At 38.9% G+C, this 922,746-nt stretch carries 843 protein-coding genes, 15 tRNA genes, 1 other RNA gene and 6 pseudogenes (2 of these 865 only partly in view); 466 read left to right on the forward strand and 399 right to left on the reverse strand.

Annotated features, from left to right (window positions below; translation table 11 throughout):
* The 7 genes from FOC45_RS02710 to lysS form a co-directional block, all read left to right on the forward strand.
* A protein-coding gene (locus FOC45_RS02710; protein ID WP_009733880.1) for a GH3 auxin-responsive promoter family protein crosses the window boundary here: on the forward strand, positions 1–734 show its final stretch. Its footprint begins 754 nt before the window's first position; 734 of the gene's 1,488 nt are visible here — the last part of the coding sequence; its start codon lies off the left edge, out of view; it ends in the stop codon at positions 732–734.
* A gap of 71 nt (positions 735–805) precedes the next feature.
* Positions 806–1,186, forward strand: coding sequence for a glycine cleavage system protein GcvH (gcvH, locus tag FOC45_RS02715; protein WP_009733879.1), 381 nt, complete (start codon positions 806–808; stop codon positions 1,184–1,186).
* Positions 1,179–1,556: a VanZ family protein gene (locus FOC45_RS02720; RefSeq protein ID WP_009733878.1), complete on the forward strand. Its 378-nt coding sequence runs from the start codon at positions 1,179–1,181 to the stop codon at positions 1,554–1,556. The genes gcvH and FOC45_RS02720 overlap by 8 nt, the downstream gene beginning before the upstream one ends.
* Positions 1,557–1,598: 42 nt before the next feature.
* Positions 1,599–2,333: an energy transducer TonB gene (locus FOC45_RS02725; protein WP_009733877.1), complete on the forward strand. Its 735-nt coding sequence runs from the start codon at positions 1,599–1,601 to the stop codon at positions 2,331–2,333.
* Between the two features lie 86 nt (positions 2,334–2,419).
* Positions 2,420–2,980, forward strand: coding sequence for a hypothetical protein (locus tag FOC45_RS02730; protein ID WP_009733876.1), 561 nt, complete (start codon positions 2,420–2,422; stop codon positions 2,978–2,980).
* A 72-nt stretch (positions 2,981–3,052) separates the two neighbouring features.
* Entirely contained in the window at positions 3,053–4,006 is a 954-nt protein-coding gene (locus FOC45_RS02735) for an acetyl-CoA carboxylase carboxyltransferase subunit alpha (protein WP_009733875.1), read from the forward strand.
* A gap of 24 nt (positions 4,007–4,030) precedes the next feature.
* Positions 4,031–5,719: a lysine--tRNA ligase gene (gene lysS, locus FOC45_RS02740; RefSeq protein WP_009733874.1), complete on the forward strand. Its 1,689-nt coding sequence runs from the start codon at positions 4,031–4,033 to the stop codon at positions 5,717–5,719.
* Positions 5,720–5,825: 106 nt separating this feature from the next.
* Here lysS and gluP read toward each other — a convergent pair whose 3' ends face one another.
* The gene (gene gluP / locus FOC45_RS02745) at positions 5,826–7,145 is read right to left on the reverse strand and encodes a glucose/galactose MFS transporter (RefSeq protein ID WP_009733873.1); all 1,320 of its coding nucleotides are present in this window, start codon (positions 7,143–7,145) and stop codon (positions 5,826–5,828) included.
* Positions 7,146–7,632: 487 nt separating this feature from the next.
* On the opposite strand from gluP, the gene FOC45_RS02750 reads away from it, so the two are divergent.
* Positions 7,633–10,476 (forward strand): carboxypeptidase-like regulatory domain-containing protein, encoded by a 2,844-nt coding sequence (locus tag FOC45_RS02750; protein ID WP_009733871.1) that lies wholly within the window; start codon positions 7,633–7,635, stop codon positions 10,474–10,476.
* 116 nt (positions 10,477–10,592) lie between these two features.
* The gene (locus FOC45_RS02755; protein WP_009733870.1) at positions 10,593–12,614 is read left to right on the forward strand and encodes a recombinase; all 2,022 of its coding nucleotides are present in this window, start codon (positions 10,593–10,595) and stop codon (positions 12,612–12,614) included.
* Positions 12,615–12,669: 55 nt separating this feature from the next.
* On the opposite strand, the gene FOC45_RS02760 is transcribed toward FOC45_RS02755, so the two are convergent.
* The 9 genes from FOC45_RS02760 to FOC45_RS02800 all read right to left on the reverse strand — a co-directional run bounded on the left by FOC45_RS02760 (position 12,670) and on the right by FOC45_RS02800 (position 20,224).
* Positions 12,670–13,440, reverse strand: a complete 771-nt coding sequence (locus tag FOC45_RS02760; RefSeq protein WP_009733869.1) for an ABC transporter ATP-binding protein — start codon at positions 13,438–13,440, stop codon at positions 12,670–12,672.
* Positions 13,437–14,318: an ACP S-malonyltransferase gene (gene fabD / locus FOC45_RS02765; RefSeq protein WP_009733868.1), complete on the reverse strand. Its 882-nt coding sequence runs from the start codon at positions 14,316–14,318 to the stop codon at positions 13,437–13,439. Before fabD ends, FOC45_RS02760 begins: the two co-directional genes overlap by 4 nt.
* Positions 14,319–14,330: 12 nt before the next feature.
* Positions 14,331–15,503, reverse strand: a complete 1,173-nt coding sequence (gene coaBC, locus FOC45_RS02770) for a bifunctional phosphopantothenoylcysteine decarboxylase/phosphopantothenate--cysteine ligase CoaBC (protein ID WP_009733867.1) — start codon at positions 15,501–15,503, stop codon at positions 14,331–14,333.
* A 105-nt stretch (positions 15,504–15,608) separates the two neighbouring features.
* Positions 15,609–15,923 (reverse strand): DNA-directed RNA polymerase subunit omega, encoded by a 315-nt coding sequence (locus FOC45_RS02775; RefSeq protein WP_009733866.1) that lies wholly within the window; start codon positions 15,921–15,923, stop codon positions 15,609–15,611.
* Positions 15,924–15,932: 9 nt separating this feature from the next.
* Positions 15,933–16,739 (reverse strand): outer membrane protein assembly factor BamD, encoded by an 807-nt coding sequence (locus tag FOC45_RS02780; RefSeq protein WP_034539750.1) that lies wholly within the window; start codon positions 16,737–16,739, stop codon positions 15,933–15,935.
* 37 nt (positions 16,740–16,776) lie between these two features.
* Positions 16,777–17,523, reverse strand: coding sequence for a 3-oxoacyl-[acyl-carrier-protein] reductase (fabG, locus tag FOC45_RS02785; RefSeq protein WP_009733864.1), 747 nt, complete (start codon positions 17,521–17,523; stop codon positions 16,777–16,779).
* 31 nt (positions 17,524–17,554) lie between these two features.
* Positions 17,555–17,878: a translation initiation factor gene (locus FOC45_RS02790; RefSeq protein ID WP_009733863.1), complete on the reverse strand. Its 324-nt coding sequence runs from the start codon at positions 17,876–17,878 to the stop codon at positions 17,555–17,557.
* An 11-nt stretch (positions 17,879–17,889) separates the two neighbouring features.
* Positions 17,890–19,398: a DUF4270 domain-containing protein gene (locus FOC45_RS02795; protein ID WP_009733862.1), complete on the reverse strand. Its 1,509-nt coding sequence runs from the start codon at positions 19,396–19,398 to the stop codon at positions 17,890–17,892.
* A gap of 10 nt (positions 19,399–19,408) precedes the next feature.
* Positions 19,409–20,224, reverse strand: coding sequence for a glycogen/starch synthase (locus FOC45_RS02800; protein WP_009733861.1), 816 nt, complete (start codon positions 20,222–20,224; stop codon positions 19,409–19,411).
* 111 nt (positions 20,225–20,335) lie between these two features.
* On the opposite strand from FOC45_RS02800, the gene panC reads away from it, so the two are divergent.
* Positions 20,336–21,181, forward strand: coding sequence for a pantoate--beta-alanine ligase (panC, locus tag FOC45_RS02805; protein ID WP_009733860.1), 846 nt, complete (start codon positions 20,336–20,338; stop codon positions 21,179–21,181).
* A 131-nt stretch (positions 21,182–21,312) separates the two neighbouring features.
* Here panC and FOC45_RS02810 read toward each other — a convergent pair whose 3' ends face one another.
* The 6 genes from FOC45_RS02810 to FOC45_RS02835 form a co-directional block, all read right to left on the reverse strand.
* On the reverse strand, positions 21,313–21,942 hold the full coding sequence (locus FOC45_RS02810; protein WP_034539752.1) for a rhodanese-like domain-containing protein: 630 nt from the start codon (positions 21,940–21,942) through the stop codon (positions 21,313–21,315).
* Positions 21,943–21,952: 10 nt separating this feature from the next.
* Complete coding sequence (locus tag FOC45_RS02815) at positions 21,953–22,285, reverse strand: HigA family addiction module antitoxin (RefSeq protein ID WP_009733858.1); 333 nt, start codon at positions 22,283–22,285, stop codon at positions 21,953–21,955.
* 13 nt (positions 22,286–22,298) lie between these two features.
* On the reverse strand, positions 22,299–22,622 hold the full coding sequence (locus tag FOC45_RS02820; RefSeq protein WP_009733857.1) for a type II toxin-antitoxin system RelE/ParE family toxin: 324 nt from the start codon (positions 22,620–22,622) through the stop codon (positions 22,299–22,301).
* A 167-nt stretch (positions 22,623–22,789) separates the two neighbouring features.
* Positions 22,790–24,178 carry a phosphoglucosamine mutase gene (glmM, locus tag FOC45_RS02825; protein WP_009733856.1) on the reverse strand — a complete coding sequence of 463 codons (1,389 nt, stop codon included), beginning with the start codon at positions 24,176–24,178 and terminating at the stop codon, positions 22,790–22,792.
* 82 nt (positions 24,179–24,260) lie between these two features.
* On the reverse strand, positions 24,261–24,923 hold the full coding sequence (locus tag FOC45_RS02830; RefSeq protein WP_009733855.1) for a nucleotidyl transferase AbiEii/AbiGii toxin family protein: 663 nt from the start codon (positions 24,921–24,923) through the stop codon (positions 24,261–24,263).
* Positions 24,904–25,176, reverse strand: a complete 273-nt coding sequence (locus FOC45_RS02835) for a hypothetical protein (protein ID WP_009733854.1) — start codon at positions 25,174–25,176, stop codon at positions 24,904–24,906. The genes FOC45_RS02830 and FOC45_RS02835 overlap by 20 nt, the downstream gene beginning before the upstream one ends.
* Positions 25,177–25,459: 283 nt before the next feature.
* Here FOC45_RS02835 and FOC45_RS02840 point away from each other — a divergent pair, with 283 nt between their 5' ends.
* The 9 genes from FOC45_RS02840 (at position 25,460) to FOC45_RS02880 (ending at position 39,723) form a co-directional block, all read left to right on the forward strand.
* A complete protein-coding gene (locus tag FOC45_RS02840; protein ID WP_009733852.1) occupies positions 25,460–26,251 on the forward strand; it encodes an HAD family hydrolase in 792 nt (263 codons plus the stop codon).
* Between the two features lie 9 nt (positions 26,252–26,260).
* The gene (locus FOC45_RS02845) at positions 26,261–27,022 is read left to right on the forward strand and encodes an acyl-[acyl-carrier-protein] thioesterase (RefSeq protein WP_009733851.1); all 762 of its coding nucleotides are present in this window, start codon (positions 26,261–26,263) and stop codon (positions 27,020–27,022) included.
* 144 nt (positions 27,023–27,166) lie between these two features.
* Complete coding sequence (locus FOC45_RS02850) at positions 27,167–30,262, forward strand: TonB-dependent receptor (RefSeq protein WP_009733850.1); 3,096 nt, start codon at positions 27,167–27,169, stop codon at positions 30,260–30,262.
* A 25-nt stretch (positions 30,263–30,287) separates the two neighbouring features.
* Positions 30,288–32,075 carry a RagB/SusD family nutrient uptake outer membrane protein gene (locus FOC45_RS02855; RefSeq protein ID WP_009733849.1) on the forward strand — a complete coding sequence of 596 codons (1,788 nt, stop codon included), beginning with the start codon at positions 30,288–30,290 and terminating at the stop codon, positions 32,073–32,075.
* 84 nt (positions 32,076–32,159) lie between these two features.
* On the forward strand, positions 32,160–33,602 hold the full coding sequence (locus FOC45_RS02860; RefSeq protein ID WP_009733848.1) for a beta-N-acetylhexosaminidase: 1,443 nt from the start codon (positions 32,160–32,162) through the stop codon (positions 33,600–33,602).
* Positions 33,603–33,669: 67 nt separating this feature from the next.
* The gene (locus tag FOC45_RS02865) at positions 33,670–35,343 is read left to right on the forward strand and encodes an OstA-like protein (RefSeq protein WP_009733847.1); all 1,674 of its coding nucleotides are present in this window, start codon (positions 33,670–33,672) and stop codon (positions 35,341–35,343) included.
* A gap of 63 nt (positions 35,344–35,406) precedes the next feature.
* Positions 35,407–36,279 carry an OmpA family protein gene (locus tag FOC45_RS02870; RefSeq protein WP_009733846.1) on the forward strand — a complete coding sequence of 291 codons (873 nt, stop codon included), beginning with the start codon at positions 35,407–35,409 and terminating at the stop codon, positions 36,277–36,279.
* Positions 36,280–36,454: 175 nt separating this feature from the next.
* Positions 36,455–38,827 carry a TonB-dependent receptor gene (locus tag FOC45_RS02875; protein WP_009733845.1) on the forward strand — a complete coding sequence of 791 codons (2,373 nt, stop codon included), beginning with the start codon at positions 36,455–36,457 and terminating at the stop codon, positions 38,825–38,827.
* 23 nt (positions 38,828–38,850) lie between these two features.
* Positions 38,851–39,723: a DUF4249 family protein gene (locus FOC45_RS02880; protein WP_009733844.1), complete on the forward strand. Its 873-nt coding sequence runs from the start codon at positions 38,851–38,853 to the stop codon at positions 39,721–39,723.
* A 43-nt stretch (positions 39,724–39,766) separates the two neighbouring features.
* Here FOC45_RS02880 and FOC45_RS02885 read toward each other — a convergent pair whose 3' ends face one another.
* The 4 genes from FOC45_RS02885 to FOC45_RS02900 all read right to left on the reverse strand — a co-directional run bounded on the left by FOC45_RS02885 (position 39,767) and on the right by FOC45_RS02900 (position 44,971).
* Positions 39,767–40,699, reverse strand: a complete 933-nt coding sequence (locus tag FOC45_RS02885) for a PorP/SprF family type IX secretion system membrane protein (RefSeq protein WP_009392794.1) — start codon at positions 40,697–40,699, stop codon at positions 39,767–39,769.
* Between the two features lie 19 nt (positions 40,700–40,718).
* Positions 40,719–43,100: a reprolysin-like metallopeptidase gene (locus FOC45_RS02890; protein WP_009392792.1), complete on the reverse strand. Its 2,382-nt coding sequence runs from the start codon at positions 43,098–43,100 to the stop codon at positions 40,719–40,721.
* A 14-nt stretch (positions 43,101–43,114) separates the two neighbouring features.
* Positions 43,115–44,188 carry a 3-dehydroquinate synthase gene (gene aroB / locus FOC45_RS02895; RefSeq protein ID WP_009392788.1) on the reverse strand — a complete coding sequence of 358 codons (1,074 nt, stop codon included), beginning with the start codon at positions 44,186–44,188 and terminating at the stop codon, positions 43,115–43,117.
* Positions 44,189–44,374: 186 nt separating this feature from the next.
* Positions 44,375–44,971, reverse strand: a complete 597-nt coding sequence (locus FOC45_RS02900; protein WP_155846589.1) for a hypothetical protein — start codon at positions 44,969–44,971, stop codon at positions 44,375–44,377.
* Between the two features lie 180 nt (positions 44,972–45,151).
* On the opposite strand from FOC45_RS02900, the gene FOC45_RS12080 reads away from it, so the two are divergent.
* From FOC45_RS12080 to FOC45_RS02925, 6 genes and pseudogenes are all read left to right on the forward strand, one after another.
* The gene (locus FOC45_RS12080) at positions 45,152–45,367 is read left to right on the forward strand and encodes a hypothetical protein (RefSeq protein ID WP_034539761.1); all 216 of its coding nucleotides are present in this window, start codon (positions 45,152–45,154) and stop codon (positions 45,365–45,367) included.
* An 86-nt stretch (positions 45,368–45,453) separates the two neighbouring features.
* Entirely contained in the window at positions 45,454–45,723 is a 270-nt protein-coding gene (locus FOC45_RS12085) for a hypothetical protein (RefSeq protein ID WP_009392783.1), read from the forward strand.
* Positions 45,724–45,772: 49 nt separating this feature from the next.
* Complete coding sequence (locus FOC45_RS02910) at positions 45,773–46,201, forward strand: hypothetical protein (protein ID WP_009392781.1); 429 nt, start codon at positions 45,773–45,775, stop codon at positions 46,199–46,201.
* Between the two features lie 27 nt (positions 46,202–46,228).
* A pseudogene (locus tag FOC45_RS02915) lies at positions 46,229–46,933 on the forward strand (Abi family protein); the annotation flags it as partial.
* 154 nt (positions 46,934–47,087) lie between these two features.
* A complete protein-coding gene (gene tsaE, locus FOC45_RS02920) occupies positions 47,088–47,498 on the forward strand; it encodes a tRNA (adenosine(37)-N6)-threonylcarbamoyltransferase complex ATPase subunit type 1 TsaE (protein WP_009392777.1) in 411 nt (136 codons plus the stop codon).
* A gap of 38 nt (positions 47,499–47,536) precedes the next feature.
* A complete protein-coding gene (locus FOC45_RS02925) occupies positions 47,537–48,562 on the forward strand; it encodes an o-succinylbenzoate synthase (RefSeq protein WP_009392770.1) in 1,026 nt (341 codons plus the stop codon).
* Here the strand turns inward: FOC45_RS02925 and mnmD are convergent.
* On the reverse strand, positions 48,525–49,187 hold the full coding sequence (gene mnmD / locus FOC45_RS02930; RefSeq protein ID WP_009392769.1) for a tRNA (5-methylaminomethyl-2-thiouridine)(34)-methyltransferase MnmD: 663 nt from the start codon (positions 49,185–49,187) through the stop codon (positions 48,525–48,527). The two genes, FOC45_RS02925 and mnmD, sit on opposite strands and share 38 nt — an antisense overlap.
* Positions 49,188–49,316: 129 nt before the next feature.
* Between mnmD and FOC45_RS02935 the strand changes: the two genes are divergently transcribed.
* The 5 genes from FOC45_RS02935 (at position 49,317) to FOC45_RS12095 (ending at position 52,134) form a co-directional block, all read left to right on the forward strand.
* Positions 49,317–49,523 carry a hypothetical protein gene (locus FOC45_RS02935; RefSeq protein WP_009392768.1) on the forward strand — a complete coding sequence of 69 codons (207 nt, stop codon included), beginning with the start codon at positions 49,317–49,319 and terminating at the stop codon, positions 49,521–49,523.
* A gap of 196 nt (positions 49,524–49,719) precedes the next feature.
* Entirely contained in the window at positions 49,720–50,772 is a 1,053-nt protein-coding gene (locus tag FOC45_RS02940) for a branched-chain amino acid aminotransferase (protein WP_009392766.1), read from the forward strand.
* An 87-nt stretch (positions 50,773–50,859) separates the two neighbouring features.
* Positions 50,860–50,933: transfer RNA gene (locus FOC45_RS02945), tRNA-Arg, on the forward strand.
* Positions 50,934–51,046: 113 nt separating this feature from the next.
* Entirely contained in the window at positions 51,047–51,418 is a 372-nt protein-coding gene (locus FOC45_RS12090) for a hypothetical protein (protein WP_009392764.1), read from the forward strand.
* 29 nt (positions 51,419–51,447) lie between these two features.
* Positions 51,448–52,134 (forward strand): tyrosine-type recombinase/integrase, encoded by a 687-nt coding sequence (locus FOC45_RS12095; protein ID WP_009392763.1) that lies wholly within the window; start codon positions 51,448–51,450, stop codon positions 52,132–52,134.
* Positions 52,135–52,159: 25 nt separating this feature from the next.
* Here the strand turns inward: FOC45_RS12095 and FOC45_RS02955 are convergent, their stop codons facing one another.
* Complete coding sequence (locus tag FOC45_RS02955; protein ID WP_009392760.1) at positions 52,160–53,218, reverse strand: ImmA/IrrE family metallo-endopeptidase; 1,059 nt, start codon at positions 53,216–53,218, stop codon at positions 52,160–52,162.
* Positions 53,219–53,290: 72 nt separating this feature from the next.
* Positions 53,291–53,929 (reverse strand): hypothetical protein, encoded by a 639-nt coding sequence (locus FOC45_RS02960; RefSeq protein ID WP_009392756.1) that lies wholly within the window; start codon positions 53,927–53,929, stop codon positions 53,291–53,293.
* Between the two features lie 256 nt (positions 53,930–54,185).
* On the opposite strand from FOC45_RS02960, the gene FOC45_RS02965 reads away from it, so the two are divergent.
* The 22 genes from FOC45_RS02965 to FOC45_RS03070 all read left to right on the forward strand — a co-directional run bounded on the left by FOC45_RS02965 (position 54,186) and on the right by FOC45_RS03070 (position 81,698).
* Positions 54,186–54,557 carry a hypothetical protein gene (locus FOC45_RS02965; RefSeq protein WP_155846590.1) on the forward strand — a complete coding sequence of 124 codons (372 nt, stop codon included), beginning with the start codon at positions 54,186–54,188 and terminating at the stop codon, positions 54,555–54,557.
* Between the two features lie 279 nt (positions 54,558–54,836).
* Positions 54,837–55,751 (forward strand): 16S rRNA (cytosine(1402)-N(4))-methyltransferase RsmH, encoded by a 915-nt coding sequence (rsmH, locus tag FOC45_RS02970; RefSeq protein ID WP_009392753.1) that lies wholly within the window; start codon positions 54,837–54,839, stop codon positions 55,749–55,751.
* Positions 55,752–55,761: 10 nt separating this feature from the next.
* Positions 55,762–56,091 (forward strand): FtsL-like putative cell division protein, encoded by a 330-nt coding sequence (locus FOC45_RS02975; protein WP_009392752.1) that lies wholly within the window; start codon positions 55,762–55,764, stop codon positions 56,089–56,091.
* Positions 56,092–56,108: 17 nt separating this feature from the next.
* A complete protein-coding gene (locus FOC45_RS02980; protein ID WP_009392751.1) occupies positions 56,109–58,124 on the forward strand; it encodes a penicillin-binding protein in 2,016 nt (671 codons plus the stop codon).
* A 25-nt stretch (positions 58,125–58,149) separates the two neighbouring features.
* On the forward strand, positions 58,150–59,613 hold the full coding sequence (locus FOC45_RS02985) for a UDP-N-acetylmuramoyl-L-alanyl-D-glutamate--2,6-diaminopimelate ligase (RefSeq protein ID WP_009392750.1): 1,464 nt from the start codon (positions 58,150–58,152) through the stop codon (positions 59,611–59,613).
* A gap of 248 nt (positions 59,614–59,861) precedes the next feature.
* Positions 59,862–61,577, forward strand: a complete 1,716-nt coding sequence (locus FOC45_RS02990) for an FtsK/SpoIIIE domain-containing protein (protein ID WP_009392748.1) — start codon at positions 59,862–59,864, stop codon at positions 61,575–61,577.
* Between the two features lie 102 nt (positions 61,578–61,679).
* Entirely contained in the window at positions 61,680–62,561 is an 882-nt protein-coding gene (locus tag FOC45_RS02995) for a hypothetical protein (protein WP_009392746.1), read from the forward strand.
* 476 nt (positions 62,562–63,037) lie between these two features.
* Positions 63,038–66,163 (forward strand): TonB-dependent receptor, encoded by a 3,126-nt coding sequence (locus tag FOC45_RS03000; RefSeq protein ID WP_009392744.1) that lies wholly within the window; start codon positions 63,038–63,040, stop codon positions 66,161–66,163.
* A gap of 13 nt (positions 66,164–66,176) precedes the next feature.
* The gene (locus FOC45_RS03005; protein WP_009392742.1) at positions 66,177–67,643 is read left to right on the forward strand and encodes a RagB/SusD family nutrient uptake outer membrane protein; all 1,467 of its coding nucleotides are present in this window, start codon (positions 66,177–66,179) and stop codon (positions 67,641–67,643) included.
* A gap of 140 nt (positions 67,644–67,783) precedes the next feature.
* Complete coding sequence (locus FOC45_RS03010; RefSeq protein ID WP_009392741.1) at positions 67,784–68,938, forward strand: ATP-binding cassette domain-containing protein; 1,155 nt, start codon at positions 67,784–67,786, stop codon at positions 68,936–68,938.
* Between the two features lie 14 nt (positions 68,939–68,952).
* The gene (locus FOC45_RS03015) at positions 68,953–70,044 is read left to right on the forward strand and encodes a hypothetical protein (RefSeq protein ID WP_052141387.1); all 1,092 of its coding nucleotides are present in this window, start codon (positions 68,953–68,955) and stop codon (positions 70,042–70,044) included.
* Between the two features lie 15 nt (positions 70,045–70,059).
* Positions 70,060–71,028 (forward strand): hypothetical protein, encoded by a 969-nt coding sequence (locus FOC45_RS03020; protein WP_009392739.1) that lies wholly within the window; start codon positions 70,060–70,062, stop codon positions 71,026–71,028.
* Between the two features lie 113 nt (positions 71,029–71,141).
* A complete protein-coding gene (locus FOC45_RS03025) occupies positions 71,142–71,672 on the forward strand; it encodes a ferritin (RefSeq protein ID WP_009392737.1) in 531 nt (176 codons plus the stop codon).
* Positions 71,672–72,628: an NAD-dependent epimerase/dehydratase family protein gene (locus FOC45_RS03030; protein WP_009392735.1), complete on the forward strand. Its 957-nt coding sequence runs from the start codon at positions 71,672–71,674 to the stop codon at positions 72,626–72,628. Before FOC45_RS03025 ends, FOC45_RS03030 begins: the two co-directional genes overlap by 1 nt.
* A gap of 2 nt (positions 72,629–72,630) precedes the next feature.
* Complete coding sequence (gene lpxK / locus FOC45_RS03035; protein WP_009392733.1) at positions 72,631–73,644, forward strand: tetraacyldisaccharide 4'-kinase; 1,014 nt, start codon at positions 72,631–72,633, stop codon at positions 73,642–73,644.
* 22 nt (positions 73,645–73,666) lie between these two features.
* Positions 73,667–74,221 carry a thioredoxin fold domain-containing protein gene (locus FOC45_RS03040; RefSeq protein ID WP_009392732.1) on the forward strand — a complete coding sequence of 185 codons (555 nt, stop codon included), beginning with the start codon at positions 73,667–73,669 and terminating at the stop codon, positions 74,219–74,221.
* Positions 74,222–74,366: 145 nt separating this feature from the next.
* Positions 74,367–75,530, forward strand: coding sequence for a sigma-54 dependent transcriptional regulator (locus FOC45_RS03045; RefSeq protein ID WP_009392731.1), 1,164 nt, complete (start codon positions 74,367–74,369; stop codon positions 75,528–75,530).
* A gap of 41 nt (positions 75,531–75,571) precedes the next feature.
* Positions 75,572–76,210 carry a vancomycin high temperature exclusion protein gene (locus FOC45_RS03050; protein ID WP_009392730.1) on the forward strand — a complete coding sequence of 213 codons (639 nt, stop codon included), beginning with the start codon at positions 75,572–75,574 and terminating at the stop codon, positions 76,208–76,210.
* Between the two features lie 24 nt (positions 76,211–76,234).
* On the forward strand, positions 76,235–76,588 hold the full coding sequence (locus FOC45_RS03055) for a 4Fe-4S binding protein (protein WP_009392729.1): 354 nt from the start codon (positions 76,235–76,237) through the stop codon (positions 76,586–76,588).
* A gap of 73 nt (positions 76,589–76,661) precedes the next feature.
* The gene (locus tag FOC45_RS03060) at positions 76,662–78,305 is read left to right on the forward strand and encodes a von Willebrand factor type A domain-containing protein (protein ID WP_009392728.1); all 1,644 of its coding nucleotides are present in this window, start codon (positions 76,662–76,664) and stop codon (positions 78,303–78,305) included.
* A 77-nt stretch (positions 78,306–78,382) separates the two neighbouring features.
* Positions 78,383–80,386, forward strand: coding sequence for a DUF3857 domain-containing protein (locus FOC45_RS03065; RefSeq protein ID WP_009392727.1), 2,004 nt, complete (start codon positions 78,383–78,385; stop codon positions 80,384–80,386).
* A gap of 7 nt (positions 80,387–80,393) precedes the next feature.
* Positions 80,394–81,698: a phenylacetate--CoA ligase family protein gene (locus tag FOC45_RS03070; RefSeq protein ID WP_009392726.1), complete on the forward strand. Its 1,305-nt coding sequence runs from the start codon at positions 80,394–80,396 to the stop codon at positions 81,696–81,698.
* Between the two features lies 1 nt (position 81,699).
* On the opposite strand, the gene FOC45_RS03075 is transcribed toward FOC45_RS03070, so the two are convergent.
* Positions 81,700–82,143, reverse strand: coding sequence for a thioesterase family protein (locus FOC45_RS03075; RefSeq protein ID WP_009392724.1), 444 nt, complete (start codon positions 82,141–82,143; stop codon positions 81,700–81,702).
* A gap of 119 nt (positions 82,144–82,262) precedes the next feature.
* On the opposite strand from FOC45_RS03075, the gene mraY reads away from it, so the two are divergent.
* Entirely contained in the window at positions 82,263–83,516 is a 1,254-nt protein-coding gene (gene mraY, locus FOC45_RS03080; protein ID WP_009392723.1) for a phospho-N-acetylmuramoyl-pentapeptide-transferase, read from the forward strand.
* Here mraY and FOC45_RS03085 read toward each other — a convergent pair whose 3' ends face one another.
* Positions 83,517–84,179: an alpha/beta fold hydrolase gene (locus FOC45_RS03085; protein ID WP_009392722.1), complete on the reverse strand. Its 663-nt coding sequence runs from the start codon at positions 84,177–84,179 to the stop codon at positions 83,517–83,519.
* A 209-nt stretch (positions 84,180–84,388) separates the two neighbouring features.
* Here FOC45_RS03085 and FOC45_RS03090 point away from each other — a divergent pair, with 209 nt between their 5' ends.
* The 6 genes from FOC45_RS03090 to FOC45_RS03115 are packed head-to-tail and all read left to right on the forward strand — an operon-like array spanning position 84,389 to position 90,431.
* Positions 84,389–84,670, forward strand: a complete 282-nt coding sequence (locus FOC45_RS03090; protein ID WP_009392721.1) for a GNAT family N-acetyltransferase — start codon at positions 84,389–84,391, stop codon at positions 84,668–84,670.
* A 21-nt stretch (positions 84,671–84,691) separates the two neighbouring features.
* Complete coding sequence (locus tag FOC45_RS03095; protein ID WP_009392720.1) at positions 84,692–85,645, forward strand: D-2-hydroxyacid dehydrogenase; 954 nt, start codon at positions 84,692–84,694, stop codon at positions 85,643–85,645.
* Complete coding sequence (gene serC, locus FOC45_RS03100; RefSeq protein WP_009392719.1) at positions 85,645–86,706, forward strand: 3-phosphoserine/phosphohydroxythreonine transaminase; 1,062 nt, start codon at positions 85,645–85,647, stop codon at positions 86,704–86,706. Before FOC45_RS03095 ends, serC begins: the two co-directional genes overlap by 1 nt.
* Before the next feature lie 8 nt (positions 86,707–86,714).
* A complete protein-coding gene (locus FOC45_RS03105) occupies positions 86,715–89,177 on the forward strand; it encodes an ATP-binding protein (protein WP_009392718.1) in 2,463 nt (820 codons plus the stop codon).
* A 13-nt stretch (positions 89,178–89,190) separates the two neighbouring features.
* A complete protein-coding gene (locus FOC45_RS03110) occupies positions 89,191–90,063 on the forward strand; it encodes a nucleoside phosphorylase (protein WP_009392717.1) in 873 nt (290 codons plus the stop codon).
* Positions 90,060–90,431: a hypothetical protein gene (locus FOC45_RS03115; RefSeq protein ID WP_009392716.1), complete on the forward strand. Its 372-nt coding sequence runs from the start codon at positions 90,060–90,062 to the stop codon at positions 90,429–90,431. The genes FOC45_RS03110 and FOC45_RS03115 overlap by 4 nt, the downstream gene beginning before the upstream one ends.
* A 92-nt stretch (positions 90,432–90,523) precedes the next feature.
* Here the strand turns inward: FOC45_RS03115 and FOC45_RS03120 are convergent, their stop codons facing one another.
* The 9 genes from FOC45_RS03120 to FOC45_RS03160 all read right to left on the reverse strand — a co-directional run bounded on the left by FOC45_RS03120 (position 90,524) and on the right by FOC45_RS03160 (position 97,435).
* Positions 90,524–91,684 (reverse strand): MalY/PatB family protein, encoded by a 1,161-nt coding sequence (locus tag FOC45_RS03120; RefSeq protein ID WP_009392715.1) that lies wholly within the window; start codon positions 91,682–91,684, stop codon positions 90,524–90,526.
* A 19-nt stretch (positions 91,685–91,703) separates the two neighbouring features.
* On the reverse strand, positions 91,704–93,014 hold the full coding sequence (gene murA, locus FOC45_RS03125; protein ID WP_009392714.1) for a UDP-N-acetylglucosamine 1-carboxyvinyltransferase: 1,311 nt from the start codon (positions 93,012–93,014) through the stop codon (positions 91,704–91,706).
* Positions 92,995–93,675 (reverse strand): DUF4290 domain-containing protein, encoded by a 681-nt coding sequence (locus FOC45_RS03130; protein ID WP_009392713.1) that lies wholly within the window; start codon positions 93,673–93,675, stop codon positions 92,995–92,997. Before FOC45_RS03130 ends, murA begins: the two co-directional genes overlap by 20 nt.
* Positions 93,672–93,962, reverse strand: a complete 291-nt coding sequence (locus tag FOC45_RS03135) for a DUF493 family protein (protein ID WP_009392712.1) — start codon at positions 93,960–93,962, stop codon at positions 93,672–93,674. The genes FOC45_RS03130 and FOC45_RS03135 overlap by 4 nt, the downstream gene beginning before the upstream one ends.
* 101 nt (positions 93,963–94,063) lie before the next feature.
* Positions 94,064–94,387 carry a hypothetical protein gene (locus FOC45_RS12100; RefSeq protein WP_009392711.1) on the reverse strand — a complete coding sequence of 108 codons (324 nt, stop codon included), beginning with the start codon at positions 94,385–94,387 and terminating at the stop codon, positions 94,064–94,066.
* A 328-nt stretch (positions 94,388–94,715) separates the two neighbouring features.
* Positions 94,716–95,675 carry a transporter gene (locus FOC45_RS03145; RefSeq protein ID WP_009392709.1) on the reverse strand — a complete coding sequence of 320 codons (960 nt, stop codon included), beginning with the start codon at positions 95,673–95,675 and terminating at the stop codon, positions 94,716–94,718.
* A 266-nt stretch (positions 95,676–95,941) separates the two neighbouring features.
* A complete protein-coding gene (locus FOC45_RS03150) occupies positions 95,942–96,391 on the reverse strand; it encodes a MarR family winged helix-turn-helix transcriptional regulator (protein WP_034540029.1) in 450 nt (149 codons plus the stop codon).
* Positions 96,366–96,818: an EVE domain-containing protein gene (locus tag FOC45_RS03155; protein ID WP_009392707.1), complete on the reverse strand. Its 453-nt coding sequence runs from the start codon at positions 96,816–96,818 to the stop codon at positions 96,366–96,368. The genes FOC45_RS03150 and FOC45_RS03155 overlap by 26 nt, the downstream gene beginning before the upstream one ends.
* A 62-nt stretch (positions 96,819–96,880) precedes the next feature.
* Positions 96,881–97,435, reverse strand: coding sequence for an NAD(P)H-dependent oxidoreductase (locus FOC45_RS03160; protein ID WP_034540035.1), 555 nt, complete (start codon positions 97,433–97,435; stop codon positions 96,881–96,883).
* Positions 97,436–97,618: 183 nt separating this feature from the next.
* Here FOC45_RS03160 and FOC45_RS03165 point away from each other — a divergent pair, with 183 nt between their 5' ends.
* Positions 97,619–97,849: a phosphohydrolase gene (locus FOC45_RS03165; protein WP_009392705.1), complete on the forward strand. Its 231-nt coding sequence runs from the start codon at positions 97,619–97,621 to the stop codon at positions 97,847–97,849.
* A 9-nt stretch (positions 97,850–97,858) separates the two neighbouring features.
* Here the strand turns inward: FOC45_RS03165 and FOC45_RS03170 are convergent, their stop codons facing one another.
* The 16 genes from FOC45_RS03170 to FOC45_RS03245 form a co-directional block, all read right to left on the reverse strand.
* On the reverse strand, positions 97,859–98,014 hold the full coding sequence (locus FOC45_RS03170) for a hypothetical protein (RefSeq protein ID WP_231121893.1): 156 nt from the start codon (positions 98,012–98,014) through the stop codon (positions 97,859–97,861).
* Between the two features lie 72 nt (positions 98,015–98,086).
* Complete coding sequence (locus FOC45_RS12150) at positions 98,087–98,326, reverse strand: zinc-binding dehydrogenase (protein WP_315144522.1); 240 nt, start codon at positions 98,324–98,326, stop codon at positions 98,087–98,089.
* Positions 98,314–99,024: an ABC transporter ATP-binding protein gene (locus FOC45_RS03180; RefSeq protein WP_009392697.1), complete on the reverse strand. Its 711-nt coding sequence runs from the start codon at positions 99,022–99,024 to the stop codon at positions 98,314–98,316. Before FOC45_RS03180 ends, FOC45_RS12150 begins: the two co-directional genes overlap by 13 nt.
* Positions 99,021–100,571 (reverse strand): glycine betaine ABC transporter substrate-binding protein, encoded by a 1,551-nt coding sequence (locus tag FOC45_RS03185; protein ID WP_369700496.1) that lies wholly within the window; start codon positions 100,569–100,571, stop codon positions 99,021–99,023. Before FOC45_RS03185 ends, FOC45_RS03180 begins: the two co-directional genes overlap by 4 nt.
* Before the next feature lie 4 nt (positions 100,572–100,575).
* Positions 100,576–101,760 (reverse strand): efflux RND transporter periplasmic adaptor subunit, encoded by a 1,185-nt coding sequence (locus FOC45_RS03190; RefSeq protein WP_009392693.1) that lies wholly within the window; start codon positions 101,758–101,760, stop codon positions 100,576–100,578.
* A 5-nt stretch (positions 101,761–101,765) separates the two neighbouring features.
* Entirely contained in the window at positions 101,766–106,097 is a 4,332-nt protein-coding gene (locus tag FOC45_RS03195) for a CusA/CzcA family heavy metal efflux RND transporter (RefSeq protein WP_009392691.1), read from the reverse strand.
* Positions 106,098–106,182: 85 nt separating this feature from the next.
* Positions 106,183–106,503: a DUF6660 family protein gene (locus tag FOC45_RS12220; protein ID WP_084063424.1), complete on the reverse strand. Its 321-nt coding sequence runs from the start codon at positions 106,501–106,503 to the stop codon at positions 106,183–106,185.
* Positions 106,504–106,563: 60 nt separating this feature from the next.
* A complete protein-coding gene (locus FOC45_RS03205; protein ID WP_009392687.1) occupies positions 106,564–107,256 on the reverse strand; it encodes a LytTR family DNA-binding domain-containing protein in 693 nt (230 codons plus the stop codon).
* Positions 107,253–108,335, reverse strand: coding sequence for a sensor histidine kinase (locus FOC45_RS03210; RefSeq protein WP_009392684.1), 1,083 nt, complete (start codon positions 108,333–108,335; stop codon positions 107,253–107,255). Before FOC45_RS03210 ends, FOC45_RS03205 begins: the two co-directional genes overlap by 4 nt.
* A gap of 6 nt (positions 108,336–108,341) precedes the next feature.
* Positions 108,342–109,277, reverse strand: coding sequence for a DUF6268 family outer membrane beta-barrel protein (locus tag FOC45_RS03215; RefSeq protein ID WP_009392683.1), 936 nt, complete (start codon positions 109,275–109,277; stop codon positions 108,342–108,344).
* A gap of 144 nt (positions 109,278–109,421) precedes the next feature.
* Positions 109,422–109,748 carry a hypothetical protein gene (locus FOC45_RS03220; protein ID WP_009392677.1) on the reverse strand — a complete coding sequence of 109 codons (327 nt, stop codon included), beginning with the start codon at positions 109,746–109,748 and terminating at the stop codon, positions 109,422–109,424.
* A gap of 121 nt (positions 109,749–109,869) precedes the next feature.
* Positions 109,870–110,742, reverse strand: coding sequence for a DMT family transporter (locus FOC45_RS03225; RefSeq protein WP_009392676.1), 873 nt, complete (start codon positions 110,740–110,742; stop codon positions 109,870–109,872).
* A 4-nt stretch (positions 110,743–110,746) separates the two neighbouring features.
* Entirely contained in the window at positions 110,747–111,115 is a 369-nt protein-coding gene (locus FOC45_RS03230) for a diacylglycerol kinase family protein (protein WP_009392675.1), read from the reverse strand.
* A gap of 4 nt (positions 111,116–111,119) precedes the next feature.
* Positions 111,120–111,818, reverse strand: coding sequence for a polyprenol monophosphomannose synthase (locus FOC45_RS03235; protein WP_009392670.1), 699 nt, complete (start codon positions 111,816–111,818; stop codon positions 111,120–111,122).
* A gap of 126 nt (positions 111,819–111,944) precedes the next feature.
* Positions 111,945–113,207, reverse strand: coding sequence for an aminotransferase class I/II-fold pyridoxal phosphate-dependent enzyme (locus tag FOC45_RS03240; RefSeq protein ID WP_009392668.1), 1,263 nt, complete (start codon positions 113,205–113,207; stop codon positions 111,945–111,947).
* 17 nt (positions 113,208–113,224) lie between these two features.
* Positions 113,225–114,226 (reverse strand): PLP-dependent cysteine synthase family protein, encoded by a 1,002-nt coding sequence (locus tag FOC45_RS03245; RefSeq protein ID WP_009392665.1) that lies wholly within the window; start codon positions 114,224–114,226, stop codon positions 113,225–113,227.
* A gap of 668 nt (positions 114,227–114,894) precedes the next feature.
* Here FOC45_RS03245 and FOC45_RS03250 point away from each other — a divergent pair.
* The gene (locus tag FOC45_RS03250; RefSeq protein WP_231121894.1) at positions 114,895–115,782 is read left to right on the forward strand and encodes a restriction endonuclease; all 888 of its coding nucleotides are present in this window, start codon (positions 114,895–114,897) and stop codon (positions 115,780–115,782) included.
* A gap of 7 nt (positions 115,783–115,789) precedes the next feature.
* On the opposite strand, the gene FOC45_RS03255 is transcribed toward FOC45_RS03250, so the two are convergent.
* The 15 genes and pseudogenes from FOC45_RS03255 to lepA form a co-directional block, all read right to left on the reverse strand.
* A complete protein-coding gene (locus FOC45_RS03255) occupies positions 115,790–118,213 on the reverse strand; it encodes a YfhO family protein (RefSeq protein WP_009392662.1) in 2,424 nt (807 codons plus the stop codon).
* 15 nt (positions 118,214–118,228) lie between these two features.
* The gene (locus FOC45_RS03260) at positions 118,229–118,534 is read right to left on the reverse strand and encodes a DUF4834 family protein (protein ID WP_009392661.1); all 306 of its coding nucleotides are present in this window, start codon (positions 118,532–118,534) and stop codon (positions 118,229–118,231) included.
* 100 nt (positions 118,535–118,634) lie between these two features.
* Entirely contained in the window at positions 118,635–119,834 is a 1,200-nt protein-coding gene (locus FOC45_RS03265) for an OmpA family protein (protein WP_009392660.1), read from the reverse strand.
* 83 nt (positions 119,835–119,917) lie between these two features.
* Complete coding sequence (hpf, locus tag FOC45_RS03270; protein WP_009392658.1) at positions 119,918–120,208, reverse strand: ribosome hibernation-promoting factor, HPF/YfiA family; 291 nt, start codon at positions 120,206–120,208, stop codon at positions 119,918–119,920.
* A gap of 32 nt (positions 120,209–120,240) precedes the next feature.
* Positions 120,241–121,173: a tyrosine-type recombinase/integrase gene (locus FOC45_RS03275; protein WP_034540492.1), complete on the reverse strand. Its 933-nt coding sequence runs from the start codon at positions 121,171–121,173 to the stop codon at positions 120,241–120,243.
* A gap of 174 nt (positions 121,174–121,347) precedes the next feature.
* Complete coding sequence (metG, locus tag FOC45_RS03280; protein ID WP_009392656.1) at positions 121,348–123,414, reverse strand: methionine--tRNA ligase; 2,067 nt, start codon at positions 123,412–123,414, stop codon at positions 121,348–121,350.
* Between the two features lie 62 nt (positions 123,415–123,476).
* A complete protein-coding gene (locus tag FOC45_RS03285; RefSeq protein ID WP_009392655.1) occupies positions 123,477–126,242 on the reverse strand; it encodes a PD-(D/E)XK nuclease family protein in 2,766 nt (921 codons plus the stop codon).
* A 29-nt stretch (positions 126,243–126,271) separates the two neighbouring features.
* Positions 126,272–127,063, reverse strand: a complete 792-nt coding sequence (locus tag FOC45_RS03290) for a hypothetical protein (RefSeq protein WP_009392654.1) — start codon at positions 127,061–127,063, stop codon at positions 126,272–126,274.
* Between the two features lie 265 nt (positions 127,064–127,328).
* Positions 127,329–127,529 (reverse strand): annotated as a pseudogene (locus tag FOC45_RS03295) (YfcC family protein); the annotation flags it as partial.
* Between the two features lie 55 nt (positions 127,530–127,584).
* Positions 127,585–128,211, reverse strand: coding sequence for a rhomboid family intramembrane serine protease (locus tag FOC45_RS03300; RefSeq protein ID WP_009392651.1), 627 nt, complete (start codon positions 128,209–128,211; stop codon positions 127,585–127,587).
* Positions 128,212–128,234: 23 nt separating this feature from the next.
* Positions 128,235–129,722 carry a YfcC family protein gene (locus FOC45_RS03305; protein WP_009392646.1) on the reverse strand — a complete coding sequence of 496 codons (1,488 nt, stop codon included), beginning with the start codon at positions 129,720–129,722 and terminating at the stop codon, positions 128,235–128,237.
* An 8-nt stretch (positions 129,723–129,730) separates the two neighbouring features.
* Positions 129,731–130,393 carry a porin family protein gene (locus FOC45_RS03310; protein WP_009392645.1) on the reverse strand — a complete coding sequence of 221 codons (663 nt, stop codon included), beginning with the start codon at positions 130,391–130,393 and terminating at the stop codon, positions 129,731–129,733.
* A 118-nt stretch (positions 130,394–130,511) separates the two neighbouring features.
* The gene (locus tag FOC45_RS12155) at positions 130,512–130,643 is read right to left on the reverse strand and encodes a hypothetical protein (protein WP_009392641.1); all 132 of its coding nucleotides are present in this window, start codon (positions 130,641–130,643) and stop codon (positions 130,512–130,514) included.
* Between the two features lie 80 nt (positions 130,644–130,723).
* Positions 130,724–132,163 (reverse strand): hypothetical protein, encoded by a 1,440-nt coding sequence (locus FOC45_RS03315; RefSeq protein WP_196774066.1) that lies wholly within the window; start codon positions 132,161–132,163, stop codon positions 130,724–130,726.
* Between the two features lie 25 nt (positions 132,164–132,188).
* Complete coding sequence (gene lepA / locus FOC45_RS03320; RefSeq protein ID WP_009392639.1) at positions 132,189–133,985, reverse strand: translation elongation factor 4; 1,797 nt, start codon at positions 133,983–133,985, stop codon at positions 132,189–132,191.
* 225 nt (positions 133,986–134,210) lie between these two features.
* Between lepA and FOC45_RS03325 the strand changes: the two genes are divergently transcribed.
* The 12 genes from FOC45_RS03325 to FOC45_RS03380 all read left to right on the forward strand — a co-directional run bounded on the left by FOC45_RS03325 (position 134,211) and on the right by FOC45_RS03380 (position 154,176).
* Positions 134,211–135,158, forward strand: a complete 948-nt coding sequence (locus FOC45_RS03325; RefSeq protein WP_009392638.1) for an aminodeoxychorismate synthase component I — start codon at positions 134,211–134,213, stop codon at positions 135,156–135,158.
* Positions 135,158–135,754 (forward strand): aminotransferase class IV, encoded by a 597-nt coding sequence (locus FOC45_RS03330; protein WP_009392637.1) that lies wholly within the window; start codon positions 135,158–135,160, stop codon positions 135,752–135,754. Before FOC45_RS03325 ends, FOC45_RS03330 begins: the two co-directional genes overlap by 1 nt.
* A gap of 365 nt (positions 135,755–136,119) precedes the next feature.
* Entirely contained in the window at positions 136,120–139,137 is a 3,018-nt protein-coding gene (locus FOC45_RS03335) for a TonB-dependent receptor (RefSeq protein ID WP_231121896.1), read from the forward strand.
* 12 nt (positions 139,138–139,149) lie between these two features.
* Entirely contained in the window at positions 139,150–140,802 is a 1,653-nt protein-coding gene (locus FOC45_RS03340) for a RagB/SusD family nutrient uptake outer membrane protein (RefSeq protein ID WP_009392634.1), read from the forward strand.
* 16 nt (positions 140,803–140,818) lie between these two features.
* Positions 140,819–142,498, forward strand: coding sequence for a hypothetical protein (locus tag FOC45_RS03345; RefSeq protein WP_034540325.1), 1,680 nt, complete (start codon positions 140,819–140,821; stop codon positions 142,496–142,498).
* Between the two features lie 18 nt (positions 142,499–142,516).
* The gene (locus FOC45_RS03350) at positions 142,517–144,208 is read left to right on the forward strand and encodes a hypothetical protein (RefSeq protein ID WP_009392630.1); all 1,692 of its coding nucleotides are present in this window, start codon (positions 142,517–142,519) and stop codon (positions 144,206–144,208) included.
* A 393-nt stretch (positions 144,209–144,601) separates the two neighbouring features.
* Complete coding sequence (locus FOC45_RS03355) at positions 144,602–145,771, forward strand: AGE family epimerase/isomerase (RefSeq protein ID WP_009392628.1); 1,170 nt, start codon at positions 144,602–144,604, stop codon at positions 145,769–145,771.
* The gene (locus tag FOC45_RS03360) at positions 145,771–147,069 is read left to right on the forward strand and encodes a cyclically-permuted mutarotase family protein (RefSeq protein ID WP_009392627.1); all 1,299 of its coding nucleotides are present in this window, start codon (positions 145,771–145,773) and stop codon (positions 147,067–147,069) included. Before FOC45_RS03355 ends, FOC45_RS03360 begins: the two co-directional genes overlap by 1 nt.
* Before the next feature lie 36 nt (positions 147,070–147,105).
* A complete protein-coding gene (locus FOC45_RS03365) occupies positions 147,106–148,338 on the forward strand; it encodes an MFS transporter (protein WP_034540329.1) in 1,233 nt (410 codons plus the stop codon).
* Between the two features lie 50 nt (positions 148,339–148,388).
* Positions 148,389–149,309: a dihydrodipicolinate synthase family protein gene (locus FOC45_RS03370; RefSeq protein ID WP_009392623.1), complete on the forward strand. Its 921-nt coding sequence runs from the start codon at positions 148,389–148,391 to the stop codon at positions 149,307–149,309.
* A 94-nt stretch (positions 149,310–149,403) separates the two neighbouring features.
* Entirely contained in the window at positions 149,404–152,670 is a 3,267-nt protein-coding gene (locus FOC45_RS03375) for a TonB-dependent receptor (protein WP_009392622.1), read from the forward strand.
* 24 nt (positions 152,671–152,694) lie between these two features.
* The gene (locus FOC45_RS03380; RefSeq protein ID WP_009392621.1) at positions 152,695–154,176 is read left to right on the forward strand and encodes a RagB/SusD family nutrient uptake outer membrane protein; all 1,482 of its coding nucleotides are present in this window, start codon (positions 152,695–152,697) and stop codon (positions 154,174–154,176) included.
* 139 nt (positions 154,177–154,315) lie between these two features.
* On the opposite strand, the gene FOC45_RS03385 is transcribed toward FOC45_RS03380, so the two are convergent.
* The 6 genes from FOC45_RS03385 to mutL all read right to left on the reverse strand — a co-directional run bounded on the left by FOC45_RS03385 (position 154,316) and on the right by mutL (position 160,057).
* The gene (locus tag FOC45_RS03385; protein WP_009392620.1) at positions 154,316–156,022 is read right to left on the reverse strand and encodes a phospho-sugar mutase; all 1,707 of its coding nucleotides are present in this window, start codon (positions 156,020–156,022) and stop codon (positions 154,316–154,318) included.
* Between the two features lie 65 nt (positions 156,023–156,087).
* Positions 156,088–156,408 carry a hypothetical protein gene (locus FOC45_RS03390; protein ID WP_009392618.1) on the reverse strand — a complete coding sequence of 107 codons (321 nt, stop codon included), beginning with the start codon at positions 156,406–156,408 and terminating at the stop codon, positions 156,088–156,090.
* Complete coding sequence (locus FOC45_RS03395) at positions 156,398–156,622, reverse strand: hypothetical protein (RefSeq protein WP_034540657.1); 225 nt, start codon at positions 156,620–156,622, stop codon at positions 156,398–156,400. Before FOC45_RS03395 ends, FOC45_RS03390 begins: the two co-directional genes overlap by 11 nt.
* Positions 156,623–156,696: 74 nt before the next feature.
* A complete protein-coding gene (locus FOC45_RS03400) occupies positions 156,697–157,434 on the reverse strand; it encodes a carboxypeptidase-like regulatory domain-containing protein (protein WP_009392614.1) in 738 nt (245 codons plus the stop codon).
* A 19-nt stretch (positions 157,435–157,453) separates the two neighbouring features.
* Positions 157,454–158,203 (reverse strand): rhomboid family intramembrane serine protease, encoded by a 750-nt coding sequence (locus tag FOC45_RS03405; RefSeq protein ID WP_009392612.1) that lies wholly within the window; start codon positions 158,201–158,203, stop codon positions 157,454–157,456.
* Positions 158,204–158,218: 15 nt separating this feature from the next.
* Positions 158,219–160,057: a DNA mismatch repair endonuclease MutL gene (gene mutL / locus FOC45_RS03410; protein WP_009392610.1), complete on the reverse strand. Its 1,839-nt coding sequence runs from the start codon at positions 160,055–160,057 to the stop codon at positions 158,219–158,221.
* A 214-nt stretch (positions 160,058–160,271) separates the two neighbouring features.
* Here mutL and FOC45_RS03415 point away from each other — a divergent pair, with 214 nt between their 5' ends.
* The 5 genes from FOC45_RS03415 (at position 160,272) to FOC45_RS03435 (ending at position 181,498) form a co-directional block, all read left to right on the forward strand.
* Positions 160,272–161,735, forward strand: coding sequence for a S41 family peptidase (locus FOC45_RS03415; RefSeq protein ID WP_009392608.1), 1,464 nt, complete (start codon positions 160,272–160,274; stop codon positions 161,733–161,735).
* Positions 161,736–161,756: 21 nt separating this feature from the next.
* Positions 161,757–162,797: a ferredoxin--NADP reductase gene (locus FOC45_RS03420; RefSeq protein ID WP_009392606.1), complete on the forward strand. Its 1,041-nt coding sequence runs from the start codon at positions 161,757–161,759 to the stop codon at positions 162,795–162,797.
* A 216-nt stretch (positions 162,798–163,013) separates the two neighbouring features.
* A complete protein-coding gene (locus FOC45_RS03425) occupies positions 163,014–173,597 on the forward strand; it encodes a gliding motility-associated C-terminal domain-containing protein (RefSeq protein ID WP_155846592.1) in 10,584 nt (3,527 codons plus the stop codon).
* Between the two features lie 188 nt (positions 173,598–173,785).
* Positions 173,786–175,441 carry a hypothetical protein gene (locus FOC45_RS03430; RefSeq protein ID WP_009392316.1) on the forward strand — a complete coding sequence of 552 codons (1,656 nt, stop codon included), beginning with the start codon at positions 173,786–173,788 and terminating at the stop codon, positions 175,439–175,441.
* A complete protein-coding gene (locus tag FOC45_RS03435; RefSeq protein ID WP_231121903.1) occupies positions 175,442–181,498 on the forward strand; it encodes a gliding motility-associated C-terminal domain-containing protein in 6,057 nt (2,018 codons plus the stop codon).
* A 69-nt stretch (positions 181,499–181,567) separates the two neighbouring features.
* Here FOC45_RS03435 and rnpB read toward each other — a convergent pair.
* Positions 181,568–181,873: RNase P RNA component class A (gene rnpB / locus FOC45_RS03440), an RNA gene on the reverse strand.
* Between the two features lie 105 nt (positions 181,874–181,978).
* Positions 181,979–182,821, reverse strand: coding sequence for a transketolase (locus FOC45_RS03445; RefSeq protein WP_009391058.1), 843 nt, complete (start codon positions 182,819–182,821; stop codon positions 181,979–181,981).
* A gap of 268 nt (positions 182,822–183,089) precedes the next feature.
* On the opposite strand from FOC45_RS03445, the gene FOC45_RS03450 reads away from it, so the two are divergent.
* A complete protein-coding gene (locus FOC45_RS03450) occupies positions 183,090–184,937 on the forward strand; it encodes a DNA topoisomerase IV subunit B (protein WP_009391060.1) in 1,848 nt (615 codons plus the stop codon).
* A gap of 54 nt (positions 184,938–184,991) precedes the next feature.
* Here FOC45_RS03450 and FOC45_RS03455 read toward each other — a convergent pair whose 3' ends face one another.
* From FOC45_RS03455 to FOC45_RS03485, 7 genes are all read right to left on the reverse strand, one after another.
* Positions 184,992–187,256, reverse strand: coding sequence for an aconitate hydratase (locus FOC45_RS03455; RefSeq protein WP_009391061.1), 2,265 nt, complete (start codon positions 187,254–187,256; stop codon positions 184,992–184,994).
* A 43-nt stretch (positions 187,257–187,299) separates the two neighbouring features.
* The gene (locus FOC45_RS03460; RefSeq protein WP_009391069.1) at positions 187,300–189,513 is read right to left on the reverse strand and encodes an NADP-dependent isocitrate dehydrogenase; all 2,214 of its coding nucleotides are present in this window, start codon (positions 189,511–189,513) and stop codon (positions 187,300–187,302) included.
* 18 nt (positions 189,514–189,531) lie between these two features.
* A complete protein-coding gene (locus tag FOC45_RS03465; protein WP_009391070.1) occupies positions 189,532–190,815 on the reverse strand; it encodes a citrate synthase in 1,284 nt (427 codons plus the stop codon).
* 231 nt (positions 190,816–191,046) lie between these two features.
* Positions 191,047–191,130: transfer RNA gene (locus FOC45_RS03470), tRNA-Leu, on the reverse strand.
* 18 nt (positions 191,131–191,148) lie between these two features.
* A tRNA-Lys gene (locus tag FOC45_RS03475) sits at positions 191,149–191,221 on the reverse strand.
* A 31-nt stretch (positions 191,222–191,252) separates the two neighbouring features.
* Positions 191,253–191,325, reverse strand: a tRNA-Lys gene (locus FOC45_RS03480).
* Between the two features lie 37 nt (positions 191,326–191,362).
* Positions 191,363–191,435 (reverse strand) — tRNA-Lys (locus FOC45_RS03485).
* 137 nt (positions 191,436–191,572) lie between these two features.
* Here FOC45_RS03485 and FOC45_RS03490 point away from each other — a divergent pair.
* Positions 191,573–192,085, forward strand: a complete 513-nt coding sequence (locus FOC45_RS03490; protein ID WP_009391072.1) for a shikimate kinase — start codon at positions 191,573–191,575, stop codon at positions 192,083–192,085.
* Here FOC45_RS03490 and FOC45_RS03495 read toward each other — a convergent pair.
* From FOC45_RS03495 to FOC45_RS03525, 7 genes are all read right to left on the reverse strand, one after another.
* Positions 192,072–192,821 (reverse strand): tetratricopeptide repeat protein, encoded by a 750-nt coding sequence (locus FOC45_RS03495; RefSeq protein WP_009391074.1) that lies wholly within the window; start codon positions 192,819–192,821, stop codon positions 192,072–192,074. The genes FOC45_RS03490 and FOC45_RS03495 overlap by 14 nt on opposite strands.
* Before the next feature lie 8 nt (positions 192,822–192,829).
* Positions 192,830–194,584, reverse strand: coding sequence for a BatD family protein (locus FOC45_RS03500; protein WP_009391076.1), 1,755 nt, complete (start codon positions 194,582–194,584; stop codon positions 192,830–192,832).
* Positions 194,585–194,626: 42 nt separating this feature from the next.
* A complete protein-coding gene (locus FOC45_RS03505; RefSeq protein ID WP_009391077.1) occupies positions 194,627–195,550 on the reverse strand; it encodes a tetratricopeptide repeat protein in 924 nt (307 codons plus the stop codon).
* 8 nt (positions 195,551–195,558) lie between these two features.
* A complete protein-coding gene (locus tag FOC45_RS03510) occupies positions 195,559–196,596 on the reverse strand; it encodes a VWA domain-containing protein (RefSeq protein WP_009391078.1) in 1,038 nt (345 codons plus the stop codon).
* Between the two features lie 144 nt (positions 196,597–196,740).
* Positions 196,741–196,992, reverse strand: coding sequence for a type B 50S ribosomal protein L31 (locus FOC45_RS03515; RefSeq protein WP_009391080.1), 252 nt, complete (start codon positions 196,990–196,992; stop codon positions 196,741–196,743).
* A 70-nt stretch (positions 196,993–197,062) separates the two neighbouring features.
* Positions 197,063–198,211 carry a VWA domain-containing protein gene (locus FOC45_RS03520; protein ID WP_009391081.1) on the reverse strand — a complete coding sequence of 383 codons (1,149 nt, stop codon included), beginning with the start codon at positions 198,209–198,211 and terminating at the stop codon, positions 197,063–197,065.
* Positions 198,212–198,214: 3 nt separating this feature from the next.
* Entirely contained in the window at positions 198,215–198,769 is a 555-nt protein-coding gene (locus tag FOC45_RS03525; protein ID WP_009391085.1) for a hypothetical protein, read from the reverse strand.
* Positions 198,770–199,026: 257 nt separating this feature from the next.
* Here FOC45_RS03525 and FOC45_RS03530 point away from each other — a divergent pair, with 257 nt between their 5' ends.
* Positions 199,027–199,494: a DUF192 domain-containing protein gene (locus tag FOC45_RS03530; RefSeq protein ID WP_009391086.1), complete on the forward strand. Its 468-nt coding sequence runs from the start codon at positions 199,027–199,029 to the stop codon at positions 199,492–199,494.
* A 204-nt stretch (positions 199,495–199,698) separates the two neighbouring features.
* Here FOC45_RS03530 and FOC45_RS03535 read toward each other — a convergent pair whose 3' ends face one another.
* Positions 199,699–200,121, reverse strand: coding sequence for an organic hydroperoxide resistance protein (locus FOC45_RS03535; protein WP_009391087.1), 423 nt, complete (start codon positions 200,119–200,121; stop codon positions 199,699–199,701).
* 376 nt (positions 200,122–200,497) lie between these two features.
* On the opposite strand from FOC45_RS03535, the gene FOC45_RS03540 reads away from it, so the two are divergent.
* Positions 200,498–200,917, forward strand: coding sequence for a hypothetical protein (locus FOC45_RS03540; protein ID WP_009391089.1), 420 nt, complete (start codon positions 200,498–200,500; stop codon positions 200,915–200,917).
* Positions 200,918–200,999: 82 nt separating this feature from the next.
* Here the strand turns inward: FOC45_RS03540 and FOC45_RS03545 are convergent, their stop codons facing one another.
* From FOC45_RS03545 to FOC45_RS03565, 5 genes are all read right to left on the reverse strand, one after another.
* A complete protein-coding gene (locus FOC45_RS03545) occupies positions 201,000–201,842 on the reverse strand; it encodes an aldo/keto reductase (protein WP_009391091.1) in 843 nt (280 codons plus the stop codon).
* Between the two features lie 178 nt (positions 201,843–202,020).
* Positions 202,021–202,167 carry a hypothetical protein gene (locus FOC45_RS03550; protein ID WP_009391096.1) on the reverse strand — a complete coding sequence of 49 codons (147 nt, stop codon included), beginning with the start codon at positions 202,165–202,167 and terminating at the stop codon, positions 202,021–202,023.
* Positions 202,168–202,584: 417 nt separating this feature from the next.
* Positions 202,585–203,067, reverse strand: coding sequence for a hypothetical protein (locus FOC45_RS03555; RefSeq protein WP_009391101.1), 483 nt, complete (start codon positions 203,065–203,067; stop codon positions 202,585–202,587).
* Between the two features lie 34 nt (positions 203,068–203,101).
* A complete protein-coding gene (locus FOC45_RS03560; RefSeq protein ID WP_009391102.1) occupies positions 203,102–203,953 on the reverse strand; it encodes a GyrI-like domain-containing protein in 852 nt (283 codons plus the stop codon).
* Positions 203,954–204,116: 163 nt separating this feature from the next.
* Positions 204,117–204,773: a helix-turn-helix transcriptional regulator gene (locus FOC45_RS03565; protein WP_009391106.1), complete on the reverse strand. Its 657-nt coding sequence runs from the start codon at positions 204,771–204,773 to the stop codon at positions 204,117–204,119.
* Between the two features lie 84 nt (positions 204,774–204,857).
* Between FOC45_RS03565 and FOC45_RS03570 the strand changes: the two genes are divergently transcribed.
* On the forward strand, positions 204,858–205,709 hold the full coding sequence (locus FOC45_RS03570) for a CPBP family intramembrane glutamic endopeptidase (RefSeq protein ID WP_009391107.1): 852 nt from the start codon (positions 204,858–204,860) through the stop codon (positions 205,707–205,709).
* 83 nt (positions 205,710–205,792) lie between these two features.
* Here the strand turns inward: FOC45_RS03570 and FOC45_RS03575 are convergent, their stop codons facing one another.
* The 15 genes from FOC45_RS03575 to FOC45_RS03640 form a co-directional block, all read right to left on the reverse strand.
* Entirely contained in the window at positions 205,793–207,898 is a 2,106-nt protein-coding gene (locus tag FOC45_RS03575) for a subtype B tannase (protein WP_009391134.1), read from the reverse strand.
* 241 nt (positions 207,899–208,139) lie between these two features.
* The gene (locus tag FOC45_RS03580; protein WP_009391136.1) at positions 208,140–208,604 is read right to left on the reverse strand and encodes a DUF302 domain-containing protein; all 465 of its coding nucleotides are present in this window, start codon (positions 208,602–208,604) and stop codon (positions 208,140–208,142) included.
* Positions 208,605–208,895: 291 nt separating this feature from the next.
* The gene (locus tag FOC45_RS03585) at positions 208,896–210,116 is read right to left on the reverse strand and encodes an RNA polymerase sigma factor (protein ID WP_009733813.1); all 1,221 of its coding nucleotides are present in this window, start codon (positions 210,114–210,116) and stop codon (positions 208,896–208,898) included.
* A gap of 1 nt (position 210,117) precedes the next feature.
* Positions 210,118–210,462, reverse strand: a complete 345-nt coding sequence (locus FOC45_RS03590; protein WP_002666814.1) for a YciI family protein — start codon at positions 210,460–210,462, stop codon at positions 210,118–210,120.
* Positions 210,463–210,685: 223 nt separating this feature from the next.
* The gene (locus tag FOC45_RS03595) at positions 210,686–211,345 is read right to left on the reverse strand and encodes a DUF2461 domain-containing protein (RefSeq protein WP_009733814.1); all 660 of its coding nucleotides are present in this window, start codon (positions 211,343–211,345) and stop codon (positions 210,686–210,688) included.
* 13 nt (positions 211,346–211,358) lie between these two features.
* Positions 211,359–211,715 carry a TfoX/Sxy family protein gene (locus FOC45_RS03600; protein WP_009733815.1) on the reverse strand — a complete coding sequence of 119 codons (357 nt, stop codon included), beginning with the start codon at positions 211,713–211,715 and terminating at the stop codon, positions 211,359–211,361.
* Positions 211,716–211,721: 6 nt separating this feature from the next.
* Positions 211,722–212,192, reverse strand: a complete 471-nt coding sequence (locus FOC45_RS03605; protein ID WP_009733816.1) for a DinB family protein — start codon at positions 212,190–212,192, stop codon at positions 211,722–211,724.
* Positions 212,193–212,359: 167 nt separating this feature from the next.
* Positions 212,360–212,713, reverse strand: a complete 354-nt coding sequence (locus tag FOC45_RS03610; protein WP_002679424.1) for an MmcQ/YjbR family DNA-binding protein — start codon at positions 212,711–212,713, stop codon at positions 212,360–212,362.
* Positions 212,713–213,138 (reverse strand): VOC family protein, encoded by a 426-nt coding sequence (locus tag FOC45_RS03615; protein ID WP_002666885.1) that lies wholly within the window; start codon positions 213,136–213,138, stop codon positions 212,713–212,715. The genes FOC45_RS03610 and FOC45_RS03615 overlap by 1 nt, the downstream gene beginning before the upstream one ends.
* A gap of 29 nt (positions 213,139–213,167) precedes the next feature.
* Positions 213,168–213,911, reverse strand: coding sequence for an AraC family transcriptional regulator (locus FOC45_RS03620; protein WP_009733817.1), 744 nt, complete (start codon positions 213,909–213,911; stop codon positions 213,168–213,170).
* Between the two features lie 73 nt (positions 213,912–213,984).
* Complete coding sequence (locus FOC45_RS03625) at positions 213,985–214,557, reverse strand: Crp/Fnr family transcriptional regulator (RefSeq protein ID WP_009733818.1); 573 nt, start codon at positions 214,555–214,557, stop codon at positions 213,985–213,987.
* A 125-nt stretch (positions 214,558–214,682) separates the two neighbouring features.
* Positions 214,683–215,999 (reverse strand): DUF389 domain-containing protein, encoded by a 1,317-nt coding sequence (locus tag FOC45_RS03630; RefSeq protein ID WP_009733819.1) that lies wholly within the window; start codon positions 215,997–215,999, stop codon positions 214,683–214,685.
* 109 nt (positions 216,000–216,108) lie between these two features.
* Entirely contained in the window at positions 216,109–216,891 is a 783-nt protein-coding gene (locus FOC45_RS03635; protein ID WP_009733820.1) for a DUF481 domain-containing protein, read from the reverse strand.
* A 49-nt stretch (positions 216,892–216,940) separates the two neighbouring features.
* Positions 216,941–217,078 (reverse strand): hypothetical protein, encoded by a 138-nt coding sequence (locus FOC45_RS11950; RefSeq protein ID WP_009733821.1) that lies wholly within the window; start codon positions 217,076–217,078, stop codon positions 216,941–216,943.
* A gap of 68 nt (positions 217,079–217,146) precedes the next feature.
* Entirely contained in the window at positions 217,147–217,284 is a 138-nt protein-coding gene (locus FOC45_RS03640; protein ID WP_155846593.1) for a hypothetical protein, read from the reverse strand.
* 48 nt (positions 217,285–217,332) lie between these two features.
* On the opposite strand from FOC45_RS03640, the gene FOC45_RS03645 reads away from it, so the two are divergent.
* The gene (locus FOC45_RS03645; RefSeq protein WP_009733822.1) at positions 217,333–220,866 is read left to right on the forward strand and encodes an AAA family ATPase; all 3,534 of its coding nucleotides are present in this window, start codon (positions 217,333–217,335) and stop codon (positions 220,864–220,866) included.
* Positions 220,867–220,869: 3 nt separating this feature from the next.
* On the opposite strand, the gene FOC45_RS03650 is transcribed toward FOC45_RS03645, so the two are convergent.
* The 8 genes from FOC45_RS03650 to FOC45_RS03685 form a co-directional block, all read right to left on the reverse strand.
* Positions 220,870–221,928: a glutaminyl-peptide cyclotransferase gene (locus tag FOC45_RS03650; RefSeq protein WP_034539715.1), complete on the reverse strand. Its 1,059-nt coding sequence runs from the start codon at positions 221,926–221,928 to the stop codon at positions 220,870–220,872.
* Between the two features lie 5 nt (positions 221,929–221,933).
* Entirely contained in the window at positions 221,934–223,520 is a 1,587-nt protein-coding gene (gene truB, locus FOC45_RS03655; protein WP_009733824.1) for a tRNA pseudouridine(55) synthase TruB, read from the reverse strand.
* 13 nt (positions 223,521–223,533) lie between these two features.
* Positions 223,534–224,178, reverse strand: a complete 645-nt coding sequence (locus FOC45_RS03660; RefSeq protein ID WP_009733825.1) for an epoxyqueuosine reductase QueH — start codon at positions 224,176–224,178, stop codon at positions 223,534–223,536.
* A 55-nt stretch (positions 224,179–224,233) separates the two neighbouring features.
* Positions 224,234–224,680 carry a GNAT family N-acetyltransferase gene (locus FOC45_RS03665; protein WP_009733826.1) on the reverse strand — a complete coding sequence of 149 codons (447 nt, stop codon included), beginning with the start codon at positions 224,678–224,680 and terminating at the stop codon, positions 224,234–224,236.
* Between the two features lie 21 nt (positions 224,681–224,701).
* Positions 224,702–225,517, reverse strand: coding sequence for an orotidine-5'-phosphate decarboxylase (gene pyrF / locus FOC45_RS03670; protein WP_009733827.1), 816 nt, complete (start codon positions 225,515–225,517; stop codon positions 224,702–224,704).
* 3 nt (positions 225,518–225,520) lie between these two features.
* On the reverse strand, positions 225,521–225,760 hold the full coding sequence (locus FOC45_RS03675; RefSeq protein WP_009733828.1) for a hypothetical protein: 240 nt from the start codon (positions 225,758–225,760) through the stop codon (positions 225,521–225,523).
* Positions 225,753–226,451, reverse strand: a complete 699-nt coding sequence (locus FOC45_RS03680) for an NAD-dependent deacylase (RefSeq protein ID WP_009733829.1) — start codon at positions 226,449–226,451, stop codon at positions 225,753–225,755. Before FOC45_RS03680 ends, FOC45_RS03675 begins: the two co-directional genes overlap by 8 nt.
* A gap of 86 nt (positions 226,452–226,537) precedes the next feature.
* Positions 226,538–226,813: an HU family DNA-binding protein gene (locus FOC45_RS03685; protein WP_009733830.1), complete on the reverse strand. Its 276-nt coding sequence runs from the start codon at positions 226,811–226,813 to the stop codon at positions 226,538–226,540.
* 199 nt (positions 226,814–227,012) lie between these two features.
* Here FOC45_RS03685 and FOC45_RS03690 point away from each other — a divergent pair, with 199 nt between their 5' ends.
* Positions 227,013–227,954 (forward strand): transcription antitermination protein NusB, encoded by a 942-nt coding sequence (locus tag FOC45_RS03690; protein ID WP_009733832.1) that lies wholly within the window; start codon positions 227,013–227,015, stop codon positions 227,952–227,954.
* Between the two features lie 56 nt (positions 227,955–228,010).
* On the forward strand, positions 228,011–228,307 hold the full coding sequence (yajC, locus tag FOC45_RS03695) for a preprotein translocase subunit YajC (RefSeq protein WP_009733833.1): 297 nt from the start codon (positions 228,011–228,013) through the stop codon (positions 228,305–228,307).
* Positions 228,308–228,379: 72 nt separating this feature from the next.
* On the opposite strand, the gene FOC45_RS03700 is transcribed toward yajC, so the two are convergent.
* The gene (locus FOC45_RS03700; protein ID WP_009733834.1) at positions 228,380–229,069 is read right to left on the reverse strand and encodes a PAS domain-containing protein; all 690 of its coding nucleotides are present in this window, start codon (positions 229,067–229,069) and stop codon (positions 228,380–228,382) included.
* 258 nt (positions 229,070–229,327) lie between these two features.
* On the opposite strand from FOC45_RS03700, the gene FOC45_RS03705 reads away from it, so the two are divergent.
* Together FOC45_RS03705 and FOC45_RS03710 are read left to right on the forward strand one after the other, a co-directional pair.
* Positions 229,328–229,927 carry a hypothetical protein gene (locus FOC45_RS03705; RefSeq protein WP_009733835.1) on the forward strand — a complete coding sequence of 200 codons (600 nt, stop codon included), beginning with the start codon at positions 229,328–229,330 and terminating at the stop codon, positions 229,925–229,927.
* Positions 229,917–230,201, forward strand: a complete 285-nt coding sequence (locus FOC45_RS03710; protein ID WP_009733836.1) for a transcriptional regulator — start codon at positions 229,917–229,919, stop codon at positions 230,199–230,201. The genes FOC45_RS03705 and FOC45_RS03710 overlap by 11 nt, the downstream gene beginning before the upstream one ends.
* A gap of 85 nt (positions 230,202–230,286) precedes the next feature.
* On the opposite strand, the gene FOC45_RS03715 is transcribed toward FOC45_RS03710, so the two are convergent.
* From FOC45_RS03715 to FOC45_RS03725, 3 genes are all read right to left on the reverse strand, one after another.
* Positions 230,287–230,913, reverse strand: coding sequence for an L-threonylcarbamoyladenylate synthase (locus FOC45_RS03715; RefSeq protein ID WP_009733837.1), 627 nt, complete (start codon positions 230,911–230,913; stop codon positions 230,287–230,289).
* A 129-nt stretch (positions 230,914–231,042) separates the two neighbouring features.
* The gene (locus FOC45_RS03720; protein WP_009733838.1) at positions 231,043–231,453 is read right to left on the reverse strand and encodes a PaaI family thioesterase; all 411 of its coding nucleotides are present in this window, start codon (positions 231,451–231,453) and stop codon (positions 231,043–231,045) included.
* Between the two features lie 604 nt (positions 231,454–232,057).
* Positions 232,058–233,098: an IS30 family transposase gene (locus FOC45_RS03725; RefSeq protein ID WP_147715965.1), complete on the reverse strand. Its 1,041-nt coding sequence runs from the start codon at positions 233,096–233,098 to the stop codon at positions 232,058–232,060.
* A gap of 264 nt (positions 233,099–233,362) precedes the next feature.
* Between FOC45_RS03725 and mfd the strand changes: the two genes are divergently transcribed.
* The 7 genes from mfd (at position 233,363) to FOC45_RS03765 (ending at position 245,318) form a co-directional block, all read left to right on the forward strand.
* Complete coding sequence (mfd, locus tag FOC45_RS03730; protein ID WP_009389422.1) at positions 233,363–236,677, forward strand: transcription-repair coupling factor; 3,315 nt, start codon at positions 233,363–233,365, stop codon at positions 236,675–236,677.
* A gap of 298 nt (positions 236,678–236,975) precedes the next feature.
* Positions 236,976–237,608, forward strand: a complete 633-nt coding sequence (locus FOC45_RS03740) for a hypothetical protein (RefSeq protein WP_009389425.1) — start codon at positions 236,976–236,978, stop codon at positions 237,606–237,608.
* A gap of 131 nt (positions 237,609–237,739) precedes the next feature.
* Positions 237,740–237,985 carry a hypothetical protein gene (locus tag FOC45_RS03745; RefSeq protein WP_009389429.1) on the forward strand — a complete coding sequence of 82 codons (246 nt, stop codon included), beginning with the start codon at positions 237,740–237,742 and terminating at the stop codon, positions 237,983–237,985.
* Between the two features lie 47 nt (positions 237,986–238,032).
* The gene (locus tag FOC45_RS03750; RefSeq protein WP_009389431.1) at positions 238,033–238,998 is read left to right on the forward strand and encodes a hypothetical protein; all 966 of its coding nucleotides are present in this window, start codon (positions 238,033–238,035) and stop codon (positions 238,996–238,998) included.
* Between the two features lie 109 nt (positions 238,999–239,107).
* The gene (gene uvrA, locus FOC45_RS03755; RefSeq protein ID WP_009389432.1) at positions 239,108–241,945 is read left to right on the forward strand and encodes an excinuclease ABC subunit UvrA; all 2,838 of its coding nucleotides are present in this window, start codon (positions 239,108–239,110) and stop codon (positions 241,943–241,945) included.
* A gap of 35 nt (positions 241,946–241,980) precedes the next feature.
* Positions 241,981–243,426, forward strand: a complete 1,446-nt coding sequence (locus tag FOC45_RS03760; RefSeq protein ID WP_009389434.1) for an SWIM zinc finger family protein — start codon at positions 241,981–241,983, stop codon at positions 243,424–243,426.
* A 53-nt stretch (positions 243,427–243,479) separates the two neighbouring features.
* Positions 243,480–245,318 carry a HEAT repeat domain-containing protein gene (locus FOC45_RS03765; RefSeq protein WP_009389436.1) on the forward strand — a complete coding sequence of 613 codons (1,839 nt, stop codon included), beginning with the start codon at positions 243,480–243,482 and terminating at the stop codon, positions 245,316–245,318.
* Between the two features lie 68 nt (positions 245,319–245,386).
* Here the strand turns inward: FOC45_RS03765 and rimM are convergent, their stop codons facing one another.
* Both rimM and FOC45_RS03775 read right to left on the reverse strand, forming a co-directional pair.
* Positions 245,387–245,911, reverse strand: a complete 525-nt coding sequence (gene rimM, locus FOC45_RS03770; RefSeq protein ID WP_009389438.1) for a ribosome maturation factor RimM — start codon at positions 245,909–245,911, stop codon at positions 245,387–245,389.
* Between the two features lie 2 nt (positions 245,912–245,913).
* The gene (locus FOC45_RS03775) at positions 245,914–246,447 is read right to left on the reverse strand and encodes a 30S ribosomal protein S16 (protein ID WP_009389440.1); all 534 of its coding nucleotides are present in this window, start codon (positions 246,445–246,447) and stop codon (positions 245,914–245,916) included.
* Between the two features lie 334 nt (positions 246,448–246,781).
* Here FOC45_RS03775 and FOC45_RS03780 point away from each other — a divergent pair, with 334 nt between their 5' ends.
* From FOC45_RS03780 to mgtE, 17 genes are all read left to right on the forward strand, one after another.
* Positions 246,782–248,023, forward strand: coding sequence for an ABC transporter permease (locus FOC45_RS03780; protein WP_009389442.1), 1,242 nt, complete (start codon positions 246,782–246,784; stop codon positions 248,021–248,023).
* Positions 248,024–248,117: 94 nt separating this feature from the next.
* Positions 248,118–249,044, forward strand: coding sequence for a 1-aminocyclopropane-1-carboxylate deaminase/D-cysteine desulfhydrase (locus FOC45_RS03785; RefSeq protein WP_009389444.1), 927 nt, complete (start codon positions 248,118–248,120; stop codon positions 249,042–249,044).
* Positions 249,028–250,176: a glucosaminidase domain-containing protein gene (locus FOC45_RS03790; protein WP_009389446.1), complete on the forward strand. Its 1,149-nt coding sequence runs from the start codon at positions 249,028–249,030 to the stop codon at positions 250,174–250,176. Before FOC45_RS03785 ends, FOC45_RS03790 begins: the two co-directional genes overlap by 17 nt.
* Complete coding sequence (gene prmC, locus FOC45_RS03795) at positions 250,176–251,021, forward strand: peptide chain release factor N(5)-glutamine methyltransferase (protein WP_009389448.1); 846 nt, start codon at positions 250,176–250,178, stop codon at positions 251,019–251,021. The genes FOC45_RS03790 and prmC overlap by 1 nt, the downstream gene beginning before the upstream one ends.
* 286 nt (positions 251,022–251,307) lie before the next feature.
* A complete protein-coding gene (rpsA, locus tag FOC45_RS03800) occupies positions 251,308–253,068 on the forward strand; it encodes a 30S ribosomal protein S1 (protein WP_009389449.1) in 1,761 nt (586 codons plus the stop codon).
* Between the two features lie 154 nt (positions 253,069–253,222).
* The gene (locus tag FOC45_RS03805; protein WP_009389451.1) at positions 253,223–253,417 is read left to right on the forward strand and encodes a type II toxin-antitoxin system HicA family toxin; all 195 of its coding nucleotides are present in this window, start codon (positions 253,223–253,225) and stop codon (positions 253,415–253,417) included.
* 21 nt (positions 253,418–253,438) lie between these two features.
* On the forward strand, positions 253,439–253,843 hold the full coding sequence (locus tag FOC45_RS03810; RefSeq protein ID WP_034540181.1) for a hypothetical protein: 405 nt from the start codon (positions 253,439–253,441) through the stop codon (positions 253,841–253,843).
* 128 nt (positions 253,844–253,971) lie between these two features.
* Positions 253,972–254,901, forward strand: coding sequence for an ABC transporter ATP-binding protein (locus FOC45_RS03815; protein ID WP_009389454.1), 930 nt, complete (start codon positions 253,972–253,974; stop codon positions 254,899–254,901).
* A 14-nt stretch (positions 254,902–254,915) separates the two neighbouring features.
* Positions 254,916–256,196 (forward strand): ABC transporter permease, encoded by a 1,281-nt coding sequence (locus tag FOC45_RS03820; protein WP_009389464.1) that lies wholly within the window; start codon positions 254,916–254,918, stop codon positions 256,194–256,196.
* Position 256,197: 1 nt separating this feature from the next.
* Positions 256,198–258,300 (forward strand): polyphosphate kinase 1, encoded by a 2,103-nt coding sequence (gene ppk1 / locus FOC45_RS03825; protein WP_009389465.1) that lies wholly within the window; start codon positions 256,198–256,200, stop codon positions 258,298–258,300.
* A gap of 1 nt (position 258,301) precedes the next feature.
* Positions 258,302–259,975 (forward strand): 2-succinyl-5-enolpyruvyl-6-hydroxy-3-cyclohexene-1-carboxylic-acid synthase, encoded by a 1,674-nt coding sequence (gene menD / locus FOC45_RS03830; RefSeq protein ID WP_009389466.1) that lies wholly within the window; start codon positions 258,302–258,304, stop codon positions 259,973–259,975.
* Between the two features lie 37 nt (positions 259,976–260,012).
* Positions 260,013–260,360 carry a DUF2853 family protein gene (locus FOC45_RS03835; protein WP_009389467.1) on the forward strand — a complete coding sequence of 116 codons (348 nt, stop codon included), beginning with the start codon at positions 260,013–260,015 and terminating at the stop codon, positions 260,358–260,360.
* A gap of 55 nt (positions 260,361–260,415) precedes the next feature.
* A complete protein-coding gene (locus FOC45_RS03840; protein ID WP_009389468.1) occupies positions 260,416–261,447 on the forward strand; it encodes a DUF445 domain-containing protein in 1,032 nt (343 codons plus the stop codon).
* 71 nt (positions 261,448–261,518) lie between these two features.
* Positions 261,519–262,649 carry a tRNA guanosine(34) transglycosylase Tgt gene (gene tgt, locus FOC45_RS03845; protein WP_009389469.1) on the forward strand — a complete coding sequence of 377 codons (1,131 nt, stop codon included), beginning with the start codon at positions 261,519–261,521 and terminating at the stop codon, positions 262,647–262,649.
* 14 nt (positions 262,650–262,663) lie between these two features.
* Positions 262,664–263,740: an LptF/LptG family permease gene (locus FOC45_RS03850; RefSeq protein ID WP_034540179.1), complete on the forward strand. Its 1,077-nt coding sequence runs from the start codon at positions 262,664–262,666 to the stop codon at positions 263,738–263,740.
* 3 nt (positions 263,741–263,743) lie between these two features.
* On the forward strand, positions 263,744–264,520 hold the full coding sequence (gene rsmA, locus FOC45_RS03855; RefSeq protein WP_009388894.1) for a 16S rRNA (adenine(1518)-N(6)/adenine(1519)-N(6))-dimethyltransferase RsmA: 777 nt from the start codon (positions 263,744–263,746) through the stop codon (positions 264,518–264,520).
* Between the two features lie 20 nt (positions 264,521–264,540).
* Positions 264,541–265,896, forward strand: coding sequence for a magnesium transporter (gene mgtE, locus FOC45_RS03860; protein ID WP_009388895.1), 1,356 nt, complete (start codon positions 264,541–264,543; stop codon positions 265,894–265,896).
* A gap of 61 nt (positions 265,897–265,957) precedes the next feature.
* On the opposite strand, the gene prfB is transcribed toward mgtE, so the two are convergent.
* The 7 genes from prfB to FOC45_RS03895 all read right to left on the reverse strand — a co-directional run bounded on the left by prfB (position 265,958) and on the right by FOC45_RS03895 (position 270,280).
* Positions 265,958–267,062 (reverse strand): peptide chain release factor 2 gene (gene prfB / locus FOC45_RS03865; protein WP_155846594.1). Its coding sequence is split into 2 segments (ribosomal slippage): positions 265,958–266,998 and positions 267,000–267,062, totalling 1,104 coding nucleotides; the frame shifts between segments, so codons are not numbered across the junction.
* Positions 267,059–267,613, reverse strand: a complete 555-nt coding sequence (frr, locus tag FOC45_RS03870; protein WP_009388897.1) for a ribosome recycling factor — start codon at positions 267,611–267,613, stop codon at positions 267,059–267,061. Before frr ends, prfB begins: the two co-directional genes overlap by 4 nt.
* Positions 267,614–267,624: 11 nt before the next feature.
* On the reverse strand, positions 267,625–267,858 hold the full coding sequence (locus tag FOC45_RS03875) for a hypothetical protein (protein ID WP_002678670.1): 234 nt from the start codon (positions 267,856–267,858) through the stop codon (positions 267,625–267,627).
* On the reverse strand, positions 267,858–268,061 hold the full coding sequence (locus FOC45_RS03880; RefSeq protein WP_009388898.1) for a hypothetical protein: 204 nt from the start codon (positions 268,059–268,061) through the stop codon (positions 267,858–267,860). The genes FOC45_RS03875 and FOC45_RS03880 overlap by 1 nt, the downstream gene beginning before the upstream one ends.
* Before the next feature lie 56 nt (positions 268,062–268,117).
* Positions 268,118–268,837, reverse strand: a complete 720-nt coding sequence (locus FOC45_RS03885) for a nitroreductase family protein (RefSeq protein ID WP_009388899.1) — start codon at positions 268,835–268,837, stop codon at positions 268,118–268,120.
* A gap of 242 nt (positions 268,838–269,079) precedes the next feature.
* On the reverse strand, positions 269,080–269,787 hold the full coding sequence (gene pyrH / locus FOC45_RS03890; protein ID WP_009388900.1) for a UMP kinase: 708 nt from the start codon (positions 269,785–269,787) through the stop codon (positions 269,080–269,082).
* Positions 269,788–269,845: 58 nt separating this feature from the next.
* The gene (locus FOC45_RS03895) at positions 269,846–270,280 is read right to left on the reverse strand and encodes a hypothetical protein (RefSeq protein WP_196774067.1); all 435 of its coding nucleotides are present in this window, start codon (positions 270,278–270,280) and stop codon (positions 269,846–269,848) included.
* Between the two features lie 477 nt (positions 270,281–270,757).
* Here FOC45_RS03895 and FOC45_RS03900 point away from each other — a divergent pair.
* The 9 genes from FOC45_RS03900 (at position 270,758) to FOC45_RS03940 (ending at position 276,559) form a co-directional block, all read left to right on the forward strand.
* A tRNA-Ser gene (locus FOC45_RS03900) sits at positions 270,758–270,841 on the forward strand.
* A 26-nt stretch (positions 270,842–270,867) separates the two neighbouring features.
* Positions 270,868–270,942: transfer RNA gene (locus FOC45_RS03905), tRNA-Pro, on the forward strand.
* Between the two features lie 67 nt (positions 270,943–271,009).
* Positions 271,010–271,083: transfer RNA gene (locus FOC45_RS03910), tRNA-Arg, on the forward strand.
* Between the two features lie 194 nt (positions 271,084–271,277).
* Positions 271,278–272,279 carry a MoxR family ATPase gene (locus FOC45_RS03915; RefSeq protein ID WP_009388903.1) on the forward strand — a complete coding sequence of 334 codons (1,002 nt, stop codon included), beginning with the start codon at positions 271,278–271,280 and terminating at the stop codon, positions 272,277–272,279.
* Between the two features lie 59 nt (positions 272,280–272,338).
* The gene (locus tag FOC45_RS03920) at positions 272,339–272,566 is read left to right on the forward strand and encodes a hypothetical protein (protein ID WP_009388904.1); all 228 of its coding nucleotides are present in this window, start codon (positions 272,339–272,341) and stop codon (positions 272,564–272,566) included.
* Positions 272,547–273,002 carry a putative toxin-antitoxin system toxin component, PIN family gene (locus FOC45_RS03925; RefSeq protein WP_009388905.1) on the forward strand — a complete coding sequence of 152 codons (456 nt, stop codon included), beginning with the start codon at positions 272,547–272,549 and terminating at the stop codon, positions 273,000–273,002. The genes FOC45_RS03920 and FOC45_RS03925 overlap by 20 nt, the downstream gene beginning before the upstream one ends.
* A gap of 11 nt (positions 273,003–273,013) precedes the next feature.
* The gene (locus tag FOC45_RS03930; RefSeq protein WP_009388906.1) at positions 273,014–273,877 is read left to right on the forward strand and encodes a DUF58 domain-containing protein; all 864 of its coding nucleotides are present in this window, start codon (positions 273,014–273,016) and stop codon (positions 273,875–273,877) included.
* Between the two features lie 25 nt (positions 273,878–273,902).
* Positions 273,903–275,537, forward strand: coding sequence for a BatD family protein (locus FOC45_RS03935; protein ID WP_009388907.1), 1,635 nt, complete (start codon positions 273,903–273,905; stop codon positions 275,535–275,537).
* Positions 275,538–275,557: 20 nt separating this feature from the next.
* Positions 275,558–276,559, forward strand: coding sequence for a VWA domain-containing protein (locus FOC45_RS03940; protein ID WP_009388908.1), 1,002 nt, complete (start codon positions 275,558–275,560; stop codon positions 276,557–276,559).
* Positions 276,560–276,621: 62 nt separating this feature from the next.
* Here the strand turns inward: FOC45_RS03940 and lipA are convergent, their stop codons facing one another.
* Positions 276,622–277,512, reverse strand: coding sequence for a lipoyl synthase (gene lipA, locus FOC45_RS03945; RefSeq protein ID WP_009388909.1), 891 nt, complete (start codon positions 277,510–277,512; stop codon positions 276,622–276,624).
* 289 nt (positions 277,513–277,801) lie between these two features.
* Here lipA and FOC45_RS03950 point away from each other — a divergent pair, with 289 nt between their 5' ends.
* The 10 genes from FOC45_RS03950 (at position 277,802) to FOC45_RS03995 (ending at position 289,553) form a co-directional block, all read left to right on the forward strand.
* On the forward strand, positions 277,802–278,827 hold the full coding sequence (locus FOC45_RS03950; protein ID WP_009388910.1) for a virulence RhuM family protein: 1,026 nt from the start codon (positions 277,802–277,804) through the stop codon (positions 278,825–278,827).
* A gap of 43 nt (positions 278,828–278,870) precedes the next feature.
* Positions 278,871–279,077, forward strand: a complete 207-nt coding sequence (locus FOC45_RS03955) for a hypothetical protein (protein WP_009388911.1) — start codon at positions 278,871–278,873, stop codon at positions 279,075–279,077.
* A 339-nt stretch (positions 279,078–279,416) separates the two neighbouring features.
* Positions 279,417–281,063 carry a leucine-rich repeat protein gene (locus tag FOC45_RS03960; RefSeq protein WP_009388912.1) on the forward strand — a complete coding sequence of 549 codons (1,647 nt, stop codon included), beginning with the start codon at positions 279,417–279,419 and terminating at the stop codon, positions 281,061–281,063.
* Positions 281,064–281,201: 138 nt separating this feature from the next.
* Positions 281,202–282,623: an L-serine ammonia-lyase gene (locus FOC45_RS03965; protein ID WP_009388913.1), complete on the forward strand. Its 1,422-nt coding sequence runs from the start codon at positions 281,202–281,204 to the stop codon at positions 282,621–282,623.
* Positions 282,624–282,666: 43 nt separating this feature from the next.
* Entirely contained in the window at positions 282,667–283,485 is an 819-nt protein-coding gene (folP, locus tag FOC45_RS03970; RefSeq protein WP_009388914.1) for a dihydropteroate synthase, read from the forward strand.
* A complete protein-coding gene (gene cdaA / locus FOC45_RS03975; RefSeq protein ID WP_009388915.1) occupies positions 283,482–284,258 on the forward strand; it encodes a diadenylate cyclase CdaA in 777 nt (258 codons plus the stop codon). The genes folP and cdaA overlap by 4 nt, the downstream gene beginning before the upstream one ends.
* 18 nt (positions 284,259–284,276) lie before the next feature.
* Positions 284,277–285,416: an AAA family ATPase gene (locus FOC45_RS03980; protein ID WP_009388916.1), complete on the forward strand. Its 1,140-nt coding sequence runs from the start codon at positions 284,277–284,279 to the stop codon at positions 285,414–285,416.
* Positions 285,413–286,501: a CapA family protein gene (locus FOC45_RS03985; protein ID WP_009388917.1), complete on the forward strand. Its 1,089-nt coding sequence runs from the start codon at positions 285,413–285,415 to the stop codon at positions 286,499–286,501. The genes FOC45_RS03980 and FOC45_RS03985 overlap by 4 nt, the downstream gene beginning before the upstream one ends.
* 86 nt (positions 286,502–286,587) lie before the next feature.
* Positions 286,588–288,672 (forward strand): alpha-L-fucosidase, encoded by a 2,085-nt coding sequence (locus FOC45_RS03990; protein ID WP_009388918.1) that lies wholly within the window; start codon positions 286,588–286,590, stop codon positions 288,670–288,672.
* 2 nt (positions 288,673–288,674) lie between these two features.
* Positions 288,675–289,553: a CPBP family intramembrane glutamic endopeptidase gene (locus FOC45_RS03995; RefSeq protein WP_009388919.1), complete on the forward strand. Its 879-nt coding sequence runs from the start codon at positions 288,675–288,677 to the stop codon at positions 289,551–289,553.
* Positions 289,554–289,612: 59 nt separating this feature from the next.
* Here the strand turns inward: FOC45_RS03995 and FOC45_RS04000 are convergent, their stop codons facing one another.
* From FOC45_RS04000 to ffh, 6 genes are all read right to left on the reverse strand, one after another.
* Positions 289,613–290,206: a lipoprotein signal peptidase gene (locus FOC45_RS04000; protein WP_009388920.1), complete on the reverse strand. Its 594-nt coding sequence runs from the start codon at positions 290,204–290,206 to the stop codon at positions 289,613–289,615.
* Between the two features lie 9 nt (positions 290,207–290,215).
* Positions 290,216–291,238 (reverse strand): uroporphyrinogen decarboxylase, encoded by a 1,023-nt coding sequence (gene hemE, locus FOC45_RS04005; RefSeq protein ID WP_009388921.1) that lies wholly within the window; start codon positions 291,236–291,238, stop codon positions 290,216–290,218.
* A gap of 71 nt (positions 291,239–291,309) precedes the next feature.
* Positions 291,310–292,059: a triose-phosphate isomerase gene (gene tpiA, locus FOC45_RS04010; protein ID WP_009388922.1), complete on the reverse strand. Its 750-nt coding sequence runs from the start codon at positions 292,057–292,059 to the stop codon at positions 291,310–291,312.
* A gap of 96 nt (positions 292,060–292,155) precedes the next feature.
* The gene (gene folD, locus FOC45_RS04015) at positions 292,156–293,037 is read right to left on the reverse strand and encodes a bifunctional methylenetetrahydrofolate dehydrogenase/methenyltetrahydrofolate cyclohydrolase FolD (RefSeq protein ID WP_009388923.1); all 882 of its coding nucleotides are present in this window, start codon (positions 293,035–293,037) and stop codon (positions 292,156–292,158) included.
* A 27-nt stretch (positions 293,038–293,064) separates the two neighbouring features.
* Positions 293,065–293,496 (reverse strand): DUF2750 domain-containing protein, encoded by a 432-nt coding sequence (locus FOC45_RS04020; protein ID WP_009388924.1) that lies wholly within the window; start codon positions 293,494–293,496, stop codon positions 293,065–293,067.
* Positions 293,497–293,521: 25 nt separating this feature from the next.
* Positions 293,522–294,850: a signal recognition particle protein gene (gene ffh, locus FOC45_RS04025; RefSeq protein ID WP_009388925.1), complete on the reverse strand. Its 1,329-nt coding sequence runs from the start codon at positions 294,848–294,850 to the stop codon at positions 293,522–293,524.
* A 224-nt stretch (positions 294,851–295,074) separates the two neighbouring features.
* Between ffh and FOC45_RS04030 the strand changes: the two genes are divergently transcribed.
* From FOC45_RS04030 to FOC45_RS04045, 4 genes are read left to right on the forward strand one after another with little or no spacing between them, the layout of a single operon-like run.
* A complete protein-coding gene (locus tag FOC45_RS04030; RefSeq protein WP_009388926.1) occupies positions 295,075–297,891 on the forward strand; it encodes a TonB-dependent receptor plug domain-containing protein in 2,817 nt (938 codons plus the stop codon).
* 5 nt (positions 297,892–297,896) lie between these two features.
* Positions 297,897–299,024 (forward strand): BT_3987 domain-containing protein, encoded by a 1,128-nt coding sequence (locus FOC45_RS04035; RefSeq protein ID WP_009388927.1) that lies wholly within the window; start codon positions 297,897–297,899, stop codon positions 299,022–299,024.
* A gap of 8 nt (positions 299,025–299,032) precedes the next feature.
* Positions 299,033–299,401 (forward strand): DUF2809 domain-containing protein, encoded by a 369-nt coding sequence (locus tag FOC45_RS04040; RefSeq protein WP_009388928.1) that lies wholly within the window; start codon positions 299,033–299,035, stop codon positions 299,399–299,401.
* Positions 299,402–299,407: 6 nt separating this feature from the next.
* Positions 299,408–300,199, forward strand: coding sequence for a TatD family hydrolase (locus FOC45_RS04045; RefSeq protein WP_009388929.1), 792 nt, complete (start codon positions 299,408–299,410; stop codon positions 300,197–300,199).
* Between the two features lie 54 nt (positions 300,200–300,253).
* Here the strand turns inward: FOC45_RS04045 and FOC45_RS04050 are convergent, their stop codons facing one another.
* The 13 genes from FOC45_RS04050 to purE form a co-directional block, all read right to left on the reverse strand.
* On the reverse strand, positions 300,254–300,499 hold the full coding sequence (locus FOC45_RS04050) for a chaperone modulator CbpM (protein WP_009388930.1): 246 nt from the start codon (positions 300,497–300,499) through the stop codon (positions 300,254–300,256).
* Between the two features lie 2 nt (positions 300,500–300,501).
* Entirely contained in the window at positions 300,502–301,386 is an 885-nt protein-coding gene (locus FOC45_RS04055; protein WP_009388931.1) for a DnaJ C-terminal domain-containing protein, read from the reverse strand.
* 393 nt (positions 301,387–301,779) lie between these two features.
* Complete coding sequence (locus tag FOC45_RS04060) at positions 301,780–302,418, reverse strand: WbqC family protein (RefSeq protein WP_009388932.1); 639 nt, start codon at positions 302,416–302,418, stop codon at positions 301,780–301,782.
* Positions 302,418–303,956: a signal peptidase I gene (lepB, locus tag FOC45_RS04065; protein WP_009388933.1), complete on the reverse strand. Its 1,539-nt coding sequence runs from the start codon at positions 303,954–303,956 to the stop codon at positions 302,418–302,420. The genes FOC45_RS04060 and lepB overlap by 1 nt, the downstream gene beginning before the upstream one ends.
* A 31-nt stretch (positions 303,957–303,987) precedes the next feature.
* Entirely contained in the window at positions 303,988–304,794 is an 807-nt protein-coding gene (locus FOC45_RS04070; RefSeq protein ID WP_009388934.1) for a Cof-type HAD-IIB family hydrolase, read from the reverse strand.
* Between the two features lie 74 nt (positions 304,795–304,868).
* Complete coding sequence (gene dapB / locus FOC45_RS04075) at positions 304,869–305,573, reverse strand: 4-hydroxy-tetrahydrodipicolinate reductase (protein WP_009388935.1); 705 nt, start codon at positions 305,571–305,573, stop codon at positions 304,869–304,871.
* A 25-nt stretch (positions 305,574–305,598) separates the two neighbouring features.
* Complete coding sequence (locus tag FOC45_RS04080) at positions 305,599–306,387, reverse strand: C40 family peptidase (protein ID WP_009388936.1); 789 nt, start codon at positions 306,385–306,387, stop codon at positions 305,599–305,601.
* A 64-nt stretch (positions 306,388–306,451) separates the two neighbouring features.
* Positions 306,452–308,899: a primosomal protein N' gene (priA, locus tag FOC45_RS04085; RefSeq protein ID WP_009388937.1), complete on the reverse strand. Its 2,448-nt coding sequence runs from the start codon at positions 308,897–308,899 to the stop codon at positions 306,452–306,454.
* Between the two features lie 14 nt (positions 308,900–308,913).
* On the reverse strand, positions 308,914–309,813 hold the full coding sequence (locus FOC45_RS04090) for a YihY/virulence factor BrkB family protein (protein WP_009388938.1): 900 nt from the start codon (positions 309,811–309,813) through the stop codon (positions 308,914–308,916).
* Between the two features lie 190 nt (positions 309,814–310,003).
* Positions 310,004–310,669 (reverse strand): uracil-DNA glycosylase, encoded by a 666-nt coding sequence (gene ung / locus FOC45_RS04095; protein WP_009388940.1) that lies wholly within the window; start codon positions 310,667–310,669, stop codon positions 310,004–310,006.
* Positions 310,666–312,591 carry a LysM peptidoglycan-binding domain-containing protein gene (locus FOC45_RS04100; protein WP_034540581.1) on the reverse strand — a complete coding sequence of 642 codons (1,926 nt, stop codon included), beginning with the start codon at positions 312,589–312,591 and terminating at the stop codon, positions 310,666–310,668. Before FOC45_RS04100 ends, ung begins: the two co-directional genes overlap by 4 nt.
* A 47-nt stretch (positions 312,592–312,638) precedes the next feature.
* Positions 312,639–314,189: a glutamine-hydrolyzing GMP synthase gene (gene guaA / locus FOC45_RS04105; protein ID WP_009388942.1), complete on the reverse strand. Its 1,551-nt coding sequence runs from the start codon at positions 314,187–314,189 to the stop codon at positions 312,639–312,641.
* Positions 314,182–314,667 (reverse strand): 5-(carboxyamino)imidazole ribonucleotide mutase, encoded by a 486-nt coding sequence (gene purE / locus FOC45_RS04110; RefSeq protein ID WP_009388943.1) that lies wholly within the window; start codon positions 314,665–314,667, stop codon positions 314,182–314,184. Before purE ends, guaA begins: the two co-directional genes overlap by 8 nt.
* Before the next feature lie 241 nt (positions 314,668–314,908).
* Here purE and FOC45_RS04115 point away from each other — a divergent pair, with 241 nt between their 5' ends.
* The 17 genes from FOC45_RS04115 to FOC45_RS04195 all read left to right on the forward strand — a co-directional run bounded on the left by FOC45_RS04115 (position 314,909) and on the right by FOC45_RS04195 (position 334,375).
* Positions 314,909–315,049, forward strand: coding sequence for a hypothetical protein (locus FOC45_RS04115; protein ID WP_155846596.1), 141 nt, complete (start codon positions 314,909–314,911; stop codon positions 315,047–315,049).
* Between the two features lie 224 nt (positions 315,050–315,273).
* The gene (locus FOC45_RS04120) at positions 315,274–316,890 is read left to right on the forward strand and encodes a CTP synthase (protein WP_009388945.1); all 1,617 of its coding nucleotides are present in this window, start codon (positions 315,274–315,276) and stop codon (positions 316,888–316,890) included.
* A gap of 23 nt (positions 316,891–316,913) precedes the next feature.
* Positions 316,914–318,734 carry a membrane protein insertase YidC gene (gene yidC, locus FOC45_RS04125; protein ID WP_009388946.1) on the forward strand — a complete coding sequence of 607 codons (1,821 nt, stop codon included), beginning with the start codon at positions 316,914–316,916 and terminating at the stop codon, positions 318,732–318,734.
* A 167-nt stretch (positions 318,735–318,901) separates the two neighbouring features.
* On the forward strand, positions 318,902–320,845 hold the full coding sequence (gene nagB, locus FOC45_RS04130; RefSeq protein ID WP_009388947.1) for a glucosamine-6-phosphate deaminase: 1,944 nt from the start codon (positions 318,902–318,904) through the stop codon (positions 320,843–320,845).
* 197 nt (positions 320,846–321,042) lie between these two features.
* Positions 321,043–322,800, forward strand: a complete 1,758-nt coding sequence (locus FOC45_RS04135; RefSeq protein WP_009388948.1) for an outer membrane beta-barrel protein — start codon at positions 321,043–321,045, stop codon at positions 322,798–322,800.
* 2 nt (positions 322,801–322,802) lie between these two features.
* Positions 322,803–323,897, forward strand: a complete 1,095-nt coding sequence (locus FOC45_RS04140) for an OmpA family protein (protein ID WP_009388949.1) — start codon at positions 322,803–322,805, stop codon at positions 323,895–323,897.
* A gap of 148 nt (positions 323,898–324,045) precedes the next feature.
* Complete coding sequence (locus tag FOC45_RS04145; protein WP_009388950.1) at positions 324,046–324,696, forward strand: phosphatidylserine decarboxylase family protein; 651 nt, start codon at positions 324,046–324,048, stop codon at positions 324,694–324,696.
* 8 nt (positions 324,697–324,704) lie between these two features.
* On the forward strand, positions 324,705–325,772 hold the full coding sequence (locus FOC45_RS04150; RefSeq protein WP_034540359.1) for a CapA family protein: 1,068 nt from the start codon (positions 324,705–324,707) through the stop codon (positions 325,770–325,772).
* Positions 325,773–325,868: 96 nt separating this feature from the next.
* Positions 325,869–326,588 (forward strand): YebC/PmpR family DNA-binding transcriptional regulator, encoded by a 720-nt coding sequence (locus FOC45_RS04155; protein ID WP_009388952.1) that lies wholly within the window; start codon positions 325,869–325,871, stop codon positions 326,586–326,588.
* A gap of 159 nt (positions 326,589–326,747) precedes the next feature.
* Entirely contained in the window at positions 326,748–328,217 is a 1,470-nt protein-coding gene (guaB, locus tag FOC45_RS04160; RefSeq protein ID WP_009388953.1) for an IMP dehydrogenase, read from the forward strand.
* An 11-nt stretch (positions 328,218–328,228) separates the two neighbouring features.
* The gene (locus tag FOC45_RS04165) at positions 328,229–329,557 is read left to right on the forward strand and encodes a TrkH family potassium uptake protein (protein ID WP_009388954.1); all 1,329 of its coding nucleotides are present in this window, start codon (positions 328,229–328,231) and stop codon (positions 329,555–329,557) included.
* Between the two features lie 59 nt (positions 329,558–329,616).
* Positions 329,617–330,273 carry a TrkA family potassium uptake protein gene (locus tag FOC45_RS04170; RefSeq protein WP_009388955.1) on the forward strand — a complete coding sequence of 219 codons (657 nt, stop codon included), beginning with the start codon at positions 329,617–329,619 and terminating at the stop codon, positions 330,271–330,273.
* A gap of 14 nt (positions 330,274–330,287) precedes the next feature.
* Complete coding sequence (locus tag FOC45_RS04175; RefSeq protein WP_009388956.1) at positions 330,288–330,575, forward strand: ATP-dependent Clp protease adaptor ClpS; 288 nt, start codon at positions 330,288–330,290, stop codon at positions 330,573–330,575.
* Between the two features lie 28 nt (positions 330,576–330,603).
* Positions 330,604–331,380 carry a 3'-5' exonuclease gene (locus tag FOC45_RS04180; protein WP_009388957.1) on the forward strand — a complete coding sequence of 259 codons (777 nt, stop codon included), beginning with the start codon at positions 330,604–330,606 and terminating at the stop codon, positions 331,378–331,380.
* Positions 331,381–331,404: 24 nt separating this feature from the next.
* Positions 331,405–333,606 carry a bifunctional (p)ppGpp synthetase/guanosine-3',5'-bis(diphosphate) 3'-pyrophosphohydrolase gene (locus tag FOC45_RS04185; protein ID WP_009388958.1) on the forward strand — a complete coding sequence of 734 codons (2,202 nt, stop codon included), beginning with the start codon at positions 331,405–331,407 and terminating at the stop codon, positions 333,604–333,606.
* Positions 333,607–333,608: 2 nt separating this feature from the next.
* Positions 333,609–334,154 (forward strand): RNA methyltransferase, encoded by a 546-nt coding sequence (locus tag FOC45_RS04190; protein WP_009388959.1) that lies wholly within the window; start codon positions 333,609–333,611, stop codon positions 334,152–334,154.
* 148 nt (positions 334,155–334,302) lie between these two features.
* Positions 334,303–334,375 (forward strand) — tRNA-Gly (locus tag FOC45_RS04195).
* Between the two features lie 69 nt (positions 334,376–334,444).
* Here FOC45_RS04195 and FOC45_RS04200 read toward each other — a convergent pair.
* The 13 genes from FOC45_RS04200 to alaS form a co-directional block, all read right to left on the reverse strand.
* Positions 334,445–335,491, reverse strand: a complete 1,047-nt coding sequence (locus FOC45_RS04200) for a heparan-alpha-glucosaminide N-acetyltransferase domain-containing protein (protein WP_009388960.1) — start codon at positions 335,489–335,491, stop codon at positions 334,445–334,447.
* A 6-nt stretch (positions 335,492–335,497) separates the two neighbouring features.
* Positions 335,498–337,114 (reverse strand): mechanosensitive ion channel family protein, encoded by a 1,617-nt coding sequence (locus FOC45_RS12110; protein ID WP_231121906.1) that lies wholly within the window; start codon positions 337,112–337,114, stop codon positions 335,498–335,500.
* A 278-nt stretch (positions 337,115–337,392) separates the two neighbouring features.
* Positions 337,393–339,486 (reverse strand): carboxy terminal-processing peptidase, encoded by a 2,094-nt coding sequence (locus tag FOC45_RS04210; RefSeq protein ID WP_009388963.1) that lies wholly within the window; start codon positions 339,484–339,486, stop codon positions 337,393–337,395.
* A 57-nt stretch (positions 339,487–339,543) separates the two neighbouring features.
* Entirely contained in the window at positions 339,544–340,494 is a 951-nt protein-coding gene (locus FOC45_RS04215; protein WP_009388964.1) for a hydrogen peroxide-inducible genes activator, read from the reverse strand.
* Between the two features lie 9 nt (positions 340,495–340,503).
* Positions 340,504–341,418 (reverse strand): LLM class oxidoreductase, encoded by a 915-nt coding sequence (locus FOC45_RS04220; RefSeq protein ID WP_009388965.1) that lies wholly within the window; start codon positions 341,416–341,418, stop codon positions 340,504–340,506.
* A 74-nt stretch (positions 341,419–341,492) separates the two neighbouring features.
* The gene (locus tag FOC45_RS04225; protein WP_009388966.1) at positions 341,493–341,711 is read right to left on the reverse strand and encodes a hypothetical protein; all 219 of its coding nucleotides are present in this window, start codon (positions 341,709–341,711) and stop codon (positions 341,493–341,495) included.
* 34 nt (positions 341,712–341,745) lie between these two features.
* Entirely contained in the window at positions 341,746–343,059 is a 1,314-nt protein-coding gene (locus tag FOC45_RS04230) for an MFS transporter (RefSeq protein WP_009388967.1), read from the reverse strand.
* Positions 343,060–343,063: 4 nt separating this feature from the next.
* Entirely contained in the window at positions 343,064–343,996 is a 933-nt protein-coding gene (locus FOC45_RS04235; RefSeq protein ID WP_009388968.1) for a DUF368 domain-containing protein, read from the reverse strand.
* A gap of 168 nt (positions 343,997–344,164) precedes the next feature.
* Positions 344,165–347,092, reverse strand: coding sequence for a pitrilysin family protein (locus FOC45_RS04240; protein WP_034539820.1), 2,928 nt, complete (start codon positions 347,090–347,092; stop codon positions 344,165–344,167).
* Positions 347,093–347,169: 77 nt separating this feature from the next.
* A complete protein-coding gene (locus FOC45_RS04245; protein WP_009388971.1) occupies positions 347,170–347,505 on the reverse strand; it encodes a 2Fe-2S iron-sulfur cluster-binding protein in 336 nt (111 codons plus the stop codon).
* Complete coding sequence (locus FOC45_RS04250; protein WP_034539818.1) at positions 347,505–348,605, reverse strand: hypothetical protein; 1,101 nt, start codon at positions 348,603–348,605, stop codon at positions 347,505–347,507. The genes FOC45_RS04245 and FOC45_RS04250 overlap by 1 nt, the downstream gene beginning before the upstream one ends.
* Before the next feature lie 40 nt (positions 348,606–348,645).
* The gene (locus FOC45_RS04255) at positions 348,646–349,707 is read right to left on the reverse strand and encodes an NAD(P)/FAD-dependent oxidoreductase (protein ID WP_009388979.1); all 1,062 of its coding nucleotides are present in this window, start codon (positions 349,705–349,707) and stop codon (positions 348,646–348,648) included.
* A 77-nt stretch (positions 349,708–349,784) separates the two neighbouring features.
* The gene (alaS, locus tag FOC45_RS04260) at positions 349,785–352,421 is read right to left on the reverse strand and encodes an alanine--tRNA ligase (RefSeq protein WP_009388981.1); all 2,637 of its coding nucleotides are present in this window, start codon (positions 352,419–352,421) and stop codon (positions 349,785–349,787) included.
* 249 nt (positions 352,422–352,670) lie between these two features.
* Between alaS and FOC45_RS04265 the strand changes: the two genes are divergently transcribed.
* Together FOC45_RS04265 and FOC45_RS04270 are read left to right on the forward strand one after the other, a co-directional pair.
* Entirely contained in the window at positions 352,671–354,029 is a 1,359-nt protein-coding gene (locus tag FOC45_RS04265) for an ankyrin repeat domain-containing protein (protein ID WP_009388983.1), read from the forward strand.
* Positions 354,030–354,037: 8 nt separating this feature from the next.
* Positions 354,038–354,526: a DUF2271 domain-containing protein gene (locus tag FOC45_RS04270; protein ID WP_009388984.1), complete on the forward strand. Its 489-nt coding sequence runs from the start codon at positions 354,038–354,040 to the stop codon at positions 354,524–354,526.
* Here FOC45_RS04270 and FOC45_RS04275 read toward each other — a convergent pair.
* From FOC45_RS04275 to ccsA, 4 genes and pseudogenes are all read right to left on the reverse strand, one after another.
* Complete coding sequence (locus FOC45_RS04275; RefSeq protein ID WP_009388985.1) at positions 354,523–355,944, reverse strand: CCA tRNA nucleotidyltransferase; 1,422 nt, start codon at positions 355,942–355,944, stop codon at positions 354,523–354,525. The genes FOC45_RS04270 and FOC45_RS04275 overlap by 4 nt on opposite strands.
* Positions 355,944–356,735, reverse strand: coding sequence for a 3-deoxy-8-phosphooctulonate synthase (gene kdsA / locus FOC45_RS04280; RefSeq protein ID WP_009388988.1), 792 nt, complete (start codon positions 356,733–356,735; stop codon positions 355,944–355,946). The genes FOC45_RS04275 and kdsA overlap by 1 nt, the downstream gene beginning before the upstream one ends.
* Before the next feature lie 114 nt (positions 356,736–356,849).
* Positions 356,850–357,428, reverse strand: a pseudogene (locus FOC45_RS04285) (MarC family protein); the annotation flags it as partial.
* A 43-nt stretch (positions 357,429–357,471) separates the two neighbouring features.
* On the reverse strand, positions 357,472–360,144 hold the full coding sequence (gene ccsA / locus FOC45_RS04290; protein ID WP_084063419.1) for a cytochrome c biogenesis protein: 2,673 nt from the start codon (positions 360,142–360,144) through the stop codon (positions 357,472–357,474).
* 195 nt (positions 360,145–360,339) lie between these two features.
* Here ccsA and FOC45_RS04295 point away from each other — a divergent pair, with 195 nt between their 5' ends.
* A complete protein-coding gene (locus FOC45_RS04295; protein ID WP_009388993.1) occupies positions 360,340–360,636 on the forward strand; it encodes a co-chaperone YbbN in 297 nt (98 codons plus the stop codon).
* Positions 360,637–360,640: 4 nt separating this feature from the next.
* On the opposite strand, the gene FOC45_RS04300 is transcribed toward FOC45_RS04295, so the two are convergent.
* The 4 genes from FOC45_RS04300 to ubiE are packed head-to-tail and all read right to left on the reverse strand — an operon-like array spanning position 360,641 to position 363,784.
* Positions 360,641–361,690 (reverse strand): DUF3810 domain-containing protein, encoded by a 1,050-nt coding sequence (locus tag FOC45_RS04300; protein ID WP_009388995.1) that lies wholly within the window; start codon positions 361,688–361,690, stop codon positions 360,641–360,643.
* Between the two features lie 15 nt (positions 361,691–361,705).
* Complete coding sequence (locus tag FOC45_RS04305; protein WP_009388997.1) at positions 361,706–362,314, reverse strand: DUF2911 domain-containing protein; 609 nt, start codon at positions 362,312–362,314, stop codon at positions 361,706–361,708.
* Position 362,315: 1 nt separating this feature from the next.
* Positions 362,316–363,035 (reverse strand): porin family protein, encoded by a 720-nt coding sequence (locus tag FOC45_RS04310; protein WP_009388999.1) that lies wholly within the window; start codon positions 363,033–363,035, stop codon positions 362,316–362,318.
* Between the two features lie 14 nt (positions 363,036–363,049).
* On the reverse strand, positions 363,050–363,784 hold the full coding sequence (ubiE, locus tag FOC45_RS04315; RefSeq protein WP_009389001.1) for a bifunctional demethylmenaquinone methyltransferase/2-methoxy-6-polyprenyl-1,4-benzoquinol methylase UbiE: 735 nt from the start codon (positions 363,782–363,784) through the stop codon (positions 363,050–363,052).
* Positions 363,785–364,155: 371 nt separating this feature from the next.
* On the opposite strand from ubiE, the gene FOC45_RS12160 reads away from it, so the two are divergent.
* The 41 genes from FOC45_RS12160 to FOC45_RS04520 all read left to right on the forward strand — a co-directional run bounded on the left by FOC45_RS12160 (position 364,156) and on the right by FOC45_RS04520 (position 413,808).
* Entirely contained in the window at positions 364,156–364,692 is a 537-nt protein-coding gene (locus tag FOC45_RS12160; protein ID WP_009389002.1) for an RteC domain-containing protein, read from the forward strand.
* Entirely contained in the window at positions 364,673–364,981 is a 309-nt protein-coding gene (locus tag FOC45_RS12165; RefSeq protein ID WP_052141367.1) for an RteC domain-containing protein, read from the forward strand. The genes FOC45_RS12160 and FOC45_RS12165 overlap by 20 nt, the downstream gene beginning before the upstream one ends.
* 324 nt (positions 364,982–365,305) lie before the next feature.
* The gene (locus FOC45_RS04330) at positions 365,306–365,716 is read left to right on the forward strand and encodes a helix-turn-helix domain-containing protein (protein WP_009389004.1); all 411 of its coding nucleotides are present in this window, start codon (positions 365,306–365,308) and stop codon (positions 365,714–365,716) included.
* The gene (locus FOC45_RS04335) at positions 365,688–367,766 is read left to right on the forward strand and encodes a bifunctional DNA primase/helicase (RefSeq protein WP_009389006.1); all 2,079 of its coding nucleotides are present in this window, start codon (positions 365,688–365,690) and stop codon (positions 367,764–367,766) included. Before FOC45_RS04330 ends, FOC45_RS04335 begins: the two co-directional genes overlap by 29 nt.
* 69 nt (positions 367,767–367,835) lie before the next feature.
* Positions 367,836–368,177: a helix-turn-helix domain-containing protein gene (locus FOC45_RS04340; RefSeq protein WP_009389008.1), complete on the forward strand. Its 342-nt coding sequence runs from the start codon at positions 367,836–367,838 to the stop codon at positions 368,175–368,177.
* Between the two features lie 53 nt (positions 368,178–368,230).
* Complete coding sequence (locus FOC45_RS04345) at positions 368,231–369,790, forward strand: DUF3945 domain-containing protein (RefSeq protein WP_034539814.1); 1,560 nt, start codon at positions 368,231–368,233, stop codon at positions 369,788–369,790.
* A 32-nt stretch (positions 369,791–369,822) separates the two neighbouring features.
* On the forward strand, positions 369,823–371,940 hold the full coding sequence (locus FOC45_RS04350; RefSeq protein ID WP_009389013.1) for a type IA DNA topoisomerase: 2,118 nt from the start codon (positions 369,823–369,825) through the stop codon (positions 371,938–371,940).
* A 174-nt stretch (positions 371,941–372,114) separates the two neighbouring features.
* Positions 372,115–372,978 (forward strand): type IV toxin-antitoxin system AbiEi family antitoxin, encoded by an 864-nt coding sequence (locus FOC45_RS04355; protein ID WP_009389015.1) that lies wholly within the window; start codon positions 372,115–372,117, stop codon positions 372,976–372,978.
* A gap of 40 nt (positions 372,979–373,018) precedes the next feature.
* Positions 373,019–373,492 carry a DUF1896 family protein gene (locus tag FOC45_RS04360; protein WP_009389017.1) on the forward strand — a complete coding sequence of 158 codons (474 nt, stop codon included), beginning with the start codon at positions 373,019–373,021 and terminating at the stop codon, positions 373,490–373,492.
* The gene (locus FOC45_RS04365) at positions 373,479–379,022 is read left to right on the forward strand and encodes a helicase-related protein (RefSeq protein WP_009389018.1); all 5,544 of its coding nucleotides are present in this window, start codon (positions 373,479–373,481) and stop codon (positions 379,020–379,022) included. The genes FOC45_RS04360 and FOC45_RS04365 overlap by 14 nt, the downstream gene beginning before the upstream one ends.
* A gap of 241 nt (positions 379,023–379,263) precedes the next feature.
* Positions 379,264–380,331, forward strand: coding sequence for a PKD domain-containing protein (locus tag FOC45_RS04370; RefSeq protein WP_009389019.1), 1,068 nt, complete (start codon positions 379,264–379,266; stop codon positions 380,329–380,331).
* A 25-nt stretch (positions 380,332–380,356) separates the two neighbouring features.
* A complete protein-coding gene (locus tag FOC45_RS04375) occupies positions 380,357–381,439 on the forward strand; it encodes a hypothetical protein (RefSeq protein ID WP_009389020.1) in 1,083 nt (360 codons plus the stop codon).
* Positions 381,418–382,008 (forward strand): hypothetical protein, encoded by a 591-nt coding sequence (locus tag FOC45_RS04380; RefSeq protein WP_009389022.1) that lies wholly within the window; start codon positions 381,418–381,420, stop codon positions 382,006–382,008. Before FOC45_RS04375 ends, FOC45_RS04380 begins: the two co-directional genes overlap by 22 nt.
* 39 nt (positions 382,009–382,047) lie before the next feature.
* Positions 382,048–384,516 carry an AAA family ATPase gene (locus FOC45_RS04385; protein WP_009389024.1) on the forward strand — a complete coding sequence of 823 codons (2,469 nt, stop codon included), beginning with the start codon at positions 382,048–382,050 and terminating at the stop codon, positions 384,514–384,516.
* A 13-nt stretch (positions 384,517–384,529) separates the two neighbouring features.
* Positions 384,530–385,168, forward strand: coding sequence for a C40 family peptidase (locus tag FOC45_RS04390; protein WP_009389026.1), 639 nt, complete (start codon positions 384,530–384,532; stop codon positions 385,166–385,168).
* Between the two features lie 78 nt (positions 385,169–385,246).
* Positions 385,247–388,510: a type VI secretion system Vgr family protein gene (locus tag FOC45_RS04395; protein WP_155846597.1), complete on the forward strand. Its 3,264-nt coding sequence runs from the start codon at positions 385,247–385,249 to the stop codon at positions 388,508–388,510.
* Positions 388,511–388,587: 77 nt separating this feature from the next.
* The gene (locus FOC45_RS04400; RefSeq protein WP_196774068.1) at positions 388,588–389,259 is read left to right on the forward strand and encodes a hypothetical protein; all 672 of its coding nucleotides are present in this window, start codon (positions 388,588–388,590) and stop codon (positions 389,257–389,259) included.
* 23 nt (positions 389,260–389,282) lie between these two features.
* Complete coding sequence (locus tag FOC45_RS04405) at positions 389,283–389,633, forward strand: DUF4280 domain-containing protein (RefSeq protein WP_155846598.1); 351 nt, start codon at positions 389,283–389,285, stop codon at positions 389,631–389,633.
* 55 nt (positions 389,634–389,688) lie between these two features.
* Complete coding sequence (locus FOC45_RS04410; RefSeq protein WP_009391466.1) at positions 389,689–390,627, forward strand: type VI secretion system baseplate subunit TssG; 939 nt, start codon at positions 389,689–389,691, stop codon at positions 390,625–390,627.
* Positions 390,624–391,592 (forward strand): TssN family type VI secretion system protein, encoded by a 969-nt coding sequence (locus FOC45_RS04415; RefSeq protein ID WP_009391465.1) that lies wholly within the window; start codon positions 390,624–390,626, stop codon positions 391,590–391,592. Before FOC45_RS04410 ends, FOC45_RS04415 begins: the two co-directional genes overlap by 4 nt.
* A gap of 55 nt (positions 391,593–391,647) precedes the next feature.
* The gene (locus FOC45_RS04420) at positions 391,648–392,799 is read left to right on the forward strand and encodes a hypothetical protein (protein WP_009391464.1); all 1,152 of its coding nucleotides are present in this window, start codon (positions 391,648–391,650) and stop codon (positions 392,797–392,799) included.
* 36 nt (positions 392,800–392,835) lie between these two features.
* Positions 392,836–393,354: a type VI secretion system TssO gene (tssO, locus tag FOC45_RS04425; RefSeq protein WP_009391463.1), complete on the forward strand. Its 519-nt coding sequence runs from the start codon at positions 392,836–392,838 to the stop codon at positions 393,352–393,354.
* 30 nt (positions 393,355–393,384) lie between these two features.
* Complete coding sequence (locus tag FOC45_RS04430) at positions 393,385–393,942, forward strand: hypothetical protein (RefSeq protein WP_009391462.1); 558 nt, start codon at positions 393,385–393,387, stop codon at positions 393,940–393,942.
* Between the two features lie 33 nt (positions 393,943–393,975).
* Positions 393,976–394,674, forward strand: a complete 699-nt coding sequence (locus FOC45_RS04435; protein ID WP_009391461.1) for a hypothetical protein — start codon at positions 393,976–393,978, stop codon at positions 394,672–394,674.
* A 103-nt stretch (positions 394,675–394,777) separates the two neighbouring features.
* Positions 394,778–398,098, forward strand: a complete 3,321-nt coding sequence (locus tag FOC45_RS04440; RefSeq protein WP_155846599.1) for a type VI secretion system Vgr family protein — start codon at positions 394,778–394,780, stop codon at positions 398,096–398,098.
* Between the two features lie 52 nt (positions 398,099–398,150).
* Entirely contained in the window at positions 398,151–398,900 is a 750-nt protein-coding gene (locus FOC45_RS04445; protein ID WP_231121907.1) for a hypothetical protein, read from the forward strand.
* A 10-nt stretch (positions 398,901–398,910) separates the two neighbouring features.
* Positions 398,911–399,264, forward strand: coding sequence for a DUF4280 domain-containing protein (locus tag FOC45_RS04450; protein WP_155846600.1), 354 nt, complete (start codon positions 398,911–398,913; stop codon positions 399,262–399,264).
* Between the two features lie 22 nt (positions 399,265–399,286).
* Positions 399,287–399,715 (forward strand): GPW/gp25 family protein, encoded by a 429-nt coding sequence (locus FOC45_RS04455; RefSeq protein WP_009389030.1) that lies wholly within the window; start codon positions 399,287–399,289, stop codon positions 399,713–399,715.
* 19 nt (positions 399,716–399,734) lie between these two features.
* A complete protein-coding gene (locus tag FOC45_RS04460) occupies positions 399,735–401,558 on the forward strand; it encodes a type VI secretion system baseplate subunit TssF (protein ID WP_009389035.1) in 1,824 nt (607 codons plus the stop codon).
* A gap of 275 nt (positions 401,559–401,833) precedes the next feature.
* Positions 401,834–402,274, forward strand: a complete 441-nt coding sequence (locus FOC45_RS04465) for a hypothetical protein (RefSeq protein ID WP_009389042.1) — start codon at positions 401,834–401,836, stop codon at positions 402,272–402,274.
* 27 nt (positions 402,275–402,301) lie between these two features.
* Positions 402,302–403,681 carry a DUF5458 family protein gene (locus FOC45_RS04470; protein ID WP_009389043.1) on the forward strand — a complete coding sequence of 460 codons (1,380 nt, stop codon included), beginning with the start codon at positions 402,302–402,304 and terminating at the stop codon, positions 403,679–403,681.
* Positions 403,682–403,830: 149 nt separating this feature from the next.
* Entirely contained in the window at positions 403,831–404,217 is a 387-nt protein-coding gene (gene tssD / locus FOC45_RS04475) for a type VI secretion system tube protein TssD (RefSeq protein WP_009389044.1), read from the forward strand.
* A 48-nt stretch (positions 404,218–404,265) separates the two neighbouring features.
* The gene (gene tssD / locus FOC45_RS04480) at positions 404,266–404,652 is read left to right on the forward strand and encodes a type VI secretion system tube protein TssD (RefSeq protein ID WP_009389045.1); all 387 of its coding nucleotides are present in this window, start codon (positions 404,266–404,268) and stop codon (positions 404,650–404,652) included.
* 96 nt (positions 404,653–404,748) lie between these two features.
* Positions 404,749–405,144 (forward strand): type VI secretion system tube protein TssD, encoded by a 396-nt coding sequence (tssD, locus tag FOC45_RS04485; protein ID WP_009389046.1) that lies wholly within the window; start codon positions 404,749–404,751, stop codon positions 405,142–405,144.
* Positions 405,145–405,184: 40 nt separating this feature from the next.
* Entirely contained in the window at positions 405,185–407,086 is a 1,902-nt protein-coding gene (locus tag FOC45_RS04490) for a type VI secretion system Vgr family protein (protein ID WP_009389047.1), read from the forward strand.
* Between the two features lie 2 nt (positions 407,087–407,088).
* Positions 407,089–408,213 (forward strand): DUF2931 family protein, encoded by a 1,125-nt coding sequence (locus FOC45_RS04495; protein ID WP_034540439.1) that lies wholly within the window; start codon positions 407,089–407,091, stop codon positions 408,211–408,213.
* Positions 408,214–408,227: 14 nt separating this feature from the next.
* Positions 408,228–410,234 (forward strand): phospholipase effector Tle1 domain-containing protein, encoded by a 2,007-nt coding sequence (locus FOC45_RS04500; protein WP_009389050.1) that lies wholly within the window; start codon positions 408,228–408,230, stop codon positions 410,232–410,234.
* A 2-nt stretch (positions 410,235–410,236) separates the two neighbouring features.
* Positions 410,237–410,836 carry a hypothetical protein gene (locus tag FOC45_RS04505; RefSeq protein WP_009389051.1) on the forward strand — a complete coding sequence of 200 codons (600 nt, stop codon included), beginning with the start codon at positions 410,237–410,239 and terminating at the stop codon, positions 410,834–410,836.
* Positions 410,797–411,645: a hypothetical protein gene (locus FOC45_RS04510; protein WP_009389052.1), complete on the forward strand. Its 849-nt coding sequence runs from the start codon at positions 410,797–410,799 to the stop codon at positions 411,643–411,645. Before FOC45_RS04505 ends, FOC45_RS04510 begins: the two co-directional genes overlap by 40 nt.
* A 5-nt stretch (positions 411,646–411,650) precedes the next feature.
* A complete protein-coding gene (locus FOC45_RS04515; RefSeq protein WP_155846601.1) occupies positions 411,651–412,712 on the forward strand; it encodes a hypothetical protein in 1,062 nt (353 codons plus the stop codon).
* Complete coding sequence (locus FOC45_RS04520) at positions 412,699–413,808, forward strand: hypothetical protein (protein ID WP_009389055.1); 1,110 nt, start codon at positions 412,699–412,701, stop codon at positions 413,806–413,808. Before FOC45_RS04515 ends, FOC45_RS04520 begins: the two co-directional genes overlap by 14 nt.
* 50 nt (positions 413,809–413,858) lie before the next feature.
* Here the strand turns inward: FOC45_RS04520 and mobC are convergent, their stop codons facing one another.
* The 3 genes from mobC to mobA all read right to left on the reverse strand — a co-directional run bounded on the left by mobC (position 413,859) and on the right by mobA (position 417,722).
* Positions 413,859–415,868, reverse strand: a complete 2,010-nt coding sequence (gene mobC / locus FOC45_RS04525; protein WP_009389056.1) for a conjugal transfer protein MobC — start codon at positions 415,866–415,868, stop codon at positions 413,859–413,861.
* 65 nt (positions 415,869–415,933) lie between these two features.
* On the reverse strand, positions 415,934–417,271 hold the full coding sequence (mobB, locus tag FOC45_RS04530; RefSeq protein WP_009389058.1) for a conjugal transfer protein MobB: 1,338 nt from the start codon (positions 417,269–417,271) through the stop codon (positions 415,934–415,936).
* A gap of 25 nt (positions 417,272–417,296) precedes the next feature.
* Positions 417,297–417,722 (reverse strand): conjugal transfer protein MobA, encoded by a 426-nt coding sequence (gene mobA, locus FOC45_RS04535; protein ID WP_009389060.1) that lies wholly within the window; start codon positions 417,720–417,722, stop codon positions 417,297–417,299.
* A gap of 573 nt (positions 417,723–418,295) precedes the next feature.
* On the opposite strand from mobA, the gene FOC45_RS04540 reads away from it, so the two are divergent.
* The 3 genes from FOC45_RS04540 to FOC45_RS04550 are packed head-to-tail and all read left to right on the forward strand — an operon-like array spanning position 418,296 to position 420,003.
* Positions 418,296–419,054: a ParA family protein gene (locus FOC45_RS04540; protein ID WP_034540070.1), complete on the forward strand. Its 759-nt coding sequence runs from the start codon at positions 418,296–418,298 to the stop codon at positions 419,052–419,054.
* Between the two features lie 11 nt (positions 419,055–419,065).
* Positions 419,066–419,449: a DUF3408 domain-containing protein gene (locus tag FOC45_RS04545; RefSeq protein ID WP_009389064.1), complete on the forward strand. Its 384-nt coding sequence runs from the start codon at positions 419,066–419,068 to the stop codon at positions 419,447–419,449.
* A gap of 2 nt (positions 419,450–419,451) precedes the next feature.
* A complete protein-coding gene (locus tag FOC45_RS04550; protein WP_009389066.1) occupies positions 419,452–420,003 on the forward strand; it encodes a hypothetical protein in 552 nt (183 codons plus the stop codon).
* Positions 420,004–420,007: 4 nt separating this feature from the next.
* Here FOC45_RS04550 and FOC45_RS04555 read toward each other — a convergent pair whose 3' ends face one another.
* From FOC45_RS04555 to FOC45_RS04575, 5 genes are all read right to left on the reverse strand, one after another.
* Complete coding sequence (locus FOC45_RS04555; protein ID WP_155846602.1) at positions 420,008–420,484, reverse strand: hypothetical protein; 477 nt, start codon at positions 420,482–420,484, stop codon at positions 420,008–420,010.
* Positions 420,485–420,534: 50 nt separating this feature from the next.
* The gene (locus FOC45_RS04560; protein ID WP_009389070.1) at positions 420,535–420,876 is read right to left on the reverse strand and encodes an STAS-like domain-containing protein; all 342 of its coding nucleotides are present in this window, start codon (positions 420,874–420,876) and stop codon (positions 420,535–420,537) included.
* A gap of 6 nt (positions 420,877–420,882) precedes the next feature.
* The gene (locus FOC45_RS04565) at positions 420,883–422,232 is read right to left on the reverse strand and encodes a hypothetical protein (protein ID WP_009389072.1); all 1,350 of its coding nucleotides are present in this window, start codon (positions 422,230–422,232) and stop codon (positions 420,883–420,885) included.
* Between the two features lie 67 nt (positions 422,233–422,299).
* Positions 422,300–422,971 (reverse strand): hypothetical protein, encoded by a 672-nt coding sequence (locus FOC45_RS04570; RefSeq protein WP_009389074.1) that lies wholly within the window; start codon positions 422,969–422,971, stop codon positions 422,300–422,302.
* 27 nt (positions 422,972–422,998) lie between these two features.
* Positions 422,999–425,749 (reverse strand): TrlF family AAA-like ATPase, encoded by a 2,751-nt coding sequence (locus tag FOC45_RS04575; protein ID WP_009389076.1) that lies wholly within the window; start codon positions 425,747–425,749, stop codon positions 422,999–423,001.
* A 197-nt stretch (positions 425,750–425,946) separates the two neighbouring features.
* Between FOC45_RS04575 and FOC45_RS04580 the strand changes: the two genes are divergently transcribed.
* The 14 genes from FOC45_RS04580 to FOC45_RS04645 all read left to right on the forward strand — a co-directional run bounded on the left by FOC45_RS04580 (position 425,947) and on the right by FOC45_RS04645 (position 438,141).
* On the forward strand, positions 425,947–426,213 hold the full coding sequence (locus tag FOC45_RS04580; RefSeq protein ID WP_074698907.1) for a DUF4134 domain-containing protein: 267 nt from the start codon (positions 425,947–425,949) through the stop codon (positions 426,211–426,213).
* Positions 426,214–426,216: 3 nt separating this feature from the next.
* Positions 426,217–426,567, forward strand: a complete 351-nt coding sequence (locus FOC45_RS04585; protein ID WP_009389079.1) for a DUF4133 domain-containing protein — start codon at positions 426,217–426,219, stop codon at positions 426,565–426,567.
* Positions 426,557–429,046 (forward strand): TraG family conjugative transposon ATPase, encoded by a 2,490-nt coding sequence (locus FOC45_RS04590; RefSeq protein ID WP_009389081.1) that lies wholly within the window; start codon positions 426,557–426,559, stop codon positions 429,044–429,046. Before FOC45_RS04585 ends, FOC45_RS04590 begins: the two co-directional genes overlap by 11 nt.
* Positions 429,047–429,086: 40 nt before the next feature.
* On the forward strand, positions 429,087–429,716 hold the full coding sequence (locus tag FOC45_RS04595) for a DUF4141 domain-containing protein (RefSeq protein ID WP_009389083.1): 630 nt from the start codon (positions 429,087–429,089) through the stop codon (positions 429,714–429,716).
* Positions 429,717–429,727: 11 nt separating this feature from the next.
* A complete protein-coding gene (gene traJ / locus FOC45_RS04600) occupies positions 429,728–430,714 on the forward strand; it encodes a conjugative transposon protein TraJ (RefSeq protein ID WP_009389084.1) in 987 nt (328 codons plus the stop codon).
* A 29-nt stretch (positions 430,715–430,743) separates the two neighbouring features.
* Positions 430,744–431,367, forward strand: a complete 624-nt coding sequence (traK, locus tag FOC45_RS04605; protein WP_009389087.1) for a conjugative transposon protein TraK — start codon at positions 430,744–430,746, stop codon at positions 431,365–431,367.
* On the forward strand, positions 431,364–431,669 hold the full coding sequence (locus FOC45_RS04610) for a hypothetical protein (protein ID WP_009389096.1): 306 nt from the start codon (positions 431,364–431,366) through the stop codon (positions 431,667–431,669). Before traK ends, FOC45_RS04610 begins: the two co-directional genes overlap by 4 nt.
* Complete coding sequence (gene traM / locus FOC45_RS04615; protein WP_009389097.1) at positions 431,632–433,038, forward strand: conjugative transposon protein TraM; 1,407 nt, start codon at positions 431,632–431,634, stop codon at positions 433,036–433,038. Before FOC45_RS04610 ends, traM begins: the two co-directional genes overlap by 38 nt.
* Before the next feature lie 101 nt (positions 433,039–433,139).
* Positions 433,140–434,051, forward strand: a complete 912-nt coding sequence (gene traN / locus FOC45_RS04620) for a conjugative transposon protein TraN (protein WP_084063425.1) — start codon at positions 433,140–433,142, stop codon at positions 434,049–434,051.
* Between the two features lie 5 nt (positions 434,052–434,056).
* Positions 434,057–434,626 (forward strand): conjugal transfer protein TraO, encoded by a 570-nt coding sequence (locus tag FOC45_RS04625; protein ID WP_231121908.1) that lies wholly within the window; start codon positions 434,057–434,059, stop codon positions 434,624–434,626.
* 19 nt (positions 434,627–434,645) lie between these two features.
* Positions 434,646–435,077: a TraQ conjugal transfer family protein gene (locus FOC45_RS04630; RefSeq protein WP_009389100.1), complete on the forward strand. Its 432-nt coding sequence runs from the start codon at positions 434,646–434,648 to the stop codon at positions 435,075–435,077.
* Between the two features lie 66 nt (positions 435,078–435,143).
* Positions 435,144–437,492, forward strand: coding sequence for a hypothetical protein (locus FOC45_RS04635; RefSeq protein WP_009389101.1), 2,349 nt, complete (start codon positions 435,144–435,146; stop codon positions 437,490–437,492).
* A gap of 86 nt (positions 437,493–437,578) precedes the next feature.
* Entirely contained in the window at positions 437,579–437,863 is a 285-nt protein-coding gene (locus tag FOC45_RS04640) for a helix-turn-helix domain-containing protein (protein ID WP_016419923.1), read from the forward strand.
* A complete protein-coding gene (locus FOC45_RS04645; RefSeq protein WP_009389104.1) occupies positions 437,860–438,141 on the forward strand; it encodes a helix-turn-helix domain-containing protein in 282 nt (93 codons plus the stop codon). Before FOC45_RS04640 ends, FOC45_RS04645 begins: the two co-directional genes overlap by 4 nt.
* Positions 438,142–438,365: 224 nt before the next feature.
* Here FOC45_RS04645 and FOC45_RS04650 read toward each other — a convergent pair whose 3' ends face one another.
* From FOC45_RS04650 to FOC45_RS04740, 18 genes are all read right to left on the reverse strand, one after another.
* The gene (locus tag FOC45_RS04650) at positions 438,366–439,220 is read right to left on the reverse strand and encodes a PRTRC system ThiF family protein (protein WP_009389109.1); all 855 of its coding nucleotides are present in this window, start codon (positions 439,218–439,220) and stop codon (positions 438,366–438,368) included.
* 2 nt (positions 439,221–439,222) lie between these two features.
* Entirely contained in the window at positions 439,223–439,945 is a 723-nt protein-coding gene (locus tag FOC45_RS04655) for a PRTRC system protein B (RefSeq protein ID WP_009389110.1), read from the reverse strand.
* Position 439,946: 1 nt separating this feature from the next.
* Positions 439,947–441,110 (reverse strand): hypothetical protein, encoded by a 1,164-nt coding sequence (locus tag FOC45_RS04660; RefSeq protein WP_009389112.1) that lies wholly within the window; start codon positions 441,108–441,110, stop codon positions 439,947–439,949.
* A gap of 100 nt (positions 441,111–441,210) precedes the next feature.
* Positions 441,211–441,429: a PRTRC system protein C gene (locus FOC45_RS04665; protein ID WP_009389114.1), complete on the reverse strand. Its 219-nt coding sequence runs from the start codon at positions 441,427–441,429 to the stop codon at positions 441,211–441,213.
* Positions 441,430–441,455: 26 nt separating this feature from the next.
* Positions 441,456–441,953, reverse strand: coding sequence for a PRTRC system protein E (locus FOC45_RS04670; protein ID WP_009389116.1), 498 nt, complete (start codon positions 441,951–441,953; stop codon positions 441,456–441,458).
* A 49-nt stretch (positions 441,954–442,002) separates the two neighbouring features.
* Positions 442,003–442,218 (reverse strand): hypothetical protein, encoded by a 216-nt coding sequence (locus tag FOC45_RS04675; protein ID WP_009389117.1) that lies wholly within the window; start codon positions 442,216–442,218, stop codon positions 442,003–442,005.
* Between the two features lie 17 nt (positions 442,219–442,235).
* Positions 442,236–442,469 (reverse strand): hypothetical protein, encoded by a 234-nt coding sequence (locus tag FOC45_RS04680; protein ID WP_009389118.1) that lies wholly within the window; start codon positions 442,467–442,469, stop codon positions 442,236–442,238.
* 6 nt (positions 442,470–442,475) lie between these two features.
* The gene (locus FOC45_RS04685) at positions 442,476–442,682 is read right to left on the reverse strand and encodes a hypothetical protein (protein ID WP_009389119.1); all 207 of its coding nucleotides are present in this window, start codon (positions 442,680–442,682) and stop codon (positions 442,476–442,478) included.
* Complete coding sequence (locus FOC45_RS04690; protein ID WP_009389120.1) at positions 442,679–443,125, reverse strand: hypothetical protein; 447 nt, start codon at positions 443,123–443,125, stop codon at positions 442,679–442,681. Before FOC45_RS04690 ends, FOC45_RS04685 begins: the two co-directional genes overlap by 4 nt.
* A gap of 29 nt (positions 443,126–443,154) precedes the next feature.
* Entirely contained in the window at positions 443,155–443,589 is a 435-nt protein-coding gene (locus FOC45_RS04695) for a single-stranded DNA-binding protein (RefSeq protein WP_009389121.1), read from the reverse strand.
* 25 nt (positions 443,590–443,614) lie between these two features.
* Positions 443,615–443,950, reverse strand: a complete 336-nt coding sequence (locus tag FOC45_RS04700) for a hypothetical protein (RefSeq protein WP_009389122.1) — start codon at positions 443,948–443,950, stop codon at positions 443,615–443,617.
* A 589-nt stretch (positions 443,951–444,539) separates the two neighbouring features.
* Positions 444,540–445,775, reverse strand: a complete 1,236-nt coding sequence (locus tag FOC45_RS04710) for a site-specific integrase (protein ID WP_009389124.1) — start codon at positions 445,773–445,775, stop codon at positions 444,540–444,542.
* Positions 445,776–446,087: 312 nt separating this feature from the next.
* A complete protein-coding gene (locus FOC45_RS04715) occupies positions 446,088–446,996 on the reverse strand; it encodes a YafY family protein (protein ID WP_009389126.1) in 909 nt (302 codons plus the stop codon).
* Positions 446,997–447,007: 11 nt separating this feature from the next.
* On the reverse strand, positions 447,008–447,298 hold the full coding sequence (locus FOC45_RS04720; protein ID WP_009389127.1) for a cyclic-phosphate processing receiver domain-containing protein: 291 nt from the start codon (positions 447,296–447,298) through the stop codon (positions 447,008–447,010).
* Between the two features lie 116 nt (positions 447,299–447,414).
* Positions 447,415–448,158: a hypothetical protein gene (locus tag FOC45_RS04725; RefSeq protein WP_009389128.1), complete on the reverse strand. Its 744-nt coding sequence runs from the start codon at positions 448,156–448,158 to the stop codon at positions 447,415–447,417.
* 375 nt (positions 448,159–448,533) lie between these two features.
* Positions 448,534–449,346 (reverse strand): metallophosphoesterase, encoded by an 813-nt coding sequence (locus FOC45_RS04730; RefSeq protein ID WP_034540202.1) that lies wholly within the window; start codon positions 449,344–449,346, stop codon positions 448,534–448,536.
* Positions 449,347–449,480: 134 nt separating this feature from the next.
* Positions 449,481–450,299, reverse strand: a complete 819-nt coding sequence (locus FOC45_RS04735; RefSeq protein WP_009389132.1) for a 5'-nucleotidase, lipoprotein e(P4) family — start codon at positions 450,297–450,299, stop codon at positions 449,481–449,483.
* 62 nt (positions 450,300–450,361) lie between these two features.
* Entirely contained in the window at positions 450,362–451,300 is a 939-nt protein-coding gene (locus FOC45_RS04740; protein ID WP_009389133.1) for a 2-hydroxyacid dehydrogenase, read from the reverse strand.
* Between the two features lie 104 nt (positions 451,301–451,404).
* Between FOC45_RS04740 and FOC45_RS04745 the strand changes: the two genes are divergently transcribed.
* Positions 451,405–452,523: a formimidoylglutamase gene (locus FOC45_RS04745; protein ID WP_009389134.1), complete on the forward strand. Its 1,119-nt coding sequence runs from the start codon at positions 451,405–451,407 to the stop codon at positions 452,521–452,523.
* A 134-nt stretch (positions 452,524–452,657) separates the two neighbouring features.
* Here FOC45_RS04745 and FOC45_RS04750 read toward each other — a convergent pair whose 3' ends face one another.
* On the reverse strand, positions 452,658–454,520 hold the full coding sequence (locus FOC45_RS04750) for an ABC-F family ATP-binding cassette domain-containing protein (RefSeq protein WP_009389136.1): 1,863 nt from the start codon (positions 454,518–454,520) through the stop codon (positions 452,658–452,660).
* Positions 454,521–454,750: 230 nt separating this feature from the next.
* Here FOC45_RS04750 and FOC45_RS04755 point away from each other — a divergent pair, with 230 nt between their 5' ends.
* The 4 genes from FOC45_RS04755 (at position 454,751) to FOC45_RS04770 (ending at position 460,990) form a co-directional block, all read left to right on the forward strand.
* Positions 454,751–455,683: a beta-ketoacyl synthase chain length factor gene (locus FOC45_RS04755; protein WP_009389139.1), complete on the forward strand. Its 933-nt coding sequence runs from the start codon at positions 454,751–454,753 to the stop codon at positions 455,681–455,683.
* A 281-nt stretch (positions 455,684–455,964) separates the two neighbouring features.
* Positions 455,965–456,879 carry a type IX secretion system membrane protein PorP/SprF gene (locus tag FOC45_RS04760; protein WP_009389140.1) on the forward strand — a complete coding sequence of 305 codons (915 nt, stop codon included), beginning with the start codon at positions 455,965–455,967 and terminating at the stop codon, positions 456,877–456,879.
* Between the two features lie 67 nt (positions 456,880–456,946).
* Complete coding sequence (locus tag FOC45_RS04765; RefSeq protein WP_009389142.1) at positions 456,947–458,893, forward strand: OmpA family protein; 1,947 nt, start codon at positions 456,947–456,949, stop codon at positions 458,891–458,893.
* A gap of 114 nt (positions 458,894–459,007) precedes the next feature.
* Positions 459,008–460,990: an OmpA family protein gene (locus FOC45_RS04770; RefSeq protein WP_009389144.1), complete on the forward strand. Its 1,983-nt coding sequence runs from the start codon at positions 459,008–459,010 to the stop codon at positions 460,988–460,990.
* A gap of 80 nt (positions 460,991–461,070) precedes the next feature.
* Here the strand turns inward: FOC45_RS04770 and murC are convergent, their stop codons facing one another.
* The 7 genes from murC to cdd all read right to left on the reverse strand — a co-directional run bounded on the left by murC (position 461,071) and on the right by cdd (position 467,855).
* The gene (murC, locus tag FOC45_RS04775; RefSeq protein WP_009389146.1) at positions 461,071–462,420 is read right to left on the reverse strand and encodes a UDP-N-acetylmuramate--L-alanine ligase; all 1,350 of its coding nucleotides are present in this window, start codon (positions 462,418–462,420) and stop codon (positions 461,071–461,073) included.
* Complete coding sequence (locus FOC45_RS04780) at positions 462,417–463,262, reverse strand: hypothetical protein (protein ID WP_009389148.1); 846 nt, start codon at positions 463,260–463,262, stop codon at positions 462,417–462,419. The genes murC and FOC45_RS04780 overlap by 4 nt, the downstream gene beginning before the upstream one ends.
* Positions 463,263–463,274: 12 nt before the next feature.
* Positions 463,275–464,351 carry an undecaprenyldiphospho-muramoylpentapeptide beta-N-acetylglucosaminyltransferase gene (gene murG, locus FOC45_RS04785; protein WP_009389149.1) on the reverse strand — a complete coding sequence of 359 codons (1,077 nt, stop codon included), beginning with the start codon at positions 464,349–464,351 and terminating at the stop codon, positions 463,275–463,277.
* Positions 464,352–464,357: 6 nt separating this feature from the next.
* Positions 464,358–465,605 carry a metallophosphoesterase gene (locus tag FOC45_RS04790; protein ID WP_009389150.1) on the reverse strand — a complete coding sequence of 416 codons (1,248 nt, stop codon included), beginning with the start codon at positions 465,603–465,605 and terminating at the stop codon, positions 464,358–464,360.
* Positions 465,606–465,609: 4 nt separating this feature from the next.
* A complete protein-coding gene (locus tag FOC45_RS04795; protein ID WP_034540283.1) occupies positions 465,610–466,359 on the reverse strand; it encodes a copper homeostasis protein CutC in 750 nt (249 codons plus the stop codon).
* A gap of 171 nt (positions 466,360–466,530) precedes the next feature.
* Positions 466,531–467,136 (reverse strand): hypothetical protein, encoded by a 606-nt coding sequence (locus FOC45_RS04800; RefSeq protein ID WP_009389152.1) that lies wholly within the window; start codon positions 467,134–467,136, stop codon positions 466,531–466,533.
* Positions 467,137–467,372: 236 nt separating this feature from the next.
* Positions 467,373–467,855, reverse strand: a complete 483-nt coding sequence (gene cdd, locus FOC45_RS04805) for a cytidine deaminase (protein ID WP_009389155.1) — start codon at positions 467,853–467,855, stop codon at positions 467,373–467,375.
* Positions 467,856–468,003: 148 nt separating this feature from the next.
* Here cdd and prfA point away from each other — a divergent pair, with 148 nt between their 5' ends.
* Positions 468,004–469,077, forward strand: coding sequence for a peptide chain release factor 1 (gene prfA / locus FOC45_RS04810; RefSeq protein WP_009389156.1), 1,074 nt, complete (start codon positions 468,004–468,006; stop codon positions 469,075–469,077).
* A 79-nt stretch (positions 469,078–469,156) separates the two neighbouring features.
* Here the strand turns inward: prfA and FOC45_RS04815 are convergent, their stop codons facing one another.
* The 13 genes from FOC45_RS04815 to FOC45_RS04875 all read right to left on the reverse strand — a co-directional run bounded on the left by FOC45_RS04815 (position 469,157) and on the right by FOC45_RS04875 (position 483,594).
* On the reverse strand, positions 469,157–471,070 hold the full coding sequence (locus FOC45_RS04815) for a S9 family peptidase (protein WP_009389157.1): 1,914 nt from the start codon (positions 471,068–471,070) through the stop codon (positions 469,157–469,159).
* A 1-nt stretch (position 471,071) separates the two neighbouring features.
* Positions 471,072–472,202, reverse strand: coding sequence for a heparan-alpha-glucosaminide N-acetyltransferase domain-containing protein (locus FOC45_RS04820; protein WP_009389158.1), 1,131 nt, complete (start codon positions 472,200–472,202; stop codon positions 471,072–471,074).
* A gap of 126 nt (positions 472,203–472,328) precedes the next feature.
* Entirely contained in the window at positions 472,329–472,862 is a 534-nt protein-coding gene (locus FOC45_RS04825) for a DUF4199 domain-containing protein (protein WP_009389159.1), read from the reverse strand.
* A gap of 156 nt (positions 472,863–473,018) precedes the next feature.
* On the reverse strand, positions 473,019–473,396 hold the full coding sequence (gene mscL, locus FOC45_RS04830) for a large conductance mechanosensitive channel protein MscL (protein ID WP_009389160.1): 378 nt from the start codon (positions 473,394–473,396) through the stop codon (positions 473,019–473,021).
* 159 nt (positions 473,397–473,555) lie between these two features.
* On the reverse strand, positions 473,556–474,920 hold the full coding sequence (gene hemN / locus FOC45_RS04835) for an oxygen-independent coproporphyrinogen III oxidase (protein ID WP_009389161.1): 1,365 nt from the start codon (positions 474,918–474,920) through the stop codon (positions 473,556–473,558).
* 60 nt (positions 474,921–474,980) lie between these two features.
* Entirely contained in the window at positions 474,981–475,877 is an 897-nt protein-coding gene (locus tag FOC45_RS04840) for a NifU family protein (RefSeq protein ID WP_009389162.1), read from the reverse strand.
* A 2-nt stretch (positions 475,878–475,879) separates the two neighbouring features.
* On the reverse strand, positions 475,880–476,521 hold the full coding sequence (locus FOC45_RS04845; protein ID WP_009389163.1) for a viroplasmin family protein: 642 nt from the start codon (positions 476,519–476,521) through the stop codon (positions 475,880–475,882).
* Between the two features lie 18 nt (positions 476,522–476,539).
* On the reverse strand, positions 476,540–477,238 hold the full coding sequence (locus tag FOC45_RS04850) for a hypothetical protein (protein WP_009389164.1): 699 nt from the start codon (positions 477,236–477,238) through the stop codon (positions 476,540–476,542).
* A 19-nt stretch (positions 477,239–477,257) separates the two neighbouring features.
* The gene (locus FOC45_RS04855; protein ID WP_155846603.1) at positions 477,258–480,059 is read right to left on the reverse strand and encodes an Ig-like domain-containing protein; all 2,802 of its coding nucleotides are present in this window, start codon (positions 480,057–480,059) and stop codon (positions 477,258–477,260) included.
* A gap of 28 nt (positions 480,060–480,087) precedes the next feature.
* A complete protein-coding gene (ettA, locus tag FOC45_RS04860; protein WP_009393069.1) occupies positions 480,088–481,779 on the reverse strand; it encodes an energy-dependent translational throttle protein EttA in 1,692 nt (563 codons plus the stop codon).
* A gap of 84 nt (positions 481,780–481,863) precedes the next feature.
* Positions 481,864–482,808 (reverse strand): nitronate monooxygenase family protein, encoded by a 945-nt coding sequence (locus FOC45_RS04865; protein WP_009393067.1) that lies wholly within the window; start codon positions 482,806–482,808, stop codon positions 481,864–481,866.
* A gap of 3 nt (positions 482,809–482,811) precedes the next feature.
* Complete coding sequence (locus tag FOC45_RS04870) at positions 482,812–483,231, reverse strand: VOC family protein (RefSeq protein ID WP_009393065.1); 420 nt, start codon at positions 483,229–483,231, stop codon at positions 482,812–482,814.
* A 12-nt stretch (positions 483,232–483,243) separates the two neighbouring features.
* Positions 483,244–483,594: an immunity 51 family protein gene (locus FOC45_RS04875; RefSeq protein ID WP_034539999.1), complete on the reverse strand. Its 351-nt coding sequence runs from the start codon at positions 483,592–483,594 to the stop codon at positions 483,244–483,246.
* 240 nt (positions 483,595–483,834) lie between these two features.
* Between FOC45_RS04875 and FOC45_RS04880 the strand changes: the two genes are divergently transcribed.
* The 4 genes from FOC45_RS04880 to FOC45_RS04895 all read left to right on the forward strand — a co-directional run bounded on the left by FOC45_RS04880 (position 483,835) and on the right by FOC45_RS04895 (position 487,939).
* On the forward strand, positions 483,835–484,464 hold the full coding sequence (locus tag FOC45_RS04880) for a TetR/AcrR family transcriptional regulator (protein WP_009393061.1): 630 nt from the start codon (positions 483,835–483,837) through the stop codon (positions 484,462–484,464).
* Between the two features lie 74 nt (positions 484,465–484,538).
* Entirely contained in the window at positions 484,539–485,852 is a 1,314-nt protein-coding gene (locus FOC45_RS04885) for a TolC family protein (RefSeq protein ID WP_009393059.1), read from the forward strand.
* A 154-nt stretch (positions 485,853–486,006) separates the two neighbouring features.
* Positions 486,007–486,936, forward strand: coding sequence for an HlyD family secretion protein (locus FOC45_RS04890; protein WP_009393057.1), 930 nt, complete (start codon positions 486,007–486,009; stop codon positions 486,934–486,936).
* Between the two features lie 223 nt (positions 486,937–487,159).
* Positions 487,160–487,939, forward strand: coding sequence for a PDDEXK nuclease domain-containing protein (locus FOC45_RS04895; RefSeq protein WP_009393053.1), 780 nt, complete (start codon positions 487,160–487,162; stop codon positions 487,937–487,939).
* Positions 487,940–488,074: 135 nt separating this feature from the next.
* Here FOC45_RS04895 and FOC45_RS04900 read toward each other — a convergent pair whose 3' ends face one another.
* A complete protein-coding gene (locus FOC45_RS04900) occupies positions 488,075–488,404 on the reverse strand; it encodes a multidrug efflux SMR transporter (RefSeq protein ID WP_009393050.1) in 330 nt (109 codons plus the stop codon).
* A gap of 50 nt (positions 488,405–488,454) precedes the next feature.
* Here FOC45_RS04900 and FOC45_RS04905 point away from each other — a divergent pair, with 50 nt between their 5' ends.
* The 21 genes from FOC45_RS04905 to FOC45_RS05005 all read left to right on the forward strand — a co-directional run bounded on the left by FOC45_RS04905 (position 488,455) and on the right by FOC45_RS05005 (position 506,673).
* Positions 488,455–488,988: a hypothetical protein gene (locus FOC45_RS04905; protein ID WP_009393048.1), complete on the forward strand. Its 534-nt coding sequence runs from the start codon at positions 488,455–488,457 to the stop codon at positions 488,986–488,988.
* Between the two features lie 17 nt (positions 488,989–489,005).
* Complete coding sequence (locus FOC45_RS04910; protein WP_009393047.1) at positions 489,006–489,431, forward strand: hypothetical protein; 426 nt, start codon at positions 489,006–489,008, stop codon at positions 489,429–489,431.
* Positions 489,432–489,466: 35 nt separating this feature from the next.
* A complete protein-coding gene (locus tag FOC45_RS04915) occupies positions 489,467–490,381 on the forward strand; it encodes an ABC transporter ATP-binding protein (protein WP_009393045.1) in 915 nt (304 codons plus the stop codon).
* Between the two features lie 47 nt (positions 490,382–490,428).
* Positions 490,429–490,743 (forward strand): hypothetical protein, encoded by a 315-nt coding sequence (locus tag FOC45_RS04920; protein ID WP_009393043.1) that lies wholly within the window; start codon positions 490,429–490,431, stop codon positions 490,741–490,743.
* A gap of 128 nt (positions 490,744–490,871) precedes the next feature.
* Positions 490,872–491,609, forward strand: coding sequence for an ABC transporter ATP-binding protein (locus FOC45_RS04925; RefSeq protein WP_084063423.1), 738 nt, complete (start codon positions 490,872–490,874; stop codon positions 491,607–491,609).
* Between the two features lie 3 nt (positions 491,610–491,612).
* On the forward strand, positions 491,613–492,719 hold the full coding sequence (locus FOC45_RS04930; protein WP_009393038.1) for an ABC transporter permease: 1,107 nt from the start codon (positions 491,613–491,615) through the stop codon (positions 492,717–492,719).
* A 6-nt stretch (positions 492,720–492,725) separates the two neighbouring features.
* A complete protein-coding gene (locus FOC45_RS04935; protein WP_009393036.1) occupies positions 492,726–493,844 on the forward strand; it encodes an ABC transporter permease in 1,119 nt (372 codons plus the stop codon).
* Positions 493,845–493,939: 95 nt separating this feature from the next.
* Entirely contained in the window at positions 493,940–494,293 is a 354-nt protein-coding gene (locus tag FOC45_RS04940) for a hypothetical protein (RefSeq protein WP_009393034.1), read from the forward strand.
* Positions 494,294–495,601: a tRNA (N(6)-L-threonylcarbamoyladenosine(37)-C(2))-methylthiotransferase MtaB gene (gene mtaB / locus FOC45_RS04945; RefSeq protein ID WP_009393032.1), complete on the forward strand. Its 1,308-nt coding sequence runs from the start codon at positions 494,294–494,296 to the stop codon at positions 495,599–495,601. It abuts the gene before it with no gap.
* 37 nt (positions 495,602–495,638) lie between these two features.
* The gene (locus tag FOC45_RS04950; RefSeq protein ID WP_009393030.1) at positions 495,639–496,553 is read left to right on the forward strand and encodes a DUF5655 domain-containing protein; all 915 of its coding nucleotides are present in this window, start codon (positions 495,639–495,641) and stop codon (positions 496,551–496,553) included.
* Between the two features lie 84 nt (positions 496,554–496,637).
* A complete protein-coding gene (locus FOC45_RS04955; RefSeq protein WP_009393028.1) occupies positions 496,638–497,300 on the forward strand; it encodes a hypothetical protein in 663 nt (220 codons plus the stop codon).
* A 20-nt stretch (positions 497,301–497,320) separates the two neighbouring features.
* Entirely contained in the window at positions 497,321–497,950 is a 630-nt protein-coding gene (locus tag FOC45_RS04960; RefSeq protein WP_009393024.1) for a trimeric intracellular cation channel family protein, read from the forward strand.
* Between the two features lie 97 nt (positions 497,951–498,047).
* Positions 498,048–499,373: a trigger factor gene (gene tig / locus FOC45_RS04965; RefSeq protein ID WP_009393022.1), complete on the forward strand. Its 1,326-nt coding sequence runs from the start codon at positions 498,048–498,050 to the stop codon at positions 499,371–499,373.
* Positions 499,374–499,482: 109 nt separating this feature from the next.
* Positions 499,483–500,142, forward strand: a complete 660-nt coding sequence (gene clpP, locus FOC45_RS04970; RefSeq protein WP_009393020.1) for an ATP-dependent Clp endopeptidase proteolytic subunit ClpP — start codon at positions 499,483–499,485, stop codon at positions 500,140–500,142.
* Positions 500,142–501,380, forward strand: a complete 1,239-nt coding sequence (gene clpX, locus FOC45_RS04975) for an ATP-dependent Clp protease ATP-binding subunit ClpX (protein ID WP_009393019.1) — start codon at positions 500,142–500,144, stop codon at positions 501,378–501,380. Before clpP ends, clpX begins: the two co-directional genes overlap by 1 nt.
* A gap of 11 nt (positions 501,381–501,391) precedes the next feature.
* Positions 501,392–502,006: a thioredoxin family protein gene (locus tag FOC45_RS04980; protein WP_009393017.1), complete on the forward strand. Its 615-nt coding sequence runs from the start codon at positions 501,392–501,394 to the stop codon at positions 502,004–502,006.
* A gap of 7 nt (positions 502,007–502,013) precedes the next feature.
* Positions 502,014–502,673: a hypothetical protein gene (locus tag FOC45_RS04985; RefSeq protein ID WP_009393015.1), complete on the forward strand. Its 660-nt coding sequence runs from the start codon at positions 502,014–502,016 to the stop codon at positions 502,671–502,673.
* A gap of 3 nt (positions 502,674–502,676) precedes the next feature.
* A complete protein-coding gene (gene trmD / locus FOC45_RS04990) occupies positions 502,677–503,351 on the forward strand; it encodes a tRNA (guanosine(37)-N1)-methyltransferase TrmD (RefSeq protein WP_009393013.1) in 675 nt (224 codons plus the stop codon).
* A 31-nt stretch (positions 503,352–503,382) separates the two neighbouring features.
* The gene (locus FOC45_RS04995) at positions 503,383–505,008 is read left to right on the forward strand and encodes an AMP-binding protein (protein WP_155846604.1); all 1,626 of its coding nucleotides are present in this window, start codon (positions 503,383–503,385) and stop codon (positions 505,006–505,008) included.
* 59 nt (positions 505,009–505,067) lie between these two features.
* Entirely contained in the window at positions 505,068–505,580 is a 513-nt protein-coding gene (locus FOC45_RS05000; RefSeq protein ID WP_009393006.1) for a hypothetical protein, read from the forward strand.
* Between the two features lie 28 nt (positions 505,581–505,608).
* The gene (locus tag FOC45_RS05005; RefSeq protein ID WP_009393004.1) at positions 505,609–506,673 is read left to right on the forward strand and encodes a nucleoid-associated protein; all 1,065 of its coding nucleotides are present in this window, start codon (positions 505,609–505,611) and stop codon (positions 506,671–506,673) included.
* A gap of 69 nt (positions 506,674–506,742) precedes the next feature.
* Here FOC45_RS05005 and FOC45_RS05010 read toward each other — a convergent pair whose 3' ends face one another.
* Entirely contained in the window at positions 506,743–507,693 is a 951-nt protein-coding gene (locus FOC45_RS05010) for a transketolase family protein (RefSeq protein ID WP_009393002.1), read from the reverse strand.
* Positions 507,694–507,995: 302 nt separating this feature from the next.
* Here FOC45_RS05010 and rho point away from each other — a divergent pair, with 302 nt between their 5' ends.
* The 21 genes from rho to FOC45_RS05115 all read left to right on the forward strand — a co-directional run bounded on the left by rho (position 507,996) and on the right by FOC45_RS05115 (position 533,564).
* A complete protein-coding gene (gene rho / locus FOC45_RS05015) occupies positions 507,996–509,708 on the forward strand; it encodes a transcription termination factor Rho (RefSeq protein WP_009393000.1) in 1,713 nt (570 codons plus the stop codon).
* Positions 509,709–509,843: 135 nt separating this feature from the next.
* Positions 509,844–509,928: transfer RNA gene (locus tag FOC45_RS05020), tRNA-Ser, on the forward strand.
* Positions 509,929–510,195: 267 nt separating this feature from the next.
* Positions 510,196–510,963 (forward strand): alpha/beta fold hydrolase, encoded by a 768-nt coding sequence (locus FOC45_RS05025; protein WP_009392998.1) that lies wholly within the window; start codon positions 510,196–510,198, stop codon positions 510,961–510,963.
* A gap of 2 nt (positions 510,964–510,965) precedes the next feature.
* Positions 510,966–511,673 (forward strand): peptidylprolyl isomerase, encoded by a 708-nt coding sequence (locus FOC45_RS05030; protein WP_009392996.1) that lies wholly within the window; start codon positions 510,966–510,968, stop codon positions 511,671–511,673.
* A gap of 8 nt (positions 511,674–511,681) precedes the next feature.
* A complete protein-coding gene (gene lpxB / locus FOC45_RS05035) occupies positions 511,682–512,788 on the forward strand; it encodes a lipid-A-disaccharide synthase (RefSeq protein WP_009392994.1) in 1,107 nt (368 codons plus the stop codon).
* Positions 512,785–513,570, forward strand: coding sequence for a rhomboid family intramembrane serine protease (locus FOC45_RS05040; RefSeq protein WP_009392992.1), 786 nt, complete (start codon positions 512,785–512,787; stop codon positions 513,568–513,570). The genes lpxB and FOC45_RS05040 overlap by 4 nt, the downstream gene beginning before the upstream one ends.
* 134 nt (positions 513,571–513,704) lie before the next feature.
* Positions 513,705–515,087, forward strand: coding sequence for a thioredoxin (locus FOC45_RS05045; protein ID WP_009392989.1), 1,383 nt, complete (start codon positions 513,705–513,707; stop codon positions 515,085–515,087).
* Positions 515,088–515,089: 2 nt separating this feature from the next.
* A complete protein-coding gene (locus tag FOC45_RS05050) occupies positions 515,090–515,611 on the forward strand; it encodes a type I restriction-modification enzyme R subunit C-terminal domain-containing protein (protein ID WP_009392988.1) in 522 nt (173 codons plus the stop codon).
* Positions 515,612–515,737: 126 nt separating this feature from the next.
* Positions 515,738–516,988 carry a dihydroorotase family protein gene (locus FOC45_RS05055; RefSeq protein WP_009392967.1) on the forward strand — a complete coding sequence of 417 codons (1,251 nt, stop codon included), beginning with the start codon at positions 515,738–515,740 and terminating at the stop codon, positions 516,986–516,988.
* A 14-nt stretch (positions 516,989–517,002) separates the two neighbouring features.
* The gene (locus tag FOC45_RS05060; protein ID WP_009392966.1) at positions 517,003–517,662 is read left to right on the forward strand and encodes an alpha/beta hydrolase; all 660 of its coding nucleotides are present in this window, start codon (positions 517,003–517,005) and stop codon (positions 517,660–517,662) included.
* 3 nt (positions 517,663–517,665) lie between these two features.
* Positions 517,666–518,589: an ion transporter gene (locus FOC45_RS05065; protein ID WP_009392965.1), complete on the forward strand. Its 924-nt coding sequence runs from the start codon at positions 517,666–517,668 to the stop codon at positions 518,587–518,589.
* On the forward strand, positions 518,562–519,482 hold the full coding sequence (gene miaA / locus FOC45_RS05070) for a tRNA (adenosine(37)-N6)-dimethylallyltransferase MiaA (protein WP_009392964.1): 921 nt from the start codon (positions 518,562–518,564) through the stop codon (positions 519,480–519,482). Before FOC45_RS05065 ends, miaA begins: the two co-directional genes overlap by 28 nt.
* The gene (locus tag FOC45_RS05075) at positions 519,466–519,987 is read left to right on the forward strand and encodes an NUDIX domain-containing protein (protein ID WP_009392963.1); all 522 of its coding nucleotides are present in this window, start codon (positions 519,466–519,468) and stop codon (positions 519,985–519,987) included. The genes miaA and FOC45_RS05075 overlap by 17 nt, the downstream gene beginning before the upstream one ends.
* Positions 519,988–519,999: 12 nt before the next feature.
* Positions 520,000–520,968 (forward strand): polyprenyl synthetase family protein, encoded by a 969-nt coding sequence (locus tag FOC45_RS05080; RefSeq protein ID WP_009392962.1) that lies wholly within the window; start codon positions 520,000–520,002, stop codon positions 520,966–520,968.
* A 77-nt stretch (positions 520,969–521,045) separates the two neighbouring features.
* On the forward strand, positions 521,046–523,430 hold the full coding sequence (locus tag FOC45_RS05085) for an RND family transporter (RefSeq protein WP_009392961.1): 2,385 nt from the start codon (positions 521,046–521,048) through the stop codon (positions 523,428–523,430).
* Positions 523,431–523,477: 47 nt separating this feature from the next.
* Entirely contained in the window at positions 523,478–524,752 is a 1,275-nt protein-coding gene (locus FOC45_RS05090) for an NAD(P)/FAD-dependent oxidoreductase (RefSeq protein WP_155846605.1), read from the forward strand.
* The gene (locus tag FOC45_RS05095) at positions 524,749–525,834 is read left to right on the forward strand and encodes a methylmalonyl-CoA mutase family protein (RefSeq protein ID WP_009392959.1); all 1,086 of its coding nucleotides are present in this window, start codon (positions 524,749–524,751) and stop codon (positions 525,832–525,834) included. Before FOC45_RS05090 ends, FOC45_RS05095 begins: the two co-directional genes overlap by 4 nt.
* Positions 525,828–526,421, forward strand: coding sequence for a hypothetical protein (locus tag FOC45_RS05100; protein WP_009392958.1), 594 nt, complete (start codon positions 525,828–525,830; stop codon positions 526,419–526,421). Before FOC45_RS05095 ends, FOC45_RS05100 begins: the two co-directional genes overlap by 7 nt.
* 109 nt (positions 526,422–526,530) lie before the next feature.
* Positions 526,531–528,720: a patatin-like phospholipase family protein gene (locus FOC45_RS05105; RefSeq protein WP_231121909.1), complete on the forward strand. Its 2,190-nt coding sequence runs from the start codon at positions 526,531–526,533 to the stop codon at positions 528,718–528,720.
* Between the two features lie 62 nt (positions 528,721–528,782).
* Positions 528,783–530,237, forward strand: a complete 1,455-nt coding sequence (locus tag FOC45_RS05110) for an aminoacyl-histidine dipeptidase (protein ID WP_009392953.1) — start codon at positions 528,783–528,785, stop codon at positions 530,235–530,237.
* 150 nt (positions 530,238–530,387) lie between these two features.
* Entirely contained in the window at positions 530,388–533,564 is a 3,177-nt protein-coding gene (locus tag FOC45_RS05115) for an efflux RND transporter permease subunit (RefSeq protein ID WP_009392952.1), read from the forward strand.
* Between the two features lie 89 nt (positions 533,565–533,653).
* Here FOC45_RS05115 and FOC45_RS05120 read toward each other — a convergent pair whose 3' ends face one another.
* The 5 genes from FOC45_RS05120 to FOC45_RS05140 form a co-directional block, all read right to left on the reverse strand.
* Positions 533,654–534,268 carry a DUF4230 domain-containing protein gene (locus FOC45_RS05120; protein ID WP_009392951.1) on the reverse strand — a complete coding sequence of 205 codons (615 nt, stop codon included), beginning with the start codon at positions 534,266–534,268 and terminating at the stop codon, positions 533,654–533,656.
* A gap of 264 nt (positions 534,269–534,532) precedes the next feature.
* Complete coding sequence (locus FOC45_RS05125) at positions 534,533–535,780, reverse strand: OmpA family protein (RefSeq protein ID WP_009392950.1); 1,248 nt, start codon at positions 535,778–535,780, stop codon at positions 534,533–534,535.
* Between the two features lie 374 nt (positions 535,781–536,154).
* Positions 536,155–536,532: a fluoride efflux transporter CrcB gene (gene crcB, locus FOC45_RS05130; protein WP_009392949.1), complete on the reverse strand. Its 378-nt coding sequence runs from the start codon at positions 536,530–536,532 to the stop codon at positions 536,155–536,157.
* A 21-nt stretch (positions 536,533–536,553) separates the two neighbouring features.
* A complete protein-coding gene (locus FOC45_RS05135; protein WP_009392948.1) occupies positions 536,554–538,956 on the reverse strand; it encodes a TonB-dependent receptor domain-containing protein in 2,403 nt (800 codons plus the stop codon).
* Between the two features lie 91 nt (positions 538,957–539,047).
* Positions 539,048–539,635 (reverse strand): NUDIX hydrolase, encoded by a 588-nt coding sequence (locus tag FOC45_RS05140; protein ID WP_009392947.1) that lies wholly within the window; start codon positions 539,633–539,635, stop codon positions 539,048–539,050.
* 6 nt (positions 539,636–539,641) lie between these two features.
* On the opposite strand from FOC45_RS05140, the gene pyrE reads away from it, so the two are divergent.
* The 11 genes from pyrE to lpdA all read left to right on the forward strand — a co-directional run bounded on the left by pyrE (position 539,642) and on the right by lpdA (position 548,885).
* Positions 539,642–540,283 (forward strand): orotate phosphoribosyltransferase, encoded by a 642-nt coding sequence (gene pyrE / locus FOC45_RS05145; RefSeq protein ID WP_009392946.1) that lies wholly within the window; start codon positions 539,642–539,644, stop codon positions 540,281–540,283.
* A 289-nt stretch (positions 540,284–540,572) separates the two neighbouring features.
* Positions 540,573–541,343, forward strand: a complete 771-nt coding sequence (locus tag FOC45_RS05150; protein ID WP_009392945.1) for a DUF695 domain-containing protein — start codon at positions 540,573–540,575, stop codon at positions 541,341–541,343.
* A 42-nt stretch (positions 541,344–541,385) separates the two neighbouring features.
* Positions 541,386–541,778 (forward strand): hypothetical protein, encoded by a 393-nt coding sequence (locus FOC45_RS05155; RefSeq protein WP_009392944.1) that lies wholly within the window; start codon positions 541,386–541,388, stop codon positions 541,776–541,778.
* Positions 541,779–542,846 carry a chorismate synthase gene (aroC, locus tag FOC45_RS05160; RefSeq protein ID WP_009392943.1) on the forward strand — a complete coding sequence of 356 codons (1,068 nt, stop codon included), beginning with the start codon at positions 541,779–541,781 and terminating at the stop codon, positions 542,844–542,846.
* A 12-nt stretch (positions 542,847–542,858) separates the two neighbouring features.
* Positions 542,859–543,140: a hypothetical protein gene (locus FOC45_RS05165; RefSeq protein ID WP_009392942.1), complete on the forward strand. Its 282-nt coding sequence runs from the start codon at positions 542,859–542,861 to the stop codon at positions 543,138–543,140.
* Positions 543,141–543,142: 2 nt separating this feature from the next.
* A complete protein-coding gene (locus FOC45_RS05170) occupies positions 543,143–543,499 on the forward strand; it encodes a hypothetical protein (protein WP_009392941.1) in 357 nt (118 codons plus the stop codon).
* Positions 543,500–543,508: 9 nt separating this feature from the next.
* A complete protein-coding gene (locus FOC45_RS05175) occupies positions 543,509–544,288 on the forward strand; it encodes a DpnI domain-containing protein (RefSeq protein WP_009392940.1) in 780 nt (259 codons plus the stop codon).
* Entirely contained in the window at positions 544,275–544,580 is a 306-nt protein-coding gene (locus FOC45_RS05180; protein WP_009392939.1) for a DpnD/PcfM family protein, read from the forward strand. The genes FOC45_RS05175 and FOC45_RS05180 overlap by 14 nt, the downstream gene beginning before the upstream one ends.
* A gap of 20 nt (positions 544,581–544,600) precedes the next feature.
* The gene (locus FOC45_RS05185; RefSeq protein WP_009392938.1) at positions 544,601–545,677 is read left to right on the forward strand and encodes an AI-2E family transporter; all 1,077 of its coding nucleotides are present in this window, start codon (positions 544,601–544,603) and stop codon (positions 545,675–545,677) included.
* Between the two features lie 2 nt (positions 545,678–545,679).
* A complete protein-coding gene (locus tag FOC45_RS05190) occupies positions 545,680–547,332 on the forward strand; it encodes a DKNYY domain-containing protein (RefSeq protein ID WP_009392937.1) in 1,653 nt (550 codons plus the stop codon).
* 155 nt (positions 547,333–547,487) lie between these two features.
* A complete protein-coding gene (gene lpdA, locus FOC45_RS05195) occupies positions 547,488–548,885 on the forward strand; it encodes a dihydrolipoyl dehydrogenase (protein WP_009392936.1) in 1,398 nt (465 codons plus the stop codon).
* A 79-nt stretch (positions 548,886–548,964) separates the two neighbouring features.
* Here lpdA and bioA read toward each other — a convergent pair whose 3' ends face one another.
* The 5 genes from bioA to FOC45_RS05215 all read right to left on the reverse strand — a co-directional run bounded on the left by bioA (position 548,965) and on the right by FOC45_RS05215 (position 553,152).
* Positions 548,965–550,242 carry an adenosylmethionine--8-amino-7-oxononanoate transaminase gene (gene bioA, locus FOC45_RS05200; RefSeq protein ID WP_009392935.1) on the reverse strand — a complete coding sequence of 426 codons (1,278 nt, stop codon included), beginning with the start codon at positions 550,240–550,242 and terminating at the stop codon, positions 548,965–548,967.
* Positions 550,239–550,868: an endonuclease III gene (gene nth, locus FOC45_RS05205; protein ID WP_009392934.1), complete on the reverse strand. Its 630-nt coding sequence runs from the start codon at positions 550,866–550,868 to the stop codon at positions 550,239–550,241. The genes bioA and nth overlap by 4 nt, the downstream gene beginning before the upstream one ends.
* A gap of 28 nt (positions 550,869–550,896) precedes the next feature.
* Positions 550,897–551,025: a hypothetical protein gene (locus FOC45_RS12170; RefSeq protein WP_009392933.1), complete on the reverse strand. Its 129-nt coding sequence runs from the start codon at positions 551,023–551,025 to the stop codon at positions 550,897–550,899.
* A gap of 131 nt (positions 551,026–551,156) precedes the next feature.
* On the reverse strand, positions 551,157–552,236 hold the full coding sequence (locus tag FOC45_RS05210; RefSeq protein ID WP_009392932.1) for an efflux RND transporter periplasmic adaptor subunit: 1,080 nt from the start codon (positions 552,234–552,236) through the stop codon (positions 551,157–551,159).
* A gap of 85 nt (positions 552,237–552,321) precedes the next feature.
* Positions 552,322–553,152, reverse strand: a complete 831-nt coding sequence (locus FOC45_RS05215; RefSeq protein WP_009392931.1) for an S-adenosyl-l-methionine hydroxide adenosyltransferase family protein — start codon at positions 553,150–553,152, stop codon at positions 552,322–552,324.
* Positions 553,153–553,314: 162 nt separating this feature from the next.
* Here FOC45_RS05215 and FOC45_RS05220 point away from each other — a divergent pair, with 162 nt between their 5' ends.
* The gene (locus FOC45_RS05220; protein WP_255359602.1) at positions 553,315–554,973 is read left to right on the forward strand and encodes a ribonucleoside-diphosphate reductase subunit alpha; all 1,659 of its coding nucleotides are present in this window, start codon (positions 553,315–553,317) and stop codon (positions 554,971–554,973) included.
* 69 nt (positions 554,974–555,042) lie between these two features.
* Here FOC45_RS05220 and FOC45_RS05225 read toward each other — a convergent pair whose 3' ends face one another.
* Positions 555,043–557,460 carry a glycoside hydrolase N-terminal domain-containing protein gene (locus tag FOC45_RS05225; protein ID WP_009392928.1) on the reverse strand — a complete coding sequence of 806 codons (2,418 nt, stop codon included), beginning with the start codon at positions 557,458–557,460 and terminating at the stop codon, positions 555,043–555,045.
* 24 nt (positions 557,461–557,484) lie between these two features.
* The gene (locus tag FOC45_RS05230) at positions 557,485–558,459 is read right to left on the reverse strand and encodes a hypothetical protein (protein ID WP_009392927.1); all 975 of its coding nucleotides are present in this window, start codon (positions 558,457–558,459) and stop codon (positions 557,485–557,487) included.
* 128 nt (positions 558,460–558,587) lie between these two features.
* Here FOC45_RS05230 and FOC45_RS05235 point away from each other — a divergent pair, with 128 nt between their 5' ends.
* A complete protein-coding gene (locus FOC45_RS05235; protein ID WP_009392926.1) occupies positions 558,588–558,932 on the forward strand; it encodes a CidA/LrgA family protein in 345 nt (114 codons plus the stop codon).
* Complete coding sequence (locus FOC45_RS05240) at positions 558,932–559,627, forward strand: LrgB family protein (protein ID WP_009392925.1); 696 nt, start codon at positions 558,932–558,934, stop codon at positions 559,625–559,627. Before FOC45_RS05235 ends, FOC45_RS05240 begins: the two co-directional genes overlap by 1 nt.
* Before the next feature lie 72 nt (positions 559,628–559,699).
* Here the strand turns inward: FOC45_RS05240 and FOC45_RS05245 are convergent, their stop codons facing one another.
* The 9 genes from FOC45_RS05245 to pncA form a co-directional block, all read right to left on the reverse strand.
* Positions 559,700–560,227 (reverse strand): DUF4136 domain-containing protein, encoded by a 528-nt coding sequence (locus tag FOC45_RS05245; RefSeq protein ID WP_009392924.1) that lies wholly within the window; start codon positions 560,225–560,227, stop codon positions 559,700–559,702.
* A gap of 63 nt (positions 560,228–560,290) precedes the next feature.
* Complete coding sequence (locus FOC45_RS05250) at positions 560,291–560,641, reverse strand: heavy-metal-associated domain-containing protein (protein WP_009392923.1); 351 nt, start codon at positions 560,639–560,641, stop codon at positions 560,291–560,293.
* A gap of 99 nt (positions 560,642–560,740) precedes the next feature.
* Positions 560,741–562,990 (reverse strand): TonB-dependent receptor domain-containing protein, encoded by a 2,250-nt coding sequence (locus tag FOC45_RS05255; RefSeq protein WP_009392921.1) that lies wholly within the window; start codon positions 562,988–562,990, stop codon positions 560,741–560,743.
* A gap of 82 nt (positions 562,991–563,072) precedes the next feature.
* Positions 563,073–563,519 carry a hypothetical protein gene (locus FOC45_RS05260; RefSeq protein ID WP_009392920.1) on the reverse strand — a complete coding sequence of 149 codons (447 nt, stop codon included), beginning with the start codon at positions 563,517–563,519 and terminating at the stop codon, positions 563,073–563,075.
* A gap of 154 nt (positions 563,520–563,673) precedes the next feature.
* Positions 563,674–564,042, reverse strand: a complete 369-nt coding sequence (locus FOC45_RS05265) for a DUF4293 domain-containing protein (RefSeq protein WP_009392919.1) — start codon at positions 564,040–564,042, stop codon at positions 563,674–563,676.
* Positions 564,043–564,101: 59 nt separating this feature from the next.
* Positions 564,102–565,007 carry a YitT family protein gene (locus FOC45_RS05270; RefSeq protein WP_009392918.1) on the reverse strand — a complete coding sequence of 302 codons (906 nt, stop codon included), beginning with the start codon at positions 565,005–565,007 and terminating at the stop codon, positions 564,102–564,104.
* 92 nt (positions 565,008–565,099) lie between these two features.
* Positions 565,100–566,290: a pyridoxal phosphate-dependent aminotransferase gene (locus FOC45_RS05275; protein ID WP_009392912.1), complete on the reverse strand. Its 1,191-nt coding sequence runs from the start codon at positions 566,288–566,290 to the stop codon at positions 565,100–565,102.
* A gap of 1 nt (position 566,291) precedes the next feature.
* Positions 566,292–567,650: a M14 family zinc carboxypeptidase gene (locus FOC45_RS05280; RefSeq protein WP_009392911.1), complete on the reverse strand. Its 1,359-nt coding sequence runs from the start codon at positions 567,648–567,650 to the stop codon at positions 566,292–566,294.
* Positions 567,651–567,687: 37 nt separating this feature from the next.
* On the reverse strand, positions 567,688–568,227 hold the full coding sequence (gene pncA / locus FOC45_RS05285; RefSeq protein WP_009392910.1) for a bifunctional nicotinamidase/pyrazinamidase: 540 nt from the start codon (positions 568,225–568,227) through the stop codon (positions 567,688–567,690).
* A gap of 152 nt (positions 568,228–568,379) precedes the next feature.
* On the opposite strand from pncA, the gene FOC45_RS05290 reads away from it, so the two are divergent.
* Positions 568,380–569,021: an O-methyltransferase gene (locus FOC45_RS05290; RefSeq protein ID WP_009392909.1), complete on the forward strand. Its 642-nt coding sequence runs from the start codon at positions 568,380–568,382 to the stop codon at positions 569,019–569,021.
* Between the two features lie 7 nt (positions 569,022–569,028).
* On the opposite strand, the gene FOC45_RS05295 is transcribed toward FOC45_RS05290, so the two are convergent.
* Positions 569,029–569,778, reverse strand: a complete 750-nt coding sequence (locus FOC45_RS05295) for a hypothetical protein (RefSeq protein ID WP_009392908.1) — start codon at positions 569,776–569,778, stop codon at positions 569,029–569,031.
* Between the two features lie 3 nt (positions 569,779–569,781).
* Complete coding sequence (locus FOC45_RS05300; protein ID WP_009392907.1) at positions 569,782–570,996, reverse strand: MFS transporter; 1,215 nt, start codon at positions 570,994–570,996, stop codon at positions 569,782–569,784.
* A 116-nt stretch (positions 570,997–571,112) separates the two neighbouring features.
* Here FOC45_RS05300 and speB point away from each other — a divergent pair, with 116 nt between their 5' ends.
* Entirely contained in the window at positions 571,113–571,976 is an 864-nt protein-coding gene (speB, locus tag FOC45_RS05305) for an agmatinase (protein WP_009392906.1), read from the forward strand.
* A 64-nt stretch (positions 571,977–572,040) separates the two neighbouring features.
* On the opposite strand, the gene idi is transcribed toward speB, so the two are convergent.
* Genes idi through lgt form a run of 5 tightly spaced genes read right to left on the reverse strand, consistent with a single transcriptional unit; the run spans position 572,041 to position 575,726 of the window.
* Positions 572,041–572,556, reverse strand: a complete 516-nt coding sequence (idi, locus tag FOC45_RS05310; protein WP_009392903.1) for an isopentenyl-diphosphate Delta-isomerase — start codon at positions 572,554–572,556, stop codon at positions 572,041–572,043.
* Positions 572,557–572,572: 16 nt separating this feature from the next.
* A complete protein-coding gene (locus FOC45_RS05315) occupies positions 572,573–573,103 on the reverse strand; it encodes a DUF192 domain-containing protein (RefSeq protein ID WP_009392902.1) in 531 nt (176 codons plus the stop codon).
* A 58-nt stretch (positions 573,104–573,161) separates the two neighbouring features.
* The gene (locus tag FOC45_RS05320) at positions 573,162–573,875 is read right to left on the reverse strand and encodes a GNAT family N-acetyltransferase (protein ID WP_009392901.1); all 714 of its coding nucleotides are present in this window, start codon (positions 573,873–573,875) and stop codon (positions 573,162–573,164) included.
* A 38-nt stretch (positions 573,876–573,913) separates the two neighbouring features.
* The gene (locus tag FOC45_RS05325) at positions 573,914–574,735 is read right to left on the reverse strand and encodes a DNA alkylation repair protein (protein WP_009392900.1); all 822 of its coding nucleotides are present in this window, start codon (positions 574,733–574,735) and stop codon (positions 573,914–573,916) included.
* Between the two features lie 37 nt (positions 574,736–574,772).
* Positions 574,773–575,726: a prolipoprotein diacylglyceryl transferase gene (gene lgt, locus FOC45_RS05330; RefSeq protein ID WP_009392899.1), complete on the reverse strand. Its 954-nt coding sequence runs from the start codon at positions 575,724–575,726 to the stop codon at positions 574,773–574,775.
* 99 nt (positions 575,727–575,825) lie between these two features.
* On the opposite strand from lgt, the gene FOC45_RS05335 reads away from it, so the two are divergent.
* Positions 575,826–576,362 carry an RsmD family RNA methyltransferase gene (locus FOC45_RS05335; protein ID WP_009392898.1) on the forward strand — a complete coding sequence of 179 codons (537 nt, stop codon included), beginning with the start codon at positions 575,826–575,828 and terminating at the stop codon, positions 576,360–576,362.
* On the opposite strand, the gene FOC45_RS05340 is transcribed toward FOC45_RS05335, so the two are convergent.
* Together FOC45_RS05340 and FOC45_RS05345 are read right to left on the reverse strand one after the other, a co-directional pair.
* Complete coding sequence (locus FOC45_RS05340; protein WP_009392897.1) at positions 576,343–577,029, reverse strand: DNA alkylation repair protein; 687 nt, start codon at positions 577,027–577,029, stop codon at positions 576,343–576,345. The genes FOC45_RS05335 and FOC45_RS05340 overlap by 20 nt on opposite strands.
* A gap of 56 nt (positions 577,030–577,085) precedes the next feature.
* Entirely contained in the window at positions 577,086–577,826 is a 741-nt protein-coding gene (locus tag FOC45_RS05345; protein WP_009392896.1) for a class I SAM-dependent methyltransferase, read from the reverse strand.
* 236 nt (positions 577,827–578,062) lie between these two features.
* Here FOC45_RS05345 and FOC45_RS11955 point away from each other — a divergent pair, with 236 nt between their 5' ends.
* The 20 genes from FOC45_RS11955 (at position 578,063) to FOC45_RS05445 (ending at position 596,407) form a co-directional block, all read left to right on the forward strand.
* The gene (locus tag FOC45_RS11955; protein WP_196774069.1) at positions 578,063–578,236 is read left to right on the forward strand and encodes a hypothetical protein; all 174 of its coding nucleotides are present in this window, start codon (positions 578,063–578,065) and stop codon (positions 578,234–578,236) included.
* 465 nt (positions 578,237–578,701) lie between these two features.
* Entirely contained in the window at positions 578,702–579,130 is a 429-nt protein-coding gene (locus FOC45_RS05355; RefSeq protein WP_009392894.1) for a hypothetical protein, read from the forward strand.
* Between the two features lie 3 nt (positions 579,131–579,133).
* The gene (locus FOC45_RS12120; protein ID WP_009392893.1) at positions 579,134–580,303 is read left to right on the forward strand and encodes a hypothetical protein; all 1,170 of its coding nucleotides are present in this window, start codon (positions 579,134–579,136) and stop codon (positions 580,301–580,303) included.
* A gap of 69 nt (positions 580,304–580,372) precedes the next feature.
* Entirely contained in the window at positions 580,373–580,603 is a 231-nt protein-coding gene (locus FOC45_RS05365; protein WP_008623432.1) for a hypothetical protein, read from the forward strand.
* A gap of 93 nt (positions 580,604–580,696) precedes the next feature.
* Complete coding sequence (locus FOC45_RS05370) at positions 580,697–581,869, forward strand: AIR synthase related protein (RefSeq protein ID WP_009392892.1); 1,173 nt, start codon at positions 580,697–580,699, stop codon at positions 581,867–581,869.
* A 58-nt stretch (positions 581,870–581,927) separates the two neighbouring features.
* Positions 581,928–583,076 carry a hypothetical protein gene (locus tag FOC45_RS05375; protein ID WP_155846683.1) on the forward strand — a complete coding sequence of 383 codons (1,149 nt, stop codon included), beginning with the start codon at positions 581,928–581,930 and terminating at the stop codon, positions 583,074–583,076.
* A gap of 121 nt (positions 583,077–583,197) precedes the next feature.
* Positions 583,198–584,550 carry a peptidylprolyl isomerase gene (locus FOC45_RS05380; RefSeq protein WP_034540320.1) on the forward strand — a complete coding sequence of 451 codons (1,353 nt, stop codon included), beginning with the start codon at positions 583,198–583,200 and terminating at the stop codon, positions 584,548–584,550.
* Positions 584,551–584,669: 119 nt separating this feature from the next.
* A tRNA-Pro gene (locus FOC45_RS05385) sits at positions 584,670–584,742 on the forward strand.
* Between the two features lie 61 nt (positions 584,743–584,803).
* Entirely contained in the window at positions 584,804–585,853 is a 1,050-nt protein-coding gene (queA, locus tag FOC45_RS05390) for a tRNA preQ1(34) S-adenosylmethionine ribosyltransferase-isomerase QueA (RefSeq protein ID WP_009392883.1), read from the forward strand.
* Positions 585,854–585,979: 126 nt separating this feature from the next.
* Positions 585,980–586,480 (forward strand): phosphoribosyltransferase family protein, encoded by a 501-nt coding sequence (locus tag FOC45_RS05395; protein ID WP_009392882.1) that lies wholly within the window; start codon positions 585,980–585,982, stop codon positions 586,478–586,480.
* A gap of 31 nt (positions 586,481–586,511) precedes the next feature.
* The gene (locus FOC45_RS05400; protein WP_009392880.1) at positions 586,512–588,374 is read left to right on the forward strand and encodes an SLC13 family permease; all 1,863 of its coding nucleotides are present in this window, start codon (positions 586,512–586,514) and stop codon (positions 588,372–588,374) included.
* Between the two features lie 56 nt (positions 588,375–588,430).
* Positions 588,431–588,706: a DUF6722 family protein gene (locus FOC45_RS05405; RefSeq protein ID WP_009392879.1), complete on the forward strand. Its 276-nt coding sequence runs from the start codon at positions 588,431–588,433 to the stop codon at positions 588,704–588,706.
* Between the two features lie 15 nt (positions 588,707–588,721).
* The gene (locus tag FOC45_RS05410; RefSeq protein WP_009392877.1) at positions 588,722–589,873 is read left to right on the forward strand and encodes a cysteine desulfurase family protein; all 1,152 of its coding nucleotides are present in this window, start codon (positions 588,722–588,724) and stop codon (positions 589,871–589,873) included.
* Positions 589,874–590,026: 153 nt separating this feature from the next.
* Positions 590,027–591,844, forward strand: a complete 1,818-nt coding sequence (locus tag FOC45_RS05415; protein WP_009392874.1) for a DUF349 domain-containing protein — start codon at positions 590,027–590,029, stop codon at positions 591,842–591,844.
* Between the two features lie 67 nt (positions 591,845–591,911).
* Positions 591,912–592,496, forward strand: coding sequence for a non-canonical purine NTP diphosphatase (locus FOC45_RS05420; protein WP_009392872.1), 585 nt, complete (start codon positions 591,912–591,914; stop codon positions 592,494–592,496).
* Positions 592,497–592,521: 25 nt separating this feature from the next.
* Complete coding sequence (locus FOC45_RS05425) at positions 592,522–593,205, forward strand: ABC transporter ATP-binding protein (RefSeq protein WP_009392870.1); 684 nt, start codon at positions 592,522–592,524, stop codon at positions 593,203–593,205.
* Positions 593,205–594,059 carry a glycosyltransferase family 2 protein gene (locus FOC45_RS05430; RefSeq protein WP_009392868.1) on the forward strand — a complete coding sequence of 285 codons (855 nt, stop codon included), beginning with the start codon at positions 593,205–593,207 and terminating at the stop codon, positions 594,057–594,059. The genes FOC45_RS05425 and FOC45_RS05430 overlap by 1 nt, the downstream gene beginning before the upstream one ends.
* Positions 594,060–594,189: 130 nt before the next feature.
* Positions 594,190–594,537 (forward strand): 50S ribosomal protein L19, encoded by a 348-nt coding sequence (rplS, locus tag FOC45_RS05435; protein WP_009392866.1) that lies wholly within the window; start codon positions 594,190–594,192, stop codon positions 594,535–594,537.
* A 75-nt stretch (positions 594,538–594,612) separates the two neighbouring features.
* Complete coding sequence (locus tag FOC45_RS05440; RefSeq protein ID WP_009392865.1) at positions 594,613–595,941, forward strand: exonuclease domain-containing protein; 1,329 nt, start codon at positions 594,613–594,615, stop codon at positions 595,939–595,941.
* Complete coding sequence (locus FOC45_RS05445) at positions 595,934–596,407, forward strand: hypothetical protein (RefSeq protein ID WP_009392863.1); 474 nt, start codon at positions 595,934–595,936, stop codon at positions 596,405–596,407. Before FOC45_RS05440 ends, FOC45_RS05445 begins: the two co-directional genes overlap by 8 nt.
* Here the strand turns inward: FOC45_RS05445 and hemW are convergent.
* The 6 genes from hemW to pdxA form a co-directional block, all read right to left on the reverse strand.
* The gene (gene hemW / locus FOC45_RS05450) at positions 596,381–597,532 is read right to left on the reverse strand and encodes a radical SAM family heme chaperone HemW (RefSeq protein ID WP_084063434.1); all 1,152 of its coding nucleotides are present in this window, start codon (positions 597,530–597,532) and stop codon (positions 596,381–596,383) included. The genes FOC45_RS05445 and hemW overlap by 27 nt on opposite strands.
* Positions 597,533–598,078: a crossover junction endodeoxyribonuclease RuvC gene (gene ruvC, locus FOC45_RS05455; protein ID WP_034540318.1), complete on the reverse strand. Its 546-nt coding sequence runs from the start codon at positions 598,076–598,078 to the stop codon at positions 597,533–597,535.
* A gap of 3 nt (positions 598,079–598,081) precedes the next feature.
* Entirely contained in the window at positions 598,082–598,615 is a 534-nt protein-coding gene (locus tag FOC45_RS05460) for a hypothetical protein (RefSeq protein WP_009392857.1), read from the reverse strand.
* Between the two features lie 144 nt (positions 598,616–598,759).
* Positions 598,760–599,722, reverse strand: a complete 963-nt coding sequence (locus FOC45_RS05465) for an SIS domain-containing protein (RefSeq protein ID WP_009392855.1) — start codon at positions 599,720–599,722, stop codon at positions 598,760–598,762.
* On the reverse strand, positions 599,719–600,609 hold the full coding sequence (locus FOC45_RS05470; protein ID WP_009392853.1) for a Ppx/GppA phosphatase family protein: 891 nt from the start codon (positions 600,607–600,609) through the stop codon (positions 599,719–599,721). Before FOC45_RS05470 ends, FOC45_RS05465 begins: the two co-directional genes overlap by 4 nt.
* Positions 600,610–600,617: 8 nt before the next feature.
* Positions 600,618–601,676 (reverse strand): 4-hydroxythreonine-4-phosphate dehydrogenase PdxA, encoded by a 1,059-nt coding sequence (gene pdxA / locus FOC45_RS05475; RefSeq protein WP_009392851.1) that lies wholly within the window; start codon positions 601,674–601,676, stop codon positions 600,618–600,620.
* A 69-nt stretch (positions 601,677–601,745) separates the two neighbouring features.
* On the opposite strand from pdxA, the gene FOC45_RS05480 reads away from it, so the two are divergent.
* The gene (locus FOC45_RS05480) at positions 601,746–602,648 is read left to right on the forward strand and encodes a GYDIA family GHMP kinase (protein WP_009392850.1); all 903 of its coding nucleotides are present in this window, start codon (positions 601,746–601,748) and stop codon (positions 602,646–602,648) included.
* Between the two features lie 128 nt (positions 602,649–602,776).
* On the opposite strand, the gene FOC45_RS05485 is transcribed toward FOC45_RS05480, so the two are convergent.
* On the reverse strand, positions 602,777–603,196 hold the full coding sequence (locus FOC45_RS05485; protein ID WP_009392848.1) for a thioesterase family protein: 420 nt from the start codon (positions 603,194–603,196) through the stop codon (positions 602,777–602,779).
* 213 nt (positions 603,197–603,409) lie between these two features.
* On the opposite strand from FOC45_RS05485, the gene dnaA reads away from it, so the two are divergent.
* Entirely contained in the window at positions 603,410–604,831 is a 1,422-nt protein-coding gene (dnaA, locus tag FOC45_RS05490; protein WP_009392847.1) for a chromosomal replication initiator protein DnaA, read from the forward strand.
* Positions 604,831–606,006 carry an alanine dehydrogenase gene (locus FOC45_RS05495; protein WP_009392832.1) on the forward strand — a complete coding sequence of 392 codons (1,176 nt, stop codon included), beginning with the start codon at positions 604,831–604,833 and terminating at the stop codon, positions 606,004–606,006. The genes dnaA and FOC45_RS05495 overlap by 1 nt, the downstream gene beginning before the upstream one ends.
* A gap of 66 nt (positions 606,007–606,072) precedes the next feature.
* On the opposite strand, the gene recQ is transcribed toward FOC45_RS05495, so the two are convergent.
* The 14 genes from recQ to FOC45_RS05565 all read right to left on the reverse strand — a co-directional run bounded on the left by recQ (position 606,073) and on the right by FOC45_RS05565 (position 617,303).
* Complete coding sequence (gene recQ / locus FOC45_RS05500) at positions 606,073–608,262, reverse strand: DNA helicase RecQ (RefSeq protein ID WP_009392831.1); 2,190 nt, start codon at positions 608,260–608,262, stop codon at positions 606,073–606,075.
* A 101-nt stretch (positions 608,263–608,363) separates the two neighbouring features.
* Complete coding sequence (locus FOC45_RS05505; RefSeq protein WP_009392819.1) at positions 608,364–608,942, reverse strand: DUF3109 family protein; 579 nt, start codon at positions 608,940–608,942, stop codon at positions 608,364–608,366.
* Positions 608,943–608,957: 15 nt separating this feature from the next.
* The gene (gene recR / locus FOC45_RS05510) at positions 608,958–609,578 is read right to left on the reverse strand and encodes a recombination mediator RecR (protein WP_009392818.1); all 621 of its coding nucleotides are present in this window, start codon (positions 609,576–609,578) and stop codon (positions 608,958–608,960) included.
* Position 609,579: 1 nt separating this feature from the next.
* On the reverse strand, positions 609,580–610,047 hold the full coding sequence (locus tag FOC45_RS05515; RefSeq protein WP_009392817.1) for a low molecular weight protein-tyrosine-phosphatase: 468 nt from the start codon (positions 610,045–610,047) through the stop codon (positions 609,580–609,582).
* A 23-nt stretch (positions 610,048–610,070) separates the two neighbouring features.
* Positions 610,071–610,658: a nicotinate (nicotinamide) nucleotide adenylyltransferase gene (gene nadD, locus FOC45_RS05520; RefSeq protein ID WP_009392812.1), complete on the reverse strand. Its 588-nt coding sequence runs from the start codon at positions 610,656–610,658 to the stop codon at positions 610,071–610,073.
* Positions 610,655–611,221 carry a guanylate kinase gene (gene gmk, locus FOC45_RS05525; RefSeq protein WP_009392810.1) on the reverse strand — a complete coding sequence of 189 codons (567 nt, stop codon included), beginning with the start codon at positions 611,219–611,221 and terminating at the stop codon, positions 610,655–610,657. The genes nadD and gmk overlap by 4 nt, the downstream gene beginning before the upstream one ends.
* Complete coding sequence (locus FOC45_RS05530) at positions 611,221–612,075, reverse strand: YicC/YloC family endoribonuclease (protein WP_009392808.1); 855 nt, start codon at positions 612,073–612,075, stop codon at positions 611,221–611,223. The genes gmk and FOC45_RS05530 overlap by 1 nt, the downstream gene beginning before the upstream one ends.
* A gap of 83 nt (positions 612,076–612,158) precedes the next feature.
* Positions 612,159–612,608, reverse strand: a complete 450-nt coding sequence (locus FOC45_RS05535; RefSeq protein WP_009392806.1) for a hypothetical protein — start codon at positions 612,606–612,608, stop codon at positions 612,159–612,161.
* A gap of 120 nt (positions 612,609–612,728) precedes the next feature.
* The gene (locus FOC45_RS05540; RefSeq protein ID WP_196774070.1) at positions 612,729–613,238 is read right to left on the reverse strand and encodes a hypothetical protein; all 510 of its coding nucleotides are present in this window, start codon (positions 613,236–613,238) and stop codon (positions 612,729–612,731) included.
* A 707-nt stretch (positions 613,239–613,945) separates the two neighbouring features.
* Positions 613,946–614,722, reverse strand: coding sequence for a hypothetical protein (locus tag FOC45_RS05545; protein ID WP_009392802.1), 777 nt, complete (start codon positions 614,720–614,722; stop codon positions 613,946–613,948).
* A gap of 3 nt (positions 614,723–614,725) precedes the next feature.
* Positions 614,726–615,148 (reverse strand): hypothetical protein, encoded by a 423-nt coding sequence (locus FOC45_RS05550; protein ID WP_009392799.1) that lies wholly within the window; start codon positions 615,146–615,148, stop codon positions 614,726–614,728.
* A gap of 135 nt (positions 615,149–615,283) precedes the next feature.
* A tRNA-Met gene (locus FOC45_RS05555) sits at positions 615,284–615,356 on the reverse strand.
* A 70-nt stretch (positions 615,357–615,426) separates the two neighbouring features.
* Positions 615,427–616,536, reverse strand: a complete 1,110-nt coding sequence (alr, locus tag FOC45_RS05560) for an alanine racemase (RefSeq protein WP_009392797.1) — start codon at positions 616,534–616,536, stop codon at positions 615,427–615,429.
* Complete coding sequence (locus FOC45_RS05565; protein WP_009392796.1) at positions 616,533–617,303, reverse strand: enoyl-CoA hydratase/isomerase family protein; 771 nt, start codon at positions 617,301–617,303, stop codon at positions 616,533–616,535. The genes alr and FOC45_RS05565 overlap by 4 nt, the downstream gene beginning before the upstream one ends.
* A gap of 86 nt (positions 617,304–617,389) precedes the next feature.
* Here FOC45_RS05565 and FOC45_RS05570 point away from each other — a divergent pair.
* Positions 617,390–617,463 (forward strand) — tRNA-Ala (locus tag FOC45_RS05570).
* A gap of 951 nt (positions 617,464–618,414) precedes the next feature.
* Here FOC45_RS05570 and FOC45_RS12225 read toward each other — a convergent pair.
* Together FOC45_RS12225 and FOC45_RS12230 are read right to left on the reverse strand one after the other, a co-directional pair.
* Complete coding sequence (locus FOC45_RS12225; protein WP_155846684.1) at positions 618,415–618,696, reverse strand: RteC domain-containing protein; 282 nt, start codon at positions 618,694–618,696, stop codon at positions 618,415–618,417.
* 587 nt (positions 618,697–619,283) lie between these two features.
* On the reverse strand, positions 619,284–619,508 hold the full coding sequence (locus FOC45_RS12230; protein WP_370513663.1) for a helix-turn-helix domain-containing protein: 225 nt from the start codon (positions 619,506–619,508) through the stop codon (positions 619,284–619,286).
* On the opposite strand from FOC45_RS12230, the pseudogene FOC45_RS12235 reads away from it, so the two are divergent.
* From FOC45_RS12235 to FOC45_RS05625, 9 genes and pseudogenes are all read left to right on the forward strand, one after another.
* Positions 619,483–619,734 (forward strand): annotated as a pseudogene (locus FOC45_RS12235) (hypothetical protein); the annotation flags it as partial. The gene FOC45_RS12230 and the pseudogene FOC45_RS12235 sit on opposite strands and share 26 nt — an antisense overlap.
* 231 nt (positions 619,735–619,965) lie before the next feature.
* Entirely contained in the window at positions 619,966–620,571 is a 606-nt protein-coding gene (locus tag FOC45_RS05590; RefSeq protein ID WP_009388524.1) for a superoxide dismutase, read from the forward strand.
* Positions 620,564–621,049, forward strand: coding sequence for a hypothetical protein (locus FOC45_RS05595; RefSeq protein ID WP_009388525.1), 486 nt, complete (start codon positions 620,564–620,566; stop codon positions 621,047–621,049). Before FOC45_RS05590 ends, FOC45_RS05595 begins: the two co-directional genes overlap by 8 nt.
* A 4-nt stretch (positions 621,050–621,053) precedes the next feature.
* Entirely contained in the window at positions 621,054–621,647 is a 594-nt protein-coding gene (locus FOC45_RS05600) for a peroxiredoxin (RefSeq protein ID WP_231121913.1), read from the forward strand.
* Between the two features lie 5 nt (positions 621,648–621,652).
* The gene (locus FOC45_RS05605; RefSeq protein ID WP_009388527.1) at positions 621,653–623,095 is read left to right on the forward strand and encodes a M17 family metallopeptidase; all 1,443 of its coding nucleotides are present in this window, start codon (positions 621,653–621,655) and stop codon (positions 623,093–623,095) included.
* On the forward strand, positions 623,095–623,694 hold the full coding sequence (locus tag FOC45_RS05610) for a YceI family protein (protein ID WP_155846606.1): 600 nt from the start codon (positions 623,095–623,097) through the stop codon (positions 623,692–623,694). The genes FOC45_RS05605 and FOC45_RS05610 overlap by 1 nt, the downstream gene beginning before the upstream one ends.
* Positions 623,691–624,665, forward strand: a complete 975-nt coding sequence (locus tag FOC45_RS05615; protein WP_009388529.1) for a ribonucleoside-diphosphate reductase small subunit — start codon at positions 623,691–623,693, stop codon at positions 624,663–624,665. The genes FOC45_RS05610 and FOC45_RS05615 overlap by 4 nt, the downstream gene beginning before the upstream one ends.
* A 54-nt stretch (positions 624,666–624,719) precedes the next feature.
* A complete protein-coding gene (gene def / locus FOC45_RS05620; RefSeq protein ID WP_009388530.1) occupies positions 624,720–625,301 on the forward strand; it encodes a peptide deformylase in 582 nt (193 codons plus the stop codon).
* A gap of 6 nt (positions 625,302–625,307) precedes the next feature.
* Complete coding sequence (locus FOC45_RS05625) at positions 625,308–627,641, forward strand: ribonucleoside-diphosphate reductase subunit alpha (RefSeq protein ID WP_009388531.1); 2,334 nt, start codon at positions 625,308–625,310, stop codon at positions 627,639–627,641.
* 367 nt (positions 627,642–628,008) lie between these two features.
* Here the strand turns inward: FOC45_RS05625 and FOC45_RS05630 are convergent, their stop codons facing one another.
* Positions 628,009–628,176 carry a hypothetical protein gene (locus tag FOC45_RS05630; protein ID WP_009388533.1) on the reverse strand — a complete coding sequence of 56 codons (168 nt, stop codon included), beginning with the start codon at positions 628,174–628,176 and terminating at the stop codon, positions 628,009–628,011.
* Positions 628,177–628,284: 108 nt separating this feature from the next.
* On the opposite strand from FOC45_RS05630, the gene FOC45_RS05635 reads away from it, so the two are divergent.
* From FOC45_RS05635 to arsB, 9 genes and pseudogenes are all read left to right on the forward strand, one after another.
* Entirely contained in the window at positions 628,285–628,611 is a 327-nt protein-coding gene (locus FOC45_RS05635) for a helix-turn-helix transcriptional regulator (protein ID WP_155846685.1), read from the forward strand.
* Positions 628,612–628,756: 145 nt separating this feature from the next.
* Positions 628,757–628,921 carry a thioredoxin family protein gene (locus FOC45_RS12240; RefSeq protein WP_370513664.1) on the forward strand — a complete coding sequence of 55 codons (165 nt, stop codon included), beginning with the start codon at positions 628,757–628,759 and terminating at the stop codon, positions 628,919–628,921.
* A 9-nt stretch (positions 628,922–628,930) separates the two neighbouring features.
* A complete protein-coding gene (locus FOC45_RS05645; RefSeq protein ID WP_009388535.1) occupies positions 628,931–629,374 on the forward strand; it encodes a nitrophenyl compound nitroreductase subunit ArsF family protein in 444 nt (147 codons plus the stop codon).
* Position 629,375: 1 nt separating this feature from the next.
* Complete coding sequence (locus FOC45_RS05650; RefSeq protein WP_009388536.1) at positions 629,376–630,083, forward strand: aromatic aminobenezylarsenical efflux permease ArsG family transporter; 708 nt, start codon at positions 629,376–629,378, stop codon at positions 630,081–630,083.
* A 30-nt stretch (positions 630,084–630,113) separates the two neighbouring features.
* On the forward strand, positions 630,114–630,440 hold the full coding sequence (gene arsD, locus FOC45_RS05655) for an arsenite efflux transporter metallochaperone ArsD (protein ID WP_009388537.1): 327 nt from the start codon (positions 630,114–630,116) through the stop codon (positions 630,438–630,440).
* Between the two features lie 25 nt (positions 630,441–630,465).
* Positions 630,466–632,178 (forward strand): annotated as a pseudogene (gene arsA / locus FOC45_RS05660) (arsenical pump-driving ATPase).
* A gap of 4 nt (positions 632,179–632,182) precedes the next feature.
* Positions 632,183–632,611: an arsenate reductase ArsC gene (locus FOC45_RS05665; protein ID WP_155846607.1), complete on the forward strand. Its 429-nt coding sequence runs from the start codon at positions 632,183–632,185 to the stop codon at positions 632,609–632,611.
* Positions 632,611–633,411, forward strand: coding sequence for a cation transporter (locus FOC45_RS05670; RefSeq protein WP_009388541.1), 801 nt, complete (start codon positions 632,611–632,613; stop codon positions 633,409–633,411). Before FOC45_RS05665 ends, FOC45_RS05670 begins: the two co-directional genes overlap by 1 nt.
* Before the next feature lie 11 nt (positions 633,412–633,422).
* On the forward strand, positions 633,423–634,469 hold the full coding sequence (gene arsB / locus FOC45_RS05675) for an ACR3 family arsenite efflux transporter (protein WP_009388542.1): 1,047 nt from the start codon (positions 633,423–633,425) through the stop codon (positions 634,467–634,469).
* Between the two features lie 1,086 nt (positions 634,470–635,555).
* Here arsB and FOC45_RS05685 read toward each other — a convergent pair.
* Positions 635,556–636,791: a site-specific integrase gene (locus FOC45_RS05685; protein ID WP_155846608.1), complete on the reverse strand. Its 1,236-nt coding sequence runs from the start codon at positions 636,789–636,791 to the stop codon at positions 635,556–635,558.
* Between the two features lie 357 nt (positions 636,792–637,148).
* Between FOC45_RS05685 and FOC45_RS05690 the strand changes: the two genes are divergently transcribed.
* Entirely contained in the window at positions 637,149–639,761 is a 2,613-nt protein-coding gene (locus FOC45_RS05690) for a hypothetical protein (RefSeq protein ID WP_231121914.1), read from the forward strand.
* 80 nt (positions 639,762–639,841) lie between these two features.
* On the opposite strand, the gene porV is transcribed toward FOC45_RS05690, so the two are convergent.
* Positions 639,842–640,942: a type IX secretion system outer membrane channel protein PorV gene (gene porV, locus FOC45_RS05695; protein WP_009392303.1), complete on the reverse strand. Its 1,101-nt coding sequence runs from the start codon at positions 640,940–640,942 to the stop codon at positions 639,842–639,844.
* 440 nt (positions 640,943–641,382) lie between these two features.
* Between porV and FOC45_RS05700 the strand changes: the two genes are divergently transcribed.
* Complete coding sequence (locus FOC45_RS05700) at positions 641,383–642,645, forward strand: site-specific integrase (protein WP_009392298.1); 1,263 nt, start codon at positions 641,383–641,385, stop codon at positions 642,643–642,645.
* Between the two features lie 221 nt (positions 642,646–642,866).
* On the opposite strand, the gene FOC45_RS05705 is transcribed toward FOC45_RS05700, so the two are convergent.
* The 4 genes from FOC45_RS05705 to FOC45_RS05720 all read right to left on the reverse strand — a co-directional run bounded on the left by FOC45_RS05705 (position 642,867) and on the right by FOC45_RS05720 (position 647,928).
* On the reverse strand, positions 642,867–644,150 hold the full coding sequence (locus FOC45_RS05705; protein WP_009392297.1) for a glycosyltransferase: 1,284 nt from the start codon (positions 644,148–644,150) through the stop codon (positions 642,867–642,869).
* A 117-nt stretch (positions 644,151–644,267) separates the two neighbouring features.
* Positions 644,268–645,461 carry a tRNA 2-thiouridine(34) synthase MnmA gene (gene mnmA / locus FOC45_RS05710; protein ID WP_009392295.1) on the reverse strand — a complete coding sequence of 398 codons (1,194 nt, stop codon included), beginning with the start codon at positions 645,459–645,461 and terminating at the stop codon, positions 644,268–644,270.
* Positions 645,462–645,532: 71 nt separating this feature from the next.
* Positions 645,533–647,215 carry a gliding motility-associated ABC transporter substrate-binding protein GldG gene (gldG, locus tag FOC45_RS05715; RefSeq protein ID WP_009392293.1) on the reverse strand — a complete coding sequence of 561 codons (1,683 nt, stop codon included), beginning with the start codon at positions 647,213–647,215 and terminating at the stop codon, positions 645,533–645,535.
* Positions 647,212–647,928, reverse strand: a complete 717-nt coding sequence (locus tag FOC45_RS05720; RefSeq protein ID WP_009392291.1) for an ABC transporter permease subunit — start codon at positions 647,926–647,928, stop codon at positions 647,212–647,214. The genes gldG and FOC45_RS05720 overlap by 4 nt, the downstream gene beginning before the upstream one ends.
* 446 nt (positions 647,929–648,374) lie before the next feature.
* Between FOC45_RS05720 and FOC45_RS05725 the strand changes: the two genes are divergently transcribed.
* From FOC45_RS05725 to FOC45_RS05735, 3 genes are all read left to right on the forward strand, one after another.
* Complete coding sequence (locus FOC45_RS05725; protein ID WP_009392289.1) at positions 648,375–649,634, forward strand: lipopolysaccharide assembly protein LapB; 1,260 nt, start codon at positions 648,375–648,377, stop codon at positions 649,632–649,634.
* 91 nt (positions 649,635–649,725) lie between these two features.
* Positions 649,726–650,478 carry a tRNA pseudouridine(38-40) synthase TruA gene (truA, locus tag FOC45_RS05730; RefSeq protein ID WP_009392288.1) on the forward strand — a complete coding sequence of 251 codons (753 nt, stop codon included), beginning with the start codon at positions 649,726–649,728 and terminating at the stop codon, positions 650,476–650,478.
* Between the two features lie 61 nt (positions 650,479–650,539).
* Positions 650,540–651,064, forward strand: coding sequence for a hypothetical protein (locus FOC45_RS05735; protein WP_009392285.1), 525 nt, complete (start codon positions 650,540–650,542; stop codon positions 651,062–651,064).
* Between the two features lie 81 nt (positions 651,065–651,145).
* On the opposite strand, the gene rsmG is transcribed toward FOC45_RS05735, so the two are convergent.
* From rsmG to FOC45_RS05840, 21 genes are all read right to left on the reverse strand, one after another.
* On the reverse strand, positions 651,146–651,766 hold the full coding sequence (gene rsmG / locus FOC45_RS05740; protein WP_009392284.1) for a 16S rRNA (guanine(527)-N(7))-methyltransferase RsmG: 621 nt from the start codon (positions 651,764–651,766) through the stop codon (positions 651,146–651,148).
* 13 nt (positions 651,767–651,779) lie between these two features.
* The gene (locus FOC45_RS05745) at positions 651,780–652,943 is read right to left on the reverse strand and encodes a class I SAM-dependent methyltransferase (protein WP_009392283.1); all 1,164 of its coding nucleotides are present in this window, start codon (positions 652,941–652,943) and stop codon (positions 651,780–651,782) included.
* Positions 652,944–652,975: 32 nt separating this feature from the next.
* Positions 652,976–654,064 carry a magnesium/cobalt transporter CorA gene (gene corA / locus FOC45_RS05750; protein WP_009392282.1) on the reverse strand — a complete coding sequence of 363 codons (1,089 nt, stop codon included), beginning with the start codon at positions 654,062–654,064 and terminating at the stop codon, positions 652,976–652,978.
* 281 nt (positions 654,065–654,345) lie between these two features.
* Positions 654,346–654,633, reverse strand: a complete 288-nt coding sequence (locus tag FOC45_RS05755) for a YciI family protein (RefSeq protein ID WP_009392281.1) — start codon at positions 654,631–654,633, stop codon at positions 654,346–654,348.
* A 22-nt stretch (positions 654,634–654,655) separates the two neighbouring features.
* Entirely contained in the window at positions 654,656–655,336 is a 681-nt protein-coding gene (locus FOC45_RS05760; RefSeq protein WP_009392279.1) for an SDR family oxidoreductase, read from the reverse strand.
* Positions 655,337–655,389: 53 nt separating this feature from the next.
* Positions 655,390–655,743, reverse strand: coding sequence for a VOC family protein (locus FOC45_RS05765; protein ID WP_009392278.1), 354 nt, complete (start codon positions 655,741–655,743; stop codon positions 655,390–655,392).
* Positions 655,744–655,808: 65 nt separating this feature from the next.
* Entirely contained in the window at positions 655,809–657,284 is a 1,476-nt protein-coding gene (locus FOC45_RS05770; RefSeq protein ID WP_009392277.1) for a DASS family sodium-coupled anion symporter, read from the reverse strand.
* A 130-nt stretch (positions 657,285–657,414) separates the two neighbouring features.
* On the reverse strand, positions 657,415–658,578 hold the full coding sequence (locus FOC45_RS05775; protein WP_155846609.1) for a hypothetical protein: 1,164 nt from the start codon (positions 658,576–658,578) through the stop codon (positions 657,415–657,417).
* 11 nt (positions 658,579–658,589) lie between these two features.
* Positions 658,590–659,111, reverse strand: a complete 522-nt coding sequence (locus tag FOC45_RS05780; protein WP_034539190.1) for a hypothetical protein — start codon at positions 659,109–659,111, stop codon at positions 658,590–658,592.
* Between the two features lie 215 nt (positions 659,112–659,326).
* On the reverse strand, positions 659,327–660,787 hold the full coding sequence (locus tag FOC45_RS05785; protein WP_009392274.1) for a lipopolysaccharide biosynthesis protein: 1,461 nt from the start codon (positions 660,785–660,787) through the stop codon (positions 659,327–659,329).
* A 5-nt stretch (positions 660,788–660,792) separates the two neighbouring features.
* Positions 660,793–662,142 carry a lipopolysaccharide assembly protein LapB gene (locus FOC45_RS05790; protein ID WP_009392272.1) on the reverse strand — a complete coding sequence of 450 codons (1,350 nt, stop codon included), beginning with the start codon at positions 662,140–662,142 and terminating at the stop codon, positions 660,793–660,795.
* Positions 662,143–662,154: 12 nt separating this feature from the next.
* Positions 662,155–662,739, reverse strand: a complete 585-nt coding sequence (locus tag FOC45_RS05795) for a hypothetical protein (protein WP_034539228.1) — start codon at positions 662,737–662,739, stop codon at positions 662,155–662,157.
* Positions 662,740–662,759: 20 nt separating this feature from the next.
* Positions 662,760–663,200 (reverse strand): GyrI-like domain-containing protein, encoded by a 441-nt coding sequence (locus tag FOC45_RS05800; RefSeq protein ID WP_009392269.1) that lies wholly within the window; start codon positions 663,198–663,200, stop codon positions 662,760–662,762.
* A gap of 82 nt (positions 663,201–663,282) precedes the next feature.
* On the reverse strand, positions 663,283–663,978 hold the full coding sequence (locus tag FOC45_RS05805) for a hypothetical protein (protein WP_155846610.1): 696 nt from the start codon (positions 663,976–663,978) through the stop codon (positions 663,283–663,285).
* A 160-nt stretch (positions 663,979–664,138) separates the two neighbouring features.
* The gene (locus tag FOC45_RS05810; RefSeq protein ID WP_009392266.1) at positions 664,139–664,591 is read right to left on the reverse strand and encodes a hypothetical protein; all 453 of its coding nucleotides are present in this window, start codon (positions 664,589–664,591) and stop codon (positions 664,139–664,141) included.
* Between the two features lie 169 nt (positions 664,592–664,760).
* Positions 664,761–666,380, reverse strand: a complete 1,620-nt coding sequence (locus tag FOC45_RS05815; RefSeq protein WP_009392262.1) for an ABC-F family ATP-binding cassette domain-containing protein — start codon at positions 666,378–666,380, stop codon at positions 664,761–664,763.
* Positions 666,381–666,457: 77 nt separating this feature from the next.
* Positions 666,458–667,153 (reverse strand): bifunctional 2-polyprenyl-6-hydroxyphenol methylase/3-demethylubiquinol 3-O-methyltransferase UbiG, encoded by a 696-nt coding sequence (locus FOC45_RS05820; protein ID WP_009392257.1) that lies wholly within the window; start codon positions 667,151–667,153, stop codon positions 666,458–666,460.
* 12 nt (positions 667,154–667,165) lie between these two features.
* Positions 667,166–668,476 (reverse strand): restriction endonuclease, encoded by a 1,311-nt coding sequence (locus FOC45_RS05825; RefSeq protein WP_009392255.1) that lies wholly within the window; start codon positions 668,474–668,476, stop codon positions 667,166–667,168.
* Positions 668,457–670,130 carry an McrB family protein gene (locus tag FOC45_RS05830; protein ID WP_009392253.1) on the reverse strand — a complete coding sequence of 558 codons (1,674 nt, stop codon included), beginning with the start codon at positions 670,128–670,130 and terminating at the stop codon, positions 668,457–668,459. Before FOC45_RS05830 ends, FOC45_RS05825 begins: the two co-directional genes overlap by 20 nt.
* Before the next feature lie 269 nt (positions 670,131–670,399).
* Positions 670,400–670,879, reverse strand: a complete 480-nt coding sequence (locus tag FOC45_RS05835; protein ID WP_009392251.1) for an Lrp/AsnC family transcriptional regulator — start codon at positions 670,877–670,879, stop codon at positions 670,400–670,402.
* Positions 670,880–670,972: 93 nt separating this feature from the next.
* Complete coding sequence (locus FOC45_RS05840) at positions 670,973–672,028, reverse strand: M14 family zinc carboxypeptidase (protein ID WP_009392249.1); 1,056 nt, start codon at positions 672,026–672,028, stop codon at positions 670,973–670,975.
* 380 nt (positions 672,029–672,408) lie between these two features.
* Here FOC45_RS05840 and FOC45_RS05845 point away from each other — a divergent pair, with 380 nt between their 5' ends.
* Together FOC45_RS05845 and FOC45_RS05850 are read left to right on the forward strand one after the other, a co-directional pair.
* Positions 672,409–672,879: a helix-turn-helix transcriptional regulator gene (locus FOC45_RS05845; RefSeq protein ID WP_009392248.1), complete on the forward strand. Its 471-nt coding sequence runs from the start codon at positions 672,409–672,411 to the stop codon at positions 672,877–672,879.
* A 57-nt stretch (positions 672,880–672,936) separates the two neighbouring features.
* The gene (locus FOC45_RS05850; RefSeq protein ID WP_009392247.1) at positions 672,937–675,282 is read left to right on the forward strand and encodes an ATP-dependent helicase; all 2,346 of its coding nucleotides are present in this window, start codon (positions 672,937–672,939) and stop codon (positions 675,280–675,282) included.
* Positions 675,283–675,399: 117 nt separating this feature from the next.
* Here FOC45_RS05850 and recN read toward each other — a convergent pair whose 3' ends face one another.
* From recN to FOC45_RS05880, 6 genes are all read right to left on the reverse strand, one after another.
* Entirely contained in the window at positions 675,400–677,058 is a 1,659-nt protein-coding gene (recN, locus tag FOC45_RS05855) for a DNA repair protein RecN (RefSeq protein ID WP_009392246.1), read from the reverse strand.
* Positions 677,059–677,063: 5 nt separating this feature from the next.
* The gene (locus FOC45_RS05860) at positions 677,064–677,945 is read right to left on the reverse strand and encodes a DUF4835 family protein (RefSeq protein WP_009392245.1); all 882 of its coding nucleotides are present in this window, start codon (positions 677,943–677,945) and stop codon (positions 677,064–677,066) included.
* A 3-nt stretch (positions 677,946–677,948) separates the two neighbouring features.
* Positions 677,949–679,073, reverse strand: coding sequence for a 3,4-dihydroxy-2-butanone-4-phosphate synthase (gene ribB, locus FOC45_RS05865; protein WP_009392242.1), 1,125 nt, complete (start codon positions 679,071–679,073; stop codon positions 677,949–677,951).
* A 17-nt stretch (positions 679,074–679,090) separates the two neighbouring features.
* Positions 679,091–679,639 (reverse strand): hypothetical protein, encoded by a 549-nt coding sequence (locus tag FOC45_RS05870; RefSeq protein ID WP_009392240.1) that lies wholly within the window; start codon positions 679,637–679,639, stop codon positions 679,091–679,093.
* Positions 679,639–681,165, reverse strand: a complete 1,527-nt coding sequence (locus tag FOC45_RS05875; protein ID WP_009392238.1) for a helicase HerA-like domain-containing protein — start codon at positions 681,163–681,165, stop codon at positions 679,639–679,641. The genes FOC45_RS05870 and FOC45_RS05875 overlap by 1 nt, the downstream gene beginning before the upstream one ends.
* A 92-nt stretch (positions 681,166–681,257) precedes the next feature.
* Positions 681,258–681,857: a master DNA invertase Mpi family serine-type recombinase gene (locus FOC45_RS05880; protein ID WP_009392235.1), complete on the reverse strand. Its 600-nt coding sequence runs from the start codon at positions 681,855–681,857 to the stop codon at positions 681,258–681,260.
* 149 nt (positions 681,858–682,006) lie between these two features.
* Here FOC45_RS05880 and FOC45_RS05885 point away from each other — a divergent pair, with 149 nt between their 5' ends.
* Entirely contained in the window at positions 682,007–682,729 is a 723-nt protein-coding gene (locus FOC45_RS05885; protein ID WP_034539204.1) for a TaqI-like C-terminal specificity domain-containing protein, read from the forward strand.
* Here FOC45_RS05885 and FOC45_RS05890 read toward each other — a convergent pair.
* From FOC45_RS05890 to recO, 3 genes are all read right to left on the reverse strand, one after another.
* Positions 682,704–686,480: an Eco57I restriction-modification methylase domain-containing protein gene (locus tag FOC45_RS05890; protein WP_155846612.1), complete on the reverse strand. Its 3,777-nt coding sequence runs from the start codon at positions 686,478–686,480 to the stop codon at positions 682,704–682,706. The genes FOC45_RS05885 and FOC45_RS05890 overlap by 26 nt on opposite strands.
* Positions 686,481–686,486: 6 nt before the next feature.
* Positions 686,487–686,747, reverse strand: a complete 261-nt coding sequence (locus FOC45_RS11960; RefSeq protein WP_196774071.1) for a hypothetical protein — start codon at positions 686,745–686,747, stop codon at positions 686,487–686,489.
* A gap of 199 nt (positions 686,748–686,946) precedes the next feature.
* Complete coding sequence (recO, locus tag FOC45_RS05895; protein ID WP_009392228.1) at positions 686,947–687,666, reverse strand: DNA repair protein RecO; 720 nt, start codon at positions 687,664–687,666, stop codon at positions 686,947–686,949.
* 160 nt (positions 687,667–687,826) lie between these two features.
* On the opposite strand from recO, the gene rlmD reads away from it, so the two are divergent.
* Positions 687,827–689,230 (forward strand): 23S rRNA (uracil(1939)-C(5))-methyltransferase RlmD, encoded by a 1,404-nt coding sequence (gene rlmD / locus FOC45_RS05900; protein ID WP_009392227.1) that lies wholly within the window; start codon positions 687,827–687,829, stop codon positions 689,228–689,230.
* A gap of 6 nt (positions 689,231–689,236) precedes the next feature.
* Here rlmD and FOC45_RS05905 read toward each other — a convergent pair whose 3' ends face one another.
* Positions 689,237–689,794, reverse strand: coding sequence for an L-threonylcarbamoyladenylate synthase (locus tag FOC45_RS05905; RefSeq protein ID WP_009392226.1), 558 nt, complete (start codon positions 689,792–689,794; stop codon positions 689,237–689,239).
* Positions 689,795–689,830: 36 nt separating this feature from the next.
* Between FOC45_RS05905 and FOC45_RS05910 the strand changes: the two genes are divergently transcribed.
* Positions 689,831–692,023, forward strand: a complete 2,193-nt coding sequence (locus FOC45_RS05910) for an FUSC family membrane protein (protein ID WP_009392225.1) — start codon at positions 689,831–689,833, stop codon at positions 692,021–692,023.
* 49 nt (positions 692,024–692,072) lie between these two features.
* Here the strand turns inward: FOC45_RS05910 and FOC45_RS05915 are convergent, their stop codons facing one another.
* The 10 genes from FOC45_RS05915 to FOC45_RS05960 all read right to left on the reverse strand — a co-directional run bounded on the left by FOC45_RS05915 (position 692,073) and on the right by FOC45_RS05960 (position 702,261).
* The gene (locus FOC45_RS05915) at positions 692,073–692,636 is read right to left on the reverse strand and encodes an NfeD family protein (RefSeq protein WP_009392224.1); all 564 of its coding nucleotides are present in this window, start codon (positions 692,634–692,636) and stop codon (positions 692,073–692,075) included.
* Positions 692,637–692,662: 26 nt separating this feature from the next.
* The gene (locus FOC45_RS05920) at positions 692,663–695,449 is read right to left on the reverse strand and encodes a hypothetical protein (protein WP_009392223.1); all 2,787 of its coding nucleotides are present in this window, start codon (positions 695,447–695,449) and stop codon (positions 692,663–692,665) included.
* Positions 695,450–695,663: 214 nt separating this feature from the next.
* Positions 695,664–696,194: a 50S ribosomal protein L9 gene (gene rplI / locus FOC45_RS05925; protein WP_009392222.1), complete on the reverse strand. Its 531-nt coding sequence runs from the start codon at positions 696,192–696,194 to the stop codon at positions 695,664–695,666.
* 18 nt (positions 696,195–696,212) lie between these two features.
* Positions 696,213–696,491, reverse strand: coding sequence for a 30S ribosomal protein S18 (gene rpsR, locus FOC45_RS05930; RefSeq protein WP_009392221.1), 279 nt, complete (start codon positions 696,489–696,491; stop codon positions 696,213–696,215).
* Between the two features lie 4 nt (positions 696,492–696,495).
* Positions 696,496–696,837, reverse strand: a complete 342-nt coding sequence (rpsF, locus tag FOC45_RS05935; protein ID WP_009392220.1) for a 30S ribosomal protein S6 — start codon at positions 696,835–696,837, stop codon at positions 696,496–696,498.
* A gap of 89 nt (positions 696,838–696,926) precedes the next feature.
* Positions 696,927–698,288, reverse strand: coding sequence for a pitrilysin family protein (locus FOC45_RS05940; RefSeq protein WP_052141350.1), 1,362 nt, complete (start codon positions 698,286–698,288; stop codon positions 696,927–696,929).
* Between the two features lie 7 nt (positions 698,289–698,295).
* Positions 698,296–699,561: a pitrilysin family protein gene (locus tag FOC45_RS05945; protein WP_009392218.1), complete on the reverse strand. Its 1,266-nt coding sequence runs from the start codon at positions 699,559–699,561 to the stop codon at positions 698,296–698,298.
* 85 nt (positions 699,562–699,646) lie between these two features.
* On the reverse strand, positions 699,647–701,005 hold the full coding sequence (locus tag FOC45_RS05950) for a TlpA disulfide reductase family protein (RefSeq protein WP_009392217.1): 1,359 nt from the start codon (positions 701,003–701,005) through the stop codon (positions 699,647–699,649).
* A 57-nt stretch (positions 701,006–701,062) separates the two neighbouring features.
* A complete protein-coding gene (locus tag FOC45_RS05955) occupies positions 701,063–702,088 on the reverse strand; it encodes a quinone-dependent dihydroorotate dehydrogenase (protein ID WP_009392216.1) in 1,026 nt (341 codons plus the stop codon).
* Positions 702,089–702,179: 91 nt separating this feature from the next.
* Positions 702,180–702,261 (reverse strand) — tRNA-Tyr (locus FOC45_RS05960).
* Between the two features lie 247 nt (positions 702,262–702,508).
* Between FOC45_RS05960 and tsaA the strand changes: the two genes are divergently transcribed.
* The 8 genes from tsaA (at position 702,509) to FOC45_RS06000 (ending at position 709,774) form a co-directional block, all read left to right on the forward strand.
* Entirely contained in the window at positions 702,509–702,994 is a 486-nt protein-coding gene (gene tsaA, locus FOC45_RS05965; protein WP_009392215.1) for a tRNA (N6-threonylcarbamoyladenosine(37)-N6)-methyltransferase TrmO, read from the forward strand.
* Positions 702,991–704,010, forward strand: coding sequence for an iron ABC transporter permease (locus FOC45_RS05970; RefSeq protein WP_009392214.1), 1,020 nt, complete (start codon positions 702,991–702,993; stop codon positions 704,008–704,010). Before tsaA ends, FOC45_RS05970 begins: the two co-directional genes overlap by 4 nt.
* Positions 704,001–704,759: an ABC transporter ATP-binding protein gene (locus tag FOC45_RS05975; protein WP_009392213.1), complete on the forward strand. Its 759-nt coding sequence runs from the start codon at positions 704,001–704,003 to the stop codon at positions 704,757–704,759. The genes FOC45_RS05970 and FOC45_RS05975 overlap by 10 nt, the downstream gene beginning before the upstream one ends.
* Positions 704,744–705,493 carry an SAM-dependent methyltransferase gene (locus tag FOC45_RS05980; RefSeq protein ID WP_009392212.1) on the forward strand — a complete coding sequence of 250 codons (750 nt, stop codon included), beginning with the start codon at positions 704,744–704,746 and terminating at the stop codon, positions 705,491–705,493. The genes FOC45_RS05975 and FOC45_RS05980 overlap by 16 nt, the downstream gene beginning before the upstream one ends.
* A gap of 154 nt (positions 705,494–705,647) precedes the next feature.
* Positions 705,648–707,726 carry a TonB-dependent siderophore receptor gene (locus FOC45_RS05985; protein ID WP_009392211.1) on the forward strand — a complete coding sequence of 693 codons (2,079 nt, stop codon included), beginning with the start codon at positions 705,648–705,650 and terminating at the stop codon, positions 707,724–707,726.
* 92 nt (positions 707,727–707,818) lie between these two features.
* On the forward strand, positions 707,819–708,322 hold the full coding sequence (locus tag FOC45_RS05990) for a pilus assembly protein N-terminal domain-containing protein (RefSeq protein WP_155846613.1): 504 nt from the start codon (positions 707,819–707,821) through the stop codon (positions 708,320–708,322).
* A 130-nt stretch (positions 708,323–708,452) separates the two neighbouring features.
* Positions 708,453–709,538, forward strand: coding sequence for an ABC transporter substrate-binding protein (locus FOC45_RS05995; RefSeq protein ID WP_009392209.1), 1,086 nt, complete (start codon positions 708,453–708,455; stop codon positions 709,536–709,538).
* Positions 709,539–709,540: 2 nt separating this feature from the next.
* Entirely contained in the window at positions 709,541–709,774 is a 234-nt protein-coding gene (locus FOC45_RS06000; RefSeq protein ID WP_009392207.1) for a MoaD/ThiS family protein, read from the forward strand.
* Positions 709,775–709,819: 45 nt separating this feature from the next.
* Here FOC45_RS06000 and FOC45_RS06005 read toward each other — a convergent pair whose 3' ends face one another.
* The 4 genes from FOC45_RS06005 to FOC45_RS06020 are packed head-to-tail and all read right to left on the reverse strand — an operon-like array spanning position 709,820 to position 712,452.
* The gene (locus FOC45_RS06005) at positions 709,820–709,984 is read right to left on the reverse strand and encodes a hypothetical protein (protein WP_155846614.1); all 165 of its coding nucleotides are present in this window, start codon (positions 709,982–709,984) and stop codon (positions 709,820–709,822) included.
* 29 nt (positions 709,985–710,013) lie between these two features.
* Positions 710,014–710,919, reverse strand: a complete 906-nt coding sequence (gene moaCB / locus FOC45_RS06010) for a bifunctional molybdenum cofactor biosynthesis protein MoaC/MoaB (RefSeq protein ID WP_009392204.1) — start codon at positions 710,917–710,919, stop codon at positions 710,014–710,016.
* Between the two features lie 11 nt (positions 710,920–710,930).
* A complete protein-coding gene (locus FOC45_RS06015) occupies positions 710,931–711,359 on the reverse strand; it encodes a molybdenum cofactor biosynthesis protein MoaE (protein WP_034539232.1) in 429 nt (142 codons plus the stop codon).
* 19 nt (positions 711,360–711,378) lie between these two features.
* Positions 711,379–712,452: a HesA/MoeB/ThiF family protein gene (locus tag FOC45_RS06020; protein ID WP_009392202.1), complete on the reverse strand. Its 1,074-nt coding sequence runs from the start codon at positions 712,450–712,452 to the stop codon at positions 711,379–711,381.
* 364 nt (positions 712,453–712,816) lie between these two features.
* On the opposite strand from FOC45_RS06020, the gene FOC45_RS06025 reads away from it, so the two are divergent.
* Entirely contained in the window at positions 712,817–714,988 is a 2,172-nt protein-coding gene (locus tag FOC45_RS06025) for a DNA mismatch repair protein MutS (RefSeq protein WP_009392196.1), read from the forward strand.
* A 4-nt stretch (positions 714,989–714,992) separates the two neighbouring features.
* Here the strand turns inward: FOC45_RS06025 and FOC45_RS06030 are convergent, their stop codons facing one another.
* Positions 714,993–715,652, reverse strand: a complete 660-nt coding sequence (locus FOC45_RS06030; RefSeq protein ID WP_009392194.1) for a class I SAM-dependent methyltransferase — start codon at positions 715,650–715,652, stop codon at positions 714,993–714,995.
* 128 nt (positions 715,653–715,780) lie between these two features.
* Between FOC45_RS06030 and FOC45_RS06035 the strand changes: the two genes are divergently transcribed.
* Genes FOC45_RS06035 through FOC45_RS06055 form a run of 5 tightly spaced genes read left to right on the forward strand, consistent with a single transcriptional unit; the run spans position 715,781 to position 720,272 of the window.
* Positions 715,781–716,527: an electron transfer flavoprotein subunit beta/FixA family protein gene (locus FOC45_RS06035; protein WP_009392193.1), complete on the forward strand. Its 747-nt coding sequence runs from the start codon at positions 715,781–715,783 to the stop codon at positions 716,525–716,527.
* A gap of 26 nt (positions 716,528–716,553) precedes the next feature.
* Positions 716,554–717,510: an electron transfer flavoprotein subunit alpha/FixB family protein gene (locus tag FOC45_RS06040; RefSeq protein WP_009392191.1), complete on the forward strand. Its 957-nt coding sequence runs from the start codon at positions 716,554–716,556 to the stop codon at positions 717,508–717,510.
* Between the two features lies 1 nt (position 717,511).
* A complete protein-coding gene (locus FOC45_RS06045) occupies positions 717,512–718,522 on the forward strand; it encodes a bifunctional oligoribonuclease/PAP phosphatase NrnA (protein ID WP_009392189.1) in 1,011 nt (336 codons plus the stop codon).
* A 7-nt stretch (positions 718,523–718,529) separates the two neighbouring features.
* The gene (gene gldI / locus FOC45_RS06050; RefSeq protein ID WP_009392188.1) at positions 718,530–719,102 is read left to right on the forward strand and encodes a gliding motility-associated peptidyl-prolyl isomerase GldI; all 573 of its coding nucleotides are present in this window, start codon (positions 718,530–718,532) and stop codon (positions 719,100–719,102) included.
* Between the two features lie 24 nt (positions 719,103–719,126).
* Positions 719,127–720,272 carry a peptidylprolyl isomerase gene (locus FOC45_RS06055; protein ID WP_009392187.1) on the forward strand — a complete coding sequence of 382 codons (1,146 nt, stop codon included), beginning with the start codon at positions 719,127–719,129 and terminating at the stop codon, positions 720,270–720,272.
* A 58-nt stretch (positions 720,273–720,330) separates the two neighbouring features.
* Here the strand turns inward: FOC45_RS06055 and pepE are convergent, their stop codons facing one another.
* On the reverse strand, positions 720,331–721,032 hold the full coding sequence (gene pepE / locus FOC45_RS06060; protein ID WP_009392186.1) for a dipeptidase PepE: 702 nt from the start codon (positions 721,030–721,032) through the stop codon (positions 720,331–720,333).
* A 94-nt stretch (positions 721,033–721,126) separates the two neighbouring features.
* Between pepE and FOC45_RS06065 the strand changes: the two genes are divergently transcribed.
* The 6 genes from FOC45_RS06065 (at position 721,127) to FOC45_RS06090 (ending at position 730,277) form a co-directional block, all read left to right on the forward strand.
* Positions 721,127–722,131 (forward strand): aldose epimerase family protein, encoded by a 1,005-nt coding sequence (locus FOC45_RS06065; RefSeq protein ID WP_009392185.1) that lies wholly within the window; start codon positions 721,127–721,129, stop codon positions 722,129–722,131.
* A gap of 36 nt (positions 722,132–722,167) precedes the next feature.
* Positions 722,168–722,911, forward strand: a complete 744-nt coding sequence (locus tag FOC45_RS06070) for an endonuclease I family protein (protein WP_009392178.1) — start codon at positions 722,168–722,170, stop codon at positions 722,909–722,911.
* Position 722,912: 1 nt separating this feature from the next.
* The gene (locus tag FOC45_RS06075; protein WP_009392176.1) at positions 722,913–724,814 is read left to right on the forward strand and encodes an ATP-dependent DNA helicase RecQ; all 1,902 of its coding nucleotides are present in this window, start codon (positions 722,913–722,915) and stop codon (positions 724,812–724,814) included.
* Between the two features lie 136 nt (positions 724,815–724,950).
* Positions 724,951–727,515 (forward strand): ATP-dependent Clp protease ATP-binding subunit, encoded by a 2,565-nt coding sequence (locus tag FOC45_RS06080; RefSeq protein WP_009392174.1) that lies wholly within the window; start codon positions 724,951–724,953, stop codon positions 727,513–727,515.
* Positions 727,516–727,527: 12 nt separating this feature from the next.
* Positions 727,528–728,355: a C40 family peptidase gene (locus tag FOC45_RS06085; protein ID WP_009392173.1), complete on the forward strand. Its 828-nt coding sequence runs from the start codon at positions 727,528–727,530 to the stop codon at positions 728,353–728,355.
* Entirely contained in the window at positions 728,352–730,277 is a 1,926-nt protein-coding gene (locus tag FOC45_RS06090; RefSeq protein WP_034539221.1) for a ComEC/Rec2 family competence protein, read from the forward strand. The genes FOC45_RS06085 and FOC45_RS06090 overlap by 4 nt, the downstream gene beginning before the upstream one ends.
* Here the strand turns inward: FOC45_RS06090 and FOC45_RS06095 are convergent.
* Both FOC45_RS06095 and FOC45_RS06100 read right to left on the reverse strand, forming a co-directional pair.
* A complete protein-coding gene (locus FOC45_RS06095) occupies positions 730,260–730,949 on the reverse strand; it encodes a phosphatidylcholine/phosphatidylserine synthase (RefSeq protein WP_009392168.1) in 690 nt (229 codons plus the stop codon). The two genes, FOC45_RS06090 and FOC45_RS06095, sit on opposite strands and share 18 nt — an antisense overlap.
* A gap of 3 nt (positions 730,950–730,952) precedes the next feature.
* Entirely contained in the window at positions 730,953–731,789 is an 837-nt protein-coding gene (locus FOC45_RS06100; protein WP_009392166.1) for an FKBP-type peptidyl-prolyl cis-trans isomerase, read from the reverse strand.
* 87 nt (positions 731,790–731,876) lie between these two features.
* Here FOC45_RS06100 and FOC45_RS06105 point away from each other — a divergent pair, with 87 nt between their 5' ends.
* Positions 731,877–732,272 carry an RNA-binding S4 domain-containing protein gene (locus tag FOC45_RS06105; RefSeq protein WP_009392164.1) on the forward strand — a complete coding sequence of 132 codons (396 nt, stop codon included), beginning with the start codon at positions 731,877–731,879 and terminating at the stop codon, positions 732,270–732,272.
* A 10-nt stretch (positions 732,273–732,282) separates the two neighbouring features.
* Here the strand turns inward: FOC45_RS06105 and FOC45_RS06110 are convergent, their stop codons facing one another.
* Positions 732,283–734,628 (reverse strand): thiamine pyrophosphate-dependent enzyme, encoded by a 2,346-nt coding sequence (locus FOC45_RS06110; protein ID WP_009392162.1) that lies wholly within the window; start codon positions 734,626–734,628, stop codon positions 732,283–732,285.
* A gap of 161 nt (positions 734,629–734,789) precedes the next feature.
* Between FOC45_RS06110 and FOC45_RS06115 the strand changes: the two genes are divergently transcribed.
* The gene (locus FOC45_RS06115; protein WP_009392159.1) at positions 734,790–735,401 is read left to right on the forward strand and encodes a fumarylacetoacetate hydrolase family protein; all 612 of its coding nucleotides are present in this window, start codon (positions 734,790–734,792) and stop codon (positions 735,399–735,401) included.
* Between the two features lie 49 nt (positions 735,402–735,450).
* Here FOC45_RS06115 and FOC45_RS06120 read toward each other — a convergent pair whose 3' ends face one another.
* The 3 genes from FOC45_RS06120 to fbaA all read right to left on the reverse strand — a co-directional run bounded on the left by FOC45_RS06120 (position 735,451) and on the right by fbaA (position 738,832).
* Positions 735,451–736,716: a carboxypeptidase-like regulatory domain-containing protein gene (locus FOC45_RS06120; protein WP_009392158.1), complete on the reverse strand. Its 1,266-nt coding sequence runs from the start codon at positions 736,714–736,716 to the stop codon at positions 735,451–735,453.
* Between the two features lie 184 nt (positions 736,717–736,900).
* A complete protein-coding gene (locus FOC45_RS06125; RefSeq protein WP_009392157.1) occupies positions 736,901–737,617 on the reverse strand; it encodes a Bax inhibitor-1 family protein in 717 nt (238 codons plus the stop codon).
* A 147-nt stretch (positions 737,618–737,764) separates the two neighbouring features.
* Positions 737,765–738,832 carry a class II fructose-bisphosphate aldolase gene (fbaA, locus tag FOC45_RS06130; protein WP_009392156.1) on the reverse strand — a complete coding sequence of 356 codons (1,068 nt, stop codon included), beginning with the start codon at positions 738,830–738,832 and terminating at the stop codon, positions 737,765–737,767.
* 365 nt (positions 738,833–739,197) lie between these two features.
* On the opposite strand from fbaA, the gene pta reads away from it, so the two are divergent.
* From pta to FOC45_RS06150, 4 genes are all read left to right on the forward strand, one after another.
* On the forward strand, positions 739,198–741,273 hold the full coding sequence (pta, locus tag FOC45_RS06135) for a phosphate acetyltransferase (protein ID WP_009392154.1): 2,076 nt from the start codon (positions 739,198–739,200) through the stop codon (positions 741,271–741,273).
* A 93-nt stretch (positions 741,274–741,366) separates the two neighbouring features.
* Positions 741,367–742,572 (forward strand): acetate/propionate family kinase, encoded by a 1,206-nt coding sequence (locus FOC45_RS06140; RefSeq protein ID WP_009392153.1) that lies wholly within the window; start codon positions 741,367–741,369, stop codon positions 742,570–742,572.
* Positions 742,573–742,909: 337 nt separating this feature from the next.
* The gene (locus FOC45_RS06145; protein ID WP_009392152.1) at positions 742,910–744,301 is read left to right on the forward strand and encodes a decarboxylase; all 1,392 of its coding nucleotides are present in this window, start codon (positions 742,910–742,912) and stop codon (positions 744,299–744,301) included.
* Positions 744,301–745,248 carry a DUF4421 family protein gene (locus FOC45_RS06150; RefSeq protein ID WP_009392151.1) on the forward strand — a complete coding sequence of 316 codons (948 nt, stop codon included), beginning with the start codon at positions 744,301–744,303 and terminating at the stop codon, positions 745,246–745,248. Before FOC45_RS06145 ends, FOC45_RS06150 begins: the two co-directional genes overlap by 1 nt.
* 94 nt (positions 745,249–745,342) lie before the next feature.
* Here the strand turns inward: FOC45_RS06150 and FOC45_RS06155 are convergent, their stop codons facing one another.
* The 14 genes from FOC45_RS06155 to FOC45_RS06220 all read right to left on the reverse strand — a co-directional run bounded on the left by FOC45_RS06155 (position 745,343) and on the right by FOC45_RS06220 (position 762,242).
* Positions 745,343–745,933: a hypothetical protein gene (locus FOC45_RS06155; RefSeq protein WP_155846615.1), complete on the reverse strand. Its 591-nt coding sequence runs from the start codon at positions 745,931–745,933 to the stop codon at positions 745,343–745,345.
* A gap of 4 nt (positions 745,934–745,937) precedes the next feature.
* The gene (locus tag FOC45_RS06160) at positions 745,938–746,624 is read right to left on the reverse strand and encodes a hypothetical protein (protein ID WP_009392149.1); all 687 of its coding nucleotides are present in this window, start codon (positions 746,622–746,624) and stop codon (positions 745,938–745,940) included.
* 7 nt (positions 746,625–746,631) lie between these two features.
* Positions 746,632–746,910, reverse strand: a complete 279-nt coding sequence (locus FOC45_RS06165; RefSeq protein WP_009392148.1) for a hypothetical protein — start codon at positions 746,908–746,910, stop codon at positions 746,632–746,634.
* Positions 746,911–746,917: 7 nt separating this feature from the next.
* Positions 746,918–748,261, reverse strand: coding sequence for a hypothetical protein (locus FOC45_RS06170; protein WP_009392146.1), 1,344 nt, complete (start codon positions 748,259–748,261; stop codon positions 746,918–746,920).
* Positions 748,262–748,282: 21 nt separating this feature from the next.
* Positions 748,283–749,689: a hypothetical protein gene (locus FOC45_RS06175; RefSeq protein WP_009392145.1), complete on the reverse strand. Its 1,407-nt coding sequence runs from the start codon at positions 749,687–749,689 to the stop codon at positions 748,283–748,285.
* A 14-nt stretch (positions 749,690–749,703) separates the two neighbouring features.
* Entirely contained in the window at positions 749,704–750,669 is a 966-nt protein-coding gene (locus FOC45_RS06180) for a hypothetical protein (RefSeq protein ID WP_009392144.1), read from the reverse strand.
* Positions 750,670–750,673: 4 nt separating this feature from the next.
* Entirely contained in the window at positions 750,674–752,005 is a 1,332-nt protein-coding gene (locus FOC45_RS06185; protein WP_009392143.1) for a S8/S53 family peptidase, read from the reverse strand.
* A gap of 20 nt (positions 752,006–752,025) precedes the next feature.
* Complete coding sequence (locus tag FOC45_RS06190; RefSeq protein WP_009392142.1) at positions 752,026–752,517, reverse strand: hypothetical protein; 492 nt, start codon at positions 752,515–752,517, stop codon at positions 752,026–752,028.
* A gap of 6 nt (positions 752,518–752,523) precedes the next feature.
* Positions 752,524–753,231: a hypothetical protein gene (locus FOC45_RS06195; RefSeq protein ID WP_009392141.1), complete on the reverse strand. Its 708-nt coding sequence runs from the start codon at positions 753,229–753,231 to the stop codon at positions 752,524–752,526.
* Between the two features lie 12 nt (positions 753,232–753,243).
* A complete protein-coding gene (locus FOC45_RS06200) occupies positions 753,244–756,018 on the reverse strand; it encodes a virulence factor SrfC family protein (RefSeq protein ID WP_009392140.1) in 2,775 nt (924 codons plus the stop codon).
* A gap of 2 nt (positions 756,019–756,020) precedes the next feature.
* Positions 756,021–759,053: a virulence factor SrfB gene (locus FOC45_RS06205; protein ID WP_009392139.1), complete on the reverse strand. Its 3,033-nt coding sequence runs from the start codon at positions 759,051–759,053 to the stop codon at positions 756,021–756,023.
* 24 nt (positions 759,054–759,077) lie between these two features.
* Positions 759,078–759,953, reverse strand: a complete 876-nt coding sequence (locus FOC45_RS06210) for a DUF805 domain-containing protein (protein WP_009392138.1) — start codon at positions 759,951–759,953, stop codon at positions 759,078–759,080.
* A gap of 49 nt (positions 759,954–760,002) precedes the next feature.
* Complete coding sequence (locus FOC45_RS06215; RefSeq protein ID WP_009392137.1) at positions 760,003–760,791, reverse strand: tetratricopeptide repeat protein; 789 nt, start codon at positions 760,789–760,791, stop codon at positions 760,003–760,005.
* A 410-nt stretch (positions 760,792–761,201) separates the two neighbouring features.
* Positions 761,202–762,242: an IS30 family transposase gene (locus FOC45_RS06220; protein ID WP_147715965.1), complete on the reverse strand. Its 1,041-nt coding sequence runs from the start codon at positions 762,240–762,242 to the stop codon at positions 761,202–761,204.
* Between the two features lie 301 nt (positions 762,243–762,543).
* On the opposite strand from FOC45_RS06220, the gene FOC45_RS06225 reads away from it, so the two are divergent.
* The 4 genes from FOC45_RS06225 to FOC45_RS06240 all read left to right on the forward strand — a co-directional run bounded on the left by FOC45_RS06225 (position 762,544) and on the right by FOC45_RS06240 (position 768,413).
* The gene (locus FOC45_RS06225; protein WP_009389880.1) at positions 762,544–764,676 is read left to right on the forward strand and encodes a S46 family peptidase; all 2,133 of its coding nucleotides are present in this window, start codon (positions 762,544–762,546) and stop codon (positions 764,674–764,676) included.
* A gap of 71 nt (positions 764,677–764,747) precedes the next feature.
* Positions 764,748–766,136 carry an MATE family efflux transporter gene (locus tag FOC45_RS06230; protein WP_009389878.1) on the forward strand — a complete coding sequence of 463 codons (1,389 nt, stop codon included), beginning with the start codon at positions 764,748–764,750 and terminating at the stop codon, positions 766,134–766,136.
* A gap of 8 nt (positions 766,137–766,144) precedes the next feature.
* The gene (gene ychF / locus FOC45_RS06235) at positions 766,145–767,236 is read left to right on the forward strand and encodes a redox-regulated ATPase YchF (protein ID WP_009389876.1); all 1,092 of its coding nucleotides are present in this window, start codon (positions 766,145–766,147) and stop codon (positions 767,234–767,236) included.
* Positions 767,237–767,444: 208 nt separating this feature from the next.
* Positions 767,445–768,413 (forward strand): acyltransferase family protein, encoded by a 969-nt coding sequence (locus tag FOC45_RS06240; RefSeq protein ID WP_009389873.1) that lies wholly within the window; start codon positions 767,445–767,447, stop codon positions 768,411–768,413.
* 47 nt (positions 768,414–768,460) lie between these two features.
* Here the strand turns inward: FOC45_RS06240 and FOC45_RS06245 are convergent, their stop codons facing one another.
* The 5 genes from FOC45_RS06245 to FOC45_RS06265 form a co-directional block, all read right to left on the reverse strand.
* Positions 768,461–769,231 (reverse strand): DUF4369 domain-containing protein, encoded by a 771-nt coding sequence (locus tag FOC45_RS06245; RefSeq protein ID WP_009389872.1) that lies wholly within the window; start codon positions 769,229–769,231, stop codon positions 768,461–768,463.
* A gap of 178 nt (positions 769,232–769,409) precedes the next feature.
* A complete protein-coding gene (locus FOC45_RS06250; protein ID WP_009389871.1) occupies positions 769,410–770,465 on the reverse strand; it encodes an isochorismate synthase in 1,056 nt (351 codons plus the stop codon).
* Positions 770,462–772,204 carry an ABC transporter ATP-binding protein gene (locus FOC45_RS06255; protein ID WP_009389870.1) on the reverse strand — a complete coding sequence of 581 codons (1,743 nt, stop codon included), beginning with the start codon at positions 772,202–772,204 and terminating at the stop codon, positions 770,462–770,464. Before FOC45_RS06255 ends, FOC45_RS06250 begins: the two co-directional genes overlap by 4 nt.
* A 70-nt stretch (positions 772,205–772,274) precedes the next feature.
* Positions 772,275–773,102 carry a purine-nucleoside phosphorylase gene (locus tag FOC45_RS06260; protein ID WP_034540564.1) on the reverse strand — a complete coding sequence of 276 codons (828 nt, stop codon included), beginning with the start codon at positions 773,100–773,102 and terminating at the stop codon, positions 772,275–772,277.
* Positions 773,103–773,148: 46 nt separating this feature from the next.
* The gene (locus FOC45_RS06265; protein ID WP_034540567.1) at positions 773,149–773,964 is read right to left on the reverse strand and encodes a M48 family metallopeptidase; all 816 of its coding nucleotides are present in this window, start codon (positions 773,962–773,964) and stop codon (positions 773,149–773,151) included.
* A gap of 367 nt (positions 773,965–774,331) precedes the next feature.
* Here FOC45_RS06265 and FOC45_RS06270 point away from each other — a divergent pair, with 367 nt between their 5' ends.
* Entirely contained in the window at positions 774,332–775,921 is a 1,590-nt protein-coding gene (locus FOC45_RS06270; protein ID WP_009389866.1) for a peptide chain release factor 3, read from the forward strand.
* Positions 775,922–775,999: 78 nt separating this feature from the next.
* Here FOC45_RS06270 and gldA read toward each other — a convergent pair whose 3' ends face one another.
* Positions 776,000–776,893 carry a gliding motility-associated ABC transporter ATP-binding subunit GldA gene (gene gldA, locus FOC45_RS06275; protein WP_009389865.1) on the reverse strand — a complete coding sequence of 298 codons (894 nt, stop codon included), beginning with the start codon at positions 776,891–776,893 and terminating at the stop codon, positions 776,000–776,002.
* A gap of 132 nt (positions 776,894–777,025) precedes the next feature.
* On the opposite strand from gldA, the gene FOC45_RS06280 reads away from it, so the two are divergent.
* The 26 genes from FOC45_RS06280 to FOC45_RS06405 all read left to right on the forward strand — a co-directional run bounded on the left by FOC45_RS06280 (position 777,026) and on the right by FOC45_RS06405 (position 805,794).
* Positions 777,026–779,713, forward strand: coding sequence for an AsmA-like C-terminal region-containing protein (locus FOC45_RS06280; protein ID WP_009389864.1), 2,688 nt, complete (start codon positions 777,026–777,028; stop codon positions 779,711–779,713).
* Between the two features lie 22 nt (positions 779,714–779,735).
* Positions 779,736–780,482 carry a 2,3-diphosphoglycerate-dependent phosphoglycerate mutase gene (gene gpmA / locus FOC45_RS06285; protein ID WP_009389863.1) on the forward strand — a complete coding sequence of 249 codons (747 nt, stop codon included), beginning with the start codon at positions 779,736–779,738 and terminating at the stop codon, positions 780,480–780,482.
* 65 nt (positions 780,483–780,547) lie between these two features.
* The gene (bshA, locus tag FOC45_RS06290) at positions 780,548–781,663 is read left to right on the forward strand and encodes an N-acetyl-alpha-D-glucosaminyl L-malate synthase BshA (protein ID WP_009389862.1); all 1,116 of its coding nucleotides are present in this window, start codon (positions 780,548–780,550) and stop codon (positions 781,661–781,663) included.
* 93 nt (positions 781,664–781,756) lie between these two features.
* On the forward strand, positions 781,757–783,229 hold the full coding sequence (locus FOC45_RS06295; RefSeq protein WP_034540105.1) for an MFS transporter: 1,473 nt from the start codon (positions 781,757–781,759) through the stop codon (positions 783,227–783,229).
* A gap of 34 nt (positions 783,230–783,263) precedes the next feature.
* Entirely contained in the window at positions 783,264–784,589 is a 1,326-nt protein-coding gene (locus tag FOC45_RS06300; RefSeq protein ID WP_009389860.1) for an MFS transporter, read from the forward strand.
* A 146-nt stretch (positions 784,590–784,735) separates the two neighbouring features.
* The gene (locus tag FOC45_RS06305; protein WP_009389859.1) at positions 784,736–785,791 is read left to right on the forward strand and encodes a hypothetical protein; all 1,056 of its coding nucleotides are present in this window, start codon (positions 784,736–784,738) and stop codon (positions 785,789–785,791) included.
* Between the two features lie 33 nt (positions 785,792–785,824).
* Positions 785,825–788,092: a molybdopterin oxidoreductase family protein gene (locus FOC45_RS06310; RefSeq protein WP_009389858.1), complete on the forward strand. Its 2,268-nt coding sequence runs from the start codon at positions 785,825–785,827 to the stop codon at positions 788,090–788,092.
* 39 nt (positions 788,093–788,131) lie between these two features.
* Entirely contained in the window at positions 788,132–788,707 is a 576-nt protein-coding gene (locus FOC45_RS06315) for a 4Fe-4S dicluster domain-containing protein (protein WP_009389857.1), read from the forward strand.
* 20 nt (positions 788,708–788,727) lie between these two features.
* Complete coding sequence (locus tag FOC45_RS06320) at positions 788,728–789,258, forward strand: ubiquinol-cytochrome c reductase iron-sulfur subunit (RefSeq protein WP_009389856.1); 531 nt, start codon at positions 788,728–788,730, stop codon at positions 789,256–789,258.
* A 23-nt stretch (positions 789,259–789,281) separates the two neighbouring features.
* Positions 789,282–789,581 carry a hypothetical protein gene (locus FOC45_RS06325; protein WP_009389855.1) on the forward strand — a complete coding sequence of 100 codons (300 nt, stop codon included), beginning with the start codon at positions 789,282–789,284 and terminating at the stop codon, positions 789,579–789,581.
* Positions 789,571–790,563: a GTP 3',8-cyclase MoaA gene (moaA, locus tag FOC45_RS06330; RefSeq protein WP_034540110.1), complete on the forward strand. Its 993-nt coding sequence runs from the start codon at positions 789,571–789,573 to the stop codon at positions 790,561–790,563. The genes FOC45_RS06325 and moaA overlap by 11 nt, the downstream gene beginning before the upstream one ends.
* A gap of 154 nt (positions 790,564–790,717) precedes the next feature.
* Entirely contained in the window at positions 790,718–791,881 is a 1,164-nt protein-coding gene (locus FOC45_RS06335) for a phosphate porin (protein WP_009389853.1), read from the forward strand.
* Between the two features lie 12 nt (positions 791,882–791,893).
* Positions 791,894–792,655: a molybdate ABC transporter substrate-binding protein gene (gene modA / locus FOC45_RS06340; RefSeq protein ID WP_009389852.1), complete on the forward strand. Its 762-nt coding sequence runs from the start codon at positions 791,894–791,896 to the stop codon at positions 792,653–792,655.
* Positions 792,655–793,329 carry a molybdate ABC transporter permease subunit gene (modB, locus tag FOC45_RS06345; protein WP_009389851.1) on the forward strand — a complete coding sequence of 225 codons (675 nt, stop codon included), beginning with the start codon at positions 792,655–792,657 and terminating at the stop codon, positions 793,327–793,329. The genes modA and modB overlap by 1 nt, the downstream gene beginning before the upstream one ends.
* Positions 793,326–793,976, forward strand: a complete 651-nt coding sequence (locus FOC45_RS06350; protein WP_009389850.1) for an ATP-binding cassette domain-containing protein — start codon at positions 793,326–793,328, stop codon at positions 793,974–793,976. Before modB ends, FOC45_RS06350 begins: the two co-directional genes overlap by 4 nt.
* A 71-nt stretch (positions 793,977–794,047) precedes the next feature.
* Entirely contained in the window at positions 794,048–795,475 is a 1,428-nt protein-coding gene (gene nirK / locus FOC45_RS06355; protein ID WP_009389849.1) for a copper-containing nitrite reductase, read from the forward strand.
* A 9-nt stretch (positions 795,476–795,484) separates the two neighbouring features.
* Positions 795,485–796,264 (forward strand): formylglycine-generating enzyme family protein, encoded by a 780-nt coding sequence (locus FOC45_RS06360; RefSeq protein WP_034540111.1) that lies wholly within the window; start codon positions 795,485–795,487, stop codon positions 796,262–796,264.
* A 3-nt stretch (positions 796,265–796,267) separates the two neighbouring features.
* On the forward strand, positions 796,268–796,933 hold the full coding sequence (locus FOC45_RS06365) for a hypothetical protein (protein WP_009389847.1): 666 nt from the start codon (positions 796,268–796,270) through the stop codon (positions 796,931–796,933).
* Positions 796,908–797,357, forward strand: a complete 450-nt coding sequence (locus FOC45_RS06370) for a hypothetical protein (RefSeq protein ID WP_009389846.1) — start codon at positions 796,908–796,910, stop codon at positions 797,355–797,357. Before FOC45_RS06365 ends, FOC45_RS06370 begins: the two co-directional genes overlap by 26 nt.
* Entirely contained in the window at positions 797,357–797,989 is a 633-nt protein-coding gene (locus FOC45_RS06375) for an SCO family protein (RefSeq protein ID WP_009389845.1), read from the forward strand. The genes FOC45_RS06370 and FOC45_RS06375 overlap by 1 nt, the downstream gene beginning before the upstream one ends.
* 1 nt (position 797,990) lies before the next feature.
* The gene (gene glp / locus FOC45_RS06380; protein WP_009389844.1) at positions 797,991–799,175 is read left to right on the forward strand and encodes a gephyrin-like molybdotransferase Glp; all 1,185 of its coding nucleotides are present in this window, start codon (positions 797,991–797,993) and stop codon (positions 799,173–799,175) included.
* Positions 799,163–799,510 (forward strand): winged helix-turn-helix domain-containing protein, encoded by a 348-nt coding sequence (locus FOC45_RS06385; protein ID WP_009389843.1) that lies wholly within the window; start codon positions 799,163–799,165, stop codon positions 799,508–799,510. Before glp ends, FOC45_RS06385 begins: the two co-directional genes overlap by 13 nt.
* Entirely contained in the window at positions 799,476–800,033 is a 558-nt protein-coding gene (locus FOC45_RS06390; protein ID WP_034540113.1) for a molybdenum cofactor guanylyltransferase, read from the forward strand. Before FOC45_RS06385 ends, FOC45_RS06390 begins: the two co-directional genes overlap by 35 nt.
* A 174-nt stretch (positions 800,034–800,207) precedes the next feature.
* Positions 800,208–802,658 carry an endopeptidase La gene (lon, locus tag FOC45_RS06395; RefSeq protein ID WP_052141374.1) on the forward strand — a complete coding sequence of 817 codons (2,451 nt, stop codon included), beginning with the start codon at positions 800,208–800,210 and terminating at the stop codon, positions 802,656–802,658.
* A 12-nt stretch (positions 802,659–802,670) separates the two neighbouring features.
* On the forward strand, positions 802,671–803,342 hold the full coding sequence (gene folE / locus FOC45_RS06400) for a GTP cyclohydrolase I FolE (RefSeq protein ID WP_009389840.1): 672 nt from the start codon (positions 802,671–802,673) through the stop codon (positions 803,340–803,342).
* Positions 803,343–803,445: 103 nt separating this feature from the next.
* Positions 803,446–805,794: a beta-N-acetylhexosaminidase gene (locus FOC45_RS06405; RefSeq protein ID WP_009389839.1), complete on the forward strand. Its 2,349-nt coding sequence runs from the start codon at positions 803,446–803,448 to the stop codon at positions 805,792–805,794.
* A 78-nt stretch (positions 805,795–805,872) separates the two neighbouring features.
* Here FOC45_RS06405 and FOC45_RS06410 read toward each other — a convergent pair whose 3' ends face one another.
* Positions 805,873–807,048: an alpha-hydroxy acid oxidase gene (locus tag FOC45_RS06410; protein ID WP_009389838.1), complete on the reverse strand. Its 1,176-nt coding sequence runs from the start codon at positions 807,046–807,048 to the stop codon at positions 805,873–805,875.
* A 353-nt stretch (positions 807,049–807,401) separates the two neighbouring features.
* Between FOC45_RS06410 and FOC45_RS06415 the strand changes: the two genes are divergently transcribed.
* From FOC45_RS06415 to FOC45_RS06430, 4 genes are all read left to right on the forward strand, one after another.
* Positions 807,402–809,525, forward strand: a complete 2,124-nt coding sequence (locus FOC45_RS06415) for a Tex family protein (protein WP_009389837.1) — start codon at positions 807,402–807,404, stop codon at positions 809,523–809,525.
* A gap of 168 nt (positions 809,526–809,693) precedes the next feature.
* On the forward strand, positions 809,694–810,692 hold the full coding sequence (gene pdhA, locus FOC45_RS06420; protein ID WP_009389836.1) for a pyruvate dehydrogenase (acetyl-transferring) E1 component subunit alpha: 999 nt from the start codon (positions 809,694–809,696) through the stop codon (positions 810,690–810,692).
* 35 nt (positions 810,693–810,727) lie between these two features.
* Positions 810,728–812,320, forward strand: coding sequence for a dihydrolipoamide acetyltransferase family protein (locus FOC45_RS06425; protein WP_009389835.1), 1,593 nt, complete (start codon positions 810,728–810,730; stop codon positions 812,318–812,320).
* 124 nt (positions 812,321–812,444) lie between these two features.
* Positions 812,445–814,151 carry a murein L,D-transpeptidase gene (locus FOC45_RS06430; protein ID WP_009389834.1) on the forward strand — a complete coding sequence of 569 codons (1,707 nt, stop codon included), beginning with the start codon at positions 812,445–812,447 and terminating at the stop codon, positions 814,149–814,151.
* A 41-nt stretch (positions 814,152–814,192) separates the two neighbouring features.
* Here the strand turns inward: FOC45_RS06430 and dapA are convergent, their stop codons facing one another.
* A complete protein-coding gene (gene dapA, locus FOC45_RS06435; RefSeq protein WP_009389833.1) occupies positions 814,193–815,065 on the reverse strand; it encodes a 4-hydroxy-tetrahydrodipicolinate synthase in 873 nt (290 codons plus the stop codon).
* A gap of 7 nt (positions 815,066–815,072) precedes the next feature.
* Positions 815,073–815,591: a hypothetical protein gene (locus FOC45_RS06440; protein ID WP_009389832.1), complete on the reverse strand. Its 519-nt coding sequence runs from the start codon at positions 815,589–815,591 to the stop codon at positions 815,073–815,075.
* A gap of 64 nt (positions 815,592–815,655) precedes the next feature.
* On the opposite strand from FOC45_RS06440, the gene FOC45_RS06445 reads away from it, so the two are divergent.
* The 3 genes from FOC45_RS06445 (at position 815,656) to FOC45_RS06455 (ending at position 817,537) form a co-directional block, all read left to right on the forward strand.
* On the forward strand, positions 815,656–816,447 hold the full coding sequence (locus FOC45_RS06445) for a 5'-nucleotidase C-terminal domain-containing protein (RefSeq protein WP_034540395.1): 792 nt from the start codon (positions 815,656–815,658) through the stop codon (positions 816,445–816,447).
* Between the two features lie 7 nt (positions 816,448–816,454).
* Positions 816,455–817,369 carry a bifunctional UDP-sugar hydrolase/5'-nucleotidase gene (locus FOC45_RS06450; protein ID WP_009389830.1) on the forward strand — a complete coding sequence of 305 codons (915 nt, stop codon included), beginning with the start codon at positions 816,455–816,457 and terminating at the stop codon, positions 817,367–817,369.
* Positions 817,370–817,457: 88 nt separating this feature from the next.
* Positions 817,458–817,537: transfer RNA gene (locus FOC45_RS06455), tRNA-Leu, on the forward strand.
* Positions 817,538–817,591: 54 nt separating this feature from the next.
* On the opposite strand, the gene FOC45_RS06460 is transcribed toward FOC45_RS06455, so the two are convergent.
* The 5 genes from FOC45_RS06460 to mnmE form a co-directional block, all read right to left on the reverse strand.
* Positions 817,592–818,926: a TolC family protein gene (locus FOC45_RS06460; protein ID WP_009389829.1), complete on the reverse strand. Its 1,335-nt coding sequence runs from the start codon at positions 818,924–818,926 to the stop codon at positions 817,592–817,594.
* A gap of 46 nt (positions 818,927–818,972) precedes the next feature.
* Positions 818,973–819,587 (reverse strand): TetR/AcrR family transcriptional regulator, encoded by a 615-nt coding sequence (locus tag FOC45_RS06465; protein WP_009389828.1) that lies wholly within the window; start codon positions 819,585–819,587, stop codon positions 818,973–818,975.
* 142 nt (positions 819,588–819,729) lie between these two features.
* Positions 819,730–820,662 carry a phospholipase A gene (locus tag FOC45_RS06470; RefSeq protein ID WP_009389827.1) on the reverse strand — a complete coding sequence of 311 codons (933 nt, stop codon included), beginning with the start codon at positions 820,660–820,662 and terminating at the stop codon, positions 819,730–819,732.
* A gap of 37 nt (positions 820,663–820,699) precedes the next feature.
* Positions 820,700–821,899: a DUF998 domain-containing protein gene (locus tag FOC45_RS06475; RefSeq protein WP_009389826.1), complete on the reverse strand. Its 1,200-nt coding sequence runs from the start codon at positions 821,897–821,899 to the stop codon at positions 820,700–820,702.
* A 24-nt stretch (positions 821,900–821,923) separates the two neighbouring features.
* Positions 821,924–823,333 (reverse strand): tRNA uridine-5-carboxymethylaminomethyl(34) synthesis GTPase MnmE, encoded by a 1,410-nt coding sequence (gene mnmE / locus FOC45_RS06480; protein WP_009389825.1) that lies wholly within the window; start codon positions 823,331–823,333, stop codon positions 821,924–821,926.
* Between the two features lie 97 nt (positions 823,334–823,430).
* Between mnmE and FOC45_RS06485 the strand changes: the two genes are divergently transcribed.
* The 9 genes from FOC45_RS06485 (at position 823,431) to FOC45_RS06525 (ending at position 836,486) form a co-directional block, all read left to right on the forward strand.
* On the forward strand, positions 823,431–824,126 hold the full coding sequence (locus FOC45_RS06485) for an SAM-dependent methyltransferase (RefSeq protein WP_009389824.1): 696 nt from the start codon (positions 823,431–823,433) through the stop codon (positions 824,124–824,126).
* Between the two features lie 268 nt (positions 824,127–824,394).
* Entirely contained in the window at positions 824,395–827,352 is a 2,958-nt protein-coding gene (locus FOC45_RS06490) for a SusC/RagA family TonB-linked outer membrane protein (protein WP_009389822.1), read from the forward strand.
* Positions 827,353–827,371: 19 nt separating this feature from the next.
* Positions 827,372–828,985, forward strand: coding sequence for a RagB/SusD family nutrient uptake outer membrane protein (locus FOC45_RS06495; RefSeq protein WP_009389821.1), 1,614 nt, complete (start codon positions 827,372–827,374; stop codon positions 828,983–828,985).
* Between the two features lie 15 nt (positions 828,986–829,000).
* Positions 829,001–830,098, forward strand: a complete 1,098-nt coding sequence (locus FOC45_RS06500; protein ID WP_009389820.1) for a substrate import-associated zinc metallohydrolase lipoprotein — start codon at positions 829,001–829,003, stop codon at positions 830,096–830,098.
* 7 nt (positions 830,099–830,105) lie between these two features.
* Positions 830,106–831,455, forward strand: a complete 1,350-nt coding sequence (locus FOC45_RS06505) for a DUF4302 domain-containing protein (RefSeq protein WP_009389819.1) — start codon at positions 830,106–830,108, stop codon at positions 831,453–831,455.
* Between the two features lie 133 nt (positions 831,456–831,588).
* Positions 831,589–833,172 carry a phosphoenolpyruvate carboxykinase (ATP) gene (gene pckA / locus FOC45_RS06510; protein WP_009389818.1) on the forward strand — a complete coding sequence of 528 codons (1,584 nt, stop codon included), beginning with the start codon at positions 831,589–831,591 and terminating at the stop codon, positions 833,170–833,172.
* Positions 833,173–833,323: 151 nt separating this feature from the next.
* The gene (locus tag FOC45_RS06515; protein ID WP_009389817.1) at positions 833,324–834,739 is read left to right on the forward strand and encodes a trypsin-like peptidase domain-containing protein; all 1,416 of its coding nucleotides are present in this window, start codon (positions 833,324–833,326) and stop codon (positions 834,737–834,739) included.
* 91 nt (positions 834,740–834,830) lie between these two features.
* On the forward strand, positions 834,831–835,304 hold the full coding sequence (gene rlmH, locus FOC45_RS06520; protein ID WP_009389816.1) for a 23S rRNA (pseudouridine(1915)-N(3))-methyltransferase RlmH: 474 nt from the start codon (positions 834,831–834,833) through the stop codon (positions 835,302–835,304).
* A 57-nt stretch (positions 835,305–835,361) separates the two neighbouring features.
* Positions 835,362–836,486 carry an MFS transporter gene (locus FOC45_RS06525; RefSeq protein WP_034539620.1) on the forward strand — a complete coding sequence of 375 codons (1,125 nt, stop codon included), beginning with the start codon at positions 835,362–835,364 and terminating at the stop codon, positions 836,484–836,486.
* On the opposite strand, the gene FOC45_RS06530 is transcribed toward FOC45_RS06525, so the two are convergent.
* From FOC45_RS06530 to FOC45_RS06565, 8 genes are all read right to left on the reverse strand, one after another.
* Entirely contained in the window at positions 836,445–837,233 is a 789-nt protein-coding gene (locus FOC45_RS06530) for a 1-acyl-sn-glycerol-3-phosphate acyltransferase (RefSeq protein WP_009389814.1), read from the reverse strand. The two genes, FOC45_RS06525 and FOC45_RS06530, sit on opposite strands and share 42 nt — an antisense overlap.
* Before the next feature lie 86 nt (positions 837,234–837,319).
* Positions 837,320–837,838 carry an inorganic diphosphatase gene (locus FOC45_RS06535; protein WP_009389813.1) on the reverse strand — a complete coding sequence of 173 codons (519 nt, stop codon included), beginning with the start codon at positions 837,836–837,838 and terminating at the stop codon, positions 837,320–837,322.
* Between the two features lie 70 nt (positions 837,839–837,908).
* Positions 837,909–839,288: a cell envelope integrity protein CreD gene (creD, locus tag FOC45_RS06540; protein WP_052141361.1), complete on the reverse strand. Its 1,380-nt coding sequence runs from the start codon at positions 839,286–839,288 to the stop codon at positions 837,909–837,911.
* A gap of 108 nt (positions 839,289–839,396) precedes the next feature.
* Complete coding sequence (locus FOC45_RS06545) at positions 839,397–839,702, reverse strand: transcriptional regulator (protein ID WP_009389811.1); 306 nt, start codon at positions 839,700–839,702, stop codon at positions 839,397–839,399.
* A 23-nt stretch (positions 839,703–839,725) separates the two neighbouring features.
* Positions 839,726–840,199 (reverse strand): hypothetical protein, encoded by a 474-nt coding sequence (locus FOC45_RS06550; RefSeq protein WP_009389810.1) that lies wholly within the window; start codon positions 840,197–840,199, stop codon positions 839,726–839,728.
* A 14-nt stretch (positions 840,200–840,213) separates the two neighbouring features.
* Entirely contained in the window at positions 840,214–840,828 is a 615-nt protein-coding gene (locus tag FOC45_RS06555) for a hypothetical protein (protein WP_009389809.1), read from the reverse strand.
* A gap of 85 nt (positions 840,829–840,913) precedes the next feature.
* Positions 840,914–841,645, reverse strand: coding sequence for a 1-acyl-sn-glycerol-3-phosphate acyltransferase (locus FOC45_RS06560; protein WP_009389808.1), 732 nt, complete (start codon positions 841,643–841,645; stop codon positions 840,914–840,916).
* A gap of 70 nt (positions 841,646–841,715) precedes the next feature.
* Positions 841,716–842,126: a BrxA/BrxB family bacilliredoxin gene (locus FOC45_RS06565; RefSeq protein ID WP_009389807.1), complete on the reverse strand. Its 411-nt coding sequence runs from the start codon at positions 842,124–842,126 to the stop codon at positions 841,716–841,718.
* Between the two features lie 117 nt (positions 842,127–842,243).
* On the opposite strand from FOC45_RS06565, the gene FOC45_RS06570 reads away from it, so the two are divergent.
* The gene (locus FOC45_RS06570; RefSeq protein ID WP_009389806.1) at positions 842,244–843,518 is read left to right on the forward strand and encodes an acetyl-CoA hydrolase/transferase family protein; all 1,275 of its coding nucleotides are present in this window, start codon (positions 842,244–842,246) and stop codon (positions 843,516–843,518) included.
* 81 nt (positions 843,519–843,599) lie between these two features.
* On the opposite strand, the gene FOC45_RS06575 is transcribed toward FOC45_RS06570, so the two are convergent.
* Both FOC45_RS06575 and FOC45_RS06580 read right to left on the reverse strand, forming a co-directional pair.
* Entirely contained in the window at positions 843,600–844,196 is a 597-nt protein-coding gene (locus FOC45_RS06575; protein ID WP_009389805.1) for a 50S ribosomal protein L25/general stress protein Ctc, read from the reverse strand.
* Between the two features lie 18 nt (positions 844,197–844,214).
* Positions 844,215–845,162: a ribose-phosphate pyrophosphokinase gene (locus FOC45_RS06580; RefSeq protein WP_009389804.1), complete on the reverse strand. Its 948-nt coding sequence runs from the start codon at positions 845,160–845,162 to the stop codon at positions 844,215–844,217.
* A gap of 350 nt (positions 845,163–845,512) precedes the next feature.
* On the opposite strand from FOC45_RS06580, the gene FOC45_RS06585 reads away from it, so the two are divergent.
* Positions 845,513–846,646 (forward strand): PLP-dependent aspartate aminotransferase family protein, encoded by a 1,134-nt coding sequence (locus FOC45_RS06585; protein ID WP_009389802.1) that lies wholly within the window; start codon positions 845,513–845,515, stop codon positions 846,644–846,646.
* Between the two features lie 38 nt (positions 846,647–846,684).
* Positions 846,685–847,674: an aspartate-semialdehyde dehydrogenase gene (locus FOC45_RS06590; protein ID WP_009389801.1), complete on the forward strand. Its 990-nt coding sequence runs from the start codon at positions 846,685–846,687 to the stop codon at positions 847,672–847,674.
* 78 nt (positions 847,675–847,752) lie between these two features.
* Here the strand turns inward: FOC45_RS06590 and FOC45_RS06595 are convergent, their stop codons facing one another.
* From FOC45_RS06595 to FOC45_RS06620, 6 genes are all read right to left on the reverse strand, one after another.
* Positions 847,753–848,625: an outer membrane beta-barrel protein gene (locus FOC45_RS06595; RefSeq protein ID WP_009389799.1), complete on the reverse strand. Its 873-nt coding sequence runs from the start codon at positions 848,623–848,625 to the stop codon at positions 847,753–847,755.
* 38 nt (positions 848,626–848,663) lie between these two features.
* A complete protein-coding gene (gene arsC, locus FOC45_RS06600) occupies positions 848,664–848,978 on the reverse strand; it encodes an arsenate reductase (glutaredoxin) (RefSeq protein WP_009389797.1) in 315 nt (104 codons plus the stop codon).
* A gap of 30 nt (positions 848,979–849,008) precedes the next feature.
* Positions 849,009–849,773 (reverse strand): DeoR/GlpR family DNA-binding transcription regulator, encoded by a 765-nt coding sequence (locus FOC45_RS06605; protein ID WP_009389795.1) that lies wholly within the window; start codon positions 849,771–849,773, stop codon positions 849,009–849,011.
* Positions 849,774–849,823: 50 nt separating this feature from the next.
* A complete protein-coding gene (locus FOC45_RS06610) occupies positions 849,824–850,249 on the reverse strand; it encodes a hypothetical protein (RefSeq protein WP_034539617.1) in 426 nt (141 codons plus the stop codon).
* A 152-nt stretch (positions 850,250–850,401) separates the two neighbouring features.
* On the reverse strand, positions 850,402–851,490 hold the full coding sequence (dnaX, locus tag FOC45_RS06615) for a DNA polymerase III subunit gamma/tau (RefSeq protein ID WP_009389791.1): 1,089 nt from the start codon (positions 851,488–851,490) through the stop codon (positions 850,402–850,404).
* A gap of 34 nt (positions 851,491–851,524) precedes the next feature.
* Complete coding sequence (locus FOC45_RS06620) at positions 851,525–852,040, reverse strand: hypothetical protein (protein WP_009389788.1); 516 nt, start codon at positions 852,038–852,040, stop codon at positions 851,525–851,527.
* 258 nt (positions 852,041–852,298) lie between these two features.
* On the opposite strand from FOC45_RS06620, the gene FOC45_RS06625 reads away from it, so the two are divergent.
* Positions 852,299–854,794 carry a TonB-dependent receptor gene (locus FOC45_RS06625; protein WP_009389786.1) on the forward strand — a complete coding sequence of 832 codons (2,496 nt, stop codon included), beginning with the start codon at positions 852,299–852,301 and terminating at the stop codon, positions 854,792–854,794.
* Here FOC45_RS06625 and FOC45_RS06630 read toward each other — a convergent pair.
* Together FOC45_RS06630 and gyrA are read right to left on the reverse strand one after the other, a co-directional pair.
* The gene (locus tag FOC45_RS06630; RefSeq protein WP_009389785.1) at positions 854,791–857,145 is read right to left on the reverse strand and encodes a hypothetical protein; all 2,355 of its coding nucleotides are present in this window, start codon (positions 857,143–857,145) and stop codon (positions 854,791–854,793) included. The two genes, FOC45_RS06625 and FOC45_RS06630, sit on opposite strands and share 4 nt — an antisense overlap.
* Positions 857,146–857,249: 104 nt before the next feature.
* A complete protein-coding gene (gene gyrA, locus FOC45_RS06635; RefSeq protein ID WP_009389784.1) occupies positions 857,250–859,763 on the reverse strand; it encodes a DNA gyrase subunit A in 2,514 nt (837 codons plus the stop codon).
* A gap of 391 nt (positions 859,764–860,154) precedes the next feature.
* Here gyrA and FOC45_RS06640 point away from each other — a divergent pair, with 391 nt between their 5' ends.
* The 5 genes from FOC45_RS06640 to FOC45_RS06660 all read left to right on the forward strand — a co-directional run bounded on the left by FOC45_RS06640 (position 860,155) and on the right by FOC45_RS06660 (position 867,148).
* The gene (locus FOC45_RS06640) at positions 860,155–861,639 is read left to right on the forward strand and encodes a cellulose synthase family protein (protein WP_009389783.1); all 1,485 of its coding nucleotides are present in this window, start codon (positions 860,155–860,157) and stop codon (positions 861,637–861,639) included.
* Positions 861,640–861,870: 231 nt separating this feature from the next.
* Positions 861,871–863,181, forward strand: a complete 1,311-nt coding sequence (locus FOC45_RS06645; RefSeq protein ID WP_009389782.1) for a GDSL-type esterase/lipase family protein — start codon at positions 861,871–861,873, stop codon at positions 863,179–863,181.
* Between the two features lie 34 nt (positions 863,182–863,215).
* Positions 863,216–864,709: a LysM peptidoglycan-binding domain-containing protein gene (locus FOC45_RS06650; protein ID WP_009389781.1), complete on the forward strand. Its 1,494-nt coding sequence runs from the start codon at positions 863,216–863,218 to the stop codon at positions 864,707–864,709.
* A 6-nt stretch (positions 864,710–864,715) separates the two neighbouring features.
* On the forward strand, positions 864,716–866,401 hold the full coding sequence (locus tag FOC45_RS06655) for an MBOAT family protein (RefSeq protein WP_009389780.1): 1,686 nt from the start codon (positions 864,716–864,718) through the stop codon (positions 866,399–866,401).
* Between the two features lie 9 nt (positions 866,402–866,410).
* The gene (locus tag FOC45_RS06660) at positions 866,411–867,148 is read left to right on the forward strand and encodes a biotin--[acetyl-CoA-carboxylase] ligase (RefSeq protein WP_009389778.1); all 738 of its coding nucleotides are present in this window, start codon (positions 866,411–866,413) and stop codon (positions 867,146–867,148) included.
* Between the two features lie 4 nt (positions 867,149–867,152).
* Here the strand turns inward: FOC45_RS06660 and FOC45_RS06665 are convergent, their stop codons facing one another.
* On the reverse strand, positions 867,153–867,461 hold the full coding sequence (locus FOC45_RS06665; protein ID WP_009389777.1) for a hypothetical protein: 309 nt from the start codon (positions 867,459–867,461) through the stop codon (positions 867,153–867,155).
* Between the two features lie 2 nt (positions 867,462–867,463).
* Positions 867,464–868,075 (reverse strand): uridine kinase, encoded by a 612-nt coding sequence (gene udk / locus FOC45_RS06670; RefSeq protein WP_034539628.1) that lies wholly within the window; start codon positions 868,073–868,075, stop codon positions 867,464–867,466.
* 127 nt (positions 868,076–868,202) lie between these two features.
* On the opposite strand from udk, the gene FOC45_RS06675 reads away from it, so the two are divergent.
* The 4 genes from FOC45_RS06675 to FOC45_RS06690 are packed head-to-tail and all read left to right on the forward strand — an operon-like array spanning position 868,203 to position 871,373.
* A complete protein-coding gene (locus FOC45_RS06675) occupies positions 868,203–869,015 on the forward strand; it encodes a M48 family metallopeptidase (RefSeq protein WP_009389774.1) in 813 nt (270 codons plus the stop codon).
* A gap of 31 nt (positions 869,016–869,046) precedes the next feature.
* Positions 869,047–869,904 carry a glycoside hydrolase family 25 protein gene (locus FOC45_RS06680; protein ID WP_009389767.1) on the forward strand — a complete coding sequence of 286 codons (858 nt, stop codon included), beginning with the start codon at positions 869,047–869,049 and terminating at the stop codon, positions 869,902–869,904.
* A 2-nt stretch (positions 869,905–869,906) separates the two neighbouring features.
* A complete protein-coding gene (locus tag FOC45_RS06685; protein ID WP_009389765.1) occupies positions 869,907–870,488 on the forward strand; it encodes a 5-formyltetrahydrofolate cyclo-ligase in 582 nt (193 codons plus the stop codon).
* 48 nt (positions 870,489–870,536) lie between these two features.
* Entirely contained in the window at positions 870,537–871,373 is an 837-nt protein-coding gene (locus FOC45_RS06690; RefSeq protein WP_009389764.1) for a hypothetical protein, read from the forward strand.
* Positions 871,374–871,451: 78 nt separating this feature from the next.
* Here FOC45_RS06690 and FOC45_RS06695 read toward each other — a convergent pair whose 3' ends face one another.
* From FOC45_RS06695 to FOC45_RS06710, 4 genes are all read right to left on the reverse strand, one after another.
* The gene (locus FOC45_RS06695; RefSeq protein WP_009389763.1) at positions 871,452–872,189 is read right to left on the reverse strand and encodes an ABC transporter permease; all 738 of its coding nucleotides are present in this window, start codon (positions 872,187–872,189) and stop codon (positions 871,452–871,454) included.
* 22 nt (positions 872,190–872,211) lie between these two features.
* Complete coding sequence (gene purH, locus FOC45_RS06700; protein WP_009389762.1) at positions 872,212–873,744, reverse strand: bifunctional phosphoribosylaminoimidazolecarboxamide formyltransferase/IMP cyclohydrolase; 1,533 nt, start codon at positions 873,742–873,744, stop codon at positions 872,212–872,214.
* A gap of 199 nt (positions 873,745–873,943) precedes the next feature.
* Entirely contained in the window at positions 873,944–874,366 is a 423-nt protein-coding gene (locus tag FOC45_RS06705) for a hypothetical protein (protein ID WP_009389761.1), read from the reverse strand.
* A 33-nt stretch (positions 874,367–874,399) separates the two neighbouring features.
* Positions 874,400–875,998 (reverse strand): lipocalin family protein, encoded by a 1,599-nt coding sequence (locus FOC45_RS06710; protein WP_009389760.1) that lies wholly within the window; start codon positions 875,996–875,998, stop codon positions 874,400–874,402.
* A gap of 290 nt (positions 875,999–876,288) precedes the next feature.
* Here FOC45_RS06710 and FOC45_RS06715 point away from each other — a divergent pair, with 290 nt between their 5' ends.
* The 6 genes from FOC45_RS06715 to FOC45_RS06740 all read left to right on the forward strand — a co-directional run bounded on the left by FOC45_RS06715 (position 876,289) and on the right by FOC45_RS06740 (position 882,627).
* The gene (locus FOC45_RS06715; RefSeq protein ID WP_009389759.1) at positions 876,289–876,648 is read left to right on the forward strand and encodes a helix-turn-helix domain-containing protein; all 360 of its coding nucleotides are present in this window, start codon (positions 876,289–876,291) and stop codon (positions 876,646–876,648) included.
* A gap of 18 nt (positions 876,649–876,666) precedes the next feature.
* The gene (locus FOC45_RS06720; protein ID WP_009389758.1) at positions 876,667–877,917 is read left to right on the forward strand and encodes an ABC transporter permease; all 1,251 of its coding nucleotides are present in this window, start codon (positions 876,667–876,669) and stop codon (positions 877,915–877,917) included.
* A gap of 25 nt (positions 877,918–877,942) precedes the next feature.
* The gene (locus FOC45_RS06725) at positions 877,943–878,686 is read left to right on the forward strand and encodes a shikimate dehydrogenase (protein WP_009389757.1); all 744 of its coding nucleotides are present in this window, start codon (positions 877,943–877,945) and stop codon (positions 878,684–878,686) included.
* Positions 878,687–878,711: 25 nt separating this feature from the next.
* Positions 878,712–879,314 carry a hypothetical protein gene (locus FOC45_RS06730; RefSeq protein ID WP_009389754.1) on the forward strand — a complete coding sequence of 201 codons (603 nt, stop codon included), beginning with the start codon at positions 878,712–878,714 and terminating at the stop codon, positions 879,312–879,314.
* 76 nt (positions 879,315–879,390) lie between these two features.
* Positions 879,391–880,962, forward strand: coding sequence for a flotillin family protein (locus tag FOC45_RS06735; protein WP_009389753.1), 1,572 nt, complete (start codon positions 879,391–879,393; stop codon positions 880,960–880,962).
* A 69-nt stretch (positions 880,963–881,031) separates the two neighbouring features.
* Positions 881,032–882,627, forward strand: coding sequence for a DUF4139 domain-containing protein (locus FOC45_RS06740; RefSeq protein WP_009389751.1), 1,596 nt, complete (start codon positions 881,032–881,034; stop codon positions 882,625–882,627).
* A gap of 87 nt (positions 882,628–882,714) precedes the next feature.
* Here FOC45_RS06740 and cysK read toward each other — a convergent pair whose 3' ends face one another.
* The 7 genes and pseudogenes from cysK to FOC45_RS06775 all read right to left on the reverse strand — a co-directional run bounded on the left by cysK (position 882,715) and on the right by FOC45_RS06775 (position 889,286).
* A complete protein-coding gene (gene cysK, locus FOC45_RS06745) occupies positions 882,715–883,623 on the reverse strand; it encodes a cysteine synthase A (protein WP_009389750.1) in 909 nt (302 codons plus the stop codon).
* A gap of 20 nt (positions 883,624–883,643) precedes the next feature.
* The gene (locus FOC45_RS06750; RefSeq protein ID WP_034539614.1) at positions 883,644–884,486 is read right to left on the reverse strand and encodes a serine O-acetyltransferase; all 843 of its coding nucleotides are present in this window, start codon (positions 884,484–884,486) and stop codon (positions 883,644–883,646) included.
* Between the two features lie 234 nt (positions 884,487–884,720).
* Positions 884,721–886,223, reverse strand: a complete 1,503-nt coding sequence (gene gltX, locus FOC45_RS06755; protein WP_009389748.1) for a glutamate--tRNA ligase — start codon at positions 886,221–886,223, stop codon at positions 884,721–884,723.
* Between the two features lie 6 nt (positions 886,224–886,229).
* On the reverse strand, positions 886,230–886,889 hold the full coding sequence (locus tag FOC45_RS06760) for a hypothetical protein (protein ID WP_009389746.1): 660 nt from the start codon (positions 886,887–886,889) through the stop codon (positions 886,230–886,232).
* 90 nt (positions 886,890–886,979) lie between these two features.
* Positions 886,980–887,339 carry a YraN family protein gene (locus FOC45_RS06765; RefSeq protein ID WP_009389745.1) on the reverse strand — a complete coding sequence of 120 codons (360 nt, stop codon included), beginning with the start codon at positions 887,337–887,339 and terminating at the stop codon, positions 886,980–886,982.
* A gap of 21 nt (positions 887,340–887,360) precedes the next feature.
* A pseudogene (gene bshC / locus FOC45_RS06770) lies at positions 887,361–888,965 on the reverse strand (bacillithiol biosynthesis cysteine-adding enzyme BshC).
* A gap of 18 nt (positions 888,966–888,983) precedes the next feature.
* Positions 888,984–889,286 carry a hypothetical protein gene (locus tag FOC45_RS06775; RefSeq protein ID WP_009389741.1) on the reverse strand — a complete coding sequence of 101 codons (303 nt, stop codon included), beginning with the start codon at positions 889,284–889,286 and terminating at the stop codon, positions 888,984–888,986.
* A 135-nt stretch (positions 889,287–889,421) separates the two neighbouring features.
* Here FOC45_RS06775 and FOC45_RS06780 point away from each other — a divergent pair, with 135 nt between their 5' ends.
* Entirely contained in the window at positions 889,422–890,150 is a 729-nt protein-coding gene (locus FOC45_RS06780) for a 16S rRNA (uracil(1498)-N(3))-methyltransferase (RefSeq protein WP_009389739.1), read from the forward strand.
* Between the two features lie 17 nt (positions 890,151–890,167).
* On the opposite strand, the gene FOC45_RS06785 is transcribed toward FOC45_RS06780, so the two are convergent.
* The 5 genes from FOC45_RS06785 to FOC45_RS06805 form a co-directional block, all read right to left on the reverse strand.
* Positions 890,168–890,617: a retropepsin-like aspartic protease gene (locus tag FOC45_RS06785; protein ID WP_009389737.1), complete on the reverse strand. Its 450-nt coding sequence runs from the start codon at positions 890,615–890,617 to the stop codon at positions 890,168–890,170.
* Positions 890,602–891,675, reverse strand: a complete 1,074-nt coding sequence (locus FOC45_RS06790; protein WP_034539625.1) for a mannose-1-phosphate guanylyltransferase — start codon at positions 891,673–891,675, stop codon at positions 890,602–890,604. The genes FOC45_RS06785 and FOC45_RS06790 overlap by 16 nt, the downstream gene beginning before the upstream one ends.
* Positions 891,676–891,708: 33 nt before the next feature.
* Positions 891,709–892,308 (reverse strand): SprT-like domain-containing protein, encoded by a 600-nt coding sequence (locus FOC45_RS06795; protein ID WP_034539624.1) that lies wholly within the window; start codon positions 892,306–892,308, stop codon positions 891,709–891,711.
* Positions 892,309–892,817: 509 nt separating this feature from the next.
* Entirely contained in the window at positions 892,818–893,258 is a 441-nt protein-coding gene (locus FOC45_RS06800) for a hypothetical protein (RefSeq protein WP_009389733.1), read from the reverse strand.
* Between the two features lie 22 nt (positions 893,259–893,280).
* Positions 893,281–893,625, reverse strand: a complete 345-nt coding sequence (locus tag FOC45_RS06805; protein ID WP_009389732.1) for a helix-turn-helix domain-containing protein — start codon at positions 893,623–893,625, stop codon at positions 893,281–893,283.
* Positions 893,626–893,844: 219 nt separating this feature from the next.
* Between FOC45_RS06805 and FOC45_RS06810 the strand changes: the two genes are divergently transcribed.
* From FOC45_RS06810 to FOC45_RS12180, 38 genes are all read left to right on the forward strand, one after another.
* On the forward strand, positions 893,845–894,213 hold the full coding sequence (locus FOC45_RS06810; protein WP_009389731.1) for a hypothetical protein: 369 nt from the start codon (positions 893,845–893,847) through the stop codon (positions 894,211–894,213).
* Between the two features lie 21 nt (positions 894,214–894,234).
* Positions 894,235–894,480 (forward strand): hypothetical protein, encoded by a 246-nt coding sequence (locus FOC45_RS06815; RefSeq protein ID WP_009389730.1) that lies wholly within the window; start codon positions 894,235–894,237, stop codon positions 894,478–894,480.
* Complete coding sequence (locus FOC45_RS06820; RefSeq protein ID WP_009389729.1) at positions 894,480–894,707, forward strand: hypothetical protein; 228 nt, start codon at positions 894,480–894,482, stop codon at positions 894,705–894,707. The genes FOC45_RS06815 and FOC45_RS06820 overlap by 1 nt, the downstream gene beginning before the upstream one ends.
* 47 nt (positions 894,708–894,754) lie before the next feature.
* Positions 894,755–894,979, forward strand: a complete 225-nt coding sequence (locus FOC45_RS06825) for a hypothetical protein (RefSeq protein WP_034539607.1) — start codon at positions 894,755–894,757, stop codon at positions 894,977–894,979.
* Positions 894,976–895,239 (forward strand): hypothetical protein, encoded by a 264-nt coding sequence (locus FOC45_RS06830; protein ID WP_034539605.1) that lies wholly within the window; start codon positions 894,976–894,978, stop codon positions 895,237–895,239. Before FOC45_RS06825 ends, FOC45_RS06830 begins: the two co-directional genes overlap by 4 nt.
* A 105-nt stretch (positions 895,240–895,344) precedes the next feature.
* Positions 895,345–898,176 carry a hypothetical protein gene (locus FOC45_RS06835; protein ID WP_009391878.1) on the forward strand — a complete coding sequence of 944 codons (2,832 nt, stop codon included), beginning with the start codon at positions 895,345–895,347 and terminating at the stop codon, positions 898,174–898,176.
* Positions 898,177–898,178: 2 nt separating this feature from the next.
* Positions 898,179–898,424, forward strand: coding sequence for a hypothetical protein (locus FOC45_RS06840; protein ID WP_009391879.1), 246 nt, complete (start codon positions 898,179–898,181; stop codon positions 898,422–898,424).
* A 5-nt stretch (positions 898,425–898,429) separates the two neighbouring features.
* Entirely contained in the window at positions 898,430–899,533 is a 1,104-nt protein-coding gene (locus tag FOC45_RS06845; RefSeq protein ID WP_009391880.1) for a DNA cytosine methyltransferase, read from the forward strand.
* Positions 899,530–899,826, forward strand: coding sequence for an ASCH domain-containing protein (locus FOC45_RS06850; RefSeq protein ID WP_009391881.1), 297 nt, complete (start codon positions 899,530–899,532; stop codon positions 899,824–899,826). The genes FOC45_RS06845 and FOC45_RS06850 overlap by 4 nt, the downstream gene beginning before the upstream one ends.
* Positions 899,823–900,062 (forward strand): hypothetical protein, encoded by a 240-nt coding sequence (locus FOC45_RS06855; protein WP_009390739.1) that lies wholly within the window; start codon positions 899,823–899,825, stop codon positions 900,060–900,062. Before FOC45_RS06850 ends, FOC45_RS06855 begins: the two co-directional genes overlap by 4 nt.
* A 1-nt stretch (position 900,063) precedes the next feature.
* Positions 900,064–900,489: a hypothetical protein gene (locus FOC45_RS06860; RefSeq protein ID WP_009391882.1), complete on the forward strand. Its 426-nt coding sequence runs from the start codon at positions 900,064–900,066 to the stop codon at positions 900,487–900,489.
* A gap of 14 nt (positions 900,490–900,503) precedes the next feature.
* Complete coding sequence (locus tag FOC45_RS06865; protein WP_009391883.1) at positions 900,504–900,752, forward strand: hypothetical protein; 249 nt, start codon at positions 900,504–900,506, stop codon at positions 900,750–900,752.
* 99 nt (positions 900,753–900,851) lie between these two features.
* Positions 900,852–902,642, forward strand: a complete 1,791-nt coding sequence (locus tag FOC45_RS06870; protein ID WP_155846616.1) for a hypothetical protein — start codon at positions 900,852–900,854, stop codon at positions 902,640–902,642.
* 20 nt (positions 902,643–902,662) lie between these two features.
* Positions 902,663–903,505 carry a hypothetical protein gene (locus tag FOC45_RS06875; RefSeq protein ID WP_155846617.1) on the forward strand — a complete coding sequence of 281 codons (843 nt, stop codon included), beginning with the start codon at positions 902,663–902,665 and terminating at the stop codon, positions 903,503–903,505.
* A 5-nt stretch (positions 903,506–903,510) separates the two neighbouring features.
* Entirely contained in the window at positions 903,511–903,669 is a 159-nt protein-coding gene (locus FOC45_RS06880) for a hypothetical protein (RefSeq protein WP_155846618.1), read from the forward strand.
* A gap of 29 nt (positions 903,670–903,698) precedes the next feature.
* On the forward strand, positions 903,699–904,175 hold the full coding sequence (locus FOC45_RS06885) for a hypothetical protein (RefSeq protein ID WP_155846619.1): 477 nt from the start codon (positions 903,699–903,701) through the stop codon (positions 904,173–904,175).
* Positions 904,176–904,198: 23 nt separating this feature from the next.
* Complete coding sequence (locus FOC45_RS06890) at positions 904,199–905,005, forward strand: hypothetical protein (RefSeq protein ID WP_155846620.1); 807 nt, start codon at positions 904,199–904,201, stop codon at positions 905,003–905,005.
* A gap of 128 nt (positions 905,006–905,133) precedes the next feature.
* Entirely contained in the window at positions 905,134–905,583 is a 450-nt protein-coding gene (locus tag FOC45_RS06895; RefSeq protein WP_009389224.1) for a hypothetical protein, read from the forward strand.
* A gap of 19 nt (positions 905,584–905,602) precedes the next feature.
* The gene (locus FOC45_RS06900; protein ID WP_009389222.1) at positions 905,603–906,196 is read left to right on the forward strand and encodes a hypothetical protein; all 594 of its coding nucleotides are present in this window, start codon (positions 905,603–905,605) and stop codon (positions 906,194–906,196) included.
* Between the two features lie 87 nt (positions 906,197–906,283).
* Positions 906,284–906,664 carry a hypothetical protein gene (locus FOC45_RS06905; protein ID WP_009389221.1) on the forward strand — a complete coding sequence of 127 codons (381 nt, stop codon included), beginning with the start codon at positions 906,284–906,286 and terminating at the stop codon, positions 906,662–906,664.
* Positions 906,665–906,666: 2 nt separating this feature from the next.
* Positions 906,667–906,951 carry a hypothetical protein gene (locus FOC45_RS06910; protein ID WP_009389219.1) on the forward strand — a complete coding sequence of 95 codons (285 nt, stop codon included), beginning with the start codon at positions 906,667–906,669 and terminating at the stop codon, positions 906,949–906,951.
* Between the two features lie 8 nt (positions 906,952–906,959).
* The gene (locus FOC45_RS06915; protein ID WP_155846621.1) at positions 906,960–907,913 is read left to right on the forward strand and encodes a hypothetical protein; all 954 of its coding nucleotides are present in this window, start codon (positions 906,960–906,962) and stop codon (positions 907,911–907,913) included.
* Positions 907,864–908,019: a hypothetical protein gene (locus FOC45_RS06920; protein WP_155846622.1), complete on the forward strand. Its 156-nt coding sequence runs from the start codon at positions 907,864–907,866 to the stop codon at positions 908,017–908,019. The genes FOC45_RS06915 and FOC45_RS06920 overlap by 50 nt, the downstream gene beginning before the upstream one ends.
* Positions 908,020–908,026: 7 nt before the next feature.
* A complete protein-coding gene (locus FOC45_RS06925) occupies positions 908,027–908,533 on the forward strand; it encodes a hypothetical protein (RefSeq protein WP_155846623.1) in 507 nt (168 codons plus the stop codon).
* Positions 908,514–909,020, forward strand: coding sequence for a hypothetical protein (locus FOC45_RS06930; RefSeq protein ID WP_155846624.1), 507 nt, complete (start codon positions 908,514–908,516; stop codon positions 909,018–909,020). The genes FOC45_RS06925 and FOC45_RS06930 overlap by 20 nt, the downstream gene beginning before the upstream one ends.
* A gap of 12 nt (positions 909,021–909,032) precedes the next feature.
* On the forward strand, positions 909,033–909,332 hold the full coding sequence (locus tag FOC45_RS06935; RefSeq protein ID WP_009390387.1) for a hypothetical protein: 300 nt from the start codon (positions 909,033–909,035) through the stop codon (positions 909,330–909,332).
* Positions 909,329–909,871, forward strand: coding sequence for a hypothetical protein (locus FOC45_RS06940; RefSeq protein WP_009390386.1), 543 nt, complete (start codon positions 909,329–909,331; stop codon positions 909,869–909,871). Before FOC45_RS06935 ends, FOC45_RS06940 begins: the two co-directional genes overlap by 4 nt.
* A 35-nt stretch (positions 909,872–909,906) precedes the next feature.
* Entirely contained in the window at positions 909,907–910,533 is a 627-nt protein-coding gene (locus tag FOC45_RS06945) for a hypothetical protein (RefSeq protein WP_155846625.1), read from the forward strand.
* A 33-nt stretch (positions 910,534–910,566) separates the two neighbouring features.
* Positions 910,567–910,860 carry a hypothetical protein gene (locus tag FOC45_RS06950; RefSeq protein WP_095913017.1) on the forward strand — a complete coding sequence of 98 codons (294 nt, stop codon included), beginning with the start codon at positions 910,567–910,569 and terminating at the stop codon, positions 910,858–910,860.
* 3 nt (positions 910,861–910,863) lie between these two features.
* The gene (locus FOC45_RS06955) at positions 910,864–911,346 is read left to right on the forward strand and encodes a hypothetical protein (protein ID WP_155846626.1); all 483 of its coding nucleotides are present in this window, start codon (positions 910,864–910,866) and stop codon (positions 911,344–911,346) included.
* Positions 911,343–911,927, forward strand: coding sequence for a hypothetical protein (locus tag FOC45_RS06960; RefSeq protein WP_155846627.1), 585 nt, complete (start codon positions 911,343–911,345; stop codon positions 911,925–911,927). The genes FOC45_RS06955 and FOC45_RS06960 overlap by 4 nt, the downstream gene beginning before the upstream one ends.
* Position 911,928: 1 nt before the next feature.
* Positions 911,929–912,396 (forward strand): hypothetical protein, encoded by a 468-nt coding sequence (locus FOC45_RS06965; protein WP_155846628.1) that lies wholly within the window; start codon positions 911,929–911,931, stop codon positions 912,394–912,396.
* A 77-nt stretch (positions 912,397–912,473) separates the two neighbouring features.
* The gene (locus tag FOC45_RS06970) at positions 912,474–913,070 is read left to right on the forward strand and encodes a D-Ala-D-Ala carboxypeptidase family metallohydrolase (protein ID WP_155846629.1); all 597 of its coding nucleotides are present in this window, start codon (positions 912,474–912,476) and stop codon (positions 913,068–913,070) included.
* A gap of 3 nt (positions 913,071–913,073) precedes the next feature.
* Positions 913,074–913,196 carry a hypothetical protein gene (locus FOC45_RS12175; protein ID WP_255359617.1) on the forward strand — a complete coding sequence of 41 codons (123 nt, stop codon included), beginning with the start codon at positions 913,074–913,076 and terminating at the stop codon, positions 913,194–913,196.
* Positions 913,193–913,405 (forward strand): hypothetical protein, encoded by a 213-nt coding sequence (locus tag FOC45_RS11965; protein WP_196774050.1) that lies wholly within the window; start codon positions 913,193–913,195, stop codon positions 913,403–913,405. Before FOC45_RS12175 ends, FOC45_RS11965 begins: the two co-directional genes overlap by 4 nt.
* Positions 913,390–918,591 carry a zincin-like metallopeptidase domain-containing protein gene (locus FOC45_RS06975; protein ID WP_196774051.1) on the forward strand — a complete coding sequence of 1,734 codons (5,202 nt, stop codon included), beginning with the start codon at positions 913,390–913,392 and terminating at the stop codon, positions 918,589–918,591. Before FOC45_RS11965 ends, FOC45_RS06975 begins: the two co-directional genes overlap by 16 nt.
* A gap of 3 nt (positions 918,592–918,594) precedes the next feature.
* Positions 918,595–918,798 (forward strand): hypothetical protein, encoded by a 204-nt coding sequence (locus tag FOC45_RS06980; RefSeq protein ID WP_008623472.1) that lies wholly within the window; start codon positions 918,595–918,597, stop codon positions 918,796–918,798.
* A 20-nt stretch (positions 918,799–918,818) separates the two neighbouring features.
* The gene (locus tag FOC45_RS12180; RefSeq protein WP_255488562.1) at positions 918,819–918,941 is read left to right on the forward strand and encodes a hypothetical protein; all 123 of its coding nucleotides are present in this window, start codon (positions 918,819–918,821) and stop codon (positions 918,939–918,941) included.
* Positions 918,942–919,166: 225 nt separating this feature from the next.
* Here the strand turns inward: FOC45_RS12180 and FOC45_RS06985 are convergent, their stop codons facing one another.
* Complete coding sequence (locus FOC45_RS06985; protein WP_009390705.1) at positions 919,167–920,270, reverse strand: site-specific integrase; 1,104 nt, start codon at positions 920,268–920,270, stop codon at positions 919,167–919,169.
* Positions 920,271–920,559: 289 nt separating this feature from the next.
* Between FOC45_RS06985 and FOC45_RS06990 the strand changes: the two genes are divergently transcribed.
* Entirely contained in the window at positions 920,560–921,090 is a 531-nt protein-coding gene (locus FOC45_RS06990) for a hypothetical protein (RefSeq protein WP_009390707.1), read from the forward strand.
* Between the two features lie 60 nt (positions 921,091–921,150).
* Here FOC45_RS06990 and FOC45_RS06995 read toward each other — a convergent pair whose 3' ends face one another.
* Both FOC45_RS06995 and cysS read right to left on the reverse strand, forming a co-directional pair.
* Positions 921,151–922,125 (reverse strand): deoxyhypusine synthase family protein, encoded by a 975-nt coding sequence (locus FOC45_RS06995; protein WP_009390708.1) that lies wholly within the window; start codon positions 922,123–922,125, stop codon positions 921,151–921,153.
* Positions 922,126–922,207: 82 nt separating this feature from the next.
* A protein-coding gene (gene cysS / locus FOC45_RS07000; RefSeq protein WP_034540840.1) for a cysteine--tRNA ligase crosses the window boundary here: on the reverse strand, positions 922,208–922,746 show its 3' end. The gene runs 940 nt beyond the window's last position; only the last 539 of its 1,479 coding nucleotides appear in the window; the start codon falls outside the window, past its right edge; it ends in the stop codon at positions 922,208–922,210.

A 922,746-nucleotide genomic window follows, 5' to 3' on the forward strand; every position in this document is an offset into this window, starting at 1 on the left:
ATCGACAAAAGTTTGAGCACCTTATAGGGCGGAAGGTAGATAGTATAGAGCTTTACCCTGCCAGCGAAGGTTTTTTTGCTTACCAAGATAGTCAGACCGAAAAAGGAATGCTTTTATTGCTGAATGCTGGTATTTTCTACGAATTTGTAGAAGCAGATACCTTCTTTAGCCAGCAGCCTAAGCGGATACCCCTACAAGAGGTACAGTTAGGGGTGAATTACGCTCTTATTATCTCTACCAATGCAGGTTTATGGGGCTATAATATAGGTGATACGGTACAGTTTACCTCTCTTGCTCCTTATCGTATAGTAGTAACAGGGCGTATTAAGCATTTTATTTCGGCTTTTGGCGAACACGTGATAGCCAAAGAGGTAGAAGAAGCTATGCAGCAAGCACTCGAAGCTACAGGGGCAGGGATTACTGAGTTTACCGTAGCTCCGCAAGTCAATCCTACAGATGGGCAATTGCCTTACCACGAGTGGTTTGTAGAATTTGAACAAAAACCTGCTGATATGCAACGCTTTGCCCAAGTGATAGACGAGGCATTGCAAAAGCAAAATATGTATTATTACGACCTAATACAGGGTAAGGTGCTACAGCCGCTAAAAATTACTGAAGTACCTGCCGGAGGGTTTGCTAGCTATATGAAGTCGCTAGGCAAACTCGGTGGTCAGAACAAAATACAGCGATTGGCAAATGACCGTAGTGTAGCAGATAAATTAAAACTTTTTTAAGAAAAATTTGGCAGTCTCAAAATAATGTACTACTTTTGGCACGCTTTTATAAATAAACAAACTTTTCCGATATGAACTTTCCGTCTGATTTGAAATATACTAAAGACCACGCTTGGGTGCGCCGCGAGGGCAATACGGCTACTGTAGGTATTACCGACTTTGCACAACGAGAGTTGAGTGACATCGTATATGTAGAAGTAGAAACAGTAGGCGATACCCTGCCTCAGGATACTATTTTTGGCACAGTAGAAGCTATAAAAACAGTTTCAGACCTTTTTATGCCTGTGAGTGGCGAAGTGATAGCTTTTAACGAGCCACTGATTCGCAAGCCAGAGGTGGTGAATACCGACCCTTATGGCGAAGGTTGGATGATACAGATAGCAATGAGTGCCCCTGAAGAGTGGGACACCCTACTAACTGCAGAAGAATACAGACAGCTCATAGATGCTTAAGTATAAATACATTATAGCGTGGGGGGTATGGGTGCTAATAATATTCATTTTGTGCCTTATGTCGGGCAAGGAAATGCCTGATGCTCCGCGAATTCCTTACTTAGACAAGGTAGTGCACTTTGGTTTTTACTTTGGGTATACTGTATTGTTTATAGTAAGTTTTGGTAAAGAAACACAAGCGTTCAAAAGCGCTAAAAAACTCAATTTGTGGGCTTTTGTAAGTGCTTTTATCTTAGGAGGCACTATAGAATTGCTGCAAGGGTGGTTAACCACCACACGGTCGGCAGACCCTATGGATATGGTGTTTAACACGTTTGGCATAATTGTTGCTTTACTTTTTATGACAAGATATAAAGAGCTTTTTAGATAATTGTTAAAATATAATTTAATAACCTTTTAAAAGAAAATCATTATGCAACCTAAAAAAAATCCGAAAGCCGACTTGGCAAAAAGTAGTGGATTGTTCTTTGCTATTGGTTTTGCTATCGTTTCAGGTCTCTCATTATGGGGCTTTGAAGCTAAAATGTATGACAAAGCTAAGAAAGACGATCGACAGTCAGAGCTAAATAAGCCACTTGATGAGGATCAAGAAAACTTCGTGGTAGAAGCTCCTGATACCCCACCGCCACCACCGCCACCACCAGCTCCTGCTGAAGTACAAGACGTGGAAGTGGTAGACAACAAGGCTAATATCCAAGAGCAAGCAATTGCCAGCAACGAAACTACTAAAGAAGAAAAAGTAGCTGAAGTAAAGGATATCAAACCTTCTGAACCAGTAGATGATATTCCTATTGATGTGCCTTTCACTATCATTGAAGATAAACCGATGTTTGATGCTTGCAAAAACGAGCCTAAAGACAGACAGTTTCAGTGCTTCAAAGAAAACTTGGATAAACACGTAAGCAAAAACTTCGTCTATCCACCTGCTGCTCTAGAGATGGGTATACAAGGAAAAGTGAATGTGAGTTTCCGTATTAATGTTGATGGTACTATCACTGTATTAGGTGTTCGTGGTACTGATAAACTATTGGAAGCTGAAGCAAAACGTATCATCGAAAAATTGCCTAAGCTTATCCCAGGTAAACAACGTGGTAAACCTACCCCAGTAACATTTGCTTACCCTATCAACTTTAAACTACAATCTTAATTTGCTTTAAAAATATAATACAATAAGCGCGCTTAAAAGAGTGCGCTTATTGTCGTTTTGTAAAATTAGTAGATTAGCAAATTTGTATGGAATCATCTAATAAAATAGGGGCAGGTTGTGCTTTGCTAGTGTCGTTTATCTCGGTATCGATTAGTTTATTCAATATTTTTCACAAAGAAACGTATACTGCCGAGCTAACTGATAGTAGTAAAATGTTTGCCTATCAGCCTCCAAAAGAAACACTACAGACCCTAACCTCGCTACAAGACAGTATACAAGACCCTGAAGTACAAAAAGCTATACCCTACCTATTAGTGACCGAAGCGCCTGCTTTCAGTGGTAAATGTACGCAGGTGGCTACCAAATACCAATGGACGTGCTTCAAAGAGAGTATGGACGATTTTATGAGGGAACATCTTAATATTTCAGGCGATATATGTGCAAAAGGGTTTATTCAGCTAACGCTTTGTATTGGTACTGATGGGGTGGTGAGAGTGCTAAAAATGCAGCTACCTACTGAGTATTTAACCGCTGAGGTACAGCGAGTTATTGCACAACTACCTGTGCTACAACCTGCGCGCAAAGACGGGAAAATAGTCTCGGTGCTATACCACTATAAATATGAAATAGGGAAATTGGAAAATTAGCCAATTTACAAATTTGCTAATTTGCTAATTAGTTTGTATCTTTGCCCTCTGAAAATCAAATAACGAATTGTTATGGAATATTTAGATTTTGAACAACCTATAAAAGAGTTAGAAGAACAAATGCAAAAGTGTATGCTCATTGGTGATGAAAGTGAAGTGGATATGAGTGATGCTTGCAAGAAAATAGAAAAAAAACTAAACCAAGTAAAGAAAGATATCTATGGTAATCTGACAGCGTGGCAGCGCGTGCAAATATCGCGTCACCTCGACCGTCCTTATACCCTTGACTACATCAAAGCCTTAGCAGGGGATACTTTCCTTGAGCTACACGGCGATCGTACCGTAAAAGACGATAAGGCGATGATAGGTGGTTTTGGTAAGATTGATGACCAGAGCTTTTTGTTTATAGGGCAACAAAAAGGGGTAAACACTAAGATGCGCCAGTATCGCAATTTTGGTATGGCAAACCCTGAAGGCTACCGCAAGGCTCTCCGCCTAATGAAGCAAGCTGAGAAGTTTAATATTCCGATAGTTTGTTTTGTAGATACTCCAGGTGCTTTCCCTGGTATAGAGGCTGAAGAGCGCGGACAAGGAGAAGCTATTGCTCGTAACCTTTTAGAGATGTCACGATTAAAAGTGCCTACTATTGTATTCATCATAGGCGAAGGAGCTTCAGGAGGAGCTTTGGGTATAGGCATAGGCGATAGGGTATATATGCTAGAAAATACTTGGTATTCAGTGATTTCGCCAGAATCTTGTTCGTCTATTTTATGGCGTAGCTGGGAGTATAAAAAAGAAGCTGCTGAAGCTTTGAAACTCACCGCTCCTGATATGAAAAAACTGAAACTCATTGATGAAATCATCAAAGAACCTATGGGAGGGGCGCATCACGACCGCGAGGCAATGTTTGTAACAGTGCGCAAAGTGATTTTAGCAGCTTATAAAGAACTTAAAAAACTACCAGCAGACCGTCTTATAGAGAAACGTATGGATAAATACCTCAGTATGGGTGTTTATAAGGAGTAGTATTAAACATTAATTATTAAAAAAATGTTATCAGAACAAGAAATCATTCGTAGAGAAAAACTAACCAAATTAAAAGAATTAGGGATAAATCCTTATCCTGCTCCGCTATATCCTGTAAATACTACCTCTAAGGACATACTAACACATTATGAGGAAGGCAAGGAAGTTATCGTTGCTGGACGATTAATGTCGCTACGTGTGCAAGGAAAAGCATCATTTGCTACCCTACAAGATAGTGAAGGTAGTGTACAGCTTTACTTCAACCGTGATGAAATGTGTCCGGATGAGGATAAAACCCTTTATAATGAGGTATTCAAAAAACTTCTTGACTTAGGTGACTTTATAGGAGTAGAGGGGTATTTGTTTATCACTAAGATGGGTGAAAAGACAGTGATGGTTAAGAACTTTACTCTTCTTTCTAAAGTATTGCGCCCGCTGCCTATGCCTAAAGTAGATGCTGATGGCAAAGTGCACGATGCCTTTACTGATCCTGAGCAGCGCTATCGTATGCGTTATGTGGATTTGGTAGTAAACCCTCAAGTAAAAGAAGTGTTTATCAAGCGTACCAAGTTATTCAATGCTATGCGTCAGTTTTTTAATGAGGCAGGCTATTTGGAAGTAGAAACCCCCGTACTACAAGCTATCCCAGGGGGAGCTAGTGCGCGTCCGTTTATCACTCACCACAATGCATTGGATATTCCACTCTATATGCGTATTGCTAATGAGCTCTATTTAAAACGCCTTATTGTAGGAGGTTTTGATGGGGTGTATGAGTTTTCTAAGAACTTCCGCAATGAGGGAATGGATAGAACTCATAACCCAGAGTTTACTGCGATGGAAATCTATGTGGCTTATAAAGATTACAACTGGATGATGGATTTCACAGAGCGTTTGCTTGAGCATTGTGCTATAGCAGTAAATGGTACCACTAAAGCAACTTTCGGAGCTCACACAGTTGATTTTAAAGCACCTTACCCTCGTGTAACGATGACCGATGCGATTAAGCAGTTCACTGGTTTTGACATTACAGGGAAAACAGAAGAAGAATTGAGAGCTTTTGCACACTCTATCGGTATAGCGGTAGACGAGACAATGGGCAAAGGTAAACTGATAGATGAAATATTTGGAGAGAAGTGCGAAGGCAACTTTATCCAGCCTACTTTCATCACCGACTATCCTAAAGAAATGTCGCCACTTACTAAAGAACACCGCGATAATCCTGAACTTACTGAGCGTTTTGAGTTAATGGTATGTGGTAAGGAGATTGCTAATGCCTACTCTGAGCTTAATGACCCTATAGATCAGCGTGAACGCTTTGAAGAGCAATTACGTCTTTCAGAAAAAGGTGATGACGAGGCAATGTTTATAGACCAAGATTTCTTGCGCGCTCTTGAATATGGTATGCCTCCTACCTCTGGTTTGGGAATTGGTATGGATAGATTGATTATGTTCCTAACCAATAATGAGAGCATACAAGAAGTCCTTTTCTTCCCGCAAATGCGCCCCGAAAAGAAAGGCGTAGAGCTATCAGAAGATGAAAAGGTAATCTTTGAACTACTAAAAACCTCAGAGAAATTGTTACTTGATGCGCTTAAAGAACAAGCAGCTCTTTCTAATAAGAAATGGGATAAGGCTATCAAAGGACTTACCAGCAAGAAAGTAGCAAAAGTAGCAAAAGAAGGAGAAGAGCTATTTGTAGAATTAGCTAAATAAGAATTTCAGTTATATAGTTATATAAAAAACTTTGCCAAAGGTTGTAGAAGACCTTTGGCAAAGTTTTTTTTGTTAATTGTAAATTTATTAATTGTTAATAGAAAGGTTATCTATTTGTTTTATAGAAACCAAAGAAAAGAATATAGCCATAACAAAGTATGAGTATAAAGAAAGCCATTCTGAACCCTACATAATCGGTGAAGAAGCCATAAAGGAGTGGTATGAAACCGCCGCCAACAATCATAGTGCAGAGAATAGCAGACACTTGTGTTTTCATCTCTCCAAGTCCTTCACTACTCAATGCAAAAATAGTGGGGAACATAATAGAATTGAACAGTCCGATGAATAATAAACTCCACATAGATAATAGTCCATCGGCATTAATAGAGATGAGAATGAGTAGAATGACTATTAATGAGGAAAGCATTAGTACTTTGGCAGGCGCAAATACCTTAGTAAGGTATGCCCCTATAAAACGCCCTATCATAGCATTCCCCCAATAGAAAGTTAAGAAGATAGCCACAATAGCCTTAGGGTCAGCTGAGGTAAGGTCAGAGCCTAGTACTTTGCCTAAGCCGATGAGTAAAGTACTCATAGTAGGACTCTCTAAAATTTCTTTTGCTATATTAATTTCTACAAAATAATTGACTGCAAAACTGCCTATCACTACTTCAGCCCCTACATATACAAAAATTCCTATTGCTCCTAATAGTAGAGAACTCTTCTTTAATAAATAGAGGCAGCTTTCTTTGTTTATCTCTTCTTCAGCAGTTAAATTGACACAAGGCAGTTTGGTAACTGAGAAAATAAGGGCTAATATGATAGCCCCTAAGGCAATATAAAGAGAGGGAATCTGTATAGCTAATGCTTCCGCTTGCAAATAAATACTTCTGTCTATATAATCGAGGTGATTGATTTCAGCAGCGTTTTTTACTTCATCTTTTAGTAGATATACTGCGGCAGCTATAGGAGCAAAAGTTGTTCCTAAAGCGTTGAATGCCTGAGAAAAAGTAAGTCGGCTGGGGGTAGTGGTTTCGCTGCCCAATACTGCTACATACGGATTGATTGCTACTTGCAAAAAAGTAATTCCGCTACCCAATACGAAAATAGCTGCCATAAAAAGAGAGAAAGAGCGTTCGTCGGCAGCAGGATGAAAAAGCAATGCCCCTAAAGCAATAAGGGCTAAGCCTAAGATAATACCACGTTGATAGCCCGTTCTGGTAAGGATATATCCTGCAGGGATAGAAAATAATAGGTAAGGCAAGAAAAAGAAGAATACTATCAGACCCGTATGGGTATAGTTGAGTCCGAATACATCGCGTAGGTGAGGTAATAGTAATTGGACGAGTACTGTTAGTCCGCCGAAGAGGAAAAACAGTATCGCTACAAATATAAAGGCTTTAGTACAGAGTTTCTTTTTACTCATTACAATATTAAGTATTAATGTTTTGGTTATCGTTCGTTACATACTCGGCGCTAACTTACCGACTTTTGTTCGTCACATACTCGGCTACGCCAGCTCGCCGACTTTCCTTCGCTCATTGTTCGCTCATCGTTCGTCATAAACTCTGTCAATTTTCCTTCAGTTAAAGAATTAAAAAAATGAGATAAGAGAAAAAATATGCTTTTTGTAAAGAACGATATAATTTTTTAAGCGTGCAAAGGTAAGGTTATATTTAAAAAATAGTTAAATTTTAACGTTTCATTTTTGTTGTATTTGTAACATTTTATTGTATATATCTGATATTCAGAAGTTATAAAATGTTATATTTTTTCGTTTTAACATTTCTGTTCAAAAGCAGAGAGGTGTTGAAAAAAAGTTTTTATAAAAAGTTTACGAAAAGTGTAGGTTATATAAAAAAAAGCAGTACCTTTGCACTGACAAATAACGGATAACTAATTTGACTAAAACAATGAAAAACTGGTTTTTAAACGTAGCGATTTTCTTACTGACAACTGTGTTATATGCACAAAGTGGTGTAGTAACGGGCGAAATTATTGATGGTGACGAGAAAGTGCCATTGATGGGAGCGGGCGTGCTGGTAAAAGGTACCGCGCACGGGGTTTCGACAGATATGGACGGTAAGTTCAGCCTAACGGTAAGTGCCAATACAGGTACTATAGAGGTGTCGTACTTGGGGTATGTAACTAAGTCCGTGCCTTATAAACTGACTAATGGGAAGGCTCACTTAAGAGTGGTGCTTGAAAGCGATCAGCAATCGCTTGGGGAAGTGGTAGTAACTGCTAAGAGTACCCTTATAGATATTGCTAAGGAACGCAAGACTCCTGTGGCGGTATCGACTATTCAGGCGGCTGAGATAGTAGATAAACTCGGCACTCGTGAACTACCTGAGATACTAAACCGTACGCCTTCGGTATATGCTTCAAGAAGTGGAGGGGGCTTTGGAGACTCGAATATTAATGTGAGAGGTTTTGATAGTAAAAACGTAGCTGTAATGGTAAATGGTATGCCTGTGAATGATATGGAGGGTGGTACTGTTTATTTTAGTAACTGGTCTGGGCTATCGGATGTAACTTCGGCTATGCAAATACAGCGCGGACTTGGGGCTTCGAAAATAGCGATTGCTTCAGTAGGAGGTACGATTAACTTTATTACGCGTGCTTCGGATATGAGCGAAGGAGGTACTGCTTATGCTAGCTATGGTAGCAGTGGTGAATATAAGGGTTCGGTATCGTATAACACAGGAAAGACTACAACAGGCTGGTCAGCTTCAGTATTGTTTGGTAAGAGCGGAGGTAGTAAGTATGCTGATGGTACTAATTTTGATGCTTATAATTATTATTTTGCTTTAGGATTTGAACCTTCTAAGAAACATAGTTTTCAGTTGATGTTTACAGGCGCGCCTCAGTGGCATCATCAACGTTACTCTACTTCTATACAAAATTATCAACGCTATGGAGGTACAGCTGACAAACCTAACAGACGTTATAACTCGGATTGGGGTTACCTAAATGGGGAAGAGTTTTCAACCAGAAGAAATGTGTATCACAAACCTGTAGCGATGCTGAATTGGGATTGGAATATTACAGAAAGTACATCTTTGAGTACAGTACTTTACGCTTCAGTAGGTAGAGGTATGGGTTCAAGCAATGAGGGACAAGGTTCTGCTATTACTCCTAATGGTACTACTTATTCTTTGAAGAATGTAAATATTTCGTCAGTACGTACTGAAGATGGTCTTATAGACTTTGATAAAGTGGTACGCTATAACAAAGGGGAAGCAGTAGAGGGATTAGCCCCAATGCAGCACCCAGGGGAAATAAATAGAGAGGGAGAAGTAACAGCTCCTAATGGACAGAAGTTTAGAGGAAGACAAGGTTTTGCGCGTGGTGGCTCAGTGAACTCGCACGACTGGTATGGAATTTTGACTAATCTTCAGCACCAAATTGACAAAAACTTCACATTTAATATGGGGTTAGATGCAAGATATTATTACGGATATCACCATAAGGTAATTACAGATTTGTTAGGTGGTAATTCGTACTACGATACTTCAAATAAAAATGTAACTGCCCCTCGTAATCAGAATATTATAAATGCTGTAAAGCCTGCAGATATATCTTTTAATCCGTTTGCTAAAGTATCACCGGTAGAAGAACAAATAGGCTATAGTAATGATGGAGAGGTAAAATGGTTTGGATTATTCTCTCAATTTGAGTATTCAGATGATCATTTTTCAGCATTCGTACAGGGTTCTACTTCAATACAATCTTACCAACGTGTGGATAACTTTATGAAGCCAGGTACTTTGGCAGTAAGAGGTAATTCGGCTACTGCTATGAATACAAAAACAGGCTTTAAAAATATTGTGGGCTACAATATCAAAGGTGGGGTAAACTATAATATCAATGAACATCATAATGTATTTGCTAATATAGGTTATTACTCTAAACAACCTTTCTTTGACTCAGTTTATCCTAATTATAAAAACTTCTTGAACCCGTTGGTTACTAATGAAAAGATATTGGGAATGGAATTAGGGTATGGTTTTAAATCAGAGTTTTTGAATGCTAACTTGAACCTATATCGCACTTCTTGGAAAGACCGCTTTTTGCGCAAACCTAATAACTTGACGATAGGAGGAAACGAAATTCGTGCTTTTGCCAATATTTTAGGGATTGAGGAAGTACACCAAGGTGTAGAATTAGAAGCTAATGCTAAGATCAATAAATATCTGAAAGTAAATGCGATGCTTTCGTTAGGAGATTGGTTTTACAAAGGAGATGCTACAGGTACACTTATCAACGAAAACAGTAATCCGATAGACTTGCAAGGTAATGAAGTGCCTGCAGGAAGCGCTGCTCAAACAAAACTTTTCTTAGAAGATGTGAAAGTAGGAACAACAGCTCAGACGACTGCTGCCCTAGGATTAATAGTATCGCCTATTGATAATCTGAAAATAGATATAGATTGGAGATATGTAGATAACTTATATGCAAACTTAAACGTTTCGTCATTTACTTCTAAACAAGCGGCTGAAAAAGGAGCATTGAGATTACCTGCTTTTCATTTGTTCGACTTAGGGGCTTCTTATAAATGGCAACTTACTGAAAAACAGCGTATTTCATTTTTTGCACACGTATATAACTTGTTAGATACTTATTATATAAATGAGTCGTATGATAATATACACGCTACAGATAGAAGTATAACCTATAAGGGTATAGATGTAAATAACAGAGTATACTTTGGTGATGGTCGTACCTTTAGCTTTGGCGTACGCTATAACTTTTAATTAAATAAAACAATAAAAAACATAAAAGGCTGCCGGGAAGGTGGCCTTTTTTTATTTGTCAATTATTTGCTATTTTTTTGTATCTTTGCACCTCATAATTCTAAAACATACTTTTTATGCTTATTAACTGTAAAAGACATTCTATATACGAAATCTTTGAAGCCTATATACATACTTCTGAAAATTATGAGCCTATAGACTTTGTTTTTGAACTTATCAACTATTTTAGACGGAAGAATAAAAATAAATCTATTCATATACAGGAACTTATAGATGAACTTAAGCACAACCCTGAACGTATTGCCTTCTTGAGGGAAAAACTGTATATGGTATTTGCTAACAAAAAGAAGGTGATTCTTTTTACTGATGCGGGGTTGCTGAATAGTGTGTCGTTTTTTAAAGAATTGCGGCGGCGTATAGGTCACCAATTGATACCTGACCAGCCTTCGCAAGATAGTATACAGTATGTGCTAAATCAGCTTTTTTATAAGCCTTCTGATGCTAAGTGGCTCTTGCGTATACCGATGGAAAATTGGAAGGAGCTATTGGATATATTGGGTGTAGAGACTTTTTATCAGAATGAAGGAAAAACGACCTCGCAACAAATACTTTTGGCTATAATGATACTCTCGCAACGTATGGGAGGGCTGGCTTTGCAAACAGATGTACTGCGTATGGTGCCTGAATATGCGCACTTGAATAGTCCGTTTATAGCTCTTGATGATGAGTTGAACAATTTAGCACGAACATTAGCGAAAGAGGATAGACCTTATTTGTATATACAGGATCAGGAGTTAGACTATAAGCAACTGAATATATTGGTAGGACAGTGTGAGGATTTTGTTAATAAAGCAGATGCTAATGCAGGAAAATACGGGGTTAATTTTAGTGTAAACCAGACACTTTTGCTTATACGGCAGCAGCTGAAACGTATAAAAAGGCTTTATAATTATCTTTTTATACAAAAAGATAGTGATATGCGCGAAAAAGCTATTGATTTTTATTTAGATATGGTGAAAACTAATTCTAAAAAGAACAATGTGCGCAAACTTATAGACGATAGTGTGTATAATATCACTTATGAAATCACTAATTATACGGGTAAGACAGGAGAACACTATATTACTTCTACTAAAGGAGAGTATTTTAAGATGCTTAAGACTGCTCTATGGGGTGGGGTGATAGTGGCTTTTATGTGTTTGATAAAGCTCTCCCTTTCTATGATTCCTGACCAGAGCGCTTTTTTGCGTGCCTTTAATTACAGTTTGAATTATGCCATAGGTTTTGTGATGATTTACCTTACAGGCTCTACCTTGGCTACTAAACAGCCTGCAATGACGGCATCGACTATTGCTAAGACGTTGGAAAACCTCAATGTAAATGATACCAAAGAAAAGTATAAGCAATATTCGGCATTTACAGCACTTTTTACGCGCTTGTTTCGCTCGCAGTTTATTGCTTTTGTGGGGAATGTATTTGGGGCGTTTCCGGTATCGATGTTGCTGATAGTGGGGGTAAGCTCGTGGTTGGGCTATAATTTTGCAGCTAAGAAGAGTTATCACTTATTGGAAGATTTGAATATTTGGCATACACCTGTGTTTTTACACGCTTGTATTGCGGGGATATTTTTATTTTTATCGGGGATTATAGCGGGTAATGTAGCGAGTGTAAATAACTTTAATAATTTTTACTATCGGCTTTCAGAACACCCATTTTTAAAAGGCTTTTTTGGCAAGAAGCGTATGCAACGGGTGGCTAACTGGATGCAGCAGAAGTGGCCTTCAGTGGTTTCTAATATATGGTTTGGGGTATTTATGGGGAGTGCTTGGGTTGTTGGTGATTTTTTTAAGCTACCGATTGACATTCGGCATATTACCTTTGCCAGTGGTAACTTAGCCTATGGACTTTATGGGGTAGATTTTATTATTAGCCTTGAGAATATTATTTGGTGTATATTGGGGATTGGTATTATAGGCTTTGGCAATTTTATAGTGAGCTTTCTGCTCTCGCTTTGGATAGCCTTGCGTTCGCGCGAAGTACCTCTTTCAGAATTGAAGCACTTAGCAGGCTGTGTGTGGCGTGCTTTTAGAGCCCAACCTCGTGCTTTCTTTTTACCAGTGAAAGAGAAAAGTGAATAATAAAAAAGAGAGACGCTACAATATAGCGTCTCTCTCTTTTTGTTTTTTTGATATCTTATTTGTTATGCTCTTGTAAGTAGGCTTTTCGTACTTTTTTGAAGAGCTCAGAAGAATACACAAAATCAGTTACAGCTTCGTTATCTGTTTGGAAGATATTATCCTTAGAGCCTTCCCATTCTTTGTATCCATTTTTAAGAAATACTATTTTAGCCCCTATTTCCATTACAGAGTTCATATCGTGGGTGTTGATGACAGTAGTGATGTTAAACTCTTCAGTAATCTCTTGTATGAGGTTATCTATCACGATAGAGGTTTTGGGGTCAAGACCAGAGTTAGGCTCATCGCAGAATAGGTAGTTAGGCTGATTGACAATAGCGCGTGCAATGGCTACCCGTTTTTGCATACCACCAGAGATTTCTGATGGTAACTTATTCTCTGCATTTACTAAGTTCACACGGCTAAGCACTGTATTGGCACGCTCGCGTATTTCTTCTGGGGTATGCTTAGAGAACATTTTTAGAGGGAACATCACGTTTTCGAGTACAGTCATCGAGTCGAAGAGGGCACTGCCTTGGAATACCATTCCCATTTTTTGGCGTAGGGCTACTTGCTCTTTGCGCTTCATATCGGCGTACTTCACACCATCGTAGATAATGTCACCACTATCAGGGGTAAAAAGTCCTAATAGTGATTTGAGAAATACGGTTTTACCCGAACCACTCTGCCCAATGATGAGGTTTGTTTTACCTTTCTCGAATGTAGTAGAAATACCTTTGAGCACCTCTACACCATTAAAAGATTTACGTAAATTTTCTACTTGTATCATACTTCAGCTGAAGAAACGACTGCTTCTTTGTTAATTTTCTTTACTAACCCTTGTAGTACTTTACCTGGACCTACTTCTATAAATGCTGAGGCACCATCTGCTATCATTTGCTGCACACTTTGTGTCCATTTTACAGGTGCAGTAAGCTGATTGATAAGGTTCTTTTTGATGTCGGCTTCGCAGGTAACTGCGGTAGTGGTAACGTTTTGATATACAGGGCAAAGAGGCTTGCTAAAGTGTGTTTGTTCAATAGCGGCTGCTAATTTTTCTTCAGCAGGCTTCATCAGTATAGAGTGGAAAGCACCACCTACAGGTAGAATGAATGCGCGCTTAGCTCCTGCTTCTTTCATTTTCTCGCAAGCCGCTTCTACAGCTTTTAGTTCGCCTGAAATTACTAACTGACCTGGGCAGTTATAGTTAGCAGGGGTTACGATACCTTCTACTGAGGCGCATAACTCTTCTACTTTACTATCTTCTAACCCCAATACAGCTGCCATAGTGCCAGGCTGTAGTTCGCAAGCTTTTTGCATAGCAGCAGCGCGTTTGGCTACTAATTGTAGTCCATCTTCAAAAGTTAGCGTGCCATTAGCTACTAAGGCCGAGAATTCACCTAATGAGTGCCCAGCAACCATCTGTGGAGCAAAGTCTTTGCCTAATACTTTGCTTAGAATAACTGAGTGCAAGAAGATAGCAGGTTGGGTTACTTTTGTTTGTTTTAGTCCTTCATCAGTACCAGCAAACATTTCTTCGGTAATAGCAAATCCTAATATACCGTTAGCGGCTTCAAAAAGAGCTTTTGCTTCTGCTGATTTTTCGTATAAGTCGAGCCCCATTCCTACGAATTGTGCTCCTTGACCAGGAAAGATATATGCTTTCATTGCTTTATTTTTTTATAAGTTTATACATTCTGTTAAAATATCTTTAGCTACAGCTTCTTTACTTTTTAAAGGGAACTCTTGTAGCTTTTCAGGGGTAATAAAAGTTATTTTGTTAGTGTCTGTACCAAAACCAGCCCCTTTATCGCGCAAAGAGTTAAGCACTATACCATCTAAGTGCTTCTTTTGTAGCTTAGTACGTGCGTTTTCTATCTCATTTTCTGTTTCTAAAGCAAAGCCAATTAGCTTTTGCGTAGTTTTTAGCTTTCCTAATGAAGCTAATATATCAACCGTAGGGATTAAGTTTAGATTAAAGTTATCGCCTTTTTTCTTTATTTTTTCAGGGGCTACTACCTCTGGAGTATAGTCAGCTACAGCGGCAGCAAGTATAACGATATCACAACTGCTAAACCTCTCTACAGCAGCCTCATACATCTGTTTAGCACTTACCACTCTACAAAGATGTATATGGCTGTTGATATTCTTTTCAGCTGAAGGGCCGAGTACTAAATGCACTTCTGCTCCTTGCTTAGTGGCTTCATTGGCTAAAGCGATACCCATTTTGCCTGTTGAAAAGTTGCCTACGAAGCGCACAGGGTCTATTGCCTCATAAGTAGGGCCAGCTGTTATCAGTACTTTTTTGCCTTTCAGAGGTTGTGTTGTGCTGAAATTATCTTCTATCTCTCTAACAATATCCTCAGGCTCTGCCATTCGCCCTTGTCCTACTAATCCACTTGCCAGCTCGCCGTAAGCAGCTGCAATAATATGGCAACCAAAGGATTGCAGTTGGGCTAAGTTATGTGTTACTATAGGGTGGGCATACATATCTAAGTCCATAGCAGGAGCAACCCATACAGGTACTTTTGCCGAAAGGTAAGTAGCCAAAAGCAGATTGTCGCATTGCCCATAAGCCATTTTAGCAATAGTATTAGCTGTGGCAGGGGCTATCAGCATAAGGTCAGCCCATTCAGCTAAAGCTACGTGGCTGTTCCAATCGCTTTCAGTAGTCACAAATGTGCTAAGTACAGAGTTTTTAGATAGAGTACTGAGTGTCAGTGGGGTGACGAACTCTTTTGCTTTTTCAGAAAGTATGACCCTCACGGTATGTCCTTTTTTTACGAATAGCCGTACTAGTTGAGGAGCTTTATAAGCAGCGATACCGCCCGTGATACCTAAGAGTATGTTCATCAGCTAAAAAGTTTTAGGTAAAAAAGGCTTCGAACAGCAAGCCCCAAAAGCTCACAGCCCAAAGCCCTATATTAAACAAACTGTAATATAAAAGTATTTTTAGAATTATTCTGTTTCACGAAAATATACTTTCCCTTCTAACCATTCTTTTACTGCTATAGCTTGTGGTTTAGGTAGGCGTTCGTAGAAGCGAGATACTTCTATTTGTTCTTTGTTTTCAAAGATTTCTTCAAGATTGTCATTATTAGTAGCAAAAGCCTCTAACTTCTCTACCAATTCCTTCTTTATTTCGGCATTTATTTGGGTAGCACGTTTAGCAATAATAGAAATAGCCTCATAAATATTGTTAGTAGGGGCTTCTATTGCTGCTTTGTTATACGTTACAGTGGTTGTTGGCGCGTCTATTCTTTTAAAATCCATAATGAATAATTATTTTTGAGATGTAAAACTTTTCAATGATGTATTGATTTTTTTCAGCATATTATCAGCTTCTTTTTTGTATTTCGTTTCTGGGAAAGCCCGAAGAAGCGTGTCGTAGGCTTCTTTAGCAGTGTCTAAACGTTCTTTTTGCTTGCTTTCTACACTGTTGATAGCCCATTCGTATGCTGAATGCAACCGTGTGTAGAGCGCATCCTCTCTAAACACACTACCGGGGTTATTAGCCAAGAAGTTGTCTAACGACTTCATAGCTGCCTGATAATCACGGATAAGGTCATACTGCTTAGCTATTTCAAATTCTTTTTTCTGTAGCTGAGTCAGTAGGTTTAAAATCAACTCATTAGCCTCTTTAGCATAGTCAGAATCGCTGTACCTATCCATAAAGTACTGTAGTTTTTCTAATGCCTGATAGGTGTAGGTCTGATCTACGCTATAGGTAGGCACTTGCATATATAGCGATTTAGCCTCTAAGAAAGCTGCTTCTACTGCCTTAGCGCTGCGAGGGTATATCTTCTGCAATCGCTCAAAAGGGTAAGTCGCTAAGCTGTATTGCTTCATTTGATAGTAGGCATCGCCCTGCAGAAAATAAAGACGCTCTCCTTGGGGTTTCCCAGAGTATTCTGAGGCTATTTGCTCAAAAAGTTTTACAGCTTTTCGGTATTTCTTAGCCTTGTATTGCTTCTCAGCTTCTGCGTATTTCACACTCGAATCGGTTGATTTTAAGGCTTTTTGGTATTCCCCACAAGAGGTAAGACCCAAGCCTAACAGCCCGATGATGATATATTTTCTTATTAACATTCGGCAAAAGTAAATAGTTTTTTTGAGATAACCAAAATTATGTGAGCATTCCTCCATCTACATTTAGCACTTGACCTGTAATGTAAGCCGACATATCAGAGGCTAAAAACACACAAGCATTAGCTACATCTTCAGGTTGTCCACCGCGTTTTAGAGGAATACTATCGCGCCAGCTTTGCACCACTTTCTCGTCTAATACAGCAGTCATTTCAGTTTCTATAAATCCTGGTGCTATGGCATTGCAGCGGATGTTGCGAGACCCTAATTCAAGGGCGATAGACTTAGTAAAGCCTATGATACCAGCCTTAGAGGCAGCATAGTTGCTTTGGCCTGCATTTCCTTTTATACCTACCACGCTACTCATATTGATAATTGAGCCTTTGCGTTGTTTAAGCATAAAGCGTTGTACGGCTTTGGTCATATTAAACACCGATTTAAGGTTTACTTCTATCACTTTGTCAAAGTCCTCTTCGCTGATGCGCATCAATAGGTTGTCTTTGGTGATACCAGCATTGTTTACCAATATATCTACCCCACCAAATTCGGCTACTACAGCATCAACAAATTCTTGCGATTGCGTAAAGTTAGAGGCATCACTCTGATAACCTTTTACTTTTACTCCTTGTGCGCTTAGTTTTTCTTCTAATTCTTTAGCAGCTTTAGCTGATGAACTGTATGAAAAAGCTATATTAGCTCCGTGTGCCGCAAATACTTCAGCTATACCACGCCCGATACCTCTGCTGGCACCTGTGATGATAGCTGTTTTTCCTTCTAATAATTTCATATAAGTATAAATTCTAAATTCTTAATCGTTTTTATCCTCCTACTCGCTTCACTTTAAATCCTTTTTCTTTCAGCAAAACCATTATCTTATCGCGGTAGTCACCTTGTATAAGTATAGTGTCATTTTTCACGGCTCCTCCTACACCTAATTGGGTTTTAAGTTCTTTGGCGAGTATCTTAAAATCGCTGTCAGCGCCTGTGTAGCCTTCTATCACCGTTATTGGCTTGCCATTGCGCTTTTCGTACTTACATAGCAACGGCTCGTCTTGCATCCATATGTTAGGGCGTACTTCTTCAGGCACTTCTTCTTCCTGATGGTCAGGGAAGAGCATTTTCAGCTGACTTCTTAAATCCATTTCAAAAAATCTTAATTGCGAACCTTACTGTAGTTTACTTCTATTTTCACCTCTTTTATTACGGTGCTCAGAGGGGTTACCACAGCACTTTCAGTAGTTTTTCCTTTTTCACTACCTGTTAGGTAATTCTTTACAGTTGTATTTTTTACGTTTGAAATTACAGCAATACCCAGCGGTACATTAGTAGTATTGCCATTCACTATATTCAATAGGTGATTAGTGATGCGCAGGCGATAGTATACCCCTTTGCCATTCACTTTATGTAGAGGTACTAAATGTACTAAGTGCGAGTAAGCAGCGGTCTGTGCGTTAGCAGTAGGGTCGTACCCATAGTCAGCTAATGGAGCCCCTGTGTTGGCATTGTATATATACAAACGTTCAGGTTCTTTTTGGTAGGTAACCGATTGGTCTACATATAGTAGTATGCTCGCATCGGTTATCATCAGCTTTTGGTTTTTGATAGTATTAATGTCAGCATCAGCTATTTTTAGAGTAGCTCCGTGTCCTAAAGCCCCACTGAGGTAAATCTTGCTACTATCGGTGGTAGTCCCCCCATTTTGACCGAAAAGGTTCATCGTGATGCCACTTATAGGCAATTCAAAACGCTTCTTAAGTGTCTTATCATTAGAGGTATAGCTATAATTTATTTCTATTTTAGCAGCCGAGGTGTTGAGCATCATCATCAAGTCGTTGCTGAAGTCTGAAGCACTGATAACTAACCCTTTGAAGTGCTGCTTAAAGTCATTGAGGTTAGAGAGCACAGCAGCACCTTCTTGGCTGATAATTTTGCTCTGAAAGAAGCTTGTACTCAACGGAATGCGCAACCCTGGTGCCAATACATCTTGTACTTTCTTTGATTCGTCTTCAGTAGTTTTAGGGTCGTCAAACTGATAGCGCACCACTGCCTTATTCGTTAGGGTGTAAGTAGTACCAGTAGCCGAAGCAACAGAAGCTCCTATATGAGCATTTATAGCGCTGTCGTTGCTGTAGTACTCTTTAGCGTTAAGGTTAGTCCCTATGTCGCTTAAGTAATAGTTAAGCTCTTTTACATCTATTTTGAATTGTGCTGCTTTATTGCCGTAGATAGAGTCCAGAGTGTATTCAGCATTCTGGGTGTAGGTAGGCTTTTGCAAGCTGCTAAGAGGGTTAAAGAATGGAATATAGAGGTATGCCTCAGTTACTGTTTCATTCTCTTGCTTATTGTTTTTGTTTTCATTGGCTTGCGATTGCTCTCCAAATACAGGATTTACAGACGAAAGCCCTATTTGGGCTACTATGGTAGCCGATAAGGTGCCAAAAGGAGCTTGGGTATACTGCCCTAAAAGGTAGCCACCAAGTCCGTTAGTTTGCACAGCCTCTGCAGTAGTTTGCGATACTGTAAAGGTAGGGGTAAGCACTGAAGTAGAGAAATTAGGGTTTTTCAGTAAAGCTCCGTCTATTTCGTTAAACGAATTGTCTGAACAAGCCGTAAAAAGAGGGAGCAATGAGGCAAAAAATACTATTTTAAGAGGGTTCTTCATTCTATATAGCTTATTTCTTTAATATTTTTTCATAAAATTGGTGATAAGATTCTTGGAAAGTCTCTTTATCACTGTTGTAGAGTACCGGTTTTCTGAGGTTTTTCAGATAAGTGCGAAACTCTTCAGGCATTTTATCTTCTTCACTTACCACTATCACCCCGTCAGAGTATTTTACTGCTATTCGCATTAGGTTGTGATAAGTAGGATTTTTAAGCGGGTCTACTGTCTTTTTGCTTATGCCGTCAAAAGCTACTTTATTGATAAGGCCATTGTTTATAGTCCCCTCAAAATCAGGGTCAGTTACCGAGGTGATAATTTTGCTTTCAGAGAAAATAGGCTCATCTTTGTAATAGCTTCGCAAGTATAGCGGTAGGAGGGTAGATACCCAGCCGTGTATGTGGATAATGTCGGGTAGCCAATTGAGTTTCTTTACAGTTTCTACAATACCTTTAGCAAAGAAAATACAGCGTTCGTCATTATCAGGATACATATTGTTTTGTTCGTCAAATAGCGTGCCAGAGCGATGAAAATACTCATCATTATCTATAAAATATACCTGAATACGCTCTTTAGGAATAGAGGCTACTTTGATAATGAGGGGCACATCTATATCATTGATAACGATATTGATACCCGAAAGCCGAATCACTTCGTGCAATTGGTGTCGTCTCTCATTGATGTTGCCAAATTTAGGCATAAAAATCCGTATCTGTCCGCCATTGGCATTTACCATCCTCGGTGCTTCAAACGACATATTAGCTAACTCACTATAAGGCGAATAAGGCAATACCTCTGATGATACGTACAGTACTTTTTTATCTCTCATAAAAAGGATATTGAAAAATTGATATAACGCTTAGAAAGCACAAAAGTACAAAAAAATATGGACATATCCATAAAAAATATATAAGTTTGCACCCAAAAAAGATTTATAACGATGATTTACAACGAACAAAAGGCGCTTCATAACGCCTTGCAAAGTCTTAAAAATCAGGGGAAAACCATAGGGTTAGTACCCACAATGGGTGCCTTGCACGCAGGGCATTTATCATTGGTGAAAAAAGCAAAAGAAGAGAACGATATAGTGGTGGTAAGTATCTTCGTAAACCCCACTCAGTTCAACAATCCCACCGACTTAGAAAAATATCCGCGCACTTTGCAAGCCGATGCGCAATTGCTATATGATTTCAGTCCCGAGATACTCATTTATGCCCCTTCAGTAGCCGATGTATATGGTGATGAGGCAGCCGCACAGCATTTTGATTTCGGAACACTCGATAAAGTGATGGAAGGCCCCTCACGTCCTGGCCATTTCGACGGCGTGGGGACTATAGTAAAGAAGCTATTTGAGATAGTAACCCCTGATAGAGCGTATTTTGGCGAAAAGGACTACCAGCAGCTGCTTATTATCGAGCGAATGGTAGCACAAACAGGCTTACCAGTTACGGTAGTACCTTGTCCTATAGTGCGCAATGCAGAGGGCTTGGCACTGAGTTCGCGCAATGCACTACTTTCTGAGGCTATGCGTCAGCGGGCTACTTTCATCTATCGAACCCTACAGCAAGCTAAAGAGCGTTTTGCTACCCATAGCCCTGCAGAAGTAACCGATTGGGTAACGCAAGTATTTGCCAACGAACCCGATTTTGAGTTAGAGTATTTCACTATTACCGATGCGCATACCCTTCAGCCCATCACTGATAAAGAAGCCGGTAAAGATTACCGTGCTTTTATAGTAGTACACGCCGAAGGAGTTAGGCTGATTGATAATATCTCAATGAACTAATTAACAAAAAATATTGCCAAAGTTCTAAACTTTGGCAATATTTTTTTATTACAAATCGTCAAATTGACAAATCGTCAAATTGGCAAATCGGCAAATTAGCTAATCGCCAAATCGGCAAATTGACAAATTAGCTAATCAGCCAATAGCTTCGTTATGATAAACACATTTTCTTTCTCCACACCTATTACTTCGTGTTCAACGGCAGCAGGTATTTGGTAGGTATCAAGGTCTTTAAGTACAACTTCTTGTCCGTAGATCATAAAGCGTACCGTTCCTTTTACCATTATGAGGGTAGCAGGTACATCAGTAGTATGTTTTTTCAGTACAGCGCCTTCACCTAAAGCTACCGCTACTTGGCGTACGCTTTTACCGTCTTTTACAAAATAGGTAGTCTGTTTATCGTTGCGAAACTGCAATTTATCAGCTAAATTCACTTTTTGTAGCGCAATAACTTGCGTTACACCGCCCCCATTAACGGCTGTGATGCCGTGTTTTTTTAGTATAGTTTCCGCTTTGCCAGAGCGTCTTCCTGAGCGACAAAACAGCACTATATTCTCCTTGTCTTTAAGGTTAGTCCACTGCTGTTCAAGTAGCTCAAGAGGGATATTAATAGCTCCTTCAGCCGAGCCTTTCCCAAATTCTTCAGCAGTACGAACATCTACGAGTACTACATTTTTAGCATTAATACGCTCGCTAAGCGTTTGGGCATTTGCTGATACTATCAAAAGCAAAAATGCCCATAAAGTAATGGAATATTTCATAGTTAATTTATTAACAAATTGCACAAGCATACTCTTCAACAGGTTGTTCTGTTATAGTATATTGTTTTTTAGAGTGCTTTATTTCAATATTTCTACAGTCTAAATTGTATTGAGATTGTAGATGTAGCCAAAACGAAGCAGGTATACACAATTCTCTTTCTAAGAGAGAGGCTGTATCTACCGTTATACTTCTTTTGCCACTAATGAGTTCATCTAAGTAAGATGATTCCACTCCCAAAAGAGAGGCAAATGTTTGTAGAGAGATATTGCGAGCTTCTATTTCGTCTTTTATTACCTCCCCAGGGTGAGTAGCTATAAAGGGAATTAATTTATTTGTGGTCATATCATTGCTTCTTTTATTGATAATGATTATTAAGTTCGATTATAGAGCAAATGGTAATAGTATTAGGAGGATTTTCTACTATAGAACTTATAAATTCTATTCGGTATTTGTCATTTACCCTTACTGATTCTATTCCTTTCTTATCTCCTTTAAGTTTTTCGTAATTTAAGCTGTTAAAAAGGAATAGTGTCTCTATTTTTTCAGCAGCCTTTAGTATATCTATTGTTTTAATAAATCGTTTTACTATATCTTTCTGAAGCGTTTTATATTTCTTATGTTTAGTTTTTCCTTCTTCGTATAATTCTTTCAGACAGTCTTCTCGAAAAATAATTTCCATAAGTTGATTGATTTTGTTTTATCGGGTTGATTTATTAGGTTTTAGATTCTAACGACTAATGACTAACAACTAACGGCTATTGTTTTAGTCCTTAGTCGTTAGCAAGAGTAATCGCCAAATTGACAAATCGCCAAATTGACAAATTGCCAAATTGACAAATCGTCCAATCAATTCGCTAATTCCTTCATTTCTTCTAAAAATCGTTGCGCGAGGGCATCAGCTTCTTCCTGACTTTTAGCCTCAGTATAGATGCGGATAATAGGCTCAGTGTTTGATTTTCTCAAATGTACCCAACTGTTAGGAAAGTCAATCTTTACCCCATCTATGGTAGTGATAGGTTCGTGTGCGTAACGCTCTTTTACAGCAGCCAATACCTTATCAGGATTCAAACCTGCTGATAGTTCTATTTTGTTCTTACTCATATAGTAAGCCGGATAGCTTTTGCGTAGCGCACTCACTGTTATATTCTTATCAGTTAGCAGCGATAAGAAGAGCGCCACCCCTACCAGCGCATCACGTCCGTAGTGCAATTCAGGGAAGATAATCCCCCCATTGCCTTCGCCCCCTATGATGGCGTTCACTTCCTTCATTTTAGCTACCACATTCACCTCACCTACGGCAGAGGCAGCGTACTGCACCCCGTGTTTTTTGGCGATGTCGCGCAAAGCTCGCGATGAGGATAAGTTCGATACTACATTACCTTTATTTTTACTCAAAATATAGTCAGCGCAAGCCACTAAAGTATATTCTTCGCCAAACATCTCACCTTTTTCAGTGATGAAAGCCAAGCGGTCTACATCAGGGTCAACTACTATACCAAAGTCAGCTTCTTTGGCTACTACTTCAGCACAGATGTCGCCCAAATGCTCTTTTAGCGGTTCAGGGTTGTGAGGGAAGTGTCCATTAGGTTCGCAGTACAGCGGCAACACCTCTGCGCCCAAACGTTCTAAGAGCTGAGGGATAGCAATACCCCCTGTAGAATTGACAGCATCTACTACCACCCTAAAGTGGCGTTGGCGTATCGCCTCGATAGTAGCCAAAGGCAACAGCGATAGAGCGGCGTCTATATGTCGTTGTATATAAGTATCGTTGTGCGAGAGAGTGCCCAGCGCATCTACTTCAGCAAAAACAACGTTGTTATCAGCGGCTATGCGTAAGATTTCCTCGCCCTCTTGAGCGTTAAGAAATTCACCTTGGTTATTAAGAAGTTTAAGAGCGTTCCATTGTTTAGGATTGTGACTTGCAGTCAAGATGATACCCCCGTCAGCTTGTTCCATTGTTACAGCCACCTCTACGGTAGGTGTAGTGCTAAGTCCCAAATCAACTACATCTATACCCAGTCCGATGAGGGTATATTGCACGAGGTTTTGCACCATTTCACCTGATAGACGGGCGTCGCGCCCCACTACCACTTTTATGCGAGTTTTATGTACGTGGTTTTTAAGCCAGAAGCCATAGGCAGCCGCAAATTTCACGGCGTCGATGGGGGTTAGATTTTCATCGGGTACTCCCCCGATAGTACCGCGAATACCTGAAATAGATTTTATTAAAGCCATAGTTTAATTAACGATTGTTATTAATATATTGCAAAGGTAAGAATTATTACTGAATTGACAAGTTAAAAAATAAGCAGATTTGCTATCGTTTTCTATATGAATTATAGAATAACTCATTATATTTTTCTTCTATTACATCTTTTACTTCTTCCCAATCTTCATTACAAAGACTGATTATTTTGTTATTTCGTTCTTTATTGTCTTCAGCATCAGAAAAATAGATAAGGGAGCGTAGCGCCATCTCTACATTATCAATCTTATATTTTTGTTTATAACTATCAATAATTTCCTTTAAACTAAATTCTTTTAAAAGTTCATATAAATCGTAAAAATCTTTACGTGTGCCTCTGTTGGTTATGGCATTTATTTTCATTGCAGCTATATCCAACTTTGATGCCAAACGAATGCCTTCTAAAGTTTCTATATTGAAAAAAGGAATAGGATACTCTATAATGTCTACTTTTATATTATTTATATACAAAAAAGCTCCCAATCTTGAAACGTTTAATATCTCAGTTGTTGGGAACAATCTCTTAATTTCATTTGAAAGTATTCTGTTTTCTTCTATATTAGCAATAGGATTATATCTAAAAATGTCTAAATCTACTGATATTCTATGTTCATATCTCAAAGCCAAATTAGTTCCTCCTACTAGGCAATATGTCGAGAGGATATCCAAAGACATTATTTCTCTGAGTAATTTTCTTTGGGGTTCTTCTATAGCCTTATTTCCTTCTACTCTCATACAGATATAACTTTCTATAATAATTTACACATATATCATCTACTTCTGTTGATTTTTCAACAGCTTCTTTTATTTCTTTCAGTGAAAAATTATCTTCTATAAAGTGTATTTCTTTGTCAGTTCCTCTCATTAGAACTCTACCAATGATAAAAACTTTATCTTTTTTTATATCCAATTCCTCGAAATTACAATCCCAAAAAACTCTAGGATGTATACAATCTCTAAATTTTTTATCTAAAAATGCACTTTTCATTTTAAAAGTTATGTTTTATTGTTGCAAATATACGAATTATTACCGAATTGACAAGTTTTAAAAATTAGAAAAAATTTCTCTTACTATTTACTTTATACAAATGATATAGGAAGAGCGAACGATAACCGAACGATGAGCGAAGGATAAGCGAAGGATAAGACAATATATCCTAATCCCCAGCCCTCCCATTCTTCCCAGCCTTCTCTGCCCTCCCAAATTATCTCATCGCCAAATCGCGAAATTGGCAAATTATTTTGTATCTTTGCCGCAAAATCTTATTCGTATGATAAAACTAATAGTCTCGGACATTGACGGTACCCTCGTCAATAATCAAAAAGAAATACCACACCTTTTTTGGAAAGTGTTTGAACGAGTACATCAAAAAGGAATCCTCTTTTGTGTAGCCAGTGGGCGACAAATTCAGAGCTTGTATGAGTTGTTCGCACCTATTAAGCACCTTATCGCTTTTGCTCCCGATAATGGGGCTTCGCTCATTTATCAAGGGCGTACCCTCTTCGAGCGCACAATGGACTTCGCTTCTTACTTGCCTATATTGCGCACTTGTGCCCAAATAGACCGCATAGGGGTAGCCCTCTGTGGCAAAAAAAGTGCTTATATAAAAACTGATAGTGAGTGGATTTTTAACGAGATAGCACGTCATTACCCAGCTCATACGCAAGTAACTGATTTTGCTAATATAGACGATGAGATTTTTAAAATCACTATCTGCGATGAGGGTATCTCTCGCCTTAATTCTTATCCGTATTTGCAGCAATACAGCAAAGATTTCAACGTAGTGGTGTCGGGCGAAATATGGTTAGACATCACCCGTAAAGATGTGAATAAGGGCGATGCTATCAGTCATCTGCAGGCACATTTGGGTATCACTCCAGATGAAACAATGGTTTTTGGCGACCATCTAAATGATGTAGAGATGATACAATGTGCCACTCACAGCTATGCGATGAAAAATGCTCAAGACGAGCTTAAAGCTCTTGCCGCCCACGTTACCGAATACGACAATAATGAAGCCGGCGTAGTGCGAACCATTCAAAAAGTAATTCAAAATTTATAATTTATTAAAATGGATAATAAAACAATCTTTACAGAAACCTATAAAGTGCGTAGCACACAGGTAAACCTCAATAATCAATTAGGACTTTATGGTGTACTTGGTATGCTACAAGATATAGCTGCCGAACACGCTTCATACCTCGGTTTTGGTTACCGTCAGCTCATACAGAAAGGCTTTTTCTGGGCATTGGTGCAACAAAAACTCAAAATGACCCGTTGGCCTGAGTGGAATGAGCAAATTACAGTACATACGTGGTCGTTGCCCATACAAGGGGTATATGCTTTTCGCGAATTTGAACTTTACTGCAAAGGCGAGAAAATAGGAGAGAGTGCCAGCACTTGGATAACAATGGACATACAGTCTCGCCGTCCTATTGAGCTAACCGACCAGCAAGAAATATTCTTTCCTCGCACAGACGGCGGACTCTCGTTTCGCACGGAGCGCATTACCTTACCCAGCGAAATGAACTTAGTAAAAGAGTTTCCTGTGCGTGTCAGCGATTTAGATATGAACTCGCACGTAAATAATGTGAAATACACCCAGTGGGCACTCGATATGATGACAGAGCGCAATCACCGTGAGTTTGTTATCAAAGAGTACAGTATCAATTTTCTATCAGAAACCTTTATGGGCGATGTGATGCAAGGCTTTAAGAGCAAAGGGCGATATTTAGATGAAGCTCATAATGTAGTAGAAACTTACCACTATGCCCAAAAGATAGGAGGAGCCAAACCTGCCTTTATATCACACTGGATAGCAGAGAGAATATAATTTTGTTTCTTGTTTTTTACTTATATTATAAGGAGTGTTAAATTTTTAACAAAATAAATCACAAAAAACTTCTAAAATATTTGTTTGTTTTTCTTTTTTATCGCATCTTTGCTCCGTGAAAAACCAATAGAAAGTTTTAGAAGTATGGAAAGAAAAATCTTCTTACTGCTAATGTTAGTATGGGGTTTTAGCCCTGTGCTCTTAGCGCAAAACAAACAAATTTCCGGTATAGTAACCGATGAAACAGGCTCGCCTCTACCAGGGGTGAGTGTACAAGTGAAAGCCACTACACATGGTATTGCTACCGATATGGACGGTAAATACGCCATAGAGGCAGCACAAGGCAGTGTATTGGTGTTTAGTTCAGTAGGCTATGCTACCCAAGAGAGAACTGTAGGGGCAGCAAAGGTGCAAAAGTTTAACATAACGTTAAAAGAAGACACCCAACAGCTTACCGAAGTAGTAGTAGTAGGGTATGGTACTCAGAAGAAAACAAATCTTACAGGAGCAGTAGCTTCAGTAGATAGTAAAAAACTTGAGAGTCGCCCTTCGTCAAACATTGTAAAAACACTGCAAGGTTCAGTGCCTGGTGTTACTATTATTTCTCGTCCAGGAGGTACGTCTCTTAACATTCGTGGTAGAGGTAACTTAGGTAGTTCAAGCCCTCTATACATAGTAGATGGTATGGAGGTAAGTAGTGGTTTCTTCGAGTCTCTTGATCCTAATAGCATTGAAAATATTTCTTTTCTCAAAGATGCTTCATCAGCAGCTATTTATGGTGCAAAAGCTGCCTATGGGGTAGTGCTTGTTACTACTAAATCGGGTAAGAAAGGTGTAATGCAAATTAGTTATGATGGCTCTACCACTATACAGATGCCTACTTATTTGCCTAAAGTGGTAAGTTCAGCCCAATATGCTGAAATGTATAGAGAAGCCGAGCGCAATACAGGGGTAACTGAGGCTAACCTTACTTTCAATGATGAAATGATACGTAAATATCGCGATGGTTCAGATCCAGACCGCTATCCTAATACTAATTGGTTTGATCTTATCTTGCGAAAACAAAGTTTTTTAAACAAACATAATATTCAGTTTTCAGGAGGTTCAGATAAATTTACCTATGTAGTAGGTGTTGGTTTCCTTAAAGACGAGAGTATGACTCGCGGGCAAGATACCAAACGTTATAACATCAATTCTAAAACATCTTCTGAAGTAAAAAAATGGCTTACTATTACTTCTAATATAAATGTAGTATACGAGAAGTTTAATAGAGATAACGGAGGTGCAAATTTTGTTGAATCGTTGCGAGTACCTCCTACCCAAGTAGCTAAACACTCTAACGGAGAGTGGGGCTCTGTGCGAAATGGCAGGCAAACTACGGGTGAAGAAACTTCTGCTAACCCATTGCGTCAATGGGCAGAAAACGGGCGTGCTAACTCTACTACTCGCCGTTTGTTAGGTTCTTTATCTGCAGAAATACGCCCTATAAAAGATGTTAAAATTACCAATCAATTTGGGTATAACTATTTAGATTATCGTGGATTTTCATTTATCAATAAACGCAAAGGGGTACCCAGTTTTTTAAATCCTGCTGTTACTAATATTGCTGGGTCTGGTTCTAAAGTAAACCAAATGGATATGGATTGGTTATACTCAGATAAGTTTTCTTATGATGGTTGGCTAAATTATGACCCCGTTTTTAATGAAAAACATTCACTAACAGTAATGCTTGGAGCAGCCGCTAATGTGTACAAATACAGACGTATCACTATAGGACGTAAAAACTTTGCAAGTAATAGTATGAATGATTTTACCGGAGGTTCAGTAAAAGAAGGTGACCAAATTACTACTAATAGTAAGGATGAGGATTATTACTTAGATGAAAGTATAGGTTCCTTTTTTGGTAGGTTAGGCTATACGTATGCTCAAAAATATCTTCTTGAAGCCAATTTCCGTGCCGATGCTTCTTCACGTTTTGCTAAACAAGGGCGCTGGGGCTATTTCCCTTCTTTTTCAGCTGGTTGGCGTGTAGAACAAGAAGATTTTATGAAAAATCTTACTTGGATTGATGCTCTCAAACTACGTGCTTCTTGGGGTAAGAATGGTAATATCAATAACATAGGTTTGTACGATACATATTCTACCTATAATAATACAGGGACAGCTCTAATAGGAGGGCAAAGCCAATCAGTCCTTACAGAAGGAAGAATTGGTAATAAAGACCTTACTTGGGAAAGTACTACTACTACCGACTTTGGTATAGACTTGAGTATAGCTAAAGGTCTTTTTGGACTTACTTTTGACTATTATAACCGTCTTACTGATGGTATCCTAATTCGTGCAAATGATATAATGGGAGAGACAGGACTTTCATCAAGTCAGATACCTGCACGCAATGTAGGAAAGGTACGTAATAAAGGAGTAGAATTTGTAGTTTCTCACCATAAAGAGTTTAATGACTTTTCATATAATATCTCTTTCAATGCTACTTATAACAAGAATATCATTGAAGATTTGGGGGATAAAGTAGATGAACTTCCTCCAAGTAGTTACTGGATCTATAAAAAAGGAGGATCTATAGGCGACTTCTATATGTATGAAGCAGATGGACTTTATTCAAAAGACGATATTGCTAATAATAGAATTATACCGTTAGAAGATCAAGCTCCTGAAGAAGGTATGATACGCTATGTAGATCAAGATGGAAATAAGGTTATAAATTCTAAAGACCGTACAGTAGTAGGTAATGATGTACCTAATTTTACTTATGGTTTCAACTTAGATATCAATTATAAGAAGTTTACTCTTTCAGTTCTAGGGCAAGGAGTAGCCAATGTAAAGGTATATTTAGAAAATGAAGCCTCACAAGCATTTTTTGATAACTCAGTACCCCGTGATTGGCAATTAGATTATTGGACAGCTAACAATCAGGGAGCAAGCTATCCTAAACTATTTGTCCCTTCAGACCCTCGATTCAAATACAATAGCCATAATTCTTCTTTCTGGTTATTTAACGCTGCTTATTTCAGAATTAAGAATATTACTCTTAGTTACTCTTTGCCAAATAATGTGCAAAAAATGTTAGGAGTTACTAATGCACGTGTATATATTTCAGGCGATAACCTCTTTACTTTCAGAGCTGATAAACGTATGAAAGACTTTGACCCCGAAGTAGCTAGTGGTCGTGGCTATTCATTAGGTATTAAAAATTATACTGCTGGTCTTTCTTTTTCATTCTAACTTTAATTTAAATACAGAATAAATAATGAAAACAATCATACAAAAAATGCTTGCTGCTGTTGCTTTGATGGCAATAGTGAGTTGTAGTGATGATTTCTTTGAGAAAACACCACAAGGAAGCTTAGACCCTTCAAAAATAGATGCTGAATTAGCGGTTGGTCTTAGAAATAATATCTATAACCAAATACCAGAAGGATATGGAAGTATCTTTACAGATGGTTTTGCCGATAACGGATATTCCCGAAATGCTTGGGATAGCAATGGGGCAGCCGTACAAAATAACTCGCTTACGGCAAGTTTAGATTTTGGTTACGAAGGCTATTATTCATCTGTACGCGTTTGTAATCAATTACTCGAAAAAATAGATGATTTTACTGAAGTACCTGCTAATGATAGAGAAAAGTATAAGTACGAAGCACGAACAATGCGTGCTTGGGTTTATGGCTGTTTGACCCTTTACTTTGGTGATGTTCCTCTTGTGACTAAAATTGCTAATGATTACCCTGATGGATTACCGAAAACTTCTGCTACTGAAATTAGAACTTGGGTGCTTAAAGAGTTAGACGAAGCTATAGCAGGGCTCCCTTCTGTTAATGATAGAGGTACTTTTAACAAGGTAAAAGCATATGCTATCAAAGCTCGTCTTGCTTATTACTTTGGTAAATATGACCAAGCTGAAACTGCTGCTCGTTATGTGATAGATAACGGAGGTTATCAGTTACACCAAATAACAGCACTTACCCCTCAAATGATGAAAGATGCTGAATATTTTAAAAAGTTTGTTGATTTTTCAGCTTATGGGCTTAGTGAAACAGATTTTATAAAAGGTATTTTTAACTATCAGGATATTTGGCAAGCTGATAATAGCAAAGAAACTATCATTGCTAAAGAGTATGCACCTAACGAACGCGAATGCGATTGGGTACGAGTTACTTGTCTAATGACACCTAACTTAGTCGAAAAACAAGCATGGGCTACAATTGTGCCTATACAAGAATTAGTAGATGCTTATTGGGCAGCAGATGGTAAAACACGTCCAACCCTTGCTACAATGCAGCAACGTATCGATGCTTATAAAGCATTGGCAGCAGAAGTGAGTGCTATAGAAACAAATAATCATCTTACTTATAGCCAAGCAGTCAATAGCATAGTCAACTCATTGCCAAATAAAGCCTACTTAAGTCAGTTTAAAAACAGAGATAGCCGTTTGTACGCTTCAATTCTTTTCCCTTTCTCAGCTATTAATAAATATCGTGCTGATGAATACCAGCAATATATACCCGATGTGGTAAATTATGGGCGTAGTGGTTATGCTTTTAGAAAGATGAGTGGAGCAGATGATGTGACTACTATATGGGGAGGAGGTTATTATGGTACTGGAGTAGATTTCCCCGTAATTCGATTGGCTGAAATGTTGCTCATTTATGCTGAAGCTCATACTCAAAATACAGGCTATGATGGTTCTGCAGTGGCTGAACTTAACAAACTACGAGTACGGGCAGGTATGCCTAATGTGCCTACAGCTCTTTCGAAAAACGATGCTCTTGACTTTATCCGCAAAGAACGCCGTATAGAACTTGCCGGTGAAGGATTGCGTTTCTTTGATATTAGGCTGTATGAAGATAACCAGCGAAATGGTGGTTATAAAGGCAGTGAAGCTGCAAGTGCAGTAATGACAGGTAAAATTTATGATGTAGTAGGAAATCCAGGAGTGGATAAGGTTTGGAACCAACGTTTAATGTATATGCCACTGCCTACTACAGCTTTAGATAAAAACAAAAATTCAGGAATGAACCAAAATCCAGGATATTAATTTGAACTTTGTAGATAATAAGAGCAACTGTCTGAGAGAAAATGATTTTTCTTTTAGGCAGTGCTCTTTTGAATTCTAACACTTATGAAACTATATTATTTTTTACTTCTGTTTAGTTGGGGGCTTTCGGCACAGATAAATGTAGTGCCTCAGCCTAATGAAGTGCGTTATCACAAAGGCACTTGTGCTATTGATACGCCTATTACTTATTTAAAAGATGCGCAAATAGCTCATCCTGAAGGCTATCAGCTGCTTATTCAACCTAAGAAAATAGTGGCTAAATACGCTACTGAAGCAGGTAAATACTATGCTGAGCAAACACTTAAGCAGTTGGTATTTCAGGCAAAAAAAGAACGCAAACAGTCGTTGCCTTGCCTTACCATTACTGATGCGCCTCGTTTTGCCTACCGCGCCTTAATGGTCGATCCTGCTCGTCATTATTGGAAGATAGACGACCTGAAGAAGTATATAGATGTGATGTCTCAGTACAAATTCAATTACCTGCATTTGCATCTTAATGACGATCAAGGATGGCGTATAGAGATAAAAAAATATCCTAAACTGACAGAGATAGGCTCAAAACGCAAAAACTTCGAGGGTAGTAAGCGCAATAACGAAGGCTTTTATACCCAAGAGCAGATGAAAGAGTTGGTGCGTTACGCTTTAGAGCGCAATGTACAGCTAATACCAGAGTTTGATATCCCTGGTCATAATGATGCGGCAGTAGCAGCTTATCCTTTCCTTAGTTGCAATGATACAATCATAGAGGTACGCACTACAGCGGGGGTATCTAAAAACCTCTTGTGTGTAAGCAAAGAGTCTGTTTATACATTTGTAGATGATGTTATCAGCGAGCTGTCAGAGGTGTTTCCTTGCAAGTATTTCCATATTGGGGGTGATGAAGCGCCCTTAGATAAATGGATTGAAAATGCTGAAGTACAACAGCTTAAGAAAAAACTGCAGACTACTGACGACCAGCAGTTGATGAGTTACTTTTTCAAAAGAGTAAATGAGTCCTTAGTGAAAAATGGCAAACAACCGCTCATATGGATGGAGCTAGAAGTGCCTACTTATCCACAGAATAGTGTAATGTTTTTGTGGCGGATGCGTACTACCCCTAAAGTGTTAGAACGCGCGTTAAAAGACAATTTCAAAGTGATATGTTCGCCCGGGGAGTATGCCTATTTCGACTATCCACAAGCAAAAGACGACCTTCCTAATGTAGGTTGGATGCCTACCCTTAGCCTGCAGCGTGTGTATGAGTTCAACCCTGCTTTTACGCTTACAACCGAACAAGAAAAGCAACATATTTTGGGGGTAGAAGCAACTATTTGGGGTGAAAGCGTAAAAGACCTTTTTAGGGCTTTTTATATGACCTATCCACGGGCACTTGCCCTTTCAGAAGTAGGTTGGACACAAATGCCACAACGTTCTTGGCAGACATTTGTAGACCGCTTAGAGGGGCAGCTTAACTATCTATGGCATCAAGGGGTGAACTATAGAGTACCAGTAGAGTTAGCAAATTAATTGTCGATAGTCAATTGTCAATTGTCAATTATTTTCTATCTTTGCATTCTCAATGAGTTACTTCTGAATGAAAAATAGTTTTTTTTACATATTATTATCCGTTTTTGCTTTCTGGTTACAAGAGGCGATAGCACAAACGGAACCCCCAAAAACTAAGCGGATAGAAATTATCTATGGGGGCGAATTCACTATTGACAATGTTAAATACCCTGGAGCCACTATATTTAAAACAGATGGGCAGCGGGTTCAGTTTCGGCATCAAGGGTTAGAGGTTTGGTGTGACTTGGCGGTCTTGTACGAAGAGCGTAATGAGGTGATAGCTCACGGCGATGTGGTGCTACAACAGGGCGATACCTTGCAGATGAATAGTCAGTATGTAGCCTATAAAGGAAATACTAAAACAGCTGTAGCTAAGCAAAATGTAGTATTGCGCAACGGCAATATGACCCTTGAAACCCAAGAGCTTTTCTTTGACCGCAATACGCAAGAGGCTTATTATAACAATTTTGGAAAGATAACCGACCCTGATAATGAGCTGACCAGTAAAACAGGTAAGTACTATGCCACTACCAAGAAAAATCAGTTTACTAATTCGGTAAAGATAGTAAACAAAGATTTTACCGTACACTCACAGGTATTAGATTATTACCACAATTCTGGCAATGCTTATTTTTATGGCAAAACCACTATCGCAGGGGCTGACTATAAGGTTTATTGCGAGAGAGGTTATTATGATACGCGGCGTGAGCAGGGCTATTTTATGAAAAATGCCAAAATAGAGTACGACCAGAAAACGTTGGTAGGCGACAGTTTGTATTTTGATAAACGCCGTCAGTTTGCCTCAGGTTCTAATAATATATTTATTTCAGACACCATAAATAAAACCTTTGTTAAAGGGCATTACGGAGAGATACACAAGGCGAAAGACTCGATGTTTATTACAAAAAAAGCCTTGATAATCAGTTTAGTAGAGAAAGATTCTTTGTATATGCACGGCAAACGCATATTAGTTACGGGCAAGAATAAACATCGTATTATTCGTGCTTATCCCGATGCGCGTATATTCAAATCGGATATGCAAGCCAAATGCGACTCAATACACTCCAACGAGGCAAACGGACTTACTCAATTAGTAGGTAAACCAGTCGCTTGGACGGGTGAAAGCCAGATGACAGGCGATAATATACACCTGATAGCCAATCTGAAAACAGAGCAGTTAGACTCGCTAAAAGTCTTCCAGAATGCTTTGGTAATAGAGAAAGATACCCTAGGTACTGGTTATAACCAAGTGAAAGGCAAGTTTTTATATGGAAAATTCAAAAACAATGCCTTGCGCCAGATTGATTTCCTACAGAATACTGAGTCTATCTATTACGTGTATAACGACACCAAAGAGCTCATCGGAATCAACAAACTGAGTTGCAGCCATATTAAGTTGTATTTAGATAAAGACCAACAGATACTGCAAACCGTGTTCATTACACAGCCTTCGGGCAATTTGTATCCAGAAGACAAGTTGCATATCAATGATCGTAAGTTCAAAGAGTTTGTATGGCGTGGAGACGAACGTATTGCTTCTAAAGAGGCTATTTTTAGTGAAGAGGAAAAACAGCTAAAACCTAAAGAAATAAAGGGAATGAAGACGCCAGAGGAGATAGATGAGGTAGAAAATGCACTGAGCAAAAGTACTCAGAAGACTGAGTCACTACCAATGCAAAACTCTCCTAAAAAAGAGAAATAGACAAGGTTGGCATTTTTATTGCACACTTAAATTAACGAGAATATATAAAAAAAACAGAACAATATGAAGAAATTATTTATTGCCATTGCAGGATTGGCGCTACTGACCACAGGATGTGTGTCTAAGAAAAAATATGCTGAATTAGAGGCGAGACACAAACAAACAGAAGATTTGCTAAACAGCGCAACTGTGAAGTTGAATATGTGTTTAGATGAAAAGAATAAATTGACCTATAAGGCAGAAAGTCTAAAAAATCAAAATGAGCTACTAAAGGAGAACAATCAGCAGCTCATACACAATATGGGCAATCTTACTACTCTTACCCAAAAAGGAGCTGAAAACCTTGAAAAATCATTAGAAAGCCTACGCGAGAAAGACCTTACTATCAAAAACCTACGCGATGCTGTTACCCGTCGCGACTCTGTAAACCTAGCTTTAGTACAAAGTCTAAAAGGGGTATTAGGCAATCTTGACGACCAAGATGTAGATATAAAAGTAGAAAAAGGGGTAGTATTTATCAATATATCAGACAAGATGTTGTTTAGCAGTGGTAGCTATACAATCTCTAAAAATGCTAAAAATGTACTCGAAAAAGTGGCTAAGGTAGTGAAAAACAAGCCAGACTTCGAGTTTATGGTAGAAGGACACACTGATGATGTGAGAATTAAGAAAGACTGTATACGTGATAACTGGGATTTAAGCGTAATGCGTGCTACCGAAATAGTACGAGTGCTACAAAACGATTTTGGTATTGCACCTGAGCGTATGACCGCTGCTGGGCGCAGCTACTACGTGCCTGTAGCTTCTAACACTACTGCCGAAGGCCGTGCTCAAAATCGCCGTACCCGCATAGTGGTATTGCCTAAGCTCGACCAGTTCTACACTATGATAGAAGAGGGTATGAAAGACCCTGCTATCGGAGGAAAAGGAAAATAATTAGCAAAATTGAAAAAATTGGTAAATCAGATAAAAGTCAGCTATTAGCCTACACTAATAGCTGACTTTTTGTATAGGAAATATTTTATTTTGTATAGAAATGCAAAAACTTTTTTTGTATCAAAAGTTTATTTATACCTTTGCACCCAAAATAAGACAAGATAATAGATAACCTATGAAAAAAAAGTGCTTACTACTATTTTTTTTAGTAACAACAACAGCTATTTTTGCTCAACATAAATATACGCTTAGTGGTTCAATATCCGATGCTTCTAATGGTGAAAAACTATTAGGGGTAAACTTCGTTATCAAAGAACTGCACACCGGCACTTCTACTAACGAGTATGGCTTTTATTCTATTACCCTTCCAGAGGGGAAATACACCCTATCAATAGAATATATAGGCTATGGCACTCGCGAAGAAACAATAGTACTTAATAAAAATATTCGCAAAGACTACAAACTAATACCTGAAGAAATTGCGCTGACAGGGGTAGAGATTACCGCTCATAATACTGTACAAAAAACAGAGGTGCGCAAACCCGAAATGAGTGTAGCGACTATTCCTATTACTACAGTGAAAAAGCTTCCAGTATTAGTAGGCGAAGTAGATATTATTAAAACCCTAATGCAGATGCCTGGTGTTAGCAATGCAGGCGAGGCATCATCAGGCTTCAATGTGCGTGGAGGGGCTGCTGACCAAAACTTAGTGCTTCTCGATGAAGCAACTATCTTCAATGCCTCTCACCTTTTTGGCTTTCTAAGTGTCTTCAATGCTGATGCCGTACGCGATATGAAGCTCTACAAAGGGGGAATACCAGCGCGTTATGGTGGGCGTATTGCTTCTGTTTTAGATATTTATCAAAAAGAAGGTAATAAGAATAAGTTTGCTGCTACGGGCGGTATAGGTGTCCTCTCGTCTCGCTTACTTGCTGAAGGACCTATTCTAAAAGACAAAGCCTCTTTTCTTATTGGGGGGCGTGCTTCGTATGCGCATCTTTTCTTGAAGTTGAGTGATAATAAAAACTCAGCCTATTTCTATGACCTCAATACTAAACTCTCTTATCAGCTGAATCCTAATAACGCTTTATATCTTTCTGGCTATTTTGGTCGCGATAGTTTTATACTTAGCGAAAACCTTACCAATACTTACGGCAATGCCTTGATAAATTTGCGTTGGAATCATCTTTTTACTGATAAACTCTTCTCTAACCTTTCAGCCATTTACAGCAATTACGACTATAAGTTCGATTTTAGTTTTATTGATATGAAATGGACTTCAGGAATTGAGAATTTCAACCTGAAATACGACTTCAAAAACTATATTTCCGAAAAATTCAAACTCACTTATGGATTTCAAGGCTTATACTATGTGTTTAAACCTGGTAAAATAGTACCTAAAACCTCTGCTTCTACTATACAAGAGCGCATACTTGAGCACAGATATGCTGCCGAAATGGGCTTTTATGCCGATGCCGAGCAGAAGTTAGGAGATGCTCTTACACTGTCGTACGGATTGCGTTTCAGTAATTTTTATAGTTTAGGGAAACGTACTGTAAATGTATATGCTAACAATAATCCAGTAGGGTATAATGCCAACCGACAAGTGTATTACCAAGGTTCTGCTATAGGCACTAAATACTATGGTAGCAATCGTATTATCGACTTGTATTCTAATTTTGAACCTCGCTTTACGATGAGTTATGCTTTTAGCGATACCAAGTCGGTAAAAGCGAGCTATGCACGTACAGCTCAGTATGTACATCTGATTTCTAACACAGCCTCACCTTCTCCTTTGAATGTCTGGGCGCCAAGTGATGAGTTTATCAAGCCACAAATTGCAGACCAAGTAGCATTAGGTTATGCTTCTAATATTTTTGAAGATAAATATAGCGTAGAGGTAGAGACTTATTATAAAAAAGTACAAAACCGCTTAGATTATATCGATGGGGCAAATCTTGTTGCTAATGAGGCTATTGAGCGTGTGCTACTTTCAGGAGAAAATAGAGCTTACGGTTTAGAAGTGCTATTACGCAAAAATACAGGCAAACTAACAGGCTGGATAGCCTATACGCTTTCTAAATCAGAAATGCAAACCAAAGGGCGTACTCCTGACGAAATAGGTATTAACTACGGCGATTGGTATAGTGCAGCTTACGATAAACCTCACGACCTCTCTATCACGGCTACTTACGAAGCCTCTCCTAAATGGACGTTTGGGGCAGTATTCAACCTACAGTCGGGGTTACCAACTAATTATCCTGTAGGGCGTTATAGCTACTTAGGCAAAACTCTTCCTGTTTATAGCAAGCGCAACGAATACCGCCTGCCTACTTATCACCGTTTAGACCTTTCGGCTACCTATACTCCCGAGCGCACTAATAAGCGTTGGAAAGGCGAATGGGTATTTGGGGTGTACAACGTGTATAACCGCAAGAATGCTGTCAGCGTCTCTTTCCGCGAAAACGAAGATACCAAGCGCAATGAGGCCGTAAAACTTTCTATTTTTGGTATTATACCTAGTGTAACGTATAACTTTAGTTTCTAATCCTATAAATAATTACAAACAGAATGAAAAATCTTTATATTATACTCCTCAGTGCCTTAGCTCTGACTTCTTGCGAAGAGGTCATCGACTTAAAGTTAGACACGGCCCCTCAGAAATTAGTAATTGATGCTGCTCTCGACTGGAAGAAAGGGGAAGCAAAAGCCTACCCTATAGTTGATATTAGCTATACCGAACCTTATTTTGCTGAAACACACTCCCCTGCAGTAAATAATGCTGTGGTGAAGATTATTTCAGATAGCCAAACCTATAACCTTACTCTTTGGGACGGCACTTCTACTATAACCTCTGATAATCTAACTCCGTTAAAAGGCGGTAGTCGTTATGTGTTCCCTGCGGGTATTGCGCCTCAGTTAGGCAAAAATTACGAGCTGATAATAGAGCTCAACGGACAAACTTATACAGCTAAGGATAAAATGCTCGAAGCCCCCGTAATGGCTTCTAATAGAATTGTACAAAAAGAAAATGGAGGCTTTTTGGGCGACCGCAAAGAGTTGCGTTTTTATTTTGAAGGTATTAATGATGGGGTAGCCAATGCTTATCTGGTCAAGTTGTCTCAGAATAATACCACAAAAACTACCTATGGCGTTTTAGATGATAACTATATTGCCAATAACCGCTTCTTCTTCGTAATGACGGGGGTTGATAATGATGAAAAGCTCAAGAAAGACGATGTAGTGAATGTTCTTCTCTACCGCATTCAACCTGAATATAAAAACTTCCTACAGACGATTATCCAACAGTCAGGAAGACAAAGCCCATTTGCTATTCCAACCCGTCCTATAGGCAATATTGTCAATACCACTAACAAACGCGAAAACCCTCTCGGAGCTTTCCGCGTATCACAATATACCACACTCCAATACACAGTTAAGTAGCAAATCAGCCAATCGACAAATCGATAAATCGGCAAATTGATAATCACCACTTAAACTGCACCAAAAACTCGTGAGAGTTACGCGACTGTAGGTTAAGGTGGCTTTGGAAGTAACTCTCAAAACCATAACCTATAGCTACGTAGTAGTTGGGTATATCGAAAAGCACGTAGGCACTTGCCGCTTTTTCAGTGCGATAGGTAATGCCCAATTCAGCACGGTGGGCAAAGTTCCCCGCTATCGTAAGGTCAGCAGAGGGGGTATTCCCTTTAGCCAAACGCCATTGCAGGCGGGGCTTGATAGTCACATCACTATCTATGCGCCAATGGTAGCCCGCTAATATATAGTAATACATATTCTCAGCTATCGAGGTCATTACGTCATTATCGAGGCGTACCCTATCAGAAACCAGCATATTAGGCATCGAAAAACCTATATAAAAATCAGGGTGGTCATAGTATAAGCCTGTGCCGAAGTTCGTCTGAAACTTACCCGAAATACTGTTTAGATACGAATCGTAATAATAAGTAGGGTGCATACGGCTACCATTAGGGTAAAAATTGTTGTATAGGTAGTTATAGTTGCGTATTTCTCCTCCGTCAATATTAAAAAAATCCCCACCAAACTTCACTCCCGCTATCAGATTAGAGTTATAGCTAATAGGAATACTGTAAGATAAATCAAGGTACAGAGCCGCTTGTTTTTGTATAAAAACCTTGTTATTAGCTATCGAAAAGCCCATTCCTACCCGCTCAGAAAGGCGATGTGTAGTAAAAAAAGTCTGCGTAAGAGGGGCTTCTATCATATCGCGAAATTGGTTGCGAATATCTACCGACACAGTATGCCCCACCTCTAAGCCTACAGCCGCAGGATTTACTAAGTTCTGATGCTGGTGATAGAAAATGTAAGACGGGTCTATAGATTGGGCTTTAGCAAGGCCAAGAGCGAGCAACGTAAGGCTCAATAAGAGTTTCTTCATTATATATTAATCTTTTTATTTAATAATTGAGGTACAGCCATCCGCGCTTTTCTTGCTGCTTACTGCCGTCTGTACTAAAAAGGTACTGATATGCCCCTTGCGGCAAGCGTTTGCCGTTAGTGTGGTAACCATTCCATTGGTTTTTATAACCTTTGGCACGATACACTTCATTTCCTAATGTATCGTAGATGTATAGCGTGTTATGCGGGTAGCGTTCAGCACGGATAATAGTGTAAAAGTCGTTAATGCCATCGCCATTAGGGGTAAAAGCATTAGGGATAAGCACTTGGTCTATTTCGTTGTCTTGCTCGTTAGGAATCCCATCGCCGTCTATATCGTCATCGCAAGCATCGCCTATGCCATCACCATCAGTATCAGTCTGGTCTGGGTTATAGGTGTGCGGACAGTTGTCGTGCAACGAGTATACCCCATCGCCATCGTCATCGGTATCTTCTTTTATGGTGATAGTAGCTGCATTTACCGCTAAAAATATATTATCTTCAGCTTTTAGCATCAGTCTACCCTTAGTAGTCTTAGTTCCTGCAGGGACTTCTATCACAGCTTTTCCAGTATTAGACAAACCCGTTGCGAGCGTTACCGAAAAGGTTTCTCCACCATCGGTAGATAAGAGCAGCTTCATTTTTTTAGCGCTTATAGGGGCTTGGTCAGTGCCAGCAACATTCCAGTTTATAGTTACTTTCTCCCCCATTATCCACGTAGTAGGCTGGCTTTGCGAAGTGATAACAAAAGGGCCTGCATCGTCATTTACTACTACTTCTATGGTCTTGTAGGCAGTATTGCCCATCTGGTTAGCAGCATTAGGGCGGTCTATCACCACAAACGACCAGTGTAAGGTACGCCCTTTGTTCAATACCGTTTCCCACGCATCATTCCTTTTAGGGTTTTCTTGGGTGAGAGTCCCCGCCACTATGCGCGACAAGCGGGGTATATAACGATAGGGTAGAGTAGAGGGAGGTAGCGAGCGTGCCGTAGCGCCATTATTGAGCAACGGCGAAAAGTAATAACCACTTCCATTAGTCCGATTATCAGCCTGTTCCCACGTGTACAGCAGCGAATCGCCATCAGCATCTGTAGCCGTACCCTCTAACAGATAGGCGGTACTTTTGGGTATGGTATAGCTCGGCAGGTCTGGTATGTCAGGCGGAGTGTTATGGGTGGGTTGCTCGGTAGCACAAGAGGTAATATCTATAAAGGTACTGATGTCGTACACACTGCGGTGGTGAAAATAGGGGTCGTTATGCGCTTGTAGGTCGTAGCTACCACTCACCCCTGCATAGCTCATAATCGTACTGCCACTACCGGGCTCCATTTGCGAATCAGAACCGTATTCACGTCTGTAAGAAAACGTATGGGTTGCGCCCATCTGATGACCGATTTCGTGGGCTACAACATCTATATCAAAAGCACTGCGGAAGCGCCCCATTCTCGCAAAAGGATAAGAAGAAAAGCCTTGTCCTTTGCGGTCGGGACTACAAACGCACCCTATACAGCCCGCATTGCCCCCGTTGTTGCCGTTGTGGAATAGGTGCCCTATATCATAATTAGCATTCCCTACTTTATCGTCTAATAATTGTTGTAGCACACCAGAGCTATAATCCCAATCGTTGTAGTTGATACTCGAAAAAGGGTCATTAGTTTTATCATCAAAGATTATATTTTTGTCAGAAACTAACTGAAAAGCTACCGATAACTGCTGCCCATACACAGCGTTCACTCGGTTTAAAGTATTGACTATCTGTGCAAAAGCCTCGTCTTTTCCCCAGAAGTATTCAGTGTACTGAGGGGTACAAGCTATAGCGATGCGAAAAGTACGCTGTACAGCTTTTGTCTGATAGGTAGGGCGTTGGGTAGGCGAGGGTTGTGGCAGTTGGGCGGCAAGTGTTGCGCACTCCAATGGTATCTTTCCAGCATCACTGTAGTAGTAAACGCGGTAGAGGTTGCCTCCGTGCTCTTCAGCTTCTACAAAAGCGTAATGTAGGTTTTGCTGCATAATAGCATCTAAACCAAAGTCGCTGAAAGTGAAGCGTATGCGTTGCGAATCATCATCTACGCCTACCCCTTCAAAAGTGAGTATGGACGGATATTTTTGCGCCAATTCGTCAGAGAGTACCTGCGTAGGAGTAATGCGGTAACTGATAAGCTGCCCTTTAGCATTGGGTATCTCTACTATTGTACCCCCACGAGCCGTAGTAGCCCCGCGCAGCACCCTGCCAAAAGCGTCTTTGTCTAAGGTAAAGTACTGTGCCACAGCCGATAGATTGGTGTCACTGCGTTGTTGCTTAAGTTCAGCTTTGCGCCAATAATGCTGCTGCCCCTCAGCCGAGAGGCTCGCTAATAACAGCAACCATAGCAAACTGATATTTTTATAAAAATACTTCATTAGGCGTCCTTCTTCTAATTCAAATAATATTCAAATGCCTTATAAATCTCTTCGTAAGGCACTATACAGTCTATTTTGGGCTTTCCTATAGCCTCCAAGAGTACGAAATGTACATTTCCACTTACATTTTTCTTGTCAAAACGCATCAACTGACAAATATCGGTGATTTCTTCATACGTAAACTCTTGTTTTCTGAAGTATTCACCCAAAACAGCCTTCACTTCGTCACATTTTTCCATCGAAAAGCCTAATTCTTTCACCGAAAGGTAAGTTGCCAGTACCATACCTATAGCGATAGCCTCGCCGTGTAGCAGTCGTTCGCGGTTAGGGTTTTGTAGGCAATACGACTCTATAGCGTGCCCCAGCGTATGCCCGTAGTTCAGGGTCTTGCGCAGTCCTTTTTCGGTAGGGTCTTGGGTTACCACTTCGTTTTTGATAACTACCGACTCATAGATAAGGCTACCGAGGTGAGCCTCAGTCAGTTCGCTTAGGTTACACATCTTATGCCAATAGCCCTCATCGCTTATCAGTCCGTGTTTAAACATCTCAGCCATACCGCTGCACAGTTCTTCAGTGGGCAGAGTAGCGAGAAAATCAGGGTAGATAAGCACCCCCTTCGGATTGTTAATCACCCCCACAAGGTTCTTAAGAGCGCCCAAATCAACACCTGTTTTACCGCCTACTGAAGCATCGACCATCGCTAGCAAGCTCGTAGGTACATTGATGAAAGGGATACCCCGCATATAAGTAGAGGCGACAAAACCACCTAAGTCAGTAACGACCCCGCCCCCTATATTGATAAGCAGACTTTTGCGGTCAGCTCCCAGTTCAGAGAGGGCGTACCACACTTGGGTACAAGTATCGATGTGTTTATGGGTTTCTCCAGCTTCTATCTCTATGATTTCCAAGGGAATATCAGTAGCCAATAGCGATAGCACTATAGGGGTACAACATTCGTTAGTATGCTTATCGGCTAAAAGGAATATTTTAGAGGGGCGTTGTTCAGCCACAAAACGATTGAGGAAATTAAAGCCCTCATCGTTAAAATATACTTGGTAGTGTTGTGCTTCAATACTATCTGGGTACATATCTTAATCAAATTTAATGCTGCAAAAATAATAAACAATCAGCAGATGAGCAAACAGAAAAAATTTCTAAAGCCACCTACCCTATACAAACGATATACAAACCATATAGGAAGAGCGAAGGATAAGCGAACAATGAGCGAAGAGTAAGTGTCTAATAATTGTCTAAAAAATAGAAAGAAATACTATTTAAAAACGATAAGATACCGCAACTCTTAGCAAATCATTATTTTGTAGGCGGTAGTTTTTATAGCTTTTGGTTACCACTTGGGTTGAGAGGTAAAAGCCTAAAGTATAATTATCGGATAACTTACTTTCTACCCCTATACTTATAGGTACTCCTAAAAATACACTCCCGCTGCTTGTACTTTTGCTAAAATCCTTTGTTTCCAGCTGGTAGTTTATAGCCTTGTTAGCTTGTACCCCTATACCGAGTACTATAGCCGCTTTTTTAGGAGCAATTTCGGTTATCGAAAAGACTATTTTAGCAGGAATACCTATAAAGGTAGCATTGGTATTGTAGTAGTTATCAGCGGTAAGGCTTCCGTTGCTAAAAAACGACATACTTATACCTGTTTGAAAGCGCACCCTTTCGGTGGCGTAATAGCTCACTAACCAATTCCCATTAGAGGTCATTCCGTTTAGTGCCAACTCATTACCTGTAAGCTGAGCGCGCCCCACGCTTGCACCAAATTCTATTCCCCATTTAGATAGGAAAGTATTGTCTTCTTGTGCCGATAACCCCAAACTGCAAACACACAAGAGGGTACAAATAAAATACTTCATCAGTTTCATATGCTTATTTTTTATTAATTACTCCGCAAATGTATATATTATTACTTAAAGTAACAAATATTCTCATAGATTACTAACCTAATGTTAGTACTGTGTAGAGATAAACTTTTATTATTACACTTGTTAATCCGAAAAAATAACATATTTTTGCATTTATTTAAAAGATTTTTTATGGGAAATATAGCTACAGATTTTGCTCAACAGATAGAGAAATTAGCATCAAGGGGAATGAAATTTGATTTAAAAGAAGATAAGATAAAAGAACATCTTTTAGATATAGGATATTATAGATTAGGTTTTTATTGGTGTCCGTTTACTGATAAAAATCATAATTTTATGCAGAAAATCAAAATTGTTGTTTATGGGCAATCGCAAAGGGAGATTTAGGCGAAGAAAACCCTAAGGTATATGTTAGCTATAACCAAAAAGAATGGCAGGTGGAATGCGATACATTATCTGAATTTTTGTTGGCTATGGCTCACTTGCAGGCGGTATTTGCTTTGCCTTATACTTATGAAGGATTTAAATTCATTACTTCCGAAGATTTGGATGCTATAAAAGCCCATTTTCCCAAAAAGCCTTTCGCTATACGCCATTGGTTACAAGGAGCGGAATTCTATGGCGGGGCTACTGACAGCATAGTGGTTTTAGATGGAGGTGAGCAGCTGGTGTATGCATCTTCATCAGAAAGTTCCTTTGAGGCGATGGATGATTTTTTAAAAGAAATAGGAGAGGAAATGTAAGATTTGAGCAAGCAGCCATAAAATTAAAAATATTTTAATAGAATAAAAAATGAACAGCACAAAATCTATATTATTTTTAGATACTGAAAATGGAGATTTTTTTCTTATAAACGGTGTAGTGATTTCTTCTAAAACTACTTTTTCCTCGCTCAGAGAGCTGTTTCCTGATAATGATATCTGGGATGTGGGGACAGGGTTTTATTGGATTTATTTTGAAAAATGTCCTTTTGAGGGAAAAGAGTTTGATATTTCTATTTGTTTTGAAGGAGAAAAACTCGAAACGATATTTTTTTCTATGAAAGAAAGATATACACCTTGGGAAAGCTGGACAGAGGAATATGAACTACAAACCGAAAAACTATATAAAAAATGGCTTGCAGCACACATAGGGGAAGAGTGGGAGTTTGTCTGGGGAAAGGTGGGAGCCGCTTTTGATAGGAAAGGAGGAAGGACAAATATGTGGGTCGGTTATATTTGATTTGCATAAAATACAAAAAAATGTAATTTTAGGTTAGAAACAAAATTTTCAGATGTCGTAGCATTATATTATTTAGATGTAGATTTGCGAAATATTCTGATGAGATATATTAATAGAATTGAGATAAATTTTAGGACTAAGCTCATCTATTATGTTTCAAACAAGTATAAGTCTTTTCCTGCTTGGTTTGCAGATTCAGCGGTAATTTCGCAAAATTTCATAAACAATATAAATAAGTTCTACAATCAAGATTTTATAAGAAATAATGCTCCTATAAAGAGGCATCACGCTAAATATCCCAATGATATATACGCTCCTGCTTGGAAGACATTAGAGTTTTTCTCTTTTGGAATGATATTGAAGATTTATAAAAATCTTATTCAAGATGATATAAAAGAAGAGATTTCTAATCTTTATGGTATAAAGAAGCCTAAAAAGTTTATCAGTTTTATGGAAACTATTGTATTAGTGAGGAATACTTGTGCTCATTCTGCTGTTTTGTTTGATTTTAATACTCCCAAAGGCATTTTATCTATTCCAGAAGTTTCTTTTGAAAGAGATAACCATTCTTTATTGGCTTGTATAAAAGTAATTGCTTATATACTCAGAAAAATATCACCTTCAAGAGAGAAAGATATGTTAGATAGTATTCGCAGTACATTGCATAAACATAATGAAAATCAGGTGATTAATAGTGTTATAAAAAATAAAATGAAAGTTTTTAACCTGTAATTTTTGCTGATTAAGAAAAATATTGTACTTTTGCGGTAGAAAAATAGTGCCTCACCTCTCTCAGCATTGGTTATGCACTCTAAAATAACAATAATTCAATGCTCAGGCTTGCCCTGAGCATTTTTTTTATAACTTTGCCCAAAATAATAAGATTATGACGCAAATCACTTATACATTAGCCGATATTGAGGCAGTAGCCGAAAAGGTCTTACCGCTGCTCAAGCACAAAGTAGTTATTTTTAAAGGGGCTATGGGTTTTGGCAAGACCACCCTTATCAAGGCATTAGTCAAAGCCTTGGGCAGTACTGATAATGTGTCGAGTCCTACTTTTAGCTTAGTAAATCCTTATGAAGGTACAGACAGCAGAATTTATCACTTCGATTTCTACCGACTAAAAAGTCCCGAAGAAGCCTTTGATATAGGTTTTGAAGAATACCTATTTTCAGGTGATTGGTGCTTTATAGAGTGGGCTGAACGAGTAGAAAAATACCTACCAGAGCAGTACAGCGTAATAGAGCTGATACAAATCGATAAAAACCATAGAAAACTAACAATTAATAATTGACAAATCGACAAATCGACAAATCAGCAAATTGACAAATTATGTACAAATATACGCTTCATTTTAAACGTCCAGCGGGTACTTCACGCGGAGTGCTGACCTCTAAAGACACGTATTTCTTAGTGATAGAACGCGATGGTAAGAGGGGCATAGGCGAGTGCAATCTCTTTCGGGGCTTAAGTGCTGATGATGTACCCGACTACGAGGCTACCTTGCAGTGGGTGCAGGCGCATATCCATTTAGGCGAGGGGGCGTTGCTCGCTCAGCTTATGGCTTTTCCGTCTATACAGTTTGGGGTAGAACAAGCCTTCAGGTCAGTGGCAGCCGCTCAGTGGTATGAGCTTTTCCCGTCCGATTTTACAGCGGGCAAAGACGCTATCGCCATCAACGGACTTATCTGGATGGGTACCCCCGATTATATGAAGACGCAGATAAGAGAGAAACTCGTGCAGGGTTTTAGGTGTATTAAGATGAAGATAGGGGCGATAGCTTTTGAAGAAGAGTATCGTATTCTCAAGGCGTTGCGCAAAGAGTTTTCAGCAGAAGATATAGAGATAAGGGTCGATGCTAATGGGGCTTTCACACCAGCTGAAGCGCCTGAGGTGCTCGCGCGTTTAGCCGAACTGCAATTGCATTCTATCGAACAACCTATCAAGGCTGGACAGTGGGAGGCTATGGCGCAACTCTGCCGCACCTCACCGCTACCCATTGCCCTAGACGAGGAGCTGATAGGTATTTTCGATTCCGCACAAAAAAAGCGACTTATCACTGAGATAAAGCCGCAATATATTATCTTAAAACCTTCGCTTATAGGTGGATACAGAGGTAGTGAAGAGTGGATAGCCCTTGCCGAAGCACACCAAATAGGCTGGTGGGTAACGTCAGCTTTAGAGAGTAACATAGGGCTAAACGCTATTGCTCAGTGGACGTACACGCTGCATAGCACTATGCCACAAGGCTTAGGCACAGGGGCTTTGTACACTAATAACCTGCCTTTCCCTTTGTCAGTAGAGGGCGGACAGCTAAGGTTTAACCCTTCCGAGCCCGTAGCATTTCCCTTTTCATAGGTGGGCCTGGCAATCGTTCTACGCCGAAGCCACAAGCCTGCATAGCGCGCCGTACACTGCCCTTAGCAGCATAGGTCACTAAATAACCATTGGGTTTTAGGGCGTTATACATTTTTTGAAAGATAGAAACCTCCCAGAGTTCGGGTTGTACTTGTGCGCCAAAAGCATCGAAGTAAATAAGGTCGAAAGAAGCGGGGTCGTCAATCTCTTCAAAGCGCTGCAAACGTTTTTTGAAGCTGAAAGTAGGAGAGAGTGCAATAGGTTCGTCCCACGCGCAAGTGTGCATCTGCTCAAAGATAGGCGATAGGGCAGGGGCGTTGAGTACAGAAGGGAAATTCATTAGCGAAGCCTCTTCCCACGATAGGGGATAGGCTTCTACAGTTTCGTAGCGTATGCTGAGGTTCAAATCAGTGTGTTTTAGGTAGGTAACAAGGGCGTTGAGCCCTGTGCCAAACCCTATTTCCAGTATGCTGACTGCTTGTTGCCGAAATAGTTGCAATCCATTTTGTATAAACACGTGCAGGGTTTCTTGTAGGGCTCCGTGTTTAGAATGGTATGTTTCTTGCAGGTCTGCTATGTACAGACTTGTAGAGCCATCAGAAGTTTGTATAAGTTCGTGTTTCATAGGTATTAGGTGTAATTGTTTAATAGTTAATAGATTGTGAAATAAATATAAAGTTTTTTGAGTTTTAGGGCACAAAGTTAAAAAATAATTTGTACCTTTGACGAAATTTTGAAGTATAATAAAAACGAAATGAAGACAACACTTACTAATAAATATGAGCCAGAGGTACTATCAGCCACAGGCTATGTACAGGAGGGAGAGCTTTCTGAAGCGTTGTTGCAATCTATTGATAGAGGGCTAAGAGACCTTGATGTAGGACGTAAAAAGAGTAATGAAGAGGTACAAACAGGGGCGAGAATGCTTATTGAAAGATGGAAGAAACAATTAGAGAATTAAAAGTATCTTGGTCTTCAGAAGCTGAAATTCAATACTATGATATATTATTATTTTGTAGTAATTATATTATCTCATTTCTCTGTTTTTTATAGAATTCTTGAAGAGGAAAATGAAATAGAAATTGTAGCTTTTTGGGATAATAGAAATGACCCTAAAAAACTAAATTTGTAAAAAGAAATAAAAAAACTAAAACAATATGGATTTAAAAATTGAAAAAGTAAAAGAAAGTCGTATTAAAGAAGTAGACTTTTCTAAATTGAGTTTTGGGCGTACCTTTGCCGACCATATGTTTATTTGCGAATATAAGGACGGTAAGTGGCAAAACCCTACCATTAAACCTTACGGAGCCCTTTCTTTAGAGCCTTCAGCTAGCGTCTTCCATTATGGACAAGCAGTTTTTGAAGGTATGAAAGCGTATAAAGATGATAACGGACACGTATTTTTGTTCCGTCCGCAAGAAAACTACAAACGTATCAACAAATCTTGCGAGCGTTTAGCAATGCCTGCTTTCCCTGAAGAATGGTTTGACAAAGCCCTTCGTACCCTTGTCGATATAGACAGCGAGTGGATAAAACCAGGCTTTGGTAATGCGCTTTACTTGCGTCCGTTTGTAATTGCTACCACTCCAGGGGTACAAGCCTCACCTGCCAAAGACTACTTATTTATTATTATTACAGCTCCAGTACAATCATACTACTCAGGCGATGTACGCGTAAAAATAGCCGACTATTACAGCCGTGCGGCTAATGGTGGTTTTGGTTTTGCTAAGGCAGCGGGCAACTATGCAGGTCAGTTCTATCCTACCCAACAAGCGGCTGCTGAGGGCTACCAACAAGTGATGTGGACAGACGATGCTACTCACCAATATTTAGAGGAAGCAGGTACTATGAACCTATGGTTTAGATTAGGCGACACCTTAGTAACTTGTCCTACTAGCGAGCGTATCCTCGATGGGGTAACGCGTAAGAGTATCATAGCAGTTGCCGAAAAATTAGGTATTAAAACTGAGATACGTCCTGTTAAAGTAACAGAGTTAATAGAGGCGGCAGAAAATGGTACTCTCAAAGAAGCGTTTGGTTGTGGTACAGCTGCGGTGATTAGTCCTATATCAGCTTTTGGCTACAAAGGCAAGGATTATGAGATAAACAGACCAGCAGAATTATATACTGATAAAATAAAAGAAACGATACTTAACATACAGTATAACAGGTCAGAAGACCCATTTGGCTGGAGAGTTCAAGTGAAGTAAGAAAAAATATTTTGAAAAAAAGTTGCCAAAAAATTTGGTAGTTAAAAAAAAGGTTGTACCTTTGCACCCGTAAAACAAAACAACATTGGCCTCGTGGCGCAACTGAATAGCGCATCTGATTACGGCTCAGAAGGTTACAGGTTTGAATCCTGTCGAGGTCACTAAAAGGTAACGCACTTCCACTCAAAGCGTTACCTTTTATTTTTTAGTACGGAAATCCATTTGTAATTATCTTAAAACGACAAGGTAAACGACAATCTAAAATAATTACATTATGGTAGTAAAAACACTCGACGGGTGTAGCTATTCCCAACTATGGGTATCCCCTGCCAATTGGCAAAAAGCTACTAAAAAAGACTTGGATAAAGACTGGTACGTGCAATGCGTATTCTTCGACCCTCGTTTTGATAAGAAATATCCTAAGGGCTTCCCTTATAGAAAAAAGGCTAACAAACCGACTACAGTAGAAGAACGCAAAGCAATGGTATCATTCTTGCTCAAAAACATTCCTAAACAACTTGATGCTGGCTATAATCCCATACTCAAAAAGTACGTGCAAGTACATAAAGAGGGGTTATATCCTGAATTGCACTTTATCGAGGCTTTTAGGCGTGCGAAACCCTCGATTTGCAGACGGTCAAAATAAAGGATTTGCGTAGGGTAGATTTGAAGCGAATGCTTGACTGGTTGCGACTATCCGACAAGTATTACAATAGGTTCGTGATATACTTTTCCAGCCTATTCCGTGAGCTTATAGAGTACGAATGCTGCGAGGCTAATATAACAAGAGATATATACCCTAAAAAGGTGATAAAAGAAGCCCGTACCATACTTACCGAAGAGGAACTAACAAGGGTAAAAAACCACGTGCGATTTATAAACCCTGACTTCTATAGGTATATGATGATCTTCCTATATTCAGGGGCACGTAATACCGAACTTTTCAGATTACAACGCAAAGATGTAGATTTAGATAAGCAGGAGTTTGTAATATTGCTTGAAAAAGGCGGTCAGTATAAACGCTGTACAAAGGTGATACTTGGCCCTGCATTAGAACTTTGGAAAGAGATATGCAGCAAATGCAAAAGTGCTAACGACTATCTTTTTGCACTTGATTTCGTTCCTAACAAGAAAATGGGACATACCGAGATTGTTACCCGCTTTTGGAAGCGACACGTAAAAGATAAATTAGGTATTGAAGCTGATTTTTACGCCCTTAAGCACTATATGCTTGATAACTTAGATAGCGACACGGCAATGCTCTTAGCTTCGCACACTAACCAAAGCACAACGGCTATCTACCAAGTGAATAAGGCTAAAAAAGATAGGGAGCGGTTAAAACAATTAGAAATACAGATATAGAAAAAGCCCCAATATTGGGGCTTTTTTAGTTTATAGTTATTTTGGGTTTTAAGAATAGATTTTGCTTTAATACATACCTCTGAATAACATCTTCAGGAAGAGCGAAAGCGTTTGCTAAATCATCATAAGTGTACTCAAGTTCTTTTAAGTGTAATTTTACAGCCATATCAAACGTTATAGCCTCGTCTATGCTTACACTGCCTTTTTCATTTTTTTTCTCTCCTATTCTACTCAGTTCAATATTGAAATATTTATATTTATTTTGATTAATAACCCCTAATGAGTATGCGCGCCTGATAATTGAAGCCTTTGAGGTTAGCCAATAGCTTTTTAATGCGCTTAGGCTTGAAAGTTTGAGCCCCTCTAATGAATTTCTTATCGCTCTTTCAGGCATTAGAAATTCGGAAGCAAAATCGTTAGCTTCTTGCTCTTTGTCTCTAACATTTGGTACTGGAAAAGCTGTGTGCATTATCAAATGCCCTAATTCGTGGGCTAATGTGAAACGTTTCCTATCATTAGGAAGTCTTTTATTTAATACTACTACAGGAAATCCTTTTTTAGTAAATAACGATATACCATCAAACTTTTCATTCGCATTTAGTTCATAAATGATAATTCCTTTATCCTCTATAATTCTAAAAATATCCTCAATAGGTTCATTATCGAATATTCTAAAATCCTTGCGTGTGAATTGGGCAATATATTCAGGAGTATATCCGTCTTCAATATCTAAGGTTTTAAGTGAGAAATCAGGATAATCAATAGAATTTGACATTTCGTCAATAATATAACCGATAAATATACAAGATGTTTCAAATTCTTGAATAATTGATTTTGGAATGGTGTTTTTTTTGCGATAGTTAGATGTCTCTAAGTCTACTGATATTTTGCGCTCAAAAAACTCTTTTGGAAATTTCAGCACATTAAATATCTTTTCCAAAATCTCATCGGATAACCCACCAAGTCCTTTTTCAAACTTGGATAAATTAGATTGTGAAAGCCCTTGCACCGCTTTTGACAATTTTGTTTGCGTCCACCCTCTGTATTCCCTTGCAAGGGTAAGTTGATTGTGATTAACTTTCATAGGTGTTTTGTTGTAATTAGCCGTTAGTGTTTTTTTGTAAAAAAGGTAGTAGGACTTGTCGGTTAATAAATGTTACATTGCCTTTTTACGTTTAGATTGCTCTTTAACTTTAGGTAGCAATCTTCCAGTTTTATTAGGCGTTAATATAGTAGGAGCATTTAATGATGTTAGTTCATCTTTACGAAGTCTCCATTTTATTTTTCCCTCGTCTATATAAACAAAATGAGGATTTATCAAATCACCTGATTTGCTTTTTTCCCAACCGAAAAATACGATAGGATTTTCGTAGTCAGTAGGGTCAAAAAGTTGCGTCTGCATTTGGTTTATAATGGACTGATTGGCATTTGTTTTTATATTCATAGGCATACCTTTTTTGTTTAACTTTTTAAACAGTAAAGAGTGTCCGCAGAATGTTATTACAAATCGTTTGTATTTCCAAAACTTCCATTTCTCAGGAAAAACTTTTTGGAGTTCACCTAATAGACAAGTTTGAAAAACGCTTGCTTCAAGGCCTCTACTTCTTGATTGTGGAGGGAAAGGTTTCATAGTTGAACCGAACTTTTCTTTAGCGTTTTCAAAAGCATAAAAGAACTTAATAAGCCCTTTTTCAGTACATTCAGTAATGAATGCATCTTTTTTTGCGAGCTTTCGCTTGCAGGATTGGACAAAAGTTTGTATCTTTGCCCCGTCAAAATTATTATATATCATCATAACTAAAAAAATTAAGACAAATCCCACTACCTAAAATATATCTGTTTCCGCAGATATATTTTTTACGGTGCAAATATATAAAAGATAAATGAAATTGTATATATTTTTTTGATTTTTTTGTATTTTATTTTTGGAAACACTTTTAATTTATTGATAATAAAAATATTAGGCTATTCCTATCACTATCGTTTTTTCTTCAATGATTATTGATTTTAAATATATTTCTACTTTTGCCCAAAACAAAACTAATATACCAATGAAAAGAATTGTATTATTACTAATAGCAGTGCTCGCTATGGGGTGCTCGAAAAGCGATGATAAGGTAGATTATAGCGATATAAATGGAATGTGGAACTTCAAAGAGGAAACAAACTACAGTGAAACGACTTGTTCATTGTTAGTTATTGATTGGAAAAAAGAGTTTTTTTTGACTGCTACTGAAAAAATACGTAATGAGGAAAAGAAAGTATCAAAAAAAGGAACTTTTAAATATGAATATCCTTACTTAACTCTTATTAGTGATGATGGGAGTTATCCTATAAAGTTTAAAATTAGTGATGATAAAAAAAGTTTGGTGTTAGATGGTTATATTCAAGGAATATTATCAAAGATAGTACTTAAAAGATAATACTAAAAAGCTCTCACAATGAGGGCTTTTTTTATGACCTTTTCTATACCCTTTGTGGTAAGTTCGTTAATACCTGCTTTCATATTAGCTATATCCTTTTTCATTTCGTGCAAATGAAAAAAAATCTTCCATAGCAAATTGTTTTAGTTTTAGAGGGGCATTAAAAATCTCATTTTTTTGTTTTTAAACCTCTCATAATAAAAAATCTCCAAATAAAAAACCTTGTTAGTAATTATTTATTTCGTACTTTTGCCTCACGATTTTTAACCCTCTTTTTTAATGAGCGATTCTATATCATATCACATTCCCGTATTGCTAAAGCAGAGCATTGACGGTCTGGCTATTAAGCCTGGCGGCACCTATGTCGATGTCACTTTTGGTGGCGGCGGTCACTCCCGCGAAATACTCAATAGGTTAGGCGAAAACGGTAGGCTCTACGCTTTCGACCAAGATGCTGATGCGCTAAATAATACTATCGACGACCCGCGTTTTACCCTTATTCATCAAAATTTTAAGTACCTAAAGCAGTACTTGCGCTTCTATGGTGTTTCTGAGGTAGATGGTGTATTAGGCGATTTCGGAGTCTCTTCACACCAGTTTGATGTAGCCGAACGCGGATTTTCAACTCGCTTTGAGGGGGCATTAGATATGCGTATGAATCAGCAGTCAGAGCTTACCGCTCAGCAGGTGGTTAATGAGTATGACGAGGCAGCTCTTACTCGCATTTTCTCTCTTTATGGCGAACTAAAGAATGCCCGCGCTATAGCCCGCGCTATTATTGCCTTTAGGCAGCATACGCCCATTCGTTTAGGCAGCACACTGCAAGAGGCAGTCCGTGCTTTTTTACCAAAATTCAAAGAGAATAAGGTTTTAGCTCAGATTTACCAATCTATACGCATAGAGGTAAATGCCGAAATGGAAGTTTTGGAATCCTTTTTGCTGCAGCTGCCTGCCGTAGTGAAAGTAGGGGGGCGCATTAGCCTCATTAGCTATCATTCGTTAGAAGATCGTTGTGTAAAACGCTTCATCCGCGATGGACAAATGGAGGGTGCTCCAGAAAAAGATTGGTATGGCAACGTATCAGTACCTTTCAAAAAAGTAGGCGGACTTATCCTCCCCGACGAAGCCGAGATAACCATTAATAACAGGGCGAGAAGTGCTAAACTCCGCATAGCTGAACGTATAAACGATTAATTTTGATAAAATGGGAACAGCTACTAATGAAATAAAGAATATTCTCAGAGGTAAATTCTTGGTAGAAGGCAAAGAAGCCAATCGCAATTGGCTTTTTATCTGTTTTCTTTTTGCCTTAGCCCTAATAGTGATTGCCAGTTCGCACATAGTAGACAAGAAAGTACACCAGATAGCTAAACTTAATGAAGAGGTGAACGAGCTAAAAAGTGAGTTTGTCGATGTGCGTTCGCGTTTGCAGCGGGTTCGCTTAGAATCCTCATTATTAGAACAGTTAGAATCAAAAGGACTAAAACAGCCTGAGAAACCTCCTCAAAAAATAAAAGTAATTATAGAAGAATAAATATTCCCCCTCATCAGATGGAAAAAAATGATAAAAAAATAACGTATCGCACCTATTTCATAGCGTTGGCTATGATACTAATGCTGATTGTTATTGCCGTTAAGTTAGTCACCATACAAATAGAAGGGGATACATACCGTGCTAAAGTAGACGAGAAAACCTTGCGCGAAGCAGAAATTACCCCTACACAAGGCAACTTGTACTCTGACGATGGCAGCCTTTTGGCTACCTCGGTAACACGCTATGACATCAGGTGGGACTCAAAAGCTCCAAGCAAAAAGCTCTTCAAAGAAAATATAAAACCGCTGAGCGATTCGCTTTCTAAAATGTTTGGGCGCTCAAGCAGCTACTACCAGAATATATTCACTAAAGAACGCGCTAATAATAATCGCTATATGTTGGTAGTCAGCAATATAGGCTATAGCGAATACACGCGTATTAGAAAGTTCCCAATGTTTTCAAAAGGAGCTAATTCAGGGGGCTTCATAGTAGAGAAAAAGGTCAAACGCGAGTATCCTTTAGGAGGGATTGCTCACCGAAGTATAGGCTATGCGCGTACCGATGAAACGGGTTTTACCACCCGTGTCGGGCTCGAAGGGGCTTATTCGGGCTACCTACTTGGCACTAAAGGGCGACGTATGGAGCAGAAAATAGCCAATAACCAATGGCGATTGGCGAGTGGTTTTAACATCATAGAGCCTAAAGACGGCTATGATGTAGTTTCTACTATCAATATTAATATTCAGGATATAGCCCACCACGCCCTATTAACGCAGCTGAAGAAATACAAGGCACAGCACGGTTGTGTAATAGTAATGGAGGTCAATACAGGCGAGATAAAAGCTATCTCAAACCTTGAGCTCAACCCTAAAAACAATACTTATGCTGAGCGCTATAACTTTGCGATAGGCGAGGCACACGAGCCTGGTTCTATCTTTAAACTGATGACCGTAGTGGCTGCTATGGAAACTCGTAATATCGATACTACTTATGTAGTAGACATCAAAGACCGCAAGATGCAGTACTACGACAAGACTTTTGAAGACTCACAACACAAGTTCTCAGGGCGTATTAGTATCAACAAAGCTTTTTCGGTATCATCTAACGTAGGGATGACCGAGTTGGTAGATCATCTTTATACCAAAAGCGAATCCGATTTTACTAATAAATTGCTGGATATGAACCTCAATCAGAAGTTAGATTTGCCTATAGCGGGCGAGGGACAGCCTTTTATACCTACCCCACGCGATAAGATATGGAGCGGGATAACGCTGAAATCAATGTCCATAGGCTATGCCGTGAAAATTACCCCTTTACAGAGTTTAACCTTCTACAACGCCATTGCTAATGGGGGCGTAATGGTAAAACCTCGATTGATAAAAGAGGTAAAAGAGTGGAATAAAACTATTGAGAAATTCAATGTAGAGATTATTAATGCAAAGGTGTGCAGCAAGCAAACAGCCGACCGCGCTAAAGGAATGTTAGCCGATGTGGTAAGGCGTTCGTATGGTAGTGCGCACAGACTCTATTCACCCGATTTTTCAATGGCAGGCAAGACCGGTACCGCTCGTAAAGATTACGCCCGAACCGATACCAAGCTGAGCTATATATCGTCTTTTGCAGGCTTCTTTCCGGTAGAAAATCCTAAATATTCTTGTATAGTAGTCATACACGAACCAGACCGCAGTTTGGGTATTTATGGGGCAGATGTATCAGGCCCTGTATTTAAGAGTATCGCTCATAAGATATACACCAACTCTTTGCTGATAGATACAGTTGAAGATGTGGATAGAGTATCAGAAACCACCACTCATAACTACGAAGATTATTACGCCAAAGCCGCTAAGTATAAGACGGTTATGCCTGACCTCAAAGGGGTAAATGCTATGGATGCTATAGCCTTATTAGAGAATATGGGCTTGCGCGTCAGAGTGTTAGGGCAAGGCAAAGTAGCAGAGCAATCAGTACTGAAAGGCACGCGTATAGCACGAAATACTCTAGTAGTATTGCAGTGTGGTGAATTAGCTAATTGAACTAACGACTAACAACTAATAACGAATGACTAATTTAACCTCTTTATTAAACAACCTCACTATAAAAGCTTCTCTTTATGTAGAAGATAAACCTATTACTTCCGTTTGTTTTGACTCTCGCAAGGTAGAAAAAGGAAGTATGTTTGTTGCCATAGCAGGTACGCAATCCAACGGACACGAATATATAGACCAAGCTACACGCAGTGGAGCTACTGCAATAGTATGCGAGCAATTACCGCAACTGCTCTTTCCCGATGTTAGCTATATAGTAGTACCCAACAGTCATAGTGCTTTAGCCCTTATTGCGGCTAATTTCTATGGCAATCCATCTGAAAAGCTTACCCTAGTAGGGGTAACGGGCACTAATGGTAAGACTACTATTGCAACCTTGCTATACCAACTATTTAGAAAGGCGGGACAAAAGGCAGGCTTGCTCTCTACGGTGGCAGTATATGTAGACGACCAGCGTTTTGAGGCTACCCACACCACTCCCGACCCTCTTCAGTTACATTATTATTTGCATTTAATGGTACAACAAGGGGTAAAATACTGCTTTATGGAGGTGAGTTCGCACGGCATCGACCAGCACCGTACTGAAGGATTACACTTTGCAGGGGGTATTTTCACTAACCTCACCCGCGACCACCTCGACTATCACAAAACTTTTGCAGCCTACCGCGATGTAAAGAAGCGCTTCTTTGATGCGCTACCTTCTACCGCTTTTGCTTTGGTGAATATCGACGATAAGAATGGTGCTTTTATGCTGCAGAATACTAAGGCTCAAAAGAAAACATACGCCCTCAAAACACACGCCGACTATAAAGCGCATATTATAGAGAGTAGGTTTGACGGATTGCTATTGCGTATCAATCAGCACGAGGTATGGACGAAGCTCATAGGCGAGTTCAATGCTTATAACCTTTTGGCAGTCTTTGGGGCAGCTACTCTTTTAGGGGTAGACGAGCTTGAGGCGCTTACCCTTATCAGTGCGATAGAACCTGTAGCAGGGCGTTTTCAGTATGCCGTTTCAGCTACAGGCGTCATTACCATAGTAGATTATGCCCATACCCCCGATGCACTCGAAAATGTACTCAAAACGATTAACGATATACGCACGCACAACGAGACCCTCACTACTGTAGTGGGGTGTGGGGGCAATCGCGATAAAGGCAAGCGCCCTATAATGGCCGATATAGCCACAACCCTCAGCGATAATGTAATCCTTACGTCCGACAACCCCCGCAATGAAGAGCCTGAGGCTATCTTATCAGAGATGGAACAAGGGGTACAAGCACAGCACTTTCATAAAGTACAAACTATCACCGACCGTCGTCAAGCGATACAATCTGTTTGCAAGAACGCCCAAAAAGGAGACATTGTCCTTATCGCAGGTAAGGGACACGAAACTTACCAAGAAATCAAAGGGGTGAGACACCATTTTGACGACTTTGAAATCGTCCGCGAGTATTTAGAATTATACAAGAAATAGAAGCGTAGAAATATAATTTAGATAATAAACTTTGCTAAGAGCCCTAAAACTCTTAGCAAAGTTTTTTTGTGCTTATTTGTGCTAAAAAACTCTGGTGTGTATTGTTGTAAGTTAGACAAGAAAAAGTATAAAAAAATATAGCATTGATAATCAGTAATATAAGAAAATTGTTAATAACTTTTTTGTTTTTTACTTATATCTGAGAGAAAAAACGATATATATAGATAATATTATTAATTTTATTTTATATGCAAAACCAGAATTTATCAATGCAGTTGCCCATAGCACTGCTCGGTCAGTCAGAAATGACTATGCGTGTGCTTTTAGAACGCGAAATTGTTGAACAAGAGCGTTATATTAAGGAAACGCTCCAATTGCTTGATTTGCCTTTCAAAGGTACTTTTCACCCTACTGTTGAGCGAAAACAGAACGTTTTCTCGGTGAAAATGAAATCGCTGTTTCGGCAAGATGATTTTGAGAGAGTGCAAAAAGCCTTCCCGAAAGGTTATGTACTATCAACCAACAGTTTTATTGCCAATAGCATAGAAAAGCAATTCCTGCGCATCGCAATTCCTAACCAAAGCACTCGTTGGGTACATTTAAGCGAATTGTTCTGTGCTTCACAATTCCGAAATGCGGCTATGACCTTGCCTATTGCTTTAGGAGTTAATAACCACGATATTCACATCGTTGATTTAGTTACCCAAACGCATTGGGCTATTAAAAATGATACTCCTGCCACTACCTGCAAGGGGTTACAACTCGTATTGCTGTCGCTGTTATTCAGGCAAACACCCGAAGAGGTTCAATTGGTATGGATAGATAGTGCAAACGCATCCGATAGCTTCTTAAAGGAAGTCATTGCGCCTTACAGTTTTACTACTGCTACCAACCCTCAAGAGGTATTACAAGCACTGATTGCCGAAAACGAAAAACGCTTGCAAGCGCAGACCTATTCACCGCGTATCGTAGTCTGCATTAGCGATGCTTATGCCCTGTACCAGCAATATCCTGAGCAGTGGAACGCTTTAGAAGAGAGTTTTAAACAAGGCATTCACCTCATCGGTAGTTTTACTGACTATGTGCAACAGCAGGCAACAGTAAAAAAGGTAGTCGATTTTCACAAGGTATTCGACACGATGCTTGAGTATAAGCGCGATAGCACTCTGTGGTATGAGCGAACCGAGATTTTAGCACCTTTTTTTGAAGAAACTATTTTTGAGAAGATAGTAGCCTTTAGAAAAGGAGAAATCTCGCAAAAACGTATTCTTATAAAAGAGTCGTATAGGGTACGAGAATTAGAGAAACACATAGACAAACTTTTGAAACGGAGAAAACGCGACCGTAAACACAGCGCGAATGAAAAGCTCAGCGTTAAAACGTTTAAAGAGGCTTTGGCTAAAAGCTTGGTGTACGCTCAATTGTGTGGTAGCGATGAGAAAGTAGCACTACCTTTGTTTGCGATAACGCGTTTTTTTAATAGTTCAGAGCGTAGTCTTTTTGAAGAAATGCTTCTTCGCATCATTAACGAAGCCACCTATCTTACAGATGATACCCCTAAGAAAATCAGCAATGTAGCCTATGTAGATTTCTTAGAGAAAAGCGGACATTTGCTTATCAATCAAGAAGCTGTCTATAGTCGAGCTCTTAATGGCAAAATAGCCCCTTTTGTAATCGACCGCAGTGAGTTTTTACCTGCTACTTTTTCGATAGGTATCAGTCCGACAAAAATAGTTTGTCCTATATTCGATACGCTGCCTAACACGGACTATCCACAACTGAGCAAGATAGTTGTAGCCCTTAGAGAACGCATTACAAACCTTGTAGAACCTTATAACATTAAGGAAATAGCAGGAGAAGTACTACGTAAGCCAAGTTTAGCCAAGGAACTCACCCCTATAGCACTCATTGCCGAAATAGAAAAAGTGCTATCACAACAAACATTTCAATTAATAAATAAATAATAAAAACAACAACCCTAACGCCCTAAAATTTAACATTTTATATTTGGCAGTAATAAAAATAGTCACTAATTTTGGGGCGTTAAATAATTTAATTTTTTATATATGGGAAATAATAAAAAATACCTTTATAATGGCTCTTATGAAGGAATGACTGGTATTATTTTAGAGTCAAGAGGTGGAACTAAGGGAACTAAAAATGAAAGAAATTCTGATTACAAAAGTCTCTTAAAGTTAGTTCTCGATACGCTTGTTAAAGGGCAACAAGGAAATGTAAAAATTTTTGTTGCATCAAATAATAAGAAATATGAAAAAATAGAAGATCGGTTAATCAATATTGATGGAGAGTTTATATTTGACTTTTCAAATATTGATACTGCCTCTTTTCTACCTAAATTAAATAAAGCTATTAAAAAGTTAGGGCAAGATGAAGGAGTTGAAGGAGGCAATAGTACAAAAAGATTATTTTTTACAACAGAGGATTTTGGAATTCCTTTTATTTTAGAAGAAAGTGAAGAGACAAACTTTCCTACAAAAAAGGATATTGCTACTATATTACAAAAGTTCAAATTCCCCTTTGATCGTAATAAGAAATTAAGAGAAGAAGTTAAAGAACTTGTTTTAGAACTACAGAAGTCACTAAAGTCATATTTAGAAACTGTTTTAAAGGAATATAAATGGGAAACAGAGTACACTCCTTCTGATAATCAAAGAGATAGTTTTGATATTTTTGGGCGAAATGAAAAAACGGATCATTGTATTATTATTGAGTTAGATCCTCATAGAGCTGACTCTGTAGCTAAAAAATTTGTATCAAGAATGGCTATAATGATTGATAAAAATATTACTTACATAGCTTTCATTTACCCAGGTACAGATAAAATGTCTATTCCTGAGACTAACAAATATATTGTCTATTGTCAGGATTTAACAAAAGTGCTCAATAATAATAATTGTAAGAAAGAATTTATGGGCTATTATTTGTAAGACTTACATAAGTTACTATACAAAGAGTGATAGAACGATTTCTATCACTCTTTTTTATTTACCAATCATCTCCATTCCTCCCATTCTTCTCAGCCCTCACAGCCTTCTCATTTCTTCCACCTGTCTCACTTGTCCCACCTGTCTCACTTGTCCCATTCTTCCCAGCCTTCTCACCCTTCCCATACACAAACCTTCAGCGAACCTTCAGCGAACGATGAGCGAAGGGTGAGCGAACAACAACCAACTTTTGTCTCTTCTTCCTCTTTGTTAAAATTTTGCATTTTTTGCAGCAGAAAGCCTCTAAAACTGATAATCTTTCAATAAAAGACCTTTTGGCTGCTTCTCTTTTGCGTTTCTTGCAAAATAGTAAATATCACAAAACAACGCTAAATTGTTAATGTTTGTTAAATTTTTACTTTTTTCTTGGTAGTTACGAAAGATAATGATACTTTTGGCGCATTAAAACGTATAAATGTATGGATAACACACACAAAATCGCTTTGTTTATTTTCTGTTGGCTTTTCCCTTTTTGGCTAATAGCTCAGGAAGTAACTATCAAAGGTACCGTAAAAGATGAAGACGGACTTGAGCTGCCAGGGGCGGCTATCGTCATCAAAGGTACTGCTAAGGGTATGGCTACCGATTGGAATGGTAACTTCGAGATGAAAGCTCATCAGGGCGATATCTTGGTCTTTTCGACTATCGGCTATGCTCCTAAAGAGGTAAAGGTAGGCAAGGAGCGCACGCTGCATATCGTCCTCTCTGCTGATGTGCAACAGCTCGAAGGTACTGAGGTAGTAGCAGTAGCCTATGGTACTACCGACAAAAAATCGTTTACAGGCTCTATGGCTACTATCAAGGCCGACGCTATTCAGGCCAAACAGACTACCGATGTGGCCAAAACCTTAGAAGGGGCTGTCGCAGGGGTGCAAATCTCTACCTCGTCAGGGCAACCTGGTAGTAGTTCTGCTATCCGCATTAGGGGTATTGGCTCTATCAACGCTTCAAGTGCTCCCCTTATCATCTTAGACGGGATGCCTTTTGAAGGGACGCTCAACGCCATCAATAACAGCGATATAGAGAGTGTGAACGTGCTAAAAGACGCTTCCTCTTCGGCTCTCTACGGAGCTCGTGGTGCTAATGGGGTGGTGCTTATCACTACCAAAAGTGGTTCTAAAGGGCGCCTATCTATCTCGGTAGATAGTAAGTTGGGCTTCAACTACCGCGGTATCCCTGAGTATGATATTATCAGCAGCCCTGGCGAATACTACGAAACGCTTTGGGCGGCGCTTTACAACCAGAATTTGTACGCTCAAAGACAAGCTGATGCCTTGGCGCGCAGCAATGCCAGCCAATCGCTTATCAATAATGTGGGGGCAGGCTATAATATCTATAACGTAGCTGATGATAAGGTGGTACTGCCTACCGGTAAACTTAATCCTGCCGCTACTATCAAATATTCTGATGCGGCTACTTTCAACCAATGGGAAAAGGCTCTCTTCAATAGTCGTGTGCGCAAAGAGCACAACCTGAGTATGACCAAAGGTACTGAACACAATAGTTTTTACTTCTCTTTTGGCTATTTGGGCGATGAGGGCTATAATATGAATAGTTATTTTAACCGCTATTCTACTCGTTTTGCTTACAAGGGCGACATTACTTCTTGGCTAAAAGCCAATGCTTCTTCAATGATTACTTACACCGAAAAACAAGGCAGTACAGAGAGCAGCAGCTATGATAACCCTTTTGCGTGGACGCGAACGATAGCGCCTATTTATCCTATCTACGAGCACGATGCCAATGGCAATCGATTAAATACTTACGACTATGGGGCTACCCGAAAGTTTAATGATAATACCAACCCTGTAGCTACACAGCGCGAGAATCTAAACTACAGTCGCGATTATTATTTCAATCAGGCGCTTTCGTTAGAGGCACAACTGCATAAAAATCTCACTTTTTCAGTAAATGGCAATTTTTATGCTAATTTCTATGATGTGAACTACTTCACTACTCCATTAGGTGGTGCAGGTAAGAACTATGGAGGGGAATCAACTAAGTACAAATCTGACAATATAGTAATGACCTTTAACCAATTATTGCGCTATAGCAAAAATTGGGATAATTATGGTATAGAAGCCCTTTTTGGTCACGAAAGCTATCAGAAGCGTTTCGGTACTATAGAGGGTAGCAAGAAGAACTTCGTAGACCCCCGCAATAGCGAGTTCAATAATGCTGCGGTGCTCAGTTCACTCACCTCATATACTCGGCGTTACTTTGTAGAAGGCTACTTCGGTCAGCTAAATGCTAACTATCAGCAAAAGTATTACCTTTCAGCTAGTTTGCGCCGTGATGGCTCATCAGTATTTGCACCCGAAAATCGTTGGGGTACTTTCTGGTCAGTAGGAGCCTCTTGGTTGCTTAGCGAAGAGAAGTTTTTAGAGAAAGTAGATTTCGTAGATTTGGTAAAACTGAAGTTGAGCTATGGGGTACAGGGTAATGACGAGCTTTATTTACCTGGCGGAGGGCGCTCATACGTGCCTTATATGACGCTCTACAGCGTAAGTACTAATGGCAATACCCCAGGGCTTGTAGCCAGCTATAAAGGCAATCGCAATATCACTTGGGAAGAGAGTGGCAACCTCAATGCAGGGATAGAATTAGGTTTCTTTAGAAACAGACTCACCTTGGAGGCTGACTACTTTGTAAAGAAAACCAACGACCTGCTGTTTAATATGCCGTTACCTGCTTCTACGGGCTTTAGTTCAGAACCGCGCAACGTAGCTGATATGGTAAACAAAGGGGTAGAGTTTTCATTAGCGGTAACCCCTGTGCGTACTGATAAAGTACAGTGGACTGTTTCAGTAAATGGCTTGCACTACAAGAACGAAATAACTCGCCTACCTGAAGAATTACGTGAAAAAGGACTAACACGTGGCTATCAAACACTGAAAGAGGGAGGCAGTATATACGATTTTTATTTGGTGAAATGGGGAGGCGTAAATCCTACCAATGGCGATGCCCAGTTCTATGTAAAAAATGCTACTACGGGCGAATATGAGCTGAAAGGCAGTGCAGATTACGATAGTTCGAGCAAGCAATATGCAGGCACTTCTATTCCTGACTTACAAGGGGGCTTTGGTACCACTCTTAGTGCTTATAATTTTGACCTTGCAGTACAGTTTTCTTACCAGTTAGGGGGTAAATTCTATGACTATCAGTACGCTGGACTGATGCATTCAGGCGACTTGGGTAGAACTTGGCATACTGACATTCGCAATCGTTGGACGCCTGATAATACCACCTCAGACATTCCGCGTCTTGAATTTGCTAATCAGAAGATGCTTAATCTTTCTGACCGCTTTATGGTATCGTCAGACTATCTATCGCTGCGCAATATAAGTTTGGGGTATACTTTCACGCGCCAGATGGTAGAGAAATTAGGGCTTACTAAGCTGCGCTACTACCTTACGGCTGATAATGTGTATTTGTGGAGCCACCGCAAGGGCTTAGACCCTCGTACTAGCTTGTCGGGCAGTAATACAGCTGCCGTATACAGCCCTATTCGTACCGTTTCAATGGGATTAACACTCACTTTTTAAAATTGCAAAAGCTATGAAAAAATATATACTTTCCACCGCTTTTTTATCACTACTTATTACCGCTTGTTCTAAGAGTGATTTCGACCCTAAGGTAGATGAATACCTCACCGACCAGCGCAAAGAGGAGCTCAAAGCCGATGTAGATACTAAAGCCAGCTTACTACAAGTAGAGCTCAATGGTATTTATAATAATAATGTAGCACTACAGAATAGCTATCACGATTCGTTTGGGCTGAAGTCTATCCATCTATCCTTAGACCTTACAGGGCAGGATATGGTGCAAGCTTCGTATCATTGGTTCAGTTATGACTATTATTTCGATATGCGAAACGCTACCTATTCGCGCACTAGCTTTATGTGGAATTTTCTCTACCGACAAATTAGTGCTATCAACACCATTTTAGCCGATTATTTTGCTGAAGTCCCTACCGAGCAAGTGCTTTATCAGAAATATGCTGAACTGAAGTCGTTAAGGGCTCTTTATTACTACTATTTGGTGAATTTGTATCAGCATTCTTATAAGGGCAACGAAACAAAATTAGGGGTGCCGCTAATGCTGAAGCCTACTGATGCCAAGTTAGCACGCGCTACAGTGGCAGAGGTGTATGCCCAAATGATAGAAGATTTATCGGTAGTAGATGATGCTCGCTTTACCATTACCGAAAGCAAAGAAGATGTTGATAAAGCCGTAGCAGCTGCTTATTTGGCTAAAGTATATGCGCATAAAGAAGAGTGGGCAAAGGTAGCCCAATACGCCCAAATAGTGCTTAATGCTTCTGATTTCAATTATACATCAATGGCTGAAGTGCAAGGGGCTAAGTGGGATATTAGTAACACTTCTTGGCTCTGGGGCTACGACATCACCCAGCAAACTACCACCTCTTGGGGTTCTTTCTACTCGCATATCGACAATACCATAACACAAGGGTATGCAGGGGGAGCAGGGGCTTATAAGAATATGTACAGCAACCTCTACGCTAAAATAGCTGATACTGATGTGCGCAAGAAAATATACATCAATAGTACGCTTTTCCCTGCGATAGCAGACCGCTATAGTTTGCCCAATTATGCTAATGTAAAGTACGCTACCGACCAGCGTTTCTTGAGCGATTACTGTTTCATACGCATAGAAGATCCTTTCTTTTTGTATGTAGAGGCTTTAGTAGAGCAAAACGATTTGACTACTGCCAAGACTACCCTCGAAGATTTTATGCAGAACTATCGCGACCCTTCTTATACACTCACCGCAACTACCCAAGCGGCTATGCGCGAAGAAGTGCGCACGCAACGCCGTATAGAGCTTTGGGGCGAAGGTACCTCTTTCTTCGATTTTAAGCGTTGGCACTTAGGGGTAGACCGCAAAGAGGCAGGCAGTAATCATACTTTTAAGGTGACCGTACCTGCAGGAGATAAACGTTGGGTATACCAAATACCACAAGATGAGATAGAATCAAACGCTAAAATGGTACAAAACGAGTAAAAGACAACCTACAACAGACTAAACAAGAACCTAAATAGACGGAGTTGCCCGAAGGAGTATTTTCTTCGGGTAACTTTTTTGTGTTTACTCTTTCACATTTCGTCTTTATTTAGTATCTTTGTCGCCATAAATGTTTTGTTATGAATAAACACCAGCTACGTGTGCAAGAAACACTGCAATATTTTACACAGAAAGATATAGGTTTAGCTTTCAGAAAATTGTTAGATTGTGCTGCTGATACGCAGCAGATGTCTATTTATGAGAAAGCCATCGCACTAACTGATTGGAAAGAAAAACACCCTGCTGAGGTAGAAACTCTTATCGAAAAAGCTACAGTGCTACTCAGAGAGATAGCCGATTGCAAGGTAACGGAACTCCCTACAGAAACGGCTGTATTAGTAGCTGAAGAGGTGCGCAAGCACTATGCTTTAGGGCGCTTTCAGTTAGGCCCTATCTCGCTTTCTATCAAAAAAGGACAAGTATATGGGTTGGTAGGCGAGAACGGCAATGGTAAAACTACCCTATTGCGCATTTTAGCACGCGACCTGTCATACGATTCGGGAGTAGTGAAATACTACTTTACCGAGCGACCTAAGAACGACTATGACCTGCGTACTAAACTTATCTACATACCCCAGCGCACCGAAAAGTGGTATGGTAGCCTGAAAGACAATCTGAAATTTACCCTTTCAAGCTATGGTATTCCGGCTGAAGAAAACGAGCTGCGCACCCTGCTTATGATTGCCCGTTTAGGGCTTTGGCAGTACCAACACTTAGATTGGAATGCCCTTTCGTCAGGTTATAAAATGCGCTTTGAGTTAGCGCGTACCCTTTTGCGCCAGCCGGAAATTCTCCTACTCGATGAGCCTTTGGGTAATTTGGATGTATTGGCACAACAGGTTATCTTAGAAGACCTGAAGATGATAGCCAACTCGGTAAATCACCCTATTGCCCTTATCCTCAGTTCGCAGCAGCTTTTTGAGGTAGAGAAAATATCAGATAAGGTAATATTCTTGCGCAACGGTCAGTATACAGATAATGCCGAGGCAACTGCCACAGAAGAGGCTATGCCGCTGATAGTAGAGATAGATACTACTAACACCCGCGAAGAATTGATGGCAGTATTCAAAGCATTTGCGCTTGAGAAACTCAACTACAACGGAGGGGTATATGTAGCGTATTTCCGCCCTAATACCGAGTATTCGGCTGTATTAGAGGCTTTGGGTAAGGCAAAGATAGACCTTACTTATATTCGCAATATATCGGCTTCTACACGTAGGTTTTTTGTAAGTTAAATATGAGGGGAGTTATGAATAAGTATTTGTTAGAGCGTTATCCTACTATTTGGAATACGCACATCGTTTGGGTACTGCCCTTAGCACTCTTGGCGCAGATATTGTTTTTTATAGGTGGTTTTTGTCTTATAAATGACGATATGCTCAAAGATAGCTACTACAGTATCTACAGCAGCTACGAGGGGATACCCTTAATACTAAATCTAATTGTCAGTGTGCTGCTGTTAGTAGGCTGGCTTATCTATCTGTTCCGCAATAATGCCTTGCAGCATTTTTATCCGTTAAAGGCACGACAAATCTTTGGGCAGTTCGTATGTTTCTTTCTGACGATACTGCTATCAATTTCGTTGGCGGTACCGTTTTTTGCAGGCCAGAAAGCAAAGGCACACTGGCGGTATACTGATAGCTATATAGACGAAGTGCTACATTACTATCCCGAGGATTACCAGATGTATGACTATACCGACTATTATCCGCAAGAGCAGGTAGAAGAGTATTACATAGCCCAAAATGCCCAACGGCTTAAAGAAAGAGATTTTAAATATTGTGTATATGAGCCATTACAAGTGTTTGTAATATTGTCGTTTTTTATGGCGATGGTGCTTTTCTGCATACGTGCTACGGGGCTCCGCACTTTTTTGTTTTCGGTAGTCTTTTCGGGGGTACTGAGTCTGTTAGTCACGATGCTGGCAATACTCTTTATTCCGCTAACCGAGTTTACCTCTTATTACGATGAAGAATGCGCAATGGGGCTCTTTCTGCTTACCTATGTAGTTGTGTTAGTGCTTTCACTCAAGCTACAGGGCAAGATACGCAAGCTCTTCAGTGGGGTGCTGCTGAATGTATCAATAACATTTTTTGGATTAGCGTTTTTCTTTTTAGGGTATCTATTGATAAAACTTATCTATCATTGTCTCTATTTAGCTAATACATCGGAAAACTACTACGATTATGAGGCACTCAATGCATTATCAGATTGCATGGATTTTTTTGCAGGCTCTTATTTTGGGTACTACCTGATGCAAGGGATATTTGTACTGGTGGTAATGGCTTTTACCGCCCTATACACAAAAGCAGTGCTGCGTTGGAAGGCATTGCCCGAATAACAAATTATTAAGCAAATGAAGAAAATAGAACAATATTTATTAGAGCGTTATCCGTCTCTGTGGAATACCAAAATAGTGTGGCTATTGGGCATTGCCCTTTGTGCGCACTTGTTTTTCTTTCTTTTTGGCTTCTTTTCGGTGAATGAAGAAGACTTTAGTACAAAATATTTTGGTACAATAGAAAAATTCTTTCCAATAGCCTTTTTGCTCAATTTTGTCATTTCTACTTTGCTGTTGGTAGGCTGGTTAGTGCAGATGAGCAAAAACAACGCCTTTAAGCATTTTTACCCCAGTAATGCGCTCAAACTCTTCGGGCAGTTTGTACAGTATTTTCTGATAGTTTTTGCCTCTATTTCGTTTTTTATATCGTTTGTGATGGGCGAAGATGTACGTTTTAGGTGTCATTACTCGTCTTCGTATGTAGCGTCACTTAAACTGCAATACCCTACAATAGAAAACAAAATGGACTATGATGACCCTCAGCTACAAGAGGCGTATTACGTTATTACAAATGCTGAAAATAAAATAGGAGTAGTAAAGATATTAGGCTATCTTGATATTTTTATGATGATAGCCCTCTTCTTTTCGCTGATAGTATTTTGTGTGAGGGTCACTAATGTGCGTTCATTTCTTTTTGGTATTGTTTTTTCGCACGTGCTGGCACTGCTTTTGGCTATCCTATCAATAATAACAGTCTTTGCTTTGGGTGGCGATTCGGTGGCGTGGTTGTACATACTAACCGCTTATCTGATGATATTTGCCTCAGTATACCTATTAGGACATATCAGCAAGCTGCATTCGGCTATCCTCATCAACTTTTCGCTTATTGTATTTGTTCCCGCTTCCTACAGCACCCTATTGCTTATAGAGGGGCGACTGTTGCCAAGTAGTTTGCCTAATAACTATGTAATATTAGCAGCTACTTTTGTGTTTATATATTTCTATTCGAGGGTACTGCACCAGTGGAAGGCAGGAGCGGAATAATGATAAAAAATAGATTTAATTAAAATTTGGTATATAAATATCTTTTTTAGTTGCTAATTGGTGAAAAATTAGTACCTTTGCCGCACTAAAAAACTTAATAATAATTATAACATATGTCAAAAACAAAGTACACCAGAACGCAAACTAGTTTGCACCCCGAAATTATCGACCTTCTTAACGAACAAGTAAGTAAAGAAGCAGAAGCAAGTTCGCTTTATTTAGCTATGGCTTCTTGGACAGAATACAATGGTTACTCACGCAGTGCTGAGTTTTTCTATAACCACGCTGTAGAAGAGAGAGACCATATGATGAAAATCTTCCGTTTCCTTAATGAAAACGGTGCTCGTGCTTTCGCTCCTAAAGTAGGAGAAGTACAACAAGAATTCGGTTCACTAAAAGAAGTATACGAAAAAACTTTAGAGCACGAAATAAAAGTAACTCAGTCTATTTTTGCTATTTTCAAGAAAGCGCGTCAGTCAGACGACTATGCTTCAGAAAACTTCTTGCAATGGTTTGTACAAGAGCAATTAGAAGAAGAACGCTTAGTACACTCTATCTTAGACCTATTTGAGTTTTACAATGATAACGACTCGCCTATCGCGCTCAAACTTATTGACGAACGTATACCATTAGAACAAGAATAATGATTTTAGTAACTGGCGGAACGGGGCAAATAGGCAGCCGCTTGCTTTTGAATCTTACGAAAAATAAGGCGTATAAAGTGAGGGCTATCTACCGCAATACCCAATCGCTTGAGAAAATCAGACAATTATTTGTAAAACACAGCGATAGTGGCGCCGCTCAGTTTGACACTATCGAATGGATACAAGCAGACTTAAGTAACATCCCCGCACTTGAAAAAGCGTTCGAGGGTGTTACTTTCGTTTTTCATTGTGCTGGTTTAATCTCATTTCAGCCCCAAGATTTTGATAAACTTATAGAGGTGAACGTACAGGGCACTGCCAATATAGTGAACCTCAGTATCGACTTTGGGGTAAAAAAACTCTGTTATGTAAGTTCGGTAGCTACTCTTTCAACCCTACCTCATACCCCTATAGACGAGGAAAACGATTGGAATAACGAAGATAATAATACCGATTACGCTATCAGTAAACACGGAGCAGAGATGGAGGTATGGCGCGGTTCGCAAGAAGGCTTGCCGGTAGTAATAGTAAACCCTTCAGTAGTGTTGGGGGGCGATTTTGCTGATAGAGGCTCAGGCTTGTTGTACAAGAAAGTAGCCGACGGGTTGCGCTATTATCCGGCTGGTGCTACAGGTTTTGTAGGGGTAGATGATGTAGTGCGCGCTATGGTGCAGCTACAATTCTCTGAGGTAGAGGGCGAACGCTTTGTACTAAATGCTGAAAACCTAACTTATAAAGCTGTTTTAGAGCGTATTGCTAAACAATTAGGGGTGAAAGCCCCTACTAAACGAGTGTCGCATCAGATGTTGCGCTTCTTGGCGCGCCTCGATGGGGTATTGAGCTTTTTGCACCTTAAGAAGCGAACCCTTACTCTTGCCTCTGCCGATGCGCTGGGCACGGTAACCACTTATAACGGCGAGAAGATAAAGAAGTATATCGATTTTAATTACGAATAACAATGCGATACTTATCGTTTTTACTTTTCCCTTTTGCGCTTCTTTATGGGGCGATAGTGCGCTTGCGGCATTGGTGCTATAATACGGGGATTTTTAAAGAACATACTTTTGCAGTGCCAACTATCTGCGTAGGTAATGTAGCGGTAGGGGGTACTGGCAAGAGTCCGATGGTGGAATACTTGGTCAGGCAGTTGCACCCTAAGTGCCGTGTGGCAGTACTCAGTAGGGGGTATAAGCGCAAGACGAAAGGCTTTGTGTTAGCTGATGCACAGTCCACAGTAGCTGATTTAGGCGATGAGCCTTTCCAATTCTGGCGAAAATTTCATAAAGATATTATTTTAGCTGTTTGTGGAGATAGGGTAGAGGGGATGCGGCAGCTGTTGCAATTGCCAACCCCGCCTACAGTGGTTATCTTAGATGATGCTTTTCAGCATCGCCCTATAAAAGCAACTAAAAATATAGTCCTAACGGCTTATGGGCAGCTATTTACTGACGATTGGCTACTACCTATGGGGCGACTCCGCGATGTGGTGAGCCGTGTGCAGCAAGCTGATATAGTGGTAGTGACTAAATGTCCGCCCGACCTATCTGCTGCTGAACGCGAACGTATTGTGGCACAGTTGCAGAAAAAGACCCGCCCACAAACTCCTATTGTTTTTGCTACTATAGCCTATAGTGAGCAAGTGTATTCGGCAGCAGGCGAAAGTCCCTTAGAATCGTTTATACAACAACCTTTTACCTTAGTAACAGGCATAGCCAATCCGCAGCCGTTATTAGATTTTCTAAAGAGTAAAGGAGTTGACTTTCAGCATATAGCCTTTCCTGACCATCATCATTTTACTGATAAAGAATTGCAACAACTGCAAGGCTTGCGTGTACTAACTACCGAGAAAGATTATGTGCGGTTTGAGCAAAGCTGGGAGGGGTTATACTACCTGCCCATCGACATGCAGTTCTGTACTAATGAAGACGCAGTAAAATTTGGCACAGTTTTTGGTGCACTTACGCAAGAATAAATGTTATTAATACAAGTACCTTATGACAAAAAAACTTATCGCTATGGTGGTGCTTTTGTTTGCAGCCACTATTACTCTTGAAGCTCAAGAAATTAAATGGATGACTTTTGACCAAGCTATTGCAGCACAAAAGAAGAAACCTAAGAAAATATTTATAGATGTATACACCAGCTGGTGTGGCCCTTGTAAGATGTTGTCTAACAACACTTTTGCTAACAAAGATTTAGCAAAATACGTAAACGACAATTACTATGCGGTGAAATTTAACGGTGAAGGTAATGAAGTGGTAAACTACAAAGGACAACGTTTTGAAAACAAAGGTTATGACCCAGCTTTGGCAGACCGTAGAAACTCAATTCATCCTTTTACTAACTACTTACAGGTGCAGGCTTACCCTACTATGCTATTCTTAGATGAAAATGCTGACCTAATAACCAGCATAGCTAGCTATATGACACCTTCGCAGTTAGAAGTGTATTTGAAACTATTTGCTACTAACGACTATAAGAAAATCACTACCCAGCAAGAGTTTCAAAACTATCAAAACAACTTTAAAAGTACTTTTAAAGCTAACTAATAGCGTCCATTTTAAAATCACTTTTTCATAATTAAAAAGAAAAACTCTTGACATAATGTCAGGAGTTTTTTATTTTTTTATTATTTTTGCAAACTGATTAGCCAATTGGCAAATTGATAAATCAACGAACTGACACATTAACAATATGACAAAAATACTTATTATAGAAGATGAATCGGCTATACGGCGGGTACTTTCTAAGATATTGCAAGAAGAAAGTAAAGAATACGAGGTCTTTGAGGCTTCAGATGGTATAGAAGGTTTAGAAAAACTGAAAAAAGACGATTACGACTTGGTGTTGTGCGATATCAAAATGCCTAAAATGGACGGATTGGAGGTGCTCACCGAGGCTAAAAAGATAAAACCAGAAGTTCCTTTTGTGATGATTTCGGGTCACGGCGACTTAGAAACGGCTGTAAATGCTATGCGTCTGGGGGCTTATGATTATATTTCTAAACCGCCCGATCTAAATCGTCTGCTCAACACAGTGCGCAATGCCCTCGACAAACAAAAGTTGGTGGTAGAGAACAAACATCTGAAGAAAAAAGTGAGCAAGCGCTATGAGATGATAGGCGAGAGTGCCCCACTACAACAGATACGACAGATGATTGAAAAAGTAGCTCCCACTGAGGCTCGTGTGCTTATCACAGGTTCTAATGGTACGGGCAAGGAGTTGGTAGCGCACGCTATCCACTGCCAGAGTGAGCGGGCTGAAGCTCCGATGATAGAAGTGAACTGTGCCGCTATTCCTTCAGAATTGATAGAAAGTGAGTTGTTCGGGCATATAAAAGGGGCTTTTACCTCGGCTGTAAAAGACCGCGCAGGTAAGTTCGAGGCGGCTAATAATGGCACTATTTTCTTAGATGAGATAGGTGATATGAGTTTGTCAGCCCAAGCGAAAGTACTGCGTGCTTTGCAAGAAAATAAGATTACCCGTGTGGGTAGCGATAAGGACATCAGTGTAGATGTACGTGTGATAGCGGCTACTAATAAAGATTTGAAAAAAGAGATAGCTGAAGGGCGTTTTCGCGAGGATTTATATCATCGTTTAGCGGTAATACTTATCAAAGTCCCCTCTCTTAACGAACGCCGCGATGATATTCCGTTACTTATCTCTCATTTTTCTGATAAAATAGCTGAAGAACAAGGCATAAGTCCGAAGAAATTTAGCAAAAAAGCTATAGAACTATTGCAAAAGCAGGATTGGACAGGAAACATCAGAGAACTTCGCAATGTGGTAGAGCGTCTTTTTATCTTAGGAGGTAAAGAGATTTCAGAAGACGATGTAAAGGCCTTTGCAGGCAAATAATTTGCTGATGAAGTGATACCTTGAAAAACAAATAATAAAAAATGAAATCTTTTTTTAAACCTTTAAGGAATAAATATTTCTGGAGGGGAACTATTTTGCTATCGCTGTGGTTGCTCTTGGTGATTATCGCTTGCAATGTGCAGGTAGATAGAAAAACAGCCAATGCCTTATACAGCGATGTAAATGCCGTGCCTACTTGCGAGGTAGGTTTGTTATTGGGTACTAATCCTTATCTGAAAAATGGGCAGCCTAATAAGTATTTTCTTTATAGAATAGAGGCGGCTGTGCAGCTGTACGAGGCAAAGAAAATACAATACATATTGGTGAGTGGCGACAATCATCGAAACGATTATAACGAACCTGAAGAAATGAAAAAAGCCTTGATGCAGAGAGGGGTACCTGAAGCAAACATCATATTAGACTATGCAGGTTTTAGAACATTAGATTCGGTAGTGCGTGCTAAAAAGGTGTTTGGTAAGGAGCGTTTTCTTATTATATCGCAGCGATTTCATAATCAACGGGCATTATATTTAGCCCAACACCACCATATAGAAGCAGTAGGCTTTAATGCCCAAGATGTAACGGCTTACTACGGACTGAAAACACGCGTGCGCGAATATCTGGCACGATTTAAACTTTTTATAGATCTGTGGTTTGAAGTAACGCCCAGATTTACTTAACAAAAAATAATTGACAATAAAAAAATGGCTATAATAATAACGGATAATTGTATTAATTGTGGGGCTTGTGAACCAGAGTGCCCCAATAATGCTATTTATGAGGGCGGACAAGAATGGAGCTATGCCGAAGGGACAACACTAAAAGGAAAAGTTGTGTTGCCAAGTGGTGCTGAGGTAGATGCCGATGAGATGATACAGGCTGTTAGTGATGACTATTACTTTATAGTAGCTGATAAATGCACTGAGTGCATAGGCTTTCACGATACGCCTCAATGTGCGGCAGTATGTCCGGTAGATTGCTGCGTACCTGATGGTAATCACCAAGAAACGGAAGAGGAACTTTACGCTAAAAAGCGCTTCATTCATAATGAAGAGTAAAGTTTAATTTATTGATGAGTTTGGCACATCATTTGTTTTTATAAGGGTGAAAAACTCTAATAAAAATATCCTTATGAAAACAAATGTATCCTTATGTATAGCAGCTGCCCTAATGGTAGCGGCTTGTGGCGACCCCTCTCACCGGCATAACAGCGGTGAAAAGGTAAGTGTAATCAATTCTACACCAGATGAGGTAATAGAAGAAGATGTAGAGATAACGTCGAATGAAGCTGCCCTAATGGAGCCTTCGGCAAATGCTACATCTAAGATGATTCTCTCGTCTCCACCCCCACCCCAACAGCGCAATGCTGAAACCTACAAAGAGATAAAAGAAAATTCATTTGTGGCGGTAGCACAACAACCTGTAACTACTTTTTCAGCAGATGTAGATAGAGCTGCTTATGCCAATGTACGCCGCATAATAGGCTACGGACAGATACCCCCAAAAGATGCGGTACGCATAGAGGAGATGGTAAATTATTTTGATTACGACTATCCCGCCCCTGAAGAAGGAAGTGCCAGTCCGCTACGGGTATCACCCGAATTGGCACCTGCTCCTTGGAATCCTAACCACTTATTACTTCGTATTGGGTTACAAGCTAAGAAGATAGACCTTGCAAAAGCACCCCCTTCTAATATTGTATTCCTTATAGACGTATCAGGCTCTATGGACGAAGAAAATAAATTGCCCTTATTACAATCTTCTTTCAAAATGTTATTAGGGCAACTCAGACCCGATGACAAAGTAGCGATAGTAACCTATGCTAATGGAACTAAAGTAGCGCTTCCGTCTACTAGTGTGAAAGACAAAGAAAAAATAATAAAGGTGCTTGACAATCTCTATGCCAGCGGAGGTACTTCAGGTGGCAAAGGTATACAGTTAGCCTATGAACAAGCTCAAAAATCGTTTATAAAGAACGGTAATAACCGTATTATTTTAGCTACTGATGGCGACTTCAATATAGGAATAAACAATACGACAGATTTAGAGAAATTCATCGAAAAACAACGAGAAAGTGGTATCTATATGTCAGTTTTGGGCTTCGGAATGGGTAATTACCGCGATGATATGGCAGAAACCATAGCCGATAAAGGCAATGGTAACTACGCCTATATAGACAACATTACCGAAGCTAAAAAAGTGTTAGTAAATGAGTTGAGCGGCACCCTTTTCGCTGTAGCTAAAGATGTAAAACTACAGTTAGAATTTAACCCTAAATACGTAAAAGAATACAAGCTAATAGGTTATGAAAACAGAATGCTCGCCAATGAAGATTTTACTAACGATAAAAAAGATGCTGGCGAGATAGGGGCAGGGCATACGGTTACTGCACTTTATGAGTTAGTACCTTCAGACGGGAAAGTAGCACAAAGTCTTCGCTATCAGTCACAAGAGTTAAACGAAAAAGGCAAAGGCAATGAGTTAGGATTCCTCAAAATACGCTACAAAGACCCTAAAGTGAAAGATGCTAAGAGTGTAGAAATAACCGAACCTTTGATATTCAACAAAAAAGCCTTAAAAGAGACTAGTGCTGACTATAGATTTGCCGCCAGTGTAGCCGAATTTGGCATTTTGCTAAGAGACAATAGCAACAAAGCTAACGCTACTTACGACCAAGTAATAGAATTGGCCGAAGGGGCGATAGGCAAAGACCCAGAGGGCTACCGAAAAGAGTTTGTCAGATTAGTTAAAAGTGTAAAAATGTTGCCGAAATAAAATAAAAAGTATTACCTTTGCAGCCACTTGTAGTTTGTAACTATAAGTGGCTATTTTTGTAAAAATATAATAAGAACGTGCAAACAGAAGAAAAAGAACTTTACCGCTTTATACAAGCACCTGATTGGGCAAACACCCTATCAGATACTGAAATAATAGCTTTATTAGTAGATACCGACTTCTCGCGAGAGCAAACCGATGAGGGGCGCGACTACTGCTATTTCTTGCATAAATACAGTAAAATAGACATTGATAGTACCTCCGATTATACCTTTATGGCTTATACGCTTACGCAACCAGAGAACTTAGAGCGTGCCTCGATGTATGATATGATATTAGAAGAGAATGAATTTTTTAATATCCACCGTATCAGTGTGTACCGCAATGGTGAACTTATAGATAAAACTCCTGATACTACCATAAAAGTGCTCGATAACGAAAATCAGAGTAACAGAGGTGTTATCAGCAGTTCTAAAAAGCTCAATTTTTCTATAAAAGACCTTCATTTAGATGATATTCTCATTTTGGAAGACACTAAAGAAAAAGTGTTTACCGAAAAAGAGTTTTTGCGTCGCGACTTTATGAAATATATCTATGTAACCCCAGATACTTATTGGGCTTATGGTAGATACCACTTTAAACTTATCAATAACAGAGATAAACGAGTAGCTTATAAAAATGTATTTTTCCGCGATGAAGAAAGAAATGTGCTGCCTAGTGAGGTGAAGTACTTAGCACAAGGAGAAACTTTTGAAATCGTTGAAAATGATTATATCAATCCTGTAGACCCTAATCGCGAGATATTCCCTTTTATAGATTTTGCTACCGATAGCAATTGGAAAGACCTCTCTAACTATATTTATCCTTTGTATGAAGGGGTATTCAATGCTCAACTTACTGATTTTGCTCCAGATTTGGTAGCTAAATTAGATGCTATGCCTACCCTTGATGAAAAACTGCAGTACGCTATAGAATTTGTACAAAATAACATCTACTATGTGTACAATGCCGATGAGATGAATGGGCATAAACCACAAGAACCTGCTGTTACTTACCAAAATAAGCAAGGAGACTGCAAGGCAAAATGCGTATTGCTGAAGTGCGTACTCAACTACTTGGGGGTAGATTCATCAGTAGTATTAGTGAATTACAATGTAGATTTCTACCTAAAATACTATTTACCTTCGCTGCTCTCGTTTAATCACGTAGTGGTGAAAATCAACCATCAAGGGCAAGAGTATTTTATAGATGCTACCGCTCGTAATGAGTTTGGCCGATTAGAGAAACGCGCTGTTATCTCTTTCTGTTTCTATATGGAAATTTTGCCTGACCAAGAATTACAAGTACGCAAGCCTATTCGTTTTGCTGATTATTGCATAGATGAGAAGATTAGCTTGATAGTGAAAGAAAATAAAGGTAAAATAGAGCTACTGACTACCTATCGATACAACCGTGCTAATACAATGCGAGGCTATTTCAAATCAAGTAATAAAAACGAGCGTTTAGATAGTTGGAACAACTCATTATTTTATGCTCTTAATTACGCAAATGACCGTAAAGGCAAGGATTTTCGCGATATATTCAAAGATGCTACCCTACAAATAGTGAAAGACGATAAGGTAGAAAACGAATTGACGGTGAAATATGAGGCTACTATAGAAAATCCTTATTTTGTAGACCCGCAAGGGAAACGTTTCCTTATGTATTTTGACGGTAGTGTGCTGAAAAATAGTATAAGAGAGCACCAACACAGCGATGTGAGCTTCTGGCATAATTTCGATAGCGAACGCTATGAAATCTACCTACAAACCGATGAAAATATTGATACTAAAGAGAAGTACACTATACAAGAGTGCGACATACAGAACAAGTATTTTACTCATAAGACCCAAAAGTTTATTACTAAAAACTCGGGCAAAGTGATAGTAGAGTACAATCCGCTGATGAATATAGAGATTCCGTTAGACAAATTAGAGCCAGTACGCGAAGACTACCATACAATGGCTGATAGCAACTTTGGTATTGGGATAGATGTAGTAGAGAAAGGATTTTTAAACTCGCTTAAAAGACTTTTTAAATAAAGTTTAAATGAAAGATTGGGTACCAGAAATAGAGAAGCAATCGCAGGCTGATATAGTAGCTTTGCAAGAGAAAAAGTTGCAAGAAGTGTTAGCGTATGTAAATGAGCATTCGGCATTCTATAAACGACTTTTCAAGGAGCATAATATCAATGTGTCGGCTATTAAAACACTTTCTGACCTGACTAAGCTCCCTACTACCTGCAAAGATGATTTGCAACGTGATAACGATGCTTTCAGATGTGTGCCTAAATCAGCTATTGTAGATTACGCTTCTACTTCGGGTACACTTGGTACGCCTGTTACTTTTGGCCTGACGGATAATGATTTGAATCGTCTTGCCTATAATGAGGCTATTTCATTGGCTTGTGCAGGTATAAAAAAGGGAGATGTAGTGCAGTTGATGACTACTATTGATAGGCGTTTTATGGCAGGACTAGCTTACTTTTTAGGGGTACGCCAATTAGGAGCAAGCATCGTAAGGGTAGGGGCAGGGATACCAGAGTTACAGTGGGATAGTATTAGACTATACGAACCTACCTATTTGATAGCTGTGCCATCATTTTTGCTGAAAATGATAGCTTATGCCGAAAAAAATAGGATAGACTATGAAGCCTCATCAGTAAAAGGAGTAGTATGTATAGGAGAGTCTCTTAGAAATCAGGATTTTAGTAATACTCTTCTCGCTGAAAAAATAGCCGAGAAATGGAAAGGGATAAAACTTTATTCTACTTATGCCTCTACAGAGATGAGCACTACTTTTACAGAATGCGAATACCAGCAAGGGGGGCATCATCATCCTGAGCTCATCATCACTGAAGTATTAGATGATGCAGGTAATAGAGTAGGAGAGAACGAAAGTGGAGAGTTGACTATCACCACATTGGGGGTAGAAGCAATGCCCTTGGTACGTTTTAGAACTGGCGATATAGTGACGATGCATACAGGTACTTGTGCTTGTGGGCGCAATACAGCTCGGGTAAGTCCGGTATTAGGGCGCAAACAGCAGATGATAAAGTATAAAGGAACGACTTTATACCCACCAGTATTGATGGATTTGCTCACTAATTTTGAAGAAATAGAGAATTACATCATAGAAATAAGTACAAATAGCATACTCACTGATGAAATACTTATCAGGATAGGTACACACACCCCAACAGAAGCTCTAAAAGAGCGTATTAGTAATCATTTTAGAGCTAAAATAAGAGTCGTGCCTAAAATAGAGTATTGCGATATCGCTATGTTAGAGCGAGAATTGTACCCATTGGGCAGTAGAAAACCAATGAAATTTGTAGATAAACGAAAAGGTTAGTTTAAAAAAGTTCTTTCATTTTGTTTTTCCACTTCTCGTAGAAAGGAGGTGGGTAAAGAGCGAGGGAATTATCAGCCAGCGAGGTAAATACTTGTACTGTTTCGCCTATACATACTAATTCGTCAGCTTCGTTATAAAGGAAGTATTGGAAGACCAATTTGGCTACAGAAGTAAGCATATAGTGTGTTTCTACGCGTAGTTGCTCTCCGTATTGCACCATTTTTTTGTGTTCGCAAAGAGATTTTACGATAGGGGTAGCGTAGCCTTCACGTTGTACATCAAGGTATGAAAGTCCGTATTTTCGACCGAAAGCCTCTCTTCCTTCTTCAAAATATTTAATATAATTGCCGTGCCAGACGATACCCAAGGGATCAGTTTCGCTAAAACGCACCCTAATAATGACAGAGGCAGTAAGGGTTGTAGGTGTATAAGAATCTTTTCGCATATTAGATAACTAAATACTAATTAAGCAGCAAAGGTAATAAATAAAGTAGAACTACCTATTAAATTAATAATAGTTTTGTATCTTTGCGGCCATTAAAATAAAAATAAAAGACATAAATAATGCTATATCATCTATTAGAAAACTTAGAAAATTACGATTTCCCAGGGTCGGGATTATATAAATACCTTTCGTTTAGGGCGGGAATGGCTCTGCTGCTTTCGCTCTTGATTTCTACTATTTACGGTAAGCGTATTATTAGCTTTTTACAACGTAAACAGATAGGTGAAACTGTCCGTGATTTAGGGCTTAGTGGACAAAATGAAAAAGCAGGTACGCCTACTATGGGGGGGATTATTATTATTCTCGCTACACTTATACCTGTGCTTTTGTTGGCTAAACTAAACAATGTCTATACTATTTTGTTACTTATCACTACTGTATGGATGGGTACTATTGGTTTTATAGATGATTATATCAAGACATTTAGAAAAAATAAAGAGGGACTCAAAGGGCGTTTCAAAGTATTAGGACAAGTGGGACTTGGTATAATAGTGGGGGCAACTCTCTATTTTAGCGATGCCGTAACTATAAAAAGTGAAAAAACAGGAATAGGGCGCACGCGTACCGAAGTGGTAACAACTGCTAACAGTGAGATAGCAGATACTACTAATGAGGTAGTAGTGCCAGAAATAAAATCGACTAAGACAACTATTCCTTTTGTGAAAAATAATGAGTTTGACTATGCAGACCTAATAGCTTGGACAGGCAAAAATTATCATCACTATGTGTGGTTAGTATTTATTCCGTTGGTTATTCTGATAGTAACAGCAGTCTCAAATGGAGCAAACTTAACTGATGGTATTGATGGATTAGCAGCGGGTAGCTCGGCTATTATAGTGCTCACCTTAGGGATTTTTGCTTGGGTGTCGGGGAATATCATTTTTTCGGAATATCTGAATATAATGTATATCCCCAGAGTGGGTGAGATGACTGTATTTATAGCAGCTTTTGCTGGTGCTTTAGTTGGTTTTCTGTGGTATAATACCTATCCTGCTCAAGTATTTATGGGTGATACGGGTAGTTTGACTATAGGCGGTATCATAGCAGTTATTGCTATTGCGGTGCGAAAAGAGCTATTGATACCAGTTCTTTGTGGTATTTTCTTGGTCGAGAACTTGTCAGTAATACTGCAAGTCGCTTATTTTAAATACACTAAAAAGAAATATGGGGAAGGAAGAAGAATATTCTTAATGTCGCCTTTGCACCACCACTATCAGAAACGAGGCTATCACGAAAGCAAAATAGTAATGCGCTTTCTAATAGTAGGGATTTTCTTGGCGGTAATATCAATAGTTACACTGAAGATTAGGTAATTAGTCGTTAATCATATTGATAAGGTGTTCGTTGAACCATTTATAGCGATTGATAATCATAATATGTGTGCCACCGTGGATAACGGTGGCATTTTTTATATACTGAATAGGAAAAACAGGGTCTTTATCGCCGTGAATATGAATTGTACGGGGTAAAGGCTCTTTTTGTTGCCAATTGACAATACGGTCAATAGACCAATCGAGGTAGGAGGGAGAACGTAAACCGATATATTTTTCGTATAAAGTTAAACGTTTGTTCATCGCTTCAGAAAAAGAAAAACGTTTCCAGAACTCTAAATGGCTAATAGCTCTCACAGGTAATAACTTGTGTAAGTAAGTATAACGAGCCAATAGCATCTTCTTAGGGAGTTCGTATTGCGTTTTCACACTCGATATAATCACTACTTTTTTATAATTTATTTGCTTAGCTACTTCTTGCATTATAATTCCACCAAAAGATACGCCTAAAAGAATAGGATTAGGAGCCGTAATTGTACTTGCTAAACGACTGGCATAATGCGCTAAGGACTCATCTTCTTCAGGCATAATCCAGTCGAGGAGGTGAATGTCGTAGGCATTTGGGAAATGCAACCGCTCGAAAATCTTAGGGCTTGCCGCCATTCCCGGCATTAAATAAATTGTAGGCTTATCTTTTATATTCATTTCTTATTGCTTTTTTACGAAAAATTAGTAACTTTGCACCGGATTAAGTATTAGTATCCTTCGATGATTGTTCGCTCATCGTTCGCTCATCCTTCGGTGATCGTTCGCTCATCGTTCGCTCATCGTTCGGTGAAAACTAATGCTTGGCAAAGTTACGATATTTTTTGAATAATACATATTACTAATTAAAAAACTAAAAACATATTGCTATGGAAGTAACAGATAGTGAATTTTCGCGTCAATATCAGGCTAAGCAAAATGGGGAACTCGCCTTTGTAGAGTACTCAATTCAAGAGCGTAAAATATTTTTTACAAAGACCTTACTTCCCGAATCGGCTGATGAAGCCTTTGTAGATGAATTTTTCAAAGGGGTTCTGGCTCTTGTATCGCAGAAAAAGTATAAGGTGGTACCGGTATGTCCGGCAGCTATTGCTTTTTTTAAACGCAACAAAGAGTACAAAGAGGTGCTATCGGCTGGCATCAGAATTTGATAATATATAAAATAAATTTATATGAAAGCAGTATTTTTAGACCGTAACACGCTCTCAGAGCGTATAGATGTTGATATTCCTAAGGGAGTAAACCAATGGGTGGCTTTTCAGAAGACTGCCCCTGATGAAATAGTACAGCGCCTGAAGCCGGCAGACATTGCTATTGTAAACAAGGTGAAAATAGATGAGGCTATCCTTAGACAATTGCCTAATTTGAAACTTATTCACCTAACTGCCACAGGTATGGATAATATCGATAGAGAGGCTGCGAAAGCCTTAGGAATTGAGGTGAAGAACGTAGCGGGCTACTCGACAGAGAGTGTGACAGAGCACTTCTTTATGTTGCTGTTATCGGCTATGCGTGCCTTGAAGACTTACCACGAGAGTGTAGCTGATGGTACTTGGCAAAAAGATGGTCGTTTCTGTTTGACAGAGCCTGCTGTATTGGAATTGCACGGTAAAACCTTGGGTATCATAGGAGTAGGCAACATAGGCAAATCGATAACAAAAGTAGCAAGAGCCTTTGGTATGCGTGTGTTATGGGCAGAGAGACAAGGGGTTGCCCCTCGTAATGAAGAATATACAGACTTTGGCAAAGTGTTGTCGCAGAGTGATATAATAGCGATAACCTGCCCTCTAACCCCAGAAACAAAGCACTTAGTGAATGAAGAGTTTATCTCTAAATTGCGAAAGAAACCGTTGTTAATAAACATATCGCGTGGGGCAGTAGTAGACCCGCAAGCGGTTTATGAAGCTATAGAAAGCAATAGAATAATGGGCTTTGCGGCTGATGTATTTGAGAAAGAACCTCCAGCAGCTGACGACCCTCTGCTAAAAATAGCTAATCACCCTCGTGTGATTTATACCCCTCACATCGCTTGGGCAAGTGAGCACGCACAGGATAAGCTATGGCGCATACTCAAACAACAAGTAGAAGAATTTATAGTAAAATACAAAGCAGAACACAAAGAATAATGAAAAAACACAACTTTAGCGCGGGGCCTTCAATATTAGCTCCTGAAGTATTTGAGAAAGCTTCGAGAGCTCTGTTAGACTTCGAAGGGACTGACTTATCGGTAGCTGAAATATCGCATCGCAGTGCAGAATTTGTACGCGTAATAGAGCGCGCTCGCTCTTTGGTTTTAGAAATAGCCGGTTTAGACGATACATATACAGCACTTTTCTTACAAGGAGGAGCGAGTATGCAGTTTCTGATGGTGCCTTATAACCTATTGGAACGCAGGGCTGCCTATGTAGATACGGGTACTTGGGCAAATAAGGCTCACAAAGAGGCGACTCTTTTTGGCGAGGCTATCGTAGTGGCAAGCTCGAAGGCAGAAGGATATAAATATATTCCGAAAGAAATAAATGTACCTACAGAGGTAGATTATCTACATATCACCACTAATAACACTATCTATGGTACGGAGTATCATTCTATTCCGGATACGAAAGTGCCTTTGGTAGCTGATATGAGTTCGGATATTTTTTCACGCCCGATGGATTATAGCAAGTTTGACCTTATATATGCGGGTTCGCAGAAGAATTTAGGCGCTTCGGGTTCGACTTTAGTACTAATAAAAAAAGATATATTAGGCAAAGTGAGCCGAAAACTCCCTTCGATGATGGACTATCAGTTGCATATCAAAAACGATAGTATGTATAATACGCCTTCTACTTTTGCCGTATATGTAAATCTATTGGTATTGGAATGGCTACAGGCTCAAGGAGGGCTTAAGGCTATGGAAGTTAGCAACCGAGCTAAAGCTGACCTACTATATGCTGAGATAGACCGCAATCCGTTGCTAAAGGGCTATGCTGAGAAGGAAGACCGCTCTCTGATGAATGTGGTATTTAACCTGACAGATGAGAGTACTCAGGTGCGCCTTGATAGCCTTTGCAAAGAGGCTAACATCAGTGGTGTGAAAGGACATCGGAGTGTGGGTGGGTATCGTGCTTCTATTTATAATGCGATGCCAATAGAGAGTGTGCAGGTATTAGTAGAGGTGCTAAAAGAGTTTGAACGAACTGCTTAGAATAGATAATGAAGCTCAGTAAGATAACGATAAAAGTAATAGTAAGCTATATACTGCTCATCTGTGTATCGGTATTGGCAGGATATATAGTATTTAAGGAAATAAAAAAGCTATCGAACCAAGAGAAGATAAACCAAGAAGATAGGAATAAAATAGTGCAAATAAGCAAAATTCTATCAATGGTAAATGAGACTGAAAATGCTGGACGTATAGCTATCAGAAGTGATGAAAAGGAAGCATTGCAAACATTTTTAGAGAAAAATGTCTACCTACAAAACGAAGTGCTAAAATTTAGGAGAGATATTACTTCTGAAAAACAATTATTGACCTTAGATACTATCAGTTCGTTATTGAATCTGAAAAGCAACAACCTGCAAGAGCTAAAAGCGTTTCAGGAGAGTGATAGTACCTCTATCATTATTAGGAGTGCTATTAGGAAACTATCGTCTTTAGAGCCTTATTTGGGCTATGAGTTTTTTGATAAGAAGAAGAATGCAGTATCCGATGCCTCTACATCGGATATTGCTTCTATATTAAAAAAATACAAAGGTGTAAAGGTGCCTGCTACCTTTGAGAAAATAAAGAAAAGCAATAAGATAGATAAGGTTGTGATGGAAACGCTGTCGCTTCTGAATAAAGTAAATGAAGAAGCACAGCAATCGAAGAGCCTTATAAATGAGAAAATGCATAAACTCTGGCAAAATGATGTGCAAGTATCGAAAAAATTAGATGATTTGCTGCATAATTTTGAAGAAGAGGTGTTGATAAACTCGCAAAAACTCAGTCAGGAGCGAAAAACTATCTTTGAGAATAGCAAAAATCTATTAATATTGTCGTTTCTCATTGCTTTAGGCATCATTGCTATTTCGAGTATTATTATTATTAATGATTTTGTGACCTCGCAACGCTACAGACGTAGGTTAGAGGCTGCTAATCGCAAATCGAACAACCTACTGAAAAACAGAGAACAGCTTATCTCTATGGTGAGTCACGACCTGCGTACGCCATTGAGTTCGATAGTAGGCTACTCGGAATTATTAGGTAAGTTGGACATCACTGAAAAAGGTAAAAACTATCTTTCGCATATAAAATTCTCTTCAGAATATATTTCTAAATTAGTAGATGAACTATTGGATTACACTCGTATAGAATCTGGAAAAGTAGTGATTGAGAAGATACCTTTTAACCTTCCGGAGGTGATAGATGAGGTAGCAAGTAACGTGAAATCGGCTTATAAAAACAAGGAGGTAGCCCTTTCATTTGCTTTCTCGGATATAGTGAATAACTTAAACTTTTCGACCGATGCTTATAGGGTGAAGCAGATACTTTACAACCTGATTTCTAATGCTTTTAAATTTACAGAACAAGGTACTGTACACATAGAAGCTGACGCTCGTCTTTATAAAGATGATATATATGAGATAGGCGTGGCGGTGACCGATACAGGTATAGGTATTAAGGAAGAGCAGCAGGAGCATATTTTTAATGAGTTTACGCAAGCTAATGACGAAATTTCAAAATTCTATGGAGGTTTTGGTTTAGGATTGCATATTTCACAAAAATTGGCACGTCTGCTGAATGGTAAGATATACTTAGAGAGTGAAGAGGGCAAGGGAAGTACTTTTACCCTGCGCTTTTTGGCAGAAAAAGTGGTGGAGCGCACGCGAACTACCCCTATTATCACTTCGGATAAAAGGGCAGAAGATATTAATATAGTGGTAATCGATGATGACCAAAGTATTTTGTCGCTGATAACAGAGCTGCTGAAACAAAAGAAGATAGGCGCTATAACTTTTACCAATGGCAGGGAAGCGCTTTCAGCATTAGAAAAGCTGCAATTTGATTTGGTTATTACTGATATACAGCTGCCAGAGATGAATGGGTTTCACTTTGTTACCCTTTTCAACGAAAAGTACGCTGTAGCACCATTGCCTGTATTGGCTATAACCGGTAGGCGTGATGTGCCTGAAAGTTTTTATACTAAAAGTGGTTTCTCGGGTATTTTGCCAAAGCCTTTTACCCCAGAGAAATTTTATGAGAAACTTAAAGTTTTCTTCCCTAACCTTAATACAGAAGTAGAACATAAACCTATAATGGTAATGCCTTATAATAATACAAATGGGTATACTCCTGAGGTATTAGAGAGTTTTATGGGCGATGACATAGAGGGTATTGTTGGTATTTATAAGCATTTTTTGAGTGAAACAGAGGAAAATTTGCAGAAACTCGAAGCCTCAGCTAAGATGCAAGACTACACAACAATTAAGTCGATAGCTCATAAGATGACTAGTATGTTTGCTCAGATAAACGCTCAGCGAGAATCGGAAATACTGATAGTGCTAAACAAAGTAGATAAAGAAGTACCTGAAGACTTAGAAGAGAAAATAAAGAATTTGACCCACTTCTTTAAAGAAGATTGTAGACCTATTATTGAGAATTATTTGAGTTCCTTTTCAGGAGGGAACTTATAACGAAGATTGAATTATGATAAAAGAATCAGAACTTATTTTGAATCCGGATGGTAGTATTTACCACCTGAATTTACGACCCGAACAAGTAGCCGATACTATTATATTGGTGGGAGACCCTAACCGTGTACCCCGTGTGAGTGCTTATTTTGATACGATAGAATTTAGCACTCAGAAGCGTGAGTTTTGTACCCATACAGGTACTTACAAAGGTAAGCGCTTAACTGCGCTTTCTACAGGGATAGGGCCTGATAATATAGATATTGTTATCAATGAGCTTGATGCCCTCTTTAATATTGATTTGCATACTCGTAAGCCTAAAGAGCAGCTTACTTCGCTCAATATTGTGCGTTTTGGTACTTCGGGGTCGCTACAAGCTGATATACCGGTAGATAGCTTTGTACTATCGTCTCACGGTTTGGGAATGGACAATATGCTGCACGCTTATAAAGATGCTCCTAACGTACGAGAAATAGCTATGGAAGAGGCTTTTATGGCTCATACCCAGTGGAATACTGACAAAGGGAGACCTTATATCGTTGGTTGTGGAGAGACTTTGAAGCAACGACTCTTAACAGATAAAGTATTTGAAGGTATTACGGGTACAGCACCGGGGTTTTATGGTCCTCAAGGACGTATGTTGCGCTTGCCAGTGCAAGACCCTACCCTGAATGATAAATTGCATAGTTTTAACTATAAAGGGTACCGAATGACGAACCTTGAAATGGAGACTTCAGCCATTTATGGACTTTCTAAACTTTTAGGACATCAAGCTGTTTCGCTTAATGCTATTATTGCTAATCGCGCAGCAGGTACTTTTACTAAAGATACTAAAAAAGTAGTAGAAAATCTGATAGTGTATGGTTTGGAACAATTGGCGAAGAAATGAAAAAAGCACCCTTAACAGGACAAGAACTCCATAATTTAGCAATGAACATTGTAGGTAATGCTTTGCGCGATGAACTACAATGGGAATTTCTGTTGGTAAACAGTGAGTTGAAGCGCGACCCTCAGTTTGTGTGTGTGGATAAAAACAATCAGAAGTATTTTGTGATAGTACGAGCCGTACCTTACGGAGAAGACCCTCAGCAATACGATGTGGTGTTTATGGAAATAGTGCGTAAGCACGCTGAAAAACATAATGCTCGCACACTATATGCTGGTGTGGGACTAACTAATACTCAGGATGAGAGCTTCCCGATTTATAAAGACGAACCTTATCGGCTGAACTTTAAGGGAGTAATAGAGATAGAGTAAGGAGTTTTAGTACTGATATTAATAAAAAAGGCAGCCCAAAAAGTTTAAACTAAACTTTTTGGGCTGCCTTTATTTTGTAAGATATTCTTTTTTTATCCTATAGCTTCTTTTAGCTGAGCTAAGGCTTGTGCTACTATACTGCGCGGGCAAGCTAAGTTGATACGCATATAGCCTGTGCCTTCTTTACCGTAAATAGCTCCGTCATTAAGAGCTAAGTGTGCTTGGTTAGTACAGAGGGCTACCAATTCTTTCTGGCTAAGCCTTAAAGCTTTAAAATCAATAAATACTAAGTAAGAGGCTTGTGGTACTATTACTTTTAGTTGTGGTAAGTGTTCTTGCAGATAATCTACTAAATAATCAATATTGCCTTGTACATAGCTGAGCATCTGCTGTAGCCATTCTTCTCCTTTTGTATAGGTAGCTACTACCGTATTGAAAGCAAATACATTACCTGCTGCCAACTCATTTCCTTCTACATAGCTCTCAAAACGTCTTCTTAAAGTAGGATTAGCAATCACAGCATATGAGGTAGCTAAGCCTGCCATATTAAAAGCTTTGCTGGGAGAGGCAAATACTACCGAAATATCACGAGCTTGCTCGTTAATACTTGCAAAAGGTATATGCTTATATGGTGCCAAAGTCAGGTCGGCGTGTATTTCATCAGCTACCACTACTACCTTATGGGCAGCGCAGATAGCTGCTACTTTTTCGAGTTCTTCGCGCGTCCAAACACGTCCACCAGGGTTGTGGGGGTGGCAGAATAAGAACAACTTACAACCTTTAATTTTCTCTTCAAAAACATCAAAATCAATATGGTACTGTCCATCTCTGAGTATTAAAGGACAGTTTACTAACTCGCGATGATTGTTGCGTATTACCTGAGCAAAAGGGTTGTATACAGGCTGCTGAATCATCACCTTTTCGCCCCGCTCTGTGAAGGCTTCCACAGCCATTGCTAAGGCGGGTACTACCCCTGGTACAAAGGAAATCATTTCTTTGCTAATCGTCCACTGGTGGCGATGTGCTTGCCAATTCATAATAGCCTCATACCAGCTATCAGGTTTTGAGGTATAACCGAAAATTTCGCACTCCATACGTTTGCGCATTGCCTCTACTATAAAGTCAGGGGTTTTGAAATCCATATCGGCTACCCACATAGGTAGGAGGTCGGTTCTGCCCCATCGTGGTGCCAATGCCTCTAACTTTAGAGCATCGGTGTCTTTCCTACAAATAAGTTCGTCAAAATTATACATAGTTATTAATTGTCAATAGTTAATTCACCCTTACTATATTAGCCCCAAGAGCTCTTAGTCTTTCGTCTATATTTTCGTAGCCTCGGTCTATTTGTTCGATATTGTAAATGGTAGAAGTTCCTTTAGCCGAAAGGGCAGCTATTAGTAGTGCAATACCAGCTCTGATGTCGGGTGAGGTCATCAGTGTAGCACGTAGAGGCGACCTGAAATCGTTACCTATCACGGTAGCACGATGGGGGTCACAGAGTATAATTTTAGCCCCCATATCTATCAGTTTATCGATGAAAAACAAGCGGCTTTCAAACATTTTCTGATGTATAAGTACCTGACCTCTTGCTTGGGTAGCCACCACTAATATAATACTAAGTAAGTCGGGGGTAAAGCCAGGCCAAGGAGCATCAGCTACAGTGAGTATCGAACCATCAATATAGTTTTGTATCTCATAACCATTCGTGTGTGCAGGTATGTGTATATCATCATTTACTTTTTCAAAGGAAATACCCAATTTGCGAAATATTGTGGGTATAATGCCCAGATGCTCCCAACCTACATTTTTGATAGTAATTTCGCTGCGAGTCATTGCCGCTAAGCCTATCCAGCTACCTATTTCTATCATATCGGGTAAGATAGTATGGCTACAGCCCCCCAATTGGGTTACGCCATTTATGGTGATTAGGTTAGAGCCAATACCTTGAATATCAGCCCCCATAGCATTCAGCATACGGCATAGCTGTTGCACGTAGGGTTCGCAAGCAGCATTGTAGATTGTGGTTTTCCCTTCTGCCAAAACAGCTGCCATAATAACGTTAGAGGTACCAGTTACTGATGCTTCTTCCAATAGCATATAAGTACCTTTTAGCCGTTCAGCTACCACGCTATAAGTGAAGTTACTTTCGTCATACTCAAAGTGTGCTCCGAGTTTTATAAAGCCATCAAAATGGGTGTCAAGGCGGCGTCTACCTATCTTATCGCCCCCTGGTTTAGGCATATAGCCTACCCCAAAGCGCGTAAGGAGAGGACCTACTATTAGTATCGACCCTCTTAAGGCTTGTCCTTCGTGATAAAAAGCCTCCGATTTCAGATAGTCGAGGTTTATCTCGTCTGCCTGAAATGAATAAGAGCCCTTACCGAGCTTTTGAATTTTTACTCCTAAGTTCTCGAGTAGCGAAATGAGCTTGTTTACATCTAAAATATCAGGAATATTGTGAATAGTAACCTTCTGGTCGGTCAGCAGTACAGCACAAAGCACCTGCAAAGCCTCATTTTTAGCTCCTTGTGGAGTGATTTCACCCTTAAGAGTATGCCCTCCTTCAATTTTGAAAACGCCCATTGTTATTCTTTTTATAATTAGTAAATCCTTTCTTTTGTTGTCCTTGTCCGTAGTGGGGGGGAGTAGTAGGAATACGCTTAGTCAGATTCATCTTTGTACGTATAAGCGACTGGCTATCAGTCAAGTCTTCTTTGCGGCGTCGCAAATCTATCTCACCCCCACTGAGTTCGTATAAATGTTCAAATACTACGCTATCATCTACCGATTCTTTGTTCCACGTTAAGAAGCTCTTTTTCATATGGTTAGCTATAGAGTACTCTAGCGCCTCTCGCAGTTCGCCTTTTTCCCACTTGCAGCAGGTTTCAATCATACGGATAATCACATTGCCATAAAAGCGGTATTTAGGGTGTGCCTGCGGATATTGCAACCGGTCAGGACGCTTGTACAAGGTCGAGCGGGTAGGCTTTTCGTATGGCGAATCTACATCTAACTTAAAATCAGACATTATAAACAGCTGATCCCATAGTTTGTGCTGAAAGTCAGGCACATCGCGTAGGTGCGGAAATAGGTTCCCCATCACCGCTACGATACTACGGGCAGTGCGGTTGCGCACGTTGCGGTCTTCTAAGAGCACTGCTTTCTCTATCATTTTCTGTATATGCCTGCCGTATTCAGGTATGAGTAGCGCAGGGCGCTCTGTATTGTATTCTAATGTCGTCATAATGATAAAATACCTTCTACTTTGCCAGCTTCTTTGTAGTATTTAATTACTTCATCAGGATTTTTAACGGTTAGGCTTACCGAAACACCTATATATTTGCCATTTGATGACGGACGCGTACTAATTTCAGCATTTGTTTCTTTAAAAACGTCTTTTAGTTGCACTAATTTAGCTTCATCATCAGGAATTATGAATTTGTATAGGTATTTAGTAGGGAAAAGAGAGGTCTCTACTAATTCTTTTTTAAGTCGTTCGTAAAATTCAGCAAGTTCTTGTTCTGATTTCATCGTGTTTTCTTTGTTATTAAGTGAGACGGCAAAGGTAAGAAATAATTTTGAATTTTGAATGATGAGTTTTGAATTATTTTGAAAAGCTTAGTAGGTACGGACTATAAACTCGCACCAGCGAGAGAACCAATCGCTTCTGTTAGGGCGGCTACTTGCGCGGGGGTGGTAGCCCACGAGGTTATCAGCCGTATAGCAGTGTGTTCCTCATCAATGGTCTTCCATCGGTAAAACTTAAACTTTTCTGCTAATATATCAATGCTTTTGTTAGGCAGAATAGGGAATGACTGATTGGTAGTAGTGTCTGCCAAAAAAGGGTATCCTGCTGCTGCAGATGCCTCTTTGATAGTCTGCAAACGTTCATTGGCGTAGCGTGCGAGCGTGTTGTATAGGTCGTTTTGAAAGAGCGTCAGAAACTGTATGCCCAATAGTCTTCCTTTGGCTAAAAGGGTGCCTTTTTGCTTCAGATGATATTCAAATCCTTCTTGTAGGGTAGGCTTGTTGATAACGATTGCCTCGCCTAATAAGCCGCCATTTTTGGTCGCCCCAATGTAGAAAACATCGGTGTATTGGGCAAGGTCTTCCCATTGTCTTGTGCATTCAGGGCTGATCCCAGCCGCGCGTCATCCATAAAGAGCAAAAGCTGATGGGCTTGGCAACAGGCATAGATAGCTTTGGTAGAAAAGTATGTTTGTTTTGGCTGCAAAAGTACAAAACAATTAACAATTGACAATCTTATGTTAATTATTAATTGTTTTACGCTTCATACTTTCCTCGTTTCCAGATTTCTATAGAATTGATAATATTCTGCCATAAAATATAGCAACCAGGCCCTACTGTAGAAAGAGGGTGCAGGTAGGTAGCGGCTATCCAGATAGCAAAGGCGGTGTTCTTTTGCCCTAAAGCTTGTCCCGCTTCTATCGAAGAGCAAAAAAAGCGTCCTATACGTCGCCCTATGGCGTACTGCAATAGGCATACTACTAAGCCCGAAATACCGATGAGTAGCAAAAAGCTGATAGAGGTTTGCGCGTGAAAAATGTTTTTCAGAGTAGTGCCTGTTACAATCATTAGCGAGCAACCCCATAGGTAAAAAGAAAGGTCGGGTATATGTATGAGCCATTGGTGAAAACGATGGAGTAGGGGTAGGCTCTTGGTGAGGAGCGCTAATAGCATTGGTACAACCAACACTAAGCATACTTTCTGCATTATTAGCACAAAAGCACTCCAGAAAGTCATTTGCGAGGCGGGTTCTATCAACGGAAAGCATAGCGGAATAAGCAAGGCACAGAGCAGATTAGAAACAAAGGTATAAGTAGTCATTTGCTCTAAATTACCACCGAGTTTTAGGGTTACTACGGCAGCCGCTGCAGCACACGGACTTATAATGCAAGCCAATATACTTTCCAAAAGAATCAGCTCCTTACCTACGATACCAAAGAGGAGAATAGCCCCCACGCCTATGCCTACTAATAGGCATTGCACTGCTACCATCCACCAGTGCCAAGGTACGATGGCTATCTTCCTAAAATCTACCTTGCAAAAAGTTACGTAGAGAATGAGAAACATAAACAGCGGCAATATACTGTTGAATATAGGGGCAAACCATTGCGATGCCTCCTCTAACGCGGGTACGTAATAAAACACCAAATAAGCTAACGCTCCTATACCCATAGAGAAGGGGAGCGTCCAGCTTTTTATAAATTGAAGAAGTTTCATAGCCTGCTAATTTAACTGTACATCATTTGTAATATTCCTCTGATTTACGGGGGCAAAAGTACGGCGTTTTTTTAATATAGTGTTATACAAATCACAGAATTTTGTATACAAATTCAAGAAATGAATAAAAAACCTCTCCATTGATAGAAAAAGCTACCAGTGGGGAGGGATTTTTGTGCCCTTATTACATCTTCTTCAAAGCATTCACTTCATTAATACCTATATGAAAACCATACATAAGGATAGCAAGGAGCAAAACGATTCTGCTAATTCATCAAAAGTTTGTGCAGTTGAGCGTTGAACGAGGGCTGTTCGGTTGCCAAAATACTGAAAAATTCATCGTCGAAAGCCTCGACCTTAGCGACGGCTTGCGCGATGAGTTCGGCACCTTTATCGGTGATAGCAACTACTTTGGCGCGGGTGTCGGTCTTGTGTTCTTCCCTTGTAATGAGGTCTTTGCTCTGCAAAGTGCGCACCACTTGCGAGGTAGTCATTGGGTCTATCTTGGTGAAATTTGCCAAAGATACCTGTGTGATTTCCTTTCCTTGTTGGGCTAACCACTGTGCGCTCGCCAAGAGTACAAACTGGGGGTGTGTGAGGTCGAAAGGTTGCAACACTTTTTTGATTCCTCGTTGCCATAACATACTTACCTGCCAAAGTAAAAGCCCTGAGCTTTCTTCGGCTCTTAAACTAAAAATTGAATGCTGAGAGGTCATTGTGTAACATTTTAGAAGCTATAAGTTTAAAATCGTTCTCGGATATTTCCAAAATACCAAAGCGAAAAGGATATCCCCACGCCTTTTTGTTGGGGATAAAGTCCAATAGCTCGATAAGGTCGGCTATGGGCGTTTCTTCGCAGTCTACAAAAGTAATATTTCTCCTAAACGGACAGAAATTTTCACTCATCTGAAAGGCATAAACTTCCTCGTCTTTCACTCTGCCAATAGCCGTGAAGGCTTGGCATTTGTCTTCTTTTCCGAAATAGCGTTTGGAAGAGTAATAGAGAATGCCGTCTCCCTCCTGCATACGTTTCAAAGGCTGTGCCTTTCCGTGGCAGGCTTGGGCAAAGCCTCCCGCAACGCCCATTTGTACGTGGTCTTTGCTTGCCACTACAATCCAATATTTGATAGGTCTGTTTTTCATTTATAAATAGAATAAAAACCGTGTGACACACTGCCACACGGCGATTTTTATCAATTGCAAACTTAGTTTAATTCTTTGATTTTTGCAACCAATTGAGCGGCGTGCTCTTTGGCTCTTTGTTGCAAGGTTGTAAATGCTTCTTTGGGCATTACCTCTGGAATATATTTCATTCCGTAAGAGATGACAGGCTCTTGGAATAGCAATTTGCAATGATTGGCAGTTTGGCGGTGAATGTTGAGAAAATCGGTAAACGGATAGTTCTGTGCGCCACCGTGTTGGTAAGCCTCTTCAGGTGCTCCGGTGGTGAAAGAAAGGATGAGTTTCTTACCCATCAGCTTATTGTCACCATAAGCAAAGCCGTGTGAAAATACGTTGTCTAACCATTTTTTTAGTAAAGCAGGAAGCGAATACCAATTCACAGGGAATTGCCATACTATTACATCTGCTTTTACAAGTTTAGCTTGTTCGGCAGTTACATCAATTTGATAGTTAGGGTAGAGAGCTTGCAAGTTACTTACTTCAGCCTCAGGGAGCAAGCGTTTTACTTCTTCTAAAATAGCCTTATTGGCGTTAGACGTCTCCATAGTAGGATGTCCATTGATAATTAAAACTTTCATATATTTTGTAATTTGGGCGCAAAGGTAATATATATTTATATAATAAGCAAACTTATTATAAGTTATTTTATAAATATTTTTAAAGGTATTGATATAGAAAATCCCCCTACTGATAGCTTTTTTTACTAATAGGTAAGTTAGCAAGTTGAATTAATTATTATCTTTGTCCTTAAAAAACATATTATGGAACTGCAAGTAGGAAAGAGCTATCGAGTGAAAAATGATATTTTCAACTTTAAAAAGGGTGAGGTTTGGCTGTTAGCAGATGAGGGCTACCAAGCTTACTATGGCGAACAAAATTTTGTATTCGTTAATGCGGAGAAATCTTATAGATATATAGTTTTACGAAATTCTTCAGATGAAGATATGGAAATAGGATGCCATTTAGATAGGTATTTTGAGGAAATTGAATAAGTTACTATATCAATAACTATCATCATCTATCTTAAAAAGTTCTAAAGCAATATGTGCACAAGCCTCGGCATCGGCTAAGGCGTGGTGATGTTGCTTTAAATCAAAATACAGTAAAAACAAGTCCGATACTGCATACACTGCTGCGGTATTGGTTGGCGGTTTCAAAGTCTAAGGCTGCGAAAGTATTCATTTTATCAAAGTAGTTTATTGATTGCAAAGATATAAATAATTAGCAAATTAGCTAATGCGTACCACCACCTTACCATAACCTGCACTGCTTTCAACATACTGGTGAGCAGTAACTATTTCTTCTAAGGCAAATACTTTTTCGGGAGCAACGGGTACATCGTGTTCGTCAATATAAGCAAATAACTGAGTAATCTTTTCGGCATTTACACTTCTATTTGTAACTGCTGGGCATCGCCCGCTTGATGGATAACGATAGCTTTCATTTTTATAAATTATTAATGAACCAATTGTCTTACAAAATCATTAGCAGGATTGCTTTTAATCATTTCGGGGGTGTCGTATTGCTGAATAACACCCTTGTCCAACACCAATACTTTGGTACCCAGTGTTAAGGCTTCGGCTATGTCGTGAGTAACAAATACGATAGTAGCCCCTGAAAGCTGATGCAATGCTTTTAGCTCGCGCTGTAGCTGCTTGCGGGTGATGCTGTCTAACGCTCCAAATGGCTCGTCCATTAGTATGATGTTAGGATTAGCAGCTAAGGCTCTTGCAATCCCCACCCGTTGTTGTTGTCCTCCTGATAGCTCGTGCGGAAAACGCTTAGCCAGTTCAGGAGCGAGGTTTACTAACCGTAGTTTTTCAGCAACAATACGGCTGATGTCGCTTTTATGATAATTCTTTAGAACAAGCACATAGGCTATGTTCTCTGCCACGCTCAGGTGCGGAAAGAGAATATTACCTTGGATTACATAACCTATGTTGCGGCGTAAGGCAATGAGGTTTTCGTTGGCAATATTTTTGCCGTCAATACGTATCTCCCCTTTGTCAGGCAATACCAGCCCGTTAATCATCTTCAGCACAGTAGTTTTACCAGAGCCCGAAGTGCCTATGATGGTGAGGAAAGTACCGCTTTCAATAGTGAGGTTGAAATCGGAGATGATTTCCTTACCGTTATAGCTTTTGTATATGTGGGTGAATGTTATCATTGTTGTGGGTGTAAAAGTCCTTTTTGTAGCAGGTAGTTTTTAGCTACTTCTTCAGGTCGTTTTCTCTCGGTTTCTACTAAGAAGTTGAGGTGTGCCATCGTGCTATCGTCTATTAGCTGGTTCAGCTTTGTCAAAGTAGTGCGCAGGGTGGGGTAGGTGGTCAGTAGCTCGGTGCGTACCACCGTGCCTGCCTTGTAGGAGGGGTACATATTACGGTCGTCTTGCAGTACCACCACCTCACTTACCGATAGCTGTCCATCGGTAGTGAAAACCACCATAGCGTCAATCTTTTTATCACGCATCGCTTGGTATTTCAGTCCGATATCCATATCGAGTACCTTTCTAAAGTGCATCCCATATACCTCTTGTAGTGCTTTGTAACCGTCTTCTCGCTCAAAGAAGTCGTATTCAGCCCCAAAGATAAGTCGCTCGCTCACCTTAGCCAAGTCAGTAAAAGTTTTAAGCTGGTATTTTTGAGCCATTTCCTTGCTAACTGCCAAGCTATAAGTATTGTTGAAGCCATATAGGTTAGCCCATTCCAATCCGTATTGCTTTTTATAGGCAGTTTCTAAGTCGGCGAACTTGTTCTCGTTGTAAGGGTCTTTGCGTTTGAGTACTGCTTCCCACGCAGTACCGGTGTACTCGGGGTACATATCAAAGTCTCCACGCGCTATGGCAGGGTGAATGTTAGAGGTGCCACCCCCTACACCATTGGTCAGTCGCACCGAAAGCCCCGTGTCTTGTTCAATAAGCAAAGAAAGCATCTGCCCCAGCAAATAGCTCTCAGTCATCGGTTTGGTAGCGATATGTATATCTTTTGTTTTCTTAGGTGAAAGCACAAAGAAGAGAGTGATGAGCAGTGCCAAAATGCCTATCCCTACCAGCTTTAGTGGATTGCGCTTATAGGCAACTTCACGGTGCACCAATCGTTGCTCTACTTTTGCCAAAAGAAAATCAAAACCTAAAGCCAAGAGCGCAATCAGCACACTGCCTATGAGGGTCATCGCACTGTTATTGGTAGTGATACCTCTGTAGATAGCCACCCCCAAGCCCCCAGCACCTACAAACGAGGCGATACCAGCGAGCGCAATGGTCATCGTTACCATATTCCGAATGCCCGACATCAGTACAGGCAGGGCTAAAGAAAGTTTGATTTTCCAAAGCAGTTGCCTGCGGGTGCTACCCATTGCCTCTGCAGCTTCTACAATCAGCGGATTGATTTGGGTAATACCCGTATAAGTACTGCGGATAATAGGCAGTAAAGCATAGAGTATTAGAGCAATAAGAGCCGTGAGGTTCCCTACCCCCGTAATAGTGATAAAGAAACCCAATAAAGCGATAGAGGGGATAGTATAGAGCACATTCACAGCCCCTAAGAGCCAAACGGCATACTTGCGGTACTCGCTGATAAAGATTCCCAATAGCACCCCTATAAACGTTGCGATAACAATTGCCAAGAGCGAGATAAGCAAATGCTCAGCAGTGAGGTGCAGGAAGAACGGCGCTTCCTCACGAAGAAGAGAAATAAGATCTGTCAAGATGTTCATTAGTTTAGTCTTCGTGTTCGCCGCTATTGACCAAGGTAGCATTGATAAAAAAGGCGCCTTTGGTAGCGATTGTTTGCTCGGGGGCGATCGGTTTTACTGGGGCGATAGCGGTATAGCCACTTTCGGAAGCTCCTTTTACTACCTCCACTTTCTCAAAAGAGGTTTCTTTATCCGAAGTTTGGGTTACCAGAAAAATGTAGGATTTACCAGCATCCTCTACGATAGCCTCGTTAGGTACAGCAGGGGTCGTTTGTTTGTCAAGACTGATAACCCCTGTTACATTCATTCCATTGATGAGCCCTTGTTTGTCACCCTCTACGTGGCAATGTACAATGATGCTTTTGCTTTCGTTTTCAAACGAAGCCGCAATGTTATACACTTGGGCATCATATTCGCGAGAGGTGTTATTGGTAGGGTTGAAGTGCACTTGTTGTCCTACCTTAATGTAAGGCAAGTCACGCTCATACACTTGCAAGTGCAGGTGTAGCGAACTGTTGTCGATGATTTCCACAATAGGGGTGGAGGCATCTATATAAGCCCCTTTGTTAGTATATACCGCACTGATATTCCCACTAATAGGAGCCACTATCGCCAAAGTAGATTGCATTCCCTTATCGGTGAGTGTTTGAGGGTTTAAGCCCATTAGGCGTATTTGCTCTTCGAGGGCTGCTTTTTCAGTGCGTAAGGTACGTAGTTGGGTAGTGGCCGCTTGTAAGTTCTTACCCGTACCGGCATTGCCTTCGTAGAGGATCTGCTGGCGGTCAAGCTCTTGCTGGGCAAGTTCGATTTGGCTATTTACGGTGAGCAAGCGCTGTTGCTGTTGTAGAAAATCGGGATTGGATATGGTGGCAATTACCTGCCCTTTTTGCACATAACTGCCTATTTCTACCTTTACGCTCTTGATAATCCCCGCATATACAGTCGATACCTTCGCCTGATGGTCGGCAGGCATGCTCAGTATTCCATTGGCTTTGAGGGTAGCGGCAAGAGCTTTTTCTTCTATATGTCCCAAACGAATATCTACAGTTTGGATTTGAACTTGGGTAAGGGTGGTCAGGTTGCCTCCTTCTTCGTGGTGTTCTTCGCGCTCTTCGAGCTTTTGATTATTGGTAGTTGTAGGAGTGCCATTGCAGGCTGATAGACTAATTCCTATAAGGATAAAAGCGATTTTTATACCATATTTTTTCATTTGTTTTACTGGTTTAAAAGGGATTGTATTTCTATTACTTTTTGATTAAGCGCCTCGATACTCTCAAGGTATGCCAAGCGGGTATCTACGGCTGTCTGTAGGGTGTAAAGGTACTCCACATAGCTTATTTCACCTGCGCTATACCCTAACTGATTGGCTCGGATAATGCGCTCGGCTTCAGGTAGCGCTTCTTGTTTGTAAAACTGATATTTTTGCAAATTCAGTTGGTATTCCTCTTGCAGATTTATCCATTGAGTTTTAAGCTGTTTTTCTGTTTGTTGAGCTGCTTCTATAGCTGCTTCTTTCTGATATTTATAAGCTTTCACCTTGGCACGGGTAGCGGTAAAAATAGGAACTGAAAGCCCTATGGTGGCAAAGTGAAAACGTTTACTTCTATCAGTATAGGTCTCTACCCCTCCAATGGTTTGCATTCCTATAAGAGACTGATTGGTATAGCCCAATGTAAGGTCGGGCAGGGCTTGGGCACACTCTAGACGTTTGTTGTGCTCAGCTATGTTTGCTTCTTGATAGCTGAGTTGTACCAAAGGGTGCTGAGAGAGTTGTACATCCGAAGGCTCACTGAGTAACAAAGGCTCATACACGGGCGACTTGGTAATGGTAAATGCTTCTTCTGTTTGCATTAACGTACGCAAGTTGCGATAGGTAGCTTGTTGTATAGTTTTGTTCTGTTGAAGTAACAAACTTATTTCTCCTTTCTTCACTTGGGCAGTGTTAATATCTATCTTCTTGGTATCCCCTGCTTTATAGCGTACTTCAGCAATGCGAATAAAATTATTGTAGAGACTATCAAGCTGCAAGAGCTGTTCCTCTTTAAAAGTCAAATATTGCAATTGCTGATATGCGTTGCGCACTTGCCGCTTCAGTTCATTCTGCTGAAGGGCTAATTGCCCTTGTTGTAATTGTGTCTCTGCTTGATAGAGCTTTTTGCGAGCAGCAAATACTGTAGGCAAAGGAATAGATTGTGATACACCTACTGAAAGGTCTTTTTCAGCACTGCTGTACTGCCCGTATTGCCCTGTAAAGTCTGTTTTAGCCAATTCAAAAGAGGTTCGCTCTTTAGCACTTGCTCCTTGTAGCTTGAGTTGTGCTGCCTTAATCACTCCATTGTTCTTAAGGGCTATTTGCTCTATTTCTTGTAGCGAGTAAGACTGCTGAGCGTGTAGCGCTATAGGACTGATAAGCAATAGGGCTATCGTGAGTACTTTAGCTGAAGGACGGCGCCAAGAAAAGGTACTATTGAAAGCGATGTAAAGCAACGGAAGCACAAAGAGGGTGAGGAAGGTAGCCGATACTAACCCCCCAATAACCACTGTAGCTAAGGGGCGTTGTACTTCTGCTCCTGCTCCTTGACTGAGTGCCATAGGTAGGAAACCTAAGCTCGCCACCATAGCCGTCATTAGCACAGGGCGTAAACGCATTTCGGTACCCGTAATCACGCGATGCAAAAGGTTGGTCATTCCTTCTTTTTTCAGCTGGTTGAAAGTGCCAATAAGCACTATACCGTTGAGCACTGCTACCCCAAAGAGCGCGATAAAACCAATACCCGCACTAATACTAAAAGGCATTCCCCGAAGAAGCAAGGCAAATACGCCCCCAATGGCACTCATCGGGATAGCGCTAAAGATGAGCAATGATTGTTTTATAGAGTGGAAAGTAAGGTATAACAAGAAAAATATTAAAAGTAGGGCTACAGGCACGGCTATGAGCAGTCGGTCGGTGGCTTGTTGTAGGTTCTCAAACTGACCGCCATAGGTAAAGTAATAGCCCGTAGGGAGCTTTACGCCCTTTAATTTTTGTTCTATATCACTCACCACACTCTGCACATCGCGCCCTTGCACGTTGAAGCCAATGACGATACGGCGCTTGCCTGCTTCACGGCTTACTTGTGCGGGGCCTAATTCATATTTGATAGTGGCCAATTGGCTCATCGGCACCTGCCCATTTTCGGTAGCTACCATCATATGCTGTACATCGTCAATTCCGGTACGATGGAGGCTATCGAGGCGTACCACAAGGTCGAACCTTCGTTCGTTCTCGAAGACAACCCCAGCCTTCTTACCAGCAAAGGCGGTACTGAGTACCTCATTGACCTCTTGCACCGAAAGTCCGTAGTTGGCCAAACGCACACGGTCGTAAGTAACATTGATTTGCAGAAGTCCGCTTACTTTTTCGACCTGTGGGGCGGTAGCACCTTCTGTTTTCTGGATAAGTTGGCTTACTCTTTGGGCGTAGTGGGCGAGGGTATCCATGTTTTCTCCAAAGATTTTTATCGTTACATCCTGTCTGACACCTGTCATCAATTCGTTGAAACGCATTTGTATAGGCTGGCTTTTCTCAAAAAAGACCCCAGGAATATCCTTGAGCCGCTCAATGATGGCATCTCCTAATTCCTCATAGGAGCGACCACTTTTCCATTGGTCTTGGCTCTTGAGTACGATCACAATATCGGAGGCTTCCAGCGGCATAGGGTCGGTAGGTATTTCGGCAGAACCTGTTTTGCCTATCACCATTTTCACCTCGTCGAACTCACGAATCAGGCGAGAGGCCTGCATGGAAGTCTCCAAGCTCTGCTTCAGGGAAGTGCCCGGTGGCAGAATACATTCAAAAACAAAATCGCCTTCTTGTAGTTGTGGAATAAACTCACCTCCCATACGGCTGAAAATGCCTACCGCAAGAACGAACAGTACCACGGTACTGCCTATTATCCATCCCCTAAGGCGGATAGAACGGACAAAGAGCGGTTGGTAGTGACGGTAGAGCCACGCTATCATTCTCTCGGCAAAACTACGCTTGTCACTCACCTTTTTAGGCAAGAGCAAAGCACTCATGGCAGGGATATAGGTAAGAGAAAGAATCAACGCCCCTGAGATAGCGAAGACTACAGTCTGTGCCATAGGGCGGAACATCTTGCCCTCTACCCCTACCAAGGTGAGGATTGGGATATATACCATCAAGATAATAATCTCGCCAAAGGCAGCACTACTGCGTATCTTGGACGCAGAATGATACACTTCATCGTCCATTTGCGCTTGGGTAAGTGGTTGTCGGTTTTTACGGATAGCTAAATGGTGCATCACTGCTTCTACCACAATAACCGACCCATCAACGATAATTCCGAAGTCTATTGCCCCCAAGCTCATCAGGTTCGCACTTACCCCAAAGAGGTTCATCATTCCTAAGGCAAAGAGCAAAGAAAGTGGAATGGCAGTAGCTACAATCAGTCCTGCTCTCAAGTTGCCTAAGAAGAGTACCAAAACGAAGATGACAATCAGTGCCCCCTCTAAGAGGTTTTTCTCTACCGTGTGAATAGCGCGTTGCACTAGGTCGGTGCGGTCTAAGAAAGGTTCTATTACTACATCGTCAGGCAAGGATTGTTGTATAGTGGGTAGTTTTTCTTTAATACGGCTAACTACCTCGTGGCTGTTTTCACCTTTGAGCATCATCACCACGCCCCCAACGGCATCTACTTCGCCATTGTAGGTAAGAGCTCCATAACGAATGGCACTCCCTAAGCGTACCTCGGCTACATGCTTGATAAAGAGGGGAGGGGTGTGCTTGCCTACGGCTATATTGCCTATGTCTTCAAGGGAGCGAGCCATGCCTATTCCTCGGATAAAGTAGGCATTGGGGCGCTTGTCGATATAGGCACCTCCTGTATTTTGGTTGTTCTGCTCCAAAGCAGTGAAAATATCACTGACACTCACCCCCATGGCACGGAGGCGATCGGGGTCTATAACCACCTCATACTGCTTGAGTTCGCCTCCAAAGCTGTTGATTTCGGCTATTCCTTTGGTACCATAGAGTTGGCGAGCCACGATCCAGTCCTGCATGGTGCGGAGGTCTTTGGCGGAATATTTGTTTTTGCTCTGTTCCGTAGGGCGAATGATATACTGATATACCTCCCCCAGTCCGGTACTCACGGGTGAGAGTTCGGGCGAGCCTATGCCTTGAGGGATTTGTTCCTGTGCCTCCTTGAGCTTTTCATTGACTAGCTGGCGGGCAAAGTAGATGTCCATATCCTCGCTAAAGACGGCTGTGATGACCGAGAGGCCAAAGCGAGAAATACTGCGTGTTTCCTCCAGCCCAGGAATATTGGCGATGGCTTGCTCAATAGGAAAAGTAACCAGTTGCTCTACCTCTTGTGAGGCCAAAGTAGGGGTAGAGGTGATGATTTGTACTTGGTTGTTAGTAATATCTGGAACGGCATCAATGGGGAGCCTTGTAGCACTCCATACGCCCCAAAAAATAAGCATAAGGGTCATGAATCCTACAAATAGCTTATTTTTGATGCTAAATAGTATGATTTTGTCTAACATTTCTAATAAGAATTAATGATTAGTTAATGACTAATGATGGGTGAGATGACTAATGAACAATCACTTGAGATGAAGAAAGAAAAGACTATATCTTGGGAGGAGTCCAGATATTCCCATAGTAGTTCGAAGACCATACGGTCAGGGGATAGCTATAGGAGGGAATGGTTGCGGTGGCTTGAGCAATGGTTAAGGCCTCATAAGTAGTGGGCGTGCTGATTACCATTTGGCAGCAAGTGCAAATGCAGAAAGGTGAACAGATATCCAAATGAAAATGAGAGTGTTCCCCAGTTGGGGCTGTTACAAATTCATAAGAAGCTGAAGACTCCTCACCTTCAAGCATATCCGTACAGGGCAGCCCAGTGAGTGCCAACAGATATAAGCTAAGTATGAAGGTGAAAAATCTCATATTGGGGGCAAAAATAGTAAAATAATGACATATAGCAATCAATCAATGATAATTTTTTTGCTAATTCCCAAATTTGCTAATTACCTCATACGCCCTACCAATAGGAATTTCGGTCTCACCAATGCAAACAAATTGGTGGGTGTACGAACTGATGTGCTGTACATTCACCACGCAACTCTTATTAACGCGTACAAATAACGCAGAAGGTAGTTGGCTGTGTATATTCTTAAGGTTAATCCACGTAATGTATTTATCGGTAAAAGTGTGGATAATTACGTAGTCTTTCAGTGCCTCTATATAGAGGATATCACTGTGAGCGATGCGGTAATTCCGCCTGTTAGCACGAATGTTAATATATTGTGTGTCAGTAGACTCAAAATCTGTTTTCTGCTGAGTGAGCAATTGGTGGTAACTCTCAGCTTTGGCAACAGCTTTCTTAAAACGTTCAGGGGTGATAGGCTTTACCAAATAGTCCAGTGCATCTACCTCGTAGCTATCTAAAGCATACTGGCTGTAGGCGGTGGTAAATATCACCAAAGTCTGTTCGGGCAAGGTTCTAGCGAACTCCAAGCCGTTTACCCCTGGCATCTCTATATCTAAAAAAAGTAAATGTACTTCGTTTTTCTTCAGAAAGTCCGCTATGCCCGCTGTATTTTTAAACGAACCCAAGAGCTTTAACTGGCTATACTGCCTAATAAGGCGCTCCATACCAATACGTGCCAAAGGTTCATCATCTACTATCAAACAATTCATAGTTGCAAAGCTAAAGTTACTATATATTCTTGGGCTAAAGCTTCTTGCGAAAGCTCAAAATGGTCTCCATAGAGCAGTTCCAATCGCCGATTTAGGTTGGGTAAGCCTATTCCACTACACTTGTGTTTGCGATGAGGCTCTGAAGGTACCGAATTGCGCACCGAAAAGTGCAACCAACCCTCTTTATTTTCACATTTCATATAGATATACGTAGGGGCAAGGCTATCAGTACTGTGTTTTACAGCATTTTCTGCTAATATCAGCAATATGTTAGGAGGAAGTTGTATCCCTTGTAGATTCTTTTCATTGTATGTAAGCTCATAAGTAAAATCATCACGACGCATTGCTTCCAAAGAGAGATAATCGTTTAAAAAACGCAGTTCCGACAAAAGGAAAACCCGCTCCTCGTGCGACTGATAGAGCAAATGCCGTAGGAAATCAGATAGTTTTACAAGGGTATACGAGGCTTTTTCAGGGTCTATATGCACCAATATATTAATGCTGTTGAGCATATTGAACAAAAAGTGTGGTTGTATTTGGCTTTTTAGGGCTTGTAGTTCACTCTCGGCGGCTTGTCGCTCTAATTCCTGCATCTTTTCGTTGTTTTTTATCCACGATTGAAATATTTTTAAGAAAGTAGAGGTCATTATAAAGGGCAACAAGCTCAACAGTGAAAAGATAAATAGGGTAGGGATAGGCAAAGCCATCGCCTTTTTAAGGTCTTCACTAATGATGTACTCTCTCCATATTACGCTGTTTAGGTAGTAGGTAAGCACCTGAAAAACAAAGAGTACGCCCACAAGACTGATAGCATAGTTAATGAGCTTGCCTCTAAATAAAAACTGCGGAATGAGTACATACAGGTTTAGGTAAAAAGCGATGGTGATAACTAACCATCTTTCTATCCAGTCCAGATGGTCAAAAATCCCCTTATAGGCGCCCCATTCTTTGGTCGTCAGAAAGAACAGAAGCAATAAGCAACAAGCAGTTATATGCCGATAAATGCGGTATCTATCAGCTATAAAAAACTGCAAAAAGAAGTTGTTCTTCAAAAATATGTTAGGATTCTCAGTACTCATTGTCAATTACTTAATCGTGATTCCCGCTGCAAAGTACAACGCAGGCAAAAATACACTCGAGCGCGCACTACCGTCTTCATTTTTAGCTTCAGAAGCAAACATCGCACTGAGGGTACGTTCTCTATAACGTCCCGAACGGATAAAACTACCGCCAAAAGTCACCGGAATGCTTATATGCTTACCCAGTTTAAACTCAGGTTCTAATCCTACAAAAAAAGTTTGCGAAGAGAACATTTCTTTTTGTCCGTTGCGTCTTAGGTATGCCGAATAACCTCCTATATTAGCTACTAATTTCAAGCTGAGGTTTTCGCTATAATCATAACCAAAAGCTACTTTCGTACCGTCAAGTAGATTGATATCTATAGTGAATTTATCAGAAAAACCTCCTTTGTATTTCAAATAAAGGGCAGGAAACACCATAGGATAACCAAAACTGTTGTTAAGAGCCACGCCACCTCCTATTTCAAGGTTAGGTCTCCAATGCCATATAAACACCAAAGCCCCATTAGCCAAAACATTTTCGTCTATGCGGATAGCCGACAGTCTATTTTCAGGGGTATAGCTTCCTATACCCAGAGCCATCAACATAGACCAACGCTCTTTCAACGGACGTAAGTGAAGCACGGTTGCTCCCAAGTTCATCACTTGCGAAGGCAGTTCTTTCCCTATAGGAAAATTATGATTGTCCATCTTTACGAAAGTACCGCTAAGAGCCACGCCCCAAATGGTAGCACGCTTATAAGGGTCATCTTCAGCGGACGCTTGCATCGATAGAGGCACCATCGCACCTGCCGAATAAATCATAGCTGAACCATTGCCCGTATTAGTATCAGCTACTGCATCGTAGAATTCAGAGTTGCCGATGTATTCCGTTTTTACGCTAATTTGCGCAAAAGAATTCACTCCCAAAAGCAAGATTATAAAAGTAAATATTTCTTTCACTATAATAAAGATTTAAGTATTACAGTGGCAAAAGTACAGAAAAACGAATTGTCAGAAGAAAAAGAGTTGTTTTTCTATACCAAAAGCAGAATTTACTATACTAATTGTTTTATAAAAAAGGCTGCTTTGTAGCAGCCCTTTATCTTATTGGTCTAATGCAACAGCTGCTGCAAACAGACCGAGTACTACTATTAGCAGTATTAATCCTATAAGCGAAATTACAAGTCCTGCAATAGCTAAACCTTTTGGTTTTCTCGTTACCCCTATTCCCGAGAAGATAAGTCCTAGTAACCAGAGTATCCATCCTAATACAGGTATCCAAAATAAGAAAATGGTAACTAAGGCTATGATAAACCCTGCGGTACCCATAGCGTTAGAAGCAGCAGGAGCTTGCTGAATAACAAAGGTAGGTTGTACTTCTTTTTGTGCAGGTTGCTGTACAGGTTCTTGTACGTTTTCTGTATTTTCCATAAAAACTAAATAAATATTAATTACTCCCTACTCTATTACAGGCTTTTCGGGCACTGCCTTTTATATTTTTAAAGAGTCGCAAAAATATAAATATTTTTTTAAACAACCAAAAAAATAACAATTATCGTTTCTTCAGCACTTCTATTAGCACCGCTATAATGATGAGCACCACTCCTACCAATAGATTTACCGTTAGCTCTTCCTGCCTAAATACCCAAATGCTGATAGCCACTGCCACTATGGGCTCTACCACTCCTACTATGGCAGTAGGGGTCGAACCAATCATCTGTATAGCGTAGATGAGCGTGATGAGCGATAGTAGCGTCGTTACTATCCCAAAACCTACCAATAAGGCTCCCATTTTTATTTCGGGTATGGGCAGGGTATTGCCAGTAATTGGTATTTTTATCAAGAAGTAAAGAGCCGAAAATAGGGTAGAGTAGAGCGATACTTTTATCCCCGAAGCCGATATTTTCGATTTGTTTACAATAATCATATACAGGGCGTACGATAGGGCTCCTAAAAGCGAAATAAACGCACCCATATAGTTGATAGTAAGGTTATTAATATCTTTAACGCTTAGCAAGAAAATACCTACTAACACTATCAGAAGCGCTATAATAGTAGGCAGAGTTAGCTTTTCTTTATAGAAGAAAGCCAATGCCAGAGCTACGATAAGCGGATACATAAAAAAGATGGTCGAAGCAATCGCAGGCGAAAGAAGATCGTAGGCTAAGAAAAGAAACTCAGCTGAGAGTGCGTACAACAGTCCTAATACAGCAAAGATAGCTATTTCCCGCGGCGCAATGCGCAAAGGCTCTCGTTTATAAAACAGATAGCCCACTATAAAAACAGCCGTGATGATAAACCGGTAAAAGAGAGCGGCATCTACTGAAAATCCCTCCTGCTTGATAGGTATCATAAAGAGCGGAATCATTCCGTAGGTCACAGCCGATATAAGCGCTGCCAAATAACCTTTTACTGTATCTCTCATATTTTTAAAAGAAAAGAGTTAGCACGTAGGGGTAGTAGATGATGCAGAGTACTATGGTAGCAGGTATTACGGCAAAAGCCACGCTTCCTGCCGCTATATCTTTGATAATTCCTATGGTTTTATGGTGTTCAGGGTGTACAAAGTCGCATATTTTCTCTATTGCAGTGTTCAAACCCTCTACCGAGAGCACTATTCCTATGCATAATAGCTGAATAATCCATTCATTAGTAGTGATTTGAAAATAAAACCCTAAAATCACCCAAGCCAAAGAGGTTAGTATGTGTACTATTACAGGAGGTTCGTTTTTCACTAAGTAGTATACGCCTTGAAATACATATTGTAGGCTTTTGAGTCGGTTTTTTATAAATTCCATCTTTTTATTGCTTTAGTCGCATTCCAATAACGCCAAATATAGCCTCACGGATAATGCTTTTATTCATTTTAGATTTTCCTCTAATTCGGTCTGTGAATATAATAGGTACTTCAGTTATCTTAAATTTCTTCAGATAGGCACGGTATTTCATCTCTATCTGAAACGCATACCCTACAAATCGTACGCTGCTAAGGTTAATGGCCTCTAGTACTTGCCGTTTATAGCATACGAAACCCGCAGTAGGGTCTTTTATCTTCATTCCAGTAATAATTCGTACATAGATAGAGGCACCGTAAGAGAGCAGTATGCGTGGCAGAGGCCAATTCACTACATTTACGCCTTTCACATACCGCGACCCGATAGCTACATCACTGCCGTTGCAGCAAGCCTCGTATAGGCGCAGTAGGTCATCAGGATTGTGCGAGAAGTCAGCATCCATTTCAAAAATATAGTCATAGCCGTGTGCCAATGCCCATTCAAAGCCGTGTATATAAGCCGTTCCTAAGCCTTTTTTCTCGGTGCGAACCTCCAAAAACAGTCGTGTAGGAAACTCCGTTTGTAGGGCTTTCACCTTAGCTGCCGTCCCGTCAGGCGAGTTGTCATCTACAATGAGGATATGAAACCTCTCATCGCGACTAAACACCGCTCTAATGATGGTTTCTATATTCTCTATTTCATTATATGTAGGAATTATTATTAACAAAATTCAATTTAAAGTTTTTACCACTCCGCACATACAAAAACTTTGCCAAAAGTTTAAATAGCGTTATTGTGCTACGACCTTTGGCAAAGTTTTCAGAATTCATAATTCATCATTCAAAATTCTTAATTACATATCACCCATTTCTTTGCTTAGCTCAGCATTCATAGCGCGATATACACCCGTTTCAAGTTTCTCACGTATAGCCGAGAAAGCATCTAAAGTGCGCAATATATCTTCTTTGCTGTGCGAAGCCGTAGGGATAATGCGAAGCAGTATCATTCCTTTTGGTATCACTGGGTACACTACTATCGATAAGAAAATACCATAGTGCTCGCGTAGGTCATTTACCATAGCCATCGCTTCTGGTATGCTACCGTGTAAGAATACAGGCGTTACACAAGTGTTAGTATTACCGATGTTGAAGCCGCGTTCTTTTAGTCCGTTTTGTAGCATATTCACGTTGTCCCATAGTTTTTGCTGTAGTTCAGGCATAGTTTCCATCATCTCCAAGCGTTTTAGGGCACCTTTTACGTAAATCATCGGTAGCGACTTAGCAAACATTTGCGAACGTAGGTTGTATTTTAGATAATCTACCACTTTAGCATTTCCTGCTACGAAAGCACCTATTCCAGCCATCGATTTAGCAAAAGTAGAGAAATAAACATCTATTTCGTCTTGTATGCCTTGGTGTACACCTGTACCTTCACCTCTAGGACCTAAAGTACCAAAACCGTGAGCGTCATCTACCAATAAGCGGAACGGATATTTCTTCTTAAGGGCTACTATTTCTTTTAGCTTGCCTTGCTCGCCTCGCATACCGAAAACACCTTCTGAAATAACCAAGATACCGCCGCCAGTAGTCTCTGCCAATTTAGCCGCGCGCTCAAGGTTCTTCTCAAAGCTCTCCATATCGTTGTGCTGATAGGTGTAGCGCTTGCCGAAGTGTAGGCGTACCCCGTCAATAATACAAGCGTGTGCATCTACGTCATACACTATCACATCGTTTTTAGTCACTAAAGCATCGATGATAGACACCATTCCTTGGTAACCGAAGTTTAGCAAATAAGCAGCTTCTTTGTGTACGAACTTAGCCAAGCGTTTTTCAAGTTCTTCGTGCATAGTCGTATGTCCGCTCATCATACGTGCCCCCATAGGGTAAGCAGCTCCGTATTCAGCAGCCGCTTCGGCATCTACTTTGCGCACTTCAGGGTGATTAGCAAGCCCTAAATAATCGTTGATACTCCAGTTGAGTATCTCCTTTCCTTGAAATTTCATATGAGGGCCTAATTCTCCTTCCAATTTAGGAAATACGTAATACCCTTCTGCGTGCTCTGACCAGCGTCCTATACTACCTTTATTTGCATAAATATGCTCAAATAAGTCTTTCATTCTTCTTTATTTATATGTTAAATATTAAACGTTTTCTTCATCCACTCATCGCTGTATATCTTGTTCATATAGCGCGAACCGTGGTCGGCAAAAAGCACTACTACTATACTGTTTTCGTCGAATCGTCCCATTTCGGCATATTGCCTTACAGCTTGCATCGCAGCCCCACTGGTGTATCCCATAAATAGTCCTTCAGTGCGTGCTAATTCTCTGGCAGTCAGAGCAGCATCTTTGTCGGTTACTTTTATAAACTCGTCTATTACATCAAAGTTAGTAGCCGTAGGGATAAGATTTTTGCCCATACCCTCTATTTTGTACGGATAAATCTCAGCAGGGTCAAACTCGCGAGTGTCGTGATATTTTTTAATAGCCGACCCGTAGGCATCAACCCCCAGTACTTGTACTTTAGGGTTTTGTTCTTTCAGATAACGAGCAATACCCGAAATAGTACCCCCTGTACCGCTACATACCACCACGTGGGTAATCTCGCCTTGTGTTTGCTCCCATATCTCACGTCCAGTAGATTGGTAGTGCGCTTCAGGGTTCAACGGATTAAAATACTGATTGATATAAATCGAATTAGGAGTCTCTTGGTGTATGCGCTTAGCCACTTCGTAGTAAGAACGAGGGTCATCAGGGGCTACATTTGCCGGACATAGATGTACTTCAGCACCTAAGGCTTGCAGCATTTCCACCTTATCGTGCGATGATTTATCACTAATCGCTATAATGCACTTATAGCCGCGTAGGGCACTAATCATCGCAAGGCTATAGCCTGTATTGCCTGAGCTGGTTTCTACTATAGTGCTACCTGGTTTCAGCAAACCTTTGCGTTCAGCGTCTTCTATTACATATTTAGCTACTCTATCTTTAGCCGAGTGACCTGCATTAAAGGCTTCCAACTTCCCGAAGAAACGCCCTTTCAGTCCTTTAGTTATCTCTTTTAGTTCCAGTAGCGGAGTGTTTCCAATCAAATCGAGCAAACTGTCATACACCCCTAATGAGTTATCTATTTTCATTACTTTTTTGTTTTAAGGTGATACTAAATTTAGTAAGAACCCATTCTAACTTTGAAGTCGCAAAGATACGAATAATTTACCAATTAGCAAAATTAGTAAATCAGTAAATCAGAAAAAAATTCTTTTATACCTTCCCTTTACAAACGATATACACACCCTTTAGGAAGAGCGAAGAATGACCGAACAATCACCGAAGTATAAACATCTAATTACCCTCCCAAATTCAGAAAAATATTCTACCCGCAGCCTATCCCTCCCAACCCCTCATAGCCTTCCTAATCTTCTCATTTCTTCCCAGCCCTCCCAGCCCTCGCAGCCTTCCCAATCTTCACAGCCTTCCCAGTCCCTCATAGCTCTCCCAGTCCTTCCAGCCCTCTCATTCCTTCCCAGCTCTCCCAGCCCTCACAGCCTTCTCAGCCCTCTCATTCCTTCCCAACTCTCCCAGCCCTCGCAGCCTTCCCAGTCCTTCCAGCCCTCACAGCCTTCTCAGCCTTCACAGCCTTCACAGCCTTCTCAGCCTTCACAGCCCTCCCAGCTTTCCCAATCTTCTCAGCCCTCCCATTTTATTGCCCAGCGGCTCCACCTAATTTGCTAATTAGCAAATTATTTGTATCTTTGCCTTTGTATAATATCCATAGGTTATGAATATCCCTGATTTTCAAAAACTAATGCATCCCTTTCTCGAAGCAATTAAGGACGGGCGCGTCTATTCCACCGAGCAAATCGTGGAGATGCTTCGTGTGCATTTTAGTCTTACTATGGATGATATGAAGGTGAAGGTACCTAATGGCAATCAATCTCTTTTTCGCAACCGCATCGATTGGGCTTCTAACCACCTACATCAGGCGGGTTTGGTAGCCAGTTTTCTCAAAGGCTACTACCAAATCACCGAAGCAGGCGAACAAGCGCTTACCCAAGAGCGTGCCAAAACGATGGATACCGCCTATCTCCGCAAATTCGACCAGTTTCAAGCGTGGGAAACTATGTTTGATGAGAGTAAGGCATTACCCGAAAATACTCGTACGGTAGAGGTTGAAATGCAAAATGAGACTCCCGAAATTATTATAGGCAAAGCCTCTCTGATGCTTTATCAATCCTTGAAGTTCGAATTGTTAAGTGTTATAAAGAGTCGTCCTATTTCTTTTTTCGAGTATTTTATAGTAGAGTTGCTCAAGAAAATAGGGTATAAAGGAGTAGATTCTTCTAATTTTGAAGTTATAGGGAAGCAAGAAAAAGAAGGAATAGAAGGGGTGATGTATCAAGATGAATTAGGGATTGAGAAGATATATATGCAAGCCAAGAAGTGGGAAATGCAAGTTACTTCTAAAGACATACGCAATTTTATAGGGGCGTTGAGCCTAAAAGGCACAAATAAAGGGGTCTTTATTACCACTTCTACTTTTTCTCCTGAAGCCAAAGCAGAAGCGGTACAAAACCCCTCTCATAAAATTGTCCTCGTTGATTACGACCGCCTAATGCACCTTGCTATTAAGCATAATGTAGCTATACAAACCAAGCGTACTGTCGAAATAAAAGGAATAGATGAAAATTTCTAACTACTGATTAACTTTTTTGTTTTCTCAATCCTCTTGCAATCATTATAGCTCCTCCTACAATCACTGCACCCCAAATAGCTAATAGCACATATCCTACAAGAGCTATTTTACTGCCTATACTTACTACTTCAGGCTTAAAAGCAAAACGTATCTGGTGGTTACCAGCAGGTACTGATAAGGCTCGTAGCGCATAATCTACCTGATAGATAGGTACTTCCTTGCCATCAATAGTAGCTTTCCAACCGTGTGGGTAGTACATTTCTGAGAAAACAGCCAATCCTGCATTAGAGTTTTTGCTTTCGTACTCCAAAACATCAGGCTTATAACTCTTAAGACTTATAGTAGCGGTACTATCTACTGTATATTGCTGTGGAAGGGGAGTTTTAAGGTCTTTAAGGGTAGCCAATGCTTCTTGTTGCGGATTAAAGTCTTCTAAGCGCTGCATCACTTCATTGTCGCTATTTTCAATGCTAAGTTTACTTACGAACCATGCATTGCCTAATGCCTTATCATTATGCATAGGTTGTTGTCCTCCCTGCTGATTTCTTAGGATAAGATATTTTACGTTTAGCATATTCAGCACATTCATATTTCCTTTAGCTATTTGGTAGTCAAAAAGCTCTTGCATACGCCTAGGCTTAGCTGCGTGATATCCTCCTATTGAATGATGGAAATAAGAGGTTCGTGCTCCATTGATACCTACTTCAGGTTCATATACCCTATAATAACTATTATCTTTTAGTATTTGCTGGTCAGCAGGAGTAATATCAAAAGGATTATTAACCATATAGCGGTCAGCAAAGCTATCTTTGTTCACATAGCGGCGTGCTATACCTCCTAAATCGAAGAAAATAAGAACTAATATAGCTACCTGCATACCCCATTGAGGTATTTTTTTGTATTGATATAGCACTAAAGCCAATGCAGTAAGCAGTACTAAGATAATACTTCTTAACACATCTGCACTATACATTGATTTTCTATCTTCTATAATCATCTGTACCACATCATCTCCGTAATATTGTGCATAAAGACTGTCTGAGGCACCAGCAAAGCTAAAGAAACCTTTGCATAATAGTAGTAAAACAAGTATCCCTAAGGTGATATATAAAGTGCGAAGTACAGCTTTTTTACGAACTTCCTCAGTGCTTTGAGTATAATGATACAGTCCGAGCATTGCTAAAGCTGGGATGCATAACTCTAATAATACTTGTATAGAAGATACTGCTCTAAATTTGTTATACATCGGCACGTAATCAATCATAAAATCAGTGACTAATGAAAGGTTTTTACCCCACGAAAGTACTAAAGCTATGATAGTTCCGGCTAATAACCAAACTTTTAAACGTCCTTTTACGGTGAAAAGAGCCAATACAAAGAAGAAAAAGATTACTATTCCTATATAAGCAGGAGCAGCTACTATGGGTTGGTCTCCCCAATAAGTAGGCAGACTATTTGAAAAGCCAAGTGCTTGTTGCTGTGGAACTCCTTTTTGTACCAAATACTCATAAGTTTTTGAGTTTTCGCCTAATGCTTCGTGGTTCGACCCACCGAAAAGGCGTGGCACTATCAAGTTCATTGATTCTGCTATTCCATAGCTATATTCAGTGATGTAATTTTTTGATAATCCCTCGGCAGCTTTTTTTACATTTCCTTCAGTATCTATTGTCAAGGTTGATTTGCTACGCGTACTCCAGTCTGCGTACTCTTTGGTAGTGAGTAGCAAAGTAGCGTTACAAAGTATACTAATAACTAAAGCTAAAAAAAGTACTCCTATTGACTTGCAAAAATCCTTTATCTCCATCTCTTTAATAGCTTTATAAAGATACACAATTCCGAGCAACAATACTAAAATAAGTAGATAATAAGTCATCTGGAAGTGGTTGGCACCTATTTCTAATGAAAGAGCTATAGCGGTAAGCAGTCCTCCCCAAAGGTATTTTCGCTGAAAAACCAGTAGTATACCCGCTAGTACAGGTGCAAAATAAGCAATAGCGTGCGCTTTTGCATTATGTCCCACCCCCAATATAATAATAAGGTAGGTAGAGAGACCAAAAGCAATAGCCCCCAATACGGCGGTTCGCATATCTACTTTTAATACTAATAGTAGAATGTAAAATCCTATAAAATAGAGGAATAAATAATCTGCTGGGCGTGGTAGAAAACGTAAGGTTTGGTCTAATTTCTTTACCAAATCATATGGGTAGTGAGCCCCTAACTGATAGGTAGGCATACCTCCAAAGGCACTATTCGTCCAATACGATTCTTTATTTTCGTTTTCTCTGTAGTCATTGCGTTCCTTAGCCATTCCTGAGTATTGTACTATATCGCTTTGCAAAATTGCTTTTCCTTGCAAGACAGGGTAAAAAAATGCCAAGGATATTAGGGCAAATAACCCTATTACTATAAAATGAGGTATTATCTTTTTCATTTCAAAAAATAGAACTTATAACTCTTCATACTCTATATAATCTCCTACTTGCTTAGTGGCTTGAGGGTTCTTTGAAGTATTGTTATTATTTATAACATTTTCTCTAACATTTTGCTTATTACCAGTCCCTTGATATGGATTTTGTTGGTATTGCTGCTGTGCTTTCTGAAATTCTTTCTGCATACGTTCTCCTATCTTATTTAGGAAGAAATGCATAAAGTAAGGGGCTACTATTCTGAAGAGTATTCTAAGCCCTAAGATTATCAGTATTATAATTAATAGGGTTTGTATGAAACCCGTAAAAGATGCTTCTGCTATCATTGCTGTGTGATTTTTTGCAAAGATACAAAATAAATATGAAACAACAAAAAAAAGCTGCCCCTTTATAAGGACAGCCTTTTTGTTTTTTATAATTCAATGATTATTTTAAGCTGAAAGTAGCTCTACGTGCTATCTGACGAGCTCTAGAAGAACTTTTATCAACTGAAGTATCTTCCCCTTTACCTTCTGTGCTGATACGTGAAGCACTAACACCAGCTTTCACTAGGATGTCTTTTACTGCATTAGCACGTTTTTGTGATAAACTGCTGTTGTAGTTTGTACCACCTAACTCATCAGCATAACCTGAAATAAGAATATTAGCACCTGAATTTTCTTTCAAATACTTAACAACTATGTCAATAGCCCAAGTAGAAGAAACTTGTGGAGTTGAAGAGTTAAAGTCAAAGTAAGCACTAATGTAACCTTTCTTAATAAGGTCTGATACTACGTCACCGCTGAAATCAGAATTATTGTTGTTTGCAGCAGAACCACCTTTAGCTTGATAGTTGTTGTTCAAATAATTTTCGATTTCATCTGGAATACCATTTCCATTAGCATCGTTCATCTTATCTTGTTTGTTAGCCACCTTGCCTTTCAAATCAGATACGTTATCTTCAAGAGCAGCTACGCGTTTAGCAACATCCTCATTGTCTTTAGCTGAGTTAGCAGCCCAATCAGCATGTTTGTCTTCTTTACCAAGAGCAATATTCAAACCTATAGAGGTAGTGAAGTGAGCTCCTTGGAAGCCACGGCGAGTTGCTCTAGAATGAGTATCATAAGTAAGGTTTTGTCTTGCATTAAGGTATAGTGAAGCGTCTAATAGAAGAGCGATTCTGTTAGAAAGTCTTATTTGAGGAGTTACACCACCAGTAAGGAAAAGCATTTGGTCTTTTCCAGTGAAGTTATCACTTCTTAGTTGAGAGTAACCACCCCCTGCGTGTACTAATACACCCAAGTCGCTTGTCCAATCTTCAAAACCTAATACACGAGCAAGGTTTGCATAACCTTGTAGGTTAACATTCCAAATTTTAGAATCAAATTTAGGGGTGTCTTTCTTTTCGCTAAAGCTATCGTAACCACCACCTAAACGGATACCAAATTTGTTGTTAAACATATAACGTACACCCAAGTTTGCACCCCATAAGCTAGGTGTGCTTGTAGTGTAACCACTTGTTAGTGGAGTTATGGGCTTATTTACCCCTCCATTTAAATCTACAGACCATTTGTTATAGCCGGCTGTTTCCTGTGCTTGAACTCCAATGAAAGCCAATGAAGCCAATACTAAAATACTTTTTTTCATTCCTTTTTAATTAAATAAATTATACAATAAAACGGGGCAAAGATAAGATTATTTTTTTTACCAAAAATAGTTTTAACAAAAAATTAACGTTTTTCTTTGTGCTTTAAAAGCATTCTTTCTAGTGGTGTAATTGCGCTATCTATACCTTCTTCAAAGGTTTTAAATTGTTTTTTCACTACCAAACTTTCTCCTGGTATGTGCACTTTTACTTCTACTATTTTGTTCTCTTTTGCAGTTGTATTATCTAATTTTAGATGAACATCTGCTTCTATAATTCGGTCATAGAAATTATCAAGCTTATCAAGCTTCTTTTGAATAAAATCTACTAATTTTTGGTCAACTGTAAAGTCAACAGGATGTACATGTACTTTCATAATGTTTAATAATTTAAGGTTTAACAATCTAATTATTTTTCTGTTTCTTCCTCATTTTCACTATTATTAGCACGTGGGTGGGCTTTCTTATATTGCCGTTTTAGCTCTACTAGGCTGGTATTCGTATATACTTGTGTAGAGGCTAAGCTAGAATGTCCTAAAAGCTCTTTCACTGTATTTAGGTCTGCCCCATTGTCTAATAAGTGACTCGCAAATGAGTGTCTTAATATGTGCGGACTTACGTCTTTTTTGCTGGTTACCGCACTAAAGTATGAATTTATAATTCTATATACCAATGTAGGATAGATTTTCTTACCGTTTTTTACTAAGAATAAAAAGTCTTCACTCTTTTTGTTAGCTATTTCTTCTCTTAATCTCAGATACTCCTTAAGGGTTGCTTCTAATTCTGGTATTACTGGTATATAGCGTTCTTTATCACCTTTACCGGATATTTTAATTTGCTTTTGCTCTAAATCTAAGTCTTGCAGTTTAAGTCCGGTAAGTTCTGAGCGGCGCATTCCGGTAGCGTATAGAGTTTCTATTATAGCTCTGTCACGCACTTCATCGAATGAACTCTTACTTGAGAAATAAGATAATACTTTTTCTATTTCTGCTTCCGAGAAAGGCAATTTGTTCTTTTTTTCTGTTTTTAGTAAGAATATTCCTCTCTCAAACGGACTTGTTTCTATCTGTTTTGTCTTCTTTAAAAAAGTATAATAGGTTTTTAGTGCTGATAATTTCCTGTTTATGCTTCTGAAAGACATTGATTGGTTAGATAGACTGATAATCCATTTCTTGATGTCTTCTTGGTCTGCTCTTTCCAAAGGGCAATCTTCCTCCTCTTTCTCACATTCACTTTTGATGAATCTTTCAAAAGCTCTAAGATCGTGTTTGTACGCTTCGACCGTGTGGATAGAATATTTCATCTCTATCGACAAATAAATGATAAAGGCATTGATTGACATGGTCTTTAAATTTAGTTGATTAAAAAATGGGTTTATAGAGTTTAAAAAGCTCTCACTTTTTCTCATAGCAAAATAAAGAAAAATAAATGAATTAAACTGTTAATAAAAAGTTAAAATTTTATCCATTTTTGTTAATACCCCTCCTTACTATAAGTGAATCAGAGAGTTATGCCTTTATTTTACTTCCGCTCCGTTAGCTATTTCTTCGCCATCAGGAGCTATAAATCGATATTTGCCTTCAGCATTTTCTACCATCAATATCATTCCTTGGCTTTCTACACCACGTAATTTGCGTGGTGCAAGGTTCGCTAATACAGTTACCCGCTTGCCTATAATCTCTTCAGGATTAAAGCTTTGAGCTATTCCTGATACTATGGTGCGTTGGTCTATGCCGGTATCTACTTTTAGAATGAGTAGCTTATCTGCCTTAGGCATCTTTTCAGCTGATAAAATAGTGCCAATACGAATATCCATTTTAGCAAAATCATCGTAACTGATAAGTTCTTTTTGTGGAGCCACTGTTACTTCGGCAGCTGCTTGGGCTTCTTGTTGGTTAGCTTGCTTGGTCTTTTCTAATCTTTCTAACTGTTTAGCAATTGCAGCGTCTTCTATTTTTTCAAATAATAGGGTTGCCACACCTATCTTATGTCCTGTAGGTAGCAATGCCGTAGGATTTTGTTTTACTTGCTCCCAAGCGGTAGTGCCGAGTTGTAATATGTTTTTTAGCTTTTCTGAGGTAAACGGCAAGAAAGGTTCGCTAGTGATAGCCAAAGCAGTCGCTACTTGTAGGGCTACGTACATAACGGTTTTTACGCGTTCGGCATCGGTCTTAATGAGTTTCCAAGGCTCTTCATCGGCAAGATATTTATTGCCGAGTCGTGCGATGTTCATCAGCTCTTGTTGTGCCTCTCTGAAGCGATAGCGCTCTAATGATTGCTCTATTTTTTTGGTGAGCTCACTAAGCTGTTGTAGCGTTTCGCTGTCTGTTGCATTCAGCACTCCTGCGGCAGGCACCTCGCCTTCATAGTATTTTTGTGTTAGTACGGCTACCCTATTGATAAAATTGCCAAAGATAGCCACCAATTCATTGTTATTGCGTGCTTGGAAATCCTTCCAAGTGAAGTCGTTATCTTTGGTTTCTGGAGCATTGGCCGTTAGGGCATAACGCAAAACATCTTGTTGGTTAGGGAAGTCTTGCAGGTATTCGTGTAGCCATACAGCCCAGTTTTTAGAGGTTGATAGCTTGTTGCCCTCTAAGTTTAAAAATTCATTAGCAGGCACGTTGGTAGGCAGTATATAGCTGCCTTCAGCCTTTAGCATAGCAGGGAAAATGATGCAGTGGAATACTATGTTGTCTTTCCCTATAAAATGCACTAATTCAGTATCTTTATCTTGCCAAAAAGGTCGCCAGTCTTTGCCCACGCGTTCTGCCCACTCTTTGGTAGATGATATATAGCCGATAGGGGCATCAAACCAAACGTATAGTACTTTGCCCTCTGCTCCGTCTACTGGTACGGGTATTCCCCAATCGAGGTCGCGGGTAACAGCACGTGGTTTAAGCTCATCGTCTAACCAACTTTTTACTTGTCCGTATACATTGGGCTTCCAGTCGTTTTTATGACCTTCTAATATCCATTTTTCTAAAAACTCTTGGTATCTGTTTAGCGGCAAAAACCAGTGTTTGGTAGCTTTGAGGGTAGGTTTGCTGCCAGTGATAGATGATTTTGGGTCTATTAGGTCGGTAGCGTTTAGCGAACTGCCACAGCGCTCGCATTGGTCGCCATAGGCTTCAGGGTTGCCGCATTTGGGGCAAGTGCCTATTACGAAACGGTCTGCTAAAAACTGATGCGCCTCTTCATCGTATAATTGCTCTGATATTTCTTCTATAAAATCACCTTGTTCATATAATTTTCTAAAAAAATCAGAGGCAGTTTTATGGTGAATAGGCAGTGAAGTGCGCGAATAATTATCGAATGAGATACCAAAATCAGCAAATGATTGCTTGATAATAGCGTGATATTTATCAATGATAGCCTGAGGGGTAGTGTGCTCTTTCTTAGCTTTGATAGAGATGGCAACCCCGTGCTCATCACTTCCGCAAATAAAGGCTACTTCATTGTTTTTCAATCGTTGATAACGTGCAAAAATATCAGCAGGCACGTATACGCCCGCCAAATGCCCTATGTGAATAGGTCCGTTAGTATACGGCAAAGCTGCCGTAATGGTATATCGTTTTGACATTTTTTATTAGTTCTTCTTAATGAAATGCAAAGTTACGAATTAATTATTAAATAGCAAGTCTATCAATTAGTCTTTTCTTTAAAAGGGGTATGCTCGTCAAATATTTCTAAAAGTAGCTTTTCAGTATAGTCTTTGTAAAGGTTGAGGGTATTTGAGTCTATACTCCTATTTTCTTGTTTGTCTATATAGGTATGAAAAGGCTGTAAGCCTAATTGCATTCGTTTGAATGAAAAGTTAGCTACGGTCATTGTTTTTTCCTGATATTTAGGGTCTTGCTGTGCTAGCATATAAGCATAGGTAAGCAGCTGAAAGGCTTTTCCGTACTTGATGTCTTGGGTCAGGTTTTCCCACTCTTTTAGCCGTACATCGGTGCGCTCTACCACGCCTGTTTTGTAGTCTATAACGTAATACTCATCATCGCGCAGGTCTACACGGTCAATAATTCCTTTGAAATAGACAGGAAAAGGCAGTTTATCGCTACAGAAAGGTACTTTTGTTATCTTTTCTTCTAAAAGAAGTACTTTTATTTGGCAGTTATTCTTTATTTCTGATAGCTCAAACGACAAAAAGCTGCGTATATACTTCTCTATAACATTAAAAATTAGCCAGTTTTTACCGCTTTTGAAGTCTGTGTTCTTGTATTCTTTCTCAAAACGGACTTCTATAGCGCATTTTAGCTTATTTTGCATCTCTTTAATGTCCTCTTCTGTCAGTATTTTATTTTTACTTCTCGGTATTTCGTACAAATCTTCTAAGGTGCCGTGCACTATCTCGCCAAAAGTGCGTGCTTCTACAGTTTCTTCCACCTCTCTTTCTTCGTGTATTTGCAGTACATATTGCTCGTAGAAAGTCAGCGGATTGCGTATGTAGGTAGTTAGGGCTGAAGGCGAAAGTCCTTTTTCTGCCATTTCTCTTAAGCGCGCCATCACTTCAGGAGTTTTCTCGATGCTTAAAGGTGACTGTGTAGTAGCATATACCTCGGGGGCTTTGATTTGGTGGGTGACCTTATGGGTGGGGACTTTCTCTGTTAGCAATTGCAGTATAAATCTGCTTTTCTCCCTACTTTTTAGGCTGTTCATCTCGGTATCGTAAAACAGATACGCCTTTTTGGCACGCTGCAAGATGTGGTAGAAGTTATGGCTGTACACAGCATCGCGCTCTCTGTAAGTAGGTAGGTTTAACTCGCACTTCACATCGTAGGGTATTAGCGAATTGTCGCTTTTTCCTAAAGGCAAAACGCCCTCATTTACCGAGGTGATAATCACGTTTTCAAAATCTAAACTTCTGCTTTCTAGTACCCCCATTACTTGCAGTCCTTCTAAAGGTTCACCGCGAAAATTGAGAGTGCTTTTTTGCAGTACATCTAAGTAAAAATGGTATAGCGTTTTCACCGAATCAATATGCCCATAACGCTTCTGTAGCAGGCTTAGCTGATTGAAAAGTTCGTAGAAGCGATAGGCGTACTCTTGTATGAGTACGTGCTGAGCGTTTTCGGGGTCAAGAGTGCTTTTAAGCTGGTAAATGAGCTTTATAGCATTGTCTATCAGGGTAGTGATAAAGGCTTTGTCTTTTCCTTTAGGGAATAATAAGTTTAGTATCTCTTGTTGGTCTTTTGGCGTATTTTCAAGTAGTTTTTCGCGCGATAGGTAGGTAAGATTATTCTCTTTGATGTAGGTGGCAATGGTCGTTACTGCCTCCGCCGAAAGTAGGCTGTGCAAAAATGGTTGGCTCAATAGGTTGAGTACATCTTTGTAATAGAAACTTTTAGAGAGGTGCAAGCGGAAATACGTCGTAAAAAGGTCGTTTAGGGGCGTTTGCTGTAGGGGGTATCCCATAGTAATATTAACAGCAGTGCCGGTTTGTACCGATTGTAGCATCGGTATTAGCAAATTTTCATCGGCTATGATAAGAGCTGTTTTCTCTAACTCGGCTGAGGGTAGCTCTTTCAGCAGAGCCGCCACACTATGCGCCTGATTTACGTTTTTGGGTACGCCCGTTAGGTGAAACTCTTTTTCCTCTTCGTAATGACTACCTATAAATTTAGGCGTATGGTTGAGGGTGTTGTAATACCGCCAATTTTTAAGGTATTTGCGCAAGAAGTACCCCGCCTCATGTGTCTGATTTTTTAAGAAATACGTGTCGCCGTCCCAATAGATTTCGCCTCCTATATCTATCAAAATAGATTGTATAACCTTCTGTTCACCCTCCGACAGCGCGTTAAACCCTACAAAAATATGTATGGTATCCGTATGGGTTTGCAGGTACTCAGGTAGTTTTTCTACTGCTTTTTTGGCTATATAGCCTCCGTAGCCTTTGCCGAGCTCTTCAAGGCGCTTGTTTAGAGCAAAATAATAGTCGCCTAATCTGCGCCAGAAAGCCAAATACTTCTCTTGCATTTCGGTACGCTCGTCCATACCCGACCAGTGCTCTACCTCTTTGAGGGCGTGAATGTAGGGGAATATCTTCTCGGGGTTCACTAAGTATTGGTCTATCTCGCTAAAATCTTTCAGAGCAGTTTGCCCCCAAGAAAGAAATTCTTCAAAGTTGTCGGGCGTGTCTTTATGTTGCTCTTGATGCACTTTTGTATAACAATCATAAAACTCGAAAAGCAGAGGTAAGGTACTGATAGGTTGTACCCCCGAAATGCGCGTGAAAAGGTCGGCTATCCCTATAAATTCGGGCGCAATAGTAGCGTGCTTTACCTGTTCGGCAAAGTATTTTTTTAGAAAGAGGGCAGGGCGTTTACCTGTAGTTACAAATACAAGGCGCTCTATCTTATCAGGATAGTTTTCTAAAACATCAGCAATAACTTCTTTTAAATACGGCATATCAATTAACAATTAACGTGTGATAGGGATTATCTTCTGAAAACTAAGAAAGGAGGGCGAGAGCGGCGGTTGCCTCTATGGCTCTTTTTACTTTTACATATAAAATTTTTTACATAGCCCATAAAAACCAATAAAAAGAGCACTCCAAAAACGATACAAGTTATTTTAGCAGGCAAAGGTAAGTCGTCCTCCTCATAAGCGGCGAGCAAAAGGACTATAGCAAAACCAAGTATTATCATTGGAATGACAATGCAAAAAAAGGCAATACCCAATATTTGTTTATAAGGTATCATATCTTTATTCAATATGTAAAGCACAATTCCTACGAGGAGAAAATCAAAAAGCAGGGCAAAGAAAATCATTACAGATAGTATGGTATAGAAGCCTCTATCTGCTATGAAAATATTTCCTGTATGCGGGTTGTAGTTTACCTTGTAAATTATTGACTTTGAATTATAAGTGTGTGAACTATAGTAGTGTGAAGCTTGCTTTGTAATGGTATCTCCTTGAGTGCTTATTAGCTGAAATACAGGTACTTTTACGGTAACTTCTCTAGTATAACCATATTCATCGGTTTTCTCTCTCTTTTCATATGCAAAATCTACTATTTTAGCGTTGTAAGTTTCATTTTGGTATAGGTCTTCAATATAACTAAAAACAGCTATAGGGAGCAAGCCTCCAGCTAAAGTAATGGTGGGTACTGTAGCAAAAGTGATGAGGTAAATAAAAATACCTGATTGAGAGCGAAAACGCTTTACCACGCAATAAGTAAGGATTATTGCTATTAAAAAGAGTATGTAAATAATAGGAGTGCCCATCATTTTCTTATTTTTTAGTCGATTGATTGAAATAAATACCTCAAAAGAACAGTTTAAAACAACTTCTTATTATAAATAAAGAGTACTGTATACGAAAGAACAAGCAAAAAGCCAATAAGAATATGAATAAACATATCTTTGTTTTTAATAGTTCTTTTAAGATTTAGGAACAATATGCCTAAAATGTATAAAAAACCTAATAATACAATGTATTCCATAGATAACTAATAATTTAAAAAATGATTAATAATAATTACTAGTAGCTTGGCTATCTATTAGTTATTAAAAGTAAGACCATTAGCACTACTGCAAAGATAAGCACTAATGGCATACAGAAGCGCAACCACTGCCGGTAATTTACATTGACCATTGCCAAAGAAGGCAAGATAAGTCCAGTGGGGGTGATGAGCGCCATTACACCCATACCAAACAAGTAAGCACTTACTACGCTATGCCCTTCCACACCAATGCAATGAAAATATAACTGAATAAAGGAATCATATTTTACTAATTTTTTAATTTCCTCATTTCTTCAACAACCGGACTCCCATATATACCAAAGGCAGAGCCATAATACCCAGATAAAGAGCATTGTGTACTACAATAGTAGGAGCGTAGAGCACTACTACTGCTAAACCAAAGAGGGCACCTCCTATATGGGCTGTGTGTCCTAAGTTATCGCCTTTTTGAGGATTGAACATCATAAAGACTGAGTAACCAAAATACAACGCCCCAAAGAGCCACCCTGGCAAAAAGTTTACTTTGATAGCTTTAGGGTAGAGGGCAATAGCGGTAAAGATAATACCCGATACTGCACCCGAAGCCCCTATAGCCGAATAATAAGATTGGCGTTTATATATTTGTAAGCTAAATACATTGCCCAATAGCATAGAGCCGAAGTATATCAAGACGAATAGCAGCTCGCCCATACTATCAGTAACTACCTCATAAAAGAAAAAGAGCGAAATCATATTGAAGATGAGATGCTCCCAATTGGCGTGTAAAAAGCCAGAGGAGATAAGGCGCACGTAGTCGCCTTTTTGTACTGCCCCTACATTGAACATATAACGGTTGAAAAAAGTAGCGTTGTTAAACCCATAGTAGCTCATCGCAATCGTAGCGATAAGAATAATAATAAAACTGATACTCATTAATATAGATTTGACGTTTGTGATTAATTATTTGTTATTAAAAGCAAGCACATTAGCACTACTGCAAAGATAAGCACTAACGGCATACAGAAGCGCAACCACTGTCGGTAATTTACATTTACCATCGCCAAAGACGGCAAGATAAGTCCGGTGGGGGTGATAAATGCCATTACGCCCATACCAAATAGGTAAGCACTAACTACGCTATGCCCTTCCACACCTACAACTGAGGCCAACGAGCCAATAATAGGCATAGTAAGTACTGCCATTCCTGAAGAAGAGGCAATAAATAAGCTCAATACCCCAAAAATAAGCATCAGCATAGGTAAAAATAGTATAGGCGACATTCCTTGTACTAAGTCGGTAGCATAATGCAGTATAGTGCCTGATATTTGTCCGTCATTTAAGATAAACGATACCCCTCTGGCAATTCCGATGATAAAAGCTACCCCCAGTAGGTCGCGTGCCCCTGCTATAAAATGCTGTACAAAAGCCTCTTCGTCACAGCGTTGTAGCACAGCTATGGCAATAGCAGCTACTAAAAAGAGAGCCGTCATTTCGCCAAACCACCATTCCCATTGCGATACCCCCACAATCATCACTATAAACGAAAGAGCAAAGACCAAAAGCTCAATCTTGGTAGATAGCTTTAGTGTGGTAGTCTTTTCAGCTGTATTAGAGGCGTATATTTCGGGTAAGGCGACCCCATAAACGATAGACTTCTCGGGGTGTTTCTTTACCTTTTCGGCATACCTGATGATGTAAATAATGCTGATAAGCACGCACAGCACTAAGGCTGTTAGGCGCACATAAAGTCCTGAAGTCCAGTCTACCCCTGCGGCATCCGAGGCGATAATCACCGCAAACGGATTGGTAGTCGATGCCATAGAGCCTACATTCGAGCCTATGTAAATCACCGCCAAGGGCACTATAAGGTCGTAACCCGCTGCTAAGAAGATAGGCACCAGCATAGGGTAGAAAGCCAAAGTTTCTTCAGCCAGACCAAACGAAGTACCCCCCAGCGCTAAGAGAGTGGTGAGCAAGATGATAAGAATCCCCTCACGGCCTTTTAGCAAGTGCGCCAGATAGCCCACCCCCATATTCAGAGCTCCCGAACTGTTGAATACCCCTATAAAGCCCCCTAGTACTAATACGAAGAGAATCACCTCTATACTATCGTAAATCCCTTTGATAGGGGCAAAGAGCACAGCTTGCACCCCTTGCGGATGTCCGTGCTGAGGTACGTAGGTGTTGGGGATAGAAATAGCTTTTTTGATTTTGTTTTCTTTGAATTTGCTCAGCTGAATGCTAATGCCCCTACTGTCTAAAGCCTCTTGGGTAGCAGGTACTGTATAAGAACTGTCGGCAGTCTGTATGACGAAAACATCTTGCGACTTGTCGTATAACAAAGAACTATAAGCCCCTGAAGGCAGTAAGAAAGTAAGGCCTGCTGCTAAAATAATTACCAGCATTAGCACAGTATAAGGAGTTGGGAACTTGAGTTTTTTCATTAATTATTTTAGTTTTTAGTCAGTTTATAAGCGATAGAGAAGGAGAGCATTGTCACAGAAAGACTGCGTGCTTTGCTAAAATTAACATCGTATACACGCCCAGCGATAGGGGTAAGGTTAGGCGAGATACGCACATCGCCCATCAGCACCACTCGGTCGAGGTTCCACATTATCCCTCCGCCAATATGGGCAGCGAGTACTACCCTGTTAAATTTTGAATATACATCAGTGGTGCGGTCGAAAAATAGGTTCTCAGCACTATGAGTGGCAGTGAGCAGAAATTTAGGAGAAAGCCCTATCTGAAAGAACCCTCTGAACATACGTTTGCCCTCTAACTGCAGCAAAACAGGCATATCGATATAAGTATAGGTAAAATGACCGGAATAATAAGAGCTTTGCACAGAGCTGTAGTGGTAACCTGCCCCTTCGTTTTTATAGAGCAATTCGGTATGTAGGGCTAAATGCTTTTTTAGGGGGATACGCACAAAAGCCCCTGCATTGATAATGCCCCAATTGCCCGAGCGACTAATTTCCAGTCCGCTATTCGACTCAAAAGCCCCTGGGCTACTGCCGTAAAGCAACGGATTATTAACTTTTATTCCCACCGCTACTTGTGCTAAAGAGATAAAGCCTATCAATGATAAGAAGAGAGTACTATAAAACTTTTTCATAGCTAAGAGTGCTTCAATTTTTAGGCTACAAAAATAGCAATTCCTCTGGAAAGTTCCAAAAGAATTGCTATTTTTGTTTAAAATTGTAATTACTCTTTTAAAAATATAGTGTTTTTCTCTATATTTCTATCTCTAACTTATCAAAAAAAGTATTTAGCGCTGCAATATAAGGGTCGAGTTCTAACAGCTTCCCACTGTAGTCTGTTGGCAGTTCTTCGATAAATAGGTTATTTCTGATGAGGATAGACATAGGATTTACAACAAATTCTTACATTCTGCTACATTTACATTATATTTTACTAGTATAAAATGTAAGTTTAAATGGTTAGTTTATTTTAATAATATTTTCAGATTTTCAATGGAGGTTTTTATCCTTTTATCATTCATTAAGTTCATATACTTACCATTAAATTGATTTGTTATATAATCAATTACCTCATTTACTGGAGGAGATGTTATACTTGGTTTTACTATTTCTATAAGTTCTTTGTATTTTTTTTCACATAATTCAAATTGTAATCTACTACTAATTTTTGAATCTGTAAATGATAAAACAGCTATATTTCCTTGATGTGAATTAAGGTTTGTTAATATTTTCTTATAAATATCATTTGCATTAATAGCTATACCATTTCCATTTGTTAAAAATGCTTCTACTATTGCAATAATGAATTTTTTTTCTACAGATTTTGGTATTTTCAAATCATCACCTACAAGTCTAAGAAGTTGTCTAGCAAGGGCTGGTTCTGTATAAAAATTATTAAACCCTCTATGAGCGGAAAGGAACTCATCAATCGTATTATCTATTTCCATTGTTCTCAATGGATCTGGAATATTACTTTCAGCATTAACTATTTGTAAAAATTGTCTTGATAGTTTTTTCCCTATTTGATTATTATTTGCTGTATAATCGGCATATCTTAATCCAAAAGTATTTTTGACTTCTTCACTAACTCTTCCCCATATATTAGGTAGAAGTTTGTTTATATTTTGATGAGTTTGATTATCTGTTTCGGACTTTACATATATACCAAAAAAGCCAGATGCCAGATTATTTATTTGTTCTTGTGTTAATTCTGCTGTAAATAAAGCAATTTCTTCTGCATCTTTATCTGATATAGAAGTGTTTTTGACTCCTTGTAGTAAGTGTTTTATACGGACTGTTATGTTTGATATAGGTAAAGTAATAACTTCTTTTATGCAAGTTTCTAACCAATCTATTAATTGTAATCCTCTAATTTGGCTATTATTTGGGTGTGCTGCACTAGCCCAATTTCTCATATAGTTAATATATTCAAGATGTTTAAATCCTAAATCTGATATTAGTCCTATTTCTTTAGCTCCTTTTATGAGGTCGTAATCATCTATTTTATCTAAATCACTTTCATCTTTTACCCTTTTTCTCTTCTCTCCAGAAACAGCATTATCGTAAAAGAATTCAATATCATATTGAGATACTCTTTTTCTTATTTGCAGTATAGTTTCATTCCAGAGATAGTTTAAAGCTGCATCAAAAAGTCCTGAAGCTGTACTTGCTATAAACTTTGAAAGATATATAGATTGCTGTCTATCTTGTAAAGGAATTTGATTTAACACATTACTCAAATTCTTAAATACTTTTCCTCTCTCTTGAGTCTCTACAAAAATATTTTCTACAGGTAAAGAATGTAAGGTGAGAACATCTTTCAATCCTTCTTCAAAATTACTTAATACAGTCAACCCTTTATTGTAGTTCTGTATTTCCTGTGGTAAGTTACTCATATTTTCCATAGTATTTTTATATAAATTAAAAAAATTAATCATTCAGTTTGAGCACAGCCATAAAGGCACTTTGTGGAATTTCGACGTTGCCGACTTGGCGCATACGTTTTTTACCGGCTTTCTGTTTCTCTAAGAGCTTACGCTTACGCGAGATGTCCCCTCCGTAACATTTGGCAGTAACGTCCTTACGCAAGGCTTTGATGGTCTCGCGCGAGATGATTTTAGCCCCAATAGCTGCCTGTATCGGGATGTCGAACTGCTGGCGCGGTATCAGTTCACGTAGCTTCTCGCACATCTTCTTACCTATATTATAAGCATTATCGGCGTGGATAAGAGCCGAAAGCGCATCTACCGACTGCGAGTTGATAAGAATATCGACCTTTACAAGGTTAGAAGCACGCATTCCGATAGGGGAGTAGTCAAACGAGGCATAGCCCTTGCTCACCGTTTTGAGGCGGTCGTAGAAGTCAAACACTATCTCGGCCAAAGGCATATCAAAGTTTAGCTCTACACGCTCAGGGGTGAGGTAGTGTTGATTGGTTATCTGTCCGCGTTTTTCTATACAGAGCGACATTACTTGCCCTACAAAGTCCGATTTGGTAATGATACTCGCCTTGATGTAAGGCTCTTCTACACGGTCTAATTTGGAAGGGTCGGGCAGGTCTGATGGGTTATTAACGATAATCGCTTTTTCAGGTTCTTTCTTGGTAAAGGCGTGGTAACTAACGTTAGGCACGGTGGTAATGACGGTCATACCGAACTCGCGCTCTAAACGCTCTTGCACAATCTCTAAGTGTAGCATACCCAAGAAACCACAACGGAAACCAAAGCCCAAAGCCGCCGAACTCTCTGGGGTAAACACCAGTGAAGCATCGTTTAGCTGTAGCTTTTCCATTGAGGCGCGTAGCTCTTCGTAATCTTCGGTGTCTACCGGATAGATACCCGCAAATACCATCGGTTTTACGTTCTCAAAACCGTCAATAGCCTCCTTACAGCCATCTACTGCCGAGGTAATAGTATCGCCCACTTTCACCTCGCGCGCATCTTTAATACCGGTGATAAGGTAGCCCACATCGCCGGCACTAATCACTTGCTTAGGCACTTGGTTGAGCTTGAGGGTGCCTACCTCATCGGCATCGTAGGTCTTGCCGTTGGACATAAACTTGATTTTCTGCCCTTTGCGTATCTCGCCATTCATCACGCGGAAGTAAGTTTCGACCCCGCGGAAAGAGTTGTACACCGAGTCGAAGATAAGCGCTTGCAGCGGTGCTTTAGGGTCGCCTTTAGGGGCAGGGATACGCTCTATAATAGCCTCCAAAATAGCCTCTACGCCCAAGCCCGTCTTACCGCTGGCAGGGATAATATCCTCAGGCGAGCAGCCCAGTAGGTCTACTATATCGTCTTTCACCTCCTCAGGGTTAGCGCTGGGTAGGTCTATTTTGTTGAGTATGGGTATGATTTCAAGGTCGTTTTCAAGAGCCAAATAAAGGTTAGAAATCGTCTGAGCCTGAATGCTTTGGGCTGCATCTACTATCAGTAGCGCCCCCTCGCAAGCCGCTATAGAACGCGATACTTCGTAAGAGAAATCCACGTGACCGGGGGTATCGATAAGGTTAAGGATATAAGTTTCGCCTTTATACACGTACTCCATTTGTATAGCGTGGCTTTTGATAGTGATGCCGCGCTCGCGCTCCAAGTCCATATTATCTAGCAATTGGTCTTGTTTTTCGCGTTCGGTTACGGTTTGGGTAAAGTCGAGAAGGCGGTCAGCAAGGGTACTCTTGCCGTGGTCAATATGTGCAATAATGCAGAAATTACGGATGTTTTTCATCGGGTATTACGATTTCGCTATTAACTATTATAATTAAAGGGGCAAATATACGAATAATTAGCAAATTAGCAAAATTAGCAAAATTAGCAGATTAGCAAACTTTAATCACCGAACGAGATATGAGTGTAGGATCAGTGTAGGATCAGTGTAAGATGAGTGTAAGATCAATATACTTTGAATAAATTATTTTTATTACTTTTGCCTCCTAAAAATTAAGAAAAACTAATGAACACTAACAATTGGAAAAAAAGTCTGAACGACTTCGGACAGCAAGGCACGCCCTGTCTGTTTATTATTGATTACAAAGGAGAAAACGGACAGGTATTTCCGCTCTCTGAGCTTCCGAGCGATATACAATTCTCTTTTTCAGAAGAGAAAAAAGCAGATGCGACACCTATCGCTATAGAAAAACACCCTGTTGCTTACCCAGAGTTTGAAAAAGCCTTCAATAAGGTGCATTCTCATCTGAAAAATGGCGATACTGAGCTTGTAAATCTCACTTTTGCTACCGAAATATCGGCTGTTTCACTGCCCGAAGTGTATCAGAATGCTTCTGCTAAGTACAAAATGCTATACAAAGACGATTGGGTGTGCTTTTCGCCCGAGATATTTGTAAAAATAGAAGATAATTTGATAAAAACCTATCCGATGAAGGGGACTATCAGTGCTACTCTCCCCGATGCCGAGGCTACTTTATTGCATAATGAAAAGGAAATTGACGAGCATCATAAGGTGGTGCGGCTCTTGTCTGACGATTTGCAAAAAGTAGCTACTAATGTGCATACCACTCGCTTTAGGTATGTAGATGTTATCAAAAAATCTACTGGCGACCTCCTTCAGACTAGCTCCGAAATAGTAGGGGAGTTGCCTGCCAATTGGCAAGAACATTTAGGCGATTTGTTGGCGGCTATGCTTCCGGCAGGCTCTATAGCAGGAGCCCCTAAAGAAAAATCGGTAGCGGTAATTGACGAAGCAGAAACTTACGAGCGCGGTTTTTATACCGGTATTGCGGGTGTTTTTGACGGCAAGACGGTAGATAGTTTTGTGCTGATACGCTTTATAGAGCGCATAGGCGACCGCTATTTCTACAAGAGTGGTGCAGGGATTACTGCCCAAAGTAAGCCGCTAAATGAGTATAACGAGATTATTGAGAAAATATATATACCTATCTGATGCCTCACCAATTTATTGAAACGATAAAGCTCGCTGACGGATGTGTTTTTCATTTAGCATATCACCAAGAGCGCGTATGTAATACTTTTTCGCATTTTTTTCCTAACGAAAAGGTACTTTCGCTGTCGGATATCATTGAAAAAATACCCTTACCTACCCAAGGGAAGCACAAAATACGCATAGTATACGGCAGCGAATGCCCCACGATAGAGGTTCTTCCTTATCAAATACGCTCTATTGCTACTATTAAGTGCGTAGAAGCCGACTTTTTGGACTATAGCTATAAGTTTTTAGACCGCACTTTCCTCAACAACCTAAAGGAAAGTGCGGGTACTGATGAGGTTATCTTTGTTAAAAACGGCAAGGTAACCGATAGTAGCTATGCTAATATTATCTTTTTTGACGGACGACAATGGGTTACGCCCTCTACCTATCTTCTTAATGGCACCTGTCGTCAGCGATTGCTTAAAGAAGGCAAAATAAAGGAAGCCCCTATACACTACACCGATATTCATCACTTTGAACAAATAGGCTTTATAAATGCTATGCTCGATATAGGAGAGCTTAGTTTGCCAATTAGCCAATTAGCTAATTAGTTAATTAGTTAATTAGTTAATTGAAATATTGATAATAATTAAAATTTTTATTATTTACCCCCTTTTTCTTTGGAAAACTTGGGGGTTTTATTTTCGTTTTTAGTGTAATTATCCCTTTTTTAGGGTGAAAATAAATGCGTTTTTATCAGAAATGCGAAAAAGTACGAAATATTTTATAAATAGCTATTTTGTATATTTACCTGATAATCTGTATTTTATATTTTATACTGACTAAAAAATGGCTATTTAAATAAAAATATTTAATAAAATGCTTGCATTTTTTTTTTTTGTTTTTACTTTGCACCGTCAATAAAAATAATTAGAAAATTAACAACTAAAAAAAAGGAACTATGCGAGACAAAGCAATGATGAAAAGACATTGGGCAGCATTACTGTTGCTATGTCTGTGTACTTTTTCGGCGTGGGCGCAGTCGCTTAACATAAAAGGAAAGGTAACCGATGCTAACAAAGAGCCTCTTATGGGGGTAAGTGTAGTGGTGAAAGGCACTACTAAAGGAGTCAGTACCGATATGAATGGTAATTACGCGCTCGATAATGTAGCCAAAGGGGCTACTTTGGAATTTTCGTATATCGGTATGGTAACGCAAAATATTGCCGTAAATGGTCGCAACACCATTAATGTGCAAATGAAAGACGAAAACCAACAGTTAGAAGAAGTAGTGGTAGTAGGCTACGGAGTTCAGAAAAAGTCGAGTATGACGGCAGCAGTATCTTCGGTATCGGCTAAAGAGGTGCAAAAGCAAGTTACTGCCAATGTGGCTTCAGCCCTACAAGGGCGTACCCCAGGGGTAGAAATTTTGCAACGTGGCGGTATCGCAGGGGCTGAGGTGAACATAGTAGTACGTGGTGCAGGTTCGTTTGGCGCTACGGCACCGTTATACATCATAGATGGGGCAATAGCCGATGGGCTCGATGCGCTTAACCCTTCGGATATTGAGTCGATAGAGATACTTAAAGACGGTTCGGCAGCCGCTATCTACGGTTCGCGCGCTGCTAATGGGGTAGTGCTCGTTACTACTAAAGACGGTAAGAGCGGTAAAACTATAGTGCAAGTAGATGCTTCGTACTCTTATCAAACCCCTTCAAAAATGCTCGATATGATGAACGCAGAGCAATGGCGTACTTTTGCTAACCAAGTGGCAGACAACAGTCCGGCTTACGACCGCGCTCCTCAGAACGTAAACCCTACTGACCCTAACCGCAGTACTGATTGGCAAGATTTGTACTACCGCAATGCGCCAATGAGCAGCTTTAACGCCAGCGTATCAGGAGGAAGTGAAAACTCTACTTTTAATACTAGTTTGGGCTATGTAAGACAAGAGGGTATCATCATTAAATCAGAATACGATAAGTATATGGCGCGTATTAATGCTACTTTTAAAAAAGGTAGATTTTCTTTGAGTGAAAAGCTGTCTATCACTAATACTAAAAAAGTATCGCCTCCGGGGGGGCGCTCTCTTGAGATGCCTACTATACCGGTAACAGACGAACACGGGCGTTATGTATCAACCGCTGCATCAAAAGGTTATTCTATCACTAATACCAATATTTCTAACCCTTTGGCAGCTATCTATAAACAAGACGCTTTTACTCGCAATACTAGTGCTACAGGTAGTTTGGCAGGTACTTTTAAACTGATGAAAGGTTTGCAGTACAAGCTAAACGTAGCAGGAACTTATGTAAATACTAATACCTATAAGCACGTACCAGCTTATGATACCTTCTTTAATGCTGATGGTACTGCTGATAATAAACTTAACCAAACCGCACGCACTTCGCTATCAGAAGGAAGAGCTGAAAACTTCAATTATACTATTGATAACCTACTTACACTCAACCGTACTTTCCAAAAGAAACACCATATTGACGCCCTATTGGGTACGAGCTGGATGCGCGAGTTTTACCGCAAAAACTCAATTAGCTCAGGCGTACACGATTTAGGAGCCCCTACGGTAAAAACGTATAACGGCGAAGGGGTAGTGGGGTCTAATCAGGAAAATGCTGCACTGCTTTCTTTCTTTGGTAGGCTTAATTACGATTATAGTAATAAATACTTGCTATCGCTTAGTTTGCGCCGTGATGAGTCGTCTAAATTTGCTAAAGGGCATCGCGTGGGTTACTTCCCTTCAGTATCAGTAGGTTGGAATTTGCATTCAGAGTCTTGGTTTAACCCTGAACTGCTTAGCAAACTGAAACTACGCGCCAGCTATGGTGAGTTGGGGGCTAACTTTATTGACCCTTATACGTTCTTAAACTTGGCATATGGCCCTGTACCTGCTGCTTTTGGCAACTCGCGCCAATATGGTTATGTTACTCGTTTTGCGCAACACGACCTCACTTGGGAAACTTCCATTTCATCTAACGCGGCTATTGAGGTAGGAGTACTCAACAATATGCTTACCCTTACTGCTGAATACTTTATTAAGCGCAATAACAATCTGTTAGCACCGCTTGAGTCGCTTCCTTCTTCAGGACAAACTATCACTATCAACAAAGGAGCTGTGCCTAACTACAACACCGCTTCTGTAGAAAACAAAGGGTTAGAGTTTTCGTTAGAATTTAGAAAGAAATGGGACGATTTGACTCTTAACTTCCAAACTAACCTAACCTATATGCAAAACAAGGTATTGTCATTGGGCGAAGGGGTACAACCTATTCGCGGAGAGCTGATGAGTGGTAAGTTTAACGACCGTCCTACTATCACTAAAGAAGGTTTGCCAATAGGCTCTTTCTTAGGCTACAAAGTAGTAGGCACTAATGACCAAGGCGACTTCCTTTTTGAAGGGAAAGACGGTACTGCCAAAGTGGCTAAACAGCTAAAAGAAGAAGACAAACAAGTAATAGGTAATCCTACCCCTGATTTCACTTTTGGTTATAACCTCAACCTTAACTACCGCAATTGGGATTTTACCGCTTTCTTCCAAGGGGTAGCAGGTAATGAGATTTTCTCAGCAGCTAAGTATGACTTGTACTTCAATTACGACACTAACGCTCCTGTAGATGCTTTGAACTCTTGGACACCTACCAATCGGAATACTAAGCTACCAATCGCTAAGACTGACAACTACAGCGGCGGCAACGCATTGCCAAGTACCTTTTATATAGAAGACGGTTCTTATTTGCGCCTTAAGAACGTACAAATAGGTTATACATTCCCGCTAACCATTCTGAAAAAGATAGGAGGCTTGCGCTCGCTACGCATCTACGGTAGCGCTCAAAACCTCTTTACGCTTACTAAGTATTCGCTATACGACCCTGAAGTGGGTAGCAATGCCTTGTTCAACAAAGGAATTGACGGTTTAGGTACTTCGCCTGCTATCAATGCCCGCGTGTATAATATGGGATTGAAATTAACATTCTAAACTGAAAACGAAATGAAAAAGATACTATATAAAGCCATATGTATAGCCTCACTTATAGGGCTAACCGCTTGCGAAAAGACTTTTGACGAATTGGCGAGCAACCCTAACCAACAAGACGTAAATGGGTTTTACAACACGCCGCAAAACATTAACAAGGGGGTGATAGGTATTTATGCCTACATCACTACCCCAAGAGCGATGGGTACAGCAGGACGCTTGCAAATTAACCGAGGCGATGAGAGTAGCGATGCTTCGGACTATGGAGTGCCAGGACAGTATTCTGCGAACCTTTCTAGCTCTTGGTATACCATAGTACAGCCTTATTCGCTTTTCTATACAGCAGCTTCGCAAGCCTGCCAAATGATAGAGGAGATACCTAAAGTGAATTTTAGCAACCAACAACTAAAGAATGCCTATTTGGGTGAGGCGTATTTTTTAAGAGCCTATACGCATTGGTTTTTGTTTTTGAACTTTCGCAATATACCACTGATGAAAGAGTTACCTTCGTCAGCCAAAGACTACAAACCACAGGCTACCCCTGAAGAGGCTTGGGACTTTATTATATCAGACCTTAAACGCGCTAAAGAACTCTTGCCAGAAAAAGGCTTTTGGACAGGCGAATCAGTAGGGCGTGTGACCAAAGGTTCGGCTATTGCCCTGCTTGGGAAAGCCTATTTGTACCGCTCAGGCATTGAGCACTACTACGGCCATAGTAGCACAACTTATTATAACGAAGCCGCAGCCGAGTTTAACGAGCTAATACTCAGTGGTAAATATCGCTTAGTAGCCGATTATAACGACAACTTTAAGGTGGCTACTGAAAACAACGATGAGTCTATATTCGAGTTGCAATTCTTGGGCGATGTAACCAATACCGGATTTAACCCAGGGCTATCTAATAGCGGGGTATGGCGCGACCCACGTGGTTATTTGCCACCTACCAATAAAAATGCAAATAGCAGTGTGATACACGATTGGGTGTATAACACCTTTGTAAATTCTAAAGATGCTTCGGGGCACACCGACCCACGTATGTTCGGCACTTTGATTTTTGACGATACCAAATCAGAAATTAACGCTCGTACAGGTGATGAAGTCCGTATTTTTGATAATAAAACATTCAGAGAGTATTACGGAGCTAAAGGTTTTGGGGTAGCCAAAGCACAAGCAAAGAAGTACAAAGCCGCTTGCCGTAAAGGTATTGACTGGACGCTTGCTACTCGTAACCCTGGTGATAACTTCTATATGTGGAATGGTAGAGCCAATGGTCTTAACCAAACAGAAATCCGTTATGCTGATGTGTTGCTAATGTATGCCGAAGCTGTGGTAAAAGGCGGTACACAAGGCTCACTAACGGCGTTAGACGCTGTAAACCAAGTGCGTGCCCGCGTAGGTATGCCAGCGGTAAGCACTGTAGATATGGATGTGATAGAGCACGAACGCATCTTAGAGCTTACCCAAGAAGGGCATCGCTTTTTCGACCTATTGCGTTGGGGCAAGGTAGCACAACGTTTCCACGAATTAGAGCGCACTGACCCTAATTTTAAAAAGTATAGCAACTCTGCTTATCTCGGGTTCCAAGAAAACAAAAATGAGTGGCTACCCCTACCGGTAGACGAAGTTGAGGGCAACCCACACATCACTCGTAACAACCCAGGTTGGTAATTATCAAACTAATATAATGAAAAGAATAATCATTTTACTTTCAATTACTTTATGTATAAAGTCTTTTGGTCAGGAACTTCATAACGGTATAGTGTTGCCAGCAGAATGGCCACCACGTTATGAAGAGCCTACCGAGAGGAAAGAAATGCCGGTGCCGTACTTGCAGCAAAAACCAGCAGTAATACCTATCAACACCGGTAGACAGCTATTTGTAGATGACTTTTTGCTTAGCGAAAATAACCTACAAAAGGTATATCATACCCCTACTTACTATGCTGGTAACCCTGTGTTAGAGCCTGATAAAGAATGGGAGAAAACTACCCAAGGTGCCGTTTACGCTTCTCCTTTTAGCGATGGTATATGGTATGACGAGCGCGATGGCAAGTACAAAATGTGGTACCTAACAGGGGCAGGCACCCTACACAAAGGAGACCCCCAAACATTCTACACCGGTTATGCCGAATCGGCTGACGGTAAGCATTGGGTGAAACCTGCCGCAGGCGTGTATAGCAATACTAACATAGTAGAAACCTCTAACCGCGATGCCGCTACTGTATGGCTTGACCGCAATGAGAAAGACCCTGCTAAGCGTTGGAAACTTTTTAATGTAGAACGCCGTCCTTCAGACCGCCGTTGGCAGATAGTGCTTAAATACTCTGCTGATGGTATTCATTGGAGCAAAGGGGTAGCACAATCGGGTGATATATACGACCGCTCATCGGCATTCTACAATCCGTTTACTAAAAAATGGGTGATTAGTATGCGTTATGGTACCCCTGTATCTAGCCGCTCGCGTGCTTATGTAGAGCACTCTGACCCTGAGGAACTGGTATCGGTAACCCACCGCATACGCAAAGACGACCGCGATAAGCACGTGCACTACTGGTTTGCTCCTGATGACAAAGAGCTACGCCACGAAAAATACCCCGAAGTAGAACCCGGTATCTATAACTTTGATGCTATTGCGTACGAGAGTATTATACTCGGTTTCTACAGTGCGTGGGCAGGGCCTGAAAACAAGGTGTGTGAGCAAGATAAGATACAGAAGCGCAATGTGATTTCGCTCGGCTATAGTCGCGATGGTTTTCACTTTGCACGCCCTACCCACCAACCTTTTATGAATGTAAATGAGACCAAAGGCGCGTGGAACTGGGGAAATATGCAGTCAGTGAATGGAGTGCCTATCATCGTAGGCGATTCGCTTTACTTCTATGCCAGCGGGCGTAGGCTTAGCGATGTGTTTTGGGATAGTCATACTTCAACAGGCTTGGCTACCTTGCGTCGCGATGGGTTTGTATCGCTGAAAGCAGACAAAAAAGAGGCTTTTGCCACTACTGAAAAAGTAAGTTTTGATGGCGACTATTTATTTGTAAATGCGGCTCTTCCTAAAGGGAAACTTTTAGTGGAAGTATTAGATGAAAACGGTACCCCTATTAGTGGTTTTAGCAAAAAAGACTGTATAGGGCTACAAAAAACTGATAGTACTAAAGCACGCGTACAATGGAAAGGCAATGCTACCCTTGCCCCCCTTAAAGGCAAGCCGGTGCGCTTTAGGTTCTACCTTACTAATGGCGACTTATACGCTTTCTGGGTATCGCCTTGGGAAACAGGCGAAAGCCGAGGCTATACCGCTGGCGGAGGTAAAGGGCTGAACCCTTCGGGGATTGATTTACCAATTAGCAAATTAGCCAATTAGCAGATTAGCAAATTAAAAATGAAGAAAGTATATTTAATTTTCAATATGGTATTGGCAAATACCGCTTTCGGTCAGGTACTTCATAACGGTATAACGCTACCCGCACAGTGGCCACCCCGTTATGAAGAGCCTACTGAGAGAAAAGAAATGCCGGTACCCTACCTACAACACAAGCCAGCAGTGATACCTATCAATACTGGCAGGCAGCTATTTGTAGATGACTTTTTGCTCAGCGAAAATCATTTGCAGAAAGTTTATCATACTCCCCATTTCTATGCACAAAATCCTGTCCTAAAGGCTGATAAGCCTTGGGAAAACACAAAAGAAGGCTATCCGTATGCCGCTCCGTTTAGCGATGGGGTGTGGTATGACGAAGCTGACCAGAAGTTTAAGATGTGGTATTTGGCAGGAGCTTCGCAGGCAAATGAAGCTAAACACGGTTTGGCTACCTGCTATGCCGAATCGGTAGACGGTAAGCATTGGACGAAACCCTCGTTAGATATAGTGCCCGGTACTAACTACGTGGATGTGAACAACCGCGACGCTGCCACTGTATGGCTTGACCGCAATGAAAAAGACCCTGCTAAGCGCTGGAAATTCTTCAATGTAGAGTATAAAGTAATGAATAATAATGAGTATAAAAGCGATAAAGCGCAATATCAGTTTGTGCTAAAATACTCATCTGATGGTATTCATTGGACGGATAAAGGTGTAGCGCACTCAGGGAGCATAACCGATAGAGCTTCAGTGTTTTACAATCCTTTTACTCATCGTTGGGTTATCAGTATGCGCTATTCAGTGCCAGCGGTGTCGAACCGTTCGCGGGCTTATTTAGAGCACCCTAACGCTGAAGATGCCGTAAGCCTTGCCCATATGAAGAGCCGACAAATTAACGATAAGTATAATGTTTTTTGGTTTACGCCTGACGACAAAGAAAAACGCCACCCTGATTATCCTGAAGTAGACCCTGGCATTTACAATTTTGATGCTATTGCCTACGAGAGTATTATTTTAGGTTTTTACAGTCAGTGGCAAGGGCCTGAAAATGGTATTGCCAAAAAAGCGATGATGCCTAAACGCAACGAAGTACAATTAGGCTACAGCCGTGATGGGTTTCACTTTTCGCGCCCTACGCACCAGTCGTTTATGGGAGTAAATCCTACTGAAGGGGCTTGGAATTACGGCAATATGCAGTCAGTAAATGGGGTGCCTATTATTGTAGGCGATTCGCTTTATTTTTACAGCAGTGGTCGCTCTAAAAATGGTATTTGGTGGGATGCAGGTATGAGCACCGGCTTAGCTACCTTGCGCCGTGATGGATTTGTATCGCTAAAAGCTGATAAGAAAGAAGCGTTTGCCACTACCGAGAAAGTGCGTTTTGACGGCGAATATCTGTTTGTAAATGTGGCTCTTCCTAAAGGGAAACTTTTAGTGGAAGTGTTGGACGAAAACGGTACTCCTATCAGTGGTTTTACTAAAAAAGACTGTATAGAACTACAGAAAACTGACAGCACCAAAGCTCGCGTACAGTGGAAAGGCAATACTACCCTTGCGGCACTCAGAGATAAACCTTTGCGTTTTAGGTTCTACCTTACTAATGGCGATTTATACGCTTTCTGGGTATCGCCTTGGGAAACAGGAGAGAGTAGAGGCTATACTGCAGGCGGTGGTAAAGGACTAAACCCTTCGGGGATTGATTTACCCAATTAGTCGTTAGTTTTTAGTCGTTAGTCGTTAGCATAGTGTCGCTTTCTAACGACTAAACTAAAATATTTTAAAATACTAATTTTCTTTATTTTAGTGTTTTGTCTTTTTAAAACTTTCGTTTTTACTTTTTATAATAGAGTAAAGATAGGTTTTGTACGGAAAAGTGAGAGCTAATAGAAAGAATAAGAAAAAATAAAAGAAAATTTTACTATCTAAACTACTGATAGTGAGTGTTTTTTGATTGTTAAAGTAAGGTGTTAGTCCGTTTGTAATTAAAAAACTTTAAAAAATATTTGTTAGTTTTAAATTATTGACGTACATTTGCCGTGCTATTTTAAAAATATAATGAGGTTAATGAGGTAGCTCTTAGCTTCGAGGTAAAAAATAAATAAAACAATGGATTTTAAACAATTAGAAAAACAATATCGCGATGAGCTTCTACAAAAGGTGGTTCCTTTTTGGTTAGAAAAATCGCAAGATAAACAGTATGGAGGCTATTTTACTTGCCTCGACCGAAAAGGTAACGTATTTGATACAGATAAGTTTATATGGCTGCAAGCCCGTGAGGTATGGCTCTTTAGTATGCTATACAACCGCGTAGAAAAACGCCAAGAATGGTTAGACTGCGCTATACAAGGGGCTGAGTTCCTAAAAAAATACGGACACGATGGGCAGCTAAACTGGTACTTTTCGTTAGACCAACAAGGCAACCCTTTAGTAGAACCTTATAACATCTTCTCTTATACCTTTGCCACTATGGCATTTGGTCAGCTAAGCATCGCTACAGGCAATAAAGAATACGCTGATATCGCTAAAAAAACTTTTGATATAATCCTCTCTAAACAAGACAATCCTAAAGGCAAATGGAGCAAAGCCCACCCTGGTACGCGTTCGCTCAAAAACTTTGCCCTACCGATGATATTGTGCAACTTAGCCCTTGAAATAGAGCCGCTTTTAGAGCCCTCATTTATAGAAGAGGCTATGGAAGCCTGCATTCACGAGGTGATGGAAGTATTTTTGCGTCCGGAGCTGGGGGGTATAGTAGTAGAAAATGTGAATACTGATGGTAGCTTGTCCGATACTTTTGAAGGTAGACACCTCAACCCAGGGCACGCTATCGAGGCGATGTGGTTTATAATGGATTTAGGCAAGCGCCTTAACCGCCCTGCTCTGATAGAAAAAGCAGTGCAAACTACCCTAACAATGCTTGAGTATGGTTGGGATAAGCAGTACGGAGGTATCTACTACTTTATGGACAGAAAAGGCTGTCCGCCTCAGCAATTAGAATGGGATCAGAAATTGTGGTGGGTGCATATCGAAACGCTTATTTCGCTTATAAAAGGTTACCAACTAACAGGCAATAAAGACTGCCTACAATGGTTTGAGAAAGTGCATAATTATACTTGGCAGCACTTTAGAGACCCTGAATACCCTGAGTGGTGGGGGTATCTCAACCGCCAAGGAGAGGTACTTCTCGACCTGAAAGGCGGTAAGTGGAAAGGCTGTTTCCACGTGCCAAGAGGTTTGTACCAAGTTTGGAAAACAATTGAAATGATCAATGGTTAATGAATAATGATAAAGAACATATAATATACAAAACTTTGTCAAAGTTTTTAATGCCTGCGGTGCTACGGTCTTTCACGACAAAGTCTACTCAGTCGCTTTTGCATCACTGCATTCCCCCCTTGGGGGGGGTAAGGGGGAGGTTATCATTAATTTTCCTCCTTGCCTTAATATCTTGTACAGAAACCCAAAAAGAACAATCTATGAAAATTAATATTACAACACTTACAACCCAAGGCTTAGAGGGCGACCTTCAGAAAGGCGTTTCGGCTGCCTACGCCGCACTTATAGGCGAAGACCTATTGGTGGCAGGCGGTTGCAATTTCCCTGATAAACTCGGTTTTGAAGGGGGCAAAAAAGTGTTTTACGAGGCAATACTTCACTTTGATAAAAATCAAAATCAATGGCAGACGATAGGCAAACTACCTGAAGCCGCTGCTTATGGCGTATCGGTAGCCATTCCTGATGGCTATCTGTGGATAGGCGGGCAAACGGCTACTAACTCGTTAGCTACCTGCTATAAAGTGCAATATTCAAAAGAAAAAGGACTTACTCTAACTGACTTTCCTGCTTTACCCGAGCCTCTTGATAACTTTGCGGGGGCGAGCGTAGGCAGCAAGGTGTTTGTAGCAGGTGGCAACGCTTCGGGCAAAGCCTCTAACAAAGTATTTTATATAGATACGGCTACAGATAAACAGTGGAAGCTGTTAGCTGATTTCCCTGGTGAGGCAAGAGTACAGCCTGTATTGGCTGCTATCGAAAAAGAAAACGATACTCTTTTGTATGTGTTAGGAGGCTTTTTCGGAGGTGATGCCACTAAAGCGCCTACTATGGGCGAAAAGGTATTGGCTTTTAGTTTGAAGCAACAGCAGTGGCAGGAAGTAGGGGTACAAGAAAGCCCTAATAAAGAAATCTTTTCGCTTACAGGGGCTACCGCTTTGGCTATTGACAATCGTTATATAGCTTGTTTTGGAGGGGTGAACCACCGTCTGTTTATCAATACTATTACAGACCTTTATCACTTGGGTAAAGATACTACCCTTACAGATGAGCAACGCAAGCAGAAGAATTACGACTATATGTCGCATTATATGACACAACCTATTGAATATTACCAATTCAATAAGGAATGCTATCTGTTTGATACACACTCGCAGCAGTGGTCAGTACTCGATACGCAAGCTGATTTTGCACGGGCAGGCGCTACTTTAGTAGGCACCCCAGCTGAGTTTTACCTTGTGCAAGGGGAACTCAAACCCGGTGTTCGCAGCCCTAAAACCTATCGATTGAAAATTAACTAACCGCGAACCACTAACGACTAAAAACTAATGATTCATATGAAAAACAGTAAAATATACCCTTGGATAGTAGTTGCCCTGCTATGGGTGGTGGCACTACTGAACTATTTAGACCGACAAATGCTCTCTACGATGCAAGAGTCGATGAAAATGGATATTACAGAGCTTGCGGTAGGCGAGAATTTTGGTCGCTTAATGGGCATCTTCCTCCTTATCTACGGATTGATGAGTCCCGTAGCGGGTATTTTGGCTGACCGTCTTAACCGCAAGTGGATGATAGTAGGCAGCCTCTTTGTATGGTCGGCCGTAACTTACGGAATGGGCTATGCTACTACCTTTGACCAAGTGTATTGGCTACGCGCCTTAATGGGAGTGAGTGAAGCGCTTTACTTAGCTACAGCCCTTTCGATGATAGCGGACTATCACAGCTCAAAATCGCGTTCGTTGGCAGTAGGTATCCATATGTCGGGGCTCTATGCGGGGCAGGCTTTAGGCGGTTTTGGGGCTACCATAGCCTCAAACTACACTTGGCACACCGTGTTTCATTGGTTTGGTATAGCAGGTATAGTGTATGCTGTGTTCTTAGTCTTTACCCTTTTCGATATAGAGCGCAAACCACGCGTAGTACAAACAGCTGTTCCGACAGAAAAGAGCGGACTATGGCAGTCGCTTACGCTGGTATTTGGCACTTTCTCCTTCTGGATATTGCTCTTCTACTTTATGGCATCGAGCTTCCCAGGTTGGGGTACTAAGAACTGGTTGCCTACCCTTTTTGCTACCAATTTGGGAGTAGATATGGCTACCGCAGGACCTATGGCAACTATTTCTATCGCTATATCTTCATTCTTAGGAGTGCTTATAGGAGGTACCTTGTCCGACCGCTGGGTACAGACCAATATCAAAGCGCGTATTTATACCAGTACCATAGGGTTGGGGCTCACCATACCAGCCTTGATATTGATAGGCTTTGGACACTCATATGTAGCGATGATAGGAGCAACTTTGCTCTTCGGAATTGGTTATGGTATGTTCGACACCAACAATATGCCTATCTTGTGCCAAATCATACCGCAACAACAGCGCGCTACTGCGTATGGCATTATGAATATGGGCGGTGTATTTGCAGGTTATGCCGTTACCCGAATGCTCGGTAGCTCTACCGATGCGGGCAACTTAGGTGCTGACTTTAGCAAATTATCGGTAATCATCTTGATAGCTATCGTGCTGATGCTGGTATTCTTAAAACCAAAAAGAGAAATATGTGGCAATTAATTTGTCGATTTGCCAATAAGCTAACAACTAAAAATTAATAACTAAATAATATGACATTTGAAAAAATTAATGGGCTGATAGTAGCGCCCTTTACCCCTTTCGACAAGAAAGGTGAGGTAAATTTAGACCCTATAGATGAGTATGCAAAACTTTTGCAAAGAAATGGATTAATAGGAGTGTTTATCAACGGTTCATCAGGCGAAGGCTATATGATGACGGTTGAAGAACGTATGAAGATAGCAGAGAAATGGGTGTCAGTAGCCCCTAAAGGCTTCAAAGTGATAGTACACTGCGGGGCAACTTGTATAAAAGATAGCTATAAAATGGCACAACACGCCCAACAGATAGGGGCTTTTGGTATCGGAGCTATGGCATCGCCTTTCCCTAAAGCGGGTAGGGTAGAAGAATTAGTGAAATACTGCGAAGAAATAGCTTGTGGGGCACCTAATTTGCCTTTCTACTTCTATCATATACCTGTGCTTAACGGAGTGTATTTGCCAATGTTGCCTTTCTTAAAAGCTGCTGACGGTCGTATTCCTAACTTAGCGGGTATCAAATACACCTACGAGCCGCTATATGAGTACAACCAATGTATGCTTTACAACAATGGCAAGTATGATATGCTTTATGGCTTAGATGAGACTATCCTTAACGCCTTAGTGATGGGAGGAGCTCGCGGAGGTATCAGTGGTACAGGTAGTTATATAGGCAAGGTGTTAGTGGGTATTATAGACGAATATCACAAAGGCAATATTGCTAAAGCTGCCGAACTGCAAAACTACGCCCAAGATGTAATAAACGTAATTGCTAAATACCGCGGTAATATAGTATGTGGCAAACGCATAATGAAGCTGCTTGGCTTAGACTTAGGTATCAACCGCACACCTTTCCAAAACATCACCGATGAAGAGGAAGCTGTGATAAAGAAAGAGTTAGAAAGCATAGACTTTTTTAATAAATGCAATAAATAGTCGTTAGTGATTAGTCGTTAGCAAGCGACAACATTCTAACGACTAAAAACTAACAACTAAATCATAACTAATTGGAAATTAAATATACTTGATTATGAAACAAAAGATTTTATTTTGTTCGTTCTTCTTGATGCTCTTTACCGCTATAGGTTGGGCACAAGAAAAAATAGTGAAAGGGACGGTATCGTCAGACGAGTTGCCGTTGCCAGGCGCTGCTGTGGTTGTGAAGGGTACCACTCACGGTACTCAGACCGACTTTGATGGGAATTATACCCTAACTGTAAAAGAGGGTGATATTCTTGTGTTTAGCTTTGTAGGCTATACCACTCAGGAGAAAAAAGTCACTGGGGGAGGTAAAAATCTAACAATTGATATCAAGCTAAAAGAAGAGACTAATACGCTTGATGAGGTGGTAGTAACCGGTTATGGTGTACAGACTCGTAAGACTTTGGCTACTTCAGTTTCAAAGTTAGATACTAAAGTGTTAGAAAGTGCACCACGCTCTAATGCGGCTACTGCTTTGCAAGGTAGTATAGCAGGGCTTAGAGTAACACAAGTAACTGGTAAACCAGGTACTACCCCTGAAATACAATTGCGTGGTGGTACAGGATTTGACGGTAGTGGTTCGCCTTTGGTGTTAATTGATGGGGTACCAGGTTCTTTTTACGCCCTAAACTCTGATGATATAGAGTCTATGGAAGTGCTAAAAGATGCCGCTTCTACTGCTATTTATGGAGCTCGTGCAGCTAATGGGGTAATCTTAGTAACCACTAAAAAAGGTAAAACAGGTCGTTCTAATATTACCTTACGTACTAAGTATACAATGAATCAGAAGCGTTCCCTACCTGATTATTTAAATGCGCGCGACTTTATCTATTGGAACAGACGTGCTATTAAGAACGTACAAGACTATGGGGTGCACAACTTCGACCAATTCCTTACTGGCACGCACGCTATGGCAACAGGTAATAATACTACTGATTCGCCATACACCACAATGGAACTTACAAATGCCAATCGTTATTTGCTAAACAATCCTGAATGGCAAACAATGACTGACCCTTTAGACCCTAATAAAACACTTATTTTCCAAAATAATAATGTAGGAGAACTCATCTACCAATACAGTGATGCTAAAGATTATAGTGTATCATTTGAAGGAGGTAATGATAAAGGCTCTTACTATTTAGGATTAGGGTATCTAGATGATACTGGTTTAGTATTAGGTTCTAATTTCAAACGTTATTCAGGTACTTTCAATGGCTCTTATAAGATTACAGATGATTTTAAAGTATCTTCTAATATTCTTTACGCTCAATCTAATAGAGTAGGTTCTTTTAGAGATGCTTTGAGTGGCTATGCCAATGAAGATGACTATTTTATTTTCCAACGTTTTGCAGGACAAGCGCCAACTTCGCGTATTTACAATACTAATCCTGATGGTAGTTCGTCTAAAAATTATAACCCTGGTAGTAACTCAGGATTTGGTAACCCTGCTTACTACAAAGATAAATTCTTAATGGACAATATAGAACACCGCATTACGGCTTCAATACAATTTGATTGGAAATTGGTTAAAAATCTTTCTTTGATGGCTCGTGCTAGCCACTTTGCAGTACATAATACATCAGAAAGATTTTATAAATCTTATTTGAATAGTGGTGCTTTGGTATCTTCTCGCTATGCTAGTACAGCTTATGACCGCACTATGAATAATCAAGGAACACTTACTTTGAACTATAAAAATACTTTTGCTGAAAAGCATAACCTAAGCGCACTATTAGGAGGTGAGTATTTCAAACAACAACAGTTTTCTTCGAGTGCTGCAACTGAAGGCTCTCCTACCGACCTTATCCGCACCCTTAATGCAGGTTCAAAAGCTAGTGGTATTCCTTCTTCTTATAAACGCGATTATAGTATAGTGTCTACTTTTGGACAGCTTAATTACGATTATGATGACCGTTACCTTTTAGGACTTACTTTCCGCTATGACGGTACCTCAAAACTACGTGATAATAAGTTTGGTTTCTTCCCAGGAGCTTCTATAGGTTGGAATGCTCATAATGAAGAGTTCTTCAAAGAAGGAAAAGTTAGTCAAGTGGTGACCAGACTAAAACCACGTGTAAGCTATGGGGTAAACGGAAATATTGATGCTTTGACCATAGATAATGACTACTATTGGTTATTAGGTAAATATAGTGTACAATCTCCTTATAATGGTAAAAAAGGTTATGTGAATACCTCTGTACCTTTGTACTATTTGAAATGGGAAAAAGCTACTACGCTAAACTTTGGTTTAGACCTTGGGCTTCTTAATAATCGTGTGAATTTCTTAGTAGATTATTTCATTCGTGATATCTATGATAAATTGGCAGACCAAAGAATTCCTATCTCTACAGGGTTCTCTTCAGTAAAAATCAATAATGGTACACTACAAAATAGAGGTATTGAAATAGAGGCTAACTTCAAAGTTATCAATACTGATAATATAAAATGGAATATAGGAGCTAACTTTACTCGTATTCGCAGTTTTGTGAAGAAACTTCCTAATAATGGTAATGATAAGAATCGTATAGGAGGACAAGAAATATGGGATCCTTCAAATCCTACCCAAACTATGTATGTAGGCGGTCGCCAAGAAGGTGAACGCGTAGGTGATGACTTAGTAGTAGGTTATCAGGATGAAGGAGTATATCATAACCAAGCAGAATTAGAAGCTGATAAAGATAGAAAAATTCAGTTTTATGCGGGTACTATCCCTGCTGCTAACAGAAAACCTATAGTAGGTGACACTCGTTGGAAAGATGTAAATGGCGATGGTATTATTGATAGCCGCGATAGAGTAGTGTTAGGTAGAACCACCCCTGATTTTATAGGAGGTTTTACTACTGATTTTACTTATAAAAACATTAATCTCTTTGTAAAAACAGATTATGCAGTAGGACACTTAATAAATAATGCTGTGCGCACTAGAGGTATTTCGCAAGTACAAGGTAATATGAACTGGACATCTGAGATAAGAGATACTTGGACACCTGAGAATCCTAATGCTAATATTCCACGTTATGACTTTACCGACCCTCGTGGTAACCATAAGGCTGGAGGTGAAGGACAATATTCAGCAAGCTCTCGTTATTGGGAGAAAGGAGATTATTTAGCTTTGCGCGAAATTACTCTTAGCTATAACCTACCAGGAGCTGCGGTGAATAATGCTTTCAAAGATATTCGTCTTTTTGTTTCAGGTACTAACTTGGCTTACTTTACTAAGTATACTGGTTATTCTCCTGAAAAAGGAGGTTGGGACAATGGACGTTTCCCTCTACCACGTAGCTTTACCTTTGGTATCAACGCTACTTTTTAAATAACTTTTAAATATTGAATAAAGATGAAAAGAAATATATTATTAGGACTCTCATTGCTTTTATTGGGAGCCTGTGAATTAGAAACACCTCCAGAAAGTGATCTTACTTATACAGGTTTTTGGAATAAAGAAGAGGCTGCTAAGTCAGTACACTCAGGCGTATATTCACGTTTTAGAGCTTATGGCTATACAATGTGGTTAATGGGAGAGCTTCGCTCTGATATATGGGGAGGTAAAGGTATTGAAAATGCGCATAACCAAGACCTATTTACTAATGATATCAACATTACCAAAGTGGCATTTAATAGCTGGGGAGGTTGGTATACTATGTTGCATTATATTAATGACTTTATTAAAAATGCGCCTCAGACTTCTTTCAGCAATGAAAATGAAAAGAAGAATATGCTAGCACAGATGTACGGACTCAGAGCCTATATCTATTATACTATGCTAAAGAGTTGGGGCGATGTACCTATCGTTACAGAACCTTTGCAAAACGTTGATAACTTAGCCGCGCTAAGAAAAGCTCGTGCTCCTAAAGCAGAAGTATTAGCTTTTATCAAGCAAGATATTCAAAGATCTTTAGATTTATTTAACGGCAATGAAAATTTCTACCGCGATAATGTATATTGGTCTAAACGCGCTACCCTTATTCTAAAAGGCGATGTGTTCTTGTGGTCAGGAAAAGTGTTAGGTGGTGGCACTGCTGATTTTACAGAAGCTAAAAATGCTCTTAGTCAAGTGTCAGGTTCATTAGTGTCTTATGATAAATTATGGGGTATTGATAATGAAAAGAATGCCGAATTTATCTTTGCTTTAGACTATAAGAAAGATGAAGCAGAGCACTTCTATAAAGTAACAACAGCGCGTAATACTGACGTTAAAGATATGTATGACGATAGTGGTAGAAAAATTTCATCATTCTTGTACGTAGAAGGTGGCAACTATCATTCTCCTTCAGAAAAGACATTACGTCTGTTAGATGATATAAAAGACCAACGCCGTGCTACATTCGTACGTGTTTATTCTGATAATGCAGGACATATACCTTTCAATACTACTAATTATTTGGGCTCTATACTATCAAAATTTGTAGGTAAGAATAACTCAGGTGATATAGTAAACGAAAATAATGTGCCTATTTATCGCTATGCTGATGTATTATTGCTATTAGCAGAGGCTAAAAATAACTTAGGTGAAGACCCTTCTGCAGAGATAAACCAAGTGCGTGCAAGAGCCTATGGTAGTAATTACAATGCTGCTACTTATGGTTATACCAATAGCACTAAAGCTATTAATGCTAAAGCCATTCTTGATGAACGTTACAAGGAGTTTATAGGAGAAGGCAAACGCTGGTGGGATTTACTACGCGCAGGAGATAACTTTGTGTATGACGAAGTAGCTTCAATGACTTCAGGAGGTACTAGAAAGAATATTTACTTGCCTATTTCGCCATCTATGATAGCTGATGATAAAACACTTGTTCAAACAGAAGGTTATAATTAATCTTATACAAAGATAAAGATTTTAGCTTTATTGAAATGAAAACAGAGCTCCTTAGTACTAAGGGCTCTGTTTTCTGTTTTATGAAAAAATAAAGCCTCTGCGCTTTAGCGCAGAGGCTTTATTTATTTGCGATAATATGCTATTGTAGTTTCAATTCTTCTACTATCTTCTTAATCTTACCGTCTAATACCTTTTGGGTTTCTTCAAAAGCTGCTAAACCGCTGAGGGTAGTGTTTACGCTGAAGTAGAATTTGATTTTAGGTTCGGTACCGCTAGGGCGCGCTGCTATACGCGTACCTTTGTCAGTGTGGTATATCAGTACATTCGATTTTGGTACCTCAATTTCTTCTACTTTGCCAGTAAGAGGGTGGAATGCCTTAGATGACTGATAATCGCAGATAAGAGTTACCTTTTCACCATTGATTTCCTTAAGCGGATTTTCGCGCAAGTCTATCATCATTTGGGCTATTTCTTGTGAGCCTGAAATACCTTTCTTCACTAGCGAAATGAGGTATTCTTTATAGAAACCATACTTAGTATAAGCGTGTAGCAATTCTTTGTAGAAAGTACTGCCTTTGGCTTTGGCATCGGCAGCTATCTCGCAAGCTAATAGGGTAGCGGTTACAGCGTCTTTATCGCGTACAAAATCACCGACCATATAACCAAAACTTTCTTCACCACCGCCTATAAAAGTAAGCTCAGGGAAGTCTTTTATCATTTTGGCAATCCATTTGAAGCCTGTCAGACCTTCTTTATATTCTACTTTATAAGCATCGGCAATTGCTTTTACCATAGGAGTAGAAACAATAGTAGACGCTACAAATTCATTGCCTTTGAAGCCTTTTTTGCTTTGATGAGCTAAAAGGAAGTCGGTCATCATAACCATTGTTTGGTTTCCGTTTAATAGTACCATTTTACCATTAAGGTCGCGTACGGCTATGCCTATACGGTCGCAGTCAGGGTCAGTACCGATAACGATGTCAGCATTGAGCTCATCAGCTTTTTTAAGAGCTATAGTTAGCGCTTCAGGTTCTTCAGGGTTAGGCGATTTCACTGTAGGGAAATTGCCGTCAGGTACTGCTTGTTCTTCTACAATATGCACATTGGTATAGCCTGCGCGTTTGAGTACTTCTGGTACCATAGTGATAGAAGTACCGTGCAATGAAGTAAATACAATCTTAAGGTTTTCTTTATGGGCTACTTTGAAGTCAGCGTGCTTAATAGAGGCTTCGGCAAAAGCATTGTCAAGCTCTTTATCGATGTAGTGTATAAGGCTCTCATCAGCATTGAACTTAATGTCTTTGAAGTCGATAGCATCGATAGCTTTCATTATCTCGCCGTCTTGTGGGGGCACTGTTTGTCCGCCGTCTTCCCAATATACTTTATAGCCGTTGTATTCTGGTGGGTTGTGCGAAGCAGTAAGTACTATACCCGCTTGGCAACCTAAGTAACGCACAGAAAATGAAAGCTCTGGAGTAGGGCGTAGGTCAGAGAAGAGGAATACTTTGATGCCGTTAGCAGCAAATACATCGGCTACTATTTTGGCAAATTTCTTAGAGTTGTTGCGACAGTCGTGAGCGATAGCTACTTTTATTTCTTTATTAGGGAACGACTGGTGGAGGTAATTGCTCAAACCTTGAGTATTTTTGCCGAGCGTATATTTATTGATACGATTCGTACCGATGCCCATAATACCGCGCATTCCTCCGGTACCAAATTCTAAGTTTTTGTGGAAAGCCTCATTTAGTTCATCAGGATTACCATCGATGAGGGCTTGTACCGTAGCTCTGGTTTCTGCATCAAAAGTGTCAGAAAGCCACGTTTTAGCTGTTTCAATACTTTTCATAAAATCAAATTTATTATAAGCTAGTAGTTGCTGCTACTAGCGTTGTTTCCAAAATATTTAGTAGCTTAATTCAAATTAAGGACTGAAATTCTTCTTTCTAACTTATTAGGGTTGTCTTTCTGATTTATAACTCCTATAATCCAAATTTTAAAAAGGTCTTCAACAACTACGAAATAAATAGCAAAATGAAATCTTTTTGTAAAATAAACTCGTATTTGTTCTGTTTCTTTTCGGAAAGAAAAAGGGCGACTTTTTATCTCTTGAATATAGTCATAAACTTCCTCATATACTTCAAAGCCTAAGTTATTTTTGATATTATTGTAAAAAATAAGTATTTCTTCTAAATCTATTTCAGCTTGACGATGAATCATTAATTCAAAATCCATATTTAGCTCTCATTTTTTTGTCGAAGTCATTAAAACTACTTCCTGCACTCTCAGGATTACACTTAATTTCATCAATTCTATTTTCAAGCAACTTTAGATACTCATTAGGTGTTGCTCTTGGCTCTTCATAATCAAAATCAATGTCTCTCTCCTCTAAAAAAGAGGTTAAAGCTGATTTTTGAGCTTCATTTTTTGGATATACTAATACACACATAATTTTCTCTTCTATTTTCCTCAGCAAAGATACAAATAATATTTGAATTAGCAAATTTGTTAAGTAGCAAATTTTTAATTTTCTAACTCTTTAATTGACGTGTCGGCTAATTTCTTGTACTCGCCCCACGCCTCAATGAGTAGAAACTCCATTGGCTTATTGTCTTTTTTTCGTACTAAATCGTGAAAATCAGGGCGCTCCATTACAAAATAGGCCAAAACATTTATCTCTTCTTCATTCAGTTTGAGGTCTTTTTTCATAAAATCGCTTAGGTGCGCTACTATGTACTCGGCTACTATCAAATTCTTTTCGTTAGCAACTACTTTTTTGAGTATTTTGGTTTTTCCTGTGATAGCATTCACAACCAAATCAATACTCAATACTCCGCTTCCGCTGTGGGTAGCGCTGTAAAGGCGTTTCTCGGCAAAGGTACGTTCTATGGGTTTGTGCTGTAATATACCCAAATCTTGCGCCGTAATCTTGCGGTACTTTGATACTTCTACCCCCTCTAACTGATTGATATCCTCTTTCATAGCGATGAGTATCCCCGAAAAACCAAAATCGGCTTTCACTACTTTGTGAAAGGTAGTTTGCATCCCTACGTAGCTAATCTTTAGCGTGCTGTTTTCGCGAGCACTGAGGCTAAAATAGCCATTAGCATCGGTGGTGGTTATCGCATTGTTGTGCATATTGAGCACATGCGCCCCCACCAGCGGAATGGTGTCGTGCATAACCCTGCCGTGTATAGTCGACTGCCCCTGAGCCGTTAGCCCCCAACAACTTGCTATGATTAAGAAATACAAAAAACGCATAGTAATTATGAATTTTCAATTAATTAAAGCTTCTTTTTCGCCAAAAGAGCATTATCAGAAAGCCTACAAGGGCACCCCCTACGTGAGCAAAGTGAGCGATATTACCTCCGAAAATAGGGGTGCCGGTAACCCCTGAAAAGAGGTCTAAAGCCACAATGATTGGTATGAAATAGCGTGCTGCAATAGGGTAGGGCACAAAGAAAAGCATTAGCTTAGCATTTGGGAAAAACATTGCAAAAGCTACTAAAATACCATAGATAGCCCCTGAAGCCCCCACAGTATATGACACAAGAGTGTCGTACATACTTTTGTAGGTACTGTAATTGATGATATTACCCCATTCGGGCGAGTATTTGCCTTCGCGTATGAGTCCGATAGTCTCTTCGGCTGGAATGCCTACCTCGGCTAAAGCATTTACCGCTTGGTGTACGTAGTAATAATTAACTCCTGTTTGTAGCAAGGCCGCCCCTATACCACAAGAAAAGTAGAAAAACAGAAACTTATTACGCCCCCATATATTTTCGAGTGGTGTGCCGAATGCCCACAGCGCATACATATTAAAAAGCAAATGGAAGATACCCCCGTGCATAAACATATAGCTGAGGTACTGCCACCAATGAAAGGAAGGCATTTCGTAATAATGCAGCGAAAACAAGTACGTCAGATTTGTCTGCGGCAAAAATAATCCCTTTTCATTCAATACCATAAGGACTAAAACCAAAGTATTGATAATAATGAGGTGTAAAACTGTTTTTGATATTCGTTCCATATTTTTCTTGATAAGTTAATTAACCAAACGGTCTATTTCATTTACTGACAAGTTGTAATAAATACGTTTTCCAAAAGGCGAAATTAATACTTCTTGACAACTAAACAAATTATTTATCAAACTTTCTTGTTCCTCTTCACTGAGCGCCTGTCCCGTTTTGATGGCTAAACTCTTGCTGAGGGTCTTTGCAAAGGCTTCTTTTTGAGTGTTTTCGGTAGTAGGTAATAGCTCGATGTGCTGCTGAATAAGTTCGTTGAAAATATTAGGTATCTGACTGTCTGTCAGGTGTAAAGGAATGCCGCTAAGCACTATTTTGTCATCTTCGATAGCAAACATAAAGCCTATGCTCTCGAAGAGAGTTTGCAGCTGTGCTATCACCTGCAATTCGTGTGCCGAAAAGGAAAGCTCGTAAGGGAACATCAGCTGCTGACTGGCAGTGTGCGTCCTCTCCAAACTCTTCATAAATCCCTCGTACAGCACGCGCTGGTGAGCCCTGTTGCTGTTGATGATAATCAGTTCGCCCCCCAAAGTAGTGATGAGGTATTTTTTAGCCAAACTGATGATTTTCTTACCCTGAGGCTTAGCAGGTTCAGCCTCGAACAGCGTGCTTTCTACCGCCTCAGCAGTCGTATTGATAGCCGACTCGATACCGGTATACAGGCTTTCCCATTGGGCGGTTTTTTTCTGAAAACTGAAGCTATTGCCGCCCCCACCACTGCTGCTTTTTACTGCAGGTGTTTCCATCTTAAAAGGATTGAAGTCGGGGTCTACCTCTATTTTAGGGAAAGACGGCTCTTTATCCTTGTACTGATAAGGAATATCGAAAGTAGGGTCTTTAGTAAAATCGAGGGTAGGAGCAATGCTAAACTGCCCCAAACTGTGCTTTATTGCCGACTTTAGCAGGGCGTAGATGCTGTGCTCTTCTTCAAATTTTATTTCAGTTTTGGTAGGGTGTATGTTGATGTCGATAGTAGCAGGGTCTACCTCTAAACAAATGAAAAACTCAGGCTTTTGGTCAGGGCGTATCAACCCCTCGTAGGCAGCGGTGATAGCGTGGTTGAGGTATTGGTTCTTCACGAAACGATGATTAACCATTAAGAATTGCAGTTGCTTGCTCTTAGGCAGGTACTCAGGTTTTACTATAAAACCGCTGATTTTTACCACAGGAGTATCCTCGCTGATGATAGGTACTAATTTTTCGTTAGTACGTCCGCCAAACAGATGCACGATGCGCTGACGGAAGTTAGCAGGGGGCAGGTTATACAGCTCATTGCCGTTGTTGTACAGATAAAATTGAATAGAGGGGTGTGCCAAAGCTACTCGGTGAAACTCATCGAGTATATGGCGCATCTCTACACTATCGCTTTTTAGAAAGTTGCGGCGAGCAGGTATGTTGAAAAATAGGTTTTTCATCGCTATACTTGTGCCGTTATTGCACACACAAGGCTCTTGTCGGGTTATTTTGCTGCCTTCTATATGTATTTCGGTACCTAATTCGTCCTCTTGGCGCTTGGTTTGCATCTCAATATGGGCAATAGCTGCTATTGAGGCAAGAGCTTCGCCTCTGAACCCCTTAGTTTGTAGCTGAAAAAGGTCTTCGGCGCGCTGTATTTTGGAGGTAGCGTGCCTTTCAAACGACAAACGCGCATCGGTAGTGCTCATACCTATACCATTATCAATGACCTGCACGAGGGTTTTGCCCGCTTCTTTTATAAGAAGTTTGATGACGGTAGCCTTAGCGTCGATAGCGTTTTCCATCAGTTCTTTTACTGCCGATGCCGGACGCTGTATCACCTCGCCAGCCGCTATTTGGTTTGCTACGTGGTCGGGGAGTAATTTTATTATATCTGACATATTTTTTGATTAGCAAATTAGAAAATTAGCAAATTAGAAAAGCAGAAAAAATCCTTTATATCTTACCTTTACTTTGGATATACTTACACTATAGGATCACCGAAGGATCACCGAAGGATGAGCCTCTAATCTTAGTACATCTAACCAGCTAATTCTTATAAAAATTTGTGCAAATATAAAAAAAGTCTTACTTTCGCAGAAAAATATTTTGAAAATGAAGCATTTATTTATCTGTATATTAGTCGCTATTAGTTTGATTTCTTGTGTTAAAGAAGTTGAAGAACAAATAGTTACGGGCTCTGACTACATAGGCTCTGACACTGATTTGCGCATACGCGACTTTATATGGAAAGGACTTAATCAGTACTATTTGTGGCAAGAAGAGGTTAGCAATCTGCAGGACAATCGTTTCGGAAAACTCTCGACTACTAAAGCAGAAAAGAACACTGATTATACTAAATTCCTTAAGAGTTTCGGCAGTCCTGAAGCTCTTTTCTACAGAGGTTTGCTCAATAGATACAAACAAATAGACCGCTTTAGCTATATCACCGATGATTATGTGAAGTTAGAAAACCAGTTCAAAGGTATTTCGGCAAGTACAGGTATGGACTCTCAGTATGTATTGATGAGGAATGGGGTTAATGCTGCGGGCTTTGTGAATTATGTGATACCTAATTCCGATGCCGATAAACAAGGCCTGAAAAGAGGTGATATCTTCCTCACTATCAACGGGCAGCGCATCACGAAAACTAATATAAACGAACTGCTGAAGAACAAAACCTATACTATTGATATTTATCGTATCGACCAGCAAGGCATATTGCAGCCTACAGGGCATACCGTTACGCTACACAACACCGAAACGCCAGAGAACCCTGTGCTGATAAAAAAGGTTATCACACTTGGGCAGCATAAGATTGCCTACCTGATGTACAACGCTTTTATAGCTAATTATAACAAGGAACTGAATGAGGCTTTTGCCGAGTTTAAGGCGGCAGGAGCTACTGACTTAGTACTCGACTTGCGCTACAATGGCGGGGGGAGTATAGATACAGCGGTATATTTGGCATCGATGATAGCAGGGCAACACCAAGGGCAGCTTTTTGTTAAAGAGAAATGGAATACTAAGATGCAAGCCGCAGCCAACTTGCAAGGGGCTACGGTGCAGTATTTAACCGATAAGATGAAAGACGGTACCCCCATACACAGCTTGCAGCTTTCTAAGCTATACGTGCTCACTACCGAGCGTACTGCTTCTGCTAGCGAATTGGTAATTAACGGCTTGAAGCCCTATATGCCTATAACACAAATAGGACAGACTACGGTGGGCAAAAACCAAGGGTCTATCACTATTTATGATTATATAGACAAAGCTGGAAAAGTAAAGAACCCTAAGCACAAATGGGCTATGCAGCCTATAGTGCTCAGTATAGAGAACTCTAAAGGCTTTAGCGATTATACTAAGGGGTTAGTGCCCGACATACCGATGGAAGAAGATTTAGCTAACATTGGCACACTCGGCGACCCTACTGAACCTTTCTTAGCTGAAGCTATAGCGCAAATAACCGGTAGCCGTAGCACAGCCCAGAGCCGCAGACCCAGTACTACTCCTTTCTCTTATGAGGTTTTGACAACCTCTAAAGACGCCTATTTCGGGTATAACGAAATGTATAAGTAAAGACAAAAGACAAAAAACGAAATGAATAAACTTTACGAACTTAAAGTTGCTAAAATAACACACCTTACTACTTCATCGGTGATGATTACCTTTGAAGTGCCTGACCTCTTGCGCAAAGTTTTTAGTTTTGAGGCAGGCGAGTACCTCACCCTACAGCAAACTATCAATGGAGAGAAAGTGCGTCGCGCTTACTCTATCTGCTCAGGCGTTAATGAAGGTGAGCTGAGTGTGGCGGTGAAACGCGTGCCCAATGGGGTGTTTTCTACCTACGCTACCCAAGAACTCAAAGAGGGTGATACTATAGAGGTGATGCCCCCGATGGGTTCATTTGTGTTCTTCTACGATATTTTTGGTAATAGGGATATTATGCTCTTCTCGGCTGGTAGTGGGGTAACCCCTATGATGAGTATTGCCAAGACGGCTTTGGCGATGACACAAATAAAAGTAGTGTTCGTCTACGGTAATAAGTCGAAAGAAGAAACCTTGTTTTTTGATGAGATTGAAGCTCTAAAGGAGCAGTACCCTGAACGTTTCAAGGTGCATTACGCCTTTAGTCAAGAGCCTTGGGGCGACCACTATACGGGGCGTATCAATGATGAGATAGTAAATGAACTATTTGAAAAATATAAAGACTTCAACTGGGGGCGCTATTACGCTTGTGGGCCTACCCAATTAGTGAAAGACCTGCGAGAGATGCTTTTGCTAAGAGGTATAGATAAAGACCGTATTTTTACTGAGCTCTTCGAGGCATCGCCTGCTGATACCGACTACAGTCAGTTACAGGGTAATGTAGAAATCACACTGCGATTGGGCGGACAAACGCATACTTTTGAGAGTGCTAAAAACCAGACGCTGCTCAGTTCGGCACTGATGCGAGGTTATGATGCTCCTTATTCTTGCTTGAATGGGGTGTGCAGCAGCTGTGTAGCCAAAGTAGAGGAGGGGGAAGCCAAAATGGCGAAGAATGAAACCCTAAGCGAAAAAGAGGTCGCCGACGGCTATATACTAAGCTGCCAAGCGTATGCTACTACCAATAAGATAAAAATAAAATTTGAGAGTTAATAAATTTTATTTGCTAATTGATAAATATTTTGTAATTTTGCACCTTGAAAATGATACAATAAAACAAAGGGATAAGTTATGGTATATACAATAATTTTTTATTGATGATATCATAATAAAAAGCAATCTTAATGAAGGACAGCAAAGGTATAAAACTCGTACCTTTGCCGCCCTTTGTTATGAATAAACGCGAATAAAAGAGAAATAAAATAGACTATGAAAAATGTATTTTTTAGGATAATGCTTATTGCATTATTATTTTCTCTGGGCAAGGTATCTGCTCAGTCTATGCTATCGCAACCGTTAGCTGAAGACCCAGTACACTTTGCTAACAGAAATTTTGAAGCAGGAACACTGACGGTAACTGTTACATTGCCTTCGGCAACTTCAACAGTTACAATTACTTTTCCTACAGGAATTGAGTATGTAGCGAGCTCACTACATAAAGTTAGTGGTACACCTACAATATCACACGTAGGTTCATCTTCTGCAGGTACTCCTAAGTTTGCTATTTCAGGAGCAGGTACTCTTACTTTTACTATCAAAAGAAAAGTAACTAAAGCAGCTTTGGCAGGTTTGCAAACTGCAGGTACTATTTTTAAAGATAATGTAGAAGTAACTTCTGGCGGAGGGGTAGACGCTAAAGATTCTAATCAATACACTTTGCCTATCCCTAACATAGTAGTACAGTTAGCTGAGCCTACCCATAATAATGCTTCGGGTAGTAGTGTTAAAACCTTTGGACTTAGAAATACCGGTAATGGTACAGTAAAAGAAATTTATTTTTCTATAAAATATCCTAATGGTGTTACCGGTAATGAACTGACTTATAACGGTACAGCAGTGTCTTCAGTAGGTACCGTTCCTTCTGGAGTAGGCAAAAATACAGGGGCTACCCTATATAGAATAGTGTCGCCTACAGGCTTTAAGTTGAATGACGAGATAACTATCACTGAGAAATACAGTGTAGTAGGCTGTGACTCGAATCGGCAAATAGTATACGAAGCCTATTGGGGTGAGAGTGCCTCAGTATTATACCAAGCACGCGATAGAGCACGCGCTATCAACGTAACTACAGGTACGCCCAATATAGTATTAGACATTGATTATAATAATAGTTATTTTCAGTGGGGAGATGGTCTTTGTGGTACTACTTTAGGAACTTTTACCGCTCAGTATATCAATAAAGGAAGTGGTAATGCTACAGCCTATGATTTGCAGATGAATATAACACCTTATCTTAGTGATAAAGGGTTTAAAAATCATATACCGGCTAATTTCCGTATCGTAGCTACAGACGGGACAGAAATACCTATCAATTCGATGACACCTACCACTACCCAAACTACCCCTAGGGAAATACCATTTAAAGATTTGGCAGCTTTATCGGCTACAGCTTTGGCAGGTAAAGATATAGGGCTTACTGACGTGGATGGTGATGGCTTTAAAGATGATTTGCCTATCAATGGCAAACTTATCATACGTTTTGATATGGTAAAAAATCAGCCTATTGTTTGTTTGCAAAATGATAAGGGAACCTTTAGTGTGTCGCCTCATTCTAATTTTACTTATAAAGATGCTTGTGGTACTGAGATACAATCAGCAGCACAAGCTCTTACTAATAGTACTTTGAGACGACTGCTAACAGGTATATCGGATAACTCTAAGTTTCCTGCTTCGTTATCGCAAAACAACTCTGTATTTGGGTATCTGTCATTTGGGCATCATACTATTATATCGCAGCATATTGTAAAAGGTTTCGGAAGAAAAGATACTGCTGCAGATAGAAGATTTAGATATGAAATTGTATTACCTACAGGCGTAGAACTTAAAAATATAAAATTTTATAAGGGAGATGGTTTTGGGCAAGGCTCTACAACACCTACTGCTCTCATCCCTGATGTAGCTAAAGGAGGTACGCTTTCTTATACTACTACTGATGGTACTAAGGGCTACATCACTTTTGATATGCTACTCACTACTCCTTGTGCTTCAGGTGATTTGCCTCTAAAGTATAGTATCTATTATTTAGATAAAAATGGAGATACCAATACCTATTGCGAGTTTCCTCTTATCTGCAATCAAACTTCGATTAGCGCCATATGTGCAGGAGCTTGTGGTACTAATGGGCCAAAAATGCTAAGCACTAAGGCAGAACGTGCTGATAATTCGTACGGTTGGACAGACTATACGATGAATACACGCCAGACTCGTGCTAATGTATCGGCTATAGACCGCAGTCGTGCCCTTCACTTAGATGATATAGAAATTATATCGGAAGGAGAGCAAGGAGGCGTAATTACTAAGAACTTGTATTATCACGCACAGGTAAACACAAAAGCAAACCTTATACCTAAGAGTATTGCTATAGCAGTAGGCAGCAATGCTACAGTTACGCTGCAAGCCTCACCGGCTATAGTTACCTCAGGTACCTATAGTGATACTAAGTATTTCCGTTGGAATCTTTCTTCAGCTCTGCCTTCAGCTGGTATAGCTGTAGGAGATAAGTTTAGAGTAGTAGCTACTTATCAGGTTAATAACCCTAATACCACTAATAGTCGCAATAATGTACAAGATATACAAGTAGGTAGTAAGACTTTCTTTTATATGCTTGATAATCCGTCAGACAATGCCATTGCTACTGAGGGCTATCACACTAATGCGAGATATTGTGGCGCTAAACTTACACCACCTTTTTATATAGCCGAAACTTACAAGATAATCGGTACAAACCCGTATAATATAAAAGGTTGTGAGGTAACGAATATCGGTGCTAATCAGGTGTATTTAGCACGCCGTTTTGGTACTGCAGGTACCTACTATACGAATGAGTTTCGCCCTACACGCCGTATTAAAACGCTCAAAATAATTATACCGAGCTCTTATAATATGGTGAAACCTGTAGAATACTCATATATCAGAAAATCAAATGAGTGGGTAGAAAATGATGTGCTTATACCTGTTGCCAATTTCACGATGAGTAATGACGGCACTTATAAAACTTATACCTATATCAACCCTGCTAAGGGGGCAGCAGGCTACCTTAATCCGGGGAATATATCGGTAGAAAATGCTTATGGCGAGACGATACGCACGTGGCTACAAGCTACTTGCGATTCTAAAATATTTCAGAGTACTACACAAGCCTCAGCCGATAACCAAATGGCTAAGGTAGAAATTGATTTTGAAGATTTTTACTATCACTATGCCGATAAAACCAATAGACTCGTACAGAAAGAGCCTTATCAAGAATGGATAAGATATTCTGAAAAACCAGCAATCAACCTCATTACTGAGACACCACAGAACGTTACAGCTAATCAGCGTACCCAAACCGTTGATTTTAGAATTACTAATACTAGTGTATCTGATGCCCCTTACGGATGGATATCAGTACCTGATGTAACAGGTATTAGCATTACTAAACTTACTGAGATAGATGCTTTAGGCAATGTGGTGAACACTTTTACCCCTCAGTCAATCACAGGGGAAAAGATGTATTTCTTAAGCGATGCAGGAAATAACGGTATTATTGCTAAAAATGCTGATAAAAGATATCGTTTAGAGTACCAAATAACCAATTGTAATGACCCTAATCTTACCTTTGATGTATATGCAGGTTGGAACTGTAATGAGAACCCTACTCAAGGATATAGAAGAACTTGTCACGACCAGAAGATAACCTACAATGTCAAGATAGCTAAGAGTTTGAAACAGATTAGACCAAGCGCTTCAAACCCAGGGGAAAGCAGTCCGGATAAGGTGGGTAGTATACCTATGTGTCAGAAAACTAAGTACGAATATACCGTAAATAGTGGCGATGAGGGCGACCTTTTCGACGCTAAATTGGTAGTAGTGCAAGAGACTGGAATTACTATTTCGGATGTGACAGTAGAATATCCGCTAAATAGTGGTAACTACTATACACAGACTTCAACCCCTGCTATAGGTTTTTCTCAAGCAGGTAATAAACTTATTTACGATTTGTCGGCTATTTTGCCTAATAAGAGTTTGCCTGGGGCTATCACAGAACCAGCCGTTTTGGATAAGCGTAACCTGAAGCTAACCTTCAATGTACAACCAAGTTGCGATTTTGTAGCAGGCTCTTCATTCGATATAGATATAGAGGGTAATAACCTATGTGGTAATCCAGCTGAAGGCGATAAAACTAAGGTTATTATAGCGGGTATAGCAGGTATTGATACTAATAAATATAAAGTAAATAATCAGTTAGTAAGTACAGGTGGTAATGCTAATGCTTGTGCAACCTCTTATGCTGAATTTAAAGGCAAACACCAGATTATCGACTTATCGCCAGCACATAATTTCCAAACAGGTACTAACGGATTAGTAGTAATACGTATTCCTGAAGGCTTTGAATATGTAGCAGGTAGCTTTACTCCTGGCAATAAAAGTAAAAGTTCTTTTGCTGATGCTGCTTTAGCTACACCACCTACTAAGATGATAGGTACTAATACTGAATTGAGTATCAAAATTCCTTCGGGAATGGAGCACGATGATTATTTTGAATATACTATAAAAGTAAAACAAAAAGCAAATACACCTATTGCTAATTGTGCGGAAGAGAGGAAACTTCAGTACTACACTACAGACACGGTAGAAGGTGTTGTTTGTCAGTCAGGTATCACTTGTCCGCCAGTGGTAGTAGAAACTACTATCAAGCGAGGTGAGGTAGCTATACCTTTAGAAAGAGCTGATTTGGTTATTAAGAATGTACAACTCAGCTCTGTAGCTGAAGGCAATAAAGAAAAAGTAACTATACAATATGTAGTGCAAAATGCTACTACAGCTACTGTTTCGTATACGGGCGACCTGAAAGTGAGCTTGTATGATGATACTAATAATAATGGTATCGTAGAGGAAGCTATAGATAATAAGTTGCAAGATTTTACTCTTGCTAACTTAGTATTGGCAGCGGGGGCTACAGCTACCCGAACCGAGACAATATCGTTAGACCAAAACCAACTTTGTCGTTTGTATCTATCTATCAGAAATACATTCAACCCTTGCTTGTGTAATGATAAAGTAGTAGCTGCACCTGCTCCTACAACTATCACAGGATTAGTAGCTACTGTTACTGCTTGCGAGATAGGTAAAACTAATATAGTGTACAACACACAAGCTCCTACCTATGAAGGATATACTTGGGAAGCTGTTACTGCAGGTGATTTAGCACACTTGTCAGATGTTAATAGCAAAGAACCCGTATTTTCGTATGCAGGTGCTAATATTACAGCTACTAAAACAATTACCTACTTGTTAAAGGTAAAAAGAACTAATGCTTGCGAGGCAACACAAACAGTTACTGTATTAGTAACTCCAGCGCCTAATGCGCCTACGGTTACAACCCCTCAGTACTTCTGTGCACCAGCTACAGCGTTAGATCTTAAATTGAAGATTAATGCTATGGCAACTAATGCTGTAAAAGTATATAGTGCAGGGGTAGCATTGACAGATACTGATACGCTACAAGACGGTATTTATCAAGTAAGCTTAGTACAGTCTTCAGGTTGTGAGAGCGAGAAAGCTAATGTAACAGTGAGTGTAACTGTGTGCAATATAGTAGCTAAAGACGATCTTTATAAAGTATTTGCACCTATTACAACGGCTACTACAACAGGTAATATATTAAGCAATGACAAAGTAGGAGGGGTAACCGCTACTACTGCTACTGTAAGTATTAGCAATATTACTTCGGCAGGAACAGGTACTGTACCAGTAGTGAAAAATAATGGTGATGTAGAAGTACCTGCCAATACACCTATAGGTGAATATAAAATTAGCTATCGTATTTGTGCTAAAGCTAACCCTGCAGATTGTAGTACTGCTACTGTTACTGTGGTAGTAGCTCCTAGATTAGAAGCTAAACCTGATGATTTGGGTACTATAACGGGACTCTCAGGAGGCACTACTACTGCTACTGTGTTTGAAAATGACTTAAGAGGCACTGCACCTATCAATCCTTCAGAGGTAAATCTAACGTGGGGTACAGCGCCTGCTCATATGGCTACTAATACTAATGGTACAATAACAGTACTCCCTAATACACCAGCGGGTACTTATACTATTAGTTATAAAATATGCGAAAAAGACAATCCTACTAACTGTAGTACAGCTATTGCTACAGTGAAGGTTGTGACTCTTAAAGCTGTAAATGACGGTGTGAAGACCTTGCCTAAAACAGGAGGCAGCGTAGACATACTCGCAAATGATATTTATGGAGCTCCTACAGGAGTTACTTCAGTAACTACTGCCAATACAACGCTTACTATCACCTATAATAGTGGTATAACAGGATTGGCTATAAATCCTAATGGTACACTACAGGTGCCAGCTTCTGCTCCAGCAGGCTCTTATAACGTAGAGTATCGTATCTGTACGATAGCAGCCCCAGTGATTTGCGATACAGCTACTCTTACTATTGTAAAACAAGCTGAAATAATAGCTAATGACGATAGTTTTGCTGGCGTAGTAACTACCACTGAATATACTATAGGCAATGTGCTTAATAATCCTCCATCAGGTTCAGATACTCTTGATGGTAATCAGGCTACTATAGGCAATGTAGCTCTAAGTGTAGTTACTCCAGCAGCCCCATCAGGCACTGTACCTTATATTAATATTACTACAGGAGGGGTAGTAGTACCTGCGGGAACACCTGCTAACACTTATACTATTACTTATAAGATTTGTGAGAAAGATTTGTCAGGTGTACCTACTGCTACTACCAACTGCGATGTAGCAACAGTAACTGTGAATATATACTCGCCAACTACTGTAGAGGCAAATCCAGATACATTTACATATTCAGGTACAGGAACTCAAACAGTAGGTAATGTACTTACCAACGATACAGTTAGCGGTACTACATCGGCTACAACAAGCAATGTAACGATTAGCCAAGTAAGTACTCCAACAGGAACCATTGTACCACGTATTGATACAACCAATGGTAATGTAATTGTGCCGAACAATACGCCAGCAGGCATCTATACGCTAACATATCAAATCTGTACTGTAGCAACGCCAACAGCTTGTGCAACAACAACCGTAGAGGTAACAGTACCAGCTGTAACGCCAACCCCTACCGTTCAAGCAACTCCTGATGAGTTTACATATTCAGGTACAGGAACTCAAACCGTAGGTAATGTATTGACAAATGATACTGTTAGCGGTACTACATCGGCTACAACAGGCAATGTAATGATTAGCCAAGTAAGTACTCCAACAGGCGCTATTGTACCACGTATTGATATAACTAATGGTAATGTAATTGTACCAAACAATACCCCTTCAGGTATTTATACTATAACATATCAAATCTGTACAGTAGCAACACCGACAGCTTGTGCAACAACAACCGTAGAGGTAACAGTACCAGCGGTAACTCCAACACCTACTGTTCAAGCAACTCCTGATGAGTTTACATATTCAGGTACAGGAACTCAAACAGTAGGTAATGTACTTACTAACGATACAGTTAGCGGTACCACCTCGGCTACAACATCTAATGTAACAATTAGCCAAGTAAGTACGCCTACAGGCGCTATTGTACCACGTATTGATACTGCTAATGGTAATGTAATAGTACCGAATAATACCCCTTCAGGTATTTATACTATAACATATCAAATTTGTACCGTAGCAACGCCAACAGCTTGTGCAACAACAACTGTAGAGGTAACGGTACCAGCGGTAACCCCAACCCCTACCGTTCAAGCAACTCCTGATGAGTTTACATATTCAGGTACAGGAACTCAAACCGTAGGTAATGTATTGACAAACGATACAGTTAGTGGTACTACATCGGCTACTACAAGCAATGTAACAATCAGCCAAGTAAGTACCCCAACAGGAGCTATTGTACCACGTATTGATACAACCAATGGTAATGTAATTGTACCGAACAATACCCCATCAGGTATTTATACGCTAACATATCAAATCTGTACAGTAGCAACACCTACAGCTTGTGCAACAGCGACAGTAGAGGTAACAGTACCAGCGGTAACTCCAACACCTACCGTTCAAGCAACTCCTGATGAGTTTACATATTCAGGTACAGGAACTCAAACAATAGGTAATGTATTGACGAACGATACAGTTAGCGGTACTACATCGGCTACAACATCTAATGTAACGATTAGCCAAGTAAGTACGCCTACAGGAGCTATTGTACCACGTATTGATACAACTAATGGTAATGTAATTGTACCGAACAATACGCCATCAGGTATTTATACGTTAACATATCAAATCTGTACAGTAGCAACACCTACAGCTTGTGCAACAACAACCGTAGAGGTAACAGTACCAGCTGTAACGCCAACCCCTACCGTTCAAGCAACTCCTGATGAGTTTACATATTCAGGTACAGGAACTCAAACCGTAGGTAATGTATTGACAAATGATACTGTTAGCGGTACTACATCGGCTACAACAGGCAATGTAATGATTAGCCAAGTAAGTACTCCAACAGGAGCTATTGTACCACGTATTGATACGGCTAATGGTAATGTAATAGTACCAAACAATATGCCATCAGGTATTTATACGTTAACATATCAAATTTGTACTATAGCAACGCCAACAGCTTGTGCAACAGCAACTGTAGAGGTAACAGTACCAGCGGTAACGGCAACACCAACTGTAGAGGCAACTCCAGATACGTTTACTTATACCGGTACAGGAACTCAAACCGTAGGTAATGTATTGACGAACGATACAGTTAGCGGTACTACATCGGCTACAACAAGCAATGTAACGATTAGCCAAGTAAGTACACCTACAGGAACTATTGTACCAGGTATTGATCCAGCTACAGGTAATGTAATAGTACCAAACAATACCCCATCAGGTATTTATACGTTAACATATCAAATCTGTACCGTAGCAACACCGACGGCTTGTGCAACAGCAACCGTAGAGGTAACTGTACCAGCAGCTACGCCAACACCAACAGTAGAGGCAAACCCTGATACGTTTACTTATACCGGTACAGGAACTCAAACAATAGGTAATGTATTGACAAACGATACAGTTAGCGGTACTACATCGGCTACAACAAGCAATGTAACGATTAGCCAAGTAAGTACGCCTACAGGAACTATTGTACCACGTATTGATACAACCAATGGTAATGTAATTGTACCAAACAATACCCCATCAGGTATTTATACTATAACATATCAAATTTGTACCGTAGCAACGCCAACAGCTTGTGCAACAACAACTGTAGAGGTAACGGTACCAGCGGTAACCCCAACCCCTACCGTTCAAGCAACTCCTGATGAGTTTACATATTCAGGTACAGGAACTCAAACCGTAGGTAATGTATTGACAAACGATACAGTTAGTGGTACTACATCGGCTACTACAAGCAATGTAACAATCAGCCAAGTAAGTACCCCAACAGGAGCTATTGTACCACGTATTGATACAACCAATGGTAATGTAATTGTACCGAACAATACCCCATCAGGTATTTATACGCTAACATATCAAATCTGTACAGTAGCAACACCTACAGCTTGTGCAACAGCGACAGTAGAGGTAACCGTACCAGCAGCAACGCCAACACCAACTGTAGAGGCAAATCCAGATACGTTTACTTATACTGGTACAGGAACTCAAACAATAGGTAATGTATTGACAAACGATACAGTTAGCAGTACCACCTCGGCTACAACATCTAATGTAACGATTAGCCAAGTAAGTACGCCAACAGGCTCTATTGTACCACGTATTGATACAACCAATGGTAATGTAATAGTACCAAACAATACCCCATCAGGTATTTATACTATAACATATCAAATCTGTACCGTAGCAACGCCAACAGCTTGTGCAACAGCAACCGTAGAAGTAACCGTACCAGCAGTAACGCCAACCCCTACCGTTCAAGCAATTCCTGATGAGTTTACATATTCAGGTACAGGAACTCAAACAGTAGGTAATGTATTGACAAACGATACAGTTAGCGGTACTACATCGGCTACAACAAGTAATGTAACAATTAGCCAAGTAAGTACCCCAACAGGAGCTATTGTACCACGTATTGATACGGCTAATGGTAATGTAATAGTACCAAACAATACCCCATCAGGTATTTATACGTTAACATATCAAATTTGTACTATAGCAACGCCAACAGCTTGTGCAACAGCAACTGTAGAGGTAACAGTAAGTGCTACAACTACCAGCACTACTCCAGTATTGCCAATAGCAGCTGATGATCGTACTACCACTCCTATAGATATACCAGTAGTGGTTAGTGTACTGGCTAACGATACGCCAAACGGAGCTACAGCACCTAATGTAGTAACTAATCCTACTAATGGTACGACAGTAGTAAATCCTGACGGCACTATCGAATACCGTCCACATACAGGTTTTGTAGGTATTGATACCTTTGTGTATGAGCTTTGCAATACCGATGGCTGTGCTTCAGCTACCGTTACTATCGAGGTAGTGAATAAGCTAGTACCTTATAATGGTATGTCAGTAGATGGTGATGGTAAGAACGAACACTTCCATATCGCAGGTATAAATCGTTACCCAGATAATGTGGTACGTATTTATAACCGTTGGGGAGTAAAAGTGTTTGAAACAGAAGGTTATGACAACGTAACTCGCGTATTTAGAGGCTTCTCTAATGGTAGGGTAGTAGTAGAAACTTCTGATAAGTTACCACAAGGCACTTACTATTACGTTATCGAATATGTCGATGAGAATAGACAAAATCGAAGTGAAGTAGGTTGGTTATATATCAAACGATAGTACAAATACCTAATAAATAAAAAGAGGCTGTTTAGCATTGTGCTGAACAGCCTCTTTTTGAATAATTTTGTTACCCCTTTCTAAATAAAATATATTTTGTGTGTTTTTTTATTTACTTTTGTGTATTCCAAAATAATGTTATACCTTTGCCCCTTGGAATCACTAATTATATCTCAATGTTATCACGAATGTATAAACAATTACAGACGCTATTAGTATTATTTACACTTTTATTTTCTTTTGGAAAACTCAGCGCTCGAACTTGTGATGAGAACATAAGCAAGGCGTTGGGGCAAACTCGTGTAATAACCTTTTCAAAAGTGACACAAGCCGTTTCTGGTGATGAAACGCTCAACTTTCAAGCAACTAACAATTCGCTTAACTGTATTCCAACAGGTCAGTTGCGTTTCCAAATACAAAATGCTCAAGCAGGTAATACTTATGTAGTAGAACTTATTGAGATGCCAGCAACCTATACAGGTACGCGTACCTTTACCATTACAGAAAGTGACAAAGAAAGTGCTGTAAGTTTTGTGAAATTTACAGACTATAATATGCCAGCAGGTACCTACAAGGCTAAGTTACACACTTCTAATATAGCTAACGCACAGCCAGTATCTGCTACAATAGGAAAATTACAAAGCGATTTTCCAGCTCCTATTAGAACCAATAACGATTTTGGTAAAGACCAAGCATATAGAGATATTCAAAATGGAGGACAATCAAGTTGTGATTATTTAGATATTCGTTATAGTGGTAATACCAACTCACCATTCTATAAGTATTTCAACACTCCAGAATTGACAGCCCTCTATGAGTATACTGCTTATTCTAAGAAAGACTTGGCAGAGTTTTATGGAGGTGATAAAAATAGTGTGAATATTGTATGGCGTCCGTTATTTTCACTTCCTTCAGGTAAAACCTCTTCTCAGAGGATGATATATTACGATTTGAAAGCTCATAATCGTACTTATAAAGACCTAAAAGATGATCCAGATAAACGTCCTAACTTCTACTTCCGTATTAAAGGGCAAAATTGTAATAACAACGATACTCCAATGCTTGGAGGAGATATACGCTTTATGAATACAGGTATTGTATTTGGAGGTACTTGTCAGACTCCTGAGATGTCTGTTACTGCAGAGAATCAAATCGTATGTTATCCTGTAACTTATGTTATTAAACATAATGGAGTGCAAGTATCTCAAGGACAGATAACTGAAGCTGGTGAAAGGAAGAAAATAACCACTCTAGACAATGGGCAATCATTTAAAGCAGATGAAAAGTATGAGGTAACCTTTACATCTGTAGATGGACAAACAGTAAGCCAAGAAGAATCTTTTAACAAATTCTATAATCTAGTACGTCCAGGAGGAGAATACAAACAAGAAGTAAGATGTTTTGGAGATACTCGTACACCTAAAGGAAGAATAGAGGTACTTTTCAGAGTAAATCAATCAGGCTCTATATTGTCTATGAATGGCTTTAAGGTTACCTTAGAGCAAGCTCCTGCTAGTTATGTAGATGAGCCTGGAAAACTCAAACTCAATGAAACGGTTACTATCACTTATAGAAAATCTAATAGCGTTATTACTAACATTATGGCTACTCAGAACCAAGATGACCTTACACAAAACTTCTCATTACCCGAAGGTACTTATAAAATTAGAGTAGAAGACCCTTGCGGAAATGTAACCTATGTGTATAGTGGTACAAATTCTTCTAAACAAGATTTTGAATTGGCACATACTCCTTATCAGGAAAAACCATTAACTCCTGAAACAAAAACTGAGTGTACTAAAGTAAGAGTTTATCCTTTCAAAGGAAATCCAGCCATGGATTAGTTGAGAGCTGAAAATAACAACAGGAGTATATATGTATATCTTTATAAACGTCCAGCAGGTATTAATTCAAACGACGTAACTGTAAGTAGTAATTTTAGCCAACAGGTATTAGGTTCTACTTATATAAAGGCAGTGTACAACCCTAATGATCCTACTTCTGAAGATCAGTACTTCTCTTTGCCAAGAAACCAAAACTCAGAAGGTAGCTATACCTTTATATATGGAGGAAAAATAGATGATACTAATAGTAATGAACAAGATATAGTAACTTATATTAGAAGTAAAGGTGCTAATGGTTGTGTACGCACTTTTACTATCAGCGTAGACGATGTATTGCTCAACTTTGATAGAAATGGTTATATAGGTTATAAGTGTGAAGATAATACTGGTAAGATAGTTATAAAAGCTATTAATGGTATTAGTGGTTTAGGTTCTTACCAATACGAATTATACGATCGTAGAGACGGTACCCATATTGATACCCAAACAGCTGCTAAAGGTAGTACAGTTACCTTTACTAACTTGGGTACTTTCTCTGCTGGGCAAAATACTCGCTGGGTGAAAATTACAGACTCAGCTTGTGCTTCAGAACCTGTATGGAAAGAATTGCCTATTACCCCTCTTGATAATCCTGAGCTGGTATTAGCATCGCCACTACAGTCTGGTTACTGCAAAGGAAGTACAGTTACTATTACCTTGCGTTCGTTAGGTGCCCCATCTTATCAGTGGAAATATCCAGATGGAACTACTACAGTAACTACTTTGCCTCAATTGGTGATACCATCTATTGATGCACAACACGCAGGTATTTATCAAGTGGTAGCCCAAGGACTTGTTTGTGCTGCTAACACAGTAACATTCAGTTATACAGTTAATATTTTAGAAGCACCAGCTACAGGCAAAACTTATACTTTATGTGCAGCCGCTACAGTAGCTGATCTCAAAGCAAAAATAGCGACAGATACAGCTACCGTAAAAGTTTATAAAAACAGTACTTTAGTAACAGATAATACTGAAGCTCTCTCTACTACTGATACTTATAAGGTGAGCCGCTTTAATGCTGTTTGCGAAACTGATAAAGTAGTCGTAATGATTGTGTTTAGCAATACAGTAACGCTTACAGTTCCAACTGCTTTAACAGTAACTTGTACCGCTACTAATATCGATACAGTAGTAAGCAATTGGCTTAACCAAGCTACTGTTACCGATACTTGTGGTACGGCTACACTTACCCATAACTTTACAGCGGTTAAACCTACTAATTGGTGTGGGGCTGGAGTAGTAACTGTTACCTTTGTAGCAAGAGACCCTCAAGGCAATACTGTTACTAAGACTAGCGTGATTAAGGTAGGTAGTACCCCACTTGTAGCAACGCCAGATACGGACTTTACGTTCCCATCGGGTTCAGTAACAGATACAAGTACAAGAACGGTAATAGACAATGACCGCATAGGAAATCGTACGCCAACCACGAGTGATGTTATTATCACCACAGGCACGACCACTACGGATGTAGTAGGCCAAACTAATACGCCTACTATAGATACGACAACAGGTAAAGTAACGGTACCTTCGGGCACTAAGTCAGGTACTTATACCCTTACTTATACGATTTGCGAGCGTCTGAACCTAGACAACTGCAAGACAACTACAGTAACGGTTAAGGTCGGTAGTACCCCACTTGTAGCAATACCAGATACGGACTTTACGTTCCCATCGGGTTCAGTAACAGATACAAGTACAAGAACTGTAATAGACAATGACCGCATAGGAAATCGTACGCCAACCACGAGTGATGTTATTATCACCACAGGCACGACCACTACGGATGTAGTAGGACAAACTAATACGCCTACTATAGATACGACAACAGGTAAAGTAACGGTACCTTCGGGCACTAAGTCAGGGACTTATACCCTTACTTATACGATTTGCGAGCGTCTGAACCCAGACAACTGCAAGACAACAACTGTAACGGTTAAGGTAGGTAGTACCCCACTTGTAGCAACGCCAGATACGGACTTTACGTTCCCATCGGGTTCAGTAACAGATACAAGTACAAGAACTGTAATAGACAATGACCGCATAGGAAATCGTACGCCAACCACGAGTGATGTTATTATCACCACAGGCACGATCACTACGGATGTAGTAGGAGAAACTAATACGCCTACTATAGATACGACAACAGGTAAAGTAACGGTACCTTCGGGCACTAAGTCAGGTACTTATACCCTTACTTATACGATTTGCGAGTGTCTGAACCTAGACAACTGCAAGACAACTACAGTAACGGTTAAGGTAGGTAGTACCCCACTTGTAGCAACGCCAGATACGGACTTTACGTTCCCATCGGGTTCAGTAACAGATACAAGTACAAGAACGGTAATAGACAATGACCGCATAGGAAATCGTACGCCAACCACGAGTGATGTTATTATCACCACAGGCACGACCACTACGGATGTAGTAGGCCAAACTAATACGCCTACTATAGATACGACAACAGGTAAAGTAACGGTACCTTCGGGCACTAAGTCAGGTACTTATACCCTTACTTATACGATTTGCGAGCGTCTGAACCTAGACAACTGCAAGACAACTACAGTAACGGTTAAGGTAGGTAGTACCCCACTTGTAGCAACGCCAGATACGGACTTTACGTTCCCATCAGGCTCATCAACAAGTACAAGTACAAGAACTGTAATAGACAATGACCGCATAGGAAATCGTACGCCAACTACGAGTGATGTTATTATCACCACAGGCACGACCACTACGGATGTAGTAGGCCAAACTAATACGCCTACTATAGATACGACAACAGGTAAAGTAACGGTACCTTCGGGCACTAAGTCAGGCACTTATACCCTTACTTATACGATTTGCGAGCGTCTGAACCCAGACAACTGCAAGACAACAACTGTAACGGTTAAGGTAGGTAGTACCCCACTTGTAGCAACGCCAGATACGGACTTTACGTTCCCATCGGGTTCAGTAACAGATACAAGTACAAGAACGGTAATAGACAATGACCGCATAGGAAATCGTACGCCAACCACGAGTGATGTTATTATCACCACAGGCACGACCACTACGGATGTAGTAGGCCAAACTAATACGCCTACTATAGATACGACAACAGGTAAAGTAATGGTACCTTCGGGCACTAAGTCAGGTACTTATACCCTTACTTATACGATTTGCGAGCGTCTGAACCCAGACAACTGCAAGACAACAACTGTAACGGTTAAGGTAGGTAGTACCCCACTTGTAGCAACGCCAGATACGGACTTTACGTTCCCATCGGGTTCAGTAACAGATACAAGTACAAGAACTGTAATAGACAATGACCGCATAGGAAATCGTACGCCAACCACGAGTGATGTTATTATCACCACAGGCACGACCACTACGGATGTAGTAGGACAAACTAATACGCCTACTATAGATACGACAACAGGTAAAGTAACGGTACCTTCGGGCACTAAGTCAGGGACTTATACCCTTACTTATACGATTTGCGAGCGTCTGAACCCAGACAACTGCAAGACAACAACTGTAACGGTTAAGGTAGGTAGTACCCCACTTGTAGCAACGCCAGATACGGACTTTACGTTCCCATCGGGTTCAGTAACAGATACAAGTACAAGAACGGTAATAGACAATGACCGCATAGGAAATCGTACGCCAACCACGAGTGATGTTATTATCACCACAGGCACGACCACTACGGATGTAGTAGGCCAAACTAATACGCCTACTATAGATACGACAACAGGTAAAGTAACGGTACCTTCGGGCACTAAGTCAGGTACTTATACCCTTACTTATACGATTTGCGAGCGTCTTAACCCAGACAACTGCAAGACAACTACAGTAACGGTTAAGGTAGGTAGCACAACCACGCCAACAACTATTGAAGCTAATGACGATGTAGCCACAGTAAGTAGCACAACCGGAGGAACTACCTCAAGTGTACTTACTAACGATAAGTTAAACGGCGTACCAAACCCAAGTGTTAGCTCAGTAACGCTTACTTGGACTACGGCTACTCCAACAGGCTTCACCTTGAATCCTAACGGCACGATAACGATAGCACCTAATACCCCAGCGGGTACTTATACTATCAGCTATAAGATTTGTGCAGTAACAAGTACAACGGTATGCGATACTGCTAACATAGTAGTAACGGTAACTGGTACAACAACAAGTACAACCACGCCAACAACTATTGAAGCTAATGACGATGTAGCCACAGTAAGTAGCACTACCGGAGGAACCACCTCAAGTGTACTTACTAACGATAAGCTAAACGGCATACCAAACCCAAGTGTTAGCTCAGTAACGCTTACTTGGACTATGGCTACTCCAACAGGCTTCACCTTGAATCCTAACGGCACGATAACGGTAGCACCAAATACCCCAGCGGGTACTTATACTATCAGCTATAAGATTTGTGCAGTAGCAAGTCCAACGGTATGCGATAACGCTAACATAGTAGTAACGGTAACAGGTACAACAACAAGTACAACCACGCCAACAACTATTGAAGCTAATGACGATGGAGTAACAACTATCACTAGCACAACCGGAGGAACTACACCAAGTGTACTTACTAACGATAAGCTAAACGGTGTACCAAACCCAAGCATCAGCTCAGTAACGCTTACTTGGACTACGGCTACCCCAACAGGCTTCACATTGAATCCTAATGGCACGATAACAGTAGCACCAAATACCCCAGCGGGTACTTATACAATCAGCTATAAGATTTGTGCAGTAGCAAGTTCAACGGTATGCGATACCGCAGATATAGTAGTAACGGTAACAGGTACAACAACAAGTACAACCACGCCAACAACTATCGAAGCGAATGACGATGTAGCAACAGTAAGCAGCACAACCGGAGGAACCACCTCAAGTGTACTTACTAACGATAAGTTGAACGGAGTACCTAACCCAAGTGTTAGCTCATTAACGCTTACTTGGACTACGGCTACTCCAACAGGCTTCACCTTGAATCCTAACGGAACAATCTCTGTAGCGCCTAATACCCCAGCGGGTACTTATACTATCAGCTATAAGATTTGTGCAGTAGCAAGTCCAACGGTATGCGATACCGCTAACATAGTAGTAACGGTAACTGGTACAACTACCAGTACAACCACGCCAACAACTATCGAAGCTAATGACGATGGAGTAACAACTATCACTAGCACAACCGGAGGAACTACCTCAAGTGTACTTACAAACGATAAGCTAAACGGTGTACCAAACCCAAGTGTTAGCTCAGTAACGCTTACTTGGACTACGGCTACTCCAACAGGCTTCACCTTGAATCCTAACGGCACGATAACGGTAGCACCTAATACCCCAGCGGGTACTTATACCATCAGCTATAAGATTTGTGCAGTAGCAAGTTCAACGGTATGCGATAACGCTAACATAGTAGTAACGGTAACAGGTACAACCACTAGCACTACACCAGTATTGCCAATAGCAGCTGATGATCGTACAACTACTCCTATAGATACACCAGTAGTGGTGAATGTACTGGCTAACGATACGCCAAACGGAGCTACAGCACCTAATGTAGTGACAAATCCTACTAATGGTACAACAGTAGTAAACCCTGATGGCACTATCGAATATCGTCCTCATACAGGTTTTGAGGGTATTGATACCTTTGTGTATGAGCTTTGCAATACCGATGGCTGTGCTTCAGCTACCGTGACTATTGAGGTAATAAGCAAGTTAATACCTTATAATGGTATGTCGGTAGACGATGATGGTAAGAACGAACACTTCCATATCGGCGGCATAAATCGTTACCCAGATAATGTGGTACGTATTTATAACCGTTGGGGAGTAAAAGTGTTTGAAGCAGAAGGTTATAACAACGTAACTCGCGTATTTAGAGGCTTCTCTAATGGTAGGGTAGTAGTAGAAACTTCTGATAAGTTACCACAAGGTACTTACTATTATGTCATCGAATACGTCGATGAGAATAGACAAAAACGAAGCGAAGTAGGTTGGTTATATCTTAAACGATAGGAAAACCTAATAAATGCAAAAAGAGGCTGTCATCATTACGATGACAGCCTCTTTTTTTGTATTTCAATAAAAAAGAGCAAATCATAAGCCGGATTCTGTTCTTATCAGTAATGATAAGTGCTTATCATTTATCTCGACTAATAATTGCTCATTAGCTCTAACCGCCTACCCTCCAACAATTGGGCGAGCAACCCTCAAACGCTGGTTTACGCGGCGTTGCACCTCATAGAGTTTACCTGATTTCACTATGGCATTACCCATACATTCTTTCTGTTGCACTTGTCCTCGCCTCGCGGCGGACGGGCGTTACCCGCTATGATGCTCTGTGGTGTCCAGACTTTCCTCTACCTTAGTAGCGATAAGCTGATTTGCTCTTTTTATAATTCTTAACTTAACCCTATATACTTTTGATTAGGTTTTTCATAAATGTCAATTTCTAATCTGCTAATCGACAAATCTGCAAATCGGCAAATCGACAAATTAGTAATCTCCCAACGTTTCAGCATTCTGAGCCAGAGCTTTCGCTAATTGTTCGTCATTAGGAGCCTTGCCGTGCCAAGCGTGAGTACCCATCATAAAATCTACACCATTACCCATTTCGGTATGTAGCAAAATACAAACAGGTTTCCCTTTGCCAGTCAGCGCTTTAGCTTCCGCCAAACCTTTCAAGATAGCACTAATATCGTTGCCCTTTTCAATATCGATTACCTGCCAACCAAAGGCTTCCCATTTAGCGCGAAGGTCACCCAAAGGCAGTACCTTATCAGTAGGACCATCAATCTGTTTTTGGTTGTAATCAACCGTAGCGATGAGGTTATCCACCCCTTTGCCACCAGCGTACATTGCCGCCTCCCATATCTGTCCTTCCTGTAGCTCGCCATCGCCGTGTAGGGTATAAACCAAATGCTTATCGCCGTTTAGTTTCTTAGCCAAAGCCGCTCCTATAGCTACCGAAAGCCCTTGTCCTAAAGAGCCCGAAGCCACACGTACGCCCTCCAAACCTTCGTGCGGAGTAGGGTGTCCTTGCAAACGCGAATTAAGCAAGCGAAAAGTGTTGAGTTCTTTTATAGGGAAGAACCCTCTACGAGCCAGCACACTGTAGAATACAGGCGAAATATGTCCGTTAGAAAGGAAGAAAAGGTCTTCATCTTTGCCATCCATACTAAAAGGCAGTTTAAAGTCCATCACCTCGTTGTACAAGCATACTAAGAACTCAGCGCAGCCCAAAGAGCCACCAGGGTGTCCCGAATTTACCTTGTGTACCATTCGCAATATATCCCTACGCACTTGGGTAGTAAGGTCAGTAAGTTGTTGGGTATTCATCGTTTTTTATCGTTTTATAATTTGATGCCACAAAGATACAACTTTCTTTGGTAAATGCAAAACTTAGAAAAAAATTCTCCAGCCATCTTCCCTATACAATCGATATAGGAAGGATATAGGAAGAGCGAACAATTAGCGAAGGATTAGCAATAAATGAGCGAAGAATAATTGTCTAATAAACGACTTATTAGGCAAAAAATCTCATTAGCAAGTTGGCAAATTGGCAAATTAGTTCGTATCTTTGCCCCCCGAACATATAAAAATCATTATGGAAGAAATAAGATATGACGAAGACAGTATCCAAACGCTCGACCCCTTAGAGCACGTGCGTTTGCGCCCCGGTATGTATATCGGAAAGCTCGGCGATGGCTCTTCTGCCGATGATGGTATCTACGTACTTCTCAAAGAGGTACTCGATAACAGTATAGACGAGTTTATTATGGGTGCCGGAAAGACTATCGATGTAAAAATCAGTGATAATAAGGTAGAAGTACGCGACTATGGGCGCGGTATTCCTTTGGGCAAGGTAGTCGATGTAGTCTCTAAAATGAATACTGGGGGCAAGTACGATTCGCGTGCTTTCAAAAAGTCTATCGGACTTAATGGGGTGGGTACTAAGGCAGTAAATGCTCTTTCGTCTTATTTTAAAGTCGAATCAGTACGCGACAACCAAACTAAGTCAGCTTCTTTTGAAAGGGGAATTATTAAAGAAGAGTCTCCGATAGAAGAAACTCAGAAAAGACGAGGGACGAGTGTTGCTTTTATTCCTGATGATACCATTTTCAAAAACTTCAAATTTCGCAACGAATACGTAGTGCGTATGCTCAAAAACTACGTATACCTCAACCCTGGGCTTACGATTAATTATAACGGCGAAAAATACTATTCCGAAAACGGACTCAAAGACCTCCTCACCGAAAACAATAACGAAGAGGATTTCCTTTATCCAATCATTCACCTCAAAGGCGAGGATATCGAGGTGGCTATTTCGCATAGCAAAACCCAGTACAGCGAGGAGTATTATTCTTTTGTAAACGGACAAAACACTACACAAGGGGGTACGCACCTCAATGCTTTCAAAGAGGCATATGTAAAGACCATCCGCGATTTTTATAAAAAGAACTTCGACCCTTCCGATGTGCGCAAGTCTATCATCGCAGGGCTTTCTATCAAAGTGATGGAGCCTGTATTCGAAAGCCAAACCAAAACAAAGCTTGGTTCTACCGAAATGGGCGAGGGGATGCCCTCAGTGCGCACCTATATCAACGATTTTGTAACCCGTCATTTAGATGATTATCTACATAAGAACAACGAAGTAGCTGATGCTATTTTGCGCAAAATTATGGAAGCGCAACGCGAACGTGAAGACCTTGCTGGTATCAGAAAATTAGCTAAAGAAAGAGCTAAAAAAGCAAACTTACACAATAAAAAACTAAACGATTGCCGCATACATCTTACAGATACAAAAGACAAACGCAATTTACAGAGTACGCTGTTTATTACAGAGGGAAATTCGGCTTCGGGCTCTATCACTAAGTCCCGCGATGTCAATACCCAAGCGGTCTTTTCGTTGCGAGGTAAGCCTCTGAATACCTACGGAATGACAAAGAAGATAGTCTATGAAAACGAGGAGTTTAACCTCTTGCAAGCTGCTTTAAATATTGAAGACTCTATGGATGATCTCCGTTATAATAACATTGTCATTGCCACCGATGCCGATGTCGACGGAATGCACATCCGCTTGCTACTTACCACTTTCTTTTTGCAGTTTTTCCCCGAGATTATCAAAGAAGGACATTTGTATATACTGCAAACGCCTCTTTTCCGTGTCCGCAATAAGAATGAGAAAATATATTGTTATAGTGAAGAAGAAAAGCAAGCTGCTATAGCGAAGCTCAAAGGGAAACCAGAAATAACTCGCTTTAAGGGGTTGGGCGAAATTTCTCCAGATGAGTTTAAAGATTTTATAGGCGAAGACATTCGTTTAGATCCTGTAATGCTCGACAAAACCATTCATATCGAACAGCTTTTAGATTTTTATATGGGCAAAAACACCCCCGACCGACAAGATTTTATCATTAACAACTTGAAAGTAGAGATTGATAATTTTGAATAAAAAAGAGCCTTGCAAAACCATTTGCAAGGCTCTTTTTCGTTGATATGCTATGAATTATTTACTTTTTGCTGCAATTAAGTTTAGAGCACTACCAGCTCTAAACCAAGCTATTTGCGAGTCGTTATAGGTATGGAGGCATTTTATTATATCTTTGCTACCATCACTATGTACGAATTCTAAGTGCAAAGGCTTATTAGGTGCAAAATCAGTAAGGTCTAAAAAGTTGATTACATCGTCTTCTTGTATTTTGTCATAATCAGCCTCATTAGCAAAGGTGAGGGCTAACATACCTTGTTTCTTCAGGTTAGTCTCGTGAATTCTCGCAAACGACTTTACTAATACTGCTTTTACCCCTAAATGGCGTGGCTCCATAGCAGCGTGTTCTCTAGAGGAGCCCTCACCGTAGTTTTGGTCACCTACTACTATGCTGGGGATACCTGCTGCCTTGTAGGCTCGTTGCACTTTAGGTACTTCGTTATACTCGCCCGTCAACTGGTTTTTCACATAGTTAGTCTTACCATTAAAGGCATTTACAGCTCCTATAAGCATATTGTTAGAGATATTGTCTAAATGCCCTCTATACTTCAGCCAAGGTCCTGCCATCGATATGTGGTCAGTAGTGCATTTGCCTTGAGCCTTGATAAGTAGCTTTGCTCCTGTGATGTTCTTGCCGTCCCAAGCAGGGAAAGGCGAGAGCAATTGCAAGCGCGAAGAAGTAGGCGATACTATCACCTGCACTTGGCTACCATCAGCAGCTGGAGCCTGATAACCAGGGTCGTCTACCGAAAACCCTTTAGCGGGTAACTCTTCTCCTTCTGGTGGGGCAAACCTAACAGCTTCTCCTTTGTTGTTGAGTAGGCTGTCAGTTATAGGGTTGAAGTCTAACCTACCAGCTATGGCAAGAGCAGCTACCATTTCAGGTGAGGCTACAAAAGCGTGAGTATTAGGGTTGCCGTCAGCACGTTTAGAGAAGTTGCGGTTAAAAGAGTGTACTATGGTGTTCTTCTCTTGTTTTTCAGCCCCCTCACGACTCCACTGCCCTATACAAGGGCCACAAGCATTAGTAAAAACTTTAGTGCCTAATTGTTCAAAAGCTTCTATGATGCCATCACGCTGTACTGTATAACGTATTTGCTCAGAACCAGGGTTGATACCAAAAGAGGCTTGAGGTGTAATACCTAAGGCAGCCGCTTGCTTAACTACTGATACAGCACGGGTCAAATCTTCGTATGATGAGTTGGTACAAGAGCCTATCAATCCCCATTCTACTTTTATGGGCCAACCGTTTTCTTTAGCCACTTCTTTCATTTTAGATACAGGGGTACCTCTATCAGGGGTGAAAGGCCCATTGATATAAGGTTCGAGTGTGTTTAGGTCGATTTCTATCAGTTGGTCAAAGTACTTTTCTGGGTTGGCATATACTTCAGGGTCGGCAGTTAGGTAAGGGGCAATCTTGTCAGCAGCTTCTACTACTTCTTTTCTACCAGTGGCACGCAGATAGCGACGCATAGCATCATCATAGCCAAAAGTAGAGGTTGTAGCTCCTATTTCAGCACCCATATTGCAAATGGTACCTTTACCAGTGCACGACAACGATTGAGCACCCTCACCAAAGTATTCTACTATAGCTCCAGTGCCTCCTTTTACAGTTAGCAGGTCAGCTACTTTTAGGATAACATCTTTAGGGGCTGTCCATCCACTGAGTTTTCCGGTCAGTTTTACTCCTATCAGTTTAGGGAATTTAAGTTCCCACGCCATTCCTGCCATTACATCTACAGCATCAGCACCTCCTACGCCTATTGCCAGCATACCTAAACCACCTGCATTTACGGTGTGCGAGTCGGTACCTATCATCATTCCCCCAGGGAAAGCGTAGTTCTCTAATACAATCTGGTGAATAATACCGGCTCCAGGTTTCCAAAACCCGATGCCGTACTTATTCGATACTGACGAAAGGAAGTCAAATACTTCTTTAGATTGTTCAGTAGCTACCTTAAGGTCGGTGGCAGCACCTACTTTTGCCTGAATAAGGTGGTCGCAGTGTACTGTAGTGGGTACGGCTACCTTTGCACTACCCGCGTGCATAAATTGCAGTAGTGCCATTTGCGCAGTAGCGTCCTGACAGGCTATGCGGTCTGGGGCAAAATCTACATAATCTTTGCCGCGTTCAAAGGCTTTCTGTGGGGTAGCCTCCCATAGGTGTGCATATAGTATTTTTTCAGCTAATGTTAGTGGTCTTCCTACTATTTCTCGTGCTTTATCTACTCTTTTGGGTATATGGGCATATACCTTTTTGATCATTTCAATGTCAAATGCCATAATAGTTAGTTTTAAGTTGTTATTAGTGTTTTTTGTAGTTGTCTTATAGTCCTAAAATACTCCTAAAAGTACTGCTAGGAAGCATTACTGCCGAAGTGCGCTTTGTACTAGGGTGATAATAGCCGTGTAAGTCTATTTTTTGCCCTTGTACTGTTGTCAGTTCAGCTATGATAGCCTTTTCGTTTGTAGCAAGGGCTTTAGCTATGGGGGCAAACTCTTCAGCTAATGCTTTGTCTTGTTTTTGAGCAGCTAAGGCTTCAGCCCAATAGAGAGCTAAGTAAAAATGACTTCCTCTATTGTCTAAAGTACCTACTGCCGACTCTGGTGAGCGGTTGTTCTCCAATACTTTACCCGTTGCCTCATCAAGGGTTTGGGCTAACACCAATGCTTTTGTATTCTGATAGGTAGTAGCAAAATGCTCTAATGAGGCACCTAAAGCTAAAAACTCGCCTAACGAATCCCAGCGCAGGTGATTTTCAGCAAAAAGCTGTTCTGCTAATTTAGGGGCAGAACCTCCAGCACCTGTTTCAAACAATCCCCCTCCGTTCATTAACGGTACTATCGAAAGTACTTTAGCACTCGTGCCTAATTCTAAGATAGGGAATAAATCAGTAAGGTAATCGCGCAAAACATTGCCGGTTACTGATATAGTATCCTCGCCTTTTTTAGTACGCTCTAAGGTAAAGAGTATGGCAGCTTCAGGAGCGAGTATTTGTATATCTAACCCTTCCGTATCACACTTGCTAAGGTACTGCTTCACTTTCTTGATAAGTTCAGCATCGTGAGCTCGTTTTGCATCAAGCCAGAAGATAGCAGGGGTATTAGTAGCTTTAGCGCGTTTCACCGCAAGCTTTACCCAATCTTCTACCGGAGCATCTTTCACCATACACATACGCCAGATGTCGCCCGCAGCTACACGTTGCGATAAATATATAGTGCCACTCTCACCAATTACTTGCATTTCTCCTTCTTCAGGCACTTCAAAGGTTTTGTCGTGCGAGCCGTACTCTTCAGCTTTCTGTGCCATTAGTCCTACGTTGGCTACCGAGCCCATTGTGCGTGGGTCAAAAGCACCGTGCTCCTTACAAAAGTCTATCACTACTTGGTAAATGCCAGCGTAACTGCTGTCGGGCAATACAGCTAAGGTATCTTGTGCTTTGCCTTCTGCGTTCCACATTTTGCCCGAATTGCGTATCATAGCAGGCATTGAGGCATCTACTATCACATCGTTAGGGTAGTGTAGGTTACTGATGCCTTTTTCCGAATTTACCATTGCAATAGCAGGAGCGTTAGCCCATACTTCATCTAGGTCGTGTTGTATAGCTTTCTGTGTATCAGCAGGCAAGGTGCTTACTTTTGTCAGTAAGTCTGAAAGGCCATTGCGTACATTCACCCCTATAGCCTTAAAGGTGTCGGCATACTTACTGAGTATGGGGGCAAAGAGGGTTTCGACGGCATAACCAAAAAGGATAGGGTCTGACACTTTCATCATCGTAGCTTTTAGGTGCAATGATAACAAAAGACCTTCTTTTTTAGCACGAGCAAATTGTTCTTTATAGAAAGAAAGTAACGCTTTTTTGCTCATTAGGGTAGCATCAATAATCTCTTTGGCTTGTACCGCTATATCAGTTTTCATACTGATTACCTTCCCTTGGGAGGTGTGTAGTTCAATGCGTACTTTATCAGCTTTATCAAAGGTTACGGACTGCTCGTTATGGTAGAAATCGCCTTCCTGCATAGTAGCAACAGCCGTTTTTGAGAGGCTTTCCCACGCTCCCATACTATGTGGGTGTGTTTTGGCGTATTGCTTTACTGCCTTAGGGGCTCGCCTGTCAGAGTTACCCTCTCTTAGCACAGGATTTACAGCACTACCTTTCACCTTATCATATCGCTCTTTGATGCTTTTCTCTACTTCCGAAATTGCTTCTTCAGGATAGTCAGGCAGCGCATAGCCCTGTGCTTGTAGCTCGGCTATAGCTGCTTTTAGCTGTGGTACAGAGGCACTGATATTGGGCAGCTTGATAATATTAGCTTCAGGCTTTTTAGCCAATTCGCCCAGCTGCTGTAGCGCATCTTCCACTCTCTGTTCTTCCTTTAAAAAATCAGGGAAAGCTGCCAAAATACGCCCTGCCAGCGAGATGTCTTTTAGTTCAAAATGTACATCTGACGATTGGCAAAATCGCTGAATAATAGGCAATAGCGAATGAGTAGCTAAAAAAGGAGCTTCGTCTGTTTGGGTATAGATGATTTGCTTCATAATTTTAGAGGCTTTGGGTTATCGTTTGTCTAAAGCTACAAAGGCTCTTTCTTTAGCACCAGTGTATATTTGGCGAGGTCTGCCTATAGGCTCGCCTCCTTGCCTCATTTCTTTCCATTGTGCAATCCAACCAGGGAGTCTTCCGATGGCGAAGAGCACCGTAAACATCTCTAAGTGCATACCCAATGCTTTGTAGATAATACCAGAGTAGAAATCTACATTAGGGTAGAGGTTACGACTTTTGAAGTATTCATCTTCTAAGGCCACTTTTTCCAAATGTTTAGCAATGTCAAAAATAGGGTCGTCTATACCTAAAGCGTGTAGTACATCATCAGCTGCTTTTTTGATGATTTTAGCACGTGGGTCGAAGTTCTTATACACGCGGTGTCCGAAGCCCATTAATCTAAATGGGTCGTTTTTGTCTTTAGCTTTGTTGATAAACTTATCTACGCCGCCTCCGTCAGCTTTTATCTCTTCAAGCATCTCTATCACCGCTTGGTTAGCTCCTCCGTGCAGACGTCCCCATAGGGCAGAAACCCCCGATGAAATACTTGCAAAAAGTCCTGCTTCCGACGAACCTACTAAGCGCACGGTAGAAGTCGAGCAGTTTTGTTCGTGGTCGCCGTGTAGTATAAGCAGCTTGTTTAGCGCGCTTACTATAGTAGGATTGATAGAGTACTCCTCAGAAGGGATTTCGAAGAACAAACGCAAGATATTTTCTATATACCCCGTAGAATTTTTGTAATAATTCAGAGGTAATCCTTCGCGTTTGCGGTACACCCACGTAGCGATAATGGTAAATTTAGCGATAGCCTTGCAGACAGCTTGATACACATCTTTATTACATTTCACATTCACAGGCACAGGATTGAAAGCGGTAAGTGCACTAGTAGCCGAAGAGAGTACCCCCATAGGGTGTGCTGATCTAGGAAAGCCATCAATAATGTGGCGCATATCCTCGTGCACTATAGTGTACTTGTGAATGGTTTTTTTGAAGTGGTCGTACTCTTCAGCAGTAGGGAGTTCGCCAAAGATAAGCAGATAGGCTACCTCTAAAAACTCGGCATTGGCTGCCAAATCTTCAATGTTATAGCCGCGATAGCGCAATATACCGCGCTCGCCATCTAAGAAAGTGATGGCACTCTTACAAGATCCAGTATTTTTATACCCCGAATCTAAAGTAATAAGCCCCGTGAGGGCACGTAGCTTCTCAATGTTGATAGCTTTTTCGTTTTCAGTTCCTACTTCAATAGGAAATTCAAATTCTTTTCCTTCAAAGATTAATTTGGCTGTACGTTCCATAGTCTATTAGTTTTAAATTCTTTCGCAAAGTTATAAAAAGAAAATTAAACGCACAAGAAAACTTGTTTTTTTTAACAAAAAAGCTGATAAATGTTAAAAATGAAAAAGAGAGTGTAAAATAAGAAGTATGGAAGACAAAAGTCGAAAGATTAAAAGAAAAAGACCTTAAAAAAGTTTCAACTTTCTCAAAGTCTTTATTTTATAAATAAGCCATATTATGGAGTAGCAATGTGCCTACGACTGGATTCGAACCAGCACGCCCTAACGAGCACCACCCCCTCAAGATGGCAAGTCTACCAATTTCTCCACGTAGGCTACTAACATTAAAAAATGTGACCTGGCTGGGGCTCGAACCCAGGACCCCAACATTAAAAGTGTTGTGCTCTACCAACTGAGCTACCAAGTCATCAAATAAATAAACAAACTGTATAACTATGTGACCTGGCTGGGGCTCGAACCCAGGACCCCAACATTAAAAGTGTTGTGCTCTACCAACTGAGCTACCAAGTCATCAATAAAATGAAAAACAAACTTTTAAAATCCTTAGTGACCCGGCTGGGGATCGAACCCAGGACCCCAACATTAAGAGTGTCGTGCTCTACCAGCTGAGCTACCGAGTCGGTTTTACTCAAAAGTATTTCCTTGTTTGCGGGTGCAAAGATACAACATTTTTTTTATGTACCAAGAAAAAAAGTATTATTTTTGCACTTTATTTTAAATAATTTTTTCAAACCCTTACTATACAACAGTTTATAAAATGAAAATAATTCTTATTGGCTATATGGGAAGCGGTAAATCTACCCTCGGAAGAGCCCTCGCCACTGCTAAAAACATTTCTTTCGTCGACCTCGATGCCTATATCGCTGAGCGTGAAAAATGCTCCGTACCCAATATTTTTAAAAATAAAGGAGAGATTTATTTCCGCAAGAAAGAAGCGCTTTACTTGCAAGAAGTCCTCCAAAAAGAAGAGGATATGGTACTTTCTTTAGGCGGAGGTACGCCTTGCTTTGGCAATAATATGCCCCTTATCAAAGCCTCTGGGGCAACGAGTATTTATCTAAAATACCAACCTCAATCCCTTACCCAGCGTCTTTTGCAGGAGAAAGACCACCGACCTCTGCTCGCCCAAATCAAGGAGATAGATTTAGAAGAATTCATTCGCAAGCATCTATTCGACCGCAATCCGTACTACGCTCAGGCTACCCATATTATTGCTATGGACGGTCTTACCCCTGACCAAAGCCTCCAAAAGTTACTTACAGTTTTCTAAGACAGCTTACTTTTGTCCAGCCTGTTTTGCCATTAACCAACCGTATCTTTACCCAGTCTTTAGCATCTTCTATAATCTCTACTTTTGTACCTTCGTGCAGCTGCATTACCTCGCTGCTGTAGGCATTAGCATCTGAAAATACGCGTACGGTTTTGTCAAAAAGAATAGCGTATTGTGTTTGGCTAACTTGCTTATGGCAGAAGTGCGCTAAGGTGTAACTACCTATCGCAAAAAACAAAAATACTAACATCAGACTGAAAAAAGTGCGCTTTAGTGCAGTGCGCTCTACGAAATAGTAGAGCAAAAAACTCAACACAAAAGCAAAAACTCCTATAATCGAAAGTACCGCCCACGTATGAGCGCTAAAAAGCCCTACGATACCATCGCTTAGTTGGCGCACCCACGTTTTGGGTAGGGGGGTGATGGCATCTACTTTCATTTGGTTAGCAAATATCAGATTGTTTTTTGCATCGGCATTTTCAGGGTCAAGCTGCAGTGCCTTTTCGTAATAATAGATACTTTCAGGCACATTGTTCAGCTTGTAATAAGTGTTGCCTAAGTTGTAGTACAAAGCCGATGACTCTTTGCCTGACTTCAATATCGATGAGTACACCGCAGCAGCTTGGGTGTAGTCTCCCTTTTGGTAGAGCGTAGTAGCTTTGTCAAAATTATCTTGGTCTTGCCCCCAGCCTATAGTGGCTATAGCAAGGCATATTAGAGTTATAAGGTACTTCATCGCTAAGCTTATTTTTTTACTTGTTTGTCTAATTCTGTTATCACTTGCACGGCATTGCCAAAATCACTTTCTACTGAGGCATCGGTGTGGTGCTGCGAGTACCGTGCCATTTCGCAGTTAGCTAACAGCCGTATAAAGCGCTCTACCGTCTCTGGGGCAGCGTGGCGTGCCAATAGCAATTCGTTTATTTTGTCCTTGCTCATTTCAGTAGTTTCTATCTTCAGTTTAGCTTTCAGATAGTTGTGTAGAGCACGTTCTAAAGCCTCATAGAAGTGGTCTTTGTCGGCGAGTTTGCGTTTAGCTTCACTTAGGTATTTCTTAGCCAAGCGGTTGGCAGTACGCACTTTTGCTCCTTCTATATCTCCTGCGCGACGCTGTCTAATACGCCAAGCTATTAGGGCGATAGGTATCAGCAGTAGTGGCAAGAGTAGGTATAGATAGTAGCGCACCGAACCAAAGAAGACAGGCTGATGCATCGCTACTAAGCCTGTGTTAGGCTGTTGTGCGCGGAAGTGACTGCTCGGCAGGTTGTTATCGTTAGCCACATCAGTAGGAGTGTCTTCGTTAGCAGCTCCTTCGGTTACATCTATCCACAGCTCGTCTGTTTTTATAGTTTCGTATTTATGAGTGTTCGGATTGAAGTAAGAGAAAGCCATACCACTGATAGGGTATTTCCCTTTGTACTGAGGTACAATGGTGTAAGTTTGCTCTATGCGCCCTTTCATACCAGCAAGGGTAGTGCTAATGTCGTCATTTTGCTCAGGAGCATATACTTCTAATGACGAAGGGAAAGTAGGCTTAGGTAGGTCGAACAGTTTTAGGTTACCACTGCCCGATACTTCTACTTTTAGCTGCATACTTTCGTTGCCTTTTAGGGTTTGTTTGTTAGGGGTTACGGCAAAAGAGAAGTCGCCTACCGCTCCGCTAAAGTTATCTGGTTTGCCTTCCTCAGGTAGGTCTTTTACGTTAATGGTCTTATTGCCAGAGGTTACCCTGCGCGATACCTGTTCATACATCATTCTGCCAAAGAAATCACGCTGATTTGTAGGTACCGTCAGTACAGCGTCCATAGTCAGTGGTTCGAGGGTGATAGTACCTGTTTTTTGTGGGTAGAGTACTACTTTTTTCACTACTATGCAACGATAGTTGCGTCCCTGATAGCTACAGTCGCCTATCTCATACTCCTGCATTTTTATCTCTTGACTCCAGAAGTTAGGAAACTTAGGTACTGTTAGCCATTGTAGGTCGTTTAAGGCTACGTTGCTGCCTACGTATAGGCGATAGGTTACGCTTACTGCCTCATTCAGATAAGGATTAGGTTTAGAGACTTCAGCTAATAAAAACAAGCTTTCTCTGGCTACATCATTGCTGGTCTTATCTATAGAAGGGGCAGCTACGGCTTCAGTTACGGTGATAGCGATAGGGGCTGTCTTGTAGGTTCTCCCATCAATATCTATCGAGGCTTGCCCTATGGTGAATTTACCTTTAGCTTTAGGTTGTAGTATATAGATGTAAGTCTTTGAAAAAGAACGTACGCCATTAATCCACGATTCAGAAACCGATTGCGAAGGCCCCATTATCACCACAAAATCGTGAAAAGAGGGCGGAGTAAAGTTATCGCCGTTTTTGTTCATCGTAAACTCTATGCGCACCCGCTCATTAGCGCCTAAGGTGTTTTTGCTCACATCGGCTCTAAACTCTATATTTTGGGCATAGAGGCTTTGTACTAAAAAGGTTATAAAGAGTATTAATCTATATTTCATTGCTTAAATTATTTATGTTGAAAGACAAAATGCTATTTGTTCCTACCAATCTTTTTCAGATTTGGCGCGCTGTCCTCTTACTTTTTGTCCGTTTACTTTATCTTGAGTTTTGCGCTCCTCATTGTTCATAGCTTCAAGGATACGCTCCATCTGTTCAGGCGATAAAGACGAAGGGCGTGGCTGTCCGCCTTGCTCTTTAGACCCCTGTTGGTCGTCTTTATTGTCTTTATTCTGGTCTTTGTTGTCCTTATCTTTGCCGTTTTTGTTGTCTTTATCCTTATCTTTATTGTCCTTATTGTCTTTGTCTTTATTATCCTTATTCTTGTCTTTGTTGTCTTTGTTGTCCTTATTATCCTTGTTTTTATCCTTATCGTCTTTCTTATCCTGATTTTTATCTTTGTTGTCCTTGTTATCCTTGTTTTTATCCTTGTTGTCTTTATTGTCTTTATTATCCTTGTTATCTTTGTTGTCCTTATTATCCTTGTTGTTGTTTTTAGGCGGATTTTTCTTAAGCATTTCGTTAGCTACTGCCAAGTTATAGCGCGTTTCCTCGTCAGTAGGGTTGTATCTGAGGGCTTCTCTATACGCCAATACAGCCTTGTCATAGGTCTTTTCTTTCATAAAAGCATTTCCTAAGTTATGAAAGATTTGGTGTCTTTCAGCTTCCGACATCTGTTTAGCATTCGCCGCTTTCATCAGCTGAGCAAAGGCTTCTCCGTAGTTTTTTTGCTTATACAACAATGTGCCCAAGTTGTATTGGGCAGTCAGGTTCGTATTATCTTCAGCTATAGCATTACGATAATCTACCTCCGCTTGGGTAGGTTTATCACCTTTCAATGATTCATTACCCTGGTAGGTCAGCTTTTTAGAGTTCATAGCCGCTTTTAGCGCCTCTTTTTCCTCTTTGCTTTGCGCAAAACTGCCTATACTCATAAAGGTTAAGACTATAAAAAGAATATTTTTCATACAGATACTTACTTTTTTCGTTCATTAAACAAATTAAGACGCTTTACCCATTGTGTTTTTCTTTCAAAGATAAAAAGGTCAAGCACCAACAGCAATAACGCTCCTGCTAAAAACCACTGAAACTGGTCTTTAAAATCTACAAACTTCTGTGTGTCAAACTGACTTTTCTCGGTGCTTTCTAATATTTTTTCTATTTGGCTAACAGCCTCTTGGGTATTATCGCCATTTAGGTATTGTCCGCCAGCATTTATAGCTATCTGTTGTAGTAGTTCTTTGTTCAGCCGTGTGATAACCACCTCGCCATTGCGGTCACGTTTGTAACTCTGTTCACCTAGTTCGCGCATCGGTATCGGACTTCCTTTTTCAGTACCTACTCCTATAGTGTAGATGTGTATGCCTTTTTCTTGTGCTTCAGCAGCAATTTCGGTAGCGCCCATTTCGTGGTCTTCACCGTCAGAGATGATAAAGAGCAAGCGAGAGGTAGTGCTTTTATCGTCAAAATAGTTGGTTGCCATACGTATAGCCTCCTGAATAGCAGTACCTTGCGACGAGAGCATATTAGTATTCATACTCTGCAAAAACATTTTGGCAGCCGAATGGTCTGTCGTTAGGGCGAGTTGCGGATAAGCACTTGCTGCGTAGGCTACGATACCTACACGGTCGCCTTTTAGCTGATTGATAGTCTCAAAGGCGATGCGTTTAGCTTTCTCTAAGCGGTTAGGAGCTACGTCTTCAGCCAACATACTTTTTGAAACGTCAATAGCAAAGACGATATCTACCCCTTCGCGTTTTACGGTTTCTATTTTAGTGCCTATTTTGGGGTTAGCCAAAGCGATGCAGAGCAGCACCACTACGGCAGAAAGCAATATCCACTTCAGCCACAGCTTAAAGTTAGAACGGTCAGGCGATAAGCGTCTGAGTAACGCACTGTCAGCAAATGCCCTTTGAGCCTTCTTTTTCCGCCATAGCGAAATTACAAAGATAAATAGTAGCGGCAGCAATACCGCTATAAACCAGATATATATTTTTTCGTCTATATGTATCATAATAAGTTATAAAAGAATAGCCATTATCTATGCCTTTTTGCCTTCCTCAAATACTGCGCCAAATCGACTGCAAAAATAAAAAAAATTGGCAAATTAAAAAAGGCTACCACATTACTGAGGCAGCCTTTTTTAGGATTGCTATGCTTATTTTTTAAACTTAGCGTATTTGTTTTTAAATTTATCGATACGTCCGGCAGTATCAATAAGTTTAGATTTACCTGTGTAGTAAGGGTGTGAAGTGCGTGAAATTTCCAACTTTACTAAAGGATACTCTACCCCTTCTACTTCAATGGTTTCTTTGGTCTCTACTGTCGATTTGGTGATAAAGATATCGTCGTTCGACATATCTTTGAAAGCCACCAAACGATAAGATTCTGGGTGAATTTCTTTTTTCATTGCAATGTTAATTCTTTTATTACGTAATTTTCAGGGCGCAAAAGTATAACATTTTTTTTTAATAGCCAAATTACTCCGAGTATTTTTTGATGAGGCGCACCATTAGGTCGCTTAGTTTCTCTACCTGATACTCGCCAACGCTGGGCTCTAAATGCTTGTTTCCTATGCCGCTATGGTCGGTGATAAACACATAGGTACCATTGGTGTACATCGCTATAAATCGCATCAGAAACTCAGTAGTTTTATCTATTCCACTGGCTACTACAGGTATGAGTTTAATGCCACTAGCAGCAGCCGTTTTCACTGAGTATTGTATACTGCTGATTACCGCAGGCTTATTATGAGGGGGCGCATCGAGTACCAAGAAAGCGATACGTGTGCGTGCCTCAGGCTGCCATTGCAGTTGGTTTAGCTGTACGAGGGCTTTGTCTACCGCTTCAGGGAAATCACCCCCACCATCAGCGCGCTGTTGGCTGATAAACTCTGTAGTCTGGTTAATATCTTCAGTAAAAGGGCTGTGTTTTACCACATACTCATCACCCTCATCGCGATAGAAAACCGTAGCCGTACTGATTTTCAGTTGCGTATTAGTCTTCTGCACCTCAGCAATCACTTTTTTCAAGTCCATTTTCAGGAACTCAAGTTCATCGCCCATAGAGCCTGTAGCATCTACCATAAAGGCTATTTGCACAAGGTTAGTAGGCGAGGGGAGAGTCTCATCAAGGGCAATACGGTTCACCTGAGTTTCGCTGATAGCAGCTGTAGATACCCACTGTTCATTCACTTTTAGCCGAAGCAGAGCGGTGTTGAGTTCATTCTCTTTCTGAAAAGCTCCTACCCATAGTTCAGCCCTTCCGAGGTTATCGGTTTTTGCTGTCCAAATGGGGGTATCATTTCGAAAGAGCGTAACGGTAGCATTAGAAGCCGGCTTATTTTTAGCGGTTATAGCTACTGCTATACGGTGATTGGTATACATTTGCCAATCGTCAGGAAAACCTTTGAATGGCTCTTTCATAAGAGTTTTTTGGTAGAAATCCCAGTTGTCTAAGTCGTTCCATTCGCCGGCAGTCACCAAGCCACCTTGAGGTTGAATACCTCCTTGACTCCCTTTGCTTTCTTTAGAATGCATAGAATAATCGTCGTGCATTCCGTCATCAGGTCTAGCGCACGCACTTAGTAAAAGTGCTGCTATAAACGAAAGAAAATACAGTTTTTTCATATCTTAAAATGATTTATTGATTTTATTTCCAGCCCTATCCACAGCCGTTACTACCACTTTACTATCTGTGACAACAGCGTTCAATACCGTAGTAACATACTGCCATCTATTATCTACAAATGTAGCGCTTCCCTCTTCTATTACTGTCACATCGTTTATAATCCTAACCGTTACTTCCACTACTTTAAAAGTATCAGTTACCTCAATTGTTATCACCTCACCCAGTATGCTACCTGTATAGTTCGCAATATCTATTGCCTTAATTTCAGGCAGTCTCAAACAGTCTGACAGCGCCATATTATAGGCATTGATAACCCCGCGTCGTTTAGCTTCCGCACTGTAGAGAGCTTTTAGTTCAGGATTTTGCATAACGCTTTTAGCATAAGCAGTCGCTAATTTAAATCCTTGAGCGCACATCTGCTGCTTGGCACTGCGGGCAGCAGGTTTTTTCGGCATTTTCGATAAGACCGTCTTTCCGTGCACCCGCTTTAGCACCACCTGTTTTCCTATATTTCCAGAGACTTTTTGTAGTATAATATTATCATTTGTCCGCGCCATAATCCATCGTTTTATCAAAGCACAAAGATACAAAATAATCCCTAAACTACCAAACCTTTTGTGTAGGAAAATCAGCGAACTGCCGCAGCTAAGTATGTGATGTAAAGTCAGTGTAGGATCAGTGTAGGATTAGTGTAAGATCAGTGTAGGATCAAAGTATCAGCAAGCAGCTAAAATCATTTATTTGCTAAATTTCAATCTTGCACATTTAAAAAAAAAACACTACTTTTGCTCCATTAAATTTAATAATAAGCACAATGAAAAAGAAAATATTTACATCTGCCAAACTATTGCTAATGGGAGTTATCCTATTGTGCAACCTTGTTTTTACTGCCTGTTCAGCCCTCGCACTTGAGTTTGAACAGAGAGACTTGAGCATTACCAATCTTGACGGCAAGACCATTCCCATAAGAGTTGAGCTTGCTCGCTCCATACGAGAGATGTCAAAAGGCTATATGGGGCGTAAGAATATTCCCGAAGGAACCGGTATGCTTTTTATTTTTAAAAGAGACGAAAAGTTAAGCTTTTGGATGAAAGATACGCCTACCCCCCTTTCGATTGCGTTCATTAACTCGAGTGGTGAAATCCGCGAAACACGCAATATGACACCGTTCAGCCGTCAAAGCGTGGACTCATCGGAACCCGTGCGTTATGCCCTTGAAGTGCCTCAGGGGTGGTTTGAAAAGAACAATATAGGAAAGGGCTGTACAATCAAACTGCCGTAGCCGATAAAGTTAAATTAAATAATAAGCACGATGAAAAAATAGTAACCGCTTTTCTATACCCTACACACCGAAGGCTTTCTCAAAGCAATACAAATGAGCTAATTGATAAATCTACTTTTAGAATAGAATTAGCCTTTAGCAATAAAAACTCCCCGTGAGGTACGCATACCTCACGGGGAGTTTTATTGTTTGTCGTACTACGACTTAATTGTTACTAACTTCAAAGGTTACTTCTATATTTCCACGAGTAGAGTTAGAATACGGACATACTAGGTCGGCTTTTGCTACGAGCTCCTTAGCTTCTTCAAGCGATACATTAGGTATATTTACTTGTAGGGTTACGGCGAAAATAAACCCGCCATTATTCAGCTTTCCGATAGATACGTGTGCCGTTACAGAGGTCTCACCAGTAGCTACTTTAGTTTGCCTAATAACCAAATTCAGGGCAGTATCAAAACAAGCCGCATAGCCCGCAGCAAAAATCTGCTCAGGATTGGTATAATCATCGTTAGCTCCACCTAAGGCTTTAGGAGAACGTATTTCAAGGCTTAATACGCCATTGTCAGAAGTTACTTTTCTGTTACGACCACCTGTCGCGGTGGCCACTGCTGTGTACATTGCTGTCATCTGTCTTTTTTATTTATGATTAATAATTTGTTTACTAAATGTCCTAAGTGTTTCGAGCTATTCCTCACTTAGGGGTGTTCTTCACAAGGGGAGCTTATTATTGCTTATCGTGCTACGATTCGTGCCATACTAATTTCCATCCCTCTTTTTCTTTGGAAGAGGAGTCATCTTCATTTTGTTCTTGAGAACAGCCTACAATGATGCTCCAAATGCATAAAATAATAAAAGTTTTTCTCATAATATTGTATTGTTTTTAAGTTATTCTAAATGCAAAGGTAGTGATAATTTGATAATTAGCAAATTAGTAAAATAGCGAATTTGCATATTAGGCAATTAAGTATTACTTTTGTCGCATTAAAATATTAATAATATAATTATGAAAAAAGTACTTTTAATGGGAGTGTTAGCTTCCTTTATGCTAGCGAGCTGTGGTACAGCTAAATCACCAGAGATGAAACGCTTAGAAAATCAGCAGCAAGCCTTGAAACTCAATACCGAGCTCAACGAATTGCAAATGAAACTCACACAAGAGCAAACCAATAATCAGTCGTTGCAAACTGAGGCTACGCAAGCTAATGAAGAAGCTACTGATCGCACGGATGCTTTTAGTGATGCGAGTTCAGCTTCAGCAAGTGCTAAAAAAGCGAACAAAGCTGAAAAGGCTTTGCGCAAAGCTAGTAAAGCTAATAAGCAATTAGCCAAAAGTAATCGCCGTATTGAGAAATTGCAAAAAGACATCACTAAATTGCAAGAAAAGATAACTAAACTAAATGCTGAAGTAGAATTTAGCAAATAGATACAAGTTAGATGTCTTATTAAAAATTCCCGTGTGGTACTACCACACGGGAATTTTACTAATTAGCACATTTGCTAATTTGCTAATTACCATATTGTAGTATCATCTCTACAAAAGCAGGATCTCTGTGAGAGAAGAACAGCGTTTGCTTGGTGTCGAGAGTGGCTATTTGGCTCATATCCTCTGCTGAGAGTTGAAAATCGAATACATTAAGGTTTTGTTCCATACGCTCTTTGCGCACCGACTTAGGAATGCAGATAATATCGCGTTGTAATAGGTAGCGCAAGGCTACTTGGGCAGCACTTTTGTGATACTTTTCACCAATGGCGTTGAGCGTAGGATTGGCAAAGAAATCATTCTTACCTTCGGCAAAAGGCCCCCACGACATTAGCTTGGTGTCGTATTTCTTCATCAGCTCTTGGAGGTCTTGCTGTTGGTAGAATACGTGCGTTTCCATTTGGTTTACCGCAGGTTTTATCTCGCAGTGGTATGCCAAATCGAGGTATCTATCGGCATAGAAGTTGCTCACCCCAATAGCGCGCACTTTGCCTTCTTTGTAGGCTTCTTCCATAGCGCGATAAGAGCCGTAATAATCGCCAAAAGGTTGGTGAACGAGTAGCAAATCGATATAATCCGTTTGGAGTTTGCGCAAAGAGGTTTCGATAGAGGCTTTAGCTTTTTCATAGCCCGCATTGCTTACCCACACTTTGGTAACGATAAAGAACTCTTTGCGATTGATATCACTTTTCTTAATAGCATTACCTACACCCTCTTCATTGCGATAGATTTGGGCAGTGTCAATCATTCGGTAGCCTACCGAAATAGCATCACTTACGCAACGCTCACATTCTTTGGGGTCTACTTGGTATACACCATAACCCAATAGGGGCATTTGTACCCCGTTGTTTAATTGGATGTTTTTCATTGTATTTCTTATTTTTAGTTTTATACCCTGCAAAGATAGAGAATTTTGTTAAATAATTGTTACAGAGGAATTGTTTTGTTTTACATGTTTTTCGTTGGCTAAGAGGTAAGGGATAATTGACAATGAGTAAAAAAACTCCCCTTACAAAAGGTAATTGCAAGGGGAGAAAAATAGGAAACTATTTATTGTCTAATCCTTTGACAATAAGTCCACCTACAAAAGCTAACGCAGCAACTATTGCTGTTATAACTTTTTGTTCTTTAATGAGGTTCTCGATAGATTTCTTTCCTTCTAGAAAGCCTCTTCCGTATTGTCCTCTACTCATAATGTGAAAGATTTTAAGTTAATACCTACTGTCTGTTGCAGGCTTTTCGGTTTCCGCCTTTGCACTGTGTAAAGACAATAAAAAACGTGAGCCATTCCTCGTTACTTTCTTGCAGAAGCCCGACCAAAGGCTATGTAGCAAAGTAAAAGGAATGCCCACGTTTGAACGTAGGCATTTCCACTTCAACTTTCCTGCTACTAAAATATTGGTCGTTTTCTGCAAGAGGAAAATCGTAAGCGAAACGCTATATGTCGTTTTTTATGTTATATCTTTTTAAATGCTGTTTAAATGAGTTTTTAAAATCACTGCAAAGGTAATAATTTTTTTATAATATGCAAGAGGTAAGAAATAAAATCGTTTAAAAAAATACTATTCAACCTTTATGATTTGTCTGCAATCATTAATAATACAAATATCCTAAGCCATCATTTGCAATAAACTACTGATTTCGTCAGCGTGAGTGCGACAGTAATACATCACAAAAGCAATAAAAGGCACAAAAAGTATGATACTCCACAACAAGCCTTGCGCAAAGACTTTGTAATCGCCGAGACGATAGAGTATATACCCTGCCCAAAGAAGATTAAGCGTCATAGTAATATGCGACATTTGGGCAAAGATATTAGCGCCACTCCACGTAAAAGTGAAGAGTCCCATAGTGCCAAAATAGTACATCGGCAAGAAAGCAAGTGCCAACCCGATAGCGTTTTTGTTGTACAAAAAGACTATAAAGCCAACTAAATATACCAAGCTACTGGGCGAACAAGCGTTGTAAGTAATCCATTGTACTATGTTTGTTTTCAGGTTAAAGAAGAAGTAGCCACTTCCTGAAAGAGTGAGCAGTAATAAGGCAATCGCTAAGACGATACCAATAGTTTTTTCTGTTTTTGTAAGTTGCATAGTATTAAAAGTTATAAAATGATTGACAAATGGGTTAATTGATAGGAATATAAATCTCTGTTTTTAGCTTTTCTTTAGGGGTACGGCGCGCATCGTTGAGGTATTTTTCAAAGAAAGGTTCTTCGCGTAGCCTGTACTGCTGGTCTATAACCCAGCGTACAGCTGTATCATACACCTGAGAAAGGTTTTCGTAACTGCCTTGATAGAAGAAAACGGCATATTTACCCCCTGCTAAGGTCTTGCAACTAACTTCATCTTGTGGGGTGGCAAGCTTGTGGATAGCCAAACATACATCAGAGCGTTGCAAAGAGCCTTCAGTGATTTTCGGGTCATCATACGATATACATATAGACTCTATCCCTTTGGTGAAGAGTTTTTGAGCCTTAATAACAGCCCATAGTTGCTCATAAGCTTTTCCGTAGTCTAAACTTCCATAAGCACCTGTAAGGGCTACATAAATAAGGTTTTTAGGCTCTAATGTTACTATTTTAGGGGCTTTCAGAGCCAAATCGGGGTTGATGATTTCTTTTTTCATAATGTAGGTATCTTTGTTTGTTCTATACTCAGTAGGGCTGATGCCGTATTGTTTCTTAAAGGCTTTAGAGAGCGAAGCAGGGGTTTCATAGCCTATATTAAAGGCTATTTCTTCTATTGTCAGGGCGGTGTACCGCAGCAAGCGGGCAGTAGCTTCTAGCCTAAGACGAGTGATATACCCTCCAATAGCTTCACCTTTTAGGGCTTTGAAGATGCGGTGAAAATGAAAGTCTGATAAAGCAGCCTCATTAGCGAGTGTTTTTAGGTCTAAAGTCTCATCTAAATGATTGTTGATGTAAGCAACCACCTTATTGATGCGCTGAATGTAATCGTTGTAAGTAATGTTTTTCATATTGAGTTACTGATTTACGAGGGCAAAGGTAAGGCAGTTTTGCACAAAAGACTTTTCCTATCTTGCTTATTTTCTAAATTACCAATAAAAAATCCCCGTGTGGTATATATTCCACACAGGGATTTTTATTTATTGCGTGTTGTGCTACAACTTGCTTGTTGTGCTACGACCTTATGGCTTCAATAATATTATCTACTTGTAGTTTTTCAAGGATATTCTGCCGATGGCGGTTTACCGTATGTATACTGATGTTCAATTTCTCCGATATTTCTTTGCTGAACATTCCCTCTTTGGCAAGGGCGAATATCTCTCTTTCGCGCGGAGTAAGCAGGGCATCAGTAGCACTTTCTATAGCAAAAGGTACGATTTCATCAGTAAGGCAGTTTTTTATCTGAAAACGTACAGAAGTGTTTGCCGATTGTTCGGGGGCGAGGTCTATCATACCCATTGCAAGAAAATTATCGTCTTCAAAGGCTAATAGGCGTGTTTGGTAAATCATTCGTATATACTTCCCTTTTTCTAATACTCTCAGCTCATAGATGTATTTGTAAGCTAACTTTTCTTCTTCGGGCAGAGTATCCAAAAACTCCCATACTTTCTTATCAATTCTTCTTACTACTTCTAAATCATCAGGATGTACCAATTTCTCAATATTGAGCTCTTGAGGTGCTTCAATATCTTCGGTTACATATTCGGTTACGTAATAGTAATGCCCAAATCTATCTGATAGAAACACCGCAAAACTCCCTGCTTCTTCTAAAAATTTTATCTGCGGAATGTATTCTTGTGCTATTTCTTCTATGCTTTTATCAGCTGTCATTTTCAAAATGGTTATAATTCAGTATTGTGTAGTGATGCCCACCGCCGTAATTTTGCGCCAAATTTAATCAAATATTTTTAAAAGATGAATAATAAAGCAAAAACAATTAGGAATATATGTATTTTTATTCTCATAGTCCTCAGTTGTGGCTGGATAGGCGTATGGGTAGATGCTCTTACGGGGGAAACGACAGGTGATTTTAGCGATACTAGCAATGGTACTATCGGAATGGGTATTTTTATAGTTGCCCCTGTATTGGCTTGGCTCCTGCTGCGCGCCTTTATGGGGGATGGGTGGCGCGATGCGGGTTTTCGTCCGCTTATTGAGAAAAACCTGCGTTGGTATGGGGTAGCAACCCTTATTTACCCTGCAGTGATTGCCCTTACACTACTTATAGGCGAGCTTTTTGGCTGGCTAAAAGTCCAAATCCGTTGGGCGGACTACCTTGCAGGCTTTGGTATTTTTGTGTTAGCCGAAATTATAAAGAATTTCTTTGAAGAATCAGCGTGGCGGGGCTATCTTACCGCTCGTTTGCTCAGTTTGAAAATTAAAGATGTGTGGCTGTACCTCATCGTAGGGGTAGTGTGGTGTTCGTGGCATTGGCCTTACTTCTTTTATTTTCTGAAGCCAGAGCAGCTATTTGCCGTATTTCCTTATGATAAGGTTACTTTCTGTATAATGGCCTTAGTGTGCTGCACCTCGTGGACGGTAATGTACACTGAGCTTTTCCGCCTTACAGGTTCTATCTGGCCTGGGGTTTGGATGCACGCTATTGAAGATACTGCCATTAACAGTTTGATATACGATAAGCATATTCTCATTGAAACAGGTAGAGAGATACTCATTTCGCCCGTTTCAGGTATTATTCCTTGTCTGCTGTATCTCGGCGTAGGTCTGTGGTTGCGCAAAATCAGAATAGTCCAAGAGACTCAATAAAATAATAGTAAAAAACTCCCCGTGGTTATAGCCTATGCGGCTCACCACGGGGAGTTTTCTAATTAGCACATTTGCTAATTCTTTCATTTGCTAATTTTTTCAGCCCAATCGAAAAGTTCTTCGAGGTCGTAATCACCGCTATGAGGTTTGTCCCAAGGGAGGGCATAATCTACAGCGTAATGGTGATTTTTAAGTGCCGTAGCAAGAATTAACGATATAGCAGCAGAGGTATCGCTATCCTTAGCTCCGTGACGTATGCGCCAATATTTGGGCAAATGAGCGTTCTTTTTACCTATAAAACTCATTGGGTTCATTAGTTTTACGATATTGGCATCTGCCATTTGGCTCTCTACCGCACTGTTTTTTAAGGCATAAGAGGTGAAATGCTTTTTATCGGTGTTGCTATCGCCAAAGAGTTGGTTCTCTCCCGTGCTTAGGTCAAGAGCATCAAAAGCCGGCGGACTTTTGTGTCGCTCCATATAAGTGATATAGCCTTCCCAGTCTATAGCAGTAACTTTATCGTTTTTAAGGGTAAGGAAAGAATATTTACTAAGATCTGTACCTTCTTTTTGAGCTTTTTCGGCAGCGGCTATGATAGTTTGTTTTAGTAATTCTTTAAAACTACCTTCGCCTTTGAAGTTTAGGGTAAGCTGTTTGCCTTTGCTGTCTTTCAGTTGTAAGCTATTGAGGTAAGCAGGGAAGTCTTTTTTCAGGTCGGTAGAAACTTTTGTCTGCTCAGGGGTAAAAGTCCCTGTCTTATAAGTGCGCTGTACGTTGTAATCGAGCATAGAGACCTCCATCGTTTTGTACTGAGAGAGGTTACCAAACTGCCATTCGTACGCTTTATCGGCGTTCTCTAAGTTGGTGATAGGGCAGTAGGCTGATACGGCAAAAATAACATCGGTAGCAGGGGCAGCACCTAATTCCTTTAAGTAAGGCTCGTAAGCCGCTTGGTCGCCCGAAGCTCCTAAGAGGGCAGACGAGGCACCTCCTGCACTGGTACCATTAGAGATGATTTTATTGGCATCACCTGGTATTTCTTTGTTGTTATATTTTAGGTAACGTACAGCCGCTTTTAGGTCTACAATCACGGCAGGGGCTTTACCTGTGGCTGAGGTACGTCCGCGCGCACCTGGTGAGGCTACCACAAAACCTTTGCTAAGTGCCATAATAAGCGAGTTATTTGTATCTTTAAACTTACCTCCAGTGAGGGAAAGAGGCTTGGCAGGCATATAGCCTCCTATACCATTAGGGAGGAAGATAGGGGCAGTTTGAGCGTTAAAGCCATTGATAGTTTCGCCTTTGAAATAAGCTTCGGGAATGTAGAGATTGAGCTGTTGGTACTGTTCTTCTACAGGATTGGCTACGTATACAATTCCCTCATAAGCACGTACGGTAAGGGTTTGGTCACCTTGTGTTACTTGCTGGGTAGTGTATTTAGTAGCATCGAAGCGGAGGGGTGATTTTTGCAATTCTTTTAAGATGGCTTCCCCTACGCTCTTAGCCGATTGCGGGTTTTGCCCTGTAATTACGCGATTATCTACACTCACCTTGTCTTGCCATAAACCCGCTTTATCAATGATAGCCCCCCGCTCTTTAAGTTTGTCTTCTAACGAATAAGGTACTACTTGGGTGAGTTTTACAGCCTCTTCTTCCTTATTAGTAAAAGGACTCAAAGTTTTGCCACTCACTAAATATTTACCATTAGAGAGTTTAACATTCACTAAGCCCGATGGTCCGTGACATACTGCAGCTACTACACCTCCTTTTTCGTAAATCTGTTGAGCTATTTTGGCAAGAGCTTCACTGTTAGCAAAATCCCACATAGTGCCGTGTCCTCCTGCATAGAAGATAGCGGCATAGTCCTTAGCTTTTACTTCTGAAGGAGCAAGGGTGTGAGCTAATTGTTTTTGGTAGTCAGCACTTTCCCAATATTTTTTATTGATAGGGTCGTCTAACTTTACGCCGTAGGCATTAGTGCTACCACCCTTCGGACTTACAAAATCGACCTTGTAGCCAGCCTCTGTGAGTATTTCTAAAGGGTGTGTTACTTCCGATAGAAAATAGCCCGTAGTTTCACCTGTATTTCCTAGTTGGGTATGGTTAGTTACTACAAAAAGTACTTTTTTATGCTGTGCTACCACTGCTATGCTGTTGATAAGGGTAAGCAATACTACTAATTTTTTCATTGTTTTTCCTTTTTAAATTCGGGGGCAAAGATACAGCTAATAATATATGTATCACTATAAGGTATGTCACTTTTTTGGGTGAGAGGTAAAATACAAACGGCTGAGGGTCTCGCGTGATACACCTAAATACTAGGCTATCAAGCTCTTAGGTAGGCGTTGTAATAGTGAGCCCTTTCACTACCCAATATTCGTGGGTAACGATTTTGTCATCGTGTAGTAAGGCTGCAAAGATAATAATTTTCTATTCCCCAATTGACGATTTTATCAGTTGTAGCATTGCTGCATCTATTTTCTCTGCTGTGCTGAAGGTTTGCTTTATATGGTATTTTTCGCCCATAGCAGCAATTTTCTCGTAGCGTATCTTTACTGTTTTATTTTCCTCATAGATGAGGATTTTCAAAGGGAGTTCAATAGCAAAGCGAGGGTTTTCCTGCATTAGGGCAGTCCCTACTTTGGGGTTGCCTACTATAAGCACGGTGGCAGGTGGCATACTTTCGCCTACTGCCTCAGCCGCTTTGTGGTGTTCAATAGTAGCAAAAATGGTAATTCCTTTGCTGTTTAATATTTTCTGAAGGGCTGCTACAGTCTCTTCAAAAGCTAATGGACTCTCAAAGTCGGCATAAGGTTTTATCACATCTGTACAGCTAATAATAGGTTGTGCCGCTGCTAAGAACGGGAATAATAACAAGATAATTAAGTGTTTCATATAGTTTATTATAAATGTTTTTCAAAGAAAGTAAAGGTAAAATCATTCAGTTTGTGGTGAGTTTCCAGCTTTCCACTGCTGATACAGATGAGTTATTTTAACTATAATGTGCAAAAGTACATAATATTTTTTACTTAGCCTACTAATTTGTAGCTTTTGTATCAGCAACATTAGTAAGACATATTTTACCATCAGCGGCTTTTAATTTTAACTGGTGACAATTTGATACCGTTTCATTTTCCTCTTTTTTTGAGTAATCCCAAAAGGTATGCATTTTGAGTTCTTCAAATCTTATTTCACTAATTGTTCTATCTGTTTTTGCAGTGTTGCTCGCTCGTTAGCCGATTTAGAAAGAGCAATTGCTTTTTGGTAGTGAGCAATTGCTTTTTGGTTATTGATATCAGTATACAAATATCCTAATAACTCGTGGTAGTAACGATTGTTTTGCAATCCTAATTTTTCAGCCTCTACAATAGCTTTTTCTTTGCCGTACACCTTGCCATAAGCAAAAGTCCTGTTTAAGGCTATTACAGAAGAATATTCAATGATAATCAGTTGGTTATATAGGCGGAGAATATACTTCCACTTATTTTCATCAGTAGGGGTAGTATGCCAATAGGCAATACCAGCTTCTAAGTGATATTTAGAGATTTGAGAGTCTTCGCAGGCTTTTACTAAGTAATAGTTGCCTCTGTGTATAAGTTCTTTATCCCATTTGCTTTTATCTTGTTGTTCATAAAGAGTGTTTTCACCAGTGGTATTGATACGAGCTTCAAGTCTGGAACTTTGGAAGCACATCAGCGATAAAAGAGCATTCACTTGTGGTGTATCAGTTTGAGGGTACTCGGCAAGTAAGAGTGTAAGGCGCAAGGCTTCTTTGCAAAACTCCTTTCGTATGAATTGATTGTTAGTTTCTGAAAAATAGCCTTCATTGAAAAATAAGTACAAACAGCGCAGTACAGTTTCTAATCGGGCTTGTATATCGGCTGGGCTTACGGTTTTGATTTGAAAATGATGCTCTCTGAGTTTGCTTTTAGCTCTAAGAAGTCGTTTTTTTATAGTTTCGGTATGGGTGAGTAGGGCATTGGCAATCTCTTCTACTGTAAAACCACAGAGTATTTGCAAAGCCAAACTTATTTGAGACTCTACAGAAATAGAAGGGTCGCAGATATTGAAGAGCATTTCTAACTGACTGTCGTTTATTTCAGAAGTTTCAAAGGTAAGTTCTTCGCTTTTTTCAGTAGGTGTAAGTGCCTTTTTTACTTTATCTTCAAATATAGCTACGTGTTTTTCATAGTCTTTAGCTTTGTTTTTGGCGACGGTGTAAAGCCACGCAGTAGGGTTGGGAGGTAAGGGCTCTGTTTCCCACAATTCATAGGCTTTTAAGAAAGTATCACTCGCAATATCTTCAGCAATCTCCAAATGAGAAAAGCCAAAATGGCGACATAAGACTGCCACCATTTTAGCGTATTCTTTTCGAAACAAATCGGATAAAAGTTGTGAGTGAGGCATTTTAATCTCTTTTTAGCACTTCACGCACTTCAATACTGCCACCTACTTGTTCAAAAATAGGGTTGGCTTTAGCCATTTCCACTGCTTCATCAATGTTTTCAGCTTTTACTACCACATAGCCACTGATAAACTCTTTAATTTCGGTAAAAGGTCCATCGGTTACAACCTTATCGGCTTTGATAGTTTTGGCACTGCCAGCGATAGGCAAAAGGGTATTGCCTTTGTCGGCTAATTTGTTTTGTGAAGCAATACCTGCAAGCCAGTTCATACGTTCTTGCATTTGCTCGGGAGTAGGTTTGAAATCAGCGATGTTGTTCAAACGAAAAATTAATACAAAATCTTTCATACATTTTTAAATTTAATATTATACCCCTATAACGATTGAATTTCCTCTATGGGGACAAAGATAGTAAAAATTAATAAATAAAAAATTCCCCGTGCAGTTATTCACTACACGGGGAGTTTTACTTTTAAAAAGTTAGCATAAAAATATCTAACCAATACCAAACTTATCCCTAAAGCTACCGTAGTAACCAAAATATTGTTCTCCAATAGGGAGTTCTATTTCTTTAATTATTCGATATCGATTCCCTATTGAGATTTGTTGTGAGAGCTTCGGTCATAAAATCAAAAAAAGGACGCATAGCTAATAATCCTTGAATTGCTTTTTCAGCAAAGTTATTTGATGTAGCCTCTTCTAAGGAATAATCGTGCTTGAGAAGGAATTGCTTTTTACGCAGATAGTCTATCATTGGATCATCTTTCTCAAAACCTTTAGGGACTGTTTTGAGTTCTTCTCCCCATAATTGTCCGCCAAATTCTTTTTGTATACCCTCATTCTTCATTACCTCCCTAAATTTCTCAGCGTTAAATGATATCTCCTTACGGATACGTAATAATTCATCTTTATTGGGTTCAAAAAAACCTCCTCCTATAAAAGTCTCTTGCGGACTGATACATACATAGTATCCACCGAGATAGTAGGGTTCTTTGCGCTGTATATAGCACCCAAAGTGCGTTTTGTAAGGTGTTTTGTCATTAGAAAAACGCAAATCACGATGAATGCGATATATTTTTAGTGAAGACAAAGTGTCATACTCAGTAAGTATAGAATAAATATGCTTAAAAAGTGTAGTGGCTTCCAATTTAGCCGATTCGTATTGAGCTTTATGAGCATCAAACCATTCTTTATTGTTGTTTTCTGCAAGTTCTGTAAGGAAATCAAACATATATTATTGAAAATTAGTCGTTTTTATTCTTTTTCTTAGAACTTTTTGCTTTGCTGTTGAACTCTAAACAGAGTTGTAACCAAAAATCAAAGTCTTTTTTTTGGTTGTACCCCGTAGGGTCTACATAGCAATAGCCAGAAAGCTCTTTGCCTCTCATTACCACTGGCGAGAAGCCCTGCCTTTCGGCAATTTCTTCTGTCTGCTCAGGGTCAAACCTACACATTAAGGTATCCTCTCCTATATTGATGCACATCTTGTCATTCACCAAGAAAGCCAAACCGCCAAACATCGCCTTTTCTTCAACCGTGATGTGAGGAATTTCAGCTAAATATTCACGAACTCTATTCGCAAGTGTTATACTATAAGCCATATTATATTAATTTTTTGAGCTAAAATAGTTTAAAGCTAATACAGTTCCCAAATGTCTCGATTCGTGCATATTGTTTACATACATTGCATCTTCTATAGTGTCTATACAAAATAAACCCACCTTAACCGTCGGAAACTCATTGAATAGCCTTGTTTGATAATCTTCTTGTAATTGATTTACTGTACTAAGTAACAATTCCTTTACTTGGTAGATTTCTTCCTTTGAAGGTGCAATCTTTTGAGGAAAGGTGCCACGATTGTATTTCTCTAAAAAATCATTGCTGATTAGCAGTTTATTTCCACTGAGTTGATAACATAAGAATTGCTGTACAGCAATACAATGTGCTATATTCCAAAAGATATTATTAGAAAAACCTATTGGGATATAGCCTAATTGTTCAGGAGTGAGATTATCTAAGTAAGTCAATAGGTTTTTGCGAATGGATAAAAGAAAATCAAAGTGTTTTGTTTTTGTCATTTTTAAATACTTTTTAAAATTCGGGGGCAAAAATATGACTAATACACAAAAAAAATCTTGCCTTATGACAAGATTTTTAAGTTTTCAATGATGAATGTTTATCCCCAGAAATCATCTTCGGCTGTTGGGTTGTCCAAAAATAACCAAACGCCTGTTATATGGCGTTTTTATTCATCGTTGAGTTCTTTTTGTATTTTCTTTGGAAGAGCTAATACAACTAAATCATACGAATCTTTTATCCATTCTTGAAACTGTTTGTCAGTAATTTTCCCTTTGGTTTTTACACTGTTCCAATGTTTCTTATTCATATAATATCCTTCAATTACTTCGTTATATTGTTCTCGTAACTGAATAGCTTTATCAGGATCACATTTTAAATTAACAAACTCATAAGTATTTATGTCGGTGGCACAAAACATTTTCCCTTTTACGGAAAACACAAGCGTTTTATCGTCAAAAGGCATAGATTCTTCTGCGCCTTTTAATGATAAACAAAAATTTCTCAATTCTTCAATATTCATTATTGTTCAGCTTTTTCGGCAAATCCGAGAATGTATCCATTAATGTCTTTTAGGTAAAACTCCTTCATTCCGTACCAAGTTGTTTTTAATTCGGTTATTTCTAACTTTTTCGCTTTCATTTGTTGATGAAATTCGTCTATTCCCTCAATATCCATATAAAAAGAAACGGAAGCTCCGATTGGCAAACCTGTTGCAAAAACAACATCTTCCTTAAATGTATCGGTACGTTGAAAGAAAATTTCAACATTATCTTTTTGCATCATAGCATAAACATACTCTTTACCTTCGGTAAAACTTTGTTCAATTCCGTCTTGAGTTGCAGGAACAGTCATAATCAATTTGAACCCGAAGTTTTTTTCATAATAAGCAACCGATTTTTTCACATCCGTTACTTCAAAATTTGGGGTAAGTTTTGTAATCTTCATAATAAATCTTTTAAATTTAAAATGCAAAATTACTCGTTGCGCTTGGTTGCTAATTGTAAAAATCGGACATTCTCGTTTTTTGACAACTCTCTCGGTGTTTTTTCCGTATATTTTTTTATTTCTTTAATGAAATGAGCTTGGTCAAAATAGTTTTCACTTGGATAAAGAATTCCTTTCGAGATGTCTTTATATGAAGCATTACAGCGAACAATGTTTAAAAATAGCTTCAATGAAAACCCAAACATCTGATTAAAATACCGATTTATCTGTCGGCTGCTCCAAAACACACTTTTTGAAAGTTCTTCAACAGATAAATTTTGCCTTTGGTAAACTAATTCAAAAAGTTTGAGTTTTCTGTTGTCTATTTCCTTAAAATGTTTGATTGAATTTTCCAAATAATTCGAGATTTCTGAAACAAATATTTCAAAGTCATTGGTTTGATAACTTGATATGTTCCAGAATGTATCGTGTAAAATTATGTTTGTGTTCAGAATAGATTTTATTTCTCGCTGAAATATATATTCAGCTGCCAAAAGTTTGAACCGAATGCCAAAAAGTTTAGTTGATTTCGGTATCACTACATTAATAGGCATTATCCAAACCCCAGTTAGTTTTATTTGTTTAAATGAATTGTTTTCAAATCCTACAATAAGGTCGAAGTATCCATCTGGAATAATCGTATGTTCAAATTCTGTACTAAAGGTTTCATATTCCCAAAAACTTTGAATAAAGTTCGTCAAGAACCCAATGGGTTTTATTTCTCTGTATTTCATTTTTTATAATTCAATCAGGGTACAAAATTAGCGGAAAGCCTCTACTGGTAATTTTTAAAACAACAAGATTTTCTCAACAAACCTCCTTTCGTATTCTGCTTAGCGAAGTATCTGTGATGCCTAAATAAGTGGCTATATGTTTTAAGGGAGCGTGCTTTATAGCACTGGGTTTTTCCTTAATAAACTGCATATAGCGCTCTTTGGCAGGGAGTGTAATCATTTCAAGAGAACGTTTTTTTGCCTCAAACAATTTCTCTGTCATAAAGAGTCGCCCCCATTCCGAATATCCTTTCAAACTGTGATAAAGTTTTTGAAAATCCTCATAATCTATATGCCAGCCCTCACAATTAGTAAGGGCTTGGATATTTTCGGCAGAAGGTAAATGCTTAAAAAGAGAAAGTTCTTGCACGATAATTTCACCTTCACAAAAGAAGTCGGTAGTGATATCATTCCCTTCATAGTCATATACAAAGGCGCGAGCAACTCCTGTCTGCAAGATAAGATAACCACGAGCTATTTCGTCCTTGTGCAAGATAAAATCACCTTTGCCAAAAGCAATAGGTTGATGGGCTTTTTGTATTTCTTGTAGTTCTTGCGCCCCTATCAGAGGGTGTTTGTAGATATTTTGAAATAAGTTATGCGTCATTGTTATTCTTTGATATTTGCATTTGTTGAGTCTGCTAGGTATTACTTATGGAGCTTTCTTCATCTAAGGCTAATAATAGTGTAAAACATCTACCAAATCGGCAAATTGGCAAATCGGCAAATTACCTAATTTGCTAATCGGCATATCACTTTCTTGTCGCCAAACTTCTCAGCGAGCCATTGTTGCAATCGCGCGGCATCTATTTCTTTAGTCACTTCTTTGCCCTTTATAGTATCTTTTTTCAGGGTGTAGAGCAGTACAGTAGCCGTTTGTAGAGAATCTTTATTAGACAAGTGGTTCAGCTTGCCAAAATAAAAATCGTCTATGCTTGGGAATAATACCTGCATTTCTTTAGTAAAAGTAGCATCAGTAGGCTTGTATTTTTCCAGCTCGTCAGTTAGGTTCTTTATCATCACATCTTTACTAGAGAGCGACGACTTGTTTTTGTTGATTTCTGATAGTATTTCTTTATCAATTTCCGATTCTTTTTGTCGTACAATAAGCTCAGTATTGAGTAGATTGAAGTTTTTAAGGTTGCTTTGCAGCATTTTTAACTCTTCATCGCTAAATTTCTTATCCAAAAACGCTAATTCAATGCTTTTAGGGTTCGTATTGTAGCGTATTTTCTTATAAATGATAGTATAACCACTGTTTTCAAACTCTGCAGTGATATAGTGTGCCACATTCTCGTGGAATTTCTTCTCTTCTAAAAGACTATAAGCTAAATAGAGGCTGGGAGTGACGATGAGGATTACTAGTGTAGTGATAACCACGCGCAAACGCTTGTTAAGTGCCTCATTACCCGTATTTTTAGGAGTGTATTTCAGGTATTTGATAATGAGGAAAGTAGCAATCCCTATAAAGAAACAGTTAATGCTGTATAGGTAAAAAGCACCTAAAAAGTAACTAATATTGCCGGTGGCCAAGCCAAAACCAGCTGTACAGAGCGGAGGCATCAAAGCAGTAGCGATGGCCACCCCTGGTATAGGGTTCCCTTTGTCTTCTCGGGTTAGGGAGATAGCACCTACCAACCCACCCACAAAAGCGATGAACACATCGTAAATAGTAGGCGAGGTACGGGCTAAAAGCTCTGATTGCACATCCTTAAACGGACTGATATAGAAGTAGATAAACGATACTATAAGGCTCACTACCGTAGCGATAAGCAAACTGCGTCCTGTTTTTTTCAATAAGTCAAAATCATAGGTAGCTAATGCAAAGCCTGCCCCCACAATAGGCCCCATAAGAGGTGAAATAAGCATCGCCCCGATAATGACTGCCGTAGAATTGACGTTTAGTCCGATAGATGCAATAAGGATAGCACAAGCTAAAATCCATAGGTTAGCCCCTCTGAAAGAGATATTGCTGAGGATATCCTCAATTACTTTTTCTTTTTTCTCTTCGCCTTGGTATAGATTAAGTAGGTTTTTTAAGAAACTCATAGTGTTAAATAAGTGTTTAGATGTTAGTACTTAAGTAATGTTTTATCTGAACTGCAAAGATAATAATAATTTACTAATTGAGTATAAGCCGCACAAGCAAATCGTCAAATTAAAATGAAATATTAAGCGCCACTTCCATAGTGTTGTAGTCCTTTCGTACGGGCACAATAGGGTCGGTGTCGTAGATAAGGCGATAGGTGCCCACGATGCCTACGGTAGGAGTGATGTTGTAAGTAAGGTCTGCCGCACCTCCATAGCGAGGTTTGTTAAAAGTGCTATCGGGACGGGTTTGATATATACCGGTAGTAGTAAGCGTCCATTTTTCAGTCAGTTGGAGTTTATAGCTAAGCGATAAATGTGTTTTGATACTCCTGCTATAGGCGTGCTCGGGTGTATTGGCATCGGGGGCAGGGTGTTGCCATTTTTCGTATTCGAAGAACAAGCCCACAGCGGCAAACATCAGCGAACATTTGGTGTTAATCAGCCGATAGCGCGACTGCAACCCCGCAGAAATCTTGTGGTTCATACCTCTACTCTCAGCCCATTGCGATTCGGCATAAGGGTACACCTCAAAAGCGTGGTCTAACAAATAGCGGTATTCTAAATGCAAATATCCTCCGCTCACGATAAGCATTTTGCCATAAGTAGAGAACTCGAACTTATTGATGAGGTTGATAACCCTATTGCGATTGAGCAGCAGGTTGAGGTTGGCGGTATTTTTCAGGGTGAAGACATCAGCTTTTTCGGTTTTAAAATCTAAGATAGGCATTAGGTTACCTTGCAGGGTCTTCGTGCTGTCTATTGTCATTGTAAGGTTTTCCGAGAAGAGCATCTGCGAATAAGCTGCTACCGAAAAGAGCAATGCGCCCCATAAAAGAAGTAGGTGTTTCATAGTGATTCTTAAGTTTTTTCTTTTTCGGGGCAAAGATAGTAATAAATTGTTAATCTGTCCATTTCTCAATTTCAAGATAATCTCTCGCTTTTGTATCAGCAATATCAGTAAGCCGCATTTTACTATCAGCAGCTTCTAATTTCAACTGGTGATAATTTGACACCATTTCATTTCCTTCTTTTTTCATTTCAGACGATGATTTGTTTTTCAAACCACAAATATAAGCATAATTTACTAATTAGAAAAATTTTCTCCCTATAGTACAATACAGAAAGGATACAGCAAGAGCGAACGATGAGCGAATGATGAGCGAATGATAAGCGAAGGAAAGTCAGCGAGCTGGCGCAGCTGAGTATGTGACGAACGATGAGCGAAGTTTATCCGTATCTTCACAATTGTTAATTTAAGAAATATCCGTACATTTGCCACAAAAAAGATACGATGAAGATACTATCTGTTTCCCTTTACAATATAGCTTCTATCGAAGGACCTTTTACGCTTGATTTGGAAGCTGAACCGCTGAAGTCTGTGGGCTTATTTGCTATCACAGGGGCTACAGGGGCTGGCAAATCGACTATCTTAGATGCTATTTGTCTTGCGTTATACAACGAAACGCCCCGTCTTGCTGCTACTAAAAGCACCCTGAGCATCAACGATGGTACCGGCGAAGTGCAGGTTAATAACGTTAGAAACCTCCTCCGCAAAGGGGCTACTAATGGCTATGCCAAGGTGGTTTTTCAGGCGGCTGATGCTAAGCATTATGAGGCCGAGTGGCAGGTGCGTAGGGCAAGGGGTAAGCAGCAAGGAAATCTTCAACAGGAAACAATACAGCTTACTAATCTGACTGATAATGAGGTGTTTGCTGAGAATAGAAAAACCCTTGTTTTAGAGAAGATAAGGGAGCTGATAGGTCTTTCGTTTGACGAGTTTACCAAGTCGGTTATTTTAGCACAAGGCGATTTTACTTCCTTTCTGAAAGCTAATGACGATAAGCGTTCGGATATATTAGAAAAGCTAACAGGTACCGAGATATACAGTCAGATTTCTATGAAGGTATACGAACTTAGCAAGCAGCACCGCACTGAGCTTGAGCTTTTAGAGCGACAGCTGGCACAGCTTAGTTTTTTATCGTCTGCCGACCGAGAGGCGATAGAAAAGCAATTGGCTGCTGATAGCCAACAACTTAAGGCGCTTCAGGAGGAACTCGATACACTAAAAGCACAACAGCAGTGGTACGCTGATTATCATTCGCTTTCAGATGGGTATCAGCAGGCTATGGCTGAGAGAGAAAAGGCCATAGGGGAGAGGAACGCACAAGCTGATCGTTTCTCTCAACTATCTATTATTGAGCAGCTTCAGGCGGTAAAAGCAGATATTCTGCTGCAACAGCGGGAGGAAGCACAACTACAGCTTGCCGTGCAGCAATTGCAAGCCGCTCAGAGCGAACAGCAACGCTTGGCTACAGACAAAGCAGCAGCAGAGGTTGAGAAATCTACAGCAGCCAAAGAACTCACGGCTGCTCAGTCGGTGTATGAGACTGCTAAGCCAGCTATCGACAAGGCAAAGGCGTTGGAGGTGCGTTTGGCTGAAGCACAACGACTGCTAACCGAGAGACAAGCGCAACAGCAAGTCCAGATGCAACAGTTGCAGGATAAACAAAAAGAGCTTTTGGCTAAGGGGCAAAGTATAACAAAAGGCGAGCAGTACAAGCAAGAACGACAAGCGTGGCTAAATGAAAATGCGGCTTATAAGTTGCTCAGAGACAACTATCAATGGTTGCAGGCATTGGCTGTAGAAAAGGAACAACTCTCGAGGCTTATGGCTGAAAATGCTAATAAAACAGCTGCTTTAGAGGTTCAATATGAGGCACTTCCGCTCAAAGAAGCGACTTTTACCCTTGAAGAGTTATTGCAACAGCAAAAAGACTACCGAAACCAGCTGCAAGTCTATCAGGCGGATAGGCTTTTGGCACAGCATATTCAGACCTATACTACTCAGAAAGAGGCTTCGGAAGCGCTTATTGCTGAGGGAGAACAACAGGTAGCAGTATCAGTGGCTGCCCTTACTGATTTGCAAAAACAGCTTTCTGACGCGCAAATTGAGTGTAAAACGGCGGAGCGTATATATGAGCGTACTCGTGAGGAGAACTCGCAAAATATAGGCTTATTGCGTGAGAGGTTGGTAGAGGGAGAGGCGTGTCCGCTCTGTGGGTCGCTACACCACCCTAGTGCACATAAAGCTATTTCTGAGCAGCTGGTCGATACGGTGAAACAAGAATGGGAGGCAGTGCAGCAGCATTTGGCTAGCCTCTCTAAGTCGATAGCGCAGAAAGAGGCAACGCAGCAAGCTACCCTTGAGCGCATAGCCGAGGCGCAGGAGCAACAGACGCATTATCATCAGCTTGTAACCGAAGCACAAAGTCAGTTGCAGCAGTCGGCTTTTTATAGCACTTATCCTGCGGAAGGGTTACAGGCGTACCTTGAGCAGTGTTGTAATGATACACAAGAGCATTTGGCGGAAAGTGAAACGCTTTTTGAGCAGCTTAATCGCCTAAAGGATTTTACTACACAAAAAGAAAATCTTGCAGCACAGAGAGAGGAGTATCAGAAACAAGAACAAGGACAACTGAAGCAGCTCGGTACTTTGCAGCTTTCGGAAGCTATGCTACGGCTCTGGAAAGAGGATACTGCCGCTTTTTCAGCAAAAGTAACAAAGGCTAAAACGGAGTACACTCAGCAAGAAGCGCACTTACAAAAGGCAGTTGAACGGCTGCAATTGCTTTATCAAGAACAATCGTCTCTCGCTACTGAAGTGGCTGCTTTAGAGAGCCAACTTACGCAACTACAGACTACCCTACAGACGGATACAACACAATATGAAGCACTTAAGGCTGAACGTCAATCTCTATTAGAGGGGGAAGAGGCTGCTAAGGTAGAAGCGACCTTGCAAGGGATACTTGCTGCGGCTAAAGCGCGTTACGAAGCAGCGCAAGACCTCTACAACTCCCTTTTGCTAAAAGTAACGGCTAATGATAAGACGGTAGAGTCACTCGCAGAACGGCAACAGCATAGTAGAGAGCGCATTGCTGAAGCTACCGAAAAGGTAGAGAGTTGGATAGCGACCTACTACCCTGAGCAGCAGGCGTACCTCCACGCACATAAGATAGAATGGGCTAATCGCAGCCACGAGTGGTTGCAGTCTGAGCGGGCAGCCCAGCAGTCGCTTGAAGAGCGTATAGCCAAATACGACACGCTTTCTAAAGAAAAACAACAGCAATTAGAGGCACTAAAGGATAAACGTCCGCTATCTCTTTCTGAAGAGGAAACTATAAAGATACGTGAGGAAAAGATGGCGGCAGAAGAACCGCTACAGCAGCAGGTGATAGCACAAAAATCGCGCTTGCTCACCGATGAGCAGCAACATCATATAGCTGCTGATTTACAGCGAAAAGAGAAGGAGAAACGAGAAGTAGTTACCCAATGGGATAAACTCAACAGCCTGATAGGCAGTCATTCAGGGGGACTCTTTAGGCGGTATGCACAAGAGTACACCCTCGATGTACTGCTGCAGTACGCCAATGTGCAGATGAAGTACCTTAATAGGCGCTATACTTTATCGCGCATACCTAACTCGTTGAGTTTGCAGGTGCTCGATAATGATATGGCAGCAGAGGTACGCTCGGTGTATTCGCTTTCAGGGGGGGAATCGTTTTTGGTGTCGTTAGCTTTGGCTTTAGCGCTTTCGTCTTTGTCGTCTACCAAGATGAATGTCGAGACTTTGTTTATAGATGAAGGTTTTGGCTCTTTAGATGCCGATACGTTGTCGGTAGCTTTAGATGCTTTAGAGAGTCTTCAGAATCAAGGGAAGAAAGTAGGGGTTATCTCGCACGTACAAGAGATGGTAGAGCGCATAGCCGTAAAGGTAGTAGTTGAGAAGGAGGGCAACGGGCGAAGTAATATAGTCGTTAGGAGTTAGCCTTTAGTCGTTAGGTAGGAATACTACTTCGAATATTTTACTCCAGTTCTTACCTGTAATGAAGAATGTATGTCGTATAGGGTGATAAGCGATGCCGTTTAGTACGTCTACATCAGGGGTTTTCTCTACTTTGTCTTTAAGTCCGCGTACATCCACTACGCCTTCTATGGCTCCATTTTCAGGGTTTATAATCATAATGCCGTCCTTTAGGAAAGTATTGGCATAAATCTTCCCATTAGCGAACTCTAATTCATTAGCATATGTATACAGCGACTTGTCTGTACAGAGTTGCAAACTATCTATTTCAGCAAAAGTCTCTGGGTGCAGTAACCATATCTTCTCGGTACCATCACTCTTGTAGAGCTTGTCGGTGCCGTTGTGGCAAAGCCCCCAGCCCTCTTTGCTCTTTCCGTAAGCAAAGGTCTTTAATACTTTTAGCTGTTGGTCATATACAAACCCGATATTCTCGCGCCACGTTAGTTGCAATATCTTCCCTCTGAAAACCGTAGACCCTTCGCCGAAATAAATAGGCTGTAGGGGTACATTCTGGTATATCTCTCCTGTAAAAGGATTCCATTTTCGTATAGAAGATTGTTTGTATTGTCCTGTGCTTTCTACCAAAGTATCGCCTATAAACTCTAATCCTTGAGTGTAGGCTTCTTTGTTGTGCGGGTATTCATTTAGTATTCTATAACTAAGGAGCTTAGGGGCGTGCTGGGCGAGTATTAAAAGAGGCTTTTTTACGGTGTATTGCTTGCCGTCATTAGTCTGTACGCTTACACTTAGGAACTGTTTGCCTAAGAGTAGGTTTTCTAATACTATCTTATCACCTAAAGTAGTTACAGGCTGTTGGTGTATCTGGTACGAAGTCTGCTGTACACTGCCCTCAAAACGCGGGTGACGAATGCTTATCTGTAGGGTGTCGCCTAAGTGGTATTCTTTCTTTTTAGGCGAAATATCTATACTGAAAGCGTCTTGTGGAGTAGTAGTAGCGTTGTGCTTGCAAGAGGAAAGTCCTAATAGAAGGGCGGCAAGCAGTAAAAGTTGGCGTGTAGGTGTCATCATATTCATCTCTTTTCTTGAAATATGTAAGTAATAGTTCCTATTTGTTCTTTCTTATTGGGAGCTGCGTCAAACTTAGCTTGAACGGCGTAGCGCAATGAGTTTTCTATTAAGCAATCATCGGTGGTAGTAGAGGATTTTTTATCAATAGCAGTCTTAGTTACTCGTCCAGCCTCGTTTACCGTGATGATGACCACCACTTGTCCGTCTTGCTCGCAGGTAAATACAGGATTAGGTATAGTGCCGTTTCTACCTGCAAGGGCGTATTTCACTAAGGTATGTTTGTTAGCTTTATCGGTTACAGCCAAAGAAGAATTAGGCTGTTGCGATGGCTGTGGTACTACTGCCAAGTCGGTAGGGGTATTGCCTGTTACTAAAGCCTCTTTGACGCTTGCCATCTCTTGAGCGGTGCGTTCTGCCATTATCTCATCTAATGTTTTGATGTCAGCACTATGCTTTAGTTGTGGGTCGGCTTGGTTGTAGGCGTTGGTAGTGAGAGCACTTTTAGCTGTAGCGGCTTCGTCAGTGGTCGTAGGAAGAGGTGCATCGGGTAGGAGAGGAGCGATAACCTCTTCAGGAGCAGTTGTTACCTCTATCATTATTTCTTTAGGCTGCCCATTGAGTTGTAGAGCCAATAGGGTAATGACTGTAACAAAGAGCACGAGCAAGGTAAGCGAGATAGCCTTATCGGTAGGGGTAAACATACGAGCAAAAGCCCTAAACTCTCTACTGATAGCACTGCTTTTTTTCTTTTCGTTTCTTCCCAAAATAGCTCTTACATCTATGGCTTTTTTGGTAGGCTTGGTGTGTTGTCTGCGATGTTCTCCGTATACATCATTCACCGATTTTTGCAAGGGAAATTGCTCGATGATAGTAGTTAGGATAATCGGTTTTCTAAGGTCGGGTATATGGGTTGCTACAAAATCATCGGGGGTAAGAGCTTCTGCTACAGTATAGTTGCCTATTTGGGTGCGTCTGAGAGCTGACAGATAACCCGCTGATTGCAGCGCTTTGCCAAAATCATTAGCTAAAGAACGTATATAGGTACCCTTGCTGCATTGTACTTCAAAATGTAATAGAGGAAAATCAGTAGTGTCTATATCGAACTTGTAAATGAAAATTTGGCGTGAGGGTACTTCTATGGCTTCGCCCTCACGAGCGAACTCGTATAAACGCTTACCGTCTTTTTTGATAGCTGAAAACACGGGAGGCACTTGCACTTGTTCGCCTAAAAACTGTTGTCTTACTTGTTCTATGAGAGCAGGGGTGATATGGTCAGTAGGGTAGAGGGCATCTACTTCGGTTTCCATATCAAATGAAGGGGTAGAAGCCCCTAGAGTAATAGTGCCAGTATAGGTTTTAGGAGCGTCTTGTATTTCGGTTATTTTCTTAGTATATTTGCCAGTACATATTACCAATAAGCCAGAGGCAAGCGGGTCTAAAGTACCTGCGTGCCCTATTTTTATTTTCTTTAGTTTATAGTGCTTGAGTATTGCCCATTTTATTTTGTTTACTGCCTGAAATGATGACCATTGCAGGGGTTTATCTATGAGCAATATCTTACCTTCTGAAAATTCTTGTGCTGTAATCATATTGGCAAATTAGCTAATTTCCGTAGTATTTTTCACCTATGCGTATTTTCTCTCTTCCGTTTTCTACGCGCCATTTGTTAGCATCGCGCAAAGAGAAAGCACAACCACAGTACTCTTGTTGGTAGAACTTCTCGCTTTTGCAGATTTCCATATTGCAGGCAGAACCACCGTTTTTGCGCCAATTGTAGTCCCAATAGGTAAGACCCTCGTACTTGCTGGCTGCATTTTTGCCTGCTTCGTTCACTTGGTTGAGGTCTTTCCAACGCGAGATGCCTAACGAGGTAGCAATGGTATCAAAGCCATTTTCGTGAGCATATAGGGCGGTGCGCTCCATACGCATATCAAAGCACATTGCACAGCGGCTGCCGCGCTCAGGCTCAAACTCCATACCTTTAGCACGAGCATACCAATTATCGGTGTCGTATTCGGCATCTACAATAGGTACACCGCACTTTTCGGCAAAGCGGATATTCTCGTCTTTGCGTATTTCGTATTCCTTTTTAGGGTGAATGTTAGGGTTATAAAAGAAGATAGTAAAGTCTATCCCCGAACCCTGAATTGATAGTATAATGGAGCCCGAGCAAGGCGCACAGCAAGTGTGCAATAGCAGTTTTTTGCCATTGTTGGGCAATACCAGATTCTTGTGAACTAATTCCATAGTATTGAAGTCTTCTTTTTTATGAGGGGGCAAAAATACGAAGAAATCGCTAATATCAAACCACAGGAGGGTACATTTCTTTCAGAGCATTCACAAATACCTCTGTCCCTTTGCGCTTAAATCCCTCATTTTCATATAGTCGTATGGCGGCTTCATTAGTAGGGGCGGTGAATAAAAGAATCTCGCCCAAGCCTAATTCTCTCCCTTTGCTAATAAGGGTTTGTATCAGTTGGGTGCCTATTTTCTTACCACGTGCAAACTCGTCTACTACCACATCTTCTATCCAGCCCTTGTAGCCCGAAATCACTTTGTAGACAGCCATTGAGGCCATACCGTGCAGCCTGCCGTCTTCTATATAGCCAACTACATATGGAGCGGTATTTTCGTCTTCAAAGAGTTCAGAAAGTGCTCGTTGGTAGCGCCTGCTCAGCATCGAAAATAGGCGATGCGCATCTTGCTCTATTTCCTTAGTAATCATTTCTTTCGTTAGAAGTGTAATCATATCAATTAGTAATTTAGAAAGTTAGTAAATGTTTGTCATTAACTTCTTCATTTCTTCCTGCAATTCTTGGGCTTTTTCAGCTGCTACGATGGCAAAATCTTCTCCTTTAGAGGCGTAGATAATGCCGCGCGATGAGTTAATCAGCAGTCCGTATTGGTCATTTAGTCCATAGCGACATACTTCTTCTAAGCTGCCTCCTTGTGCGCCTACCCCTGGTACTAATAAAAAGTGGTTAGGCACTATCTGCCGTATTTCTTTCAGATATTCGGCTTTGGTAGCCCCTACTACATACATTAGTTGCTGACTGTTTTTCCAGTTAAGCGAGGTGCGCAACACTTTCTTATAAAGCGCTTCACCCTCTATCTCTTGGGTTTGAAAGTCGAAAGCCCCTTCATTAGAGGTTAGGGCGAGCAGTATGGTGCTTTTATTTTCAAAAGCCAAAAAGGGTTCAACCGAGTCGCGCCCCATATAAGGAGCGACAGTCACGCTGTCGAACTGCATATCTTCAAAGAAAGCTTTGGCATACATCGTAGCAGTATTGCCTATATCGCCGCGTTTGGCATCGGCTATGGTGAAAATTTCAGGGTGAAAAGTATTTAGATAGTCAATGGTTTTCTTTAATGAGCGCCACCCTTTTTCGCCGTGAGCCTCATAAAAAGCCACATTGGGCTTATAAGCTACCGCAAAAGGGTGTGTAGCCTCTATAATAGCCTTGTTGAAGGCAAAAAGAGGGTCTTCTTCGGCTAACAAATGGCGCGGTATTTTGGTAATATCAGTGTCCAACCCTACGCATAGTAGCGATTGTTTGGCTTTTATCTGTTCGATGAGTTGTTTCATAGTTTAATAATTATCTTCTTCTATACGGGCAACCTCGCGCTCGTAGAAATTAAAGGCTTCAGCTATTAGGTTTTCGCTTTCAGCTTCTAATTCTTTAGTATCTTCTTCTTCAAACTCTTCTAACCATTCTACCTCATCGGTATCTAAGTTTAGTACAAAACGTGGGTACTCAAGGTGTACCACAAACATGGCATCGGGCATATCAGTATTATCGCCCAATATAAATTTAGGAAAATTACTCATTGTTCTCTTTTTCTTTGATTAATGCTATAGCTTTAGCTACACCAGTTGATGCCTTTTCGGCTATAACTGTTAGCCTACCTTTGCTGCTGATAGAGGGGCGTGGGTCTATATAATAAATAGGTACGTTGTCTTCAGCACAATTCATTAGTCCAGCTGCCGGATATACTTGTAGCGAAGTGCCTATAACCAGCACTATATCAGCACTTTCTACCTCTTCAGCGGCTTTCACTATCAGGGGCACATCTTCGCCAAACCATACAATGTGAGGGCGTAGCTGGACACCTGTGGGGGTCAAATCGCCTACCTTTATGTCGCCAGTACAATCGTATATTTCGTTCGGGTCGTCAGCACTGCGCATTTTCAGAAGTTCGCCGTGTAGGTGAATGATATTTTTGCTACCGGCGCGCTCGTGTAGGTCGTCTACATTTTGGGTGATAACCACTACTTCATAGTCTTTTTGCAGTTCAGCTAATAGCAAGTGGGCAGCATTGGGCTGTACGCTTTTCAGCTGTTTGCGCAAACCATTGTAGAAGTTTAATACTAACTCAGGGTTCTTCTGAAAGCCGTAGGGAGTAGCCACCTGCTCTACATCGTGCCCTTCCCATAGTCCATCGGCATCGCGGAAAGTCTTCACCCCACTTTCAGCACTAATTCCTGCGCCAGTAAGTACTACTATTTTTTTCTTTTTCATATGGTCAGTCTATTTGGTTTTTGTCTTTCATCTCTGAAAAAAAAGAGCCTCTTTATCATCACAAAGAGGCTTTTTTTTTCGAGCAATTACTTGTTTACAGCGTCTGCCAATTCAGTTCCTGCTTTAAATTTCACAACTTTCTTAGCAGGTACTTTAATAACTTCTCCTGTACGTGGGTTTCTTGCATCTCTTGCTTCTTTCTCAGCTACTGACCAAGCACCAAAACCTACGATAGACACTTTGTCTCCATTAGTTAGAGCTTTTTCAACACTTGAGAAAAACGCTTCTACAGCCTTTTTGGCATCCACTTTTGATAATCCTGCCTCAGCAGCGATTGCATCAATTAATTCTGTTTTGTTCATAAGATAACTCTTTAAATAAAGTTAATTGGCACAAAGGTACTAATATATTTATTCATAGCAAATCTTTAGCCCTAAAAAAAACAAATTTGGCAAAAAATTAACATTTAATAGTGTTTTTTACCCCTTTTTCTTGGCTTATTGCAGCTTTTTTACTACTTTTGCACCCTCAAAAACAAGTAAAAGAGGTTCTTATAAAATTATGCTTACAAGACGACATATTAGGGCTAAAGTGATGCAGTCGGTTTATGCAATGCAGCAAAGCCAAAGTCAAGACTTAGACAAAGAAGTAAAGTACTTAGAAAATAGTGCTAATGAGATGTACGACCTATATCTTCTTCATCTATCGCTCCTCACCGAGCTACACGCCTATGCTATCAAACAAAGCGAGGTAGCTCAGAAAAAATATTTAGCGACTCCTGCCGATACTAAGCAGCACCAGCTAATCGCTAATAATGAGTTTCTTACCCTCATTAGCCAAAATGAATCACTGCAAAAAGCAATAGAAACTGCCCAAATGAATCTCTTTGATCTTCATTACGAATACGTCAATAACTTCTATAAGGCGATATTAGAAAGTGATTATTACAAAGAATATGCTGGCAAAGAAACTTCTTTTGCTACTGATAGAGACTTTGTGGTAACTATTTTCGAGGAAATTATAGCTCCTGACGATGATTTTTATGAGTTTATTGAAGACCATAACCTCACTTGGGTAGATGATTACCCTATTGTCAATACTTTTATTGTCAAATTATTTAAGAATTTGCGTCCTAACCCTCCTGAAAAATATTTTACGCCCACTCTTTATAATACTGACGACGAAAAACTATTTCTGTCAGACCTATTTAAGAAGACAGTGCTGAATGACAATAAACTAAAGAATTTTATAGATGATAAACTTACCAACTGGGATAAAGAGCGTGTAGCGGTACTCGATAATATACTGCTGAAGATGGCGGTATGCGAGCTGCTTTACTTCCCAAGTATTCCGATAAAAGTAACGATAAACGAGTATTTAGAGCTCTCTAAAGAATATTCTACCCCGAAGAGTAGCTTATTTATTAACGGAATACTCAATGTGATACACAAAGAGCTTGAAGAAAAAGAGCTTATAAAGAAAATAGGGCGCGGTCTCCTTTAGTAAGGGAGCGTATTTTGCCTTACAACAGCTAATTTTAATAACTAAATATATAAATAATGCAAACATTAAATCAATTAGCACCCTTTATACTGATGTTCGTGGTGCTGTACTTTTTGATGATTCGCCCTCAGATGAAGCGACAAAAGCAAGAAAAGAACTTCATACAAAATATGAAGAAAGGCGATAAGGTAATAACTAAAGGTGGTGTACACGGACGTATAGTAGAACTTACTGACGATACTTGTGTTATCGAAACGCTTTCAGGCAAAATAATGTTTGAGCGTTCTGCTATCTCTATGGAATTATCGGCTAAGCTAAAAGCTGCTGAGAACAAAGATTACAAAAAAGCATAAAAGCTAAAATCAGAACTAAAAAGGGCTATCCTACAATTAGGATAGCCCTTTTTAGTTTGTCTCTTTAGGAATTTAATTTGTTGAAAACAATTTAGCAAAGAAACTTTTGCGCTGTAGTATATTTTCTTCTTTGTGATCTTCACTAAAGATATCATCAGATATTTCGTAATCGCCTAAAGTACTTTCGGTATCAGTGTGTGTATTTACTGGCTCGAAGCGTATTTCGCGTTTAGAGTCATCAAGTATATCCATAACATACTCAATGTACGATTTGCCTTGTTTTTCTAAAAAACCTTTGAAATAGCGGTTACTAAGCTCCATACCACCAATTTTCTCCAATTTTAGGAGCGTTTGGTATAGCGGCTCTATATGGTCAGTGATTACGTGCTGGGGCACAGCACGGCGGCGTGCCATAATAGTTACCACCTCGCCCATAATATTGCGTCCTACCTCAAAGTCAGTAATTACCCAGTAATACCGACCCGATTTGGCTAAGTTCTTTATAATAGCGTGAAAGTTGCGCCCTGCCAAAATATTGTCCCACGTTACCTTAAATACTATTTTAGGCATATCAGGGTGACGGATAATATTGTGGGGTTTTCCTAACAATTCACTTGCTGAATAACCACAAACATCTATAAACGTTTGGTTTACGTCAGTGATATTGCCAAATCTATCAGTAGTACTGATGATAGTTTTGGTTTTATCCCACACTACTTCCTCATTGATGGGGGTGGGTTTATTTATTACTTGTTCTGACATACGATTTATGATTTATATTCAACGGCGACAAAAGTAGGGTTTTAAAATCGAAAAACAAAATAACGAACTATCTTTTTTGTGATAGATGTAACAATAATTTTGTAAGTAGCTGATTTTTAAGTGTAATAGTATGACTTTCTGTTCCCATTTTGGAGGAAGTAAGAAGGAGGTTACAAAAAAAGTTTGCTAAAAATTTGGTTTATATTATAAACTAACTTATATTTGCAGCGAATTTATAACATTAAATATTTTAAAACTATGGAATTACAAGTAGCCGACAGCTTGAAAATCATTCAATCTGTCATCAATCAACGAAAACAAAAGTACGAAGAAAACGGTTTCTTCCTTATCTTTTGGAGTGTGCTCATTATGCTTGCAGGTACAGTGCAGTTTGCAATGCTCATTGCCAACTATTATCCCAAACAATCAGGTTGGGTATGGGGAGTAGTGATGCCTCTTGGTTTTGTGGTCAACCTCATTATCAAGTACAAAGAAAAGAAAGTTGCTACACAAAAAAATTACGCCGATTGGTTAGATTGGATATGGGCAGTAGCAGGCATTAATGCAATTTTTGCTTTTCTAGTACCTTTCAGTCCTTTTGGCAAATTTCAAATAGCGATTTTGGTCATTTATTTGCCATTTGCTTTTGTAGCTTTAGCAATGGCATTGCAAATGAAAATGAAACTCTGGATAGCCACATCCTTAGTAGCTTTGTTGTTAATTTATGCAGCTATATTTGTACCATTTAGTTGTGAAATCTATTTGCCTTTGGTATGTGTAGTATTAGCAGCCCTATTGTTCTTAGTACCTGGTATTCAATTTCATAATGAATATAAAAAGAGAAGTAATGTTTGCTGATTTAAATCCCATTTTGCATTCGCAATTGCGTTTGGCTATCATTTCGCTATTGGTTTCAGAAGAAAAAGCCGACTTTGCTCGTATTAAAGAAGTTACCAAAGCCACTTCGGGCAATATTTCGGTACAAATTCAGAAGTTAGAAGCAGCGGGCTATATCAGTATCAAAAAAACGTTCAAAGAAAATTACCCTAATACTGAAGCCCAGCTTACCCCTAAGGGACTTTCAGCTTTTGAAGAATATATCGAAGCGCTAAAAAGCTATATTAATCTTTAGTCGTTAGTGAGTTAGTCGCTAGTTGTTAGCTGTTAGTCGTTAGAATAGAGTCGCCTTCTAACGACTAACGACTAACGACTAATTACTAGCGACTAATAATATCAACGTCTCCTTTCCCCTCGCGTATAACCACTGGTTCATCACCCGATAGGTCAATGACCGTAGAGGCGGTATTATCACCATATCCACCGTCGATTACTATATCTACAAGGTTTTGCCATTTCTCGAAAATGAGTTCGGGGTCGGTAGTGTATTCTATCACATCGTCTTCATCGTAGATAGAAGTCGATACTATAGGGTTGCCCAAGCGCTCTACTATGGTGCGAGCTATCAGGTTGTCGGGCACGCGTATCCCAACCGTTTTTTTCTTCTTAAAGTCTTTAGGCAGGTTGTTATTGCCCTGCATTATAAAAGTATAAGCCCCTGGCAAAGCGCGTTTTAGCAGTTTAAAGGTACTGCTGTCTATCTGTTTTACGTAATCTGATAGGTTCTTTAGGTCAGAACAAACGAATGAGAAGTTCGCTTTTTCGAGTTTTACTCCTTTTATGCGCGCTATCTTTTCGAGGGCTTTGGTGTTGGTAATATCGCACCCTAAGCCATACACAGTATCTGTAGGATAGATGATAAGACCACCATTGCGCAGTACTTCCACTATCTTAGCAATCTCCTTTTCGTTAGGATTTTCGTTGTAGAGTTTAATAAATTGAGCCATATTTTTAGTTTTTAGTCCTTAGTCGTTAGTTTTTAGTCCTTAGTCCTTAGTCGTTAGCTGTTAGTCTTTAGTGGTTAGTTCGTTACTCCTTAGTCTTTAGGTCGCTTTCTAACGACTAGCGACTAACCACTAACGACTAATCGTTGTAAATTTGCAGTACGAAATCAGTTTTTCTTCTTGGTTTGTCACCTTTATATCCCAGAGTTGTAGGGTACGTCCAGCGTTTAGGCACACGGCTTTAGCGTAGAGAGTGTCGCCTACTTTACCAGGGCGTAGGTGGTTGGCACTCAGTTCTATACCGCGTATTTGTTCCTCCCCTTTCCGACATAGCAAAAAGGCAGCTATACTGCCAGCCGTTTCAGCCAGCGCAAGAGTAGCCCCGCCGTGTAGCACGCCATCTACTTGCGTTACTTGGTCGGTTACGGGCATAGAGAGGGTAACCGACTGCTCGGTAATCTCGGCTATTTGCATTTGCCACTGCCGCATCAGATTATTGGCAGGTAGCGCGTCCCATTTTAGCTGTAAATCATCTTTGTTCATAGTAAGTTTTTAGAAAGAAAATAGAATTTAAAAAGCAAAACTACAAAAAATAATGCAATTAGCTCATACAAAGGGTATTATTTTTTAACAGGAAAAAAATAAGAATAAGGTCATAACCTCATTCCCAAAAACCTATTCCCTTTCACCACTCCCTCCTGTCCCATTCGTCCCACTTGTCTCCCAATCCCAGCCTTCCCAGCCTTCCCAGCCTTCTCATTCCTCCCACCAGTCTCACTCGTCCCACTTGTCTCATCAGTCTCACCAGTCTCACCACTCACAGCCCTCTCATTCCTCACACTTGTCCCATTATATTAATATTCTGTAGCCAAAAATTACTCATAGTGTCCATATGCAGAAAGAACTTAACCATACCCTTTTAGAGGTTCAACTTGCCCTTAATGTCTTTTGTATCGTTATAAACCGTTACATTAAAACGTTTAAAGAGTGGTTCAAATATGTAAAAGTCTGCAGCATTATTAAACTTTATTCTGATTGTGTCTATAAGTTATTTTTTTTCTTGCAAAGATAGTATATTATTAGTTCAAAACAAAATACTAACAGAATTTTTTCTCCCATAGGCAGATTCAATTCATAAAGGTAACTTTTAATTTTGCTGATTGTTATTCAATAAGTTAACGTTTCCTTGATTTTTAATAGCTTGCAAATATACCTGTTTTGGACTCATATAACCAAATCTTTTTCGAGGTCTATTGTTAAGTTTGTTTTGTACTCTCTCCAATTCTTCTTCATTTATAAACCTTAAATCAGCTCCCTTTGGAAAGTACTGTCTTAATAAACGATTATAATTCTCATTAGAACCTCTCTCCCAACTATGATATGGATGAGCAAAATAATAGTCTAAATTGAACTCTTCTGATAGCTCTTTGTGTTTAGAAAATTCTTTGCCATTATCAGAGGTTATTGTATGTATAGTTAGTTGATTTTCAGTAATTAACTTAGCTATCATTTCTTTTGTATGGATAGCTCCCTTACAAGGCAAGTGCCCTAATAAAGTATAACCTGTAGCTCTATCATTAAATGTTAAAATAGCTCCTTTATGATTAGCTCCCATTACTAAATCCACTTCGTAATCACCTATGCGTGAGCGTTGTTCAACGATTGCTGGTCTTAAGTCTATACTTTTTCTATCGTTAATAGGATCATTTGATTTATAAGTTTCTTTTCTTTGATACCTTTTCCCCTGATTTCTAAGGTGTTTGTACAAATCACCTCCCTTTTTCTTATCATTCCAAACAAACTTATAAATAGTTTGATGAGAAATATTTTTTAGTGTTCCTGCAATTTGTTCAGGACTATAATCTTCTTTTAAAAGGGTAGTTACCTGCTCTTTAATTTCCTCTGTAAAATGTATAGCTTTTCTCTTTTTCTGCATTCTATCAAGGTATAATTGATGAGCTTCCTCAGCTTTATATATGCCTGTTTGAGGATTAGAGTTTCTTTTAATTTCTTGATTTACAGTCTTTTTAGGCAACCCTATTTCTTTTGCAATTTGAGCTCTTTTTAAATTAATTTGTAGATATCCTTCTATTTTGTATCTTTGCCCCAATGAAATATGACTCATAATTTGTACTTTACATTTTTCAATTTCAACAACGCAAATATGAGGATTTTTTTCATTTGGCAAGGAAAAACTATATGATTTTTCCTTGCTTTTTTTGTTTTTAATTTTTGTCTGCAGCAGACAAAAATTAAAAACAAACCCTTATTAAAAAGTTACTTTTATTACTTGAATTTAGGATATCTTCCCTTTACTTCAGATATACCTACACCGAAGGATGAGCGAAGGATGAGCGAACGATAAGCGAAGAATAAACAAAGTATAAACCTTGAAACATTAATCATTAACAATTATTTCGTACCTTTGCACTTTGTAGTTTTAATTATCATCGTGAAAGAGTTATTACAAAGTCTGGCTCAGAGTAGCCTTTATAAATCCTTGCTTGCCAAAGTGCAGGCGCAGAATAGCACTACTGTAGGGGGCTTGGCAGGTGCCTCGCTGTCGGCAGTGGTGGCAAACCTATACACCCATACGCATCGCCCGCTGTTAGTCTTGTTGCCCGACAAAGAGGAAAGTGCCTATGTGCTCAACGATTTAGAAACTTTAGTAGGCGAGCAGCGGGTGCTTTTCTTCCCCGATAGCTATCGCCGCCCTTATCAGATAGAAGATACCGATAATGCCAACGTGCTACTGCGCGCTGAGGTGTTGCACCAACTAAGCCACAGCACTAAACCGCTGATAGTAGTATCATACCCTGAAGCCCTTTTCGAGAAAGTTATTACCCGCAAACAGTTAGAACAGAATACCCTAAAAATTACCAAAGGCGATTCGCTTACCCTTGAGTTCCTCAACGAGGTACTTTTTAGCTATCAGTTCAACCGCACTGACTTCGTTACCGAACCGGGTGAGTTTTCGGTACGTGGGGGGATAGTCGATATTTTTTCATTTTCTAATAACGAACCCTATCGTATAGAGTTTTTTGGCAATGAAGTAGAGAGTATTCGCACGTTTGATGTAGAAAGCCAGCTATCTACTGCACAACTTTCGCAGATAATCATCATTCCTAACGTAGAAAATAAGGAAAGTGATGAGGTGCGACAGTCGTTTTTAGAATATATTAGTCCGCAAACGCTCTTTATAGCTAAAGATATAGCCTCTTTAGGACAGAAAATAGATAAACTCTTCGCAAAAGCTACCGATATTTATCAGAAATTAGCCAATGAGGTGAAGCGTACTGCCCCAGAGGAACTCTATTGCCAGACAGAAGACCTTTTGGCGCAAGCTAACCGATTGCAGTCCATTCACATAGGGATTTCACAGCCTGAACTCACTTTCCTCACCACTCCACAACCCTCGTTTAATAGGCAATTCGAGCTGCTCATCGCTTACCTCAATGAGAAGCACGCCGAGGGCTATCAGAACTATATATTGTGCGGCACAGAGCAGCAGGCAAAGCGTTTTCACGATATATTCGAAGAGATGGAGCAGAAAGTAGCTTACCAAACGGTACAGCTATCGTTGCACGCTGGTTTTGTAGATAACGAACTGAAAATAAACGTTTTTACTGACCACCAAATATTCGAGCGCTACTATAAATTTCAGCTAAAAAACGGTTATGCTAAAAAGCAAGCGATAACCCTCAAAGAGCTGATGCAGCTGGAGGTAGGCGACTATGTTACCCATATCGACCATGGTATAGGCAAGTTCGCTGGCTTGCAAAAGATAGAAGTAGAGGGCAAGCAGCAAGAGGCCATCAAGCTGATTTATGGCGACCGCGATGTGCTATTTGTCAGCATTCACGCCTTGCACAAGATAACCAAATACAACGGCAAAGACGGCAAACCGCCCAAAATATACAAATTGGGGTCAGGAGCGTGGAAAGCCCTCAAACAGAAGACTAAAGCAAGGGTAAAAGAGATTGCTTTCAACCTTATTCAGCTATACGCCAAACGCAAAGAGGCACAAGGCTATGCTTTTGCACACGACAGCTATATGCAGAACGAGCTCGAAGCCTCATTCCTCTACGAAGATACCCCCGACCAAAGCAAGGCTACTGCCGAAGTAAAAGCCGATATGGAGAGTGCCAAACCTATGGATAGGTTAGTCTGCGGCGATGTGGGCTTTGGCAAGACCGAAGTGGCTATCAGGGCAGCCTTTAAGGCAGTTGATAACGGCAAGCAGGTAGCCGTATTAGTGCCTACTACGGTATTGGCTTTTCAGCACTACCAGACTTTTAGTCAGCGTATGAAAGATTTTCCGGTGCGCATCGATTATCTGAATCGTTTTCGCACGGCTAAAGAGAAGAAAATCATTTTGGAAGAACTCGCCAAAGGACAACTCGACATTGTTATCGGTACGCACCAAATAGTGGGCGAAAAGGTACAATATAAAGACTTGGGACTGCTGATAGTAGATGAGGAACAGAAGTTTGGGGTAGGGGTGAAAGACAAGCTCAAAACCCTAAAAGAAAACCTCGATGTGCTGACCCTTACGGCTACCCCTATACCGCGAACCTTGCAGTTTAGCCTTATGGCGGCACGCGACCTTTCGGTTATCAATACGCCACCGCCTAACCGCTATCCTATTGATTCGCAAGTGATACCTTTTAGCGAAGAGGTGATACGCGATGGCATTCGCTACGAAATACAACGCGGCGGACAGGTGTTTTTTATGCACAACCGCGTAGAGAACATTCAGGAAGTTGCCGGTATGATACAGCGTTTGCTACCCGATGCCCGCATAGCTATAGGGCACGGACAGATGGACGGTAAGAAGCTGGAAGAGACGATGCTCGCCTTTATGGAGGGGGCATATGATGTGCTGGTGGCTACCACTATTATTGAGAGTGGATTAGATGTGCCGAATGCTAACACTATTTTTATCAATAACGCTCATAATTTTGGCTTGTCAGACCTGCACCAAATGCGTGGTAGGGTAGGGCGTAGCAATAAAAAAGCGTTTTGCTACTTCATCACCCCTCCACTGATAGCGATGAGCGATGATGCCCGCAAGCGTATAGAGGCAATAGCTCAGTTCTCCGACTTGGGTAGCGGACTTAACATTGCAATGAAAGACTTAGAAATCAGAGGGGCAGGCGACCTACTTGGCGGTGAACAAAGTGGTTTTATTAACGAGATAGGGTTTGATACCTACCAAAAAATATTGCAAGAAGCCATAACAGAGCTTAAAGAAAACGAGTTTTCAGAACTATATCGCACTGCCGAGGAAGACAAAACTTACCTCACTGATACTCAAATAGACACCGATTTTGAACTACTCTTCCCCGACACCTATGTCAATAGAGTAGCCGAACGACTCAACCTTTATAACGAACTGAGCAATCTGACCAATGAGGAAGCCTTACAGGTGTATCAGCGCAACCTTATCGATCGTTTTGGCAAGTTGCCCCCTCAGGCTATCGACCTGCTGAACAGCGTACGCGTAAAATGGCTGGCAACCCGTATGGGGATAGAGAAGCTCGTGATGAAAAACGGAAAGATGACAGGTTATTTTATAGCCGACCAAAATAGTCCGTTCTACCAAAGTGCGCGCTTCCAAAAATTGCTTCTTTTCGTACAGCGATACCCTAACCAATGCCGTATGCAAGAGAAAGAAACCCGTAATGGGCTGCGCTTACTAATACTCTTTGACGGTATTAATACTGTGTATCAAGCCCTAAAAGTGCTACAACAAATAGAAGCGTAATAATATTTAATATTAAACACTATGAAAACATTTAAAAATTGGGTAGGTAAAAAACTTATTACATTTGGTGGTATTGTAGCTCTTTTGCTCGCATTTGCCTCATCATAGGTGCTCTAAAAAACTGGGATTGGCTATACGAACCCGATAAACATTACCAAAACAATTGTACTATGGGGTAAATAAGCCGTTATTTAGGTCGTGATATGGCGCGTGTTATTGGTTTTATTACAGGTGTTTTCTTTATAATTATAGGAATTTACTTCTCCTATATAGCTTTTACCTATAAAGCATAAACAATATGAAAGATTTTTATAAATGGGTGCAGTCATTAGGTCTTTATTATTCTTTCCATAAGATAGAAGATTTACATACCCTTGCCCAAAATACAACTAATATTTCTTGGGCTTTTCTCAAGAGCTCAGCTATTAATACCGCCAATTTAAATAACGTAAATCCTAAAATAATTGAGTTAAAAGGTGCGTTTCTAAACATAGGTTTCTCTTTTAAAAGTATTAGTAAAAAGATATTGAATGTAAAAAACGAATCTATTTTCCTCGATTTTACAACTTTATCTATTGGTGAGTTAGAAAGTTTAATGAAGCTGAGAATTTTCAATCAAAATATAGGGGTTATACTTATAGAAAATCAAGACGACTTTTCCTCTAAAATAGAAATATTAGAAAAAATAGTATCAGATTATTATTCTGATAAGAATTTAGATGAAATAAAGACTATATTCTTTAAAACAATAGTTTCAGAACATTGCTTTTTGCCTATTATAGCTACAGACTTATACGAACAGAAAATCCTAATACTTATTTCAAAACAAAGAATAAAAGACAGCATTAATATCTCTCTTAATAGTTATGATAGAGTTCAAATACCTTTTTCATTAAAAACAAGTAACCTATCCTATTTTTATAAATACTAACCTCAAAATGGAGATATTTGCTAATTCACATCTCAAAAAACATTTAAATATGGCAAAGAAGAAAAAAATTGAAGCAAAGATAGGAATGATAGTTTTTGTCTCTTTAATTAATTATAAATGCGTTCTTAAATATGTTATTGGAAGAAGAATTTGAAAAAGCCTTAAGTCTAAAAGAAGAGCCTAAATCATCTCTACTAATGATAGATTTAGTACTTTTAGCAAGGAAAGAAAATATTTCTGATAAAGAAATAAAAGCTACATTACAACATTTATTTGTGAAGTATTATGAAGAAGGTGAGAATAACGATGATGAATCTCGCGATAAAGCTGATAAAATAGCAGATTTGTTAGATGCAATAGAATATGATCGTGTTTGAAACAAAGAATATTTTGTACATAAGTATAAAGCAAAACAAACTAAAATATGCAAAATACAACCAGTTACAATAAAAGATTGAATATCAATGAACTAAATAATACTGCTAATTTAGAGGATGCTATAAAAAATGCTGAACATCTGTATATTAGTAACCTATTAGGTGATGAAGAACTTTTGTCATCTATTAATTTCTATTTAAAGAAGTACAATAAGAAACTTTGGTTATCTTTAAATAAAAGTACAGAGATGAATCAGGAGAATTTAAAACAACTACGCTATTTAACCAATGTAAAGAAACTAAAAATAATTGTATTCAATGGCTTTATAGAGGATTTATCAGAGTTATCACATATTGATGATTTAGAAGAATTTACGATATATAATAATGTAAAAAAAGGTATATTCTTAGTTCCTTTGACTAAATTTAAAAACTTATCTTTTTTAAGTTTATATACTGGATTGACTATAAAACAATACGCTGTACTCAATACATTTGAAAAGCTAGAGCATTTGAGCGCTCGAGAGATAGATTTTTCTAAACTCAATAATTTACCTATTAAAGAACTTACTGTTGATAGTAAGTTTATCCATAGTGATTTGATCGCTGAGAAATTTCCTGATATAGAATATATTTCTTTACAGAACTGTAAAGATGTTAGTATAGAAAATATTGCTTCATTACCTGTGGTTTCTGATGTGCGATTGAGGTATATGCCTCATATTACAAGGCTTACTTCTTTTAAAAATAAAGAAAATATATTTCATCTCGAATGTGTTCATTTAAAGAATCTTGAAAGTATAGAAGCTCTTTTTGAATTGAAGCAACTAAAATATCTGATGATTACAGATTTAGAGAAACTTAAAGCTGAAGACTTTTATAGATTAGAGGAACTTCCTAATTTAAAAGTAGCTTATATAACATTTAAAAGTGCAAAAGAAAATGATAAATTTATAACATTTGCTAATGCTCATAATTGGATATATAAACAGCCTTCTTTAGTAGGAGGGTAATCTATTAAAAATTATCAATTCTTAATTGTTAATTGTCAATTAATTATTATCTTTGCATAAAAAAGGATTGTAAGTGCTGTAAGATTACAAGCAACAATATAAGATTTAAATGAAAAAAAACACTACTAATATAACCCCTATAGAAAACCTTGAAGTGCAAGGGGCACGGGTGCATAACCTCAAAAACATAGACCTTAGCATACCTCGTGAAAAGTTAGTAGTTTTCACAGGGCTTTCGGGTAGTGGCAAGTCGTCATTAGCATTCGATACTATTTATGCCGAAGGGCAACGCCGCTATATAGAAACTTTCTCTGCCTATGCTCGTCAGTTTCTCGGAGGGCTCGAACGCCCCGATGTAGATAAGATAGACGGACTCTCGCCAGTGATTGCTATTGAGCAGAAAACAACCTCTAAATCGCCACGCTCTACGGTGGGTACGATTACCGAGATATACGACTTCTTGCGCCTACTCTTTGCGCGGGCTTCCGATGCTTATAGCTATACCACAGGCGAAAAAATGGTGAGCTATAGCGATGCCCAAATACAAGAGCTCATCACTAAAGACTACAGCGGCAAACGCATCAATATATTAGCCCCCGTGGTGCAATCGCGCAAAGGGCATTACCGCGAACTTTTTGAGCAGATAGCCAAACAAGGCTTCGTAAAAGTGCGCACTGATGGCGAAATACGCGATATAGAAAAGGGTATGAAGCTCGACCGCTACAAAACCCACGATATAGAAATAGTTGTAGACCGTATGCAGGTAGATGATACTGACGATACCCAAAAACGACTACAAGAAACCATTAAAATAGCGATGAACTACGGCGATGATGTGCTAATGGTGTTAGAGCAAGACAAGACCAAAGCACAGTACTTCAGTCGCCACCTGATGTGTCCTTCTTCTGGTATTTCTTATCCTATGCCAGAGCCTAACACTTTCTCTTTTAATTCGCCTAAAGGAATGTGTCCGCACTGCAACGGGTTGGGCGAAGTGCAAGAAATCAACCTTGCTAAGATAATCCCAGACCCCTCGCTATCTATCAAAAACGGAGGTATTGTTGCGGTGGGCGAGCAGAAAACTACTTGGATTTTTAAGCAGTTAGAGCTTATCGTTCAAAAGTTTGGTTATAAACTCTCTGACCCTATTGATAAGTTGCCCAAAGAGGCGATGGATATTATCCTTTATGGTGGCAAAGAAAAGTACGCTATCAAGTCGGACGTGTTGGGTATAACCCGCGATTTTGAAATAGACTTCGAGGGGATTATCAACTTTATTAAGAGTCAGCACGATAATACCGATATGGCAGCTATCAAGCGTTGGGCAGAAGAGTTTATGGATACCGTGCCTTGCGAACATTGTCACGGTACGCGCTTGCGCAAAGAGGCATTGTACTTCAGAATAGCCGATAAAAATATAGCTGAACTCTCAGCTTTAGATATTACTGACCTATTGGCGTGGTTTAAAGAGCTGCCTCAGCATATCTCAGAGAAACAGCAGAAGATAGCCTCAGAAATCATTAAAGAAATCAGCACCCGACTGCAATTCCTCATAGATGTAGGGCTTACCTACCTGTCGTTAAACCGCAGTTCAAAGTCGCTTTCAGGGGGCGAGGCACAGCGCATACGTTTGGCTACCCAGATAGGTTCGCAGCTTACTGGGGTACTCTACATTTTAGATGAGCCCAGCATAGGCTTGCACCAGCGCGATAATCAGCGACTTATCAACTCGCTCAAATCACTGCGCGATATAGGCAACTCGGTAATAGTGGTAGAGCACGATGAAGAGATGATACAAGAGGCTGACTATGTGGTGGATATAGGACCTAAGGCAGGAGTGAATGGGGGTGAAATCATCTTCAAAGGTACGCCCCAAGAGCTCTTAAAAGCCCCTACCATTACCGCCGATTATATGAGCAAGCGCAAGAAGATAGAAGTGCCAGCTGAAAGGCGCAAAGGCAACGGTAAAGAAATTGTGCTAAAAGGCTGCACGGGCAATAATCTGAAGAATATAACTGTTAAATTCCCCTTGGGACTAATGATAGGGGTAACAGGCGTGTCGGGTAGTGGCAAATCGACCCTTATTAACGAGACGCTGTACCCTATCCTCAACGCTCATTTTTTCAACGGAGTGAAAAAGCCAATGCCTTACAAAAGCATAGAGGGTTTGGAGCATATCGATAAGGTTATCGATATAGACCAATCGCCTATTGGGCGTACACCGCGTTCTAACCCAGCAACTTATACAGGGGTATTTAGCGAGATACGCAATCTCTTCACCCAAGTACCCGAGGCGCAAATACGCGGCTATAAACCTGGGCGTTTTAGCTTCAATGTAAAAGGCGGTAGGTGCGAAACCTGTGAAGGGTCAGGCTTAAAGGTGATAGAAATGAACTTCCTGCCTGATGTATATGTGCCTTGCGAGACCTGCAAAGGTAAGCGCTTCAACCGCGAAACCCTCGAGGTGCGCTACAAAGGAAAGTCGATAGCCGATGTGCTTGATATGACTATTAGCGAGGCAGTTCAGTTCTTCGAGCCTATTCCTAAAATATACCGCAAGCTCAAAACTATTGAAGAGGTAGGTTTGGGCTATATCACTTTGGGGCAACAATCTACTACCCTTTCAGGAGGGGAAGCCCAACGGGTGAAGTTGGCTACAGAGCTTTCTAAAATAGACACGGGCAACACTTTCTATATATTAGACGAACCCACCACGGGACTTCACTTTGAAGATGTAAAAGTACTCTTAGAAGTCCTCGATCGCTTAGTAGATAAAGGCAATACCGTGCTGGTGATAGAGCATAATATAGATGTGATACGCAAGGTAGATTACATTATAGATATAGGCTACGATGGTGGTAAAGCAGGTGGTGAAGTAGTAGCCTTTGGTACCCCTGAAGAAGTAGCAAAAAACAAGAAGAGCTTTACAGCAGAATACCTGAAATAAAGACGAAATAAGAAATACAAAATACGAAAAAAACAATGATAGAAATTACCCAGCAAAAAATTGAAGAACTTGCCCCGAATGCTGAAGCAGCTAAGAAAGGGCGAGAATTGCACAAAAAAGGGAAGTTCGCTAACCTGAAAATTAGTGCTGAAAAGAACCTAATATGGGGTGAATGTGCCGGTAGTGGTAAGAACCCTTATTACTGCTCTGCTGACTATGTAGACCCCAATAACCCTGTGTTTCGCTGCAACTGCCCTAGTAGGCAATTCCCTTGTAAACACGCCATTGGGTTGCTTTATTGCTATGAGGCTGATGCTTCGCAATTTGCCCAAGCCGATGTACCAGAGGATATCCTTTCTAAGCGTGATAAGATAGAGAAAAAGCAAGAGAAAAAAGCCCAAGAGAAGGAGTCGATTAAGGAGAAAGCCGAAAAACCTAAAAAGGTAAATAAGGCAGCTTTTACTAAGAAAATAGATGCACAGCTCATAGGTATAGAGACTGCCCAAAAATTACTACGCGATATAGTAAACACAGGACTTTCATCAGTAGATGCCAAAATGCGCTCCACTCTGAAAGCACAGATAAAAGAGCTAGGCAACTACTATATCGGGGGAATACAAACTACCTTCAACAATCTATTGCTGTCAATAGAAGAAGTAGAGAACGAAGAATATACAGAGGTAGTAAATAATCTGAACTTCCTTTCGGCTTTGCTCAAAAAAGCAACCGACTACCTCAAAGCGCGCAAAGAAGACCCAGAGGGTACGCCTGAATTGTCATCGGCTATTGAAGAGCAAATAGGCTATGTGTGGAAGTTGGTAGAGCTAATGCAATACGGTCAGTATGAAGAGAATGCAAGCCTCGTACAGCTATCTTTTAACAGTTACGACAATGAGGCACGCAAAGAGTACGTAGATGAGGGCGTATGGCTGAACCTCAAAACAGGTAAGATATACAAAACGCTCAACTATCGTCCTTATAAAGCGGCTAAGTATATCAAAGAAGATAATAGTGTATTTAGCGTGTTGCAACTAAAAGATTTGTACATCTACCCAGGTGACCAAAACCCGCGTATCCGTTGGGAGGCAGAGGGTAGTGTAGAGCGTCCGTTGCAAAAAGAAGATTTGGCTATCCTCAAAAGTTGGGCTTCAATGCAGTTTGCCGAAACTATCAAATCAGTAAAAAATACGATTAAAAACCCACTGATGGACAAACAGCCTGTAGTGCTATTGGCACTGGACAAAGCCTACCTAAAAGGTGATAACTTGGTAGTAGAAGATGCCAATGGTTTTGCTCTTACCCTCAAAGATATTGAGGAGGGAGCCGTATCGCCTACTGCCAACCTAAGAGCCTTTTTGCCTGCTAATGCCGAAGGACTCTGTCTAACAGTGATGATGCATAATGATGTGAAAGACGGACTGCTATCGGCACAACCGCTTTCGCTCATCACCCCCGAGAAAATAGTTAGATTACAATATTAATTTGCCGATTAGTAGATTAGCAAATTGACAAATTAACAAATTGACAAATCAATATGAAACCTTTATACGAATTACAACAAGAATTGAATAGGTTATTTATAGCAGGTAGTAAGTTTTCTAAGAACGACCCACGCTTGCAGAAGCATATACCTATACTAAAGAAATTAGGCGAGAAAGCCCCTGTTTTCAATAAATTAGCCCAAGATGTAGAAGAATTATTGCAGCTCGATGCCCAACAGTCGGCTGAAAAGTTATTATCGCTTTCTACTTTGCTTTATTCTGTGCTTTATACACAAGGCACTACCACTGAAGAGGGAGCTGCTGTAGCCGACCAAGTGCCCAATGTGGCTCTTGCCGATGTCAATACACAGTACTCATACTTGCAGCTAAAGCCGGTACTACAAGCTCTTACCCAAAGCAACTCAGGGCGTTTAGAGACGGTAAAAGACGCTTATGAGCGCGGTATTTTCAAAGACTCTCGTACCTTTGGTTACTTGAGCTTTGCTCTAGCAGACAAGTATTCAGAGTTAGCCGATTATATAATGGAGGTAGTCATTCCCGCTAGCGGCAAGGCGATGTTACCTTTCTTAGTAGCCGACTTTAAGTTAGAAGACAAGGTAGAAAACGTACGCCGCTTGCATTTGCTCTATAAGTTAGGTTATGCTGAGGTAGACGCGCTTATCGATAAGATATTTGCAGAAAGTTTGCCTAACCTACAAGCCGAAGCTATAGCGATACTTTCAGATAAAAAAGATGAGAAGACCGAAGATTTTATCATCACTCTCACAGGCGATAAAAACAAAACAGTGCGTGGGGCAGCCTATAAAGCATTGGCTAAAATCGGCACACAGCGCAGCGTCGATAAGCTATATGAGTTGTACAGCAACAACAAGCAGAAAGGAAATGGGGAACTGTTGGCAGAAGCAATAGCCTCAGTTCCGTTAGCCACGCACTATCAGCCATTCCTTCAGAAAGTACGCGAACGCTTTGAAGCGCTGCTTTCAATGGACGAAGCAGACGAAAAAGCCCTAACGGCAGCCTTTGAGCGATTGCCTATAGAGTGGGAGATTCTCAAACACAAAGATTATCCTGAAACGTATGCACTATTGGGTGAGATTTTAAGCAATAAACGATTTGATGCAATGGCTAAAAAGCGTTCAGCAAGCAATTATAACATAGCCCCTTGCTTGAATGAAATACTCTACACTTTTGATAAAGATAAAGTATTGTCTTTCTATGAGCAATATGCTACTGATGTTTTCGGCAATACTTGGACATCGCCATTAGCTATAAACTATCTCTATCGTGTTTTAGATAGCAAAGAGCGTTTCAGCAGAGAGAAGCTATACGAGGTCTTTGCACCACAATTTAATAAAGCGATTAATGCCCAATATATGATAGAAGCCTTAGCAGGCACTACTTCAGGCACTACTTATCGTTATTATGGTTACTATGGTGGATATTACGATAAAAAACCTCTTACTAAAGAAGAGTTAGACCCGCGTTGGGCAGACTTGCTTTGCAATTACTTAGCAGGCTCGCGAGTAGATAACAGTTTTAACACCGATGCCCTTATGGTGTTAGACCGTATAGAGGAAGACAGCGAGCGTGTAAACTATCTTATTACTAAGGCATTGGATAAAAGTTCAGCTTATACTCTAGAACGTCTTTACCGCCTGATAATAAAGCGCAATATGCCTAATAAGTTTGAAGTGCTATATGAGTCGTTGGCAAAAATGCCTAAAAGCAACCAGTATTATTACTGCACAATAGTAGAAGATGATAACTTTTGGAAGCCTTTCCCTAAAGAATATGCCCAGAAGTTCCGCGAGCTACACGAGAAAACAAAACTCGATATTTTTAAGGAAATAGCGTGGCAAATAGAGAAATAGCCGGTAAAGACAAAAGATAAAAAAAGACGAAATACGAACCATCGTATTTCGTCTTTTTTATTTCGTCTTTATTCTTGGTATAATGCTATAAGTCCTTCAGGGGTAGAGACTATCAGTTTTTGGTTTTGGCGGTCTATTTTCTCCAAAAAGTTGATAGGGATAAGGATTTGGTGTCCTGCCTCATCTTCAATCTCAAATAAGGCTTGAAAAGTATTATCATTTACAGCCGTAATTTTTCCTACATAACCATATTGAGTATCTTCTACAGTAAACCCTATAACTTCGTGGTAATAAAATTGGTTGCCCGTCAGCGGGGGGAGGGCAGAGAGAGGCAAGTATATTTTGTGTTTCAGCAGAGCGTCGGCATCAGCTTCAGTATCTACCTCCTCAAATTTCACGCGCAATAGGTCTGATTTGTGCAAAGAGCTTCTTTCAATAAAAAAAGGAACCAGATTATTGCCAAGGGCAATAAACACTGATTCCATTTCTTCATACATTTCGGGGTCATCCGAATCAAGTTTGATAAGGACTTCGCCCTTAAAGCTAAACTTCGACACAATTGTTCCTATATAAAAACAATCTTTCAGTGTCATTTTTATGCTTCAGTTTCTTGGGGTTGTTCAGCAGCAGCTTCGCCTTCAGCTTGTGCGGCAGTTGCAGCAGCGGCAGCTTCAGCGGCTTTAGCAGCAGCTTCGTTTTTGCGTTTTTCATTAGCTTCTTTTTCAGCGTCTAAAGCCTTAGCCTTAGCAGCTGCTTTTTCTTTAGCTAATTTTTCTTCTTTAGAAGAAACTTTGTTGTTTTTAGCTTCTACCCAAGCGTTGAATTTAGCTTCAGCTTGTTCTGCGGTAAGAGCTCCTTTAGCTACCCCTCCTAATAGGTGGTGTTTTAGCAATACCCCTTTGTAAGATAGGATACGGCGTGCGGTGTCACTAGGTTGAGCCCCATTTTGCAACCATTTCACAGCAGCATCTACGTTTACTTCAATTTGCGCAGGGTTGCTGATAGGGTTGTAAGTTCCTAATTTTTCAAGGAATTTACCATCGCGTTTAGCGCGAGAATTAGCGGCTACAATCCAATAGAATGGTTTGCCTTTTTTACCGTGACGTTGTAATCTGATTTTTACTGGCATAAAAAATTTAATTAGTGAGGTACACGACCTCGTTATTAATTCGGGCGCAAAGATACGAATAATTTGTGAATTAGCAAATTTGTGAATCAGTAAATTTGTCGATTTGCCAATTAAATGATATGATTAGGATATTTTTTCTGGTTTTTGATGATTTATTAGACAGTTGTTCTTCGGTACTTTTCCGCTTATCCTTCGCTCATCCTAAAGGGTAAGTATATCTAAAGTAAAGGGAAGATGATTATAGTAGATTTTTCTTCAAAATTTACTAATTAACAAATTTGCTAATTGGCAAATTATTTATACCTTTGCATCATCATTTAAAAACCAAACAAACGTGTGGATTCTTATTCGTGAAAATATCAAAATAGCTTTTGATTCGATTAAAAGTCAGCTGCTGCGTACGGTACTCACTGTGCTTATTATCGCTATTGGTATTACCGCCTTGGTGGGGATACTGAGCGTTATCACTGCTTTGCGCAATACCCTTGAAGGTAATTTTTCGAGTATGGGGGCGAATACCTTTTCTATTTCGCGTTATGATTATGCCGAAAGGGTAGAGGGAAGTGGTACTAAGAAAAAGATTAACCCAGAAATCTCCTATAAAGAGGCAGAGACCTTTAAGCAACAGCTTGCCAATCCTTTTGCTAAGGTAAGTATTTCTACAAATGCGGCTTCGTCAGCAGAGGTGAAATACGAAAATAAAAAGACAGACCCTTTGGCACGTGTGGTAGGGGTTGATGAACACTATATTAATAATTCGGGACTTACCATAGAGGAGGGGAGAGGTTTTTCTGACTTTGATATACAAAACAACCTGAATTTGTGTGTGATAGGCTCTGATTTTAAGAAAACACTGCTGAAAGATGTCAATCCGATTGGCAAAACTATTTCGGTAAGGGGGTATAAGTTCAAAGTTATAGGTATACTAAAGTCGCAAAGTTCGTCTTTTGGTAATTATGAAGATTTTCAGGTGTTAATACCCTTGGGAATAGCTCGTTCTGCCTTTTCAACAACGATGCCTAACTTCACCATAAATGTAGGGGTAGATAACAAAGATAAGTTAGATGCTGCCGTAGATGATGCGGTGGTGCTGATGCGCAATATCAGAGGACTTACGCCTATACAAGAAAATAACTTTGGGGTAGAGCGCAGTGATGACCTATTACAGCGTATCGGTAGCATTACAGGGGTGCTGACGGCTGCAGGTTTTATTATAGGAATGATTACGATACTGGGTTCATCTATTGCTTTGCTCAATATTATGTTGGTATCGGTGACTGAACGCACTAAAGAGATAGGTATTCGCAAGGCTTTAGGGGCTAAAAGGCGTTCTATAACCCTACAGTTCTTTACTGAAACGCTCATTATAGCGCAGTTAGGAGCCTTGACGGGCATTGTTTTGGGTATAAGTTTAGGTTTTCTGATTTCGAAAGCGGTGAAGTTTGAGTTCACCATACCTTGGGGCGTCATTTTGGTTGCTATACTGATAGCAGCCGTAGTTTCGGTGCTCTCTGGGCTTTATCCTGCAGTAAAAGCTTCGAAGTTAGACCCTGTAGAAGCATTGCGATACGAGTAATTAATTTGCTAATTTGTCAATTTGCCAATTAGCAAATTAGTGAATTAGCAAATCGCCAAATTGACAAATCGGCAAATCAGCAAATTATATAACTATGTTTGAGAATTTGAAAATAGAAAATCAGGTAGTGGATATACCTATGCCTGAGGGGATTACGCTCACGATAAAGCGGGAGGATAAGAATCACCCATTTGTATCGGGGAATAAACTCAGAAAACTAAAATACAATATAGCAGAGGCAATAAAACAGGGTAAAAGTACCCTGCTTACTTTTGGAGGCGCCTACTCTAATCATATAGCGGCTACGGCTGCGGCAGGACAAATAATGGGGTTACGCACTATCGGAGTGATAAGAGGAGATGAATTGGAATCTAAAATTAGTGTTAATCCGACGTTAAAGTTTGCTAAAAATTGCGGGATGCAATTTTTGTTCGTTACACGCCAGATGTATAGAGAAAAACACACCCCTGAGTTTTTAGAAAGTCTTAGAAATCGCTATGGTTCAGATATTTATATAGCTCCAGAAGGAGGTACAAACGCTTTGGCAGTAAAAGGCTGCGAAGAAATACTTACCGAAGAAGACAAAGCGTTTGATGTAATCTGCACGGCGGTAGGTACAGGAGGTACTATCTCAGGGCTTATCAATGCTAGTGCTCCACATCAGCAAGTAATAGGTTTTCCTGCTCTAAAAGGCGAGTTTTTAACAGAAGTAATCAAGCAATATACCGCCCGAACTAATTGGCATTTAGTACACGATTATAATTTTGGAGGCTATGCTAAAGTGAATGATGAACTGATTAATTTTTTAAATGATTTTAACAAAACTACCCAAATACCATTAGACCCCATATATGTAGGTAAGATGATTTTTGCTATCTTTGCCCTCGTAAAGAAGGGATATTTTGCACCTAACACTAAAATATTAGCTATTCATACGGGAGGCTTGCAAGGTATTGAAGGCTTTAATAAAGAACGAATAAAAAAACAAAAAATTACATTGAATTATGAAGAAAAGATTTAGTTGGCTGCTACTATATCTCTTTATTCTCTCATCGTGCTCCGATAAGTATTACAAAAGCGCTAAGAACCCGCATACAGTCAATTATCGCGGACAGCGTACTATTGTAGAGACTAAAAGGCCTACTCATACAGAGCTTAACCAAAGAACAAAGGCTCTGATGGAAGCGAATATGAATCGGAAAGATTTTACTGAAGATGATTTTCACGAAGTACCGCCTGCTATGCAGGTAACTACTGCCGTCACTCAGAAATATATAGAAGACTACAAAGATATAGCGATGGTAGAAATGCAGCGCTATAACATACCAGCAAGTATCACCTTGGCACAAGGGATATTAGAAAGCGGTTCAGGGCAAGGGCGATTGGCGCGTTATGGCAATAACCACTTCGGCATTAAATGCCACGCTACTTGGAACGGTAAGACTATCACTCACGATGATGATGAAAAAAGTGAGTGTTTTAGACGTTATAAATATGCTTACGAATCGTTTGAAGACCACTCTCAATTCCTGATGAAAAGGGGAAGATACAGTTCACTATTTGAGCTTAACCCTACCGACTACGAGAGTTGGGCACACGGACTTAAGAGAGCCGGCTATGCTACAGACCCTGCTTATGCTAAAAAACTCATCGCTCTGATAAAAAAGTTTAGCCTACACCAGTATGACGAGCAGGTAGTAGCGATGAAAGGAGAGCCGGTAAACTTTTCGATGGGTACTGATATAGTATCAACCCCGCTACCTAAGCGCGAAGTGCCACAAGTGGTACAAAATGAGCCTATAGCACCAGCAAAGCCAGTAGTAGTAACTAAGAAAGAAGTAGCTAAGACAGTAGAACAAAAGTTAGTTACTAAACCAGTTACTAAGTCAGCACCCGTGATTGCCGACACCTCTAAAAAAGTAGCTGAAAAGGTAGAAACTCCTAAACCAGCAGCTCCTGCTAAAACACAGGTATCATCACAAGTGAAAAAAGAAGCTATTGCAGAGGTGTATTACCAAGTGCAAACTGGAGATACTCTATATAAGATAGCTCGCGAACAGCAAGTGCCTGTACAACAGCTGATGAAGCTTAATAACTTTGACGATTTGGCGAGCAGTAACCTGAAAGTAGGACAGCAAATACGCGTAAATTAATGACTTTTGAAGCTCTGAAACAGTATATTTACCAGCAGCTGCAAAATCTTTACCCCCTAACAGAGGTTCAGACTTTTTACTTTATGCTGTTGGAGCATTATGCTAAGTGTAGTAAAGCAACTGCATTGGCGTGCGCTAAAGAGTCCCTTCCCGAAAAGGTTGTTACCCCTATAAAAGAAGCGATAAGAGAACTACAAAACCATAAACCTATACAATATATATTAGGTGAAACGGTGTTTTTCTCTTATCGCTTTTTGGTAGATGAAAATGTGCTTATACCCCGTCCGGAAACTGAAGAGTTGGTGGATTGGGTGCTAACAACAGTCACCCCTACTTCTAAACCCTTGAAAATAATAGATATAGGTACAGGTTCGGGTTGCATAGCTATTTCGCTGGCTAAATCGTTGCCTAATGCCGAAGTAACTGCTGTAGATGTTTCGGCAAAAGCACTGCAAGTAGCTCGCCGCAATGCCGAACTAAATGGGGTAACCATTAACTTTCTACAGCAAGATATACTACAAACCTCCACTTTGCCAGATACATACGATATTATTATCTCTAATCCGCCTTATGTACGCTCTTTAGAGAAAGCCGAAATGCAAGCCAATGTATTAGAATATGAGCCTCACTTGGCTCTATTTGTTAGTGATACTGACCCGCTGTTGTTTTACGACCGAATAGCAACGCTTGCTCGTAAGGCACTTTCGCCCCAAGGAAGCCTTTTTTTTGAAATCAATCAGTATTTAGGAGACGAGACGATAGCCTTGTTGAAAGCGAAGGGGTTTGAAAAGGTGGTGTTACGGCAAGACTTGTCTGGCAATGATAGAATGATAATGAGCCGATGAGATGATTTGCCAATTTGCTAATTTGCTAATTTGCTAATTTGCTAATTTGTGAATTTGTGAATTGATGATATTGTTGATAATCAGCGTTTTATATTTTTTGTGTAATTTTTTTTACAAAAAAAGTAGTAAAAAGTTTTGGCTATGTAGAAAAAAAATCGTAACATTGCACCAATTTTTTAAAGGTGTAGGGCGCTTATAACTTATTGTTTCACTACTTTCCGATAGAAATACACTTTTAATTGACGCCCTTTTTTCTAACGGAAATACAAATTTACTTAATCAGCAAATGGCTGAAAACACACAAACACAAGCGGAGTTTTTAGAAAACTTTGATTGGAACAAATACCAAGAAGGTATTGACAGCGTACAAGAAGACCAATTGAAAAATTTTGAAGAATTGGTTAAAAACAATTTCGTTGACACTCAAGACAACGAAGTAGTAGAAGGTGTAGTAACCAGAATTACTGACAGAGAGGCTATTATCGACATCAACGCTAAATCAGAAGGTGTTATTTCTCTTAATGAATTCCGCTACAACCCTAACCTAAAAGTAGGTGACAAAGTAGAAGTACTTATCGACATCCGTGAAGACAAAAACGGACAGTTAGTACTTTCACACCGCAAAGCACGTACTCTGAAAGCTTGGGATAGAATTAACTTAGCTCACGAAAATGGCGAAATCGTAAACGGATTTGTGAAAAGTCGTACTAAAGGCGGTATGATAGTAGATGTATTTGGTATCGAAGCCTTCTTACCAGGTTCGCAAATAGATGTGAAACCTATCCGCGACTACGAACAATTCGTAAATAAAACAATGGAGTTCAAGATAGTGAAAGTAAATCACGAATTTAAAAACGTGGTGGTTTCGCACAAAGCTCTTATTGAAGCAGATATCGAAGAACAGAAGAAAGAAATTATCAGTCAGCTTGAAAAAGGACAAGTACTCGAAGGGGTGGTTAAAAATATTACCTCATACGGTGTATTCGTTGACCTTGGCGGCGTAGACGGATTGATACACATTACTGACCTTTCTTGGGCACGTATCAACCACCCAAGCGAAGTGGTATCAGTAGATCAAAAATTGAATGTAGTTATCCTTGACTTTGATGATAACAAATCACGCATTCAATTGGGTCTAAAACAGCTAAGCAAACACCCTTGGGATGCGCTTGCTGAAGACCTAAAAGTAGGTGATAAAGTAAAAGGTAAAGTAGTAGTTATAGCCGACTATGGTGCTTTCGTAGAAATAGCTGATGGTGTAGAAGGACTTATACACGTATCAGAAATGTCTTGGAGTACTCACTTGCGTTCAGCTCAAGATTTCGTGAAATTAGGAGATGAAGTAGAAGCAGTGGTACTAACCTTAGACCGCAACGAGCGCAAAATGTCATTGGGTATCAAACAACTTACTCCAGACCCTTGGATTAACATCACTGAAAAATACCCAGTAGGTTCTAAACACACAGGTACTGTACGCAACTTTACTAACTTTGGTGTATTCGTAGAACTAGAAGAAGGTATCGATGGTCTTATCCACATCACTGACCTTTCTTGGACTAAGAAAATAAAACACCCATCAGAGTTTGTAAACACTGGTGATAAGATAGAAGTAATGGTACTTGAGCTTGATGCTGAAGGACACAAACTATCTTTAGGACACAAACAAACAACCCCTAACCCTTGGGATAAGTACGAAGCAGAATTTGCAGTAGGTACTATTCACACAGGTACCGTTTCTAAATTGGTAGACAAAGGGGCTACTGTACCTTTCAATGATGATATATTGGCATTCGTACCTACTCGCCACTTAGAAAAAGAAGATGGCAAAAAGTTAGGAAAAGGCGAAACTGCTGAATTCAAAATCATTGAATTTAACAAAGAATTTAAACGTGTAGTAGCTTCGCACACAGCTATCTTCAAAGAAGAAGAAGAGAAAATAGCTAAAGAAGCGGCTAATAATACAGTATCAGCTCCTGTCGAAAAATCAACACTTGGAGACCTTGAAGCGCTTCAAGAGTTGAAAGACAAGATGGAAAAAGAGAAGTAATTTAGTTTTTTTCATAATTTTTTGTTTTAATGAGGAAAAGTCGTTGCTGGGAAGTAACGACTTTTTTTATTTTGATAATTTAAAAAGAAAAATTTGCTTAATAGTAGTAATTATACTATCTTTGCAGAGTGTAGCTAATAAATGAAATATACAAATGAAGAGGTTAAAGGTTTCGGAGGTTATCAGACTTTTACTTGATGATGGTTGGTTTCTTTATGCCCAAAAAGGTAGTCATAGGCAATTTAAACATTCTGAAAAGTTAGGAAAAGTAACCGTAAATGGTAAGAATAGCGATACGCTAAGTCAAGAGATTTTGAATAGTATTTTTAAACAAGCAGGTTGGAAATAAAACTTAAAAATGATAAAAAATATGGAAATAATAAAAGTATTAGTAGGTTGGGAAGATAAGAATTATTCAGCCGTAGCTGAATGTAATGGAGTGGTAGTAGCTACTCATAAAGATTTTGAAATGCTAAAAAAAGAGTTTACAGAAGCCTTTGCCTTTCATATAAGCGAAAGTGCTAAAGATGGTGACCCTATTTCGCCAGCTCTCTTAAACGGAGATTATATATTAGAGTATGAGTTGCAAACTTCAGCTTTGCTACATATTTTTGATGGGGTACTAACAAGGGCAGCTCTTTCTAAAGTAACAGGTATTAATGAGCGTCAGTTAGGACATTATGCGCAAGGCATACGCACCCCACGACCTCAACAGCGCGAGAAAATAGTGCAAGGTATTCATCAATTAGGAAGACAGTTTTTATCGGTTTGTTAGGAATTGTTGATTGAACTGGCGGTATGAAAAACTTTATCAGAGTTTTGGGTTTAATAAAAGAAAAGTTGTATATTTGCGGTTGGAAAAAATAAAACCTTTGATAATTAAACATTAACCATTGTTTTAAGATGCTTAGAATAGAAAATATCTGTAAAAAATACGGTGAGCACACGGCATTAGATGCGGTGTCGATGGAGGTGCCTAAAGGGAGTATCTTTGGCTTGTTAGGTCCTAATGGGGCAGGAAAAACTTCGCTTATACGCATTATTAACCAAATTGTACTGCCCGATGCTGGAGAGGTGTGGTTTGACGGCGAACTGCTGCAACCTAAACACACTGCCCAAATAGGCTATCTGCCCGAAGAACGCGGTTTGTACAAATCGATGAAAGTAGGCGAGCAGGCGTTGTACTTGGCTCAACTAAAAGGGCTGAGCAAAGAGGAGGCTAAAAAACAGCTCAAATTTTGGTTCGACCGCCTGCAAATAGGCGATTGGTGGCATAAGAAAGTGCAAGAGCTCTCTAAAGGTATGGCTCAGAAAATACAGTTTTTAGTAACGGTGCTACACAAACCTAAATTGCTTATTTTTGATGAGCCTTTTAGTGGTTTCGACCCTATTAGTGCTAATATCATTAAAGATGAAATACTCTACTTGCGCGAACAAGGGGCTACCATTATTTTTTCTACCCACCGAATGGAGTCGGTAGAGGAGCTTTGCGACCATATAGCGCTTATCAATCAATCACATAAGATATTAGACGGTAATTTAAATGATATAAAAAGGGCATTTAAAAACAATACTTATGAGGTAGGATTGAAAGTAGCTGACGAGCAAAAAGCAGTCGTATTGAGTGAGTTGCAAGATAAATATACCGTACAAGAAGCTTCCTTTAGAACCTTGTATGACGAACTGAAACTAAATATACAGAAAAAAGAGGGACAAAGCGCTAACGACTTATTGCAATACCTTAGCACGCAAGGAGAGGTAACGCATTTTGTAGAGGCTATCCCTACAGCTAACGAGATATTTATGCGTGCGTGTGGTAAATTAGCAAATTAGTAAATTGGTAGATTATGAAACATTTGAGAATTATAATAGAGAGAGAATACCTGAATAAGATACGCAATAAGTCGTTTATAATAATGACCTTTGTAAGTCCGCTAATAGTAGTAGCTTTTGCCTTAATAATTGGTTTTCTGACTAATGTAAATAGCAAGAGCAATGCTAAAGATATTCTTATTCTGGACGAGAGCGGACTTTTTAGCAATACTTTTTCTGATACTGAGACGATACACTATGAATATTTGAAAGATAAAACCCTACAAGAGGCTCGTGCAGAGGTATTAGAAACAAGTAAATACGGACTGCTGTATATACCTAAGGAAGAGACTGCTCAAAAGGCTTTCTATAGTGAAGAATCGCCTTCGCTATCATTAGTAAATGAGCTTACTGGCGCACTTGAAAAGACTCTTTTTCAGTATAACCTTACCCAAAAAGGGATTGATAAGGCAGAAATAGACAGTGCTCGCACGAAAATAACCCTACAAATGGAAAACTTTACAGGTGAAAAGACCTCAGAGTTTGACAATGTGATGAAAATTGCAATAGGCGGTGTAGCGGGCTATCTGATTTTTATGTTTATCATCATTTATGGCAATATGATAATGCGTAGTGTAATAGAGGAAAAGACGAACCGTATTGTAGAAATTATCATATCATCAGTAAAACCTTTTCAACTGATGTTAGGTAAGATTATAGGCACTTCATTAGCAGGAATCACACAATTTGCTATATGGTTGGTAATAGGTGGGGTACTATTTGCCTTAGCACCTTCACTCTTTCAGGTAGATACTCCTACAGCTACCCAAGCGATGGCAGCTACAGAGTCTCACTCTGAAATAAGTAATATTATAGCAGCTCTTTACCATTTTCCATTTTTGGAAACTTCAGGTGTATTTCTATTATTTTTTGTAGGAGGATATCTGTTGTACAGTTCGCTGTATGCTATGGTAGGAGCGATGGTAGATAACGAGACTGATACACAGCAGTTTTTGATGCCTATACTCATTCCGCTGATGTTAGCCTTTTATGTAGGAATGTTTTCGGTAATAGAAGAACCGCACGGTACGATTTCAGTAGTATTTTCGTACATACCACTTACCTCGCCTGTAGTAATGCTGATGCGTATCCCCTTCGGGGTAGCGTGGTGGGAAGTATTAATTTCTTTACTACTACTTTATATCACTTTCTTTTTGGTAATAAAAATAGCTTCGAAAATATACCGCATCGGTATACTTATGTATGGCAAAAAGCCTACTTATAAAGAAGTGTGGAAGTGGCTAAAAATGAACTAAAATGAAAACAAAAAATACGTATGTAAATAGAGAGCTTAGTTGGCTAAAATTTAATGCCAGAGTGCTACAAGAGGCAGCCGATGAAAAAGTGCCCCTCTTAGAGCGGCTCAGGTTTGCTGGTATTTTCTCTAATAACTTAGACGAATTTTTCAAAGTACGCTATGCTACGGTGAAGCGTGTGGCTATGAACGAGTCTTCAGACAAAGAGTTGGGCGTACACGCAAAAGAGCTATTAGAAGAAATCACTAAGGAAGTGATACAGCTGCAAGACGAAAGCCTAAGCATTATCAACACTATTACTGAGGAATTAGAGAAAGAGCAGATATTCATCGTAAATGAAAAAACTCTGCTACCAGAGCACGAAGCCTTTGTAAATACGTATTTTTATGATAAGGTACGTCCTGCACTTTTTACTATTATTCTCAATGATTTAGAGAAGTTTCCGCAGCTGAAGGACGATGTGGCGTATTTGGCAGTGAAAATGACGCTGAAAGAAGATGAGAAAGCCTCAGGAGTACAAAAATTCTTTTCTTCAAAGGCTTACAAAGAAAAAATACAGTATGCCCTGATAGAGTTGCCCACTACGCTCAATCGCTTTATAGAGCTTCCACAGGTAGGTGATAAGCACTACATCATAATGTTAGATGATGTGATACGTTTTTGCTTACATCTGATATTCAGCATTTTCAACTACGAATCGCTTTCGGCTAATATGATAAAAATCACTCGTGATGCCGAGTTAGACATAGATGACGATTTGAGCAAGAGTTTTGTGGAGAAAATCTCGACTAGTGTAGAAGATAGGCGAAAAGGAGCCCCAGTGCGCTTCGTATACGACAAGACGATAGATAAGGATACGTTGCATTTCCTCATTGAGAAGATGGGTATTGTTAATACCGACAGTGTGATACCAGGGGGGCGCTATCATAACCGCCGCGACTATATGAGCTTCCCCAGCTTAGGGCGTACAGACTTAACCTACGCACCTATACACCCGCTACCGGTGAAGGGACTCACTTCGGAAGAGAGTTTGCTGAAGAAAATAGCTGAGAAAGATTATCTACAGTTTACCCCTTATCATACTTTTTCGAATATAATATGGTTTTTGAGGGAAGCAGCTCTCGACCCCAAAGTGAAGTCGGTGAAGATAACAATTTATCGCTTAGCTAAAAACTCGCAAGTGGTCAATTCGCTTATCAATGCGGTGAAAAATGGCAAGAAAGTAACAGTGCAAATAGAGTTGCAAGCCCGATTTGATGAAGAATCAAACATAAGATACGCAGAACAGCTGAAAGCAGAGGGGGTGAAGCTCATCTTTGGAGTACGCGGACTAAAAGTGCATAGCAAGATATGTGTGATAGAACGCGAAGAGGGTAAGGGCATCAAACGATATGGCTTTATCAGTACCGGAAACTTTAACGAAAGTACCGCTAAAGTCTATACCGATTACACCCTTTTTACTGCTAATCAGGATATACTAAAGGAAGTAAATAAAGTGTTTAACTTCTTTGAAACTAATTACAACATACAGAAATACAAACACTTAATAGTATCGCCCCACTATACTAAAAAGATACTTAAGCAGCTAATAGACGAAGAGATAAAGAATGCTAAAGCTGGTAAGGAAGCCTATATAAAGCTGAAAATGAATAATATAACCAGCTATAAGATGATAGATAAGCTGTATGAAGCCAGTAGAGCAGGGGTGAAGATACAAATGATTGTACGAGGCATCTGTTGCTTAGTACCTGGTATAGAGGGAATGAGTGAGAATATAGAGGTAATCAGTATAGTAGATAAATTCTTAGAGCACCCTCGCTTGTTTATATTTGGCAATAATGGCAATCCTAAAGTGTACATCTCGTCAGCAGATTGGATGACACGCAATATCTCTTTCAGAGTAGAAGTAGGTTGCCCTATTTATGATGAAACTATAAAGCAAGAGCTGATAGATACCTTTGAAATCAGTTGGGCTGACAATGTGAAAGCCAGAGTAATAGACCAAGCTCAAGACAATCATTACCGCCCTCATACGCTACCGGCACAGCGCTCGCAAGTAGCTCTTTATGAGTATTACCAACAGAAAAACAAGCTAACAGAATAGAATGAAGAGACCGCAGATAAAATTAGCACAACAAGTGATAGAGGCCTGCAAAGCCAAGCAAATTAAACATATTGTTATATCGCCTGGTTCGCGTAATGCCCCTCTGACGATAGGCTTTAGTAACGACCCCTATTTTTCTTGTTATAGTATAGTAGATGAGCGATGTGCGGCTTTCTTTGCCTTAGGTATGGCACAGCAGCTGCGGCAACCAGTGGCAGTAGTTTGTACTTCGGGGTCGGCACTGTTGAACTATTATCCGGCTTTTGCAGAGGCTTTCTATAGCGATATTCCGCTGGTAGTGATTTCGGCAGACCGCCCTTCTAATAAGATAGATATAGGCGATGGGCAGACTATTCGTCAGGCAAACGTATTGGCTAATCATAGTGCTTATAACGCTAACCTATCGGATGCCCCTCATAGTGATAAGAGCAATTTTTATGAACTAAATACCGCTCTTAATACCGCTATAGCACAGCAAGCCCCAGTACATATCAATGTACCTTTTGAAGAACCATTATATCTTACCACAGAAGAGCGATATACTTTTGAGAATCAGCCGCTGCCCCCTACAGACATTGCTTTAGATGATGCTGCGGCAATCACTTTTGTAAAACGATGGAATACAGCAGCTAAGAAGATGATATTAGTAGGGGTTTTACCCCCTAATAGTGTCGAGGCTGACTATGTGCAAAGACTTGCACAAGACCCTTCAGTATTAGTACTGACCGAGACCACCTCTAACCTGCACGATCCTCATTTTATACCCTGCATAGATAAACTACTGACTTATACTGAGAAAGACCCCGCACTGAAAGAAGCTTTGCGACCTGACTTGCTGCTGACCTTTGGAGGCTTGGTAGTCTCAAAGAAAATAAAACAGTTTTTGCGAACTTTTCAGCCCTCTTATCACTACAATGTTGATTTGTACAAAGGTTACGACTCTTATTTCTGCTTGACAGCCCACTTTAAGAGTGATATTAATACATTTCTGAAGAAAATAGGGCATTATTTGTTAAGTGTGCCTTCAGATTATCAGAAAAAATGGTTAGAAATAAAGAATGAGATACAGCAAAAACACTTAGAGTATCAGAATGATACTCCTTTTTCGGATTTCAAAGTATATGCAGAGCTATTTAATACTATTCCCAAGCACTATATGGTGCAAATAAGCAATAGTTCTGCTATACGTTATGCACAGCTGATGAAGTCAGATCCTACTTGGAAAGTGTACTGCAATAGGGGTACGAGTGGGATAGATGGTAGTACCTCTACTGCCATAGGAGCAGCAGTAGCCTCAGGAGCACCAACAGTGTTTGTTACAGGTGATTTAAGCTTTTTCTATGACAGTAATGCCTTGTGGAACAAGTATATACCTAATAACTTTCGTATTATACTACTGAATAATGAGGGGGGAGGTATCTTTAGAATATTGCCCGGTGATACTTCAGACCCTAACTTTGAGTATTTTTTTGAAACGCCGCATATACTCACGGCAGAACACTTGTGCAAGATGTATGGTATAGCCTATTATCAAGCGAATAATTACAGCGATTTGCAGAAGGGATTGCGTGCTATTTTCACTGATGATCACGCTCCAAAGCTATTGGAAATACATACACCAAGAAAAATAAATGATAAAGTTTTGTTAAAATATTTTGAGTATCTGAAAAAATGAGTACCTTTACAAAATAATTATAAAAACATAAGAAATTATGAGCAAACGTGATGAACTAATTGCAGTGTACACCCAAGATTTGAAAGAAAAATGTGGTGAAGCGAACCCAGATGTGGAGTTCTTAACAAAAGTAACTGTAGGTTTAGGTCCTTCAATCTACAATGATGATGCTTCAAAAGTATCAGGTTCAGACAAAACAGAGTTAGACCGAGTGAAACAAAATTTCTTGATTAAGAAATTAGGTTTAACAGATGGTCCTGAATTAGATAAGGCTATAGAAGCAGTAATCGAGAAGTACGGAAAATCGAATAGAAACAAACACAGAGCTGTGGTTTACTATTTGTTGGCTAAACACTTCAAAAAAGAATCAGTGTACAACAAGTAAGAACTTATTAGGGTTTTAGGTGCTTTTTTCCTAAAACCCTATATTTTTTTATCAGATGAATAAACAACAGAAATTACAACGACATAAAAATATTGCTACAGGGCTTTTCTTGCTGATGCTAATTGTCTATATAACAATGGTGTATTGGCAGAAAAAGTCACCTGAATTTGTATGGATAGGCTATATAAAAGCTTTTGCTGAAGCTGCTATGGTAGGGGCTCTTGCCGACTGGTTTGCTGTAACAGCGCTTTTTCATAAACCAATGGGGCTGAATATACCGCATACCAACTTGATAGAAGCAAGAAAGAATGATATAGGAGAAAATCTGGGTGATTTTGTGGTAGAGAACTTTTTGAAACCTAAGCAAATACGTCCGTATATAACAGATATAAAAATATCAACTTTTATTATAGAATGGCTTTCAAAAGAAACAACCTCTCATAAAGTAACTTCTTTAGTAAAAGAAAGTCCGCTTACAGCTAAGGCAAGCGAGCTACTCATCAAACTTTTAGATGAAGGTAAGCACCAAGGATTGCTTTCTAAATCATTTGAGAAAATAGCTGCCTATATAAACGAAAATCAAGAGGTTATACAGAGAGAAATGGACGGGCAGTTTCCTGCTTTGATACCTCCTTTCATCAGAGAGGGGATAAGCCGAAAAGTGAGTGAGGGACTCTATAATCTACTGCAAAAAATAGCAGCAGATACTACTCACCCTATGCGTGCTAACCTTACAGCACAACTATATGAGTTTGCTGACCGACTCAATACCCCTGAATGGCAGCCCCAAATAGCTAAAATACTACAAACCTCTGTAGCAGCCTTTACAGACGAATTGCGCTCTAATGCTCAATTACAGCGCGAGATAGATGCTTGGGTACAGAAGACTGCCTATCAGTTTGTGTTGAAAAACAAAGAAGAAGTGGGCAGACTTATAAGCAGTACAGTAGAAAATTGGGAAGGCAAGGAGCTAAGCAAAAAAATAGAATTGGAAGTAGGTAAAGACTTACAGTTTATCAGAATTAATGGTACTTTAGTAGGGGGCTTAGTAGGCCTGCTTATATATGCCCTTACTCAACTTCTGTAAGGCAAAATGCAACTTGTTAATTGTAAATTGATAATTGTTTCGTACCTTTGCGCCCTCATAAAAAGACTTCTATGAATTTTGACATACTAAAAACAGATGAACTTACGAAAGCCCGTGCTGGTAAAATTACCACAGCGCATGGGGTGATTGAAACTCCTATCTTTATGCCTGTAGGCACCGTAGGAAGCGTGAAAGGAGTACACCAACGTGAGCTGAAAGAAGATATCAATGCCGATATTATCTTAGGTAATACGTATCATCTCTATTTGCGTCCGCAAATGCCTATACTTGAGAAAGCAGGGGGCTTGCATAAGTTTATTAACTGGGATAGGAATATCCTTACCGATAGTGGAGGTTATCAGGTATATTCGTTGGCAGCCAACCGCAAGATAAAAGAAGAAGGAGTGAAGTTTAAGAGCCATATAGATGGTTCGTATCACTTCTTTTCGCCTGAAAATGTGATGGAAATAGAGCGCAGTATAGGAGCTGATATAATGATGGCTTTTGATGAATGTACTCCTTACCCTTGCGAATATGGCTATGCTAAACGCTCAATGCACCTTACCCATCGTTGGCTTGACCGCTGTATAGCACACTTAGAGAAAGTACCGCCTAAATATGGCTATGAGCAAAGTTTATTTCCTATTGTACAAGGGTCTGTATATAAAGACCTCCGTATACAATCAGCAGAATATATAGCTAGCAAAGGGGCTGATGGTAATGCGATAGGTGGGCTATCAGTAGGTGAACCTGTAGAGCAAATGTACGAGATGACTGAGCTGGTATGCGATATACTGCCTAAAGATAAACCTCGCTATCTTATGGGAGTAGGTACTCCTATCAATATATTAGAAAACATCGCCTTAGGGGTAGATATGATGGACTGTGTGATGCCTACACGTAATGCTCGCAATGGTATGCTCTTCACTTCAAAAGGAATTATCAATATCAAAAATAAAAAGTGGGAAGACGACTTTTCGCCTCTTGACCCTGATGGGCATACTTATGTAGATACATATTACACCAAAGCCTACTTACGACATCTGTTTGCTGCTAATGAGTTTTTAGGCAAACAAATAGCCTCTATACACAACTTAGGGTTTTATTTGTGGTTAGTGAGAGAGGCACGCCGACAAATAATAGCAGGTACCTTTAGCCAATGGAAGACAAAAATGGTGAATGATATGTCGAATCGTCTTTAAAATCTAACAAAAATATGAAAATACTTGACTGGTACATACTCAAGCGATATTTGCTTACTTTCTTTATGATGATAGTGCTTTTTATTCCGATAGGGATAATAGTAGATTTATCAGAAAAAGTAGATAAAATGATACAGAAAAAAGCGCCAATGAACGAAATACTATTGTATTATGTTAGTTTTATTGGTTATTTTGCTAATATATTATTTCCTATCTTGCTTTTTCTCTCTATAATCTGGTTTACCTCTAAATTGGCAAATAATACCGAAATTATAGCTATACAGAGCTCGGGGGTATCATATATGCGCTTTTTACGTCCTTATATAATAGGAGCTACAATTATTTCGATAATAGTGTTTTTTATGGGGATGTTTATAGTACCAGCAGCTAGTACCGTCTATAATGATTTTTGGAATAAGTATATACGTTCATCAAAAGTAGAGAGTGTAAGCGACCTATACAATCAGTTTACAGATAATGATTATCTGTATGTAAGTTCGTTTAATTACGAAGACAAGCGCGGGTATAACTTTTCGGTAGAGCATTTCGATGGTATCAGGATGACTGAAAAGATAAACGCAGAGACCATACAGTGGATTGATAGTACTCAAACTTACCGACTGACAAACTACTCAAAACGCAAGATAGAGACAGCCGATGATATAATAGAGCGTAAAGAGCAACTAGATACCATCTTCAAGTTTAAAATAGACGACCTAATGCCGATGGAGTATACCGCAGAGAATAAGAACCTTTTTGAACTGGATAAGTTTATTGAACGCGAGCGAATGAAAGGCTCTCCTAACCTTAATATGTATTTGTTAGTGAAATATAGGCGTTGGGGTGCAATAAGTACTGCTTTTATCCTTACACTGATAGGGGTAGCAGTATCGTCAGTAAAAAAGCGAGGAGGTATGGGTATTAACCTAATGGTAGGAGTAGTCGTAGGCTTTACCTTTGTATTCTTCGACCGAGTATTTGGTACTTTAGCACAGACTTCAGGAGGGCTTTCACCTCTAATGGCAGTATTGATACCTAATCTTATTTTTCTAACCCTCGCCATTTTATTACTCAGAAAAGTAAGAAGTTAGTTTATGGAATTAGTAAAAGCAAAAAAACATTTAGGGCAGCACTTCCTAAAGGATTTGAATATAGCACAGAAAATAGCTGATACCTTATCATTGGCAAACTACAAAAAAGTAGTAGAAATAGGGGCAGGTATGGGCGTTCTTACACAATTCTTACTCAAAAAAGATACAGAAGTATATGTTGTAGAGATAGATAAGGAGTCAGTGGCCTATTTAGAAGCTCATTATCCTGAGTTGAGAGGGAAAATAATAGCAGATGACTTTTTAAAGTATGATATAGCAGGCTTTTTGCGAGAACCTTTTGCTATTATAGGCAACTTTCCTTATAATATATCTACTCAAATAGTATTTAAGTTGCTTGAACTTAGAGATTATGTGCCAGAATTTAGCGGTATGTTTCAGAAAGAAGTTGCTGAACGTATTTGTGAACGCGAAGGGAGCAAGACCTATGGCATACTATCAGTTTTGGTACAAGCCTTCTATGAGGCAACTTATCTATTTACTGTTTCCGAAGGGGTGTTTAATCCCCCACCTAAAGTAAAGAGCGGAGTGCTACGCTTAGTGCGCAAGTCTGATTATCATTTAGACTGTGATGAGGCTCTCTTCTTCACTATTGTGAAAACTGCTTTTAATCAGCGGCGCAAAACCCTCAGAAATAGTTTAAAACCTCTACTAACTAACGAATTCCTAAAGAATAATAGTATTTTCGACAAACGCCCAGAGCAATTGCCTTGGCAGGATTTTGTATTTATCACTAAAGAAATCAGTCGGAAAGAACAATAACTACTGATGGTAAACGAACTATGGCAACTTTTAAGATAACAGACGCACTCATTGAGCAAATACAACAGCTCATTGAAGAAAAGAAAAATAAAGAGTTAACAACGCTCTTAAGCGACTTGCACTATGCCGATATAGCTGAAGTTATTCACGAATTGGATATTGAGGAGGGTGTATATATCATTCGTCTTATTGATGCTCAGAAAACTTCAGATGTACTGACAGAGTTAGACGATGATTATCGCGATAAGATATTAGAGCACCTTTCGGCTAAAGAGATTGCTGATGAGATATTAGAGCTTGATACCGATGACGCGGTGGACATCATTTCTGAACTACCAGAAGAGCGAAAAACAGAGGTTATCTCGTATATAGAAGACGTAGAGCACGCTAAGGACATCGTCGATTTGCTGCGCTATGACGAGCATACGGCAGGGGGGTTAATGGCGAAAGAGTTAGTCAAGGTAAATGAGAATTGGAATGTGCTCAAGTGTGTGAAGGAGATGCGAGAGCAGGCAGCCAATGTTACACGGGTACATTCAATATATGTAGTAGATGATAATGATGTGCTAAAAGGGCGACTTTCACTTAAAGACCTACTTACTACTTCTACCCGCTCTGAGGTGAAAGATATTTATATCCCAAAAGTAGATTATGTATATGTTACTGATACCGCTGAAGAGGTTGCTCATATAATGAGTAAGTACGACCTCGAGGCAATACCGGTAGTAGATGAGATGAAACGCCTTGTAGGGCGCATTACCATTGATGACGTGGTAGACGTGATAAAAGAAGAGGCTGAAAAAGACTATCAATTAGCGGCCGGTATCACCCACGATGTAGAAGCTGACGACAGTGTGTGGAAACTTACTAAAGCGCGCTTACCTTGGTTGCTTATCGGTATGTTTGGCGGACTTGGAGCGGCGAGTATCATCAATGGATTTCAAGATACGATGAATATATACCCAATATTGCTGATATTCATTCCACTTATTCAGGCTACCGCAGGGAATGTAGGGGTACAATCTTCAGCGATAGTAGTACAAGGCTTAGCAAACAACTCAATTGATGGCGAGATTATCAAGCGATTACTAAAAGAGTTTCTCTTAGGGCTTATCAACGGAGGTACTATAGCGGGTATTGTGATATTAGTAAGCCATTTTGCTTTTAAAGCGGAGTACTTGGTAAGTATCACCGTAGCGATTGCCCTTGTAACAGTGATAGTAAATGCGGCAGTAATAGGTACTTTCATACCTATATTATTACACAAACGCGGTATAGACCCTGCGGTAGCAACAGGACCCTTTATCACTACCAGTAATGATGTTTTGGGTATTCTAATTTACTTCTTTATAGCGAAGTTAATATTAGGCTTTTAGTCTATAATAGTGAATAAATAAAAAAAAATGCAAGAAGCTATAAGGCCTCTCGCATCTTTTTTTATTGCTCATTAGTATTACTTTGTCCCATCAGCATAAGATAAGCTTTTAGAAAGTCATCTAATTCACCGTTCATTACACTATCAACATCAGTCGATTCGTAACCTGTGCGCACGTCTTTCACCAGCTTATAAGGGTGCATTACATAGTTGCGTATCTGCGAACCCCATTCTATTTTCATCTTTCCAGCTTCTATCTCATCACGCTTAGCTTGACGCTTTTTCAGCTCTATTTCGTATAACTGCGATTTAAGCAATTGCAGAGCTTTGTTTTTGTTGTCTAACTGACTACGTGTTTCTGAGTTTTCAATGATAATACCTGTAGGGTGGTGGCGTAGTCGTACGGCAGTTTCTACCTTGTTTACGTTCTGACCACCGGCACCACTCGAGCGCATTGTCTCAAAAGTAATATCAGCAGGATTGATTTCTATTTCAATAGTATCATCGGCTAACGGATATACATACACCGAAGCAAAAGAGGTATGCCGTTTAGCATTACTGTCGAAAGGTGAAATACGCACTAAGCGGTGAACACCATTTTCCCCTTTTAGGTAACCAAAAGCATATTCACCTTCAATCTCTATGGTTACAGTTTTTACTCCAGCAACATCGCCTTCTTGAAAATTGAGGGTTTTCACCTTATATTTTTGGTTGTTGCACCACATAGTGTACATGCGCAGCAACATCGATGCCCAGTCACAACTTTCAGTACCACCTGCTCCTGCTGTAATTTGTAGTACAGCACTCATAGCATCACCTTCGTCAGAGAGCATATTGCGGAACTCTAACGCCTCAATAGCGTGTAGAGCTTGGGTGTATTGCTGGTCTACCTCTTCGGCTGAGGCTTCCCCATCTTTCAAGAAGTCCAACATTACCTCTACGTCAGAGGTTAGGCTTTCGGCTTCTTCATAATCTTCCACCCACTTTTTCTTCACGCGCAGTTCGCGCATTATCTTCTCAGCTTCTTTAGCGTTATCCCAGAAGTCGGGAGCAAAGGTTTTTTCTTCTTCGTTGCTTATTTCTATACGTTTGGCATCTATGTCAAAGATACCTCCTTAACGCACCCAGGCGATTCATTAAGTCTTTTACTTGTTCGGTATTTGTCATACTTTTAATATCTCAGCTTCCTTAGCGGCTAATACTTCTTCTACTTTTTTGATGTATTTATCGGTGAGTTTTTGTACGCGTTCTTCAGCATCTTTCTTGATGTCATCAGAAGTTTCTACCTTTTTAATCTCTTTATTAGCTTCTTGGCGAGCGTTGCGTACACTTATTTTAGCATCTTCACCTTCGCCTTTAGCTTGCTTTACCAGCTCTTTACGGCGCTCTTCAGTCAATGGGGGAACGCTGATAATCACCATTTCACCGTTATTCATAGGGTTGAAGCCTAAGTTCGCTATCTGAATAGCTTTCTCTATAGGTTGAATCATTTTCTTTTCCCAAGGCTGTATAGTGATGGTGCGCGAGTCCGGAGCAGCTACGTTAGCTACTTGGCTCAGAGGCGTTTGAGCACCGTAGTAATCTACCATTACGCTGCCTAACATTTGCGGACTTGCTTTACCAGCACGAATGTTGCCCAAAGCCTTGTCTAAGTGTTGCAATGCCTCTTGCATCGCTTCTGAGGTACTGTCTAAGATGATATTAATCTCTTCGTTCATTGTATATTGTTTTATTTATTAGTATTAGTTTTATTAGATAATAACTTTTTAATTTTCATTTGTAGATTATTGTTCTTCTTATAAAAGAAGAAAATACCTACAATCAATAAAATTGTCAATAATGGTTGTATAATCACAAACAAATAGATGTTCACTGCTTCATAAGTAGTTCCAAAAGAATCTGCTAATAAATACAAGCCTTCCACTGCAAGGTCAAAACATCTATGTAATAGATTTTGTTCCATTAGTATTGTGCTTCTAATTCTTTAATAAAGCGCTTTTTCTCTCTGTATTGTATGTATTTAACTACAAAAAGTAGCAAAAGAGCAATATTTACCATAGGCATTAGAAAAATAAAGACAATAGCATTCACTTCTTTATAGGTAAACCCTGTGAAATTTGCCAATGATTGCATTACTTCACAACACCAATTGAATAATACTTCCATTAATCATTTTAATCATTAACCATTAACCATCAATCATTAACCATTAATCATTGTCCTTATTTCTTCTTGTATATTTCTTCAAAAGGCAGTCTAAAGCGTTCTCCCCTAACGCCTTGATCTTCACGCAGTCCGCAAGATACGAGCATATTCACTTCTGCTCCATAAGGCAGGTGTAATATCTTTTTTACGCGTCGGCTATCAAAGCCTTCTATAGGACAGGTGTCATAGCCTGCTTCTGCCATTGCCAGCATAAAGGTTTGCGCTACCAATCCGCAACTCTTGTGTACATTCACCCGCATATCACTTTCAGAAACGAGTTGCATCATAGGATGAAACCAACTGCTAACTACCCCCAAAGTCTTGCGCAAAAGACCCAAAAGACCAAAACACCTGCTAAAGAGAAAAGGCATCAGCTGGTTGTAAAACTTCTCTTGTTCCTTGATGCGCTTGGCTTGTTTCTCTGGTGGACTATTGCGCTGTATATTACCGCGTTCAAACTCTAGAACCTTCTTGGCGTGCAGACGGTGTTTGTCTTGTCGGGCAACGAATACTACCATTTGCTGTGCTGTAGTAGCCGTTTGCTGGTCAAGGCAAGCGTGTCCCAGTTTTTTGAGTAGTTCCTTATCGGTGATGTGATAAACTTCATACAACTGCATATTATACGTGGTAGGAGCCAGAGTAGCCAATTTAAGGCACTCCCGCACCTTCTCTTCACTAATAGGCGTAGGAGCGTAATAACGTATCGCCCTTCTAAAATCTAAAATGTCTTTTAACATATTGTTTATTTGTTGTTACTTGTTAGAGAATGATGAAAAACTCAGAGGGCTTGGAGTTTTATAAGGGGCTCCGAGTTACTTATCACTACACTTTGCCAAAGGTCGTAGCACGACAAGCAATTATAAACTCTGCCAAAGTTTATATCAAAATCTAACCATTAATCATTAACCATCAATCATTAACCATTAACCATCAATCATTAACCATCAATCATTAATCATTAACCATTAATCATTAACCATTAATCATTAACTACGGTTCCTACATTTTCCCCTGCTACTACTTTAGCGAGATTGCCTTTTTTGTTCATATCAAATACAATAATAGGCAAATGGTTCTCTTGGCTAAGAGTAAAAGCCGTCATATCCATTACTTTAAGGTTTTTATCAATACATTCATTGAAAGAGATATGGTCAAACTTCACAGCCTTAGGGTCTTTCTCAGGGTCAGCAGTATAGATACCATCTACACGAGTACCTTTCAGGATTACATCTGCATTGATTTCAATAGCGCGAAGTACAGCAGCCGAATCGGTTGTAAAATAAGGATTACCAGTTCCTGCCCCAAAGATAACCACGCGTCCTTTTTCTAAGTGACGTACAGCGCGACGTTTGATAAAAGGTTCGGCCATCGCTTCCATTTTAATAGCCGTTTGCAGACGAGTATAGATACCTTCGTCTTCTAAGGCACTTTGTAGGGCGAGCGAGTTGATAACAGTAGCGAGCATACCCATATAGTCGCCTTGTACTCTATCCATACCATTGCTAGCGCCAGCTACGCCGCGAAAAATATTGCCACCGCCGATAACGATAGCCACTTCAACTCCCATAGCTACCACCTCTTTTATTTCAGTGGCATACTCTTTTAGTCTAGCAGGGTCTATGCCGTATTGGCGACTTCCCATAAGGGCTTCCCCGCTGAGTTTGAGCAAAATACGTTTATATTTCATTTTCAATATAGCTTATTGGTTCTGTTTCAGATATAAGATTTTACAAAAGTAAGTAATTTTAATGAGAGTACCAAAAAAAAGTACAGCAACTTACAAAAACGCCCATTTTTTTCATTCCTCCCAATCCTCCCAGCCCACCCAATCTTCCCAGCCCACTCAATCTTCCCAGCCCACTCAATCTTCCCAGCCCACCCAATCTTCTCAGCCTTCTCAGCCTTCTCAGCCCTCCCACTTGTCTCACTTGTCCCACCTGTCTCACAATCGCCAGTGCGGCTCGCACTCCCGCCTGTCTCACTTGTCCCACTTGTCCCATTTGTCTCACTTGTCCCACTTGTCCCACCTGTCTCACCTGTCCCACTTGTCTCACCTGTCCCACCCGTCCCACTTGTCCCACTTGTCCCACAATCGCCAGTGCGGCTCGCACTCCCACCCGTCCCACTCGTCTCACCTGTCCCACAATCGCCAGTGCGGCTCGCACTCCCACCTGTTCCACTTGTCTCACTCGTCCCAGCCCACCCAATCCTCCCAGCCTTTTCAGCTCTTTCAGAAAAATTTTCTTCTATACCTTCCCTTTACCTTAGATATAGGAAGGATACAGCATCACCGAAGGATTACCGAAAGATGAGCGAAGCACAAACGTCTAATCACCGCCTAAAAACCAGAAAAATATCCTACACCAATCCTATTCATAATCTATTTCAAATTTCTCATTCCACCCAGCCTTCTCAGCCTTCCCAATCCTCCCATTAACTAGAAAAAGCACCTTGTTATTGCTGAAAAACTAACGACTAAAGCCTAAAACCTAATAACTAATGATAAAAAAGTTATTTTATTATCTATTGATAATGAGTGAATTATGATTTTTATTCAAAAAAAAATGAAAAAAAGTTGCCGAAAAATTTGCAGAATGAAAAAATCGTAGTACCTTTGCAACCGCAAAAGAGACAGAAAAGGAGTTCATAAAAATAAAGGAGAGGTGCCGGAGTGGTAACGGAGCAGATTGCTAATCTGTCGGCGGGTAACCGTCGCCTGGGTTCGAGTCCCAGTCTCTCCGCATCTTTTAGCAAAGACTGATAAATTCGGGGCGTAGCGTAGTCCGGTCATCGCGCCTGGTTTGGGACCAGGAGGTCGCAGGTTCGAATCCTGCCGCCCCGACAAAAATAAAATATTTCATTAATGTTTCCTTGTGAGTTGCATTATTGGAATATTTTTTTTGGAAAATGGTCACGTAGCTCAGCTGGATAGAGCATCTGCCTTCTAAGCAGACGGTCACAGGTTCGAATCCTGTCGTGATCACGAGAATTTGTTTCATTTTGTATTAAAATTTATGTTCGAAATAACGCAGAGCTTTTGCCCTGCGTTATTTTGTTTTAACCCAAATTCTACATCTCATATTCGCTGCTATACTCATAATTCAAAATTATTTCCTATCTTTGCCCTGCGCGGCACAATATTTGTATAAAGCAAAATACTGAAAAATTAATTAATATATGGAACAAAGAACTGCTGTTGATATCAGTAAAATAAACGAAAAAATCGAGAGGGAAAGCGCCTTTATCGATATACTTACTGCCGAAATGAATAAGGTTATCATTGGGCAAAAACATATGGTCAATGCCTTGCTTATCGGCTTGTTAGGCAAAGGGCATATCCTTTTAGAGGGCGTTCCTGGGTTGGCTAAAACCCTATCTATCAATACGCTGGCTAAGTCAGTGCACGGCTCTTTCAGTCGTATACAGTTTACCCCCGACTTACTGCCTGCCGATGTCATTGGTACAATGACCTACAACATCAAGCAAAATGAGTTTTCTATCAAAAAGGGACCTATCTTTGCTAACTTTGTATTGGCTGACGAGATAAACCGTGCTCCTGCTAAGGTACAATCAGCGCTGTTAGAGGCTATGCAAGAGCGTCAAGTAACTATAGGCGACTCTACTTTTAAGCTCGATACTCCTTTTATGGTTATGGCTACCCAAAACCCAGTGGAGCAAGAAGGTACGTATCCGCTACCTGAGGCGCAAGTAGACCGTTTTATGTTAAAAACAGTAATTGACTACCCTAAAATAGACGAAGAACAGCAGATTATGCGCGACAATCTAAGCAATAGCTATGCGGTGGTGAACCAAACAGTGAGTTTAGAGCAGATTACTAACGCACAGGCAGCTGTTAGAGAGGTATATATGGACGAGAAGATAGAAAAATATATTTTGGACATCATCTTTGCCACCCGTTATCCTGAAAAATACGGATTAGCAGACCTTAAGCCGCTTATCAGCTTTGGAGCTTCGCCACGTGGTAGTATCAATCTTGCTATGGCAGCTAAGTGCTATGCTTTTATCAAGCGTCGTGGTTATGTCATTCCTGAAGACGTACGTGCTGTAGTATTCGATGTGCTTCGCCATCGTATAGGTATCACTTACGAAGCTGAGGCTGAGAATATTACCTCTGTAGAGATGGTACATAAAATCGTAAATACGATTGAAGTGCCTTAGTAATTAGCCGATTTGCTAATTAGCAAATTAGGGAGTGTAACAATTAAGAATATAGTATTATGAGGACGTTGCAAATATCTATTTCAGAACTTGAGTATCAGAAGTTTGGCATCAAAGAAGAGCGATTGCACTTTTCTGAGCTACTTGATATTATTAGTAGAGAAATTACTAAAATAGGATTACAACAAGTGGTAGAACTTTCAGAAAAATACGGACTTTCAGCAATGACAATGGACGATATTTCTGCTGAAGTAAAGGCTGTAAGAAATGAAAAGCGTAATTATTGATACGAATGTAATAGTTTCATCATTAATTCAAAAAAGCTATCCTTATTTGATTATTTTTGATTTATTCTTAGAAGGTAAAATTAGAATTTGTGTTTCTGATGAACTTATAGAAGAATATTTTGATGTATTATCTCGACCTAAATTTCAGAGATTTCCTGATTTTGCTAAAAAAGCAGAGCTTATTCTAACAGAAATAACAATGAAATCGGTAAAATATACTCCTGAAATAAAATTGGATATTATTTCTGACCAAGATGATAATATGATTTTAGAGTTAGCCTACGAGAGTAAAGCTGATTTTATTATAACAGGCAATACAAATGATTTTACTATTTCAGAATATTTGCATACTAAAATTGTAACTCCAAGAGAGTTTTGGGAATTAACCATTAACAATTTATCATTAAACAAAGGTAATCATCACTTTTTTGATTGACAGTATAGATTTTGGATACAAAAGAATTATTAAAAAAAGTACGCAAGATAGAGATTAAAACGCGAAAACTCTCCGATAATATTTTCGGAGGGGAGTACCACTCTACTTTCAAAGGGCGCGGTATGACCTTTAGCGAGGTACGTCCGTACCAGTTTGGCGATGATATTCGTATGATAGACTGGAACGTTACGGCACGCTATAATGAGCCTTTCGTGAAAGTATTTGAAGAGGAACGCGAACTGACCCTTATGCTAATGGTAGATGTGAGTGGTAGCGAACTTTTTGGTACACAACAGCAGTTTAAGAGCGAAATTATCACCGAAATAGCAGCTACTTTAGCATTTTCGGCATTACAAAACAATGATAAAACAGGTTTGATACTCTTTTCAGACCAGATAGAATTGTTTATACCGCCTAAAAAAGGAAAATCTCACGTGCTGCGCATCATCAGAGAGCTTATAGAGTTTGAACCTAAGAGTTTTAAGACCAATATAGGCGAGGCTTTTCAGTTCCTCAGTAGGGTGATGAAGAAAAAAGCTATTGTATTTATGCTTTCTGACTTTATCGATAAAGGGTATGAGAAGCCTATACAGATAGCGGCTAAAAAGCATGATATTACCGGCATTCGCATCTATGATCAAAAGGAAACGGAGTTGCCTAATTTGGGCTATATAATGGTGAAAGATGCCGAAACAGGTGGTCTTATGCGGGTAAATACAGCTTCTTCGGCAGTGCGCAAAGAGTATGCGCAGCAGTACCGCGATACGGTGAGCTACTTCGAGGGGCTTTGGCAGAAATCAGGAGCTGGGGTAGTGAATTGTCGTAATGACGAGAGTTATACGCAGAAACTATTAGGCTACTTTAAAAGGCGATGAGATAATTAGCAAATTAGTAAAGAAGATGAAGCGATTATTGTATTATACGTTTTTATTAGCTTTCCCAATGCTTTACGCCCAAGAGGTGAAGGTGGAAACTAATACGAAAAACATCAAAATAGGGGAACAAATACAGTATAAAGTGTCGGTAGAAACGCCTGCCGATACACCGGTATCTTTTCCTGAGGGACAGACATTTGCTCCTTTGGAAATGGTGAAAACTCGTGCAGCTGATACGTTGCGCGATGGCGGGAAGTACCGATTGGTAAAGGAGTACTACCTTACCCAGTTTGACGAAGGGAAGTACACCATTCCGTCTCAGAAAATACGCATCAATAATAAGGATTATTTTACCGATTCGCTATTGGTAGAGGTGCACACAGTGGCTATTGATACCCTCAAACAGCCCCTCTACGACATCAAACCTATACAAGAGGTTAAGAAACCTTTTACCTCGTATGGGTGGATACTTACAATTATTGCTGCAGTGTTATTGCTGTTGATAGTAGCTTTTGTTTATTTTGTGTTTATCCGCAAAAAGAAATTTCCTTTCTTGCAAACACAGAAAAAACTACCTCCTTTCGACCGTGCTATTCAAGATTTAAAAGAGCTACAAAACTCTAAATACCTGATACAATCGCAACACAAAGAATACTATACTCGTTTGACTGATATAGTGAAAGCCTACTTAGAAGAGGAGGTACATATACTTGCAAAAGAGAGTACTACTGATGAGTTATTGACCAAAATAAATCTACTACAAGAAAAAGGCAAACTAAACCTTAATCAGGAGACGATTACTAACCTTAAAAGGGTATTACAGACTGCCGATTTGGTGAAATTTGCTAAGAATAAACCCTCTGATGACAATGCTGAATACGACCGCGAAACCATCGAAAATGTAGTGATTAAAACTAAAGAAGCTATTCCGCTTGAACCTACTGACGAACAGGCTATCAATGAAGCAAGGCAGAAAGCATTAGCCCTCAAAAGGCAAAAACGAAAGAAACTCCTTATAAAAATAGGGGTGGGGATACTCCTTTTCTTCTTGCTCGGGGGAGTAGGATTGTATTTTGGCTATCGTACCCTTAAAAATTGGTTGTTTAATCCGTATGTGGCAGAGCTAAACGAAGGAAAATGGGTAACTAGTGATTATGGATATCCTATTACCGAGCTTACCACTCCGAAAGTGCTAATGCGCAAGCAGATAGTAGATATTACGGGCTTCAAACCTATTATTCACAGTCAGAGTACTTTCTATTTTGGTAGCCTTAACTCTGAGCTGTATATAATGACTAATATTATCACCTTTGTAAAGGAAACCGGAGGTAATAGTAGTGAGCGCGGTGATGGCAATATCTCTTTAGACCCGCAGTTGGTCAATGAGATAGTGCTCGCACAGCTCGACAAGGCTGGCGCTAAGAATATCACCACCTTGCAAGAGGAATACACAACCCCTGCAGGTGTAAAAGGAATGAAAGTATTTGGTGAAATGACACTGCCCGATAAAAACGGCAACCTTTTCAAAGCAAATTATGAGCTTTATAGCTTTACTGAAAATGGTGCCTTACAGCAGTTGCTCATTACCTATATAAATGATTTAAATGCAAAGGCTATTGCTAAGAGAGTAGTAAACTCAATTGCATTTAAAACAGAATAACACCTAAAATCGTTAATCAGATGTTTAAGAATATCATATTTGCCAATCCTGAGTTTTTCTGGCTGCTATTGCTTTTGCCACTAATGCTACTTTGGTATTGGTATTGGAATAAGAAATCACAAGCTAATGTTACTTTTTCGACTACCATAGCCTTCAAGAAGACGAAGAGTTGGAGCGATGCTCTTTACCACTTGCTTTTTGTGCTGCGTATGATAGCTATTGCGCTGATAGTAGTAGCCCTTGCTCGTCCACAGACGCATTCAGAGAATGCTAAGACCAAAATAACAGATGGTATTGATATAGTAATGGCGATTGATGTATCGGCTAGTATGTTGTCGCAAGACTTGAAGCCTAACCGCTTTGAGGCACTGAAGAAGGTAGCCTCGCAGTTTGTGAAAGACCGTCCTAATGACCGTATAGGTTTGGTAATTTACGCAGGCGAAAGCTATACTAAAACCCCTGTTACTACCGACAAATTGATTATACTAAATGCCCTTTCTGAAATCACTTATGGGCAGATAGAAGACGGTACCGCTATAGGTATGGGCTTGGCTACGGCTGTAAACCGACTTAAAGAAAGCAAGGCTAAGAGTAGGGTAATTATCCTATTAACTGATGGGGTGAACAATACCGGTTTTATAGACCCACAAACGGCAGCCGAGTTGGCAGCAGAATACGGCATCAAAGTCTATACGGTGGGGATAGGTACTAACGGAATGGCATTGTCGCCTTACGCCCTGAATGCCGATGGCAGCATCATATACCGTATGCAGCAGGTAGATATAGACGAGCCACTGATGAAGAAGATAGCCCAAGTGACTAAAGGACGTTATTTCCGCGCTACTAACAACCAGAAGTTGCAACAGATTTACGACGAGATTAACCAGATGGAAACTACTAAGATAGAAGAATTTAAATATACCGAAGTAGATGAGAAATTCAGATGGTGGGTGCTTGTAGCAGGACTCTTATTATTATTAGAGTTTGTTTTGAAACACACTTTACTTAGAAATGATATTTAAAAAAAGAGACTGTCAGAAATTAACTGACAGTCTCTTTTTTTATTAGCAAATTGGTAAATCGATTATAACAAGTGCTTTTGGGCGCGGTAAGAAGAGCGTACCAAAGCACCACTTTCTACGTGGCGGAATCCTAAGCTCATACCTATTTCTTTATACTTAGCAAATTGCTCAGGGGTAATAAAGGCTCTAACAGGCAAGTGTCGTTTAGAGGGTTGTAGATATTGCCCAATAGTTACGATGTCTACTTTAGCCTCTTTTAGGTCGTGTAAAGTTTCAATTACCTCTTCTTCTTTTTCACCTAATCCCAACATAATACCCGATTTGGTACGGTTAGCACCATTCTCTTTCAGATATTTTAATACTCCCAGACTACGATCGTATTTAGCTTGAATGCGCACTTCGCGAGTGAGGCGGCGTACTGTTTCCATATTGTGCGAGATAATCTCGGGGGCAGCCTCTAATATACGGTTAAGATTACGTTCTACTCCTTGAAAATCAGGGATAAGCGTTTCCATAGTAGTGTTAGGGTTCATACGGCGTACAGCTCTTACGGTTTCAGCCCAAATAATACTCCCCATATCTTTTAGGTCATCGCGGTCTACAGAGGTAAGTACTGCGTGCGAGATATTCATCAGCTTGATAGAGCGAGCCACCTTTTCAGGTTCTTCCCAGTCGAGGGTTTCAGGTCTACCCGTTTTCACTCCGCAGAAACCACAAGAGCGGGTACATATATTGCCGAGAATCATAAAAGTAGCGGTACCTTCGCCCCAGCACTCGCCCATATTAGGGCAACTGCCAGAAGTACAGATAGTGTGTAGGTTATATTTATCAACTACATTGCGCAGTTCAGTATATTTTTTGCCGGTGGGCAGCTTTACCCGAATCCATTTGGGTTTAGCTTGAGGAAATGCTTCAGTGGCTACGTGCTCTGAAGCAACAGTTTCTACATTCATTGTATTCTTGAAAATCTATAATTTTATTACAAAAGTAGTACTTTTTTGTCAATTGACAAAATTTTAATTACCAGAGGTCGATTAATTTTCGGTCATTCTTCGCTTATCGTTCGCTTATCGTTCGCTCATCCTTCGCCCATCCTATACGTAAGGTATACAGTATTGGCATTTAACTTTAGGTACATTTAAATCTCGCACTGTGCCATAGAGTTAAATGCAAATGCTGTGAATAATTTTTGCTTATTTCTGTATAAATCACTAACTTTGCGACTCCTGATTATAGTAATCGATGAACAGAAAAAAAACAACTAAAGATATGGTGCGGGCTTCAGTAGCGGAGTATCTTACTTTTGTGACAGCTACAGGTGAGAGCAATATACAAAGTCTCTATGCCGATGAAAACGTATGGCTTTCTCAGAAAATGATGGGATTGCTTTATGATGTAGATGTAAGAACGATTAATTATCATTTACAAAAAATATTCTCTGATAATGAGTTAGATGAAAAATCAGTTATCCAAGATTTTCGGATAACTGCTGATGATGGTAAGACGTACAATACTAAGCACTATAACCTATCGGCAATTATAGCGGTAGGGTACAAGGTAAATTCAGAAAGAGCAGTACAATTTCGCAAATGGGCAACGCAGATTATTCAAGAATTTACCATTAAGGGCTTTGCGATGGACGATGAGCGGCTAAAAAACGATGGTACGCTACTCGGGAAGAAGTATTTTGAAGAACAACTACAGCGCATACGCGAAATACGCCTGTCGGAACGCAAATTTTATCAGAAAATAACGGATATTTACACTACTTCTATCGATTATGACCCTAAATCGGCTAGCACACAGCGTTTTTTTGCTACTGTGCAAAACAAATTGCATTGGGCGATACACGGACATACTGCTGCAGAGGTGATTTATGTGCGCGCTGATGCTGAAAAAACTAATATGGGGCTTAGCACTTGGAAAGATGCGCCTAAAGGCAAGATATACCCTTTTGATGTAGTAGTGGCTAAAAACTACCTAACCGAGGACGAAATGGCGCAGCTACAACGTTTGGTATCGGCTTATTTGGATATGGCAGAAGATATGGCACTGCGACATATACCGATGACAATGAGCGATTGGGAGCAACGCTTGAATCGCTTTTTAGCATTTGCTGACCGCCAAGTATTGCAAGACGCAGGCAAAATAACCGCAGAAATAGCTCGTGCACACGCTCTTAGCGAGTTTGAGAAGTATCGCATTGTGCAAGATAGGCTTTTTGAATCAGATTTTGATAAATTTATAGAGAATAGTCTGCTAAGTTAAAAAATAGTTGTATATTTGTCGCAAAATTTTAGAAGTTATTATTATGGAAACACTTACTATTAAACCACCTAAAGGAGTTAGCCTAAGTGATGCAAAAATAGCTCTCGAACGACTTAATTTTGAAATAATAGATGATCAGGAGTATACCATTTCTGATGCTTATAGAAAAGAGTTGCACAATCGCTTAAGAGAATGGGAATTATCTCCAGAAACAGGAATATCTTTAGAAGATGCTAGAAAATTAGCATAGAGTTATAGAAAATAAATACAAAATTTAAAAAACATTTAAATCCTATTTAAAAGAAACAGAAAAACAATAACATAAAGACATAAATTAGCGTTTCGCTTTACGATTTTCCTCCTTATAGAAAACGACCAATTTTTTGTGTTAGGAAAAGTGAAGTGGAAATGCCTGCGTTATAAGCGTGGGCATTCCTTTTTACTTTGGCACACAGCCTTTGGTCGGGCTCTATAAGGGAAGTATGGGGAATGTACCCACGCTTTTTTGTGCTCTTATGTGAAAGACAAAGGCGGTATCTGAAAAGCCTATAAGAGAGTAAGAATAACAATTTAATTTTATCAAAAACAAATGAAAAAAGTAATTTTAATAGCAGTAGCAGTGCTGGGAGCACTAACTGTTAGCAGTTGTAGGAAAGAAACTGAGAAAATTATTGAAAGAGTAGAGGTGCAGAGAGGTAATCAAATTCTTTCAGGGATGGGAGCACCATCTGAAAATTTAGGAAACATAGGGGATTATTACCTTGATCTTTCTAATACTAATCTTTATGGTGCTAAAACAGCTCAAGGATGGGGAACGCCTATTAGTCTAAAAGGAATTCAAGGCGACAAGGGCGATACAGGAGCGAAAGGCGATAAGGGAGATACAGGAGCTAAAGGTGATAAAGGAGACACAGGGGCGAAAGGTGATAAAGGCGATACAGGAGCTAAAGGTGATAAAGGTGATACCGGAGCTAAAGGTGATAAAGGAGACACGGGAGCCAAAGGTGATAAAGGCGATACAGGAGCAAAGGGTGATAAAGGAGACACAGGAGCCAAAGGTGATAAAGGAGATGCTGGTACGAAAGGTAATGGTCAGAATGTTGGACAAAAAGGTGATAAAGGTGATAAAGGCGAGCAAGGCGTAGCAGGGAAAGATGGAACTAAAATATATGCAGGAGTAGGGGCTCCTACTAACATAGGTAAAGCTGGTGATTGGTATATTGATACTCTAAATAAGCGTCTTTATGGACCTAAATTGGAAGGCTCTTGGGGGACTTCTTATATAGAGTTAGGTAGTACTTTACCATCAGTTCCTATAAGAACAACAGATTATGAATTGAGTGCAGATAAGAAAACTCTTTTGAAATGGAAGAATGGAAGAACTACTTATATAGATATGAATTCTAATGAAGAATTAAAAGAAGTTAAATATATTGATAAAAATGCATTTTCCCTTTTCGCTCGAAATTTGATTTCTATAGTATTAGGGGATAAAATAGAACGTATCGGTAAAAATGCTTTTGCAGATTGTGAAAACATAATATCTGTAACCCTTCCTAATACATTATATACTATTGAAGAAAGAGCTTTTTTTGGTTGTAAATCATTGCAAAAAATAAATCTACCTAATAATTTAAAAAAAATTGAAGATGAGGCTTTTTCTCTATGTGAAGATTTAATGTCTATTACTATTCCTAGTGGTCTTACTTATATTGGTTCAGCCTTTCAATATTCAGCGATAACTTCTATCACAGTACCTAATAATGTGACAAAAATATCTTTAAATGATTGTGTTCATTTAAAATCAGCTACTCTTCCTAATACAATAACTGAATTCAGAGCAACAAGATGTTCTTCATTAGTATCTTTCATAATACCTAATAGTACTGATAAAATCTTAAATTCTGCTTTTGAAGATTGTTTTTCTCTGAAGTCTGTTGTGTTTCATAAAAATGTAAAAAGTATTGAAGAGAATGCCTTTTATGGTTGTAATTCCTTAACTTCTATTACTTTACCTTCAAGTATAACTAAAATAATGAATAACTCCTTTGCTAATTGTAAAAAACTAGAAACGATTACATTTGAAGGTACAAATCCTCCTATTCTGAAAAGTTATCCTTTTGATACACGATATTTGAAAAATATTTATGTTCCTGAAGGAAGTGAAGAAAAATACAAAAAAGCTGAAGGCTGGAGTAACTATATAGATTTGATAAAAGTAAAGCCTAATAAATAATTTCTGAAAAAAAACAAGATAATCGCAATACTTATTTTTATTAAGTATTGCGATTTCTGCTATAATAAACGGATAACAAATTTGCTAATTCATAATTGTTTTGTACCTTTGCACGATTGATTTTTTTGACCATAGAAAATGGAACAGATAAGCGTTTTTGATATGCTAAAAATAGGCGTAGGCCCCTCAAGTTCGCATACCTTAGGGCCGTGGCGAGCGGCTGAAGCCTTCGTAAAAGAACTAAGAGAAAAAAACTACTTGCTCAATACTAAGAAATTGTCGGTAGACCTCTATGGGTCGCTTTCGCTTACAGGAAAAGGACACGCTACTGACCTCGCAGTAATGTTAGGCCTTAGTGGGGCTGACCCTGAGTATGTGCCTATAGAGAGTTTAGATGTTATCATCACGGCTATTACTAATAACCAAGAACTGTATTTGGGCAATGAACTCATAGTGAAGTTTAATCCTAAAGAGGATATAGTATTCAACCGAAATTTCTTACCTTTTCACGCTAATGGTCTTACTTTTACGGCTTCGGGTGATGATTTTAACTATCAATCGACTTTTTACTCGGTAGGAGGAGGCTTTATTGTTAAAGAAAATGCTTGTGAAGAGGAGCAAACCAATAAAAAGAATGTTCCTTTCCCTTTTCCTATTGATAAAGCAGAGGAATTGTTGCATTATTGCAGTTCAGAGGGTAAGAAAATATCGGAAATAGTATATGAAAATGAAAAAGCACTCCGCACTGAAGAGGAAATAGACCACGAGCTGTTGCGCATCTGGAATACGATGTTAGAATGTACCTACATAGGTTGCCATACTGAGGGGGTACTGCCAGGGGGATTGCACGTGCGTCGCCGCGCTTATGACATTCACAAAAACCTGATAGGGGTGGTAACTTATGACAGTCCGAAGAGTTGGATAAACTCCATTAAAAAAACGGATATTAAGTTTAGAGAAATACTGAAGTGGGTGAGTTGTTTTTCATTGGCCGTAAATGAGGTAAATGCGTCGTTAGGGCGGGTGGTAACGGCTCCGACCAATGGTAGTGCGGGGGTAATACCTGCGGTGCTATTGTATTACATCACTATAGAAAATCAGCAGGCTACAGAGGATGCTATCAAGCAATTTTTATTAGTAGCGGGCGAGATAGGTAGTCTTTTCAAAAAAGGAGCTACCATTTCAGCAGCGATGGGTGGCTGTCAGGCAGAGATAGGGGTATCATCGGCTATGGCGGCTGGGGCACTATGCGAACTATTAGGCGGTACCCCAGAGCAGGTATTAATAGCTGCCGAGATAGCGATGGAGCACCATTTGGGACTGACCTGCGACCCTATAGGGGGCTTAGTACAGATACCCTGTATAGAGCGCAATGCTATGGGGGCCATAAAGGCTATTAACGCTGCCGAATTGGCGATGACAACTGACCCTAAAAACGCTAAAGTGCCTTTAGACAAGGTAATTAACACGATGTGGCAGACGGCTAAGGATATGAATTCGAAGTACAAAGAAACCTCAGAAGGAGGCTTGGCCGTAGCGGTAAATATTGCGGATTGCTAGGCGAAAGACGAGAGATGAAAACATTAACTTTAACTAATAGAATATGACGATTAATTGTAAAGGTGAATTAGTGTCGCTTGATTATCCACGTGTGATGGGTATTCTCAATCACACGCCCGATTCGTTTTTTGAGGGGAGTAGGGTAACCGAAAAGACGTTGCTAAATAGGGCAGAGGAGATGCTTATTCAGGGGGCTGACTTTATAGACGTTGGCGGGTATAGTACGCGCCCTAATGCAGCTGAGGTATCGGAAGAAGAAGAGTTAGCGCGTGTGATACCTGTAGTGCGTCAGCTGATAAAGGTTTTTCCTGATATGCTGATTTCGGTAGACACTTTCCGAAGCGAGGTAGCTCGTCAAGCCGTTGCTGAAGGCGCTGCGATTATCAACGATATATCGGCAGGAGGGTTAGACCCTCAGATGCTGAAAGTGGTAGCTGAAGCGCAAGTACCCTATATAGCGATGCATATGAGAGGTACGCCCCAGACAATGCAGCAGCACACCGACTACAATTATATCATTACCGATATGCTTTATTATTTTTCGGAGCGCAAGACTGCTATGATGGAAATGGGCATCAACGATGTGATAATAGATGTGGGGTTTGGTTTCTCGAAAACCTTAGACCAGAATTATGAAATACTGAAGCATTTAGAGCGTTTTCAGATACTGAAAGCCCCTCTGTTAGTAGGGCTTTCGCGCAAATCGATGTTGTACAAACTACTTGATACAGACCCTGCTGGAGCCTTAAACGCTACCACTATAGCCAATACGATAGCCTTACTAAAAGGGGCGCACATCATACGCGTACACGATGTGAAAGAAGCCAAAGAGTGCGTGAAAATTATCAGTAAGATACGATGAAACTATTTGATATTTTAGACTTTACTATTGCCGATGCGATAGATATACTGCTGTTTGCGGCTTTTCTGTACTATGTATACCGACTTATCAGAGGTACGGTAGCTATCAATATTTTTATGGGTATCGTGATGATTTACCTATTGTGGAAAATCACCGAAGCCTTGCAGATGCAATTGCTTAGCAGTATATTAGGGCAGTTTATAGGGGTGGGGGTATTTGCGCTGATAGTGGTATTTCAGCAGGAAATCCGCCGCTTTTTGCTGACTATAGGGTCTACTAATATCACGGCGCGCAATAAGCTGCACCGCATATTTCACTTTTTCAAACAGAAAGAAAGTCTGCTAAATGTAGAAGGTTTAGTAAGCGTATGCCATAAACTCGGCACTACCCATACAGGGGCATTGATAGTGATAGAGCGCAGTGTGCCTTTAGACTTTGTGATAGCTACAGGCGACAAGATGAACTTAGAGCTATCGGGGCCTATTATTGAGAGCATTTTTTATAAAAACAGTCCGCTGCACGATGGGGCTATCGTTATAAGGGGCAATACTATTGTGGCTACACGGGTTATTCTGCCCGTAGCAGCTGAAGATACGTTGCCCAAACACTACGGCTTGCGCCACCGTGCCGCAGTATCTATCACCGAAAAAACCGATGCTACAGCCTTGGTAGTATCAGAAGAAACGGGACATATATCGTACTTTAAGAATGGCAATTTTGTGAGATTTGCCAACGAAGAGGAACTTATAAAAATGATACAAGAAGACAATTAACCTATTTTTTAATTTACTATGAAGATAAAAGAATCAAAATATTATCACCCTGTGAATGTGCTACAGGTAGATAGCGATGACCATATAGAGCTGTATGACAAGTATAAACTGCTCACTTTTACGAATCCTTATCGCGGACTATTAGACGACCTGATGGCACATATTTATTTTGGAGGTGATGACCTTGTGATACACAGAGATAAACTAAAACACTTTGTAAAATGTACTGATTATTACACTTTTGAATACGCTTCTAAGCAAAATGAGCTTTACGAATCGGAGGAGTGTTATTTTCACCCTACTTTAGAGGTTTTTCTGTTGATAGACAAGAATTTATCGAATGAGTACGACAGTCAGATTTTTGAAGATGGGCTTTACAAAGTCAGTTCGGTGTATTACGAAAATACCAATCCTAAGACGAAAGAAAACCTCAATAAACTATTTGAGGATTATATAGAAAAATACGTTTCAAAAGAATCAAAAGTATCTATACTGTTGAAAACATCGCGAGGTATAGACATTAAAACGCATACTATTAAGCCTTATCGCATTGATTTTGAGACAATGTACAACGATGACTTCGCTGAGGTACATCACCACGTAAAGAATGCTCTTACTAATGAAGATAAGGGGGTAGTACTCTTTCACGGTATTGCAGGTTCGGGCAAAACCAACTATATCAAATGGCTTACGAGTCAGATACCCAATAAGAAATTTATTTTTGTGCCTACCTCGATGATAGCCTCACTTACTGACCCTGCTTTTATAGGCTTGCTTATCGAGAACAAAAATTCGGTATTAGTGCTTGAAGATTGTGAGAACTACATAGCCGAGCGTACCTCCTTTAATAGCAATACTGATGTGGTATCGTCTATACTCAATATAGCTGATGGAATGCTTTCGGATGTGCTTGAATGTCAGCTTATCTGTACTTTTAACTCAGATATTTCGAAAATAGATGCTGCCTTGCTCAGAAAGGGTAGGCTTATAGCAGAATATAAGTTTAAAGAGCTGACCGTAGAGAAATGCAATAAGTATTTGCAATCAACAGATAGAAATTTAGTAGTAGAAAGGCCTTATTCGTTAGCTGAATTGACCAATATAGACTCTAAAGAACTAAAAGCAGATAACAAACAATCTAAAATAGGCTTCAAATGATACGATTACTACTTATAATACTTGTTTTTCCTGCTTTTTTGACAGCACAAGAAGCCGGCAACCGCCTTTCTTTGCTCTTTATGGGCGATGTGATGGGGCACGGGCCTCAGGTAGAGGGGGCTTACGATGCTAAGACTAAGCAATACGATTATGAACCTGTATTTGCCAAAATAAAGCACAAGTTTGCTGAAGCAGACTTTGCAATAGCTAATCTAGAGGTTACTTTGGGAGGTAAGCCCTATAAGGGGTATCCGCAGTTTTCATCGCCTGATGCCTTGGCGGTAGCTTGCCAAAATAGCGGAATAGATGTGCTAGTAACAGCCAACAATCATACCTGCGATAGAGGTAAAAAAGGAATTATCAGAACTTTAGATGTACTCGACTCGCTAAAAATAGCTCATACAGGCACTTTTAGAGATAAAGCAGCGTTTGATAAGCATAACCTGTTGGTGCTCTCTAAAAATGGCATCACAGTAGGAATACTAAACTACACTTACGGTACTAACGGCTTGCCTGTGCCAGAGCCTACCATAGTGAATCGTATCAACCTACCCCAGATGAAAGAAGATATAGACCAAGCTAAAAAGAGGGCTTTGGATAAGTTGATTGTCGTAATTCATTGGGGGATAGAATACCAGCAACACCAAAATACACAACAAGAGGCTGTGGCAAAATTTTTGTTTGACAATGGGGTAGATATTATTATAGGCGGACACCCCCACGTGCTACAGCCAATGTACTACACTGCCCAAACAGGCCTTCATAAAGAGCAATTTGTAGTATATTCGTTAGGCAATTTTGTGTCGAATCAGCGCAAGAGTCCCTCAGATGGGGGAGCAATGGTATCGCTTACCTTATTAAAAGATGCTCATACAACCAGAATAGTAGATAAAGGTTATCATTTAGTATGGGTAAATAGGACGAAAAAAGCTAATGGTAAATATCTTTTTGAAATATTACCTTGCAAAGAATATGAAGAGGATAATTTTAAAGACCTTACTGAGGAAGCTAAGGATAGTATGAATATTTTTATTAATAATTCTCGCAAACTATTCAAAGGAAATATTTTAGTAGAAGAAAAATAAAAATAATTTGTAAGATTGTAAATAAAATACTATCTTTGTCGCTCTTATAAACCATCTCTTAATTAAGAAGTTTAATAACCATAAATATGAAGAAAATTATACTATTAGCCTCTGCGCTAAGTTTGTTTGCCTGCAAAACTACACAAAAAGTTTCTACCCCTCAGGCAGTAAATCCTATTCCTACCGCTCGTCAATTAGCGTGGCAAGATTTGGAATACTACGCTTTTATTCACTTCAATATGAATACCTTTACTGATATGGAGTGGGGGACAGGAGGGGAAGACCCAGCCCTGTTTAACCCTACTGAATTAGATGTAAATCAATGGGTGAAAGTGATAAAAGAAGCCGGAATGAAAGGGGTTATCATAACTGCTAAGCACCACGATGGGTTCTGTTTGTGGCCTTCAAAATACACAGAACATTCAGTAAAAAACTCTCCTTGGAAAAATGGTAAAGGCGACCTTGTGAAAGATTTATCAGAGGCGTGCCGTAAGGTAGGACTAAAATTTGGAGTCTATCTATCACCTTGGGATAGAAATCACGCAGAATATGCTCGTCCGGCATATGTTAATTACTTTCATAACCAGCTGAGAGAGTTGCTTACTAACTATGGTGAAATATACGAAGTGTGGTTTGATGGCGCTAATGGAGGTACTGGCTACTACGGAGGTGCTAACGAAAACAGAAAAATAGATGCTGACACCTATTATCAATGGGATAAAACGTATGCTATAGTACGCGAATTACAGCCTCAAGCTACTATTTTTGGCGATGAAGGTCCAGATATACGTTGGATAGGTAATGAGAAAGGTTATGGTACTACTACTAACTGGAACCCATTTACCTCTAATCCTACTTTAGAAGGAGCCCCTCGTTTTAAACACTTAGGTGAAGGTGATGAGAATGGTGTGAATTGGATACCTGCAGAGGCAGATGTATCTATCAGACCAGGTTGGTACTACCACGCACGCGAAGACCACCAAGTACGTCCGCTTGAGAAAATGGTAGATATTTACTACGCTTCAGTAGGAAGAGGATATAACTTTTTGCTTAACTTACCAGTAGACAGACGTGGACTCATACACGAGAATGATATCAAGAGATTGATGGAGCTCAAAAAAGTGATAGAAGCAGACTTTGCAGATAACTTAGTAGGTCAAGCTACTGTAAAAGCTAGTAATGAGCGCAAGCCTTTTAGTGTGGCAAATGCTATTGACAGTAATAAAAATACTTATTGGGCTACAGAAGATGGAGTAACCAATGCATCATTAGAGTTTACTTTTAGCAAACCTACTACTTTCAATAGATTTTTAGCACAAGAGTACATCGCCTTAGGGCAACGTGTTAAGAATTTTAAGATAGAATACGAAAAAGACGGACAATGGCAGCCTATAGATGCACAAACTACTATAGGTTATAAACGCATCTTGCGTTTTGAGCCAGTAACTGCTACTAAATTACGCTTTACTATATTAGACGCCAAAGCAGCTCCTCTTATTAGTAATATAGGGATTTATAACGCTCCTCAGCTGTTAGTTACACCTATGGTAACGCGTACTAAGGATGGCTATATTAATATGAAGGCTGCTGATAAAGCTACTGAGATTTACTATACTCTTGATGGTTCGACTCCTACTGAAAAATCAATGCGTTATGGCTCTCCGTTTGCGCTTGCTAAGCCTACTACCCTTAAAGTAGTTGCCTTTGACCGCAGTAGAAACCAATACAGCGAGGTAGCTTCTCACTCTATAGAGGTAGCTAAAGGACTGTGGAAAGTAATAGCTACTAGTGCTAAAGAAGTAAAAACAATTGATAGAATAATAGATGATAGTGCTACTACTTGGGGCTATCAGAAGAAAGAAAATGATACCCCTGCTATTACTATAGATTTAGGTGAAACTTTGTCGTTGAGTGGCTTTACTTATCTACCATCACAAGATAGATGGGCAGAGGGTACTATCAGTCATTATGTGTTTGAAGTAAGTACTGATAACGTACATTGGAAAAAAGTATCAGAAGGTGAGTTTGGTAATATAAAGAATAACCCTATAGAGCAACGTATTAACTTTGCTACTAGAGAAAATGCGCGCTATATTAGGTTAATAGCTACTAAAACTGTAGATAATTCGAGCATTGTATCTTACGGAGAAATTGGTGTTATAACACAGTAAAAATGTATATCAATAACGCAAAATTATCATTAAGCCCTAAATGGCTTTATATTATAGTTCCAACCCTGTTCTTTGCATTTGCAGGGTTGAACTTTTTAGTGTCACTACTATTTGATACCTCTTCTCTTATCAAGGCAGAAATTGCGTCTAAAGGCGAACTAGTGTACCTTACTGAGAATTTGTTAATCTTTGCTATATTTTTAGCAGTGTTGCTCTTATGGGTTAAGTATGTGCATAGAGAGCCATTAACTGCTCTAATTACAGCTCGTCCTAAGATAGATTGGAAGCGATTTTGGTTTGCTTTTGCTTTATGGGGAGTAGTAACAGTAGGGGTAACGCTGATAGATTACGTCATACACCCCGAAGCGTATGTATGGAATTTTCAGTGGATGCCTTTTCTGAAGTTATTGGTGATAGTGGTTCTTATGATGCCTCTGCAAACAGGCTTTGAAGAGGTCTTTTTCAGAGCTTACTTAATGCAGGCAGTAGGACTTACAGTGCGCAATGCTTGGTTACCTTTATTAGTTACTTCAGTTACTTTCGGACTGATGCACCTTGCTAATCCAGAAGTGGAGAAATTAGGTTATATGCTTCTTATTTACTATATAGGTACAGGGTTCTTCTTAGGAATTACCACCTTAATGGATGACGGCATAGAGTTAGCACTTGGCTTTCATACGGCTAATAACCTCTTTACAGCACTTTTAGTTACTTCAGATTGGACAGTATTCCAAGTCCCTTCTCTATTACGTGATGTATCAGAACCTACCTTAGGGCTTACTTTATGGGTACCATTATTAATCTGTTTTCCTTTAATGCTTTATATTTATGCTAAGAAATACCATTGGAAAGATATAAAGAAACACCTTATAACTCGATAAAAATAAAAAAGAGCTGCTCCACAAGGGCAGCTCTTTTACTTTTAAGGATTGGTATCTTTTTAGTTTTTAAATATCTTCTTATGGAAAACAATCATCAGCCCTACAGCTATAGAAATAGCAGAATCAGCTACGTTAAATATAGGCTCAAAGAATCTAAAACGCTTACCGCCCCAAATAGGCAGCCAATCAGGAAGTACTGTGTCAATAATTGGGAAATAGAACATATCTACTACCTTTCCGTGCAATAAAGTACCATAAGGATTGGGTGAGAAAAGCGTAGCTATATTGCCATAGCTTTGGTCGAAAATAACTCCGTAAAATACAGAGTCAATGATGTTGCCCAGAGCACCTGCTAATATTAGAGAGATAGAGATAATAAGCATCTTAGGTTGTTTTTTCTTTATGGCAGAAACCAACCAATAGCCAATACCTATAACAGCAACAATACGAAAGAGCGTCAGTATAAGTTTTCCGTATTTACCTGGTATTTCAGTACCCCAAGCAGCTCCGTCATTCTCAACAAAGCAGATTTTAAACCAACTAAATACCATTACCGCTTCATCAAGAATGAAGTGTGTTTTAATGTATATTTTGCTCCATTGGTCGATGAGGAGCACCAATAAGATAATAAGAGTAGCGTGTTTTAACTTCATAATCTTTTCTTAACGATATTCTTTTACAGCTTCCACAAAGGCAATAGCATTTTCTACCGGTACATTAGGTAGAATACCGTGGCCTAAATTCGCTATATACTTATCCTTTCCAAAAGTGTCAATCATTTCTTTTACTTTTTTCTTAATCTCAGCGGGCGAAGAGAGTAGGCGAGAAGGGTCAAAGTTACCTTGTAGCACTATCTTTCCTCCGGTTAGTTCTCTTGCTTTTTCAGGGCTGCACGTCCAGTCAATACCTAAAGCAGAAGCTTTAGAGGCAGCCATTTCAGGTAATGCAAACCAGCAGCCTTTGCCAAATACAATTACTTTAGTCAGCGGCGCTAGGGCTTCAACTATCTGATTGATATATTGCCAAGAAAAAGTACGATAATCTTCAGGCGAGAGCACTCCACCCCAACTATCGAATATCTGCACAGCATCTACCCCTGCTTTCACCTTTTCTTTTAGGTATAATATAGTAGTATCAGTTATTTTCTGTAGCAACTGATGTGCGGTTGCAGCATCGGTAAAGCAAAGCTCTTTAGCCGTAGCAAAATCGCGAGAGCTAGAGCCTTGTACAGCATAACAGAAGATAGTGAAAGGAGACCCTGCAAAACCAATCAGAGGCACGCGATTGTTAAGTCGCTGTTTGGTAAGCTTTACTGCCTCAAGCACATAGCCCAATGTTTCTTCAATGTCAGGTACAATCACTTGAGCCACATCTTTGGCGGTACGTATAGGATTAGGGAGCCAAGGGCCTACACCTTTTTTCATTTCTACCTCAATATTCATCGCTTGAGGTACGACTAAGATGTCTGAGAATAAGATAGCAGCATCTACGCCTACAATATCAACTGGTTGTACTGTTATTTCGGCTGCTAATTCAGGAGTTTTACAGCGTGTAAAGAAGTCGTATTTATCGCGTAAAGCTCTAAATTCAGGCAAATATCTACCTGCCTGACGCATCATCCACACAGGAGGGCGTTCAGTGCTTTCGCCATTTAGTACGCGTAGAAATATATCGTTTTGTAACATTTTTTGTTAGGTGTAAAAAAGAAGAGGCTGCCCGAAAGGTTTTTGGGCAGTCTCTTCTGCATAATAATAACTTAAATACTTTTGATGATACTGATGAAATCATCAGCTTTAAGAGCTGCCCCTCCGATAAGTCCGCCGTCTACATCTTCTTTAGCAAAGATTTCTTTAGCGTTATCAGGTTTTACGCTGCCACCATATAGGATAGACACGCTATCAGCTACATTTTTGCCGTATTTATCAGCAATGGTTTTGCGGATAAAATGGTGAATTTCTTGTGCTTGCTCTGGACTTGCAGTTTCGCCAGTACCGATAGCCCAAACAGGTTCGTAAGCCAATACGATATGTTGCCAAGCCTCAGCAGGTAGATGGAATAATCCATTCTTTATTTGGCTACCTACTACATCAAAATGCTTGTTTGCTTTGCGTTCTGCAAGCTCTTCACCTATACAGAATACTACACGCATATTGTGTTTTAGGGCGGTATCTACTTTTTTAGCAAGACTTTCATCTGTTTCGTTGAAATAGGCACGGCGTTCAGAGTGACCTAAGATAGTAGTTTTCACTCCGATAGCATTTAGCATTTCAGCAGATATTTCGCCTGTATAAGCTCCGTTTTCAGCGAAGTGCATATTCTGAGCGATAACTTCTATAGCGCTACCTTTAGCAGCTTCTACTGAAGGGATAAGGTTTACAAAAGTAGGGGCAATCATCACCTCTGCATCAGTTTGAGGTACTTTTTTCAATAGGTCTGAAATAAGGGCTAATGATTTGTTTACATCATTATTCATTTTCCAGTTTCCTGCTACAATTTTTTTTCTCATATATAATGAATTTTTTATTTTCAGGTGGTAAAGTGTTGTCTTGTGGCGCAAAGATACAAAATAATTATCAATTAGCAATTGATGATTAGCAATTTACTAACGACTCTCTCTCCACTTACAAGCCAACAGTGTGTTTTTCAGTAGCATAGCTATTGTCATAGGGCCTACACCACCAGGTACAGGGGTAATGTAGTTTGCTTTATTTTTCACTTCATCAAAAGCTACATCGCCTACGATACGGTATCCTTTAGGGGCATTATCGTCTTGCAAGCGTGTAATACCTACATCTATCACGGTTACCCCTTCTTTTACCATATCACCTTTGAGGAACTCTGGTATTCCTAACGCCATTACTATTATGTCAGCTTGGCGAGTAAAGTCGGCAAGGTTGGGAGTGTGACTGTGGGTTAGAGTAACAGTAGCATTACCTTGAGCACCTTTCTGGCTGAGCAAAATACTGATAGGTCTACCCACTATATGCGAACGCCCTACTACCACTACGTGCTTGCCTTTGGTAGGTACTTCGTAGCGTTTTAGGAGCTCCATAATACCAAAGGGAGTAGCAGGTATAAAAGCCTCCATATCAAGGGCTATTCTACCAAAGTTAGCAGGGTGAAACCCATCTACATCTTTCTTAGGGTCTACGGCTAAAAGTATTTTTTGCTCATCGATATGCTTAGGCAGTGGCAATTGCACTATATAACCATCAATATCAGCATTAGCGTTGAGCTTGTCTATTTCTTTTAAGAGCGCTTCTTCTGTTATGTCAGCAGGTAGTTTTACAAGAGTAGAAGCAAAGCCAACCTGTTCGCAGGCTTTTACCTTGCTGTTTACGTAGGTAATACTCGCGCCGTTGTCGCCTACTAATACAGCGGCTAAGTGAGGCACTTTCTTGCCAGCCGCTTTCAGTTGTTTTACTTCTTCAGCAATTTCTTGCTTGAGTGCTTCCGAGGTCTTTTTTCCGTCTAAAATAGTCATTTTTATTATAGTATTTAGTTGTTAATGTTATTGTTCGCCTATCATTTGCAAAGCCTCTTTTACTTGTGCTAAAGACTCAAACGAATCGCTAAAAGTAGTAGAGGTTTTTGTTCTTTCTATTTCATCTATAAGAGCTTTCACAATTTCTGTAGGGATATATTCTTCACCGCCCGATAGGTCAGCTTTAAAGCCTATTCCCACAGCCATTGTTTCTACCTGCATACCAAAGCAAATTTCGATAAATTCTTCTAAGGTAGCTGATTGCAGTATGCCGTCTTTCCAATCTTCAGTTTTGCAAGCCAAAGCAGTGTCTTTGTCCTCAAAAAAGAGGGCAACCGGAATAGCCTCGTTAGTCTCTTCTATATAAAAAGATACTGAGCTACACATAGCGAACGATTCGTCTACCTCTAAGTAGAACACCTCTTTGTTCTTTACTACGGTTTCTATAAACTTTTTCATAAATAGTAATTTTTATAATTAGGTTTTATCTCATTCCCTGCATCATTTGCATCATTTTTCTACCGCCGCCGCCTTGCATCATCTTCATCATCTTGCTCATTTGCTCAAACTGCTTCATCAGTTGGTTCACCTCCTGAAGCTCACGACCACTACCTTTAGCGATGCGTTTTTTTCTGCTCATATCTATAATGGCAGGATTGCTGCGCTCTTTAGGGGTCATCGAGTGAATTATTGCCTCTATATGCTTAAAGGCATCGTCTTTTATGTCGAGGTCTTTCACCGCTTTGCCCACCCCTGGTAGCATACCGAGTAGGTCTTTCATACTACCCATACGCTTTATTTGCTGTATTTGTTCAAGGAAGTCGTCAAAGCCAAATTGGTTTTTAGCAATTTTCTTCTGTAGTTTGCGAGCCTGTTCTTCGTCAAATTGCTCTTGGGCGCGTTCAACGAGCGAAACCACGTCCCCCATACCGAGGATACGGTCAGCCATACGGTCAGGGTAGAACACATCTATAGCGTCCATCTTCTCGCCTGTACCAACGAACTTGATAGGTTTATTTACTACTGATTTGATGGTGATAGCAGCCCCTCCGCGGGTATCACCATCTAATTTGGTAAGTATAACCCCGTCAAAGTTAAGTACATCGTTGAAGGCTTTAGCTGTGTTTACCGCATCTTGTCCGGTCATCGCATCTACTACGAAGAGCGTTTCGTGTGGTTTGATAGCTTGGTGAATGTTTGATATTTCGTTCATCATCTGTTCATCAACTGCCAAACGACCTGCCGTATCGACAATCACCACGTTCAGATGATTTTCCTTAGCGTAAGCCAAACCTTTCAGAGCGATATCCACAGGATTGTTATTGCCTTTGTCTGAAAATACCGGTACGCCTACCTGCTCGCCTACTATGTGTAGCTGGTCTATCGCAGCAGGGCGGTACACGTCGCAAGCCACTAAGAGGGGCTTTTTGTTCTTTTTGGTTTTCAGATAGTTAGCTAATTTTCCAGAGAAAGTAGTCTTACCCGAACCTTGCAATCCCGACATTAATATCACGGTAGGATTACCCGACAGATTTACCCCTGCGGCATCACCTCCCATCAGTTGGGTAAGTTCATCTTTTACGATTTTCACCATCAACTGTCCAGGTTGTAGGGTAGTGAGTACCTGCTGACCGATAGCTTTTTCTTTTACGGTATTGGTAAAATCTTTAGCTATTTTATAGTTTACGTCGGCGTCTAACAGTGCGCGACGAACCTCTTTAAGGGTTTCGGCTACGTTAATTTCGGTAATTTTACCGTGCCCTTTGAGGTTATGCAGGGCTTTCTCTAATTTATCGCTTAAATTATCAAACATTTTATTCTATTTTAAAAGTGGGGCAAAGATAATAAATAAATACGAAATACGAAATACAAGAGCCTAAAATTTACTTTTATCCTTCGCTTATCCTTCGCTTATCCTTAGCTCAAGTCTCGAATTGTGCGTTTGAACTAAATATTTATGATCATATTTTTCTTTTTTTCTTGTTCATTCGGAAAATTTTTGTACATTTGTAGCGTGTACTTAAAAATGCTAAGATTATGAAAAATAAAGTACGATGGTTAATATTTTGTTTGCTATGGCTTTCAGGGGTGGCGCACGCGCAACTTAAAACTGTTAGCGGAGTAGTCAGAGAGCCTGACGGTACGCCTTTAATGGGGGTAGCTGTTGTGATAAAAGGTACTACTCAAGGGATAATTACCGACATCGATGGTAAGTATTCAATACAAGCACGTGCAGGTAGCATCTTAGAGTTTAAGGTTATAGGCTACAAAAATGTGAGTAGAATAGTGCCTAAAACCAGCGATACAAATGTGTCGATAGGAGTTGTTTTGCAAGAAGAGGAAATATGTTTTTACCCAGCACCTCCTGAGGAAAAAATGATAGCATTAGGTATAGAAAAAACTAGTAATATACCTTATAAAATAGAGGCTTTCACTCAGAAGTACATCAGTCAAGGGCAAAGCGATAATGTTGTAAGCTCTTTAGACGGAATGGTCGCCGGACTCAATGTGCAGCGCACCGCCTTAGGAGTGGGCGAGCGTAGGGTGACGATGCGCGGTATGCGTTCCTTGTTTTCAGATAATAATGTGCTCTACGTGATAGACGGAGTGCCATACGACCAGCCTTCAGATCTCAATCCAGAAGACATAAAAGAGGTGCGAGTACTTATAGGCGCTTCAGCTTCAGCACTCTATGGTGCATCGGCCGCTAACGGAGTGGTGCTTATACAAACCCAAAAACCTCAAAACCGAGATATTAGAGTGCGTTTATCATCTTCTCTTCAGTTTGAAAATGCGTATGATTTGCCCCAAATGCAAAATACTTATGGCAATGAGGCAGGGCAATACACCTCGTGGGGGCGCAAGCTCAGTACCCCTTCATCTTTCAATGCCAAAGATTTCTTCCGAACAGGCTATCAAGCTATGACGGCAGTCAATCTGTCAGGTGGTAGTAGCACTAACCGCACTTATGCTTCTGTGGGTTCATTGCAGACTAAGGGGATAGTACCCAATACGGCATACAACCGCTATAATATATGGGTGCGCAATGTTAACGAGTTGCTTAATGAAGATATAGTATTAGACCTCACAGGGGGGTATACCCACCAGTTTCAGCGCAACCAAGTAGGGCACGGTATCGCTTCCAACCCTATTGCGGGGCTTTATCTTTACCCCAGAGGCGAAAACTTTGCCCAAGAGCGTTATTTCGAACGTTATGACCCCGATTTAGGCTATGCTAAACAGTATTGGTATGCTGGGTCAGGCACAGCCGATACCCCTGCCGATATGGGTGAGAATATACAAAACCCCTATTGGGTGGCCTATCGCAATGTGCGCCCTGAGAGCAAAGATCGCTATTTTTTGTCGAGCAAATTGTTTTTTAATATCAGTAACAGATTCAGTCTCACTACACGCTTCAGCTTAGATAATAGCTACTATAAGCGCGAGGACAGGCGTTATGCTTCTACCTTACCAGCTTATGCAGGCGAAAATGGTTATTATGCCTCAGAGAAAGAGAGTACCCAACAGCAATATGCCGATGCCATACTCAAATACGTAAGCACGATATACGGACATTTACAGTTTACTACCTATGCAGGGGCTATCTATCAGGCTACGGCACAAAACAGAGAGGGGTATGGAGGCAATCTGCTTTCTCCTAATAAGTTTAATCTAGCAAATATAACTCCTTCACAACTGAGGGTACTCCCTAACCATCTCGATTATCAGCAGAAGAATGGGGCTGCCTTTCTTTTGGCTGAAGTCTGGTGGAAGTATTTACAGCTAACCGCTTCAGGGCGAGCAGACTTCTCATTATCTCATCCTTATGCTAGTAGCAAAGCCATTATAAGTCCATCAGTAGGTTTGTCTACCAGTTTGCTCAAAATGTTCGACTTAGATATTAAGTATTTGCTAAATGCCAAGGTATGGGCATTTTACACTGAAGTAGCAGCCCCTCTTCGCTATAAAGGTTGGAATGAACGCATCTTCCTCCCCGAAAAACTACAGCCTGAACGCACCCGCTCTTACGAAGCAGGTATTAGTACGAGTTGGTTGAATGATCAGGTAGGGCTAAATGCTGCTGTGTACCGCACTCTCACCAGCAATCAGTTAGTGCCAACAACTATGCCGTATGGTTCAGTATATACCTACCAATGGGCGCAGGCAGGCGAAGTAGAAAACCAAGGTATAGAGTTATCGGCTATCTATAGAAATAACTCTAGCCTTTTCAGATATAGATTGGCTCTCAATGCTACTGCCAACCGCAACAAGATAACCCAATTAGGCACAGAACAAATACTGAATGACTATTTCAGGCTGCGTGAGGGCGACCAGATAGGCGACTTATACGATACCAATGGCAAACGCTTAGGCAGTACCAATCCTGATTGGCTTTTTGGATTGAAAGGAGCTATAACTTACAAAAATTGGGATTTTGATTTCTGGATAAAAGCGCGTTTAGGGGGCGAAGTGTTATCAGATACCGAGCGCTATTTAGATCGTTATGGGGTTTCACAAGCTTCGGCTACAGCACGCGATACCGAAAACGATCTTTTAGGTATTCCTGCACCTTATTATTTTCAACACAAACCTACTGAAAAGTATGTGTATGAGGCTACTAACTTACGCCTGCAACGCTTAGCACTTACGTACCATTTTAATAAGATTTCTATGATAAAAGGCTTTAGTGACTTTAGCCTGTCACTCATAGCCGACAATGTGCTGATGCTCTATAACAAAGCTCCTTTCGACCCTGAGCTAGTATCAGGTACGGGCACTTATGAGGCTGGCTACAACCTATTTATGTTGCCTAGTGTAAGGAGTTACGGACTAAAGGTTAATTTTCAATTCTAAGTGTTATGAAAAAAGTATTTATATATATTGCTTTGGCAGCTACTTTAGGGGCTTGCCAAAACGAAGGAGATGATGCCACTCTGGCACCTCCTACACGTCAAGCATTGTACTTAGACGGTAGTAGTACTCGCGAGGTCTATGTGATACCTTCCCAAGAAAATGAAATAAAGGTGCTAAAAGCTAAGCTGTTGCAGCCTTCAGAAGAGATAACAGCAGCTACTATAGTAGTTGGCGATACACTGGCTCTTACCGACTATAATGCGCAATACGGCACTGCCTATAAGTTGTTGCCTAAAGCGACCTACAAAATAGATGATAATGTGATATTCGACCACAATGACCGCGAATCAGCTATCAATCTAACGCTTGAAGGACTTACTTTTGCCGATGAGAATGAGGTATATGCGTTGCCTCTACAGCTGTTAGGCAGTAAGAACCTACCTGTGTTAAACGGACAAGACCGGCTCTTGCTCATCGTACGCCAAGAGGTAAGGGCTAAAGTACTGCGTATGGGTACTACAGATGCTACTAAATCAGGGTTACTTAGAGAAAAGCTCCCCCGCTGGACGTTAGAATTTACGGTAAATCTGCCTACTATAGCCGATAATACACCTCTGATAACTATTAATGACACACTATCAGTCGGCTTTGCGGCACAACAATTGCAAGTAAAGTGGGCTGAAAGAACACTAACTGTTTCTAAAGAGCGTTTGCAGGCAGCTGCTAACAAATGGTATGCCCTTTCAGTGAGCTATGATAGCCATACGCTTAGGGTATATGTCAATGGCGAGCTACTTGCTCAAGAGCAAATAAAGGGTGAGACTTTGTCTCTCAATCAGCTGACGATAGCTGGTAGCAAACAACTTATCAGAGAAGTTCGATTTTGGCAACGAGCCCTTACACCACGCGAGGTAGTTGATAAGCTATGGCACCTACAGTCAGCACACTCTGATTTGCTGTTCTACTTACCTTTGAATGGGAAGAAGAAAGAACCTTATACCAAGCAAGTAACCGATGATGAGACCTTCCTCTGGGACTGGTCAGCTTACGGAGGCTTAGATATGCCTATACCTGCAGGGGCAACCTTTGATAATTACAGAGGAATGGGGTATGCGTTTCCTAACAACGACTAACATTTAAAATGAGAATAAAATTTAACAAGAAATACGCATTATGGGCATTAGCCTTATTAGGTATAGAATTTCTTATCGCTACGGTATTCAGTCGCATAGGTTTTATAAGGAGCTATATAGGCGATGTATTAGTGGTGATATTATTGTATTGCTTAGTGCTTTCGGTAGTAAAAGTCAGAAACAAGAGCAAGCTGATAGGGGGTATTTTTCTTTTTGCGGTATTAGTAGAAGTATTGCAATATTTTGGAGTAGCCACTTATTTAGGATTTACTAAAGGAAGTTTAGGGTATATCATATTAGGCAATCACTTTTCGTGGGGCGATATACTAAGCTATGCCATAGGCTGCCTCATTTTGCAATTAACAACTCGTAATTAAAAAGAAATGTATATAGATATAGGTATCAATCTCACTAATAAGCAGTTTGCAGGTGAGTATGATGAAGTAATAGATAGGGCAATAAGTGCAGGGGTAGAGCAGATACTACTCACGGGAACGAGTGTGCGAAGCAGTAAGGAAGCTTTGGCTTTAGCTAAAGAATACCCTGAAACGCTATTTGCTACTGCGGGTATTCATCCCCACGATGCTAAGACGATGAACGCTGAGAGTATCAAGATATTAGCGGCATTGCTCAAAGAGAAAAAGGTAGTAGCGGTAGGCGAGTGTGGCTTAGACTTCGACCGCGATTTTTCGCCTCGTCCAGTGCAAGAAAGCTGCTTTCACGCACAATTGTCATTAGCTGAAGAGGTGCAAAAACCGCTCTTTCTTCACGAACGAGCTGCTTTCGATCGTTTCATAGCCATACTTAAGGAGCACTCTTCATTGCCTGAAGGGGTAGTGCATTGCTTTACGGGACAATTAAAAGAGGCAAAAACTTATTTAGAAATGGGGTATTACATAGGTTTTACCGGTGCTATAACCGATATGCGTAGATTTGCAGCTTTAGAAGAAGTAGTACGTTATGTACCTTTAGATCGTATGCTTATAGAGACAGATGCACCTTTTATGATGCCTAAGAATGTGCCAACACGTCAGTTGTCGTACCATCAGCAAAGACGCAATGAGCCCGCTTTTTTGCCATATGTAGCACAAACTATAGCACACTATAAGGGAGTCCCCTTAAAAGCAGTAGCTGATAAAACTCGCGAAAATGCAGAAGCTCTTTTTAAATTGTAATAATAAAATAATAAGGGGTGAATAACAACTCACCCCTTATTATTTTATTATTATTTAATGTTTAAGTGCTTCTATCTGTTGGAGTAGATGATGAATAATTTCGAGGCCAGCCATATTTACCTCTAAGTCGTAATGCCAGTTAGTAAAACGCTCGAAAGCAGAAAGCTGGTCATAATGCAGATAGGTAGTGTTATCAATTACCTCTGTTTGTATAAGTCCGCTTGATACCAGGTCGTTAAAAAATGAGATTTCTATATTGTACAAACGGATTATTTCTTCTTTAGATATTCTTTCTTCCATAACTATGAATTTTTAAGTTGTTCGAATAATGCCTTTTGTTTATCGGTGAGATTCTGGGGCAGAGTGACGTGGTAACTAACGAATAGGTCACCGAAAGCTCCTTCTTGTTTGTAGATAGGCATACCTTTACCTTTTAGGCGTACAGTAGTACCGTTTTGGGTTTCGGCAACCACTTTCATTTTCACTTTGCCGTTAAGAGTTTCAATTAGCACTTCACCACCAAGCACAGCTGTATAAAGGTCGATATTAACAGTGGTTTTCAGGTCATTTCCATCACGTTCAAACTGATTATCAGGTGTTATGTGGAAAGTAATGTATAGATCGCCATTAGGCCCACCGTTATAACCCTGATGCCCGTGTCCTTTTAGCTTTATTTGTAGCCCCTCATATACTCCTGCTGGTACAGTAATACGTATATTCTGACCGTTTACTGAAAAAGTACGTTGTTGAGTAACAGCGGCTTCTCGCAAAGAAAGTTGCATATCGGCATAGATGTCTTGTCCTTTAAACTTGCCTGCTGCACTACCATACCCACGACCGAAGCCTTCTGCACGACCGCCAAACATATTGCGGAAGAAATCAGAATAGTCACCTTCTTGAAAGTCGCCTTGTGCGAAGCCTCCAAACCCGCCTTGTGCTTGTTGTTGTGCTCTTTCGTATTCTTCGCCGTGTTGCCAGTGTTCACCATATTTATCATATTTAGCACGGTTTTCGGGATTAGAAAGTACTTCGTTTGCCTCGTTAATTTCTTTAAACTTTTGTTCAGCATTCTTATCATTAGGGTTCATATCAGGGTGATATTTGCGTGCTAACTTCCGATATGCTTTTTTGATTTCATCTTGAGTAGCTGTTTTACTAACCTCTAAAGTTTTATAGTAATCTATCATACGTTATAATTTTGAATCAATGCAAAAGTACGAAATAATTACCAATTGACAAATAAAAAAAGCTCTCTAATTGCTTAGAGAGCTCTTTTCACAATGCATATAAATACTACTACTAACTCCAAAAGAAATGATAACTTTAGTCTTTGAAAAAGTATTACAATAAAAGTAATATAGTTTTTTTCATAAGTTTTTGTTTTATAATACTTTTTTCAATATCCTATTTCACTTATTGTACTGAAAATACTGTGCCAAACTATTTTTTAATGTTATTTTATTTTGTAAGTACTTAAATATCAGATTTGTATAGGTACTTTTTGAGTTAGTAATCTTGTGTTGTAAAATGTGAAAGTTGTGTAATTACACGTTTCAATTCGTGTAATTACACAACTTTGTTTATAAGTTTATCATACCTATACTTACATTGTTTAAGTAATCAAGAGTGTTAGGGCCTTCGTGAAATAGCAAATCTAACACTGATAGATTCTTGATAAAACCGTGTTTATCTGAAAATATCTGGTGATAGGGCTCCATAGTTACATTAACCTCTTTCTTAGCACTACTTAAGTAGCGATAATCTTTTACTGCTTCGGGCTGCGCTTCGTAAGTACTCGTTTTATCAAAGTTGATATTCACTAATAAGCAGGCCAAAATGGTTTCTATGGTGTCTATATTTACATCTAATAGGTAGGTGTAAGGCTTCTCAAAGATACGCACTAAATCGTCTTCGTAATACTCAAAATAAGGCGAAGTGCGATAGGCGGTTTCTAAACTCTTCCAATGTAGGCGTTGCCAAGGGAAATGGTTTTCTACCTTCACATCTTTGAATAGCTGCCTACCATTTTCTCCTCCTACGTGTTTAATAGGTAGATTTAAGGCTTGTTTGCCATTAGCACCATAGATATAAGCTCTATTTCTAAGCGTTTGCTTCTGATAATTGTCAGATACTTCTAACACGCACGGATAGCTGAGTATTAGGTGAAATTGTGCTATTGAAGGGAAATAAGTAGGGTGTAATAATACTTGCTCTGTCATTATTCTTTTACTTTTTTCTTTCGTAAGAAGCTGTAGCCTGCCCATCCGCCTAAGAGTAATAAAACTACCCAACTGTATGATACGGGCTCTCCTTCTCCATTCACAGTGGTAAAGAGGCGTTTCCAACGAATTTTGTTAAATCCACTTTGGTTTTTATCGAGACTCATCCAGATGAGTACGGGCTTGCCTACGATGTGGTCTTCTGGCACAAAGCCCCAGAACCTACTATCTTCTGAATTGTGGCGGTTATCCCCCATCATCCAGTAATAATCCTGCTTAAAGGTGTACGAACTTGCTTTTTGTCCGTTGATGTAAATCTCTGTTCCTCTTACTTCTAACGTATTGTGTTCGTACTCTTTGATAATGCGCTTATACAGTGGTAGGTTCTCTACTGATAGTGCTACACTTGCACCTTGAGCAGGTATGGTAATAGGCCCATAATTATCTTCATTCCAAGGGAAAGCAGGTGAATGAGGGAATATAGCAGGGTTATAGCCTTTGTCGTTAATATTGCGAGTTACCGATACTATGCCTGCACTTTTAGCCAAGGCTTGTGCTACCTCATCAGTGAGTGAGGTGAAAATATAGGTGTTAGCAGCTATCATTCCCGAAGGGTCAGTTACACCAAATTGTTGGTACATCAGCTGTGGCGAAAGGTCTATATTGGGCTGAGTTACTACTATATAAGAGCTTTGCAATTTAGCCCTTACAGGATAGATTTCTTTTTTACCATTTATCCAAACATCGCCGTCTATGATTTGCAGTTTATCACCCGCTACGGCTACGGTGCGTTTTACGTAGTTAGATTTTTTGTCGATAGGCTTATCGATGTGTATTTTAGAGTTGTCGCGGAAGTATCGTACTGTGTCGGTAGGCCAGTTGAACACCGTGATGTCATTGCGCTCTACTTTTTGAAAAGCAGGTAGGCGTAGGTAAGGTAGCTGAGGTACTTTTAGGTATGATTTAGTGCCTATTATAGGTATAGAATCGTGTACCATTGGTAGAGATAGAGGGGTCATAGGGATACGCACTCCGTAGTGAAACTTGCTCACAAAAAGAAAATCGCCTACTAATAGAGTTTTCTCTAATGATGAGGTAGGTATCATATACGGCTGAATGAAATAGGTGTGTATAGCCGAAGCTGCTACTACCGCAAAGAGAGTAGCACTCACCCAAGTAGAGACGTTTTTCTTTATCACTTCATAGTCTTTTCCTACATATACTACTTTTGGTTGGTACATCAGATAGGCAGTGAAGAGCCCAAGGGTAACAACCGATAAGAGGGTGTAGCGTTTTTGGCGGTAACCAAATACGTGTAGCCACTCGTAGTTCATCACTATTGCCATAATGTTGCCTATCACGGGTAGGTAGAGTAGGAATACCCACCACCAAGGGCGTTCGATGATTCTTAAAAATATCACCGTATTATAAAAAGGTACAAAGGCTTGCCACCCTTTGTAGCCTGCTTTTTCATATCCTTTCCAGAAGAAAAGTCCGTTTAGCAGTTGTACTGCAATTAAAATGTAAATGTATATCATATTAATTATGAATTATCAATGGTGAATTATGCTATAATTTCTCTAAAAAAGAGGCGACACCGTCTTTAGAATGGTGGTCTGTTAGATGTTTGGCTACAGCTTTTACCTCATCGCGGGCATTGTCTACGGCTACCCCACAACCTACCCCTTTGAGCATCTCTAAATCATTATAGTTATCGCCGAAAGCTATAGCTTCGTTTAGTGATAAGTGGTATACTTCGTCTAATACAATTTTTACCCCTGTAAGTTTAGAAATACTAATGTCAGCAACCTCTATATAGGTGTCTTTAGCTCTGTATATTTGCATAACAGAGGCATATTTTTCATTCAATAGTTGAAACATAGACTCTATAAGATTTGTTTCACCCATTAACATCAATTTATGGGCTCCTTTTTGCTCGGTTTCCCACCTTGATAAAACTTCTCGGTTAGGGCGTATCGTAGGACTTACTAAAGTATTGTTTTCTTCGCGTTTTGCCCATTGGTCGTATTGGGGGGCATACCATTTATTATTGCGATAAAAACTGATGTGTATCTCTCCGCCAAACTTTTCTTCATTAATAGTAACAATTTCCTTTAGGACAGGGTAGGGTATGACTGCGCTATGTAGTACCTTTTCGCCGTTGAGCACCAACCCTCCGTTATAAGCGATAATCGGTAACCCTTCTATACCTAAATCCTTCTGCAGGTGGTACATTTGGTCGGGCATCCGAGAGGATACTAGTATGAAAGGAATCGTACTTTTCAGTCTTTTCACTTGCCTAATGGTAGCTTCAGAGAGGGTGCGGTCTCCATTTAGCAGAGTACCATCTATATCCGAAAAAATGATTTTATACATAAAAATTGTAAGTTGTTATTTTGCACTGCAAAGATAATGCCTTTTTTCTTTTGAGAAAGCAGTTAGGCTTAAATTTATTTTAGATTTAGAACATCTTTCATAGAATAAGTGCCTTTTTTGTTGAGTAGCCATTCGGCAGCTATTACAGCACCTAAGGCAAAACCATTGCGGTTGTGGGCAGTATGCTTTATCTCTATAGTGTCTATATCGCTGCTATAAGTTACTATATGGGTACCAGGGGTATTGCCGATGCGTTTGGCTTCTATTGGTATAATGTTTTCATCAGCAGTAGTACCCAATTGCCAAGCGCTCTTATCAGTCTCGGCTATAATACCTTCAGCAAGGGTGATAGCGGTTCCGCTGGGAGCATCTAATTTTTGTGTGTGGTGAATTTCCTCTATGCTGATGTGGTAATCATTTAAGGAGGCCATCAGTTTAGCTAAAGTTTGATTCAGAGCAAAGAAAATATTTACTCCTACACTGAAGTTTGAGGCGTATAAGAAAGCCGTATCGTGAGTTTTGCATAGGGCTACCGCCTCATCATAATGAGCTAACCAACCCGTAGTGCCTGCTACTACGGGTACGCGGTGGCGCAGAGAGTTGCTGATATTAGCAAAAGCGCTGTTAGGAGTGCTAAACTCTATGGCGACATCGGCTTGAGTGATGTCGTAATCAGTGTGGTCGTTATCTATTTTGAGTACAATTTCGTGTCCTCTTTTAAGGGCTATCTGCTCAATAGTTTTGCCCATTTTGCCATAACCAAGAAGTGCTATTTTCATTTGTTTGATTATTAGTTGTTAGTCTTTAGCCTTTAGTCGTTAGTTTTTCAGATACCATTGTGCGCATTGTTCTGAGTTGGTGAGTATAATTGCGCAGTTCGCTGTTGAAAATACCGATGTGGTCTAATCTGTCTATCCGTACTTTGCCATATGAATGAATGATTTTATTGTCGCCCAACAATATGCCTACGTGTATAATATTGCCTTCTTCATCATCAAAAAAAGCTAAGTCGCCTGCTTGACTCTCTTCTATAAAGCTGATAGCACTTCCGCAAAGCGCCTGTCGGTCGGCAGTGCGAGGTAGATGTATGCCGTTTAACTTGAACACCATTTGCACTAATCCGGAAGCGTCTATGCCAAAAGGTGTTTTGCCACCTGATAAGTAGGGAACATTTAGATACTCTAAAGCAGTAGCTACCACGCCCTTATTTGATGGTCGCTGAGTAGACTGAGAAGTGTGCAACAGATGGTTATGTGAGAAGGTAGCCCCTTTGGGAATGTGTAGAAAAAGGTCATCTCCGGTCTTTAGGCGGAGATTTGTAAGCCATTTATGAGCGTATTTGTCTTTCTTTTTTAGCGACTTGCGGTAGTCTTTATCCGATATTTCGGTAATTTGGTTGTTGTCTACCCATCCTTCAGTGTTGTCAAAGAGTAGCCGTATATAACTCCAGCTGTTGTGTTTTTCTAGCACTTGTAGCAACTCGCCAAAGAGCAATTGCGTTACCATTTCAGCCCCTTCATCAGGAGCTAAGCGCACGGGCACTACGCTTAAATGGCATATCCCGTAGGGTGTATCTAAAATCTTTATATTCATCACGTTTGCAAAAGTAATAAAATATTGACAATTAGCAACTAATCATTAGTAAAATATTCACTTCTTACACCAAGTAACTCGTTCTTATCGCTCTAAAACTACCTATAGACTGTAGCGATACTTCTGTACGCAAAATTAGTGCTTTTAGTTGCCGTATAGAGGCTTTTTGAGCATCAATTTTTACTAATATTTCTTTTATATATTCATTGCGAATGCGCGGTATAGCAGGAAATTCGGGTCCTAATACGCTTACACCTTCTTGTACTATCTTCTCTCTTAAGGCTTTGGCAAACCAATCGGCTCCTTCGCTTACGCGGTTGAAGTCAGTATGCCTGAGTGTGATTTTAATCATTTGTATTATAGGCGGATAGCCAAAGGCGGTTCGTTCCTCTATTTGGTGTTGGTAGAGCCCTCTGAAGTCGCTGCGCAATACCTGTAGTAGTACCGGATGCTGTGGGTTATAGGTCTGGATAAGTACGCGCCCTTGTTGCGCACTGCGTCCTGCACGCCCTGATACTTGCATCAGCAGTTGAAAACTCCGCTCATACGCCCTATAGTCGGGGGAGTGGATAGCGGCATCAGCATTCATAACCCCTACTAAGCCCACATTGGTAAAGTCCAAACCTTTGGTAATCATTTGAGTACCTACTAAAATTTGGGTTTCTTGCTGTTCAAAATCTGATAGTATTTTCTCATAGCCATATTTGCCATTGGTGGTATCTTGATCCATACGATCGATACGAGCGTTGGGGAATAGTTCTGATAACTCTTTGCTAATTTGCTCTGTGCCTACGCCTTTCGTTTTCAAATCAATACTTCCGCAGGCTACACAGGTTTTATACATCGGTATGCTATAACCACAGTAGTGGCAGCGCAACTGCTGACTGCCTTGGTGAAAGGTTAAACTTACATCGCAGTGAGGACATTGGGGTACGGTGCCACAATGAGTACACTGCACTATAGGCGCATAGCCTCGTCTGTTTTGATAGAGCAACACTTGTCGCCCTTCGCTCAGTGTTTGTTGTATAGCTTTTATCAGCGCATCGGAGAAATGCCCTGTCATTTGCTTGCGATGTTGCTTATCTTTTAGGTCGATGATTTCGATAAGAGGCGGCATATAGTTAGCATACCGTTCGCCTAAATAAGCGAAACCATATTTTTGTTGCTTTACGTTATACATACTTTCTACCGAAGGAGTTGCACTCCCCAGCAGGGTATAAGCCTCAAAAGAGCTTGATAGCATAATAGCGGTGTCGCGGGCTTGTAGGCGTGGCGCTGGGTCGAACTGCCTATAAGAACTGTCGTGTTCTTCATCTATCACCACTAAACCTAAATTTTGAAAAGGTAGGTATACCGATGAGCGCACCCCAACAACCACTTGCGCTTTAGGGTGGTTATGTAATACGTTGTTCCACACCTCGACCCGCTCATTGGTGCTGTATTTAGAATGGTATACCGATAGGTGTTGCCCAAAGTGCTTTTTTAATCGATTGATTAGGTGGACTGTTAGTCCTATTTCGGGCAGTAGGTATAGTGCTTGTTGCCCTCTCTCTAAGCATTCTTTTATCAGGCTTATGTAGAGTTCTGTCTTGCCAGAAGCAGGTACGCCTTGTAGCAAAACGGTTTTCTTTTCAGTAAATTGTTGTTTTAAAGAAGCGAGGGTCGTCTGTTGTGCGGTTGTAAGTTTTCTTTCTGTTGAAGTTTCATCATCAGCAAAGCTCACACGGTCCTTTTGTAGGTAATATTCTTCAAAAATGCCTTTTTCGACAACCGCTTTGAGTATCGGAGCAGATACTTTGGCTATTTCTATAAGTGTATCGGCTTTTAGAGGTGTTTTTTCTTTGTTAATATGGGTGAAATACGCCATAATCAACTGTTTTTGCTTCTGGGCACGCCCTAATATTGTTAAGGCTTCTTTTAGTCCCGCTTCTGTTTGATAAGCAGGGGCTAATCGCACGTACTTAATAAGCTTTGGTACGTACTTTTCAAAAATCTTTTCGGAAACTCTTGCCGCTCCTTTTTCTACTAAGTTCTTTAGTACTTTTAGTGTCTTTTTCTTAGGAATTATACGGCTTACCTCACTGCCTGTTAGAGCTGTTTTATAATGTAGCGCTTCGTATACTTGCCATTCGTCATCACTAAAGAGCTGGCTGTCCATCTCTTTTTCGTCTATTTCTATGATGGTTTCACTTTCTAAAATAAAAGCAGTAGGTAGAGCGGCTTTCATCACCTCGCCCAAGGTGCACATATAGTATTGGGCTATCCACTGCCAGAGGGCGAGTTGTCGCTCGGTTACTATAGGGGTTTCGTCTAATATATAAGCTATATCTTTAGTTTCGTATACGGGTTCGTTAGTATGTATTTCGTATGCGATAGCGGTATAGACTTTCGTTTTGCCAAAAGGTACCGCTATGCGCATTCCCTTTTTGAGGAAAAGTGCTTCTTGCTTATTGATACGATAGGTATAGAGCTTATTGAGCGAAAGGGGCAATATGACATCTACGAAATACATCAATTCAGGGTACTTTAGTTTTTCTTTAGTTTTAGTAGGGTAGCATTCAGCTCAAAACCGAGCAAAAGAATGTTGGAGTTTATCCAAATATAGAGTAAAAAGATAAGTAATGCCCCTATTGAGCCGTATAATTGGTTGTATTGTGAGAAGTTTTCGATATAAATACCAAAAAGATAGGTGGTAACCCCAAAAAGAATTGTAGTAAAAGTAGAACCTACTGAAAAAAACTTGCTTTCTCGCCCTTCTATAGTGCCAAAATAGAATAAAATAGAGGTAGCAATGTAGGTCATCACCGCTACAAAGCCTAATTTTGATACTTTTAGTAGAGTTTCGTTGTCGGTTAGGAAGTTTATTTCTTCTAAGTAAGGCACTAAATAGATTTCGTAGCCCATAAAGGTAATCACTACAAATAGCACTAATAGGGACAAGATGATAGCAACCATTAGGGCGTATAGATACTGTTTGACATAGGTACGGGTTAGCTGTATGTGATAAGAGAACTCAAACCCGCCAAAGATAGCCATAATACCATTGGTCATTAGAAAGATAGAGAGGAAAAAAACTGACGATAGCAAGCTGCCGCGCCTTTTTTCGGCTATATCAAAAAAGATGTCTGAGAAAAACTGATGGGTACCCGGAGGGAGAAGTCCGTCTATAAAGACCCAGAAATCTACCTGAAAGTGGTCGATAGGAATATAGGGGATAAGGTTGAGTATAAACAACAGAAAAGGAAAGATGGCTAAGAAAAAGCTATAGGCAATGGCACTTGCCCTATGGGTAAGCGTCCCTTTGATAAGTCCGGAAATGTATAGTTCGAGCAAGTCATACAGCGAAAAGGCATTCTTAGACAGCGGAATGCTCTTTAAAAACTGAATCAGATGCCTAATGATAGGCAGGGATAAAAGCCATTTCATATAGTTTTTAAATGATGTTTAAAAAAGTTATTTCTTTTTCTCTAATAAATTGCCAATCCACCAATAAGGCAACACTACTAATAAGAAAGCTAGTAGCCAAAAGCTCATCAGTAGCAATAATACAAAAAGTAAAAATCCAAGGAAAGGGAGCATCATAATTAGCAAATTAGTTAATTAGCGAATTAGTAAATTACCAGATAATCTCGTTTTTGCCGTTAGCCTTTAGGTAGGCATTGGCTTGGCTAAAATGTTTATTGCCAAACCAGTAACCGCGATTAGCACTTAGGGGCGAAGGGTGTCCTGCCGTTAATATACAATGCTTAGCAGGGTCTATAAGTTTAGCTTTTTCTTTAGCATAGCCCCCCCAAAGCATAAATACTACGTGGTTGCAATGTGCTGATACCGCTTTTATTACTGCATCAGTAAAGGTCTCCCACCCTTGTTTTTGGTGACTGCCAGCATTATTAGCCCTTACGGTAAGGGTAGCATTGAGCAGTAATACCCCTTGTGAAGCCCAACGCTCTAAGTTGCCGCTAAGAGGGTAGGGGACACCCAAATCGGTGTTGAGCTCTCTGAAAATATTGACCAATGAGGGAGGGTGCGGAATACCATCGTGCACAGAGAAGCACAATCCGTTAGCTTGCCCTTCTCCGTGGTAAGGGTCTTGCCCAATAATCACTACTTTTACCTCTGGTAGCGGACAATGGTTAAAAGCAGAAAATATTTGTTGCCCCTTAGGGTAACAAATATTTTCTGAGTATTCACGTTTTACGAACAGCACTAACTGCTCAAAATAAGGTTTGCTAAACTCTTCTTGCAATACCTCTTTCCAACTTTGATGAATACTTACCTTCATAATACCTGTTTTATTTCCATATTGTCGTACTGTACTATATACACGCCTTGGTTTTCGAAACCACCGCCTTTGTAGGCATTCTTAAAGTAAGCAAACTTGTTTTCTAAGAATGAAGTTTCGCCTATACGTGTACTTGCACTGCTGAAATTACCTGAAACACCTAAACGCAATACAGCGTCCATAGTTAGGTCGAAGCCTCTGATAGCGTATTTGTTAGGTAATATACCATAGGTTTTTAGGTAGCGAGATGAGAAAGTATCGCTGCCATTAGCATACTTATTGACCGTAGGGTAGGTGAAATGTAAATCAGATAGCTGATTGTTAGACAAGCTGGTAGAATCAAAAACAGAGCCGCGCTCTAAAGTAGTAAGTGTTATTTTAGGAGCCACATTGTTCTTTTTTACCTTTAGAGCATTGTGCAGTAGTCGTACTGCTAAAGATACATAGCCTATATCATTGGATTGTAGTACCACCACGTTCTCTTTGCTATAGTTGAGCGCATTGGCAAAACCATTAGCTGACATTTCGGTTACTACCTTAGCATTAGGAAAAGTACGCTCTAACTTCTCGCGTAGGGCAGCGTTTTTGCTGTCTGCCAATATAATCATATTCTCATCAGCATACGTTTTGTTTAGATAGTTTATCATCTGCCCTTGTAAAGCCTCATCGCTAGGAAGCGTTTGGTATACATTGGGGTTAAGGGTGATATTTTTGTTAGCCAAAGGAGCTAATACAGCTGTATTGCTATTGTTTAGCAAGCCAGCTAAGGCATTAAACGATTTGGTAGTGAAAGGGCCTATCACCAATTGTGAAGCCTGTACACCAGCGTTGCTGGCAATCTTCTTTAGGTCGCCCTCGCTATCGAATACATTTACTTTGAATTTGTAGCCCATTTTCTGTAGAGAGTCTAAAGCTATTAGCGCTCCTGAATAGAAATCAGTTGCTACAGGGGTGATTTTGTTATCACTAAGGCGTGCTTTTAGCGCTTGACTCTTATCGCTACCACTGATGTCTGATACTTTGAAAGGCAAAATGTACGAAATCTCTTTGACATTAGCGGGTGAGGAGGCAGAACGCAATGTGCTGTTAGAGTTCTCAAAGCTGTAGTTCGTCATCGTGAAAGCACTACTTTTATAACGGTCGTAATTTTCCTTTGGTACCCATATTTGAGCATCTGTTTTTAGACCCTCTTTTAGCGTAGGGTTTAACTTGATAAGCTCAGCTTCTGAAAGCCCAAATTTGCGCTCTAAGCTGTAGAAGCCTTCTCCTTTTTCTACGAAGTAAAGCACTAAATCTTTATTGTTGCTTTCGGTAGTATTTGGAGTAGGTTCTGAGCTATCTACGGCTGAGGCAGGTACCCATATCTCTTGACCTTCTTTTAGGCTGTTAGGGTTGAAGCCTTTCTCTTTCTTGTTGATACGCTCTAACTCTTCTACACTTACATTGTGGTTTTTAGCTATTTTCCACAATGTTTCTTGTGGCTTTACCACATAGCGTTTTTGCCCCTGAACACCTTTTTGTACCATTTCGGGGGTCTTGCTAAATAGCGGAATAGTTATGCGCTCATTCTCCATTAGCTCACGAGAGTAAAGCTCTAAGTTATAGCGCTTTAGGTCGTCAATCGTGATGTTGTATTTTTGTGATAAACCAAAGAAAGTTTCCTTAGGTTGTACCACGTGTGAGGTAAACCCTACAGGACGCTGGGTGCTGTAGTGTTTCACTTTGCTAACTGGAATGTTGATGGTAGTACCTTTCTGTATACCATCTTTTACGCCAGGGTTGAGTTTTAAAATGTCAGCAGGCGAAAAACGGTAGATTTTGGCTACACTTTCGATGCTCTCATAGTTGCTCGCCGTATGCTTGGTTTGAGTATAACTAAAGGCGCAGCACAGTAGGGTGGTTAGTGTTAAAAAACGTTTCATAGTGATAATTAGATAATTATGAATTGTAAATTCTGAATTATAAAATGCTATTCCCATTCGATAGTGGCAGGCGGTTTAGAACTGATGTCGTACACCACACGGTTTACGCCTTTCACCTTATTAATAATAGTATTGGACACTTTTTGCAGGAACTTGTAAGGTAGGTCTACCCAGTCGGCAGTCATACCATCTACGCTTTCTACGGCACGGAGAGCTACTACTTTTTCGTAGGTACGTTCATCGCCCATTACCCCTACGCTATTGATAGGAAGTAATATAGCGCCTGCTTGCCATACCTTATCATATAATTTTTCCTCTTTGAGGGCGTCAATAAAGATAGCATCAACCTCTTGTAGTACAGCTACTTTTTCAGGAGTGATGTCGCCCAATATACGTATAGCTAACCCAGGACCTGGGAAAGGATGTCTGCCTAATAGTTCGGGGTCGATGCCTAAGGTGCGTCCTACACGGCGCACTTCATCTTTGAAGAGCATTCGCAGGGGCTCTACTATCTTTAGCTTCATATAGTCGGGCAGCCCACCTACATTGTGATGCGATTTGATAGTAGCTGAAGGGCCTTTTACAGATAGCGATTCTATCACATCGGGGTAGATAGTACCTTGCCCTAACCATTTAGCATCGGTTATCTTATGAGCTTCATCGTCAAACACCTCTATAAATACACGTCCTATAGTTTTGCGCTTTTCTTCAGGGTCAGTTTTGCCTGCTAAAGCAGAAAGAAAACGCTCGGAAGCATCTACTCCTTTTACATTTAAGCCCATACCCTCGTATTGCTTGAGTACGTTAGCAAACTCGTTTTTGCGCAACAATCCGTTATTGACGAATATGCAGTGTAGCTGACTACCGATAGCTTTGTGTAACAATACAGCGGCTACAGTGGAGTCTACCCCCCCTGAAAGACCTAATATTACTTTCTCGCTCCCTACCTGCTCTTTGAGGTTGGCAACAGTCATTTCTACAAAGTTATCGGGTGTCCAATTAGGGGTGATATGTGCTATTTTGAATAGGAAGTTGCTCAGTAGTTTAGTGCCATCGACCGAGTGTGATACCTCGGGGTGGAACTGTATAGCATAAGTGTCTTCGCCCTCTATGCGGTAGGCAGCATTGGCTACATCGGCAGTGCTGGCTAAGCATATGCCCCTTTCGGGTAGCTGTTTGATAGTATCGCTGTGGCTCATCCACACTTGGCTGCCCTGACTGATGCCCTCGAATAGATGGTCGTTAGTTGGGTTGATATACGATAGGTGAGCGCGCCCATACTCTCTGATATTAGAAGGAGCTACCTCGCCACCGCCGAAGTGCGCTAAGTATTGAGCCCCGTAGCAAACGGCTAAAAGCGGTTTTTTGCCCTTGATAGCCGATAAGTCGGGGTGCAAGGCTTCGGCACTGCGTACCGAATAAGGAGAGCCTGAAAGAATGACAGCGGCAAAGCTATCGATGTCCTCAGGCAAGTGGTTGAAAGGGTGTATTTCGCAATACACATTAAGCTCTCTTACTCGTCTGGCTATTAGCTGGGTATATTGAGAGCCGAAGTCTAATATCAGTAGGCGTGCGCCCTGAAAGGTGTTATTATTCATCGTTAAGAGTTGCCGCAGCAGTTAGTACGGCTTGTTTTAAACTTTCTTTGTAATTGATAATTTTATCGAGTATAGCAGGCTGCTGACTGGCTAATATTTGTGCTGCCAAGATACCAGCATTCTTAGCTCCATTGAGGGCAACGGTAGCTACAGGCACCCCGCTGGGCATCTGCAATATAGAGAGAACAGAGTCCCAACCATCTATAGAATTACTACTTTTTACAGGCACGCCTATGACCGGTAGAGGCGACATAGCGGCAAGCATACCAGGTAAGTGAGCAGCGCCACCAGCCCCTGCAACAATAACATTGAAGCCTCTGCGATGCGCATTGGTGCCAAAATCCATTAGTTTTTCAGGAGTGCGGTGTGCCGATACTATATCAACCACGGTTTCTATGTCGAAAGAACGGAGTATATCGACTGCCTCTTGCATCACGGGCAAGTCGCTTTTGCTCCCCATTACAACAGCTACTTTCATTTCAGGAATTAATAATTTGCCGCAAAAGTAATACAAAAAAAATAAAAAAACAAATTATTTTTTTGTTGGCTTTTGATAGGAATGGGAGGTCTGGGAGGAATGGGAGGGCTGAGAGTAGCCTATTTTTCTGGTTTTGTTGCGGATTTCATAATAAGTTTTGTTGGGGCTTCCTATATTCTTTCTATATCTATTATATATTTTTTCTGTACTGAAGATATAATTGCAGTATTTTTAAAATAAAGTGAAAAATATTAGGAATTTTGCAGGTAGGACGAGTGGGAGTGCGAGCCGCACGGGCAGAGATGTGGGACGGGTGGGACAGGTGAGACAAGTGGGACGGGTGAGAGTGCGAGCCGCATGGACAGAGAAGTGGGATAAGTGAGACAAGTGGGACAGGTGAGACAAGTGGGACAGGTGAGACAAGTGGGACAGGTGAGACAAGTGGGAGTGCGAGCCGCACGGGCAGAGATGTGGGACAAGTGGGGCAGGTGAGGCAGGTGAGATTAAGGGAATTATGGGGAGAAAGAATAGGCGAACAAAGAGTTAATGATATTTATTTTTTGTAGTTTTGCTTTTTATTCGTAATTTTGCGGCAAAATAAATGAAATGGCAACTAAATATATATTTGTAACAGGAGGCGTTACGTCTTCTTTAGGCAAAGGTATTATCGCAGCCTCACTGGCTAAACTATTGCAGGCTCGTGGCTATAGGGTTACTATTCAGAAGTTTGACCCTTATATAAATGTAGACCCGGGGACTCTGAACCCTTATGAACACGGCGAATGCTTCGTAACCGAAGACGGCGCCGAAACCGACCTTGACTTAGGACACTATGAACGTTTCCTAAATGTGCATACTTCGCAGGCTAACAACGTAACTACAGGACGTATCTACCAAAGTGTTATAGAAAAAGAAAGACGAGGCGAGTTTCTCGGTAAAACTGTACAGGTAGTACCCCACATTACCAACGAAATAAAAGAACGCATACAAATACTAGGCAAAACAGGTGAGTACGACATCGTTATCACTGAAATAGGTGGGACTGTAGGCGATATAGAATCGCTACCTTATATAGAGTCGGTGCGCCAACTATTATGGGATTTGGGAGAGCATAATGGTATAGTTATTCACCTTACTTTAGTGCCATATCTGGCTGCCGCTGGTGAGCTTAAGACTAAACCTACTCAGCATAGCGTAAAAATGCTGATGGAAAGTGGTATACAAGCCGATATATTGGTATGCCGCACTGAACACGAACTTTCTGATGAGCTTCGCTATAAGTTAGCCCTCTTCTGCAACGTAAAACGCGAGGCGGTAATACAATCAATAGATGTTTCGACCATTTATGATGTACCTAACCGAATGCTTTTAGAAGGGCTTGATAAAGTAGCCCTTAAGAAGTTAGACCTCCCTTACAAAAATGACCCAGATTTGACCCAATGGAACGCTTTCTTGCAACGATATAAAAACCCTAAACACCGCGTGAAAATAGGTTTGGTGGGTAAATATGTGGAGTTGCAAGATTCGTATAAATCAATCTTAGAGGCATTTATACATTCGGGAGCCGCTAATGAGGTGCGTGTGGATGTGGAAAGCATTCACTCTGAACATATCAACGAGGAAAATATAAAAGCTAAATTAGGGCATTTGGACGCCGTATTAGTAGCGCCAGGTTTTGGAGGACGCGGTATAGAAGGCAAAATAAAAGCTATAGAGTACGTGCGCGAACACAACATTCCTTTCTTAGGCATCTGCTTAGGTATGCAAATGGCGGTAATAGAGTTTGCCCGTCACGTAGCAGGACTTAAAGGAGCTAACTCTACCGAAATGGACGAGCATACGCCTTACCCTGTGATTAGCCTAATGGAAAGTCAGAAGCAGATTACCCACAAAGGAGGTACGATGCGCTTAGGTGCTTGGGCTTGTGAGCTGACCAAAGGTAGCAAGATATACGAAGCATACGGCAAAGAACAGATTTCGGAGCGCCACCGCCACCGCTATGAGTTTAACAGCGACTACCGCGAGACCTTAGAAAAAGCGGGACTACAATGCACAGGGGTAAACCCTGATACGGGCTTAGTGGAAGTGGTAGAACTGCCTACTCACCCTTGGTTTGTGGGGGTACAGTACCACCCAGAGTATAAGAGTACGGTAGCTAATCCGCATCCGCTCTTTATTGCTTTTGTAAAAGCTGCTTTAAACAATAAATTGAAAAAGAACTAAAAAACGATAATTATTATATTTATATGGAAGAAAAAAAGTTTGACCTGAAAAGCATCATAGGCTTTGTGCTTATATTTATTTTGCTGCTATGGGTAATGAATAACAACCGTCCTACCCAAGAAGAGTTAGCAAAACGCAAAGCTGAACAAGAACAAGCTGCTAAAGCTAATAACCCACAAAATAATGCTGCTACTGCTGCTACCGCTGACTTAGGAGCTTTTGCTTATAGCAACGCTCAGCCAACCGCTAAAGACGGGGTAACCGTAATTGAGAATAAAGATGTAAAGCTGACTATCAACAATAAAGGTGGAGACCTAAAAGAGGTATTGCTCAAACAGTTTAAGACGTATGAGTCGATGCCGGTGTACCTTATAAAGGATAAGAATGCTATTTTTGCTCTCAATTTTAAAACCACACAAGGGCAAGAACTCAATACCCAACAGTTGTATTTTGAGCCTTCATTAAGTCAAAAAGACGGAAAGCAGCTTCTTTCGATGAAGGTCAAAACAGGCGAAAACAGCTATTTAGAATATGTGTATACGCTGCCAGCAGAGGGCTATATGGTAGATGTAGCAGTGCGCAGTCAGGGACTTTCGGGAGTGCTAAACAGTCAAAATCCTATAGAGTTAGTATGGGGACTGAAAGCACGCCGTATGGAAAAGAGCGTAACCTATGAAAACCGCTATACCCAATCGGCTATTAGGTATGCTGACGACAAAATAAACCGTATGAGCCAAGGAGGTAATAGCGGTACTAAAGAAGAGCAAGTAAGCTGGGTAGCTTATAAACAACACCTATTTACTTCGGTGCTCATTTCGGACAGCGCTTTTGCTAATGGCGACTTTTTGTCGTATAACATCGCTAATGAAGAGAGCAAAGATGTGAAATACACTAAAAACCTTAAAAGTACTTTTCCGCTCAAAACTAAAGGTGGTGAGCTAAGCGAATCGTTGCACTTCTATTTTGGTCCTAGTGACTATAATGTGCTAAAACAATACAATGACAAATATGAGCTTACAGAACTCATTCCTTTAGGATGGGGTATCTTTGGTTGGTTGAACAAGTGGCTCTTTATACCGCTGTACAACTTCCTTGCTGACTATTTTTCAGTAGGTTTGGTAATTATACTGATGACTATTATAGTGCGCTTATTACTCTCGCCTATAGTGTATAAATCGTATGTATCGCAAGCTAAAATGAAGGTGCTACGCCCTGAGATAGAAGAGATTAACAAAAAATACGAAGAGCCGATGAAACGCCAACAAGAAACAATGGCACTCTACAGCAAGGCGGGTGTAAACCCTATGAGTGGCTGTATTCCTGCCCTCTTGCAGTTGCCGGTGTTCTTAGCCCTCTTCAACTTTTTCCCTACTGAATTTGGGCTTCGCCAAAAGAGTTTCTTATGGGCAGAAGACCTTTCGTCATACGATGCGATATTTGAGTTGCCTTTCTCAATTCCTTTTTACGGCAGCCACGTGAGTCTGTTCCCGCTATTGGCTTCAGTAGCTATTTTTATCTACTCAATGATGACAATGGCACAGACGGTACAACCACAACAACCTGGTATGCCTAATATGAAGTTCTTGATTTACTTATCGCCTGTGATGATGTTGTTCTTCTTTAACAACTATGCCAGCGGACTCAGTTTGTACTACTTTGTATCGAACTTGCTGACTATCCTTATTATGTTGGCTATTAAGCATTGGATTCTAGATGAAAAGAAGATACACGCACAGATACAAGAAAACAAGATGAAGCCTAAGAAAGAAAGCAAATTTCAGGCTAAAATGCGCGAAATGATGGAGCAGGCGGAAGCTCAGAAAAAGGCGCAACAAAGAAGATAATAGCTAAAAAACTAAAGACGAAATACGAAAAAGAATTGCTCGTATTTCGTCTTTTGTGTTTCGTATTTAAAATGTGATAAATAATTCTTAAAATTATTTGCTTAATTCATAAAACTATTGTACTTTTGCCGTGTCAAAACTTGTAATAAAAAATCATTATCAACAAAATGAGAACACATATTAAAAAAGAAGTGTCATCGATTGCTCATCACCCAGCAGGGTCTGTTGAGGAAACTCGTTTTGAGAAGATAGACAATGTAATCTTCTCTAATTCTGTAACTGCTTCTGTGAGTGTGGCTCGCGAAATAGCCGACCTCATTAGAAAAAAACAACAAGAGGGAAAACCTTGCGTATTAGGTTTAGCCACTGGTTCTTCGCCAGTGAAAGTGTATGACGAATTGGTACGTATGCACAAAGAAGAAGGGCTTAGCTTTAAAAATGTTATTACCTTTAACTTGGACGAGTATTATCCTATGGAAAAACAAGATATTCAAAGTTATTGGTACTTTATGCACGAACATCTGTTTAACCATATTGATATTCCTAAAGAAAATATCAATATACCTGATGGAACTGTTTCGCACGAAGAATTGCAAGCTTATTGTGCAGGTTATGATAAAAAAATAGAAGAATGTGGCGGTATTGACTTCCAGCTTTTGGGTATAGGTCGTACAGGTCACATTGGTTTTAATGAGCCAGGCTCTAACCGCAATTCAGGAACCCGTATCATCACCCTTGACCATATCACTCGCTCTGATGCTGCTGAAACTTTCCACGGTATAGACAACGTACCACGTCAGGCTATCACTATGGGTATTCGCACAGTGATGAAAGCGCGCCGTATTGTACTATTGGCGTGGGGTAGTAGCAAAGCTTCTATCGTAGCGAAAGCTGTTGAAGGTGATATTACTTCAGAAGTGCCTTCATCTTACCTACAATTGCACGATAATACTACTTTTGTGCTTGATGCAGAAGCGGCTTCAGCTCTTACTCGTATCAATACTCCTTGGCTCGTGACCGATGTACAATGGAACGAAGACCTTAAAGCTAAAGCTATCGTATGGCTATGCGAGCACTTGGGCAAAACAATACTTAAACTTACCGACTCTGACTACAACGAAAACGGTATGTCTAAACTTCTTGCAGAATCAGGTCCAGCTTACGATTTGAATATCGCGATGTTTAACCGCCTACAACACACTATCACCGGTTGGCCAGGAGGTAAACCTAATGCTGATGATACTAACCGCCCAGAACGCGAACACCCACACAAAAAACGTGTTATTATCTTCAGTCCGCACCCTGATGATGACGTTATTTCAATGGGAGGTACTTTCGACCGCTTGGTATCGCAAGGACACGAAGTACACATCGCTTACCAAACTTCAGGTAATTTTGCCGTATCAGACCACGAAGCGTTGAAATTTGCTGAAGTGTTTAAAGATATAGTAAAAGAAAACAAAGGTGAAGTAGCTGTACTGGATGAGATTATCAGCAATATTACTAATAAGAAATCGAATGAAATAGATACCTTATTAGTACGCCAACTAAAAGGTAATATACGCCGCCACGAATCATTGGCAGCTACTCGCTATGAAGGCGTACCTGATAAACACGTACACTTCCTCAACTTGCCTTTCTACGAAACAGGAGGCGTGAAGAAAAACCCTATAGGTGAGGCAGATATTAACATTATAATGAACCTTATAGAAGAGGTAAAACCACACCAAATATATGCCGCTGGTGACCTTGCTGACCCTCACGGTACTCATAAAGTGTGCTTAGACGCTATTTTTGCAGCTCTTAAGAACTTGAAACACAAGGATTATATGAAAGACTGCTGGGTATGGCTATACCGTGGTGCTTGGCACGAATGGGATATACACGAAATAGAAATGGCAGTGCCTATGAGTCCGGCGCAAGTGCTTAAGAAACGTCAGGCTATCTTCTTCCACCAATCGCAAAAAGATGGTGCGATGTTCCAAGGAGATGACTTGCGTGAGTTCTGGCAACGTGCAGAAGCACGCAATAGCCAAACAGCACAACGCTATCGCAATTTAGGCTTGGCTGATTATGAAGCTATAGAAGCGTTTAAACGATACTTTTTCTAATTTGACGATTTGACGATTTGTCAATTTGACAATTATAGATGAGATAAAAAAGGCAGTGCAGTGATGTGCTGTCTTTTTTTTAAATAAAAATAAAATTTTAGTGGCTATAGTTGTAGAAGTGAAAAATATTTGTACTTTTGCGAATTGATTAACTTAAAATCAGTAATAACTAATATAATAAAAATAATTTAAAAACGATGAGAAAAACTTTTTTAAACTTAGGTGTTTTTGCACTTTTATCAACATCGGTGGGAGCGCAAGTGAAGGACATTAGCTTCGCGGTAGCCCCTACAGGTGATTATGTATGGTGGCAGAAGAAAACCGCTATCACTAATGGCTTTATGGCAGGTGGCTATGTAGGCTTCGGCTTCGGTAGAAATATAGAATTATTGGGTTCGTATAGACAAGCAATGGGAATGAAATCGACCCTTGCAGGTTATGACGCTCCTACTGCTATTAGCAATGCTTTTGAAGCTAAAGATGTGGCTGTACACAGATGGGGAGGCGAACTGAAAGGGAATATACCCTTAGCGTACTCTTTTCAGCCTTATGTTACTTTAGGGTCAGGAGTGCAGACTATCAAAGCTAATGACTTAAGCCAAGACCAAGTGTATTTTGGATTAGGATTAGGGGCTAAGTTTAACCTTGCCCGTCGCCTTACGCTGAACGTACAAGCTAAAGCAACTCGTTTTAGCTTTGACCCTAGCAACGTGCTTTATAAACCTACAGAAGCTAATACTTCTGCTTATAACACTTGGATAGATAATAACGTAGAAGAGGAAAATCATTTAGCGTGGAGTGTAGGTGCAGGGCTACAGCTTTACTTAGGAGGTCGCAACCCTAATCAGCTGACAGCCTTAGACCAAGCGTATACTAACTTGAAGAGCTTTAAGGTGGTAATAGAGCCTACTTTGGGTTACTTAAACTTCAATAACGATAGTAACCTACGCGATGCTTACTTTGGAGGTTTGGCATTAGGGGTAGACTTTACTGAATATATAGGTATTAGAGGCTATTACCACCGTGCTATGACTGATGAGAAGCTCTCTGCTAATTTTGAAAACCTATCAATATACGGAGGTGATTTCTTAGCGCGCCTAAATGTAGCTAGTGGTGTAGTGCCTTACGTACAAATAGGTGCTGGCTATATGAAGATAGGCGATAATTATGTAGGCAAAGTAGCAAGTGTAGCTAATAAGTCGGGTATTTTTGCTAAAGGAGGGGTAGGTTTGGCTATACCTTTAGGCAAACGTGTAGAGCTTTTTGGCGTTGCTAACTTGCTTTATACTACTCATAATGAAGATGTAACTACCGCATTGAGCTCAGTGAACAAACTAAAAAGCAATGTATTTTACAATGCAGGGCTACGCATTAAATTGGCTAAGTCAGTAGAGAGAGAGTTATACGAGCAACAGTTGGGTGCTGCTGAAGCTGCTACTGTTCCCGTTTCGGTAACTACCACCTCTGCTACCACAACAAATGCGGCTTCTACTGTTTCGCCTGAAAAACGAAACTTAGCTTACTACAATAGCCAAATAACTGCTGTAGAAAAACAAATACAGTTGGCTTACCAAAACGGTGATACCGCTAATGCTAACCGTCTGCTAAAAGAAAAACAACAATGGGAAGACTTAAGAAATACATACGTAGCAGAACATTTGCCTTACCCAGTAGCAGAACAAGTGCGCTTAGTGCGTATGACGCCTGAAGAGCTACAACAGCTTATTGATAGTGTAGTGAAAAACATTAGAGAAGGCGAAGGTAAAACACCAGAACAGCGCATAGACCGTTTAGAAAAATTGCTTTTAGAAACCCAAGCAGCGAGAGAAGAAGTGCAAAAGGCAAAAGACGAATTGCAAAAAACGACTGACGAAGTGCAAAAAGCAAAAGATGAATTGCAAAAAACGACAGACGAAATACAAAAGGCAAAAGTTGGTGCGCCAGCAGCGAAATAATTATGAAGTATATCTATCAGATTATAGGGGGGCTATTGTTATGTGTGCAAACCATAAATGCACAGATAGCACCTACCCCAAAAAAGACAGAGATAGTAATGACGGTAGATGAATTGCGATATCTTTTAGAACAAATAGGGAAGGCAGAGCTGACTACCCTTAGAGATAAGCAGTTAGACAGTATGCTATCGGCTGTGAATTATAAGACAGAACAAATGTCACCTACTTCGGTAGTTATAAATGAGTATCGGTTAGTAAAGGCAGCAGCAGTAAGTCCTACGGTAGTGGGAACCACTAGTAGTACTATTACCAGCCGTACGGCAAGTAATACTGCTATCGCTCGTACAGCAAGTAATACTACTATTGCTCGTACAGCAAACCCTGCAGTAGTTCGTACTGCTACTAATACTGCTATAACTCAGCGTTCTGTAGTGCCTGCAGCTGTGGTTCAAACACAGACTACTGCTGCTATAGCTCAGCAGTTAGCCCAACTATCGGGTACGGTAGAACAGCTGCGCAAACAGCAGCAATTGCTCTTAGCTACTTTAGTAGCCAATACAGGAATGGTAGCGGCTAAAAGTAATACTGCTCCTACTGCTGCGAATGCTCAGGCTACCGCTGTAGGCACCCAAGCCACTGTAGCTACTACAACAGCTACTACGGCAACATCAGGCTATGCTCCTATAGTAGTGCAAAGTGTAACAGCCACAGGGGTACCTATACAGATTTCGGCAGAAAAACGCAGCGAATTAGAACAGCTTTTGGCTGCCTATGGGCATAAGAAAGCGTTGCTCTATTTCGCTAATAATAAAACGATACCTTTAGCTTATGACCCTACAATAATAGACGAGATGGTAACGATGCTACAAGCGCACCCCGAACTATCCATACTTTTAGAAGGGTATGCGAGTGCCGTAGGGAGTGCTGCCTATAACAATGTGCTCTCTATGGAGCGTGCTGTAGCTGTTGCCCAGATACTAAACGCTAAAGGGATAAGCAACGAGCGTATACTGACCGCTTTTAAAGGAATAGACCCACAAGCTACTCCTGCACAAGCGCGCCGTGTAGAGCTACGAGTGGTTATCAGAAGTTATTAATAAAACAAAATATTAAAAAAAGGAAAAAGCAGTGCCTCGTTGCACTGCTTTTTTATGTTGAAAAATGCAGATGCGCTGATAAAATATTAACCATATTTTTGGGTATAAATAAAAAGTGTTTTATCTTTGCCGCAAATATTAGAATATTATGTTTCACAAAGAAGGATTTAAGATTATCTTGGTTAGCTTTGCTATTACAGTAATAATAGCCTTGATAGCTCATTATTGTATTGATATAGAATGGCTTAAGCTATTGGTGCAATTGGTAGCTTTTGTCTTTTTGATAGCTATACTACAGTTTTTTAGAAACCCTAAACGCCTCACGCCTAAAAATGACGCACATATTATCGCTCCTGTAGATGGTAAGGTGGTGGTAATAGAAGAAGTGTTTGAAAAAGAATACTTTAAAGATAAACGTTTGCAGGTGTCGATATTTATGTCGCCTTTAAATGTACACGTAACACGCTATGCTTTAGGAGGTAAGGTAACTTACAGTAAATATCACCCTGGTAAATACTTAGTAGCGTGGCACCCTAAGGCTTCTGAAGAAAATGAACGCACTACTGTAGTAGTAGATAACCCTGTATTTGGTGAGGTGCTATACCGACAAATAGCAGGAGCTTTGGCAAAACGTATTGTCAATTACGCTAAAGTAGGTGATACAGCAGTGCAAGGTGAAGATGCGGGCTTTATAAAATTTGGTTCGCGTGTAGATGTGTACTTACCTTTAGGAACTAAAGTAAAAGTTCAGTTAGGTGATAAAGTGAAAGGAGGCGTACAAGTGATTGCCGAAAAATAAGAAAGATGATGAAAAAAATACTCCTATTATTAGCAGCTATATTTGCAGGGGCTGTTTACGCAAAGACTGATAATCAAACAGATACGACCTTAGTAGTAACAAAAGATACTCTTACTATTGTGGCAGTAGGTGATGTGATGATAGGCTCAGCTTTTCCGGCAGGCAATCTGCCGCCAGATGATGCTAAAAATAGCTTTAAGCACGTGAAACCTTATCTGAAAGGCGATATAGTGTTTGGCAATTTGGAAGGAGCTATTTTAGATGAAGGCAATTCAGAGAAATGTAAAAACTCGGAAGCAGGTACTTGTTATGCTTTTAGGATGCCAGACCGCTATGGTGATATACTAAAAGAGGCAGGTTTTAACCTTATGAGTACCGCTAATAATCACGCTAATGACTTTGGAGAGAAAGGGCGACGCAATACGGCTAAAGTATTGGACAATGTAGGGATTTACCACGCAGGGCCTGTAGAAAATAAGTCAGTAGTATTTGAAAAAGACGGAGTGAAGTACGGTTTCTGTGCCTTTTCGCCTAATAGTAATATGTTGTCAGTAAACAATATAGCTCAGGCAACTGACTTAGTAAAGGAGCTCAGAGCACAGGCAGATATAGTTATTGTTTCGTTTCACGGAGGGGCTGAAGGGTCTAAACATACCCGCGTACCCCGAACTAATGAGTTATTCTACGGAGAAAATAGGGGAGATGTGCATAAGTTCGCTCACTCAGTAATAGATGCTGGAGCGGATATAGTATTGGGACACGGGCCTCATGTTACGCGTGCTGTGGAGGTGTACAAAGGAAAGTTTATCACCTATAGTATGGGCAACTTTAATACTTATGGACAGTTTAACCTGCAAGGTGTTAATGGAATAGCCCCCCTCTATCAGATAAAAATAGATAAGAACGGCAATTTTATATATGCAGATGTTATCTCTACAAAGCAAACCAAAGGAATTGGCTTAGAGTTGGACGCTGAAGGTAGGGTATTTCAGGAAATAAAGAGGCTTACAGGACTTGATTTTCCTGAAGCACAATTGCAGTTTGAAGAAGGAAAAATTAGACAATTAGTCAATTAGGCAATTTGCCGATTTGCCGATTTGTCGATTTGTTAATTAGTAAATTAGTATAGAAATTATTATCATTAATAATTAAACAATTAATCATTAAAAAAGATGGGAAGAGCATTTGAATTTAGAAAAGCCCGTAAGTTTAAACGTTGGGCTGCAATGGCAAAAACATTTACCCGTATAGGGAAAGACATCGTAATGGCAGTGAAAGAGGGAGGGCCACACCCTGAAAGTAACTCGCGACTACGTGCCGTAATACAGAATGCTAAGGCAGCTAATATGCCGAAAGAAAATATAGAACGCGCTATAAAAAAAGCAAGTGAAAAAGATACCGCTAACTATAAAGAAGTGCTTTTTGAAGGTTATGCACCACACGGTATAGCTGTGCTGATAGAAACTGCTACTGATAATAACAACCGTACCGTAGCGAATATACGCAGCTACTTCAATAAATGCAATGGTACATTGGGGACTTCGGGTTCGGTAGAATTTATGTTTGACCATACGTGTAACTTCCGTATCAATGCTGAAGGTATAGACCCTGAGGAATTAGAACTTGAGATGATAGATTTTGGAGCTGAAGAAGTATTTGCTGACGAAGATGGTATTCTTATTTATGCTCCTTTTGAGAGTTTTGGAGCTATACAAAAAGAGCTTGAAAGTAGGAATATAGAAATTCTTTCGTCAGGTTTTGAACGCATTCCACAGGTTACCAAAGAACTCACTCCTGAAGAACAAGCTGATGTAGAAAAGCTATTAGAAAAGATAGAAGAAGATGATGATGTTCAAAACGTCTATCACACTATGAAGGAAGCGGAGGAGTAATTTATTAATTAGCAAATGAAAATGAATAATATATAAAAAGAGGCTACTATTTTTAGGTAGCCTTTTTTTGATTTTAAGAAATTAAACAATATTTAAAATTTGGTGCGTATATAAAAAAGATGTATATTTGCACGCAACTAATTTTCTTTTTACTAAAAAATGGATTTTCAAGACAAAATAATCAGTGAGGGGCTGACATATGATGATGTGCTTCTCATTCCTAATTATTCGGAAGTGCTACCACGTGAGGTTGCCATCACTTCTCAGTTTACGCGTAATATCACGCTAAATGTGCCTATTATTTCGGCTGCTATGGATACTGTTACCGAAGCAGCAATGGCTATCGCTATGGCTCGCGAAGGCGGTATAGGGGTACTGCACAAAAATATGACCATAGAAGAGCAAGCTAAGCAAATAAGAAAGGTAAAGCGTGCTGAAAGTGGTATGATAATTGACCCTGTAACCCTACATTTAGATGCTAAAGTAGCTGATGCTAAGCGCTGTATGAAGGAGAATAACATAGGGGGGATACCTATAGTAGATGATAATGGTATTCTAAAAGGTATTGTAACTAATCGCGATTTGCGTTTTGAGCAGGACAATACTCGCCCTATAGTAGAGGTGATGACTGCTAAAAACTTAGTGATAGCTAATGAAGGCACCTCTATGAAAGAGGCTGAAAAGATATTACAACGCAGCAAAATAGAAAAACTACCTGTAGTAGATAAGAACTATAAATTGGTTGGGCTTATCACTTTCCGCGATATTGCTAACTTGCAAGAGAAATCAGTCTCGAACAAAGATAGTATCGGTAGGCTACGTGTGGCAGCTGCTTTGGGGGTAACAGCAGATGTAGTAGAACGCGCTGAAGCCTTAGTGCAAGCCGGTGTAGATGCTGTAGTAATCGATACCGCACACGGACATACTAAAGGAGTAGTTAATGCTTTGAAAGCAGTAAAGAGTAAGTTTGCAGACTTAGATGTAGTAGTAGGGAATATAGCTACTGCTGAAGCTGCTCTCTATTTGGCTGAAAGCGGCGCTGATGCTGTGAAAGTAGGAATAGGGCCAGGTTCTATATGTACTACTAGGGTAGTGGCAGGGGTAGGTTATCCGCAACTATCGGCAGTGATGAACGTTGCTAAAGCCTTAAAAGGCAAAGGAATACCCGTGATAGCTGATGGAGGTATCAGATATACAGGTGACATAGTGAAAGCTATCGCTGCAGGCGCTCATAGTGTAATGCTCGGTTCGCTGTTGGCAGGCACGAAAGAATCACCAGGTGAAACCATTATTTTTGAAGGTAGAAAGTATAAATCGTATAGGGGAATGGGCTCTGTAGAGGCTATGAACCAAGGTAGTAAAGACCGCTATTTTCAGGATGTGGAAGACGATATTAAGAAATTAGTGCCAGAAGGTATTGTAGGGCGTGTGGCCTATAAAGGAGAGTTGCAAGAAAGTATGCACCAATTTATTGGAGGCTTGCGTGCAGGTATGGGCTATTGTGGAGCTAAAGATATAGAAACACTGCAAGCAGTGAGTAGATTTGTGCGTATTACAGCCAGTGGTATTGCAGAGAGTCACCCTCATAATATCACTATTACTAAAGAAGCACCTAATTATTCAAGATAAAAGAATAAACGATGTTAAAGAAAATATCGCCTTATAGCCTGATAATGCTTTCATTTGTAGGGTTGATTATCATCGGGGCACTCCTATTGAACCTGCCTTTTTCGCATTATCCTGATAAAGAAGTTTCTTTTTTTGAGGCTCTTTTTACGGCTACTTCGGCGGTGACCGTTACAGGCCTATCAATAGTAGATATAGGAGCTGTCTATACAGTTTTTGGGAAGTTTATACTGTTGATACTCATACAGTTTGGAGGGTTAGGTGTGCTGACTATCTCGTCAGTATTCGTTTTGCTTATCGCTAAACGTATAGGTTTTTACACGAAACGTTTGGTGGCAGAAGAGCTGAACCATAACAAGATGTACGACATTTATACAGTAACTAAGCGAGTGGTTTTTATTACTCTGCTATTTGAGGCAATAGGAGCGGTGCTATTATTTGGCTCGTTTATACAAGACTATTCGTTTTTTCAGGCGCTGTTTATGTCGGTATTTCATTCGGTATCCGCTTTTTGCAATGCCGGTATAGCACTTTTTCCTCATAGTTTTGAGGGCTATACTTACAATGTATATGTGAATGTAATTATCGCTTTTCTGATTATTTTTGGGGGGTTAGGCTTTACCACTATCATTCAGGCAGGCGAGTATTTGCAGCATAAGCGCAGACGGCTTGATATTAATTCGCAGTTTTCAATACTGATGACGATAGTGCTACTATTAGCAGGTACTTTGCTGTTTTTCATCTTAGAGTATAAAAACTATCATACTCTTTACGGCAAAGGATTGTTTAACCAGTTGCTCATCAGCTTTTTTCACTCAGTAAGTTTGCGTACAGCAGGTTTTGACACTATACCGTTAGAGCACTTGGGTAGTGCTACTATTCTTTTCTGTGTAACTTTTATGTTTATAGGAGCCTCGCCAAACTCTACCGGTTCGGGGGTAAAGACGACTACTATAGGTATATTGTTTTTGGGAATTAAGACGGCACTGCTTAACAAGAACTACATAGAGTTCTCTAAACGGCGTATTTCGTGGAAACTTTTTAACAAAGCCTCTGCTTTAGTATTTATTGCGATGATGTATGTGCTGATAATGATAGTAGTACTGGCAAGTATAGAGCCTCATTTTGAATTTACTAAAGTGGCATTTGAGCTTATTTCAGCTTTTAGCACTTGCGGACTTTCTACTGGTATTACGCCTTATTTAAACAAAGCTTCGCAGGCTATACTGATGTTTACGATGTTTTTGGGTAGGGTAGGCCCGCTTACTATTGCTTTAGCCTTTTCGCGTCCGCGTGCTGAAGGCAACTATAAATACCCGAAAGAGAATATATTAATAGGATAATGAGGCGATTTGTCAATTTGCTGATTTGTCAATTATCAATGCGCTAAGGATTAACAAATATGAAGAATTTTTTAGTGATAGGTTTGGGTGAGTTTGGTAAATCGGTAGCTAAGACTTTATATAGTAACAATGCTACCGTACTGGTGATAGATGCTAAGGAAAACCTAATAAAACAAGCCCTTAACGAAGGAATTATAGAAGAGGCGATAATATTAGACGCTACTGATGAAATCGCTTTAAAAAAGGTAGTACGCGATGACTTTGATACTGCCTTTGTGAGTGTAGGCGATAATATACAAGCAAGTATCCTTATCACCCTGCAACTCAAAGAATTGGGAGTGAAAAATATCATTTGTAAAGCAGTAAATCACACCCAAGAAAAGGTACTCTATAAGATAGGAGCTACCCAAGTGATTTTCCCAGAGGAATCAATGGGAGAGAAGGTAGCTTACTCGGTTTTGAGACCTACTATTATTGACTATTTCAAATTTGCAGAAGATTATTTTATTTACGAGGTGAAAGTGCCGAAAACGTATGTTGGAAAATCACTAATGGAGCTGAACCTACGGCATAAGTACGAGATAAATATATTGGCAGTAAAGCATTTTGATGGGAAAATGGACGTCACCCCTGACCCCAACATTAAGCTTAATAAAGATGACTTGCTGATAATTCTCTCGAGAGAGAATGTGATAGATAGGGTGACAAAAACCTAAAAAAGATTAGTATTATGCCGTTTATCAGTCATTTAGAAGAAACATTAGCCGAAACCGATGTACTTGAACTACAAGATGAGGAGTGCCGTATCATCTTATACAATGATGATTACAATACGTTTGACTACGTAATTGATACTCTTGTGCAGGTGTGCGGTCATACTTTTGAACAGGCCGAGCAATGTGCTATTATCGTTCATTTCAAAGGGAAATGCGATGTGAAAACTGGTAGTTATGACTATCTGAAGCCTCTTTGCGTGGCTCTTTTAGATGCTGGGCTTTCTGCTGAAATAGAAGAATAAAACAACCTTAAACACTGAACAAAATACTGTGGAACTAAAATTATCAAAACCTATCTGTTTTTTCGATCTGGAAACAACAGGCATTGACATTACTAAAGACCGTATTGTAGAAATTTCGATATTGAAAGTATATCCTAATGGTAATAAAGAAAGCAAAACGTGGTTGGTAAATCCTACGATTCCTATTCCTGCAATGGCTTCGGCAGTACACGGCATCACTGATGAGAAAGTAGCTAATGAGCCTACTTTTAAAGAATTGGCTAAGCAAATACACAATATGATAAAGGATTCAGACTTAGCAGGTTATAATTCAGACCGTTTTGATATTCCGTTATTGGCAGAAGAGATGCTACGTGCAGGAGTAGATTTTGACCTTGGCAATCGTGTGACGGTAGATATACAAACGATATTTCACAAAATGGAACAGCGCACCTTGTCGGCAGCTTATAAATTTTATTGTGGCAAAGACCTACTTGAGGCACATACTGCAGCTGCTGATACTAATGCTACCTATGAAATACTGAAAGCTCAGCTTGATAAGTACGACAACTTAGAGAATAACATCAAAAAGCTAAGCGAGTTTACCTACCGAAAACAAATAGCTGATTTTGCTGGATTTATAGGCTATAACAGCGAAGGAGAGGAAATATTTACTTTTGGAAAACACAAAGGTAGCAAAGTGGAGGATATTTTTGTCAATGAACCAGGGTATTTTGGTTGGCTATTGAACGCTGATTTTCCTTTATATACCAAAAAAGTACTGACGGCTATCAAGTTGCGCAAACTATCCTCTACCATAAAATAGAAAACATCATAAACCCCAAATACAATGGAAACAACAGCTAATTACACCGAAGAAGAGAGTAAGGCAATAGCTCGTGAGTACAAAGAGCTTTTGCGCATCAGCTACCAAACCCTAACTGATGAAGATAAAAAAGTCATTCGTTTAGCTTTTGATACCGCTGTAAATGCTCATAAGAACCAACGCCGCAAGAGTGGAGAGCCTTATATATTTCACCCTATAGCTGTAGCTAAAATAGTGGCACAGCGCATAGGATTAGACGCTGTGTCTATAGCAGCGGCTTTACTACACGATGTGGTAGAAGATACCGAATATACCAATGAGGATATAGAGCAACTTTTTGGTAAAACTATAGCCCATATAGTGGCAGGGCTTACCAAAATATCGCATTTGAGTAGGGAGAATGATATTTCGCTACAAGCAGAAAATTTTAGGAAGTTACTGCTTACGATGAACGATGATGTACGCGTGATACTCATCAAAATAGCCGATAGACTGCACAATATGCAGACAATGGACTCGATGGCTGAGTATAAGCAGACAAAGATAGCTTCAGAAACCCTCTATATCTACGCCCCTATAGCTCACCGCATAGGGCTCTACAACATTAAAACAGAGTTAGAAGATCTTGCCTTAAAATATACAGACCCTGAACGCTATTTTATGATTCTCGGTAAGATGGAAGAATCAAAAGAGGAGCAACAGTCGTATATTGATGCTTTTACTAAAATAGTAGAGACCTCTCTTAATGAGCAGAAGATAGATTACTACATAAAAGGACGACCTAAATCAATTTATTCTATCAATAGGAAAATGGAGTCGCAAGGGGTAACCTTTGAGGAGGTGTATGATAAATTTGCTATCCGTATTATCTACAAAAGCGAACCTTCAGAAGAGAAATTCCTCGCTTGGAAAATATATTCTATCGTAACAGACCACTTTCGTCCCAATCCAACCCGTTTACGCGATTGGATATCTTCCCCTAAATCAACAGGTTATGAGGCGCTTCATATTACTGTAATGGGACCTAAGGGAAAATGGGTAGAGGTACAGATACGCAGTGAACGAATGCACGAAATAGCTGAAAAAGGCTATGCAGCACACTTCAAATACAAACACGGCGACCAAAAAGAGGAAGGGATAGAGGTGTGGCTTAACCGTTTACAAGAGGTATTTGAAAACAGTGAAGCCAATGCGGTAGATTTTGTAGAAGATTTTAAACTTAACCTTTATTCTAAAGAAATATTTGTTTTTACTCCTAATGGCGAGATAAAATCGTTACCTAAAGGAGCAACTCCTATAGATTTTGCTTTCTCAATTCACACAGGGGTAGGACTTAAAACACGTGGAGCTAAGGTAAATAATAAATTAGTACCTTTAAACCAAGTGCTAAAAAGCGGTGATACGGTAGAAATTATCACAGCAGAGAACGCTAAACCTACTAAAAACTGGTTGAACTACGCTACTACTTCGAAGGCGCGAAGCAAGATAAAAAATGCGTTAAAGGAAGAAACAAAAACAGTAGCAGCAGAAGGGAAAGAAATACTCTTGCGCAAACTTAAGCAGCTGAAGATTAATCTTACAGAAGAAGTGATGAACGATATGGTTAATTACTTCAAAACTAAGACTAGTTTGGATATATACTATCAGGCGGGTACAGGAGAGATTACCAACCAGATGCTTAAGGATTTCGCTTCGCATCGTACCTCATTCTTCGGTTTGTTTAAGAGCAAAGTGGTAAAGAAGGCAGTAGAAGAACCTACTTATACTGCAGGTGTACATTATGATAGTATTGTATTTGGTAAAGAAGAAGAATCATTAGACTATACTTTTTCAAAATGTTGTAACCCAATACCTGGTGACCCTATATTTGGCTTTGTAACTATCAATGAAGGAGTAAAAGTGCATAAGAAAACGTGCCCCAATGCTATATCAATGCAATCGAACTATGCTTATAGGATTATCCCTGCCAAATGGGTAAAATCAGATGAACGAGACTTTAAAGTGAGCTTGCGAATTAGTGGTATAGACCGCGATGGGCTTATTAGTGATATTTCAAAAGTAATATTGGATAGCAAATTCGTAAAGCTTACCAATATAAACATAGATACAGAAGGAAATGTATTTAATGGCAAGGTGTCAATATCGATAAATAATAATGCCACTCTTAAGAAACTAATGTTAGATATAAAAAATGTGAAAGGGGTAGATAAAGTAACCCGATTATAGATATGCGAAAATTAGCAAATAGTGAACTTCATCGTTTGGATATAGAGCAGTTTAAAAAGGCTGAGAAAACCCCTTTGATAGTAATATTAGATAATGTAAGAAGTCTTAATAATGTAGGGTCGGTATTTCGCACTTGTGATGCATTTTTGGTAGAGAAGATATACCTATGTGGTATTACAGCTACACCACCTAATAAAGAGATACATAAGACAGCTTTAGGGGCCACAGATAGCGTGGCTTGGGAGTACGCTGAAGATACACTACAGGTAGTTGAACGATTGAAGGCAGAAGGTGTGTGTGTGATAAGTATAGAGCAAGCTGAAAAGGCTGTAATGCTTAATGATTTTCAACCTAAAGCACATACGCAATATGCTGTTATATTTGGTAATGAAGTGAAAGGAGTAGCACAAGAGGTAGTAAGCCTTAGTGATGGAGTGATAGAGATACCTCAGTATGGTACAAAACATTCTTTAAATGTTTCAGTAAGTGCTGGAATAGTAATTTGGGAAATGACAAAGTTACTTAAAGATTTAGCTAACAATAAATAAGATTTAAAAACAATTGATTATCAGTTACTTTTGTGTTAAATTGATATTAGTTAGTAAAAAAATAGGTGATAAATTTGGAAGTTATGAAAAAATAGCTGTATATTTGCACCGCTGAAAAGGAATAATCTTATTGTCATCTATATTTATTGCGGGAGTAGCTCAGTTGGTAGAGCGTCAGCCTTCCAAGCTGAATGTCGCGAGTTCGAACCTCGTCTCCCGCTCAAAAAAATAAAGCCTACTAAGTAATTAGTAGGCTTTATTTTTTTATTCTTCTTTCAATAGAATTCGCTTTATTTATCCTTCATAAAATACTTTTCTTTTGCGTATTTATATATTTTGTGGTAATAGTATGAGGCAGTAGTAATACCTATTACAAAGAGAATGGCTCCGATTATAGCTTCAGTAGGGTTGAGGCTTTTATGGAAGTAATAATCTAAGCTAAGTCTTGGAATAAAATGGTATAGAGCTATACTATGAATGATATAAATAGAAAGCGTATTTTGTCCTATACGTTGAAGAAACTGGGCAGTGAGTACATTACGTAGAATGACAAAAACAGCAAATGTCCAGAGAGTATCGCCCATACGTAGAAAGAGGAATCCATTGCGCGCTAGATTCTCAAAATGCTGCCAGCCAGTAACTGAATAAAGAAAATGAAAGGTATGATATTGAAAATGGAAGATTGCCCCAAAAACAATAAGTAAACTTATAAATATGGGGTATAGATGTTTAGCATTGCGGTAATAATAAAATAAAGACCCCATAAAACCTCCTAAGGTCACGAAACCTAACCACGGAAATATAGTAAAGAAAGTACCGTATTTAGGCGTGAAATAGTTAGCTACAATCTGAGGAAGCCAAGAATACTCATATTTGTTATAGGTTTCATTGAAAGTGAATAAGATAAGAGTAGTAGTAATAAGCATTATAGGTAGCAGATGTCTGACGTGTTTTCGCGCTAATAGATATATACCTACCATAATAATGAGCGCTAGCCCAATACAATGGAGTATATCTACAAAGTAAATATCTTTGCGCAATAGACAGGCTACTCCTATAAGCATTAGTCCTCGTTTAGCTCCTTTTTTTACACGAGGGTTTTTTAGTCCTACACCACTGCGCTCGCCTTCTCGTATAAGTAGGTAGGTAAAGATAAAGCCTGATATAGTGAGAAATACTGGAGCTGTGATACCTGTAAAATAATGCCAAGTATGGAAGTAAATATTCGATTCATCCCAATAAGGTTCACCTAAAAGAGCTGTAATAAAATGCCCTTGGAGCATCATACAGATAGCATATGCTCTTATTACATCAATAAAAATTAATCGCTGTTTCATTTTATTCTATCTTTTATTCTCTTTACTATTTGCTTTTTCTTCTTTTTTAAATTCTCGAATATCAATATACTGAGTAGAAAATATCTCTATATTTGCTTGTTTGAAAGTATTTTGAATGTTTTTTACTAAATCAGATTTGATGAAATACATATTCTCTGGGATAAAAGTGTAAGCGTTAAGTTCGTAAAAAGCATTAAGTTCATCAAGTGATAGCTGAAATACGTATGGGTGAGGGGTAGGAGAGATACCATTAGTCATCAGAGCTGACTCAATGAGTAGTTCTTCTACTAAATTATCAGAATAATCATAGCGCACTTTTACTCTAACATTTAAAGCTAAACCATATTGTTTGCCTATAGAAGAAAAGTTCATAGTAGCCCCACTAAGTATAGCCGAATTAGGTATGGTTACATCTTCATTATTGATAGTTTTAAGGCGTGTTACTAAAGCGTTTTTTTCGATTACTACTCCTATAATCTCTCCTGATTTTATCCAATCGCCTACCTGAAAAGGACGCATATAGCTAATGACAACTCCTGCTATGGCATTAGAAATAGAAGAGGAAGAACCTAACGAAATAAGCACCCCAAAGAATACTGATATTCCTTTAAAAGCATCGCTGTCAGAGTCTGGTAAGTGTGGAAATATAATTACTAAAGCTAAAACCCATAACATTATGCGTATAAGGCTATAAGTGGTACGAGCCCATTCGGGGTGAAAGCCTTTTATTTTTAGGATACCACGCTCAATTTCTAAGGCAAAAAAACGAAGCCCTTTGAGTAAGTAACGGGTGATAATAATGATGATTATAATATTAAATAAGTGCGGCAAATAATTGATAATAGCTACTCCTATATCTCTTATAGGATCACTAATCCACTTGATAATAATTTTTGATAAATATTGGGTAGAAGGGAAAATGTCAAAAATCAGAGGTATAATAGTGATGAATAAAAAAAGCAAAATAACCACTCGCAGTACAGCAAGGAGTTTAAGTAGTGCCTTTACCATCTTTCTTTTCTTAATAAGCTCGTAATTCTTGATACGGATACCTGTTAAGAAGCGGTGTTCGGAGTTGATAGCTACTTTTCTTAAGAACTCAAATAGTCGGTTGATACCCCATACTAATACAAAAGCAATGAGCAATACAAGCAATAATTCTCCTAAACGAATCATTACACTTTTGAGGCTGTTTTGCTCTTTGTATTTTACAATACTACTTTTAATAGCATTAGCATATCGTGAGGCTAAATCTTCTTGAGTAGTATTCTCCCACATAGCATCTACCATTGTAATGCCTACAATACTATTTTTCTTATACATTATATTTAAGTACTCCCCTAAAGGCTTCAATTGAATTGAGTCGGGGGTGAAAAAAGGATCGTCATACAAGGTTTGTATTTTATCTTCTATATATTTCACTCGCGTATCAATATCATAAGAGCCGTGTGAAGTATATAGATAAAATAATGTATCTTTCTGAAAAACAATAGGCTTTCCTCGTATCTTCTCGCGTAGGCTTTCTATTTCTTGCTTCTTTTCGATAGTAGCCAAAGAATCAGATGTATTTGTAGGGGTAGGTGATTGGGTAGTAGTATGTACCAACTCCTTAATTTCATTCATTAAGATGGCTATCTTTATAGAATCTTTTAATCGAATAAGTTTAATAGCTTCTAATTCTCGTTTTATATCCTGTTGAGAGAGGCTGTCACTTTGAGCAAATAGAGAGCTTAAACAGCAAAATATAGATAATATGAAGAGTATTCTTTTCAAGTGAAATATCAATAATTATAAAGATTGATGTGGCAAAGGTACAACTTTTTTAGCACATACCAAAAGAAAAAACTTTGCTAAAGATATTTTTTCCTTAGCAAAGTTTTTCTCTTTCTGATTTATGCTGACTATTTGTTTAAGTCTTCAAGTACTTTCACAGCTTCGTCTATATAAACGTCTTTTTGTAAGTTTTCATGCCAACGATCGCGGCGTAGTTTAAGGTCTTCATTACCTTTCACTTTAGCTTCATCAGAGGCAGTAGAGGCAAACTTAAGCTCTGATTTATAATCGGCTATAGCTTTAAACTTCTTAGCTTGTTCTTCATTCTTATCTATCAAACTTTTATAAGCTTCATAGTTGAGAGGGAATATATTGTCCTTTTGCTGTTGCTTAATCCATTGGGCATTTTCGTCAATCAATTTTAAATATTGATTTTCACTAATACGTTTCTGACTGTTAGCAATTGCCTTATCAAAATTAGCATTATTACTCCAAGGAGTATATTTAGCAGGCTCAATCTTATCCCAAGACATAGCGTTAGGCATATCTCGCTCGCCTATATCTATATATTTGTATTTGTCAGGTACTACGATATCGCTTTCTACTCCTTTTAGTTGTGTAGACCCTCCGTTGATACGGTAGAACTTCTGAATAGTTATTTTGAGAGCACCAAGGTCGCCGTAGTCATTTTGGCGCAAGAATCCGTTTAGATCTACGAAACTTTGTACAGTACCTTTACCAAAAGTTTGCTTACCTCCTATGATGATAGCACGCTTGTAGTCTTGCATAGCAGCCGCTAAAATCTCTGAAGCTGAAGCTGATAGTTCATTAGTAAGGATAACAAGAGAGCCATCCCACTGGGTTTTAGGGTCGTTATCTGAAAGGACATCTCTGCTACCTCTTGACGATTTTACTTGTACTATAGGCCCTTTTGGAATGAAAAATCCTCCTATATCTACAACTGTTTTTAGTGAGCCCCCTCCGTTACTTCTAAGGTCGACGATAAGACCATCAATGTTTTCTTTCTTCAGTTTTTCAATCTCAAGGGCTACATCGGTAGCAGCATTGCGCTGGTTAGTATCTTCAAAGTTAATGTAAAATTTAGGTAAGTAGATAAGTCCGTAACGTTTTCCGTTAGAGAGTATTACTACCGATTTAGCATAAGTTTCTTCAATCTCTACCACATCTCTGATGATAGGTACTACTTCTATAGTACCGTCTACACGTTTTACAGTTAGGCGTACTTCAGTGCCTTTAGGGCCTTTTATGAGCTTTACAGCGTCATCTAAGCGCATACCTACTACATCTACAGGCTCTTGAGTTCCTTGTCCTACTTTTAGTATCATATCGCCTACTTCTAAAAGTTTCCCTTTCCATACAGGGCCACCTAAAATTACGTCAGTGATGCTGATACCATCCGTCTTCTTTTGTAGTTGAGCTCCTATCCCTTCAAATTTACCCGACATATCTCGGTCAAATCCTTCTTTTACATCGGGAGCCATATAGTTAGAGTGAGGGTCAAAAGTTTCAGTGATAGCGTTTACAAAAAGACTAAACCATTCTTCGCGTGTTAGCTCGTTATAGATACCAAACATATCCGAAAGAGTTTTTTGTGTAGCTTCTACTGATTCTTTTTTGAGGACATCATCTCCTTTAGATTGATATTTAGCGTCTTTTTCCTTTTTAGAAGCCTCTTCTTTTTGTTTAGTTAAGTAAGTAGAAAGAGTTGAAAAAATGATAATTTGTTTCCAACGTTGCTGTAGCTCGGCTTTATTTTTTACAAAAGGCAAATGCTCATAATCCGTGTTGATTTTATCATTTGAGTTAAAGTCGATAGGCTTTGCAAAGATGGTTTTATTTATCTCTTCAGCTTCTTTCATACGCTGTTTGAGTCGCTCGTATGATAGGTTGAAGAAACTAATATCTCCCTTTTTAAGATTATCATCTAAAAGGGTTTCATATTTTTTGAATTCATTAATGTCTGATTGCAAAAAATAGCGTTTTTGTCCGTCTAAGCTTTTTATATAACTCTCAAATACTTTCTTAGAGAAAGCATCGTCCATATCTACAGGACTAAAATGCGCGTTAATCATTACGTGTTCTACTATTTCAAGCAGTACTCTATCTTTATCCTTGTCAGGATTATCGAACTTCTTGCTTGTAAAACTGCAAGAAGCAAATGAAATAAATAGTAAAAATAAGGCTACTGATATATTTTTCATTATAATACTTATTTTAAAAACAATAATTAAATTTTTCTTTTTGATTTCTCTATACTATCAAATCTTGTGCCTTTCTCGCGTAGGACTGATAATTTTTACATTTTGGAAAGCAATAGCTCCTCTGATAACTCCTGAAATAGTACTATGCAATGATTTGATTATTTGCATTTTAAGTTCATTTTTATGATATACCAAACTTATCTCTCTCGCAGGATAAGGTTCTTCAAAATAATGAATACATTCTTTTTCTTTTTCTTTGAGTTCTAACGAATGCAGATAGGGGAGTAGTGTCATACCTAAACCTTCGTTAGCTAAGCGTACTAACGTCTCAAAACTACCACTTTTTAGCTGAAAATGTTTTCGCGATTCAATCACATCTTGGTTACAGATGTTTAGCACACTATCTTTGAAGCAATGCCCGTCTTCTAACATCAAAATATCATTGACATCTAAATCGCCAGTATAGATGGTTTTAGAGTTCTGAAGCCTGTGATTTACAGGTATATAAGCTACAAAAGGCTCGTAGTACAGCGGGCGCTCTATGATAGAAGGATTGGCTAAAGGAGTAGCGAGTATGCCTGCATCATAAGTACCATCGCCTATTTTTTTCAAGATATTTTCAGTAGTTTGCTCTTCAATTTTTAAACATACCTTAGGATATTTATTTATAAAGTTGTTTAAAAACATCGGTAATAGGGTAGGCGATACAGTAGGAATTATCCCCACTCTAAATTCGCCCCCTATATATCCTTTCTGCTGGGCAACAATATCATTCATTCGCTCAGACTCGTTTACTATTGTCTGCGCCTGTTTGATGATTTGCTCTCCTATTTCTGTTATCTGTAGTGGTTTTTTGCTTCTGTCAAAAATGGTGACCCCCAATTCTTCTTCCAACTTCTGTATTTGCATACTTAAAGTTGGTTGTGTTACATAACTGTTTTCGGCAGCAGTAGTAAAGTTCTTGTATTTGGCAACTGCCAAAACATATTGAAATTGAGTAATGGTCATAATAAGCTGTTATTTAAGTTGTGGCAAAATGTCTTTTCCTATCTCTTCGAGTACTTCTCCTGCTGGGCGTGAACAATACTTGAACACTAGCATAGTGTGGTTTACTCCTATTTTTTCGAGTTCTTGGAACATATCTATTAGGTAAGTACGCCCTAATCGGAAGCCTAAATCTATCTTTTGGGGTTCGAAATTAGGATCTTCCATTAGGTCTATATATACAGGTTGTATATAAGGTTTTTTAGGTTGTCCCTCTTTTTGTAGAGCCTCTTCCCAATCTTGTACTATTTTTTTGGTGAAAGCGAAGTCGCGAGGATAGTAAATCCATCCGTCAGAGTTTTTAGCAATCCAATCGAGGTTTACCCCTCCAACGTGCCCTGTGACATACATTGGTATATTTTTGTGTACGGGCTTAGGTACTACATCGCCTACATTAGCCATTAGGGTTCCGTAATCGTTGTTATAAGTAGGAAAATCTTTGCTCCACAACTCTCTAAGCATACGCATATGCTCTGACACACGTGCACTTCTTAACTCAAAAGGTTTGTTGAATGCAGGGTATTCTACAGGACGGTCTCCAGAGGCTACCCCCATCACAAAACGGTTAGGGAAAAGTACATCGAGGCTTGCTGAGGCTTTAGCCACGTGCAAAGGGTGGCGCAGTGGCAAAATAACACTTGCAATACCAAATTTGATGCTTTTGGTGAGCGATGCTATATGCGATAAGTATATCCAAGGGTCAAATATTTGCCCTACTTCTTTAAAATCTGGATTGTTTAGCGGAATATCGCGCACCCATACCGTATCAAAACCTAAGGCTTCTGCACGCTGTATGAGTTGTGTTTGATTTTCCATTTTAGGAATAGCTCCTTCGTATGATTCTATAGGGAGCAATATGCCAACCGACAGTTTATTAGGATCTATCATAATAGTTGTTATTTTTAAGAGGCAAAGATACAAAAAATAATGGGTATAACAATGCTATACCCCTATTAATTTTTTTATAAATCAAAAACTGAAGTTCTTTTAGTGTATAATAAGTCTTTGATTTTCAGTAAAGAAGCTAATAATAAATAAACACCAAACCACGCCCCCAAGGTAGCGAAAGTACCGTAGATAAAGGCTATTCGTACATCTTTTGCACGCATCCCTAATTTCTCTGCTAACCGGGAGGATACGGCAAACCCGTATTTCTCAAGAAAAAACCTGAATTTTAACATTTCAATATCAAATTATATATTTTTTTCCTCTGATTTATTTTTTACTTTTTACTTTGAAAAGGAGAAGCATTCCTAATGCAAAGAAAATAACTAACGAAATAGTAGCGTTTCGCATATTATTCGTTAGCTGGTCTATAATACCATAAATACCCATCCCGATTACGATACCTAATTTTTCGGTTACATCATAGAAGCTGAAAAAAGAGGTAGTGTCTTTAGTATCTGGTAGATAAGCTGAATAAGTAGAGCGCGAAAGACTCTGTATACCGCCCATTACCAACCCTACTAAGGTAGCTAAGGCATAAAACTGTACGGGTTTAAATACAAAGTAAGACAATAGGCAGATGCTTACCCAAATAGCATTTAGCCCAATCAGTACCCTAATGTTACCAAATTTTTGCACAGCTGTCACTGTTAAACGCGCCCCTATGATAGCTACTAATTGAATGATAAGTACACTGACTATCAGCCCTATAGTACTCTCATTTCTACTACCCCATTGTATTTCTTGTTCTCCGAAATAGGTAGCAATAAGCATCACGGTTTGTACCCCCATACTGTATACGAAAAAAGCAATGAGATACCATTTTAGCGAGGGGGTTGCCTTTAGGCTTTGCCATACTTTTCGGAGTTCTTTAAAACCGTTGAAGAGGATATTTTTTGTCAGCTTTCCTCTACCACTATGATAGTTAGGTAGGTATCTGAAAGGAATGCTACTGAAGCCTATCCACCAAATTCCTACAGTGATAAATGAAATGCGCATAGTGGTTAGTGCAGTAGTATCAGCGTTTTCAAAGCCTATCCATTCGGGTTTCATCACCATTATAAGGTTCAAAATCAGTAGTAATACACTGCCAGCATAGCCTAAACTATAACCTTTGGCACTGACCGCATCATACTGCTCTGGTAGGGCAATATCAGGCAAATAAGAGTTGTAGAACACGATACTTCCCCAGAAGCCTACTACCCCACAAAAGTAGCAAATCAGCCCAAAGTAGATATGCTCTAACGAAAACCAATAGAGCCCAATACACGAAATTGCTCCTAAGTAGCAAAAAAAGCGCATAAAACTCTTTTTATTGCCTAAAAAATCGGCTATACCACTCAGAATAGGGGAGAGGAGTACTACTAACAAAAAGGCTAAGGCGGTAACGAAAGCAATTACAGAAGTGCTTTTGAATAAGATGCCAAAGAGCGAAATATGAGTTAGTTGCGCTGTTTTAAACAATAACCCGTAAAAAATAGGGAATATAGTTGAAACAATGGTTAGCGAATACACTGAGTTTGCCCAGTCGTAAAACGCCCACGCATTGAGTAGTTTTTTGTTGCCTCTTGCTAATGCTGACATTTTATTAGTGTTTTATACGATTTGCCCACTTCTCAATCAAGTAGATAACCAAAAATCCAGCTATAGCCAACCCTATTGCCGCTAATATCTGTGGATTGGTATGGGTAATTTCTGCAAACTGACACGGGCTGATGCTTTTTTCCCATATCACGCTGTTGTTTACCGCGTCTTTTAGTAGGGGTTGTTTCCAAGGCCACACTTTGTTTAGCGACCCGATGATAAAACCGGTAAGCCCTGCAAAGGTAAGGTTTCTGTAGGTAGCGAAAAGCCATTTTAAGGCTCTTGAAAAACTTAGAATACCAGTGATTGCCCCTAAGGCAAAGGTGAAAATTATTTTTAGTTTCCAGCTGCTCAGTGCGTCTAATATAGTATGATAGGCGCCTAAAAGTACTAATATAAAAGCTCCGGAAATGCCGGGGAGTATCATCGCGCAGATAGCGATAGCCCCACACAAAAACAAAAATAGCAAACTCTGGTCGCTGCTGCTTACTAAAGGAGGAATAACAGTGATGATATAGGCTGCCACCCCTGAAAGGAGCATCGTTAGTATAGCAGCCAGATTCCAGCGCTTTATTTCTTTAACTAAGAAGAATACACTAGCAATCATCAGTCCTAAGAAAAATGCCCATACCATTATGGGGTACTGCTCTAACAGCCATTTGATGAGCTTAGCTAACGATAAGATACTGATACCTATCCCCAATAATAAGGATACGAAAAAGTTGCCATTGATATGTCGCCAGAAAGCTACTATACCTTCGCTAAATAGCATTTTAAAGGCTTTTAAATTGATACGACTGATAGAGTCTACTAACTCTTCATAGATGCCCGATATAAAGGCGATAGTACCCCCTGATACCCCTGGCACTACATCTGCTGCCCCCATAGCTATTCCTTTCAGGCTGATAATTGTATAATCTAAAAAAGATTTTTTCATTACAATTTATATTTAACTATCGATTATTATTGATAATTGATAAAAACCGCCGCAAAGATAGTAAAAAAATACTAATTACCAACTATATTGTTAATGGTACTAAAACTAAGAGAGGTCGCCTCAGAACAATCTGAGGCGACCTCTCTTTAAGTGTTATTTGCTTATGATTTAGTATCCAAATAGCTCTTTTAAGCTAAGCTTTTTGAAATCACCAATTTTCTTAAGCTCATCTTCAGAAAGTTTCTTTTCTGAAGCTAATATTACATACGTATATGGTTTGTTTGATAGATATTTATCGTGGAAAGCCTTTATGTCTTTCATTGTGATATTATCTATATTTTGGTATATCTGTTTGCGTATGTCTTCTTTTAAGCCCATACGTTGGTCGTGTAAATAGTAATAGATGATACCGTCTTGTGTGATACGTTCTGTTTCTATTTCTTGCTTGATTTGCTGTTTAGCTAATTCTAAGTTAGCAGGTAACTCAGGCATAGTATTGAGCAGTTCATTCATAGCTTCAACGGCTTCTTTAAACTTGTCGGCTTGAGAACCTACATAAGCAAGTGTATAGTACTTATCAGTTTTCTTACTAGGAGTTGCGTAATAGCCATAAGTGCTGTAAGCTAAGGCTTTACTTTCGCGTATAGTTTGGAATACTAAAGAGCCCATTCCGCCCCCAAAATAGTTATTAAAGGCTTTAATAACAGTGCTTTCAGCAGGGTTATAAGGAACGGTATTGCGAATCCAACGGGTTTCAGCTTGTACCATTTCATAATCAGCAAAGAATACTTGATTCTTAGTTTGCTCTACTTGTTTAAACTCTTTTTTAGGAGCTACTTGAGCAAATTTAGCAGGCACCTTATGAAGTGGTTTTAGCTTAGCAGTAAGCTGATTTAAACTTAAAGGACCATAATAGATAACAGTTTGCTCTACATTGTTTAGCTTTTTAAGTTTCTCAACCAACTCTTTTCCTGTAATAGCTTCGATTTCGGCATCAGAGAAAGTGTAGTTATAAGGGTTTTTAGCTCCGTACAAAGCATAGTTTGTTAAGGCTTGCATAATAGCCCCTCTGTTGGCTTTAGAGTCTATACGTGTTTTAGCTACACGTGTTTTTAACGCTTTCAACGCTTCTTCATCTACTTTTATATTAGCGATAAAGTCTTCGTAAAGTTTTACTGCTGCCTCAAAGTTCTCTTGTAGCCCTTCGATATTGACAGTAGTATACTCTCCACTGGCTGAGATATTAAAGCTAGAAGCTATTTTGTATAACTCTTTGCTGAGTTGTTCTGCTGACTTTTTATCAGTACCTAAAAACTGACTGTAATTAGCAGCTATGGCTAATTTCAAATCGTTTAGGGTACCTATTTTATAACGGAAACTTAAGCGGTATAGCTCGTTATCTTTGTTTTGCACGTATAGTACTTCTGCCTTGCCTAATTTACCTTTTTGTAGGTCTTTGCTGTAGTCTAAGAAAACAGGTTTTACTGGGGTACTTGGCATTTCGTTCACCATTTTCACAAAAGCTGATTGTTTGTCAGCATTAGTTTCAACTGGCGTGATAGCAGGTTTTTCTATCTTCTCTACATTGGTGCGTTGTCCTTTTTCTTTGTAGATAACCACATAATTATTGCCTAAGTATTTGTTAGCAAAAGCTACGATGTCGGCCTTAGTTATTTTAGAAAGGCTGTTTACATAAGCTACACGGTCTTTCCAGTCTAAGTTGTCAGTGAAAGCCTCCATTAGCATATTAGCACGGTTAGCATAAGACTCAGTACCTTGTATAACGTACTTTTTCATATTGTTGATGATAGAAGGAATTAAATCATCATCAAAGTTTCCTTTTTTAAGGTTTTCAATCTCTCCGAGTATTAGGTCTTTCACTTGCTCTAATGATTGTCCTTGTAAAGGACGGCCTGATAGGTATAGCATACCATAGTCTATAAGGGTATAAGCACCAGCACTTGCACCAAGTAGTTTTTGTTTTTTTACAAGGTTTAAGTCTATAAGACCAGCTTTGCCATTGGTAAGAATTTCACCCACTAAGTCAGCTAATAGGGCATCTTTATCTTGATTACCAGGTAAGCGGAAAGCTATAGAAACATTTTCAGCATCAGGGCCTACTACTTTCTTGATAATAGGAGCAGAGATAGGCTCTTCTTTCTCGAAAGTGTACTGAGGTACAGCTTTTGGTGTCATATAACTGAAAGCCTTATCAATTTCAGCAATCGCTTCGTCTGGATTGAAATCTCCTGAAAGTACTACTGCCATATTGTTAGGCACGTAATAAGTGTGGAAGTATTTGCGAATTTCCTTAAGCGAAGGGTTTTTGAGGTGTTCTACTGTACCAATAGTAGTTTGCAAACCGTAGTTGTGCTTTTTAAACAATGAAGCAAAAAGAGTTTCGAATACCTCGCTGTTATCGCTGTCTAACGAACGGTTTTTCTCTTCATACACGGCTTCGAGCTCAGTGTGGAAAATACGCAATACAGGATTGCGGAAACGCTCTGCTTGCACGGTGATGTATTTGTTTAAGGCATTAGCAGGCACATCGTCAGTATACACTGTTTTTTCAAACGAGGTAAATGCATTAGTACCTTGTGCGCCCATAGCAGTCATCATCTTGTCGTACTCATTAGCGATAGCGTATTTGCTAGCTACCCCTGATACAGAGTCGATTTTTTTGTAGATAGCTTTGCGCTTTTCAGCATCTTTGGTGTGATTGTATTCTTCGTACAACGCATCAATCTTATCTAACTGTACTTTCTCTTTTTCCCAGTCTAATGAACCGTACTTGTCAGTACCCTTAAAGAGCAAGTGCTCTAAGTAGTGCGCTAACCCTGTATTAGTAGAAGGGTCGGTTTTGCTACCTGCTTTAACAGCTACGTAGCACTGTATGCGCGGTTCTTTATTCGTAGGACTGAGAATGACGGTCAGTCCGTTTTTCAAGGTGTAGAACCTTGAATTAGTAGGGTCGTGGGTTACATATTTGTATTTGTAACCACCACTTTGTGCTTCTTTCCACTCATAATTTTGAGCCTGAGCACCGAACGATACGGCTAATGCGAATAGCCATAAGAATAGATTTCTTTTTAACATCATTTGGTGAATTAACATTAAACAGACGCAAAAGTATAGAATTAAATTGTGAAATGCAAATGAAAGTACATATTTTTTTAACTGAAAGGCGCTAATATCACTTCGAGCCCATCAAGTTCTGGGGTTATAGGTATTTGACAACCCAATCGGCTGTTGGGTTTTACGTGGAAAGCTTCAGAAAGCATCGCTTGTTCTTCTTCCCCCATTTCGGGGAGCGTTACCGCCTCTTCATTCTGCACATAGCACTGACAAGAGGCACACATAGCCATACCCCCACATACGCCTATCTCGCCGTCTTGGGCAATCTCGTAGGCGCGCATTACCTCCATTAAGGACATATTCATATCAGTAGGGGCTTCTATTTCGTATAGAAGCCCCTCTCTGTCGGTTATTTTTAGATGTATATCAGTCATTATTTGAAATATTCTATTTTGCGGATACGTGCACAGATAGGTTTGCCGTTTTCGTACATTAGCACTTGCGTCCAATTGCCCATTTTGTCGAATGAATAACGGTATTTATAATCGAATTCGGGAGTAGTATAGGCCGTTAGCAGGTTGTGCTCGTCGAATACTTTGGTTGAAGCGACAGAGGTACGAGTCTTTACCACTTGCGTTTCGCCCGACTTGTTAAACATATAATTTGTTTCTACATAGAAGTTAGGGTCGTCATTAGCCGTGCAAATGCTCTGTATAAGTCGCCCCGCTTTGTTGTATTTATACGTACAAACGGTTTCTTGTTTAGCTTCGTTTAAGAAAGTAGCTTTAGAGAGTCGTCCCTCTTTATCGTATTCGTTTTGTGTTTTTAAGAATACGTTTTTCTCTAATACTTTATCTTCAGTAGCTGCTACTTTGTTTATATTGTTATAGGTATACGATTTTTCGCGCGTGTATTCGGGGCGTATTTTCTTCTCTAAAATGAGGTTTTTCTCTTCGTAGCGCTGAATGTCTTTTTCTAAAGCAGATACGCTCGCCACTTTGTTTTTCTCTATACAGTTGCCCCAATCGTCATACTTATAGGTGATAGTAATGAGCCAAGTATCGCCGTCATACTCGTCTATTTTTACTAACTGATTTTTCTCATTGTAAAAATATTTGCGGTCTACCGTAAACTCGCCATCACCAGTTGTAAATACTGATTGACTTCTGTTAATATGTCCGTTTTTGTCATAGAAAAAACGCATCCCACCAAAAGGCTGGTCTTCAGCATTGTAAGTTATTATCTCTAAATTCTTGCCCGAATTATCGAAGATATAGGCTATATTAGTTTTAGAAGATTTTGTTGCGTCTTTTTCAAGTCCCCACTCTTCGGCATAGGGAAAAACATTGTAGTTCTTATCATCGAATTTCTTTTCGCCTTTAGGGTCGGGTTCTAATAAAAAAGAGAAGTCTTCTACTTTTTTTATTTTCCCTTTCATTAGCAGTGTTTTGCTGCTAAGGGTGTCTATTTGTGCTTGTAGCGAAGCAGAAAATGCTAAAAAGATACTTGCTAATAGTACATTTATACTCTTCATTTTTATTTTTATTTTTAGTAGTCTCTTTGAATTTAGAAAATTAATCAATCGATTTTATTACCGCTTTTTCAGCCTCTTTGCGAGTGCCGTCGAAGCCATCAATACCCACTACTGTAGTGTATTTGAGTACATACTTTTTGTTGGGATAGATGCGGTTATACACACTTTGGCACATTAGGGTAGCTTCGTGAAAGCCACAAAGTATAAGTTTTAGCTTGCCAGGGTAAGTATTTACGTCGCCTATAGCGTATACCCCCTCTATGCAAGTTTGATAATCTAAAGCATTATTCACTTTTACTGCATTCTTTTCTATCTCAACCCCCCAAGTAGCTATAGGGCCTAATTTAGGGGTAAGCCCGAAAAGAGGTATAAAAGCATCAGCAATAAGTTCTTCTTTATTGCCCCCCTCTTGCTCTAAAACTACCTTTTCTAATTGGTTTTCTCCTACAAGCCCTACCACTTCGTAAGGCGTTTTGAGATTGATTTTGCCCGCAGCTTTTAGGACTTTTACCTTTTCAACCGAATCTAAAGCCCCTCTGAACTCATTGCGCCTATGCACTAAGGTAACTGAGGCCGTATTTACTTTTTCGGCTAAATAGATACTCCAATCGAGAGCAGAGTCGCCACCCCCTGCTATTACTATGTGTTTGCCCGCATAACTTTCGGGGTTCTTTACAAAATAAGCTACCCCTTTGCCCTCGTATTGCGCTATATTTTCAAGCTCAGGCTTACGAGGCTCGAAAGTACCTAATCCGCCAGCAATAGCTACAGCCTTCCCTTTAACTTGCGTACCAGCATCGGTAGTAACAATGAAAGTGCCATCATCATTTTTAGTCAGGGTCATAGCGGTTTCGCCTAAGGTAAATTCAGGCTGATACTGCTTAATTTGCTCCATTAGGTTGTCTACCAACTCAAGAGCCCCCACGCTAGGGTAACCAGGGATGTCGAAAATAGGCTTCTTGGGGTACAGCTCTGTCAGCTGTCCGCCTACTTGGGGTAGGGTGTCAATAAGGTGACACTTCAAGCGCAGCAATCCTGCCTCGAAAACCGCAAAAAGTCCTGTGGGGCCTGCCCCTATGATGATGATATCTGTCTCTTTCATTATTAAATGATTTTGTGCAAAGGTACAAAATAATTATTAATTAGCAAATTTACCCATTAGTGAATTTGTTCTAACGACTACCCCCTAACGAGCGTCTGTGCTTTTTCGAGGGCTTCGGCTATGCCTTCGGGGTTTTTACCGCCTGCTGTAGCAAAGAAAGGCTGTCCGCCGCCGCCGCCGTGTATGTATTTGCCTAATTCTCTTACTATTTTGCCGGCATCTAACCCTTTGGTTTGGGCAAGCTCTTTGCCGATATAGCACAATAATAAGGCTTTGCCTTCGTATGCTGAACCGAATAAGATAAACGGATTTTCTACCTCATTGCCTAACTGAAAAGCGAGGTCTTTGAGGGTAGCAGTATCTAAATCGAGTTGTTTGATAAGGCATTGCACCCCATTGATAGTAGCAAATTCGTTTTTCAAAGATACTTTTAGATTCTTAGCTTGCTCTTTCTTCAGTAGCTCTAACTCTTTTTGCAGTTGGGCATTCTCTTCTTGTAGGTGTACAATAGCTTTGATAGGGTCTTGTGCGTTTTTGAGGGTAGATTTGATATTATCGACTAACTTTTCTTGCTCTGCAAAGTACTTCATAGCCCCTCCAGAAGTGATAGCTTCTATCCTACGGATACCAGCTGCAACGGCTCCTTCTGAAAGGATTTTGAAGAACCATATATCACCAGTATTTTTTACGTGAGTACCTCCACAAAGCTCTCTACTGTCGCCGAATTGTATCATTCGCACGTGGTCGCCATATTTTTCGCCAAATAGCGCCATAGCCCCCGCTTCTATCGCTTGTTGTATAGGTATATTGCGGTGTTCTTGTAATGGTATCTTTTCCCAAATACGTCTGTTTACTATGCGTTCTACTTCTCTTAATTCTTCATCAGTCATTTTAGCAAAGTGAGAGAAGTCGAAACGAAGGGTTTCTGGCGATACGCGAGACCCTTTTTGCTCTACGTGCGTACCCAATACCTCGCGCAAGGCTTGGTGCAATAGGTGGGTAGCACTGTGGTTAGCCTCCGCCAACTGACGCGACAACGGATGTACTTCCGCTTTAAATGGGTCGGTTAGGTTTTCGGGCAAGTGCTCTGCTATGTGTATGATAAGGTTGTTCTCCTTTTTAGTGTCTAATATGTATACCAACTCGCCATTAGCCGACTGTAGCGTACCTTTGTCGCCTACTTGTCCGCCCCCTTCAGCATAGAAAGGCGTAGTGTTGAACACCAATTGGTAGTGAGTGCCGTCTTTTTGGCTCTCCACTTTGCGGTATTTCACAAGGCGTACTACAGCCTCTAAGGTATCGTAGCCGATAAACTCTTCTTCTTCGTCATCGCGAAGGACAACCCAGTCGCCTGCTTTTACTTGGGCAGCTGCACGTGAACGCTCTTTTTGCTTTTGTAGGTTCTCTTCAAAGCCTGCCTCGTCTAAAGTCAATCCTTTTTCAGAGAGGATAAGAGCGGTTAAATCTTTAGGGAAACCGTAAGTGTCGTATAACTCGAAAGCTTTGCTACCTGACAACTGCTTATTAGTAGTGTTTTGTATCATCACATCGAGCATTAGCAATCCTTGTTCGAGCGTGCGCAAGAAAGAGTTTTCCTCTTCTTTTATCACATTCATAATGATAAATGCCTGCTTTTCTAATTCGGGGAAAGTGCTGCCCATCTGTTTGGTGAGCGTTTCTACCAGCTTATAGATAAAAGGTTCTTTTTGGTTTAAGAAAGTGAAACCATAGCGGATAGCACGACGCAAAATACGGCGTATTACATAACCAGCTCCGTTATTAGAAGGCAGCTGTCCGTCGGCTATGGCAAAAGCCACCGCCCTAATATGGTCTGAAATCACGCGAATGGCAATATTTATCTGCTCTTGTTCGGCACTTACATTGCTGCCGCTATAGTATTTGCTTTTGGTTATCTCTTCTACTTTTTGAATTAGCGGAGTAAATACATCGGTGTCGTAGTTAGATTGCTTTTTCTGCAATACCATACAGAGGCGCTCGAAGCCCATACCTGTATCCACGTTTTTAGAAGGGAGTTTTTCGAGGCTGCCATCGGCTTTGCGGTTGAACTCCATAAATACGTTGTTCCAAATCTCAATCACTTGAGGGTGGTCATTATTGACCAAGTCGCGCCCTGCTATTTTGGCCTTTTCTTCGTCAGAACGAATATCTACGTGTATCTCGGTACAAGGGCCACAAGGACCTTGATCGCCCATTTCCCAGAAGTTATCTTTCTTATTTCCGAGTAAAATGTGGTCTTCAGCGATACGTTCTTTCCATATGTCGTAGGCTTCTTGGTCGAAAGGCACGCCCTCTTCCTCACTACCTTCAAATACCGTTACGTATAGGTGTTCTTTTGGTATTTTATATACTTCAGTGAGCAGTTCCCACGCCCAGCTAATGGCTTCTTTTTTGAAGTAGTCGCCAAAAGACCAGTTGCCGAGCATCTCGAACATCGTATGGTGATAGGTATCGCGCCCTACCTCTTCGAGGTCGTTGTGCTTACCTGATACACGTAAACACTTTTGAGTATCTACCACACGTGTTTGTTTGGGTTTAGCATTGCCGAGGAAAAACTCTTTAAACTGGTTCATACCTGCGTTAGTGAACATCAGGGTAGGGTCGTTTTTAATAACCATAGGAGCAGAAGGAACGATGGTATGTCCTTTGCTCTCAAAGAATTTTAGGAATTGCTGTCTTATTTCTTGTGAAGTCATATATTTTCGATTAACGGTAAAATAATATTGAGGCTGCAAAAGTAGTAATTTTATACGTAACAAGCAAAAAGTTATAGTTTTTTATTAAATGGTAGAGTTCAGTTTTTCTTCGCTTATCCTTCGCTCATTGTTCGCTCATCGTTCGGTGTAGGTATATCTGAAGTAAAGGGAAAATAAATTGTCGAAGGATATTTATTATTTGTTATTAATTTGTATCTTTGCCGCGATTAATTCTAAATAACGATTTTTATGAGAGAACTTTTTATAGGATGCCTTGTGCTTATGGGGCTTACTATGAGGGCACAGACGAATGTCTTGCTGACCGAGGCGTATTGGAAGCAGAAGCCTTCGGTAGCACAAGTGCAACAAGCTATAGCTGAAGGCAATAGTCCGACAGCTTTTAACGCTCGTGCTTTTGATGCTACTTCTATGGCCATACTTAATGCTGCTCCTTATGAAACTATTACTTATCTTATTGATTTAGAAGGGAATGGTATAAATAAAATCACTCACGATAAGCGTACTTACCTGCACTGGGCTGCTTTTCAGAATAATCAGCCTGTGATGAAATACCTTATCAGTAAGGGTGCTGATATAAATCGTCGTGACTCTCGTCAGTATACTCCTATACTTTTTGCTGCCGTAGGGGGACAGACAGATAAGGAGCTTTATGAATTACTGCTGAAAAGTGGAGCGAACCTAAAAGAAACCAATTCTGATGGTGCCAACCTCTTGTTGATGCTCATTCCTCACCTAAAAGACCTCAAACAGGCTGATTATTTCATTAAAAAAGGACTGAAACTCACTTCTACAGACACAAATGGGAATAATGCTATCTATTATGCTGCTACAATGGGCAATAAAAGTATAATAGAAGCTCTGATAAAGAAGAAAATAAACCTTAAAAATGTAAATAAGAAGGGTGAAAATGCGTTTTTTGGAGCTGCCAGAGGTTTTAGACGTACTGCTAATAAACGTGATTTCTTTGAATATTTAGAACAATTGGGGGTAAAACCTAATCAGGTGAATAGTGATGGTATAACACCACTTTATATAGTGGCAGGTAAAAATCGCGATACAGAGGTACTCTCTTATCTTTTGGAGAAAGGTAATGACCCAGCTCAAGCTAATAATGAGGGTAGAACGCCTCTTATGAATGCAGCTGCCCTCAATACCCCTGAAATCGCAGCCCTCTTGCTTAATGCTGCGAATAATATTAACGCTCGAAGCAAAGAAGGGTATACGGCTCTGCAATTGGCTTTTGAAAATAATAGTTTGCCTATGGTAGACTTACTGATAAGCAAAGGGGCTGATATACAGATGGTTGATAACGAGGGTAATACGCTTTATCACACAGCTGTAAAAAGAGGTAAATTAGAATTTTTAGAAAAATTGAGTGCTTATCCACTCGATATAAATAAGAAGAATAATGAGGGGCTTTCTCCGTTGCAAAAAGCTGTTATGATAGCTAAGAATGTGGAAGTGATAAACTTTTTACTTAGTAAAGGGGCAGACAAAAACGTTCTTACTGATTTAGGTGAGACAGTATATGAATTAGCTAAAGAAAACGAAGCCCTTAAAGGAATAAATGTTGAAATTTTAAAATAGTAATTTAGATGAAAAAGAAATACTTAATAACTGCTTTAGTAGCTGTAGTGGCTTTGCTTACAGCGTCATTTGTACAACAGACAACGTCTAAAAAATACAAATGCTTAATACAACTTACTAATTATAAAGGAGATGGGGCTTATATTGTAGCCTCGCTGATAAACCCTCAAGGGAAATACGAACAGACCTTACAGGTGCTTGGTGATGACCCTGAGTGGTATAGTGAACTAACTGAGTGGTGGAAGTTTTATGGCAAGCGGCAAACTATTGATGGTATCACAGGAGCTACAATTAGTGGGGGAGAGCGTGCAGTAAGAGTGATTACCATAGAAGATAGTAAGCTGAATAAAGGTTATAAAATACGCTTTGAAACAGCAGTAGAAGATAATAAATATTATACTCAGGATGCTGAAGTAGAGCTTAAAACAGAAAATCTTAACACAAAGATAAATGGTAAAGGCTATATAAGATATGTAAGAATAATGGCGAATGATTAATCATTCGCCATTATTAATTTCATATTTTTAGCTTTTTCCATCATAAAAGCCTTAGCAGCTTGGTATTCATTAGGTATTTTTCCTTCTAATATGGCTTCTTTGATAGCTTCTTTTAGAACGCCTACTGGTTGTGAAGGGGGTAATCCAAAAGTTTGCATTATTTCTTCTCCAGAGATAGGAGGTTGGAAGTTGCGAATATGATCTTTTTCTTCTACTTCTACTACTTTTTGACGCACTATCTGAAAATTATCGTGATATTTTTTAAACTTTTTAGGGTTTTTAGTAGTGATGTCGGCTTCGCAGAGTGTCATTAGGTCTTCAAATTCTTCTCCTGCATCAAATACTAAACGCCTTACAGCTGAGTCAGTAACGATGTCTTCAGCAATAACAATAGGGCGTGAACTCATCTTTACTATTTTCTGCACGTACTTCATTTTGTCATTCAGTGGCATACGTAGTCTTTTGAAAAGGTGGTATACCATCTTACTGCCTACGAATTCGTGTCCGTGAAATGTCCAGCCAATTTTCTTGTCAAAGCGTTTGGTAGGAGCTTTGCCTATGTCGTGTAGTAGTGCAGCCCAGCGCAACCATAAGTTATCGGTATGTTCTGCTATATTGTCTACCACTTCCAAAGTATGCCAAAAGTTATCCTTATGCCTTTGTCCGTCTTGCTCTTGTACTCCTTGTAGGGCAATAAGTTCAGGCAGTATATAGTGCAATAATTCGGTTTCGTATAAGAGTTTTAGTCCGATAGAGGGTTTAGCAGCTAATAATATCTTATGCAGTTCATCTACTATGCGCTCGTTAGAGATGATTTGTAGTCGCTCTTTGTTTTTGCTAATAGCATTAAGTGAAGTATCTTCTATCTGAAAGTTTAGTTGTGTAGCAAATCTGATAGCACGCATCATACGAAGAGGGTCGTCTGAGTAGGTAATATCAGGGTCTAAAGGAGTACGAATGAGCTTTCTTTCTAAGTCGCCTAAACCATCAAACGGATCTATCAACTCGCCAAAAGTATCTTTGTTGAGCGAGAAAGCCATAGCGTTAATGGTAAAGTCACGCCTATTTTGGTCGTCTTGTAGTGTGCCACTCTCTACATAAGGTTTGCGCGAATTAGACTCATAGCTTTCGCGTCTTGCCCCTACAAACTCAATGTCTAAACCATCTGCTTTTATCATAGCGGTACCAAAGTTCTTAAACACCGATACTTTGGGGCTATTAGGCAATTGCTCAGCTACTTTTTCAGCTAATGAAATACCACTGCCGATGGAGACGATGTCAATATCTTTAGGCAATTTTTTTTGCAGTAAAAAATCGCGAACAAAGCCACCAATTACATAGCTTTCCAATGCCATTTGGCTGGAAATAGTACTTATTAGAGAGAAAATAGGGTTAGAGAGCGCGTTAGAATAATTCATTAGAATTCGTTGATAGTTTTGCGAATGGCAACCAATCGCGTTAAAAGTCCTTCAAGTAGGTCAAGGTGTAGCATATTAGCCCCATCGCTTAGAGCATTAGCAGGGTCGAAATGGGTTTCTATAAATAGTCCATCAGCATTGTTTACAATAGCAGCTCGAGCTATAGTTTCAATCATATCAGGTCTGCCTCCTGTTACTCCTGTCTGCTGGTTAGGCTGTTGTAAAGAGTGAGTTACATCCATTATTACAGGGGCAAACTGCCGCATCGTAGGGATACCCCTAAAATCAACAATTAGGTCTTGGTAACCAAACATTGTACCTCTATCGGTGATGAGGGCTTTTTTGTTGCCACTATCGAAAACCTTTTGTACCGCAAACTGCATACTTTCAGGACTCATAAACTGTCCTTTTTTTAGGTTTACTACCTTGCCTGTTTCAGCAGCCGCTACTACTAAGTCAGTTTGGCGTACTAAGAAAGCCGGTATCTGCAGTACATCTACATATTCGGCAGCAAGGGCAGCATCACTTACTTGGTGAATGTCGGTAACAGTAGGCACACCGAAAGTTTGTCCTACTTTTTGCAATATTTTTAGTGCTTTCTCATCACCTATGCCGGTAAATGAATCAATCCTACTTCTGTTAGCTTTTTTAAAACTTCCTTTGAAAGTGTAAGGAATATTCAGTTTATGAGTGATAGTAACAATGCGTTCAGCTATTTTCATAGCCATTTCCTCTCCTTCTATGGCACAAGGACCTGCTAAGAGGAAAAAATTATCTTCTTTATTTAACATTTTGTTTTAGATATTAGGGTTATAAAAGTACTCATTATGAGTTTGTTTGTTGTCATTAGGGTCAGCGTTGGGTGTTGTTGTTTTTTGCTCGTTATGTATGGGTGTTTCAGTAGTAAATAACATTGTTTTGATATTGGTAGTAAACAGATTGACAGCTATGGCTAATAGTATCACTCCAAAGAAGTTGTGAACAACAGTAGTACCCTGTTTGCCCAAATACTTCTCTATTCGTTCTGATGATCTAAGAACTAAATACACGATGATAATGTTGATAATAATAGCCATAATGATATTTTCAACTTCGTATTTAGCTCTGAGTGACAATACTGTAGTAAGAGAGCCAGCCCCCGCTACTATAGGGAAAGCAAGAGGAATAATAGAGGCAGATTCAGGGGTAGTACCTTTGTATAAAGTAATACCTAAAATCATTTCTAAAGCTAAGAAAAACAGAATGAAAGACCCCGCAACAGCAAAGGCTTCAACCGTTACACCAAATAGATTCAGCAATTGCTTGCCTATAAATAAGAAAAGTACTAATAAGACGCCTGCCACAATAGCGGTTTTTTCGGATTGTATGCGTCCTGCTTTCTTACGTAGATTGATGATAATAGGTACACTCCCGATAATATCAATTACCGCAAATAGTACCATAGTAGCAGAGACTATCTCCACTATGTCAAAATGTAGATTCATAAAAAATTAAAATTTGCCGCAAAGGTAAAAAACAATTGGCAATTTAGCAAATTAGCTTTGCTCTCCAAGCCGAAATACCTCCTAACAGACATACCCCTCCTATAGCATAATATACAAAGTCAGGGGTAATGATTTGTTCGCCCGAAGCATAACTATGCATGCCGCTGAGGTAAAAATTCACCCCAAAATAGGTCATCAGTATACTGAAGTAAGCTATTACACTGGCAAAGTTAAATACCCAACGGTGTTGCATTTTTGGTATTAACCGTAGGTGAATCACTAAACCATATATCATTATGCTGATAAGTGCCCATGTTTCTTTAGGATCCCACCCCCAGTAGCGTCCCCAGCTCTCATTTGCCCACATTGCACCTAAAAAATTGCCAATGGTTAGCATTACCAATCCTACGGTTAGTGATAGTTCATTTACTATGGTTAGTTCTTCTTGTATAGCTTTGAGTTTGGCGGCATTCTTTCGAGTAGTTATTATCATCAGTCCTAAATTGATGATACCCAATATCATACCCAGTGTAAAAGGACCATAGCTGCCCACTATTATTGCTACGTGTAGCATCAGCCAATAACTATTTAGTACAGGCTGTAGGGTACCGATGGCAGGATCCATCCAATTCCAATGGGCAATCATCAGAATCATAGAAGTTACAAAAGCAGTAGCGGCTACTGTTAAGGGCGATCGTCTTGTGAATACTAAACCAGCCCCCATAGCTGACCACCCTACATATATCATACTCTCATAAGCATCGCTGAAAGGGGCGTGCCCCGATATGTACCAGCGGGCTATCAGTCCCAGTGTGTGTGCGATGAAGAAAATCCACAAGATGAAAATACCTATTTTAGTAAATAGATTGAAAATGCGATGCTGAATGAAAATCTGTAGTAATAACACTATAAAGAGCAGTGTACCTACATATAAATAGCCTTGAAAAAGCTGCTCAAAGATGTTTATCTTATTATACCATAGTTCTACTGCCACTTTTGTAGGCGAAGGCAATACCTTTGCTGAATAAAGTTCTTGCTGCAAATGTATGTTGTCTAATACTTTTTCAGCACGGCTATAGTCACCAGTGTTTATACCTTCGCGTACTAAGATAAGATAAGCAGGCAGTGCATTTTTTACAAATTGTTTGTACTGTGTGTCACTTATCAAAAGAGTGTCGCGTACATAGTCTAACTCCGAAATCCAACGGTGGTTATCAGAGTGGGGTAGGGGGAATATTTTAAAAATATCACCATATAATGCTCTGTTTAGTAAGCTAATACGTTGATCTACTTCTTTGAAATCTTTCTGAAATTGGTTAGGGTTATTGGTGCTATATATGTCGTTTAGTAAGGGGGCGAGTTTATATTGCCCTTTAGCATCAAATAGGTTATTTGGTTGAATCCATTTGCGCCCTTCTGCTACATTCAGAAAGCGATGCAGACTATCATTGGCTTTTTTTACATATATAATCTCTTCTTGCATCCACGCCTGTGGGCTTAGCAACATAGAAAGCAGTGCTTGGTCGGCATTCATCCCTTTGTAAGTGTCGTGTTTGCTCAATTTTCTGAGCAGTTCAGACGAAAAAGTGTTGATAGGCTTAAACCTCCCATCATCTTGAATAAGCAAAGTTCCAAATTTGGCTGCGTGTGCCTTGTCGGGTACCGGTAACTCATTTTGTGCAGAGGCTACTGCAGCATATAACAATAGGAGCAATACTGCGAGACTACGTTTTTGCTGAAGAGTGCGCAACTGTTGATTGAGTCTTTTAAACCTTGATTTTCCTACCCACATAAAAGCTAATAGTCCTCCAAAAAGTAGTATATAGCCCGTATAAGTAACAAGTGTACCCCAGAAATCGTGATTTACTGATAAGATAGTACCTTTTTCATCTGGGTGAAATGACGATTGAAATAGGCGATAACCCTTGTAGTTGAGTATGTGGTTCATATAAATATCTTCAGCAAAGGTCTCATCTTTGCTGCTTACAGTTACTTTGCTTTTGAAAGACGAATAACTATTTTCAGTACCTGGGTATTTCTCAGCTATAAAGTCGTTTAGCTTAATACTAAAAGGCATCGCCACATAGATACTCCCATAGCTTAGATGAAAGTCCAATTGGTTGAGCTTTACTGTTACAGGCGGATGTACCATTCCTTTGCGCCCCATAACAGTTACTTGTTGCCGCTCATTTCCTGATGATATTTCCAGGGTTAGGGCATTCATTCCTTGGGTTGGTGCTGAAAAACTAATGTATTTTATCTCAAAAGGTTTCCCTTTGAAGTCAGAAGCCCAGCGGTAATGATTTTGCGTGTGTATTGAGAAGAGCACTTCCTTTTGTTGCTTTTTTCGCAGCGGTTGTCCTTCAAATATACCATCTACCATTGCTGTGATATAAGTGCGGTCTGACAAATAAGAGTCAGTAGTTTCACCTTCGCGTAATGATAGAGTACCTTCATCGCTAATATAACGGGTAATTCCAGCCCCTATGATGATAAAAATCCATGCTAAATGGAGTACAAGCACTGCCCAATTTTGTTTTTTTAACAACTGAAAACGCTTGATATTTCCTATAAAATTGATGACAAAAAGCAGTGTAATAACTTCAAACCACCAAGTGTTATACACCCAAATACGTGCTGCTTCCATATCGTAGCTATTTTCTATGAAAGTGCCTGCAGCCATAGCGATAGCATAACCTATAAAAAGCACTGCCATCAGCTTAGTAGAATAAATAAAAGAAAATATTTTTCGTATCATAGCAAGGGCAAAGGTACAAAACTATTAATAATTAGCAATTAAAAAATAACTAATAAATAGCTAAATAATCGGCAAAATGCTAATTTTCAGCAAAAAAGTTTGTATTTCAAAAAATAGTTGTACATTTGTGCGATTATTATTACTAAAAAGAAAATGGAAAAATTTGGAGATATCATCAATGTGAATACCCCTGTACTTATTTGTTTTTACTCTGAAGGGATAGAAAACTCATTGCGTATGGACAGCGAATTGCGCGAAGTATCAGCTGCACTCAAAGATCGCGTAAAGGTAGTAAAAGTAGAGATAAATAGGAATAAGGAACTTAGTAAAGCATTAAAAATAAGCACTTTGCCTACAGTTATTATCTTCAATAACTTTAGTCTTATTTGGCGTGGAGAGGGCTTTAGAGATAGTAAAGAACTACTAATGGAGCTTAACAAATTCTTGTAGTTTGTTATTTATCATTAATGATAAGCCCCACTACTAAATCGTAGCTATCAATGCCGGCACTTTGTTTGTTGGCTTTCAGAAAAATATCATAGCTGGACTTGAATACAGGTTCAGCTTTATTTTTGTATTGTTGCCAGAAAAGGCGTACTTCTTTGTAATTTTCCAAAATGCCTTTGCGTACTTGCGCGTAATAATTGTCGTATTTTTCAGGAGAAACTTTTGCAACTTCTGATAGTAGATAACGCAAAGCAAAAAGAGCGGCACTATATCTGAAATAAGGATTTTCTATCTTCTTAGCTGCCAAATATCCTAAATAATTAGCTTCTTCTTCAGCAGCATAACCCATTTGGTGGGCTACCTCGTGGCAAGCTGTCACAGGGATAGCATAACCTACCATTTTGCGGTTTACTTGTGCCTCGTTAGTAAAAGGATTTAGGTAGCCACTGTAGCCCATATAAGTAAGTAACTTGCTGTATAATGATGGTTTCACACTCTTGATAGCGTGAAAATCGGTAATACCATTTTTTTCTAGAGGATAAGCTTCGTGAGCGATACGGTAAATTTCATCGTGGGTGAAAGGTAACGTTACCTTAGTACTATCATTGAGGGCTAATTGTTGGTGCAATGCATTGGCACGAACTATAGCTTCCTCAGTAGCCTTATACAGCTGAGCTTCAGTGTAAGTAGTACTGATGCCAAGTCGTTCTGATAAGGGCATTCTAAAGTAGTTGAATCCCCATAAGATAAAGAAAGACAATGCAATACGAATGACCTTGCTCGCTACTTTATCAAGAGCCCAAAGCGGTTTTTTCCATAGTTTGCTAAAATGCTTTATACTACCAATAATGATACTCACAAAGAAAAGTGTATAAAGCACATCACCCATAGAAAAGGGCACCCATCCAAAGGCTAAATGTAGCAGTTTTGCGATAAAAGGATAGATCCCTTCACTATAAAACCACTCAGTAAAGGTAGGAAAGTATCTGAAAATGAACCAAAATGCTATAAGAATAGCAAAAATACTGTATTTGCGAACTATTTTCTTTCTTTCCATAACCTAAAAACTTTATTATTTAGTGTCTTTACCCTCTAAATCACGCTCGTATTGCTTTACTTCTTTCAGTTGTTCTACTATTTTTTCAATAGTTTCTTTCTTGTCTATCTCAATGGGTATTTCTACTTTAGTGTATTCCCAACGGATAACCAAGTTGAGCTTCTCATTAGAGAGGGTCTCAAACGAAAACTCAAGTGATTCTTGCAAATCTTTAGTTTGTGTAACCGGAACAGTAAATTCTATAGCATTTTCATTAGGGTCATAGCTATAAGCGCCCCACGCATTAGCATCGTAGTTGAGCATAATTGTCCATTGGTGAGCTTCAGGTATTGCAAAGATAGCATAATCACCTTTTTTTACAGGCTTTCCTCCAAATTTTACTGGCTGTAAGAAAGAAATACTAGTAGCCTGATTAGCACCCAATCGCCATACTTTGCCAAAGGGTACTAACTCCCCAAATATTTTACGACCTCGCACACTTGGGCGACCATAGTCTACTGTAATCTGGCTTACCGAAAACTGCTGTGTAATCACTTGGCGCGGACTCGCCATAGGGTAACTAAAATTTTGTCCGTATGAGGCTAAGCTTAAGCAAAAACCTACTGCTATAAGTATCTTTTTCATATTATTCAAAGTTAAGACAGAATAAGAACCCCCTCGTTTTTAAGCCATTGAGGTTGCCCGTCCAACGGCTGTTAGGGTCGTAGTCAGGTACTAACTCATTATTGATAGAAAACAAAGCTCTTACCGAAGGTGATACCCTAAAATAATGAGTATAGAAATCGAACCCAAAGCCGAATTCATAGAAAAATACGTTTTTAGTAGAGCGGAAAGTTCTATCGCTGTTGTCTATCGTTAGATTAGCATTACTGCTGAGGTTGAAAACCATAGAGGCTCCTGCAGTTACATAAGGCTTTACATTATACCAACGATCGGCACTAAACTTCAGTAACAGAGGTATGTAGATATAAGTAGAAGGCACTTCGCGTACAGCATCTCTATTTTCAGTAAAGTTGGGGAAAGTAAGCACGCGCTTGTTGTATACCAACCCCGGTTCAATACGTAGGTCAATATACTTGATGAGCCTTGCTTGTCCTGTAAGCCCTACATTAAAACCTATTTTTCGCTCGTTTTGTATCTCTTGTAGCTGTGGGTTGTTATAGTTTAGCTCTTTGTAATCGATTTTAAAATCAAAAGTATTGGCACCAAAATAATAGCCCCACTGAAAGCGTTTTTCGTCAAAATGCTCTAAGTTAATCATAGGTTGTTTAAACTGTGCATAGAGGTGAAATCCGCCTATAAACACAAACAACAGCAATAGAGTTCTTTTCAGTTTATTATTCATTATTATTTTATTTTCTATTTATTTGCAATATAAATGGTAGCGACGCCACCCAAAGTTTTAGGGTAATACTTAGTTTGCTGATAGCCTACTTTGTTTAATATCTCTTGAAACTTCTTCCCATACGGAAAGTGTATTGCCGAGTTAGATAGGTATCGGTAGGCAGAGCGGTCTTTAGAAAACAACTTACCTACCAAAGGCATCACATAGTTAGTATACAGATGATACCCTTGCCTAAAGGGGAACTTCTCAGGCACTGAGGTTTCTAAGACTACCAACCGACCATTAGGTTTTAACACACGTCTAATTTCAGAAAGTCCTTTTTCTAAATCTTCAAAGTTACGCACCCCAAATCCTACTGTTACGGCATCAAAGGTCTCATCAGCAAAGGGCAGTTGCTCACTATCGCCTTGTACTAAGGTAATGCGGTCAGCAAGATTGCGCTTTGCTACCTTTTCGCGCCCTACTGATAGCATTCCCTCTGAGATGTCTAACCCAGTGATTTTCAACCCTTTTATTTCAGTGAGAGCAATGGCCAAATCACCTGTACCTGTAGCGACATCTAATACAGCTGTAGGGTGTATTTCAGCTACTTTCTGTACCACAAACTTACGCCATTTTATATCCGAACCCCAAGAAATAACACGGTTTAGTCCGTCATACGTACCCGATATGGTGTTAAACATTTGGGTAACCTGTTGTTTTTTGCCTTGTGCCGAATTTTCATAAGGAGTAACTGTGTTTGCTGACATACGATGCGTAATTTTTTGCAAAAATTGAAACTAAATTTATAATCTCTTCAAGATAAAGAAAATACAGGAATTACAATAAGAGTAGGTAACGATTTAGTAATGGTTCTTATTTCATTTGATTATACCTATTTTCTCAGTAACTTCTGGGTGCAAAGATACAACATCTTGACAAAATAACCAAAAAAAATTACCTTTGCACACGCAAACGTGCGCTGCTGCACGGGCTTCTATGGAAGCCCGTGCAGCAGCGCACGTTTGCGTGGAGCTAATTGTAAATCTTTTATTTAGCTATTTAAAAAAATGAAAAAAAAATAAAGTTTGCGTATGTCATTGTTTTTTCGTAATATAGCACAAATTTAAATACATTTATCATGTTTAACGTGTTTTTACACCAATTGGCTGTAAGAGAACGCCAAATCACGCTGGATGGATCCGCCGTGGTTAAAGAATCTTTAGAAATGGTACAATTCCTAAAAGACCTCTTAAAGAAGGTCAAGGAAGAGGTACTGCAACGAGGTTTTGCTGACCAAGCAGAAGAGATATACTTCTTCCGCGAGGTACAACCTCAAATGGTTAGCAGACTCATTTTCTACAATGAGGTTTACCAGATAGAAAGTAAAGCAACTTTACTCTCTACTGAGGCTGCTAAAAAGTTTCTAAAAGACAAAGAAGCCCAATGGTTTAAAGAGTCAGAGACTTTAGAAGCAACCGATTTCTTTAGTTACATTGCTTTAGGAAGAACTAATCGCGATGTAGAGTATTTTACTCGCAATTATGATTACCTTCCTCAAAGCAATGAGGGGTATTTGTTTTCTTTTGATGGAGCCTTTTCTACCTGTCGTAGCTTTGAAGTTGCTAAGATAGGGGCTGTCAAGGAACTCTCCGATTATCTTTTTTTTTCGTACTGAAGTTAAAGAAGAAAAACTATTTTTAGAAGCACTAAATCTTCAGTGGACAGGCAAAAAAAGCCAACTAGTAGAACTCATCTATGGATTACATTCTGTTGGATGTATCTCTTATGGAAAACTCCCTATTAGTCAGATTACCAAAGTCTTTGAGAAGCTCTTTAAGGTAGAATTAGCAGAGCAGTACCATGTTTTCCATCGTATGAAAGGACGTTCAAAAAGTCTCACCCCTTTCCTTGATGAAGTAAAAGCCTCTTTACTGGTTTATATAAACAACTCCGATCAAAAGTAGTTTTGCTAACTTCAAATAAAAACGTTTGAACATTGTTTAATCAGTTTTTTAGGGAAATAGACAGTTTCCCTTTTTTAGGGAGAAGGATTTTTAATCAAATATTATATTCATTATTTTCAATTTAACTCTTCTATAGAAACTCCCTACACACACTTTTACCTCCATTTCTCAAAAAAGCCCATTATACCCCATTGGCATTTTTTAGACATTTCTTCCTATAAAAGTAGTTTATACTCCAAAAATACGTTACAATTATTTTGTAATACACTCATAACTAATAAAATAAATAAAAATCACTTCAACTGCGTTAAAATGCACATTTCAATGGGTAGTGCTTGGCAGTTTATGTTTGGTATTTGTCAGAACTTTGCCGCCGAGAATTTAACCCTATACGCAATGAATTTAATCACCATTGAAGAATCTGCTTGGAAAGCCCTTATGGAGCAACTCCAAAGCATTGAAAACCAACTCAAGCAAGAGCCTATTGAGTGGGATAGTTTGTGGCTCAACCAAAAAGAAATCTGTCTATATCTCCATCTAAGTGAGAAAACCCTATGGCGAATGCGCAAACGCAATGAAATCACTTACTCCAAAATCTATGGACAATATTTCTATACTTTGGGAAGCATTCGCAAACTCCTTATCAGTCAATCGGTAGAAAACACTGAAAGCTACCTGCAATCCCTCACTCAAAAAGCCAAAGGTTATGTTGAAAAAGCAAGATATTTTAAGTAGAACCGAAGGAGGACTACAGGTCTTCCAGCACTATCTACAAGGCAACTGGCGAGTAGGTAAAAACTTTAAAAACCCTTTCTATGACGATAAAAATGCTTCCTGCAATATCTATAAGGACAAACAAGGCATTTATAAAATGAAAGATTTTGGCAACGATACTTTTAGGGGTGACTGTTTTTTCTTAGTAGGTTACCTCTATCAATTGGATTGCCGAAATGCCTCTGACTTTATTGAAATCCTAAAAATTATCAATCGAGATTTACATCTGGGTTTAGAGGAATCCACCTCTATAATTACACAAAAACCTCCAATACCTCCCACTATCACCATAGAAAGTACTATCCCAGAAACCAAAAAATCTATCTCTTATCAATTTACCCAAAAACCTTTTACCCAAGAAGAGTTAGCCTATTGGCAGAAATACGGCATCACCCAAGAAATCCTAAACAAATACAACGTGATCTCTCTGCAAAGCTATTCAAGCACCAATAAAGACGGCAAACCTTACACTATTGCCTCCACCTATAATGAGTGGATGTTTGCTTACCTTTTTAAAAAGCATTTAAAGGTCTATCGTCCCTTTTCTAAACTGCGTTTTCTCTATGGAGGTAATCCCGAAAACTATTGCTTTGGTGAGTCTCAGCTACCTCTACAAGGCGACATTCTTTTTATCACCGCAGGCGAAAAAGATGTAATGAGCTTAGCCAGTAGAGGCTTTTCGGCTATCTGTTTTAATAGTGAAACAGTTCTCATTCCTTTACAAAAACTCCAAAAGCTAAAAATGAGATTCCGACATTTAGTCCTTTTGTTCGATAGCGACGAAACAGGAAAAAGAGCCTCCTTAGAGCAACAAGCCCAATTAGCACCTTTAGAAGTATTTCGTTTGGTCTTACCTCTTTCAGGCACTAAAAGGGATAAAGATATATCTGATTATTTTGCGCAAGGCAAAACGGGTAGAGACCTATTACAACTCTTTTATCAGACCCTTAGCAAACACTATGAAGAAAGCCTATCCCTACTTAAAAACTGCGAAATTCAATGGGATAAACCTCCCCAAAAACAAGAGACTATCATCTCGATTGGCAAAACTCCTGTGGGGGTGCAGAGTAGTTTATTGGGTATTACAGGAGGCGAAGGTACAGGCAAAAGTCATTATGTAAGTGCCCTCATTGCAGGTTGTCTTAACAGTAAGAACCTACCTATTGACACATTGGGCACAACGCTACTGCCTTGCCCCAAAGATAAAGTGGTGCTATTTTTCGATACAGAACAGTCTCAAGACCAACTCTATCAAAACATCAGCAAACTGCTTAAAAGAGCTAAACTAACCTCTCTTCCTGATTTGCTACACGCCTTTTGCCTCACCCAACTCCCTCGCAGAGAGCGATTAAAGGTCATTCGTGAGGGCTTAGAGAGTTTTTACTACCAATGTGCAGGAGTGCATTTGGTGGTCATCGATGGCATAGCCGACCTTATTGGAGCTGTGAATAATGAGCAAGAAAGTGTGGAACTCATAGAAGAGCTTTACCTTTTGGCAGGTAATTACAAAACCTGTATTGTATGTGTGTTACACCTCACCCCCAGCGGACTTAAACTCCGAGGTCATTTAGGCTCTGAACTACAACGCAAAGCAACAGCAGTGCTTTCTATCGAAGGGGAGAAGAACAGTCCTATCTCAGCGGTCAAACCGATGAAAATACGCAATGGCAGTCTTAGCGATACCCCACAAATACTTTTTAGATGGAACAATGAGCTGGGAATGCACAGTTATGTAGGTAATCAGAAAAACGAAGACCAAAAACCCAATAAAGCCAGTACCTTAGCCTCGTTAGTTTCTCCTCTTTTTAAAGAGCGAACTTTGTGGACAGTCCAAGAGCTGAACATAGAAATTCAAAAACGAACTGATGTAAAGGAACGCACCGCAAAAGGTTATATCCGCACCTTAAAAGAAATGGGCATTTTAGTTCCTCAAGAGGGAAATGACCAACTCTTAGGAATGGGCAGTGTGCTAAAAGAACTTTTGGAGGATAACAAGAACTCACAAGGATAAGAAGAACTTTTAGATGTTCTAAGATTAAGACCTAACAATCGAAATATTAAACAAATATAAATATAAAAAATGGAAATCGACAGAATAGAATTTATAGCGTGGATGGAACGCATTATGGATCGTTTTGATTTGCTTAAAGAGCAAATAGACAAAGCCGAAAAACGCAAAAACAGCTTGGATGGTGAGGAACTCTTGGATAATCAAGACTTGATGCTCACCTTTAAAATCTCTGCACGTTCCCTGCAAAGGTATCGCTCCAATGGCAAACTGCCTTATTATACCATATCAGGCAAAATATACTACAAGCTCTCGGATGTACATCAATTTATCCGAGAACATTTCAGTGTGCCAGTAACAGCTTTAAAAGCCAAAAACGGAAATACTATGCCTAAAAAGGACAGCCTCTCTTAGACGTCTTACAAAGGGAGTAATTTTACCCCCAAATTAAAAAAGATGTTTAAATAATGGCAGAAAATCAACACGCCGATACGGCAAATTACGACAATCAAATCCCAGTGGATGAACAACTATCTGATATCCTACTGGTATTTGACAAAGAAGAAAAACAGCTTAAGGCTGTAAAAGGAATTGATGAGAAAGGAGAGTTAAAAACGGCTCCTGCTGACAGCAAATCCTTGGATGACTTTATGAAAGTAGACAAGCAAGGTAATATGCTATCTAATTTCTTTAGCAACTTTATGCGTCAAGTCCAGAACCCTTCTCGTTTTTCTTTCTTTAAAATACCGATAGAAAAATCGGTAAATACGATAGAAAAACTCCAAAACCATTTGGCAAAGCTCACTGAAAAGGGTAAGGAATACCTCAAGAAGTACGAAGTATCTCCTGAGCAGTATATCAAACAAGAGCAAAAAGCAGCTACTCTAAAACAAGAAGGAGAGACTGCCGTTGCTCAGACCCCTCCTGAAGCTCCTGCTCAAGCACAAGTACAAGAAGCTCCTGCTCAAGTGCAAGCACAAGAAGCTCCTGCTCAAGTGCAAGCACAAGAAGCTCCTGCTCAGGCACAAGCACAAGAAGCTCCTGCTCAGGCACAAGCACAAAGTACTCCTGCCCAAGAGGAACTCAAGTACAACCCTGATGCTATTGATTGGGAAACGTTACAAAATTTAGGGGTGAGTCGAGAGTCTTTAGAGAAGAGGAACCTATTAGAGCCCCTCTTAAAAGGTTATAAAACCAATGAGCTGGTGCCTATTAGTTTCAATTTAGGTTCTACAGTAACCCGTTTTGATGCTCGTCTGTCCCTAAGGGAAGTTGATGGAAAAGTAGCAGTAGCCATTCACGGGATGCGTAAGGAACCACAATTGGATTATCCTTTCTTTGGTCACGAGTTTTCAGAAGAGGATAAAAAGAACCTGCTTACCACAGGAAATATGGGACGTACAGTTGAGCTTACCAATAGTAAAACTCAAGAGAAAATCCCTTCTATTATCAGTATTGATAGGCTCACCAATGAAATCATTGCCTTGCGCAGTGAACATATCAAAGTCCCCGATGAAATCAAAGGAGTCAAACTCTCCCAGGAGCAAAAACAAACGCTCAAAGAAGGCAAGCCTCTGTTTGTCGAGGGAATGACCTCTAAAAAAGGAGAGCCTTTTAACGCAACCGTGCAGTTCAATGCCGACAAGCGTTATGTGGAATTTCTCTTTGAAGACAAAGCTCCTAAACTTGCTAATCAAGAGAAACTCACTGAGGCTCCTACAGTCATACGAGGAGTAACTCTTACCGAAGAGCAACACAAGGAACTGAGCAAGGGTAATCCTGTTTATTTAGAAGGCTTACAGAGCAAAGCAGGTAAAACTTATAGCGGTTATTTTACTTTTGACAAGGACAAAGGCAAGGTAGAGATGAGCTTTAACAATCCTCAAAAGGACATTACTGATAAAGTTTCTTCTAACAAACAAAAAGCTGAAACTTCTAAAGCTAAAGAAGAAAAACGCCCTCAAAAGCAATCAGAAAAAACAGCTCAAAAAGAAACTAGTAAGAAGTCCAAGGGACGCAAAGTATAACTCTAATTTTTAACCTCAATACACGTAGAAAAATGAAAGTTATATTAGCAGAAAAGCCCAGTGTGGCAAGAGAGATTGCCGCTATAGTGGGGGCAAGTGAAAAACAAGATGGATATTTGTTAGGTAATGATTATGCTGTTACTTGGGCTCTAGGGCATTTGGTGCAATTAGCCCTCCCAGAGGCTTATGGTTGTGTAGGATTTCACAGAGAACACCTACCCATTTTACCTCATCCCTTTGTGCTGGTACCCAAGCAAATCGCTGAAGATAAAAAAGGCTACAGGTCAGACCCTATGGCTTTGAAACAGCTTAAAATCATTGATAGCCTTTTTAAGAAGTGTAGTTCCATTATTGTCGCCACCGATGCAGGTCGTGAAGGAGAACTGATCTTCCGCTATATCTATGAATATTTGCAATGTCAAAAACCTTTTCAAAGGCTTTGGATTAGCTCCTTAACCGAAAAAGGTATCAAAACAGGACTTGCCAATCTGCAAGAAGGAAGTGCTTTTGATTTGTTGTATGCCTCTGCTCAAAAGCGTAGTGAGGCTGATTGGCTGGTGGGTATCAATGCTACCCAAGCCCTGAGTATAGCCGTAGGTGAAGGGATTTATTCCTTAGGTAGGGTGCAAACACCTACCTTAGCAATGGTTTGTAAAAGATTTTTAGAGCACACACATTTTCAAAAGAAACCTTTTTACCAATTGCGACTCAAGCACCAAAAAAGCTATACTGATTTTTTCAGTATCTCAGCTAAAATTGAGGATAAAAAGGAAGCTGAAGCCTTACAAAAACAATTAGAAAAGTCTCCAATGGCCGAGGTGATTTCCACTGAGAAAGAAGTGGTAAAAGAACAACCTCCTTTGCTCTATGATCTAACAGGTCTTCAGAAAGAAGCTAATAAAAAATGGAACTTTTCAGCCGATGAGACCCTGCAAATCGCTCAAAGTCTCTACGAACAAAAATACATTACTTACCCACGTACTGGTAGTAAGTACATCTCAGAGGATGTATGGGAAGAAATCCCACAGCTGATACGTTTGTTACAAGAAAGTGAGGCATACGCTAACGAAGCTAGACTTGTAAAAATTGGGGCGCTGAATAAGAAGATGGTTAATGATTTGAAAGTAACAGACCATCACGGACTTCTTATTACCGAGCGCTTTCCTACCAACCTTACAGCAAAAGAAAACACTATTTACAAAATGATTGCCACCCGACTTTTGGAAGCGGTATCTGAACCCTGTGTAAAAGAAGTGCAAAAGACTCTACTGGAGGCTCTGCACACTGACTTCTTGGTAAAAGGTGTTCAAGTGTTACAAGCGGGTTGGCGCGCTATCGGTGGTTTTTACTCTGATGAAACTGCCAAAGACAGTGAAAAAGACAATGAAGGTGATAGCAATCAAGTGCTGCCTGAACTTGTACAAGGAGAAAGTATAAAGATTAAAGCCGTTGAAATCCTTTCTAAAACTACCCAACCTCCCGCTTTATATACCGAATCAGGACTGTTGGGGGCTATGGAAACAGCAGGAAAGACCTTAGAAGATAAGGCGCAACGTGAACTATTGCAAGGAGCAGGTATAGGTACTCCAGCCACACGTGCCGCTATTATCGAGACGCTTTTAAAGCGTAATTATATTGAGCGCAAACAAAAGTCTCTTATTCCTACCGATAAAGGAATGCAGGTATATCAGTGGGTAAAATCACTTACTATAGCCGATGTTGCCCTTACAGGCGAATGGGAAAGTCAATTGCAAAAGATAGAACAAGGAGAGCTCTTTCCCGATAGTTTTTCTTCGGATATGGAAGCCTATACCCGTAGTCTTACTGATACGTTTTTGGCTATGGATATACCCCAGAGAGAAAAACTCAAAATCACCTGTCCTAAATGCAGAAATGCTTCCTTATTACTGTTTGAAAAGGTAGCCAAATGTCCTGATGAGGACTGTGGTTATGTGCTTTTTAGGAATGTATGTGGCAAACCTCTTACTGATGAGCTGCTCAAAACGCTCTTTGAAAAAGGAAAAACACCTCTGATAAAAGGAATGAAAAGCAAATCAGGCAGCACTTTCGATGCCTATATACGTTTGAAAGAAAATGGTGAAACTGCCTTTGAGTTTCCTGAGAAAACTTCCAAAAAGCGAAAATACTAACAAAGGTTAGGTAAACTTTCAGTAAAGAAAGTCTGTGAGCTAACACAACTGATTATGTACCATAGCCTAAGTGAAGTTTAGTCCTCCTGTTGATAACTTTTGTTTCAATATATTTGCTCTTTAGAAATAATATAGTACTTTTGCAAATGTTTTGCAACGATATATATTTTCAATATGAAGGGACTAACCATACGAAAGTGGATACAATCATTGGAGGAAAAGGGTATTTATAGCTTTTCTATGCAGGAGCTAAAAGAGGTGTTTCCTCTCCTTAAAGAAAAAACTATTCTCAATACTTTAGGGACACTTAAAAAGCAAGGAAAGCTCCTACCACTTTGGAATGGTATCTATAGCATCGTCCGTTTTGTGGACATTGGTAATGCTACTGATAACAAAGCTATCAGAGAAGAGGGAAAGCCTTATTTCTACATTGAAACACTGATGCAACACCTAAAAAGGGAATACTATGTAGCCCTGCTCAGTGCAGTAGAAGTATATCTATCTCCCAAAGAGGCTTTACAGGCAAATGAAATTACAGTGATAACGTCCTTACCTCCGCTGAGAGATTCCTTTAGGGGACAAAGTAAGATTCGTTACCTTGTCAAAAAGGATATCAAAGACTTAAGAGAGATAGGAGTAAAAAGAAAAACCTTACCTTTTTCTATAGAGGAAAGAACTTTACGGGTAGCCTCTTTGGAGCTCACTGCGGTTGATTTGCTCCTCTATGAAAAAGAGATAGGAGGCATTCAAAAAGCAGTAGAGGTAATTCAAAGGATTAAAAAACATCTGAGTTGGCAAGAACTTCATACAGAGGTAATCCTCTCTACACCTATCTCTATTTTCCAGCGCTTGGGCTATGTTCTTTCTTTTATCAAGGAGGAAGAACTAGCCGAGGGGCTCAAAGAGAGAGTTCTTAACACAGGGAAAAAATTTAGAAGAACCCTTTTAAAAACAGATGTCCCTGAAAAGGGAGGAGAACCTTTTTGCCCTATTTGGAAAATCGTGGTAAATATATCTTTGCAGAACGACACTTTGTAAAAATTAAAATTTGTTGAACCCATTAAAAGTAATTTTAACAATGAAAGAAACACAAACCAAACCCCAGATCTCTGACACTACCTTAGGGTCATTGTCTTATTACGAGTTAAGACTCAAAGAGCTGTTACAAACGAGCTTTCCTAATCTTTTAGCTGATACTGTTTTTATCAAGGACAGAAGTGAGTATGCTGCGCAGGCTTACCAAGAGGCTTTTGAGGCAGGTATCAGTATTCCTGAATGTGATAAAATAGCCTCAGGAGTACTCTTCGATGGGCTCTTCTTCTCTCCCTTTGATATGGTCTTTGAGGTCGTTTCTCAGGAGTTCGACACTCAATTAGCTGATGAGGATTTGCGCCCCTTTGCTCTAAAAATCTTCCCAGAACTGGTTCCTTACTTTAAAAAGTACGAGAATGAAATCGATGAGGATTTTCAGCACTCCGCTGCCTATCAATCCCTCTACACAGAACTTACGGGTGCCATCGAACTATGGATAGAAGAAAATGGCATATCTTAAACGACTGAGCTTTAATCGCAATGCTCGTGCACTGGCATTGGCTTTCGATTTAGAGAAGCAAAAGCGCACGCTTCTAAGCCAAGAAGAGCGAGAACTCTTGCAACACTATTCAGGCTTCGGGGGATTGAAGTTTATCCTCAATCCCCACCAGTCTGAAGCTGATTTAAAGTACTGGGCAAAGGCTGACCAAGTCTTTTGGCAAGATGTAAGGAGTCTGTATGCCCTTATTAGAGAACATTCCGCTGATGAAAGGCAATACCAAAACTATGTACAAAGCCTTAGAAATTCTGTGCTAACGGCTTTTTATACCCCAATGCGTCTTACCTCGGCTATCGCTTCAGCAATAAAGGAAACAGGCGTACCTCTGCAAACAATGTTAGAACCCTCAGCAGGAGGAGGCAATTTTATCCGTGCTTTTAAAGAAGAGCACCCCTCTCTTGCGGTTACTGCTTTTGAAAAGGACTTACTCACAGGCAAGGTGCTCTCTTATCTTTACCCAGAGGAGCAAGTACATATCGATGGCTTCGAACAAATCAGCCCACTGAAAAGAAACCAGTTTGATTTGGTAACCAGCAACATCCCTTTTTCCGATACCGCTGTCTTTGATTTGAGTTACTCTCGTAGTAGTGACCCTGCTAAGGTACAAGCCTCCCGTAGGGTGCATAACTACTTTTTCTTAAAGGGTTTGGATATGGTAAAGGAAGGTGGAATCCTTGCCTATATCACCTCTCAAGGGGTAGCCGATAGCCCTCAAAATGAGATTATTCGCCAAGCGATGCTCTCCAATGCGCGCCTTGTCTCTGCTGTGCGCCTGCCTAACAATCTTTTTATTGATTATGCAGGTACATTAGCAGGCAGCGATCTTATCATCCTTCAAAAAGACAGCCAAAGAGGTACTTTAAGCCCTATAGAAGAGCAATTCTGCAATACAATAAAGCTGCCACAAGGGATGATGCAGAACGAGTATCTTTTACAAAGAGAAAACGTTATATGCACCGAAGCTCTTGCGGGTACCAACCTATACGGACAGCCCGCAATGGTCTATATTCATAATGCAGGAGTAGAAGGCATTGCTAAGGAGGTAAAAGAGAGAATTTTAAACGATTTTAAAGCACATTACCTATCCCCTGAAACAGCACAACAAAGCCAAACAACACAAATTAAGCTACAAGAGGTTAATTCACAAAAAATTGAGGTAAAGGAAATTGAGATAAAAAAGGTTGAACGGCAAGAATTTATTGAAATTGAAAGCAAAATCAACGAGCCTTCCTTTGCTATTTCCAATACTAATCTCATCTCTAAAGAGTCAAAAGAACTTAAGAATCAAAAAGTTGAACCCAAAGTCGTTCAGCTAAGTCTCTTTGATTTTCTCTCTGAGCAGGAAGCCACCGCTACTTTAGCAAGTCCTCCCAACATTTCAGCAAAAACAGTCCCTACTATACCCACAGGAGCTAAAAAGAAAACAAAGAAGAAAACAACTACCTCTCAATTAGGGAATGCTCAAAAGTTGGACTTGTTTTCTTTTACTTATCCTGTCAATCAAGGGAATGAAACAGAGGTGCTTTCAAAAGCTTCTCCTGCATTGTATTACACACCTCCTGCGGTATCATTATTAAAAGAACCTGTACCTTTTGAGGGAGAATATTTGCCTCATTTCAGAGAAGATACTTTGGTAGTACAAGCCGATACGGTGGGCTTTTTGCAAGATCTCAATAAGAACAAAACAGCTGCTACCTTTGTGCCTCTTGCGCTTTCTTCTTTGGAAAGGCAAAAAGCCATTGCCTATATCGCTCTGCGTGATGCTTATTCTGACTTGTACCATAAAGAGGCTACCACCTATACCCCTTATCCTACGGAAAGAGAAAATCTTAACGCCCTTTACGATACTTTTGTCAAGAACTATGGTCGGCTAAATAGTGCTGATAATATCAAGCTAATAAAAACCGATGCCTCAGGCGCTGAAATTCCTTACTTAGAGCGTATCAAAAACGGTGTTTATCAAAAGGCAGATATCTTTCACAAGCCTGTGGTATTCTCTCTGAGGAAGAATGAAAACATTTCTACTGAAGAGGCACTACTCACTTCCCTAAGTGAATTGGGTCGGGTGGATATTCCCTACATAGCTGAGCTTTCTAACACCAATGAGGAAGAAGTCAAAGCACAGTTACAGGGCAAACTCTTTTACAATCCTATAGAAGACGAATACCAAATTGCCCAAAAGTGGCAAGCGGGGGATGTCTTTACTAAAATCAAAGCCGTAGAAGCATATCAAAATACTCACCCTGAACATCCTAAGCAATCAGAAATTGAGCACGCTTTAGAGGGACTCAGGCAGGTAATTCCTACCCCTATTCCTTTTGAAGAGTTGGATTTTAACTTGGGAGAGCGTTGGATCTCCCCACAAATCTATAGTGATTTTGCCTCTTCGCTTTTCGATACCAAGGTAGGTGTGCAATACAGCGCTCAAACCGATGAGTTTTCAGTGGAATGCCGACAAAAAAACTTACATATCTGGGAGAAATACGCTGTAAAAAGTGAGAGCAGAACCTACGATGGTATTGCCCTCTTCAAAAACGCCTTGGTAAATACCACCCCTGATATTACCAAGAAAATAAAGATAGACGACAAGGAAGTCAAGGTGCGCGATATGGAGGCAATCCAACTGGCAAACAGCAAGATTGATGAAATACGCAATGCTTTCCCTCTGTGGCTCTTAGAGCAGAGTCAGGAGTTTAAAGACCGCTTAGCTCAGCAGTACAATCAGTCTTTTAACTGTTTTGTACGTCCGCAATATGATGGTTCTTTTCAGTCCTTCCCTGGACTTGATAGAGAGAGTTTAGGCATAGAGGATTTGTATGATAGTCAGAAAGATGCTATTTGGATGATAAAGCTCAACAATGGGGCGATTTGCGACCACGAGGTAGGAGCTGGTAAAACCCTTATTATGTGCTGTGCCGCTCAAGAGATGAAGCGTTTAGGATTGGCGCACAAGCCGATGATTATAGGGCTTAAAGCCAATGTACACGAAATAGCCGAGACCTATCGCCGTGCCTATCCTTTTGCTAAAATCCTTTACCCTGGCAAGGAGGATTTTACCCCTCAAAAGCGTTTGCGTATCTTTGGAGACATCAAAAACAATGATTGGGATTGCGTAATTCTCACCCACGACCAGTTTAAGATGATACCGCAATCCCCCGAGGTGCAACAGAGCATTTTGCAAGAAGAACTCCAAGATGTTGAAGAGAGTCTTTGGCAGTTGGAAAAACAAGGCAGTGAAGTCTCTCGTGCGATGATTAAAGGAATGTACAAGCGTAAAGAAAACCTAGAAGTAAAGCTCAAAACCTTAGAACACGACATCAATGAGCGCACCGATGATACAGTAGATTTTAAGATGATGGGCATTGATCACCTCTTGGTAGATGAAAGCCATAAGTTCAAAAACTTAATGTTCAATACAAGGCACGATAGAGTGGCGGGATTGGGAAACTCACAAGGCAGTCAAAAAGCCCTCAACCTGCTTTTTGCCTTGCGAACTATTCAAGAGCGTACGGGTAAGGATATGGGGGCTACTTTTCTATCGGGGACTACTATTTCCAATTCACTTACTGAGCTTTATTTGCTCTTTAAGTACCTGCGTCCTCAAGCCTTAGAAAAGCAACAAATTCACTGTTTCGATGCGTGGGCAGCAATCTATGCCCGCAAGACCACCGATTACGAATTTTCAGTGGCTAACAACATTGTGCAGAAAGAACGCTTCCGCTACTTTATCAAAGTACCCGAATTAGCGCAGTTTTACGCTGAAATAACCGATTATAGAACCGCAAAGGATGTTGGGATAGACAGACCCGAAAAGAACGAAATTTTACACAATATACCTCCTACACCCGATCAAGAGGTATTCATTCAAAAACTAATGGAGTTTGCCAAAACGGGTAATGCAACCCTCTTGGGGCGTGCGCCACTATCCGAGTCCGAGGAAAAAGCCAAAATGCTTATTGCAACTGATTATGCCCGTAAAATGTCCTTAGATATGCGAATGATCTCCGATAAGTACGAAGATCATCCCGATAACAAAGCCTCTCATTGTGCGATGAAAATCAATGAATATTATCAAAAATACAAAGCACAGAAAGGCACTCAGTTTGTCTTTTCTGATTTGGGTACTTACAAGCCCAACGAGTGGAATCCTTACACTGAAATCAAACGCAAATTAGTAGAAGACTATGGTATTCCTGCCCACGAAATCCGTTTTATCCAAGAGGCTAAAAACGATAAAATGCGCAAACAACTCATCAGCGACACCAACGAGGGCAAGATACGGGTACTCTTTGGCTCTACCGATATGCTTGGCACAGGGGTCAATGCACAGAAAAAAGCCGTTGCTGTACATCACTTGGATACCCCTTGGCGACCCAGTGACCTGCAACAAAGGGACGGACGTGCCATTCGCAAGGGCAATGAAGTGGCCAAATATTTTGCTGATAATAAGGTGGATGTGATTATCTATGCCGTTGAAAAATCTTTGGACTCTTACAAGTTCAATCTACTATTTAACAAACAGCTCTTTATCGACCAGCTTAAAAACAATAAGTTAGGTAAACGAACCATTGATGAGGGAGCTATGGACGAAAAGTCGGGAATGAACTATTCTGAATATGTAGCTATCCTTTCAGGAAATACCGATTTGCTCGAAAAAGCAAAGTTAGAAAAGAAGATTGGGGCTTTAGAGAGTGAAAAGCAAACGTTCTTACGCTCTAAATACACCTCTAAAAACCGTTTAGATAACCTCTGTAGCGATTTGAAAGCCCTACAAGATCGCTTGTATCGTTTTCAGACGGATTGGCAAAACTTTTCAGATAAAGCTGTACGCCGAGAAGATGGCTCGGTAGTCAATGCCTTGCGCTTGGATGGCTTAGAGGAAAAGAGCAGTGTAAAGCAGTTAGCGCAAAAGTTACAGGACTATGCCCAAAACGCTCGTACCAAAGGCGAATATCAAGAAATAGGAAGTATCTATGGTTTTCAGATATTAGTTAAGACTGAAGTCTCTAAAAAAGACGAACTTGACCTAAAAGAAAATCGTTTTTTTGTACAAGGGGAAGGAGGTATCAAATACACCTACAACAACGGACGATTGGCAAGCGACCCTAACCTTACTGTGATGAATTTTGTCAATGCCATTGAGAAAATCCCTGCAATAATGGAAAAGGAAGAAAAAGAGATTGCTCTTGTTCAAAAGGATATTCCTCTTCTAAAGGAAATCATCGAAAAAGTATGGGGCAAAGAAACACAGCTCTCCGAGCTTAAAACTGAGCTCTCAGCCCTCGATAGGAAAATACAACTTTCACTATCCTCCGATACTCCACAAGAGGCACAAGAAGGAGCCGAAAAACAAGAGGTACAAGAGGCAGAAGAACTCAATAAAGAGCTATCACAAGAGAGTCAAAAAAGCGAAACTCAAGAAGCCCCAACTCCCACGAAGGAGTTTGTAAGAGAGACTCTTAACAGAAATTCACGAGGCTTTAAAATGTAACGTTCATTCCTTTAATACTTGTATATCTCCATTTTGAAAACCAGCAAAACATCAGTTCTGCTGGTTTTCTTTTTTCTTTTACTCTTACTTGATAAATAAGGGATTGCAAATAATTTTGCAAGGATCTTGTGAAAATAGTTTTATTTTTTGTTTGGCTGTTTCACAAAAAAATACTAATTTGCACCGCAAAGAGAAATTTTAGCCAAAAATAGGCTGACATAATAAAAAAAAACAATATTATATGAATCATAAATCTACTGGTTTCCTCCCTAAATTTGACCCTAAAATCTATTGGAGTTTTGGAATTCTCCTTTGTCTTGGTATTTTCTTATTCATTTTTCAATGCTCTCGTCACGTAGACTGTCAGGAGGCTAACTTCTATGTCTTTGCAGATAACTATGCGGTGAAGGAAGTAATTGAGTTTGGTGATAAAACCAAAAATGCCAAATTGTGGAAATGGGATTTTGGCGATGGGTCTCCTGCAGATTTTAGGCAACGCACTTTCCATACCTATGAAAAGACAGGTGAATATATCGTTACTCTTACCATCAATGGCTCTTGTACGTCTCAAAAAGTGCTTACTATAACCTCTTTGAACCAACAAATAGGTTATTTGCCTATTATCAAAGCCCCTGATGTTGTCTTCTTAGGAGAGACTATTAATTTTATAGGGCAAAAACAAGGAGGTATTTCTTTTGAGTGGAGTTTTGGAGAGACTTCAGCCACCGATGCCATTGGAGATTCAGTAACTTATAAGTTTAAACGTGTGGGACAAAAAAAAGTAACCCTCATTGTTAATGGTGATTTAGACCATATTGCTACCAAAACCATTTATGTAGCTCCCAAACACGTAGTAGCTAAAGATCCTATTGATATGGAAAGCTATGAATACGAACAGCCCCATAGTGATTTTTCACTGCCTATGGGCAAAGCACAGAAAGACCCTTTGGTAGATATGCTCACCAATATTCCCGTTGCTCCTAAAGACCCTAAGCAAGAGGAAACACCTTCTCCTACCAATAAAGTACCTGATATTTCTAATGAGCAATTTATCTTACTTCTTAACGGGGTCGCTTCACAAGCTAAGACAAAAGATGATTTTAAAGAATATCTTTGCGAGAATTACCAAGTGCCTGTAGTTATCAATGACGATAAAATTGTACCCTTTGTACAGTTTTGTAAAGAGATTTCTGGAAAGAAAATAAAAATAGAAACATTACGTCTGCAAAAAGACGTTAATAATACTTGTATCCAAAATATCCACATTTACTACAGAGTAAAAGGAAAGATATTCTGGAAGAAAGGATGATAATAATTTAAAAATATAAACAATTATGAGTTCAACAACACTTTTTGAAATACCTTTTTCAGAGTTCCAATTGAAGAATTCTGTATCATCAGCCTTACAACAAAGTTTAAACAACCCTACTAAATTTTCTATTGAAAGTAATTTAGAAGCGGTTGTTAGAAGTTATATGCAGGAAAATTTAAAAAATGTAAGATTGGGGAGTCAATGTGAAAATTGTCCTCCAAATAATGGACTAAGAACTAATTTTTTGATTACTCTACAAATACAAATAGATTACAAGATAAGTTTTAAAGCAGGAGTACACGCTGGTTTAGAGTATCGCTTTGGTGATTTTTACAGTAATCAGTCGTTAAATTTTTCATTTTACAATTCAGGATTAGGAACACCTATCTATGATAATAGTAAAGAAAAACAAATGGTAGTAGTAGATGCAACTATTTATTTAGGAGCAGGGATAGGTAAAGGAGAGGCAGACGCAATGAATCAGTATATTATCAATTATGATACCCCAATTCCTGTGTCAAACACTTTTAAAAATTCAGGTAGTTATGGAGCTGCTTTTACTTGGAACTCTGCTGTAAATCAAAAATTTAACTTAGGAGATGTTCAACGAATGGGAGTTTGGAACTTTAGGTCTGGAGATTTTGGTTTAAGTACCTATAATGATTCAAAAAAAGGATATATTGGAGGTGGTACCGATCATGGAAATACAGGAGGTATTACACTAAGTTTCAATATTGCAAATTGGGGAAATTTGGAATTAGGTTATCAAAATTTTACAGGGAAGTATAATGAAACAGGAGCCCCAGAACAAAAAATGAAATATTTAAACTATTTAAGAAAAGAAAAAGTGATAACTAAGGATGTATTTAAACAAAAAATAGAAGAGTTATTAGAAAAATCTCCTTACCATTCTCAAGATAATTACCAAAAAAGTCTTAATCGTGCTTCTAATTTTTTAAGATTTCAAAAAGATAAAAACTCCATTCGTTTAGATGTAGAAAGTAAAGGTTGGTTTCAAAATAGTATTCACAATAAAATAAAAGACTCTAAATTTGAATATGATAACCCTAAACCAATAAATTTATGGAAAGAAGATACATTTTAGTATTAGCATTGTTAGGGTTATTTTGTAATAGTTGTATCTATTATGATTTGTATTTTAACAGAAATTACTATCGTCCTGAACAGGGAGCAAGTTCACGCCCCATTCTACCTCATTTTCGTTTAGCAAAACCAGAGCCTTATCGCTTAAAGACAGAAGATCTGATTGATACAACTGTAATTTATGTTAGGAAATATAAAATTTTAGAAGAAGATGAAATCTATTTTCTCAGATTTTTTGGTAATGGTAGGGTTGCATCAGGTTTTTTAACAAAAGATAGTTTAAGCTACAATAATATCAAAAGAAGTGTAGCGGGATATTATCGAATGCGTAGTCCTATGGAATTAGAGTTACAACAATTTTTAGCCTATAGCATAACTCATGCTTCTTATGAATATAGTCGTGGTATTATCAAAGGAGATACTATTTTTCTTTTTCCTTATGCTAAGAAAAAAGAAAAATTATCAGAACCTTTAATAAACAATGGTAAATGGAAAGGCAAAAAAAATAGTAATTGTGCGATTTATATCAAACAAAAAGTAGATACCCTTACAGGCACTCCTGACTGGTAAAGCAAACATATTCACTTAACAAATAAATATAAAAAAACAATGGAAGAAAAGAAATTGAGCTATACCCCAGAGGTTATTAAAGCATTGGAGATAGCACAGAAAATAGCTCGTGAAAATATGAATGCTCGTTACTCTGGCGGACACTTGTTAAAAGCTCTTCTCAACAGAGATTTACCACTTTTAAAGCTCTTGGAATCTAAAGGTGTCGATGTGTTCTATTTAGAAGAATGGGCTGAAGTGCGCATTGAGGAAGCTCTAAAAGCCACCAACACTTATTCCTGCGACCCCGATGAAGTGATAGACACTATCTTCACTGAAGCAGAAGCTATTCGGGAAATTTTAGATGAGGAGGAAATCTCCTTATGGGATGTATTTGTAGCATTGAGTACTCAGGGAGTAGCTTTTAATTTCGACCAAATGAAAACCTATCCTGTAACTCGTGCCGAACTCTTAGAAACGCCCCCTTTTCTTGCTACCTCTGCCGAAAAACCTTTTTCTTCTGCTCCTCTTTCTTCCACAGCTAAAGGGTTTTTGCAAAAATATTGTGTTGATAAAAAAAATGTCCTAAAAGCTAAAGCCTCAAAAGAAATACCTGTTGGCAGAGTTGCCGAAACTCAAAAAATTACTGAAATACTGTGCAGATTTAGCAAACAAAATGTGCTTATCATAGGCGATTCAGGTATAGGAAAAACTACCCTTATCAATAGTTTTGTGCAGAAGGTTATAGCGGGTCAAGTCCCCGATGTGTTGTCTAACATAGCCATATTTGAATTGGATATGGGAGCCCTCATAGCAGGAGCTTCCTATAAAGGAGAGATAGAAGACCGTATCAAGAACATAGCCCAAGAACTCAAGCAATATCCTAAATCAGTACTTATCATTGAGGAATTACACGCACTTTTAGGTAACTCTTTTGATTCCTCTATGGCAAATCTACTTAAAAGTGAACTTACCAAAGGACTCACTGTCATAGGCACTTCTACTATTGATGAATTTACCAAGAAAATAGAAAAATCGGGTTTAGAACCTTTGTTTGAAAAGGTAGAATTGCAAGAAAGTGATGATGAAACCCATTTTAGAATGTTGCGTCAAACGCTTTCAACTTACGAAAACCACCATCATATAGCCATAACCGATGAGGCAATTTGGGAAGCCATACGCCTTTCTAAAAGGTATTTAAAAGAAAAAAGTCTGCCTGCCTCAGCGATAGACCTCATAGACCATACAATGTCAGTTGTGAAAACAGCAGGAGCATCTTTCTTAAAAGAAAAAAATGCCTTGCTTACACAAATAATTCACTTGGAGGACAATACACAAGGTTTTACAGAAGAACAACGCAAAAAGAACGCTGCTTGGTTATTGAATGATATCAAACAGCGCATTCCCTTTTTATTAGATGCCTCTACCCTTTTAGAAGAGGAACAAACTACTACTTTTGAAACTGCTGATAGCCTATTGAGCTATGGACGCAAACTCATTACCGAAGCTGAAAAAGTAGCTCAAGAAAAACGTTCTCACATCACCGAATGGGACTTAACCGTACTCATCTCTCAAAAAACGAATATTCCTATAGGCAAACTCAAAGAAGAGGAAAAACAGCGTTTGAGTGATATGGATGCTATTCTTTCCGAGCGGGTAGTAGGGCAAGACCACGCTATTGCTATTATCAGTGAGGCTGTACTCGAAAATCGCTCTGGATTGAGCAAAGCAGGACAACCGATAGGTTCTTTCTTCTTTTTGGGACCTACAGGAACAGGGAAGACAGAATTGGCTAAATCTTTAGCCGAATTCCTTTTCCAAGATGAAAACGCTATTATCCGTTTCGATATGTCAGAGTTCAAAGAAGAACACTCAGCAGCCTTACTCTATGGGGCACCTCCAGGGTATGTAGGCTATGAGGAAGGTGGTTTATTAGTGAATAAAATCCGACAAAAGCCCTACTCTATCGTACTTTTTGATGAGATAGAAAAAGCCCATACTTCAGTATTTGATGTATTCCTACAAATAATGGACGAAGGGAAGTTACACGACCGCTTGGGTAAAGAAGGTGATTTCTCTAATGCCATTATCCTCTTTACCTCCAATATAGGCTCTGACTTTATTGTCAAATCCTTTACTGAGGGGAATATTCCTTCCTCATCTACTCTTTTAGAGATAATGAGTCGTTATTTCCGACCTGAGTTTTTGGGGCGTCTTACTGAGATAGTACCTTTTGCACCTATTAGCAAAGAAAATGCGCTAAAAATCTTTGAAATACATTTGAAAAAAGAGCTTTTAAACCTAACAGAGGGGATAAACATCTCACTCAATATTGCTCAAGAAGTAAAAGAGCATTTAGCAGAACAAGGCTATGATGCCACCTATGGAGCTCGTCCTTTAAAAGGTATTATTCGTGCCAAATTACGCCGTCCTTTGGCTAAGAAACTTGTAGCAGGTGAATTTAAAGAAGGAGATACTATAGACGTACTCTGGGAAAATAGTGAAGTCGTTTGGAAAAAACGAATATAACCGAATAAATAGAATGAAACACTTAAAAATACTTTTAGTTACTTTTAGTACAATTGCATTGTTATCTTGCTCGGCAAGCCGTTATCTTGCTGAGCTTCCTTATCATTACCCTACAGATGCTTTCTACAAAGCAGTATTAGCCCAAAAGAAACAAATCAATGAGCAGTATACCTTGGTAGATGATAAGGGAGAAAACTTATCCGATAAGGAATTAGCCTTAAGAGAGAAATACTCTATTATTTTGGCTGTACCCCCTAAAAAAATCACCAACTATAAGCTCTATGCTTTTATAGATGATTGGATAGGAACGCCTTATAAGGAAAAGACCTTAGAAAAACAAGAAGGAGCAGATGCTTCTTACTTTATACAGGCATTGTTTAGTGAAGTGTATGAAACTACTTTTCCCAAGACTCCCGATGGTATCTTCCGCTCTAAGGATTTACAGCTTTTCACAGGGCGTACTTATTTAAAAGAAGGGGATATTTTGTTTTTTAGGTATGATAAGTTCAAACCTATTTCCGATGTAGGTTTGTATTTAGGAAATGGTAGGATATTAGCTTGTACCACACAAGAGCTAAATATCTATGATTTCAACGATGAGTACTTTCAAAAACGCTATACAAGTGCTGGAAGACTCAAAGAGAAAAAATAAGATAATTTATTCAAAAAGAATTGTTTATTCAAAAAAAAATTGTACATTTGTCTGCAATAATACAAAAACTCACTCACAATGGAGAACAATAACCACAATACGCATTCCGTTTCAGGTCGTGTAAATGATCCTGCAACCTTTGCCCGCTTTGCATCGGTAAAAAGCTATCAAGACCACCTCAAGGACAAGGACAACCCTGTGGTGATGGTTACACTTACGCTGGGTGGCAAAGACTTCTTGGACAGAGCTACTTTTGAAACCTACCTTACCCAACATACCAATGCCCACGATGAGTTTACCATTGTAGTGAGTGATACTTCCATTGACGACTTTAACGGACAAGTAATGAAAAACTCTAAAAATCTTTTGGGAGAGTCCATTACTATCCACTTCCACCTGAAAGGAACGATTGTACAATCGTTCAAAGGAATTATAGCGAATATCTGTAACAAGAAAAACGAGGGAGGAGGCTATGGCAGTCTCCATATATCGGGCTTTGCCCCCAGTATCTTGTTAGACAGTGGTAAAGAATGCCAGTCGTACGAAAATAAAACCCTCAAAGAAATAGTAGTCGAAGCTACTAAAGAGTATAGCAATATTACCATTAACACTGAAGGAATGGTCAATACCAAGTACCAAATTCCTTATGTAGTACAGTACAAAGAATCCGATTATCAATTTATACAACGCCTTGCGCGGCGTTATGGTGAGTTCTTCTATTACAACGGCACGCAACTACAATTCAATAACGAAACCCAAAAAACAGTAACCCTTTTAGAAGGTGGTGACCTGATGGATGTAGAGTTTGAACTAATGCTCAAACCTCAAAATTTTAGTTATCTCTCTTACGATGTAGCAACAGGTAATATGGAACAAAAAGCGACAGAAGAGGTACGTTTGCAGAACAAAGTAAATCCTTTTCAGTTTGCCGCTATTAAAGCCTCAGAAAAAGTATTTACCAAGAAACCTACCGTGCCTTATAACGCCATACCTGAAGATTTTAGAGGCGATTACCTCAAAGATGCTGTTCGCCGTGAAAAGGAAAGTCGAGAGCAACTAATGCAGGTGCGGGGCAGAAGCAGAAACCCACATTTGCGTATAGGAGGCTTTGTAAAGCTGAGAGATATTAACGATAAGCCTATGGAGACTTATCGCATTATAGACATCAAACACCATCAATCGGGCTATGACTATGAGAATGAGTTTGTAGCTATCCCTGATGTGTATATAGCCTATTATTACGACGAACAAGCTCTCCCAAAAGCTGAACAACAAGTAGCACGAGTGATTGATAACAACGACCCTAAGGGGTTAGGACGCGTACGTGTACAGTTTATCTGGCAAGAAAAACATCAAACCAAAACCCCTTGGATACGCGTAGTACAACCCCATGCAGGAGGGGGCAAAGGCTTTTACTTTATTCCCGAAAAAGGTGAAGAGGTATGGGTAGATTTTGAAGGCCAAAATGCAGAACGTCCTTATGTATTAGGATCTAATTACAATGGCAAGGAATACAGCCCTTTCCATAACAAAAACAATGATATCAAAGCCATACAAACCCGCAGCGGAGTAAAGATAAAAATCAATGATAGTAATGGTAGCCTCTTTTTAGAAGACCCCAGTGGCAATAGTATTTATATGGACGGCAAACAAAAGATCAGCTTCAATGGAGCTACTTTAGAGTTCAATGCCCAACGTATTATAATGAATGCTACCGAAAGAACTGAAATAACTACCAACGATTACATCCTCAATGCCCTTAACAAAATATATGTATTTAGCTCTTGGTTCAAACAACAAATCAATGGCTTTATGCATCTTTTCAGCAATAGCGCTTTGATAAACACCACAAATGCCATAGATATTGAAGCCAAAGAAGCTAAACTTCTCGGTACAGAAAAATCTATTGTACATTCTGATAATGTGGCAGTTGTAAACAGTTTAGGAACCGCAGAACTCAAAGGGAAACAAGGCAATAAATATACTCAAAAAGCAGAAGAGGTACCATCTACTCCAGCTGAAGAAATAGGATTAGCTGTAGTACATTTCAGACCTTTAGACTCTTGGTGTGGTGAATTTGGGTTTGATTGGTTTAGAATAGAAGATTCATCTTTATCACTCCCTAATGAAGAGGACTATCTTGGTGTTTTAGAAGGAGGTTATAATAAAAATTTCACTAATGGAACAAGACAAGATTTAAGTCCTCAAGAGGCTTATAAATCTTTCTCTGAGGAATACAAATCAATTCTCATAAAAGGTAATCCTGATTTACCTGGTTTTAAATACTATGTACCTTATCTTACTATGTTTTCAAAAGAATTTATAGATATATTAGCAGCTTCACCTAATCCTCCAAGAGTATTTCCTAAATATGAGGTTGAATTACAGCTTTTAATAAGCATCTCAGAAGAAATAAAAGAGTTAAAATTTGTTTATGAAAAAGAATACTTTGAGATAGACAAAACTATTTTACCGTATAAAACTAAACAAAATTTAGAAAAGAGTGGCACTGTAAAAATTATTTGCTTAAAAGATTTAGACAGTGATAAGGAAATAAAAGTTTATGCTTACCCAAAAGATGGGAAAGGAGAGGAAAGCAAAGTATTAGCTGGGAAACTTATTGTCTTAAAAAATGACCATACAGCAAGACAAGAACAAAAAATTGTATTAGTAAAGGTAAAAACAGATGTGCAAAATACAGGAAAAATCAAAGACGGAGAAATAGCTTCCCTTTATAGTTTTAGTTATCAATCACTAATTGTTCCTTTGATAAGCGAGGCTTTAAATATTTTAGATTTGTCTTCAGACAAAAGGTTTAAAGTCATAGAAAAAGATAAAGAATATGTTTATGGAGAATTTACATACAATTACAAAGAACAGAAAGAAAAGAATCCTGAAAAACATAAAGATGAATATATTGATAAAGCTATTTGGCAAAATGCACCTAACTTTTTTTCTGAAGTAAAAAAAGCATTTTTAAACGACAAGAATGAAGATGGTTTATTAAAAAATAAGATATATGAGAAAGGTTATCAATTTATTTTTCTAATGGAGGTTGAAACTTATGATGAAAGACCTGGAGAAGGTGAGGAAATTGGAGGAGATAATGCTATATTATTTAAGTCTAATAGATATAAAAGCACAATGGCTCATGAATTTTTTCACTGCTTAGGTTTGTATCACACACATAGGGAAGACACCCCTATAAAAGAAGCTAATAGAAAGTATATATTCAAAAAAAGTACTACCACTAACCTTATGAGCTATGTACAAGGTAAAACAAAAAGTTTGTGGCATTGGCAATGGCTTATTGTTAAATTAAAATTATCGCAAAAATGTTGAGAATAATTCTGTTTTGTCTGTTGATAATAGGCACTTACATTTGTAAAAGTCAAGAAAGTAATAATTTAATAAGAGATATGAAGTATTTTAACGAAGATTATTTTAAAGATTGGAAAGCAGACCTTTCTTTTGTTGCTACTGTAAATAGTTCATACTTAAAGAAAGGTATAGAAAGAGTTGAAATAGAAAAAGGAGGAAAAGAAATTCTTTTAAGGTTTTCTAATACACAAGACCCTTATGAGTATTTCTACACATACGACCCTATTAAAAAAGTACAGTTGATGAAAGGTTTTCTGTTCTGCTCAATGGCTATTGGTTCTTGGGAGTATTTCGATACCAATGGAGAACTAATAAAAAAGAAAGATATGAATGAAGGTTTTACATTTTCTTTAGATGATTTAATAAAGAAAATGAAACAAGACTATCAGATAGACTTGTGTGATAAAACTAATAATATAAGTATTATTAGAGGTTATTTTGATGGACATCAATGCTATCAAATAGTTATACCTACATCTTTTGAAGATGAATATAAAGTCTATAAGATAGATGGTTTTACAGGTGAAGTGCTTTTAGCTCCTAATTTTAAAAGGAAAAAAGAGAAGAAGAAAAGTACTTCATCAAAAAACACTACTTTTCAAGGCAAAACCTATACTGAAGAAGAGTGGAAAGCTTTTGAGCAAGAACAATGGGAAAAATACCAAGCTAACAAAAACCATAAGAGCTTTTGGGATAAGTTGTTTGGGTAACAAACCTTAAAAAACATCACACTATGGATATCATCACCAATACCGCAGAACTCAGTTGCAATCAAGGCACTACCAAAAGCAAACTTACTGTAACAAGTCAGGATTTTGTAACTATTGAGGACAAGTCTATTGCTACTGAGGGCGACAAACAAGCCAATGTGAATATAATGCCTTTTGGTCAGTGCAAGCTAAAGCCTAGCACAAGTGGTTACTTGCCTTGTATGCCTGCTCCTATAAAATGGGAGCAAACAGCTGAGAAAGATACTATCAACGATTTAAAAATCCTCACCGAAAAAAGTACCTGCCAATGTGCTGTGGGAGGTAAAATATCTATTACCCATAAAGGACATAACGAACAACACGAAATAGAATAAAAAATTGTACTTTTGTAATTTTTTTGTATATTTGCCACGTTGAAGAACTATCAAAATGGAACACCTAACAGGAGTTATAAATGAGATAAATCACTTACCTTATGATATAAGGGCAGAAGTGCTATTAAACCATTTGTTAGACAAAGGAATCATCTCTGACAACGAGTATATAGTAAAACACCAAGGGCAGTTTGTACGTGGTTATCGCACTGATGTGCTAAGCGCAAGAATTACGGATTACAATTACGATGCTACTCAATTGATAGAGGTGAATCTCTCTCGTGATAGCTTGTACGATATGCTCCCCGAAGGCGTTGCCCACCATACCAAGAGTGAAATACAAGGCAAAGGGGTTGAAACAATGCTCAAAGAGTACAAAGAGAGAAAACGACAGGAAAAAGCTGCTCGTACCTTTTTTAGCCCTTTTGAGAATGAAATTTTTAAGTTAGGAGTAGAGATTGAAGCCTTTGAACAAACCAACTTTAAAGAACTCAATGCCAATGAGATTTCCTCATTGTTCTATGAACTTTGGGATGTATCAAAAGATTTTCCAACATTCTTAGTCTCTAAGTTCATTAGGTTACTGCCCTATAGCTATAAGATAGTAGGCAATATTCCACTTACCGTACATATCCTCTCAGAACTTTTAGAAGAGAATGTACGTATTAAAGAAAGAGAGTTTGCTACTTATTCTGATGAATCACAAGGTTTTTGCTTGGGAGAAGATATCTATTTAGGAGTAGATATGATCACAGGTACAGCCTATGAAGATTATACCAAACACCTGACCCTTGAGATAGGTCCTTTAAAGCATTCTGCTTTTACTGATTATATACTTGGGGGCAACAAAGAAAAGTTTGTAACTCTGTTCTGTGAGCACTTCTTCCCATTAGAGGTAGAAATACAGTTAAGTGTATTGCTTTCAGAAGAGGAAAGTCAATTTGAATTAAAAGAAAATAATGATCCTATTTTAGGCTATAATACTTGGATATGAAAGAGATAAAAAATTATTTCATCAACTTGTTTGACCCGCGATTGTTGATAATATTATTGTTTATAGTGACATTGTGCATAGCTGTCACTATAATTTTCTCAAAGAAAACACCTGAATTCAAAAAGTACAAAACCAATGTGTATATCTATCTGTTTTTAACGGTTTTAGTGTATTCAGTTATAGCTTTTTTGGGGTATAATAGGCTTTTTGTAGGAAAGACTTTGAATGAGTTTATTTTCTATCAAATATGTACCTTAGTACTTGGTACTCTTCACTGTTATTTTTATCGTGTTTTCTTTAATAAGTTTAAACTCGAAGATGATATCACCAAAGAGATATTCTTTGCTCTACTCACATCAATATATGGTTCGGTACCATTTCTATTGATTTATACTTTCTTAAACGGAATGTATTACACCCCTTTGATGATGGGCAATTTCATAGTATTTTTTATTCCTACTTTGGTCAATATCACCTTCAATTACTCTCAGAAGATACCACCTAAAATCTATACAACTTGGCAGTTTCCAGAGAACTATAAAGAATTGGCTGGAGTAAGTGATGAAGAAATGCGCGATTTGGTAGTCTTTACCCTAATGATAAAGAAAGAAGAGAATGATAAAGACTACACTTTGTACCGAGCTAAAGGACCTACCCGAATAGATTTCGGGCGACTGTTCTACAACTTTGTAGAAGACTATAACGAACGTTTTGTAGAAGCCCCTATTGAGATACAGAATGAAGAAGGCTTTTACAATTGGGTGTTTTTCAAACAAGCCCAATGGTACGAATCCGCAAAATATATAGACCCTAAATTCACACTGTATATGAATGGAATAGAAGAAAACAGTGTAATTGTCTGTATGCGAACCCTTGTTTCTAATCAAAAAGAAAATAGTGAAGACCAAGAAGCAGATTTTGAATACAATAAAGAAAAAGATAACGAACGAGTGCAAGCATACTAATTCGCCTATTATCAAAATTAATAACACAATAAATAACAAAAACTAAAGAATAACAATGATAGAAAAACTTACCCACCTCCCAGTAAACTTTATTGATGGAATGAAAATCAATAAGAGATATTTTATTGATATTCAGAATTTTGTTATCGATTCGGTACGCGATGCTATTGGAGTACATACCTCAATGCTCACTTATGGACTCTTACCTACTAATGACCCTGTGAGAATAAACCTGTCAGTAGATGCTCATAAATACTTAAGGGTTCGCATAGAAGAATGCCACGCTATAACCCCTAATGGCTCTCGGATAGAAATTAGCTCTAACACCGAACAGCACTCACTATCCCTTTCTTATCCCGAAATCGTAAAAGAAATAAAAGATGAAGAAGTAGCTCTACTTGCTTGTATTTCAGTAAATCCATTCAAACGCATTCCTTGTGGAGAACCCGACCCAGAGGAAAATCCACCACGAGATCCTTATACAGAGCCTGAATATTACCTATCTTTGGTAAAAGAAGAAGAGCTTAGAAAAGAAATGGGTGTAGGTGGGCACTACCTTATTGTGGGAAAAATATGGGTAAGTGGTACAAGTTCTCACCTTGATGAGTCGTATATACCCCCTTGCGTTTTGGTAGCTTCTTATAAAAGGTTACAAGAATTGTATAGCGAGATAGATCGCTTCTATGGACAAATGGAAATTTATGCCGTACAGATAGCTCAAAAGATACATACCAAAAACCAAACAAATCCTTTGGCAACCATCATAGAACAGATGACCGATAGGATGCTCTATTACTTAGCTACAGAAATCAATCGTTTTCGCTGGCTCACCCTTTACAGCACTCCATCAGAAATGTTAGTCTCTGTAGTAGGTTTTGCAAGAGTACTCAAGAACTTTATTGATGCTCGTTCGGGGATTGGTAAGGAAGAGTTACTCAATTACTTCTCTGATTGGTGTAATGTGAGCCAAGGAGAATTTGAAATGGTGTTCTCAGAAGCAATCAATGCAGAATACAATCACAATCAAATAGAGGTTTCTGTAGTAAGGGTAGAACGATTTATGAAAACCTTGGAAGATTTATTCGCTATTTTGAACCGCTTAGACTACATAGGTAAAAAACGTGATGGCAGTATCTTTGTCTCTGAGATTACTAATGAGAAAAGTTCTTTGCAACCTCAAAGAAGCAAAACATTCTTAGCCGATTAATGAATTTGATTTAAAAATAACAAAAACATAACTCTTATGGAAGTATTAAATCATAAAGAACGTAGAAAAGCTTTAATATACTTTATACTATTTTTTGCCCTTTCTGTATCTCTTTTGATGCTTGCTATGTTGTTCAATACCTATTTTCCCTTTAGAGAAAATGAACTATTAAAAAGGGAAAATGCACGCATACAACAAGAGATAAAATTTCAGGACAAATTTTCTTTTCAACTTGAAAAAGTAAAAGTAGCTGTCGATTCTATTGGAATACAAGGTGGCTATAAAAATGACTTTTTCAATGAGAAATTAGCCCTTTCTATTCTTGCTGATATGTATAAGCAAATTCCTAAAGACTCTCTTAGGAATAAAAATATGTACAACAACACTATCCTTGTATACAAGGAACTCATTGATGCTAAAAAGCAGATAAAGCAACTTACCATCAATCAGAAAACCTTGGACAGCCTTAGTACTATCAACCAAACCCTAAAAGAGGAATATGACAAGATGAAAGTAGATTTGGAAGTTTGTAAGCAACTATACCAACAACAATAAAAACACAATGGCACAATAGACAGGTTGAATATGTTTTTAAAAAAATATTTACTTATATGTTTGTTATCTTTTTCTGCTACTGTTCTTGCACAGGAAGAGAAAAAACAAGACAGCTTGCAAATCATCTCAAAAAATCCCAAAGAGGCTATTACTACTAATTGTAAAATAGTACAAGGGCATAAAAAACTCAAAGGGAGGCGTTTTGCAAGTGCTCAACCTTTGTATTTACGAACTAATAAGGACACACTCTCTTATGGAGTATTCCAATTTGGGCGTAGAGGAGAGCGACTATTCTTATATGTCAAGTTGTTAGAAGAGTCTGTTTGCTTAAAGAAAGAAAAGAACTTTGATATTTTTTTCTCTACTGGTGAGCACATTACACTGAAAAATCAATTCCCTATCAACTGTGAAGGGAACTTTGCTCATAAAATGAGCAGTAAAGAGATAGATGAGATAGTTTTTAAAGAAATAACGAAAATCACTATTTATACTTATCATAAGAACTATGAGTTTCTGGTAAGTCCTAAACAAGACAATGAAATTACTAACTTGATACAATGCCTAAGAGGGTATAAACAGCTGAACTGACAGGAATAAACACAAAAAAACAATAACAACACTATGCCACTGCCTGAAGTAAAACTAACACTGCGATATGAAGACCGCTACCTATCAGAGAAATGGAATGATAGAGAAGCCGATAAGGTAGTGGTTCGCACAGATACTCACTTTCAAAAACATACCATTAGTATTCTCATCTCAGAGGAACAAATAGGAAGCGTACAGTTAAAAATAGACGACCATTTGGTAGAACTCCCGACTTACAAACTTATCGTTACCGATGATAAAACAGAAGAGATAAAAACGTTTCAGATAACTCGAGATTTTCTCTCCTTTAAAAAAGAAACTACTAAGAAAAGTTTTTTTTCTTTTTTGGGTATCAAACGCTTTGATAAAACTACTTTTTTATATGAGAACATAGCCTTTGAACCTGAAAAAGACAACATAGAGAACTTTAAGCTCTCTAGCTACCGCAAATTGTCTGAAGATTCTTTGTCCTATCAGTTTCAAAGTGGTGGTAAAAAGCTTCTTATCTATGCAGGAAGTATAGAACACTTTGTAAAACCTACGGATATAGATAGCTACTTCATCATTGTAGATAAGAACGAAGGACAAAGTTTTATAGGGGATATTTCCTATAGAGAAAAAATGCTAAAGCTCACTCCTAAAGTAGCTTTACAAGTTGTAAGACGTACCAAAATAGCAAAAGAATTTTCTTTTGATAGTAAGGGGAAAGTACAGAAACTTATTTATTTGTAATACCTAAGTTCCTAATTTTCAAAAAGAAATTTATTTGAAAAAACTTGTTTATTCAAAAAAAAAATTGTACATTTGTCTGCAATAATACAAAAGCTTACTCACAATGGAGAACAATAACCACAATACGCATTCCGTTTCAGGTCGTGTAAATGATCCTGCAACCTTTGCCCGCTTTGCATCGGTAAAAAGCTATCAAGACCACCTCAAGGACAAGGACAACCCTGTGGTGATGGTTACACTTACGCTGGGTGGCAAAGACTTCTTGGACAGAGCTACTTTTGAAACCTACCTTACCCAACATACCAATGCCCACGATGAGTTTACCATTGTAGTGAGTGATACTGCCATTGACGACTTTAACGGACAAGTAATGAAAAACTCTAAAAATCTTTTGGGAGAGTCCATTACTATCCACTTCCACCTGAAAGGAACGATTGTACAATCGTTCAAAGGAATTATAGCGAATATCTGTAACAAGAAAAACGAGGGAGGAGGCTATGGCAGTCTCCATATATCGGGCTTTGCCCCCAGTATCTTGTTAGACAGTGGTAAAGAATGCCAGTCGTACGAAAATAAAACCCTCAAAGAAATAGTAGCCGAAGCTACTAAAGAGTATAGCAATATTACCATTAACACTGAAGGAATGGTCAATACCAAGTACCAAATTCCTTATGTAGTACAGTACAAAGAATCCGATTATCAATTTATACAACGCCTTGCGCGGCGTTATGGTGAGTTCTTCTATTACAACGGCACGCAACTACAATTCAATAACGAAACCCAAAAAACAGTAACCCTTTTAGAAGGTGGTGACCTGATAGATGTAGAGTTTGAACTAATGCTCAAACCTCAACATTTTAGTTATCTCTCTTACGATGTAGCAACAGGTAATATGGAACAAAAAGCGACAGAAGAGGTACGTTTGCAGAACAAAGTAAATCCTTTTCAGTTTGCCGCTATTAAAGCCTCAGAAAAAGTATTTACCAAGAAACCTACCGTGCCTTATAACGCCATACCTGAAGATTTTAGAGGCGATTACCTCAAAGATGCTGTTCGCCGTGAAAAGGAAAGTCGAGAGCAGCTGATGCAGGTGCGAGGCAGAAGCAGAAACCCACATTTGCGTATAGGAGGCTTTGTAAAGTTGAGAGATATTAACGATAAGCCTATGGAGACTTATCGCATTATAGACATCAAACACCATCAATCGGGCTATGACTATGAGAATGAGTTTGTAGCTATCCCTGATGTGTATATAGCCTATTATTACGACGAACAAGCTCTCCCAAAAGCTGAACAACAAGTAGCACGAGTGATTGATAACAACGACCCTAAGGGGTTAGGACGCGTACGTGTACAGTTTATCTGGCAAGAAAAACATCAAACCAAAACCCCTTGGATACGCGTAGTACAACCCCATGCAGGAGGGAGCAAAGGCTTTTACTTTATTCCCGAAAAAGGTGAAGAGGTATGGGTAGATTTTGAAGGCCAAAATGCAGAACGTCCTTATGTATTAGGATCTAATTACAATGGCAAGGAATACAGCCCTTTCCATAACAAAAACAATGATATCAAGGCGATACAGACAAGGAGCGGACATAAACTTATTTTCACTGAAGACGAAAGTATTTTGCTTTCGGACAAGAATGGCAACACTCTAAAGTTTGACACCCAAGGCAAAAATATAGAGATTTCTGCGCCTGAGAGTATCTCATTGTGCGCAGGTAAAGACCTCAATCTTAGTGCCGGCAACAATTTAGTGATGGACGTAGCCAACACAGCTTTCTTCAATGTATTGCAACAAATGTTGGTAACCACCCCATTTATGAAACAACTCATTGCCGACTATTTCCACACCCAAGCTGGCAAAGCCCTTATCAACTCTGATGACCAAATCAAGATAGAAGCCCGAGAAACCAATGTGGCAGGGCTGGAAAAACTCTTTATCCACTCTGATGAGTTGGCAACAGTGAACTCTAAGGGCTTGCTTGAGGTGAAGGGAGAAAGAGGAACAGAACATAGTAATAAAGCAGAAAATTATGAAGTATTAGAAAGTTTTTCAGAAACAAATACAATAGTATATTTCAGACCTAAAGATACTTGGAAAGGTGAATTTGGATTTGATTGGCTTAGAGAACAAAATGGACTTATTACTGATAAGGTAGATTATAGAAATATGGTTGGAAAATACTATAAGTATAGTGATGAAAAAATGGTAAAATCAATAATTCCAAAAAATCAAAAGGCATCAAGTTTAAAAGATTTTTATATAGATGACCCTAATAAATGGTATAGAGAGAGGTTTTTGGGAAAAACCATCCTTAATTTCAAACAAGACCCTCAATACGAAACTAAAAATAACAAAGGTGATAATACATTTGAAAAATTAGCCCAAAGTTTTAAACACTTTAATTTTGCCCAAAAGGAAATAACAAATCAAAATGGGGTGGAAGAAGATAAATATAATATATTTTCCTATTACAGATCCTATATTGCTTTATTTCCAGCCACTGAGAACTATGGTACTAATACAGCAGAAATAGATTTACACATTAAATTTTTAAATGGAGAAAAACCTGATTATTTACTTTTCAAAATAGATAATTTTGATTTGACAAAATGCGAACATCAGAACATAGGAATTGATCGTGTTAAGATAGATAATCCAAGAGAGATCGAGACTATAAAGATCTGTTGCAAGAATAAAGAAAACTTCACAAAGGACAAGAACATAAAGGTATATGCTGTTAAAAAGCAGTCCAATGGTGAGGTAACAGAGCATCTTGCAGGCTGTATAACAATGGTAGCTCCAATAATAAAAACACTGGATGTCGCGGTGGTATCTGTGAAAGTGGATAGAGATGGAGGTGTTCCTACTCTTGATTGGGAGACTTTTTTCAAAAACACATTAGGTCAAGCATTAATTAAAGTAAGCAATATAATGACTACTAATCCAGTACTTAACAATAAAGAACTAAGAATAGACATCTCTTCTAAAAAGAGTATCTATGATATTGATTCAGAATTTATGTTAAAAACAGAAGGATTAGAAAGAGATCTCGAGACCTTATTTAGAAATGATCATCCTAACTTGTATAGAAAATGTTTTACTTTATATTTTTTAGATGTAGCATCTACAGATCGAAATGGATATAGTGGAATAAATAAGCACTATGGGATTATGTTTAATACACATACTGAAGAAACAATAACGCACGAATGTTTGCATGGTTTGACATTACCACATTCTTTTTCTTATACAGAATGGACTAATTATGTGTATGAAGCAATGGCTACAGATAATATAATGGACTATTCTCATTTAGTAAAAGATCCTGTATCTGGCAACGCACGAAGTCCTATAAATCGTTTTCAATTATGGAAATGGCAATGGGAAACTATACGAAAACATTATTTATTAAAATAAATCTCTTATGAGGAAAATATTATTATACATTGTAGTATTAACAATAAATCATATGATGGCACAAGAAAACAAAAATTCTTTAAAAGATACGATTAAGTTTGAAAAATTTGATTTTAATCTATGGGATACAAGGTATAAAAACTTTGAAAAGGTTTCTGATAACAAGTATTCTGGATATTATAAGCTAAAAGACGGTAGTTATTTTCGTCCTTGTAATGGGAGTGATGGTTCTGTTTTTTATGTTGTAGTACCTCCCTTACCTGTCTATTATCATTATTTTTATGATTATTATGAAAATGGAAACCCTAAAGCCTATGGTAAATATGCAAGTATGCAAACAAAAGTAAAAATAGGTATTTGGCATTACTTTGATGAGAATGGCAAAGAAACTCAAGTGAATGAAGAAGCAAAATTAGGTAAATGGACATTTAATGCTATTTTAGAGGTATTGCATAAAGATGGCGTTATTGATCTCTACACAGGTAAAAATAGGGATTGGGATAAATTATATATTGAATTTAAAAATAATAACAGAGAGGTAGCTGTTATCGTTTTTAAAGAAAGAATAGATATATTGATAGATACTTATTACGAATATATATTTAACTGCAAAACAGGAAAGTACACTCGTGAAGAGTACGAACGTTATAATGAAAATGCTAAGGAAATGCCTACACTTCCTCCTTTGAAAAATAGTAAAAAGAATAAACGTAAAAGAAAAAATAGCATATCAATAAGTGAGGAAGAGTACCAAGACCTTCAGAAAAATAAAGAAAAAAAGTTGGTTAGAAAAACTATTTAGTTAAGATATTATGCCACAAATCATCACCAATACCGCAGAACTCAGTTGCAATCAAGGTACTGCCAAAAGCAATCTTACTGTAACAAGTCAGGATTTTGTAACTATTGAGGACAAGCCTATTGCTACTGAAGGAGACAAACAGGCCAATGTGAATATAATGCCTTTTGGTCAGTGCAAACTAAAGCCTAGCACAAGTGGTTACTTGCCTTGTATGCCTGCTCCTATAAAATGGGAGCAAACAGCTGAGAAAGATACTATCAACGATTTAAAAATCCTCACCGAAAAAAGTACCTGCCAATGTGCTGTGGGAGGTAAAATATCTGTTACCCATAAAGGACATAACGAGCAAGACGAAGTAGAATAATCAAACACTCACGACAAATTTTATGAAAGGAATATATTACAAACTCCCTATTGATTTTGAAGGCTTGATGAAAAAGCAAGACCTTGCTAAAATAGCTTTGGAAGACTCTATCTCCCAATCTATTTTCACCCTAATGACTACTAGTTTTGGGGAATGCAAATTTGATGAAACGTATGGCTGTGAATTATGGGACTCGGATTTTGACCTTCTCAAAAGTGATAATGAACTAAAAGTTTTTGTTGCTAAAAGTTTAAAAAATAGCATTTTACAACACGAAAAAAGAATTTTCTTACAAGATGTTGAAGTAACCATCTCGGAGCAAGACTTAGGGAATACTCATAAAAAACGAATGAAGAAAAAGATATTAGTTTCCGTAAGAGCTATTGTTTTAGAAACTAATCGTCCTTTTGTATATGATTTTTTCTTTTTTGTAAGTCCTTTATCTTACTAATAAACAATAAAATATAACAATGAAACAGGAACAGATAAAAAATAGAATGATTAAGAGAGCTTCACGGATGTGGGGGTATAGTGAATTGGAATCTGAGAACGCTTTTGACCCTATCTTGGAACTCCTCCTTTCGGCTTGCGCTTCTGAACTTGAAAAGTTACGTTTTGAGCAAGAAAAATCACGTACAAGAATTACAGATAGAATTCTTGAAATCATCTTTCCTGATCAAATAATAGGAGTAGTTCCTGCTCAAACTCTTTTACAGCTCACTCCTGTAGAGAATAACGTACAACTTTCTCGCTATAACCATTTCAAAGCAGCTAAGAAAACTCAAAATTTATATGACCCAACTGAGGTAAAAACAAAAGATATTTATTTTAGTCCTACCTTAGAAATGAAACTTACTACAGCTCAAGTAAGATACTTAATATATGGTAATAAGGTACTACAGCAAGAAAGTTTCTTTTATCAGGAAGAAATAATTCAGTTAGAAAGGCAACTTCCGTTAGGGGAGTTTTGGGTGGGATTGCACGCTCCTGAAGTAGAAAAGTTAGAAGATTTGTGTTTCTATATAGACATAAACGACAAAGAACAAAAAGAATTTTTTACTTATTACCTACAACAAATAAAAGTTTTTTCAGGAGGGAAGGAATATGAATTAGTAGAAGGATACAATGTGCCTACTAATAATGTTGAATATGAAAATATAATTGCTAAGAACTATACAGGTATAGATGCTATTTACAATGAAATTAATCAATTTTACCAAGGAAATTTCTTTACTTTAAAAGGGAGTATCTATCCTGAAAAGGAAGATAGCACAAATTCAAATTCCTTCTTAGCATCTTACTTTCTTAATGGACGAATTACCAATGAAAAAGATATTATTTGGTTGCAATTCAAATTCTATGAAGTTGTTACGCCTAAAGTTTTAGAGAATGTACGTATTGCTCTGAACTGTGTTCCTGCTGTGAATGTACGTCATACAGAAGATAGTACCCGTATCAAAGGACAACTTACAATCTACCCTATACTTGGAGAAGATTCATTCTTGGATATAGATTATATATCAGATAATTATAAGAAAAGATATGATGTAAAGAATTATTTATCAGATGATAATATCTCAATAGTACTAAGAAGAGGAGGTGTTGCTCGATTTGATGAAAGGAATGCTTTAGAACACCTGCAACATCTCTTAGGACTCATTCGAGATGAAACAGCTTCATTTTCAGCAATAGGAAATGATTTTGCCATTGAAGAGGAACTCAAACAGATAGGACAAAATTTAGCTTCTATTTACCAAAATATAAAAGAGAAGAATTTATCATTAAATACAAGCCCATTTTTGATATTCTCTTCTAACAATAAGGAAATGGATATTAACTTTACCATTTCCTATTGGCATACAGCAGGAGAAGAAGGAAATGATATTAAAACAGGTATTTCATTAGTTTGTGATAGTGAAAACAAAACAGCTATCAATAAAGCTATCACTGTAAGACCCTCTTTGGGAGGCAGACGAGGGCTTACCACAGCCGATAAGATTTTAGAATATCGCAGTGCTCTGCTCTCACGTGGCAGAATTGTAACTATTGCCGATGTAAAAGCCTTCGCAAAGAGCCATTTCAAACACACTATCAAAGGATTAGAGGTACATAAAGGAACTAAAAAAGAAGTTTCTCTCAAAGGAGGATTTAAAAGGACTATTGATATTTTCCTCATTAAAAACAAAGAGGTAGAAGTAAATGAAACAGAATGGGAATACCTAAAAGATAGCTTTTTGATTAAGTTAGAAAAAGCCTCTGCAAATATCTATCCTTATCGAATTTTTGAGAGGTAACTAACAGAAATACAGCAATTTTTGACAAAGTAGAAATAGAAAACTCAAGGGATAAAATCAACTTTCAGGAGATAAAGCAAAAAACATTTCAAAAAAAATATTTATTTTATTTACTTGATTATCAGTCTAATAAAATTTTAAATGAAAATAATTTGAAAAATTCTTTGAAAAAAGTTTGGTGGTCTCATTTAAAAGTTTTATATTTGTGCAGAAAAGTTACAAAATATTGCTTTTCAACGTACTTAATAAGTTTAACATCCTAATACAAAAGCACTATGCTAACAAATAAAGGAATAGGAGGCAATGAAGTGCCTATAGACGCAAGTGAAGCTATCTTAGAGATAGCTCCTAATCGTACCTTGGTAGCTCAAAAACTCAGTGCAGAAGATCCTGTGAAACCTGAGTTGGTTGAGGGTCTCAATACTATAGACAAAGTATTTGAGCATTTCAAACCTACTTTAAAAGTAAATTTTGAAGATGGTGAAGGAGCTACTAAAGTGGAAGAATTAGCCTTTAAAGGATTAGGCGATTTCGGTACAAAAGGAATTACAGCACAGAGTGCTTTCCTTACTGGTTTGGCAACAGAGAAAGATCAATACCAAAAGATCATCAAACAGCTAAAGACAAACAAACTTCTTAAAGCTGCCTTAGAAGACCCAGACGCTAAAAAAGCATTGCAAGATACCTTGGAAGCTCTTATTGCTGAGCTGAATTAATCATTTCTAACAAAAAGTATTTGAACAATGGCAAATGAAATAAAACCAGCAAATGTTAGCTCACAAGAGCAAGACAACTCAGTACAGTCTATTAAGAAGTCTCTAGTTTCTCTGGAGAAATCATTGGACAAATTGGTACGCTATGGAGGTTTTGACTTATTAGAAGCATCCATAGAGAACGTACAAAACGTTAATCCTGAAAGAAAAGCACGCCGAAAAATATTTCTTACTGAAAGCAATAAGCAAAAGGAAAGAGATACTTTAAAGAAGACTTTAGAACTTTGGGCTAATGTATTAAAACAAAGTGATTCGTTAGTGGAAATGGTCTCTCATTGTGAAGACCAACAAAAATCTGCTGAAGAGCTTCTTTCTAAGAACTTGTACAATGCTGTAGAAGCTACTCGTGAATTGGAAGCCAACTATCGCACTATTGCTTTGTTCTACAAGAATACAGAAGAAGATAAGATTAAGAATATCACAATTATCAATGCTTCTTTAGAACAACTTAAAGACCTTGATAATACACGCTTTATTGATACTATACACGCCGAACTTTCAGATAACTACGACCGCTTAGACCTTAAAAACAACTATGGATTGTTAGTAATTCCTGGTTACTTAGGTTCTAACAAAGTAGTTGAAAAATGGGCTAAAATCGCACACGAAAACAAAGTGATGCTCGTTACAGACTTTGAGCACTTAGATGAGCCAGATGATGTAATGGAGATGTTTGATGAAGCGCACCTTACGGGTGGTGATGTATATCGTGCTAACGTACTGATGACCTGCAACTGGTTAGTAGGTAGAGGTCGCTTTAATGAAATAGGAGAGCACGAAGATCTTTTTATTCCTCCTTCTGCTGCATTAGCTGGAAAAATCTACAAGACTTTGATGTCTCAGGTGACTGCTGGTAAGAAATTTGGAGGTATCAATGAAGTAGATGGGGTTCGTTTCGACTTAAAGAAGAGCGAAATCGCTAACTTGGAAAACTTAGGGCTTATTCCTATGGTCAATGAGTACGGAAAAGTAATGGCTTTCTCAGGAAAGACCTTGTTCAACGGAGATAACTTGGGATTGCAAACCTATTCAGTAGTACGTGTGTTTGACTATGTAACTAAAGTGCTAATGGATTTCCTTAACCGTAGAGCTTTTGAGAATTTCACAGCGGTAACCCGTAAGGACATTATGAACCAAATCGTGCAATTCTTGGATAGCATCACCGGACCTAAAAACCTTATTGAAAATTTTGAGATAAGAAGGTTTGAGCAAGACCCTAAACAAAAAGATAGAATCTATTTAGACATTCATATGAAGCCTTATTTCCCAGCTAAAAACTTCCTTATTAAAATGGATGGTCATAAGGGAACTGATGCTAATGAGTGGGATACTGAATACGAACAAAAGTAAAGTACCTATCTTATGAGGAATTTCTAACCTTAAAAAGTGTATAATAATATAAGAAGGTTCAGAATTTCAACATAAGGTTTTGGAGACATTTTATATATATTTCCATAATTGGTATTATTGAGTTATTAAATTTTTAAATTATTTTAAACATGTCTTTTAAATCTAAATTAAACGTTGCGGGAAAAGAGCGCAACATCATTTCGGTTGATTTCGGAATGTTACAGGAGACTGACGCTACAGGTAGACCCTCATCGGTTACCAGAGGTGGCAAAATTACGATCACTGTGGAAAGCACAGGTGATACCGACCTTTTTGAGTGGATGACTAACTCTTTCGAACGCAAGGACGGAAGCATCATCTTCCTCAAAAGAGACAGTGAGGCTACTTTAAAAGAGCTTAAATTTAAAGAAGCTTACATTGTAAAGTACAAAGAAGATTTCGATGCAGCAGGAGACAATCCTCTGACAGAAACCTTTACGCTCTCTGCAAAAGAGATAGAAATGGGTACAGCCAAACACGTTAATGAATGGGTGTAATCTCCTTTGGTTTTTAAATGTTTTTTCTAATTTTTAAAATTTAAGTGTATGTCATTTAAGGCAAAACTAAAAGTAGCAGGCAAAGAATACAATATTCTTAGTGTAAGTTATGCACTGTTTCAAGAAACAGATGCGACAGGTCGTCCTTCCACCGTTACACGTGGTGGAAAAATTGATGTAGTAGTGGAAAGTACAGGAGAAGCTGACTTCTTCGAGTGGATGACCAATTCTTTTGAACGTAAAGATGGTAGTATTACTTTCTTAAAAAGAGATAGTGAAGCTACCCTAAAAGAATTGAAATTCACTGAGGCTTACCTCGTAAAACATCGAGAGCATTTTGATGCCTCAGGAGAGAAACCCCTGACGGAATCCTTTACTATTTCTGCGAGGAAGTTAGAAATGGGTACAGGAGCCTACGAAAATGAGTGGGTGTAAAAATTAAGAAAAAGGGTAGCTCTCTGAGGGAGTTACCCTTTTTTGCTTAAAACAGACGAGAATAAAACAAAAGTATAATTTCTAAAAAATATAGATATGTCTTTCAAAGTCAGATTAGAATTAGACGGAAAAACCTACAATGTATTGGCTTGTAGGTATAACTTCTCTCAAAATGTGGATCCAACTGGACTCCCTAAAGGAATGCCAAGAGGAGGAGAGATTTTCATTCGTTTGGAAAGTACAGGAGAACCTGACTTGTTCAAATGGATGAATAGTGTTAGTGAAACAAAAGATGGTAAGATTATTTACTATCGCCGTGATGCTATGAGTAAATTGCAAGAACTTACCTTTAAAAAAGCTTTCTGTATAAGTTTTACTGAAGACTTTAATGCCAATAGCACTGAACCTTTACAAATGGAACTTGTTATATCAGCACAACAGATAAGTATAAACGGCGTTACCCATAATAAGCAGTGGAAAATGGATATTTAAGTTTGTGTTTTTGAATTTCATCAGTTAAAAAAAGAATCTTATGAATAATGATACCTCATCAGTTTCAGGTCGTGTAAACGACCCTGCAACCTTTGCAAAATTTGCTTTGGTAAAGAACTTTCAAGATTTTCTAAAAGATAAAGAAAATCCAGTGGTGATGATTACCCTTTCCCTCAATGGGAAAGGATTTTTAGATAGAGCTACTTTTTCTTTACAGCTTTCACAGCATACCAATGCCCATGATGAGTTTACTATTGTGGTCAATGATACTGCCATAGATTCTTTTACTGGGCAAGTAATGAAAAACTCAAAAGACCTTTTGGGAGAAAATATTACTATTCATTTCCACCATCACGGAAGTATTGTACAATCATTTAAAGGGATTATAGCCAATATTCGCAACCGAAAAGACGAAGGAGGAGGACACGGGAAATTATACATTTCAGGTTTTGCACCAAGTATCATTTTAGAAAATGGGAAAGACTGTCAATCGTATGACAATAAAACACTCTCTGAAATCATTGCAGAAGCAACTACAGAGTATCCACAAGAAGCAAAGGTAAATACTGAGGGAATGATTAATACCAAGTATAAAATTCCTTATGCAGTGCAGTACAAAGAATCCGATTATCGTTTTATCAGTAGGTTAGCACGCCGTTATGGAGAGTTCTTTTACTACAATGGTACACAACTTATTTTTAGCAATGAAGCACAGAACACAATAGAGCTTTTTGAAGGAGATGATATGATAGATGTAGAGTTTGAGCTAATGATCAAACCTCAAAATTTCACTTATCTATCTTATGATGCAGAAACAGCGAGTACAGAACAAAAAGAGACACAGGAGGTACGAGTACAAAACAAAGTAAACCCTTTTCAATTTGCTGCTATTAAAGCCTCTAATAAAGTGTTTACCAAAATACCTAAGATGCCTTATGTTGCCATTCCTGAACAATTTAGAGGAGATTACTTAAAAGATGTGGTTCGCAGAGAGAAAGAAAGTCGTGAACAATTGATGCAAGTGAGGGGAAGAAGCCGTAACCCTAAGGTGCGTATAGGAGGTTTTGTAAAGCTCAGAGATATCAATAGAAAACCTATGGAAACTTATCGAGTGATCGATATTAAACACTATCAATCAGGCGATGAGTATTACAATGAGTTCATTGCTATTCCCGATGTATATATTGCTTACTATTACGATGAAGAAGCCCTTCCGAGAGCAGAACAACAAATAGCCAGAGTTACCGATAACAACGACCCTAAAGGCTTAGGTCGTGTACGAGTGCAATTCATTTGGCAGGAGAAACACCAAACAAAAACCCCTTGGATACGTGTGGTACAACCCTACGCAGGGGCTGACAAAGGCTTTTACTTCATCCCCGAAATAGGAGAAGAAGTATTGGTTGATTTTGAAGATCAGAATGCTGAACGTCCGTTCGTAATAGGTGCTAATTACAACGGTAAGGAGTTTAGTAAATACCATACCTCAGGCAATGACAAGAAAGTGATACATACTCGTTCAGGTACTAAAATCATTCTCAATGATGGAGAAGGTAGTGTATTTATAGAAGACCCTAGTGGTAATACTTACCTAATGGACGGACAAGGAAATATCAATGTAAGTGCTCCTAAGAATATTAGTTTTACAGCGGGAGAAAATGTAAATATCAAAGCGGGAACTAATTGTATTATGGAAGTAGGAAATGATATGTTCACTACAGTACAAAATAACAATAGTGTAGAAATTGTTAATAATCATAGTTTTAAATCTAAGGACTATAAGCAGACAGTACAAGGAGCTAAAACAATAGATATTGAAGGTAATTTAGTAGAAAACACAGCAGAGACTACCCATACAGCAAAGAAAGGAAATATTACCATACAGAGTGCGGGTGTTTCTAAGGTATTAGGTAAGATAGACGCTATGGTCAATAAAGGATAATTATGAAAAAAATATTATTATTTTTACTCTTAACCCTGCAGCTTGCTAGCTGTCAAAACCATAATAGCAATAATAAGAATATGAACAAACCACAATATGATTGGGGTGTAGCGGTAAATACCCCTATAGGTTACCCTATACGGTTTTATGCTGCTATGGTAGGAGGAATGCCTATCGCAGGAGATTTTTATACTGAAAAAGAAGAACCTGATTGGGGGAATGCATTTGGCTATGAAAGCCACTCAATGGGATACTTGCCTGCAAGTGTAGATATGGTATGGCTGTCGTATAAAGAAGATTGTTTTTATAGGCTCAAGACAGCTATTGATTACGAAAAAATAGAAAAACTCTTTAGAGAAGGCTATAAAGAAAGATTCCCTAATGGAGAAGTAGATCACTCTACTTATGATACAGTAGTGGTAGGCATAGCCCCTGGGGGTGTAGTAGTGCTATGGGTAGGTAGAGGCTATAAAAAAATTACTGAAATAGGAAGATACCAAGCCGAAAAAATAGATTTGAAAGAGCCTCCTGGGTTAGATAGTCACCAAAGACTCATATTTAGTAAAGAAGACAGAGAAGAAACTTTAAATAGCGATTTGGCTATCCCTAAAGCAGTACGCGAAGCTAATAAAAACAAACCTATCCCCTTTGGCTTATGGGATAGTTATAGAAACCATCAGTACCAATGGTTCTCTGTCTATGAAATTCCCAATGGAAAAATAGGTGATGTTAGGGCAAGATATTGGAATGGAGAGACTGGAACTACCTTGTATACTGATTTTAATTCCTATATGGGTAAAGAAGGTTTCTTCTATTTAGAAGAACCTATTCAAAAACGTCCCTTGTTTAAAGAATTAGTGATTTGGTATAAAGCTGAAAGCGGGCAAAAATATTTAGCAAAAATTTGGTTTGATTGGGAAGCAGTAGTAGCTGCTTATCAAAAAGTCTTTGGAGAAGAAGCCGATAAAGTAACTGCACACTTAGATATTCGCGTAAATCGTGACAATGATTACCTCACCTTTCAATTGATAGGAGACAATGGCAAACAAACTTTCTTAGAATCTAAAGAATTAAAATTTTATAAACTTTCCGATAGGAATATTATAACTCCCACCCCCTTAGACTAAAATATAAATAAGCTATGGCACAAACATTTGTATACAACTCAGGAACTTACCAAGAAACTAACTCTGGAACAATTCATTTAGAGTTTGGATTGTTTTTTGATGGTACTCTTAACAATAAAAATAATACTGATTTGCGCCTAAAAATGCTCAATCGAGAAGATCTTATAATTCTTCCTTCTGATAATGTTAATATAGTGACGCAAAAAGAAGAGTTAATAAGAAAAAGAAGAGAACGTTTTGAAAATGATGAACTTACAGATACTGACAAAAGTTATTTAGGATTGGTTTTTAAAGATATCAAGTCATTAGAACAAGCACTTGAGAAAGAAGCTCAAACAGGTTTAAAAAGTCTTGAAATATCAAAAGAAATTGTTGGTTATTACAATGCCGATAAGAGATCGTTGGCTGATAAACAAGGAGTTGATAACAGTCTAATGAATGATTATACCAATGTGGCTCGTATGTGGAATTGTTGTAATAGAAATTATCGTATCTATATAGAAGGTATTGGTACACTTGATAAGCAAAAAGATATAAGTGTAGGTTTTCAGTTTGGTTCAGGTGATACAGGTGTTAGAGGGAAAGTACGTAGAGGTTGTGAAGAATTAGCAAAGAAAATTAAAGAGAAATTACCTGAAGACACAGATGAGGTTATCAAGGTTACCTTAGATGTGTTTGGTTTTAGTCGTGGGGCAACAGCAGCACGTAATTTTCTCTATGAAGTAAATGTTTTTAATAAAAGAGAAGAAGACACCAAGATAGATAAAAAATTTGAAAGAACAGGGAGAAGACTATATAATGAAGGTAATCGTTATGGTTACAATGAGTATGCTTATTTTTATTATGATAAGGATAAGGTAAGAGTAAATATAGATTTCTTTGAAGAAGATAAATGGCCTAAATATGGCTACTTAGGATATTACCTATTAAAAGATAAGGTATCTCCTGAAGTATTAGATAGGATAAGGTTAGAGATACGATTTGTAGGGATTTATGACACTGTTTCTTCCTATGAAGAATTTGGAAATATAAGCGGACTTGACTTACTTGATAAAGGGATACAACATAGTAGTGAAAGTTTTTTTAAAGATGATGTAGAACAACTACAACTTAATAATTTGGGTAAATTCCAGAAAGCAGTTCATTTTACAGCTATGAATGAACATCGCGAAAACTTTGCTTTAACAAAAATGCGTGTAGAAAATTGTATAGAAAAAACTTTTCCTGGAGTCCATTGCGATATAGGAGGTGCTTATGAAACAACTACTGAATATGTTGATGAAATAGAAATTGATTATGATATTACTAATATTATTAATCATATATACTTAGACCTATTCCAACAATATCTTATTTCAGAACACTGGTATAAGGAAGAGCAATTGGATCAAAGTTTTGACAAGATGTATTATAAACTTTCAGGTACACGTTTTTTACGAAAAGAATATAGTTATATTCCTCTACATTTTATGCAGCAGTTTTTCAATGATATTTTAGGGGATAGCTACGCAAATGTAATTAGTAGAAATATTGTTACCGATTATCCTATTTCTGACCCTCAAGATGAAATACTTATAAAAGTTAAAGAACGTTTGAGAAAATATGTCTTTAGAGATGAAAATAAAAAAGAAGAGGAAAGATCAGAAGAAGAAAAAGAGTGGAGATTTATTCCAGATTGTGAAATTGAAAATAAATATAACCAAATAAGGGATGAGGTTCTTATGGAAAGAACACAACGTGCTTTAAAAGAAATGTCTAAAAAAGAAAAAAGGGGAGGGAAAGAACAGAAGGAGGAAAGATTAGTTGTAAGAGATAGATTTGACAAAAATATATACTTCCCCCCAGAAAAACAAACAAGAGAAGGAGAAAGAGAAATAAATCTAGAAATTTATAGTAGAAATTCGGTATTTGAAGAACAAAAAATTTTAAGAATACTGCGTAATAAGTATCTCCATTGGTCAGCTAATAGAGATTGGTTTGGTATGCAACCAACTTCTGATAGAAAACGCAAAGAATATTAGAGATGAAAAATGAAAAATATCTCATAGAAAGTGTTGTAACTAAGGATTATACTACACCTTATGCTCAAGAGGATACTTATAAACGTCTTATAGAGATTTGGTATTTAGGTAAAAAAGCAAATTTAGCTTATTATCAAATAATGACTATAAAGTATCTATTTCCTGAAGAAAATACAATAAATACTTTATTGCGAAAAATAGCCTCTACTTTCAATTATTTAGAAGTAAGTATCAGTGAAAAAAATAGAATAGCTAAAGTATTCAATCTTTCTGCTATTAAAATCAAATGGAAAAAGATACAACTATCTATTACTACCATTCATAAAGGTTATGAAATAGAGAACTATTGCACTTCTATTACTAACCTATTAGAGAATGAACAAAGTTTTATTGCTTTCCTTAATCAAAATAATATGTTAGGATTACTTTTTAATGGACATCCCAAAGAGGAAAACAAAGTAATTTACAAAGGTGAAGACCTACTTGAATATAGAAATAGTATTCTTATAGAATCTATTGTAAATGAAATAAATAACAACACAAATTTAAAATACTCATTGTTATGGCTTGGTTCTTTGGAAATAAACAAGAAAAATACATAGAAAACTTAGAGAAGAATAATAAAAAGCGTCAAGAAAAAGAGCATGAAGAGGCTGAAATTATTACCATAGGTAAAGCAACTTCAAAACAACAAGAGGAACGAACTTCTCAAGTTGTACTTCAGCATAACCAAAAAAGAATGGAAGCTATTGAAGAAGAGCAAGAAAAAGAAGATAAAGCTCAAGATGACCAACTTTTTGTTATTAATGGAGCCAAGGTGAAATTCGGCCCTCATATAGGAACATTTAAAGTGCTAAGTGACACCCCTACCATCCAAAGTAAAACTGTAGGTACTGAAATAGAAAAAAGTCCTGCAAACTTTTCTTTTATGGATGGATTTCAACTATTGTCTCTAACACAATGGCAAGATATTGGAACAGCCAAATACCAAGATAACTTAGCTCTTATTAAAAAATCTACCATTATGGGCACAGGCAAAATGCCCCCTGCCAATGCCCCTATTGAAAGTGGTAAAATAGAGTTCATAGATTCAGGACAAATAAATGTCCCTGAAAACATAGATACTACAGGTATGCCTATGCCAGAATATATCCCAACTCCTAAAGTGATTGATTTTTATTTAACAGATAAACATAATAATCGTTTAGAAAGTGTTGATTATGGTACTTTTGTATATTTACATATAAAAACAGTGGGGTATATAGGAAAAACAATATCTGTAGATATGAACAACGAAAAAGCAGATTACCTACTCAATGGCGAAAGACTTGAAAAAGATGTACTCAAAGACTATTTAGTACAAAACAATGAAGAAATTGTAGAATTAAAAGTAGTTGAACCTTTAAATTAATTCCTATGTGTAAAACAACATTTACTTTAAGAACAAGTACAGGAGAAACTAAGGAAACTTCTGTAAAAAATAATATTTGTAAAAAGAAATCCCCTACTCCTATTTCACCTGTTCCTCAAAATCCTAACTATTACAAAAATAGATATTTAGATTTTTTACAAAGACATGGTTCTTGTAATCATTTACCTCCTGATTATTACTTAGGGGCAATGTTTGTTCTTGATACAAAGGAACATAAAGATTACTATGAAAAATATGTGCTTACTTCTAAATTAAAAGAGTATGGAGTGTCCCATAAGGAATTATCTCCCATAACTAAGCAAGGAAAAGAAGTAAAACCTTTTTTAGCAGATAGTTATGGATTTAAATATTGTGCGTACTTTACATTACTTGAGAAAGAGTCTTTAAAAGACATTGTTAGGAAATGGGTTATTGATGTAAGGAAAAATTTACAAATTTTAATGGAACAAGGACTCATTCAAAAGAATTATGAAGCCAAATATGACACTTCTTTGATAGTAGAGCTTTTAAAGTTACAAAATAAATATAATAACAATTTTGAACCTACAAATATTGAAAAACAGAAAGTCGGTTATAAAGATGCTAAAAAAGCTAAGATGGAGAAATTTTACACCAATATAGAGCTTAATAATAAACATTTTAGAGAATTTGCTTTTGCTACACATCCTGAGGCTTATATGCCTAAGGTAATGTCAAAATTTACTTTTGGCGATTTGTCTATTATAGGAATGACTCCTGATTTTAAGGAATGGGATGATAATGCTACATGGGCACAAGCTTCGATTACATTTGAAAATATGGATCATTTAAAGCGTCTTACTGTAAATTATATTTATTATAGAGACCCTCTTTATCCTATTTTGAAGGTTCCTACTGCAGAAATTCCTTATTTAGGTGTAATAACTAGAGCAGTAGGTCTTTTTAATACTATTGTAGATTCTATAAAAGTAGTAAACAAAGTAACTCAAAAAGTATATGCTGAAACCTTTGTTGATTATGACAGAGAATATGTAAGAAAAAATAGCCTTAAATATGAAGAAGAATAAAATTTTAACATATTTAGTATTTCATATATTACTAATTTTATTTACTAATTGTACCACTTTAATCCCTGATAACAACATGAAATGGACTGCCGAATATAATTTTATAGATTTATATAAGAAAAAAAATGGACCTTTTGATCCAGATGCCAATATTGAACTAAGCTTGATATTTTCTCCTATAGAAAATGTCATTATTTTAGGAGCCCAGAAAGATACACCTGAGTTTGATCCTACAGTAACAGAACGGCAAGCAGTACTCTATATCTCTACGGATAGAGGGCAATCCTACAAGGAACTCATTCTTGAAGGAAATGATGTCTATGATATTGCAGCCTATACGAAAGAGTATAGTATTATTTGTACTTCGGATTATAAATTCGAATATATATACCTCCTTAATCATACAACTTTTCAATTGAAAACAATAGATAAATATAACAGAGATGAAAAAAATTATTATGATGATTTTGATGGTCGATTTCTCAAATGTAAAAAGAATGAAATTCGTTTTTTAGCAGATGTATTAAGTAAAGACTCTGTAAAGCTATATGAGATACCTAAAAAACTCACTACTTATCAGTATTATCCTATTCATCAGAATGGAGATATTCTATATTACAATGGAATATTAGAACTTCGTACTTACAACGTAATTACAGGAGAAGACAAACTCTTTAATCAGCTTAAACATAAATATAATTATTTCTTTCCTGAAAATTCGTCTGATTACAATACCCCTCTTTCTTTGCAAAATGAAAAAAATGAGAATGATGAGGAAACATATGAATTGATGATTTACGATCTTGAGGAAAACTTTATCCGTAAGATAACCAAAGAGAATCGTGAAAAGTACTATTACTACAAGGATTTTATTTGTGATTATACAAGGCTTCACGCCCATTCTGAATTGCGTTTTTCTTTTGACAAAGGGAAAACTTGGAAAACCCACAAAATTCCTATGGCAGGGTTGTTAGTTTTCAATAAGAATGTAGGTTTCTTTGAGGATAAATACATTATCTTTGAGGGGATTCTCTTTCGAGGTGGAGGAGATGACAGTGGAGGAAGGATAATGGTCGGGGAGTTTTTGAAAGACTGATTTAACTAATAAAAACTGCTAAACATCTTAAAATGTTTAGCAGTTTTCATTTATTCCTCTTTCCTTATCAAATGCACTAATTCAGGGTCGTTTTCAATGCGGGTGAGCTCATCGGTGATGAGCTGGATAATGTCAGTTTTTACTTGCTTGTAATTGGCTTGGATTTGTTGTTGCATTTGGTCTTCTCCATTTTCGTCTTCAAAGGAGAGGATTTGAGGTATTTTTTGGTAGGCTTTGCTCTCTGCAGCTACTTTCTCGTTATCTACTATAATCTGAGCGTGGAATATCTTCTGCTCTATACGCTCGTCAAAATTATCAGAAACAGCTCCTACAAACATCCCTTGAGTAAGATTGGATATTTTGCTGGCAGGAATCAAACTATCCAATTGTGTAGATATGGAGGTAGAGGTATCATTGCGGTTAATCGTAGTAGATTGCCTTTTCTGTAATACCTTTCCAAAACGTTCAGAAAGGGTTTTAGCTGTTTCTCCTACTACCTGTCCGCTAAAAATATTCCCCACAGTATTTTGTATCACCTTGCTTTCCTTATCGCCATAATCACGAGTGAGCTGTGAATAATCTTGGAAACCTAAACAAACGGCTACTTTATTGCTTCGGGCTGTAGCTATCAAGTTGTCCAAGCCTCTGAAATAAATGGTAGGCAACTCGTCAATAATCACAGAGGATTTGAGCTGTCCTTTCTTGTTGATGAGCTTTACAATACGTGAATTGTACAACCCTAAAGCAGCTGAATAGATGTTCTGCCTATCAGGATTGTTGCCTACACAAAGGATTTTAGGTTCTTTGGGATTATTGATATCCAATGAAAAATCATCACCTGTCATCACCCAATAGAGTTGAGGCGAAATCATTCGGGAGAGCGGTATTTTAGCACTGGCTATCTGTCCTTGTAGCTGGTCTTGTGCACCTCCTTGCCAAGCATCCATAAAAGGCGATAGATAGTTCTCAAGTTCGGGGTACGAGGTGAGAATAGTAAAAACATCGGCATAAGGCTTGTTCAATAGCTCAATGGCGTGTGGAAAAGTACAGTACTTACCATCCTTGTAAATCTTCAAAAACCAAATAATAGCAGCCAAGAGAATGATAGGTGACTCTACAAAGAAATCACCTTGCTTTTGGATCCACGAGCGGTTAAGGTTGAGCATAATGGTATAAGCAGATTCATAAGCATCGGAAATATCACTCATAAAGTTCGGGTTGATAGGGTTGCAACGATGACTACGGCGAGGATCATCAAAGTTTATCACATAGAACTTGGGCTTTACCTTATACTTGTCTAAGTTTTTTAGCAAGTGATTATAGGCAATGGTAGAGAGGTCATCAAACTTAAAGTCGTAGATGTACATTGCAAAACCCTTTTCAATTTGTTGTTTGATATAGTTGTTCACAATAGCATAAGACTTACCAGAACCAGGAGTCCCCAGCACTATGGTTGCCCGAAAGGGATTTACCACATTGATCCAACCTTTGTTCCACTTCTTGTGGTAGTAGAACAAAGTAGGTAGATTCACAGAATACTCGTTTTTCATCAGTCGAGTTTCCTGCATAAACGACTCGTTTTCATTGTTAAAAACATCATCTAAAAGGTTGTCTTTTAACAAGCGACTCATCCACGAACCTGCCATAAGAAGAGCTATGTAGCCCAAAGATAGGGTAAGGATATAGAAAAAGGCAACCACTGAAGCAGGAAGTCGCAAGTACAAAATCCAAAAGTTACCAAAGTAAAGAGCGACTCCTACTCCCAGAGCGATGTAAATCTTTCGCCAAGTAATTTTGTCGTTTTTTACGCCTGTTGTTCCCAAACAGCTCAGGGCTAAGAGCAGGAGGGCAAAGCATTTGGTGTATAGCGGGTGAGAGAACAGTCCTGCTGTTCGTTGGAAGTTGGTCAAGATTCTATCTACTACGGCTAATATCCACTTTTCGCCTTGGAAAAAGCCATAACAATACCAATAGAGGTGCATTAGTACTATGAGAATACTTACTGCACGCATAAAAGCCATAATCTTGGCTAATGCTCTTAAATCATCATCGTTTTGCATATTTGTTTCTGTTTTTAGTGTTTGTCAATATTTTATACTTAGCTATGTCAGCTCACTGGCCACACCTAAGATTTGTTTTTCATTTTTCGCCGTTTGGCAGTAGCACGTTTCATTCTTCTGGTAAAATCCTCTTCTTCGTAATCTACCCCTTGATCATCCAAAGAGAAAAGAGTAAAGAAAGCATTTAAGGCAGAGTCCTTACCAAAATCCTCTTGGTAATGTGTCCAAGAAGTGTCAGAGAAAGTATCCTCTTCAACAGTATTAGTATTGTCGTGATTTTTACTTGCATAAGGAGTTACAGACCGCATATTTACCTGAGAGGTTAAAGCCGTAGCAGGCTCTTCTAACGATTTTAGCCACTGATGAAAAACATTGGCAGAAAACTCCTTCCCCAGCTGAGATCCATTATACACACATCGGCTGTTGTGGTCGATAAAGGTTACCCCGTAGGTTCTCCCTTCTTTGTTTTCACGAAAGACGACCTCTATCCCTTTAGCCTTTAGTTCTTGAACAAATTCACTTTTGCTATGAGCTGTTTCTTTAGAAAAGGTGATATGTGCCTTTAAGGAAGTGGTGTCTTGTCCTTTTAAGTGATCTTGTTCCTTTTGTAAATGTTTTTCGATATAAGGTAAGCATAGTGTTTTGCCGAGCTTGGAGGCTTTAAAAGGATGGCTCGCCTTATTGCCATTTTCATCCAATACTACATATACCAAGCCCTTTTTAGGAATACCTTGCAGTTCGCCTTCTACCTTTTCTACCGCTATGTTAAACTGATTGAGCAAGGCGTTGAACGTTCCTAACGAGGTAAAATGATAGTGTTTTAGCAATTGTTTTACAGTATGAATCAACTCCTTTTTAAGGTCGTTTTGTCGGTAATCTAAGGGTATTAATTTAGACAAAGGCAAGAGCTCATCATCTGTTAGCTGTGAATCATTGGTGATAGCAGGGATAAGTTGGTATTTTGTTTCCAACTCTCGGCATACTTTCATTGAACGTATTTTTTCAAAAGTATCAGGAATTTTCTTGCCTTGTTCATCTATCCCCAGCGATACGATGTGAATGTGTTTGCGCTCAATATCCGAATGTTTGTAAACCACAAAAGGTTGGTCGCCAAAACCCATCTGTTGCATATAGTCAGTAGCCAACTTTACAAAGGTCTCATCACTCACCTTATCATTAGGATCGGGGTTGAGGGAGATGTGTAGGATAGGTTTTTCTGTCCTTATGTTGGCATAGAGATAAGGTGCAAAGGAGCGAGACACTTCCGAAATGCCCACATTTCCTTGCAGAGGTCGTATCACTTTTTGAGCGTATAACACCTCACCCTGCCCTTTATCCACCTTGTTGTGATTGTACAAAAGTACTCCTAACAGCTGCCCTCCTCGATGTATTTTTGCTATCATAAGTCGCTGTTTTCGTCTTAAAAACTTACTTTAGTTTTTGCTCTATTTGCTGAGAAAGCTCTAATATTTGTTTGCAGATAGCAATCAATTGGGTAGTTTCTTTCTCTAATTTATAGAGGTAAGCAGCTGCTTTCTTCTCCGAAAAATTACGGTAGAGTATCTTTACAATCTGATTGTAATTGACCCCTACCGAACGAAATTGCGCATAGAGTTCAGTGAGTTTGGTGTAATAATCTAAAGCAGATTTATCAATTTTCACCACTTTTATCTCTCGGTTAAAAAGCAAAGAGGTGATAAAATGTGCTTTGACTTTCATTCCTGATTGCTCGAAAAGCGAGAGAAACTGATTGTTTTCTTCTTCATTTAATCTAAAGACATATCTAAAAGAAGCAGGATTTATCTTTTTATTCCTACCTATGGGGCGTTTGTGAGTTGTTTTCTGTAAGGTCATATAAATTCAGTGTTAGTAAAAAACCACGACTTCGGAGTGTGTTTTAAGCTCCCTGCAAGGGCAAGTGGTTTTGAGGTGCCTACACGCCTAATGCGTGCCTCAAAACACAACTTGCTCTGTTCGGGTGAACAGAAAATTCTCCCTAACGGTCGAATTTTAATTAGCTATAAAGAGAGAAATTAACACTACGAGCGGGTAAAGTGATTTCAGGGTGCAAAACAAGTCATTTCTTAGCAAAGGATTTGTATATAACACAAAGCCAATCACTTCCTTATAAAGCCATTTACAACCCTACATAAGGCTATATGTATATTTGTATGTTCCTTTGCACCCGCATACCAAAGCAAGTATGTACAAAAGTAAAAATGCAATTAGGTAGCTATGTAGCTACAAAGCTATAAAGCTACAGACGTATGTACATACGCAAGTAATTAGATAATTAGTCAATTACTTATGTGAGTAAATACTTACTTATAGAGGTAGTTAGATAATTGGCTAATTACAGATAGTTGTATTTGAATAGCTATACACTTATATACTTACTGAATTACAAACATATTTAAACACATATATATGACATCTATGACAAAATTCATTAGCTTTTCCACCCAGAAAGGAGGGGTAGGAAAAAGCACTTTTACTACCTTAGTAGCCAGCTTGCTACATTACCGAATGGGCTACAATGTAGCAGTGATGGATTGTGATTATCCACAATACAGCCTACACCGAATGCGAGAACAAGACCTCAAAACAGTGATGAACAACGAGCATTTTAAGAAAGCTGCCCATAGACAGTTTAGTGAGCTAAACAAAAAGGCATACCCCATAATACAATGTAAGCCTAATGAAGCCCTTGAAAAGGCACAACAGCTCATTGCAGAGACTCCTTTCCCTATAGAGGTTATCCTTTTTGATATGCCAGGGACAGTAAACACCGCAGGAATATTGACCCTGTTGGCTCAAATGCATCACATTTTCTCACCTATCACTGCCGATAGAGTGGTGATTGAAAGTACTTTGAGTTTTACTGAGGTACTTTCCAATATCATCGCTAAGAATACCGAAAGTACTATTAAAAGCGTGCATTTATTTTGGAATCAGGTAGATGGGAGAGAAAAATCGCCTTTGTATAAGATTTATGAGCAAGTGATTGCTGATTTAGGTTTGAACCTGATGCAAGCCTACATATCTGATAGCAAGCGTTTCCGAAAAGACGGCACAGAAAACCAACGATTGGTATTCCGTTCTACCTTAATGCCTGCTGATGAGAAGCTGATGAGCGGTTGCCATTTGGACGACTTTATTGATGAGTTGGTACAGATTATTCAATAAACCCTAAAGATATGAAGACAGTAAAACCTATAGACGAAAACGAACTAATGGAGCTAATGGCAGGCAAGCAACCCACGCCTGCCCCTGCCATTGCTACGGCTCCAATAGAGACAGAGAAAGCACCCCAGAAACCAGCTCCTACCAAGAAGAAAAAGGCAGAACTCTATGAGTATGAAAGTTATTTTTTTGAGCAGGGAGAGACTTCAGCAAGGGAAGGGAAATCGGTGTATATACGCCCTGAGTTTCACCAGCGAATAGCCCGCATTGTACAGGTGATAGGAGAAGATAAGATCAGTCTGTACAACTATTTGGATAATGTGCTCAAAGCGCATTTCGAGCAGTACCAAGAAGAAATTACACAGAGTTTTGAACAGAAATACAAACCTATATTCTAACAATGGAAAAGATTATCATTTTACTACTTATCGTGGTGATTTTGTTGTTGCTATCGGACAAAATGCCTATAACACTTTCTAAAAAGAGAGCTCCCCAACCTAAAGCTACCCCTATACCCAAAACAGCTCCTCTAACATCGGTAATGGGAGAAAGCAGGTTTGTGCCTCCTGCAAAGGTAGCTACTACAGCTATCCCCTTAACAGAAAAAGAGCAACAGGATATTCTGACAGAATGGGAAGAGGAACCTACCATAGACCTTGAAGATGAAGAAGAGGATTTACGCAGCTATCGAACAGAGGAAGAGGACAATGATTTTGCTACGGGGCTTTCATTTGAGGACTTGGAAAAGGTAGCTACTTTCCTCTCTGAGGACAAAGAAGAGGTAACTGCTGACAACATAGAGCTACTGCAAAAGGTAGAGGGCACCAGCCTATTAGAAGCCATAGAAAAAGCCTTACCCCAAGCGACTCTTAAAGTAAGCGTACTCTTGGAGAAGGCGTTGCCTAAAACTGTGGAGAGTAAAATGGAGTTTGATATTAGGGAGTTTGTGTGAGAGATTATCCTTCGTATTTAAAAATTTCTTCTAATACAAAACTATGGGTTTCTAAGATTTTTTGATTAATAAGTTTTTCATATGTTTTTTTATTACATAGTTTATGTTCATCATTAGATAATGTTTCTGTTAAATTATCTGTCAGAAAATCAATTTTGTCGCTAATATTTTTATGTAATAAAGGAGCTATTTTTTGAATAAATATCAAAAAATTCCTTCTGATATATGAAGATTGCTCTTTTGTAAAAGAAATTAGTTCCATTTTTTCATTATCATTTAATGAATCAGATTTAATTCTTTCTCTTAAAGAGGAAATTTCATCAAAATATTTCTCAATAACTTCCATTTTAGGAGTAATAATTAAGTCTTTTAGCAATTGTATATTTTTATCTTTTTTATCTTTTTTGTTCTGATAGAAAAATATATACCACCCAAGAAAAAGAGTTAATAGAGCAATAATAACATTAGCTATATTAGACAATTTTTCTATATTATCCCATATCCTAATCGAAATCAGCAACATAGCAATTTTTATTTAGTTAATGCATTATTAGCCCTTAAAATTCTATCAACAGCTTCTTCCAAATCTTCATTAATGTCATAACGCTCGCTATTATTAGAAAATTTAACTTTTTGATAAAACTTCTCCTTCCCCAATTTATTCACTATATTAAACAAAAACTCTTCCAAAAAAGAAGGGTTTATAGACATTATTTCTGGAGGTATAATGATTGTCAAATTATCAGAGTCCGACCCATTAGTGAATAAAGAATCTATTTTTGTTTTTTCTCTAATTTCTATACCTCTATCTCTTCCGGTAAAAACCTTAGAACCTTTTACTTTGTAGTCATTTAAATCTATTGTTAAGTCCATAAATTCTTAGTTTATTTCTATTGTATTCTCGTAATCCAACCTTAGTTTCACTGAAATAATCGTGCCAGGAAAATAGTTTTCTTGATATTTAACATATTTTTCATCTGGAATATCTTCAATATTTTCTGAATGATTAAAAGTCATCATTTTAAAAATTGTATTATTCCTTTTTTGTTTTGTGATTTGATACTTCCCATCAAAAATAATTTGAGTATGTCCTGTAGTTATAACCATTTTAGATATATCATCATTAGAGCAATTCCCTTTCAAATCAAAGAAACTTTCAATGAAACGTATTGCTCCATTTCCTCTTTTCCAGTCTTTTGTGCTAGTTACCCCATCTTGAAGGGCATATAAAGTCCATAGGGTTTCTTCTTCAAATTTTTTCTTTTTGAATAAGCCCTTTGTAGTATATCTTCGACTTATTGATTTCATTTGCTTTGTAACTTCTTCATTATCACTTTCTTTAAAAGTTTCGTAAAAAGTCTTCCCAAAATTAAGAATAGATAAATTTAAAATGCCATAATTCTCCTCATCAGAAGTTTCTATTTTTTCAAAATATCCTATAATGTATCTTTTTGTTTTATCAGAATGTTCTTCTGCATTTATTACAATTTCTCCTACAGCTTTATAAAGATTTGATTCAGCTTTATTAGTAAGAGTTCTTTTTAATTCTCCTAAACATTCTATTATATAATCTATTGTTTTTGTTATATCTACTTCTCTTTTTTCTAGCAATTTAGGATTGTTTTTATCTCCAATAATTATAGGAAATGGTTTTAAATTTGGAAAATCAATTTTTAATCCTTTCAAATTCTTGTAAGTTCCAACTGAAAACAATACCTTTTGAATATTATATGAATTGACATTTATTGGTTTGATAGAATGTATTCTCATTCTGTGCCCATCTTTTCTACATTGATTATGATATTTTATAAAATCAGCTAAAATGATATCCATACACATAGAAGCGCAAATATCCATTTGAATGCAATCTTTAAAATCAATTTTAATTTCCTCTGAAGGATTTTGATATAAGGAGCCTAATATTCTTTTAAAAAATAGAGTCGTTTCATTATAATTATCTATTATTGAAAATATTTTTGGAACCAAAAGTATATCATTTTCTGTAATAGTCTTATTTTCTTTTCCAAAAAAGGACTTGTTTTTAAGAAAATACTTTGTTGTATCTGAATACTCAGGTTTTTGTTTGAGTTTGCTTCTTTGTATATATTGATATAAAGGATAATCGGAGAAACTCGCTTTTGGATTTTTCCTTTTCACGTCTCTCTTATATTTATCAAATCCTAATTTTAACCTATGAAGTTTATTTTTTCTTCTTATACTTTTAGACATTAAATAAATGGATGTTTTTTCACTGATAAAAAAAAGTTACTTTAGCAACTTGAATTTAATATAGTCTTCAAATTCTTTCAAAAACCTCTTTTATATAATCAAAACCTTGATGTAAATACTTTGTTGGTATTTTATATTGTGAATAACGGGACTTTTGAAATTTCTCTTTCAATCTCTTCATTTCGTTTATCGAAATAAAATGTATTGTATCTTCTTTTATTTGATTTTTATTCTCTTGACTTCTTTCATAAATAGCGATTAGAATAGGTGTTTTTGTAAAAGATTGCATATTTAAGTGTTTAGTCAAATCATCACACTCAAAATAAAAGAAAATTTCTTCTGGAGTCTTTTCAAATTTATAAAAAGTTTTGCATTTTACATCAATTTCTATGTTTCCAAAATTTCTAACTAAATAATCTCCTCTTTTTATAGATTTATCAACATTGTTAGTATATATTTTAAAACTTTCTTGATTTTGATTTAAATCCTCAAGTATAAAACCTTCTTTATCAGCTTGTTTTTTGAAAAGATGTTGGGCTCTTATACCTATTCTAAAATCTTCATTTGCAAGACCTTTATATATCTCATTTTCAGAAACTTTAAAAGGTTTCCACTTCTCTTCTCCTTGATAAATAATAGTATCTCCTGTTATAGCATCCTCATAAACTAATTCTTCATAGTTTTCTATGAAGCAATGCTCTAATTTTCCGTCTATTATATTTATAAGATGATATCCCATATTATTTTAAAAGGTAAAACAAAAAAATTAATTAAAACCATATTTTTTCTCTCTATTTTTAAAGGCTTCTTTACCTCCTTCTACAATATCTGCAATATGTTCTTTAATACCCATACTTTTTAATAAATCCTTTTCGGCTTCAATTTTAGCAAATGTATTTTCTATAGCACCATTGATATAATCAAATTTATAAATACTCGAAGTTTCTTTGTCATTTTGTCCTTTTTGATTTGCAACAATAACATTTTCTGCATCGGCATTTACAACAATATTTGCATTATGTGTAACCAATATAATTTGTCTTTCAATCTTCTTATTCCTTAGATAAGAGATAATATTTTCACTCACAGAACGATTGTCTAAGTTATCTTCTGGTTGGTCAATCAGAATTGGTGATTTTGATTTACTCAAGCCTATTATTAACATTAGTATTACAAAACTTGCTTTCCCTGTGGACATTTCGCCAAGTTTATCATTTTTGTAAGTGATTTCCCAATAGTCATAAAAATAGTCATTAAGTAATTTTTTAACTGCCTCTTTCTTACTAATAGTTTTTATTCTATACTCACTAGTCATAATTTCATTAAACATCTTACTGATATTTGAAATTAATTCGTCATAATTAGTTTCAAAAATACGACTTCTATTTTCGTCTAAAATACAATATTTATCGTTATCATTATATGTTCCGTGAGTAAAACTAATTATTTCTCTTCTAAATTTTGGAAAATTAAATTGTGTAACTCCTCTTATCTGTAATCCATCTTTTTCGAGCTCTATAGTTCTATTTTTTAATTGTTCTACAATATCTATATATTCATTATACGAGTTTTTATACAAATCAAACAATTTTGTTTTAATCTCTTCAATGGATTGTCTTTTTTCCTCTATTTTTTTATTGAGACTATCTATCTCTGATAATAACTTCCCATCATTCTCAATAAATTCTTCCAGAGTTCTTATTTGCTTTTTAATGTCTTCATTCTGTTGATATGGTTTTAGTTCTTCTTCAATATTAGACTTTTCATAATTAATTTGTTTTAGTTCTTCTTTAAAAATATTATCAGTATTGAAAATTCTCTTCCCCTCGGAATTTATAATTGTTCCTATTTCTGAAATTAAACCTTGAAGTTGAACAATTGAGTCATCTATGAACTTTAATTTATCTTGATAATAACCTCTAAATTCATTTTTATGAATGCTTTGTAAAAAAGTATTTTTTCGTTCCTGTAAGTTAGATAATTCTTTATTCAACTCTTGAAGGAAAGCATTCGTTTGAGAAAAATCGCTATTCAGTAAATCTCTTCTTTTTTGATTTTCTTGTTGTTGTTCTTGAATACTTTTGTATTGTTGAATCTGTTCATCGGACAATCCAGCTTTTTTGTTCAACTCTTCAACTTTTTCAGAATTGGTTTTAATATTCGTTTGTAAAACTTCCTTATTTGATTTTGTTTTTAATTCAGCTTCTAATTTTTGTATATTATCAAGAGTTTCAAAATAGCTATTTATCAACTCTTCCCTTTCTTTATCATATTGTTTAACATTTTTGATAAAATCATCATACTTTTGTTTTGAATCAGTATCCTCACAAATAAGATTTCTAACTAATTTATTTAGAGATTCTCCTTTTCCACTTAACTCAGGTTCAGCAAGTTTTACCAATTCATTTTGTGGAATATACTTTATATTTGGAATTAGAGAATTATGCCCGTCTTCTCTATCAGATATTTTTTGAGAAATACCAGCTTTCGTTGTAATTTCAAAATCAAAGCCATAATCAATAGATTTTAGACTATATCTTTCTTCCCCATTATTTTTAAAAAGCAATTTGTCTTTTGTATCTGCTAATAAGGTTTTTGCAATAGAATATAACAATATAGATTTTCCTGACGATTTTCCACCGATAATAACATTAAGGTTAGGATTCAAATATATCTCTTCATTACTAAATTTATTATTAAGAGAGATAAATTTCACTTTGTCAATGATTTCTTTATCTTCTTTGAAGTCGGGTTCTTCTTCTTGTATTCTTACTCTTTCTTCAGGCTCATAAATAATTTGCTTCAATCCTTCAAAAGTAGGATCAGCCTTTATCCAACAGTTTTCTTTTAAGGAATAATTCTTTATATCATGATTATCAGAGGCAATAATCATAGGGATATACTTTCCTATATTAGGAAAAACATTTTTTATATATCCTTCCTTATCAGTTACTTTCCCAAGTTCATAAATATCAACTAAATCAACTATATCTTCTTTTTGTGCTATGGCATGAGGTAAGGAATTTGTAATGTTTTCAATGTTATTAGTTTTACTTCCTGCATGTATGGTTGTTATTCCTCCTAATTCTTTTATTAATTTCATGGTGTCTATTAAATCACAATATACTTCATTGTGTTTTTTATTAGAACCTTCTATCTGTTTTATATTTGTAGTGTTTTTTAGCTGCCCCCATATATAAGAAATATTAGAAGTGTCTGAAAAAATACCTATGAAATGTATTGGATCTTTACCTCTTGCATCAGCTAAAAATTCTATTCCAGGTAAGACAGTTATTCCTTTATCTTTACCAAGTAGTTGCAATTCTTGGATTCTGGCTATATCCATTGTATGGTGGTCTGTTATTGCAACAACAGATATTTTATTTTCAGCTAATATATCTATAATTTTTTGGTTAGTTACACTTTTATCTTTATAATCATATGATGAAGGAGTATGAAAGTGTAAATCCCATTTTCTCCACTCAGAACCTCTATTTATTGTTTTATTTGTAGTCATTGATTATCTTGTTTTTTATTCACGTTGCAAAGCTACAAAAAAAAACTTAAACAACAAGCCATCCCCCGCCATTTTCTGCCACCTGCTACCTCACTTGCCCTCTGCTCTTTATCTTCCCTTACTTTTGCACCAAATTTTAAAATAACAGATTATCAATGAAGCGAAAATCAATTCTAAAACGGCTCCTTCTGCTGACGATGATAGGAGTTACACAATTTTCCATTGCTCAGGGCAATGGTGTAGGAGGTATCAATGAAGCTACCCGTATGGTTACCTCGTATTTTGACCCTGCTACTAAGCTCATCTATGCCATAGGGGCTGTGGTGGGACTCATCGGTGGGGTGAAGGTATATAACAAGTTTAGTAGCGGCGACCCCGATACCAGCAAAACGGCTGCCAGTTGGTTTGGGGCTTGTATCTTCCTAATTGTAGCGGCTACTATCTTGCGTTCGTTCTTCTTATAGATTATGGAGACAAAAAACAGCTATTCTATCAACAAAGGCATCGGCAGAAGTGTAGAGTTCAAAGGACTCAAAGCGCAGTACCTCTTCATCTTTGCAGGGGGACTGCTCTCGGTGCTTATCTTGGTGATGATCCTCTACACGGTAGGAATCAATTCTTTTGTATGCTTGGGGGTAGGCGTTAGTATGGTCAGCCTTGTGGTTTGGCAGACTTTTTCACTAAACCAAAAATACGGTGAACACGGCCTGATGAAACAAGCAGCTCGCAAACGCCACCCCAAATACCTACGCCACCAAAGATCGCCACGCCAATTTATTCGTTACCCTAAACCTAAAACAACCCTCAATGAGAAATAGTTCTAAAATCAACACCTTAGAGAGTAAGTTTCCTATTCTTGCCATAGAACAAGACTGTTTGCTCACCAAAGAAGCCGACATCAGCGTCGGCTTCGAGGTGCAGCTCCCAGAGCTCTTTACCATTTCGGGTGAGGACTATGAGATACTCCACTCACTTTGGCATAAGGCTATCAAAGTATTGCCACAGTATACCGTTATCCACAAACAGGACTGGTTTATCAAGGAACAATACGAACCTGAACTACAAGGTGAGAACCTGAGTTTTCTCTCTCATTCGTACGAAAAGCATTTTAACGAACGTCCGTTCTTAAATCACAGATGCTATCTATTTATCACCCAAACCACTAAAAATCGAATGAGAGCCCAAAGCAACTTTTCCTCCCTTTGCAAAGGAAACTTCTTGCCTAAGGAGCTCACCAACCGAGAACACGCCACCCAATTTTTGGAAGCGGTAGCACAGTTAGAGCGTATTTTAAACGACTCTAACTTGATAAAGCTCCGTCAGCTCAAAACAGAGGACTATATAGGCACTCCCCACAAAAAGGGACTCTTTGAGCAGTATCTCAGCCTTTCCACCGATGAGAAAGAGAGCCTGCAAGATATATGTCTCTCCGCCGAGCAAATGCGCATTGGTAACCAAAGACTCTGTGTGCATACCTTATCAGATACAGAAGACTTGCCTTCTAAGGTACAAGCCGATAGCCGTTACGAGCGACTCTCTACCGATAAGAGCGATTGCCGTTTATCCTTTGCAGCTCCTGTGGGCTTGCTACTGAGTTGTAACCATATTTACAACCAATATCTGTTCTTGGACAATTCCGATGAAAATCTCAGACAGTTTGAGAAATCAGCACGCAATATGCACTCGCTTTCAAGATACAGCCGTAGCAACCAAATCAATAAAGAGTGGATAGAGCAATACCTCAATGAGGCACACTCTTATGGACTTTCCTCTATCAGAGCGCACTTTAATGTGATGGCTTGGTCGGACAACCCACAAGAGCTTAGGAGCATTAAAAACGATGTGGGTAGCGCTTTAGCGTCAATGGAGTGCAAGCCTCGCCATAACACCATTGATACGGCAACTCTCTATTGGGCAGGTATAGCTGGCAATGCAGCCGACTTCCCCAGTGAAGAGACTTTCTACACGTTTATAGAACCTGCCTTGTGCTTTTTCACTCAGGAGACCAACTATCAAAGTTCTTCCAGTCCTTTTGGCATTAAGATGGCCGACAGGCTCACAGGCAAGCCTATCCATTTGGATATCTCTGATGAGCCTATGAAAAAAGGGATTATCACCAACCGTAATAAGTTCGTCTTAGGACCTTCGGGGAGTGGCAAATCCTTCTTCACGAACCACTTAGTAAGGCAATATTACGAACAAGGAACACATATCGTTTTAGTAGATACAGGGAACTCTTACCAAGGAGTTTGTGAGCTTATTCACCATAAGACTAAAGGAAAGGATGGGATTTACTTTACTTATACCGAGGACAATCCCATTGCCTTTAACCCTTTCTACACCGATGATGGGGTGTTTGACATTGAAAAGCGAGAGAGTATCAAAACACTGATACTCACCCTTTGGAAGCGAGACAATGAACCTCCTACACGTGCGGAAGAGGTAGCCCTTTCCAATGCAGTGAACCTTTACCTACAATTGGTAAAAGACAATCCCTCGCACACGCCCTCTTTCAATGGCTTTTATGAGTATATCAAGAATGACTACCGAGCTATATTACAAGAGAAGCAGGTAAGAGAAAAGGACTTTGACTTGGCTAACTTCCTCAATGTGTTAGAGCCTTATTACAAAGGAGGTGAATACGACTATCTGCTCAATTCTGACAAGGAGTTAGACCTGCTCTCCAAACGCTTTATTGTCTTTGAAATTGATGCGATTAAAGACCACCCCATACTCTTTCCTGTGGTTACGATCATCATTATGGAGGTGTTTATCAACAAGATGAGACGCCTGAAGGGTATTCGCAAGATGATTCTCATCGAAGAAGCGTGGAAAGCGATTGCCAAAGAAGGAATGGCGGAGTACATCAAGTACCTATTCAAAACCGTGCGTAAGTTCTTTGGAGAGGCAGTGATTGTAACCCAAGAGGTAGATGATATTATCCATTCACCTATCGTGAAGGAATCTATCATCAACAACTCCGATTGCAAGATATTGCTCGACCAGCGTAAGTATATGAACAAGTTCGATGCTATCCAAGCGATGTTAGGACTTACCGAGAAAGAGAAGTCGCAAATCCTATCCATCAATCTCTCCAACGACTCTCGTCGCAAATACAAAGAAGTGTGGATAGGCTTAGGAGGCACACACTCTGCGGTGTACGCCACAGAGGTAAGTCGAGAAGAATACTTTGCCTACACCACTGAAGAGAGCGAAAAACACCAAGTGATGGAACTCTCCGAGAAGTTAGACGGCAATTTGGAAAAAGCCATCGTACAAATGGCTAATGGACTGTAATAAACTAATAATCATACGTAAATCATAATAATTAAAGTCAATGAAGAAAATGTTATTAACGGGGCTTTTTGCTATAGCTATGCTGGCAAGCCCCAAACTAAGCGCACAATGGGTAGTAACTGACCCGACTAATTTTGCCCAGAGCATTATCAACACTACTCAGCAGATAGTGCAAACCTCCTCGACGGCTAAGAATATGCTCAACAACTTCCGAGAGGTGGAAAAGCTCTATAACCAAGGCAAGGAGTATTACGATGCTCTGAAAAAGGTAAATAACTTGGTAAAAGATGCCCGCAAAGTACAAGAAACGGTGCTACTGGTGGGCGACATTTCCAAGATGTATGTAACCAACTTCAAGAAGATGAGCCAAGACCCTAACTTCTCCTCTCAAGAGTTGTCTGCTATTGCCAATGGCTACTCCAAGCTCTTGGGGGAAAGTTCTAAGCTGCTCAAAGACCTGCAACAAATCGTCAATAGCTCCTCACTCTCTATGAACGACAAAGAGCGTATGGACATTATCGACAAGGTGCATAAGGAGGTGAAAGAGTACTATAATTTAGTACGCTACTACACCCAGAAAAACATCTCGGTAAGCTACCTACGTGCTAAGAAGCAAAACGATGCGCAAAAGGTACTCTCACTCTATGGAACAGAACTCAAATACTGGTAAAAAACTGATAAATGGAAAATCTACACCAAATACTTCGTACTTTATACGATGAGATGATGCCCCTAACAGCTCAGATGTCTGCCATAGCCAAAGGCTTGGCAGGCTTAGGGGCACTGTTCTATGTGGCAATGCGTATATGGCAAGCTTTAGCCCGTGCCGAACCTGTGGATGTGTATCCCTTGCTCCGTCCCTTTGCCATAGGGCTGTGTGTGATATTTTTCCCTACTCTGGTGTTAGGAACAATGAATACAGTGTTAAGCCCTGTGGTAACAGGTACCCACAGTATCTTAGAAGGACAAACACTCGATTTACACAAACTACAAGAGCAAAAAGACCGATTAGAGCGAGAGGCACAGCTGCGCAACCCCGAAACTGCCTATCTCGTCTCAGATGAAGAGTTTGACAAAAAGATTGATGAATTAGGTTGGATGCCCGAAGATATGGCTGTAATGGCAGGAATGTACATAGAAAGAGGGATGTATGACCTCAAGCAAAGTATCCGATCGTGGTTTCGTGAGCTACTCGAAATGCTCTTTCAAGCAGCCGCTTTAGTGATTGACACCATACGCACTTTCTTTCTTGTGGTGATGTCTATTTTAGGACCTATAGCCTTTGCCATTTCGGTATGGGATGGATTTCAATCTACCTTACTACAATGGGTTACCCGTTATGTAAGTGTCTATCTATGGCTTCCTGTATCCGATTTGTTTAGTGCTATTTTAGCACGTATCCAATCCCTTATCTTACAACGAGACATCGAACAACTCTCCGACCCAAGTTTCATTCCTGATACTACCAACACAGCCTACATTATCTTTATGGTCATTGGTATCATAGGCTATTTTACCATTCCTACTGTAGCAGGTTGGATTATACAAGCAGGAGGTATGGGTAATTATGGTAGAAATGTAAACCAAGCTACCTCCAATGCAGGTAATATAGCAGGTGCAGGAGCTGGCTCTCTTTCAGGTAATATTACAGGTAGGTTAATGAAGTAAAAAACAAGTCTAATTGAATACTAAAATTAATGGAATTTAAAATCTTTAGAAACATCGAAAACGGATTCAAACAAATCCGTATGTATGCCATAGCCTTTGCTGTGCTCTGCTCAGGTGTGAGTATCTTCGCTGTAGGCTATGCCTATTACTTTGCCGAGAAACAGCGCGAGAAAATCTATGTGTTAGACAATGGTAAATCACTAATGTTGGCACTCTCTCAAGATGAGAAAATCAATCGCCCTGTCGAAGCTAAAGAACACGTGCGCAGGTTTCACGAACTCTTCTTCAACTTAGCCCCCGATAAGAAAGCAATTGAAGACAATACCAAACGTGCCTTCTTTATGGCTGATAAATCTGCCTTTAACTACTATAAAGATTTGGCTGAAAAAGGCTATTACAACCGCATCATCTCTGGCAATATCCTCCAACGGGTAGTCATCGATAGCGTGCGCTGTAACTTTAATAGCTATCCTTATCAGGTAGAAACCTTTGCCAAGCAGTTCATCACCCGTGCTAGCAACATCACCGAAAGGAGTCTTATTACCTCCTGCAGGTTGATTAACTCCGTGCGTTCTGATAACAACCCTCAAGGATTTATCATCGAACAGTTCAATGTAATAGAAAACAAAGACCTTAGAACCGTAGAGAGATGATCGCCAAAATCCAAAGAGAGATACATTCTCTAAAAAAGCAAACCCAAAGCTATTGTCAGGGGCTTTCACCCTCACAAAGAAAACGCTTGGTACTCTTAGCCTTTGCTGTCTACTCGCTACTTACTCTTTTTATACTATGGCACGCTTACCAAGAGTACCACCAAGGCGAAGCCCCTGCCATACAGCATATTGACAACAAGGCTATTGTACCTACAGAGGGAAATACCCCAAAAAAGGATTCGTTAATTTTTAAACAACTTAATAATGGAAAAGAACACACCCCTTCCAGAGCAAAACGGTAATACCCCTGCCTCAGATAAGGCTAACGCTCCTTCTTCTACACCGAGTTTCTTAGTCAGTGAAGAAGAGGAAAAAGCCCTCCAAGAGCGCAATGAGGAAAAAGCCCTTGCTAAAAAACAACAACTCAAGAAAATTGTCATCTATGCCCTAATGGGGATAATCTTCCTCGCTTGTATGTATCTACTCTTTGGTGGCGGAAGTGAGCAAGAGCAAACACAAGTAGGTATCAATGAGGCAATACCACAAGCTACCGAAACCCTCTTGCCTTCTGATAAGGAAAAAGCCTACGAAGAAGCCCTCTTAGAAGAAAAAGAAGCTGATAAAAAAGCCTCTCTCAATGCGCTGTCTGATTATTGGCAGGAAGACGAAGGTGAGGAATATCCCGAAGCTATCGAGGAGGAAGAAGAACCCACTCCGCGTTATCGCAAGGCTACCCCTAATGCCTTTGAGCGTTCTGCTCAGTCTTATCGCGATATTCACCAGACTTTAGGCAGTTTCTACCAAGACAATAGTGCTTACGAGGAGCAACAAAGACTCAAAGAAGAGATAGCCTCACTCAAGTCTCAACTCTCCAACAAGCAAGATCCTACCTCTGTAGATGCCCAAATGGCATTGATGGAAAAGTCTTATGAAATGGCTTCAAGATATTTGCCTAAAGGACAACAAAACCCTTCAATGATAGGGGGCGCAGGCTCACAAGAGGGCGAGGGGAACAATAGTAGCGAAGCTGACAATGCAGAACAGAGTAAAAACATCGCTCCTGTCTATACCCCAGAGGAAAAGGTCGTCAGTCGTTTGCCCCGCAAGCAGTCCGAGAAGGAGGCTCTGCAAGAATGGGTAAAGGAGCAACAGACCACTTTTTTCAATGGCGAGAGCTTTAAGCCACAAGGTAGTATCCTAAAGAATAGCATTCGCGCTTGTACACATATCGAGCAGCTATTAGGAGAAAACTCAAGGGTGCAGCTAAGACTCTTAGAACCTATACGAGTAGCAGGCATACTTATTCCCAAAGGAGAGCTGCTTACAGCCTCTGCTAAAGTGAGTGGTGATAGATTGTTACTCACCGTAAAATCCTTAGAATACAAGGGCAAAGTGATTCCTGTCTCTATAGCTGCCTACGATATCGATGGGCAACAAGGGTTATACCTGCCCGCTTCTTCCGATGCCAATGCCTTTAGAGAAATAGCAGCAGGAATGAGCAAAAGTTCAGGGAGTAGCTTTACCTTTAGCTCTTCCGCCAAAGACCAAATTGTTTCTGAGCTGAGCAAAGGGGTCGTGCAAGGAGGTACGTCCTATCTTTCTAAAAAGATTGCACAGCCTTCCATAAGGGTTAAAGCAGGTTATCAGCTCCTACTCATCTCTAAGAAATAGCCTTTCAGACAAACTCATAAACACACAACAAAGCACAAAGCACAAAACAACACAATTATTTATTTTTCAACCTATTAAACACACTTAATATCATTTTATTTATGCGTAAATTACACTTATTTTTATCGGTAACAATGCTTACTGTTACCGTGCAAGCCCAAAATGAGGCAAAGGAAAACACAACTCTCAGTACTGAGAAAAAGGAACTTTTAGCACAATCAGGAAAGGTAGTGCCTTATCCTTTGCAGGTGGCTTATGATCAAACAACCCATCTTATCTTTCCTGCTTCTATCCGCTATGTGGATTTGGGAAGCGAAAACTTAGTAGCCGACAAGGTGAAAGATGCCGAGAATGTACTAAGGGTAAAGGCAGCTAAAACAGACTTTACCGATAGCACCAACCTATCGGTCATCACTCAAGACGGAGGCTTTTATAGCTTTGAGGTGAGTTATCACACCACGCCACAACCTCTTACCATTGATTTTGGCAGAGGAATGCCCCAAGGCAACAATGTGAAATCGGATATTCTCTTCTCTGATACAGGCTGGGAATCACCTGCGGTGGCACAGATTATTATGTCGTCTATCTACCATCAGAAGAAGAATTATATCAAGCATATAGGTTCGGAGAATGCAGGTATACAGTGGCTACTAAAAGGCATCTATGTACACAATAGCAAACTCTATGTAGATGTGCAATTGTCCAATCGTTCTAACCTGCCTTTTGAAGTAGATTTTATCACTTTTAAAATCATTGATAAGAAGACCACCAAAAAGAGCATTGTACAAGAAGTGCCCATTGAGCCCTTGCGCGTATACCAACCTATATCCCTACTAAAGGCTCATAAAGAAGCTCGCTCGGTGTATATGTTAGACCAACTCACCCTCTCTGATGACAAGGTTTTGCGGGTAGAAATCTTTGAAAAGAACGGCTCTCGTTACCAATCGTTCCTTATCACCAACGAGGAGATTATAGCCGCTCGCCCTATTGAACAGTTTAACCTTAAATTCTAATGCCAATGTTAAGAATTATCACTTGTATTTGTCTGTGCTTTTTAGGAGGCTTCATTGCCCAGGCACAGCGATTGTTACCCAAGCAAAAAGGTATCTCGCTCTCTTGGGTTGCACCTGCAGAGGCTTTTACTTCCTCTTTTTCTGATGATTTTGGGGTGCAGTTGGGCTATAGTATCAATGCTAAAAGGGGTAACTACAAGCATTTTGCTCTTGAATATCAAAGGCGATTGTACCCTTACAAGAGTCTGAATATACCCGTTGAGAGGTATATAGGTGCAGGAGGCTATAGCTTTGCCTTAGTCAGTGACAGCAGTAAAACGGTGGCTTTGAACTTGGGAGCAGAAGCTCTTTTGGGCTATGAGGTAGTCAATCATAGCAAAAGCCTCCTTCCTGATGGAGCTTTGATAAAGAATGAAAACCATTTTCTCTATGGCGCACAAATTGGCTTGCAGATAGAGACTTACCTAAGTGATCATTTTTTAGTACTTTGCTCTGGCAAGGTAGCGGCTTTGTGGGGAAGTTCCTTTGAGCTACTGCGCCCCTGTGCTACTGTAGGACTGCGTTATATGTTTTAACCTTTAAAAAGACAATACGATGAAGAAAATAAATCAGAAAATTGTAATAGGACTCATTGCAATGCTATGTGTGACCCTATTCACCTCTTGTAAAAAAGAGTTAGACGTACAACAAAACTTTCCTTTTGAGGTAAAGGTATTGCCTGTGCCTAAAAACATAGGTAAAACCGATACCGTAGAAATACGTTGTGAGTTGCGTTCTCCTTACCAGTACGATGAGAACCGCTATTTTATTCGTTACTTTCAGTATGAGGGAAAAGGTAGTTTGCGTACCACCTCACAAGGAGAAGTCTTACTTGTTAATGATATCTATCCTCTTACCTCCAAAGGAGCGTTTAGGCTTTACTACACTTCAGCCTCAGAAGCTAACCAGTCTTTCTCCGTTTGGATAAGTGACTCCTTCGGCAATGAACAAAAACTGGATTTTGAGTTTAATGTGAAGAAAGAATAAAAAGAAAAATCCCGTTAATTCGGGATTTTTTTTGTAGCTTTGCAGTCTTAAATAAAACAAAATAAGATGCAACCCTCAGTAAATAACATTGTAGAAATTTGTGTTCCTTTAATAATCATATTGTTAGGAACAGCATATCCTATAATTCTAAACAACATATCTAATATAGGAGAAAAGTATCATTCAAAATACATTATAGCTTTATTTAAACAAGAGAGATTTTTTAATCAAAATTCTTTTCAATGGATATTGTACCTTTCTTTATTTCTTCTATTCTTTCTTATATTTAAATTTGAACCTTTATTTGGTTGGGATAATTGGTTTATTAATAATTCTGCAAACATATTAGTTTCTTTAGTAACTGCTTTATTACTATTTATCTTTTTCAAATGGATAAAAAAGATTTCTATATATAATAGCAATATAGATAGCTTACTTGATTATATCATTAAAAGATATGAAAATTCCAACGGAAAAACTAAAGAATATACTTTTATGTCTATTAATGATATAGCTATATATGCTGTTAATACAAAAGACATTGATTTGCAAACGAAATTATTAGATTTCTATTTTAACTATGTTATCAAGTATAGAAAGGAATATAACAATACTGATAAAGAATTAAACTATGAGATATTGACTAAAAGTAAAATATTAAATTTTTATGGATTGATTAAAAGTAAAATATTAAATTTTTATTCTAAGCATAGAGAGAAATATAACAATACAGATAAAGAATTAAACTATGATAAAGAGTTTTATGGATTGATTAGTCGTATAATTGATGAGTGTGTCGAAAATAATTATAAGGACTTACCTCTTAGGTATAGTGCTATTAACGGGGGATTATTAATTCCTAATGATTTTCAAAATATCAAAATATCAGAAGATACTTATAATAGTCTATGGTATAATGTGATATTAATGAGAAATAAAAGCGATTTCATAAGTAAGTTTTGGGCACATTCTAATCAATATTTTTGGATGGAGCTAAAAGAAATTGTCTTGAATTTTGACAAGTCTAACAAAAAAGAATTTAAAGAAAGAGAACAAGAACGTAAAAGATTCTTAGAATTTCATTATGCAGTAGGAGGTTTATTGCTCTATTCTAAGAATTATGAGGCTTTAAAATATATATTTTCTTATTCTCAACAATCTCCTCCTGATTATAAGCTTTTACCCTATAAAATGAGAGATATATTTGATTGGATAGAATTTTTTAGGAATGAAAACAAACAAATCCCCAAATTCTTTATAGGTAATGATAGATATCAATTTCCAAATTTGGATAGTGCAGGGACAAATAGACAAGTTGTTTTTTGGATTTGTAGTTATTTATGTGTATTGTTTATTAGGCAATATAAATTACTAAAAACTCTATACTATTCTAATACTACAAATCAACCATATTTAAATGATTTACCTTTAATGGAATTGTATAATTGGAAAGAATCAATTACTTATTTTAAGTTCTGTTTGAATAAGGTTTTAGAAGATAAAGAAGCCTTAGAACAACTTGAGTTGTGGAATACTTACGAATTAAAATATTCTGAAATAGATAAATTTATAATTGAACTTGAACAATCTATTGACGAACATATATCAGATAGAAAGGAAAGAGCCGAATTATCTCAAAAGAAAATAGAACAATTTTATGCATCATCTAAAGAAATCTTAGGGAATTGTTTGGAAGAGTATCTCCCAATTAATAATCCAGAAGATTTTGATACTGATTTTAAGGTTACTTTCTCAGGAGAAAGTGTATTATTTAATAAATCTTGTTTTGTTGATGATGATATTCCTTGTATGAATTATGATAGTAATTTAGCTAATATTATTTCAAGGTATTCAATTAAAAAATATATTCCCAATAGTTTCTTAGGAGCAGAGACTAAAAGTTATTTGTTAAACAACAATAATTTATTGGAGGGAATAGGTAGAATTATTAATGATAAAGAAGAAGATATTGTAATAATAATATTTAATGCTGGATATGATACTTCCCAAAAATTAAACAATAGTCAGTATAAAGAAAAAGTGATTCCTTTACCTGCAACAGACCTTAGAAACACTATTTTCATTTTAGAAAAATCTAATTTACCTAATATAGAAATAGCAGATATTTCTAAAGAAGTTAAGCAAGAACCACAAATAAAAAAGATTAGTGACGAATGGAATATATATGGTACAGTAATAGATATCAATCTTCCAGAAAATGAAGCTATAAAAGAAAAATGGATTGATGATATAAACTATTATCAGAAAGAAAATGAATTACAAATCCTATTGGGATTACTTTTTCTGGGGCATATAAAATTTAAATTGGATAGAAAAATTATTCAAATAAATATTAATAATGAATTTGAAGAATTAGGAACTGAAAATAAATTATCTGATTTAGAACCTTTGTAAAAGCCAAAATCCTCCTTTCTCTTCCAAAACAAGCCTACTTCTAAAAGTGGGCTTGTTTTGTTTTACCTTTGCGCAAAATAATGCAAATGGAAGTAGTAGTTATAGAAAAATCTGTTTTTGAACAGATACAGAAAGACGTACAGCAACTCAACAATTCTCTGCAAGTGGTAATGGATACTTACAAAGGTATTTGGCAAAAAGAAAAGTGGTTGGACTCTCAGGAGGTTTGTTTGCTTTTAGGCATTAGCAAGCGTGCTCTGCAGTATTATAAAGACCAAAAACTCTTGCCTTTCTCGTGCATCCACCGCAAGAACTATTTTAAGCGTAGTGATGTAGAACAGCTTTTAACCTCTAACCTTCAAACCCGATGAACTTGCTCACAGAAACACACCAGGAACTAGGCTCTTACCTTAGTCAGCTTGAGAACCTAAAAGAACAAATGGACTTTATCCTTAAAAACTTCCGACCTGTATTTGAGGGCGAGATATTCTTATCAGGAAAAGAAGTCTGTGAGCTGCTGCATATCACCAAAAGAACCCTACAGCAATACCGTGATGATGGACTATTCCCTTATATCCAAATTGGTGGTAAAATTCTCTTTAAACAAAGTGATATTCTAAAGATTTTGGAGGCTAACTATAAGAAATAGCTCCTCTTTTTATCTTTAATGGCTTTCTTATAAGGCTTCTCTTTATCCTAAACTAACAAAAAATCTATCTGTAAGGTCTTTCTTTTGCTTCTTTTCTTTCTCAAAGAAAAGAAGGCTGGTAGCACCAGCAGGCAGTTTAAGCCACGACAGGCAGTCAGTAACACAGATAAGCAATCATAAAAAACACCTCTTAGAAATACTCTAAGAGGTGTTTTTATTAAGGATTAAACCAATAAGGGTTGTGTACGAAAGTCTTTGAGGTTGAGGAAAAAACCTCTGTAAGGAGTGAGTCCTTCTCTGAACAAGTTCCAAAGTAGGGTGCTTCCCATTTGTGAAAGGGTGGCGTTGATGAACAAATCTTGCTTGGTTAAGGCTTCGGCAAGGGAGCAACTTGGGGTATTGTCATTCTGCTCGGCTTGCGTTAATAGTTCTCCAAAGGCTTGTGTAATAGTAGGCAGGGTGTCTATAGGGATAAAGGTATCACTATGAGGTTGCTCAATGGCTTGTAAAGTACCTAAAATCACTTGCCCTGAATGGGTGCTGTTGCCAAAATCTAACCAATACTTAGGGTTGTTGTGGTAGTGATGGGCTCGTTCTAAATGGGTGAGCACCTCTCCAATGTCAAAGCGTGCCTTTGCACTATCTACACACGAAAGGTAAATGCTTCCTCTCATTGTTTCTTCATCAGAGAGAAAGGTCTCAGTGCTGAATAGCTGTGTTTGCGCTCTCCAATCTATACCAAAAAAGCGATTGATACGGCTTATTAGAGCAGTGGATTTGTACATTCCTAACTCACAAGCTGAAAAGAGTTGTCTGCCGAGATTGGCAGGACTTACAAGGTCGTTATCCCAAAGGGTTACCGATAACCCTACGTGTCCTAAAGCAACCAAAGCGTGGTTGATACGTGCTAAAGCAGTGGCTACTTGCGAGCCTGTGCCTCCTGCTCCTATCAGATGTACTTTAATAGGATTGGTAGCATTGAGTAAAGCTGTATCAGTAAAATGTACCCGCTCTTTGTGTGCTTGGACTGAGGTGATGAAAGGGTTGAGGGTGTTTGAGGTGTTTAGGGTTTGTTTCATTGTTATAGAATTTGTTGTAAGGTGAGGTGATTGGGATTGAGCAGTTCGCAAGGAAAAGACTTATTACTTTGAGTGAGTTCTTGCCAAAGGGTTATTAAGGGTATTTTGGTTATAGGGTATGAGCCTAATTGATGAGAAAAATAGCTGTTGAAAAAATAATCTTCCCATTGGGTGATAAAGTCTTCTAAGCAAGAGGCTTTACGCTCATTTACCTGCACTGACCCCATACACACATTACCATTTTCATAAACGTTGAAAAAAGGCGCATAGCACAGAGATGTATTAAGGTGTGGCTTTTGGTTTTTGGCTAAGGCATATATCCAAAGGCTCTTGGGGGTAGCTTTCCACAATAGAGGAGGTAGACTTACTTCTTTGTTTTCTATAGCAAGGGAGGAAGCAAAAAACAACTGCTTTTTTTGTGCTTTAGAGTACCAAACAGCCTGCCCCTCGCCTTTATGGGATAGATGGAGCACCCTGCGGGGGATAATACCTTTAGGGATTAGAAAGGCTTGTACTTGCTCTTTTTGGCAGGTGAGCGTTTTGGCAAGTGCTTGCGCTTGGTCGAGGGTAAGCGGTTGTGCGCTTGTAGGGTTACCATTGCTATCAAGGTGTAAGTACTCTACATAACTCTGTGGGTTGTAGCGGTTACTATCTTCGTAAAAAACAAGTGCTGATGTAGGGCGATATACTTCCCCTACTTCTGGGGTGAGGTCTGTGTATTTCATTTTAAATGCGGTTTAAAAGGGTTATAAGTTTGGTTAAGAGAGGAAAGAAACGCTGTTCAAAATCAAAGTTAGCAAGGGGTGTTGTGCTGTTGAAATGTTTGTAAATGGTAGGGAGTTCTATCTCACTACATTGGGAGTATTCTCCATTGAGCCAATCTAAAAGATAGGTATGGAATAGGTCGCTTTGGTCTTCATAGACAAAAGATAGGTATTTCTCTACCTCAAAAAGTTCCTCTTCACCTTGCTCATAGTCCTCTGCTATGTGCAAATGGGTATAGATAGAGTGGTTAGGAAAATCCTGCCACAAGGTATAAAAGGCTTGTGAGAGGGCAAGGCATTCGGCTTCTAAATCATTCTTAGGAATAAAGCGGTCTATACGCCTTTGAAAAAAGTCTAAATGGCAAGGGTTGCGTATCTTTTTGGAAAGAATAGTACCTATTTGTTGTGCCTGCTTTAAAAGGTGCAGGAGGTGGTCTCTTTCTGCTATTTCTTCATAGTCTTGGCTAATACAATCTTGCAACATTTCATAGGCATAAGCCACAAAACAATCTTCTTGTACATAGTTTGCTATAAAAGCACGTTGGTTTAGGTAGGCATATACCGATAAAAATAGTTCATAAAGTGGTTTGTTTTTATGTACTTTCAGAAGTCTATAAAGCGGTTGCAGAGGGACAAAAAACACTTCGTTGGGCAAATAAAAACGTTCTTCGCAAGAGAAAAAAGCATCGCTATTGGGGGCTTTCAATACTTTTAGTTCACAGAAAGTACCTTTGGTATCTCTCTTTTTGATTTGCTCTTGGCTGTAAGAAAGGGCTAAGGCAATCCCGCAAGAAAGGTCGTACTGCTCTATGGGAAAGGGAGTAAAGCCGTAATGGTCTGCCATTTGAGCGAGGGAACACTTGAGAGTGGTTTTTAGCTGTGCTTGCTCCTCTCCACTAAAAATGATGTGCTTGCTTGAGTGATACACTTTAGGAGGAAAGGTCGTCTTTAAAAAACCATTGGCAAAAGAGTTTTCGGGGCTACTTGTTGCTGTTCTTGACGTATCTGTGAGCGGTCTTTGGAGCGTTGGACTGCTTTGGAAAACTCTCTTAACCTGCGGTAGAGTTCTCTCTGTGCTTCGCTTTGTATAGGTGCGAGGTTTTGTTGGGGTTGCTGTTGCATACATTTTTAGCTTGTTTTTAGTTTTTGATAACGTTTTTAATTTTAGCTATAAGCCTTGTTTTAAGCTGTTTTACAAGGCTCATAGCTTTAGAATTAGTAGAGATTTAGCCTTTCGTACCCATTGTGATTTGTAGGGGATAGACAATGCTGTCTCCCTCTACGTAAGGTGTGCCTGCTTTGGCATTGGTGAGCAGGGGGTAATGGGTGCTGTAAAAATTCTTGACTTGCTCTACTGACCACGATGGATTAGGGTCAGCAAGGTGAATAGTTTGTCGGTTTTCTTCAAAGACAAACATTCTTTTCAGTTGGGTAGCTATGAGCATAACAATACTTTTTTAGGGGTTAATACTTATTCTTCAAACAAGGTAGGGGCAAAGTGTGTGGATAGTTCTGACCTTTTTTTGCGGATTTTATCGGCATAGTTAGGGAACTCATCGGGAGGAGGTAGTTTTGACCACGCTTCTCGGTACTTGCCCTGTGCTTCTAAATCAGCTACTTTTTTCATAGCCTCTTCGTATTTCTTTTGTTGTTTCTCGGCTTTTTCTTTCTCCATAGCTGATTGCCTTTGGGCTTGCTTTTGCGCCTCGATGTACTGCTCCATATTTACAAGCAGAGAGGAGGTTTCTTCTAAGGGTTGGGTGATGCTTTGAAAAAAGCCTGCATCTAATTCTTCGGCTGTACCTCTAAGTACTAAGGGAGGCAAAAGGTGCTTGGCAGGGTCTGAACATTGTTCATTCTCAAGCAATACCGATACAACAAGCTGGCTATTTGCTTCTTGAGTTATGACTAAGTGCAGTTTGCCTTGTATGGCTAACTGAGCAATTTGATTGAAAAAATGGGTTTCCATTGGATACTTCGTTTTTAAATTGATACTTCTGTTTTTATATTCTTATCTTTTAAGGGGCTTTTTTAATAGTGTTTTCAGTGCGATAACTCACTGTGTAGCCGTTTGCCTTTACGATAGCTTCTAAGGCTTGTCGGGCTTTGAGGGTTGCCTCTCGGTCTTGGTCACTAAGGTTCATAAAGTGCAGTGGCTCAAAAGTTCGGATGATTATCCCTATATAGGACAGGGCTTGGGTGTCGGTTGTTAGGGGTTGTTTGAGTGTGTTCATTAGGATACTCTTTTAGGTTAAACTACTTCTTGGGGTTCTATCTCAAACTCAATGCTTCTTTTGCTACATTGGGTTTGGTCGTACCATTGCAAGTTGGTTAGGTCGTCTTGGGTAAAGGGTAGCTTGTACCGCTTGCAATAGGCTTTTATCACTTCGATTGCTTTGTATTTGCTTGTGCATACTTGCATAAGGACACGGCTACTCATATAGTGCCAGCTATCGGTTTTATAGACTAAGTAAACGCTTTCCATAGGCTGTTAGGTTTTATTAAGGGTTGAGTTCTGGGCTTCTTTGAGTTGCTTTAGTTTAATATATAAGTCCTGCCAATAGGCTTTTAGCTTCTTATCTAACGCTTTGTGGGTATTGTCAGTATGCTTATAGCCTCTAAAGCTATCGGCTTGCGCTAAGGCTTTATCAAGGTCGGTTACCTCTATAGGTGCGCCATTGAGGTCTGTTATTATCATTTTTCAAAGTTTTTAAAAAGTTCATCAAAACGAATGTCGTCCGTCCAATACTCATCGGAGGAGTATTTTCCATAGGCTTTTATATAGAAATCATCGTATCGGGTAAATACGCTTCGGTAGATTTCTAAACGACTTTCAGGCGTATTGAAAGAGGCTAATTCCTCCTCAGTGAGTTCCACAAAAGCCCAAGTACGTTCTTCCAAAAAGGATAAATCGGGCTGTTCCTCATCGCTGAGGGTATAAAAGTCGGTTCTTGCCTCATAGAAACTAAGGTTTACAAAATCGGGGTCGCTCTTTAGGGTAGATACTTGTTGGGCTACATTTTTCACTTTCTCAAGCCATTGCTTGGTAAGGCTGATAAGGGCAAAGTCGCAACTATCCCATTCGCTATTGGTATAGGCACGCACCAAAAGGTGTGTTGTAGGTGTTTTGCTGATATTCATTTTTCGTTCAATTTTAAAGGGTTATACATTTAGAAAGGCAAATCGTCCTCGTCTTCCTCTGCTACTTGCTCTGCTGTGACTTGGGGCTTTGGCAAAGGTGTTATGGCATTTGCGTTATTTGTCTCACTTGCAGAGGTATTAGGTGTTACTTCTGCTTTCTTGCTAAAGTGGAATTTGATTTTGGAGGTGTGAAAGTTCAAGCCTGCTTGAGGTTCTCCCTCACGATTGAGCCACGCTCTTGCCGATACTCGTCCTTCCAATTCAACCAATGTGCCTTTGGTAAGGTACGGAGCAACCCCCGTACTGAGCCAATAAGCACAGTCAAAAAAGGAGGTTTGTTGTACGTTTTCACCTGCTTTGTTTCGGTAATTGTCGTTCACTGCTACAGAGAAATTAACGACTTGTTTGCCATTTGATAGGGTTTGCACTTGTGCATTTTCGGTAAGTCTTCCTACGATATTCATAAGCGTTCTGTTTGTTATTAGGTTACTAAATTTCTACTATTTGGTCTATGCGCCCATAAAGATAGGCACGGAGGCTGGTGCGGTCGATAGCATAGTATTCATACCAAGTATTATACTGCTTTACGATGAACTTTTTCAGCACATCGGAAAAATCAAATCGGTAGCCCAATAAGGGGATAGCATTTCTAAAAAAGCAGTTACTATTGACCGCTTGAGTAATCCAATTTTTCTCTGTTCGGGTGAGTTTCTCACCACTATTGAGTTTTACACGGAGCTGATAGACTTGGCAGTCTTTCAGATGTTCTAAGGGGCTTATTTCGTGAGACACAAATTTGGTTGCAATACAGGGTTCTTTTTTCATCTTGTTGCATTTTAGGAGTTTTATACTGCTTTACGGCTTGTTTGGACACGATACGCACGATTTTCGGCTTTTAGGTTGTCTTTTTGAAATTTTTTATTCGACAATGGGAGGAAAAGCGGTATTCGTTTTAAAAAACAATCTGTAAGAAGCGGCATTTTTCTCATATTTGACATTTTTTTTATTCGCTTAAAGGTCGGAATGAGCTGGTTTCGTTTCGAGTGCCATAAAAGGTCTGTGTTTAGCTTCTGCAAGGTTTTTCAAAAAAATACTACCCGCAGGACAACGGACAAGGGCTGGAGATTTTTTTGAAAACCCATCGGGCTTGACCTTGCAAGAAGCGTTAATAACACAGAAATACCTTTGCACTCGAACAACGAACCGCCATTACGTGCCTTAAGTGTTTAAAACAGGGAAAATAGGTAAGTCTTAATGACGTATTTCTATTTGTGACAAACGAATACCCTTTTCCTTATTTGTTGAAGTCTTTTTTTCTTCTAATAGCTTTCTGTAAGGCAACAAAAAAATCCATTGACACATCTCTTTTTGAAATGTTATCAATGGATTTTAATTCTAAGAAGAAATTTGTTAGTTATCCTATCTTTAAGTTTTTTAATCGTTCGGCAGCAATTTCCATATCCTTGCTAATTTTCTCATTGGTGATTTTAGCATAAATCTGGGTAGTTTTGATATTCTTATGTCCCATCATCTTGCTAACACTTTCCAAGGGAACCCCTTCTGTTAAGAATAGAGTACCAAAGGTATGGCGTGCCCAGTGAAAGGAGATAGGTTTTTCACGAATGATGTTACAATCTTTCATCATCTTTTTAATCAGGAGGTTGCAATTAGCATTGGAGGGTGTAGGAAATAGTGCCTCTGTACGAGTCGTACCCTCATATTTTTCAATAATTTTCTCGGCTATATCTAATAGACGAACATTACAGGGTACATCAGATTTCTGACGGCGTTTGATAAGCCATTTGTTGCCGTCAAAGAACGATTGTAAGTGACTTTTTTTAAGTTGTTTGATGTCAATGTAAGAGAAGCCTGTAAAGCAACTAAACACAAATAGGTCTCGTACTAATTCAATAGAAGCACTCTTAGGGTGATATTGCAGAAGGGTTTCTACTTCCTCTCTAAGTAAATAACCTCTGTCTTTCTCTTCCATAGAGTTAGTGTAGTTCTTAAATGGATTGCGATGGATAATGCCTTTGTCTATGGCTATTTCTACCATTTTACAAAGGGGCATCATGTATACCCAAATGGTGTTCTGCGCAAGAGCTTTATTGACTCTAAGATAGAAGTCGAACTCATTGATAAAGTCTTCTGTAAGCTCTTTGAAAGAGATATCGCTTTTGCGATATTTATATTGGATAAACTCACTCAAATGAGTGTATGCATTTTTGTATTTATTGAGTGTTCTCCAACTTCTGACACCTTTTTCTACCATCAAGGCAAAATCTTCTTTGAACTTCTCATAGACTTTTAGTAAGGAATCTTCTATTACTCCTATACCCAAAAAAGTGGTTTTTAGTTTTTGTGCAGTAACCACCCCCTCGTACTTCATCAGCTCTTCGTAATGAGTAATGATACGTGAACGAATTTCTTCTAACTTGTGGTTGAGTTGGGTAGCTTCTTCTGTTTTACCTATTACCCTTCCGTACTTCAAATCCCATTTCTGTGGAAGGATTTCAAGTTTGGTACTGAACTGAGCTACCTGATTGTCAATGGTAATACGCCCCATAATAGCAACCTTACCATTCTTCTTTGGGGCGTTCTTTTTAAGGTAGAACAATACCTTAAAAGTTGAGCGTTTTACTTTTTCCATACTCTAATTTTTTAATTTGCGAAAGTACTTCTTATTAAGTTACTATACAAGATGAAAAAAGGTGTAAAACACTGAAATATAACCTGTTAATAAAAAATATTTTTCAAGATATTAGGTAATGATTTAGAAACCTAATTTTGGAAAAACCTGTCCAAATCATCTAAGTCTCTGTCTTCTCTTATCTTCCTATCAAAAAAAGTAATTCCCTTTGTTTGAGTTAATTATATTATTTTTTGTAGTTTTACTTTTTAAAATAGCTTTTTTGCAAAGATACAAAATAATTACAAATGACAAATTACAAATGACTAAATTTTACAAATACTGCTCATATGCTTTTTTTAGATGTTCTTTCACCTCTTCAGCCAATGTAGCAGGAGCAAGCACTTTCACATACTGACTGCGGGCGCATATTTCCATCACAAAATTGTAAGTAGGAACGAGCTGCAAGCTGATACGAACCTCATCTTCATTGTCCTCTAATAGCTTTTGCGAGGGGTGCAGTGGTAGGGTTTTAACATACTGCCCTTGCTCGTAGTCAAACGATAAAATAACCTCTTGCGGAGGTGTTTCCGTATCAATCATTACCCCATAAGTATTTTTAAAGAGGGCTTCTATATTCACCTTTTTACGTTGTACTTTAGTAGTTGTAATCTCCAATTGAGAAATACGGTCTAAACCAAAAGCCTTAAACTGCATAGGTTCTTTGTGCTCAGCGGCAATCAGATACCAACGCCTATTGTGTTCCTTTAAGGCATAGGGCACCATTTCACGCTGATGGGCTACCCCTTCCCAAAATTTGGTGTAGAAAAACCGCACAGTACAATGTTTTTCTATAGCCTCAATAATATCTTCAATATGGTTTAAGCCTAGTGTTTTCTCTTGTCGTTCAAATAGTAGCACCTCTTGCATCTCTTTAGTGCGACGGTAAGCATCTACTAATAAAATATTGTCAAAAATAGCATACCGGTTTGTTAGTTCGCTTTCTTCAATCACCCATCGCCCCTTACCATTAGGCGCAATATAAATCATAAAAATATCTTCTAACAGATGCCTATCCCGCTGAAAAGTTTTCTCTGAGAAGCTAAAGTTCTCACAATCTTTATCCTCGTGTTTTTGTTTTAGGTGGTCGTATAGCTCCTGATAGCTAAGTCCCCCTTCAGGAGCCTTTTCAAGAGTTTTTACGATATGCACCAATCGCAATAATTGTTCTTTTTTAGCCATAGTTTTATTTATTAAAATTCTATATTCTTTTTAAAATTTGCTAATACTTGTTCTATATTCGCCTTACCTACAGGGTTTTGACTGTGCACTACAAACTTGGGCAAAGGCAACTGATGGTCTAAGCAATAATCCACCAAATATTTAGCACAATCATAGCCCGAAAGCCCCTCGCCCAAATCGTGGTCAAACGAGATAAAATCAGGCAACCCATGCCGCTGAAGATAAGCTACAAATTCCTCGTAACTATACACCCGTTCAAACCCCTCAGGAGTAGTACGTAGGTCATCTAAGTAAAGATTCATTGTATTACTTTAAAAATTACACGGCAAAGATATAAAACAAAATGGACAAACTATGACCGACTATATTTTTTTCTACAAAAAAACTCCCCACTTTTTTACGAGTGGGGAGGGGGCTATTATTTATATTTCTCAATTATTGATACAATCGCATTGATATGACTTTCTTCATCTTTTCCTTGAGGGTGTTCTGTTTGTAAGAAATAAACTCCATTAAAGTTATACAAATTGATGAGGTATTCATTGTTTTTACCCCACTCTATTGTACTAATTGGGTTGCATTCTTTCTCACCATTCAAATAAGGTAGAAAATCTTTCGCCCAATTCTCACCAGTAAGTAAGATTACAAACTTTGGAGAAAGTATTTCAATCTCGTTTTTCAGTATTTTCTGGCAGATAGGAAGCTGTTCGTAACACAATCTATTAGAAGGATTACCACCATCATAAGGAGCTATTTTATATAAATTAGTCCAAGCAATTCCATTAAACCATTCTCCTTGTGTATAGCTTTGAGAAACGTTAGATACTACTCGCCAAAAAGCAGAGCGTTGCCAATTATAAGAAGGATGATTTTCCAACCAACTCATCTGATTGGGATGAGCAAATCCTCGTGATTCATTATCACCATCGAACAAAACATCAACACTTTCTGTAGAATCTGTTCCCCAGCCATTTGTAGCTCTTCCTATAAAAAGTAACCCGCTAAATGAATCTGTAGGAAAATTCTTTCCCCATTCTATGCAAAAAGGACTTGTTGTTTCTTTATCTTCTTTTGATAATTGTTCAAGAAGTTCTTTGTAAAAAGGTTTTAAAACCTTATGTAATGATTGTTCCATGGCAATAGTTTTTTCTTTTAATTCCATATATATAAATTTAAATATTTTAAAAACACATCAAGCGCAGGCTTCCTATTACTTCGTCTGGAGCCCGATCAAAGGCTAACACAAAAGCAAAAAGGAATACCTGCGCTTATAAGGCAGGCATCTCGGCATTTGCTTTCCTTGTGTTATTGAAATGTTTGGTCGTATTCCAGAACAGGAAAATCAAAGCGAAACGCTATATCGTTATATTTGTTTGTATGTCTATCTCAAATACTCGTATACTTTTTAATTTGCGACAAATATACAAATCTTTTCCGGATATATATCCCTTTTTGCTAAAAAAAGTTTTATTTTTCCTTTTTCAGCCGCAAAGATATAGCACAAAGTGGACAGGCTACGTCCGATAACAATATTTTTTTACACCTCCACCCATCGTTCCCAGTCAAACCCTTCGTGTTCATCTCGCATTACGTAGCCTAATTGGTTGGTGAGTAGCTGGGTGTTACCTACCTTAAAGTCGGGTTGGTTAAAATGGTGATGCCCATAAATCCAATAATCTATAGGGTTTGAGACGATAAAATCGGCAAGGTCTTGCGCAAAAGCTTCATTTAGCGGACTGTCTAAGTATATTTCAGGGTAATGCTCTTTGGTGGGTACGTAATGGGTGGCGACCAATATACGCTCTATCTCGCCAGCTTGCTTGGCTTTAGCCGCTTTTTTTACTTCTTTCTTCAAGAAATGCACCGCTTCTTTGTTAAAATAGTTAAAATCAGCTATTTCCAAAGAATCTATCTCACCTCCTTTAGCGGGGTTTAGCACAGTAATATAGCGGAAATCATTCATTCCGTACTTTATAGCTTTCTCGTTCTTTTTGCTGATATGGCTCCACATCGTGCTGAGTATCAGCTGAGTGCTGCCTATACGCTCGCTATAGTTATCTACCAAGTAGAGGTTAGGCACTTCTTTCAGGGGCTGCTCACAGCGACTGCTGGCGTAGTGGTGCGTATAGAGGTAATACTCGTGGTTACCTGGCAACCAAAATACTTTCTCAAAACCCTTGCAAAGGTCAGCTATTTCACTTTTATAGAGGGCTTTAGAAAGATTTACAAAAGGAACAAGGTCACCAGCGATGATAAGAATATCACCCACCCGTTTTATAGGGTAATTACTTAAAAAGTTTAAATTATCCTCAAATTCAAGGTGTAAGTCCGAACAGTATTGTATTTTCATTTTTGTTAATTTTTTAATTGCAGCAAAGATAATAAAAGTAGCGGACAAACTATGACCTACCAAATAAAAAAATGACAAACCTCACTCTCGCAAGATTTGCCATTTACTAATTCGCTAATTTCCAAATTTGCTAATTATTTAAACGCTTTCGTCTTATTCTTAATAATCAATTCTTTTTGTTCAGCAGGGATAGAGTATTTATTGCCATAGGCAGCCCCTTCCCAGTCGCCGTAAGAGTAGTTAGGTAGGATGATAAAGCGCTTGCCAAACTCGTTGCGGTTGTTATGTACGGCCTCTGAGCGCCCTTCAGGAGTGCGACTGTCAAAGTCTTTAGCAAAGTCAGAAAGGTTATCCCCCATTAGCAACACAATGTCGTAATCTTTAGCTATCTGTAGGCGACGGTTCTCTTTGCTTTTCTCAGCGGTGCGGAGTATCAATCTACTGTCAGAAGGGAAAGGGAAGTTATACTTGCGCAGGTTCTTAGCAGTGCCTTCGCGCTCTTTCTCTAGACGATTGGTTACGTAGAAGATAGTCACCCCTTTGCTGTCAGCGTATGTAAAGAAATCTAACGCCCCTGCCAGCGGTTTAGCATCGCCTAATACCGTCCATTCTTCCCACGCCTCTTGCGAGTAGCTAATACCCTTTTTAGCACAATAGGCTTCAAAAGGCGAGTTGTCTAAGAAAGTCTCGTCAATATCAGTAACGATAGCCAGCGGTTTATCGCCTTTTTTAGCAAGAGCTTCGTCTAAACGCAGCTGAGCTACATTAAAGGCTTGCAGACAAAGAGCCTCGTATTCAGCAGCATTTTGCTGAAAGTAAGAAGACCATAGCTTACCGTTAGCGATGAGCGTGCTTTCGCCCTTGGGGGCTTGCGCTGCAGTAGAGGTTTTGGTAGCACAACAGCCCCCTAATAACAGAGCCGCTACCCCAATCAATAAATAATTCTTTTTCATATGATATATCAAATCTCAATTTTCCTATATAGAGTCGCTTTCTAACGACTGATTACTAATGACTAACGACTAAAATTAATTATCTTATCCACAATCGTCTGAGCCAGTTTCTCCTTGCTTTCAAGTGTCCAACCAGCTATATGGGGGGTTAGGATTACATTGTCAGCCTCCAAAAGATATTTAAACGCTTCGGGCATCTGCTTATCGCTAAAAAAATCTTCAAATGAGGCTTTTTCGTATTCAAGCACATCTAGTCCTGCTCCCAATACTTTGCCGCTTTGTAGGGCGCGCACCAAATCATCAGTAACGACACTCTTGCCGCGTGCTGTGTTCAAAAACCAAAAACTTTTGGCAAAACTATTGATAAACGCTTCGTTAATCATTCTTGTCGTTTGGGGCGTTTGTGGGGTGTGCAGACTTACCACATCTGCCTGGCGGAAAAAATCTACTAAGGTTACTTGCCGAGCGTTTTCATCGCCTTTGTTGGGTAGTATATCATAGCAGATTACTTGGCAGTCAAAGCCTCGTAGCTTTTTAGCAAAGCTCTTGCCCATATTACCATAGCCTATAATGCCTACCGTTTTGCCGTCTAACTCCCAACCGCGATTTTCCTCGCGCAACCATTTGCCGTTCTTGATTTCGTTATTCGCTTTTTTAAACTTGTTTAGTAGCGATAACAGCATTCCTAAAACGTGCTCACCTACCGCATTGCGGTTGCCTTCAGGGGCAGCTATTAGGCTGATACCCTTGCTTTCAACATAAGCTACATCTATATTCTCAAGACCGGCACCCACTCTGCCTATAAATTTTAGGCGAGTAGCCTTGTCTAAAAATGTCTTGTCAATAGGGAACCTACTGCGGATGATAATCCCATCATAATCAGCTATTTTAGCTTCTATTTCAACCTTAGTGCTGGTATAGTCCTCGTGGTTTTCAAACCCTTGAGCCGCAAGCTGTGCCAGCATCAAAGGGTGGTTTTTGTCTATGTGAAGTATTTTCATTCTCTCTTGTTTTTCACTGCAAAGGTACAAAACAATTGGCAATTAACAATTAATAATTGATAATAATTTACTATCTTTGCGCATTATTACCTAATATATAACCAATGTCATTATCGTATTTACAACCTGTCGAAGCATCTTTTACCTTAGATGATTACAAGCCTCAGCAAGTGGGCTTCCAGATACAAAAACACCTGTACTCCATAGGGTTACCCGACCTTAGCGATGTCAAAATCGCTTTCTTCTGTGTCGAGAAAAACCGCCAATCTTTTAGTAATTTTCGCCGCCATCTTTACTCTCTTTTCGTAGGGAATTGGTACTTCAACATTGCCGATTTAGGCAATCTTCCTGCGGGCGAAACGGACGAGGATACGCATTTTGCTATCCGCGAAATTGTAGCCGAATTGGTCAAAAAAGGCGTCCTTCCTTTAGTAATAGGGGGGGAGCAGCAGTTTACTTATTCGCTTTATCGTGCTTTTGATAGCCTCGAGCAAATGGTAAATCTTGTAAGTGTAGATGCCAAGTTCGATTTTGGAAATGATGAAGAGCTTTTTATTGAAAGTTCTTATATGAGTCGTCTGATTTCTGAGCCGCCTGTCAATCTTCTCGACTTTACTAATTTAGGGTATCAATCTTATTATGTAGCCCAAGAAGAACTCGATTTGCTTGAGAAGATGTGCTTCGAAGCCTATCGTTTGGGCAATGTGGTCAATGACCTGAAGTGTATAGAGCCTGCTATGCGCGATGCCGATATCGTAAGTATTGATATGACCAGTGTACAGGCTAAAGATATGAATGCACCGGGTAATGTAAATGGTTTTTCTAACCGCGAAATCTGTGCCATTACGCGCTATGCCGGTATCAGTAGCAATGTGCAAGTAACAGGCATTTTCAATGTGCCTAATACCGATTTGGCTAACCAGCTGATGGCCGAAATGGTTTGGTATTTTTATGAGGGCTTCAACTTCCGTATCAAAGAGTTACCGGTGATTAATGACGAAAATTATACTAAATATATTGTGCCTATTGAGGATGTACAGATAGAGTTCTTCAAAAGCACACAGACCGAACGTTGGTGGATGAAACCTGGTAGCGATAAGTACTCAGGACCTCAAAACCACGTCCCATCAGGACTTATCCCTTGCTTACCTCAAGACTACGAAGAGGCCATCCGAGGTACTATCCCCGAACGTTGGTGGCGCTCCTACCGAAAATCTATCTAATTTGCTAAAAAACAGTTTCTCTACTAGTATGATGACCGTCACATCTCCCCCTTTTGAAGGGGGCAGGGGGGATGTTAATTAATCGTCAAATCGCCAAATTGACAAATCGCCAAATCGTCTAATCGTCTAATCGTCTAATTGTCCAATCGTTCAGTTAGCTCAAACCACCTTTCAGTCTTTTCCTCTAAGGCTACAAGGGTCTCTTGTAGAGCAACTGATTGACTTTGTATCTCATCATTAGTAAGATTTCCCTCAGCAAAGGCAGCTTCTATAGCTGTCTTTTTTTCTTCCAATTGGGCTATTTCCTTCTCTAACCTATTGTATTCCTTTTGTTCGTTGAATGAAAGACCTTTGTTAGCATCTTTGCGCCAAGTATTTTTGGTAGCCTCTTTTTTAGGAGCGTCATCTGTTGGCGGAGTGCTCTCTTCATACACGCGATAATCGGTATAGTTACCAGGGAAATCCTCTACTTCACCTTGTCCTCTGAATACAAAAAGGTGGTCTACTATCTTATCCATAAAATAGCGGTCGTGCGATACTACCACCAAGCACCCTGGGTAGTCCAATAAGAAATCTTCTAACACATTTAGTGTTACAATATCAAGGTCATTAGTAGGCTCGTCTAATATCAGAAAGTTCGGATTTTGTATCAGTACTGTACAGAGGTACAGGCGTTTAAGCTCGCCACCACTAAGTTTTTCTACATAGTCGTATTGTTTTTTACGGTCGAAGAGAAAACGTTCCAACAGTTGTCCTGCCGATAGGGTACGACCTTTCAGTAGCGGTATGTAATCACCATATTTTTGTATTACTTCTATTACTTTTTGCCCTTGCAATACCTCTATACCTTCCTGCGTATAATAGCCGAATTTGATAGTGTCACCTACTATTATCTTGCCGCTATCAGGGGTTAGAGCCCCTGTCAGTAAGTTCAAAAAAGTAGATTTACCAGTACCATTCTTACCGATGATACCCACCCGTTCCCCTCTTAGGAAGTTGTAACTGAATTTATCGAGTATTGTTAGCTTATCAAACGCCTTACATACGTTGTGAAACTCTACCGTCTTGCTACCCAATCGCTCCATATTAATTTCCAGCTGCACCGTGTGCTCCTTGCGTCGTTTATGGGCTTGCTCTTTTATCTTATAGAAATCATCAATCCGCGACTTCGATTTGGTTGTACGTGCTTTAGGTTGGCGGCGCATCCAGTCTAATTCTTTCACGTATAGGTTTTTAGCCTTCTCAACTGAAGCCTGTTCTTGTGCCAATCGCTGTTCTTTCTTTTCTAAGAAGTAAGAATAATTACCTTTATAACTGAACAACTCGCCTCCGTCAAGTTCTAATATTTCGTTGCACACGCGCTCCAAGAAATAGCGGTCGTGAGTAACGATAAAGAGCGTCAAATTTTCTTTAGCAAAATACTGTTCCAGCCACTCTATCATCTCAAGGTCTAAGTGGTTGGTAGGCTCGTCTAAAATAAGCAAGTCAGGCTTGCTAATAAGCACATTAGCCAAAGCGAGGCGTTTTTTCTGCCCGCCTGATAAGTTCTTCACTTTCAGACTAAGATTGTCTAATTTCAGCCTAAAAAGAATTTGTTTATATTGAGTCTCAAAGTCCCAAGCGTTGTGTAGCTCCATTTGCTCAAAAGCCTTTTGGTATGCTACTTCGTTTTCAGGGTGCTCCAAAGCATGTTCGTATGCTTGAATAAGACGCAAAATAGGATTATCAGCAGCAAAAATAGTCTCTTCTACGGTTAGTTCTTCATCAAAATATGGGTTTTGCGACAAAAAACCGATATGTATTCCTTTTCTAAACACCACCTGACCGCTATCAGGCAAGTCTTTACCTGCCATAATATTCAGAAGAGTCGTCTTTCCAGTGCCATTTTTAGCAATAAAGGCAATCTTTTGGTCTTTATTGATGCCAAAAGAAATATTTTCGAGTATAACTCGTTCCCCAAAGGCCTTAGATATATTTTCTACTGATAATAAATTCATTATATTATTTTTATCTTAAATTATGTTGAAACAACAGACTGTCTACAATGTTTTTCGTGTATGCTTGCCTGTCACATTTCCCCCTTTTGAAGGAAGTCCGCGAGCTGGCGCAGCGGAGTATGTGTATAGGGGGATGTTAATAATCAACAAGCAGCCCGCAAAAATAAGCAAAAAAACGCTAAGAACAATTTTTTTATTATCTTTGCCCACATACAAAAGACAAGAAACCTATGAAAATCTATATTAACGGAGCTTCCTGCCTAAGTGCCCAACCTACTTTTCCTACTCCTTCATTCGACGATTTTTTGCCAGCCCAGCCCGATGAGGTGCTTTATGCGCAAGAACATTCTTATAAGGATTATATAGCCCCTAATGCTAGCAGACGAATGGCTAAAGGGGTGAAAATGAGTATTGCTACCGCTACTGAAGCCCTCCGAGAAGCCCATATTACCACACCTGAAGCTATAATAGTAGGCACGGGTATGGGCTGCGTCCAAGACACCGAAAAGTTTCTCAAGGCGATGCTTGATAATCACGAACAACATCTTACCCCCACGGCTTTTATACAATCCACCCACAATACAATAGCAGGACAACTCGCTTTGCATTGGCAGTGCCACAGCTATAATACGACTTATGTTAACGGAGCTATCTCATTCGAGTCTGCTCTGTTAGATGCTACAATGCAGTTAGAACAACAGCTGATAGCCAATGCTTTAGTAGGAGGGGTCGACGAACACGCTCCTTTTTTTCTACAGACGCAACAGTTGATAAAAAGCAACCTGATGGGCGAGGGGGCAGCTTTCTTTGCTCTTTCCGCTATTCCTGCGGAGCATACTTATGCCGAGCTCGTAGATATTAGTCTTCGCAATGAAGTTACACCTGACGAACTCCCCTCTTGGATAACTGACTTTCTCCAGCATAATGCTCTTAGCATAAGCGATATAGATATTATTTTCACTGGCGACCCTACTTCGCTACCTTGGCAATGTCCTATATTGTCTTATAAAAATCTTTGTGGCGAATATTTCACAGCCTCAGCTTTTGGTTTATGGTATGCCTGCCACTACCTGAAGGAAGACAAAGCACGCCGCATACTACTTATTAATTCTTATAACAATAAAGATTTCAGTTTGGTATTAGTAGAAAAATTTTCTGTATAGACTTACCCTATACGTTGGATATAGGAACAATATAGGAAGAGCGAAGGAAAGTTGGCGAGCTGGCGCAGCCGAGTATGTGATGAATAATTAGCGAAAAATAAGTATCCAATAATGGTTGAAAAAATAGAAAAATATACTTTTTTACTCATTTCCTGCTAATCAATGTAAGAAAAATTGATTATTAAAAAAAAAGGTGTAACTTTGCACCGTTTTTATAGTATGTATAATTATAGTAACTAACTAAGAATCAATTGTAAAGAATACAAAACTACAGTTTCATTATGACTAAAAAAGCCTTATTTTCACTACTTACAACCTTATTTTGTACAGTAGTTTTAGCACAACAAGAGTCGCAGTACACACAGTATATGTATAACACTATGCTGTTTAATCCTGGTTACACTGGCTCACGCGAAGTAGGAAGTTTCTTTGGTATGTTTCGTACCCAATGGGTAGGCATCAAAGGGGCACCTACTAATGGTAGCATTAGCTATCACCAACCGATGCAAGAACTTCGCAATGTAGGTTTAGGAGGAAGTATTTTCCGCGAGAGTATTGGTCCTCAAAACCAAACACAATTAGCAATAGATGCATCGTATACATTGAACTTTGAAAACTCTAAATTAGCTTTTGGTATAAAAGGTTCAGGTAGTTTATTTCAAATAAATTACGATGAATTGCGCAAACAAGATAATACCGATGTTACCTTAGCGGGTACCGAAAGTGTATTTTCACCTAATATAGGGGCGGGAGTGTATTGGTATACTAATAAGTTTTACCTCGGTTTCTCAGTGCCTAATATGTTAGAAACTACCCATTATAAAGACCAATCGGTATCAGTGCTTAAGAATGCACAACACTTCTATTTCATTGGGGGCTATGTATTTAACCTATCAGATAATGTGAAGTTTAAGCCAGCAGTACTTACTAAAGCTTCTTTTGGAGTACCATTACAAGTAGATGGCTCGCTCAACTTTATGTTCAATGAGAAATTTGTCATAGGGGCAGCTTACCGTTGGGATGCCGCAGTTAGTATAATGGCGGGCTTCCAAGCCAATGATCGTTGGTTTATAGGTTATGGCTATGACTACGAAACTACTGAATTGTCAAAATACAACTCAGGTTCTCACGAGATATTCTTGCGTTACGAACTTGTTAAAACCTATAAGAAAATCGTATCACCTCGATTCTTCTAAAATAATATTTTTAACCATTAACCACTTTATCAATAAATTATTAATTTGTAATTGTTAATTGTTAAAAATGAGATTATTAACTTTTAGTGTAGCTTTATTAAGTTCTACTTCATTACTTTTTGCACAACCAGAAAAAGAGTTGGAAAAAGCAAATGAAATGTATAAGAACTTTTCGTACGTTGATGCGATTAAAATTTATGAAAGAATAGCCCAGAAAGGCTTTGTGAATCAGGAGATGCTCGAGAGTTTGGGCAACGCGTATTATTACAATGCCGAATACAAAAAGGCGCTTCCTTGGTACGAACAACTTTTTCAAGAAGGTAAGTACAAGGTAAAACCTGAGTATTATTATCGTTATGCACAAACACTTAAGTCTGTCGGCGACTATACCGAAGCCGATAAAATGATGGCTAAGTTTGTTCAACTTACTAATGCTAATGATACTCGTGCGGCCCTTTTCGAAGAAAACAAAGATTATCAAACGGTTATTAAGAACAACTCAGGTAGATTTCAGCTCAATAATGCCTCTATTAATACCGAAAATTCTGAATATGGTACCGCTCTTTATGGTGATAAGATAGTTTTTGCAGGGGCTACCAATGCCAGAAAAGCTAAACGTGGTGTATCTCAATGGACAGGCGAGAGTTTCTACGACCTTTACGAGGCAGAACATTTCGATCAGAAGTTAGGTAGCAGAAAACCTTTTTCTTCTTCTGTTAATACACAGTTTAATGAGTCTACCCCTGTTTTTACTAAAGATGGCAATACAATGTATTTTACACGTAATAACTACGTAAATAGAAAACTTGGTACTGATATCGAAAATACTATTTTGCTTAAAATATTACGTGCCACTAAAGATAAGAACGGCAATTGGGGCGACATCGTTGAGGTTCCTTTCAATAGCGACCAGTATAACGTAGCACACCCAGCTCTTAGCTCAGATGAAAAGTATTTGTACTTTGCCTCTGATATGCCAGGAACATTTGGTAGTTCTGATATTTTCAGAGTAGAAATTTTGGGTGATAACCAATATGGTACTCCCGAAAATTTAGGTAATATCATTAATACAGCAGGTCGTGAGTCTTTCCCTTATATTTCTAAAGAAAATGTACTTTACTATTCATCTGATGGTATACCTGGTCTTGGGGGGTTAGATATTTTCGCTGCGAAGTTTAATGCCGATGGCTCTACTTCTAAACCGGTAAATATCGGTATGCCTGGTAACAGTGCAGATGATGACTTCTGTTTTGTGTTCAATAGCGATAGCAAAATAGGTTTCTTAACCTCAAACCGTCCTGGAGGGAAAGGTAAAGATGATATTTATAGCTTCCATGAAGATAAACCTCTATTGTTCTCTTGCCAGAAAAATATCAAAGGTATAGTAAAAGATGCTAAAACTAAGGCTATTATTGCCAATGCAAAAGTGATTTTATCTGATAAAGTGATGAAAGAAGTAAGTACAGACAAGTCAAAAACTGATGGTACTTTCACTTTTGAAAAAGTAAATTGCAATGATTCTCACTACTACTTACGTGGGGAAAAAGAAAAATACGAAACAGCCGAAGTAAATGTTACTGTAGGGAAAGATGAGGTAGTATACGAGATATTGCTCAACCCAAGACAAGTAGCTATCAAAAAAGGTATGGACTTAGCTAAAGTATTTGAAATCAAAGAAATTAAGTTCGACTATAATAAAGCTAATATCCGCCCAGATGCTGCGGTTGAGCTTACTAAAATCGTAGAGGTAATGCGCGAGTATCCAAAAATGAAGATAGATATTCGTTCTCATACCGATAGCCGTGGTGCTGACTCATATAACCTTAAACTTTCTGACCGCCGTGCTAAAGCTACCCTCGAATGGATAGTTAAACAAGGTATCGATAGAAAACGCTTAAAAGCTAAAGGTTATGGCGAAACACGTCTCGTAAACGGATGCTCTAACGGAGTGCCTTGTACTGAAGAAGAACATCAAGAAAACCGTCGCAGCGAATTTATCGTTGTTGCGATGTAATAATCTCTCATAATAGCTTTGTCAAAGAGGTAATATTTATAGTTACCTCTTTGGCAAAATCTTTAAATATAGTATTCATTTCCTAAATTCTTAATTTTTTCTTATTTATATCTTATGAAAAAACTTTTTTTTATAACTTTCTTATTAATATTACAATTCTCTTTTGCTCAAAATGAAAAAGAAGCTTTGCAAAAAGCAGCTAAATATTATAAGAACTTAGATTATGTCGAGGCCATCAATGCTTATGAAAGTATAGCCCGCAAAGGAGTTGAACCTCAAGAACTCTTAGAAAACCTTGGTAATGCTTACTATTATAATGCCGATTATCAGCAAGCTAATAAATGGTATGATAAACTTTTTAAAGCTAAGGATCCTAAAACTAATAAGCCTTTAAATATCAAGCCAGAATATTATTACCGCTATGCTCAAACTCTAAAAAGCAAAGGTGATTACGATGCTTCCGACAAAGTAATGGATCAGTTTGTAGCACTTACAGGTAAAAACGATGTGCGTGCTGTACTATTTCTCAAAAACAGAGATTATCAGGCTGAAGTAAAACGCAATTCAGGTAGAATGGAGCTCAATTTGCTCAAACTCAATACTAAAAAATCAGAGTATGGTACCGCTTTTTATGGCGATAATATTGTATATGCTACTAGCAAAACAGGTTTTCTAAAACGCCGTTCAGAATGGACAGGCGACAATTTTTATACGCTCTACGAAGCTAATACTGATAGCCTACAAGCCTCAAGAAAAGCAAAATTAAACGGTATTAATACTAAGTTTAATGAATCAACAGCTGCCTTTACTAAAGATGGTAATACGATGTATTTTACACGTAATAACTTCATCAATAACGAGGTAAAAACTAACGGCGACCAAACCGTATTGCTTAAGATTTTTAAGGCTACTAAAGATAAAAGTGGCAAATGGGGAAATGTGCAAGAAATGCCTTTCAATAGCAATATTCACAGCGTAGCACACCCAGCTCTTAGTCCTGATGGCAAATATATCTATTACACTTCTGATATGAAAGGTACTATTGGTGCTTCTGATATCTACCGCTCTAAAATATTAAAAGACGGGTATGGTAAACCAGAGAACTTAGGCGAGCGTATCAACACACCTGGTCGCGAGTCTTTCCCTTTTATATCTGATGATAATATACTCTATTTCTCTTCTGATGGCTTCCCTGGTTTAGGAGGCTTAGACATTTTTGCTGTCAAATTAGATGCAGAGGGCAATCCTATTACCAAGCCTATCAATATAGGTCGTCCTGGTAACAGTGCAGATGATGATTTTTGTTATGTTATCAACAGTCATACACACATAGGCTATCTTACCTCTAATCGTCCAGAGGGTAGAGGGAGTGATGATATCTATAGTTTCTATGAGCATACCCCTCTTCGTTTTACCTGTCAGTACAGCCTTAAGGGGGTAGTTAAAGATGCTGCTACATCAGCTATTATTCCTAATGCTAAGGTAGCTCTTTGGAGTACCAACAATACTCTTTTAGAGGAAACTACAGCCGATGCTGAGGGGGCATTTGCATTCAATTACACAGCTGATTGTGGCGACTTACAACTGTTGATTAAATCAGAGAAAGAAAAATACAACAGCAATCAGCAGCTTTTAGCGCTTAATAGCAATAAAGATGTAACAGCTGAAGTATTATTGACGCCTATTCCTGTAGTAGAAGAGAAGAAACCTAAAGAAATAGCGGTAGGCAACGATTTAGCCAAAATATTGAATATCGAAAACATCTACTTCGATTATAATAAAGCTAACATTCGCAAAGATGCAGCTGAGCAGTTAGCTAAAATCGTAAAAGTGATGCAAGAGCACCCTACAATGACGGTAGATGTACGCTTGCATACTGATAGTAGGGGTTCTGATAAGTACAACCTAGCCCTTTCACAACGCCGTGCTAAGTCTACTATCAAGTGGATTACCTCTCACGGTATCAAGAAAAACCGTATTACAGGTAAAGGGTATGGCGAAACGCAGTTAGTAAACGAATGTAGTAATGGGGTACCTTGTACCGAAGAGCAACATCAAGCCAACCGTCGTAGTGAGTTCATTATTATTAGTTATTAGTTATATTTTTAAAATTGTTATACAAAAAAACAGTCTGAGTGTTATCACTCAGACTGTTTTTTTGTATATTTATCTCTTCTTTATATCTTACTCATCGCCTCTTTTATGTGGGCTACTTCAGCACCTATATCGCCAGCACCTACAGCTAATAGTAGAGAGGGCTGCATAGTCTCTAGTAAAGGAATAAGTTCCGCTTTGCTTACTAAAGTCTTTTGTGGGGTAGTGATTTTGCTTAGCAAAACTTCAGAGGTAATGCCTTCAATAGGCAATTCTCTGGCAGGATAAATATCCAATAGGATAACCTCATCAAACTGCGATAAGCTTTTGGCAAAATCATCCATAAAGTCACGGGTACGACTGAAGAGGTGAGGCTGAAAGATAATAGTTTTAGGGGTATTAGGATACATTTCGCTCACAGCCTGATAAAGCGCATTAATTTCTGAAGGGTGATGAGCGTAATCATCTATAAACACCCTATTTTTTTCTTTTATGATATACGAAAAACGCCTTTTTACTCCCTTGAAAGTTGCCAAATGAGGAAGTAAGGCTTCTGGGGCAAATCCTGCTTTTATTGCCATTGAAACAGCAGCTAAAGCATTTAATAAGTTGTGTCTTCCAGGTTTTAAGAAAGTATAATCTTTGTAGATACCTCCTTTGTATTTAAAATCGAAGTGGTAAACACCATCTACTATGCGAATATGCTGAAAAGAATAGTCAGAATCATCTTCTAATCCAAAAGTTTCGCCTGCTATAGCCAACCCATTGCGCACTATTAGGCTACCTCCTTCTTTTATTTTGCCTGCAAATTGGTGAAATCCTTCTATCAGGTGTTGTTCATCACCATAAATATCTAGGTGGTCAGCGTCCATAGAAGTGATACACGCTATATTAGGCGACAGACGCAAGAAAGAACGGTCAAACTCATCAGCTTCAGCTACAGTGTATTCATTGCCGTGTAGTACTAAGTTGCTATTGAAGTTCTCTGCTATACCTCCTAAAAAAGCACTTACCGAGGCACCACTTTCTACTAATATATGGGCGAGAATGCTCGAGGTAGTCGTCTTGCCGTGCGTGCCCGCTACCGCTAAACAGAAACTGTTTTGCGTGATAAAGCCTAACACTTCCGAGCGTTTTACCACCTCATAACCATTTTGCTGAAAATACAGCAGTTCTGAATGGTCTTTAGGTATAGCAGGGGTATAAACTACTAAAGTAGTAGCTTTGTCTTTAAATGAGGCTGGAATAGCGGCAACATCATCAGTAAAGTGTACTGCTATTCCTTCTTTTTCAAGCATTTCTGTAATTTCAGTAGGCGTACGGTCGTAACCGCATACAGCTTTGCCATTAGCGTTAAAATAACGAGCAAGAGCTGACATACCTATGCCGCCTATACCTATGAAATAAACGTTTTGTATGGGTGCTAAATTCATAACTTCTTGGTTTCTACTAATTTTCCGTCTTTGTAATATGATACTGTTGTTTCTTTTATACTGCGGTCTTCGCAGGTCTTTTGGGTGATAATGCCTTTGTCATATAACTCACGGCAGTTACCTTTTTCTGTTATATACCACTTTTCAGTCAGCTTGCCTTCAGGGTCGTACTTAGTGGTGGCTTTACTATCGATAATCTCTATTTTTAGCTTACCGTTTTGGTAATACTCCTTAGTGATGTTTTTGATGCTATTTACCTCCTTACTCGGGTTGCCGTTTTTGTGATAAGTAGTCACTATCTGGTCTGCGCCCTCTTTTAGATTGGTGTATATCTCTATCTTTTGTGCGATATTCCCTGCGTGGTCATACACCAAGCCTTCTATCATATTTCCTTTAAAAATATTTTTCTTCCGCAATCGCCCTTCCGAGTTGAATAGGTGTATTTCTGATAACTTTCCGCTATCAAAAATATAAGTAGAGGCTATGTTGCGTTTCTTGTTGAGGAACTTCCCTTCGCCTATCAGTATTCCTCCATTACCTATTTCAAACTCAAATCGTTGTTCATTATTATCAATGATGTAGCTTCCTTTTGCTAAACTTACTTTGCGTGTGATGTAGGCTTGACGTATCATATCACTGTTGATAGCGCCAGCATTACCCTTTTTCATCAGTCGTTGTAGTTGCTCATACACTTCATAATTAGTGTATTCCTTAATTTCTACAATACCTTTCTTGAAAGCATCACTTTTTGTGTCGATAAAAACTGAAGGCTTCAGTGTAGTTTGTCCTATAGCTGCAACTGCCCACCATATTATGCTTATAAAAATTAATTTCTTAGTCATTCTATTCAGATTTTAATCGTTGAGTATGAGGTTTACTATATCTTTAGTAGCGTTGGGCTGTGCCAAGGCTTTTATATGTACCGATAAGGCTTCTTGTTGTGCTTCATCGGCTATTAGCTTGCTAAAAGTGTTTGCAAACTGCTCATTTAGTTCACTTTCACGCAATAGTATAGCGGCTTGTTTGTCGGCTATGGCACGTGCGTTCTTGGTCTGGTGGTCTTCGGCTACGTTAGGCGAGGGGATAAAAATCACAGGCTTGCCCACTACGCATAGCTCACTCACTGAACTGGCTCCTGCGCGCGAGATAATCACATCAGCCGCTGCGTACGCCAATTCCATTCGGTCTATAAATGCCAATACACGTACCTGTTCACTATTGTATTTTTTGTATTCTTCGTAATATAACTTTCCACACTGCCATAACGCCTGCACCCCTAATTGCTCAAAAAGAGGCAATTGTTGCTCTATAAGCTGATTGATACGGCGAGCACCTAAGCTACCTCCAAGCACTAATAAAGTTTTTCGCTGACTGTCTAAATGAAAATAAGAGAGTCCTTCAGAGCGATACTGCGTTATGTTTAGCAAGCCATCGCGTATAGGGTTTCCTGTTTTTACTATTTTCTCCTTCGGAAAAAATTGCTCCATAACATCGTAAGCTACACATATCTTGTGTGCGTTTTTGGCAAGCATTTTATTAGTAATGCCGGCATACGAATTTTGCTCTTGTATAAAAGTGGGAATACCCATCTGTCCTGCTACTTTCACTACCGCACCACTAGCAAAACCTCCCGTGCCTATTACCGCGTCGGGCTTAAAGCGTTTGATGATACTCCTTGATTTTAGCAAGCTGCTAATAAATTTTAAGGGGAAAAGTAGGTTCTGCCAGCTGAGTTTGCGCTGCAAACCCGAAATCCACAAGCCCTCGATGGGGTAACCTGCTTGAGGCACTTTCTGCATTTCCATACGGTCTTTTGCCCCTACGAAAAGGATTTCAGCATCGGGTAGCCGTCTTTTTAGCTCGTCAGCAATGGCTATGGCAGGGAATATATGCCCTCCTGTTCCTCCTCCTGATATGATAAATCTTTTCATTATTTCTTAGCTATTTTGTTGTTTATCAACTTCTAACGCCTGATTTCCACATTTCAGCTCTATCACCGTAATCTCAGGCCATACCCCTAATCTACCAGGGAAAGCGTGGTATCCAAAACCTCTATTTACATTCAAATATCGTGCCCCTTCTTTGTACATACCTCCCCAATATTTGTAGATATATTGCGAAGGACTCCAGCGCCACTGTGGTATCTCTATGCCGCACTGCATTCCGTGCGTATGTCCGCTTAAGGTTAGGTCTATCGACTTCTGCTCTGGCAGTACTTTCTCTTGCCAATGGGTAGGGTCGTGACTCATAAGTATCTTGAAATCAGTCTCGCTTACTCCTTCCATTGCTTTGTTTAAGTCACCATACTTAGAAAAACGCCCGTGTCCCCAATTCTCTACTCCTATAAGGGCAATCTTGTCACCATTGCGCTCCAAATAACGATTATTGTTTAGTAATAAATCCCAGCCCATTTCCTTCTGTAGCCGGTGTAGTTCTGCTATGTTTTGCTGTTTAGCTTCTGCACTTTCCCAAGACGAATAATCACCGTAATCGTGGTTACCCATAATCGAGAATACCCCATCAGGGGCGTGTAGGGTAGCAAATAGTTGCTTCCAATCACGTACCTCTTCAGCTAAGTTATTCACCAAATCGCCAGTAAATAGTATTACATCGCTTTTTTGAGCATTGATAAGTTCTACTCCGTAACGTATTTTGTCGTAATTGTCAAAACTACCACAGTGAATATCAGAAATTTGAGTAATACGATAGCCGTCAAACGCTTTAGGTAGATTAGGGAAATAAAGCGTATACTTCCACACTTTGTAGTTGTATTTTCCTTTGAAAATGCTGTAGAGTATCGAAGCGAAAGGTATAGCCGCCAATCCCCATCCTAAGGTGCTGACGAACTTGCGTCGTGAGGGAATACGTGGGGCATTAGCTCTTCTTTTGATAAAAAGAGCGCGCACTAAGCGACTAAGGTCTTCTATCAACAGCGGCAAACTGACAAAAAGGCAGATGATAAGCCACGTAAGGAGTCCTGCCACTGCGTACTGTTGCCGAGCGCTCCATACCGTTTTGCCTCTTCCAAACCATTGGTAAAGCAGGTACAGTACTATTGTTATAGCCACTCCCCAAAACAGCCAATGTACCCATCGCGCAGCTTTAAGTGTCTTCAAACTTCTACTTGCGTAGAAACTCAGTAAAAAATAAAAAGTAAGGATACTGAAAAGTATAGCAAAAATCATATAATCAATTGAAAATTAGTAAAATAGATGAATTGGCTAATGAACCAATTATCCCCCTTATAACCTCAACGTTAGAAATAGGTCTTTTGCTTTCGTCTAAAAAGCTCTCAGTTTTAAATGAAAAAGGTAGGGTAGTACCCAGTTCCTCAAAAACCGTACCCGAAAAATGTACGTCAGTAAAACCAGCTGCTTTTATCTGTTCTATGCTTTTCGCATTGATACCGCCACCAGGCATAATAGTAGGTTGTCCGCCTCCTATGCGGTTTAATTCTTTTAGCAGGTCAAGCCCCTCTATAGCCGATTTTTTACCACCGGAAGTTAAAATACGATGCACCCCTAAGCCTTTGAGGGTATGGATAGCTGCTATGGGGTCTGGAGCACAGTCGAAAGCGCGGTGGTAAATAAATTCCATAGTACCAGCAGCTTCCATTAGCTGAGCAGTACGCGCCTCGTCAATAGTATTATCGCGGTGCAATACACCTGTTACTACTCCTTGGCAACCTAATTCCCTGCAGAGAACAATATCACGCAACATCACGTCAAATTCCTCTTCAGTATAGGTAAAATCACCACTGCGCGGACGTATTAGTACACAGTTACCAATACTCAATTCGTCCATTACTTTTTTTATGAGCCCATAACTGGGGGTTATGCCCCCTACGCCCAATTCGCTACATAACTCTATACGGGTAGCCCCCGCTATCTGTGCATTTCTTGCCGACTCAAATGAGCTGGCACATATTTCATAAATCATCTTTGTTCTAATTTTTGGCAAAATTACAAAATAATCAGCAACCAACAAAGAAAAAAGAATACCTATAACCAATTATACAAGGCTAATTTGTTCTAAACCTTTGATATGTATCACCTCCTACTTGTCCCACCTGTCCCACTCGTCCGAATAAACACTTCTAATAATGATGCATTACCAAATAGTAAGAAAACCTTCTTCTGGTGAGATAGGAGAAATTTCTTTTATTTGTTGATTATGATTACTAAATTTTCCTCCCCATCCTGTTATGATATTCCCTTTCAAATAGATATCAATAATTTTTGTGAAAAAGAATGGATAATTCTCAATTTTTGATTGGAAATAGACTTCTCTTAAAGTTGTAATAAAAACTTCTTTTAGAAATAGATTGACATTCATATTATAAACAGAATCAAAATAAAGAGATTCAATTTTAGAAAAATCAAATTTTTTATTTTTGATATAGTTTTTTACTATTAAATCGGTTACTCTATTCCAAGAATTATGTTCTTTTTTGTTGTGTAGAGATAAAAAAATCTGTCCTCTGAATCCAACTTCTATAAATAGATTTTCCAGAGTTACAAAACCTTTTATATCATTCCGATAAGATAACTGCTTTTCTACCTCATCTATTTCTGAAGCAAATTGATAATTAAAAGGAATATTGAAATTATTAACTTTTCCACAATTTCTAAACCATTTATTATCAATCAAACTTTCTGCCATTAACTTCATTTCAGATGTTAATTCTATTTTATTGAATAATTTTGAAAAAAACATAATTATTAATAATGCAAAACTCTTTTAATAACTTTTATCCCACCCGTTCCACTTGTCTCACTTGTCTCACTTGTTCCACTTGTCTCACTTGTTCCACTTGTCTCACTTGTCTCACTTATCCCACCCGTCCCACTTGTCTCACTCGTCCTACTCGTCCCACTCGTCCGAACAACCACCGAAGGATGAGCGAAGGATAAGCGAAGGATCACCGAAGAATTAGCGCTCATTTTTCGTCTCTACAACAAGCTTCCGTCAAATAAAAAAGGTAGCAAATCCTTGATAGACTCAGTGCGAATGATAGAGCCTTTAGCCCCCATAAAATAAACAGGAATAGGCTGTCGCTGTTTAGTCTCATACTCCGAAAGCGACTGACGACAAGCACCACAAGGCGAAACAGGTTGCCCTGTAGGGTCTTCAGCAGTGCCCGAAATAGCAATCATCTTTATAATCTCATCAGGGCATTGGGTCGATGCCTGATAAATGGACACTCTTTCAGCGCACAAACCAGAGGGGAAGGCGGCATTTTCTTGGTTTGAACCGATAAAAATCTTACCATTGCCTACTAATACAGCAGCTCCTACTTTGAATTTCGAATAAGGAGCGTAGGCGTTATGGCGTGCTGCTACTGCTTCAGCCATAAGAGTTTGTGCCTCAGTAGGTAGGTCAGCGAGGCTTTCAAATATAGTGTATCTAATTTGTAATTGTTTTTCTGTTTTCATAAAATGACTTTTTTAGACGGCAAAGATAATCAAATAATTAACAAATGACAATTAATAATTAACAATTATAGAGGTATTTGTCATTTATCATTTGTCATTTGCCATTAATTTACTATCTTTGCACCCTAAATAACAGAAAATAAACTATATGCTAGATAAATTAAACATCGTTAAACAGCGATTTGATGAGATTTCAGACCTGATTATTCAGCCTGATATCATCGCCGACCAAAAACGCTATATACAGCTCAACAAAGAGTATAAAGACCTTAAAGAGCTGATGGATAAGCGTGAAGAATACATTACCGTAACGGGGAATTTGAGCGAAGCGGAAGAAATTATAGCCGATGGTTCTGACCCCGAAATGGTAGAAATGGCTAAGCTGCAACTCGAAGAAAGCAAAGAACGCCTACCACAGCTCGAAGAGGAAATCAAATATATGCTTATCCCTAAAGACCCTGAAGACGCTAAAAATGCCGTGATGGAAATACGGGCAGGTACAGGTGGCGATGAGGCTTCTATCTTTGCTGGTGACCTTTATCGTATGTACACCAAATACTGCCAAAGCAAGGGCTGGAGTACCTCAGTAATGGATTTTAATGAGGGTACAGCAGGAGGCTATAAAGAGATTATTTTTGAGGTTACTGGTGATAATGTATATGGTACTTTGAAGTTTGAAGCAGGGGTACACCGTGTGCAACGCGTGCCACAGACCGAAACACAAGGGCGTGTACACACTTCAGCGGCTACTGTTATTGTGCTACCCGAGGCAGAAGAGTTTGATGTAGAGCTTGATATGGCCGATGTAAAGATTATCCGTACTACCTCTACCGGACCTGGTGGGCAGTCAGTTAATACTACCTATTCAGCTATACAGTTGCAACACATACCTACAGGTATAGAGGTGCGTTGTCAAGACGAAAAGTCACAGCACAAAAACCTCGATAAAGCCTTAAAAGTATTACGCTCTCGCCTTTATGAAATGGAGTTGGCTAAGAAAATGGAGGCTGATTCAGCACGCCGTAAATCTATGGTATCAAGTGGTGACCGTTCGGCTAAGATACGTACTTATAACTATCCACAGGGGCGTGTTACCGACCACCGTATTGGGCTCACCCTCTACGATTTGCAAAACGTTATCAACGGCGATGTACAACGCCTTATCGATGAACTCCAACTTGCTGAAAATGCTGAAAAACTAAAAGAAGGAGACGTGTTTTAATGATAAAATACAAATAACAAATAAAAAGCTGGTTGAACATTTCAACCAGCTTTTTTTATTGTTTATGTTTATATTTATATTAAAGGGTCTCTTTTAGCCATTTGAAGAAAGTGCGCTGCCATAATAGTCCGTTTTGTGGTTGCAACACCCAGTGGTTTTCATCAGGGAAGTATAAAAGTTCACTCTTGATACCTCGCAATTGTGCTGCTGTAAAAGCTTGAAAACCTTGCTCTTCGGGTACGCGGTAGTCTTTACCTCCGTGAATGATAAGAATAGGGGTATCCCATTCAGTTATCTTCTCTATTGGGTTAAATTCTTTATATGATTTTTGCGCTACGGCATTCTCTTTTTCCCAATAAGGGCCACCTATTTCGTGATTATTGAAGAAAAGTTCTTCGGTAGTGCCATACATACTTTGCAAGTTAAATACCCCACAATGGGCGATAAAGCTCTTAAATCGTTTTTGGTGAATACCGGCTAAATAGTAGATAGAATAACCACCATAGCTGGCCCCTACAGCCCCTAAACGGTTTTTATCTACGTAGGGCTCTTTAGTTATATCATCAATGGCTGATAAGTAATCTCGCATAGGTTGTCCGCCCCAATCTCCACTGATTTGGGCATTCCATTCTACCCCAAACCCTGGCAAGCCACGTCTGTTAGGAGCAATTACTATATAGCCTTGCGAGGCCATTAGTTGGAAGTTCCACCTAAAACTATAAAACTGACTTACAATTGATTGTGGACCTCCTTGGCAGTAGAGTAGGGTAGGGTACTTCTTATTAGGGTCGAAATCAGGAGGATAAATCACCCAAGCGTGCATATCCTTGCCGTCAGAGGTTTTGATAATGCGCTCTTTTATAGGACAAGTCGCTATGTTTTTATAAGCCTCATCATTGAAGTGTGAGAGCTGTGTAAGGGACAGAAACCCTTTTTTTCTCTCTTTCAGATTGATGGTATACACTTCGCCTGCGCGGTTCATATCATTGCGCATTACCACTAATAGGTTACCGCTTTGTCCTACTATACTACCCACATCATATATCCCTTTAGTAAGCTGCTTAGGGGTAGTGTCTTTGCCATAAACATCTACTACAAACAGCTGTTCAGTGCCTTGAGTAGGAGCGATTAGGTAAATCTGCTTGCCATCATTACTCCAGCGGTAGCTGAATACTGTGTTATCCCATTGAGCAGTGAGGTTAATGCGCTTACCGTCTTTTAGTATATAGAGGTCATTCTTGTCAGATTCATTCCCATCGTGTGCCATACTTAGCCACGCTAGTACACCCTCTTTATTATACTGTGGGTTGGTATCGTACCCCATCATTCCCTCCGTTAGGTTTCGGGTTTTCATTGTGTTGAGGTCATACTCGTATATATTGGTATTAGTACTGAGCACATACTCTGTGCCTTCTTTGGCTTTGGTAACAAATAGCACTTTCTCCCCATCAGGGCTCCATATATAGTCTTCCTCCCCTCCGAAAGGCATTTGAGGACAGTAGAACGGCTGTCCCTCCATTAAATCTCTTTGGTTGCCCTCAGCGTCCTCTATAAACACGTGGTTGTATTTGCCTTCATTCCACGTATCCCAATGGCGGTGGTCTAAGCTACTATACAACCTCCCTGATGATTTTTCCAAGTCGGCATAGAAGTCTTTGCCCAATACAGGGGCTACTTTCACCTCTTTATGTATGACCTTCACCAAGCTCTCTTTTTTGATAGGGTTGTATTTTGCCGTAGCACGTTCTACTTCCTCCTCGCTTATCGGTATAGGTACACCTCCTTTTACGGCTAATTTGTAGTATTCTTTGCTAAAGGTGTTTTCTGCCATATTAGGCGTACTCACGCTTAGCAATACATATTGCGTATCCTGACTGAGCCCAACGGCACTCACTCGGTGTAGTTGCCATAACTTTTCGGGAGTAAGAGGCTGTTGCGCTTGTAAGCTGTTAAGTGTCATAATAGTAATTAAGGAGATAAGATGTTTTTTCATATTATTTATTGTATTGACGGCTAAATACTAATTTCATAATAAACTGATAACTCTCTACCAAAAATGCTCTGATTTCTTTTAATACAAAACCAATACCTGATTTAATAACAGGTTTCACTCGGTTATAAATAAAAGAAAGCCACACACATACCGCTATAAAAGCAGGAGCACCTAACACCACTTGATAAGGTTTTAGGCTACCACCAAAATGCTGTAAGAGTCCGTGAGAGGTGATGCTGCCGTAGAGCACAAAGCAGTGTATCACATAGATAGAAAGGGTGTTTTGTCCGATACTTTTGATAAGCTTAGAAGTTATCACATTGCGCATAAGGGCAAAGAAACCAAAGACTAACAGTACATTGCCTAAGCGTAGGTAGGCAAAATCCTCCATAAGCCGAGCGAAGAAAGTAGCGTGGTTGATGTAATACAATTGTTCTACTATATAATGTGAAGCCCATAACAGAAAAGCCCCTACTGTTAAGAATAGCAGAATAGCATTGCGGTACAAATGAGGGTGTGCTTTATAACGCTGAAATAGATAGCCCATAAAACCTCCGAAAGCTACATAGCCAAACCACGGAAAGATAGGGAAGAAGCTGCCGTGTGCTCTGGTGAAATAGTTAGCAATAGGTAAAGGTAAAAAATCAAAAGTGAGGCTTTTGTAGAAAGGCTCAAAAGTAAAAGCCAATAGGGTAGTGCTGAGCAGTATGGTAGGCATTACCCACGCCTTGCGGTTATATGATAGCAAATAAGTAGTGATGAGCAGCAAGAGCGAAAGTCCTATGCAGTGCAATACATCTACACTTTGGAAGCTCATACGCAAGAAGTACGCTATACCTATGAGCATCAAGCCGCGTCTGATACCTTTCTTCACACGCGGATTTTGCCAACCTATTTTGGTAGCATCGCTCTCTTTTACTAATAGAAAAGTGAAGATAAAGCCCGAAACGGTGAAGAATACAGGGGCAGTAATACCAGTGCAATAGTGCCAAAGCCAGTAGATAAAATTGTTATCATCGCGATAACGGTCGGCTAAAAGCCCCCCTACGAAGTGCCCTTGTAACATCATACAGATAGCAAAAGCACGAATTACATCTATAAAGTCAAGTCTGAATTTTTTTACGTTTTCCATAAATCAATATGATTATTCACGCGGCAAAAGTACAAAACTATTCATAATAGACCAATTATTATATAAAAAAACTTTGCCAAAGTACTGATACTCTGGCAAAGTGATAAATATTTAAGTGTAAATATTTTATAAAGAAGGTCTTGTTTTTTTCTTTACAGCTCCTATAATAGCCCCCAATACAAGTCCGCCTATACCCCCTGAAATAAGAGGTGAAAGGAAAGTCTTCAAGAGTGAAGGTTTGTGTTTAGCCATTTCATCTGTGAATGTCTTTAATTGTTCTTCAGATAAGCCCATAGCACTCATTTTTTGTTCAACAAGATCTATAGTTCTTTGGTAATAGTCAGGGTCTATTACAGTAGTGTAGAGTACTTGATAGAAAGCTAAGATTACCCCAGCTATTAAGCCTACTACAGCTCCGACTTTGATAGCTTCGCCTACTGTTAGGAAGCCTTCATTTCCGTTCTTGTACTGCTGAATAGCTGCAGCTATAAACCATACTGAGATGGCAATACTTATTACCGTAGTAAGCACACTCATACCAGCGCTACCTGAATATAGTAATCCTGTAGCATATAGTAGTACTTGATAGGCAATACCTACGCCTCCTAATAAAAGTCCATTTTTAAGGACGATGTTTTTAAAATCTGCTTTTGTCTCCATAAGTGAATTATTTATTTGTTAATGGCACAAAAATACAAAACGTTTTTTAAATAGCAAGTAAATTAGCAAAAAAAAATACCACGCCTCTTTTTTATAAGGCGTGGTTTAAGTTAAAATGATATTGAAATGTGTTGTGTAGCGGTCACACGTTATTTCTTATTTATTTTTTAATAAATCTCTGATTTCAGCCAATAACTCTTCTTGAGTAGGGCCTGCTGGTGCTGCTGGAGCCTCTTCTTGTTTCTTCTTTAGTTTGTTGATACCTTTTACAAGCATAAAAAGTACAAAAGCTACAAATAAGAAGTTGATAACAGCGGCAAGGAATTTACCATAAGCTACCCCATTCCAAATAAGCGCATCTAATTTATCTACTTGTGCCGCTTTTAGTGCAGGGGTCAATAATAGAGGGGTGATAACATCTGCTACTAATGATGATACGATAGCACCAAAAGCTGCACCGATAATCACACCTATTGCTAAATCAACTACGTTGCCCTTTACGGCAAACTCTTTAAATTCTTTTAAAAATCCCATAATGATTTAAATTTTTAGTTTACTTGTTTAAAATTAAGGGGCAAAGATACTACTTTTTTTTGAATAACAAAGAGAAAAGGGACGAATTTCACAACTGTCCCTTTTCGATCACTAACTAAAAAACTCAATCACTATACTTATTTTCAGTATTTTAGGGGGTTATACCGTCATACTGAATATTTTGGTTTCTGGCATTTTTCGCTGTAGTCGTAGGTCAAATGCCATACAGATGTTTCTAATAAATTTCTTTCCTTCATCGGTTACGTCTATCTGCTTTTCGCTTATATGCAGTAGTCCGTCTTTTTCCATCTCGCTGAGCTGCTGTAGCACTTGGTCTATTTCAGCAAACTGTAGTTCGGGTTGTGCCCACGAGGTAGTGAATTGGCACATCAGGTTGAGTATATGTCGCCTGATGATTAAATCTTCAGGGTTTAAGATGTGCCCTTTGCATACCGGTATTTCATTCTTTTCAAGTCGCTCGTAATAGGCTTCTAAGTCCTTTTCGTTTTGAGCAAAACCATACCAACTATCGCTGATAGCCGACATACCTAAGCCTATCATCACTTGGGTTTTAGAAGCGGTATAACCCATAAAGTTGCGGTGTAGCTGGTGCTGCTCAAAGGCGCGATACATACTATCGGTAGGCAGTGCAAAGTGATCCATACCTATTTCGGCATAACCTACTTGTAGTAATCGCTCTTTACCCTCTTCGTACAACTGACGCTTTACTTCTCCGCTCGGTACATCTTCATCTTTAAAACCTCGTTGCCCATTACCTTTTATCCACGGTACGTGGGCATAGCTGTAGAAAGCAATACGGTCAGGGCGTAGGGTGTTGCTCTTATCGATAGTATAGAGCACATCGTCTAAGGTCTGAAAAGGCAACCCAAATACTAAATCGTGACTTACAGAGGTATAGCCAATCTCGCGTGCCTGATCGGTTACACGTTTTACATTCTCAAAGGGCTGTAGGCGGTGTATGGCTTTTTGTACTTTTTCAGAATAGTCTTGCACGCCGTAGCTTACTCGCCTAAATCCTAAATCATACAATAATTGCAAATGCGCTTTAGAGGTATTGTTAGGGTGCCCTTCAAAGCTAAATTCGTGCTGCTCTGCTATATCAGCTCTTTCAAAAATGCCTTCTATCAGTCGTTTTAGTTCTGAAGGTTTGAAGAAAGTAGGAGTACCACCACCTAAGTGTATTTCTTTTATCAGTGGGCGTGCAACTAAAACATCAGTATATAGCTGCCACTCTTTTAGCACAGCGTCTATATAAGGAGCTTCCACCTCGTGCCGTTTGGTGATGCGCTTATGGCAACCGCAGAAGGTACATAAACTCTCGCAAAAAGGCAAATGTATATATAAGCTAATCCCCTCATTCGCATTACTTTCATTATATGAGGTTACTAAACTATCTAACCATTTTTCAGTAGAAAAACTATCATTTTCCCAATAAGGTACGGTAGGATAACTTGTGTACCGAGGCCCTGCTACATTGTATTTCTGAATGAGTGATATTGCCATTTCTTTATTAAAATCGCTGCAAAGGTAATAAAAAAAACTTAAATACGAAACTTTTGGTAGTTAGATTGCTTCTACATTTATATCAGGATTGCCTAACTTGTTTTTCAGTATTGCTTCTATACCTTTTTTGAGCGTTTGTGTAGAGGACGGACAGCCGCTGCACGCACCTTGCAGAAGCACTTCTACGTGATGGGTGTCGGGCTGGTATGATATAAACTGTATATTGCCCCCGTCCGAGGCTACAGCAGGTTTTACGTGCTCTTCTATGATAGCTACTATCTGTTGCGATATAGGGTCAGTCGTTACTTTTGATAACAAATGAGCCTGTACTGCCGTTTGCCACTTCTTTACTTCGGAAATGTTAATCACAGTCTTCTCTGCTGCCAGATAGTCTTTGATAAAGGCTCTTAGTCGTGGGCTCTCCTCTTCCCAGTCAGCAGTGTCGGTTTTGGTAACCGATATATAGTCGTTGTCAAAAAAGACTTCAGTTATAAAAGGGAATGCCTGAAAAAGAGCTTGTGCCAAAGGAGCTTCTGCTGCCTCTGTAGCCGATTTGTACTCTATAATGGTGGGTACTAAACGCTTGTTAGCTACAAATTTCATCACAGCAGGGTTAGGAGTGGTTTCGGTGTAAAGGCTGACCTCTACAGGGGTGCGCCCACTATCGTTATTTACTAAGGGGCGTCCTGACTGTAGATAGACTGCTATCTGCTGGGCAACCTCTTCTTGTACATCTTTCCACTCTATAATAGGAAAGCGCTTCAGGGCGATGAAGTTGCTCGATATATAAACCGTTTTGATAAAAGGTAAATAAAAAAGCTCTTTGGCTAACGGAGCGTTTTTAGCTTCATCAACATTTTTATACTCATAACTGCCTTTTACTAAAGGTCTGTTAGCTTCAAGTTTTATGATGTCGGGGTTAGCGGTGGGCTGTACTGTTAGGGTTATAGCTGTCATTCTTAAGTGTCTTTGCGCCCAAAATCGGCAGGATTTTCGCCCCACGCTTGGGTTTCCCATTTTAGGATGGGGTTAGGGTAAGTGTTTTGGTGTAGCCACTTCTCGGCACGGGCTATCAGCTCAAATATTTTTTCATTATGGGGGGTATGGGGTACTTTGGTTTTGCATACCTTTTGGCGCACCCAATTCATCGCTATTTTGCTGTCGGAATAGATAGGCAGACTTAGGTTGCGCTGCTTTAGAAAAGCTAAAGCGTGTACGATAGCCAAAAACTCGCCTATGTTATTGGTGCCATCTTTCATAGGCTGTAACCTAAATATCTCGGCTTGGGTCTGGGTATCAACCCCTCGGTATTCCATTATCCCAGGGTTGCCACTGCAAGCCGCATCTACAGCTATTGAAGGCAGTATCGGGTTGCCAATGCGCTGCCGCTCTAAGGGCGATAGAGTAGGGGGGGCAGCCGTGTTTTTACCTTTGTATAGCTCAAAGCTCTCACCAAAGGCTTTTTCAGCCATTGCCTGACTCTCAAAACTCTTGAACTTAGCATAAGGATAGCCCTCAACGGCTTTCTTGCACTTATCCCACGAACTAAAGATACCCGTTTGGTGTCCTTCCCATACTACATAATACTTCTTTTTCGACATTGTATGTTAAAGTCGCTACTAACTTTTTACTATCACAAGGGTGTAGGTGCCATTGCTCAATTCATAGGTATCGCCCACTACTTTTACCCTAAAAGCGCCTTGCAGCTTAACATCGTCTATACCCTTTGAGGTAATAGTTACCGTTTGCCCTTCGGCAAGGGTAGCCAATGGCTGTGGAGTGCTTATAGTTACGTACTGTGTTTTCATTTTGGCAATACTTTCGGTTAGCCATACAAAGTTGGCTTTTCTGGCAGCATACCCTACCGCCAATACCTGCTGCCCTTGCGCATTGTACAAGCCTTGTAGGCGTGAGGTAGGTGCAGGGGTGCTGATAGCTAAGTTTATCCGTATTACTTCATTTTGGTAAGTAATGACTAACTGGGTAGCTACTGTGGGCTGCTGGTTCACTTTTAGGGTAACGTGCTTACCGTCTTTATGTACTGTTACTGCCTGCTGTGCCGTAGTAGGACTTACGGTAGCGGTATAGGCATCGTTAGGCACCTCAATAGTGAGGGTAAGGGTAGCCCCTACGGTAGCAGCAAGGGTAGTGCCCTCCTTTAACTCGGTACCATCAGCTTGTTTCACTACCAAAGTAGTGCTGGGCTGAGGTTGTGGAGTAGGAGGGGTTGGCGTTTTTTCTTCGTCTTTTTTACAGCCTGTAACTACTAAAGCAAGTAGTAATAAAGCTGTTGCAATATAGTGTTTAAAACTATTCATTGTGATGTTTGTTAATAAGTTAATTCTTAATTTTTACGGTGATACTGAAACGTACTTCTGTCCATCCTGCTGTATTAGTAGGCAAGGTAGCTACTAACACAAAGGTACCCGACTGTGTAAAGGTAAGGCTGTTAGCTTGTAGCGTTGCGGGAGCTACGCCAAGTACCTTACCAGTGGCATCGGTAAAGTGGTAACGTATTTGCGATGCGTTTATGTTACCTAAATGCTCCCACTGACTGATATTAATAGCGGTGCCTTGCGTTATTTCGGTAGGGAAGTCCTTAATGTAAGGAGGAAACTCCTCAGCTGGTGGAGCAAGAGGTGCTTGCGCTTCTACTTTTACTTGTACGGTAAAGGTTTTCTCACCGGCTTTGGCTTCGATAGTGGTTTCGCCGGCTGCTATAATGGTTACCTTGCCATTGCTATCTACTTTTACCACTTGCTCGTTGGTAGATTGCCAGCTAACAGTAGGGCTTGTTGCATTGGCAGGGAGTACGGTTGCGGTTAATTGTACCGGAGCATCGCCTACCTTGGCTGTTATGCTTGCAGGGGTAACTGTTACTGATTGTACCGGTATTGGTGTAGGTGCTTGTGCTTCTACTTTTACTTGTACAGTAAAGGTTTTCTCACCGGCTTTGGCTTCGATAGTGGTTTCGCCGGCTGCTATAATGGTTACCTTGCCATTGCTATCTACTTTTACCACTTGCTCGTTGGCAGATTGCCAGCTAACGGTAGGGCTTGTTGCATTGGCTGGCAGTACGGTTGCGGTTAATTGTACCGGAGCATCGCCTACCTTGGCTGTTATACTTGCAGGGGTAACTGTTACCGATTGTACCGGTATCACTTGAGGCTGTTGCGGCTGTTGTGGCGCTGCTGCTACTTTTACTTGTACAGTAAAGGTTTTTTCGCCGGCTTTGGCTTCGATAGTGGTTTCGCCGGCTGCTATAATGGTTACCTTGCCATTGCTATCTACTTTTACCACTTGCTCGTTATTGGACTTCCAACTAACGGTAGGGCTTGTAGCATTGGCAGGGAGTACGGTTGCGGTTAATTGTACCGGGGCATCGCCTACCTTGGCTGTTATGCTTGCAGGGGTAACTGTTACTGATTGTACCGGTATTGGTGTAGGTGCTTGTGCTTCTACTTTTACTTGTACAGTAAAGGTTTTCTCACCGGCTTTGGCTTCGATAGTGGTTTCGCCGGCTGCTATAATGGTTACCTTGCCATTGCTATCTACTTTTACCACTTGCTCGTTGGCAGATTGCCAGCTAACGGTAGGGCTTGTAGCATTCGCAGGCAGTACGGTTGCGGTTAATTGTACCGCAGCATCGCCTACCTTGGCTGTTATACTTGCAGGGGTAACTGTTACCGATTGTACTGGTACAACTTGTGGCTGTTGTGGCTGTTGCGGCTGTTGGGTTACAACTACTTTAAGAACAGCCGTTTTGCCATTGGCTGAACTTGCTATAAGCTGGGTAGTTCCCGAACGCACTCCCACCACGCTGCCGTCTTCTATCTTGGCTACGGCTTCGTTATCCGATGCCCAGCTAATAGTTTTATCACTTGCATTATCGGGGGTTACGGTTGCCGTAGGCAGCTCACCGCGCTCGCCTACTTTTAAGCTTAGTTCGGTAAACGAAAGCGCTACCATCTGTACCGGTATTTCAAAAATAGCTTGAATGGTCTCGTCTTGGGTAATGTTGGAAAGGCTATACGTATTGCCTGTTCCTACTAGCTGCCCGTTGTGGTACCAGCCCTTAAAGTTGGTATTAGGTAGGTTAGGCACTTGGAAGGTGGTGCTACCGCCGCTCTGTACTCTTTGCTGTTGTGAGCGTGCCAAAATAGCCCCTTTGGTATCTACTATTTGTAGGGTAACGGTATGTTTGGGTATTTGTGTAAATACCGCCTTAATAGTGCGGTGCTGCGCCTCCATAGTAAAAGTAAGCGGATTGGAAGAACCTATATGCTGACCGTTTTCTTCCCAGTGTGAAAATTGCCAGCCTTGATCCGCTTGTGCCGTAAGCGCTACAGCTTCACCTGCTGTAAACTCATTTTTAGCTACTGATACAGTACCTTGTCCTTCTTGTAAGAGATTCATTTTGTAGGTTCGAGCATCTTCAATACTAAAGTACTGTACACTATAAGCTCCACCCATCAAAACTCCATCTTTGTAAAAACGATTTGAAGTACCATCACTGAATTCTACTTCAAATTCAGCTTTCCCACTCACACCTTTTGCCTTTGCAAAGTCTAAAAGTTCTTGTAGCGTCCTCGCTTGCGTACCTTCATAGATATCTACATAACTTGAGCCAACCTTCACTCGCCACCACGCCCCTGCCATTTTAGGATCAGCAGAAATGCGTTTTGAGAGATCGTTAGCATTGCTAATGATAATAGATTGTGAGGTAAGTGCTTGTCCTTGATACATCAACTCTCCATAGTAGTTTACATCACCTGCAAAGTCACAAGTATAAGAAACACCATTTTCTGTATAGGTAAACTTAAATGCTGTAAGACCAGGCTCTTTTACCTTAATTTTTCTCCCCTCAATAACAATATTTGTATTGTTTCTTATAATACTTAAATTCTGATATGATTCAGGGAAAGTAATAGCAAATTCCACCCCATTTTTAGCTAAGATTCGAGTTTTCTGCAAATCTTCATTATCATAAGGTCGTACATTTATGGCACAATCTGTAATAGAAACTGCTTCTCCTTCTGTTCTTACTGTCTTTTTATAAGTAGTCTGTGCAGAAGAGAACCATACAGCACTAAGTACCATAAAAGTGGTTAAAAGTAGTTTTTTAATATTGGCATTCATATTATTTACAATTAAAGTTTAAGAGGTCTTACCTCACTAATTTCTTATACTTAATCCGTGTAGGAGTTACTTCTTTGCCAAGGCGTTTTTTCTTGTTCTCTTCGTATTCCGAAAAGCTGCCTTCAAAGAAATATACTTGTGAGTCGCCCTCGAAAGCTAAGATGTGGGTACAAATACGGTCTAAGAACCAGCGGTCGTGCGAGATTACTACCGCACAGCCAGCGAAGTTTTCTAAACCTTCTTCTAAGGCGCGGAGGGTATTCACGTCCAAATCGTTGGTAGGCTCGTCCAACAGCAATACGTTGCCTTCTTCTTTTAGGGTCATTGCAAGGTGCAAGCGGTTGCGTTCACCTCCCGAAAGGGTCGCTACTTTCTTGTTCTGCTCACTGCCACCAAAGTTAAATCTACTTAGGTAAGCGCGTGAGTTCACCTGCCTGCCGCCCATCATTATAAGGTCTTGCCCGCCCGAGAAGTTCTCCCAAATAGACTTTTCAGGGTCTATCTGCTTGTGACTTTGGTCTACGTAGGCTATTTTTACCGTTTCACCTACCAAAAAGTCGCCGCTATCGGGCTGCTCTTCTCCCATAATCATACGGAAAATGGTAGATTTACCTGCGCCGTTAGGCCCTATCACGCCCACAATGCCTGCCTGTGGCAGTACAAAGTTAAGGTCGTCATACAATAGCTTATCGCCAAAGGCTTTTGCTACGTGGCGTGCCTCTATCACATTAGTACCCAAGCGAGGCCCGTTGGGAATGTATATTTCAAGTTTTTCTTCTAATTGCTTTTGGTCTTCATTCAGCAGGCGGTCGTAGTTTTGCAAACGCGCTTTCTGTTTCGCTTGTCGCCCTTTAGCCCCTTGGCGTACCCATTCCAGCTCACGTTCTAATACCTTTTGGCGTTTGCTTTCGGTTTTCTGTTCTTGGGCAAGGCGTTTGGCTTTTTGGTCAAGCCAAGAAGAGTAGTTACCCTTCCAAGGGATACCCTCACCACGGTCAAGCTCCAATATCCAGCCCGCTACATTATCCAAAAAATAACGGTCGTGGGTTACGGCTATCACGGTGCCGGCGTACTGTTGTAGGTGCTGCTCTAACCACAATACCGATTCGGCATCGAGGTGGTTAGTAGGCTCGTCTAAAAGGAGTACATCGGGTTGTTGTAAGAGCAGGCGACACAAGGCTACACGGCGGCGTTCCCCTCCCGAAAGTACTTTAATAGGCGTATCAGGGTCGGGCGTGCGTAGAGCTTCCATAGCCACTTCCAGCTGGTTGTCTAACTCCCAAGCGTTCAAGGCGTCAATCTTGTCCTGTAACTCGGCTTGCTTATCCATCAGCTTCTGCATCTTATCAGGGTCGGAATAGTTCTCTTCTAAGCCGAAAAGGTCGTTAATATGGTTAAACTCATCAAGTAGTTTAACGGTTTCGGCTACGCCTTCGCGCACTACCTCAATAACGGTTTTCTCATCGTCAAGGTGCGGTTCTTGTTCTAAATAGCCTACGGTGTAGTTAGGAGCAAAAACCACTTCGCCTTGGTAGTTTTTATCAATACCGGCTATAATTTTTAGCAAAGAGGACTTACCAGAGCCGTTAAGCCCTAAAATACCAATTTTAGCCCCGTAGAAGAAGCTCAGGTAAATGTCTTTAAGCACTTGCTTGTTAGTAGATGAATAGGTTTTGCTCACCTTATTCATCGAGAAAATAATCTTTTTATCGTCTGCCATAATGTTAATTTGTCAATGGGTAGATTTTTGAGTAGGCGATTAATGAAAGGCACAAAGGTACTACATTTTTGCTAATTACCAAAATTAAAATGTATTTACCCTTGCTAAAGAGGCTTCGTATTCGGCTACCATCTCGTCAATCACCTCTTTAGCGGTCTGCACCTTGTCTATTAGTGCCGCTACCTGTCCTATCTCTAACTCTCCTTCAGCCATATCGCCCTCAAACATTCCTCGTTTGGTACGCCTATTGCCCACCAAGGCTTGTAGGTTAGCAACGGTAGCTTGCTGAGTGTTATAGAGGTCTTTTACTTGCTGATAAAAGCCATTTTTTAGCAAACGCACAGGGGCTAACTCTTTCAGGGTGAGCTCAGTATCGCCCTCGCCTGCTGCGACCACCTTTTCTTTAAAAGCAGGGTGTACGGACGCCTCGGCAGTAGCTACAAACCGACTCCCAACTTGTACGCCCTCAGCCCCTAAAGCCATAGCGGCCAACATCGCATTGCCGGTAGCTATTCCGCCAGCAGCAATTAGCGGAATGTCTAATACGCGCCTCACAGCAGGGATAAGCACCATAGTGGTGGTTTCCTCACGACCATTATGTCCGCCAGCCTCAAAACCTTCAGCAACCACAGCATCAACGCCAGCCGCTTGTGCTTTGAGGGCGAACTTACTACTGCTCACCACGTGCGCTACTTTTATACCCTCTTTTTGCAATAGCGAAGTATAGGTAGCCGGATTGCCCGCTGAGGTAAAAACAACCTTTACCCCCTCGCGCAAAATTACCTCTATTGCCTTGTCCATTTCGGGGTACATAATAGGAATATTTACCCCAAAAGGTTTATCAGTAGCCGCTTTGCATTTGCGTATATGCTCTGTAAGGGTTTCAGGGTGCATAGAGCCAGCCCCTAACAGACCCAATCCACCGGCATTACTGACAGCAGCCGCCAGCCGCCAACCGCTTGCCCATATCATACCCCCTTGAATAATAGGGTATTGAATACCAAAAAGTTCTGTAATACGTGTTTTCATTGTCTATAATTTAAGACTGCCATTTGCGTCAAACTCCCAAAAAGGGTTGTAAGCAACTTCAAATATATAGCCGTCAAAGTCTTTAAAGTAACCGCTATACCCTCCCCAAAATACTTTTTGAGCAGGTTTTATAATTGTTGCCCCTAATTCTTCAACCTTAGCTAATACACTATCTACTTCAGCTTCAGATGTAGCATTATAGCTAATAGTCATACCTGCAAAAGCACTTGGCTCATAGGGCAACCCAGTATCTGCTGAAAGTTCCTCTAACGGATAGAGCCCCAGCACAATACCTCCTAAGGGGAAAAGAGCATAATCATCCATACTTTTATCGGACTTTTGCCAACCTAACCCCTCATAAAAATTAAGAGCTTTCTGAAAGTTGCGAACGCCTAAAGTAATTAAGGTTAATTTCTGCCTCATATAAAATCGGCTTTAGTCTAGTTCAGCTCTCGAGAAAAGGTCGTTAATAAGAGCCTCATCTTCACAAGCCTCTTTAAACGAAACGACAAATTCCTTTAGAGCGTCAGCATTCCGTGAGTAAGCACAAAACATACTTCCCTCAGGGTCGAAGTTAATAACCTCTTTTAAAGCAGGCTTCCTTTCTTCGAGGAATACTAACGCTAATGAACCCCAATCATAGCCATTCCCTTCAAACCCTTCATCTCTTCGGCTTTCAAAAATCTCATCTTTCCAGCCCCCCACGTCTAAACATATCGAATAACTTTTGTTATCGTGGTCAACCCAACGAAAAGGAGCGATTTGTTCTTTAAATGATGTACTCATATTAGTGAATTTATTGATTTGTTTACTATTAACATTAGCTATTTTACTGCAATTCATAAATAAAGTAAGAACCTTTTATTGCAAATAAAACCAAAGCTAAAACGTGGCAAATATACTAATAATTACTCAATAAACAACCCTCTAAAACTGACAGCTATAACACAATTAACAAAAGTTTAACACTAACCATTTGGTTAATACAGATAGTTAATGTAATTTTGTCCCCGAAATCAAATAGCGATGAATAACACTAATAACATATCAGCCGAAGAGCGCATCAAAGCCGCAGCACGCAAAGTCTTCCATCAGAAGGGCTATGCAGCTACGCGCACTCGCGACATTGCCGAGGAAGCTGGCATCAACCACGCGATGCTCAATTACTATTTCCGTAGCAAAGAAAAGCTATTTCAGATAGTAATGACCGAAACAATGACGCAATTCTTCAGAGGCGTAGGGGTTATACTCAATGATGAAACTACTTCTTTAGACGAGAAAATAGAGCGCGTAGTGGCTAATTATATCGATTTGCTCTTAGAAGAGCCTGACCTACCGACCTTTATACTCAATGAGGTACGCCCTAATCCGCAATTCTTTGTAGAGCAAAGCCCTATAGGCGAAGCGCTTACTCACTCTGTGTTAGCCCGTCAGTATGCCGAGGCAGTAGCTCAAGGACGAATAACCGAACCTAACCTAATGCACGCTGTCCTCAACGTTATCGGATTGGTGATATTCCCTTTCGTTGCTAAGCCTATGCTAAGCGCAATTACTAACCTACCCGAAGAGCAATACAAAGCCTTAATGCTCCAGCGCAAAACCCTTATCCCACAATGGATTAAGGCGATATTGTCCCTTCCTAAAACGGGTGATTAGTGGGGCATATATTTTTTTATCTATACTCTAACCAAATGGTTAAACATATTGTATAATATAAACAACAGTTACATATGAAGTTCATAGCATCACTTCTGCTCTTTCCAATCATAGGTTTCGCACAACAAACGATAACCTTAAATGATTGTTACCAACTCTCTCGAGAGAATTACCCTACCATCCAAAAGCTCAATTTGCTCTCTAAGAGCGAAGCCTACACCCTTGCCAATGCCAACCGCGCCTACCTCCCGCAGGTCTCTATCTTGGGGCAAGCTACTTACCAGTCCGAGGTAACCGACCTTTCCAAGTCCGTTGCAGGCGTGCTCCCCTTGCCGCCCGACATCTCTTTGCCTACCATTGATAAGGAGCAATACAAGGTGGTAGGAGAGGTCAGCCAACTGCTCTATGGGGGTGGGGCAATTCGCAGCCAGAAAGCCATTGCTAAAGCCCAGACGGCAGTGCAAACCCAAGCGGTCGAAACGCAGTTGTATAACCTCAAACAGCGCGTTAGCAACCTCTATTTTGGGGCACTTCTTATCGAAGCACAGCTGTCGCAAAACCGCCTTAATATCGAAACGCTCGAGTCGCAACGCCAAAAAGCTGAAGTAGCCCTACAAAACGGCACGACCCTGCTGAGCAATGTAGCCGAGCTCAAAGCCGAAATCCTCCGTGTGAAAATGCAAACCGCTGAGTATGAGGCTGCCAAAGCCACCTACTTACAGATACTTTCTACCTTTATAGGCAAAGAAGTTACTGATGTATCTCAGCTGGTACAGCCTGCACCTGCGTTACCCTCTCAAAGCCTTGCTACCCCGATAGCTCGCCCTGAGCTCAAGGGATTTCAGCTACAAGAGTCGCTGCTCAAAGCGCAAGAAAAGCAACTCAATAGTGAATATATGCCCAAGTTAAGTGCGTTTTTCCAAGGCGGATATGGGCGTCCTACGCTCAATATACTCAATAACCAAGCGGACTTCTACTACATCACAGGCGTCCGTTTGCAGTGGAACCTAAGTCCTCTGTATAACTTGTCCAGCAAGAAGAATATACTCCGCCTAAGCCGCGAAAGTCTTTTGGCTGACCGCGATGCATTCTTGCGCAACACCCAACTCGACCTCACTCAGCAGTTCGAACAACTCAAAAAGCTACAAAAGCTGATAGAGCAAGACAAAGAGAATGTAACCCTGCGCCAAAGCATTGCCCAAGCCGCCCAAGTGCAGTTAGATAATGGTGTTATCACCACCCACGAATACCTGCAGAAGGTCAATGCCCAGCACCTCGCCCAGCAAACCCTATTGCTCCACCAGATACAACTTTTGCAAACACAAGAGAACCAGAAGCTAATAAACGGACAATCCTCCCCCAGCCCCTCCAAAGGAGGGGAGTTGTAGCGAGGCTAACAATAAAACAGAATAATAATAACCCATAAAAAAAATCCCCCATCGCCTTTACGGCTTGCCCCTCTTCTTTGAGAGATAGGTAACGAGTCCTTTACGGCTTGCCCCTCTCTCCTTGGGAGAGGGGGAACGGGGGTGAGGAACTAAAATGAAAAAAATAACTCTTATCACCGCTCTTGCAGCCCTTATGGCCTGCAACCACAAAAACGATTTCGATGCCTCAGGCAACTTTATAGCCGATGAAGTCATCGTTTCAGCCGAACAAAACGGACGTCTTATCGACTATATTGTCCAAGAGGGACAAACCATAAACGAGGGACAGAAAGTAGGGCAAATCAATGTGGAAGTCCTAAAACTACAGAAACAGCAGGTCGAAGCAACCATTGCTTCTCTCAAAGAAAAGACCCTAAACCCTGACGACCAAGCCGCTCTTATACGCAGCCAGTACGAAGTGCAAAAAGCACAGCTCGAGCAACAGCAACGCGAACTCGCTCGCGTACAGCAACTGGTCGCAGGAGGAGCCGCTACCCAAAAGCAGTTAGACGACCTCACAGCCGTAGTAGATCAATTGCGCAAGCAGCTATCCGTTACCGAAAACCAACTCAAGGTTAGTCTCACTAATATCAGCAGCCAGAACCGCAACGTGATGAGCCAAGAAGTCCCCTTGCAGAAGAATGCCGAAACCGTACAAGCACAGATTAGTCAAGGTGAGATTATCAACCCTATTACTGGCACAGTATTAGTCAATTACGCCCTAAAAGGCGAGATGCAGACCTTTGGAAAGCCTCTGTACAAAATCGCTAATACCGATACCCTCACCCTCAAGGCCTACATTACTGGCGACCAACTGCCGCAAATCAAGTTAGGACAAGCCGTTACCGTGCACACCGATGCGGCAGAGGGCGAGCAGCACACCTACAAAGGCGAAGTTACCTATATTGCCAGCAAGGCAGAATTCACTCCTAAAACTATACAGACCAAAGCCGAGAGAGCTAATTTAGTGTATGCTATCAAGATAAAAGTCAAAAATGATGGCTATCTTAAGATAGGAATGTACGGCGAAGTGCTATTTCAGTAATAGATATTTTTTCTACTTATTAGCTAATCGTTAGATGCTTATACTTTGGTGATTCTTCGCTCATCCTTCGGTGTTCTTCCGGTGTAAGTATATTCAATGTAAAGGGTAGGTATAGAAGAAAAAAAATCTAAAATAATGTAATAAAAACAAAGAATATGATAATTCGACGGTCGCGACCTCCGAATTATTATATGCTGATAATGAGATAGATATATTTCATACGATGCAAGTTAGCAACGTTACAGAATTTCCAGTAGAAGATTTTTTCAAGGTACCATTTACACATCATTCTATAATTCTCAGTGGGACAAAAGCTACATTAGAACGTTATTATTATATACATCGTACAGCAGAAGAGCATCTTACGGCAAGAAAACTACGTCAATTAATAAAAGAAAATGCCTATAAAAGTCAGGGGTATATGCCTAGTAATTTCGCGAGGACTATTAACGACCCTATAGAAGCACGTCGCGCTGTAGAGATGTTTAAAGACGAGTATTTGCTCGATTTTATTAATGTGGAAGAGATAGGACAACGTGAAAGTATTGATGTAGATGAGCGTGTAGTAGAGCAAAAAATTGTGCAGAATATCAAAAACTTTATTATGACTTTTGGTCGTGATTTTGCTTTTATTGGCAATCAGTACCATTTGGAAATCTATGGAGTAGAACAATTTCCTGATTTGCTGTTTTTCAATAGAGAATTAAACGCTATGGTAGTGGTAGAATTGAAGTTAGGAGAGTTTAAAACCTCTTATTTAGGACAGCTTTTTGGTTATCTACAAATACTTGATGACCACGTACGTAAGCCACACGAAAACCCCTCTATAGGTATTGTACTTTGCCAAACAGCTAACCATTCTTATGCCCAGTATGCCGTACGTGATTATACAAGGCCAATGGGAGTAGCTACCTATAAGACTTTGGACGATATGCCTGAAAAACTCCGTAAGGCTTTGCCTGATGTAAATAAAATGATAGAAATTTTAAAAAAGAAAGGATAATTGTTTCAGGATTACCCCCCTAAACAACCTTTTTTAATTCGGCGGTCGCGACTGTCGAAACTCTAACGAAGTCAAAAATAAATAAGTTTATTGCCGAATTAACTAATTGGCTAATCTATTAATTTAATGATTACATCAGTGTCCATTTGCCTTTGAAAAAAGGTTAATCACCACCACCCCAGCGATGATAAGCAAAGAACCTAGTACAAAAGGCAAATCTATTTTGTTCTTAAAAATAAGAATACTCACGACAGCTGTCAGTACAATCCCCACCCCCGACCAGATAGCGTAGGCTACCCCCAACGGAATATTCTTGAGGGCTAAGGATAAAAAGTAAAAACAAACACCATAAGACAACAGCGAGCCTACGGCAAACAACCACTTGGTAAACCCTTCCGATTTACCTAAAAGAGCGGTGGCTAAGACCTCTAAAACAATCGCTAAAGTAAGGTATAGGTAATGCATATAAGTATAGTATCTAATTTCGTGGCAAAAATATAACAATTTTACTGAAAATGAAATTAAAACTCATAGAACACATAAAGCTCACTAAAGAGCTCGTAGACCGAGAATACTTTTTCTCTGTGGGCTATTGCGAAGCAATCGAAACCCATTTGATGAAAGTACTTGTAAGTTGGGTAGCAGGCTATGAACGCTATTACCGCATAAGTGCCGAAGATTACGCATCGTTTGAAGAAGACCGTCCTGTATTCTACGAATTGTACAAAAACGAGCTCGGAGAGGATAACGAATGCTTTACTCAGAAGTTTATGGGGGCGCAAGCTCTACGCGATTATGACGGTCGTAAGAACTTTCAGACGTGTTATTCCTCAAAGGAAATGAATCCTTTTGGGCATTATGCCTATTGCAACGGAGTACTATATGCTCAAATCCTCTGGGACAAAGGCACTGTATATATACCTCCTTATCAGAAAGTAAAAACCCTTAACGGCGATTGGGACTATCCCTTGCGAAAAGATTGTTATATAGAAAAAGACCCCGAAGGCAAAGACCTCTGCTTTTGCCTTGATACAGAAAACGAAAAATAACCTCATAATTAGTAAATATGTTTGATATAGAAGAATGTAGAATAACCCTTCTCACAGAGTGCACATACGAAGTAGCTTACTTAGGAGGGCGTATGTTGTTAAGATATGAAACACAGCCTCCACACGGAGATGAGATTTGCTCAGTATATTTCCCTGAGTCAAACAACGAATTACCCTATTGGTGCTACCTGAGAAATATCAAGCAAATAAGTATAGATAAATCGACCGAAAGTTTCTTTATATCAATAGAAGCTGTGAAACCTCATCAATGGTCAGATGTTGTAACCCTAATTATTGATCCTAAACACAGTAGATTTGCTTGTTTAGATGATTGGTATCCTTCTATCAAAATAGAGGAAAACAAAATAAGTTATCGTAACGCTTATACAAAAAAAGAATGTATTTTATATGATTTTCAACTGCTTAACTGGCAATCATTTTAAGAAAATAACATATCGACAAATCAGCAAATCAAAAAATGACAAGCATAAATATACATAATCTCAGCAAGTCCTATGGCGATACCCGCGCCGTGCAACACCTTTCCTTAGAGGTCGAGAAAGGCGAGCTTTTCGGGCTTATAGGCCCCGATGGGGCGGGCAAAACCACTACCTTTCGTATGCTCACCACCCTTATCCTCCCCGATGAGGGCAGTGCTACTGTCGAGGGTAGCGACATCGTCCGCGATTACAAACAAATCCGCAACTGTGTAGGCTATATGCCTGGGCGCTTCTCCTTGTACCAAGACCTTACCGTGCAAGAAAATCTCGAGTTTTTCGCTACCGTCTTTGGCACGACCATCGAGCAGAATTACAGCCTTATCAAAGATATTTACGAGCAGATAAAGCCGTTCAGCAACCGTCGTGCGGGCAAACTCTCAGGGGGTATGAAGCAGAAGTTAGCCCTATGTTGTGCCCTCATTCACAAGCCTAAAGTACTTTTTTTAGACGAACCCACCACGGGGGTAGATGTGGTTTCGCGCAAAGAGTTCTGGCAGATGCTCGCCAAGCTCAAGGCACAAGGCATCACCATACTGGTTTCCACCCCTTATATGGACGAAGCTAGCCTATGCGACCGCATAGCCCTAATGCAAGCAGGAAAGATACTTTCCACCAGCACCCCCGAGCAAATCATCACCGATTACCCCACTACACTCTATGCTGTCAAGGCTCCTGACCTATACGCTCTGCTACAGCACCTGCGCCAGAAGTCCGAAATAGATAGCTGTTACCCCTTTGGCGAGTACTTGCACCTTACCCTAAAGGAAACCACCAACCCATACCAATTCGAGCAACAGCTAACACAAACCTTTTCACAAGTAGAGTGGAAACCCATCACCCCCACCATCGAGGATAGTTTTATCCGCCTAATGGAGGAAAAAGGGAATATATAAATTCTGAACCAAAACTTTGGCAAAGTTGAAATTAAAAAAGATAAACAATGAGCAAAATATGGAAAAATATTGTTGTTGAAACACAAGAAGAGGTAAAAGCAACCTTTAGTGAAGTATATGCTTCCTTAGATTTTGGAGCTTATATAGCCCCACAAGATTATTTTGTGTCTTATATTTTCGAGACAGAAGAAGCTTTAAATAAAGCAAAAGAGATAGGATTATTACAAAAAATAAGCAATTATCACAAACAATTACTACGTAAGAAGGAATATCCGGAAGAAGGTATAAAAGACTGTACTTTCGCCTCTCAAGAAGATTGTGATAAAGAATATAACGGAAATTGGTATTATTATTACAAATAAAAAGCACTCCTTCAATCGCTATCAATTCCCTTTATAAGTTGTCCCCTTTGGGATTGTTGGCAGTTGCCAAGTAAGTGAGAGGGGGCAATTTGCTAATTTTCACATTTGCTAATTTGCTAATTAATAAGATGAACGCAATAGAATGTAACAACCTTACTAAGCAGTTCGGCGACTTCAAAGCCGTCAACGGCATATCCTTATCCGTCAAGAAAGGCGAAATCTTTGGCTTCCTTGGTGCCAATGGCGCGGGCAAAACCACCGCCATACGTATTTTCTGCGGACTTTCCTATCCCACCTCAGGGCAGGCACGTGTAGCAGGCTTCGATGTTTATACACAGCAAGAGCAGATAAAGAAGCACATCGGTTATATGAGTCAGAAGTTTTCGTTGTACGACAACCTTACGGTAAAGGAGAATATCACCTTTTACGGGGGCGTTTATGGCGTACCCCGAAACGAAATCAAAACCCGCAGTGCCGACCTTATTGCCAAGCTCGGTTTAGAGGCAGAAGCCAACAAACTCGTAGGGTCGCTACCGCTGGGCTGGAAGCAGAAGCTCGCCTTCTCGGTGGCTATCTTTCATCGTCCCGAAATCGTGTTCCTCGACGAGCCTACCGGAGGGGTAGACCCCATAACGCGCCGTCAGTTTTGGGATATGATATACGACGCCTCCGCACAGGGTATCACCGTATTCGTTACCACCCACTATATGGACGAAGCCGAGTATTGCCACCGCATCAGCATAATGGTCGATGGCAAAGTCGAAGCGATGGATACCCCCACCAACCTTAAAAACCAATTTCACACTGATTCAATGGACGAAGTGTTCTACCAGCTCGCCCGCAAAGCAAAACGCTCAGCCGATTAAACAATGAAACAGTTAATAGCCTTTATACGCAAGGAATTCTATCACGTATTCCGCGACCGCCGCACCTTACTGATACTCTTTGGTATCCCTATTGCCCAGATTGTCCTTTTTGGTCAAGCACTCAGCAGCGAGGTGAAGAACATCTCTATTGCAGTCCTCGACGAGGCGCACAATGTCTATACACAGCAAATCCAAACGCAACTCGCCTCGAGTACTTATTTCAAGATAAAAAATCCCTTGCTCAATTATAGCGATATAGAGACTCATTTCAGAGAGGGAACCCTTAAAGCAGCCCTTGTTTTTCCTCCTGATTTTGGCAAAGACCTATACACGCCCAAGGGTACCACCCTACAGCTCATCACTGATGGGGCTGACCCCAATACCGCCAAAACGGTAGAAAACTACCTCAATGCCATATTGCTCAGCTACCAGCAGACGCTCAACCCCACGGCGCAACCCTCTTATCAGATAGTGGTAGAAAACCGAATGCTGTACAACGAAGCCCAAAATGGTTCGATGAACTTCGTTCCAGGGGTGATAGCACTCGTTTTTATGATAGTCAGCACAGCCCTCACCTCAGTGGCTGTCGTGCGCGAAAAAGAGTTAGGAACTATGGAAATACTATTAGTATCGCCTTTCAACCCCCTAAAAATACTCATAGCCAAAGCCACTCCTTACCTTATACTCTCGCTCATCAACTTTACAGTGATACTCTTACTCTCGGTTTATATGCTCGAAGTACCGGTGCAAGGTAATCTGCTACTGCTTTACACCGAAAGCACTTTGTTTATTATTATATGCTTAGCGTTGGGCTTACTCATTTCCACCAGCACCAGTTCGCAGCAGACCGCTATGCTTATAGCTATGATGGGAATGATGCTCCCCACGGCGTTCTTTACCGGTTTTATGTTCCCTATCGAGAATATGCCCCTTGTTTTTCAGGGTATTGCCAAAATCTTCCCTTCTAGTTATTACTATACTATCGTGAAGAAAGTAATGCTCAAAGGCTTGGGCTTCAGTTATATATGGAAAGAAACACTTATTCTCATCGCAATGGCGATAGTATTCTTAAGCCTTGCGATGAAGAAATTCAAAATACGATTACAATAAGAAGAGATGAAAGTATTACGTTTTATATTGCAAAAAGAATTCAAACAGATATTCCGTGACCGCACTATCTTAGCGATGATGTTTGTAGCACCAATAATGCAGTTCGTTATATTGCCGCAAGTAGCCAATTTTGATGTGAAGAACATCAATCTCGTCTATATCGACCACGACCAGAGCCCCTATTCGCAACAAATGCTACAAAAGATTACCGCCTCTGGCTATTTCCGACTTATTAGCGCCCCTTTCTCTTACAAAGAGGGTATCACATATATTGAAAAGGGCGAAGCCGATGTAGTAGTCGAAATCCCTACCGATTTCGAGCGCAATCTCGTGCGCGAGGGGCGGCAATCTATAGGCGTATCAATAGACGCTATTAACGGTAGCAAATCCAGCTTAGGAGGGGCGTATTTGGGGCAGGTCATACGTGACTTCAACCAGCAGTTAGAGGTGAATGTTAAAGCACCTAAAAGGCTTGCCAATACCGCCCAAATAGCAATGGCAAGCACCTCTTGGTACAACCCTCTGATGCAGTATAAGTACTACATAGTGCCAGGTATATTAGCCATATTGCTCACTATAATAGGGGGCTTCTTATCGGCGCTCAATGTCGTAAAAGAAAAAGAAATAGGCACTATTGAGCAAATTAATGTTACCCCTATTAAGAAGTGGCAATTCATTTTAGGCAAGCTCATACCCTTTTGGGTATTAGGCACACTGCTTTTCACCTTGGGGCTTACTCTTATGTATGTAGTTTATGGTATCGCTCCTGCTGGTAGTCTGCTCACCCTCTACACCTTTGCTGCGGTGTATTTAATCGCTATTTTGGGCTTTGGGTTGCTTGTTTCCACCTATGCCGATTCGCAACTGCAAGCTATCTTCATTGCCTACTTCTTCGTGATGATATTCCTATTGATGAGTGGTTTCCTTACCAATATAGAGAGTATGCCCGCTTGGGCAATGACGTTATCACAATTTATTCCCATTACCCACTTCGTAAAAGTGATGCGCCAAGTGATACTAAAAGGCAGTACACTATGGGAATTAAAGACCGAAATGGCTTACCTCATCGGCTTTGCTATTGTGCTTAATAGTTGGGCTATTGCCAATTACAAGAAAACAAACTGATGGGTTGCTGAGCCAATGCTACTGCCAGCAAATTTTCTCATCGACAAATTGGCATATTGACTAAAGTTTGTATCTTTGCGCCCAAAATAAGAATTATGACAGAACACGACTTGCTCAAAGCCCGTTGGGACGAGATAGTCAAACGCCTATCTGATACTTTTTCAGAAGGTGAACCCCTTCAGGTAGATACTATTATTTACCTTATTGGCGTACAAGAGTTAGGGCAATTAGGTCGTACCTACCAAAAAGACGAAAAAGTAGACCTTATGCATATAGCTATCTGTAAACTCTTAGAGCCTTTTGGCTATTACAGCTATGAGTTTACTGACCCTGATGGGTGGCCTCACTACCGCTTAGTACAAGAGTTGCCCCCCCTAAAAGCTGGCGAACAAACCATATTAATGAAAAAAGCTATTGTACAATACTTTTTAGATAGAGATTTTTTTTAGATGAAGAAAGTAGCATTCTACACCTTGGGTTGCAAACTCAACTTTGCCGAAACCTCTACCATAGCGCGTAGCTTTGAAGAGGACGGCTATATACGTGTTGATTTTGATGACCCAGCCGATATATACGTAATAAACACTTGCTCGGTGACCGAAAATGCCGATAAACAGTTTAAGCAGATAGTACGCAAAGCACTGAAAACTAACCCCAAGGCGTTCTTGGCGGCAGTGGGTTGTTATGCCCAACTTAAGCCCGAAGAACTCGCCTCGGTAGATGGGGTCGATTTGGTATTAGGTGCAAAAGAAAAGTTTAACATCACCCAATATATAGACGACCTTACCAAGAACAACGAGGGGGTTGTGCATTCTTGCGAGATAGCCGAAACTGACTTCTATGTAGGCAGCTACTCTATTGGTGACCGTACTCGCGCTTTCCTGAAGGTGCAAGACGGCTGCGATTATAAGTGTACCTATTGCACTATACCGATGGCAAGGGGTATTTCGCGCAGTGATACCATTGAGAATATATTGAGCAATGCCAAAAAGATTTCAGACAAAGGCATCAAAGAGATAGTACTCACAGGAGTAAATATAGGCGATTACGGCAAAGGAGAGTTCGGCAACAAGAAGCACGAACACACCTTTTTGGAGTTGGTAGAAGCCCTTGATAAGGTAGAAGGGATAGAGCGTTTGCGCATCTCGTCTATAGAACCTAACCTCATCAAAGACGAAACAATCGACTTTATAGCCCAATCAAATAGTTTTGTGCCTCACTTTCATATTCCGCTACAGAGTGGTAGCAACGAAATCCTTAAGAAAATGAAGCGCCGCTACTTACGCGAACTGTATGTGAGTAGGGTAGCCAAAATACGTGAGGTGATGCCCGATGCCTGTATAGGGGTAGATGTGATAGTCGGCTTCCCTGGGGAAACAGATGAGCTCTTCTTAGAGACGTATTACTTTTTGAATGATTTAGACATCTCATACCTACACGTATTTACTTATTCAGAGCGCGATAATACTGAGGCGGTGCTTATGGACGGAGTAGTACCTGATGAGGTACGAGCTAAGCGAAGCAAGATGCTACGCGGACTTTCGGCAAAGAAACGCAATGCTTTCTACGAAAGTCAGTTAGGCAAAGAGAAGACTGTACTTTTTGAGAGCGACAACAAGCAGGGCTATATACACGGTTTTACTGAGAATTACGTAAAGGTAAAAGCCCCTTGGGATCCTGCTTTAGTCAATACCCTCCACAAAGTAAAGCTTACCAAAATAGATGTCGATGGAATGGTGCGGTTTGAGTTTGTATAAAGTAAAAGAATGAGAAAAATAGTAAGCTAAAAATATTATGCAATTATTTCAAGACAAAAACGGTTTAAAAAACTTAAAAGAAAAACCTTTTAAGTTAGAGAAAGAAATGCAAAACTTATTTGAGAAAAATCTGACGCAAATTACAGGATTAGAGTTTGTAAAATCAGAGTTTTCTATACAGAGTTATCGTTTAGATACTTTAGCCTTTGATAAGGAAAATAATTCGTTTGTAATCATTGAGTACAAGCGCGGACATAATTATAGTGTATTTGACCAAGGCGTTTCTTATTTAAATACTCTATTGAAATATAAGGCTGATTTTGTTTTAGAATATAATGAAACTTTAGAAAAGAGTTTGAAGAAAGATGATGTAGATTGGTCACAGAGTAAGATTGTTTTTGTGAGTCCTGCATTCAATCAGAATCAGAAACAAGCAGTTGATTTTAAAGACCTCAATATAGAATTATGGGAGGTAAAACGATACGAGAATGATATTATTGTAATTGATGGAGTTAAGAAATCAGCAGCATCACCAAGTATTAAGCAAACCCCTCAAAAAGAAGATTCAGAACTTGTTGAGATTACTAAACAAATAAAATCATATACAGAGGAGGAACTTTTAGAAGGAAAATCTGATGAGGTGGTGGAGCTTTACAACGATTTTAAACAAGCTATTCTTAATCTTTCACCAGAGATAGAAATTATACCTCAAAAACTTTATCTTGCTTTTAAAATAGGTAGAAATAATATAACAGACATACAGATACAAAATAAGAACTTAAAGATATTTATCAATATGAAAAGAGGGGATTTGGAAGATCCTAAAAAAATGACAAGAGATATTTCATCTATAGGGCATTGGGGAAATGGTGATTATCAAATATCTGTATCAGATACTAGGAATATAGAGTATATAATGAGCCTTATCAAACAAGCTATACTAAAATCATAGCTTTTTGTGTATATCTATTTGATTTTCAGAAACTGTTTGTTTTGTTTCTTAAAACTTGACAACATCTTTTGAACTTGTATTGAAATGAAAAACTTTTTGATATTAACTCTTGCATTAATACTTTTTTCTTGCAATAACCCCATTGTTAGCTTCAAAAAATCTTGTGATAGACAAGCGGCTAAGGAAAAAGTAGAAGCTCTTGTGGAAGTACAAGAAAAAATAAAGCAAGTAGAGCGCCTTATGGGCAAAGACCGCCTTTATTGGGAGCAAGACAGTGTGCAGCAAGCTGATAAGACTTACTATCGCTTTAGACTTCTTACTAAAGCGCCTTATGTAGAAAAGCAGTTGTACACTTTCTGGGTAGATAAAAACGATTGTAAGGCTATCTTTTTAGAAGCAAAAGCCGATAGTCTTGTGCCTTATAAAGAAGTAGAAAAGCAACGACTACAGCAAGCGAAACAGCCACGGCAGTTTCCCTCTTTCTTTAAACAGTTTGCCGCTGATATAGCCTTTAGGCAGCAACACGTGGGCGAGTATCTGATGAACTTTTCGGTAGAAAAAGACGGCAGTATAGTCACTACTGAAGAGGAGTTGCTCACCTTGCCTATAGATGAATTGCAGACCTACACATTTACCTATTACCCTGATAATGTGTGCTGTGAGCATACCGATACCCACCAAATATTGGTATTTGTGCCGGTAGGCAACACTTGGCAGCTAACACAAGTGGTAACCAATAACAGATAATTCAAAAATTCACAATTGATATGGATAATTTTATAGACACTTTATCGCAGATAGACCAGATATATCTGTGGGATTTAATTGGTACAGCAGTCTTTGGCGTGTCGGGGGTATTAGTAGGCTTAGAGCGCCGTATGGACGTGTTTGGTATGCTTATCTTAGCCTTTGTTACAGGGGTAGGAGGGGGTACTCTGCGCGATATTATGATAGGCAGTATACCCGTATTTTGGATGAACAACCTAACGTATATACTGATGATAGTTATCAGTGTAGTGCTAACAGTTATCTTCAGAAAACAGTTCTCTGAACACTGGAGTAAATCGCTAATGCTCTTCGATACCATTGGGTTAGGGGTATTCACTATTATAGGGATAGAAAAAGCCTTGCGATTTGGGCTATCGCCTACTATAGCTATAATTCTGGGTACTATGACAGGTAGCTTCGGGGGAGTAATTCGCGATATATTGGCAAACAAACTGCCTGCCCTTTTCCACAAAGAGATTTACGCTACAGCCTGTATTGCAGGGGGAACTGTCTATTTCCTAATCAATGGATTGATGAATCATAACTTAGTGGTATTCATTACAATAATGGTAGTGATTAGCGTGCGCTTGCTGTCGCTAAAATACCATTGGGAATTGCCTAAGTTTTAAAGGGTGAAATGTTAATTATTAATGAATTGTTGCATATCTCAGCTAAAAGTATTATCTTTGCAAGCTGAAATAATTAAGATAAAATATTTTTTAAAAAATGAACATAAGTAGAGAGCAAAAAGATGCTTTAAACGCCGTGATTACGATAGATATCGTAAAGAGTGATTATGCAGAAAACGTAGAGAAAACACTTAATCGCTATCGCAAAACAGCCAACGTGCCTGGTTTTAGAAAAGGACACGTGCCAATGGGTATGATTCAAAGACAGTTTGGCAAGGCTATCAAATTTGATGAAATAAACGAAATCACTAATCGTAGCCTAAACGAGTACATATACAAAGAAAAGATTGGTATGCTCGGCAATCCTCTTCCGATAGTAAAAGATATCGATATAGAAGCCGATGACTTCCAATTTCAGTTTGAGATAGGCTTAGCTCCTACTTTTGAAGTAAACTTAAAACCAGCTGAAGGTATTTTGCGCTACGAGATAGAGGTAGACGAGCCACAAATAGATAAACAAATTGAGCGCATTCAGAAACAATTCGGCAAATTGGTATCAAAAGGCGAAGTACTAGACAGCGAAGATATAGAGCTAACAGGTACTTTCTTCAACGAAGAAAAGAATATTGAAAGTCAAGCTACTTTCAAACTTACTGACCTAAGTCCTGAAGTACGCAAAACCTTTATAGGCAAAAAAGTAGGCGATCAGTTTCAACTACAAACCAAAGGACTTTTTGAAGATGCACACAGCCTAATGCACTACCTAAAAGTATCGCACGATGAGGCGCATCATTTAGATATAGAAGTTACTTTTACTTTAGAAGAGATAAACGAACGCGAAAAAGCAGCTTTAGATGCTGATTTGTTCTCTAAACTATTCCCTGACGGTAGTGTAACTACTGAAGAACAATTGCGCGCTAAGATAAAAGAAGGTGCTGAACTACAGTTTAACGAACAAGCAGACCAGCACTTCTTAAACACAGTGACTGATTATTTGGTAGATAACACTCATTTTGACTTGCCAGCTGCTTTCTTGAAAAAATGGCTACGCACAGCAGGTGAAAAAGAACTTACTGAGCAAGAAGCTAATGAAGAATACGAACGTTCAGAAAGAGGATTACGTTATCAGCTTATCGAATCTAAAATAATGAACGACAACAATCTACAACCTACCAATGAGGAGATAAAAGAGTTTGGTAGAGAGTACATCAAAGCGCAACTATTGCAATATGGTATGCCAGCAGATGATGACGCTCAAGTAGATAGTATTTTGGATAGAATATTGAAAAACCACGAAGAAGTACAACGCATTCAGCAACAAGTAGTATTTAAGAAATTGATAGCTTTCTACAAAGAAAATGCAGCTATTAATACTAAGAAAGTTACTTTTGATGAGTTTATCAAATTAGCATTCCCAGAATAATACATAAAAACACAAACTATTACCAGTCCAAAATTGTCAGTAACCACCGAGTATTTTGTTGTATTGACAATTTTGGACTTTTAATAATTAAATTGATAATTAAAAGAACGTGAACTTAACAGACGAATTTAGAAAATATGCTATTAAGCAGCACGGTGTAAATAGTCTTTACTACGATAAAATAGTAGGTAGTATGACGCCTTATATTATGGAGGAACGCCAGCTAAATGTAGCGCAAATGGACGTGTTTTCGCGTCTGATGATGGATAGAATCATCTTTCTTGGTACAGATGTAAATGACCAAGTAGCCAATATAGTAACTGCTCAGCTTCTTTTCTTAGAGAGTGTAGATAGCGGCAAAGATATTCAGATATATATCAACTCGCCCGGTGGTAGTGTATATGCCGGCTTAGGTATCTATGATACTATGCAGTTTATTAAACCCGATGTAGCTACTATCTGTACAGGTATAGCGGCTTCGATGGCAGCAGTACTGCTATGCGCAGGAGCTGAAGGCAAACGCTCTGCTTTGCCACATTCGCGCGTGATGATACACCAACCCTCTGGAGGAGCACAAGGGGTAGCGAGCGATATGGAAATCAACCTAAAAGAGATGTTGAAGCTCAAAAATGAACTTTACGAAATCATAGCCAAACACAGCAAACAGCCTTTTGCTAAGGTGTATAAAGACTCAGAGCGTGACTATTGGATGATAGCACGTGAGGCTAAAGAGTATGGTATGATAGATGAAGTATTAGAAAGAAAATAATGGCTAAAAAGAAAGAAGAAATAGAATTTTGCTCATTCTGTGGGCGTTCTGAACCCGAAACCGACATACTTATCAGAGGTATGGGAGGTAATATATGCAACTTTTGTGTAGATCAGGCTAATATCATTATTGAGGAAGCTCTGAGACACGAAAAAAACAAAGATAAAAAAGCTACGAATGTAGAAATATCTCTGAAAACGCCTCAAGAGATTAAGCGTTTTCTCGACCAATATGTTATAGGACAAGATTTTACTAAGAAAATACTATCAGTAGCGGTGTATAACCACTACAAGCGTTTGCAACAGCCTAACGTAGATGACGAGGTAGAAATACAGAAGAGCAACGTGATAATGGTGGGTGAGACCGGTACAGGTAAAACCCTTGTAGCACGTACTATTGCCAAAATGCTGAATGTACCTATTGCTATAGTAGATGCTACTGTACTGACTGAGGCCGGCTATGTAGGCGAAGATGTAGAGAGCATTCTTAGCCGTCTGTTACAAGCTGCAGACTATGATGTAGCTAAAGCCGAAAGAGGTATTGTATTTATAGACGAAATAGACAAGATAGCGCGCAAGAGCGATAATCCGTCTATTACTCGTGATGTTTCGGGCGAGGGCGTACAGCAAGCTTTGCTTAAACTTTTAGAGGGGTCAGTAGTGAATGTACCCCCTAAAGGTGGTCGCAAGCACCCTGACCAGAAGTATATAGAAGTAAATACCGAGCATATTCTCTTTATAGCAGGTGGAGCTTTTGATGGTATAGAGCGCGTGATATCTAAGCGCCTCAATATGCAGGCAGTAGGCTATAACTCCTCTAAAAACACGCATATAGACCGTAAAAACTTAGTGCAGTATATCATTCCTAAAGACCTGAAAGACTTTGGTTTGATACCTGAAATTATAGGTCGTTTGCCTGTGCTTACCTATATGAATCCGTTAGATAGACACACGCTTAGAATGATACTTACTGAACCTAAGAATGCTATTATCAAACAGTACCAAAAACTGTTTGAGATGGACGGTATAAGATTTGAGATAACAGAGGAAGCCCTCGACTTTATAGTAGAGAAAGCTTTAGAATACAAATTAGGAGCACGAGGCTTGCGTTCGTTATGCGAGAATATCCTAACCGATGCTATGTTTGAACTTCCTAATTCGGGTGTTAAAAATCTAACCGTTACTAAGGAATACGCAGAAGAGAAACTAAACAAATCGGCATTGCAAATTGCCTCATAACAATAACAACTATGGAACTAACATCTATTATACGCGAGAGTATGCTAAAGGCTATCAGCTATGAAACCTATCGGAATTTGATAGACAAGTATGAGGCTGAAGGCAAAAGCAGTGGGGTAGAACAGACTGAAGAACTGATACACTATACCGCTCTAAACCAGAAACGCTATAAACGACTTGATAAAACTATTGAGATAGCAGAAGATAAAGTGGCTTTTTTTAAGAATTATCCTAATAGCATTTGCTTATTGGTGATAACAGAGACTTGGTGTGGTGATGCGGCACAGATTTTGCCAGTGGTGCATAAGATAGCTGAGCTGAACCCTAAAATCACGATGAAAATAGTATTTCGTGATGAAAATGAAGCGCTAATGAATGAGTTTCTGACTAATGGGGGCAAGGCTATCCCTATAGTGATATTCTTAGATTTGCAGGATAAGGTGTTAGCACGTTGGGGCTCTCGTCCTTCAGTGGCTACCCAAATGGTAGCTGAAGAAAAAGCTAAGAATGGCAAGCTGACTCCTGAATTTAAAGAAGACCTTCAGAGATGGTACAACCAAGATAAAGGGGCTACTATCGTAGATGATTTTACTGCTATAATGCAATCTATCTTAACCGAAAAATAGTAAGTGTATGAAAAAAATAATAATAGCTTTAGGTGCTTTAGTAGCTATCACAGCCAATGCACAACAGACTGCTACAACAGAGCCTGTACAACAAACAGTACAATCAGTACAGACAACCCAAAATAATACAGTTCAGACTATTGCTGCTCCAGTAGAAGAAGCTAAGCCTACTACCTTAGAAGGGGTATTTCAGCAGCTGATAGACAGATCCGGGGCTTGGCAGAACTTCAAGATGTTAGACAGAGGTAAATTGGCTGCCTTTCAGCGCAGTATGACTGATAGCATCAACGGAGTACGCTCGCAATTAGTAGCTGAAAAGCAAAAAGTAAAAGAAAATGAGGCTACTATAAAAGAGCTCAACGACAAAATAACAGAGATACAAGCTGCCTTAGACCAAACTAAAGACCAAAAAGATAGTGTGAGTTTCTTTGGTGCTTTAGTATCTAAAGGGCTATACAATACTATTATGTGGGGTATCGTATTGGCTTTGGCATCGTTATTGGTACTTTATATCTACAAATTCTCTAATGGTAATGTAGTAACAAAAAAATCTATAAATGACCTAAACGAATTGCAAGAGGAGTACGAGAACTACCGCAAAGCAGCTATTGAACGCGAGCAGAAAGTACGCCGCCAATTGCAAGACGAAATTAACAAACACAGATAATCAATGCGCATTGATATTATTTCGGTAGTACCCGAATTGATAAAAGGTTTTTTTGACTATTCTATCATTAAGCGCGCTATAGATAAGCAGTTGGTAGAGGTGTATTTTCATAATTTGCACGATTATGCTAACAATGCTTATCGTCAAGTAGATGACTATCAGTTTGGTGGAGGAGCTGGTATGGTGATGATGATAGAGCCTATTGATAGGTGTATTTCGGCACTAAAGGCTGAACGTACTTATGACGAGGTTATATTTCTAACCCCCGATGGCGATACGCTGCAACAGAAAACAGCTAATAAGTTATCACTATCAGAAAATCTAATTGTTCTTTGTGGGCACTTTAAAGGGGTAGACCAGCGTGTACGCGACCATTTTATAACCAAAGAAATTTCTATAGGCGATTATGTGCTTTCAGGAGGTGAACTTGGAGCAGCAGTATTGTGCGATGCTGTTATCAGACTTATACCAGGGGTGCTCTCTGATGAGACTTCAGCTCTTACCGACTCATTTCAAGATAATCTATTAGCACCACCTGTTTATACGCGTCCTGCTAATTATAAGGGTTGGGAAGTGCCAGAGGTACTCACCAGCGGCAATACGCCTAAAATAGAGCAATGGCGAGAAGAAATGGCTTATCAGCGTACTAAAGAAAGAAGACCAGACCTGTTGAAATAAAGATAAAAAACATTAAAAAATGACACAACCAATGAAAAAACTATCTTACACGAATGGTGCTTCTAATATACCATTATTAGGAGAAACTATTGACGAAAATCTTCGGAAAACAGTGGCTAAGTTTCCTAATAATGATGCGCTTATATCAGTGCATCAGCACTATAGAGCCACTTATACAGAGTTTTATGAACAGGTAACTGCAGTAGCTAAAGGATTAATAGCTTTAGGAGTAAAGAGCGGAGACCGTGTAGGTATTTGGTCGCCTAACTGCTATGAATGGACATTGCTACAATATGCCACGGCCAAAATAGGTGCTATAATGGTAAATATCAATCCCGCATATCGCACCAGTGAGTTGATATACGTTATTAACCAATCTGGCTTGTCATACATATTTTCTGCTATACAGTTTAAGACAAGTCATTATAAAAAGATGATAGAAGATGCGCGCGAGTTTACTGATACCTTGCGCAAAGAAGTGTATTGGGGAGAGAGTTGGGAGTACTTTTTAGCTCAAGGTAAGAAAGTGTCAGATCAAAAATTGCAGTCATACGAAGCTAAAGTACAATTTGACGACCCTGTAAATATACAATATACTTCGGGTACTACGGGCAACCCTAAAGGTGTAACGCTAACACACCACAATATACTTAACAATGCTTATTTTATAGGTGTTAGAATGAACTATACTGATAAAGATAGGGTGTGTATACCAGTACCTTTCTATCATTGTTTTGGTATGGTAATAGGTAACTTGTGCTGTACGGCACACGGTGCTACAATGGTTATTCCTAATGATAGTTTTGACGCTACTAAAACTCTTGAGGCAGTAGAACGCGAGCGTTGTACTTCTTTGTATGGAGTGCCTACTATGTTTATCTCAGAATTATACACTTTAGATCGCCATCCTTATGACCTGTCGAGTTTGCGTACTGGCGTGATGGCAGGAGCTTTATGTCCGCCAGAGATTATGAAGCGAGTGAAAGAGCAGATGAATATGCACGAGATAACAATATGCTACGGAATGACCGAAACTTCACCTGTTTCTACCCAAACAAGAATAGGAGTCCCTTTTGAGAAACAAATACATTCGGTAGGTACTATACAAGACCACATAGAGATAAAAATTATCAATCCAGAGACTAAAGCTATCGTACCACGTGGCGAGAGCGGTGAGTTATGTACACGAGGATACTCGGTGATGCTAAAGTATTGGAACAGTCCGCAAGCTACCGCACAAGTAATAGATGAACAACGTTGGATGCACTCAGGTGACCTCGCAATGATGGATGAAGACGGCTATATACACATTTCAGGACGTATAAAAGACCTTATTATTAGGGGAGGAGAAAATATATCGCCTAAAGAGATAGAAGACTTCTTATACACTTATGAAGGAGTGATGGATGCCCAAGTGATAGGCGTACCAAGTAAGAAGTTTGGCGAGGAAGTAATGGCGTGGATAAAACCTAATGAAGGGGTTACCCTAACTGAAGAAGAGTTACGCAACTTCTGCAAAGACCGTATTGCGCACTACAAAGTGCCGCGCTATTGGAAGTTTGTTAATGAGTTTCCGATGACTATCTCAGGTAAAATACGCAAGGTAGAAATGCGCGAAATAGCCGCTGAAGAGCTTGGACTACAGTTAGAAGATTAGACAAAATTTTGATTTGACAATTAATATATCAACCATATAATTATCTAAAAAAGAAGAAAATGGTATACAAATTTAGAGTAATACTCGATGTAAAAGAAGATGTCTTTAGAGACATTATGATTCAAGGAGAGGCTACCTTAGAAGACTTTCACAATGTGATAAACCAATCATTTGGTTTTGCAGGAGATGAGATGGCTTCTTTTTACCTTACAGATGAGGATTGGAATCAAGGAGAGGAAATAACCCTTTTTGACCTATCAGAGAGTGGAGAAATACGCTTAATGGAAGAGACTACTATCGATTCAGTAGTAAATGAAGACGAACCTAAACTGCTATATGTCTATGATTTTATGCAAATGTGGACATTCTTTGTAGAATTAGTAGAGGTAGATGAAGAAGAAGCTGGGGTATCATACCCTACAGTAGTGTATGCTCACGGTACTATTCCAGCTGAGGCTCCTGAAAAATCATTTGTAGCTGACGATTTTAATGAGTTTGACGATGAGTTTAATGACTTTGATATAGACGAAGAAGACTACGAAAGTTTTTCAGAAGAGGACTACTATCGATAATAAGCTAATAGGTAATAAGTAAAAAACTATGCTAAATTTATATACCACTAATATTGAAACACTTTCGGTGCATAGAGTAGGCAATCAGAGTAAAGGGGAACCTCTTTTCTTATCAGAAAGTCCTTATGCACTGAATGATGAAATTATAGGTTTGCTAAAAGAATATTTTTTTAAACCTTTTAGAGAGAAAGAGGAGAATTATTTTAGATTTGTACACGATGCTGATGTAGAGTTTAACGAACTTTATCAGTTGGTAACTCCTATTTTTGAAGATGAGAGTTGTATTCACCAGCAGTCGAAAAAGATAGCACAGCACCTCTATAACCAATCTAATCACCCGCATATAAAGAGTGGAGAGGTATATGTGGCTTTGCTACACGATACTTACTTAGACAATGAAAAAGTGAAAGCAGTGGGTATTTTTAAGTCGGAGGTGAAGAATAGCTTTTTTCAGTTTGAAGAGCAACCTAACCAATTAGAAATTATTATTCAGGAAGGGGTAAATATTCAGAAATTAGATAAAGGTTGTATTATTTTTAACACCAATAAGGAAGAAGGATATAAAATACTGTCAGTAGATAGTAATCGTTATGATACTAAGTATTGGCTTGAAAACTTTCTGAATGTAGATGCCCTAATTGATGATAACTTTTATACTAAAAAGTACTTGAAGTTTAGTCAGGATTTTGCTAAAGATGTTATTCTACCAGCAGAAGATAAGAAAGAGGAAGTACTTTTTATGAATAGGGCTATTAATTACTTTGCTAAAAATGATGATTTTGAAGAAACCTCATTTGTAAATGAAGTGTTTGACAATCCAGAATTTATACCAGAGTTTAAGCACTATAAAGTAGAGAAAGGGCCTAAGTATCAGATAGAAGATGTGTCAAGTTTTCCAATAGCTAATAAAGCCGTATCGGATGTGCGCAAGAAGATTAAAAATGTGATAGACTTGGATACGAATATACAGATACGTATGGATTTTATCAATCCTGAATCGGCAGATAAGTTTATAGAGAAGGGTTGGGATGAGGAGAAGCAGATGTATTATTACTTAGTGTATTTCAATAAAGAACAGAAAAACAAGGAGTAATAGTTAATAACAAATGATAAACGACAAACAATAAATCTTCAAGATTTATCGTTTGTCGTTTTTTTATGCTTATTTCTGAAGTACTTTGTGTACGGCTTTTATAATACCATCTTTGTCTAATCCGTATTTTTGCATCAGTTGGGCTGGGGTACCGCTTTCACCGAAAGAATCGTTTACAGCAACAAACTCCTGACGAACAGGGTAATGCTGGGTGAGTACGCGTGCTACGCTTTCGCCTAAGCCTCCATAGTAATTGTGCTCTTCGCAGGTAACTACTGCTTTGGTTTTCTTCACTGATTTAAGAATTATATCTTCATCTAAAGGCTTGATAGTATGAATGTTGATTACTTCAGCAGAGATGCCTTTTTGCTCTAATTCTTCACAAGCTAATAGAGCTTCCCATACTAAGTGTCCGGTAGCTATAATAGTAACATCAGTGCCTTCATTGAGCAATATACCTTTTCCTATTTCGAACTTTTGATCTTCAGGTGTAAAGTTGGCTACTGCAGGTCTGCCAAAGCGTAGGTAAACAGGCCCTACATAATCAGCAATGGCAAGAGTAGCTGCTTTGGTTTGGTTATAGTCGCAAGGATTGATAACCACCATATTAGGAAGCATTTTCATCAGCCCGATGTCTTCTAATATTTGGTGAGTAGCTCCGTCTTCGCCCAAGGTAAGACCTGCGTGAGAGGCACATATTTTCACATTTTTATTAGAATAGGCTATCGATTGGCGTATTTGGTCGTATACGCGTCCGGTAGAGAAGGCAGCAAAAGTACCTGTGAAAGGTATTTTGCCTCCGATAGTAAGTCCGGCAGCAATGCCCATCATATTAGCTTCGGCAATGCCAATTTGGAAGAAGCGTGTAGGGTTCTCTTCAATAAATTTTTCCATTTTGAGAGAGCCAATAAGGTCGGCACAGAGGGCTACCACATTGGGGTTAGTACGACCGAGCTCAGCTAAGCCAGCTCCGAACCCACTTCGGGTATCTTTTTTTCCTGTATCAATATATTTTTTCATTGTTATAATAATGATAATCAATTTAGGCGCAAAGGTAATATATAATTAGCAAATTAGCAAATTAGTAAATTGAGAAATATTGCTCGCCGACTTTTCTTCGCTTATCTTTCGCTCATCCTTCGGTGTAGGTATATCTAAAGTAAAGGTATGGTGGAAAAATATAGCCTTATTAGTTGCTATTTCATAATTAATTTGTATATTTGCGCCCGATTTTAATACCTCTTACCATTACTTTATACTTTCAAAATAAAAAATGTCTACTAAAAAATTATTTACTTTAATAACAACTATTTTTACATAAAATGTTCAACTTTGTAGAGTTAAAAACAAAAAAGCTTCCTGAACTACAGGCTATAGCTCAGCAGCTAAATGTACCTAAGTATCGCTATCTGAATAAGTTAGACCTTATAAATCAGATTATTGCCTTTCAGGAGAAAGGAGGACAAACGCCTTTGCCTCAGGAAGATACCCCTAAGAAAACTGTAGTAGCCGCTGATAGTCAATCAGAAACTAAGTCAGAGACTAGGTCAGCATCTAAATCAGAAGCCAAACCGGAAGCCAAATCAGAATCTAAACCTACCCCTAAATTAGAGGCTAAACCCCAACCAGAAGCTAAAAAGAAAGGTGGAAAAAAGAAAATAGAAGTTCCGCAAAAAGTGGGAAGTTCTAATCAAGAGAATTTTGCCAAAACAACTGTTAGTAAGTCAGTTAGAGCAGAAGAAGAAAATAAAGGGGACTATAAGCCGTCTTTTCAGAAGAAAAATACTTCACAAAACACTAACACTCCTCCTAAAGCAGCTGCTCCTGCTGCTAATTACAATCCTAACAATAATTATGTAGTTGATGCTGATAACTTCGACAAAGAAAAGAAAAATCGCTATAGAGCTCCTGATTTTGAGTTTGATAGCGTGGTAGATTGCGAAGGAGTACTTGATATTACAGCTGATGGGTATGGCTTTTTGCGTTCTTCGGACTATAATTATTTAGCATCGCCAGATGATATTTATGTATCGCCTTCACAAATACGCCTGTTTGGATTGCAAACCGGTGATACGGTACACGGAGAGGTACGTCCGCCTAAAGAAGGAGAAAAGTACTATCCGCTGTTAAAAGTGATTAAGATTAACGGTCTTGACCCACAAGTGGTGCGCGATAGGGTTCTTTTTGAGCATCTTACGCCTCTTTTTCCTAATGAAAAATTTGAGTTAGCTGGTAGAGGTTCAACTATTTCAACACGTCTAATAGATTTATTTGCCCCTATAGGGAAAGGGCAGCGCGGTATGATAGTGGCGCAACCTAAAACGGGTAAAACGATGTTGCTAAAAGACATCGCTAATGCTATCAGCAAGAATCACCCTGAAGTGTACCTGATGGTATTGCTTATAGACGAACGCCCTGAGGAGGTGACTGATATGCAGCGCAGTGTAAGGGGAGAGATTATCTCATCAACTTTTGATAAAGAGGCAAGTGAACACGTAAGAATAGCCAATATAGTATTAGAAAAGGCAAAACGATTGGTAGAGTGCGGTCACGATGTGGTAATTCTGCTTGACTCAATAACCCGCTTGGCACGTGCTTATAATACGGTGCAACCGGCTTCGGGTAAGGTGCTTACAGGGGGGGTAGATGCCAATGCGCTACACAAACCTAAACGCTTTTTTGGTGCGGCGCGTAATATAGAAAACGGAGGGTCGCTATCAATTATAGCTACAGCTCTTACGGATACGGGGTCGAAGATGGATGAGGTGATTTTTGAAGAATTTAAAGGAACTGGCAATATGGAACTACAGTTAGATAGGCGTATAGCTAACCGCCGTATTTTCCCTGCTATAGACCTGATGGCTTCTTCTACACGTCGTGATGACTTGTTATTAGATGAAAATACCCTAAACCGTACGTGGGTGTTGCGTAAGTATTTGGCAGAGATGAATCCGATAGAAGCCATGGAATTTATGGAGAAACAGATGAAGCAAACACGGAATAATCAAGAGTTTTTGGCAACAATGAATAATTAAAAATTATTGATATACAGTAGTTTATAAAATTTTATAAAAAATATTTGAAAAATAATTGCCGAAAAATTTGCAGATAATAAAAATAGTTGTACCTTTGCACCCGCATAAATGAAACAACAATATGTTTATGCAACTGGAGAGATGGCAGAGCGGTTGAATGCGGCGGTCTTGAAAACCGTTGAGGGTAACACCTCCGGGGGTTCGAATCCCTCTCTCTCCGCAGAATAGCAAAAATGGACTAAAATGGGGATACCTGTTTTAGTCTTTTTTATTTTTTGTGCGGTAAGGCGGGAAGATTGAGAAGGCAGAGAAGATTGGGAAGGCTGAGAGGGCAGAGAAGATTGAGAAGGCTGGGAAGATTGAGAGGACTAGGAAGATTGAGAGGACTAGGAAGATTGAGAGGACTAGGAAGATTGAGAGGACTAGGAAGATTGAGAGGGCTAGGAAGATTGAGAGGGCTGGGAGAATGTGATAAATATTTATTATTATGATAGCAGAACATTTTTTTTATACAAAACAAGGGAACAGCGAGGCTAAGGTTATTGTTTTTCTGCACGGGTTTTTAGAAGACCACAGTATATGGAAAGATTTAGCTGATAGGCTATCAGATGATTATTGTGTGATAGCCATAGACTTATTAGGGCACGGCAAAACGCCCACTATCGCCCCAGTACATACTATGGAGCGTATGGCGGAAGAGGTGTACACTATCCTACAAAAGGAAGCCGTAAGTACTTGTACGTTAGTAGGTCACTCGATGGGAGGTTATGTAGCGCTTGCTTTTGCTGAACTTTTTGCTCAGAAAGTGGCTGGTTTGATACTAATGAACTCTACTCCGCTACCCGATTCAGAAGAGAAAAAAGCTAATAGAGACCGCGTGCTAAAGGTGATTGAGAAACAGAAGGAGCTATTTGTACGCACTGCCGTAACCAATCTTTTTAGCGAGACCAATAGACTGACAATGCAAGCAGATTTAGAAAAATTGGTGGCAATTGGTTTGGCTACCCCTAATGAGGGTATAGCAGCTGCCTCGCTTGGAATGAAGGAACGTCCTGACCGCACAGAAGTATTTGAGCAATTGCAGGCTAAAAAGCATATTATTATGGGGAAAAATGATGCGCTGATACCTTATGAGGCTATGATAGCAATAGCCGATAGGGTAGGGGCAAGCTATAGTTTGCTGTCAGGGGGACATCTGTCATATATAGAAAACAAACAAGAAACCTTAGAGGCTTTGCGCCACTTTATGAGTTAATTATGAAAGCGTTCTTATTACTAATCAGTGTGTTAATGATAGCTTGTAGTGAGCCGACCCAACCATCGACACAGACTACAAAAAGTACTACAGCCATTATACAGAAGGATACTGTTCAAGCAAAGTCTGCTGCTGAAGAGGTTGCTACTTTTACTAAAACTCTTACCACAGATACGGCTATACCCTTTCTGTACGAATACGAAAAGCAACACAAAGAACGTTATGTACGTATCATCACTGACTACGGCAATATTGATATTGAGTTATTTAATGAAACACCTTATCACCGCGCGAATTTTATATTTCTAACTAAGCAAAAATACTTTGATGGGACTGTCTTTCACCGAGTGGTAAAGAATTTTGTAATACAAGGAGGTAATTCGGAAAGTTGGGATATTAGCAGACGTCGTGCCGCTATTGGGGCTTATCTTTTGCCCCCTGATACTAAAAAAGGGTTTAAGCACCACAGAGGTACTGTGTCGATGCCCAGCAGTGATATAGACAATCCGCACCAGTTTGCTTCGCCATACGAATTTTTTATAGTGGTACAGAAGCCAGGAGCTTATCATTTAGATGGTAAATATACCGCTTTTGGGAGAGTAATTGCGGGTATGGAAGTGGCTGATAAAATCAATCAGGTAGAGACTGAAGGCAGAGATGACTGGCCTAAAAAAGACATCAAGATGAAAGTAATTATACTTAACAAATAGCATATCTTATGAAGTATTATATTATAGCAGGAGAAGCATCGGGAGACCTACACGGAGCAAACCTTATGAAAGCCCTACTTGACAAAGACCCAGCAGCTGATTTTCGTTTTTGGGGAGGTGACCAAATGGCTAAGGTAGGCGGTACATTGGTAAAGCACTATCGAGAACTCGCTTTTATGGGTTTTTGGGAGGTGCTTACTAATCTGCGTACCATACTTAAGAATATAGATTACTGCAAAAAAGATATAGCTAACTTTAAGCCCGATGTGCTCATCTTTATAGATTACCCAGGGTTTAATATGCGCATAGCTCAATGGGCTAAGCAACAACATATCCCTACCCATTACTATATATCGCCCCAAATATGGGCTTGGAAAGAGAATAGGATAAAGGCAATTAAACGAGATGTAGATTTTATGTATGTGATATTGCCTTTTGAAAAAGCCTTTTACGAGCAAAAACATCAATATCCCGTACACTTTGTAGGTCACCCACTGTTAGATGCTATAGCGCAGCGTGAAGAGGTAGATGCTGAAACATTTAAGAGCGAAAACGGTTTAGACAGTCGTCCTATTATAGCTTTGCTACCCGGTAGTAGAAAGCAAGAAATAGCCAAGATGCTGAAGATAATGCTTTCGGTAGTAGATGATTATCATCAGTATCAGTTTGTGATAGCAGGAGCCCCCTCAATAGATTATGAATTTTATCAGCAATTTATAAAAGAAGAAAATGTACACTTCGTAAGCGGTAAGACCTACGACCTGCTATCGGTATCATATGCTGCCTTAGTAACCAGCGGTACTGCCACCTTAGAGACAGCCTTACTAAATGTACCTGAGGTAGTTTGTTATAAAGGCAGTTGGCTGTCTTACCACATCGCTAAACGGATTATTAAGCTGAAATACATTTCGTTAGTAAACCTAATAATGGATAAACCTGTAGTTACTGAGCTTATACAAGGAGACCTCACTAAGAAGAACTTAGAAAAAGAGCTTGACAAACTTTCTACCTATACGCGCCGCTACGAGATATTTAAAGACTATGTGCTACTGCGTGAAAAATTAGGCGGAGAGGGAGCCAGTGAAAAAACCGCTGCCTTAATAGTAAAGAAATGAGACTGAAGGGTTATTATATCAATACTGCAGATATTTTGCTCCTACTAAATGTGATGTTATTTGCTTTAGCGAAAGTCGTCACGCTTTTAGGGTTGATAGAAGAGTCAGAACTCAATAGTTGGGTATGTGTACCTTATTCGCTGAATTTATACTTAGAACGCCCTTGGACATTGTTTTCATACGCCTTTTATCACGTAAGCCTCTCTCATCTATTTTGGAATATGCTTTTTCTGTTTTTCACGGGGCGCATATTCTTCAATCTCTTCAATATAAAGCAATTTTTAGTTGCTTATATATGGGGGGTACTGGTAGGAGGAACCGCTTTTTTAGTTTTGGGTCATTTTTTGCCCGCTTCAGTTGGTAATACTATTTTGTTAGGCGCTTCAGCAGGTATTATAAGTGTTTTTGCTTTTATAGCGACCGTAACTCCTTCATACGGAGTGTATATATTTACACTCAGAGTAAAAGTGTTGTATCTGTTAGTGGCCATTATACTATTTGACTTATTTGATTTTTCGGCTAATTCAGGAGGCAAAATAGCTCATCTGGGAGGAATTATAGCAGGAATAATGGTGGGAGTAATGGCAAAATACCAGCTTTGGAGTCGTAAGCGTATGCGTGTAGAGATGCCAGAAATGAAACCTAACAAACCAGAAAGACAAAAAGTGAAGCAGCACCGCATCAACCAATTGTTAGATAAAATAAATGCTAGTGGCTATGCCAGCCTAACTGATAAAGAGAAGAAATTCTTATTTGAAGCTAGTAAAGAAAATGATATGTAATGTTAATTTTTTGCTAACAGAATATTTTTAACAAAATTTTAACATATATGAATTGTTTTTTTCGTACCTTTGCATCGGTTGAATGATAATTGAAATTAATGATGTTTAGAAAACTACCCTTAATATTAAGCTCAATGTTAGTGGTAATCTCTTGTAAAGAAGAGAATACTGAATGTACTGTGCTCAGAGGATTTTTTCCTAACTCTAAAGATCCCTCTGTCGTTTTGTATGCTAATGATACACCTATTGACACAGTTTATTTAGATAAAGATAAGAATTTTATCTTTAATCTTAAAATAAAAGAGAGTCAGCTGTACAATTTTGAAACGAAAGGAAAATTTCAGTACGTATTCATAGAGCCGAATGATAGCTTGGTAGTATATGCCAATGCTTATAATTTTGATGAGAGTATCTCATTTTCAGGAAGAGGGGCAGCGATTAATAACTTCATATTGGTTCAAGCAAACGAAGCACGAAGAGAAGCAGATCTTTTTAAAAAATACCAATCATTGCCGCCGAACCTTTATAAAGAGAAAATTGATTCGCTGTACCAACTAAAGAAAAATGAGTATGAGGCTTTTGTGAAAGTGAATCCGACACTTTCGGAGAAAGCGAAAGACTTAGCCTTAGTGAGTGCTACTTTCCCTCTTTACAAAGAAATGGAAATATATCCGTTTGTATATCAGAGTGAAGATAATGTACCGCTGAATTGTGTACTGCCAGAAGATTTTTACGATTACAGAAAGCGTATTAATTATAACGATACTTTCTTAGAGTACTTCAGACCCTACTATCGCTATATGGTAATGTATATCAATAACTTAGCTTTTACTAAATATACATACAATAAACATACTTTAGTAGATGTAAGCCAAGAGTTAGGTTTTCATTTAGAGAAGATAAAAATTATAGACAGTCTTTTTAGTAAAGGAAGTTTGAGAGATAACCTATACCGAAATGCAGCATACGCTTATATCTTTAATATTCATATTCAGGAACATAGAGCATATAAAGACTATTTTCATAAATTTGCGAAGTACAACAAAGACAACGAACACAAAGCAGAGCTAGATAAAGTATTTCGGAATGTTATCGCTCTACAAGCGGGTAATCAGCCGCCAGATTTTGACCTGATAAACACTAAAGGAGAACCTACTAAATTTTCGGAAATTCAGAACCCTAAGATGACCACCATATACTATTTTTGGTCGGTTAACCAACAAGAGCTTTCTAATTTAATATTTAATAGAATTTCGCAGCTCAAACGACTTTTTCCTAATGTGAAGTTTGTGGGGATAGATATAGGGCAAGATAAGACCCAGTGGAAGAAACAAGTACAGAATACTGATTGGACAGACCAATATCATTCGATAAACTTTATGGACTTGTCGCAGAAAATTTTGATAAACAACATCAATAAATCACTAATAATAGACAAAGACGGACGTATTATCTCGGCATTTGAGGATATTTTTAGTCCTAACTTAGAAAAAATATTATTGTCAAAAGAATCATAACTATGACAGACCAGATTATTACTCTTGTAATGTATTGTATTCCTGCCTTGGTGGTAGGGGCCGTAGCTTTTTACTTCTTCAGGATACATATAGAGAATGAAGATCGCAAACGGATGTTTTTGCTTCAGCAGGAAACTTATAAGTTTACTTTTCCTATTAAGCTGCAAGCCTATGAGCGAATGACGCTATTCTTAGAGCGCATTACTCCGCAACAATTGTTTTTGCGTATTCCGCCTGGTGATTTGACTAAAAAAGAATACGAAATACTGCTCACCAATACTATAGACCAAGAGTTTGAGCACAATTTGGCACAGCAGATATACTTAAGTCCAAATTTGTGGAACATCATACGCACAGCTAAAGCAGCCACCATACAGCTGATAAGAAAGGCTGCTTATAATGAAAGTGTGAAAGATGCCCCTGAAATGGTGGAGGCAGTATTCAAGGAATTTATAGATAGGACTACCCCTTCGGCAAATGCGCTGAGCCATCTGAAAGAAGAAGTACGTCAATTTTTGAGATAAGATAAGGGCTTTCTGAGAAAATCAGAGAGCCTTTTTTTTGATAAATAATTTTTAATTGCAATTTTTGGGTTGTAATTCATAATTATTTTGTACATTTGCCTCAGATTTAAAAGTGTAAAAGTCATTATGAAAATACTCCTAAAGTCAGCGAGAATTATTGACAAAGAAAGTGAATTTCACAATACAGTGAAAGACATATTGATTTCAGATGGAACAATAACACATATTTCAGACCAGCTTGGAGAAGTGCAGGTAGATAAGGTAATCGCCGATGCATATGTGTCGCAAGGTTGGACAGACAGTAGTGTATGCTTTGGCGAACCAGGCTATGAAGAGAGAGAGACCTTGGCTAATGGTATGCTGACCGCTGAGAAGAGTGGCTTTACACATTTGCTTATTAATCCGCTTACACACCCTGTGACTGACAGTAAGGCGGCCGTAACTTATATAAAAGATAAAACGCGCTATTGTGTAGCTACAGCTTACCCTATAGGAGCACTAACAGTAGAGAGTAAAGGAGAATATTTGGCAGAATTATATGATATGCAAAGCGCTGGAGCAGTGGCTTTTGGCGATTATAAAAAACCTATAAGCAATAGCAACCTGCTGAAAATAGCTCTACAGTACACACAGCCCTTTGATGGTATTGTAATTTCGTTTCCTAACGATACTAAGATAATGGGCAAAGGCGTAGTAAACGAACACATAGAGGGTACGCGCTTAGGGCTAAAAGGTATTCCTGCTTTAGCAGAAGAACTATGTGTAGCAAGAGATTTATCGATATTAGAATACGCAGGGGGAAGATTACATATCCCTACAATTTCCACTGCTAAGTCAGTAGCCCTTATAGCTGAGGCAAAGGCAAAAGGCTTAGATGTAACTTGCAGTGTAGCAGTGCACCACTTGCACTTCACAGATGAGGTGCTCGATAATTTTGATACTAATTATAAAGTATTACCCCCCTTAAGAGATACAGAGAATGTGCTTGCACTACGAGAAGCCTTAGATAACGGTGTGATAGATTTTGTGACTTCAGACCATAATCCGTTAGATATAGAGCTTAAGTTTAAAGAATTTGATTTAGCTGATTTTGGTACTATAGGATTAGAAAATGTATGGGGTGTTTTGAGCCAATACACTACTGTAGAAAGAGCCGTAACACTGCTAACAGCTGCTCGTAAACGTTTCGGTATAGCTACAACTCCTATAGCAGTAAATACAGTGGCTGACCTTACCTTATTTACCCCAGAAGGTACTTCGGTATTCACAAAAGAGGACATACTTTCGGCTTCTAAGAATAGTGCCTTTATAGGAGCTACTATGAAAGGGAAAGTATTAGGGGTAATAGCCAATAATCAATTGATATTGAATGAGTAATAAAAATAGTAGTTATGGACACTAATAAGAAACTTCCGTTAGAATACATCATTCGCGAACCCCAGATAAAGATAAAGCGTTCTCCGGTGATATTTATGTTGCACGGTTATGGCAGTAATGAAGAGGATCTTTTTTCGTTTGCTAATGCACTGCCGCCCGAATATACTATTATTTCGTTTAGAGCTCCGTATCACTTAGCAAGCTTTGGGTATGCTTGGTATATGATAAATTTTGATGCAGACCAGAATAATTGGAGTGATACTAAGCAGGCAATAGAGTCAAGAGATTTGATAATGCAAGCAATAGAAGAGGCCTGCCGTGTGTATGACTTAGATACACGCAATGTTACCCTATTAGGATTTAGTCAGGGGAGTATATTGAGTATGGCGGTAGCCCTTTCGTATCCTAAAAAAATACGCAATGTGATAGCCCTAAGTGGGTATCTAAATAAAGATATTATAAAAGAAGGTTATGAGAAAGAACACCACTCTATGACTCATTTCTATATATCGCACGGCTCAAGTGACCAAGTAATTCCGGTAGAATGGGCACGACAAACCCCTGTAATACTTGATAGCATAGGTGTGAAGTGCCGTTATGAAGAGTTCCTTGTGGGGCACGGTGTTTCGCCACAAAATTTCTATTCTTTCCGTGAGTGGCTTACTCAGCAGTAATTTATGGATAAAAAAGAATTTAAGGAAAAATATGAGCTTTTTAAGCGCAAGGCGTATGTTATTATTTATGGTACTAACACACGCTTAGGTAAGCTTTTTGACCTTGTGCTATTAGCACTTATTTTTATAAGTGTAGTGATGGTAATGCTCGAAACTGTAAAAGGAATAGACCACCGACTACACGGCTTATTGGTGTTTATGGAGTGGGTGATAACTATCTTCTTTACAATGGAGTATATATTGCGTATTATTAGCAATAAAAAGCCTTATCGCTACATATTTAGTATATATGGCATTATAGACTTGATAGCTATTTTGCCTATGTACCTGTCCTTTATCACCCCGAGTACGAAAGCTATTTCGGTAGTACGTGCCCTTAGGCTACTGCGTATTTTTAGGATATTAGACTTGGTGAGCTTTATGAACCAAGGAGAAGAGCTAAAGTTGGCACTACGCACCAGTAAGAATAAGATTCTTGTTTTTATCTATTTTGTGTTTGTAATATCTATACTGTTGGGTTCGCTGATGTATGTGGTAGAGAATGAACACAGCGGATTTACTAGCATTCCACGCAGTATTTACTGGTGTATAGTAACTCTTACCACGGTAGGTTATGGTGATATAAGCCCTGCAACTACTTTGGGGCAAATGATAGCTTCGTTAGTAATGATATTGGGTTATGGCATTGTAGCTGTGCCTACGGGTATAGTAACCGCTGAATATAGTCGTGTATCGAGAGCTAATATACTAAAGGAAGAGCAGCGCTGTCAGCAAAAAGAACTTTTAGCTGATAAGCATACTGAAAAAGTTATTTGCCACCAATGTAATAATTCGAGCCATTTAGAGGGAGCTAATTACTGTTCATCTTGTGGAGCTCCATTAAAAAAACAGATAGACAAATGTCCCGAAAAAAACGATTACTTCTGACAATAGTAGGACCTACTGCCATAGGTAAAACCCGTTTAGCTATAGCTTTGGCACAGCATTTCGGCACAGAAATTATCTCGTGCGACTCGCGTCAGTTTTTTAGAGAAATGCATATAGGCACGGCAGTACCTACTGCTGAAGAACAAGCCCTTATAAAGCACCATTTCATTCAGCATAAGAGTATTTTTGAGCCTTATTCGGTAGGAGATTTTGAGCGCGATACCCTTACCCTTCTCCATAACCTTTTTGAAACACACGAGGTGGTAGTGATGGTCGGGGGTAGCGGCTTGTATGTGAAGGCTGTAATAGATGGATTAGATGACTTTCCGACAGTAGATGAGCATATAAGAGAAACGCTTAACGCTTCGTATCAGTCAGAGGGTATTGGGGTACTACAGACTCAGTTAAAAGAATTAGACCCACAGCATTACGCAAAGGTAGATACTCAGAATCCGCATCGTATGATACGTGCTTTGGAGGTGTGTATAGCTACTGGAAAGCCTTATTCATCTTTTTTGCAACAGAAAAATGTAAGTCGGGATTTTGAAACTCTTCAGATAGGGCTAACAGCTGACAAAGAAATAGTATATCAGCGAATAAACGATAGGGTAGAGCAAATGTTAGCAGAAGGACTGCTGATAGAGACGCAGCAGTTATTGCCCTACAAACAGCTAAATGCCCTACAGACAGTAGGCTACCGAGAGCTATTTGATTTTTGGGAAGGAAAGCATTCACTACTATTTGCTATAGAAGAGATAAAGAAAAATACACGCCGTTTTGCTAAGCGTCAGTACACGTGGTTTAACAGAGATGAGAGGATACAATGGTTTGACTACCAGACTCCTATAGAAGAAATTATCAAAAAGACAATATACAATGGAGAAAATATTTAAGCATTGCCCCAACTGTACTTCTACGAATACAGAATTCCCGAATAATGTGCGATTTTTATGTCACGATTGTGGTTTTACCTACTTTCACAATATAGCTGCAGCTGTAGCCGTAGTATTTAGGTATGAAGATAAAGTACTTTTTACAGTACGGAATATGGACCCTGACAAAGGAAAATTAGATTTGCCAGGTGGGTTTATAGACCCTAATGAGACTGCGCAAGAAGCTGCTTGTCGTGAAGTGTTGGAAGAGATGGGAATGCAAATAAGTCCTTCGCAATTGCGTTTTATTACTACTTTTCCTAATAATTATTTATATAAAGAAGTGCCCTACCGCACAATGGATATATTTTTTGAATGCCGATTGGCTGGAGAGCAAGTGCATATAGTGGCACCTGATGAGATTAAAGCTCTGCAATGGTTTCCACTGAATGAAATACCCGAAGAACAGATAGGTTTTGTGTCGGTGAGAACCGTTATTCAACAACTAAAAGTAGGAGAACTTTAAAAAGGACGAGAAATGAACAGTATCAATCATTATAGGGAAGAATTTTTAGCTCATCTGAAAACTTCAATAGCTGTAAAAGAACCGCGAAATCTATACGAACCTATAGATTATATATTGCAATTAGGGGGCAAACGCTTGCGCCCTGTACTGACACTTATAGCAGCAGACCTCTTTGGAGGCGACTACCGCAAAGCACTTCCGGCAGCTGCTGCGGTAGAAGTGTTTCACAATTTTTCGCTTGTACACGATGATATAATGGACAATGCTTCTCTGAGGAGAGGAAAGGCTACTGTACACCAAAAATGGAATAGCAATATAGCTATACTCTCTGGTGATGCGATGCTGATTTCTGCTTACTGTCTATTAGATAGTTATCCTCCAGACACTTTTGCAGCTCTTGCTAAACTGTTTTCTAAAACAGCTTTAGAAGTGTGTGAAGGGCAACAATGGGATATGGACTTTGAGACCCAAGCCCAAGTGAGTATACCCCAATACCTGCAAATGATACGTTATAAAACAGCGGTATTAGTAGGAGCTGCCTTGCAGATGGGAGCTATTATAGCAGGAGCTTCTATTGAAAATCAGCGTCTTATATATGATTTTGGGGTGACTATAGGGCTTGCTTTTCAGCTGCAAGATGATTATTTAGATACTTTTGGTGATGAGGCTTTTGGTAAAAAAATAGGAGGAGATATACTTGAAAATAAAAAAACAATACTCTATTTAAAAGCTTTAGACTTAGCTGATGAGGCACAACGCAACACATTGATAGCACAATATACTACCTCAGAAGAAAATGATGCAAAAATAGCTATAGTGACCCAACTATTTAGGCAAACAGGAGCTGCTGAGGCTGTGAGAGACGAGATAACACGCACTACTGATGAAGCTCTTAACTTATTGGAGCACATAACTATAAGTGATGAAAAACGCGCTTATTTGAAGCAGTTTGCTTTAGAATTGATGAATAGGAAGGTGTAAAAAAATGTGAGATATTCTCTTGTTAATTATTTATTATTTCGTACTTTTGCACCCTAATATTTAAAGTGAAAATATAAATGTTTAAATGGGTAAAAGCGAGCTTTTGGAATGCAGTAGCTGGCTTAATATTGCGAAATAGAATCACATTTTTAATCATAATAGCCTTAATTACAGGTTTTTTGGCATTGCAGTGGAAAAATATTCGCTTTACATTTACTGAAGCGAATATGTTGCCTGATGACCACCCTGTGAATGTGGAGTACAAGCGATTCCTATCTAAATTTGGAGAGGAAGGCAATTTGATATTATTGGCTATTGATGATGATAAAATTTATACTCCAAAGATATTAAATGAGTGGATACAACTCAGTAATGAACTTAAGAAATACAAGCAGATAGATGCGGTTATTTCGATTAACAATCTGCCCATATTAGTTAAAGATACTGCTCAACAACGCTTGGTAACTCATAAACTTATAGAAGGAGAGGTTAAAAACCAAGCACAAGCAGACAGTATAAGACAAGTACTTATAGAAAAACTGCCATTTTACGAAGGACTTATTTATAATGCTAAGAGCAAAACACTGCAGACAGCGGTGTATATGAATAAGAAAATTGTAAATACTAAAGCACGTAAAGACTTCATTCTTAATGACTTTATTCCGATAGTTGAAAAATTTGAGCAACGCACAGGACTAAAGGTACGCACCTCGGGGATGCCATATATACGCACCCTAAGTGCCCAAAATATAATGGACGAGATAGGACTTTTTATAGCAGCTGCCCTGATTTCTACCTCTCTTATATTCTTCTTTTTCTTCCGTTCCTTTAGGGCGATGTTTATCTCTATGGGAGTGGTGTCGGTAGCAGTGATGTGGGTATTTGGTTTTCTGGGACTATTTGACTACGAAATCACTATACTTACGGGGCTTATACCACCCTTGGTGATAGTGATAGGCATACCCAACTGTGTATTCCTCATCAATAAATATCAACAAGAAATTAGCAAACACGGCAACCAAGCTAAATCACTTATTAGAGTGATTAGAAATGTAGGGAATGTTACGCTATTGACAAACCTGACTACAGCTATCGGTTTTGCTACCTTTATTTTTACAGAAAGTACTTTGCTCAAGCAGTTTGGTATTATAGCCTCTATCAATGTGCTTTCTATATTTCTGATTTCACTACTGCTGATACCTATTATCTACAGTTATATGAGCATTCCTAAAGAAAAACACTTGCGCCATTTGTCTCGCAACTGGATAGGAGGACTTATAAAATTTATTGAAAATACCGTAAAACATCATCGTATAGCCGTTTTTACCACAGCTTTGGTACTCTTGATACTCAGTATTATAGGTATTTATAAGATAAAAATATCGGGTAGCTTGATAGAAGATATGCCTAAATCGGCAACATTCTTTGATGATATAAGTTATTTTGAGAAGAATTTCGGGGGTATTATGCCTTTAGAAATAACTGTAGATACTAAACAAAAGAACGGAGTAACCAAACTTGCCACCTTAAAACGCATAGATGAGCTTTGTGCGCATATAGAGGAGATACCAGAGATTTCGAAGCCCCTATCAGTAGTGAATTTGGTGAAGTATGCTAAACAGGCATACTACAATGGTAATCCGAAATACTACAGTCTGCCAACTACACAAGAACAGAATTTTATTCTTTCGTACATTAAAAATTCAAAAGGCAATGCGAGTATGCTGTCAGCCTATGTAGATAGTACCGCCCAAACCGCGCGTATTACTACTTTTATGAAAGATATAGGTACTGAGAAAATGCAACAGATAGAAGAGAATATCTATGCTAAAGCCCAGAAACTTTTCCCCAGCGATAAATATGAGCTAAAAATAACAGGTAAAGCCTATTTGTTTACTAAAGGGACGAGCTATTTGGCAACCAACCTAATCTGGTCGCTTGCCTTGGCAATAGTGCTTATCGCACTTATAATGGCCTATATGTTCCGCTCAGTGAAAATGATTATCATTTCGCTTATACCTAACCTTTTGCCACTGCTTATCACAGCAGGGTTAATGGGCTATTTGGGCATACCACTTAAGCCATCAACTATATTAGTATTTAGCATAGCTTTTGGTATTTCGGTAGATGATACTATACACTTCTTAGCTAAATATCGCTTAGAGCTCGTAGCCCGCAATTGGAAGATAAGCAAATCGGTGTATGCAGCCCTAAGAGAGACAGGGGTAAGTATGTTTTATACCTCTATAGTATTGCTTTGCGGTTTCTCAGTATTTCTGCTTTCAAGTTTTGGAGGCACTAAAGCCTTAGGAGGGCTTATCTCGGCTACGTTACTCTTTGCTATGATGACGAACCTATTGCTTTTGCCGAGTTTATTACTGTCATTAGAGCGACATATTTCAAATAAAGAAACTTTTAAAGAACCTCAAATAGAGATTTTCCCCAAAGAAGAAGAAAATTAGTTAATTTGTCAATCGACAAATTAGTCATAAAAGTAAAAATAATCATTATGGAAAATAAAAAACATATCGTAATAGTAGGGGGTGGTTTTGCAGGATTAGAGCTTGTGAAAGAGCTAAACCGCTCAGGTAAATACCATATTACTTTGGTGGATATGAACAACTATAACTTCTTTCCACCTCTTTTATACCAATTAGCAGCAGGCTTTATGGAGCCATCATCTATATCTTATCCTTTTCGCCGTTTGTTGCGCAAATATAAGAATGCACGCTTTAGAATGGCTTCTTTGCAAGAAGTAATACCTGCAGAAAACAAACTTATACTAAGCAATGGAGAACTTTCGTACGACATTTTAGTAATGGCTACGGGAGCAGAATCAAACTTTTTTGGTAATAAAGAAGTAGAAGAGAAAGCAATGCCAATGAAAACAGTAGGCGATGCACTGATGCTCAGAAATTTAGTTTATACCCGATTAGAACGTGCTACCCGTACTCAAGATAAAGAACAACGCCGTAAACTACTATCATTTGCTATAGCAGGAGCTGGACCTACAGGAGTAGAACTATCAGGGATTTTTGCTGAAATGAAGCAAAATATTATGCGTAAGGACTATCCTGAGCTTACTTTTGATGATTTAGGTGATATTTATCTGATAGATGGACAAGAGACAGTACTTTCGCCAATGTCGAAGAAAGCACAAGAGTATACTGAAAAAAGTTTATTAAAAAAAGGAGTAAAGCTAAAGCTAGGTGTTTTTGTATCAAACTTTATTAATGATGAGGTACACTTATCAGATGGTACTACTTTAGAAGCTCGCAACTTGATATGGGCAGCAGGTGTCTCTGCTAAGACTTTTAAAGGGATAGATGATAAAGCCTATTTAGGAAGAGGGAAGCGTATGAAAACTGATGCTTATAACAAAATGGAAGGATTTGATAATATCTACGCTATTGGAGACGCTTCGATTATGACCGCAGATCCTAACTACCCAGAAGGACACCCTCAGTTAGCACAAGTAGCAATACAACAAGCTGCCAACTTAGGTAAAAATTTTAATAATGATTTTAGAAATCCACAGCCTTTTAGCTATGTAGATAAAGGCTCTATGGCCATCATAGGACGCAATCAAGCAGTAGCAGACCTACCTAAGCATATATTTATAAAGGGATTTTTTGCGTGGGCTATTTGGGCATTTATACATATAATGTCGCTTGTGAATTTCCGCAATAAAATGAGAGCCCTATACAACTGGATAGGCTACTACATAAGCAAAGACCAGTCGTACCGAATGGTGCTACGCCCTAATGAAAAAGCAAAAGGATGATACCCACAGCAGCCAAACGATGGAAACAACAAATACAATATGAGTTACAAGGAGAAGACTATCAGAGCTTGATTTACACCACAGAGGAAGAAATAAGCATATTGCCTTTCTATACCGCTGAGAATGTGAAAAAGAGTTTTAACGTAACTACAGATACGCAAGCTGCTATATCATTATTTGTGTCGGATAAAGAGCAAACCCTGAAGCGTATCGCTTTTTGGCAAGCTAAAAATATAGGTTTTTTCTTGCTTACTCTGCACAAACAATTGAAAAAAGAAGAAGTTAGGAGTTGGTTGCCTACAACTTCACTATTTGTATTTGCTGATGAAGTGATAGATACAACACTTTACCAAAATGCAGGTGCTACGATGGCACAACAGATAGCTTTGACAATAGCTGAGCTGAAAGAACAGCCAACAATATTGCCTTCTATCTGTGTGAAAATGGCTATAAGTGAGGCTTTTCTGCTGGAAATAGCCAAGCTTAGAGCCCTTCGCTGGCTACTGAATGAGACTTTTCCTACTCATACTTTTCAACTAATAAGTGAAGTGTCAAACAGGGGATTATCACTACTGAAAACGCTTCATAATGAGCAATATGTGCAGTTGGCATACGAGGCTGCTATATTAGGCGGGAGTGACTATCTACTACCTAAAAATCCACTTTTCTTTAAGAAGAGTAACTTAAACATTGAAAAGGCACAAATAGCGCTTATTAGTTCCCTTTGTTCCACACGCAAAGCCTCTTTGTTAAATGACCTATATGCTGTTGAGGCACTTAGTTATGAGATGTACAAAAAGGCACAGAGCTTTATTAGCTATATAGAAAAAGAAGGGGGCATACAAATGATGAAGCAGCAGCGTATATTACAAAAGTGGATAATAGCTAAGGCTCACGAAGCACAAAAGCGTTTTGATAAGCAATGTGAGGATTTTTTAGAGGCAAATAGGGGAAAGATAGAATGGTATCAGAAAGAAGAATGGGAACTTTATCCATTTAGTAAGAAAAGTGCAGACAGAGGAACCCTTATGCCTAAGCGCTTGTGGGAACCATTTGAGATAAAACAAAGACAAAAATGGTAGAAAAAGACGAATCAATAGCAGGATTTCCTCCTTATGAGCGCGGTTATCACGCTATGGGGCACTTGCGACATACGCCTTCCTTGCGCACCATAGTATGGGCTGCAAATAAGGAAATAGAAACCTCTGCTAATGAAGTGCTTTTTACTGATATAGAGGCCTTTGAGTTAGCTTCATTGCCTTGTAAATCAATTGTTGTTAGTGATATGCATCTATTGCCTACTATAGTGAAACTTACTGATATACAATATATTTATCTTGCTGGAGAAGCATTGTTGGAAGAGGAAGCTCAGCAGCTGTTGTACACCCATTTTACTTTTAGTGACCAATGGCGTATATTATTGCACTTTCAGCAAGATGTATTTAAGAGTATGGCACATCTACGCAGCCTAAGAGCTCTTTCGGCACATTTAGGAATGCATCAACAGAAAGAAATAAAAATACCTATCACTTGCTGGGTTCATAATATTTCAGAACAACTTTACGCTCTTGCTGTACAAGCTGATGATTTAGTAGGTGACATCTATCAGCCAACCCCTACTAATGATTGGTTGATAGCCAATAGCTTAATAAGCAAGACGATACTTTAGTATTGAAAAAAGTCATTATTTCTTTGTATTTACCATTACCTTTTGTATCTTTGTAGCAAATTTAAGCCTTCATAACTAAATGAAATTATATCTTTTTGTCATATTTTGTATGGTTTGCAGCCTTCTATCAGCACAAGAACCTGCTGTAAAGCAAGACCTAAAAGTAGGCTTGGTACTCAGTGGGGGAGGGGCTAAAGGTTTAGCGCATATAGGAGTGCTAAAGGTATTAGAGGAAGCAGGCATACGCATAGACTACATAGGAGGTACTAGTATGGGGGCAATGGTAGGAGCTATGTATGCCGCAGGCTATTCGGCTAATGAGTTAGACTCTATTTTTAGGAGTTTAGACTTTGATAAACTTTTGCAAGACAAGATATCACGCCGTTCGAAATCACTTCACGAGCGGTATCTTTACGACCGCTATGCAGTGGCATTGCCTTTTAATAACTTCAAAGTAGGTTTGCCTCGTGCAGTATCTAAAGGACAAAGTATTTATAATGAGTTTGTAAAGCTACTTTACCCTGTAAATGAAATATATGATTTTTCGCAGTTACCTATTCCTTTTCTTTGTGTAGCTACTGATATAGAGACAGGGAAGGGAGTAGTACTCGAAAATGGATTTTTGCCACAAGCTATTAAAGCCAGTGGTTCTTTTCCTTCATTGTTTGATTTGGTAGAAATAGATGGTAAGTTGCTCACAGACGGGGGAATAGCGGATAATTACCCTGTAGATGAGATAAAGAAAAAAGGAGTAGATATTATTATAGGGGTAGATGTGCAAAGTCCGTTAGCAAAACGTGAGGAAATAAATTCGGTATTGAGTATTTTTTCACAAATAACGACTTTTCCGATGACGGATAATATGCCCAGAAAAATAAAGGAGACGGATATTTATATAAAGCCTAATATAGAGGGGTTTAATATTATTTCTTTTGATAAAGGAGAAGAAATTATCAATAATGGACGAATAGCAGCATCACTCTTCTTACCACGTTTAAAAGAGATAGCAGCCCATCAAAAACACGAAGAGAAACGAGAACCTATACAAAAAATAGATTCTTTTTACCTGAAAGAAGTACACTTTCACGGCAATGACCACTTTTCGAGAAGTTACTTACGTGGTAAGATGCATCTGAAGTATTTAGACCGCAAGATTTCGTTTGATGAGTTAAATGATGGATTAGATAACCTAATGGCTACAAACAACTTTCATTCTGTTAGTCACCAACTTAGGCATACTGATCAGGGAGAATACATAGATTTCTTTATAAAAGAAAGCCCTCAGCGCACCTATTTAAAATTTGGCGTACATTATGACAATTTGCTAAAAACGGGCTTTCTAATGAACTATACTCGTAATTACTTCTTACAAAGTAGTGATTTCTTATCTTTAGATCTTATAGTAGGCGATAATAGTCGTTATCAGTTTGATTATTTTGTAGATAAAGGCTTTTATATTAGCTATGGGGTTCGTTCAAGGTTTATGCAGTTTGAACGTAAACTAAACGCACATAGACTCTCTAATTATCGTATAGAAGGCTCTGAATTAAACCGTATGGATGTAGAAGCATACGACCTTGTAAATCAGCTGTATTTACAAACATTATTGGGGAATGGTTTTGTTTTCGGCTTAGGGGCAGAGCACCGCAAAATACGATTTGATGCTGAGCAAGTATATGGGTTGAGTACTGTAGTTTCTTATGCTGAAAATACTCATTTTGGCAGTCTTTACTCTTATATAAAATACGATAGCTTAGATAATACATTCTTCCCTACTCGTGGTGTATATTTTAGTTCACAATTCAATCTGTATGCTTTTGCCTCAGATATGCCTAATTTTAACAGATTTACTACAGGCAAGACAGAGCTATCATTTGCCTTTCCGCTCTTTTATAAAACAGCAGCTCGGGTTAATTTAGAAGGAGGGGTAACTATAGGAGGTACTAATGTGTATTCGCTTGACTTCTTCTTAGGAGGGAATAACAAGAATGTCTTTGGTAACTATTCATCTTTTTATGGTTATGACTTTTTGAGTTTTGGGGCTAAGAATTACCTAAAATCAGAGTTTGTAGTAGATATAGAGCCTTTTAAAAAACAACACATATTGTTATTAGCTAATTTGGCTAAAGTAGATAATAACCTATTTGAGAGTTTCCAATGGCATAAGTATCCTAATTATTCGGGCTATGGTATAGGCTACAGTATTGATAGTTTCTTAGGCCCTGTGGAACTAAAATGTACTTATTCGCCTGAAGTGAAGCAAGCCGTATGGTTGTTTAATATAGGTTATTGGTTTTAGTACGGTTTGTATGTATAGTGAATAAGGATAAGATTTTAAAAAAATAATTAATACCAAATGTAATGAAAATAACAGAGTTAGAACCAAAACAATTGTGGGCGAACTTTGCGAGTTTGAACGAAGTGCCACGCCCCTCGAAGAAAGAAGAAAAAGTCATCGCTTTTATGGTGGCTTTTGGTAAAAGTTTAGGTCTTGATACTTATCAGGACGAAACAGGTAATGTTATCATTAAAAAGCCTGCTTCAGCAGGTATGGAAAACCGCAAAACAGTAGTGCTACAATCACACCTTGATATGGTGCATCAAAAAAATAATGATACCGTATTTGACTTTAGTACAGAGGGTATCAAAATGTTAGTAGATGGCGATTGGGTGCGTGCTGATGGTACTACCTTAGGAGCTGATAATGGTATAGGTGTAGCGAGCATTATGGCTATCTTGCAAAGCAAAGACATTGCGCACCCTGCTATAGAAGCTCTTTTTACTATTGATGAGGAAACAGGTATGACAGGCGCTAAAGGTTTGAAAGGAGGCTTATTGTCAGGAGCTTACTTGCTGAACTTAGACACTGAAGAAGATGACGAGATAGATATAGGATGCGCTGGTGGGGTGGATGTATCAGCCTTCAGAGAGTATGATACTATACCTACTCCTACAGAAGCTGTAGCTTATACCTTATCAGTGAAAGGACTACACGGAGGGCATAGTGGTATGGACATTCACAAAGGCTATGCCAATGCTAATAAATTGATGAACAGACTGTTATTTACTTGTTCAGAGAAGTTTGACCTACATATAGCAGAGATAAATGGAGGTGGTCTTAGGAATGCTATTCCGCGTGAGAGTGTAGCGATTATCACTGTAGATAAAAACGAAAAAGAAGCCTTCGAGAAAGAAATAGCACAACTTACTCGCGATTTACAACACGAATATGCAGTTACTGAACCTACTCTTGATGTGTTGCTTTCACCTACAACTCTGCCTGAGAGAGTAATGGAAATAGAAGAACAAGGAGATGTGCTAAGGGCTATTTATGCAGCCTTCAATGGCGTATACAAGATGAGTCAAAGTATTGCAGATCTTGTGGAGACAAGCAATAACATAGCAAGAGTTGAGCTAAAGAATGGCGAGATAAATGTTTACTGTCTCACTCGCTCGGCTTCAGAGACTTCTAAGAATGACTTAGCAGATACCATTAGAGCCGCATTTGAGTTAGCAGGTTTTGAAGTAGAGTATACAGGTAGCTACCCTGGTTGGGAACCTAAAGTAGATGCTGAGATACTCAAAATAGTAAAAGAGCAATACGAAACCCTTTTTGGCGAAACTCCACAAGTAGTAGCTTGCCACGCAGGTTTAGAATGTGGTATACTTGGTACTAACTATCCTACTATGGAGATGGTAAGTTTTGGTCCTACTATTAAAGGAGCACACTCACCTGCTGAAAGAGTAAATATAGCATCAGTACAGAAATTCTGGAAATTCTTATTATCAATACTGAAGAATATCCCTGCTAAATAATTGGTTATAAGATTTTTATCTAAAAATAACTGCCTGAGAAGTAATATACTTATAGCTTCTCAGGTAGTTTTTTATTTTGATATTAGGAAACTTTTTTTGTTTATTAAGTTTTTTATACTACCTTTGCACTCGATTTACAAAGAATAACAAATGGACTTAATTAAACTTTCTATCAAGCGCCCTAGTGTGCTGATTGTAATGCTTTCCTTATTATTATTAGGAGGCTTTTATTCTTATAAACTATTGAACTACGAACTTATCCCTAAGTTTGAAGTGAATGTGGTAACTATCTCTACTATTTATCCTGGTGCTTCACCTTCTGAAATTGAGAGTACAGTTACTAAAAAGATTGAAGATGGGGTATCTGCTTTAGAGAATATCAAGAAGATACAGTCGTATTCGTATGAGAGTCTTTCAGTGGTGGTAGTACAGCTTACCAATGATGCCAATGTAGATAACACCCTCAATGAGGCACAGCGAAAGATTAACGCTATCCGAGCTAATTTGCCTACTGATGCTAAAGAACCTTCACTTAGCAAATTCTCTCTTTCTGATTTGCCTATCGTTTCTATTGGGGTAACTTCTAAACTCTCTTCTCAAGAGCTTTACGATTTAGTAGATAAGAAGATACAACCTGAGCTTTCGCGTGTACCAGGGGTTGCACAAGTGAATATCATCGGGGGGCGTAAGCGTGAAATACGTGTGAATGTAGACGCTAAAAAATTAGAAGGTTATGGACTTTCTATAGGGCAAGTACAACAGCTCATTGCGGCTTCTAATATGGAAATTCCTGCGGGTAAAATTAAAACGCGTGAAAATAGTACCTCTATACGTTTGTTAGGTAAAATTCAAGATGTAGAGCAGCTGCGTAATCTTACCTTAGCTTCACAAAATGGAGTAGAGATACGACTTTCAGATGTTGCTGATGTGCAAGATACTGAAGAAGAAGCTGAAAAAATAGCTCGTATAGACCAAGAAAATACGCTTTTGTTGCAAGTGCTTAAACAAACTGATGCCAATGCGGTATCGGTAAGCGAGTTAGTACGCAAGAAAATGGAACAAATAGAGCAGACTTATAAAAATGAAGGCGTAAAGATGTTATTGGCAGAAGATACCAGTGAGTTTACTCTACATGCTGCTAATTCAGTGATGTTCGACCTTGTCTTAGCTATAGTATTGGTGGCTGTTGTGATGTTCTTCTTCTTGCACAGTTTGCGCAACGCTCTTATTGTAATGGTGTCTATTCCTACCTCACTTATTGCTGCCTTTATAGGTATGTATTTCTTTGGCTTTACCCTCAACCTGATGAGCTTAGTAGCTCTTTCGTTGGTGGTAGGTATTTTGGTCGATGATGCTATTGTAGTGCTTGAGAACATACACCGCCATATGGAAATGGGCAAGAACAAAGTCCGCGCAGCCTTCGATGGCTCAAAAGAAATCGTACTAACGGTTATGGCGATTACTTTGGTGATTGTGGTGGTATTCGTGCCTATTTCTATCGGTAACTCTATAGTAGTGAATATTGTCCGCGAGTTCTGTATGACGGTGGCTATTGCTACAATGCTTTCGTTGCTAATGTCGTTTACAGTAGTACCTTGGTTGTACTCACGTGTTGGTAAGTTAGAGCACGCTAATCCTAATTCGGTATTAGGAAAGATAGCTATAGGTTTTGAGAGTTATCTCAAACGCTTTACGCAGTTTTTCTCTGACTTATTGGTATGGGTATTTGCTAACAAATGGAAAACAATCATTTTGGTATTCTTCCTCTTTATAGGCTCTTGCTCTCTTATTCCTACAGGCTTTATAGGGGCTGAATTTATGCCTAATATGGATAGAGGGAAGTTTTTAGTACAGTTTGAACTTAATAAAGATGCTTCCTTAGAGCAGACTAACTTTATAACACAAAAAGCTGAAAATTATCTGCGCAATCTAAAAGTAAAGGGTACCAATAAACCTTTGGTAGAAAGTATGATTACTACTGTAGGACAGTCTACCAGCGGTATGGGAAGCACACAAGCTACCGCTTATAAGTCAGAAATACAGCTTACCCTTATAGATAAGAAAGAACGTAGCGAATCTACTAACGTGATAGCCGCTAAGCTAAAACGAGAACTCAGTCAGTATTTAGTAGATGCTAAAGTGAAGACAGTGCCTGTCGGAATGATGGGAGCTGAACAAGCGCCTATTGCTTTGGTAGTTACTTCTGATAATGTAGAAGCTGCCCAACAGTATGCTGAAAAGGCTGCCGGATTGCTTAAAACTATTGACGGAGCTACAGAGATAAAACTTACTTCAGAAGCGGGTAACCCTGAAATAAACGTGGAGTTAGACCGCGACAAGATGACCTTATTAGGGCTAAATGTAGCTACAGTAGGTACTACTATGCGTACCGCGTTTAATGGTAATGATGATAGTAAGTTCCGTACTGGCGATTCTGAATATGATATCAACATACTATTCCAAGAGGGCAATCGTCAATCAATAGATGATATAGAAAATATGACCTTTATCAACGCTATGGGTCAACAGATAAAACTCTCCCAATTTGCTACTATTAATTATGCATCAGGCCCTACGCAGTTAGAGCGTTATGATAAGTCGCCTTCAGTAACAGTACAAGCACAAACCGTAGGTCGCCCTACAGGTACCGTAGTATCAGAATGGAAAACAAAACTAGAAACCCTACAGAAACCTGCTAATGTACACTTTGTATTTGCAGGTGACCAAGAGATGCAAGACGAAGGATTTGGTACCATATTCGTATCGCTATTTGCGGCTATCTTATTAGTATATATGGTGATGGTAGTGCTGTACGACAGTTTCTCACGTCCGTTTGTGGTATTATTCTCTATCCCATTGTCGTTTATTGGGGCACTGATAGCTTTAGCCTTAGCCAATATGTCACTCAATATCTTTACGCTTTTGGGTATGATTATGCTTATCGGGTTGGTAGCTAAAAACGCAATTATGTTGGTGGATTTTGCCAACCACCGCAAGCAGGAAGGAGAAGATACAGTAACCGCATTAATACAGGCAAACCATGCCCGTTTACGCCCTATCTTGATGACGACTATTGCGATGGTAGCAGGTATGATTCCGCTTGCTATTGCTAATGGAGCAGGTGCTGAGGTGAACAAAGGTTTGGCAATTGTAATCATCGGTGGACTTCTATCCTCTCTATTCCTTACACTTATTGTAGTACCTTTAGTGTATTTGATTTTCGACAATATAGGCAAACGCTTTGGTAAAGGTATTAAAACCGACTACGAAAAGTTAATGATTGCCGATTACGAACACAAAGATATCAAAGGCGAACACGAAATATAATAAGCCAATTAGCAGATAAGCAAATGAGCCAATTAGTGATTTTCACATTTACTAATTGGCTCATTTTTTATTACTAATCGACAAATCGGCTAATTGGCTAATTTCTTAATTGTCTCTTCATTGTCTATAGGAGTATTGTTATATTCTAAAGTCCAACCTACGGCACGAGTAGCAAAAATAAGAGTAGAAAGTTCAGAGATAAGTCGGTCTTGAGCATTGCTCTTTAGGCTAGAAGCAGCTATTTTCTTTTCGAGCACTTCATTTACTTTCTTCTCTATTTTGGGTACATCTTCCGCCTTAAAAGGGTTTATTTGGCTTTGCGTGATGTCGTAATACTTCATTTTAGGATAAATCTTCACCTCAGCTTCTGGCAATGATTTTATAATCACTTTTCGCTGCTCCTCATTTACTTCAAAAACTATCTTATGTAGGTCATAGCCTACCGTTACATCGGCATTTACGATGGTTAAGATGCGCTTGTCAAACGAAAACCAATCCATAAAGTATTTTTGAGTATCTACGTATGAAAGGACTTCAGTGAAGTGTCCTTCCGTTACTACCAACTTACTTACATTGGCTATTTGCGTTTGTATAAGTGCCGAATCAGCCTCCAAACGCGCTTCTTCTTCTTTTTTCTCCTTGAAAAAATAAACTACTAACAGCACCACCGCTGCCGTAGCCATTCCTAATAAAAATCTCTTCATTGTTTTATGTTTATTGATGTAGAGCAATGCTTTTTTTGCCTAATAAATCCTTAGGCAAAACTTATGCCAAAAATCATTGTAAGTCAGTTTGTTATAAGTAAAAAATAAAATTATCCAAAGAAATAAATCGGCATTTTTCAAAAAAATCCAAAGAAATAATCCGCTTATTTTTACAAAAATCCAAAGAAATAATGACTACGACTACCTATAAAAAAACTCCCCTTGCAAAAGAAGATTGCAAGGGGAGTTTTTGTTTTGAGAATGTTATTTTACAGAAATATTACCTCTTCTGTGCTCTTCTTTACTTTTACAGCTTAGATCATTGTATGTGCTTTCACCATAACTTTTTACTTCAACAGATGTAACTCCCATATTTTCTAATACAGCTTTTATAACATTAGCTCTATCATTTGAAAGAGTCATATTGTTTTCATCTGTTCCAATATCACAAGTGTAAGATTCTATTAGTACAGTTACTTCTTTATTAGTCTGGAGATAAGCACTTGCAAACTCTTGTATTAGCTTCCTGCCTTCCTCACTTACTACAGATGAACCTAACTCAAAAAGTACTCCTACAGAAGGAATAACGATTTGTTTTGCCTCATTGATTTTAGCATTTTCTAAATTTTTCTCCCATTCAGTTTTAAAATTAGCAGCATTAGTAAGTGTTTCACAACCGTTTAAAGAGCTTTTTACAGCTGTCACTTTCTCTGTATTCCAAATTTCTTTCGTAGGTTCAGCTACTTTAGTTTCTACAACTGTTTGGACAGTAGGTTCTTGTTGAGATTCAAAAGAGCAATTCCTAAACAATAGAAAAGCGAGAAGTAGGATGGTAAGGATTATAGACATTTTAAAAAAAGCAAAACAGATAGCTTTTAGATAGTAGTCTTTTAATGCTTTAGGGAGAATTTCTTTATCCTTGTGATGATGAGGAGAGGCAGGATGTGAAGTTACAACTGCTTTTTCAGCTATTTTTATAGCCTCAAGATTATTTCTTTCTATTGCTGTTTTTCTGAAATTTTCAGCACCTTTTTTAGTTTGAAAAGAAATAATATCAGGTTTTCTCCTTTTAATGAGTGCCATAAGTTCATCAAAAGCAACATCATTATCAAGTTTAGTATTATTTATACTACCTCCTTTTTTCTCAGCTGGACGTTTATAGTAGTTGGTAAAAACTATATTTTTAAGACCTTCTTTATAGCCCTTTTTACTATAAGCATTTCCTACAAATCTGTATATACTATGAGAAGGATTAGCTACAGAAGAATTTATGACATCATTGTTAATGATTTTACTTGTTGTAGTAAAATCTTTTTCATCTTTGGAAAGTCCTAAAGCTTCAGAAGATTTTTCATACCAATCCTTTTCACTATAGGATTTATCATCAGGAAGATAATGGCTTTCTCCTATAGAAAGTAGCCTTGGGCGTCTTAAAATAAATGGAATTATCCATTTACCATATTTTTCACCTACATATTCGGTTAATTCTGGGTGTAATTCTAATACTGACATACGGTTTATTTATTAAAAGTTAATTACTATGTTTAATAAAAAACGTGAGCCATTCCTTACCACCCATTATAGAAGCCCGACCAAAGGCAATATCAAAAGGTAAAAGGAATGCCCACGCTTAACCGCAGGCATTTCCACTACTCTTTTCCTTTTGATATTTTCAGAAAAATTGGTCGTATTTCTATAATAGGAAAATTGTAAGCGAAACGCTATATGTCGTTTTTTATGTTATATCTTTTTAAATGCTGTTTAAATATTGTTTGAATTTGGGACAAAGATAATACTTTTTGTCTAATAAACAAAAACTGAGATAACTTTTTTTGAAAAACTTTTACCCCCTATCTACCCCTCAAATTTGCTAATTTCCTAATTTGCTAATTTCCAAATTGTCTCATTCCCAAATAGCACGCCGCTACCCCCAATCCTACACTCCCTACTACGTAAAAAACTGCTTTTAGCAATTCGTTTTGTTGCAACAGCTGTACGGTTTCAAATGAAAAAGTAGAAAAGGTAGTAAAGCCCCCTAAAACGCCCGTCATCAGTAGCAAAGGCAATACAGGGTCTGTAGTAGCTTTGCTTTTGAAGTAACCATACAATACCCCTATCAAAAAGCAGCCTAGTATGTTTATTACCATAATACCTATGGGGAAAGCCCATAAGCGTCCTAACTTGCTAAGCCCTACCGAGAGTATATAGCGCAAGGCACCTCCTGCAAAGCTACCAACTCCTACTATTAGTATTTCTTTTGTCATTTTTTAGTTGTTTATTTATTATTACAATCTCTCTACCTCTTCTACTTCGCTTGTGTGTACCTCTTTCGCTTTTCCAAATTGGTAAGTAATGTTCAATTTCACCTGCCGACTTTCGCTATTACCGTATGCGTAGAGGTCTAAGTTAGGCAAATGACTCTCACTATCCCAGCGTTGGGTGTGAAAAATATCAGTAAAGCTAAAAGTAGCTGTAAGGCGGTCGTTTAAGAAAAGACGTTGCAAACCAATATCTATTCCGCCAGAAGACTTAGCTATCTCATTGATACCCGCCAATCTACGCGAATTGTAAACGGCGGTAAGCTCTCCTTTCAGTTGGTAAGGCAAGCGAAAGTAATTTTGCATTGTCAGGCTGTACTGCCACCTGTGTAGGTGCAAGGTGCGCCCCTCTATTACCGCCCCTTTGTTCTCTATATAGCTGAGGTTAGGTGTAAGAGTCGTCTGATAGCCATTGCCCCAATTTAGCTCTTGATAGAGCGAAAAGAGCAAATGGTGCTGCTTGCCTATATTCTTAGGGATAGAAATGATTTTATTAGCTTGAAAAGGCTCATTGATACTGCTAAAAAAGTCGGTAGAGTAACTATAAGCCATAGTAAAAGAGGTCTTTTTGTACGAAGCCGAAAAGGTTGCTTTTTGTATCTTTTCGGGCAATAAAAACGGATTACCTTTCCAATACGATAGTTCGTCTAAAAGGTATTCAAACGGATTGAGATTTTGATATTCAGGTCGGTTGATGCGAGTGCTATAACCCGCAAATAGCTGTAAGTTATCGCTGTATTGGTATTGCAAATTAAGAGTAGGAAAGAAATTAGTATAGTGCTTTTGGTGTTCTTGGGGTGTGGAAGCTCTCCCTTTTTCGGGCAATAACTGTCCTTTAGAAAAAGTAGTTTCATTGCGTATGCCCACCTCCGCACTCAAACGTTCAGTAATAGGGTAGTGATATTGGGCATATACAGCAAAAATACGCTCTTTGAAGTCAAAAGCATTCGAGCGGTTTACATCTATGAGGTTATAGGTAGGCAATTGCCTAAAAAACTGAAAACTATTGTCCGAAAATACCTGCGAATACTTAGCTCCTGCCGTAAGGCTTCCGCCCCATAAGGGTAATTCTGAACGGAAAGAAGTAGCCAAAATATGTATTTTTCTATCGTTTTCTGATAGGTAGGTTTCGTGAGAAAGTATCGCACCTGCTGGCGAACGATAGGTGTTGGGTTGCCTATTGCCAGAGCCTCCATCAAAAAAAGCGTAATCAATGTCTAACTGATAGCGTTCATTATCCGAAGGACTAAAAGTATAATAAACATTAGCGCTATAGTGATTAGCTTTCTGCATAAAGTAATCGTTATAGCCCGATAGCGTTTTTTCCAATACATTAGAAGCGTTGAAAAAGCGAGTAGTCGTGCTGGTCGTTCCTTTTCCAAATAGCGTGTTAGCAGCCAGTTGTGCACCTAAAGAGTGGTGTTGGTCAAGCCAATAATCATAGCCTATATGCCCTGCTATAGTCTTGCGCTTCTCAGTATCATCAGTCGGACTTTCGTAGCGCAGTCCGTTTTGCACGCGCTCGCTGCCGTAATCCATTGCGTAATGTCCTAATTGGTGATTGTACCCCAAATGCAAAATACCTTTCTTCACGCTGTGTTGTAATTGTAGTTCAGTGTTTTGTCGCAAATTCCACCAATACGATACCCCATTGTTCAGCGATAAGAATGTCCCTTCTATTGTCTTTTTATCGAGTACTATATTCACTGCTCCAGCCCCTCCTTGCGCTTCGTATTCAGCAGGTGGATTGAGTAGCAATTCTGTCTTTTTAATTTGTGTAATAGGAATAGATTTTAGATAATTTGCCAAATCATCAGGCTGCATATAAGTAGGTTTGCCATTGATTAGAACCAACACATTGCTTTTTCCGCCAATGCTCAGGTGATTTTGATTGTCCACTACCACATTAGGAGTGCTTTTCAGTGCATCAAGAGCCGTCCCTTGCTGATGAGTAAGACTATTTTTTGGTGAAAACACTATTTTTCCTTGCTCCATATACACAGCGGACTTCCTTTTTGTAGCCGTTACCACTACCTCTTCCAAAGTAAGAGAAGATGCGAGAGGTATAGAGAGCAACTCTATATTTTTATTCAGCAAAAAAGGCTCACCGGTATATGATAGGTAATCGCCTGTACTCTCGATATAAATACGCAGATTGCGTTTAGCAGACGAAAAGCTAAAAAGGCCATTGTTTCCCGTAACAGGTTCATTCACTATTACATTAGTATCCGCATCCAATACTCTGATAGCCACATTAGCAATACCTTCAAGCGAAGCATTATGCACAAAACCTTTTACGGTGTATTGTGTTTGTGCACAAAGGGTAGAGCCTCCTAAAAGAAGACAAATAAAAGAAATAATGTTTTTCATTTTTAAAAAGTTTTATATAGAATACAACAACTAGCGACTAACCACTAACATTCTAACGACTAGCCACTAAAATCGCCCGTGCGGCTCGCACCTAACGACTAAATACTAACTGTATATTCTTATAAGAGCTTTTTGCTAATTCTTTAGCGGTAGCCTCATCTTTCCAGCATACTTTTTCTATACCTTCTTCCGTTTGGGGTACTAATTTCTTCTTGTAGGTAGTTGTCATATCATACCAATAAGTTTCTTTTAAGAAGTACTGCTTATCGCGTTTAAATATGTGGTAGGTAATCGTCCTAAAACGCTGTATGAGCAGCTTTTTTACGCCCGTTTCTTCCTCTACTTCGCGCAGTGCACAAGTGGCAATATTTTCGCCCTTTTCCTTCTTTCCTTTAGGCAAATCCCACTTGCCGTTTCGTTTGATAAGCAGCACCTTACCCTCCTGATTATACACTATGCCACCCCCTGCTTTTATAGTGGGGATAAGCTGCTTAAATTTCTTCATAAGTTTCTCAGCCTTAGGGTGATAGAGGTATATTCTATCTACACCCTTATGGCTTAGCGCTTCGATGATTTCATCAAGGCTTACATCTTTTAACCGAAAATATTTTTCATTCTCAATATTTTCTTGTACATTTGTCAAAATAATCGACTTATCGTCTAAAAATATTTCATTCATAACATTATGATATTAGATAACACTACGGCACAAAGTACCGCCGAATTTTTACTGCAAATTAACGCAATAAAATTGAATTCTGAAAATTATTTTACTTGGGCGAGTGGCTGGAAATCGCCTATTTATTGCGACAACCGCATAATCCTCTCATTTCCAGAGGTTCGCAATTATGTAGCCAATACTATGGCTACCTATATAAAAAGCCATTATCCCACTGCCGAAGTAGTAGCAGGCGTAGCCACAGGGGCTATTGGTATGGGTATGTTGGTAGCCAATGCCTTGGGGTTACCTTTCGTATATGTGCGCCCTGAGCCTAAAAAACACGGTCGTCAGAACCAGATAGAAGGTTTACTCACAGCAGGACAGCGCGTAATTGTTATTGAAGACCTCATCAGCACTGGTATGAGCAGCCTCAATGCAGTAAAAGCCCTCCACGACTTCGGGGCTGAGGTATTAGGTATGGTAGCTATCTTCTCGTATAATTTCGAGGTAGCCAATGCTAATTTTGCAACCGAAAAGCTCACCCTCCACACTCTCAGCGATTACGACCACCTGCTGGTCAAAGCCTTAGAAATAGGCTATATTGGCGAACACGAACTCGACACCCTCAAAGAATGGCGCAAAAGCCCTGACACGTGGCGCAATTAACAAATCGACAAATTATTAGTCAAAACATTGCGAATCTTTCAATAAATCTATAATTGGCAAAATAGTAAATCGAAAAAATAATTACCCTTGATAATCAGTGTTTTAACAATTAACTTACCTTTTTTTGGATATAGGAAGGATATAGCAACACCGAAGGAAGAGCGAACACATACCGAACATATACCGAACATAAGACGATACAACACTGAATTTCAACCGTTTAACCACTTTGCCACACAATTGAAAGATTCGCAATAAAATACGAAAAACATTAACAAAAAAAATAACTATGCAAAAAATAGAAATCCCTGAAAACTGGGCTGTCTACATTGGTAGAGTAGAAGATAAGCCTGCTATGTTTCGCGTCAACTTAGGTCTTGGCGAAATTGACTTACCTCTCCCACAATTTACTTATTGTGTACAAGTAAGTGTCCCTCTTAAAAATCCTGATCAAAATGGTTTTTCATTCGACAAAGAGCGTAATGTTTTGTATAACATAGAAGATACCCTTTTGATACCTAAGTTGAAAGAAACGGACCTTTTAGCAGCTGTTTTTTCTTTTGAAGGAAGTATTACTTGGTATTTCTATTCTCAAGATGCTGCTACCTTAGTCCCTTTGTTAGAAGAGGCTTTTAATACAACCGACTATACAGCTGAAGTAGAAGTAGTTACTGACCCTGAATGGAAGACTTACAGCGAGTTTTTGTACCCAAACATCTACGAATATCAAAGCATCAAAAATAGTGAGGTACAGCGCCATTGTGAAGAGTCAGGCGACCATACCGACCAACAGCGCCCTATAGAGCATTGGTTGTATTTTGATACTGAAAAGGATATGAACAACGCCCTTAGCAAAGTAATAGCTTTGGGGTATAAGGTAGAAGATAGCGGTAGGGTAGAGCCCGAAGAAGGCGATACTTCTCAAGAGGCTTACTATCATCTCATCCTTTCTAAAGTAAATACAGTCGATGATATTAATAGCGACACTTGGGATTTGATAGATGTAGCCCTCGATACCAATGGCCAGTACGATGGCTGGGAAACCGTTTTAGTAAAATAATAAATCGCTCGTGCGGCTCGCACCAAATCGGCAAATTATCCAATGAATTTAGAAACCCCAAAAACAATTGTCCCCAAAAGTGCAAAAGACCTCTTTGCTCTTTTAGAAAAGGTAGAAACCTTTGAACGCCTGATGCCCGACAACATCAGCAAATTTCAAAAACTTAGTGACACTTCTTTTGTGTTTGCCCTTAAGGGAATGCCCGAAATTTCGTTAGAAAAGAAAAGCGCCACCCCCCATAGTCAGTTAGTATTAGGCGAAGCGAATGGCAAAATTCCTTTTCAGCTTACTACCAATATTGCTGAAGTATCAGATAAGGAAAGCGAAGTACAACTACTCTTCAAAGGGGATTTTAATCCTGTAATGGCTATGATGGTCAAAACGCCTATTAGCAAGTTTATAGAAGTATTAGTAACTAAAATGAAAGACTTATAAATGGCAGGCAATAGCTTTGGTACACTTTTTAGGCTTACCACCTTTGGCGAGTCGCACGGCGAAGCATTAGGAGGCATCATCGATGGCTGTCCCCCTAATATTCTTTTAGATTTTGAAGCCATACAGCACGAACTCGACCGCCGTCGTCCAGGGCAGTCGGCTATTGTTACCCAGCGCAAAGAGGGCGATAAAGTGCGTTTTCTTTCGGGTATTTTAGACGGTAAAACTACCGGTACGCCCATTGGTTTTATCATTGAAAACGAAAATCAGCATTCAGCCGATTATGCCCATATAGCCGAGGTATACCGCCCCAGCCACGCCGATTATGTATATCAACAGAAATACGGCATTCGCGATGTTCGCGGCGGTGGGCGCTCATCAGCACGCGAAACGGTCAGCCGTGTGGTAGCAGGAGCTATTGCCAAACAGGTAATCAAAGGAATACAAATTAACGCTTATGTGTCGAGTGTAGGCGAGCTTACCCTTACTAAACCCTACACCGACCTCAATTTAGCCATAGCCGAAACCAATGCCGTACGCTGTCCCGACCCTATTTTAGCCGAGCAAATAGAAGCCTATATCAAAGCCATACGCAAGGAGGGCGATACGGTGGGCGGAGTGGTAAGCTGTGTGGTAAAAGGGGTACCTATAGGTTGGGGCGAACCTGTATTTGATAAACTCCACGCACAACTCGGCAAGGCGATGCTTTCTATCAATGCCGTAAAAGGCTTTGAGTATGGCAGTGGCTTTGCGAGTACTACAATGCGAGGCAGTCAGCACAACGACCTTTTCAACCCCGATGGCACTACCCAAACCAACTATTCAGGGGGCATACAAGGGGGCATTAGCAATGGTATGAATATTTATTTTCGGGTGGCTTTTAAGCCTGTAGCTACCCTTATGCAATCGCAACCCGCCCTCGATAGCAGGGGCAACATTGTAGAGATGCAAGGCAAGGGCAGGCACGACCCCTGTGTAGTACCCCGTGCCGTCCCTATTGTAGAAGCAATGACCGCAATGGTACTATTAGATTTTTGCTTGATTAATGAGACTATAAAAACATTTTAAGGTGTATTAACTATGCTTGATATACTCAAAAATAATTTGAGTGATGCACAAATAGTAGATGTATCTTATCAGAAAGGAATCTTATTATTAGCATTAAAAGACTATCAAAATACAATACATAAGCACCTTTTTGAGAATGTCATTGCATTATCATTTCAGAATTATCTTAATGAAGATATTAGTGAAATACGTTCTTCTTTTTGGAAAGAAGAAAATGATACCATTTGCCAAATAGTCATTCTATCGGCTTGGACAAATAAAGAAATTGTACGTTTTTCATTTTTTACATATTAATTATGTCCGCAGAAGCTTATGTAATATTTGAAGATACTACTTGGTATCAAAAACATAAAGAAGAAATCAGAGAACAAATTTTTCTGTTAGATACTTATGTGGGTCATCCAATACAAATAGGCAACTATCTAATGAAAGAAGGTGAATATTGGCTAAAAGGTACTGAGAGTAAACCTCCTCCAACTGATTGGCCATATAGTGTACGTATCTTTTTAGATCAAGAGGTCTATATTTTTATAGAAATCAGTGCACACCCCCCAAGTATAGAAAGAACCCTCACTCAATTTTTAAATTGGATAAGAAAGCAAACCCCTATCGTTTTTCAAGATGAAGATGGAGAGGATTTGGGTTATCAATGATTAAAAAATATGAACTTAGCATTGAATGTAAATTTAGCTTATGGCTATAAAAATAACTCCCAAATAGCAAGGTTACTGACTGAGAATTGGGTTTTAAATAATTGTTATTGTCCAAATTGTGGAACATTACCATTAAATGAGTTTGAAAATAATCGTCCAGTTGCTGATTTTTATTGTAATAATTGTAAAGAAGAGTTTGAATTGAAAAGCAAAAATGGGAAGTTGTCAAAAACTATTACAGATGGTGCTTATTCTACAATGATAGAAAGAATAAACTCTGAAAATAATCCTAATTTTTTCTTTTTGACTTATACAAAAAGCTGGACTGTTGATAATTTTCTGATTATACCTAAGCAATTTTTTATACCTGAGATTATCATAAAAAGACCTCCACTTGCAGAAACTGCCCAACGAGCAGGTTGGATAGGATGTAATATAGATATCTCAAAAATAGTTGATATAGGAAAGGTATTTTTAGTTAAGAATGAACAAATTATAGACAGAGATATTGTAAAAGAAACTTTTAGAAAAACCTTATTCTTGCGATTAAAAAATAAAGAATCAAAAGGTTGGCTTTTAGATGTTATGGCTTGTGTAGATACCATAAGAAAAGAGTATTTTACTCTTGATGAGGTCTATAAATTTGAACAAAAATTAAAGCAAAAATATCCAAATAATAATTTCATCAAAGATAAAATAAGACAACAGCTACAACTTTTAAGAGATAAAGAAATTATTGAATTTATTGGGCGTGGTAACTATAAAAAAGTAAAATATGGAAACATTTAAGATTGAAATTCAAGAATTATTATCAAAAACTATTGAAACTCAAGCCGAAAATATAGAAGAAGCTATTGAGAAAGTAAATCAAATGTACAGAAAGGAGGAAATAGTTTTAGATTATAACGACTTTGTAGATAAAAAAATAATACCCCAAACCCTAATGAATGAAAAAGAAATTCTAATAAAAGAAATTATAGAATATTTATATATAGAAGAGAAAAAACATTTTGAAGAATTAGAAGAACCTGATAATCATATTTTTTCTAAAATAAAGAAACTAAAAAACTTGATAGATTAGACTAAAAATAAAAACCATTTATGAACTCAAAAGAAATAGCAAATGGCATATTGCGTGCCGTAGCAATCATTGTTTTAGTAGTAGTAGGGCTGTATACCCTTTATTTGCTACAATCTATTATCGTTTATCTTATCGTTTCATTAGTCCTGACGCTAATGGGCAAACCTCTTATTTATTTCTTCCGCAAAAAACTGAAGATAAAGAGTGAAACTCTCTGTGTGGTACTTACTATGTTGCTTTTTGTACTGCTCAGTCTCGGAGTATTCAGTATGTTTATTCCCTTACTCATATCACAAGGCAAGAACCTATCAAGCCTTAATATTGATTTGCTAAAAGACAATCTTGATGCTCTTATACATCAAACTCTTAGTAAGGTTGGGTTAGAAAGAGAAGACTATTCTTTTGGTGTACAAGAGATGTTAAACTTTATTGATATTCCTAACTTTCTCAACTCGTTTATTTCCTTTATTAGCAATTTTGGAGCAGGTTTCTTTTCAGTACTCTTCATCACTTTTTTCTTTATGAAAGACGGCGACAGAATACTTATTTCCCTACTTTCTATTTTTTCTCCTAGGCGAAAACGCAAATTAAAGACTTCTATTTTCAAGATAAACAATCTGTTATCGCGTTATTTTGTAGGACTTATTCTCCAAATCACTATACTTTTTGTTGTTTATACTATTGTATTGCTTATTTTTGGGGTAGAAAATGCTTTTATCATAGCGTTGCTCTGTGCTATGCTTAATCTTATTCCTTATATAGGTCCTATGATAAGCTTTGTGCTAATGGCATTGCTAACGATGAGCAGCAACCTACAAAACGACTTTATGACTGTTAGCTTGCCTACTACTATTTATGTACTAATAGGTTTTTTGGTAGGACAATTTATTGATAATGTGTTTTCACAGCCTGTTATCTTTTCTAATTCAGTAAAATCAACTGCTTTAGAGATTTTTTTGATTACTCTTATTAGTGGTACACTTTTTGGCATCATAGGTATGGTAGTAGCTATTCCCGCTTATACCGTTTTAAAAGTAGTTTTAAAAGAGTTTTTTCCTAATAATAAAGTAGTCGGACTGCTTACTAAAAATCTATAGTTATGAAATATCTTATTTCTTTTTTGCTTCTTTGCTTTATGCAAAATCTTTCAGCCCAAGCAGAAGACTTAAAAGTTACCGATGCTACTAAGGCAGATAGCCTAACTGTAAAAAAGAATTGGAATGTACGTTACAAACATGTAGAGGGCTTTATTTTTAACAAAGATTATGTTATATTCCAAACCAGAGATAGTCTTTTTGTGCAGTGCCCCGATATGCTTACTTTTAGAGTAAAAGACTATGATTATGGTATGGCTATTGATAAAAATGGAATCTATTACCAAAATAATTTTTTCCCTATAGATACTAATGGTTTTAAGATTATAGGTTCAGACCTAATAATCGATAAAAAGGAAATAGTGCCTATTTGGCGTACTCTCCAAAAGGCTTATATAGGCAACAAAGAGATTGCTATTAGCAGTCCTGCTACTTTTGAAAATATCTATTATGATTATTTAAAAGACGAACATCATCTATATTATATTAATAATGGAAAAGTAACGATAGTACCAGATGCCGACCTTCCTTCTATTCGTAAAGACTTAGCTACCGAAAACTATATTTCCGACAAAAATGGCACCTTTTACCAATCTCAACCACTTATGTATAAAGGCGAAAGGGTACAACAGCTTACTAAAAAAATACTAAAAACCTCTCAATATGTATTATACTATGATGAAGAACTTGTTGAATTGCCTAACTACTTTCATATTCCTACCCTCAAGGCTTTAAATGAGTCTTATCTCATCGACCAAAATTATGTTTATTATATTGATTACTACTCCTACAAAACAGAGGGTAAAGACTTTAGGCTACCTATCGCCACTAAAAACTTAAGCAAAGTAAGAGTCTTTAATAATTTTGTTACCGATGGTACTATGGTATACCGCGATAATACTCCCAAACCTCAATACGACGCTGCAACTTTTGCTGAGATTCAGGATGCTTATTACTATCAATATGACAAAAAAGGAGTCTATAATTGGGATAAAAAGTTACCTTTTTTCTATACTGAAGCCCCAATTTATGGTAAAAACTTATTTAAAGATAAGGCCGGTGGAATACTCTATAAAAATCAAATATATAATAGCTCAACTGAAGAGGTTTTTATGAACCTTACCTCTAAGGAAGTACAACTGCTAAAAGAGGGAAAAGTTACTGTCTATGATTTCGTTTATCTAAAGGAGAAACGCATTCTAAAGCAAATATATTTTGATAGTGAGTTATACAAAGCTAATAACCTAATTTATGTAGATAAAACACCTCAAAAGGGGGTAGATACTACTACTTTTCAAAAAATATGGTACAATATTTATAAAGATAAAAATAAAGCCTATTATTATGATGAAAGCAATGAGTATGAGCCTAAACTCATCCCTATTGAGGGGTATGATATAACGACTCTTAGTCTTCTAACTGCTGATCTTTTAGCTGATAAGAATTATATTTATTTCACAAAATATAGGCTTATTAAAAATGATAAGGTTGAAATACTCGCTATATACCCAGGCTATAGAATGGGTTGCAGCCAAGATACACACCCTTCATCAGATTTTTATCTTCTAAAAAACGTTGATGGTTATTGGCTAACCGAATTAGGAGGTGGAGCTAAAATTCGTTTCTTAGGTACTGAATTAGAAGATTTTGAACTATAAGATATAAATTATAAATACCATAAAGAATTATTTTTCAGATAATTATAACTTTAATACGAAAGAAGAATAATTAAAAAAGGAAAATAATGATGCTTATTCAAAAAAATATTCGTAACTTTGTAGCCTAATATCAAACTTGATAAATTTTAAAAAAAATGAGTAAATACGACATTATTGTATTAGGAAGTGGTCCTGGTGGGTATGTTACTGCTATTCGCGCTTCTCAATTAGGTTTCAAAACCGCTATTGTTGAAAAAGAAAACCTTGGTGGTATCTGTCTTAACTGGGGTTGTATCCCTACTAAAGCCTTGCTAAAATCAGCACAAGTGTTTGAATATCTTAAGCACGCTGAAAGCTATGGTATCAAAGTAAAAGAAGGTTCTTTCGACAAGGATTTCCCAGCAGTTATTAAGCGTAGCCGCGATGTGGCTGCTACTATGAGCAAAGGGGTTCAGTTCTTGATGAAAAAGAACAAAATTGATGTGATAATGGGTTATGGAACTATCAAACCAGGCAAAAAGGTTGATGTAAAAGACAAAGATGGCAAAGTAACCGAATACAGCGCCGACCATATCATCATCGCTACAGGGGCTCGCTCACGCGAATTGCCAGCGCTTCCTCAAGACGGTAAGAAAATCATCGGCTATCGTCAAGCGCTTACTTTACCTGAGCAACCTAAGAAAATGATTGTAGTAGGTAGTGGTGCTATAGGTATTGAGTTCGCTCACTTCTACAATACTATGGGTACTGAGGTTACTATCGTAGAGTTTATGCCTAATATCGTACCTGTAGAAGATGAAGACATCTCTAAACAATTAGAAAAGAGCCTTAAGAAATCAGGTATCAACATTATGACTTCAGCTGAGGTTACTAAAGTAGATACTTCAGGCAAAGGTGTAAAAGCATTTGTAAAAACTGCTAAAGGCGAAGAAGTACTTGAGGCTGATATTCTTCTTTCAGCGGTAGGTATCAAAACAAATATCGAAAACATAGGCTTAGAAGCAGTAGGTATCAAAACCGACCGCGATAAAATCCAAGTAAATGAGTACTACCAAACTAATGTACCTGGTTATTACGCTATTGGTGATGTAGTACCTGGTCAAGCATTGGCACACGTAGCGTCTGCTGAAGGTATCCTTTGCGTTGAAAAAATAAAAGGATTGCACGTAGAGCCTATTAACTACGGCAATATTCCAGGTTGTACATATTGCACTCCAGAAATCGCTTCAGTAGGTCTTACCGAAAAACAAGCTAAAGAAAAAGGTTATGAGATAAAAGTTGGTAAATTCCCATTCACAGCATCTGGTAAAGCAAACGCAGCAGGTACTACTGAAGGATTTATCAAAGTTATCTTCGATGCTAAATATGGCGAATGGTTAGGCTGCCATATGATTGGAGCTGGTGTAACCGATATGATTGCTGAAGCAGTAGTAGCTCGCAAGCTCGAAACTACAGGTCACGAAATTATCAAAGCGGTACACCCTCACCCAACAATGAGCGAAGGTGTTAAAGAAGCGGTAGCAGCTGCTTATGGCGAAGCTATTGATATTTAATTTATTGTTATCATAAAAAAACTCCAAGTAAAGAACATTCTCTACTTGGAGTTTTTTTATTTTATATCCTATAAAGCTGTTATTGATTAGAAAACAGTTGTATAGCTTCTTCCAATACTTCATATACTCTATCTAACTGCTCATCAGTGATAATATAAGGAGGTAATATATAAATAATATTACCAACAGGACGCAAAATAACCCCCTTAGAAATAAAGAAATTGTAAAGCCTGTCGCGGAAAGAACCGTAATAATCAGTATTTTGGGTAGTTTTAAGGTCGAATGCTAAGATAACTCCTAAAGTACGCGCATTTTCTACAGAGGCATACTGGCTAATACGTGCTACAAATGACTGATGACGTTTAGCGATGCGCTTTAGGTTTTGCTGCATCTCATCGCTTTCTAAAATGCGAATGGCTTCTAAGGCAATAGCGCAACCAGTAGGGTTAGCCGTAAAGGTATGCCCGTGGAAAAGAGCTTTATTTACATCATTGCTGTAAAAACCGTCAAATATACGTTGGGTTGAAGTCGTTACCGCTAAAGGGATAGTACCACCTGTTAAGGCTTTTGAAAGGCACATAATGTCGGGCTTGTGATTAAGGTAGTCACAAGCAAAAGTGCGTCCTGTGCGTCCGAATCCTGTCATCACCTCATCAGCTATAGTAATTACCCCATTGGCTTGTGCTATGCTTAGTAGTTCATCTAAATCTTCAGGCGAATAGATTTGCATACCCGAAGCTCCTTGCACTAAGGCTTCAAATATAAAAGCAGCTGGCTGATGTTCAGCAATAGCTTTTCTAAGGCCTTCAGCAGAGGCCTTGCTACCTTTTTGTGGTAGGGGTATACGCACTACTTTCAGTAGATGCTCTTGAAAAGCTTCGGTAAAGAAAGAAATACCTGAAGCTGCCATTGCGCCAAAAGTATCACCGTGAAAAGCTCCTTCAAAAGCAATAACTGTAAAGCGTTTTTCACCTTTGTTGAAGAAGTATTGCAATGCCATTTTGATAGCAATTTCTACAGCAGTAGATCCATTATCAGAAAAGAAGACTTTTTGCTGGTTCTTAGGCAGTATACTAATCAGTTTTTCAGCCAATTCTACGGCAGGTTTATGAGTAAAACCCCCAAAGAGTACGTGCTCTAACTGGGTAAGCTGTTTATAGGCAGCCTGAGCTAAACGTTCGTTGCTATGACCGTAAGGGTTTACCCACCAACTGGCTATGGCATCGATGTATTCTTTGCCATCTTCGCCCCATAGTAGGGCATCTTTACCTTTTACAATTCCGAGTGGCTTGGCAGCTGTTTGGTGCTGAGTGTAAGGGTGCCACAAGTGTAGTTCGTCACGTTGTTGTAAATTCATTTTTTTGATTGTATAATTGTTTTGGTTATTATATCCTTCTCCATATCCCACCCACGTGCCGGACTGTATTCGCGTCCGTATAAGATGATTTGTATGTGTAGCTTGTTCCATTTTTCCTTAGGGAAGAGGCGTTTAGCGTCCTTTTCAGTTTGCACTACCGAACTTCCGTCTGATAATCCCCAACGGTGCATTAGTCGGTGTATGTGCGTATCAACAGGAAAGGTGGGAATGCCAAAAGCCTGAGAGAGCACCACGCTGGCAGTCTTATGACCTACTGAGGGGAGTGCTTCTAAGGCTTCGAAAGTCTGTGGTACTTCGCCATTATATTTGTCGATGAGTATTTGCGAAAGTCCGTGTATCCCTTTAGATTTCATAGGTGCGAGTCCCAAAGGTTTGATAATTTCTCTGATTTCATCTACCGAAAGCAGCACCATATCGTATGGGTTGTCAGCCTTTGCAAAAAGTATTGGGGTGATTTGGTTTACCCGTGCATCAGTAGTCTGAGCCGAAAGCAATACCGCAATGAGAAGTGTGTAAGGGTCTTTGTGCTGTAGCGGTATAGTAATTTCTGGATAAAGATTTTCGAGTGTATCAATGATAAAGTTTACCTTTTCTTTCTTTTTCACTTTATTAATGTATTTGGGTGATGAAAAACTAGTTTAGCAAGAACCATAATCCTATGCCAATTACTAATAATACAATGAGGAGACTCCCTATTGAGAATTTCATTTTGAATTTCAGTTCATATTCAGTGCTGAAAAAATCTTTAATTTTCTCTATCATAATTTTGTCTATTTTTGTTAATTATGCCACAAAGGTACAGTCTTTTTTTATTTTAGCAAAGTATTAACGTAAAAAAGACGGTTCAGTAGCTGTTGAACCGTCTTTTTTACAGTGTGTTTTTTGTGTTGAAATTATTCTACTATTTTTACGGGTGTACCATTGTCAATGTTTATCTGTCCGCTAATTATTACTTTTTCGCCTGCAGTTAATCCACTGATAATCTCTACTTTATCACCAAAATTTCTACCGCTCTTCACGGTTATTTCTTGTGCTTGTAGTATATCCTCACCTTGGGCATTTTTGCCGTTGATAATCTTGAATATTTTATTTTGGCTCACACTACCTACGAAAGCTGAATGGGGTACTACCAAGGCAGTAGAAGATTGAGCGTCAGACCCTAATTGAGCTGTAGCATACATACCTGCTTTTAGTTTTCTATCTTTGTTGGCTACTAATATTTCCACAGGGAATTTCATAGCACTGTCAGCTTTTGGCGCTATAAAAATGATTTTGCCTTCTATCTCATTAGTCATAGCACTAGGTTTGATTTTGATAGTCTGTCCTAATGTTAGCTTGCTCACTTGATTTTCATCAACAGTGATTTTCAACTTTAGATTGTCAATATTCACAACGTTAAATAGGGGAGTACCCGCTCCTACCATAGCTCCTTCTTCTACTTTTTTGCTGCTTACTATACCGCTTATCTTGCTACGTACAGAGGTGTCGCCCGATACGATAGCAGCTGAATTGTAGTTAGCTTCTGCATTTTTAACTTGCAAACGCACTTGTTCTAACTGTTGAGCGGTCACACCACCAGTTTTAAAAGCACTTTCAAAGCGTTTTAAGTCACTTTTAGCAGTTTCAAGAGCTGCTTTAGCATTTTCTAATTGTACATTGGTTCTGTCTGCTTTAGTTTGAGCTAAAACCTGTCCAGCGTTTACAAAATCACCTTCTTTTACAAAGATTTTGATAATTTGTCCGCCTACTTCAGACGATACATCAAGGTCTTGTTCAGCTACAAAAGTACCATTAGCAGAAAATAAATCTGATACATTCTCTTCAGCTACTTGTGCAGCACGTACAGCTACTTGTGCTTCTTTTTGGGCAACAATAGCTACTTCTTCAGCATTTTTCTGTTTGTTAGAATACAGTTTGAATGCCATAAAGCCTATTAAGGCAAGAATAATAATTGTGGTAATTACTTTTTTCATTTGTCAGTAAAACTTAATTTGTACTATAAAATCGGGTGCAAAGGTAATATAAAAAACTTAATAAACAAAAAAAGTTTCCTAAACTTCACAAGAAATGTACAGATACCCTATCATAATAGTCCATTCCGAAGAGAGAAGAAGCTCCTCCTACAGAGCGTCTGTCGCTTTTGTAGATACTGAATTGCAGGTAGTTGAGGTCATTAAAAAGTAGCATCCCTTCGCCATCAGGAGTAGCTCGCGATTCTGGAGGACAGTTGAAATTGATGATATCACTATATTGATTGTAAATTTTGCGGAAAGAGAACATCTTAAAAATCACTTCAAACTTGCGATTTTGTTGTATGCGTTCAAAGAGCGAACGCGATATATTGCTTACAGCATTACCATAATGGTCTATATAAATAATTACCCCATAGATAAAAGCCCCATCAGAACTAACTTCTGGATTAAAATGAGTAGCTCTTAGGTATTTATCCGTAGGAACACCTATTTGCTCAGGAGAAAGACCTTTGTAGACTTTTTCAACTACTGATGGGAATACATTTAGGGTAGGGAAGAGGGTAATAGGTATATCAGTAGCCACTTCAAATAGCTGTATAGGTTCATTTTCTTCAGCTAACAGGTTAAAAATACCATTGTCAGCCCCAATGAAATAATGACCGTTTAGCAGCATTAGTAAGTGTCTTTTTTCAGGATTGCGCTCGGCATCAACTCCTATAATGTGTATGCTACCCTTAGGGAAGTGTTTATAAGCATTTTTGAGGATATAAGCAGTCTGAAAAATATCAAACGGAGAAACTAAGTGTGAAATATCTACAATACGAGCATCGGGGCATTTGGTGTAAATAGCCCCTTTTACTGCCCCTACTGAATAGTCACGCAGCCCGAAATCGGTAGTGAGAGTGATGATTTTCATACTTATTCGAATAACAATGCAAAAGTATAATTAAAAGTTGAATCTTACAACTTAAAAGAGAGGTTTTTAGCAGATTGTTAAAAACTTTGTTGATAACTTATGTTTTGTTTATGTTTTGTAATTCGGATTTAAAGCTGTTACTTTGCACCCCGAAAAAGGAAAATTATGAACGAACAAAAAGATATATGGTGGCTCAATGAAGAGTCAGAACAAATACTCAACAGAGGCTATTTGTTAAAAGGAGAAAGCGTAGAGGGGGCGATAGATCGTATTACTCACGCTGCGGCTCGCCGTTTGTACAAGCCTGAGCTACAGCCTGCTTTCAAAGAAATGATTACCAAAGGGTGGATTAGCTTCTCGTCACCTATTTGGGCTAATATGGGTACTGAGCGTGGTTTACCTATTTCTTGTTTCAATGTACACGTACCTGATAGTATAGAAGGAATTACGCATAAATTGGGCGAGGTGATTATGCAAACCAAAATAGGTGGGGGTACTTCTGGCTATTTTGGTGAGTTGCGTAGTAGAGGTTCAGCAGTAACCGATAACGGCAAGTCGAGTGGTGCAGTAAGCTTTATGAAGCTCTTCGACTCTGCTATGGATGTAGTGTCACAAGGTGGCGTAAGACGAGGTGCTTTTGCAGCTTACTTAGACATTGATCACCCTGATGCAGAAGAGTTTCTACAGATAAAAGATGTAGAATTTCCTATCCAAAATCTCTTTTTTGGTATTTGTGTACCAGATTATTGGATGCAAGAGATGATAGATGGCGATATGGAGAAACGTCGCCTTTGGGCACGTGTGCTTGAGTCACGTCAACAAAAAGGTTTGCCTTATATTATGTTTACCGATAATGCAAACCGCAATCGCCCACAAGTATATAAAGACAAAGATATGCTCATTCGCTCAAGCAACTTGTGCAGTGAGATTATGTTACCTTCTAGCGAAGAAGAATCGTTTATCTGCTGTTTGTCGTCTATGAACTTAGAACTTTTTGATGAGTGGAAAGATACCAAGGCGGTTAAATTAGCAGTCTTCTTTTTAGATGCTGTGTTATCAGAGTTTATTGAGAAGACTAAAGGCAATTATTATCTACAAGCAGCCCGCAAGTTCGCGATGCGCCATAGAGCATTGGGCTTAGGAGTATTAGGCTATCATTCGTACTTACAACGTAATATGATACCTTTTGAAAGCTTTGAAGCTACTCAGTTTAATGCACGCACTTTTAGGCATATTCGTGAAGAAGCTGATAAAGCTACTAAAGAATTAGCTCATATTTACGGAGAGCCTGAGTTGTTAAAAGGCTATGGAAGAAGAAATACTACTACTATGGCAATAGCTCCTACTACCTCAAGCTCGGCTATATTAGGACAAGTATCACCAGGTATAGAGCCTTATTCAAGCAATTATTATAAGGTAGGCTTATCAAAAGGAAACTTTATGCGTAAAAACAAATATCTAACACAATTGTTAGAAGAAAAAGGTCTTAATAATGAAGATGTATGGCGCTCTATACGCTTAAATAATGGTTCTGTACAGCATTTGCAAGAGCTTACTCAGCTAGAAAAGAACGTATTTAAGACTTTTAAAGAGATTTCTCCTATGGAGATAGTCTCACAAGCAGCACAGCGCCAAGCCTACATAGATCAAGGTCAGAGCTTAAACCTCAATATTCCTTCTGTAATGCCTATTAAAGATGTAAATAAAGTAATGATTGAAGCATGGAAATTAGGAGTTAAGTCACTTTACTACCAACGTAGCCAGTCTGTAGCAAAAGAAATGATAATGAATTTTGTAAACTGTAGTAGTTGCGAGGCCTAACTAAAAGAAAATAAAATAGGCTGCCTGAAAAATTCTTCAGGCAGCCTATTTTTTTGGTTATAAATTATATTACTGAATCTGATAGCTTTCTCCTTTTAAGGTATCAAAGCTAACTACTTTAGCTTTTTTAGAGGCTTTTATGAGCATTGTATTATGGTGGTAAATACTTTTACCTGCAGGTAATAATAAGTAGCATTTTCCGCCTACTAATGATGTGATAGTAGCTTTTTGCAGCTGGTGTTGTTGCCAAGAGAAAGATACTTCAAAATTATTGCGAGCTTTCATTCCTTTCATAACGCCATTTTCCCAATCGGGGTGGGAAGGGAGTGCTGGTAGAAAACGAATCACATTTTGCTTCCCGTGACTTTGTAAGAGCATTTCGGCTATACCTGCCGCACCTCCAAAGTTACCGTCTATTTGAAAAGGAGGGTGTGCACAGAATAGGTTAGCATAAGAGCCACCTACTTGTCCGGTAGTTATTTCTGAACTTACGGGTCGGAGTAGTTGACGCAATAAAACTAAGGCGTGATTTCCATCCTGTAGTCGTGCCCAAAAGTTTATCTTCCAAGCTCTTGACCATCCAGTACCACCATCTCCACGCATTTGTAGTGTTTTCTCAGCAGCTTTTGCTAATTTAGGAGTATCCCAAGGGGTTATTTCATCATAAGGATATAGCCCATATAGATGCGATACATGTCGGTGATGAGGGTCAGCATCTTCCCAATCGTCTAACCATTCATTTAGGTCTCCTTTTTTTCCAATACGATTAGGAGCTGTATGTTTGATAATATCTGTCCATTGGCTGAATTTATCACTATCTACCCCCAAAATAGTAGCGGCTTGCATAGTATTACTAAAAAGCTCTCGTACTATCTGCATATCCATAGTTGGTGCTATACAAGTATTTCCAACTTGTTTTTTATTGTCTTTTGAAGGTAGTAAATAAGCATTTTCGGGTGAGTTAGAAGGAGCTGTAATCCAATACCCCTTTTTAGGCTCTTTGATAAGTAAACTTTTAAAAAAGTCAGTAGCTTGTTTTAGTACAGGGTAATACTCTTTGAGAAAGTCTATATCGTGTGTAAATAGGTAGTGTTGCCAAATATGTTCGCATAGCCAAGCGCCTCCTGTAAGAGTAGAGCCCCATACTGCTGATTCACCAGGTGAAGTATAAAACCAAGGGTTGCTAATCACGTGGGCTACCCACCCGTCAGCATTGTAATATGCTTTAGCTGTTTTATATCCGTTGGGAACTAAGTTTTTCGTAAAACGATTTAGAGGTTCTGTTAGTTCTGATAGGTTAGTAGCTTCTGCTAACCAATAATTCATCTGAATATTAATATTCAAGTGATAATCTCCATTCCAAGGAGTTTGATATTCTTCAGCCCATAAACCTTGTAAGTTAGCAGGCAAAAGACCTTCACGCGATGAAGAGATAAGCAAATATCTACCAAAATTGTAGTATAATATAGGTAATAAAGCATCTTTGTCACCTTTGTAGAAACCCTCTAAACGCTCGTAAGTACTTAGGTGTGAGGTATTACTATTTGCGTTGCCATACCAGCGATTTTTATTGAATAAACCTTGGTAAATAGTTTTGCTTTCAGCAAGAGCAGCTTCAAAAGAAGAGGTACAACGCTGTAGATAGCTCTCAGCCTTTTCTTTAACAGATACATTACTAAGCCCTCCATTTTTATATTGGTAGTTTGTAGCCATACTTATCTTGAGTATAAGCTCTTTAGCAGCTTGTATCTCTATAGCTTTTTCTTTGTTTTCAGCTTTGCCATCAGTTTGTACATCTATAGCAGAGGCAAAGTGCATGCCTTCCTTTTTGTCATCAGGTAGTACCCCTGTAAGAGTAATATGGTTATTTTGATAGCTTATAGTAGCATTTTCTTTTCTGAAGAGCGAAATATTCAAATCAAAGGGTTTAGTTCCTGTAATTTTTATCCATAAAAGATCATTCTTAAAGTCAGCGAAGGCTACTTGCTCAATAGAGTTCTCATCTCGTGTATAAGTAGTAATAGCTGTAGCTTCATCAAGGCGAAGTACTCGCTTATAATCTTTCACAGGCGTTTGATTTTTCCAATCTAAGAGCAAATCAGCAAATACCTGATAGCATCCATAACTACAGTTAGCACCTTGACCGTGACACGAACCCTTACCTCGCGCAATAAAATGTTTCTGCAGTAAGGCTTGTGCTTCTAAGTTTTTACCTTCTAAAAGTAACTGTTGAATTTCTTTCAGATAAGTATGTGCTTCAGGGTCATCAGCCTCCTGATATCCACCAGACCATAACGAAATCTCATTTAGTACAATGCGGTCGGTATCTGTTTTCCCGAAGAGAATAGCTCCTAATCTACCATTACCGATTGGTAAACTCTCTGTAAAATGCTTAGCAGGTTGTTTAAACACTACTGAAACATCCTGTGGTTGTGCCCAAAGAAAAACTCCCCAGCACAATAGTACTGTTAATAATTTGGTTTTCATAAATATTGGTAATATATTATTTTGTTATTTTAGCACTAAATCAGTACTGCCTACTTCATTTAATTTGTCGTCGTATACAGTTATTTTATAAGTACCTTTTTCAAATTCTTTTGAAGTTTTGGCTATAAAATCACATACATCTACACTCTTACTGTCGTAGATAAAATGGGTAGAAGTACTGTAGTTCACTGTGTTATCACCTTCTGAAGCACTGTCGTTAGCACCTAAAGTGATACCTGAGGGAGAACTTACTTTTATATAGAAGTTTTTACCTCCTGTTTTAGCTATTTTGTTAGCCCCTACAGTAAAACATATTCTTATTTTTTCAGCTGCACGCCCTCTGTCTGTTATTTTGTTTTTACTACCTTTTACCGCTTCGGCTGTCAGTTTTCCTATCTGTAGCGCAGCCCCTACTTCTACTACTTTTTTTAGCTTATTAGCTTGTTGCGAGAGCGAGTCTACTTTAGCTGAAGTGCTGGTCAATTTTACAGAAACACTGTCTAAATCTTTTCTGATAGCTTTGTTGATACGAGTCAGCGAGTCATTTTTTCTAAGCAGATAATCTCGTTCTTTAGCGAGGGCAAAGGCTTGGTTTTTAAAGCGAGCTAAAGCCGAAATATTAACCTTCATATTTTGCAGCGAGTCGATGTATTTGGTTATTTTTTCACGTGCTTTTAGTAGGTCTTCACTTATGTTTTTATTAGTAGCAACAGCCTTGTCATAGCTTTTTTTCAGCATATCAAGGTCGCTCATTACCTGCTTTTTCTGTATATTCAATTCGTTTTCAGTAGCCTGTCTATCTTTGTTTAGCAGGTAAGTGTAATACCCTAAGCCTCCAGTGGCCAAAGCCAATATAGCTATGATAATTTTAGATAAGATACCTCCTCCTTTAGGGGGTTCTTCATTGTCGTAACTATTATAATTAGGCAGTGATTGTGCGTTTTTTTCTAAATCATTTATAGGTTCTGAAAAGATAGATTTATTATATTCGTTACTCATAGTTTCTACTCTATTTAACCTCGCAAAAGTACAAAAAAAATATATTAAATACAAATTTTTCACCGTTTTTTTATATTCTTTGAAAAAGATGTAGTAATTTTGCCTCGTTTTTTATATCAATAAAGTTTATGTTAATACGTTATTTTGCAATTATTTTTGGCTGTTTGGGCTTGGGCGAGCTTATAGTAGCTCTTACTCACATCCCTTTCCCTTCCAGTATAATAGGGATGCTTTTTCTCACACTTTTTTTGCATTTAGGGTGGATTAAACTTCAATCTATTAAAGCCCTTTCCGATTTGCTTATTTCCAATTTAGGACTGTTTTTTGTGCCGCCCAGCATCGGTATTATGGCTTATTTTAAGCAGATAGGCGAAAACTTCTTAGCCATCTTTATATCTATTATTATCAGTACTATAGTAGTGATTATAGTTACAGGTCACGTTTATCAATTCCTACGTAAAAAATTAAAATAATGAAGTCTTTAGCAGAAAATCAAGTATTACTTTTATCCATAACTTTTATTCTTTATTATGGAGTATTGCTCTTACAGAAAAAATACAATTCTGTATTCCTAAATCCTGTGCTTATCACAGTTTTAGTGCTTATTTCTTACCTTATTATTTTTGATATTTCACCTGAAAAATACGAAGAGGCCGGTCAGTATATCGATTTTTGGTTGAAGCCATCTATAGTAGCTTTAGGTGTTCCGTTGTATTTGCAAATCTCAAAGATAAAGAAACAACTTATTCCACTGGTAGTTTCTCAGTTTGCAGGTAGTTTGGTAGGGGTAATCACGGTATGTTTAGTAGCTAAGTGGTTAGGTCTTTCTAATGATATCGCTATTTCATTAGCTCCTAAGTCAGTTACCACCCCTATTGCCTTAGAGGTAACGCGTATGCTGGGAGGTATTTCGCCTATTACTGTAATGGCAGTAATGACCACCGGCTTTCTTGGCAATATTTTCGGTATTACTTTCCTCAATTGGTTTCGCATCAAAAGCCCTATGGCTAAGGGTATTTCTTTAGGAACAGCTTCTCACGCCTTAGGTATTATGGCGGCTTTTAATCTTAGCGAAAAATATGCAGTATACGCAAGCCTCGGAATGATTTTCAATGGTATTTTCACTGCTATATTAGCCCCTACTGCTGTACACTTACTTTTTTCATAAAATGTATTTAAATGTAAAAAAGGCTGCCAAACTAATATTTTGGCAGCCTTTTTTATAATTAAAAATTCTAAATTACTTTGGAGGATATTGTTCTAATATTTTATTGACAAAGTTGCTAATAGCCTCCTCTTTTTGTTCTGATTTGTATGGTATCGGTCCAGAGCCCTTGCCTTGCCATACCAAGTCGTGTTTGCGGGCGTCTATAATTTCTATGTATAGAGTGCCTTCTGTATTTCTGCTAACGTTGTAGGTTGCTCCTCCCCAGAAAGGCCCCCAGCCCCAACCCCAGCCCCAATAATACGGACTGTTGTCGTAAATATCTACATTCTCGCGCTCACGAGTAAAGATATTCACTAAAAAGTCAGGGTTATCTGATACTACCATTCCTTTGCTGGTCAGATTTTTTTCTATAGCACGCAAAATACGCTTTTTGTCTAAGTCTGAAATAGGTGCTTTATCTACTCCTTCTTTAAAAAAAGCAAACGATTTATAGGCTGAAAAATCAGCTTGGCGGTCGTAATCAGTTGCTACATACACACTTGCACAAGAGCTTAGCACCAAGGCAACTCCCAGCATTATAAGATAAGTTATTCTTTTCATTTTTTTATATGATTTAGTGTTCTCTTATCTTACAGCAAAATTCATACCGAAAAACGCTAATGCCTATGGTAATCTTTCATACAAACAGCAGTGGTGTAGCTTATTGTACACTTCATCGTCAGCGCGTTCTTTGCCAGCATCGTGTCCTACTTTGGCTATGGCTTTTTGTACATCTTCTTCTGAACATTTGCGCTCGTCAAAGATAAGTGTCATATTTCCGCTTTTGATGTCCCAATTTGCACTTTTCACACCTTTTACTTTATAAGCGGCTTTTTCTATGCGGGCTTTACATTGTTCACAATTACCGCCTACAGCAAAGGTTACTTTTTTGCTCTTATTAGGAGCCTGTTGTGCATTAACAGTAGCGAGTCCTAAAAAACTCAAAACTACCCATAATAAAATACGTGTCTTCATTTTTTCTTTTTTATTTGTTGAATTAAATTATTGCTTATTTTAGTCGTTAGTGTTTAGTCGTTAGCAAGCGACAACATTCTAACGACTAGCGACTAATTACTAAAGTTTAAATCTCAGTCCTGCGTAGTACATTTGTCCAAAAGCAGGAGCGTACTGCATAGTACTATCAAAATATGCGCCAAAAGGAGCATCAGCAGCTAATATGCCGTTAGCTTGTTTGTAGTTAGTGATGTTCTCGCCACCTACATACACCTCAAATGTTTTAGAAAATACTCTGGTAATCTGTGCGTTAAGTGTAGCGAATGACGGTGCGTAATCACTCAATCGGTAGGGTAGAGGGTTGGTAGCCGTAGAGGGCAATCGTTGTTCACCTAGCCAGTTGAAGGTTACGTCAAACTTCCATTGCGAATGCTTGTTATCGTGGGTATCAGCAGTTTCATAGGCTACGTTAGCAAACCAGCGATGCTTAGGAGTTAGCGTTTTTTCTAACTGTCCTTTAGTGAATTGGGTTTGTACATCGTAGTACTTATAGGCAGCTTTAAAGTCTAAACCTTTCGCAGGTGTGATGCTAACTTCAGCTTGCAATGAGTTAGCAAAACTCTTGCCATCAAGATTGTAAAACAAGGCTTGCTGAGGCGAATGGTCTAAATCTACCACTACCTGATTGTCAAAATGGGTGCGGTAGAAATCTACTGATAGTTCAGCATTTTTACCCCATATTTTAAAGGCTTGCAAAAAGCTCGCTCCGTAGTTCCACGCTATCTCAGGGTTTAAACCGTAGAGCTTGCCGCCATCACCTCCTATAATATGTAGCTGTCGCGAAGAAGCTAATAACTGCTGATTTTCAGCTATCACATTAGCAGCGCGTTTGCCGCGTCCTGCTGAAAGTCTAAAGGTAGCTTCTTTCCAAGGATTGTAGCGCAAGTGGAAACGTGGAGTGATAAAGTTACCTAAGTTGTTATGGCTATCAGCACGTATACCTGCTACAAAGCTGAAGTTGCTCGAATTATCGTAAGTGTACTCAAAGAAAGCACCTACTGAGCGGTCTATTCGCGAGAAATCGCCTGCCAGAGCAGAAGTGGTTAGCAGTTCGTTATAATCGTCATAAGTACCGCTAAGCCCTGTAGCAAATTTGTGTTGAGTATTGCCGATGATAGAGTTGTATATCAGATTGCCATACCAGCTTTTTTGGTGTATATCATAGCTATTCAACCCAAAATAAGAATCTTGCCTATGCGATTGAAATGAGTTCTGTAGCCCTATACTTTTATAAGGAGTGTCCGGAAATACGTATCCTGTTTTGTTAGAAAGGGTAAAACGCTCAGAGTTCACTTCACTACCCCACGCATTAGTGGTTCCTTTGTCTGTTAGCGGATTGTAGTCTATTTGCCCTGCTTGGCGTTCGTCTTTCATATAGTTTAGGTTCAAAAAGCTCACCCACCCCTTTTCAGCATTGCTATATTGCCAACGGTTTAGTAGGTTTATTTGGTTGCCTATAGGGTTGTCTATAAATCCATCGTGGTTGTGGTCGCTTTTGCGCTGACGTACATTGCCGTGTGCTAAAAGACTGGTAGCCCATTTGTCCGATAGTTTTACTTTGGTATGAGCATTTAGCTCGTATCGGCTATCTTCTGAAGTGTATAGGTTTAAGAAAAACGGACGCGCATTAATAGGCTTTTCTATTTCGTAGTTTATTTGCCCCGAAATGCTCTCATAACCATTGATAACACTTCCTGCACCTTTGGTTATCTGTATGCTCTCAATCCACGTACCTGGCACAAATGATAGTCCATAGGCTTGCGAAGCTCCTCGCATAGCAGGGATATTCTCTTCTGCCATAAGTATATACGGACTGGTAAGTCCTAACATTTTTATCTGTTTGTTACCGGTTACTGCATCAGAGAAATTCACGTCTATCGACGGATTGGTCGAAAAACTTTCTGAAAGGTTGCAGCACGCAGCTTTTAGTAGTTCACCGCTACTCATAGTGTGTAGGTTGGCTACCTGCCACTGCGATTTCATAGTATTAGCCCTTTTTTGGGTTACAACTACTTCTTCCAAAGCCGATTGCGGCTCTAATTGTATGTGTAGAACTTCCGAGTTAGTTACTTTTACGGTTTTTGTCTTATAACCTATATAACTAATAACTAAAGTATTACTATTTTCAGTGCGTTTTAGGGTGAAGGTACCATTATCATCAGTCGAAACGCCTATTTGGGTACCGTTCCAATACACTTCCGCCCCCATAAGAGGCAAATTAGCTTCATCTACTACAGTTCCTTTGCTAAATTGTTGAGCAAAAGCAGTCAGGGGGAGTAGTAATCCCCATAATAAAATATATCTTAACATTGATTTTTTTCTTTATGCGTTAATAATCTATCAAAATCGATTGCAAGGGAGAATTACTATTCACCCTTAAAATGAAAAATTATTAGGCATAAAACACGCGCTGGCAGTAAAGCGCATACAGTGGGGGCGCGTTCAAACGAACCGCTGAAGTAGGACTACTTTTCGTAGCAGTAGTCAAAATTATCACTTCTTCTACAGATGAAGGAATACAAGAGGTAGGAAGCACAAATGATTGTAGCTCCAATTCAAAGGCTTTTACTACCGAAGTACTATCAGAAGTCGAAGAGGCAACTGAAGTGTTATCACAACATTTTTTATTATCATCACTATTGTCATCTTCATCACCACCGTAGCAATCGTCCATTGTAGCACAAGCACAAGCATCATCATCTTCTACTATCAGTGCAGAAGCATAGTCTAATGAAACTGATGCTAATTGGTCTTGGCAGTAATGAAAAGTAACCGCCCATCCTGAATTGCTAAACAAGATGAGGATTGATAATAATATGTTGATAACTATTCTTTTCATTGCGAGGGCAAAGGTACAACTTTTTTGACTATCTCACCAAAAAATTAACAATAATTTAACACTCTCATAGCTAATGGCAAACTGCTAAATAAAAAAATCCTAAGTAATAAAACTTAGGATTTTCTCAACGCACAACACTACTAAGATTATAGGTCTATCGCAATCGGTCTGCTGATTTTACGAGCTTCTCGTCCCGCCTAATAGCCTTATTGGCTAAAAACAAAAAAACGATAGAAAGCACGGGTACGAAAACCCCAACACCTTTCTCAGAAATAATACCTTCTCCAGATGAGTTTAGCATTCGATATACAAATATTCCTAGTAAAGTAAAATTTATAACGATATTCAGCCAATTAAGCAATTGCTGAAGGTTCCTTTTTTTGTATTTGAATATAGTGTAAAGAGCCACTACTGCCGAGATAGCAAATAGCAATGTGCGCAGCCAGTCTAAACCAAATAATATAGTCATTGCAGCTACTACGCCTGCTATAAGCATATACACAGTTTGTATTCTCTGTATCATAACTTTCTTTTTTTAAGTGCGCAAATATACTACTTTTTTATAAACCTCAAAAAAATATTTTATTTCAGTTTATCAAAACCATTGCCATATACCCCCATTACGTTAGTTTTGGTCACAAAGGCAGAGGGGTCTATAGTGCGTACCAAACGGAAAATAGAGTTTGCCTCAGTACGGCGAGCTATTACTATCACTATTTTTTGCGATGATTTAGAGTACCAGCCTATACCGTCAATAATAGTGCAACCGCGTTTTAGCTCACTGTTGATGTGGGTAGCTATCTCATCGTAATGTTTAGAGAAGATAAACAGCTGTACCGATTGGCGTGCACCGTTTATTACTATCTCTACCATTTGCCACATCATCGGTAGCAACACAAGTCCATAGATGGTTTTTTCAAGCGAATTGTCTTTGTGCTCTAAGATGAAGTAAGATGATAACACTATACACACGTCTACCACTAATAAGATACGCGCAATGCTGATACTGTAGTATTTAGTGATAACAAAGCCTATAATATCAGTACCACCGGTACTACCATTAGCCGAATATACCAGCCCCAGACCAGTACCACATAGCAGTCCACCCATTATTACGTTCAAAAAATCGTCTCTTAAAGGGGGGTGCTCTATAAAGTAAGGCATAAGGTACTCTTTTCCGGCCCATATCAGGGTTGATAAGATAGAAATAGAGATGAGGGTACGGTAAGTGAATTGCCTACTCATCGCCTTAAAACCTATTACCAACAAACAGAAGTTGATAATCCAATAAGTGATAGCCAAGTCAGCCCCTAATTTGTAGTTCAAAATAAGGCAGATACCTGCCAAACCTCCGGTTACTATCTCGCTAGGCATTATAAATCCGGTAATACCTACCGCATAAGAGATAAGCCCCAACACTATGATGAGGTAATCTTTTATGTAAAAAGATTTTAAGTATTTAATAGTTTTGCTCTCTGTTATTGCCATAACATTTGTCTTTGTTGATGAAAATTCCTTGTTTTAGCGGCGCAAAGGTACTACTTTTAATTGAATGTGCAAACAAAATATAATTTACTTTCTTACGCCAAACTTTCTTTGATGCGCCTAATCGCTTCACGTAGTTCTTTTTCTGAGGCAGCGTATGAAATGCGTATGCAGTTAGCATCGCCAAAAGCCTCACCCGTTACGGTGGCTACCATAGCTTCTTCTAACAGATATAAAGAAAAATCGCTTGCATTGCGAATAGTGCGCCCTCTTAAGGTTTTGCCAAAGAAAGACGATACATCAGGGAAAACATAAAAAGCTCCTTCAGGTACATTCACTTTAAGACCTTCTACCTCGCTCAAAAGTGCTAATACCAAATCCCTGCGCTTTTTAAATTCGTCTATCATATATTGTATTTCACTTTTAGGAGCTTTCAGGGCTGCGATAGCGGCACGTTGCGCTATAGCATTAGTGCCACTAGTTATCTGTCCTTGCACCTTATTGCAGGCTTTAGCTATCCATTCGGGGGCAGCTAAGTAACCTATACGCCAGCCAGTCATAGCAAAGGCTTTAGAGAGTCCGTTAATGGTGATAGTCCGCTCATACATACCCTCTATAGCCGCAAAACTGGTATGGGGAATAGAGGTAAAGTTGATGTACTCGTATATTTCGTCTGAGAGAATAAAAATGTTAGGGTGTTGGCGCAATACTTTTGCGAGAGCTTCTAATTCTTGCTGGTTGTACACCGAACCGGTGGGATTGCAAGGGGAGTTAAACCACACCATTTTGGTCTTTTCGGTGATAGCTGCTTCTAATTGGGCGGGGGTTATTTTGAAGTCGTTTTCTATAGTAGCCAATATCTCTACAGGGGTAGCGCCTGCCAGTTTTGCTATCTCTTTGTAGCTCACCCAATACGGAGCGGGGAAAATCACCTCGTCACCAGGGTTGAGCATCGCTAAGGCAGCGTTTGCCAAGCATTGTTTAGCACCTGTAGAAACTACTATTTGGTTCGGGCGATAACTAAGTCCGTTGTCGCGTAGTAGTTTGGCAGCAATTGCCTCTCTAAGCTCTAAATACCCATCTACAGGGGTATATTTGCTGTAGTTTTGGTCAATAGCCTCTTTCGCTGCTTCTTTGATAAAGTCCGGAATGTTAAAGTCTGGCTCTCCTAAGCTAAGCCCAATAATATCTTTGCCTTCGGCTTTTAGTTCTCTCGTTTTGGCAGCCATCGCAAGGGTAGCAGAGGCTTCCATAGCATTGATGCGGTCTGATAAAAACTGTTTCATATTAGTTTATTGTTAGTTTATCGTTTGTCATTAAAATGGGGTATTTTACATCTTTCCCTAAAACACTGTCAAAAAAGTTCCAGTTAAAGAAAGAATCAACCTCTGTAGGAGTTAATACCTCTATCAAATATCGTTTAGCTAATTGCGCTGTAGGTACGATATAATCACCTTTATAAACGCGTACCGAATCTTTGTGTATGCTCGCTTGTGTGTCGTAATGCAGGTAATGCCCTTCAAACGGAGTTGTTACGGTTTTAAAATCGTCTATTTGATAGTAATCTACCTTCATTAGCGTATCTTTAGCCACCTCTTTCATTTGTACGTTGTGCACTTTCAGTCGGTCTATCACCTTTTGCCACGCTTTAGGTACTATGTAATACTCAGGAGCTACTAAGGCAGCGTTTTCTTGGGCTTGTTTTATTTTCAGTTGTTTGATATACGCATTATCAGCATCAGCTATTTCTACTATCGTTTTCATCGTTTCGTAGTTAGCCACTACACGCTTATTATAGCTTTTAAATATATGGGTATTAAGCTGAATACCAATACAATTCCATAGCGAAGCATAGCCTACTGCGTGTCTTGCCTTGCTGAGTTCAGGGTCGGGTAGCAATCGTCTGAAAGGTTGTTGTACACTGTCTTTGGTTAGCGAAACATAATTCATCTGAGTTAAAGAATCTGATAGACGGGGTACTAACACATCATCAATGTATCCTCCTAAGAAAGTGCCTACTTTTTCCTTTTCAGCAGGCGAGTAGCTCACAGTATAGCGGTATTCTTCTTTCCTACTCACCTGATTGTCAATCAATATATCAGGTTGAATTTCTTGCAGAACTTTCGATAGCGAGAGCGTATTTTCTACATCAGCTTTTATAAAATCGTTGTCTAAATCATAGTAGGTAGCACTTTCTTTTTTGTCTTCTTGCATTCCTCCTATATTATACACCGGTATAGTAACGACTATTACATTGCCCGAAAGTTTTATTTCGTTTTGGGCTAAGTTTCTAAATAACAGGGTAGTAGCATTTACCCCATCTGTTTCATTGCCGTGTATAGCATTGTTGATGAATATAATAGTGCGTTCCTCGCGGTATTTATTGAGGTTGAATTCGCCATCGGCACTATATATCACCAAATGCAGTGGCATACCATTGTCTGTTTGCCCAATAGTTTTGAAGGAAATAGAGGTGAATTCTTTAGAAAGTTCTTTGTAATAATCTATTATTTCCTCATAAGTAGAGTTTTTTAGTCCGTCCTTCTGTTCAAAAGGTGTTTCGAACTTTTTAGGAGACGAAAAGAATGGCGTTTCGCACCCCACTAACACACAGCCTAATAATAAGTATATAATGTGCTTTATCATAATTAGTAATATCCTAATTTTCCTATTTGCTAATTTTCTAATTATTAATGTATTTTACACAGTTTTCTAATATTTTTACTTCATACCCTAATGCCTTAGCATCGTTAGCGCTATACGCTACGCAGAAATCACCTGCCAAACCACAAAATACGAGTTCTTTAATGCCTTTATCTTGCAGATAGCCGTGCAATCCCGTGTTGTTTAGCTTATTATTGTCAAAAAAAGCACTATAACTATCAATTTCTGGGTTCATTCCTTTGCGAAATATAGCCGATATGCGCCTTGTATCAAGGTCTTTGTGCAATTCAGCCCCGAAAGTGCCTTGCACACAGTGGTCAGGCCATAGAATTTGGTATATACCATTCAGTTGTACTGTATCAAAAGGCTTTTTACCCACGTGCTGACTTGCAAAACTCTTATGGTTGGCGGGGTGCCAATCTTGGGTAGCTACTATTACGCTATAGTCTTTTTGCATCTCGGCATTGATGTGCGAAATAATTTGGTCGCCCTGTGGTACAGGTAATGCGCCTGTAGGCATAAAGTCGTTTTGTAGGTCAACAATAATAAGTGCTTTCATAAAGAATCTTTTTTTTAATTAATTACATTTTTACAAGCGAACCTTCAGCGAAGGATGAGCGAAGGATAAGCGAACGATAACCCTTAAAATTCGCTCCAAAGGTACAGTTTTTTTCAATATTATCTCTATCTTTGCCAAAAAATATTTTACTGATGCATTTTTTATCTGAAGAATTAGAAAATTACGCCGCTCAACATACTGAAGATGAGCCACTTTTGCTGCAAGAACTCAATAAGCGTACGCACCTTAATGTACTGCAACCACGAATGATTAGCGGACATTTTCAGGGGCGTTTTCTCAGTTTGTTGTCTAAGATGGTGCAACCTCGCACTATTTTAGAAATTGGCACTTATACGGGCTATGCTACCCTTTGTTTGGCTGAGGGGTTACATCCTGAGGGGGTACTCCACACCATCGACATCAAAGAAGAGTTGACAGACCTACAGCGCGAGTTCTTCGACCGCAGTGGTTATGGCAACCAGATAGTGCAGCATCTGGGCAAAGCTGCTGATATTATCCCCTCACTCGATACTACTTTCGACCTTGTTTTTATTGATGCCGATAAGCAGAATTACGCCCACTATTTTGATTTAGTAATTGAAAAAATGAACCGTGGTGGTATTATCCTTTCCGATAATGTGCTGTGGAGTGGCAAGGTAGTAGAAGAGGTAAAACACAACGACAAACACACCCAAGCGCTAATGGCATACAACCAAAAAATAAAAGACGACCCCCGTGTAGAGACCGTCTTATTACCCATCCGCGATGGTATCACCCTTTCAAGAGTCAAATAAAAAGCTTTTACTCTTTACATAGGTTGTCCAAATTGATGTTTTTCAAGAGCCCTTTATCATAAGAGAGCTCTTTAGGAGTTTCTATATCTAATGTGATATCATACAATCTTTGAGTTGAAGTATTAAAAAGTAACCAAGCGATAGCCCTTTCTACTACCTCTGGCTGTTGTACATTGTCAGAAATATCATTTTCTACATAGATTTCTATGTAAATATTTTCATTATCCTTTCTGTCAATTCTTAAGAAACACTTTTCTTTATCAGCTTTGTATAAAGGATTGTCTAAATTAGAGCTTTTAACTATTTTTACCAATAGATTGGTACAATACATTTCTTCTTCAGATGAATATTTTTCCTCTTTTAAAGAAGAAAGAGGTACTATTTCCCCCGAAGAAGCTTCTAATATGCGAATATCTTCAATATTAGTTCTATTCACATACAAAATATAACGATTTTCAAATCTAATTGCTGAATTATACCCTACATAAAGCTCAAAGAAAGGAGTGTTTTCAATAGTAACTTCATTTGTTATGAAAGAAATACCTTTTTTCCCATTAGATATTTTCTCAATTTCATCACCTAACTTTTTTATTAAAAGTAGGTCAATTACTTTTTGTTCTGCTTCTTCTATACTAACTGATGGTTTAGGAGCTTCTTGTGCTAAACTTTCTTCCTTTTCTTTATTAGTAGCAGCTTGATTTTTAGGTAGTTCACAAGCCCAAATAACAAAGGCTAAAAATAAAACAATAAATCTCATATACTAATTTTTTAATTTTTTAAGGTTCGGTAAAAAATACGCTATAAGTCCCATAAGGGGCAAAAACGAACATACTTTATACACAAAATAAATATCTGTTAAGTCTATTAGTTTGCCCAGAAGTGCGGATGCTAAACCGCCCATACCAAAGGCAAAACCGTAGAAAAAGCCCGAAATCATTCCTATTTTATGAGGTAATAACTCCTGCGAATACACTAATATAGAGGCAAAAGCTGAAGCAATGATAAAGCCTATCAACACTATAAGCACTCCGGTAGTAGTAGCATCAGCGTAAGGTAGCCAGAGTGCAAACGGAGCGGTACCCAATATTGAAAACCAAATGATGAACTTGCGCCCTACTTTGTCGCCAAAGAAGCCACCAATAAGGGTGCCCGCCGCTACTGCTCCCAAGAAATAAAATAGGTAAAGTTGTGCTTGCTCATTGCTAAAACCAAACTTCTGTATGGTATAAAACTGAAAATAATTATTGATAGCAGCAGTGTAGAAGTTTTTAGAAAATACCAAAAGCATCAGTATAATCATCGAATTGCGTACCTGAGCCCTTGTTAGATTAGGCATTACTATAGGTTTTTTAGCCTTTTTCTTCAGCAGTTTTAGCAATATACTGCGCCATTTACCTATCAATATAAGGATAAGCATTGCAAAAATAGAAAATGAGCAAAACCATATTAATCGCTCTTGGTGAGCTTCTTCTATTAGCTGTCCATCTATTACTTTCTTGCTGAAAACTAATAAGATAACCAATAGGGGGGCGAAAGCTGTACCTAAATTGCCTCCTAATTGAAAAATAGCTTGGGCAAAAGAGCGTTTCCCGCCTGAAGCTAAAAAGGCTACCCGCGACGATTCGGGGTGAAATACCGAAGAGCCTACCCCTATCAGCACTACTGAAAGCAAGATAGTTGTATAGCTACTTGCCATTGATAAAAAAATAGCTCCTAAGGTAGTGAATGCCATTCCTAATACTTGCGAGTAAGGTTTGGGGTGTTTGTCGGTATAATTGCCTACTAAAGGCTGCAAAATAGAAGCTGATAGCTGGTAACAAAGCGTGATGACCCCTATTTGCGTCATTGTAAGGGCATATTTGGCTTGTAGAGTAGGGTAGATAGAAGGTATCATTCCCTGAATAAGGTCGTTTAGTCCGTGAGCTAAAGCTATAAGTAGTAAGATACGGTATTGAGGTTTGTTTTCTTCGTACATAACTTTTTTCAAATTTGTGGGGCAAAAGTACAAAATAATAGACAAATAGCAATTGATAATTGACAATTGAGGAATTTGATGTATATTTGCAGCAAAATTATTAAAAATCAATTACGATGGAAAGAACGTATGCTGGTATTCCAGAAGAAAATGCTACACTTGAGAATGCTAAAGTAATGCTCGTAACCGTACCTTATGACGGTACTTCTACGTGGGGTAAAGGGGCTGATAAAGGACCTGAATTGTTCTTAGATGCTTCTGAAAATATGGAACTTTACGATATTGAAACTGATACTGAACCTTATTTGAATGGGGTGTATTTGGCAGGTGAAGTAAGCGAGAATAGCTCGCCAGAGGCAATGACCGAAGCGGTATATCAAAAGACGAAAGAACTCCTCAAAAACGAAGACAAGCTCTTTACTCTTTTTGGGGGAGAACATTCAGTTTCTATAGGGTCTATCCGTGCGGTAGGCGAGAAGTATGAAAAGCTAACAGTGCTACAGCTCGATGCCCATACTGATTTGCGTCCTGAGTACCACGGTTCTACCTCTAATCACGCTTGTGCGGTGTTTGAAGCGAACCAAAAACATAAGTTGGTGCAAGTAGGTATCCGCTCAATGGATGCTGAAGAAAAGCAATACTTACCTAAAGGACGTGTGTTTTTCGCTCACGAGATTGCTAAAAATCCTAATTGGATAAAAGATGTACTCGACAAAGTTTCGGGCAATGTATACATCACCATTGATTTAGATGCCTTCGACCCTGCTATTGCACCTTCTACTGGTACACCTGAACCAGGAGGCTTGCAGTGGTATCCTACTCTTAAACTATTGCGCAAAGTCTTCAAAAAGTGCAATGTAGTAGCTTTTGATATAGTAGAGCTGATGGATAGTCAGCAGGCTAAGCCTACAGCTTTCTTAGCAGCTAAACTTTATTACAAAATGTTAGCTTATTATTTTAAATATCAGAATAAGAAGTAATAAAAAATGCTGGTTGATACTTACATCAACCAGCATTTTTCATTTATAAAATTGGCAAAATTGGTTAATTGCCTAATTTTTCTTCGTATTTTTCAAAGATAATCTTAAACCATTCGGTATACTTTTCAGGGTGAGTTGCTATATCTTTTCTGATGTCTTCAGGCAGTGCCCATCGCCAAGCCGCTACTTCCTCAGGATTGATAATAGGGGACTCTTCGTAATACCCTATTAAGATATGGTCGAGTTCGTGTTCAGTTAGTCCGTTATCAAATGGGGCTTTATAGATGAAGCTCATTACATCGGTAAGCTCAGTGCTAAAACCCATTTCTTCTTGTAGTCGGCGTTTGCCTGCCTCAACAGTGGTTTCACCCTCGCGTGGGTGACTGCAACAAGTATTTGTCCATAGCATAGGCGAATGGTATTTGTCAGCAGCCCGCTGTTGCAGCATAATCTCTCCTTTTTGGTTGAGTACAAACACCGAGAAAGCCCTATGTAGCACAGCCTTTTCGTGTGCTTCCATCTTAGGCATTAGCCCTATAGCGTTGTCTTGCTCATCTACTAATATTACGCGCTCTTCCATTGTATTTCTTGATTTGCTAATTCTCTAATTTGCTAATTTCCACACGGTCTCCTTTCTCTATGCCCCATTTATCTGCTAGCCCCCCATTGATTTCTAATACATACATAGCAGGCGCTTCTGAAGGCAAAGAAGTTTCATCTTTAGGGCGTGCATTTTTAGCAATGCTTACTACCTTTTTATCTTTGTTTAAGTAGATAATATCCAAAGGGATTAGCGTGTTTTTCATATAAAAAGAACGAGGTGCTTCATTTTCGAATACAAACCACATACCTTGCTGCTCCTCCATAGAAGAGCGGTACATAAGTCCTACAGCGCGCTCATCTTCTGTTTGAGCTAACTGTACCTCTAAACGCTGCAATAGACTATCTTTCTTATAGATAGACAGTTCTGCATCTTTTCTGAATACCACATCATCAGGGGTAAGCTCAATAACGCGCTGTGTATTATTACTATTATCGCCTAAAAAATAAGGCAAAATAAAGGCAATAGCTGCTAAAGCTACCAAGCCTAAAGCTACTGCTACAAAGTGTTTTCTAAAAAAGTTCATTTTTACTAATTTTGAATTTTGAATTAATGTTATAAAACCTACAAATAATTAAATAGCGTTAATTTGCTAATTGCCTAATTGTTTGTAAGGATTGTTTCTGTTTGCCTTGAGAGTCAAAATTATCCTTAGAAAGCCATCGTTCAAAGGAGCGTTTGTTGTGAGCCCACTCTTTATCAATCATAGAAAACCAAGCTGTATCGCGTGAACGCCCTTTATAAACAACTGCTTGCCTAAATGTTCCTTCATATACGAACCCCAAGCGTTCAGCAGCACGGCGTGACGGCATATTAAGGCTATCGCATTTCCATTCGTAACGTCTATATTGCAGAGTTTCAAATACGTATTTAGCCAATAGATACTGCGCCTCAGTGGCTATTCGTGTATGTTTTAAGGTATCGGAATAGGTAACAGCACCTACTTCTATCACTCTGTATTTGGGTTCTATACGCATTAGCGAAAGCGTTCCAATAGCTTTTCCGGTTTCCTTGCTAACAATAGAAAAATAGTAAGGGTCGGCAGAGGCTTCTTGTTTAGTGAGTAAAGTGCGCAACTCCTCTTTATCTTTTAAAGGAGATAGAAATAGATACGTCCAATCTGCAGGATTTGTATTAGCTTCTAAATAGAACTCAGATAAGTTGTCTAAATGTTTTTCTGCAGAGAGGTGTTCCAATCGGCAATATACTCCTTCTAATACCTTTATAGTAGGCATCTCCCCTAATGAAAAATTAGGTAAAGCCTCCCCTATAGGTTGATTGTATTGGTTTGTGGTCATAATATCTATAGTACTATCGTAGGTAAAAAAGGTTTATACTATTTAGAGGTAAGGGTTCTCAGTGCCTTTTTTACAATATACTTGGTTTCTTTGGTAGGACTTTCGTTTTCCCAACGCTCACATAGTGCCGTTACAAAATCGGGGCGGGTTTTGCTGGCATCGTTTAGCCAGTTTCCTACACTATCTTGCACATACTTTGCTTTATCAGATTTTAATTTATCTAATATGGGCAAATAGAGTTCTGGTTTTTCTTTCAAGGCTTCTATATGAGCACACCAAACACCCCGCGGACGTAAGGCTTCTGTACTGAACCTACGTATATTTTCATCTTCGCTTTCTACCCAATGAGAAAGAAAAGCAATTGAAAAGTCTAAGTACTCACTCATTTCGGGGCGTAATGCCATCCAGATTATCTCACGAACACCAAAATGACTATCAGCTACTAAGGGCTTTAATTTGTGTAACTTGTCTTCCAGAGGGATATTGGTATGCAAAGCTACCAAATAACAAGCATAACAGCGCACAGAATCGGATAAGTGATTGCTGAGTTGCTCAAATAAAGGCTCATATAGGTTAGTATTTGCATATTTTTCGTATAACAAAACTCCTATGAGCCTAATAGTATTCATTGTAGAAGGTTTCTTTTGCTGATTGATTTGGCAAACAAACTCTTCAATGATATTTTTATCAATTCCTAAAGTAGGGAAAACAGATTTTACCAGCTGTGAATGGTCTATAGCCAACCATTCGGTGAGGTTTACCGTTTCTATAGTTCCCTTATTTAATAGCAAAAGTACTTCGGAAGGAATATCTGCAGCCTTTTGAGCTCCTTTTCTGTTTTTGATAGCTTCTATATTCATTATTTGTTATTAGACACAAATTACAAAAAGCAATAGATTAAAGTTTTGAGACTTTTTTTCTAAATAATAAATAAAAACCTACTATGATAAATGGTATACTGAGCCATTGTCCGGTAGAGAGTAGCCCCAAAGTGCTTTCAAAACCTCCTTGACTCTCCTTTACGAACTCTACTGCAAAACGTATACTCCACAGCAATACTAAGAAAAGTCCGAAGATGAAATAAGGTTGCTCTTTCTTATCCGTTTTCCAATAGACATACCACAGTACCCAAAATAGACAGAAGTAGCCAAATGCCTCGTATAGTTGGGCTGGGTGTTGGTAGGGGATAGAGGCTAACACTTCAGCAAAACGCGGGTCGTGGGTGATGAGCTTGTACGCCTCTTGTGCATCTGTTTGCTCGGTGAGTGCCATTGCTCTCTGAGGTGAGAGCATACCGTTTTGCACGAATTTAACCCCCAGCGGATACTGGTCGCTTACTATCTTGCCGTTGATTTCAGAGTTAAAAAAGTTGCCAAAGCGCACGAACATTCCACCTATAGTGATAGGAATTACTACGCGATCTAATATCCACGAGAGCTTAATGTCTTTGTACTTGCGTACGTATAGCAGCATTGCTATGATAATACCTACTGCTGCCCCGTGACTTGCTAAGCCTGAAAAGCCCGTTAGCTGCCAACCTCCGCCTGCTTTCTCTTTAATAGGCAAGAAGATTTCTAATAAATGGTCTTTGAAATAATCCCAATTGTAGAAAAAGCAATCGCCTAAACGCGCGCCTACTAAAGTAGCTACAGCGGTATAAACAAACAAAGTATCGAGTTGTTGTACGGTCTTGCCCTCGTTTAGGTATATTTTTTTGGTGAGATACCAACCCAAGCTAAACGCTACAATAAACATCAAGCTGTAATAACGAAGTTGGAAAGTACCTACAATAGGTAAATCAAAAGAAGCAAGAACCTCATTAGAGTTCCATATAAAATTTAAAGCAACCATCAGTGTTTAATTTTTTTGATTGGCAAAAGTACAATTATTTATTGTAATGTGCAAACATTCGTGTTTTTTTACTATTTTTGTCGCCTATATATTATACCTATGCGAATTATATCAGGAAAGAACAAAGGAAAACAACTTATTGCCCCAGCTAAATTGCCGGTACGCCCTACTACCGACTTTGCTAAGGAGGCTCTGTTTAATATCCTCAATAACGATTATTATTTTGACGAGCTTTCGGTGCTTGACCTCTTTGCCGGTACGGGTAATATAAGTTATGAGTTTGCTAGTAGGGGTTGCCCTGCGGTGATAGCGATTGATAGCCATAGTGGCTGTGTGCAGTTTATCAGCAAGACGGCACGCGAACTTGACTACCCTATCACGGCACTTAAAGCCGATGTATATGAATACCTAAAGCGTACCTCGCAGCAGTTTGATGTGGTTTTTGCTGACCCACCATACGAGTTCCCCGCAGAAAAGTTTGCTGCCATAGTAGAACTTGTATTTGCCAATACCCTTCTTAGACCTAATGGTACCCTTATTATTGAGCACTCTAGCCATACTGACCTTTCGGAGTTACCTCATTTTGTAGCTAGTAAGCGATATGGTGGCTGTGTGTTTAGCTTTTTTGAACCTTAAGCGTTAGCAAATACTCCTTTATTTCAAGGGTGATACGTTTACTCTCTCGCGCCTTTTGTATACTCTTGTTTTGTACAAAAGGCGCGAGTGTTTTTGCTTCTAAATAAGGTAAAGTTACCTCGTATTGCTTTGCCAGAGCGGTTGCTAAGTACCACGCTATCATCATATTTATATAATATTCGCTTGACTTAATAGCTGTAACCCATTGCAGGTGTACAGGACTAAAGTGCGCGTCTAAATAGTTAGATAGCAATATCCCTATACCATAGCGTATTGTGTAAGTGTCGGTGCTTGCTAACCATTTTTGTACATAGACGAGTGTTTCTTCGGGGTATTTGAGAAAGATTTTAGGCGCAAATGTATCGCAAGTAGCCCAATTGTCGATGTAAGGCAAAAAGCGTTCGGTATACTTCATTACCTGCTCAAAATCTTTTAGTTCTGCTATTATAAAAGCGTGCAAATTGTTTTCTTCGTAGTAATAATGCGGCAGCTCTTCTAAGAAAGCCATTGCTTTTTCAGATTCGTTTTTTAGCAATTCTTTAGCCAACGAGCGCATAGCAGGGGTGCGTACCCCTATAATACGAGCCTTATCGACCGTAGGGATAAGACCAGCGGTAAAATCGCGGTAAGGAGCATCGGCTAAGGCTATTAGTTTTTGTGTTATCATAAATCTTACTTAGTTTTTATACTCTGAAAGGGGAGAATACTCCTTTACATTGACGCTCAAATAGGTTTTCTAAAAGTAATACTATAAAATTTATTATCCCAGAACAATTCTGTTTTCTTTTCAGTTACTGAAGCAGGGATACATTTTTCTATAACATTCAAGTCGACTGTTTTGTCTTTAAAATAGGATTTGGAGAAGAGACTTTTTTTGTATTGGCTTTCGACAAAGTCAGCGGTTTCATCAGCGATAAGGAGTTTGCTTCCTGTTTTGGCAACTCTGAGCATTTCGCTTATGGCAAGTGCTTTATCGTTGAAAAAATTGATGCCTCCGTTGTGAAAAACAATATCAAAAGTATTATCGGCAAAAGGTAATTCTTCGGCAGGACACTGTACAAGCGTAAGATTTGTTTGCTTTTGCCACTCTTTTTTACATTTTTTGAGCATTCCCATTGAGATGTCAGCCCCTATAAGCTCTATCGTTTTCAGGTCTATCTCTTGTGGTATATAACGTAAGTCAGCCCCTGTGCCTATGGAAACATAAAGTACTGAAATATTATTCTTCCATTCTAAACGACTCATTAATTCAGTACGCAAATGGTCAATAGCGTTGCCATATTTGAGTTTTCCTATCCATTTTTCTCCAAAATCATAGAAAAAAGACATCCAATCATACATTTTCATATACTTTTGGTTATCTCCACTGATGAAAAGGTCGTTCATACAGCATAAAATGCCATTTTCCTGTTTTAAATCTTCTGCTTTTATATCAGATTTTAATATTTTTGATATATCTTTCATTAAAAGTAATATGTGTATATTTTGTTTTTCGGTGCAAAAGTAGTAATAATTTGTCAATTAACCTATATATTAATGCAAATAACCCATTAGTGGGGGAGAATTGCATTATTCGCAATGTTTTACTCGTTTTGTTATCGATTTGATAACGATGATTCTTCGCTCTTCCTATACTCAATCTGTACTCAGTGTATATCCAATCTATACTGAAGATATTATTGAAAGATATTTAATAAAAAGTGTTAATATTGGTGATGGGAGGATTGGGAAGACTGGGAGGATTGGGAAGACTGGGACGGGTGGGACAGGTGGGACGAGTGGGACAAGTGGGAGTGCGAGCCGCACCGGCGATTATGGGACAAGTGAGACGAGTGGAACAAGTGGGACAGATGGGACGGGTGGGACAGGCGTAATGGGCGTGTCTTAATTAAAATTTTGTCGATTGAGAAAAAATTACTACCTTTGCTGAGAGTGGAAAATATATTGTACAGAGAAAACAAATACAGGGCAACAACTTCTATAAAATAAAATATAAAACAACTATATTTATTCTTTTAAGTATTATACTAGTAGGAGTTTTTATACTTGTGAGATATGGTCTATTCATTGTGTATTGGTTAACAACTCCTAATGCTTTAGAACGAACAGATGTAGAGAAACAACTTATAGAGCATTTTGAAACAAGGAGCAAATTAGATGCTATTGAGTTGAAAACAAGATTTAAATATTACATAATTTACTTGCAATATAAGTGTTCCAATTATGTAAATTATAAGTATGAGTACAAAAGAAATTACAGGAAATAAGAGGAAGGATATTTCAACTAAAAATTTAAAAGGGGAAAAAGTTACCTTAGCGACTTGAATTTAGATTTAGATATGAAGTTTGAAAAAGGTTTAGATGATATCTGTGCCAACTGCCGTTATGACGTGAAGTTCAATAGAGAAAACAATAGAAGTTTACCATTATTTGAAGAATTCAAGAGTTATAATAGTGAAACTTGGAGTAAAATAGCTAATGATAAAGATTTTATCCAACAATTTGAAAGTTATTTACAAGAAGTTGATGAAATAAAAGATTTAGCTTATATGATTAATAGTAATAAAGCTAATATAAATGAGGTAAAACAAGCTTTTAAAGAATTGTTTAAAAACAAAAAAGATGAGCTCTTTGAGATTATTTTGAAAAACAATACTTTGAAAAATAACTTATTAGGTGAAGGTTTAACTAAAAGTGAAGCTAAAAATGTTTTTAGAGACCTAATAAATTCAACAGATTCTGTTTTGTACAATTTTATAAAATTCTAATTTATGTATTCTCTAATTGAAATAAAAGAAAATATAAATAAAGTAATTCCTTTTAAAGAAGGAATAATTTATAGTTTGTTAAACGACAATTTGTTATATGACAATACACTCTTAATGGAAGGAATAGATGGTACTAGCATTTATAAGATTTCAGATTCTCTAATTCAAGTTTTTGATGAAGAGAAGGGGTGCTATTATATTAATGAAAATTTTAATATTATTAAAAGTAACTATTTTCTTATAGCAAATGAGAATTCCAAATATTTAATAGCTTGGGCTAATGCTGTAAAAATATCAAGAGGAGTATATAACAGAAGTATTTGTCTTTTAGAAAATGATTTAGTCAATGTAAAGGAGATAATTCTTGAAGAAAACTATCAGTATTTAAAAACTTATACAAATGATGTACTCATTACATCAAGTAAAGATGTAATATTAGGCTATCATATTTTTCCTACCAACTTCCTTTGGGAATTTCCTCTTTCAATATTTGGTGAATTCAAATATAAATATTCAGAAGAAGAGAAAGATTATGAAGTAGAACAATTCATAGGAATATATAACAATATTCTTTGGGTATACTTAAATGCAAGGGAACTTATAGGAATAGATGTTGAAACGGGAAAACTAAAATATCGTTTTTTAGGAATAGAAAAGAAAAATGCTGTTGGGATAGTAGAAAATTATTTAGACAATGAAGACTATTACATTTTCTATGGTGCAGATTTTAAATTAGATACTAAAAAAGGTGTGATTTTTGGGTTAAAAGCTGATAGATTTTTTGAGATAGACTTAAATAAAGAATCTATAATACCTTATCTTTTTGGGCTGCAAAATAAGATAGAAAAAGCAGGACTTAATAAGAATGATATTAGTGGTGATACTTTTTTGCAAGATAACTTACTATACTTTTGCTCTATTAATGACTTAAGATTCGGTGTTTTAGACATCAATACCAAGGAAATTATCTATGTTTCAGAACCTATTGCAGTAGTGGAAAGAGATGATAGTTTTACTCGCCTTAGAGATTTAAAAGTCTCAGAAAATAAGGTGTATATCTTAGATAATAATCACACGTTGCATATTTTTGAAAAAGAGAAATTGAATTTTGAATTGGGCACAAGCTGCAAGCTTGCGCCAGCGGGGGAAGCAAAATCCTATTATAGAAATTAATAGACAACAAATTCCTTTTTTATATTTGAAAACGATTGCACTTTTCCTCTTTTTTCAATAAGAGATGGAGTGCCAGGTCTTTTTAAAAATGCCGAAGAAGGTGAAGCTAAAGGTATCCCTACTCACTTAGATGTTTCTTGGCTTTCGTATGTAGAAGAATGTGAGTATCTCTTAGAAGATAAGCCTTTAGATTCTCTGAAGATAGCACAATTCTTAGAGGAGAAGGTCTACAAATCAGATGTCAATGTTCGTCTAAAAGTAGGGGAACGTGAGGAATGGGCGAATTGTTTTAGTATATAGGAGTTAGGTATTAAAACCTAATTCAGAATTCGCAATTCAAAATTATTTAGTATCTTTGCGCTCTGAAAAAAACAATATCTAAATTTTCTTATAATGGAAGTAAGTAAACGCTATGCACAGCGCGGGGTTTCTGCCGCTAAAGATGAAGTGCATAAAGCTATCAAAAATATAGATAAAGGGCTGTTCCCTAAGGCCTTTTGTAAGATTGTGCCTGACTATCTGACAGGCGATGACCAGTATTGCCTTGTGATGCACGCTGATGGAGCAGGGACTAAATCGTCGTTGGCATATATGTACTGGAAAACTACTGGAGACCTAAGCGTATGGAAGGGTATCGCCCAAGATGCGCTTATTATGAATATTGACGACCTATTATGTGTAGGGGCTGTTGATAATATTATGCTTTCATCCACCATAGGGCGCAATAAAAATCTAATTCCAGCAGAAGTGATTTCGGCTATTATCAATGGCACGGAAGAGCTTATAACTGAATTGGCTGCCCACGGGGTGCATATTCACTCAACAGGAGGCGAAACGGCTGATGTGGGTGACTTGGTGCGCACTATTATTGTAGACTCTACTGTTACAGCACGTGTGAAACGCAGCAAAGTGATAGATAATGCTAATATAAAAGCGGGTAATGTGATTGTTGGTTTGGCCTCATACGGTCAGGCTACTTACGAGACAGCTTATAACGGTGGTATGGGTAGCAACGGACTTACTTCGGCACGCCACGATGTATTTGCCAAAGCGTTAGCCCTTAGTTTTCCTGAAAGTTTTGACCCTTCAGTGCCTGAAGAATTGGTATATGCAGGTACTAAGCAGCTGACCGATAGGGTAGAGGGCAGTCCGTTAGACGCTGGTAAGTTAGTGCTTTCGCCTACACGTACTTATGCACCTATCATCAAGAAGATTTTAGAAAAATACGACAATACGCAAATAAACGGTATGGTACACTGCAGCGGCGGTGCTCAGACTAAAATACTGCATTTTGTTGATAATCTTCATATTATAAAAGATAACCTTTTTGAGGTACCGCCCCTTTTCAAACTGATACAAGAGGAATCAAAAACTGATTGGAAAGAGATGTACCAAGTGTTTAACTGCGGTCATCGTATGGAGTTGTACGTACCTGAGGCTATAGCGGCTGATTTGATAGCTATCTCGGAGTCGTTTGGCGTACCTGCTAAGGTAATCGGTAGGGTAGAGGCTTCTGATAATAAACGTTTAACTATTAAGAGTGAATACGGTACTTTTGAATATTAAACCAGACATATCAAAGGACATACGTTGGGCTTTTGCTTACTTCTTCATTGCGGTACTCTTGGGCATTTTTATGCGGTCGGTAGGCGTAGTTACTTACCCTTTTGAGTTCAATTACCGCTATATAGTGCATACCCATTCGCATTTAGCTCTGTTGGGTTTTGTATACGGATTGTTATCGAGCCTTTTGCTACACTATTTTGTCAGGTTTAAAGAGGAAAAGCCCCATACGGTGATTGATAGTGCGTATTTATCGGTAAAAATACGGCATAAACCTCTGTTTCGCTATCGTATTTTGTTTGCTGTAACCCAAATTTCGGTATTAGGAATGCTTTTTAGCTTTCCTTTTCAGGGATATGGGGCTGTGTCTATCGCTTTTTCGTCGGTTTTTGTTATCTGCACTTATTTCTATGCGCATTTCTTTTTGAAGAACAGTGTTAAGCCGTCACCTTTTGTGAAAATGGGGATTTTCTATCTTATACTCTCGAGCATAGGGATATGGATGATGCCTGTGACGATTGTGAAGTTTGGCAAGTTTTCGGGGATGTATATGTGTGCTATTGCTTTTTTCTTGCATTTTCAGTACAACGGCTGGATGCTTAGCAGTCTTATAGGGTTGTTAGTGCATAAAATGGGTTGGCAAGCGCAGTATCCGACCCTTATTAAGCGTGTGTTTATCGTTTTTCAGGCAGGTGTATTGGGTTCGCTGTTTATTTCGTGGGTGGGCTATTTTAGTTACCCTATTTACTATATATTAGGTGGACTTTCGGTATTATTATGGTTGGGAGCCGTAGCAACCTTAGCGTATCTGTACTTTAAGACGAAGCCTTTGCGCTTGTTGCCTACGGTATTTATGACTCTTTTTATACTAAAGCTGCTGATGATGTTTACAGGAGCTTTTCCGCAGCTTACTCCTTACCTTTTTCAAAACATTGATTTGCTAATAGCTTACTTGCATTTTAACTTTTTAGGAATCATCTTAATAGGGTTATTATTCTTTTTAGAAGAAGTGTATAAGGTAAATCGGTGGTTGGTATATTTGTTTTTGTTTGCCTTTGTAGTTACAGAACTTTTGATAGCCTATAAAGGTTTTGCGGTATGGTGGCAGTACTATATATTCACCTATTTCTATGAGATTTTGTGGGCAGCAACGGCTTTGTTTTACTTTCCTGCAGTGGGCTGGTTGATAGGAGGAAACAAAATAAAATAAGGCAGAAAGTTTCGTTTTTATGAAATAAATATTATTTTTGCCGGCTGTATAATGCAGTTAGGCATATATTTTGCGTAAGAAGATGAAGATTAAGTATAACACTAACGTTAATAACAAATGTATGAATAAAACAAAAATTTTATCAGTTCTGGCACTTCTGTTGCTTACTACCCCTCTTTGGGCACAGTCTGAGCGCAAGAAAGTAGACGGCGTGGCGGCTGTAGTAGGCGATTATTTGATTTTAGAATCGGATATAGACAAGGCGTACATAGACCTAAAACAGCAAGAAGTAGATACAAAAAATATCACTCGCTGCCAGATGCTTGGCAAGCTGATGGAGGACAAACTTTACGCTCACCAAGCTGTGCAAGACAGTGTGAAGCTAACCGATGCTGAAGTGCGCGAACAGGTAAACCAACGTATAGAGTACCTTACAGCACAATTGGGTGGTGATATAAAGAAACTATTAGAGTTTTATAAAAAAGACGACGAGCAATCAATGCGCGAGGAGCTTTTTACGCTCTTTAAAGTGAATACCTTAGCGCAACGTATGCGTCAGCAGATAGTGAAAGATGTAGAGGTAACCCCTGAAGAAGTGCGCAACTTTTTTAACGCTATACCTGCCGATGAGCGTCCGCACTTTGGTACAGAGCTTGAGATAGCTCAGATAGTGGTGAACCCAGTAGCCCCCCCAAGTGCTGTGCAAAAGGTAATAGACCTACTAAACGACATTAAGAAAGATGTAGAGGAAAACGGAATGAGCTTTGCTACCAAAGCGATACTTTACTCGCAAGACCGCGCTACAGGAGGTCAGCTACTGACTTTCAACCGTAATTCGGCTTTTGACAAGGCGTTTAAAGATGTGGCTTTCACCCTACGCGAGGGCGAAATATCTAAGCCTTTTGAATCGAGTTTTGGTTGGCACATCATACAAATGGACAAGATTAGAGGGAAAGAGGTTAGTGTGCGCCACATACTTATAATGCCTGATATCCCCCAAGAGGCACTTGATGAGGCTAAAGAGAAAATAGCTAAAATACGCGATAGAATAGTAAATAAAGAACTTACCTTTGACGAGGCTGCTCGTAATTTTTCTGATGAAAAAGAAACCCGCAATGACGGTGGACAGCTTATCAACCCTGAAGACCTATCATCTCGTTTTGAACTTACCCGTATAGAGCCGAGTCTTTACGCTCGTATATCGGACTTAAAAGACGATGAGGTGTCAGTGCCTTTCTTAGATGAAGACCGCACTGGTAAGAAAAGCTATCGCATCTATAAGATAACCAATCGTATAGAGGAGCACCAAGCTGATTTTACTAAAGACTATGTGAAAATACAAGATTTGGCACTGAAAGAAAAACAGCTAAAAGCTATTGCTAAATGGATGAAAGAGCACATAGAAAAGACCTATATAGCGATTAATGGCGAGTATAGGAATTGCAAATTTGAGAATAATTGGTTGAAGAAATAAGACGATTAGCTAATTTGGCGATTTGACAATTTGATGATTTGTCGATGAGTTAATTTTATAAATGAAAAATTTGGTGGTTTAGCAAAAAGGTTGTACTTTTGCCGCCGAAAAATAAAAATCGGGATGTGGCGCAGTTGGTAGCGTACACGTATGGGGTGCGTGTGGTCGCTGGTTCGAGTCCAGTCATCCCGACTTTTTTATTAGAGAAAATAACTACAAGGAAGGGGAGTACTTCGGATTTTAAAAAGATATTATGAAACTTTCAAACTTTAATTTTGATCTTCCAAAAGAGCTATTAGCTGAATACCCAAGCGAAAACCGCGATGAAGCAAGGCTAATGGTTATACACCGAAAAACAGGCAAAATAGAACACAAACTCTTTAAAGATGTCATCGACTATTTTGACGATGGCGACGTATTTGTGCTTAACAATACTAAAGTGTTCCCAGCACGCCTTTATGGGAATAAAGAGAAAACTAAGGCTAAAATAGAGGTCTTCTTACTACGCGAACTCAGCGCAGAACAGCGTCTTTGGGATGTGCTTGTAGATCCAGCTCGCAAAATACGTATAGGCAATAAGTTGTACTTTGGCGAAAATGGCGACTTAGTAGCCGAGGTGATTGACAACACTACCTCGCGTGGGCGCACGCTTCGTTTTCTGTATGACGGTACTTATGAGGAGTTTAGACAACGTTTGGTAGAGCTAGGACAGACACCGCTACCTAAATATATTTCGCGCCCTGTAGAGCCTGAAGACGAAGAGCGTTATCAGACTATCTACGCCAAACACGAGGGTGCCGTAGCAGCCCCTACAGCAGGTTTGCACTTCTCTAAACACTTGATGAAACGCCTTGAGATAAAGGGGATTAGCTTTGCTGAAGTAACCCTACACGTGGGCTTAGGTACTTTTAACCCTGTGGAGGTAGAAGACCTATCGAAGCACAAAATGGATAGCGAGGAGATACATATACCTGTAGACCAAGCTAATATTATAAACGCTGCTAAAGAAAAGAAAAAAAGAGTATGTGCCGTAGGTACTACTGTAATGCGAGTACTTGAAAGTTCGGTATCGGCAGATGGGTTAGTAAATCCTTTTGATGGTTGGACGAATAAGTTTATCTTCCCGCCCTATGACTTTAGTGTAGCTAATGCGATGATAACCAATTTTCATACCCCTAAATCTACCCTATTGATGATGGTATCAGCTTTTGCGGGTCACGACCTAATAATGCGCGCTTATAAAGAGGCGGTAGAACAAAAATACAAATTCTACTCTTACGGAGATGCGATGCTGATACTGTAAATAAAGAAAAGAGACAAAATACGAAAGACGAACTTTGCTGAAGGTAAAACTTTGGCAAAGTTTTTTTGCTTTTTATAAATATAGTTTGTATCTTTGGCGCGTTGTTTTAACAAAATTATTTAGACGATGACTCAGATACTAAACCATCTTGATATTGAACGTAAAATAAAGCGTATCGCTTATCAGATATATGAAAACCACCTAAATGAAGAAGAGATTGTACTAGCAGGGATTAACGGCAATGGTTTTATCTTCGCTGAGAAACTCAACGAGGTATTGGCTACTATTGCCCCTCTGAAAGTAACCCTCTGCAAGGTGATGATGGATAAGAAAAATCCGTTGGCTGGTATTACTACTTCAGTACCTCCTGAAGCATATACCCATAAATCGGTGATAGTGGTAGACGATGTACTCAATTCTGGTCTTACCCTTATTTATGGGGTGAAACACTTCTTAGAAGTACCTCTTAAACAGCTTACTACGGCTGTTTTGGTGAATAGAAACCACAAGAAATATCCTATAAAAGCAGATTTTAAAGGTATTTCGCTTTCTACCTCGCTGCAAGAACATATATCAGTGGTTTTTGAGGAAGGGAACTACTCGGTAAATTTGTCAATGACAAATTAAGGAATTAGCAAATTAGCAAATCTGTAAAATTATGTACGCTACCCTTATTATATTACTCGTTTCATCGCTGTTCTTTATGAGCGGCAAAGTGCGCTCTGACTTAGTAGCGATGTGCTCTTTAGTGCTATTGGTGTTATTGGGTATTCTTTCGCCTGAAGAGGCTTTGTCGGGCTTTTCTGACAAGGTAGTAGTGATGATGATAGGGCTCTTTGTGGTAGGAGGGGCTATTTTTCAGACAGGGTTAGCTAAAATGATAAGTAGCAAAATACTCCGTTTGGCAGGCGATAGCGAAGTGAAACTACTGATATTAGTAATGCTCGTAACGGCTTTTATAGGGGCTTTCGTTAGCAATACAGGTACTGTTGCCCTTATGATGCCTATAGTAGTCAGTATGGCTATGAGCGGTAATATCAATAGTAGCCGGCTGTTGATGCCTATGGCTTTTGCCAGCAGTATGGGCGGAATGATGACTCTTATCGGTACACCTCCTAACTTGGTAATAGAGGGGGAACTGGTGAAAAACGGTTATGAAAAACTTACTTTCTTTTCGTTTACCCCTGTGGGCATCATCTGCCTTATAGTAGGTTTGTTGGTACTTATACCCGCCAGCAAATTTTTCCTCTCAAAGAAAGGAACTTCGAAATCAGATACTAAAAAAGGAGGTAAATCGCTTCATGATTTGGTGGGTGAATACCAGCTTTCTAAAAACTTATATAGAGTATTAGTGCCTGAAAACTCGCTTTTTAGAGGGAAAACCCTCAAAGAGATAAAACTATCGCAGCGATACCACATTTCGGTATTAGAAATTAGGCGAAAATCGACTACTAACAATCCGTTTTTTAAGACGGGCACGCAAGAGGTGGTAAATGCTGATACGGTAATAAATGAAGGTGATATACTGTATTTGCGCGGTGAATTTGACGCAATAGAACAGATGAATGCTGAAAATCATTTGAGTTTTTTGGATGCTCACCACCCTGAACAGCGTTTGCCTAACGAACTTCATTTTCACGATATAGGCATAGCAGAACTGCTAATTATGCCCGCTTCAAAACTTGTAAATTCGCCTATAAAAGACAGTAAGCTACGTGAGCACTTTGGGCTGAATATATTGGGTATTCAGCGTAAAGATAGCTATATACTTCAGAATTTGAAAGATGAGAAGATGCACGCAGGCGATATTTTATTAGTACAAGGTACTTGGGAACACATTGCTAAGCTCGATGCCGAGCGGAGTCAGCTAGTAGTATTAGGGCAACCATTAGCAGAAGCCTCTAAGGTAACCTTGACGCACAAAGCCCCTATAGCTGCCCTTATAATGGTAGCAATGGTGGTAGCGATGATGTTTGACTTTATACCGATAGCCCCTGTAACGGCAGTGCTTATCGCCTCGTTACTAATGGTTATCTCTGGAGCCCTGCGCAATATAGAAGCCGCTTATAAAACTATTAACTGGGAGAGTATTGTATTGATTGCCGGTATGTTGCCTATGGCATTAGCTTTAGAAAAAACAGGTGTTTCGGCATTAGTATCTAATACTTTAGTGAGCAGTCTGGGCGATAAGAGTCCGTATGTACTCTTGGCAGGAGTGTATTTCACTACCTCGCTAATGACGATGTTTATCAGCAATACGGCTACGGCAGTACTTTTGGCTCCTATCGCTATGAAAACAGCTATATCATTAGGTTTACAGCCTCAGCCTTTTCTGTTTGCGGTGGCTGTGGGGGCGAGTATGTGTTTTGCTTCGCCTTTTTCAACTCCGCCTAATGCCTTAGTGATGTCGGCAGGGCGATATACTTTTATAGATTATGTGAAAGTGGGGCTTCCGCTGCAAATTATAATGGGAGTAGTAATGGTATTAGTATTGCCGCTGTTATTTCCGTTTCACCACTAAAATTTTTATATACCGATAAAAAGTTGTATCTTTGCGCCAAATTTTAAAAGTAAAGAATGAAAAAAAGAATTTCAGATTATTTATTTGACGTATCAAAATACGTATTGGCGGGGGTATTTATTGCACCTCTTTTTGATACTAATGTTTGTGATGGAGGAGCTTTTTGGTTAGCTGCTGTTTTTGCAGTGATAGCTCTGTTAGTATCGTTGTTTTTTTCTAAACAGAAAAAGGGAGGTATGAATAAGCATAACAACAACCGCCCTAACAACAAAAACAATCGTCCTAACAAAAATAACAACAATAAGAATAACGCACCTCAAGCCAAAGCGTAATAATTTCTTAGCCCGATGAACATTTATTTTGACAATGCTGCTACAACTCCTCTGTACCCAGAGGTACTCGCCCAGATGACAGAAGTATTGCAACATACTTATGGCAATCCGTCATCGACCCACGCTTTTGGGCGCAGTGCAAAGGTACTGATAGAGGGGGCGCGCAAACGTATAAGCAAATGGCTAAACGCACAACCTTCAGAGCTTATTTTTACCTCTGGAGGTACAGAGGCTAACAACCTGATATTGAGAGGTTGTATTCGCGATTTAGGTGTGCAAGTAGTTATTACTACCGCTATAGAACACCACGCGGTGCTGCATACGCTTGAAGCATTGGCAAAAGAATATTCTATAAAAATAGTCTATTTACCCCTTACTGATAAGGGAGAGATACAGTTGTCAGACTTAGAAGCCGCCTTAGCACAGCACGCTGCGCAGAAAGTATTGGTTAGCCTGATGCACCTCAATAATGAAATAGGTAATATATTGCCTATAGAGCGTGTAGCAATGCTTTGCAAGGCATATAAGGCTTATTTTCACTCAGATACTGTTCAGTCGGTAGGGCATTATCCTATAGATTTGCAGCAGATACCGGTGGATTTTATTACTGCTTCAGCCCATAAGTTTCACGGACCTAAAGGAGTGGGGTTTGCTTTTATACGCAAGGGCATCACTCTACACCCTCTGATATATGGAGGTGCACAAGAAAAAGGGCTAAGGGCAGGTACAGAGTCCTTGCACAATATAGTAGGAATGGCTGCAGCTCTCACTCAATCGTGTGAGAAGATGGAAGAGGCCACCCATAAGGTAAGGCAGTTGAAGCAGTACTTGATAGAAGAAATACAGCAACATTTTGCAGAGGCTGTTTTTAATGGATGTTCAGCAGAAGGGGAAGAAAAAGCGTCTTACCTTATTGTAAATGTAGGATTTCCGTCGCTGAAAGAGAAGAATGATACCTTGCTGTTTGAGTTAGACCTAAAAGGAGTGGCTTGTTCTAAAGGGAGTGCTTGCCAGAGTGGTAGCGTGCAAACCTCGCACGTGCTATCGGCTTTTCTTCCTAAAGAGCAATTACAATATCCCTCATTACGACTCTCGCTTTCGCACTTCAATACAAAGGAAGAAATAGATATTTTTATAAAAATATTAAGAGAAATAGGAGGACGCTAAAAAATATTTGTATTGCTTATGATTTGATTTTTAGAGAGTTATGTAATACTCACTGAAAAATAATAAAAATAAATACAAAAAATATTAGGAGTTTCAATATATTGTTGTAATTTAGTAGCGTTTTTTAATAATCGTTAGTATAAAATCTTAGCTATGTCAGAGGAAAAAAATACTTTGCCTGTAGAGGAAAATGGTTTAGAAGAAACTTCATTGGTGAACTATGAAGCTATGTCATTGAGTGAACTTACCAAAGAGTTGAAAAAGTTGCTCCATACCGATAAAATTCAGTCTATCAGACGCTCTGTGGAATCGATACGAGAAGAGTTTGATAGGAAATATGAGGCACTCGTAGAAGAAAAAAGAGATGAGTACCTTAGCGAAGGGGGAGAGCCCTACGAATTTGAGTATGAAAATCCTGTGTATAAAGAATTTTATACGGCTTTTAACGAATATCGAGAAAAGCGCAATCAGTATTATAAGGAATTAGAAAAGTCGTACAAAGAAAACCTCGAAAAACGTAAGGAGATTATAGAAGAACTTAAAAATCTTATTAATGTAGAGGAGCATATAGGTACTACCTTTAAGCAATTTCAGCAATTACAAGAACGTTGGCGCAAAGCGGGGGCTGTATCGAATGCTGAGTATGAAGATTTGTGGAATACCTATCACCACCACGTGGAGAACTTTTATGACTTTATCCACTTAAGTAAAGACCTACGCGATATAGATTTTAAGCGAAACTTAGAAGAGAAACAAAAGATTATTCAGCGCGCTGAAGAGTTAGTAAAAGATGATGTAGATGCGCTTCTGGCTTCGCGTGAGCTACAAGTACTGCACCGTGTGTGGAAAGAGGAAATAGGTCCTGTAGATAAAGAGCACCGCGAATCTATCTGGCAACGATTTAGTGAACTGACCAAACAAATACACGACAAACGTCAGTTCTACCTAAAGAATTTGGATAAGATATACGAGGAAAACGCGAAGAAGAAAAACGATATTATAGCTCGTATAAAGGCTATTAGCGAAAAAGAAGTTACCTCGCACAATACTTGGAAACAACTCACTAAACAGGTAGAAGAGTTACGCCAATCATTCCTCAATATTGGTAAAGTGCCTTTAGCCCAAGCCGATGAGGTGTGGAAAGCATTTAATGTAGCTCTACGCTCTTTCAATAAGAAGAAGAATTTGTTCTATAAGACTCTTAAGAAAGAACAACAAGATAACCTGACTAAAAAAATGGCTTTAGTGGAAATAGCTAAAGCTAACCAAGATAGTACTGATTGGGAAAACACTACCGATCTGATGAAAAATATTCAGAAGGAGTGGAAAGAAATAGGTAGTGTGCCGCTTAAGAACACTGAAAAAATATGGAAGGAGTTTAAAAAAGCGTGTGATACGTATTTCTCTCGTTATGCAGAGGCTGTACAAGCTACTAAGAATAAGGCAACAGATGCTTTGCAACGAAAGAAAGAGTTTTTAGACAAGCTAAAAGAGTATCAATTAGGTACTGATAGAGAAAAAGAAATAGAGACCCTACAACAATTTGTAAATCAGTGGAATGAGATAGGTAATAGCACCTATTCAAAGAAATCGATAGACCTTAAGTTCCACAAGATTATAGATGCGCTCTATAAAAAACTTAACTTTGATAAGCAAGAAATAGAGATTATTAAGTACAACAATAAGTTAGAACGACTTATTAATGACGATAATGAAAACTCGCTTAACAACGAAGTGCTCTTTGTGAAACGCCGCATAGATGAAATTAAATCGGAGGTGCTACAGTTAGAGAATAATCTGGCTTTCTTTGGAAAAATAGATGAGAAAAACCCATTGGTACGCGATGTGGTTAAGAACATTCACAACCAAAAAGAAAACCTCAAAACTTGGGAGAACAAGCTGCGTGAACTGAAGAACTTGCAGAAGACACAGCAAGCAGAAGACACAGCCTCGCAAGAAGAAAAAGAATAGTTAATTGTTTTCATAGATTGAAAAGAGGTTATAGTTTTTTGTAACCTCTTTTTAGCATTTTAGAAAGATGAAATTAGTATTTGCTACCCATAATATTCATAAGCTGAAAGAAATTCAAGCCTTATTACCTCAAACAATAGAGTTGCTAAGCCTAAGTGATATAGGTTGTAATGAGGAGATAGCAGAAACAGCAGCTACCATAGAAGGGAATGCCTTATTGAAAGCCCAATATGTGAAAAAACACTATCATTATGATGTGTTTGCTGATGATACAGGTTTGGAAGTGACAGCTTTAGGAGGTGCGCCAGGGGTATTTTCGGCACGCTATGCAGGTGTACAAAAAAGTGATATTGACAATATAGCACTACTGCTGAAAAATATGGAAGCCCAACAGGACAGAAGTGCCCATTTTAAGACAGTTATCGCTTTATGTATGGGTGATGAAGTACATACTTTTGAAGGGATAGCGCAAGGGTATATTACAAAAGAACCTGTAGGTACTAATGGATTTGGCTATGACCCTATCTTTGTGCCAGAAGGCTATTCGCAGACCTTTGCGGAGCTTTCGGCAGCCGAGAAAAACCGCATCAGTCATCGCGCTAAGGCTTTTGGAAAACTGATTGAGGCATTGGGAGAGTTGTCATCTAATTGATTATAACCAAAAAACACTAATAAAAATGAGTCTATTAGAGATAAAAGATATTAAACGCGACTTTAGATTAGGGTCAGAGGTGCTACACGTGCTAAAAGGTATTAATTTAACTATCGAAAAAGGCGAGTATGTAGCATTGATGGGGCCATCAGGGTCAGGTAAATCGACTTTGATGAACATATTAGGTTGCTTAGATACGCCTACTTCAGGAGAATATATACTCAATGGAAAGGATGTGAGCAAAATGAGCGATGCTGAATTGGCCGATATTCGCAATAAAGAAATAGGATTTGTATTTCAGACCTTTAACCTAATGCCGCGAACTACCGCTTTAGACAATGTAGCCTTGCCGATGGTATATGCAGGGGTAAGTCGTGAAAAGCGACACGAGCGCGCTAAAGAAGTACTTAAAATGGTGGGCTTGGAAGACCGAATGCTACACAAACCTAATGAACTTTCGGGCGGACAACGCCAGCGGGTAGCTGTGGCACGAGCATTGGTAAATCACCCTTCTATTATTTTAGCTGATGAACCTACTGGAAATCTTGACTCAAAAACTTCTTATGAAATAATGAATCTTTTTGATGAGATTTATCAGAAAGGTAATACTGTGATATTGGTAACCCACGAAGAAGATATAGCCCAATATGCACATCGTATTATCCGGCTAAAAGACGGGCTAATAGAAACTGATAACGCAAAAAACTGATGAACTTTGGAATTATTATCCCTGTTTATAACGAAGAAAAGAGTATTGTACTTACTCTGCAATCGCTTATAAATCAATCGGTTGTTCCTTATCAAATTATAGTAGTAGACGATGGTTCGACCGATAATACAGCTCAGTTAGTAAGCGAAATGGCAGTTCAGCATCCTCAGATACAGTTAGTGCAGCGCAAAGAGAAAGGAGAACATCAACCTGGGGCTAAAATAGTGCAAACATTTAACTTTGGACTTCCTTACCTCAAAAAAGAGGTAGATATTATCTGTAAGTATGATGCGGATTTGGTTTTTCCCGCTAACTACTTTGAGGTAATGAATATGCATTACAGTGAAAATCAGCAGTTAGGAATGTACGGTGGTTTTTGCTATATAAAGCAAGGTGATGCTTGGGTACTTGAGAACCTTACTAATAAAGACCACTTGCGCGGAGCGGTAAAATCGTATAGAAAAGCGTGTTTTGAGGCTATTGGTGGACTTAAAACAGCTATGGGGTGGGATACTGCAGACGAGCTTTTGGCACGTTACCACGGTTGGGAGGTACAGACTAATGAAAATCTACAAGTAAAACACTTACGCCCTACAGGAGCAGGTTATAAAAGTAATGCTAAATATTTGCAAGGGAGTGTATTTTACCGACTTCGCTATGGTATAATCTTAACACTACTTGCCGCTGCTAAATTAGCTATTAGAAAGCGTAGTTTAGCTCTGTTTTTTGATTATTTGAGGGGTTATTTAAAAGCTAAAAGAGAACGACAACCCTATTTGCTTAGTGAAGAAGAGGGGAGATGGGTGAGAGATTATCGTTGGAGAGGTATTGCAAAGAAAGTATATAAGAGCTGAAAATAAAATAAAAATGAATGTACTATTTGTCAATTCAAAAAAAAGTAGTACCTTTGTCCCCGATTTGGAGTAACCTCTGGCGAGAGTCGTGAATGTTGCCCAATGATAACAATAATTTATCTAATTTTTTATGGAACCACTATTAAAGTACGTACAAGACAACTTTATTGAGAAAAAAGATTTTCCTGATTTTTCAGCAGGTGATACTATCACTGTATACTATGAAATCAAGGAAGGAGACAAAAAACGTACTCAGTTTTTTAAAGGCGTAGTAATTCAACGCAAAGGACACGGAGTAACAGCTACATTTACTATCCGCAAAATGTCAGGAACAGTAGGTGTAGAACGTATATTTCCTGTGAATATGCCTGCCCTTCAAAAAATTGAAGTGAACAAGAAAGGTAAAGTAAGACGTGCTCGTATTTACTACTTTAGAGGACTTACAGGTAAGAAAGCTCGTATAAAAGAAGTTCGCTAATTAGTTAAATTATCTTATAAAAGCAAAGAGTAAGGACTGCCTTCTCTTTGCTTTTTTTGTAAAAAACTATATTATTTGTATGCAATATTAGACATAGAAACTACAGGAGGAAAGTATGATGAGGAAGGTATCACTGAAATAGCTATCTATCGATTTGATGGACACGAACTTACTGACCAATTTATCTCGCTTATCAATCCAGAGCGCCCCATACAAGACTTTGTGACAAAATTGACAGGTATTAATAATAAGATGCTTAGAAATGCTCCAAAGTTTTATGAGGTGGCTAAGCGTATTGTAGAAATCACACAAGATACTATTATTGTAGGGCATAATGCAGCTTTTGATTATCGTATATTGCAAACAGAATTTCGTCGATTAGGGTATGACTATATAAGGACAACTCTTTGTACAGTGGAACTCTCGCAACAACTCCTTCCTGAAAAAGAGTCGTATAGTTTAGGAAAATTAGTACGGTCATTAGGTATACCAATGAGTGAGCGACACCGTGCTTCAGGAGATGCTTTAGCAACGCTCAATTTATTTAAATATTTACTCGAAAAAGATACTAAAAAGACCATTATCACTGCTTCAGTAAAAAATGATGTACGCATAGAGATGAGCTCACGTCATCTGAAAATACTTGATGAGCTACCAGAAAAGTTAGGCATATTTTATATGCATAATGAAGAGGGGAAGATTATTTACATAGGGAAGCATAAAAATATTAAAAAGAGAGTAAACCAACTGTTTACTAGTCTCTCAAAAAGAGATAGGTATTTGCAGCGGCATACTTATAAAGTAACATATGAAGAGACAGGTAATGAGCTTATAGCTACTTTGAAAGAAATAGAGGTTATTCAGCTCAATAAGCCTAAATGCAATAGTAGGAATATACATAATCCTTCTGAGATAGTGTATATACTTAGTTCTCATTATAATCCGCAAGGGTATCTGTGTTTTTCAATTGAGTTATTGGCTACTCAGAAAGAAATTATAACAACCTTTGAAACACAATCACAAGCAAAGAATTTTCTTAAAAAAATAACATCAGAATTTGAGCTGAATGAAGTAGATTTCAATGGAGAACCTGTAGAGATTTACAATGCACGTGCTAGTAAAGTGTTAAATAAATACGGTTTTTGGCATCAAAATTTAGCTATAGTTGATAAGGGTAGGAGAGTAGGAGAGAAGAGCGTTATTCTGCTTGTAGATGGGCAAATCAAAGGCTATGGTTTTTTCCATTTAAATTATCAACTCACTCAGTTAGGATTTTTAGAGAATATTATTACACCGCTGCCTAATACGCTAATTAACAGACATCTATTAGATCAGTATCTGCGTACTCATCCTCATATAAAAGTACTTAATTTGAAAGAACAAAAACCTTTTCATAATGAATAAACATTTTTTTATTACCTTATTAGGAACAATGAGTTTTTTAGTAGGCTGCAATAATAACTCTCAACCTCAGATGAGTGCAACGCAACTAAATGAAACAGCCCAGATAATAAGTAAACTAACAGATTCTATCAGAAAACTAACAGATGAGCGTGATGAGGCTCTTAATTTTAGTCTTGAGACAAATGAACTATCGCAGCAGTATTTTGAGGACTTAAAGATTGTCAATCCATCACAGATAGTGATAAACGCTTTAATGGAATTAAATATTAAGGAGAAGAATCCTTATATAAAATCAGAGAGCAATGGCAGATTTCTGATTAACAAAATTAGAATACTGAATGAAAAATGGGTGATATGTGAGTTTAGTGATGGAGAGCTCTGGGGCGATTTATTACTAGAGTACCACATAGACGGTAATCAGAAACCTACTTTTAAAACCTTAGATGAGGTTATCCACCCTAAATAAATCAGAAGCTATACCATCTGAAAGAAACTTACCATCTTTAGTTACTTTCAGATGGTTTTCTTTTATACATAGAAGTCCTTTGCTAATATATTTCTTCGCTTGAGTTAGTAGGTACTGCTGATATTCTTTCCCAAAAACATTATTTACTTCTTCTAAATCAATACCTACCATAGTACGAATACGCGTTATGATAAGCTCATTATACCTGTTATCAGGAGTGAGTATTTCTATTTCTTGGGGTAATATTCCTTGCTGAATTTGTTGTATATATTTAATATTATGAGCTATATTCCAGCTGCGTTTGAAGCCACTGAAGCTATGTGCTGAGGGGCCTATACCCATATAAGGTTTGCCAAACCAATAAGCTGTATTATTCTGACTAAAATACCCTTCTTTACCAAAGTTGGAGAACTCATATTGTATAAACCCTTCTTTTTCTAAAATATTTATTAGAGTGTGAAAATGAGTATAAGCTTGAGTGTCGTCAATAGGAGGAATTTTTCCTATGGCTATAAATCTATGTAAAGCTGTTTTTTCTTCTACTGTCAGAGCGTATGCCGAAATATGAGGAATTTCAAAAGAAAGTGCCTTATAAATATTTTCTTTCCAACGCTCATTGCTCATCATTGGGATACCATAAATTAAATCAATAGTAATATTATCAAAATACTGCGAGGCAATAGGCAATAAAGTAGTAACTTGTGTGGTAGTATGCACACGGTTCATCAAACGCAAATCTTCTTCAAAAAACGATTGTACTCCTAAACTCAGTCGGTTAATTCCCAATGACGTCAACTGTTGCAATAACTGCTCAGGGGTATGTAGCCTAAAAAAATCATCAGGATTGCACTCTATAGTAATTTCAGCTGTCGGACTTACCTTATAATAGCTATAGATAGTATCGAAGAGTTGCTTTAGCTCATCATATGTTAGTATACTAGGGGTACCTCCACCTAAGTAAATCGTTTGTAGTTCAGAGCCAACGGCTTCTTCTTTTCGCATTATCAACTCTTTACAAAGAACTGCTACCATTTCGCTTTTTCGTTTTAAGGTAGTAGAAAAATGAAAATCGCAGTAGTGACATGCTTGTCGGCAGAAAGGTATATGAAGGTATAGACTATACATTTAACTAATGCGGTCTTGGTTTTGTTTTACAAATGCCTCCCAACCGCTATAGCTTTGCTGTTTTTCTATCCTTCCAGTATTGAAGTAATGACATACTGCTACGGCTAAGCCATCAGTAGCATCGAAGTGTTTAGGTAGTTCTTTCAGTCCTAATAGCTGTTGTAGCATTTTGGCAACTTGTTCTTTAGAAGCAGCCCCATTGCCAGTAATTGCCATTTTTACCTTCTTAGGTTCATATTCTGTGATAGGAATTTCACGTGAAAGTCCCGCAGCCATAGCAACTCCTTGGGCACGCCCTAATTTCAGCATAGATTGCACGTTTTTGCCAAAAAAAGGGGCTTCAATTGCCAGTTCATCAGGGTGATAGGTGTCAATAAGCTCAAGAGTACGATTGAAGATAACTCCTAGCTTTATGTAGTGATTGTTGTATTTGCTCAACTGCAACTCATTAAGCTGTAGCAGCTTCATTTGTTGGTTTTCTACCCTTATAATACCAAAACCCATAATAGTAGTACCTGGGTCTATACCTAAAATAATACGTTCCAAGAGTTATTTTACGTTTATTTCAACAGGAAGTTTAAACTGAGTGCTTACGTTTTGTCCGTTTTTAGTAGCGGGTTTGATAGCATCGTTGTCTGAAAGTACCGAAAGATTAGCGCGCAACGAATCTTCAAAGCTCTCATTTTCAGTGCTTAATAACTCTCTAGTACGATCGTCAGCCTGCATATCGAGCAGCACTATTTTACCAGTATTATCAACTCTTATATTTAGGAGAATACGTTCTGTTACAGGTTCTGTTACCTCATAAGGGTCTTTTTTCAGGCGTTCTTGAAATAAAGCTGCAAAGGTCTTCTCAAAACACTCTTTTTGCCCTGCTTTAGTGGTAGCAGAGTCACAAACCCCTTTAAAAATAGGATAAGTATCTACATCTTCTTTTACAATTTCAGTAAATTTTATATTAGCAATAGAATCTAATTGCTCTTGTAGTTTGGCTTGTTGCTGTTCTGGTGTGAGTTGTTGTGAGTTCTTTTTACAAGAAATAAGCGCCATTGAAAGGGCTAAAAACCAAAAGTAAAATTTCATAATCAAAAAATATTAGCATTTTTACGGCTCAAAATTATTACAAAAAAACGACTTATGAAAATAAATCACACTTTTTTTATCAAATAAAATAAGCTGCCTAATGATATTAATAGTAATTGTTTTTATAAAGTTCTGATAATCATATTATAACAGTCCTTCCTGTATGAGATTATGCAGGTGTATGATACCTGCGTATTTACCATCTTGGGTCACCAATAGTTGGGTGATTTTATTTTTCTCCATCAGGTTTAAGGCATCAATAGCCAAACTGTCAAAATCGATAGTTTTAGGGCGTACGCTCATTATATCTTTAGCGGTTAGTCCTTTTATAGTGTCAGTTTTGCTGAGCATTCGGCGTATATCGCCATCGGTTACCACACCTACTATATTGCCTTGGTCTATTACGGCAGCTACTCCCAGCATTTTTGCTGAAATTTCCACGATTACCTTTTTGATGTCTGTATCCGGACTTACTTCGGGCTTTTGGTTATGCACTACTATATCCGAAACTTTTAAGTATAAGCGTTTTCCTAAGGCACCTCCTGGGTGATATTTAGCAAAATCACTACTTCCGAAGTGCTTCATTTCTAATAAACAAACGGCTAACGCATCACCTAACACTAACTGAGCGGTAGTGCTGGTAGTTGGGGCTAAGTTGTTGGGGCAGGCTTCTTTTTCTACGTGGGCATAGAGCACCCAATCAGCCTGTTGTGCCAAAACCGACCCTTTATTAGAGGTTATAGCTATCAATTTGTTATTACCGCGCTTTAACAAGGGTACTAATACCTTTATTTCGGGGGTATTACCGCTTTTCGAGATGCAAATCACCACATCTTCCTGCTGAATGATACCCAAATCGCCGTGTATAGCATCAGCAGCGTGCATAAAGATAGCGGGAGTACCGGTTGAGTTCATTGTAGCCACTATTTTATTGGCTATAATAGCGCTTTTGCCTATACCAGTGATGACCACACGCCCTTTAGAGTGAAGTATATAATCAACTGCTTGGGTAAAATCATCGTCTATATAGTCCGTTAGTTTGGCTACAGCCGCCGCTTCTTCAGTAATAGTTTGTCGGGCAATGTTTATAATATCTTCTGTTTTCATTGGTTTTCTTTGTTGTAAATAGTTCTAACGATTCCATCAGCCAGCCCAATACGCGGCACGTGTACAATAGGGGCTTTAGACCATTTCATCGCGTTGATAAACACAGTTAAGGCGTAAAGTATAACATCGGCGCGGTCAGGGTTGAAACCCAATAACCTAATGCGCTCGTCATAAGTATAGCCCGATACATAGGTGTAATAATCGGTTAGGTACTCGTAGGTTAGTGGGTCGCCCTCACGGCTGTTAGAATTTTTGTGTATTTTGTTGATGTTGCCGCCCGAACCTATCGCTTCTATAGGCTGACAGTCGGCTGTGTGCTTTTCAATCCACTCTTGTACCTCTTTCCAGGTCTTATCGCTCACCTTATTGTCTAACAAACGTACTGTTCCTATAGGAAAAGAGCGCGATTTCTTCATTTTTCCGTTAGAAAAGACAGTAAATTCGGTACTACCACCCCCTACATCTATGTATAAATAGTTTTTATCGCTCTTTATGAAGCTCGAAATATCGGTTGAAGCTATAATTTCAGCTTCTTCAGACCCGTCAATGATGTCTATTTGTACTCCTGTACGTTTCAAAACCTCATCGGCTACCGCTTGTCCATTGGTAGCTTCACGCATAGCTGAAGTAGCACAAGCGCGGTATGCTTTTACCTGATTTACCTTCATCAGCAGTCTAAATGCTTCCATAGCATCGGCAAGACGGTCGGTATTTTCAGGCGAGATAAGTCCGTCAATAAACACGTCTGCCCCTAAACGTATAGGCACGCGCACTAAGCTGGCTTTTGTAAATTTAGGGTTCTCACCGGCTTCTTCTAACACGTTAGAGATGAGCAGTCGCACCCCGTTAGAGCCAATGTCTATTGCTGCTAATTTTTTAATATCCATAAGTAGTGTTATTTATCTTTTTCTAATTCTAAAGTACGGATTTTCAGTGGGTTCTTAGTTAGTTCAGCATATTCTTCACGATTTCTGAATACATCTAAGGCGGTGTAAATAGCCTGTCTGAACGACTGAGGGTCGGCTATGTCTTTGCCAGCTATTTCGTACGCTGTACCGTGGTCAGGCGAGGTGCGCACCTTGCTAAGCCCTGCGGTATAGTTCACCCCATTGCCGAAAGCAATCGTCTTGAAAGCGATGAGTCCTTGGTCGTGATAAGGCGCGAGCACTGCATCGTAGTTGCGATAGGTTTGTGACCCAAAGAAACTATCGGCAGCAAAAGGACCAAACACCAAAATATTCTCATCAAAGTAGAGTTTTTTAAGTGCAGGGCGTACTATATCATCGTCTTCAGTGCCTATCACGCCCTTATCGCCACAGTGCGGATTAATACCTAATACAGCTATTTTAGGCCGTTGCAGGCGGAAGTCTTTGATGAGCGACTCATTCATTAGGCGCGCTTTCTCCATTATCAGTTTTTCAGTGATTAAGGCTGACACATTTTTCAGCGGTACGTGGTCGGTCAGTAACCCTATTTTTAGGTCTTCACTTACCATAAACATCAAGCTGGTACCTTTTAGTTGTTCTGCCAAATAATCGGTATGACCAGGGAAGTGAAAATCATCTGACTGTATGTTATTTTTGTTGATAGGTGCAGTTACCAATACATCAATTTCGTTGTTTTTAAGGGCTTCAGTAGCGGCTTGCAGCGATAAGAAAGCATATTTGCCACCTTCTTCAGTTTCTTGCCCAAAAGTAACGGTTGGCGTCTCTTTCCAGCAGTTTAACACGTTCAATTTGCCTTCAAGGGCAGCCCCAATGCTGTCAATTCCCTGAAAATTGGTGGTTATATTAAAATGTTTCCTCTGAAAAGAAACTAATTTGTTAGAAGCAAAGATAATAGGGGTACAAAGCTCCAAAATCTGGTGATCTTCAAAGGTTTTCAGTATAATTTCTAACCCAATACCGTTGATATCTCCAACGGAAATGCCTACTTTTATCAATTTTTCTTTCATAGAATAGTATGCTGAACGATAAATAATTATTACTTTTGTTTTTTCAAAAGGCAAAGATAATAAAAAAATATGGAACAAACACAAACTTATTTTTATCATAGTCACGGCAAACTGCTCATCACGGGCGAATATGCAGTGCTCGATGGCGCTCTTAGCTTAGCGTTACCCACGGCCAAAGGGCAGTCGCTACAGGCTACTATTTCAGATAATGACTTAGTGTGGAAAGCATTTGATGCTGACCAGCAATTGTGGTTCGATAGCACTGCTATATGCACTGAAGCCGACCAAAAAGTGTGGGATACACTTCAGAAAATACTCTCTACAGCCGCTGCTCTCAACCCTAATTTTGAACAAAAATATCGCCGTAGTAGCGTAACCACTCAGTTAGAGTTTTCGCGGTTTTGGGGCTTAGGTTCTTCCTCTACGCTCATCAATAACATCGCCCAATGGGCAGAAGTCAATCCGTACGAATTGCTTTTTAAAAGTTTCGGCGGGAGTGGCTACGATATTGCTTGTGCTAAGGCATCTACACCTATTTTATACCGATTGCAAGAGGGCAGACCTTATAGTTACCCTTTGCAACTTCTTTTTCCACACACTAACCGCATTTATTTTGTATATCTCAACCAAAAGCAAAATAGCAAAGAGGGCATCAAACGCTATCGTACCGTTACGAAAAGCAAGGCTAAATTAGCTGAAAGCATCACTAAAATCACCGAACAACTTATTTTAGCCCAAACTATTAGCGATTTTTGTACTCTTTTGGACGAGCACGAAGCCACTATCAGTCAATATTTAGGTATTCCTACAGTGAAAGAGCGACTTTTTACTGATTTTAAAGGTACAATTAAGAGTTTAGGAGCTTGGGGCGGTGATTTTGTGTTAGCAATCTCCGAAACAGAAGATGTACCGACCTATTTTGCCTCTAAAGGGTATCCTATATGTATTTCTTACGCCGAAATGATAATTTAAAAGAAAAATATCCTCCTTATACCTACCCTATACAAACGATATAGAAAGGATACAGGAAGAGCGAAGGCTAAGCGAACAATCAGCGAAGAATAAACGACTAATAATTATCCTCTGACTAGAAAAATATGCTATGCTCCCTCACGAGCCCCTCTAATCAGGTCTAATACTTTTTCAGGGCAACGTACAGGGCGAAAAGTTTTAGCATCTACAAATACTAAAATGGTGTTAGCAGTAGAGAGTAATTCTCCTTTTTCATTCAGAATTTCGTAATCAAACTCTATTTTAGTAGAAGGTAAATCTTTTAGTTTGGTGCGTATAGTGATGAGTTCGTCATATAGTGCCGGCTTTTTATATTGAATTTGAAGCGAAACTACGGGCATCATTATACCTTCGGCTTCCATCTCTTTATAGGTGAGACCGATAGCCCGTAGCCACTCTACTCTTCCTAGTTCGAGGTATTGAGGATAATTGCCGTAATATACTACCCCCATTTGGTCAGTTTCAGCGTAGCGAGTACGCAAAGTGTAATCAAAATGTAATTCTTTCATAATTAGATAGATATGCTATTTTATATTGATTAAAAATTTCTCCCATACGAAAAAGAAATAGCAAAAACAAGTGTTAAATATTTTTTTTATTCAAAAATTATTCACAATTTTGCTCACTGAAATAACAACATATTTATTTCGTGCAAAATTAGTAAAAAAATCTAATAATCAAAGTTTTAGGTGAAAGCAGCTGCCTAAAAATAGTTCAGAATTATGGAAGAAGCAACTAAAAAAGTCTGGGCTAAGTGCCTCGAATTTATAAAGGACAATATTGATGAGCAACCATTTCTCACGTGGTTCGCTCCTATAGTGCCTGTGACTTTAGAAGGAAAAACGCTTAAAATAAAAGTGCCAAGCCAATTCGTTTACGAGTGGTTAGAAGATAATTATATAGGATTGCTCAAGTCGGCTATGACCTACACTTTAGGTGAAGGGGCTCGATTAATATATATAATTGACTCTCTTGTTGATAAAAAGCAGCTGCCAAGTACTAACCGACCAGAGTTAGCTAAACAATCTTTGACATTAGCTACTGAGGCCAAAGACCCTGAGCTTAAGAACCCTTTTGTAATCCCAGGGATTCGCGAGATAACAGTCGATCCTCAACTAAATTTGCACCAAAACTTTGATAATTTTGTAGAAGGCGAATCAAACAGATTAGCGCGCTCTGCAGGCATAGCTGTAGCCAATAAACCGGGCGGAACGGCGTTCAATCCTTTGTTTATTTTCGGGGGAGTAGGATTAGGCAAGACGCACTTAGCGCACGCTATTGGGGTAGATATTAAAGAGAAATACCCTAAAAAGAAAGTACTATATGTGTCTGCCGAAAAGTTTACCCAGCAGTTCATTAGTGCTTCTACAGCCAAAGACAAAGATAAAAACAACCTCAACGACTTTATTCACTTCTATCAGCTTATCGATGTGCTGATTGTAGATGACATACAATTTCTTTCAGGAAAAGTGAAGACGCAAGATGCTTTCTTCCATATTTTCAACCATTTACACCAAACCGGTAAGCAGGTTATTCTAACCTCTGATAAAGCCCCTGTCGATTTGTTCGACATAGAACAGCGACTTCTTTCGCGTTTCAAATGGGGACTTTCAGCCGAGCTTACCACTCCTGATTATAATACCCGTTATAAGATATTACAAAATAAATTCTATACTGATGGGGCTGAAATAAGTGAGGATATTATAGCTTATTTAGCAGAAAATATACGTACTAATGTTCGTGAACTCGAGGGTGTGAGCAATTCACTTATAGCACAAGCAGCTTTCAACCGCAAAGAATATTCTATTGAATTGGCGCAGAGTATCATAGAAAAATCGGTAAAGAATAGCCAATGCGATCTAACGATAGACCATATACAGCAAATTATCGCTGACTATTTCAATTTAGATATTGAGTCATTACACTCTAAGACTCGTAAGCGTAATGTGGTACAAGCGCGACAATTAGCGATGTTTTTCAGTAAGAAATACACTAAAAGCTCGTTATCAACCATTGGTAGTCAGATAGGCCAACGCGATCACGCTACAGTGCTACACGCTTGCAAAACAGTTGAAAATCTAATAGAAACTGATAGAGAGTTCAAAAAGTATGTAAGCGATTTAGAAACTAAATTTTCAGACTAATGCAATCGTCATTAACACAACTTATACCGCAAGAAGAACGTTTAGCAGTAGCTACTGAGCAAAAATCATTAAAGATAGGGCTACCTAAAGAACGTGTATTTCAGGAGAGGCGTATTTGTCTAACTCCTGATGATGTAGCGGTGCTTGTTGCTAATGGTCATCAACTACTTATTGAGGTAGGTGCGGGTGATGAGGCTAACTTTTCAGATAAAGATTACAGCGAGGCAGGCGCAGAGATTATATATGATACACGCGAAGTTTTTTCTTGTCCAATAGTATTAAAAGTAGAGCCGCCTACCTATGAAGAAATAGACTTCCTGAGCCACAAGGCTACTCTAATCTCTGGATTGCAGATAAATACACAAGACAAAGCATATTTTGAAGCACTTGCTGAGAAGCAAATCACAGCATTAGCATTTGAACATATAAAAGACGAAGAAGATAACTACCCCATACACGAGTCAATTAGCGAAATCACAGGAATAGCCTCCGTATTGATAGCTGCAGAGCTTATTTCAGAAAGAAGTAGATTGTTATTTGGCAATATTACAGGAGTTCCTCCTATAGAAGTAGTGTTATTAGGGGCTAATGAAGTAACAGAAGCTGCAGCTAAAACATCTTTAGGATTGGGGGCTAATGTGAAAATATTTGCAAAATCGCTTACCAAGCTAAAAGAAATTAAGCAACATCTGCCGGCTTCAGTATATACATCAGCATTACAACCTAAATTGTTAAAGAAAGCATTAATGCGCTGCAATGTGCTTATAGGGGCAATGCGTGGAGAGACGCGTTCACCTATAGTAGTAAGCGAAGATATGGTACAGCTGATGAAAAAAGGAGCTGTTATAGTAGATACAAGCATTGGTACAGGTGGCTGCATAGAGACTATTCAAGTTACTACTTTAGATAATCCTACTTATATAAAGCACAACGTACTACATTATGGGGTGCCTAATCTTCCTTCTCGTTATGCCCGTACAGCCTCTTTTTCATTAAGTAATATTATAATGCCTTATCTACTAAAAATAGGGGAGGAGGGAGGTATAGAAAATACCTTACAGATAGATAAAGGCTTACGCAATGGACTTTATCTTTATCGTGGTATCCTTACTGATACTACTATTTCTAAATGGTTTGGAATACCTTGTAAACCTTTGCATTTGTTGTTTTATTAGAAACAAAAAAGAGAATGAAGTCATTTTGCTTAATTCTCTTTTTATTTTTGTATTATGTAAGTATTCTTAATTTGCTACTTCACTAATAAATTTAAGTCGGTAGATTCTTAGTTCATCATCTTCATAATCACCACCAAACTCTTTTGAAGCTATTGAAATCTTATCACTATCTGCTTCCATAAAATATTCATGTAGTTCTTCTTGTTGTTCTTCATCAAAGATTTCATTTACCCAATAATCAATGTTTAGCTTAGTACCGCTATATACTATTTGTTCCATTTCTTTTAAGAACTCATCCATTTCTAAACCTTTAGCTTTAGCAATATCAGGTAATGGCAATTTGCGGTCTATATTCTGAATGATAAACAATTTCAATGACGAGTTAGAGCCCGTAGTTTTTACTATAAGGTCTTCAGCTCTAACAATATCATTTTCTTCTACATAACGCTCAATAAGTTTTACAAACTCAGCTCCAAATTTCTTTGCTTTACCCTCTCCAATACCGTGAACATTGGTAAGTTCTTGAATGGTAATAGGGTATTTCAGTGCCATATCTTCTAATGAAGGATCTTGGAACACTACAAATGGTGGCACTCCTTTTTGTTTAGCTACTTTCTTACGCAAATCTTTAAGCATTTCTAATAGTACAGGGTCTGCTACTGAAGTATTACCATTATTAGGGTCTTCTGGTTCTTCTTCAAAAGTATGGTCTTCAGTCATCATAAAGGAGGTTACATTTTTAAGGTACTCTTTACCTTTTTCTGTGATAAACATCACTCCATATGTCTCAATGTCTTTGCGGATAAGACCATTTACCATTACTTGGCGTAGAAGTGCCATCCAGTAAGCATCTTCTTTATCTTTGCCTATACCAAAAAAATCTTGTTCATCTATGCGGTGTGCTTTTATGAGAGCGCTTACTTTACCAATGAGTGTATTTACTATCTCTTTAGCTTTAAATTTCTGTTTAGTAGCTATAATCACATTCAGTAGCTTTACTACATCATCTTTAGCTTCTTTCTTTTCTTTAGGGAAACGTACATTGTCATCCATATTAGCACCTTCACCATTCACTTCATCAAACTCTTCTCCAAAGTAGTGCAATATAAACTTGCGACGTGAACTTGAGGTCTCTGCGTATGCCACTATATCTTGTAGTAAGGCTTGTCCTATTTCTTGTTCAGCTATAGGTTTGCCTATCATAAATTTCTCTAACTTCTCAACATCTTTGTATGAGTAGAAAGCCAAACAATGTCCTTCACCACCATCACGCCCGGCACGTCCTGTTTCTTGATAATAACTCTCAATACTTTTAGGAATATCGTGGTGAATAACGAAGCGTACATCAGGTTTATCAATGCCCATACCAAAAGCAATCGTAGCTACGACTACATCTACCTCCTCCATTAAGAACATATCTTGATGTTTAGCACGTGTTTTAGCGTCTAAGCCCGCGTGGTAAGGTACTGCCGAAATGCCATTTACTTGTAGTGTTTGAGCAAGATCTTCCACTTTCTTTCTGCTAAGACAATATATAATACCAGATTTCTTAGTATTTTGCTTTACAAATCGAATAATATCAGCATCAACATTCTTAGTCTTAGGGCGTACTTCGTAGTATAAATTAGGGCGATTGAATGACGATTTGAATACATTAGCTTCTAACATACCTAAGTTTTTCAGTATGTCTTCTTGCACTTTAGGGGTAGCTGTAGCCGTAAGGGCTACTATAGGGATATTACTACCTAATCGTTCAATAATAGTTTTTATATTTCGGTATTCGGGGCGGAAGTCGTGCCCCCATTCTGAGATACAGTGCGCTTCATCTACTGCAACAAATGATATTGGCACTGTTTTTAAGAAGTTAGCATATTCTTCTTTGATGAGAGATTCAGGAGCTACATATAATAATTTGGTTTTGCCATTGCTAATATCTTCCATCACTTCGCGAATTTCATTTTTGGTAAGTGATGAATTGAGTACGTGCGCAATACTATCAGTAGACGAAATACCTCGCATCGCATCTACTTGGTTTTTCATCAGAGCAATCAGAGGCGAAATCACAATGGCAGTGCCTTCTAAAACTAAAGCAGGTAGTTGGTAGCACAATGATTTACCACCACCTGTGGGCATTATAACAAAGGTATTCTCCTTGTTAATCACACTGGTAATAATCTCTTCTTGATGCCCTTTAAACGCTTCAAAACCGAAGTAATGCTTCAGCGCATCGTGTAAATCATTCTTTGTCATTTTCATATTTAACTTTTCTTGTTTCTTTAGTGCTGAGTTATTCTGTATCTAATTTTATTTTACAAATATACAACTTTTTCTGATAACCCCAAAATAAATACAAAAAATTATTTTTTTTCTTTTAAGTGCTCAGCAATTAGCTCTAATTCTTCATACCATTCCTCTCCAAATTTTCTAATAAGAGCATTTTTTACAAATTTATATATAGGCACTTGCAGTTCTTTGCCTAAAGCACAAGCGTCATCGCATATAGGAGACCAACGATGGTAATTCACTGCTGTAAATGAACTATATTCACGTAGCCGGATAGGGTAGAGGTGACACGAAATAGGCTTCTTCCAATCTATTTTCTTGTCATTATAGGCTTGCTCAATAGCACATAGTGCCCACCCACTTTCATTTCTAACTACATAAGCGCACTCTCCTCCGTTGATAAGTGGTGTTTCCCATTCGCCGTCTTCTCCTTTCACATATACCCCTTGTGCCTCTATAGCAGCCCTACCTTCATCAGTTAGATAAGGTTCTACTTCCGGATAAATACGCTTCATTATTCTTAACTCAGTCTCTTCTACAGGAGCTCCTGCATCGCCTTCTATACAGCAAGCTCCCTTGCAGGAAGTTAGGTTGCACACAAACTCGTTATCTATAATATCTTCCGAAATAATAGTGTTAGCTACTTGTATCATTTTTTGTGTTTTCTTTTAAACTGCTTTAATTGCCTTTTCAAAAGGTATTCGGTGCGCAATACTGCGCCCTAATGTTATCTCATCAGTATATTCTATTTCAGCACCTACCGCTATACCGCGTGCTATAGTAGAAATTGTGATGTTATAAGGTTCTACTTGCTTGTAAATATAGAAGTTAGTAGTATCACCCTCCATAGTATTGCTTAGGGCGAGAATAAGCTCATTCACTTTTCCTTGCTTTACTTTTTCTACTAAAGAAGCTATGTGCAGATTAGAGGGAGCAATACCATCAATAGGCGATATTTTGCCCCCTAGCACGTGATACTGACCAAAAAATTGTCCTGTGTTTTCTATAGCCATCACATCGCGGAAGTCTTCTACTACACAGATAACCCCTGTGTCGCGCACGGGGTTAGCACATATTTCGCATATTTCTACATCCGAAATGTTATGACAATTTTTGCAGTACACTATATGAGTACGTAGAGCGACTAATGCTTGTGCCAGCTGTAGCGTTTGTTCTTCTGGTTGTTTAAGCAGGTGCAAAGCCAGCCGCAGAGCCGTCCGTTTGCCTATGCTTGGTAATTGTCCAATCTCGTATACTGCATTCTCTAAGAGTTTTGATGAAAAGTCCAATTTAGCTGTTAGTTGTTAGTTTGTGTGCTACTTTTTCGCAAGCAGCATCTATAAGTTGATATACTTTTTCAAAATCAGCTTCACTACCATAATAAGGGTCAGGTATTTCAGCTTTAGTCATCTTGTCAAGAGCATCACTGAGAAACGAGATTTTGTTTAAATCGTGCTCGTTTCTCGCTAAACGGATAAGATACTGATAATTACTTCTATCCATTACGAAAATATAGTCAAAAGCCTCAAAATCAGTTATGCTAAATTGTCTTCCTCTAAGCATCGAGATGTCTACTCCGTGCTTTTTACCTGATGCAATACTGCGCGGGTCAGGGGCATCGCCTATATGATAGTTAGCAGTCCCTGCTGAATCTACTTCAAAAGAGTCAATAGGAAGTTTGCTGCGCATAACTCCTTCAGCTAATGGTGAGCGGCAGATATTGCCCAAGCAAACCATTAATATTTTTGTTTTCTTCATTTTCTTTTTTATTACTTTATTTCTTATTTCAAATACAGTCCCATTTTGTCAATATACTGCCATACTTTCTCAGGCAGTAGCGGACGCACATTGTGTCTCGCCTTTATTTCATCGCGAATAAAGGTGGCTGATAGTTCTATAATCGGGGCTGTAATACGAGTAATGTGCGGGTGATTGCTCAACACTTCAGCAACTACCCCCTCAGAGATACGCGGATAGATGTAAAGCTGATAGTTAGCTAATATATGCTCGTAATTCTTCCACTTGTGAAAACTTTTTAGATTATCTTCTCCCATAATCAGAGCAAAGTCTACGTCAGGGTATTTTTCACCTAAGTGAGCCAATGTATTAACTGTATAATTGGGTTGTGGCAGGTGAAACTCTATATTGCAAGTGCGAAGTTTAGGATAATCATCTACAGCCAACTCAGCCATTTCAAGGCGTAAGTGATTGTCTAATAACGATTGCTTTTCCTTGAACGGATTTTGAGGTGTTACTACGAACCACACTTCGTGCATTGCACTATGCTCTGCTAAGTGGTTTGCCAAGATGAGATGCCCAATATGAATAGGGTTGAATGACCCAAAGAATAAACCTATTTGTTTTCTCATTTGTTAATAAAATCAGTTACAAGGTCTTCAGCCTCCTGCAGTGCGCGCGGTAGGTCATCATTTTTGATAATAACATCGAAAAGATGAGCTGTAGCCATCTCTTGTGCTGCTTTGTCTAAGCGCATCTGTATTTTCTCTTCAGTCTCTGTTTGTCGAGCTCGCAAACGCTCCTCTAATACAGCTATGCTAGGAGGTTCGACAAAGATAGCTAAGGTTTGCTCAGGGAATTGCTTTTTGATGCGCAACCCTCCTGCTACATCTATGTCGAATACTACGTTTTTGCCCATAGCCCACAGCCGTTCTACTTCCGATTTTAGGGTGCCGTAAAAGTAGTTTTGATATACCTCTTCCCATTCTAAGAAATCGTTATCAGCTATGCGTTGTTTGAACTCTTCAGCTGAAAGAAAATAATATTCCTTACCGTGTACCTCCTCACCGCGAGGGGCACGCGAGGTTGCCGAAATAGAAAACGCTAAATTAAGCGGAGCCAATGAAAGCAAATGCTTCACAATGGTAGTCTTACCACTCCCCGAAGGAGCTGAAAAAATAATAAGCTTATTCATTATAATACATTCAGTACCTGTTCTTTAATCTTTTCGAGTTCATCTTTCATTTGCACTACTATCTGCTGCATAGGGGCAAAGTTAGCTTTTGAACCCAATGTATTTATTTCTCTACCTATTTCTTGGGCTATAAAGCTCAATTTTCGTCCGTTAGAATCTTCAGATTGAAGAGTTTCAATAAAGTAGTCTAAGTGTTTCTTAAGACGTATTTTCTCTTCTGTAATATCCAGTTTTTCTAAGTAGAAAATAAGTTCTTGTTCAAACCTATTGGCATCTACATTTTGTATGTCGGCCACTGCTTTCTCTAGTCTCTCGCGCACTAGTAGCAAACGTTCGCTGTCTAAGGCTTGTACTTGTTGTAGGTAATGGTCGATATTTTGTATCCTAAGTAGGAAGTCTTTCTCTAATACTTTTCCCTCTTGCAAACGGAAATTCTGAAGGTCGGCAATAGCGATAGCAATATGTTCAAAAATAACAGCAAACTCCTCTTCGGTGATGCTTTCAGTAGAGGTCTGTAGCGCATCAGGCATACGCACCGCCATTTTTAGCAGTTCTGTACGATCGCCATCAACTATATTTCGCATTTGCTCTATATACGCTTTTACGATGTTTTCATTAATCTTTGAGGGGGTTTGGTTGCCAATATTCTCTACCAGAATAGTAAAGTCTACTTTTCCGCGTAGCAATTGCTCTGCTATGAGTTTTCTAAAGTCTAATTCTTTTTCTCTGTAAATCAGAGGTATGCGGGTATTAATATCAATACTCTTACTGTTTAATGATTTGATTTCAACACTTATATGCTTATCAGCAAGTGATATAACGCTTTTTCCAAAGCCTGTCATTGATTGTATCATAACATCGTTTTTTATAAGTGCAAAGATAGTAAATAATTAAGAATTAACAACTATATGAAAGATATTTTTGTAATGTAACATCCCTATCGTCTCAATTCTTTTCTCTTTTCTAACTGGTGCAAGGCTAACTTCTTTATTTCGGTATCATTAGTGTCAGATGCCAATTTTTCTAAAGCTAAAAGACTCTCAGGTTGTGGTTGAGCTCCTATAGCATAAATGATTTTTCGCATATAAGGATATTTGAAATCTTCTGGCTCTAAATACGCAGGAATGTTATCTATTGCTTTTAATAGGATAGGTATATTTTTGGCACTATTATTCCACATTGTTTGAAATAGATCAACAATATCTTCGTGGGAATTATGAAAATTCAATAAAAGCAATCTCCTTAAAGGTTCTTCGTTAGAGGGATTAAAACAATTTAACAACCAGCCCGTTAGGATAACATTCCGAACATCTTCCAAACTTTTACCATCTTCCAATAATAAAATAGCTTCGTTAAAATCTTCGACACTTATACTGTTTTTTAACATTGTTAATCTTTCTTCTCTTGTAATTTTTTTTTGAATAATACAAATCGAATATATTTATAATCTTGTTTATATTTCTCATTTTATTGTTATTTTTTAATTTTTGAAAAAAAAAGCAATAGTCTAGGTATTTTCTTCTCTTTCAAAAATATATAAAGTTCCTTGAGAACTTAAGGCTCCTAATAGGTTTCTATTACCTTGAAGCTCCATAATTCTCGGTTCTGCATCTTCTTCTTTTTTAAAATCATACTCCCAAGTGAGTTTTTTGGTAACTCTATCCAACGCTCCTATTTTACTATTAAAATGACTTGCAAAATAGATTTTGCTATCTGTTAGCACAAAATTAGTTATATCACTGCGTATCTTTTTGACTGAAAGCTCATTGGTTAAATCATAGAGTTGAATCGCTCCATTAGTAGGGTTTATTTCCCAATAGAATTCCCACATAAAACCTATAAGTCTATGTGTTTTTTCGTCTATTTGAGTTGCTTCGGATAGAGGAATAGCCGAGGGTAACCAACTACAATGGAAATTAGCTATTGTATATATTTGATGTACTAATACACCTGTTACAATGTCTAACGCAATGATTGTGTGATGATTGAGTGCTATCCAAAGTTTTCCTTCTAACACGCCTATCAATTTTTTCACTTCCCAATCGGCCTCTTTGTTGTAATTATCGTTATGAGGATTATTAGGGATTGAATTCAGTGAAAATTGCTAAATAGGCTCTTTACAAGAATAATTACAGCAGGTTATAAAGTCAGCGTTTGATAAAAAAAGATTATCATCAGTATTCAATATGAACTTAAGAGATTCAAATCTAATAACTTCCTTATAACTATTATCTAATAAATTGAATAAGTAATAGACAGAAGAATATTTTGGATACTCTAATACAAAATCTCCTGATAAAATTAACGTATTTGAATTGTAATTGATAGAACTTTTTAAATACTGTTTATTAGATATTACTGAATCTCCTACTATTGTATCATCATTTTTAATACAAATGATGGTATTGTTTTTATATAAATCATAATTGTCTAAATCTATTCCAAAAGCAACTTTTTTGTTGTTTAAGAATAGATCAAAATCTTCTGTGAGATATATTCTTTCTCTATCATAAATAGAGAAGTTAGAGACTCTATTTGTTATATCTTAGAGTTTCATCATTGTTTTATAAAATTGTACAAAGGAGATTTACTGTCTCCTATCATAGCTTCAAATATTTTCTTTTGTTCAGATAAAGAGCGCTAAACTCAATGTTCGAGCGAAAAATAAATTAATAAAAGTAAAAAGTAAATTGAAGTTTTAGAATGACTAGGGATATAAACCTTTTATTCCTCAATTCCTTCATTTTTTAAATACATCAATTGATTATACAGATTCTCTAAGGAAAACAATACTTCTTCCTCCAGTTCTGTATCCGAAAGAAGCAGGTTCTCTGTAGCTTGTAGGAAGATTTGCTGGGTATGAGGTGACATAAGCCAAGCAGTTATTTGCTCATTGAGCTCTGGGTGCTTGTCCTTAAAATAACTGTGCTTGAACGCTATTCCTACTGAGCGAAAGCTATGAGTGAGGAACTCCTCAAAGTAGTACAATGCCATTACCTTATCAGCCTGTTGAAGCCAAGTATTTAAAAGGGGGGCTATAGGCAAGCCACTCAAGCCAAAACAAACCAGCCAGTCCTCTGCTGAATCACATAGGTCAGGATTCTCTCCCTCAAGTACCTCATTAAAAAAGGCTTTTGCAAAGCGCTCCATAAAAGCGCTCTCTGCAGGTTTCCAAATATCTTCACGTTCAAAATGACATTTAGAGAGTGAAAAACCTTCATCTATGTATAAAATTTCTCCTTGTGAGAGAAGTTCTAGCATACGTGGTAAGAAATACCGAAGCTCGATAATTGCCTTGTCTTCATTCTCAAACATAGCACTGATATAAGTATCTATCAAATCTCGAGAGAGCTCCCGCAAAGGGGTAGTTACCAATAACTTTATTTCCTCTTGAGTGATACAGTTCCCACAATCACAGACAGTTAAAAACGAAGTAATACTATAAGAAGCAAAAATAGTATAAGCTTCTTCTATATAAGGGGTAAGTTTTTCATATTTCATATTTTATTTATAAGTAACCCACATAAAAGTACTTCCTCCTTTGCGGTCATAATGAGCTCCTACACTTCCCCAATCAAAGGAATGTGCTTCGCCTATTTGGGAGGAAATCCATTGTTTGTAATATTTTTCTGTTTTCAGCTCGTAAGCCTCACTCCAATCCTCCCAAGAAGTTTGTCGTTCATTCATAGAAAATTCTATGGAGAATAAGTGCTCTTCTCTGAAGCAAAGTGCCACACTGAACATCTTTCTTTCAAAAGAACAATCATTGAAATACAACCAACAATACCCCGTTCCCACATCCCATATTTTATGAGTAGGAAACTGCGCCCGAAGGCTCGAAAAAGTAGTATCCTTCGTAATAATAACTTCTTTGACCAAGAAAAAATCACCATTTTCAACATTCAGAAAAGAGATTTCAGTATCCATAAAAGTAAATGGTTTTAGAACCGACAAAAATACTCGGTTATATACTCGAATTTATACTCGCTTTGTATAAGTTGATATAGTTTGGACATAAAAAAATACGCTCTAAGGCGTATTTTTATTAGGCTTTTACCTTTGTAGCGGGAACTGGACTCGAACCAGTGACCTTCGGGTTATGAGCCCGACGAGCTACCTACTGCTCTATCCCGCGATTTTCTGGGTGCAAAAGTACAAACTTTTTTTTATATAGCAAACTTTTTAGCAACTTTTTTTAATATTTTTTATTCTTCTATATATAAACGCTTGATTCTGTGCGCCATAGAGGTCATCAATTCATATGATATTGTCCCTGCCGATTCTGCTAAAGTCTCTGCTGTATGATCTTTGTCAAACACTATTACCTCATCTCCTTCTTCACAATCGATGTGAGTGATGTCTACCATTATCATATCCATACATACATTTCCCAGAATAGGGGCTTTTTTTCCGTGTATAAATACAAACCCCTTTCCTTTGCCGTAAATTCGGTTGATACCATCGGCGTGTCCCACAGGTATAGTGGCAGTCTTAGTAATATGATCTGCTATGTAACCCCTGTTATAGCCCAAACTATCACCTATTTCAAGGCGGTGAATTTGCGAAATTACACTTTTTAACGACATTATAGGGGTCAAATAAGGCTGAAGAGCAGCGTCATTAGCAAAACCATACATCCCTATACCACTGCGCACCATATCAAACTGTGCCTCAGGATAATTGAGTATTCCTGAAGTATTGCACTGGTGGTAAATCACTTTATGTGCAAAAGTCTGATTTACCTTTTCCTGAAAAGCGATAAAACGCTGTATCTGGTTTTCGGTAAATACTTTCTCATTCATATCTTCTGAGGCAGCCAGATGCGAATAAGCTGTTTTTACCTTTACAGTAGCATTGTTTTTTAACAAACTAAGCACTTCGTCTATTTGATTGAAATCAAAACCTAAGCGGTTAAGCCCTGTATTGCATTTAAGGTGCACAGGATAGTCAGATAATTGGTGCTTTTCAGCGTATTCTAAAAACAAATGTGCTGTTCTAAGTGAGTAAAGTGTCGGTTCTAATTGATATTTTATAATATCATCAAAATTAATACTTTGTGGGTGCAGTACTATGATAGGCAAGCTGATACCGCGTTTGCGTAGTGCGATACCTTCAGAAGTATAAGCTACCGCAAAATAGTTAGCTAACTTTTTTTTCTCTATATATGCAGCTATTTGGGTAGCTTCATTGCCGTATGATGAGGCTTTTACTACTGCCAAAAACCAAGTAGTAGGTTTTAGCCTACTTTTTAAATATTGTATGTTTCTCTCTAAAGCGGTAAGGTCAATTTCTAATACTGTTTCTTCAGTTTTCATTTATTTTTCAATTTTTCTAACATTAATCTTGTTTGTTCTGAAAGCACCAACCTGCCAGAAATAGCCGCATTATCTATAAGTTCTCGTTCCCAGTGTTCCGTATGTTGCCAGGTTACGCGTTTCATCTCTGATAATGCCTGAGGATTAGATTTTAGTAGGGTAACTAAAAAATGGTCAATAGCTTCGTCCATCTCTTTAGCTGTTTCATACACACGTGCTATAAGTCCTTTCTGCTGTGCCCAATAGGCATTTTTCCATTGGTCTGGTGCCATAAAAAGCTCATTTAAGGCAGCCTGTCCTGCTTTGCGCAAGATAACTGGAGCAATCACAAACGGACCTATACCAAGCGAAAGTTCAGAGAGTTTTATACTCACAGCTTCAGTAGCAAATACATAGTCTAAAGCAGCTAATAACCCTACACCGCCACCTACAGCTTTCCCTTGTACTCTTCCGATAATCAGCTTTTTGCAACGGCGCATAGCTAAGAAAAGATGTGCAAACCCTTCAAAAAACTTACAACCTTCAGCCTCATTAGTAATAGCCAAAAGTTCGTCAAATGAAGCTCCTGCACAAAACGCTCTATCGCCTTCGCTTTTTAAAAGGATAATACTCACCGCATTGTTTTCTGACAAAGCATCAATTTCTTGCGTTAGCCTTTCCAAGAGCACCAATGGAAAAGCATTAGCATTTGGGTGACCAAAAGTAATGATTGCCAGTTGGTTATCTATCTTTGTGTATAAAGAACCTTGTTGTCTATCAGTTGTCATAGTTACAAATTTTGTGGCAAAAGTATAATTTTTTTTGCAAATAGGTTGTTTAATCAAAAAAAATATTTATCTTTGCCCTCACAATCGGGGATGTAGCTCAGTTGGCTAGAGCGTTTGGCTGGCAGCCAAAAGGTCGTGGGTTCGAGCCCCATCTTCTCCACAAATAATACTGATTATCAGTTGTTTACAGCTGATAAGGGACTAAGTCAGGGACTAAAATATAATTTTAGTCCTTGTTTCATTAAAGACTAAAATAGATAGCCAAAATATTGCAAGGTCATTCTTGAGGGTAGCCAAAGTATTACAAGGTCATTGTTGAAGGTAGCCAAAATATTACAAGGTCATTGTTGAAGGTAGCCAAAATATTACAAGGTCATTGTTGAAGGTAGCCAAAATATTACAAGGTCATTCTTGAGGGTAGCCAAAATATTGCAGGGTCATTGTTGAAGGTAGCCAAAATATTGCAAGGTCATTCTTGAGGGTAGCCAAAATATTGCAGGGTCATTGTTGAAGGTAGCCAAAATATTGCAAGGTCATTCTTGAGGGTAGCCAAAATATTACAAGGTCATTGTTGAAGGTAGCCAAAATATTACAAGGTTATTTTTGTTAATAGTCTGATATTTAATAACTTATGTTAAAAGGTGTATTTTTAGGCTCTTTCTTCCCTATATATTATATATATTTATATAAATAAAAATAGACACAGACGTAAAATTTTCTTTTCTGCATTTTACCCAATTTGAGAGTATGATTTATCTTATTTTTAGCAACTGATTGTAAATCAGTTTTTTGCGGAGCTCTTAAATAATCTCGTTTTTTAGGAGCAAGATGTGTCTTTGTATATACACAGTTTTTAGCAAAACGGTATACAAAGGCGCATCTTGCTTTTTAGTCTTCTTTCTCAAAAACTTGCCTATGGCTGTATTTTCGTGAAAGAAGACTAAAAAGGGGAAAAAACTTCGGAACTCGTTTTTTCTTTCTATAGGAAATTTAGATTTAGTTTTTGAGCTCTTTGTGGAACTCAAAAACAATGGGTAGCTAAAAAGCAGTATACTATATAGCTTGATTACCAAGAAGTAGAAATACAGCAGTATTTCAAGTAAATCAAACTTTATAAAGCTAGATAGCTAGTGATAAGATAGAGAAAAATTAAATCTTTTAAATTAATATTGAATATTTTGTCAAAGATAGTAATGATTTTGTTGATACTCACCTTCCCATAAGAAATGGCTTTAATTTGTTGTAAGGCATAAACAAGTTCAATCAAATCATTTTTGGTAGCAGTCCATTCTAAATCTGTAACGACTTCTTGCAGGTTTCCTTCTAAATCGGAAACAAGAAAAACAAGGAGATAAAAGCAGAGCGAGGAAGAGGAATACGAATTTAAATGCAGTGTATTTCAACACATAATTATGCTTGGTTAATTATCAGTTGCTTTTTTATTTTTTAAATAAATTATTTTATTGAAAATCAGAAACTTATATTTATTACCTTATATCACTGAACAGAATCCAATTACAGCGATAAAAATAATTTTACAATTTGGTTATCAGATGATTTATTTTTTATGTGGTACATTCAACCCTTAAGCACAATGTTCACAAAACTCCAATCCATTATCACTCGTAATGGTTTTTACAAAATCTTTATACGGAAGCAAAGCCTCTATCATCGCTTTGGTTATTTTTTTGCATTTTTACTACTTAACTTACTCATTATTAAAAAAATATTTTTCTTTCTACAATCGTCAAAATTGCTCTTTTGTGTTCTGCCCCCACAATTAATCTACTTCAAAATATCCAAATTCTTCATTAGTCAAAACGATTTCAGGGCGTAAACTAATTGGTTTTCGTCCTCTCCTCAGCCCTCTCCGAAGGAAAGGGAGCTGTTTTCGATGTTTTAACTTATGTCTTAAATATTGATATAAATCACCTCCTTTTCCCTTATTTTCTCGGATATATTGATAAATCTTTTCAGTACTTACCATATTGATATTTTGTTTTTTACAATAGCCCACAATTTTACAGCAAATCTTTCCTTGCGAATATTTGCGTGTTCCTGAGCGTTTTGAGGGGGATATACCCCTCTTTTCAGCTCTCTGCTAATGGTACTTTCTGACACACCCAATTGCCCAGCAATAAATTTTTGGGATTTATTGCATTTAAGATATATTTTTATTTCGGTATTATTTTCCAAAGAAATCAAAAGTGTAAAAATCGGTAAATTGGTAAAGGATTTTTATATCAAACTCACCGAACTCTATGGGTAATTTCGGGTAGTGGGAGTGAATTACAATGTGATTGTAAAGATTTTGTATCGCAATTTTTCCGAAAAGAAAGCCTCCACCTATCTGTTTAAACTTGAAAAACAAACCGCTCAAATAGTGGCTATCTGTAAAGAAATTATGACTCTTTCGCAAAGATTAGAATAGCATCTCACCGAAAAAAACAAAAAATAAATAACGTGTAAAACATCAAACTTTATTTTATATATTTGATTTACAAATTATTAAAAAACTATATTGAAAAAATAAATAAAAAAATCATCAATTTATTTTTTTAGATAAATCTAAATTATTACTTTTGCAAATCTAAAAATATTAAAAATAATAATATTAAACAATTGAAAATCAATTAAGCTAACTATTTAAACCTGAAAAATAATGAATATTAATCACACACTCCCAGAGCTTCCGTATGACAAAAATGCTCTAAATCCGATTATTACAGAGGAAACTTTTGATTATCACTACGAAAAGCATCACGCTGCCTATGTAAACAACCTTGCGGGATTGGTAAAAGATACCGAATGGGCGGAAAAAGACATCGTGGACATCATCCGAAAAAGCTACAATGAAAACCAAGTAGCCATTTTCAACAATGCAGCTCAACATTGGAATCATTCCTTTTTTTGGAATTGTCTCTCGCCCGATGGCGGAAAAAATCCTACTGGAAAAATCGCTGAACTCATCAACCGCGATTTCGGAAGTTTTAAAAATTTTAAAGAACAATTCTCTGCCACTGCCGTAAAATTATTCGGTGCTGGTTGGGCGTGGCTGGTTCAAAATCAGGAAGGAAAATTAGAAATTCTCCCAATGAAAGATGCTTTCACTCCACTGACTGAAAATAAAACTCCTATCCTTACCCTCGATGTGTGGGAGCACGCCTACTATATCGATTATCGAAATGCAAGACCCAAATTCGTGGAAGGTTTTTGGGAACTTGTAAACTGGAATTTTGCTAACCAAAACTTGAAATATAATGAGTGATACTTGTGTAAACCATATCGAAAATTATTGGAAGATTTTAACCGAAGAAGCCAATGAATCTTTTAACGAAGGAAATTATGAAGTTGCTTTGAGTGGCTATCTAAATGCCTTGTACAGAGCTGAAGTGCTTAATAGTAATTTTCTCGATTGCGTCCGACTGAAAGTTCCTTTTGTACAATTGTACGTTGTTTCGTGTAACAACTTGGCAAATTGCTATCAGGAAATAAAAGATTTGAAAAATGCAGAGGAAATGTTGCAAAAAGTGATATATTTTCTTTTATATCTCTATGAAAAGAATTATAAAAAAGAAGAAATTCAGGGAGAATTGAAAAAATCTGTCATTAGTTACATAAACTTTATTCAAAAAAATAATTTAGATACAATAAGTAAAACTATTTTTTTAACTTACTTGAAAAAACGATTGATAACAAACAATTTAGAAAATATAAAAACATTCGATTATGTGCAATTCAATTAAAAAATTGGTTCAGAAAGAGCAATTACAACTCATCCAAAAAGGAATACTAAGCATTGGAGATAAATTACCAGAATTTGTTAAAAAAGCCGTTATTTCTACAAAGAAAGGCATAGAAATCTCTGAAATCACACACAACTACGCAGCCAAACAAGGAAAGTGGATGGTGCTTTTTTGGTGGCCTAAAGATTTTACTTTCGTCTGTCCAACAGAAATTATAGAATTTAATAAAAATAATAAAAAATTTCTGGAAAGAAACGCTGTGTTGATTGGTGCTTCTACCGACACCGAATATGTACATTTAGGGTGGAGAGAAAATCATCCACAATTAGCAGAACTTTCTATTCCAATGCTTGCCGATACTTCCAAATCTTTAGCCGAAGAAATGGGAATTTTAAATTGCGAAGAAAAAGTTGCTTATCGAGCTACTTTTATCATTGACCCACAAGGAATTATACAATGGGTGAGCGTTTATCCTATGAATGTGGGAAGAAATGTAGATGAAGTACTTCGCGTATTAGATGCTCTCCAAACAGAAGAATTAACCGCTTGTGGGTGGAAGGCGGGAGAACAAACACTTTCTCAACAATTAAAAAAATAAATAAAATGATCGATACTTACCTTTATACAGAGCTAAAACGCTATACCGCCGACAAATTATCGTTTGAGAAAGGCACAATAATTCGTTTTATTCGTAGCCAAAAAGATTTGCAAAATATTGATATTCAGGAAAATTTGAAAGAAGAAATTCATCAGTCGTTTGAGGATAAGGAGAATAAACATTGGCATCTTTGGCAAGAAGAAAAAAGTTTGCTGGTAGCCGTTTCCAAATACGAATTAGAGGATTTAAGACAAGTAGGGGCAACCATTGTGCAACAACTACAACCGTCTTCTGTTTCATCTTCGGTGGAGGCGGTTCTTGAAAATCTGGAACTTTTCTCCGAAAAAGAAAAATACGCCCTCTTGGAAGGTGTGTTGCTTAGCAGTTATCATTTTGATAAATATCTATCCAAAAAAAAGACGGGTAAAATCACGCTATTTGTTTCGGAAACCGCTCTTTCTGAAAAGCAATACAATGAACTTAACACAGTTCTTGAAGCCATTTCCCTCACCAAAAACGCAGTAAATGAACCTGTTAATTATATGGATGCTCTCAAGTTTTCAGAATGGGTGCAGGAAGCAGGTGAAAAATTCGGTTTTGGAACGGAAATTCTTCATAAAAAACAAATCGAAACCCTAAAAATGGGAGGTTTGCTCGGCGTGAATAAAGGCTCGGAAACACCACCCACTTTTAATATTATGCACTACAAACCGAAAAATGCGGTCAATTCTCAACCTTTGGTTTTGGTAGGCAAAGGTGTAATGTTCGATACGGGCGGTTACTCACTCAAAGTGGGCGGCGTAATGAGTACAATGAAATGCGATATGGCAGGTGGTGCCGCTGTATTGGGTATCATTTCGGTAATTGCGGGGAATCAATTGCCTTACTATGTGATTGGTATTGTACCCGCCACGGATAACAAAATCAATTCCAATGCCTTAGTGGTAGATGATGTGATTACCATAATGGACGGCACTACGGTAGAAGTGCAAAATACCGATGCCGAAGGACGACTTGTTTTGGCAGATGCACTTTGCTATGCGAAAAAATTCAACCCTGAATTAGTGATTGATATGGCTACGCTCACGGGAGCTTCGGCGGCGATTACAGGGAGTTTCGGAATTGCAGGACTTTCCAACCACCAAGAAAGTATCGATGCTCTAAAATCCATTGGCGAGGAAGTCTATGAACGCATTGTGCAGCTCCCTCTTTGGAAAGAATACGGCGAACTCATAAAATCTAATATTGCCGACCTTAAAAACATTGGCGGACCCATCGGCGGAGTGAGTACAGCAGCCAAATTTTTGGAGCATTTTACCGATTACCCTTGGGTACATCTCGATATCGCAGGGGCTGCTTTCCTCAAAGACAAAAAAGGCTATAAACAAAGCGGAGCAACAGCAGTGCCTGTAAGACTGATTTATGAATTTGTAAAAAGTAAATGCTAATGAAAATCAAAAAATTATTCATCGTACTATTAGGTATAGGAGGTACATTGTTGTATTCTTGTAAAAATGAAAAATCATCTTTTGAACCCGTTGAAAATTCAGCAAAAGTAGAATGGACGGCATATAAAACTACCGAGAAATTACCTGTAAAAGGAACTTTTGAATCGGTGGACTTAATCAACCTTTCAGAAGGAAAATCCATTGAAGATTTTTTAAACAATGCTAAGTTTTCTATTCGTGCTTTGGAGTTATCAACAGGAGATCCTTCCAGAGATGAAAAAATTAAAAATTCCTTTTTCGGATTGATGAACGAAGCAGGAAAAATATCAGGAAAATTCATTTTTGAAAACCATCAATGGACTATTAAGCTAAGAATGAATGGAGTTAGTGTGAATAATATTCCAGCAGAAATTCAATTCAAAGATAATTTATTGAGTGTCAAATCTTCTATCGATTTGAAAGATTTTAAAGCTTTGAAAGCCTTAGAAGTACTTAACTCAGTTTGTTTTGATTTGCATAAAGGTGTTGATGGTATAAGTAAAGTATGGGAAAATGTTGATATTCACGCGTCTGTAAAATTAAAAGAAACTAAAAAATGATTACCGAACCCCTCTTACAAGACAACAAAGACCGCTTTGTCATTTTTCCTATACAGCACAATGATATTTGGCAATTCTACAAAAACGCCGAAGCCAGTTTTTGGACGGCAGAAGAAGTAGATTTGTCGCCCGATCTCCACGATTGGCAAAACAAACTCAACGACAACGAACGATTTTTCATCTCGCGAGTGTTGGCTTTTTTTGCTGCCAGTGATGGCATCGTGAATGAAAATCTTGCCATCAACTTCCTCCAAGAGGTGCAATATCCTGAGGCACGATGTTTCTACGGATTTCAAATTATGATTGAAAATATCCATTCCGAGATGTACTCGCTCCTCATCGATACTTATGTGAAAGACCCTGCCGAGAAGGATTATTTGCTTCGTGCCATCGAAACCATTCCGTGTGTTACCAAAAAAGCAAAATGGGCGTTGCGATGGATTACCAAAGGAAGTTTTGCCGAGCGACTCATCGCCTTTGCTGCGGTGGAGGGCATCTTCTTTTCAGGAAGTTTTTGCTCTATTTTTTGGCTCAAAAAACGCGGCTTGATGCCAGGGCTCACCTTTTCTAACGAACTCATCAGTCGGGACGAAGGCTTGCACTGCGATTTTGCTTGTTTGCTCTATGTCAATCATCTACAAAACAAACTTTCGGAAGAAACCATACGAGAAATCATCGTAGATGCCGTTGCTATCGAAAAGGAATTTGTTACCGATGCACTCCCTGTGAAACTCATCGGAATGAATGCCGAACTGATGTGCCAATACATCGAATTTGTAGCCGATAGATTGCTCGTTGCCTTGGGGTGCAATAAAGTGTGGAACGCTACCAATCCGTTTGATTTTATGGAACTTATTTCTCTGCAAGGAAAAACCAATTTCTTCGAACGGCGTGTAGGCGAATACCAAAAAACAGGCGTAGCACAAACTAACAGCGAACAAAACACCTTTTCACTCGATGAAGATTTTTAAAATAACTATTGGCTATCGGCCATTAGCTATTAGCCAAATAAAACCATTAAAAAAATGAAACTTCCCATATTTGCTTACGGAAATAATGTACTCAAAGTCAAGGCACAAGCCGTAGCCTCTGATTTTCCCAATTTGCACGAACTCATCGCCAATATGTGGGAAACGATGGAAAAGGCCAATGGCTGTGGGTTGGCAGCACCGCAGGTCGGAAAATCGTTGCGGTTGTTCGTTGCCGATTCTCAATTGCTTTACGAGGCGATGGACGAAAGGGATAAAATAGCCTATTTCGAAAAAGGCGACACGGGTATTCGGCGAGCGTTTATCAATCCGCAAATAAAAAATCTTTCCGAAGAACAATGGGAAGAAGCAGAAGGCTGTTTGAGTTTGCCCTTTTTATCAGGAAAAGTAGCCCGTTCGTGGTCGGTGGAATTGAGCTATCAAAACGAACAATTTGAAACCATCACCGAAACTTTTAGCGGAATGACTGCACGCGTGATTCTCCACGAATACGACCACTTGGAAGGCATTCTCTACATTGACCGCGTGAAACCCTTGGCGAAAAAACTGATGCAATCCAAACTCCAAAAACTATTGAAAGGAAATCTAGTTCCTGCTTATGCTATGAAATTCAAATAAAAAAAAATGTTTGTAATAAAGAGAAACGGAAAAAAAGAAGCTGTTCATTTTGATAAAATTACGGCTCGTATTCATAAACTCATCTACGGCTTATCAATTTCGGAAAAAGATGTAATTGAAATTGCTAAAAAAGTCATTCAAGGGATTTACGACAATATTACCACTACCGAACTGGACAACCTTGCGGCAGAAACCGCCGCTGCACAAACTACCATTCACCCTGATTTTTCGGTCTTGGCGGCACGCATCGCCGTGAGCAATTTGCACAAAAACACTCTCAAATCGTTTTCAAAAACCGCTCAATTGCTCTACGAATACACCGACCCCATAACCCAAACCCACGCACCTCTCATCTCCGAAGAAATTTATAAAATCATTCGTAAAAACGCCGATGAACTCGACAGCAGTGTCATCTACGACCGCGATTATAATTTTGATTACTTCGGATTTAAAACCTTAGAGCGTTCCTACCTCATTCGTACCAATGGAAAGGTAACCGAACGCCCACAGCATCTCTTTATGCGTGTGGCGTTGGGCATTTACAAAGAGGATATTCAGGCGGCGATTGAAACTTACAACTTGATGAGCGAAAAATGGTTTATCCACGCTACACCAACGCTTTTCAACGCCGGTACGCCCAAACCGCAAATGTCGTCTTGCTTTTTGCTGAGTATGACCGAAGACAGCATCGCTGGGATTTTTGACACCCTCAAACGCTGTGCTTTGATTTCGCAATCAGCGGGTGGTATTGGTGTGAGCATTCATAACATTCGTTCCACGGGGAGCTATATCAAAGGTACAGGCGGAATTTCCAACGGCATTATTCCGATGCTTCGCGTGTTCAATGATACGGCTCGTTATGTAGATCAAGGCGGCGGCAAACGCAAAGGTGCTATTGCCGTCTATATCGAACCGTGGCACTTGGATATTTTTGATTTTATTGATATTCGTAAAAATCACGGTAAGGAGGAGATGCGCGCAAGGGATTTATTTCCTGCCCTTTGGATTCCTGACCTCTTTATGCAACGCGTAGAAGCCGACCAAATGTGGTCGCTCTTTGACCCCAACGAAGCACAAGGGCTGTACGAGGTGTATGGCGAAAAATTCAACGAACTTTATACCACTTACGAAAACGAAGGAAAATTTCGCAAGCAAATCAAGGCACGCGAACTCTGGACAGCCATTCTCGAAGCTCAAATCGAAACCGGTACACCTTATATGTGCTACAAAGATGCCGTGAATGAAAAATCAAACCAAAAGAACATTGGTACGATACGCAGTTCCAACCTCTGCACCGAAATAATGGAATACACCAACGCCGATGAGGTGGCGGTGTGCAATTTGGCTTCCTTGGCATTGCCTCGCTATGTTTCCAGTGGGGGATTTGATTTTCAAAAACTCTACGAAGTAACCAAAATCGTTACGCGAAATCTCAATAAAATCATCGATGGAAATTATTATCCCATTCCTGAGACCAAAACTTCCAACGACCGCCATCGTCCGATAGGCTTAGGCGTGCAGGGCTTGGCAGATGTGTTTTTACTCCTCCGTTTGCCCTTTGAAAGCCCAGAAGCTCGGAGGCTGAACAAGGATATTTTCGAGACGATTTATTTTGCCTCGATGGAAGCCTCGATGGACTTGGCAAAGGAGCAAGGGGCATACAGCTCGTTTGCAGGGTCGCCGCTTTCGGAAGGGAAATTTCAGTTTGATTTGTGGCAAGTTGTCCCTTCTGACCGTTGGGATTGGGAAAAACTTCGCCAAGAGGTGATGACCCACGGCGTACGCAATTCGCTTCTTTTAGCACCGATGCCTACCGCCTCTACTTCGCAGATTTTGGGCAACAATGAGTGCTTTGAACCCTACACCAGCAATATTTATAACCGCCGTGTGCTTTCGGGCGAATTTGTGGTGGTGAATAAATTCTTACTCAAAGACCTCATCGAGTTGGGACTTTGGAACCCTACGATGAAAAACAAACTCATCGCCGAAAATGGTTCGGTGCAAAACATTCCTGAAATCCCTACGGAGCTGAAAGAATTGTACAAAACCGTTTGGGAAATCAAGCAAAAAACCATCATTGATATGGCGGCAGAGCGAGGAGCGTTTATCTGTCAGTCGCAGTCGCTCAACCTCTTTATGGCAGAGCCGAATTTGGCAAAGCTCACCTCGATGCACTTCCACGCGTGGAAAAGCGGACTCAAAACGGGTATGTACTACCTCCGCACCAAAGCCGCCGTAGATGCCATCAAATTTACCGTAGATACGCAGCTGCTTTTAGGACAATCACAAGTAGCCTGCTCTCTAGACAACCCTGAGGAATGTTTGGCGTGTGGAAGTTAACTTTCTATTGAAACTATTCGTTTTTGTTGCAAAATTGAAACTACTTATATAATCTATTTTAAATAAAGAAGATACAGGAATTACAAGAAGATTAGGTAATGATTTAGTAATAGTTCTTATTTCATTTGATTATACCTATTTTCTCAGTAACTTCTAGGTGCAAAGGTACAACATCTTGACAATATAACCAAAAAAAATTACCTTTGCACCCACAAACGTGCGTTGCTGAGGCTGTCTAAAAAGTTTGGTTTAAACTTTTTTGACAGCCTCTTTTTTAGTATTATTTTTCTACAAAGGTTGAAAAATCAAAGTTTTTTACTTTCTAAGCGGCTTCTGATAGATGAGAAGATAGAATAACAGAATTTTGTTATTTTTTTGCTATGTTTTCAGTCGATTTAGTCTTCGTTTGGGCAGTTTTAGCCCTATTGGAAACCAATTTTCTAAAATTGTGTCCAACTGCCATTGGTAAAAACTCCATTTCTACCTTTTCTATTCCCCAATGTGTAAAGCGATTGAATTTGTTATTATTTGTCATATCCTAAAATAGGTTTACACTAAAAATAGAAAAAATATGCCATATTATTTGGCTATTCAAAATATTGTTCGTACCTTTGCGAACAACAAAGAAGAAAGGAGAATTAGAGTGAAAGAGAAACAGTACACAACAGAGCAGGAACAGATTGCTCGGTTTGCCAAAGCAATGGGACATCCGACACGGATGGCTATTCTTGCTTTCTTGGCAAAACAAGATAGTTGCTTCTTCGGTGATATTCACGAAGAACTACCTATTGCTAAAGCAACCGTTTCGCAGCATTTGAAAGAATTGAAAGAAGCTGGCTTAATTCAGGGGGAAATAGAAACACCCAAAGTCCGGTATTGTATAAACCGGGAGAACTGGGAACTTGCCCGAAAATTGTTTGCAGCTTTTTTAGGGGACTGTAAATGTAAAGATACATCGTGCTGTGAATAGCAGTACCTTTTTTTGGAATAAACGTTCGTAGTTCTACGAACTACGATTATTATATTAACTTTAAAGTAAAATGACAATGAAAATTAAAGTATTAGGAACTGGGTGTTCAAGCTGTAAAGCCTTGTACTAAACTACCAAACAAGCTATTTCAGAATTAGGTTGCGATGCAACCCTTATCAAAGAGGAAGATTTATTAAAAATCATGGAGTATAACATTTTAGGGCTTCCGGCTTTGGTGATTGACGAGAAAGTCGTATCAGCTGGGAAAAAGTTATCCCTTGCAGAAGTGAAAGAGTTGATAACCAAATAAAAATGAACTATGAGAAAATTATTTTATCTACTGATTGCAACGCTGGTCTTAGTTTCCTGTGGTAACGATTCAAAGAAAAAGACCGGAGAAAATCAAGCGGAAGAAATACAGTCTAACCGCATAGAGGTTCTTTATTTTCATGGAGCGCAACGGTGTATCACTTGTCGGGCGATAGAAACAAATACAGAAGCCCTTTTAGATAGCCTTTATTCAAAAGAAAAAGCAGACGGTAAAATTATCTATAAAGTGATAGATATTTCAAAGAAAGAGAATGAAGCGATTGCAGACAAGTACGAAGTTACATGGTCGTCTTTGTTTGTTAACGGCTGGAAAGACGGCAAGGAGAATGTAAACAACATGACCGAGTTTAGCTTTTCCAATGCGAAAAATACACCGGACAAGTTTAAAGAGGGAATTAAAAGCAAGATTGACGAATTGTTAAAACAGTTGTAAGATGGATTTTCTTCAATCGCTATTAGATAACAGTTCTATTCCTGCTATTACAGCTTTTATATTGGGGATTTTAACGGCGGTCAGCCCGTGTCCGTTAGCGACCAACATAACGGCAATAGGATTTATTAGTAAGGACATAGAAAACCATCACCGGATATTTATAAACGGATTGCTTTATACTTTCGGAAGAATAGTAAGCTATACGGTTCTTGGCTTTATCCTTATTCCTATTCTCCGTGAGGGAGCAAGTATGTTTATGGTTCAAAAAGCCGTAAGCAAGTACGCGGAAATACTGATTGCTCCGGCGTTAATCATCATTGGAATATTTATGCTCGATGTAATAAAACTCAATCTACCGAAAATCAATATCGGCGGTGAAAGTTTGAAAAAGAGGACTAAAGGCGGTTGGGGGGCTATGCTATTGGGTATTTTATTTGCCCTTGCTTTTTGTCCTACCAGTGGAGTATTTTATTTCGGTATGCTTATGCCTTTGTCAGCAGCGGAAACGGGCGGGTATCTCTTACCTATAATTTACGCTATTGCTACGGGATTACCCGTAATCCTTGTTGCATGGATTTTAGCGTATAGTGTTGCCGGGCTGGGTAAGTTTTATAACCGGATGCAAATATTTGAGAAATGGTTTCGTAAAATAGTTGCCATCCTCTTTATTGCGGTAGGAATTTATTATGTAGTAGTCTTTTATCTATAAACATAGAGTATCATTTTAAATAAAAACAGTATGAAAAAGATAGAAATTTTCGACCCGGCAATGTGTTGCCCTACGGGTCTTTGTGGAACAAATATTAACCCTGAATTAATGCGTATTGCGGTTGTTATTGAAACATTGAAGAAACAGGGTATCATCGTTACCCGTCACAATTTACGTGACGAACCGCAAGTATATGTAAGTAATAAAACAGTAAACGAGCATCTGCAAAAATATGGGGCGGATGCACTGCCTATTACTTTAGTGGACGGTGAAATCGCTGTTTCAAAAACCTATCCTACCACCAAACAAATGAGTGAATGGACGGGTATCAATTTGGATTTTATGCCAGTAAAATGAGTATTCACCAGCTAATTATATAAAAATGAAAACATTTAATTTATCAGATATAGATTTGACGAAATACCTTTTCTTCACCGGAAAGGGCGGTGTTGGAAAAACTTCGATTGCTTGTGCTACTGCGGTAGGCTTGGCAGATAATGGAAAGAAAATACTTCTTATCAGTACAGACCCGGCTTCAAACCTGCAAGATGTGTTTAATCAAACACTGAACGTACACGGCACGGATATTCAAGAAGTACCCGGCTTAACGGTCGTTAATCTCGACCCGGAACAAGCCGCAGCCGAATACAAGGAAGGCGTTATTGCTCCTTTCCGGGGACAACTGCCCGAAAGTGTAATTCAGAATATGGAAGAACAACTTTCAGGGTCTTGTACGGTAGAAATTGCGGCTTTCAACCAGTTTTCCGATTTTATCACGGATGCTGATAAAGCAAAAGAATACGACCATATTATCTTTGATACAGCCCCCACGGGACACAGGTTACGAATGTTACAACTACCATCAGCGTGGAGTACATTTATTAGTGAGAGTACGCACGGTGCATCTTGCTTAGGTCAATTATCCGGTTTGGAAGAACGGAAAGGTATCTATAAGCAGGCAGTTGAAACACTTTCGGATGCAAACGCAACCCGCTTAGTATTGGTTAGCCGTCCTGAAATCGCACCATTAAAAGAAGCCGCCCGTTCTTCACATGAATTGCAATTACTGGGAATTAGAAACCAGCTATTGGTAATCAACGGGCTTTTGCTGCAATTAGATGAAGCCGATAACGTATCGAAACAGATATATGACAGGCAGCAAAATGCCCTGAAACAGATTCCTGCGGAACTGCTGGAATATCCGTCTTATTATGTTCCTTTGCGGTCATACAATTTATCTAATATTGCGAATATCCGCCGGATGCTTTACAATGATAATTTAACAAATGATGCGAACTATCAGCGGATTACCGATGCCAAAGGGATGGATGAACTGGTAAACGACCTCTATCAATCAGGAAAAAGGGTTGTTTTTACTATGGGAAAAGGCGGCGTGGAAAAAAACACTTTAGCCACTGAAATAGCCCTGAAATTAACAAAACTGGGTGCAAAGGTGCATCTTACCACCACTGACCCGGCAAACCATCTGAATTATAACCTGGCTGTTCAGGCTGGCATTACGGTAAGCCGGATTGACGAAGCGGAAGTGTTGGAAGCCTATAAAAACGAGGTTCGCAGTAAAGCTGCGGAAACAATGACAGCCGAAGATATGGAATATATTGAAGAAGATTTGCGTTCACCGTGTACGCAGGAAATTGCAGTATTCCGAGCTTTTGCTGAAATTGTTGATAAAGCAGAAAAAGAAGTCGTAGTCATTGAGACCGCGCCTACCGGACACACTTTGTTATTGCTGGATGCAACGGAAAGTTACCATAAAGAAGTACAACGTACACATGGCGACACTCCCGCTTCCATAAGAAAGCTGTTACCACGTTTGAGAAACCCATAGGAAACAGAAATTGTTATTGTGACCCTGCCCGAAGCAACACCCGTATTTGAAGCCGAACGTTTGCAAATGGACTTACAACGTGCCGGGATTAATAATAAATGGTGGGTCGTGAATGCTTGCTTGTCATTAACAGGCACCGAAAATTCTTTCTTGCGGGCAAAGGCGCAAAATGAATTGGCTTGGATTAAGAAAGTAGAAGAATTATCAAAGGGAAATGCTGCCCTGATAGCTTGGAAAAACAACTAAAAACATGAAGATTTTAATTCTTTGTACAGGAAATAGCTGCCGCAGCCAAATGGCACATGGCTTTTTGCAATCATTTGACAATAAACCGGATGTCTTTTCAGCAGGAACAAAACCTGCTGAAAAGGTTAATCCGATGGCGGTAAAGGTTATGGATGAAATGGGTATAGATTTAACCCACCATACCCCTAAAAGTGTAAACCTATATATAGGACAGGAATGGGACTATGTTATTACGGTCTGCGGTGGGGCAAACGAAAGCTGCCCGATGTTTACGGGTGAAGTAAGGAACAGGCTGCATATAGGATTTGACGACCCATCAGAAGCAACCGGAACGCCGGAGTTTATAAACAGTGAATTTCATCGGGTACGGGATGAAATAAAAGCCCGCTTCTATCAGTTCTACATCGACCATATCCAAGGAAAACAAGAATAATGCACCAATATATCTCTAAGTTCAATGTTCCAAAGATGGATTGCCCATGCGAGGAAAATTTAATCCGTCTGAAATTAGGCAATAGCCCCTTAGTGGAGCGTCTCGATTTCGACTTGGCGGAAAGAACCTTAGTTGTCATCCATCACGGGGAAGTGAAGTCGATTCAGGAACAGCTTGAAACATTAAACCTCGGTGCCAAGCTAACAGCATCTTCTCTCTGCGATGAAGCAAAGTCTGAAACCACCTCCAAAGTTCAGAGACGGGTGTTGTGTTGGGTGCTCGTCATCAACTTTCTATGTTTCATCATAGAAGCCACAACAGGCATCATCTCCCAGTCGATGGGCTTGGTCGCAGACAGTTTGGATATGTTGGCAGATGCTTTGGTTTACGGCATGAGTCTGATGGCTGTTGGAACAACTATAGCCCGTCAGCAAAAAGTAGCAAAACTCAGTGGCTACCTTCAAATTTCACTGGCTGTATTGGGGCTCATCGAAGTTATCAAACGCTTTATGGGCCTCGAAACGCCCCCAGACTTTTTAGTTATGATTGTCATCTCGTTCATTGCACTAATCGCCAATACAGCCTCTCTATGGTTGTTGCAGCGCACAAAGAGCAAGGAGGCCCACATACAAGCCAGTGTTATTTTCTCAGCCAACGATGTCATTGTCAATATAGGAGTCATCGTTGCAGGGCTGTTGGTTGGACTATTGAACAGCAACGCCCCTGATTTGATCATAGGCATCATTGTCTTTCTCATCGTCATTAGAGGCGCGATACGCATACTGAAACTCTCAAAGTAAAACTATAACATATGGAAAAGAAACAAGGAATTGGATTTTTTGAAAAATACCTGACTATCTGGGTTGCCTTGTGCATCATTATTGGAATTGCCGTGGGACAATGGCTCCCGGCAATTCCGCAAACATTAAGCAAATTTGAATATGCCAACGTGTCTATACCCGTGGCAATCCTGATTTGGTTAATGATTTATCCGATGATGCTAAAAGTAGATTTTCAAAGTGTTAAGAATGTCGGCAAGCGTCCGAAAGGAATTATAGTCACTTGTGTTACAAATTGGCTGATAAAGCCATTTACCATGTTCGGAATAGCTTATTTGTTCTTCTATGTGGTTTTCAAAGCCTTTATACCTGCCGGATTAGCCGAAGAATATTTAGCCGGGGCGGTATTATTGGGGGCTGCACCTTGTACAGCAATGGTGTTCGTGTGGAGTTACCTTACTAAAGGGGATGCCGCTTATACACTGGTACAAGTGGCAGTGAACGATTTAATCATATTGGTAGCGTTTGCCCCTATCGTTGCTTTCTTGCTGGGAGTTGGCGGCGTATCTATCCCGTGGGATACTCTGTTGCTATCCGTAGGGCTGTTTGTTGTAATACCACTTGCTGCTGGGGTCATTACCCGAATAATGGTTATCCGCCGCAAAGGTGTGGAGTATTTCAATAACGTATTTATTAAGAAATTTAATAATTATATGGTAGGTGGATTGCTATTAACGCTTATTATCCTGTTTTCATTTCAAGGAGAAACGATACTGAACAATCCCCTGCATATCTTATTGATTGCAGTTCCGCTTGTGTTGCAAACGGTTCTGATATTCTTCGTTGCTTATGGTTGGGCGAAATGGTGGAAATTACCCCATGATGTTGCCGCACCTGCCGGAATGATTGGGGCAAGTAATTTCTTTGAATTGGCGGTTGCTGTGGCTATTTCTCTTTTTGGTTTACAATCCGGGGCTGCATTGGCTACGGTGGTGGGCGTGCTGGTCGAAGTTCCGGTGATGTTGATGTTAGTAAGGATTGCCAATAACACACGAAGCTGGTTTCCGGCTACAAAATAACAATAGGGCAAAAGTCCTAATCTAACTTTATCGTAAAAAGGCTTGGTGCTGGAAATGTTTGTTTCTAACGTTTCTGGCATGAGGCTGTCCAAAAAGTCTTCAAAAGTATGATTGCCTCTCACATTTTGAAAAAGTCCAAGACTTTAGTAAAATGATTAGACTAACAATCAATAACTTTTGGTTCCCTTGTAGGAGCGAAAGGCAATTCGCCCTCACAAATCAAAACTTTTTAGACAGCCCCTTTTTTTTGTCGTTTAGTTTAATGCAATAAAAATATAAAATTAAAAAACCACGACTTCGGAGTGCATTTTAAGCTCCCTGCAAGGGCAAGTGGTTTTGAGTGCCTAAACGCCTAATGCGTGCCTCAAAACACAACTTGCTCTGTTCCGGTGAACAGAAAATTCTCCCTAAAGGTCAAATTTTAATTAACCATAAGAAAAGAAGATAAATACTACAAGCTCATAAAGTGATTTAGGGCATATTAGCAATATATTTAATCACTTACTTACAGAGTTATTTACAATTCTATGTAAAGCTATATGTATATTTGTACATTACTTTGCATTTACGTATCAACGTAAGCAAGTACGTACGAAGGTAAAAACGTAATTAGGTAGCTACATAGTTTGAAATTTTTTATTCGACAATGGGAGGAAAAGCGGTATTCGTTTCAAAAAACAATCTGTAAGAAGCGGCATTTTTCTCATATTTGACATTTTTTTATTCGCTTAAAGGTCGGAATGAGCTGGTTTCGTTTCGAGTGCCATAAAAGGTCTGTGTTTAGCTTCTGCAAGGTTTTTCAAAAAAATACTACCCGCAGGACAACGGATAAGGGCTGGAGATTTTTTTGAAAACCCATCGGGCTTGACCTTGCAAGAAGCGTTAAGAACACAGAAATACCTTTGCACTCGAACAACGAACCGCCATTACGTGCCTTAAGTGTTTAAAACAGGGAAAATAGGTAAGTCTTAATAACACTCTTATCTTTGTGAGATAGCTTTTTGTAAGGCAACAAAAAAATCCATTGACACATCTCTTTTTGAAATATTATCAATGGATTTCTAATTTTTAAAAGACACTGAGAAGCTATCCTATCTTTAAATTCTTTAATCGTTCGGCAGCAATTTCCATATCCTTGCTGATTTTCTCATTGGTGATTTTAGCATAAATCTGGGTAGTTTTGATATTCTTATGTCCCATCATCTTACTAACACTTTCCAAGGGAACCCCTTCTGTTAAGAACAGAGTACCAAAGGTATGGCGTGCCCAGTGAAATGAAATGGGTTTTTCACGAATGATGTTACAATCTTTCATCATCTTTCTGATTAAGAGGTTGCAATTAGCATTGGAGGGTGTAGGAAACAATGCCTCTGTACGAGTCGTACCTTCATATTTTTCAATAATTTTCTCGGCTATATCCAACAGACGTACATTACAGGGCACATCAGATTTCTGACGGCGTTTGATAAGCCATTTGTTGCCGTCAAAGAACGATTGTAAGTGGCTTCTTTTAAGTTGTTTGATATCAATATAAGAGAAGCCTGTAAAGCAACTAAAAACAAATAGGTCTCGTACTAATTCAGCAGAAGCACTCTTAGGGTGATATTGTAAAAGAGTTTCTACTTCCTCTCTAAGCAAATAGCCTCTATCTTTCTCCTCCATAGAACTTATATAATTCTTAAAAGGATTGCGATAGATAATTCCTTTGTCTATGGCTATTTCTACCATTTTACAAAGGGGCATCATATAAACCCATATTGTGTTGTGAGTAAGACTTTTATTAACTCTAAGATAGAAATCAAAATCGTTGATAAAGTCTTCTGTAAGCTCTTTGAAAGAAATATCACTTCTGCGGTATTTATACTGGATAAACTCGCTCAAATGAGTATATACATTCTCATATTTGTTAAGAGTGCTGTAACTTCTAACACCTTTTTCTACCATCAAGGCAAAGCCTTCTTTGAAATTCTCATAGACTTTTAGCAAGGAATCTTCCATTACTCCTATGCCTAGAAAAGTAGCTTTTAGCTTCTGAGCAGTAACCACTCCCTCGTACTTCATCAACTCCTCATAATGAGTAATGATACGTGAGCGAATCTCTTCCAGCTTGCGATTAAGTTGGGTAGCTTCTTCTGTTTTACCTGTTACCCTTCCGTACTTCAAATCCCATTTCTGTGGAAGGATTTCAAGTTTGGTACTAAACTGAGCTACCTGATTGTCAATGGTAATACGCCCCATAATAGCAACCTTACCGTTCTTTTTTGGGGCATTCTTTTTAAGGTAAAACAATACCTTAAAGGTTGAGCGTTTTACTTTTTTCATACTCTAATTTTTTAATTTGCTAAAGTACTTTTTATCAAGTTACTGTACAATATGAAAAAAGGTGTAAAACACTGAAATATAACCTATTAATAAAAAATATTTTTCAAGGTACTAGGTAACGATTTAGAAACCTAATTTTGAAAAAACCTATCTAAAACATCTAAGACCCTGTCTTCTCTTATCTTCCTGTCAAAAAAATAATCCTCTTTGTATGAGCTAATTATATTATTTTTTGTAGTTTTGCTTTTTATTCGTAATTTTGATTTAAAAGAATTTAGATATTGGTATTTTGATGCTAGTGCTAAGATTTCAACAGGCTATTTTATCAATGGCTTTGGAGGCGGTGCTTATTACAATATGAAACGAAATGCACTCGCTGCCCCTACTGAATTTTCTCCCTCAGGACTTACGTATGAACCTTATCAAGAAGGAGGATTAGGACTAAAAGCATTAGTGAGTTTTGCAATAGGTTCAGACAAGGCTTTCAATGGAGAAGCTGCTTTTGAAATGTTATTCAACAAAAATGGAGGATTAGATTTTTCTGCTATTTATGGAAAAGGAAATATTTTGGCTAATATTCCTGGAATGGAAAACATACAGAATTTAGTTTCAAAAGTATCAAAGAGTTTAGAAAATAAAGCAGCCTTCTTAGGTCTAGAAACTAATAATGAAAAACGCAGTAGTTTTGAAAAACGCTTCTTACCCCTTGCTGAAAAAGCAATACCTACTACTGCTGATAATAAGGCTACTATTCAATTCAAGACAGCTATTCAGTTTGATATAGCCAATCAAACTACGCACGGTACTCTTGATGTGTATATCAATGCTGGGTTCATATCAGGTGTAGGTGAAGGAGGTAGAGCAGGATGGGCTGTTTTTCATAAAGACCCTAATGATTGGTATTTACACATTGGTACACCTGATAATAGAATAGGTATAAAAATGGGGGTAGCAGGTGTTTCGCTTAGAACGACTTCTTATCTTATGACAGGTACAAAATTACCTGCTTCTCCACCGCCTCCTGCCAATGTAGCGAGTATTTTAGGAGTAGAAGCACAGGAACTCAATTATATGCGGGATGAAAATGCTTTAGCTAATGCAGGAGGTTTTGCCTTTGGTTCAGATTTAAGTATAGATACTGGTGATTTATCATTCCTAATTTTCTATGCTAATTTCAAAGCAGGTGTTGGATTTGATATAATGCTTAAGAATTATGGAGAAGCAGCGTGTAGAAATACAGGGGAACAGGTAGGTATAGATGGTTGGTATGCTAACGGACAATCTTATGCCTATTTGCAAGGTGAATTAGGAGTGCGTGTAAAATTGCTTTTTGTTAATATGAGAGTCCCTATCATTTCAGCTGGAGCAGCTGTATTAATGCAAGCTAAATTGCCTAATCCTGTATGGTTGCGAGGTTATGTAGGAGGTGAAATGAATGTATTAGGAGGACTTATCAAAGGAAAATTCAATTTCAAAGTAACTATAGGTGAACAATGTGACTTTGGAGGAGCAGCTGGTGCCTTTGAAGGAATGAAACTCATCGCCGATGTATCTCCTAAAAATAACAGTAATGATGTAGATGTATTTGCTGTACCTCAGGCTACATTTTCAATGAAAGTGAATGAACCTTTTGAAATTCCAGAAGATAATGGAAAAAGTACTTATAGAGTAGTCCTTGAAAAATTTAATGTCCTTGATGATAAAAATCAACAAGTTAAAGGTAGATTAGAGTGGTCTCACTTAAAAGATAGAGCTAATTTTATTCCTGAAGATATTTTACCTCCTCAAAAGAAATTTAAAGTGCAAGTAGAAGTTAGCTTCCAAAAACAAGAAGGAGGTATATTCAGACCTATCACCCAAAACGGACAAGTAGCTAAAGAACTTGAAGAACGCACATTTACAACAGGTACAGCTCCTAATTATATTCCATTACAAAATATAGAATATGCTTACCCCGTAGTATCACAAAAATTTTTCTTAAAAGATGAGTTTGAACAAGGGTATGTAAAACTTAAACAAGGACAAGACTATCTATTTGAAGGTAATCAATGGGAAAATGGAGTGAAAATTATAGATAATCAAACTCATAAAGCACAAGAGGTGGCATTTGTTTATAACAATGATGCTAATGAGATTACTTTCGCTATGCCTAAAATACAAACAAAGTCAGCTTATAAAGTTAGCTTTTTCAGTAAACTTGTAAAAACTAATGCAAAAGATGAGAAGAAAGAAGTTACTGAAAATGTAAAGAGAACTCAGGAAGAGGGTAATGATTATGAGGTTTTACAAAAACAAGCTCAATCATTAAGTAAAGACGGCGAAATAGAACGATTAGCGTATGATTTTAGTACTAGTAAGTATAAAACGTTTAATGAAAAAATAAAAGCTATCAAAGTTTCTTATTACAACTTTATTATACATTACTCTGATGTAATTTCTCTTGCTAATAACCTTCAAAAATCAGAACCTTTTGAAGTAGTAGACCTTGTAGGTAATGAGTACTCTAAGAAAAAACCTCTAATTGCAGTAGAAGCTACTTTGCAGGATGCTTATTTTAAACAATACATAAATCCTACTTTGTATAGCCAATTACCAATTGCTGGAAAATATCAATTAAGAAGAGATACAAAAGAGTGGGGACAAATACCCTCAAAGGCAATTTCTATTGATAATCATTACCTAACTAGTGTACAAAATGAAATTTTCTCGCAAGGAGTAGATAATTACTTTCCATATCAATATGATTTAGCATTGGCTTATAAGATGGATTTTGTAGATATTATCAATCAGATTTCTAATGATGTAAGCAAAGGAATGGTATCTTTCTCAAGCCCTGCCCATCAATTTCTAAAAAATACTTTTACACCTATGAGAAAAGGTGATTATTATATCAAGCTTACATATACCTTACCAGGTGATAAAAAATCATCAGAAGCATTACAGATGTTTAAAAATCCTATTGATGATTAGTATAACTCCTTTATTTTCAGAAAAACTCCTGTAAATAACAGGAGTTTTTTTGTTATATTATCAAAAGAGAAGAAATGTAATTAAAAAATGTACTGTAATGAAATTCTAAGAGAGTTACTCAAGGGATTAACCGTTGAAGCAGTAGAAAAAAGGTAAGAAAAATCAAGTTGCCAATGTTGCATATTAAAGCCTGTGCCAATAGTAAAATATTTTTTATCCCCTTTATTTTTATGCTGATAGAAATAGCCTGTACGCAAACACCAGTGTTGTAAATAGCTATATTCAAACCCTAAAGCCCAAGAAATTTCTCGCATCTCTTCCGAAAAACCATTAGGAGCATCTGTAAACGAAGTAAAAATACCCTCTAAAAAATCAGTCTTTTTATGTTTTTGTGTATCAGAAGGAACTAATAATTTATTAAGTTCTAAAAGTAAAGAAATATCATTCTCATTATCTATAGATAGAGTATAACTTCCACTAATTTTAAAGTTTGTAGGTAGAAAAAACGATTGTCCTAAATCCTCATATTTTATTTTACTCCCTATATTTGAAATCTGAAATCCAAATAAGTAATTTCCCAAATAATTACCTATAAGATGTTTTTCAGAAGTATAGTAACCTGAAATATCAAAAGCTATCCCTTGTGCAGTAGATTTTTCTTCTGTAGGTAATCGCAAATTAGAATGCAGGTAACGAGCCGTAATTCCCATCGAATAATATTCGCTTAATTTCAGATTATATGACAAGTCTAACAGCCATTCTGACGGTAAAAAACTGCCTAATCGGTATATCTCACTCCCGAAAAGTTGAGTCTGTTGGATTGCTCCTATGCTAAAATAACGAAAACTACTTCCCCAAGCACTCCTGTTCCCCTTTCTATAATAACTCAAATTAGCTAGAAAAATATCACGAGACAATTTGTTTAAGTAAGGCGTATAACTCATTCCTATCCCTGATTTTGGCAGTGAAAAAACATATTTTGATGAATTCCAATATTGTGAGAAAATATCAGGAGAAGAAGCACCCCCTATATCTCCTCTGCCTGAGGCTATAGCATCAGGGCTTATAAGTAAAAAAGGAAATGCCGTAGTAATAGAATGCTCTTTCTCTTGTGAAAAACTATTAAACCAGTTTAGTAAGATTATAAGCGCATAGAACTTTAAATGTTTTTTATACTTCATCGTTGATAAAAATATTTACCTTGCAAAATTACACTTTTTTGATATACCCTCTAATAGTTTATTATAAAATTGATAAAAGATATACTATTGGCTTAGTGATTTTGAATAATGAAAAAACGTTTTCTTACAGGAAAAAAGAAAAGAAAAAATAATTTATATCTTAGTTCCATTTTTTATTTCTATATTTGCAATTCAAATAGAAATGTATTTGTATTTTAGATTTAAAAGTATTTCAATTTAATTTCTAAAAAATGTTATCTTGATACTTAAAATCAACAATAGATAGAGTATATAACCGAGTATTACAGCAACCTATGATTTCTATTTTATAAAAACTGTAATATTATCAATTGGAATATTGTAGTGCAATATTTTAGAAATAAAGGTTTTTTTGTATAAATAAGCAAGATAGATGTGTAAGTTAGAAAATAACAGTAAATATGAAATCAAAATACCATTGTCAATTTCTGTTAGATAAAGAAAAAAACAAACTTGATGCCCGTATACGTTATCGTATAAAGTGGCAAGGGAATATTATCGCTTTTAATATAGGGTATCGTGTAGATATAGATAAATGGAGCGAAGATACTCAACGATGTAAAGCTAATACAACACACGGAAAAAAGAAAGTTCCTGCTAATATAATTAATAGGAAGTTGCAACAATTTGAACAAGCCTGTGAAGATGCTATAAAATATTTTGAGGTGCAAAATGTAATACCAACTAAAGAGGAGTTCCAATTTGTTTTTAATTCTAATGTTGGAAGGGAGAAAAAAGTAGTATTAGAAAAATCATTTTTTCAATATTATGATGATTTTATAGCTGAGGAAGGGACTTTTAATCAGTGGACAGCTGGCACCAAAAAGAAACTTCACGTTATAAAAAAACATTTATTTAATTTTGACCCTAAACTTACGTTTGAAAAATTTACCGAAGAAAAATTAGTTGAATATCTTAGTTATTTACAAGGAGAACTAAAGTTTAAGAATGCTACTGTTACAAAAAATATATCCTTTGTGAAATGGTTTTTACGATGGAGTTATAAGAAAGGATATAATACTAACACTTTCTTTGAGAACTTTAAACCTAAGTTAAAAAACACTCAAAAAAAGATTATCTTCTTAACTCCTACTGAGTTTAAACATTTTAGAGAATATCAAATCCCTCAGCAAAAGAAATACCTTGAAAGGGTACGTGATGTATTCTTGTTTCAATGTTTTACAGGACTACGTTATTCAGATGTTGAAAACCTAAAGAAAAATGATATAAAAGATGATTTTATAGAAGTGACTACACTGAAAACAAGTGATAGTTTAAAAATAGAATTAAATCAATATAGTAGGGCTATTTTAGATAAATATAAAGACTATAAGGACTGCAAAGGAAGAGCTTTACCTGTCATTACTAATCAAAGAATGAATGAGTACCTAAAAGAACTAGCTGAACTAGCAGGTATTAATGAATTAATTCGAGAGACCTATTATATAGGAAACGAACGCTTTGATGAAGTAACTCCTAAATATGCATTGATAGGTACGCATGCAGGAAGACGTACATTTATCTGTAATGCACTTTCATTAGGTATACCACCTCAAGTAGTAATGAAATGGACAGGACATAGTGATTATAAAGCTATGAAACCCTATATTGATATAGCCGATGAAACTAAAGCTAATGCAATGTCAAAATTTAATTTATTATAGTGTTTATTTTAGTCCCATATTAAAAAAGTAGGGACTAAAAATACTTGTGTTCATTGTTGTTTATTAATCTTTATTGATATTTTATTTTTTGTAACTTACTGAAAATTAGATATTTTGTATTTTATTAAACCTTATTGATATTGAGAACAAGTCCCATCTTCTCCACAAATAAGGGACTAAATTATTGCATTTAGTCCCTTATTTTTATACTGTAAATCTTGCTATTTATCATTTATCAGCCTTGCTAATTGCTCTGTTAAAGCCTTTCTGCTGTATCGTTCTATGCCTAGGGGGGTTGTGCTAAGGGTGCCTGCCTTAAACTCTTTGTAATAAGCCTCTAATTGTTGTTTCAGCAGGGTTTTATCCTCATACCCAACAAAGGTGCCGGTCTGTGTTTCTGTAAGTATAGGCATAACATCCCAATCCTTGGGCCCTATGGCTATAATGGGTCTCCCCGAAACTATATATTCAAATAACTTGCCGGCTATAATCCCTTGAGTGTCTTCCGAATCTATCTCTATAAGTAGCAATACCTGCGAAGATTTTTGCAGCTCTACAGCCTGCTGATGACTTATGTATCCCTTATAAGTATAATAGGGGGTAAGCCCCTGATTATGAATTTCCTCTTCTATCTCTTCACTTACCTTACCGGCAAAACAGAGGCTAAAATCATCAGCAAAATGGGGTACTTCACGCACCATTTCAGCCAATACTTCCCATAGTATTTTGGGGTTTCTATCAGATAATAACGAACCTATATGGGCAATAAGAAACTTTTCCGATAGGGGAGGGGTTACTGTTGTTTCAAGGTCATAACCATTGGTAATTACCGTTATAGGGGTATCAGTCAGCTTCTGAAAATCTCTTTTAGTCTTAAAACTAGTGGTTATTATTTTGTCTGAGAGTTGTAGCACTTCCTTTTCCCAATAATGCTGACGTGCATCAGCCCATCGGGTTAGCCGTAGGTCTTTGTAATAACCAATAGTAGTCCAAGGGTCACGAAAGTCACTAATCCACTGCAAATAAGGTAATTGCTTCTTTAGTTGGTAACCTATTAAGTGCACGCTATGGGGGGGCGAAGTGGTGATAATCGTTTCTATATGCTGTTCGCGTATGTAAGCAGCGAGATATTTCACTGAGGGTTTTACCCAAAACTTGCGCGCATCAGGTATAAACAGATTGCCACGTATCCATAGCATTAGTTTCTCTAATACCGATACTTTCTTGCGAGGTATAATCCCTGCGCTAATTTTTTGGGTTTTCTTTTTAGAAAAAAGCGATGCTAAGCCATAAGGCTCCCATATAGGCTGCTTGATGACTTGTAGGTCTGCTGGCAAATCATCAGCTATAGCCTCATCAATAAGCGGATAAGTAGGATTTTCAGGAGTGTATATTATAGGCTCAATACCAAAGTCACGCAAATATTTAGCAAACTTCAGCCATCGTTGTACTCCAGGGCCACCTGCAGGTTTCCAATAATAAGTTATGATTAATACTTTTTTCATATATGCTATTAAGGCAAAGCCCTCTTTTCTATTCTCCTATTTTACATAATATACATTATGGATTAATCGTAGATAGCCCGAAACTAGGCTGAACAGCTTGCTGCCTCAAATTAATCATTAATTAATAACACCGCTGCCTATAAGCTCATCATCAGTATACCACGCTGCAAATTGTCCTTCAGTGATGGCGCTTTGCGGTTCCTCAAAGTGTATGTACAAGCCATTAGGAGCGCGGTATAGCACAGCCCGTTGTAGCGGTTGTCTGTAGCGTATCCTTACCATATAAGTAGCTGTTTTTCCTTCTTTAAGGGCTAAATCTTCGCGTATCCAATGAATGTCAGATTCAGCTATAAACAAAGCATTGCGAAACAACCCGCGATGTGCGTGCCCTTGTCCTGTATAGATAATATTTTCATCTATATCTGTCTCAATAACGAATAGTGGTTCTTTGGTGCCACCAACATTCAGCCCTTTGCGTTGTCCTTTGGTAAAATAATGGGCTCCTGAGTGGGTACCTACTTTTTTGCCATCTTCTCTTTTGTAGACAAAGCGCTGCGATTGGTATTCCAATTCGCCCTCATAAGTATCAAAAACTCGTGGATGGTCAAAAGCAGCATAACCTTCCCAGTCGTTAGGTATTTCTATAATGTCGCCTTCTTTGGGCTGTAGTTTTTGCTGTAGAAATTCTGGCAAACGTACTTTTCCTATAAAGCATAGTCCTTGCGAATCTTTCTTATCCGCAGTTACTAAGTCTTGTGCTTTAGCGATAGCTCTCACCTCCGATTTTTGCAGTTCTCCTATTGGGAAAAGTGCTTTACTTAGCTGTTCCTGAGAGAGTTGGCATAAAAAATACGATTGGTCTTTGTTAGCGTCTTTACCCGCTAATAGTCGGTATACGGGCTGTCCGTTTACACTGATTTCTTCTTTTCGGCAATAATGCCCTGTAGCCACATAGTCAGCCCCTAAGCTAAGGGCGAGTTTCATAAATACGTCGAATTTTATTTCGCGGTTGCACAGCACATCAGGGTTCGGAGTCCTGCCGTGCTCGTACTCGTTAAACATATAGTCCACAATGCGTGCTTTATAGGGCTCACTCATATCCACTGTTTGAAAAGGGATACCCAATTTCTCGGCTACCAACAAGGCATCGTTACTATCTTCTAACCAAGGACATTCATCTGAAATGGTTACCGAATCATCGTGCCAATTCTTCATAAAGAGCCCAATCACTTCATAACCTTGCTCTTTAAGCAGATACGCCGCCACACTACTGTCTACCCCTCCACTAAGTCCTACTACTACTCTTTTCATATTTTTTATTTTAATTATTTACGTCCTCTAATTGACAAATCGCCAAATCGTCAAATCGCCAAATCGTCAAATTATCTCTTGTTTTTCTTTCTATAAAAATATCCCGACAATAGCATCACTATCACTAATACTAAAAGCGGATACAAGAAAACCTTTATCTGCCAAGCTTTTGCACTTTCAGCCACTTTTTCTTTGTCTAAAAATGCCAATTGTACTTTCTTGTTGCGCAGTGTCAAAAACTCGGTATCGTGTAACAGATAGTTCATGGCATTTTGCAGAAAAGCCTTATTGTCATAGTATTTACTTGTCCAACGGTCAAAACCGAGTTCTAAAGGCATTTTGTGCTGACTGTCAAAGTCGTTCTTAATAATATCGCCGTCCGATACCACTATCATTTTAGTAGGGCGACTTAGGGTCGCGTTTTCTTTTAGTTCTAATGGGCGTACCCTGTCTTTATACATCGATTTGAACTCCCCTTCTAATAGTACAGCCAAAGGAATATTGCCCTTTTTGTAAAGCTCTTTGTTCATCGCTTTTGGGTCTATACGCAAGTTGATTTCACGCGGTGTACCATCAGCTTTAGAGAAAGGCGAACTGCTGAGCAGTACCGTCTTTTTTACCCCGTTTTTAAGCGTGTCTATACCATTGGCAAACTGTAGCCTTACCGCATCTAAATTACTGTTTATTAAGTGGTTATTGCTCGATAGCACCATAGGATTATACACCCAAGGGATATTCATATACCGCGATTGCGATCCGTCTCCTGTAGCCACTACTATTTCAGAAAAATAAAGGTCGTTTATTAAGGTGTAATTAAGGCGAAAACCGTACTGAAAAAACATATCAGTAAGGTTTAGGTCAATAGGCATTGCCATAGTCACCCCCCCTGTTTTGTACATATCTTCTAATGATACATTCACTTGGTCTATTAGCCATAGCACTCGCCCTCCGTTCATTATATATTGGTCTATTACCTGCTTTTGTTCGTCCGAAAAAGGACTTGTAGGCTTGGCTACCAATAGCAAATCAAACTTTTCTAAATCTTTTAGGGTCTTTTCGGCATTAGTAGCCACCGAATCGAGTGTAAAAGGAGCTATAAAGTAGTATTCGCGTGCTGTTTTCAGGAAATCGTATAGATAAACGTCTTCCAAAGTGCCATTACTTCTTAGTATAGCTATCTTTTTTTGTTTTTTTACAGTGAATTTGTGTAGAGCATCAGTCAGGTTGTACTCTAATCGCTGTACCGAGTTCTGCACTCGCTCTTGGTCAGTAGTACCAAGTTTGTCGATAAATAGGCGTACTTTTTCTACTCGCTTGCCATCGCTTATTACAGCCCAAGGGAATATATATTCTACTGACGATTTACCGGCTTCTGTTTGTGCTATCTGCAGCGGTTGCAGTCCGTTATTTATAAGGTTTTGTATAGCAGCATCAGCGTTGGGTTCATCTTCAAGCGGATTCACGAAATTCACGATTAAGTGGTCATTAGCAGCCGTATATTCCTCTAATAGCTGTACCGCCTCAGTCTGTAGTTTTTTAAATTCAGTAGGAATATTGCCCTTCAGCAGCACATCTATTACCAAAGGTTGCTGTATTTGGCTTAGGGTCTTGCGCGTAGTTTCCGATAGGGTATAACGCTTGTCCTGAGTTAGGTCGATACGGCTGTGCCATTGTTGGGCTATATAGTTGATAGCCAGTAGCAAAAGTAGTGCCCCCCCTACCCTACTGAACGTATTGTTAAAGTATCTTTTCATCGTTTATAGGCTTTGAGTGATAAGGTAGTGAGATATATAAAAAATAGTATAATAGACAAAAAATAGATAATATTACGAGTGTCAAGCACCCCGCGCGAAATAGCGTCAAAATGCACTTGCAGCCCATAACCTGTAGCATCAGGCAGCAGCAAACTCAGCAATTGGTCAAAGCCAAAGAAGAAAAAGAAGCACAAAAAGGCAGCCAGTACAAACGATACCATCTGGCTGCTACCAATAGCTGAAGCCCATAGCCCTATAGCGGCAAAAGTAGCGATAAGCAAGAACAGAGCTATATACGAGCCTACTGTCTCAGCGATACCCAAATTACCCACAGGATTACCCAATACCCATAGCATATAGACGAAAATCGTAGAAGGTAATAAGGTGATAAAGAGCAAAAAGAGAACGCCCAAATACTTACCAAATACTATTTGTAGAGTGCTAACAGGTTTAGTGAAGAGCAGAGATAGCATACCGCTGCGTTTTTCTTCAGAAATACTGCGCATCGTCAGGGCAGGCACTAAGAAAACGAATAGCCACGATGAGAGGCGAAAAAAGGGTAGTAAGTCAGCAAACCCAGCGTTAAAAAGGTTATAATCAGTTTTGAAAACACATAAGAACAGCCCGTTAAGCACTACGAATAGCCCTATGATGGTGAGCCCTATAGCCGAAGTAAAAAAATAACGGACTTCTTTTTTGAATAATGCATACATAGTTATCAATATTCTATTGCGCTGCAAAAGTAGTAATTAATTGGCAAATGAGCAAATTTACTCATTTTCCAATTGGCTAATTTGCTAATTTACTAATTTGCTAATTTATTTCCTCCCAGCCTTCCCAATCTCTTTCTCAGAAAATTTTTCTCTTTACACCTACCCTTTACTATAGATATAGGAAAGATACAAGAAGAGCGAACAATTAGCGAAAGATGAGCAAAGTATAAACGTCTAATCATCCTCCCAAAACCAGAAAAATATGCTACCTCCACCCTATTTACCCTATCCTCTCAAACTTCTCAATTCTCTCAGCCCTCCCATTAACCTAAGTAGCAAATCAGCAAATCGACAAATTTCCTAATTAAAATTTGGTACTTTCAAAAAAATGTAATACATTTGCCACTCGAAATACGTATAAAACAAGGTTAAAATTACAAAACAATATGAAAAAACCATTATTAATTGCTGCTTCTCTACTTATTTCAGTAGCAGCTTTCGCACAGAAAAAAGAACTCAAAGAGATTGAAAAACAAATCCGTAAAGGCGATTTAACCACCGCTCAAGCAGGCTTAAAATCCCTAAAAACTGCAGTAGAGGGTACCGAGTTTGCTCCTCAGTACTATTTCTTAGAAGCGCAAGCCAATGTTGAAATGGCTAAGAAAAATACCAATGTAATAGGCTCTTTACAAGCTGCAGGGCAAGCATTTACTAAAGTGAGACAACTCGAAGGTGGTAAAGGTAAATACACCTCTCAGCTAAAAGAATTGTCTAATGATGTTATCAATATCGCTGCCAAACAAGCTGACCTAAACTACAAAAACAAAAACTATAAGAATGCTGCTATCGCTTTCGAGCAAGTATACCGTTTAAGCCCTCAAGATACTGTTTTCTTATACAATGCTGCTGTAGTATCTGTAGAAGGTAAAGATTATGACAAGGCTGTAAAACTCTATACAGAGCTTAAAGATTTAGGATATGACGGTAGCGAAACTCTTTATATTGCTACTAATAAGCAAACTAAAAAAGAAGAAACTTTCGGAGATAAAAACCAACGTGACCTAATGGTGAAAGCCAATACACACGAAAAACCACGTACCGAAAAAACACCTTCTAAGCGTGCTGATATAGTTAAGAATATTGCGTTTATCTACGTAGAGCAACACAAAACTGAAGACGCTATCAAAGCTTTCGAAGATGCTAAAAAAGCGTATCCAAAAGATGCTAACATCATCCTTGCTGAAGCTAACGTATACCTACAATTAGATAACAAAGACAAGTTCAAAGAACTAATGCAAGAAGCAGCACAGCTCGACCCTAAGAACGCTGACTTACACTATAATATAGGTGTTATCAATATGCAACAAGGCAACGTACTCGAAGCACGTAAGGCTTTTGAGCAAGCTCTCAAAATTAAACCAAGCTATGCCGATGCAGCTCTCAATATCTCAACTACTTATATCAACGAAGGTAACGGACTTATTGAGAAAATGAATGCTTTAGGTAATTCTGCTGCTGATGTTAAGAAATTTAATGAGTTACGCGACCAAAAAGACGATTTGTTCAAAAAAGGTGCTGAAATATTAGAGAATTTCACTAAATCTAACGGAAATGTAGAAAATATCTTAGAGCAACTTAAGAATATCTATGGTGCTTTAGGCGATAGTGCTAACTTCCAACGTGTTAAAAAATTATTAGGACAATAATAAATCAAAGGAATTACTATTTTAGTAATACCTAAAAATAAAAAGTAGGAATAAACTTAATTCCTACTTTTTTTATTAGAATTAAAAAGAAATGCGTTACTTTATTGAATTCTCATATAATGGCAAAAACTATCACGGCTGGCAGCTACAGCCCAAGGCTATCACTGTGCAAGGGGTACTGCAAAACGCTCTGACTACTATTCTCAGAGAAGAAATCAGTGTGATAGGTGCAGGTCGTACTGATAGTGGTGTGCACGCCTTGCAGATGTTCGCTCATTTTGATACTGAACGCGAACTTTCTGATGATTTAGTACGGAAACTCAATGCTTTCTTGCCGTATGATATAGCAGTACATAGCATTTGTGCCGTAAAACCCGATGCACACGCCCGTTTTGATGCTCTAAAGCGCACTTATCAGTACCATATAAGCATTGAAAAGTCACCTTTTAGGTATAATTACAGTATGCCTCTCACCCTTCCTCTCAATATCGATGTAATGAATGAAGCAGCCCAAATACTTTTTGATTATACTGACTTTCAGTGTTTTTCTAAAACCCATACCGATGTAAAGACGTTTAATTGTAAAATCTATGAAGCGCATTGGGCAGTTGTAGGGGGCGAACTCGTATTTACCATTACAGCCGATCGTTTTCTGCGCAATATGGTGCGTGCTATTGTGGGTACACTTATCAATGTAGGATTACAAAAGCTCTCTCTCACTGGTTTTGAGGATATTATCATTAGCAAAAGCCGTAGCAAAGCGGGAGCCTCAGTACCTGCTTGTGGGCTGTTTCTCACTCAAGTAACCTACCCTGAAGAAATCTTCTTACAAAAAAGTAACTAAATATTAGCATTATTCAACTAAAATAAGTACTTTTGCAGACTTTTAAGAAAATTATATAGAAATGAAATATCTACAGAACAAATATCTGAAATTAGTAGTAGCTGCCCTTATCGTAGTTTGGGCTGTATATCAGTTTGTACAAGGCAATATTGGTAATGGTATCGCACTGATATTATTATCGCTTTTCCCTGTATTGCTCTATTTCCGCAACGAGTTTATTCTTCTCACTTTCTTGCGCTTGCGCAAACAAGATTTTGAAGGAATGGAGAAGTGGCTCAGCAAAATAGCCGATCCTGAAACTGCCTTATTGCGCAAACAGCAAGGGTATTACAACTATATGTACGGAGTTATCTACACTCGCAAGAACCTTACCCAAGCAGAAAAGTACTTCCGCAAGGCGCTCCAATTAGGTCTCACTATGGATTACGACAAGGCAATGGTTAAGATGAGTTTAGCCGGCATAATGATTCAGAAACGTAAAAAGCGTGAAGCCCAAGAACTACTAACAGAAGCTAAAAAGCTCGATAAACAAAATATGATGACTGAGCAAATCAAGATGTTACAACAACAGCTCAAAAAGATTTAAAATAAAAGTGGTTAGCACCTATATCGGTACTAACCACTTTTTATTTTCTTATTAGTTAAATCAGCAAATTGACCAATCGCCTCATTGACAAATCAAATATACCACTTTCTTTGTCTCAAAAAAGGCTTCCTCAAAATACTCACTAATAGCAGTTACCTCTGCTTTTGCGAATGGAGCCAACTCATCAGTAAGGTCACCTCCCTTCAGATAAAGGATACCATTAGCTAACTCATTCTTCGATTGCTTCTTAAATTTCCCTTTCACCCAAGGCACAAAGTCCTGCATTTGGGTTACGGCTCTGCTCACTACAAAATCGTAACTTCCTTTTAGCTCCTCAGCTCTTATCTGCATAGCAGTTACATTTTTTAGTTCTAAGGTATTCACTACTTCTTGCACTACTTTAATCTTCTTTCCTATCGAATCAACTAAAGTGAAATTGCATTCAGGAAAGAGTACTGCCAAAGGTATCCCAGGGAAGCCTCCACCAGTCCCTACATCCAATATATCAGTACCTTTGCAGAAGTTAATTCGTTTAGCTATAGCTAAGCTATGTAGTACGTGCCGCTCATAAAAGTCACTCATATCTTTTCTCGAGATGACGTTTATTTTAGCATTCCATTCCTCGTAAATGGGTTTTAGTTGTGCAAATTGTTGTTGTTGTTCCTCACTCAATTGAGGAAAGTATTTATTGATTATTTCCATATTTGCTAATATATTATTTTTGTTCCTTTCCTAAAAGCATCTCCATCCCCGAAACAGAACGAGTAAAAATCAAATAATCAGTACCTCCTTCTTGTAGGTGGTACTTTTTCTTTAGCTCAGCTACCGAAAGCGGGTAGTTCTTAGCTATAATATTATAATGGCATTTTGCCTTTATCTGTTTATGATGAATGGGGGTTACCTCCAAGATACGCCCAGGGAAAGGCTTCTTCAGCTCTGCAGAGGTATACAGATGAGTATTTATATCTAGTTTTTCTAATCCAAAATACATTGCTATATAGTTAAACGCCCCTGATTTTAGCAAAGCGTTATTAGGAATATACAAATAACTCTTTGGACTACTATAACTCACTTCTGATGCTGATAATTCTCTATTTGTAAATGATAGAATAGGGTCTTCACTCTCCAAATTTATACATCTTATCTCTACTTCACCAATAGAGCTGTGTGGCTCTTGTATAACTAACACTTCTTTTACCTCATTCCGTAGGGCTATTACTTCTATACAAGCTATCTTGTCAAGGGTATTAAGTAAGTAGTGTATATCAATTAGTGGGGAAAGCTTAGTAATCACCTTGTCAGCTTTTTCTAATAATAAAGGCTGCAACTCTAAAATATTAGGAGATAGGTCTTCTAACAGAAACTTTTTTTGCTGTTGAGCATCGCGTCTTGCAGGGTCTATATAAAGAACATCATAGTGTTGAGATGTATCTGCTAAGAACGCTTCAGCCTTTTTATTTACAAAAGTAGCCTTGCGTCCTAATATTTCCCAATTATGCTGCACAATACTGAACAATTCTGGTTGTTCTTCTACTAAAGTTACCTCCTCAAACTGCTCTGATAAAAAATAAGCATCAATACCAAAACCACAAGTAAGGTCTGCAAAACGTTTTCCGCGTAACTCTTGTGCTTTATAACGAGCGGTAGCTTCAGAAGAGGCTTGTTCTAAACTTAAATTTTTAGGATAAATAATTCCTTCTCGTAGTAAAAAAGGCAATTTCTTAACAGCCACTCGTCTACCTTGTATTTGTTGTACTAACTCTTTGTTAGTTACTTCTGTAAACACATTACTCTTTAATAGTAAATCAGTGGTAACTCCTTGATATTCTTTTATAAATAGCTGTATTTCACTTTTTAATAAATCAGTAAATGTACTCATTTGTCAGTCTTTATTTGCCATTTGTAATCTTATTATAACCATTTCTTCCGCCTAAAATAGACTATCATCGCTACTGAAATAGCAAGCATTACTACCCATACAGCAGGGTATGCCCACCACCATCGCAGCTCTGGCATAAAGTCAAAATTCATACCATATACGCCCACAATAAAAGTAAGCGGAATAAAAATAGTAGAAATAAGGGTTAGCAAACGCATAATATTATTCATCTTATTGCTCATTGCCCCCATATAGGTATCTGTAAGTCCCCAAAGTATATCCCGATAAGTGCTAAGAGTATCTACTATTTGCACTGTATGGTCGTGAAGGTCTCTAAAATAATGCTTAGTATCAGTCTCAATAAGGTGATGAGGCGTTTTCTCTATGCGATTTACTACCTCTCTTGCCGGAATGATAGTCCGTTGCAAAAATACAATAGATTTCTTCTTCAATTCTTGTATTTCTGAAATCATCTCTTCACGCGGGTGGGTGATAATCTCATCTTCTAACGCTTCTATCTTATCACTTACACTGTCCGACACTACTAAATAGTTATCTACTATACTATCTAACAAGCTGAATAACAGATAGTCCACTTTCTTTTTTCGCAGACTGCTATCAGCAAACTGCAATCGTTTGCGCATAGGCTCAAACACATCATCACCTTCACTTTCCTGAAAAGAAATTAAGTAGTTTTTACCGAGCAATAAGGCCAAATGCTCTGATACCAATTCCTCTCTGCTATAGTATAACATCTTGATAATCACTAATAAACTATCTTCCAAAAGCTCTACTTTGGGGCGATGCTCTGTGTCTAATATATCTTCTAATAGCAGGTCGTTTAGCTGGGTATAAGCTCCAATCTTTTTAATTTCAGCTATATTGTTCAGTCCGTTGATGTTTATCCACGCAAAGTGTTGCCCGTCAATACAAGCAATAGCCTCTTCTGCAGTACTCACTTTTTTAGTCTGACAGAAAGCCTCGTTATAAGTGATAACATCTATATGAATTTCCTTTTCTTTGTTGCCAAAATACACCAAACTTCCAGCAGGTAATCCTACCTTCTTGGCACGATTAGTTCTGCGTTTTTTCTTAGTGGTAGCAGTAATATTTTTACCCATATATTATTATTGTATTAAAATACTGGTTATAAAACATTTATATAAATATTTTAAAGTGATAATATAAGTAATAAAACCTATACGAAATAGTTAGTAATCTTTATTTACAATACTTTCGTTTCCTCAAAATACTATATAAACAACTGATTATCAATATAATTTAACTATATTTACTACAGAATAAAGGTTATAAACAGATATACCATTAAACAAACACTTTATATTTTTATCGTAAAATACTTTATTTCAGTGTAATATCTTTATAAAATATTAGCTATTACCTATAAGAGTATTTTACCGAAATCCTCAGAATATTTTGTAGGAATAAACTCAATAATCTGATAGGTTGCTATTTGGTGTTGATAAAAAGGATCTTGGGCAATGATAGTCTCTACCTCTCCTTTATTGCCAGCCTTACACAAAATTACACCTCCTACACGAGGTACTTGTGCGCCTGATGCAATAAAATGTCCTGAAGCGTAATGCTTGTCTAAATAAGTGCGATGCGCTTCTAAGTGTTTTTCAACTTCTGAAAGCTCTTTCTGATAAGTTAAAATAATGATGTACATATTTTATTAGTTTTTAGTTATTTCACGGTGTTGTATTAGCAACTTGTAGCACCTTCCCATTAAATACTTTACTACCATTAAGTGCAAAATCAGCAATATAATGCGCCATTTCTTGGGGACTAATATTAGCCTTATAGTCAGGAAAAGCCTCAGCAAGCATTTCCGTCTGCACAGCTCCTAAAGCTAAAGTATTAAAGATAATACCTCGTTCTTTATATTCTTCTGCCAAAAGCTCCGATAAGGTAATAAGGGCGCCTTTAGATGAGCTATAAGCTGCCAAACCGCCAAATTTCAAACTTCCTTGTATACCGCCCATACTGCTAATGCTTACCACGTGTGCGCCCTTCTCCATAAAAGGTAATAGTTGTCGAGTAAGTTGAGCCACCCCAAATACATTCACCTTATACACTTCCCAAAAATCCTCTTCAGTAAGCTCTTCAAAAGGTTTATTGATAAGTCTCCCTGCATTGTGAATAAGAATATCTACATTTCGCCATTGTCGTTTCACAAAATGCCCTACTGCTTCCCTATCAGAAGCTAACGTAATATCAAAAGCAATGCAATGTACATTAGGCAATTTAAGTGCCTCTATAGTAGCAGTATGCCGCGAAAGGGCTAGAATATTATGCCCTCCCGTAGCTAACTGTTGTACTAGTTCATAGCCTATACCTCTACTAGTACCTGTTATAATAATGTTCTTCATATTTTCTACTTTGCAGAAAAGATTTTTAAAATTATTTTTCTCTCTTACTTTTTTTATTTTTCTGCTTTGTAATCAGTAAAACCTAATACATTTCCCGACGGGTCTAAAAACTCAATAGCCCAACCTGTTCTGATAGGAAATGGCGGACTTAAAAACGACACTCCCTTTTCTTGCAACTCATCATATATTTGTTTTACATCATCCACTTCTAACCAAATAGTTGGTTTTGTATTAGGAAATTTTGTTTTATCCTTTAAAATAATAGCAGGTTCTTCATCTTCCACACTGAAAGCTATCATTCCCATTTCTGAAAAATCAAACTTGATTTTTAAATTTAAAACCTCTGCAAAAAATCGTTTGCTTTCATCAAAGTTTTCTGCAGGAAGAAAAAAGTTATCGTAATTCATTTTTTTTAATATATTAACTCATTATATAATTATCTCTAAATACATAAGATGATATTTTTTTTATATTATCCTAAAAAACGCATTTCTCCTACTAAAAACAAAACAAGATATCCTATTATCATACTTATTATTCCTACAATAAGCCCCATTTTAAGCATATCGTTTTGTTTTACTAATCCCGTAGAATAAGCTATAGCATTAGGCGGCGTCGATATAGGCAAACACATCGCTGACGAGGCTGCCAAAGCTATCCCGATAAGCACAGTAGAAGTACCCCCTATCTCACCCAACCTATCCCCCATTCCTTGGCAAATAGTTACCAAAATAGGAATTAATAAGGCCGCTGCAGCCGTATTAGAAATAAAGTTACTAAGAAGATAACAAATAAATCCTGAGGCAATCAATACTATAATAGGCGACCACGACCCAAAGGGTATCGTATCAATAGCTAATTTAGCCAAGCCAGAATCATTAATACCTAAACCTAAGGCAAAACCACCCGCTACCATCCAAATAACGCTCCAGTTGATAGATTGTAGGTCTTTGGCTGTAATCACACCTGTTGCAGCAAAAACACCCATAGGCACTAAGGCAACAGTATTAGCATCAATCCCCGTTAATTCACTAGGGAGCAGCCATAAAAGAATAGTAATGACAAAAGTGCTACTTACTATCCACATACGCCAACCTTGATGTACTTTCCCTAAAATGTGTAAGTTAATTGTTTTTTGAGTGAAAGGAAAGAATTTTAATATAAGTCGCCACGAGATGAAGAGCAACAAAAGCACCAATGGGAACATAAATGCCATCCACTCTCCAAAATCAATACCCATATTCAGTCCCTTAGGGTCGTTAAGCGCTTGCAAAGCAATAGCATTAGGCGGCGTACCAATAGGGGTAGCCATACCGCCTAAGTTAGCCGCAATTGGTATACTCATCGTTAGCGCCACGCGCCCCTTGCCGTTGGCAGGCAGTGCGGCAAAGACAGGAGTAAGAAAAGTAAGCATCATCGCTGCTGTAGCCGTATTACTCACAAACATCGAGAAAACCCCAGTAATAAGCAAAAAGCCCAATAGCACATTCTCACTCTTACGCCCAAACGGACGTATTAGATTTTTTGCAAGCATGACATCTAATCCCGATTTAGTAGCAGCAATAGCCAAGAAAAAACCACCCAAAAAAAGTATAATCACAGGATTGGCAAAGGTTGCCATAATCTCCTTACTACTGAGCAGTTTTCCAAACACCTCATTTTCTTCTCCTTTAAAGAAGAACAAACTGTGGTTAGAAACCGTCAAACACATTAAAGTGATGATACCCAGTGATGTAGCCCACGAAGGAATAGCCTCACTAATCCACATAAGGGTAGCAAATACAAAAATAGCGATAATACGCTGGTGAACCACTGTCAATCCGTTGATATGGAAAACTTCGGTAGGGAGATTCCACACCACAGCAGTTACAATCACTATACACACCAAGGCGATAAGGTGTTTTTTTTCAAAGTGATTGGTCATTACATTTTCTAATTCTTTAGACATAATATTTTGGTAAGTTTAATATTTAATTACTCTTCAAATAGCACCGACAAAGATAGATAAAAAAGAATAACCTACCAAAGAAAAGTGATAGTTTTATTATAGGATTTTGTTGTTCCCAATAAAGATAGGTTTATATATCTATTCCTAAACGCTCACTAACAAGAAGTACAATTTCTTCTTTATCTCTTTTCTTTTCATAATCCGTACACAAATCAGCTATAATGACCTGTAATCCTCTTGCAGTTTTTCTGTGGTTACTTGCAAAGAATAAGGTATAAGTTTCAGCATCCCCTTGTTTGTATTCTTTCTTTTTTAGGACTTTTTGCAGACCTCGTATATATTTTGCTTTAGTGGCAACTTCTTTAGGTGTTAGAGGAGGAGGTACTACTTCTGTAGTTCTTCCAAGAAAAATATCAAACAATTCAAAAAACATATCTAATGCTTTTTTTCCTGTTTTGGCTTCCAACAGAAGTATACCTGACCATCCTCTACTATCATAAATAATATACCTTTTCTGTAACCAATGGTAGAAGTCAGTTAATATTTTTTCACCAGGAATTTTGGTGTTATCTCGCAACATATATCCTATTAGAAAAACGTGAAAACATTCAACATCATATTTCTCTATATACTTCTCAGGTGAAGTTCTCACAAGCTCAATTAGCTCAATCAATGTCAAAGAGTTGCTCCCTTTTTTACTGTTTTCTAAACAAAAATCACCAAAGAGTTCGAAAAACTGCTTTAAGGCATTCTCTTCTGTTTTGAAAACTGAAAACAGCAAGTTTGCCCAGTTATTAGTTTTTTCATTAGGATATATCTGTTGTAGCCAAAGATAAAAGTCGCCTAATACTTTTGTTTGTATTGCAGGGTGTGCTTCTTGCCAATCATTGAGAAATATTTCCAAAGCGAAAATACTCTTTTTGCTAATATGTAGCTCAGGGTGAGGTTCTATAAAAGCTATCAGTTCCTCTATTGATAAATCCTGAGAATGTTCAGAAAAATACTTATTATAGAATTCATCGAATAATAGGAAGAAGTAGAGCAAAGCTGTTTTTTCACTTTTCCACATAACAAAAAGCTTTTCTGCCCAATTATCAATATCCTTTGGGTATTTTTCTTGTAACCAAGGGAAAAATCCTTGTTGCAGCAATCGAAGCCCTACATCTTCCCCTTTATAGCGAAGAGTCCATCCATTGAAAAAAGTTTTGAGGTAAAATATATCATACTTCCCAATATACATTGGTGCTCGATATTTCATATATCTAAGAAGTTCTAAAGTAGTGATGTTTTTCATAATCAATAAGGTTATACTCTCCATAATGAAGCCTGTAATCTTTTGATATAAGAGTCTTCTATGACATCAATAATAGCCAAAGTATCTCTTGGAATAAAAATACATTTTTCCAAAAGGCTTTTCAGTAAGTTTTCCAATGCCAAAGTATATTCTTGATAAGTAATAAGCTCTTTTGTCTGTTCTATAAATGATAAAACTAGTGAATTGGTTGAGAAATCATTGGCAAGTTGCTTTATAAACAAGTTAATTGTGTAAGAGAGTATACTGATAGGGTCGCAAATTCTAATTCCTAATTTTTCTTGAATGAGAGCCTCTACTTCTTCTTTGGTTTTTTCCGATTCTTCTCCTTCTCCCATAAACTGTAACTCATTGATAACCTCCCACAGCTCATTTGTGGTATTATAGTCTCTGACGTCTCTACATATAAAATTGAAAGTATAATCTCCTACTTTTTCTGCATTATAACCTTCTTTCCAAAGGGCTTGTAAGCCTTGGATATAATACACAATGGCTTTTATTTCTTCTGAAGTCATTTTGTTATAGTTAGTTTCATTACACAAAACTACAAAATAATAAATAATTACCAAAGGGAAAACAATAATTTCTAACCCCACCTATTCCTTAACGCCACCAAACAATGAGTATAGGATGAGTGTAAGATCAGTGTAGGATCAGTGTAGGATCAGTGTAGGATTAGTGTAGGATTAGTGTAGGATTAGTGTAGGATTAGTGTAGGATTAGTGTAGGATTAGTGTAGGATAAACGATCGTCTGATTAGCTTTACAAGTTCTTGTGAAAGATTAAATTTAAGAAGAAAAAAAATACTTAGCCCCCCTACTAGTAATGATTTTAAGCTGATATTTACAATAGGGTGAAACGGGAAATCCCAAAAGAAGAAACCTCCTATAGTTATAATACCAAAGAGACTGGTTTGCAGCGTTTCCTTGTAAAAAGGCTGTAAACTGTATTTGCGATACACAAAAACCGACTTGAGTAAATTGTACGAAGTAAAAGCTATTAGAGTCGCTATTCCCGCCCCATTGATGCCGTAAAGAGGAATAAGCCACATATTCATTAAAACAGTGCCTATGACCAAAAAAACGCCCAAAAATAGCACAGTGCGATAGTAAGGCGAATTGAGTAATACCGCATTGTTAAATCCCACTAAAGCATCAGAGAGTTTTACTACAGATATGATAATGAGCACCCAAAGCCCTGTGCTGTACTCTTTATCAGGCAATAAAGCATAACATTGCTGGGCATTCACAATGATAAGCACACAAATAACCATACTCACAAAATAAGTATTTATTGTACTGCGCTTGTATAAGTCTGACAACTCCTCTGCCTTACCTTGATTCATAAATTGAGCCGTTAACGGACTAACAATTTGGTACATACTTCGGTAGGGAATAGCTATTACTGTAGCCGTAAAAATAGCTACATTATACACCGCAATCTCACCAATAGGCAAATATTGATTCAGCATAAACTTATCAATATCCATCAACAAAGAAGCTACTGACCCTGATAGGATAATGAATAAACTGTATAAGAAGACTTCCTTTCTACCTTGTGGCAATCCCCACGCAAAGGTAGGTCGCCTTACATAGAACGCGGTGACCATCATCAGAAGCATACGCAAAGCATACACCCCGAGTACCCCCCACATAAACTGATGAAAATCAATAACACCAAAGTAAATAGCTACTAATAAAAGCATCACCCCTACCCTATGAAATACTTCTTTTAGAAAATTACCAAAGACTGTTTTGAGTTGCACTCGCATCCACGCGTAGGCAATCTCGAAGTAAGCCATTGCTACCGCTGTAAGAAAAATAAGCCATACATATGGACGTACTTCACCATTCTTAGCTGAAAGCCACTGAGCGATTTGCTCGTAAGCCATACTGCCCAAAAGCGTAGCAGGTAGAATCACGAGTAATGGTAAGAGACAAAGCATCAAGTTGAGCTTAGCTTGCTCTTGCCTATCGGTATAAGCGGAGTAATAGCGTACCCAAGTGTTATGTACGCCAAAGGAAATAAACGGAGAGAGAATAGTAGCTGTGGAAGTAACATAGCTTACCAAGCCGTATTGAGCTTTAGAGAGGAAGTAAGTAAATAAGAAAAGGGTATTGAGTGCCCCTATGGCAAACCCAAAATAGGTAGCCACTACATTCTTAAACGATTGACGGAGCACTATTCCCATAATGACTACATCTTAAAATTAAACTTACTTTCAAAAAAAGATTGCCATTGCGGTGCTTTTGCTAACCCTAATTGATAGTATTTTTCAGCATTAGCCTCATCACCTAAACCATAGTAAGTTAAAGCAATACGGTAATAGTTGTCCAATTCAGTAGGATAAATAAAAACCACATCAGAGATGATAGGTAGCGCATCTTGATATTTTTCTGTTAGTAGCATTAGGTCTATCCACTCTATGAGGGTAGCATATGAGTAGTCTCCATTTTGTACTGCTCTGCGATAACCATATTCAGCTTCATCTATATTCCCGAGCTCAAAATAATTAAGCTCAGCATATCTGCGCCAATAATAAGGTTCGTTAGGCTCAAAAGAGAGCAATTTCTGAATGTATTTAAGAGCTTTGTCGTGTTTGCGGCGTAAATAATAAAAATCTGCCAAAGTAATCCATGCTTTGCCAAGCTGGGGGTCTTCGTGAGTAGCTCTAAAATAGTATTCTTCTGCCTTTTGGTCGTTGCGCATTTTCTCATAGCAACGCCCTATATGTAAATAAACTAAGGCAGAGGGGTCGTCTAAAGTAAGAGTGATTTTATAATTTTCTATAGCTTTTTCATACTGCTCCATAGCCTCTAAGACACGAGCTTTCTCAAAATAAGCACCTGTAAAGGTATCATCGCTGATAATAGCAAAATCAAAACAGCGAAGGGCATTTTTGAGGTCATCATCAGTGATATAGAGCTTACCTAAGCAATACCACGCTATCTCGCAATAAGGATTTTGGTCTAAGTAGTCGTTTAAGAAAGTTTTAGCCTCAGCAGTCTGTCCTAAAACCTCATAGCAGTAGAGCAACTGTTGTAAGGCAGTATAATCTTGAGGGTCACACTCTAAACATTTGGTAAAGTAGTATTTAGCTTGAGGATAATCTTCTATGTAGGTGTATTCCATAGCGATGAGCGCATATACATCTGATAGCTCATCGGTGAGTGAAGCAGCGTGTATGAGTAGTTCAATAGCTTTCTGATGTTGATTGAGTTTAGAGTATAGATTAGCTTTCTGTACAAATACCTCTGCATTCATAGGTTCAATACCTTCAAGTTCGCTAAGCAACTGGGTAGCCTCATCTAAACGGTCTTCAAATACCAATTCCTCAGCGTATAAAAGTTTGAGAGAAGAGGCGTAAGGGTGCTGAGAAAGTCCTATATCTAAGGCGCGTTTTGCTTTGCTAATACGCCCATATTGTAAGTAATATTCTATTATTTCTTCAAATTCATCTACGTCAAAAAAGAGAATGTTATTCTCTTTCAACATCGATTCGAATTTGGCAACCGCATAGCTTTCTTCGTTGTTTTCTAAATACATCGTACTAGTATATTAAATATATTGGGGTGCAAAATTATAAAGAAAAGTGCATAATTCAGCCATTGAGAGGTTATTATTTTTGCGAAAGGTATTCCATACATTACAAAAATCTAAATAATATAGCACTCGTTCTCTTTCTTGTTCTTTAGTGGGTACAAGAGGCATTTCCACCTGCGAGAGGGCTGCTATCTTCTTGAGTTTGCTAAAGTTGTGATAAAAAAGATAAGGTACATAACAATTGTTATCCTCCTCTCTATCCAAGCCAAAAAGACCTATAGAAGTAGGAATCATTCGTTCGATGAGAAAATCGTATTCTTCAGCTAAAAAGATGTCGAATACAAAGTCTGAAGCTACTAAATAGCCCTTTAATCCACTATCGATAAGGTAAAGAAAAAGGTCTTTGATAGGCACATCATAAGGGATAAGCGAATATTCAAACACATTTTTGATAGTATGTTCAAAAAGAGGAAATTCAGCTGCCCCTTCCTTTACAAAAGTATGAAGAATATCATTCAGACTTCCCTCCTCAAAAAGTTCTATCACCCTTTGTGCCTCTTCAGTTTCTTTGTAGGTATTCCAATCCTTCATTAAATCCATAGCTATTTTTCCAATTTTTATCAATCCTTTACACCTATAAAAATATCTACTTCGGAGGTATCTCCTTGCTGAGACTTCTCTGTGTAGCGCTCATAGTCATATATATAAGTGCGATTGAGTGTGGTGTCGTTGTCCCAGATATGTTGCCACATTGTCCCTACTGCTTGAGGCATTGCGCCTTTGGCTACAAACTTTTGAAAGGTTTGCTCAGGAAATTCCCTGCCCTCTAAGCCGTCGGGAATCGTGCTGAGCGTGGTAACTTCTACTCCTATTATGCAAGTGTAAGGCTCGGTATAGTCCTTTTGGTAATCGGTGTAGATGCTGTAAATGGCATCGCTTACCTTATTGGGTATTTTTGTCAAAAGTTGCTCGCTAAAAAAGCGTTGCCAAAGGTTTCCAATGTCTTGCATTGCCTGTCCGTTCTGATTGGTAGTGCGCACACTAATCCCGATGATTTTCATTTTTTATAAGCTTAATTTTATTTTGAACTCTGTTTATACAAAGAGGTAATATAATATTACAAATATTGAGTACATTAAATTGTTAAAGATATTTTTCAGGTTCATACTTTATAAATTTTATTTTTTGATCATTAAGAATATCTTTATATTCATCATTCTCAGAAATAACTACAAAAATAGTATCTCTTAGTACATTTCTGTAATAATTAATTTGTCTTATCAGTTCTCCAACAGAGTCTATTTTTGTTTTCACTTCAAAAGCTACAGATCTATATTTTCTATGGAAATTTAAACCTATAGTGTCTTCTAATCTGTATTTTACAATTTCACCATATTTTATTTCCTCAACAATTCCTTGCAAATATGCAGATGTAGGAAAATAAAAACCTACAAACATATCAACAAATCCTATAATTCTTTTATACTTTTCTTCTCCAATAGTTATAGGGAACTCCCAATTTTTTAATTCTATATTTATAGGAACCGTTCTAATATATTCCTTATTGAATAAATTCAAATTATCGAGTTTTTTAATATTCTCTATACTTTCCTCTGTTCCTATTCTTCGAAAATACTCTTTTGTTCTATTAATTTGATTATTGATATTTTCTTTTTCGTATTTATTGATATATTTACTAATATCTTTTGGTAAAATTTCTTCTGTAATAGCATTAATATTCTTATCCAACCAAAACATTATATCATCGTGTTTAGGTTGTTTAATATCTTCATCAGGGAATAATTGAGTTTGTAAATAATTTTTAGTCTTAGAACTCATAATAATTACGTTTTTTATCATTATTAGAAAAATATCTTTCTAGAAATTCATTATATTTTTTGTAAATTAATTCAAAAGTATCATTTATTAGATAATTACATAATGAGATGGAATTTTTATCTAAATCATCTAATGTAAGGTTATTATCACAATACTCAAATTATTTTAGTAAGTGATTACTTTTTATTACTCTTGGGGAAAAAATGACATTATATCCTTTTTCTTTTAGTTTTTTTGCTGAAATAAAAATAGAATTTGTACTATTTAGCCCTCCCCCACTTCCTTGCAAGGCAAAGAATCCTAGTCCATATTGAAGTATAGTATTACTTGTCAAACATTTTACTATTGGCGCAATTAGATTCCAAGAAATACCATTTTCTTTTTCCTTTTGAATAAATAAATATATAACAATATCTTCTTCTAATTTCTCTATTAGTTCAATTTTAGAACCACTCATAGTAGTTTTATAATCTCTTTTATCAGATATGGATTTTTTATCTTCTTCTTTTTGAATTTGTTCTATTTTTTGGGATACTATTTCCTTTTTAGTTGAATAATTAAATGAAAAAATACTAAAAGAGTTCGTTATTTGACTAATATCTAAATTAAACATGCCACTTTATTTTTATTAATAACTAATTTTAATTGATATTACATATTAAAAATCACATAAATTTCCTATTTCCATTTCAAAAAACTCTGGCAAAGCTCATTTTAATCACTTTTTTGTACAATGAGCTTTGCCAAAGTGCTCTGATTAATCATTAATCATTAACCGTTAATCATTGTTTATACATCTTTTCTCGGAGTTCCTGAATATTTTTGTCGTCCATATACTCATCAAAGGTCATATAGCGGTCTATGATGCCACTAGGGGTAAGCTCGATGATACGATTGGCAACGGTTTGCGAAAATTCGTGGTCGTGAGTGGTGAAAAGCACGGTACCTTTAAAGTTTTTCAGCGAGTTGTTGAAGGCGGTGATACTCTCCAAATCCAAATGGTTGGTAGGTTCGTTGAGCATTAGCACATTGGCGCGCAACATCATCATACGGCTGAGCATACAGCGCACTTTCTCGCCTCCTGAGAGCACTTTACAGTTTTTAAGGGCTTCCTCGCCACTGAAAAGCATCTTCCCCAAGAACCCGCGCACATATACTTCCTCGCGTTCTTCCTCTGTTTTCGCCCATTGGCGCAACCAATCCACCAAAGAAAGGTCTTGGGTGAAGAAATCGGAGTTATCCACCGGCAGGTAAGACTGTGAGGTGGTGATACCCCACGCAAAAGTGCCCGCATCGGGCTTAAGGTTGTTGTTGAGAATCTCATAAAAGGCAGTGGTGGCACGCGAATCCTTAGAAATCACGGCTACTTTGTCGTCTTTGGCAAGGTTGATGTCCACATTTTGGAACAATACCTGTCCGTCGATAGAAGCTGCGAGGTTTTCCACGTGTAGAATCTGGTCGCCTGCCTCGCGGTCACGCTCGAAAATGATAGCAGGGTAACGGCGAGAAGACGGTTTGATTTCCTCGATATTAAGTTTCTCCAACATCTTCTTACGAGAGGTCGCCTGCTTTGATTTTGCCACGTTGGCACTAAAGCGCGCAATAAATTCCTGCAACTCTTTGGCTTTCTCTTCTGCCTTTTTGTTCTGTTGCGCACGCTGACGGGCTGCTAACTGACTACTTTCGTACCAGAAAGTATAGTTACCCGAAAAATGGTTAATTTTTCCGAAGTCAATATCCGAGATATGGGTACAAACGGCATCAAGGAAGTGACGGTCGTGAGAGACTACAATCACCGTATTGTCGTAATTTGCCAAAAAGTTCTCCAGCCAGCCAATAGTCTCGAAATCGAGGTCGTTAGTAGGCTCGTCCATTATGAGTACATCAGGATTTCCGAAGAGCGCTTGCGCCAAAAGTACTCGCACTTTGAGTTTGCCGTCCATTTCGGACATCATAGTGTAGTGCATATCCTCAGCAATACCCAAGTTAGAGAGCAAAGCAGCCGCATCACTTTCGGCATTCCAGCCGTTCATCTCGTCAAACTGCATCTGTAGCTCACCAATACGCTCGGCGTGCTCATCAGAGTAGTCAGCATAGAGGTCGTCCATCTCTTTCTTAACTTTAGAAAGGACTTTGTTGCCCATAATCACAGTGTCGAGTACGGTGTAATCGTCATAAGCGTAGTGGTCTTGCTCAAGCACCGACATACGTTTGCCAGGTTCGAGGATAACGCGCCCCGAAGTAGGTTCTTGCTTGCCTGAAAGAATTTTAAGGAAAGTAGATTTGCCTGCTCCATTAGCACCGATGATGCCGTAGCAGTTGCCTTGAGTAAAGGTTACGTTTACCTCATCGAAGAGGACACGCTTACCGAATTGTACTGATAAATTGGATACTGATAACATTTTCTAGTTGTTATTAATTATTTTAAAAGTGCAAATATACACAATATTTGTAAGATACGAAAATCTTAGTTCAAAACTCATTTTTCAGCACTCACAATCAACGCCATAGATTTTTCAGGCTCAAAAGGATCTTTCTTAAAATTGCCATACAATTTAAGGTTTTTAAACCCTATTTTGATAAGCCAATCAGTGAGTTCATTAGCAAAAATAGGCTGTAGTAGCTCTTCATTTTCTATAGTATCGTCTAAAATAGTCTTAAAGATGATTTTATCGCTGTCATTTAGATAGTAAAATCGTTCAAATTTTACCTTATTATTGGCTATAAGAGGTAAATTACCTAAATAATTGCCTTGCTTTTGGGCAAAATACTTCTGAAAATTGACTATTTGCAAAATAAGTTTACCCTTTTGAGTCAGTTGCCCATAGGCTTTTTGCAAAAAGAGCTGTACAGAAGTTTTACTATCGAGGTGCGGCAATGTATTACCGATACAAACAATATTGTTGAAGACAGCAAGCTGGTCAATATCAAGCATATTAAGTGGTTGTACCACAATGTCTTTCTTGGTAGCTTCGGCAATGAGTCGCTCGCTAAGGTCAATAGCGGTAACCTCGTAACCTTGCGATAATAAGTAAGCTGTAAGATTGCCCGTGGCAGCACCTACATCAAGAACAGTTTTGCCATATAGTTCAATGGCAAAGAAGGTTTGGTGAGCTGGTGATAACGGAAAGATGTAATCGTATTTTTCCGCAATTTCGTTGTAGAATTTTGACATAATGATGAATGATTAAAGATTAGTAATTAATGGAATGGATATGCTTTGTTTATAGATATTTCTATATCCAGCTATTTTCTTATCTTTTAAGAAAAAATTTGTATCTTCATCTAAAGAAGGGTAGATAATAAGGCAATCAATAAGTTTATTACTACCCTCTAAACCAAGTTTTTGATAAACTCTTTCTAAGCGTGCATAACCACTCACTTGGCGGATGTCGTCTATCACTCTATTATCTTCATAAATAGGCTTATACTTGGCATCAATGACCATTTTGTATTCTGGAGTGTTGAGCAAGAAATCTAATTCGGTATAATCAGCTGTAAGATGATAGGTCACCGCCTCTCTACCAAACTGTTCTTGTAGCTTTTTATAGACATATAACTCAAAAAGTTTGGGCATATCTATACAAAAAGGCGGAATAGTTACTTTTTGTTGGGTTGTTTCGGTGATATTATACGAAAAACGCTTTAAGATATGCTTTCCGATGCGAATGGCTTCCTCATATTCTTTAAAAAAAGTATTGGTAGTAAGTTTTTTGAGGTTTTCTATATTAATTTCTTCTGAAATCAACTCAAAATATGGGCTACAATAGGTAATCAATTCGCGAATAGATTTGTCATTTCCTGCGAAGTAATTAGCGTGCGTATTCTTAAAGCTGATGATAAATTGTAAGACCTTCTTTAAAAATCGATTTTCGAGGTTATCCATTCCAAACTCTTGATACCTACATACGTGAGCTGTCAGTTTGTTCTTAAAAACATTTTGTTTGAGGTGTTTAGCTAACTGTATCTTACCTTTGATACGGCTATTAAGATTCTCCTCGACCGTGTAGTACGATTTTTTGAGTCCTTTGCGCACAATACGCTTCAGTAGCAAAAGGAATTGCACCATTAGAAAAGGCGTGAGTGTGTCTTTTTGCTGTTCGATAGTAATTGGAGGTTCGTCCCAATAGATTTTGATGAGGTCTTGTGTATCTTTAGGATCAAGCCCCGTAATGCTGAGAAGCATTTTTAGATAGTCAATTTCTGCCCATTCTTCTTGAGAAGAAGAGCCTTCAGCTATCTGTTTTTTATTCATTTTTGGCTCTATATATACGAATTTGTGATGTTTTACCAACCACAATGCCCCTATATAATAGCCTGCCTGCAAACATACCTCTTCGTCATTTGTACGCTTAATTTCAAAAGGATAGACGGGATTACCCTGTCTATCTTTTTTCAATATATACGGACAAATATGAGGTATTGCCTCAAAGATTTTTAGCGTCTCCCCCTCCTTTTTGATGCTATAAGGCTTATGTTCAAGAAGCGTTATTTTCATCGTTGATAAGGTTATTTATAGTAGTTTCTATTCCCTCTCCAACGAGAATACCATCTTTAACATATTCGAACAAAATAGGCTTGATTTCGTATTCCCAACGGATATCGATAGGAGTATTTTTAGTAATGAAATACGAATGCCCTAATTGAACCTCTTCCTTTTTGAACTCAGAAGATAAATTAGTATTGAACAAGTTAGTCACTTTAGCAAATAACGCACTCTCAAACTGATCGCCTAATTCATTTGTTAAATCTTTAGGCAAGATATTTACAAAGGCAAAGCGGCGGCGGATAGCATAATCTATATGCCCTACGGAGCGGTCGGCGGTATTCATCGTGCCGATAATATAGAGATTAGGAGGCAAAGTAAGGTTGTTTTCTCCCTCAATAGCATACATACTTTGCACTGCTTCACCACGATATTCTAAGGCATAGATAAGTTCGCCGAGTACAGCTGATAGGTTTGCACGGTTAATTTCATCTATGACAAGAACGTAGGGTTTATCTTTATCTTTTAAAGCTTCTTGAGCAAAAGATCCTAATATTTTATCTTTAACAGAGTATTTAATCTTTTCATCTACAGTTTCAGCTATAATTCCTCTTACAAAATCTTCATAAGAATAGCTGGGGTGAAACTGAATGAGTTTGAATTGCTCATTGCCCTCTAAACTATCATTTTCACCTAAACCTAATAACGCTTTGGCAATACGTTTAGCCTCACGAGTTTTACCAGTACCAGGGGGACCTTGTAGAATGATTTGAGGTTTGTAGTGGAGGAGGTCTGTGTATTTTTGTATTTCGTTTTCGATATTCATTTTATTCTCTTTTATAAGATTTGCATTACTAAAAATGAGCTTATAGGCTTCAAATTGTTTGCCTTCTAAGTCATAAATAAGTTCAAGAAGTTTAATGCCTTCTATGCTCTTATCTTCTTTTAATTCTATTTTTTTTCCAAATAAAATAAAGTCTCCATAAGAAATATTTTTAAGATCTTCAAGTGAAGAATTTACAAATTGATAATCTTGCAATTTATCATATATTCTATTATTAATAAAACTTTTTACAAAAGGAATAACATATTCCATCGGACTATGATTATTTTGAGAAGGTTGAGCATTGAATCCTAACCCATATCCAATATATTTTCCATCATTATTGATATGATATTGAAGTTCTTTTTCACTTCCTTTGTTAATAGTCCAATAATTATCTCTTACATCTCCAAAAATTACATCATTTGAAGCTACCCTACTATTCCCATTGAACTCTGTACGTTTCCTTTGAAATTTTTCAATAAAGTTATCTTTTCTAAATGCTTCATTAATTCTATTAATAAGTTCCTGTAGGTTTTCAAAATGAATATCTTCTTGATATGTTAAAAATTTCCTATAATGGGTGTTAATAATAGCGCGTGGCACACCACTCCCTTTACTATTTGAATAGTCTTCAAAAATATTATCAATAGGTTTTATATCCAGATCTTTTAAGGATATACTATCCTCAAAAGGATTAAAACCGTAACTTTCTTGGTATTTTTTAATAAGATCATTCATATTCTTATCAAAATTACCCTCATTGAAATAATTTTTATATGAAAGAGTATTAGGTAGTACTACTTTCAGATAGAACTCTTTAAAATTAGATAATCTACTCATAATATTAATTTTTTTAAAACAGCAAAAGTAATAATTTATTTTTTATTAAACAAGAAAAAGATGCTTACTTCTCGTTTATTATTCGTCACATACTCGGCTGCGCCAGCTCGCCGACTTTCCTTCGCTCTTCCTGTATCCATCCTATATCCATCTTATATCGAATGTAAAAGATAAATAAGGGGAGAAAAATGTCTGTACAAAAAAAACACTTTGCCAAAAGTCATAAATTACGACCTTTGGCAAAGTGTTTAAATATGATTCAAAAAAACTTACAATTCGCGGAACGCTTTATGTAACAAGCGGCGTTTGTCGTTGATGGCCTCTTCCATAGAAATCATTGTTTCTGAACGGGCTACGCCTTGTATATCATCAATCATATAAATCACCTCTTTGGCGTGCTTGGTGTCTTTTGCTCTAATCTTGCAGAAAATATTGTACTTACCCGAAGTAATATGTGCTACCGTTACAAAAGGTATTTCTTCTAATCGCTCTAAAACGAACTGCGCCTGATGGTTACGCTCTAAGAATATGCCTACATAAGCGATAAATGTATACCCCAATCGGTTGTAATCGACTGTAAGAGTAGAGCCCGTAATGATGCCTATTTCTTCCATTTTACGCACACGCACGTGCACTGTACCAGCCGAAATATTTAATTGCTTAGCAATATCAGTAAAAGGAGTGCGGGTGTTGTCTATCATCAAATCTAATATTTGATGATCAACCTCGTCTAATTTGTATCTTGCCATAGTTATTAAAGATTGATGATTTTATAATGCGCAAAGTAACAGTTATTTTTTTAATATTCCAAATAAAATAAGACAATTTTTAAAAAAATCACATTATTCTGCTACTTTGAAGTAAGGATTATGCAAATCTAACTGCTTTTCAATGCTATTTTTATCAAAAGGAGGTTTTACGAAATTCATTAAGAAATCTTCTTTATGTCCGTATTTATGCGATAAATCTCCTATTTCAGCTATATAAGGCTCAAAGTAAATACAGTTGTCTTTTAGCACTTCTTTATACATAATGGCTACCTCTGCCGTATGTGTATTATCGCGCAATAAAATATCTACAAAGCACTTATCATTTTCTGATATACAAAAGTAATCTTTATAATTTACATCTGTAAAACTATTATTAGCAATGCCTTTTAACCCTGCAAAAATGGCTTGAGCAATATACTTTCTGGTTTGTTCACGGTTGTAATCATTAGGAAAGTGTCCTGCTTCAAACAGTATGGTAGGAGTACCAAGAGCTGTATACCTATCACCTGTGCAATTGATATTAAAAGCATCGTCAAAACGGGCAATTTGGTTAGGAATATCAAGGAATTGGTACATCAGTACAATTAGCTTCATAGCCGTCTCGCGCACTGGATTTATACTACGTTCTTCGTTGTAAGCTGGGGCTAAAAAAGAGACTGTGGCTGGATTAGAGGTTTGTGCTACGCTGAAGATAGTGCGCTGGTCGTGCAAATTGAAGCAAAAGTCAGGTTGTACTAACTCATAAGCTTTGCGCAAACATTTGCTTTCAGGTTGGGTAAGCTCGTAAGCATCTCTATTTAGGTCTATTTGATTGTAATTTACACGTGTAAACACTTCAGCGCCGTCAGGATTGAGCATCGGGATAACGTAAATACTCAGATTCTTGGTAAAATCAGCTGTTTTTAGTTGCTCGAAAACATCAAAAAGAGCTTTAGTAGTGGTAGATTCATTACCGTGCATTTGCGACCATATAAGCACTTTTTTAGTCCCTTTTCCTATTCTATAAAGATTGATAGGTGTGCCTTTTACTGATTTTCCAAGGGGAATAACCTCCTGAAAGGGGTATGCTGCAAGCAGAGGAGCTATCATTTGATAGTTAATATAGCGTCCGTGAAGTTCTGTTACCATAGTTATTGAAATTTTATAAGAGCTATTAAATGAGGCAAATATACTGATTATTTTTGTATTAATATATAAGTTACAAAAGTAAAACACTGTAATTTGTAATATTTTACAATTGTAATTTACAATTATTTGCCCTACTGGAGATTTTAAAATAGTGATAGTATTATTAACTATAGATTAGCAACGTAACTATTGAATTTTATTAGGTTGTAATACAATAGATTATTTTTATAATTAAAATGCATCTTTAGTTATATCAGTTAGTTACAAATATTTTTTAAATTAATACTTTATGCCTTTAAAAAATAGTTATGTTTATAGTTGTGTATCTCATTTTTTTGATTTACATTTGTGCATTCTTAACTTTTTAAACAATAATTACAATGTTAAACACAACAGATTTTGCACAAAGGTTACAACAAGTAATGGATTATTACGGACTTAATGCAGCTGCCTTTGCTGATAGCTTAGAAATTCAGCGTTCAGGTATTTCGCATTTACTATCAGAGCGCAATAAGCCCAGCTTAGATTTTATTCTGAAGCTCATCGAGAAATTTCCTGAGGTAGATATGTATTGGATTACACAGGGCAAAGGAAGTTTTCCGCGCAAGGAAGAGACGCATAGCATTTCTCCTCGAAAACAACCAGACCTATTTAGTGATATACCCGAAATAGAGATGACTCCTACCCCCTCGCCTATTGTAGCTACTCCTACGCAAGAGAAAACTGTACAAGAGTCTGTTACAGCTCCTATAATAGAAGAAAAACTTTCTGTGCTGGCAGATACACACAAGAAGATTAAACGGATTATTTTCTTTTACGAGGACAATCACTTTGAGGTTTTTGATAATTAAACATTGCGAATTGGGAATTGTTTTGCTATCTTTGCAGCCTTTTAGAACACACTACTTATGGACTTATTTTCAAAGGAATTAGAACGACTCAACGCTCCTCAGCGCGCGGCAGTGCTTCAAAAAGAAGGACCTATCATTGTAATAGCAGGTGCAGGCTCGGGAAAAACGCGTGTGCTGACCTATCGCATAGCTAACCTTATGCGGCAAGGGGTAGACGCTTTTAACATACTTGCTCTTACTTTTACGAATAAGGCTGCTAACGAAATGAAAAAGCGAATTGCCGATATAGTGGGCAATAACGAGGCTAAGAACCTATGGATGGGTACTTTTCACTCCGTTTTCGCCCGAATATTGCGATTTGAAGCTGATAAGTTGGGGTTTCCACAGAATTTTACCATTTATGATACACAAGATTCGCAACGTCTTATCAATGGTATTATAAAAGAGAAGGAATTAGACAAAGATGTGTACAAATATAAGCAAATACAGCAGCGAATATCGTCTTTAAAGAACAATCTTATCACTGTACGGGCTTATTTTAATAGTCCGGAACTGATTGAGGCAGATGCTGCTAGGCGACAACCGCGCTTTGGGGATATTTATCAGGAGTATGTAGATAGGTGTTTCAAAGCAGGGGCAATGGATTTTGATGATTTACTCCTCAGAACCAATGAGTTACTAAATGTTTTCCCTGAAGTATTAGCTAAATACCAAAATAGATTTCAGTACATATTGGTAGATGAGTACCAAGATACTAACCACTCTCAATATCTGATTGTCAAGGCTTTAGCTGACCGTTTTCACAATATATGCGTGGTAGGCGACGACGCACAGAGTATTTATGCTTTCCGCGGGGCGAATATCAACAATATTCTGAACTTCAAAAGTGACTATCCTGAAGCCAAGGAGTACAAATTAGAGCAGAATTACCGCTCGACCAAGAATATCGTAGAGGCTGCCAACAGTGTGATAGAGCATAATAAAATACGCTTAGATAAGGTGGTATTTACTGAAAATGAGTTGGGTGAACCTATAAAGGTGCATCGCAGTGCTACCGATGCTGATGAGGGACGATTTGTGGCGGGGTCTATCTTTGAGAATAAGATGCAGCATCAGTTGCCCAATGGTAGCTTTGCAGTACTCTACCGTACCAACTCGCAGTCACGTGCCATAGAAGATGCGCTGAGAAAGCGGGATATTCCGTATCGTATTTATGGCGGGCTTTCGTTTTATCAACGAAAAGAGATAAAAGATGTGTTGGCTTACCTAAGACTTATCATTAACCCTAATGATGAAGAGGCTTTAGTACGTATTATTAACTTCCCAGCGCGCGGTATAGGTGAAACTACGATGGAAAAGCTCACTTTAGCGGCTAATCATTATAAAAAATCGCTGTTTGAGGTGATGTACAACATTAATAAACTGCCTGATTTACACATTAATAGCACTACTCGACAGAAGTTAACTGACTTTGTGGTGATGATACTTAACTTTCAGGCGCTTAACAAAGAGGCTAATGCTTTTGAGGTAGCAGAACAAGTAGCTAAGAAAACAGGATTGCTACAAGAGTTTAAGAAAGATGGTACTCCAGAGGGAATTGCTAAGATGGAGAACATCGAGGAGATGCTAAATGGTATTAAGGATTTCGTAGCAGGGCAAGAGGATATAGCTGATAGCACAGGTAGCCTAACAGAGTATTTAGAAGATGTGTCATTAGCTACTGATTCTGATAAAGAAATAGGCGATGAAGACCGTGTAGCCCTGATGACCATACACTTAGCTAAAGGATTGGAGTTCCCTTATGTATATGTGGTGGGAATGGAAGAAGACCTTTTCCCCTTGGCTAAGAGTATACAATCGCGTGAGGAGTTAGAGGAAGAGCGTCGCTTATTTTACGTTGCACTTACACGTGCCGAGAAGCAGGCCTACCTCACTTATGCAGAGAATCGTTATCGCTGGGGGCAGCTTTCGCCCTCTGAACCTAGTAGGTTTATAGAAGAGATAGAAGAGAAATACTTGAGTTACCTCACTCCTACTCTATCTAATCCTAACTATCGTTATAAACCTTTGGTGAATAGAGAGATATTTGGAGAAGTAGATAAGAGTAAGCTACGCTTGCAGAAACCTATTAGTGGTACGCCTCCTGCTAAAAACGCTCCTACAGGTGAAGAACAGCAAAAGCTACGCAAGTTAAAGCCCATCAATGCTATGCAGAATATAGCCAGCAAAGATGTTTATAATGGCTTAGATATAGGCACCAATGTCTATCACGAGCGTTTTGGAAAAGGTAAAGTAGTAGGCTTAGAAGGCAGTGGTAATGATAAAAAAGCACAAATAAACTTTGAGGTAGGAGGTTTAAAAAATATCCTACTGCGGTTTGCAAAGCTAACTATAGTCAATTAGCTAATTTGTAAATTAGCCAATGAGTTAATAAAAAAAGAGTCTATTAGATTTTAAACTAATAGACTCTTTTTTATTTGTTAATCTGCTAATTGACAAATCGTCAAATTATCAAATTTTCTATCCTTTTCTTAATAGCTCTATAGCGTGATTGCGAGCTGAAGCACCGCTGTTTTTGCCTTCAAGCATTTCAGAAAGTTCTGTAATACGTTCTTCTTCTGTAAGAAGTTTTAAATGGGTAGTGGTCTTACCTTTGCTATCTTCTTTGAAGACCTTAAAATGATAAGCTCCTTTAGCTGCTATTTGTGGCAAATGTGTGATAGCAAATACTTGTCGGTTTTGGCTCATTTGCTTCATAATATCACCCATCTTCTGAGAGATTTCACCAGAAACCCCTGTATCAATCTCATCAAACATAATAGTAGGGAGAGCGGTATGTTCTGCCATAATAGCCTTGACTGCCAGCATTATACGAGAGAGTTCTCCTCCAGAGGCTACCTTTTTTAACTGTCCGAAATCCCCTCCTTTATTGGCTGAAAACAAGAATGAAAGCTCGTCATTGCCGTTAGCAAAGAAAGTATCAGTAGCAGTAAGGGTAATCGAAAAACGCCCATTAGGCATACCGAGCTCGTGCATAAAGTTAGTTAGCTTCTTGTCGAGGGCAGGGATTACCTTCTCGCGCACTTTGTGTAGCTGGTTTGCCTTCTTGAGGGTTGCTGTATGCTGCTCTTCTACTATCTTCTTTTGTTTATTGAGGTCAATATCTACACTTTCTGTTTTTGATACTGCTTCTTCTAACTCTTGCTGAATAGCTATCAGTTCTTCTACTGTTGCTACACTGTGCTTCTTTTGCAAGGAGTAAATCTTATTTAGTTGTTTAGAGATTTGCTCTAAGTTATCAGGGTCAGCCTCTATGCTCTCATCTATATCACTAATTTCTGAAGCTAAATCTTCTAATTCTAAGAAAGCAGACTCTATACGTTCATATAAATCACGGTAAAGCTGTTTATACTCAGTAAGCGATGAGAAAGAGCGCTTAAGTTCGCGCAAATTATTAAGAATACCTATATTTTCATCATTGAGTAGGTAAAGACTCTCCGATACATTCTCTTTTATATCCTCTATATTAGAGGCTTCCTCATAACTCTCTTCTAATTCTTCTAAAATACCTTCTTCTAAAGTAGCCGATTTGAGCTCTTTAAGCTGATGCAGATTATAATCGTACTCCTTTTTGGTATTTTTCTGAAATTCAATAAGCTCTTCTAACTTTTTCTGTTCTTTTTTGAGTAACTGGTGTAGTTGCACATACTCTGTTAGCAATGACTTATCATTTGCCATTGCATCGATAATAGCAAACTGAAAGGAGGTATCACTAAGAGCAAGCGTTTGATGCTGCGAATGAATATCTACCAATACCTGTCCCAAACGAGAAAGTACCTCTAAGGTAGCTGGCACATCATTTACAAAAGCACGCGACTTACCTGAAGGCAATATCTCGCGCCTTATAATTGTCTGTGGGTCGTAATCAATATCTAACTCCTGAAATAAAGGCTGAAATTCATAGTTTTGCAATGAAAATTCAGCTTCTATGATACATTTCTCTTCTTTATTGCGCAAAGCTGACATATCAGCGCGTTTGCCTAATATCAGAGAAAGGGCGTCAAGCATAATGGATTTACCCGAACCTGTTTCACCTGTGATAATGATAAACCCCTCAGGAAAGTCAACTTTTAGGTCGTCAATAAGTGCATAGTTTTTTATAGATAGTGCTGTGAGCATAGTCTTTATTTTATTTCATTCCACTTGGTCATTTGTGCTGGCGATAGCTTCACCAAGGCTTCTTTCAGCTGTTTAGTATCAAAAATAGCTCCTCCTGAAAAAATAGCAGCTATTTCATCAGTTTTAGCACTAAAAAAGGCTACCATAGCATAAGAATTAAGCCTTAAGCTCGGTATTTTCTCCAAAAGCAATATAGCGTTTTGTATAGCCTCTTTGCCTTCTTTTTCTTGTGAGCTCATCACATCTAAACCTAAGCGGTGATATTGATAATAAGCCTTATGGTATAAATCATAGTTTTCTGATATAAGTTCATTTATCAGCAAATAACGATTATTCTTACCATTATCAGCCCAGCCTGCATAAGCACTATTCTGTGCGGCAGTGACTATTTGTTTAGCTTTCAGAAAATACGGATGACCTGTTTTCTCCGAAAAAGTATCTGCATCAAACCCTAATATCAGGTAGACATAATAGGCCACTACTGAAGTAAGATTCGACTCAAAAGTGTTTTCGTTGAAAGTAAGAGGAGTAAACTCTTGATAATCAAAAGCTACCTCTTTGTCTTGTAGGTTAAATACAGGTGTGTAATAAGCAGTGTTATACACAGGGCGTGACGACTGCACTAACAGACTCGCCTCGTAATGTGAATTTTCTAACTTATTGATTACTAATGTAAAACTACAGCGTATACGTTCGTTTTCACGCACTTTTAGGTCTGTCCAGCGAGTTTGGTTGATAAACTCTTGCAATGATTTCTCTAAAGTCTTGAATACCGAACGATTGCTTTGGTTTACCTGTTGTGTATTGACTGTCACTAAGGCATTAAGTTCTTGAGCCTTAGTGAACATACTGCACAGCAATGCTCCTACAAATAGTATTTTCTTCATATATTAATAAGGTATTTCCTCAGTAATTTCTAATCCGTAGCCTGACATACCTACGTAGCTGGCAGCATTCTTAGAGTTAGTGAGCAAACGCAACTTTCTAATAGACAAATCATTGAGTATCTGAGCCCCCATACCTATATCTTTAGTATCTTTGTTTAGTTGCGGTAGTGGGTGTCCATTTTGGTGCTCTTTCATCTCAGTAATACGCTGCAACAGGTTCTGAGAGTACCCTTCTTTGTTGATTACAATTACAGCCCCTTTGCCTTCTTCGTTGATTTTCTTAAAGATACGCTCTAACGGATTGTCTTTATCACCCGCTAATACCTCTAAAATATCATTGCTAATAAATGACGAATGCACACGGGTAAGCACTGGCTCATCTGCCTTCCAAGAACCTTTAGTAAAGGCCAAATGTATCTGTTTATTGGTAGTTTGCTCATAAGCACGCAAGCGAAACTCTCCGTACGGAGTTTGTAGCGCAAAATCCTCTTTCTTAATCACCAAAGTATCTTTGCGCATACGGTAGGCGATAAGGTCTTCTATAGAGATAATTTTAAGGTCAAACTTCTTAGCTACTTCTACCAACTGTGGTAGGCGTGCCATAGTACCATCTTCATTTAGGATTTCTACCAAAATACCGGCAGGATAAAGTCCCGCAATACGAGTAAGGTCTATAGCAGCTTCTGTGTGTCCTGTACGACGCAATACACCTCCTTCTTTAGCTCGAAGCGGGAATATATGCCCTGGTCTACCCAAATCAAAAGGCTTAGTATCAGGGTTCACTAAGGCTTGTATAGTCTTAGCACGGTCAAAAGCTGAAATACCTGTAGTACAACCATTACCTTTGAGGTCTACCGATACAGTAAACTGCGTTTCGTGCAGTACTGTATTATTTTGTACCATCATTGGCAAATCAAGTTCTACACAACGCTTTTCAGTAAGCGGAGCACATACTAACCCCCTACCATTAGTAATCATAAAGTTGATCATCTCAGGGGTTACCTTTTCAGCAGCGGCTATAAAGTCACCTTCGTTTTCGCGGTTTTCATCATCTACTACGATGACTACTTTACCTTTTTTTATATCCTCTACAGCTTCTTCAATGCTGTTAAGTTTAATATGGTTCATTTTATTATTATATTTTCCTAAAAATTAACACTGATACGCGTGATTTTAGCTGTATCGTCTATATCTTCAGCAGTCACAGTATCAGAAAGCCCTAAATTATTAGTTTTTAAAGCGGTTTTATCAAATGTAAAATAGAAATTTTGCCCCTTAGGAGTTACTATTACACTGCTAATAGAAGGTTCTATATCCAACTCAGGGTACTTCTCTTTTACCTCTTTAAAAGTACTTTTAAGCGATATTCCTTTATCTGTTGTGTATAATTCCGACAGTACGAAGACGCTTTCCACTACTTTTTCGTGCTTATCATTGGTTTTAGGAGTTATTTCTAATAGTTCTTTCCCTTCTTTATTAAAAATAGTGATGCGTTCGGTACTTGCATAGCGCAATTCTCCTTCTAAGTTAGAGTTTACAATAGAATCTTTAGCAAAAATAGAATCTAATTTCTGTATAGGAGTATCTTTCTGAAGTCCCCCTACTCTATCATTGCTAATTAAAAACTCATTTTTGTTATCACTACAGCCTATAAGGCTCATTATAACCATAGTTGCGATAAAGTACTTTCTCATTATTTCTTAATAATTTTGTTTAATATTCCTAATACCCCTCTTACAAAGGTGGCGCTGGTAACCATTTTTATCAACGGATTTTGTGCTGAAGAACGCCTTCCCTTAGTCTGGGTAGTCTTGGGAGCAGATTGCTTTTCAGTCACTTCCTTTTGTTTTGCCTCTTCAGTGTGAATCTCGTCTATCTTCTTGTTTAGCAACTCATAAGCACTCTCGCGGTCTATCACCTCATTGTACTTGCGTGCCAATTCAGAGCGTGCTATCAGTGCATCAATCTCGGCGGGAGTAAGCATATCCATACGACTCATAGGAGCGCGCATCATCGTAGCTACCAATGGCGTAGGGATACCTTTCTCGTTAAGGGCAGTTACCAAAGCCTCACCCGTACCAAGCGAAGTAAGCGTTTCCGCAGTATCGTAGAAATCAGAGCTGGGGTAATTCTCAGCCGTTAGCTTAATAGCCTTGCGGTCTTTAGCGGTGAAAGCCCTAATAGCGTGCTGTATTTTCATACCCAACTGCGAAAGTACTGCATCAGGTATGTCAGTAGGGTTTTGGGTACAGAAAATAAGCCCCACCCCTTTTGAACGTATGAGTTTTACTATATTTTCTAACTGGTTGAGCAGTGTGCGCGAAGCTTCGTTGAAGATAAGATGCGCTTCATCTATAAATATCACCAATTTAGGCTTAGGTAGGTCGCCCACCTCTGGAAAAGTGGTGTAAATCTCTGCCAATAAGCTCAGCATAAAGGTAGAGAACATTTTAGGGCGGTCTTGTATATCCGTTAGGCGTATGATATTCACATACCCCTCACCTTTGCTATTAGTACGCAATAGGTCTGCGGGGTCAAAACTCACTTCGCCAAAGAAACGTTCAGCCCCTTGATGCTCAAGCTCTACTATCTTGCGCAAAATAGCACTAGTAGACGATTTTGATACCGCTCCGTACTCTTTTTCAAAACTCGACTTACCCTCTTCTGTGGCGTATTGCAATACTTTCTTAAGGTCTTTGAGGTCTAAAAGTGGCAAAGCGTGGTCATCGCAATATTTAAAAACCACAGCCAACACCCCCTCTTGCACCTCACTAAGATCTAAGATACGCGATAAGAGAGTAGCCCCAAACTCCGATACAGTAGCGCGCATACGCACACCATTTTGCTCAGAGATAGTGAGCAGTTCAGTAGGGAAAGCTTGCGGCTGAAAATCTAAGCCTATTTTGCCAAGTCGCTCTAATATAAAAGGCTTCACCTCACCCGACTCACCTATACCGCTAAGGTCGCCTTTAAGATCCATCAGCAGCACAGGCACTCCTTTTTTAGAAAGGTGTTCAGCCATCACTTGTAGGCTTTTAGTTTTACCAGTACCAGTAGCTCCCGCTATCAGACCGTGACGGTTAAGGGTTTTCAGAGGAATATTTACATATACCTTTTCAAGTGGCTGCCCTTCATACACAGCCCCTCCCACGGTAATATACTCCCCTTTGCAGGTATACCCTGCTATCATAGTTTCTTTAAAAGCGTCTATTTTAGTCATCAGATGTTAGTGATTTTGTGATTAAGAATGGGTAAGGAATAGTTAATGCACAATTCAAGGCACAAAGGTACAAAATAATTATCAATTAACAATTAACTATCCGCAATTTTTTTCACGAAACTACTCACTGTAAGCCTATGCACCCCAAGAATACGCCCAATAGCCGAATACGATACTTTTTTCTCTAAAAGCTCTTTAATCTGTTTTTCTTGTCCGGTGAGTTTTGTTTTAGCGGACTTACTACCTTTAGGGCGACCGAGAACTACTCCCTCTGCTTTCTTGCGTGCCAATGCCTCTTTGGTACGCTGACTAATAAGGTTACGTTCAATCTCAGCAGATAGCCCAAAGGCAAACGCCAACACTTTGCTATTAATATCGCTCCCCAAGCGATAATTATCTTTAATTGTCCACACCTGAATATCGCGGTTCATACACTCATTAAGTACTCCCATAATCATCAAGAGGTTACGCCCCAAACGCGACAATTCTGAGCAAATAAGCACATCGCCTTTTTTCATTTTTTTGAGGAGTTTGCCGAGTTTTCTATTCTCCACTTTTGTCATTCCTGAAATGGTTTCTTCTACCCAAAGATTAATAATTAGGCTCTTTTTCTCACAGAAATTACTAATTTCAAAACGCTGGTTTTCTACGGTTTGTTTATCGGAACTTACCCGAATATATCCATAAATCATTGTATAAATTAATTTGATTAAACTAATAAATATAATCAAAAAGAATAAAACAATGATGGGCATTTAAATTATACGATGAAGAGGTGGCTAATGGAATACATTCTCACTATGATTTTGTCAATAACAAAATACAATCTAAGTATCCTTTTTTGAAGAAAGGAGAAGGTATTTTTGGACTATCTGAAGAGGAAAAAAACAAACTAAACCTAACAAATGATGAACTATCTCTAATTAAACCCTACTATTCTTCAGAGGAGATTTTTAAGTATTATGCAAATAAAAGAAATAAATTTTGGATAATTTATACAGATTCTACTTTTAAAAACTCTGAAAAAATTCAATCTTATCCTAATATTAAAAAACATTTAGATAGATTCAAAGATGTAATTACATCAGACAATAAACCTTACGGATTACATAGAGCTAGAAAAGAGGATTTCTTTATAGGCGAAAAAATAATTACTCTTAGAAAATCTCCTAATGAACCAAAATTTACATATACAGATTTTGACTGCTATGTTTCTGCTACATTTTATGTAATAAAAACAAAAAGAGTAAACCTAAAATACTTAACATTATTATTAAATTCTAAATTAATAGCTTTTTGGCTTAGGTACAAGGGGAAAATGCAAGGTAGCAATTTTCAGATAGATAAAGAACCTCTTTTACTTATTCCAATAATTAAGGTAGATAACGAAAATTTCTTTTCAACCTTATATGATGAGTTAGTTGCTCTAAAACAGGCAAATCAAGATATTAACCCTATCATTAATAAGATTAATATCTTGATTTATAAATTGTATGGTTTAACTTATCAAGAGGTATTAATAATAGATCCAAATATCTCTATAGATAACTTTCAATCATATTAATTTCTTTTTTAGTTAGATTAAAAATTTCATAGAACAAATTGTTAATATCATCCTCATTATTTAGTATATCATCAAATAATTGAATAATATTACTTTCATATTCAGATTTTATTATAGGGATATTTAATAAAGGCTCTTTATCTATTTGATAATTTTTACCTTGCATTTTACCTTTAAATCGTAGCCAAAATTTAATGATTTTAGAATTTAAATAGGCTGTTAAATATTTTAAGTTAAATCTTTCTGTTTGAATAATAAAATATGTTTGAGATACATAGCAATCAAAGTCAGAAAACGTAAAAGTAGGTTCCTTACATTTTCTTAAAGATAATATTTTTTCATTTTTAAAAAAATTTTCTTCTCTCGACCTATGAAGTCCGTAGGGTTTGTTGTGAGAAGTTATAACATCTTTAAATTTGTCTAAATGTTCTTTTATTTTAGGATAGGCTTTGATTTTTTCTATATTTTTAAAATCTGAGTTTGTATAAATTATCCAATAAGAATTTTTTTTATTAGTGCAATATTTATCAAGTTCATCACTCGTATAATAAGGCTTAATAAGTTCATATTCTTTTTCAGATAGGCTTAAATCTGTTAGCTCTTCATCTGAAATTACAAATATTCCATCTCCTTTCTTTACATTGCCTCCTAATATTTTTACTGAGTTTTCATTTACAAAATCTTGTGGAGCTACTATTCCTTGTGCCACCTCTTTATCGTATAATTTAAACGCCCCTTTTTCTTCGATTTTTTCTAAAATATCTTCTATATCAGTCTGATTAAGGTGAATAGTTTTTCCAATATATTTTTTTGGTTTTAGTTTAAAGATTTTCTTTGTAGCATAGTCATTTTCTAAACCAAATTTAAGAAAATCTTTTAATTGAGACTCTGTTATATCCTTGTCTTTTAATATTGATACTTTAGTGTAATATTCTTCATGCGGTTCTTCAACCTTTTGCAGTAGAAAAATCATTGTTTGAATAGAGGCTGATTCAAAAACTTTATAATCAACAAAATCAATAAAAACCTCTAATTCTGTTTCTTCTAAAATTTTATTTCTTAAAATAGAAGCACCTGAACTTGTAACCCAATTATTTTGGGCTATAAAACTAATAGTACCTTTTTGTTTTAGTAAATCAATTCCTTTACAAGCAAAACCATACCAAATGTCCATTTTTCCCTTATAATAGGGAGTTTCTCTAAAACCGTCAAAAGCTTTTCTATTTTCGTATTCTTTTATATACGGCGGGTTGCCTACTACTATATCAAAACCTATATAGTTCCCCTCATCATCTAAAACCTGCGGAAACTCAAAGCGCCATTCAAAAGCATTTTCATAAATTTTATTACTATTGATAGCTTCTATTTCGGTTTCTATCTTTTCTATAGCTGACTCTAACTGCTTTTTATGCTTCTCTTGTGCGGGTGTAAGGGCATCCTGAAAGAGCTGTGCTGACTCATATTTTAAAAAATACTCCGTCTTAAGTTTTTGCAATTCTTTTACCTCTTTGCTATTCTTGTTTATTTCAGTACGGAAATTATTTTTAATTTTATCTATAAAATGTTCTAACTCCCATTTTTGTTCCTTATTTTCAGCATTTTGGTATTTATGGAAAGCATTTTTATACTCTGCTATCGATATTTTAGTCTTCTTTAAAGCTGTTTTCAGGTCAGTATCAAGAGGAAAACGACTTAATAAAGAGTTACCATTCTTGATATTGATATCAATATTAGGCAAAGTCTCTAATTCAGTAGCATTTTTGTAATAGGCATTCTTCAAAAGCTCAATCCATAAACGCAAACGACAAATTTTTACCGAATTGGGATTAATATCTACCCCAAAAAGGCAATTTTCAATAATAGTCTTTTTCTCATTAAAAAGTGTTTTTTGCACTATTTGGCTTTCAGTGTTCTTAGGGTTGTAGCGGAAAAAGCGTTCGTTATTATCAGCTTCATATACTAAAAGCTCATCGTTTTCTATCTTTATTTGGTGATGAATGCGGTTTTTATGTTCGTCTTGCAAAATCTTCAAATCACTTTTCATCGCTATAAACTCATTAAGGGCAGAAACCAAATAATGCCCCGACCCTACTGAGGGGTCACATATTCTAATTTGGTTAATAATAGCATTAGCTTCCTCTCTGGCTTCTTTATTAAAAGGGTCGATACGGTCTTTTAGTTCATCGAAGTTATTGAGGTGCCAACCTTTTATTTCGTTGAATTTCTGTACAGTAGCTTTGCGCAATGACTCTTCACACATATACATTGTGATGATACCTGGGGTGAAGAAAGAACCATCTTTATAACCATTGATTTTCTCAAAGATAAGTCCTAATACAGCCGCATTGATAAGAGTTTTGTTTTCTTCTTGAATCTCAACAGAGCCTTCACTACTAAAATCGTACGCATCTAAAAAATCGAGTAAATATTGCAATGATTTAACAGACCCAGTACGTTTCTTGCCTTGTGTATCTTTTAGCACTGTAGTAGGCAGCAAAGGGATTGTTTTATCATCGGGGAGGTTACTTATAAGCAAAGTACTATGCTCTAATTCAGTAGGCTCAAATAATGAACTATTAAGGTAAGGTATTTTTGGATAGGCAGCTGCAATTTCCTTGCTTCTATCATTGTAATCTTTGGCTAGAACTTCAAAAAATAAGCGTTCCAAAATATCATACTCAGTTATTTTGTTGAAGTTCAAAAACGCATAGTCTTGCTCATTATCTTTATGATAGGCAATAAGCTGTGCTTCTAACAATTTAAGAAAAAGTACTCTATTAATCCAAGTAATATTGAGTTCTAAGGCTACATTAAAAAGGCGTTCTTCATAAGTTTCGCCATAGGCAGCGGCATTTTTTAGTTGCTTAATTTTATTGAGGCTGTGCAACTTAGAAATGGTTTCTTCTAACATTGTACCCTCATTGCGTTCACCCTCTTTAGGTCGTTCAATAAGTATCTGTCCGCCGTTTTTAGTTTCAGCAAGCCCAATAATATGAAGCAGTTCAGCATAAAAACCTTTATCTAAAGTATTACTATCGTTTACAAAAGGTAATTTTAGAAGATGTTGAGGAGATAAGATTTTGTACAGAGGGATTAACTCATTATCATCTTGCGAATTATCATTTTCAACAATACTTTGAAAATCTTTAAGATTGAAATAAGTATAGTGAAGTTCCTCTTTTACTTTCTCAATAAAAGGTTGTGCTATTTCTTTGTAAAAATGTTCAGTTTTATTACCTAAAGCAGTACCATTAATAAAATCAGTATAGTGTTTTACAAGAGCTTTATTTTGGGCAAATAGCTTTTCAAATATTTGAGCATCAAAAATAAACCACTCATACACGTTAGTAATGATAAGGTGTTTTATATCAATATTTTTCTGTGTAATGCGCTCACCTAAAAAATACCATACAAGTTCTCGTAAAGCCTTAGCATTCAAGTTTTCACAAGTCACCATTTCCGATTTATTAGAGAACTTTTTAGTCTCAATAATCACCCCTGCAGTATTATCAGGTAGCGCTCCATTGCGAATAACAAGGTCTTTACGCTCTTTAGTATTCATAAAGTACGCTTGCTTATAGTAAGTATCTTTAAGAAAGTCAGAAATTAGGTTCTTATTGTACTCCTCGCTTTCATTATCGTTAATGAGAGTAAAAAGACGTTTAAAATTAGCTTTAAATTCGTTTATTTCGCTTCGGCTTGGTTTAAGTTTTAGAAAGGCTTTATTAAGAGCAGTTATAATATTATTCATTAGATATTAATTTTGACAGCCACAAAGATAAGGGTTATTTTTTAACCCACAAATAAAAATCTCTTTTTTGCACCCCACCCGTCCCACCTGTCTCATAATCGCCCGTGCGGCTCGCACTCCCACCCGTCTCACCTGTCCCACCCGTCTCACCTGTCCCACCCGTCTCACCTGTCCCACTCGTCTCACCTGTCCCACTCGTCCGACTTGTCCCACCTGTCCCACCTGTCCCACTCGTCCCACAATCGCCGGTGCGGCTCGCACTCCCACTCGTCTCAGCCCTCTCAGTCCTCCCAGAAAAATTTAACACTTTTTATTAAATATCTTTCAATTATATCTTAAGTACAGATTGAATATACAATAAATATAGGTTGACTATAGAAAGAGCGAAGAACCACCGTTATCAAATCGATAACAAAAAGACCAAAACATTAAGAATAATGCAATTTTTATAATCTCTGCATACCCATTAATAACCGACCACTTGCTGCAACACCTCTAATGACTTGATTTCTTTAAAATTAGGATAATGCCACTGATAGTATTTCAGCAGTTGCAGCAAAAGGGCATTCCGGTCTTCGTGGCGACTCTTAAGGGTGTTGAGTTCGCCAAAGGGCGTATGTAGCAGGGTCGTCAGCAAGCTAAGGGTATGCCCAGCGATGTGGTGGGGCGTGCTTTCAGTAGCGGTAAATATCCCCTCTTCAATGTTGAAATAAGGCAAATGGTCGTGAGTAGTGTCGGGATAAAAACCTAACAGACGCGTAAGCGATAGTAAGAACTTCAGATGAAAATGAGGATTGTAATCGGTAGTGTCTAAGCGGTATAGTTGCTCACTAAGGAAGTCAAACAGAGGAATATCAGGGGTATCAGGCTGACATATCTGGGCACATACCTCTGATAAGAAGATAGTTACCACGCTCTTATATGGGTGGGTATGCAGGGTGCTGTAAGGGTGTATTACTTTAGCTTCTTTGATATAACTCAGCGCCCCCTCTTTGTAGGTCGCCACAAGGGCTAACTGTGCCAATGGCTGAAACAACCCTACCTTTAGCGCACTTTTAGAGGGCTTAAGAATACCTTTAAGCAGATAGCTACAACCGCCATACTCACGCGTAAAACACCTGACAATAAGACTGTTGTCAGCATATTTCATCGCAGAGAGCACAAGAGCAGAAGTTTTCTGATACATAGTGTAATTAAAAAATTAGAAAATTAGCAGATTAGAAAAATTTATGAGTGCAAAGATATGAATTATCTGCTAATTTTCTAATTATCACATTTGCTAATTCTCAAATTTTCTCATTAGCAAATTGGCAAATTGGCAAATTAGTTCGTATCTTTGCCCCCAAATGAGCAAGAAAAAGAATATTATTATAGAAAACGTGTCGGTTATCGATGCGGGTGCCAAGGGGAAAAGTGTAGCTAAAGCCCCTGATGGACGCGTTATTTTCGTAACTAATGCCGTACCTGGTGATGTAGTCGATGTGCAGACTACTAAAAAGAAATCCGCTTATTATGAGGGGTTTGCAGTGAAATTCCACCAGTTGTCAGCTGAACGTACTACCCCCGTATGTTCACACTTTGGGTATTGCGGAGGCTGCAAATGGCAAGATTTGGCTTACGAACGTCAGTTGTATTACAAACAAAAAGAAGTGGAGAACAACCTTGTGCGTTTGGGGCGCATCGCTATTCCTCAACTGATGCCGATTATAGGCTCAGATGATATTTATTTCTACCGAAATAAGATGGAATTTTCGTTCTCTGATATGCGCTGGCTTACTCCTGAAGAGATTAAAAAAGCTGACGAAATAACTGATAGAAACGGATTGGGCTTTCATATTGCAGGAGCTTGGGACAAGGTATTAGATATTAAAAAGTGTTACCTGCAAGCCGTCCCATCTAATGCTATCCGATTAGAAATCAAACGTTTTGCTTTAGAAAACGAAATGAGTTTCTACAGTCCGCGTATGCAACAAGGACTATTGCGCTCAATGATAATAAGGCTGAGCTCTACAGGCGAGTTGATGGTCGTAATACAGTTTTTTAGCGAAGATGAGAAAATTGAATTACTATTGGCTCACTTAGCCAACCATTTCCCTGAAATTACTTCGTTGCAGTATTGTATCAATAGCAAAGGCAACGATGCGCTATACGACCAAGATATAATATGCTATAAAGGGCAGGACTGTATTTACGAAGAAATGGAAGGCTTGCGCTTCAAGATAAATGCAAAGTCGTTTTATCAGACGAACTCTAAACAAGCGCAACGATTGTATGAGGTAGCGCGCGACTTTGCCGACCTAAAAGGCGATGAACTGGTATACGACCTTTATACAGGCACGGGTACTATTGCGCAGTTCGTAGCCAAACGCGCTAAACGAGTAGTAGGGGTTGAGGCTGTACCTGAGGCGATTGCCGATGCAAAAGCCAATGCTGCAGCAAATGGTATCGACAATGTTAGTTTCTATGTAGGCGATATGAAGAATGTGTTCAACGAGGCGTTTATAGCAGCTAATGGTGTACCCGATGTTATCATCACCGACCCGCCACGAGATGGTATGCACAAAGATGTAGTAGCGCAAATACTGCATATTGCTCCAGCTAAAGTAGTATATGTCAGCTGCAATAGCGCTACCCAAGCCCGCGACCTTGCGCTAATGGATGAGCAATATAAAGTGACGAAAGTACAGCCCGTAGATATGTTTCCACAGACTTACCACGTAGAGAATGTAGTGCTCTTAGAAAAGCGATAAATAGATTTATCTGAGAATAATAAGCTCTCCGTTTTTATCAAATTTGATAAGACGCGAGGGCTTTTTTGGTGCTGTATCATCCTGACGATAAGGCACTACATAATCGCATTGCGCAACAAGTGTAGCAGGAATATCAGCAAAGCACATAGGAGTAGGCTGCCCACTGATATTAGCAGAAGTAGAGACGATAGGTTTCCCGAAATGGGCAATCATTTGCTGACAAAAAGGGTCTTGCACAAGCCTTATAGCTACCGTATTATCAGCGGCAATAACGTTTGTGGCTAATAATTGAGGATTTTCGTAGATAATAGTAGTAGGTTCAGTTACTTTTTGAAGATAATTGAGTATATTTTGGGGTAAATCAGCTATATAATCTCGCAACATTGTTATACTACTGACTAAAATAATGAGACTTTTGCTCTCACTTCGCTGTTTTATGGTGAAAATACGTGCTACAGCAGAGGCGTTAGTGGCATCACAACCTATCCCCCATACAGTGTCAGTAGGGTATAGTATCACCCCTCCTGCTTTTAATATTTCAGTTATTTGCTGGTAATTTGGCATTAGTTTTGTATTTTTGCCGGCAAATATACAGATAAAATGCTTACTTCTATCATATCATTCTTTAAAAGTTTTTCATTTTTCAAAGGAATACTCAAAACAATAGCAGTGCTCATACCGCTGGGCTTAGGCTATGCTTTTGATGTATTAGAAATAGGTCTCCCTATTGCCCTTAGCGTGGTAGCCATTTCTCCTAGCGATATACCTGGTAATCAACAACACCTATACGGAGGTTTGTTGGTGGCTACTTTGTTGGCAGCTGCCAGCTCGGCACTGGTCAATCTCACCGCTCCTTATTGGTATCTGCTGCTGCCCACTATGTTTGTGCTCACTTTTGGCAATGCTTACATTTCCTTATATGGGCATCGGGCTACGATGGTATCGTTCGCAGGATTGTTCGAGATAGCCTCTACTTTAGCCCACCTCCAAACGGGCTGGAATATTGCGCTCTATAGTGGCTGCATACTATTCGGTGGACTGTGGTACAGCGGCTTAGTATATATCTTCTTAAAAGTACGCCCGCGTTTATATAGTGAACAGTTATTAGGCAAGTGCTTTGCACTAACCGCCAATTTCTTTTCTATCAGAGCTGATTTATTAATATCTGAAGACAGAACTGATGGGTTCAAACAACTCATAAACCTACAGACAAGCCTAAATGAAAACTACGAAAAGCTACGCGAAGCCGTATTAGACTCCAGAAGCAAATCGGGTAAGACTGACTACCTACAACGGCAATTCCTGATGTTTATAGAGTTGGTCGATATTTTTGAATTAGCATTAGCAAACCCTGTTCAATATGAAAAAGTAGATATACTTTTTGCGCAACACAAAGCTGATTTAGAGAAGTATGTAGCATTTCTTAAGGAACTGGCAGAAGAGTTGAAGCGAATGTCAGAATATATAGGGTCGCGCAAGCAGATAAAGCTTAGCAATAGGCTGAAGGAACTGCTTCTAGAGGCTAAAGAAACGAATGAAGTACTACGGAAGCGTGCAGAAACCTCTGAAGAAGATAGAGAGCGTTCACTTATGTTGCGTAATTTCTATATTTACATAGAAAATCAGTATCATTCTGTTGAGAATATCCGACTAATATTCGAAAATTACTACAACAGCGATGCAGGGGTACGCGATGAGAACACTTACCGAAAGTTTGTGAGTTATCAGAACTACTCGTGGCGGAGGCTTAAAGACCATATATCGCTACAATCCACCTTTTTTAGGCACGCTATGCGACTCTCAATAGTAGTGATATTAGGGTATTTGATAGGAGAAATCTTTACTATTAATAATGCATACTGGATAATCCTCACTATATTTATCATTATGCGTCCTGGTTTTGGTATCACACAAGAGCGGTCGCTTAATAGGGTATATGGTACTATTATAGGCGGAATAGCGTCTTTTGCGGCTATTTACCTCCTTCCCTACCCAAGTTTGTACCTATATATAGCTATTATTTGTATGCCAATAGCCTTTGGTCTTATACAAGAGAACTATATGTATGCCTCTATTTTCATCACCATTACGGCTATTTTTATTTTTGCGCTTATCACCCCCAATGTCTATGACCTCATTTACGATCGACTATTAGACACAATCATAGGGGTAGCACTATCATTCGGGGCTAATTATCTTATTCTACCTACGTGGGAGCACAATACTTACCGACAAGCAGTAACCAAATCAATAAAGGCGAATATAGGATATTTAGAGCAGGTAAAAGTGATTTTCAACACCGAAGAAGGTATTACTACTGCTTATAAAGTATCGCGAAAAGAGGCAGTATTAGCACTTTCTAACCTTAATACTACCTTTCAGCGAATGCTACAAGAGCCTAAGTTTATGCAAAATCGCAATCCCTCAGTATACGGTATTATAGTGATACAGCAGTCTTTTTTGGCTTCGGTAGCCTCTTTCGGCATACGGCTGAACAGTAAGAAAGTTACTTTTCCAAAACCTGTGTTCAACAAGGCTATAGATAGCCTCATACAGTCGTTACAGCATACCTTAGCTCTACTCACTCAGCAAGCTCCCCTCCCTCCTTCTATCGATTATAAAGCCCCTATTGACCAACTACAGACAGCTGTCAAAGAACTGAGCGAGCAACCTACTGATACTGAAAATCTCCCTATTTCAATGAGAGAGACTCAGTTTTACTTAGAGCAATTTAACTATCTATTTGGCTTAGCTAAGAACTTAGAGCAAGGAGTTATTTCAGTTAGTAAATAAAAAACAGGCTACCAAGTAGCCTGTTTTTTTCAATTGAAACTTATAAATATTATATACGCTCTACAAATAGTACAGAATCTTCTATAGAAAGTATTTTTACCATTACATTCGAGGGGATACGTGCTCCAGCTGTCATAGCCTCAAGCTCGTGCATTGTACCTCTTACACTAATAGTTATTTTTCCCCTCCCTGATTTATTTTCTGGTATTGGTACATATACTTCAGCCGTTTTGCCTATAGTTTCAGAGAGCTTGAAAGTATTATCTTCTGAAAGCCTCATTAAAGCTCTTATGATCAGAAAGAAAAAATAAACAAATAATCCTCCTACGGCTACCGCTAATAGTATAAGTAGCGTTTGGTTAGGTATAATTTTATAGAATGAAATACCTGTCCAACTAAAACCTAACAAGAAATTCATTAGGTTGCGGAAAGAGAAAAGCTGAAAAGGAGCATCTCCTCCATCAAAATCGCCGTCAAAGTCGGCAGAAGTACCATCAGAGGCATCAGTACCTATAAAAGTAAGTACCATCTGAATGAGGAAAATGATAGTAACTGGTATGGCTACCAACCAAAATCCTCTAAGAAGTAAGTCAAGATTGTTAAAAGCTTCCATATATCTAATTGTTTGATTACAAGTATTTAACGTATATTTTTAGGATCTACACCAGCATCTATAATAGCTTGGCGTATATTAGCAAAAGTCTTTAGATTAGCTTTGCCTTTCACCATATCATAATTATTACCTTTCTTGAGGAAATAGATAAGATTTGCTTGTCCGCCAAAGGCAGTAGGCTTAATCTGCTCTATTGAAGTTCCCTTCTTCAGTGCTGTAAAGAAACTGCTGTACTGTGTTACACGGTCTTCTATTTCTTTGCGCTCCTGATTAAATTCATACATTATCAAGCTCCAATCTTTAGCATCTAAACGTTTTAGGTTTAGTTTCACTCTATCTACTATTTCTTCTGAACAAGACTGAGAGTTAAAACGTTTAAGATCAGCTATAAAGTCATTGGTTAGCTTAGTATTAGTTGCCTCTGGCCTAGGTGTATTTCTATTATTTCGTATAATGGTTTTTGAAGGACGTGTTTCACTCGTCCCCTCTGTCTTTTCTACCCTATCTACTGGTGCAGGAGCTGGCATAGGTGCCTCTGTCACACTCTTAGCAGGAATCGCTGCTTTTTCTGGTTTTGAAGATGGAACTGCTAAAGGTTTATTTTCTTTAGACTTTGGTGTACTTACTACAGTGTTTGTACGAGGTACTTCTTCCACCTCCTCTTCGTTTTCACGCGCTTTAGTTTGTGAAATTATATCTTGTATATCTTTCTGATAAGAGATAAGCTCACTCTCACCTCCTTTCATATAAGGACTCAAAATACTATCCACTTGTTCGCTGTTGTAAGCTGAATAGTCAAAATCTTTTAAGAAATTATCCCATACAGCTTTCTCAAACTCAGGGCGAAGTGTCTCTGTGAGGTAGTGTTGCCTTTTAGCTTCAGCTAAGAATAGAGTCCCTTTGGGGTCAGCGTGGGTATCTTTCCAATGAATCACATTAGCAAGGAAAGAACGTGCAGGCGAAAGTACTTGTACTTTAAGCGTATCTTTTGTTCCTTTTTCTACCATTTGTGCCAATGAACTTAGCTGTGTCTTGCTAAGCGAAAGCGTATCTTTTCCCTCCTCAGCAAAATCAATAATTATTTTGGTTTCTGTAAGGGGGAAACTCTTCTTCAGCTGTATACAAGTATTATCTATTTCATAGGTACGTTCATCTATATTAGTCAGAAAATGAATATCGCTTATCTTGCTTTCTGACGAGAATGCTACATACGCCTTTACAGGATCTTTGAGCATAGGGAATATAAACCAATAGCCTACCCCCACTAATGATAGTATAAAGACTACTATTGAAGCTATTTTAAGCCAGAAAAAGCGTGAGCGGTGCGGTACTACACCTTCATCATCTTCTTCTATTGAGCCATTCTCATCTATTACAGCTAACTGCTTAGAAGTAGACATTTTAGGGCTCTCAGAGGCTATCATATGCAGATTATAGCTATCACTAAGTTCGAAGTTTATCTCTCCACTCTTTGATATGCTAATTGTCTTCTGATTCTCCTGATTTTCAAACTCAAAGTGATAAAGATGCTCTGGTAATACTATCTCTATAGGCGAGTCACTGCGTAGTGTTTTACTAAAGAGTACTCCATTTATTTTCAGTGCAATAGCTACTATTTTATTTGATACTATAGTAAAATGGTACTTCTCAAAAGACACAATTAGTGGTACCCTATCATCTACCATATAGTTACTCTTAAATACAATACCATTATAGCTCAAGTTGAATATATTATGAGCTTCCTCACCTTTGAATGAAAAATAACGCCCTTTGCTATCAGAAGAAAGTTTAGCTTTAAAATTATTACTTTCTAATGAAAGAAAGTTGATATACTTCTCGTATTCACGTTGGGGAGTTTCTATATATACTTTAAACTCTTTATCTGCAAAAGGAATAGTATCCAAAGCATAATTATCTTGCACTCGCTTTATGTACCCCTTCTTAATACCTTTTTTAATAGTATCGTGAAAAGAGAACATCTGCTGATAGCGCGATTTTTCAAGTAATAACTCTACTGTATCATCATCAGAAAAAGACTCATTAGCATAGGTAGCACTTACATCTTTCCCATTTTTCATAAAGGCTAATACCTTCAGATTAGTTCCAGAGAGTAGGAATCGTGCACCTCCAGCAGCAGCTGCAGTTGTTTCGGTAGCAGCAGTACTCCTTTGCATAGCATATTCTGGAAACAAAAAGTCAATACTGTAAGCACGAGGATCTTCTACAAACTCCTTTCGCAAGAATACTACATCCTGAATACTCTCGAATTCAGGTCGATAAGGCATATTGAAATACTTATCTACTTCATAGATATCAGCATACGGAAAAACTTTTGGAGAATAAGGTAAGTCTAACAAACAAGATTTTGAATTGGTCTCTTCTACCAATTGTTTTTCATAACCACGCAATAGATTGAAATAAGGGAATATATCCTCTTTCTCATTCGGTATAGGAGTATTATCATCGTAGTTTATATGCTCTGCGAAATACATATCCATCAGAAGGTTTAGCACTTGTCTAACCCCTTTCCACTGTAAATAATGAGGTATGTAAAGCGAAATAGCTATATACGCCCCGCTCTGCCCATTTACATCGCGAGACGACCTATACTGGGTGTATATCTTATAATTCTGAGTAAACTGTAATGTATAGAAATCTATGCGAGGAGTGTGAATGCGTATAAAAGCACTAATATCTTTCAACCTATTTTTTACTTCTAGTAGTTGAAAGTTCACCCCCTGCGAGGCTAAAACCTTACAGCCTTGCTTATACCCCCAAATGGTGAGACCTATAGTATTGATTTTGGATTCCATTGAACTGAAAATTGCTAAAAAACTGGTACAAAGGTATGCACTATTTTTTTAAAATGCAAATAATATGTGTAAAAAAACACCTACAAAGGTATAAAGTCCTTATATTACATAGCTTTTCATCTTATAATAAAAGAAAAAAATACCTATAAAGGTTGCCCTTCATAGGTATTCAAAAATTATAATTGATATGAACTATTTTCCTAAGAAAAAGATCTTAATTCTGAGCAGCAACTTCTTCAGCTACAACTTCTGCTTTAGGAGCCTCTGCTTTCTCAGTAGGTTTAGCTTCTACTTTAGCTACTTCGGCTACTACTTCAAATGGGAAATCAACGATTACTTCGCGGTGTAGGCGTATTGCAGCGTTGTATTTACCTGTACGTTTAATAGTGTTACCAGCAATAGAGATAAATTTCTTATCAATATCGTGACCTGCCTTAGCTAATTCTTGAGCTACATCACCATTGTTGATAGAACCGAACAATTTATCACCAGTACCTACTTTAGCTACTATCTTCACCGCTAATGCCAATAGAGCTTTAGCTGTTTTCTTAGCTTCATCAATGATATGTTGCTCTTTGAAAGCTTTTTGCTTCAAGTTTTCAGCTAACACCTTTTTTGCTGATGGAGTAGCCAAAATTGCAAACCCTTGTGGGATTAGGTAATTACGACCATAACCGTTTTTAACAGTTACTACATCGTCTTTAAACCCTAAATTATGTACGTCTTGTTTTAATATAATTTCCATATTTCTCTACTCCTTGTATTATTTTAATAAATCGGCTACGTAAGGCATTAATGCTAAATGGCGTGCTCTTTTTACAGCAGTAGCCACTTTACGTTGAAATTTCAATGAAGTACCTGTAAGGCGACGAGGTAGTAATTTACCTTGTTCGTTTACGAACTTCAATAAGAAATCAGCATCTTTGTAATCGATGTATTTGATGCCCAATTTTTTGAATCGACAATATTTCTTTTGTTTAGATGTGTCGATGTTTAGTGGAGTAAGATATTTAATGTCTCCTTTTTTTTGTTCTACTGCCATTTTCTTACGCTTTTTTAGTGTTTAACTTTGCTCTTCTCTTTTCAGCCCACGCAATAGCGTGTTTGTCAAGTTTTACAGTGAGATAACGCATTACACGTTCATCACGTCTGAACTCTAATTCAAAGGCATCAATTACTTCACCAGCTACTTTAAATTCAAAAAGGTGGTAAAATCCGCTTTTTTTGTTTTGAATAGGGTAAGCTAATTTTTTCAAGCCCCAATTCTCTTTTGATACAAATTCTGCACCCCTTGAAGTAAGAAAATTTTCAAACTTTTCTACTGCTTCCTTTATCTGTGTTTCAGATAAAACGGGATTCAAAATGAAAACAGTTTCGTATTGATTCATAAATAAATTGATATTAATTCGGCGCAAAAGTACTACCTTTTTTATTAACTGCCAAATTTTTCTCGATATTTTTTCTATTTTCCTCGCTATTACAGCTGATTAGCATAACTATCAAATAAATATACCGGTAGTTTTTCGCCTTCAAAAGTAGCTGATTCTAAATCTTTTAACACTTCATCTTTCTTCCCCACTACTATAATTCTCATTTGGTTGAGTTGAAAATACTTTTCGGCTACTCGTTGTACATCTTCCTTAGTTACAGCATTGATATTGGTGATATAATTCTTATAAAAATAGGGCGATAACTGACGTGCTTTGATATTAATAGCATAATTGGCTATAGTTTGTGGGCGTTCGGTAGCTAGCACAAACTGTCCTAAATATTGCGCCTTAGCTTGTGCCAACTTCTCCTCGCTAACTGCCTCGCACCTAATGCGTTTTACTTCTTTTAGTGTTTCTATCACGGCAGGGGTCGTAACTGCATTGCCTACACTGGTTTTGATATTGAAAACTCCTTTAGTCCATTTATCGGTCTTAAAATAAGAAGAAGCCCCATAAGTATAGCCGTTTGCCTCTCGCAAATTCATATTGATATAGCTACCAAAATCGCCTCCTAATATACTGTTGGCTATAAGCATTGCAAAATAGTCAGGGTCATTCATCTGCAAATCTATTAGGTTAGTGATGCGTATTTCTGACTGCACTGCATTGGGAAGGTCGATAAGGTTTATTTGCGTTTCAGGTACGTTTTCAGGCACATAGAGTGTTTCTTGTGGGGTACTGACAGCCTGCCATTCGCCAAAATAGCGACTCACTAAACGGTATACTTCAGCAGGATCTACATCGCCAGTAATAACTAAATAGGCATTATTAGGCACAAAATGAGTGTGATAATATTGGTGTACATCTTTCAAGCTAAGCGCTTTAACATTTCTCTCTGTTATGTACTCTCCATAAGGATGGGCTGTAGTAAAACTCAAAGTCTGCTGTACCCGCTTACTGATTGCCTCTGCATTATTTTCGTTAGCTCTAAGACTTTGTATAATACGCGCTTTTTCTCTTTCCATTTCCTCTTCTTCAAAATTGGGGTGCAGTGCTGCATCGGCTATAAGTTCAAGCACCCTAGGGAAGTATTTTGAGAGCGTTTGTGCCGATACTCCATTAGGCAATATCGAAATATCAGCTGCCAAATAATCTATCTCTTCATTGAAATCGTCTTTGGGTATAGAGGTTGAACCACTACCTGCTAAAAGCGAAATAAGGTCGTAGACCCCTTTTTTATCGCGTTCGAGAGTAGGAGGCTCATCTAATGAAAGTCGCAAACTGACTTGCGGAAGTTTGTGATTTTCAACAATAAGCAAAGTAAGTCCGTTAGGCAATATATGAGTGATAGGTGTACCCAAGTTGATAATAGGAGCTTGGGCAGGCATAGGTTGTTTTGAGCGATTCATCAGTGTATTAGTTAGTGGGTAAATAATCGAGTTCGAGACGTTTGTTTTTATCTAAATATTTGCGGGCGGCATTGCGTATCTCTTCGCGCGTGATACTGCGATATTGGTCTATCGCCTTATTGATAAAGTGAGTATCATTATAAAAAGTATAATGGTCTGCTAATGAAAGGGCTATCCCTTCCATATTGTTATGCTGACTCACAAATTGGGCTTCTATTTGGTTTTGTAGTTTTTCGTACTCACGCTCGCTAATAAGTTCAGTTTGTAGTTTTTCTATTTCCTCATCTATCTCTTTACCCAAAGTATCTAAACTCACTCCGTCCATCGGGAGAGCCCCCATTATATAGGTACCATAATCCTCTTGGGCATCAGAGAAAGCTAACACTTGCAAAGCTATTTGGTGCTCATCTATCATTTTCTTGTAAAGACGAGCACTCTTGCCGTCAGTCAGCAGATATGAAAGCATATCTAAGGCAAATGAGTCTCTATCCTTCATAGCAGGGGTGCGATAGGCATAGAGTTTTAGCGGTATTTGTATATTGGGGTCGTAATCAGTAGCCTTAATAGTCTCGGTTATAGGCGCTTCTTCTATCTTGCAGCGGTGTATCTTCTCGCCTGTATTGGGGATAGTACCAAAATACTGTGCTATCCACTGTTTAGCGTGCGTTTTATCAAAATCGCCTGCCAAGACTAATACTGCATTATTAGGATTGTAGAATTTCTTTTTAAAAGCGATAAACTCTTCGAGTGTTGCGGCATCTAAGTGTTCTATTTTACCAATTACGGTGCCGGCATAAGGGTGTTTTTTAAACAGATGCGGATTGATAGCCGAACGATACATTATTTTGCCATAGGGAGCATTGTCTATACGCTGGTTTTTCTCCTCTTTCACTACCGCATTTTGGGTGCTAACCCCTATTTCATTGATAATGGGGTGCAACATTCGTTCAGCTTCCATCCATAAACCTAATTCTAAGTTGTTAGAGGGAAATACCTCGTAATAATAAGTTTTATCTTGGGTGGTGAAAGCGTTATTATGCCCTCCGTTAGACGATACTATATCAAACCACTTTCCGCGCCCGATATGCTGTGTTCCTTCAAAGAGAAGATGCTCAAAGAAGTGCGCAAAGCCCGTACGTGTAGGGTCTTCGTCTTTTGCCCCTACGTGATACATCACCCCAATAGTTACTACGGGTGCTGAATTATCCTGATGTAGGATAACGTGTAAGTCATTGTCGAGTTTGTATTCTTCAAATATAAATTCTTTTGCCATTATAATATTTGCCAATTAAAAAACTTTGCTTGAGCTAAGAAAACTCAAGCAAAGTTAAACAAAATATTTTATTCTTTATAAATGCTTACAGATTAGCATTGATAAGTTCTTTGATTTTAGCCTCAGAAGGACGTGGAGCAGAGATGCTGATAATCTTACCCTCTTTGCTTATTAAGAAAAAGCGCGGAATACCTGTAAGGTCGTAATTCTCAATAAAGTCGCGGTGAGCACTAAGGTCGATGTGAAGTTGAACACCTTGCATTTTTTCTTCAGTTACCATAGCTTTCCAAGCCTCTTTATCTTTATCAACTGATAGGCTTACGAAAGTAATGTCTTTACCTTTGTACTCTTCTTGTAACGCTTTCATAGCAGGAAGTTCTTGCAAGCAAGGTTTGCACCAAGTAGCCCATACATCTACATATACCAATTTACCTTTTAGGCTTTCGTAGTTTACGGCTTTGCCATTGATATCTTCAGCTTCAAAACCAGCAAAATTACTACCTTCTTTAGTTTTCTCAATAGATTTTAAACGTTTGTCAAGTTCTTTTATAGCTGCAGTATCTTTTACATATTCTTTGATAAAACTTACCATTTGTTGGTTAATTTCATCGGCATTACCAGCAGATACTCCTGTAATAAAGTAGCGTGCTAAGTCTTTTTTGATACTAGCAGATTTAAGTCCTTTTACGTGGTCTATCAGTTTACCCCAAGGGTTAGCTGCGTTATCGTCGTACTTATCAAACAAATTGTTGAGTACCAACTCTTTGTAAGTATGAAAAGTATTGTAATCTTCGGCGTTATCATAGTCTAACTTAGCCACTTCGTCAGCAAACTCTTTTGGTAGTTTTACTTCCTCACCAGAATAGCGTTTATGAGCTCTTTCGTAAACACTTTTAGCATAAAGCATTTCGTAGTTGATAGCTTTTTCTTCTTTTTTTACAAAATCCTTAGGTAGGTCTTTTGCTTTTTTCAAGAAATCAGTGTATTTGGCAGCGTATTGTTCAAGACCTTTTTTAAACTCTTCAGGTTTTTTAGCAAAAAGTTGTTGTACATCTTCTGAATTTTGCAATTCCATTACAAAATCAGCTTTCTTTTGCAAGTAAGCACTGGCGATAGTATCTTTACCAGTGAACTTAACAGTGAGTGGCATTTTAGATAAATCAATATTAACACCCAATTCATCACCTTGCTGTAAGTAAAGCGGAATTTGAATACCCTGAGGGTCTATAAGGGTATAATAGTTGGTAGGCACGCGAAGGGTATCGCGGAAAGTGCCATCAGGCATTAATTTTATGGGACTTTCTACCTCACCTCCTACTAATTTAAGGTCAAGAGGCATTCCGTTTAGACCGTCTACTTTACCGGTCAGTACAATGTAGTCAGCTTTGCTTGAGCAAGCCGCCAAGCCTAGTGTGGCTAATGATAAAATAAATAGTTTTTTCATTATGATTAAATATTTCAGATTACAAAGGTACAGCTTTTTTTTAATCTACCAAAAAAATTAACAATTAGCATTATTAATGAGTGCTTTATTTATGCGTTTTATTAAGCCTGCCCCCTCGTATATAAAGCCGCTGTAGAGCTGTATGAGCGAGGCTCCTGCGGCGAGTTTTTCTAAAGCGTCTTCCTCACTAAAGATACCTCCTACCCCAATGATAGGAAATGTGCCCCCACTCTTCTCGTGCAAGAAACGTATCACTTCAGTAGAGCGCTGTTTTAGAGGTTTTCCACTAAGTCCGCCTGTTTCTTGTCGGTTAGCCGATATGAGGTGCTCGCGCGTAATGGTAGTATTGGTAGCAATTACTCCTGCTATATGCGTTTGTTGTACTATCTCTATGATGTCTAACAGCTGGTCATCAGTTAAATCGGGAGCTATTTTTAGCAAGATAGGTTTCTGTTTAGCTTTCTGATTGTTAGCTGTTTGCAGGGTGGTGAGCAATGCCTTTAGCGGTTCTTTTTCTTGCAAGGTACGCAAATTGGGAGTGTTAGGCGAACTCACATTGACCACAAAATAATCAACATAGTTAAACAGCGCTTCAAAACACGCCATATAGTCGTCTACAGCCTGCTCATTAGGAGTGATTTTATTCTTTCCTATATTGCCCCCTATCAGTACATTAGTATTCTTTTTAAGCCTTTCGACGGCAGCTGCTACTCCCTCGTTATTAAAGCCCATACGGTTGATAATCGCTTGGTCTTCTACAAGGCGAAAAAGGCGTTTGGGTGGGTTGCCCGATTGTGGTTTGGGGGTGATAGTACCAATCTCTATGAAACCAAACCCCATATTAGATAGTTCTTTGTATAGTTTGGCATCTTTATCTAAGCCCGCTGCTAAGCCCACCGGATTTTTAAAGTGTAAGCCAAAGACTTCTCGATGTAGTGCAGGGTGTTCTACCTGATAGATAGCGCGAATGAGAGCTGGCACACCAGGTAAGCGATGTATCCACTTTAGATAATTGAATGTAAAATGGTGAGCCCTTTCGGGGTCGAGCTTGAAAAGCAACGGACGGATAAGAGATTTATACATAACACTAAAAAAGAAGGTTAAAGACAAGCCAAAGCCCTCCTTAACCTCCTAAATAATTTTAAATTTTAAAACACTTAAATACTATAGCGAGTGGGGAGAACAGGATTCGAACCTGTGAAGGTAAAACCAGCAGATTTACAGTCTGCCCTCGTTGGCCGCTTGAGTATCTCCCCTTTGTTCGGAAACGGGTGCAAAGGTATAGCTTTTTTTTTATATTGCAAATTTTTAGTAAACTTTTTTCAAGAAATTTATATTTTATAGATATTAATTTTTTGATAAGGGTTCGGTAATCCTTCGGTGATCCTATAATGTGTGTATATCTAAAGTAAAGGGAAAGTACAGAATAATTTTTTTCTTTTTTTACCCTTACCGTTATGATATTATTATCAAAACTATTATCTTTGCACCCAAAACAGTATTATGAACTTTAGTGTTACACCTATTGGCTATCTTGAAACACCTTTTGAGACAGTAAACAATATGCCTATACAACCCTCTGTAGTTGCTTCTTCTGAAGGAAAAGCCATATTATACCACGAATTTGCCGCTGGTCTTAAAGATTTAGACGGTTTTTCGCATATAATTCTCTTATTCTTACTTCACAAAATAGAAGGCTATCAGTTAGAAGTTGTCCCTTTTATGGATAATGTGCCACACGGGGTATTCGCTACTCGTTCGCCTAAACGCCCTAACCGTATTGGTATGTCGATTGTGAGATTGGAACGCATTGAGGACAATATCATTTATTTTAAAGGAGTGGATATGCTCAATGGAAGTCCGTTATTAGATATCAAGCCTTATTATTCTTATTTTGACAATCGCGAAGACGTACGCAATGGCTGGTTAGAGGGGAAAGTGTTGCCCCCTGAAAAGCTAAAATCAGACAATAGATTTAACAACAAATGACAAACGACAAATTTAAACGCCGTTTATTATTGACGGGGTTGCTTGTGCTGGTAGTGGTGCTCTGTTTATTATCGCTGAGTGTGGGGAGGTATCCACTGCCTATTAGCGATATTATCGGCTTTGTTTTCGGACAAAAAACAGTAGACGAGCATACCGCTTTGCTCCTTACCGAAGTGCGCTTGCCCCGTATATTGGCTGCCCTTTTAGTAGGGGGAGCCTTATCGGTATCGGGGGTAGCTTATCAAGGAATGTTTAAAAACCCGCTTATCAGTCCAGATATATTAGGTGTGAGTTCGGGGGCAGGTTTTGGAGCGGCTTTGGCAATACTGCTTTCGTGGAGTATATTAGGAATACAACTATCGGCTTTTGCCTTTGGATTGGCCGCTGTACTCATAGCTTTGGCATTGAGCAAACGCATCAGCGGAGTGCACAGTCAGGCATTAGTATTGTTGCTTTCGGGCATCATCACTGGAGCTATGTTTGGAGCATTTATATCGCTTACTAAATACATAGCCGATGCTGAATATAAATTGCCCGACATTACCTTTTGGCTGATGGGCAGTCTAACGAATGTAACCGCTACCCAAGTGCTCACCATTACCCCTATCGTGCTATTGGCAGTGCTACCGCTTTACTTTTCGTCTTGGCGACTGAATGTGCTTTCGTTTGGCGAAGATGAAGCCCACACTATGGGCGTGCAGGTACAGCGGTTGCGCTTAGTGGTTATACTCTCGGCTACACTGCTCACCGCTACAGTGGTCTCTATCACAGGATTAATAGGCTGGATAGGGTTAGTAGTACCCCATATAGCACGTTTTATCATAGGGTCGGATAATCGGTATTTGCTACCCGCTGCCTTTATGTTGGGCAGTAGTTTTCTTATTGTTATAGACCTGCTATCGCGTACCCTCTCGGCACTCGAAATCCCTTTGGGTATCATTGCCTCTATCATAGGAGCCCCTATCTTTTTCTTTGTTCTCAAATCAGTTAAAAGCAAGCAGAGCGTATGGGAATAACAGTGCGTAATTTATCAGTAGGCTACCAAAAGCCATTGCTTACGGGCGTGCATTTCACCTTACAAAAAGGAGAAATACTATGTGTTTTGGGCAGAAATGGGTCGGGTAAAACCACTTTATTTAAAACCCTTTTGGGGCTACTACCCAAGCACGCAGGTGAGATACTTATTGACGATGTGCCTCTTGATTCTCAAAACCCTAAACACCTCGCACAAAAAATAGCTTATATACCCCAAGCGAGGAAGATAGATTTCGCGTTTACCGCTTTTGAGGTAGTACTTTTTGGGCGTACCCCTCACCTGCACTACTTTGGATTTCCTACAGAAAAAGACAAAGCTATAGCTGCTGAAATGATGCAACAGATAGGCATATGGCACCTAAAAGATAAGGCTTTCTCGCAGATGAGCGGGGGTGAACAGCAACTTACTATCATAGCAAGAGCCCTCACCCAGCAGCCTACCTATATAGTTATGGATGAACCCACCTCGGCACTTGATTTTGGCAACCAACTGAAAGTGCTGCAACAGGTGAAAGCCCTACAAAGTCAGGATATAGGTATTATCCTTTCGACCCATAATCCTGACCACGTTTTCCTTTGCGATTCGAAAGTGGCGGTAGTGAAAGACCATACTATAGCTGCACTTGGCACTCCTGATGAAGTGATGACCGAGACATTGTTAAAAGACCTCTATGAGGTAGAAATAAAGATTATTAATCAAAAAAACAGAAAAATATGTTTCCCGTTGTAATAATTGGTATGGGACCTGGCAACCCTGAGCTGCTGACCTTAGCAGCCAAAAATGCTCTGGAAGAAGCAGATGTTATCCTCTTTGATTGTATGCCTGATGATACGTTGCTGAAGACCTTTCAGTTTAAAGGTGAAATCATAGCCATTGACAAGAAAACCGACCCTACTGCTATGGTAGACACTATGGAAAAACACTACTGTGCAGGCAAAAAAGTATGTAGGCTAAAACCTGGCGATGCGCTGATGTTTAACGGAGGTGGTAAAGAAGTACGTGCGCTAAAAGCTAAAGGTATAGACTTTCGTATGATACCCGGTATTACGGCTTCGTGTGCTGCGGCTAATATCTTTGCAGTGCCCATTACCGAAATGGACGAGAGCGATGTGTCGGTAAACTTCGTATATCACGATAACGAGACGAACCATAGTCTGCTAAAGGATTTGGCTGGCATACTGAAATACGGTAGTACCATACACATTTACTTTGCTAATACCGACTGTATAGGGCAAATTGTTGAAATTATTACTTCAGTAGGAGTAACACTTGATATGCCCGTAGTGGTAGCCTCGCGTATTTCGGCAAAGGACGAGACCTCAGTAAAAACAACTTTGGGCAAAGTAGAAGCTACTCTGCACGCTTTAGATATGAAGCGACCTATGCTGTTTATAGTAGGTAAATACGTAGAGGTACTCTCAAAAAAGCAGATTATTCCTTTTTTAATGACAAGTGAGCATTAACATTTTTATTACATTATGTTTGCATATTCATAACGTTTTTGTACCTTTGCACCGTGAAAAGAGTTGCGAAAGCACTCTTTTATTTCGCAAAACGTTATGTTTTATATCGCATAACATATTATAATTAACTAATAATTAAACCATTAATCATTAGATGAAACGTTTAGTATTTTCAATTACTCTGCTCTCTGCAGCTGTAGCAGTACAAGCACAAGAGAAAGTAAAAGACACTATAGCAGAGAAACATTATGACCTGCAAGAGGTAACCATTTTGGGGAAACCTAAAGAAAAAGTAGCACTTGTACCTACCCAAAAACTACAAGCTTCTACTATTCAGAACAACAACAAAACCAATGTAGTAGATGCTCTTAACTTACTACCTGGAGTAAGCATCTCTCAGTTTGGTGCTCGTAATGAGGGGACTATCTTAGTGCGTGGATTTGACAACCGTCGTACCCCTGTATATTACGATGGGATTCCTATTTATGCCCCTTATGATGGTAATTTTGACCTTAGCCGTTTTCTTACCTACGACTTAGGAAATATTTCAGTTGAAAAAGGTTTAGTATCAGTAAAATACGGTGCTAATGCTATGGGGGGTGCGGTAAATATCGTATCGCGTAGCCCTGAAAAAGAATTGGATATCAATGGTACTTCAGGCGTTGGTTTTGCTGATGGTACAGGCGTAAACTCTTACTTCACAGGGCTAAACGTAGGCACTCGTAAAGATAAGTATTACGCTATGGTATCGGGGTCGTTTAACAAACGCGAAAACTTTGTACTTTCTAAAAATCTTGCTCCTAATGATTATCAGGAAGCAGGAGGAAAACGCTTCCACTCAGGATATTTTGATAAAAAAATAAGTGCTAAGATAGGTTATACCCCTAATGAAACCGATGAGTATGCTTTAGGTTTTGTAAACCAACAAGCTAATAAAGACATTTCATTTAACATATACTCTATTGGAAATAATAGTTGGAGAGATTATCCTATCTATAACAAGACAAGTTTGTATGCTAAAACTAAAACTAAGATAGCTCCTGAGACTTTTATGTACTTTACAGGTTATTATGACAAGTATTACAATGAAATGCACCAATATGATAACCACTTGTACCGCACTATGAATATGAATTATACTTTCAAGAGTATTTATAACGATTATTCAGCAGGAGGTATACTTACATTCAGCACACTAGCACTTAATCGCAATGCTATTACCCTTACCATTAATGAAAAGTATGACCATCATAAAGAGCATAATGCTGAAGTAGCTGCCAATCCTGCTATAGGACAAATTTTTAAAGAAGGTGAGCCTGAACAATCTTATAAAGACAATACCTTTTATATAGGATTGGAAGATGTTATCACTCTTACTGATTGGCTAAATGCAGTAGTAGGTGCTTCATACAACCAACGTAAAAACATTCTAGCACAAGAGTATGGTACTCACTATCTCACAGGACAGTCAAATGTATTTTATGATTTCCCTACAGGTAGCGACAGTGCCTTCGACTTCAAAGGTGGACTTATTTTTAAACCTGTTGAAAATCATCAAATCAGCCTATCAGCCTCTAAACGCTCTCGCTTTGCCTCTCAAAAAGAACGTTACTCAAGTAGATTTGGCGGACAGAAGCCTAATCCTGATTTAAAATCAGAATATGCAATTGCCTACGATCTTAGTTATACTGGTAAAGTGTTAGATAACAAATTACAATACGAAGTATCAGGCTTTATCAACGATGTAACTAATGCTATCTTTGGCTATACCGTAGGATATAATGATAGAGGACGTGTAGAATATAATATCAATATAGGTAAAGCTCTTTTTCAAGGATTTGAAGCTGGATTCGGTTATGCTCCTGTAAAATACTTTACACTTGGTGCTAATTACAGTTTTATAGAAATGAAAGATAGAACTAAAAATAGCAACAATAAGTTTGTAGATGTTCCTAAATATAAAATAGTAGGTTTTGCCACTATCTCAGTACCTGAAATTAAAACCCAATTATACGTAAATACTGAAACTTATGGTAAACGCTACCTAAACAGCCAAGGTACCCAAGAAGCTCCTGATTTTACCCTTGTAAATGCTAAACTCAATGTGAAACTTTACAAAGGTTTAGACTTTAACTTTGGAGTAAATAACCTTTTAGACAGAGATTATTATTGGTCTTATGGGTTCCCACAAGCAGGACGTAACTTCCTTACAGGAGTATCGTATAACTTTTAATTTTTGTTTTTACTCTTAATAGAAATGCTTTGATAGCAATCTATCAAAGCATTTTCCCTTAAAAAATTATTAATGCTTAATTATATAATCCAATGAAAAGAATTTTTTCAACATTATCTTTTATGGCCATAGTTATAGCCTTAACTGTAGGCTGTGATAAAACAGATGAAAACGAAGTACCTAATATTCCATTAGAAGTAAGTACTCAAAGTGTTTCAGTAGAGAAAGGGAAAGTATTTCCTGAAGCTAAAAAAGGAGGAAATAAATCAAATGAAAAATATGATTTAAATTCAGTTCCTGAGCCGCCTATGCCTAGTAAAAAGAAAAAAGATGGTGCAGTAGCTCCTACTATTACTGCAGGTAGCGGAGATTATTCAGTTAGTATCCTTAATAAAAATATAGCTACAATAGTACTAAAAGAAAATAATGCAGCTATTTATGTTACAGGTGTTGAAGTAGGTACCACTACCATTGTAGTAACCGATAATTACACTAAACAAACTAAAGAAATAGGTGTAAAAGTAACAGCCGCTAAACAAGGTGGCAATAATGGCGGAGGCAAAGGCGGTAATAACGGAGGCGGTAAAAATAGATAGAGAAGATGTGTGGTTCATATTTATAGAATAAAATTTTTGTTTTTACTCTTAATAGAAATGCTTTGGTAGCAATCTATCAAAGCATTTTTTATTATATTTGCAGCGTTTTTCAATTTTTTATACTTTCACTATGAGAAATTATGTATATCTTTTTATTGCTATCTTACTAATGGTAGGGTGCGATAATACCCCTAAAAAACAAACAGAAAATACCTCTGCCGAAAAAGTAACTCTTACCGATATGGCAGGACGCAAAGTACTAGTACCTAAAAGCATCAGCAAGGCTTTTATAGACCGCTCCTCAGTGCATTTAATCTATGCGCTTGATACGCTACTACCTGTAAATAGGGTGTTTAACTACAACGATTCCGAAAAGAAGTACCTAAAAAAAGGTTTTTACGAAAGAAAACCCTACGTAACAGGTACGCCTATTGAAGAGATTATCAAGCTACAGCCTGAGGTGATACTGCTAACGGTATCGCTACAAACAGAAGCCGAACGAGCTAAAGAAATAGAGCGAGCTGACATACTTCAGCAGAAAACAAAGATACCCGTAGTGCTATTTAGCGGCGATTTTGAGCAGTATACCCAAGCGCTTACCCTCTTAGGGACGCTCTTGCACAAGGAGAAAGAAGCTCAAGAACTCAATGCTTTCATAGAAAAATACTGCTATAGCATTCCTAAAGTAGTAGCTACTATACCCAAAACCAAACGCAAGACTATCTACTATGCCGAAGGAATGAACGGATTGCAAACCGAACCGCCTACCTCATTGCATAGCTATCTTATCAACTATACAGGGGGTAAGAACATTGCCGAAGTAGAATTACTCCCTGGCAAAGGCAAGACGAATGTATCTATCGAGCAGATTTACCGCTGGAACCCTGATATGATATTGGTATGGTCGGGTAATTTTGACGATTTGTACAGCTATAAAGCTATCCGCCAAGAGAAGATATGGCAACAACTGCGCGCCGTGAAGGAAAACCAAGTATACCAAGTGCCTTGGCGTCCTTTTGGCTGGATAGACCGCCCACCGGGGTTAGGACGTGTTATGGGTAGCATATGGTTAGCAAGCCTAACTTACCCCGAGTATTTCAAAGGTGATATCGTACCTATTACCCAAGAGTTTTTTAAGAAGTTTTACCACTACGAGATGGATTATATAGAAACAAGAGACATCATAGGGGCTCAACCTGATATAACAAACAAATAACAATGATAACAATTAAAGTATTCGGAAAACTGACAGAAGTATTAGGTACTGATACCTATACTACTGCTTTCACTAAAAAAACAGTAGCTGAGCTCAAAGCCCAGCTACATACAGCGTTTCCTGCACTTAGCAGTATGACCTATTTTGTAATTATCAACAACCAAAAAGCAAGCGATGAGGCAATCATACCCCCTAATGCCGAATTGGCTTTACTCCCTCCCTATTCCGGAGGATAATGATAACTAACCATCAAAAACTGACAAATCTATACTATAGGTTTGTCAGTTTTTTTGCCGCATACTTAGCACAAAAGTTATGGTATAGAGTATACCTGCTATACCCCACACTATTTTAGCTAATGTACTATTGCTGGTTATAATTAGGTATCCTACACATACAAACATTAGCACTAATAATACTATTAAGATAACTTTTCTATTTCTCATAAGCCTTTCTTATTTCGTAATTCGTCTCTCTACTCGTGCCTTGCGCCTTTAAGTACTTTAAAGATATGCAGTACCGCAGGGAATATAGCCTCCATCGACTCGGTAGCTCCTTTGGTCGAACCTGGTAAGGCAAGCACTAAGCTATTACCTATAGTGCCGACTACACTGCGCGAAAGCATAGCATAAGGAGTGCGGTCTTGTCCGTAGCTGCGAATAGTCTCGGCTATTCCCTCTATTTCTTTGTCTAATAACGGACGTACAGCTTCAGGAGTAACATCGCGAGGAGATAAGCCAGTACCTCCTGTGATAAGTACTAAAGAGGTACCTGCACTTACAGCCTCTTTCACACGGCTCTGTATATCAGCCACTTCATCGGGTATAATAGTATAAGTAGCCGGAATAGCATATCGTTCTAAATGTGCTATAATTGCCTTGCCTGCTTTATCTTCTTTCTTGCCCGCAAAAATACTATCAGAACATACTATCACCGATGCTGTAAGCCCTTCGGCTGCTTCTTTGTAGTCAGTTTTACCTCCTTTCTTCTCTACCAAACGGATATTGCGTATTTCTATGCCTTTGTCAATAGGTTTTAGCATATCGTAAAGAGTAAGGGCTACTACCGAAGCCGCGTGCATTGCCTCTACCTCTACCCCTGTTTTATAGATAGTGTGCACCTCTACAAAAATGTGTATCTCTAATTCTTTTACCTCAAAGCTAATATGTGTATATTCAATAGGCAGCGGGTGGCAGTCAGGTATCATATCGCTGGTGCGTTTGGCAGCGAATAGTCCTGCTGTCTTGCTCATCTCGAATACATTCCCTTTGGGTACTTGATTGTTTTTAATAGCTGCAATAGTGCTTTCGGCACTTACGGCTACTACTGCGGTAGCGATAGCTTGGCGCAGGGTATTGCTTTTATGCGTAATATTAACCACTTTATTTTTTATTAATTGTTAGTTTTCCATTGATGAGTCCCATCTCCAAAGAGTTCTTTGCCAAAGATAGGTACTTCTTTTTTGATGCGGTCTACCATTTCATCACAAGCCTGTATGGCTGCCTTCCGATGGGGGGCTGAGGTGAAGACGAAAAAACAGAGTTCGCCTGCCTTTATCTCGCCCAACGAATGGTAGATATGCGCACACGATAGTTGGTATTTTGTGATGATGTCTTCGCGTATTTCAGCTACTTTTTCGTTTGCCATATCCTCATAAGCGGTAAAGAGGATAGCACTTACCGTTTTGCCCTCAATCTGGTCAGCACGTACCTGTCCTAAGAAGATACTATGTCCGCCTATTTGCGTCTTTACCTGATGTTTAGCTATGCTTTCAGCCACCAATGTAGCGGGTATAGCCCCTTGTTTAAAAATGTTTTTCATATTATATAGGGTTTTATGGTTACACATTAACTAAAGGCGAAAAGCCTTGTTTAAAACTCTTTAGGTCTTTGTCAGCCAATACTTCTTTAGCAAAATTAAGGGCTTTCATACTGCGCACACCTGCTACACATACAAAGCAGATATGGTCATACGCCTTTAGTTGTTCCCATTGGGTAGGCAGTACCGAGAGCGGTAATGATAAAGCCGTGTATCGGTCTATTTTGGGCTGTTCATCCTCTTCGCGCACATCTACCAAAACGGCTTTTTCTTGGGCTAAGAAAGCATCAAGGGCTTCAACTGTGGTGAGTTCGTCTCCTACAGGTTGGTGACAGAAGGCGGGATAGTTAAATTGTTGTACTTCTTCAGCAGTAGAGGGAGCTTTTTTGTCCGTCATATTGTATTTTATTTTAGTAAGTTGATAATTCTGAGTGTTAAACAGCAATAAAGTATGAATAAGTGCGTTATTGAGGTCGCCTATAAGGAGTTTCACCACTTCATTTGCCTGAAAATGGGCTATCATCGATGAAATAGTGGGCAGAATACCCGCCTCATTACAGGTAGGCACTTCATTAGGCTGCGGTGCTACGGGGAAAAGGTCGCGGTAAGAGGTCGTATAGCCGTCTTTTTCAACGTTGAAAACGCTCACCTGCCCTTCATAGTGATACAACGCTCCATACACTAAGGGTTTGCGAGCGATAGCACAAGCATCAGAGAGCAGGTAGCGCACACTGAAGTTATCAGTGCCATCAACCACCACATCATAATCGGCTATAGTGCTAAACACATTGTCAGCTGTCAGGGCATAAGGGTAAGCGTGCAGTACCGTCTGAGGGTTGCGCGCTCGCAAACGCGCTACAGCGGCATCGGTTTTAAGCATCCCTACGCAAGCCTCGTCAAAAAGAAATTGGCGGTGCAGGTTGTGGGCTTCTACTTTGTCAAAATCAACTAAGCCCAGCGTGCCCACGCCTACTGACGAGAGCAACTGTAATAGCGGACAGCCTAAACCGCCCACTCCTACTACTAACACCTTGCTTTCCAGCAACTTCTGTTGGTTATCAGCTCCAAAAAGCTGTATCTGTCGGGTATAACGCATAGTTCGTTACAAATTGATAGCACAAAGGTAAATATTTTTTTTCAAATAAACAAATTTTATAAGTTTTTAAACCATATGAGTTTTTTTAGCTATTTCGCAACTTATATTAAAAATTCCGCAATTATACCTCGAGTATAGGAAGGATATACAATGAATATACGAAGAATATAGGAATGCCAAAGAAATTCTATTATCAAATTAGCAACAAAAACAGCAAAACCTTACGAATAATGCAATATTCCTTTTGACAGTCTCTTTTGCCCCACCAAAAGATAAGCAATCAATTGTCTATTAACAAAAATTCACTACTTTTGCACCCTGTTATGGCTAAGGCTTACCTATAGCCCTTAATATCATCATTACCTTGAATACAAAAACACTCGAAGACTTAGAGTTCCCTACGGTACTCAACCAAATAGCAGCCCTTTGCCTTACCGAACTCGGTAAGAAATACGCGCTGCGCATCAAACCTTTTACCGAAAAAGAAAATCTGCGGATGGCTCTTCAGCAGGTGAATGAGTATCTCTCTTCATTAGAGAATAACAACGCTATCCCTTCACACTATTGCGAACCTATATCGGCTGAAATTAAGTTGTTAAAAGTAGAAAATGCAGTGCTCGAAACCAGTGGTATCAGTCGCATACACCGAATAAGCGAGGTGGTAAATACGCAAATAGCCTTCTTTAGGCATTTTGCTATGCTCTACCCTACTCTATTTGCTACGGCTGATAGTGTAGAATATACCACTGAAATTACTACAGCTATCGAGAAAGTGCTTGACAAGTACGGCGAGATAAAGAGTGAGGCTTCGCCTGCATTGGCAAATATTCGGCGCGAACTGAGTATGCTAAAAGGCAAGATAAACGAGAGCTTCGGTCGTGCGCTTGCCGAGTACAACACTGCTGACTATTTAGACGACATACGCGAAACGGTGGTCGATAATCGCCGTGTATTGGCAGTAAAAGCTATGTACCGCCGTAAGGTGCAAGGCACAGTGCTGGGTAGCTCCAAAACGGGCAGTATAGTGTATATAGAGCCTCGCCAGACGGAGCTCTACTCCCGCGAGCTTTCTAACCTGCTCTATGATGAGCGCGAAGAGATACAGCGTATATTGCGCGAACTCACCGCTTTCTTAAGTGAGTTCAGAGAGCTGCTAAAGGACTATCAGCGCTATATCACAGCCATCGACCTTATTTATGCCAAAGCTAAGTACGCCCATCAGATGCACGCTCTTTTGCCCCATATAACCGAAGAGCGCACGCTCTCCCTGCGCGAGGCATATCACCCTCTTCTCTACCTTAGCAATGCGCGCAAGGGCGCTACTACCTATCCGCAGACTATCGAGCTGACGGATGATAACCGCATTATTGTAATATCCGGACCTAATGCGGGGGGTAAGAGTATCACCCTAAAAACCATCGGACTGCTACAGCTGATGCTCCAAAGCGGTATGTTAGTGCCTGTACACCATCGGTCACAAATGTGCCTATTCGAGCATATTCTTACTGATATAGGTGATAATCAGTCAATTGAAAATCATCTGAGTACCTATAGTTATCGCCTAAAGAATATGAATTATTTCCTGAGGAAATGCAATGACCGCACCCTCTTTCTGATAGACGAGTTTGGTACTGGTAGCGACCCTGAGCTGGGAGGAGCTTTGGCAGAGACTTTCTTAGAAGAGTTTTACCACCGCAAAGCCTTTGGGGTTATCACCACTCACTATACTAATCTGAAGATACTTGCCGACGAATTGCCTCACGCCTCTAATGCCAATATGCTTTTCAACGACAAGACGTTAGAACCTATCTATAAGCTGATTATTGGTGAAGCAGGTAGCTCCTTCACTTTTGAGGTAGCACAGAAAAATGGCATTCCTTTCAGCCTTATCAACCGAGCTAAGAAAAAGATTGAAAAAGGAAAAGTGCGCTTTGATGCCACCATAGCCAAACTGCAAAAAGAGCGCAGCAAAATGGAAAAGACGGCCGAAACGCTAAAAGACGAGGAGATAAAAGCGCGCGAAGAGGCCAAACGATTAGAAGAGCTAAACGACAAGATAAAGAGCAAACTCATCAACTACCAAGAGCTGTACGACCAAAGTCAGCGTATGATAACCTTAGGATCGCGGGTAGACCAATTAGCGGAGCGTTACTTTTACGATGGCAAACGCCGTCCGCTCATAGCCGAGATACTGCGTTTGATAGAGACAGAAAACGCTAAGCGCAAACAGCTGAGCAAGGAAGAGCGCAGCCAGAAAAAAGAAGAAAAGAAAGCTACTACCGAAGAGGTACATCAGCAAATGGAGGCTATCCGCCAACAGCGCAAGGAAGAGAAGAAAGAGCGTATGGCACAAGAACGAGCTGCTAAAGAGAAGTTACAACGCGCGCTGGCTCTCGGCGACCGTGTCCGTATAAAAGACGGGCGCAGTGTGGGTACTATCGACAAAATAGAAAAAGGAAAAGCCGTCATCAATTACGGTGCCTTTACCACCACTGTAGCTTTAGATGAACTCGAATTAGTACAAAAAATGAAGTAAGTCCCTATTTTTCACCCGTTACTACCCAATAGTCACGGGTGATTTCTTTACCGTTTTTGGTAGTTAATACTTCCCTAAAAGACTTTTGACTGATAGCTGTAAAACCTGCTTTAGCGAGTATATCGGCTATCTGTTCGGGGGTATAGAACTGAAATCCCTCTTTGGCAAAAGGGGCTTTCTCTCCTACTGCCTTGTCGATAAACGTCAGTGCAACCAATCCTTGTGGGGCAAGCCTCTGATAGATAGTGGCACAATAGCGTGCTAAGTCATCGATAAAATAGATAGTATTAACCGAAAAACACAACTGAAAAGGTTGTTCAGTTATAGGCAATGCTTCAGCAGTTACTTGGCAGAAAGTAGCACGCCCCTCTTGCACCCATTGGTGGTTATAAGCCATAGCTTCGGCTACCATAGCTGCTGAGATTTCGGCTCCTACATACTGTAGTTGCGGTGCTTTCTCTAGCAAATAAGGCAGGTGTTTGCCATTGCCGAAGCCTATTTCAAGCACTCGTATATGAGCTTTTAAAGGCAGACAATCAATAGTGGTATAAATCATTTGGCTATTAGAAGAGAAAAGATAGTCGCCTACCGCTTGTGCTTTTTCTCCTTCTGGGCAGCGCAATAATTGCCCTAAAACGCGCATATCATCTACAGGAGGGTTCATTGCTTTCAATTAGATTTTCAATTAGTTAGCGTGCAAATGTACGATTTTTTTATCAAATAGTTTGCACAGTTGCGCAAAACAGCGTACTTTTACCCTTTCAAAAGTAAACATTATTATCAAATAGTATTATGAAGATATTAGTATGCATCAGTAGTGTTCCCGATACTACTTCCAAAATAAATTTCACCCCTGATAATCGCAAATTCGACCCTACGGGCGTACAGTTTATCATCAATCCGAATGATGAATTTTGCTTGACTAAGGCTATATTGCTCAAAGAAAAATTGGGGACAACCATTACCCTCATCAATGTAGGGACAGCCGAGACAGAACCTATACTGCGCAAGGCTTATGCCATAGGGGCTGATGACATTATCCGCATAGATGCCACCCCTACCGATGCCCTTATGGTAGCTACTGAAATAGCCAAAGTAGCCAAAGAGGGGGCATACGACCTTATCATCTGTGGCAAAGAGTCCTTAGACTACAACGGTGGAATGGTAGGCGGCTACTTAGCTGCCCTGCTCAACCTCCCTTTCATCAATAAATGTATAGGATTAGAAATAGAAGGCAATAGCGTAACAGCAGCCCGCGAGGTTGAAGGCGGCAAAGAGCTACTTTCGGCATCGCTGCCACTGGTAATCGCTGGGCAAAAGGGACTTACCCAAGAGAAAGACCTACGCATACCCAATATGCGCAACCTAATGGCAGCGCGTACCAAAGCCATCGATGTACGAGCTGCTGAAGCAGCAAGCAAAGGAACGACTATTGTTGGCTTTGAAAAAATGCCTGCTAAACAACCTGTAAAGATGATAGCTGCCGATGATTTAGACACGCTCATCAATCTGCTCGAAAACGAAGCTAAAGTAATCTAACTTATTAACCCCTAAAAAGTAAAAAAATGTCCATTCTAATATATATTGATGCTGAAAACGGAAAAGTAAAGAAATCAGCTTACGAGGTAGCTACCTATGCACGTAGCCTTGCTACCGCACAAAATGTACCTTTAGTAGCCCTTGCTGTAAATGTAGAAAACCCTGAAAAACTAGGTTTTTATGGGGTAGATAAGGTCTTGACACTAAACGATGAAAAGTTACAACACTTTTCTGCTAAAGCGGTAGCTCACGCACTACAACAAGCAGCAGCACAAGAAGATGCTAAGGTAGTAGTACTCAGTGCCTCATCGCAGGCTAAACATATAGCCCCTCTATTGGCTATCTATCTAAAAGCTGACTACGCTGCCAACGTAATTTCGCTGCCCGAAAACGGCAGTACTTTTAGCGTAAAGAGCCACGTATTTTCTAATAAAGCTATCGCTATCCAGCAACTTTCTACTCCTGTAAAACTATTGAGCATTGCCCCCAATGCTTTCGGGGTAAAAGAAAATCCTACCGATGCAGTTGTAACGCCTTTCGTGCCTACTCTTGCTGATACTGATTTCGATGTACAAGTAACGGCTGTCGAAAAAGGCACTGATAAAGTATCGTTAGACGAGGCTGCTATAGTAGTATCAGGCGGACGCGGACTAAAAGGGGCAGAGAATTGGGGTATCATCGAGGAACTTGCCGAAGTACTCGGGGCTGCAACAGCTTGCTCTAAGCCCGTTGCCGATATGGGTTGGCGTCCTCACGCTGAGCACGTAGGACAAACCGGAAAACCTGTAGCTCCTAACCTTTATATAGCTATCGGCATTTCAGGAGCTATACAGCACTTAGCAGGCGTAAACGGTTCTAAAGTGAAATTGGTAATCAATAACGACCCTGAAGCTCCTTTCTTTAAGGCTGCCGACTACGGAGTAGTAGGCGATGCTTTCAGTGTAGTGCCTGAACTTATCAAAAAGCTAAAAGCGCGACAATAATATGAATACACACGATATTGAAACAACTTGTAAGTGGCTACAGCAGCAGCCTATAATAAGCATTATACCCCACAAAAATCCTGATGGCGATGCTATCGGAAGTTGTTTGGGGTTATGCCTCTACCTAAGGCAGCTTCAGCTAAATGCTACAGTGGTGTCGCCTAATGATTTCCCTGAGTTTTTAAAATGGCTACCTGCGGTTGATGATATTATCATATACGACAACGACCAAGAGAGGGCAAAAACTCAAATAGAGGCTTCTACGCTTATTTTCACACTTGATTTCAATTCCCTAAAGCGCGCTGATAGTCTTAGCGGACTATTAGAAAAGCAAACAGCAGCTACCTTTGTAATGATAGACCACCACCAAGCACCAGAAGATTACGCTCAAGTAACTTTTTCTGACCCGAGTGCGAGTTCTACCTGCGAGATGGTGTACAGATTTATAGAAGCAATGGGCGACAAAGCTCTTATAAATAGTGATATAGCTACCTGCCTATACACAGGGCTAATGACCGATACTGGCAATTTTAAATACCCTACTACTACCAGCGATACGCTCAGAATTGGGGCTTTCTTGATAGATCAAGGGGCTAACAATAGCCAGATAAACAGTCTGGTATTCGACACCAATTCGTACAATAAGTTACAGTTGCTAAGCGTAGCCTTAAGAAACTTGGTGTATGTAGAAGAGTGGGATACTGCCTACATCACCCTGACTTCTGAAGAGTTACAGCAGCACAACCACCAAAAGGGCGATACCGAAGGCTTTGTAAACTACGGACTGACGATAAAAAACACCCGTCTGGCAGTGATTTTTATTCAAGAGGGGGATTACGTTAAAATGTCATTGCGCTCTAAAGGCACTACCGATGTAAATCGTTTTGCACGCGAGCATTTTAACGGCGGCGGACATATCAATGCGGCAGGCGGCAGATATGATGGCACTATAGAAGAGGCTGTAACCTACTTCAGAAGTGTACTTCCTGATTTCATACAAAAGAACAGTTAATAAAATAATGAATATACTAAAAAAAATAGGCCTCCTAAGTGCCCTTGGCATAGTTTTGGTAGGTTGTGCTGACCGACAAGCACGCCATCCTGTAAGTAAGAAGACTAGCACTTTCTTGAAAGAATCAGCTGTAAAGAACAAAGCCCTCTTAGCAAAAGAGCAAGCGCTGATAGACGATATCATCAAAAAGGACACGCTGCATACTTTCTTAGACTCTCAGCACGGATTTAAGTTTTACTACCTACACCAAAACCCTGAAGCTGATTACACAGCACAGTTTGGCGATATAGTAACTTATGACTATAGCCTGTCAGACCTAAATGGTAATGAACTGTACCAAGAAAAACCTGATGGCGAATACCGCTATCATGTAGATAAAGAAGAAGTTTTCCAAGGCTTGCGCTCAGCTCTCAAACTATTAAAAGAGAAAGAAAGCGGGGTGTTCTTTTTTCCGTCAAGCGTGGCATATGGCTATCGAGGCGATAAAGATAAAATAAGCTATAACCAGCCTATTATAGCCAAAATAGAAGTTTTTAAAATAGAAAAGAATCCAGAGAAGGTATTACCTCGCCCTGAATAAGTAATTTTATTTAAATAAGTATATATGAGACAAATGAATTTAATCGCATTGCTATCGGCAATGTTTGTATTCTTTAGTTGCAATTCGCAAAAGAAAGCCTATAAAGATTTAGGCGATGGTCTTTTTGCTGACATCGAAACTACTAAGGGACATATTGTGGTAAAACTCAACTACAAAGAAGTACCTACTACGGTAGCTAACTTTGTAACCTTAGCCGAAGGTAAAAACAATTTCGTAAAAGTAGAATACAAAGGAAAACCTTTCTACAATGGTACTATTTTCCACCGTGTAATAGATGGTTTTATGATACAAGGTGGTGACCCCACCGGCACTGGTATGGGCGATCCTGGTTACCGCTTCGAAGATGAATTTGTACCCTCACTTAGGCACAACAAAAAAGGGATTTTATCAATGGCAAACTCTGGCCCTAACACCAATGGCAGCCAGTTCTTCATCACTCAAGTACCTACCCCACACTTAGACGGCAGACACACAGTATTTGGCGAAACAGTAAAAGGTGAAGAGGTGATAGATGCTATCGCTAAGGCTCCAAGAAATGGTCAAGACCGCCCTAATGAAGACATCAAAATAAAGAATATCACTATTGTTGCCAACGGAAAAGACGCTGAAAAGTTTGATGCTGTAAAGGTATTCGACAACTACTTCAAAAGTGTAGCTGAAAGAGAAAAAGAGAAAGAAGAGCGTGTAAAACGTGCTTCTGCTAAGTTTTTAGAAGAAATAAAAGTGCAAGAACCTCAAGCTAAAGTACTGCCTTCTGGAGTAAAAATCTTTACTATAAACAATGGCGAAGGTAAACAACCTAAGCAAACCGAATTTGCAATGGTAAACTATGCAGGTTATTTGCGCAACGGGGCTCTTTTTGACTCTAACATCAAAGAAGTAGAAGAAAGTTATGGCAAATACCAAGCTATGCGCGAGCAACAAAACGGTTATCAACCTATTCCTTTCCCTTATACTCCTTCAGCTCAATTGATACCTGGGTTCAAAGAAGCTCTTCTCACTATGAAAGTAGGCGATAAGATACGCGTATTTATCCCAGCAACTTTAGGATATGGCGAAGCAGGAGCAGGTGATGTTATCCCACCTAATAGCGATTTGATTTTTGATATAGAAATCACTGGCACTATGGCTGCACCTAAAATGAATTAAGAATTTTAGATAATTAGTAAATAAAGAGACGATGCTCAAAAACATCGTCTCTTTATTTTTAGGGGTATACAGGGCTTAAATCAGTGGTTTCATAAGGAGGCTGGTCTTTTAAGAAAACACGGGCAGTAAGATTGCCTTTTAGCTCTATTTGGTCATCAGTAATTCGTAGCCAACTGCCTTCTCGCAAACCTATTACGGGTATATCGTTAAACTTATGAAACTCTTTAATGCGAGTTTCACGCGTTTCGCCCTTGTGCTTGCTATGAGGGTCAGGGTCTAAATAATGCGGATTGATATTAAAAGGCACAGCCCCCAGCGTCTGAAAAGAAGGCGGATAGATAATAGGCATATCGTTAGTGGTTTGCATCGTCTGTCCTGCTATATTACTACCTGCACTAGTACCCATATAAGGCGTCCCTCCAGCTACCACCTCGCGCAAAATAGACATCAAACCGAGTTCGTACAAGCGTGTAACAAGCAAAAAAGTATTGCCTCCCCCTGTAAAGATAGCTTTTGCTTGCGCTAATGCTGCTTTAGGGTCGGCAAAGGTATGTAGCCCCACTACCCTCTTCTGTATCTTTTCAAAGCCCTGCTGTGCAATAGCGGTATATTCATCGTGAGTGATACCACTGGGGCGTGCATAAGGTATAAAGAGAATTTTATCAATTCCTGCAAAAAAGTCAGTAAGCTCTTCTTGTAAATAAGACAGATAGGTACCTCCATAAACAGTAGAGGTACTGGCTAATAAAAGTCTTTTCATTAGTATAATACGTTTTTAGGTTATCAGTGGCAAAGATAAAAAATAATTGCCAATTGATAATTATTTTTTATCTTTGCCTAAAATTAAGTAAGTAATGAAGAAGACATACAATACAGATTTATTGCAAACTGTCGTTTTGCGCAATGCTAACGGTATGGAAGTGAGTGTGATGAACTTTGGGGGCATCATCAACTCTATAAAAGTACCTGTAAAAGGTAAAAAAGTAGAATGTGTATTAGGGTTTGATACCTTCGAAGAATACATAAGCGATCGTTATAGAGCTGAATATCCCTATCTGGGTGCCGTAATAGGGCGTAATGCAGGGCGCATCAAGTATGGGAAAGCCTATATAGACGATAAAGAGGTACAAGTAAACTGCAATCTGGGCGAAAACCAAATACACGGAGGCTTTACAGGATTTGATAGTGTATTTTGGGAAGTATTAGTGAAAGAAAATGGTAAAAATCCTTCTGTAACTCTGCAATATATTAGCAAAGACGGCGAAGAGGGCTACCCAGGGGAAGTAGTAGTACGTGTAACCTACACTCTCACCGAAGACAATAAACTGCGTATAGACTACCAAGGCTCTACCGATGCCCCTACAATCTTAAACCTTACCCAGCATACATACTTCAACCTAAATGAAAGTGACACTGATATTCTGGGCAATACGCTGCAAATAACTGCTGATAAATATGTACCTTTAGAAGAAGGCTTTTTCACCCCTACAGGCGAACGACCTTCTGTAGCAGGCTCACCTTTAGACTACCGCAAGGGTCAAAAAGTATATGCTCATACCGACAACTCGTTTGTGCGCGAAATACATGCTGAAAAAATAATGGCTACCCTAACCAACAGCGAGGGCAGCTTAGTGATGACAGTACGCACTAATCACCCTGTGCTACACATATACGCAGGCTATTACCTGCCCTTATTAGAGGTAGCTCATCGCAAGACTATAGGACAAAGCAGAGGTATCTGTTTTGAAGCACAAGGCTATGCCGATGCTACCAAACACCCTCATTTTGACAGTGTAATACTCAGACCTGAAGAAAAGTACGAATACTTTACTGAATTTCAGTTTCTATGTAATGATTAGAAAAAGAATACCAATAACAAGTAACACAAAAAGTGAATGAAAAAGATTTATTTTATATTGTTTTTAGGGCTACTCTTATCGTGTACCCAAACTCATAAAAACGCGCCGTTACAACCAGTAAAAGTAACGGTACCTACTGAACTACAAGCCTATTACCAAGGAGTTGATTTTAAAAAAACAGGAAAAGCCTTATATGATGAGTTGGCTACCCTTACTATCGCTAAGCACACAAACTTCTTAAGTTATAAAGACCGCCATAAATACCTATACAAAGCAGATGCTAGCAAAAAAAATCCTGAAAATGTAGTATTGGTCTACACAGGGGAAGAGCGGTTTTGGCAAGAATATGAAGGAAATAAACGTTATTCACCAACTACGTTCAACACCGAGCATATTTACCCAAAATCAAAAATTGTGACTCAGGCGGTTACTGACCTACATCACTTAAGAGTGTGCGACAAAAGCGTAAATTCAAGACGAGGCAATCACCCTTTTACTGAAGGGGAAGGAGAGGCTAAACTGATAGGAAGTGCTTGGTACCCAGGTGATGAATGGAAAGGCGATGTCGCACGGATGGTTTTATACCTAAACTTGCGCTATAATGAAGAACTGAATAGTGATATTAGCACCGGTGGACTTGAAATGTTATTAAAATGGAATGATGAAGACCCTGTTTCAGACTTTGAACGGCAGCGCAATAATGTGATACAAACAGCACAAGGCAATAGAAATCCATTTATTGACTTTCCTCAGTTAGTCCGCCCTGCTTACCAACACTGATATGGCTATGGAAAGCCCTGAACTAATACTAAAAAAATATTGGGGGTTTGACAGTTTTCGTCCACCACAAAAAACAGTTATTGAATCAGTTTTAAAAGGGAATGACACATTGGCACTAATGCCTACAGGAGGAGGAAAATCAATAACCTTTCAGGTACCTGCTATGCTTAAAGAAGGAATTTGCATAGTAGTGTCGCCCCTAATAGCCCTGATGACCGACCAAGTAAATGCGCTAAAAAATAAGGGTATTAATGCTATTTCATTAGGCGGTAGTCTGCCTTATCGCGAGTTAGAACGCTTGCTGAACAATGCCTTGTACTCAGGGTGCAAATTCTTATACCTATCACCCGAACGACTACAACAAGAAATAGTACAAAATTTCCTAAAGGTAATGAACATCAACCTTTTGGTTATCGATGAAGCACACTGCGTATCGCATTGGGGCAAAGATTTTCGTCCGGCTTATTTCAAATGCCAATGGCTAAAAGAGCAGTTTCCTACAGTGCCTCTATTAGCCCTTACGGCTTCAGCTACCCCTAAGGTGCAACATGATATTTTAAAACTGCTATCCATCGAAAAGGCAACAATAGTAAGTACTTCATTAGCTCGCCCCAATATCAGCTATAAAGTATTCAAAGAGGACGACAAACACCATCTTTTGCTTCAGATACTGAAGAAAAACGAAGGCAGTGTTATCATATACACCCGAAGTAGAAATGGCACAGACTTTTTGGCTTCCTTACTTATCTCACAAGGATTTACTGCTACTTTCTTTCACGGAGGACTGACTTCTGAAGAGAAAAACAAACGACTAAAACTATGGTTAGACAATGAAGTACGTATAATGGTGGCTACTAATGCCTTTGGTATGGGGATTGATAAGCCCGATGTGCGAATGGTTATTCACTGGAATATCCCTCTGACCTTAGAAGATTACTTTCAGGAAGCAGGACGAGCAGGACGCGATGGCAAAGCGGCATCGGCTATAATGATTTACAACGAAACAGACATTGAGACTGCTGAAAAGCTAATGGGCGATTATCTGATAGATATTCCATTCTTGAAATTGGTTTATGCTAAGCTCAATAGTTATTTCAAAATAGCGATAGGCGAAGGTACTAATGAAACTTATGGTTTTATGTTTCCTGACTTTTGTATGCTATATGAACTCCCTACCCTAAAAACGTACAACGCTTTACAGGCATTAGATAGGTTTTCAGTAATTTCGCTTAGTCAGCAATTCAATAATAAAGTAAGTTTTCAGCTTACTGCCCCTATTCCAACCTTGATAGAGTATGACCACACCCATAGGCACTTAAGTGCGACTCTTTTTTATTTGGCACGTACGTATCCCCTAATTTATAGTCAGCCAGTGGTTTTAGATACTGCTAAAATAACCGAATACACTGACTTGAATTACTATCAGCTCATTGATTATCTTGAGCAAATAGACCGAGATGGTATGGGAGTACTAAAGAACAAACAATCAGATGTACAAATAACTTTCAATCTGCCTAGAGATGACGACCGCACTATCAACAGTATCAGTAAAAACATCAAAGAATACAACCATACTAAATTAGCCCTACAGCAAGAAGTATATAGGTATTTAAACAACGAAAAAAAATGTCGAAGCCAGCAATTGCTTGAGTATTTCGGAGAGAAAACTACTCACCCCTGCGGTATTTGCTCTAACTGTATTGCTCACCATAAGCCTAAAAAAATAGACAAAAAACAAGTGAGAGAAGAACTATGGGAGCTACTGAAAAAAGCTCCTATTCGTCCTTCAGATATACTTATAAAAATGCCTTATACTAAAGAGGTTATCAATCCTATTTTAGAGGAATGGCTAATAACAGAAAAAATAGAATTTACGGTGCGCAATGAACTTTTTGTAAAATAAAATATTTCAGAAAAATCTTTTGTTATATCATTTTTTTTACTACCTTTGCACAGATGTATAGATGAGGCAAAAAAATTGGAATAATTTTTGCAATCGATAAAAGATTTATTTTAATACAAGAGGAGATTTATAAATTATGAACGACAACTTTTCACCAAGAGTCAAAAGGATATTCACATACAGCAAAGAGGAAGCAGTGCGGCTGGGGCAATCGAGCGTAGGCACTGAGCACTTTGTGTTGGCAATGATACAAGAAGGTGAAGGTAAAGCGATAGAAATACTGCAAAGTCTGCATACTGATATGGACAGACTACGGCAACATATCCACACCCTCACTTCGGCAAGAGGGTTAAATCCTCCTAATTTTAATGCCATTCACTTCACAGTGCAGGCAGAAAGAGCTATGCAAGCTACCTACTTAGAAGCAAAGCGTTCTCAAACGGAAACTATAAATACAGGGCATTTATTATTAAGCATTTTGCGCAATGAGAATGACCCTACTACAAGGGTATTTAATAAGTTAGGAGTAACTTACGACAGTGTAAAAGCTAAGTTTCAACCTATACGTGAGGACAATTTTCAAATAAATGTTCCCACCCCTACAGCTACCACTACTTTTACTCCGCCTACAAACGAAGTAGAAGAATACGAGCGTGACTATAGACTTCCTCACGAAGGACGCCCTTTCAGAAGTCCGCAAAACCCCAATGCTCCCTTAGGGCAACGCAAACTAACAGTACTCGACAATTTCGGAAAAGACCTAACCTTATTAGCTGAACAAGGTTTATTAGACCCTGTAGTAGGAAGAGAAAAAGAAATAGAACGGGTATCACAAATATTAGGAAGACGTAAGAAAAACAATCCTTTGCTAATAGGAGAACCAGGAGTAGGAAAGAGTGCTATAGCTGAAGGATTGGCATTGCGTATTGTGCAGCGAAAAGTGGCACGAGTATTGTATAACAAAAGAGTGGTTACCCTCGATCTAGCGTCATTAGTAGCAGGCACTAAATACAGAGGACAGTTCGAAGAACGGCTAAAAGCCATAATGAACGAGCTAGAAAAAAACCGTGATATTATCTTATTTATTGATGAGATACATACCTTAGTGGGTGCTGGTAGCGGCACTGGTAGCTTAGATGCCTCAAATATGTTTAAACCTGCCCTTGCACGTGGCGAAATTCAATGTATTGGCGCTACTACTCTTGATGAGTACCGTCAATCTATAGAGAAAGATGGGGCATTAGAGCGTCGTTTTCAGAAGATATTGGTAGAACCTACTAATATAGACGAGACTATACAAATACTTAAAAATATAAAAGGAAAATATGAAGAACATCACAATGTAATCTATAGTGATGAGGCTTTAGAGGCTTGTGTAAAGCTCACGAACCGTTATCTAACTGATAGATATTTACCCGACAAAGCTATTGATGCTCTTGACGAGGCAGGATCGAGAATACACATTACACAGCTCAAAATTCCAAAATATATATTGGAAGTAGAAGAACAGTTAGAAAAAGCTACCAGAGCTAAAAATGATGCTGTTTCTCGCCAACAATTTGAAGAAGCTGCCCACTTACGCGATAACGAAAAACGAATAGAACATTCGTTACTTGAGTTAAACCGAAAATGGGATCAAGACTCTAAGCTACACCGCGATGTAATAACTGAAGAGCACATTGCTGATGTTGTTTCGATGATGAGCGGTATACCTGTTAGCCGTATTGCACAAACCGAGATGAACAAACTCGCTGAGCTTTCAGCCATTATGAAGTCGAAAATCATCGGACAAGACGAAGCGGTAGAAAAGGTGGTTAAAGCGATTAAGCGCAACCGTACAGGGCTGAAAGACCCTAATAAACCAATTGGGTCATTTATATTCTTAGGGCAAACAGGGGTAGGTAAAACCCAATTGGCTAAAGTATTGGCTAAAGAGTTATTTGACTCTGAAGATACAATGGTTCGCATAGATATGAGCGAGTATATGGAAAAATTCTCAACTACACGCCTCATCGGAGCCCCTCCTGGTTATGTCGGCTATGAAGAGGGTGGACAGCTTACAGAAAAAGTGCGACGCAAGCCTTATTCAGTAGTACTCTTAGATGAGATTGAAAAGGCACATCCTGATGTATTCAATATGCTACTGCAAGTATTAGATGATGGTTTCTTAACCGACAGCTTAGGTAGAAAAATTGATTTTAGAAATACTATCATCATAATGACTTCTAACATTGGTGCGCGCCAAGTAAAAGAGTTCGGACAAGGAGTAGGCTTTGGCACTTCAGCTAGAATGGCTCAATCAGAAGCTAATGAGAAGTCAATAGTAGAGAATGCTCTCAAGAAAGTATTTGCACCTGAGTTCTTAAACCGTATTGATGATGTGATTACTTTTAATCCGCTTAGCAAAGAAAATATCTTTAAGATTATTGATATTGAGCTATCTAAGCTCTACTCACGCATCAAAGATTTAGGATATGAGGTACAATTAAGCGAAAAAGCTAAGAACTTTATAGCTGAAAAAGGGTATGATAAGCAGTACGGAGCACGACCTCTAAAACGCGCTATTCAAAAGTATGTAGAAGACATTTTAGCAGAAGAAATTGTCTCTAATCACATACAGCAAGGAGATAGTATCGACTTTGATTTAGATACAAAGGGAGAAACTCTTATGATAAAACAAAAAGAAAAAATATTCATTTAAACCTATGTAATTATGCACATTTTAAGACTTTTAAGCCTATTTATACTATTATTCAGTTTATCGTCTTTCACCGAAAGTACGAATATAAAAGAAAACATAGCAACTAAAGCAACTGTTACAGTAGCAACAACGTTAACAAACAAAGGAAATCCTAAGAAAAAGACTTACTCTCCTCCTAAAAAGAAGAACAGTAAGACTGTTGCTAGTAAAAAAAATAATAAAATAGCTCAAAAGCGCAAAGTAGCTGTACGGCATAATGCTAAAAGAAAAACTGTAGCTTCTGCTAAAAGAAGGAAAGCCACCAAAAAGACTATTGCCCCTACTCAATATGCTGAGAACACAACTAAAGCAGAAGATATACAAGATGATTTAGAAGATGAAGAACTTTTAGAAGAGGAAGAAGAGAACGAAAGTATAGATATTGCACTCACAGCCTTATCAGAAAGCAAAGCTGATACTCAACAACAAAAGATACTTTTAGATACTGCTTTTTCCTATTTAGGTACTCCTTATCGACACGGAGGTATTACACGCAAAGGAATGGACTGCTCAGGCTTTGTAAGTACAGCTTTTAAATCTATAGAGATACCTCTTTCTCGTTCATCACAAGAGATGGCTACACAAGGAAAGAAAATCAAGTTATCAAACGTACAAGTAGGTGATTTGCTTTTCTTTAAAACCTTAAGAAAAAATAGAATATCACACGTAGGTTTAGTTGTTGATGTTGATGGTGGAGAAGTTAAATTTATTCATGCTTCCTCTAAAAGAGGAGTCGTTATTTCTTCACTTAGTGATGCTTACTATAAGAAAGCTTTCCGTATTGCAAAACGAGTGATGTGAGATTTGTAAATCTTTTCATATTAACAATATTATTAGGAATAATAGGGGGTATCACTATTACTAACATAGTGTTACCCTCTTTTTTTATAGCTCTAAGCGTCTGTTGTTCTACAATTGTAACTTTAGCTATTCACCAGTTTTTATTTACCAAAAGGTACTACTTCCGGCACGGACTTATGCTACACACCTTTCTTACTTCAGTAAGTGTAGGTATATTTATAGTAGCTCTACGTTCTCCTATTGCTGATAAAAATCACTATACTCAGGTACTCTCTCCTAATCAATACTATCTATTACACGCCCGCGTGATAGAACAAACTGCTAAAACAGACTTCGGCACTACTTTTAAAATTAAAGTAATATCTGCAGACCATCAGAAAGTAAATGGTGAGATGCTTTGTTTTTTCCCTTCCAAAATTAGCACTAATATTATAAAAACAATAGAGCCTAATAATGAATTATTTTTCATAGCAGAGTGCAAACCTATAAATCCTCCTAAAAATCCTTATCAGTTTGATTATAAGACGTATATGAAGCGGAAAGGTATCTATTGGCGTGCTTATGTACAATCAGTAGGGCATATTGAAAAAAATAATAAGCACAGAGATATAAAAAGCCATATAGAATACTTACGCAACTATTTAGCTACTACTATAGATAAACATTTCAATAATGAAAGTGCCTCTGTACTAAAAACGCTTTTATTAGGAAAACGCAATGATTTAGATGAAGAACTCTATCAAAACTATGTAGATGCTGGTGCAGTACATATCTTAGCCATTTCAGGCCTACACGTAGGTATTATAACCTCTATACTACTTTTCTTCTTACAAAAAATACCCAATACGCTCTTATCTTACCGACTTATCCGCTACCTAATCTTATCAATAGGTTTATGGGCTTTTGCACTAATAGCAGGCTGTTCTCCCTCTGTACTACGTGCTACCCTGATGTTCAATCTTATTGGTTTCTCTCTTCTTATTCGAGATAAAGGAGGACGGTTTGATTCACTTATGCTCTCTATGCTTTTCTTATTGCTTATCAATCCTTCCTACCTATATGATGTAGGCTTTCAGCTCAGTTATGCTGCTGTATTCTCTATATTAACCTTTTACCCAATTACTCTATGCTGGTGGTTTCCAGAAAATAAATATGTAAGATACATATGGTCATTAGTAACGGTAGGTTTTACAGCTCAAATAGTAGTAATACCTATTAGTTTATACTATTTTCATCAATTTTCTATCTTATTCTTTATTGCTAATATAGTGGTAGTACCATTATTACAACCTATTCTCATTCTTGGCATTCTCTGTTTACTATTAGCTTCTACAGTGGGGTTACCTAATATTGTGGTACTCATCACAGAAAAACTAATATGGCTTATGAACACATTAATACGACTCATAGCCGAACAAGAGTTCTTTATCATTCGCAACATACAGTTCAACACACTTATGTTGATTGCCTCTTTGTTAATTGTTATAACCATCATCTGGTGGCGACACTACCAACACCAAAGAGCTGTAAAAGCTATCTTAATAAGTATCATTATCATGCAAGTAGTGCTCTTTTATAATAAATACCAACTATCCACTACCCAAGAGATGCTCATCTTTAGCAAATACAAAGAGAAAGTTATTGCTATTAGGCAGGGACAGCAACTAAAAGTCTTTCAAAATGATACTCTCTCACTAAGTCCTATGCTGAAGAACTATATTAAACAGGGAGGTATTACCGATATTTCATTACAAAAAATGCCTTACCTACTACACTTTAAAGAAAAAAACTACTTGCTTATAGATAGTCTGGGCATATACCCTACCTCTAAGCAAGTAGTTATTGATAGTGTTATCTTTGTGCAACAAACTCCTAAGATTAACTTAGATAGAATGAAGCAAGATTTATCTCTTCGTTATTAAAGAAAGTAAAATATACAGCAAAATAATAATAGGTACTGCTATCACTTTCAGTATAGCTATCAGCAATACACTAATAGCTAAAAATATATACTTCACAGCATTATTCTTAAAGGAATAATCCTTAAATTTCAGTGCAAATAAAGGCAAATTAGCATTTAGCAGATAACTACTCATTATAGTTATTACTAATAATACCCAAGTACTATGCAATAAGGCTACCGTACCAGTATTTTGTATTACTGCTAATGAAATAATAAACAATGTATTCGCAGGTGTTGGAAGCCCTATAAAGCCTGTTGTCTGCCGTGTATCTATATTGAAGTTAGCCAAACGATAAGCCGAAGCCAATGTAATAAAAAAACCTACATAAGGCAGATATACTACCCAAGTATTAGCACTCTCCATCATATCACTCAGCTGTAGCATTTGATACATAGCTATACCAGGTACTACTCCTGAGGTCACCATATCTGCCAATGAGTCTAATTGCAGTCCTATTTCTGATTTTACCTTTAGTAAGCGAGCAAAAAAGCCATCAAAAAAATCAAAAAAGATACCTAATAGCACCCATCCTCCAGCTACATATACATTCCCGCCCGCAGCATATATCACTGCTATACAGCCGCATAGCAGATTGCACAAAGTAATAATATTAGGAATATGTCTCTTCATCTGTTATTTGCAATCAGCGTCTAAATAATCAGGCAAGTAAGTTCTATCTTTTTTAGCATCGCAGTCTGGATAGGTTACAATACCATAAGGATCGCGTACTATTTCGTCTATTGATTTTTTACCATCGTGGTCGTGGTCTGCTCGGCGAGTAGCAATGAGGCGGACTGTAAAGATAAGAGGCGAGTAAGCAGGTATTTTCGATTGTGTATTGCTAAAATACCCTAATCCAGAAGGAATAAAGAATACTCCTATACCTCCATCAGTAGGCGCATTTAGTGTACCATCTGTATTATTTGAAAGTTTATTATCAGCAGACGATTTCAGCAGGGCAACTCCTTCTCTAAAACCTTTAATAGTACCTGCAGGTCGTTGTGTAACTATATTGCCAATCAAATCCATCCAATAAGAGAGTGACTGAGTTTCTGTCTTGTCAAATACACTGAGGTCAAGTAGCTGACCTTTGTAGTTCACATATACCGAATCGGCTATAGTAGTAGTCGTACCAACGCCTTCCTGTAGTATCATATAATAAAGCGTATGGCGCACTCTTTGGCTATTAGCATCATATACATCTAACTCCAAACGTTTTAAGTTGCTATTATTAAAAATAGCATCTGCTGTATTGCTGGTAGTTGTAAAAACTACGGTTTCCGAAATGGTCGCAGTAGGCGAAAAAGTATAGCTATGGGTCTTGAGGAACTTCTCTATTGCTGCATTATTTTCATTTCTCACTTCGGTTACATCGCGCGGAGGGGTAGCGGTTTTGCTATCATTTTTTTTACAAGATACGGCAAAGAGTAGCCCTATCACACTGATACTGAATATAATTTTGTTTATCATATAAAAATATTGTCTTAATTTTAGGGCGCAAGATACAAAATTATTTCTTACTTTTGCGCCTATTATGATTTTAAATTTTCTATAAATATGCGAATTGATAAATATCTATGGTGCGTTCGTTATTACAAAACGCGTAATATCGCCACCGAAGCCTGCAAAAAAGGACATATCCGAATCAATGGTGAAACGGTAAAACCTTCAAGAGAAGTTTATAAAAACGACTCTATCACAGTGCGTAAAAACCAAATCAACTACCAATTAGAGGTACTTGATATACCTGAAAGCCGCGTAGGAGCTAAGTTGGTAAATCTCTACCGACAAGACAATACGCCTCCTGAAGCTTTTGAGCAAGCTGAACTACAGCAACTGGCTCAAGATTACTATCGCGAGAAAGGAGAAGGCCGCCCTACCAAAAAAGATAGACGTGCTATTGACAACCTACTAAACGACTTTCAAGAAGATACCGATGACGAATTGCTATAAGCCACAGGGCTTATAGCAATTTTGGATATTTATGCGGATTCGCTTCGTGCATTATGCTGTATATCTTCTCAATAATACTATCAGCATTAGGCTTAGAAAAATAATCACCATCAGTAGCATATGCCGGACGGTGATTACCCGCTGCTAATGTTTGCGGTGCACTATCTAAGTACTGATAAGCGTTTTGTTCTTCTACTATCTTCTGCAAAATGTATGCCGAAGTAGCCCCTGGCATATCTTCATCTACTACTAATAATCTGTTGGTCTTCTGTATACTCTTCACTATGTCGTGTCGCAAGTCAAAAGGTGCTAACGACTGTACATCTATAATTTCTATCTCTATACCAAGTGCCGATAACTCATCTGCTACCTCTGTAACGATGCGCAAGGTCGAGCCGTACGATACTACAGTCAGGTCTTTACCCTCACGCAGGGTTTCTACTACCCCTATAGGAGTGGTAAATTCGGTGAGGTTAGTTGGCATAGCTTCCTTCAGACGATAACCGTTCAAGCACTCTACCACTACCGCAGGCTGATTGCTTTGCAATAAAGTATTATAGAAGCCTGCTGCTTTGGTCATATTTCTTGGGGTGAGGATACAAACCCCGCGTAAGGCGTGCAATAATATTCCCATTGGTGAACCTGCGTGCCAAATACCCTCTAAACGGTGTCCGCGTGTTCTGATAATTAGCGGAGCTGATTGTCGCCCAAAAGTACGGTAATGCAGCGATGCTAAGTCATCACTTAAGGTTTGTAGTCCGTAGAGTATATAGTCTAAGTACTGTATTTCAGCTATAGGGCGCAAGCCGCGCATCGCCATACCTATCCCCTGCCCTACTATGGTCGCTTCACGTATCCCTGTATCCGATACTTTGGTCACTCCGTATTTCTTCTGCAATCCTTCTAATCCTTGGTTTACATCACCTATATTACCAACATCTTCCCCAAATATCAATAAGTTAGGATACTTAGTCAGAAGGGCGTCAAAGTTATCTCTTACTACTATACGAGCGTCTACCAGCTCAGCATCAGGGTTATACACAGGGGCTACCTCACTAACATTTAGCGCGCTATGGGCACTTTCTGTATAAAGGTATTTACTATATTTAGGTTCATTTATTGCCAAATAATCATTTATCCAAGAGCGAAGAACTCCTACCTCGCGTTGTTCTTTTACCCATTGTCTGAGGGCTTTGCGCGCGGTGTTGAGTATTACTTTTCGCAAGAGCGTAGGGGCTGCAGCCAAAGACGCTGCGTATTCATTATTAGGCTCTATTTGGTTGAGTAAAGCTATCAATTGCTGCCTTTCTGCTTCCATTGGCTTAGTATAGGCTTCCCACGCTTTCTTTCTACCGTCTTTTACTCGTTTCTTAGCCTGTTGTTCTATAGTTGCTAACTCTTCTTCAGTAGCATACCCCGATGCCAAAATCCACTCACGCATCTTACTGATACAGTCAAACTCTTTTTCCCATTCTAAGCGTTCAGCACTCTTATAGCGTTCGTGAGAACCTGAGGTTGAGTGTCCTTGGGGCTGCGTAAGTTCGCGCACGTGCACCAATACCGGTACGTGTTGCTCACGTGCTATGGCAGCTGCTTTCTGATATGCCTCATATAAAGCCGGATAATCCCAACCATTTACTACCATTAGCTCTATACCTGCGTGCTTATCATCGCGTACAAAGCCTTTCATCACTTCAGAAATGCTTTCTTTGGTTGTGTGATATTCCTTCGGTACCGAAATACCGTATTCATCATCCCATACCGACATTACCATCGGCACTTGCATCACCCCTGCGGCATTAAGGGTCTCAAAGAAATGCCCTTCACTGGTACTAGCGTTGCCTATAGTACCCCAAGCTACCTCATTACCGTGGTCTGAAAATCCTTCAGCTGCAGCGTTAGGTAGTGCGCGATATACTTTCGAAGCCTGAGCCAAGCCCAATAAGCGTGGCATCTGCCCTGCTGTACACGAAATATCACTACTGCTGTTCTTTTGTTTCAATAGGTTTTTCCATTCGCCATTTTCATCAAGACTATGGGTGGTAAAGTGCCCTCCCATCTGCCTACCTGCACTAGTGGGGTCAGCTTCTATATCAGCGTGTGCATAAAGTCCCGCAAAAAAATGTTCAACAGTATGCACCCCTATAGCCATCATAAAAGTCTGGTCGCGATAGTAACCACTGCGAAAATCACCTTCTCTGAAAGCACGTGCCATAGCCACTTGTGGTACTTCTTTACCGTCGCCAAAAATACCAAATTTAGCCTTACCTGTAAGTACTTCTTTCCTACCCATTAAGCTGCATTCGCGACTGATAAGGGCAATACTATAGTCTTCTAAAATATCCTCTTTTTTCATTAGTTCTTCTCTTTAATAGTTTGAAAAAATAATAAAGTGGTTTGCTTTACTCTTTAAAAAGCAATGGGCAAATGTATTACTTTTTTTATGAATAAACAAGATAATTAGCATTTTTATTTTTATCTTTGTGCGCTAATAACAAAAAAAACAGAAGTAGAACTATGAAAATCATTTGTGTAGGAAAAAACTATACCGACCATATCAAAGAGTTTGACGGAGTGATACCCAAAGAAATGGTACTCTTTATGAAGCCCGACACAGCACTTCACAACCTCGAAATACCGTATTATATACCAGATTTTACGCATAACCTGCATCACGAAATAGAGGTTGTACTCAAAATCAATCAGAATGGCAAGTGTATTGCCGAAAAATACGCCCATAAGTATTATGATGAAATTGCCTTAGGTATCGACTTCACAGCACGTGACCTACAGCAAACCCTCAGAGAAGAAAGCCTTTCGTGGGAAAAGGCAAAGGCTTTCGATGGCTCAGCTATTGTGGGTACTTTTATACCTAAAACCGAATTGCCTGAGCTAAATCATCTGAACTTTCGCTTAGAAAATAATGGCAAAACCGTACAAGCAGGCAATACCGAAAATATGCTTTGGCACTTTAACCAAATTATAGCCGAAGCCTCTCGCTATTTCACCCTACGCAAAGGCGACCTTATCTTCACCGGCACCCCAAAAGGCGTAGCCCAAGTACAAGCAGGCGACACCTTAGAAGCCTTTTTAGATGATAAATCTAACTTCAAAATAAAAATCCGCTAATAAATACAAAAGACGAAAAACAGTGAGCGCTGTTTTTCGTCTTTCGTCTTTAGTACTCTTCTTCTTCTATTTCTTTTTTCAGTTCTCGTCTTTCTTCTTTAGAGCTACTTGCTCTCTTTATAGCACCTTTACACCTCTTATTATAAACGTCCAATTCTTTATAAGCGGTAGTATTTTTAGGAGCTTCAAAAGCTTGTGTAAGAGTACTACTCCCTGCAGCCAATAATATCTCCTTATAATGCCAACTCCCTTCTTCTATAGGGTACTTTTGCCAATAATCTTTATCGTATACTATCTTCTTTCGTGAACATGCTAACAGTTCAGGAGTTACCAAGTTTTTATATAACTGACGATTTTGTGGAATATAGAAATCTAATAGAATATGAGCAATATCTCTTTTTGACTGATAATTCTTTAACGTAAATGATATTTTATTCGTAATAAGATAACCATCTATAGGGGTATAAAAAATATCCCCTTCTACTAGAGATTTTTCTTCAAAAGCTATAGAAAAACACTCCTTACTGAGTTTATAACTATCACAGTCTATCCACATTTTCCCTTCAGAATGTATAAAATAGCGAGTTTCATTTACTATCTTCTTTTTTAGTTTGTAGCATAATACCCAATAGGCTTTACCATTGATATTTTCAGTAGCTTCTAACCAAAAATTATAATAACTACTTTTCTTTAGAGGGTGATTAGCTATATAAAAATTATATTTACTTAAAGAAAAAGGGTCTGGATATGCAACCTCTATAAATCGCGCTTGGCAAACTATAAAAGTAGGCATATCAAAAATTTTAGTATTCAAAAGACTTGCAAAAATACCTCGTCCGTCTAACTCTGTATAGCCCATACCTTTTTCGCCAAAATTAAGTTTTCTCGCCTTAAACGGTACCGAAAAACCACTCTCCATCGTATTTTTATAAACCTTTCGTATTCTTTTCACAAAATCTTTTATATCAAAATCTTTTTTCCGATAGACTACAACCTCTTCCAATTGTGTGATATGGGGTTTCAAGACTATTTTTGAGGGTATTTTAGCAGTATTTTCAAAACAAATAGGCTCATAAGCTATATGAGTGATACATATTTTACTTTTAGAGTGCGGTATTATAGCTATTTTAAAAATACCATTATCATCTGTTGAAGCTAAAACACTATCGTTTACAGTAATCACAGCTCCATAAATAGGGGTATCAGTTTCACTCTCCACCACTTTTGCTGAAAAAAGCACTTCTTGTGAAAAGAGAGTTAATGGAAACAAAGCTACTACAGTGGCTATAATGCCTTTTAAAACTTCTTTAAACATCAATATTTACAGTTTGTTATTTATAATGACACAAAATTAAATAAGTTCACTGTAACAAAAAAATAATTAACGAACTTTATATCTCCTTCTTATATTTTTGTGAAATACAAGAAATTAAATACAAAAGACGAAAAACGGCACTTACCGTTTTTCGTCTTTTGTATTTAATTTTTCGTCTTTAGAATTAGTTTCTTCTCGACATCAATATTCTGAGTATATACCAGAAAAGAAGCATTATTGAAGAGAATAGCTGCAAAGCTGCTGCCACATATTGGTCAGTGCTATAGGCGTTTTTAATATTATAGGTTTCGTAGAGTATACCTCCTGCAGCCAAAGCCACCATAGCCACTGAAAACCAAAGTCCTAAGTCAAAACCAAAGATAGTTCCTGCTACTATAAGCCCTAAAGCCACAAAACCTCCTACCACTAATATAGTACGTAGAAAAGAGAAATCAACGCGAGTAAGGAATACCACTGCGGTAAGTCCTCCGAAAAGAGCTAAAGTGATAATCCCAGCTTGCGATAGAATAGCTGTACCGGTATAAAGCAGCGCTATCTTAATAATAGGCAAAAAGATAATAGCTTCTAAAAGCACATAAATACCCAAGCCCATATATTGAGTGCTTTTATCTTGTGCTTGTGTCCATTTATTAGCCAAGATAGAGCCCAACCAAAAGCCTCCTAAGATAAATAGCCATACAAACTTACCTCTGACCATCGAAAAGATAAGTTCTTTAGGTATAAGGTTTTGCAAGGCAGCTTCTACCCCTATAAAAGCCAAAAGAGCTAGGGCTACGTGGGTATAAGTCTTGCGGTAGAACTCAGCTTGTGCATCAGTAGCTGCATAGTTCACTATCTGCGGATTTTGGTAATTGGTGTTGTAATTGTTGTTATAACTCATAATATAATTATTTTAAAAGTATTTTTCATTCTATTATATCAAAAACTTTGCCAAAGGCTTAATGAAGGGGAATAACACGGGGAAGTGTCAGGGAAATACCTTTGGCAAAGTCAAAAAATATAGTGTTTCAGTTATGAAAACAAACTACTAAAGTGTGTTTACGTTGTTAAGGTCTTCGAAAGCTTTTTTCAAACGAGCCACGAATGTTTTTTCACCTTCGCGTAGCCATACACGTGGGTCGTAATACTTCTTATTAGGAGCTTCAGGACCTTCTGGGTTACCTATTTGTCCTTGTAGGTAAGCCGCTTTAGCTTTCATATAGTCACGAATACCCTCAGTGAAAGCGTATTGTAGGTCAGTATCTATATTCATTTTCACCACACCGTATGATATAGCTTCACGTATTTCTTCAAGGGTTGAACCAGAACCTCCGTGGAATACAAGGTCAAGAGAGTTATGAGGCAAGTTGTATTTCTTAGAAACGTAGTCTTGAGAGTCTCTTAAAATTTTTGGAGTTAATTTTACGTTTCCTGGTTTGTACACCCCGTGAACGTTACCAAAAGCAGCTGCAATAGTAAATTGCGGACTTACTTTGCTAAGTTCTTCATAAGCATAAGCTACGTCTTCAGGTTGTGTAAAGAGTTTGTGCGATTCTACGCCAGAGTTGTCTACTCCATCTTCTTCACCACCAGTCATACCGAGTTCTATTTCAAGAGTCATATCCATTTTGCTCATACGGTCTAAGTAGCGTTTGCAAATTTCGATATTTTCTTTGATAGGCTCTTCTGATAGGTCAATCATATGTGAACTGAAGAGAGGTTTGCCAGTTTCTTTAAAGTGTTTTTCTGAAGCGTCAAGCATACCGTCAAGCCAAGGAAGCAATTTCTTAGCGCAGTGGTCAGTATGCAAAATGATAGAAGCACCATAAGCTTCAGCTAATAAATGCACGTGTTTAGCTCCTGATACAGCTCCTAATATAGAGGCGCGTTGTCCGTCATTAGAGATGCTTTTACCAGCCATAAACTGAGCACCACCATTAGAAAACTGAATAATCATAGGGGCATTAACAGCTACTGCTGTTTCTAAAGCCGCGTTGATAGAGTTAGAACTAATCACATTGGCTGCAGGAAGTGCAAAACCTTTTTCTTTGGCGTATTTAAATACTTCTTGTACTTCTTTACCAAGAATAACGCCTTTTTTAATGTTATGTGCCATTTCTTTATATAAATAATTTAATTTCAATCGTCAACGAGACCTTCTTCATATTTTGACCGCAAAGGTAAAAACAAAAAAACAAATAAACAAATTATTTCTTAGTTTTATTTAAAGAGAGGCTTGTTCCTGTATCGTTCCTGTATCGTTCCTGTATCGTTCCTGTATCGTTCCTATATCGTTTGTATATCTATTAAAAGGTAGAACAAGTTAGATAAATTAGAAGCTTCTGGAATGTTTACTTATAAAGTATTAATCTATTAACCATCGCTGAAAAAAAATCTATTTATTTCTTGTTAATTAATAATTGTTTCGTATCTTTGCCACCAATACTGTAAAACACTAAAATAGTTAATTTTATATAAAAGATGAACAAGTCAGTTTATATTATTGCTGCCAATGCCCACAGTGGTAAGTCAGTAGTAACGCTGGGGGTATTGCAGATGATTATGCGCAATACTGCCAAGGTGGGGTACTTCCGCCCTATCATCGAAAGTAAATCTAAAAAAGATACTTTCATCGAAACCGTTTTAGAGCACTTTAAGCTTGATATGAGTTATGATGAAGCGTATGCTTATACTCGCCAAGAGGTTATTGCTCTTAAAAACGAAGGCAATATAGGCGAAGTGTACGACACCATCATCAAAAAATACAAAGCCTTAGAAAGCAAATTCGACTTTGTATTGGTTGATAGCTCAAGCGCTGTAGATGATAGCTACTTCGATGTAAACTTCAACGCCTCTGTAGCGCAAAGCCTTAACATCCCTGCATTAGTTGTACTTAAAGACAACTTCACTTCAGAAGACGAACTTGCCAACCAAGTACAAGCCGCTCTAAACAATTTTATAGAAAAAGACGTGCGCGTGCTCAGCGTGTTTGTAAACAAAGCTACTAACGCTACTGCGGCTACTATCAGCCGTTTAGAACAACGTTTCAAAGACACTACCTTTACTATCATTCCGCGCAAAGAAGAGCTTTCTCGCCCTACTATTCGCGAGATAGCCAATGCCCTAAAAGCTGAATTCCTTTACAAAGGCGATAATATTGATGTTACTACCAAACACACTATGGTAGGAGCTATGCAGCTGTCTAACTATTTAGCTAAACTACACGAAGATACTCTTGCTATACTTCCTATCGACCGTATCGACCTTATTGCAGGCTCTTTGGTAGCCAACTATTCTAACTTCTCTAACATCAAAGGAGTAGTGCTCTACGGCGACCTAACTCTTAACCCTTCAATGAGTAAGATTTTTGATGGTATCCAAAAGAATATTCCTATAATGGTAGCTAAAACTGATACTTTCGAAACGGCTAACATCATCGGTAATACTCAAGCACACATTTACCCCGAAAATACTGAAAAGGTAAAAATGCTTCTTCAGTTATTTGACGAAAATGTAGATGCTGACAAGCTAAACAGCAGCATTGCTTCTTTCAAATCGGAAACTATCACCCCTCGTATGTTCCAATATAATATGGTGCAAAAAGCACGTGCCGGACAAAAACGCATCGTGCTCCCTGAGGGTACTGACGACCGTATTCTTACTGCGGCTTCTCAATTGGCTGAAGACGAATTGGTTTACCTCACTATCTTGGGCGAACCCGAAGCTATCAAAACCCGTGCTAAGAACATTTTGGGTTTAAAATGGAACGAAGAACGCATAAACATCATCAATCCTGCTGAAAGTGATAAATACGAAGCCTACGCTGAAAAATTATATGAATTGCGCAAAAGCAAAGGACTTGAACTTTCTCAAGCTAAAGACCTAATGCTCGATGCCTCTTACTTCGGTACAATGATGGTATTCTTAGGTGATGCTGACGGTATGGTATCAGGAGCCGTAAACACTACAGCCCACACTATCCGTCCGTCATTGCAATTCGTAAAAACAAAACCTGGCGTAAACACCGTTTCATCAGTATTCTTTATGCTCTTACACGACCGTGTATTGGTGTACGGCGACTGTGCGGTTGTGCCTAACCCTACTGCTGAGCAATTGGCTGACATCGCTATCAGTTCTGCCGATTCTGCTATCGCTTTCGGTATCGAGCCTAAGGTAGCCCTCCTTTCTTATTCTTCTGGCAACTCTGGTAGTGGTGCCGATGTAGATAAGGTACGCGAGGCTACAGCTCTTGTAAAAGAACGCCGCCCTGACCTACTTGTAGAAGGACCTATACAGTATGACGCTGCCGTAGATCCTAAAGTAGGTAAACAAAAAATGCCTAATTCACCTGTAGCAGGGCAAGCTAATGTACTTATTTTCCCAGACCTCAATACTGGTAACAACACCTATAAAGCTGTACAGCGCGAAACTGGTGGTTTAGCCATAGGCCCTATGCTACAAGGATTGAAGAAACCTGTAAACGACCTAAGTCGCGGGGCTCTCATCCCTGATATTTACAACACTGTACTTATCACAGCTATACAATCTGAATTTTAATATTTAGTTATTAGTCTTTAGTCGTTAGAATAGAGTTACTTGCTAACGACTAAAGACTAACAACTAAAGACTAACGAAACACTAAGAACTAAAATGGAAATATTAATCATTAATTCAGGGAGTTCATCTCTCAAATATCAACTAATTGATTCTAAAACAGGAGAATCAAAAGCTAGAGGTATCGTAGACCGTATCAATATAGACGGTAGCTACGTGAAATATGTAGCTGTGAAAAACGGCAAAGAGGTTGAAGTAAAAAAAGAGCAACCTATCCCTACTCACGAGGTAGGTATGAACTTGGTAGCAGACCTTCTTACTGACCCCGAAGTAGGCGTTATCCAAAATCCTAGCGACATCAAAGGGGTAGGACACCGCGTAGTACACGGAGGTGAGAAGTTTGTACAACCTACCGTAATTACTGATGAGGTAGTAGCTGAAATCAAACGCCTTATTCCTCTATCGCCTTTGCACAACCCTGGTCACTTAGAAGGCATACGTGTAGCTCAAAAACTTTTTGACAAAGCTACCCACGTAGCAGTGTTTGATACCGCTTTCCACCAAACAATGCCAGCTAAAGCATTCCGCTATGCTATTCCTAACGAGTACTACGAAAAATACGGATTGCGTGCTTACGGATTCCACGGCACCAGCCATAAATATGTAGATGCTCAAGCGCGTAAATACCTCAATAATCCGCACATCAAAAATATCACCATTCACTTAGGAAATGGAGCAAGTATGGCGGCTGTAAATGAGGAAGGTAAATGCGTAGATACTTCTATGGGGCTTACCCCTCTCGACGGACTTATTATGGGTACACGTACCGGACAAATAGACGCCTCTGTAGCGTTCTTCTTAGGGCAAGAGTTAGGTATGAACTATGAAGAAGTAAAAACATTATTTAACAAGAAGAGTGGTATGCTTGGGCTTACAGGTCATTCTGATGCCCGCGATGTAGCAGCGCTATACCACAAAGGCGATGCTAATGCTGCCCTTTGCTACGAGATGTACGGCTACCGTATTCAGAAGTTTATAGGGGCTTACACCGCTGCTCTTAATGGTTTAGACAGTATTGTATTTACTGCAGGTTTAGGCGAAAACGATGCGCTTACTCGTTCATTTGCTTGTAAGCACTTAGATTTCTTTGGTATCAAACTCGATGAAAAGAAGAACGAAGAGCTCAATCACCCTACCAAACCAGTAGAGATACAAGCGGCTGACAGTCGTGTAAAGATTCTCATCATCCCTACTAATGAAGAATTGCAAATCGTAAATGAGATTGTAGATTTAGTAAAATAACTCTTAAAAATTACTTTTTTAGTAACTTTGCCAAAGAAATTATTACCTTTGGCAAAGTTTTTTTTATGCAATATATATTGTAATTCAAAAATAATATTTAATTTTGCACGCGGGTAGTAATGTACTATCGCTGAACTATAAAATAATTTAATTGCTAAAACCTTAGTTGTCTAAAATGAACATCTTATTTTTAAGTTATTTTCACTCTGCACGTACTCATTCCTTGCAAAGTAAGTTCAAGGCTAAAAGCCTTTCACCTCTCCGTATTTGAACCAGATTGATTATTTGTTTCCTTTTAAATTTAATAACTAATAATTAACAAGTATACTGAGTTCAAATGAAAAATAAATATATCGACCTAATTGACCAAACCTATTACTTCCCACAAGATGAATTTACCTTAGATGGCGATGAACTTCGCTTTCATAATATTGACCTAATGGAGTTAGTACGCCAATATGGTGCACCTCTGAAATTTATGTACTTACCAAAGATTTCAGAGAACATACAGCGTGCTAAAAAGTGGTTCGAAAAAGCTATCAAAAAACATAAATACAAAGGTGAGTATAACTATTGCTATTGCACCAAAAGCTCACATTTCAAACACGTGATGGTAGAGGCGCTAAAGAATGATATTCATATGGAAACCTCTTCAGCTTTCGATATCAATATTATCAACAACCTTATCAGCGAAGGACTCATCAATAAAGAAAGTCATATACTCTGTAATGGTTTCAAACGCGATGCCTATATTGATGGTATTGCAGACCTTATCAATCGCGGGTATCACAACTGTATCCCAATTATTGATAATTACGAAGAAATCAATTTATTTGAAGAGAAAATAAAAGACAAATACAGCATCGGTATTCGCATTGCTTCAGAAGAAGACCCTCGTTCTGAGTTTTATACCAGTCGTTTGGGTATTGGCTATAAAAATATACTTCCTTTCTACAATCGAGAAATTAAAGACAATCCTAAAGTGCGCCTAAAAATGCTGCACTTCTTTATCAATACAGGTATCAAAGACAATGCCTATTATTGGAATGAGTTACTGAAGTGTCTACGCGTATATATACAGCTTAAAAAAGTTGCTCCAGAACTTGATAGCCTCAATATTGGCGGAGGGTTCCCTATCAAGAGTTCATTAGCTTTTGAGTACGATTACGCCTATATGGTAGATGAAATTATTCGCCAAATAAAAATCACTTGCGACCAAGAGAAAGTACCGGTACCTAATATCTTTACTGAGTTCGGAAGTTTCACAGTAGGTGAGGCAGGAGGAGCTATCTATGAGATTATGTACCAAAAGCAACAGAATGACCGCGAAAAATGGGATATGATTAACTCGTCATTCATCACTACCCTACCCGACTCTTGGGCTATAAACAAGCGCTTTGTGTTGCTGCCTATCAATCGTTGGAATGATGAGTACGAACGCGTATTATTAGGTGGTCTTACCTGCGATGGCGATGACTATTACAACAGCGAACAGAATATGAACGCCATCTACCTACCTAAGTATAACAAAAACAAACCACTATACATTGGTTTTTTCAATACCGGAGCTTATCAAGATAGTATAGGTGGGGTTGGCGGACTACAACACTGCCTTATACCGCAGCCTAAAATAGTGCTTATCGATAAAGATAAAGACGGTAAAATTACCTCTCGCCTCTTTATGGAGCAACAAAAAGCTGAGGATATGCTGAAGATATTGGGCTACTAATGAAGTATATAGCATTATTCCTTTTATCAATAGGGGTACTACAAGCGCAAGATACCGATACAGAGAAGAGTCGCCATTACCAAATGTGGTTAAAGCCTTCGCTGAGTATCAATTACCTTTCGGTAGATGTAGAAGATAGTCCTCGTAATGAGATTTTGGGCAACAAATCGGTGTTGCCCAACTATCCCCTAACAGCTGGTATAGGCTTAGGCATTTATAACACTTATATAAGCATTGATTACGCTAAAAGTATAATGCCTCTACGCAATGAGCATACTTATGGCAAAACCCAGTATTTCGACTTTCAGCTTCACTCTTTCTTCAGCGAAAAGTATCTGTTAGACCTCTATTACCAAAGTTATAAAGGTTTTTACTATCGACATAAGGGGAAAGTACAGCTATTAGAGGATACCCGCATACAACAAGTTGGGGCTGAAATGCTATACTTTACAAATTGGGAAGAAAAATCATTGAAGAATATATTTGCTTCTGATGGCAGTTTGCTTACTCCATCTTTTAGTTGGTATTTAGGCGGAGGAGCTTACTACCATAAGGTGATAATGCCACTCATTACCCCTGAGAAAAACGATACTTTCAGACATATACAAGCTGGTATAAGTGGAGGGGCAGTAAGTACAATTGAATTGTATCCTCACCTTACCCTGCGAATGCTAATGGGGTTAGGCTTTTACCTCGGTGGCGATGCTGATCGTTTAAGCCAAATGAAAGTAAATAATTACTTTAACTACCGTGTAGATGGAGGTATAAGCTATAGCAGAGCACGCTGGACAGCAGACTTTTCTATACTGCATAATAATAAACGTCTTTTCTTCAAAGATAACGAATTATTAGGTATCAATACAAGTACTTTCAAAATAAGTTATATAAGGCAATTCGGTATCAAATCAGGATATAACAATAAAGTAACAAGACTTTTGGGTATGTAACCCATTATTACAATTTTCTAATAGCATCTTTTATGGCTTGGTCATAAAGGATGTTTTTTCTTTGATAGGTATCTCTATAGTTTTTCAGTTCTTGCTATACTTGTTCTTTCTGCTCTTTGGTAGTTGTTTTTCGGTGTAGTTTTACCTTTCTAAACTCCGCTATCGCTTTGTGATAAGCTAATTCATAATCAGGCACGTAGCCATCGGTAGCATACTCATCTACTAAAGCTATTACTTTGTCAAATTTGAGCTTAGAAAGGGCTATTTTAATATCTTGCAACTGACTTTTACCTACTAACTGACTGCGTATCTCATTAAAGGTAGCTTCTGTTGCTGGATAATTTAGCAGTTCCTTTTGCTGTTGTTGTACTGTTTTTATTCCTTTAGGATTTTGAGCTACCTTCAGATAATCATCTATCATAGTGCGGAGCTCTACTAGTCGGTTAAAGTTAAAGTGCGCTATATCTGTTTGATAGTCGGTGGTTACTAAAGCGTAATGTGCCTGAAGCATCAAGTAAAAGCCATCTAAATTTTGTCTGTAATTCTCGTTTTGCAATAGGTCTATTACCTTTTGATAGTTTCCTTTTTTATGCTCTGCTGCTGCAGCTAAGTACTTATCATCTATATGCTGAGCATTAGCAAACAGCGAGAGTAGTAGAGTGCTAAAGAATAGGAGCTTTTTCATTTTTTCAATCGTTATAAATATCGTACATTCTTTCTTTATAAAGGCGATAATGATCATATGCCTCTTTCAGCTTTTGCAAGTTATTTTCTTGTGTTTGTTTTACAGTAGCCGATACTTCAAACTCTGTATATTTAAGTTCTGATACCTCTTCTTGTAGCTTTTCGTACTCTTCTGTATTAAATTCTGACGAAGGTTTTTCTATAAAAGTATCCACCTTAGCTGGCAATGTCTGAGTAAAATAATGGTACCATTGTATCTTGCGCTTCACTTCTGCTATTTTATTCTTATCTGCCTTTAGAGTAGTAAGATGAGTAAGTATTTTCTGTATATCCTCTTCAGGCAAAGGGTCTTGTAGCAAGAGGTCTTGTACTTTAGCAAATGAAAGCTCTGTATAAGTATCATTTAGCTGACTAAGATAAGTATCCTTAAGGTCTTCAGTGATGTCTTGTTGCTGATAATAGCCTATTATCTCAGTACGTAGGTTATTGTACTGTTGTGGAGTAATACTATGTACTTCTAAGGCTTTTATCTGGTTTTTGATAGTTTGAGCTACCTCCTCACCAGCCGTTACAGTTGTTTGCTCAGGAGTACTGCTAAAATCAGTACCCGAAAGCCATGTATAGAGTGCTATCACAGCAGCTATGCCTAAGGCACTAAGCATAAAGTATAGAGTGCGTTTATTATCTGTCATAGCTGTATCATTTTTTCTTTTTAGTAAGGACTTGGGTAGGCGTAGCTACCGCTGTAGTAGCAGAGGTAGTAACTGTAGTAGTTGCTGCAACTTGTGCCGCTTGCTGCTCTGCGGCTCTGTATTGCAAGCGTACATTCTCTAATCGACTATTAACTTCTGCTATCTGTTTATCTTTCTGACTAAGAAGGTCTTTCGCCTCGTTATCTACGTAATAATAACCAGCTACAAAGCCGATAAGCAAGCCTAAGAAAGTGGCTATAAATAGGTATATTTTCTTCTTGTTCATTGTCTTATTATTTAGTAGGCAAGCTAAAGAGCTTTTGGTTTTCTTTTTCTAAAAGAGCATTAGTATCGTCTAACTGTTGTTGTTTTTGCTGTAGTTCTTCTTTATAAGTATAATTTCGGAAAGCATACCCTCCTACTCCACCTATAATAAGAGCTAATACAGCAAAAAGCAAGAGGTCTTCCCAATTTGATTTATCAGAAGCAGTAGAACTATTACCTTGCTGTGGCAACTGAATTAGTAAGGTATCTTCATATAGGGTTACAGCCTTGCGTTCTGCAGCTTTTCCGTGTATTGAATAAGATAGGGTATCTGTCTGTAATGCACATACCTCAGCTTTTTTACCTATAGGTATTTCTACCTCATTCACCCAAAATTTAGCTAAATAATCATCAGGATTTTTCACTACCAATTTTCTAGTGCGCAACTCGCTAAGAGTATCTGCTACTTCTATACGCTCTGCTCTACCCTTTAGCTTTACAATAAATGTATCTTCTTGAAAACCGTAAATATAAAAATCTGTTTTAGGTTTTACAGGCTGATTGCGTACCTCTACACTCTCTATACACCTTTCACTATCTATTATATGCAGTGCTTTAGTACTAAAGTGCGTTACCTCATTGGGTAGCAGCTGTCGCTCATTGTTAGGAAATTGATAATACACCTTAGCATCATTAGGTAGTAATAACAACTTAGTAGTTGCGGGCACTGCTACCTCATTCACCCAAAGCGACTTCAGATAATGGCGAGTATCCTCTATCTGCAATCGGCGTGTATTGATATTTTCTACTGGTTGTAAATGAAACTGACCTAAATGCGGACTATTGATAGCTTCTGTAAAAAGATATAACTTCTCTATAAAGGCATTTCTATCGTCTTCAAAAAGACTTTCTAAACTATCAGGAGTCGCTACTGTATAGTAGTCTCCTTTCTTAATACTAGTTTCATCTATCGTATAGGGGACACGTTCTTTTATAGCACGTGCCTCTATTTGTGTGATCAGGTCAGAGTACTCTTGTTGGGCTACCCCTGCTTGTATAGTTGCCTCATAGCGTTTAGCTATTGTAATGAGGCATTCTCGAACATTAGTAAGCTGATAACGAGGCGATAAAAAAAGGCGTATAGCGTAAAAACCAGCACGTTTCTCGCGGTCTAAAACTTTTTTAATAAACGAATAGGCTACCCATTGCTCATTCTTAGCCAATGAAAAGAAAGGAGCGTCAGTAAGCTGCATAGCCATATTGCGCTCATCGGTTAAGAAAAGCTTAGTATCAAGTTTAGCTATAGCGGGCGAAGTGGTGTATTCGGTATTAAGTCCGCTAAAAGTGCGCTGTATCAAAAGATGTACTTTCATAGTGTTTTAAGGGTTTAGTAATTATCCGAACAGCCCACCAAAAATACCTTTCCCTCCTCCTACGATAAAGCTATCCGAAAGGACTTGTTCTACTATATTTCTAGAATATTCTTGGTTGTATTCTTTTAAGATTTTATCATAACACACTTCTCCTATAGAAAAAGGAAATACTTTTATTTTGAACTTATTACCGCTGTTTTCTTTAGCGTCAATGCAGTTGTTGAGCAAGTTTCTAAACTCTTCTCTTACAAACTCATCAGCTAAGTCCAAATCAGTTTTCGAATTCTGACCGTAGGATTTCTTTATCACATCAAACTTATTGACAACTATGTAGATAGCATCTGTTTTATCCAATATCTTATAGGTTTTAAACATATTGAGGATACTTACATAGATGTCGCTTTGGCTATACATATTGGCGTAATCTGCCTCCAATCGTTGTTGGTGCTCTAAGGCATCTAATACGAATATAAGAATTTTGCGATTACTGTTCTTCACATAGTTCACAAATCCTCTTACTTCTTCGTTTTCTAATCCTCCATCAAATATCTTAGCATAGTTCTCACCTGGTACTTCTACTATATTCAGTGGGTGGGCTTTTTTCTTATCATCTTTTAATGATATAGCTATATAGTTATAAGTACCCGAACCAGTAGGCTTGGGTAGCACACCTTTCTCTAAATAAGAAGTAATTTGGGCAGAATATTTCTCTCCCTCTATATTATAAGAATCGGGTATACTAATACCCATTTTCTTAGTGTAATAAAGCAGTCCTGAGAGCATCACCGATTTACCCGAAGCAGGAATACCTACAAAAAAGACATCAGTACGCCCTTTATCCATTTGGGGCAAGTCTTCTACGTTATAAAATTTAGTAATATTCTGATTTTGATAGTGCTTAAAAGAAGTAACTATCCGTTTGGGCACACCTGCCGCTTCTAAATCGTCATAGGTATAAAGCCGCTGATTGATTCTATCTATAATATCTTGTATCCCGACTTGTTGGGCAAGTACCTTCTGTATTTCAATAGATTTATCTGCAGTAGTTCTCTGATAAGTAGGAGCTACCGGAGCAGCTGCTACTGGGGCAGAAGGCGGAGGAGTAACAGGAGTACCAAAAATAGAAGCATTAGGGTCTGTATCCCAAATAGAGCCTTTAGATTCTGTATCCCAAATAGATTTTTGAGGCTCAGTATCAAAAATAGAACTCTGTGTTTGTGAGGCAGGTTCTTCAGTAGGGAGCGTAATCCCTTCGCGCTGGGCTTTGCGCCTCTTAAGCTCTTCTACTTTTGATATTTCAAGATGATAATTAGCAAACTCTTCAATGGTAATATCGCCTTGCTGCACAAACTGGTCTAGTTTATCTATAGTGAAAGCAGACGGATTACAACACTCCTGAAGTATTTGCATCTTTTTTATTCTGTTCATAGTATTTACGTGTTTTAATATTCTATTACTTTACCTGAGGTAGTATCAGTATCGTTTCTGTATACCCTTACTTTGTACAAGAAAAACGGAATAAGGATAAATAAGTGAATTATCACCACTGCAAGGGCAGGCAGTAGCCAGTTAGGAGGGTATTGCTTGTTGAGCTCTGTGAAACTATCAAGCGGCAACTGCATTTTATTTATAGATACTGGCTCTGGAGTTTTGTTTACAGGCAATTCTGATAGCTTTTTATTGAGCAACTCATAGCTATCAATTACAAACGTATTCAGGTTCTTATACTCGGTAGCTACTCTTAGTCTATTCCACTGCTGAAAGCGGCGTTGATAGTCGTTAGCCTCATTCACTCGTTTGTCTATCTCTTGTTGATTGTCTTGTATTTTGCTTCTGACGGCTATCAAGCGCGAAGCTACCAAATCATCTACATCTATATTCTGAGGGGTAGCCAACACCTGCGCATCTATGTTATAAGGGGCTGCCATCAGTTGGTTTTTCAATGTAGGACTCTTGCTCTTTACATAAGCGCGCAATTTATTGGTAAGCTGACTCTCAAAGTTCTGCATATCAGTCTTAGCACGATTGGCATATATATCAGAAAAAGTATTAATTTTATTTATCTTTTCGTTTACCTCTACTTGTACCTTGTCTTTAGCATTAGTTTCTATGTTAATTAAGTGAGTTAACGGCACAAAGCTAAAGATAGCTAACACTACAAATAACACCAATAGTATAGTAGCGGGCGACTTATATAGCTGGGTCACCATCTTCTGTTTGCTCTTCTTCAGTAGTTGAATAATGGCGTAATATAGCACTACTACTAATGCACTAATAGCTATACTTATCGGAAAATTACCTGAGGTAAAATATAGCAACCCAAAGAAATTGCCGATAAAAAGAATCACCAGAAAGATGAGAGATACTACATCTACAAAGGTAAAGTTGTCTTGTTTAAACTCTGTCATAATATTAAAAGGTTTTGTTGTACAATACAGCCAATTGCTGTTGGTAAATAGTGTTTTTCTTCAGTTCTGCTATTATCTGACTACTGCTGAACTGAGGGTATTTGCTCTTTAGAGCTACCACAAAAGCCGTTACTATAGGCGCTGCAAAACTCGTGCCTTGTGTTATTTCTGTTTGATTGCCAGTGCTAGCTACCTTTATATTTTCCCCTTGTGCGTAAAGGGTAGTTAAAGTGCCGTAGTTAGAGAATTTTGATTTGCGATTATGCTCATCTACTGCCCCCACTTTTATAGTATTTTCAGCACGCTGCAGAGGGTCAAAGCCTGTCAGCATATTGTCATTACCAGCTGCAAGTACTATTATAGTTTTGTTTTTCTCTGAATAGGCAAAGAGCTCCTTCCAGAAAGTCTCTTCGTCTTTAGCCCCATTCTTAATAAATTCCTGCTGATAAGGCTCTGGTAGATAGTCTAATCCTTGCAAGTTGGCTCCTAACGATATGTTTACTACATCTGCTTGATTCTTTATAGCATAGAGTACCGCTTTTATTATGTAGGTAGAACTCATCATACCATTAGCATCAGCTACTTTTATAGGGATAAGCTGTGCCGAGGGCACTATCCCTTGTATATCAGCGTATTTATTGCCTACAATTATAGAAGCTACCGCTGTACCGTGATTGATTGGCAAAGGACTCACATCGGCACTATTGTCAGTCGCATTATAAGGCTTGAGGTATCTACCTGCTAACGAAGGGTGTTGCAGGTCGAACCCATTATCTATAACGGCTACTTTTATATGCGAAGTGCTAAGCTGTCGCAAAGGGTATAAGTTCTCTGCTTGCAGATAGCGATTGCTCTCTGTTGCTTGTTTGTCAAATAGAGCTTCGTCCCATACCAATAGGTCATAGGCAGGCATCTCTGTTTTTACTTTCTGTTTAAAAGCGGCTCTATCGGCATCAGCTACTTTTAGCTGCATATAGTTGATAGTGCTATCTACATAATTGATGCGATATTGGGTAGTATCAAACTTCTGGGTAAATTCCTGTACAAAGCGTTTTGCTTGATAAACAGTATCTTTAATAGCGAGATTTAGCAGGTCTGATACTATCTTTCGCCTGCTGATAGTATCAATTATTACCTTATCGCGATCTATAGGTTTAACCCTATAGTAGTTGCTGGGCAATGCTGGTGGCTGACTTACACTCCCTGCAGGAGGTGTAAAATAAGGTCGCCCACCTATCTCCCACTGATAACGCAAGAGTATTAAGAACCAAAAAAGGATACTCAGCAATAAAGCGAGGAATAGTATTAAATAATATTTAAAAGGATATTTATTCATCGGACTATTATATTTTTCAGTTATTCAGGACAACTAAGTTGATATTCCCACTCTGTACGAGTATCAGGTCCATATACTTCTACTTTGCACTCTTGCGGCTTGCCTTTTTCAGCTTTGTAGTAAAAGCTCAACCTACCTTCACCACTTACCGTATCAGCAGTACTTGCTACTACGTTACCATCGTAGTAAATGGTCAGCCTATCGGGCACGGTATACATTTCATAAGCTACGTATACTGTACCGGGCTTACTGCCAAGCAGGTGGGTAGTGGTAGTCAGTCCATAACCGCCCGACTCTACTGCCGCATCACAATTAACTACAGCTGGCGGAGCGGTACTACCATCAGTAGGAGGAATAGGATTCTCAGGTGTGTTAGGCTGTTGATAGTATGATGGAGGATAATTAACCTCGCATTTAGGATGCCACAAAAGGGCATAAATAAGCACCCCTAAGAGCAGGAAAAAAAGCAGGTAGTATAACCACCAATGACGGTAAAAAAACTTATCTTTCATAATCTGTTAATACATTAGTGATTTGATAAAAAAAGTAAGAGCTATCAGCACTAATAACAAAACGAGTAGCCAACTCCGATGTGCTGCAAACTCTTTTAGAAACTCTAAAAACGACCTTTTTTTAGGTTGTTCCAGCACAGGCTCTGGCTCAAAATCAATTACTTTCTCTTCTTCTACTGGCTGAGGGACTTCTTCTGGAGCTATAGGGAGCTCTTCAGGTGCTGGGGTTTCTTCTATTACCAAAGGTTCTTCTACAGGCTGCTCCTCAGGTATTTCTTCCTTCTCTTCAGCTATAATAGGGCGTTGTATTTGGTCATTATTAAACGCCCACCCCCATACAATACAGATTTGTTGCCCATTGCTGAATATTTTATTGTCTTTCTCACTAAAAACTTTTTCCAATAAGCCAGCCCAATTCTTATTATTAGGGTCAGGACTCTGAGCAAGACTCTGTATGTGCTTTTGCAATTCGTCTTTAAAAGCAAAATACTGGCGTTGTGCCTGTAGGTCAGTAGTTTCACGCAGCTGGTCAAAAGGCGAATACCAATCTACCTCATAATTATGCAGGATAGGCTTAGCCAATATATTTCTATACGCAGTGGCAATACGTGTGCGTATAAAGTTATTAACCAATTCATAAGTATTGAATAGGTGCTTATTGTCGTGCGAAATAGGCACGAATGAATCTGTAGAAAGAGTATAAAACTTGTGCATTATAGCGTCATATTAGGGTTGATAGGCAATATATTGCGAGAGCAACAACTTCAGCGCATTGTTCTCTGCTTCGTCATAATCTACAAAACCGCTATTGATAAGCAAAGAGATGCGCAATAACTCTATCCAGCGGTTGTATTTCTCCAAAGCTATCGTATTTACATCCATTTTAGTATTGTCAAAAAGATCTGCAATAGTAGCATCATCGGTGCTATTAGTGCGCATAAAGTAAGAGTGCGGATTATTCTTTATCATAGCGAGTTCTCTTATCTCTCTTACTTCGTTATCAGTGATAAACTGCATATCAAAATTATAGACAATATCGTTAATCAGCAGGGCAAAGGTTTCAGCCATAAACACTTCTTCTCCTTGTATACCTTTTATTTCCGACACTATATTGTCAAAAATTTTCACTAACTTTTCTACTATACCGCGCTTTTTGATAATAGTTTTATAATGCTCTGTTATTGCGTCTATATTACTCTTAGTGATGTGGTACTGCACAAAATCAGTATAAGGGTTTTCACTGATTTTTGCCTGCCAAGTATCAAGCATCAACTGGGTGTAATACACTGCCTTCGACTGACTTCTGATTGGCTTAAAAAGGTCGCTTAGCTGAATGTCAAAAGCTGCCAATTGCTGTGCAACCTCTTCCTTGCTGGTCAGCCACATTTGTCGTTTTAGTATCTCCACTACCTCTTCTTCTGTAGTTGCTTGTTCCAATTCTGGATACTGAGTATAGAGTATAGAGGCATTACTAAGGGCGTTATGTATTTGCTCTTCCACATCTATAATAAGGTGTTCATTCAGTAGGTTATACACCTCTATAGGGGTTACACTCAGTTGCTCTATAAACTTATTAAACAGCGAAAAATCTTGCCTTATCGAGGCGTTAAACTGAAACTGTAGTTGTGTAACCAACTGCATATTCTTAGTCCGCATAGCCTGTATATCATCCGTGTACAAGTAGGCCGAAAGCTCTGTTTGCAAATCTCTAAGTGTCTGGTTGAGCAGTGTGATATAATGATTTATCTTTATAAGGTTGTTCGATACCTTTTGCAGATTATTAATAATGCGTTCCGAACCGTCTTGGTTCACTTTAGCTGCGGCATCCCAAGCGGCTTGTGGGTCTTCAAAGTGTCGCTGTACAAAGTCAAATTCAGTAAACGAGCGTTTCAGCGCATTCATAAAATCCACCCTATCTGCCCGTAGTGCTGTCTCTTCTTTGTAAGTCTCAAATCCTTCAAAAGTATGTTTCGAGTAGTTGAAATCACGCAAGAGATACATATTGCTAAAGTAAGGCGAACCTACCGACCAATGGGTATGCCAATCTCTTGATTTGGTAACGATTTCTCCCTCAAAAATAGCATTAAAACGAGCTATCCATTTGTGGTTCAGTGCCGTATAGTCTGTTAAGTAGTTATTATCTGCCCCGTCTTTATAATATAGCTGTTCGTTAAAAAAGGTGTAGATAACAAACAGTGGCGGAATGGCAGCATTAGCTAAGGTAAGAGTGCGCTTCTCTTGGGTATCTCCTATATTCTTGGCTATCCAGTTGAACAAAAGGTATGACAACTCATTAATTTCTAACTGCTTGTCATTATTGCAAAACAGTAAATTATTAATACTGTAGTCATCAGAATAACGGTTGAACAGATAAGACACCTTACCGCGTATAAGCATCTGCTTTTGGTTATCTTCATTAGCTATCCCTGCTTCTTCTATCGCCAAACGAGTGCGCGCCCCTGGGAAGTCCAACAGGTCTGAGTTTTCTAAGAAAGGCTTAGCGTGCACTAACTCAGGTGGTATAGAGAAGATAAGCTCCATTATCAGTACCGAAAGGTAATTAATATCTATGGTTACCTCTCTACCTGTAGCTGTTTTAATAACCGTATCGCGTTGCACTTTTCCTAACTGTTTGATGCGTTCTACATCCAGTATAGCACCTTCTTCGCGCAACACGGTGTCAAAACGCAAGTATGCTTCAGTAGTGTAGTCAAGACTGTGCAGTTTCTGCATCAGCTGGTTAAATATAGCGGTCAGATACTGATTCTTATTCCACAGCACCTCAAAGATAGCACTCCACTGAGTATAGTCAAACTGCGAAATAATTTTAGCTATGCGCTGAAAAAAGCGTGTTTCTACCAGCCCTTCAAATAGTATAGTGTGTTTAGAGAGGTGGTTGTCAAAATAGTCCTTTATTTCTAATATGTCAAACTCATTAAGATACTCTTGTTTAGGCGTTTCTGTCTGTAGTTCATAACGTTTGATATGTGCCTCAAGGTCGCGTTTAGAGATAAACGAACTTATCTTTTTCAGGTCTAAGAAAAAGGCGTCAAGTATCAGTATTAGTATATCTTTAGCGTTGAGTAAGCGTACTTTTAGCGGAAAGTCAGGATATTTAGTCTCCTGCTGAATAGTAAAGCGCGTTACTAATCCGGTACTTTCTTTACCTCCTGCTGGGTTGATACGCTGCAAAAAATCATATGCCTCTGCCCCATTTCTAATCTCAAAAGGTGTTTTAGCGGTGCTGAGTAGGTTTTTTATAAGGTACGACTTCCCCACTTGGCTGGCTCCAAAGAGTGCCATCACGGGTTTAGCGTCTATATTTTGCAGTATCTTATTAAAGGTGTTAGCTGCCGATTTTAGGTGCAGTAATACCTCATTGCGTTGCTCGTACTTCAAATTCTTTTCTGCCCACGCTACTGTTTGGGTTACTAATGCTTTCTTATCAGTGATAAAACGCTTTAGGGTATCTATATCTTGCTGACTATAATTTGTTTTCATAGTTATTTTGCATTAAGTATAAATTCGCACTTATCCAACCAATAGCCTTTTTCGTCTTTCAAGGTTTGGTAGTGCATTACAAAGTATTTATGGGGCTTCTCATTGCCTTGTGCGTCTTCTACCGACTCTATCCTAATCGTCTCTTTGCTCTCATCATAATCGCGTACTAACGACATTCGTAGCGGCAGATGCTGCCGTATAGCGTTCTTCTCTACCTCTATCTGGCGGAGTATATAGTCTTCAGTCTGCGTAGGATACTTACGGCGCACATAGGCTTCCACTTCTGCCTCATTAATACGTATGCTGTACAAATCGGCATAAGGATAGTTTTTCGCAAGGAATTTAGAATAGCCAAAGTGGAAAGGCAAACTGCTAACCATCAGTTCGTTTTCATTCTTCTTAGGCGATAGTATCATCTCTTTCTCATTATTCTTAAGGCATACTATATAGTCCGCAGTCGATATAAGCTGTTGGGTGATATGAGTAGTATCTATCTTTAGGTCTTTTATTTTGAAGAGCTTACCCGCCATTAGAGCTACAATAGCCCCCACACTTACTACGGTTTTAGGGTCATTTATAAAGCCGTTGCCATCAGCAAACGGATACCATCTGCCCACCCAATAATTATTGAGGTTTATGAGGTTACGTACCGAAAGGGTAAGGTATTTCTTAAAGAGAGCTTCAAAACTGAGCAATGAAGCTGGTTTACCCGACAATACCACAAAATCACACTGATATTGGTTAAATACCAGACATATTTGCCGTATAAGGCTATCAAATACCGAAGCTACTATTGTATTTACCTTATCAGCACTTATTTTCCAACGTAAGTCAAGCAAGCTAAAGTCGAAATGCTTCTCAAAATAGTTCAAAAGTTCTGTATTCTGAAACTTGCGCCCTATAATCTCCTCAAAAGTCTTATACTGAGGATTTTCATCTACCCGATTAGCGTTTTTAAGATACTCCAAAGCAATAGGGATAGCTACTTGTTGCACAAAGGCTTGGCGTATCACTCTCCCTTTATAGCTGATGTTATTAGCATCTTCGCCAAAGAAGTTGTTCAACCGCTCCGACATATTGCCGATGCCTTTGTTCCTTCCGTAGTTTTCTATAACACCTGTACAATCTTCATCTGCTGGACTGTTCACTTCACCCTCTATAATAATTTTCTGTATTAGGTCTTTCAGTAGGTCGTCTCCTGCAAATTTAAAACTATCCCAAAACAGAGGTGTAGGAGTCAGCAGGTCTGCATCTCTGCCATTTTCGCTGAGTTGATACTGGTTGATAAGTATATCTGTAGTACCTGCTCCTATATCTACCGAAGCTACTTTTAGTGTATTTTTCCCTTTGAACAAATAATTCTCTATCACATAGTTATTACCTTTGAGCTTCTTCACTATAAGGCTATAGAGAAAAACGAGCTGACAACAGGTAGCCTCGTCATAACTCCAATCAGTACGAGTGTCTAACTGCGATAGTTTTTTACTTATATCATTAGTCGAGGGGATTATTTCAGGCTTCTGAAACCAAAAATCCTCATAGTTCTCATCAAAGTAATAGGTAGCGTAATTCTTCAGTAGCTCACAAGCCTCTTCTGCTGCTTGTCGTAGGGCTACCTGTTCAGCTTGTATCATAGCTGTCGGACACGAGATAGTGATACGTTTCAGCGTGCGGGGCACCATCATCTGTCCGTGCTCCTCTCTAAATTCATAAGAGTTTATCTGGGCATATGCGTGTACCAATATCTCTAAAAACACAAACTTCATCAGCGATTTGCGCGAGAAGAGCGGCTTCGACATAAACATCTCATTGCCACGCACTAATTCACCATCCGTTTTAAGCTGATTAGTAATACCGTTTAAATATACTTTCTTAATATTGCGGTAGTCTTTAGGATTGAACTCCCATTCGCGTTCAGCAGGAGCATCATCCCAAAGATAGCGCTTAGGGCTCGAATTATAGGTTTTCAGCTCATAGCCCAAACTAAGGTCTGTTACCGAAGCATTAATAAGGTGGTCAGCCTCCCAACCTATGCGCACCAAGCTGGGCACCGTAAATTTCTTATTGTCCGAAGTATCATTAATATTGCCAAACTTCGATTCCGAAAAGATAACATTCATCGGGAAAGGTTCAGCATATTGCTTATCTGGTTGGGTATAATCTTGTATAATAAGTTTCTTTACACTCTCAAAATCAAACGAATTATCGTCTTTATTCTCAAAAAGAAGCGCACAAGTAGCCGAATTACCTACATCTATCACCAAATCCACTTCTTTTTTCTTCATTCTATCGGTGAAAAGTTGTATTTCAGGCATCTGCATCAAGCTATTCAACCATTTTATAAACAGCAAATACGAAGCTATATACTGTTTATAAGGTTTTTCTGCCCTCAAATCATCATTTTTACCATAAAATACCTCGTTCAGATAATCATTTATCCAAGGCGAAGCAAAATGAGGGTCAGCCAACACATTGGCTATATTCAGTACAGAGGGCTCTAACCTAAAGACGTTCTCATCTATGTTCAAACTCAGTTGCGGACTGGTCTTATCTGCCTCATTTTGTGCCAATAAGGTATCTACTGCTATAATAATTTTAGCAGTAGTAAAATCCTCATCACAATCTATAAAGATACGCACCCAGTCAGTAGGGTATAAAATATCTTTGTTGATAGCATTATCTTTAAAATAAGGTAGCGGAATCCATTTACGCTGAAAACTCTTAAGGGCTCTGCGCAAATTACCATCTTCATTAGCGTCTAACAGAGGCGAAAGTACCGACAGGTCAGTATTGTCTTTGATGCGTCCATTAGCTAAGAAACCTCCTTCATACAACTGTTGATAGCGGTAATAAAACACTTCGCCCCCTGTCGTATATTTGTACAGAGGGTCGAGCACGAACTCATCAGTATGATTGTTAAAAGGTTCGTGATAATATATTTTGTCTTCAGGTTTCTTACCAAATTCTTTATCAATCGCTGTCGAGAATTTGATGTACTGTATTCCTGAGTTAGCTATGAGTGAAATTCTTTTCATTTTGCCAATTTGCTAAATTGCTGATTAAAATATTTTCCGCTTGTATTTCTGCCAGCTGGGCGCTTCTCTATAGGCTTCACTGCAACCTATAGGTACGTATATCACCTCTATACAGTCATCGTTATAGCCAAAGTCGCCTTCTAATATGGGGGGTGTTCTACCTTTAAATATAAGTACTTTAGGACAGTTTTTACCAAAAATATATTCCCCTACAAAAGTCATTTTACTGGGGAAAATAATAGAATGCAAAAGCACACAATTATCAAAAGCATATCTATTAATAGTAAGAAGATCTAAGGGCAAGATTACTTCTCCTAACTGTTCACAGCTGTCAAAGGCATCTCTACCTATTGTTTTTACTTGGCTGAGTTGCTCATCTACAGCCATATTCAAGAACGTAATCTGCTTGTTAAGCCACTGTTGTAGTATCGTGCCGTCTGCATTTAGCACATAATCAGTAAGAGGTATATAGCTTTCTGCTGTAGAAGTAGCACTCGATTGCGTAGAGAAAGGTTGTGGCTCAGTAGGCGGTATATCTGGCAGAGGAAAGTTAGACGGAGTAGGTTGATGTGCGGTACTAAATGTCTCAGAGAGGGGCGCACGCCGTTTAGGGTCTTCACCATATTGGTTTTTGCCCCTTGTACCATCTACAAATAGTAGAAGAATAGGATTATAAACAGGCAGTATAGCTAACCATCCTGTCTGATCCATATCGTGTAGACGCTTCACACTTTGGGAGAAAAATATCAAAACTAAAAAAACACTAGATATGCTGCTCAACAAATTGAGTTCACCAAATATAGCAAGCAAGGAAGATCTAACGAAGTAACAAAGAATAAGAGTAATAGCAAACTCAGCTCTTCTAATGCGTCCTTCAAATGAAATGAGATTTGCAAACATAATATTATCTAACTAAATAGTTACTTGTTAATAGTTAATTATCAAATGTTTATGGTTTTATTTTCTCTAAGTATTCACACGCCTTAGTATTATAGCTTTTGCACGACTTTTCTACCCAATATACAGCTCTATTCACTGACCTAGCTACGCCTTTACCGGTGAAATAGCAAAGCCCTAATAACATCTGCGCTTCTTTATCGCCTTGTTCAGAGGCCTTTTCATACCAATAAACAGCTTTTTCGTATGATTGGTCTACGCCTTTGCCTTGAAAATAACAAGTACCAAGGTCGCGTTGCGAGTCTATATCGCCCTGCATAGCAGCCCTTTCAAACCATAGCACAGCCACTTCATCAGACTGTTCTACACCTTTACCTCTAAAGTAAGCATAGCCTAATAAACCTTGTGCCTCAGGGTAATCCTGTTCTGCTGCTTTCTGCCACCATTCCACTGCTTTCACATCCGACTGGGCTACCCCTTGTCCTTTGTAAAAACAAATGCCATATTTGGTTTGCCCTTCAGCAAGCCCCTGATTAGCAGCTCTTTCAAACCATTCAGCTGCCTTAGCATACGATTGAGTAGTACCTAAGCCTTTGTAGGTGAGAAGCCCCAATTTAGTCTGTGCTTTAGCATTCCCTTTTTTAGCGGCACTTTCATACCAAAGTACTGCTTTAGGGTAAGATTGGGGTACATTGTTTCCTTTTTCATAGCAAAATGCTAAGTAAGCTTGTGCATCTATATCGCCCTTGCTTGCTTTGGCTAATAGTGTTTTAATATCATCACGCTGTCCAAATGCACCCGAACAGCACAACAAGCATAGCAGTAATGCAATCCTTTTCATAGTATTTGTTTTAATTAAACCTCTCTCTTTCAAATTCTTAACAAAATGTATTCTCAATTATTATTTACTTCTTTCAGGGGCAAAAATACAATATTTAAATGATTTGACCAATAAAAAATAAACTTTTTTTATGAAAGTGTTATTTTTTTCTATTTAGACTCTCTTGCTACAAACGTTATTTTTTATATTGAAGCACCTAAAATCAGTTTAAATTTTTTTCTGTTTTTCTGTAACAAAACAGTATATTTCTCTAAATACATCTACCCTATACAATGAGTATAGGAAAGATACAGAAAGAGCGAAGGATAAGCGAAAGATTAGCGAAGAACAAATATCTAATAAATATATCAAAGGTAAAAAAAGATACTACCGCTTATGCTAACGGCAGATTCAATTCATAAAGGTAACTTTTAATTTTGCTGATTGTTATTCAATAAGTTAACGTTTCCTTGATTTTTAATAGCTTGCAAATATACCTGTTTTGGACTCATATAACCAAATCTTTTTCGAGGTCTATTGTTAAGTTTGTTTTGTACTCTCTCCAATTCTTCTTCATTTATAAACCTTAAATCAGCTCCCTTTGGAAAGTACTGTCTTAATAAACGATTATAATTCTCATTAGAACCTCTCTCCCAACTATGATATGGATGAGCAAAATAATAGTCTAAATTGAACTCTTCTGATAGCTCTTTGTGTTTAGAAAATTCTTTGCCATTATCAGAGGTTATTGTATGTATAGTTAGTTGATTTTCAGTAATTAACTTAGCTATCATTTCTTTTGTATGGATAGCTCCCTTACAAGGCAAGTGCCCTAATAAAGTATAACCTGTAGCTCTATCATTAAATGTTAAAATAGCTCCTTTATGATTAGCTCCCATTACTAAATCCACTTCGTAATCACCTATGCGTGAGCGTTGTTCAACGATTGCTGGTCTTAAGTCTATACTTTTTCTATCGTTAATAGGATCATTTGATTTATAAGTTTCTTTTCTTTGATACCTTTTCCCCTGATTTCTAAGGTGTTTGTACAAATCACCTCCCTTTTTCTTATCATTCCAAACAAACTTATAAATAGTTTGATGAGAAATATTTTTTAGTGTTCCTGCAATTTGTTCAGGACTATAATCTTCTTTTAAAAGGGTAGTTACCTGCTCTTTAATTTCCTCTGTAAAATGTATAGCTTTTCTCTTTTTCTGCATTCTATCAAGGTATAATTGATGAGCTTCCTCAGCTTTATATATGCCTGTTTGAGGATTAGAGTTTCTTTTAATTTCTTGATTTACAGTCTTTTTAGGCAACCCTATTTCTTTTGCAATTTGAGCTCTTTTTAAATTAATTTGTAGATATCCTTCTATTTTGTATCTTTGCCCCAATGAAATATGACTCATAATTTGTACTTTACATTTTTCAATTTCAACAACGCAAATATGAGGATTTTTTTCATTTGGCAAGGAAAAACTATATGATTTTTCCTTGCTTTTTTTGTTTTTAATTTTTGTCTGCAGCAGACAAAAATTAAAAACAAACCCTTATTAAAAAGTTACTTTTATTACTTGAATTTAGGAACTTAATCCTGTAATTACATCTAACAAGATTTTTTTCTTCAGATATTTCACTACATTTTTCACATAAAAAAGCCTTTAAAATTAATCTTCTCTCTGCTTAAAAAAAAATTAATAAGACATTAATATTTGGTCAGTTAATAAAAAGGTAGTAATTTTACCCCCTTAATAAACCATTATATCAATTTTTATGAAGAGATTAAGTATGACTCTTATGGCTTTCTTGCTACTTGTCCCTATAGCAAGAGCCGATGAAGGTATGTGGTTCTTGATGTTTATCGAACGTCTGAACCAAAGGGATATGCAGAAATTGGGCTTACAACTTACTGCCCAAGAAATCTACAGCATCAATAACAATAGCTTAAAAGATGCTATCGTGCAGTTCAATGGGGGTTGTACGGCGAGTATCATCTCCAAAGACGGATTGGTACTAACCAATCACCACTGTGGTTATGGCAATATTGCTCAGCTCTCTACTCCAGAGCACAACCACCTACGCGATGGTTTTTGGGCGCGTTCTAAAGACGAAGAGCTATCGCCTAAACAGTCGTTTGTGCGCTTTTTTGTACGTATGGATAATGTTACTGAACGTATGTTATCAGTAGTAAATCCTTCAATGAACGAAAAAGAACGCGAAGCTGCACTAAATAAAGAAATTGCTAAGATAGAAAAAGAAAACAGCGAAGGTGGTAAATATGTAGTATCTGTACGTCCTTTCTTCCAAGGGAATGAATACTACTATTTTGTATATCAAGATTTTAAAGATGTGCGCTTAGTAGGTACGCCTCCTGAAAGCATTGGTAAGTTTGGCGGTGATACCGACAACTGGGAATGGCCTCGTCAAACAGGCGACTTCTCTCTCTTCCGCGTATATACCGACAAAGACGGCAATGCTGCTCCTTATTCTCCTAATAACATTCCGCTAAAAGCAAAACGCTACCTAAAAGTAAGTCTTAAAGGGGTACAAGATAAAGATTTTGCTATGATTATGGGCTACCCTGGGCGCACTAACCGCTGGGAAAGTTCATATTGGGTAGACCAAAACGTGAAGTATGCTTATCCAGCATGGGTAGAAGCCTCTAAAACTGCTATGGACGCTATGAAGCGTTTTATGGATAAAGACGATGCGGTACGCCTATTGTATGCTTCTCAATACTCTAGCATTGCTAACTATTGGAAAAACCGCCAAGGAATGATTGACGCTCTTAGTGCTCATAAAACAGCTGATAAAAAACGTAAAGCTGAAGCTAAGTTTGCTAAATGGGCAAAGAAAGCTGAAAATAAAGCTGAATATGGCGATGTACTTAACACTTTAGCTACTTATTTCGAGAAAACTAACACACTATCAGCCGATCAGAACTATTTAGGTATGCTATGGCGTGCTTCTTTCTTTATAAAAATGCCTACACGCTACATTAGTTTAGTAAGCGGAGCTCAAAGAGGAGGTATGCCTGCTGATGAATTAGATAAAAAGGTAGATAACCTGCTATCTGAGTACGATAAAATAAACTTAGATGTAGAAAAAGCTATCCTTGCCGATATGCTAAAGCTGTACGCTAACAAAGGTACCGATGTGCCTACAGAGCTCAAAGCTATCAAAGCTCAATACAATGGCAATTTCAATAAGTATGTAGAAGACCTTTTAGCTAAAAGTATCTACCGAAGCAAAGAAACTGCTAAAGAAGGGGCAAAACAAGAAGCTGCTAGCTTAGCCTCTGACCCTATCTTACAGCTTTCTGGAGTTTTGTTTGAAAGCTACCGCAATCCTTCATCTGAATTGTTCAACTTAGAAGATGCTTATAGCAAGGCTTACAGAAAATTTGTACAAGGTATGCGCAATTCAAAAGCAAGCAACATACTCTATCCTGATGCTAACTCTACTTTACGCTTAACCTATGGTACTGTTAAACCACTAAAAGCCGACAAGCGCAACCCCGATGCTAAGAAGAATTTCTATACTACCTTCAATACCTTAATGGCAAAATACAAAGCAGGCGACCCTGAGTTTGATATGCCGCAACGTATGCTCGACCTCTATAAGAAAAAAGAGTTCGGTAGATATATAGACAAAGACGGCTCTATGCACGTAAACTTCTTAAGCAATAACGACATTACAGGGGGTAACTCTGGTTCACCTGTGATGAATGGCAAAGGCGAACTCATTGGCCTTGCTTTCGATGGTAATATTGAAGCTATGGCAGGCGATGTAATATTCGACAAACAATTACAACGCACTATCAACGTAGATATACGCTATGTGCTTTGGGTAATTGACATTTACGCCGGTGCTAAAAATATTATTGATGAAATAGAGATTAATTAGTAAAAGTCAGGTATTAGGTGTTAGATATCAGAAATCTAACACCTAATACCTACAAACCTAATACCTAAAAAATGTCTTTATCAAGTTACACAAAAGAATTTAAATACAACTTCAAAATAGCTTACCCCGTAATATTAGGAATGCTTGGGCATACCCTTGTCGGCTTTGTCGACAATGTAATGGTGGGCAAGGTAGGAATTACCGAGCTGGGAGCAGCTGCCTTGGGCAATACAGCCATCTTTATAGCAATGTCGTTTGCTATAGGCTTTTCTGTGGCTACTACCTCATTAGTAGCTATGAATGATGAGGCAGGCGATAAGCAAGCTGTACAGTCTATTTTAAATCACAGTATGCTGCTAAATATCATACTGAGTGCAGTGCTCTTCTTATTGATGTTTTTTGTAGAACCTATAATGCGCATCACAGGGCAAAGCGAGAAAGTAATCGCTTTGGCAGTTCCCTACACTCACTTAGTAGCCTTTTCACTTATTCCTTTAGGTGTATTCAGTAGCTTAAAACAATTTGCCGATGGTCTCTCAATGACCAAATATGCTATGTATGTCACCCTATTGGCAAATCTTATCAATATATTCGGCAATTATCTCTTTATCTATGGCAATTGGGGTTGCCCAAAATTAGGCGTATTAGGGGCAGGTGTAGGTACTCTCATCTCCCGTATCGCAATGCCTATAATGCTGTATTATATGCTCAAGTACTTGCCGAAAACCAAAGAATACGTTACCCATATCAGCTTTAAGCATATAGGCAAAGCTATGTTGAGAAAAATAAGCAACATCGGGCTACCTACAGGCTTACAGATGATTTTCGAAACAGGTGTTTTCTCAGCTGCTATATGGATAAGCGGTATGCTGGGCGAAAACCAACTATCAGCTAACCAGATAGCTCTCAATTTATCCACTATGACCTTTATGGTGGCAAACGGCTTAGGTATTACAGCTATGATACGTGTAGGCAATCAGTTAGGAGCTAAAAACTACGCCAACCTGCGCAGAGTAGCCATCTCTGTATTCTTATTAGTACTTTGTACTCAAGTATTTTTTGCTACTCTCTTAGCTGTCCTACGCGATTGGTTACCTTCGCTATACTTAGAGATGGACAATGCTGAAAAAGCCGCTAATAATAGTTTGGTGATAGCCGAAGCAGCTAACTTACTACTAATAGCCGCTATCTTCCAAATCTCTGACGGTTTGCAGGTAACAGCTTTAGGGGCTTTACGTGGGTTACAAGATGCTAAAGTACCGATGTACATCACCTTTATAGCTTATTGGCTTATTGCCTTCCCTATTCTTTATGTATTAGGGGTACATACCTCATTAGGCAATATAGGCATCTGGATAGGCTTATTAGTAGGACTTACCGCTGCTGCTGTATGCTTGCTCTATCGCTTCAACCGCATCAGCTTACGACTTATAAAAAACAGACATAAAATTCAAAATTAATTCATAATATGAAAGCAGGAATTGTAGGACTGCCTAATGTAGGCAAATCCACTTTATTTAATTGTTTATCTAATGCAAAAGCACAAAGTGCTAACTTCCCTTTTTGTACTATAGAACCTAACTTAGGAGTAGTAAACGTACCTGATCCGCGCTTAGAAAAACTCGAAGCCCTTGTAAAACCCGAACGCGTACTACCCGCTACTGTTGAAATAGTAGATATAGCCGGATTAGTAAGAGGGGCTAGTGAAGGAGAAGGTTTAGGCAACCAATTTTTGGGTAATATACGCGAGTGCCACGCCATCATACACGTATTGCGTTGCTTCGACAATGATAATATAGTGCACGTAGATGGCAGTGTAGACCCCATACGCGACAAAGAAACTATAGATATCGAACTACAACTAAAAGACCTTGAAACTGTAGAAAAACGCTTAGAAAAAGTAACTCGTGCGGCTAAAGCAGGCGATAAGAAAGCGGCTAAAGAAATGGAGCTACTCAATCGCATCAAAGAAACTTTGCAAACAGGTCTATCGGCTCGTTCCTTACAAGTAAATGAGGAAGAAAAAGAACTATTAGACAGCTTTCAGTTGCTAACAGCTAAGCCTGTGCTATATGTGTGCAATGTAGATGAAAAGTCTGCTAAAAATGGTAATGCTTACGTCGAAAAAGTAAAAGAAGTTGTAAAAGACGAGGATGCTGAAGTAATAGTATTGGCTGTTGCTACTGAGGCTGATATTACCGAATTAGAAAGTTATGAAGAGCGTCAAATGTTTTTAGAAGATATAGGCTTAGAAGAACCCGGAGCTTCTAAACTGATACGTGCGGCTTATCACTTACTAAACCTACAAACATACTTCACTGCGGGAGTAAAAGAGGTTCGTGCTTGGACGATACATAAGGGCGACACTGCTCCTCAAGCAGCAGGTGTCATCCACACCGACTTCGAAAAAGGCTTTATACGTGCTGAGGTAATCGCTTACGACGACTTCATTACCTATGGTAGCGAAGCCAAAGTAAAAGAAGCTGGCAAGATGCGTGTAGAGGGCAAAGAATATATAGTGAAAGATGGTGATATTATGCACTTCCGCTTCAATGTATAGCAAAAAAAATCGGTAAACGATTCACATCGCTTACCGACAAAAAATAATTCTAAATTAAATAATCTTTATGGTTCAACTCTGTCATTCAAAAGCTATTGCTATTAAATCACGGGGGCAAAGGTAGTACGTATAACGATTAGAAACAATTTAAATTAAGAAATACTATCAAATACGTATTTAGATTGAGTAGCAATTAACGTAATTTATTATGAAAGAACGCAATCCTCTCATCGATGTACTCAAAGGTTTTACCATCATTTTGGTAGTGATAGGGCACGCCTGTCAGTGGTTTTCTGGCGATGACCGCAGTCAGCCGCTCTATACCACTATCTACGCTTTTCATATGCCACTATTTATGTTTCTATCTGGTTATGTAAGTTTTAATAAGCGTAGTGAAATGAACTTGTTCAAGCGGTTTCAAGTATTAGTAATTCCGTTTTTTGTATGGTTTCTCATTTCAGCTGCCTATCATAAGTATCTTTTTGATATTGAAAAAGTAGGGCATTACCTCAAAGTACTCATACACGACCCTACTCAAGGTATGTGGTTTTTATGGCTTTTGTTTTGGGAATGTGTTTTGCTCTATATCGCATTAAAAGTAAGCAAAGGAAGAGAAGTATGGGCAATGATAGGTTTGTGGAGTATAATCATCTTTATACACCGTATCACTGGGGCACAAGCTCCTTATTACGGACTTCCTGAATTGTGTTGGTACTTTTTGTATTTTGGGTTAGGTTATCTCACCCATAAATACGAACCCAAATCTATGAGAGTTATAAAACCTATAGGTTGGGCAAGTGTAGGGCTTTTCCCTCTGCTCCTACTCTTCCCTATTTCGCCATCTTCATTCCTGCTCTACTCTGTTAGGCTCTACGCCTTAGCACTGACAGGCATTGCGGCTACCTATGTGGTATGGCAACAGATTATAAACCTGCGCAACCCACTATCGGCTCGCACAACCCAATGTCTGCAATACCTAGGCGGTATTTCGTTAGAGATATATGTCACCCATTACTATTCCCATTTTCTAGTTCCTTATATCAAAACGTATATAGGTGATATGTTCTATCTGAATATAGCTATTTTTGTTATAATAGCAATACTCTGTTGCGACGGTGTGCAACGCTTGGTTAGGTATGTAGGGTGGTTACGGCGTATATTATATGGAAGATTTTAATAGTGAAAAAGAGCTGTCTCATTATTTTTGAGACAGCTCTTTTTAATTTATTCATTCTTAGCATCTGGTGTTTTTGTGTCTTCTGCTTCTTTTGCAGCTCTTTCTCTTTCTGCTTTTCGGGCTACTTCTATATAAGTTTTAAACTCTTTTCCATAAGTAGAAGCAGCTACATCTTTAGAAAGCTTACCATAAATAGAATCTAAGTATTTCACTCGGGTATTAGGCGCATCAACTAACACTACATAAGGAGTGATATATGATTCTGGGTGAGTAAGCGCATAGTTAAGCACAAAAAGATGGCGACGGAAGTTATTCTTCTCTGAAACTGCATTAAGCGAGTCCGTAAGAGCGGTATTACCTTCTTTGAAAGCATTAACTTGCTTTTCTAACAGCTCAGCATTGCGCATACTAAACTGACGCATCACGTGGGCATATTCATTATACTCTTTTTGCGAAGTAGAACCGTTAATCTTAGCCTTTATTTCAAACATATCATAAGAGCTATTAATCTGAATAGTAGTAGGCTCTCCAAAGAACATCAGGCGGTCACCGAGGTCAGTACCCGCTTGCTTCTTCAAATCTAAATAGATGTAGAACACCTCAGGACTCTTTAAAGGGTATTTAAAAGTGAATTTACCACTCCCCTCAGCTTTTACCGAATCGATATTGGTAAGTTTATCATTCACATACTTTTGCAGGTAAATAGTTCCGATTTTCAAACCGTCAATGTTCCCTTCTACAATCATCGTGTCTTTTTCTTCTGTCTTGTCACAAGCTATCATCAGCAGTGCAGACATTGCTATTAGTACTTTTTTCATTTATAATATTTTTTTAGTCGTTAGTTCGTTAGTCACTTGCCATTAGTCTTTCGTGATTAGCCCTTAGTCGCTTGTCGTTAGTTGCTTGTCGTTAGTTGCTTATCGTTAGTCCTTAGTCTTTAGTCACTTGTCATTTAGTCGCTTTCTAACGACTAACGACTAAACACTAACGACTAACTTAGCAAATCATCTTCATTGTCTGGGCTTTATTCTGGGTCTCTTCATATTCCTTCTGAGGGATAGAGTCCTTAGTAATACCACCTCCCACATACAGATAAGTATGCTGACTATCTATCTGCATACAGCGCAAATTAACGTATAGGGCAGCCATTTTCGTCCCCTCTATAAGCCCGCAGTAGCCTGTATAATACTCGCGATCATAAGGCTCGTACTCTATGATAAAAGTGCGTGCCTTATCTGTAGGATAACCACAGACTGCAGGGGTCGGATGCAACTTTTGTATCACTTCGTTTACCTTATCTGTGGGTAGTGTACCGCTTATTTGGGTACAGAGGTGCTGCACACTGCCGGCACACACAGTATGAGGGTCTGTTACTTTTAGGGTCGTAGCATACGGTTGCAATTGCGATACAATAGTATCAGTAACTATCTGCTGTTCTTCACGCTCTTTAGGCTGCCACTCTTTATCCCCTACCTTAGTACCTGCCAACGCCATTGTGCGAAAATCACCTTGGTGATGATACAGCAACGTTTCAGGGGTAGCCGCCAACCACGTACCTACTTGTGGGTGATAAAACAGATAGCAAAAAGCCGAAGGGTAACGCAGCAGCATATTAGTAAAACTCTTAAACGGACAAGCAGGCTTAGCAAGAGTGATTTTGCGCGAAAGCACTACTTTCTCAAAAGCCCCTGCTTGTATAGCAGTTACCGCTTCAGCGACTAAGTTAAGATGTGCTTGTTTATCAGCTTCAGTCTCTATAGGTGTATGGGTTGTTGTGTTTTCTGTATCTCCTTGAGGTGAATTACTTAATAAGGTTATTCGTTCATCAAAAGGGATAAATACAGACGGGTGATTAGAGCGAAAAGGTACGAACACAAAGCCCTCAATCACTTCTTTTTGATCAAAAACATTAAGGATAGGCTGCTCTTGCCATCTCATCACTACTGAGGGCTGCTGCGGTAAGCGGTAGCACACAAAAGGCAACTTTTTATTGTACTTTTGCTCAGCGCACAGCAACAGTTGCTGATAGGTAGTTTTGTTTTCTTCTATCATATCGTTTGGGTATCATAAAAGGCTTTGAATGCCCCATTTCGTGCTAATAGTTCTTCCTTATTGCCTTGTTCTACTAATCTCCCTTTATCAAGCATCAGTATTTTATCTGCATACTTAGTAATTGATACACGATGACTTACAATAATCACGGTTTTACCTTTTAAGGTATCGCGTAGGTTGGTAAGTATTTTCTCTTCGGTATCGGTATCTACTGCCGACAAACAGTCGTCAAGCAAATAGATTTCGGCCGGTTTAAGCAAAGCTCTGGCTATAGCTACCCGCTGGCGTTGCCCTCCACTAAGCGACACGCCTCGTTCACCCAATATCGAATCGTACTGATGAGTAAATTCCACAATATTATGATGCACTACTGCCTTTTCACAAGCAGCTACTATCTCTTCATCTGTAGCATTATTGCCATAACGCAAATTATTTCGGATAGTATCAGAGAAAAGGAAATTCTCTTGTGGCACTACCGAGATAGCTTCGCGCAAACTATGTAAGTTAAGCTGTTGCACAGGCTGCCCATCAATACACACTTCGCCTTCAGTAGCCTCATACATACGCGCTATAAGGTCTAATAAGGTCGTCTTGCCGCTACCTGTCTTGCCAATAATCGCTACAGTTTGTCCTTTTTCTATCTGAAACGACACCTCCTTAAGAGCCTCTATCCCTGTATCTTCATAGCGGAAAGAAACATTTTTAAAGGTTATATCGCCTCTTATAGGGGTAGGTGTAAAAGTAAAATTGCGTATTTGGGGTACTTCTGAAAGAAATTCATTGATGCGCTTCTGAGAGGCTTCCGCTTGTTGCACAATAGAACTCACCCAACCCACTGTCGCTACAGGCCAAGTGAGCATCATCACATAAATACTAAACTCTACAATCACCCCAATCGACTGTATTTCTCCCAAATAATACAAACGCCCTCCTATAAAAATCACAAAGATAAGGCTAAGCCCTATCATCAGTATCATAGTAGGAATAAAAAAGGCCTGTATCTTAGCGAGTTTAATACTCTTCTGCCTCCCATCTTCAGCCAGCACCGCCAACTGGGCATTAGTAGCAGCTTCATTAGTATAAGCTTTGATAACCCCAATACCAGAAAACGTTTCTTGAGCAAAAGTAGAAAGGTCTGAAAGATAAGCTTGTACTTTCATCGTTTCTATATTTATCTTCTTGCTCATTTTATAAATTAGCAAAGAAAGAATAGGCAGCGGAATGAGAGTGTAAAGAGTAAGTTTAGGAGAAATGATAAACATCAGCGGAATAACACAAGCAAAGAGGGTAATAGTTTGCACACTATACATAATGGCAGGGCCTGCATACATACGCACTTTCGACACGTCTTCACTAATGCGGTTCATCAGGTCACCTACCCTATTACGTTTGTAAAAACTAAGTGAAAGCTGCTCATACTTCAAAAAAATCTCGTTTTTCATATCGTATTCTATGTAACGAGATACATTAATGATAAGCTGACGCATAAAAAACATCAGAACAGCTGAAATAATAGTTGCTCCGATGATAATAAGTGCATATTCTATGAGCAAAGAAGTCATTTGAGCAGCATCTTTATTTGTAGAACGAGCAAATTCCTCAATAGCTGCTATAGAATTTTTCACGTAGCGGGGCATAAATAGTGAAAATATGCGCGACACTACGGTAATTAAGATACCGAGCAGTAGATGGTATTTGTATTTGAAAAAATATTTGCGGATATGTTTTAAATGCGCCATTTAGCCAGTCGTCAGATTTTAGGTATTAGGTGTTAGTAGGTAGTACCACTAACACCTAATAAACTAATACCTATTTATAATTCTTAATCAAGTTCTTCACCAATAATATCACGTTAGGCATTGCTATATTAGCAGCATTAAGTACCTCTTCGTGCGATACATCAGGCGATATTTCAGGCCCTCCTAAGTCAGTGATTACCGAGAGAGCGCATACCTCCATCAGTTGGTGGCGTGCTACTATCACCTCAGGCACAGTACTCATACCTACGGCATCACCTCCTAAAATACGCACCATACCATATTCGGCAGGCGTTTCAAAAGAAGGCCCTTGCAATCCTACATATACCCCTTTTTGCACTTTGATATTGTTTTCCTGAGCTATTTTTTCTAACTCTGCTATCATCGCGTGGCTATAAGGCTTGCTCATATCAGGAAAACGAACTCCATACAAATCTAAGTTCTTACCGCGCAAAGGATGCTCTGGGAAAAGGTTAATATGGTCGCGAATAATCATCACATCACCTATAGAAAAGTTAGGATTTACCCCTCCTGAAGCGTTTGAGAGTATAAGTCGTTTAATGCCTAACTGAGCAAATACGCGAATAGGGAAAGTAACTTCTTGCATAGAGTAACCTTCGTAATAGTGTACGCGTCCTGCCATCATCAGCACATATCGGTTCTGAATTTTTCCATAAATCAGTTTACCTTTATGCCCTGACACAGTTGATTTCGGGAAGTTAGGTATATTTTGGTACTTAATTTCCGAAATTACTTCTACTTCATCTTCTAATTTACTAAGTCCTGACCCCAAGATAATAGCAAATTCTGGGGTATGTTCTGTAATGTACGACTGTATAATACGAGCCGTCTCATTGATTTTGTCGTAATACTGTTGCATAATTTTTATTAATTCGTCGATTTTTATCAATTGGCAAATTGGCTAATTATTTAAAGCTCGTCACACCAAATTTAGCAGCTTCAGCTCTCGCTTTTGGCACTAATTGGGTTAGGTTTTTAATACGCGACTCGTCTGAGGGGTGCGTACTGAGAAGGCTAGAGGTACTAGCACCATTTTTCTTAGCACTCATTCGTTTCCATAGTTCAGGAGCTTCTGAGGGGTCATAACCTGCGATAGCCATAATCTGAATACCAATAGCATCAGCTTCTGTTTCGTTAGAGCGACTAAAAGGCAACATCACTCCTAAGTTTGAACCTAAGCCGTAAGCCATCATAAACTGGTCAGTGTATTCGGCATATTTGCTACTTTGTAGGGCAAGCGAACCTGCTATAGCTCCTATTTGTTGTAGGGTGCTAGCACTCATACGTTGTGCTCCGTGGTCAGCTAATGCGTGTGCCACCTCGTGTCCCATCACTACTGCCAACCCTGCTTCGTTCTTAGTAATTGGCAAAATACCTGTATACACCACTATTTTGCCCCCTGGCATACACCAAGCGTTCACTTCAGGACTATCTACCAAGTTGTATTCCCATCTGTAATCGTCTAAATACCCCTTATAGCCGTTAGTGTCGAGCCATAATTTAGCCGCTTTAGCGATACGCTCACCCACTCTTTTCACCATTTGGGCGTCATTAGTATTGGTTATCACCTTATTCGACTGCAAAAAAGTAGAATATTGACTAAAAGCCATCGGAAAAACCTTGCTATTAGGCATAAAGTTCAGAGTACTCTTCCCTGTAAAAGGATTAGTTTTGCAGGAAAAAACAATTAGCAATAAAGCAATAATACTTATTTTCTTCATATAATTCTGTTTTATTTTGCAAAGATATAACATAATTAGCAAATTAGCAAATTTGTCAATTAGCAATTTAGACAAACACAAAAAAATTACCAATTCACCCGTCCCACTCGTCCCACTCGTCTCACCCGTCTCACAACCCTCCTAGCCTTCCCAATCCTCCCAGCCTTCCCTTTACTTTAGATATAGGAAGAATACAGGATCACCGAAGAAACTTTTGAAGAACTCTATCCCATTCCTCCCAGACTTCTCAGCCCTCCCAATCCTCCCAGCTTGCCTGCAAAATTTTTCTATTTGCATTTATTTCATTACTTTTGCACCCTCAATCTCAAATTTGCTAATTAACAAATTTGCTAATTTACTGATTAATATGTCTTTAGAACAAGAAATACAAAAGCGCCGTACTTTTGGCATTATCTCTCACCCCGATGCGGGTAAAACTACGCTCACTGAAAAATTGCTACTCTTCGGGGGCGCTATTCAAGAGGCTGGTGCGGTAAAAAGCAACAAGATAAAAAAAGGAGCTACTTCTGACTTTATGGAGATAGAGCGCCAGAGGGGTATCTCTGTAGCTACTTCTGTATTGGCTTTCAACTACAAACAACATAAAATCAATATCTTAGACACCCCTGGTCACAAAGATTTTGCTGAAGATACCTTTCGTACTCTTACAGCGGTAGACAGCGTAATAGTAGTGGTAGACGTAGCTAAAGGGGTGGAAGAGCAAACAGAGAAGTTGGTAGAGGTATGCCGTATGCGCAATATACCTATGATAGTTTTTATCAACAAGTTAGACCGAGAAGGTAAGGATGCTTTCGACCTATTAGACGAAGTAGAGCAAAAACTCGGACTAAAGGTAACGCCTTTAAGCTTCCCTATAGGTATTGGCTACGATTTCAAAGGTATTTACAACATATGGGAAAAGAACATCAATCTTTTTTCAGGTGATAGCCGCAAGAATATAGAAGAAACTATCTCGTTTGACGACATAAACAGTCCTGAGTTAGAGAAAATCATCTCTGAACAGTCAGCAGCCAACCTGCGCAGCGATTTAGAGTTGGTATATGAGGTATACCCTGCTTTTGACAGAGAGGCTTACTTAAAAGGAGAGCAACAGCCAGTATTCTTTGGGTCGGCGCTAAACAATTTTGGGGTACGCGAGCTCTTAGATTGCTTTGTAGAGATAGCCCCCTCACCTCGTCCTAAAGCCAGCGAGGAGAGAGAAGTACGCCCCGAAGAGCCTACTTTTACGGGTTTTGTATTCAAAATCCACGCTAATATGGATCCTAACCACCGCGACCGTTTGGCGTTTGTAAAGATAGTATCGGGTACTTTCGAGCGCAACAAACCCTACTTACACACGCGTTTAGGCAAAAAACTGAAGTTCTCAAGTCCAAATGCTTTTTTTGCTGAGAAGAAAGAGGTGGTAGACATCTCGTATGCAGGCGATATAGTAGGATTACACGATACTGGTAATTTCAAAATAGGCGATACATTAACTGAGGGAGAAGTATTGCACTTCAAAGGAATACCGAGCTTCTCACCTGAGCATTTTAGGTATATTAACAATGCTGACCCACTAAAATCAAAACAGTTAGAAAAAGGTATCGACCAGCTAATGGACGAGGGGGTAGCACAGCTCTTCCGCTTAGACTTCAATGGCAGAAAGGTAATTGGTACAGTAGGAGCCTTGCAGTACGAGGTAATTCAGTATCGTTTAGAACACGAATATGGGGCAAAATGTAGTTATGAGAATTTCCCTATTTATAAGGCTTGTTGGGTAGAAGCACCAGATAACCCTAAAGACCCTGAATATGTAGATTTCTTAAGGGTAAAGCAGAAGTATTTAGCAAGAGATAAACAGCAGCAGTTGGTATTTTTAGCCGATTCGGCTTTCTCTATAGAAATGGTAAAGCAAAAATACCCTAGCTTAAAGCTGCATTTTACATCAGAATTCTAATATAAAACGAAATATAAAAGACAAAAGACGAGGGCGTGATGCTCTCGTCTTTTGTCTTTTGTATTTCATCTCTTGTCTCTATTTCGTAAGACTGATAAAAAGCTCTTCTAAGTCGTTGTGTTTGTGGTTAATTTGAAGTATTTTAAGTCCGTTTTCTTTAGCAAAATCAAATACAGCAGGGCGCATATCTTCTGAAGTACTAAACTGCAATTGATATAGAAAATCATAAACATTAGTAGCAGCAATTATATGAGGGAGATTGCGCAACAATCGTTCTTCTACTCTAAAATCAAAAGCTACCTCTATTATCTGTTCTTTGCCTTGTAGGGCTTTCATTGGCTTATCTAGCACTATATTACCCTTATGAAGTACTATCACCCTATCGGCTACCGCTTGTATCTCTTGCATAATATGCGAAGATAGCAAGATGGTTTTGGTTTTGCCAAGCTCTTTGATGATATGGCGTATTTCTACTAACTGATTGGGGTCAAGTCCTGTAGTAGGTTCGTCTAAAATCAATATTTCAGGGTCGTGAATAAGAGCTGAAGCCAAACCTACCCGCTGGCGATAACCTTTAGAGAGAGCTTCTATCTTCTTATTGCTCTCTGGCGTAAGTCCTGTAAGAGCGATGACCTCTTCTACCCTACTCTTAGGCACTTTAGGGTACAAATCTGCTGTAAAACTCAAATATTCACGCACATACATCTCAGTATACAGAGGGTTGTGCTCAGGCAGGTAGCCTATCATCTTTTGTGCCTCAATAGGTTGCTTTAGCATATCTATACCATTGATACTGATACTGCCCTCTGTAGGGGTTAGCGCCCCTGTAATCATCTTCATTGTGGTAGATTTACCAGCACCATTCGGACCTAAAAAGCCTGTAATTTCACCCTTCTGCAACTGAAAGTTTATCTTATTAACAGCTATCTGTTGTGCGTATATTTTCGTTAAATTAGTTACTTGTACTGACATTATTTTCTATAATTTGCGGCAAAGATAATAAATAATTCAGAATTTTGAATTTTAGATTATGAAAAAAATTGTCAATTACTACTTGTTAATTGATAATTATTTATTACTTTTGCCCTGTAAAAAAAGAAAAATATGAAGATAGTAAAAAAAATATTTAAATGGGGCGGAATTACGCTGGTGGTGCTTCTAGGAGCAATGGTGGCTATTCCTTATTTCTTCAAAGATACTATTAAAGAAAAAGTCATCGAAATGGTGAACAAAAACTTAAAAGCCAATCTATCATTGGCTGATGTAGATATCAGTCTCTTTAAGAGTTTCCCAAAAGCACAGATAACCCTTAGCGATTTTGCTTTAGTAAACAAAGAACCTTTCGTGGGCGATACGCTTTTTGCTGCCAAACATATAGATGTTACCTTAAGTGTAAAAGACTTAATGGCAGGCAACTATAACCTATTGGGGGCTAATGTAAAAGACGCTTCAGCCTATATTCATTTCAATAAAGAGGGGGCTGGCAACTTCGATATTGCTATCCCATCAGATACTCCTGAAGAGGAATCGGCTCCTATCAAATTGGACATACAAAGCTATAATGTTGAAAATCTGAAATTCACCTTTAAGATGGACGATGGCAATATATTTATGGAAATAGCCGATATCTACCACAGTGGAAAAGGGAATTTCGCAGAAGAGGTACTCGACTTAGACACCCAAACTAAGGCAAACTTTACTTTTGCAATGGATAAAAGTACTTTTATGAATCGTGTGCCTATCACGCTACAAGCCTTATTAGGCATCGACCTAAAGAACCAAAAATACACTTTCAAAGAGAATAAAGCTACAGTAAACCGTTTAGACTTAGTTTTTAATGGCTTTATTCAGCTTTTAGAAGAAGGGCAACGCTACGACCTTACTTTTAGCACCCCTACTAATACTTTTCAAAACTTTTTAGCTCTTATACCAGAGGAATACAGTAAAAGTATAGAAAATGTAAAAACTACCGGCAACCTCACCCTAAAAGGATTTGCCAAAGGCGATATGGTAGGCGACAAAATCCCTACTTTTGGGCTCGAAATGTTTGCTGATAACGCTACTGTCAAATACCCCGATTTACCAAAAACTATTAAAGACATTAGCATAGATTTAAAAGTAAACAATGCTACAGGTATTACTAATGACACCAAAGTGAATCTCAATAAATTTGCAATGCGCATAGACCAAGATGTATTCTGGGCAAAAGCAAATGTTAGCAATATGTTAGTGAATCCTTTTGTTGATCTAGCTGCAAAAGGAACTATAAACTTAGCAAACCTATCACAGGCTTACCCTATTTCATTAGACAAGAAGTTAGCCGGTATCCTAAAGGCTGATATAGCAACACAGCTCGATATGAAGTCTGTAGAAACAAAAAACTACCAAAATATCAAAGCTCAAGGCAACCTATCATTAGCTCAATTTGTATATGAGGGCGAAGAGTTTGTTAAACCTTTTCATATAGACCAACTTAGTATGGCTTTCAATCCTTCACATATAGGGCTTTCTGCTTTTGATGCTCGCACTGGCAGCACCGACCTGCATTTAAATGGTACTATAGACAATTTATACGGATTTGTTTTCAAGAAAGAAATATTGAAAGGAAACTTCAATCTATCATCTAACAAATTAGTAGTCAATGATTTTATGCAGCCCGCTACAGCTTCAAGTAGTCCAGCTACAACGGCTACTGCTACAACTGCTAAAGCTACACAAAGCAGCACTACCGCATCAGCTATCAAAGTACCCGCTTTCTTAGACTGTACCCTTAGTGCCAAGGCTGGTACTGTGTTATACGACAATCTAACACTGAGCAACGTATCAGGCAAGCTCATCATCAAAGATGAAAAAGTAGCTTTAGAAAACCTAAAAACAGATATCTTTGGTGGTAATATAGCTCTTGCAGGAGATGTTTCAACCAAAGAAGCAACACCTACTTTTAACGTAAATCTAAATCTTAGCAAATTAAATATAGCCGAGGCTTTCACTCAAATAACTATGCTCGAAAAGATAGCGCCTATAGCTAAGGTAGTACAAGGAAAAGTAAATACTGTAATAAAGGTAAAAGGAAAGCTAAAATCAGACTTAACCCCTGAAATCAACACTATTTCGGGCGACCTATTTGCCTCTCTTATCGACTCAAAGGTAATAAGTGAAGCCTCTCCCCTACTCTCTGCTTTAGACTCTCAGTTTACAGGTCTTAACCTATCAAATCTAAACCTAAAAGACATAAAAGCAGCCGTTGATTTTGAAGATGGAAAAGTAAAAATTAAACCTTTCACCCTAAAATACAAAGATGTAGCTATAGAAGTGGCAGGTAGTCACGGTTTCGACCAACAAATGAACTACAAACTCCTCTTCAATGTACCTCCTCAAATGTTGGGCAAAGAAGCTGAAAACCTACTTACTAAGCTAACCCCTGAAAACCAAAAGAAGATAACCAACTTACCTGTAGTAGCTACCGTAGGGGGTACCTTTAAAAAGCCAGAGGTAAGCACTGACATCAAAACTGTAGTAAAAGATTTAGCTACCCAAATAGCTAAAAACCAAATCAATAATCTTGCTAACAAGGGTACCGATGCCCTCCGCGATGCAATAGCTACTAAAACAGGTACTGGCACCGCTGCCGAAGTAACCAACGCTATAGGCGGACTGATGAAGAACAAAGACAGTACCCTTACCAAGGTGAAAAATGATGTAAAAGAACGCGCCAAAGAAGAGGCTAAGAAAGAAGCTAAAAAGCAATTAGGCAATTTCTTAAAAGGATTAGGAGGCAATAAAGAAGAATAATAAAATAAATTTTTAGAGATATATGTATAAAGTAGTACTTTTACGCCACGGACAAAGTGAATGGAACAAGCTCAACCTATTCACAGGGTGGCAAGATGTAGATTTAACAGAGCAAGGAGTACAAGAAGCACGCGAAGCAGGTCGTGTAATGAAAGAAGAAGGCTTCAAATTTGATGTAGCTTACACCTCTGTACTAAAACGCGCTATCAAAACTCTTAACAACGCTTTAGAAGCTATGGGCGACCTATGGGTTCCTACCTACAAGAGTTGGAGACTTAACGAAAAGAGCTACGGAGCACTACAAGGCTTAAACAAAGCAGAAACTGCTGCTAAATATGGCGAAGACCAAGTGCTATTGTGGAGACGCTCTTATGATGTACGTCCACCTTTCATCGAAGAAAGCGATGAGCGTCACCCATCACATGACCGCCGTTATGCTGCCCTAAGCAAAGAACAAAAAACTCCAGGTGAAAGCTTAAAAGACTGCTATGACCGTATGCTACCTATCTGGTTTGAATCTATTGCTCCAGATATCAAAGCTGGCAAAAGCGTAATCATAGCTGCACACGGTAACAGCTTGCGTTCGTTAGTACAATACTTAGATGGTCTTTCAGAAGAAGAAATACTAAAATTGAACATTCCTACCGGAGTGCCTTTGGTATACGAGCTCGATGCTAACTTAAAGCCTATCAAACACTATTATTTAGGCGACCAAGAAGCTATAGCTGCTGCTATCAACAGTGTAGCTAACCAAGGAAAATCAAAATAATAGTATAGAATGATTTATTTTTAGGTCAGGCAATATGCTTGACCTAATTTTTTAATTTAAGAGATATGAACATAGCAATAGTATGCTACCCTACTTTTGGGGGCAGTGGCGTAGTAGCCACTGAGTTGGGGGTAGCCTTAGCCCGCAAAGGACACCAAGTGCATTTTATAACCTATAGTTACCCTGTACGATTGGATTTCTTAGAGATGAATATTCATTTTCACGAAGTGCATGTAGAAGAGTACCCCTTGTTTCACTACCAACCATACGAGTTAGCCCTCTCAAGCAAAATGGCATACGTAGTAAAAACCTATAATATCGATATACTACACGTACACTACGCTATTCCACACGCATACGCAGGCTATATGGCTAAGCAGATGCTCAAACGCGAAGGAATAGAAGTACCTATGGTAACTACCTTACACGGTACTGATATTACTTTAGTAGGCAATCACCCTACTTATAAAGAAGCGGTAACTTTTAGCATCAATGAGTCAGATGTAGTAACCTCAGTATCAGAAAGCCTAAAGCAAGACACACTCAGACTTTTTAACATACATAAAGACATAAAGGTAATTCCTAACTTTATAGATTTAAAGAAACCTAACGAAATAATTCCGTGCAAACGGTCGGTAATGGCAAAACCTAATGAGCTGATAGTAACTCATATAAGTAACTTTAGAAAAGTAAAACGTGTAGATGATGTTGTAAGAGTATTCTACGGCATACAACAGCAACTACCTGCTAAGTTAATAATGGTAGGCGATGGTCCCGAAAGAGAGACTGCCGACCAACTGTGCAAAGATTTAGGTATCAAAAGCAAAGTTCTTTTCTTAGGAAACACCTCGGACATCGACCGCATACTTTGTATGTCAGATTTGTTTTTATTGCCCTCAGCCTCAGAAAGTTTTGGACTTTCAGCCTTAGAGGCAATGGCAGCGGGCGTCCCCGTAGTATCAAGCAATGCTGGAGGCTTGTCTGAAGTAAATGAAGAAGGAGTGTCAGGATATTTATGCCCTATAGGAGATGTAGCTACAATGGCAGCAAGAGCTATCTATATATTAGAAGATACCACGCGCTTAGCACAATTTAAAAAAGGAGCTCGAAAAGTAGCTGAGCGTTTTGACGAGAATAAAATAATACCTATGTATGAGGCTTTGTACAAAGAATTAACATAAAAATCATTATCTTTTTTTATCTTTTATTTTTCTTTTACAAGAAAAGTTCTATTTTTGCACCCAGATTAATACTTAAATAGTTTTTTTAATATAATGAATTCTACAACATCTTTACGTACGTCTCACTTTGTGCTGACGTTAAACACCTTAGCATTCACTATTTGTTTTGCGTGTTGGACACTCAATGGGGTATTAGTAACCTATTTGGTAGACAACAGTGTTTTCAATTGGAGTGTGGTAGAGACCGGTTGGCTATTGGGCTTACCGATACTCTCTGGCTCTATTTTCAGACCCTTAATGGGGATGTTAACCGACAAATACGGAGGTAAACCTGTATTTAGTTCACTACTCATTTTCTGTGCGATTCCTTTCTTTTTGATGCACTTTGTCAATTCGTATTGGATGTACTTCATCTTGAGTATTCTTTTCGGTATGGTAGGTACAGGTTTTGCCGTAGGAGTAGCCTTTACTTCGGTATGGTATCCTAAGAACTGGCAAGGGCGTGCTCTCGGTATTTTTGGTATGGGAAATGCAGGTGCTGCTATTACTACCTTTTTAGCCCCTACATTGCTCAAAATGCTTACAGCTAACGACCCCGAAGGATGGCGTTGGCTACCTGTAATCTATGGGGTTGTAATTTTAATAATGGGATTAGCATTTTTGCTATTTACTAAAAACAAAAAAGCAGCTCAAGCCCCTAAGTCAATGCACGAAATGCTCACTCCTCTTAAATCAACAAGGGTATGGCGCTTTGGCTTGTACTACTTCTTAGTGTTTGGTCTGTTTGTAGCTTTCTCACAATGGTTATTACCTTACTACATCAACGTATATAGCACCTCTTTGATATTAGGAGGTATGCTTGCTTCTGCTTTTAGTTTGCCTAGTGGAGTAATCAGAGCCTTAGGAGGCTATCTGTCAGATAAGTTTGGCGCTCGCGCCGTAATGCATTGGGTTCTTCTTTCTTCACTTATCATAGGTGGATTGCTAATGCTTCCTAAGATGGAAATCCTTACTCCAGGAAAAGGAGTTGCAGCTAAAAAGAATACTACTGTAGAAAAAGTAGAAGGAAATGCTATTACCCTCGCCACTGGTGAAGTAATACAACTAACAGAAAAACCTGAAATAAAAGACGGTAACTACATTTTCCCAAAAAGTTATTCGTGGCAAGAAGCCCTTGTAAAAGAAAATCAACAAGTAAAGAAAAAAGAGGTAATAGCCCAAGGACAAACGCTTATCAAATTTGAGGCGCACTTATGGGTATACACTATCTTGGTAATCCTCATTGGTATTATGTGGGGTATCGGAAAAGCTGCTGTATACAAATACATACCAGAATACTTCCCTAATGAGGTTGGTATCGTAGGAGGTATGGTAGGACTTATCGGAGGGCTTGGAGGCTTTATAGGCCCTATCCTCTTTGGTTACCTACTCGACTTTACCGGCTTATGGACAAGCTCGTGGATATTCGTGTTCTTCACTTCAGCTGTGTGCTTGTACTGGATGCATCGCACTATCAACAAACTAAACAAAAAAGCAGCTCCAGAGCTACAAAATAAAATTGAATAATTTTTGAAAATTCACAATTTAGAATTAATTACATATGAGTAAATGGTTAGAAAAATGGGAGCCAGAAAATGAAGCTTTCTGGCAATCTACAGGTAAGAAAATAGCGAATAGAACGCTTACAATTACCACTATTGCGCTTACAATGTCGTTTGCGTGTTGGTTTCTATATAGTGCTGTAGTAGTACAGTTACCAAAAATAGGTTTTCAGTTCAGTGATGACCAACTATTTTGGTTAGCTGCTATGCCAGGATTAGCAGGAGGTCTTTTGCGTATATTGAACACTTTTTTAATTCCTATTTTCGGAACACAAAAAGTAGTGTCTATCAGTGCATTGCTAAAGATTATCCCCTTGCTAATGCTCGGCTTTGCAGTAATGGATCCTAGTTCGTCTTACGGCTACTTTATGCTGATAGGCTTCTTACTAGGTATTGGTGGTGGTGATTTCTCCTCTTATATGCCATCTACCTCTTTGTTCTTCCCTAAACGCCTATCAGGTACCGCTTTAGGCATACAGGCTGGGGTAGGAAACTTTGGGGTGAGCCTTGTACAGCTGCTTTCGCCTATCGTTATCAGCCTAAGTATCTTCTCTTTCTTAGGAGGAGGAGAAACAGTATTGACTACCGGTAAAACTATTTTCTTAGAAAACGTAGCGTTCATCTATGTATTGCCGCTTTTCTTAGTAGGTATTTGGGCTTGGTTCTCACTAAAGAGTATTCCTGTAAAAGCATCATTTAAAGAACAGTTAGACATCTTTGGCGACAAGCACACTTGGTACTGCACTGTTACATATATTATGACTTTTGGTATTTTTGCAGGTCTTTCTGCTGCATTCCCATTAATGATTAAGAATATGTACGTACCATTAGACAATACGCTTGAGCCACTGCACTATGCCTTCTATGGCCCTCTTATCAGCTCTGCTATGCGAGTGCTTTTTGGTAAAGTAGCCGACAAGTTTGGCGGTGCTATTCTTACACATATCACTGGTATTGCAATGGGCATTCTTTTTGCTATCCTCATTTTAGGAGGTTATCTAACCCCTACTTCAGCAGATCAATTCCCAATGTTCTTTATTATCATTATGGCTATCTTCTTCTTTACAGGTGTAGGTAATGCTGCTACCTTTAAGCAATACCCTACCATCTTTGCAGCTTCTCCACGTAAGTCTGCAGGGGTAATAGGTTGGACAGCTGCTGTAGCTGCTTTTGGGCCTTTCATTTTCAATATAATGATACCACAATCACGTGCTTGGTTTGGTACTTCTAAACCTTTCTTCTGGTGTGTTTTCGCCCTATGTGTAGTAGCTACATGGATAAACTGGCACTTCTATACTCGCAAAGGATGTGAGAGACCAAGTTAGACTGATTTTAAAAAAGAGATAATTACCTTATATCACAAGGAATTAAAACAAAACAAGTGAATTACGAACGGTTCTAAATTACAAAAACTGTTTGTAATTCACTTTCTTATTTGTATCTTTGCCCCCAAAGAGTAAAACAAAATTATATGTTCAGTATTTTCACCAAAATAAACAAGAAAGCATTCCGCAATGCTGTTATTGCTACATTGATAGTAATAGCTATTACGGTAATAGGTTCTGTAAACCTACAGAACTACGATGCTGCCCTGATGATATACTTTTTTGGTACTATCAGTATGACTTTTGGGATAGCTTATAAGCATAGTGTTTGGCTACAACGCCCCCCTACCCAAAAGTATTGGAAACGCACTTGGCAGCTGTTGCGCAGCAAAGATTATTGGGCACAACTGAAAGACTATGGTAGGCTAACTTTTAAAAACCTACTATTGCAGAAATTCTTAATGCCACGTAGCAAAATGCGCTGGTTGGGGCACTTCTTGCTATCTGTAGGTTGCTTGATTTCATTCGCTGTAACCTTTGGGCTTACCTTCGGATGGATGCACTTCACCTTAGTTCCCGGCACTACCGATATGTATGAAACCCATTTTATGGGCTTTTCAGTAATGACTTTTAAATTGGGTACTATTGTAGCCTTATTCCTCTTCCACATTCTAGTATGGACTGCCATAATGGTCATTATAGGTTCTGCTATAATGATGCATCGTCGCTTTGTAGATGAAGGGCAGATGGCAAGCCAATGGTTTGAGCGCGATTGGTTGCCCCTTATATTGCTGATAGTTGTATCAGTAACTGGATTGGGTATTTGGTTTGATTACTCATTCTTAGAAGGCAAAATGAGTCAGTTTATGGCTATTACCCACGCCATTGCAGTAGCGATGTTCCTAATGTGGATACCTTTTGGTAAATTCTTCCATATATTTCAGCGTCCTGCCCAGATAGGGGCAAATGTATACCGCCTAAAAGGGGCTAAAGAAGGGATGCAAGTATGTCCACACACCAAGGAAGAGTACGCTTGCAAAATGCAGATAAACGACCTAAAAGAGGTGACAAAAGAGCTCGGATTCAAATTAGAAAACAAAGAAGGAATGAGCTACTTAGAGTATAGTCCTGAAGGCAAACGCTGTATGCTAGCTAAAGCACACCTTAAAGCCCGTGAAGAAGCGGGTAGTTTCTTTGGTTAATTTCCTAATTCATTATTTTAAAAAGAGAAAATTATGGCAACGTTACCCGTACCCGTAGACGAAATTATAGCAAAGTGGGGGCCCCATAAGCACTATATGACAAAAGAGAGTGCTAAGGCGCGCGCCTCACAAACCCCTGACGAACTTGTAAAAACACACTGTTGTTTTTGCGGGTTGCAGTGTGGTATCAAACTCAAAATAAAAAACAAAAAAGTAGTAGGTTTTGAACCTTGGAGAGAGTTCCCTTTTAACGAAGGACGTCTTTGCCCTAAAGGAGTGCAACGTTATATGCAAGATAACCACCCTGACCGCCTACTACAACCTATAAAACGCGTAGAAGGTGTAGGCTTCGTACCTATAGAATGGGAAGAAGCTTACAGCACTGTAGTAAGTGAAATAAAACGCATACAAGAGCAATATGGCAGAAATGCCTTTGCAATGCTTTCAGGCGTATCACTTTCTACCGAAAAAAGTTATTTAGTAGGAAAATTTGCTCGTGTAGCCCTCAAAACAGCTAACTTAGACTATAACGGAAGGCTTTGTATGGTGAGTGCCGGAGCTGGTAATAAGAAAGCTTTTGGTATGGATAGATCATCTAACTCGTGGGCTGATCTTGCTCACGCTGAAGTGATTATCATAACAGGAGCTAATATCTCTGAATGTTTTCCTGTACTTACTTATCGTATATGGGAAGCCCGCGATAATGGAGCAAAAATTATAGTAATTGACCCTCGTGTAATTCCTTTAGCACGTACTGCCGATGTACACCTACCTTTGCGCTCTGGTACCGACACTGCCCTTATGAGTACTATGCTAAAAGTACTTATTGACAACGATTGGTTAGACCATGACTTTATAGACAACTACACTTCAGGTTGGGAAGAAACTGCTAAAACAGTAGAACACTGCACACTTGAATGGGGCGAAAAGATAACTGGTGTTCCTAAAGAATTGATATACAAAGCTGCTGAGATGTGGGGTAAAGCAAAAACCTCATTCTTAGTACATGCACGCGGTATTGAGCAACACCGCAAAGGGGTACTCAACGTGTTAAGCTGTATCAACTTAGTATTAGCAACTGGACGTATTGGTAAACCTTATTGCGGTTATGGTACTATTACCGGACAAGGAAACGGACAAGGAGGACGTGAACACGGACACAAATGCGACCAGCTACCTGGTAACCGCGATATAGAAAACCCTGAACACCGCCAGATAGTAGCTGATTTTTGGGGTATTCCTGAATCGGAACTACCACGTAAAGGACTCAGTGCTTACGAAATTATTGATGCTATCAACAAAGGAGAAATTAAAGGGTTACTTTCTATCTGCTTCAACCCTATTATCTCTTTACCTAATAACAAATACGTAAAAAGTGCCTTAGAAAAGCTCGAATTTTACACAGGTATTGATTTCTTCCTTTCAGAAACATTGCGTCACGCTAACATTGTATTAGCAGGCTCTTTGCAAGAAGAAGAAGAAGGTACTACCACTACTTCCGAAGGACGTGTAGTACGTATTTCGGGAGCTGTAACCCCTCCTGGAAAAGCTAAACGCGATATTGAAATTCTTAAAGAATTAGCAAAACGCCTTGGTCAGGAAGATAAGTTCAACTTCCCTACTTCCGAGGATATATTTAATGAAATTCGCCATATTTCGAAAGGTTCATATGCTGATTACTACGGTATTACTTACGAAAAAGTAGAAAAGAATATGGGCGTTTTCTGGCCATGCCCAAGTCTTGACCACCCAGGTACACCGCGTCTTTGGGAAGACCGTAAATTTAAGACTAACGACGGTAAGGCTCACTTTAACCCTACCCCTTATCAGCCACCGGTAGAAGAACCAGATGCTGACTATCCAGTAGTACTCACTACAGGACGTGTAGTAAGCCAGTACTTAAGTGGTACCCAAACACGCCGTATTGGTAAATTGGTAGATATTTACCCAGAACCATTAATGGAAATACACCCTGAGTTGGCAGCGAAATATGGTATAGAAGAAGGCGACTTGGTGCGTATTACTACTCGCCGCAACTCAGCAGTATTCCCTGCTAATGTAGTAGTAACAATCCGCAAAGATTCAATATTTGTACCTTATCACTGGGGAGGCGTGAACTCTGTAAACCAGCTCACTGTAGGATTAGAAGGTCTTGACCCTATCTCTAAGATGCCTGAGTTTAAAGTATGTGCCTGCAAGATAGAGAAAACAGGAGAGAAGAAAGCCAAAGACTCTGCTGAATATGCCTACAGAAGTAGAGATGTGCTATTTGCAGAGGGTGACACCCCTATCCCTAACTAAGTAAAAAAGAGTATACAAAAAGAGTAAAAACAAAATTCAATGGCAGAACAATTTAAAAAATTCAATGATATGGAGTTCTTCTTGGACATGCAGCGTTGCATAGGCTGTCACTCTTGCGAGATGGCTTGTGCAGAATGCGAAACCAATGGAGAGACCTCAATGATTCATATTCACTATGTAGACAGGCGCGAGACTGTACAAACTACTGTGCAAGTATGTATGCACTGTGATGACCCTATCTGTGCCAATGTATGTCCAGCAGATGCTATAGTGAAAGATGAATACGGTATTGTACACTCAGCTGATGTATCAAAATGTATCGGTTGTGCTAACTGCGTGCTTAGCTGTCCATTCGGTGTACCTAAGATACCTGACCAAAATGCACTGTTAATGATGAAGTGCAATATGTGTTACGACCGTACCAGCGTAGGCTTAAAGCCTATGTGTGCTACGGTATGTCCAAGTGGAGCACTTACTTTTGACACCAAAGAAAATGTGGCTAAAAAACGCCCTAATAGTACCCCTATTAAGAAGTTTATCTTTGGCGAAGAGGTAGTAACTACTAAGGTAAACCTAATGATGCCTAAGGGCAGTGAAGAGATTAAGGTATTTTAATTACAAAAAACACTAAAAAAATGGCAGACGAAAATAAAAACATACCCGACTGGAAAGCAGACTTTCCGATTAAGAAGACTGAAGCAGGCTATGTAGCGAGACGCGACTTCTTAAAAGTCATTACGCTCTTCTCTGGAATTATGGCAGCTGTAAATGTATTCATACCTGTATTCAACTTTTTCCATAAGCGGAAAGTGATTAAAGATTACTTTGTATGCAATGCATCAGAGCTAAAAGTAGGAACGCAAAAGACCTTCTATGTAGATGGCGACCACCGCAATCCGTATATGCTAATACGCTTAGCAGAAGACGATTGGCGTGTATACGAACAAAAATGTACCCACCTTTCTTGTTCGGTAATTTACGATCATGAGCACGGAATGATAGAATGTCCTTGTCATCACGGCTTTTTTGACGCCAAAGATGGTAAGGTACTGCAAGGACCTCCGCCACGCCCTCTACCACGCCTAAACGTAGTGGTAAAAGACGGCAAAATATTTGTGGAAGATTACACATACGAACAACAAATCAACCACAAAGCACACTCTTAATTAACAATTAACAATTTGATGTTATGGCAATTAGAAAAAAACCTATACAAAAAGCTACTACTCGTGTAAATGATATGTTAGCTTTTATCATTGGCATTTACATACTACTTACTGGTATGCAAATGTGGTTGCTATTTGGTACTATCAACAAAGCTCTATATCTGTATAATACAGAGATCAATGTACAAGAATTTGCTACGTGGTCAGCTATAGGCTCTGTAGTAATATTCTTATGCTTATTGTTCTTCTTACGTTATATACCAATGATTAAGACGGGAAAAATACTAAAAGGAGACGAAAAAGAAGAAGAGTATGAGTACTAATCTCACCGATGCATTTGGACGAAAACACACATATTTGCGGCTATCCATTACGGATAGCTGCAATTTTCGTTGTTTATACTGTATGCCAAACGAACCTTTCACTAGTAGTCCTTCTTCTAAACTAATGAATAGTGATGAAATCTTTGGTATTTCAAAAATATTTGTAGAACAATTTGGCATTAATAAAATACGTATCACCGGAGGAGAACCTCTCGTACGACAAGACTTTGATGAAATTATACAAAAGTTAGCTACCCTAAATATCTCATTAGGAGTTACTACTAATGGAGTGCTGCTCGATAGGTATTTTAACCTATTGAAAGTTCACAATGTACAACATCTAAACATCAGCATTGACTCTTTAGAGCAAGAGCGTTTTAAACAAATAACCAAACGAGACCTGCTGCCTCAAGTATGGGAAAATATAATGCGCAGTATAGATTTAGGGTTCAAGGTAAAGCTAAACGCTGTGATAATGAGGGGGATAAATGACGATGAATTACTACCATTAGTAGCCCTTTCGCATCGATACCCTATAGAGATGCGCTTTATAGAGTTTATGCCTTTTTACGGTAATACTTGGGAACGAGGAAAAGTAATTTCGGTAAATGAAATGCTCAGTACAATTGCTAAAGAATACAATTATATAAAGTTAGTAGATGAAAAACACGACACCTCTCGAAAATACCGTCTTACAGAAGATAGCAAAGGAATTTTTGGGTTTATATCGACTATGAGCAACGCATTCTGTGGTGGCTGCAATCGTATAAGGCTGACCTCTGACGGAAAGATGAAAAATTGCCTCTTTGGCGCAGAAGAGTTTGACTTGCTTAAGCTCTATCGACAAGGCAAGGACATAAGCAACCTCATAAAGGAAGGGGTATGGCGCAAACACAAAGAAAAAGGAGGTCAGTTCACCGAAATCAATACAGTGGATAGTCAAAAAATGGTAAACCGCAGTATGATAAAGATAGGTGGTTAATTTTTTTTTGTAAATATAAAAAAAGGTTGTACATTTGCCGCTTGAAAAAGAGTAATAAGGCTATCTATAAGCCTTATATTTTTAGACATCGTATAGCTTATTAAATCATAACGATTAAAACTGAAATAAAAACTAATTTTAAATATATCATTTTATGACTAAAAAATTCTTATTATTAGCAAGCGTTTTAGGAGGTTTCTATACCGCTTCTTCACAAGTTTCATTCACTAGTGGCGATGTAAAAGCGACACTTGGTACACGTTTTATGGCTGATGCTGTGTATTATGCCGATGATAAAGCTGAGATACCTTCAGGTACTAAGATTACTGAAGCCCGTGTACGTGTAGGCTTCAAAGTAGATCAATGGGATGCCTATGCCGATTTTGATTTTGCATCACCTACAGGAGCTAATCGCACACGCGACTTATGGGTGCGCTACACTTTTAAAAATGAAGAAGGAGTGTATAAAGCTTTGCGTTTTGGCTATCAGTGGGAGCCCTTCGGAATGACTACTAACACAGGACGTATGGCATATCACTTTATACAACGTCCTAATTATCATAATGCTTTAGGGGGCGGTCGACTTTTAGGACTTACTTACTATTATGCAAATCCTAAATTCTTTACTCACACAGGTATTTTTAGTGAGCGTCCTTATAATGACCAAAATAGTGGTACTTCAGGAATAGTACTCTCTGGGCGTTACATTTACAAACCTATTGCTGATGAAAACAGTACCCTTCAGATAGGAACCAGCCAGCGTTTTGCTATTATAAACACTTATAAAACAGCTTCTTATACTCTTTCGGTTTCTTCTCCTCTAGAAACCAATGTATTGCCAAGTGCTAACAAAATAGGTGCCACGATAAATATATTAGACCCTAAAAATAGTTACCGTTTTGGAGTTGAAAGTATGTATCACAACTCAGATTTCTTTATAAGAGGAGAGTATATGAAAACTTTTGTAAATAAAAAGACATCTGGAACTGCAGAGTACCAATCTGCTTATGTAGAAACAGGATATACTTTCAACGGCAATTACAAATACGACAACCAAAAAGCCGTACTAAAAGGGCTTAACAAAGCAGGAAATGTAGAAGCGGTAGCGCGCGTTAGCTGGACAGACCTATATAGTGGTATTAACACTAATGGTGTAAGCGGTGGGGTACAAATGCGCAACTATACATTAGGAGCTAACTATGTAATAAACAAATATGCCCAACTAATGCTTTCGTACACCTATACTAACCTGACAAGCAAAACAAAGAACGACAAAAATATAGGTATGCTACAAGCACGTGCTATGTTTAACTTTTAATATTATTAAACAATGAAAAGAATATCAAAAATTATTTTAACCCTCGTTTTAGCATTACTCATCAATGCTTATAGTTTCGCAGCTGATAAGATAACTGTAGCAGCAGCAGCTAACCTTCGCTATGTATTAGAAGAACTCAAACAACAATACGTAAAATCGCACAAAGATACCCAGATAGACATTGTATTTGGTGCTTCAGGAACACTAACTCAACAAATAGTAAATGGTGCTAACTTCGATTTGTTTTTAGCCGCTAACACTAAATTCCCTGAAGAAGTTATTAGCAAAGGCTTCGGGCACCGAAAATCAGTAGTGTACTGCTATGGTAAAGTAGCCCTTTGGAGTATGAATATCAATGTAAAAAAAGGTATTAAAGCTACTTTAGAAAACCCTAAAGTAAGTCGTATAGCCATTGCTAATCCTAAATTAGCCCCTTATGGTAAAAATGCTGTAGAAACCCTACAAAAATTAGGACTATATAACGGTATAGAATCTAAAATAGTATGGGGTGAAAACATCAATCAAACAGCACAATTCGTTTCTACTGGCAATGCTCAAGTTGGTTTTGTAGCCCTTTCTACTATTTTAGCACCAGAGATGAAGGGTAAACAAGGCAAGTACTACATACTCACTAATGAAGAATGTACTCCTATAGCGCAAGCTGGTGTAGTAATAAAAGATAAGAATACCGCACTTGCACAAGCCTTTTTAGACTATTTACTAAGTGAAAAAGCTAAACCTATCTGGAAAAAACACGGTTACGAACTAAAATAATGGAAGAATTTATAAAAACCTTATTATTAACGGGTAAAATGGCAGTTATTACTACTGCCATTTTATTCATTTTTAGCCTACCAGTATCATATTGGTTAGCATATAGCAAATTTAAAGGTAAAGTACTATTCGAAGCCTTATTATGTATGCCTATGGTACTCCCCCCTACCGTATTAGGTTATTATTTCTTATTACTTATTAGCCCTACACGCGGATTAGGAAAATACTTAAGTGAGACATTTGAGATACAGCTGGCTTTCACTTTTGAAGGAGTGGTAATGGCTAGTATAGTAGCTAATTTACCCTTTATGATTCAGCCCCTACAAAATGGTTTTACAGCACTACCTAAACAACTGAAAGAAGCAGCTTATACCTTAGGAAAAAGCAAATGGACAACCTTTTGGCGTGTACTTTTACCTAATATAAAACCTTCTATTATAACAGGTTTAGCACTTACTTTTGCTCATTGTATAGGCGAATTTGGTATCGTACTGATGATTGGTGGTAGCATTCCTAACGAGACAAAAGTAGCTTCAATAGAACTGTATGACCAAGTGCAAGCACTCAACTATGAGCTTGCCGACCAATACGCTCTGATATTATTTGCTATTTCATTTATACTGCTATTGGTTATTTTCAGTATTAACAAAAGACAAAATACAAATTACCTATGATTACTATAGACATTTCACATACTATTTACACTTCAGAAGGAGCTAAAGACCTATTGGTAAACAAAACTGTAAAAGAAGGTGCTTTAGTACAACTATCAGGACTTTCGGGCATAGGCAAAACGACCCTATTCCGCATTTTGGCGGGACTTATAAAACCAGATCGAGGCTTCTTTCGTGTAGGTGATAAAATATTGTTAAACACTGAAAAGAATATCAACCTACCGCCCCAACAACGCAATATAGCTCTGATGTTTCAAGAGTATGCTCTTTTTCCGAATATGACGGTCTGGGAGAATATCGCCTTTGCCCAAAAGCAAAAAGACCCTGCTTATATAAGTCTGTTGCTCGAAAACTTCAAAATGGAGCAGCTAAAAAACCGAAAAGTAACTCAACTATCAGGAGGACAACAGCAACGAGTAGCCTTAGCGCGTACTTTAGCACAAAAAGCCTCTATTACACTACTTGATGAACCTTTTTCATCAGTTGATGCTACTATGAGAGCTATTATGAAGCAAGAAGTACTCTCATTTCTGACTACAACCAAAAGTACTATATTTATTATAAGTCATCAGACTGAAGATTTTGAAAAAGAAGCTGATGACAAAATAATAATTACAAATACAAAAGACGAAGAACTAAGACATTAATTTCATTACAAGATGACCATATCTTAAAAAAAAGTGTTATATTTGCAGCCAATTAACAGTTCAACTTTTCAATGAAAAAAATTATATCTTCACTTATATGTATACCGCTACTATGGAGTTGTGGCGATGAAAATAGTACTTATACTAATACTGCTGAAATCCCTGTAGAAGGAGAAATGGTAGCACAACTCACTTCACCTCCTTTCGTACCTGCCCCTGTAGGAAATCGCAAGGCTACTAAACTAAGCGTTACCCTCGAAATCATAGAAAAAGAAGGCGAATTGGCAGATGGCACTAAATACCTTTTTTGGACGTTTGGCGGTACGGTACCTGGAAATTTTATCCGTGCTCGTGTAGGCGATGAAGTATCATTCACTCTCAAAAATCACCCTGATAACAAATTAGCACACAATATCGACCTCCACGCTGTAACGGGTACAGGAGGCGGTGCTGATGCATCGTTAGTAGCCCCAGGGCAGCAGCGTACTTTCACTTTTAAGTGTCTCAACCCAGGGTTATTCGTTTATCACTGCGCTCAAGCCCCTGTGCCTCTACATATTGCTAATGGTATGTACGGACTTATATTGGTAGAGCCCGAAGGCGGTCTGCCCCCAGTGGATATGGAATACTATGTAATGCAAGGCGATTTCTATACAGAAGGAGACTACGGAGCCCAAGGATTACAAGCCTTTAGTCAGGAGAAAGCCCTTGCCGAAAAGCCTGATTATGTGCTTTTCAATGGTAAAGTAGGTGCCCTCACAGGCGATAAAGCCCTTACGGTGAACGCTGGTGAAACAGTGCGCCTTTTTGTAGGGAATGGAGGACCTAACCTTATCTCTTCTTTCCACGTAATAGGCGAAATCTTTGACCGAGTGCAGGTAGAAGGAGGTAAGCTCGTAAATGAAAACGTACAGACAACTGTTATTCCGGCAGGTGGGGCAGCCATAGTAGAGTTTAAGGTAGAAATACCCGGTTCTTATACTTTGGTAGACCACGCTATTTTCCGCGCTTTCAATAAAGGTGCACTAGGACAGCTCATTGCTCAAGGACGTGAAAATCCAGTTATTTATGGCAAGCAAGAGCCCGTACCTTATCAAGCTAAAGTAACAAATAGTCAAGTGACCACTAACGAAGCTACCTCTATTAAAGAAACAAGTAATAAAACGCTAGCACAACAGATAGAAGATGGTAAAAAAGTGTACCAACGCACTTGTATTGCTTGTCATCAGGTGCAAGGACAAGGCTTGGAAGGGGCTTTTCCGCCTTTAGCAAAAGCCGACTACCTCAATGCCGATGTAGATAGAGCTATAGAGACCGTACTGAAAGGGCATACAGGAGGAATTACTGTAAATGGAAAACAGTACAACAGCGTAATGCCTCCACAACCGCTTACCCCAGAGCAAATAGCCGATGTACTCACCTATGTATATCACAACTGGGAAAACAACAAAACCGTAGTAAGCCCTGAAAAAGTAAAGAAAGTAAGAGACAAACGTTAATAGGGGTAAATGATGAGAAGATACTTTACCTATATAATATTTTTATGCTTTTGTGGGTTACTCTTAGGACAAACTCCTACTCCAATGGTAACGATTAAAGGAGGAAGCTATGTGCCTTTGTATGGAGTGAAAGGGGAGAATAAAGCGACAAAGCCCGTAAACGTAAAGAGCTTTCAGCTAGATATATACCCCGTAACCAATGCACAATACAAAGCTTTTTTGGAGAAGCACCCCGAGTGGCAACGCTCTCGAGTAAAGGGAATCTTTGCACAGAAGAGTTATCTTTTGCACTGGCAGAGCGACTTAGATTTTAGTCCGCTAGATGCACAAGCCCCTGTTACCCACATCTCGTGGTTTGCTGCCAAGAAATATTGTGAGTGTGAAGGGAAGCGGCTACCGACAACCGACGAGTGGGAGTATGTAGCCCAAGCCGATGCCCAAAGTATAGATGCACGCAAGAAGAAACATTACCAAGAATATATAGTGCGGAGTATGCAAACGCCGAAGACCTACCTACAGAAAGTGGGGAGCACGTCCAAGAACTATTGGGGAGTGTATGATATGCACGGCTTAGTATGGGAATGGGTGGCGGACTTCAACAGTGTGCTTCTCTCGGGCGACTCGCGCAAAGACAAGCAAGGAGATGATGCTCTTTTTTGTGGCGGGAGTGCGCTCAATGCTTCCGACCTTACTAACTATGGAGCTTTTATGCGGTATGCGCTACGAGGGAGCCTTAGAGCGAACTATACGATGCTGAATATGGGCTTCAGATGTGCAAAAAATAATTAAAAAATGAAGGTAACTACTATATTTATTTGTATTTTTGCCGTTGTAATGCTTTTGTTGTGCTTGGGCGTAGTGATTTATAGCACCTTTATAAACTATACTTTGTGGTATATTCCGGTGATATTTAGCATTCCGTTGGTAGTAGCGTTGTTATTTGTATTAGGGCACTATTTTGATTTTTCAGGAGATACGACAGATGCAGATAAAAGCAGTATTACTTATGATGATAAGGGTTTTACAATAGATATTCCGTTATTTGATGAAACCAACTTTATCGCTTGGGATAGTATAAAGAAGATAATCTATAGTGATGGTTCACTAGAGGATGAGCGTATGTTTGTTGTTTACTTGAATAGCCCCTTGGTAGCAACTCTTAAAGAACGCCCTAATTGGATAAATAAATATACCTTCAAATGGAGTAATAGCAAGCCTATTATGGAAGTAAGGATTAAAGCCTCGACAATAGGTTTTCGAGACTTTGCAAAGGAAATAAGTGAGTATTTGGATAATGTACAAATACCTAATATGGACAGAAGAAGAAATGGTGTTTTGGTAAATAGAACCGAAAAAACTACGACTCATACAAGAGAAGTAACAGAATTATGGAAAGTGAAAGAATGGAATGGGGCGCAAATAGTATATCACGATGAAAGATATTGTAACAAAATATAAAGATATTATAGAAGATTGCGAGTTGTTATTAGGCGATAATAACAACTTAAAGAATATGTCATATAACGATATAGACAAAATCTGTAATTATGTGATAGTAGATATTTATAAACAATCGGCAGAGTTAACAATTATAGCATTAGTGAATATTTATATCAAAGCTACTATTGTAGATGCTAATACAGATTATGATAGATTGAAAGAATATGTACAAGAATTTCTATACTATGATGGGACAACAAGCTCGTATAGATATATAAGAGCTAAATTGAAAGAAATAAAAGGGATTATGGAACAAGGAATTGACGATAAATACCTTTATCGTAATTATGAAGAAGTAGTAGATGTTTTGGAGGGATTTTTAGAAGATTTAGAAGCAAAATATGATAAAATGAAGATAAACCTTAGAAAAAATTACTATTAATGAAAACACTATATTTTATTTTACTGAGTTTGTTATTGCTCAATTGTAATAACCACAATAGAAATACAACTACAACTGACACAAAAGCAGTGGCAGATAGTACCGCTACAAAGACGACGGATAGTTTTTCAGATTTATCAGTATATCACTTGCCAGCGGTATGGACAACCCAAAATGGGGATAACATAGAGCTCAAAGACCTCAAAGGGAATGTATTGGTGGTGGTGATGATCTACACCTCTTGCAAGACGGCTTGTCCTATCCTTATTAAAGATATGCGCGAAATACGCAAGCGCGTAGATGAACAAGCAGGAGACAAGCGCAAACAAGTGAAATACCTTTTGGTGAGTATAGACCCCGAGACGGATACACCAGAGCACTTAAAAGCCTTTGCCAAAGAAAGGCAAATGGACGATGAGCAGTGGCTATTCCTTCGATCTAATGAAGAACAAACACGAGAGTTTGCGGCAGTACTTGCCGTGAACTACAAGCAAATATCACCAGTGGATTTCTCACATTCTAACATTATTAGTGTGTTTAACAAGAAAGGAGAATTGGTATCGCAACAAGAAGGTTTAGGCATTGACTATGACAGGACTGTGAAGGAAACCCTTAAACAATTAGCAAATTAATATGGTAAATACAAATCAAGCAAAAGACCTCATTGAGGCACATATTCAAACTACAGAGGTAGTAGAAGTACCTCTTATAGAAGCCCTCGGGGGGTATTTGGCGACACATATATTTGCTCCTATTGCAGTGCCTTCATTTTCTAATTCGGCTATGGACGGCTATGGCTTCCGCTATATGGATAGCCTCAGCACTGATACCTTTACAATAGTAGGCGAAGTACCAGCAGGTAAAACTGTAGACATTGCTTTGGGAAAAGGAGAGGCAGTGCGTATCTTCACAGGGGCGCGTGTACCCAGCAGTGTTGATACAGTGGTCATTCAAGAAAAAGTAACTCGTGAAGGCAATACAATCCATTTCGACACTACCAAAGTCAAAAAAGGAGAGAATATTCGTTTCAAAGGCGAACAGTCAAAAGAAGGCGACCTTGTATTACACGAAAATACCTTTGTAAATGCAGCTGTAGTAGGATTTCTTGCCAGCTTAGGTATTGATAAAGTAAAGATATTTGCCAAACCTACTATCGGTTTACTTTACACAGGTGATGAGTTAGTAGAGATAGGCAACCCTCTCCCTGAAGGCAAAATTTACAATGCTAATTCTTATACTCTACAAGCTGCGTTGGCTGAGATAGGACAATCACTTTCATTAGTACAACACATCGCCGACACCCAACAAGCTACTGAAGAAGCTATACGCGAAGCTCTCGAAAAAGTAGATATACTCTTACTTTCGGGAGGTATATCGGTAGGCGACTACGACTTTGTGCGCACTTCTCTTCAAAACATAGGTGTAGAAGAAGTCTTTTATAAAGTAGCTCAAAAACCTGGAAAGCCTCTTTATTTCGGTAAGTATGGACATAAGAGAATATTTGCTCTACCTGGTAATCCTGCTTCGGTATTCACTTGTTATCATATGTATGTAAAACCTTTTATTTTAGGATGTTATGGCAGAAATAACTTCCGCAAAGAGATGGACTACGCAACCCTTACACATCCTTACGACCGCAAGAAAGGAGAAGTTACACAATATTTAAAAGCCTACGTTGATAAAGCTAAAGTGATGGTGCTACATTCGCAAGAGTCGCATAAGCTCGATACCTTGCCTCTCACCAATTGCTTATTAGAGTTTCCTGCAGGCAAAACAATACTTGAAAAAGACGAAAAAGTAAAGATATGGAGACTGTAACTATCAAAGGACATATTTGGTTTCAAACTGAAACAGGACTTCGCATAGGTGAAGGAAGAGCCAAACTATTAGAGCAAATAGACCTTTCGGGGTCTATATCTGAAGCTGCCCGTCAGCTAAAAATACCCTACCGCCGTGCTTGGGGAATGGTGCGTGAAATGAACAATAACGCCAAAGAGCCTCTTGTTATCAAAGAAGTAGGAGGTAAAGATGGCGGACGCAGTATCTTAACTAAGGAAGGTAAGAAAATCGTAGCACTATTTAAGAAAGTAGATCAGTGTTTTAAAAACTTTTCAAAAGATGAAAGCTATCGTCTTAGCAGGGGGCAAGAGTAGCCGAATGGGAGAAAACAAAGCCCTTCTTACTTTTGAAGGAGAACCCCTGCTTGCACGTATAGGAAACTGTTTAGAAGATTTAGGGCACGAAGTCTATATAGCTGGAGAAAAGGCTGAATATGATGTTTTCCCCTACCCTCAGATAGCAGACATATACCCTAACAAAGGTCCTTTAGGAGGAATTTACAGTGCCTTAGTGCATCTAAAAAAAGATATATTAGTATGCCCTTGTGATATGCCTCTCTTAGATAGAAATATATTTTATTTTTTGCAATCAACTGCCGATTATAGCAAAATAAATGTACTCACTTATAATGAAAAGGTATTTCCTACTTTAGGCATTTATCCTTATGCTTATGTTGCTCAACTGCAAAACTATATAACACAAAACAAACTAAAAATGCTGACTATTCTTGAAGAATTAGGAGCAAAAAAACACTCTTATCCTATATGTAATTCCCAACAATATTTTGCCAATATCAATACTCCAGAAGATTGGACGACGCTATTAAAAAACAAATGATATATAACAATGGCACAGCTATTGCAATATATTACCCTGATTGATACACTAAGTAAATACTATTATACTATCAATCAGGGAGATAGCTTTTTATAGTCCTCACTAAACTATTAAACTATTCGTCAGTCAGGCAAAGATCTTACTGACAAAATGTCACATATCAATAATATGGAAATGAAAATAGGAAATTTTGACAGTTTTGCTACTGAGCATATAGATGAAAATGCAGAATTTATACCCCTACTAACTACCGAAGATGAGGAAGAAATAGAGCGCGAACGTGTACCCCACGTATTGCCTATCCTTCCGCTTCGCAATACAGTACTTTTTCCTGGTGTAGTAGTCCCTATTTCGGCAGGACGCGATGCCTCTATACGTCTTATCAATGAGGCTAATGAAACTACTAAAACAATAGGAGTAGTAGCACAAACTGATGAAAACACCGAAATACCCGAAGGAAAGGATGTATATCGATTAGGTACTGTAGCACGCATATTAAGGGTGCTAAAAATGCCAGACGGCAATGTAACCATCATCATACAAGGAAAAAAACGCTTTCAGATAGAGGGTATAGTAGAGGAAAAACCTTATATAAAAGCTGCTATCACAGAAGTATCAGATATAAAACCTGATACTAATGATAAAGAATTTGAAGCTACTATAGATGCCATACGCGACTTAGCTATCAAAATCATTCAGGAAAACCCTAATATACCTTCAGAAGCAGCTTTTGCTATAAGAAATATAGAAAGTACCTCTTTCTTGATAAATTTCATTGCTTCTAATATGAATGCTACAGTACTTGAGAAGCAAGCTGTTTTAGAAATAGATGAGTTAAAAGAGCGTGCGACTGCTATTTTAAAATATTTAAATATTGACTTACAGAGACTTACCTTGCGCAATGAAGTACAGTCAAAAACGAGATTTGATATTGATAAACAGCAGCGCGAGTACTTCCTACATCAGCAGATGCGCACCATACAAGAAGAATTAGGTGGTGTATCATACGAACAAGAGATAGAAGAACTCAAAAAGAAAGCTAAAGATAAGAAGTGGGACGATAAAATAAAAGAACTTTTTGAAAAAGAGCTTAGCAAGCTACAACGTACTAACCCCAACAGCCCTGACTATGGCATTCAGCGCAATTATTTAGAAGTATTGTTAGAACTGCCTTGGAATGAATATTCTAAAGATAACTTCGACCTAAAACGTGCTCAGAAGATACTAGACAAAGAACATTACGGATTAGATGAAGTAAAACGCCGTATCATAGAATATTTGGCTGTACTGAAGCTACGTAATGATATGAAATCACCTATATTATGCTTCTATGGACCTCCTGGTGTAGGGAAAACCTCTTTAGGACGCTCTATAGCCAAAGCTTTAAACAGAGAGTACGCGCGAATGTCGCTTGGAGGTTTGCACGATGAGGCTGAAATACGTGGACACCGCAAGACTTATATAGGGGCAATGCCAGGGCGTATATTACAACAACTTAAAAAAGCCAAGACCTCTAATCCTGTATTTGTTTTAGATGAGATAGATAAATTAGGCAATAGTAGCTATCAAGGTGACCCTTCAGCAGCTATGTTAGAAGTGCTCGACCCAGAACAAAACAAAGAGTTTTATGACAACTTTCTAGAGATGGGGTATGACTTATCAAAAGTGATGTTTATTGCTACTGCGAATGATCTTTCGACAATTCAGCCGGCTCTGCTCGACCGAATGGAAATCATAAATGTATCAGGTTATACTATAGAAGAGAAAACTGAAATAGCCAAACGCCACTTATTGCCTAAACAGTTAAAAGAGCATGGTATGAAAGCCACAGATATACAGCTAGGTAAGAAAGAAATAGAACGTATTGTGGAAGGCTATACACGCGAATCAGGAGTGAGAGCTTTAGAAAAAGAGCTTGCTAAAGTAGTGCGCTACGGAGCTAAAAACTTAGCTATGGAAGAAGCTTATGCCCCTAAAATCAACTTTGAAACTATAGAGAAGATATTAGGCCCTGCCCGTTTAGAACGCGACAAATACGAAGATAACGAAGTCGCAGGAGTAGTAACTGGGCTTGCATGGACAAGTGTGGGAGGTGATATATTATTTATAGAATCAGCTCTTTCAAAAGGAAAAGGAGTACTAAACATCACTGGTAATCTAGGACAAGTAATGAAAGAATCAGCTACTATAGCCCTAGAATACCTAAAATCAAACGCTGACCGCTATAATTTAGACCCTAAGCTGTTTGAGAGTTATGATGTACACATACACGTACCCGAAGGTGCCACTCCTAAAGATGGTCCTAGTGCAGGAGTAGCTATGCTCACCTCACTAATGTCGCTATTCACCCAAAAACGAGTAAAAAAGAATTTGGCAATGACAGGCGAAATTACTCTACGCGGCAAAGTGTTAGCTGTAGGTGGACTGAAAGAGAAAATATTAGCGGGGAAGCGTGCTGGTATCAAAGAGTACATACTCTGCAAAGACAATGAAAAAGATATTTTAGAGATAAAAGAAGAATATCGCAAAGGACTTATCTTCCACTATGTCACAGATATGGAAGAAGTAATACGCCTAGCTATAACTAATGAAGATGTAAAACACAAAAAAGTTTTAACCTTATAAAAAACACTAAAAATGAACAAAATACAAGAAGAAGATATTATAGGCAACAACCATGTAGCTACTTCTGCAGTTACTCCTCTTAGAGCTGATGCCTTTGAAATGAGCGAAGCTGAAAAAATAGCAGATATTGAAACTCATATGCGTGCTATACTACACACACTAGGAATGGACTTGACAGATGATAGTCTGAAAGGTACTCCTAAACGAGTAGCTAAAATGTTTGTAAAGGAAATTTTCGGAGGCTTATTGCCAGAACGCAAACCTTCAATGTCTACTTTCGACAATTCGTATCATTATGGAGAGATGCTTGTAGAGAAAAACATAGTAGTTTACTCTACTTGCGAACACCATCTATTGCCTATAGTAGGACGTGCGCATGTGGGATATATCTCAAACGGAAAAGTATTAGGGCTCTCAAAAATGAATAGAATAGTAGAGTACTATGCTAAACGTCCTCAGGTACAAGAACGCTTAACCCTACAAATAGTGCAAGAGATGCAACGTGCCTTAGGTACTGAAGATGTAGCGTGCATTATAGATGCTAAGCACTTATGTGTGAACTCGCGAGGGATAGAAGATATAGACAGCAGTACCGTAACAGCAGAGTTTGGTGGCAAGTTTAAAGACCCTGAAGTCAGAAAAGAATTTCTAGAATATATAAAGTTAGAGACCAGATTTCACTAAAAAAAAGACATCTGAGGGGAGGGAGGAAAAATATTTTTTCTTTATTATTATGTATTTCAAAAAAACATCGTATATTTGCCTCACTAATTTAAAATTTTAAAAGATGAGGATAAAATTTACTTCAGCAATTTTATTAGTAGCGTTGATGTTTTCTTGTAAGTCCGCTACTACCCATCAGGAGGCAGATACAACCGCTACAGCCAATTATGAGGTTATTCCTGCCCCTCAGATGATATCTAAACCTTCAATGAATGCTAATAAGCCCTTTGTGCTTACTGCAAATACGAAAATCACCTATCCTAAAGGAGATGTTGATTTAGAGCGATATGCAGGCTTCTTGAAAGAGTATATTCAAAAGCAATCAGGTATTGCTCTCAACATTGCTCTCGATGAGGGAAAACCTTCTAATAACATTGTTCTCCTCCAAAACTACAATAATGAAAACAAAGAAGGTTACCAAGTTAGTATTGATGCTGATCATATCACCATCAATGGAGCTTCTAAAGCAGGTACTTTCTACGGTATACAGTTTCTCAGAAAATCTATTCCTGTCCTAAAAACTAAAAAAATTATCTTCCCTGCTCAGCAAATCACTGATCAGCCTTACTTCGCCTATCGTGGAGGACATTTAGACAGTGCACGCCACTTCTTTACTGCTGACTCTATTCGTATCTTTATTGATATGCTTGCCCTTCATAATATGAACCGTTTCCATTGGCACCTTACTGATGACCAAGGTTGGCGATTTGAATCTAAGAAATATCCTGAACTTACTGTTATAGGTAGCACCCGTAGCCAAACAATGGTAGGAAAACAATGGACTACCTTTGATGGCAAACCTCACGGAGGGTTCTACACACAACAAGAAATGAAGGATATTGTAAAATATGCCGCTGACCGTAATATTACTATTATCCCTGAAATTGACTTACCAGGACATATGGTAGCTGTCTTAGCTACTTATCCGCAGTTAGGCTGTACAGGAGGGCCTTATAAGGTACGTGAAACTTGGGGAATAGCTGATGATGTACTTTGTGCTGGCAACCAAGAAACATATAATTTCATAAAGAATATATTAGAAGAAGTTACTGAGATTTTTCCTTCACAATACATTCATATCGGAGGTGATGAATGCCCAAAAGTTAGTTGGAAAAAATGTCCTAAATGCCAAGCTAAAATTAAAGAATTAGGTATAAAAGGTGATGACAAGCACTCTGCCGAAGAGTATCTACAAAGCCACATAATTACATATGCTGAACAAGTATTAGCTAGCAAAAACCGTCGTATTATTGGTTGGGATGAAATCTTAGAAGGAGGATTAGCTCCTAATGCTACTGTAATGTCTTGGCGCGGCATCAGTGGTGCTATAGAGGCTGCTAAGTCTAACCACGATGCTATTATGACCCCTATGTCTTTCTGCTATTTTGACTTTTATCAAACTGACAAAGTTGATACTGAACCGCTTGCTATCGGAGGTTATGTACCTGTAGAACGTGTATATTCTTTCAATCCTTATCCTGATGCTCTTACTCCTGAACAACAAAAACATATCTTAGGGGTACAGGCCAATATCTGGACAGAATATATGAAAACCTTTAAACACGTAGAGTATATGGCTTTACCTCGCTATGCAGCTTTGGCTGAAGTACAATGGCATAACCCTAAAGACGCTAAAAACTATAGTGCTTTCTTACAACGACTTTTGCGTCTTATCAATATCTATCAGCTTGAGGGATATAACTACGCTAAACATATTTTCAATGTACGTGCTGAAGCAAAACCTGAAGTAGGTGATATAAAAGTCACTTTTTCTTGCCTTGAAAACACCCCTATCTATTACACTACTGATGGTACTGAACCTACTAAAAATGCTACAATATACACTCAACCACTAAAAATAACAAAAACTACAGACCTTAAAGCAAAGGCTTTTGGTAGTGAAGGTGAGAGCAGTTGGGGACAAAAGTTTATCTTCAACAAGGCTACTGTTCGCCCTATAACATTTCTTAGCAAGCCCACTCACAACTACACTTTCAACGGAGCTATCACTTTAGTGGATGGCCAGAGAGGAAATAAGAATTCGCGCTCAGGACAATGGTTGGGATTTAGTGAGGCTCCTTGTGAAGTAGTTATTACTTTGCCAGAGAATACCCCTATCAAGGAAGTATCTTTCAAATCTTTTATAGATACTGGTGATTGGATTTACCCTCCTACCCATTTTGAAGTACAAGGTTCTACTGATGGTAAAAACTACGAAACACTTGCTAAAGAAGATTACCAACTACCTACTAAACATTTTAGAGAAATAAAAGATTATAAACTTTCTTTTAAAGAAAAGAAAGTAACTTATCTGAAAGTTAAAATTAATGAGGTGAATAAAATACCTGCTTTTCATAACGGAGCTGCAGGGAAACCAGGTTTTTTATTTATTGACGAAATAGAAGTTAATTAATGGTTAAATTTTAATGGTTAATGAAAATAGGCTGTCTGAATATTCAGACAGCCTATTTTTTTATTATTTAGTATTTAACTACTTTTTGCTCGGTAGAGGGTAAGTACCTTCTACTAAGATACTGCTATCTACATCTTGTAAATTCCTATGACCTGAAAAAGCCATAGTAGTATCCATTTCATCATAAAGGATTTGTAGTGCACGAGTTACTCCTTCTTCACCATAAGCACCTAATCCGTATACAGGGGCACGTCCAAGCATAATACCACGAGCACCCATAGCCCACGCTTTTAACATATTCTGACCTGTATAGAAACCAGAGTCAATCCATACTTCTGTTTGACTACCTACCGCACTTACAATATCTGGAAGAGCTTTGATAGATGAAATAGTATCATCCATTTGGCGACCTCCGTGGTTTGATACGATAATGGCATCAGCACCGTACTTCACAGCATCCATAGCATCTTCAGGTGTCATAATACCTTTTAAGATGATAGGACCTCCCCATAATTCCTTTATTTCAGCAATATCTTTCCAACTAAGACTTGGGTCGAATTGTTCTTTCGTCCAAGAAGAAAGTGAAGAAAGGTCTGATACATTCTTAGCGTGTCCTGCTATATTGCGGAATGTCCAACGACGATTTCCGAAGATATAACGCATTCCCCAAGGAATTTTAGTAGAAAGGTTGATAATATTAGGAATCGTAAATTTAGGAGGGGTAGATAGACCATTTTTAATATCGCGGTGACGATTACCAAGTACTTGTAGGTCTACAGTTACCATTAAAGCTGAACATTTAGCTTCTTTAGCACGTCTGATAAGGTCTTTCATAAACTCGCGGTCGCGCATTACATATAACTGGAACCAGAAAGGCTCTACTCCTGCTTCTGCTAAGTCTTCAATAGAACAGATAGACATAGTAGATAGCGTAAATGGAATACCAAACTTTTGAGCCGCTTTAGCCATATGGATTTCGCCATCAGCCCACATCATACCCATAAAGCCTACTGGAGCAGTCATTGCAGGGAATTTCACCTTTTTGCCTAAAAGAGTGCTTTCGAGGGTACGATTATCCATATCAACCAATATTTTTTGCTTAAATTTGATAGGGTTGAAATCGGATACGTTATCGCGATAAGTCGCTTGTGTCCACGAACCAGTATCTACGTATTCGTAGAACATTTTGGGAACATTGCGTTTGCAAACTACACGCAAGTCCTCAATGTTTGTCATTTTTGTTAAATCTCTCATTTAATGAAGTTTTTTATAATTTGTTTTATTACTCCTTATAGCATTTCCTTTTGGTTAGAAAATCTATAAAGATTTCTTTTTCTTATTTCGGTGGCAAATATATACAATTATTTTTACTTGCAAAAGAAAAAAAAGAAAATTTATAGTAATTAGGGTTATTGTTCGTTTATCCTTCGCTTATCGTTCGGTCATCCTTCGCTCATTGTTCGGTCATCCTTCGCTCATTGTTCGGTCATCCTTCGATGAATTAGAGGGGTTGACTGGTAGCTAAAGTGTGATAAATAGAGGGTGGTAATAGTTGTTGTTTTTTTAGCTTTTTTGTGCTACCTTTGCCGCCTCATAATTTCAAAAATATGGCCAATATTTTATTTATAAAAAATCAAACACAACTGACAGAACGGGCTATTGAGCATACTCTAGAACTACTTTCCGAAGGCTGTACTATTCCTTTTATAGCTCGCTATCGCAAAGATAAAACTGGTAATCTGGACGAGGTGGCAATTGAACGTATTGCTAAAGCTCAGAATGAATATGACAATATTTGCAAGCGAAAAGAAACCATTTTATCTTCGATAGAAGAGCAAGGAAAACTTACCGATGAACTCCGCCAACGTATAGAGACTTCTTTTGAACTAAATGAGTTAGAAGACCTTTATTTACCTTATAAAAAAAGGCGCAAAACTAAAGGTGATGTGGCTAAAGAAAACGGCTTGGAGCCTCTTGCCAAACAGATTATGGCACAACGCCCTGCTGACTTGTCTTCGCTTGCCTCTCGTTATCTATCTGATAAGGTAACTACTGAAGCTGAGGCTCTACAAGGGGCTTCGGATATTATAGCCGAATGGATTAATGAAAATATGTTTATTAGGCGTACTCTTAGGAAAGTTTTTCAACGCAAAGCCCTCATTGTTACTGAGGTAGCTAAAGGGAAAGCTGATGAAGAGGAAGCTCAAAAATACTCACAATATTTTGATTGGAATGAGTCATTAGCTAAAGCCCCTTCGCATAGGGTGTTGGCTATGCTCAGAGCTGAAAAAGAGGGATTTATAAAGATGAAAGTACAAGTTGATACAGAGGAAACTTTGCCTTTCATAGAAAAAAATATCATCAAGAGTAGTGGAGAAATAGCTGACTTTTTGCAGAAAACCATAAAAGATAGTTACAAACGCCTTTTAGAGCCTTCAATTGCCAATGAAACACTTCAGGAAGCTAAAGATAAGGCTGATAGCAAAGCAATTGCCGTGTTTAGTGAGAATTTATCGCAACTATTATTGGCTGCCCCTTTGGGTGAAAAGCGGATTTTGGCTATTGACCCTGGTTATCGAACCGGCTGCAAGGTGGTATGCTTAGATGAAAAAGGCGACCTACTGCACCACGATGTTATTTATCCTCACGCGCCTCAGCAAGATACAGCTACTGCTACTAAAAAGCTGCGCACAATGGTTGCTCAGTATAAAATAGAGGCTATTAGTATAGGTAATGGTACTGCTTCGCGCGAGACAGAAGCCTTTGTAAAATCGGTAGCATTTCCTCAGTCAATAGAAATATTTGTAGTGAGTGAAGCAGGAGCATCGGTATATTCAGCCTCTAAGATAGCACGAGAGGAGTTCCCTAACGAAGACGTTACTGTACGAGGAGCTATATCTATCGGTAGGCGTCTATCAGACCCTTTGGCAGAATTGGTGAAAATAGACCCTAAAAGTATAGGTGTGGGGCAATATCAGCACGATGTGAACCAAACGCTATTGAAAGAAGAGCTTGACACTACTGTGATGCGCTGTGTAAATAAAGTAGGTGTTAATCTGAATACCGCCAGCAAGTCGCTATTGAGTTATGTGTCGGGTATAGGTGACAAGATGGCAGAAAATATAGTAGCGTACCGATCTGCTAACGGAGCCTTCAACAAACGAGAAGCCTTGAAAAAAGTACCGCGTTTGGGTGATAAAGTATACCAGCAAGCTGTAGCTTTCTTGCGCATCAAAGAAGGAGATAATCCGTTAGACAATTCGGCTGTACACCCTGAAGCCTACCCCATAGTACACAAAATGGCAAAGGATTTGGGATTGCCTACGGAGAAACTTATAGGCAACAAACAAGCTATTGCAACCATTGATATTCAGAAATATATCACTGATGAAGTGGGTATATTATATCTAAAAGATGTGTTAAAAGAACTTGAGAAACCTGGTCTTGACCCTCGACAAGCTGCTAAAGCTTTTGCTTTTGACCCTAATGTAAAGACTTTTGATGATGTAAGGGTAGGAATGGTATTGCCAGGGATAGTGAATAACATCACCGCTTTTGGTTGTTTTGTGGATATAGGATTGAAAGAGAGTGGTTTAGTACATATTTCGCAACTGAAAGACGGTTATGTATCTGATGTAAATGAAGTAGTAAAACTCCACCAACAAGTAGAGGTAAAGGTGACGGAAGTAGATGAGGCAAGGCATCGGATATCGCTTTCAATGATACTTTAAAAAATGAAAATATATTTTTTTTCATTTTTTTTTGGTTACGTGATATTTTTTTTGCATCTTTGCAAATATTTTTAAAGACTTCCACCAGAGAGATGATGAGAAGGCTTTTATTATCAACAGATTAGCTAAAAAATAGTAATAGACTTTTTTATATATACATAAAAACAAATGAAAAAATTTGATAAAGAAGTGTACCTAAAATGGTACGAGGACATGCTCTTTTGGAGGAAGTTTGAAGATAAACTGGCAGCGGTTTACATTCAGCAAAAAGTAAGAGGATTCTTGCACCTATACAACGGTCAGGAAGCGGTAGCAGCAGGATGTTTGCACGCTATAGACCCTACTAAGGACAAGATGATCACTTCGTACAGATGCCACGTACACCCTATTGGTTTGGGCGTAGACCCACGTAGGATAATGGCTGAACTATACGGTAAAGGTACTGGTACTTCACTCGGTTTGGGAGGATCAATGCACATTTTCTCAAAAGAACATCATTTTTATGGTGGTCACGGTATTGTGGGCGGACAAATAGCTTTAGGAGCTGGTTTGGCTTTTGCTGATAAATTCTTAAACCGCGACGGAGTAACCCTTACTTTTATGGGTGATGGAGCTGTGCGCCAAGGAGCTTTTCACGAAACGCTTAACTTAGCTATGCTTTGGAAACTGCCAGTAGTTTTCATCGTAGAAAACAACCACTACGCAATGGGTACTTCAGTGGAAAGAACTGCTAACCACGTAGACATCTGGAAATTAGGTTTAGGTTATGAAATGCCTTGCCAAGCGGTAGACGGTATGCACCCTGAAACAGTAGCTGAAGCAGTATACGAGGCTGTAGAACGCGCTAGAAGAGGTGATGGGCCTACCTTATTGGATATTAGAACTTACCGCTACAGAGGACACTCTATGTCTGACGCTCAACACTATCGTACTAAAGAAGAGGTGGAAGAGTACAAGAAACAAGACCCTATCACCAACGTACTAAGCGTAATAAAAGATAAAAAATACGCTACAGACGCTGAATTGGAAGCTATAGACGAACGCGTGAAGAACTTGGTAGCAGAATGCGAGAAATTTGCAGAAGAGTCGCCATACCCAGAACACCATATAATGTATGATGTAGTATACGACCAAGAAAACTACCCATTCTTGCGCAGTAGACTGTAATTAAAATAAAAACACTAATATAAATAACAACATAAATGGCAGAAATTATCAATATGCCACGACTCAGCGACACCATGGAAGAAGGTGTTGTAGCAAAGTGGCTAAAAAAAGTAGGCGATAAAGTAAACGAAGGCGACATTTTGGCTGAGATAGAAACAGACAAAGCTACAATGGAGTTTGAATCGTTTCATTCAGGCACCCTATTGTACATAGGTTTACAAGAAGGTGAAAGTGCAAAAGTAGATACCCTATTAGCTATCATCGGTAAAGAGGGAGAAGACATTTCGGCTCTTATTGGTGGTGGAGCTCCTGCCCCTGCCAAAGCTGAAGCAGCTGCTCCTGCTGCAGCTCCTGCCCCTGCTGCTACTGGTGCTGCTGTACCTGCAGGTGTAGAAATAGTAACTATGCCTCGCTTGAGCGATACTATGACAGAAGGTACTGTAGCTTCTTGGTTGAAAAAAGTAGGTGACACTGTAAAAGAAGGCGATATTTTGGCTGAGATTGAAACAGATAAAGCCACAATGGAGTTTGAATCATTCTATGCAGGTACCCTATTATACATAGGTTTGAAAGAAGGCGAAAGTGCTTCAGTAGATTCACTTTTAGCTATTATAGGTCCTGCTGGTACTGATGTAAATGCCGTATTAGCGGCTGTACAAGGTGGTGGTGCTGCCCCAGCAGCTCCTGCTGCTAAAGCTGAAAGTAAAGAAGCTGCTCCTGCGGCTGCCCCAGCAGCTACTAATGCTAATGACCGTGTATTTGCTTCGCCTTTAGCTAAAAAAATAGCTCAAGATAAAGGTATCAACCTAACAGAAGTAAAAGGTAGTGGTGAAAATGGACGTATCATAAGAAAAGACGTAGAAAACTTTACTCCAAGTGCTAAAGCAGCGGCTCCTGCCCCTGCAGCTGCATCGGCTGCTATACCAACAGTAATACCTGTAGGTGTAGAAGTAACTGAAGAAGTGAAGAACTCACAAATGCGTAAAACAATTGCTAAACGTCTATCAGAATCTAAATTCACAGCGCCTCACTACTATTTGGCAATAGAAATAGATATGGACAATGCGATGGCATCGCGTGCTCAAATTAACAGTTTGCCAGATACAAAAATATCATTCAACGATATGGTAGTAAAAGCGTGTGCTATGGCTCTTAAGAAACACCCACAAGTAAATACCTCTTGGAAAGGAGATGTAACCGTGTATAACAAACACGTAAATGTAGGTGTTGCAGTAGCTATAGAAGACGGATTAGTAGTACCTGTAATCAAATTTACTGATACGCTAACGCTTACCCAAATAGGTGCTTTAGTAAAAGACTTAGCTGGTAAGGCACGCAACAAGAAATTAACTCCTGCCGAAATGGAAGGAAGTACTTTCACAGTGTCTAACTTAGGTATGTTTGGAGTAGATGTATTTACCTCTATCATCAATCAGCCTAACTCAGCAATCCTTTCAGTAGGTGCTATCATCGAAAAACCAGTAGTGAAAAACGGACAAATAGTAGTGGGACACACTATGCAAGTAACCCTTGCGTGCGACCACCGTACTATAGACGGTGCTACCGGTGCTCAGTTCTTACAAACACTGAAATCATATATTGAAAACCCTGTAACTATGCTTGCATAGTATAACAGAGAAAAGGAAGAAAAATCGCTGCGGCTTATGGCTTGCAGCGTTTTTTTTATGGCACTAATTTTGTTATTTTAGAAAAAAAGAATACCTTTGCGTGCTAATTACACAATTGCTTGATATGAACAAGAGAAACGCAAAAACGATTTGGTTACTACTTACTACCTTTTTACTGCTGCAAAGCTGTAAGAAAAATCCTGCTTCGCACCCCGATTCATCCTTAAGAGACACGGGAGAAGAGATTTATAAAGAAGCGCTAACCATTGGCGTAGATACTTCTGCTGCTACCTTTGAAAAACTATTTATAGCTGATGCTGACCAAAAGAAAGGTGTACAATCAGATACTTATAACTATTACACACAAAATGGAAATAAAACACGTTGGCTGTACCAAGATATGCCTTCGCGGCTGTTTGCTGAGTATCTCAGCGTATTAGACAGCATTACCAACGATGGACTAAACCCTGAGACTTATAGGCGCAATGCCTTAGCAAAGGCGGTAGACAGTGCTTATACCCACCAATTATCAGATGAATACAAGGCTAATTTAGACAAGGAAATCACTGCTTCATTCTTTTTACTAACACAACACCTCAGCAAAGGGCGACTTAGCAGAAAAAACTATGGCAATCACTCGTGGATTCCTCCTAAAAGTAAAAGGAAAAATGTAGATTTACTTTTAAACATAGATGATAAGCAGCCTCTAAGCACTGTAATTAACGGTTTATTACCCCAAAGTAAGCAATATCAGCAGATGAGAGAGAAATACGTTCTGCTAAAAAAACAAACACTTGATTCTGCTGAGACTATTGATTTTGCAAACTTTAAAGATTTCGTATACGGCTATACTGCCCCTGTAATAGAAAAGTTGCGCAAAGGACTTAAACAAAAAGGTTTTGAAGCTATAGCAGAAGCTGACCCACAGACTGTAGATAGCACTTTAATACGCACTGTACAGCGTTTTCAAGAGAGTAAAGGACTTACCCCTGACGGAGTATTGGGCAAACAAACGCTCTACTTTATCAATATGAACGATACAAGAACACGCGACCTACTAAAGCTAAATATGGAGCGTATGCGGGTGTTTAACAACTACTTAGGAGATCATTATGCTATTGTAAATATTCCTGATTTTAAGCTCTTGCTATTTGAGAAGGACTCTGTACTATTTGAAACGAGAGTAGTAGTTGGAAAATCGGCTACCTCTACCCCCATTTTTACGGACACTATACAGTATGTGGAGTTCAGACCTACGTGGTCAGTACCGCAAAGTATCATCAAAAAAGAAATGATACCCCAAATAGTATCGCAAGCTAACCCCGAAAAATACAAAAATCGCGGTTATACGATGTATGAAAATGGTAAAAAAGTAGACCCTACCCAAGTAAATTGGAATGACCCAGCTGTACATAAGAGAGGATTCTACTTTGTAGAAGCCCCTTCAGCCAACAACTCGTTAGGCTTAGTAAAGTTTATCTTGACTAACGGTATGAGTATCTACCTACACGATACCCCTTCTAAGCACTTTTTCGACCGCGATTACCGCGCCTTGAGTCACGGATGTATACGGGTGCAAAATCCTTCGGAACTTGCCTATCATTTACTAAAAAATGAAGAGAGCCAGACTCCTTGGACAATAGAAAAAGTAACTGAAGCGATGCAAAATACTAAAAGAAGTCAGTATCGCATTGCACTGAAGACTAAATATAAGGTAAACATTATCTACTACACCGCTTGGGTAGATAACAACGGAGAGGTAGTTATTAAGAACGATATTTACGAGCTTGACACCCCTCAGCTAAATGAAATAAAGCGGTTTGAAAGTTAACTTTCAAACCGCTTTATCAATTATGAATTTTGAATTATGAATTAGACTTCAATCCTTTTTATTTCTTCTTTTAACGCCTCAGAGGCCTCTACTAATGGCAAGCGCACATAAGGCTGACATAAGCCTTTAGCTGCTAAAATAGCTTTGATACCTGTAGGATTACCCTCTTTGAAAGCGGCAGCCATCTTAGGCATTAATGCATAGTGCAATTTATTAGCTTCGACTGTCTTACCTTGTAAGCCTAAGCGCACCATTTCTGAGAACTCTTTTGGATAAGCAATGCCAATCACTGAAATAGCTCCACTACCCCCCATATATACTGAAGGTAGCGTAGTAGCATCATCACCAGAAAGGAAGGTAAAATTAGCAGGCATATCTTTGAAGATATTCATATCGAGTTGCAAATTACCAGAAGCCTCTTTTACAGCCACTATATTCTCGAAATCATTAGCTAAACGCAGTATCGTTTCAGCTGTAAGTGATACTCCTGTACGTCCTGGTACATTATAAAGAATTATAGGTAACGGAGTTTCTGTAGCTACTGCCGCAAAGTGTGCATACAAGCCATTTTGCGAAGGTTTGTTATAATAAGGTGTAACCGAGAGTATCGCTACAAAATGAGTTAAATCGGTAGTTTTGATTTCATCAATTACATTCTGCGTATTATTACCACCGATACCTAAGACCAAAGGCAAACGCCCTTTATTTGCCTCGATAATAGTGCTGCGCACTATCTTTTTTTCTTCCTTAGTAAGTGTAGGAGCTTCGCTAGTAGTACCTAAAACTACTATGAACTCTACCCCACCGTCAATCACATAGTTCACTATATTGGCTAATGCCTTAGTGTCTACCTGCCCATCGGCAGTAAAAGGTGTAATTAGGGCAACACCTGTCCCTTTTAGTTGGCTTGTCATAATTTTTCTATTTATGAATAATTGTACTTAAAACTTTTTTCACTTCGTTTACGAATACGGCTTCCTGATTAGGGGTACAACCGATGACTATATCATTATATTGTAAGTCAATACCTTGGAAACCAATGCGCAATTTGGCTTTGATAGACGAAGAAAGCAGCAACAATGGCAGCTTGGGTTCATTAAAATAATTGATAAGCAAATCGTACTCCTGCTCAGCCAAACGGTCGGCGTGGTAATTGCGTATTTTGCCCTGCCAATTGATTTCTTTATCAATGAGAATAGGTGTACCGTTAGCGTGTGTTTCTTCTGATACACGTTTATACCCTAAAATGATATAGTTTTCGGGACGTATGGCATAATACTTAATAAGCCCCAAAAGCGGATTAACATCTTTTACAACGTCCATATCCACTATACAGCCCACTTTGGTTAATTCATTGTTTAACAATTTATTATAATTATCCAAAGCTTTAAAATTCTTGCCAATTTTATTTTTTATATAATAATTCTTTACTATTTCCAAAATATTTGTAATTTTGCGTGTGATTGCAAAGGTAACAATAAATTTTAAATTTAAAAGATTATTTATGAGAAAGTTTAAACAATTAAATCATTACTTCATCGTGTCATTGATTGCGATAGGGCTTCTCAGTGCTTGCGCTGCCCATATCAACAAACCAGAATTGACAAAAGTAACAGCAAAAAATATAGTAATTACCGATACTATACCCTCTCTAAATCAGGTAGATAAGTTTATTATGCCCTATAGGAAGCACGTAGAGGAAGAAATGAGCAAAGTGCTGAGCCAAAATGCAAATGACTTAGTGAAAGACCGTAAACACCCACGGCTAAATACTGCTATCTCTAACCTATTTGGTGATACTACTTACGAAATTGTATCGCCTATTTATAAAAAACGCACAGGTAACGATATTGATTTTGTGCTGATGAACTGGGGTGGCATTCGCGCTGACCTTGCTAAAGGCCCGGTAACAGTGGGAGATGCCTACGCCCTTATGCCATTTGAAAACGAGGTAGTAATCGTAACAATGAAAGGTGAAAAAGTGCAAGAATTAGTTGATTACCTTATCAAGCACCGCCTCCCCCACCCTCTCTCTAAACAGGTAGCTCTGCAAATAACCCAAGATGGAAAAATTGTACAATTCACCATTAATGGTAAGCCTTTTGACCCCAACGCCACCTACAGAGTAGCTACTTCAGACTACCTATTCAACGGTGGTGATGCTATGTACTTTTTCGGCAACCCTATACAAAAAGAGGATACCGGCTATAAAATACGCAACGTATTGATTGATTACTTTAAACAAACAGACGTGATAGACGCTAAAGAAGACCACCGTTTTGAATACAAACCTTAGAATTATTATGGAAAGAAGAACATTTATTAAAAATATAGGAGCTTCCTCTCTACTTGTAGGCTTAGGAGGACTTGGCTCGCTATCTATGAAGCCTAATAATGCAAAGCATATCACTATTTTGCATACTAATGACACTCATAGCCATATAGACCCTCTACCCCTAAATGACCCCATTAACCCCAATAAGGGAGGGGCTGCCCGTAGAGCACAACTGATAGAACGCATTAGAAAAGAAAACTCTAATACGCTGCTGTTTGATGCCGGTGATATCTTTCAAGGAACGCCCTATTTCAACTTTTACGGAGGAGAATTGGAGTTTAAAGTAATGTCGATGTTGCGATATGATGCTGCCACATTAGGCAATCACGATTTTGACAACGGCTTAGAAGGACTTTATGCCCAACTGCCTCACGCTAAATTTGATTTTATCATCTCGAACTACGATGTAAGCAACACAATACTCAACGGGCATACAAAACCTTATAAAATATACTTAGTAGATGGTATAAAAATAGGAGTTTTTGGTATTGGTGTTGAATTGGAAGGATTGGTAACTAAACAGAATTATGGGGAAATTGTATATCTTGACCCTATAGAAATAGCACAAGATATGGAGCGAAAATTACGCAATGAAGAAAAGTGTGACCTTATTATCTGTCTTTCGCACATAGGTTATGACTATAAAGATAACCCTAAAAAGGTAAATGACCTAAAAGTAGCTGCCCAAACTTCGCATATAGACCTTATTATCGGAGGACATACACACACTTTCTTAGACCGTCCTACCTTGGTAACTAACAGAAGCGGCAATACTACTTTAGTAAACCAAGTAGGGTGCTATGGCATCAATTTAGGGCGTATAGACTTCTATTTTGAAGAGAATACATTAGTGAAAAACCAATCAGTAAGTATTGAAGTATAAGTAGTTAGAAAATAATATGCAAAAAAGTTGCTCTTTTTTTTGCATATTAAAAAAAGTTATGTACCTTTGCAACCGATTTAAAGAGCAGGCCTGAGTGGCGGAATTGGTAGACGCGCACGACTCAAACTCGTGTTCTTCGGAGTGAGGGTTCGATTCCCTCCTCAGGTACAAAAAAAGCTATCCTAATTAGGATAGCTTTTTTTATTGTCTTTACTTAGGTAGTTATTTTATAGTATCTAACTTCCCTTGCGATTTGAGCAACTCTATTTCTGCTAACTTGTAATCTAAAAGTGCATTTGTATAGTTATTCTTTGCATCAGACAAAGAACGTTCTGCATCTAACAAATCGGTGAGAGAAGCTAAGCCCTGCTGGTAATTATTCTGCGTATTGAGCAACACTTCTTCAGCTAACTTTACATTTTCTTTTTGTGAATCTATTGTAAGTAGATTATTATTTAGTTGGCTATGAGCATTTTCATAAGCCAAATCCATAGCGAGGTGGGTGTCTTTGAGGGTAGCTTCTAAAGCTTGGCTTTCTATCTGAGCTTGGCGTATTTTAGCTGTAGTGCCAAAACCTGAAAAAATAGGTACACTAACCCCTAACGTAATAGACGAATAATCAGCCCCATATACTTTATCCTTTTTACCATAAATAATTGGCATTTTAGGCCCCATACTTAAATAACCATAAGTAGCTTGTAACATCAAAGAAGGATAGAGAGCTGCACGTTTTACCTTTACATTGATATCCAAAAGTTGTTTCTGTTTTTCGAGGACTTGTAACTCTATGCGATTGTTAGTGCCTCCTTTGGCAAAAGCAAGATCGTAATTAGCTTCAAAACCATCTTTAGGAAGTATGATTTGCTCATTCATAGGCATTCCTATCATATATTTGAGAGCATTTTCAGAGAGTTGTAGTCCGTTAAGGGCTTGCTGTCTTGCAGACTTAAGATTATTCAGCGCTACTGTGGTACGATCTAGGTCTATTTTTTTAGCTAAACCAGCTTCGTTAAGACCTTTTACTACCCCTGCTGTCTTCTCGGTAAGGGCTAGGTTTGCTTCTACATTTTGCAACATCTGACGGGTTTGATATACCTGATAATAGGCTTTAGCTACCTTTTCGATAATCTCATTCTCAGTAAGTTGTTGATTAAGCAGATAAAACTCGTGAGTAGTGCGTGCTGCTTTAAGCCCCATAAATACAGCTTGACTGAAGAGCATTTGAGTAAGTTTAGCTTCAGCATTAGCTGACCATTTTTGTCCCATTTCCATTTTTAAAGGGCCACCACCAGGTATACCAAAGGTACTACCATCAATATAAGTGGCTTGTAACTTAGGGTTGTATACCATACCACCTGAAGCTGCAAGGTTAGGCAGTGCATTAGCACGTACTTCTTGTATCTGGTATTCACTCTTCTTCACATCTAAGCGCGCTTTCTCAGCATCGGCTTTGTGTTCTAAAGCGTAATGTATTGCATCTTTTAGCGTAAGTTCTTTTTGTTGTGCAAAAGAAATTGCTGTAGCACACAGCAAAATAGTTGTAATGATTCTTTTCATTGATATTTGTTTTTATATGTTAGATAGGCTTTTAAACAAGCTTTTTTTATATTAATTTTTCATTTTTAAGCTGCAATACGCGCTCTAATTCTTTCATACCTTTTTCGTTTACCACTATCCTGAAAAAATACTCCATAAGGGTATAAATAGTATCCCAAAAAGGAAATTCTCTCTCAGGAAAAGTGTTGGCAACAGAACGCAAACGTTGTACACTAGAGTAAAAGGTTTTATAAAAATTTACATTGATATCCTCTCTAAAAAGTCCTTCTTTCCAACCTTTTTCTAAGAGTTTATCTATAAAACGCGCATCAGACTTAGCAAATTCTATCTCCATACGCTCGTAGGTTTTGGAGTAGTATTTTTGAAGTTCCCAAATAGGACGGTCACTATTGATATTGAATATCTCTTTTACTTTTTTCTGATTGCGGTATACATTTTCTATTACCGAGCCATCACCTTGTACAAAAGCTTCTACATCTTTGCAACTCATATCTAAGGCATAATCTAATACTGCCTCTACTAAGTCGTTTTTAGAAGGGAAGTGCTCATAAAGCGTTTTTTTTGATATTCCCATTTTGCTTGCTAAATCGTCTATTGTAAAGGTTTTAAACCCATACTGCATAAAATCATTCAGTGCGCGCTTTACTATTTCTTCTTTCATACTTATATTAATTTGTCAATTTGCTAATTAGCAATTTACCAATTGCTAATCATCTTGAATTCGGGGACAAAGGTAGTATAAAAAAACTTAATAAACAAAAAAAGTTTCCTACTTTTGTAAGAAACTTTATATTTTTTAACCATTATAAACTCAAGAAGGTAAATCCTACACCCACTACTGTTTGCTTGTAATTATAGTCTATCAGCGAATCACCATAACCGTGGGAGGCTTGCAAAGCAATGCGTAAATCTCGGCTAAGAGGATATATCCAATTACACTCTATATGCGCTCGATTATGGTTGAGATTCAGATTATTGCGGAGCTTTAGAGAAAAGGCATTCTTTCTGAAAGGAAAAATCAAGGAGAGCTCGCATCTACCTATGTAATTCTCTATATCGGGATTATCGTCTTCGCGAGGCTTTTCAGTAAAACGTTTCCAAAAACGCGCATTTATTAGCACCTCATTCCACTGAAAAATACCCATCAGTATAAAGCGGTTCCAACTGCGCGAATGAGCAGCTTCTTTACCATTAGATTGGTGATTGACAGAAAGCCCTATCATTTTCATCTTGAAATCTCCTGCTGAAAGATTCAACGGATAAGTAAAAATAAGCTCTGGTTCATAGTTTATCTCTCTAAAAGGACGCGATAGTTTGCCATTATACATCTGCCAATAGGCCTGCTGTGTGAAAGCTACCCATACATCGCCTTTGCCAAAAGCATCTTGCATAATCTTAGCCTTAAGGCTCACCTGAAATTTAGTTTCAATATGCTGATAATCGCGCCTCTCAGGTACAGGGCGGTCTGGATTAAGGCTCTGGGGTTGCTCAGTAGGCACATCGGTAAAACGAAACGGCATCACATACATAGGCATATAGTCTACAAACTTAAAAGTACCCCGTTGGTCTTCGCGGTCGAGTTCCCAATTTTTTGAAAGGGCACGCTCTAATAGTAGTTTTTTGCTTATCACAGCTTCTTCTCTTGGAGGCTCTTGTAGTGTATCAATAGTAGTTGTTTCTTGTGCTACTGCGCTACTACCTATTATCAGTAGGCTTATCAGTAAAGTATTTTTCATTTCTTTATTTTTTAGCGGGGCAAAAGTAGCAAAAAAATTACTTAATGATATAGAGTTTATTACTATTTGTTAGCAGTTTGTAGTACAAATGTACATTCTGATACACCTCATAGTCACCTAATGATTCTGTACTTGCCTCTTTATCTTTCCAGTAGAGGGTTTCCTTTTGCATAAATACTTCTCTATTACCGTTATCATAATAATAGGGTGTATTTTTCAGTCTAAAAGTCACATTGTCTATCACTAAGTCATAATACTGATTTTCACCGTCATAACTAATATATTGCGGACGTATCATTCCTCTTTTATGACTCTCTGTCTTTTGTCCTGTATCCATTATATCAATGAACAAATTATTATTCCAGCCCTTTTCTAAGCCTTTCTCTCGTAATGAATAGACAGAGAGATCTCCAAAACTATCAGTAGACAGATAGAAAAACTGCCATTTTTGGTCTTGCCTATATACTACCTTAGCACCTAATTTATCTTTGTTGAGGGCTGCACTTACATCGTCGTCATATATTATTATTTCTTTTAACATATAACATTCAGCTTTTTCTTTTACTATATTGAGGTGCTCTAAACGCTGCTTGGCACTCCACTTATCAGAACCTTCTACAAAAGTAATGGGCTTCATTAGTGTATCACCATCAATAGCCCACGAGGTATAAAAATTGCGAATAGTATTGACAAAGTAATAGTTTAAGAAAAATCCTTCACGTGTGTGATTTTCTAGCTTTTCAGATATAAATTTATCTATCATTCTTCCGCCTATATCATATTTGTACATAGCTCCTAAATAATGATCAAAGCATACTAATTCGTTCTTAGCGTTTAGAAAATAATAATTATATACATCATCTTCCATCAGAAACTGTATTTCTTTACCTTGTTCGCGATAAGAAGTTTCGTATTCTAATATTTTATAGCGTGCATACTTATCGGGGATTGACCAATCAGAATATACTTTTTTTATATCATCAAGATAGATTACAACAAGTATCCAAAGCAGAAAGGCGCCTATACCCCCCATACACCATCGTGCCCAGCGGTAGTAAAAGCTATAGTAAACTAAAAAACCAACTACCAGAATCGCACTAATGACCAACCCACCAAAGAATAGGTAGAGTGCTTCGTAAGAGGCATTTAACACCAACAATGAAAACAGTGGTACTAAAATAAGTAGCATAGCTACCACCACTGTACGTATTCCTTTTTTTACAGAAGGTTTATCCATATTATAACAAATTTAAATTACAAACTATTTACCTATACAAAACTTCGAAAATATGTTTCCTAGTACCTCATCATTGCTTACTGCCCCTGTGATACTACCTAAATAGTAAAGTGTTTCGCGTATGTCTATAGCCAACAAATCGGCTGAAAGTCCTGATGCTAACCCCTCTTCTACCCTTTCGACTGCCGTGAGTGCTTGCTGTAGTGCCTCGTAATGCCGTAGGTTCGTTACTACTGTATTGCCTGCTGCTGCCTTATTGATTTGCTGGGCATAATTAGTAAGCGATTGTTTCAACTCTTCTAAATATACACGCTCTTTAGCTGATAGGGTTAGCAATGTTATATTATAGCCTACTAAAGCGTGACGCACCTGCTCATCAAAAGTGTGTACCCCTTCAGTATATAGATCTATTTTATTGTGTACCAATACAAAAAACACTCCTTCGCGGTAGTGCTCTTTTACAAATGCTACTACATCGGCTACTGTGTCATCATACTGATTATAGAGGAAAATAACTATTTGTGCCTTGGCTATCTTTTCCTTAGCTCGTTGTACTCCTATAGCTTCGATAGCATCGTGCGTCTCTCGGATACCTGCTGTATCTATAAAGCGAAAAGCAATACCGCCTATATGCAGTACCTCTTCTATGGTATCGCGCGTTGTGCCTGCTATATCTGACACTATGGCACGCTCTTCATTCAACAATGCATTTAACAAAGTAGATTTACCTGCATTGGGCTTACCCACAATAGCTACCGGCATACCGTTTTTGAGTACATTCCCTACTGAAAAAGAAGCTACTAACTGCGTAATCGTCTGCTTGATATGGCTGAGAAGCGCCTTGAAACTATCTCTATCAGCAAATGCAACATCTTCTTCTGCAAAATCTAATTCGAGTTCTATAAGCGAAGCAAAGTTGAGCAACTCACCCCGAAGAGTTTCTATTTCAGAAGCAAAGCCTCCACGCATCTGCTGTAGTGCGACTCTATGCGAAGCCTCAGAGTCAGAGGCAATAAGGTCTGCCACTGCTTCGGCTTGGCTAAGAGCCATTTTGCCATTAAGGAAAGCCCTTTTAGTAAACTCGCCAGCTTCAGCCAAACGCGCTCCTTTTGCTAAGCAGCTCTTCATCACTTGAGCGATGATATAGCTACTGCCGTGACAAGAAAACTCGACCACTGGCTCGCCTGTATAAGAACGCTGCCCTTTGAAGACGGTAGCTAAACACTCATCTATCTGGTGACCTTCTGCTTCTATCATTCCCAAATGCACTGTATGAGTTGCGACCTCTGCTAATGGTTTAGCGTGGTGTGCCTTAAAAATAGTGTCGGCTATAGCAATCGCTTCATTGCCCGAAAGGCGTATCACCCCTATAGCACCTGCTCCTGTAGCGGTAGCGAGTGCTACTATTGTATCGCTTGTATAAAGTCCGTTCATCTGTTCTTACTCATCTTTTAGGGCACAAAAATAGCACAAAAAAACGAATAATAAGGCATTATTTCTTATCTTTGCGCCAATTTATAGCTAAAAAATAATGGCAAGTATATATTTAATCCCCAATTTATTAGGTGAAAGTCCGCTGACTGTGCTTTCTCCACAGGTAGCCCAAGCGGTGCAAGAACTTACCTACTTTGTAGTTGAAAACGAAAAGTCAGCTCGTAAGTTTATCAAACTTATAGCTCCTGACAAACCACAAAGTGAACTACAGATAAGCGTTATTGACAAGCACCAATCTACCCCTGATTATACGGCTTATCTCGCTCCTTGTCTGCAAGGACACTCTATTGGCATCATCTCTGAGGCAGGCTGCCCTGGTGTGGCTGACCCAGGCGCTGAAATAGTGCGAGTTGCTCATCAGAAGGCTCTTAGAGTTATACCATTAGTAGGCCCTTCGTCTTTGTTATTAGCAATGATGTCGAGCGGCCTTAATGGACAAAACTTTGCTTTTAACGGTTACCTGCCTATAGACAAACAAGTACGCCGCAAAACCTTGAAAATATTGGAACGAAAAGTACAAGAAGGGCAATCGCAGCTTTTTATAGAAACGCCTTACCGCAATCAGCAGTTGCTCTCCGACCTTATTGAGACGCTGCAACCTGACACCCTTTTGTGTATAGCTACCGACCTGACACTACCTACTGAAAGTATCAGAACACTGCCTATTCGCCAATGGAAACACACTTCTGTAGACCTACAAAAACGACCTACTTTATTTATTATCGGGCGTTAAAATAGTAAATTTTCCCATTTAACAGACTATTATCAGTTGTTTATCCTTCGGTAATTGTTCGCTAAGCCTTCGCTCTTCCTGTATCGTTCCTATATCGTTTGTATAGAGAAAAGCTAAAGAGAAAATTTTTCTGTTTTTCATTAAACGAGATGGTGGAATGGGCGTGAAATACAAATTAGAAAAAAAAATTTGCATTATTACGTTTTATGACGTATATTTGCGACCTATTTTCTAAAAGAAAACAACTATAAAAATTAAAACTAAAATAATGAATACACTAAAACTAAGCAAACTGCTTTTTTTCGGGTGGTTAGCTACTGTAGGACAAGCCTTTGCCCAGCAACCTAAAAAAACACTGTCGTCAGTAGCTAATGGTACTCAGACAGTTACTAAAACCACTACGCAAACTACAACTACGGCCCAGACGCCTATGAATACTAACACTCGGGGAGCTACCTCTATATCGGGTTCTACTAAACCGCTATGGGTGCTAAATGGGGTGGTACTACAAGGTACTGTAGACCTAAAACCTGAAGACTTAGTATCGGACGATGCTAAAATGCTTATAGCTGCCGCTATACCAGGGCTTACCGCTGAAAGTATAGAGAGCTTTAAGGTACTAAAAGATGCCTCGGCTACGGCTATCTACGGGCAACGCGCCATAGGCGGGGTAGTAGCTATCACCACTAAACGCGGTAGTACGGGCGGTAGTAGCATCACCTATACCAATGAATCAACTTTTAGGTTTATACCTACGTATGGTGAGTATAATATAATGAACTCGCAAGACCAAATGTCGGTAATACAAGAACTTATAAGAGGCGGGCACTTTAAATCAGAAAACCAATCTATCACCCAAAACAAAGGAATCATAGGGCGAATGTATGATTTATTTTATGTATTAGACCGCAATGGAAACTCGGTAGTACCCAATACTGAAGCAGGACGCACCGCTTACTTGCAAGCCGCTGAACGCCGCAATACCAACTGGTTTAATGAGCTATTCCAAACGAGCATAATGCAGAACCATACGCTTTCTTTCTCGTCAGGTACTGAAAAATCATCTTACTACGCCTCATTAAGTGGGCTTTTTGACCCAGGATGGACAAAAGGAGACCAACTAAGCCAATATTCGGGCAACTTAAACGCTAACTATAACTTATCTTCTAAGTTTAAATTGAATGTAATTTCTGACCTTTCATACAGAAAAGAAACGACCCCTAAGCAAGATATATACGACTATGCTGTAACGCACTCGCGCAGTATGGACCCTAAAGAATACTACGTAAATGATTTTGCTCCTTATAATATCTTCAATGAAATAGATAATGCCTATAAAAACATTAACATTGCTAACCTTAGACTACAAGCGGAGTTGACCTATAGAATCACTAAAAAAGTAGAGGCTACTATGATGGGGGCTATCAGGTACTACATCAACCAGCAAAATACTGAGTTTAAAGAAAATTCGAACTACGCACAGTCATACAGAGCAATGCCTAACTCATTAGTACGCACCTATAATCCTAGATTATATGACGACCCTAATGACCCTTACGACTTGCCAAGTATCGTACTACCTGAAGGTGGGATACGCGAGCGAAGAGACCGTACTACTATAGGCAATAGCTTCCGTGCTACCTTGCGCTATAACGATAGTTTTAAAGACGGTCTTCACAACGTATCGCTATTTGCGGGGGTAGAAATGGATAACTATAAAAATACCGATGATAAGAACCAGAATTATGGTGTGCTATTCGGCTCGGGCAACTATAGTTATTACACGTATCTTTTTTTCAAAAAACTACAAGAAGAAAATAGCTCTTACTACAGCATTTACAACACTATAAACAACAATCAAGCATTTTTCACTAATGGTAGTTATACCTTTGGCAATCGTTATACTATAAACGGCACACTACGCTATGATGCTTCTAACAAATTTGCTGAATCGCGCTATATACGCTGGATGCCTACTTGGAACGTAGGAGTAAATTGGAGTGTAAGCAACGAAAAGTTCTTCCCTCGCCTAAAACCTCTTTCGCACCTTTCATTTAAAGCTTCATTTGGTATTACCGCCATTTCGCCATCAGTTAGCAACTCACTTTCGCAAATCTATACTAATATGCCTTGGCGCAACTCGTCTAAGCGCGAGATTGGGCTAAACATAGTTGATAATGCTAACCACGACCTTACCTACGAAAAAAACCAAGAGTTAAACCTTGGTACCCAATTCGGGTTATTTAACAACCGCATCAATGTATCAGCAGAATGGTTTAACCGTAGAAGTTACGACCTGATAGGCAACATCGTAACCCAAGGAGTGGGAGGTACTATCACTAAAAAAGGGAATATGGCAGAACTACGTATTCGCGGGGTAGAATTAGGATTAGAGACTACCAACATCAAGACTAAGGACTTCAGTTGGAAAACCTCTTTCATCTACTCACGCTCTAAAAACGAAATTACTAAACTGCTTACTAACCCTACGGTACGTAATATGATAGGCTATTCGAGTAGTTCTAAATCAGTAGCGGGATTTGCTAAAGAAGGTTACCCACTGCGCTCTATCTTCTCAGTACCTTTTAATGGTTTGAACGATAAGGGTTTACCTACTTTCTTAGATAGTGATGGTAACAGCACTGTGAGTGGTATCCGTTTTGATAACCGCAATGTAGATTTCTTAGAGTACTCAGGCACCCTTATCCCTACTGACAAAGGAAGTTTCAGTAACTCATTCAGCTATAAGGGCTTAACATTAGGTGTGGTATTTACCTATTCTTATGGCAATGTGGTACGCTTGCGCAAGCTGACCAATTCTTATAACGACTTTTGGGTAGCTCCTCGCGAACTCAACAACCGTTGGCAATACCCTGGTGATGAACAGCGCACCAATATACCGGTACTCTACACTACCTATATGTACGACCTTTACGGAGGATATAACAACATCATACAAGCGTACAACACCTATGATTACTCTAATGTACGCGTAGCTAAGGGTGATAATATACGCCTGAAAGAAATCTCTATAGGCTACACCTTTGGCAGAGATTTTCTAAAGAGAAATAAATTGCGCCAACTCAGTGTAAAACTACAAGGCACTAACCTTGCACTGCTTTACGCTGATAAAAAACTAAATGGTGATGACCCAGACTATTTAGCTAACGGCTATTCGCCTATTGCTGCTAAACGACTTATTTTCACCTTACGTGTAGGTCTCTAATTTTTTAAATACAAAAGAAATGAAAAAGATATATATATTAATAGGTATAACCCTAAGCCTTACCGGTTGTAACTCACTGCTTGATGAGCTACCAGACAATCAGGTGCGTATCGATACCCCTGAAAAAGTAAGAAGAGTAGTTACTAATGCTTACCCTACAGCTAGTACGGCAGTAATAAGTGAACTATCATCAGACAATATAGCTGATATAGGTACTATTATAACCTATGCTAACTATTTAAGTGAAGAAGCCTCTTATTGGCAACGAATACAAGAATACTCTGATTCTGACGGACTACAAAACATTTGGACAAGCCACTACAAGGCTATCAATCACGCTAATACAGCTTTAGAAGCTATTGAAAAAATGGGTAATCCAGAATCTACCAATGCTAGCAAAGGAGAAGCTTTAGTAGCAAGAGCTTATGCGCACTTTTCGTTAGTAAATCTTTTCTGCAAACCTTATAATCCGACTACTAGTGCGAGTGACTTGGGTATCCCTTATATGTTAGCTTCTGAAACAGAATTAGACGGTAGATATAGCCGAGGTACTGTAGCGCAAGTATATGCACAAATAGATGCTGACCTAACAGCAGGCCTGCCGTTAATAAATGACAGCAACTATGAGATGCCTAAATATCACTTCAACAAGAAAGCTGCCTACGCTTTTGCAGCACGTTTCTATCTGTATTACCAACAATGGCAAAAAGCTTTAGACGCTGCTAATGTAGTACTTACTACTAATAACACGACTACTAAGAATATGCTGCGCAATTGGAAAGACTTTAGAGATGCTACTAAAACAGGTGGTACTGATATAGAGAAGTTTGCCATCTATTACACTCGTGAAGATGAGACTGCTAACCTAATGCTACACCCTGTTTATTCGCTAATTTCATCATCGTATTTTTCAACCTCTAATGCCAGACGATTTATTCACAACCACCGTATAGCGGGAGAAACTTTGGCTACTGCTAACCCTTGGGATAAACAAGGCAATTCGGGTAAAGCTAACTATGGTTATGAATTTTACTGGTTTACCCCTTTTGATGTGTTTGACAACAGACGTGATGCGGTAGTTTATGGTAAATTCCCCACTTTTAAAGACAGTAGTACTCGTACGATAATGATACCTTTTACTACTGACGAAACCTTATTGGTAAGAGCTGAGGCAAAAATACTCTTAGGTCAGTATGACAGTGCTGTAACCGACCTGAATATGTTTACCTCTAAATTTATTCAACAAACCACTATCAATGGCTATACGAGTAGCAATACTTTAACAAAGGACGAAATTATAGACTTTTATAACGGTATTGCCTACTCAGAAAGTACCGTAAATGGTGCTACCCAAAAGAAGCACCTCAATCCGTCATTCACTATCAGTAGCGATGGGGTACAAGAACCCCTATTGCACTACGTACTACAATGCCGCCGTGTACTAACCTTAGGCGAAGGTTTGCGCTGGCAAGACGTACGCCGCTACAATATAGAAGTAGCGCGCTACCAGAGCGATAACTCAAACCGAAACGATGCTACTGTGAAAGCTATATTGCCTGCAAACGATTTGCGCAGAGCTATTCAGCTACCTGATGCTGTAATAGGTAAAGGTATGCAAGAAAACCCAAGATAAAATAAAATATAAACTATGAAAAAAATACTATACACCCTTTTAGCCTTATCATTTTTAGGCTGTGATAATGACGATAAGCTCGCAGATGAGAGTGTTATCATTCGCAATGGAGAAGAAAGCCAGAGCTTGAACCCCCAAAACGATTTGGACAAGTATTTAGATGAGACTTTTGCCAAACCGTACAACATACAGATATTATACCGCTTTTTGGAGCGAGAAATCAGTAGGATTTATACTTATACCCCTACTAAATACAACAAAGCGATAGAGTTTGCTAACGTATTTAACTACCTATTTATAGAACCATACGTAAAACTGACCTCTAAACCCTTTATGAAAGAGCACTCGTTTAACACCCTTATACTGATAGGTGAACCCGCTTTCAACCCTACTGGTACCAAATTGGTGGGATTAGCTGCGGCAGGTATAAAAATACACCTAACCGATATAAACCACTTAGAGGCTAACAACATCTATTGGCTGAATGACAATATTTTGGCTACTCTTTACCACGAAAATGCTCACACTTGGCATCAGGCAAAGTTATACACTACTGATTATGAGAAAATATCAGCAAGTGACTACAAGAACGACCGCTGGGTAAACGAGTGGAACTTAAGCACCAAAAACTACCTAAAAGCAGGTTTTATAACTGCCTACTCGAGTTTTGACCACGATGAGGATTTCGTAGAGCTATTAGCCCGCTATATAGTGTATTACAACGCTTCTTTAGACTGCGGTTGTGCTACTACTAACCGTACTTTAGACGCTGATGGTGATGGTTTTGATGATGCACTATACAATGCTTGGAAAGCTAAATTTAGCAACTATGGCAATACCCTCACAGAATACTATACCCCGTATGAATCGACTAGCGTATGGGAAGAGGTACTAAAAGAGGCAGACAGAAAAATAAGACCTACTGAAACCTATACCGGTAAACAAAAGATAGAACAAAAAATAGCCATAATGAAGAAATACCTACAGGAAGAATGGAATATCAACCTTGATGAACTGCGCGCTGAAATACGCAGTCGATATCCATACGTAGCTGGTAAGACTTTTGATGGCGTACCTGTACAACGAAAAGATTTCACCCGATTAACCCGTTAATACAACAATGAAAAAATATATATTCTTATCATTATCATTTCTCGCCTTTATAAGTTGTAATTATAAGGAGGAGGAGACTTTTACAAAAAAAGCCTCAGAACGTACTGTAAATTCGCTCAATAGCTATAAAAATACTTTAGAGAACGACGGCTATTGGCTGCTAACTTACTACCCTGAACAATACCGCGTAGGGTATTGGGTATACCCCTATCAGCCAGAGGTTTTTGCTACTGACAAAGACTTTCCTAAATTTCATAGAAGTATAGGAGGTTATAACTTTTTGATAAAGCTGAAAAATGGTGAGGTAACCGCCTCATCAGAGGTAAGTTATACCAATGCTGAAGAGACTTCTTTCTTCACCTATGACATCACAGAAGGACCAACGCTTAGCTTTGACACTTTCAACAGTGTACTACATCATTTTAGGTTTGTATCGCCCACTTTTCCTAATGCGAGAGGAGGTGAAACTGACTTCATTATTCTGAAGTACGAAAACGATACTTTCACCTTGCGTGGTCGTACCTCTAATAATATTATGACTTTGAAGAAATTCACTGGAGATAGAGAAACCTTTTTGAACAAAATACGCGAGAATAGCAATGCTCTACAGTACAAAGGGCTTTCACCCATAAATGTAGGAGGTACTGAGGTAACCCTTAAACTCTTCCCCAGCTACCGACAGCTTACTTTTATATACGACAATAACCAAAAGTACGTACAATCACCTTTTATAATCACTGAAAAAGGTATCAAATTTTACGAACCTGTGAAGATAAATGGGGTGACCTTTGACGAATTTCATTTCAATGATGATAAAACAGCCTTAGTGACTGCTGATGGCAGTATTAGTAGTAACTTTGTAACCTCGGCTATCACGTTAAGCAGTAACGCTTCGTACATCACTTTTGACAGCAGTAATGCTTCTGACAAAGCAATCAATATGTTCAATAGAGCTAAAAGAGCTGTAGAACGGTCGAGAGATAAAAGTTATACTCTGTTAAACTACATTAGGTTAGCAAATGTAATGGGTAATGACCAAGCACAAACAGCAGGCATACAAGGTTATGTGGCAGAAAAAAACAACCTCAATAATACGAGCAGTGTATACTACGAAATGGACTTTGTGGGATTAGCAAATAACAACAATGAACAGCAGGTAGAAATACTGATAAAAGATATGCCTAATGAGGGAGACCCTGTTTACAAAAATAGTCTTTATTACTACCGCGAAGCAGAGCGATTATTCTTAAGTTTAGCTAAGGCTGGCCCTTATAAAGTGACGGTATATAATGATAATTATACTGGGGTGACAAGTGTAAAAGACCCTGACCTATGGTTTTACATATATACCCCCTAAAAAAATGTTAAAAATATTTTTTTGTTAGAAAAATAATGCGTACATTTGCACCGCTTTTCAGAGGGAAGACCCTTTAAGGGAAGACTGAAAACTATGAGTTTTGTAAATTACAAATTTCTAAATATAAGACATTATGAGTAATTCAAAAAAACTTGCTGTAGATAAATACGGCATCAAAAACGCTACCGTTCGTTACCAACTTTCAGCAGACGAACTACACCAAGAAACTTTAGACAAAAAATTAGGAGTAGAGGCTTCTTCAGGAGCTATTGCTATCAACACTGGTAAATTTACTGGTCGTTCTCCTAAAGACCGTTTCATCGTAAAAGATGACATTACTAAAGATCGCGTATGGTGGGGAAATATTAACATTCCTTTTGAACCTGAAAAGTTTGATAAACTATACGAAAAAGTAGTAGCTTATCTTTCAAGCAAAGAAATCTATGTACACGATGGGTATGTATGTGCTGACCCTAAATATCGTACTAATATTCGTACTATTACTGAACTTCCTTGGAGCAACCTTTTTGCTTTAAATATGTTCTTACGTATAGAAGATAGCGAACTTGCTTCTTTCAAAGAAGATTGGTTAGTAGTTAATGCTCCTGGTTTTGAAGCTGACCCTGCAGTAGATGGTACACGCCAAGCAAACTTCGCTATCCTTAACTTTACTAAAAAAATCGCCCTAATAGGTGGTACAGGTTATACCGGAGAAATTAAAAAAGGTATTTTCTCTGCTATGAACTTTGAATTGCCAGTGTTCCGCAACACTATGCCAATGCACTGTTCTGCTAACGTAGGTAAAGACGGTGATACAGCTATCTTCTTTGGTCTTTCTGGTACTGGTAAAACTACTCTTTCTGCTGACCCTAACCGCCACCTAATCGGTGATGACGAACACGGTTGGACTCCAGAAAATACTGTATTCAACTTTGAAGGAGGTTGCTATGCTAAAGTAGTAGACCTAACCGCTGAAAAAGAACCAGAAATCTTTGCAGCTATTAAAAAAGGAGCTATCCTTGAAAACGTAATTATGGATGATAAAGGTGTAGTAGACTTCGCTCGTACTGATATCACCGAAAACACTCGTGTTTCTTATCCTATTTACCACATCGCTAATATCCAACCAGGATCTATAGGACACAATCCTAAGAACATTTTCTTCCTTACTTTTGATGCTTACGGTGTATTGCCTCCAATCTCTAAATTAACTCCTGAGCAAGCGGCTTACCAATTCGTATCTGGTTATACTTCAAAAGTAGCAGGTACTGAAGTAGGAATTACTACCCCACAAAAAACATTCTCTGCTTGCTTTGGTGCTGCCTTTATGCCACTTCACCCAGCTGAATACGGAAAACGTTTAGCTGAAAAAATTAAAGAAACTGGCGTAAACGTATGGCTAGTAAACACTGGATACAACGGAAAAATGAAGAGATGCAGCCTAAAAGATACCCGCGCGCTTATTACAGCGGCTCTTACTGGCAAACTTAACAACGTTGAGTACAAAGATCTTCCTATCTTCGGCTTCAAAGTGCCTCAATCTTGCGAAGGTGTTTCTGACCAAAGCATCTTGAACTCAGAAAACACTTGGGAAGACAAAGCTCAATTTAGTGCTAAACTAAAAGAATTAGCTGAGTCATTCGTACAAAACTTCAACGATAAGAAATTTGCTGAAGGTGCAAGTGCTGACGTTCTTGCTGGTGCTCCTAAATTGTAATTTGCTTTAAAGGACATATTTGTAGAAAAAAGCTGTTTGGTGAAAAACCAAACAGCTTTTTTAATTATCAATTCTGAATAGTTAATTATGAATTTGGCACAATTGTTGCCTAATGGTAGTATGAAATAACAAAATACTAAAACAAAAGAATATGATAAAGAATTATGCAAGTATGGTAGCTACTGCTATTTTGGGTGGTGCTATGACTTTAGGAGGTTACAAATTATTTATAGACAAACACGATGCTAAACAAGAAGCCCTTGAACTGCTATCGCGCCCAGCTGTAGTGCAAACTAATTACAACGCTGCTAACGGGAAGTTTGAGCTAAAAGAAGATAGCTTTATAGAAGCTGCTAATAAAACAGTGAATAGCGTGGTGCACGTAAAAAACACTGTGAAATCGCAAGGGATTACCTCTATCTTTGACCTTTTTTATGGTAACGGCGGAGGCGAGCAGACTCAAGTAGGTACTGGCTCTGGTGTGATTATTACTCCTGATGGCTATATAGTGACTAACAACCACGTAATCGCTAATGCTACTACGCTAGAAGTAACCCTAAACAACAATAAAACTTATCCTGCCAAACTGATAGGTACAGATACCTCAACCGATATAGCCCTACTAAAAATAGAAGCTGAAGAGAAGTTGCCCTTTCTTACCTTTGCTAACTCTGACAACACTCAATTAGGGGAATGGGTATTGGCAGTGGGGAACCCTTTCAACCTTAACTCGACTGTAACAGCAGGTATTATCAGTGCTAAAGCACGTAATATTAGCGAGCGCGGTAGCGATAAGATAGAATCATTTATCCAAACCGATGCTGCCGTGAATATGGGTAATAGCGGTGGTGCCTTAGTAAACCTAAACGGCGACCTTATAGGTATTAATACTGCTATCTCATCTACTACAGGCGTGTATATGGGCTATTCTTTTGCTGTACCAAGCAATATCGCTAAAAAAGTAGTAGAAGACCTAATTGAATACGGCAATGTACAACGCGGAGTAATGGGCGTGCGTGGACAAGGATTAGACTCTGAAGTGGCTAAAACTCTTAATGTGAAAGAAACAGAAGGCTTCTACGTGGCTAGTGTAGAAGAAGATTCTGGAGCTGGTGCTGCTGGACTTAAGAAAGGCGACATCATTAAACAGCTTGACAATGTGAAGATACACACATATTCTGACCTCAGTGGTTATATAGCTTCTAAACGTCCTGGTGATGTACTAAAAGCTACCTACATACGCGATGGTAAGGAGAAAACTGCCGATATCACCTTGAAGAAAAACAATACTTACATCATACAGTCGTTAGGCTTAGAGGTAAAAAATCTATCAGAGGCTGACCACAAACGATTTAAAACCAAAGCAGGTGTAAAAGTAACAGGGGCTGGGCAGTTCTACGAATATAATAATATCAATATCGTTGGCAAAGTATTACTATCTATCAACGGTAAAGCTATCAAAGATGTAGATGAACTGAAAAGCATAATGGCAGGACTTTCGGCACGCGACCGTAATTCATTAGAAATACTGAATGATAAAGGAGAAAAAGAAAGACTTTTCTTTTAATAGTTAATAAAATTAATAGACTTTGTCAGAGTTCTAGGACTCTGACAAAGTTTTTATTACTTCATAATTCAAAATTCATAAAATTCTTCCTGTGAATATAAAACTTATCGCTGTAGGAAAGACTGATAACCCAGCCCTACAACAACTTATTAGTACCTACGAAAAAAGGCTTTCATATTATATCAACTTTGATTTGCAGTTACTACCTGATATTAAGAATAACAAATCGCTATCTGAAGAACAGCAAAAGGTAAAAGAAGGCGAGCTTATACTCAGCTATGTAGAACCCTCTCATCACCTTATCCTTTTAGATGAACGAGGTAAAGAATATACTTCTATTGCTTTTGCTGATGAACTTCAAAAGAAAATGAACACTGGTATTAAGCAGCTGACCTTTGTTATTGGTGGTCCTTATGGTTTTTCACAAGCAGTATATCAGCGGTCTAACAGCAAGCTATCACTATCTAAACTCACCTTTTCTCACCAGATGATAAGACTCTTTTTTGTAGAGCAACTTTATCGTGCTTTTACAATTTTGAGGAATGAACCTTATCATCATCAATAATTTTTCATACCTTTACGCCCTTAAAAATAAAAACTATGATAAAAAAAACTTTGGCCTCTGGCTATAGGAGGCTTAGCATTAGGGGCTACTGAGTTCTTAATAATGGGGCTATTGCGTGTTATAGGTGAAGATATGGGATTAACCGATGCCATCACTGGTAGGTTTATTTCAGCTTATGCTATAGGTGTAGTAGTAGGAGCTCCTACTCTCATTGCATTGGCTGCCGAGTACAACCTGAAGAAGATACTTTTATTTTTTATGGTACTCTTCACTCTCTTCAATGGACTTTCTGCTTTTTCGCCAGATTACACAACCCTATTATTAGCTCGTTTCTTTTCAGGATTGCCTCACGGTGCTTTCTTTGGAGTAGGTGCCATTGTAGCTAAACAGTTAGCTCCCAAAGGCAAAGAGGCTTTTGCTATCTCAATTATGTTTGCAGGGCTTACCATTGCTAATTTGGTAATGATACCTCTTCTCACCTACGTAGGAGCCTTAGTAGGTTGGCGTATTGCAATGGGCTGCGTGTCGGCATTAGGGTTACTAACGATGCTATCCATATTCTTTTTCTTGCCTAATGTAGAAAATAAAAGAGACCTCGGTGTGAAGCGCGAAGTGCGTTTATTCTTCAATCCGAGATCTTTATTAGTGTTGGCTATCACCGCTTTAGGTTGCGGCGGACTTTTTGCGTGGTTTAGCTATATACAGCCTTTGATGTTAGAAACAGCTCATATAAACCCCGATATGAAATCGGCTGTAATGATAGTAGCAGGAGCTGGAATGGTAGTAGGCAACCTCTTAGGAGGATGGCTTACAGACCGTTTATCGCCCATTAAAGCTACTATTTGTATCTCGCTATCACTTATCAGTGTATTGCTGTTAGTTTTCTTTTTCTCTCACATTCAACCTGTAGCGTGGGTACTAGCATTTATATGTGGTGCTATGTCAATGTCATTAGGTTCACCACTTAATATGCTTATTTTCCGTTGTGCACCGCAGTCGGAGATGATGGGAGCTGCTTTTATGCAGGCAGGTTTTAATACTGCCAACTCTATCGGAGCCTATGTAGGTGGCTTGCCTTTGCTCTATGGACTCAGTACTAACTATCCTTCACTAATGGGAGCAGGATTAGCCTTTATGGGGTTACTGCTTACTTTCTACTTGAAGCGCATTATCAGATTCTAATTTTCTTACCTTTAAGAACGATTCGTGCTGCTCAATAGCCATTTCTATTTGGGCAACAATTTGTTCTACAGTATCATTCTCATAATCTATCTGCAAAGGAGGTTTAATAATCATTGATTGTTGAACCCCTTTCTTTTTAATATTGATACCCTTCTTATCAAACGAGCGCCTAAAACCGTCTATCACTATAGGCACCACTATCGGTTTATATTGCTTGATAAGATGAGCCGTGCCTTTTCGAATAGGCTTCCAAGGTGAGGTTGTTCCCTGCGGAAAGGTTATTACCCAGCCATCAGCAAGCGCAACACCTATATTTTCTACATCACTTTGGCGCACCTCTCGGTGTATTTCCTTCCCTTTCTCACGCCACGTTCTATTCACAGGTATAGCCCCTGCATAACCCAATATTTTAGGTAATATACCTGATTTCATCGTCTCTGATGCAGCTACGTAGTAAATATTCAGTTTAGGGTTCCAAAGATACCCCACATTATCTAAGGTATCTTTACGTCCTTTTAGGCTAGCATTAAATACGTGATACATAGCCGTAACATCAGCAAAATACGTTTGGTGGTTAGAGATAAACAACACATTCTGAGGTGGCAAAGAGCGTATAATATCCGAGCCCTCAATCTTCAACTGATTAAAGCCGTCATAACGACTGTGCGTGATAAGTCCAAATACGCGGATAAGCCAACGTTTGATGAAAAGGGTATGTCCGAAAGGGTCTTTTTTAAATAAAGCCATTGGTCAAGTATCATTAGTAAGTTAATAAAAATGCCAATGAATCAATTAAGCTTATAACTAATTGACTCATTGGCAAATTTTGTTCGTTAGTTGATTGAAAAATTCTTACGACTACCTATATAACGCTCTTTGCATTCGTGGTATATTCTCACCGCTTCCTCTACATTGCCCCAACCATTAATAGCTACTTTTTTCTTCTCTAAGTCCTTATATACGCTAAAGAAGTGCTCAATTTCTTTGATAAGGTGTGAGTTTAGGTCGCTCAGGTCATTCATTTTATTCCAAACAGGGTCTGATACAGGTACACAAATCACTTTTTCATCAGGCCCTTTTTCATCAGCCATATGGAAAACCCCTATAGGTTTTACTTCCATCACGCAACCTGGGAAAGTAGGTTCAGTAACCAATACCAACACATCTAAAGGGTCTGAGTCTAACGCTAATGATTCTGGTACAAATCCATAATCAGCAGGATACATCATCGAAGAGAAAATCATACGATCGTAACGCACCTTGCGCAAAATAAAATCATACTCATACTTGTTACGACTCCCTTTAGGAATTTCTATCAATACATCAAAAGATAGTTCTTTTTTTTCTGACATTTTTTTTCTTAATTAGTGTTTAGAAAAGCAAAAGTAATAAAAATTTCTAAAAGTAAAAACTTTTTCACTATCAATTTTCATCTTTAGGCTCCTCTACCCTTTCCACTTCAGTAGCCGACCATTCTACCTTGCGCGAAACGTACATCACCACTGCCAATATAGCAAACAGCCCAATGCTTCCTACTAAAAGGGCATAATTCTCAAGCTGAATAATCACATATATAAAACCGTATAGAGCAGCCAAAGAAGCACAAATAAAGGCTGGAAACTTCTTGTTTTTCAGTATTGAAATAGAATATAGACTGATAAGCCCTACCGTCATCAGCGAAGCTATAAAATAGGCAAATGAAAAACTACTATGCTCAGTGATAGAAATAAGCAAGGTGTAAAACAATACAAGAGCTAAACCTATCATTGTATATTGGAATATATGTATTTTTATCTTGCTAATACTTTGAATAAGGAAGAATATCAAGAAAGTAAGCCCTATAACCAAAAAGCCATACTTGGCAGCACGCTCATTCTGTTGATATTCATCTACAGGGATAATAAAATCTACGTCATAAGTATATTGCGAGATATTAGGCAATGCTCCAAACGACTGTTGAGAAAACGGACGATTGATGTGTAGCACACGCCACGATGCGTTAAACCCACTGGTATTAATCTGTTTTTCGTAAGGCAAAAAGTTACCCATAAAACTAGGATTAGCCCAGTTAGAGGTCAGTGTGCTTTCAGTAGTCTTACCGATAGGTACTATCGCTATTTTCCTACTACCATCATACTGTACTGACAGCTGAAAAGAAGGATCGGTGAGAAACTCCTGATAATTGATAAAACCTGTTTCAAGCGATGCTACCTCTATAGATGTGCTACTATTGCCGTCGTAATAGCTAGCATTATCAGTAGATTGCTCATAGATTGGCTCAAAATTATAGCTTTTACCACCTATCTTAATAGCTACACTGTTCTTAATACTCGCAAGATTAGTAGTGCGAATAAGAATAGTAGCTCTCCCCCACTCTATATCGTCATTAGCAATCCCTCTTTGCGAGAAATCAGGAGTTATATAGCTACCATTAAAGTCCATTGTAGCATTAAACACTACTGATTCATAATTATTACGCTTTTTCACCTCTGTTTTTACATTCGAAGTATTCTTAAGCTCCTCTGGGAAGAAATAAGCATACTGAGTCTCGTATGCGTTTTTTTCTTTATTAGTATAAACTTTATAAGGAATTTTAAGAATAGGACCATAAAAGAAGACTTCTCGTCCCCATTTACTGTCGATTTCGTCTATAACCGACTGCTGCCTATCTTTTCGTTCCTCAATGAGGTTCTGTACTAATAGCAAAGGAATGAGCAATATTAAAGTAAGTGCCCCAATAAGCATCAAACGAAATGTGTTTGACTGAAATAGATTAGATGTTGATGATTTTTGTGAATACATAATATAATAATTTACAATTAATAACTAATAAAAGTGCTTTGTATTTCAAAGTGTATAGCTAAAAAAGAAAAGGGAACTCCCTTCTTATATGCTAATTAACAAATCTACTCATCGGCTAATCGACAAGTTTGCTAATTTCTCCAATGCATTTAAATGCTCTTGAAACGCTTCTCGTCCTTTTTTAGTAGCCTTATATGAAGTATTTGTTTTCCGTCCTACAAACGATTTTTCTATAACGATATATTCTTCAGCTTCAAGTGCACGAGTATGACTTGCCAGATTACCATCAGTTACTCCTAAAAGTTCTTTAAGTGTATTAAAATCAGCACTTTCATTGACCATTAGCACCGACATTATCGCCAAGCGAATGCGGTGATCAAAGGCTTTATTAATATTTTCTAAAAGAGACTTCAAGATTATTATAGGCTACTACAAAACTACCTTTTCTTATTTTGTTTTTTAGGTTTATAAAAATTCTTATCGCTTAAAATGTTTGTAATCATATAATTTCCCTGACTATCTTTCTTCAATTGATAATCTACACAAGCTGCCTTCTTTTCCCAGTCTGATAACAAAAAACACGCTCTATACTTATCTTTACCTAAAGATGTTATTTTTAAACTGCGATTGATAGCCGCTCCTTCATAGTCTTGAGCTTGTATAAAAGGGTCATAGCCTAATGAATCGTCTTCATAATCTGGTGATCCTTCAAATACTTTTAAGAAAAGCTCCTTAGATAAATACTTTTCAAATATATTACTTTTCCAATCAGAAGCATCATCGTATGCTACGGCATAAAATTCTTTCAGCATAGCAATAGCCTTTTCTGTATCAGCTTCTTTGTTTTGAGCCCTTAAAGCAGTCCCTCCCATTAAGAGAAATAGCATTATAATAAAAATCTTTGTCTTCATAGTATCAAACAATATTACTTTCGTTCGTATTTAAAGTGCATCACGCCACCGTAAAGAATATGGCAAACGCCAAAACCTAAAACCCAGAACAACAAACCATAACCCGAAAATTGCACTGCCAACAGCCCTAATATTATCTCTGTAATACCGAGGTAATGCACATCGCCAAAAGTGTATTTGCTCACATTCACACACGCCAATCCATAAAAAATAAGCGTCATTGGCGCAAGCAAACCATAGTGCCCATTATTGATAAGCAGTATACACAGTGCTCCACCAGTAAGCAGCGGCAAAGCAAAGTTATAAAATGCTCTTTTAGCAGTAGGGGTTATTAATTTTTCACCATTGCGTTTAGCTTTGCGCATCGAAAACAGATAAGCAGTCAGCACAGAGGCTACGAGTACTAATAGCGCAACAGCTATAATAGCTTTAAAAGTTTTACTTTCTATAATCACATAAGGATAATAGAGGTAATGATGTTGCAGTAACTTATATACCACTGCCGCCCCTATTAGGGCATACACCCCTGCTAATACCCCCGAAAGACCGCTGAGCGAAAGAAATAAGGTAGACTTACGCATCATCTGGCGTATCTCGTGTAGGTCGTCTAAATATTTGTTATCTTGCATACCGAAGCACTTTGTGATGCAAAGTAAAGAAGAAATATCATAACCGCCAAATACTTTAACAAATATTTAACACACTCCCTTGTTATTACTTAATTCCTGCCTTTACAATAGCTTCCACCTCTGCTATCTGTTCCTCTATTCTATTAGGGTCTATCTTGATAGCTTTGTGTACAGAAAAACTCACCGTATTGAAGATACCCAAAGGAAAATGCCCATAACGCAATATTTTCCACGAGTTATTGATAGTAATAGGCACTACATACCCCTCTGGCATCTGCTCCATAATAGTATGCAAGCCTTTAGTTTTAAAAGGGCGCGGCACCCCATTACGGCTGCGAGTGCCTTCTGGGAAGATAAGTCCTGCTTCTTTTTTAGCTGCTAAATCCTTACCAAAAGCCTCCAACTGCGGTACAGCATCTTGCGGACGACTACGGTCTATCAGTACCGAACCATTATTGCGCAGGTTGATAGTAATGCTCGGTATACCTCCCCCTAACTCCTTTTTGCCTACAAAACGCACACTATAATGGCGCAAATACCATATTAACGGCGGAATATCGTACAAACTTTGATGATTTGGCACAAATATGATAGGTGCATTCTTAGGTAAAGGAGCTTCAATCGAAAAACGCACCCAATTACCACTTACTAACAGTATTTTAGTAAGCATAAGCGTCAGAAAATCGACGACTGCTTTGTGAGCTTTACGCCCTATAAAGTGAATACACACCCATTGTATAGGGTGAAAAATAAGCAATAAAAAGCCGTAAAGCAAGTAATGAAGTACACTAAGAGGGTAAGATAGTATTTTCATCATAAAAGTATTGAAATAAAAAACTTTGCCAAAGTAGCTATACCTTAGCAAAGTGTAATGTAGAAAAAAGTTATTAACAATATTCGTTATAAGCCTGCTGAAGATTTTCTGCTATTACTTCAGCCATACGTCCTTCTATGTGATGGCGCTCTAACATATGCACCAATTCGCCGTCTTTGAAAAGGGCAATACTAGGCGATGATGGCGGAAAAGGCAACATATATTGGCGAGCTTCCTCAGTAGCCTCTCTATCTACCCCTGCAAATACAGTGGTCAGATGGTCTGGTTTCTTTGCGTTTTGCAAACTATAGATTACCGCAGGACGAGCATTGCGGGCAGCACAACCGCATACCGAGTTCACTACTACCAAAGTAGTGCCTTCTTGCTCAATAGCTTGTTTTACAGCTGCTGCCGTTTTTAACTCTTCAAAACCAACCGAAGTCAGTTCTTCTATCATAGGTTTTACCAATTCTGGTGGATACATAATATTTCGCTTTTTTTAATTTGCGGCAAAGATAGTAAAAAAAATTATATTACGAAACATTTTGTCAATTGGTTTTTATGTAGTATCTTTGAGCCGCTAACTGAAATTGATAATATAATGACAAAAATTACAACGGCTGAAGAGGCTTTAAAGGTAGTCAAAAGTGGCGATTTTGTCTATATACAGGGGGGAGCTGCAGTTCCCGAAATATTAGTGGATGCCCTCGTTAAAAGGGCTCCTGAGCTCCGCAATGTTACCATAGGGCATATCCATATCGAGGGTGATGCCCCTTTCGCCGACCCCAAATACAAAGATAGTTTCTACGTCAATTCCTTCTTCCTTTCGCGCAATGTACGGCATATCATCAAGGCGGGCAACGGTTCGTATACCCCTATTTTCTTGAGCGATATGCCTTTGCTTTTTGATAGAAAACACATAAAAGTAGATGTTGTTCTCATACAAGTTTCTCCCCCTGATAAATTCGGTTTTTGTTCTATGGGTGTAAGTGTCGAGGCTTCAAAATCTGCTATCCGAAACGCCAAATACGTAATTGCCAAAGTCAATAGGCAGATGCCGCGCACCTATGGTGATGCCCTTTTGCACGTAGATGAAATAGACTTTCTCGTAGAGCACGATGCACCTATTTTCTCGCTACACCTTACCGAACCCAACGCTATCGAAACCCAAATAGCCCGCCATATAGTGCCGCTTATCGAAGACGGTAGTACCCTACAGCTGGGTATTGGCAATATCCCCAATGCCACATTGGCCGAAATGGGGCACCTCAAAAACTTAGGTATCCACACCGAACTGCTAACCGAAGGGGTACTCGACTTAGTGAAAAAAGGAGTTATCAACGGCTACGAAAAGAAGATAGACAAAGGAAAAATCATAGCCTCTTTTGCTATGGGCACACAAGAGTTGTATGACTTTATCGACCATAACCCTTCTGTTGAAATGACAGAAGCCTCGTATTCTAATGAAGTTTCAGTGATTAGGCAGAACCCTAAAATGATTTCTATTAACTCTGCTATCGAAGTGGATATTACCGGACAAGTATGTGCCGACTCTATAGGTACAACTATCTTTTCTGGCTTTGGCGGTCAAATAGATTTCGTACGAGGAGCAATGCTCAGCGAGGGCGGTAAGTCTATCATTGCATTTCCATCGGTTACCAATAAAGGGGAAAGTAAGATTGTTCCTTTCTTAAAGCAAGGAGCTGGAGTGGTAACCACCCGTGCACACGTACAATATATCGTAACCGAATATGGGGTAGCCGAGCTTTTCAGCAAGAGCCTACAAGAGCGAGCCAAAGCCCTTATCGCTATCGCCCACCCCGACCACCGCGAAGCCTTAGAGAGAGCAGCCCATGATATTGTCTTTCTTCATTAAATTAAGCAGCATCAAACACCACAATAAAAAAACCATAACAAATTTGTTATGGTTTTTCTTTTATTTACCCTAAAAATAAGATTATTTTTTCTTACCTTTTTCAGCTTTAGCAGCATCTTGAGCGGCTTTCATAGCAGCACGAGATACTCTTATCTGGCAAACTACAGTGTTATCTGGGTGCATAATCTTGTAGTTTTCTTGAGGCAACTTGGTGATGTACAAACGGTTACCCATTTCAAGAGCTGAAATATCTACTGGAATAAAGTCAGGAAGATTGTCTGGTAAAGCTTTAATTTTTAGCTTACGATTTACCACACGTAGAGTACCCCCTGCCATAACACCAGGCGAAGTACCTTGTATTTGGATTGGCACTTCTATAGTGATTTCTTTGTTTTTGTTAAGTTGATAGAAATCAATGTGAATGATTTTGTCAGTTACAGGGTCAAACTGAATGTCTTGCAGAATGGCAGTATAACTCTTACCATTTACTTCAATCGTAGCTGTATACACGTTAGGAGTGTACACGATGCCAGCGAATGCTAATTCTGGTGCTGAAAAATGCAGAACATCGTCTCCTCCGTATAATACGCAAGGTACCTGTCCAGCATTACGTAAGGCTTTGCTTGCTGCTTTGCCCACGCTTTCTCTTTGAGATCCTTTGATTGTAATTGATTGCATTTATTTATAAATATTAAGTTACATAATAAATTTCGAACTAATCGCCTCATTGTGATGCACTTTATACATTACATCAGCAAAAAGTTCTGCACAAGAGAGTACTCTTATCTTCTTCGATGGCTGTTTCAGAGGGATAGAATCCGTTACTATCAGTTCCTCCAAAGCCGAATTTTCTATCCGTTCATAAGCATTCCCGCTAAGGATAGGGTGTGTAGCTACCGCCCTCACACTCACAGCACCTCTTTCTTTCATCAGTTGCGCTGCTTTCACCAGTGTGCCAGCTGTATCTACCATATCATCTACTAACACCACATTTCTTCCCTCTACATCGCCTATAAGCTCCATCGTTTCAATAACATTAGCTTGTTTTCTTTGCTTGTAGCAGATTACCACTTCGCTTTTCAAGAATTTAGAGTAAGCATAAGCTCTTTTAGAACCTCCCATATCGGGCGAAGCAATACATAGTTTGTCTAAGTTCAGACTTTCGAGGTAAGGTAGAAAAATACTCGAAGCAAAAAGGTGATCTACAGGGCGTTCAAAAAAACCTTGTATTTGGTCAGCGTGCAAATCCATCGTCATTATGCGGGTAGCACCTGCGGCTTGCAATAAGTTAGCCACCAATTTAGCCCCTATAGGCACACGCGGTTTATCTTTTCTATCTTGGCGTGCCCAACCGAAGTAAGGCATAACCGCTGTGATGTGTCTAGCCGAAGCGCGTTTAGCCGCATCAAGCATCAGCAAAAGCTCCATTAGGTTGTCAGCGTTAGGAAAAGTAGAGCATACTAAAAAAACTCTCGTTCCGCGTATCGACTCTTCAAATGAAGGCTGAAATTCACCATCGCTGTAGTAAGACAGTTTCACTTCGCCAAGAGTAGTACCGTATTTTTCTGCAATTTTTTCAGCCAGCTCTACACTTTTTGAGCAAGCGAAAATCTTAGATGATTTGGGGGCAGGTTCACTAAACATTTTGATTATAAATATTAAAGTGGTAAAACTTCTAATGTTTCAGGCTGCAAAGTTACAAAATAAATAATACACTGCAACACTTTAGCATATTTTTTTTCAAAATTATCATTAGTCCTATACATAAACAAAACAGAAAAATTTTCTTTCATAGGCTTCCCTATACAAAGGATATACGATGAATACAGGAAGAGCGAAGGATAAACGAAGGCTTAGCGTAAAATAAACAACCAATAATCGACCCTAAAACAGAAAAATATACTACCTCCCCTAATTTTAGTAAAATAAATTTGGTAGATAACAGAAAATGTACTACTTTTGTCGCTCTAAGAATTATTATTATTATCACTAATATGAAGTTTGAAACAAAAGCCATACACGGCGTAAGAAACAATGATAAGGGAGAAAACTGGGGAAGCACTATTAATATGGCTTCTACTTTCCCTATCAAAGAATATGGAGCGGAACAAGAGTTTGAATACGGACGCGTATCAAGTCCCACTCGTAAAGATTTTGAAACCCTCATTGCCAAATTAGAAAATGGCAAACACGGCTTCGGTTTTTCTTCTGGTATGGCGGCTACCTCATCTGTCTTCACTATGTTCAAAGCAGGCGACCACTTTATCTTTGGGCTTGACATTTATGGGGGTACCTACCGCATTATGCACGACATTTTCAATAAGTTTGGCTTCGAATCTACTTTCGTTGATACCACCGACCTTAGCCAGATAGAAGCTGCTGTGCGCCCCAATACCAAAGCTATCTTTGTTGAATCACCCTCTAACCCGCTGTTAGATGTAACCGACATACGCGGAGTGGTAGCCATTGCCAAAGCACATAATCTCCTCACCATTGTTGATAATACTTTCTTATCGCCAGTGCTCCAACGTCCTTTAGAGTTGGGAGCTGACATAGTACTACATAGCGCTACTAAGTTCTTAGGTGGCCACAACGACCTTATTGCAGGGGCAGCCGTAGTCAATAGCGATGAGTTAGCAGAAAAGATACTCTTTGCTCAAATAGCTTTGGGCGCTTTAGTCTCTCCTTTTGATAGCTGGCTATTGTTGCGCAGTATGAAAACCCTTAAACTAAGAGTAGAAAAAGCACAAGAAAACGCAATAAAACTCCTCGCTTTCCTCAAAACACACCCCGAGGTAGAAAAAGTATATTACCCTACTGAAGCCCATAACAAAGGCAAAGCCATTCAAGAAGCACAAGCCTCAGGCGGTGGTTCAGTATTCTCTTTTACTGTGAAGAGTGAAACCAAAGCCAAATCTTTCTTAGAGAGTCTAAAAGTAGCACTTTTTGCGGTGAGCCTTGGCGGAGTTGAAACCTTAGTTACTCACCCTAGTTCGCTTACTCATACCGAGTTCCCCGAAGAGGAAAAAGTAGCTCGTGGGGTAACTCGCACACTTATCAGAGTAGCCGTAGGTATTGAAGATGCCGACGACCTTATAGCTGATTTCAAACAAGCCTTAGAACAATAATTTAAGAATTAAACAATAATAAGAACTAATAACTAAATATGAGAGTAGCAGTAGTAGGCGTTACCGGAATGGTAGGTAACGTAATGTTAGAAGTACTAAAAGAACACAATTTTCCTGTAACTGAGCTTATACCTGTAGCTTCTGAAAAGTCTATAGGAAAGAAAATTAATTTCAAAGGGAAAGAATATTCTGTAATTGGCTTAGAGCAAGCCGTATCTCTAAAACCCGATGTAGCCCTATTTTCAGCGGGTGCTTCTGTTTCTAAAGAATGGGCACCGCGCTTTGCTCAAGTAGGCACTACCGTAGTTGATAACTCTTCGGCTTGGCGTATGGACGAGACCAAAAAGCTCGTAATTCCTGAAATCAATGCTGATGTACTTACCAAAGACGACAAGATTATCGCTAACCCTAACTGTTCTACTATACAGATGTTGGTAGCTTTAGCACCATTGCAAGCCAAGTATGGTATCAAACGTATTGTAGTTTCTACCTACCAATCAATTACAGGTACAGGGGTAAAAGCGGTACGCCAATTAGAAAACGAATACAAGGGCGAAAAAGGCGAGATGGCTTATCATTACCCAATTCACCGCAATGCTATTCCTCACTGCGATGTATTTGAAGAAAATGGATATACTAAAGAAGAAATGAAGTTAGTACGCGAGACCAAAAAAATATTACGCGACGATACTATAGCCGTTACAGCTACTGCGGTACGCATACCGGTAGTAGGCGGACATAGTGAGTCAATAAATGTAGAGCTAAAAACCGACTTCTCTATTGACGAAGTACGTGCCCTTCTCGCTAAATCAGCAGGTATAAAGGTACAAGACAATACCGACACTAACACCTATCCTATGCCTATCTACGCGCACGGCAAAGATGAGGTTTTTGTAGGGCGTATCCGCCGTGATGAGTCGCAAGCCAATACACTTAACTTATGGGTAGTAGCCGATAACCTCCGCAAAGGGGCTGCTACTAATACTATACAAATAGCTGAGTACCTCATCGCTCATAAACTACTATAATCTACAAAATGAAATACTCAAAAAAAATAGGCTGCTGATTACATTTCAGCAGCCTATTTTTCATTATTTTATTGCAAATTATAATTTGTAAGTCACTCCAAAGTGGAACCCTATAGACGAATAAGGTGCATCAGGAGCTCCTTTGCCCTCCCAGCTATATTCATCTTCTAAAAGGGGCGAAATCTGATTCGCTAATTGTTTCAATCTTTCTGTTTGAGGAAGAGAAGGTGCTCTTTTAAGCATCTCCATATATCCTTTAAATTCTTGCAATTTCAATTCAGTAGTTGCACCACCTATAGTACGAGAAGCTGAAAAGCTTTCTAACTTTGAAGTCTTGCGAGGCACATTGATATTGAGGTATTCACCTTCTACAAACAAACTTATCTTATCCGTTACATTAAAGCGATACCCTATCCCACCAATAAAGCCAAAAGGTATCTTACCGTGAAAGTTCGTCTGGAAATCAGCTTTCATATTTACAACATCGGTTGGAGAAGCCAACGGATTAAATACACGTAGTGGCAAGTTAGCGTTTAGCTTAGTAGTACTCTCAGTCTTCCCTCCTATTTTGGTTACAGCCCCCGCACGTACATACAGATTATCTGTAATGTTAAACACTGCTGAAAGCGATGCTCCGAAAGCACGCCCGTGAGCAGTCATATCAAGGATTTGGTTTTTGTTAGTGGCTATATCTCCACCGTGTAGATAGCCTAACGCTAGTTCAGCTCCCAAACGTTTAGTGAAGAAATATCCTCCACGCAATTGTGCTTGGTAGCCTTCACCATAACTTCCTTTTAGGTCGCTAACGGCAGCTATATTAGTAGCATCTCTACCTACCACTTTCTGGTTTGACTGAAATCCATACCCACCACTTAGCGATACGTATGCTTGTCCGTGCATTGCTGCGATACCCAATACTACTGCAGCTACACTCAATAACTTTTTTTTCATTCTTATATTTATTACTTATTTACAATTTAACAAATCAGCTATCGCTCAATACGCGCTTTATCTCCCTCTACAACTATAGGACGTTGTATGAGTTGAGGGTGTGCCACCATAGCGGCTATTACTTCTTCATCTGTCAGAGTCTTACCTTGATAAAGCTCTTTCCAGATAGCTTCTTTAGTGCGCACCAAATCTATAGGCTGCATTTGCAGCTTATTAAGCAGTGACTTCAGTTCGTCTGTGGTTACACCTTTTTTAAGGTAATCAATTACCTCGTATTCTTTGTCTGTATTCTTTAAATGCTCCAAAGCACATCGCGACTTGGAGCATTTAGGATTGTGATATATTTGTATCATATTTTAATGTTACTATAATAGTATAATCAATTAGCAAATAACTACCTCCACACCGCGTTTTTCAAGTTCTTCTACAAACTCTGGGTCGGCATTGCTATCAGTGATAAGCATATCAATCTTTTCTACATAGCAAATAAACCCAAATCCGCGTTTGTGTATTTTTGATGAATCGGCAAGGACAATAGTCTTATCTACACGCTCCATCATCTTCTTGTTTAAGTGAGCTTCACCTACGTTAGTAGAGCTTAATCCGTAATCTAAATCGATGCCCTCAATACCCAAGAATAAAGTGGTACAAGAGAAATTACTTAAGGTTTCTTCTGCTAATACCCCAACTGTAGAGGTAGAGTTCTTGCGCACCTCGCCCCCTAAGTGAATTGTATTTACATTAGGATTCTTGCATACCTCTAAAGCAACTCGTAACGAAGGAGTTAATACTGTTAGGTTGCGCAACCCATAAAGCTTCTGTGCCAATAGATGAGCAGTAGACCCTGATGAAAGAATAATAAACTCATTTTCCTTGATATAATCTAAAGCTTTATCAATGATGCGCGTTTTTTCTTCTACATTTAGCGTTTCTTTCTCACTCACTGTTTGATCAAATACATAGCGCATTTGCTTACTTGCTCCCCCGTGTGTGCGGTGTAAATAGCCTTCTTGTTCTAAGAGAGTTAAGTCTTTTCGGATAGTTACTACCGAAACTTTTAGCTTATCGCTTAGCTCACTTACGCTAATATATCTTTTAGTCTCTAAACTCTCTAAAATCTTAGCCTGACGTTCATTTAGTACTCTCATATCTTATCTAATTTTATTATTTTTTCAAAATATCTTTTCTTCAATCATTATTAGCTTATCGCTAAACTAAATGCATTTCTAAAATCTTGTAGTAGTGGGTTGAGCTGTAGCAACCTATTGTATTTCTCTTCAGGAGTTACCAATATACGCTTACTAATCTCTTCATTTACTTGTATTTCTATCTTCAGGTCATAATTGCGCAATTGTTTATGCAAATAAGCTAATAGCTTTGGCTCCATCTCTATTACGTCTGTTTTAGCCGTTTGAGTACCTACCTCTAAGTGTAGTACGGTGCCCTCTAATTGCTTATTGGCTATCTGCAAAATAGATGCCTGCAAGCGTTCGCCTCTGCTCAATAAGTGTTGTATATAGGCTTGCCAATACTGCTGAAAAGCCTCTGAGGTAAAAGGTTCACGAGGTAGCGAATTGGGGTCTATTGTATCTTCTTTTGCCTGCCTTTGGTGCTCAGTCTTCAAGTGTACACTTTTTATTGAAAAGCCCGACACCACTCCCGAACGCTGTGCCTTAGTAATACTAGGGACACTAACTACCGGTGTAGGTGCTGGAGCTGGGGGTGGAGACTGTGCAGCAACAGGAGCAACTTCAACATTAAATAAATAAGCCGGTATTATGAAGCGTCCATCATTTTTTTTTTATCCCCCTCATAGGTCAGTGATGCTAATTGCATCAAGGCGATTTCTACCAATAAACGTTGGTTTTTGCTGTTTCGATAGCTCAAATCGCAATCATTAGCGATGCGTATAGCCTCCATTAAGAATGGCACTGTAGCACGCTCACTCTGCTCTGTATATTTTTTTCGAGTCTCTTCGCCTACCTCCATTAAGCTAATAGTCGCCTGATTTTTGCACACCATCAAATCTCTAAAGTGGCTTGCCAAGCCTGCTATAAAGTGATTACCATCAAAACCTTGCGCTATAACCGTATTGAGCTCAAGCAGTAAATCTGGCAACTTATTATCTAAAATAAGGTCTGTTACCTTAAAATAAACCTCATAGTCTAACACATTCAGTATTTCGGAAGTGGCTTGACGGGTAATCTTATCACCTGAAAAACTCACTACACGGTCGAAAATAGAGAGGGCATCGCGCATAGCTCCGTCAGCCTTTTGGGCAATGATTTGCAGCGCCTCATCTTCAGCCTCAATACCTTGTTGTTCTGCTATATATTTCAAATATTCGCGTATATCACTTATTGTAATACGCTTAAAATCAAATATCTGGCAACGAGACAAGATAGTAGGGATAATCTTATGCTTTTCAGTAGTCGCTAAGATAAAAATAGCGTGCTTGGGGGGCTCTTCTAACGTTTTTAGGAAAGCATTGAAAGCCGCTGTAGAGAGCATATGCACCTCATCGATGATATACACTTTGTAGTTGCCTACTTGGGGAGGGATGCGCACTTGCTCTATGAGCTTTCGTATGTCGTCTACACTATTATTAGAAGCAGCATCGAGTTCAAACACATTGAAAGCAAAGTCGTTATCATCTGTTACCCCACTTTGTTCGTTTATTTTTTTGGCAAGGATACGTGCACAAGTGGTCTTACCCACTCCACGAGGCCCTGTAAATAGGAGCGCTTGTGCTAAGTGGTTGTTTTCGATAGCGTTGAGCAGTGTATTGGTAATAGCCTGCTGCCCCACGACATCTCTAAATGATTGTGGGCGATATTTCCGTGCCGAAACTACAAATTGACTCATTAGTATAAAGTTGTACTAAGGTGAAAAATACGATTTATTTTCTCGTTTGGTAAGTACCAAAAATAAAGTTTGAATCTACTACTTTGTTGCCTTGCCTATTTATTAACACCAAATCATTGATACGGATAAGGTGGTCATAACGCAGCAAGGTATGAGTATTTTCATCATAAATAGCCCTTGTGGTGATAGATACTGTGCCTCCTGTTGCTTCTATCTGAGTAGTTACTATAGGAGAAGCAGGCGGAAAATCTGCACAGAAATAAGAGGTAGTAGGGGCTTGGTCGAACGTACGGTAATACAATTTATAACTATCAGGTATTGAACCACTTACGGTCTTTTCTTTATTTTCGAGTACATTAGCGGGCAACTTAAGTATAAGTGCCTGTTTTTGACTATATTTAAACAAAAAAGACACAGCTGTATCATTGCTAGAGCAAGAAAGTACATCAGAATTATCAAACGAAATAGTTTCAACTTCTAAATCACCATCATTGCAAGCTACTAAGCAAAACCCTATCAGCAGCCCTAATAAAAGTATTTTTCTACTCATTAATCTCAATATTTTTGCAAAGGTACAAAAAAAGATAGAAAAGAAAAGAAAAAAGTGAAAAAAGTTAAATCTTCGCTTATCCTTCGCTTATCCTTCGCTCATCGTTCGCTTTGAATAGCTTGTTCTTATACTACTTTTATAAGGTAAATAGGTATAGCTTCAGCTAATGATTAACTACTAAAAAATTGCTTTTTATAATGATTTTATTATTTTTGCAGCCCGAAATAAACAAGAAACATTTTAAATAAAATAATCTATATGAAAAAACTCTTTTCTTTGCTGATGTTTTGTTGCTTCAACTTTACTACTTTTGCCCAGCAAACTACTGAAGTGCGCGGTCGGGTAACCGACGAAAATAAACAACCTCTTATAGGGGTAGATGTCGTACTGGAAGGCACTTCTATAGGAATTAGCACCAACGACAAAGGTTTTTACGAGCTTCATAATGTGCCTGTAGGCAAACAGACTATAGTGTTTAGCTACCTCGGTTTTAAAACTTTAAAAATACGCACCGATGTAGCTCCTAACCCCAGCGGTACCCACACGCACTTAGATGTACAACTCTCTGAAGAACTGACCGCGCTGCAAGAAGTAGAGGTTATCGGGCGCAAAGAGAGTAGTTATAAAAACACTAACTCTTTTATCGGTACCAAAACAGCCTCTGCGCTGAAAGAAGTGCCTCAATCGGTAGGGTACGTTACCAAAGAGCTCATCTTAGACCAAGGGGCTACTACCGTAAATGAGGTGGTGAAAAACATTAGCGGGGTAAACCAAAACTCTTCGTACAACGACTTTTCTATTCGTGGTTTTCGCGCTACAGGCAACCGCAATTCGGGCAACCTGCTAAACGGTATGCGTGCCCAAACGAGCTTGTGGAAACAGTCTTCGCTTGCTAATATTGAGCGTGTAGAGGTTATCAAAGGCCCTGCCTCTGCTCTTTTTGGCAATGCTGCCCCAGGAGGAGTTATCAACCGCGTAACTAAGAAACCGTTGTTTGAAAACAAAAATAGCATCACCGTGGGGGTAGGTAGCTGGAATACCCTCAAAACTTACGGCGACTTCACTGGCCCTCTAAACCCTAAGAAAACATTACTTTACCGCCTAAACTTAGGTTATGAGAAAACTGACTCTTTCCGCGACTTGCAAGGCTCTGAAAGCATTATTGCTGCCCCTTCGTTCTCTTATATCCCTAACGAGAAAACGCATATCAACGTTGATTTTGTGTATCAGAACTTTAACGGCAAAATAGACCGCGGACAGTCTGTACCTGCTGATGGCAATGTATACTCTACCCCTATCAGCCGCTCGCTAAGTGCTGCTAATGATTTCCTAAAAGAAAACACTCTCAATACTACCATAGCCCTCACTCATAAATTCTCTGACCATATTTCGTTAAACGCTATTTACCTTAACTCTTCTTACAGCGAAGATATGTTAGAGCACACCCAAGCTAACTTATACTACAAGCAAATAGGCAATGGGGCTAACGCTTTTCGCTATGCTGACCCTAACAAAGTGATGATGACTGCTAATCAACGCAAACGGTATTTTGCTAACAATAGCTTCAACACTTACTTCAACTTCAACTTCAATACTGGTATATTGAAGCACAAGCTATTAGTAGGTTATGACTATTTTATTTCAGAACAAAAAGCAGGTTCATCTTCTATTTCGGCACAAGGTTATTTGAGCAAGGATAAAACTAAAGTCGTAAACACCTATACTACTACTGCCAATGTATTGGCAGGCTCAGTATTGACTCCTACTACTAACGTACCTGTATTTGACCTATACGACCCTATAGCAGGCAATGCGTATAAAGACATTAGCAAATACATCTGGAAACAAAACACGCTAAACCCTTATGAGGAATACTCTCACGGGGTATATGTGCAAGAGCAGATAGACATCAGTATTGTGAAGCTACTTGTTGGATTACGCCAAGAGTGGTTCACCGAAACACTAAACAAGGAGACTACTAAAGAGATTAGTCGCCAGACAAGTGCTTTTATACCTCGTGTGGGATTGGTAGTAGAGGCATCGGAGAACATCAATCTTTATTCGACTTGGGTTAAAGGATTTCAGCCACAAGGGGCTAATATACAATCTGACCCTGACCGCTATGGAGGGCCTTTTGATTATATCAAGAGTGAATTATACGAGGTTGGATTGAAGACCGAATGGTTTAACAAACGCCTAAGTGCCACACTAGCCATATTTAAGATTACGCAAGAGAACTCTTTAGAGCAAAGTCCGAAAGCAGGTAAAGCTGATTGGCGCGTGCCAGTAGATGAAGAATCTAATGGATTTGAATTAGACGTAGCTGGACAGATATTGCCTAACTTTAGTGTGGTAGCGAACTATGCTTATACTGATGCTCGTATCGTGAAACTAAAAGAAGAAGGAGCTATTAAAGACCTAAACGTACAACGCCCCAGCACTCCCCGCCACGCGGCTAACCTCTGGACGAAGTATATCTTTGAAAATGGTAGTTTAAAAGGACTCGGAGCAGGTATAGGGGTTAGCTACGCCAGCGAACGCCTAGGACAGGTAGGACGCCGTGCTACCGCTGCTTCTTACCCTGATTATACACTACTCAATGCGGTACTTTATTATAAGGTGAAAGATGTACAGCTACAGCTAAACGTAAATAATGTGCTAAATCGTACTTATTGGATAAGCGGTTATGACAACTTACGCAACTTCCCTGGAGCTCCACGCAACATAAATGCTAGTGTAACTTATAGATTTTAAAAGAAAAAAGCACTCACATTACCCTGAGCTACCCATTGCCTATCATATACCTCATCGGCAAAAGCTTTATCATTAACTACCTGCAACCCTTGAGCTCCGGCTTTAAGGGTTAGCAGGTTGCCGATAGTGGTTTTAGCACTCAACTTGCTTAACAAGGCTTTTACTGTACTTAAAGATAAGTCATTGGCTACTTGCCCTTGAAAAGGCACTTCTAACCATATTATTTCTTTCTTCTCTACATCTAAAACTCCAAACAGCAATCCTTTTTGCAACGGCTGAGTAATACGCACCTGATGGATAACCGTAGAAGGGTCGTAAGCTACCCCCGTGCGCTCAGATACTTTCATCTTATGTTTACTATCCATCCAGCCTACTACTAAATTAGGTGATAGTGCCCCATTAGAATAAGCATTGCACACAAAAGTTACGTACTTAGCTTTCTTTCGGCGCAAGATATTTACATCGATATTGATATACTCGGCAGTACCTACTTTATTAGGAATACTGCGAATATCACCACTATGTTGGCAACCCGTAGCGGTAAGTCTGCCATAATAGCATATATCATTTTTCATTTTGCTTCCTTCTTCAAAGATGATATGGCACGACAAGTCCATATCAAGATGCTGCGCAGGTAGGTCTTTACCCCATTGCATAAAGAGGCGTACCTCATTACCTTCTAAAGGGAATTTAGTGCCCATTAAGGTCGCGTTAAAGTCGTGTATAGTAGTACTTCTATCGCCTATAGGCAAAGGAAAGTGATACAGTTGTTCGTCTATAAATATCGTTTTATGGGGATTGGGGTATGCTGCGAACTTTCGACGTATTACCCACAAGCAAAGCTCTTCTATCGCTGTTTTCATCTGGGCTAATTGTTCCTCGTTATAGCCTAAATTTACCCATTGGTTTTTAGGCACCTCTACATAATCACCCGTAATGATTTTCACAGAACGCGTACCGTGTGGTGTAAAATAAAGATCGGCGTAATTATTGAGGGTAAAAAGCAAGCGCATAGGCACTTGGTCTATTACCTCTTTGAAAGCTGTGATAGTAGCTTCAGTACCTACCCATAACATTGTAGCGAATAGTGAGCGCGCAAACTGAGAAGGACGTTCTTTTAGATACCCCAAAACAGTATCTGTATCTACATTTAGGTAAGCCTGTTGTACCTTGCCTTGCCATACCTCATATTTCTGATGATAGAAAATATCTAACAGCATAGCGAGCTTTTCAAAGCCTTTTTTCTTGCTGTACTCAGCCAAGCGCAAGGCGCGAATAAAGCGTACCCACATCTCGCGCTTGGGGTGCATCAGTTCGCAAGCTTTTTCTGCAGAGAGAGGCAAAGTATTGAGCCAACGCGCCACTCTTGCACATTCTTTACGCGAGTATTTCAAGCGAAGTTCTTCTTTTGCTTCTATCTTTGCTTCTTCATTCTTATTTAAAGGGTAAACAATATGACTGTAGTTTTTAGCATTTTTAGCAATAATTGTTTTAGGAGGTAATAGCTGCAAGAACCTCGTCTTCTTATACCACAAATAACGTAGAATATCGGTAGGAGTGCGAAAACAAGTCCCTGCTGCTACTTCATTGCCTTCTGAAAGAAGATAACTATCCACTACTAAGATAAGGGTTTCTTTCATTTCGATAGTAGTTTTTTTATCTACAGAAAAGTAAGGCAACAAACGTTTGAGCGAATCTACTTGAGTAGCATCTAAAGCTGTTTTAGAAGCCAATAGGTTTTGGTAATAAGCATTTGCGTCTTGTTCGCGCCAAAGGTCGAGGATTTTGAGTTTGCTACCCTGCTCGGTACACTCTATCTTACCTAACTGAAAAGGCGTACCACAAAAAGGACAACCATTATAACGCCACAGCGGAAATGTACCATAAGGAATATAGTGCCCACAAGCTAAAAAGCGCTCGTGTTTAGGCGTAAAATATTCTCTATTATAGTTTTTAATATCGTTTGCCTCATAATAATCATCGTAATCATACCAATAACAAATATAATCATCATTCTTTACCAAATCAGGAAATTGGTTGTAGAAAGCAGTAATGATATGATCTATCGCACTCTCTCCTGTAGGCACTTCCCAATTCTTGATAAGCGGTGCCCAGTTGAGTTTTACATTAAGTATTTGCTTAATAGTGCGCACTACCAATTGGCGATACTCGTTATTAGTACCGTTGATAGCGTGCAAGAGGTCTTCGGTAACACCAAAGCCGTGTTGGCGCAAAGCAGCTACCAATTCCAATGTTCCTGGCTGTATAGCTCTTTGTGCGACCATACTATCAGGTATATAAAGCGCATTTTGCCTAAGCGCAACTTTTAGTAAAGCGGTTGTTTTTTCCATAGTATAAAATAAAAAAGAAAGGTAATCACGGAAGTAATTCTTACCTAAAGAGAAATGAAGTAACTTCCGTTTGACCTTTCTTTATTAATTATAAACACAGATTTTTATTCTTCAGTAGAAACTTCTACTTCTTCAGTAGCGTTATTATCATCGTCATCTTCTTTCATCACTTTGGTAACAGCGGCAATAGAGTCTTTGCCTTTGATATTGATGAGTTTTACGCCTTGGGTAGCACGTCCTGAAATGCGTAAGGTATCAATTGAGAGACGTATCGCAATACCAGACTTATTGATAATCATTAAGTCTTCGCCTTCGGCTACACTCTTAATAGCTACTAACTGCCCTGTCTTATCAGTAATAGAAATGGTTTTTACCCCTTTTCCTCCACGGTTAGTAATACGATATACTGCCTCGTGAGTTTCAGGATCGTCTATATATGAGCGCTTACCATATCCGTTTTCTGATACTACCAATACAGTCTCTTCAAGTGGATTTTCGATAGCTATCATACCTACTACTTCATCGGTTTCGGTGTCGAGGTCGATACCACGTACTCCTTGTGAGTTACGCCCTACCGCACGTACTTTATCTTCACCAAAACGAATTGCACGACCAGACTTCACAGCTAACATCAGCTGACTGCTGCCTGAGGTTAGTTTTGCTTCTATCAGTTCGTCTCCCTCCTTAATAGTAATAGCGTTAATACCATTCTGACGCGGACGAGAGTACTCTTTGAGTAACGTTTTCTTTACAATACCTTGTTTAGTAGCCATAATTAGGTAGTTGCTGCTGATATAGTCCTCATCTTTGAGATTTTGCACACTCACGAAAGCCTTAATCTTGTCGTCTTGCTCTATATTGATAAGGTTCTGTACAGCACGCCCTTTGGCAGTCTTGCTACCTTCTGGTATTTCGTACACGCGCATCCAGAAGCATTTACCTTTTTGGGTAAAGAATAATAGGTATTGGTGATTAGAACTTACAAATAGGTGTTCTAAGAAATCTTGGTCGCGAGTGGTAGAGGCTTTTTGTCCTACCCCTCCCCTGCTTTGTGTTTTATACTCGCTTAGTGGGGTGCGCTTGATGTAGCCTGCGTGCGAAATGGTAATCACCATTTTGTCATCAGGTATCATATCTTCTACGCTAAACTCACCACCAGCATACTCAATAACAGAGCGGCGCTCATCACCATATTTTTCTTTTATTTCTAATAACTCTTGTTTGATAATCTCGACACGGCGCTCTTTGCGTGCTAAAATATCTTCGAGGTCTCGTATTTCGGCTAACTTCTGTTCGTATTCCTCTTTGGTTTGCAAAATGAGGGCTTTGTTGATACGACGTAGTGCTAATGCCAAAATAGCTTCGGCTTGTACATCAGTAAGGTCGAACTCAGCTATCAAATCTTCTTTTGGCTTATCGTGAAAACGAATAATCTCAATAGCTTTGCCCATTGTATCTTCAGTAGCCATCACCTTCATAAACCCTTCCAAAATATGGATACGTTCTTTGGCTTTTCGCAATTCGAAATCAGTACGGCGATACACCACCTCGTGACGGTGCTCTACAAAGTGATAAATAAGGTCTTTGAGGTTTAACAGCTCTGGGCGACCTTTTACTAAAGCGATATTATTGACACTGAAAGAAGTTTGTAGTTCTGTGTGCTTAAAAAGATTGTTCAGCACCACATTAGGCACTGCATCTCGTTTTAGGAAGTAGACGATGCGTATTTTGCCACGTGCTGACTCATCGCGTACATCGGTAATCCCCTCAAGCTTACCTTCTTTTACCAAGTCTGAAGTTTTCTTAAGCAATACAGATGTATCTACTTGATAAGGCACCTCTGTAACGACTATACATTCCTTGCCTTTTACTTCTTGGAACTCGGTTTTAGCACGAACAATCACACGACCACGACCGGTTTTGAAGGCCTCTTTTACGCCCTCGTAGCCGTAGATAATTCCTCCTGTAGGGAAATCAGGTGCTTTAATATATTTGATAAGTTCGTCAATTTCTATATCATTATTATCAATATAAGCTATAGTACCATCGATGACCTCAGAAAGATTATGAGGCGCCATATTAGTAGCCATACCCACGGCAATACCTGCTGAACCATTTACTAATAGGTTAGGGATACGAGTAGGAAGTACGGTAGGCTCTTCGCGTGAGTCATCGTAAGTAAGCTGGTGATCCACTGTTTCTTTGTCGATATCACTGAGCATATCTTCAGAGAACTTGCGCATACGTGCTTCAGTATAACGCATAGCCGCGGGAGAGTCGCCCCCCATAGAGCCAAAGTTACCTTGCCCGTCTACGAGCATATAGCGTAGGCTCCAATATTGTGCCATACGCACCATAGTGTCATAGACAGCGGTATCGCCGTGTGGGTGGTATTTACCGAGCACCTCACCCACGATAGCGGCTGATTTCTTATAGGCTCTACTGCTAAGTACGCCCATATCATACATACCATACAATACGCGGCGGTGTACGGGTTTGAGACCATCACGCACATCGGGTAGGGCACGCGAAACGATTACGGACATCGAATAGTCGATATACGCAGATTTCATCTCATCGCTGATATCTACAGGAATTAGTTTTTCTCCTTCTGTCATAATTAATTTACTCTTTGAAAGTAAGGGTTTTTATTACAATTTAGCGCGCTAAGATACAATGTTTTATTAGAATAGCCAAAGAAAAAGCAATAATTTTTAAACAAGAACGTTTAACTTATTGGTTATCAGAAGTTAGTAATAAAGTAATCTATACGAAGATTGTATGAGATAAGGCTGCATAAGGCTCGCTTATTTTTCGTTTATTGTTCGCTTATCCTTCGCTCATCCTATAGGTAAATTGCCTCTTGCCGCTATGCATAATTGAAGAAAAACATAATTAGCTAATTAACAATGTATTACCGTTTTTTATTCAAAAAAATATTTCTTTTTTCTTGGCAGTAATAAAAAAACACGTACTTTTGCAAAATGAAAGAACATAAAACAATAATTTATGGCAACATTTATTAATTACGCAATTATTATTATTTATTGCACTGCTTTGATAGGCATCTTTTTGTATAGCCTTTCAATGCTTAGTTTGCTGCTGAATTATCTGAAGCATCGCAAACAAAATGACGAGTCTCCTAAGTTCAATCTACTTGACCCGAGGGAGATACCCTACGTGACCATTCAGCTACCACTTTATAACGAAAAGTACGTAGTACCTCGTCTGCTTGAAAACATTGCCAAACTTGAGTACCCACGCACTAAGCTCGAAATTCAGGTGCTTGATGACTCTACTGACGAATCGGTAGCAGAAACAGCTGAAATCATCAAAAAACTACAGGCTACAGGCTTAGACATTCAACACATACGCCGCGAGAACCGCCAAGGATTTAAGGCTGGTGCGCTAAAAGAAGGATTGGCTGTAGCTAAAGGTGATTTTATAGCTATTTTTGACGCTGACTTTTTGCCTCAACCTGATTGGCTTAAACGCACCGTTATTTACTTCAAAGACCCTGAAATAGGGGTGGTACAAACTCGTTGGGGACATATCAACCGCAATTATTCTATCCTTACTAAAATACAAGCACTTGCTTTAGACGTACACTTCACTCTTGAACAAGTTGGGCGTAACTCTAAAGGTTACTTCATCAACTTTAACGGTACTGCTGGCATCTGGCGCAAAGCGTGCATTTACGATGCAGGAAACTGGGAAGGTGATACTCTAACTGAAGACCTTGACCTTAGCTATCGCGCACAATTAAAGAATTGGAAGTTTAAATATTTGGAAGATGTAGAAACTCCTGCTGAGCTTCCTGTAGTTATCTCGGCAGCACGCTCTCAACAATTCCGTTGGAACAAGGGAGGGGCTGAAAACTTCCGCAAGACAGTAGGTCGCTTGCTCGCTGCTAAAAATATTGGTTGGAAGACTAAATTCCACGGGGTAATGCACCTTTTGAACAGCTCGATGTTCTTATGGGTATTTATTACCGCTATCTTTAGTATACCGATGTTGTACCTTAAAAATCAGTACGGACATTTGGGCTGGATATTCCACTTTACAAGCTTTTTTATCACTAGTACTATTATCTTGTTTATCTGTTACTGGTTTACCTATAAGAACTTACAAGGGAAGACTTTTGATGACTTCTTGAACTATGTGAAGTTGTTCTTTACTTTCTTCTCGGTAGCTTTAGGATTTTCATTCCACAATACTATTGCCGTACTTGAAGGACATAGCGGCAAACGAAGTGAATTTGTGCGTACACCTAAATTTAACATCAGTTCGCTAAGTGATAGCTGGAAAAATAATAAGTATATCAACACCAAACTATCGCCTAATATGATAGTAGAATTTTTGCTAATGCTGTACTTTGCTTTTGGGTTGTATAGTGCTGTAAAGCTAAACGACTTTGGTATGTTTCCTTTCCACTGTATGCTTACTTTAGGCTTTGGATTTGTATTCTTTAAGTCGCTTACTTCAAAAGCATAAGACGATTTGGCAATTTGGCAATTTGCTGATTTGACAATTTGGAAATTATAGATATAAAAAAAACCGCTAAGTGTTTTACTTAGCGGTTTTTTGCAATTCATAATTCGTAATTCAAAATTATTTTTTATCTTTGCCCCCTGAAAAGAACTAAACATAATAGCAACTCAGTTTGTGAAAACATCTTATTTTAAACAATCTTTTTTCACCCTTATATTAGCAACTGCCATTTTTATGGCTTTCAAAGAGTGGCTACCTGCACGTATCTTTCCTGAAAGCAAGGTAGAAAATGCTGTGATTGATAGTCTTATGCTTGAGGCTATCTCAGGTAAAGAAATAGAAAAAGTACTTAATCAGGCTAATGATTCATTGGCTAAAAAGAAACAATTGAAGAAAACTGACCAGTATTTGTTGGCTTTCTTCAAAAAACTACAACATTTAGAAACCACCAAAGAAGGAAAAATACGAATAGGCTATTATGGCGACTCGATGACAGACGGCGACCTAATAGTACAAGATTTGCGCTTGCTCTTTCAAGATGCTTTTGGGGGTATGGGAATCGGCTTTCTACCTATTACCTCAGAGTCTGCTAAATCGCGTGCAAGTGTATGGCATACCTATTCTAACACTTGGCGTACACAATCGTATGTGAATGTGAAACGCCCTACACGTCCGTTTGGGGTATGTGGGCAGGTGTTTTTCACTCAAGGCAATGGTACTTGGGTACAATACAAATCATCTAATCAGCAGCATATCAGCAGTTTATATGCTCCTGCACTCTATTATGGACGCTCTGGCAACAAGGAGGCTAAGGTAGAGATTACCTACAACGATACTGTAAAAGTAGTAAAGCCTCTGAATACTGATAAACTGCTAAACGTATTGCCGCTAACTGATGGACAAAACACTAAAGCTGTGCGGATTAGCTTTTACAAAACTGACTCTATTCCGTTTTACGGCATCAGTTCTACTAACACGCAAGGTGTGTATGTAGATAACTTTTCGAGCCGAGGCAATTCGGGTTTGCCTTTATCGCTCTTTAACACTGACCTAATGAACCAGTTTGACGAGCATTTGCACTATGACCTTATCGTATTGCACTTTGGGGCTAATGTGCTAAACTACGGTACTTTAGATTATTCATGGTACGAGCGCGGTATGACTAAGGTAGTAAATCAGCTTAGGGCTTGCTTCCCTGATACATCTATTCTTATCATCTCGACTGCTGACAAATCGACTAAGGTAAATATGGAGATGAAGACCGATAAGGCTGTAGTGCCTTTGGCTAAAGCTCAACAGCAATACGCTCACGACACTCATTCAGGCTTTATCAATCTATACGAGCTAATGGGCGGTGAAGGCACAATGAAGCAATGGGTAGAGGCTACCCCTTCGTTGGCAAGCAAAGATTACACCCACTTCAATGCTCGCGGGGCTAAAAAGGTAGCTCACCTTATCTATAACAAGCTAATGGATGAGTATGCGCAATACAAAAAGCCTAAGAATACCCCTAAGCCTGCGACAGAAAGCACTTTACACCCGTAAACACACATCTTTTTCACTATAAACAACAATAGCAATGAACAAACACATCAAATTTATCAAGAAACTCATCACCACAGCATTATTTATCGTCACGGTACTTCTGTATCTGAGCGTGAATTACACTACGGCAGTGAACCTATCATCTATAAAAAGACCTTTAGGCGATAAGCCTACCACAGCTGCTAAAAAAGCTACTAAGAAAAAAGTACCTATTGAGGAGGCCGGTAGCAATATGTACAATGTTACTGCCTTATACCCTTTCTTTGAGAAATTAGTCGCTTTAGACACTTTTCACGACCGCAAGCTTAACATAGTACACATAGGAGACTCGCACATACAAGCTGATGTAATGACCAACATAGTGAGAGGAAAATTACAGGAGGCTTTTGGCAATGGCGGGTTGGGATTGGTATTCCCTTATTCGCTGCTGAAGACTAACGGTGGGCGCAATGTGTCGTTTTCGTCAAACATTGTATGGAATGGTGAAAAGAGCTCAGACCTATCAGGCATCAGCGGTTATGCCCTTTCGACTAATAAGAAGGACTTTGTGATAGAGCTCAATCTGAAGAATAAAGACTACGCTTTCAACACACTGAAAATCATCACTCCTAACAACCAACGTTTTTTTGAGTTAGCTACTAATGTAGGTAAACTGACTCCGATGAAACTTTCAGCCCCAAAATCTATTACCCACAAGGTAGTTAGAGGTGAGACTCTTTACTCTATCTCGAGAAAATATCATACTACTGTAGCCCAGCTACAAAAAGCTAATAGAATAAAAAACAACAATATACGCGTAGGACAAGTGCTAAATGTAGGCACTAAAGCAGCTGCTACTCCTGCTGCTACTCAAGTAGATATGAGTAATGCCACTATACTAAATGGCAATACCCTTTACAGCTATTACGCCTATGATAATCTGAACGTATCAGACAAAATATACCTAACTCCTAACACTGAAAGTAGTTCTTTCACGCTAAACGGTATCGTATTAGAAAACGACCAAAACGGTATTATTTACCACTCTATAGGGGTGAATGGAGCTCATTTTTCAGACTATAATAAGTCACCGCGCTTTTTTGAACAGATAAAAGCCTTAGCTCCTGACCTTATCATCATTTCATTGGGCACTAACGAAACCTTTGGACGTATGTCGCCAGAACGCTATGAAGACGAGGTAAACAAGTTTATCAGTGCTATCCGTAGCCAGTACGGACAATGCCCTATATTACTGACTACGCCTCCACCTTCTCTCTACAAAAGGAAAAATCCTAACCCTTTGTGTATGGAGTATGCTAATACTTTGATAGACAACTCGGTAAAAGACAACTATAGTGTATTTGACCTTTATCGTGCTGTAGGTGGTTGTGAGGCTATGCAACGCTTTATAGACGAAAACCTAATAGCAGGCGACCGTGTGCACTACACCCGCGACGGGTATATAGAGCAAGGGGACTTACTATACGACGCCTTTATGAGCAATTATTTAAACTATAAAAAACAGTCTAAACTTTCATTAAAAAACTAATTTGAATTGAACACATCAGCCTTAGCTCAGTGGTTTATTAACAACTTTTCATTCACAACAGAACAAATAAAACAGTGGTTTACTTTTGATGCCCAACACCCAATGCTTTTTAATAGCAGTTTGTTTTTAGGGCTTTTCTTAGTATTCTACTGCGTGTATATCATCACTAAGAAATACGCCCATTTTCGCACCATATATGTTACCCTGTTTTCGCTGTTTTTTTACTACAAGGCAGGAGGTAACTATTTTGTATTGCTTATCTTATCGTCGCTGATGGACTACTATTTCGCAGGGCGCATACATCGAAGTCAGCATCCTGCTACCCGCAAGTTATTCTTGGCAATAAGTATGGTGAGCAACCTTGGTATATTAGGCTATTTCAAATACACCAACTTTTTAATAGATAGTTTTAATGCTGTACTACATAGCAATTTTGCTCTGCAAGATATCTTTTTGCCGGTAGGTATTTCGTTCTATACTTTTCAGACGATGAGTTATACTATAGACGTATATCGCCGCGAGATTGAACCTGCTAAGTCTTTTTTGGATTTTGCTTTCTTCGTATGCTTTTTCCCTCAATTAGTAGCAGGCCCCATAGTGCGTGCTAAAGACTTTATTCCGCAGATTTACCAAAAGATACAGCTCACTAAAGAAGAAACTTCATTAGCTCTCTTCCTCATCATTGGAGGGCTACTGAAGAAAGCTGTTATTTCTGACTATATATCGCTGAACTTTGTAGATAGGGTATTTGATGCCCCCAACAGCTACACCGCTATTGAAAACCTAATGGCTGTGTATGGTTATACATTGCAGATATACTGCGATTTTTCAGGCTATTCGGATATGGCAATAGGCTTAGCACTACTGATGGGCTTTACTCTACCCGTGAACTTCCGCACGCCTTATCAATCGAAGAACATTACTGAGTTTTGGAGGCGTTGGCATATATCGCTCTCTACTTGGTTAAAAGACTATTTGTATTTTTCGGTAGGAGGCAACCGCAAGGGTACTTTTTTGGGGTACTTCTTCCCTACTCTATTCTTTGGAGCAACCCTTGTGTGGGCTATAAACATACGCACGCATACAATGCTGCCTTTATACATCACTTGTGGGGCAATAGGATTATTCGTTCTTGCTATTTTGGTATCAAAAGACCGGAAGAAATCAGTAAGAAGCCATTTTAACCAAATGACCACTATGCTATTGGGAGGACTTTGGCACGGAGCAAACTTACGCTTTATCATCTGGGGAGCGCTACACGGCTTAGCATTGGCTATACACAAAACTTTTGCTGAGTACTTTCCTACTGCTACTGACGGCAAACGCAGTATTATAAGCCGGATAACAAGTCCGCTCTTTCTACTGATTACCTTTCACTTTGTAGCTTTTTGCTGGATATTCTTCCGTTCGCGCGATTTTGATATTGCCTTGACTATCATTCACAATATAGGCGATCTCTCATTTAATTGGCAGCAGTGGCACACCATTATTATGGGGTATAAAAATGTATTCCTGCTAATGGCAATAGGCTATGTATGGCATTTCTTCCCTCAGAATATGAACGAACAACTGAAGAATTTCTTTGGTAGTATGCCTATACTTTTTAAAGCTGTTATTATAGCACTTACTTTTTGGGTGGTGTACGCTACTGCTTCAAGTGGTGCTCAGCCTTTTATCTATTTCCAATTCTAACTATCCGCTATGAAGCTCATCACCCTGCCTACTACCAACTCTACCAATCGCTATTTGAAAGATTTAGTGCATAGCGAGGCAGTACTGCCTAATTACCTAACTGTATTTACCCCGGTGCAAACAGCAGGTGTAGGGCAATATGGAGCTAAATGGCAAAGCGAACCCAATACAAACCTAACATTTAGTACTCTTTTTATACCTAAAAACCTAACTATAGAAAGAGCCTTTATACTAAATATGTTAGTACCATTAGCAGTAGTGAAGGTTCTAAAAGCACAAAATATAGTAGCAGAAATCAAAATTAAATGGCCTAATGATATTATTATTGAGCGCAAAAAAGTAGGTGGAATCCTCATAGAAAATATAGTACAAGGGCAACAAATAGTAAAGAGTGTGATAGGAATAGGGCTGAATGTAAATCAACATGATTTTAGCGGACTACCAAAAGCCTCATCATTAGCCAATATAACAGGAAGAGTATTTAAGGTAAAAAAGCTACTAAAAGAAGTGATGAACGCATTGGAAGAGATGTTGGAAGAGGTATCAGCTACATCCTTTGAGCGGGTATATGAAGAGTACCAAGTGTATCTATTTCAGAAAGGAAAAGTAGCAGCCTTTCGACCAAAAACGGGGAAAGACTTTATGGGAATTATCAGAGGAGTAACCCCTAATGGAGCTTTAATAGTTGCGACAGAAACAGAAGAAGTAAAGCAATTCCAACTAAAAGAAGTAGAATTGCTTTATTGATTTGCTAATTAATAGTATCATATTCGATGATAAACACTTCTTCATCATCGTGTTTGAGGTAATATACCTCTCTACCTAATTTTTCCTTACCCTCTTCGGTATAGAGTTCTTGCAATTCCTTTTTATCTTTCTCTATTTCGCGAGATAAAAATTGCTTTTGTTTGTTGAGTTTTTCCATTTCTTTGCTCAACTCTCTATGGGTAAGCATTGAAGCACTATCAAAAAACAACATCCATATCGCAAAAACAGCTGATATGGCAAGATAAAGACGGCGGCCTTTTAATAGCGAGAGATATTCGAATACTTTTTTCATTACTATTGAAAGATACGATTATGCACTATAGTTTTGATAATATCAATAGCTACAGTATTACGTCTGTTGTTAGGGATAATAATATCGGCAAACTCTTTAGCAGGTTCTATAAATTCTAAATGCATTGGTTTGAGGGTAGTCTGATAGCGATTAAGCACTTCGTTTACATCGCGGCCTCGCTCAGTAGTATCGCGCTTGATACGGCGAATAAGTCGCTCATCAGAATCAGCGTGTACAAATATTTTAATATCGAAAAGAGAGCGGATATCAGGATGCGAAAAGATGAGGATACCTTCTACAATTACCACTTTAGTAGGTTTTACTAACACCGTTTCTTTAGTACGGTTATGTTCTACAAAAGAGTAAGTAGGGCTCTGAATTGTTTCGCCTGCTTTTAGCTTTAGCAAGTGCTGCTTTAGTAGTTCAAAATCAATAGAATTCGGATGGTCAAAATTATTTTTAGTGCGCTCTTCAAAAGAAAGATGACTCAAATCTTTATAGTAAGAATCTTGCGAAATAACGGTTACTTCTTCGCCTGAAAGTTCTTTAATAATCTGATTTACAACGGTTGTCTTACCACAACCTGTACCTCCTGTAATTCCTATAATTAGCATTTTCATAAAATTTTCGGCAAATGTAAGAAAAAAACAGCAGCACACCAAAAATAAAAATCAGCAAACATTTTGATATTCTGCATAAAATCGCTACATTTGTCGCATCAATCTTAAAAAAGAACAAAAGATGAAAAAAATGATGCTTACAGTAGCTCTCTTTGTAGCTACTTTTTCAGCCGTTGAGGCTCAAAAAATCAATTTAGGGAAAGCGGTAAGTGCTGCTAGCAAAGGAGCGCAAGCCTTAGCTTTCAGCAATGAAGACGCTAAAAAACTATCGAAAGAATCGGTAGAATGGATGGACAAGCATAACCCTGTAACCGACAGTAAGAGTGCTTATACTAAACGTTTAAATCGCTTATTTGGCAAACACAAGAGCGAAGACGGTCTCGACCTAAACTATAAAGTATACCACGTAGTAGACATCAACGCTTTTGCTTGTGCTGATGGTAGCGTACGCGTATTTTCTTCATTAATGGACTTGATGACAGACGATGAGCTTTTGGCTATTATCGGACACGAAATTGGGCACGTAAAGAATGAAGACACTAAAGACGCTATTAAGTCAGCCTACCTACGCGCGGCAGCACAAGATGCAGCAGGAGCTGCCTCTGGAGCGGTAAGAGCCTTAAGCGATAGCGAACTCGGAGAAATGGCAAATGCTATGCTTGATGCTAAACACAGCAAAAAACAAGAGTCTCAAGCTGACGAGTATGCCTATAACTTTATGAAGAAACACGGGTATAATGTGGTAGCCGTTTACACTGCTTTTAAGAAAATGGCACTATTATCAGGAGGGGATAATCAAAGTAAATTCCAAAAAATGATGAGTTCACACCCTGATAGCGAAAAACGTGCTGAAGCAGCTAAAAAACGTGCTATCAAAGACGGTCTATGGAAAGACCCAGGAGAGGTAACCCTACCTACTACCCCTATAAAATAATCTCTTATTTTAGCTGTATTCATATCAAAGAATGAGAAAAAAACAACAAAAAACTCCCCGTACCCCTAAAAAAAAGAAATTTACCGTTGGACGCTTTTTAGCATTCATCTGTATTTTTGCTATTTTGGCAGGTGTAGGGGGAGTTTTTTATCTTAGAAATTACTACCCTGGTATCTACCAGAAAATACTCAATCGAATATCATCAAGAAAGATAAACAGTGCTTACGAAAGCCAACGTATAGAGCGCATCCTCAGTCTCTATAAAGGCAAAGTATTTGGCTGCGACCTATCTCACTACCAAGAGCGTGAAGAGATAGAGTGGGATAGTCTATACATACAAAACAAGCAACTGAAATTCCCTATAAAATTCACTATCTTCAGAGCTACTATGGGCAATGAGGCTACTGACAAGAATTTCAACCATTTCTGGCAAGAGGCAAAAAGGCAAAATCTTATCAGAGGGGCTTATCATTACTACCGCCCCGATGAAGACCCCAAGCTACAAGCTGCCTCATATTTAAGAAACACTAATCTACAAAAAGGGGATTTTCTTCCTATCCTCGATGTAGAAAAACTGCCTAAACAAAAGTCTTTAGAGCAATTTATTGCTGATATACAGACTTGGATGGACATAGTAGAGAAAAAATACAAGCGAAAACCTATCTTATATACCTATATTAGTTTTTACGAGGACTATCTATATTACCATTTCAAAGAGTATCCTCTATGGGTAGCTAACTATAACAATGTAGCGGTACCTACCTCTCTTTTCGACTGGAAGATGTGGCAATTCACCGAAAATGGTATTACTGCGGGCGCTAAAGTAAAGATAGATTTCAATGTATTCAATGGTGATGAAAATGACCTAAAAGAACTCTTAATAGACTAACTATGACCAAAAAAGAAATTCGCACCCTCTACAAACAAAAACGTAGCGAACTAACTGCAGCAGAGCGCGACACTATGAGTATGCAGATAGCCAATCAGTTACTGCAATTGCCTATATGGCACCACCATACCTACCACCTATTTTTATCAATAGAAAAACTGTGCGAAATTAATACCGAATACATTCTATATATACTTTATGGTAAAGATAAACAGATAGTAGTACCTAAAATGAACCCCGAAACGAAAACCCTCACAAGCATTGCTCTGACTGATGATACCCTTTTGTGTACTAACCATTGGGGAATAGCAGAGCCTGAAAATGGTACTATTATACCTCCTGATAAAATAGAAGTAGTATTCGTACCCCTCCTTGCTTACGACTTTTATGGCAACAGAATAGGCTACGGAGGCGGTTATTACGACCGTTTTTTAGCTGAATGCCCTGCTAATACACTAAAAATAGGACTCTCCTACTTCGCTCCTGCTTCAGATTTCAGCAATCTATGTCATCTGACTGACTTTCCTTTAGATCTAACCGTTACCCCTACTTCAGTTTATCATTTCAGTAATTTGCTAATTTAAAATTAATTAGTACTTTTGCGCCTTTAATAATTAAAAAAGTACTGATTAATGAAAAAAATCTTTATCACTATGTTGTTAGGGGTTACTTCCCTAACTATAGGGGCGCAAGAGACTGCCCCTGCGCGTTATACCGCTCATAACAAAGGCAAATTCTTCTTCTTTTGGGGTGGCAACCGCGATTATTATACCAATTCAGATATTACTTTCTCTGGAAATGGTTATAACTTCACTATCAAAGACGTAGAGGCTGTGGATAAGCCGAAAGGTTGGCACATCGACTACATCAACCCACTACGTATGACTATCCCCCAAACTAACTTCCACATTGGTTATTACCTAAACGACCATTATACTATTTCAGCTGGTGTAGACCATATGAAGTATGTAATGAAAAACGGACAAACGGTGAAGATGAGCGGTTATATAAACGGTTCAGGCACTTCACACGATGGCATTTATAATAATGTAGATAAGGTGCTTACTGAAGACTTCCTAACTTTCGAGCACACTGACGGACTAAACTATGTAGTAGTAGAAGGAGCGCGTATCGACGACATTTCTCGCCTATTCGGTATCCGTAATACTGACATTCTACAAGTAAATCTAACTGAAGGAATAGGTTTTGGTGCGGTATACCCAAAATCAAACACCAAACTGATGAACAAAGAGCGCTATGATGAGTTTCATATAGCAGGGGTAGGAGTAAATGCCAAAGCTGGCTTACACCTTACCTTCCTAAAATACTTCTTGATAGTAGGCGAGCTAAAAGGAGGCTATATCAATATGTATGATGTACGCACTACTTACGACATAGCCGACAAAGCTAAACACGATTTCTTCTTCTTTGAAACCGTATTAGGTATAGGAGGTACATTTAGATTTTAAACCTTATTGCTCCTAATAAAACAAAAAGCCGTCTGAGATTTGTAATCTCAGACGGCTTTTTGTTTATCATCTATTTCTTTAAGCATAAAACAGTTGCGTAATCACCGAGTTAGTAAGGATAATTACAATACTTGTCCAAACGAATGACACTGTACTAGCTTTTCCGACGTCCAGAGCGCCTCCTTTCATATAATAACCGTGATAAGAAGGTATCGTTGCTAAGAAAAACGCAAAAACTACCGTCTTAGTAAAAGCATATACCATACTATAGGGCTTAAAATCGTATTGTACCCCTTGTATAAACTCACTCGAGGTAGTATAACCGCTCATCACTGCCGAAGCCCAGCCTCCTAATACCCCTAAATACATACCCATAGCAATAAGAAAAGGCATTAGCATTAGAGCAACTATTTTAGGGAATACCAAGTAGTTTACCGAGTTCACCCCCATAATATCAAGCGCATCTATCTGCTCCGTTACCCGCATCGTACCTATACTAGAAGTGATAAACGAACCTACCTTACCTGCCAAAATAATAGCTGTAAAAGTAGGAGCAAACTCAAGCACGATAGACTGACGGGTAGCAAAACCTATCAGGTATTTAGGAATAAAAGGACTGTCAATATTCAGAGCCGTCTGTACTGCCACTACTCCCCCTACAAAGAAAGAAATAAAAGCCACAATACCGATAGAACCAAATATCAAGTCATCAATCTCGCGCAAAATTAAGTCTTTGGTGATAGACCAACGCGTACGTTTGCGAAAGATGTCGTAGAGCATTATAAAATAACCTCCTATAGCAGCTATGTGTTTCATACGTTTTTTAAATAGCGTTTAATTAGTGTTTAAAATGTCTTATTCCTGTAAAGACCATTCCCATTTGGTGAGCATCGCAGTAGTCTATGCTCGCTTGGTCTTTGATAGAACCACCAGGTTGTATTACCGAGCGAATACCTTCATTATGAGCGATTTCCACACAGTCAGGGAAAGGGAAGAAAGCATCACTTGCCATTACAGCATCATTCAGGTCAAACTTAAATTCCTTAGCTTTTTCAATAGCCTGTTTAAGCGCATCTACCCTACTGGTTTGCCCCGTACCACTGGCTATCAACTGTTTGTTTTTAGCTAACACTATGGTATTAGACTTAGTATTTTTGCATATCTTAGAAGCAAAGAAAAGATCTTCTAACACCTCAGCCGAAGGCTTAACCGCTGTAACGTACTGCACATCTGCAAGGCTATCTGTTTTAAGGTCTTTATCCTGAGCCAAATAACCGTTTAGGCAAGAGCGTACGCTGGTAGTAGGCAACTGACTTTTCTTTTGTACCAAAATAATCCTGTTCTTCTTTTGTTCAAGGATTTTCAAAGCCTCATCGCTGTATGAAGGGGCGATAATCACCTCGAAGAAAAGACTGTGGATAGCTTCAGCCGTAGCCGAATCAATCTTAGTATTAGCGATTAATATACCTCCAAAAGCCGATACTGGGTCTCCTGCCAAAGCATCTTTATAGGCTTCACAAATAGTTTTGCGAGTAGCCACCCCACAAGCATTGTTGTGTTTAAGAATAGCAAAAGTAGGGTCGTCATTAGCAAATTCAGCCATTAAGTTTACGGCAGCATCCACATCTAAAAGATTGTTGTACGAAAGCTCTTTGCCGTGTAGTTTATCAAAAAGAGCCTCAAAATCACCATAAAAACGACCTTTTTGATGAGGGTTTTCACCATAGCGCAATACCTCTCCTTTAAGTTCGTTTATCGCTAAAGTAGGTATTTCTTCTGTTTGATTGAAGTAGTTAAAGATAGCTGTATCGTAGTGCGAAGACACTCTAAAGGCTTGAGCCGCAAAGTGTTTGCGTTGCTCCAAAGTAGTGCTGCCGTGTTGCTCGTCTAAAATGTGTAATAGGTCAGCGTATTGGTCTACCGAAGCCACACATAGCACATCTTTAAAGTTTTTAGCGGCAGCGCGGATAAGCGAGATGCCTCCTATATCTATTTTTTCAATAATATCTTCATCAGATGCCCCACTGGCTACTGTTTTTTCAAAAGGATACAAATCAACAATTACAATATCAATTTGAGGGATAGAGTATTGTTTCATTTCGGCAATGTCCTGCGCATTGTCTTGACGGTTAAGAATCCCACCGAAAATTTTAGGGTGCAAAGTCTTCACCCTTCCGCCAAAAATAGACGGATAATCAGTAATAGTTTCTACCGGAATCACCTCTACACCTAGTTTTTTGATAAAGGTCTCAGTCCCTCCTGTTGAGTAGATAGTGATGCCTAAAGTTTTCATTCTGTGAATGATAGGTTCTAATCCTGTTTTATCGAAAACAGAAATCAATGCAGATTTTGCTTGCTTTGCAGTGCTCATTTGAAAAAAAATGTTTGTATTTTTGTGCTGCAAAGATAGTAATTAATTGAGAATTGACAATTGATAATTAACAAATCTTTTTTGTTTATCTTTCGGGGAAGGTTTGGTAATAGATTGGTGGAGGAGAATCTGACTAATATAAAAAAAGAGCCTGTCAGAAAAGTTTAGTTTAAACTTTTAAAGGACAGGCTCTTTTATTTTAGTTGAGTACCAACTTTTCAGTTTTATTATCTCCTTTTTTCAGAGTAATAGAAACTCTTTTAGTTTTACTATTATTATTAAGTGTATAATGTGCTGAGAAAGTAAAGGTATTGGTTTGATTATTAAGTGTTGTGAATTGCGTTCCTTTATCAAGATTGGTAAAGGTAGCATTACCTGCGTTATCAGAAACTACTTGAAAACTGGCGTGTAGAGGGATATCTCCTATTACCTCCCAAGTTGCCTCATCATAGGCATATACTCTTATGCCTTTTATAGGTTTGCCTAAAAGATCTCTTAATTGAATGGTTACAGATGTTGTAACTTTAGAGTTTTCATCTTTATCGTCTTTATCTTTACTACAAGCAAATGTGGTGATTGCTGTAAGCAATAAGACTGCTGTGTACATTAAAAATTTCTTCATTAGTTTATAAAAATTAATTAGTTACAAAATTAATTAGGGAAAGCTGATCGTTATACTCTTTCTGTTGCTACTAAATTCAGCTGTTGTGGAGCCTTCAGTAGGATAAAACATATAACCACTGTTTTGTTTCCAACTTACGGTATAAGTCTCTAATGCTACTTCTAAAGTTTCAGTACTTTTCCCTTCCATTACAAAAGTACGGTTACCTACTTTTACTGTATAGGGGTTTGAAGAAGTATTTTTGAGTGTAAGTGTACCTTTACTATTACAGTTTTCAGCACTTGTAAGGGTTACCATTACCATATTAGTAATATGAGGATTAGTGGTATAACTGCCTGTTTTAGTCTGGCTGCAAGGCGTTTTTACTGTGTAGTTAATCTGAGTGTTTACTGGGGCTTGTATATCTACCAATCCTGAATGGTTGGTTGTACCTACTTCAGTTCCTACGGTTACTTTAGCATCTTTTACGGCTTTATTATTTGCGTCTTTTACATAGAAAGTAACCGGTACTTTTCTTTCTTGAGTTTGGCTGTCGCTAAGGGTAATAGTTGCCTCTTGAGCGGTACCGTCCATAGTACGCTCTACTTTTTGGTAATAAGGTTCTAATGAGGTAACCACAAAAAAGGTATAGCCGTTTAGATTAGAAGCTTCGGGTTTGAGGTTTTCGAACACTGCTATTCCTTCAGCATTTGTGTTTACTGCTGCTTTTATATTATTCGCTGGTATTTGCTCTGCATTCCCTTTACTCATTATAAGTAAAGCTTGTATACCCAAAAAATAAACATTTGTTGTAGCGTACACTTTTTTATTGTTAACAGGAGTACCATTGCTTAATACTTTTATTTTTGCAGTATAGCTCTTTGCTACAGCGATTAGGGTTATAGCATTATCGCCTTCAGTAATAGTTTTAGCTACTTCTGTAGAAAGGTATTCATTATCTTTTCTTACAATGAAATAAAGTTTTTTACCTATATAGCCTGATACATCGATACTCGCTTTGCCATTGACTACAGTAGCACTTTCTAAGAGAAAAACGCTCCCTCTGAAAGGAGTTTCAGCTACCCATACCTTCACCCCATCAGTAACCCCTGATACTATAATTTGAGCGGTCGCTGTTTCAGCGGTATTGTTGTTATTGTTGTCGTTGTTACTATTATTGTTGCCACCATTATTTGCAACTTTTCTAAACGTATATTTTTGAGTTTTACCATTATTGTCTTTTGTAATAGTGCTCAAATAGTCTCCTTCTTTAGCAATATCTACAACAGTACGACCTTCTGTATCAACAAGTATTAGCTTATTCTTGTTGATTGAGTAGGTGAAAGCACCTATATTGCGGACACACCTATCATTATCGACATCGAATTGAGAAGCTGCGATAGAAAGCTGTGTTTTGGTAAAAGTGTAAACCGTCTGCTTAAGACAGTTCCATTGCTTTTGGTAGCTTGGGTTATTAGAGATTTTCAGCCCGTCAATTTCAAATTCTATAGGCTGCCAATTTCCTACTAAGAAATCGGTTGTAATAGCATTGTCCGATGAATCGTTATTGTTCTTTTCATCTTGTTTGGAACAAGCTACAATACTGAGAGCTATAAGACATAGCGCTGCAAAAATTGATAATAATTTCTTCATTGTTATAAAAATTAAATTAAACGCTGCAAAGGTATGGCAACACAAAATACTACACAATCTTTATTTCTTCTTATTATGAATATATTTTTCTTATTATGAACTTTTATCACACAAAAATAAGATGCTCTGAGTAAGCTTCGTTAACGCTTATCCTTCGCTTATCCTTCGCTCAAGGTTCGGTAAACCTATACTCAAAACAAGGAGGTACTAAAAACAAAATTTTTAATTCATAATTTATAATTCAAATTTATTTTGTACATTTGCTGCATTCAAAACTAAACACTATCAAAATGATTGAGAATCCAGAAGTAAAAATTAAGCAAGCACGTGAAGTGAAAAGAATTTCACAAGATTTTGTAGCTACTAAATTAGGCATCTCTACACGTGCTTATTCTAAAATAGAAACCGGTGAAACACAGCTGACTATCTCACGTTTAAACGAAATATGTACTATTTTGGAAGTAGACCCTATGAAAGTATTAGGTTTTGATGACAAAAAAGTATTCAATATCAATAATAACTCTACCGGCATCTGCAATGGGGAATACCACCTCAGTCAAATTCCTGAAAAATTATTGCTACAATACGAAGAAACTATACAAGCCCTGAAAGAACAAATAACACTGCTGAAAGCAATGATACATAAATAATAGTCTTTGATTCTAACTATGCTTATCTATTTACAATTATTAAAAGAGAGTTTCAATTTTGCTATCAAATCGCTGCGAGACAACAAACTCCGTACTTTCCTATCACTCTTAGGCGTTACGGTGGGTATCTTCTCTATTATCTCTGTTTTAGCAGCGGTCGATTCGCTAAACCGCAGTATCCAAGAAAACCTTGCCGGCTTAGATAAGAATATGATTAACATCTCTAAATTTTCTTTTGCCCCTACCGACGTACCTCGCTGGCAACGACTCAATTTTCCACAAATTTCTTACCAAGATTTCGAGTTTATGAAGCGCGAAATACCAAATACCGAAGCAGTGGTTTTTGAACTATACGGAGTGAATTCGCCTATAAAATACAACGGAAAAACAATGCCTTCTACCACCATACAGGCTACCTCTGCAGGCGTGGAGCAAATTAGTGATATACGGATAGAAAAAGGCAGGCTTTACACTGAAGCTGAAGCCAATGCAGGAGCCGCGGTGGTGATATTGGGGCATAATCTTGCTGAACAGCTCTTTGGCGAAGAAGACCCTATTGATAAAGAGGTGCGCATTTTTGGCAGACGACTAAACGTTATCGGAGTGCTCAAAAAATATGGCGAGGGACTGGGCGGCGGGCCTGACGACAATGCCTTTGCCCCTGCTAACTTTATAAGAGGATTTATGAATACTGGACCTCAAGGATTACCTACTGGAGTAGTGCTAAAGCCTAAAAAAGGGGTGGATATAGCTGAATTTGAAGCGGTATTGCGCCAGAAGTTTCGCGCTTATCGCGGACTAAAACCTGATGATATCGATAACTTTTTCATCAATAAAATGTCTTCATTTACAGAGATGATTGATGAAACTATCAGTATGATGAACCTTGTGGGCTGGATTGTCGGGGGCTTCTCTATTTTGGTAGGGGGTTTTGGCATCGCCAATATAATGTTCGTCAGCGTGAAAGAGCGCACCAGCTTGATAGGGGTACAAAAGTCCTTAGGAGCTAAAAACCAGTTTATTCTTTTCCAATTTTTGTTTGAAGCAGTACTTTTAGCGATTATTGGCGGTCTATTCGGACTTATTTTTGTATGGCTTACTACCTTTGCGGTCAATGCCGCTACCGACGAATTTAACTTTGTCTTATCACTAAAGAATGTCGTTATAGGTTTAGGTATTTCATTTGTGGTAGGCTTGCTTTCAGGTATTATTCCTGCCTCGTCTGCTGCCAACCTCAATCCGGTAGAAGCAATCAGAACAGGGCAATAATCATTCACCATTCATACTTCTTACAATGAACACATACGCTCTTATTGGCAAAAACATCGACTATTCTTTCTCTCGACAGTATTTTACTGAAAAGTTTAAACGCGAGGGCATTGCTGATTGTCAGTATATCAATTTCGACATACAATCGCTTGATGAGCTGCCTGCTCTCTTAGCTTCGACTCCTAATGTAAAGGGTATGAATGTTACCATTCCGTACAAACGCGACATTAGGCAGTTGCTCTCCGCTGTTGATACTACTGCCCACCAGATAGGAGCTGTAAATACTATCAAGGTTACCCCCATCGGACTCATAGGCTACAACACTGATTATTATGGGTTTGCAGAGTCATTACGCCCTCTTTTGCGCCCTGAACACACCCACGCCCTTATCTTAGGCACAGGGGGGGCTTCAAGTGCAGTAGCTTACGCCCTCAGTCAGTTGGGTATAGGCTACCGTTTTGTGTCGCGCACCCCTGCCATAGGTCAGTTTGCCTACACCGACCTTACCCACTCGCTATTGCAAAAATACCTACTCATTATCAACTGCACTCCTTTGGGCACCTTTCCTAACATTAGCGACTGTCCCCCTCTACCCTACCCGCACCTCAACGCTTCGCATTTGCTGTACGACCTTATTTACAATCCTGCTGAAACTACTTTTTTAGCCAAAGGTAAAAAGCAAGGTGCCACCACCTGCAACGGACAGCATATGTTAGAGCTACAAGCCGAAAAAGCATGGCAGATTTGGCAACAAGAAGCAGACAATTAATTCTCCTCAAAATAAAATACAACAAATGAAACATCTTCTTATAACACTCGCCTTACTATACATAAATACCCTTTTTGGGCAGGAACTCATCGGGAAAGATTGGAAGATAGACAGCTTTTTAGCTCTATACCCTGAGGTCACCGATGTGTATTTCTTAACGGACTCTGAAATGAAAAAATGCCAAGTAGGGCGCGATAGTATCCCTATAAACCTCGATATAGATTCGGGTACTTACTACCTACATAAAATATCTAAAAACGAGATACATCTTATAAAAAGTAAGGGCAAGCGTTCTGCGGACAAACAGCGAGCAAAAGACGCCAAAGCCTTAGCCCACTTCTATAAGCATTTTAAGGTTGAAAGTCACTCACCTAATCCCTCTTTTAGTCTAAAAAGTGACGTGCCAAAAGAGGAACGCATCGGCAAATTTGCACGCAAGTACTTTCACCTAACAAACTACACTATCCTCAAAGGTTTTTCTGACAACTTCACTACTTATTATTTAGTTAAAGACCTCAAAACCAACACCAAGTACTACCTACGCGAAGAGTACTTCAACGGAAAAGTAACGCTGTATTATTACACTGAAAAGGATATAAAGAAGCTCATTAAAGAGAAGAAAAAATAATTTTGGTAAATCATAAATTATTTACTATCTTTGTCCCTACAATTAAGTGCTAACAATTTTAAAACAATTATATTCAATGGAAACACTTACTTCCCCTGTAGGACTGATTGTTATTTTAGCTATCGTCCTTTTCGTTACTATCTCGTCATTAGTGGCGCGCTACAAACGCTGCCCTTCTGACAAAATTCTTGTTATTTATGGTAAAACAGGGGGTACTTCTGCTAAATGTATTCACGGTGGGGGTGCCTTCGTATGGCCTGTTATTCAAGACTTTGCTTACTTAGACCTGCGTCCGCTATCTATCGAGGCAAACCTTACTAACGCCCTGAGCCGTCAGAACATACGCGTAGACGTGCCTTGCCGCTTTACCATAGCTATTTCTACCGAAGCTGAGAATATGAATGCAGCTGCCGAGCGCCTTTTGGGTATTTCACCTGAGCAGATACAAGAGCTGGCTAAGGATATTCTATTCGGTCAGTTGCGTTTAGTAATCGCTACGATGACCATTGAGGAAATCAACTCAGACCGCGATAAGTTCCTCGAAAACATCTCTAAAAACGTCGATAGCGAGCTTAAAAAGATTGGTTTGAAACTCATCAACGTAAACGTAACCGATATTAAAGATGAGTCAGGCTATATAGAAGCGCTTGGTAAAGAAGCAGCAGCCAAAGCGATAAACGAAGCCAAAATAAGCGTGGCTGAACAAGAGAAAATAGGGGAAACTGGTAAAGCACTTGCTGACCGAGAGAAAGATACCCAAATAGCTGAAACACACCGTGATAGAGATGTGAAGATCGCTATTACCCAAAAAGATAAAGAGATTAGCATAGCTGAAGCTAAGAAAGACGAAACGGTAGGTATCGCCGAAGCTAAGAAATTTGAATCTATTGGTAAAGCCGAAGCCGATCGCGATAGCCGTATCAAGATTTCAGAAGCCAATGCGGTAGCTATCAAAGGGGAAAACGAGGCAAAAATAGCCATTGCTAACTCTGAAGCCCTGCGCCGCGAAAAAGAAGCTGAATCATTGCGTATAGCTATTTCAGCAGAAAAAGTACAACAAGCAAAAGCCCTCGAAGAAGCGTATTCTGCTGAACAAAAAGCCGAATCAGCTCGTTCTGAACGCGAGCGCGCTACTCAAGTAGCCAACATCATCGTACCTGCTGAAATCGATAAGCAACGTGCTATTATCGAGGCGCAAGCCGAAGCTGAACGCCTTCGCGAGAAAGCTAAAGGGGAAGCAGATGCTATCTATGCAAAAATGGAAGCTGAGGCGAAAGGTTTATTCCAAATTCTCACCAAGCAAGCCGAAGGATACAAAGATGTGGTGGGGGCTGCTGGTGGCGATCCTACCAAGGCATTCCAACTCCTCCTTATCGAAAAACTTCCTGAATTGGTTAAAACACAAGTAGAAGCTGTTAAGAACATCAAGATTGACAAAATCACTGTTTGGGATTCTGGCAAAGGCGAAGATGGCAACAACTCTACCGCTAATTTCGTATCAGGAATGATGAAAACTGTACCTCCGCTCAACGACCTCTTCAATATGGCTGGTTTAAACCTCCCTACTTACCTTGTCAAAGACGGCAATGTCAATAACAAATTGTCAGAGGCGAATGAAAATACCAAAGACGAAGTACAAAAATCATAAAACAAATAACTAACAACTGACTTTGGCAAAGTTTGATACTTTGCCAAAGTCTTTTTTTACTAATAGCTAATGAAACACCTTATTACCTATCTTTTATTGTTTAGTTCAGCAATTATGCTGGCACAGAAGCCTCAATTTACTAATGCTAAACTTGATGCTGCAACTGTATATTTTAATGCGGCTGAACTTACTCACAGTCTAAGTGCCAACCTCAGCAAAGGAACTAATGAAATAGTAGTAAAAAATGTAGCTAACAACCTAAATGAAAGTACACTCCGTATTTTAGCTCCAAAGAATGTAACAGTACTTTCTGCTCAGTTTACTACTGATAACTATACTGACAATTTACAACCTAAAAACAAGCAAATAAAAGACAGTATAGCATTGCTCAGCAGTCAAATAGACAAACTAAACAACCAAATAACAGCCGAAAAGCAAATAATAGAGTTTATCAAGGAAAATAAAAAGGTTTTAGGGAGCAATACATCTCTAAATGTAGCTGAATACACCAAGTTTATCAACTATTCCAAGGAAGAATTAATATCTTCTCTTGATAGAGTAGATGTTTATACCGAAAAGCAAAACAAATTACGCACACTTCAATACAAATTAGAGCAGCGTCTGAAAGGAGAAGTGAGCAAGGAAGAAACTCTTTCTAATGGCAAAATTGTATTGCAAGTAATGAGCGAAATGCCCCAAAAAGCTGATTTTGTGGTTAGCTACATCACACCAAACGCCACTTGGACTCCTTTTTATGATCTTCGTGCAGAGAATATCAACAGTCCATTAAACTTAGTGTACAAAGCCCAAATAAGACAGAATACAGGGGTGGACTGGAAACATATCAAGCTGAGCCTATCAAGTGGCAACCCTAATGAGCAGAACGAAATTACCTTATTGCATGCTTGGTATCTTCGTTTTGGCAGTCGTTATACTGAACGGCAAACGGCTTATATTGCCAATTCTCTTTCTTATAAAAAAGAAGTTAAAGATACTGAAAAGAATGTAATGAATGAGGTTAGTATGGATAGATATACTGAAGTAAATGAAAGTCAGCTCAACACCTCATTTGATATAAATACGCCTTATGATATTCTTTCCAACGGCAAAGAACATAGCGTATCACTTAAAGAACTCAAGATTAAAGCTAAATACGAGTATTATGCAGCTCCACGCGTAGATAATGGCATATATTTGATAGCCTTAGTTGATGATTATTCCCAGTACAATCTGCTTGCCGGTGAAGCTAACATCATCTTTGAAGATATGTATGTAGGTAAAACGATGATTAATCCACATCAGACTACCGAGAGTATGCAGCTAACGATGGGCAATGACAAGAAAATAAGTGTAAAACGCGAAAAAGTAGTTGATAAGTCCGAAACTAAGTTCATTTCTAGTAATAAAGAGCAGACTTTTACGTATGAAATAACAGTAAAGAACAACAAAAAAGAGGCTATCGACCTAATAAAACTAAAAGATCAATACCCTCTTAGCTCTGATGAGAAAATACAAATAGAGCTTTTAGAGTCATCAAAAGCTGAAATCAACACAGAAACAGGCATTCTTACGTGGAATACAAACTTAAAAGCAGGAGAAAGCAAGAAGTTCCGCATCAGTTATAAGGTAAAATACCCTAAGAATGAAATAATAAGTAATTTATAAATATTAAATCATTAGTGATTAGCCATAAAAAAAGCAGTTGGAAAATATCCAACTGCTTTTTTATAACTAATAGCTAAAGACTATGTACTAATAAAGTCCTTCTACAGACCAGTAGCGTTCGCCGGTATCATAGTTTACGGTTAGGATACGAGCGTTAGGATGTTTTTCAAGCACTTTGGCTACTGCTGCCAAGGCTGCCCCTGTAGAAATACCTGCCAAAATACCTTCTTGTTTAGCAAGGCGACGTGCATAGTCATATGCTTCTTCTTTTGAGATAGCAATAACTTCATCTACTACCGCAGGATTATAGTTATCAGGTATAAAGCCTGTACCTAAGCCTTGCAAGGCGTGAGGACCTGGTTTACCTCCACTTAGCACCGCTGATTGGTCAGGCTCTACTGCTACTGTTTTAAGGTTAGGGAAATGTTGCTTAAGTACTTTTGATATTCCAGAAATGTGACCTCCTGTACCTACTCCTGTTACAAAATAGTCAAACCCTTCTGGGAATGATTGTAAGATTTCTTGTGCTGTTGTAGCTTCGTGTACCGCAGGATTTGCAGGATTTTGGAACTGCTGAGGCACCCAATAGTTAGGATGTTCAGCCGCAAGCTCAAGTGCTTTAGCTACTGCTCCGCCAGTACCTTTTTCTTTAGGAGTAAGAACCACTTCAGCTCCGTAAGCAGCCACTAATCTACGGCGTTCTATACTCATCGATTCTGGCATTACTACTATCAGCTTATAGCCTTTTACAGCTGCTACAAGTGCCAATCCCACCCCTGTATTGCCTGAGGTAGGCTCAACTATTACGGTATCTTTTTTAAGGACACCTTTAGCTTCAGCATCTTCTATCATTGCGAGCGCGATACGGTCTTTGATACTCCCACCAGGGTTCAAACGCTCCAATTTAATAAATACGTTGGCTTTTTCGCCAAACAATCTGTTGATTTTCACTTCGGGTGTATGCCCGATAAGTTCTAAAACATTTTTGTACGCCATTATATAAAATATTAAAATTATTAAATTACAAAATTAATTGGTTCTTCATACACTTCATTGTCTTTCACTATTATCTGTCCTTTATGAAAAACCTTAGTAAAAGGCTCTATACTGCTGGTTAGCCATACATTACCCCCTATAATACTATCGTGTCCTATAACAGTTTCGCCACCCAGAATAGTAGCCCCTGAGTAAATCACCACATTGTTGCCTATAGTAGGGTGACGCTTAGTATGAGCTTTTTCTACCGATACTGAAAGTGCCCCCAAGGTTACACTTTGATATATCTTTACATAGTCGCCTATTACAGTTGTTTCTCCGATTACGGTACCTGTACCGTGGTCTATCATAAAAGGTACTCCTATCTGTGCTCCTGGGTGAATATCAATACCTGTTTTGCTATGAGCGTATTCAGTAAGTATACGTGGCAAAAGTGGTATATGTCGTTGCCATAGTTCGTGAGCAATGCGGTACACCATTATAGCAAAGAAACCGGGATAAGTAATTTGCACCTCGCGTAGTGAAGCTGCTGCAGGGTCGCTCTCTATAAAATACTGAGCATCTTCTTTAAGTTTATTATATATATCAGGCAAAATACAGTCGTAATAATCACCCACTTGCTGCTTTTGATATTCTTCCACTATAAAATCATCTACTATAGTAATAAAATCGTATTTCAAGTTGTGATAGCGCGCCTCTATATTAGCCTTAGATAAACAAGTTCGTTCATCTATCAAAAACAAGAATTGAAATAGTTCTTCTACAAAAGTAGTAATATTCTGTTTGCTCACGTGATGTTGGAGCGTTTGGCTTTCTTTATAGAGAGCTTCTATAAAACTATCAGCACAATTCACTTTTGTCATATCTAAAAAAATAAACCCCACTAACTTTTAAAGCAGTGGGGTATGTTAATAATTCTTATAAAAATATCACTATTTCTAAGAAATGACCAACAAGGCACTGCCTTTTTGTAGGGTGCAACACATTGTCATCATCATATAAATAGCTAATTTCATTTTTGTTCTTTATTCTATTTAACGGGGCAAAGGTAAGAATAATTTTCTAATATACAAATAAAAAGTAAAAAAATATTTATTTTATTTTATAAAAGAAAGAATAGTCTCTAAACGACGTAGAGTTTCTTCTTTGCCAATAAGTTCTATAATATCAAACACGTGAGGGCCTTTTAGTTCGCCTACCAATGCTAATCGCAGAGGAGGCATCACTTGTCCAAAACCTAACTGTTTGGTTTCCATATAGTTTTTAACAGCTTCCTCTAAGGCTACAGAATTAAAGTCTGAGGTGTTTTGCAACACTTCTATAACTTCTCTCACTATGGTAGGGGTGTTTTCTTTCCATTGTTTCTTCACAGCCTTTTCATCATATTTTTTTGGAGCTTCAAAGAAAAATTTACTAAGTTCCCAGAAATCTGCCACAAAAGTAGCGCGCTCTTTAATGAGAGAAACTATCTTTTCTACTTTGGTAGAAGCTACTTCTATGCCTTTAGCTATTAATTCCTTCTGAAAAGTTGCTGCTAATTCAGCATCAGATTTCTTTTGTAGATATTGGTGATTAAACCATTTTATTTTCTCAGGATCGAAGCGAGCTCCTGCCTTGTGTACTTTCTCTAAATCAAACAGCTGTATGAGTTCATCCATACTAAAAATCTCTTCGTCATTCCCTGGATTCCATCCTAGAAGTGCTAAGAAATTAATGAGAGCTTCAGGAAAATACCCTTCACCACTAAAACCTTTTAGTGTTTCGCCATTTTCTGTCCAATCCATTGGAAAAACAGGGAAACCAAGTTTAATACCATCACGCTTACTCAACTTACCATTACCTACAGGCTTAAGAATAAGAGGTAAATGAGCAAAAGCAGGAGCTTGCCAACCAAAAGCACGGTATAACAATAAGTGTAATGGCATAGAGGGTAACCATTCTTCTCCTCTTATGACGTGGGTAATTTCCATTAGGTGATCATCTACTATATTAGCTAAGTGGTAAGTAGGCATACCATCACTTTTGAAGAGTACCTTATCATCTAAAGTGCTAGTATCTATCGTCACTTCGCCACGTATCATATCACTCATTTTAAGTATCTCTTTTTCAGGCATCTTAAAACGAACTACATAAGCATCGCCTTGTGTTAATCGTTGTTGTACCTCTTCAGAAGTTAGTGACAACGAGTTTTCTAAAGTATTACGAGTAGCCCAATTATATATAAAAGTATCTCCTTTTTCTTCACATTCTTGACGTGCTTTCTCAAGGGCTTCAGCTGTATCAAAAGCATAGTACGCCCAACCATTATTTATCAGGGTATCAGCGTATTGTTTATATAGAGGCTTACGCTCACTTTGGCGATAAGGAGCGTGTTTTCCTTCTTTTCCTACTCCTTCATCATAAGTAAGCCCTAACCAGTTCAGCGAATTAATAATATATTGTTCAGCCCCCTCTACATACCTATTTTGGTCGGTATCTTCTATTCGAAGCAAGAAATCACCGCCGTGTTTTTTAGCAAATAAATAATTAAACAGAGCCGTACGTACGCCTCCAATATGCAATGCCCCTGTAGGACTTGGGGCAAACCTTACTCTAACCATTTTTTTCTATAATAATTTTAAATCTTTAATCACTCTAAAAGCTACATTTACGTGTTCTTCTGGCATCACTATTGTAAATTCATTAGTCGTAGAAATTACCTCATTTAAAGTAACACCCTCCCACGCTAAACGCTGAAAAATGAAATAATAAATACCTGGCACAGACACATTTTCTTCAGGCAACTTCACACTTATTGACCCCAATTCAGGAAATTTGTACAAGCAGCGTTCTTTTCTAAAAATATCTTCTACCAACTTTTCCATCGTATTACTGATAATAAGGCTGGTTTCGTTTATACCACGTGTAGTAGCATAAAATATTTCTCTATCTTGCATTCTGCTCATTAACTCTGCTTGGCAGTTCATTAGGGTTTGCGAGGCTAAATAAGTGTAGTCTGTTAGATTAGAACGCACAGTTATATCACCTATATTCTTGAGCACCTTCACAATACGATGGGTAGACCTAAACTCCATATCTACTGATAATCGCTTGAGTGCCATCACTATAGCACCATTTCGTACCTCGCGATTACTATTTTCTTCTTGAATCTCCTTCCGAATAATTCGTGCTAACGAAGTAAGGTTAATAATACCCTGCGAAAGGGCTGTCTGCAAGAATGGTTTGGTTTTAATATAATGCTCTACTGAAGCTGCCACGGTTTTCATAATAGTCTGATTTATAAAATTGTTACAAAGGTATCAAAAAAAATCTATTTAGCAAACAAGGAAGAATTTTTGTGTCTATTTTAACACTTTTCAAAAAGGATAAAAAGCATCCTCTATATAATTAATATTGTATTCTACGTTATTTTTTACTATCGAAATAATATCAAACTGTACCTCTACATCTAAATCTTTTCGTCGTACATAATAGTTGGCTGATTTGACTAATAGGTCTATTTTGCGTTGATCTACAAACGATTCAGGCTCACCGTATGCGGTTGAACTACGGGTCTTTACCTCTACAATGTGCAAAATATTACCTTTTTGTGAGATAATATCAATCTCTGCATGACCATACCTAAAGTTACACTCCAAAATAGTATGCCCTTCTTTTGTCAGAAAATCTACAGCTTCTCTCTCTCCTTCTTTGCCAAAATCATTATGCGCTGCCATTGTCTTTATCTAAGATATAAATTAATCTATTACTACTATTACAAAACGATAATCAAAAGGGTTGAAGTCTGATACTAACTCAGAAATAAGTGTTTTACCTTTAAGAAGATAAAAATCACTAAAGTTAGAAAAGCGTTCTTGTAATATTCCATTCGGGAAAAGTTCACTTTGCAAATGAATAACACGCTCTAATTCCTCTAAGAACTTGCGTTTTTGAGCCTTTAAAAGTCTTTTTTCAAGCTTATCTAAACCTTTTAGTTGCCGTACTTCTTGTGCTTTTACTGCATTTTCAAAGGTAATATCTGTTTTTTTTGCCAACAGATGCAAATCTGCAAATTGTTGAAGTAAAACGGCTTTTTGAGCAGAAAAATCTATAGGAAACTCACTTAGCTGCTGTACCTTTAGATTCTTTAAATCCTCTGGTTTTAAAAACAAATCAACAGGATGAAGTTTTAGTTTTTCTATTCTCTCATACTGTCTTTTTGATACTAACATAGCTGAGTTACGCAGCATCAGCATAGGAAAAGGTACTTCTTGCTTATTGAAAAATCGTTTTAGCTCTAACCAATACGCTATTTCTCCGCTTCCTCCGATATAAGCCAAATTAGGTAGTATTACCTCCTGATACAAAGGGCGCAATATCACATTAGGAGAAAAACGTTCAGGATAACTATTCAACTCTTCTAAAATAGAGGCTTCAGTAAATTTTATATCAGTATTTAGCACTTCAAAGCCTTCAGAGGTACGCACTATCCTATTTCTACCTCCTTTAGTTAGATAAAACATATTTATCTCGCGCGGATTGACTTGTATAGGATAAGCTGCATCTAACGCTTGCAGATCTGCTATCGTTTTTTCTACTTCTTTTTATGCCGTATGATTGAACAAATCTTCCTTAATATAAGGAATAAACAGTTGTTTCAAATCTTTATCATTACCATCAATCACTACTACCCCGTATTCTTCAAAAAGTGCATTCACTAAATAGCGAGTAGCTTCGGCCAAATTATGATGCTTCAAATAACTATCGCGGAACAGAGTCTTTAATTCTTCAGCATTTTTACCCAAGCCTATTGCTTTATCAAAAGTTTGAAAAACAGCATCAAGAGTATCAGTAGCAAAGTTACCAGTAGCTCCTGTCTGCTCACTATTCCAACAAATTGTTCTATTATTTAAATGAAAATGGTTTATTTCATCAAAATCGTGATCTTCAGTTGCCATCCAATAGATGGGCACAAAGTGAAAATCGGTATAAAACTCTGAAAGTCTTTTAGCAGTATTGATAACCGAAATAATTTTGAAAATGAAGTACAGATGCCCCGTAAATAAACTTAACTGATGCCCTGTAGTAATAGTAAAAGTGTTCTTTTTAGCTAAAAGCTCTATATTTCTTAATACTTTGGGTGATGTTTTCACCTCAGCATATTGTGCTTTTAGGCTTTTTACTAATACGGCACGAGTATCAGCTGAAAAATAAAATTCTTTTTCATCTATCTGTTTTCTAAACTGAAACAATTCAGGGAAATTGTTATAAAAAGAACGTACCTTTTCCTCTTCACCTAAATAATCGGTGATGAGTTTTGAGAAGAATCGTATTTCTTGGTAAGGAATATGTGCCGTAATCATACTTTTTCTATCTAAGGGTTAATCATCATCTAAAGATGAATCATCAGGAATATCTAAAGAACTGACTCCTATTTCGTCTTCTTCATTATTCATAAAGTCATCATCCTCATCAAAATTTTCCATAGTATCTGCCAAACGTGTACTCACCTTCACTAAATAAATAGTATCTTCAGTGCGTACTTCTAAGGCGTCAACTGTTTCGTTTTTAGCGTTTTTAAAACGAATAACATCTGCATCAGTATATCCTTCAGGATACTTCTCTACCAACATTGATAAGATTTCATTGGTAAGTTTATTGTAATCAACTATAATTCGCTTCATAATTAATATTATCTTTTTCGGCGGCTAATGTAAGGCATTTTTTATAATTACAAAATAAAAAACGTACTTTTTTTTATTTTGTATTATCTTTGCCCCGACAAAAGTCTTATATTCACTATATTAATCATAAAAGATATGCAGTTATTCTATCACCCAAACATTGATAAAAATACCTCTAATTGCTTTTTCGACAAAGAAGAAAGCCAGCATATAGCAAAAGTCTTGCGCAAAAAACAAGGCGATACTCTTCATATCACTAATGGTAAAGGATTCCTTTTTGAGGGACAGCTTAGCTTTGCTTCGCCAAAACAATGCGAGGTTAGTATACTAAAATGCCAAGAGCAGATACATCGTCCTTATCACCTGCATTTAGTTGTAGCTCCTACTAAAATGAACGAGCGCTACGAATGGTTCTTAGAAAAAGCGACTGAAATAGGTATCGACGAAATTACCCCTATCATCTGCCAACATTCTGAACGTACTTCGTTGAAGTTAGAACGCTTTGAAAAAATCATTCTTTCTGCTATGAAACAGTCCTTGCAATGCTACCTACCCACACTTAATTCTCCTATAACATCAGCTGCTTTTTTTAAACAAATGATGACAGATACATCGGATAAATATATAGCACACTGCCAAGAAAATGAAAAAATATTGCTTTCAAACGCTCTCACCCCATTGAGTGAGCGGATTACGATACTTATAGGTCCTGAAGGAGACTTCTCTGAAGAAGAGATTAGTACGGCTATCGCACAAGGTTTCCGCCCTATTTCATTAGGAGATACTCGCCTGCGTACTGAAACAGCTGCCATAGTGGCCTGCCATACTGTACTAACAGTTAACGAACTGAGAAATAAGTTATAATCTAATCTTATGACCAATTAGCGGCGTTGTAAGTAAAGCTGTGATTGAGCATAGTCAATCACAGCTTTTTTCTTTAATAGTATATCAGCTCCTATAATTCCTTGTACAGGTTCTGCTCCAAACTCGGCAAGAGCCCTATTGATGTGTGATAAATCAAAAATCAATAAAGGTTGTTTCTTAATAATTACATCGCCTATCTGCAGCAAGTTGCCAACTGAAGTTTGCGTTTTGAGTGTGTCAGTCCCTGCGCCTGTCGCTCTTATTTCAGACCTTTCAGCTATCAACTCGAAATAATCAGCCCAATTCTCGCCTATACATGTATTAGAAGCTCCTGTATCTAAAATAAATCGACCGCTTTTGCCGTTCACTCTCGCATATAAAATAAAATGTAAAGTGTCAATACTCTCTAAAGACACTGACACATAGCCTTTTTTCTTTATGAGAAACTTCTTTAATGTATGCCCCATTTATTTTTTACTTCTGTCACTACCTCTTTAATATTTTGCTCTTTAGCCTTAGGATAAATAAGCAAAACATCCTCTCTGTCTACAATGATGTAATCTTTTAGTCCGTCAATTATTACATATTTTGAACTTTCAGTACGAACAATATTATTTTCAGCATCTCTGAGTAGGGTTTGCGCATTGATAACTGCATTTTTTTGTTCATCTTTTAAAGTTTTTTCATACAAAGAGCCCCAAGTGCCTAAATCATTCCAATCAAAATGAGCTGGAAGCACATAGATATTAGTAGAAGGTTCTAGAATAGCGTAATCTACCGATATATTTTCAGCCAAACCGTATGCACTAGCAATAAAATCTACCTCATCTTCTGTATTATATACATTTTCGCCTCTTGTAAATAGCTCATACATCTCTGGTTGATATTTTTTATAGGCAGTTAGTACTGTATCGGCTGTCCATATAAAAATACCAGCATTCCACAAGAAATTGCCTTGCTTAAGAAACTCTTTAGCAGTAGCATAATCAGGTTTTTCTCGAAACTGACTCACCTTTTTGATAGCTATCTCTTCGTTTTTTTCATATTGTATATAACCATAGCCGGTATTAGGGAAAGTAGGCACTATACCCAAAGTAAGTATATTATCAGCACGTTGTGCAGCATTAAAACAAGAAATCACATCATGCATAAAGGCTTTTTCATCTTCTATCCAAGCATCGCTAGGGGCTACAATCATTACTGCCTTGGGATTGCGTTTGTTTATTTTCATCGCTGCATATAATATACAAGGAGCCGTATTGCGCATACAAGGCTCTAACACGAGGTTTCGAGGCAATATATTAGGTATTTGTTCTTCTACTATACTTTTGTATCTTTCATTAGTGAGTATCAGTATATTCTCTTGAGGAATAAACTTCTGAAAACGCGCATAAGTACGTTGCAAAAGTGTCTGCCCTGTACCCAACATATCGTGAAATTGTTTAGGATATTCGGTAGTACTCACAGGCCAAAAGCGTGAGCCAACCCCTCCTGCCATTATCACTGCATAATAATTATTTACCACATTGGTAATGTTTGCCATAGTATTGTTTGTTAATTAATTTTTTATTAGTTCTACTTCAGCATGAGGTTGAAAAATATATTTCTTCCCCGTACTTAATTCTATACAATCGTAACATTTCACACGACGTTGCCCTTTTCTGAACACACGTCCGTCTTTTATTCTAAAAGTGCTTCCTATAGGCAACTGATAGATAAAATTTACTGTTTCGCCACTATCATACTGCTTGAGTGCAATAGCTAAAACAGGGTCTATATCACTGCTCGACATAGGGTTAAGAAAATGTCGGAGCAGTACACTGAGTAACTGCTGAGGAAATATTTCAGGTATAATAAAAGGCTTCATCAGCTGTTGAAAAGTATATTTCCATTCTATTCCGTGAGGTTTTATTAACTTACCATATTTTTCAAACGCCAACAAGTGGGCTACTTCGTGTATAAAAGTAATCAAAAAACGATATTTATTAGCAGTAGCATTCATTGTTATGAGATGTTGCCCGTCTGGAAGTTGCCTATAATCCCCATGCCTTGTTTTTCGCTCATTTACTATTTTCAAATATATTTTATTTGCTTTAATCAGTTCAAAACAAGGAGTTACTGCATTTTCAGGCAAATATTTTGCAAGTATCTCTTTCATCTTATTACACATATTTATGTGCAGCATCGTATTGTATTTCAGTAAGTTACGGACTACTTAGTACCGTTATTTTACTATTTTTTGACACACTGCCGACACAGTGTTTTGCATTGTTTCCTGTTTATTTACAAGTGTTTTGCGGGGCTCTCCCCTCTTCCCTCGCAGCTTAAAAGCCTTTCGCAGCGCGAGCGCAGCTCGCCACAACAAACCGTTGGGCGCAGCCCAACACCTTATTTCTTATGTTCTTTTGGGGGGCAACTCTTTTCACCTCCCCTATTCACCCCCTCTTTAAGTTTTAAAAAATGTTGCAACTTAGACAACCAAACGAACGGGGCGTATATTTCTATTATTTTATTTTCTCTTATAACTTACTATATATCAATACATTATAAAGAGAAAAAGAATAAAGAATACAGTAAAAAAGCGGTTGCAAGAATGGTTGTAAGATTGGTTGCAACTTTTTTTACGGTTGCAAGAATTCTTGCAACCTTCTTTACTTACTTTATCGGTTAATCATCATTTTCTTGTCTATCAATACTTTCAAACAGTTCATCTAAAGTATGAAGAAACGTATCTATAGCACCCTCTTTGTTATACAGCTCTTTTTCTATGTCTATTTCATTTAAGCTATACATTCCATTTATGTTATGGGTGAGTTCTAATTTCAAAAAACCACGTTCTTGCCTTATCTCTAATAGATAACCGGAACCCAAATTTTCGTCTTCAGGTTCATCTGTAAGGAATATTTCTATTTTTCCTTGCTCTTTTATTTCATAGCGTGAAAACACACCCTCATCTTCCCCAATTTTTATAGCAGGATAGACAACAGAATTATAAACACCCTCTTCTATAAAGTATATTTTATTAATCTCATCAATACGCCTTTGTTCAGCTTCTTTTTCTTGAGCAGCTAATATATTACTTCTGTTTTTCAAATACTCTAAACTCATTCTATTACCAGTTTTGCGTTTTTTACTTCTCTCCCATTACTAATTTCAATAAATGTTCACGCTTATCTGCCGATATTTCAAAGGTAACAGACACCTTATCGGCATTACCGACCACAGTTTCACTATCCACATACTTTTTAGGATAGGTAAATATATCCGCCACTTCCATTTGCAAGTTACTTGCAATATTTGAAAGTTGCCATAAACTTAACTGCAGGCTTCCGTTGAATATCTTACTCATCTGAGTATCTCCAGTCTCCGCATATTCCGCTATCGCTTTTTGTGTTAAGTGCCTATCTCTCATTATAAGCCGCAACTTTTCTACAACAGGGTGGATTTCCTTTATTTCTGTCTCTTTATCTTTCATAGCACTACAAAGTTAAGAATTGAAAATCATATAGTTATAAAAATAATTGCAATATATTTTCACTTTTTGAACAAAAAACTTGCAAATATTGAAATAATATGTCTATATTTGCAGCCGTAAGTGAATACCAAAAGAGCCGACTAAAATAGACGCCTCTTTTGGCGACAAATATACGAACTATTTTCGACAATTAAAACAGAAACCAAAAAAAGAAACGCTATGAACCAAGAGAGACCTCAAAAAGACACCATCGAAACACCCCTAACCATCGACATTCGCACTTGTAGCTACAACCCCGAAGTACGCGCCGGCAAAGCCCCCATTACTGCATTCGATGTACTACAATGGCTGCACGCTAATACAGACAGTGGCATAACCCCCAATATCACCGCTGACGGCTCTATATGTCTTATAACATTACTTAAGTTTAGTAATGGTTTTTTATACGAAAAAATAGCCCAGTGGGACATACGTTACCCTTACTTAGACCAGCAACCTATATCGCTGATTAAAGCACTTGCCCCCTATTACCAGTTCACTAATTTCCTTGAAAAAATGCAACTTATTAGCATCGCTTTTAATAAATAAAAACCTAAAAAAAAGAACGTTATGAACACAGAGAACACCCCAGAGAGAAACAACGAAAACCTAAAAATGATTACAACATTTTCAATTACCTTGTACGAAATTGACGAAGACCTCCAAAGAATAATCATAGAGCGCGACCAGAGTTTTAAAGGGCTTGCCGATATAGCACAAGCCTTAATCAATAATGCCGACAAAGCATTCGTGCGTTCTGCGGTTGCAACAATGGCAACAATAGTCGAAGCGTTTAAACAATACACCAAAGAATAATGATACAAGCCCACACCATACAAGTAAACCTAAAACCAGAGATAATAGCACAGATAGACGACACTGCTATCGCACACCTGCATATTAAAACCTCTGAAAACACCAGCACACTAAAGAAGTGGATGCGCTACGGAAGCGAAAAACTAACCCATTATTCGTTCCTCATAGCCCTATCCGAAGTATTTAGCCTGCCTGTAGAAGAACTTGTCGAGGTACACCGAAGCTAAAGCGAACACGTACCGAACACGAAGCGAACACGTAAAACCATAAAACAATGGACGAAGCTGAAATATATATAGCTCTTAATGGTATAAGACATTTTTATTATCGTCTCTATATAGATATTATAAAATTAGATAAAAATACCATTGAATTATCAATTTTCCCAGAGTATAATAAAGAAAAAGCCCAAAAAATAGCCGCTTATTTTGCTTGTGCGTTAATCTTTATTTCAAATAGTAGAAATTCCAACGAACCGTATAAAACCATAATACAATGAACCAGATAAACCAAGTAACCGCGCGCCTCAATGCCGTGCTAAACATCGATGATATTAGAACCAATATGATAACCATTGAGGATAATATGCTTATCATCGACCTTAATTACTACAGCGAAGAAGCCCTTGTTAATCTATACAACCGAGCTGCTGGGGGCTACCTCTCAATTCGTCCAGAGATAAGTGCGGGGCAACTCTCCTATGCTCTTGTGCCAGAAAAATACACAAAACCAGCCCCAGCCTTTGCTTACCCAGAATAGCCAGAATAGTAAAATAACGTTAGTTAGTTGTTAGATAAGCCGTGCATAAGTGCACGTAATGCACGGCTTTTTTCCTAACTACTAACTGCTAATACCTAACAACTAATGGATAGTAATTTCGACAATATAAAAGAACTCCTTTGGGACGCTACCGACTACGGTCGCCAGTTTTTCCTTGATGAGTTTGCTGCAGAAATATCCGCCAATCGCGGTCGCACAAAAGGCTTCCGCGTACGACCAGACGACAAAACAGGCTCCTGCCATATACACCAGCGCAACAGCACTGCCCCTTACACTTTTACCGATTTCGGCGTCGATAGCAAAGGACTTAATGCCATTGACTACGTACAGCAGCGCGACCATTGCACAGCTTTCGAGGCACTAAAAACCCTATGCGCCGCCTACAGCGTACCCCTGCCAAACGGTGCTAAAATCCAACCAAAAGTGTCTTTTTCCTCCGATGTAACCGAAGAAGTAGGCACTTGGAGCGTAACCTTTGCCGACACCTTTCAGCACACCAAGTACCTACGCCGTCTATTTCCGTATTATACCCCAGAACTCCTAAATGCGTATCATTTTAAAGAAATAACCGACTACACCACAATTGGGCTCAACGACAAAGGGAACCGATACCGCAAAACCACACAAAGCACCCCAGAATTTCCTATTTTTGGCTATGACAAAGGCGATTTTGTAAAAATATACCAACCATTAGCCCAAAAAGGCGACAAACTAAACCCTAAACACTCATTCGTAGGCGGAAAATCCGGCAATCGTATAGTATACGGTTGGGACAGACTATTGCGCTTGGTCGATTACGAAGCCATAAAAACCCTAAATGAAGAACTAAAAAACACCAAAAGCAAAGAACTACGCACCGAACTCACCGCAGAACTCAATGCCTTAAAACTCGACACCGTTATCATCGCCACCGGCGGCTCTGACGGCATCAATATAGCCTCACTCGGCTACAATGTTATATGGTTTAATTCAGAAACAGAAATCATCAACGCTGAAGAATATCAGCAATTATCCCTACTGGCACGAAACATCTACTACGTGCCAGACCTCGATGCTACAGGCGTACGACAAGCCCTACAAGTAGCCGATACCTTTATCGACATTCGCCTCGTTTGGCTACCAAAAGAACTAAAAGAAAACGGCAAAAAAGACTTTGCCGACTGGCTACGCCTACACCACACCGCCGGACAAGATGCTCTACAATCACGCTTCAAACTCCTACTACAGCAGTCCCTAAACTTCCGCTTTTGGGAGTTTACCGAAAAAGGCAGCGTACAGTTCAATCCCACCAAAGTAATACACTTTTTGCACCTACAAGGCTACTACACCTACGCTTCATCTTTTGCCGAATTAAAAGAAGACGAATGCGAATTTGTAAGCCTCAAACACGGCTGCATCGACCGCGTGCTATCTACCGACATCAAAAAGTTCGTACTACAATGGTTAGACCATAAAGTATTCGACCAGCGCGTACGCAACCGCGTATTTTCAGCCGCCGCCTTTCAGCCCTCACATCTGAAGATGCTACCCCTATACCCAAAAGAAACCCCCAATTACGGGCGCAATTATCAATGGTATTTCTTTACCGAAAAAGCCATAAAAGTAGAAGCCAACACCATAAGCCAATACGACTACAAAAAAACAAGTAGCATACAGTTTTGGCGCGACGAAGTCATACCCCACCCTATCAGCCTACTACCCCCTGCATTCGAGCATTACACCGATGAGCAAGGGCGCACCCGCCTGCGCATATTATCCCCTGCCAGCCATTATTTCAAAGTGCTAATAAACTCAAGCCGTATTTATTGGCTCAAAGACGCCTGCCCCGAAACCGAGCAAGACAAACAACCCTTTAGCATACACAGTCCCAACCTCACCGACGAAGAAAATTACGCCCAAGAACTACACCTAATGAATAAAATATACTGTGTAGGCTACCTACTCCACCAGCACAAACGCGAGAGCGAAGCCTATATAGTAATGGGTACCGACTACAAGGGCGGGAACTCTGCAAGAGGTTCCTACGGCGGTACCGGAAAATCTTTTTTGGTAAATGGTATACGCAAGCTGCTAAAGAGCAAGTATATAGACGGAAAAACCATCGGAGCCAACAAATTCCCTTATGATAAGGTAACCGAAAAAACGCGCCTTGTATTCCTTGATGATATGAACTTCAACCAAGATTTCCGCGACTTTTATAACAAAGTCACCGGCGATTTCGAGGCAAACCACAAAGGCGGCAAAATATTCTATATCCCATTTGAGCGAAGCCCTAAGATGGCAGCAACCACTAACTACGTACCCGATTTTGAAGAGAGTTCGCTGGTGCGCCGCCTCTTATTTTACCAAAATTCCGACTATTATCACGCCAAAACACCCAAAAACGATTACAAGTTTAGCCGCAAAATCTCTGACGATTTTGGCGGGCGCGATATTATGACCGCCGAAAGCCCTACAGAAGAGTGGAACACCGACTATAATTTTTTATTCAATTGCCTACAGTTCTACCTATCCTGCCCAACTAAGATAGAAGCACCGCTTGAGGCACTCGAAAACCGCCGTACCCTGCTCACCATAGGCGACACCTTTATGGCGTTTTTCAATACCTATTTCTCTGACGACACACATCTAAACGTATTCTTTTCAAAGCCAGATTTCAACCGTGAAGTACAAAACGAAATAGGCGGCAAATACACCTCTCAACAGATAGAGAAGAAGCTAAACGACTATTGCACCCTAAAGCAGTGGGCGCTATCCACCGAAAAGCGCAAGATAAACGGTATAAGCACCGTATGTTTTCTTATAGACACCAATAATAACAAACCGCAAAACAACGCCGAAAAACCAGAAGAAACCACCCCAGCTGCCCCCAAGACAAACAACCTTGCCGGCATCGAGGACGATATACCATTTTAATTATGCTGAAAAACCCGAATGAATTTGCCAAGGCGATGACCTATTTAAATGCGCACGGCATCAGTGTATATAAAACTGCGGTCAGCAACTTCGACCAGCTACGCATCTACATAGATAATAACGGACAAATAAAGCCGAGCCAGCAGCTATACACCCATAAGAGCGTCACCGCCGCACTCGAAGAACTGGTCCTACTGCTATACCATAAAGTTAGTAAACAATTATCACAAAACAGTACTAACACCTAATAACAATGAAGATAATAGACCTATTCAGCGGTATAGGCGGCTTTTCGCTCGGCTTTCAGCGAGCAAGCTACCAATTTACCGAGCACTATTTTAGTGAGATTGACAAACACGCAATAGCTAATTATAAATACAATTTTCCAAATGCAAAACACATCGGAGATATTACCACTATTCAGCCCGCAAACCTTGCAGGAGCAGATATTATCACTTTCGGTTCGCCTTGCGTCGATTTCTCAGTTGCTGGACGGCGTGCCGGTCTCGCAGGCACAAAAAGTAGCCTTATCCAATACGCAATTGCCCTCATTACTTGCGTCCGACCAAGTGTATTTATCTGGGAAAATGTTAAAGGAACATTCTCCTCAAACGCTGGCGCAGATTTTTGGGCGATTATTCAAGCGTTTGCCAACATTGGGGGTTATAGACTTGAATGGCAATTGCTTAATACAAGCTGGGTATTACCCCAAAATAGAGAGCGGATATACCTTGTCGGACATCTTGCAGGAAGAAGTGAGCCAGGAGTATTTCCTATCCGAGAAGATGATTGCCTTCCTACAACAAAAACGCAAAGTCAATTTCAAGCCCAACTTAGTGGAACACTCAAAGCCAATGGCAATATGAATGCTGATGACACCTACATCATTCCTAAAGTTGCAAGTACCCTCACAGGAGGCGGGCATTCTGGAGGCTTACATTCCGATATGACAGTGATACAACTTAATCCTTCTACTGAGTCTAATGGTAGGCAACCTTACCAACAAAATAGGGTATATGATGAGAGAGGAATATCACCTGCCCTAACAAGAAATAATAATGATTTTATTATTAAACAACGCCCACGAGGCAAAAATAAAGGCGCAGACCTAACTATTTGCCCTACTATATCGAGCAACGCCTTTCAAGAGAATAACCTACTGTGTGGCATACGCAGATTAACAGAAATAGAATGCGAACGTCTTCAAGGCTTTCCAGACAATTATACGCAATACGGCAACTACAACGGCAGAATAAGGCGCATTTCAAAGACAAATCGCTACAAACTCATTGGCAACGCCGTAACCGTAGATATTGTAGAATTAATAGCAAAACGATTAAAATTTACAGAACAATGAATAACACCCTACACCTCACTATCAAAAAGCAGTGGTTTGATATGATACTCTCAGGTGAGAAAACAGAAGAGTACCGCGACATCAAGCCGTATTACAACCTTCGCCTTCTTGGAAAAGAGTACGATAGCGTTGTCTTTCGCAATGGTTATGCTCGTGATGCCCCAAGTCTCACTATCGAATTAAAAACAATACGCTTTGGTACAGGGAAACCCGAATGGGGCGCAGAAGTCAATAAGAAGTACTTCGTGCTATACTTAGGAAAAATTATTAACAAAAAAAATATCAACAAATGAAAACAAAAACATTTAAAGAATTATCAATAAAGGTTACATACTCTGTAGACCTTTCAGAGGTAGAAATACCAGAAAAAATTGCAGAACAAATGGAGCAAGCATATGATAGAAGAGAAATAATTTGTCTATCGAGCCCATTAAAATATCCGAATTTAGAACAATGGTTGATAAACTATGCCAAAGAAGAGGATAGTGAAGACCTTGAATACAAAATAGAAATTTTAAAAGCCGAATAAAATGAACACACAGAATTACCCCACTTGGCTTGTCCCTTTAGATATAGCTATAGAATTAAAAGAAATAGGATACAAAGAAGATTGCTATTTTGAATTTAGTAAAGATAATGGGCTTACACTTGAAACGCTCGAAAGAGAAAGCTCTATTATAGGAATAGATGATTTATTATTTGGTACAAATGAATGTTGGCAAAATATTAGTGTACCCACTTGGACAGATGTATTTGCTTGGTTCAGAGCACGCGGCTTATACAGCTATATTCGCTCTTACATTGCACCAGAAAATTTCTATATCTACTCTATTTACGATAACAATAATTTTGATAAATGCTGTGGACGTAGAGACACTTACGAAGAAGCCCAAAAAGAATGCGTAAAAGCCCTCATAAAAACCTATAAAAATGAGCTCGAAAAAAACAATCTTTAAACCCCATAATTACTATGAAGATACTCCCAACCCTGCGCACCAAAAAGCAACTCTATGAGTTTTACTGCCCTGAAATCAACAGACGCAATTTGCGATATTGGCTTAACGAAATCATAGCCGAGCATCGCCCTCACGCCTCTAAACACACACATAACCTAACATTTACTGAATTTCTAATTTTCGTAGCCCGATATGGTACTCCACAGGGCTACGAACTCTCTACGTATATAAAAGACGAAATAAAAAAACGAAATATTAATTAGCAAATTAATAAAACCACACCAATTCCGACCAATTCCGACCAATTCCGACCAAGCACCCTGCCTGCTGTCTTATATTTGCCCCAAAAATGCTAATCAGCAATGGATAATTTGACAAATCAGCAAATTAATCAAGGGCTTTACCGTCCTTTGCAGGCAGGTACCCTATACGCTCCTTATATACCCGCGTCCGACTGTAGTTCTAAGCTACTCGGTCGCGGCGATACTTCATTTGCCATAACCAATATGGCAGCCACAGCCCGCAAGTATCAGCATCACACTAAACTACTGACATTACGTTTCTTTTCATACAAATCTCTCTATTCTCTCTGTAGTGCCTTGCATCAGTTTCTTTTTTGGCACTTTCAGTACGCGATAGACGGCGATGCCCAGATGCTACGCTCCCCCGCCTGCAGCTGGGCATCTCGCTATAGCGGTATAGACTGCAAGAGTTACACCATTTTTGGCAGCACCGTGCTACTCAATCTGGGCATAAAGCACTATATGAGGCGTATTGTACAACCGTCCCACCCCGACGGCTACACCCACGTATATTTGGTGATACCTAAAAACCAAAAAACCGCCAACCTCAATAGCGGTTATTACGTAATTGACGGCACTATCAATACGGAAAAAGAACTACCGTATTTAAAAAAAGATGATGTGCTAATGAGCTCATCGGCAAATCAGTCCGTTGGCAAAGCCCTTAGTGCCCCAGCCCAACCAACCCTTACCGATGTGATGAACGCCAGCTATACCGCTTCAACACAGATAGCCCAGCTCACACACGAACAAATCGTAGCCCAACGCACTCAAGTAACCAACCTTGTAGGTACCATATTAGCCTCATCAGCCGAGATAACAGGCATATTTTTCCCGCCTGCTCTCATCGTTGGGGCAGCTATCGAGGCAGTAACCGCTATTGTATCGCTTGCTTTCCTCACCCTCTCCAACCCGTGCGGAGCTGCCTTTTACAAAGCCGATTATATCAATCAGCACCTAAAAGACGAATTTTACCCACAGTTTAGCCAGCGGATACAATACCTACAAAAACACCTCGAACAAGGCAGTTACCCAGCCGCTATCCCCGTGCTCAACCTCGTATTGCGCGAAGTCGATTTAGCTTATGCCCAATACCACGCCGAAATAAACCGCTCACACGAAAACGAATGCTCCAAAAATGCCCTTTTGGCATATCAATTCTTTTTCAATCATATCAAAACCACCGTCAATCAGCTATACAATAACATACGCATATTGCTGAAGATGCACGGCTATAGGCTCAACGAAAAAGAAGTCAAAGGCAGTTCCACAAGCCGAATATGGTATATGATAGTACCAATTACGGGCACCAAAGTAACCGCCCCTTATAGAGTGCTCACCCTCGATAGTGATGCACCAAAAGGTGTGTACCCGCTCAATCACCCAAGCCCCTTTGCTGCGTGGCTAAACGAACAAGCTGCTCATATAGCAAGCCTTTATGGCACCGACAAAGCCAATGCTTACCGTAGCGAAATGCAGCCTTTTGAAGCACAAATAGCTGCCATACGCCGAGACTTTAGCATCAGCACCATTATACAGCTTATCCGCGAACAGCGATTGCAAGACCAAGAGCACACCATTTACCAAAAATACGATACCGAATACCGTCGCGAGTTGCAAGCCGAAGCCGCTAAGCAAAAAGAGACTTTTGCCCGTGCTATTGCAGCCCAAGCTGCCGAACTCAAGCGTATTGCCAGTGTAAACCGTGCCGACAGCCTTACCCACCTGAAGAACGTAGGCAAAATAGCCCAAGACAACGCTAATAAAAAGAAAAAATTAGCCCAAGAAGAACAAAAAAAACTGCTGCTATTAGGCACCTTTGTCGTAGCAGCCTTATACCTAATAAAGTAACAACAATAATTAACAATTATATGGAAAACCCTTTTGACAAACCCCGTACAGCCCAACATTGTGCCCCTATTCCTGCTTTAGGGTGGGGACTAAAGAATATTTTTGGGGGTACTATAGTAGGCGACCTTGTAGGCAATTGCGGCGATGAGCGTTCAGACCGCGACCGCAGTAAAACCGCCTATTACGATACCCTAAAAGCTATCGAAAACCTCAAAGCAACCATTGCTACAAAGGAAAATGGTGAAAATATGCAAATGGTCAATGCTATGGAAAAAAACACCGAAGCCTACCGCCGCAAAGTAAGTGCCTTAAGCAACGAAGTAGCCGACCTTGAAGCCCAGCGCAAAGTGTGGGAAGACAACCCCGAAGTAGCCGAAGGGCGTTATGGGCTCACCGCCTTCAACCTCGATGCGCTTGATGCTCTTAGCCGCCCTTTTTTAGGGGTAAGCTTCACTTGTAATGATTACCGCAATGAAGCACTCGAATGGTCAGAAAAAACCAAATCTGTAGCAGAAGAACGGAAAGCATTAGAAGTAAGGATAAAACAGATAGAAGACCGTATTGCCCCCGATAAGGTAGCTCTATTAAGCAAAGACCTTGCAGATGAACGCCAGAAGTACAACAGCCTACAGGAGCAAGCCATACAGCTCAAAAAAGACATCAACCTGATGAGGCAAACGCGAATAATGGTAAAAGCCTCTGAAGCCAAAGCTGCCGCCGACAAAGCCGAGCAACTTAAACGCGAGGAAATACAACGCACCCTGCAAAAAGAAAAAGAGCAGAAGAAAAACAAAAACAACACCCTGCTTATCGGTGCTGGTATAGCGGTAGTTGCTCTTTTCGTGCTAACCTCTAAAAACTAATATCTATGAAAGAAGCGATGACCAATTACATAGTACAGAGCACCGCCGACAGCAAGCGGCGTACTGACGATTTTTTTAATCAACCCCAAAAGCCCGACCACACATTTCTTTATCTACTTGCTGGCGTAGCCGTAGTAGCAATGATGATAAAAGTAATGAAATAAATCAAAAATCACAATTAAAAATTAACACAATGGAAAGTAAATTAGCCCTTTATCAGTTAGCAGCTCCGCAATTAGGCGGCTGCACCTCTTGTCGCTCGGCTATGAGCGTGCCTATTAAGCAGTGGAACTACTCATTTGATAATATTATGAACCGCTTTACCCAGTTAGTAGGGGCAGCTGGTAGCGTTAATAATCTCATCAATGCGTTTCGCAGCGGACAAGATGTCCCTGGCACAGCAGGAATGAGCGAAGAAGACAGAAAATTCTATTTACAAATGGCACAAGCCAATATAAAAAACGGTGGTGGCAATGCAGGCAACGAAGCAATGATGCAGTTCCTTACCCAGATGCAACAACAGAATGCCGCAATGCTACAAGCCATCGCCAACCGTAGCAGCAACGAAAACCCCAAGCCAGAGAAAGACAACACCCCCTTATACATTGGGTTAGGTGTAGGAGGCGTAGTAATCCTAATGATGATGGTAATGATGATGAAAAAATCATAATTCACAATTCAAAATTAACTATTATGGGAATAGAACAATCATTATACGACTTACTGAACCCCCTATCAGATGCCCAGCTACAAGAAAAAATACAACAAGCAGAAAGCTATGTAGCACGTGGCACTGGGGAGGAAATAAGTAGGTTATGCAGTCAGCCTCTCACACCAGAGTATTTTACCCGTACTACCATACTGGTAAAACAGTTTCATATAAGTTATGTAGCCCGCAAGATACTACAGAGCCGAAAAGACGGTAAAAACTTTACCTTATACGAACCTCTACCAGTGCACACCCCTGCACCTATAGGGCGCAATGCTGCCGAACAAGAACAATTTAACCAACTATCGGCTAACCAAAAAGTAAATAAACAGCACACCGCCGATAAGTTAAAAGACAAAAACCTAACAGAGGCTAAAGAATATATAGCTACCGAAAAGCGTTATTACCTTACCGTCTTAGCTTATGTAGATGCTATCGAGCGCATAATATCTTTAGCTAAAGCAGGCAAATTTCCTTTTAGTATTAGTGTAATAGAGCATTATTTATTACACAATTATCGCCAAGCCCTTATAGTTTTGTACGACATAACCACCGAAGTAAACACCGCTATAGCCCTTACGGTAGCACGTGTAAAAGGCACAGAGGCAAATAGCAATACACCCCCACCCGCTCCCACGCCGTCCCCAACTCCTTCAGCTCCCACCGCTCCCGCACCAGATCCCTCAAAAGAGGAAGAAAAGGAAGACAAAAAGGGTATTAGTATCACAACCATACTCATCGGTGGCGGACTGCTTTTAGGGTTTATTTACTACCTAAAGAAAAAAAATTAGTGTTTTTGTGCCAATTCCGACCAATTCCGACCAATTCCGACCAAGACAATTATACCGCATTGTATATTTGTCCCCGAAAATAACAGTCGTATTAGTTCGACACTTAAGATTAACAATTTATAACAACAATGAAAATGAACCAAAAGCAAATCATCGAAAGCGCGGCTTTTTCAGCTGGCGCAACCGTTGGCGCAATGGGCTCTCGTGTGGTAGCCGATAAGCTCACCACTACACTTAAGAGTGGTGCTGTTAGGCACGGCTTATTAGGTATAGCTGGTATAGCTCTCGTTGCTTTTATCACCCCAAAAGACAACGCCACCAAGTTCGCACAAGGTGCCGGCGTAGGCATTGCTGCCACCCAGTTAACCGCTGCTATCAAAGCCGTTATGACAGAAGACGGTAAGAAACCTATGCAAGAGGGAGTTATGAAGACTGCTCTCGGCAGTCCAGAAACTGAAGTAGTGTATGTAGATAGCACCCCATCACTCGATTACTACCCATATGAGGAAGTAAGTGCTACCACCACTACCCAGCCTACGGCATTCCTAAGTGCTCCAAGCCAATTTGCAGAAGTATAACAATTAATAATTATTAAATATGTTTGACAACATTCTACTAAACGAAGAAAAATTTTTACGCGTGGCTACATTTCTAAGCCGCCAAGCTCAACGTTTTAATTTGACACCTGAGCAGATGAACAGAATGAAACCTACACCAAGTGAGCTCGTTATAAATACAGTGTTTTCATCAGGTGGAAACGTATCGCTATTAGACGGCAATACTACCCAACAAAAAGGGGTTACAAATTTTGACGGTAACCGCCTTGAAAACGGACGCTTTTTTGTAATCGAAGCATTAACACTTTTATATGGTGAAGCAGCAGATGGTACTAAAGTATGGGATGTAACTTATGACAAGGCTCTTCCTGCTGTATTGCTATCGTCTGACTTTGTTATCCGTCAAAATGGCGAAATTATTGTAAAATTGCCTGTGGCTGCTATCGAAAACGCTAAGAAATCAAAAGAGGACTACTATCGCGTTTTAGGAGCACTTGCTGTTATTGAGCCTACACAAACCATCGAAATGATGATTGAAACCCCAGTAGGCAGTAGTATTACCCCTGCTACCAGCGGACACAAGTCATTCGTTCGAGTGCTATTACGTGGCTTCGAGACCTATGTGAAGAGATAATAATAATTGGGTGTTAGCCGTTAGTGGTTAGTCGTTAGCAAACGACAATATTCTAACGGCTAACAACTAAAAACTAACACCTAAACTATGACAAGTAGTATCATAACTAACAGAATAAAAGTAAACATCGCATCAGGTGGCAATGCCCAGGGTGATTATGTTACCTTAGAAAAGGGGCGTTGTATAGGCGTTTATTACTTGCCTATTACCTCTTACGAGCCAGAAAACGCTGTTGAAATCTCACTTCGTGACCCGCAAGGCAATGTAATCATTGAACCTGTAGACTATCGTGATTATAAGCACAAGGGCGGTGGTTATGTGCAAGGTATGAAACAGGTAAATTTTGAGTGTAACAATAACAAGTTCCACGTTTCAGTACTTAGCGATACTGCCCTAACCAGCGATTTAAAGGGTGAGTTAGTACTACTCATTCAGCGTGATTGTCTATGCGATAACAACCCTCAATAATTATGAAAGGACTATTACACAGTATTCGTATTACCGATGATATAGTATTCAATCTATTTTCAGACACACAAGGCAATGGTGCTGTAGGGCTATCATTGCGCAATACTGGTGAAGTCCCTCTTATCATCGAAGATGGGGCTAACGAAGAGATAGCACCCGGGCAATATTTTTTTGTAGAAAGCGAAACAGCAATCGTTAATACTGCTTTTCGTGTTACTTTCAAAAAAGAAACGGGCAAGCGCCCAGAGGCTATAATGCGCTATATAGTGCCACAACCCCTTTTATAGAATAAAGTATGTATCAAAAAATTCTGCAGTTTTTAAATGAACACCCTAATAACATCGTCACAGTTACGCAAGGAAAAAAACGCTTAGCAAAAGATACAATGCCTAAATATGGCTTCACCCTTGCCGATATAACCAAGCTGTACGGTACGGTTGAAGCCTTTATTTTATCATTGCCAGCACAAGGTTTTGGCAATGGTACCCGTATAGACCTACGTAGGCTATATGGTAGTGGGGCAAGCCAATCAAGTTATAAACACGACACGTTTACGCTCAATTTTAAAGAAAAAGAAACCGATATGACACCCGAACTCATCGCACCTACAGCCCCCGCATCTGTTGGGGAGAATGGCAATTTACCTGCTCCTGCACAACCCTCTGTGCCCCAGCAAGCTCCTGCTGCAGTACCGCCCGCTATGGGATACCCACAGCCAGCTATGGGTATGCCAATGCAAATGGGCTTAGGATACACCCCAGTAGCTACTACTGATTGGATAAGCAGCAAGGTGATAGAGGAGCGATACCGAGACCTACAGCGCGACAATGATAACCTGCGAGAAGATAATAAAGACTTGCGAAGCCAAGTGCGCACTTTATCCGAAGAAAAAGCTGCCTTGCGGTTACAGTTAGATACTGCCGATAAAGCACACGAATTGAAGCTAAAGGAAGAGCTGCTAAACAAACAGAGTTTTTGGGAAAGCAAAGGATTTGAGCGAGTAAGTGAAACACTGGGGGCTGTTATACCTATGGTTGTAGAGCGAATGGCTGGAGCATCTGCGTCAGCTGAAGCTGCAGCACCTGCTCTTGCCGCCCCGCAGTTATCGGCAGTAAAACAAGAGTTTATTAAGATTATCAGTGCCCCTAATATCACCGATGAACAAATAGGAGCACTATACGAACAATTAATGCAGACAAATGATGAACAAAAAACAGCAAGCCCTCAAGAAATTGGAGCAGTTAGATGATGAAGTGTTAGAACGCTTAGCCTCTTTGGCAGATAACAAAAAGGCGTTGAGTTACTTTACAAACCCACTTCTTTTTAACGCCCTAAAAGGGTTACTAAAATTATAGTAAACCAATGAAAACGACTGAACAAAATAAACTATCTGGCGCAGCAAGTGCTATCATAGCCCAGTCAGCAGTGGAAAATAACAAAAAGGCTATCACTACTACCATTAATATAGGCTTTATATTATTTGGTGTAGCAGTAGTAGGAGTAGGCTTCACTGCGTTTTACTTTTTGTATTGGAAAAACCGCTTCCGTCCGATGAAGTACAACCAATATGCGGCTAATAGCAACGTACCTCCAGCAGCGGCTGTAGCCAAAGCCAATGCCTTATACGAGGCAATGAAAGGAGGAGGTACGGACGAAAAGGCTATAAAGAATGCTTTGCGTAATGTTAATTACAACGGATACGTAGATGTTTACAATGCCTTTGGCAAACGTGAACCTGGCGGGCTATCATTCTCATTAGGCAATGGCAATTACGAAGACCTTACAAGTTTCTTACACGGTGATTTAAACGACAAAGAACTACAAGACTTACGCCGTGCTATGGCTCCAGATGCCGCAACACTTATCTAATACTAAGAAAATGATGATGAATGTTTCAAAAAATAAAGCCTTTTTAATAGCAGGTGTCGCTGTACTGGGGTTAGGTGTAGGCGCGTACTTCCTATTTTTCCGACAAAAAAAAGGAGCATACAACCCTAACGACACTAACCCTAATGCTAACCCAGCTGCTGCTGCCGATTATCGCAAGCAGTTACAAGCCTTTGCTAAGAGCCAAAAATTAAAAGACACTACCCGTTCGCTCCTTGCAACGATGAACCAACGTGGTAGTATCAATAAAGAGCAAGTTAAAAACCTTATCTATAATAACATACCCGATGATGAGCATATGAAGATATTAAAAGGTTATTTTCGTTGTCACCTATATCAAGGTAATTTATTGTCTGTTAATGACAAACGTATGGACTTGGTAGGCTGGCTGCAAGAGAGCCTTAGCAGTGATGATTTTGAAGACCTTTTGGGCAAATACCCATCACTTAATTATAGAATAAACTGTTAATGCCCGTGCCTTATGAAAACAATATTGCAAAATCCCCAAACCAATGCCACTGTACAAGTGGGAATGATTAACGAATTTAGACCTAATTGCTATATGAATACAACCAAACCAGCCCCAAAACCGGCTGTAGTACCTCCTAAACCTGTATATAAGCCTCGACCAGAAGAGGGCGTAAGCACACAAGATAGCTATAATGAGCAGGTCAAAAAAAGTAAAGATTGGATATGGCTTGCCGTTGCTGCTCTTATAGGAGGAGGTATCACCTATTACGCAACAAAAGAGAAAAAACAACCTAAAAAAGTAAACGTATGATAGGAAAATTTACAAATAACTCTGGTAAAGGCACTAACTCAGAACATTATACAAAAGTACGTGAGCAAGATGTATTGTTAGAAGAAAATTATGAGAATATGGGAATTAAAAACAGTGAATTTGACCCTATTTTTCATAATCAAAGAGACATTAACACTTCTTTATATAAAGATTTATATTATCCCGGTTTATTTTGGGTTCCTATAGTAGCACATTCAGGGAAAGTTTTTTTACACGGGAAATATTATGATAATGAAGAATATTATCGTAATAGAACATTTGGTCGCTCTGTGGTAGCTTGTGGAGAAATAACAGTATTTATAGACCCATTTTTTGAGACGCGTATATATAAAACTACAAATGATAAGCTAACTATTTCTATAGATATAGAAGGAATTGAACCTGTAGTATATGAAAACTCTCCAGCAGGGACAATGTTTGTTATAACGTATGGAAGCCATTATACGCACGGACAGAAACCATTTATAGCTGAATATCGCCCATATAGTTATAAAGAATTAGCTAAAAAAGATATATAAAATTAAAATTAAGTAATAACAAAAAAATAAACATTATGGTAGGAAAATTTATAAACATAAGCATCAGTGATGATAATGGTAGTACCGGTGGTACTGTAGAAAACACAAGTGAAAAGATACAAGAACTTGAAAAAACAATAGCGGATTTAACAAGTAAGATAACTCCTATCTTAGAAGAAGATGTACACCTCCAACGATTATATGGCAGTTATGATGCTATGGAATTAGAGCTTAATCCTCGACAAAGATTAAGCGGTCAGCTACAAGAGTTTGACGAATTTCGACAAAAAGACTTCAATTCTAAATTAGTAGAAGACTTGTATAGAGAAGAAACCTTTTGGGGTACCATAGAAGTTGATAGCAATTATAATTTCTATAACAGCCCTACTGGTTTGTCTGAGAAAAAAGAAAGATTTTTTGGCAGAACAATAGTTGCTAATGGAGAGTGTACCATTAGTATTCCTCCGAATAAATCAGTACGGATATTGAAAAGGTCTGATGCCAGCAAGAAACTAACAATAAGTACACGTTACGGACAAGAAAAAGAGTATGTTGGCTCTCCTGCTGGTACTGTATTCTTGGTTACCCCTGTATTTAATTCCAGAGTTTTGGCTATCTCTGAAGTACGCCCGTTTGGCTATGAAGAAATTAGCACTAATTAAACCCATAATCTCTAATAATATATTAAGAAAACAATGCTTGAATTTATCAATAAATACGGCTCTTTTATGCTCGCGGGAGCAATAGGTGTCTCTATCAAAAAATTAAGACGCCGAATGACTTGGAGCCGTTTTTTTCGCTCTTGCTTAATCGCTATTTTCACCAGCTTATGTGCGGGGGTGCTCTTCCTGCATTTCTTGCAGTTACCTATCCCAGTAGTGAACGCCTTGTGTGGTGTAACGGGAGTGTTCGCCGAAAGTATTTTAGATGAAATAGAAGATATTATAAGCCACCTTTCAGACTACATTGACAAGAAACTTAATAATTAATCTATGAAGTACCGCACCCTCATCATCATAGCCCTACTGCTCAGTGCCTGCCGCACCCCACAGCAGATTTTTAAGTCAGAAAGCATAATAAAGTCTTCTGATACCCTTTATATAGAGCGCACCCCACCCGTGCACGACACCCTCTATATACCCCTGCCAGCCGTACACACCGGCAGTGCCCCCTGCGATAGCCTATGCCAACAACAGCTCACCGATGCCCTCTCGCGTCTGGCTACGGCTAAACACTCCAGCGGCAACAGCTACGGCATCTATTACGACAAGTACCGCCAGCAGCTCGTACTATACCAGCAGCTACAAGAGCAACTTAACAGCCGACAACGCTCAACCGTCAGCACCCAGCAAACAGTCGTACAAACCCAGAAAATACCCGTACCCTACACCCCCCTATACACCAAAATACTCGCTTGGATAGGAGTAGCCGCCGTAGGATACCTAATTTTCAAAATCAGCAAATTAATAAAATGAAAGCAAAGCATTTAATCATTGGCGGGGTAGCCGTATTAGCCATAGGGCTAATGAGCTTTACCAAAGCCAAAATATCGCAAGGCAAGGAACTCTTTAAGCGAATATTATTCAAAGTATCCCTACCTAAGAATTTCGATATAAGCACCCAGCGTATGCGCTTTTATATCGACCTTATTTTGCAAAACCCAACAGCGCAAGACTTCTCCGCAAGCTCTGCAGGCTCTATTTCTGCCAAAAGCTACCGTGTGTATGTAGGCAACAAGCTATTGGCGTTCGGCAGCTTGGGCTCTATCAGTGGCGTAACCCTACCGGCAGGCGGTAGCTATACATTCCCCAATATATATGTAGAAATCCCCACTATCGAACTCCTTAAGCACGCCTACAGCCTCACGGGCGAAGCCGACAACTGGAAAAAACTCTTTGCCGGCAAATCAGCCCAACAGCCCAACGGCACCACCTCGCTTAACGACTTTACCAACGTAGTCAAAGCCAATACCGTAACATTTATGCGTGAGTTAAGATATGAGTTAGATGTTGAGATTTTTGGCATTACATATATGTTTAAACAAAATGTACTCTAATATGGACTTCAGAAACACCCCCTACACACGCGGCATACGCAACAATAACCCCGGCAATCTTGAAAAGCGCGACACTCCCTGGCAAGGCAAAGTACCGCACTCACAAAACACCGATAGCCGCTTCGAGCAGTTCGACAGCATCGAAAACGGATTGCGAGCCCTAATGATAAACGTACATACAAAGGTAACCCGCGACAAGCTCGACACCCTTGCCAAAATCATCAGCGTATGGGCTCCCCCCAGCGAGAATAACACCAGCGGCTACATTGCGCGCGTAAGCAAAGCGTTAGGCATAAGCCCCACCGCGCCCCTTACAGCCGACAGCTTCACAAAGGATTTTTACATCACCATTGCGCGTGCCATAGCCCAGATAGAGTGCCACCCCGACCACATCCGCATACCCGACAGTAGCTACCAAGCCGCCTATGATATGATACCATTAAATAAGAAAGCATTAAAAAAAAAGTAATCATCAGTGGTAGCGGTCTGCTACTCATAGTCGGCGGCTACCTCCTATATCGCCATTTTAAACTAAAAAAATAAGCTATGACAAACTTCACTAAGCACTTCAAAATAAAAGAATTTAACTGCAAAGACGGCACACCAGTACCGCCACAGTACCTTCCCAATGCAAAAAAGGTAGCCGACCAGTTAGAAGTATTGCGCGCTGCACTGGGTGGCAGACCTATTATTATCACCAGCGGTTACCGTACGCCAGAGCACAACAAAAAAGTAGGCGGAGTAGGAGGTTCAGCCCACCTAACCGCCAGTGCAGCCGACATCGTTGTACGCGGCATACCACCCGCACAAGTAGCCGCTACTATCGAAAAACTCATCGACGCCGGCAAAATGCAAGAGGGCGGTATCGGCATATACAAAACCTTTGTTCATTACGATATTCGTGGCACCCGCGCGCGCTGGGACAGTACAAAAAAAAACGGCGGTAGCACCACAGGGGTATCACCTACATTACCCAATAACAGCGAAGGCAACGAAGACCAAGCCGGCGAACAACTAACACCCACAACCCCCGATAGCCCACCCGCCAACGACGACAACAAAAAGAATTACACCCCCTACCTCATAGCAGCTGGCGTACTCGTCTTAGGAGGTATAGGGTACTATATTTATAAGAAAAAGTAACCTATGGCAAAGAAAACAGCCCCTAAAAGCCCGCCAAAGAACAAAGATGCTCACTATTGGCAAATATCAATAGCCCTTTCAGCTCTTAACGTGCTTATTATGCTTTACCAGTTGAACAGAAAATGAAAGGTATAATCACAGGATATACTAACGCTCTACTACGCACCCGCGCTGAAGTAGAAGCCGAAGCCGCTCGCAGGCTCGCCATATGCCGAAAATGCCACTTATATCGCAACACTTTTGGCTTAGTAGAACGCTGTGCGCATTGTGGCTGCCCATTATCCGCCCTTACGCGTCAAAACGAAAAAACTTGCACCCAATGGAAGAATTTATAAACCTACATAACCGCACTGTATCACGCTCTGAAGTAGAGCGTGTGATTTCTATTGCCAAAGAACAAAATAACACAGAGGTCATTTACCGCCTCTCTCGTATACTCAATGCTTATCCAACCGAAAAGCGTTTTGTCATCAATATAAAGGACTATCCAACCCCTCCTACAGCCCTTGCTGGCGCACACCACACAGGCGACTACCGCGAAGCCCTCGACGATTGTGGACGCCTACGCAAAGGCTATAAGTTTGTAAAAGGCAAAATCATTCCGCCCCAACCGTCCCACTTGTCGGCTCCGTCCCACTTGTCCGATGACGAGCTAACATTTCTTGCTGCTGCCGGCATCGACTATTTCGAGCAAGCCCCCGATGATGAAACACAAGGGCTTGGCAAGCCTATTCCTGCTGCCGATATATACAAAATGATAACCGACAAGATTATCAAAATGTTAAAGAGCACCAAAGCCTCTGACTACAAAAAAACTTGGGAAGATGATGCTTTCTTTATTCCTATTAATTTTGACAGCAAAAAACCATATCGAGGCGTAAACCGTATGCTCTTGCAAGAACGCATCGGACTTACAGAAGCCTTTGCCAACCCTTATTTCCTTACCTTTAAGCAAATCAAAAAACACAAAGGCACCCTAAAAAAAGGTGCAAAAGGCTATGAGGTAGTATATTATTCTATCCGCTACGTTGTCCCTGCCGACAAAAATATCGGACGTAAAGCCTATTCTTCTACTAATGCTCATAAAGTAATAGATTTCTTAGACAAACACAAGTTACCAGAAAATATTGTTACCCGTATCCCAATGATACGCTATTACAACGTATATAACGGTGAAGATATTACAGGTATAGACTTTAAACTGCCAGAGGTAAAGATAGGGCGTGCCATACCAGAAACCGCTTCTGAAAACGAAGCTGCCCAGCTTATTGTCGAAAACTACCCCAACCCTCCCGCTATTAAGCACGGAGGCAATGAGGCATATTATAAGCTAAGTGAAGACTTGGTGCGAATGCCTAAGATTGAGCAATTCGATAGCGTTAATGACTATTATCGTACCCTATTCCACGAACTTACGCACTCTACACGCCACGAAAGCCGCCTAAATCGTGAAAAGATTTCATTTAGATTTGGCGATAGCGGCTATGCTAAAGAAGAGTTAGTAGCCGAGTTTGGTGCTGTATTCCTAAGTGCGTGGGCGGGCATTATGTGGTACAATAACAAAAACCACGCGGCTTACCTCAAAGGCTGGAATAGTGCCATAAAAGAAGCCGAAAACGACAACAAATTCCTAATGAAAGCCGCCTCATTGGCGCAAGCTGCCACCGACTATATTCTAAACCTCAATGCTGCCGGACAACCCGCTTTCCTCTCTAAATACGAAAAGCCTAATAAAGCTGAAAAACCTAAGAAGAAAGCCGAAAAACCGAAGCCAAAAGCCCCAAAAGAAACAAAAACAACCACTGCCCTTAAGTTTTCAGATACCGAAACTAATAAAAAAATGATTGAGGGCTATCGCAACAGCTCTACAGGCAAAATAAACCTGCTAAAAACAGATATGATAGGCACACAGTTTCACCTATCTATGTTTGAAAAATATATGGCGATAGATGATATAGCAGCACTTTACGGCAAAGGGAGAAAAGCAGAAGCCCAAAAAGACTATGCTTTCGTAAAAGAACGCATAGAATGGGCATTTAATCATAACCTAAGAGCGGCCAAAGAGTACGACACTATCGAACAATGTACAGAACGCTTCATCGAGCTGTTACCAAACCTATTAGCCAAAGGCGGTCAGTGGCTTGAAGCCAAAGCTAATAGCAAAAACAGCGCAACAGCAAAAGGGCAATTCACCAAAGTCATAAAACAAGCCTTTGATGAGATAGGAAATGTAGCCGTAGGGGAAAAGCCGAATAAAGCCGAAAAACCCAAGCCAGAAGCCAAAAAAGCTACTGAAAAAACAGATAATACCGATAAGAAATATAAGTTTATTGCGTTTTACAATGTCTTGAATGAAATAGTATGCTTATACTCCTACCAAGAGCTTACCATAAATGAATTTTATTTAAAAAATACTTTTGATAATGGCATAAAGGTATATGCCCCATTAAGGTTTTATGAAAAAATAGAAGAAACAAAACGTAAGATTGAAAAGCAATATACAGAGGGGAAAGATTTTATTTGTTTAACATTTGAAAGTGAAAAAAGTGAAGAATATTATTCTTTGCTAATACATAGCAACGAAAAACCCAAGCCAGAAGCCACAAAAGCTAAAAAAAACACTAAAGTTGGGCAATATACAGGCGTTAAAACCATACCCTTAAGCGACCTTTATACCGATGAGAAACGTTTTCAAAACCGAAAGAAACTCAATGAAGAAATAGTCGAAAACATCGTCAATAACTTCAAACCTACCGACCTCGACCCATTGGTCGTATGGTACGACAAAAAGCAAGGCAAAACCTTTGTTTTGGCAGGGCATCACCGCTTTGAGGCACTCAAACGCCTCAAACATAAAAACGTGCCCGTAAAGTTCGCTAATGATGATTACCCTACCGAAGCCGATGCCATACGCTACGCCAAAGAGATAAGCAACGCCAACCGTACCCTTGAAGAACCCTACGAGCGCGCCGCTATCTATCGCAAGTATCGTGAGGAGGGCTACAGCGAAAAAGAAATAAACGACAAAGCAGCCCTTGAGGGCAAAAACCGCTCTTATATACTCAACTTATCGTGCCTAAACCCCAAAGGAGCCACGATGAGCACCCTTGTACAATTCAGTCAAACGCAAAGCAAAGCCGATAAAAACGAAGCCGAACGCGTAGCCGACTGGATAGGACAAGCCCGCCGCAACGCCCCCGAACTAACAGACGCGCACGAAAAAGAAATGTTTGATTTTCTAATGAATAAAGAAGCCAGCAAACGCACCACCACTAAAGTAAAATTCCTTGAGTACGTGCGCGCTTGTTGGAACCCTTTCGAGCCTACGGCACCCCTCAATCTGGCACGTATGAAATACCAATCAGAGGGCGAAAAACAATATGATGAAGAGGTAGAACGCTATAAAACCCTTATAAGCGACCTACAAAATAACATCGGAAATTTAAAAGACCGCTTTATAAACCCCGCTAATAAAGACTTCGTAAACCCCGAAGCCCCCGATTATATGGCGGTTAAGAAAATAGCCGACAACAAAATAGCGGAGTATAACACCCAAATACAGTACTACCAAAAAGAGCTGCTTAAATTATACAGCAACAAACAGTCCTACCTAAAACCTACCGGACAAATAGCCCTTTTCGGCTCACTACCCATATTCAAAACCCTTAAGGAAGCTAAAAAGTACTTTAAGGCTTGGGCATACACACACCTAAGAGGTAAAAAAGTTTTTCATAAAGAGCTCGACAAATATGTGGTATTCAGCAGTAAAGGTATAGACCACGTTTTATCAAGCAAAATATCTTTAAAGAAAATGTATCTCATACAGCAAGCTGAAGAAATGCTTAAAAACTCTCATCTAATAGCCTTTGTAGAAGATTATAAAAAGAGAGACAATATAAAAGGTGCTTACAGAATGCGCACTACAGCAACTTTCGAGGGAGAAGAGGTAAAAGTAATACTTACCCTTAGAGAGGGCGAAAATGGTGTTGTCTACTATGACCACAAAATAGAAGAAATAGAAGAGAGCACTACCCCACCACGAAAGAGTCGTGCTAATCCGTTCTGTGGTGATAGTGCTCCCACTAATATCCCTGCAAAAACTGTGCCTAATTCTTTAAATGCCCCACGACACGCTGGTATTCTAAAAGAAGCATTAACCGAAAAAGGTAAACTAAAAAAAGGTTGGTATTTCCAAGACTATGGAATTATAGACCCAAAAGGCAAATATCACCCTTTAGAAAGAGATTATTCATTAGAGTACAACCTAATAGAAAAAGAATTAAGAGACAGAGCATTTCAACAAGATGAAAAAAGAAAAATAAAAGGATTTGAAGAAAATAAAAAACTTGAAGAAGCAATAAATGTTTACTTAAAAGAGCTTTCAAAAGAAAATAGAAAACATTTCAAAAACAGTAAAGCTATGGAGGTTTTTTACTGGGCTTTTCCTTTTACATTAGAGAGTAATAGTACTTTTTATACTTTTGAAGAAAGCAACCCATACATTAATAAAAGATTGCAAGAACTTGACCAATACTTTACTGATAATAATGAACTGTTTGAACGTTTAGAAAATTACAAAACATTAAGACGATATAATCTTAAATCATTAGGCTTACATATAAGTGCTAAAATATCGTCCTTTATAGACAAACAAGGAAAAGTAATACGTGGTGATAGCAACAAACTAAATCAAAAATACGGATTATCCACCCCTATTACAACCCCAAACGTATACGTAGAGCACCTGCCAGAAGAAACAAATCGGCAAATCAGCACATCGGCAAACACCCTCGATGCCAAAATGGCAGCCCTACAACACCGCCAATGGGAAACATTTGTTATTGCCAACCCACAAATGCAAGCTTTCCTTGGCGATGTAGAACGCAAAACTTCCGAAAGCACCGTTATCACCATAGCCGGCGGAGCTGGCAGCGGCAAAACACGCTTCGCTTTTCAGTTTATCAATGCCCTGGCGCAAAATTATACAGTAGGACACGCCAGCCTCGAAGAGCACCCCGACAGCAAACTATATTACGACAAAGTACAACAGTACATTGATGAGACCGCCCTACCTAATATCGATGTCCCCGAAATTAAGGACTTAGACCAGCTTGAAGCCCTAATAAGGCGCAACGAAGTAATAGTAATCGACAGCTTCGCTAAGCTACAAGAACTCAACCCGCGCTTCCTCCTCGACCGCGACCTACGCAAGAAGTACGACGGCAAGCTATTTTTGCTCATCTACCAGCTTACTGGCGAGGGCAAAATGCGTGGCGGCAGCAAATCAGAGTATGACGGCGATATAATTCTACTCACCCACGTAGCCCCCGACTACCGAGAGAACTATATATACCCCAGCAAGAACAGGTATAATGCCCTACCGGCTACCCAGTTGCGTTACAGCACCTATTTTCAGCAGATGTTGGATATACCCCAAGAGTTAGGCACAGGCAGCCAGCCCACCGAAGCAATTAGCTTGCCCCCAGCCCCACAAACCAATGTATACGAAGTAATTTATTAGAATATGAGCACCACTGTAATAACAAACGTAGCGTCTTATCAAATAGGCGTAGATATATTAGGCTTCCCAGTGTATCACGAACACTATTTTGCCGAAGAGCACATAAGCGAATGCAGTACCAAAAAGCAAGGCAAAAATATGAGTAAGAACAAAATAACATACAAGGTAATACCCTATATATTCAGCTACCTTGTAAAACAATTTTAATAACCAATAAATATATTCCAATGGCAACAAAGAAGACAAAAAGCCCCTCACGCACTACCCGCAAGGTAACCGTACCAGTAACTATTACTGTAAGAGTAACCCCTAAGCCAAAGGCTCGCAAGACAAGCAGCCGCCGCAAGTAGTGCCACGCTCCAGCCACGTAAGGCTGGAGTTTTTTTATTATTGGTTGCAAGGTTGCAACTTTTTTTAATAGGAGGTTGCAACTTTTTTAGGCGTGGTTGCAACTTCTTTAGCCTATCATCAGCATAAAAAAGTACTGAAAATCAACTACTTAAATACACAAGGTTGCAAGGTTGCAAGAGTTGCAACTTTTTTTAAAAGTTCCGCCACCTCGTGTCAGCTGCGTGTCAGTATTGTATATTCTTCACCACCTCGTCAGCAAACTTATTGCGGGTGGTATACACTTCAGTAATTTTAAGGTCAGAGTGCCGTGCTTGGTCGCGTACCTTTATAGCAGGTACTCCGGCATTCAGCATATCTGTAATACCCGTATCTTTCAGCGAATAAAACTGAACCTCTTTGCGAAAGTCATACTTTTCCTTTATCTTATCCCAATGATAGTCTAAACGGGTAGCCTTTTTTGTATTAGCTTGCCACTTCCAGCCAAACAAATAGCAATCAGCCGTTGCCTTGCCAATATGCGCTTGCAGGTCAGGCAAAAACAGATTAGGAATGGTCACACTTTCAGTTTTGCGGTTTTTAGCCACTTCAGCCGGAATAGTTATATACCCTTTTTCTAAATTCACATCGCCTACTTTCAGCATAAGCAATTCTTTAGGGCGGATAAAGCAGTAATAAGTAGTCATACACAGCACATATAAGTGAAAATCATCATAGCGTAAGCGTGCCAAGCGTTCTTTTTCCTTATCGTTGAGTACTACGCGCGTTTTTTCGGTTACGCGCTTGCTTTTTATACCCTCTGCAGGGTTTTTGCTTATAAAGCCCTTAGATATGCAAAAATTGAAGAAAGCGCGCAGCCTCATAAGGTAAGAGTTATAAGTATGTACACTGGTATTTTTTTTAAGGTAAACATCATCTAAGAAGTGATTTATGACACGAATATCTATCTGCGATATAAACACCGCTTGTTTGTATTTTTCGTTTATAAACTTCAAGAATAGGCGTATAAATGTTTGTATAGTTCTAAGTGAGCTATCTCGTTTTACGCCGTCTTTAGTCTCCTTTTCAATGGTTTTAAGGTACATTTCCACACAGTCCTTAATTTGTTTTAGGCTCACATCGTCCATTTCCTCGAAAGGAGACCAGCCCGCATACAGTTTTTCATTGAGGTTATAAATCATTTTCTGGGCGTATTTAGTACGTTCTTTTTTGTTAGCCATTTTAGGCACGCGGTTGCGGAAGCGTTCTAATAGCCCTGTTAGGGGGTTACGGGCATAGTATACTATGAGCCAATCAACCCCAATGCGCAGTTCAGCAGGCTTAAAGCCCACAATATCCTAATAGAAGACATTCTTTTGATTTTTAGGCATTTTTTTATTAAGGGCTATGCACGATTATAGCCCCTAACTTACCGTAATAAATAGTGTCACAATACTGACACAGCACTTTTAAAATACTGAAGATAAGTCACTTATTTCCAACCACTTACAAGGTTTTTCGTAATTATCTCTTTCATAGCAGGCAAATATACAATTTATATTTTTACTATGCAAATTATTTTTTTAATATTTTGTGTTTTTCATATTATAAATGTACCTTTGTCTCCTAAAAAACAGATATATGTTGGCATTATTTTCTTACCTTCAATTCTTGCTTAAATCTACTAACCAGCACGGTGTACACTCTCCTTTTGTGTACAATTTTGTTACTAAATGTTTGTATAACAAACAACTAATACCTAAAAAAGAATTAAAACACTCTTCTACTACCTTGTCTAATCTGCAAGTGCGTTTGCTATTAAAAATCATTCGTTACTTTAGTGCCTACCATATACTTACAGACGATACTTCCATAAAAAATCTTTCTAATATCGACACTTGCTGCTGTATTAGTACCTCAAGCAGTCGCGATACTTTTGACCTTATTTTTGTCAATCACCCTCCTGCGAATGCCGATTTGAGAGATTATTTACCTCTATTGCACAACGATAGTATTTTAGTAATTAATAACATTCATCAGAAAGAAAAAGAGCCCTTATGGCAACAACTTATAGCAGATGAAAGGGTAACAGCTTATGTAGATGTATATGTGCAGGGCTATGTGTTCGTGCGAAAAGAACAAGGTAAAGAGGGCTTTTATATAAGACCTTAAAAACAAAAAAAGCTGCTAAAAATCATTGTTTTAGCAGCTTTTTCTACTTTTATGCAAGAACTATTTTCCTAATAGATAGGCAAAAATAAGTGGTGCTACTATGGTAGCATCTGATTCTACTATATACTTAGGTGTATCTACCGCCAATTTACCCCAAGTTATCTTCTCATTAGGCACTGCCCCTGAATAAGAACCATAACTAGTAGTTGAGTCTGAAATCTGGCAGAAATATGACCAGAAAGGAACATCTTCCCATTCCAAATCTTGATACATCATAGGTACTACACAAATAGGGAAATCGCCGGCTATACCGCCCCCTATCTGAAAGAAACCTACACCTTTACCGCCTGAATTAGCTCTATACCACTCTGTTAGGTAAATCATATACTCGATACCAGTCTTTACTGTTGAGGCTTTTAGATTGCCTTTTATTACGTTGGCAGCAAAGATATTACCGGTAGTAGAGTCTTCCCAACCTGGACATATGATAGGCAGATTTCTTTCGGCAGCTGCCAATATCCAAGAGTTTTTAGGGTCTATTTCATAATATTGCTCTAACACCCCTGATTTCACTACTTGATATAGGTATTCGTGTGGGAAGTAGCGTTCGCCCTTGCTTTCGGCAGCATGCCATACATCTTCTAAGTGTTTTTGCAAACGTCTGAAAGCCTCTTCTTCAGGTATACAAGTGTCGGTTACACGATTGTAATGCCCTTCTAACAACTCCCATTCTTGTTGAGGCGTAAGGTCGCGGTAGTGAGGCACACGTTTGTAGTGCGAATGCGCTACAAGGTTCATCACATCTTCCTCGAGGTTAGCCCCTGTACAAGAAATAATATCTACTTTCCCTGCGCGAATCATCTCGGCAAGCGAAATGCCTAATTCGGCTGTACTCATAGCACCCGCAAGGGCTACAAGCATTTTTCCTCCCTCTGTTAGGTGAGTTTCATACCCCTTAGCAGCATCAACAAGAGCTGCTGCATTGAAGTGTAAAAAGTTTTTCTCAATAAACTGAGAAATAGGTCCTTTACTCATTTCTTTTTAAAATCTAAATTTGATATTGCAAAAGTAGTAAATAATCAGCAATTAGCAATCTTATTACTACAAAAAAATCATTTTAATTGATAATATAACTTGTACCATCTTTACCGTCTTTTAGCTGTATGCCGAGAGGCAAAAGCGCATCGCGTATTTTATCAGATAGTGCCCAATCTTTATTAGCACGGGCTTCCATTCGCATATCGATAAGCAACTGTAGTACCCCATCTAATTTGTCGTTATTATCTGCTGCCAATTGTTCTGCCTGCAAACCTAAAACATCAAAAACAAAAGCATTCATCAGCGTTTTCAACTCATTAAGCTCCTCTACAGATATTTTTTCTTCTCCGTTTTTCAATTGGAATACCCATTTGACAGCTTCGAAGAGATGTGCAATAAGAATAGGCGAATTGAAGTCATCTAAAAGAGCCTCATAGCATTTTTGTTTCCACTCTGCTATAGGTAGGGCGGTAGGATGTGTAACTTCAGTAGTCAGCTCATTTAGTATTTTCATCGCTTCCATAAGTCTGGTAAAGCCTTTTTCGGCAGCAAGCATCGCCTCGTTAGAGATATCAAGCACACTGCGATAATGTGCCTGCATAAAGCAAAAACGTATCA

This window comes from Capnocytophaga sp. FDAARGOS_737 (assembly GCF_009730375.1).
Taxonomy (GTDB): Bacteria; Bacteroidota; Bacteroidia; order Flavobacteriales; family Flavobacteriaceae; genus Capnocytophaga; species Capnocytophaga leadbetteri.

What these genes read in the sequence shown, in the direction of transcription:
- FOC45_RS02980 (WP_009392751.1), top strand. Translation starts at nt 56,109, where the DNA reads ATGGAAAAAAATGATAAAAAAATAACGTATCGCACCTATTTCATAGCG.
- hpf (WP_009392658.1), bottom strand. Translation starts at nt 120,208, where the DNA reads ATGAAAGTACATGTACATCCTGTTGACTTTACAGTTGACCAAAAATTA.
- FOC45_RS02985 (WP_009392750.1), top strand. Translation starts at nt 58,150, where the DNA reads ATGACTAATTTAACCTCTTTATTAAACAACCTCACTATAAAAGCTTCT.
- FOC45_RS04465 (WP_009389042.1), top strand. Translation starts at nt 401,834, where the DNA reads ATGCTAACAAATAAAGGAATAGGAGGCAATGAAGTGCCTATAGACGCA.
- tgt (WP_009389469.1), top strand. Translation starts at nt 261,519, where the DNA reads ATGAATTTTGACATACTAAAAACAGATGAACTTACGAAAGCCCGTGCT.
- FOC45_RS03150 (WP_034540029.1), bottom strand. Translation starts at nt 96,391, where the DNA reads ATGACCTCTCAGCATTCAATTTTTAGTTTAAGAGCCGAAGAAAGCTCA.
- FOC45_RS02960 (WP_009392756.1), bottom strand. Translation starts at nt 53,929, where the DNA reads ATGATGATATATAATAATTTTGACGGGGCAAAGATACAAACTTTTGTC.
- FOC45_RS06265 (WP_034540567.1), bottom strand. Translation starts at nt 773,964, where the DNA reads ATGAAGAAAATAAGTATTATTGCTTTATTGCTAATTGTTTTTTCCTGC.
- FOC45_RS04330 (WP_009389004.1), top strand. Translation starts at nt 365,306, where the DNA reads ATGGGTAGTGCTTGGCAGTTTATGTTTGGTATTTGTCAGAACTTTGCC.
- FOC45_RS06260 (WP_034540564.1), bottom strand. Translation starts at nt 773,102, where the DNA reads ATGCAACAGTATTACGACAAAATCAATGAGACGGCTCGTATTATACAG.
- FOC45_RS02925 (WP_009392770.1), top strand. Translation starts at nt 47,537, where the DNA reads ATGTACAAATATACGCTTCATTTTAAACGTCCAGCGGGTACTTCACGC.
- FOC45_RS05860 (WP_009392245.1), bottom strand. Translation starts at nt 677,945, where the DNA reads ATGAAGAAAATACTATTTGTAGGAGCATTGCTGTGCAGTATGTTCACT.
- FOC45_RS02775 (WP_009733866.1), bottom strand. Translation starts at nt 15,923, where the DNA reads ATGGATTTTAAAAGAATAGACGCGCCAACAACCACTGTAACGTATAAC.
- FOC45_RS02830 (WP_009733855.1), bottom strand. Translation starts at nt 24,923, where the DNA reads ATGAGAGTAGAAGGAAATAAGGCTATAGAAGAACCCCAAAGAAAATTA.
- FOC45_RS04200 (WP_009388960.1), bottom strand. Translation starts at nt 335,491, where the DNA reads ATGAAACAGCGATTAATTTTTATTGATGTAATAAGAGCATATGCTATC.
- FOC45_RS06375 (WP_009389845.1), top strand. Translation starts at nt 797,357, where the DNA reads ATGAAAACACTATATTTTATTTTACTGAGTTTGTTATTGCTCAATTGT.
- FOC45_RS06470 (WP_009389827.1), bottom strand. Translation starts at nt 820,662, where the DNA reads ATGAAAAATACTTTACTGATAAGCCTACTGATAATAGGTAGTAGCGCA.
- FOC45_RS04900 (WP_009393050.1), bottom strand. Translation starts at nt 488,404, where the DNA reads ATGCATTACCTATACCTTACTTTAGCGATTGTTTTAGAGGTCTTAGCC.
- nirK (WP_009389849.1), top strand. Translation starts at nt 794,048, where the DNA reads ATGAAAAAAATTATATCTTCACTTATATGTATACCGCTACTATGGAGT.
- FOC45_RS05905 (WP_009392226.1), bottom strand. Translation starts at nt 689,794, where the DNA reads ATGCCAAATTACCAGCAAATAACTGAAATATTAAAAGCAGGAGGGGTG.
- FOC45_RS06110 (WP_009392162.1), bottom strand. Translation starts at nt 734,628, where the DNA reads ATGAAAAAAGAGGATATTTTAGAAGACTATAGTATTGCCCTTATCAGT.
- FOC45_RS02755 (WP_009733870.1), top strand. Translation starts at nt 10,593, where the DNA reads ATGCTTATTAACTGTAAAAGACATTCTATATACGAAATCTTTGAAGCC.
- truB (WP_009733824.1), bottom strand. Translation starts at nt 223,520, where the DNA reads ATGATTACAGCACAAGAATTTTCAGAAGGTAAGATATTGCTCATAGAT.
- traJ (WP_009389084.1), top strand. Translation starts at nt 429,728, where the DNA reads ATGGAAAATCTACACCAAATACTTCGTACTTTATACGATGAGATGATG.
- tssD (WP_009389044.1), top strand. Translation starts at nt 403,831, where the DNA reads ATGTCTTTTAAATCTAAATTAAACGTTGCGGGAAAAGAGCGCAACATC.
- FOC45_RS05315 (WP_009392902.1), bottom strand. Translation starts at nt 573,103, where the DNA reads ATGAACTTTTTTAGAAAACACTTTGTAGCAGTAGCTTTAGGCTTGGTA.
- FOC45_RS06660 (WP_009389778.1), top strand. Translation starts at nt 866,411, where the DNA reads ATGAAGCTCATCACCCTGCCTACTACCAACTCTACCAATCGCTATTTG.
- pepE (WP_009392186.1), bottom strand. Translation starts at nt 721,032, where the DNA reads ATGAAAAGACTTTTATTAGCCAGTACCTCTACTGTTTATGGAGGTACC.
- FOC45_RS12085 (WP_009392783.1), top strand. Translation starts at nt 45,454, where the DNA reads ATGGCTCACTTGCAGGCGGTATTTGCTTTGCCTTATACTTATGAAGGA.
- FOC45_RS06185 (WP_009392143.1), bottom strand. Translation starts at nt 752,005, where the DNA reads ATGAATAAATATCCTTTTAAATATTATTTAATACTATTCCTCGCTTTA.
- frr (WP_009388897.1), bottom strand. Translation starts at nt 267,613, where the DNA reads ATGAACGAAGAGATTAATATCATCTTAGACAGTACCTCAGAAGCGATG.
- FOC45_RS03965 (WP_009388913.1), top strand. Translation starts at nt 281,202, where the DNA reads ATGGAACAGATAAGCGTTTTTGATATGCTAAAAATAGGCGTAGGCCCC.
- FOC45_RS06680 (WP_009389767.1), top strand. Translation starts at nt 869,047, where the DNA reads ATGAGAAAAAAACAACAAAAAACTCCCCGTACCCCTAAAAAAAAGAAA.
- FOC45_RS05290 (WP_009392909.1), top strand. Translation starts at nt 568,380, where the DNA reads ATGCATTTTTTATCTGAAGAATTAGAAAATTACGCCGCTCAACATACT.
- FOC45_RS04305 (WP_009388997.1), bottom strand. Translation starts at nt 362,314, where the DNA reads ATGAAAAAGATACTTATAGCAGTAGGTTTTTGCTTAAGCTTAGCCTCA.
- FOC45_RS05940 (WP_052141350.1), bottom strand. Translation starts at nt 698,288, where the DNA reads ATGAATCGCTCAAAACAACCTATGCCTGCCCAAGCTCCTATTATCAAC.
- FOC45_RS04050 (WP_009388930.1), bottom strand. Translation starts at nt 300,499, where the DNA reads ATGGAAGAAAGAATATCTAAAGAAGAAATAATCCGTTTGTACAATATA.
- FOC45_RS06415 (WP_009389837.1), top strand. Translation starts at nt 807,402, where the DNA reads ATGGCCAATATTTTATTTATAAAAAATCAAACACAACTGACAGAACGG.
- FOC45_RS03840 (WP_009389468.1), top strand. Translation starts at nt 260,416, where the DNA reads ATGAATAAACAACAGAAATTACAACGACATAAAAATATTGCTACAGGG.
- FOC45_RS04855 (WP_155846603.1), bottom strand. Translation starts at nt 480,059, where the DNA reads ATGAATGCCAATATTAAAAAACTACTTTTAACCACTTTTATGGTACTT.
- FOC45_RS03960 (WP_009388912.1), top strand. Translation starts at nt 279,417, where the DNA reads ATGAAAAAAGTAATTTTAATAGCAGTAGCAGTGCTGGGAGCACTAACT.
- FOC45_RS04225 (WP_009388966.1), bottom strand. Translation starts at nt 341,711, where the DNA reads ATGTTAAAATTCAGGTTTTTTCTTGAGAAATACGGGTTTGCCGTATCC.
- FOC45_RS05295 (WP_009392908.1), bottom strand. Translation starts at nt 569,778, where the DNA reads ATGAGATTTATTGTTTTATTTTTAGCCTTTGTTATTTGGGCTTGTGAA.
- FOC45_RS02910 (WP_009392781.1), top strand. Translation starts at nt 45,773, where the DNA reads ATGAACAGCACAAAATCTATATTATTTTTAGATACTGAAAATGGAGAT.
- FOC45_RS04390 (WP_009389026.1), top strand. Translation starts at nt 384,530, where the DNA reads ATGAAACACTTAAAAATACTTTTAGTTACTTTTAGTACAATTGCATTG.
- FOC45_RS06245 (WP_009389872.1), bottom strand. Translation starts at nt 769,231, where the DNA reads ATGAAAAAAGTACTAATAGCAATGTCTGCACTGCTGATGATAGCTTGT.
- FOC45_RS05135 (WP_009392948.1), bottom strand. Translation starts at nt 538,956, where the DNA reads ATGAAAAACATTATTTCTTTTATTTGTCTTCTTTTAGGAGGCTCTACC.
- FOC45_RS03615 (WP_002666885.1), bottom strand. Translation starts at nt 213,138, where the DNA reads ATGAAGATTACAAAACTTACCCCAAATTTTGAAGTAACGGATGTGAAA.
- FOC45_RS04560 (WP_009389070.1), bottom strand. Translation starts at nt 420,876, where the DNA reads ATGGACTTAACAATAGATTTAAATGACTACAAAGTAAAAGGTTCTAAG.
- FOC45_RS05265 (WP_009392919.1), bottom strand. Translation starts at nt 564,042, where the DNA reads ATGATACAGAGAATACAAACTGTGTATATGCTTATAGCAGGCGTAGTA.
- FOC45_RS03195 (WP_009392691.1), bottom strand. Translation starts at nt 106,097, where the DNA reads ATGTTAGACAAAATCATACTATTTAGCATCAAAAATAAGCTATTTGTA.
- FOC45_RS05990 (WP_155846613.1), top strand. Translation starts at nt 707,819, where the DNA reads ATGAAAAGAATTTTTTCAACATTATCTTTTATGGCCATAGTTATAGCC.
- FOC45_RS04815 (WP_009389157.1), bottom strand. Translation starts at nt 471,070, where the DNA reads ATGAAAAAACATCTTATCTCCTTAATTACTATTATGACACTTAACAGC.
- FOC45_RS05420 (WP_009392872.1), top strand. Translation starts at nt 591,912, where the DNA reads ATGAAATTAGTATTTGCTACCCATAATATTCATAAGCTGAAAGAAATT.
- FOC45_RS06085 (WP_009392173.1), top strand. Translation starts at nt 727,528, where the DNA reads ATGCACATTTTAAGACTTTTAAGCCTATTTATACTATTATTCAGTTTA.
- FOC45_RS02890 (WP_009392792.1), bottom strand. Translation starts at nt 43,100, where the DNA reads ATGAAGTATTTTTATAAAAATATCAGTTTGCTATGGTTGCTGTTATTA.
- rlmD (WP_009392227.1), top strand. Translation starts at nt 687,827, where the DNA reads ATGAGCAAGAAAAAGAATATTATTATAGAAAACGTGTCGGTTATCGAT.
- FOC45_RS05530 (WP_009392808.1), bottom strand. Translation starts at nt 612,075, where the DNA reads ATGATACAATCAATGACAGGCTTTGGAAAAAGCGTTATATCACTTGCT.
- FOC45_RS04265 (WP_009388983.1), top strand. Translation starts at nt 352,671, where the DNA reads ATGAGAGAACTTTTTATAGGATGCCTTGTGCTTATGGGGCTTACTATG.
- FOC45_RS03685 (WP_009733830.1), bottom strand. Translation starts at nt 226,813, where the DNA reads ATGAACAAAACAGAATTAATTGATGCAATCGCTGCTGAGGCAGGATTA.
- cdd (WP_009389155.1), bottom strand. Translation starts at nt 467,855, where the DNA reads ATGAAAACAGAAAAACAATTACAAATTAGATACACTATATTTGAAAGC.
- FOC45_RS03405 (WP_009392612.1), bottom strand. Translation starts at nt 158,203, where the DNA reads ATGGAACGAATATCAAAAACAGTTTTACACCTCATTATTATCAATACT.
- folP (WP_009388914.1), top strand. Translation starts at nt 282,667, where the DNA reads ATGACGATTAATTGTAAAGGTGAATTAGTGTCGCTTGATTATCCACGT.
- FOC45_RS06070 (WP_009392178.1), top strand. Translation starts at nt 722,168, where the DNA reads ATGAAAAAGATTTATTTTATATTGTTTTTAGGGCTACTCTTATCGTGT.
- FOC45_RS04345 (WP_034539814.1), top strand. Translation starts at nt 368,231, where the DNA reads ATGGCAGAAAATCAACACGCCGATACGGCAAATTACGACAATCAAATC.
- FOC45_RS04215 (WP_009388964.1), bottom strand. Translation starts at nt 340,494, where the DNA reads ATGACCATTACTCAATTTCAATATGTTTTGGCAGTTGCCAAATACAAG.
- FOC45_RS03120 (WP_009392715.1), bottom strand. Translation starts at nt 91,684, where the DNA reads ATGTATAATTTTGACGAACTTATTTGTAGGAAAGACACCGATGCTCTA.
- FOC45_RS03560 (WP_009391102.1), bottom strand. Translation starts at nt 203,953, where the DNA reads ATGAAAAACATTACTTACAACGATTACATTCAGCGCATCAATAAGGTG.
- serC (WP_009392719.1), top strand. Translation starts at nt 85,645, where the DNA reads ATGAAAAAACACAACTTTAGCGCGGGGCCTTCAATATTAGCTCCTGAA.
- FOC45_RS06030 (WP_009392194.1), bottom strand. Translation starts at nt 715,652, where the DNA reads ATGAACCCTCCTGTAGATGATATGCGCGTTTTAGGGCAATTATTGCGC.
- FOC45_RS06055 (WP_009392187.1), top strand. Translation starts at nt 719,127, where the DNA reads ATGAGACAAATGAATTTAATCGCATTGCTATCGGCAATGTTTGTATTC.
- rpsR (WP_009392221.1), bottom strand. Translation starts at nt 696,491, where the DNA reads ATGGCAGTAGAACAAAAAAAAGGAGACATTAAATATCTTACTCCACTA.
- FOC45_RS05480 (WP_009392850.1), top strand. Translation starts at nt 601,746, where the DNA reads ATGGAACAAACACAAACTTATTTTTATCATAGTCACGGCAAACTGCTC.
- FOC45_RS05050 (WP_009392988.1), top strand. Translation starts at nt 515,090, where the DNA reads ATGACAGACCAGATTATTACTCTTGTAATGTATTGTATTCCTGCCTTG.
- FOC45_RS04565 (WP_009389072.1), bottom strand. Translation starts at nt 422,232, where the DNA reads ATGTCTAAAAGTATAAGAAGAAAAAATAAACTTCATAGGTTAAAATTA.
- FOC45_RS05040 (WP_009392992.1), top strand. Translation starts at nt 512,785, where the DNA reads ATGAGACTGAAGGGTTATTATATCAATACTGCAGATATTTTGCTCCTA.
- FOC45_RS03110 (WP_009392717.1), top strand. Translation starts at nt 89,191, where the DNA reads ATGATAAAAGAATCAGAACTTATTTTGAATCCGGATGGTAGTATTTAC.
- FOC45_RS06910 (WP_009389219.1), top strand. Translation starts at nt 906,667, where the DNA reads ATGAAAGGACTATTACACAGTATTCGTATTACCGATGATATAGTATTC.
- fabD (WP_009733868.1), bottom strand. Translation starts at nt 14,318, where the DNA reads ATGAAAGCATATATCTTTCCTGGTCAAGGAGCACAATTCGTAGGAATG.
- FOC45_RS04190 (WP_009388959.1), top strand. Translation starts at nt 333,609, where the DNA reads ATGCGAAAATTAGCAAATAGTGAACTTCATCGTTTGGATATAGAGCAG.
- FOC45_RS06180 (WP_009392144.1), bottom strand. Translation starts at nt 750,669, where the DNA reads ATGACAGAGTTTAAACAAGACAACTTTACCTTTGTAGATGTAGTATCT.
- FOC45_RS05340 (WP_009392897.1), bottom strand. Translation starts at nt 577,029, where the DNA reads ATGATAACACAAAAACTAATAGCCTTAGCCGATGCTCCTTACCGCGAT.
- FOC45_RS05805 (WP_155846610.1), bottom strand. Translation starts at nt 663,978, where the DNA reads ATGAGTTCTAAGACTAAAAATTATTTACAAACTCAATTATTCCCTGAT.
- FOC45_RS03500 (WP_009391076.1), bottom strand. Translation starts at nt 194,584, where the DNA reads ATGAAATATAGATTAATACTCTTTATAACCTTTTTAGTACAAAGCCTC.
- nagB (WP_009388947.1), top strand. Translation starts at nt 318,902, where the DNA reads ATGAGAACACATATTAAAAAAGAAGTGTCATCGATTGCTCATCACCCA.
- FOC45_RS03310 (WP_009392645.1), bottom strand. Translation starts at nt 130,393, where the DNA reads ATGAAAAAGTTTTATAGTACTCTCTTCTTATCATTGATAGGCTTTATC.
- FOC45_RS06960 (WP_155846627.1), top strand. Translation starts at nt 911,343, where the DNA reads ATGAAAGCAAAGCATTTAATCATTGGCGGGGTAGCCGTATTAGCCATA.
- FOC45_RS05975 (WP_009392213.1), top strand. Translation starts at nt 704,001, where the DNA reads ATGGGAATAACAGTGCGTAATTTATCAGTAGGCTACCAAAAGCCATTG.
- FOC45_RS04865 (WP_009393067.1), bottom strand. Translation starts at nt 482,808, where the DNA reads ATGAAAACACGTATTACAGAACTTTTTGGTATTCAATACCCTATTATT.
- tsaA (WP_009392215.1), top strand. Translation starts at nt 702,509, where the DNA reads ATGAACTTTAGTGTTACACCTATTGGCTATCTTGAAACACCTTTTGAG.
- FOC45_RS05275 (WP_009392912.1), bottom strand. Translation starts at nt 566,290, where the DNA reads ATGAAACAGTTTTTATCAGACCGCATCAATGCTATGGAAGCCTCTGCT.
- nadD (WP_009392812.1), bottom strand. Translation starts at nt 610,658, where the DNA reads ATGAGAAAACAAATAGGTTTATTCTTTGGGTCATTCAACCCTATTCAT.
- FOC45_RS05065 (WP_009392965.1), top strand. Translation starts at nt 517,666, where the DNA reads ATGGATAAAAAAGAATTTAAGGAAAAATATGAGCTTTTTAAGCGCAAG.
- FOC45_RS12095 (WP_009392763.1), top strand. Translation starts at nt 51,448, where the DNA reads ATGCTTGACTGGTTGCGACTATCCGACAAGTATTACAATAGGTTCGTG.
- FOC45_RS05985 (WP_009392211.1), top strand. Translation starts at nt 705,648, where the DNA reads ATGAAACGTTTAGTATTTTCAATTACTCTGCTCTCTGCAGCTGTAGCA.
- FOC45_RS06295 (WP_034540105.1), top strand. Translation starts at nt 781,757, where the DNA reads ATGAATTCTACAACATCTTTACGTACGTCTCACTTTGTGCTGACGTTA.
- FOC45_RS04540 (WP_034540070.1), top strand. Translation starts at nt 418,296, where the DNA reads ATGACATCTATGACAAAATTCATTAGCTTTTCCACCCAGAAAGGAGGG.
- FOC45_RS03240 (WP_009392668.1), bottom strand. Translation starts at nt 113,207, where the DNA reads ATGAAAGACTTATTTGAGCATATTTATGCAAATAAAGGTAGTATAGGA.
- crcB (WP_009392949.1), bottom strand. Translation starts at nt 536,532, where the DNA reads ATGACAAAAGAAATACTAATAGTAGGAGTTGGTAGCTTTGCAGGAGGT.
- menD (WP_009389466.1), top strand. Translation starts at nt 258,302, where the DNA reads ATGAAGAGACCGCAGATAAAATTAGCACAACAAGTGATAGAGGCCTGC.
- FOC45_RS06955 (WP_155846626.1), top strand. Translation starts at nt 910,864, where the DNA reads ATGAAGTACCGCACCCTCATCATCATAGCCCTACTGCTCAGTGCCTGC.
- FOC45_RS06765 (WP_009389745.1), bottom strand. Translation starts at nt 887,339, where the DNA reads ATGGCAGCGCATAATGATTTTGGCAAAGAAGGAGAGAGAGAAGCTGTA.
- FOC45_RS03605 (WP_009733816.1), bottom strand. Translation starts at nt 212,192, where the DNA reads ATGACAAAAACAAAACACTTTGATTTTCTTTTATCCATTCGCAAAAAC.
- FOC45_RS04630 (WP_009389100.1), top strand. Translation starts at nt 434,646, where the DNA reads ATGAAGAAAATAAATCAGAAAATTGTAATAGGACTCATTGCAATGCTA.
- FOC45_RS04750 (WP_009389136.1), bottom strand. Translation starts at nt 454,520, where the DNA reads ATGAATTTATTATCAGTAGAAAATATATCTAAGGCCTTTGGGGAACGA.
- FOC45_RS05245 (WP_009392924.1), bottom strand. Translation starts at nt 560,227, where the DNA reads ATGAAAAGAATAACTTATCTTATAATGCTGGGAGTTGCCTTGGTGCTA.
- pdxA (WP_009392851.1), bottom strand. Translation starts at nt 601,676, where the DNA reads ATGAAAGAAAAATTGATAAAAGTAGGCATTTCCGTTGGAGATATCAAC.
- FOC45_RS06425 (WP_009389835.1), top strand. Translation starts at nt 810,728, where the DNA reads ATGGCAGAAATTATCAATATGCCACGACTCAGCGACACCATGGAAGAA.
- fabG (WP_009733864.1), bottom strand. Translation starts at nt 17,523, where the DNA reads ATGAAATTATTAGAAGGAAAAACAGCTATCATCACAGGTGCCAGCAGA.
- FOC45_RS05100 (WP_009392958.1), top strand. Translation starts at nt 525,828, where the DNA reads ATGGTAGAAAAAGACGAATCAATAGCAGGATTTCCTCCTTATGAGCGC.
- FOC45_RS04725 (WP_009389128.1), bottom strand. Translation starts at nt 448,158, where the DNA reads ATGGAATTAAAAGAAAAAACTATTGCCATGGAACAATCATTACATAAG.
- FOC45_RS06160 (WP_009392149.1), bottom strand. Translation starts at nt 746,624, where the DNA reads ATGACAGATAATAAACGCACTCTATACTTTATGCTTAGTGCCTTAGGC.
- prfA (WP_009389156.1), top strand. Translation starts at nt 468,004, where the DNA reads ATGCTAGATAAATTAAACATCGTTAAACAGCGATTTGATGAGATTTCA.
- FOC45_RS06850 (WP_009391881.1), top strand. Translation starts at nt 899,530, where the DNA reads ATGAATAACACCCTACACCTCACTATCAAAAAGCAGTGGTTTGATATG.
- FOC45_RS04935 (WP_009393036.1), top strand. Translation starts at nt 492,726, where the DNA reads ATGAAAGTATTACGTTTTATATTGCAAAAAGAATTCAAACAGATATTC.
- FOC45_RS05910 (WP_009392225.1), top strand. Translation starts at nt 689,831, where the DNA reads ATGCTTACTTCTATCATATCATTCTTTAAAAGTTTTTCATTTTTCAAA.
- FOC45_RS04035 (WP_009388927.1), top strand. Translation starts at nt 297,897, where the DNA reads ATGAAAAAAGTATTTATATATATTGCTTTGGCAGCTACTTTAGGGGCT.
- FOC45_RS06695 (WP_009389763.1), bottom strand. Translation starts at nt 872,189, where the DNA reads ATGAAACACATAGCTGCTATAGGAGGTTATTTTATAATGCTCTACGAC.
- FOC45_RS06350 (WP_009389850.1), top strand. Translation starts at nt 793,326, where the DNA reads ATGATTACTATAGACATTTCACATACTATTTACACTTCAGAAGGAGCT.
- FOC45_RS04695 (WP_009389121.1), bottom strand. Translation starts at nt 443,589, where the DNA reads ATGAATATCGTAGGAAGACTTACCGAAAATGCACAAGTGCAAACCCTA.
- pyrE (WP_009392946.1), top strand. Translation starts at nt 539,642, where the DNA reads ATGATATTAGATAACACTACGGCACAAAGTACCGCCGAATTTTTACTG.
- FOC45_RS04300 (WP_009388995.1), bottom strand. Translation starts at nt 361,690, where the DNA reads ATGGAAAGAAAGAAAATAGTTCGCAAATACAGTATTTTTGCTATTCTT.
- FOC45_RS03490 (WP_009391072.1), top strand. Translation starts at nt 191,573, where the DNA reads ATGAAAATAATTCTTATTGGCTATATGGGAAGCGGTAAATCTACCCTC.
- FOC45_RS03850 (WP_034540179.1), top strand. Translation starts at nt 262,664, where the DNA reads ATGAAAATACTTGACTGGTACATACTCAAGCGATATTTGCTTACTTTC.
- FOC45_RS04715 (WP_009389126.1), bottom strand. Translation starts at nt 446,996, where the DNA reads ATGGCTAAAAAAGAACAATTATTGCGATTGGTGCATATCGTAAAAACT.
- FOC45_RS02815 (WP_009733858.1), bottom strand. Translation starts at nt 22,285, where the DNA reads ATGACCACAAATAAATTAATTCCCTTTATAGCTACTCACCCTGGGGAG.
- FOC45_RS06365 (WP_009389847.1), top strand. Translation starts at nt 796,268, where the DNA reads ATGAAGGTAACTACTATATTTATTTGTATTTTTGCCGTTGTAATGCTT.
- gcvH (WP_009733879.1), top strand. Translation starts at nt 806, where the DNA reads ATGAACTTTCCGTCTGATTTGAAATATACTAAAGACCACGCTTGGGTG.
- folD (WP_009388923.1), bottom strand. Translation starts at nt 293,037, where the DNA reads ATGACTATTTTAGACGGAAAAAAGACCTCGGAAGCACTCAAGCAAGAA.
- rpsA (WP_009389449.1), top strand. Translation starts at nt 251,308, where the DNA reads ATGGCTGAAAACACACAAACACAAGCGGAGTTTTTAGAAAACTTTGAT.
- FOC45_RS04350 (WP_009389013.1), top strand. Translation starts at nt 369,823, where the DNA reads ATGAAAGTTATATTAGCAGAAAAGCCCAGTGTGGCAAGAGAGATTGCC.
- FOC45_RS06630 (WP_009389785.1), bottom strand. Translation starts at nt 857,145, where the DNA reads ATGGAAAAAACAACCGCTTTACTAAAAGTTGCGCTTAGGCAAAATGCG.
- FOC45_RS03000 (WP_009392744.1), top strand. Translation starts at nt 63,038, where the DNA reads ATGGATAACACACACAAAATCGCTTTGTTTATTTTCTGTTGGCTTTTC.
- FOC45_RS03430 (WP_009392316.1), top strand. Translation starts at nt 173,786, where the DNA reads ATGTATAAACAATTACAGACGCTATTAGTATTATTTACACTTTTATTT.
- FOC45_RS02735 (WP_009733875.1), top strand. Translation starts at nt 3,053, where the DNA reads ATGGAATATTTAGATTTTGAACAACCTATAAAAGAGTTAGAAGAACAA.
- idi (WP_009392903.1), bottom strand. Translation starts at nt 572,556, where the DNA reads ATGGAAGAGCGCGTAATATTAGTAGATGAGCAAGACAACGCTATAGGG.
- FOC45_RS06885 (WP_155846619.1), top strand. Translation starts at nt 903,699, where the DNA reads ATGGAAAGTAAATTAGCCCTTTATCAGTTAGCAGCTCCGCAATTAGGC.
- FOC45_RS03045 (WP_009392731.1), top strand. Translation starts at nt 74,367, where the DNA reads ATGACAAAAATACTTATTATAGAAGATGAATCGGCTATACGGCGGGTA.
- FOC45_RS04170 (WP_009388955.1), top strand. Translation starts at nt 329,617, where the DNA reads ATGAAGAATTTTTTAGTGATAGGTTTGGGTGAGTTTGGTAAATCGGTA.
- FOC45_RS03625 (WP_009733818.1), bottom strand. Translation starts at nt 214,557, where the DNA reads ATGACGCATAACTTATTTCAAAATATCTACAAACACCCTCTGATAGGG.
- FOC45_RS06975 (WP_196774051.1), top strand. Translation starts at nt 913,390, where the DNA reads ATGGAAGAATTTATAAACCTACATAACCGCACTGTATCACGCTCTGAA.
- FOC45_RS05235 (WP_009392926.1), top strand. Translation starts at nt 558,588, where the DNA reads ATGTTAATACGTTATTTTGCAATTATTTTTGGCTGTTTGGGCTTGGGC.
- FOC45_RS02940 (WP_009392766.1), top strand. Translation starts at nt 49,720, where the DNA reads ATGGATTTAAAAATTGAAAAAGTAAAAGAAAGTCGTATTAAAGAAGTA.
- FOC45_RS03010 (WP_009392741.1), top strand. Translation starts at nt 67,784, where the DNA reads ATGAATAAACACCAGCTACGTGTGCAAGAAACACTGCAATATTTTACA.
- FOC45_RS04150 (WP_034540359.1), top strand. Translation starts at nt 324,705, where the DNA reads ATGAAAAAAATACTCCTATTATTAGCAGCTATATTTGCAGGGGCTGTT.
- FOC45_RS04275 (WP_009388985.1), bottom strand. Translation starts at nt 355,944, where the DNA reads ATGAATTATTCTAACGCGCTCTCTAACCCTATTTTCTCTCTAATAAGT.
- FOC45_RS05345 (WP_009392896.1), bottom strand. Translation starts at nt 577,826, where the DNA reads ATGAAAGATATATCAAAAATATTAAAATCTGATATAAAAGCAGAAGAT.
- FOC45_RS03335 (WP_231121896.1), top strand. Translation starts at nt 136,120, where the DNA reads ATGATGAAAAGACATTGGGCAGCATTACTGTTGCTATGTCTGTGTACT.
- FOC45_RS06115 (WP_009392159.1), top strand. Translation starts at nt 734,790, where the DNA reads ATGAAAATCATTTGTGTAGGAAAAAACTATACCGACCATATCAAAGAG.
- FOC45_RS06775 (WP_009389741.1), bottom strand. Translation starts at nt 889,286, where the DNA reads ATGAAGCGAATTATAGTTGATTACAATAAACTTACCAATGAAATCTTA.
- FOC45_RS05170 (WP_009392941.1), top strand. Translation starts at nt 543,143, where the DNA reads ATGTCCGCAGAAGCTTATGTAATATTTGAAGATACTACTTGGTATCAA.
- tssD (WP_009389045.1), top strand. Translation starts at nt 404,266, where the DNA reads ATGTCATTTAAGGCAAAACTAAAAGTAGCAGGCAAAGAATACAATATT.
- FOC45_RS03340 (WP_009392634.1), top strand. Translation starts at nt 139,150, where the DNA reads ATGAAAAAGATACTATATAAAGCCATATGTATAGCCTCACTTATAGGG.
- FOC45_RS02725 (WP_009733877.1), top strand. Translation starts at nt 1,599, where the DNA reads ATGCAACCTAAAAAAAATCCGAAAGCCGACTTGGCAAAAAGTAGTGGA.
- FOC45_RS04940 (WP_009393034.1), top strand. Translation starts at nt 493,940, where the DNA reads ATGACAGAACACGACTTGCTCAAAGCCCGTTGGGACGAGATAGTCAAA.
- FOC45_RS05335 (WP_009392898.1), top strand. Translation starts at nt 575,826, where the DNA reads ATGCGAATTATATCAGGAAAGAACAAAGGAAAACAACTTATTGCCCCA.
- FOC45_RS05775 (WP_155846609.1), bottom strand. Translation starts at nt 658,578, where the DNA reads ATGAAAAACATCACTACTTTAGAACTTCTTAGATATATGAAATATCGA.
- FOC45_RS04770 (WP_009389144.1), top strand. Translation starts at nt 459,008, where the DNA reads ATGAAAAAACTTTTTTTTATAACTTTCTTATTAATATTACAATTCTCT.
- FOC45_RS04720 (WP_009389127.1), bottom strand. Translation starts at nt 447,298, where the DNA reads ATGAATCTTTACTTAGATGACCTACGTACTACTCCTGAGGGGTTTGAA.
- FOC45_RS04765 (WP_009389142.1), top strand. Translation starts at nt 456,947, where the DNA reads ATGAGATTATTAACTTTTAGTGTAGCTTTATTAAGTTCTACTTCATTA.
- FOC45_RS06310 (WP_009389858.1), top strand. Translation starts at nt 785,825, where the DNA reads ATGGCAACGTTACCCGTACCCGTAGACGAAATTATAGCAAAGTGGGGG.
- FOC45_RS05380 (WP_034540320.1), top strand. Translation starts at nt 583,198, where the DNA reads ATGAATAAAACAAAAATTTTATCAGTTCTGGCACTTCTGTTGCTTACT.
- FOC45_RS04655 (WP_009389110.1), bottom strand. Translation starts at nt 439,945, where the DNA reads ATGAAATACACAGACCTCACCCCAGAAGTAGGGGAAGTATATCGCCCT.
- FOC45_RS03105 (WP_009392718.1), top strand. Translation starts at nt 86,715, where the DNA reads ATGAAGCTCAGTAAGATAACGATAAAAGTAATAGTAAGCTATATACTG.
- FOC45_RS06190 (WP_009392142.1), bottom strand. Translation starts at nt 752,517, where the DNA reads ATGAAAGATAAGTTTTTTTACCGTCATTGGTGGTTATACTACCTGCTT.
- FOC45_RS05110 (WP_009392953.1), top strand. Translation starts at nt 528,783, where the DNA reads ATGAAAATAACAGAGTTAGAACCAAAACAATTGTGGGCGAACTTTGCG.
- FOC45_RS03415 (WP_009392608.1), top strand. Translation starts at nt 160,272, where the DNA reads ATGAAGCATTTATTTATCTGTATATTAGTCGCTATTAGTTTGATTTCT.
- FOC45_RS05840 (WP_009392249.1), bottom strand. Translation starts at nt 672,028, where the DNA reads ATGGTAACAGAACTTCACGGACGCTATATTAACTATCAAATGATAGCT.
- FOC45_RS03575 (WP_009391134.1), bottom strand. Translation starts at nt 207,898, where the DNA reads ATGAAAAAATTAGTAGTATTGCTTACCCTTATCAACAGCATAGCAGTG.
- FOC45_RS03450 (WP_009391060.1), top strand. Translation starts at nt 183,090, where the DNA reads ATGGAAGAAATAAGATATGACGAAGACAGTATCCAAACGCTCGACCCC.
- FOC45_RS12180 (WP_255488562.1), top strand. Translation starts at nt 918,819, where the DNA reads ATGGCAACAAAGAAGACAAAAAGCCCCTCACGCACTACCCGCAAGGTA.
- creD (WP_052141361.1), bottom strand. Translation starts at nt 839,288, where the DNA reads ATGTATTCACAAAAATCATCAACATCTAATCTATTTCAGTCAAACACA.
- FOC45_RS03030 (WP_009392735.1), top strand. Translation starts at nt 71,672, where the DNA reads ATGATTTTAGTAACTGGCGGAACGGGGCAAATAGGCAGCCGCTTGCTT.
- FOC45_RS05230 (WP_009392927.1), bottom strand. Translation starts at nt 558,459, where the DNA reads ATGAGTAACGAATATAATAAATCTATCTTTTCAGAACCTATAAATGAT.
- FOC45_RS06015 (WP_034539232.1), bottom strand. Translation starts at nt 711,359, where the DNA reads ATGAAAAACATTTTTAAACAAGGGGCTATACCCGCTACATTGGTGGCT.
- FOC45_RS06005 (WP_155846614.1), bottom strand. Translation starts at nt 709,984, where the DNA reads ATGAGAAATAGAAAAGTTATCTTAATAGTATTATTAGTGCTAATGTTT.
- FOC45_RS03875 (WP_002678670.1), bottom strand. Translation starts at nt 267,858, where the DNA reads ATGGAACAAAATCTATTACATAGATGTTTTGACCTTGCAGTGGAAGGC.
- FOC45_RS06105 (WP_009392164.1), top strand. Translation starts at nt 731,877, where the DNA reads ATGCGAATTGATAAATATCTATGGTGCGTTCGTTATTACAAAACGCGT.
- FOC45_RS03990 (WP_009388918.1), top strand. Translation starts at nt 286,588, where the DNA reads ATGAAGAAAATTATACTATTAGCCTCTGCGCTAAGTTTGTTTGCCTGC.
- FOC45_RS05010 (WP_009393002.1), bottom strand. Translation starts at nt 507,693, where the DNA reads ATGAAAAAATATATTGATACAGGAAAAAAAGATACCCGAAGTGGGTTC.
- FOC45_RS05225 (WP_009392928.1), bottom strand. Translation starts at nt 557,460, where the DNA reads ATGAAAACCAAATTATTAACAGTACTATTGTGCTGGGGAGTTTTTCTT.
- moaA (WP_034540110.1), top strand. Translation starts at nt 789,571, where the DNA reads ATGAGTACTAATCTCACCGATGCATTTGGACGAAAACACACATATTTG.
- FOC45_RS05705 (WP_009392297.1), bottom strand. Translation starts at nt 644,150, where the DNA reads ATGAAAAAAGTATTAATCATAACTTATTATTGGAAACCTGCAGGTGGC.
- pyrH (WP_009388900.1), bottom strand. Translation starts at nt 269,787, where the DNA reads ATGAAATATAAACGTATTTTGCTCAAACTCAGCGGGGAAGCCCTTATG.
- FOC45_RS04415 (WP_009391465.1), top strand. Translation starts at nt 390,624, where the DNA reads ATGAAAGAGATAAAAAATTATTTCATCAACTTGTTTGACCCGCGATTG.
- FOC45_RS03245 (WP_009392665.1), bottom strand. Translation starts at nt 114,226, where the DNA reads ATGAAAATAGATAACTCATTAGGGGTGTATGACAGTTTGCTCGATTTG.
- FOC45_RS05535 (WP_009392806.1), bottom strand. Translation starts at nt 612,608, where the DNA reads ATGTTAAAAAACAGTATAAGTGTCGAAGATTTTAACGAAGCTATTTTA.
- recN (WP_009392246.1), bottom strand. Translation starts at nt 677,058, where the DNA reads ATGCTCACAGCACTATCTATAAAAAACTATGCACTTATTGACGACCTA.
- FOC45_RS06810 (WP_009389731.1), top strand. Translation starts at nt 893,845, where the DNA reads ATGAACCAAGAGAGACCTCAAAAAGACACCATCGAAACACCCCTAACC.
- FOC45_RS05765 (WP_009392278.1), bottom strand. Translation starts at nt 655,743, where the DNA reads ATGAATTACGATAACTTTTTTCTTCCTGCAGAAAACTTTGATGAAAGC.
- FOC45_RS05970 (WP_009392214.1), top strand. Translation starts at nt 702,991, where the DNA reads ATGACAAACGACAAATTTAAACGCCGTTTATTATTGACGGGGTTGCTT.
- FOC45_RS06625 (WP_009389786.1), top strand. Translation starts at nt 852,299, where the DNA reads ATGAAAAAACTCTTTTCTTTGCTGATGTTTTGTTGCTTCAACTTTACT.
- FOC45_RS03145 (WP_009392709.1), bottom strand. Translation starts at nt 95,675, where the DNA reads ATGAAACTTCTTCAATTTATAAAAAGCTGGACGCTCCCCTTCTCTATG.
- FOC45_RS03420 (WP_009392606.1), top strand. Translation starts at nt 161,757, where the DNA reads ATGAATAAACTTTACGAACTTAAAGTTGCTAAAATAACACACCTTACT.
- purH (WP_009389762.1), bottom strand. Translation starts at nt 873,744, where the DNA reads ATGAGCACTGCAAAGCAAGCAAAATCTGCATTGATTTCTGTTTTCGAT.
- rpsF (WP_009392220.1), bottom strand. Translation starts at nt 696,837, where the DNA reads ATGAATCAATACGAAACTGTTTTCATTTTGAATCCCGTTTTATCTGAA.
- corA (WP_009392282.1), bottom strand. Translation starts at nt 654,064, where the DNA reads ATGGGTAAAAATATTACTGCTACCACTAAGAAAAAACGCAGAACTAAT.
- FOC45_RS04800 (WP_009389152.1), bottom strand. Translation starts at nt 467,136, where the DNA reads ATGTTTTTTTCAAAATTATTCAATAAAATAGAATTAACATCTGAAATG.
- murG (WP_009389149.1), bottom strand. Translation starts at nt 464,351, where the DNA reads ATGAAAAGATTTATCATATCAGGAGGAGGAACAGGAGGGCATATATTC.
- speB (WP_009392906.1), top strand. Translation starts at nt 571,113, where the DNA reads ATGGAAAGAACGTATGCTGGTATTCCAGAAGAAAATGCTACACTTGAG.
- FOC45_RS05470 (WP_009392853.1), bottom strand. Translation starts at nt 600,609, where the DNA reads ATGGATATTAAAAAATTAGCAGCAATAGACATTGGCTCTAACGGGGTG.
- FOC45_RS06740 (WP_009389751.1), top strand. Translation starts at nt 881,032, where the DNA reads ATGAAACACCTTATTACCTATCTTTTATTGTTTAGTTCAGCAATTATG.
- aroB (WP_009392788.1), bottom strand. Translation starts at nt 44,188, where the DNA reads ATGTACCCAGATAGTATTGAAGCACAACACTACCAAGTATATTTTAAC.
- FOC45_RS06000 (WP_009392207.1), top strand. Translation starts at nt 709,541, where the DNA reads ATGATAACAATTAAAGTATTCGGAAAACTGACAGAAGTATTAGGTACT.
- FOC45_RS05000 (WP_009393006.1), top strand. Translation starts at nt 505,068, where the DNA reads ATGGTATACAAATTTAGAGTAATACTCGATGTAAAAGAAGATGTCTTT.
- FOC45_RS04375 (WP_009389020.1), top strand. Translation starts at nt 380,357, where the DNA reads ATGAGTTCAACAACACTTTTTGAAATACCTTTTTCAGAGTTCCAATTG.
- FOC45_RS03265 (WP_009392660.1), bottom strand. Translation starts at nt 119,834, where the DNA reads ATGAAAAAAAGTATTTTAGTATTGGCTTCATTGGCTTTCATTGGAGTT.
- murC (WP_009389146.1), bottom strand. Translation starts at nt 462,420, where the DNA reads ATGAATTTAGCACCCATACAAAACGTTTATTTCATAGGTATAGGCGGC.
- FOC45_RS12170 (WP_009392933.1), bottom strand. Translation starts at nt 551,025, where the DNA reads ATGATAGAGAAAATTAAAGATTTTTTCAGCACTGAATATGAACTGAAA.
- FOC45_RS03805 (WP_009389451.1), top strand. Translation starts at nt 253,223, where the DNA reads ATGAAGAGGTTAAAGGTTTCGGAGGTTATCAGACTTTTACTTGATGAT.
- FOC45_RS05625 (WP_009388531.1), top strand. Translation starts at nt 625,308, where the DNA reads ATGTTTGTAATAAAGAGAAACGGAAAAAAAGAAGCTGTTCATTTTGAT.
- FOC45_RS02965 (WP_155846590.1), top strand. Translation starts at nt 54,186, where the DNA reads ATGAAAAGAATTGTATTATTACTAATAGCAGTGCTCGCTATGGGGTGC.
- FOC45_RS03375 (WP_009392622.1), top strand. Translation starts at nt 149,404, where the DNA reads ATGAAACAAAAGATTTTATTTTGTTCGTTCTTCTTGATGCTCTTTACC.
- FOC45_RS06150 (WP_009392151.1), top strand. Translation starts at nt 744,301, where the DNA reads ATGAAGTATATAGCATTATTCCTTTTATCAATAGGGGTACTACAAGCG.
- FOC45_RS03915 (WP_009388903.1), top strand. Translation starts at nt 271,278, where the DNA reads ATGGAACAAAGAACTGCTGTTGATATCAGTAAAATAAACGAAAAAATC.
- panC (WP_009733860.1), top strand. Translation starts at nt 20,336, where the DNA reads ATGATTTACAACGAACAAAAGGCGCTTCATAACGCCTTGCAAAGTCTT.
- FOC45_RS04875 (WP_034539999.1), bottom strand. Translation starts at nt 483,594, where the DNA reads ATGAGTACATCATTTAAAGAACAAATCGCTCCTTTTCGTTGGGTTGAC.
- FOC45_RS11950 (WP_009733821.1), bottom strand. Translation starts at nt 217,078, where the DNA reads ATGAAAAAAGAAGGAAATGAAATGGTGTCAAATTATCACCAGTTGAAA.
- FOC45_RS06875 (WP_155846617.1), top strand. Translation starts at nt 902,663, where the DNA reads ATGGAAAACCCTTTTGACAAACCCCGTACAGCCCAACATTGTGCCCCT.
- FOC45_RS02845 (WP_009733851.1), top strand. Translation starts at nt 26,261, where the DNA reads ATGGATAATAAAACAATCTTTACAGAAACCTATAAAGTGCGTAGCACA.
- FOC45_RS04495 (WP_034540439.1), top strand. Translation starts at nt 407,089, where the DNA reads ATGAAAAAAATATTATTATTTTTACTCTTAACCCTGCAGCTTGCTAGC.
- trmD (WP_009393013.1), top strand. Translation starts at nt 502,677, where the DNA reads ATGCGCATTGATATTATTTCGGTAGTACCCGAATTGATAAAAGGTTTT.
- FOC45_RS04040 (WP_009388928.1), top strand. Translation starts at nt 299,033, where the DNA reads ATGAGAATAAAATTTAACAAGAAATACGCATTATGGGCATTAGCCTTA.
- FOC45_RS02795 (WP_009733862.1), bottom strand. Translation starts at nt 19,398, where the DNA reads ATGAAGAACCCTCTTAAAATAGTATTTTTTGCCTCATTGCTCCCTCTT.
- FOC45_RS05810 (WP_009392266.1), bottom strand. Translation starts at nt 664,591, where the DNA reads ATGTTTAATTTAGATATTAGTCAAATAACGAACTCTTTTAGTATTTTT.
- FOC45_RS04080 (WP_009388936.1), bottom strand. Translation starts at nt 306,387, where the DNA reads ATGAATATAAAGATTTTAGATACACCCTACGGGATATGCCATTTAAGC.
- FOC45_RS06465 (WP_009389828.1), bottom strand. Translation starts at nt 819,587, where the DNA reads ATGAAAGAAGAAATAGTAAAGCGCGCACTGAATGATTTTATGCAGTAT.
- gltX (WP_009389748.1), bottom strand. Translation starts at nt 886,223, where the DNA reads ATGGTTAGAGTAAGGTTTGCCCCAAGTCCTACAGGGGCATTGCATATT.
- FOC45_RS06535 (WP_009389813.1), bottom strand. Translation starts at nt 837,838, where the DNA reads ATGTCAGAAAAAAAAGAACTATCTTTTGATGTATTGATAGAAATTCCT.
- FOC45_RS04435 (WP_009391461.1), top strand. Translation starts at nt 393,976, where the DNA reads ATGCCACTGCCTGAAGTAAAACTAACACTGCGATATGAAGACCGCTAC.
- FOC45_RS06855 (WP_009390739.1), top strand. Translation starts at nt 899,823, where the DNA reads ATGAAAACAAAAACATTTAAAGAATTATCAATAAAGGTTACATACTCT.
- FOC45_RS06800 (WP_009389733.1), bottom strand. Translation starts at nt 893,258, where the DNA reads ATGAGTTTAGAGTATTTGAAAAACAGAAGTAATATATTAGCTGCTCAA.
- FOC45_RS03350 (WP_009392630.1), top strand. Translation starts at nt 142,517, where the DNA reads ATGAAGAAAGTATATTTAATTTTCAATATGGTATTGGCAAATACCGCT.
- FOC45_RS06935 (WP_009390387.1), top strand. Translation starts at nt 909,033, where the DNA reads ATGAAAACAATATTGCAAAATCCCCAAACCAATGCCACTGTACAAGTG.
- FOC45_RS06325 (WP_009389855.1), top strand. Translation starts at nt 789,282, where the DNA reads ATGGCAATTAGAAAAAAACCTATACAAAAAGCTACTACTCGTGTAAAT.
- FOC45_RS05255 (WP_009392921.1), bottom strand. Translation starts at nt 562,990, where the DNA reads ATGTTAAGATATATTTTATTATGGGGATTACTACTCCCCCTGACTGCT.
- FOC45_RS03365 (WP_034540329.1), top strand. Translation starts at nt 147,106, where the DNA reads ATGAAAAACAGTAAAATATACCCTTGGATAGTAGTTGCCCTGCTATGG.
- FOC45_RS04880 (WP_009393061.1), top strand. Translation starts at nt 483,835, where the DNA reads ATGAATAACACTAATAACATATCAGCCGAAGAGCGCATCAAAGCCGCA.
- FOC45_RS04920 (WP_009393043.1), top strand. Translation starts at nt 490,429, where the DNA reads ATGAGCAAAATATGGAAAAATATTGTTGTTGAAACACAAGAAGAGGTA.
- FOC45_RS04060 (WP_009388932.1), bottom strand. Translation starts at nt 302,418, where the DNA reads ATGACAGAGCAAGTATTATTACACCCTACTTATTTCCCTTCAATAGCA.
- FOC45_RS04445 (WP_231121907.1), top strand. Translation starts at nt 398,151, where the DNA reads ATGATGGCACAAGAAAACAAAAATTCTTTAAAAGATACGATTAAGTTT.
- FOC45_RS05785 (WP_009392274.1), bottom strand. Translation starts at nt 660,787, where the DNA reads ATGGGAATAGTGCTCCGTCAATCGTTTAAGAATGTAGTGGCTACCTAT.
- FOC45_RS05400 (WP_009392880.1), top strand. Translation starts at nt 586,512, where the DNA reads ATGTACGCTACCCTTATTATATTACTCGTTTCATCGCTGTTCTTTATG.
- FOC45_RS03985 (WP_009388917.1), top strand. Translation starts at nt 285,413, where the DNA reads ATGATACGATTACTACTTATAATACTTGTTTTTCCTGCTTTTTTGACA.
- lon (WP_052141374.1), top strand. Translation starts at nt 800,208, where the DNA reads ATGAAAATAGGAAATTTTGACAGTTTTGCTACTGAGCATATAGATGAA.
- FOC45_RS04440 (WP_155846599.1), top strand. Translation starts at nt 394,778, where the DNA reads ATGGAGAACAATAACCACAATACGCATTCCGTTTCAGGTCGTGTAAAT.
- FOC45_RS06845 (WP_009391880.1), top strand. Translation starts at nt 898,430, where the DNA reads ATGAAGATAATAGACCTATTCAGCGGTATAGGCGGCTTTTCGCTCGGC.
- FOC45_RS03715 (WP_009733837.1), bottom strand. Translation starts at nt 230,913, where the DNA reads ATGGCTCAATTTATTAAACTCTACAACGAAAATCCTAACGAAAAGGAG.
- FOC45_RS06125 (WP_009392157.1), bottom strand. Translation starts at nt 737,617, where the DNA reads ATGAGTTATAACAACAATTACAACACCAATTACCAAAATCCGCAGATA.
- FOC45_RS05830 (WP_009392253.1), bottom strand. Translation starts at nt 670,130, where the DNA reads ATGAGTAGATTATCTAATTTTAAAGAGTTCTATCTGAAAGTAGTACTA.
- FOC45_RS06225 (WP_009389880.1), top strand. Translation starts at nt 762,544, where the DNA reads ATGAAGAGATTAAGTATGACTCTTATGGCTTTCTTGCTACTTGTCCCT.
- lpdA (WP_009392936.1), top strand. Translation starts at nt 547,488, where the DNA reads ATGAGTAAATACGACATTATTGTATTAGGAAGTGGTCCTGGTGGGTAT.
- FOC45_RS02840 (WP_009733852.1), top strand. Translation starts at nt 25,460, where the DNA reads ATGATAAAACTAATAGTCTCGGACATTGACGGTACCCTCGTCAATAAT.
- FOC45_RS06685 (WP_009389765.1), top strand. Translation starts at nt 869,907, where the DNA reads ATGACCAAAAAAGAAATTCGCACCCTCTACAAACAAAAACGTAGCGAA.
- FOC45_RS06835 (WP_009391878.1), top strand. Translation starts at nt 895,345, where the DNA reads ATGGATAGTAATTTCGACAATATAAAAGAACTCCTTTGGGACGCTACC.
- FOC45_RS04070 (WP_009388934.1), bottom strand. Translation starts at nt 304,794, where the DNA reads ATGTATAAAATCATTTTTTCGGATATAGATGGTACTCTGCTAAATGGA.
- FOC45_RS05075 (WP_009392963.1), top strand. Translation starts at nt 519,466, where the DNA reads ATGGAGAAAATATTTAAGCATTGCCCCAACTGTACTTCTACGAATACA.
- FOC45_RS04370 (WP_009389019.1), top strand. Translation starts at nt 379,264, where the DNA reads ATGAATCATAAATCTACTGGTTTCCTCCCTAAATTTGACCCTAAAATC.
- ychF (WP_009389876.1), top strand. Translation starts at nt 766,145, where the DNA reads ATGAAAGCAGGAATTGTAGGACTGCCTAATGTAGGCAAATCCACTTTA.
- FOC45_RS06200 (WP_009392140.1), bottom strand. Translation starts at nt 756,018, where the DNA reads ATGAAAACAAATTATAGTCAGCAAGATATAGATACCCTAAAGCGTTTT.
- FOC45_RS04145 (WP_009388950.1), top strand. Translation starts at nt 324,046, where the DNA reads ATGTTTCACAAAGAAGGATTTAAGATTATCTTGGTTAGCTTTGCTATT.
- FOC45_RS05425 (WP_009392870.1), top strand. Translation starts at nt 592,522, where the DNA reads ATGAGTCTATTAGAGATAAAAGATATTAAACGCGACTTTAGATTAGGG.
- gmk (WP_009392810.1), bottom strand. Translation starts at nt 611,221, where the DNA reads ATGAATAAGCTTATTATTTTTTCAGCTCCTTCGGGGAGTGGTAAGACT.
- mtaB (WP_009393032.1), top strand. Translation starts at nt 494,294, where the DNA reads ATGAAGAAAGTAGCATTCTACACCTTGGGTTGCAAACTCAACTTTGCC.
- FOC45_RS02750 (WP_009733871.1), top strand. Translation starts at nt 7,633, where the DNA reads ATGAAAAACTGGTTTTTAAACGTAGCGATTTTCTTACTGACAACTGTG.
- mraY (WP_009392723.1), top strand. Translation starts at nt 82,263, where the DNA reads ATGCTATATCATCTATTAGAAAACTTAGAAAATTACGATTTCCCAGGG.
- FOC45_RS04360 (WP_009389017.1), top strand. Translation starts at nt 373,019, where the DNA reads ATGAAAGAAACACAAACCAAACCCCAGATCTCTGACACTACCTTAGGG.
- yidC (WP_009388946.1), top strand. Translation starts at nt 316,914, where the DNA reads ATGGAAGAAAAAAAGTTTGACCTGAAAAGCATCATAGGCTTTGTGCTT.
- FOC45_RS05460 (WP_009392857.1), bottom strand. Translation starts at nt 598,615, where the DNA reads ATGAAATTTTACTTTTGGTTTTTAGCCCTTTCAATGGCGCTTATTTCT.
- FOC45_RS02990 (WP_009392748.1), top strand. Translation starts at nt 59,862, where the DNA reads ATGCAAAACCAGAATTTATCAATGCAGTTGCCCATAGCACTGCTCGGT.
- FOC45_RS06165 (WP_009392148.1), bottom strand. Translation starts at nt 746,910, where the DNA reads ATGAACAAGAAGAAAATATACCTATTTATAGCCACTTTCTTAGGCTTG.
- FOC45_RS06270 (WP_009389866.1), top strand. Translation starts at nt 774,332, where the DNA reads ATGTCTTTAGAACAAGAAATACAAAAGCGCCGTACTTTTGGCATTATC.
- FOC45_RS03665 (WP_009733826.1), bottom strand. Translation starts at nt 224,680, where the DNA reads ATGATTACACTTCTAACGAAAGAAATGATTACTAAGGAAATAGAGCAA.
- FOC45_RS06645 (WP_009389782.1), top strand. Translation starts at nt 861,871, where the DNA reads ATGGCTTTCAAAGAGTGGCTACCTGCACGTATCTTTCCTGAAAGCAAG.
- FOC45_RS06215 (WP_009392137.1), bottom strand. Translation starts at nt 760,791, where the DNA reads ATGAAAAGGATTGCATTACTGCTATGCTTGTTGTGCTGTTCGGGTGCA.
- FOC45_RS05025 (WP_009392998.1), top strand. Translation starts at nt 510,196, where the DNA reads ATGATAGCAGAACATTTTTTTTATACAAAACAAGGGAACAGCGAGGCT.
- FOC45_RS06785 (WP_009389737.1), bottom strand. Translation starts at nt 890,617, where the DNA reads ATGGGGCATACATTAAAGAAGTTTCTCATAAAGAAAAAAGGCTATGTG.
- FOC45_RS03955 (WP_009388911.1), top strand. Translation starts at nt 278,871, where the DNA reads ATGGAAACACTTACTATTAAACCACCTAAAGGAGTTAGCCTAAGTGAT.
- FOC45_RS06675 (WP_009389774.1), top strand. Translation starts at nt 868,203, where the DNA reads ATGAAAAAAATGATGCTTACAGTAGCTCTCTTTGTAGCTACTTTTTCA.
- FOC45_RS05835 (WP_009392251.1), bottom strand. Translation starts at nt 670,879, where the DNA reads ATGGCAAGATACAAATTAGACGAGGTTGATCATCAAATATTAGATTTG.
- murA (WP_009392714.1), bottom strand. Translation starts at nt 93,014, where the DNA reads ATGGGCGTTTTCAAAATTGAAGGAGGGCATACTCTTAAGGGTGAAATC.
- FOC45_RS03545 (WP_009391091.1), bottom strand. Translation starts at nt 201,842, where the DNA reads ATGAAAAACATCCAATTAAACAACGGGGTACAAATGCCCCTATTGGGT.
- FOC45_RS06360 (WP_034540111.1), top strand. Translation starts at nt 795,485, where the DNA reads ATGATGAGAAGATACTTTACCTATATAATATTTTTATGCTTTTGTGGG.
- FOC45_RS05240 (WP_009392925.1), top strand. Translation starts at nt 558,932, where the DNA reads ATGAAGTCTTTAGCAGAAAATCAAGTATTACTTTTATCCATAACTTTT.
- FOC45_RS05550 (WP_009392799.1), bottom strand. Translation starts at nt 615,148, where the DNA reads ATGGATACTGAAATCTCTTTTCTGAATGTTGAAAATGGTGATTTTTTC.
- FOC45_RS05395 (WP_009392882.1), top strand. Translation starts at nt 585,980, where the DNA reads ATGACTCAGATACTAAACCATCTTGATATTGAACGTAAAATAAAGCGT.
- bioA (WP_009392935.1), bottom strand. Translation starts at nt 550,242, where the DNA reads ATGAATTTACAACAACGTGACGAACTACACTTGTGGCACCCTTACACT.
- FOC45_RS05795 (WP_034539228.1), bottom strand. Translation starts at nt 662,739, where the DNA reads ATGGATTTAATGAAGGATTGGAATACCTACAAAGAAACTGAAGAGGCA.
- FOC45_RS05590 (WP_009388524.1), top strand. Translation starts at nt 619,966, where the DNA reads ATGAATATTAATCACACACTCCCAGAGCTTCCGTATGACAAAAATGCT.
- FOC45_RS03070 (WP_009392726.1), top strand. Translation starts at nt 80,394, where the DNA reads ATGAAAGATTGGGTACCAGAAATAGAGAAGCAATCGCAGGCTGATATA.
- FOC45_RS05120 (WP_009392951.1), bottom strand. Translation starts at nt 534,268, where the DNA reads ATGAAGAGATTTTTATTAGGAATGGCTACGGCAGCGGTGGTGCTGTTA.
- FOC45_RS03135 (WP_009392712.1), bottom strand. Translation starts at nt 93,962, where the DNA reads ATGAAATCAGAACAAGAACTTGCTGAATTTTACGAACGACTTAAAAAA.
- FOC45_RS06495 (WP_009389821.1), top strand. Translation starts at nt 827,372, where the DNA reads ATGAAAAAGATATATATATTAATAGGTATAACCCTAAGCCTTACCGGT.
- FOC45_RS12160 (WP_009389002.1), top strand. Translation starts at nt 364,156, where the DNA reads ATGTTTAACGTGTTTTTACACCAATTGGCTGTAAGAGAACGCCAAATC.
- FOC45_RS06530 (WP_009389814.1), bottom strand. Translation starts at nt 837,233, where the DNA reads ATGGCTTTATTTAAAAAAGACCCTTTCGGACATACCCTTTTCATCAAA.
- modA (WP_009389852.1), top strand. Translation starts at nt 791,894, where the DNA reads ATGAAAAGAATATCAAAAATTATTTTAACCCTCGTTTTAGCATTACTC.
- rho (WP_009393000.1), top strand. Translation starts at nt 507,996, where the DNA reads ATGTTCAACTTTGTAGAGTTAAAAACAAAAAAGCTTCCTGAACTACAG.
- FOC45_RS02955 (WP_009392760.1), bottom strand. Translation starts at nt 53,218, where the DNA reads ATGAAAGTTAATCACAATCAACTTACCCTTGCAAGGGAATACAGAGGG.
- FOC45_RS06560 (WP_009389808.1), bottom strand. Translation starts at nt 841,645, where the DNA reads ATGATGAAAATACTATCTTACCCTCTTAGTGTACTTCATTACTTGCTT.
- dapB (WP_009388935.1), bottom strand. Translation starts at nt 305,573, where the DNA reads ATGAAAATAGCACTTCTTGGTTATGGCAAAATGGGCAAAACTATTGAG.
- FOC45_RS05495 (WP_009392832.1), top strand. Translation starts at nt 604,831, where the DNA reads ATGCAATCGTCATTAACACAACTTATACCGCAAGAAGAACGTTTAGCA.
- FOC45_RS06725 (WP_009389757.1), top strand. Translation starts at nt 877,943, where the DNA reads ATGAACACATACGCTCTTATTGGCAAAAACATCGACTATTCTTTCTCT.
- FOC45_RS05920 (WP_009392223.1), bottom strand. Translation starts at nt 695,449, where the DNA reads ATGGAATCCAAAATCAATACTATAGGTCTCACCATTTGGGGGTATAAG.
- FOC45_RS04545 (WP_009389064.1), top strand. Translation starts at nt 419,066, where the DNA reads ATGAAGACAGTAAAACCTATAGACGAAAACGAACTAATGGAGCTAATG.
- FOC45_RS05060 (WP_009392966.1), top strand. Translation starts at nt 517,003, where the DNA reads ATGGACACTAATAAGAAACTTCCGTTAGAATACATCATTCGCGAACCC.
- FOC45_RS06195 (WP_009392141.1), bottom strand. Translation starts at nt 753,231, where the DNA reads ATGCACAAGTTTTATACTCTTTCTACAGATTCATTCGTGCCTATTTCG.
- FOC45_RS03255 (WP_009392662.1), bottom strand. Translation starts at nt 118,213, where the DNA reads ATGAAAAAGATAATACCTCATTTTATAGTAATAGGGTTATTTGCCCTA.
- FOC45_RS03980 (WP_009388916.1), top strand. Translation starts at nt 284,277, where the DNA reads ATGAAGATAAAAGAATCAAAATATTATCACCCTGTGAATGTGCTACAG.
- FOC45_RS06590 (WP_009389801.1), top strand. Translation starts at nt 846,685, where the DNA reads ATGAGAGTAGCAGTAGTAGGCGTTACCGGAATGGTAGGTAACGTAATG.
- metG (WP_009392656.1), bottom strand. Translation starts at nt 123,414, where the DNA reads ATGTCAAAACGATATACCATTACGGCAGCTTTGCCGTATACTAACGGA.
- hemE (WP_009388921.1), bottom strand. Translation starts at nt 291,238, where the DNA reads ATGTTACAAAACGATATATTTCTACGCGTACTAAATGGCGAAAGCACT.
- FOC45_RS05760 (WP_009392279.1), bottom strand. Translation starts at nt 655,336, where the DNA reads ATGAAGAACATTATTATAACAGGTACTAGTAGAGGTATAGGCTATGAA.
- FOC45_RS05090 (WP_155846605.1), top strand. Translation starts at nt 523,478, where the DNA reads ATGGAAAATAAAAAACATATCGTAATAGTAGGGGGTGGTTTTGCAGGA.
- FOC45_RS03040 (WP_009392732.1), top strand. Translation starts at nt 73,667, where the DNA reads ATGACAAAAAAACTTATCGCTATGGTGGTGCTTTTGTTTGCAGCCACT.
- FOC45_RS06515 (WP_009389817.1), top strand. Translation starts at nt 833,324, where the DNA reads ATGATAAAGAATTATGCAAGTATGGTAGCTACTGCTATTTTGGGTGGT.
- FOC45_RS06945 (WP_155846625.1), top strand. Translation starts at nt 909,907, where the DNA reads ATGGTAGGAAAATTTATAAACATAAGCATCAGTGATGATAATGGTAGT.
- FOC45_RS03765 (WP_009389436.1), top strand. Translation starts at nt 243,480, where the DNA reads ATGAAACCTTTATACGAATTACAACAAGAATTGAATAGGTTATTTATA.
- FOC45_RS06405 (WP_009389839.1), top strand. Translation starts at nt 803,446, where the DNA reads ATGAGGATAAAATTTACTTCAGCAATTTTATTAGTAGCGTTGATGTTT.
- FOC45_RS12110 (WP_231121906.1), bottom strand. Translation starts at nt 337,114, where the DNA reads ATGAATGAAATTAAGGAGTTGGTACATACTACTACCCAATCACCTACC.
- FOC45_RS03115 (WP_009392716.1), top strand. Translation starts at nt 90,060, where the DNA reads ATGAAAAAAGCACCCTTAACAGGACAAGAACTCCATAATTTAGCAATG.
- FOC45_RS03760 (WP_009389434.1), top strand. Translation starts at nt 241,981, where the DNA reads ATGATAGAAATTACCCAGCAAAAAATTGAAGAACTTGCCCCGAATGCT.
- FOC45_RS04240 (WP_034539820.1), bottom strand. Translation starts at nt 347,092, where the DNA reads ATGTTAAAAAGAAATCTATTCTTATGGCTATTCGCATTAGCCGTATCG.
- fbaA (WP_009392156.1), bottom strand. Translation starts at nt 738,832, where the DNA reads ATGGCACATAACATTAAAAAAGGCGTTATTCTTGGTAAAGAAGTACAA.
- FOC45_RS03285 (WP_009392655.1), bottom strand. Translation starts at nt 126,242, where the DNA reads ATGCCGTATTTAAAAGAAGTTATTGCTGATGTTTTAGAAAACTATCCT.
- FOC45_RS04870 (WP_009393065.1), bottom strand. Translation starts at nt 483,231, where the DNA reads ATGAGGCAGAAATTAACCTTAATTACTTTAGGCGTTCGCAACTTTCAG.
- FOC45_RS05260 (WP_009392920.1), bottom strand. Translation starts at nt 563,519, where the DNA reads ATGAAAAGAATAGTTATCAACATATTATTATCAATCCTCATCTTGTTT.
- FOC45_RS06045 (WP_009392189.1), top strand. Translation starts at nt 717,512, where the DNA reads ATGAATACACACGATATTGAAACAACTTGTAAGTGGCTACAGCAGCAG.
- FOC45_RS04030 (WP_009388926.1), top strand. Translation starts at nt 295,075, where the DNA reads ATGAAAAATAAAGTACGATGGTTAATATTTTGTTTGCTATGGCTTTCA.
- FOC45_RS03710 (WP_009733836.1), top strand. Translation starts at nt 229,917, where the DNA reads ATGTTTGCTGATTTAAATCCCATTTTGCATTCGCAATTGCGTTTGGCT.
- FOC45_RS03680 (WP_009733829.1), bottom strand. Translation starts at nt 226,451, where the DNA reads ATGAAAAAGAAAAAAATAGTAGTACTTACTGGCGCAGGAATTAGTGCT.
- hemW (WP_084063434.1), bottom strand. Translation starts at nt 597,532, where the DNA reads ATGTATAGTCTATACCTTCATATACCTTTCTGCCGACAAGCATGTCAC.
- FOC45_RS03690 (WP_009733832.1), top strand. Translation starts at nt 227,013, where the DNA reads ATGCTTACAAGACGACATATTAGGGCTAAAGTGATGCAGTCGGTTTAT.
- FOC45_RS05190 (WP_009392937.1), top strand. Translation starts at nt 545,680, where the DNA reads ATGAAATATCTTATTTCTTTTTTGCTTCTTTGCTTTATGCAAAATCTT.
- FOC45_RS03075 (WP_009392724.1), bottom strand. Translation starts at nt 82,143, where the DNA reads ATGCGAAAAGATTCTTATACACCTACAACCCTTACTGCCTCTGTCATT.
- FOC45_RS04790 (WP_009389150.1), bottom strand. Translation starts at nt 465,605, where the DNA reads ATGATTTTTGCTATACTTTTCAGTATCCTTACTTTTTATTTTTTACTG.
- FOC45_RS04645 (WP_009389104.1), top strand. Translation starts at nt 437,860, where the DNA reads ATGAACTTGCTCACAGAAACACACCAGGAACTAGGCTCTTACCTTAGT.
- FOC45_RS04700 (WP_009389122.1), bottom strand. Translation starts at nt 443,950, where the DNA reads ATGAAAAAAGAACCCTGTATTGCAACCAAATTTGTGTCTCACGAAATA.
- FOC45_RS03355 (WP_009392628.1), top strand. Translation starts at nt 144,602, where the DNA reads ATGGATTTTAAACAATTAGAAAAACAATATCGCGATGAGCTTCTACAA.
- FOC45_RS04355 (WP_009389015.1), top strand. Translation starts at nt 372,115, where the DNA reads ATGAAGGGACTAACCATACGAAAGTGGATACAATCATTGGAGGAAAAG.
- FOC45_RS06665 (WP_009389777.1), bottom strand. Translation starts at nt 867,461, where the DNA reads ATGAAAAAAGTATTCGAATATCTCTCGCTATTAAAAGGCCGCCGTCTT.
- FOC45_RS03025 (WP_009392737.1), top strand. Translation starts at nt 71,142, where the DNA reads ATGTCAAAAACAAAGTACACCAGAACGCAAACTAGTTTGCACCCCGAA.
- FOC45_RS05250 (WP_009392923.1), bottom strand. Translation starts at nt 560,641, where the DNA reads ATGAAGACACGTATTTTATTATGGGTAGTTTTGAGTTTTTTAGGACTC.
- FOC45_RS06965 (WP_155846628.1), top strand. Translation starts at nt 911,929, where the DNA reads ATGGACTTCAGAAACACCCCCTACACACGCGGCATACGCAACAATAAC.
- FOC45_RS05085 (WP_009392961.1), top strand. Translation starts at nt 521,046, where the DNA reads ATGTTTAAATGGGTAAAAGCGAGCTTTTGGAATGCAGTAGCTGGCTTA.
- FOC45_RS03020 (WP_009392739.1), top strand. Translation starts at nt 70,060, where the DNA reads ATGAAGAAAATAGAACAATATTTATTAGAGCGTTATCCGTCTCTGTGG.
- FOC45_RS04235 (WP_009388968.1), bottom strand. Translation starts at nt 343,996, where the DNA reads ATGAAAAAATCTTTTTTAGATTATACAATTATCAGCCTGAAAGGAATA.
- FOC45_RS06730 (WP_009389754.1), top strand. Translation starts at nt 878,712, where the DNA reads ATGAAACATCTTCTTATAACACTCGCCTTACTATACATAAATACCCTT.
- FOC45_RS06735 (WP_009389753.1), top strand. Translation starts at nt 879,391, where the DNA reads ATGGAAACACTTACTTCCCCTGTAGGACTGATTGTTATTTTAGCTATC.
- FOC45_RS04135 (WP_009388948.1), top strand. Translation starts at nt 321,043, where the DNA reads ATGAGAAAAACTTTTTTAAACTTAGGTGTTTTTGCACTTTTATCAACA.
- FOC45_RS03050 (WP_009392730.1), top strand. Translation starts at nt 75,572, where the DNA reads ATGAAATCTTTTTTTAAACCTTTAAGGAATAAATATTTCTGGAGGGGA.
- FOC45_RS06240 (WP_009389873.1), top strand. Translation starts at nt 767,445, where the DNA reads ATGAAAGAACGCAATCCTCTCATCGATGTACTCAAAGGTTTTACCATC.
- FOC45_RS04685 (WP_009389119.1), bottom strand. Translation starts at nt 442,682, where the DNA reads ATGATAATAACAGACCTCAATGGCGCACCTATAGAGGTAACCGACCTT.
- FOC45_RS04660 (WP_009389112.1), bottom strand. Translation starts at nt 441,110, where the DNA reads ATGTATGCAACAGCAACCCCAACAAAACCTCGCACCTATACAAAGCGA.
- FOC45_RS04570 (WP_009389074.1), bottom strand. Translation starts at nt 422,971, where the DNA reads ATGGGATATCATCTTATAAATATAATAGACGGAAAATTAGAGCATTGC.
- FOC45_RS04175 (WP_009388956.1), top strand. Translation starts at nt 330,288, where the DNA reads ATGCCGTTTATCAGTCATTTAGAAGAAACATTAGCCGAAACCGATGTA.
- FOC45_RS02995 (WP_009392746.1), top strand. Translation starts at nt 61,680, where the DNA reads ATGGGAAATAATAAAAAATACCTTTATAATGGCTCTTATGAAGGAATG.
- FOC45_RS02855 (WP_009733849.1), top strand. Translation starts at nt 30,288, where the DNA reads ATGAAAACAATCATACAAAAAATGCTTGCTGCTGTTGCTTTGATGGCA.
- FOC45_RS02835 (WP_009733854.1), bottom strand. Translation starts at nt 25,176, where the DNA reads ATGAAAAGTGCATTTTTAGATAAAAAATTTAGAGATTGTATACATCCT.
- FOC45_RS06585 (WP_009389802.1), top strand. Translation starts at nt 845,513, where the DNA reads ATGAAGTTTGAAACAAAAGCCATACACGGCGTAAGAAACAATGATAAG.
- FOC45_RS03305 (WP_009392646.1), bottom strand. Translation starts at nt 129,722, where the DNA reads ATGAAAAAACTCAAGTTCCCAACTCCTTATACTGTGCTAATGCTGGTA.
- FOC45_RS05950 (WP_009392217.1), bottom strand. Translation starts at nt 701,005, where the DNA reads ATGAAAAAACTATTTATTTTATCATTAGCCACACTAGGCTTGGCGGCT.
- FOC45_RS06795 (WP_034539624.1), bottom strand. Translation starts at nt 892,308, where the DNA reads ATGAAAGAGATACTTGCAAAATATTTGCCTGAAAATGCAGTAACTCCT.
- FOC45_RS06020 (WP_009392202.1), bottom strand. Translation starts at nt 712,452, where the DNA reads ATGCGTTATACCCGACAGATACAGCTTTTTGGAGCTGATAACCAACAG.
- FOC45_RS04520 (WP_009389055.1), top strand. Translation starts at nt 412,699, where the DNA reads ATGAAGAAGAATAAAATTTTAACATATTTAGTATTTCATATATTACTA.
- FOC45_RS04950 (WP_009393030.1), top strand. Translation starts at nt 495,639, where the DNA reads ATGCAATTATTTCAAGACAAAAACGGTTTAAAAAACTTAAAAGAAAAA.
- FOC45_RS06565 (WP_009389807.1), bottom strand. Translation starts at nt 842,126, where the DNA reads ATGTATCCACCAGAATTGGTAAAACCTATGATAGAAGAACTGACTTCG.
- FOC45_RS06450 (WP_009389830.1), top strand. Translation starts at nt 816,455, where the DNA reads ATGGAAAGAAGAACATTTATTAAAAATATAGGAGCTTCCTCTCTACTT.
- FOC45_RS03630 (WP_009733819.1), bottom strand. Translation starts at nt 215,999, where the DNA reads ATGAGTTTCTTAAAAAACCTACTTAATCTATACCAAGGCGAAGAGAAA.
- FOC45_RS05410 (WP_009392877.1), top strand. Translation starts at nt 588,722, where the DNA reads ATGAACATTTATTTTGACAATGCTGCTACAACTCCTCTGTACCCAGAG.
- FOC45_RS03815 (WP_009389454.1), top strand. Translation starts at nt 253,972, where the DNA reads ATGCTTAGAATAGAAAATATCTGTAAAAAATACGGTGAGCACACGGCA.
- FOC45_RS04730 (WP_034540202.1), bottom strand. Translation starts at nt 449,346, where the DNA reads ATGAAAATACAATACTGTTCGGACTTACACCTTGAATTTGAGGATAAT.
- FOC45_RS03650 (WP_034539715.1), bottom strand. Translation starts at nt 221,928, where the DNA reads ATGACACCTACACGCCAACTTTTACTGCTTGCCGCCCTTCTATTAGGA.
- FOC45_RS03505 (WP_009391077.1), bottom strand. Translation starts at nt 195,550, where the DNA reads ATGAAAAATATTCTTTTTATAGTCTTAACCTTTATGAGTATAGGCAGT.
- FOC45_RS04905 (WP_009393048.1), top strand. Translation starts at nt 488,455, where the DNA reads ATGAAATTAAAACTCATAGAACACATAAAGCTCACTAAAGAGCTCGTA.
- pncA (WP_009392910.1), bottom strand. Translation starts at nt 568,227, where the DNA reads ATGAAAGCACTTATTATTGTTGACCTACAAAACGACTTTATGCCTACA.
- FOC45_RS03720 (WP_009733838.1), bottom strand. Translation starts at nt 231,453, where the DNA reads ATGAACAAAGATGATTTACAGCTAAAATGGGACGCGCTACCTGCCAAT.
- lpxB (WP_009392994.1), top strand. Translation starts at nt 511,682, where the DNA reads ATGAAGTATTATATTATAGCAGGAGAAGCATCGGGAGACCTACACGGA.
- FOC45_RS06820 (WP_009389729.1), top strand. Translation starts at nt 894,480, where the DNA reads ATGATACAAGCCCACACCATACAAGTAAACCTAAAACCAGAGATAATA.
- FOC45_RS06075 (WP_009392176.1), top strand. Translation starts at nt 722,913, where the DNA reads ATGGCTATGGAAAGCCCTGAACTAATACTAAAAAAATATTGGGGGTTT.
- FOC45_RS03745 (WP_009389429.1), top strand. Translation starts at nt 237,740, where the DNA reads ATGTTATTGGAAGAAGAATTTGAAAAAGCCTTAAGTCTAAAAGAAGAG.
- FOC45_RS03620 (WP_009733817.1), bottom strand. Translation starts at nt 213,911, where the DNA reads ATGAAATACAGAGAAATAAAACCCATTGGGTTCTTGACGAACTTTATT.
- FOC45_RS04100 (WP_034540581.1), bottom strand. Translation starts at nt 312,591, where the DNA reads ATGAAACGTTTTTTAACACTAACCACCCTACTGTGCTGCGCCTTTAGT.
- FOC45_RS05165 (WP_009392942.1), top strand. Translation starts at nt 542,859, where the DNA reads ATGCTTGATATACTCAAAAATAATTTGAGTGATGCACAAATAGTAGAT.
- FOC45_RS03885 (WP_009388899.1), bottom strand. Translation starts at nt 268,837, where the DNA reads ATGTTAAAAGACATTTTAGATTTTAGAAGGGCGATACGTTATTACGCT.
- FOC45_RS03495 (WP_009391074.1), bottom strand. Translation starts at nt 192,821, where the DNA reads ATGAAGTACCTTATAACTCTAATATGCCTTGCTATAGCCACTATAGGC.
- FOC45_RS05955 (WP_009392216.1), bottom strand. Translation starts at nt 702,088, where the DNA reads ATGTATAAATCTCTTATCCGTCCGTTGCTTTTCAAGCTCGACCCCGAA.
- FOC45_RS05690 (WP_231121914.1), top strand. Translation starts at nt 637,149, where the DNA reads ATGAAACGAAATGCACTCGCTGCCCCTACTGAATTTTCTCCCTCAGGA.
- FOC45_RS06475 (WP_009389826.1), bottom strand. Translation starts at nt 821,899, where the DNA reads ATGGATAAACCTTCTGTAAAAAAAGGAATACGTACAGTGGTGGTAGCT.
- FOC45_RS03510 (WP_009391078.1), bottom strand. Translation starts at nt 196,596, where the DNA reads ATGATACATATAGACGAAAAAATATATATCTGGTTTATAGCGGTATTG.
- FOC45_RS05890 (WP_155846612.1), bottom strand. Translation starts at nt 686,480, where the DNA reads ATGAATAATATTATAACTGCTCTTAATAAAGCCTTTCTAAAACTTAAA.
- FOC45_RS03635 (WP_009733820.1), bottom strand. Translation starts at nt 216,891, where the DNA reads ATGAAACACCTACTTCTTTTATGGGGCGCATTGCTCTTTTCGGTAGCA.
- FOC45_RS05610 (WP_155846606.1), top strand. Translation starts at nt 623,095, where the DNA reads ATGAAAATCAAAAAATTATTCATCGTACTATTAGGTATAGGAGGTACA.
- FOC45_RS11965 (WP_196774050.1), top strand. Translation starts at nt 913,193, where the DNA reads ATGAAAGGTATAATCACAGGATATACTAACGCTCTACTACGCACCCGC.
- FOC45_RS05605 (WP_009388527.1), top strand. Translation starts at nt 621,653, where the DNA reads ATGATCGATACTTACCTTTATACAGAGCTAAAACGCTATACCGCCGAC.
- FOC45_RS06815 (WP_009389730.1), top strand. Translation starts at nt 894,235, where the DNA reads ATGAACACAGAGAACACCCCAGAGAGAAACAACGAAAACCTAAAAATG.
- kdsA (WP_009388988.1), bottom strand. Translation starts at nt 356,735, where the DNA reads ATGTTAAATAAAGAAGATAATTTTTTCCTCTTAGCAGGTCCTTGTGCC.
- gluP (WP_009733873.1), bottom strand. Translation starts at nt 7,145, where the DNA reads ATGAGTAAAAAGAAACTCTGTACTAAAGCCTTTATATTTGTAGCGATA.
- rplS (WP_009392866.1), top strand. Translation starts at nt 594,190, where the DNA reads ATGGAACCACTATTAAAGTACGTACAAGACAACTTTATTGAGAAAAAA.
- dnaA (WP_009392847.1), top strand. Translation starts at nt 603,410, where the DNA reads ATGGAAGAAGCAACTAAAAAAGTCTGGGCTAAGTGCCTCGAATTTATA.
- FOC45_RS06040 (WP_009392191.1), top strand. Translation starts at nt 716,554, where the DNA reads ATGTCCATTCTAATATATATTGATGCTGAAAACGGAAAAGTAAAGAAA.
- FOC45_RS05150 (WP_009392945.1), top strand. Translation starts at nt 540,573, where the DNA reads ATGCAAAAAATAGAAATCCCTGAAAACTGGGCTGTCTACATTGGTAGA.
- FOC45_RS04625 (WP_231121908.1), top strand. Translation starts at nt 434,057, where the DNA reads ATGTTAAGAATTATCACTTGTATTTGTCTGTGCTTTTTAGGAGGCTTC.
- glp (WP_009389844.1), top strand. Translation starts at nt 797,991, where the DNA reads ATGGTAAATACAAATCAAGCAAAAGACCTCATTGAGGCACATATTCAA.
- FOC45_RS06205 (WP_009392139.1), bottom strand. Translation starts at nt 759,053, where the DNA reads ATGAAAAGAATTTCACTCATAGCTAACTCAGGAATACAGTACATCAAA.
- FOC45_RS04295 (WP_009388993.1), top strand. Translation starts at nt 360,340, where the DNA reads ATGGAAAAATTTGGAGATATCATCAATGTGAATACCCCTGTACTTATT.
- FOC45_RS06940 (WP_009390386.1), top strand. Translation starts at nt 909,329, where the DNA reads ATGATAGGAAAATTTACAAATAACTCTGGTAAAGGCACTAACTCAGAA.
- FOC45_RS06880 (WP_155846618.1), top strand. Translation starts at nt 903,511, where the DNA reads ATGAAAGAAGCGATGACCAATTACATAGTACAGAGCACCGCCGACAGC.
- FOC45_RS05185 (WP_009392938.1), top strand. Translation starts at nt 544,601, where the DNA reads ATGAACTCAAAAGAAATAGCAAATGGCATATTGCGTGCCGTAGCAATC.
- lpxK (WP_009392733.1), top strand. Translation starts at nt 72,631, where the DNA reads ATGCGATACTTATCGTTTTTACTTTTCCCTTTTGCGCTTCTTTATGGG.
- FOC45_RS03520 (WP_009391081.1), bottom strand. Translation starts at nt 198,211, where the DNA reads ATGAAAAAACTGTATTTTCTTTCGTTTATAGCAGCACTTTTACTAAGT.
- FOC45_RS03155 (WP_009392707.1), bottom strand. Translation starts at nt 96,818, where the DNA reads ATGAAAAACAGACCTATCAAATATTGGATTGTAGTGGCAAGCAAAGAC.
- FOC45_RS05465 (WP_009392855.1), bottom strand. Translation starts at nt 599,722, where the DNA reads ATGAAAACAGAAGATATTATAAACATTGCCCGACAAACTATTACTGAA.
- gldI (WP_009392188.1), top strand. Translation starts at nt 718,530, where the DNA reads ATGAATATACTAAAAAAAATAGGCCTCCTAAGTGCCCTTGGCATAGTT.
- FOC45_RS12175 (WP_255359617.1), top strand. Translation starts at nt 913,074, where the DNA reads ATGGCAAAGAAAACAGCCCCTAAAAGCCCGCCAAAGAACAAAGATGCT.
- FOC45_RS06140 (WP_009392153.1), top strand. Translation starts at nt 741,367, where the DNA reads ATGGAAATATTAATCATTAATTCAGGGAGTTCATCTCTCAAATATCAA.
- FOC45_RS03925 (WP_009388905.1), top strand. Translation starts at nt 272,547, where the DNA reads ATGAAAAGCGTAATTATTGATACGAATGTAATAGTTTCATCATTAATT.
- FOC45_RS02875 (WP_009733845.1), top strand. Translation starts at nt 36,455, where the DNA reads ATGAAAAAAAAGTGCTTACTACTATTTTTTTTAGTAACAACAACAGCT.
- FOC45_RS04420 (WP_009391464.1), top strand. Translation starts at nt 391,648, where the DNA reads ATGATAGAAAAACTTACCCACCTCCCAGTAAACTTTATTGATGGAATG.
- FOC45_RS05700 (WP_009392298.1), top strand. Translation starts at nt 641,383, where the DNA reads ATGAAATCAAAATACCATTGTCAATTTCTGTTAGATAAAGAAAAAAAC.
- FOC45_RS05515 (WP_009392817.1), bottom strand. Translation starts at nt 610,047, where the DNA reads ATGAAGAAAACAAAAATATTAATGGTTTGCTTGGGCAATATCTGCCGC.
- FOC45_RS12120 (WP_009392893.1), top strand. Translation starts at nt 579,134, where the DNA reads ATGTATTCTCTAATTGAAATAAAAGAAAATATAAATAAAGTAATTCCT.
- FOC45_RS04825 (WP_009389159.1), bottom strand. Translation starts at nt 472,862, where the DNA reads ATGGAGACAAAAGCAGATTTTAAAAACATCGTCCTTAAAAATGGACTT.
- FOC45_RS06870 (WP_155846616.1), top strand. Translation starts at nt 900,852, where the DNA reads ATGGATAATTTGACAAATCAGCAAATTAATCAAGGGCTTTACCGTCCT.
- FOC45_RS05280 (WP_009392911.1), bottom strand. Translation starts at nt 567,650, where the DNA reads ATGATAAAGCACATTATATACTTATTATTAGGCTGTGTGTTAGTGGGG.
- FOC45_RS05800 (WP_009392269.1), bottom strand. Translation starts at nt 663,200, where the DNA reads ATGAAAATCATCGGGATTAGTGTGCGCACTACCAATCAGAACGGACAG.
- FOC45_RS02790 (WP_009733863.1), bottom strand. Translation starts at nt 17,878, where the DNA reads ATGGATTTAAGAAGTCAGCTGAAAATGCTCTTCCCTGACCATCAGGAA.
- FOC45_RS05945 (WP_009392218.1), bottom strand. Translation starts at nt 699,561, where the DNA reads ATGGCAAAAGAATTTATATTTGAAGAATACAAACTCGACAATGACTTA.
- FOC45_RS03565 (WP_009391106.1), bottom strand. Translation starts at nt 204,773, where the DNA reads ATGACAGCTGATAAAAGCATAGAAGAAATAGCACAAGAATACATTCCG.
- mnmA (WP_009392295.1), bottom strand. Translation starts at nt 645,461, where the DNA reads ATGAAAAGAGTAGTAGTAGGACTTAGTGGAGGGGTAGACAGTAGTGTG.
- FOC45_RS05105 (WP_231121909.1), top strand. Translation starts at nt 526,531, where the DNA reads ATGGTTTGCAGCCTTCTATCAGCACAAGAACCTGCTGTAAAGCAAGAC.
- FOC45_RS03920 (WP_009388904.1), top strand. Translation starts at nt 272,339, where the DNA reads ATGAGGACGTTGCAAATATCTATTTCAGAACTTGAGTATCAGAAGTTT.
- ribB (WP_009392242.1), bottom strand. Translation starts at nt 679,073, where the DNA reads ATGAACCATATTAAACTTAACAGCATTGAAGAAGCTGTAGAGGATATA.
- FOC45_RS04995 (WP_155846604.1), top strand. Translation starts at nt 503,383, where the DNA reads ATGAAAAAACTATCTTACACGAATGGTGCTTCTAATATACCATTATTA.
- FOC45_RS06250 (WP_009389871.1), bottom strand. Translation starts at nt 770,465, where the DNA reads ATGATAGAAGAAAACAAAACTACCTATCAGCAACTGTTGCTGTGCGCT.
- FOC45_RS12155 (WP_009392641.1), bottom strand. Translation starts at nt 130,643, where the DNA reads ATGTCTATCCTCATCAGAAATAACCTATTTATCGAAGAACTGCCAACA.
- FOC45_RS06230 (WP_009389878.1), top strand. Translation starts at nt 764,748, where the DNA reads ATGTCTTTATCAAGTTACACAAAAGAATTTAAATACAACTTCAAAATA.
- aroC (WP_009392943.1), top strand. Translation starts at nt 541,779, where the DNA reads ATGGCAGGCAATAGCTTTGGTACACTTTTTAGGCTTACCACCTTTGGC.
- FOC45_RS03585 (WP_009733813.1), bottom strand. Translation starts at nt 210,116, where the DNA reads ATGCCTCACTCACAACTTTTATCCGATTTGTTTCGAAAAGAATACGCT.
- FOC45_RS04385 (WP_009389024.1), top strand. Translation starts at nt 382,048, where the DNA reads ATGGAAGAAAAGAAATTGAGCTATACCCCAGAGGTTATTAAAGCATTG.
- FOC45_RS05155 (WP_009392944.1), top strand. Translation starts at nt 541,386, where the DNA reads ATGAATTTAGAAACCCCAAAAACAATTGTCCCCAAAAGTGCAAAAGAC.
- FOC45_RS03880 (WP_009388898.1), bottom strand. Translation starts at nt 268,061, where the DNA reads ATGGAAGTATTATTCAATTGGTGTTGTGAAGTAATGCAATCATTGGCA.
- pta (WP_009392154.1), top strand. Translation starts at nt 739,198, where the DNA reads ATGAACAAGTCAGTTTATATTATTGCTGCCAATGCCCACAGTGGTAAG.
- FOC45_RS03580 (WP_009391136.1), bottom strand. Translation starts at nt 208,604, where the DNA reads ATGAAACACTTAATTATCTTGTTATTATTCCCGTTCTTAGCAGCGGCA.
- FOC45_RS05815 (WP_009392262.1), bottom strand. Translation starts at nt 666,380, where the DNA reads ATGTTATCAGTATCCAATTTATCAGTACAATTCGGTAAGCGTGTCCTC.
- FOC45_RS04680 (WP_009389118.1), bottom strand. Translation starts at nt 442,469, where the DNA reads ATGGAAAGCGTTTACTTAGTCTATAAAACCGATAGCTGGCACTATATG.
- FOC45_RS06980 (WP_008623472.1), top strand. Translation starts at nt 918,595, where the DNA reads ATGAGCACCACTGTAATAACAAACGTAGCGTCTTATCAAATAGGCGTA.
- FOC45_RS03300 (WP_009392651.1), bottom strand. Translation starts at nt 128,211, where the DNA reads ATGAGTATCAGTTTTATTATTATTCTTATCGCTACGATTGCGATGAGC.
- FOC45_RS06930 (WP_155846624.1), top strand. Translation starts at nt 908,514, where the DNA reads ATGCCGCAACACTTATCTAATACTAAGAAAATGATGATGAATGTTTCA.
- FOC45_RS06925 (WP_155846623.1), top strand. Translation starts at nt 908,027, where the DNA reads ATGAAAACGACTGAACAAAATAAACTATCTGGCGCAGCAAGTGCTATC.
- FOC45_RS02860 (WP_009733848.1), top strand. Translation starts at nt 32,160, where the DNA reads ATGAAACTATATTATTTTTTACTTCTGTTTAGTTGGGGGCTTTCGGCA.
- FOC45_RS05045 (WP_009392989.1), top strand. Translation starts at nt 513,705, where the DNA reads ATGTTAGTGGTAATCTCTTGTAAAGAAGAGAATACTGAATGTACTGTG.
- FOC45_RS03180 (WP_009392697.1), bottom strand. Translation starts at nt 99,024, where the DNA reads ATGATAACATTCACCCACATATACAAAAGCTATAACGGTAAGGAAATC.
- mobC (WP_009389056.1), bottom strand. Translation starts at nt 415,868, where the DNA reads ATGCAAAACGATGATGATTTAAGAGCATTAGCCAAGATTATGGCTTTT.
- FOC45_RS02850 (WP_009733850.1), top strand. Translation starts at nt 27,167, where the DNA reads ATGGAAAGAAAAATCTTCTTACTGCTAATGTTAGTATGGGGTTTTAGC.
- FOC45_RS03550 (WP_009391096.1), bottom strand. Translation starts at nt 202,167, where the DNA reads ATGAGTAGAGGACAATACGGAAGAGGCTTTCTAGAAGGAAAGAAATCT.
- FOC45_RS05720 (WP_009392291.1), bottom strand. Translation starts at nt 647,928, where the DNA reads ATGTATGCATTATTCAAAAAAGAAGTCCGTTATTTTTTTACTTCGGCT.
- FOC45_RS05630 (WP_009388533.1), bottom strand. Translation starts at nt 628,176, where the DNA reads ATGACAAATAATAACAAATTCAATCGCTTTACACATTGGGGAATAGAA.
- guaA (WP_009388942.1), bottom strand. Translation starts at nt 314,189, where the DNA reads ATGAATAATAACACCTTTCAGGGCGCACGCCTACTGATATTAGACTTC.
- FOC45_RS05745 (WP_009392283.1), bottom strand. Translation starts at nt 652,943, where the DNA reads ATGAGTACATTTACTGATTTATTAAAAAGTGAAATACAGCTATTTATA.
- FOC45_RS04490 (WP_009389047.1), top strand. Translation starts at nt 405,185, where the DNA reads ATGAATAATGATACCTCATCAGTTTCAGGTCGTGTAAACGACCCTGCA.
- porV (WP_009392303.1), bottom strand. Translation starts at nt 640,942, where the DNA reads ATGAAGTATAAAAAACATTTAAAGTTCTATGCGCTTATAATCTTACTA.
- udk (WP_034539628.1), bottom strand. Translation starts at nt 868,075, where the DNA reads ATGCTAATTATAGGAATTACAGGAGGTACAGGTTGTGGTAAGACAACC.
- guaB (WP_009388953.1), top strand. Translation starts at nt 326,748, where the DNA reads ATGGATTTTCAAGACAAAATAATCAGTGAGGGGCTGACATATGATGAT.
- ettA (WP_009393069.1), bottom strand. Translation starts at nt 481,779, where the DNA reads ATGGCAGACGATAAAAAGATTATTTTCTCGATGAATAAGGTGAGCAAA.
- traN (WP_084063425.1), top strand. Translation starts at nt 433,140, where the DNA reads ATGCGTAAATTACACTTATTTTTATCGGTAACAATGCTTACTGTTACC.
- FOC45_RS04690 (WP_009389120.1), bottom strand. Translation starts at nt 443,125, where the DNA reads ATGAATATCAGCAAAACACCTACAACACACCTTTTGGTGCGTGCCTAT.
- FOC45_RS05115 (WP_009392952.1), top strand. Translation starts at nt 530,388, where the DNA reads ATGGACTTAATTAAACTTTCTATCAAGCGCCCTAGTGTGCTGATTGTA.
- FOC45_RS06445 (WP_034540395.1), top strand. Translation starts at nt 815,656, where the DNA reads ATGAGAAAGTTTAAACAATTAAATCATTACTTCATCGTGTCATTGATT.
- FOC45_RS05355 (WP_009392894.1), top strand. Translation starts at nt 578,702, where the DNA reads ATGAAGTTTGAAAAAGGTTTAGATGATATCTGTGCCAACTGCCGTTAT.
- FOC45_RS03935 (WP_009388907.1), top strand. Translation starts at nt 273,903, where the DNA reads ATGAAGCGATTATTGTATTATACGTTTTTATTAGCTTTCCCAATGCTT.
- FOC45_RS06460 (WP_009389829.1), bottom strand. Translation starts at nt 818,926, where the DNA reads ATGAAAAGAATCATTACAACTATTTTGCTGTGTGCTACAGCAATTTCT.
- FOC45_RS04650 (WP_009389109.1), bottom strand. Translation starts at nt 439,220, where the DNA reads ATGAAACAAACCCTAAACACCTCAAACACCCTCAACCCTTTCATCACC.
- traK (WP_009389087.1), top strand. Translation starts at nt 430,744, where the DNA reads ATGGAATTTAAAATCTTTAGAAACATCGAAAACGGATTCAAACAAATC.
- FOC45_RS04760 (WP_009389140.1), top strand. Translation starts at nt 455,965, where the DNA reads ATGACTAAAAAAGCCTTATTTTCACTACTTACAACCTTATTTTGTACA.
- FOC45_RS03005 (WP_009392742.1), top strand. Translation starts at nt 66,177, where the DNA reads ATGAAAAAATATATACTTTCCACCGCTTTTTTATCACTACTTATTACC.
- FOC45_RS04310 (WP_009388999.1), bottom strand. Translation starts at nt 363,035, where the DNA reads ATGAATAATAAACTGAAAAGAACTCTATTGCTGTTGTTTGTGTTTATA.
- ccsA (WP_084063419.1), bottom strand. Translation starts at nt 360,144, where the DNA reads ATGGCAGTGCTTTTTATAGGTTATGCTATCGCTATGGCTGCAGGCACT.
- FOC45_RS04845 (WP_009389163.1), bottom strand. Translation starts at nt 476,521, where the DNA reads ATGTCGAAAAAGAAGTATTATGTAGTATGGGAAGGACACCAAACGGGT.
- FOC45_RS04670 (WP_009389116.1), bottom strand. Translation starts at nt 441,953, where the DNA reads ATGGAAACCCATTTTTTCAATCAAATTGCTCAGTTAGCCATACAAGGC.
- FOC45_RS06095 (WP_009392168.1), bottom strand. Translation starts at nt 730,949, where the DNA reads ATGAAGAGACATATTCCTAATATTATTACTTTGTGCAATCTGCTATGC.
- ppk1 (WP_009389465.1), top strand. Translation starts at nt 256,198, where the DNA reads ATGAAAACAAAAAATACGTATGTAAATAGAGAGCTTAGTTGGCTAAAA.
- FOC45_RS03465 (WP_009391070.1), bottom strand. Translation starts at nt 190,815, where the DNA reads ATGGAACGTACAGCCAAATTAATCTTTGAAGGAAAAGAATTTGAATTT.
- FOC45_RS03445 (WP_009391058.1), bottom strand. Translation starts at nt 182,821, where the DNA reads ATGAATACCCAACAACTTACTGACCTTACTACCCAAGTGCGTAGGGAT.
- FOC45_RS05140 (WP_009392947.1), bottom strand. Translation starts at nt 539,635, where the DNA reads ATGAATGAAATATTTTTAGACGATAAGTCGATTATTTTGACAAATGTA.
- FOC45_RS04250 (WP_034539818.1), bottom strand. Translation starts at nt 348,605, where the DNA reads ATGAAGAGTATAAATGTACTATTAGCAAGTATCTTTTTAGCATTTTCT.
- FOC45_RS04120 (WP_009388945.1), top strand. Translation starts at nt 315,274, where the DNA reads ATGGCAACTAAATATATATTTGTAACAGGAGGCGTTACGTCTTCTTTA.
- FOC45_RS03165 (WP_009392705.1), top strand. Translation starts at nt 97,619, where the DNA reads ATGGAACTGCAAGTAGGAAAGAGCTATCGAGTGAAAAATGATATTTTC.
- FOC45_RS03330 (WP_009392637.1), top strand. Translation starts at nt 135,158, where the DNA reads ATGCCTCACCAATTTATTGAAACGATAAAGCTCGCTGACGGATGTGTT.
- FOC45_RS06300 (WP_009389860.1), top strand. Translation starts at nt 783,264, where the DNA reads ATGAGTAAATGGTTAGAAAAATGGGAGCCAGAAAATGAAGCTTTCTGG.
- FOC45_RS05300 (WP_009392907.1), bottom strand. Translation starts at nt 570,996, where the DNA reads ATGTACGAAGAAAACAAACCTCAATACCGTATCTTACTACTTATAGCT.
- FOC45_RS03425 (WP_155846592.1), top strand. Translation starts at nt 163,014, where the DNA reads ATGAAAAATGTATTTTTTAGGATAATGCTTATTGCATTATTATTTTCT.
- FOC45_RS04665 (WP_009389114.1), bottom strand. Translation starts at nt 441,429, where the DNA reads ATGCTCATAGCTACCCAACTGAAAAGAATGTTTGTCTTTGAAGAAAAC.
- FOC45_RS03595 (WP_009733814.1), bottom strand. Translation starts at nt 211,345, where the DNA reads ATGTTTGATTTCCTTACAGAACTTGCAGAAAACAACAATAAAGAATGG.
- FOC45_RS06705 (WP_009389761.1), bottom strand. Translation starts at nt 874,366, where the DNA reads ATGAAGAAATTTTTAATGTACACAGCAGTCTTATTGCTTACAGCAATC.
- FOC45_RS06840 (WP_009391879.1), top strand. Translation starts at nt 898,179, where the DNA reads ATGCTGAAAAACCCGAATGAATTTGCCAAGGCGATGACCTATTTAAAT.
- FOC45_RS03130 (WP_009392713.1), bottom strand. Translation starts at nt 93,675, where the DNA reads ATGACGACATTAGAATACAATACAGAGCGCCCTGCGCTACTCATACCT.
- coaBC (WP_009733867.1), bottom strand. Translation starts at nt 15,503, where the DNA reads ATGAACATACTCTTAGGTATCACGGGCGGTATCGCTGCTTATAAAGCT.
- ubiE (WP_009389001.1), bottom strand. Translation starts at nt 363,784, where the DNA reads ATGTCAGCAAACACAGTTACTCCTTATGAAAATTCGGCACAAGGCAAA.
- FOC45_RS04020 (WP_009388924.1), bottom strand. Translation starts at nt 293,496, where the DNA reads ATGAAAAAGTTTATAGAAACCGTAGTAAAGAACAAAGAGGTGTTCTAC.
- FOC45_RS06315 (WP_009389857.1), top strand. Translation starts at nt 788,132, where the DNA reads ATGGCAGAACAATTTAAAAAATTCAATGATATGGAGTTCTTCTTGGAC.
- cysK (WP_009389750.1), bottom strand. Translation starts at nt 883,623, where the DNA reads ATGGCGTACAAAAATGTTTTAGAACTTATCGGGCATACACCCGAAGTG.
- FOC45_RS04450 (WP_155846600.1), top strand. Translation starts at nt 398,911, where the DNA reads ATGCCACAAATCATCACCAATACCGCAGAACTCAGTTGCAATCAAGGT.
- FOC45_RS06175 (WP_009392145.1), bottom strand. Translation starts at nt 749,689, where the DNA reads ATGAACAGAATAAAAAAGATGCAAATACTTCAGGAGTGTTGTAATCCG.
- FOC45_RS04820 (WP_009389158.1), bottom strand. Translation starts at nt 472,202, where the DNA reads ATGGAAAACGTAAAAAAATTCAGACTTGACTTTATAGATGTAATTCGT.
- FOC45_RS05735 (WP_009392285.1), top strand. Translation starts at nt 650,540, where the DNA reads ATGAAATATCTACAGAACAAATATCTGAAATTAGTAGTAGCTGCCCTT.
- FOC45_RS03820 (WP_009389464.1), top strand. Translation starts at nt 254,916, where the DNA reads ATGAAACATTTGAGAATTATAATAGAGAGAGAATACCTGAATAAGATA.
- FOC45_RS02810 (WP_034539752.1), bottom strand. Translation starts at nt 21,942, where the DNA reads ATGAAATATTCCATTACTTTATGGGCATTTTTGCTTTTGATAGTATCA.
- FOC45_RS05995 (WP_009392209.1), top strand. Translation starts at nt 708,453, where the DNA reads ATGAGAAATTATGTATATCTTTTTATTGCTATCTTACTAATGGTAGGG.
- ffh (WP_009388925.1), bottom strand. Translation starts at nt 294,850, where the DNA reads ATGTTTGATAATTTAAGCGATAAATTAGAGAAAGCCCTGCATAACCTC.
- FOC45_RS05870 (WP_009392240.1), bottom strand. Translation starts at nt 679,639, where the DNA reads ATGAGAAAGTACTTTATCGCAACTATGGTTATAATGAGCCTTATAGGC.
- FOC45_RS03540 (WP_009391089.1), top strand. Translation starts at nt 200,498, where the DNA reads ATGAAAAAAGTACTTTTAATGGGAGTGTTAGCTTCCTTTATGCTAGCG.
- yajC (WP_009733833.1), top strand. Translation starts at nt 228,011, where the DNA reads ATGCAAACATTAAATCAATTAGCACCCTTTATACTGATGTTCGTGGTG.
- FOC45_RS05595 (WP_009388525.1), top strand. Translation starts at nt 620,564, where the DNA reads ATGAGTGATACTTGTGTAAACCATATCGAAAATTATTGGAAGATTTTA.
- FOC45_RS03390 (WP_009392618.1), bottom strand. Translation starts at nt 156,408, where the DNA reads ATGGATTTTGAATTAATGATTCATCGTCAAGCTGAAATAGATTTAGAA.
- FOC45_RS06970 (WP_155846629.1), top strand. Translation starts at nt 912,474, where the DNA reads ATGACAAACTTCACTAAGCACTTCAAAATAAAAGAATTTAACTGCAAA.
- FOC45_RS03775 (WP_009389440.1), bottom strand. Translation starts at nt 246,447, where the DNA reads ATGCCAGTAAAAATCAGATTACAACGTCACGGTAAAAAAGGCAAACCA.
- FOC45_RS04640 (WP_016419923.1), top strand. Translation starts at nt 437,579, where the DNA reads ATGGAAGTAGTAGTTATAGAAAAATCTGTTTTTGAACAGATACAGAAA.
- FOC45_RS04710 (WP_009389124.1), bottom strand. Translation starts at nt 445,775, where the DNA reads ATGGAAAAAGTAAAACGCTCAACTTTTAAGGTATTGTTCTACCTTAAA.
- FOC45_RS04245 (WP_009388971.1), bottom strand. Translation starts at nt 347,505, where the DNA reads ATGACTGATATACATCTAAAAATAACCGACAGAGAGGGGCTTCTATAC.
- FOC45_RS03325 (WP_009392638.1), top strand. Translation starts at nt 134,211, where the DNA reads ATGAACACTAACAATTGGAAAAAAAGTCTGAACGACTTCGGACAGCAA.
- arsD (WP_009388537.1), top strand. Translation starts at nt 630,114, where the DNA reads ATGAAAAAGATAGAAATTTTCGACCCGGCAATGTGTTGCCCTACGGGT.
- FOC45_RS03015 (WP_052141387.1), top strand. Translation starts at nt 68,953, where the DNA reads ATGAATAAGTATTTGTTAGAGCGTTATCCTACTATTTGGAATACGCAC.
- FOC45_RS05980 (WP_009392212.1), top strand. Translation starts at nt 704,744, where the DNA reads ATGTTTCCCGTTGTAATAATTGGTATGGGACCTGGCAACCCTGAGCTG.
- FOC45_RS03835 (WP_009389467.1), top strand. Translation starts at nt 260,013, where the DNA reads ATGAGCAAACGTGATGAACTAATTGCAGTGTACACCCAAGATTTGAAA.
- rplI (WP_009392222.1), bottom strand. Translation starts at nt 696,194, where the DNA reads ATGGAAATTATATTAAAACAAGACGTACATAATTTAGGGTTTAAAGAC.
- FOC45_RS06715 (WP_009389759.1), top strand. Translation starts at nt 876,289, where the DNA reads ATGATTGAGAATCCAGAAGTAAAAATTAAGCAAGCACGTGAAGTGAAA.
- traM (WP_009389097.1), top strand. Translation starts at nt 431,632, where the DNA reads ATGGAAAAGAACACACCCCTTCCAGAGCAAAACGGTAATACCCCTGCC.
- FOC45_RS05175 (WP_009392940.1), top strand. Translation starts at nt 543,509, where the DNA reads ATGAACTTAGCATTGAATGTAAATTTAGCTTATGGCTATAAAAATAAC.
- FOC45_RS04270 (WP_009388984.1), top strand. Translation starts at nt 354,038, where the DNA reads ATGAAAAAGAAATACTTAATAACTGCTTTAGTAGCTGTAGTGGCTTTG.
- FOC45_RS03535 (WP_009391087.1), bottom strand. Translation starts at nt 200,121, where the DNA reads ATGACAGCAATGTACACAGCAGTGGCCACCGCGACAGGTGGTCGTAAC.
- FOC45_RS02880 (WP_009733844.1), top strand. Translation starts at nt 38,851, where the DNA reads ATGAAAAATCTTTATATTATACTCCTCAGTGCCTTAGCTCTGACTTCT.
- pckA (WP_009389818.1), top strand. Translation starts at nt 831,589, where the DNA reads ATGAGTAATTCAAAAAAACTTGCTGTAGATAAATACGGCATCAAAAAC.
- FOC45_RS03225 (WP_009392676.1), bottom strand. Translation starts at nt 110,742, where the DNA reads ATGAGAGATACAGTAAAAGGTTATTTGGCAGCGCTTATATCGGCTGTG.
- FOC45_RS04410 (WP_009391466.1), top strand. Translation starts at nt 389,689, where the DNA reads ATGGAACACCTAACAGGAGTTATAAATGAGATAAATCACTTACCTTAT.
- FOC45_RS02820 (WP_009733857.1), bottom strand. Translation starts at nt 22,622, where the DNA reads ATGGAAATTATTTTTCGAGAAGACTGTCTGAAAGAATTATACGAAGAA.
- FOC45_RS04515 (WP_155846601.1), top strand. Translation starts at nt 411,651, where the DNA reads ATGTGTAAAACAACATTTACTTTAAGAACAAGTACAGGAGAAACTAAG.
- FOC45_RS06710 (WP_009389760.1), bottom strand. Translation starts at nt 875,998, where the DNA reads ATGAAGAAATTATTATCAATTTTTGCAGCGCTATGTCTTATAGCTCTC.
- FOC45_RS06825 (WP_034539607.1), top strand. Translation starts at nt 894,755, where the DNA reads ATGGACGAAGCTGAAATATATATAGCTCTTAATGGTATAAGACATTTT.
- folE (WP_009389840.1), top strand. Translation starts at nt 802,671, where the DNA reads ATGAACAAAATACAAGAAGAAGATATTATAGGCAACAACCATGTAGCT.
- FOC45_RS05880 (WP_009392235.1), bottom strand. Translation starts at nt 681,857, where the DNA reads ATGATTTATGGATATATTCGGGTAAGTTCCGATAAACAAACCGTAGAA.
- FOC45_RS04185 (WP_009388958.1), top strand. Translation starts at nt 331,405, where the DNA reads ATGGAAACAACAGCTAATTACACCGAAGAAGAGAGTAAGGCAATAGCT.
- FOC45_RS06485 (WP_009389824.1), top strand. Translation starts at nt 823,431, where the DNA reads ATGGCAAGTATATATTTAATCCCCAATTTATTAGGTGAAAGTCCGCTG.
- FOC45_RS06920 (WP_155846622.1), top strand. Translation starts at nt 907,864, where the DNA reads ATGATGAACAAAAAACAGCAAGCCCTCAAGAAATTGGAGCAGTTAGAT.
- FOC45_RS06605 (WP_009389795.1), bottom strand. Translation starts at nt 849,773, where the DNA reads ATGAGAGTACTAAATGAACGTCAGGCTAAGATTTTAGAGAGTTTAGAG.
- FOC45_RS04430 (WP_009391462.1), top strand. Translation starts at nt 393,385, where the DNA reads ATGTTTTTAAAAAAATATTTACTTATATGTTTGTTATCTTTTTCTGCT.
- FOC45_RS05270 (WP_009392918.1), bottom strand. Translation starts at nt 565,007, where the DNA reads ATGGCAATAACAGAGAGCAAAACTATTAAATACTTAAAATCTTTTTAC.
- rimM (WP_009389438.1), bottom strand. Translation starts at nt 245,911, where the DNA reads ATGACACTGAAAGATTGTTTTTATATAGGAACAATTGTGTCGAAGTTT.
- FOC45_RS06335 (WP_009389853.1), top strand. Translation starts at nt 790,718, where the DNA reads ATGACTAAAAAATTCTTATTATTAGCAAGCGTTTTAGGAGGTTTCTAT.
- FOC45_RS05665 (WP_155846607.1), top strand. Translation starts at nt 632,183, where the DNA reads ATGAAGATTTTAATTCTTTGTACAGGAAATAGCTGCCGCAGCCAAATG.
- def (WP_009388530.1), top strand. Translation starts at nt 624,720, where the DNA reads ATGAAACTTCCCATATTTGCTTACGGAAATAATGTACTCAAAGTCAAG.
- FOC45_RS03790 (WP_009389446.1), top strand. Translation starts at nt 249,028, where the DNA reads ATGAAGAAAAGATTTAGTTGGCTGCTACTATATCTCTTTATTCTCTCA.
- FOC45_RS06500 (WP_009389820.1), top strand. Translation starts at nt 829,001, where the DNA reads ATGAAAAAAATACTATACACCCTTTTAGCCTTATCATTTTTAGGCTGT.
- FOC45_RS05650 (WP_009388536.1), top strand. Translation starts at nt 629,376, where the DNA reads ATGGATTTTCTTCAATCGCTATTAGATAACAGTTCTATTCCTGCTATT.
- FOC45_RS05565 (WP_009392796.1), bottom strand. Translation starts at nt 617,303, where the DNA reads ATGACAACTGATAGACAACAAGGTTCTTTATACACAAAGATAGATAAC.
- FOC45_RS03530 (WP_009391086.1), top strand. Translation starts at nt 199,027, where the DNA reads ATGAAAAAGAAAATATTTACATCTGCCAAACTATTGCTAATGGGAGTT.
- FOC45_RS03555 (WP_009391101.1), bottom strand. Translation starts at nt 203,067, where the DNA reads ATGCAACTTACAAAAACAGAAAAAACTATTGGTATCGTCTTAGCGATT.
- cdaA (WP_009388915.1), top strand. Translation starts at nt 283,482, where the DNA reads ATGAAACTATTTGATATTTTAGACTTTACTATTGCCGATGCGATAGAT.
- FOC45_RS05415 (WP_009392874.1), top strand. Translation starts at nt 590,027, where the DNA reads ATGTCAGAGGAAAAAAATACTTTGCCTGTAGAGGAAAATGGTTTAGAA.
- FOC45_RS05320 (WP_009392901.1), bottom strand. Translation starts at nt 573,875, where the DNA reads ATGACCACAAACCAATACAATCAACCTATAGGGGAGGCTTTACCTAAT.
- FOC45_RS03675 (WP_009733828.1), bottom strand. Translation starts at nt 225,760, where the DNA reads ATGAGTAATTTTCCTAAATTTATATTGGGCGATAATACTGATATGCCC.
- FOC45_RS05125 (WP_009392950.1), bottom strand. Translation starts at nt 535,780, where the DNA reads ATGTCAGTATTAGAATTACACCCAGAATTAACCGAATATGTAGGTGAA.
- hemN (WP_009389161.1), bottom strand. Translation starts at nt 474,920, where the DNA reads ATGGCAATATCACTCATTCAGAAATACAATGTAGCAGGGCCTCGGTAC.
- modB (WP_009389851.1), top strand. Translation starts at nt 792,655, where the DNA reads ATGGAAGAATTTATAAAAACCTTATTATTAACGGGTAAAATGGCAGTT.
- FOC45_RS05055 (WP_009392967.1), top strand. Translation starts at nt 515,738, where the DNA reads ATGAAAATACTCCTAAAGTCAGCGAGAATTATTGACAAAGAAAGTGAA.
- mscL (WP_009389160.1), bottom strand. Translation starts at nt 473,396, where the DNA reads ATGGGATTTTTAAAAGAATTTAAAGAGTTTGCCGTAAAGGGCAACGTA.
- FOC45_RS04735 (WP_009389132.1), bottom strand. Translation starts at nt 450,299, where the DNA reads ATGAAAAAGAATTATTTATTGATTGGGGTAGCGGCTCTGTTATTAGGG.
- FOC45_RS05030 (WP_009392996.1), top strand. Translation starts at nt 510,966, where the DNA reads ATGAAAGCGTTCTTATTACTAATCAGTGTGTTAATGATAGCTTGTAGT.
- FOC45_RS04340 (WP_009389008.1), top strand. Translation starts at nt 367,836, where the DNA reads ATGGAAATCGACAGAATAGAATTTATAGCGTGGATGGAACGCATTATG.
- gldG (WP_009392293.1), bottom strand. Translation starts at nt 647,215, where the DNA reads ATGAAAAGATACTTTAACAATACGTTCAGTAGGGTAGGGGGGGCACTA.
- FOC45_RS03700 (WP_009733834.1), bottom strand. Translation starts at nt 229,069, where the DNA reads ATGTCAGAACAAGTAATAAATAAACCCACCCCCATCAATGAGGAAGTA.
- FOC45_RS06490 (WP_009389822.1), top strand. Translation starts at nt 824,395, where the DNA reads ATGAATACACTAAAACTAAGCAAACTGCTTTTTTTCGGGTGGTTAGCT.
- FOC45_RS05825 (WP_009392255.1), bottom strand. Translation starts at nt 668,476, where the DNA reads ATGAAAATAACGCTTCTTGAACATAAGCCTTATAGCATCAAAAAGGAG.
- FOC45_RS06595 (WP_009389799.1), bottom strand. Translation starts at nt 848,625, where the DNA reads ATGAAAAAAAAGTTATTGAGTGTAGCTGCAGTAGTATTGGGTATCGCA.
- FOC45_RS02935 (WP_009392768.1), top strand. Translation starts at nt 49,317, where the DNA reads ATGAAGACAACACTTACTAATAAATATGAGCCAGAGGTACTATCAGCC.
- FOC45_RS03750 (WP_009389431.1), top strand. Translation starts at nt 238,033, where the DNA reads ATGCAAAATACAACCAGTTACAATAAAAGATTGAATATCAATGAACTA.
- FOC45_RS06620 (WP_009389788.1), bottom strand. Translation starts at nt 852,040, where the DNA reads ATGAGTAGAAAAATACTTTTATTAGGGCTGCTGATAGGGTTTTGCTTA.
- FOC45_RS05645 (WP_009388535.1), top strand. Translation starts at nt 628,931, where the DNA reads ATGAGAAAATTATTTTATCTACTGATTGCAACGCTGGTCTTAGTTTCC.
- FOC45_RS04755 (WP_009389139.1), top strand. Translation starts at nt 454,751, where the DNA reads ATGAAAATCTATATTAACGGAGCTTCCTGCCTAAGTGCCCAACCTACT.
- FOC45_RS03950 (WP_009388910.1), top strand. Translation starts at nt 277,802, where the DNA reads ATGAACAGAAAAAAAACAACTAAAGATATGGTGCGGGCTTCAGTAGCG.
- FOC45_RS05875 (WP_009392238.1), bottom strand. Translation starts at nt 681,165, where the DNA reads ATGACTAAAATAGACGCTTTTAAAGAAACTATGATAGCAGGGTATACC.
- FOC45_RS04745 (WP_009389134.1), top strand. Translation starts at nt 451,405, where the DNA reads ATGTCATTATCGTATTTACAACCTGTCGAAGCATCTTTTACCTTAGAT.
- FOC45_RS04230 (WP_009388967.1), bottom strand. Translation starts at nt 343,059, where the DNA reads ATGTCAGCATTAGCAAGAGGCAACAAAAAACTACTCAATGCGTGGGCG.
- FOC45_RS03095 (WP_009392720.1), top strand. Translation starts at nt 84,692, where the DNA reads ATGAAAGCAGTATTTTTAGACCGTAACACGCTCTCAGAGCGTATAGAT.
- rsmA (WP_009388894.1), top strand. Translation starts at nt 263,744, where the DNA reads ATGGAATTAGTAAAAGCAAAAAAACATTTAGGGCAGCACTTCCTAAAG.
- FOC45_RS06720 (WP_009389758.1), top strand. Translation starts at nt 876,667, where the DNA reads ATGCTTATCTATTTACAATTATTAAAAGAGAGTTTCAATTTTGCTATC.
- FOC45_RS06805 (WP_009389732.1), bottom strand. Translation starts at nt 893,625, where the DNA reads ATGAAAGATAAAGAGACAGAAATAAAGGAAATCCACCCTGTTGTAGAA.
- FOC45_RS05430 (WP_009392868.1), top strand. Translation starts at nt 593,205, where the DNA reads ATGAACTTTGGAATTATTATCCCTGTTTATAACGAAGAAAAGAGTATT.
- FOC45_RS06830 (WP_034539605.1), top strand. Translation starts at nt 894,976, where the DNA reads ATGAACCAGATAAACCAAGTAACCGCGCGCCTCAATGCCGTGCTAAAC.
- recQ (WP_009392831.1), bottom strand. Translation starts at nt 608,262, where the DNA reads ATGAAAATGACAAAGAATGATTTACACGATGCGCTGAAGCATTACTTC.
- FOC45_RS03055 (WP_009392729.1), top strand. Translation starts at nt 76,235, where the DNA reads ATGGCTATAATAATAACGGATAATTGTATTAATTGTGGGGCTTGTGAA.
- FOC45_RS06760 (WP_009389746.1), bottom strand. Translation starts at nt 886,889, where the DNA reads ATGAAAACCGTGGCAGCTTCAGTAGAGCATTATATTAAAACCAAACCA.
- FOC45_RS06370 (WP_009389846.1), top strand. Translation starts at nt 796,908, where the DNA reads ATGAAAGATATTGTAACAAAATATAAAGATATTATAGAAGATTGCGAG.
- priA (WP_009388937.1), bottom strand. Translation starts at nt 308,899, where the DNA reads ATGTATTTCGTAGATGTCATATTGCCCCTTTCGCTCAATAAGCTCTAT.
- FOC45_RS03210 (WP_009392684.1), bottom strand. Translation starts at nt 108,335, where the DNA reads ATGAGTACTGAGAATCCTAACATATTTTTGAAGAACAACTTCTTTTTG.
- gpmA (WP_009389863.1), top strand. Translation starts at nt 779,736, where the DNA reads ATGTATAAAGTAGTACTTTTACGCCACGGACAAAGTGAATGGAACAAG.
- FOC45_RS03600 (WP_009733815.1), bottom strand. Translation starts at nt 211,715, where the DNA reads ATGGCTTATAGTATAACACTTGCGAATAGAGTTCGTGAATATTTAGCT.
- FOC45_RS06430 (WP_009389834.1), top strand. Translation starts at nt 812,445, where the DNA reads ATGAACAAGAGAAACGCAAAAACGATTTGGTTACTACTTACTACCTTT.
- FOC45_RS03380 (WP_009392621.1), top strand. Translation starts at nt 152,695, where the DNA reads ATGAAAAGAAATATATTATTAGGACTCTCATTGCTTTTATTGGGAGCC.
- lepA (WP_009392639.1), bottom strand. Translation starts at nt 133,985, where the DNA reads ATGAAAAACATCCGTAATTTCTGCATTATTGCACATATTGACCACGGC.
- FOC45_RS06640 (WP_009389783.1), top strand. Translation starts at nt 860,155, where the DNA reads ATGGCAACATTTATTAATTACGCAATTATTATTATTTATTGCACTGCT.
- FOC45_RS03370 (WP_009392623.1), top strand. Translation starts at nt 148,389, where the DNA reads ATGACATTTGAAAAAATTAATGGGCTGATAGTAGCGCCCTTTACCCCT.
- FOC45_RS04055 (WP_009388931.1), bottom strand. Translation starts at nt 301,386, where the DNA reads ATGATAGATTACTATAAAACTTTAGAGGTTAGTAAAACAGCTACTCAA.
- FOC45_RS04380 (WP_009389022.1), top strand. Translation starts at nt 381,418, where the DNA reads ATGGAAAGAAGATACATTTTAGTATTAGCATTGTTAGGGTTATTTTGT.
- pyrF (WP_009733827.1), bottom strand. Translation starts at nt 225,517, where the DNA reads ATGAAACAACTCATCGAACAGATAAAAGCCAAACAATCGCTACTATGC.
- FOC45_RS06860 (WP_009391882.1), top strand. Translation starts at nt 900,064, where the DNA reads ATGAACACACAGAATTACCCCACTTGGCTTGTCCCTTTAGATATAGCT.
- FOC45_RS04955 (WP_009393028.1), top strand. Translation starts at nt 496,638, where the DNA reads ATGAAAAACTTTTTGATATTAACTCTTGCATTAATACTTTTTTCTTGC.
- tpiA (WP_009388922.1), bottom strand. Translation starts at nt 292,059, where the DNA reads ATGAGAAAAAAAATTGTAGCAGGAAACTGGAAAATGAATAATGATGTA.
- FOC45_RS06305 (WP_009389859.1), top strand. Translation starts at nt 784,736, where the DNA reads ATGTTCAGTATTTTCACCAAAATAAACAAGAAAGCATTCCGCAATGCT.
- FOC45_RS06950 (WP_095913017.1), top strand. Translation starts at nt 910,567, where the DNA reads ATGCTTGAATTTATCAATAAATACGGCTCTTTTATGCTCGCGGGAGCA.
- FOC45_RS04610 (WP_009389096.1), top strand. Translation starts at nt 431,364, where the DNA reads ATGATCGCCAAAATCCAAAGAGAGATACATTCTCTAAAAAAGCAAACC.
- FOC45_RS04890 (WP_009393057.1), top strand. Translation starts at nt 486,007, where the DNA reads ATGAAAAAAATAACTCTTATCACCGCTCTTGCAGCCCTTATGGCCTGC.
- FOC45_RS04675 (WP_009389117.1), bottom strand. Translation starts at nt 442,218, where the DNA reads ATGAACACACTCAAACAACCCCTAACAACCGACACCCAAGCCCTGTCC.
- FOC45_RS04045 (WP_009388929.1), top strand. Translation starts at nt 299,408, where the DNA reads ATGTATATAGATATAGGTATCAATCTCACTAATAAGCAGTTTGCAGGT.
- FOC45_RS06385 (WP_009389843.1), top strand. Translation starts at nt 799,163, where the DNA reads ATGGAGACTGTAACTATCAAAGGACATATTTGGTTTCAAACTGAAACA.
- FOC45_RS06035 (WP_009392193.1), top strand. Translation starts at nt 715,781, where the DNA reads ATGAAGATATTAGTATGCATCAGTAGTGTTCCCGATACTACTTCCAAA.
- FOC45_RS04220 (WP_009388965.1), bottom strand. Translation starts at nt 341,418, where the DNA reads ATGATAGATCCTAATAAACTGTCGGTTGGCATATTGCTCCCTATAGAA.
- FOC45_RS05915 (WP_009392224.1), bottom strand. Translation starts at nt 692,636, where the DNA reads ATGGAAGCTTTTAACAATCTTGACTTACTTCTTAGAGGATTTTGGTTG.
- FOC45_RS05445 (WP_009392863.1), top strand. Translation starts at nt 595,934, where the DNA reads ATGAATAAACATTTTTTTATTACCTTATTAGGAACAATGAGTTTTTTA.
- FOC45_RS04335 (WP_009389006.1), top strand. Translation starts at nt 365,688, where the DNA reads ATGTTGAAAAAGCAAGATATTTTAAGTAGAACCGAAGGAGGACTACAG.
- mgtE (WP_009388895.1), top strand. Translation starts at nt 264,541, where the DNA reads ATGGCAACTTTTAAGATAACAGACGCACTCATTGAGCAAATACAACAG.
- FOC45_RS06890 (WP_155846620.1), top strand. Translation starts at nt 904,199, where the DNA reads ATGGGAATAGAACAATCATTATACGACTTACTGAACCCCCTATCAGAT.
- FOC45_RS06390 (WP_034540113.1), top strand. Translation starts at nt 799,476, where the DNA reads ATGAAAGCTATCGTCTTAGCAGGGGGCAAGAGTAGCCGAATGGGAGAA.
- FOC45_RS03205 (WP_009392687.1), bottom strand. Translation starts at nt 107,256, where the DNA reads ATGAATTGTTTGATAGTAGATGATGAACCTTTGGCACGTATTGGTATG.
- gldA (WP_009389865.1), bottom strand. Translation starts at nt 776,893, where the DNA reads ATGTCAGTACAAGTAACTAATTTAACGAAAATATACGCACAACAGATA.
- FOC45_RS05485 (WP_009392848.1), bottom strand. Translation starts at nt 603,196, where the DNA reads ATGAAAGAATTACATTTTGATTACACTTTGCGTACTCGCTACGCTGAA.
- FOC45_RS04140 (WP_009388949.1), top strand. Translation starts at nt 322,803, where the DNA reads ATGAAGTATATCTATCAGATTATAGGGGGGCTATTGTTATGTGTGCAA.
- FOC45_RS03160 (WP_034540035.1), bottom strand. Translation starts at nt 97,435, where the DNA reads ATGAAAGTTTTAATTATCAATGGACATCCTACTATGGAGACGTCTAAC.
- FOC45_RS04210 (WP_009388963.1), bottom strand. Translation starts at nt 339,486, where the DNA reads ATGAAAAATATATCAGTAGCCTTATTTTTACTATTTATTTCATTTGCT.
- FOC45_RS03345 (WP_034540325.1), top strand. Translation starts at nt 140,819, where the DNA reads ATGAAAAGAATAATCATTTTACTTTCAATTACTTTATGTATAAAGTCT.
- FOC45_RS03275 (WP_034540492.1), bottom strand. Translation starts at nt 121,173, where the DNA reads ATGTCAATCAATGCCTTTATCATTTATTTGTCGATAGAGATGAAATAT.
- mnmD (WP_009392769.1), bottom strand. Translation starts at nt 49,187, where the DNA reads ATGAAACACGAACTTATACAAACTTCTGATGGCTCTACAAGTCTGTAC.
- FOC45_RS02870 (WP_009733846.1), top strand. Translation starts at nt 35,407, where the DNA reads ATGAAGAAATTATTTATTGCCATTGCAGGATTGGCGCTACTGACCACA.
- FOC45_RS04780 (WP_009389148.1), bottom strand. Translation starts at nt 463,262, where the DNA reads ATGACTAAGAAATTAATTTTTATAAGCATAATATGGTGGGCAGTTGCA.
- FOC45_RS02800 (WP_009733861.1), bottom strand. Translation starts at nt 20,224, where the DNA reads ATGAGAGATAAAAAAGTACTGTACGTATCATCAGAGGTATTGCCTTAT.
- FOC45_RS06915 (WP_155846621.1), top strand. Translation starts at nt 906,960, where the DNA reads ATGTATCAAAAAATTCTGCAGTTTTTAAATGAACACCCTAATAACATC.
- FOC45_RS03185 (WP_369700496.1), bottom strand. Translation starts at nt 100,571, where the DNA reads ATGAACATCTTGACAGATCTTATTTCTCTTCTTCGTGAGGAAGCGCCG.
- alaS (WP_009388981.1), bottom strand. Translation starts at nt 352,421, where the DNA reads ATGACTTCACAAGAAATAAGACAGCAATTCCTAAAATTCTTTGAGAGC.
- FOC45_RS04895 (WP_009393053.1), top strand. Translation starts at nt 487,160, where the DNA reads ATGCAAGTTAGCAACGTTACAGAATTTCCAGTAGAAGATTTTTTCAAG.
- FOC45_RS02885 (WP_009392794.1), bottom strand. Translation starts at nt 40,699, where the DNA reads ATGAAGAAACTCTTATTGAGCCTTACGTTGCTCGCTCTTGGCCTTGCT.
- FOC45_RS05005 (WP_009393004.1), top strand. Translation starts at nt 505,609, where the DNA reads ATGCTAAATTTATATACCACTAATATTGAAACACTTTCGGTGCATAGA.
- FOC45_RS12220 (WP_084063424.1), bottom strand. Translation starts at nt 106,503, where the DNA reads ATGAGATTTTTCACCTTCATACTTAGCTTATATCTGTTGGCACTCACT.
- FOC45_RS05080 (WP_009392962.1), top strand. Translation starts at nt 520,000, where the DNA reads ATGAACAGTATCAATCATTATAGGGAAGAATTTTTAGCTCATCTGAAA.
- FOC45_RS04395 (WP_155846597.1), top strand. Translation starts at nt 385,247, where the DNA reads ATGGAGAACAATAACCACAATACGCATTCCGTTTCAGGTCGTGTAAAT.
- FOC45_RS04000 (WP_009388920.1), bottom strand. Translation starts at nt 290,206, where the DNA reads ATGAAGTTAAAACACGCTACTCTTATTATCTTATTGGTGCTCCTCATC.
- FOC45_RS05790 (WP_009392272.1), bottom strand. Translation starts at nt 662,142, where the DNA reads ATGTATTTAGAAAACAACGAAGAAAGCTATGCGGTTGCCAAATTCGAA.
- FOC45_RS03645 (WP_009733822.1), top strand. Translation starts at nt 217,333, where the DNA reads ATGAAGATACTATCTGTTTCCCTTTACAATATAGCTTCTATCGAAGGA.
- FOC45_RS05780 (WP_034539190.1), bottom strand. Translation starts at nt 659,111, where the DNA reads ATGACTTCAGAAGAAATAAAAGCCATTGTGTATTATATCCAAGGCTTA.
- FOC45_RS03090 (WP_009392721.1), top strand. Translation starts at nt 84,389, where the DNA reads ATGGAAGTAACAGATAGTGAATTTTCGCGTCAATATCAGGCTAAGCAA.
- FOC45_RS06280 (WP_009389864.1), top strand. Translation starts at nt 777,026, where the DNA reads ATGAAGATAGTAAAAAAAATATTTAAATGGGGCGGAATTACGCTGGTG.
- FOC45_RS03660 (WP_009733825.1), bottom strand. Translation starts at nt 224,178, where the DNA reads ATGGAATTAGTTCACAAGAATCTGGTATTGCCCAACAATGGCAAAAAA.
- FOC45_RS03590 (WP_002666814.1), bottom strand. Translation starts at nt 210,462, where the DNA reads ATGAAAGATTTTGTATTAATTTTTCGTTTGAACAACATCGCTGATTTC.
- FOC45_RS05210 (WP_009392932.1), bottom strand. Translation starts at nt 552,236, where the DNA reads ATGAAAAAAGTAATTACCACAATTATTATTCTTGCCTTAATAGGCTTT.
- glmM (WP_009733856.1), bottom strand. Translation starts at nt 24,178, where the DNA reads ATGGCTTTAATAAAATCTATTTCAGGTATTCGCGGTACTATCGGGGGA.
- FOC45_RS05850 (WP_009392247.1), top strand. Translation starts at nt 672,937, where the DNA reads ATGGACTTATTTTCAAAGGAATTAGAACGACTCAACGCTCCTCAGCGC.
- FOC45_RS04740 (WP_009389133.1), bottom strand. Translation starts at nt 451,300, where the DNA reads ATGAAAATACTTCACATAGACAAAAACCACCCTTTGATGCTGGCACAG.
- FOC45_RS05725 (WP_009392289.1), top strand. Translation starts at nt 648,375, where the DNA reads ATGAAAAAACCATTATTAATTGCTGCTTCTCTACTTATTTCAGTAGCA.
- FOC45_RS04960 (WP_009393024.1), top strand. Translation starts at nt 497,321, where the DNA reads ATGGATAATTTTATAGACACTTTATCGCAGATAGACCAGATATATCTG.
- FOC45_RS02975 (WP_009392752.1), top strand. Translation starts at nt 55,762, where the DNA reads ATGGGAACAGCTACTAATGAAATAAAGAATATTCTCAGAGGTAAATTC.
- FOC45_RS06995 (WP_009390708.1), bottom strand. Translation starts at nt 922,125, where the DNA reads ATGAGTAAAGGACCTATTTCTCAGTTTATTGAGAAAAACTTTTTACAC.
- clpX (WP_009393019.1), top strand. Translation starts at nt 500,142, where the DNA reads ATGGCTAAAAAGAAAGAAGAAATAGAATTTTGCTCATTCTGTGGGCGT.
- FOC45_RS06145 (WP_009392152.1), top strand. Translation starts at nt 742,910, where the DNA reads ATGAAAAATAAATATATCGACCTAATTGACCAAACCTATTACTTCCCA.
- FOC45_RS03260 (WP_009392661.1), bottom strand. Translation starts at nt 118,534, where the DNA reads ATGATAGCAGAAGCATCTTTTACGGGTTTCATACAAACCCTATTAATT.
- FOC45_RS06320 (WP_009389856.1), top strand. Translation starts at nt 788,728, where the DNA reads ATGGCAGACGAAAATAAAAACATACCCGACTGGAAAGCAGACTTTCCG.
- pdhA (WP_009389836.1), top strand. Translation starts at nt 809,694, where the DNA reads ATGAAAAAATTTGATAAAGAAGTGTACCTAAAATGGTACGAGGACATG.
- FOC45_RS03515 (WP_009391080.1), bottom strand. Translation starts at nt 196,992, where the DNA reads ATGAAAAAAGAAATTCACCCAGAATCTTATCGTTTGGTGGCTTTCAAA.
- bshA (WP_009389862.1), top strand. Translation starts at nt 780,548, where the DNA reads ATGAACATAGCAATAGTATGCTACCCTACTTTTGGGGGCAGTGGCGTA.
- FOC45_RS06750 (WP_034539614.1), bottom strand. Translation starts at nt 884,486, where the DNA reads ATGACAAAAGTGAATTGTGCTGATAGTTTTATAGAAGCTCTCTATAAA.
- rsmH (WP_009392753.1), top strand. Translation starts at nt 54,837, where the DNA reads ATGAGCGATTCTATATCATATCACATTCCCGTATTGCTAAAGCAGAGC.
- FOC45_RS04925 (WP_084063423.1), top strand. Translation starts at nt 490,872, where the DNA reads ATGAACGCAATAGAATGTAACAACCTTACTAAGCAGTTCGGCGACTTC.
- queA (WP_009392883.1), top strand. Translation starts at nt 584,804, where the DNA reads ATGAAACTTTCAAACTTTAATTTTGATCTTCCAAAAGAGCTATTAGCT.
- FOC45_RS02720 (WP_009733878.1), top strand. Translation starts at nt 1,179, where the DNA reads ATGCTTAAGTATAAATACATTATAGCGTGGGGGGTATGGGTGCTAATA.
- FOC45_RS05095 (WP_009392959.1), top strand. Translation starts at nt 524,749, where the DNA reads ATGATACCCACAGCAGCCAAACGATGGAAACAACAAATACAATATGAG.
- FOC45_RS05615 (WP_009388529.1), top strand. Translation starts at nt 623,691, where the DNA reads ATGATTACCGAACCCCTCTTACAAGACAACAAAGACCGCTTTGTCATT.
- FOC45_RS05770 (WP_009392277.1), bottom strand. Translation starts at nt 657,284, where the DNA reads ATGTCTAAAGAATTAGAAAATGTAATGACCAATCACTTTGAAAAAAAA.
- FOC45_RS03705 (WP_009733835.1), top strand. Translation starts at nt 229,328, where the DNA reads ATGGAATTACAAGTAGCCGACAGCTTGAAAATCATTCAATCTGTCATC.
- FOC45_RS03085 (WP_009392722.1), bottom strand. Translation starts at nt 84,179, where the DNA reads ATGAATATAAAAGATAAGCCTACAATTTATTTAATGCCGGGAATGGCG.
- FOC45_RS04635 (WP_009389101.1), top strand. Translation starts at nt 435,144, where the DNA reads ATGCAACCCTCAGTAAATAACATTGTAGAAATTTGTGTTCCTTTAATA.
- rsmG (WP_009392284.1), bottom strand. Translation starts at nt 651,766, where the DNA reads ATGGAAATAATCAATAAATACTTTCCTCAATTGAGTGAGGAACAACAA.
- ung (WP_009388940.1), bottom strand. Translation starts at nt 310,669, where the DNA reads ATGAAGGTAAGTATTCATCAAAGTTGGAAAGAGGTATTGCAAGAAGAG.
- FOC45_RS05370 (WP_009392892.1), top strand. Translation starts at nt 580,697, where the DNA reads ATGGAAGTAAGTAAACGCTATGCACAGCGCGGGGTTTCTGCCGCTAAA.
- FOC45_RS06650 (WP_009389781.1), top strand. Translation starts at nt 863,216, where the DNA reads ATGAACAAACACATCAAATTTATCAAGAAACTCATCACCACAGCATTA.
- FOC45_RS06865 (WP_009391883.1), top strand. Translation starts at nt 900,504, where the DNA reads ATGAAGATACTCCCAACCCTGCGCACCAAAAAGCAACTCTATGAGTTT.
- FOC45_RS06550 (WP_009389810.1), bottom strand. Translation starts at nt 840,199, where the DNA reads ATGAAGACAAAGATTTTTATTATAATGCTATTTCTCTTAATGGGAGGG.
- FOC45_RS06580 (WP_009389804.1), bottom strand. Translation starts at nt 845,162, where the DNA reads ATGTTTAGTGAACCTGCCCCCAAATCATCTAAGATTTTCGCTTGCTCA.
- FOC45_RS04580 (WP_074698907.1), top strand. Translation starts at nt 425,947, where the DNA reads ATGATAGGAGTTACACAATTTTCCATTGCTCAGGGCAATGGTGTAGGA.
- FOC45_RS06505 (WP_009389819.1), top strand. Translation starts at nt 830,106, where the DNA reads ATGAAAAAATATATATTCTTATCATTATCATTTCTCGCCTTTATAAGT.
- FOC45_RS05405 (WP_009392879.1), top strand. Translation starts at nt 588,431, where the DNA reads ATGAAAAAAAGAATTTCAGATTATTTATTTGACGTATCAAAATACGTA.
- arsC (WP_009389797.1), bottom strand. Translation starts at nt 848,978, where the DNA reads ATGATACAAATATATCACAATCCTAAATGCTCCAAGTCGCGATGTGCT.
- arsB (WP_009388542.1), top strand. Translation starts at nt 633,423, where the DNA reads ATGGAAAAGAAACAAGGAATTGGATTTTTTGAAAAATACCTGACTATC.
- tsaE (WP_009392777.1), top strand. Translation starts at nt 47,088, where the DNA reads ATGACGCAAATCACTTATACATTAGCCGATATTGAGGCAGTAGCCGAA.
- FOC45_RS06900 (WP_009389222.1), top strand. Translation starts at nt 905,603, where the DNA reads ATGTTTGACAACATTCTACTAAACGAAGAAAAATTTTTACGCGTGGCT.
- FOC45_RS12080 (WP_034539761.1), top strand. Translation starts at nt 45,152, where the DNA reads ATGGGAAATATAGCTACAGATTTTGCTCAACAGATAGAGAAATTAGCA.
- FOC45_RS02730 (WP_009733876.1), top strand. Translation starts at nt 2,420, where the DNA reads ATGGAATCATCTAATAAAATAGGGGCAGGTTGTGCTTTGCTAGTGTCG.
- FOC45_RS04980 (WP_009393017.1), top strand. Translation starts at nt 501,392, where the DNA reads ATGGAACTAACATCTATTATACGCGAGAGTATGCTAAAGGCTATCAGC.
- FOC45_RS04090 (WP_009388938.1), bottom strand. Translation starts at nt 309,813, where the DNA reads ATGAAATGGCTTTTATCCCTGCCTATCATTAGGCATCTGATTCAGTTT.
- FOC45_RS04165 (WP_009388954.1), top strand. Translation starts at nt 328,229, where the DNA reads ATGTTAAAGAAAATATCGCCTTATAGCCTGATAATGCTTTCATTTGTA.
- FOC45_RS03455 (WP_009391061.1), bottom strand. Translation starts at nt 187,256, where the DNA reads ATGGCATTTGACATTGAAATGATCAAAAAGGTATATGCCCATATACCC.
- FOC45_RS06895 (WP_009389224.1), top strand. Translation starts at nt 905,134, where the DNA reads ATGAAAATGAACCAAAAGCAAATCATCGAAAGCGCGGCTTTTTCAGCT.
- FOC45_RS04910 (WP_009393047.1), top strand. Translation starts at nt 489,006, where the DNA reads ATGTTTGATATAGAAGAATGTAGAATAACCCTTCTCACAGAGTGCACA.
- FOC45_RS04915 (WP_009393045.1), top strand. Translation starts at nt 489,467, where the DNA reads ATGACAAGCATAAATATACATAATCTCAGCAAGTCCTATGGCGATACC.
- FOC45_RS06100 (WP_009392166.1), bottom strand. Translation starts at nt 731,789, where the DNA reads ATGATAAACAAAATTATATTCAGTATCAGTGTGATAGGGCTACTCTTT.
- FOC45_RS06080 (WP_009392174.1), top strand. Translation starts at nt 724,951, where the DNA reads ATGAACGACAACTTTTCACCAAGAGTCAAAAGGATATTCACATACAGC.
- FOC45_RS02780 (WP_034539750.1), bottom strand. Translation starts at nt 16,739, where the DNA reads ATGTTAATAAGAAAATATATCATCATCGGGCTGTTAGGCTTGGGTCTT.
- FOC45_RS04405 (WP_155846598.1), top strand. Translation starts at nt 389,283, where the DNA reads ATGGATATCATCACCAATACCGCAGAACTCAGTTGCAATCAAGGCACT.
- mobB (WP_009389058.1), bottom strand. Translation starts at nt 417,271, where the DNA reads ATGATAGCAAAAATACATCGAGGAGGGCAGCTGTTAGGAGTACTTTTG.
- mnmE (WP_009389825.1), bottom strand. Translation starts at nt 823,333, where the DNA reads ATGAACGGACTTTATACAAGCGATACAATAGTAGCACTCGCTACCGCT.
- FOC45_RS04595 (WP_009389083.1), top strand. Translation starts at nt 429,087, where the DNA reads ATGAAGAAAATGTTATTAACGGGGCTTTTTGCTATAGCTATGCTGGCA.
- FOC45_RS05845 (WP_009392248.1), top strand. Translation starts at nt 672,409, where the DNA reads ATGTTAAACACAACAGATTTTGCACAAAGGTTACAACAAGTAATGGAT.
- FOC45_RS03315 (WP_196774066.1), bottom strand. Translation starts at nt 132,163, where the DNA reads ATGGAAAATATGAGTAACTTACCACAGGAAATACAGAACTACAATAAA.
- FOC45_RS12090 (WP_009392764.1), top strand. Translation starts at nt 51,047, where the DNA reads ATGGTAGTAAAAACACTCGACGGGTGTAGCTATTCCCAACTATGGGTA.
- FOC45_RS05670 (WP_009388541.1), top strand. Translation starts at nt 632,611, where the DNA reads ATGCACCAATATATCTCTAAGTTCAATGTTCCAAAGATGGATTGCCCA.
- FOC45_RS04850 (WP_009389164.1), bottom strand. Translation starts at nt 477,238, where the DNA reads ATGAATAGTTTTAAACACTATATTGCAACAGCTTTATTACTACTTGCT.
- FOC45_RS03360 (WP_009392627.1), top strand. Translation starts at nt 145,771, where the DNA reads ATGAATAATGATAAAGAACATATAATATACAAAACTTTGTCAAAGTTT.
- FOC45_RS06170 (WP_009392146.1), bottom strand. Translation starts at nt 748,261, where the DNA reads ATGAAAGTACATCTTTTGATACAGCGCACTTTTAGCGGACTTAATACC.
- tssD (WP_009389046.1), top strand. Translation starts at nt 404,749, where the DNA reads ATGTCTTTCAAAGTCAGATTAGAATTAGACGGAAAAACCTACAATGTA.
- truA (WP_009392288.1), top strand. Translation starts at nt 649,726, where the DNA reads ATGCGTTACTTTATTGAATTCTCATATAATGGCAAAAACTATCACGGC.
- FOC45_RS03570 (WP_009391107.1), top strand. Translation starts at nt 204,858, where the DNA reads ATGAATAATAAAGCAAAAACAATTAGGAATATATGTATTTTTATTCTC.
- FOC45_RS04930 (WP_009393038.1), top strand. Translation starts at nt 491,613, where the DNA reads ATGAAACAGTTAATAGCCTTTATACGCAAGGAATTCTATCACGTATTC.
- FOC45_RS04365 (WP_009389018.1), top strand. Translation starts at nt 373,479, where the DNA reads ATGGCATATCTTAAACGACTGAGCTTTAATCGCAATGCTCGTGCACTG.
- mutL (WP_009392610.1), bottom strand. Translation starts at nt 160,057, where the DNA reads ATGTCAGATATAATAAAATTACTCCCCGACCACGTAGCAAACCAAATA.
- lipA (WP_009388909.1), bottom strand. Translation starts at nt 277,512, where the DNA reads ATGAATGTAGAAACTGTTGCTTCAGAGCACGTAGCCACTGAAGCATTT.
- FOC45_RS05820 (WP_009392257.1), bottom strand. Translation starts at nt 667,153, where the DNA reads ATGTCAAAATTCTACAACGAAATTGCGGAAAAATACGATTACATCTTT.
- purE (WP_009388943.1), bottom strand. Translation starts at nt 314,667, where the DNA reads ATGAAAGTAGCTGTTGTAATGGGGAGCAAAAGCGACTTGCCCGTGATG.
- FOC45_RS04460 (WP_009389035.1), top strand. Translation starts at nt 399,735, where the DNA reads ATGAAACAGGAACAGATAAAAAATAGAATGATTAAGAGAGCTTCACGG.
- FOC45_RS03060 (WP_009392728.1), top strand. Translation starts at nt 76,662, where the DNA reads ATGAAAACAAATGTATCCTTATGTATAGCAGCTGCCCTAATGGTAGCG.
- FOC45_RS06990 (WP_009390707.1), top strand. Translation starts at nt 920,560, where the DNA reads ATGTTGGCATTATTTTCTTACCTTCAATTCTTGCTTAAATCTACTAAC.
- FOC45_RS06690 (WP_009389764.1), top strand. Translation starts at nt 870,537, where the DNA reads ATGAAAAAAATCTTTATCACTATGTTGTTAGGGGTTACTTCCCTAACT.
- FOC45_RS04840 (WP_009389162.1), bottom strand. Translation starts at nt 475,877, where the DNA reads ATGACAGCTATAACCCTAACAGTACAGCCCACCGCTAACCCCGACATC.
- FOC45_RS04575 (WP_009389076.1), bottom strand. Translation starts at nt 425,749, where the DNA reads ATGACTACAAATAAAACAATAAATAGAGGTTCTGAGTGGAGAAAATGG.
- FOC45_RS04795 (WP_034540283.1), bottom strand. Translation starts at nt 466,359, where the DNA reads ATGATTTATGAAATATGTGCCAGCTCATTTGAGTCGGCAAGAAATGCA.
- FOC45_RS03395 (WP_034540657.1), bottom strand. Translation starts at nt 156,622, where the DNA reads ATGTGTGTATTAGTATATCCAAAAAATGAAGCTCAAAAATCAGCTTTA.
- FOC45_RS06905 (WP_009389221.1), top strand. Translation starts at nt 906,284, where the DNA reads ATGACAAGTAGTATCATAACTAACAGAATAAAAGTAAACATCGCATCA.
- mobA (WP_009389060.1), bottom strand. Translation starts at nt 417,722, where the DNA reads ATGACCTTACAGAAAACAACTCACAAACGCCCCATAGGTAGGAATAAA.
- FOC45_RS06065 (WP_009392185.1), top strand. Translation starts at nt 721,127, where the DNA reads ATGAAGAAGACATACAATACAGATTTATTGCAAACTGTCGTTTTGCGC.
- FOC45_RS04500 (WP_009389050.1), top strand. Translation starts at nt 408,228, where the DNA reads ATGGCACAAACATTTGTATACAACTCAGGAACTTACCAAGAAACTAAC.
- FOC45_RS03190 (WP_009392693.1), bottom strand. Translation starts at nt 101,760, where the DNA reads ATGAAAAAATATGGTATAAAAATCGCTTTTATCCTTATAGGAATTAGT.
- FOC45_RS03400 (WP_009392614.1), bottom strand. Translation starts at nt 157,434, where the DNA reads ATGCGTTTTTTGTATTTCTTAATCATAGCAAGTTGTTGGGGGCTAACG.
- lgt (WP_009392899.1), bottom strand. Translation starts at nt 575,726, where the DNA reads ATGGTTGCTTTAAATTTTATATGGAACTCTAATGAGGTTCTTGCTTCT.
- recO (WP_009392228.1), bottom strand. Translation starts at nt 687,666, where the DNA reads ATGTATCAGAAAACTTCTGCTCTTGTGCTCTCTGCGATGAAATATGCT.
- FOC45_RS04400 (WP_196774068.1), top strand. Translation starts at nt 388,588, where the DNA reads ATGAAGTATTTTAACGAAGATTATTTTAAAGATTGGAAAGCAGACCTT.
- FOC45_RS04510 (WP_009389052.1), top strand. Translation starts at nt 410,797, where the DNA reads ATGGCTTGGTTCTTTGGAAATAAACAAGAAAAATACATAGAAAACTTA.
- FOC45_RS04255 (WP_009388979.1), bottom strand. Translation starts at nt 349,707, where the DNA reads ATGAAAGAGACAGATATCATCATCATAGGGGCAGGCCCCACAGGACTT.
- FOC45_RS03220 (WP_009392677.1), bottom strand. Translation starts at nt 109,748, where the DNA reads ATGGAAAATACAGAAAACGTACAAGAACCTGTACAGCAACCTGCACAA.
- FOC45_RS06410 (WP_009389838.1), bottom strand. Translation starts at nt 807,048, where the DNA reads ATGAGAGATTTAACAAAAATGACAAACATTGAGGACTTGCGTGTAGTT.
- FOC45_RS06210 (WP_009392138.1), bottom strand. Translation starts at nt 759,953, where the DNA reads ATGTTTGCAAATCTCATTTCATTTGAAGGACGCATTAGAAGAGCTGAG.
- dapA (WP_009389833.1), bottom strand. Translation starts at nt 815,065, where the DNA reads ATGACAAGCCAACTAAAAGGGACAGGTGTTGCCCTAATTACACCTTTT.
- FOC45_RS02900 (WP_155846589.1), bottom strand. Translation starts at nt 44,971, where the DNA reads ATGAAGTATTTTATTTGTACCCTCTTGTGTGTTTGCAGTTTGGGGTTA.
- FOC45_RS02865 (WP_009733847.1), top strand. Translation starts at nt 33,670, where the DNA reads ATGAAAAATAGTTTTTTTTACATATTATTATCCGTTTTTGCTTTCTGG.
- FOC45_RS06120 (WP_009392158.1), bottom strand. Translation starts at nt 736,716, where the DNA reads ATGTTTAAAGAAGTTTTAAAAGGCATTATAGCCACTGTAGTAGCTTTG.
- FOC45_RS06555 (WP_009389809.1), bottom strand. Translation starts at nt 840,828, where the DNA reads ATGCAAGATAACAAATATTTAGACGACCTACACGAGATACGCCAGATG.
- tig (WP_009393022.1), top strand. Translation starts at nt 498,048, where the DNA reads ATGAACATAAGTAGAGAGCAAAAAGATGCTTTAAACGCCGTGATTACG.
- FOC45_RS03740 (WP_009389425.1), top strand. Translation starts at nt 236,976, where the DNA reads ATGAAAGATTTTTATAAATGGGTGCAGTCATTAGGTCTTTATTATTCT.
- FOC45_RS06780 (WP_009389739.1), top strand. Translation starts at nt 889,422, where the DNA reads ATGCAGTTATTCTATCACCCAAACATTGATAAAAATACCTCTAATTGC.
- FOC45_RS05545 (WP_009392802.1), bottom strand. Translation starts at nt 614,722, where the DNA reads ATGAAATATGAAAAACTTACCCCTTATATAGAAGAAGCTTATACTATT.
- FOC45_RS03940 (WP_009388908.1), top strand. Translation starts at nt 275,558, where the DNA reads ATGTTTAAGAATATCATATTTGCCAATCCTGAGTTTTTCTGGCTGCTA.
- FOC45_RS03290 (WP_009392654.1), bottom strand. Translation starts at nt 127,063, where the DNA reads ATGATGGGCACTCCTATTATTTACATACTCTTTTTAATAGCAATAATC.
- FOC45_RS04985 (WP_009393015.1), top strand. Translation starts at nt 502,014, where the DNA reads ATGAAAAAAATAATAATAGCTTTAGGTGCTTTAGTAGCTATCACAGCC.
- FOC45_RS06155 (WP_155846615.1), bottom strand. Translation starts at nt 745,933, where the DNA reads ATGAAAAAGCTCCTATTCTTTAGCACTCTACTACTCTCGCTGTTTGCT.
- alr (WP_009392797.1), bottom strand. Translation starts at nt 616,536, where the DNA reads ATGAAAACTGAAGAAACAGTATTAGAAATTGACCTTACCGCTTTAGAG.
- FOC45_RS04590 (WP_009389081.1), top strand. Translation starts at nt 426,557, where the DNA reads ATGAGAAATAGTTCTAAAATCAACACCTTAGAGAGTAAGTTTCCTATT.
- FOC45_RS05180 (WP_009392939.1), top strand. Translation starts at nt 544,275, where the DNA reads ATGGAAACATTTAAGATTGAAATTCAAGAATTATTATCAAAAACTATT.
- FOC45_RS04885 (WP_009393059.1), top strand. Translation starts at nt 484,539, where the DNA reads ATGAAGTTCATAGCATCACTTCTGCTCTTTCCAATCATAGGTTTCGCA.
- FOC45_RS04585 (WP_009389079.1), top strand. Translation starts at nt 426,217, where the DNA reads ATGGAGACAAAAAACAGCTATTCTATCAACAAAGGCATCGGCAGAAGT.
- FOC45_RS05215 (WP_009392931.1), bottom strand. Translation starts at nt 553,152, where the DNA reads ATGAAAATCATCACTCTCACTACCGATTTCGGGCTGCGTGACTATTCA.
- FOC45_RS05505 (WP_009392819.1), bottom strand. Translation starts at nt 608,942, where the DNA reads ATGATACAAGTAGCTAACACTATTATTTCGGAAGATATTATAGATAAC.
- FOC45_RS04155 (WP_009388952.1), top strand. Translation starts at nt 325,869, where the DNA reads ATGGGAAGAGCATTTGAATTTAGAAAAGCCCGTAAGTTTAAACGTTGG.
- dnaX (WP_009389791.1), bottom strand. Translation starts at nt 851,490, where the DNA reads ATGAGTCAATTTGTAGTTTCGGCACGGAAATATCGCCCACAATCATTT.
- FOC45_RS03250 (WP_231121894.1), top strand. Translation starts at nt 114,895, where the DNA reads ATGCATCCCTTTCTCGAAGCAATTAAGGACGGGCGCGTCTATTCCACC.
- tssO (WP_009391463.1), top strand. Translation starts at nt 392,836, where the DNA reads ATGGAAGTATTAAATCATAAAGAACGTAGAAAAGCTTTAATATACTTT.
- FOC45_RS03460 (WP_009391069.1), bottom strand. Translation starts at nt 189,513, where the DNA reads ATGAAGCAAATCATCTATACCCAAACAGACGAAGCTCCTTTTTTAGCT.
- FOC45_RS05325 (WP_009392900.1), bottom strand. Translation starts at nt 574,735, where the DNA reads ATGAATATAGAAGCTATCAAAAACAGAAAAGGAGCTCAAAAGGCTGCA.
- FOC45_RS03610 (WP_002679424.1), bottom strand. Translation starts at nt 212,713, where the DNA reads ATGAATATTGAAGAATTGAGAAATTTTTGTTTATCATTAAAAGGCGCA.
- FOC45_RS03995 (WP_009388919.1), top strand. Translation starts at nt 288,675, where the DNA reads ATGTATATCAATAACGCAAAATTATCATTAAGCCCTAAATGGCTTTAT.
- lepB (WP_009388933.1), bottom strand. Translation starts at nt 303,956, where the DNA reads ATGATATACATTTACATTTTAATTGCAGTACAACTGCTAAACGGACTT.
- FOC45_RS04505 (WP_009389051.1), top strand. Translation starts at nt 410,237, where the DNA reads ATGAAAAATGAAAAATATCTCATAGAAAGTGTTGTAACTAAGGATTAT.
- FOC45_RS03525 (WP_009391085.1), bottom strand. Translation starts at nt 198,769, where the DNA reads ATGGCGCGGACAAATGATAATATTATACTACAAAAAGTCTCTGGAAAT.
- FOC45_RS04470 (WP_009389043.1), top strand. Translation starts at nt 402,302, where the DNA reads ATGGCAAATGAAATAAAACCAGCAAATGTTAGCTCACAAGAGCAAGAC.
- FOC45_RS06255 (WP_009389870.1), bottom strand. Translation starts at nt 772,204, where the DNA reads ATGGCGCATTTAAAACATATCCGCAAATATTTTTTCAAATACAAATAC.
- FOC45_RS05685 (WP_155846608.1), bottom strand. Translation starts at nt 636,791, where the DNA reads ATGAAAAAAGTAAAACGCTCAACCTTTAAGGTATTGTTTTACCTTAAA.
- FOC45_RS02760 (WP_009733869.1), bottom strand. Translation starts at nt 13,440, where the DNA reads ATGATACAAGTAGAAAATTTACGTAAATCTTTTAATGGTGTAGAGGTG.
- FOC45_RS04550 (WP_009389066.1), top strand. Translation starts at nt 419,452, where the DNA reads ATGGAAAAGATTATCATTTTACTACTTATCGTGGTGATTTTGTTGTTG.
- uvrA (WP_009389432.1), top strand. Translation starts at nt 239,108, where the DNA reads ATGAAAAAAAACACTACTAATATAACCCCTATAGAAAACCTTGAAGTG.
- FOC45_RS06570 (WP_009389806.1), top strand. Translation starts at nt 842,244, where the DNA reads ATGACAAAAATTACAACGGCTGAAGAGGCTTTAAAGGTAGTCAAAAGT.
- FOC45_RS04455 (WP_009389030.1), top strand. Translation starts at nt 399,287, where the DNA reads ATGAAAGGAATATATTACAAACTCCCTATTGATTTTGAAGGCTTGATG.
- FOC45_RS03810 (WP_034540181.1), top strand. Translation starts at nt 253,439, where the DNA reads ATGGAAATAATAAAAGTATTAGTAGGTTGGGAAGATAAGAATTATTCA.
- FOC45_RS06575 (WP_009389805.1), bottom strand. Translation starts at nt 844,196, where the DNA reads ATGCAATCAATTACAATCAAAGGATCTCAAAGAGAAAGCGTGGGCAAA.
- FOC45_RS03785 (WP_009389444.1), top strand. Translation starts at nt 248,118, where the DNA reads ATGTTTGAGAATTTGAAAATAGAAAATCAGGTAGTGGATATACCTATG.
- miaA (WP_009392964.1), top strand. Translation starts at nt 518,562, where the DNA reads ATGTCCCGAAAAAAACGATTACTTCTGACAATAGTAGGACCTACTGCC.
- gyrA (WP_009389784.1), bottom strand. Translation starts at nt 859,763, where the DNA reads ATGACAGAAGGAGAAAAACTAATTCCTGTAGATATCAGCGATGAGATG.
- FOC45_RS03230 (WP_009392675.1), bottom strand. Translation starts at nt 111,115, where the DNA reads ATGGAATTTATAAAAAACCGACTCAAAAGCCTACAATATGTATTTCAA.
- FOC45_RS03385 (WP_009392620.1), bottom strand. Translation starts at nt 156,022, where the DNA reads ATGAAAAGTATTGAAACAGCTAAAACGTGGCTTTCTGACACTTTTGAT.
- prmC (WP_009389448.1), top strand. Translation starts at nt 250,176, where the DNA reads ATGACTTTTGAAGCTCTGAAACAGTATATTTACCAGCAGCTGCAAAAT.
- FOC45_RS05755 (WP_009392281.1), bottom strand. Translation starts at nt 654,633, where the DNA reads ATGTACATCATTATTTTAACTTATCAGAAAGAGCTTTCAGAAGTTGAA.
- lysS (WP_009733874.1), top strand. Translation starts at nt 4,031, where the DNA reads ATGTTATCAGAACAAGAAATCATTCGTAGAGAAAAACTAACCAAATTA.